Here is a 907,794-nt window from a genome sequence, read left to right on the forward strand (position 1 = left end):
GCCCGGCGGGCGGGGTAGCCGCGGTTGCCAGCGGGGCGGTAATGAGCTGGAGCCCGACGGCGGCCAGGGCCAGGCGGCGCATGAACGCCGGGCTGAACTTGGCGGTGGCCGCGGCAGCACGTGTCCTGCCCCTGCGCTCCAGTAGTGCCGCCGCGAAGGCGATCGCCAGGGACATCGACCACCAGGTGATGACGATCAGTCCCGCGGTGTTCGCCACGATCCCGAGCTGGTCCTCGAACGAAAGGGACTGCTGCCGTGCTGAGGCCGAATGCCAGCGCTGCACGAGACGGCCGCCCGTGGCCGCCAGGAAGAAACCGAGCAGCAGGATCACGGCGGCCATTGCCGCGTCCCCCCGCAGATGTCGCCGGGGTCCAGCCTGAGGTGATTCTGCCGTGAACATGAGCCGGGCCTCCAATAGCATTGAACATCATTTGTAGTCATTTGATGTCGTTTGATGCACTTGAAGACAGTTTGGACTTATCAGCTACTGTTTGTCTAGTACTTGCCTGGACCCTGTGGATTGACGGCCTCCACACGCCCGCCTACGCTGGCGCCATGCGTTGGGACGCCCTGTTTGAAGACATGGAGGCACAGCTGGCTGCTAGCGAGCGGCTGGATCTTGATGCGGAAATCGCCGAGCGGGCGCGGGTGGATGCTGCGGCAGTGGAACTTGCGGACCGGCTCCGTGGGTCCCTGGGGCTCAGTATCCGCGTGCACCTCGCGTCCGGATCCGTGTTCGAGGGGGCACTGAGCCATGCCGGCAGCCAATCCCTGGTTCTCAATGAGCCGAAGCACCAGGTGCTCATTCCCTACGCCTCGGCCGTGCAGTATGTCGGCCTTTCCCGGCTGGCGGTGGCGGAGCCGTCCAGGGTCCGTCAGCGGCTGGGGCTTGCGAGTGCGCTGCGGGGGCTGGCGAGGGCCCGGGCCAGCCTGGCCGTCCTGGTCGCGCGGGGGCCGGGGGAATCGACGCTCCATGGCGTGATCGACAGGGTCGGACGGGACTTCCTGGAGCTGGCCGTGACGCAGGAGGGCGAGGACCGGCGTGCTGCCAACGTCCGGCAGATCGCAACCATCCCGTTTACGGCCTTGGCGTGCCTCCGGTCCGCCCGTGCCGCCGGCGGCTAGTCCAAGCCGGTCCTGGCGGGTCTAGCCACCCCGAGGCACACACAGGCCCGCAGGCCCCGGGCAGCGTTCGTCGTCAGCTCCCGGCGGACTTGGACTTCGTCTCTTCGATCATGCGGCTTGCCTCCGCGTAGCGCTCCTGGATGTACTGCTCCAGCATCTTTTCCTCAACACGCCACTGGCCGCGCCCACCGACCTGGATTGCCTTGAGCTCCCCGCTGCGGACAAGCGCGTAGGCAGCGGGAGAGTTGATCTGGAGCTGCTCGGCAACGTCTGCGAGTGTCAGGAATCGGGGCATGACTCCATTTTGCCACCGTTGGTGTCATCCGATGCCGTTATCCACAGTTTGCACGTGTTTGGTCCCGCGTCTTCCGTCCGGCCCGCCTGAACGCAACAATAAGGGGATCCGGCACCCAGAGCCCGGGCTGCGACTACAGGGGGAGCGGGACGCATGAGTCAGAGCGCGGTGGCCGACGGGGCCCGTCTGAAGAAGCCATCTTGGAAGGACCCCCGCCTCCTCGTCGGAATCCTCTTGGTCCTGGCTTCGATCGTGGGCGTCATCTCGCTGGTTGGCGCAGCGGACCAGACGACCGAGGCCTTTGCAGCGCGGGAGCCGATCGCCGTCGGCGAGAAGCTGACCACGGACAAATTGCACCGGGTCAAGGTCCGCCTCGGTGAAGTGGAGGAGCACTACCTGACCCCGGGGACCGGCCTGGCGGACGGCCTCGTGGCAGTGCAGAGGATCGGCAAGGACCAGCTGCTGCCGCGCGAGAGCGTGGGGCAGCTCGACGGACGGGACCGCAAACCCGTCGCCGTCACCATTGAAGAGAGCCTTCCCGCCCAGGCGGTGGCCGGCTCACGCGTGGATGTCTGGGTGGCCCTTCCGGATACCCGCAATGGCTTCAGCGAGCCGACGCTGCTCCTGCCGGGCGCCGAAATCGCGCAGATCACCCCCGGCAGCACTGCCCTCGGATCCTCACGCTCCACTGTCGTGATGGTGCTGGTTCCCGACCAGCAGATGCCGAAGCTGCTGGGGGCGCAGGCCAACAAGGCAACGATATCCGTGGTCTGGAACCCGGGCGGTGCATCGCAATGGGCATCCCGGTGGTGACGGTGGGACATTCCCGCGATGATCTGGTCGGCGGCCTGGAGCGCCTCCACGGCCCGGTGTCCGTGGTCCGCCGGTGCGGCGAACTCGCGGAGCTGCTCGCGGCCTGCCAGAGCGGGCTGGCCCGCGCCGCCGTCATAGCCGAAGGCAGTGAGGAGCTGACGGCGTCGCTGGTTGACCGCTTGTCTGCCGTCGGCGTTGCAGTCCTGGCACTGACGGACAGTCCCGAGGAAATGGCCCGGCTGCGGGGGATCGGCGTGGCCGCGGAGCTGCGGGCGGTTGACGCCGCCGACCTTGCCGCACGGATCTCGGCGGCGGTGGCGCAGCTGAGCGGCGCCGGACCCAGGCCGCGCCTGGCGGCGGACGGGGCCTTCGCGGACCCCGGGCCTGCCCTCCGGATATCCGGCGGCGCTCCGGACCACAGACCGGATCCCGCGGGGAAGGGGCAGATCATTGCGGTGTGGGGACCGGCCGGCTCGCCGGGCAGAACCCTCGTGGCCGCGAACATCGCAGGGGAACTGGCCGCGGAAGGCAAATCCGTGCTGCTGGTCGACGCCGACAGCTACGGTGCCAGCGTCGCGGCCATGCTCGGCCTTCTCGACGAGGCAGCCGGGCTGGCGCAGGCCTGCCGGCTGGCCGACCAGGGACTGCTCGACGGCGAGGCGCTGCTCAGGGTTGCGACTCCGGTTGCCACCAGGTCGGGGACGTTCCGCGTGCTCACCGGGATCACACGGGCGGACCGCTGGACGGAATTGCGTGCCGCCGCACTCTCACTGGTGCTGGAGCGGGCGAGGGAGGTTGCCGAGGTAACTGTGGTGGACACGGGTTTCTGCCTTGAGGCCGATGAAGAACTCAGTTTTGACACGATGGCGCCGCGACGGAACGCGGCGACGCTGCGGAGCCTGGAAATGGCGGACACGGTCTTTGCCGTCGGGGCCGCCGATTCCATCGGTGTGCCGCGGCTGGTCCGCGGCCTTGCCGAGCTGGAAACGGCCGTCCCGGAGGCTTCCCCCAGGGTGGTGATGAACAAGGTCCGGGCCGCCGCCGTGGGACGGTCCCCGGAGCGGCAGCTGCGGGAGGCCTGGGAACGGTACGGCCCCGCCCCGGCGCTGTCGGCGTTCCTTCCGGCGGACCCGGCGGCGGCCGATGCGGCGCTGCTCTCCGGCTCTCTGTTGCTGGAAACCGCCCCTGAATCTGCCCTGCGCCAGGCCATCGCAAATTTGGTTTGTGCACCTGCCCAGCGAAACCGCAAATCCTCTGTCTTTTCTTCCACAGCAAAGCGTCGGACAAAGGGCTAGGGTCGACGTAAGGGCCGCAAAGAGGCGGCCATGAACTTCTTTATGGAGGCGTTTGTCGATGTCGTCTGGGTCCAGCGTGGAGGATCATCCCGTTTCGATCGGTGCCGTTGAAGGCTACCTCGGGGATTACTACGAGCACCTTGCGGAGGAGGATCTCCGGGCCTATGCCCAGGAGATCCTGACCGCCAGGGCCGAGACGCACCGTCAGGTGGCCGCCACACGGCTCCCCGGCGTCGCGAACATCTCCATCATCGATGAGGACGACTGCAGCGTCCTCTACATCGTCACCGATGACATGCCCTTTTTGGTCGACTCCGTCAACGCGGAGCTGGTCCGGCAGAATGCCCCCATTCACCTCGTGTTGCACCCGCTTTTCGTGGTGACCCGCAACCGCGAGACCGGCGAGCTCGTCAAAGTCTCGCGCGTCCCCTCGCACCTGGGTATCTCCAGCGGCGATACCGCTGCAATGCCGAACCTGTCCCACCTGATCGCCGAGGGCGACGACGCCTCGCATATGGAGTCCTGGATTGCCGTCGAAATCGACCGCGTCGGGGACAAGCGGGCGCAGCTGGTTGAGGGCGTCGGCCGGGTGCTCGGCGACGTCCGCGCCGCCGTCGAGGACTGGCCCAGGATGCGGACCAAGGCGCTCGAGATCGCCCAGGATCTGGACAAGGTGGCCAACCGCGCCCAGATCGCCGAGCTGCGCCAGGCCCAGGAGCTTCTCCGCTGGCTGGACGACGGAAACTTCACCTTCCTCGGCTACCGCGAATACGACCTCAAGAACGCATCCGGCGAGGACGTGCTGGAGCTCCGCGAGGAGAGCGGCCTCGGGCTGCTCCGCGGGGGTGCCGACACTCGCCAGGTGCAGCACCTCACCGAGGCCGGCCGGAAGAAGGCGCGCGAGAAGCGTGCCCTGGTGATCACCAAGGCGAACTCGCGCTCCACCGTGCACCGCTCGGCGTACCTGGACTACATCGGGGTCAAGAGCTTCGACGCGGCCGGCAACGTCAACGGCGAACGCCGCTTCATCGGCCTCTTCGCCACGAGCGCCTACGCCGGATCCGTCCGGGACATCCCCGTGGTCCGGGAAAAGGTCGCCGCCGTGCTGCGCGGGGCCGGCTTCCCGCCGGACTCCCACTCGGGCAAGGACCTGCTGGGCATTCTGGAAACCTACCCCCGCGATGAGCTCTTCCAGATCGAGATCCCCGACCTCGCCGCCACGGCCACCGGCATCCAGCGGCTGCAGGAACGCCGCCGGACGCGGCTGTTCCTCCGGCCGGACATCTACGGACGGTTCATGTCCGCCGTTGTCTACCTGCCCCGCGACCGCTACACCACGAACGTCCGCCTGCGCATCGAAGAGGAACTGCGGGAGACCTTCGACGCCGTGTCCATCGACTACGAGGCGCGGATGACCGAATCCGCCCTCGCGCGGCTGTTCTTCCGCATCCGGCTGCCCAAGAACGCCGACGTCAGCAACGTCAACAGCGACGAGCTGGAGAAGCGCCTGGTCCGGGCGGCCCGCTCCTGGGGCGAGGGCATCTCCGAGGTGCTGCGCGCCAGGGCCGACAACGACGGCGACGGTGCCAAGGAAGACGGTGCCAAGGAGCTGGCAACCGTCTGGGCCGAGGCCTTCCCGCCCGGCTACCGCGTCGACTACGAGGTCGAGGACGCGCTGGAAGACATCGCCCGCTTCGAAAAGTACGGCGCGGCGGCCGAGCGTGCCGGGGAAGGGGTCAAGGAGCAGCCCGGCGTCCACGTGTACCTGCCCGAAGGCGCCGGAGCCACTCTGGAGGAAGACGCGCGGGTCAAGCTCTACATGCTGGAGCCCAAGAGCCTGAGCCAGATCCTGCCCTATTTCCACAACCTCGGACTCGAGGTCCTGGACGAACGACCGTTCGAGATCGAAACGGCGGACCGCCGCGATTTCTTCCTGTATGACCTGGGGCTGAAATACCCGGCCGGGGTGGATCCCCAGACAACGGGCCAGCTGCTGGCAGATTCCTTCGGGGCAGCCGTTGTCGGCGCGGTGGAGTCCGACAGCTTCGACCGGCTGGTGCTGCGGGAAGGGATGCACTGGCGCCAGGTCATCGTCCTGCGTGCCTATGCCAAGTACATGCGGCAGATGGGCAACACCAACTCGTTCGAGTTCATGTCCGATACCCTGCTGGCGAACCCCGACGTCACCCGCGCGCTGACCGCCCTTTTCGCGGCACGCTTCGATCCCGTACTGAGCGGCGCCGAACGCCAGCTCCGGCAGGAAGAGGTCCGCGCCGAACTGGATGCGGCCATCGAGCAGGTCGCGACCCTCGACGCCGACCGCGTGCTGCGCATCTTCGCGAACCTGATCCGGGCGACGCTGCGGACCAACTACTTCCAGAACAAGACCCACCTCAGCTTCAAACTGGACCCTGCCGTCATCGACGGACTGCCGTTCCCGCGGCCCATGTTCGAGATCTGGGTCTACTCGCCCCGGGTCGAAGGCGTGCACCTGCGCTTCGGCAAGGTGGCCCGCGGCGGGCTGCGCTGGTCGGACCGCCGTGAGGACTTCCGCACCGAAATCCTCGGCCTGGTCAAGGCACAGACCGTCAAGAACGCCGTGATCGTTCCCACCGGCGCCAAGGGCGGCTTCTACGCGAAGCAGCTCCCGGACCCGGCATCCGACCGGAGCGCCTGGATGGCGGAGGGCATCGAGAGTTACAAGACGTTCATCCGGGGGCTCCTGGACATTACCGACAACCTGATCACGACTCCGGATGGGGAAACTGTCATGCCGCCGGCCGACGTCGTCCGGCACGACGACGACGATTCCTACCTCGTGGTGGCGGCCGACAAGGGCACGGCGTCGTTCTCCGACATCGCCAACGGCCTCGCCGCGGAATACGGCTTCTGGCTCGGCGACGCCTTCGCCTCCGGCGGCTCGGTGGGCTATGACCACAAGGCCATGGGCATCACCGCCCGCGGCGCCTGGGAATCGGTCAAGCGCCACTTCAGCGAGCTGGACCTCGACACCCAGTCCGAGCCGTTCACCGTTGTGGGCGTCGGCGACATGTCCGGCGACGTGTTCGGCAACGGCATGCTGCTCTCGAAGCACATCCGCCTCCTGGCGGCCTTCGACCACCGGCACATCTTCCTGGACCCCACCCCGGACGAGGCCGTTTCCTTCGCGGAACGCCAGCGGCTCTTTGAGCTGCCCCGGTCCTCCTGGGACGACTACAACAAATCGCTCATCAGCGAGGGCGGCGGCGTGTTCGCACGCCAGGCCAAGGTCATCCCCGTCTCGGCACAGGTCCGGGCCGCGCTGGGCCTGCCTGACGGCACCACGCGGTTGAGCCCGCCGGAACTCCTGCGCGCCATTCTCCTTGCCCCGGCCGATCTGCTCTACAACGGCGGCATCGGCACCTACGTCAAGGCCAGCACGGAATCCAACGCCGAGGTCGGCGACAAGGCCAACGACGCCATCCGCGTCGACGGCCGTGAGCTGCGCGTGAAGGTGGTCGGTGAAGGCGGCAATCTGGGCATGACGCAGCGCGGACGCATCGAGGCTGCGCTGCAGGGCGTCATCCTCAACACCGATGCGATCGACAACTCGGCCGGCGTGGACTGCTCCGACCACGAGGTCAACATCAAGATCTTCGTTGACCGGATGGTGGCGGCAGGCAAGCTTGAGCAGGCCGAACGTGCGCAGTTCCTGGCCTCGATGACCGACGAAGTCGGCCGTCTGGTGCTGGAGGACAACATCGACCAGAACATCCTGCTGCTCAACGACAGGATGCGGGTCTCCGAATGGAGCCCCAGCTACGAACGCCTCATGGACTGGCTGGAGAAGTCGGCCGACCTGAAGCGGGACCTGGAGGCGCTGCCCACCACCGCCACGCTGGGCGAGCGGCTGGAGCAGGGACAGGGACTGACTTCCCCGGAGCTCTCCGTCCTGGCGGCCTACGCCAAGATCGAACTCGCCACCGCGCTGCGCGACAGCGACCTCGCCGAAGATCCGTGGTTCCGTGCGACGCTCCGGGCCTACTTCCCGAAGCAGCTGCGCGAACGGTTCGACGCCGAACTGGACACGCATCCGCTGCGCCGGGAAATCATCGCGACCGTCGTGGCCAACGACATGATCAACCTGGGCGGCATCACCTTCGCCTTCCGGGCCATCGAGGAGACATCGGCCACGGAGGCCGCCGTCGCCAAGGCGTTCGTCGCCCTCCGTGAGGTCTACGAGCTGAACATCATGGTCGCGGAGCTCAACGAACTGCCCGCGTCCTTCCCGACGGAACACTGGAGCACCGTTCACCTCGACATCCGCCGGCTTCTCGACCGCGCCGTCCGGTGGGTCCTCAGCCAGGGCTTCACTTCCCGGCCCATTGCCGAGATCGTGGCGGAGTTCAAGCCGCTGATGGACCCCATGCGGGCCCGGTTGCTCGACTACCTGCGCGGAGACGACCGTAAGCGGGTGGCCGAATGGCTCGAGAAGGCGCGCGGCTGGGAGCTCCCGGAAGACCTGGCACACCGCTGGGCGGAGCTGTTCGAGAGCTTCGTGCTCCTGGATATCGCCAAGATCGTCCATGTCAGCCCCGAACCCGTGGAGGACATCGCCCACGTCTACTACGCGGTGTTCGACCGGTTCCACGTGGACTCCCTGCTGGAACGCATCACGAAGCTGCCCCGGAGGGACCGCTGGCAGGCCCTGGCCCGTGCCGCCCTCCGCGACGACCTCTACTCCACGGCCTCGGACATAACGACGGCGGTGCTGGAGGCAACACCTGCGGGAACCCCCGCGCAAGAGCGGCTGACGGCCTGGGAGAGCCAGAACGTCGAGCAGCTGGGCCGGGCCAAGAGCATGTTCGACGAGGTCAACGCCCTCGAAGCGGATGACATGGCCTCGCTGTCGGTAGCATTGAGGCTCTTGAGGTCAATCGTCCGACGCTAGGGGCCGCCGTTCCCTGCGTCGCAAATGGAGGTGCTGTGGCAATCTTTACGGACCCTATCAGGGAGCATGCTGATTTCGGGCCGGGGGATGCCGAGTGGCTGCACCTCCTGGTCGGCGACTGGCAGATGGTCGCCGACCTTGCCTTCGCCGACCTGGCGCTGTGGTTTCCGCATCCTGAGTTTGGTTACGTGGCGCTCGCCCACGTCCGCCCCTCCACCACGCACACGGTGTTCCATGCCGACTTCGTGGGGGAGGGGATCAGGTCGGACTTGAAGCCGCTGGTCGACAAAGCCTGGGAAAGCCGGACGATCGAGCGCTCCAACGAGACCAACTGGAGCAGCGACATGGCGCTCCGGGTCGAGGCTGTGCCGATGGTCCGCAACGGCCGCACCCTGGCCATTGTGACCTCCCACATGGACCTCTCCAGCTCCCGGATGCCGTCCCGGCTCGAACTCACCTACCGGCAGTGCGCCTATGACCTGCTGCGCATGGGAACGCTTGGACTGTGGCCCGACTTCGCCTCGCCCACGGGATCGCGCCGCGGCGCGCCCCGTGTGGGCGACGGCCTGATCAGGCTCGACGCCGAGGGGATCGTGCAGTATGCGAGTCCCAACGGTGTCTCCGCGTTCCGCCGCCTCGGCGACGGGGAGTCCCTCGAGGGCAGGTCCCTGGCCGAGGTGACCGCCGGGCTCCTCAGGGACCGGCGCATGGTCGACGAAACCCTTCCGCTCGTCGTTACCGGGCGGATGCCGTGGCGCAGCGAAATCGAATCACGCGGCGTCAGCCTCTCCCTGCGGGCGATCCCGCTGCGCGACGAGCAGCAGCGCTTCGGGGCCCTGGTCCTTTGCCGCGATGTCTCCGAGCTGCGGCGTCGGGAGATGGAACTCGTCACGAAGGACGCCACGATCCGCGAGATCCACCACCGGGTGAAGAACAACCTGCAGACCGTCGCGGCGCTGCTGCGGATGCAGTCACGGCGCATGGTCAGCGATGAGGCGAAGCAGGGGCTTGAACAGGCCATGCGGCGGGTGGCGACCATTGCGCTCGTGCATGAGACGCTCTCCCAGGGCCTGGCCCAGAGCGTCGACTTCGATGAACTTATCGGACGGCAGTTCCGCTTGTCAGCCGAAGTCGCATCGCCGTCGCAGCAGGTCAAGACGCAGCGTTCGGGGTTGTTCGGGGAGTTGCCGAGCGACTTCGCCACGCCGCTGGCCCTGGTCATCAACGAGCTGGTGACCAACGCCGTCGAACACGGGCTGGAGGGAAGGACGGGCACGGTCTGGCTGCTCGCCGACCGTTCCGAAAGCGAGGACGGCGAGGAGCTGCTCACCGTGACGGTGGAGGACGACGGCGTCGGTCTGCCCGAAACGCCCTATACGGAGGGACTGGGTCTGCAGATTGTCCGCACCCTGGTGACCAGTGAGCTTGGCGGGACTATTCGATGGAAGGCCCGGGAGGGCGGCGGCACGGCAGTCCAGATTGTCCTGAGCCTGGCCACGCGCTGAGCATGTGCTGATTTCGGCTGATGTCGGGACGTGGGCAGCGGGCCTGAAGCGGGTTAAAGGCGACGGCCGCGGACCAGGCGGTCCGCGGCCGTTGCTGCGCTGTGTGCTGTTAATAGGACAAAAGTGTGCCCGGAAGCGGACAATCAGGAGGCGCGGCGGGCCCGTGCTGCGCGGCGCTTCAAGGCGCGGCGCTCGTCTTCGCTCATGCCGCCCCAGACGCCAGCGTCCTGGCCGGATTCGAGGGCCCACTGCAGGCAGGTGTCCACAACGGGGCAGCGCCGGCAGACGCTTTTGGCTTCCTCGATCTGCAGGAGGGCAGGCCCGGTGTTTCCAACGGGGAAAAACAGCTCCGGGTCCTTGTCAAGGCAGGCTGCGCGGTTACGCCAATCCATGCTGATCAGTCACTCCATTCCTGGGAACTCGTCAATGCCTTTGTGAAATTATTCACTAGAGGCTTCATAAGAAAAGGGCCCTTTGGGGCCCCCTCGGTCATCTGGATTAAGCGTGTCATGTTAACGCTGTGTAAACAAGGGGTAATAGGCGTCAAAATGCCTCGAAATCGTGAGCGATGCATCACATAGGCTGGTGGCTTCCTCACGTCTAGACGACTATGTCGGGTAGTGTGCCAGTGTGTCAAGACCCCCTGTGAACGCGTCCGATCCCGCCGAAAATCCAGCCGGGAAATCTGCCGGCGGCCCCGCGGACGTGCCCGGAGCCGGTGCTGACGGCACCGCGGGCCCAAGGAACGGTAGGCCCAAAGGGATCCTCGTCATCGCCATCATTGTGGCGCTTGAGGCAACTGCTCTCCTGGTGGCGGCGGCCTGGTACGGCACCCAGCTGCTGACCGGAGCCCCGGTGCTTTCATTCTGGGGCGCCGTCTTTACGCTGGGTCTGCTGCTGGCGTTTTGCGTCTGGCTCTTTGCCGTGGCACGCTTCCTGATCCGCGGCTTCCGCTGGCCCCGGGCCGGCGCGCTGGTGGCTCAGCTCTTCGTACTCACCCTTGGCTTCCCGACCCTGACGGGCGGATATCCCTTCGCCGGCCTGGCCATGCTGGTGCCTGCCGCCACCGCCATTGTGCTCTTGTTTGACAAACGTGTCATTGCCTTCGCCTCGCGGGCAGGCGGCGCCCCGCCGGCCCTGTAGCCGCCCGCCTTGTAGCGGGGTGCCCTGTAGCCGGGCGGCAGGTCATTGGACCGGCCCCGTGACCGGCTGCTCCGAAGCCAGCTGAACGGGCGTCGCACGCCCGTCTGAGATGACGACGGCGCGTCCCGGCGGAGGGCTGTGCTCCAGTTCGAACCGGACCCCGAACAGATCTCCATCCATGAGGCCGCGCGGACGAATCAGGATACCCCGCCCCTGGCTACGGGCACAGGCTGCGAGGGGCACCCGCTGGTGAAACGCCGGGCCGAAACCCGCAGTCAGGATCACCGTCCAGCCAAGGCTGTTCAAAGTGAGCAGCCGGTTGTTCGTCTCATGGGACTGCAAGTCAGCATCGTCGGCCAACACAATCGCTGTCCGGTCCAGCGTGCCGGCGAGCGCGCTGGCGTGCGCCTCAGACCAATACTGTTCCGGATCTGTTCCAGCCCCGGGCGCGAGCCAGTCCCCGGCGGGATTCAGTCCCGGGAGGGCTGCCAGCAAAGTGCCCTTGCCGGAGGCAGGGCCTCCGAGGACGGCCAGGACACTGCCGCCTGGAAGCGGAACCGTGAACGGCAGCAGCGCGTCTCCTCCGACGCCGATGCACAGGGAACCCGGGGCGGGAGACCGGAGGGGCGCATCGGCGCCTGCCGGTTGGCCAGCGGCGCCAAACCGGGCCAGTACCTCGGCCACTGTAATGAGCAGCGGCAGTGCATCGACCCGGAAGGGCGACTTGCGGACGGCCTGGGCTGTGCGCCGCCAGCCGGCCGGGCCAGGTGCTTCGAAGAGCTGGCCTATGTGGCCGGCCGATGAAGCGATGCCCGTGAAGGTGCCGAAAACGGCCACGCGGCCGGGCGCCGGCTCCAGGGCCGGCAGCCGCGGCCACGCGAGCCTGCCCTCCTCGGTGGATCCCGCGGGAAAGAAGATCCGGTTGGGGATGGCGGCGAAGAACCTCGAGGTCACGAGTTCGCGCTCACCGGAAACAATGACGGTGATTCCCGCCTTGGCGCCGTCCCGGACGATGTCTTGGACGAGGTCTTCGGCCCACGCCAGCGGGCCTGACCGGAATGCTGACACCCAGGCTCCCCAGCCGCTGAGCACCAGGACCAGGCGCGGCCGTTCATGGAGTGCGGGCGCGCCGAGCCGCAGCGTCACTTCTTGGGCCAAGCGTTCCAGCACCCTGACGGCCCGGCGGAGTTCATCCAGGCCCGCGACGGCTCCGACCCGAGGCGACGATGCCGCCGTGCTGAAAGAGCCGGCGGAGTCGAGGAAGTAGAGGTGTGACTCCACGTCGCCGGTCAGGAGCTGTTCGACGGCCAGAGCCAGGGCGGGGTCGCCAGCGCCCGCCACACCGCCGACGAGTCCAAGATGCCCGTGTTCGGCAGGACTCCAGCTCAGTCCGGCGATGCGTTGTTGTTCCGGAAGATCCACCCAGCCAAGACGGACCGTGTCCCCGTCTTCCGGCTGAGTTGCCGGCTCAGTTGCCGATGCGCTGTTGAGCCGGGGGCCTGGGGGCTCGGGGGCGGCGGGGGAGTCCCCGGCCGGATACGGCAGCACGGCAGGAAGCGGATCCGCCACCGGGCGGCGGGGTGGGCTGCCGCCGAGAGCCGCCCACAGCCCGGCCGTCACTTCGACGAGTGGCGCCGCCGCCTGAGCTGGCGTCAGGGCGGTGCCGGCGGCGGCGTCGGCACCGTGGCCGGAACGCCCTGGCGGGCGCGTCAGAACGTCTTGGACGGAGTGCACGGCCACCGCCGCGGCCCCCGGCCCGGGGACAGCGGGGGTCAGCGTGGCCGTCTGGAACTCCTCCGGCGCCTCGGTTCCGCGGACCAGGAACGCGCGGCCGGGACGCGCCAGGGGGATGCCGGCTGCGAGCCTGGAGTTCATGACGTCGATCGATTCGAGGTCGGACTGGACCCTGAGGGCGACGCAGCTGGTGACATTGGCCCGGATGTCTGCGGTCAGTGCTCCCTGCGGGCGCTGGGTTGCCATGATGAGGTGTATCCCCAGCGAGCGGCCGATGGCGGCAATTCTCATGAGCTCGGAGAGTACTCCAGGCGCTTCCTCCACCAGCATCCTGAACTCGTCGATGACCAGGACCAGATGCGGGAGGGCAGACGCCTGCGCATCCGATGACTCATACGCTGTGAGGTCGGGGGCCCGCGCCGCGGCGAGGAGCTCTTCCCTGCGCCGCACTTCGGCCCGCAGCGAGACCAAGGCACGCTCCACCTGATTCGCGCCGAGGTCCGTGAGCATGCCGACGCAGTGCGGCAGCCCGGTCAGCGGGCCCAAGCCGGAGCCGCCTTTGAAATCGAGGAAGAGCAGATTGACACGGTCCGGCGGGTGGCTGGCCGCGAGGCCTGCGGCGAGTGTCCGCAGGAACTCCGATTTCCCCGAACCGGTCGTGCCGGCAACCAGGAAGTGGGGTCCATCGGCCTGGAGATCTATCTGAAGGGTCCCTGAGGTGCCGGCGCCGACGGGAACAGGGAGCCCAGGCGCCCGCCCGGCCCGGGCCCAGCGCCGGGAAATCTCCGCCGCCGAGAGTGGGAGGACGTCGACCAGGGCGCAGCGGCCGGGGATAGCGGCCGGGGGAGCCTCCTTGGCACGCTCCCCGGCTCCCAACCGGCGGCAGTAGCGGTCGAAGACCAGTGGCGGGACCAGATCCGGGATGAAGCAGGTCTCTCCGGCGCCGGCCGTGATCCGTGCCCCGCGCTCGCCGAGTACGATGCCCGGGTGCGCCGACTGACTGCCTTCCGCCTGGCCGGCTCCCGGTGAGCAATCGATCACCCGCCAGCCGTGGCCGGTGGCCACGGCGCGGAGCACGGCCGTTCCGCCGGCCGCATCCGGAGCCGACCCGCCGGCTGTCCCGCCGTCCGCTGTGCCCGCGGCGTCCAGGATGATCAAGAGCCCGTGGTCGAATCCCTGGCCCGGACCGGCAGCCAGCCAGGCAGCGGTGGCGGCCTCATTTCCGGACAGGGTCACGCCGGGCAGGAAGCGTGCGGCGAGGGGGAGGGACTCCGGCGAGCCATGAAGCAGGAGCCGGGTGCGGCAGGCGAGGGGGTAGCCGGCGAGCTGCATGATGAAGGAACGGACCAGCCCCGCCACGGCGGGCCGCGTTCCATGGATGGTGGTCAGGGCAACGGATGGGTCCAGGGTCAGGGGCATCGGGCCGAGCGGAGGCGGCCGGAAGCCGGGATCGGCCGGCTCCAGCCGGACATTCGCCGTTTGCTCGGCCAGCCCGAGCCTGAGCCACACGGGTGCGGATTCGCCGGTGGCCGGCGGGGGCCCGGATGCTCCGAAGGCGCCACGGACGGAGAGGTCCGCGGCGGACGGCGCGGCCCGGCGTCGTCGGTCCTTGTCCCGCTGCAGCGCCGCGGTGACCGCAGTCTTGAGTTCGCGGCGGTGACGGCGGCCGGACGCGACCGGCACGACGACTGAGACCGCGGAGATGGCTGTGAAGGCCAGAAACATCCACATCCCGGTGAGAAGCGCCAGGCCGATTCCAATCAGCAGGGGCAGGGCGGCCGTCAGCACCACAGCCGCCCGGTTGCTTGGAGCAGCGGTGCCGCGGACAACAAGCGGCTCGGCGACGCCGGATCCCGCCCATGCCATCCGGGAATCCGGGTTGTCCGTGGAAGCGGACCCGCCGCCGAAGATGAGGGACATCGTCGAGTCGCCACAACGGATCAAGGAGCCGGTTGTCACTGCCGACTGACGGACCCTCCTGCCGTCGACGCGGGTCCCGTTCGCGCTGCCAAGATCCACAAGGGTGACGGCCGACTCCGATACGTCCAGCCGCGCGTGTTCCCGGGACAGTTCAGCATCCGGAATAACGACCTCCGTCCCGCTGCGCCCGATCCGGAACTGCCCGCGCCGCAGTGCGAAGACTATGCCCGCGCCGGGTCCGCTGTGGACCGCGAGTATCAGCAGGGCCGCCCCCGGTTGCCCGGCTCCTGACCCCTGGGTTGTGGCGGGGAAACCGTCGACCAGGACGGCCCCGCGGACGAGGGGAGCCACACCGACGGTCATGGCGGCGACCGGCACCCCTTGCACGAACAGTTCGCCGGTTCCATAGCGCCGGGACACGGCCGCTTGGAGCTCCGCGCCGGCGCTATCCGCGGGAGCATCGACGGCCAGCTCGATCGGGTCCCCGGCCAGAGCGGAACCGGGTCCCCGTACCCGTGTGCAATGGAACATCATCGGGGGATTCCTTTCCGGCGACGCCGCCTATGTGCCACGGTAGAGACGCCTGCGGCCGGGCGCGCCAAAGAAACCGGCCCATGTGGAAAACGGCGGTGAGGGGCGGAAGCCGGCCCGGACCCAGCTTCGCAGCCCTCGCCCGGAGGCCCTGCGCCAGGCCGCGGTCGCTGATTCCAATTGAGCCTCGGGTAGGCTAGAGCAGCAGACAATGCGCAACATTGGGCTGCCCCGCATTCGAATCAGGAGAGTTTGTGACCGCTGACCTCGTCATCGTAGGGTCGGGCTTCTTTGGCCTGACAATCGCAGAACAGGCCGCCACTGAGCTGGGCTTGAAGGTGGTCGTCATCGACCGCCGACACCACATCGGCGGCAACGCCTACAGCGAAAAGGAAAAGCAGACCGGAATCGAGGTGCACCGCTACGGTGCCCACCTCTTCCACACCTCGAACGAGCGCGTCTGGGAGTACGTGAACCGCTTCACAACGTTCACCAACTACGTCCACAAGGTGTACGGCGTGCACAAGGGCGAGGTCTACTCCCTGCCGATCAACCTGGCGACGATCAACCAGTTCTTCCGGGCCAACCTCACGCCCGGCCAGGCGCAGGACCTGATCAAGGAACAGGCCGGCGAACTTGCCGGCACCGATCCGCAGAACCTCAACGACAAGGGCATCCAGCTCATCGGCCGGCCCCTGTACGAGGCGTTCATCAAGCACTACACCGGAAAACAGTGGCAGACGGATCCGAAGGACCTGCCCGCGGGCATCATCTCCCGCCTTCCCGTCCGGTACAACTACGACAACCGGTACTTCAACGACAAATACGAGGGCCTCCCGACCGGTGGCTACACGGCCTGGATCGAAAAGATGGCGGAGCACCCGAACATCGAGGTGCGGCTCAACACGGACTTCTTCGATGAGTCCCACGAATACAGCAAGGGCAAGGTTGTCGGCCGGATTCCTGTCATCTACACGGGCCCCGTCGACCGTTACTTCGACTACGCCGAGGGCGATCTCTCCTGGCGCACGATCGACTTCGAGGAAGAAGTGCTCGACGTCGGCGATTTCCAGGGAACGTCGGTAGTGAACTACAACGACGCCGACGTGCCGTACACGCGCATCATCGAGCCGCGCCACTTCCACCCGGAACGCGACTACCAGACGGAGAAGACCGTCATCATGCGCGAGTTCTCCCGCGCCGCGGAGAAGGGCGACGAGCCCTATTACCCGATCAACACCGCCGCTGACCGCGACCGCCTGCTCAAATACCGCGATCTGGCGGGAGCCGAGCAGGACGTCCTCTTCGGCGGCCGACTCGGCACGTACAAGTACCTGGACATGCACATGGCCATCGGCTCCGCCCTGACCATGTTTGACAACAAGATCCGCCCACATTTCGAGGGCGGCGCCAAGATTGAAAGCGGAGGAGTGGACGCATGAGCGCCGCTGAAGCGACAACCGGCTGGAACACGATTCAGCGGATCATCCTGCCCTCGACGGACCAGACGGACACGGTGCCCCTGTACGTCGACGCAGGCAGCGCAAGCGGCATCCGCCTGCGGGAGAACGACGAACTCGCCCGCACCCCGAAGCACCCCGAAGAGAAGCTGCAGATGTTCAGCTCGGGCGGCCGCGAAGCGCACTTCGAGGACCTGCTCTCCCGGCATTCCATGCGGGTCCGCTCGGGCGAGCAGATTTCCTTCGGTACGTACTTCAATGCTTTCCCGGCGAGCTATTGGCGGCGGTGGACCTCCGTCCGGCAGATCCGGCTGGTCGTCAAGACAATCGGTACGGGCGCGGTCACTGTCTACAAATCGAACGCCCGCGGGTCCGTCCAGCGCGTAGACGGACAGCACGTCGACGGCGCCACCACCTCCGTGTTCGAGCTTTCCCTGAAGCCCTTCGGCGACGGCGGCTGGTACTGGTTCGACCTGGCCGCCAGTTCGGACGAACTCGTCCTGGAGAGCGGCCGGTGGGAGGCCGAAGGCGGCACGGACCGCCCCGGCCAGGTGACCCTCGAAATCACGACCATGAACAAGCCTGATTTCTGCCTGAACAACGCCCGGATCCTGGCGGAAAATCCCGACGTCCTCGAAAACGTTAAGGAAATCCTGATCGTGGACCAGGGCACGCAGAAGGTCGAAGACCAGGAAGGCTTCGCCGCGGTGCGGGATGCTCTCGGCGGCAAACTCCGGATCATCAACCAGGCGAACCTCGGCGGCTCCGGCGGCTTCGCCCGCGGAATGTATGAGGCGGTCGAAAACGGCAGCGACTACGCCCTGCTGCTCGATGACGACATCGTCGTCGAACCCGAAAGCATCGTTCGGCTGCTCACCTTCGCCGACCACTGCCGCACCCCCACGATCGTCGGCGGCCACATGTTCGACCTCTACAACCGCAGCATCCTGCACACGTTCGGCGAGGTTGTAGATCCGTACAGGTTCGTGCCGGCCCCGCCCCATGCCGACATGGAAGTGCGGCACGATTTCAGCGTCGCGAACCTGCGGCAGACCGCCTGGCTTCACCGCCGCGTGGACGTGGACTACAACGGCTGGTGGATGTGCCTGATCCCCACGAAGGTCATCCAGGAAATCGGGTTGTCGCTTCCGCTCTTCATCAAATGGGACGACGCCGAGTACGGGCTGCGCGCCCGTGAAGCCGGGTTCGCCACGGTGTCGCTTCCGGGCGCTGCCGTGTGGCATGTGTCCTGGATCGACAAGGACGACCTGGTCGGCTGGCAGGCGTACTTCCACGAGCGCAACAGGCTGATCGCCACGCTGATCCACAGCCCTTATCCGAAGGGCGGCCGGGTGCTGCGCGAATCCGTGCAGGCCGACGTCAAGCACCTCGTCTCGATGCAGTACTTCACCGAGCACGGCCGCATCGAGGCCCTGAAGGACATCCTGAAGGGACCGGACGACCTCCACAAGGTGCTGGCCACCAAACTGCCGGAGATCAACGCCCTGAAAGCCGAGTATCCGGACGCGCAGTTGAAGGAAGATGTTGACGATTTCCCGGCACCGAAGCTGGGCCGGGGACCCATGGGCGGAACGGTTGTCGGGATGCCCAGCAAGAAGGAAGTGATTCCGTGGGGTATCAAGACGGTCGCCCGCCAGTTGATCAAGGCCCCGGGCCCGGAAAGCGCCGAACGGCCGCAGGGCTACCTGGCGCACCGGGACAACCGGTGGTTCCGGGTGGCGCACTACGACAGCGTCGTGGTCTCCAACGCGGAGGGCACGGGCGCGTCGTGGTACCAGCGGGATCCGAAGAAGCTGAAATCGATGCTGACGGAAGCGACCCGGCTGCACCTGAAGCTGTTCCGCGAGTGGGACAGCCTTGCTGAGCAGTACCGGAGCGCGGTGGCGGAGATCAGTTCGATCGATGCGTGGAAGAAGACGTTTGAGGCTAACTCCAAGGACGGCAGCTAGATGGCTGGTCAACTCGACCAACTGATCAAGCCCGGAATCGGGCGCGGCCTCCTTGACGTCTACGGCGACAGGTTTCTCCTGAAGCTGCTGGTGCGCAAGGAAATCAAGGTGCGCTACCGCGGTTCGGTGCTGGGGCTGCTGTGGTCGTACGTAAAACCGCTCGTGCAGTTCCTGATCTACTTCGTGGCGCTGGGCATCTTCCTGAATCTTCAGCGGGGCACGCCCAACTATGCGATCTATCTCTTCGCCGGCATCGTCCTGGTGAATTTCTTCACGGAGTCACTGTCGAACGCCACGCGCTCGATAGTGGACAACCGGGACCTGATCCGGAAGATCTACCTGCCCCGGGAGCTGTTCCCGGTGGCCACGGTGTGGGTATCCGCGGCCCATTTCTTTCCGCAGCTTGTGGTCCTGATCGGGGCCTGCCTTCTGGTGGGCTGGACGCCGTCGGTTATCCAATTGGCGGCAGTCATCCTGATCTTCATGATGGTCGCGGTGCTGGCCACCGGCCTGGGTCTGATGTTCGGGGCCATGAACGTGTATTTCCGCGATTCCGAAAACATCGTGGAGATGATCGTCATGGTTGTCACGTGGGCCTCGCCCGTCCTCTATGTCTGGTCAATGGTCGAGCGGGTCATGGGACCGTGGTACTGGATCTACCAGCTCAATCCGATGACGGTCGCCGTCGAAGTCTTCCATTGGGCATTCTGGGAACCGACGCTGACAACCTCTCAGGCCGTCTCCGACGCCATGCCCCCCGACCTTCTGACCGTCTGGCTTCCGGTGTCCGTGCTCATCACGCTCGCTGTGCTGTTCCTTGGACAGCTGACCTTCCGCCGGCTTGCCGCCCACTTCGCACAGGAGCTCTGAGATGACCTCGCATGGCATGGTGGCCATCAGCTGTATCGACCTTCGCAAGCAGTTTGTGCTGCGCCACACCCGGTCCCTGAAGGAAGCGCTGGTCTGGCTGGTGAAGGGCCGCAAGGGAGATCTGTCCAAGAAATTCCTGGCACTGAAAGACGTCTCGCTCGAGGTCAAGCAAGGTGAGACGGTCGCCCTGCTCGGGCTCAACGGCTCGGGCAAGTCAACGCTCCTGAAGCTCATCTCGGGCGTACTGCAGCCCGACGGCGGGACCGTGCGCACCCGGGGCCGCGTGGCGGGGCTGATCGAAGTCGGCGCCGGCTTCCACCACGACCTCAGCGGCCGGGACAACGTGTACCTCAACGGCGCGATTCTCGGAATGACCGAGAAACAGATCGACGAAAAATTCGACTCCATTGTGGAATTCTCCGAAATCGGCGAGTTCATCGACACCGAAGTGAAGTTCTACTCCTCGGGGATGTACCTGCGGCTGGCGTTCTCCATCGCGGTGCACACGGATCCGGAAGTCTTCCTGATTGACGAGATTCTCGCCGTCGGAGACGAACCGTTCCAGCGCAAGTGCATAGCGAAGATCAAAGAGCTCGCCGACAAGGGCAAGACCCTGTTTGTCGTCAGCCACGACCTCGACCTTGTTGCCACAGTCTGTGAACGCGGCGTGCTCCTGGAGCACGGCGAGATCATTATGGACGGGGAAGTGCACGACGTCGTCGGCGAACTCCGGCGGAGGTCCGTCTCGCTGTAACGGCGTGGCCGGGTTTCACCAGCCCTGCGGCCCGTCAGCTCCCGCAGGCGGTGATCTTGTAGAGCTTCGCCTCGCCCTGGCTGTCGATCAGCTGCAGGCCCGGGTTCTGGTCCAACCGGGTGAGGCCCGCGGCAGTGTGGTTTTCACCGTGCACTTCCTTGGAGCCGAAGTCCAGGATATAGAAGCCGTGTTCTTCCCGGACCGCCCGGCATACGCTCGGATCCGTTGAAACCTGCCCCAAGGCGTCATAGATTTTCTGGAGCTCCGGGGAGACATAGCTGAGGATGTGAAGCTGCGCAGACTTGCGGTCACCAAGGGCATAGGAAAGCGCGGCTCCCGTATACGGATTGTCGATCAGAACGGCATCCTCGGGCACTGAGTGCGGGAGGCGCTTTAAGACTGCCAGTTCGTCCGGGGACACCAGCAGGGAGTCGGCTTCCAGCCGGTAGTGGGACGAGGTCAGCTGTACCTCCTCCTTGAGCCCGCCCTGCTGACCCAGGACGATGGCGGTAAGGACCACGACCATTCCTCCCGCGGTTCGGCAGGCCAACCGCGCCGGTGCGCTCCAGCGGGCTGGACCCTCCACAGCCCGGTCGACGTAACGGTACCGCTTTCGGGCTGCCGGAAGTGCCCCGGCCACCCAATCGATGCCGACGGCGACAAGCACCACGGCGATCACCGGGAGGAGCGCAGCAACGCGGAAGCTGTCGTTGTACCAGACCCCGGTGAGGAAGTCCCGGGTCGGAGACTTCGGAAAACCGGCGGCGACGATGTAGAGGCCCGCAAACAGGACGAAGACCAGCCCAAGCCAGGCGAGTCGTTTCGGGACCTTGAAACATGACCAGAGGCCAAAAAGCGCCAGGGGCGCCACAAGCCAGGCCGGGGACAGATCCACGGGGGACGTCACCAGGGCTTCACCAAAGGCCTGCGGGACGGTGCCGCGCGGACCCCAGAAGGAAGCATCCGCCGGCGGCCGGAGCACGATCCACAAAGCCACGAACGCGATGCTGTATCCGGACACTGACAGCACGTATTTCGTGAAACGGCCACGCCCGGTCCGTCGGTTCCGCCAAGACGCCCCGAACGACCGCCACGCCAGGAAACCCGCCATGGGCAACGTCCATGTCACCCACGCCATGAAGGTAGTGGGGTGCGCGACGACGAGCCCGGCGAGTCCCAGCAGAAGCGTCAGCGCTGTGGCCAGATCCCGCCGGCCCGATCCCGGCGCAAGGCCGACGAGCGAGGCCGCCAGCGCAATGGCCGCCGGCAGGAGGCTGATGGCGAGCAGATTCGGGTACAGGACACCGAAATCCATCATCAGAAGTGGGAAGGCACCCAAGGATGCGCAGGCGATTGCCGCGGCCACCGTCGCCGACGCCCGGGGGCCGACGATCCACCGGGTCAGAAGGAGGCAGCCAAGGGGCCAGAACACGGCTGCAATGACGATGCTGGTGATGTTGACCGCGACCGGCACCTCCGCGCCCGTGGTCGACGCTACGAGGACTGCCACCGCGTTCCAGCCGGCAGGGTAGAACCCGCCCCCGGTCATCCCGCCAATTGTCAGCGACGACGCCTGGCCGGTCTCAAGGGCAAACTTTACGGAGTTCAGGTGGAAGACGGCGTCATACGTCTGCGAAAAGGCCTGCGGGGAGCCGATGGCCCGGACCACGCTGGCAGCCACCAGCAGTGCTGCAACACCAAAGGCGGCAAACGGCACGAGACCGCCCAGCGTCCAGGGCCCTGACAAAGGCCGCATCCGCTGCCGCGGGGCGGCCGGCTGCCGGGTGGCGCGATATCGGACAGCAAACATCCCCGCCGCGGCCACAAGCAACGACACGACGGCTACCGGGACCAGTCCGAACCGGATATTCACGAACGGAGTCAAAGTCGACGTGACGACGACGATGCCCACTGTCAACGCCGGGGCAAGCGCTACGGCGTCAAATCCCCTGAAGCGCACGGCCAGGGCAACAAGCAGACCCGGTGCAATCAAGAGGATGGCGGCGCCAATAATCTGCGGTAAAATCGACCACCACATGCTGCCGTTACGGCTCTAGGAGACCGAGCAGGTATGCGCCGTAGCCGCTCTTGACGAGCGGCTCGGCGCGTTGGCGAAGCTCGTCGTCCGTGAGGAACCCCTGGCGCCAGGCAATCTCCTCGGGGGCTCCGATCTTGAGGCCTTGGCGGTTTTCTATCGTGCGGATGAAATTGGAGGCGTCGTTGAGGTCGTCGAAGGTCCCGGTGTCGAGCCAAGCCGTGCCGCGCGGCAGGATTTCGACGCGGAGCTTCCCCTTCTCAAGGTAGGTGCGGTTGACGTCCGTGATTTCCAGTTCCCCACGCGGCGACGGTGTGAGGTTTTTGGCGATGTCGACGACGTCGTTGTCGTAGAAGTACAGGCCGGGCACCGCGTAATGCGACTTGGGGTGCAGCGGCTTTTCCTCCAGTGAGATCGCCTGGCCGGCGTCGTCGAATTCAACCACGCCGTAGGCCTTGGGGTCCTTAACCCAGTAGCCGAAGACCGCGCCGCCGTCGATGTCGGCATGCTTGCGCAGCTGGGTGCCCATGCCCTGGCCATAGAAGATGTTGTCGCCCAGGACAAGAGCCACGGTCTCATTGCCGATGTGCTCTTCGCCGAGGATGAAGGCCTGTGCCAGACCGTCAGGTGAAGCCTGCTGGACGTAGGTGAGGCTGATACCGAACTGTGAGCCGTCTCCGAGGAGGCGCTGGAACTGCTCAGCGTCGTGCGGGGTGGTGATGATCAGGATGTCGCGGATTCCGGCCAGGATCAGGGTCGAGAGCGGGTAGTAGATCATCGGCTTGTCGTAAACAGGGACGAGCTGTTTGCTGATGCCATGGGTGATGGGATGAAGACGTGAGCCGGTCCCACCGGCAAGAATAATTCCGCGCATGGACTACATCTTCCCTCACCGGTCAGCAGTCGGCCAAACCAGCGCCCGACGGGATGGGCGAGGCTGCGGGGACGGATTCAGTCGAATTGTCCCCGCCCGCTTCGGCCGCGGAGGCCGTCTACGATGCCCCGGAATACGAACCCGAGCCGGGCGGAACGTCCGGGCGCCAGCACCGTGACAACCAGCAAGTGGCGCAGATCCGTCCAGATCCCTGCTGCCACCCAGGCCGGATAGCGGGTGGCGTACCGCCGGCTGACGAGGAGCCGGTTCCTGAAGATGTAGTAGTAGCGCCATGTGGCGGCGATGCGGACCTTCAACGGCCGCCCGCCCGCTTCCACGATCCGGCCGAGAAGGCTGGCGTCAACCATGGTTCCCAGGGAATGGTCGAACTCCGCCTTGGCGAGAACGGTTGGCAGGCCGGCGTCGAGGGCACGGAAGTAGTACTCGGTGTCAACCAGATCGATGAACAGCTCTTCCCAGAACCCGCCGATTGCATCCAAAGTGGCGACCGGGATCATGAGCCCGGACTGGATGGGCTCCTTGCCCAGGGCCACGCCGTTCCTGGACCCGGCCCGCTTGACGGGGTTTCCATGAATTCTCGAGGGCGAGACTAGACCGGGTTCGATGCCGGCGGCGCGCGCGGCTACGGCCGCATCCAGGAGCGCCCGGATGTAGCCCCCGGGCAAGTGCGAGTCCTGGTCCACCGTGAGAACGTACTCGGGGCTGCCGCTTTCCCTCGCCCGACGGATGCCCGCGTTCAACGCTGCACCGATGCCGGAGTTTTCTGCGAGACGGACAATCACGGCGCCGGCGTCGGCGAGGGCTGCGAAAATATGGTCAAAGCCGGGACCCCCGCCGTCGTCCACCACCACGACGGCGGCAAGTTGCCGCAGCAGTGAGTCAACATTGCTGATCAGCTCAGTTGTCGGCCGGAATGCCGTGACGACGCCTGAGACGGCGCATGTGGGGCCTTGCGGCTCATCATTCATCTGAGGCGATCTCACTTTCCGAAAGCATGTCGGAGGAGCGTCCCCAAAGGCCCGGAGCCACCCTGCCGAAGTGCGCTGGTGACGAACAGGAGGGCGTGGGCCCGTGACGTCAGCCGCAACCTTGCTGCGCTGGCGGCTCTATGCCACCCCTTCGCAGTGCAGAGATTCACCGCCAAGTCGAAATAGTCACGCTCGCCGACAAACCGGGAACCGTCCACAAGCTTCGCCGACGAAGCACTGTTGGTGTGCCGCCGGTACTCAAAACAGGTTTCCGGCTCGATCAGCAGCTCCGCCCCACCCAAGACCATGTCCATGACGAGGGCGAGATCCTGGATGACCGGGAAGCCGTCGCGGAAATCGTAGTCCCGGATCCGGTCCCTGCGGAAGGCCAGGGAGGGCCAATACAGCCAGTCACCGTGGAGCAGGCTGACGGCCAGCGGTTCGCCGGACACGAGGCGGGGGCCCGAACCGCGCGGCTTGACCAGGCGCTGCTTGACGATATCTGCCAGCGGGACCGCCGCGTTGCCGGTTTCATCGATGACCTGGACGCCGGGCTGGATGATCCAGGCTTCGGGAAATGCCGAATGGGCGCGGAGCACCACGTCAACGAAGTTAGGCAGCAACAAATCGTCACACCCCATGACCACCAGGACGTCCTGCGTTGCCAGCGAGACGCAGCTCCGGAAGTTTTCGGTGATGCCCTGGTTGGTGTCTTTCCGGATGTACGTGACCCTGGGATCGCGCATCCCCTCGACGTGGCGCCGGACCGCATCGCCAGGGTAGGCGTCGTCCACGACCGTCAGTCGCCAGTCCCCGTTTGTCTGGGCCAGGACGCTGTCGACGGCCTGCTTCATGAAATTAACGTCGCCCCAGTAGGGGATGAAGATATCGAGTGCCATGGGTGGATTCGGCGCCCGCTACTGTGACTTCGGGGTCGCCGACGTGTCGCCGTCGGAGTCCTGGGACGACATTTCCTCGACCATGGTGCGCAGGATGGCGACTTCCTCGGCCAGGGTGCGGGTTTCATCTTCCACAACCGAGATTTCCCAGGACAAGTGCAGGCAGACGCCCAACAGCAACAGGATGCTGATGATGAACAGCAGGTTGGACGGCAGCTGCACGCCGACGAGTTCGGTGACAATGGTCAGAAGACGGGGAAAAGCCGCAAGAATGAGGGTACCGACGCCGACGATCAGCCACAGCGCGGCGTATTTTTCGCGAAGTTTCTTCCGCCGAAGCATCTCGAAGACGACGCCGACAATGGCCAGCGAGAGAACGAAGGCCGCCAGATTTGTCACAGTGCCCTCCCCTGAGCGGTCAGCGGCGCCGCGGGAATCGTTGACGGCTTACGGGTCAGGGCGAACAGCAGGGCGAATGCCGAGCGGCCGAGATAGATAGCCGCCTTGAACGGGTTGTGGCTGGGCGTGCCGCCCTGGCGCGGGCGCATCTCGACCGGAATCTGTGTCACTTTGCACCCTGACCGGACGGCGACGACGAGGGAGTCGATGGTGTCGCCCAGATACTCGGCGGGATAGTGGTCCAGATATTGGCTGATGGCCCGCTCGTTCGCCGCGCGGAAGCCGGACGTCACGTCCGTCAGCCGCGTCTTGGCCAGCCCCGAAATCACCTTGGCCAGAAGTTGCATGGCCCATTTGCGCGGACCAGTGACCTGATAGTCGCCGCGGTCGGCAAACCGTGCGCCGATGGAGATGTCGGCGTATTCCAGACCGGCCAGGACTTCGTCGATGTTGCGGGGATCGTGCTGGCCGTCTGCGTCCACCTGGATCACCCGGCGGTAGCCAAGACGCTGCGCGTACTTGAAGCCGGCCCGCATGGCACCCCCGACGCCCAGATTGAACGGCAGGTTCAGGACGGTCGCGCCGGCCGCCTTGGCAATGTCGGCCGTGGAATCCGTCGAGCCGTCGTTGACGACGAGAACATCGTAGGGGCGTCCCATACCGAGCACTTCGCGAACGGTGTTGCCCACCGACTCGGCTTCGTTCCACGCCGGCATGATGACCAGGACACGGGTCGAGTCATGAATTTTCATAGTTCTCCAATATATCAACGGGCTCTGAAGCGGTTGACGAGTTCATTGCTGATCTGGCCGTCTCGTCCGCGCCCGGAGTCAAGCAGTCCGTGCCATGCGGCGATCATCAGGTCACGGCGGCCGGGGCTGAACGCGAACCGGAGCACCTGCGCCTTGGTTTCCTCAACGAGCCGGCGGAGGATCCAGGCAGGGTTCCGGCGCCAGTAGCGCCGTACGAGGGTCGTCCCGTTGCGCACGATGTAGTACATCCTGAACGGCGAGTAGTAGTTAAAGGACATGACGTCGCCCTTGAACCGCAGCGGCCTGCCGAACACCGTGGCCGGAAGGCGTGCCCCAAGCCGGTGCCCGACTTCGCAACCCGCACCGATCAGCACACTGTAACCGGCAGCCCGGGCACGGGCCGTGAACTCGGAATCCACGCAGTCGATGAAGAATCCGGTCTCAAACCTGCCGATGGCCGCGAGAGTGGTGACCGGGATGAAGAAGCCGGACTGCATCGGATCAAAAGCCTCAGGAAAACCGTCCGCAGCCCCCAGTGCGGGGACCCGGTGCCCGCTGAAGGATTCTGCGCAAACGAACGCGACCTTCCGGCTGGCAGCGGTTGCCCGGTCGTAGCACGCGAGGGCGTTGTCAACGTAGCCGGCCACGGGCAACGAGTCCTGATCGAAAGTGAGGATGAACTCCGGCGTCGTTGTCGACTCGAGCTCCTCAACGCCCCGGTTCAGGGCGGCGGCGATGCCGGAATTGCGGGGCAGCGCCAGGACTTTGATGCCCTGCTGCTGCAGCTGGCTGAAGATGCCGGCAGCGTCCGGGACGGAGCTGCAATCGTCCACGACGATGAGCTCGTCGACCTGTGCCCGGATGGCGGCAGCGTTGGTCAGCAGCTCGCCGTCGGGGTTGAACGCTGCTATTACGGCGGCAATCCGCCGCTGGCGTCTTTCAGTCACGCTGATGATCCTACCTTTCCACTGTTGACAGACGGACAACCGCGGGCAGGATCCTCACGGCAGGGGCAAGCAGTCCGAGGAACAGGATCGCCTCGCTCACCGCCATTCCCAGTGCGACGGCCGGAACATTCGACGTCAGGCCGGCAACAATCATGAGAAACACGCCTGCTACGGCCGATATCCCGGTCCACATCAGGACAGCCTTCTGGCGCCGGGCGGGAATCAGCAGATTCCTGATAAGGGGCGTTGAGGCAGAGAGGAAGAAAAAGGACACTCCGTAGTAGACACTTGTCAGCGTATCGGCGCGGACGGCCTCACCGAACATGACGCCGGAGACCCAGGGACCGAACAAGCCCAGGAACGCTCCGCCCGCAACGCCGAGGATCGCGTGCGCGGACAGGGCGACGATGTGCCGGCGTCGCGGATCGGCGGCATCGTGCTCGAGCGTCCAGCCCTGGAAGGTGTTGCCGAGGGCAACTACGCTGAAGAGCCCAAGCCGGTAGATGGCGTCGGCGGAGGCGAAGCCGGCGGTGGCGGCGGCGGACGGCACGGTGGCGGTGGCAATGGGCACGGGCGCGGACGCGTAGGCGCTCCCCGTAAGGTTGATGCCCGCCGTGCCCGCGTGGGGGATGATCTCCCGGAGGACGCTCCGCGGACTCTTCGGCAGCCAGGTCCGTGGCTCGCCGAACCTCTTGTGGAATGCGACAAGTGACGCGGCGGTCGCAAGCACGGACAGGACGCCGTACGTCCACACCTGGCCGGTGGCAACGATGAGCGGTGCGCTGACGATCGCCGCGCAGAAGCGGGGGAGGGTGTCGTAGACGGCGAGGATCCGGGGTTGTCCGGTGCCGATCCCGTACCACGCGGGCGAAAATCCGGTGAGGGCGGTCGCCCAGGCCATGGTGATCGCATCGAGGCGGAAGCCATCGTGGGCCACGAGCGCGACGATCAGGGTCATGAGCGGCAGGACAACTGTTGCAATCACCGTCCGGGAACGGATGCTGGAGGAGTACAGGGCGGCCCGGGCGGGGGAGGCGCCGGCGCGGGCAATTTCCACCGGCCCCGAAATGTTCCAGCTCCAGAGGATGATCGTCGCTGCAAAGACTCCGATGGCCTGGCCGGCGGTGATGCTGGACCATCCCGCAGCACCCACGACCCGCGCGATTACCGGCAGGAGGAGGAAGGGCAGAACCAGCGCCAGCAACGGCAGCAGGGTGAAGCCTGCAAGCCGGAGCAATACGGGTCTCATGCGGTGTACGGTCCTATTGCTGGAGGGCTTGACCTATCGATGATACGTGATCACCCGGCTCCGGCCGCCGCCGCCATAGTCACCTAGAGTGGTCTGCATGAACGATTCGACGACGCCGGACGGGCCGAAAATCCGGGTGAGCGTGTGCATGGCCACCTACAAGGGGGCTCCTTTCGTCCAGGAGCAGATCTCTTCCATCCTCGCGGAGCTGGGTGCCGACGACGAGCTCGTCATCGTCGACGACGCGTCCCCCGACGCGACGGCCTCGGTCATCGGCGGAATCACTGACGCCCGCATCCGCCTCGTTCGGTCGTCGGTCAACAGGGGCTACGTGCGCACCTTCGAGGAAGCGGTCCGGCTCAGCAGGGGCGAGTACATCTTCCTTTCCGACCAGGACGACATCTGGATCCCAGGCCGGGTTGACTTGATGCTCGCGGCCCTGGCGGAGTCCCAGGTGGTCGGCAGCAACTTCGACATGCTCGGGGGCGGCCCCCGGCCCTGGATCCCGCGGCTGCGCTCATCGGACTCTCGCCGGCACCTCGCCAACCTGGCGGGCATCCTGGTGGGCTACCGGGCGTACTACGGCTGCGGGATGGCGTTCCGCCGCGATGCAGCCAGGAACTTCGCGCCGATTCCCCCGTATGTCCGGGAGTCCCACGACCTCTGGCTGGCCATCTGCGGAAACGTTGCCGGCTCGATCACGCACCTGGACGAGTCCACCATTTACCGGCGGCTTCATGAGGAAAACCAGACTCCTGCCGGCTGGCGCTCGCTCCCCAAGATACTGGCAGCACGGATCATGCTGCTGCGGCTCATGGTCGAAGCCTTCCGAAGGACGCGGACGCGGTTCTGAGCTATCCGCGGGCGTTCGGTAGGCTGGGTGCATGCAGAAACTCCTGGTTACCGGCGGTGCCGGCTTCATTGGTTCGAACTTTGTTCACTACGTGATGTCCAACACCGACCGTCGTGTCACGGTCCTGGACAAGCTCACTTATGCGGGAAACCTCGAATCGCTCAAGGATCTTCCGGGAGACCGTTTTGAATTTGTCCGTGGGGATGTTACCGATGCGGCCCTCGTCGACGCCCTGGTGGGCGAGCACGACGTCGTGGTTCACTACGCCGCAGAGTCCCACAACGACAACTCGCTGCATGATCCGCGTCCCTTCCTGGACACGAACATCATCGGAACGTACACGCTGATCGAAGCCGCCCGGAAGCACAACAAGCGGTTCCACCACATCTCCACTGACGAGGTGTACGGCGATCTTGAGCTCGACGATCCCGAACGGTTTACCGAGAGCACGCCCTATAACCCTTCCAGCCCGTACTCCTCGACAAAGGCCGGCTCCGACCTTCTGGTCCGGGCCTGGGTCCGGTCCTTTGGCCTGCAGGCGACCATCAGCAACTGCTCCAATAACTACGGGCCGTACCAGCACGTGGAGAAGTTCATTCCCCGGCAGATCACCAACGTCATCGACGGCATCCGCCCCAAGCTCTACGGCAAGGGCGAGAACGTCCGTGACTGGATCCACGCCAACGACCACTCCTCGGCTGTCCTGACTATCATCGACCAGGGGAAGATCGGCGAAACCTATTTGATCGGTGCCGACGGTGAGAAGAACAACAAGGAGGTTGTCGAGCTCATCCTCGAACACCTGGGGCAGCCGTCTGATGCCTACGACCACGTCGTGGACCGGCCGGGCCATGACATGCGCTACGCGATCGATTCCACCAAACTCCGCAATGAGCTGGGGTGGACGCCCCAGTACTCGAACTTCGACGCCGGAATCGAAGACACGATCCGGTGGTACCGCGAGAACGAGTCGTGGTGGCGTCCGCAAAAGGCCGCGACCGAGGCGAAGTACAAGGAGCAGGGCCAGTAACGTGACAATCGAATTCTCGAAGCCGTTGAAGGCCACCGAAACGCCCATCCCCGGCGTCGTTCTCTATGACCTTCCCGTCCACGGCGATAACCGCGGCTGGTTCAAGGAGAACTGGCAGCGGGAGAAGATGATGGCCTTGGGGCTGCCCGATTTTTCGCCGGTCCAGAACAACATCTCATTTAACGAAAAGGCCGGTACCACCCGGGGCATCCACGCCGAACCGTGGGACAAGTTCATTTCCGTGGCGACGGGCCGCATTTTCGGCGCCTGGGTGGATCTCCGGAAGGGGCTCAGTTTCGGCAAGGTCTTCACGGCCGAACTCGACGCCAGCCAGGCGATCTTCATCCCCCGTGGCGTGGGGAACGCTTTCCAGACGCTCGAGGACAACACCGCGTACACGTACCTCGTGAACGATCACTGGAGCGCCGATGCCCAGGGCCAGTACACCTTCCTGAATCTCGCGGACGGCGCGGCCAACATCCCCTGGCCGATCCCGCTGGACCGGGCCGAGCTGTCCGACAAGGACAAGGCGCATCCCCACCTCGCGGACGTCGTCCCGATGCCGCCGAAGAAGATCCTGGTGCTCGGCGCCAACGGGCAGCTGGGCCGGGCCCTGCGGGCTGCATACGACGGCGAGGCCTCCGTTGAGTTTGCCGGCCGCGCCGAGTTCGATCTCTCCTCCGCCTCCAGTTACACCGGGCGTAACTGGAACAACTACTCGGCGATCATCAACGCTGCCGCTTACACTGCGGTGGATGAGGCGGAGACGCCGGAAGGGCGCCGGCACGCCTGGGCCAGCAACGTCCAGGCCGTCGCCGAACTTGCCAAGATCGCCACCGCCCACGGTATTGCACTGGTGCACGTTTCCAGCGATTACGTCTTCAACGGCACGTCGGCGCAGCACCCCGAAGACGAGGAGTTGAGCCCGCTCGGCGTGTACGGGCAGACCAAGGCGGCCGGAGATGCCGTTGTCGGCAACGTCCCGCGGCACTACATCGTGCGGACGAGCTGGGTCATCGGAGAAGGCAACAACTTCGTCCGGACCATGGCGTCCCTGGCCCGCCGGGGCATCAAGCCGAGCGTGGTCGATGACCAGATCGGCCGCTTGAGCTTCACCTCGGACATAGCGGCCGCCATCCGCCACCTGCTGGAGTCGCACGCGCCTTACGGGACGTACAACTACAGCAGCGACGGCGAGCCCCAGTCCTGGGCCGCGATCGCAGCGGACGTGTTTGGCCTGGCAGGAGCGCAGGGCACGGACGTTTCAGGGGTCAGCACCGAGGAGTATTTCAAGGACAAGGCGGCGGCGCCGCGTCCGCTGAACAGCGTCCTGGCGCTGGATAAGATCAAGGCCACGGGGTTTGTGCCGCCGCAGTCGTCAGAACGGCTCAAGGCCTACATGAGCGCTGAGGACTCCCAAGGCTAAGAATTCCAGGGGCGACGGCAAAGGACCCGTTCGAGCGGAAAGCTTGAACGGGTCCTTTTTACGCATGCCCTCTCGGTCGGCTGCTAACCTCTCGGGCGGCTGCGCAGGGCTAGCGCTTGCGGACGGCGCGCAGCCGTCTGATCTGTCGGGACAACCGCGGCAGCAGTTCGGCGCTTGGATACAGGTAGGAGAACAACTTCGAAGCCGAAACCAGCAGCGCTGCGGCGAAGAGCACGGTGAGGACCTCCCAGGACAGCGGAGGCTGCCAGCCGGGAACCGTGAACATGGTCTGCCAGTTGCCCCACTCCTGCAGGCCGACAACGTAGCGCCGGAGCACATTCAGGAAGGCGTAGACGTGGGCCACGCAGACTGCCAGCAGGACAACCCGGGTGATGGTCCGGCTCTGCGGGCGCTGGCGGAAGGGCCGGAACCTCATGGCCAGTCCTGCGGAAATGAGGGCGATCGCGAACAGCGGAAGGCTGTACCGTCCCTGCCAGATGAAGCCGGTGGTGTTGACCAGTGCCGCCTGGACTACCGCCGGAACCACGGCGAGGAATGCCAGCGCAACCCAGAACGCGCCTTGCAGCCGATACGGGCGGACGAGAAACACCATCAGGAGCAACCCGACGAGCAACATGTTCCAGAACATGATGACTCCTTGCGGCACCGGCGCGTCCAGCCACCCGGCTACCCCGATGTACTGGCCGAAAAAGTCGAACGACTTGTCCATCATGGTCAGGAACGCGTTATAGGGACGCACCTCACCGCTGACGTTCGAGATTCCTGCCGGAGCCTCTCCGGCGGAGGCAGGGGCCCGCAACATGAGGAGGTTCCAGGCCACACCCAGGGCGATTCCCACTGTTGTCAGGGCAGTGACCGTCAGCACGATGCGGTTCCGGAAGATGGCGGAAATGTCAGCCCGGCGGAAGAAGAGGCAGGCAACTATTGCGCCGCAGAGAAGCCAGAGGAGGGACACATTTCGGGTGTTGGCCAGTGTCGCGGCCGAGATGCCGACGGTCAAAATGCCGGGGCGCGCGCGTTCCAGGTGCCGTGAGTTCTCCAGCACTGAAACCAGCCCACAGAATGCGGCCATGGAAGCCGCAACTTCCAGGGAGTTGGGGTTGATGCCGCTTGCCAGGAACAGCACCATCGGCGTCGTCGAAATGCCGGCGGCGATCAGAGGCCATTTCGGATGGCGAAGACGCGACAGGGCCGTGAGGCCGGCGGCGTAGAACGCCGCGGACAGCAGGCCGCTGACGATCCGCATGGCAAAGATTGCGGGGGCACCGGACATGAACAGGCTCGGCAGCCCGACAAGCCAGTAGTACAACGGGTTGTACAGGCCCGCCGAGGTGACGCCGATGGTGAGGTAGTTGTCATCCAGGGGGATGTCGGGAGCGCAGCCCGCTGTGTCTTGCATATGGAAGGCAAAGCACATCTGGGATTGCACGTTGGCGATGTAGGACGGAACCTGGACGTGGATTCCGTGGCCGTAGGATTCTCCGGGACCCGGGAAGAACTGGCCCCGGGCGACTGCTGCCGCCTTGATGGTATGCGAGGGTTCATCCGGGTAGGCCATGAGGGGCGTCGCCAGGATCCACAGGGTGATGAGGGCCGAGAGCAGGGCGAATACGGGCAGGAAGAACCTCAGCCCGCTGCGGGTGGCGGACGACACTCTGTACCTGCGGAACGGGCCGCGCGGCGAGGTGCTCATGCCCGCGGCGGCGGGCGACGACGGTTTGTTGGCCTCGGCTGCGTGGATCAATTCGACTCCCCGATAGTCTGAATCAGTTTGTTGGACTCCCGCAGGGCGGCTTCGCTGGGCGAGGCGACATTGGCGAAAAATGAGGATGCGACCTGGCCGTCGGGACTGAGCACGAATTTTGCCCAGGACTTTACGAGGGTGGTCAAAGGGGCATTCTTATACGAACGGCAAAAAGCCTGGTAGCTGACGACGCCGAGGGCGTAGCCCTGGTCACTTGTTTCGGGAAGCGTGAACTCGATGCCGGTGGGCAACGTCCGGGTGTGGCCTTCCTGAGCGGCGAGTGCCGAGGAGTCCTTTGAGATGCGGACAAAACCGCCTCCAAAGGACAAAAATGCCGTGTCGAAGCGCGCGCCGATCGAACCCAGATCCATGAACGCGATGGATCCGGCCGTCTGGTCAACCTTGCCGGCGATATCCGTGTACTTTTTGACTTGAATCCCGTTTTCGGTTTTCGGCCAAACGGCGGAAACGCCTGCCGGCCAGCGCTGGCCGCCGCTTAGATATTTGGTGGCTGCTGTTGTTTGGGCGCTTGGCTCCGTCGCCGTGACGGGAACGATCTTCGAGGACGGAAGGGATGTGCCCGGATTGATCTCAGCGATCTCATGCGCGTCCCAGCGGGTGATGGAGCCGGAGAAGATGCCGGCCAGCACGGACGGCGTCAGCTTGAGGCTCCGGACGCTTGGCATGTTGAACGCAACGCCGATGGAGGTGACCGAAACAGGAACGGAAAAAGCCCCCGATGGCCCGCAGGCCGACTTCGTTTGGTCTTGCTGCTCCGGCGTGAGGGGCGCGTCGAGCGCGGCAAAGTATCCCTGTCCTGTTGACAAGGCGGACAGCCCGACGTCGGAACCGTCAGGTGAGTAGTTGAGGGAAGTGGCGCTGTGCTTCTTGCTCCAGGCGCTGCTCCAGGCTCCGATCGGGTCTTTCTGCACGGGGGTCCCGATCGAGGTAAGAGAGCCTCTCACGTCAGTGATGGCCGTTCCGCTGGAGCAACCTGATACGCCTATTCCAGCCATCAGAATGCAGGCGACAGCTCCGCCTATGGACCGATTGCGCAACGAAAATCCTTTCCACTCCGGAGTGCTCCGAGCCTTACCCCCTACAACCCTAGCCTCTCCGGTCCTTGCGGCCGGCCATCCAACCAGCCGGCAGCGTGGTTTCCAAGGAGCCGTGGGGATGGCCGGCCCGCCGGGAGCCCCTTGACCGGATTGTGGCCAACGGTCCCGCAACTGTTCGCGTACTGAACATCGCCGGGTGCTGGTCTAGACTGTCTTGATGTCCCCGGGCAATGATCATGCCGGACAATCCAGCGACTACAGGCGGTAATTTAGAATCATGCGGGATGGATCCATGAGTCTGGTTCGCCGTCTTCAGACGTTCGTGCGCAACGGCTATCTGGTGAAATTCCTGGTGGTTGGTGGGGCCTCATTCGCCATCGACCTCGGATTGCTGGCCCTCTTGCATGAGGTGGGCAGGGTGGATCTTTGGATCGCCACGCCGGTCGCGTTTCTGGCCAGCCTGGTCTTCAATTTCTTCGTCCAACGGAAGTTCACTTTCCAGTCGGGCACCCGTGCGCATGTGAGCTTCCTTAAGTATGGAGCGCTCGTCGTCTTCAACGTCGTTGCCACCGACGTGATCGTCAATCTGATTGCTGGTTCCGGGTATTCCTATGCAATCGGCAAGATCATTGCCACCGTCGCAACCACCGCGTGGAACTTCCTGCTTTACAAGCACTGGATCTTCAAGGCCGCTCCGCAGAAAATCGGCGAAACCACCGATCTGAACGCCTCCGTTACTCCGGTCAGGGACTCTGCCCCGAAGGACTAGCGGCCCAGCCCAGCATTAGTAGGTCAGTGGACGGCAGCCCAGGAGCGTGTTGCCCGCGCTCAGCCTGGAGACCGCTACGCCGTAGGTACAGACGAGGTACTGACCGCGTTGAACCACCGGGATGGATGCCGAGAAGCCGTGGTTGCCCACTGTCACGAGGGCGCTATTGACGTCCGGTCTCTTGAGGTCGGCCGTAAAGGCGAAGCCCTTGCGTGTACCGTCCGGCGCAGTGATGTAGACATGCTCCGGGATGGAAGTGGCGGGAAACGCCGGATCCAAGGTCCAGCCGGAGACTTTGATCGATGCCTGGCCACCTGATGTCTGGAGTGAGGCCGAGTCCAGATAACCCATCGTCGCGGGCGTTGCGCCAACTTCGATAGTTTTGCAGCCAAGCCGGGCGTTACCTGCGGAAACGGGGGCAACAGGGATTGCGTAGGCACACACGGTGTAGGTTCCGGCCTGGCCCAGCGCCACGGACGCCTCGAAGCCATGGTCGCCAACGGTGCCGAGCGCACGGTTCACGTCCTGGCGCGGCCGGTTCGCGGTGAAGGCATAGCCGGGATTTGTGCCGTCCGGGGACTGCACGTAGACGTGGACGGGAATGCTTGAAGAGGGCCGCGTCGGATCCAACGCCCAGCCGGTCACCCGGAAGTTTGCCGAGTTAGGAGCCTGGGTAACCGCCAGGGAATCGTATGACCCCACCGGCGCCGGGTTGGCCCCGACGGTAATTTCGTTGCAGGACAGCAGGGCGTTGGAGTTTTGCCCGATGGCGTAGACACACGCCTTGTAGGTCCCCGGCAGCTGGACCTGAATCAGGGTGTCAAAGCCACGGGCCAGTCCGAGGCCGGTCGCGGCGGCAACGTCCGGCCGGGCGACGTTGGCGGTCATGCGATAGCCGGTGGTGTTTCCGGCCGGGTCGGTGACATACGCGTCAGCGAAGGAGGACACGCTTGGTTTTGCAGGGTCCGCGGCCCAGCCCTTCAGCCGCAGGGAGACCTTGTCCGGCGTCCGGGACAGTCCGAGACTGTCGAAGCTCCCCAAGGGGGCTTCCACCCCGCTGGCCTGCAGGGTCTTGCAGTCCAGGAGCGTGTTGCCGAACGATCCGATGGCATAAGCGCACACCTTGTAGTTTCCGGACGCGGTGATCCGGACGGTGCCGTCGAAGCCGTGGGACGCGCCGTACCCGTAGGCCTGATCCACGTCCGGCCGGGACTTGTTGGCCTGCCAGGCGTAGCCGGTCGTGGTGCCGGACGGATCCGTCACATAGACATGGGTTGGTATCGCCGAGGAGGGGTTGGCGAGATCCACCGCCCACCCCCTCGCCCTCAGGGAGACGTCGCTGCCGCTGCGTGAAACGGACAAGTCATCGAAAGAGCCTACAGGCGGGGCTCCCGCAAATCTCCGGAGTGAGTCGTAATCGCCGTTCCAGACGTTGGAATCGCCGGCGAAGGGGCCGGTGCTGCTGTACTGCCACATGCTGTAGTTGCCCCAGCTCGACGGAATCGGGCCGGCGTTGTCGGTGGCGGCTCCCGGGTAGGCCGCGACCCACAGGGGGTAGTCGCCGAAACCTGCAGCATCGGCCGTGCATTGGTTCCACCAGGAGGTGTTCGTATAGATGACCGGAAGCCGGCCGGTCAGCGAGCGCATGGTGTTTCCGAAGTCGCGCACCCATGATGTCAGCTGCGCCGGTGACATGCCGTAGCAGGTGTTGCCGAAGTAGAAGCCGTTGATGGTGCGGCCCGCGTAGGGGTTGAACTCAAAATCGAGCACGGGCGGAAGAGTGTAGCCGTCGGCGCTCCAGCCGCCGCCGTTCTGGACGAAGTATTGTGCCTGGTCCGCTCCGGAGGACCAGTTCGGAATCGCGAAGTGGTAGGCGCCGCGGATCATCCCCGCGCCACGCGCCCCGTCGTACTGGGAGCCGAAGGAGTCGTTGGTGAAGTAATTGCCTTCACTGGCTTTGACATAAGCGAACCTGGCGCCCATGTTCCACTGGTCCTGCCAGTTGACGCTCGCCTGGTGCCCGCTGACGTCCAGTCCCCTGACGCCGAACGACGGCGACCAGGTGCCCTGCGTCGTGAGTGATTCGATCGACGCCGACTGCGTGGCGGTTTTGAGGGACTTGGACGAACCGGCGACACGGGCGGAGCGCTGGCCCATCTCGGCGCCGCCCGGGCCGACCGCCGCGCCCATGGCCGCCCGGTCCTGCGGAGTGCCCGGAGCCGGAGCCATGGCGGCTGCGCTCAGCGGTGATGCCGGCACGGCTGGTGCAGTGGCTTGAGCTGCCGCCGGGGACGCGGCCGGAGCCGGCGTCGGGGCGGTTGTTGCGTTGCCGGCGGTCGGCGCCGGTTTGGCTGCCGGTGCGGTGGCGCCGGCGGGTGCCGGCGCCGCGGTGGCAGTCGGTGAAGGCTCGACGGCGGCGGACGGCGAAGCCAGACCCGGACCGGCCAGGAGAGAGACCGCGAGGAGAATTACCCCGACTCGGCTGCCGCGGTGACGATTGGGGGGAAATAAGGTCCGCTTCATTTTCCGCTCCGGAACAATGACACGCTTTCGGAGCCGCGTCACATAGGTCTCGTGCCGGGCCAAGGGCCAAGAATGTTGCCCCGAGCTTGAGATTGTCTGACTTATCGCGCCCACCCTAACACCGGCGGAAAACTGAAACCAGTGATTCAGGTGTTACTCGTGTGAAAGTTGTCATGCTGCAATCTTGGCGGTTATCCACAAGCAACCGGTCAGGAGCCCTGTTGCCTCATGGAGGGTGACGAACAGGGTGAGGTCTGCCGGCAGGGCAGTCTGGACGGTACGCACGGGTCTGCGTCTGGAGCTGATCTACTCGTGGAGAGATCCCGGCGTGGAGTGTGCCAGGGGTTCATCGGTCTGGAGATTCGGCTCGGGGGCCAGGCCATTGAACAAGTGACGGTAAAGCAGAATGCCTGCCAGGGCCATGACGACTAGATATGTCAACGTCAGTGGTAGCCATCCAAGCGGTGGCTGCCACTTCGGTGCACCGAACATGTCGCCCCAGTTGGCTTCGGCGAAGATGCCGACGCCGTATCTGCGAAGGGCGTTTGCAAACACCGCAGTGTGTGCCGCCACGGTCAGACCGATCGCCCATGCAGTCAGCCTCTTGGCAAAAGGACTGGTCGGAAAGTCGCGGAAGCGGATAGCCAGCCCTGCGGCGAAAAGCATCGGGAGAATAACAGGCAGCAGGTACCTGCCTTGCCATATGTAGCCGATCTCGGCGACAACCTGCGCCTGAAGCACTGGCGGGATCACCAGGGCTGCCACGATCAGCAAAACGAATCCCAGCCGTAGGCGCCACGGCCTGACCGAGATGGCCGACACCATCAGCCCTCCTATGAGGCAGGACCACCACGCAAGAACGGCCGCGGGTCCGGTTGTATCCAGCCATCCGAGATGGGCTACGTAGGCCGCGGCGTAGTCAAACGTCCGGTCAAGGGTTGTACCGAATGCCTGTTCGGGCGTGATCTTGCTGGGGACCCCGAGCAGGCTGGCCAGGGTGTTGGAGGTCTGGAGCCAGATAATGCCGAACGAAGCCGCGACGGCCATCAGGGCTGTCATGGCCAGCACCAGCCTGTTCTTCACCAGCAAGAGGACATCGCGCAGCGGGAACATCAGGAGAGCCGCGACGACAGCCAAGGCAAGCCAGAGCAGAGAAAGTGCACGAGTGTTGGCCAGGACTGCAGCCGATACCCCCACGACGATGATGTTGAATCGGAAGCGGGACAGATCCCGAACATTATCGAGGACAAGGCAGAGGTTTATGAATACGGCGGATGCGGTGACGACCTCCAAGGCATTGGGATTAATCGCGCCGCACAGGAAGAGAACCATTGGTGTTATGGCGACTCCCGCTGCGACTACGGGCCATTTGCGGTTGCCGAACTGCGTTGCAGCCAGGACCGTGGCAGCCAGGAACAATGAGCACAGCAGGCCACTGACAATTCGCATGGCATAGATGGCCGGCTCGCCGCTCAGGACTCTGGAGGGCAAACCGACAACCAGGTAGTAGAGGGGATTGTAGTTGCCGGCCGAGGTCCGGGCTTCCGTTGGTTGCCGGTCAGAAGCGCTTAGTCCGGGTGAACAATCCGCCGTTATGTTCACTTTGAAGGCGTAGCAGCTCAAAGCGTGCGTGTCCGCGATGTACTTGGGCACGATAACTTTCAGCTGTTCGCCTTGGGTCTGGCCCGAAGTACCCAGGAACTGCCCCCTTGCCACAGCTGCGGCTTTAACGGTGTGGGCCGCCTCATCTGGAATCGACATCAGGGGGGAGGCGAGGCTCCACAGCGTTGTGAAGAGCGACAGAATGATGAAGCTCACGCTGAAGCGGAGTACGAGCGGGGGGATTCTCTCCCGCCGGGTGCGCAAGGCTTTGCGCTTCGGGAATTTCATGGTTTCACTGCACCGTTTCAGAATGAGGGACGCGTTTCGCGCAACTGAAGCGTCGAACCGGAACGGGGCTCATGACTACTCATGCTGTCCACCGGATTGAGCCGCTGGGGTCAGTCTGTCCCCAAGTTGATCGTAGCCAAAGGGCCTTGCGGTTCAAAACCGCAGGATGGTCGGACGTGTCGCGCCCGCCCTGACACCGGCGGAAAGCTGAAACCAGTGATTCAGGTGTTACCCATGTGAAAGTTGTCGTGCCGCAATCTTGCGGTATCCACAAGCGACCCGCCAGGCTCTTGCCCGGCTGACCGCCCCCGCCTAGCTTTAACCCAATTGCACGCCTCATCACCGGGGCAACAGTCATATTGGGGGGCCGCATGGAGGCTGTGCGCATTGTCGAAGACGAAGTCCGCGAGCTAATTCGCCGGCGGGGTCTGGATCCCCTGCGGCAGGCCGGCGAAGTCCGGCGTCTCGTGGAAGCGGCGGTCAGCGACTACGACGAGCGGGCCCTCCTGGCGCCCCTGCCTCCACTCGGGCCCTTGGAGACAGCCCGCAGATTTGTCTACGACGCCGTGGCCGGCTTCGGGGCGCTGCAGCCGCTGCTGGACGATCCCGCCATCGAGGAAATCTGGCTCAATGCCCCCAACGAGATCTACGTGGCGCGCAACGGCGAATCGGAACTGACGTCGGTGTCCCTGACGGATCAGCAGGTCCGGGATCTGGTGGAACGGATGCTCAAGAGTTCCGGCCGCCGGCTGGACATGTCCTCCCCGTTTGTCGATGCGGCGCTCCCGGATGGATCGCGCCTCCACGTCGTGATCCCGGATGTGACCCGGCGCCACTGGGCCGTCAACATCCGCAAGTTCGTGGTCAGGGCCAGCAGGCTTGAGCATCTGGTGGAGCTGGGAACACTGACTCCGCAGTCGGCCCGGTTTCTCGGCGCGGCCGTGGCCAGCGGTCTCAACATCCTCGTGTCCGGCGCCACCCAGGCAGGCAAGACCACCATGCTCAATTGCCTCGCCGCGAGCATCGGCACCCGCGAACGCGTCATCACGGTGGAGGAGATCTTCGAGCTGCAGTTTCCGCTCCGCGACGTGGTGGGCCTCCAGTGCAGGCAGCCGAATCTCGAGGGCGAAGGAGAGATTCCGTTGCGCCGGCTGGTTAAGGAGGCCTTGCGGATGCGGCCGGACCGGCTGGTCGTTGGCGAGGTCAGGGAGGCGGAAAGCCTGGACATGCTGATCGCCTTGAATTCGGGCCTGCCCGGCATGTGCACGGTGCATGCGAACTCGGCGCACGATGCGGTGACGAAAATCTGCACGCTCCCGCTGCTCGCCGGCGAAAACATTTCCAGTGCGGGCAATGTCAAATACCTACTGTCCTGCCTAGATTGGTCCGTCGGGGTTTCCAGCCCGGGAGGGGTCGCTAGTTCTGGGCGGGCTGCATGCGGCGGTCTCGGTAGGCTACTTCGAGCTTGTAGCGGCGCGCCACCTCGGCGAGCAGCTCGTCAACTGTGTACAGGGACAGGCCCGGTGGTTCGTATGGCGGGCGCCATTCTGGCTGGGTGGCAATTGCAGGCTCCGGCTCCGGCTGGAACATGAGAATGTCAATATCCTGGGGCTGAATATCGGCGTCTTCCACACATTGATGGATGGAACCCACTCTCCATCCGAGCGCTGCCTCTATCTTTCGAAGGTTCACACCGGTTAGGAAATGTCTGCCTTCTTCGAAGTTTTGGATAGTGGTCAAAGACCCGATGCCGGTCTCCTTCAACAATTTTGGCCGCGATAGGCCGAGTTCTTCGCGTCTCTGGCTGCCCAGTTGACCAATGATGGAAAGCTTCTCTTTTCGGGTCATGCCCAAAAAGTAGCATTTGCCACCAACTTTCTGCCTACAGACCAAAACACTGTGTCCCGAACGCACCAATGCGGAGAAAGTCAGACACCGGTCATGCCTAGACTCAGATCATGACCGACCCCGCCGCTCCCAACGCCGTAATCTACGCCCGCATATCCTCAGACAAGACCGGGGCCGGGCTAGGCGTGGCACGGCAGGAACAGGACTGCAGGGCCCTCGCTGACCGCCTAGGCTGGCAGGTTGCCCGGGTCTTGGTGGACAACGACGTCAGCGCCTACAGCGGCGCCCCGCGCAAAGCCTATGCGGAGCTGCTGGACCTCATGAAGTCCGGGACCTTCAGCGGCGTCCTGACCTGGCACACTGACCGGCTGCATCGCTCACCGCGGGAGCTTGAGACGTACATCGATGTCTCGGAGGCCCACAATGTCACCACGCAGACAGTCAGGGCCGGAGAGATTGACCTCAGCACCCCATCCGGCCGCGCCGTGGCACGCACCCTAGGCGCATGGGCCAGGTACGAATCGGAGCACAAGAGCGAGCGGATCACGCGGAAGAAACTGGAGCTAGCCAAGGCCGGGAAGTTCAGCGGGGGGCCGGTGCCGTACGGGTGGCACATGGTGGACGGCCACCCGGTCATCGTGGAGGCCGACGCCGCAGAGATCCGCAAGGCCACGACGTCGATACTCACCGGCCGCAGCATCGGCAGCGTGGTGGATGACCTGAACCGCCGCGGGGTCACGACCAGGCGCGGCCAGGTGTGGACCAGCACCAGCCTTAGAAACCTCGTGAACCGGGCCCGCAACGCCGGTCTGTCCATCTACAAGGGCGAGGTCATCGGCCAGTCAGTGTTTCCCCTGATCATCACGGAAGACGAGTATTGGGCCGTGAAGTCCCTGCTGGAGAATCCGGAGCGCCGGACCAACACCTCTAGCCGTGTGCGGCATCTGCTGTCCGGGATTGTGCGGTGTGGCGCGTGTGGCGCGGCCATGACGTCATCGAGCAGGGGCAGGGGCGGCCGCCGGGACACTGAGGCGAGCCACTATTACAAGTGCCCGACGCCGGGCCCCGGTCACGTCTTCCAGAACATGCAGCCGCTAGAGGATCTGGTGGAACAGGTAGTCATCGGCCAACTGTCCCACCCGGACGCCGGCAAGCACTTCACTGTTGGGGCTGACGCCGCCGAAAGTGTGGAGACGCTGCAGGCAGAATCCGAAGCGCTCAGGGCCCGCCTGGATGAAGCGGCCAACAGCTACGCGGACGGCGCCATCACAGCCCGGCAACTTGAAACGATCACGGCCAGGGTAGGCGCATTGCTCAAAGCGGCAGGGGACCGACTGGCGGCCTTGCAGCGCTCCAGCCTTGCAGCCCTGCATTCCGGCACTCCGGAGACCGTCAGGGAGTGGTGGGACGCCGCAGACATCGAACAGCGCCGGGCCGTCATTGACTCCATGTTCACCATCTACGTTGACCCCGTGGGCATCAGTGCGGCCCGCCGGTTCGATCCGGAGCGCGTGCGGTTCGAGCCCAAAGGCCAGGACTGACCACCGGCCGTTCCCGTCAACTCATCACCGAACGCCCGTTTTGGCATTTTGATTGTTGGAAGACTTCCGGGAATCTGACCGCCCCGGAATCCCGCGGAACCTTGCGCCGCCGTCGTGGCCGTTCTCAGCAGCCCATCAAAGGACCGTTTATTGGAAGCGGACCACGCCCAAAGCGCGACACGCCGAGAAACCACGACACGCCGTGAGTTTTGACCGCCCATTATGGTCCACAGTGTTCCTAGATTCCGGGGGTTATGGGAGCCTGCGACTGTAAGGGACTGTAGCGCGTTGTAACTTTTGCATGCATCGGTGCTTGACTTGCGGAATCTTTAGTGGTCGGCGGAACGACAGAGATGTAACCCGAGGATGAGAATACTGGCTCGTCGCCCGGTAGGTTGGTGCTCGTTACTCCAGCACAGCAGAAAGGAAGAGGCGCATGGACACGCCTGCACACATCAGGGCTCGACTCGCTTACGGCAGCCGCCGCGACGTCCAGTACCCGCCGGAAGTACTCGCTGACCTACGCCGCGACTATCACGCCGCACGCCTGGCAGAGAACATCCGCCGCGTGGTCAAGGAGTCCGGGCCATTCACGGCCGAACAGAAAATGGCGCTGGCCTGCATTATCACCGGCGCACCCATGGGGGTTGCCGCATGACGGGCAATCAGGGAACAGAGAAAGGAGAGCTGCGCATCTGTCGCCAAACGTATTGCGCAGCCCTCCCAGGACACCAGCCCCCAGCAATTGCACCGGAGGTGATAAGTGGATCTTACGCGAACACTCCCGGCCGCTCCAGATAGGCGCAAGTCCGGCCATGCCCGCATGGGCGCAACCATCGAGGCGCACGCCCGCAAGGTTGTTGCAGGCCTTCCGCCAGTGTCTCCGGCCATCCTGGAGCGCGTGGCCCTCATCCTCCGCCCCACCGGCGGCGCCTCATGACGTGGACCAAATTTAGCGATGACTTCACGGACGACTGCTGGGTACTCACGGACGCCGCCTACCGACTCCATTCGGACGGACTCATCTGGAGCAACCGGAAACTGTTGGATCTCCGCATCCCCAAGGAAGACGTCCACAGGTTCGCCAAGCGGCCCGACGTCGTGAGCGAGCTAGTGGAGCAAGGTTTCTGGACCGACGCCGGCAGCGCCTACGTCATCCGGCACCACGCCCAGTATCAGCGCACCCGTGAGGCTGTCATCAAGCAGCAGGAAGTGAACCGGGAGAACGGCGGCAAGGGCGGCCGGCCCAAGGGTAAGGCGCGGGAACAGGTCCAGGACGTCACCAAGCTAGAAACCCATTCGCCAGCCGAACCGCTAACCGAATCGAAAACCCAAGGGATAACCGGAGTTTCTGAGAAGGGGCCCGAAATGGCACAGAACCAAGGTCCGGAAAACCCCGCCAATTCAAGGGTAAAAACCCAATCGCGTATCGAATCGCCAAGCAAGAGTGAAACCGAAAGGGACAGGACTGGCAGGGAGAAGGTAGTTATTACCCCCAGTACTTCAAAGCCGGAACAGGGAAACAGAATCGACCCCGCTTACCCGACCGAACCCAACGCGATTACCTGGCGCCAGCAGATCGACGCGCAGGGCATCACGTCACAGGCGCAGCTGGTTGAGGTCTCGGGCTACCTTCCGGAGCAGGTCCGGAAAATGTGGCTGGCCGCCTTCCCTGAATCGAGGGCGGCATGATCTTCACGGTTCCTTGTTCAACGGATGAGTGCGTAGGGCTCGCCACGGATGGCCGGTCAACGTGCGACGCCTGCCACGACCGCAACGGATACCCGCCGGAGTACTCCCGGGCGCGGGATGAGGCGTGGTTGGACTACCGGAACTGCAACGAGATCCGGTTCATTCCGTTGCCCGGCCCCGGCTGCAACTCCCACCCGGTCACGCCGCGGCCAGACCTGTGCCCCGCGTGCCCTCAGGCGGTGGCCGCATGAAGTACATCCGCCCCTCCGAGTGTGAGCTCTGCGTTCCGCTGGAGGTTCACGACGTCAGTTCCGGGCATGCATGGAGCGTGGACCTCGCGCACCAGGCCGAATGCGTCAATCACCCCGCCAACATCAGGAAGGACGCCACCAAATGAGGGATGACCTCGTACGTTCGTACGGTACCAAAGCCAAAGGCGGGCGCGGGCGCGTTGGGCTTAGGGAAACTCCGGACGGTACGGACGCCGGTACGGATAGCGCCGGATCCAAACGGAACGGTTCCGATGGGCGCCGCGCACATGCGCCCGTTGGGCTTGATCCTCATCCGAACCGTTCGGAAACAGGCACGAAAGGTGCCAACGGTGCACACGGTGTGACGTCACGCGTGGCCGCGCACGTTGGGCCCATCCTTGACGGCAACACGGACACCCGCGGCCTTGTCTCGGATGAGGAGCGGGAGCACTTGCAGGCGTTCGGGATGGACGTACGGGCCTTGCGGAAGGCGTCCGGCCTGACCCAGGAGCAGTTGGGGAAGCTGGCCGGCATCGGGACCACCCATATTTCCCGGCTGGAATTGGGGCGGAGACGTCCATCGATCGACGCCATCAAGGCATTGGCACGCATCCTTGCACCCGCCGGGACCGCTGACGCCGTAGAGCAGCGCCTAGCCAGGCTCGCGGGGGATTCGTTGCGGACGGGCGCGGCACGGCGCAAGCGGCAACGCGATAACAAGCACCGTGTGGCCGCGCTACGGGAGATGGAGCGGACCAACCGGAAGCTGAAGGGTCTCATGGTCGGCAGGGGGACCGGGCCAGACCTCAGCGGTCTGGTGGAATCCGGCGAAACGGCCATCGCCAGAATGAAGGCAGAAATACAGGCGGAGCCGTCCGGTATTCGCGGAGTCGTCCCGATCGACGAGCAGGCCCGCCGGAACAGATACGGTATCGGCCGGCCGCGGAGCCGGAGCCTAAAGGATATTCAGGCATGGGCGGATGAATACCGCGGGTTTCTTGATGACGGCGACGATGAGGGATGAAGGGCCGTCGCTGGATGACCTCATCCGCGGCCCCGTGGCAGCCAGCATCCTACGGGCGCTCATGCGGGACCAGGAACGCCAAATGAGGCTGAACGGTACGGGCGTGCCGGTCTGGGCATTGCCCGTCTACCGGGCCTTGCAGGAAGCGTCAGGGGCCGAGCTTGACCGCCCCGCCCTCGTGGCCTATATCGGACGCCCACCGGGAAGACTCGGGAGTGCCAGTTGGGTTGGCGTCATGGAAGCGGCGACCCGGACCGGCAGGAGTGAGCGGCACATACGCCGCCTTGCCTCTTCCGGCAAGATCATTGCCCGCCGACTCGGGCGCCGGAACTGGGCAGTAGACATTGAATCACTGGAAAACGTCCTACAAAGGAGCCAAGCAGCATGAGCACATCAGAGTCAGAGATCGACCCCGGCAAGATCATTGCCGACGCTCAGCAGGAAGCCAGTGAGGCTGAGCAGCTCGTCAGCACGCTGGAGGAAGCCGTCAAGTCCGGCGATGACACCGTGACGTTTGAGGAAGTGGAGAAGGCCCGCGGCCTGCTCAGCTTTGTAAAGTTGCGCCAGGAAGCGGCCACCCGCAAGGCAGCCAAGGCACGGGCCGCCGCACGCCTGGCCGCATGTGCGGCCCTACACGCCGAGATCACAGACCACGCCACCGGTGACGGCGCGGAGCTCGCCGAGCAGCTTGAGGCCGTGACCGACGCCATCCGGGCGTTCGCGGATACTGTGGAGGCCAGGAATACCCGCGTTCTCGGATACCGGGCGCGTGCGGTGGAGCTTGGCATCCCGGAGCACATACACCCCACGGCGCCCCCGGCGGTGCATGGCCGGGTAGGACTCACCGCCGGCGGTGGCCCGGGCGGGATTGTCGGTGTCATGGCAGGACGGCGCCGCCTGGAACAAATCAACCGCGACGTGTTCCTGAACAGGGCCCTTGACCTTTTGGCCCGTGAGGACAAATTCAAGCACCTGGATTTTGTGGACGCCGGCACTGACTTGTTCGGTGACCTCGCCAGCATCGACGCGGAAACCGCCGGGCCAGCCGGTAACCATTTCTACCGTGGCCCCAACGGTGGAGTGATCGCCAAGGATGACCCGTTCACTCCGGACGAGATCCAGCGCATGGGCCTGACCGTCGTTTCCAAGGCAAAGGCTTACGGGGAATGAGCGAACACCAGACCGTCTACCATCGCTCACAGGTCACTGCTGAACAGCTCAAGACCATGACGGCGGAAGAGATCATGGAAGCCCAGGAGCGGGGCCGCCTGAACACGCTGTTAGGCCGCCCGGAACCGACGCCGTAGGAGAATGGAACTATGAACGCTGCAGAGATGACCAAGACCGCCGACAGCCTGGCCGCCGTGCTGGCCGCCGTCGAATCAGGGGAGCAGGACCTGGACACCACACGTCAGGGCCGCGCCTTCCTGGCCGGTGCTGAGCAGGCGTTGAGGGCCGCCGCCGCTGCATAGTTCGACCGGTCGAAGGCCAGTCCGCGCAAACGCGCCCGTTGGGCTCCGTGACCATCTTTGACCGACCCGCAGCACACGAGAGGCCCCGCCCGGTTCACGCCCGGCGGGGCCTTTTGCGCGGCTTCACGGAAAAGGCCGATGGTGGGAAGGTTCCCGGTGCTGGGAAACTTCAACCGATCGGTTAAGAAGTCAGGCGGACGCCCGATGGAGGATTTCGAGTTGTCGCGCTTCGCCGCCTACCTTGTCGCCGGCCGTAACTCCCCGACCTCATGGAAGCCGGGGAACATGGGGCACCCCATGCAAGGCCGGCGCTTTGAGCGCTACAGGACCGCGCCGCCGCGCACCGCTGATTCCCATAAACGAACGTTGGATGGGAACGGCTGACGCGATTCTCATAAGCCGTAGTTTCCGCATGTTTCCGCCATTCCTTGCATTCCTAAAACTCATGCAATAAGCTATCCCCAGAAGCAACCACAGAACATGAGTTTCTAGGAATGGGGAACCGGACATGAGCAACGTCGTTGGATACGCCAGGGTAAGCACCACGGACCAGAATCCGGAGCTGCAGCTCGACGCGCTGAACAAGGCCGGCGCCTACCGGATCTTCACGGACCACGGCGTCAGCGGCGCCAAGACCGAACGCCCGGAGCTGGACAAGATGCTTGACCACCTCCGCAAGGGTGACACCCTGCTTGTGTGGCGCCTGGACCGGTTGGGCCGCAACATGGCACACCTCGTGTCCCTCGTGGCCGAACTCAAAGACCGCGGCATCACCTTTCGATCCATCATGGAGGGCATCGACACCAGCACGATAAACGGGGAGCTCGTGTTCAACATCTTTGCCAGCCTGGCCAGCTTCGAGCGGGACCTCATCCGGGAACGCACCAGCGCCGGCCTGGCGTCCGCACGGGCCCGCGGCCGTCTCGGAGGCCGCCCCAAGAAGCACGACGCCAAGAAGATCGCGCTGATCAAGCGGCTGCACGCCGCCGGGGACATGACACCCAAGGAGATTGCCGACGCCGCCCAGGTCAGCGTTTCGAGCATGTACCGTCTGCTGAAGATGGAGACCGACGCCTGACCCTGACCGCCGTAGACTCACGGCATGGCAAAGACAGGCAGAAAAGCATGGCTCATCACGGATGAGCGGGAATCAGACAGGGGCCCGGTAAAGGTGCTGGCGGTCCTAAGCCCTCAGCGCGGATTCCAGACTGTCGAGCAGGCAGTGGACATGTTCTGGAGGGCCCGGCATCTGGAGGGATCTGAGAAGCTGCAATACATGTCACCCGGGAATCCGCCCCCGTATAAGCCTGAATGGGCGGGCCCAAACTGCTATTGCGGGCAAGGGGACTTTCTCGTGGTCGCCAGGCGTGTCACCGGGCTCAGGGAGGCGGCTCACGGCCAAGGCATTAGTTCGCTGGAATGGGACGACATGCCTGATCCGGAAATACGCCGATAGGACCTGAAGAGGTAGAGACCGAGAAGCCCGCTCCAGCGTCGGAGCGGGCTTTCCTTTTGCCGTGGCGTCGAGGGCAGATGTAACGTCGGGCCAATTGGATAGTCTGAGGCGTAGGCCGGAACCCAGAGGGGACAGAATTGACGCACAAACCAAGCAAGGCCCAGCAGCAAACAGCTATTGGGGAAGGGCTCGCCATAGGGTGCCTCGCACTTGGGGCTGAATCGGTGACGTCCGCAAAGGTGGAAATTGAGTTTGCGTTCAGGAAAGCTTGGCGCAACTGGCCGCACGCCGGAAAGTTCCCGGCCGTCCACGCCGACGTGTACCGCGATGACATTACGCGCATCCTTCACGATAGTAAGGGTCGCACGGACGCCTCTGCGGCAGCGTGGGAATTTGGCGGCAGCGAGTACGTCCCCTTCATCCGGCAGGACTGGCCGTTCGAGGAACTGGCCGACAGCGCGGGGGAAGATTTCGGAGTCAACCTGGACGGCTGGAAAGAGCTCGCCAAGGCCTTCATGGATGACCTGAATAGCGAGCACTGACAGCCAGCGATGACACAACACAAAGCGCCCCGTCCGTAACGATCACGGAGGGGCGCTTTTTGCTGTGTCCGGCAGTCTAAGCCGCGATGAGCGCATCCGCCTTGTGTGCCGCCAGGACGGCCGACAGCTCATCCCGGAGCCGTTCCACCTCGCCCAGTACCAGCGCCGGGCTATAGGCGCCGTTGCGGCTCATGCGGACCCGCACGGGCCCGCCGGGGATCTGCTCTGAGTACAGCTCCAGCGTGTCCGGTGAATCCCCGCCGGCAGCCGTGAGTTCGAGCTCCCATGACTCGCTCATGCAGTACTGATCCTCCGCATGCCCTGCATCGGCGTGGCCGTCGCCATCCTCGCACCAGGAAGCGCAGGCGATCGGGGAAAGTGTGGTGCTGTTCATGGCTGAGACCGTTCTCTAGTCGTGTTGGTTGGTTGGTGCTGTGCTGGTGGCTGCATCCCCAGCGGACGCAGCGAGTCTATGGGCGCGGATCGGTGGAACACGGCACAACGGTGATGTCGTCCGGGTGAAACTGCTCACGTCGCCCGTCCGGGAACGTGACCCACACGCCGCCGTTGGTGACCCGCCAGACCTTCCCGGTAGGCCCGTCAGCGTTCCCGAACATGCCCGTGAACTTCACGCGCTTACCGGCGTACCTGGCTTTCATTTCCTGCAGGTCCATCGTGGCCCCCTTCACTGATATAGGACTCCCAAGGGAGGTAGTTCTCCCTGAGGTATCCCCTTCCCCAAAAAAGCCCGCCGCCCCCGTCTCCGCTCTGCTGCATTTGCCCACAACGAGTAGACCCGCCCCGTTTCGGGCCGTGTCTGTGGTGTGGCCTGGACTACCGCAGCTAACGGGGGTCTCGCCTAGGCGGTTCTAGGCGTTCGGTGGAGATAACCGCGCTCTCACTGGTTTTGCGCGAGGAGGGCTGGAACGCGCTGAGACGCTCAACAGGCCCTAGGTAATGTCGTTGCCGGCGGTTACACTTGCCGGTAGCTCATCAACTCTTGACCAGTTGGTGACTCGCCCCGTTGGATGTTGCAAGCATCTGGCGGGGCACTACTTTTTAGGTAGTGCCTTGACGGTAAACGCAAGTGCCTTCGTGGTCCCCACCGTGGCCTCCTGTATCGACTTGGTGGTCCATTGCAGCCGGCATGCCAACGGGCGCCGGCAGGTGACGGAGATCCTGTCGCTGGGCCGCAGGGTGGAAAACGGCATCATTGAATCCTCCATGGTCTTCACCGTGACGGACGGCCAACTCGAGCCAAGGGCCAACTCGATGCCGGCTGCCGAAAAGTTTGCTCGATCCGGGTACGACGTCGCGGCGCTGCTGGAGCCCCGGTGATGGCGCCGCTCCTCGGGGTGCTCGCCGGCGCCGGACTCTTGCTGATCTGGTGGTCCGCGTGGGAGCAACCGCAAAAGATCCAGCCCGGGCCCCGGACGAACAGGCTGGAGGACCTGCTGCGGACGGCGGGTATCGAGAAGGTCAGCGCGACGGGATTGCTCGCCTCCTGCCTGGGGGTGGCGGCCTTCACGACCGTTGCTTTCTTCGCAGTGACCCGATCCTGGCCGATCTCGGGATGCTTTGGCCTGTTCGGCGGCTGGCTGCCTATGGCCATCGTGAAATGGCGCGCCAGAAAGCGCGCAGCCGTCCTGCGCCAGCTGTGGCCCGACGTCGTCGATCACCTCCGGTCGGCGATCAGGGCGGGCCTGTCCCTGCCCGAGGCGCTCATCCAGCTGGGGGACAAAGGCCCGGTGGAGCTCCGTCACGTGTTCCTCGACTTCGGCTCCGACTACCGTTCGGGAGGCCAGTTCGATCCCTCTCTCAGCCGGCTGAAGGAGCGATTGGCTGATCCTGTGGCCGACAGGATCGTCGAAGCTCTCCGGCTCACCCGGGAGGTAGGCGGCTCAGACCTCGGCCGGCTGCTGGGCACGCTCGCCGAGTTCCTGCGGGAGAGCGCCCGGACCAGAAGCGAGCTGGAGGCCAGGCAGTCGTGGACCGTCAACGCCGCACGGCTCGCAGTGGCCGCGCCGTGGATAGTCCTGGTGTTGCTGGCAAGCCGCCCGGAAGCCGTGACAGCTTACGACACGCCGGTCGGGGCCGCCGTGCTGCTGGGCGGACTCGTCGTCTCCCTGATCTCGTACGCCATCATGCTTCGCATCGGAGCCCTGCCGGAAGACGAGAGGGTCCTCCGGTGACCGGGCTCATGGCGAGCGCCACAGTGTGCGGAGCCGTCCACGGTGCAGGCCTCTGGCTGTTGCTCGTGAGGCTTCCGTTCATGCGCCCTACGACTTTCGTCGAACGCATCGGTCCGCAACTGAAATCCCACAACGTGGAATCGAGGCTCCTGCGCGCGGCGCCCAGAAACGTCACCCCCTTCGGGCCGCTGGAACGAATTCTCCGCCCCGTGATCCGCGACGGCATCGCGTCGCTGGGCAAGATCAACCTCGGCTCCTCGGCATTGAACCGCCGGCTTGCCCGTGCAGGCAGCACAAAGACGGCGGTGGATTTCCGGGCTGAACAACTCCTGTGGGCGGTTGGGGGCTTTGTCCTCGCCATCAGTTTGGTGGTCCTCGCCGGGGTCGTCGGCCGGTTCAGCCCGTTCATCGCCGTCGTGGCTGTCCTTGGCAGCGCAGTCGGCGGCTTCCTCCTGCGGGACTACCTTCTGGGCGCGCATATCAAGAAGCGCGAGTCCCGAATGATGGCGGAGTTCCCCAGCATCGCCGAGCTCATGGCCCTTGCTGTCAGTGCCGGCGAAAGTGCCACCGGTGCCCTGGACAGGGTCTGCCGCAGCGCCAGGGGCGAGCTGTCGAAGGAATTTACCCGCGTTCTGGCCGAAACGCGGGCCGGAAAGCCCCTCGTTGAGGCGCTGCAGGAGTTCTCATCCCGGACGGATCTTGGCCCGCTCGTCCGCTTCGTCGATGGCATGATCATCGCTGTCGAACGCGGAACACCCCTCGCCGACGTGCTGCGGGCCCAGGCGCAGGATGTCAGGGACACGGCGAAGCGGGACCTGATGGAATCCGCGGGGAAGAAGGAAATCGGGATGATGGTCCCGCTCGTTTTCGGGGTGTTGCCGCTCACAGTCGTATTTGCTGTATTCCCGGGTCTGGCTGCCATCAGCCTCGGACTGTAGTAGCCAAACGCAGGACGGCGGCATCCCGCCCGGACCGCCAGCCCGGAACCGGAGGGTACAACCCAAGAAAAGCCACATGACGAGGGAACAGGATGCAAAGCACTACCACCGGCGTACCCGCGCAGAACTGCAACCAGGAAGAATCAGAGAAGAGGACACAATGAAAAACACCGGAATCCGCGTGGCTTTGCTGGCCTGCGCGCTCAGTCTGCTGCCCTGGCGGTCCTCTGAGCCGCGGATGCGGCTGAGGAAACGCCCGGCCCGGGGCGAGGACCATAACGAACGTGGAGACGTGCCCGGGTGGGTGATGATCACCCTCATGTCGGCGGTTCTCGTCGCCGCTCTCCTGGCACTCGCTGGTCCGGCGCTTGAAGCGCTCTTCAACCAGGCCATGGACAAGGTCGGACAGTAGCCGGTGCGGACACCCGGCGGATGCTGGGGCGGCGGCCTGCCCATGAACTGCAGGGGTACGCCCGAAGACCTGCCGGCCGGGTCCCGGGCCATGGACAGCGTGGCCCGCCAATGCGGCTCGGCCGTGGTGGACTTCGTACTGATCGGCGGGCTGCTGACGCTGTTCTTTCTCGCCATCATCCAGCTCACTCTGGTCCTCCATGTCCGGAACACCTTGATTGACGCCGCTGCCTCGGGTGCCAGATACGGCACGCTGGCGGACCGCAACTCCGCGGATGCCCGGGACAGGACGGCCCAGCTCATCAGCGTCGCACTTAACCCGGAGTTCGCTAAAGATGTGACCACCAGCGAATCGACGTATCAAGGTATCCGCACCATGGAGGTGACAGTCCGTGCCCCGTTGCCTGTCATCGGCCTGATCGGTCCCCGGGCGCTGTTGGAGGTGAAAGGGCATGCGGCCATCCAGCCGTGAGTCAGGCAGTGGCGGGTCAGCCGACGGCGACGGCGGCGCGGAACGGGGGAGCTCGGTGGTCGAGTTCATCTTCCTGTCCCTGCTTTTGATGGTGCCGCTCGTCTACTTCATCATCACAGTGGGTCAGATCCAGGGCGGCTCCTTCGCGGTCGTCGGGGCAGCGGACCAGGCCGCCAAGATCTATGTTGCCCAGCCCGACGCGACGAGTGGCCGGGCCGCCGCCGAGCAGGCTGTGCTGCTGGCGCTCGCCGACTACGGACACCGGGCCGAAAATGCCAGCACTGAGGTCAGCTGCGAACCCGCGGACTGCATGGCTGCCGGCTCGGCCGTGACCGTCACCGTCCACCTCACCGTGCCCTTGCCGTTCGTTCCGTTCAGTGATGCCCTGCGGCTGAACGCGAGCCAGCTCAACGCCTCGGCAACCCAGACCGTCGGCCGCTTCCGATGAGTCCCTCCAGCGGTCGGCGCGAAGGTTGGCATCCACGCGGGCGCAGGGAAGAGGGCCAGGTGCTGGTGCTAATCATCGGCTTCGTTCTGCTCGCCTTGCTCGTCGCGGCCGTGGTGGTGGCCGCTTCCAGTGTCTACATCGAACACAAGAAGCTGCTGTCCATGGCGGACGGCGCCTCGGTGGCCGCGGCGGACAGCTTCACCCTCGGGCAGCTCGAGAACGCCGGCGGCAGCCCCTCCGCCGTCCTCAGCGGAGCAAGGGTGCGCAGCGCCGCCGTCGACTATCTGGACCGCAACGGCGCCTTCACCCGGTTCAGCGGCCTCGCCGTCGCACCGGCCACGGGCAGCCCGGACGGTTCCACCGCCGTCGTCGTGCTGAGCGCCGCCGTTCACCCTCCGGTGGTCAACTTCCTGGTCCCGGACGGCATCAGGATCGAAGCGAGTTCGACGGCGCGCTCCCGCCTCACCCGGTAGGAACCCGGGGCCCCGTCGGCGGGTCGGGCCTGATAGGACGGATAGCGTAGGCTTAAAAAACCATGGCAAACATTGATTTTCCCGCTGAAATCCGCGCGCTGCGGAACACCTATGCCTCCATCGAGAACGTCTCGAATGTCGAGGCGCTCAAGGAAGACATCGCCGAGCTGAGCGAGCGGGCCGGTGAACCCAACCTGTGGGACGATCCCGCGGCCGCGCAGGTGATCACCTCCCGGCTCTCGCACCGGCAGTCCGAGCTGGAACGCCTGAACACCCTGGCCTCACGGATCGATGACCTCGAAGTCCTCGTGGAACTCGGCCAGGACGAGGACGACGCCGACTCCATGGGTGAGGCCGCGACGGAGCTGGAATCGATCCGCAAGGCCCTGAAGGACCTCGAAGTCGTGACGCTGCTGTCCGGCGAGTTCGACGAACGTGAAGCCGTGGTCAGCATCCGGGCAGGCGCCGGCGGCGTCGATGCCGCGGACTTCGCCGAAATGCTGCTGCGCATGTACCTGCGCTGGGCCGAACGCCACGGCTACCCGACCACCATCATGGACACCTCCTACGCCGAAGAAGCCGGGCTGAAGTCCGCCACCTTCGAAGTCAAGGCACCGTACGCCTACGGAACACTCAGCGTCGAAGCCGGCACCCACCGCCTCGTCCGGATCAGCCCTTTCGACAACCAGGGTCGCCGCCAGACCTCGTTCGCCGCTGTGGAAGTGATCCCGCTGATCGAGCAGACGGACTCCATCGACATCCCGGACAACGAGATCCGCGTGGACGTCTTCCGCTCCTCCGGCCCGGGCGGCCAGTCGGTCAACACCACTGACTCCGCCGTGCGGCTGACCCACATCCCCACCGGCACCGTGGTGTCCATGCAGAACGAGAAGTCGCAGCTGCAGAACCGCGCGGCGGCCCTGCGCGTGCTGCAGTCCCGCCTCCTCCTGCTCAAGAAGGAACAGGAGGACGCCGAGAAGAAGGCGTTCGCGGGCGACGTCAAGGCATCCTGGGGCGACCAGATGCGCTCCTACGTGCTCAACCCGTACCAGATGGTCAAGGACCTCCGCACCGATCATGAGGTCGGCAACACCTCGGCGGTTTTCGACGGCGAGATCGACGACTTCATCGACGCGGGCATCCGGTGGCGGACCGACAACCGGAACGCCGACAAGTAAACGCCGGGCCGTAGCAGCCGGCGCGATGCTGCGCCGCCGTCGTGGCGGCCACATTCGCGCGACACGCCCCGCCGTTCCAGGCTAACCACAGTTACCCGTGCGTATAGTCGAGGGGCCGGAGCTCTACTTCCCCCACACGAAAGCCCTTGCGCCGGCAGCAGAACCGGGCCCCAACAGCCCTGTCCTGCAGGGTACTAAGGGCCATGATCCGTTTCGAAAATGTCACCAAGGTCTACGACCAGAAGGCGCGTCCCGCGCTGGATTCGATCGACCTTGAGATCGACCGTGGTGAATTTGCCTTCCTCGTCGGCGCCTCAGGCTCCGGCAAATCGACCTTCCTGCGACTGGTCCTCAAGGAGGACCGCGCCTCCTCCGGTGCCGTCTACGTTGCCGGCCAGAACATGGCGAACATTTCCAGCTGGCGTGTGCCCAGGCTCCGCCGGGGGATCGGCGTCGTGTTCCAGGACTTCCGGCTGCTGCCGCAGAAGACAGTCTTCGCCAACGTCGCCTTTGCGATGCAGGTCATCGGCAAGAGCCGCAGCGTCATCCGCGACACCGTCCCGGAGGTCCTCAAGACAGTCGGCCTCGAAGGCAAAGAGAACCGCCTGCCGCACGAACTTTCCGGCGGCGAGCAGCAGCGCGTGGCGATCGCCCGTGCCGTCGTCAACCGTCCCGGAATCCTGCTGGCCGACGAGCCCACGGGAAACCTCGACCCGACCACCTCCATGGGCATCATGGGCGTGCTGGACAAAATCAACCAGAACGGCACCACCGTGGTGATGGCCACCCACGACGACGACATCGTCAACGAGATGCGAAAGCGCGTCGTGGAGCTCCGCAACGGCGTCGTGATCCGTGACGAGGCCAAGGCCCTCTACACCTCCATGATTCCGGTCGTGGGACAGTCGCGCCGCCTCCGGGACGCCAGCGGACGGGACCCCGAGCCCCTCGCCTCCTCGCGCAGCGAAGCCCGCGCCACAGGGGAGGGCCAGCTGTGAGGCTTGCATTCGTCCTCAGCGAAATCGGAAGCGGCCTGCGCCGCAACCTGTCCATGGTGGTCTCCGTCATCCTGGTGACCTTCGTGTCCCTGACCTTCGTCGGCGCCGCCGGCATGCTGCAACTGCAGATCAACCAGATGAAGGGCTACTGGTACGACAAAGTCCAGGTGGCCATCTTCCTGTGCAGCGACGGCTCGACGGCGCCCGGCTGCGCCACCGGCCCGGCCACCCCGGAACAGCAGGACAACCTGCGCAAGCTCCTGCAGTCGCCCGCGGTCTCCCAGTACGTCAACGATTTCCAGTTCGAATCCAAGGACGACGCCTACAAGCACTTCAAGGAGCAGTTCTCCAATTCCCCGATCGTTGACTCGGTGACGCCGGACCAGCTGCCGGCCTCGTTCCGGATCAACATGAAGGACCCGGAGAAGTACGAGATCATCAGCGAGACGTTTTCCTCCCAGGCCGGCGTGGAAACCGTGATCGACCAGCGACAGCTCCTGGAGCGGCTGTTCTCGGCCATGAATGCGGCCTCCCTCGTGGCGGTGAGCATCGCCGGCGTCATGATCGTCTGCGCCATCCTGCTGATCGCGACGACGATCCGGCTTTCCGCCTTCAGCCGCCGCCGCGAAACAGGGATCATGCGCCTGGTGGGGGCCTCCAAGGCGGTCATCCAGCTGCCGTTCATCCTTGAGGGTGTGATCGCGGCGGTGATCGGTGCGGCCCTCGCTTCCGGCACACTGTGGGCAGTGGCCCACTTCTTCCTCGGCGAGTTCCTGTCCAAGCAGTACCCGGACACGGCGTTCATCTCGCCCGGCCAGACCCTGATCCTCGCCCCGGCCCTGATCGGCCTGGGCGTCGTCCTGGCCGGAATATCCTCTCTTCTGACCCTCCGCCGCTACTTGCGGGTCTAGCCGTGCGCAACGAAAAGGGAATCCTTATGACACCGATGGCCCGTCGCCCGCTTCGGCGCTCCCTCCGACTCCCTCTTCGGCTCCGCCTGGCAGGACGCCGCAGCCGCATGATCAGCGCCATGCTGGCGCTGGTCCTCGTCGGATCCATGGGCGCCTCGACTCCCGTGGCATTCGCGGACAACCTCGAGGACCAGCAGGCCGCGTTGCAGGACGAGGCGGCCCGGGTCCAGCACTCCCTCGAATTCGTCGATGGCCGGATCGCCCAGGCCGCAGGGGACCTCGTTCTGTACCAGGGGCAGCTCCCGGGCGCCCAGCAGGCACTCCTCGAGGCCCAGGGCCGGGTGGCCGGTGCGGTCAAGGAAGTGGAGGCCCTGGCGGCCCGCGTGGACCTGGCCCAGCAGAACAAGGCAAAGATCACGCAACAGCTCGAGACCGACAAGCAGAAGATCTCGGACACCCGGAAGCTGATCGGGCAGATCGCCACGCAGGCCTACAAGTCCGGCGGCGTCCCGTCCAACCTGTCGCTGTTCTTCGGTTCGAACAAGGGCGGCAGCCTGACGGACACCATCGACCTGGCCGACCAGGCGATGCGCAGCCAGAACTCCGCGATGGACAAGCTCACCCAGCAGAACGCCACCAACGTTAACTCACAGGCCCGGCTCGAAGCCGTGGAAGCAGAAATCAAGGACCTCAAGGCCAAGGCCGACGCGGCGCTGGCACGGGAAAAGGCCGCCCGCGACGAAGCCGAAGCCAAGAAGGCACAGGTGGACAAGCTCATCGCCGACACCACAAGGCTCGACGCCGAGCTGCAGGCAGCCAAGCCCGGCATCCAGAGCCAGCTCGCCCAGGTCAAGGCCCAGCAGGATGCCGTGGCCGCGGAAATCGCCGAACGGGACCGGAAGCTGCGCGAGGCCTGGGAAGCCGAACAGCGGCGCATCGCCGAGGCGGCGGCCGCCGCCGCCCGCGCCCAGGGACAGGCCGTCCAGCCCTACGTCCCGGTGCAGGGACCGCCGTCGGCCTTCGGGCTCCGGCACCCGTTCCCGGACGGCGTGCCGATCACCTCGGGCTTCGGCTGGCGTGCGACGCCGCCGGGAACCATCGACTTCTACGGCCAGGGCGGCTACATGCACACCGGTATCGATTTCGGCGCCGCGTGCGGCACCCCTGTCTACGCCGCAGCGGCCGGCACCGTCTTCTCGGCCGGCTGGGCCAACGACGGCGGCGGCAACAACGTGAAGATCTCGCATGGCGTCGTCCAGGGCAACTCGCTGACCACCATTTACTACCACAACACGAGCGTGACGGTTTCCCCCGGCCAGCAGGTCAGCCAGGGGCAGCTGATCGCCTATTCGGGAACCACCGGCAACTCCACGGGGTGCCACTCGCACTTCGAGACCTGGCTCAACGGCCGGGCCGTGGACCCGATGACCCTGCTCTGAGCTGGTGCCGGCAGGGCCATCCGCCCCGGGCGCCGAGGCGGGCGCCCTGCCGTAAACTGGAAGAACTCCGCGCCACCCCGGCCGGAGTGAGCCATCAACAGATCCGAGGAGTCCCACCGTGCCCAAAGAAAGTGGCCGTAAGGTAGTGGCCACCAACCGGAAGGCCCGGCACGACTACCACGTCCTTGACACCTACGAGGCCGGCATCGCGCTGATGGGCACGGAAGTGAAGTCCCTGCGCGAGGGCCACGCCTCGATGGTTGACGGCTTCTGCACCTTCTACAACGACGAGCTGTGGATGGAGGGCATCCACATCCCCGAATACCATCAGGGCAGCTGGACCAACCACGCCGCACGCCGCCGCCGGAAGCTGCTGCTGCACCGCGACGAGCTCACCAAGATTTCGCACAAGATCCGTGAATCAGGATTCACGATCGTCCCGCTGCAGCTGTACTTCCTGGACGGCCGTGCGAAGGTGGAAATCGGCGTCGCCCGCGGTAAAAAGGAATACGACAAGCGCCAGACGCTGCGCGAGCAGCAGGACAAGCGCGAGGCCTTGCGGGTCATGCGCGAACGCAACCGGCGGTAACGCCCGCCCAGCGAAGAAAACGGCCAATCCCGCGGGAATGATTCCGGGAGGCCGTGCGTTATGATTGGTAGTCGGGGAAGGTTTCACGCGGATACCGCGGGTGATCTGAACGGTTTGATAACAAAATACGGGGATGATCGGTTTCGACGATGTTAGTCGCGACAGGTGAAGCGGGCCGAGGATGCAGAATTATCTCGTAAACGCTGTCTGCAAACCAATAAGTGCCGAATCAAAACGCACTGACTTCGCTCTCGCTGCCTAAGCAGTAAGACAGTCCGTCAGCCCGAGGTTGCTATTGCCCCGGATCCTGGCGTCATTTAGATAGCCACTGCTGTTTACCTCCGTCATCGGGGTGAACGGGACTCTTAGATGACTGGGCCCGGATCAGCCAGCTGTTTGTAGCATGGCTGGGGCCGAGAAAATCCAACGCAAACTGCGCCCGGAGAAGCCCTGACAACACGACATCGGACGGGGGTTCAATTCCCCCCATCTCCACCCATTTAGGCCCTAGATCTAGCGGGTTACACGGATGTTGTCATCACAGACAGCTAAAGTGTCATCACAGCCCGATAGACTAGGGCCTATGGCGTCTATCCAGATCCGCGGTCCCCGGGCCGACGGCAGCTTCGGCTATCAGCTCCAGTGGCGGGACCCGGACACGGGCAAAGCCGAGCGCTGGACGCATGACACAGCCGAGGCCGCCGAAATGTGGAAGCGCCTGCTCGACGCAAACGGGCAGTCACTGAAGCAGGCCGAACGCCTGGCCGAGGACGGCAAGCTCATGGGCCCCACCGTGGCCGAGCTGATGTCCACCCACATCTCCGAGCTGACCGACGTCGGCCCCTACATGCTCAAGCGCTACAAGAATGCCATCGGGAACCACTTCAGCGGGCCGATCGGCATGCGCAAGGCTGCCGCCGTCGACTATGAGGACGTCGTGCGCTGGATCAAGTACATGCAGGGCAAAGGCCTGGGCTCCAAGACCATCGCCAACCAGCACGGCTTTCTCTCTGCCACAATGACGACGGCCGTCCGCAAGGGCTTCCGCACAGACAACCCCTGCAAGGGTGTGAAGCTCCCCAAGGCCGCGGCCACGTCGGACGTCATTCGATTCATCGACCGCCCCGGCTGGGACCGGATCATGGCTGGCATGGACGCCCATTTCGTCCCGTTCTTCCAGCTGCTTGTCGGCACTGGCCTGCGCTTCGGTGAGGCCACGGCCCTTCTGGCGTCAGACTTCAAGCTCGACGGAGCCACGCCGACGGTGCGCATAACGAAGGCATGGAAGGAAGACGGCGACGGCGGCTACTACATCGGACCACCCAAGACGCGCAGGAGCGTCCGCACGGTGTCACTGGCGCCCAGTACCGTGAACATCATCCGCGCGACCGTGGAGGCTGCCGGTGGCGGCTACGTGTTCGTCCTGAAGCGCGGCGGGGTCATGCGCTCCGGATCGACCTACAACCGGGCATGGGAGCCTGCCCTAAAGGCCGCCGGCATCCCGAAGCTTGAGCGGCCGAGAGTCCACGATGTCCGGCACACGCACGCGTCCTGGATGATCGCCGCCGGCATGGAGATATTTGCTCTCTCAAGGCGGCTGGGGCACGAGTCCATCACAACGACTATGGATCGCTATTCGCATCTGCTGCCGGACGCCCATTTCGTGGGTGCAAACATTGCGCAGAAAGCGCTTGGGGGATGACCCCGCCATTGGCGCGGGCAGCCTTTCCGGCCCACCCGCGCCACCCGGACGCGAAGGATCCACAGACCACGCTTCGCGTCTATGCGCGCCTCGCCAAGGCGTCCGCCGCCGCCCTCGGCTAGGTCGGCTGGAAGGCCGAGTATCGATCCGCCCAGCCGAGGCTGGCTTAGGCTTGGTACTCCGACGTTGATTCGATGGGGGTAGCGAGTGACCGCGCAAGAAAAGTTGGTTGAGGCCCGCAGGGCAATGAGGAAATTCAAGGCGGCTCAGGACCCGCAGGATATTCGGTCGGAGTTTTACAAAGCGCTGTCTGCATTGAAGACTGCGGCCGGCCGGCTGCAGTCCGAGTCCTTGGCTTCTGTCCGCGGCTTGCCCGATGCCAAGGTGCGTCGAACGGCCCTTGTTGCCTGGTGGAAGTTGGAAGACAAGCGCCAGAAGGCGGATGGTGTGATCGGCTGGGTCTTCAAAGCGCGTGATGCGGACCAGCACATCGAGGCATCAGGAGCGCAGCTCCTCGTCGGTGGACATGCAAGTGGCAGCTGGACTGTGGGCCCTGGCTCGCCGGGAAGCGTTGTTTTCAATGGGTCTGGTTTATTCGGTATCGATGCCAGGGGAACGCCGATGGAGGCAACGACTAGGTACCCGTTCAACGGTTCATATGTGGTGCAATCCAGTCTGTCCCACCCGCCGACGATCCATCGGGGGAAGACCCTCGAGCGGACGGTCGATCCGGAAGCGCTGCTTCGGATGAGCTGGGACTACTTAGACGAGCTCTGGCACCTCAGCAGGTCAGAGGTATTCGGCGAACACGTAAAGCGAGAATTGAAGAAGGGCCGACAATAGCAGACTAGGCGGGTAGGAATCCGGGGAGTCTCTTCCCCCAGCGGACAGCGCGGAGATTCTCGGGACACCGCCGGTACTTCTCGATGTCCCATTCGGAGTCAGTCACGCGGCGAACGTTCCCGGCCGGGACCCACGCCCAGTGCGAATGGTCGTCATCGTCGCGCCAGGACACGAGGACGTGGGAGGGGTTCCAGCGCTGAGCCAGGGCATAGACTTCCACGTTCGAGCCGCCGGCCAGCGGCAGGGCGGCCATGACCATCGGGTACGCGCCGTAGGTCCATGAGCGTGTCTCATCGGCGTGTCCGGGGTCCGGCAGGAGGTACTCGTACGTGGTGCCGTCGAGCTTGAACGATGCCATGGCGCAAGCGTATCGGACGCACAAACGGCCCCCAACTGTCCGGGATTTCCGGACAGTTGGGGGCTTTTGCTTTCGGCTACGGCGCTACCGGCACAGGTTCAGCCGGGACGGCAGGTGCTTCGTAGATCGGCGCGACAGGCTCAGGCGTGACAGAGACGGGCTCGTGGGCTGCGACCGCGGCCTCTACCGCGGCGGCCGGGAAGATGGTTGCGGGCGCCGGGGAGTTCACGGAGGCGGTGGCGGTGGCAGGTGCCGGGGCGGACGCAGGTGCCGGTTCGCCCTTGGAGTAGGTGTCCGGGGACGCGGTGAGACCGAGCAGTACACCAGCCTGGGGCCACTGCTGTTCGAGGACGCGGACACCGACGTAGTAGATGGCCGTGAAGAGGCCGCCGAGGAAGGTGCTCAGGCCATCTGCGGCGGATCCGGGGAGGGTGACGTTGGCGAGCAGCAGCCAGGACGTGACCTGGCCAACGACGACTGGGACGACGGTGCGGATTACGCTTGCGACGAGGGGATTCATGAAGTTCTCCTGTTGGGGTTACGGCTGGGTGAGTCGTGCGGCGATGTCAGCGCGGATGGCTGCGGGCAGTTCGGTCTTGAGGCGGGCGACGAGCGCTTCGACGTCGACGGCGGCGGGCGAGGATCCTGCGGGCCGGGCGTGGATCTGGTCCAGCAGTCCGGCGAGGTTTGCCAGGGTGCCGTCTGCAAGCTTGAACTTGGCGTTCAGGACGGCATTGGGGACCCGTGAGGTCACGGCGGAGACGATGTCTTCGGCCTGTTGGGGGCTGATGACGAGCTGCCCGCTCAGGCTCGAGATAAGGCCCTTCTCGAAGCTGCGGGTCGCGTCGGCGATCTGCTGGTCAACGGTGCCGATGGCGCGGATTTCGGCAACGAGGGTCGCCATTTGTTCGGGGGTCACGGTGTTCTCCTGGATGGTGCCCATGGGGCTAATGGATCCGGTGATGTCCGGCATGGGGCCGGGGTCGGTGTGGGTGTTGTCCGGGACGTTGCAGTGCCCGTAGTGGCCGCCGCTGGAGTTCCAGATGGCGGCGTCGCGGCTGTTGCCCTGCCACTGCGGGGCGCCCATCGGCCAAACGCGGGGGATGCCTAGGCTGTCGAGCCAGTCGAGGATCGTGCCGAGACCGCGGCAGGGAGTGTCGGCCACGGTGTTGTATTTGACTCCATCGACGACGCAGCCGGGGGTGAAGAACGTCTCGATTTGGACGTTCACAGCGCCGTCCTGATTCCATGCCACAAGGGCGCGGGCTGACTGGCTGGCCGGGTAGTACTGCTCCATGTACCCGGTGAACGGATTCCACATGATGTGCGGGCAGTACTCCTGGCGTTGGAGGTACCCGGCCACGGCCGAGAAGTTGGGCTGCGTGCCGTCGGCTCGCAGGGCGTCCCAAGTGATGTGCCAGATGGCGCGGGGCGGCAGGGATGCGTCAAGCCCCCCGCCTCCAGGCTGGGGAACTTGTACGGCGCCGGGACAGTAGTCGGTCATTGCGATCCCCCAGGGTTGACGTTGATCGTGGTTGTCGGCGGCTGGCCATTAGCCACGTACTCGCGGAACTCTTTAGTCAGTTCGGCGGTGGCTTTCTCGTTGCGGACCACGGCATCCTTTACGGAGGATCCGTTGTTGAACTCGACCTCGTGCTTGATGATCTTCAGCTCGGCGTTCTGGTGCTCAAGGGTTTCGGCCTGTGCTCGCTGCCCGATGGACAGCGAGCCGAGTTCCTGCGCCATCTCCGGGAGCTTCTCCAGCGCCACGGCAAGGGTCACGGCGCGTTTGATGACGGGCCAGAGCTTCACGAATGCGAGGGGCAGGCCGATGATCGCGGCCAGTGCCGTGGCGGCGGCCCCGATGTTGACGATGAGCTGCAGTGTGCCGTCCATGCCGGTCACCCGAGGTCTTCCACGCTGATGGACAGCGGCGCGGGGGTGCTTGAACCAACGGAGACGGTGTTGGCGGTGCCCACGACGATCTGTGCCGTCATGGTGCAGGTACTCAGGCCAGTGGAGGGGGCCGTAAAGATCTGACCGTTGATGTCGTATGCCTGGCCGGTGCCGGAGATCGCGTAAGCGGCGTTGAAGTTGCGGGTATTGGTGCCGGTGATGCCGCCGGTGGAGCCGTACTTGAGGCGGTAGGCGACGTAGACGTTGGCCGCATTGGCGGAGAGGTCCACGGAGGCACGGATGCGGTAGGAACGCCCGGCGACAAGGTAGGCCGACACGGACGTGACCTGCTGTTCCGTGGCGCCGGTGAATGATGTGCCTGCGGTCTGCAGTGTCTGGGCAACTAGGCCCAGTGCCGGGCTGATGGCCTGCCCGGCGATGGCGGTGATGCTCGCATTGGAGATTGAGGATGCATTGGCGGCGACGTTGATCCAGGCGAGGGCGATGGCATTCGCCGGAATCGTGGGGGCGTTGGCCGGGTAGGCGGCTCCGGACGTGGGGACACCCGTGGCGACGCCAAGGACGGCCGCGTTCAGGCTGCCGGAGTACTGGGAGTCTTGGATGGCGAGGTAGGCGACGTCGATGCGGGGGTTGACCGGGTCGGAGGTTGCCACGGATGCCGTGTAGGCGGCGTCATTGAGGGCGAAGTACATCGCCTGCTTGGAGAAGTTGCCGCCGGAGACGTTGCCGACGTTGGTTCCGGGGACCCATGCGCGGCCGACGCCGAAGACGACGTTCATGGAGGCCGTGCCGGTCTGAGTGACGGCGAGGTCGCCTGATGTCACGAGCCCGCCGCCGGGTGGGACGAGGGATGATACTGCCTGCCGGAACAGGTCGGCGCTGTGCGAGCCGTTCTGCAGGGCGTAGGGGACGGCGCTGATGGCCATGCGGGGCTCCTAAAAGTGGGCATGAAAAAAGCCCCTACGGTTGGGGGCTGCGGGAAAGATGTGACGCGTGGGGTATTAATCGGCGGAGGGTTGCGCTATCGTTTCGGCTTATGGAGAAGAAATCAGTCTTTGTAGGCGCAGGCGCGACGCTGCTTGGAATCGGCGTGCTGTTCGGGGGAATCGCCGGCGCAAACGCGCTGACGTCGACTGTCCCGGCGCCCGCGGTGGTGACTACGACCGTTTCGGCGCCGTCCGATCCTTCTCCTGTTCAGACTTCCGAGGCGCCCGTGGCGCCTGCCCCGACTTTGGAGCCTGTAGTGACATCAGCACCCGTAGAACCGGCACCCGAAGTGCCCGCACCCGTTGATCAGGCTCCCGTCGTGTCGGCCCCGGAAACGGTGCCTGCCGCACCTGTGCCGGATCCCGTCACCGGCACGCTGCCGAATGGGATGACGACGGTCCAGGTGCCCGGAGGTCCGCCCCCCGTCAAGTGGGGCACGAACGACGCTCCCGCCCCGGGCACTTCGGTGATTGTCAATCCCTCCCTGAAGGATGTGGGGGAGGCCCCGAAGGTCCCCTAGCGGAGGAAGATGGTCATCACGTCGAGGTTGATGAAGTTGTTGGCGCTTGACGCCCACGCGTTGGCGCCGGATGAGCATTTGACCACCACGGCGAAGGATGCGCCGAGGCCCGTGACCAGCAATGTCCCTGAAGCGGGGAGGCTAGTACTCGCTCCCGCCGCTGCCGTTACCTGACTGGATGCTCCAACTGACGTGCCATTGATGAACACAGACTCGTAGGCGTCATCCGCCCCAGCGTTGTTGTTGTATGCATGCAGTGTGGCGGTGGCGAATACGAGGGCTTGTGTGAAGCCCGCCGGTACGCTGATTGTGGTGCTCAGTAGTTGCACGTTGGCGCCGGTCGCAAGCCCGAAGCTGTTGGCGCCGGCATGTGTTGCCAGTGGCGAGATGGGGTTCTGAAGTGCGGCGTTGCCGATGGAGCCGTTGGGGACACTCAGGTTGCCGTTGATGGTGACTGAGCCGGCAAACGTTGCCGACCCGTCCGCGGTGGAGAGTGTCACGTTTTCGACGCCGGATGCGTTGAAGAGGTGCAGCCCGTTCTTGTCAGTGCTGAGGCCCTTGCCGCCATCCTGGCCCGTGGAAGCGTTGAGCAGGAGCGGCTGGGTCGCAATGGCCCGCTGCCTCGCTTCGATGGCGTTTAGGCGCTGGATGAGGTCGTACTGGGAGCCGAGCTGGGCGTTGACGATGGCGGGCTCCTAGAAGATGGGCGGGCGGTTGAGGGTGAGCTGGTAACTCGGCACACCTTCATCCGGGTAGGTGACGGTGTAGGCGACGATCCGCCACCATTCCGAGAGTCCCGAGGGGAACCATGGGGAAGCGGGCGAGTAGACGCGCACGTCGTCGCCGATCGTGAATGACCCGAGCGGCAGTGGGGCGTAGGCGATCGGCATTGTGATGACCGGGACGGTGACGGGCTGCCCGAACATCTGGATCATGCCGTTGGCGAGCGAGTCCAGCTGGGTCTGGGAGCTGACCTGGTTGAACTGGTAGACCATCTGCAGGAGGGGCGGCTGGCCGAGTCCGCCGCGGGGCGTGGAGGCATCCTTGATGGATTTCGGCTGGACGCCGCCGGAGCCGGCGCCGACGACGATGGCTTGGTTCCCTGACTGCGCGGCGTTGGAGGGCCACTGCCATTCGATGGCCTGCGACAAATCGAGGGTCGCTCCGGAGACGGTCCTGTCGCGGCCGCAGCGCGGCGCGGCGATGTTGAACGAGTGCACGGGTGCGCCATTCACGAACGCGTCCGTGACGTAGTAGTCCACACCGCCCGTGCCGGGGGTGGTGGCGGCCGTGCAGTCCGCGATGATCTGGGCTGCCGTGACGTACTGGTTGGAGGTGTACGACGGAGTGATGTTCGGCGGCGGGGTGTTCAGGTTCAGTCGCGGGGCAAGCCGCATGTTCGCGCCGGGCTGGTTCTGTGTGTCGGTCACGACGTTGGCCAGCAGGTTTGCCGGGCTGATCGACGTGTTGTAGGACTTGGTGGCCGTGACCTGCGCGAAGTAGGACGGGATCGCCTTGCCCGCGATGGTGAGGATCGGCTCCTTGCTGGACATGGTGGTGTTCCATGCGATGCCGGAGTACTGGATCGATTCGCCCCGGTTGGAGAAGATGACCTTGAATGGGATGCCGCGGAGGCTGAGGATGACGGCCGCCTGGCTGGCGGTCTGCGCGTCCGAGAGGTCGAGCTTCAAGGAGAACTCTCCGGCGTCGTTCATGCGCACGGAGTATGAGGGCTGGATGGCAGGGAGGTTGGTCAGGAGCGTGTTGGTGTTCAAATCCCATGCGGTGATTGTTGGGACGATGGCCACGGGACCTCCTAGGCGACCGAATATGCGGGGAGCGCGTATCCGGTGAGTTGGGACGCGACGGCCGCCGAGTCGGAGGATCCGTAGCTGACGGTGTTGACGCCGGGGATGAGACTGAAGAACGTGGTGGAGATGTCCACGGCGTTGTTCCGGTTCGCGGTGCCGTTGAGGGTGACGGTGCCGGACTGGCAGTCGATCGCAAGGGTGTCGCCGGCCTTGAGTACGATGTTCAGCTTGATCTGCTGTCCGGTCGTCTCGTTGGTGATGATCGGATACGAGACAGGCCCGGTGATGGTGAAGTATGGTGCGCTGAAATAGCTGCCGGTGTTGTTCATCTGGAATGAGCCGCCAGAGGATGTTCCGAAGGTCAGGTTGAACGTAGCCGCAAATCTCGTGCCGGATGTCGGGTTAGGGAGCCCGCATGACCCCGTGATCAGGGTGTTGTCGTAGAGCAGTCCGTCGGGGCAGGACCATTCGGTGCTGATATCGATGCGCCCGTACTGGTAGTCGGTTCCGATGGGTGCGTTGAAGCGGACGGGCCGGCCGAAGAAGATCAGGGGAGCGGCCCGATTGGGGAGCTGCACCATGGCTCCGTAGACGGGCTTGAGGGTGCCGACGTTCGCCTTCTGGCGCAGGTAGTCGCCTGCGGTCATGCAGATCGTGGAGGGATCGGCGACGTTTTGGTGCGAGGCGGTAGCCAGCGCGAGTGCGGATTCCGTGCCCCCAGCGGTGCGGGTGATCTGGTACGTGATGCCGATGCGGCGCTCGCCTACGAGGTTCAGGCCGGGAAGGGCCCCGTCGCGCTGGCCGCGATTGACATTGCCCTCCCGCACGCCGGGGAGGTCGCGGAGACCACTGATTCCGATCAGCCCGAGGTCCGTGCCGACACCGAGGACCGTGCCCGTGGAGGCCACGTACACCTGGTAGTTCAGCAAGGCCGAGGTGAACACTACTGCGGGCAAGGGTGCCTCCTGTTTTGGGGCGCAAAGAAGCCCGCGGCGGTTGCCACGGGCTCCTTAGGTGCCGTCCTGCGTTAGAGACCGTACTGGCTCTTCATCTGTGCGAGTATTGCTGCGCGCTGAGCGGACGTTGCGGCGTAAGGGACAACAGCTATCCGCTGCACATCCGCCTGCGCGTACACGGTCGAAGTCGCGGCGACCCGCAAGCCTGTTGCCGTTGAGGTGCCTGCTGCACCCGCAACCTCAACCCCGTCTACGCTGAACACAGAGGATGTCCCGTTGGAGACGAAGATGAAGACGTGCATGTTTCCGTCTGCTGTCACGGTGCTCGCCAGTGTGGTGCCCGCCGTCGAGGCGAACTTCCCGTTGCTGCCGATGTAGAGGTTGAAGGACGGCCCGGTGCCGCCCGTGATGAGGTAGGACGAGTTAGCGGCAAGCGGGAGGCGCCCGACAACCACCAGCGTTTTCGCCCCGGACAGCGACAATGTCGCGTCGAACCGCTGGTTGACCCCGTCGAAGTGCATGATCTTCCGGCCGGTGACACCGTCTGTGGTCAGGTTGGGCCGCTGGGACGCCACCGTGGGGGCGACCATCTGTCCGGCCTGGACCATGCCGTACCACGTGGCCACGGGACCTGCGGAGACCTTGTCCACGGCCCAGTCAGAGGACGCTCCAGGCACACGCAGGAGTGGGGTGATGTCGAGCTGCGGGAGTGTGGCGTCTCCGAAGCTGACGGGGGCAACAATTCCTAGACCTGGCATCAGATCAGACCTTTCTTAGTCAGGTAGGGGTAAAAGACGTTCTGCGCGAGCAACGGCGCGATGGGGATGTTGTAGTGGCTGCCGCCGTCCATGATTGACGGGGGCGGGGTGTCGTTCGCCATGGCGTCAAGGTCCGCCTGGGTTGGCGTCATCCCCGCGTCGTAGATGGCGTGGTTGACGAGATAGTCGCGGACGTTGATGTATTTGCCGGGGTATAGCGCTGCAAGCCGGGTGTTGATCTCAATGACCTGGTTGTACTTGTCCGTGCCGCGTGGCTCATCGACGCGGTTGGTCGTTCCCACGATGGCGAACTGGCGTATGTGCGGTGACAGCCATTCGATGAACTCGATACTGGCCGCCACAACATGGTCCGGCACCGTCTTCTCATGGCCGAGGCACCCGTAGGAGACATCGTTGCGACCGGTCCAGATGATCGCCGTGTAGCCGCTGTAATCCGGCTTGCTGATCAGCAGCGGGGCCGGTGTGGAGACAGTGACGGACGCGCCCGACGAGCTCCGGGTGAAGGTCATGCTGGTCGGTGAGCGGGTGAACGTCCCGGAGACTCCCAGCAGCGAGCCGTTGAGGCTGACCGTGTTGCCGGGGACCCACCCGATAGCCTGACGGGTGGTGACATCCACCGCTCCGGAGGCCGGGATCACACCGCCCACAGGCGTCAGGTACAGCTTCAGGGCCGCGACCCGGAGTCTGATTTCATCGACCGGGTTACCGCCGAAACCTTGGTTGACAACCGAAACGTCCGGCAAAAGTCCCGCGAGCTTGGAAGGGTAGGAGTCCGCGATGTCCCACGCCGTCGAGCCGGTGTAGCCGCGGGTCAGGGAGTCGCCGACGCATAGAATCTTCGTCCTGGACGACACGGAGGACGCGCCGGCCGCCGCCCCCTTGAACACGGTGAAGTATCCGTCGAGGGAGAGCCCGGCGGCCATGTACCCGTCCTGGTCCATGAGACCGAAGACGTAGCCACTGTTGGGGTCGAGCGTCCGCAGGCCCATGCCCGTATCGAACGATTCGATAGGCAGCGATCCGACTGGCAGGACGGGTGCCTTGAACAGATTGAGAGCACCGTTAGCGTCGAAGGCGCCGGCCATGTAGCCGTCTTTGTCCATGAAGGGGATCGGCCACGTCATGCTGTCGACAGGGCGCAGAGCCCGGTCATCAGTGCCGGCGAACTGTTCAATGCTCGTGCCGGTCTGCGCGGGGACGCTGGCCAGTCCGGTCTCGGTGGCGGCAATGCGCCCGTCCTGGGTTGAGGCGGTCCAGTTCGTCGCGGAGTAGGAGGCCCCGGACGTGAAGTTGGCAATCGCGGAAACGACATCCCCATTCGGTGCAACGACGCGCTGCCCTGCCGTGTACGCGGTCGATGCTTTCCAGTACGGTGCGGCGTTCCCCGCGACGCCCTCAACCGTAGTCAACCGGCCGCGGTCTGTTGCTACCTGGCCGTCCGTGTAGGTTTTCGCGTCCGTCAACGCCTGCGGGACGGTCGTAGATTCCAGGATGGTCAGACGCCCGTCCTGCGCCGTGTTCTTCGTTTCAACAGCGGTCAGCCTGGTGTCCTGTACCGAAGGGTTCCAGTTTGTGGCGGAGTAGGAGGCCCCGGACGTGAAGGTGGAGATCGCGGAAACGGGGTCGCCGTTCGGGGCGATGACCTGCTGCCCTGCGGCATAGGGGGTGTTCGGCGCCCAGCGAAACGCAGCGCCTACCTGTGTGCACGCGACGGTCCACGCGTAGGTGTGGATGGAATCAGTCAGGACGACGGCGGAGTTCAGAGCCTGTTGGAACTGGGGGAATACGCCCTGCGCTCCGGAGTTGAGGATGTTGCTGGCGATCGGGTTCCCGAAGGGGTCTGTGATCGCAAGCGGGGTGGTGAACGCGGTGTCGGAGGTTGCATACACCTGAAAGAGCGTGTTCTTGACGACTTTGTTGCTTTGGGGGTCCCAAGCGACCATTGCCGGGTAGGTGTAGGCCACGAGGGACCCCTTTCGTTAGCTGGTGCGCAGGATCCAGGACAGCTCGTTGGAGATCTGCCCTGCCGTTGCGTTGGTCTGCGCGTTGATGGTGATGGGCCCGTGGCCGCCCTGATTGACGGACTGGGCCACTGCCGCTGAGGGTTGCGCTGCGCCGCTGACGTAGCCGGCGGCGAAGCGTGAGCGCATGGCGTCGCCGATGTTCAGCCCGGCGTTGCTCGCTTTGAGCCAGGGCAGGTTCGCCTTGGTCTGTGGCTCGTTCGTGATGAACTCACCGGAGCGGACCTGCAGTGGCTTGCCGTTGACCATCGCGAGGATGTTGTCCACGTTGGGCCGTGACGGTGGGGTGCCGGGGATGACTCCGCCGTCGACCATGCCCATGATCGAGCTGACCGCGCCGCCCGTGTATCCGCCGGGGCCGCCGTTCTGGGCGTCATTGAGGGCCTTGGTTCCGTGGTCGGTCCGGTAAGTGTCGATGAGGACCTGAATCCTCTTGACCGGGTCGATGGCATCCATGGCGCCCTTGAGCTTGTCCGCCTCTGCCCGGGCCTGGCTGTCCATCCACGTCTTGATGTCCACGCCGGGCGGGATGCCCATGACCTGCCGGGCCAGATCGTCGGCATGTGTGCCAACGATGCCCATTTGATGGCCGGAATTCACCAGGTTGTCGTAGGTGTTTTGCAGAGCCGCGGAGACGTCCTTCTGTGCATTCACTCCGTGCGTTGCGGCCTGTTTGGCCATCTCATCGCCTGCATCCTTGACGCCGAAATAGGTGTCCTGGAGTTTCCGTCCAGCCTCCGAGTGCGTGTTGAAGTTCGCCGCACCATCTGTCAGTGCGTTCGAAACGTCGACGTTGCTCTTGATGAGGTCCGCTACGGCGCCGTTGGCTTTCTCGATCGCTTCCTGATACTTGGAGTCGGCCTTCGCTGCGGACTCTGTGGCCAGGCCTGCCATTTGCATGGCGGGCAGGATCCTTTCGACGTTCGTCACAAGGCCATCAGCGGAGACGCCTGCAGCTTCGAGTGACTTTTGCAGGTCCGGGGTGATGGCCTTGACGTGGCCTGAGGCATCCGTATATTTCTGCGTCGAGTCCATCGCGTCGAGCATCACCTTGGGCACCCTGCCCATGGCGAACTCGAGCATCTCCTGCTGGGAGAGGTTTTGCCCGGCAGCGTGGGCGCTGTCGTTGAGTGCTTGCTTGTAGCCGGGCATCACGTCGAGGGCGTCCTGCGCGGTCTTGCCGTTGTTAGTGAACGACAGGGCGAGCTTGTCGAAGACTCTGGCGGCTGTATCGGCTGAGCCGCCGCTGACCATCTTGCCGAGTTGGTCACCCATGGACTTGAATTTGTCCTCGGTCTGACCGGCCTCGGTTTTGGCTTGATTCAGGTGCCCGGCCAGATCATCCATCCAGTGATTGACGGACTGGTTGAAGTCCAGGTGGGTGAAGTTCCTGATGGCCCCGTCTAGGTCTGTGACGTCGGAGGTGGCGTGGCCGAAAACGGTGTCCCAGTTGGAGAACTGGGCATCGAGCTCAACCTTGCCGGCACTGTTCCCGGCATCGGCGAAGTCCACGAGCGCCTTGGTCATTTTCTCGACGTCGACGGTGGCATGGACTGTGTTGGCGCTGATGATTGCGAGCCCCACCGCTGCGATACCGGCCACGATTCCCACGCCGGCAAGTGCCGGGCCGAGCCCGGAACGGAGTACACCGCCCAGGGTTCCCGCATTGCCTGTGAAGGAGGATGTAGCGGCGCTGGCAGACAGGAAGCCTGCGATGAATTTTTGGCCCATAAGGATGGAGGCTGCGCCCATTTCCCCCAGCTGAACCACCGTGGCGATGCCAGCCTTGACCATGTTGATGGTGAAGTTGACGACGCTGAGGGTCACGGCCCCGCCGAGAAGGGCGGCCAGGCTCAGTAGCACCGGGTTGCCTTGCTCGAAGCCGTGGAATACGTCTGTGAAGCCGCCAATGAGGTCCTTGGCCACAGGGATGAGCTTGGTGCCGATTTCGATGCCGAGGTTGGCGACCATCTGCTTGGTCTGGTTCATCTGGACGGACAGGGTTTCCTGCATGTCGGCCCAGGTGGAGATGTCCTGCCCGGTTTTCTGGCCGGCCTCGCCGATGGCCTTGATGTTGGCCTCGAACTCGTGGCTGTCGTTCATCAGGAGCATTGTCGCGGCGCGGGCAGCGGTGACGTTCCCGAAGACGTCGCGCATGGCCGCGTTGTAGGTCTCAATCGCCGGACGCCCGGCCTTGAGGGAGTCGTTGACGCCGGAGTTCGCCTTGTAGAGCCCGGCCAGCTGGAGCCCGAGGGCGCCTGCTGTGCCGCCGGAGTCTTTGGTGGCCTTGCTGTATTCCTTGATGGACACGGACCCGTCAAGCAGGCCCTGAGACATCCGGGCGAGGTCCGGGGGCATCTGCGCGATGATCTTTTGCATGGCCGCCGTGGCGTTGGCGTTTTCCTTCATGGTCGACTGAAGGATTGTCCCGTCCGGGCCCATGTGCTTGAGGATCTGGTCGGATACGATCTTCAGGGATCCGGAGAGGCCGCGCTCGCCGAGGTGCACTGCGAGGTCGGTGGTGTCGATGCCCATCTGGGACATGGCGGCGGAGGCCATGTTGGAGGGCCGCACAAAGGACTGGACGAGGTTGGCGAGGTTCTGCGAGGACTGCTGTGCGGTCTGCCCGTGCTGGGTCATCGTGGCGATGGCGCCGCCGAGTTGGTCGAAGCCGATCTTCGCGGTCGAGCCGATCGGGATTACCGCGGCCATGGAGGCCGCGAAATCCTGCATCGTGGTTTTCGCGGCACCCGATGCGGCGACGAGCATATTGGTGACCCGGACGGATGAGTCCGTGGCATGCGCCACGGTGTCCATTTTGTAGCCGTAGTCCAGCAGCACGTCTGTGACGGCCTGGGACATGGTGGCGAGGTCGACGTTCTCATCCTTGGCGCCCTGCGCGGAGGCCTTCAGCGCCGCGAGGCCGGCCGCCCCCCGGTAGCCAGCCTTCTCCATGATGTACATGCCCTCGGACATCTGCTCCGCCGAGGTGCCGGTGGAGGTGGAGATGTCGAGGATGCCCTTGCGGACGCCATCGAGGGCGCCCATGGATTCACCACCCGCCGTCACGAGCAGCATGGTTGACTTCTCGAACTTGGCCGCCATTTCGGTGGCGCCGACGGCGATGGCCGCGCCTGCCAGCAGGGAGACTGCGGTGATCTTGTTGGACATGCCCACCACTGCGGCCATGGCGGTCTTGGAGCGGGTCGCTGCGACTTCCTGCGCGGCGGCGGCCCGCTCCGTGGCGACGATCTGAAGCTCCGCGGCCCGGACCTGCGCGGCCGAGGCTGCGGTTGCCGAGGCGGCAGCCGCGTCCTGGGCCTGAGCTTCACGGGCGGCGGCGAGTTCGACGGCGTTGGCCGCCCGGCCTGCGGCGGCGACCTGCTTGTCGTAGGCGGCCTGCTGGGATGCGGTCATGACGCCGAGGGAGTCGGCCTGCATCTGGACGGCCTTCGCCTGAGCCTCGGTGGCTCGCACTTCGGCGGCGATGCGCTTGTCCGCGGCGACGGTGGACGCCCTGGCAGAAGTTTCGGCGGCGAGAATCTGCTGTTCCGAGGCTCGCTTTGCTTCGGCGGCGGCGGTGCGGGCGGCTGCGGCTTCCTTCTGGGCGGCGGCTTCGGTTTCGCTGGCGGTCGCCTTGGCGGCGGCGACGACCTTGCCCTGCTCGGAGAGGAACTGTGCCGCGTTCGCCCGGATCTCCATGACGACAGGGGGAAGGAACGACATGGAGGCCTCCGGGGCTGTTTAGAATTTGATGAATCGCGCCCAGTTGGCGGTGGCGATGGCTGCCATTTCGGTGCGCAGGTGCGCGGCGGCGGGTCCGAAGTATGGGTAGGCGCCCGTGGGGGCGAGCCCTAGCTCAACGCGGCGGCCGTATTTCAGGGTTGGGCCGACGCTGGTGGTGTAGCCGCCCATGGCGGTGTGCCTGAGGCTGTCGGCCATGATGGAGCGGCGCAGGTTGCCGGTGACAATGTTGGGCTTGCTCCCGCCAACGTGCGGCTGGCCCTTTTTGTGGGAGCCTTCGAAGTTGTTCTGGGCGTCCCGGACGAGGGTCATAGCCGCGACGCGGACGTTTTCCCGGGCGGCGGCGTCCGCCTGCACACCGGCCCGGACGAACGCCTTCTCCAGATCGCCGAGGCCCTTCCATGCGATGTCATATCCGGTCATGGGAGGGCCTAACTGATGGTCGGAGTGAAATCGCCGTCGAGTGGCGCCGGAGCGCGGGCCGAGTACATATCATCGAGCCGGAGCATCATCTCGATGACCCATTCGGGGGTGTCCATGTAGTCGGCGTAGGTGCCGCCGTAGGTTCTGATCCAGAGCCGCGCCTTGACGAGGTTTAGCGTTTCGGGGTCGAGCTCCGACGCTTCCCGGTCGCCGCTGAGGACGTCTTTGAGTCGCCGGGCCGCCCAGTAAAAGACTCCTTGTCCGCGAGGGTCTCGGAGTTAATCTCGAAGTCAGAAGCGGCATCCGGGCTGCCGAGCTTCTGCACGGCGATGTTCAGCGAGTCGGTGATGTCGGAGGGGATGTCGAGGAGGTCTTCCCATGTGGCCGGGAGCGGGATGTCGAGGGTCCACGACTTTAGCCATCCCCAGGTTGTGGCGTACTGGAGATGTTCGAGCGTCTCGGCCTCGTACTGGGTGAGCCGGACGGCGGGCCCGTCAAGGGCCGGGTTCTCTTCGACACCGGAGGGTGTTTCGACGCGGCGGGCCATGGCGATCTTGGTCAGGAGGTCGTCGGCGCGGTAGAGGATGGCCTTGGCCGGGATGCGGCGGCGCGGGGTGAGTTCTTTGCGGTCGAACAGTTCGGCGGTGCCGCCGGGGATTTCCACGGTGTGGGACATGGGGATACTCCTTGGGGATAAGGGGTGCGGCGGGCGCCTGCAGGGGCGCCCGCCGCGGTGGGGTTTAGTACGCGGTCGACTGGGCGTTGATGATCTTGGCCTGGATCGGTGAGAGCTTGCCGTCGAGCGCGTCCGTGCTGTTCATGAGCGCCTTGAAGCTGGTGGCGATCGTTGCGAACGACGTGTTCGACCCGGCTGGCGCCGCGGAGTCGTAAGCGATCTTGGAGCACTGCAGTGTCAGCGGATGGGTTGCGTCCCCCTGCTGGTACAGGGCCACAGAGAGCGTCGGCTGCGTGTTGCTGAGTAGGGCTGCAAGATCAGTGTCAGCGGTTCCCTGATAGATCGCGAGCAGCGAGCCGGAGACGGAAAGCGGGCCGGCGAAGATGGCCAGCGGTGACTGGGTGCCATTGAGGACGGCGACGGGCGCGGTGGAGCGCTTGATGTCGAAGCTGCAATCGCTGTACTGGGTGGCTGCCACGCCGCCGACGGTGATGGTGGCGGTGAAGGGCGGCATGGGCGGCAGGGTGGAGGGCGTGTTGGTGGGGGCGGTGATGAACGCTCCGGGCAGGCCAATCCAGGTGGCGTCCACGGTCGGCAGGGTGTCAGCCTTGAAGGTGATCTTCAGGTCGGAGATGACCATGCCGGGGATTTGAACGACCTTGCCGTCCAACTGGTACAGGAAGCCGGTGTAGCTCGAGGGCTGGCCTGCCAGGGTGGAGCTGGAGGTGTTGTTCAGGGAGACGGCGTGGGTCACGGTGGGGGTGGTGCCGGTCATCGTGTCCGTGCCGCCGAGGATGGCCATGAGGTGGGGGAAGATCGTGTCGGCGTAGATCATCGTCTTGTAGGACAGCTCGTCGTGGCGCATGCCCTGTGCCTGGCCGTAGTCGGTGCCCATCATGCCGCGCAGGGCCTGGTCAACGAGGGGTGTGACCTTCGGCTCCCATTTGGGGGAGTCAACGGGAATCCACATGGTGGGGGTGGCCACGGGCGTGCCGTAGGTCGTTTCTTTGGCGAGGCCGAACCACTGCTGGCTGCCGGGCCGGGGGAAGTTTGTGGGCATGTCGGGGTTCTTTCAGTTAGGCGGTGGGTTCGGCCGGGGCGGGGGCGCCTTCAGCTGTCATGGCGTCGTGGGCGGGGTCTTCGGTGGCGACGAGCTGAATCGGCACGACCGGTTCCGGGGCCGGGATCGGCGCGCCGTCGGATTCGGTGGGCGGCGGATCTACAGGGGCCTCGGCCAGCTCGGGGTGCTCGTAGGGCTCGTCGGTGCGGACGACATCGCCGGGTCGGGCTTCGATCGTGACGCCATGGACGGGGGCCTCGCCCTCGGCCGGGGTCAGGTCGGCGTTGACGCCCTGTGAGAGGCCGATCAGTACCCGCGGGTAGATTCCGGTGAAGTGGTATTGGGGCATGACGGGTTCTCCTAGAACATGGACAGGTAGGACGCGCTGCTGATCGGCTGCGTCGCGGGCTTGGGCCTACTGATGCGGCCCTTGTGGTGCGTCGTTTTACGGCCGAGGTATTTGCGGTGCAGGCCGGGCTTGACGTGGCGGCCGTGGTATTTCCGGCCCCTGAATTTCCGGTGCAGACCGGCGCGGGTGTGGCGCGGGTGCAGGGATTTCTTCCGGCCGCGGAACTTGCGGTGCCCGTGACGGCCCTTGCGGAGGCGGGGCGCAGCGTGGCCGCGTGCGGCGCGGGGCCCGACGTGCTTCTTCCGGCCGAGGAAGCGGTGGTGTCGGCCGGTCTTGTTGACCTTGGCCTTCCGGTGGCTGGGCGTGGCGCCTTTGACGCCTGCGTAGCGGCGGGGGTGGTGTTTGTGGACCTTGACACGGACAATCCGCGTCTTCCGGACTGGCGCCCGGCGCCGCGCCATCCGGGAGCGGACGGTGGCCACTACGCTTCGATCATCTCGGTGACCTTGAATTCGACCCGGACCCAGGATCGGACCTTGCCTCCGCCGACATCCCAGTGCGGCAGGTCGCGGGCGATCTGGATGCCCTGATCCTGGTTGCCCGCCTCGAAGATCGGGGCGCCGCCGGCGGAACCGAAGGCCCGGTCGGAGCGGATGCGGGTCACGACCTTGTCGAGCAGATCATTCAGGCCGTCAACCCAGACGTCCTTGCTGGCAACGTCGGAGGGGATGACGTACTGGTAGAGGAGGACGAGGGAGACTGTGTAGTCCACCTGCTTCCAGCCGCCGTGCTCGCCGCCGAGCGCGATGCGCGACTCCGAGGAGTGGTCGAGGTGGATGAATGCGGGGGTGCCGGGCAGGGCATTGGTTTGCCAGTTGTCCCCGGTCATCTCCCACGGCGCGTCCTTGTACAGCGTGGTGATGCCGGGTGTCCCGGCGAGGAAGGACTGAATGGCCGCGGTGACGGTCGTGGCGCTCATGGTGGTCCTTTGGGTTTGGAGGGAGCCCCGCCACGTATCCCCACATGAGGGGGCTCCCGGAATGTGGGCTCAGATGCCGCGCTTGTGCGGGCTGAGTAGGTCCATGGCCATGTCCAGGTCGGAGCTGACACCGTTTTCGAGCTTGTCGATGTGGTCCGGCTGGGAGGTGGTGGAGGCGATGACGATGGATTCGGAGCCGCGGGTCTTGATCAGGGCCTTGGCGATGAGGATGACGGCCTGCTTGATGTCCTGCGGTAGTGCGGTGACGGTGTCCCCGGTGGCGTAGGTGCCGACGACGGGGCCGTTGATCGGCACTGCGACGGTCGCGCCCGTGTTTGACGGTGTCCAGGATGTGGAGATGGTGACGACTTCGGCGTTGGTCGTGTTTTGCAGGTTGATCTGCATGCCGGGCATGATCCCGAGCGTGGAGGCCACTGTGATGGTGGTTGCGCCGGGCGAGGCCGCGGATGCGAGCGAAGTATTGGCCCATCCGTTGATGTAGGACACGGCCGCGTACTGCTTGCCGGATGCTCGAGTGAAGGACGGGCCCATGGTGGAGCCGCCGCCGAACGGGACCGTGACGGTCTTGCGATCGATCCATATGTTGGAGAGGTCCGTCATGGCGGCCATGGAGCCGGGCGTGGGGCCGGTGCGGATGTCCGAGACAGCGATGATCGGCGTGTAGTTCAGCGGGATCTTCAGGACCGGGCCGAGTGCGGGATGGTTCTGGACCCGGTAGAAGCCCGCCTGCGTGTCGACTGTCGCGGCGAGGACCTTCTGGCAGAAGTTGTCCGCGTAGGCGCTGGCCCGCTGGAGCTGCATGACGAGGGCCGCGGCCTGCTGTGCCGGGTTGCCCTGCGGGATGAGCTGGGATACGTCCACGCCGGTCGGGGCGGCCTTGAACTCCGAGGGTGAGACGTAGAGGCTGCGGGTTGCGTAGGTGCCCACGTTTGGGGCCGGGATGATAGCCAACGGGACTCCTGTGCGGTTGGGGTGGGGTAGTGCCCCCGGCGTGCAAATCGCACACCGGGGGCACTACCGCTGGGCCTAGTTGGCGGCGATGTTGCTGATGACCGCGCAGCCGACGGGCGCACGGTTGATCAGGGCCGAGGTGGAGAAGACTTCACCGTCGTTGCGGGGACCGCCGCCGGCCACGCCCGCGTTGCGGTTCGTGGCGTACTGGTAGTCCTGGACATCGTCGAGCTGGCGCATTTCGAAGACGTTGGAGATGTTCGCCCCGGCAAACGGTGCGCCGGAGTCGGAGACGGCGATCAGGGTGCCCGGCGCCAGGTTCGGCTGGACCACCAGCGGGACGGGGACGCCGCCGGCCGCCTTGTTGATGTACGAGCCGATGTAGCCGCCGGCCGTGATGTTGTTGCGGCCGTCGCTGGACGGGGTGAGGAACGTGGTGCCGCCGCCTGCGTTGGCGAGCAGCAGCTTGGAGATGCTGTTCGCTTCCTGCGAGGACAGGAGGTAGCGCGTCGGGGATGCCTGGATGTTGTTGAACAGGGTGCTGTTCAGCGCGTCCAGTTCGTTGACGGACTGGCCGGATCCGGTGAAGGCCGCGCCGTCGAGGGACGTGAAGGACGCGCCGGAGTTGGTGCCGGAGCCGCGGGTCACGAGGCCCGTTGCGCCGCCGGTTGCGTAGTCACCCGCGAGGGTGGCGAGCAGGCCGTTGAAGTCGGTCGCCTTGGCCGAGGAGTCCGCGACGGGGACGGACGTCGGGGCGACGCCGTAGATGCCGGGGATGTTCGGGACGGGCTGGTTGGAGCCGGCCGGGGTGGAGGTCCAGACGATCTTGTTGACCGTGGTCGTGGTGTTGTAGAAGCCGTTGACGTACCAGTCGTAGGCGACGGCGCCGGGGATGGCCGGAACCGTTGCGGTCAGCGTGGACGTGGCACCCGTGGTGACCTGCGAGCCCTGAGCGGAGGCCACGGTGGATCCGCCGTAGTTGAAGTTCGAGCCGGTGCGGGCCGCGGCCTTGATCAGGTAGGTGGCCGCCGCAACGGTGCCACCCGTGGTGGCGGTGGACGTGGTCGGGGCCGCCGGGGTCGGCAGCGCGAAGACCTGGCCGTGCAGGAGCTTGCGGTCGGCGCCGATCTTGTACTGGTTCATCGCGTTCATGACGGCGATGGCGTGAGCGTCGGCGTAGCCCTTGGCGAAGTTGATGGCGTCGCGGGTCACGGTGTAGCCGTAGCCGAGCTTGCCGTACGGGGCGGAGACGTCGAGCTCGTTCAGGAGCGCCAGCGGGGCCGCGTAGTCGAACGCGGTGCCGGGGTCGGCCTGAAGGTTGTTGATGTTGGTCAGCACACGCCACTGGGCGAACTTGGCGCCGTCCGTGGCGGTCTTGCGCGGCACAGAGTTGAGGAACGGGGTATTGACCGGGATGAGCGATACGAGATCGCCCAGGTCGACACCGACGATGCCGGTGCCGGAGGTGACGCCGGCGGTCTGGGCCTTGATGAGGGCCAGGGTTTCGAGGGACTTGTCGTCCATGTTCACGGGGGAACCTTTCGGAGATGTTTTGGGGGTTGCCGAAGTGCCCGCGTTCATGCACACGGGCTGGCGGTGGGGCGTGGGGTCTAGCTGTTGAAGCGGTTCTTGATCGATGCGAAGGCGAGGGCCTGTTCGGCATTCGCGAGCATCGACGGGTCACCGGCTTCCTTGGCGATTTCGACGGACTTGGCCAGGTCGACCAGCTCGTCTGCGCTGGCGCTGCGTTTGGCAAGGCCGGCGGTTCCGGTGGCCCCGTTGAGGAGAGGGGACTTCCGGTCGTCAGGTTCACGCCCGAATGCTTCGACGCGCTCCTTCAGGATCTCGACCGTGCTGGCCAGCGAAGATGATTCTTCGAGCTGCTTTACCAGCGGGGCGAGTGCCTCTTTGAGCAGTGCGGCAACATCAGGTGCCTGTGTGACGTGTTCACCAGTTCCCTTTTCGACAGGGGACTGGACAGTTTCCGTGCCGGGGATGACCTTGGCGTCTTCCTCTTCGGCTTCGGCGGGTGCGCCGTCTTCGGGCTGGACCTCGTCGCTGGGGGAGTCCGCGGCGGCCTCTTCGATCGGCTCGGAGGCTTCCTCTGCCGGGGACTCTTCCGCTTCCTCAGCAGCGGCGGCGCCTCCGTCGACGGCGGTGAGCTGTGCGGGGTCGATGACGCCGATGAGCTTGCCGGTGGAGTCGTGGACGGCGAGGAGGTTCTCGGCCTTCGCGACGGGGACTTCGGTGGTTTCTTCGGCCACGGGGGTTTCCTTTTCGATGGGGGCCTCTTCCGGGGCCGGAAGGGAGGCGAGGACTTTCTGAATGGCCGCCGCGGCGTCGCGCAGGGCCGTCTCATTAGCTGCCGAGAGTGCCCGGCCGGCCTTCATAAGCGGGGTGATGCCCTCGAGGGTGGCCAGATCGGCCGGGTCGATCCCTGCCGCGGCCTTGGTGACCGATTCGGCGGCGAGGGTGACCTCGGCCTGTTCCCCGGCGGCGAAGACGGCGAGGATGCCGATGGCGTTGTCGATGGACCATGCGGCGTCTTCGAGGCTCCACACGTTCCCACTGGCGTCCCCGTCGGCCGTGACGGCCTCCACGGCTTCGCGCTCGGCGAGGATGGCTACGGCGTTCTTGGCGCGGGCGAGGATCCCGATCCACTTCTGCGCGGTGGCGGCGTCCACGGATTCCCACTCAGGGGAGCCGGGCACGGCGGAGGCCAGTTCGTCGTCGTCCGCTTCAGCAAGAGGCGCGGTGACGTCGAGGTCATTCTTAGCAAGAGGCTCGGCGTCGGCTTCCTTGATGAGCTCGCGGACGGTGGCCGGGGAGATGAGGCTGGGCGTTTCGTCGGCTGCGGACTTGGCGATCAGCATCCGGTGGCCGTTGGCCGCCTTGCCAACAAGGTCGACGCGGTCAATGCTCACGTCCACCAGTTCCGACATGTCTTCGGGAATGGTCATGGTTGGTCAGCTTTCACTGGGTCGATGGTCGGTTTGCGGCGCTTGGCCGTGCCTTGCGGGGAGAATCCGGTGATGTCGCCGGCCTTGTACAACTGCCAGGCGACGTCGTCGAGGATGGCGCCGAGTAGCCAGTCCCCGGACTTGACGATGACGCCGTCGCCGAGGTCCCAGTCCGGGCCGCGGTAGATGTACGACTCGACGACGTCGGCGTGGCCTTCGGTGCCGTTCTCATGGAAGAGCCCGATGGAGCGTGCGGACTTCTGGAACTCCCATGCGGCTTTCTCCAGCTCTTCCGGACTGAAGAAGTCACGGGAGCCGTCGGCGCCCGTGGCGATCCGGGGATCCGGGCCCGCCTGGTAGGCCAAGCCGAGAACATATCGCTGAGGATCAGACATTGGCGGCCGTTCCGTCGAGGTGTGGTGATGCTGCGCAACGGCAGCGGGGGTGGACCGGGGGTTGTTTGCCGTCGCCGACCTCGTGCGGATTCTGATCCTCGAGGCTGAGGCAGATCGGGCAGGCGCCGGCGGAGGTGACGAGGTCCCATTGCTTGACGCCGAAGAGCCGGTACTGGTCCATGGCGGCGTTCGTGAGCATCCGGGCGGTCTCGGTGTGCGCGATGAGTTCGGCGCGGAGCGGATCGCCGAGGATGTCGTCCAGTTCCCCGCCGATCAGGTCGGACGGTGAGCCTGCGTTGACGCCGTCGGCGATCCGGTAGGCCAGCTTGTTCATCGTGGTGTCGGTGATGCCCTTGAGCGTGATGTCAGCGTCCTGGAGGGCTTCTTTCCAGCCGAGAGCGGTGATCTTGTTGGCGTCGGTCATGCCGGGCTTCCATGTGTCCCATCCGGGCGGGATGGAGCCCATCTGGACCTTGGCGGCCATGATGCCGACGTTGTAGGCGTCGGCCCATGCGTTGTAGATGACCTGTTCGAGGGTGGAGGGCTGGACTGCGCCGGAGAGGACTTGCCGGGCGACTTGCCGGAAGACTCCGATACCCATGTCCCCGACGCCGTCCGTGGCCGTGACGGCCGAGTTCAGATCCTGGGCTTTCCACATGTCAAGGAGCGAGTCCCTGATCTGCGGCGCCCAGTAGTCGGTCAGGGCGAGGTCCACCGCGTGCTGTGGCGCCATAACCGGGGGGTCATCCCTCCAGCTAGGCGTACCAGCTTTTGGGCGGGCATCACTCCCGGGATCGTCCTTGGTGAAGGATTCCCGCGCATGGTCGTTCAGGTGCTTGGCGACGGGGGCCGGGATTGCGGTGAATTCGAAGTCGCGCCATTTGCCGGTCTTGGCCCGGGCCTTGGTGAAGGTACGGAACTTAGACAGCTCGCGGGCGGTTGCCTTGGCGAGCTCGTCTTCGGGGAGGTTGGCGGCGAGCTCCTCGCGCAGGGCGGGGAAGCCGTCGAGGTGGTCCGGGTGGAACCATGCCAGCGTCTCGCCGTCTTCACCGTCGCCGGTATTGATGGCGATCGAGGCCTCGGTGGCGACCTTGAAGACGTGCCCGGCGTAGTTGCCGTCCGGGGATGCCCACGTGCCGGACAGCGTGGCGCCGGCCGGGAAGTCGAGCCCCGTTTCTTCCTCCCACTCACGGATGGCCGCGGCCTGGGCTGTTTCGCCCGCGTCGAGGTGACCGCCGGGGAACTCCCAGGTGCCGCCTGCCGGATCCTCCGGGTCGAGGTAGCGCTGGATCATGAGGACGCGGCCGGTGTCGGATGCCTTGATGGCAGCTCCGGCGACGGTGGCCTCCGCCTTTTCGATCTCGTCTTCGACCCTGTCGATGCCGGTGATTCCGGTGGCCGACGTGACACCTGCCGTGAGTTCCTTCGTAACTGGTTTGGTGACGATGGCCGTTTCGGGGTGCTCGTGTTCCAACTCGGGGAACTGTGGCTCGTCCGGGTTGATCGGTGCACGCTTGAACTCGGGTGAGCCGGGGAGCTTGTCCGGCAGCAGTCCGGGCGTCCCGGCGAACGGGACCTCCGGGATCGGCTGGTCGTCGGCGGGGGCCTTCGTCTCGGTGTCCACCTTGCCGGAAATGGCAAGCAGTGAGACGAGGGGGACAAAGCCCTGGCGGGGAAGGATAAGGCCACGCGGGACGGGGCGCTCGTTGTCGACGGGCAGGCCGAGAATGGACTCGCGGGCCTCATCCGGGGATTCCATTCCCATTTCGATGTAGACCTTGTGCGCCTGCGCCTCGGTGAGACGGTCTTCCTTGTCGCGGCCGGTGTTCAGCTTCACCTGGACGGGGAGTCCGAGGTCGTGCTGGAGGTAGCGGGTGACGATCGTCTCGACGAAGCGGACCCAGGGGAGGGTGTTGACGCGGAACTGGGTGTCGGTCTGCGTTTCCCCGGTTGCGCGGTTCACGTCGTCGGTGAGGCCCAGGTCCTGCGGGACGACGCCGAATGCTCCTGCGACCTTGATGGCAAGGTACTTGGGGAACTCCGGGTCGAACGCTGCCGGGGCCGTGCCGGTGAATTTCGCGCCTGCGGGGACGGCGACGAGCTTGTGCACGATGGACTGGTCGCCCATGAACGTGGCGTCCCAGTAGTCCTGCCACTCGGCGACCTGATCGGCGGAGTTGACGTCCGGCGGGACCTCCATGAAGCCGCCCGGGATGCTGCCCTCTGTGAACATCTGGAGCAGGTGCCACTGGAAGCGCATGTCCGTGTTGACGGTCATCATGATCGCTTCGAGCGGCGCCATGCCGAACGGGGAGTCGGTCTGCGGCCGGAAGCGGGCGTAGGTGATGTCTTCCGCGGTGAAGTCCACGGACGCCTGGCCCTTGATGACCTGCTGGTATGCGGGGGCGGGTGCCTGAGGGCGGCGGCCGTGGTCGTCGATGAGCGGGTAGATGGTGGAGCCGTCCACGATTTCGAGGCCGATGATCTTGCCGTCGCGGTTCCGGCGCCGGTAGAGGGGCCCGGAGTCGAAGGTGAGCAGGTTGTCGATCCACAGCGACAACCACTCATCCCATGAGTGCTCGCGGTCGGGGAAGGACAGTGCGGCGCGGGCGGCGGCCACTGCGGCCTCGCCGTCGCCCTTGAAGCCGTCCATCGGGGTGAACAGCGGCTCCATGGAGCGCAGCTCGTCGATCTTGTGGTTCTTGCACATCTGCGCGATGTCGTAGGAGCGCATGAGCTCGCGCAGGACGTCGTAGCTGGTCCGGCCCCACGCCTGGCGGGAGCGGGTGCTGATGTTGACGCCCATGGGGTAGTCGGTGGCGCGGGGGCGCACGCTGTAGCCTCGGCTGGGCGAGACCGGAGTGCCCGGGCCCATGGAGCCGCCGTTTGTCATCCCCTGAACCACTAGGGCATCACTGATGGACTGCGGTGTTCCCGCTGCCCGTTTGATCAGCCCGTCGCGGAAGAGATCCATAATTCCCAAGGGGTCACCTTCCGGCTAGTGGTTGTTTTTGAGGTCGGCGGCTACTTGCCGCCAGTTGCGTGAATGGCTTGGTACTTCGGTGCCGGATGCTTCGGCGCGGGACTTCATGGCGTTCAGGAACGCGCTACCTTGGCCGCCGCGGAGGAACAGCCGGTTTAGGGCCTGCGTGAGCGCGTCCACCCGGTCGTCGTGGGCGCCGTTCGGGAACGCCGCGGCCTCTTCCACGAGCCCGTCGATCCACGGGGCGATGGACACGTGCGGGAGGTGGATGTTGCCGGCCTCAATGAACGGGGTCACGGCGGCGGCGCGGGCCTCCTTGGACTCCTTGGCCTTGACCGGGATCAGGCCGGGGACCTTGCCCTTGAGGGAGTCGAGGATCGCGGCGCCGTTGGCGGCCTCTTCGACGAGCTTGGCCGAGGCTTGGGGCCACTTGGCGACCATCGCCTCGAACGCGTTCAGCGTCTCGGTGAAGGTCAGCCGCCCGTGCTTCTGGTCGAGCAGGTAGGCGTCGGCGCCGCGCTTGAGCCAGACCTGCCCGGCCACGAAGTCGCTGTTCTGGCTGGCCTTGAACGCCATATCCCACGACAGGATCAGTTCGTCGGCGGATCCAGTGGTGCGGCAGACGCCGTCCGTGTCGATCCAGAGCGGGTTCTTGTAGTACTGCCAGTCCTTGCGGCGGAAGAGGCCGCCTTCGGACGGTGCGGGGCGGCCCTGGTAGAGGGCGTTCCAGACGCGGGACCCGGCGCGTTTGCGGATCGCTTCCCACTGTTCGGCGGTGCGGCCCCGGGTGGACTCGAGGTATTCGCCGGGCATGCGGCCCAGCACGTCTTTCTCGCCCTTGTCAGGGTTGTGGTCGGCCATGGCGGGGATGTTGATGACGTTCCAGAGGTGCCCGTCCTCAGCAGCGAGCAGGCGGCCGGCGAGGTCCAGCTGGTGCCAGCGGGTCATGATGAGAACGACGGGGGCGCCCGGTGCCAGGCGGGTCGATGCCGTGCCCGTCCACCAGTCCCACGCCCGGACCTGGTAAGTCTCGGACTCGGCGGTGTCCATGCCGGAGTGCGGGTCATCGATGATCATCATGTCTGCGGCCCGTCCGGTGAGCCCGCCGCCGATGCCGACGGCGTAGAGCCCGCCGCGGTGGCCGTCGAGCTGCCATTCGGACTGGGCGGACACATCGGGCCGGATGGCGACGCCGAGGTCGCGGCCGTGGGTTTCGATGTGATTGCGGATGGCGCGGCCGTTGCGGCGGGCCAGCGACATCGCATAGGAGGCCGTGACGATGCGGGTGTCGGGCGACTGTGAGAGCACCCAGAGCGGGAAGACTTCGGCGACGCGGGTGGACTTGCCTTCCTGCGGGCCGAGGAAGATCATCGTGCGGGAGTCCGGAGTGACGTACGCGTCGAGCAGTGCCTGGTCGATGAGGTCCAGCGCGGGAGTCTGCACACTGCGCGGGTTCAGGAAGCGGGCGAGGTCACCGGGCGTAGGGAAGCGTGGCGCGGCGCCGGTCTCGAACTGCTTGGCGGCGAGTTCCGCCCATGAGAGCGTCACCTCTGCCGCCTTTCGTTACTGTGCCGTGAGCCCCGTGCTGTGGCGGCGGATGCCGATCTGGCCGGTGGGGTCGGTCACGGCAGATTAGGGAAGGCGTTGATCCACTCCGTCAGCTTGGCGACGCTCGCGTGCAGGGATTCGGTGTCGATCGTGATCCGGGCGTTTCCCTTGGTGCATTCGATGTGGGTATCGATGGGGAGGGCGAAGTCCATGCTGGCCGCGTGGCCGGCGACGTCGATGGTGACGGATCCGGTGATGCTGATGCTTCCGACTGACTTAGCCATTGGAGGCCTCTCGCTTGTATTCGATACACGTCCGACTTGCTTGGCGGCGGATTGTGCGCCGGTATGCCCGCTTGCATGTCCCCGTCATGCAGTAGCCGCATCCGCCGTTCTGGGCCTCAGGGCATCGCTTCGTTGAGCGCAGGCTCCCGCGATGGTCACGGTCGCTCTTGCTCATGGCGTGGCGTTGTGGATGCGCTTGTAGAGTTCCACGCTGTACGTCTTGCAGCGCTGGCAGGTCTGCGGATTCTTGCAGTGCCGGTCGCAGTGCTCGCAGATGGCGATGTTCCCGACGAACACCTTGTCGAGGCCGCACAGGCAGACAATCTTGGTCACAGCGGGCCTCCGTGGTGTGTGAAGTGATTGCCCTGTCTTGCTTGCTTCCGGTAGACGTGGGGCGATAGATTCCGGTGTATTTCGCCGCGCTTGGGTCCGTGATCTTACGTAACGGCTCACTTGGGCGGGACGTGTTGGCTCGGACTGTCGGTGCGCTGAAGTATGCTGGCGCTCACAACGTCAAAACGAGATAGGGGATGGCTCATGGTGGATGTGTGCACGGCTTGCGGGAGCAAGATCACGTACCGGACTACGAAGGTCATGGACTATGACCACGAAGGCATACCGGAGTTCCAGAAAATCCCCGACAAGTGCAGCAACTCGAAGTGCCCAAACGCCGGACCTGAGCTGGACGCCTGGAGCGACTGGTACACGACCATCGCGGGCCAGGTGTGATCCCGACGAAGCTCCGTCATGTGCCAAGCTGCCGACGGTCGGCGCCGGCCACGCAGGTTGTGCCGCAGCCCAAGGGCATCGACAAGATCGTCTTCCGATGTCCGGAGTGCGGTGTCATGGCGACGTCGCGTCTGGATGTTCCCGACTGAGCCGCAATTCTGGCCCTTGATATCGGAGGTTTGCCCACTCCGCCCCGTGCATCTTAGGCCGGGGAATTCTTTGAAACGCCACGTCTAAATGAGGAGATCAATATGGTTAGCGTCAACTGGGTTATGCCTGAGGGTAGTTTCGAGATTCCGGCCAGTGAGCTGGAGTCCAAGCACCTCGGGGAAAGCGTCATGGTCGGAGACATTGAGGGCCACAACACGATCATGGGGACTCTCGGCTCGTTCACGATCGGTCTCCGGCCGCCGGCCGCCAACTCCGTTTTCGGTCTCGACATCCGCTTGCGTGTAGGTCAGATCGACCTTTCCCTGACCGGGTCAAGTCCGATCAGGTTTCTAGACGCTGCCGTAAAGGACAAGGCGTAGTGCCAGGCCCCGCCGTGGTGCACCGTGGCGGGGTCCAGCGTTGCCAATCTCTCGCCCAGGATTGGCGCTGGGTGCTCACATAGGGTCGGGCCAGTTGCCGACTCGCTTAGTCATTACTGCCCCCTTCGACTTTGAAACGATCGTCGAAGCCAGGACGTTCCTCCATGAAGGTCAGCAGTGCGAGGGCGTGGAACGCGACGGACGCCATGTGCGGCAGGCCCATCTCGGCGTCATTGTCTTCACCATTCCAGAACTGTGTGGCGTGCCGCTGCAGGGCGGCGTAGGACTTGGACCACTCATACCCGCGGCGCCAGTTGTGCGCGGCATACTTGGCGGCGCCCTGCCCATAGAGTGCGGCGACGGTGGCCAAGGCGCCCACCGGGATCAGGTCGTAGCGTTCGGGCTTGGTGCCCTTCTCGCCACCGGTGGAGCTCGTGGTGCGGACCTCGTTGGCGCTATTCGTGTACCGGGTGGTCGTGACGACCGCGCCGCTGGCAGCGAAGCTCATACGCTTCAGCGCATCCTCGGTTCGGGCGACTGCCTCACGGATGATCGTGCCGGGCAGGGCTCCGGACGGCTTCAAGTCCGACGGGATCTCGATGATCGGCCCGGACTGGCTGAAGTTCTTCCAATAGGCGACCGGGATGCCGAGCGCACGGCCAAGAGCCACCTCAACTTTCGCGCCAGTGGACTTCTCCCACCCGGGGAGCACCGCGATGGCATCCGCGTGCAGGCTGATCCACCGAGTGTCGGCGTGGAGGGCTTCGCGGAGGCTGAAGCCATGCTCGGCCAGGTTCTCGTTTCCCGTCATGCCCTTTGTGGTGAAGCCAACTGAGCGGTCACGGTCGGCCGGATTGAAAACCTCATGCCCGAGCGACTCCAAAACGGATGCGGCCTGATCGAAGGCGGGAAAGTTGAACTGCGGAAGGCCGCGCATGGGCCCGGCGATGTAGATCTTCATGCTTCACTCCAGGGGGGATAGGTGAGTGACTAGAGAACTTCATAGTGCGAGAATCGGCGCGGGTCATGGTTGCCGATGAGGAACGTGGTGGTGCCGCGGGTGCTGAACTTGCCGGTCCCGTCAGTGAAGGACTTGGAGCCGGGGTCGTTCGTGGTGCACTGGATCCGGTGGTACGGGCCGAGGTCCTCGAGGGACGCGGTGTGCCGATGCGCGGTGGCCCACAGTTGCGGCCGGAAGTCCCGTGTTGCTTGGAGCCATGAGGTCTGCTTGGCAAGCCAGGTCTCTTCGTTGCCGCCGATCTTGTGCCCGTGGGCCATGGCGACGTTCACGCCGGAGAACGTGCCGGTGGTGATCATCTCGTCCCGGGGGATCAGCCAGTCCATGTGCGCGAGTGCCGGGTGGAGGTCGCAGATGGTCTTGAGCGTGTCCCCGATGAAGCCGGTGGAGTTGTCGCTGTCGTCGGTGATCTGCTTGCCGGCGAGGCGCTGCCAGTGCCCGTGGTTGCACAGGCACGCGGCGTAGGTGGTGTGTTTGACGAGCGGGGCGAGGGTTTTGATGCCGGTGAGGTTCAGTTCGATGGCGAGATTCAGCTGGTCGCGCTGGTTCAGGTCCACGCTGTACGTCTGGGAGGTGTAGTGGCCGGTGACGGCTTCGGTGTGGTCGCCCATGTTCGCTATAAGGATGCGGTCAATGTTGACCCCGTCGCGCTGTAATTTCACGACACGGTCTGCGGTCGCGCCGAACGAGTCGAGGACCCGCTGCGTGGTGCCCGCGGTCCCGTCGCCCTCGCCCTTACCGAGCTGCCAGTCAGCCCACCCGACGAACATGGTGACGGGGGCGCCGTCGTTGACATGCTGGGTGCGGCGTGCTGGCCGCCATGCCCGCAACGACTCGGTGAGCGCCTGGACGTCGGCGAGGCCGGCGACCTTCCGGCGGAAGCGGGCCCGGTAGGAGTACAGCTGAATGGCGTCGCGGCTGCCGTCTTTGGCGCGTGCGGACTGCTGCCAGGTGGAGCACCGGATGGTGTCATCGAGGAGTTCGAACTCGTCCGGGTCCAGCTTGAACTGGCGGAAGACGTGATCCCAGTCGCCGTGCAGCTCAAGGGGCTTGTCGGAGCGGACGTCGGTGAATTCCCCGCCGTCGGGCCCGTACTCGCAGGTGGGCGCCTTGGTGGGAATGCCGTCGGCGTTCGTGGCGTCGAGCGGCTCAAGATTACCCACGGCAGCTGCACTCTCTGCGGCGCCAGCGTCGGATGCTGTCCGGGTAGAGCCGCACGGACGGGGTCTGGTCGCGGAGGTGGGCGCTGATCCTGGACGCCTCGAGTTGCTCGTCGTCGAGCCATGAGGTGAAGAGCACCCGGTCCTCATAGTCGAGCGTCGCCATGTATGCGGATACGGCGCATTTGCAGGTGGCCGGCGCGGCTTCCAGCTGGGTGAGGTTGCCCATGATGGTTCACCTTCCGGCCGGGGATGCGTGGCTCATGAGGGCATAAGAAAAGCCGTCCACCTGGGGGTTGGTGAACGGCTTTTCCGCGCCGGCTCATGTTCCGGCGCTATTCAGTTTTTGTCTCAGTGGGGTTAGCCACTTTCGACCCATAAATTACATTAGGACTCAGTTGCCGCATTGTCAACACTTTGGACATGTGAATTGCTCATTTCAAGCATTCAGTGCCCGCAGCTCTTCCGGGACCACGACGCCGACGAGTGCGGTCTGCTCCGGGGACAGCTCCAGCCGCGCCAGCACGCGTTGCATGGCGGTGACGAACATGCCGGCCGTCGCCTCGTCGATCTTGATCCTGCGCTCCTCGAAGCCGGATTTGATGAGCATGTCCAGGAACTTGCCGGTCTGGGCCATGGCCGCCATGTACAGCTTTAGCTCGGTGCGGACCTGTTCGCCGCCCTTATCGTTCTCATACCGGATCTCTTCCAGCGCGTTCACCCGCCGCCCGAGCGCGTCCATCATGTGCGCTGAGGATGCGGCCAGTCGCGACAGCATGTCCAGCGGGTCCTCGATCGCCTCGGTGCCGTACGCCGCAATGGCAGCCTGCGGGTCCGCCTCGTACAGCTCGGTCATGATGCGCCGATTCTCGCGCTCCTGCGCCGCCTTCATCGCCTGGGGGCTGTGGCCACCATGTGCTTTGCAGACGGTCCCGCCGGGCAGCACCTCCGTGGACTGGCACGGGCCACCCGTCCGCTTGCTGTGCGCGCTGCACAGGCCGTGCTCTTCGCCGCACTTGGGGCATTCAGCCATGGGCATTCAGCTCGTCAAGGAACGCTTTGCGGAGTGTGCCGACGTGGGCAGGCCGCTCCCCGGGGACCGCACACATGCTCAGCGCCGCGCAACCGAGGCAGACGATGCACCCATCCACGACGGTGTAGGTGTCGCCCAAGTTCCCGTGGCAGTCCGCGCAGACGATCTCGGCCTCAGCCTCCGTGACCGGGTAGACGTTCGTCACCTGCGGGCAGGACGAGGCGTGGCCCATCCGCCAGTACGAGGCGCAGTGGATGCACAGGTCTGGGTCGCTCACAGCGCCCACTCCTGCAGGTAGTCCGGGTGGTCTGCGTAAACGGCGGCGAGGGCGCGGATGGCCGCTTCTGCCACGAGTGGAGGGCATGAGTCAGAGCATGACTCCCAATCACCGATCTTCACGTAGCCGTCATCATCGGGCGCCATCGCCACAATCGCCCGTTTCGCCGCGCACTCCGCGAGGACGCGGGCATTCATCCGCGTCAGCGTTTGGGTAGTTCCCCATGACAGTTCTCGGTTCGCGTCATACTCATCCTCGGCGATCCGTGCCGATAGGAAGTCTGTGATGGTCACGCCGGCACCTTCCTTCCCTTGTGGATGTGGGCCAGCGGGTTGTCCCCGCTGAAGCCTTTCTCCATGATGTGGTTCCACCAGAACATGAACCTCAGCAGCTCGGTCCCGTCCAGCCGGTAGTCGTGCGCGAGATGCTTGGCGAGCTCGTCGGGTGCGTTGTCGGCGGCCACGGAGGCGTCGAACACACGGGCGAGAGTCTGCTCCGTGATCCACCGGCGGTACTGCGAGTCGATCATGTGCAGGTGCCGGGCCTCACACCAAAGGATCCAGACGTGGCGGCGGAGCTCCGCGTAGCGCATCATGGTAGGGCCTGCCTGATGGTCCTCATGACCTCATCCAGGCTCTGAGTGATCGTGAATCCACCCGCCGCCGCGGAGACGATGGTGTACGCGGGCTCCTCCTGTGCGTGGGCGAAGAAGTCCCCGCGCTTCGGGACGGACTTATATACACCGTTGATGGTGTCCGCCTTCAGGTGCACCGGGTCCCCGTCCTTATCCGTGAACGTCACAAACGCGCTCATTCCCCCGCCCCTTTGTGTGGGTTGTCTTTGGCCATGACGTCGCCGTAGTGCTTGAGGCCCAGCCAGGCGAGGGCGTGGCGTAGGCCAGCCTCCCACGCCTCGGATTGCGCATCCTTGTGCTGTTCAGCGCTGTATAGGCGCGGGACGATGACCGGGTTGGGATCGCCAAAGTCAATGTATGCTGCTTCGTCGTTCATGCCCGTCCCTCCACCCATGTGGCGAAAAGGAACACTGCCACGGCCGGGATTAGGAAGCCGATTGGAATCCAGAACGGCGCGAGGACCCACCACCATGACCATGCGATGACGTTGCACAGCTTCAGGATGATGAAGACGATGCCGAGGACGCTGGCGAACGAGATACCTGACTCTTTCATGCGGACACTTCCTGTTCTTCGGGCCATGGGGTGAGTTTCTGCCCGGCCTCGTACAGCTGCACGAGGCGGGCGACGTGGGCGACGATGTAGGTTCTGTGGCCGCGGTGGGATTCGCCGGCCGTGGTGAGGTATTTCCGGTCTGCCCAGTTCCGGATCCGCTTGGTGTCGAGGGCGATGCCGCGCAGCGAGAACGATCTGCTGAGCGTGGTGGCGTCCTGGGCTACCTTGTCCGCGTGGGCGAGGGCGTGCAGGGTCCGGTCGCGGGCGTCCCATACAGTGCCGCACGTCTTGCATCTGGTGGCGTCGGAGTCCCCGATGGCCCAGAGCGTGTCCGTGCATTCGAAGCCGTTGATGTCGGCGCCGCAGGGGCCGATGTATCGAGTGTCCGGGGCGATGTCGATGGTGCGGCGGATGTTGTTGACCGCGCCGACGATCTCGGAGTACGCGTCGGCGGCGGCTTCGTGCATTGCCAGCCAGTGGACGTGATGCATGAGCCATGAGCTGATCGACAGGGAGCTGTCCTCGCAGGTGAGCTCGACGTCCCGTTCCTCCGACACGAGCCGGGCCCAGCCGACGAGCGCCGCCTTCAAGTCCCCGGACGCTTTGGATGCGCCGAGGTCGTACGGCAGCGGTTTGTCGTCGCACTCGTGGTTGCCGCGGGCCGGGCGCTTGCGGGCTTGCCGGGCCAGCGCAGTCTCGAGGTCTTCCAGCAGTGAGTCGAGGTCACCGAGCGCCTGATCAAGGCCAGCCTCGCACACCTCGCAGATGACCGCGTTGTTGGCCAGCGGGCGGCCGTCGATCGGGCACGTCATTTTCGCCCCTGATGGAACGACGCGTCCAGGTGCATGCAGAAGACCTCGAAAGACTGCTTCCGCGTGAAGGCTCCGGTACGCAGGTAGGCGACGTAGAGGCCGACGTAGAGGCCGGCGTTGTGGGTGGCCATCTGGGTGAAGAACGCGGAGGGCTCGATCACGGCAGGGGTGACGTTCAGCTGCGCCAGGTCATGCTCGACGTGGGTGACGATCGTGCGCGGGGTGGCCGGAGCGGCTGCGGGGACCTTCCGCCAGGGCAGCTTCATTCGTCCCCCAGCGAGTCAAGGTAGTCCTCAAGCCGCATCCGTGCCGGAAGCGTGGATTCCGTGCGGATATGGCAGCGGCAGGTGTAATGCCTCGCGCAAACAGCGAACGGCGTGTTACAGCAGCCGCGTTTGCACATGCGGGACTCCGGGACGATCTTTACCATGGTCCAAGTCTACCGTTTGCAACACGCTTTTGGCGTGTTTCCAGCATCATTCAGTGGCCGCCGTTATCGTCAAGGTCCAGCAGGCTGTCCGCAGTGACGGCCGGCCGCTTCACCAGCTTCTCAGCGGGTGCCGGGTGGACCACCGCCATGAGCTCCGCCGTCGCCTCATCCACCAGCGCGACGGCGATCTTGTGAGCCTCGGCCGCCTGGTTGTACGTCTCCACGGTGGACCTCAAGATCCCCTCCGCACGGGCCCGCTGCAGCTCAGCGCCGGCAAGGTTCCGGGCCGCTTCCTCGATGGTGGTCACCGCTGCCCCCACCCAGCCTCCGTGGCGGCGTTGATGGCCGTCAGGGCCAGCTCCCGGATCTCGTGCTGGACATTGCGGGGCAGTAGCTCCCATTCGACGAGCCGCGATGTCGGAGTCTTCAGGTAGACAGCTTTCGCGGCCGCGTCAACCACCTCAGTGATGTCGGCCATGTTCAGTTCCTTTCGGGGGTTTCGGTGCAGCCCTCTTCGAGGATGCGTCTGAGCCTGGGGAGGTCGAACACCCGGTTCCCGTCCATGATGCTCAGTGCGTGCAGGGCCCGCCGGATCGCTTGCTCGGATTCAGTCATTGAAGTGCACCTTGCAATCAGGGTTGGGTTCAATCTGCGAGCCGGGCTCGACGGCGCTTCCGTAGCGGGTCCATGTGCTCTCGGGTGTCCGGTAGCAGGTGCACGTCGAGGGCTGGTCCTGCACTCTGCTTTGGTGCCAGGACTCCGGGTCACGCACAGACCGGCTCATCTCGGCTTCCTTCCGTTGTGGAGCAGCGCGGTGCGAAGTTCCGGGTATCCGTTGGCTTTGTCGCACCAGTACGTCGGGCGATCCTTGGGGTAGCCGCGGCAGGTGTACGAGCACTTGAGGCAGACATCAGCGCAGTACATCGTGTCGCAGGTCTCGCAGCCGCCACACCATTCGTAGGGCATGAAGTCGTAACCCTTCACCATGCGGTGAACCAAGTCCCGTGCGCTCATCTCTGCGCCTTCCTGTCGTGAATGGCCTGGACGAGCGCCCGGCCGGCAGGGTCCGTGGCGCTTGCGTTGAGGATTTGCGCCACCCGGTACCCGTTGTAGGCCTGCCCGTTTGGGCGCGTCTCGTGGAATGCTGCGGCGGCTTCTCGGAGGGCTTCGGCTTTGGCTGCCGCCAGCAACGGCGCCAACACGGCGGCGAGGTGGGCGGCGAACAACTCGAACATTCTCGCTTCGCCTATCACGCCGTCAGTGGCGTAGTCGCATTCCGTGGCATCACACCATAATCGGCAGACGGTCGCGTAATCGTAGTCCATCTGAATATCAACGTTCGGGATGTGAGTCCGTAGTGTTGCGGCTATGTCCTGGGTCATTCGGCTACCTTTCGTTTCGTGCCGGCTGGCTTGTTCAGGATTGCCGCGCCGCCCCATGATGCGATTTTGACGTTCCACCATGCGCAGATACGCGCGATCCGCTCCGTGGGGTATGTCCCTGTCCATTTCGAGTATCCGCCGTCGTATGCGAGTTCGTAGTCAACAGACCAAGGCCCGCGCACTTTTGCAGTTCTGCGCGGTTTCGGATATAGCCGCTCCCTCATTCGGTTCCTTCTTTCAGCGCGGCAACCACAGTGCGGGCGACATTGCAGAAGTCCCGCTTCGCCCATTCAGGCAATTCATCCCACTCCAGCGTGTACGACTCATTCAGCGCCTTCGCCGCCCGTTCGATTGCTGCGTCGTTGAACATGACCGCATCAGCAGCGGCGAGGATGCGCTTGACGGTAGATCGGCACGCGGCGTTGATTTCGCGCTCAAGATCATCCGCCTGAGCTTCTTCCGTGTAGCCGGGGAAGGTCTTCGCTGCGGCTTCCACGCGGGCGCTCATGCCCCGCCTCCTAGCGCGGTCGTCAGGGCGGTGCGGATATCTCGCGCCATAGTGCCACGGCGTAGTGCTGGCGTCCGCTCCCAACGTTCCGCCAGCGCGGTCACGGCATCCACGGCGGCGATGAGGCGGGCCATGTCCGTGGGGGCGTGTGCGATGAACTCGGCGTCGGTGGGATACCAAGCCGTGCAGATGTCCTCCGAAGTGCTTGAGGGCTCCCGTTCGCTGTAGACCTCTTTGGCGTTTTCTAAGTGCTTGGAGTCGCGCCCTTGAAACCACGGTCCCGGTGTTGCGGCCGCGAGGCGTTCCCGGATCTGTTCTATCTCGTTCATGGTGGTGTCCTTGTCGGTCACTGGGTCACGTCCGGGTCGATCATGCGGTCCAGCAGTTCGAGGGCGGAGGTTTTGAGGGTTTCGACCGTGGGTGCGAGGGCGTCCCATGCGGCGTCCCGTGCGGCGACCCATGCGGCGTCCCCTGCGGCGACCCGTGCGGCGACCCATGCGGCGTCCCCTGCGGCGACCCATGCGGCGACCCGTGCGGCGACCCGTGCGGCGTCCCGTGCGGCGTCCCCTGCGGCGACCCGTGCGGCGACCCATGCGGCGTCCCCTGCGGCGACCCATGCGGCGTCCCATGCGGCGTCCCGTGCGGCGACCCATGCGGCGTCCCCTGCGGCGACCCGTGCGGCGACCCATGCGGCGACCCGTGCGGCGACCCGTGCGGCGACCCATGCGGCGCTAGCCTTCTCACGGCCAGCGCGGACAACAGGCCCGGCAGCCTCAGCCGACGCCAAATCCACAATCCGGCGCAAATCACGGAGCGCCTGAGCCTCCGCGGACAGGTTCGCCAGGTCAAGGAACGCGGGCGTGTACGTGCGGATCAGCCAATCCAACGCCATGTACGAACGCGCCTCGTCCTTCCCGTCACCTGCGGTGCCGACCATGCGGGGCAGGAACGGAACCAGTCGTTGCCGATCCTCCGTGCCCCACTGGTCGTTCAGGTTGATCGTGAACGTCCGCAAGACGGATGAGGCGCATTCCGGGGCGTCCGTGAAGCCGAGCCCGGCCAGCCAGGACACAACTTCCATAGCGCAATGTCCGGACTCAAAATCCGAGTGTGCGCCCTTATCCAGGGTGATGGTGTTCAGTGCTTCGAGTCGTTCGGTGATGATGCTCATTTGGTGCTCCTTGGTTCGGTGGTCATGAGTTCGGCGTACAGTGCCGGGTTGGTGAGGGCGAGGACGGCAAGGTTCCGGGCGAGATGCGGAGGGATGGTGCGGTCGGTGCTCACTGGTCGTCCTCCGGTTCGTGGCGGGCGCAGTAGTCGCCTTCGTGCTGGACCGGGTTCTCGCACCCGTAGCCGGGGTCCTCACGGGTCGCCGGGAACGTTGCGGCGCAGGTGTGCTCCCAGCCGGATTCGATGATGTCTTGGGCGGCGTCACGGAGTCGGCCTGCGTCGATGGCTGCCTGATTGGAGTGGGTGCGGTAGGACTCTGCCTGGAACCCTTCGCCGCCGTGACTGGCGGCCAGCATCCGCCAGTTGTTGGAGCTCCTGCTGATCAGTGCCGCCTGCGTCTTGAGGGCTTCGGCGGCGGCCTCCCGGCGGATCCCGGCGATCACCGGGGCGAGCGCGTCCAGGATCAGCGTGGACAGGTGGTCGTCCGCCTCCATCACATACGCGTCCTGGTACGTGGCGAACGCGGCGTCGATGGCCTCGTACGCGGCGGCACGGTCCTGCTCTTCGGCGTTCATGCGACACGATCCTTCTTCACGGCCCGGTACTCGGCTTCAAGCTGCCCCAGCCGCGTCCGTGCGGCTTCGGCGTCCGCGTAGGCAACATTCAGGGTCTCGGTCGTATCCGCCGCGTTACGACGCGATATGAGCACCTGCCGGTGCAGTTTCGCGGCCATCAGGTCCGGACTGATGTCGATGATCATCGTCATGACGTTCCCCCCACGGGATTAGTGTTTGAAATGAGTGTTGTGCGTGTTTCAAGTATCACACAGCGACAGTGATCTGTGAAGCATTTTCTGCTGAGTCCTTGACTTTTCGTGTCGCCGTCCCGCAAGAGGTGGCCGGGCACCCTAGCTACCCCTCAGCAGCTTTACGAACTCGCCGGCCGTCATCAAGACCCACTGGTCCTCGAACCTCCGCGTGCCCCGGCGCTTGGCTACCACGACACCGCAGAGTGCCTGGTAGTTGTCTGCTTCGACCGAGGCCTCGCGGGTCCACGTGGTCGGCTCCAGCTTCCCGCCGTAGTCCTTTGCTTCGATCGCGACCCGGGCACCGGATGCGTGCCGCACGTTGGCGACATCCCCGATATCCTTCGACCCTTTCCGGGGTGCCCTGTCGATGTCGGGGTTGCCGAGCTCCTTTGCCAGTCCGTCGGCTACGAGCTGTTCGAAAGCGGTGCCGGCCTGCTTGGCAGATGATCTGCTGCGTGTCATGTGGTGTCTCCAGTGGTTTGTATCGATGCCCGGAACATGTCCTGTTTCGGTGCTGCTGACCGTCCAGAATCGATCCGGGATCGTTTTACGAGTGGTTGGGCGTCTTGGGATTTTGAAGCCGTTAGAGAGGCTTCTAGCCGTCCGCGCATGTTTGGCAGATAAACGGCGGCTGGGTCGAGACCATGTGGCCCAGTGGTTTGCGTTCCAAGCATTCCTGGCACATGCGAATCCCGTTGTCCGTCTTGCCCTTGCCCGTCTTGGTCCAGTACTGCTCCCATGTGATGGCCGTGGGCGCCTGAGCCTTGGGGTCGTGCGCGGCCCGCATGCTTGCCGTGACGACGTCGGCGACCGGACGGTTCTCTTCAGCGAATCCTCGAAGGATCCCCATCACGGTCCCGTACTGCCAGCCCGGGCGGAGCGTGCGGATGACGTAGCTGATCGCTGAGGCCTGTTCCTGGTTGAAGCTGGGCATCTCTGCTCCTTTCGAGCTCGCACGTTCAGGTAGGTGAGATAGAGAAAATGTCTTGGAAGTTGAAGAGCAAAAGCAAAAGATGAGATTCAAGATCAAGGTGAGGCGTTAAATACTTGGTCTTGGTCTTGGTCTTGGTCTTGGGCACCTGAACGAACGCTGTGACTTCGCTTGAACGTGCGGCGTTCGTTCGCTGTAACACGATGGGCGTGTTCGGCGTAACACGTGCTGTGACAAACGCCGTGACTACTCCTTGGGCTTCTTGACTTTGGGGTGTGCTGCCCGCCATTCCGCCATACGGACGCGAGCAGCCTCCCTGTCTTCGAGCACCTTTTCCTTGGTCCGCTGATACTCCGACCATGACAGGAACTGGTAGTCCTCCCCGGCGGGCTCCCAGAATCCGGAATCGATGAGGACCTGCGCGAGGCGCTCACCTCCGGGCCACGATCTGACATACCAGGCGGGGACGAGTCCGTCCGTGAGGTAGTCGGTGCACAGTGTCCCGGCGAGGAGCCAAAGGCCCATTGCCTCCAGTCCTGCCCGTCTGCTTTTCGGATGCGAGTGCATCTTGTCATCCGCGTTGAACCACGACACGGGTATGCTCCTTACGTGTGCCCGCCCGCTGGGGGTGGGCATTTATTGCTGTTTGGGGGGAAAAGTCGAAATGGCTGTTCACAAATGCGGTTGGTGTGGAACAAATACGCACATGACCCCACATGGGCCGGGAGTCCTCGTTGCCGCCGGCATGGTGGCGGCAAAGATCGAAAACGGATTTCGGTGCGACGAGTGTGGGCGGATTTCCGTTGGTTCGCTTGAAACCAGGGAGCAGCCGGGCGGAGGGTATAGCGACGCATCGATGGAGATCTTCTGGAAGAATCGAGTGCCGGACACCTGGGCGCCAGCGTATGTCGAGGGACAGGACTTTCCAGACGTTCCGCCCCATATCGGAGATGCGGCAGGCGAGGCTCACAAATCGATGAGCATCGGAAACCTGAAGTCCGCCATCCTTATGGCCCGTACGGTTGTCGAAGCCACTGCCAAGAACAAGGGCATTACTTCCGGCAATCTCTTCAATAAGATCGACAAGCTGGCTGAAAAGAACTTCATCCGGGAATTCACGAAAGAGACCGCGCATGCCATCCGCGGTTTTGGCAATGATATGGCGCACGGAGATATCGAGCTTCCGGTCGACCATGATGATGCCGAAATGGTTCTGGATTTCATGGGCGCTCTGTTGATAGAGGTATTCCAAAACCCGGCTAAACTTGCCGCACTGCAGGCTAAAATCGAAGCGAGAAAACAGTCCTAGCTGGTTCATAAGCTCGGGCTACGCTCCGATGGCGTCGAAGAGCGTCGGCATGTCCTGCTTGCGTTCCTCAGCCTGGAGGTACTTCACGCCGTCGAGGAAGTATCCGGTGTTCAGCTCCGCGGCGCGTCCCTTGCGGCCGGCCTTGAGTGCCCTCACTGGGACGGTGAAGAGTCCGCCGAAAGGGTCGAAAACGGTCTCGCCGGGGTTGGAGTAACGCTCAATGAGGCGGTCCACGATGTCGAATTGGAGCGGGCAGACGTGCATGGCGACGTTGCGGCGGGCCTGCTCGCCGTTGAGGGTCAGCATCCGGTTCACGTCGTGCCAGACTTCGGGTGACCATGACCCGGGCATGAGGGACATGAATGTCGCGGGGAGCTTGCCCTTAGCCTCGAGCGTTTCGCCGATCCGGATGTGGGATTCGTAGTCGTAGACCTGGCGGAGCGTCTGGCCCGTGAAAGCCTTCGACAGCTGCTCCGGCGGGAGTCCTGCGAGCTCTTCCGTGGTGAGCGGCCGGTCGCCGCTGGAGCGCCAGTTGGCGTGCGCGTCGACCTGCCAGTGCGCCCGAGTGTAGGCCTCTTTGGTCTTGGTGACGGGGGTGTCGGCGTAGCCCTTGGAGCGGTCGGTCTGGGGCTTATGGAACAGCAGGATGTACTCGGGGGAGCCGACGCCCATCTTGGTGCCGTCCTTGCAGTTCTCAGACCATCCGAGCCGGTACGTCTGGTTGTTCTCCCTGACGACGTCGGTGACGACGGTGATCATGCCCATGTAGTCGAAGCCGTGTTTGATGCCGTGGAAGAGCGCCTCGGCGTGGAAGGGCGAAACGGTGGGGATGCCTGCGCCGGTGACGTTGCCGAACAGGATCCTGTCCTTGACGTGGCAGGCGTAGATCCGGCCGGGTGCCAGGACGCGGAGGAGCTGCGGAGTGAGGAAGTCCATCTGGGCCCAGAAGTGGTCGTTGTCGTCGGTGTGGCCGAAGTCGTTGTAGCTGGGCGTGTATTCGTAGTGGTTGCTGAAGGGGATGCTGGTGACGATGAGGTCGACGGAGTTGTCGGCCATGGTTCTTGTCTCGGCGACGCAGTCGTTGTTGGCGACGAGCCAGCCTTCGCCGGATGCTTCGATGCGGTCGATGCCCATGGCTCTGGTGAGTGCTTCATTGATGCCGGTCTGTGAGAGGCCGTGTTCTTTGATGATGGCGGTCATGTTCTGTGTCAGCTCCTTGTGCTGGGCCCACTTGGTTTTGAGGGTCGCCACGACTTCCGTTTCGGATTCGGCGTGGATGATGTGCGCATGGCACGTGCGGGTCTGACCGAAGCGCTGAATCCGGTGGATGGCCTGGATGAGGTCATTGAACTTGTACGTGACCCCGACGAAGACGGCCGTGTTGCACTGCTGCAGGTTCATGCCCTGGCCGAGCATGACCGGCTTGCCGATGAGCGCGTAGGTTTCCCGGTTACGCCACTGGTCGATGCGTCGCTCGGATTCCTCGGTGGTGAGGGAGCCGTGCACGGAGGAGTAGCTGAGGCCGGCGGCCTTCAGTGCCTTCTCGATCGCGGACTGTTCGTCGTTGAGGTCGCACCAGATGATGATCTGGTCGTCCGGGCCGCCGTTGTGCGCGGTGACGAGGCCCATCATGTGCTCGACACGAGAGGTGAGTGTGACGCGCTTTTCCCGGGCAGAGCCCTGCAGATCGAGTGCACCGCCACGGAAGAGGTGCGCTTGGCCGTCACGGTCCACGGTGACGTTGGCCCCGTGATCGACGGCCACCTCGTGGTAGGTGACGTCCAGTTCGGGCAGGTCGTAGCCCTCATCGCTGAATCCGAGGTCGGAAGGCTTCTGCAGGAAGATCGACCATGTGTTCAGCCAGAACCAAAATTCCCGTTCCTTGTGCGGGTAGAGGGTGAGGTTGTTCGCCTGCGTGGAGTCGCGCTGGAAGAACCGGGTGAGCGCCTGGCCGGTGTCCATGACGCCAAGGAATCCGGCGTAGTGGATGAGTTCCTTGTAGCGGTTCGGTGACGGTGTGGCGGTGGCGACGAACCTGAAGGGGACGTCCTCGAAGAGTGTGAGGAATGTCTGGTAGGTCTTGGAGCCGAAGCTGCGCAGGACGGACGCCTCATCGAGTGACACGGCGGTGAAGATGTTGGGGTCGAGCTTGCCGTCGCGCACGGATTCGTAGTTGGTGATGTAGATCCCGTCGCCGTCCATTTCGGCGGCCGTGCGGATGAAGCGGGCCTCGACGCCGAGCATGGTCGCGTCGCGGATGAACTCCTGCCGGACGCCGAGCGGGCAGACAATCAGCCCGGATCCGCCCTTCTCTGCGGTGATAATCCTCAGGGTCTCGATCTGCATCACGGACTTGCCGAGACCGAAGCTGGCGAAGATCGCCCGCCGGCCGCCCTTGACTGCCCATTGCACGATGGCCGCCTGGTGGTCTTTCAGGATGGGGTTGATGTCGGCGGCGGCAATGTCGAAGCCGAACGTCTTGTCGAAGTTGACCTTCTCGCGGAGGAAGTCCGCGTAGTCCATGGATGTCACTTCCGGCTCAGCCTTTGCGTACTGGCCCAGCGCGTTGCGGGGGCTCATGCGTTCACCAGCGTCTCTGCCATGCAGGCGACGAGGTCGCGGGCGGCCGGGGGAGTGACAGCATTCCCGGCCATCTTCACCTGCTCCCGCTTGTTGCCGAGCATGATGTACTCCTTCGGGAACGCCATGCCTGCCTTGATCTCGTGGGGCTCGAGCATCCGGAACTCGCAGTCGTCCACGTCCGGGACTTTCCATTCGGCCAGGCCATGGTGGAGCCCGTTGGCCGCGAAGGTATCGAGGGGCTGCCCGACGTCCTTGGGTGCGTTCGTCCCGCGCAGGGTCGTGATCATGGCGAACCGGTCGTGCGTGGTAATGGTCGGGATGGCCTTGGACGTCGGGTGCATCTGCCCGTTGCCGTAGTACTCCATGAGCATGTGATCCAGCGGCGCAGTGAGTAGGGCGGTTTCGTTGCGGGTCGTCTGCGTCCGCATGGCCTCGTGCACGGCCTGGGCCTGCTTTCCTTCGCGGCCCTCGACCGGAACGAGTAGGGATTCGTGATTGCCGCCAGCCACGAGAGTGCGCAGCGTGCCGTGAATTGTGTCCGTACGGGTCGAGTCCGAACCGCTGAGGTTGTTGATGATCAGCGGCGTGAGCAGGCCTCGCGTGTAGCTCGTCGTCTGGGTTGCGAATGCTTCGCGATCGACCGGCGTGAGGATCTGGGAACCGCGCACGGAATCGACGGCGAGGCGCTGGTTGCCGTACTTGGCGAGCCCGGCCCGGATCCTTGCCAGGGTCTTGTCCGCGAGGGGCCTCTTGCGGTCCCCGATGCGTTCCCCGCGGAGGGTCCAGTCGATCGCATGGGACGCCGGCAGCCAGCCCGGTTCGACGATGGCGTTCTTGCAGGCAGCCTTGGGGCAGCGGTAGTTGTACTGGGCCCGGTAGCGTCCCCACTGCTCGGCCTTCTTGAAGACCTGCATGGCGTCCACGACTTCGTCGCAGCTGGCGCAGTAGGCCTTGGGCCGGAAGTACTTCTCGACGTCGGGCGCCTTGTTGCCCTTCAGCCAGAAGAGCACGTACATGCGGTCGCGGGACTGCGGCGCCGGGAGCCCGCCGTGCTGGGCGTGCATGCTGTTCAGGTACTGGATGCGGTGCTCGTAGCCGAGGGAGGTCATGGCCATCAGCCAGGCGTCGAACATGACCCACTTGGCGGCGTCCACGACGTTCTCGGTGATGATGGCCCGGTACTTGTGGACCTCGGCGAAGCGGGGCACGTCCCACATGGTGGCGCGGGACCGGTCAGCTGCCTCATCGGGCAGGCTGTCGCCGAACAAGTCCGCCTGACTCGTGACCCTCTTGCGGCCCTTGGCCACGGAATGGTTGGTGCACTCGGGGGAGGCCCAGAGGATGTCGGAGTGCCCGATGTATCTCGGGTCGGTTTCCTTGATGTCCGCCTGCACGTGGATGGTGTCGGGGTGGTTGGCGTTGTGCGAGTCGAGCGCCTTCTGCCAGTGGTTCAGCGCGGTCTTCACACTGATGCCCGGGATCATCGTCGCCCCGGTGGAGCTGCCGCCGGCACCGCAGAACATGTCAGTCATCGTGAGGCTCAAAGGGTTCTCCTGATGGTCGGGGTGATGATTTTTGATGTTCTGAACACGTTCTGAAGTGACAACTTGGCGGCACTCAAAGGGATCTCCTGAAGTCATCGGTGAGTAGGGTGCACGGCTCGTAGGGGCAGCTGGCCCACAGGCTCAGTCCGTGCGCGGTGTCGTGCCAGTCCGCGAGGTGTCGTCGGTTGGTTTCGTGGTCCGGGACGCCCATGTCGTCGTAGGCGCCACCGGGGCAGTCGTCTTCGTGGTGGTAGCCGTTCTCTTCGAGGAAGTCCTCATCGATGTCGACATCGACGTCAACCGTCACGGAGCGGACCTTGAACTTCCGCTCGATACGTGGGGCGCTCACGGGAGCCTCACGGGCATGAGCAGGTGGCGGAGGCCTTCGGTTCCGGAGACGAGCGCAGGCTTCGCGGTGTTCTCTTGGAATCCGAGTACAACGTCGGCCGCCGGGGTGACGGCGAGGGACCATGCCAGGTATCCGGGATTGAAGGCCACGACGACGTCGGCGCCTGACACGACGCACTGGAGGGTTTCCCGGCCCTGCGCGTCTTCGCCCGTCCCGGCCTCCACGGTCATGGAGCCGCCGGCGGTCGTCAGTTTGACCGGCGTGTTGCGCTCGGCGACGAGTGCAACACGCGAGAGCACGTCTGCGAATTCGTCGCGGTCGAGGGTGATCTCGGTGGGGGCGCTGTCCGGGAAGAGTGCCTTGATCTTGGGGTAGTCGCCGTCGAGCATGATCGACGTCGTTGCCCGATTCCCGGTGCGGATGCCAACGAGGTTGCCGTCGGCGAGGATGGACGCTTCCCCGGCGAGGGTCTTGATGACGTCGGCCAGCCAGGATCCGCGAACGAGAAGGTTGATGTCTTCCCCGGTGGGGCGCCACGGGATGACGACTTCAGCGAGCCGGTAGCGGTCGGTGGTGCGCATGATCAGATCGGCACCTTCGGAGACGATCTGGACGCCCATGAGGACCGGCACGGAATCGTCGGTGGAGGCGGCGCCGATGATCTGGCTGACAGCGGCGGCGAACACGTCGCCGTCGATAGTACCGGCGACTGGCGGGAGGTCTGGCATGGGCGGGAACTCGGCGACCGGCATGGGATGCATGGTGAAGACGGCGGTCCCGGCAGTGAGAGTGGCCTTGCGCTCATCGACGGTGACCGTGACGGTCTTCTTCCCGAACTTGCGGATGATGTCCGCGAACATGCGGCCCTGCAGCAGGACAGTGCCGGGCTCGGTGACATCGGCGGCGACCTGGGTGCGGGCGGACTTCTCGTAGTCGAAGCCGCTGATGCGGAGGCCGCCCGTCTGCGCCTCGATCAGGAGTCCGGAGAGGACGGGGACGGGTGGCCTGGGGCTGAGGCCTTTGGATGCGAACGACGTGGCCTCGGCGAGGGCGTCCGCTGTGACGGTGAATTTCATGAGGCTCTTCTTTCGGGGGTTGAGGTGGCGTGCATCCAGAGGTCAAGGGCTACTTGCAGTTCGCCGGCCGCGTCGGCGAGGTTGATCTGCACGGCGTTGATGTTGCGGCGGGTGGCTTCGGTGTCGCCGCCGTAGGTGGTGGCGTCCTTGTGCGCGAGGTGCGCCGTCTTCAGCCGGTGTTCCCATGCGTTTTTGATCTGCCGGGCTTCGTCGTAGCGGGCCTTGAGGATCTGGGCTTCGGTGGGCCGAACGTGCCTTATCCGGATCCGGGTGGCGGTCACGACATGGCCTTGATCGCGTCGAGCTTGTCCGGCCGATAGCCCTGCCAGTGGTCATCTACGCCGTCGATGGTGGTCGCGACGACCGGGGCGCCCATGTAGCCGAGGGCCTTTATGGCGCGGAGGTCGTCCAGGTTCACCGAGACGTCCGACTCGCGGAACGGGATGCCGTGCTTGTTGAGGAATCTCTTGATGGCCTTGCAGGGCTGGCACTGGGGCTTGGTGTAGACGGTGACGTGCATGTTGCTCTTTCGTGCAGCGGGGAGGTGGGCGACGGTGGAGGTCATGAGCCGACCTTGATTCCGTGCTTCTTGAGGACTGAGTCGGGGATGAGGCGGCCTTTGCTGAGGCCGCGGTCGTGCCGGTAGGTCTGCATGTAGTCGGCGATGGCTCGCTTGCAGCCGGGGCAGGATTCGGTCCCGTTGCGGAGGTGGCGCCGGTATCCGGAGGGTGTGCCGCAGGATTCGTAGATGGCCGGGCCATCCTTTGTGTCGCCCATCAGATCCCCATCTCCCGCCCGGTATGGGCCTTTTCGTGGGCGACGGTTACGTCGGCCTCCCAGCCGCACATGCCTTCAGGGTGGTGCCAGAACCATTCGCCGGCATGGGTCTTGGATTCGAAGACGAGCGGTCTTCTTTCGGAGCTGGTCCGGACGTGCGCGAGGGCCTCGTCGTAAGTGGGGAAGGATCGCTTGCCTTCGGCATGGGGGCCATAGACGTGCCGCGGCGGGGTGGTTTCCCACTGGGGGGAGCCGGTGATGAAGTTGGCTTTCTGGCGGATGTGCCACTTGCCGGTCTTGTTTTTCACTGGTGTCTCCTGATTTGGTAAAACACTGAACAGAGAGGACAAAAAAGGGGGTTTAGAACGGCGGCTCTGAGTCGGGCCCGTTGCCCCAGACCCCGCCGTTCCCTGCGCCATGCGGGGGTGTGGCCCACGGGTCTTTCTGCGCTGCGGCCTGACCGCCGCCCCAGTTGCCGCCGGCGGCTTGGCCGTGCTGGCCGCCACCCTGGCCGCCGGTGTTGCCAGCACGCTGCGTCCGGTTGACCTTTGCGTTCGCGTACCGGAGGCTGGGGCCAATCTCGTCCACCTCCAGTTCAATCACGGTGCGCTTCTCACCTTCTTTGGTGTCATAGGAGCGCTGCTTGAGGCGGCCGGAGACGATGACGCGCATTCCCTTCGTTAGGGACTCGGCCACGTTTTCGGCAGCATCCCGCCAGACTGAGGCCCGGAGGAACAGCGTCTCGCCGTCCTTCCATTCATTGGACTGGCGGTCGAACGTCCGGGGCGTGGACGCGATCGTGAAGTTTGCTACGGCTGACCCGTTGGGGTTGAAGCGGAGTTCGGGGTCGTTGGTGAGGTTTCCGATGACTGTGATGATGGTTTCGTTGGCCATGGTTATGCTGCGTCCGTTTCGTGTTCGTCGATGAGGCGGTGGGCTTCGGCTTTGGTGAGGTCCCGGGAGGAGTTGATGGGTCGCTCGAGGTAGGTGGACAGGTACTTGAGCTTGTCGTCGCGCTCGGTGAGGCCCTGCTCTTGAAGGACGATGTTGAGCTTGGTGAGTTGCGCCGTGGTGATCGGATCGAGAATGGGCTCCGGTTCGGCCGGCAGGGACTCCTCGAGGTCATCCTGCGGGGCGTCGTGCACCACGTCGGGGAGGGCAGGTGTGGGGGCCTTCGCACGCTGAATGGTGCGCTTGGCCTTGGGCGCCTCCGCCGATGACGGCGCAGGGTCGGGAGATTCACCTAAGTCCTCGAGCTCGAGTTCTTCGACGCTGTACGCCATGCCGAGGAGGACGTCAGGGAATACGACGCGGCATGCTTCAGCGGCAGACTTGGCACCGAGCATTGCGATCGGATCGGACTCGTATTTCGCGTTGCTCGTATACCCGGCCTTGCGGGCGCGTGCCATGTCCCACGTAAAGTACTGCCAGTCAGCGTCGCCCTTGCGACGGGCCTTGTAGGTGACGCTCTGATTCGTCGCTTCAGTTCGTGTGCAGTCGTGCCCCTGCGCGAGCACGAGCGCAACCATCGTCCGGGCGTACATGCTCGGCATACCGTGAACGGGAAAGATGTTTTGGACCGACTGCATGGGGTCGAGGCCGACGGACTTTCCGGCCAGGATGATCGCAGCGGCGTCATTGGTCAGCTCGTCCTGATTCTTCCATCCATCCTTGCCCTTCTTGCGGAGCCCCATGGGGAGGAAGCTAGACATGGCCAGAGCCCGGCCGAGCTGGTGGGCTGCGGCGAGTTCGGCCGCCCATTCATGAAGCTGAATTACGGCTGCTGTCTGCGGCAGGCCGTGTCCGGGCGTCGACAATGCGCCGACCTGGTTGAGTGTTGCTACTTCGCTCATGCTGCTTCTACTTTCTGTTCGATGTTGACGGGTGTGCCGACGATGGCGTCGCGGAGTTTGGTGGTCTTGTGCGTGTAAGCTGCGGCCAGGAACATGGCATAGTGGCCGTTCATCTCGTCCCGGTTCTTGGCGAGCGGGTAGAGCGTGGTGCCGAGCGGTGCGTCGCCGTACCGGGCGTTGACGCCGTCCCGGTCCATGGGGGTCACGTGGGCGACATAGGTGGCGACGATCTCGGGCATGGGCTGCTCGTTGCCATCGGCGTCCATGTAGAACTCGGCGAGTGAGTAGGCGGCCGTCTGCAGTCCGGTTTCCCCGTAGACGAACTTGGAGGTTTTGAGGTCGACCATGACCGGGGCCCCCCCGTTGAGCAGGGGTGAGGTGCCGATCATGTCGAACATCCCGGCCCACCAGTCGGTGCGGTTCGCACACGGCCGCTCGGTCAGGAGCGGGGTGATCTGGAAGCGGTCGAGGAAGTCTGCGTAGCCTTCGACGTATCCGGCGAGGTCATCGGGCACGTCCTCCACGGACCCGGTGGTAGCCAGTGCTTCGGCGAAGTCGTGAACGGCGGTGCCGCGCACTGCGGCCTCGTCGCGGACCTTGGTGGGCAGTTCCTTGAGTTCGCGGATAGCGGCGTCCGGGTCGCCGTTGAGCAGTTCATCGACGCGGGTCCGGTTGTCGGGGTGGACCACCCATTCAGCGACGACGCGGGGCGCCCAGCGGACCAGCGCCGGCTTCGGGATGCCGCCGCCCAGGATCGTGGTCACGCCGGTGACGGGGAGCCCGTCGAGCTTGTATCGGTGGCCGTTGTGGGTGAAGGTCAGGCCTTTCGGCGCTGTCTTGGTGCTCATCGCGTTGCCTCCTGCTTTTCGGTCCAAGCGTTCATGCGTGCTTGGGTTGGGTTGATGTGGCCGGAGGTGACTTCGGCCTGGGTTTGGGGTGCGCCGTCGCGTTCGCAGGGATCGTTGCAAAGGTCGGCGCCGCAGTCGTCACATGTGTAGAGCCGGCCGCAGTAGCAGGTCATGCCGCGACCTCGCCGTCTTCGATCGTGATTCCGAAGTCTCCGGTCTCGTTGACGATCTCGATGAAGATCTGGAAGTCGGCGTCGGCGGCCATGGCTTCGAGTGCAGCCAGGCTGTCGGAGTCGAGTTCGTTGCCGTTGCGGACGATGAGGACGCGGAGCTCGGGGTTGAGGGCGATCATCATGGCGGCGGAGACGAGGACCTTCTCGGCGGAGGATGCGCGGTTGAAGGGTCGACCGTTGTAGAGCACGCCGTCGGCGTCGAAACCGAGGCCCTCGACGGGGAACTTGGCCGCGGCGAGCCCGGCGGCCTTCTGCGCGTCGATCTCTTCGATGCCGTCAGTCAGGTCGGATGCCTCCTGCAGGGCAATCGTGAGCCGGGAATCGATGGCCGCCTTTTCGTTGGCCAGTCGGATCTGGGCATTGGTTTCCTCGGCGCTGTCGAGCTGGGCCTGCATTGCGTCGACGTCCATGAGTGCGGGTGCCGACTTTGCGCGGGCGGCGGCATTCGCAAAGACGACCTCGGCGTTGGCCAGCTCGGCTTTCAGTCGTTCGACGGCCGCGGCGGCGTCGGTTGCGGACTGCCTGGCCGCGAGGATTTCCCGGTTCAGCATCTCGTTCTTCCGGTACTCGGAGACGAGGGCGGAGACGCTGACCTCATCCTCGGGGAGCCCCTCGGGTGTGGGCATGAACGCGGCGCCTTGAGCCTGCAGGTCCTTCATACTGCGGTTCACGTCGGTGCGGCTAGCGAAGAGCTCGGCGCGCTCCTTGTCGAGCTGCGCCGGGTCGAACGGCAGGTCAACGAGTCCGAGCAGCGTCTTGAGCTGGTCCTTGTCGTTGAGGCTGGCGAACTGGGAGGCGTCGATGCCGAGCGATCCGATGAGGGAGTCGAGCTTGGCCTGGCCGTACTTGGCACCGTCGGCAGCCTTGATGACGAGCTTGGACCCGGCAGGGGTGTAGGTGCGGGTGATGATGAGTCCGTCGTCGGTTTCGACGGTGATGCCGGCCTTGTCTGCGCCGTCGTTGATGGGGCGGGTGATGACGCGGCCGTTGTGGCCGCAGATGGCGGCTTCGAAGGCGTCGAGGATGCTGGACTTGCCCTGCTTGTTCTTGCCGGCAAGGGCGACGAGCGATCCTGTGGGGGCGATCTGGACGTAGTTGAGGCGCTGGAACTTGCTGAATTCGGCGAACTTGATCTTGCTCATGAGTTGTTACCTCTCAGTGGGGATAGGTCTGTGGGTAATGAGTTCACTCTACATGTTTGTAGTGACAAAAAATAGTGGTTCAACTACTAAACATGGACCGAGCTTGAGGGGTGTTACTTCAGATGGGGTAGCCGTGTTCCGGGACGCCGCGGTTGCGGCGGTCGTTGAGCCAGTATCCGAGTGCGGCGGCGGCCGAGTTGAGCTCGAAGGCGGGTCGGGGGGCGCCGCGCTTGGCCGCTTCCGCGTTGCAAAGGGTACAGGCGCCTTTGTGGTGGGTGAGCTTCGTGTCGGGGTGCTTGGCGAGGCTGGTGCGCTTGGGGCGCATGGGCCAACCGCATGTGCCGCAGCGGCCGGCACTCACTGGTTCACCGGGCCGAGGATGGCGATGGTGTCCGGTGCGTAGGATACGCATTTGCAGTCCGGGCATATGACCATGCTGTTGGACTGGCGGGCCCATCTGACGAACGGTGCGCAGTGGGCTTTGATCGGCTTTATCCCACATTCCGGGCAGGCCAGGCGTGTGTAGTGGGCTGCTGGCCCGCCATGTGCGGCGATTTCGACGGCGTGCATGACGCCTTCGCATGCCGGAGCCTCCATCTCCCCGACGAGTGCGGCGAGGTCGGTGTCGAGTGCCGTGCTCATGGGATGAGTACCCAGCAGAGCGTGAAGCCGGTTGCGGGGATGATGACGAGGGCGAGGATCGCGGCGGCGATGTCGGCGAGCTGTTCGCCCCGTTCCGTGAGGTGGATCCGAGTGCAGGGGCTCATGCCGCGTGCCTTGCAGGGGTGAACGCGGACTCCTGGAGCAGCGCGTACATATGGTCGCGGAGGGTGCGGTGGGTTAGTTCGTCGCGGAGATCGGGCCGGTTGTCGATGGTGAGGTCGCGGTTGATGACGATGCGCCAGTGGGTGCCGAGTTCGACAGACTGGAGCTCTTCGAGCGTGGCGAGGAGTTCGCGGATGGCGCCGGTGGCCTTCTCGCTGATGTCGGCGCCGGTTTCGCTGTCAAGGTGCTTGGCGAGGTGCTCGACGCGGATGTCCCATTCGTGGCCGGGCTCGGCGGCCGGAGTGTCTTCTACGAACTGCCGGCACTGCGAGAGGATGATCTGCCGTGCGCGGTCTTCGGTGACTTTGCGGGTGCTCATTGCGGTGCTCCTATCTGGTTTCGTGGGTATGGGTGCAGGTGTGGTGGACGCGGATGTTGCCGGTCCACTCGACGTAGTCGTGGCACTGGTGCTCGTTTTTCATTTGTCAGCCTCGAGTTCGATGATTTTGAGGATGGCCAGCTGGGTGGAGGCAGGCTGCTTGACGAACTCGGCGTCGGGCCGCCCGGAGAACTCGGCGGCCAGGTCGTCGAGGCGTTTGTACTGGGCGTCGTGTTCGGCAGTCATGAACTGCCACACGGCGAGGTCCTGCATGGCGGTCACCCTCGCCTCTTTGATGCTGGTGAAGATGATGTGGTCGTCGCCTACGAGGTAGGTGTTCTTGTCGGTGGGGGAGTGCTGGACGGTGGGGAAGTCGTTGCGGGCGATGAAGATGAACTCTTCGTCGAGGGCGTCGACTGCGTGGCTGGTGCTGCCGCCAAACAAGCCGCTGAGTATTTCGCGGACTCGGTCTTTCGGCGTGGTGGTCACTTCGGTCTCCTTGTGCGGCGGGTCTGCCGCTGTTGTGGCGGGCTTGCTTCGGATGTGGTGAGGATGGTTGCTAGGTGGTGTTCGGTGAAGCGGACGGTGCGGGGCCCGAATTGGAGGTAGGGCCAGGTGCCGTCGCGGGCTTTGGCGCGAATGGTGGCCGGCTTGAGCTGGAGAATTTCGGCGAGCTGGGTGACGGTGTAGGTGCGGGGGGTGTCAGTCATGGGCGATGCGGAACTCTTTCGGGATGACCGACATGACGGCGGCCCGGGTTTGGGTGAGGTCGAGGTCGGCGTCGATGATGACGGTGACGGCGTGGCGGATTGCTTCGATGTGGGTCACGCGCTTGCGCCCTGCCAGACTGCGCAGACTCCGCGGGAGCGGCCGGGGCGGGATGATTCGTGGTAGCCGACCTTGCGGATGATCTTGGCGCGGGAGGCTTCCTTGAATAGCTGCCCCCACATGGACGGGTGCGCCGGGGCTTCGAGGCCGCCTTTGGTGAGCGCGTAGGCGTCGAAGGGCTTGCCGGCGAGGGCGGCGGCTTCGATCGCCGCGAGGGCCTGGCCGGTCCAGTCGGGGGTGTTGGGGTCTTCGAAGACTGCAGCTCTGGTCATTTGGTGCTCCTGACTTCGCGGGTGACGGTGGTGATCTTGGAGGTGAAGAGGGTGTTGGCGGGGACTTTGAAGACGGCGGCGATGGCTTTGGCGACGTCCGCGCTGCACGTGTCGCGGGCGCCGGAGGTGAGGTTCCCGATGGTGGATTTGGAGACGGTGGGCCGGTCGGCTCGTTTTACGGCGCGCCCTCCGTTGTTCTTCCTGGCCATTGAGGCAAGGTGGTTGTCGACGGCGTCGGTGAGCGTGCGGACCGAGTACCCGTTGTAGTCGCGGACGTCGTTGAAGATTTGCGTGCTGGTGAGTCTGACGGTGTGCTTTTTTACCTTGGTGAGCGCCATGGGGTTCTCCCTTCTGCTGTTTAGTGGTTACCCCAAACAGTAAACAGTGTGGACAGTGTTTGTCCACACTTTCGAAGAAGTTTCTTTCGGGCTGGCCCGAAAAACCGCGTAAACACGCGAATCACACGCATGTTCTTTGTGGACTACCCAAGTAGTGTTTAGGCGAATACAAGTATTGACGTGTTTAGCGGATAGGACGGACAGTAAACCCATGAGCGAGATATCACCCCAGTGGGAAGACCTGATGGTCAGGGCGGGCTACCCGTCGATGCGGAAGCTGAGCGAAGCATGCGGCGTTAGCCCGGCTACCGTGGCCGGCATCGTCCTGCATGGCAAGCCGGGGTCGGACGAGTCCGTTGAGAAGATCGCTCAAGCACTGCGGGTCACCGTTGCGCAGCTGAATGAGATTCGAACCGGGCGCCGGGAGGAACCACTCCGGCTGCCTAAGGGAACTGAAAAGCTGTCTCCGAGCGAAAAGGAGGCGGTCCAGGTGATCATCCGATCCCTGGTGAACGCGAAGGAGTCCGAGCATGAACATGTCACCAAGAAGAAGAGTCAACATCCGCCAGAACCTCTGGAGGAGAAGAAGTCAAGCCGGCCTGAAACGCTGGCTACCGTTCACAAAATGTCCCCCCGGGCCGATAGCTTGATCGAACAACCTTTGGGGAATGCTGCAAGGACGGTCAAGAATGCGAAGCCAGACGAGGGTGACGACCCTGCCTAAAGTGACCTACCGGCACCTGCCGGGGGATCGCGTAGGTGAGTATGACCTGGGTAAGAATCTGATCATTCTCGATCCGAGGACATCGAAAACGACGCAGCGGTGCACGCTGGTGCACGAGATGATCCATTGGGAGCGCGGGGATGTTGCGACCGGGCATGGCTGGTTTGATGCCCGGATTGAGCATCATGTCGAGATGGAGACGGCGCGGCGGCTGATCAGCGTTGAGGAGCTGGCGGCCGCGATGGAGTGGGCGGATCATCCGCAGGAGGTGGCCGAGCTCCTGGATGTGGATTTGTCCGTATTGGTGCGTCGGTTCGGGATTTTGACGTTCGATGAGGCGCAGTATCTGGCGAGAAGAGTCGGTCCTATGAAGGATTGGCCGGTGTTGAGAAACGGGGATTGGTGAAAAAGGTTCTTTTGGCGGCACCTGTGATAGTGCTGGTAATGGCAGGATGTGGTGGTCCGCAGAAGGATGCCACCTATGAGAACGCAACGAAGCTGCGGGATGCGGTGATCGCGTCCGGCGTGGAATGCCCCGGTGACGCGGTCAAGCACAACGACAAGTTCGGCGAGGATTTCGTGAAGTGCTCGGCGTCGATGGGGGTGTCCGTGTTCGACAAGGACGCTGACCTCAACATCGCGAAGGCGACGCACGACTTCACCAAGGATCCATACCTGGCGGGCGCCCGGTGGCTGATCCAGGGTGACGCCGGCACGCTGGGCAAGCTGAAGGACAAGCTCGGCGGATCGCTGGCCGTGCCGTGACGGGCCCGACGCTGGCCGGCCTGATGGCGCAGGTCAAGGGTGAGCGGTCGTTCCGCGAGCTGATGGAGAAGGCCGCCGGGCTCGGACACCCGTCGAAGCTGTCCACGTGGCAGCAGTGGGGCGATCCGAAGTTTCAGCGGAAGCTCCTGCCGGACCCTGAGACGATCCGTGCGTTCGCCCGGGGCCTGGGCGCTTCGGAAACTGAGGTCTTGCTGGCGGCGGCCCGACAAGTGGGGCTCGACGTCGGGGAGGGCAACACCACTGATTTGATGCTGGCCGGGGCCGGGGGATTGCCGCCGGAGGACCGGAATATCCTGGCATCGCTGGCGGCCGTGCTGGTGGCGAAAGGCGCAGCCGGAAATGGTTGATTTCAGAAGATCAGCCGCCCCGGGATCGTGTCATCACGGATAACACATTGGGTGTGTTTAGCGTTTGACCTAAACATCTAACAGCACTAAAGGCGCGGGCTGTGATGACAGTTCCCAGTGTTCATAAGGGTTTTTAGGGGGTTCAATTCCCCCCATCTCCACCCACCATGGGTAGTTCACGCAACTATCCATAACGCGAACACAAACCCCCTACGGGCCAAGGCCGGTAGGGGGTTTTGTTTTTGAAGCGCACGGTGGCGCTGCTAACGGCAGCCTAGAGCGTTGCGCGCTGGTGCGAACATCGTGCAGCTCCGGTTCAGGTAGCCAACCCGCGCACAATTCAGGTCTCCGCCGCGGAAGGAGCCATCACAGCCAGGCAGGAACATTTGGTCCGCAGCGTTCCCGTGAGTGGCGGACATGCACTCATCGGGAGGCTCAGCCAACCCCTTGCCGCCCGCAACGTTTATCGTTTTATTTCCCTTCGTCTAGGATCGTCCGGAGGGCCTTCAGCGCATAGAAGGCGCGCGATTTCACCGTGCCGGTTGGAATATTGAGTTGCAACGCCGCCTCACTCACCGTGAAGCGGCGGTAGTGCAGTGCCACCAGCACGTCCCTGTGTTCCGTGCTGAGCCTCAGCGGGGCCTCTTCCACCAGGACCCTGTTGAGCAGCTCATCGATCCGCCCTGAGACTGAGACGGGATGAGCGACACCACGCTCCTCAGCCTCTGGCGGCCAGCGCTGTGACTTCCGGTAGTTGTCGATCATGATGTTTCGCGCCGTCCTGAACAGATAGCTGCGCATGGCGCCGGTAGTCTTCGGCGCTTGCTGGACCCGCAGCACCGTTTCGCGCACGATGTCGTCCGCCAGCACAGGGTCCAGTGAAGCGTTCAGCGCAAACCGGCGCAGGGCGCTGCCGTGCTCACGGTAGATCGCCGTAACAACGTCCTCGTCGAGCGCCATGCACCTACCTCCCCTGCGATGCGGCCAAGATTCCCGCTGATTGTTCAGGTCCCGGCAGGGAACCCGGTCAGGTACACCGGACGGAAGTGATCCGCCGGCAAGGTGTCACGGACGGGCGGGTCAGTGGTGATCGGGTCGTTTTTGCGCAGGTCACCTATGGAGAACTGCACCATCATGTCGTGGTCCTCGTGCACCAGGTTGTGGCAATGCATCATGTAGCGTCCTCCTCCTCCTCCGGTGTCGGGTCCGGTGTTGAACTGCATGAGCGCCGTGATGGACTCGTTCTCACCCGCGTAGACGACGTCCTTGGGCCCGGTCTCCCACGCGAACGGTTTTCCGCCGCTGGTGTTGCGGGCGATGATCTTGAAGTCGATGAAATGGATGTGGACCGGGTGGAACCAGCCGCCGGACTGGTTCGTGATGGTCCACTGCTCAATGTCAAAGGGCCGAGGGTTGCCGAAGAGCTTGGTAAACCCGGACTTCTCCACGTCATCCCAGCGGACGCCGTTGATCGTCCATTCTCCGTGCTCCCGATCGACCGTGAGGTGCCGCGTGGCCACGGCCATGTCCGGAGTCAGGCTCATGGTAGCGATGCCGCCCCTGAGCCGCATTCGGCACCCCGCCGTCGTCCAGCGTCGCGGGGATGCTGGGGATGGAGCCGGCGCTGGAGCCGGAGTCGGCCACGACCTCGAACCGCATGATCTTTCCCGTATTGGCGAAGTCGATGTTGTTCTTGTTGCTCAGGTTCCGCAGCTCGATCATCTGCCCCGCCCGGTAATGCCGGAAGTCCACCAGGACCTCGTAGCGCTCCGCCGTGCCCTGCCGCCACGAGGCCTCCGCCTGGACCTTGGGCACCATGCCTCCGTCGGTCCCGACCACGTAGACCGGATCTCCGGTCGACAGCGTGGGGCGGTACGAACGGGCTACCGAGGCATCGAGCACCCGGAACCGGTAGATGCGGGGCTTGACCTTCATGGTCGGCCAGGGCACGCCGTTGACCATGATGATGTCGCCCCACAGTCCCTTGACGTCGTTGTCGTTGTAGGCCAAGGATCCGTCCGCGTTGAACATGGCGTCCGAAATCATCAGGGGAACGTCGAACTCGCCCTGCGGCAGCTGCGCCCGCTCGAAGCGGTCGGACAGCGGGTAGAACCCGGCGAGGCCCGAGTACACGTTCTGGGCCGTGATGTGGTGCTTGTGATCGTGGTACCAGAGGGTCCGCGCCGTCTGCCAGTTGGGGTAGTGGTAGTTCTTGACATTTCCCGGCACGGTGATGTCGTTGGCGTAGCCGTCGTACTGAGGGAGCGATGCCGAGCCGTGCAGGTGCGTGACGGTGTTGATGGCCCCGGGAAACAGCAGGCCGGTCCCGGGGAAGGCGTTACGGATCCGGACTTCGACCCGGGTGCCCTGCGCGGCCCGGATTGTGGGGCCGGGGAAAATGCCGTTGTACCCTGCCACCGTGGTGGACAGGCCGGGCACAAACTGCGCCTGACCGAGCTTCTTGGTGAGGGCATAACGGGCGAACGGGCGCGCCGGGTCACCGTCGTCGTGTCCGGTTGCGAACGGCGCAAGCACCGGCGGGCGGCGGAACACCCCTCTATAGGGAACCGGCGTGTTCCGGGGAGCCAGCTGACTCGAGGTAATGGGGGCGGGGGCGGACGGCAGCAGGGCGGCGGCGTCTGAACCTTTCATACCGACCATACCGAAGGCGCCCAGCGCGCCCACCGTCAGAACTTCCCTGCGAGATGCCATGACCTCTCCTAAAAAGGTGCGTGGTGTGGGCAGTTGCGGCTGGCGAGGGAATCGGGCAGGCTCCTGCCCCTGCTGAGGTCACCGCTCCACCCTTTCCGCAACGACTTCATGGTCCACGCCGTCCAGTTCCAGATGACGGATTGCGCCTTCGTGTCCAAATGGTGTTCCTTGGACCTTGGAAAAATGCTGGGGGCTGCCGAGTCCGGGTGGCTGTCGGGCCCTGGGAAACTGCCGGCGGGCGGCTGCGGCGAGACAGACCACGCCGTCAGCGCCGTCAAACACAGCATTCGCCGGACCCGGGCCGGCCCGGTGACGAGGTCCGTGCAGGATTCCTGCCGACGGCGGAGAGCCGGCACCACTCACGAAATTGTGGTTCGCGACTCTGCCCACGGCGCCCCTGTACAGGGCAAGTCATGGCAAGTTGAGCATGATGACAGGTATGGCCGAAGGTGCGGGGTATCGGGACGTCCCCGCGGCTGAACTCCGCCGGCCACCGGTTAGCGACCCTGAGCAAAGCCCGAGCGGGAACCGGACATTGTGAATCACTCACCGTCGGATCGCCGGCAACGGAGCTCCACCCCGTAAAAAAGTTCCGCCCGGTAAAAGTTCCACGCAGTACAAAAGGCCGGAAGCTTCTGCTTCCGGCCTTTTGGGTTTTCACGACACTTGCTGGCTCGAAGCCTTGGAGTCCGGTGACCAGCCGGGCGCTTTCTTGATGAGCGCTTGCAGCTCAGCGCTTCTTGATGTGTGCCACCGGGTCGGAATGTGTGTCCGCAATGTTCTTGGTCTTCTTCTCGGCCCGTTTTTCCTTGATGGTCTTCACCGGCTTCTTGGCCTGGTGCTGGTGCGGCGATTTGTCAGGCATGGTGCCTCCCTAACGGCAAGGGCCCGGAATGGCCCTGTGCTTTTTAAGTTACGCCTCGGGGGCGGCGGCGTCCACGATGCCGGCGAAGCGGCTGCCGACTCCGTCGTACACACTACGCACCAGCCCGGTGCCGAGGACAGGGATGTCGCGGGCCTCATGGTGGGCGCAGCAGACGTAGGTGAAGTCCGGCCACCACTTCTTTGGACGGGCGGCCTCGGAGAAACCGCAGACGGCGCACGTCAGCTGGACCCAGACGGGGCGCTTGCCGGTCCGGTTGGCTTTGGACTGGACCAGCCATGCCGGGGGATTGTCCAGAAGCCCGCCGAGTTCAGCGTCGGACAGCCGGGAGGGGATGCCGTGACGGTGCGCCATTTCCACTGGAATGTCGAGGATCTGGGCTGCTTCACGTCGGGTAACCATCCTTCAACGATACGGGATGACGGGGCGCCGGAACCCCGGCATTGCCCGGCTCTGGGGGGTCCGGGAAGCAGCGGCTGCCGGAGTCTCAGCCGCAGCAGGACTGCAGTGTTAGGCTCGACACACCACCCCGTGTATCCGGTCCTGGGCGGGCCGTGAGGAAGGCGGCAGCCATGTCCGGCAACTTCGGCGCATACACGGCCGTGGTCGAGAAGCGCGTCCTGTATGTCGCGATCGTGGCGTCGTTCATGGCCTTTCTGGACGGTTCCGTGGTTAACCTTGCCCTCCCGGCCATCAACAGGGAGCTCGGCGGCGGCCTCGTCGTCCAGCAATGGGTGGTGGACGCATACCTGCTGACGTTGGGTGCTCTGATCCTTGTGGCCGGTTCCCTGTCCGACCAGTTCGGCAGGGTCCGGGTGCTGCAATGGGGTCTTGCCGGGTTTACGGCCACTTCAGTCCTGTGCGGATTTGCCTGGAGCGCTGAGCTGCTCATCATCGCGCGCGGACTGCAGGGTGTAACCGGCGCGCTTCTTGTGCCCAGCTCGCTCGCCCTGATCGTCAACGTATTCACCGGCCCGGCACAGTCACTTGCCATCGGGAGATGGTCGGCGTGGACCAGCGGCGCAATCGTTGTGGCACCCCTGCTGGGCGGACTGTCGGTCGATTTGCTGACCTGGCGGGTGATCTTCTTCCTCAACGTGGTCCCGGCCGTCGCCGTGTGGCCGGCCTTGCGCCGGCTGCTCGAACTTGACCATGGGCGCACCCCAGGGAGCCGGATCGACGGTACCGGAACCGTCCTGGCGGTGATTGGGCTGGGCGGCGCCGTCTACGCGCTCATCGAGCGCGGCAGCCAAGGCTGGGCCGCTCCGCAGGTCTGGCTTCCGCTGGCCGCTGGCGTCCTCGCCCTCACCGCCTTCCTCGTGCACGAGGCGAGGACTCGGTTCCCGATGATGCCGCTGCGGCTGTACGCAATCCGCAACTTCGGCTGGGGCAATGTCGCGACGACGGCGATCTACGGTGCGCTCTCGCTGGGCTTCTTCGTCTTGGGCCTCTACCTCCAGCAGGTCGCAGGCCTGGGCGCCACAGCGGCCGGGTTCGCCCTGCTGCCGCCCACGCTCATGCTGCTGCTGTTGTCGTCCCGGGTCGGTGCCCTCGCCGGGCGCTTTGGTCCCCGTTGGTTCATGACAGGAGGGCCACTGCTGTGCGCCGTCGGCTTCATACTAATGATGGGCGTGCGACTGCCGCTGGACTATCCTGGCCAGATCGTGCCCGGGCTGGTGGTCTTCGGCCTCGGCCTGGCTATCACCGTCGCACCGCTGACGTCCGCCATCCTTGGCGCCGTGGATCCCGAGGAGGCCGGTATCGGCTCGGCCGTCAATAATGCGGTGGCGCGCATCGCGGGCCTCCTGGGAATCGCGTTCGCAGGCCTCATCACGGGACCGACGGTCACGACGTCGGGCCTCCACGGGACCATGGCCGTCACGGCGGCGCTGTTCATCGCCGGCGCCCTGACCTCCGCCGCCGGGATCCGGAATCCGCCGATCTCCGCCCCGCCGGCGGCTGGCTGAGGGGCCGTCAGCCAGCCAGGACGAGGCCGGCGCCAGCCGCCGCGAGGCCCGCGACGAGATTCGCGGCCACATTGAGCGCGGCGGCGCGGTAACGCGTCTCGCTGACCAGCCGTACCGTGGCGGTGGTCCAGGAGCTGAACGTGGTCAGGCCGCCGGCCAGGCCCGTCGCGATGCCGGCGTGCCAGTCGGCCCCCAGTTCCAGGTGGCCGCTCAGTCCCATGGACAGGCCGATGATGAAGGAACCGGTGACGTTCACCGTAAGCGTGGCCCAGGGCCAGTGCGGATGGGGACCCTGGTGGTGGGCAAACCAGGAGTCGACGGCGAACCTCAGCAAGGCGCCTGCCACACCGAGGATCCCCACCAGCAGCGCGGTCATCACGACGCACCACCGCCGAGGTCAGCGATCGCCTTGCCCGTCTTCCAGCCGGCGGCCGCGGCCCCGAGCCCCAGGACGAGCGAGAGTCCAAGGTAGGCAAGCCAGCTCGCATGAGAGCCGCCGCGCAGCTGCTGGTCGATCGCGATCACGAGCGCGGAGAATGTGGTGAAGGATCCCAGCAGGCCGGGGCCGATCCCGGCCCGGAGCCAGAAGGCGGTTTTTGGCCGTGCGATCCAGATGGTGGTCAGGGCTGCCAGGACAAAACTTCCGACGACGTTGATCACCAGCGTGGTCCACGGCACTGCGCCGGCAGTCTCGGGAAAGAGTTGCCCGGCCCCGTAGCGCAGTTCCGTCCCGAGGAGCCCGCCGACGGCGACGGCGGTCCACGCCCGCCAGCCCGGCATGCCCGGGCGTCTCACGGCGCGGCCTTCCTCCAGTACGCTCTTCACTCCGCGTCCCGCACTCAGCGTCCTTCTACGCTGCAGCCGGCATGGGCGGCATCGCTGTGGACCCAGAGGGCTGACGCGACTTCCTCGGCCAGGTCGAATTCCCGCGGGCGTCCGCCGGAGCCGATCCGCACCACGAGCGGGCCGCCGAACGGCCTCCGGCCAAGGACCTCCACCTCGGCATCGAGGTGGATAGCCTCGGCGGCAAGGTAGCGGAGCAGCTCGGGGTTTTCATCGCTGATGCGGGTGATCCGGCCCGTGTGGCCGTCGTCGAGTTCGCTCATCCGGTGCGCGGCGGGCACCAGGACGGAGCCGTCCGCGGCCGGGATCGGATCGCCGTGGGGATCCCTGGTCGGATTCCCCAGCTTGCTGGCCATCCGCACGATGAAAGTGTCCGAGACGGCATGTTCGAGCAGCTCGGCTTCGTCGTGGACCTCGTCCCAGCGGTAGCCGAGCTCCTGGACGAGGAAGGTTTCGATCAGCCGGTGCCGGCGGACCATGGACAGGGCCAGCCGGACGCCGTCGCCGGTCAGGGTGATGGCGCTGTAGGGCTTGTGGTCCACGAGGCCCTGGTCCTTGAGCTTGCGGACCATTTCGGAAACCGAGGAGTTGGCAACGCCCAGCCGCTGCGCCAGCTGCGTGGAGGTAATGGGCTTCTCCTGCCACTCCGTGAAGGAATAGATGACCTTGACGTAGTCCTCGATGGAGGAGGAGGGCGTACTGGTCTTCACAGACCCAAGCCTACCGTCAGCCGCGGCCGGAGAAGGTGAGCCACAGCAGGACCACGTTCAGCGCCACTACCAGCACCACGCTGATGATGGCGGCGATCCGGAGGGCAGGGCCGTCGGCGAAGCGGCCCATCAGGGCCTTGTTGCTGGTCAGGACAACCAGCGGGACGAGGACAAAGGGGATGCCGAAGCTCAGGACCACCTGGCTGAGGATGAGGCCCCAGGTGGGATCGAAGCCGACGGCCAGCAGCACGATGGCCGGGATCAGCGTGACGACGCGTCGGGTCATGACGGGGACGCGGATCTTGAGCAGGCCCTGCATGATGGTTCCGCCGGCATAGCAGCCCACCGAGGTGGAGGCCAGGCCGGAGGCGAGCAGCCCCACGGCAAAGACGACGCCGACGACGGGTCCCAGATTGGCCGAAATGGCGGCGTGGGCGCCCTCGATGGTGTCCGTCCCTTCCTGCCCGCCGAGCGTCGAGGCAGCCAGCAGCAGCATACCGATGTTCACGATTCCGGCGATGGCGAGTGCCGCCACGACATCAAAGCGGGTGGCCCTGACCAGGCGGGCGATGGCCGGGACCGGGACATGCTGGTGCTCGTCCGGGCGGTGCCGGTCCCGGGAGAGGGCCGAGTGGACGTAGATGGCGTGCGGCATCACGGTGGCGCCGAGCATGCTGGCAGCCAGCAGGACGGTGTCCGGCCCCTGGAATCCCGGCACGAGTCCGGCCAGGGCACCCCCGGGGTCGGGCGGGCTGATGAACAGTCCGGCCAGGAAGCCGATGGTGATGATGCCCAGCAGGAACATGATGATGAACTCGAAAGGCCGCTGCTTTTGCCTGCTCTGCACCGCGAGGAGGAGCATCGACACGGCGCCGACGATCACCGCGCCGAGGGGGAGGGGGAGCCCGAAGAGCAGGTGCAGTGCGATCGCCCCGCCCACCACCTCGGCCAGGTCGGTCGCCGTGGCCACGATTTCGGCCTGCAGCCAGAAGGCGCGGCGCCAGAAGGGCTTGAGCCGCTGGCCGAGGATCTCCGGCAGGCTCTTGCCGGTGACGATTCCGAGCTTTGCGGACTGGTACTGGACCAGTACGGCCATGATGTTAGCAACCACCAGGACCCAGACCAGCAGGTAGCCGTATTGTGCGCCGGCGGTCAGGTTGGCCGCGACATTCCCGGGGTCCACATAGGCGATGGAGGCCACGAAGGCCGGGCCAAGCAGGCCGAGCAGCGCTCTGCGGGCCCCCGGATGCTTCCGCTTGCGGGTGCCCTGGGGTGTCGGTTCGTGTCCTGTTACGTCCAGCACTGCCAGCTCCCCTGATTTGGCGCGTCCGCGTTGACGCGATGATTGCTGCCGGCCGATGTCGCAGCCGGAGTCAAAGTTGTGACAGCCTACAAAAGATTGTTAGGTATACCGAAACAATAAGCCCGACGGGCGTCGCGTGCAATCCGGCAGGTAACACGCAGGTTAATAATCGGGTCAATGTTCAGGGCGAACCAGTCGGCCGGGCGGCCGGGTCAGACGGCTGGGTCAGGCCCGGAAGGCCCGCCAGGTCTGGGTCAGGTAGGGCAGCCGGAGGATCTCGCCGGAGGCATGGGCCAGGTGCTCGTGCAGATACCAGTCCAGGTTGCCCACGACCTTGGCCCGGGTGGGCTCCGTGGCTGCGAGGTAGTAGCTGCGGGACTTGGCCAGCTCCTGGATGTCCTCCGTGGTCACGGAATCCTCCCAGCGGGTCAGGTGGCTCTCCAGCCCGTCGAACTCGGGGCCCAGAGGCGGCTTGAAGTGCGGTTTGTGGACGTCGCCCGCGTGCATGATGCGCGAGAGCCGGTGCACCCAGGGGACGGAAGTGTCCAGCTGGTTCCAGATCAGCCCCAGGACGCCGTGCGGCCGGATGATCCGGGCGATCTCGGTACTGGCCAGGCGCGGATCGCACCAATGCCAGGCCTGGGCGACCGTGACGAGGTCGAATGCTTCCGGCTCGAGGCCGGTGTTCTCCGCGGTGCCCTCGACGGCGGTGACGCCCGGCTGCGTCCGGCGCAGCTGCTCCAGCATGTCCGCGGAGGGATCGACGGCGACACTGTGCAGCCCGCGTTCGACCAGCAGCGCGGTGAACTTGCCGGTTCCGGCACCGATGTCCGCGGCATCCTTCGCCCCCGCGGGGATCAGCCAGTCGGCCGATTCTCCGGGGTAGCCGGGACGGACACGCTCGTAGTGCTCTCCGCCGTCCTGGAAGCTCTGTCCGAGCTCCTGGCGTCGCTCACTTTGCAGTTTAGGTCCGCTGTGAAGCTTGGGGCCGCCGCGTGCCACGTGCGATCTCCTTCGGGAAGGTCCTGCTGTTACAGATACCTTTCGAATTTACCGCACGCCCACCCGTCCGGAGGCCGGTCCGGTTCGGGTGCCTAGTCCTGGGTGCAGGGCGCCGCGCCCGCGGTGCCGGGCGTGTTGGGCGCCCAGTGCGGGTAGCTGCGGGTGTCGTTGGACGGCACCCACCGGCCGGCGTCGACCACGTAGTCCCAGCCGAGGCCGGTCTGCCGGAGTTGCTGGATGCCGGCCAGCAGGCGCTGTGCGTCTTCCAGCCGCGAGCCCAGGCCGAAGCTTGCCCGCAGGGAGCCGGCGGGCAGGCCGAGCCGCTTGAGCAGAGGGTGGGCGCAGAAGCGGCCGTCGCGCAGTCCGATGCCGTGTTCTGCTGACAGATAGGCGGCCACCAGGCCGGCGTCGTAGCCTTCCACGGAGAAATTGACGACGCCGATGGTGCCGGTGCCCGGCTCCGTGTCCGCGAAGATCTGGTGGACTGTCACGCCGTCGATGCGCTGGAGCCCTTCGACGAGGAAGGAGCGGATGGAATCCTCATGCGCGTGCCACTGCTCCGGGTCCAGGGCCGCGATCACCTCGGTGGCGCGGGCCAGCGTGGCCGCGCCCAGGACATTGGGGGAGCCGCCTTCGTGCCGGGCGGGTCCGGTGGTCCAGCTGACGGTGTCGAGCTGTGCGTCGCGGACGGCGCCGCCGCCGGCCAGGTGCGGGGTGCCGGAGTCGAGCCAGTCCGGGCGTCCCACCAGCACGCCCGCGCCGAACGGCGCGTAGAGCTTGTGCCCCGAGAAGGCGAGGTAGTCGACGTCGTCAGCGGCGATATCGATCCGCCGGTGCGGGGCCAGCTGCGCGGCGTCGACGACGATCCTGGCGCCGTACTCATGGGCAAGGGCGGCCAGGGCGCGGATCGGCAGGATCTCCCCGGTGACGTTGGAGGCTCCGGTCACGGCGAGCAGGCTCACGCCGCCGTCCGCCAGCTCCTCGCGCAGCCGCTCGACCGTTGCCGCGAGCGTGGGCGCCGCCACGACGCTGCGGTGCGGCGCGTTCTGCCAGGGCAGGAGGTTGGCATGGTGCTCGATGTCGAGGTAGAGCACCTCGCCTGTGTGCCGGCCGTCGCTCACGGGCAGGCAGCCGGCCAGCAGGTTCAGGGAGTCGGTGGTGTTGCGGGTGAAGATGACGGAGTCGTCCGTCCGGCCGCCGACGAAGTCCCGCACAATGTTCCGGGCGTTCTCGTAGACGGACGTGCTGATCTGGGAGGCATAGCCGGCGCCGCGGTGGACGCTCGCGTAGAACGGCAGGATTTCGTTCAGGTAGGCCGAGACCACGGACAGCGCCGGGGCCGAGGCGCCGTAGTCCAGGTTGGCGTAGCGGACGTGTCCGCCGTTGATCAACGGGGCCTGGATCTCGGCGCCGGTCACTGCGGACAGCGGGCGCCCCGCGGCAGCGAACCGTGCGTCGACGTTGGAACCGGCACCGGATCGTTCGGCGTTGAAGCGCCCGGCGCCGGCGGTGGAGTGGAATGCGGGGGTGGCGGGAAAAGTGGCAGTTGTCATGGGACCTCGTTCGAAAGGACCCCACGCACCGGGGATCCGCGCTTGCCGGGTCCGCTCCGGACCGGCCAGGTCGTCACCCGGGGCACCCCACCGCGAATGGAGGGTTGCCGGCCAGCAAACCGGGGTTTAGCGCTGGCACTCGTGACCTGCATCGAGCGTAGGACATCCGCGCGGCGCGGGAAAAGGCCGGGCCAAATATGAAGCGGTTTGTTACGCGACAGGGTTGCCAGCGGTCCTCAGGCCGTCCGCGCCGCCTCCGTCTCCGTCATATGGCAGGGTAGTAGATTCTGGCCCGACAGGGTTTCGATGCCGGGTTTCCGGGCGCTGACCAGCTGAATGCTGAGGCCGAACAGGGCTTCCAGAGCCGCCGCGTAGTCATCCTGGCGGCCGGCCGCGGCAAGTTCCCTGGCGCGGACCGTCGGGATGTGGAGCAGGCGCCGGACGATCCGACGCAGGGCCAGGTTCACATCCTCACTTGGGGCGCCGCACCCGTGCTGCTTGGTGACGCGTTCCATTTCAGCGTCGAGGATTTGATGGATGTGTCGGCGCAGGGCAACGATGGCGGTGTCGACGACGCGGCCTGCCTCTTGTTCCTCGAAGCGGCGCGCTGCTTGCCGGACCAGGGCACCGGCGAGGCGAAGGGCCTCTGCGTCCGCCGGTGGAGCCGCGAGGCGCACCGATTCCAAGGTGATCAGGTGAACGCCCGGCAGGTCGGCTACCTGAGGGTCGAAATCATGGCTCGGGGCCAGGTCAATGACGGTCAGGGGATGCGCCGCGTTCTCCCTCCAACACAGCAGTTGGGCTGCACTGATGCGTGTCCCTGTGCCGCTGCAGCCAATAATGATGTCTGCCCGGGCGATGGCCGCAGGCAGCTCCCTGACCGTCAGCGCCGTTCCTCCCCTGGCCGCTACAAATGTGTCCGCGCGGCCGGACTGGGAGAAGACGGAAGTGGTGGCACACCGCCTACTTCTGAGCATCTCCGCAACGCACGCGGCGTAGGCTCCGGTGCCGACGAGGACCACGGACACGTCAGCCAGGGACGGGTGCCCTGATCCGTCAGCAGCAAGTTCAAGTGCCACAGAGGCTATGGACCTGCTGGCGCTGCTGAGCGGGGTCTGCGCCCCCACGTCCTTACCCGCGCGGGAGGCCGCCTGAAATAGCCGGATCAAACGCCCGCTCGCGGTGCCTGAAGCCTGTGCTTCAGCGAGGGCGCGGCGAACCTGTCCGGCGACTTCGCGCTCACCCACAACAACGGAATCCAGGCCGGCCGCGACGGCGAAAAGATGCTCTGTCGCCGATGCTCCCTGGGCGAGCTCGAACAGTGACGCGAGCTGGGGGACGGGCAGGCCGGTGATGAGGCAGACAGAATCCAGGGCATCGGAGCAGGCGGTATCAACATCTCCCGCGGACGGGACCTCGCAGTAGCGTTCGAATCGATTGCACGTAGACAGCACCACGGACCCGGAAACGGCGGAACTGCTGGCGAGGAGGTGCGGGGCCAGCTGCGAGGAAACGGAGTGCAGCCGGGCGGCAGATTCAATGTCCAGGTCCCGGTACTTCGCAACGAGCACCAGCAGAACCGCGCTGACGTCGGGGCCACGGGATTCGGGGTCCACGGGTTGAAATGTTCCAGACACAGCTGCTCTCCTCCCAATGGATGTCCACGCCACGACGGGTCCGGCAGCGGGGCCCGCCAATGTGGACAGAGTCGTACAGCGACCCTTAGAAGTCCTTGAGCGGCCGAACCTAGAGCAGGTCGTCCAGCCCGGGGTTGAGCCGCTTGAGGACTTCCGAGTGGAGGATCGAGTTAGTGGCAAGGGCGTTGCCGCCGAACGGGCCGTCCTCGCCCTCCAGGGATGTGAAGCGGCCGCCGGCCTCGGTGACGATCGGGACCAGGGCGGCCATGTCGTAGAGGTTCAGCTCGGGCTCGCAGGCGATGTCCACCGCACCCTCGGCTACCAGGCAGTAGGACCAGAAGTCGCCGTAGGCGCGGGTGCGCCATACCTCTTCGGTGAGGCCCAGGAACTCGTCCAGGTTGCCGCGCTGCTTCCAGCCGCCCAGGCTCGAATAGGACAGGGAGGCGTCCGAAAGCTCCGAGACGTTGGACACCTTCAGTCGGGTGGCGGCAGCCAGCGAGCGGCCCGTGTAGGCGCCTGCACCCTTGGCCGCCCACCAGCGCTTGCCCAGCGCCGGGGCACTGACCACACCGACGACGGGCTCACCTTCGTCCACGAGGGCGATCAGGGTGGCCCATACCGGGACGCCGCGGACAAAGTTCTTGGTGCCGTCGATCGGGTCGATGATCCAGCGGCGGGAGCCGTGGCCCGAGCTGCCGAATTCCTCGCCCAGGACGGCGTCGCGCGGGCGGGAGCGGGAGAGCTGGCCGCGGATGGCTTCCTCCGCGGACCTGTCGGCATCAGTGACCGGCGTCAGGTCGGGCTTAGTTTCGATCCGAAGGTCGAGCGCCTTGAACCGGCTCATGGTCTGGGAATCTACGGAATCTGCCAGTACGTGGGCAAGGCGCAGGTCATCGTTGTAGCTCGAAGCGGGTTGACTCATGGTTCCAAACTACCGTCAAAGCGGGTTGCCTGCCGGTAGGCCACGTTGCTGCGCCGCGGGCCGGTGTCCCGAGGACAGCCGGCCTACTAGGAGACCGCTTAGGAGACGGTGCCCAGTTCCTTGACGTCCTGCGCTTCCATCCGCGGGTCGGTGCCGAGCAGCCGGCGCAGGGAAGCCAGCCGGGCCGGTCCGGAGACTCCCGCGTGACCGGCGGCCACCCAGGCGTCGACGCCGCACTTGACGGCGCTGGAATCGTGCTTGCAGCCCCGCTCGCAGTCATCCGTACCGGGCTCCAGGTCCGGGAAGGAGCGCAGGATCCGGTCCGGATCCACATGGGCCAGGCCGAAGGACCGGATGCCGGGGGTGTCGATGATCCAGCTGCCGGCCGGGGCATCATTGACTTTGAGGGCCAGCGCGGAGGACGAGGTGTGGCGGCCCCGGCCGGTCACGGCGTTGACGCCGCCGGTGGCCCGCTCGGCTCCCGTCAGGGCATTGACCATAGTGGACTTCCCGACGCCGGAATGGCCCAGCATGACCGTGACCTTGCCGTCGAGGTAGTCGCGCAGCTGGGACACGGCGTCCTTGTCCAGCCGGGCGGAGAGCCCGTCGTCGGAGCGGGCGTCGATACCCGAGGCGGCGGAGTCCGCCGTCCGGCTGATGATGACGGGGAAATCGAGGTGTCGGTAGTTGGACAGCAGTTCCGCAGGATCCTTGACGTCAGCCTTGGTGACCAGCAGCAGCGGCTCGATGCCGGCGTCGTATGCGGCCACCAGCGCGCGGTCGATGAACCCGGTCCGCGGCTCCGGGTTGGCGGCCGCGACCACCACCACGAGCTGGTCCGCGTTGGCGACCACGGCGCGTTCGATGGGATCGGTGTCATCGGCGCTGCGCCTCAGGAGCGTCTTGCGGTCCTGGATCTTCACCAGCCGGGCGAGGGTGTCCGGTTCGCCGCTGACGTCCCCGACAAGGGAGACGAAATCGCCGGCGACGACGGGGGAGCGGCGAAGCTCCCGGGCCCGGGCCGCGATGATCTTGCGTTCGCCGTCGGTGCCTTCGTCGACGACGGCGGTGTAGCGCCCGCGGTCAACGGTGATGATGCGCCCGGTGACGGCGTCGTCGTAGCTGGGCCGGTCCTTGGTGCGGGGCCGCGAGCCCTTCTTGTTGGGGCGGATCCGGACGTCGGATTCGTCCCACGAGTCAGTGCTGCGTGCCACCGACGGCGTCCTTTTCTTCCACGGTGGAGCCCTGTGCCAGCATTTCGGCCCACAGCCGGGGGAAGTCCGGCATGGTCTTGGCCGTCGTTGCGATGTCCTCGACCTCGACGCCGCGCACGGCCAGGCCCAGGATGGCGCCCGCGGTGGCCATGCGGTGGTCGGCATAGCTGTGGACGACGCCGCCGTGCAGGGCGGCGGGACGGATGATGAGGCCGTCGGACGTCTCCTCGGCGTCGCCGCCGAGGCGGTTGATTTCGGCCACGAGGGCGGCGAGCCGGTCCGTCTCGTGCCCCCGGAGGTGGGCGATGCCGCTCAGGCGTGAAGGGCCGGCCGCCAGGGCGCAGAGCGCCGCGACGGTCGGTGCGAGCTCGCTTGTTTCGTCGAAGTCGGCGCCCTTGATCTCCGGGCCGCCGGTGACGGTCAGCGTGCCGTCCGCCAGGGTGACGGTGGCGCCCATGGTGGTGAGGATGCTCCGCCAGAGATCACCGACCTGGGTGGTCTCGGCCGGCCAGTCCGGGATCCGCACGGTGCCGCGGCTCGCCAGTGCCGCCGCCAGGAACGGGCCGGCGTTGGAGAGATCCTGTTCGATCCTGTGGTCAAACGCCCGGATGCTGCCGGGCGACACGATCCAGTGATCCGGACGCGAGTCGTCCACGCTCACGCCCACGCCGCGCAGCACGGCGACCGTCATGTTGATGTGGTCCAGGCTGGGGACGGGAGGTCCCGCATGCTCCAGGTGCAGGCCGTCCGTGAAGCGTGCGCCCACCAAAAGCAGCGCGGAAACAAACTGCGAGGACGCGCTGGCGTCGATGACGAGGTGTCCGCCGCGCACTTCGCCGGTGCCCTGCACGGTGAAGGGCAGCGAGGACGCCGTGCCGCCGTCGGGCGCGCTGACCGCGACGCCGAGCCCCGTCAGGGCCTCGATGATGGTTCCCATGGGCCGCTTGCGGGCGTGCGGATCGCCGTCGAACAGCGTCTCGCCCCGGCGCAGGGCGGCAACCGGGGGGACGAACCGCATGACGGTTCCGGCCAGGCCGCAGTCGATCCCGGCGGAGTCCGCGGGTGCTTCCAGGCTGATGGGGGTGACGTCCAGATCCGGGCCGAAGGCGTCGTCGCCCGGAACCTCCGTGATGGTGGCCCCCAGCTGGCGCAGTGCCTCGATCATGAGGGCCGAATCGCGGGAATGCAGGGGAGCGCGCAACCGCGACGGCCCGTCGGCGAGGGCCGCCAGCACCAGGTACCTGTTGGTCAGGGACTTGGACCCCGGGACGGTGACGGTGGCGTCGACGGGCCGTTCGGCGAACGGGGCCGGCCAGTGCGGAGCGCCGTCGGACGGGGCGGGGGCTGCTGCTGCGGTGGAGGTGGTGCCTGTCATTGCCGTCTTAGGCTCCGACTGCGTGGTCTACGGCCCTGCGCACTGCTTTGTCGGCCTTCTTCAGCTTCTTGCCGGTGCTCTTCCGGGCGTCAGCAGCGAGGTGGCCCGCGCCCTTCCGCGCGTCAGCGGCGAGGTGCTCGGCACGCCAGGCCAGGCTGGGCTTTCCGGCCGTGTCCACGGCGGCCAGAAGCACGCCGCCGGTCAGCGAAACGTTCTTCAGGAGCTGTTTGCGGCGGGCGTCGCGGCCCTGCTTCGAGGAGATGTCCGCGCTGCGCCATTCAACGTAGCCGTTCAGGGCCGAGATGACGGCGAGGACGGTGGCCGCCAGTCGGGCAGACTTGCCCAAGGCAAAGCACACGCCCGCGCCGATCTGGGTCCCGCCGATGACGCGGGCCAGGACTTTCTCGTTGGTCTGGAACGGCAGGGATTCAGCCGCGCGGCGCAACAGGGGAGACAACTGCGCCGCAGTGTCATCCGCATTCTTTAGCTTGTCCATGCCTGCGAGGACGAAACTGGAGGCGAGCATGGGTCGGGCGAGAAAACGGACAAGGGACATGAATTTCCTCCTGGATGGACGAGCCGCGGACGCTATGCGGGAGAACCGGTTCCAGTCTTGCACTTTTGCGGAATATTTGCCTGTTGTGCGTGGTTGTCAATTGCAGGTTCCGGCCGCTCTCTGTGGCTGGATGGCGATCGGCTGACGCGTTGGTTGACCGGGAGACATCCCGGCCCGTCATGACGGGCCCGCGGGCATTGTTCACGGCAGTTTTCGCCGGCAGCTGGCGGCTAAGGAGGCAGAGGTTTGATTCTGGTGAAGGACAGCGTGGAGCTGATCAGCCCGCCCGGGCCTGCGAGGCTGGGTGCCGGTCCCCCTGATCCCTGGAGCATTACGCTGCCGGTCCTCGAGGCGGATGCTGCGGCGGGAGTTTCGGCTGGCCCCCGGAAGGTGACAGTAGACTTGAAGGCAATGAGCACCATGGACCCGGCCGTTGCGGCCATGCACGAGGTTGCCGGAAACGACGCCAAGCCCCCTAAGACCCCCGTGGCCAGCCCGGCTGACACGCCGGAATCGGCCCGGACGCTGTCGCCTGCTGCGCAGTCTCCTGCTGTAGGGACCGCAGAGCAGGAGACATCGGTGGACGGTCAGCCGCTGGACGTGTCCACCGAAACCACGGAAGAGCGCCGGGTGCGCTTTGAACGTGACGCCATGCAGTATGTGGACCAGTTGTATTCGGCGGCCATGAGGATGGCGCGGAATCCCTCGGACGCCGAGGACTTGGTGCAGGAGGCGTACACAAAGGCATTCTCCGCCTTCCACCAGTACAAGCCGGGCACCAACCTGAAGGCATGGCTGTACCGGATCCTCACCAACACCTACATCAACCTGTACCGCAAGCGGCAGCGCGAACCCCTGCAGTCGAATTCGGACACCATCGAGGACTGGCAGCTGGCCCGTGCCGAATCCCACACCTCGTCGGGACTGCGTTCGGCCGAGGCCGAAGCGCTGGACCACCTGCCCGATTCCGATGTGAAGCGCGCCCTGCAGTCGATCCCCGAGGAATTCCGGCTGGCCGTATACTTCGCCGACGTGGAGGGCTTCGCGTACAAGGAAATTTCAGACATCATGAACACTCCGATCGGGACCGTCATGTCCCGGCTGCACCGCGGCCGGAAGATGCTGCGGGACATGCTCGCCGACTACGCCGCCGAACGGGGATTTACGGCCGCAGGTTCCACCGCAACGGCCGAAAGCAACAAACAGGAGAACAGGAAATGAGCGACTGCCAGGGACTGGGCGACTGCGACGACGCCCGGATGCAACGTATCTATGAATATCTGGATGGGGCGCTCACGCACGACGACATCGCTGAGATCAAGGACCACCTGGACGGTTGCCCGGAGTGCTTTGAGCAGTACGACCTCGAATGTGTCATCCGCGTGATGGTGAAGCGTTCATGCACGGAGGCTGCACCGGAGAACCTCAAGAACTCCATTCTGGACCGGATCCATTCGATCCGTCCGGTCGAGGCCTGACTCCAACCCGGCGCAGGCCCAAGGCGAAAGACCCCGGAAACCGTGAGGTTTCCGGGGTCTTTCGCTTAATGCTGTCGATCCAAGCCGTAGCTCAGGCGTTGGGGCGCTTACCGTGGTTCGCGCCGCCACGCTTACGGTCACGACGTTTACGTGCACGCTTGCTCATAGCTGGCCTCCTTAATTTTGGTACTCAAAAGAGCTGCCCTCAAGTCTCCCACATCACGGCACGAGCCGCGAACCGGCAGGTGGGACGACATCACGGAGGGCACCATGGGAAGACACCAGAGAAGACACCAGGGGATCAGCCGGTCAATGAATTGCGGATCGAGATCCGTGCCTGGTCCAGTACCGTCTTCACCGTTTCAAGAGTCACCGGGGTGACGGGCTGGCTGCCGGCATGGCGGCGCAGCTCCACGCGGATATCGTCGCGGAAGGCCTGGACCAGCATCTCCGCTTCCCTCAGCCGGCGGTCGCCCTCCCGGGAGTAGCGCGGACCCGCCTGGGATCCGGCTGGTGATCCCACTGTTGTTGATCCCGCGGCGCGGATTGTGGAGCGCGCCGCCTCGGCGGTCGCGGCCAGGTCCGCCCGGAGGCCGCGCATATTGGCGCGGATGTCCTGGCGGAGGTTGTCGGCGAGCCGGCGCACCGAGGCGGAGATGTCGTTTTCCACGCCGGCGAGTTCGTCCCGCCGGCTGTTGAGCTCCACGAGTCCGGCAGGGGTGATGCTGTAATTGGTGCGGCGGCCCTCTGACTGCGTGGCCACCAGCCCCTCTTCCTCGAGCTTGCCCAGGCGCGGGTAGATGGTTCCCGCGCTGGGCGAGTAGGTGCCGCCGAAGCGCTCACTCAGGGCCTTGATGAGCTCGTAGCCGTGCTTGGGGCCCGACTCAAGCAGCGCGAGCAGGTACAGCCGCAGCGCGCCGTGGGCAAAGACGGGAGGCATCAGAGCCCCGCTTCTGGATCCGTGGTCGGCTGGCCGTGGAAGATCGAGGTCTTTCCCGAGACGGAGTTGGTCCGGACCAGCATCAGCTGCGCGTCGGGTCCGGCGATCGTCTGCACGGTGCCGCCGGGCTGGGTGTACTTCTGGTCGTCAATGACGACGGCGCCGCTGGCGGATTTGGCGATGATGTCGACGCCGACGTCGTGCGGCAGGCGGACGGTGACGTCACCCGATACCGAATTGGCACCGAAGTCCTTGGTGAAGCCCTGCAGGTCGAAGCTCAGGTCGCCGCTGACGGTGTTGGCGCGGATATTGCTGAACTCGCCCGAGGCCGTGACCTCGCCGGAGACGCTCTTGGCGGTCAGCACACCGTGGTGGTTGCGCGCGATGACCTCGCCGCTGACCGTGTTCACGGACAGCTCGCCGGAAGTGCCGTCGGCCAGCACGGAACCGGAGACCGTGTTCAGCCGGGTGCGGCCGCTGATCCCGGACACCATGCCGTCCCCGCTGACGGTGCCCGCCTCTACCTCGACGCCGGCGGGCAGGGCGATGCTGATGACCACCGAGTTGCTGCTGCTGTTGTTGACGGTGCCCATCAGGTTCTTGAACCAGCCCTGCGGACCGTGGAGCTGGTGCCGGACTTCCAGCCGGCCGTTGACCAGGGTGACAGACAGGGGGTCGCCGTGGATTTCGGAGACCTCGATCCGGGCGACGTCCTCATCGTGCGTCACGATGTCGAAGCGGCCGCGGACAATGCCGAGCTTGAGCGAGCGGACGCCGTCGACGTCGATGGTCCGGGGACCGGTGACGGTCCACGTGTTCTCTGACATGGTTCCTCCGGGAATGCGAAGCGGGAGTCGGGATGTATGGCGATATATCGTGACTACAAAGTCACGATATATCGCGCCGGATTGCCCGTCAAGATATATCGCGAAATTCCCCGAAGGGTGCCGTCCCGACGGCCGGCTGACCCGCCAGCCAGCCCGCCAGCCAGCCCGCCAGCCAGCCCGCCAGCCAGCCCGCCGTCGGCGGCGTGGGGGCGGCCTACTCTGGTGTGTCCATGCCGAGCCACTGGAACCAGCCGCGGTGCAGCACCAGCCATGCCATGAGGCCGTAGCCGGCCTGGCCCGGAGTCCCGCCGTTGGCGGCCAGGTCCTGGCGCCACTGCTCATGGTTCAGCAGCGGGGAAAAGGTATCGACATACAGATGCTTGCGGCGCGTGGTGACATCGGCGAACGCGGTGTTGAGCTCGCCCAGCCGGCGGTTCTGCGTGGGGTCCAGGGTGGGCGGCGGCCCCACGACGAAGACCTCGATCTTGTTCTGCGACGCGGAGTCCAGGATATTGGCAAGGTTCAGCCGGCTGCGTGCCGTGGAGAGACCGAATTCAATGTCCCGGCCGGACAGCCCGATCACGAGGCGGTTCTCGTGCTGGTTGTCGAAGCGGCGGCCCGCCTCCTCGAGCCAGCGTGCGGCCAGCCCCTCGGTCCCTTCTTCCGGGCATGGCAGCGAGTAGCTTTCGAGGACCAGACCGTCCTGGGGCGTGCGGGCCAGCACCCGGCCCAGCCAGCCCAGCGCGCGGGGATCACCCAGCCCGGCCAACAGCTCGTCCCCAACGGCCGCGATCCGCAGCTTTCGATCTTCCACGACTACCTCTTCACTTCAAAGCGTCAATTAAATAAAGCTGCCCGGCCGGAGTTGCGTGTTTCAGTCTCCGGCCGGGCAGCGATGCCACTACTTACGTGCGAATGCCTGCTTGAGCAGGCTATCCTGCTCCGCCGCGTGGCGCTTCATCGACCCTGCCGCGGTGGAAGCCGAGGCGGGGCGGGAAATGAGGCGCACCCGGCGGTCCAGCGCGTCCGGAAGGTTCAGGCCGATAAACGGCCACGGGCCTTGGTTGGCGGGCTCGTCCTGCGTCCACACCACTTCGGCGTTGGGGTACTTGGCAAGTTCCGCGGCAATCTCGGCAGCCGGCAGCGGGTAGAGCTGCTCGACGCGGACGATCGCCGTGGTCTTGTCCTCGGTCTTCTGCCGGGTGGACAACAGATCGTAGTACAGGCGGCCGGAGACCAGCAGTACGCGCTCGACGGCGTCTGCCCGCAGCTGCTCGTGCTCGGGGATGACCGGCAGGAAGGAGCCCGTGGTGAAGTCCTCCACGGAAGACGCCGCGGCCTTGAGGCGGAGCAGCTGCTTCGGCGTGAAGATGATGAGCGGCTTGCGCGGCTTGCTGTAAGCCTGGCGGCGCAGCAGGTGGAAGTGCGACGCCGACGTCGTCGGGTTTGCCACGATCATGTTCTCTTCGGCACACATCTGCAGGAAGCGCTCGATCCGGGCGGAGGAGTGGTCCGGTCCCTGGCCTTCGTAGCCGTGCGGCAGCATCAGCACGAGCGAGGAACGCTGGCCCCACTTCTGCTCGGCCGAGGAGATGAACTCGTCGATGATCGTCTGCGCGCCGTTGACGAAGTCACCGAACTGCGCTTCCCAGAGCACCAGGGCATCCGGGCGTTCCACCGAGTAGCCGTATTCGAAGCCCATGGCCGCGTATTCCGAGAGCAGGGAGTCGTAGATCCACAGCTTGGCCTGCTCGTCGGAGAGGTGGGCCAGGGGCAGCCACTCATCGCCGTTGGCGCGGTCGTGGAAGACGGCGTGGCGCTGCACGAAGGTGCCGCGGCGGGAGTCCTGGCCGGCCAGACGGACGGGCACGCCCTCCATGATGAGCGAGCCGAAGGCGGCGAGCTCGCCGAAACCCCAGTCGATGCCGCCTTCGCGGGACATCAGCTCACGCTTCTCCAGCAGCTGCTTGAGCTTGGCGTGGACGGTGAAGCCTTCGGGGATTTCGACATGGGCCTTGCCGATGCGGGCCAGCATCTCGGCGGAAATCGCGGTCGACGACGGGGAGTTGACGCCGGAGTCGGACTGCTGGGCCATCGGACGTTCGATATCGGACACCGCGGCGGAATCGGCCGTGATGATCGGAATCGGGGACGTCTGGGCGGCATGGGTTTCGGCGAAGACGCGCTCCAGGCGTTCCTGGTAATCGCGCAGCAGCTGCTCGGCTTCTTCCTCGGTGATGTCACCACGGCCGATCAGCGATTCGGTGTACAGCTTGCGGACCGAACGCTTGGCTTCGATCAGGTTGTACATCAGCGGCTGGGTCATCGAGGGGTCATCGCCCTCGTTGTGGCCGCGCCGGCGGTAGCAGACCATGTCGATGACAACATCCTTGTGGAAACGCTGGCGGAAGTCGTAGGCGAGCTGGCCGATCCGGACCACGGCCTCCGGGTCGTCGCCGTTCACATGGAACACCGGCGCCTGGATCATCTTGGCGACGTCCGTGGAGTAGGTGGAGGACCGCGAGGACGACGGTGCGGTGGTGAAGCCGACCTGGTTGTTGACCACGATGTGGATGGTTCCGCCGGTGCGGTAGCCGCGCAGCTGGGAGAGGTTGAGCGTCTCCGCGACGACGCCCTGGCCTGCGAAGGCGGCGTCGCCGTGCACCATAATCGGCAGCACGGGGAAGGCCTCGCCCTGGTCCAGGCGGTCCTGCTTGGCCCGGACGATGCCTTCGAGGACGGAGTCTACGGCTTCCAGGTGCGACGGGTTGGCGGCTAGGTAGACCTTGGTCTCCTTGCCGTTGTCGGAGGTGAAGGTGCCTTCGGTGCCGAGGTGGTACTTCACGTCGCCGGAGCCCTGCACGGAGCGCGGGTCCTGGGTGCCTTCGAATTCGCGGAAGACCTGGGCGTAGGTCTTGCCGGCGATGTTGGTGAGCACGTTGAGCCGGCCGCGGTGGGCCATGCCGATCGCCACTTCGTCGAGTTCGTCGTCGGCGGCGTCGGAGATGATGGCGTCCAGCAACGGAATCAGGGATTCGCCGCCCTCCAGGGAGAAGCGCTTCTGGCCGACGAACTTCGTCTGCAGGAAGGTCTCGAAGGCCTCGGCGGAGTTGAGCTTGGAGACGATGCGCAGCTGCTCATCGCGACTCGGCTTGGAGTACGGGTGCTCGATCTGGTCCTGGAACCACTTGCGCTCGGCCGGATCCTGGATGTGCATGTACTCGATGCCGGCGGTGCGGCAGTAGGCATCGCGGAGGACGCCGAGGATGTTGCGGAACTTGAGCATCGGTTTGCCGCCGAAACCGCCGGTGGGCCATTCGCGGTCCAGGTCCCACAGGGTCAGGCCGTAGGTCAGGACGTCGAGGTCCGGGTGCTTGCGCTGGACGTACTCGAGCGGATCGGTGTCGGCCATGAGGTGGCCGCGGACGCGGTAGGCGTGGATCAGCTGCTGGATCCGGGCGACCTTGTTGATTTCGTCCGCCGGGTCCACCTGCAGGTCCGGGCTCCAGCGCACGGGCTCGTAGGGGATGCGCAGGGACTCAAAGATGTCGTCGTAGAAGTTCTGGGCACCGAGGAGGAGTTGGTGGACGAGCTTCAGGAACTCGCCGCTGCCGGCACCCTGGATGACGCGGTGGTCATAGGTGGAGGTCAGCGTCAGGACCTTGCTGATGGCGTTCTGCGCAATGATCTTCTCGCTGGCACCTTGGAATTCCGCGGCGTAGTCCAGTGCGCCGACGCCGATGATGGCAGCCTGGCCCTTGGAAAGGCGCGGCACCGAGTGCACCGTACCGATGCCGCCGGGGTTGGTCAGCGAGACCGTAGTGCCGGAGTGGTCATCAGCCGTCAGCTTGCCGGCGCGGGCACGCTTGATCAGGTCCTCGTAGGTGTGCCAGAACTCGGAGAAGTTGAGCGTCTCCGCCTTCTTGATGTTCGGCACCATGAGCAGGCGGGTGCCGTCCGGCTTGGGCATGTCGATGGCGATGCCGAAGTTCACGTGTGCCGGCTGGACGGCGACGGGCTTGCCGTCGATCTCGTCGTAGTAGACGTTCATCGAGGGGAACTGGGCCAGGGCGCGAATGACGGCGTAGCCGATCAGGTGCGTGAAGGAGACCTTGCCGCCGCGGGCGCGGGCCAGGTTGGAGTTGATGACAACGCGGTTGTCGATCAGCAGCTTGGCCGGGATGGCACGGACGCTCGTGGCCGTCGGTACTTCCAGGCTGGTAATCATGTTGGTGGCAATGGCCTTTGCCGGGCCGCGGAGGACGGAGACGACGTCTTCTTCCGGGGCCGTGGGGGCCTTGATGTTCTTGGGCAGCTGGGCCGGGATCGGCTGTGTGCCGGGTCCGGCTTCCGGGGCCTTGGCGCGGTCGCGGGCTACGGTGGCCGGGGCCTTCTTCTGGGCGGCGGGAGCCGGAGCGGGAGCCGCAGGGGCGGCCTGTGCCGCCGGAGCGGACGGGGCGTCCGGAGCGGGTGCTGCGGACGCTGCCGGCGATGCGGCAGCAGGAGCTACAACGGGAAGTTCGCGGGTTGCAGGGTGCACAGCGGTTGCTGCGCCTGACGTTCCGTTGGCGGAGGAACCATCACCGGCGTCGAAGGACTCGAACAGGGGCCACCACTTGGCGTCAACCGTGTTCTTGTCCTGCTGGTAACGCTCGTACAGTTCGTCAACGAGCCACTCGTTTCCGCCAAATTCCTCGGGTAGACGGTGGCTAGGCTGCTCTGGCACTTGAAATACGCCTCTTCCATGAGTTTGATTCCCTCTGATTTCCACGGTGCCGCGGCACAACGATCGAACCAGTTTCTGCGTCCAGTGAACCCAGACCCCTGCCAGTCTAGTGACGATTCTTGGCAAACCGCCAATAAGCGTGACTCAAATCATGAAGTAGGCCGGCACCCGCCGTTCCTCGGCCGTTCCTGTGCCGGGAATCGGCCGGGGATCAGGTCCGGATCGGGTCCGGATCGGCTTGGGAGAGCCTCGCCGCGGCCGCGCAGACCCGCCTGGAAGTCGCCTAGAATCGCAGGGAGAACCTGCCTGGCACTGAGTATGTCTGGCACTGAGTATGCCTACAAAGGAGCAGTCATGCGTTTCCTGAATGAGCCCACCACCGACCTGACCTATTCGGACCTCTTCCTGGTTCCGTCCCGTTCCGATGTGACCTCACGGCTGGATGTGGATCTGGCGGCGGATGACGGGACGGGTTCCGCCATTCCCCTCGTGGCTGCCAATATGACGGCGGTGACGGGCAAGCGGATGGCGGAAACCATGGCCCGCCGCGGGGGTCTGGGGGTGCTGCCCCAGGACGTGCCGCTCGACGTCATCCGGGATGTCACGGCCTGGATCAAGACCCGTCACCCGATCCTGGAAACGCCGGTCAGCCTGGCGCCCACGGACACGGTGATTGATGCGCTCCATCTGATGGGAAAGCGGCCCCACGGGGCGGTGGTGGTCGCGGATGCGTCGGGTGCCGTCACCGGCGTCGTGCGCGCCGCCGACTGCGACGGGCAGGACCGCTTCGCCTCGCTGGCCGCAGTGGTCCGGCACCAGCCGCTGGTGCTGGACGCCGCGACGCTCGACGGCGGATCGGAGGCGGCCCTTCGCCGCGCCTTTGACGCGATGGACGCCGCCGGGACCGACTACGCGCCGGTGCAGCAGGACGGCGTCCTGGTCGGGGTCCTCACCCGGAAGGGTGCCCTGCGGTCCACCCTCTACAGCCCGTCCCTGGACGGAGACGGCAAGCTCAAGGTGGCTGCGGCCGTCGGGATCAACGGCGACGTTGCCGGGCGGGCCGCCGAGCTGCTGGCCGCCGGGGTGAACGTGTTGGTCCTCGATACTGCGCACGGCCACCAGCAGAAAATGTTCGACGCGCTGGCCGCCGTCAAGAGCCTGAGCCCCGGCGTCCCCGTCGTGGCCGGCAACGTCGTCACCGCGGACGCGACGCGGGAGCTTATCCGGGCCGGGGCGGACATCGTGAAGGTCGGCGTCGGTCCGGGCGCCATGTGCACCACCCGCATGATGACGGCCGTGGGCCGCCCGCAGTTCTCGGCCGTGCTGGAATGTTCCGCCGCGGCTAGGGACGCCGGCGGCAGGGTGTGGGCGGACGGCGGGGTCCGCTACCCGCGTGACGTGGCCCTGGCCCTGGCCGCGGGGGCCAGCCAGGTCATGATCGGCTCCTGGTTTGCCGGCACCCACGAGAGCCCGGGGGATCTGCAGCTGGACGCCGGCGGCCGGCAGTACAAGGAAAGCTTCGGCATGGCCTCGGCGCGGGCCGTCCAGAACCGGAACCAGCGCGAGGGCGCCTTCGAGAAGGACCGCAAGGCCTTGTTCGAGGAGGGCATCTCCACGTCCCGCATGTACGTGGATGCGGCCAGGCCCGGCGTCGAGGACCTGCTTGACATAATCACCGCCGGACTGCGCAGCTCCATGAGCTACGCCGGTGCCGCAGACCTTGCCGCGTTCCGGGAACGTGCCGTGGCCGGCATCCAGTCGGCGGCCGGCTACGAGGAAGGCCGTCCGGTGCCGCAGAGCTGGTGACCCCGGCCGGTCGCTGGCACCTGCTCCTGTAGACTGAAATCCTTATGGACAGTAAATCTAGGTGCCGGCCTGGGGGCTGTCAGCGGCAAACGGAAACCGTTCCCGCGCAGTCCACCCGCAGAGCCGGCAAACCCCGTTCACGTGCCCATCATTCTCCGGCCGCACGCCACGCCGGAGCCTTTCAGGAAACAGGGTCGGCCGCCGCTGACCATCCTCCGCCGGGCAGCTACTTCCGGCAATCACGTCCCCGGCACGGCTTTCACAAGTGCCGTCACGGGCACCGGCTCCTGCACCGCGCCGCCGCTCCGGAAGCAGGCCGCTGAATGGAGTGGATCCTCCTCGCGGCCGGCCTCCTGCTCATCCTTGGCACCGGTTTCTTCGTGGCCGTGGAGTTCTCCCTGGTCGCGCTTGACCCAGCCACTGTCCAGCGTGCGGTGGACGGCGGCGACACCGCCGCCGCGCCCCTGCTCAAATGCCTCAGGTCCTTGTCCACCCAGCTTTCCAGCTGCCAGTTGGGGATCACCATGACCACCCTGCTGACCGGCTACGTCATGGAACCGTCCGTCGGCAAGCTGCTCCAAGGACCGCTGACAGCCGTCGGGGTCCCCGAAGCTGCGGCGGTCTCGGTCTCGCTGGTGGCCGCCATGGCGGTGGCCACGCTGCTTTCGATGCTGATCGGCGAGCTGGTGCCCAAGAACATGGCCATCGCGCTGTCCTTGCCGATCGGCAAGGCCCTTGCCAGGCCCCAGCTCGTCTTCACCGCCGTCTTCAAACCCGCCATCGTGGTCCTGAACGGCTTCTCCAACAAGGTCCTCAACGTCTTCGGCCTTGAGGCCAAGGAGGAAATCTCGGGCGCCCGCACCCCGGCTGAGCTGGCATCGCTCGTGCGCCGGTCCGCGGCGATGGGCACCCTCGACGCGGGCACCGCCAACTTCGTCGCCCGGACCCTGAAGTTTTCCGGACGGACCGCGGCGGACGTCATGACACCGCGGATCCGGGTGGAGACCATCGACGCCGACCAGCCGGTCTCGGACATCGTGGAGGCCGCCAAGCGCACCGGCTACTCCCGCTTCCCTGTCATCGGGGAGTCCTCCGACGACATCCGCGGCGTGGTGCACATCAAGAAGGCCATCGCCGTGCCGTCGGGCCGGCGCGCCAAGCTGCAGGCCGGTGCCATCATGACCGACGTGCTACGCGTCCCGGAAACCATCCACCTCGACGCGCTGCTCGCCGAACTGCGTGAAGGGAACCTGCAGCTCGCCGTCGTGCTCGACGAATACGGCGGGACTGCCGGCATTGCCACGCTGGAGGACCTCGTGGAGGAAATCGTCGGGGAAGTGGCCGATGAACACGACAAGGTCCGGCCGGGGCTGCTGCAGAGCGCCTCGGGGGACTGGTACTTCCCGGGACTGCTTCGTCCCGACGAGCTCTCCGAACAGATCCCGGGCCTGACCGTGCCCGACGAAGCTACCTACGAAACGGTGGGAGGCTACGTCATGAGCCAGCTCGGCCGCATCGCGGCAGTGGGGGACAGTGTCGACGTCGGAGGCGGGACGCTGAGCGTGACCCGCATGGACGGCCGCCGGATCGACCGGATCTGCTTCCGGCCCGCCCGGGTTCCCGGCGGGGACCAGGGCGAGAACGATACTGCCAGCCAGGCCGGTGCCGCATGAGCGACTGGGTAGGGATCCTTTGGCTTGCCATCCTTCTGGTCGGCAACGCCTTCTTCGTGGCCGCAGAATTCGCAGTCATGTCCGCGCGCCGGAGCCAGATCGAGCCGCTGGCCGAGGCAGGATCCATACGGGCGCAGACCACCTTGCGCGCCATGGAAAACGTCTCGCTGATGCTGGCATGCGCCCAGCTTGGCATCACCGTCTGCTCGCTGCTGATCCTGCAGGTCGCCGAACCCGCGATCCACCACCTCCTGGCGGTGCCGCTGGAAGCAGTGGGCGTCCCGATGGAGATTGCGGACATCGCGGCGTTCGCCGTTGCCCTGCTGGCGGTCACGTTCCTGCACGTGACATTCGGCGAGATGGTCCCGAAGAACATCTCGGTCTCCGTCGCGGACAAGGCGGCCCTGCTGCTGGCGCCGCCGCTGATCTTCATCGCCCGGATGGTGAAGCCGGCCATCGTGGCGCTCAACTGGTCCGCCAACCACATCCTCAAGCTGATGCGGATCGAGCCGAAGGATGAGGTCACCTCATCCTTCACATTGGAGGAGGTCCAGTCGATCGTGCAGGAATCCACCCGGCACGGGCTTGTGGACGACGACGCCGGGCTGATCACGGGTGCGCTGGAGTTCTCTGAACACACCGCGTCCCACGTGATGGTTCCGCTGGAAAAGCTCGTGATGCTCAAGGCGGCCACCACCCCGGCGGAATTCGAAAAGGCCGTGAGCCGGACCGGGTTCTCCCGTTTTCCGATGCTGGATGAAGACGGCATGCTCTCCGGCTACCTCCACATCAAGGATGTGCTGTCGATCCCGGATGCCGGGTACCGCACCCCGATTGCCGAAAGCCGCATCCGGTCCCTGGCGAATCTGGCCATGGACGATGAGATCGAGAAAGCCATGTCCGTTATGCAGCGTACGGGTTCGCATCTGGCCCGCGTGATCGGACCCGACGGAAACACGCGGGGCGTGCTGTTCCTCGAGGACGTGATCGAGCAGCTCGTTGGAGAGATCCGGGACGCCACGCAGGCCACCGGCTACCGGAGGCTTGGCCAGGACCAGTAGCCTCCCCGGACCCGTAGCCGCTGCGTGCCATGTATCCCTAAATAGGAATGATTCCCATTTAGGGATACACTCGGGCTGTTGCTATTGCTCCTGATTCTCAATAACAGATCCGAGGTTCCCGTGCGTCGTCCCGTTTCCCGCGCCATGGTGGCCGGCTTTGCCGGCCTCACCCTGTTGCTCACCGCTTGCGGCCCGACGCCGGCGGGGAGTTCCCGGGGATCCTCGGCGGACGGCGTCGTCGAGGTGGTCGCCTCCACCAGCGTCTACGGGGACATCGTCCGCACCATCGGTGGAGACAAGGTCAAGGTCAACTCCATTATTTCGCGCACCAGCCAGGACCCGCACTCCTACGAAGTGACCACCCAGGACAAGCTGGCCGTATCCAAGGCCGGACTGGTGGTGGAAAACGGCGGAGGATACGACGACTTCATCCACAAGCTGGCCGACGACACCGGACTGGACCGCAACAACATCCTGAGCGCAGTGGAGGCCTCCGGGCTCACTCCGGAGAGCGCCGCGGCGGGATCGTCCGCTCCCTCCGATGCGGCCGGTCATGGCCAGCACGCCGGGTTCAACGAGCATGTCTGGTACAGCCTGCCAGCCATGTCCCGTCTGGCCGACGCAGTCGTCGAAAAGCTCAGCGCGCTGGAACCGTCCGCGGCTGCGACCTTCCGGAGCAACGCGGCGTCCTTCAAGGACTCGCTCGGTGGTCTGGAAGCCAGGCTCTCTGCGGTCAAGGAGTCGGCGGCCCACGCGCCCGTGGCCGTCACCGAGCCCGTGCCGCTGTACTTGCTGGAGGCCGCCGGGCTGGAGAACAAGACTCCCGCAGAGTACACGGCAGCCATCGAAGAAGGTGCGGACGTCCCGCCCGCCGTCCTCCGGGCCGCCGTCGACCTCGTGGGGTCCGGCGGAATCCGGCTGCTGGCCTACAACACGCAGACCGAAGGGCCACAGACGCTGGCCCTGAAAAAGGCCGCCGAGACCGCCGGAGTTCCGGTGCTGAACTTCACTGAAACCCTGCCGGACGGCCAGTCCTACCTGCAATGGATGACCGGCAACGTGGACAGCATCGGCAAGGCCCTGGGCTAAGGCAATCCGGCCAAGGACAATCGTGCCCGGGCTCCGTGGGGCCTAAGATAATCGGAACAGCGTGAGCAGTTGGCTCCGCAGGAAATCGAGGAAACCTCAGTTGACACCGGTAGTGAGCCTCCGCGGTGCCTCCCTCAAGTTCGGCAAGCGGACCCTGTGGGAGGGCCTGGATCTGGACATCAGCCCGGGTGAATTCTTCGCCGTGCTGGGCCCCAACGGGAGCGGCAAGACCACCTTCCTGAAGGTCCTGCTCGGACTGCAGGAGCTGAGCGCGGGCACGGCCGTGCTCGACGGCAGGCCGGTTGAACGGGGCAGCCGGCGGATCGGCTACATCCCGCAGCAGAAGTCCTTCGACCCGGACACGCCGCTGCGCGCCCGCGACCTCGTGGGCCTCGGCGTCGACGGCCACCGCTGGGGTGTCCGCATCGGGGCCGCGAAAGTGAACCGCAAGATCGATGAACTCTTGGAGCTCGTGGGCGCCGCCGACTACGCCAAGGTACCGGTGGGCCAGCTGTCCGGCGGTGAGCAGCAGCGCCTGCGGGTGGCCCAGGCACTCGCGACCGACCCCAAGGTGTTGCTGTGTGACGAACCGCTGCTCTCCCTTGACCTGCAGCATCAGCAGGCCGTCAGTGCGCTGATCGACAAGCAATGCCACGAAGGGGACAGCGCCGTCGTGTTCGTGACGCACGAGATCAACCCGATCATGGACTACGTGGACCGGGTGCTGTACCTGGCCGGCGGACGGTTCCGCGTCGGCACGCCCGCCGAGGTCATGTCCACCGAGGTGCTCTCCGATCTGTACGGCAGCCACGTGGAGGTAGTGCAGGCAAATGGCCGGCTGATCGTGGTCGGCCTGCCGGACGCCACGACGCATCACCATGAAGACGCGCACACGGTGGCCGAGGAGGTGGGCTGAGTGGATCTGGGCACCGTGCTCAATTCAATTTTCAACTTCGAGAACTACGGCGAGCTGCTGGTCCTCGTGCAGAACTCCATCTGGGCCGGGGCCGTGCTCGGTCTGCTGGGCGGGTTGATGGGCACCTTCGTGATGAAACGGGACCTGGCCTTCGCCGTCCACGGCATCTCCGAGCTGTCCTTCGCCGGGGCGGCCTTCGCGCTGCTGATCGGCGCGAACATCGTGCTGGGCTCGCTCGCGGGATCCGTGACGGCGGCTCTGGTCCTGGGGGTGATGGGCGTCCGTGCGCGGGACAAGAACTCGATCATCGGCGTGATCATGCCGTTCGGCCTGGGCCTGGGCATCCTCTTCCTCTCCCTCTATGAGGGCCGGGCGGCCAACAAGTTCGGCCTGCTCACGGGACAGATCGTGTCCGTCGGAACTGTCCAGCTGCAGGTGCTGGCCGCCGTCGCCGTCGCCGTGATGCTGGCCCTGGTCGCCATCTGGCGGCCGCTCACGTTCGCCAGCGTAGACCCCGAAGTCGCCGCGGCCCGCGGCGTGCCGGTCCGGGCCCTCGCCATCGGGTTCATGGTGCTGCTGGGCGTCAGTGTGGCGCTGTCCATCCAGATCGTGGGCGCCTTGCTGGTGCTGGCCCTGCTGATCACCCCGGCGGCTGCCGCCCTGCGGGTGTCGTCCTCGCCCCGGCTGGTGGTGACCCTGAGCGTGGTCTTCGCCATGACGGCGACGGTGGGCGGAATCCTGCTGGCCCTCGGCGGCCGGCTTCCCATCAGCCCCTACGTGACCACGCTGTCCTTCCTGATCTATGTGGTGTGCCGGGTGATCGGCGGCATCCGGGTGAAGCGTGGAATCAACGGGCGGGTCCTGCGGAGCTCTCCGGTGCCGGCTACGTGATTCCGGGTGCGGCTTCGCGGCTGCTGGTTTCGGGCGGTGGTTTCGGGTGCTGGGCCGGGGCAATCTCCCCACATTCGGAGGCCGCTTCCGGCGTGTCGGGCCGAACCGCCGGTGAACTGCGACGTCGCGGCTCCATGGTGGGGAATATGGTTGAATGCGGAGGAGCTGGGACATGTCGAACCCGAAATATGACGACTTGAACAGAGCACGCGCTGCGCTGGCCTCGTTTCAGGCGCATCCGCCCACTCGCGGGCATGCCGGGTACCGCCCAACTCTTGAAGAACCGCTGACTGCGAAGTACGACGGAGTGATAGGTGGTTACCCTCGCCTCGAGGTACTTCTCCAGGGTGGAGATGGTTCTATCCCGTACACGAGAGATGGGCTGGCGCGAGTCGACGAGATGATTCGGGACAGAACCTTTTCCGATGTAGAACCGGAAACACTGGCTCTGGAAATTGCGCTCTACTACGGGGATGTCGTCCTGGGTGCAATCCCCGGGGCGTATTGGGTCATCGAATCCGGCAGATTTCCGCGAGTGCAGATCTCGGAGAAGCATTTTGTCGACATGTTTCTCATAGCTCCTGTTCAGATCAAAGCTGGTCAACCGTTCCTGTGCCAGGCTTTTGATCGGATTGTTCAGTTCGGGCGGAGGGCGGCGGGGCGCCGTAGCACCCGGCCTGCAGCCCAGAGCCTCGAGCAGCTGATCTGTCCGCCCGCCAGGACTTTGCCCGGAGTGGCATGACCACCGCTGCTTCCCGTGGATGCGGCCGAGAATCTCGTCATGGACCAGCGAATCAATTTCCGTTCCTAGGCCGAACGGCTGGCCCAATTCGCCGGGGCACGCGGGGCGGCTGCTAGGGCGTGTCTCCTAATCGTGTGCTCCAGATGACGACGGCGTGCAGAACGGCCGCTGAGCGGTAGGTGAGGGCCAATTTGTCGTAGCGAGTGGCCAGGGAGCGCCATTGCTTGAGGGTGTTGAAACTGCGTTCGACGACATTGCGCCGCTTGTACGCGTCCTTGTCGTAGGTGACGGGCCGTCCTCCGGAGGAGCCCCTGCGTTTCCGGTTGGCTTTCTGGTCGTCCTTTTCGGGGATGACGCATTCAATGCCACGCCCGCGCAGGTAGCTCCTGATCGCTTTGGATGAGTAGGCTTTGTCAGCCATGGCCCGGTCCGGGCGGCTGCGGGGCCGGCCGGGACCTTCCCGTTCGACCTTCAGGGCATCCATGAGGTTTTCAAACATGGGCGAGTCCCCGCCCTGCCCGGGCCCCAGGAGCAGGACCAAGGGGCGCATGTTGCCGTCAACCAGGGCATGGATCTTCGTGGTCAGGCCGCCGCGGGAGCGTCCGACGGCATGATCATCCGGCTCATCAAGCAGATTCCTGTAATTCGAGAGGTCCCCCTGTGTGGCGGGGAAGGTTCGTGCCGTGCTGGTGGGCACGGTTGACCGTGGAGTCCACCGACACCTCCCAGTTGATCAGCCCTTGTGCGTCGGCACGGGTCAACAGCGCAGCCAGCACCCTGTCCCAGGTCCCGCTGGCGCTGTTGCGGCGGTGGTGCTTCCACACGGTCTTCCACGACCCGAAATGGGAAGGGAGATCCCGCCACGGGATACCTGCCCGGTAGCGGTAGATGATGCCCTCTGTCATCAACCGGTGGTCATTGAACGGCCGCCCCGGTTTCCCCGACGAATCAGGCATCAACGGGGCAATGAACTCCCACTGGGCATCGGACAACAAGGCATAACGCGAACTCACCACTCAATTTTGCCAAAAAGCCACCCCCAGCATTAGGAGACACGCCCTAGTTTCGGAGCATTGGCGAGGGGGCTGGTTCCATGAAGTATCGCGTGTCTTCTCCTGTTGTCGGCCGCCTTCATCCCCCGGCCCCGCCCGCTACCCGCGGGCTTTCAGAGCAGTGCATTCCGGGCATAGCCCGAAGATCTCCACCGTGTGCTCCATCACAGTGAAGCCGTGCTCTTTGGCCGTACGGGCGGCCCAGGCTTCGACGGCGGGCGCTTCCACTTCAACGGCCTTGCCGCAGTTGCGGCACAGCAGATGGTGGTGGTGGCCGGTCACGGCGCAGCGCCGGTACACGGCCTCGCCGTCGGCGTTCCGCAGCACGTCCACGAGCCCGTCGTCGGCGAGGGACTGCAGGATGCGGTAGGAAGTGGCAAGGGAAACCGCGGTGCCGCGCTCCTGCAGGATGCGGTACAGCTCCTGCGTGCTGACGAAGTCCGCCAGCTCGTCCAGTGCGGCACTGACAGCGAGGCGCTGCTTCGTGACGCGCTGTTCCTTGCCCGCCGCGGGTGCCGTGGCCGGGGTCCGGCTGCTGCCGGCGGTGGCGCCCTGGGACATTGTGGAACTCGCTTCGCTAAAGGGTTTCGCTACGGGTGGCAATGTCCAAGATTACCAGCCGCCGTCCGTGGACACCGCGGCGACGGTTGCCTAGGCTGGCCGGATGAAGCTCACGAAATTCACCCACGCCTGCGTCCGCCTCGAAAAGGACGGCCGGGTGCTGGTGTTCGACCCGGGAACCTTCTCCGAGACGGACGAGGCCCTTGCCGGCGCAGATGCGGTGCTGATCACCCACGAGCACGCGGACCACGTGGACGTCGACGCCGTCGTCGCCGCCTTGCTGGGCAGCGGCTCGCTGCAGCTCTTCGCGCCCGAGGGTGTGGCGGCAACCTTGCGCGGGAAGGCGGACGGTGCCGTGGAACGGATCCACACCGTGGCCCCCGGCGAGGAGTTCGACGCCGCCGGGTTCGCCGTCCGCAGTTTCGGCGGGCAGCACGCCCTGATCCACCCGCAGATCCCGGTGGTGGCAAACGTCGGCTACCTGGTGGATTCCAATGTCTACCACCCGGGGGACTCCTTCGCGATTCCCGACGGCGTGGACGTCCGGACCCTGCTGGTGCCCATCCATGCCCCGTGGAACAAGGTTGGTGAAGTCGTGGACTTCGTGATCGGCGTCCGCGCGCCGAGGGCTTTTCCGATCCACGACGCCCTGCTCAACCCGAGCGGGCTCGGACTGATCGAGGGGCACGTGACCCGGATCGGCGCCAAGTACGGCACCGAGTACCGGCACCTTTCCAGCGGCGAGTCCGTCGAGGTCTAGGCAGGCCTAGGCCCTCCAAACCCCGCTGGCGAAGAATTCGCGGATGACGGCGTGGTGCGGTTCGGGATCCATCCCTTGGGAGCGCAACCACTCCGGGTTGTAGTAGTTGCCGGCGTACCGTTCACCGCCGTCGCACATCAGCGACACGACGCTGCCGCGGCGGCCCTCGGCGATCATCCCGGCGATGAGCTGCCACACACCCCACATGTTGGTGCCGGTGGACGGGCCGGCGTGCAAGCCGGCGTGGTCCTGCAGGTGCCGCATGGCCGCCACTGATGCCGCGTCCGGGACCCGGATCATATGATCGATCACGGCGGGGACGAAGCTCGGCTCCAACCTCGGCCGGCCGATGCCCTCGATCCGGGAGGGCAGGCCCGTCGCTGCCGCGCCGGCGGAACCGCCGTCGCGGCTGTCCAGCCAGCCGGGATAGAACGCGGAGTTCTCCGGATCCACCACGGCGAGCCCGGTGTCGTGGCGGTGGTAGCGGAGGTACCGGCCGATCGTCGCACTGGTGCCGCCGGTGCCGGCGCCGACCACAATCCAGCGGGGGACCGGATGTCCTTCCAGCGCCAGCTGGCCGAAGATCGACTCGGCGATGTTGTTGTTGCCCCGCCAGTCCGTGGCCCGCTCGGCATAGGTGAACTGGTCCATGTAGTGCCCGCCGCTGCTGCGTGCCAGTTCCTCTGCGGCCTCGTAGACCTCGGAGGCGTGGTCCACCAAGTGGCAGGAGCCGCCGAACTGTTCGATCAGGGCGATCTTCTCCCGGCTGGTGGTCCGCGTCATCACCGCGATGAACGGCAGCCCGAGCAGCTGCGCAAAATACGCTTCCGAGACGGCCGTGCTGCCGCTGGAGGCTTCCACGATCGTGGTGCCTTCCCGGATCCAGCCGTTGACCAGGCCGAACAGGAACAGCGAACGCGCCAGCCGGTGCTTGAGGCTGCCGGTGCGGTGCGTGGACTCGTCCTTGAGGTACAGCTGGACACCCCAGTGCTCCGGGAGAGGCACGGAATACAGGTGGGTGTCGGCGGAACGGTTATTTTCGGCATTGATGCGGCGGACGGCCTCGTCGGCCCAGGCCCGGTCCTGCTGGTGCGTTCTGATCACCGCATCAGCCTACTGGGGGCTGAGAGGCCGCAGGGATAGGGCCCCGAGGATAGGACTCGGGATTGGGCGCCAAGGATAGAGTTGTCCCGGCTGACCGCCACCCGGTCCCGCGACGGGGCCGGAGCCGTCCACAGCGAAGGAGACCCGATGGACACCCTCATGGATGTAGCTGCGCTCAAGGACCGGCTGGACGCCGGCAAGCGCACCGTGCTGCTGGATGTGCGCTGGGCGCTGGGGGATCCCCACGGCCAGGGCCACTATCTCGAGGAACACCTTCCCGGTGCCGTCTTCGTGGATCTCGCTACCGAACTGGCCGCCCCCGCGGAACCACGCCGTGGCCGCCATCCGCTGCCACTGCTGGAGCAGTTCCAGGCGTCCGTGCGCAGCTGGGGCGTCAATAACGACGACGTCGTGGTGGCCTATGACGACAGCGGCAACATGGCCGCCGCCCGGCTGTGGTGGATGCTGCGGAACGCGGGGTTCGCTTGCGTTTACCTGCTCGACGGCGGCCTGGCCGCCTGGCGTGCCGCCGGCAATGAGCTCGAAAGCGGCCCGGCGCAGGCGACCGCCGGAGACGCCACCCTCGACGCGGGCGGGATGCCGGCGATCGACGCCGGACAGGCGGCCGCCTGGGCCGGGCACGGCCTGCTGCTCGATGCCAGGGCCGGGGAACGGTACCGCGGCGAGATTGAGCCGGTGGACCCGCGCGCCGGCCACATCCCGGGTGCCGTCAGTGCCCCCACGTCCGCGAACCTCCGCGAGGATGGCAGGTTCCTGCCGCGCGAGGAGCTCCGGGAACGCTTCAGCGGCCTCGGTGTGCATCAGGGAAGCCCCACCGCCGTGTACTGCGGTTCCGGCGTCACGGCGGCCCATGAAATCGCCGCACTGGAGATCGCCGGGTTCCCCGCAGCGCTCTATCCCGGCTCGTTCTCCGAGTGGTCCAACAATCCCTCGAACGACGTCGCGACAGGCGCGGCGCCCTACGCCGAAGGCGGAACCGCCGCGGGTTAGGCGCGACGATTCCGGTCGCTTGTTGAGCTGGCCGAGGCCGACGGGCGGCTTGGGCGCTGATGCAGCGGAGAACGCGTCGGGGGTGTTGATACACCTTCGCCGGCGCCTGGCCCGGAGCTGTCGGAAGGCCCCGGCGAAACGGTCCAAGACCGCACTGAAGTCCGCGTCGGGACAATCCTTGGAGCGGCCCCGGGACTGGCCAGGGCAGGTCCGCCGCCGGACCCGGCAACGGATCCATACCCATGACAGGTCAATAACCATGACTGGGGTCCTGTCCATTTAACCCGCACGCCCATGCGTCGGGTCTGCTGTGGTGCTGCATGCGGGTTGCGGCGCCGTGGTCAGGCGGCTGGCGTGAGGGCAATGGCCGGAAGTAGTGGTTGCGTCGGGGCACCTGGCGCGGATCTACATGGGGAGGAGGGATGAACCAGGGGATTCCGCTGCGCATCTGGATGGTCCATTGTTCCTTGTGGATCAGGTGGTGGTGGTGAGTACAGAGAAGTGTCCCGTTGCCGGCTCCCGTGGTCCCGCCGCGGGACCAGTAGCTGATGTGGTGGGCTTCGCACCACGGCGCGTGAGTGGTGCAGCCGGGGAAGGCGCAGCCCTGGTCCCGTGCCGTGAGGGCTTTGCGGATATGCGGCGGGAAAATCCGGGAGGTCCGGCCGATGTCCAGGATCTGGCCTTCGCCGCCGAGGAGGACCGGGATGATGTTAGCGTCGCAGGCGATCGTCCGGACCGTGGAGGTTGTGACGGGCCCCGTGAACAGCAGCGTTCCGGTGTGCTCCGTTGTCCGGCCCGCAGCGGCAGTGTCGCCTGCCGCGGCCCCGTCGGAGTCTCCGAGTCTCGCGAGCAGGTCCCGATAGTCGATGGTGACCATGACCTGCGGGCGGAGTCCGCCGGCGGCGGGCAGCGAGCCGGCGGCGAGGGCCGCCTTGCAGGCCCCGACGAGGCCGTCGAGGAGTTTCTGCGGCCGGGAACGCCAGTCCAGCCCGGCCGCGCCGGGCTCGTCCTCCGGGCTGGCGACGGCCGCCGAAACATCCCCGGCAGTCGAAACACCGGCGGGCGTGCCGGCGGCTGGGTCCTGCCCGGTGGCGGGAACGTCCGGCGCCGCCGTGCCGGTGCTGCGGGGATTGGCGGCGGTGTTCATGACGGTGATGAGGTGTTCGTACTGATCGGTCGTCGCGAAGATCTCCAGGTGATGGAGGCCGTGGCGGGTCCGGCGGATGAAGGCGCCCTGGAGCCGGCGCAGCAGCTCTTCGGAGGGTTCGGCGCCGTCCTGGTCCAGGGCGTCGGTCCACCGCCGTGCGACCCGGACGAGGAAGTCGGGATCGTTCTCGGCGGCGGTGCGTGTCAGGGCGTGTTCCATCCGGGCCGCGGCGTCCGCGTCACAGGCATGCCGGACGCGGTCCAGTGCCAGGGCGATGATGGTCGCGGCCCGGGAACCCAGCTCTCCGGCGGCAAGGGCCGCGCCGAGCTCCTCGTGCACCGCCGGTTGTGGCTGGCCGGCGATGCCGTGGCGCGGCAGGATGCTTTCGGCCAGGGACAGCCGGCGGCGGGCCTCCGTGGCGCTGATGCGGAGCCGTGCCCGCAGGAACTCCGTGGTGTTCCGGTAGCCGTCATCCATGGCCGTAGAGGCATCGTCGGCCCCGGCGCCTTCGGCACCCGCGTCGACCGAACCGCCGGACAGAGCCGGGCCACCGGTCGAATCGTCGAGCCAGCCGGTGGTCCAACCCTTGCCGCCGGACGCGGCCGAAACTGCCGCCCGGTTCCTGGTCCGGTCCACTGCTCCGGCCGCGACGAGCTGAAGAAACTCCACGGTCCGCGAGAGCTCCTCTACCTGGCCTGCGAAGTCCGCGGCGGTGCGGAAGGTCCAGAGCGCCGCGTCCTCCACGGCCGTGGAGTTCACGCTCTGGAGCAAGGCCAGGGCGCCGGCCACGCCCCGCTGTGGGGCCTGGGCCGCCGCCTGCCCGGTGTCCTGGAAGGGCGAGAACTCCCTTGTGGCTTCCATAGCCTAATTCTGCCAAAGGGGTACGACAGTAATGATGGCGAGGCGAGGTTGTTGGCGTTGGCAGCCGCCGCGGCTGAACTCCAATCCGAAGGGCTGACGCCGCCTGCCGAGGCCGGGTGGCTGCCGATCCAGACAACGCCGGCACAGGACATGCGCCAGGAGGAGCCAGCTAAGCACCGGCCACCAGGCTCCCGACTGGAATAGTGGCCGGGACCGGGGGTAGCGTCGAAGCATGACTCCTGGACGCCCCGTACCGCCGCCCCTCGCCAAGCCGCTCCCGACCTCCGAAACCACGGACAGCGCCGCCGCTGGACCCCGGCTTGCCGCCGCGTACGGCGCGACAGCCGCCGACAGCGGGCTGGTACCCCTGACCATTGCCAGGCGCGCGCCGAAGGAAGACGACGTCGAGATCGATATCGAGTTCAGCGGCCTCTGCCACTCGGATGTCCACGCGACCCGCGGCGAGTGGGGAACCCAGAGCTACCCGCTGGTGCCTGGCCACGAAATCGTGGGCCGCGTCAGCCGCGTGGGCTCCGCCGTCGACGACTTCTCCCCCGGTGAGCGTGTGGGCGTGGGCTGCATGGTGGATTCCTGCCGCGAGTGCGAAAGCTGCCTCGACGGCCTGGAACAGTACTGCGAGAACGGCATGACCGGAACGTATGGCTCCAAGGACGCCCGCAACGGCGATTCCATCACCCAGGGCGGCTACGCCACCTCCATCGTGGTGGACCGGCGCTACGTGCTGCGTGTCCCGGAGAACCTCGACCCCGCCGCCGCCGCGCCGCTGCTGTGCGCCGGTATCACCACCTTCTCGCCGCTGCGGCACTTCGAGGTCGAGGAGGGAGACGTCGTCGGCGTCATCGGCCTGGGCGGCCTGGGCCACATGGCAGTGAAGCTCGCCAAGGCCATGGGCGCGGAAGTGAAGGTGTTCACCACCTCGGAGTCCAAATTCGCCGCGGCCCGTGAACTCGGCGCGGACGATGTCATCCTGTCCCGCGACGAGGCCGCCATGAAAGCCGCGAACCGGAGCATCGACGTCATCATCGACACCGTCGCCGCGCCGCACGATCTCAACCCGTACTTCCGCACCCTGCGCCTGGACGGTGCGCTGTTCCAGCTGGGCCTGCCCTCGGAGGCCATGCCTCCGGTGAATCCGGGCGCGCTGATCCGGCGCCGGATCGCGTACGCGGGTTCGCTCATCGGCGGCATCGCCGAGACCCAGGAGATGCTGGATTTCTGTGCGGAACACGGCGTGGTGTCCGACGTCGAAGTGGTCGGGGCGGACCAGCTCAACGAGGCCTATGACCGCATGGTGTCCGGCGACGTGAAGTACCGTTTTGTCCTGGACGCCAGCACCCTGGGGTCACCTGCGGAAAAGGCGGATGCATGAGCACTCTCTTCACCAAGATCATCAACGGCGAGATCCCCGGACGCTTCGTCTGGCGCGAAGACGATGTTGTGGCGTTCCTGACGGCGGGCCCGCTCGCCGACGGCCACGCGCTTGTGGTCCCCACCGAGGAAGTGGACCGGTGGACGGATGCCTCTCCGGAGCTCCTGGGCCGGGTCATGGACGTGGCCCGCAAGATCGGTGCCGTCCAGGTGGACGTGTTTGATGCCGCACGGGCCGGCCTGATCGTGGCCGGCTACGAGATCAACCACATGCACGTCCATGTGTGGCCCTCCAACTCCATGGCGGACTTCGACTTCGGCTCCGCGGACCAGCACCCGGACCCGGCGCAGCTCGACGCCAACGCGGAGAAGCTCCGCGAAGGCCTCCGGAAGGCCGGCCACGCGGAGCACGTCCCGGACGCCTGAGCTGGACCCCTAAACCGGCGCCAGCACTTTGTTAAGCGCTGCGCGGATCCGCTTTTCCGAGACCGAATAGGCGGTCCCGAGTTCGACGGCGAAGAGGCTCACCCGGAGCTCTTCGATCATCCAGCGGACCTGGGTCAACTCGGCCCCGGCCCGGCGGCCGGGCAGGAGCGCCGACACGGCGTCGTCGTAATCGTCTTCCAGTGCCTGGACCGCGGCCATGTGCTGGGCGTCCCGCTGGACATTGCCGGGAAGCTTTTCCAGCCGTTTTTCGATGGCGGCCAGGTAACGCGGGAGCTGGCTGAGCTGGGCGTAGCCCGTCCGTGCCACAAAGCCGGGGAACACGAGCTGCTCCAGCTGGCTCTTGACATCGTTGAGCGGGCTTATCAGTGCCAGGCTCGTGGTGCCCTTGAGCTGCTTTTCAATTCGCCGCGTGCTGGCCAGGATGCGTTCGACGACGGCGGTAACGGTGAAGACGGTGTCGATCAGCTCCGCCCGGACCGTCTCGTAGAGCGCCTTGAACGATGCCTCGTCCCACGGCAGCTCGGCCGGCGTGAGCTTGTCGATCGCGGCCAGGGCGCAGTCCGCGATCAGGGCCGACACGGAGCCGTGAGGATTCTGGCTGAACGTCAGCTTTTCGGTGTTGTTCAGGTGCTCCAGGACATAGCGGTCCGGCGGCGGAACCTTCAGGGCGAGCAGGCGGATGACGCCGCCGCGCATGGCCTGTTCCTGTTCGGACGCGGTCTGGAAGAGCCGCAGGGCCACGGAACTGCCTTCATCGACGAGGGCCGGGTAACCGGTGACGGTGTGGCCGTTGACCGTGCCCTGGACCTGGCGCTGCACCGTTCCGAAGGACCACGCCGTGAGGCCGGACTGCTCCGCGAAACCGGTCGGGGCTGCCGAAGCTGCAGCTCCGGTTCCGGGGACCCTCCCGGGTGCCGTGCGGGAGGCGATACCGCCGGACGTCGGCGCCGTCGTTCCTGGTGTGGCGCCCAGCGATTCGGCGATCGCCCGGCGTGTGGCCGGTGCCAGTCGCTCCTGCAGTTCCGTGAGGTCCTTGCCCTCGTCCAGCACCTTGCCTTGGGAGTCCACCACGCGGAAGCTGACCCTCAGGTGCGGCGGCACGGCGTCCCAGTTCCAGAAACGCGGCGGGATCACCTGTCCGCGGATCCTGCGCAGGGCCAGCTCCAGCGAGGACTCCAGGTCATCGGTGGAAGGGTCGAAGTCGGCCTCGAGGGCCGCCACCGCCTGGCGTGCGATGTCCGGCGCGGGAACGAAGTTCTTGCGCACCTGCTTCGGCAGCGACTTGATCAGCGCGGTCACCAGTTCAACCCGCTGGCCGGGAATGAGCCAGCGGAAGGCGGCGTCGTCGAGCTGGTTCAGGAACAGCACGGGCACCTCGGCGGTGACGCCGTCGGACGGATTCGGCGGCGAGCCGGGCGCCACCGGGTGGAACTCGTAGCTGAGCGGCAATTCGAAGCCCTTGTGCAGCCAGGTCTTGGGGTACGCCGAATCATCCAGCGCATCCGCGTCTTCACTGATCAGCAGTGACTGGTCGAAGTCGAGCAGCGAAGGATCCTGCTGCCGGGCTTCCTTCCACCACTTGTCGAAATGCCGTTCGGACACGACCTCCTTGCCAATGCGGGCGTCGTAGAACTCGAAGAGTGTCCCGTCGTCCACGAGGATGTCGCGGCGACGCATGCGTGCCTCCAGCTCCTCGATTTCCTGGAGCAGGGCCCGGTTGCGGTGGAAGAACTTGTGGTGGGTCTGCCAGTCGCCTTCCACGAGGGCGTGGCGGATGAAGAGCTCGCGGCACAGCTCCGGATCCACCTTGCCGTAGTTGATGCGGCGGCTGGGGATGATGGGAACGCCGTAGAGGGTGACCTTCTCATGGGCCATCACCGAGCCCATCTTCTTGGACCAGTGCGGTTCGCTGTAGCTGCGCTTGACCAGGTCCGGCGCCACCTGTTCGGCCCAGACGGGATCGAACTTCGCGGCCACGCGGGCCCAGAGCCGGCTCGTCTCCACGAGTTCCGCGGCCATGACGAAGGTGGGCGACTTCTTGAACAGCGCCGAGCCGGGGAAGATCGCGAAGCGGCTGCCGCGGGCGCCGGCGTACTCGTGCTTGCGCTCGTCGAGGATGCCGATGTGGCTCAGCAGGCCCGAGAGCAGGCTGATGTGGATGCCGTCGTGGTTGCCCACGGGATCGGCGAGGCGCTTGTTGTCCAGGCTGATGCCCAGCGGCCGGGCAAGCTGGCGGAGCTGGGCGAACAGGTCCTGCCATTCCCTGACCCGCAGGTAGTTGATGAACTCGTTGCGGCAGAGCCGGCGGAACGCGGTGGTGGAGAGCTCCTGCTGCTTCTCCTGGATGTAGTTCCAGAGGTTCAGGAAGCCCGTGAAGTCCGAGTTCTCGTCACGGAAGCGTGCGTGCTTCTCCGCGGCGAGCTGCTGCTTGTCTGTAGGACGCTCGCGCGGGTCCTGGATGGTCAGCGCCGCCGCCAGGATCATGACTTCGCGGACGCAGCCGCGCTTGCCGGACTCCACGATCATCCGGCCCAGCCGCGGGTCCACGGGCAGCTGGGCAAGCTGCTGCCCGACGGCGGTCAGCCCGCCGCCGGAGCGGCCGCTGCTTCCGGTTTTGCCGTCGCCGTCACTGATTGTGTCCTGCGGACGTGCGGCGCCCAGGGCGCCGAGCTCGCGGAGCAGGCTGACGCCGTCGTTGATGGCGCGGGAATCCGGCGGCTCCACGAACGGGAAGTTCTCCACGTCCTTGGGGCCGCGGGCCACGCCCATGGCGGTCATCTGCAGGATGACGGCCGCGAGGTTGGTGCGCAGGATCTCCGGATCGGTGAACGGCGGCCGGGACTCGAAGTCCTCCTCCGAGTAGAGCCGGATGGCGATGCCGTCGGACACGCGGCCGCAGCGGCCGGAGCGCTGGTTGGCGGAGGCCTGGGAGACCCGCTCGATCGGCAGGCGCTGGACCTTGGTGCGGTGCGAGTACCGGGAGATGCGCGCGGTGCCGGTGTCGATGACGTACTTGATGCCGGGGACCGTCAGGGAGGTTTCGGCGACGTTGGTGGCGAGCACGATCCGGCGCCTGCTGCCCGGGTGGAAGACCTTGTGCTGCTCCTGCAGGCTCAGCCGGGCGAACAGGGGCAGCACCTCAGTGCCGGCGAGCCTGCGGTTGGACTGGATCCTGGCCTGGAGGGCCTCGGCCGCGTCCCGGATCTCGCGCTCGCCGGAGAAGAAGATCAGGATGTCGCCGGGGGCTTCCAGCGCGAGTTCGTCGACGGCGTCGCACACGGCGTCGAGGGGATCGCGGTCCTCCTCCAGCTCGTCGTCGGAGGCGGCCACCGCATCTTCACCTGCGGCAGACCCTGCATTTTCACCTGCGGCGAGGGCGGCGCCGCCGGCCGGCTGGGAGAGCGGCCGGTACCGGAGCTCCACCGGGTAGGTGCGTCCGGAGACCTCGATGATCGGCGAGGGCGCCTCCTCGGTGCCGAAGTGCTTGGCGAAGCGCTCAGGATCGATGGTGGCCGAGGTGATGATGATCTTCAGCTCAGGCCGCTGCGGCAGGATCCGCTTGAGGTAGCCGAGGATGAAGTCGATGTTGAGGCTGCGCTCGTGGGCCTCGTCGATGATGATGGCGTTGTATTTGCGCAGGAGCTTGTCGCGCCGGATTTCCGCCAGCAGGATGCCGTCGGTCATGAGCTTGACCTTGGCGGACCTGCCGACCTCGCCGGTGAAGCGGACCTGGAAGCCCACTTCCTGGCCGATCTCCACCCCGAGTTCCTCGGCGATGCGCTCCGCGACGGTGCGGGCGGCCAGGCGGCGGGGCTGGGTGTGGCCGATCAGGCCGTTCTCGCCCAGGCCCAGCTCCAGGCACATCTTGGGGATCTGGGTGGTTTTTCCCGAGCCGGTCTCGCCGGCGATGATGGTCACCTGGTTGGCCGCGATGGCGGCCATCAGGTCTTCGCGGCGCTCGGAAACCGGCAGCTCGGCAGGGTAGGAAATATGCAGTGTCATGGCTGGACATAGTCTACTGTGGCGGGGCCTTGGCGCTGCGTTCCGCGGTGTCCGCCGCCCTTCCGGGGTAGGCGGCGGCCAGCCCTGACCGCGAGGTGATGTGGAGCTTGGCATAGATCCGTGTGAGGTGGTACTGGACGGTCTTCACCGAGACATAGAGCTCGGCCGCGGCTTCCTTGTTGCTCAAACCGGCGGCGACGAGAGCTGCCACGGATTTCTCCTGCTCGGTCAGGTCGTCGGCGCCAGCGGCATCCGGGGCCGTCCGTCCGGCCGCCATCCGCCCGCCCGCCATCCGTGCGGCCGCTGGTTGGCCGGGACTGCCGGGGGAACTGACGCCGCTGGCCCGTAGTTCGCGTGAGCAGCGGTCCACATAGGCCTCGGCACCGAGGACGGCAAACAGCTCGCGGGCCTCCGCCAGCATCGCGGCGGCTTCCCGCCGTTTGCCGGCGCGGCGGAACGACTGGCCGTAGGCGAATTTAACCCGGGCGCGCGCAAACGGCAGGGGGAGTGCCTCCAGCTGTGCGAGGCCGTCCCGGAAGGTGGTGCGGGCCGCGTCAAGATCGCCGGCTGCCGCCTGGATGCGGCCCCGGACATAGGACAGCCGGGCCAGAGTGGACCGATGCCCGCGGCGGGCCGCGAGCTGTTCGTGCGGAACCAGGAAAGCATCGGCTTCCTCCACCCTCCCCACCATGACCAGGGCGTTGGCGTAGTGGTCCTGCCAGGGCCAGAACCCCGGTTCGTCGATCCCGCTGCCGCGATGCATCCGCAACACCGGCATCAACGCGCGGATCACGCCGTCGTAGTCTGCCTTCGTCTCGGCCACCTGAGCCTGCGCGAGGCAATACGGCAGCAGCATGGTGGGGTAGCTGTCGCTCGCGGCGGCACCGCGTTCCAGATGGCGGGCTGCGGCGTCCCAGTTGCCGCGCAGGGCGTGGATCTGGGCGCCGCTCCAGTGCAGCAGCGGCCGCAGGAGTTCGATTCCGGATTCCTCCTGCATTGCCACCGCGTTCTCCACCGTCTGCAAGGCCTCGTCCCAGGCCCCCAGGGCAAAGTCGGCCCTGGCCAGCCACGCCTGCGCCCACAGGGAGATGCGCTGTGAGCCGTGGGCGAACTCCGTGGGGACGGCTCCGGCCAGCTCAGCACGGGCCTCCTCCACCCGGTCCATGGCCAGATGCAGCCAGCCCTTGCCCATATCAATGCGCTGGTGCTGTGCGCCGCGCTCCGGCAACTGGTCCGCAGCCTGGTAGCTCAGCTCCGCCTCGTCATAGCGGCCCATGGCGCCGAGCCCAAGTCCTTCGATGGCCTGCGCTTCCACCGCGGGCGGGCTGCCCGGCGGAGCCAGGCCCCGGGCCCGCTCCGCCCATGTCACGAGGTCCCGCCCATGGAACCGGGCCAGGGCATGCAGGACCTGCCGCTGGCAAATCCCGCCGGCCGTCCCGGGGTCGGAGGAGGGGTCGACGGCGGTCCAGGCCTTGTGGAGCAGGGCGTCCGCCTGCGCCGGGCGGCCGCGGAGGATGGCAAGGTAGCCGCGGACGGCGTCGCTCCGCGGGCTGGGGGCGAATGATTCCAGAGTGTCCAGGGCCGCTACGGCCTGGGGGAGCTCCCCGGCGCCGACCATGGCATCGACAGCCTTGACGAGCAGCGATTCGCGCTCGGAAGCCTGCGGATTCAGGCGTGCTGCCTGGGCATAAGCTTCCGCCGCCGTATGCCAGGCGCCGGTCGAGGCGAAACCGTCCGCGGTGCTCTCAAGTTCCGCGGCGAGGTCAGGATCAGGCAGCAGTGCGGCGGCGGCGCGGTGGTTCAGACGCTGCACGGGGGCCGTCATGATGCTGGCGGCGGAGGTGTGCAGGGCTGCGCGGCGGGCCGGGCCGAGATGCTGGTAAACGGCGGCCCGGAGGACGGGTAGAGGAAATTCCACCCGGGTTTCCGCCCCGGCGGTGCTTAGGCGCAGGAGCCCGGCGGTGCTCGCGGCGTCCACGGCCGCCATCGCGTCCCTGATGCCGGCCAGCTCCGCGGCCACGGCGAGCGGGGACCGGACGCCGAGTACCGCCGCCGCCTCCGCGAGGGCAGCCCCGTCCTGGGGGAGGCTGTTCAGGATGGCGGTGACCGAAGCGACGCACTCCGCGGGCGCGGGCAAGGCGTCGTGGCTTGCGGACCAGACCGTCAGGGGGAACTGCTCAAGAAGGGGGCGGATCAGTGACGGACTGCCGCCGGTGTGCTCGACGAGGGCCCGGGCGGCCGACGCCTGCAGCCCGGGTCCGGCGGAGCCGGAGCCCCGCCACATTGCCAAGACGTCGTCCGGCGTCAGCGGTCCCAGCCTGATAGCAGTGGCTCCGGGGATGCCGAGCAGGCCCGCGAGCCCGGCATCCGATTCGACGGACTCTGCTGCCGCGGTGTCCGGATCCACGCTGAGGATGACCAACACGGCGAGCGGCCCCACCCGGCGGAGCGCGTATAGGAGTGCCTGCAAGGAAGGGACGTCCGCCAGCTGGACGTCGTCAAGCCAGACGATCAGCGTATGGTCCTGGCGGGCCAGGGAGTTCATGACCGTCAGCAGAGCTTCGCCGTAGTGCCGGAGTTGGTCCGCCGGGCTGCTTGCCGGCTCATCCACGGGACCGCCTGCCGTGGGCCCGCCCGGACACCTCGCGAGCAGTTGCTGGACCACGCCGAATCCCCGCTGCGTTTCCCAGACCGCGCCGGCGGCCCGGAGGACGGTGGTGCCTTCCCGGACAACATCGTGCTGCCGGAGGAATCCAGTGACGAGGGAGGTCTTGCCCATGCCCTGGCTGCCGCTGATGACGGCGACGGCAGGCTCGCCCGAGCGGGCGGACCGCAACAGGCCCAGCAGCTGCTGCGCCTGCGCGGTCCGTCCGCCTTGGAATGGTCCGGCGTCTTTCTGAGCCATGGCTTCCAACAATATCCGACAGGTTCACAGTCCCCAGTGGCCGGGTCCCTGCCGAACGGCCTCCTGACCGGCATCCCGAGAGTCGCCGCTGCCGGCAGGCGCGGTTGTCGCGGCCTCTGCTGCGGGGTAAGCCGGTGCTGGTTCCTCTGCCAGGGCTGTCCGGTGCCTGCGGACGAAGACGGTGACAAGGCCGCCAGCCAGCGCTACTGCGGCGAAAACCACAAAGGCCACATTGCTGGGTGCATGGGCGCTGATCAGGAAGCCGCCCACCAGCGGCCCCACAATGCCGCCCAGCCGGCCGAATCCGGCGCACCAGGCGACGCCGGCCGCACGTGCCGGCGTCGGGTAGTAATTGGAGACGAATCCGTACACAAGCACCTGGGTTCCCAGGCTGCCCACCCCGGCAAAGGCTACAGCAATCAGCAATACGGGGAACGGGAACTCGAATGTCAGCAGGATCAGGGCGGCCGTCGCGATGACGAATGTCGTGGCAACGACCGCACGGGGTCCAAACCTGTCCGCGGACCGTGACGCGACGAGCCCGCCGATCACGGCGCCGGCGTTCAGGGCCAGGAGGAAAGTGAGCGAGTACGTCTTTCCGTAGCCATGCTGCCCCATGATTTCGGGAAGCCAGGTGTTCAGGCCGTAGGTCAGCAACAGTCCGCAGAAGCTCATGAGCCCGAGCAGGATGGTCGGCGTCCGGTAGTTGCCGGAAGCAAGCGCTGCGAATCCCGCGAAAGGTCGGCCGTCCTTGCTGACTGCGGCGGGTGGATTCGCGGAGGCACGGGATGCTATTGAGACCGCGGCGCCGTCAGATTCGCCGTCCTCCAGCGGAATGCCGGTCTTCATCGACAACAGGAGGGCCTGCTCCGTCCGGCCGCGGGCGAGGATCCACCGGGGCGATTCCGGCAGTTTCAGGTACGCCAGCGGGAACAGGATGACGAGGGGAAGGGCGCCGATCAGGAAGAGGCCCCGCCAATCCGTGACCCCGCCCAGCACGATTGCCAGCAGCGACGCGAGCAGGCCTCCGGCGGGCACCCCCGAATAGACAATCGCGTTGTAGAAATTGCGCTTGCCGGCAGGGGCGAATTCGGCGACGACGGCGCCGGCCGTTGCGACGAGGGCGCCGACGCCGATCCCGGTCAGGAACCGGAGGAGGCCGAAGACCGGGACGCTGGTGGCCATGGAGGTGAAGGCCATGCCGAGGGAAAACCAGACGATGTTGATGAGCATGAGCTTCCGGCGGCCGAGGAAATCGCCCACCGCTCCGGCGGTGAGGGCACCCACCATCACGCCCATCAGGGCGTAGCTGCCCAGGGCGCCGGCCTGGGCTGCGTCCAGCGCCCCCAGCTGGGTGGGGTCCCGCAGCAGCGACGAAACGACGGTTCCGTAGACCACGAGGTCGTAGCCGTCAAAGAGCAGGGCGGCGGCCGCAATGGCCATCACCCAGCGGATGGTCTTTTTGCGGGTCGCATCCGTAGATGCAGATAGAGCGTTCATAGGTGGCTCCAGTGGATTGGGCCGCGTCATTGCGGCAGCGGGGGTGAAGAGTCGTGCGGTCGAACGGGACGGGATTGAACCGGGCGGGGGATAGGGCTTGCATCGCCGAAGGTGGCGGATGCTCAGCCCAGGTCGCCACCGGCGACAGCGAGGACGCTGCCGGTGATGTAGGAGGCCTCGTCCGAGGCAAGGAACGCGATGGGACCGGCCTGTTCCTCGAGGGTTCCGTACCGCTTCATGAGCGACGAATCGAGGGTCTGGTCCACGATCTGCTGGTACCAGGCCTTTTCTTCCTCACCTTCGGGCTGCGGGCCGCGGACGACGCGGCGGGGCGGAGCCTCCGTCCCGCCGGGAGCCGTGGCCACTACGCGGATTCCATGCGGGGCGGCTTCGAGGGCGAGGGCGGCCGTGATGGCCTTCACCCCGCCTTTGGCCGCTGCATAGGGAACGCGGTTGACGCCGCGCGTGGCGACGGAGGCGACATTGACGATCACGCCGCCCTGCCGGCTGATCATGTGCGGAAGGACTGCCCGGCAGGTCCAGAGTGTCGGGAACAGGGAACGCTGGATTTCCTTGCTGATCTGCTCGGGTTCGTAGTGTTCAAAGGGCCTGGCCCAGATGGTGCCGCCGACGTTGTTGATCAGGACGTCGATCCGGCCGTGGCGGGCGATGGCCGCTTCGATGGCGGCGCTGGCGCCTTCATAGTCTTCGAGATCGGCCGTGATGGCGAACGCGGAGGCGCCTGTGCAACCGCCTGCGGCAGCGAGTTCCGCGGCGGCTTCGTGGACAAGCTCGGCACGGTCCACCAGGACGGTGTCGGCTCCCTCGGCTGCCACACGCGAGGCAACGGCACGCCCGATTCCCTGCGCCGCTCCCGTAACGACGACGACCTTGCCGGCGAACCGGCCCGGGCTGATGACCCGGGCCCTGCTCGTGTCCAAACCGTTCGTGCTCAAGCGACGGCCCCGGCGAGTGCCGGTGCTGCGGCCGCCGTGCTTCCGACGGCGAAGCGCTCGTAGTAGAAGTTGGCGGGGGTGATGCCCCGGGTGTCCCAGTACTTGCGGACCGCATCCACCATGGCGGGAGGGCCGCAGAGGTAGACGTCGACGTCGCCGTCGTTCAGCTGAGCGGCGGTGATGTATTGGGTCACATAGCCCTTGTTCTCCGCCGTGCTCTCCGGGTCCGCCACGCAGACGGCAATCGTGAAGTTCTCGATCGCGTCGGCGTAGTGCTGCAGCTTATCCAGCTCCACCAGGTCCTTGTCGAAGGTGACACCGTAGACCAGGTGCACCGGATGGGCCGGTGCTTCTTCGAGGCCGGTGGCGATCTTCTCCAGCATCGACAACAGCGGCGCGATGCCCGTGCCGCCGGCTAGCATGAGCACCGGACGCTTGATGTCCCGCAGGAAGAAACTGCCCATGGGGCCGGTCAGCGCAATGGTGTCGCCCACCTGGGCCCGTTCCTTCAGATAGGTCGTCATGGCGCCCTCCGGTGCCGTGCGGATGAGGAATCGCAGCTCGTCCGCGGCGGGTCCGCTGCTGAAGGAATAGGACCGGGAGGCCTCGGTGCCGGGAACGGCGAAATTCATGTACTGGCCGGGGAGGAACTTCAGCTCCCCGCGGTTCTCGACGGCGAGGGTGAGTGCGGCGGTGTTGTCCGCGAACCAGCTGAGGTCCGTGACGGTGGCCTCGAAGGTCGTGGCGCCGGCCTTGGCCATCTCCGAGGTGCCGGCGACCTGCAGGACGAGGTCGCTTTCCGGCACCATCTGGCAGGGGAGGCAGAAGCCCTTCTCGGCTTCATCCTCGGTGAGGGCCTCGTCGATGTAGTCGCCGCCGTCGTATTTTCCGGATTCGCAGAAGGCTTTACAGGTGCCGCAGGCGCCGTCGCGGCAGTCGAAAGGGATGTTGATGCGGGACTTGTAGGCGGCGTCGGCAACGGTTTCATTGGGGTTCGCCGTGACAAAGCGGGTGACGCCGTCCTCGAAGCTGAGGGCAATCTGGTAACTCATGGGGGCTCGATTCCAGTCGTTTCGGAGCTTAGATGTGGTAGATGTCCACGATGTGGTGGATGTAGTCGTTCTTGAGGACGACCTTCTTCTTGGTGATGACGGGCTGCGTGCCGGAGTAATCGATGGTGTAGAACGATGTTCCGAAGTAGGGGTCGATGTTCTGGTAGCGGTAATACAGCGTGAACCAGTTGAAGCGCACATCAACCTCGCTGCCGCGGGCCCCGACGATCTCGACGTTGGTGATGTTGTGGCCCGTGCGCGGTTCCGGCAGGCTGGTCGCGCTGGAGCGGTCGGTCTTAATACGGAAGACACGGTCCTCCAGCCCTCCCCGGTTGGGGTAGTAGATCAGCGAGATTTCGCGCTGGGGGTCGCTCGTGAGCTGGTCGTCGTCCGCCCAGGCCGGCATCCAGAATTCGGCCTCCGGGTGGTAGCAGTCCAGCCAGCGGTCAAACTCGCGGTCGTCCAGGAACCGCGCCTCGCGGTAGAGGAATGCGCGGATTTCTTCCAGGGACGCGGGGCCGGCCGGCGCGTTGTCCTGGGTTTCGATGTCGATTGTCTGTGTCATGAGGTTCTCCTTGGCTGCGTACGGGCCTAGTTCTGGGCTGCGTTCTGCACTGCGTGCTGTGTGGCGGCTTCGGCTGCTTCTTCGGCGGCCGCCGCTTGGCGCATCGTCTCCACCCAGTAGCCGTGCTGAATGGGGTAGAGCCCTTCGTCTTCGGTGCGGGCACCGCTGGAAATGGGCTTGAGGCCGATCACATCGGCGTTGGCGTCCGGACCTTCGATCTGGTGCATCACCCCGCGGCTGAGGTCGTTCCACGGCGCTGCCGTGGCCAGGTAGGTCTTCTGGCAGGAGCGGAACTCCTCGAGATCGTCCGGGGTGGCCATGCCGGAGGCATTGAAGAAATCCTCGTACTGGCGGATGCGGTTGGCGCGGGCCTCGGCGCTTTCGCCCTTGGGCGCGATGCAGTAGATGGTCACCTCGGTCTTGTCGACGGAGATGGGGCGGAAGTGCCGGATCTGGGAACCGAACTGGTCCATCAGGTAGACGTTCGGGTACAGGCAGAGGTTGCGGGAGATGTTGATCATCCAGTCGGCCTTGTCCTCGCCGAATTTCTGCACGAGTTCGTCGCGGCGGTCGTAGAGGGGACGGTTGCTCGGGTCCAGCCACTCCGTCCACAGCAGCAGGTGGCCGTGGTCGAAGGAGTAGTAGCCGCCCTTCTGCTTGGCCCAGCCGCCCGCGTCCATGTTCTTGGTTTCGTTGGCCGATTCGCCCGTGGTCCGGCGCGCGGTGGTGGCGGCGTAGTTCCAGTGCGTCGCGGAGACGTGGTAGCCGTCGGCGCCGTTCTCGGCCTGCAGCTTCCAGTTGCCGTCATAGGTGTAGGTGGAGGCGCCACGCAGGACTTCCAGGCCGTCCGGGGACTGGTCCACGATCATGTCGATGATCTTCGTGGATTCACCCAGGTGTTCCTCAAGGGGCAGCACATCCGGGTTGATGCTGCCGAAGAGGAAACCGCGGTAGCTCTCGAACCTGGCCACCTTTGTCAGGTCGTGGGAACCTTCCTTGTTGAACTGCTCCGGGTAGCCGGCGTCGCGCGGGTCCTTGACCTTGAGCAGCTTGCCGGTGTTGTTGAAGGTCCAGCCGTGGAAAGGACAGGTGAACGTGGTGCGGTTGTCCGTCTTGCGGCGGCACAGCATCGCGCCGCGGTGGCTGCAGGCGTTGATCAGGGCGTTGAGGCCGCCCTGCTTGTCGCGGGAGATGATGATCGGCTGGCGGCCGATGTAGGTGGTGAAATAGTCCCCCACGTTGGGGATCTGGCTGTCGTGCGCCAGATACACCCAGTTGCCTTCGAAAATGTGCTTCATTTCAAGTTCGAAAAGGTCCTCGTCGGTGAAGATGCTTCGCTTGGCGCGGAAGACGCCGTTTTCGTGATCCTCCACCAGGGCCTCGTCAAGCTGTGCTCGGATGCCCGCCAGGGTCTCAGTCATGTTGGCTCCTATCGGTATCGGGCGGCATTGCCCGGGTTGCCGGGCAACGCTGCCCGTGCGGACCAGCCCAACGATCGGCCGGTCGATGCTGAATGCCACCAACTCTGCCAGCGGGTGGCGCGCGTCACACTAGGCATTTGCCTAACCTCGCCTAGGCATCGATTGAGACTTTTGAAGTCTGAAAAGTGCGGAATTGAGTATTTGTTGAATACTAAATTCGGCCCTACGCTGTTGAACCAACAACCATCCAACAACGAGCCGCGGCCTGCAATGCCCGCCGCGGCGGCCCGGACACCAAGGCGGCGGCCGGCCTGCAATCACCACGGAAGGAGCCAGTGCGGCATGGAACTTCGTCACCTGCGCTACTTCGTGGTGGTTGCCGAAACCTGCCACTTCGGCCAGGCGGCGGAGCGGCTGCGGATGGCCCAGCCCCCGCTGTCCCAGCAGATACGGCAGCTGGAAGCGGAACTTGGCGTCGATCTCCTCACCCGGACCACCAGGAGCGTCAAACTGACGCCCGCCGGCGAAACCTTCCTGGTGGACGCCCAGCGGATCCTCGGCAGCGTTGATGAGGCGGCACGCCGCGCCCGCCGGTTCGCGGACGGAAAGGCGGGGACGCTTCGCATCGGGCTGACAGGGACGGCGTCCTACACGCAGCTTCCCGTCCTTGCCCGGCTCGTCAAGGAACAGCTGCCCGGCGTCGTCCTGGACGTCCGGTCGGAAATGCTCACACCGGCCATCGAACAGGCGCTGGCTGCCGGGGAACTCGACGTCGGGGTCCTGCGGCCGCCCGTCCGCGACGCGTCACTGGCCTTGCGCCCTGTTGCCCGGGAGCGGTTCGTCGTCGCGCTGCCCGCCGGTCACCGGCTTGCCGCCGAAGATTTGGTGACTATCGGTGAACTGCGTGCCGAGGACTTCATCATGTACCAGGCCGGCTCCCGGTCAGTGGTCAACGATGCCGTGATCCGTGCATGCCGGGCGGCGGACTTCCAGCCCCGCGTCGCCCATGAATCAGCCACAACTTCCAGCCAGCTGTCCCTCGTGGCGGCAGGCCTGGGGGTGGCCGTACTGCCTGAGTCCGTCCGGGGGATTGCGCTGGACGGCGTGCACTACCGGACGGTGGCCGGCGCCGAGGCGGTGGAGCTTGGGCTGTCATGGCGGCGCAACGAACGGTCGCCGCTTGTTGACTCCTTCCTCGCAGTGCTCGAGGACAACAAAATCTTCATCGACTCGACCGACTCCGGAGGTCTCCCGTGAAAATCACAGCAATAGAGGCGATCCCGTTCGCCATCCCGTACGCGAAACCCCTGCGCTTCGCCAGCGGGGAGGTCCACACCGCACAGCATGTCCTGGTCCGGGTCCGAAGCGACGACGGCGTCGTGGGTGTTGCCGAGGCGCCGGCCCGGCCCTTCACCTACGGGGAGACCCAGGAATCCATCGTGGCGGCCATCCAGACGCTTTTCGCGCCGCGCATCGTGGGAATGTCCATCATGGACCGCGAGGCTGTCCATGCGGTCATGGACCGGACAGTGGGCAACCCGACCGCCAAATCCGCCGTCGACATGGCCATCTGGGACGTCATCGGAAAAACGCTCGGCCAGTCCGTCACCGCCCTGCTTGGCGGTTTTTCGGACGGCATGAGGGTCAGCCACATGCTGGGCTTCGCGGAGCCCGCGAAGATGGTCGCCGAAGCGGAGCGCATGCGCGACAGCTACGGGATCACCACCTTCAAGGTGAAGGTGGGCCGGAAGCCATTCCAGCTCGACGTCGACGTCTGCCGCGCCCTGCGTGAAGAGCTCGGGGACGGGATCGAACTGTACATCGACGGCAACCGCGGGTGGACGCCGTCGGAATCCCTCCGGGCGCTCAACGCCATGGCGGACCTCGACCTCACCCTGGCCGAAGAACTGTGTCCTGCCGACGACGTCCTGGGCCGCAAGTGGCTCGTGGACCATTGCCCCGTTCCGTTCGTTGCCGATGAGAGCGCCACGAAGCCCGGCGAGGTCACCCGCGAACTGCTCAATGGGGCCGCCAACGCCGTCAGCATCAAGACGGCCCGAACCGGGTTCTCGCACTCACAGCGTGTGCTGTTCCTGTGCGACGGGGTTGGCGCCGAGGTGGTCATGGGCAATCAGATCGACGGCCAGGTGGGAACCCTTTGCACCGTGACGTTCGGAGCGGCCTTCAAGTCCACCACGGTGCGCGCCGGGGAACTCTCCAACTTCCTCGACATGAGCGATGACCTCCTGGCGGAGCCGCTGGAGATCGTGGACGGACGCTTGGCTGTGCGCCAGGCGCCCGGCATCGGGATCGAAATCGACCCGGAAAAGCTAGCCAAATACCGCCTCGACCGGAACAACTGAAGCTCCAATCCATCAACCCAACACCACGGCGCCCGCCTTGGGGCAGGCGCCGGCTGCAGAAAGTGAGTCAATGATGACAACCCAGCTAAACGAATTTGACGCCAAGGCCGCAGAGTCCGGCAACGCTGCCACCGAGCGTTTCCGCGAAAGCGGCAAGACGGCGGCACTCGACGTTCCCCAGGAGCGCGTGTCCCTTCTGGCCAACGAGGTCCTCGGCGCGGTCTACGAGACGATCCGCAAGCACAAGGTGACCTACGACGAGTTCAACGCCCTGAAGTCCTGGCTGATCAGCGTCGGGGAAGACGGCGAATGGCCGCTGTTCCTGGACGTCTGGGTGGAGCACGTGGTCGAGGAAGTGTCCACGGAGGACCGCGAAGGCAACAAGGGCACCATCGAAGGCCCCTACTACGTTTCGGGCTCGCCGCAGCTCGAAACGCCGGCCACCCTTCCGATGCGCGACGACGAAGGCGGCACCCCGCTGCTGTTCCAAGGCCAGGTCCGCGCCGTAGACGGCACCCCGCTCGCCGGCGCCCACGTCGAGATCTGGCACGCTGACGACAACGGCTTCTACTCCCAGTTCGCCCCAGGCCTGCCCGAGTGGAACCTTCGCGGCACCGTCGTGGCGGACTCCAACGGCAACTTCGCGTTGAACACCGTGCAGCCTGCCCCCTACCAGATCCCCACCGACGGTGCGTGCGGCAAGCTGATCGCAGCCGCCGGCTGGCACGCCTGGCGTCCGGCGCACCTGCACCTGAAGGTCTCCGCCCCGGGCCACCAGTTGCTGACAGCGCAGCTCTACTTTGAAGGGGACCAGCACCTTTCCGACGACATCGCCTCGGCCGTCAAGCCGGAACTGGTGCTGAGCCCCGCAGCGCGTGCGGATGACGCCGGCGTTGAAGTCACATACGACTTTGTCCTGGATGCCGCCCGCTCCTGACCCGCCCCGAGTCTCCACACCGAGGCAGTGACACGAGGCAGTGAGAGGACCCGGCCGCAGGGCCGGGTCCTTTCGAGTGTGCGGTTCGTTAGGGTCTGCGGCTCAGAAGATCCGCAGGGTGTAGTTGACGCTCGGGAGGTCGAGGGCTGTCCATTCGTTCTCCGAACGGACCGGCGGGGTGTGGCCCCGTCCATCGTTGCGCAGAGCGGAGACGGTGGCTGCAACGGCGCTGGTGATCAGGATGATGAGGGCAATTCCGATGAGTTCCATACCTCCATGGTTCTCCGGTCCGGGGAACAAAAAAAGTGGCAGAAATGACCAAAAAGCTATAATTTCTGCCACAATGGATTCATGATCAATTCAGTGGCAATGATCGTGGTCCCCAACTTCTCCATTTTCGAGTTCGCGACCGCATTCGAGGTCTTCGGCGTGGACAGGTCGGACCGCGGAACGGGCGTGCCGGCCTTCGATTTCCGGGTCTGCGCTCCGGTGCCCGGCGACGTCCCGCTCAAATCCGGGCTGTCGATGCACGTGGGGCTGGGACTGGACGCCGCGGCTGACGCGGACCTGGTGATTATGGCCCCGTACGGCCGGGACGAGGATGTCCCGGAGTCCGCCCTGGACGCACTGCGGGCGGCGCATGCTCGCGGGGCGTGGGTGATGTCCATCTGTTCCGGTGCCTTCGCACTGGCGCGGGCAGGCCTGCTCGACGGCCGGCGCTGCACCACCCACTGGCACTACTCCCAGGAACTCGCCAGCCGCTACCCCAGCGTGCTGGTGGACGAAAACGTGCTGTACGTCCAGGACGGGAGGATCATCACCAGTGCCGGCACGGCCGCGGGAATCGACGCGTGCCTGCACCTGATCCGTGTTGAGTTCGGCGCCAAGGTTGCCGCCGGCATCGCCCGCGACATGGTGGTCCCCCCGCACCGGGACGGCGGCCAGGCGCAGTACATCGACCGGCCGATTCCGGCGTGCGGTTCTGAACCCATGGAGCAGCTGCTGCAATGGATGGTCGGTCATCTGGAGGAGGACCACTCCGTCAACGAGCTGGCGGCCCGGGTCCACATGTCACCGCGGACGTTCGCGCGGCGCTTCCGGTCGGAGACGGGGGCAACTCCCGCGGCGTGGCTGAACTCCCAGCGGGTACTGCGGGCCCAGGAGCTGCTGGAGACCACGGAGCTCAATATCGATGAAGTCGCCCGGGAATCCGGCTTCGGCCACTCGGTGCTGCTGCGGCACCACTTCACCAAGGCGCTGGACACCAGCCCGCAGTCCTACCGGCGCACCTTCCGGGGGCAACTGGCCGCCGTCTAGGGACTCTCCGGAGCCTCGATCGACTCAGCGGCCGCCCTGGTATTCTCGAACAGGTCCCGCCACGGCCCGGTCAGCGCCTGTTCAGGCAGGGTCGCCCGGAGTTGGCCGGCCCGGAGGCTGTAGGTGAACCGATCCGGCCGGCCGGCGGAGACGGCCTGGCTTGCCTCCGGAACCGCGTCCCACGGACACGCCTCAACGAGGGGCTGCCACCGGTCCTTGTCGTCCGGCGGCACCGCCTGGACGGTCCAGGTCCGTGTCATTCCGGCTACGCCGCCGCTGCGCTGAACGGTAATTTTCATGAGCCTGTGACTTTCATGGGACCGTTTTCATGGGATAGCGATCTTCATGGCCTGGTTCCCGTGTTCGGTTGTCGACGGCCGCCTGATCGGGGGCCGGCGGCAACTCGGTTACAGCTTTACCTTCACAGTTTCCCACGCAGACCGCACGGCGTCATGCTCTCCGGACTCCGCTCCGAAGAGTTCCTTGGCGGACGCCGCAGTGGCCCGGGCAAAGGCGCCGAACGTGGCGTTCGGAGCCAGCGTGCCGCCGGTCAGTGTCTCATACCAGATCCTCGCGGGCGCGTCCCAGGCGTTGCCGCCCAGAGCCGTGGCAACAAGGCAAAAGGCACGGTTCGGGATGCCGGAGTTGATGTGCACGCCGCCGTTGTCCGCGCTCATCCGCACGTAGCCGTCCATCGAGTCCGGCTGCGGGTCCTTGCCGAGGACGTCGTCGTCGTACGCGGTTCCCGGCGCCTTAATGGAACGCAAGGCGGCACCCTGCACCTGGTCCGTAAACAGGCCTTCACCGATGAGCCAGCTCGCCTCGGCGGTGGACTGCTGCTTCGCGTACTGCTCCACGAGGGCACCGAAGACATCGGACAGGGATTCATTGAGAGCGCCGGCCTGGTTCCGGTACACCAGCCCCGCCGAATACTGCGTGACGCCGTGGGCGAGCTCGTGGCCGATCACGCTCAGGGACTTCGTGAACCGGTCAAACACCTGGCCGTCGCCGTCGCCGAATACCATCTGCCGGCCGTCCCAGAATGCATTGTCGTAGCGCTGGCCGTAGTGGACGGTTGCATCGAGGGGGAGCCCGCTGCCATCAATGGAGTTGCGGCCGAAGGCGTCGGCGTAGAACCGGTGGGTGTGCCCCAGCCCGTCGTACGCTTCATCCGTGGCCGGATCTCCGGTGGGCGGTGTCCCCTCTTTCCGGACCAGGCTGCCCGGCAGCCTCTCCAGTGACTTGGCGTCGTAGATGGTTCGCTCGGGAGGTCCGGGCTTGACCTCGCGCATGCCCGGGGGAGCGGCAGGTGACGGCAGCGCGCGGGATGCCTGAAAGCTCTTGACGTGCAGCAGCGTTTTCCTGGCGGCCTGGGCGGCTTCGTATAGCCGTGGTTCGCGCTGTGCTGCCAGGCGGCGGAGCAGGTACGGAGGAATGATTGAACAGTACATGTGAGACCCCTTCATGCTTCGGCGGGGAACCAGGCGGCAACAGCTGATGCGAGCCCAGCCGGCTGCCGGCCACCGGGAACCCCGCTGCCGATGGGAACAGCCTACGATCGGGGACCGACAATTGGCAGAGGGGACCTGGCGGGTGACCTTGAGCCCGACTTGCGCCGCCGCCTCTAAGGCGGCCACATCGGTCACTGAGGCTTTCCGCTAGAACTCCTCCAGCCGGCGCAGCGCGGGGCCGGGATCCACGTTCTCGTCCGCGGCCACGAGCAGAAGCAGGGAACGGGCTTCCTCGCAGCAGGCAGAGCAGCCGGACAAGTGCGCCCGCAGTGCTGGCATGTCGTCCGGAGCGTTGGCCAGCAGGAGTTCGACGTATTCGTCGACCGCCGCGAAGCAGTCGTCGCATGAGAGCCACGGCTCGGCCGATAGGGTCAGCCGGCGCACCGTTTCCGGTGTCAGTTTCCGGCGGAACGTAGTCATGAGATGCCTCTCGGAGTGATGGGTGTGGTCAGGTAGCCGGCGAGCGCCAAGTGCGCCCGGAGCCGACCGCGGGCATCATGCAGGGTTTTGTAGAGCGCGTTGCGCATGGTCCCCAACCGATCGGCCAGGACATCGATGGGCACCTCGTCCACCAGCAGTGCCAGCACTATCCGGCGCTGGTGGGCGGTGAGCGCCTCCTCGATCGCCACCCGGACGGCGGCGGACAGTTCGGAGCCTTCTGCCAGCTGTTCGGGCGATGTTGCGGCGGATGGCTGCTCGGGCACCGATTCAAGGTCCACGTCCCGGTGCCGCCACAAATTGCGCCGGACCTCGACGGCGGCGTGCAGGATGCCGAATTTGTAGGCCCAGGTGGTGAACCTGCTCCGTCCCTCAAAGCTGGATAGTTTGCCCAGAACGGCCACCATGGCCTCGTCGGCGGCTTGGTTGATCAGTTCGTCTACTCGCACGGCTCCAATGGCCGGCAACCCGTAGTACATCTGCGATACCTGGTGACGGGCGGCCTTCAACAGAAGCTGGTGCAGCTTCACCAGCGCCGACTCGTGCCCGGGACCGGGTGTGCTCAGCAGCCCCACCCAATCCTCGTCGGCGCGGCCGGGGCGGACTGCCCGCGTGTCCGCGAGTTCGGGTCCGTCCAGGGTAGCCATTGGATCACTCCTGCCCGCCGGGCTCGCCCATCGGCCCGGCGATCCGGACTGCCAGCTCCGGCGGACAGCCCCTGTCCACCAAATTGAGAAGCTCGTGGATGTCCACGCCCCGCGAGGCTGCCATCCGTGCCGCCAGCGTAGCAGGGAAGCCCGCTTCACGCAGCAGACGCGCACGCCAGGCAACGACGCCGTCCCATTCGTTTCGGGCCACCCCGGCCCCTGCCAGTGCTTCTATTTCTCGCTGAATGTTCATACCTGGTTAGTGTCACTTGGCCCCTGCCTCTTACCCCGTGGGCCGGTCGGCGCAAGCCGGACCGCTGCGGGCCGAAACGCCACTGGTAAGACATACCGCTCGGCTGCCAATAACAAGTCGTGGGCACCAGCCCGTACGAAAGGAGATTCCATCGTGGATACCATGACATCCCACGGACGACCGAGGACCGCCGTCCTGATTGCCGTGCTGGCGTTGTCGGCCGGTATGTCCTCGGCCTGCTCGCCGGGAACGGCGCCGGCGGCGCCAGCGGAACCCGCGGTTCAGGAGGCTGCCGCCATATCCGTGCACGACCACGGGTCCGGCAATGCCAACTCCGTGCCAGCATCACAACTCGCGCTCCGCAGGCAATGCGGTCGCTGTGGGGGCAGCACATGGAGTGGACGCGTCTGGCCATCGTCGATTTTGCGTCTGGCTCGGCAGGCTTCCCCACCACGGCTGAACGGTTACTGCAAAATCAGGCGGGCATCGGCAATTCCATCAAGCCCTACTACGGCGAAGCGGCTGGCGCTCAACTGACAACACTGTTGAAAACCCACATCACTGACTTCGTCGCCCTCTTCCAGGCTGCCAAAGCCCAGGATGCCGCCACGCTTAAGGCGGCGACGACTGCCGTGTACGCCAATGCGCAGGACATCGCCGATTTCCTTGCCACGACCAACCCCCGGAACTGGTCCCAGACATCGATGCGCTCGACGATGAAGGAGCACATCGACCAGACCATTGCCTACGGCAGCAACGAGCTGAACGGCCGGTATGCCGAGGGCATTGCCACCTACGACAAGGCGGAGGCGTACATGCAGATGATGGCGGATGACCTGAGCTCCGGCCTCATCTATGCATTGCCCGGCAGGTTCCGCTGACGGGTACCGGCGCGATGTCCGGGCGACCGCGGACCGCTTCTGGCCCGCGGTGGGGGATCGGCTGACGCGATGTACAGGACATGAAGAAAACCCCGCCGTTTCAAGGAAACGGCGGGGTTTATTCTGTGCCCTCGATTGGAATCGAACCAACAACCTTCTGCTCCGGAGGCAGTAGTCAAATCCACGCGAACACTGGGATACAGGCTCATATGATGACATAAAAGTGACGCCAAGAAAATCTGTCAACGCCAATCCATGCCCCGCAGGAGGTCATTCAGTCGGCTGGCGCTGTCGTGGAGGTCATCGTCGAAGAGGCCAGCGTAGGTGTCGAGCGTCAGGGTGGCCGAGGCGTGGCCTGCTATCCGCTGGACCACCTTGACGTTTGCCCCCGCGCTGATCGCCAGGGATACGGCGGTGTGCCGCAGGTCGTGGAACGTGGGGGAGGGGAATTCGGCGTCACCGGCTGCGGCCCGTTCGATAGCGGGCTTGTAGACGTTCTTCGTGAAGTTGCCATTGCGTAGGACCGTTCCTCGCGGGCTCTGAAAGACCCGGGCTGTCGTGGGCTTCCCTTCGATAACGCCTCTCAGTCGGTCGGCTATCAGCCGGGGGATTGGGACCTGCCGGTCCTCACCGCCCTTAGTCGCGCCGAGGACCAGCTTGCCGGAGACTTCGCTGTAGGCCTGCGTAACGGCCAGCATGGGTTTGTCGCCAAGCCGCACGTTGGCTACGGTAAGCGCAGTCACTTCACCCCAACGAAGCCCGCATGTGCCCGCCAGCATGACCATGAGTCCGCCGTCCCCCGCCTCATGGGCAATGGCGGCAAGCTGCTTCATGGTCAGGTAAGTATGACGCTTGACCGGACGGGCGTCCGGTATGTAGTCCGCCCGACCAGTGGGGTCCTTCGCGGGGTTGGCCGGCAAGAGGCGCTTCCTGACCGCGTAGCCCATGATGCGGCCAAAAATCTTGCCCACAAGTTCCCGCGTTCGGGCGCCGGCGGGCTTGCCGTCCATGCCCCTGAGCGTCATGATCCACTCGCTCGTCGCGTCATACGTGACGTTTGAAATGCGAGTCACGCCCCATCGCGGCTCAATGTAGTTCTCGTAGAGGCGGAAGTAGTTGTCGTAGGTCTTTGGCGTGACCGGCCTTCGGCCGTTCGCACCTACGGTCTTAACCCTTTCCAGCCATTCCAGCGCCAGTTTGCCGACCTTCATCTTGTCGGCAAGTTTTGGGTCTACCCACGAGCCCGAGCGCATGGCCTGTCGGGTGGATGCCTGGAAGTCTTCGGCTTCGGCTTTTGTGGTGAAGCGTTTGCGACGGCGAACCTTGCCCTTGACTGCGTCGTCGGCCAGCCAATCCACCTGCCACCGTTTGGACTTCGCGCCCGGTTTCCAGGCGCCACTTTCTTTGAGGTCCGTTATCGCCATGCAACCAGGATAAGTGACAGTGACATTCGAAAGCAGACATTCAGGGCCGTGATCCGGCCGTGCAGGCCACGCCACTGGAAGACATGGGCCAACGCAGACCTGACAGGAGTCGATGCGCGGGAACGGCACGCTGCGAATCGGGACCTCACGATGTTGCCGTGCTCCAGCCTCCGGCCGGAAGCGTTGGTACTGGCATGGGCCGCTGATGCGGCAGTCATGCTGGCACTTCCCGCCGGGAGGCATGTGGTGATTCTCCTGCCGGCGTAGTCGTCAAGAAGTCGCGCGTTTGGGGGCTTTGCAGCCACGGAGCAGCCCAGGCTGCAACGGCTCCCGAGGCAGGTGGTTACGGCAACCCGGCGACGAAGCTCCGAGCTGGATTATCTCCGGGGGTTGGAGCCACAGAATATTTGTATCGGCTTCTTCCCCTTCGGTCTCCAGGAATCCTCGGGACTAGCTCGGGAGTTTGCGGAGCCGGTCCCGCGAAGCCGCACTATCCAACCGTTCACTGCGCCCTAATGGCGCATGCCCTTTTTCAAATCATCGGGAGTCTTGCATGACCAACAACGGCGTCAACATCGTCACCGTCGACAAGGCCTGGGAGGTGACCCAGTCCGTGTATCTGGACCGCCGCACGACGGCCCAGTTCATGGGGGTAAGCGAAAAGTTCTTGGCGACCCATCTGGTCGACGGGCCAAAGCGCTTACGCGTGGGCTCGAAGATTCTCTACCGTCTCTCCGACGTTGAGCACTGGATGCGCCAGCAGGAGGTAACCCGGTGAGTCGCTGGAGGGCCATCCTGATCCGTCCCCGTGCCGCCTTCGCTTGGGGCTTCGGCGGTGCCACGGTGGTGGAGCCGGTAGTCCTCGCAGGACCCGAAGACAGCACCGCTTGGCCCCGTCCTCCTAATAATGCAGCGGCGCACTCCGCCCGCCGTGTGGGGGCCGGATTCCCCCGACCGCAAGGCGGCGACGCCCTTTCCCGGTCAATATCACCGTTTATTTCTTGGACACTCATCTGGAGGATATCTGGGAAGGCCAAAGACCCAGGGCAAGTGCAAGATCAATGGCTGCGGCAAGGACGCACGCAGCCGGCGCATGTGCTGGGGACACTACAAACAATGGCAACGAAGGCGGGGGCACTTACGCTGTCACGCCCCGGGGTGCGACAACCACCAGGACGACGGCGGACGAAGGATGAACGGGGTGTTCTACTGCCGGCTCCACGAAAATGGGCACCTCCGGATTACTGCCGAGGCTGAAGTCCTGAACCTCCGCCGGCTCGGTCACAACCTCACAGGCGATGACCGCGGGTGTTGGCTTTGGTACCTGTCAAGGAACGACGGGGGCTATGGCACCTTCGTTCCCGAAGGCGCGAACATCGCCCAGTGGCTAACCCACCGCGTCGTGTGGGACCTGCTCATCGGTGGCCACAAGCCCACCCTTGAGCTGGATCACCGAACGTGCAAGCGCCCCAACTGTGCAAATCCGCTGCACCTGGAGCCTGTGACCAGGGGCATGAACCAAAGAAGGAAACGCGGTGGTCCGGACTGGGGCTGGATCAATCCCGACGCGGCGACAAATACACGAGTAGTGGGTATCCGGTCTGCTCAGGTTGGCTGGGTGCATGCTCGGACTTGAGCTAATCGCGGACTATTTTGGAGTACCAGGAAGGGTTCGGCGACGAACAGGTCTGTTTGGGGCTCTCTTTTGAGTGTCGCTGACACAACCTGAGCTAACCGGATGCGCACTACACGAGTAATTGAATTTGCCCGACTCCACGGCTTGCCTCTGCAGGCTGCAGCGCGACATTCAGACGTGTCGCACGTGCCCGCCCGGCGCCCGCGGCGCAGGCGCACCACCATTACTGACCGAAACCAGAAGAAGGACACCTATGCCCAATACCCCGGGCCCTGAAACTATGTCGCAGGCCGACGAGCATGGAAGGACGATGCGGCATTACCGCACTCTTGGCCTCTGCAATGCGTGTGCCGGCCAGGCTGCGTGGGGCCATCAGAACGGATTTTCCACAATCCACCCACCCTGCCCCGTTTGCCTGCCGATCGTCGTTTCCTTCCCTACCGAGGAGCGGGAACCCTGGCGCAGCTTTAGCCGCAGGCGCGGGCGCCGGCAGTCGCCCTGGACGGCCAACGAGCGCCCCTAGGCGCCGATTCAGGCGTGGATTTAAGTCTTGGCCCTTCTCCAAATCGGGCATCGCTTCTGGCCACGTTTATATGGCTGGTTCCGGCCGATCTGTGTCGAGGCCGATACTGAAGTTCGAGAGCAGGCCACCCCATCGTAGCGAGGGTGGCCTGCTTCCCCTTTGCCCGACCACTCATCTACCTCCGCAGTGAAGGCCTCTGCCGAAATGAGCGTTTCCCGCTGCGTAGAGGCGTGCCGCTACCTGATAGCCCCAGGTCTCACGAATACACCCGAGCGCGAGCTTTAGTTTCCGTACGCGATCGGAAGCGCAATCACGCCCGGGGCGGGGAATCAACTCCGATGGGGTCACCCCCACCCATTGGAACGGTCCGGTGGCAGGCCGTGTAAACGCTCATCGGGAAAGCGTCCGGCGCAGTCGGGGGCCGCAGCCTGGCCGCGGGTCCCATGGGAACCGGCGGAAGTGGGCCGCCAAAATAGACAACGTCGACGTCCTGGATACCTATGTCAAGGTAGCCAATGCAAGACGCACAACACCGGCGTATCCAGGCAATCCCACGGCAACAAGTGAGGTGGGCTAATGCAGCGAACGACAGCAGTGTACGGGGCGCTCGCCCTGCGGATCCTTTGGGCACTTCTGATGGTGATCCTCGGTGTGCTGATCCCGACCGGCTAGATTAGTGGGTTCGCCACCTCCCTCTATGGGGCCATGGTGCTCAGTGTCGTGCTTGCGGAGATGGCGCTGAGACGTAAAGTCGTCGGCCCGGCAGATGACCAGGGCCGACCAATACAGCGGTTCGGCTTGTTGGAGGTGGGACAAGATGGCAGACCGGTCGGTCGACGGGCGGTAACAGTAGTTCCAGACTCCGGTGCACAACGGGTCCGCGTTGAACGGCTTGTGGCTACGGGGATCCTTGCGTCTCAGTAATTTAGGGAAGGCTTAGCGGCTAGAGCGGAAATGCGTCCGCCCGACGCTAAAAGTTCAGGGCTTCGATTGCACTCCGGCAGGCAATCGCATGAAGCGCCACAGAAGCATCGCACTTGGGCGTCTACCTAGAAACTAGTCTCGCCGCGCGGGTCGCGTTGAGACCCCTGGCAGCCCTGGCTGGAAGCCACGCGCCGGGGCAGTGGTTCCCCGCAGCAAGAGAAGCAGGTGCCCTTGGTGTGTGGACATTCCGGCACATGGATAAGCCAGAGGTCAGATGGCCTTACTTGTAGGAACAAGTCGTGTTCTCGCACCCTAGGCCGAAGTTACGTTTGGCCTCTTGGCCGGGTTCTGTTGCGTTCCCGGCCGAGGGGCCACTTTTGTACCGTCATTTGTAGCCACTAAATTGAGCGTGTCGCTGACGGCTGGCGCCATGGTTCGCTGTAGGATTGTGGCATGGCACGCACAACGCAGGCGATGCACGTAGCCCGGACAAAGAGTCGGCGGGTGAACAAGGCCGGGGAAACGGTCGAGTACGAATCGGTGTTGCTCCGGCGGTCCTTCCGGCAGGAGGGCAAGGTCAAGCACGAGACCCTGGCGAACCTCTCGGCGCTGCCGGAACCGGCGATCGAAGCGGTCCGCGGCGCACTGGCCGGCAACCCGGCGGTATTCTCCGCCGAGGGTCTGGAGGCTGTGCGGTCCCTGCCCCACGGCCACGTTGCCGCCGTGGCCGCCCAGGCCAAAGCGCTCGGGATGCCCTCGCTGCTGGGGCGGGCGGGGCGGATGCGCGACATTGCCTTCGCCCTGGTGATCGCCCGGGTCTGCCGTCCCGGTTCGAAGCTGGCGACCACCCGCTGGTGGGCCGACACCACCCTGGCCGAGGACCTCGGCGTCGCCGGCGCCACCACGGACGAGGTCTACGCCGCGATGGACTGGCTCGCCGGCCGGCAGGAAGCCATCGAAGCCAGGCTCGCCGCCCGGCACTTGTCGGAAGAAGCGAATCCGGACCGGCTCGCACTGTTCGATCTGTCCTCGTCCTGGGTGACCGGACATAAGTGCCCGCTGGCGGCCCGCGGCTATTCCCGCGACGGGAAGAAGGGCCTCGAGCAGATCGAATACGGACTGCTCACCGACATCGACGGCCGGCCGGTCTCCGTACGCGTTGTCCCTGGCAACACCGCCGACCCCAAAGCCTTCGAGGACCTCGCCGCGGACTTCAAGACCCGATACCGGCTCGGCGAGATGGTCATGGTCGGGGACCGCGGCATGATCACCAACGCCAGGATCGAACAGCTGAAGGAACTCGGCGGCCTCGGCTGGGTCACCGCGCTGCGCGCCCCGGCAATCAAGGCCCTGGCCGCCGACGACGGACCGCTGCAGATGTCCCTGTTGACGAGACGGACCTGGCCGAAATCACCCACCCCGACTACCCCGGCGAACGCCTCATCGCCTGCCGCAACCCCGCCCTGGCGCAAGAACGGGCCCGCAAGCGCGGCGAACTGCTCGCCGCCACCGACACGGAACTGGCGAAAATCACCGCCGCCGCCGAAGCCGGGCGCATCAACGACGCCGGGAAGATCGGGCTCCGCGCCGGCAAAGTCATCGGCAAATACAAGATGGAAAAGCACTACACCCTGACCATCAACGACACCTCATTCGCGTACGCCCGCGACGAGGAACAGATCGCCGCCGAAGCGGCCCTGGACGGGATCTACATCATCCGCACCACCGTCAACGCAACCCGGATGGACGCCGGCCACGTCGTGGCGACCTACAAGTCCCTGGCCAACGTCGAACGCGACTTCCGCTCGATCAAAGCGATCGATCTGCAGCTGCGCCCGGTCCACCACTACACCGAAACCCGGGTACGGGCGCACGTGTTCATCTGCATGCTCGCCGCCTACCTGACCTGGCACCTGCGCAAAGCCTGGGCACCACTGACCTTCACCGACGAACACCGGCCCGAACCGGTCAACCCCGTCGCACCCGCCACCCGCTCCACCGCCGCGCAGACCAAGGCGTCACGGCGCACCACAGCCGGCGGGCAACCTGCCTACAGCTTCCGCCCCCTGCTCGACCACCTCGGGACCCTGACCCGCAACCGGCTGCACATCAACGGCACCGGAAAGAACACCGGCTTCGACCTCGTCACCACGCCCACACCCATCCAGCGCCAGGCCTTCGAACTCATCGGCCAGCCCATCCCGACCACCATCGGAGGCAAGTAGCCAGACAAGCAACCACCGAAACCCGCGAAATCCCCGCCCGGCGGGGATTTCACGCGTCACGACAGACGTAACTTCGGACTAAAGGCTGAACCCCAGCCGGTTGTAGTCCCCGCGCCGCTTGTTGACCAGCGCCTTGTCGGTGTCATCGAGGAAGAAGCACCGCTCCAACTCCGCCAGAGACGGCGGCTCCGTGAAACGACTATAGGCCGCGGCCTGGACATCAGTGAGGAACTCAACCGGCATAAACCCCAACATAGAGCCAAGACCTGACAGGCATCACAGAACGGAACAACTGTTAGGCATCGCCCGGCGAGGCTTCGCCGCCTCCGCCTTAGCGACCAGGGCAACAAGTCCGAGCCCGTTAGCGCCGGATCCTGTTTCATTTTTTGTGATGGGCCTTCACGGTGATCGTCAGGGACGGGGTGAGAGCGTCGGGGCTGACCCCGTTGGTCGCGGTGACCGCGAACGTTGACGTGCCGGCCGTGGTGGGGGTGCCGGAGAGGATCCCGGTGGTGGTGTTCAGGCTCAGCCCGGGAGGCAGGGTACCGGAGGAGACCTTGAAGGTCGGGGCCGGGGTGCCGGACGCGGCGAACGTGTAGGTGTAGGCGGCACCGACGGTGGCGGTGGCCGGGGGCGACGCCGCGGTGAACACCGGGGCTGCCTGGGTGGGGTTGACGGTGATCGTCAGGGACGGGGTGAGGGCGTCGGGGCTGACCCCGTTGGTCGCGGTGACCGCGAACGTTGACGTGCCGGCCGTGGTGGGGGTGCCGGAAAGGATCCCGGTGGTGGTGTTCAGGCCCAGCCCGGGAGGCAGGGTACCGGAGGAGACCTTGAAGGTCGGGGCCGGGGTGCCGGACGCGGCGAACGTGTAGGTGTAGGCGGCACCGACGGTGGCGGTGGCCGGGGGCGACGCCGCGGTGAACACCGGGGCTGCCTGGGCGGGGTTGACGGTGATCGTCAGGGACGGGGTGAGGGCGTCGGGGCTGACCCCGTTGGTCGCGGTGACCGCGAACGTTGACGTGCCGGCCGTGGTGGGGGTGCCGGAGAGGACCCCGGTGGTGGTGTTCAGGCCCAGCCCGGGAGGCAGGGTACCGGAGGAGACCTTGAAGGTCGGGGCCGGGGTGCCGGACGCGGCGAACGTGTAGGTGTAGGCGGCACCGACGGTGGCGGTGGCCGGGGGCGACGCGGCGGTGAACACCGGGGCCGCCTGGGCTGGTCCGGCCGCCACCGTCTTCAGGATAATGTCATCGGCGATCATGTCGCCGTCCTGCATCACGTGTTCTGCTCCCAGCTGGAGGACATTCATCGAAGTATTTGAACCTAGATCGATGAACCCGGTCGTGCTGTTGGAGCGGTCAAAGAGTTTGGTGCCGTCCTGCCATACCTGGACCTGGCTTTGCGCACCATTGACTACCAGGTGAATTTTCAGGGCAAACTTTTGGCCGACGGCTATGTGACCCACGCCTATGATGGTGAAGCCGGAGCCGGTAGCCCATCTTACGAACAGGCTGCCCGATCCGTTTTGACGCGATACGTCAAACAGGCGGCTGCCGCCGTTAAAGAAGCGCAAGGTGGGAACGTTATTGTTCGAGGCGCTGCCTTCGCGCGTGATATCAAACCAGCCGCTGGCCCAAACTTCGCTGGCCGAAGCCGGCAAATTTTTCACCACGTTGGCCTCGGAGCCGCTATTCCCGGTCACACTTATTCGTGCAGCGCAGGCGGGGGAGTTGGAAATTGCCGATTGCACGGTGGCGGTGGCGTCGCCCAGCTGGGTGACAGTCGTCCATTTGCTGAAATCATTGGTTTCAAAGTTATCGGCGAGAACGACTGTGCCGGGGTCAGTATTTGTGGGAACAGGAGCGGTGGGGTTGCAGGGGGACGTAATGGCCTGAACGCTGGTTGCCGAACCGAAGCTCATGCAAATCATGAGGGCGGCTGTTGCAAGAGTGGCTGCCAAAGCCGGGTGCCGCCGTCTTAGCTCAGAATTGCCTTTATGTCCCGTATTCTCCATGGGAAGTGTCCCTTATGAGGTGTTATCGGTGCAGGTGCTCTAGCTGCGAACTCTGCAGCCCGTACTACCCCACGAGGCCCGGAGGAGCCGCATCAGTATCTCCTGTGGATGGATGGAGCCGTTCATGATGAACCCCTTATTGGCCGCACGACCGGAGTCTACTCTTGTCTCCGGTTCTTGGCACTACGGGGTGCCCACCCAACGTCGCGCGCAGTTCGCTGGCATTCGTCGGGGATACTCGATTCGGGGGTTGAGTAGTATCCGTGCAGCCGTTGGCGCTAAGCGCCTTCTGGGTTGGCGCTACATGCGCACGGTAGCCAACTGGACCGCGAATCTTATCTTGAGCTGACGAAATGATCATGGCGCTGACCTGCGGTGATTCGTTATGGACAGTGTCGTCGACGTGGTCATCAGCAGGGTCCGATGATCGTTGCGGATTTCTTCCTCGGCGTGTCGCGGGTGCTGCCGCGAATATCGGCTGCGCGGCGTTCTCCGAGGGCCATGGCAAGTGCCTCGCGGAGGAGACGCCAGCCTTGGCGCGGGCCCGGTTGTCGTTGGCACGGGGTATGACGGTGACGGCTCGCTCCGCGATGCCCATGTCCTCGTGCCGGAGGCCGAGGGCCTCGCCGATCCTCACCCCGCAGTCCAGCAGGAGGGCAAAGAGCAGGCGATCGCGTAAGTGGTCGCAGGCATCCAGGATCGCCTGAACCTCTTTGACGGCAAGGACCTTCGGTCGAGGCCGCCCGGTCTTCAGCTTGATCGTCCGCCGCCGCTCGGGCTTGTTCTTGGTGACGTGATGCAGGAACGGCTTGTAGGACGTGGCCGACCCCGCCCCTCGCCGTCCCGTCGGCTGCATCGTGACCAGCAGCCCGGCAAGCGCGACCCCGTGCCGGGCGTGGAACTCGCAGAACGAAGTCAACGCCGCCAGCTTGCGGTTCACACTGGCCGCCGAGCAGTGGTGCTCCACCGTGGACAGCACCGCGACCCTGCCGTCACGGGCCTCTGGCGGCAGCCGGAGCCAGGCCACGAACCCGGCCACGTCCTCCAGCGACGCGGATTGCCAGCTGCCCCCGTGCCTGTCCAGGCAGGTGAATCAGTCCTTCAGGTCATGGGCGTATGCCTTGATTGTGTTCGGTGACTTCTCGATCGACGCCAGATAGGCCAGGAACCGCTCGACCGGTTCGACCGGCATGTGGTCATCGCCAAGCAGCGTCCAGGACTCGAATTCCGAGTTGGGCATGAGAACCCGCTGTACACGCATCGAAACCTCCTACTCATCCGTGGTGGATAGCAGAAGATAACCCCATCCACGACGAGATCTCGTGGATTTCCGGGCCTCGTCGTGCACGTGATGGACGCCGCCTCAGCGGCTCAAGATAATGAACCCCAACCGGTTGTAGTCCCCGCGCCGCTTGCTGACCAACGCCTTGTCCGTGTCATCGAGGAAGAAGCACCGCTCCAACTCCGTCAGCGACGGCGGCTCCGTGAAACGACTATAGGCCGCGGCCTGGACATCAGTGAGGAACTCAACCGGCATAAACCCCAACATAGAGCCAAGACCTGACAGGCATCACAGAACAGAACAACTGTTACGCGCGTTCCAGGCATCGCCCGGCGAGGCTTCGCCGACGCCGCCTTTGCGACCAGGGCAACAAGTCCGAGCCCGTTAGCGCCGGATCCTGTTCCATTGTTCGTTCTGGCCGCAATTTCATCAGGTGTACTACTGCGTTCGGTTTGAACATTCCGGGATCTGTCACCATTCGCGCAGGTCAGGGCCTCTTTGTGGGCCGGGGATTTCCATCAAGTGCGCCTCCCGGCCCGGGCCCGCGCGGCCATGGAAACGCCCCTGACCTGCCCGTTTGCAATCAGATTGCATCTGATGAAAGATGTGTTCATCTGATGCAAGCGGCGGAGGGGTGGCTTTTGATGGTTGGAAACAGCTTTGCGCCGGGGGCGGTGGGCCTGCATCTGGTCGGCGGTCTGCCGTTGCTGCGGCCCGAGGAACAGGTCTTCACGGCCATGTTGGACGGCTGGCGCAACCAGCAGCTGGCCCGGAACCTGGCGTTCTCCACGATCGAGGGCCGCGAGAAGGCGGTGCGGGCGTTTACCCGCCAGGCCGATGCCTTCCCGTGGGCCTGGTCACCGCAGATGGTTGATGAGTGGATGGGTGATCTGCGCTCGGTCCGGAACCTGCGCCGCTCCACGCTGCGGAACTACCAGGGGACCATCCGCTCCTTCTGTGCCTTCCTTACCGACCCCGCCTACGGCTGGGCCGGCATCTGCCAGAAACGGTTCGGCACCCACCCGGTGCAGGTGGTCCATGAGTGGAACGCCGCCGTGCATGTCCAGGAGGCCGAGGCAGACCCGGCCAAGCGTGCCTTCACCCGCGATGAGCTGCAGGCGTTCTTCGACCATGCGGATAAACAGGTCGGCCGGGTGCGCGGGCTCGGACGCAAGGGCTGGCTGCCGGCCTTCCGTGACGCGATGCTCTTCAAGACCGCCTATGCCTTCGGTCTGCGCCGCAACGAGGCGCGGATGCTCGATGTGGTGGACTTCGGCCGCAACCCCCGGGGACCGGAGTTCGGGGAGTACGGCGTCCTCTACGTCCGCCACGGCAAGGCGAAGAAGGGCTCCCCGCCCAAGCGCCGCAGCGTGCTGACGGTCTTCGACTGGTCAGCGGAGATCCTGCAGCAATGGAATGAAGAGGTCCGTCCGTTGTTCCCGACGGCCAAGCCCGGAGCACTATGGCCCTCGGAACGCTCCGCACGCGTGGGCTTCACCCAGATGAACACCCGCTTCGGCACCTACCGGGACAGCCTTGGCCTGGACAGGGGGCTGGATTTCCATTCCTTTCGAAGGTCCTACGTCACGCACCTGATCGAGGACGGCTGGGACGCCCGGTTCGTCCAGGAACAGGTCGGCCACGAGCACGCGTCCACCACCTCGATCTACACCTGCGTCTCTTCCGATTTCCGCACCAGGACTCTCCGCCGGGTCCTGGACACCACGATTACTGCTGCTCTGCAGCTTGAAAGGAAGCCGCAATGAAACGCCAAGTCAGTTATCAGTGGAGGTTGCGCGAGGTGATGGCCACCCGCGGGATCTTCACTGCCTCGGATCTGTCCCCCCTGCTGGCCCAGCGCGGTATTGCCCTGTCCCCTGTGCAGGTCTGGCGGCTGGTCACCCAGATCCCCGAGCGACTCTCGCTGCCGGTCCTCGCCGCGCTCTGCGACATCCTGGAAGTGACCCCCGCCGAGCTGATAGCCACCCGGGCAGAAGCGGTAGCCCCGCGCCGCACGGCCGCCGCGGGCGCCGCGGTCGTGGACCTTGCCTCCACCATCCGGCCCAAGCGTGCCAGGATCACCCCCGAGCGGTGAGCCCGGCCTACAACACCCGCGAGAAATATGAGCGGTGGCATATACGCACCTGTGCCCGCTGCGGCCGACAGGCCGCCAAGGCGGCGAACTGGTCGGATGGACCAATCTGCCGGACCTGCCTGGACAAGGCCACCCGCACCTACGGTCCCTGCCCCGGCTGTGGTGCCGGGCGTCTGCTGCCGGGCCGGGACAGTGCAGGCGCGCCCGCCTGCCGGGACTGTGCAGGAATTACCCGCGATTTCTTCTGCAACCGTTGCCGCTTCGAAGGACGATTGCTCGGTGGCAGACTGTGCGAACGATGCACCCTCACCGACCTGCTGAGCACGCTGCTCGATGATGGCAGCGGCCGCATCCACCCACCCCTGATCCCGCTCTTTGACCAGATAAGGACCATGCAACGGCCAGTCCTGGGGCTGGGCTGGATCCAGAGCGCCCAGCCCCGGACCATGCTGGAGGATCTTGCCGCCGGACGGCTCGCCCTGACCCACGAAGCGTTCCAACAACTGCCCAACTGGAGAACCGCCGCCTATCTACGCGACCTGCTCATGCAAAGCGGCGTCCTGCCCCTCAAGGACCGGCAACTCCTGCTCTTCGAACGGTGGCTGGCCGTCCATCTGGCCGCCGTGGCTGACCCCGAACACGGCCGGCTCCTGCACCGCTTTGCCACATGGCACCAGCTCCGCAAATTACGGGCCAAAGCAAACAAAGCCCCGTTGGGCGGTTCACCGGCGAAGGAAGCCCGCGAACAACAGACCCAGGCCCTGGCGTTCCTGGCCTGGCTCACCCGCCGCAGCACTGCCCTCGACCGCACCCGGCAAGCCGATCTGGACGCCTGGCAAAGCGAGAAATACTCCACGCGCCGGCCATCCCACGCATTCCTGACCTGGTGCATGAAGAACGGCAACATGCCCGTCCTAACCACCCATTCCCGCCAGACAACGACCCAGGCTCCGATGAGCCAACACCACAGAATCAGCACCATCCAGCGCCTCCTCACCGAGGAGAGCATCCCACTTCACTCCAGAATCGCCGGCCTGCTGATCCTGCTCTACGCCCAACCGGCAACACGCATCGTCAGACTCACGACCAGCGACGTCATCAACGACGGGACCACTACCACAATCCGCCTGGGCGATCCGCCAACACCGGTACCCGCCCCACTGGCCCGGCTCCTGCAGAACTACCTGGAAAACCGCCCCAACCTGGACACGGCAACCAACCCCGGATCCCGCTGGCTATTCCCAGGACAACGCGCCGGAGAGCCAATTCACCCGGCCACCCTCCGGGCTTTCCTGCAAAAACTCGGCATCCCGCCCCAACGCGGACGAACCTCAGCAATACGACACCTGGTACTCCAGGCCCCGGCCCCCGTCCTCGCCCAGGCACTGGGCTACCACCACACCAGCACCATCAGGATCGCCGCCGAAGCCGGATCGCCCTGGGCCGGCTACGCACCAGGGACCCACGACCAACCAACCCAGGCCGGACATCAAAACACCGACGAACACAGACCACTTGAATAACGGCCACTACCAGCATGATGGGCCTACTACGAGTGGGAGAAGACCGCCGACGGGAAGAAGATCCCGCATTTCCTCCACTCGGCGAAGGACGGGCTGCTGGCCTTCGCCGGGCTGTACGAGTTCTGGCCCGACCCGTCCCTGCCGGAGGACGATCCGCACCGGTGGCTGCTCAGCTGCACTGTTCTGACCACGACGGCGCACGATTCCCTCGGCCACGTCCACGACCGGGCCCCCGTGATCGTTCCGCGGGACATGTACGCCGCCTGGCTGAACCCCGCTCCTCCGGTGAAACCGGTACGGGGCCGGCTGTGCAGCCGGACAATCCCGTGACATTGATGCGGAAAACGAATAATGCTCAGTTGCCTACTTCCGCGCCCAGCGCGGCCAGTTCGAAGCGATCACCGGGCTTACGCACTACGCGTGGAAGAACGGCCAGGCCCACGGCCCCGCCGATCTCCCGGAAGCTGCAGCGGAGCTGCCCAGTCGGGACCGGGCTCCTTATCCCGGCTGGACCTCCTAGCCACTAACCCGGGCGTTACTCCTTTACGCGAATGAGTAAAGGAGTAACGCCCGGTACGGGCCGCTCTCAGGGCACCAGCCAGACCGGGAACAGATTGAATTCCCGCTCAGTTGTTCACAATATAGAGGACACAAAATGAGCACTACATGCATTGCACTGATCGTTCCGGCCCGACTCAGCGAGCCCGTCCGCGTCGAAACCCTCGACGCGGGACTGTACACCCTGAAGAGCCTGGTCGGGGGAGACATTGAGTCAGTCACCCGCGGGGACTGGCACGTCTACCTGAATGCCGAGGGCAAGATCATCAACCTGCCCCCGAACATCCGCGCAGGGCACCTCATGCTCGAAGCCGGATTGTATCTGGTGGATATTTTCTGCGGGACCGCCGTGTTCCTCGGCAACGGCGACCACGGCGAGGAGGCAGACGCCCCGGAGCACCTGATCCGGCTGGCGGAACGGCTGTTTGATACCCCGCTGGCCGCCTAGGGCATCCGTTCCGGCACTCATTTACTCAATTGAGTGCCGGAACTTCCCCGGTTCGCCCGGCACATGTTCCCGGCGGGAGTTCGGGCGGTCCGCCTCACGTGGCAGCTGGCGCTTGTGGTCACCGGCGGCGGACCGCCACCCCGGCAGAAAGCACCGGGTCAGCTGGTGCCGGCGGACCCACCGCGGGGGAGTGCCGGCTCGGGCGGACCGGTGCCGGGATCGGAGGGCATGCTCGCGGGGCTCGCACCCTTTCGGGCGGCCGCAGGCGGCCGGCTGTTGGCCCGTGCCCGACGTCGCAGAGCTCCGCCGGTCCCGGGCCTGTGTGTCTACGACGTTTTTTTGCTGCTGTCCTTATGGTGTTGGCGGGTGGCTCCGTTGCAGTTGTAGTGTCGTGGCTACCCAGGGGTGGCGGGTATGGCATCTTTTTCTTCATCTGCGTGGGCCTCATCCTCGCCGGTCTGACCGTCCTCATCGGCATCAACCTGGATCTGCGGAACCAACCGCAACCCCAGAGCCCGGCCGGGCCGGCCGCCGCTGCAGCCCGGCCGCGGCCCAGACGGAAAGGCCCCGGTACTCGCTGGCTCGCACCGGGCAGTACTCGCGGCGGCAGCGGCCAACAACCGAGGCGGGGGCAGGCCCCGAAAAGCCGACGACCCTACTGCCGCCAGGGCACGGGAGATCAAAGGTAAAGGAATCAGTGCCGGCGACATCGGCAAGATGCTCGGAGTCTCCCGCGCCACGGTCCACCGGTACCTCGCAGGGGAGGGCATGGATGCTTCGGCCTAGACAGAACAGTCCCAGAATGTGACCGTTAAGCCCACCCCGGAAAGCATCCGTTCGGCGTCCGGATTAAGCGACAACGAAACCGCCAACCGATCCTGCGATTTAACCGCGATTCTCGGCAAACAGTCACACGTTGAGCGTGGAAAACAGCTTGACTAATTGATCAGAACCCATAGCCGAAATCAAAGGGCGTCAAGACCGTCGGCAGGGGGTTTTTGAGCTGATGGGTGTAGAGGTGGCCAGAGGTGTAAACCGTCAGCTGGGCTGGTCGGTCTGCCATGGCCGCGGCCGCCAAACGCCGTTAGCGGGAGTTGATGCCGTGCCGCTTCAATGCGAAGTCATAGGCCGTGTCGTCCTGGCGGATCTCCGTCCCGGCGTCTGCGCTGACGGGATCATCATCGAGGCCGACGTCGGCGCGGCGTAGCCACAACGCCCGGCAATAGCCGTGCCCCTGGCCTACCGCACCGTGCTTTGAGGGGAAACGTATGCCCATCGGGTAGGATCCGTCATCGGGGATCTGGTCTCTGATCCACGATGCCAGGAGGGTAGTAACCTCGCGCCGGCCGCCGGTTACCTCGGCCAAGGTCAGCGTCTCGGGAACATCGACCTCGTACAAGAAGTTACCCAAGGCCTCGTTCAAGGCCGCGATGCTGTCACCGTGGGCAATATCGACCCAGGAACCGGATTCAAACCGCATGGAGTAAACGAGACGGCCGTCGCGCCAGTTCGCGGGTATCCAGCCGGGGATCATGTGTCCGTTGGCATGCCACTCGTCTTCGACGTCTTCACGGATTTTCTCTACCGGTTCACCGAAGAACGCAGCGGTCTTTTTGAGGTACTCCGCGTGTTGGGTTGTCATCCGCGCCCAGGAGAGGGCCTCAAGGAACGCCGTCTCCTGATCTTCGGCCGCATAGACAGTCCGTCCGGGCGTGTCGAAGCGGTACCAGCCCGATCGGTCCTCGGACAGCAGCCCCCGCTCCTGTGGCCTGAGCGGGCCATAGGATTCCTTGGCCACACGGTAGGCGGTCACCGGTCCTTCAATCAATGCGAGGCCGGTCTTTTGGCAGACCCGGATCAACCGATGAACCCGTCGTCCACCATAGCGGCCGCGGCAGCGGCCACCTCACGGAACCTGTCGTCCCGGATGGCATCGATCGGTGAGTCCTGGTCCAGCCACGGATTGGCGCCAATGAACCACATCCGTGCCACATGCTCGCCTTCCGCCTCGGAAACCACAAGCCACTGGGCGTAGGCGAACTGCAGCCGTTTCACGGCAGCGTCGTTGGGGGTGGGCCCATCCTGCTGGGCCCACTTGTAGCTGATTTTCCGGTCTTTACTTCCGGCTGTCGCGGCAACGAGAGTGGCACCCAGGGCAGCATTCAAGCGGCGGACGATCTCGCGGATGCCGAGTCTGGCTGTTCTGGCGTGGGCTGCACCTGAGATGGTGGCGATGCTCATGATGGTCCGCCTCCTAAGCTGGTTAACCATCCACACTACTCTGAGTCAACCTGAAAAGCGACATAAAATCTACTCTTCATCGAATGTCCAGGGCTATACGGGTGACGAAGCCTGTTAAGATCACGTCGATGCCGCGGTCCCGGGGATTCTTGATCAGGCGGTGGTGGTGCTGGACATACGACTATTTCGCTTGACGTGCGAACGGCCGCCGGAGTTCCCTGCAACGACGGGCCTCTGGTGGACGGTGCGGTAAACGGAGATGGCCCTGGCGATCGACGAATCTGCAGCTTCTGAACCTCACCGAATGACCTTAAAACCCGGGGAACCGCAGGCAGGGAAACACCGTACGGGGGAACGGTCTCACAGACCCTCGAATTCGCATCAGATGCGGTTCGCCGGGTTCTCCCGCACGTATGCGCCGTCGTCGGCGTTTGGCCGTTCTGTTTGTTGGTCGTTCGGCGGTCAGCCCAAGGTGGGGACCCCGCTCACTCCTCGCCCTAAGATCACCAAAGTCAAGACGAAATGATCGCCGTTCACGCAACGTCAGGGCTATGGGTTGACTGCCAGGCCACGGGATGCGGGAGAAGAACGAGGGCCCGCTCTTTCGTGTTCCAGATAGCTGCTGTCATATCCTGCCCCCGAAGTAACGGCCCTTTCGAGGCCGGAGACGAAGGGGAGCCCCACAAGGACCCGCCGCGGGTCTTCATGCGTGGTCGGTGTGGCGGATATTCTCTGGCCCACGCGGAACCTGGCCCCCCCGAATATCTTGCCTCCGGTGAACACCCCCGATACGGCCTGCATCCACGTAGCATCAAAGTACGTGTTAGCCGGGAGCGTGGCGAAATGTTTGAGCGATTTACCGACCGTGCCCGACGTGTTGTGGTGCTGGCCCAGGAAGAGGCCCGCACGCTGAACCACAACTACATCGGCACCGAACACATCCTGCTGGGTCTTATCCGCGAGGGTGAAGGTGTTGCCGCCAAGGCCCTTGAATCCCTGGGCATCTCACTCGAGGGCGTCCGCGAGCAGGTGCAGGAGACCGTCGGCCAGGGCCAGCAGTCCCAGCCCGGCCACATCCCCTTCACCCCGCGCGCCAAGAAGGTGCTGGAACTGGCACTGCGCGAGGCCCTTCAGCTCGGACACAACTACATCGGCACGGAGCACATTCTGCTGGGACTGATCAGTGAGGGTGAAGGTGTTGCCACGCAGGTGCTGGTGAAGCTGGGTGCGGACCTGGACCAGGTCCGCCAGCAGGTCATCCAGCTGCTCGCGGGCAGCCAAGGCAAGGAGCCTTTGGCCGGCGGGGGCAGCCAGCTAGAGCGAATCCCGGCCGGCTCCGTGGTGCTGGATCAGTTCGGCCGGAACCTGACCCAGGCTGCGCGGGAGAACAAGCTGGACCCGGTGATCGGGCGCGGGCAGGAAATGGAACGCGTGATGCAGGTCCTTTCCCGCCGTACCAAGAACAACCCGGTGCTGATCGGTGAGCCGGGCGTGGGCAAGAGCGCCGTCGTTGAGGGCGTGGCCCAGGCGATTGTCCGCGGTGACGTGCCGGAGAACCTCAAAGACAAGCAGCTGTACACACTGGACCTTGGCTCCGTGATCGCAGGCTCCCGCTACCGCGGTGACTTTGAAGAGCGGCTGAAGAAGGTCCTGAAGGAGATCCGCACCCGCGGTGACATCATCCTGTTCATCGATGAGATCCACACCCTCGTCGGTGCCGGCGCCGCCGAGGGGGCGATCGATGCGGCCTCGATCCTGAAGCCGATGCTGGCCCGCGGCGAGCTCCAGACCATCGGTGCGACCACGCTGGATGACTACCGCAAGCATGTTGAGAAGGACGCCGCGCTGGAACGCCGTTTCCAGCCGATCCAGGTCCAGGAACCCTCCGTGGCGCAGACCATTGAGATCCTCAAGGGTCTGCGTGACCGCTACGAGGCGCACCACCGCGTCAGGATCACCGACGGCGCCCTGGTCGCCGCGGCGAACCTCTCGGAGCGCTACATCTCGGACCGCTTCCTGCCGGACAAGGCAATCGACCTCATTGACGAGGCCGGCGCCCGGCTGCACATCCGCCGGATGACAGCCCCGCCCGAACTGAAAGCCCTTGATGAGCGCATCGCCGAGCTGAAAACGGCGAAGGACCTGGCGTTGGATGCGGAGGACTATGAGGGTGCCGCTTCGCTGCGCGACAAGGAGCAGAAGCTCGTCTCCGAGCGCCGGGAGAAGGAGCGCCGTTGGAAGACCGGCGGCATGGACGACATCTCCGAAGTCGATGAGGAGCTCATTGCCGAGGTGCTGGCGAACGCCACCGGCATTCCGGTCTTCAAGCTCACCGAGGAGGAATCCGGCCGTCTGCTGAAGATGGAGGACGAGCTGCACCAGCGCGTGGTGGGCCAGGACGAGGCCATCAAGGCCCTGTCCCAGGCGATCCGCCGTACCCGTGCCGGCCTGAAGGACCCGAAGCGTCCGGGCGGCTCGTTCATCTTCGCCGGCCCCACCGGGTGTGGGTAAGACGGAGCTGGCCAAGGCCCTCGCCGAGTTCCTGTTCGGCGAAGAAGACACCCTGATCACCCTGGACATGTCCGAGTACTCGGAGAAGCACACGGTGTCGCGTCTCTTCGGTGCCCCTCCGGGCTACGTGGGCTACGACGAGGGCGGGCAGCTGACCGAGAAGGTCCGCCGTCGTCCGTTCTCCGTGGTGCTGTTCGACGAAGTCGAGAAGGCCCACGCGGACCTCTTCAACTCGCTGCTGCAGATTATGGAGGACGGCCGTCTCACGGACAGCCACGGCCGGGTGGTGGACTTCAAGAACACCGTGATCATCATGACCACCAACCTCGGCACCCGGGACATTTCCAAGAGCGTGGCCACCGGTTTCCAGTCCGGCACGGACACCCGGACCGGCTACAACCGTATGCGCGCCCGGGTCACGGAGGAGCTCAAGGCCCACTTCCGCCCCGAGTTCCTGAACCGTGTTGACGACGTCATTGTCTTTCCGCAGCTGACCCGGGACGAAATCATCGAGATCGTGGACATGATGATCGGCCGGCTGGAGAAGCGCCTGGCGGACAAGGACATGGGCATCGAGCTCACGACGGCGGCCAAGGTGCTGCTGGCAACCCGCGGCTACGATCCCGCGATGGGTGCCCGGCCGCTGCGCCGCACCATCCAGCGCGAGATCGAGGACCAGCTCTCCGAGAAGATCCTCTTCGGGGAGCTGCACGCCGGCGACATCGTGGTGGTGGATGTGGACGGCGAAGGCGACGACGCCAGATTCACCTTCGCCGGAAACACAACGCCTCGGATCCCGGACGCACTGCCCGCCGGGGCGTAAGCGGCCGGGACGTGCTCCTGCTGAGGGGACGACCGGTCAGAGCGGGCGGATGTTCTCCGCCTGCGGGCCCTTGGGGCCCGGGGTGATGTCGAATTCGACTTTCTGGTTCTCTTCCAGGGACCGGTATCCGCTGCTGGCTATTGCCGAGTAGTGGGCGAAGACGTCCGCGGACCCGTCGTCGGGGGCGATGAAGCCGAAGCCTTTTTCGCCGTTGAACCATTTGACGGTGCCTGTTGTCATGAACATTTCCTTCGGCAGTGTCTTCTGCCCGGCAGCTCGGGCTGCCGGGCGCGGGGATGTGGCCCGCCTGCCTCAATGTGCGGTGCCGCGGACCCGGCGGCAACAGGCGGCAGGTGCCGGAACCGGCTGCAGGTCCGGCCCCGGATCGGCCCGCAGCTCTCACGGATGGGCAGCGCCTGAGCCATGAGCCATGAGCGATGAGGCTGCGCAGGGCGGCCATGAGTTGGTGGCGCGGCTACCTCGCGGAGCACGGAGTTACCGCCCCCTGACCGATGACCATCAATGTGGATGCTGAGGATCTGCCGAACCACGAGCAAATTGACATAATCGGCTTTGACCTCAGCGGAAGAGGATCCCGGGGCACCCGCTTGGCCCGGATTCACGCTCCCCGGCCTGCGGGCCGCTGATGTTCTCGTTTATTTCCTTGAGTTCGGTTTTGTCTGCGGGGCGGCACGACCTTGCGGTTCCAGACGCGGGACTGCCAGGGCAAGGGCGGCCGGGAGAACGACGCCGGTTCTTGTGGCGGTGAAGGAGCGGCGGGCCCCGGTCTCCGGGGAAGAAGCGGCCGTCTCCCAGTGTTTAACCGGATGAAGAGTCCCACGGACGACGGGAGACGGGACTTGATGCTGAGGATAGCCGTCGTGCTCGGAAGCACCCGCCCGGGCCGGAGAGGAAACGCCGTCGCCGACTGGGTGTATGAACAGGCGGCAAAACGCACGGATGCGCAGTTCGAACTCATCGACGTGGCCGACTTCGGGCTTCCGCTGCTGGATGAACCGCTCCCGCCATCACTCGGGCAATACCGTCACGAGCACACCAAGGCCTGGGCCGAGATCATCGGGTCCTTCGACGGGTACGTTTTCGTCACCGCCGAGTACAACCACTCCGTACCCGGGGCGCTGAAGAACGCCCTGGATTTCCTCTACCTGGAGTGGAACAACAAAGCGGCGGGGTTCGTCAGTTACGGCGGCAGCGGGGAACCCGGGCGGTGGAACACCTACGGCTCATCGCCGCGGAGCTGCAGATGGCCGATGTCCGCGCGCAGGTCGCCTTGCCTTTGGCCACGGAGTTCGAAAACTACACCACCTTCACCCCCTCGCCCCGGGCGGTGCAAGGCCTGGGACAGGTCTTCGATCAGGTCATCGCCTGGGCCGGAGCCCTCAAACCACTGCGCCACTGAGTGGTCCCGCCGCATCGTCAGCCCGGCTTCAGCCCGGGTCCCCGAACCGGGCCGGCTGAGCCCGCCGTCAATGCCCCAACAGCGGCTAAAGCGCTTAAAGTAGCGCCACGGGTTGACTGAGTGTCGACTTACGTTCGTTCGCAAGACACTCCTGGGCATGTCTGAAAAGGCGCGGAAACACGGAGCTCATTTTGTAATACTTGCCGTGTACTCGCCTATGTAACGTTCTACCCTGTTAGTGATACGTTTCCGAAAACGGAAAAAATCGTACGCTACGGGCTCAGATTAGTGTGTCGTTTGTGGCCCGCGGGATTCTGTCGATCGAAACAACACCTATTTCAAGGTGATTCGATATGTATTTGAGTTCTTCTTCTCCAGCAGGTATCCGGTTTCTGGCCTCAATCAAGCAGGGAAATGGTCTCAAACCGGCTCTTGGTGGTTCGTGGGGAAATGGATTCCCGGATGAGTGTCATGCCGCCGTCCGGACGGCACTTCTCATGAGGATAACCGATTTGTAGTTGGCGGCGTTGCGGTAGCCGCGGGCGGTGCGTTTGATATTTTTGATGGTCGTGTTGTTGGCCTCCACCTTGCCCGTTGTTGCGCCGGTGACGATGAGGACTTCGATCTCCGGCCACCATTTGCACACGGTGCGGTAGAGCCTGTTGGTTTCGGGTCTGGCGGCTGCTTCGACGAGGACCTTCAGTTCTTCCCTGGCCGCTTCCGCGCCAGCCAGCGTCCCGGTGCGCAGCAGTGCCCGCATCTGTTCCTTGACCTTCCACACTGTCTGGAGGGTGCCGGTCGGATCGTCCGCGGCGAAGACCTCCGTCAGGCGGTGCCCTGCCTTTTCCGTGAGTGTGTCACCGGCCCGCAGCAGCAGCATCCGGTGCGCCCAGGCCTTGTCCACGGCCCGGCCGCGGCGGCCCTTGACCTGCTGGGAGAGGTTCTGCCGGGCCTCGGTCATCGCCTGGTTGGCCAGAGAGACCAGATGGAAAGGATCGACGGCCACAGCCGTGCGGGGCAGCCACATCCTCAACGCCTTCCGGAACGCCGCGGAAGGGTCGATCGCGACGACCTGCACGGCCAGCCGCCAGGCCAGCGGGCGGGCGAACAGCCAGTCGCCGACGCCCTTGTGGTCCCGGCCATCGACCACGCCCAGCACCTGGCCGGTATCCAGGTCCACGATGGTCGTCATCCAGGGCTCGAACCTCGTCCAGGTCTTCGACTCCGGGTCCTGGAAGTAGCGCACCGACCGGAACCGGTGCTCATCGATGCCCAGCATCCGGGGACTGAGCTCATCCACATCCGGCAGCCGCAGCAGGCAGGCTTCGTTCAGGGCGGCACGGACCATCCACCAGGACACCGCGAACGCGGCGGCAGTCTCGGACACGGTCCGCCCGGAACGGATGACCGCGTCCACGAGGTGGTCCCGGAGCCTGCCCGTGGAGCGGGCACGGGCCGGGACCTGGGCGGTGGATTCGAAGAACGAGAGCCTGTCACAGGCCGGCTCCTCGCAGTACCAACGGTACTTGGACCAGAAGACATCCACGGGACCGGCGACGGGGATGTCACGGATCCGCTGGAACCGGCGTTCCTTCCGCCGTGACGCGACCACGCCGCAGCTGGGGCAGCCCGGTGGCTGCTCGCTTTCGACGATGACCCGGCGCCGGCCATCATCCGTCAGGGTGGTGGAGATCACGCGGTAATCGGGCAGGTTGAAAAGGGTGGTGGCAGCGTCGGCTGCCGCCCCGGTAGGCTCGTTCAAGGCTCGTGGTCCTGTTCCAGGTTGAATGCTTAGACACACTCATCCCAGCAGGGCCACGGGCCCTTTTTTCAGCTACGACACGGAATCAATTCCCCACCAACCACGAAGAGCCCTCAAACCCTCCGCCCGTGCGGCCGGTATCGACAAAGAGGTCGGACGCCGCTGGTTGCTTGAAAGTTATCTGCGGTTGCGCCGCGATGGATCGAGTCCGGCCGGAGCGACGGCGGCGATTGGGTTCACGACGTCCCGGCTCCCAGCGTGGGAAACGGCAGTCAGCGGTGACACTGGTCGCCACCATCTTCAGGCAAGTGTCGAGGACGAAGCCATATTCTGGGCCACGTTTGAGGGTGGCAACAGCCTTGAACAGTCGGGCCTGGCCAGCGGTGTGAGCCGTTCGACCGCGTATCGGTGGCTCCACGTGCGGTTCAACCAGCTCCGGGATTCGAAGGTCACCCTGAAGCGTTGCCAAGCGCTTCTGCGGTTGACAGATCAGCGCTGCCGCAGCTTCGACACGAACGCCTCGCCCGACTGGCCAAGGAACGGAATGCCGCAGCGGCGGCCCAGCACGCAGCCGTCTGGTCGTCGAACCGATACGCGGATCAGGTACTGGCCTCAACGGTTTCCGAGGCGCAACAGCGACGTACCGAACGGGCCAAGAAGTACTAGCAGCTGATGCGCGAGGGCAAAAGCAACGCCGAAGCATGCAGACTTCTCGGTATGCATAGGCGAACAGGCACGTTGCTCCGGCGCGCCACCAACTACCAGATCCCCTCCCTCAAGCCCCCGTCGTCAGCGGCCGGCCGCTACCTCGATGTCCGGGAACGGGTGCAGATCGCCGACCTCTTGGAGCTGGGACATTCCATGCGCCGGGTGGCCCGTGAACTGGGCCGTCAGCCCTCCACCATCAAACGGGAGCTGGACCGCCCCCTCCGACGCCTGTGGATCACTACAGCTCCTGCATGCTGGCCATGAGTATCGTGGCGGAACTTCCATAATCCAAATGTGCAGCTCACCGAACGCGAGGTGCTCGAGGTCGAGCTCGCACAGCGACCCTCGTTCCTGACGCGCTTGGCGGACGCCGGTGACGCCAGGACGCGAGGCGAGGACGTCGACGCACTCTTCCCGCTGCCCGCTGAGGTTCCGGACATTGACGGGTACGTCGCCTTGGCGCTGCGCGGTGCCTTCCCTGAGTTGGCGTACCGCGACCGCACGCCCCAGGGTCGCCAAACGTGGTTGTCCAGCTACCTGGACGACTTGCTCACCCGCGACGCCGCCACGGTCGAGCAACGCAAAGACCCGGTCCGGCTGCGCCGATACTTCGAAAAGGTCTCCCTGAACATTGCCGGCATGCCCACGGACCTGTCGCTGTACGAGGGGGCGGGGGTGAACGCGAAGACCGCGGCCAGCTACGACCGGCTGCTGGAGAGTCTTTACGTCGTCGAGCAGGTGCCCGCTTGGTCGAACAACCGGCTCAAGTCCCTCGTGCAAGCCAGAAAGCGTTACGTGGTCGACCCGGCCCTGGCTGCCGCGGCCACCCGCATGACTCCCGACGCAGTTCTGCGCGACGTGGACATGCTGGGGCGGATCTTCGACGCGTTCGGGTTAGCCCAAATGCGACCCGAGGCAGCCCTGATTTTTCCGAAGCCTCAGATCAGGCATCTGCGCACCCGAGCCGGGCGCCAGGAGGTCGACCTCGTGGTCGAACTGTCGGCGGGCCGGGTCCTGGGTCTCGAGTTCAAAGCGGGCGCTGCACCGGATGCGTGCGACGCTCGGCATCTGCGCTGGCTCGCCGACGAGATCGGGACCGACTTCGCAGCCGGCGCGGTAGTCCACAGCGGAAGCCAGGTGTACGAGCTAGCTGAGCGGGTCTGGGCTATTCCGATGTGTGCACTCTGGGGCTGAACGCGGAGAAAGTAGACCTTCCTGCGGGCGCCGGGGCTGGTGACAGCACCTCCGGAAATCGGCGCACTCACCGTTACCGACACCCCGAGTTTCGGACAGTCTTGTTAGACACCGGCGGGTGCTGTGGCTCTGATGGTGCCCGTGCACGCTTCGGCGCCGACGCCGTCACGCTCCTGGACTATGAATCCGATCGGCACGATCTTCGGCTCGGCGGGGCACGGGATGTGGCTGGCAGCGACGTCGTCGCCCTGGCTTGGTGCGGTGTTCTGCATGTTCATCGTGTGGGTGATGGCTCGCATCTACCGCGCAATCAGGTGGGCACCAATCGCTGTTGCAGGACTCGACCCTTTACGTCGATTCAGTGGCGCGGATCGTGCGGCAATCTTTTCCCGTGCCGACGCACGGTGTGAGCGACACAGTTTCCTGTTCGGCCGGTGCAAGGAAACCGAGAAGCTGCATGCCGACCACGTCCACCCGCACTCGAAGGGAGGCAGCACGACGGTCGCGAATGGCCAAGTGTTGTGCTCGCGGCACAACAAACAGAAGGCCGCCCGGATCCCGTTCAACTGGGAGCTGCGGCGCTTGGAGAAGCAGCGAGCTTCGTACTTTCCGGCGGGCGCCAGCGGGGCAGTCGTCCGGCGCGCAAGTCGATGAGCGGCTGACGGCCGGTAAATCAGCGCAATCGTGCCGTGCAGATCGATCGCTTGCGGTGACCATAGGGCCGGTGGCCGAGGGCTGCCACCGATCACCGGTTGCCGTTCCCGTTATGGAACGGGCCCCTTCAAGGTTCCCCCCGCTGCTCGAGGAGGCCGCGTGACGGAGCTCGACGCACCGCCTGTAACCGGCATTATCGCACGCCCTCATGTGCCGGGATCGATCAGGAATCGTCCTCGTCTCCCCTGCCGCGCGGGTGTACGCTCACGGCTTCACCACTGGAAGCGCTAAAGTGGGAATCATGTTGACATCATCTGATATGGAAGCAACTTCGGAGTTGTCGGTCGATAACTACGACGCGATCCGAGACGTAGTCCAACTTTGCCTTGATGGTGAGGCAAAGGGGGATGTCGCCAAGTTGCAGGAAGCGTTTCATCAGGACGCCCGGATGTTCGGCGACCTCGCTGGCACCCGCTACGACGTGCCAATCCAGGCCCTCTTCGACATGGCAGCCGAAGGTCCCGCCGACACCGGTAACTACAAGAGCCGGATCCTCTCGATCACACACGTCGGAGACGTAGCGACCGCGACCGTTCTCGAAGAGGGCTATTGGGGGACGGTGTCCTTTGTCGACTTCCTCAGTCTTTGCCGCATCGAGGGAACCTGGAAGATCGTCAACAAGACCTTCGCCCACGTCGGCGGCGAACCGCCTGCCTAGACACACTCCCGAAGCTGTCCTGAAGTGCCAACTCCCTACGTGTCGGCAAACGGCGGGCCGGCGGCAAAGATCTCGGCGGACGCCGGGAACGGTTCACCAACAGCCAGATCGAAAACGCCCGTCGCCTCATCGCAGGCGGCGAACCGCCAATCCAGGTGGCACGTGATCTGGGCATGTCCAGGGCGACCCTGTACCGGCGCATCGCAGGGATCGAAGCGCAACACAGGAGACTGTGAGCCTGGCCGCAGAACGAACAATTCATCCCCGACTCCCATGCAGTACATCCCGCTAACGGCGTATTGCCCGCTGGCATGAGTCAGCACCGCACGTGACCCGGTTCGTGGGTGCCCCACGCTCGGCGCAGACGCTTCCTCTCGGATGCCGCTTGGTTCCCCCGCGCCGGTTCTTGGCTATCCGCTCCATTCATCGCTGCATTGCAGTCGTGGTGACAGGAAACCGCAGACCCGGCATTTCCGATCGTGTGCTGGTTGGGGTGTGACGGGAACACCGGACATCGCCTCGCGACTGATACGTTCGCGGGAGGTCTTGGCCCGACGCCGGCAGACGGGCTGGGCGCACGATGCCCAGCTCGCCGCAGGTGACACAAAAGTGACACCCAGTCGGGGAAATGAGGAGAATCGGAGGGAATGTATAGACCTTCCGCCCTGTCAAGCTGACCAGCAAAAACCCCGCCACTTCCTTGAAGTGACGGGGTTTTCTACTGTGCCCTCGATTGGAATCGAACCAACGACCTTCTGCTCCGGAGGCAGACGCTCTATCCCCTGAGCTACGAGGGCAGTCAGAGATCCTGCCGTTACCGGCGGGACGTCCTAGAGCTTATCAGGAAGGTGGGCTCCAATGGAAAATCGGCGCGCCCCAGCCTGTTCAGTAGCCCGCAAAGGAGTCCACGTGGATCCGGCGCGCGCCCGCGCTGCGTGCCGCGGCCCGAAGGGAGCGCACGCTGGCCGGTGAACCGGACACGAAAACCTCCCGGCGGCCGACATCCGGCACCAGTTCCTTCAGCAGCGCCCCGTCCAGACGGGCGGGCCGTCCGGCGGCGGCTGGCGTTCCTGCCACAGCCGTCCCTGCCACGGCCGTCCCCGCGACGGCACCCACGTCCTGCATGAAGGCCGGCGGCACGGCGCCGTCCGCGAGCCGGGCCAGGATGCGTGCGCCGGAGCGTTCGAGCTCCTCGGCGTAGGCGAGCTCGGCGGCATTCCTGGCCAGATACAGCAGGACAACATCGCGGTCCCGTGCCGAAGCGGCGGCCAGCTGGGCCAGATAGGGCGTGATGCCGATTCCGGCGGCAATCAGCAGCACGGGCGCGGCGGAGTTCCTGGGCAGGACAAAGTCGCCGCCCACGGTTGTGGCAGTGAGTTCGTCACCGGCCTCCAGGGCCAGAAGCGTGCGCTTGGCCGAGGACAGCGGGCCGGCGGTCCCGACCCCGATCGTCAGGACGGGGGAGCCCGGCGCGCTGGTCAGGCTGAAGACACGGCGCACGCCCTTTCCGTCAGGGCCGCCGACGGCCTTGGTATGCGGCAGGTGCAGTTCCAGGTACTGTCCCGCGCTGAAACGGACCGGGCGCTCCGGCTGGAAGCGGAATTCCGTCGTCGTCGGCGTCAACGGCCGCAAACCCTCGAAGCGCAGCCGGATGCCGCCGCGCTGTCCGGCGGCGAAGGCCAGGAGGTTCCCCACCAGCAGCGCCAGTTCGGGGGAGTTGGCCACGAATCCCAGGTTGTAGGGGATCGCGAACAGCAGCCCGACGACGGCGGCCAGGGCCAGTTGCTGCCAGCGGCGCGGAGGCAAGGTGAGCGGCTCGGTGAGCATGAATCCCACGAAGAACAGCACGGGACGCTGCGCGAGGGGCTGCCACACGGCCTCGCCGAGCTCCGAACCGGCGCGGAGGAGCTCCGCCGCCACGAGGGATACGGCGACGACCGTGAAGACGGCTGCCATCAGCAGCTTCCGGATCCGGTACAGCACCAGCAGCACGCCCGGCAGCACAAGCCAGAGCATGGCCGGCGTCGCGGCCCACCACGTGGCGATGTTCAGCCCGGTCAGTCCGGCAAGGAACGCGCCGGCCGCCGCAGGATTGAAGATGTGGCGGCCACGCCAGGCCAGTGCGTACTTGGAGGCGGAGGCCAGCACGCAGGCCAGCGCCACGCCGGCGAGTTCCGGCAGCTGCACGCCTTGCGACAACTGGCTGGGCCAGAAAAGGAAGTACAGCAGCAGGCCCGTGATCAGGGAGGACTCCGAGTGCGGGCGCACGTGGAACAGCGCGGCCAGTGCCCGGTTGGAGGCGTACGCCAGGCCGAGGCAGAGGGCCAGGTGCGCGATCATCTCGGGCAGCCCGAAGGTCAGCCAGCCGAGCACGTCCAGCAGCATGCTGTAGCCGGCGAGCACGGCGAGGACCCACAGCACAAGCCGGTACATCGTGAACCGGCCCAGCGCGGTGTCCACCCTCGAGCCGATGGTAGTCGTGGCAAGTGCGGTCATGAGAACAGCGCCCCTTCAAAATCGGCTGAATACTCCGCGTGCCCGTCCGAGAAGACGGTGAGCCACGCGAAATCGAACTCCTGCAGCAGCCGGGCACCCTCGACAAAGAACAGGGCGGTGGCGAGCGCGTCTGCCACCATCGCCGTCTTTGCCATGGCCCAGCTGGCGACGACGGTGCGCACCGGCGCTCCCGTGGTGCCGTCCAGGACATGATGGAGCCCGTCACCCCAGGCCCGGCGGTTGGCGGCGGAGGCGCACAAGGCTCCCGCGCCGAGCCGGACGGTACCGATCGCCCTGCCGGGATCGTAGGGATGTTCCAGGGCCACCTCAACCGGCGCCGGTCCCGGGTTCAGGAGGTCCCCGCTGGCGTCGATGAAGTGCTCGACGATCCCGCCGGCGCGGAGCTCGGCCGAGAGCAAATCGGCCAGCTGTCCCTTTCCGGCCGCGCCGACGTCGATCACCACGGGGGCGGTGGTGGTCACCTCGGTTCCCTGCCAGTCCAGGACGTCCTCCCACCGCGGGGCGGGCAGCGGGGGGCCATTGGGGCGCAGGGAGTACCCGGCATCGTAGCCAAGCTGCTCCAGGCTGCCGCCGATCAGCGGAGTCATGGCCCCGCCGCTGAGCCGGTACAGCGTGACGTAGAGCTCCCCGAGGGCTGCCGCTTCGGCGGGAAGTTCATAGTGTCCGGGCGTCCGGGCGGCGGCCGCCACGCGGGAATCCGGCCGGAAGCGGGACCAGGCGGCGTCGTAGTCCGCCACCGCGCCAAGCAAACGACGGCGGTGGCTGCCGGGCAGGCGGGAAGGAGTGGAGATCTCCCAGCGGGTCCCGATCCCGTCGAAGCTGAAATGCGTCCAGCCCGGATGCGGCACGTTTTCTCCTTTGACTGGGCCCGGTGGTCGCAGGCCGCTCGTCGCGGCCCGTCTACTGCTATCCGGGCTACTGGGCCTGGGACTTGATCTTGGTCACGGCCTGGTTGAAACCGCCGCTGGTCAGCGAGGACCCGGCCACTTTGGAGACCTTGATCTCGTCGAGTTTCTTGCCGACAATCTGGGACTTGATCCCGCCGGCGAACTCGCCCTGGAATTTCCGTGTATTCGGATTGGAGGGGTGCTGGGTGATCTTGACGTCGGACACGGCCCCGCCGGCCAGGGTCAGCTCCACACCCACGGTCTCCCTGCCGTTGGGGGAGACGTAGTTGCCGTCGGCGCTGTAGGTGCCGTCCTTGTAGACGCCGGATCCGGCGCCGGCAGGCGCGGACGACTGCGCGGCGGGGGCACCCTGTGCGGCGGGAGTCTACGCCGGGGCGCACCCGGCCGCGGTTCCGGCCACGGACAGGCCGGCGATGCCAACGAGGACGCTCTTACGGAAGGCGGTATTCATGCAGGGACTCGATTCGTTGGCGAAGATCGGACGGGGGCAGCGGCTGAAGGCGGTTACACCGATGACGACGTTGACTTCAGGGTAACGGTTCACTCTGGCTTGCGCCTTTGAAAACCTTGGAAGTTCCCCGACGCCGCTGGCCCGTCATGTACACCCGTCATGCACACCCGACATGCCCGCCCGTCATGCCGGCGGCCAGATTCCGCCACACCGCGGGCCCACCGGTAGGCTAGAACTGTGACCCCAGAAGAACTCTCCCTCGCCATATCCGCCTGCCTGAAGGACGCCGTCGCCGCCGGTGAAATCGCCCTTGTCGCGGCCGACATCCCGGATGAGGTCCGCGTCGAGCGGCCGAAGAACAGGGATCACGGCGACTGGGCCACCAACATCGCCCTCCAGCTGGCCAAGGCCGCAGGAACCAATCCGCGGGAGTTCGCCGTCGTCCTCAGCGCACGGCTGAAATCCATTGACGGTGTGTCCGCCGTCGACATCGCAGGCCCGGGCTTCCTCAACATCACGGTTGACGCCGCTGCCGCGGGCACCCTTGCCAAGGCCATTGTCGACGCGGGGCCGGCCTACGGCACCAACTCCGCGCTCGCCGGGCATATGGTCAACATGGAATTCGTCTCCGCCAACCCCACGGGGCCGCTGCACATCGGCCACACCCGCTGGGCTGCCCTCGGCGACTCGATCGCGCGGGTGCTGCGGGCTTCCGGCGCGGAGGTCACTGCGGAGTATTACATCAATGACGCCGGATCGCAGATGAACGTCTTCGCCCACTCCGTGCTGTCCAGGCTCCACGGGCGGGGCGTGCCCGAGGGCGGATACCCGGGCGAATACATCTCGGACCTCGGCCATGAGGTGCTCAGCCAGCACCCCGGCATCCGCGAACTCACCGACGTGGCGGCCCTGCCGGTGATCCGCGGGGCGGCCTACAAGGCGCAGATGCACGACATCAAGCAGACCCTGGCGGAGTTCGGCGTCGACTTCGACGTCTTCTTCTCCGAACAGGAACTCCACGACGCCGGCGCGATCGAAGACGCCGTCGCGCGCCTGCGGGAGCAGGGACACGTCTTCGACGACGGCGGCGCGGTCTGGCTGCGAACCACCGACTTCGGAGACGACAAGGACCGCGTGATGATCCGGGCGAACGGCGAGCCGACGTACTTCGCCGCCGACGCCGCGTACTACCTGTCCAAGAAGGACCGCGGCTACACCGAGAAGATCTACCTGCTGGGCGCAGACCACCACGGCTACATCAACCGGCTCAAGGCCATCGCGGCCTGCGCCGGAGACGATCCCGAGGTCAACATCGAGGTCCTTATCGGCCAGCTGGTCTCGGTCAACGGCGCCAAGCTGTCCAAGCGCGCCGGCAACATCATCGAGCTCAAGGACCTGATCTCGTGGCTGGGCAAGGACGCCGTACGCTATTCGCTGGCACGCTTCCCCGCCGACTCGCCGCTGACCCTGGACCCGGAGCTGCTCAAGAAGCACAGCAATGAGAACCCGGTGTTTTACGTCCAGTACGCCCACGCCCGTTCCCGCGGCACGGCCCGCAACGCCGTGGCGGCCGGGGTGGACCGCAGCGCCTTCGACGCCTCCCTGCTGGACCATGCGACGGAGAACGAGCTGCTCTCCTACCTGGGCAGCTACCCCTCGATCGTGGCCAAGGCCGCCGAGCTGCGCGAGCCGCACCGCGTCGCCCGCCACCTGGAAGTCATCGCCGGCGCCTACCACCGCTGGTACGACGCCTGCCGCGTGGCGCCCCAGGGCGAGGAACCTATTACCGACGTCAACCGCACACGGCTGTGGCTCAACGACGCCACGAGCCAGGTGCTGGCCAACGGACTGGAACTGCTGGGCGTCTCGGCGCCGGAACGGATGTAACCGCCATGACCGCAGCCTCATCAAGCACGGGGAACCCGGCAGCCTCCCCGCTCGCCCCGGACTGGTTGAAGGTCCCCGCTGACCTGAATGCCCTCCACGAACCGCTGTGGGCGGCCGGTGTCGCCCGGAACGACGACGGCGAACTCACCATCGACGGCCTGTCCGTCAGTGAGCTGCAGCGCCAATACGGCACACCCCTGTTCGTACTGAGCGAGGACGATTTCCGTGCCCGTGCGCGGGCGTTCAGCGATGCGTTCAACAATGCGTTCGCGGACATCTGCGGGGGAGTGGACGTGTACTACGCCGGAAAGTCCTTCCTGTGCACCTCCGTGGTCCGGTGGGTGGAGGAGGAGGGCCTGCGGCTGGACACCGCCTCCGGCGGGGAACTCGCCGTCGCGGCCCGCGCCGGGATCCCCGGCGCCGACGTCGCGCTGCATGGGAACAACAAGTCCGACGCCGAGATCCACCGGGCCCTGGACATGCAGCTGGGCCGGATCGTCGTGGACAGCCTGGCCGAGCTGGAGCGGGTCGCCGCGATCGCCGCCGGCCGGGATGAAACCGCCAGGGTCATGCTCCGGCTGACTCCGGGAGTGCACGCCCACACCCATGAATTCATCGCCACGGCGCACGAGGACCAGAAATTCGGTCTCTCCATGGCCGGGGACTCCACCGATCAGGCCGGGCTCTCCGCAGCCGAGGAAGCTGTGGCCGCGGCGGCAGGCCACGGCAGCATCGAGCTGCTGGGCCTGCACTGCCACATCGGCTCCCAGATCTTCGAGCCGGACGGCTTCGCCCTCGCCGCGGAGAAGCTGCTGGACTTCCTGGCGGCCATGCAGGCCAAGTACACGATCGTCCTGCCCGAACTGGACCTGGGCGGCGGCTACGGCATCGCCTACACGCCCGTGGACACGCCGCGCCCGGCGGCCGACATCGCGCAGGCGATGGCCGCCGTCGTCCGTTCCAAGTGCGCGGAACTGGGCATTGCCGCCCCGCGGATTTCAATCGAACCTGGCCGCGCGATCGTCGGCAGCACCACCTTCACCCTGTATGAAGTGGGCACGCTCAAGACCGTCCGCGTCGATGCGCCCGCGGCCGGAACCGGAGAATCCGCCGGCACAGACGAAACTGCCGGGAAAAACGTTACGTACCCCCGCCGGTATGTGTCAGTGGACGGCGGCATGAGCGACAACCCCCGTCCGGTGCTGTACGACGCGGATTATTCGGCAATTCTGGCCTCGCGCACCTCCGCCGCGGCTCCGCAGCTGTCCCGAGTGGTGGGCAAACATTGCGAGAGCGGCGACATAGTTGTTAGAGATGTATATCTGCCCGAGGACGTGGCAGCCGGTGATCTGCTCGCTGTACCGGGGACCGGCGCCTACTGCTGGGCCCTGTCAAGCAACTACAACTATCTGGCCCGGCCGGGCGTTGTCGCTGTGCGCGATGGATCTGCCCGGCTCATTGTCCGCGGGGAAACCGAAGAAGATCTGCTGAACCGCGACATGGGAGTCTGAATGACAGAATTGCGAACCCTGAAGGTAGCCCTTCTGGGCTGTGGCAACGTCGGGGCCCAGGTTGCGCGGATTCTCATTGACGACGCCGAAGCGCTCGCCTCCCGCACGGGAGCCCGCCTGCAGCTGAGCGGCATCGCTGTGCGGAACGTGGACGCTCCCCGCGGCGTCGAACTGCCGCACGAGCTGTTCACCACCGACGCCGAATCCCTCGTCAAGGACGCCGACCTCGTGATCGAGCTGATGGGCGGGATCGAACCGGCCCGCACCCTGATCCTGACCGCCATGCGCCACGGGGCCTGCGTGGTCACCGGCAACAAGGCGCTGCTGGCACAGGACGGGCCGACCCTCTACGAGGAAGCGGACAAGGCCGGCGTGCAGCTGTCCTACGAGGCAGCCGTGGCCGGCGCGATCCCCATCCTGCGGCCCATCCGGGACAGCCTGTCCGGGGACCGCATCACCCGGGTGCTCGGGATCGTCAACGGCACCACCAACTTCATCCTCGACCAGATGGACTCCACCGGCGCGCAGTTCGCCGATGCCCTGGCGGAGGCCCAGCGCCTCGGCTACGCGGAAGCCGATCCCACCGCCGACGTCGAGGGGCATGACGCCGCCGCCAAGGCCGCGATCCTTGCGTCGCTGTCCTTCCATACCCGGTTCGCCCTGGAAGATGTGTACTGCGAGGGCATCAGCTCCGTCAGCGCGGCGGACATCGCCGCAGCGAAGGACGCCGGCTTTGTGATCAAGCTGCTGGCGATCGCCGAGAAACTGACCGACGACGAGGGCAACACTGGCGTCTCGGTCCGGGTGCACCCCACACTGCTCCCGCGGGAACACCCGCTGGCAGCGGTCCGCGGCGCGTTCAACGCGGTCTTCATCGAAGCCGAGAACGCCGGCGAGCTGATGTTCTACGGCCAGGGCGCCGGCGGGACCCCGACGGCGTCTGCCGTACTGGGCGACCTCGTGTCCGCGGCCCGCCGCATTGTCCTCGGCGGCCCCGGCCGCACGGAAACCACCACCGGGCACGTCCCCGCGCTGCCCATCGACGCAGCCCTCACGAGCTACTACATCGGCCTCGATGTGGCGGACGAGCCCGGCGTCCTGGCCCGGATCGCGCAGCTCTTCGCCGAGCACGGCGTCTCCATTGAAATCATGCGGCAGACGATCCACCGCGATGCTGACTCCAAGGTGGAATCAGCGGAGCTGCGGATCGTGACGCACCGTGCACGCGAGGCCGCACTGTCAGCAACCGTCGAGGCCGTCAAGGGCCTGGACATCATCAATTCCGTCACATCCGTACTGCGGGTAGAAGGGGTCTAAGTGGCTCACCAATGGCGCGGAGTCATCCGCGAATACGCTGAACGTCTGCCTGTCACGGAGGCCACGAAGGTCATCACCCTGGGCGAGGGCGGCACCCCGCTCGTGCACGCCCGGCACCTCTCCGAGCTGACCGGCAGCACCGTCTACCTCAAGGTCGAGGGCATGAACCCGACCGGTTCCTTCAAGGACCGCGGCATGACCATGGCCATGACGGCCGCGGTTGCCGCCGGCGCCAAGGCCGTGGTGTGCGCCTCCACCGGAAACACCTCAGCCTCTGCCGCGGCCTACGCGACGGCGGCCGGGCTCCAGTGCGCGGTGCTCGTGCCCGAAGGCAAGATCTCGATGGGGAAGCTGAGCCAGGCGATTGCGCACGGCGCCACGCTGCTGCAGGTCGACGGCAACTTCGACGACTGCCTCGACATCGCCCGCAAGCTGGGGGAGTCCTACCCGGTGTTCCTGGTCAACTCCGTCAACCCGGCGCGGATCGAGGGCCAGAAGACCGGCGCCTTCGAGGTGGTGGACTCCCTTGGAGACGCCCCCGACTTCCACGTGCTCCCGGTGGGAAACGCCGGCAACATCAGCGCGTACTGGAAGGGCTACAAGGAGTACTCCGCACCGTTTGAATCCGCCACCGCCGGCACGCTGCCAGCGGTCGCCACGAAGACCCCGGTCATGTGGGGCTTCCAGGCCGCAGGAGCAGCACCGTTCGTCGCCGGACACCCCATCACCGAACCCGACACCATCGCGACGGCCATCCGGATCGGCAACCCCGCCTCGTGGGACACCGCCGTTGCCGCCCGGGACGAGTCCGGCGGCGTGATCGAAGCCGTGACGGACGAGGAAATCCTGTCCGCGCACCGCTGGCTGTCGGCCCGCGAAGGCGTGTTCGTGGAACCTGGCTCCGCCGCCGGCGTCGCCGGCCTCATCAAGAAGCACGCGGCAGGGGAAGTGCCCGCCGGGAAGACCATCGTCATCACCGTGACGGGCCACGGACTCAAGGACCCGCAGTGGGCCCTCCGCACCGAGGACGGCAGCGACGTGCAGCCCGTCAAGGTCTCCAACGACGTCGTCACTGTCGCCGCAGCACTGGGACTGGAAGAAAAATAGCCTTGGAAACCACCCTCACCATCCCGGCCGATTCCACCGCCGGTTCGCCGGCAGTTACGGCCGGGCAGCTGGTCACCGTGCGGGTGCCCGCCACAAGCGCCAACCTGGGGCCCGGCTACGACAGCCTCGGGCTGGCCCTCTCGCTGCACGACACCCTGACGGTGGAAACCCTGGCCAGCGGTGAGCTCGAATTCGAACTCAGCGGTGAAGGTGCGGAATCGCTGCCCCGCGATGCGAGCCACCTGATGGTGAAGGCCATCACGGAAGCCCTGCACCGCCTCGGCTTCCGGCATGAAGGCCTGCGGATCACGGCGGACAACGTCAATCCGCATGGCCGCGGGCTGGGCTCCTCGGCCTCGGCGGTGGTTGCGGCCGTCACCGCCGCGAATGCGCTGGTGCCGGAAGCTTCGCGGCGCGGCAAGGACTGGATCCTGCAGCTGACGAGCGAAATGGAAGGCCATCCCGACAACGTCGCCCCTGCCATTTTCGGCGGACTGGCGCTGTCATGGCAGGACAGTGACCGGTACAGCAGCACCTGCGCGACGGTGGCTGGTTCGGTGATTCCGGTTGTCGCCGTTCCGGACTTTGAACTTTCCACCGAAGCCGCGCGCGCACTGCTTCCCGCCTCGGTGGGCCACCATGCCGCGGCCATGAATTCCGGCCGTGCCGCCCTGCTGATCCACGCGCTGACGACGAAGCCGGAGTTCCTCCTTCCCGGCACCGAGGACTACCTGCACCAGAGCTACCGCGCCCAGGCCATGCGGCCCAGCGCGGAGCTGATCGCCGCGTTGCGGGGCGCGGGGCACGCCGCCGTCGTCTCCGGTGCCGGCCCGACAGTGCTGGTCCTCGCCAACGGCGAAGCGGAAGCCGGGACGATCGTCGACTTCATCGGCTCCCACACCGCCGGCAACACGCCGGAAGTGGGCTGGCGTGTGATGAAGCTGGCCGTGGACGTTGAAGGTGCTAAAGTGGAAGTGCACCGGCGGTAATCGCGCAGGCGGTAAATCAGTTCCTGTTCATAAGACCGCGATGTTGGCCAAGTAGCCTCTCTCATCATTCACTGCGCAATATTTTCCGGTGCCACCTGCTTTCGGTCTGACGCAGGAGTCAGCAGAATTGCTCTGCACCCCTGAAATGTCAGCCCGCCGTTCCTCATGTTCGGAGCGTGCATGGTGAAGCAGTATCCGGCCCTGCTGGTCAATATCCATCCGGCAAGGCCGAAATCCCGGCTGCAGATCTGAACTGCAGCCCAGATCAAAATCATCGCGTCCAGCTCCTAGTCTGGACGCCGTCGAGGGGGAAGGATCCTTCGTGACCGAAACCACTGAGCTGTCTCCAGCTGTGGAAACATCTTCTGCTGCCGGATCGTCAACGGCAGTACCTGCCAAGAGCAGCGGCCTTGCAGGCCTCAAGCTCGCCCAGCTCCAGGCTCTTGCCAGCCAGCTGGGTATTTCCGGCGGTTCCCGCATGCGCAAGGGTGATCTGGTCTCAGCCATTTCCGCCCACCGTGCGGGCACTCCAGTGAGCAAGGCTCCGGCCCGTGCTGCTGGAAAGGCGAGCGAAAGCCGCTCCGCCGAAAGTCGCTCCGCTGCCGAGGGCAGCGCCCAGGCCGCCGCACCGGTGGCCGCCGCCGTCGAGGCCGACGGCCAGACCCAGGAGGGCACCCGTGCCCGCCGCGGCCGCAGCCGGCGTGCGGGCAGCGACGGCGTGGTCGCCACGGCCGCCGCAGAGGCTCCCGCCGCGGCCGCTCCCGCTGTGGAGGCTCCCGTAGCCGCCGCTGAGGCCGGCTCTGCCGCGACCGGCGGAGAAGGCAGCGAACGCCGCCAGCCGCGGACCCGCAACCGTCGCCGCGGCGAAGCCGCAGCTTCGGGCGCAGCCCAAAACGCAGCCGAAACTGGCGAGGCCCCGGCTGAGCAACCTGCAACTGAGCAGCGCACAGAACAGCGCGCCGAACAGCGCCAGGCGGAGCCGCGCGGCGAACAGCGCCAGGCCGAGCAGGGCGGCGAAGACGGCCAGCGCCGTGAAAGCACCCGCACCCGCGGCGGCCGCGACAACGCCGAGGCCCGCGACAACGTTCGGGACACCGCCCGCGAGACCAGCCGCGACACCGATGACAGCGACGGCGGCAGCCGCCGGAACCGCCGCAACCGGCGTGACCGCAACGACCGCAGTGACCGTCAGGTTCAGCAGGACAGCCGCGACTCATCCTCACGCAACGACCGCTTCCGCGATCGCAACGACCGCCGTCGGGGACGCGCCCAGGGACCGGACGTCGACGACGTCGAGGTCACCGAGGACGATGTCCTGCTGCCCGTCGCCGGTATCCTGGACGTGCTCGAGAACTACGCGTTCATCCGCACCTCCGGCTACCTGCCGGGCCCGAACGACGTCTACGTGTCCCTCGCCCAGGTCAAGAAATACAACCTGCGCAAGGGCGACGCCGTCGTCGGCGCCATCCGGGCACCGCGTGAAGGCGAAGACCGCAGCCAGCAGTCAGCCCGCCAGAAGTTCAACGCCCTGGTCCGCGTCACCTCGGTGAACGGCAAGACCCCCGAGGAACTCAAGGACCGCGTCGAATTCGCGAAGCTCGTCCCGCTGTACCCCTCCGAGCGCCTGCGCCTCGAGACGGACCCCAAGAAGATCGGCCCCCGCGTCATCGACTTGGTTGCCCCGATCGGCAAGGGCCAGCGCGGTCTGATCGTGTCGCCGCCGAAGGCCGGCAAGACGCTCATCCTGCAGTCCATCGCGAACGCCATCACCACCAACAATCCTGAGGTCCACCTCATGATGGTGCTCGTTGACGAACGTCCTGAAGAAGTCACGGACATGCAGCGCACCGTCAAGGGCGAGGTCATCGCCTCCACCTTCGACCGTCCCGCAGACGACCACACCACCGTGGCCGAGCTGTCCATCGAGCGCGCCAAGCGCCTCGTGGAAATGGGCATGGACGTTGTGGTGCTCCTGGACTCCATGACCCGCCTGGGCCGCGCCTACAACCTGGCAGCACCGGCCTCCGGCCGCATCCTGTCCGGTGGTGTGGACTCCGCAGCCCTGTACCCGCCCAAGCGCTTCTTCGGTGCAGCCCGCAACATCGAAAACGGCGGCTCGCTGACCATCCTGGCCACCGCGCTCGTCGAGACCGGTTCCAAGATGGACGAGGTCATCTTCGAAGAGTTCAAGGGCACCGGCAACATGGAACTGCGCCTGTCCCGCCAGCTCGCGGACAAGCGCATCTTCCCGGCTGTGGACGTCAACGCATCCGGTACCCGCCGCGAGGAAAACCTGCTTTCCCCCGAGGAAGTCAAGATCATGTGGAAGCTGCGCCGCGTCCTCTCCGGACTCGAAACGCAGCAGAGCCTTGAGCTGCTGACCAACAAGATCCGGGAGACCCAGAGCAACGTCGAGTTCCTCATGCAGGTGCAGAAGACGACGCTTGGTGCGAAGTCCGATAACGACAAGTAGCTAACGCAGGGGTGGGGCCGTCGAAGTTTTGCCGGCCCCGCCCCTTTGTCGTTCGGTTTTTGCCGCCCCCGCCCCTACGCGTGGAGGCTCGATCCTGACGGATCTGAGCCTCCACGCTCCGGCAGGCCCGCAAGGGAGATGACGAGGGCCCCGACCTGAGCTTGCGATGGTCGGGAGTCATCGACTGCACTCCCGGGGCGGCAAGAAACCGAACGACCTGCTGTCGTCTCACCCATCGCGTCGCGTAACTAGACTTGTTTACAAGTCGAAAGAGGTTTTGAGAATGTTTGAGTCCGTACAGGGCCTGTTGGATGAGCATGATTCCATCCAGGCGCAGCTTGGGGATCCTGCCGTCTATGCTGACCAGCGGCTGGCCCGGAAACTGGGGCGGCGTTCGGCTCAGCTGAACGGCATCGTGGAGGCCTACCACCGCTGGGAGGCCGTCCGGGATGACCTTGCGGCCGCCAAGGAGATGGCTGCCGAGGATTCCGAGTTTGCTGCTGAGGTGCCTGAGCTGGAGGCTGCCCTGGAGACTGCCTCGGCAAAACTGCGCCGGCTGCTCATCCCGCGTGATCCGGACGACGCCCGCAACGTGATCCTGGAGGTCAAGGGCGGCGAAGGCGGCGACGAGGCTGCCCTGTTCGCCGGTGACCTGCTGCGTATGTACAGCCGTTACGCGGAATCCCGCGGCTGGAAGACCGAACTGATCTCGGCCAATGAATCGGACCTTGGCGGGTACAAGGACGTCCAGATGGCCATCAAGGGCAGCTCGAATGACCCCGCCGAGGGCGTCTACGCCCGGCTCAAGTTCGAAGGCGGCGTGCACCGCGTGCAGCGCGTCCCCGTGACCGAGTCCCAGGGCCGCATCCACACCTCGGCGGCCGGCGTGCTGGTGCTCCCCGAAGTGGATGAGCCGGAAGAACTCGAGATCAACCAGAACGATCTCAAAATCGACGTCTACCGCTCCTCCGGCCCGGGCGGGCAGTCCGTGAACACCACCGACTCGGCCGTCCGTATCACCCACCTTCCCACCGGAATCGTGGTTGCCATGCAGAATGAGAAGTCGCAGCTGCAGAACCGTGAAGCCGGCATGCGCGTGCTGCGTGCCCGCATCTTGGCGCACCAGCAGGAGCAGATCGACGCCGAAAACTCGGCGCAGCGCAAGTCGCAGATCCGCACCATGGACCGCTCCGAGCGTATCCGTACTTACAACTACCCGGAAAACCGGATTGCGGACCACCGCACCGGCTACAAGGCGTACAACCTGGACCAGGTCATGAACGGTGATCTGGAGCCGGTGATCCAGTCAGCCATCGAGATGGACGAACAGGCCCGCCTCGACGCCATCGGCGAATAGCCGCTAGGCCCGGTGCTTTCATGACGGTGCTTTTATCGATGGTGCTTATATGACACTCGGTGCGGGGACGAGCCTTGCGGAGGCCGTCCGCGAGGCGACGGCGGTCCTGGCCGCCGCCGGTGTGCCCAGCCCCCGGGTCGACGCCGAGCTCCTGGCCGAGCACCTGCTCGGCGTCGGGCTCGGCCGGCTCCGCGCCATGCTGCTGGGCGACTCGCCGGCGCCGGACGGCTATGCCGACCTCGTCGCCGAACGGGCCCGGCGGATTCCGCTGCAGCACATCACCGGGGTCGCGCACTTCCGGTACCTTCAACTGGCGGTGGGCCCCGGCGTCTTCATTCCCCGGCCGGAAACCGAATCCGTGGTGCAGCTGGTGATCGACCGACTGCAGGGCATGGCGCATCCCAAGGTTGTGGACCTGGGCACAGGATCCGGCGCGATCGCCGGGTCGATCGCGCACGAGGTTCCCGGCGCCGAGGTCCATGCGGTGGAGTTCAGCGAGTTCGCGCAGGCCTGGGCGGCCAGGAACCTCCTGCCCCTCGGCGTCGTCCTCATCCGCGGCGATCTGCGCGATGCGCTGCCTGAACACAACGGCACGTTCGACGTCGTCGTCTCCAATCCTCCCTACATCCCCGCCGAAGCCATTCCGAACGAACCCGAAGTGGCACTGCACGATCCGGCGGAGGCGCTCTACGGCGGGGGAGCGGACGGCATGGAGCTTCCGACGGCGGCCGCCGCCTCCGCCGCCCGGCTGCTGGTGCCCGGCGGCTACTTCGTGATGGAGCACGCCGAAGTCCAGGCGGACTGGATCGCTGCGATACTGAACCGCACCGGGCTGTGGTCCGAGGTGAGAACGCATCGGGACCTCAACGGCAAGGAACGGGCCACCAGTGCTGTCCTCGCCCTCCAGCCGCAAGGCAGTGTAAGTCGGGGCAGTGCAAGAAGTGATGAAAGAATAGGCCAGTGACGACTAGCTACGATTGCACGGCAGCTGAGCAGCGCGCCGCAGGACTTGAGCACGCCCAACGGGCCATCCGCGAGAACAAGTGCGTAGTCTTCCCCACGGACACCGTGTACGGGATCGCCGCCGACGCCTTTTCACCCGTGGCCGTGACACTGCTGCTCGCCTCAAAGGGCCGGAGTCGGAAGATGCCGCCGCCCGTGCTCATCCCGCGGCTCAACGCCCTCGACGGCCTCGCCACCGATGTGCCCGCCGAGGCGCGGCGGCTGGCCGAGGCCTTCTGGCCCGGCGGCCTGACCCTCATCCTGCACGCCCAGCCCTCACTGGACTGGGATCTCGGCGAGACCAGGGGCACCGTGGCGCTGCGGATCCCGGCCGACGACGTCGCCCAGGACCTGCTGACCCTGACCGGGCCGCTGGCCGTCTCCTCCGCGAACCGCACCGGCCACGCCGCCGCGCAGACCGCCGCGGACGCCGAGGCCCAGCTGGCAGAATCCGTGGAGGTCTACCTCGAAGGCGGACACCGGCCCGTTGAAGGCGCCGAGGCCCTGCCGTCGACGATCATCGACGCCACCGCCCTCCCGCTGCGGGTTGTACGCCAGGGCGCCATCAGCCTTGAGCGCCTGCGCGAGGTGGTTCCCGACCTCGTGGACGTGGACGGCAACGCGCCTGCCGAAGCCGTGGAACCCGCCGCCGCCGAATTTGTGGAACCCGCCGAGCCTGTGGAACCTGTTGAACCCGCCGAGCCTGTGGAACCGGGGTCGGAATCAGGCGCCGGATCCGGCGCCGCATGACGCTGGAGCGCCAGCGCGTCCCCGTCCTCGACGTCGACGCGACACCCCTGACTGTCTCCGAACTGACGGGCGTCCTCAACCGGTACATCGCCGAGGGCGGAACCCGGACCGTGGTAGGCCACAATCTGCACAGCGTCACGCTGCTGCACTCCGACCCGGGATTCCGGTCCTTCTACGAGCAAAGCGACGTGGTCCTGATCGACGGCGCGCCCGTGCTGTGGCTCTGGGCCAAGGCCGTGGACGCCGAGGACGGCAGGGGACCGGTCATGGACTACCGGCTGGGTTCGACCGACTGGATCCCGGCGCTGGCAGGCGTCGAGGGACTTGAGAGAATCGCAGTGATCGGCGCCGGCGCCGTGGCGAACGCGGGCGCCGTGGCACAGCTCAAGGGCATCGTCCCCGGTGCCCAGGTTGACGGAATGCCCGGCGAGGGCTGGAACGAGGAACTCGAGGAAAAAGCAGTTGCCTGGCTCGCGGGATTGCGCCCGCAGCTGGTACTTCTGGGCCTCGGTATGCCGCTGCAGGAAGAGGTCCTCGGGCGCAGGCTGGCGACGCTGCCCCCGGCGGTCTACTGCGCCGTGGGCGGGGCGATCGAACAGATTGCCGGCGTCCAGAAACTGGCACCCCGGTGGATCGGGCGCCTCGGCCTGGAATGGGCCTGGCGGCTCATGCTCCACCCGCAGCGGGTGGCCTACCGGGTTTTCGGCGAGCCGTGGGTGCTGTTGGGGCTGCTGGTGCGGCGGCAGTTACGCCGGCAGCTACACCGGCGGTTACGCCGGAATCGCTAGAACTTCTGGTCCTTCAGCGGACCGAAGCCCTTGCCGCGAAGCCCGGTGGAAAATGCCCGGAACCAGTCAGCCAGGCCCCGGAAATCGCCGCGGCGCAGGAAGTAGCCGAGGTAGCCGCCCACATCGGCGACGAAGGACTTGACCCGGAAATGGCGGCGGATCATGTAACCGCGGTTCCGGTAGTAGAAGTAGCGTTTGAACGCCGAGTCCGGGACGATCACGTGCCACCTGGCGCCGTAGACATGCTTGGTCTCGGAGAAGGCATGCGGATGGGTGATGGCAGCCGTGGTCACCGTGCCGAAGCGGATGCCGGCCTTCCGGAGCCTGAGGGTGAAGTCCACCTCGTCGCCGCGGATGAACAGGCGCATGTCCGGCAGCCCGACCTTGAAAAAGACATCGGAGCGGATCAGCGCGCCGTTGAAGAAGTGACCGTCGTCCGGCAGGAAGCCCACCTTTTCCACTTCGGCCCGCTCATGCGTGACCTTGCCGTCCAGGCGGAAGAAAAAGGACAGCCGGTCCGGGTGGCCGGGAGCCACCACGAGCGGAACCACGGCATCGAGGCCGCGCGCCTCGGCCTCGCGGAGCAGCGTGGCGAGACATTCCGGATCGCCGGGCTCGGCATCGTCGTCCATCATCCAGATCCAGTCCGCCCCGCTGGCCACCGCCTTGAGGATCGCCAGCGAAAAACCGCCCGCGCCGCCAAGGTTCGCCTCGGACCGGACATAGTCCACGTTTCCGTGCTGGTCAGCGACGTCCTTGGCGGGCACGGTGCCGCTGTCGACGAGGCAGATCGAGCGGACCGCCGCGGTCTGGTTGTTGATGGCGTCCAGCAGAACGGCCAGCTCCCGGGGACGGTCAAACGTCACGGCAGCAACTGCAACCGACAGGGTCATCGCGGGGTCCTTTCAGCACGGCCGTCAGTGGTTTTCCCGCCGGCAGGAGGCCGTGTGACGCGAAGACAGGCGGCCGTTGGCATTAGTATCTTGACTAGAGTCCACTGTAATACAGCCCTGTCAGGCACTACGCACTGCCTGCCCTGCGCACGGCGACGGAGAAGTTTCATTTATCGAAAGACAGTTCCACGGCAATTGAATTCACCCCATTCCCGAAGCCCACTGGGGACCCCGTGGCTGCGGAATGTCCAGCCGGGGGCTCCCTGCGCTGACGGCTCCGGGCAGGTGGTTTTTCCATGATCATGTACCTGCTCATGATGCTGACCGCGGCGATCGTGAGCTACGCGGCGACGTGGGGTGCCCGGCTTGCGGGCAACAAGCTGGAACTGTTCGCTCCGATCCGCAGCCGCGACATGCACTCGACGCCGGTCTCCAGGCTTGGCGGCCTGGGCATCTTTGCCGGAGTCCTGGTGGCGCTGATCGTGGCGCGCCAATCCTTCTTCGTGAAGGACATCTTCCGGAACAATGCCGCGCCCTGGGGAGTCCTTGCCGGTGCGGTATTGATCGTTGTGGTTGGCCTCGCCGACGACCTGCTTGACCTGCGCTGGTGGATCAAGCTGATCGGCCAGAGCGCCGCCGCCTTTGTGGTGGCTGTTTGGGGTGTCCGTGTGACGATTGTTCCCTTCATTCCGGAGCCAATCGTGATTGAAAACGACACTGTAAGCATCGTGCTGACGGCCGGACTCATTGTCACCACCATGAATGCCTTCAACTTCATCGACGGGCTGGACGGCCTTGCAGCAGGCGTGGCGATCATCGGGGGAGCGGCATTCTTCCTCACGGCCTACTGGGTGCACCGGAGCGCCGTTCTGCTGGATCGCTCGGACTTGGCAACCCTCTTGACGGCCATTGTGGTGGGCGGCTGCCTCGGCTTCCTGCCGCACAACTGGTTTCCATCGAAGATCTTCATGGGCGATTCCGGCGCTATGCTCATCGGCCTGCTGATGGCGTCGGCCGGCATCGTGTCCACGGGGCAGATCTCATCCGGGCTCTATGACCGGCTCAACGGTATCCCTACGATCATCCCGATCCTGTTGCCGTTCGCGGTGCTCTTCCTGCCGTTGCTGGACCTGTGCCTGGCCGTCGTGCGGCGCACCGCACTGGGTCGTTCGCCGTGGTCGGCCGACAGGGGACACCTGCATCACAAGCTGCTGGACATCGGATACTCGCACCGTACCGCCGTCGTGCTGATGTACCTGTGGACCTGCGTCCTTGCCTTCGGCGGGCTGGCCTTCGTGGTGTTCCCGTGGCAAATCGTCCTTGCGGTCGACCTGGCTGCCACGGCCGTCATGGCCGTGGTGACAGCGTGGCCGTACCTGCGGCAGCGGGGTCCCGGACAGATGACGGGGACGCAGGAGTGACCCGCACACCGGTACGCTGCCGCGCTTTTCCCAATAATTTCTATCTACTGTAGAATTCAGGGGCGGCCATTCGCCGCACCTTGTTGACCAGCACCGTTGACCAGCACCGTTGACGTGCCCCACCCCGCGACGATTGGGATCTCATGACCTCCAACGCCGATCCCGGACCCGCGTCCGGCACCGGACCCGTTGGTGTCTCCGGCCCCACGAAATCGCTTTGGCTGCGGCTGCTGGCCATGAGTTCAGCGGCTGCCGGCGGCGCCTTGGTGCTGACCGGCGTTGCCGCGTTCCTCTTCAACGGCGCAACGGGCCTGTGGTCCGCCGCCTTCGGGGGGGCCCTGGTGATGGCGTTCTTCGCCATCAGCCTGATGATCGGCCACATCGCCGGCCGCAACAACCCCTCAGGAGCGATCGGACTCTTCGTCGCGACGTATTTTGTCAAGGTCGTCGGATTTGCCGTCGTGCTCTTCGCCATCGGGGCGCCGGCCTGGCTGCACGGCCGCTGGTTCCTGATCGGCGCCGTCGTGACCGTGGTGTTCTGGCAGGCCGCCGAGATCTACGGTTTCAGCAAGGCACGGCTGCAGATTTACAATGACCCCGAAACGCGAAAAGGCGGCACCGATGTTTAGCCGCAAAGCCGGCCGCGGAACAACTCCCAAGGCAGCCAATACCCCCAAAACTACGCCCGGTGCCCCCGGTGTATCCGCGGACGGCGGGGACGGCGGATACAACGCCGGAATCGCCGTCTTCAGCTACATTGTTGGCGGAATCGTGGTCTGGAGTTTGATAGGGTGGGGTCTGGATAATCTGTGGGGAACCCGCTGGATTGTGCTCGCAGGCGCTCTGCTTGGAGCTGCGGGAGGGTTCTATCTTTCTCATATGCACGGCCTCACCAGCTCCAGAACATCAGCTGGCGAGGACAATGCTGCACGTGGCCCGTCCAAGGACGAGGAACAGTAATGCCAAATAATTTCACAGGGGGAGAGGCTGGCAGCAATGTCGCCGGTCCCCGACCAACGCCCAATGATGGACACTGCAGAGAGGAAACGCGTTGATCGCGCTTGCGCTCCCGACCCAAGATTCAGGAGAGTTCACTCCTCCTGGAATTGAAGAACTGCACTTGCCGGCAATCCTGCCGTGGGGTGCGGCAGACGGATTCTCCAAGCAGATGCTGCTGGTAATCCTGTCGGTCGCTATTATCGCTACATTCTTTCTGCTAGCTGCGCGGAAGCAGCAGCTTGTTCCCGGCAAACTGCAGTTCGCAGGCGAGATGGCCTATGGCTTCGTCCGCAATGGCATTGCCAAGGACATCATCGGCGGCAAAGACTTCATGAAGTACGTCCCGCTGCTGTTCAGCCTCTTCTTCTTCATCCTGGTGAACAACATCTACGGCGCTATTCCCGTAATCCAGCTCCCGAGCTTCTCGCACGTCGGCGGAGCCTATGTGCTCGCAGCCATCGTGTACGTCACCTGGATCGGCATCGGCATCAAGAAGAACGGCCTCAAGTATTTCAAGCTGGCCACCGTTCCTTCCGGTGTTCCGATCTACATCCTGCCGATCGTCATCCCGATCGAGATCATCTCCAACTTCCTGGTCCGCCCCGTCACGCACAGCCTCCGTCTGTTCGCGACGATGCTGGCCGGCCACCTCATCGTCATGATCGCAGGATCCGGAATCGAGTTCCTCGTCATGCAGGAGAACGTGCTCCTAAAGGGCGCGTCCGTACTCGTCCTGGCCGGTTCCATCGCCATGTACATGCTGGAAGCGCTGATCATGGCGCTGCAGGCCTACGTCTTCACGCTGCTGACCGCCATTTACATCGAAGGCGCGCTGCACGCGGACAGCCATTAGGCACCCACAAACTTCCCCTCGCGGGGATGAAGCACACCAAACAACCTGCCACGTAGTTGGCATCTTGAAAGGAAAAAAATGAACGGCTCCATCAACGGGTCCCTCAACCTCATCGGCTACGGCCTCTCCGCCATCGGTGGTGGTATCGGTGTTGGTCTCGTATTCGCGGCCTACATCAACGGTGTGGCACGCCAGCCGGAAGCGCAGCGCGTCCTGCAGCCGATCGCATTCCTCGGCCTTGCGCTGACTGAAGCCCTCGCCATCCTCGGCCTGGTCTTCGCATTCGTTCTCAAGTAAACCTTCTGAACTAAGCGAACATCCAGAACCGAGTAGATAAGGACGGGTGAATTATGCATCAAATGATCATCTCAGCCGCCACTGAAACGGCGGCCAACCCGCTCGTTCCCAATCCCTGGGAAATGGGCGTCGTCCTCGTCGGCTTTGCTGTCCTCATGTACATCGTGGTCAAGTTTGTTGTCCCGATGTTCGAGAAGACCTTTGCGGAGCGCGCCGAGGCCATCGAAGGCGGCATCGCCAAGGCTGAAAAGGCCCAGGCAGAGGCTTCCGCCGCACTCGAAGAATACAAGCAGCAGCTCACCGATGCCCGTGCCGAAGCCAACCGCATCCGCGAGGAAGCCCGTGCCGAAGGCGCCCAGATCCTTGCGGAGCTGAAGGAGAAGGCAGCTGCAGAGTCTGCCCGCATCACGGCCCAGGCACACGCGCAGATCGAGTCCGAGCGTCAGGCGGCCGTTGTGTCCCTCCGCTCGGAGGTCGGCACGCTGGCCACGACGCTGGCAAGCCGCATCGTCGGCGAGGCGCTCAGCGATGACGCACGGTCGGCCCGTGTGGTGGACCGCTTCCTGGCAGATCTGGAGAACCAGAACGCAGGTGTAGCTAAGTAATGGCAGGTGTATCGAGCGAATCGCTGGCCGCGGCGCTGGTTGCGCTGGAAGCCAAGCTTCCGAACGCATCGCTGCAGTTGGCTAAGGAACTCTTCGGAATCCTGGGAACGGTGGACAGCTCGGCTGGCTTGCGCCGCGCCCTGACTGACCCGTCCCGCAGCGGTGACGAAAAGTCGGCGCTGGTCAAGCAGCTCTTCGGTGGAAAAGTATCCGCTGATGCTGCGGAGATCGCGAGCGGACTGGCCAGCTCACGCTGGGCGTCGGCCCGGGATATCGGCGATGCACTCGAGACTCTTGCCGCTTCGGTGGTAATTGCCGTTGCCGAGAACAAGTCGGCCGTCTCTGCCTCCGGACTCACAGGGCTGGAATCGTTGGAGAACGATCTGTTCGCCTTCAACCATGCGGTGGAGTCCAACCACGAGGTCCAGCGTGCTCTGTCCGAGCCGCAGGCGAGCCCGGCGGCCAAGATTGCCCTCGCCGAGAAGCTCGTGCCCAGTGCAAGCGAGGAAGCGAAAGTCCTTATCGGACAGGCTGTTTCGCAGCCCCGCGGGCTCAAGGCAACCAAGCTCGTCGGTCGTTTCGCCGAACTTGCAGCCAAGCGCCAGCAGCGCTGGATCGCAACGGTCAGCGTCACCCGTCCGTTGACGGAGACGCAGACCGGCCGCCTGCAGGCAGGGTTGGATGCCCTCTACGGGCGCGAGCTCAAGATCAACATGAACGTTGACCCGGCACTGATCGGTGGCATCCGGATCCAGGTCGGGGACGAAGTGGTTGACGCTTCCGTCCTCGCCCGCCTGGGCCAGCTTCACCGTCAGCTTGCCGGTTAGCCGGACAAGCACAACTTCACTGATAGAAACCCCGGTCATCGTGAGCAACGATGATCACGAAAACAGGAGAGCAGGGACTGCAGATGGCCGAATTGACCATCAACGCCGACGACGTCCGTATTGCGTTGAACGAGTTCGCGGCGTCCTACGAACCCGGAAACGCAGAGCGCGTAGAGGTCGGCCGTGTAACAACCGCAGGTGACGGCATCGCCCGTGTTGAGGGCCTTCCCTCGGTCATGGCGAACGAGCTGCTTCGCTTCGAAGACGGCACGCTGGGCCTGGCCCAGAACCTTGACGTCCGCGAGATCGGCGTCATCATCCTCGGTGACTTCACCGGAATCGAAGAAGGCCAGGAAGTCCACCGCACCGGACAGGTTCTGTCCGTCCCGGTCGGCGACGCCTTCCTTGGCCGTGTTGTTGACCCGCTGGGCCAGCCCATCGACGACCTCGGCGAGATCAAGGCCGAGGCCACGCGAGCACTGGAACTCCAGGCGCCCGGCGTCACCCAGCGCAAGTCGGTCCACGAGCCGATGCAGACCGGTCTGAAGGCTATCGACGCCATGATCCCGATCGGCCGCGGCCAGCGTCAGCTGATCATCGGTGACCGCCAGACCGGCAAGTCGGCAATCGCCATCGACACGATCATCAACCAGAAGGCCAACTGGGCTTCCGGAGATGTCACCAAGCAGGTGCGCTGCATCTACGTGGCCATCGGCCAGAAGGCATCGACGATCGCGGCAGTCCGCCAGACCCTTGAGGACCACGGCGCCCTGGAGTACACGACCATCGTGGCTTCCCCGGCGTCCGACCCGGCAGGCTTCAAGTACCTGGCACCCTACGCCGGCTCGGCGATCGGCCAGCACTGGATGTACGGCGGCAAGCACGTCCTCATCGTCTTCGATGACCTCTCCAAGCAGGCTGAGGCCTACCGTGCGGTGTCGCTGCTGCTCCGCCGCCCGCCGGGACGCGAAGCCTACCCGGGCGACGTCTTCTACTTGCACTCCCGTCTGCTGGAGCGTTGTGCCAAGCTCTCTGACGAGCTCGGTGCAGGTTCGATGACGGGCCTGCCGCTCATCGAGACCAAGGCAAACGACGTTTCCGCCTACATCCCGACCAACGTGATCTCCATTACCGATGGCCAGATCTTCCTGCAGTCGGACCTCTTCAACGCCAACCAGCGTCCCGCTGTTGACGTGGGTGTGTCCGTCTCCCGCGTTGGTGGCGCCGCCCAGGTCAAGTCCATGAAAAAGGTCTCCGGTACCTTGAAGCTGGAACTGGCCCAATACCGCGACATGCAGGCCTTCGCGATGTTCGCGTCGGACCTCGACGCCGCATCGCGCCAGCAGCTGACCCGTGGCGCACGCCTGATGGAACTGCTCAAGCAGGGCCAGTACTCGCCGTTCCCGATCGAGAACCAGGTCGTCTCCATTTGGGCAGGCACCAACGGCCACCTCGACGACGTTCCGGTTGAGGACATCAGGCGCTTCGAGACCGAATTCCTGGAGCACCTCAAGCACAAGTCCTCCATCCTGACGACGCTGGCTCAGACCAACGTCATGGACGATGACACCGCAGAAGCGCTGAAGACCGCGATCGTGGGCTTCAAGAAGGGCTTCTTCGGTGAGGGGGACAGCTACCTGGTAGGTGCGGGGCACGAGGAGCACGCCCCCATCGACGAGGGCCAGGTCGACCAGGAAAAAATCGTCAAGCAGAAGCGCTAGTTTCGTTGGCAGGGACTGCCGGGACCCGTGGGTTCCGGCAGTCCCGGCCATCGGGATCTTAGGAAAGGATAAGTATGGGAGCCCAGATCCGGGTCTACCGCCAGAAGATCAGCTCGACGACGTCGATGCGCAAGATCTTCAAGGCGATGGAACTGATCGCTACCTCGCGCATCGGCAAGGCCCGCGCACGCGTAGCAGCTTCACTGCCTTACGCAAACGCGATCACGCGTGCCGTTTCTGCTGTCGCAAGCCAGAGCGAAATCGACCACCCGCTGGTCACCGAGCCGGGACAGATCCGCCGGGCCGCCGTCCTGATCATCACCTCGGACCGTGGCCTCGCAGGTTCCTACTCGGCAAGCGTGCTCAAGCAGGCCGAAGGCCTCAACGAGCTGCTCCACGAGGAAGGCAAGGAAGTCAAGACGTTCCTGGTTGGCCGCAAGGCACAGGCGTACTTCGATTTCCGGAACCGTCCCTACGGACGGGTATGGACCGGCAACACGGATTCACCGGAATTTGCGACTGCGCAGGAAGTCAGCCAGGCATTGCTGGAAGACTTCGCAACAGCCTATGAAGAGGGCGGCGTCGACGAGATCCATGTCGTCTACACCCGATTCAAGTCGATGGTGACCCAGGAGCCGACGGTCGTCCGCCTGCTTCCGCTCGAGGTTGTCGAAGAGAAGGCCGCGTCCGAATCGGACCTCCTGCCGCTCTACGAATTCGAGCCGGAAACGGAGCAGGTTCTTGATGCTCTGCTGCCGCGCTACATCGAATCACGTATCTTCGCCGCAATGTTGCAGGCAGCAGCTTCGGAGCTCGCTGCCCGCCAGCGGGCGATGAAGTCCGCCGGCGACAACGCCACGGACCTCATCAAGAAGTACACGCGTCTGCGCAACACTGCCCGCCAGGCTGAAATTACGCAGGAGCTTTCCGAAATCGTGGCCGGTGCCGACGCGTTGAACGCGTCCTAGCCAGCACGAGCTCGGATCTGTACCTGCACCAAAAGATAGACTTAACCCCCACGCCATCTACTGAGTGAAGTGAGAGAGATGACTGCCACTGCTACCGAACACGTAGCCGCAACGTCCGGTGCTACCGGCCGTATTGCACGTGTTATTGGCCCGGTTGTCGACGTCGAATTCCCGGCTGACGCAATCCCCTCGATTTACAACGCACTCACCACGGAGATTACTCTCAACGGTGAGACCAAGACCATCACGTTCGAGGTCGCCCTCCACCTCGGCGACAACGTCATTCGTGCCATCGCACTGCAGGCAACCGACGGACTCGTCCGCGGGACCAACGTGGTTGACTCCGGCGGCCCGATCACCGTGCCCGTCGGCGACGGCGTCAAGGGCCACATCTTCAACGTCCTCGGCAAGCCGCTCGACGTTGACGAGTCCGAAATCCAGGCCTCTGACTACTGGCCGATCCACCGCAAGGCTCCCGCCTTCGCGACCCTCGAAGGTTCCACCGAGATGCTCGAAACCGGCATCAAGGTCATCGACCTCCTCACCCCGTACATCAAGGGTGGAAAGATCGGCCTGTTCGGTGGCGCCGGCGTCGGCAAGACCGTGCTGATCCAGGAAATGATCACCCGTGTTGCCCGCAACTTCGGCGGCACCTCGGTGTTCGCCGGTGTCGGCGAGCGTACCCGTGAAGGTAACGACCTCTGGGTCGAAATGGAAGAGGCAGGCGTCCTCAAGGACACCGCCCTTGTATTCGGCCAGATGGATGAGCCGCCGGGAACGCGTCTGCGCGTGGCACTGTCCGCACTGACCATGGCGGAGTACTTCCGCGATGTCCAGAACCAGGACGTGCTGCTCTTCATCGACAACATCTTCCGCTTCACCCAGGCAGGTTCCGAGGTCTCCACCCTCCTCGGCCGCATGCCGTCGGCCGTGGGCTACCAGCCCAACCTGGCAGACGAGATGGGTCTCCTGCAGGAGCGCATCACGTCCACCAAGGGCCACTCCATCACCTCGATGCAGGCCATCTACGTCCCCGCAGATGACTACACCGACCCGGCTCCGGCCACGACCTTCGCACACCTCGACGCGACCACGGAACTTTCCCGTGAAATCGCCTCCCGTGGTCTGTACCCGGCCGTTGACCCGCTGACGTCGACCTCGCGCATCCTGGATCCGCAGTACATCGGTCACGACCACTACAACACGGCCGTCCGCGTGAAGCAGATCCTGCAGAAGAACAAGGAACTTCAGGACATCATCGCCATCCTCGGCGTTGACGAACTCTCTGAAGAAGACAAGATCGTCGTGTCGCGTGCACGCCGCATCCAGCAGTTCCTCTCGCAGAACACCTACACCGCCAAGCAGTTCACCGGCGTCGAAGGCTCCACCGTTTCCATCAAGGACACGGTCGAAGGCTTCACCGCGATCTGCGACGGCGACCTCGACCACATTGCAGAGCAGGCGTTCTTCAACGTCGGCGGCCTGGATGACGTTGAGCGCCAGTGGGCCAAGATCCAGGAACAGACCAAGTAATATGGCTGAGCTTGAGGTTGAGATTGTCGCAGCGGACCACTTCGTGTGGTCCGGAGCGGCCAAGATGGTCAAGGCCCGCACCAGCGATGGTGAAATCGGAATCCTGCCCGGCCACTCGCCCCTGCTGGCGATTCTGGCCGAAGGTGAGCTGGCAATCGAGCCGGTGTCCGGTGACCGCATTGCTGTAGCCGTTGACGGCGGATTCTTCTCCGTCGACAACAACAGGGTGGTTATTGTTGCCGACAACGCCCAAATGGGCGACGCGGCTACTGCGGGGATCCGCTAGCACGACCTTGATGAACGATATTGGTTTGCCGTTCATCGTCCTGGCAACTCTCTTCGGGTTGCTGGTCATTGCACTGTGCCTTTCGGGGGTGCGCCGCTTCAATCTGCGGCGCGCCCTCGGCACGGTGGACGCCTCCATTTGCACGGCTGGAAAAAGCTGGCAGATGGGGGTTTGTCGTTATCAGGACAACGACCTCGAGTGGTTCCGCCTCGTCTCCCTCAGCGTGCGCCCCAAGCACACCTTCCGGCGCAGTTCCCTGGAGCTGCTGGGGCGGCGCAAGCCCACCGAATCCGAACTCGTCAAGGTCCAGCCGGACGCCGTGATTGTGGAACTCCGGTACGAGGGGCAGGAAGTCCTGCTCGCGATGCGGTTCGACGCCTACGCCGGCCTGTCCTCCTGGCTTGAGGCCGGACCTGTTATCGGCGTCGGCACCTGGCGCTAGTGCCGGTGGACTTCATTGAAGACATCCGCCTGGTCGACGGCCCGGCGGTGTGGATTGCCTGGGCCGCCGGTGCGGCCGGCCTCGGCTACCTCCTGTGGTGGCGCATGCGGAAGCGTGCGTCCGGCCCCGCCGCCGCTGTGCTGGGCGCGGCCGTCCTGCTCGCCGCAGCGCTCGTCGCGGGCGTGCATTGGCTCCTGATCTACGGCCTCTCGGTCTTCCCCGAGGAGCTGCCTTGGGAAACCCTGGCCTGGTCCGTTCCCGCCGTCGCGGGCCTGCTCCTGTACTTCCTTCGACTCGGGAGCATCTGGGGCCTCCGCGGCATCCGGCGCCGCCGGTCTTCCCGCCCTGAACCGTCCCAGCCACGTCCCCAGCCCCGCCGGCGCCCCGTCCGCCCCTGGCGGTCCACCGCCGTCGCAACTGGTGCATTCCTGGGTGTGCTCGCGCTCTCCGCGGTCCAGACCAACGTCTATTTCGGGCTGAACCACACCGTCAGTGACCTGACGGGAACGGCAGTGGCCCGGATCCCTTCGCTCGACGCCGGGCTGGAGCGCCTGGCCGGGGCGGCGCCGGCCGTCAGCCTGGCCCGGTGGACGGCGCAGGGCGACCTTCCCGAGGGCGTGATCCGGAAAGCCGAGATCCCCGGCACCACTTCCGGCTTCCACAGCCGCGAGGCGTACATCTATCTTCCGCCGGCCTACCAGGGCTCCCCGAGGCCGGCGCTTCCCGTGCTCGTGCTCTTCTCCGGGCAGCCGGGAAGCCCGGCCGACTGGCTCATCGGCGGCGCACTCCGAAGCCGCCTGGACCGTTTTGCCTCGGAGCACGCCGGCGTCACACCGGTGGTGGTGGTGGTCGACCCGAACGGCTCGCCCTCCGGAAACACCCTGTGCATGGACAGCCGCATCGCGCAGGCGGACACCTTCCTTGCGGCGGACGTGCCGGCGTGGATCAACCGGACCCTCGACGTCGACCCGGACCCCCGGCAGTGGGCCGCGGGCGGTTTCTCCTTCGGCGCCACGTGCGCCATGCAGATGGTGACCCGGCACCCGGACGTCTACACCGCCGCGCTGGCTTTCTCGAGCGAGAAGGAACCCGCCCTCGCCAAGGAGCGGGACAAGACCGTCCAGGCCTCCTTCGGCGGCGACACAGCGGCCTTCGATCGGCAGACACCGCTGCAGCTCATGACGGAACACCACTTCGACGGGAACACGATCTACTTCGGCGCCGGCGAGCGGGATCCCGAGTTCATCGGGTACATGGACCAGCTCTCGGACGCGGCACGAAAGGCCGGTTTCACCGTCGAAGCCCACCGGATCGCCAACGCCGGGCACTCCTGGGAGACCGCGTCCAGCGGCCTGCCCGGGGGCCTCGACTTCCTGGCCAGGCGCTGGGGCATCACACCGTGAGGCCGGGCACAGCGACCCGCGGACGGCCCCGCACCGAGGGCGCATCACTCTTGGGCGTCTGGCGGCAGGGCGTGCGCCGGGTCCTCGGACACTTCCGGGCCGTACCGTTCACGCTCGCTGTCCTCGGCGTCTTCCTCGCCACCGGAGCAGCCACGGGCAGCTTCCTCTCCGGGCCGCCGGAATCACTGCTGAATGTGGCCTCCGTCAGCGCTCCGGGCCTGAGGGCGGGGCGCTGGTGGTCCCTCTTCACATCGCTGTTCTTCGCGACCAATCCGCTCGCCTACCTGGCGGCCGCGCTCATGATCCTGCTGCTGCTCGGCCTCGCCGAGCGGCACCTGGGCACACTGCGCACCGCCGTGTTCTACTTTGCCGGCCAGTTCGCCGCCGTGACGGTGTTCCTGCTGCTCACCCAGCTGGCGCGGTACGCTGGCGACGGCTGGCTCGGCCTCATGGTGAACGCCCGGCTGATCGGCCCCTACGCTGCCGTCCTTGCCGTCACGCTGGCCGCGAGCGGACTGCTGCCCACGCTCTGGCAGCGGCGGCTGCGGACCGCAGGGGTGTCCGCACCCCTCCTGCTGGTGCTGTACGTGGGGCACGCGGAGACCGTCGTCGGCCTGGCCGGGGCGCTGGCGGGGTTGGCGGCGGGCTGGTGGATCCAAGGGGACAGGGGCACGCTTCACCGCCACCGTTCGACAGGCCGCGAAACCCGGAACCTGCTCGCCCTGACGGTCGCCATCTTCGCCGTCGGGCCCATCCTCACCGCGGCGGTCAGCAGCCCCACCGGTCCGCTCGCCCTGCTCCGGGACGTCGTGCTGAATCCGCTGCCCACCCTGAGCCAGCTTGAGGCAAACTGCGGCGGCACGGTTGACGTCAGCTGCCTTGAGGCCGGGAGGGCCGGTTTCGCCGGTCCGCTGGGCCTCGCACTGGCGATCGTCCCCGTGGTGCTCCTGCTGATCTGCGCGGACGGCATGCGGCAGGGCCGCCGCCTTGCGCTGCGGATCGCCATCATCGTCCAGCTGGCGGTGACCGCCCTGGCCGCCGTGTACCTGGCCCTGTTCGCCCGGATTCCGCATTACCCCAACCGGCCCCACACAGCCGTGATGAGTTCCGGCTTCGTCCATATCCTCCCGCTCGTGGCGGTCCCGCTGATGCTGGTGGTGCTGCTCTGGGCCAACCGGCGGCAGTTCCGGGTTGAGACGGCTCCGCGGGCCCGGCGGAACCTGGGCGTCGTGGTCGGGGGCACCTGGCTAGTGCTGGCCGGGGGCTACGCTGCGGCGTGGCTTGCGGCCGGCGGCATGGACCGCGACGGCGGCCTGCTGGGCCTCGTGGCGGAACTGGCCAGGCAGTACCTGCCGCTGCCGATCCCCGGCACCTACAGCCGCATCTTCCAGAACCGCAACGCCGTCGAGGCGTTCCTGTTCGCCTACGCCGGGATCATTTTCTGGGCTACCGCACTCACCGCGGTGTGGCTGGTGCTGCTGCGCCGGTTGCACCGCACGGACGTCGGCTCGGGGGACCGGGACGTTGCGCGCAGCCTGATCCGCCAGGGCGGCGACTCGCTGTCCTGGATGGCGCTCTGGGAGCCGAACAAGTACTGGTTCACGGCGGACCGGCGCGGCGGGGTGGCCTACCAACAGCACGGCAACGTGGCGCTGACCCTGGCCGGCCCGTTCGGCCCCGCGGCCCTCCATGAAAACACCGCCGCCGGGTTCATGCGCTACTGCGCCGAGCACGCCCTCATCCCTTGCTTCTACTCCTGCACCGACGAGCTGTGGCCGATGCTCCAGGCCCGCGGCTTCCGGCGGGTGGCCGTGGCCCAGGAAACCAGGCTCGCCGTGCGCGAACTCGAATTCAAGGGCAAGGAGTGGCAAAACGTGCGGACCGCCTTGAACCGCGCTGGGAAGACCGGCGTCCGCGCCGTGTGGGGACGCTACAGCGATCTTTCCGCGCCGCTGCGGGCCCAGCTGAGCGAGGTTTCCGAGGAATGGGCGGCCCAGAAGCCCGTGCCGGAAATGGGTTTCACACTGGGCGGCATCGACGAGCTCGACGACGACGAGGTGCTCTGCTGCCTGGCGCTCGACGCAGGGGGACAGGTGCAGGGCGTCACCAGCTGGCTGCCGGTGTACGACGGCGGACAGCTCGTGAGCTGGACGCTGGACTTCATGCGCAGGCGCGGGGACGCCTTTCCCGGCGTCATGGAATTCCTGATCGCCTCGGCGGTGCAGGAGCTCAAGCGCACCGTGGAGTTCATCTCCCTGTCCGGCTCGCCGCTCGCCAAGGACCACACCCAGGCTGCAGCCAGGGCCTCCGCCGGCGAGGCGGGGGACAACTCCACGCGGGAAAACGCTGCGGGGGACGGTACTGCGGGGGACGCCACCGCGGAGTACGGGCAGGAAGCGCCGCGCGACGCCGGGCCGGAGGGACTGGCGGGAATCCTGGACGTTGTGGGCCGGGCGCTGGAACCTGTTTACGGGTTCCGCTCCCTGGCCACCTTCAAATCGCGCTTCAAGCCCGACTACCGCACGCTCTACCTGTACTACCAGGACCCGCTGCAGCTGCCCGCGATGGGTCGAGCCCTCAGCCGGGCGTACCTTCCCGGGCTATCGGTGCGGCAGAGCGCGCGCCTGCTCAGGACCCTCGTGGGCTAACAACCAGGGCGCTGACGGCCAATGCTCTAACCGCCAATGTGCCAACCGCCGGTGCGCCAACCGCCGGTGTGCCAACCGCCGGTGTGCCAACCGCCGGTGTGCCAACCGCCGGTGTGCCAACCGCCGGTGTGCCAACCGCCGGTGTGCCAACCGCCGGTGCGCCAACCGCCGGTGCGCCGACCGCCTTATGCGGGGTCAGCCGTGCCCGGCAGGAAATGCATTCCGGCGGCGGACAATGCGAAACAATGCACGGTGGGTCCGCTGAACAAAGCGCCGTGGTGATCAAAGCCGGCAGCCGGCCAACAAAGCCACAAATAAATGATCCCCGGCACTAATGCCGGGGATCATTCGATTCGCGGAGACTGCCTCAGGCAGTTCCCCAGCGGGAGACTAGACCAGCGTCACGCCGGTAGCCTGGGGGCCCTTGGCGCCCTGGCCGATCTCGAACTGAACGCGCTGGTTCTCGTCGAGGGTCTTGAACCCGCCGGTCTGGATCTCGGAGTAGTGAACGAAGACATCGCCATCGGAGTCATCCGGGGTGATGAAGCCGAAGCCCTTTTCTGCGTTGAACCACTTGACGGTTCCCTGTGCCATTTGTTTCTCCTCATTGTGGATCTTGATTAAGTCCGGCACACTTCGTGCCGGACTTGGTCACTCTGCGAGAAGAACCTTGGCTTTCGGCTCGGATCAACCGGGCGTTGGCGGCAGGAGCTTCACGCTCGCAACATGTCTTGCGAGCATGAAAAAACACCTACACAAAGACTCGTATAAGAATTTCATGACAGTCGCGTCAGGTCAACGGGCGCACGGCAGAAATGCATAAATTTTGTGGAAAGAATTGATGAACGCCTTCGATTGCATTTCCCGCGTGCCTCAGAAGAGCCGGGACTCGCTGTCGTCGAGGCCGCGCATGGCGTCATAGTCAAGGGTCACGCAGTCGATGCCCCGGTCGTTGGCGAGGACCTTGGCCTGGGGCTTGATCTGCTGGGCCGCGAAGATTCCGCGCACCGGAGCCAGGAGCGGGTCCCGGTTCAGCAGTTCCAGGTACCGCGTGAGCTGTTCGACGCCGTCGATGTCGCCGCGGCGTTTGAGCTCGATGGCCACCGTGGCGCCGTTCGCGTCCCGGGCCAGGATGTCCACGGGGCCGATCGCGGTGAAGTATTCGCGGCGGACCAGCGAAAAGCCGGTGCCCAAGAGCTCGATCTGTTCGGCCAGGAGCCGCTGCAGATCCGCCTCGACCCCGTCCTTGATGAGGCCGGGGTCCTGGCCCAGCTCATGGGACGTGTCGTGCAGCTGCTCATGGATGTTGATGATCAGCCGGTCATCCGTTTTTGCGGACTGCACGGTCCACTGCTCGACCACGCCGACCTCGACGTCGATCTCGTCCGGACTGGAGACACGCAGGGATGCCGGCGGGCTCATCCAGTTCAGCGGCTTGTAGGATCCGCCGTCGGAATGGACGAGGACGGAACCGTCGGCCTTGACCAGCAGGAGCCGGGTGGCGAGCGGGAGATGGGCTTTGAGCCGGCCAACATAATCAACGGAGCACCGGGCTATGACTAAACGCACCCGGTCAACTGTACCGTCTGCACCAGGCGACGGGCAGCCTGCCGGGCACGAGGGGCACCCGGACTGGGGCAGAATGGAAGCATGCCCCGTTCCAACCGCCCCCGCCGCGCCCTCTCTGGAAAGGCGGGCTCTGGAAAGGCAGGCTCTGGAAAGGCGGGCTCTGGAAAGGCAGCGAAGCCCGGAGCCAAGCACGGCCCGGTGCCCGAGCTGGACCTGGAACGGGCCCGCACGGGTATCGCCCGCCGGGAGAGCGCGCCGGACGGCGAATGGATGGTCCGCTCCATCACCGCGGGCAGGGCGGAGAAGACCTACATCTGCCCGGGCTGCTCCACTGCGGTGTTGCCCGGGGTCGCCCACCTTGTTGTCTGGTCCGAGGACCATCTCTTCGGCGCTGCTGCCGGCCTGGCGGAGCGCCGCCACTGGCATTCCAACTGCTGGACCTCGCGCAGCTACAGGTATCGCTAAGCTTGACAGCATGACTTTTGACTCCGCCCACTTTGACCCGGCGTCGTACGTTTTCAGCCAGCCTTCCGCGCCCACCGCGATCCGTGCTTCCACCGTGCTCCCGGCCCGCCGCGAGAACGTCGAACTCCGCACCGGGGACGGGCACCGCTTGGTCGGCGAACTGGCCCTGCCGGAGTCGGGCGAGATCAAAGCGACCCTCATCACCCTGCATCCGCTGCCGACGCACGGCGGATTCATGGATTCGCATGTGTACCGCAAGGCCTCCTACCGGCTGCCCGCCCTCGCCGGAATCGCCGTGCTCCGCTTCAACACCCGGGGCACGTCCTCGCCGCGGGGAACCAGCGGCGGAGCCTTCGAAGAGGGCATCGGCGAACGTCTCGACGTCGAGGCGGCCGTGCAGTTTGCCGTGGACCGCGGACTGCCGAACCGCTGGCTCGTGGGCTGGTCCTTCGGCACCGAACTCGCGCTGATGTACGGCGCCTCGGAGCCTGTGGCCTCGGAGATCGAAGGGGCCATCCTGCTCTCGCCCCCGCTGCACCGCGCCACTGGCGTGCATCTTAAGGAGTGGGCCGCCGCGGGCAAGCCGCTGACGGTGCTGGTCCCCGAGCATGATGACTACCTGCAGCCGGCCGCCGCCGCCGAACGGTTCAGCGTCGTCCCGCAGGCGCGCGTCGTGGGGGTCGACGGCGCCAAGCACCTGTGGGTGGGGGAGAAGTACGCCGGCCGGGTGCTCAACGAGATCGTGGACGAGGTCATCCCGGGCGGTACTGCCGCCGCGCTGCCGCAGGAATGGGACGGCCCGGTCGCCACGGCGCACGCCTGAGCGTAAAGCCCGGCGGCGCCTGGATCAATGGTGGTCCTGGTCGATCAGTGGTTGTCCTGGCGCACGATGAAGATTTCCTTGATCAGCAGCAGGATCGCCGCGGCGGTGGGGATGGCAATCAGTGCACCCAGGACACCGAGCAAGCTTCCGCCGGCAATGACCGAGATGACGGCGACGGCGCCGGGCACGGCGACAGCCTTCTGCATGATGCGCGGCGAGATGAAGTAGGCCTCGAACTGGAGGTAGGCGAAATAGCAGACGGCGTAGACGATCGCCGTCTGCCAGCCGGCGGTCAGCGCGATGAGGGTCACGACGACGCCGGCGATCATGCCGCCGACGAGCGGGATGAACGCGAGTAGGGCGACGACGAAGGCCAGCAGCACCGCAAACGGAACGCCGACAATCGACATCACGATGAAGGCAAAGGTCGCGTTCAGCAGGGCGACCACGGCCTGGCCGATGACGTAGTTGCCGACCGAGCCGGTGATTTCCTGGGACAGGGCCTCGACCCGGGCCCGGCGGGACCGCGGTGCGAGCCGGTAGCCCCATTTCTTCATGGCGGGCAGCGCGGCGAGGAAGTACAGGCTCAGCACCAGCACGATCAGCGCGCCGAACAGCCCGTTCGCCACGGTGGAGCCGAAGCCGACGACGCCGCCGAAGATGCCGCCCATTGCGTCCGGATTGTTGACGAACTTCTCGAGCTCCTGGGTGATGCGGTCCCGCACGCCGAACTGGCTGTCAACGGTACGGAAGAAGTCCGAGTCAATGAATTCCTGGATCCAGTGCGGCGCCTGCTGCACAATCTGGGTCACCTGCTGCACGATCGTGGGGATCAGGGTGGCGAAGAAACCGGCCACGGCCAGCGTCAGGGTGGAGACGGCCACGACAACGCCGGCGGCCCGCGGGACGTTCTTGCCCTCCAGCCACCGCACCACCGGATCCAGTCCCAAGGCGATGAAGAGGGCCGTCACGATCCACAGAAGCAGCTGCGTCGTATTCGAACCGATCCAGTAGACGAGCAGCGCCACTCCGACACCGACCGTCCCCATGAAGCCCACATAGAGCGGGTGCTGGGCCGACATGCGGGGTCCGAGATCCCCGAAGCGTGCGGCGGCCTCGTCCGCCAGGGCGACGCCGGCGGCCGCCTCGTGTTCCGGAGGCATCTCGAAGCGAAGCCGCGGCTGGGCCCCCGGGAGTGGCTGGCGCAGGCGGCGGGCCAGCGAGATGAGTACTCCCGCGGCCGCTGCCCGGCGGCTGGAGATCCTTGCCTGGGCACCGCGTTCCTGGCCGCCGGATTCCTGGGCTTCTTCCGGTCCCTCGGGGGACGGATCCGTGTGTTCAGTCACTGCGTTGAAAGCCCTTAATACGTTGCGGCGCCACGCGGGCGGCCCGGGTGTGATGATCACCGCAAACACTATCAGCAGGCTTGCCAGCTGGAGCTTTGGCCGGCTGCGCGGGCGCCGGGACGGGGGTTGGGGCAGGGGTTGTCAGTGCGGCCGATCTGACTCGCCGGTAACAAAATGGTTACTATTGAAGCTAAGTGTCCGCTGATGATGGGTAATATTTTGCGTTTCAAGACTGCAGTCGCACTAGTGCTGCTCGGCCTCCTGACACTGCTGGCTGGAATCGGCCAGAAGACATTCTGGGCTCCGGCAGAGAGCGTCACCGCCACCGTACCGGCCGGCGCCACCGCCGCGCCGTTAACCGTCTTCGACGAGAAGCTGCGCACGCTGCACAGCGGTACCGTGAAGATCAATGTCAAGGGAGAGGGCAGCTTCATGCTGGCCGCTGGGCGGCCGGACGACGTCGACGCGTGGGTCGGCAAGACCGCCCACAATACCGTCTCCGGGGTCTCCGAGGACGGCAAGGCGCTGCAGCTGACGCATGCCGACGGCGAGGCCACCGCGCCGTCGCCCGCAGGTTCCGACCTGTGGGTCACCACAGAGAACGCCAGCGGCGAGATGAACTACACGTGGAACCCGCCAGCCGACGGCGACTGGTCGCTCCTGCTCGCGACGGACGGCACCAAGCCGGCCCCGAGCTCGATCACGATGACCTTCCCCAATGACACGTCCACGCCGTGGGCCATACCGTTCATGGTGGTCGGCGCCCTGCTGATCCTGGCCGGCGGTGCACTGCTGGTCCTCAAGTCCGGCCCCCGGCCCGGCAACTCAGGCACCGGCACGGGACGTCCGCTCGGCAGCATGTTCGCCCGCCGCGCCCAGGCCCGGGCGGCAGCACGCAACGAGTCGAAGACGTCAGGGGCCAGCTCAGGGGACAGCGCACCCGAGCAGAACGCACCCCAGCAGAACACCGTCTCCCGGCGGCGGGTGCGGCCTTCCGGCGTCGTCGTCCTTGCGGTGCTGACCGCCGCGGCCGTCGCCGGCACTTCAGTCGCCGCCCAGGCCAGCCAGACTCCGGCGCCTTCCCCCAGCACGTCTTCCGCGGCCTCGCCGTCTGCGTCCTCAGGGTCCGCCGCCGCTGAGCCGGACAAGGCCGCCGACGGCCCCGTGCTGCTGGACGCCCAGTTCCGCCGCGTCCTTGAGCAGGTTGCCGGCGCCGTCGATGCCGGGGACGCGGCCAAGGACGCCGGCAAACTCCAGCCGCGCGTGGCGCAGTCCGAGCTGGAGGTGCGTACGCAGAACTACAAGATCCGTTCGCAGGTCGGCGCCTACGAGGCCCGGATGCCTGTCCGCGCCACGAAGCTCCTGACCACCGTGGTCACCAACAAGCGCAGCTGGCCCCGCTCGGTCATGGCCGTGACGCAGGGCGACGGCAACGTCGTCCCGCAGCTGCTCACCCTGACCCAGGCCTCCCCGCGGGAGAACTACAAGCTCGTGGGCAGCACGCCCCTGCAGCCGGGGGCGACCTTCCCGGGCATCGGGCGGGGCGGCACGGAGACGCTGGCGCCCTCGGACAAATCCGGACTGCTCTACAGCGGCGAGGAAGCGCTGGCCGGCCTCGGCGACCGCCTGACCACGGCTGACTCCGCCTTCAAGGACAAGCTCGTGGAGGGCCAGTCCTCCCCGTACATTGCGGACACCCTGGCGTACCAGGCCGATGTGGTCAGTTCCGGCGTGAACGGCACGTTCGCCTTCACCCACAAGGTGGTTCCCGAGAACACCGTCGTGTTCCGCACCGCCGACGGCGGGGCGCTGGTCCTGGGACGCCTGAACTTCTCCTTCGACGGCACGCCCAAGGCCTCCGGTGACAAGCTGACGATCGGCGACGACGCGGCCGCCCTGGCCGGCGGCAAGGAGACCAGCACCGGGATGGTGCTGAACTTCGCGGAGTCCATGGCCGTCTACGTCCCGCCCGCCGGGTCCAAGGACCCGATGAAGCTGGTGGCCGCCACCCGCGGACTGGTCGGAGCGACTTTCAAGTAGCAACCGGCAGCGGTCCGGCGTAGCACCGGCCGGGGCCGGAGTGGCTAGAGTGGAGCTATGACTTCGCCAGCTTCCCGCCCGGTCCCGCCAGCTGCCGCCAACCCGCTCAACCTGCGGGGCGCCGTCGACCTCTCCTCCTTGAAACAGCGTCCAGCGCCGCCGTCGGGCCCCGGCCCTGCGGCGCCCGGCGGCCCGGATGCCCCGGGCGCCGCAGAGGGAACCGGGGCAGCGGAACACCCGGGCCGTCCATTGCGCGTGGACGTGTCCGAGGCCAATTTCCAGGAGCTCGTGGAGCTCTCCGCCCAGGTGCCCGTGGTGATCGCCCTCTGGGCCGCCTATTCGCCCGTCTCCGGCCAGCTCGTCGACGTCCTCGAGCGGATCGTGGAGAGCTACGACGGCCGGCTGGTCCTTGGGGCGGCAGACATTGACGCGTTCCCGCAGCTCGCGCAGGCCTTCCAGGTGCAGGCCGTGCCGACGGCCGTCGCCGTCGTGAAGGGCCAGCCCGTTCCCCTCTTCCAGGGCGGTGCCGAGGAAGAGGAGGTGCGCAACCTGTTCGATGAACTGCTCAAGGTTGCCGCCGCCAACGGCGTCACCGGGCGGATCGGCGCCGGCGGGCCCGGCAGTCGGGACGGCGCGGCCGAGCCCGTGGCCCCGCCGCTGCCGCCCCTGCACCAGGCCGCATTCGACGCCATCGAAGCCGGCGACTATGCGGCGGCCGCCGCGGCCTACCGGCAAGCGCTCCTGGAGATGCCCGCCGACGCCGAGGCCAAGGCCGGGCTGGCCCAGGTGGAACTCATGGGCCGCCTCCAGCCGCTCTCCGTTGCGGACACCGATGCCCTCCGCCAGCGGGCCGCCGATGAGCCGGACAACCTTGACGCGCAGCTCGGCGTCGCCGACCTGGATGTCGCCGGCGGACACATCGAGGACGGCCTCGGCCGGATCGTCGCGTTCATCGGCAGGAACTTCGGCTCGGAACGGGAAACGGCCAGAATCCGGATGCTGGAGCTGTTCGAGGTCGTGGGCACCAGTGATGAGCGCGTCGCTAAGGCCCGCCAGAACCTCGCGCGGGTGCTGTTCTGATGGGTTCTGCCCTGTTCACGCCGCTGGAGCTGAGGTCCCTGCGGCTGCAGCACCGCGGCTGGGTTTCACCGATGTGCCAGTACAGCTGCGAGCCGGAGACGGGGGAAGGGGTTCCCACTGACTGGCACCTCATGCACCTGGGATCCTTCGCCACCGGGGGAGCGGCCCTGATCCTCACCGAGGCCGCCGCCGTCAACGCCACCGGCCGGATTAGCCCCCGGGACGCCGGCATCTACAACGACGAGCAGGCGGCGGCCTGGGAGCGCATAACCTCCTTCGTGCACCGCCACGGCACCGCCGAGACGAAAATCGGCACCCAGCTGGCGCACGCGGGCCGGAAATCGTCCTCGTACTGGCCGTTTTCCGGAAAGCGGGGGTCCGTGCCGGAGTCCGACGGCGGCTGGGCCACTGTCGGTCCCGCCACCGGCGCCTTTGACGGCTACGCCGCCCCCTCGGCCATGTCGGAGGCGGAGATCGACGGCGTGATCGCCGATTTTGCCGCCGCCGCGGTCCGGGCCGTCGACGCCGGGTTCGACACCCTTGAGATCCACGGTGCCCACGGCTACCTGCTGCACCAGTTCCAGAGCCCGCTCGTCAACGACCGGACGGATGCCTGGGGCGGGGACGAAGCCGGCCGGAACCGGCTGACCCTCGCCGTCGTGGACGCCGTCCGGAACGTCATCCCGGATTCCATGGCGCTGCTGCTCCGGATCTCCGCCTCGGACTGGGCGGAAGGCGGGATCGACGCCGAGGCCTCGGTCCGGATGGCCAGGGCCGCCTCGGAACATGGGGTGGACCTGGTGGACGTCTCCAGCGGCGGTGCCGTGGCCCACCAGCAGATTCCCGTGGGCGCCGGCTACCAGACAGGTTTCGCCGCGCGGATCCGGCGCGAAACCGGCATCCGGACCGGCACCGTCGGCCTCCTGACGTCGGCCGGGCAGGCCGAACACGCTGTCGCCACCGGCCAGGCCGACGGCGTGTTCATCGCCCGGGCCGCGCTCCGGGACCCGCACTGGTGGCTGCGCGCCGCGTTTGAGCTGGGCGATGACCTGGCCTGGCCGGCGCAGTACGAGCGGGCCATGCCCCGCCATTCCTTCTAGGGACGGAGTCCCGGCCGATCATTCGGCGCCTTAGTTCGAGCGCGGCCGGAGCAGGGGCGTACGCCCTGGGAAGGATCCTCCGGGGGTACGCCTTGCGGACGATCCTTTTCGCGTCTGTCGGCAGTTAGTCTAACGTCATGACTTTCCTGCCTCCGGATCCGCGCGCCCCCGAAGACCTGCCTGCGACCCCGCTCGCCGCCCCAATTCCGGCCCTGTCCCTGCGCGGTCTCGCCAAGCGGTTCGGTAACAAGATCGCCGTCGACGGCATCAGCCTGGATGTTCCGGCCGGCTCCTTCTACGGGATCGTCGGCCCCAACGGGGCAGGCAAGACCACCACCCTGTCCATGGCTACAGGACTGTTGCGTCCCGAGTTCGGCACGGCCCTGGTGCACGGAGTCGACGTCTGGCAGCACCCGCTCGAGGCCAAGAATCTGATGGGGATCCTGCCCGACGGCGTCCGGCTGTTCGACCGGCTGAGCGGCGAACAGCTGGTGAGCTACGCGGGCCTGCTGCGCGGCATGGACAAGGACGTCGTCGCGGCCCGGGTCAAGGAGCTGCTCGCAGCCCTGGACCTCAGCCAGGACGCCGGCACCCTTGTGGTGGACTATTCCGCCGGCATGACCAAGAAGATCGCCCTCGCCTCGGCGCTGATCCACGCCCCGCGGCTGCTGGTGCTCGACGAGCCGTTCGAATCGGTGGATCCGGTCTCCGCCGCGAACATCCGCGACATCCTTGACCGCTACGTGGCGACGGGCGGCACCGTCATTGTCTCGAGCCACGTCATGGACCTGGTCCAGCGCATGTGCGACCACGTCGCCGTCGTGGCCGCCGGCCGGCTGCTCGCCGCCGGCACGTTGGACGACGTGCGGGGCGGCGAGTCCCTCGAAGACCGCTTCGTCCAGCTAGTGGGCGGCCGCAGCCAAACGGAAGGGCTGGAATGGTTGCGCACCTTCTGAGGCTCAAGATCACCCTGCTGCGCAACAGCTTCCGGCGCAGCCCGTGGCAGCTCGCGGGCCTCGGGATCGGGATCCTGTATGCCCTCGGCCTTGTCGGGCTCTGCGTGGCCGGGCTGTTCTTCCTGCGCGGGGCAGACATTGCCCTGTCCCAGACAGTGGTGGTGCTGGGAGGCGCTGCGGCCCTCCTTGGCTGGGCCATTTTGCCGGTGGCTGCTTCCGCGGCCGATATGACGCTTGACCCGGCACGGTTCACCACCTTCGCCGTTCCCATGCCGCAACTGCTTGCCGGGCTCGCACTCGGGGGCCTGATCGGTATCCCGGGCGTTGCCACCTCCGTCGTGGCGCTCGCCACCGTGGGCACGTGGTCCCGGAGCGTCCCCGCAGCGGCCGGCGCTCTGGTGGGCGCGGTTCTGGGCGTGCTCAGCTGCGTGGTCCTGTCCAAGGTGGTGACCACCGCCACGGCCGGGCTCGCCGCGTCCCGACGTTTCAAGGATGTCAGCGCCATCGCTTTCCTGATTCCGCTGGTGCTGATGGGACCCATCGTGGCAAGTGTCGCCGAAGGGATTGCGCGCTCGGGCGACTTCCTGGCTGAGCTGGCCCGCACCCTGTCCTGGACGCCGGCCGGCGCGGCGTTCTCGCTCGGCGGCGATCTCGCCGCCGGCAGCTACGCGGCAGCGGCGGTTAAGCTCCTGATCGCGCTCGCCACCCTGGCCGGACTCGCGCTGTGCTGGAAGCTCCTGCTGCAGCGGGCACTCGTCACGCCGCCCTACGCCGGCACATCCAAGAAGCGGGCGGGAGGCCTGGGCCTGTTCGGGATATTCCCGGCGACGCCGGCCGGGGCGATCGCCGCCCGGTCGCTGAGCTACTGGCTGCGGGATCCCCGCTACGCCGGGGCGCTCGTCGTCGTCCCTCTGTTGCCGGTGCTCCTGATGTTCCAGTCCAGCCAGACGGGATTCCACGGACCCTTCCTGTTTGTCGGGCCGCTGACAGCTTTCCTCCTTGCCTGGTCCATTTCCTCGGATGTCTCCTACGACAGCACCGCCTTCGCGCTGCACCTGGCCACCGGCGTGCGCGGGGTCCACGACCGTCTGGGGCGGGCGGTGGCCTGCCTGGTCTTCGCTCTTCCGGTGGTGCTGGTGTTCAGCATCGGCCCGTTCTTCTTCACGGGGGACTGGAACCGGCTGCCGGGCATGCCCGGGCTGTCCCTGGGCGTCCTGTTCACCGGGCTGGGCCTGGCCTCGGTGCTCTCCGCCCGCTACACGGTCAGCGTCCCGCTGCCGGGCGACAGCCCCTTCAAGAAGCCGCCGGGAAACGTGGCGCAGACGATGGCGGTGCAGTTCGGCGGCATGGGCGCGCTCCTGCTGCTGGTGGCGCCCGTGGCCGCGCTCGTGGCCGCGCAGTTCATCACGGGCAGTGCGGTGCCCGGCTGGATCACCCTGTTCCTCGGACCGGTCCTGGGCGTCGCGCTGTTCGCAACCGGCGTCCGGCTGGGCGGGAAGTGGCTGGACAAGCGCGGACCGGAGCTGCTGGCACAGCTGGCCGTCAACCGCTAAGTGGTCCATGCTGGTCAGGAATCGTCCAGCAAGAATCGTCCAGCAGAGGCAGGGACCATGGAAGTAGTCATCCTTCCGGGCAGCAAACAGATCGCAGCCCTTGCGGCGGACGCGATCCAGGTCCTGCTCCAGCGCAAGCCCGACGCCGTCCTGGGGCTGGCGACAGGCTCCTCACCGCTGCCCATCTACAGCGAGCTGGCGTTGCGGCACGAGCGCGACGGCCTGGACTTCAGCCAGGCCCGCGCCTTCGCCCTCGACGAATACGTCGGCCTTCCGGCCGGCCACCCGGAGTCATACCGCGAAGTCATCACGCGCGAGTTCACCGGTCGGGTGAACATCAGCCCGGCCAACGTCCACGTGCCCGACGGCGCCGCCGCGGACATCCCGGCAGCCTGCCAGGCGTACGAGGATGCCATCCGCGCTGCCGGGGGAGTGGACCTGCAGCTCCTCGGGGTCGGCACGGACGGCCACATCGGCTTCAACGAGCCCGGCTCCTCGCTGGTCTCCCGGACGCGGATCAAGACCCTGATCGAGCAGACACGCCGGGACAACGCACGGTTTTTCGACAGCCTGGCAGAGGTGCCCCACCACGTCCTCACCCAGGGGCTGGGGACCATCCTCGACGCCCGGCATGTGATCCTCGTGGCCACCGGTGCGCAGAAGGCCCAGACGGTCCGCGACCTCGTGGAAGGGCCCGTCGCCGCCATCTGCGCGGCCTCCGTGCTGCAGCTACATCCGCACGCCACGATCATGGTGGACGAGGCGGCGGCGTCGTCGCTGCGGCTGGCCGACTACTACCGCCACAGCTACGACAACAAACCCCCATGGCAGGGCCTGTAGCTCGCCGCCGTCGTCATTCCGTCCGCTCCAACGGCTAAGATGGGTCTCATGACTAGCATGACCGATCCTCTCGAAAACGACCCGATGCGCGAGCTCTCGGGAGCCGGGACGTCTACGGCCACGATCGAGCGCGAGGAACTGCGCCAGGAAGTGGAACCCGGTGACCGGGAGCGCTTCTCGCACTACGTGCGCAAGGAAAAGATCATGGAATCCGCGCTGTCCGGCGAGCCCGTCATTGCGCTCTGCGGCAAAGTGTGGACTCCCGGCCGCGATCCGCAGAAGTTCCCCGTCTGCCCCGAATGCAAGGAAGTCTACGAAGGCCTCCGCCCCGGGAACGACGGCGGCAAGGGCTCCGGCGACAAATAGCGCCGACAAATAGCGGGTCCAGTAGCAGCCTTGTGCCGACCGCGCCAAGGTGCGGCTTCCGTGCTGCGGCTGTACTGCCGTGCGCCCGCGGCCTGTGGCTGTAGCGCGCGCCCCCGGCCCTCCGGTTCATCCGAAAGAGATTGGTGTTTTTGTGCTTAGTTGGGTTTCCCCGTCAGCCGCAGCCATGCGCGGAATGGAGGGCACCTAAGTGACAGAGACACTCTTTGGCGGACCCACGCTGCCTCCCGCGTATCCCGAACGGGCCGCCTGGGGCACCGCGCAGAAGCTCCGTGCCTGGCAGCAGGAAGCCCTGGACAGTTACTTCAGCACCCATCCCAAAGACTTCCTCGCGGTCGCGACTCCAGGCGCCGGTAAGACCACGTTCGCGCTGCGGGTGGCGTCCATGCTTATCGAATCTGGCGTGGTGAACCGCGTCACGATCGTGGCGCCGACGGACCACCTGAAACGGCAGTGGGCCGACGCCGCCGCCAAGGTGGGCATCGCCATCGATCCGAACTTCAAGAACGCCGACGGCCAGCACGGCCGCGGCTTCATCGGCGTCGCCGTCACCTATGCGCAGGTGGCCAGCAAGCCCATGCTGCACCGCGCCAAGACCGAGGCGGCCCGCACGCTCGTCATCCTCGACGAGATCCACCACGGCGGCGAGGCGCTCTCCTGGGGCGACGGGCTCCGCGAGGCCTTCGAACCTGCCGCCCGCCGGCTTTCCCTGACGGGTACGCCGTTCCGCTCCGACACCTCGCCGATTCCGTTCGTGGAATATGCCGAGGATCGTGACGGCATCCGGCGTTCCAAGGCCGACTACACTTACGGCTACGGCAAGGCGCTCCGGGACCACGTGGTCCGTCCGGTCATGTTCATGGCCTACTCCGGGCAGATGCGCTGGCGCACGAGCGCCGGGGAGGAAATGGCCGCGTCGCTCGGCGAATCGGCCGTCACGAAGGACGTCACCTCCCAGGCCTGGCGCACCGCGCTGAACCCGACCGGCGAATGGATCCCGGCCGTGCTGGCAGGGGCGGACAAGCGGCTCAGCGAGGTCCGCCGCAGCGTCCCCGACGCCGGCGGCCTGGTGATCGCCACCGATCATGACGACGCCAGGGCCTACGCCGGGCAGCTGAAGAAGATCACCGGCGAGTCGCCCACCGTGATTCTCTCGGATGATGCCAAGGCCTCAAGCAAGATCGAGGAATTCACCGCAAGCGAAAAGCGCTGGATGGTGGCCGTCCGGATGGTCTCCGAAGGCGTGGACGTCCCGCGGCTGTCCGTGGGCGTCTATGCCACCTCCACATCCACTCCGCTGTTCTTCGCCCAGGCGGTGGGACGCTTCGTCCGCGCCCGGAAGCGGGGCGAAACGGCGTCGGTCTTCCTGCCCTCCGTACCCCAGCTGATGGCGCTGGCCAACTCCATGGAGGCCGAGCGGGACCACGCACTGGACCGCCCGGAGAAGGAGGATGGCGACGGCCTCTTCAACCCGGAAGACTCGCTCATGGACGAGGCGAACCGCGAGGAGAAGGCCTCGGATTCGCTGACCAAGGGCAAGTTCGAGGCCTTGGACTCGCAGGCCTCCTTTGACCGGGTGCTGTTCGACGGCGGCGAGTTCGGCACGGGCGGGGAGGTGGGCTCGGAGGACGAACTCGATTTCCTCGGGATCCCCGGACTGCTCGACGCCGAACAGGTCGGCACGCTGCTGCGCCAGCGCCAGCACGAGCAGCTGAACCGCAAGAACAAGCGCGCCCCGCAGGCTGCCGCTGCCGCTGCCGCCGCCCCGGCCGTGCCGGACCACCGGATGCTCATGGACCTGCGCACGGAACTGGCCAAGAACGTGGCGGCCTGGTCCGCGCGCACGGGCACGCCGCACGGCGTCATCCACACCAAGCTCCGGACGGTCTGCGGCGGCCCCGCCGTGGCTCAGGCCGACGAGGAGCAGCTGCAGACCCGGCTGCGGAAGCTTCAGGATTGGTTCATCGGCAGGAAGTAGAGCCTTACGGCGGTCCAGGTAGCCGCAGTCCGGCCCTTACTGGCCGCCGCCGCAGATCGCGGTGTAGGTCTGGCCGGCCTCGGCGTACTTGGCCTTCAGATCCTGGAGCTTCCCCGAGTCCGGGTTTTCCCTGGCTGACTCGTCCAGGAAGTCGATGATGGCCTGCAGCGGACCCTTCAGGTCATCGGAGGACGTCGCTTTGATGGGCCTGATCTGATTGGCAAGCCGGGTCATGCCGGCCTTGTCCGAGCTGGCCGTCGGGGCCGAGACGACCGTCTTGACCCGGGCGCACGTTTCCGCGTTGCTCATCTGCGGGGCCGAGCAGCCGGCGGCGGAGAGCAGGGCCCCGGCAGCGATCAGGACGGTGAGGATTTTCTTCATGGTGTGTACTCCGGGTTTTACGGGTCAGACGATAATGGCAGGGATTTCGAGTCTACTGGGAGGACAGGGTTTTCCCGCAGGTGCCGCTCAGGTGATGTCGACTCCGCCGAGCTCCATCTCCGCGACGGCGTCGTCGAGGTCTTCGGCGATCCCCACGGTCAGTCCGCGCAGCACTGTCACGGAATAGCCGGCCTGGACGGCGTCCAGCGCCGTCGCCTTCACGCAGTGGTCGGTGGCGATCCCCACCACCACTACGTCCTCCACGTCATGGCTCTGCAGCCAGTCGTCAAGTCCGATCGCATCCTCGCCGGCGGCGAAGGAACCGTCGGCGAAGGCCTCGGCGTCGCCGGCCACGGCCGTACCGCCCAGGGGCATCGCGCCCGGCTTCCGGTCCCCGCTGGGGACGGCGTCGTCCGGCGCCAGGACACCCTCGAACCCCGAGTAGGCCGCGGTGAACTGGCCCTTGCGGAAGTAGGCCTGGATGTATTCCGGGTCGAGGTCCGGATGCAGCTCGGCGCCGCGTGTTCCGGCCACGCAGTGCCGCGGCCAGCTGTCCACCAAGTCCGGTTCCTCGGAGAAGTGCGCCCCCGGCTCGATATGCCAGTCCTGGGTGGCGATGATGTGGTCGAACTGGCCGTGGTGGGCGTCGACGTACTCGCTGATCTCGCCGGCGAGTCCAGCCCCGCCGGCAACGGGCAGCGACCCTCCTTCGCAGAAATCGTTCTGCACGTCAACAATGATCAGGGCGCGGGACATTCAGTCCTCCTGGTAGATAGTGGGGATCGCCGGTTCGCCGCGCTGCAGCCGGTTGACCACCGAGGGAAGTTCCCTCATGGTCTCCGCGTGGCGCCGGCGGGCGCGCAGGACGCCTTCCGGGCCGGTCCAGCCCGGCAGGAGCTCGCCGTTCTTGATGAAGTGCTGCAGCAGCGGCCGGTCGTTGCCGTCGTCCTCGGGGCGGTGGCCGATCCCCACGATCTCTTGGGTGGCGGTGCCGCGTTCGTTGAGTTTGCGCAGCGCGTACTTGCGGCCACCCTTGCTGGTCTTGTTCTTGGCGGTCTTGGCCACCGGGATGAACTCTCCGGCGTCATCGGTGCGGCTGACCAGCTTGTAGACCATGCTGGCCGTCGGGGCGCCAGAGCCGGTGACGAGGGAGGTGCCGACGCCGTAGGAGTCCACCGGGGCGGACTGCAGCGCCGCGATCGCGAACTCGTCGAGGTCGGAGGTCACCACGATCTTGGTGTGATGGTTGCCGAGCTCGTCGAGCAGTTGGCGGACCCACTGCGCCTGCGCCACGAGGTCGCCGGAATCCAGCCGGACAGCGCCGAGCCTGTCCCCGGCGAGCCCGATGGCGGTCCGGACGGCCGCCTCGACGTCGTACGTATCCACCAGGAGCGTGGTTCCCGGGCCGAAGGCGGCAACCTGGGCCTCAAAGGCCTCGCGTTCGGTGTCGTGGAGCAGGGTGAAGGAGTGGGCGGCGGTGCCGACAGTCTTGAGCCCGTACCGCAGGCCGGCCTCAAGGTTGGAGGTGCTGTCGAAGCCGGCAATGACCGCGGCGCGGGCCGCTGCGGACGCTGACTCCTCGTGCGTCCGGCGCGATCCCATCTCAATGCAGGGGCGGCTGCCGGCCGCCGTGATCATCCGGGAGGCGGCCGAGGCGATCGCGCTGTCGTGGTTGAGGACGGACAGGAGGTAGGTCTCCAGGATGCAGGCCTCGGCGAAGGTGGACTCGACGATCAGGATGGGGGAGTTGGGGAAGTAGGCCTCGCCCTCCGGGTAGCCCCAGACATCGCCGGAGAAGCTATAGCCGGCCAGGTAGTCCAGCGTCTCCTCGTTGACCACGCCGGTGCGGCGCAGATACTCGAGCTCGGCGTCGCCGAAGCGGAAGTCCGCGATGCCCTCCAGCAGGCGGCCGGTGCCGGCCACGATCCCGTAACGGCGGCCGTCCGGCAGGCGCCGGGCGAAGGCCTCGAACACCGACTTCCGGTGGGCCGCGCCGGAATGCAGGGCACCCTGCAGCATGGTCAGCTCGTAGTGGTCGGTGTACAGGGACGTGCGGGGTCGGTCCCAGCCGGCTGAGGTACTCACAAATTCACTCTAGTGCGCATCCCCATAGAATGGACAGATGACCCTCAGCGTTGCGCTCGGCCCCGACACGCGGGAGAGCACCCAGACCGGAACACGGACGTCGACTGACGTTTTGACCGCCCCGGACATCCCTTGGAACCTCGTGATCTGGAACGATCCCGTGAATCTGATGAGCTATGTGAGCTACGTGTTCCGCAGCTATTTCGGGTATTCGGAGGCCAAGGCCAACAAGCTCATGCTGGAGGTCCACAAGAAGGGCCGGTCCATCGTGGCGCACGGCAGCAAGGAACAGGTGGAGCAGCACGCCGTCGCCATGCACGGCTACGGCCTCTGGGCCACCGTGGAAAAGGCGACCGGCGGGGGCGACGGCACAGGATCAGGCAAGGGCAAAGGAAAACGTGGCTAAGGCATTCAAGTACGGGCTCAAAGGCATCGCCGGCTACCTGGAGCCGGCCGAGCGGGAACTGCTTCGCAGCCTCTTCGCTGACGTCATTTCCATGCTGGAGCCGGCAGAACGCGCCAACGAGGATCCGCTAGCCGCGCTGGTGGGGCTCGACGCCGAAGCCCGCGAGCCCTCGGACCGTGCCCTGCGGCGGCTGCTGCCGAACGTGATGAAGAACGACGACGACGCCTCCCTCGAGTTCCGCCGGCTCACCGAGCGCTCGCTGCGGGAGGGCAAGATCGGCGCCCTGAAGGCGGCGGCGCTGGGGCTGGACAAGGACGAGCTGGTGCTCACCCCGGCCGACGCCCGGCACTGGTCCACGGCCCTCAACGATGTCCGGCTGGTGCTCGCCGAACGCCTCGACATCCGGGACGAAGCGGACGCGGAGCATGTCCACCTGATGCAGGACTGGTCCCAGGCCGAGGACGTGGAAAGCTACCTGGCCCTCGTCTACAACTTCACCACGTGGCTGCAGGAGTCCCTGGTCCAGGCCATGCTGCAGTCGCTCGAGCCGCACCGCTGAGCCCCCGCTGGACGCTGACTTACCATCCGCTGAACGCCCGCGCCCGCGGTGCCGGTGTGACAAATTAGACACGAGTCGCACGCCACAATGTGATGGCCGCACCCGGGGCTAAGCCCTATCCTCGAATAATCATGACTTCAGCATCGAGCATGGATCCGGCAGCGGAAGCTGCTGCGGACTCCCCAGAGAGCAGCACCGCAACCGGCCCATTGGGACTCCAGATGGGATCGCGGCCCATCGGTGTCTTCGATTCAGGCGTCGGCGGACTCACGGTGGCGCGGTCCATCATCGACCAGCTGCCCAACGAATCAATCCTCTACGTCGGCGACACCGCGCACGGCCCCTACGGCCCGCTGCCCATAGCCGAAGTCCGCGCCAACGCACTGGGCGTCATGGATGAACTGGTGGATTCCGGCGTGAAGCTGCTGACCATCGCCTGCAACTCCGCCTCCGCCGCCGTGCTGCGCGACGCCCGCGAACGGTACACGGCGCGCTACGGGATCCCCGTGATCGAAGTGATCCAGCCGGCCGTCCGGCGCGCCGTCGCAGCCACCCGCACCGGCCGTGTCGGCGTCATCGGGACCTCCGCCACGGTCGGTTCCCGCGCCTACGAGGACACCTTCGCGGCGGCCCCGGACCTGGAGATCACCTCCGTGGCCTGCCCGGCATTCGTCTCCTATGTGGAGGCAGGGATCACCACCGGCCCCGAACTGCTGGCCGTCGCCCGCGAATACCTGGCACCGCTCAAGGCCGCCGGCGTGGATACCGTGGTGCTGGGCTGCACCCACTACCCGCTGCTCACCGGAGTGATCTCTTTCGTCTTGGGGGAGGACGTCACCTTGGTCTCCAGCGCCGAGGAAACGGCCAAGGATGTCTACCGCGCCCTGGCCTCCCGCGGGCTGGAGCGGATGGACGCCGCCCTGCCCGAGCACAATTTCATTGCCACCGGGGACGCCGGCCAGTTCGAGGCCCTCGCACGCCGCTTCCTCGGCCCCGAAGTCCTCAGCGTGCGCCACGTGGACCACGTGGCGGCGCAGTACCCCACCGGCAGCCTGGCCCGGATCACGCCCGAGATGATCGCCGCCGCCCAGGCCGGCGCGGGCCGTCCGCGGATCTCCAACTTCGTTGGGGGTCCCGGCCTGTGAAGCTGACCATTGTTGGCTGTACCGGATCCTTTCCGGGACCGGGCTCGCCGGCGTCGTGCTACCTGCTGACCGCCAGCGACGGCGAGCGGAACTGGAAGATCGTGCTGGACCTCGGCAGCGGCGCCCTCGGCGCCATCCAGCGGTACACGGACCTGGAAGACATCGACGCGATCTTCCTGACCCACCTGCACCCGGACCATTGCATGGACCTGTGCGGACTCCATGTCGCGGTGCGCTGGAAGCCGGGCGGCTGGGGCCGCGGCCGGATCCCCGTCTGGGGACCCGCCGCAACGGCCGACCGGATGGCCACGGCCTATGGCCTGGACCTGGACCCGGGCATGCATGAGGAATTCGACTTCAGCAACTGGGCCGAGCGCAAGCCCGTGACCATGGGCCCGTTCACGGTGACGCCGTACGCGGTGAACCATCCGGTGGAGGAGTCGTACGCGCTCCGTGTGGAGGTCACCGAACCGGCGAAGGAGGGCACGCCCGTGACCCGCGTTCTGAGCTATTCGGGGGATACGGACTCCTGCAGCGGCCTCGAGGACGCTGCCCGTGATGCTGACCTGTTCCTTTGCGAGGCGGCCTTCGAGGAAGGACGCGACGACGGCATCAAGGACGTCCACCTGACCGGCAAACGGGCAGGGGAGGCCGCCGTGGCGGCCGGCGCGCGGCGGCTGCTGCTGACGCATATCCCGGTGTGGACATCCCCCACAACGGTCATGGCCGAGGCCAAGCAGGTTTTCGGCCGGGACGTCGCGGTGGCAGTGGCGGGCGTGCACTACACCGTCTGAGGGACCCGTCTGGGGGCGTGCCGTATGTCGATAAGCTAAAGGCATGACTTCCGAAGCCCTTACTGTCCCCGTCATCCGCGCCGACGGCCGCACTCCCGATCAGCTCCGTCCGATCAGCATCACCCGCGGCTGGTCCAAGCAGGCCGAAGGATCGGCCCTGATCGAGTTCGGCAACACCCGGGTCCTGTGCACGGCGTCCCTGACCGAGGGCGTGCCGCGCTGGCTCAAGGGCGAGGGCCGCGGCTGGGTCACGGCCGAATACGCCATGCTGCCCCGCGCCACCAACACCCGTTCCGACCGCGAGTCCGTGAAGGGCAAGATCGGCGGCCGCACCCACGAGATCTCCCGGCTGATCGGCCGCTCGCTGCGCTCCATCATCGATACCAAGGCCCTGGGCGAGATCACGATCGTGCTGGACTGCGATGTCCTGCAGGCCGACGGCGGCACCCGCACCGCGGCCATCACCGGTGCCTACGTGGCGCTGGCCGACGCCATCCGCTTCGCCCGCGAGAAGAAGATGATAGCCCGCAACGCCCAGCCCCTGATCGACACCATCGCCGCCGTGTCCGTGGGCATCATCGACGGCGTCCCGATGCTGGACCTGCCGTACGTCGAGGACGTCCGCGCCGAGACGGACATGAACGTCGTGGTGACCGGATCGGGCAAGTTCGTCGAGGTCCAGGGCACCGCCGAGGGCGCCCCCTTCGACCGCGACGAGCTGAACAAGCTGTTGGACCTTGCCCTGCTGGGCACGGAGCAGCTCGCCGCGATCCAGCGCGAAACCCTCGCGGAAGCCCCGTGACGGAACTGCCTGCACCGGTGCTGGTCCTCGCCACGCACAACAAGGGCAAACTCCGGGAACTCCGCGAACTCCTGCGGGGGCAGGTGCCCGGGCTCGACGTCGACACCCAGGTGGTCGATGCCGGCGCCGTCGGCGCACCGGACGTCGCCGAGACCGGCGTGACCTTCGCGGAGAACTCGCTGCTGAAGGCGCGGGCGGTCGCGGACGCTACCGGGCTGGTGGCGATCGCCGATGACTCCGGGCTCTCCGTGGATGTGCTGGGAGGCGCGCCGGGGATCTTTTCGGCGCGCTGGGCCGGGCGGCACGGCGACGACGCCGCGAACCTGCGGCTGCTGCTGGCCCAGTTGGCCGATGTGCCGGACGAGTACCGGGGTGCCGCGTTCGTCTGCGCCGCGGCGCTGGCCGTGCCTGGTACTTCCCCGCAGGGGGGCCGGGAGGTCGTGGAGTACGGGCAGCTGGAAGGGACGCTACTGCGCGAGCCGCGCGGCGAGGGCGGATTCGGCTACGATCCGGTGCTCCAGCCGAGCGGCCTGGACCGCAGCTGTGCCGAGCTGAGCTCCGACGAGAAGAACGCCATCAGCCACCGCGGCCAGGCCTTCCGGGCGTTGCTACCGGCGATCGTGGAGGCGCTGGCGGGGAAGTAGGCGCCTTCGCTAGGGCTTCTTGCGCTCTTGCTGGGGCTCGTGCTCTTCGATGAACTCGTCCACCGGGTCCGTGACTAACCGCGCGGACTGGCGCCGGGCGATGAAACCGCGGAGGACCTCGATGGCGATCGGGATGACGGAGACCAGGACGATGGCGATGAAGATGATGTCCAGGTTGTCGCGGACCCACGGCACCTTGTCGCCCAGCAGGTAGCCCAGCAGCGTGACGCCGCCGCCCCAGAGGACTGCGCCGATGACGTTGTAGAGGAAGAACTTGCGCTTGCTCATCTCGGCGACGCCGACGATGACGGGAACGAAGGTGCGGATGATCGGGACGAAGCGGGCCAGGATCAGGGCCTTGCCGCCGTGCTTTTCAAAGAACGCGTGGGCCTTTTCCACGTTGTCCCGTTTGAACAGCTTGGAATCCGGTTTGTTGAACAGGGCGTGGCCTGCTTTGGACCCGATCAGGTAGCCGGCCTGGTTGCCGAGGATCGCGGAGACTATGATCAGCGCCGCGAAGGCCCAGATGTTGAACTTGATGGTGTTCGTGGCGACGAGGAGGCCGGCCGTGAACAGCATGGAATCGCCGGGCAGGAAGAAGCCGATCAGCAGGCCGGTTTCCGCGAAGATGATGCCGCAGACCAGGAGCACAACCCACGGTGCGAGAGCCGGATCGGCCAGGAAGACCTGGGGGTTCAGCCAGTCGGGCAGGAGGGAGGACAGGAGCGGCTGCACCGGGCCGGCGCCTCCGAGTGCGGACACGGCAAACTCGCTCATCGCTGTAAGGATCACCTGTTAAGGGTACTTGACGGCCGCCGTCGGCAGGTCTGCGGTAGCGACAGGCGGCCGGTGGTGCGGGCGGTCCCGCAATCCGGCGGTAAAGTTGGGGCGTGGGTTTGGACTTTACGGCGATTGACTTTGAGACCGCGAACGGCTTCCGCGGTTCACCGTGCGCTGTTGGCCTGAGCAAGGTCCGCGGCGGCGTCGTGGTCGAGGAAGCCTCCTGGCTGATGCGGCCGCCGGAAAACCACGACACTTTTGACCACCACAACGTCCGGATCCATGGCATCCGGCCGGACCAGGTGGCGGGCCTGCCCCGCTTCGGCGAACTGTTCCCGGAGATCGGGGCCTTCATCGGCGGGGACGTGCTGGCCGCCCACAATGCCGCCTTCGACCTCGGCGTGATCCGCTCGGGCCTGGAGGTATCAGGCCTGGCCGGCCCTGCCTATGACTACGTCTGCACGGTGATGCTGTCCCGCCGCTGCTACTCGCTTGTATCCAACTCGCTGCCGTACGCGGCGGAGGAAGCCGGCGTCCCGCTGGTCAACCACCATGACGCCGCCGAGGACGCGCGCGCCTGCGCCGGCATCCTGATTGATATTGCCGCCCGCAACGGCGCGGGCAGCATCGCGGAACTCTATCTGTCCCTGGGCCTGGCGGTGTCCCACCAGCCAGCCTTCGACCCGCGTCGCGACCCGCTGTCCAAGGCCACGCAATCGGCCGTCGCTGCGCTCGCCGGGGGAACGGGCGTTGCTGCCCCGGTCCGCAAGTTCCAGGCCGGCTGGCCGGAAGAGGGCGCCAACCCGGCACCCAACGCCGCCGCCAGGCCGGACCACCCCCTTTATGGCCAGACCGTGGTGTTCACGGGCGAGCTGGTGATTCCCCGGCCTGAAGCGAAGATCCGTTCCGCCGAGCTCGGTGCCAGGCCCGAAAGCCGGGTCACGGCCCGGACCACCGTCCTGGTGGTGGGCGACGGCTTCGTGGCGGCGGAGCTGCGCTCCGGCCGGCTGACCGGCAAGGCCCGGCGGGTCCTGGAGCTGCACGAGCGCGGGCGGCGGATTGAAGTCCTGTCCGAAGGCGAATTCCTGCAGATGCTCGGAGGCCATGTGGCCCCCGCCGCTGCCTCCGCCTGAAACGGGGCCAGGGGTCACACGACGCAACAAACATTCCACGGTGGCGCGCCTGCTCCTAGCCTTGTCGGATGAGCAAACTGGTGGATGCACAGACACCCGCACCGCCCTCGCAGGGCGGAATCGCGTGGCGGAAGGTCTTCGCGTTCCCGAACCCGGTGAACGAGTACTCCGCACGCATCACAGCCGCACTGGTGGTGGTGCTGTCGGCAGCGACCCTGCTGACCGGCTTCGGCTGGGGACTGGCCGTCATCGCGGCGGGGTTCTGGTTGCGCGTGCTGTTCGGCCCGCGGATCTCGCCCCTCGCACAGCTCTCCGTCAAGGTCCTGACGCCCTGGCTGGGTCGTAACCGGCTCGTGCCGGGGCCGCCCAAGCGCTTTGCGCAGGGCATCGGCGCCGCCATGTCCACGGCGGCCGCGGTCCTGCTCGCCGCCGGCGTCGCACCGGCCGCCTGGATCCTGCTTGCGGTGCTGATTATCGCCGCCTCGCTCGAGGCGTTCGCCGGCTTCTGCCTCGGCTGCACCATCTTCGGGTTCCTGCAGCGCCGCGGGCTCATCCCGGAAGACGTCTGCGAGGCCTGTAACAACATCTCGCTCAGGCGCGGGTAGGTTCGATCAGGCGCCGGTAGGTTCGCTCAGGCGCCGGTAACGGCCGCCAGTTGCGAAGCCATGCCCCGGATGACCTCGGGGGCTTCGAGCGCCTCGAGCCACCTGGCCGGCAGGCATTCCTCGCCGTAGAACGCCCCCAGGATGTTCCCCGCAATCGACGCCGTGGAGTCGCTGTCCCCGCTGTGGTTTACCGCTACGGCGATCGCCGCCCGGAAGTGGGCCTGCGGATCCCCGGCGGCTGCCGCCGTCGTCTCCGGGACGGTTGCGTCCGGGACGGTGGCGAGCACAGCATAGAGCGCGACGGCGAGGGCCTCCTCGGCCACCCACCCCTCGCCGAGCTCCCGGACCAGGTCCTCCGGGCTGAGGAGCGCCCCGGCGCCCGGCCGGGCGGGCTGTGCCGTTCCGGCCCGCACTGCATCGGCCGGGCCGGTGAGGCGCAATGCCGCATCCAGGCGTTCGACGAGTGCCGGATCGGGGTCCTCGCCTTTGCGAAGCTTCCCCGCACGCAGATGCCCCAGCGCGTATTCGGCGGCTTCGCGCAGGCCATGGCCGGTGGTCAGGGCATGGATGACCAGGCTGAAGACTCCCGCGCTCTGCCGCGCCGAGGGATGCCCGTGGGTCAATGAGGCGGCATCGGAACTCAGTTTGTAGACGGATTCCGGCGGGATGTGCGGGATCAGGCCGAACGGCGCCGAACGCATCACCGTGCCGCAGCCTTTCGAATCCGGGTTGACCGGCCGGTACACCGTGCCCATCTCGCCGGTGGCGAGGCCGCTCAGGCAGGCGTTTCCCGGAGCGCGGCGGTTCTTGAGGACCTCCTGGGCATCGATCCAGCGGGGCGGCTGGACCGGGGCCGACGGCGGGACCGCGACCCCCTGGGTGCCCAGCCAGCGCAGGTACGCCAGCCACAGGCAGGCGTTCGTGTCCGCTCCCACCCCCGAATTCGCCCATTCCAGGGCTTCCAAGAGGCCGTCCACGGTGTAGAGCGTCATCTGGGTGTCATCGGAGAAGTGGCTGCCGGCGTCGAGCGCTGAAAAATCCTGCAGTCCCGCGGGACCGAACCGGGCGCGGATCGCGGAAATATCGTCGAACTCGACGGCGTACCCCAGCGAATCGCCCAGCGCGCCGCCGAGCAGGCAGCCGTGGATGCGGGACTCGTGGGACGGGGCGGCCGACGGGGAGGGGGCTGGCGCAGGGGTGGTGCCGGGCTCGGTGCTCATGAGGTCAAATTTACCCCGGCAGACCGGGCGCGCGGGACCGGGCAGGCGGAGGCCGACCCTGTGTCCCGGTAGGGTGCTGTCGGCGCCCCGTGCGACCAGAGGCCGCCAGCCGAGCAGAGGAAACGAATGCGCGAACCGGCGTGGCGGAAGACCGGAAGCACCCCCGTCTACAGGTTCTTCCAGGCCAGGAACGGACGTTCCTGGCCTGGATCAAGACATCGCTGGCCCTGATCGCCGGGGCTTTGGCGATTGACCAGCTGGCCCCGGAGATCGCCCCCGGTCCGGTCCGGATTGTGTTGTTCGTCATCCTGGCGGTCCTGGGCGCAGGCCTGGCCGCCCTGTCCTACCGGCGCTGGGGGGCAGATGGAAGCGGCCATGCGGGACAACCGGGAGCTGCCGTTTTCCGGCGTGATACTCGTGATGACCAACGGCGTCGCGGCCGCGGCGTTCACATTTGCGGTCCTGATCCTGATGGCGCAGTGACCGCAGGGCCGCTCCGGGCCGCAAGCCGAGCGGACGTCGCCACCGTTGTCCTGTGTCTCTGCGTGCTGGCCCGCGGCAGGGAACTTCGATGTTCCTCAGAGGCACCGCCGGCGAGGCTCCGGGCGCACGGAGCGGCGGCACCGGGCGTTGCCGGTGCGGGTGACGGCGTATTTCTCGATCGGGATGGTGTTGTACGCCGAGGCAGGTGCCACGGTGACAGCGGTGCTGACGCGGGACGGCGACGGCACCGCCGTGGACGTGACCACCGACATGAACGTCACCGGCAAACCGGCCCAGTTCGGCCGGGGTGTCATCCAGGACATCTCGGACAAATTGCTGGCCCAATTTATCCAGTGCGTGGTCGGGAAAGTGGGCGGCGGGGAGGCCGGGCAGACCGCGGAACCGGCAGCCGGGACGACCACGGGACCTTCGGCGACAGCACAGGACACCGTGGAAACGGCCGGGCCCGCCTCCGCGGGCCCGCCTCCGCGGGCCCGCGGGCCGCGGCCGCGTCACCGGTAACCCGGCCTTCGGCGGGAGAGTCTCCGTTCAAACCCCAGTCCGTGCCGGCGGCCGAATTGGACCTTGGCTCGACCATGTGGCCGATACTGGTGCGCCGTTTCGGTCCTGTGGCGCTCGGTGTCGTCGCTGTGCTGGCGCTCGTGGTCTGGCTGGCTCGCCGACGCCGTTAGGCTAGCGATTCGCCTTTTGCCCACGTGCTTTCCGACATCGTCGCAGCAGCCGACGACGGTCAAGAACTTGTCCCCGGCCCAAATAGGCAGGACAGATTGACAGCAGGCCACGGTCACTCACGTTTGACTGACTTTTCCAACCAAATGCAATAACCAGCGATGACATACCACCGAATCGAGAATCTCCGTTCAGGCCCGGAAACTCTGCCTGGAAGTTCGCCGACTCGACGGCAGCGCGAACGACTCCGCCCACCCCGAGGACCACGACAGCCCGTCCGTGAGCGCGAACACGTCCAACGCCCGGTGCCGCCGCTCCGTGCGCCCGGCCGCCCCGACCGCCTCGTCCACCACATCGGCAGGAAACACCCGCGTCAGCAGGCCCACGGACACCAGATCGGACAACCGGCGGCCGGACACGGGCTTCTTCCATCGAGAACGAGGCATACCGCAGCAAACCGTTAACTGAACCGTATTGCCGCTAAGCCTGAATCCACCGGTTGGGTTTGGGCCGGTCCGGCGTTTTAAACCGGAAATGCCCTTCTGATCAGGGAAAATAGGACTTGTCTAGAGTTCCGTTTTCGCCTTGCAGAGGAGCATTCCGTAGATGCAACTTTTCCATACCCAGTCGGCTATTTCCAGCGCTTTTGATGATCCGAATCTCGTGTCGGCCGCGGGGCTGGTCCCGGTCATGGGTCTGGCCGGGAAAACCGGGCTCGGGGAACTGGTCGATGAGCATCTGAAACTGCCGGACTATTTCGGTGCCAACGCGGGGTTGAAGATCACGGCCCTGGTCGCCGGGATGGTTGCCGGCGCCGATTCCATCGATGACATGGGACTGCTGCGCCACGGTGGGATGGGGAAACTGTTCAAGGGCACCTACGCGCCTTCGACGCTGGGATCGTTTCTGCGGACGTTCACTTTCGGCCATGTCCGCCAGCTCGACGCGGTCGCCTCCCGCTGGCTGCCCGCATTGGCCAGGGCCGCCCCGGTCACGGCCGGGATCGACGCTCTGGCACTGGTCGATATCGACGACACGGTCAAGGCGACCTACGGCTATCAGAAACAGGGCACCGGTTACGGGTACAACGGCGTCAAGGGCCTGAACGCGCTGATCGGGACCGTCACCACCAACGAGGCCGCACCGGTCATCACCGGGGCGCGGCTGCGCAAAGGCGCCACCAGTTCGGCGCGCGGGGCCGGCAAATTCGTGGCCGACACCCTCGCCAACGTGAATCGGCTGCGCCCGTCGGACGCGGACGGCATGGTGCTGCTGCGCGCGGACAGCGCGTTCTACAACCACGCGGTCGTCACCGCCGCGGCACGGGCCGGCGCGAAAGTCTCGATCACGGCCCGGATGGACCCGCACGTGAAGAAAGCCATCGCGAAGATCCCGGACTCCGCGTGGGAGAAGATCAAATACACCAATGCGATCTTCGACGAGGAATCCAACACCTGGATCTCCGATGCCGAGGTCGCCGAAATCGGGTTCACCGCGTTCATTTCCAAGAAAAAGGAAGACCGCGTTACCGGCAGGCTGGTGGTCCGCAGGGTTCCGGAACTGAACCCCAAGGCCGTCACGGGTCAGGAAACCCTGTTCGACACCCACCGGTTTCACGCGTTCTTCACCACCGTCGCCGCAGACGTCCTGGACACCGTCAAGGCGGATAAGACCCACCGCGCCCACGCGGTGATCGAGCAGGTCCATTCCGATCTGCGCGCCGGTCCGCTGGCCCACCTACCCTCAGGAAAGTTCAACGCCAACGCCGCCTGGCTCGCCGCCGCGGCCATGGCGTTCAACCTCACCCGCGCCGCGGGCACCCTCGCCGGAGGGCATTTCGCCAAAGCCACCACCGTGACGATCCGGACCAAAATCATCAACGTCGCCGCCCGGACCGCATCTTCGGCCCGGCGTATCAGACTGCATCTGCCCGAAAACTGGCCGTGGCAGGACGGTTGGGAAAAGCTCTTCGACACGATCTTCCCGCCGCCCAAACCGGCCTGAACCCTGTCAATCCAGCCGATACGGCGCAACCGAAAGAAACAGTGGAACACCACCGGACAGCGAGGTCCTGCCATCCACCCTGCCCCCGGCCCGAAAACAAGACTGAATCAGAATCCGGCCATCAGCGACAGCCGACCGGTGGATTCAGGCTAAGCCCAATACCGTTCAGTTAAGAGTCTGGATCCGGATGTGTGGGCTGTGCTCCGGTTGCGGCCATTCGCTGTGACGGGCGCGTTTGGCTGCCCATTTGAGGATTTTGCGTTTGACGACGCGGGGGTTGGAGCGTTTCCGGCGGGCCGGGTTCAGGCGCCGGAGGAGTTGGCGGACGGCATGCTGCCAGGCCGCGGCGGCGGTGTCAGGGTGCCGAGGGGGAAAAGGCGCCCTGCGCTGTGGAGCGGCGGGCGATGCGCAGGGCGGCGGTGAAGGAGATGCGGTCGGGGTCGTGCCCGCCGCGGGCGGCGGTGTCTGCCATGAGCGTGCGGACGGCGTAGTGGCAGCACAGGTGCCCCCAGATTTCCTGGTTGACCAGGTCCGGGGATTTGGAGCGCAGCACGGCCCGCGGTCCGCGCTGGTGGGTCTTGAGCTCGTCGAAAACGCTCTCGATCTCCCAGCGCTGGGCGTAGGCGGCCGCGAGATCTGCCGCGCCCGCTTCGGCCGGGTCCAGGATCGTGGTCAGCAGCCGGTATTCCTCGGGGTTTTCCCGCCCGTCCTCGATCGTGTAGTCGATCACGCGCACGGTCAGCGGCTCGGTCTTCGCCCGGTCCGTGCCGGAGGTCGGTCTGATCGTGGCCAGCCAGGACCCGTCGGGCAGGGTTTCCAGATACCGGGGGCGCAGGTTCGTCTTCACGCGCCAGAGCAGGTCCGCGCCCGTGCCGGCGGCCTGGCCCCAGAGCCGGAAGCCGTAGAAGCCGCGGTCGGCCAGGACCAGCATGCCCGGTTTCAGCCGCCCCGCGAGTTCCCGGGCCAGCTCGATCTCGGAGACAGCGCAGGGCCCGGTTTCGGCATCGATGACCGCGTGGGTGCCGCACTCGGCCAGTGCCACCAGCCGGGCCTGGGGGAAAGCGGACTGCTCGCCCCGGCTCGAGGCCGGACGGCTGAAGTGCTCCGCGTTCGCCGGCGTGTCGGGCACGTCCAGGCAGGTCCCGTCGATCGCGACCAGCCGCCGCCCTGCCAGCCAGGACCCCGGCGTGCCCGGCCCGGCCAAGGGACGCGCCACCCGGAAGAACAGCCCCCGCACCGGTTCCGCCCCGAGACGTGAGCGTGCCTGGAAGATCGCCGACTTCGACGGCGGCACGAACGACTCCGCCCATCCCGAGGACCACGACAGCCCGTCCGTGAGCTGCGCGAACACGTCCTCGTACGACCCCTCGGCGTATAACGCCATCCCGATCGAGAAATACGCCGTCACCCGCGCCGGCAACGCCCGGTGCCGCCGCTCCGTGCGCCCGGCCGCCGCGACCACCTCGTCCACCACATCGGCAGGAAACACCCGCGTCAACAGGCCCACCGACACCAGATCAGACAACCGGCGGCCGGACACGGGCTTTTTCCATCCAGAACGAGGCATACCCCGAGAATACCGCAGAAACCCTTAACTGAACGGTATTGAGGCTAAGCCCAAACCCAGCCAACGTCCAGACTCCGCTGGCAGACTGCTCGCGGACCGTATTTCCGGGCGGCGGCACGCCGTCAGTCCGGACCATGAGCCGGCTGCCGGCCCTCAGCGAAGCGGCCGCAGCCCCCAAGCAAAGGAACTCCTGAACATGACCATGCCTGTGTCAGCCACCGAGGCGGGCGGCGCCCACCCGCCTGCCGTCCGCGACGATTCGCTCCGGCCCGGGCTCGCGGCCCGGCTGTCCGCCGAGGCCCTCGGGACACTCTTTGTCGTGGTCGCAGGCCTGGGCGTGCCCCTGTTCACCATTCCGCAGTCGAACCCGCTGTCCGCATCCCTGGCAGGGGGCCTGGCGCTGACGGCGGCGATGCTGGCCTTCGGTTACCTCTCCGGCGGCCACTTCAATCCGGCGGTCACCTTGGGCAACGCCATTGCCGGCCGCATCCGGCTGGTGGACGCCGCTGCCTACCTCGGCGCCCAGCTGGCGGGCGCGCTGCTCGGCGCCGTCACGCTCTTCGGCGTCCTCCGCACCGTCCCGAAGATCAACGACACCCGGGCCGCCTTTGACACCGTCGCCGCCGGTTTCGGCGAGCACTCCATCATCCAGGTCCCCATGGCCGGGGTCCTGCTGGTGGAGGTCCTCGGGGCCGCCCTGCTGGTGGCGGTCTACCTGGGCACCACCGCGGGCCGCAACCCGTCCAGGGCGGCGGCGCCGTTCGCCGTGGGCCTGACCATGGCCGTGCTGCTGCAGCTCGGCCAGGCGATCGGCAACGTGCCGTTCAACCCGGCCCGCGCCACGGCGTCGGCCGTCTTCAGCAGCGCCGACTCGCTGGGCCAGCTGTGGCTGTTCTGGGTGGCTCCGCTGGTGGGCGCGGCCGTCGCCGGACTGGTGTTCCGCGGATTCGCCCAGACGACAGCGGCTACCGTCCCGAACGCTGTGCCGCGCACGGTGCCGGAGCGGGACGACGAGCACGAGCCCGACGTCGATGACGGTTCCGCTGCGCCGGCCCCGGCCGTCCCCGCCCGCCCGGACGACGACGAGGCCCGCACCTTCTTCGACGGCAAGCGCGGGGAGTAGCACCACCCCGCGTTGCTGTTCCGAGGCGGCGGCACATTCGGTGACACTGCCGGTGACACTGCCGGTGGCGCAATAGTGTCAGTGGCAGCCGATACCGTAGGAGCATGCGGTTATTGCACACTTCGGACTGGCATCTGGGCCGGTCGTTCCACGGCGTCGGGATGCTCGACGCCCAGCGCGCCTTCGTAGACCAGCTCGTTGCCTTCGTACGGGACGAGGCGGTCGACGTCGTCCTCATCGCCGGTGACGTCTACGACCGCGCCCTGCCCGGAGTCGACGTCGTCGGTCTGCTCGACGACGCCCTGGTGCGCCTCACCGGCGCCGGCGCCCAGGTGGTCCTGACCAGCGGCAACCACGATTCGGCCATCCGGCTCGGGTTCGCGTCCCGGCTGCTGGAACGCGGGGGAGTGCACTTGCGCACGCGTCTGGCGGAGCTGGACCAGCCCGTGCTGTTCCCGCTCGACGGCAACGACGGCAACGACGGCAACAACAACAACAACGACAGCGGCGCCGGCCCCGTGCTGGCCGTCTACGGCATTCCCTGGCTGGAGCCCCGGCTGGTCGCCGGGCAGCTGGGCGTCGAGACCGCCAGCCATTTCGAGGTCACCCGCGCCGCAACGGAACGGATCCGGGCCGATCTGCGCAGACGGGCCGAAACCCGGACCGTCCATTCCGTGGTCCTGGCGCACACTTTCGCCAGCGGCGGGATCAGCTCGGACAGCGAACGGGACCTGAGTATAGGCGGCGTCGGCGCCGTGCCGCTGGATCTCTTCGACGGCTTCGGCTACACCGCGCTGGGCCATCTGCATGGCCGCCAGGAGCTGTCTGCCAGCGTGCGCTACTCCGGTTCGCCGCTTGCCTACTCTTTCTCCGAGGCGAAGCACAAGAAAGGCAGCTGGCTGGTGGACGTAGACGCGACCGGCATCGGCGAAGTCCGCGAGGTGCTGTGGGACGCGCCGCGAACTCTCGCCGTGCTGCGCGGGAGGCTGGAGGATCTGCTGGAGTCCGAGGACTTCGCCTGGGCCGAGGGCGCGTTCTGCCAGATCACGCTGACGGACGCCCAGCGCCCCGCGCAGGCGATGGACAGGCTGCGTGCACGCTTTCTCGACACCCTGGTGCTCGGATTCGACCCCGAAGGCGCCGGCGCCACGGCGAAGGCCAGCTACAGCAGCAGGCTCGCCGAGGCCGACGACGACCTCTCAGTCTGCTGCGGATTCCTGGAGCACGTCCGGGGCCGGAGCGCCACCGACGCCGAATCGGCCGTCCTCGCCGAAGCCCTCGAAGCCGTACGCCTGGAAGGGGTTTCCCTGTGAGGATTCACCGTCTCGAGATTTCCGCTTTCGGCCCGTTCGCCGCGACCGAGCGGATTGATTTCGACCGCCTCAGCGCCCATGGTCTGTTCCTGCTGAACGGTCCCACCGGTGCCGGCAAAACCAGCGTCCTGGACGCCATCTGTTTCGCCCTGTACGGCTCGGTGCCCGGGGCACGGCAGGACGGCAAGCGGCTGCGCAGCGACCACGCCGAGGCCGCCGCCGAGCCGCGCGTCACCTGCGAGTTCTCTGCACGCGGCCGGCATTTTGAAGTCTCCCGGACTCCCGCCTGGGACAAACCGAGTTCCAGGGGCAAGAACGGCTTCACCGTCCAGCAGGCCAACACGCTGCTGCGCGAACGTATTGGCGGCGCCTGGGTGGAGAAGTCCGGCCGGAATGATGAGGCCGGCGCGGAGATCGCCGATGTCCTGGGCATGAACCGGGACCAGTTCACCCGGGTGGTCATGCTGCCGCAGGGCGACTTCGCGGCCTTCCTCCGGTCCAAGGCCTCCGACCGCCTCGAACTGCTGCAAAGCCTGTTCGGCACCCAGCGCTTCGAAGCCGTGGAACAGGAATTGGCCCGGAAGGCGCAGATCGCCAAGACCGAGGTGGCAAGCCTCAACACCCGGCTCGAGCTGCTGCTGGCCCAGGCCGAGGCCGAAACCGAGGCCCTCGAACTCGATGCGGCCGAGGCCCCGGACCGGGACGCCCCCGATGCCCTGCTGGCCTGGCTGGAGGGCGCCGCCGCGTCCGCCGCGGACGAGCGCCGCGGCGCCGCCACAGAGGCCGAGCGGCTGAAGGCGGAACACGCGGCTCGGCTCGACGCCGCCACGGCCCGGGCAGCCCGCCAGGCCAAACTCGCCGCCGCGGAACGACGCCGGACAGACGCCGAGGCCGCCGCGCCCGTCCTGGGCGCAAAGATCGACAAGCTGGGCCTGCACCGCACAGCGGAAGTGCTCAGCGGCCAACTGCGGGCCGTGGAAAGCGCCGAAGCGTCCGAGGAGCTGGCGGCATCGGCCCTGGCCGGCGCCGCCCGGGAGCTGCGGACCGCGGCCCTCACGGACCCCGAGCTCACCGGCCTCAAACTCGCAGACCCGGACGGCACCGACCTGGAACGCTCAGACCCGGACGGCACCGACGACGCCGCCCCCGTCAAGAGCGAAGCCGTCCGAAGTGCCCTCGGGCGGGTGCGGTCCCTGCGGGCTGTCCTCGCGGAACGGCTGCCGGACGAGGCCAGGCTCGCCGGGATGACGGCCCGGACGAAGCAGCTGCGCACCACCCTGGCGCAACTGGAAGCGGCAAGCCGCTCCGGTGCAGCAGCCCTGGACGCCCTGCGCGCCGAATCGGCTCTGCTGCTCGCTGGCCTCCGGCCCCTCGAAGAACTCGCGGCGGAGGTCCAGCTGCGCGCCAAGGAGGCCGCCGCCGCGGAGGAGCTCGTGGCCATGGTCGGGCGCTATGTAGCGGCCGAGGCCGCATGCAGCGGCGTCGCGGAACGGCACAGAATTGCCCGGGACGAGCACCAGGACCGGCGCCAGCGCTGGCTCGACCTCCGCGAAGAACGGCTGGCCAACGCCGCCGCAGAGCTCGCCGTCCAACTGCTGTCCGGTGTTCCCTGCCCGGTGTGCGGCAGCCCGGAGCATCCGGCGCCCGCCCCGGCCGCCGCTTCCGCGCTGGCCGTTGCCGAGGCTGAGAAGAGCGCGCAGGACGCCAGCGAGGCAGCAGAAACGGCCCTGGCCGTGCTCGACCGCGAACTCGCCGACGCCCAGCAGGAAGTCGCCGTGCTGGCGGCACAGGGCGGCACCACAGCACCCGGGGAAGCCCGCTTCGACGCGGCCCTGGCCAGGGAACGTGCGGCCGAGGCCGGCCGCGCGGCAACGGACCTTGCCGCGAGCCGGGTCCGGCAAACCGAGCTGGAAGAGGAGATCGACGCCGCCGAACAGGCATGCGCGGCCGCCGCCTCCGGCATCGCGCAGACGGAATCGACGATCACCGAGGTCCAGGAACAGGCGGCTATCCTCGACCAAGCCCTCGAAAAGCTGCGCGCCGGCCACCCCGGCCTCGCGGACCGCATCGCCGGTCTCACCGGGACGGCGGCGGTCCTGGAACGGGCAGACACCGCACAATTGAGACTGGAACAGGCCGGGGCCCGCACCGCGGCCTCGCGCCAACAGCTGGACCTTGCACTTCCCGCAGCCGGCTTCGAATCCGCCGATGCCGCGCGGGCAGTGCTGCTGCCCCCGCTGGACGCGGCCGGGCTTGAAGCCGCCATCCGGGCCGGACAGGACGAAGCCGCAAAAATCCAGGAACTGTTCGCCGGTGAAGAACTCGCCCTGGCAGCCCGCGAACGGGAGTCCGAGGGCCCTGCCGGCAATGACGTCGTGGACCAGCTCCAGGCCACGGCCGCAGCGTCGGAACGCGCGGCCCGCGACGCCGTGCTCGCCTCCGGGCTGGCGGAAAAATCCGTGCGCACCCTGGGGCGCATCGCCGGTGACTATGCAGAACTCGCCGCCGCCGGGAGGGAGCCACGGGAACGGGCAGCCCTCCTGGCCGCCGTGGCCGACGCGGCGCGCGGCGCAGGGGACAACAACTACCGCATGAGCCTGAACAGTTATGTGCTCGCCGCCCGGCTTGAACAGGTGGCCTTCGCTGCTTCGGAGCGGCTGATCGGCATGAGCGACGGCCGCTACACCCTGCAGCACACCGATGCCAAGGCCGCCCGCGGCGCGAAGTCCGGGCTGGGCCTGGAGGTGGTGGACCAGTGGACCGGCCAGCGCCGGGACACCGCAACGCTGTCCGGCGGCGAGTCCTTCATGGCCTCGCTCGCCCTGGCCCTCGGCCTGGCGGACGTGGTCCAGCAGGAATCCGGCGGCGTGGACATCGAGACGCTCTTCGTTGATGAGGGTTTCGGCAGCCTCGACGAACAGGCCCTGGAACAGGTCATGGACGCCCTCGAAGGGCTCCGGGACGGCGGCCGGGTGGTCGGGCTCGTGAGCCATGTGGCAGAAATGAAACAACGCATCAGCACCCAGCTCCAAGTGGTCAAGGGGCGCAACGGCTCCACCGTGCACATTTCCGACGACGCGCAGGTCTGACCCGCGCAGGTCTGGCCCGCACAGGGCCGGTGCAGCCGCGGCAGCGAAACCGCCGCCGCGGCGGCCCCTTCGGCTATCATTGGACTGTTACCGGGTCGCGCGCATCGGGAGGAGGGACGATGCGCACCATTGAACGAACCCGGAATCATGAACCCTTCACCGTCGTCGCAGACGCCCGTTTCCGAGGCGTCCGTTTTCCCGGAACCTGTCGCGGCGCAGCGCACAGGCGGCCGCTTCGCCAGGCTCCCGCTCCTCGCCGGCCGCAGCTTCATCCCGCTGGGGCTCTTCGCGCGCCTTCCCGTGGCTATGCTCACCGTGGGCGCCCTCACCCTGGTCACCGCCGTCACAGGCTCATACGCCGCCGGCGGCATCTCTGCCGGTGCGGTCGGCATCGGCTCCGCGCTGGGGGCACCGGTCCTTGGCTTCCTGGCGGACCGGCTGGGCCAGCGCCCGGTCTTGTTGTTTGCCGCAATCTTCAACTCAGTGGCCGTCGTCGCCCTGATTCTTGCCGCCTACCTGGTCCCCGGCGGGCAGGACACGGTCACCGCCGTCCCCGTCCTGATCACCGCTTTCGTCGCCGGCGCCAGCTGCCCGCAGGTCGGCCCGCTCGCCCGGGTCCGCTGGATGGCGCTGACCTCCCGGGGCGGGCGCGGCGCCAACACCGCGGATCTGGATACGGCCCTGTCCTATGAAGGCACCGCCGACGAAGTGACATTCGTGCTGGGTCCGGCCCTGGTGGGCATCCTTGCCAGCCTGATCGCGCCGTGGCTGCCGCTGGCCCTCGCGGCCGTACTGACCGTTACCTTCGTGCCCGCCTTCGCCGTGCACCCCACGCATCACGTGGTGGTCCGCAGCCCGGCGAGGGCCGCGGCGGGCTCAGCGCAGGAAAAGGACCGGAAAGGCAGGACTGCGGGCCAGCGCGTCAGGACCCTGGCCGCCGTGGCTGTTCCCGTGCTGGCGATGGTCGGCATGGGCGCCTTCTTCGGCTCCACGCAGGCGTCCCTGAGTTCCTTCTCCGCCAGTTTCGCCAGGTCCGAGGTGGCGGGCCTGCTGTACGCGGTGATGGGACTCAGTTCCGCCGCGGCCGCCCTCTCGGTCGCATATTGGCCCCCGCGGTTCTCGGTGAATGCCCGCTGGCTGGCCTGCGCGGCGCTGATGGCAGGCCTCGCCCTCCTCCTGCTGCTGCCCTCGACGGTCCTGCCCATGATTCTGGTCCTCCTGGTCCTGGGCCTGCCCGTGGGACCGCTCATGGTCACGGTCTTCGCCATCGGCGGCCTAGTCGCCCCGGCCGGCAAGCTCGGCACCGTCATGACGGCATTGGCCAGCGGCATCGTCGCCGGCACGGCGCTCGGGTCCTCCATCGCGGGGCAGCTGGCGCAGAACCACGGCTACTCCGTCGCATTCCGCGTGCCCGTGTGCGCCGCGGCGGTGCTGTTCCTCCTCGGTGCGGCAGCCGCCGTCGTGCTTCTGCGACGGAAGAAGACGACGACGGCCGCAGCCTAACACCCGGATGCGCTATCACTTTTGGTGGCTTGGAGGCCCTCAGAGCGACCTTAAGTGATAGCGCATCGCCAGCAGGTCCCTTTTCAGCTGCATCCGAGTGGCCCGAGTTGCTGCGGAGCATGAACGAGCATGGCCGCGGTGCTTAGACCAGGGTGAGCACGATGGATGCTGCAACGGCGGCCGCCAGAGCCAGGACCGCGGCTGTGAGTATTCTCATCAGACCCGCGGGGGGCGCCGTGTTCGCTGAACGCAGGAGCCGGGTGCGGTAGATGATGCAGATGCTCAGAATTAGGGTGGTCAGTGCAGCGGTCGCCGCGGACAGGCCAAGACCGGTGGTCCGTGGGGCAAAGGTGCCTTCCGGCTGCTGGAGGGCTGCCAGCCAGGAACGCCAGATGAAGAAGTCGGCAACGATCAGGGCAAGATAGGTGCGGCGCCAGGCAAGCACCGTGCGTTCGGCCTGCAGCCCGGGGTCCCGCGATGAGTTAGGGTCCGGCTCCGGAAGTGTCATCGGCCCAACACGATCAGGACCGCGAAAGTGGCCGCGACGGCGGCCGCGACGGCTGCAACGACCGAAAGCAGCCAGGCGTGGGGCAGTTCCCGGTCGTGGCGCATGGCCTGTTCCTGCAGCGACCAGCGCCTGTATGCCTCCACGGCCAGCAGCGCGCCGATCAGGGCCAGGATCAGACACAGTGTGATCCGGACAGGGGCCGGGGCTATTTGCGGGGTCAGTTGATCGACGCCAATCGCTCCGGCGAGGACGGCCATCGCCGTACGGATCCAGGCGAGGAAAGTTCGCTCGTTGGCTAGGGAAAAGCGATAGTCAGGCATCCGCCCGGTCCTGCGCCATGCGGGTTCCTTCATCGTTGTTTCCTTCCGGCGTGGCTGGGCGGTTCTGCGGGCCGTTCCCGTCCGGCGACAGTGCGGAAGCCGCAGTTTCCGGCTGATGAATCGGGGGCGTTTGATGTTCTGGCGGAAACCCGGTATCGGCTGCAGTGGGAGTCGTGGCAGAGGTAGGAGCCGCCGCGGGTGACCCGGGCGGCTCCTTCTTCCGGGCCCCGAGGGTTGGTCGCGTCGGAGTGCCGGTAATAGGTCGGCGAGAACCAGTCCGAGCACCATTCCCAGACGTTGCCGCTCATTTCAAACAGGCCGAAGTCGTTGGGTGGAAAGGTCCGCGCGGGACAGGTTGTGAGAAAGCCGTCGTCAAGGGTGTTCCTCTCAGGGAACGTGCCCTGCCAGATGTTGGCCATGTGCTTTCCGTCCGGTGTCAGGTCATTGCCCCAGGGATATCGCCGGCCGGCGTGGCCTCCGCGGGCCGCATATTCATACTCAGCTTCCGTGGGCAGACGCCTGCCGGACCACGCGCAGTAGGCGAGGGCATCGTTGTAGGAAATGTGAACGACGGGGTGATCCCGGATGCCGTCGAGGTCTGAGCCACGCCCGCCCGGATGGGACCAGTCGGCGCCCCGGACCTCCAGCCACCACGGCGCCGACGGTGACCGGCCGAGAACATCGGAGGGCTCCGCTGCCAGGGCCTGGTGAAACACGGCGGAGGAGCCGAAGAGCTCGGCTTCGGTCCGGTATCCGGTCGCGGCGATGAACAGGTTGAACTGTTCGTTGGTGACGGCCGTGGCATCAATGATCAAGCCATCGAGCACCACGGGGTGCAGAAAGCCCTCCCCATCCGCCGGGTACCCCTCGCCGAACGCGTCCCCCATGATCATCCTTCCGCCCGGCACACGGACTTCATCCCATGGTCCAACGGAGTCGCGATTGTGTGCCGCGGGCAGGCCAAATGCAGCGGGCTTGTCCCGGCCGGGCCGTTCAGGCTGGCAACAGCTCATTTCCCTGTCCTCATTCTCTTCTTCCGTAACCCGGGCGCAGTGGCGTCGAAGCGTCCCCCAGGGCCTGGTCGGTTTCGGCGCCGCGGCGACCTCGGCGCACGTTCAGTACTCCAGGCTCCGCGCAAGCGAACGCGCCAGCAGCTCGACCAGCTGGCTCGACCTTTCATCGTCCGGGTCGGCCAGGTGCTGCATGCTGATTCCGTCCACCCCGGAAATGAACAGGCGGGTGATCTGTTCCAGGTTCGTCGGCTGCGGCTCACCGGCGGCTTCCGCGGCGGAGCTGAAGAGGTCGATGGTCGAGCTGATCCAGCCCTCATACATGGCCCGGTTAAGCTGCAGCGCCTGGGCCTCGTCGGCCGGATCCACCCGGATGCGCCGCAGCAGCAGCTCAAAGCTTGTGACCTGTTCGTGCGGGTTTGCCCGCATCCGCGCCCACACACGGAGCGCGTGCGCCTCAATCATGCGGGCCAGCCCGCGGCCGTCATTGGCGATCGGGGGGAGGGCCTGGGCATAGTCCCGGCTGAGGAAGTGGTAGACCTCTTGCAGCAGCTCGTCCTTGTTGCGGAAGCAGTAATGCAGGGCCGCAAGCGGCGCCTGCGCCTCGCTCGCAATCCGGCGGGTCGTGGCCGCGGCCACCCCGTCGCTCGCGATGACCCTGGCGGCCGCCCGGACAAACTGCAGCCGCCGATCGTCGACGGAAACTCTGACCATGGCGTCCTCCCCAATGTATCGGTGTTCATCCTATGCCTGCCGTGACAGGCCCTTGGAACTGCCCTCGAGGACCGTCGAAACGGGGCCGCAAAAGTTTCTTCCAAAGGACCTAGTCAAATGACTAAGTCAAGCGACATACTTATGCGATAAGAGTAACGCAGATCACGCATCAAATCAGGGCCGCGCGCTGGACCGGGAGCAGGTCACGCCAGGCCGGGTTGTTGAAGGCGGCGCGGGCGGAGTTGACGGCGTCGTCCACATCGGCGCCGCTCGCGAAGGCCACCTCGTCCAGGACTTCCTCCGTTGCGGGGTTGATCGTGGGGATGTAACCACCCGTCGACTCGACCCATTCGCCATCGATGAACAGCTTCGTTGCCCTGGCTTGTCCCGCCTTCCAAACAGCCGCGGGTACCGCCATTGGCACCGCTCCTGCACTGAGTATTCACACGTCGGGGGGTCCCGTCTTGTCTGGCAGCGAAGAGGCCTTGACATCCCGGGAATGCTTGCCGTCCGCCGGGCCCAGTGGCTAGGGGTTGTTGCGGTAGCCCGTGGGGGACTGGCCATACGCCGCCCGGAACACCCGGCTGAAATGCGCCGCGTCGGTGAAGCCCCAGCGCGCGGCGATTGCCGTGACGGGGCGATCCGCCAGGACGGGGTCGCGCAGGTCACGACGGCAGCGCTCGAGCCGGCGCTGGCGGATGGAGGCCGCCACGGTGGTGCCGATTTCCTGGAAGAGATCGTTCATGTGCCGGGTCGAGATGAAATGGGCAGCCGCGATCGAGGAGGGGCTCAGCCCCGGATCACCCAGCTGAGACTCAATGTAGTCGTGGATTCTGGCGAGCAGCAGCTCGTGCGGGCTCCGGCCGGCGTCGATCTTCATGTCCAGCTCGCCGTTGAACAGGGTCGTGACCAGATCCACCGCGTTGTGCGCCAGCCGCAGCCCGTTACTGCCGGAGAGTGCTTCCAGGTTGTCCGCCAGCCGGACCATGAAGGGGCTGATGAGGCTGCCGAGGCCCTCGTCGCCGGGCATCCGGACGGCCGTAAGCCAGCCGACCGCCTCGACCGGCAGGTCGATCAGGCTGTGCGGGAACATCAGGACCAGGGTCCGGAAATCACCGTCGAAAGAGAGCGTGTAGGGGCGGTTGGTGTCGTAGATGGCCAGGTCCCCGGGGTGCAGCACGGCCTCGCGGTTGTCCTGGACGAGCCGTCCCGTGCCCTCGAGCTGGATGCTGAGCTTGAAAAATTTTCGGTCAGTCTTGGCGATCAGCGCGGGCGTGCGGGCCACAGTGTGCCGGGCCGCCGTGACCTCGACGACGGAGATCTGTCCCAGGACGCGGGAGCGCAGCCGGCCATGGAAGCCCCCGGGGCGATCCGTGTAGGCCTTGAGCGGGACGAAGGATTCCGAGATGACCCGGCTCCAGTCCTGAAAATCATCCGCCACTGAGGTCTGGACCGAGGTGGAGCCGGCATCCGCCAGGGTGGTCATCAAACTCCTTCTTTGCAGCCCGCCCACCGCGCCGGCCAGCGGCCGGCCAAATGTGAGCTTGCCAACAATTCTACATTGGAGGGCCCGGGGTCGCCCGGACTCGAGCCCGGCGGCGTGCGTGCTTCGACAACCATCGTTCCCTGTGAGACAAGTCACAACCGGCCCATCGGGGGCAGGATGGCAGTACGGCCGTGCTTGGGAAATGGCGGCCCGGACCCACGACAGGAGACCACCATGAGTGTTGACGCCCCCAGCAAAGGCCCGGCCGTCACGACACCGCACAACAAACGCCGCCTGGGTGTGCCTGCGGTGAGCTTCATGATCATCGCCGCCTCGGCGCCGCTGACCGTGCTCGCCGGCGGGGTGACGACGACGTTCGCAGTCACGGGCGTCACGGGGGTCCCGCTGTCCTTCCTGCTGCTTGGGCTGGTCCTGGCGCTATTCGCCGTCGGCTACGCGGCCATGAGCCGCTATGTCACGAACGCGGGCGCCTTCTACGCCTACATTGCGCAGGGCATCTCCCGGCCCGTGGGCATCGGTGCGTCCCTCGTGGCGCTTATGGCCTACAACCTCATGCAGGTAGGCATCTATGGTCTCTTCGGCTTCACGGTCTCCTCCCTGCTGAGCGCGCGCCTTGGCGTCAGCGTTCCCTGGTGGATCCCGGTGCTCGTGTGCATCGCGATCGTGGCCTTCCTCGGCGTCAATCGCGTGGATCTCTCGGCCAAGGTCCTGGGCCTGCTGGTCGGGCTGGAGTTCCTCGTGGTCATCGTCTACGACGTGCTGTCCTTCGCCGTCGCCCCGCAGGGTTTCAGCGTCGAGGCGCTCAGCCCCGCAAGCCTCTTCGTGCCGGGCATCGGCGCCGTCCTGTCCTTCGGCATTGCGGCCTTCATGGGCTTCGAATCGGCGGCCATCTACGGCGAGGAATCCAAGGACCCCAAGCACACCGTCGCCCGGGCCACCTATGTTGCCGTCGGCATCATCTCGGTGTTCTATGCGTTGTCCTCCTGGGCCATGACGGTCGGCACGGGGCCGGGCGCCGTCGTCGAGACCTCCACGACGGAGGGACCTGCACTGATCTTCAACTTCCTGGGCGCCCATGGGGGCGTCGTGCTGAGTGACATTGCCCAGCTGCTCTTCGTCACGAGCCTCTTCGCGGCCCTCGTGAGCTTCCACAACGCCGTGGCCCGGTACTTCTTCTCGCTCGGCCGGGAGCGGGTCATCCCGCCGTTCCTGGCGGCCGTTCGCCGACACAGCGGGGCCCCCTTCGCCGGATCGCTCGCGCAGACCGCGATCGCCGTCGTCGTGACCATGGCCTTCGCCGTGGCGGGCTCCGGCTCCGAGCTGGGAGAGCTGTACCCCGTGCTGACGATGTTCACCTGGCTCACGAACGACGGCGCGATGGGCCTCGTGCTGCTCATGGCGATCGTCTCGCTCTCCGTTATCGGCTTCTTCCGCCGGAAGCGGCGCGAGGTGAGCCTGTGGGCCCGGCTCATCGCGCCGATCCTCGGCCTGGTCCTGCTGGGAGCCGTCTTCGTCCTGATCCTGCTGAACTTCAACGTGCTGCTGGGCCAGAGCGAATCCACGGCCGCGACCCTCATCCTGCCGGCGCTCATTGTGCTGCCCGGGCTCGCCGGCGTGGTCTGGGGCCTGTATCTGCGCGGGGCGCGGCCGGAGGTCTACCGGAAGGTGGGCCACGGCGAAGAGGGGTCGATCCACCTGCTCGCGGAGGACTGAGAACAGCACGTCCCGGGCGCGGCGCCCGGATCTAGTAACTTGCCGGTTGGTCGTTGCCCGTCGGCCGGAGATAGCTCGCGGCCAGCGCCTCGGATCCGCGAGCCAGGATCGCGACGTCGGCGCCGACCAGGATGAAGTCGACGCCCTCCTCGAGATAGCGGCGGGCCGTGGCCTCGGCGAAGGCGTTGACCCCCACAGGTTTGCCGGCAGCCTTGACGGCGGCGATGGTGCGTTCGACGGCGGCGACGACATCGGGATGGTCCTGCCGGCCCAGCAGCCCCATCGAGGCGGCCAGATCGGATGGCCCCACAAAGACCGCGTCGATGCCCTCGGTGCCGGCGATGGCCGCGGCGTTCTCCACGGCCTCCACCGATTCGATCTGCACCATCACGGTGACGGTGTCCGAGGCCCGGCCCAGATAGTCCGGAATGCGGTTCCACCGGGCGGAGCGGGCCAGCGCCGAGCCCACGCCGCGGACGCCCAGCGGCGGGTAGTGCGCCGCCGCGACGGCGGCAGCGGCGTCGTCTGCCGTGTGGACCATGGGGATGAGCAGCGACTGCACGCCCAGGTCCAGGTATTGCTTGATCAGCACGGCGTCGTTCACGGGAGGGCGGACGACGGCGGTGCCCGGGTATCCGCGGACGGCCTGCAGCTGGGCCAGGATGGACTCCAGCCCGTTGGGGCTGTGCTCGGCGTCGATCAGCAGCCAGTCCAGGCCCGCACCGGCGCAGATTTCTGCCACGAGCGGACTGCCGGAACAGACCCACATTCCGGCCAGCGGGCGGTCGGCGGCGGCAAGTGCGTCCTTGAAGGACGGGTCGGGTTCTATTCGAAACGGCATGTGATGGTGCCCAGCTTTCCGTAGTCGGCAAACACTGTGTCCCCTGCATGGACCCACATGGGGCGGGTGAACGAGCCGGCCAGAATGATCTCGCCGGCCTTGAGCGTGTCCCCGTGCGGGGCAATCTTGTTGGCCAGCCAATAGACGCCCGCGGCGGGGTGGTTCAGCACGCCGGCGGCCACCCCCGTCTCCTCCACCGTCTGGTTCTTGTAGAGGATGGCGGCCACCCAGCGCAGGTCGATGTCCGCCGGCCGGACGGGGTTCCCGCCCACCACCATGGCACCCATCGCGGCGTTGTCGCTGATGGTGTCCACAATGGTCCGGCCCTCCATTTCGATCCGCGAATCCAGGATCTCCAGCGCCGGAACCACATATTCGGTGGCCCGCAGGACGTCGAACAGGGTGGCGCTGGGTCCGCTGATGTCCTCTTTGAGCAGGAAGGCCAGCTCCACCTCGATCCGCGGGTGGGTGTACTGGTCCCACTGCACGGTAGTGCCGTTGTCCAGGATCATGTCGTCAAAAATGATCCCGTAGTCCGGCTCGCTGATGCCCGTGGCGTACTGCATGGCTTTGGAGGTCAGGCCGATCTTGCGTCCGGCCAGGGTGCGGCCGTTGGCCTCGCAGCGCTGCCGCCACAGATTCTGTACCCGGTAGGAATCCTCCACCGTCATCTCCGGATACCGCGCAGTCAGCCTCTTCACCGGCGTGCGGGTGCGGCCGGCGTCCACCAGCTCGTCCGCGATGGCGGTGATGGTGTTCTCGTCAAGCATCGTGTCCCTCCCTGTCTGGATAGCACTGTCTGGATAGCGGTCGTTAGAGCTGGGTGCCCACCTTGAAGCCGCGCTCCTCGCCGGGCTCGCGGGTGTAGGAGAAGCCATCGGCCCCCACGGTCACGGCCATTTCGCTGCTGTCCGTGCGCAGCACCACCGGCTGCGGGTTTCCGTCCAGGTCCAGCACGAGGGAGGCCTCGGTGTACCAGCTGGGCACCACCGGGTTGCCCCACCAGTCGCGGCGCTGGTTGTCGTGGACGTCCCAGGTGACGGTGGGGTTGTCCGGGTCGCCGGTGTAGTAGTCCTGCGTGTAGATCTCGATGCGGTGGCCGTCCGGATCCAGGACGTAGAGGTAGAAGGCGTTGGAGACGCCGTGCCGGCCGGGGCCGCGCTCGATCCGGTCCGAGATGCGCAGCGCGCCCATCTTGTCGCAGATCTGGATGATGTTGTGCTTCTCGTGCGTGGCAAAGGCGACGTGGTGCATGCGCGGGCCATCGCCGCCGGTCAGGGCGGTGTCGTGCACGGTCTGCTTGCGGTGCATCCAGGCCGCGTAGGTGACGCCGTCGGAGTCCTTGATGTCCTCCGAGACGCGGAAGCCCAGATCCTCCAGGTAGGCCCGGCCGCGCGGAACGTCGGGGGTGACCTGGTTGAAGTGGTCCAAGCGGACCAGCTCGCCGGCGGTGTAGAGGTCGTAGCGTCGGGTCAGGCGCTCCACATGCTCGGTCTCGTAGAAGAACTCGTAGGGGAAGCCCAGCGGATCCTCCACGCGGACGGTGTCGCCGATGCCCTTGCTGAAGCCGTCCTTGCGGCGCTCGGTGCGGCAGCCCAGCTCCTTGTAGTAGGCCTCGGCGGCGTCCACCTCGGCGGGGGACTTCACCCGGTAGGCAAAGGCGGCGACCGCGGCCACCGGACCCTTGCGCAGCACCAGGTTGTGGTGGATGAACTCCTCCAGGGAGCGCAGGTAGATGGCGTTCTCGTCCTCCTCGGTGACGTGCAGGCCCAGCACGTCAACATAGAATTCGCGGGACTTGGCCAGGTCGGTGACCACCAGGTCCATGTAGGCGCAGCGGACGATGTCCGGTGCCGGGACGCTGGGGGTGGGCAGGAAGTTGGTCATGGCGTGGTTCTCCTTCAACGTTGAAGTGTGGCTGTTCTAGTGGCTGGCGGAAGCGCCGAATTTGGGGGTGTGCACGGTGCCCAGGGTGATGTGGACGGCCTGCTGGTCGGTGTAGAAATCGATCGAGCGGTAGCCGCCCTCGTGGCCCAGCCCGGAGGCCTTGACCCCGCCGAACGGGGTGCGCAGGTCGCGGACGTTGTGGCTGTTCAGCCACACCATGCCGGCCTCCACGTCCTGGGCGAAGTTGTGCGCCCGGGTCAGGTCCTGCGTCCAGATGTATGCGGCCAAACCGTACTTGACGCCGTTGGCCAGCGCCAGGGCCTCCTCGTCGGAATCGAACGGCGTGATCGCGACGACGGGGCCGAAGATCTCCTCCTGGAAGATCCGCGCGTCGGGCTTCACATCCGCAAAGACGGTGGGGGCCACGTAGTTGCCCGTCTCCAGCCCCTCCGGCCGTCCGCCGCCGGCCAGCAGCCGGCCCTCGCCCTTGCCGATCTCCACGTAGGACATCACCTTGTCGTAGTGCTCCGGGTGGACCAGGGCGCCCACCTCGGTGGCCTGATCGTGCGGATCGCCGACGACGATGTTCTTCGCCCGGGCGGCGTACTTCTCGCAGAATTCGTCGTAGATGCCGCGCTCCACCAGGATCCGCGAACCCGCCGTGCAGCGCTCGCCGTTGAGCGAGAACACCCCGAACAGGGCCGAATCGATGGCGGCATCCACATCGGCGTCGGCGAACACCACGCAGGGGCTCTTGCCGCCCAGCTCCATCGACAGGCCCTTCAGATTGGCCGCCGCGTTGCGGAAGATGGTCTGCCCCGTGGTGGTCTCGCCCGTGAAGGAGATGAGCGGCACGCCGGGGTGCTTGACGAGCGCGTCGCCGGCCTCCTCGCCCAGGCCGTTGACCAGGTTGAAGACGCCGTCCGGCACCCCGGCGTCCTTGAAGATCGTGGCCCACAAGCTCGCGGAGAGCGGCGTGAATTCGGCAGGCTTGAGCACTACGGTGCAGCCCGAGGCCAGCGCCGGGGCCAGCTTCCATGATTCCAGCATGAACGGGGTGTTCCAGGGGGTGATGAGCCCCGCGACGCCGATCGGCTTGCGGTTGACATAGTTGATCTGGGCGCCGGGGACCTTCATGGCGTCGTCGAACTGGGCCACGATGAGGTCGGCGAAGAAGCGGAAATTCTCGGCCGCGCGCTGCGCCTGACCGCGTGCCTGGGTGATCGGCAGGCCTGTGTCGAAGGTTTCCAGCTCGGCGAGCCGGTGCTCCTGGGCGACGACGGCGTCGGCGATCCTGTTGAGCACCCGGGAGCGCTCGCGGGCCTTCATCCGGGGCCAGGGGCCGTTCTTGAAGGCATCGCTCGCGGCGGCGACGGCGAGGTCGATGTCCTCGGCCTGGCCGGCGGCGGCGGTGGCGTAGTTGGTGTTGGAGACCGGGTCCAGCACATCAAAGGTCTTGCCGCTGACGGAGTCAACAAATTCGCCGTTGATGTAGTGCTGGATGTGGGTGGGGAGGTTGTCGGGGAGGTAATGCTCAGCCATGGAATTTGTCCTTTGCGTCTGCACGGTGGGCGGGATGGGGGGAGGGAGTCTAGTAGAGCTGGGCGAGGGCAGCCGGGGCATCGGCGCGGCTGTGGGCAAGGTAGGCGTCCAGGGTGGCGGCGCGGTGTGCGCGGGCGGCGCGTTCGACGTCGTCGGCCTGGGCGCCGTTCTCCAGCAGCACCAGCAGTGCCTCGTGTTCCGCGACGGACTCCCGGGCGCGGCCGGGGACGTAACTGAAGGTGGAGGACCGCAGGGCCTGCAGCCGGTTCCAGCCGCGGTGCACGAGGTCCAGGATGTGCGGGTTGGGGCAGTGCTCGAAGAGGACGCTGTGGAACTCCAGGTTCAGGCTCGTGAACCTGACCGGATCGAAGTCCTCGAGGCAATCGCGCATCAGGGCATTGATCCGGCGGGCGCGGGCGATGTCCGCGGCGGAGATGAGCGGTGCGGACAGGGCGGTGGCGGCGCCTTCGACGATGCTCAGCGTCTGCATCGTGTAGAGGTATTCGGTGGGTTCGATCCCGGCCACGGTGGCGCCCACATTGCGCTCGAACACCACGAAGCGCTCGGCTTCGAGCCTGCGGATGGCTTCCCTGACCGGGACCACGCTGACGCCGAGGTCATCGGCGATCTTGGCGAGCACGAGGCGGTAGCCGGGGGAGTAGTCGCCGCTGAGGATGCTGGCCTTGATCGCGGCGTAGGCCTGCTCGGACTTGCTGGTGGTTGCCGGGGTGCTCACGGTGCTGGTCGCCGTCCGCCCTGTTCGCGGGCGGTGGCCCAATCGCGGTACTTTTCCTGCCATTGCGCGTTCATGGGGTAAAGCCCGTCCACGCTGTGCCCGTCGGCGACCATCTCGGCGATGTAGGTTTCCTCAGCCTCCTGGACGAGGGCGTCGTCGGCGACCTCTTCGGCGAGGGCCGGCGGGATGACAAGGACGCCGTCGGCGTCGCCCACGATGATGTCCCCGGGCTGCACGGTGGCGCCGCCGCAGGAGATGGTCAGGTCCACGTCCCAGGGGATGTGGCGCCGGCCGAGGACGGCGGGGTGGGCGTTGGCGAAGTAGGTGGGCATCCCAAGGGCGCCGACGGCGGTGACGTCGCGGACGCCGCCGTCGGTGATGATGGCCACCGCTCCGTTGACTTCTGCGCGGAGGGCCAGGATGTCCCCGACCGTGCCGGTGCCCTTCTCGCCGCGGGCTTCCATCACGAGGATCTCGCCCTCCTGCAGTGAGTCGATGGCGCGCTTCTGTGCGTTGAAGCCGCCGCCGTGGGTCTTGAACAGGTCCTCACGGTTGGGCACGTAGCGCAGGGTCCTGGCGACGCCGACCACCTTCCGGTCCGGCCGGGTGGAGTGCAGGCCGTCGATGCTGACGTTGTTGAGGCCGCGCTTGCGCAGCTGGGAGCTCAGGGTTGCCGTGGCCACGGATTCCAGTTTGGCTTTCAGCTCCGGGGTCAGCACCGTTTCCGGCCCGGGCGCCGGGGCCGGAGCGGCCGCCGGTTTTCCCGGAGCCGGGGCTGCTTGCGGGGTGCCGTAGGCCTCGGCCCGCTGGGTCTCGTCGGTGCGCGGCCTGGCGCCGAAGTCCGCGAGCGGCACCGTGCCCTGGACCACCGTCGTGGACAGCCGGCCGGTGCTGAGGCCGGTGCCCGGGGCATCGACTTGAACGTCCATCACATCTCCCGGCTGGGCGACGGAGGCCCCGGCAGGGGTGCCCGTCAGGATGATGTCGCCCGGCTCGAGGGTGAGCAGCTGGGACAGGTCCGCGACGAGCCGCGCGAACGGGAACAGCAGGGTGCCGGTGGTGTCCTCCTGGACCAGCTCGCCGTTGAGCCAGGTGCGGAGGCGGAGGGCGGCGGGGTCAACGTCGCGGGCAGAGAGAAGCGCCGGGCCCACGGGGGTGAAGCCGTCGCCGCCCTTGGAACGGAGGTTGGAGCCCTTGTCCGCGTAGCGGAGATCGTAGACGCCGAGATCGTTGGACGCCGTGACGAAGCCGACGTGGTCCCAGGCGTCCTCGACGGATACGCGACGGGCCCGCGTGCCGATAACCAGGGCCACTTCGCCCTCGAAAGCCAGCAGTTCGCAGCCCTCGGGGCGTTCCACCATGCTGCCGCTGAGGCTCAGCGAGGAGGAGGGCTTCAGGAAGTAAGACGGCTGTTCGGGGGTGCGGCCGCGCTGGGCGGCGCGGCTGGGGTAGTTGATGTGCACGGCGATGACCTTGCCTGCGGCGGCCAGGGTGTCCTGCGAAAGCTCATCCATCGCATCTCCTCATTGAGTATGAAATCGTATACGATACAAACTGCCTGAATGCGGGTCGATTGTCAAGGCCCCGGCGGCGGCGCAAGGCCCCGGCGGGGCCGGCCCAAGCAGGCCTCAGCCCAGCTGGCCCTCTATGCGCCCAGCGCTCGCGGTCAGTGCCGCGGCAACCTCTTCAGAGTTCTGGGCCGCCCGGATGTAAACGACGCCGAGGGCAGCCGGCCGCCCGCCCGGCACCCGGACAGGCACGGCGAGGGAGGAGACCCCTGCGATCACTTCGTCATGGCTGGCGGCGAAGCCGCGGCGGCGGGCCTCGGCCGCCTCGGCGCGGTAGGCGATCCCGGGTGCCAGGGCGTTCCATTCCTGTTCCGAAAACGCCGACTGGATGGCGATGCCGGGGGCGCCTGCGTTGATCGGGTGGCGCGAGCCGGGGTGCTGGACCACAGCGGCTCCCGTGTGCCGCGGATCCACGGTGACCAGGGTGACGCAGTCCTCGCGGTCCCAGACTGCCACGAAGGCGCTCATCGTCAGCGCGTTCGCCAGCTGGGTCAACTCCGGCAGGGCCGCCGTCTGCAGGCTGCGTGACACGCCCCGGGCCAGGACCGCGAGGCCGGGGCCGGGCTGGACCCGGCCGCCGTCGTCGCGCACCAGCAGGGAGTGGTCCTCCAGGGTGCGCAGGATGCGATACGCCACGGAGCGGTGGACGCCCATGGCGTCCGCGAGTTCGGCGATCGTCAATGGCTGCTGGGCTTCGGCGAGGATTTCCAGCGCCCGGATGCCGCGGGACAGCGTCTGGGACGGGGATGCCTGGGCGCTGCCGGCGGTCGGGGTCATGGTGTCCATCCTAGATGTGCGGGCTCGGGTGCACTGCCGGGAGACCGGGCCCGCAACCGGCGGCCCTTGTGTTCCGGCCCACAGTGCGCTAGCGTTCTATATGAGAACTACATGTTCGATTATAGAACACTCCCAACCAAACCGCCATCACCAAACGCAAGGGATCAACGATGATTGCCAAGCCCCGCGCCGAAGCCGCTCCGGTCGTCCCGGGCCGGACCTCGGCACCCCGCGCCCACCACTTCCGCGGCAGCCTGGGGCGGTTCGCCACCGGCGTCGCGATTGTGACCTTCGACGGCGTCACCAAGCGCCACGGCATCACCGTGAACTCCTTCACCTCGGTGTCCATGGACCCGCCGCTGGTGCTGGTGAGCATCGCCCGCACCACGAAGGCACACGATGAACTCGCCGGCCGGCCCTTCACCGTGAACATCCTCGGCGCCGAACAGCGGCAGCTGGCGATGCACTTCGCCGGCCGCCCCGGACCGGAGCCGCTCTGGGTGGAAGGCGAAACGGCGCCGCGGCTGTCCAATGTGCTCGCCCACTTCGAATGCAAGCCCTGGGCGGCGTACGACGGCGGCGACCACACGCTGTACATCGGCGAGGTGGTGGACTTCAACTACCGCAACGGCGATGCCCTGGCCTTCGCCAACAGCACTTTCACCACCATCCCGGAAAGCCAGCTGGGCATGGAAGACCTGCTCTGACCACCCCGCCTTACAGAACCACGCCTTATAGACAAAACAGCTCAAAGACGACTGGAGAAACAACAATGGGTATCCGTACCGGACAGCAGTACCTGGACAAGCTCAACTCGATGACCCCGCACGTGGTGATCGACGGCGAGGTGGTCAGTGACAAGATCGCCGAGCACCCGGCCTTCCGCAACGTGGCGCGCTCGTACGCCAAGCTCTTCGATATGCAGCACGATCCCGAATACCAGGAAGCGCTGACCTACACCTCGCCCACCACCGGCGACCTTGTGAATGCCTCCTTCCTGGTGCCGAAGACGGTCGAGGACCTCAAGCGCCGGCGACGCGCCATCTCCACTTGGGCCGAGTCCTCCAACGGCTTCCTTGGGCGCTCCGGCGACTACATGAACTCTTCGCTCACCGCTCTAAGCACGGCCGAGAAGTGGTTCTCCCAGGCCGATCCCAAGTTCGCCGAAAACATCCGCAACTACTACGTGTGGGCCCGCGAAAACGACGTCCTCGCCACGCACACCCTGATCCCGCCGCAGGTCAACCGCTCGGTGTCCGGCTCCGAACAGCTCGGCGGCCAGCTGTCGGCCCGCATTGTGGAGGAGCGCGAGGACGGCATCGTGATCCACGGCGCGCGCATGCTCGCCACCATCGCCCCGATCGCGGACGAGCTGCTCGTCTTCCCTTCCACGGTGCTCCGCGGAACCCCCGAGGACGCCCCGTACTCCTACGCCTTCGCCATCCCCAACGATGCGCCGGGCCTGCGCTACCTCTGCCGCACCTCGCTCTACAACGGCGGCAGCACCCACGACGAGCCGCTGGCCTCGCGCTACGAGGAAATGGACGCCGTCGCGATCTTCGACAACGTGTTCGTCCCCAACGAGCGCATCTTTATGCTCGGCAACCCGCAGCTCTGCAACGGCTTCTACGCCGAAACCGGCGCCGGCGCGCTCATGACGCACCAGGTGGTCACCCGCACCATCGCCAAGAGCGAGTTTTTCCTGGGCCTGGCCTCCGAGCTGGCCGACTCGATCGGCATCGACGGCTTCCAGCACATCCAGGAGGACATCGCCGAGCTGATCGTCGACGTCGAGATCGGCCGGGCCCTGGTCCGCGCCTCCGAGGCCGACGCCGAGCTCAACGAGGCCGGCGTCATGCTGCCGAAGTGGTCCACGCTCAACGCCGCCCGGAACTGGTACCCGAAGATCGCCCAGCGGTTTCCGCAGATCATCCGGAAGTTCTCCGCCTCCGGCCTCATGGCCCTGCCCGGCGAGGCGGACGTCAACAGCGAGGCCCGCGCGGACATCGAGATGTACCTGCAGGGCAAGACCCTCACGGGACCCGAGCGCGTCCGGCTGTTCAAGCTGGCCTTCGACGCCTCGATTTCCGGGTTCTCCGGACGCCAGTCGCTGTACGAGTACTTCTTCTTCGGCGACCCGGTCCGCATGGCCGGCGCCCTGGTGAACAGCTATGACCGCGAACCGGTCCGGGCCAGGGTCCGCGAACTGCTCAACCGCGCGGACTGAGATACGTGGACTGAGACACGTGGACTGAAGCAGTTGTCCGCGCCGCCGCCCGGAACGGAACAAGGGCCGGGGTGCAGCGAAAGCTGGGCCCCGGCCCCTGTTCCGCCGTCAAGTATTTTGGGGGCGTATTTTTGGGGGAGCCGAAGGCTTTTTCAGGAATTGTGTGCGCCGTATCACATTCCGTAGTAGTATCCTACATACTAACTGACCGTTCGATCAGTATTTCATGAGGCGTCAGTAATTCACTTCGCACCCACCTCGGCAGTACCTCTGCCCCCAGCAACGGAGTTTCAATGACCGCAACTTCATCCGTCGATTCCGAAGCGGGGCCCAGCAGCAAACATGAGGAACGCAAGGTCCTCGCCGGGACGCTGGTCGGGACCACCATCGAGTGGTACGACTTCTTCATCTTCGCCCAGCTGACCGCAACGCTGCTGTCGCCGCTGTTCCTCACCCCGCTCCAGGCGTCCAACCCGGGCCTGGCGCAGATCCTGTCCTTCGCCCTCATCGGCATCAGCTTCCTGTTCCGCCCGCTCGGTGCGATCATCGCCGGCCACCTCGGTGACCGCCTAGGCCGCAAGGCCATGCTGGTCTTCACGCTCGTCATGATGGGCGCCGCGACGGCCCTGATCGGCATGCTGCCGACCTACAGCCAGATCGGCGTCTGGGCGCCGATCCTGCTGATCACCCTCCGCGTCATCCAGGGCTTCTCTGCCGGCGGCGAATGGGGCGGCGCTGCCCTCATGGCCGTGGAGCACGCTCCGATGAGCAAGCGCGGCCTGTTCGGCGCGTACCCGCAGATCGGTGTTCCGGTGGGCATGATCCTCGCCACCGGCCTGCTGTACTTCCTCAACACCGGCATGTCCAAGGAAGACTTCGCCGCCTGGGGCTGGCGGGTGCCGTTCCTGCTCTCCATCGTGCTGATCGTGGTCGGCTACCTGATCCGCCGTGCGGTAGCCGAGAGCCCGGTCTTCAAGGAAATGATCGAGCGCAAGGAAAACGCCAAGGCGCCCCTGGGCCAGCTCATCAAGTTCCACAAGAAGGCCGTGCTGTACTCGACGATGATCTTCATCGGCAACAACGCAGCCGGCTACCTGCTGATTGCGTTCTTCATCTCCTACGCCACCAAGTCGCTTAAGATGCCCGTCGCACAGATCCTGCTCGCCACCACACTGGCATCGTTCGGCTGGCTGATCTTCACACTGGTCGGCGGCTGGCTGTCCGACAAGATCGGCCGCGTCAAGACGTTCCTCATCGGCTACGCCATCGTCTTCGCGTGGATGATCCCGATGTTCGCCCTCATCGACACCAAGGACATCGTGCTCTACGGCGTCGCGCTGTTCGTCCTCACCATCGGCCTGGGCCTGTCCTACGGCCCGATGTCCGCCATGTATGCGGAGATGTTCCCGGCGAATGTCCGCTACTCGGGCATTTCCATCGGCTACGCCTTCGGTGCGATCCTGGGGGGCGCCTTCGCGGCGACCATCGCGGAATCGCTGCTGCAGAGCACCAAATGGACCGGCTCCATCGGCATCTACATCATGATCCTCTGCGTCATTTCCGCCGTCGGCGTCCTGCTGGCCAAGGAGACCAGGGGCCGTCCGCTCGGCGTCAGCAGCCACTGACCCGCTTTCACGGCTCCGTGCCGGGGCACTTTGAGGGATTATTCGGCGGCCACACCGGGATTCACCGGCGTGTCCGTGTCAAAGTGCCCCTACTTGGCGCGCCCGGGCCAGTCGTGCGCGGCCCGCGTCGCTATGTGCGCGGCCCGCGTTGCTATGTGCGCGGCTCAGGTGGCCGGGCACCGAGCAGCCGCACGACGTCGTCGTCCTGCAGTTGTTCAAACGTCTGGTAGTAGCTTCCGACGGCGCGGAACTGTCCGGGGGTATGGAGGCTGAAGACGGCATCGGCGGGTTGCTGCAGCGACGTCTGCGCCTCCAGCGAGGCGACCGGGACCGCGACGACGACGATCGCGGCGGCTGCTTCCCGCACCGCTTCGACGGCGGCCAGCATGCTCGCGCCGGTGGCCACGCCGTCGTCGGCCAGAATGACCGTCTTGCCGCGGAGATCGTGCACGGAATCCGGATAGCTCTCCGCGCGGCGCTCCAACTCTGCCCGCTCGCGGCGTTCCACCTCGTCCAGCGACGACTGGCGGATGCCTATCTCCAGCAGCCGGGCCACGAGGGACCGGTTGAGGATGCGCACCACCCGTCCGCTTGACCAGGCCAAGGCGCCGAAGGCGGTTTCCTCGTGGCCCGGGATTCCCAGCTTCCGGACCGGCAGCGCGCCGAACGGCAGCCCGAGCTCCTGGGCGAGGGCCGCCGCCACGGGAACGCCGCCGCGGGCCAGGCCCAGGACCAGGGTGTCCGGCCGGCCGCGGAACTGGGGGAGGACGGCGGCCAACTGCCTGCCGGCCTGCTCGCGGTCTGTGAAGCGCATGCCCATTGGTTCCTCTTCCGGTGTCCGGCCCAGCCTGCCGGCCCCGCCTGCCCGGGCCGGCCTACGTCCGCCGCGGCTCAGGCGCCCAGGAAGCTGATGGCCCCCTGCTTGAAAGCGCGGCTGGTGACGGCATTGGTGTGGTTCCGGCCGGGCAGGACGAGCTGCTCGACCATGGCGCCCGCCTTGGCGCCCAGGGCGGCGAGTTCCGGCATGGACGCGGCGCGGTCGTCGTTTTCCCCGGCCACCAGCAGCATGGGCATGTGCGGGACGGCCTCGGCGGGATCGAAGGGCTCGCCCTTGACGGCCTCCACGAGGGACAGCAGGGCGAAGATGTTGTTGCTGGGCAGTAGCTGGGCCATCTTCAGCAGCCCGGCGGTTGATTCGTCGGCGATGGGGGTGCCGTCGGCCAGGTACCGCTGGGCGGCCACGAGGTCGAAGTCCGCCAGCGGGTCGGCGATGTTCGGCCCGCCGAGCACCAGCCGGTGGACCAGCTCGTGCTGGGTGGCGCCGAATTCCCAGGCCAGCCGGGACCCGAGGGAATAGCCGATCACGTCGAGCCCGCTGGACGGGTCGCCGTCGCGCAGGGGGCGGGCTCCGGCGTCGAACGCGATCTGCAGCAGATCCGCGCGGATCCGGCTGGGCGAGTAGGAGTCCATGTCCTCGGGGGCACCGCTGCGGCCGTGGCCGGGCAGGTCCACGATGATGACGCGCCGGCCGGCGTCCAGGAGAGCGGTCAGCCAGCCGGTGTCCTCCCAGTTGAGCTTGGACGAGGAGGAGAAGCCGTGCAGCAGCAGCACCGGGCGCAGTCCGGCATCGGTCTGGGGCTCATGCACTCCGACGTACAGCTGGGGATCGGTGCCCTCCACGGTGTGGGAATGCAATTCGCCGGTGTGTCTGCCGCTCATGGTGTCAGTCCTCATCAAGTACGGCGCTCAGGCGGACCCGGCGCTTCGGTGCCTCTTCCTTCGGGACCGTGCCCACGATGCCGGCGGTGTTGTCCGGCACCTCAAACACAATCAGGGGCTCGCCGACGTTGATTTTGTCACCGGGCCCGCCGTGGATACGCACTACCTTACCTGCCTGCGGGCTGGGCAATTCAACGGCCGACTTGGTGGTTTCGACCTCCACGAGCGGCTGGTTGCGCTCCACCTGGTCGCCGGGGGACACCAGCCATTCCAGCACGGTCGCCTCGATCAGGCCTTCACCGAGGTCGGGCAGCGGGAAGGAAATTTCAGCCACGTCGGTACTCCAATACTCGCTGGATCCCGAAGAGGATCCGGTCAATGTTCGGGATGTATTCGTCCTCCAGGTCGCCCGAGGGGTACGGGACGTCAAAGCCGGTGACGCGTTCCACCGGCGCCTTGAGGGTGTCGAAGCAGCTCTGCGTGATCAGCTGCGCCACTTCGGCGCCCAGCCCGGACGTCAGCGGCGCCTCATGGACGACGACGGCGCGGCGCGTCTTGCGTACGGAGGCAGCGAGGGTTTCGGCGTCGATCGGCTTGAGCCAGCGCAGGTCCAGGACTTCGACGTCGATCCCGTCTTCGGCGGCGAGTTCGGCCACCTGCAGGCAGCGGGCCACCATGGCGCCCCACGCGACCAGCGTGATGTGCCGTCCTTCGCGCATGACCTTGGCGCCGGTGGGGGAGCCGGCAGCAGTATCGCCGTGGGCGAGGTCGACCTCGCCTTTCTGCCAGTAGCGCGACTTCGGCTCCATGAAGATCACCGGGTCCGGCCGCGTGGCGGCGTACTTGAGCAGGTGGTAGGCCTCGTGCGGGTTCGACGGTGAGACCACCTTGAGCCCCGGCACGTGCGCGAAGAGCGCCTCGAGGCTTTCCCCGTGGTGTTCGGGGGCACGGATGCCGCCGAAGCTGGGCACGCGCAGGGTGATGGGCATCGGCAGGGTGCCCCGGCTTCGGTAGTTCATCCGGGCGATCTGGCAGACGATCTGGTTGATCGCAGGGTAGGCGAAGCCGTCGAACTGGACCTCGGGGATGGGGTGGAACCCGGCCATGGCCAGGCCGACGGACATGCCCAGGATGCCGGATTCGGCCAGCGGGGTGTCGAAGACCCGCTGTTCGCCGTGCCTGGCCTGGAGCCCGTCGGTGATGCGGAAGACGCCGCCCAGCCGGCCGCAGTCCTCGCCGAAGATGAGGGTCTTGGGGTTCTCCGCGAGCACCTCGTCGAGGGCCCGGTTGAGGGCCTGCTGCATGGACATGGTTTCGGTCGCGGGGGCATCCACCGCGGTTTCGCCTTCGAGAATCGAGTTAGACATGTTCGGACTCCTCGCGCCAGTTGGCGGCCTGGGCCTGCAGGGCCGGGGTGGTTTCCTGGAAGACCAGGTCAAACATTTCGGTGCCGGGGCGCGGGCCGAGGGCCTGGATGCCGGCGCGGATCTCTTCCTCTTCGCCCTTGGCCGCGGCCAGGGCCCCGGCGAAGAACGCCTCGTCCGCGATCCCGTCGGCCAGCAGGCGCTTCCGGAAGCGTTCGATCGGGTCCTCGCCGGCACCGTCGCGCTCCTCGTCCAAGGAGCGGTAGCGGCCGGGGTCATCGGAGGTCGAGTGCGGGCCGCGGCGGTACGTCATGGCCTCGATCAGCACGGGGCCGTTGCCGGCCCGGGCGTGTGCGAAGGCGCGCCGAGTGGCCTCGACGACGGCGACGACGTCGTCGCCGTCGATCTGCAGCGCCGGGATGCCGTAGCCGGCGGCGCGGGCGGCGACGGAACCGCCGGCCACCTGGCGTTCGGTGGGGACCGAGATGGCCCAGCCGTTGTTCTGGACGAAGAACACCACGGGCGCCTTCATCACCGCGGCGAAGTTCATCGCCTCGTGGACGTCGCCCTGCGAGGAGGCGCCGTCGCCGAAGTAGGTGAGCGCGACGCCCAGCTTACCGTCGCCGGTTGCAGCGGCGAGCGTCTGGCCGTGGGCCCAGCCGACGGCGTGCAGCACGGACCCGGCCACGACGGCCTGGATCGGGGCGAGGCGTGATTCCAGCGGGTCATAGAGCCCGCCGTGCCACGTGGCCTTGTGGGTGGACATGTAGGCCACCATGTCCACGCCCATGGTGCGGGCCACGCCCATCTCTCGGTACGTGGGGAAGACGAAGTCCCGGGTGGTGTCCACGGCGTAGCCGCTGCCCACCTGGGCCGCCTCCTGGCCGAGTTCGGGGGCGTAGCCGGGGATCAGGCCCTGCCGCTGCCAGGCGACGGCGGAGGTGTCGAGGTGGCGGACGGCCACCATCAGCGAGTAGAGCTCGCGGAGCTGGGCGGCCGTCAACGGCGCGGCAGCGTCGCCGGAAACCGCGGGGGGAAGTGTGTCCATGCCTGTGACCCTAGTCACCCCGGCCCGGCTGGGCAATCAGCTCAGGAAACACTGGCCAGACTGCCCAACCCTGCACGCCTACTCGCCCCCGGGCTGTACATTTTGTACAGCAGTCCAGGGATCCCGTCGCACCCAACTGACTGGCATGTGATGTCGTTTTGAGGGCAGTCGTTTTGAGGGCTCAAAACGACACCTGCTGCTAGTTACTTGGGCAGGTCCGCCGGGTCCGCCTGCGCGGCGCGGGAGCGGGTGAGCCGGGCGCCGAGCCGGCAGGCCGCGGCAATCCCGGCGACCAGCGCCAGCGTGCTGAACAGCTGGCGGCTGCTGTCCGGGCCGCTGAAGCCCACGGCGAAGATCAGAGCCAGGAGCACCAGCCCGAAGACGGTCAGACCCGGGAAGCCCTTCATCCGCAGCGGAAGGGGGGTGCCGTCGCGGTCCGCCCGGCGGCGCAGGATCAGCTGGGACACCAGAGCCGAGCCCCAGACCACGAGGCAGGTCGAACCGACCAGCTGGAACAGTGCCGGCAGGATCCGCTCCGGGAAGAGCAGTTCGAGCACGGCGGCGAGGAAGCCGAAGGCCACCGAGACGCCAACGGCGACCACCGGAACCCGGGCCTTGTTCAGATTCGAGAGGATCCGCGGAGCCTCGCCGCGCTCGGACAGCGAGTACACCATCCGCGATGCGCCGTAGAGGTTCGCGTTCAGGGCGGAAAGGAGCGCGACGACGGCCACCAGGGTGATGGCGGTGCCTGCCCCCGGGATCCGGGCGACATCCAGAACGCCCGCGAACGGGGACTTCAGGGCCGCCGACGTCGAGGGAAGGACGGCGGCGATCACGAACACGGAGCCGATGTAGAACACCAGGATCCGCCAGACCACGGTGCGGATCGCCTGGCCCACGCTGTGCTCCGGGTTTTCCGTCTCGGCTGCGGCGACGCTGACAATCTCGGTGCCGCCGAAGGCGAAGATCACCACGAAGAGGGCGGTGGCAATGCCGCCGAGGCCCGCGGGCGCGAAGTCGGAGGTGAAGTTGTGCAGCCCCGGCGAGGGGACGTCCGGGAGCCAGCCCAGGAGCAACGCGACGCCGACGCCCAGGAACAGCAGGATCGCTGCAACCTTGAGGATGGCGAACCAGAACTCGAACTCGCCGAAGTTCTTCACGCCGGCCAGGTTGATGGCGGTGAACAGTGCCATGAAGATCAGCGACAGCGCCCAGACGGGGATCACGGGCCAGACCGTGAACAGCAGGCCGGCGGCTCCCAGGGCTTCGGCCGCGATGACCACCACGAGCTGCAGCCACCAGAGCCAGCCCACGGTGGCGCCAGCGGTCTTGCCCATGGCCTTCTGTGCGTAGACGGAGAAGGCGCCGCTGTTCGGGTTGGCGGCGGCCATCTCGCCCAGGGCCCACATGACCAGGATGATCAGGGTTCCTGCGACGAGGTATGAGATGAGCACGGCCGGGCCGGCTGCCTGGATGCCTGCCCCGGATCCCAGGAACAGGCCGGCGCCGATTGCGCTGCCCAGTCCCATCATGGTGAGTTGGCGGGGTTTCATGCTGTGGCCGAGTTTCAGGGCCGGGCGTTCCGCGGTGGACGTCATTGTCATGTTGGCGAACCTTCGTGTGGTTTTGGTCTTTGGGTCCTTGTGGGACCTCTTGAATTTACCGTCTTTGAACCGTCCGGACGGGCACACTCCGCGCCGCAGCCGTGAGAGCATGGTGGCAGTTTGCTAACTGAAACGGAGCATCGGCGGCGGTTTGTCCGGCAGATGCTCCGAAGGAAGGGAAATCCGATGGATGTTGATCCCCTGGACGCGAAGATTGTCCGATTCTTCACGGACTCGCCGCGGTCCTCTGTCCTGGAAGCCTCCCGCGTGCTGAAGGTCGCCCGCGCCACCGTGCAGTCCCGGCTGGACCGGATGCAGGACAGCGGCGTCATCGGCTCGTGGGTGCCGCAGCCGGATCCGGCGCACTTCGGCTTTCCGGTGGTGGCGTTCTGTTCCTTGACGATCAACCAGGACCTCGGGCACGACGCCGTCGTGGCGGCCCTCGCGCGGATCCCCGAACTGATCGAGATCCACACCGTCTCCGGCAGTTCGGACCTCATGGCGCGCATCGCGGCACGCTCCAATCCGGACCTCCAGCGGGTGCTCGACGCCATGATCGCCACCAGGACCGTGCTGCGGTCCTCCTCCGTGATCGTGCTGAACACCCACTTCCAGGGCCGCACCCTGCCGCTGCTGGAAGCCGCGGCCCACGGCCGGTGAGCTAGCCCGGTGAGCCAGCCGGGTGAGCTAGCCGTGTTAGCCAGGCCCGCGGGCTAGCGGTCCAGCGTCGCTGTCGCGCCGTGGTGGGAGAAAGTTCGCGGTTGCCTCGCCTCGGGCTCTGGCCGCGGATGTGGGTTTGGGCAGATCATGGAGGTGTCTGCCACGGTGGACGCCGGTTCGTCTATGGTGCTGTGGTTGAGCCTGTGGGCTAGCGTGGCGCGGAGGGCTTCCTCCAGCGATGGAACCCTTTCGTGCCGCCAGGGAATTCCTGGCCACCATCCCCGGAGTCTCACTCAAAGTCGCCGACGTGATCATCGCCGAAACCGGGGCGGACATGTCCGTCTTCGAATCCCCGGGCCGGCTCGCGTCCTGGACCGGCGTCTGTCCCGGTTCCAACGAATCGGCCGGCCGGATCAAATCCGCCCACATCCTGCCCGGCAACAAATACCTCAAGGCAGCCCTGGGCATCGCGGCCCTGTCCGCGTCCCGGTCCAAGAACACCTACCTGGCCGCCAAATACCGGCGCATCGCCGCCCGCCGCGGACCAATGAAAGCCATCGTCGCGGTGGAGCACTCCATCCTCAGCGCGGTCTGGCACATGCTTGCCGACGGCGAATGCTACGCCGACCCCGGCGGGGACCACTTCACCCGCCTGGACCCGGTCAAAGCAAAAAACAACGCCATCAAGAAGCTCAACAGCCTCGGCTTCAACGTCACCATCACCCCGGCCACCGCAGCCTGACCAACCCTACTTTCGTATTAGAGGACGCTGAGGTTCCCGGGCAGGCCGGATCGGCCGGTGAGCAGAAGCAGCAAATCCGGTGCCGAGGGCAGCCGCGCGCCGATGGCTGCCGCGAGTTCCAGGGACGCCGCAATCGCAGGGGAGAGGGCGGCGGGTGCCTGGAGGCCGAGGGCGCGCGCCAGGTCCAGGCCGTGCACGGCCAGCTCGAAGCTGCGGGTCGGCAGGTAGTCGATGAGCGTCATCGTCCCCGCAGAGGTGGCGACGGCCGCGTCGTCTGGGGTGTTTCTGACGAGTGTCGTGACCCGCTCGACGAGCTCCCTGATCGCTGCAGCCGGGTCATGTCCCAGGGCCTCGCCGGCTTCCCGGCCGCGCTGAGCGATCGCATCCGGCGCCGTGCCGCTGCGGACCGCGAGGAAATACGCCACAGGGCCATTCACCCGTTCCCCGGTGGCCGGTGTGGAGAGGTAGGTCTCGACAGTGCTCAGCGCCCGGCCGGCGTGGCCCGTGAGCCCACGGACGTCCCATTCGCCCAGCGCAGGCTCCGCCCAGGCGGTTTCCGGCACCTGCTGGACCAGCTCGAGAAATCCGCGTGCGGCTCCGACGTAGCAGGATTTGATTGCATCAGCGTCCATAACGCCGATAGTGGGTATCCGGTCTGCTCAGGTTGGCTGGGTGCACGCTCGGACTTGAGCTAATCGCGGACTATTTTGGAGTACCAGGAAGGGTTCGGCGACGAACAGGTCTGTTTGGGGCTCTCTTTTGAGTGTCGCTGACACAACCTGAGCTAACCGGATACGCACTACGCCGATTAATACAGCTACCGGCTTGAGCTTTCAACCATGCCTCGCTCGGCGGCAGCGGCGGGAGTGTGAGTTGAAACATTTTGGCGGAACATTTTGTCCGCGGCCCGCATGGTCGTAGAATCAGTTCTAGTCAATTTGACTATAACTAATCCGGCGGTCGGGCTGGAACGTCCGGGCAGGCCCCTTGGGACCCGCCCGCAACACGGAAGGCGGGGTGAATCACCGTTTACACCACAGCAGCCAACGTCTCGGAGCGTCAGCTCGCCCCGCCGTCGCTGGCCATCTCCACTGTGATCTTTGCTCTCCGCCCCAGCGAGCGTACCGGACGCCCCACCCTCTGGATCCCGCTGGTACGCCGGATCCGCGAACCGTTCAAGGATCTCTGGGCCCTGCCCGGCGGCCCGCTGACTCATTCCGATTCCCTCCAGGACGCCGCGTCCGGGAACCTGCGCGAAACCACCGGACTCGCCCCCAGCTACCTGGAACAGCTCTACGCCTTCGGCGGGCTGCACCGTTCGCCGACCCAGCGCGTCGTCTCGATCGTGTACTGGGCGCTCGTCCAGCCCACCGAGGCCGCGCTCGCGGACGAATCCGAAAACGTCAGGTGGTTCCGCGCCGACCGGCTCGGGGAGCTGGCCTTCGACCACAACGCGATCATCGAGTACGCCCTGTGGCGGCTGCGCAACAAGATGGCCTACGGGTCCATCGCGTACCACCTGCTCGGCGAGTACTTCACGCTGGCACAAGTCCGCGAGGTCTACGAGGCCGTCCTGGACCGCGAACTGGACCCGGCCAACTTCCGCCGCCAGGTCAAAGCCACGCCGGAAATCGAAGAAACCGGCGAATACCTGCAGGGCGGCAAACACCGCCCGCCCCGCCTCTACCGCTTTACCGGCCGCCCCGGCCTTGACCCAGATAACAGGAGCACACCATGAGCAGCGTCAACACGGCAATCCAGCTGATCACGCGCGAGCAGGCCACCGATCTTGCGGCCGACACAGCGGGCGGCACCGCGGCAGCCACCTCCACCTGCAGCCCGGCGCTGGCCCGCGGGCCGTGGGACTACGACCTCGCCGAGGCCCTCGCCGGGGTGCCCGCCTACGGCCCCGGTGCCTCCTCCGTCGACGTCGCCCCGGCGTCGACGCCCCGCCAGGGCCAGCTCCCGGAGGAGTACAAGCTGGCGAGCGACGCCGAGCTCGACGTGCGCATCCGCGCCGCCAAGGCGGCGCTGGGGGACCGCGCCGTCGTCCTGGGCCACTTCTACCAGCGCGACGAGGTCATCGAATACGCCGACTTCGTGGGTGATTCCTTCCAGCTGGCCAACGCGGCCCTGACCCGGCCGGACGCCGAGGCCATCATCTTCTGCGGCGTGCACTTCATGGCCGAGACCGCGGACATCCTCTCCCGGTCGGAGCAGGCCGTGATCCTGCCAAACCTCGCCGCCGGCTGCTCCATGGCGGACATGGCGGACATCGACTCGGTGACCGAATGCTGGGAACAGCTTGAGGAACTCTTCGGTACCGAGCCCGACGCCGACGGCCGGGTTCCGGTCATTCCCGTCACCTACATGAATTCCTCGGCCGCGCTCAAGGGCTTCTGCGGCGAGCACGGCGGGATCGTGTGCACCTCCTCCAACGCCGCGACCGTGCTCGAGTGGGCGTTCGAGCGCGGGCAGCGCGTGCTGTTCTTCCCGGACCAGCACCTGGGCCGCAACACCGCTAAGGCCATGGGCGTGCCGCTGGAGCAGATGCCCATGTGGAACCCGCGCAAGGACCTCGGCGGCAACGACGAGCAGACGCTCGAAGACTCCCGGGTGATCCTGTGGCACGGCTTCTGCTCGGTGCACAAGCGCTTCAACGTGGGCCAGATCGAGAAGGCCCGCGCCGAATTCCCGGGCGTCCAGGTGATCGTGCACCCGGAATGCCCCATGGAGGTGGTGGACGCGGCGGACTCCGCCGGTTCAACCGACTTCATCCGCAAGGCCATCGCCGCCGCGACCGGGCCGACCACCTTCGCGGTCGGCACCGAGATCAATCTGGTCAACCGGCTGGCCGCCGAGTACCCGCAGCACACCATCTTCTGCCTGGATCCGGTGATCTGCCCCTGCTCCACGATGTACCGCATCCACCCCGGCTACCTCGCCTGGGTGCTGGAGGGCCTAGTCAACGGCGAGGTCCTGAACCGCATCACGGTGGAGGACGACGTCGCCGCCCCGGCCAGGGTGGCGCTCGAGCGCATGCTGGCGGCACGGCCGTGACCAGGCCGGCGCGTCTGGTGATCGTGGGCAGCGGGATCGCCGGTCTGTATGCTGCGCTGCTTGCCTCCGATGCCGTTTCCGACGCCGTGGCCGGCGGCGGTGCGGGGGACGGCGCTCCTGCCGCCGAGGTGGTGCTCCTGACCAAGGGAACGCTCGAGCAGAGCAACACCTTCTACGCCCAGGGCGGCGTCTCGGCCGTGCTGTCACCGGAGGATGCCGCCCCGGGTGACTCCGTGGCGGCCCACATCGCCGACACCCTCGCCGCCGGCGCCGGGCTGAACGATCCCGAGGCCGTGCGGGTTCTGTGCACGGAAGCCGTCCGGGACATCGAGGGCCTGCGCCGCTTCGGTGTGCACTTCGATACCGGTCCGCACGGCGGCCCGGCCTTGGGCCTCGAGGCCGCACATTCCGCGGCCCGCATCCTGCATGCCGGCGGCGACGCGACCGGGGCCTGCATCGCCCGCGGGCTTGTCGCCGCTGTCCTGGAACGCGCGGTCCAGGGCCGGCTCCGGGTCGAAACAAGCGCCTTTGTCACAAAACTCCTGACCGGCCCTCCGACCGACCCTCCCTCAGGCAGCCGGGCCGGCAGCCTTCCGGCGGGGGACCCGACGACGGCGGGCCGGGTCACCGGCGTCGCGTACCTGTCCAACGGCCAGCCGAAGCGGCTGGCCGCGGACGCGGTGCTGCTTGCCACCGGCGGCGCCGGCCGGCTGTTTGCCCGGACCAGCAATCCCTCCGTGGCCACCGCCGACGGCCTCGCCCTGGCGTGGCGCGCCGGGGCTGCGGTGCGGGACCTCGAGTTCTTCCAGTTCCATCCGACGACGCTGGCCGCTGCCGAGGTTCCCGGCGGCCCGCCCGCGCTGCTGATCTCAGAAGCGGTGCGGGGCGAGGGGGCGGTCCTGCTGGACGCCGCCGGCTACCGCTTCATGCCGGACTACCACCCGGACGCGGAACTGGCCCCGCGCGACGTCGTGTCCCGCGGCATCGCACTGCACCTGGCCGCCACGGGGGCGCCCGTCGACAGCCCGGTCTACCTGGATGCCCGCGGCATCGAGGACGCCCGGGGCGCAGGCTTCCTGGCCCAGCGCTTCCCCACGATCACTGCGGCCACCCGGGCCGCCGGCCATGACTGGACCAGCGAAGCGATTCCCGTGTCCCCGGCCGCCCACTACTGGATGGGAGGGGTGTCCACCGATCTCCGGGGCCGCACCTCCGTTCCGGGCCTGTACGCCGCAGGCGAGGTGGCCCGCACGGGAGCCCAGGGCGCCAACCGGCTGGCGAGCAACTCGCTCCTGGAGGGCCTCGTATTCGGCCGCCGCGCGGTCGAGGACTTCCTGCGCGGACCGGGCCCGGAGACGGCCCCGGCGCTGCCCGCACCGGTCGACTTCCAAGCCGGCAGCCGCAGTGATCTGCCCGCGGCGCTAACGGCCGCGGGGGAGGCCGCGGTACCGTTCAGCCGCGGAGCCCTGGGACGCCTCATGACCGGCGCCGCCGGAGTGATGCGCACCGGAGCCGAACTCGACGCCGCCGAAGTGCAGCTGGCGCAGTGGGCCGCCGACACCGGAGCCGAGGGCCGCGGCGGCCTCGACCAGGGCGCCCACGAGGACCGGAACCTGCTGCTGGCAGCGCGGCTCCTCGTGGCCGCGGCGCGGAAGCGCACGGGTTCCGTCGGCGCCCACTACCGGGCCGACACCGCGCAGCCCGCCGTGACCGGCGCCCCGGCCCGCCCATCATCGATGTCCGGGGACCGGCAGGCCGCCGGCACCCGCTCCATGCAAAGGATCTAGCCATGACAGCAACCGCCGCGCCCGCCGCAGTCACCCCTTCATCAGGCATGTCTTCGCCGGGCACGTTTTCACCGGGCTCGTCGTCACCGCGCACGGCGCTCGCCGGAACCCTGCCCGAGACCGCCGTCACGGCCGTCCTCCGCATGGCGCTGCAGGAGGATGCCCCGTACGGCGACATCACCTCGCAGACCCTCATCCCCGCGGCGTCGCGGGCGACGGCGGTGCTGAACGCCCGCGTGCCCGGCGTCTTCAGCGGCGGTGAGGTGTTCGTCGCGGCGATGAAGCTGACGGACCCGGACGCCGTCGTCGAGCTGCTCGTGAACGACGGCGCGGCCTTCCCCGCCGGGACAGCCCTGGCCAGGGTCACCGGTAACGCCCGTGCCGTGCTGCTCGCCGAGCGCGTCGCGCTGAACCTGGTCCAGCGGATGAGCGCCATCGCCACCAGGACGGCGGAGTTCGTCGCGCTCGTGGAGGGAACCGGGGCGCGGATCACTGACACCCGCAAGACGACGCCGGGGCTGCGGGTGCTGGAACGCTACGCCGTCCGCTGCGGCGGCGGCGCCAACCACCGTTTCAGCCTGTCGGACGCCGTGCTGGCGAAGGACAACCACCTGGCGGTCCTCACCGGGGGCGACCCTGCCAGGCTCACCGCGGTGCTGCGGGGAGCCAAGGCGCAGCTGGGCCACACCACGCACTTCGAGGTGGAGGTGGACAGCATGGAGCAGATCGAACCGGTGCTGGCCGCCGGCGTGGACACCATCATGCTGGACAACTTTTCGCTGGCCGAACTGGCTGCCGGAGTGGCGCTGGTGGCCGGCCGTGCCCGCGTTGAGGCGAGCGGCAACGTCAACCTCGCCACGGTGGGGGACATTGCGGCCACGGGGGTCGACGTCATCTCGATCGGCGGCCTGACCCACAGCGTCGTCGCCCTGGACCTCGGGCTCGATATTGAGCTCGACATTGAAGCGAAAGCCGGCTGAGGCACGCCATGATCTTCCTGGACGCCGCGGCCACCACACCGGTCCGCCGCGAAGTGCTTGAGGCCATGTGGCCGTACCTCAGCGGTGAATTCGGCAACCCCTCAAGCCACCATTCCCTCGGTGACGCGGCGGCCGCCGCGCTCGCCGGGGCACGCGCGGCAACGGCCACGGCGCTGGGTTGCCGTCCGGGGGAGATCATCTTCACCTCCGGCGGCACGGAAGCGGACAACCTGGCCGTCAAGGGCATCGCCCTGGCCCGGCGCGCGGCGGACCCGCGGCTGGACCGGGTGGCGATCAGCGCCGTCGAACATCCCGCGGTGGAGGAATCCGCCCGCTACCTCGAACGCGTCCACGGCTTCGCCGTGGACGTGATTCCGGTGGACTCCTTCGGACAGGTCACGGTGGAGGCCCTGGCCGGGGTGCTGCGTCCCGAGACGGCCCTGGTCAGCGTGATGTACGCCAATAATGAGGTGGGCACGGTGCAGCCCGTCGCGAGGCTTGCCGCGCTGGCCCGCGCCCGCGGCATCCCGTTCCATACCGACGCGGTCCAGGCTGCCGGCTGGCTGCCGCTCGACACGGCCGCACTCGGCGTGGACGCGCTGAGCCTGTCCGGACACAAGCTGGGGGCGCCCAAGGGCAACGGGGCACTATTCGTGCGCGGCCGGACCCGGCTCGAACCCCTGGTCCACGGCGGCGGCCAGGAACGCGGGCGCCGCTCGGGCACCGAAAACGTGGCCGGTGCCGTGGCGCTCGCGACGGCGCTGACGCTGGCCCGGACTTCCAGGCCGGGCGCCCCGGAGGACCCGGGTTCGCGGGTCGCGGCCCTGCGCGATGACTTCATCCGTGCCGTCCTGGCCGGGGTTCCCGGGGCGATCCTCACCGGCCACCCCACCGAGCGGCTTCCCTCGGTGGCATCGTTCTGCTTCCCGGGCACCAGCGGCGAGTCCGTGCTGCTCGAGCTCGAACGCCAGGGTGTCATCTGCTCCAGCGGTTCGGCCTGCGCCGCGGGCTCGGATGCGCCGTCGTCCGTGCTGCTGGCCCTGGGCATCGACGCCGAGGTGGCCCAGACGGCCGTGCGGTTCAGCTTCGACCCGACCGTGACCGCGGACGAGCTGCGCCAGGCCGCGGCTGCCGTGGGCATCGCCGTCGCCGGTGTCCAGTCGCTCGGCCCCGCCCGTTAAGGCACCCCACAAAGCCGGTTGAGCTATCACTAGATGTCGTTCTGGGGCCCCAGAACGACATCTAGTGATAGCTCAAGTGGGGTATTCAGCGGTGCCGGGCGCGGCGGAAGATCCAGTGCCGCAACATCGTGAACCGCACGGCGGTAGCCGCGAAGCCGGAGAGTGTGGTGGTCCAGAGTTCGTCGGCCACCGTGGCATCGGGCCGGAGCCAGTGCAGGACGGCGAGGCTGCCGCCGGTGATCAGCAGCGCCACCAGGATCACGAGCAGGCCGTTGAGGTGGTCGCGCTTCATCCGCCGGCGCTCGGTGATCTTGAACGTCAGGCGCCGGTTCAGGGCGGTGTTCATCAGCGAGGTGATGATGAGGGCTGCCGCGTTGGCCGGCTGGGATCCGATCCAGGGCCGAAAAAGGGCATACAGGGCCAGAGAGGTGACGGTACAGACGATGCCGACGCCGGTGAATCGGATCAGCTGCCGGACCACCGGATAGCGGAGGATGCCGCGATGGCGCCGGGCGGCCCGCGTGCGTACGACGGCGGGCGTTCGCTCCTCGGTTTCGGCCCCGGATTCGGCTTCAAAAAGGGGCTGCCGCCCGAGCTCGGTGGCCGGGGCAGCAGGGGATTCCATGTTTCAAGAATGTCACACTGTGCCGGGAATCCCCGAAAAGGGCCCCTGGCGGACGCCGGCACCGCGGGGCTTGGCGGCCGCCCGCGGGTCTCCAGACAGGCCCGCGACGAGGGTCAGTACCGTTCGCCGACCGGGATCTCCACGGCAAGCCGGTTGGACGGGCCGGCGAGGGGACATGCCCAGGCCTCGTTGTAGGCGCAGGAAGGGTTGTACGCAAAATTGAAGTCCAGGATGAACTCGGCATCCGGGCCGGAACCTCGCACGCCGTGGAAGGCGCCCTTGATAGTGTCCAGCAGGTAGCGCCCCGCCCCGTAGCTGCCGCCGGGCTGCCCGGCGGTGGCGTCACGGAACGGCACAAAGATGCCGCCGCCGTAACCGTTCAGCTTCCAGACGGCCAGCTGGCCCATCTCCGGAAGATCGAAAGTCCCCAGCCGGACGAAGCGGACCAGGCCGTCGGTCGCCGTCTCGACGTTCATTTCGCGGCCGGCGCCCTCTTTCGTCAGGGGGACGTGGAAGCGGTAGATCGGATCGTAGTCCGCCGTCTTCAGCCCGCCGAAGCTGGACTTGGCGGCGGAGGTCAGTGCCGAGGCAGGGTGGGTGCCGAACATGCGGTCCCGCTCCTGGCGCCAGTAGGAATGCGCCTCGGCGGGGCTGTCCTCGGCGATCTTCCGCACGGTGGCGTACAGGGCAAAGGTCCGGAGCCGCCAGTCTGCGATGTCGAGGGCGGAAATGTCCGCCACGCTGTCCTGGTCCCCAAAATGCGTTCCGTCAAAGTGCTGTTCCACCATGTCCCCAGCGTATCCCCCTTTCTCCACGGCGAATCACCCGCGCCAACTTCTACGAAACGCTCGTCCGGGAGCTCTGAGCGGTGCCGCGGCCGGACTACGCTGGCAGCATGACTGGGACGGCACTACCCCGCGGCATCCGGATCGCCGCCGCGCTCGCGGTGGCCGCGGCCGCGCTCACGGGCTGCAGCAGCGACGGCAAAGGGACGCCGGCATGGACGGCGGGCAGCAGTGCGGCCTCAGCGACTGCCTCCACTTCAGGATCAGCGACGGCGTCGGCGGGTGCCTCAACGACGGCGTCGGGCGGGCCATCGACCGCCACGGCGTCCGGCAGCGGTTCCGCCGCTCACGGCTCCACGGCGTCGGTCTGGAAAGTCTTCACCGATCCGGGGAAGACGGTGAGTTTCGACGTGCCGCAGGACTGGATTGTCCAGTCCGTGACTCCGGACCAGGGCACGATGCCGGGGGCGCTCAAAATCGAGGTCAAGGATGCCAAGGGCGGCTACCTTGCCACCCTGCAGACCGGGCTCCCGCCGCAGCCGGTCCCGGCCTGCGCGGACGATGCCGCCGGGGCGTACGTCGTGGTCAGCAGCGTCCCGGTGGAGCTGCCGCACCGTGGCGGGGAGGGGAGCATCGACCCGCATGCGGTGTTCCGGGTCATCCAGGGCTACAAGTATTTCGGGTCCTACGGCGTCACCAACATCGTGGGCGGCGCCGGGGGCAAGACCTGCGCGCTGCAGAACGTGGTCCGCGGACCGGAGGGCAAGGGCGACTACTCCTTCGGGGACCTGACGGTGCTGAAAACGTTCGCACCGGACCAGAAGGTCGCCCCCGCGAAGTCATTCGACACCCTTGACCAGGCGGCGAAGTACGTCAATGAGGGGTCAGAATTCGCCAACGTCCAGCGGATGCTAATGTCTCTGAAGATCAAAAACTAGTCCCGCTCCGCCCCCACACCCCCTGGGCCGACGACGGCGACGTCCGCCGCCGTAACCTCACATCCCGGAGATACATGGAACGCATTGTGGCCGCCCGTATGGCCTTCAAGACCGTCGCCGAGACCAAGGTAGCCCTGGCGGTGGCCGTGGCCCGGAACGCCGGCTACGGCTCGATCGTGGAATCGCTCTCCGTCACCGCGGGCGGCGGGGAAGTGCCGCTCACGGAGCTGTCGGACCATCACGGCGGGCGCTTCCACTACATGGAATTCGCGGAGCCCACCGACGTGCTGGTGGAATACTCGGCCACCGTAACCGGCTTCGCCCTGCCCGAAGAACCCGGGCTGATGGAACTCATCCGCTACGTCCGGCCCAGCCGCTACGCCGAGTCAGACCGGCTGCTGCCCACGGCCTACGCCGAATTCGGCGGACTCCAGGGCGTTGAGTTGCTCCATGCCGTGCGCAACTGGGTGTTCAGCGAACTGCGCTACGTCAGCGGATCCTCGCGGGGGACCGACGGCGCCGTCGAGACTTTGCTGCACCGCCGCGGCGTCTGCCGGGACTTCGCCCACCTCGCCATTTCCCTGCTGCGGTCCAAGAACGTCCCGGCCCGGCTGGCCGCCGTGTACGCCCCGGGCCTGAGCCCGATGGACTTCCACGCGGTGGCCGAGGCCCACATCAACGGCGCCTGGCACATGATCGACCCCACGGGCCTGGCGCCGCGTGAAAGCATGCTGCGGATCACCGCCGGGCGCGACTCCTCGGATACCGCGTTCCTGTCCACGGTGGGCGGCAGCCTGTCCCTGAAGGAACTCAAGGTCACGGCGATCGTTAACGGCGAGCTCCCGGAAGAGGATCCGGCGAAGCTCGTCGTCATCCACTAGCCTGCTGCTGCCCGGAGGCGGGCAGCCCCGGCCGGGCACTGCTCAGCGCGACGCCACCGACGCCCGCAGCTTTTCCGTCAGCCGCAGCAGCTCCTGCTGTTCGGCGGCCGTGAGGGCCGGGTTCACGAGGGTGGCGATGTCGCGGACATGCTCCCGCCCGATCTGCTTCTGCAGCTCGCGCCCGGCCCCGGTGAGCCGGATCAGGATCCCGCGGCCGTCGTCGGGGGCCGGCGTCCGCTCCACGAGCCCGCGCCTTTCGAGGCGTTCCACGAGCCGGCTCAGGCTGGACTGGCTCAGGAGCACATTGTCATTGAGCTCGTTCAGGCGCAGCCACCCGGACGGACAACGGGAGAGCGTGAAGAGGACGTCGTACTCGTTGAGCGCAAGGGCCTTGAAAGCCGGGGCCGCCTGCAGTTTGCGCATCACCGCCACCTGGGCGCGGAACAGGGATTCCCAGGTCTCCGCCGCCAGGCGAACGGGCGACTCTGCTGCCGTGGTGGACATCAGGCGTCCTGGCTGCTGGCTTCGCTGAGTTCCGAAGCGCCCGTGCCCGCGGCCAGCGAGGCCGCCACACGGCCGGCGTGCGTCGGCGGCTCGGGAACATGGGCCGGCTTGAGGGCGGCGTATTCCTTGCGCAGCACCGGCAGGACCTCTTCGCCGAACAGGTCCAGCTGCTCCAGCACGGTCTTCAGCGGCAGGCCGGCGTGGTCGATCAGGAACAGCTGGCGCTGGTAGTCGCCGAAGTACTCACGGAAGGTGAGGGTCTTTTCGATGACTTCCTGCGGGCTGCCGACGGTCAGCGGGGTCTGCGAGGTGAAGTCCTCCAGCGAGGGGCCGTGGCCGTACACCGGGGCGTTGTCGAAGTACGGGCGGAACTCCTTGACGGCGTCCTGGGAGTTCTTCCGCATGAAGAACTGCCCGCCGAGGCCCACGATCGCCTGGTCTGCCTTGCCGTGGCCGTAGTGCTCGTAGCGTTCACGGTAGAGGCCGATCAGCTGCTGGTAGTGCTCTTTGGGCCAGAAGATGTTGTTCGCGAAGAAGCCGTCGCCGTAGTAGGCGGCCACCTCGGCGATCTGCGGCGTGCGGATGGAGCCGTGCCACACGAAGGGGGCGACGCCGTCGAGCGGGCGGGGCGTGGAGGTGAAGTTCTGCAGCGGGGTCCGGTGCTTGCCGGACCAGTTGACGGTGTCCTCGTCCCAGAGTCGGCGCAGCAGGCTGTAGTTCTCGATCGCGAGCTCGATTCCGTCCTGGATGTTCTTGCCGAACCAGGGGTAGACCGGCGCCGTGTTGCCGCGGCCCAGCACCAGGTCCACGCGGCCGTCGGCCAGGTGCTGGAGCATGGCGAAGTCCTCCGCGATTTTCACCGGGTCATTGGTGGTGATCAGCGTAGTGGCCGTGGACAGGATGATGCGCTCTGTCTGGGCGGCGATGTAGGCCAGGGTGGTGGTGGGGGAGGAGGAGAAGAACGGCCGGTTGTGGTGCTCGCCGATCGCGTAGACATCCATGCCGATTTCTTCGACTTTCTTGGCGATTGCCACCGAGGCCTTGATGCGCTCGTGCTCCGTGGGGGTGCGGCCCGTGGTGGGGTCGGTGGTGATGTCGCTGACGCTGAAGACGCCGATCTGCATGATGTGCCTTTCCTTGGCCGGTCTGATCCGGGAGCTGTTTCCACTATACCGGATTTACATGCATTTGCATGTATCGTCCGGTATAACGTCGGCCATGGCCGATTATTCCGCGGACCTGCGGCGCATTCGCGGCCAGGGGGCGGGGGCCTGGGATGCGATCCATCGGCGGGGCGTCAGCTGTCCGGCAAGCGGCCCTAATTCAGCGCACTGCCAGGGGCAGCCGGCAGCACGGCTCCGCGCGGGGGCACTTTGAGGGATTCTTCGGCGGCGACACCGGGATTCACCGGCGTTTCCGCGTCAAAGTGCCCCCGCTCGGCGCGCCGGAACGCGCGGGAAACGACAACTAATGCGAGCCAGTTGGGAGGGGTGCGTCCTCACGAAGATCGTCGGGGAGCTCGTCGGGGAAGTCATTGGACACGGTCGACGGGCCGGCAAGGCGGGGCCCGCGGGGGAGCGTCTTCTGCAGGGCTTTCCGCTCCCGGCGCCCTTCCACCTGCCGGTACAGCACCGGAACCAGGACCAGCGTCAGGGCCGTGGAGGAGATCAGCCCGCCGATCACCACGATCGCCAGCGGCTGCGAAATGAAGCCGCCGCCGCCGGTCAGGCCCAGCGCCATCGGCGTCAGGGCGAACACCGTGGCCAGGGCGGTCATCAGGATCGGCCGGAGGCGCTGGCGGGCGCCGTGGGTGATCGCATCCGCCACGCTCATCCCGGGCTCACCGTTCCGCGGCTGGCGGTACTGGTTGATGAGGTCGATCAGCACAATCGCGTTGGTCACCACGATGCCCACCAGCATCAACATGCCGATCAGCGAGGGAAGGCCCAGCGGCACGCCCGTCACCAGGAGCAGGGCGATGGCGCCGGTGGCGGCGAAGGGGATGGAGACGAGCAGGATCAGCGGCTGCACGAGGGACTTGAACGCGGCCACCATGATCACGTAGACAATCGCGACGGCGGCCAGCAGGGCCAGCCCCAGCTGCCTGAAGGAATCGGCCTGCTGTGTCGTGGCCCCGCCGATCGTCGCGGTGACGCCGGGCGGCAGCTGGACTGTCTTGAGCCGGGCCTGCACCTCGGTGCTTACCGCGCCGAGGTTGGCGCCCGACGGCGTGACGGAGACCCGGGCGGTCCGCTGGCCGTTGCTGGCGGTGATCGAGAGGGGGACGTCCACCTGCTCGACGGAGGCGATGCTGCCCAGCGGCACGGCGCCGGCCGCCGTCGGCAGCGGGATGTCCCGGACGGCCTCGATGCTGGTGAAGCGGGTGCCCTCACCGATCCGGACAGGGAAGTCGTTGGTGTCGATGCGCACGGTGCCGGCAGGAATCGGGCTGATGGTGGCGGCCAGGACCCCGGCCACCTGTTCCTCGTTCAGGCCTGCGGCGACAGCCTTGGCCCGGTCCACCTTGACCTGGACCACCGGCTGGCTGGCTGCCAGGTTGGTGGCGACCTCGCTGCTGCCGGGAACGCCGTCCATGGCCTTGACCATCGAGTCGCTGGCGGTCCGGAGGTCTGCGGTGTTGGAGGCCTTCAGGGTGATGTCCACGGTCGACGTCGTGCCGAACCCGCCCTGCTGGGAGCCGACGGTGATCTTGCCGGCGTCGCTGACCTTGGCGAGCTCGTTGCGGACCGTGTCCTGGAGCTTGCCCTGGTTGGCCAACTCGTCCGTAACCACGGTGAACGTCGAATTCGAGGCGCCGGTGGACAGCAGGGCGGAGAAGCCGGTCTGGGCGTTGCCGGTGGTGACCTGGACGTCCTTGATGCCGTCGATGCCCTGCAGCACGCCCTCGAGCTTGATGGCGGCGGCGCTGGCATCGGCGAGGCTGGTGCCCGCCGGCAGCGCCTGTTTCACGGTCATGCTGTTTTCGCCGGAGCGGCCCAGCAGATCGGTGGCGAGAAGCGGGGACATGGCGGCGGTGCCGCCGAGCACCAGGACGGCGGCGATCAGGGTCAGCACCGGATGCCGCTGTGTCTTGGTCAGGATGGGCAGGTAGCCGCGCTGCAGGATGGTGCGCTGCTCGGCCTCATGCGCCTTGGCGGCGATGGCCTCGGCGGACCCTTCGACGCCGGCACCGGCCCCGGCCGCGTCAGCAGGCGTCCGTAGGAACCAGTACGCCAGCACCGGCACGATGGTCAGCGATACCAACAGCGAGGAGAGCAGGGCGATGGTGACGGTGAGCGCGAAGGGCCGGAACAGCTCGCCGGCCAGATTGCCCACGAACGCGATCGGCAGGAAGACGGCCACGGTGGTCAGGGTGGAGGCGGTGATGGCACCGGCGACTTCCCGTATGGAGGTCAGGATCGCCGTAATCTTGGTTTCGCCGTAGCTCAGGTGGCGCTTGATGTTTTCGATGACCACGATCGAGTCGTCCACGACGCGGCCGATCGCGATGGTGAGGGCGCCGAGCGTCAGGATGTTCAGCGAGTAGCCCGTTGCCGAGAGCCCGATGAAGGTGATCAGCAGGGACAACGGAATGGACACGGCCGTGACCAGGGTGGAGCGCACGGACATCAGGAACACCAGGATCACCGCGACGGCGAAGCCCAGGCCCAGGAGCCCCTCGGTGGTGAGGTCCTTGATGGATTTCTCGATGAACGGTGCCTGATCGAAGACCGGGGTGAATCTGGCGTTGGAGCCGAGTTCGGCCTCCAGTTGGGGGATGGCGTCCTGCACCGCGTGGGAGATCGCCACGGTGTCGCCCTCGGGCTTTTTGGTGACCGACAGGGCCAGGGTTTCCTTGCCGTTGGTCCGGGTGATCGAGGTGCGTGCGTCCTCGGCGAGGCTGACGTCGGCCACGCTGCCGATCGTCGCCGCATCCCGGGCCGCGCCCAGCGGGAGGGCCTTGATGGCGTCGAGGGAATCCACGGGGCTGCCGATCTGCAGCGAGAGGGTCTTGCCCTGTTCCTCGATGGTGCCGGCCGGGATGAGGGCGCCGTTGTTCTTCAGCGCGTTGCTGATGGACTGGATGCTCGCACCCGACGCCGCCATGGCCTCGGGCCGGGGCAGGACCTGGATGTGTTGGGTGGCGCCGCCGGTGACATCGGCGCCCCTGACGCCGTCGAGCTTCTGCAGCCGGGGGACGCTGAGGCGGGCGAGGTCGGCGTTCAGCTCGCTGAGCGGCTTGTCCGAGGACACGGCGAGGAACACGATGGGGAAGTCGCTGATGCTGCCGGCGATCGCCTGCGGCTGGACATCTTTGGGCAGGGCCTGCTTGGCGTTGGCGACCGCGCGGTCGATCTGGTTCCGGGCACGGTCCAGGTTGGAACCGTAGGTGAACACCATGGTGATCTGCGAGACGCCGTTGCGCGACGTCGACGATGTCGACTCCAGCCCTTCGACGCCGTTCAGCGCAGTCTCCAGCGGAGCGCTGATCTGCTTGTCCACGACTTCCGGCGACGCGCCGGGCATCGAGGTGATCACCGTGATCTGCGGGAACTCGATGGACGGGATGAGCTCCTGTTTCAGCGAGGACATCGTGATCACGCCGAAGACCGACGCGAAAACGGTGATCAGAGCGATCAGGGCCCGGTTGGCCAGCGAAAGCTTTGCGAGCCGGAACATCTCATGGTCTCCTGGTGGGTCGACAGACGTGCTTCAAAGGGGGACTTCAAGAGGTGCTTCAAAGTGCAAAACCAGCCGCAACCCGGGCCGGGCGTCAGCTGCGGGCGTCGATCTGTTCGAGCTGCAGCGTCTTGGCCGTCTCGGCCTCAAGCTGCGCGGCGAGTTCCGGGTTCTCGTTGAGCTTGATGCCGTAGCCGGGCATCAGCTCCTTGAGCTTGGACTGCCAGCCCTTGAAGTTCTTGGGGAAGGACTTCTGGAGTAGCTCGATCATGATCGGCACAGCGGTGGACGCGCCCGGGGATGCGCCGAGCAGGGCGCCGATGGTGCCGTCGCGTCCGGCGATGACCTCGGTGCCGAACTGCAGCACGCCGCCCTTTTTCGGATCCTTCTTGATGATCTGAACCCGCTGGCCGGCGGTGATGAGTTCCCAGTCGCTGTCTTTGGCTTCGGGGTAGTACTCGCGCAGGGCCTCGACCTTGTCGCTGTGGCGCTTGGCGACTTCCTTGATCAGGTACGCGGTGAGGTCCATGTTGTCCTTGGCCACGGCGAGCATCGGGATGATGTTGGAGGGCCGAATGGACAGCGGCAGGTCCAGGTAGGAGCCGTTCTTGAGGAAGTTTGTGGAGAAGCCGGCGTACGGGCCGAACAGCAGGGAGCGCTTGCCGTTGACGTAGCGGGTGTCCAGGTGCGGCACCGACATCGGCGGGGCCCCGACCGACGCCTGGCCGTAGACCTTGGCGCTGTGCTGCGCCGCGAGGGTTTCGTCGGTGCAGCGGAAGAACTGGCCGGAGACGGGGAAGCCGCCGAAGCCCTTGCTTTCCGGGATGCCCGAGGCCTGCAGCAGGTGCAGTGCGCCGCCGCCCGCGCCCACAAAGACGAACTTCGCGTGGATCGAGCCGTGTTCGCCGGACTCCGGGTGCTTGATGGCAAGGTCCCAGCCGCCGTCGGAGGCGCGCTTGATGCCGTTGACGTCGTGGCCGTAGTTCATCTCCACGCCGTTGTTGCCCAGGTAGGTGGTCAGCTCGCGGGTCAGGGCGCCGAAGTCGACGTCGGTCCCCTCCGCGGCGCGGGTGGCCGCGATGCGCTGCTTCGGGTCGCGGCCCTTGACGATCAGCGGGGCCCACTTGGCGATCTGGGCGTGGTCCTCGGAGTACTCCATCGAGCGGAACAGCGGGTTCGGCTTTAGCGCCTCGTAGCGGGTGCGGAGGAACTTGGTGTTGGCGTCGCCGATCACGAAGCTCATGTGCGGCACGGTGTTGATGAAGCCCTTGGGCGAGCCGATCAGGGAGTTGGTGACCAGGTGGGACCAGAACTGGCGGGACAGCTGGAACTGTTCGTTGATGGTGAGCGCCTTGGCGGGGTCCACCGAGCCGTCTTTGGCGGCGGGGGAGTAATTAAGCTCACACAGTGCGGCGTGCCCGGTGCCGGCGTTGTTCCAGGGGCCGGAGCTTTCCAGACCCGGTTCGTCCAGCCGTTCGAACAGGGAGATGGTCCAGGTCGGTTCGAGCTGCTTGATGAAGGCGCCCAGCGTGGCGCTCATGATGCCGCCGCCGATCAGGACGACGTCGGCGTGTTGGGTCTTGGAAATGAAAGTCACAATCAGTCTCCGTTTAGCAGCGGCTCTGGCTGTCACAGAATATCCCTGCACCGTCCACTAACTGAAATTGCTTCCGCCCGTCAAGGCTTTAGCTCGACTTTTGTGAAAACTTCATTCAAGACCGGCGAGGCAGGGTACTTGAGCACCCGGTCGGACAGGGCCAGCGCCGAGATCGGGAAGGCAATCGGGACCGCGGGCACGGTGGCTGCGATCTGGGCATTGATGGTCTGGTACTGCGCCGTGCGGTCCTTGCCGTCCGGCAATCCGCGGGCCCGGGCGATCTTGGAGAAGACCTGGGGATCCTGGTAGCCGAATTCCCCGGTGTTCTCGCCGAACAGCGGACCCACGAAGTTATCCGGATCCGAGTAGGAGCCGTTCCACCCGAGCAGGTGCAGGGCATGGTCGCCGGGGGAGGTGACCTTCTGCAGGTAGCCGTCGGACCAGTCAACGGGCACCGGCTTGATGTTCAGCCCGACGGCGGTCAGCTGCCGGCTGATCTCCGCATACACCTTTTCGGGCGTCGGGAGGTACGGCCGGGAGACATTCAGCGGGTAGTAGAACTTCAGTTCCTCGCCCTTGTAGCCGGCCTCGGCGAGGAGCTCCTTGGCTTTGTCCGGGTTGTGGCCGAGGGACGGGGCGGTGTTGTTGAAGCCGCTGAGCTTGGGCGGGACGAACTGGGACGCCTGGGCCGTGTTGTCGATGAAGAACCGGCGGATCAAGGTGTCCTTGTCCAGGGCCATTTCGATGGCCTGGCGCACCTTGAGGTTCTGCAGGATGGGGACGTCCTGGTTCATGCCGAGGTACATGACGGAGAAGGGGTCCCGCTGGATGATCTGCTTGCCGCGCTTGACCAGCTGATCGAAGTTGCCCACCGTCACCGCGTCGTAGGCGTCGATCTTGCCGTCAAGCAGCGCCTGCATCCGCGTCTGCGGGTGGTCGTAGGCGACAAAGTTGATGGTCCCGATCTGCCCCTTGTCACCCCAGTAGTTCTTGTTGCTGGTCAGCGTGACGCTGCCCTGGTCCCAGGAGCTGAAGGCGTAGGGTCCGGTCCCCACCGGGTGGAGGGCGTAGGCGGACACGGGCTGGCCGTCCCGGCTCTGGTTCAGGACATCCGCGTTTTGCGCGGTCAGGGCCTGCGGCGAGGACATGGCGAAGGCCGGAAGGGTCAGGGCCTGGAGGAATCCGGTGAAGGGCTGGGTGAGGTCGATCCTCACGTTGTCCGGAGCCAGGGCGGTGCAGCCCTTGTAGATGGAGAGCGACGCCTGGTCCGCGTGGGCCTTGAAAACGCCCTTGAACGTGGTGCCGGTGGCCTGCTTGCGGAGGGCCTCCGGGAAGTTGAACCAGCGGTTGAAGTTGCTGCAGACGGCGGCGGCATCGAACGCCGTCCCGTCCTGGAATGTGACATTCCCGCGGAGCTTGAAGGTGTAGGCCCGGCCTTCGTCGCCCTGGTTCCATTCGGTGGCGAGCAGCGGCGTGGGCTGCCCGGTGGTCTGGTCCACGCCGATGAGACCCTCCAGGACCTGCCGGGTGACCCGGTAGGACTCGATGTCCGAGACCAGGGCCGGATCGAGGCCGAGGGGCTGCGAGGCGGTGCCGAAGGTGAAGACGGCGGTGGGTCCGGCGGCGGAGCCGGCTGAAGCGCTTGCGGAGCTGGGGGCGGGATCCGGCGTTCTGGTGCAGGAGGCGAGCGGCAGCATGAGAAGAACGGCGCCGATACCGGCCTGAATGCGGCGCCATGTCCTGCTGGGCACTGTACTGCTGGGCACTCGGGAATCACCTCTGGGGAACTGGACGGGCCGCCGGCTGCGGAACAGCCCCAGTCTAGTTGACCGCGGAGTCGGCTCTCCGTTGCAATGACTGTTGCAAATGACTGTTGCAAAAGACTGTGACAAACGGACTGTCGCACAAGCGAAGGCCCGCACCACGTGGTGCGGGCCTTCGTTTCTCCTAGTGGGTCCAGAGAGTCAGGCTGGAGCCGGGGCAGGAGTGCTTGGTGCTGCTTACTTGGGCATCAGGACGGAGTCGACCATGTAAACAGTGGCGTTGGCGGTCTTCACGCCGCCGCAGATGACGTTGGCGCCGTCAACCTTGAGGGCGTCCTTGGTGCCGGTGACCGTCACGGAACCGCCCTCGACCGTCTTGTGGGTGCCGACGATCTTGTCCGGAGTGATCTGGCCGGGAACAACGTGGTAAGTCAGGATCTTGCTGAGCAGGGCGTCGTCCGTCTTCAGCGTCTCGATGGTGGCGGGGTCGATCTTGGCGAAGGCGTCATCCACCGGGGCGAAGACGGTGAATTCGCTGCCGTTGAGCGTGTCCACCAGGTTGACCTTGGGGTTGAGCTTGCCGGAAACAGCGGCGGTCAGGGTCTTGAGGATCGGGTTGTTGGAAGCGGCGGTGGCTACCGGATCAAGGGCCATCCCGGATACCGAGCCGGCTCCGCTGGGGACCTGGGCGGCGTAGGCTGCACAGCCGGAACCGACGAGGTTGGCTGCCGGATCCATGGCTGCGGCGGAGGAGCTCATGGACGGTGACGGCGCCATGCTCGAGGCGGACGGCGTGGCGGCCGGTGCCGAGGAGCCGGAGGCGGTGGTGCTGGATCCGCCACAGGCAGTGAGGCTGAGCATGGCGGCGGCTGCGATACCTGCAACGGCGAAAGTCGTGCGCTTGATGGTCTGCATTTCGGTTTCTCCTTCGTTATGTCGATCATTGGCTGCGGCGAAAACTTTGCCGTCCTGGCCCTTTTCCGACTGATGGGCACCGACCCTTGGTTGGTGTCTCAATGGGTATTCGCCGGGTCGAAGGAAACGGATGGGTGAAGGTTCCAATTTCTTTTTCCCAAGTCCTTCCGCAAGCGAGACGTCGACTGGACTGGCCCGGTTTTGAGCCGACTCCAGTGCAGCTGCGGCCCCGCCGGGCCGCCCCGGCCCTCAAAACCGGGCCCGTTCCGCAGGAAGAGTGCCGAGGCAAATCAAAAAGAACCCCGGTCCGAAGACCGGGGTTCTTGATTTTTGTGCGCAAGGGGGGACTTGAACCCCCACGCCCGAAGGCACAGGAACCTAAATCCTGCGTGTCTGCCAATTTCACCACTCGCGCGCGGCGCCGTCGTCCGTGCGATCCTCAGACTGCGTGTCCTCGGACGCCCCACGGCGGATGCCAGGCTCCATTGTACCTATAGCCGGGTGTACCTGCAGTCGATTGTGCCGGCGGGACTAGACATCCAGTTTCAGGTCCCGGCGGAGTTTGGCGACGTGGCCGGTGGCCCGTACGTTGTACTGCGCGACGGCGACGCTTCCTTGGGGATCGACCACCACCGTGGAGCGGATGAGCCCCTCGTAGGTGCGGCCGTAGTTCTTCTTCTCGCCCCACGCGCCGTACGCCTCGGCCACGGCGTGGTCTTCGTCGGAGAGCAGCGGGAAGTTCAGTCCTTCAGCGGCCGTGAACCTGGCGAGCTTGTCCACCGGGTCGGGGGAGATTCCCAGCACGTCGTAGCCCGCCTGCCGCAGGGACGCGAGGGAGTCCCTGAATTCGCATGCCTCCTTGGTGCATCCCGGTGTGGATGCCGCCGGATAGAAGTAGACCACCGTTTTGCGGCCACGGAAGTCCTTCAGGCTTACGTCCCGTCCTTCGGAATTCTTGAGGGTGAAGTCCGGTGCCGGGGCACCGGGGATGAGTCGTTCAGGCACGAGGATCTCCTTCGCAGGGTGGGGTAATAACCCAGCCTAGTTAGCCGCGGGGCGGCCGACGAATCCGGTGCTCGCTATACTCAATGGTATGCCTGATATGGATCGCTGGCCCACCGGCCGCCTATTGTCCACGGCAGCACGTCTCGTAGAACACTCCTGGAACGAAAAACTCGGGGCCATCGGCCTGACGCACGCAGGGGTGATCGCCATGGAAGTGCTCTCGGCCAACGGGCCGATGACGCAAGCCCAGCTGGCGCAACTGGTCCGGGTCCAAGCGCAGACCATGGGCAAGACGCTAAGCCGTCTGGAAGCGCACGGCCACATTTCCCGGGAGCGCAGCGCCTCGGACCGCCGCAGCCATGTCGTGTCGCTGACTGAACGCGGCCGCGAGGCGGTCGCCGCAGCAGCCGATATGGAGCGCTCCGTACTGGCAGCGACCTCGATTGACCCGGACGTGCTCCGCCAGGAGCTTCAGGCCGTGGTGAGGGTACTGGCCACCAAGTCGGCCTCCTCTGAGGTCAAGGCCATTGTCACCGCCTCGGAGCCCGATCTGGCCGTCGAGGCGATCCGCCTGAACTAGCTGTCCCGCCCCCGGCGTGTCCGTACTACGCCCACGTTCGTGCGCCGGACCGCGGAGTCACCGGCTGTGCAATGCTGGGGGCATGGGACACATGCTCACTATTTCCAACAGCATTATTTCCAACAACCGGACCTCCGTGGAGGCCTACGTAAGCGAGCCGGCGGGCGAGCCAAAGGGCGGCCTGATCGTCATCCACGAAGTGTGGGGCCTCGTGGACCACACCAAGGACGTCGCCGACCGTTTCGCAGCCGAGGGCTACCTTGTCCTGGTTCCGGACCTGCTGGCCGAGACGGCGATGACCCCGGAGCTGGCCACGGAACTGCAGGCCACGCTGTCCGATCCCGAGCAGCGCAGCAAAGTGCAGCCGAAGCTGCGCGAACTAATGGCGCCCCTGCACGCGCCGGGGTTCGCCGAGCGCACGCTGGCATCCCTGCAGGCCTGCTTCGAACACCTTTACGCCATACCGGCGCTCGCCGGCCGCGTCGCGGTGAGCGGCTTCTGCTTCGGCGGCACCTACAGCTTCTCCCTGGCCGTGAGCGAACCACGCCTGCGGGCAGCGGTGCCTTTCTACGGCCACGCGGACCTGCCGGTTGAGCAGCTCCGGCACATCGCATGCCCGGTCCTCGCCTTCTACGGCGAAAAGGATGCGGCGCTGGTGGACAAGCTGCCGGAACTGACGGAGCGCATGGACGAGGCCGGCATCGGCTTCGCCTCGGTGGTGTACCCCGGAACGGGTCACGCGTTCTTCAACGACACCAACGCGTGGACTTACGACGCCGATGCCTCCGAGGACGCCTGGCAGCGGACCCTGGGGTTCCTGGCGAAGAGCTTCGCGGCGTAGCTCCGTAGGGCGTAGGCGTAGCTCCGGAGACCGGAATCGGAGCCGCCGGGCTCAGATCGTCGCGACGTGATTCACCAGCGTGGCCACCATCGCGGACATCTTGAGACCGGCCAGGACAATCGCCAGGGCGGCCACCCCGATCGTGACCCACACGGGCGCGAGGCCGCGCCGCGGAGCCACCTGGTGGACAATCACGGAGCGGCCGATCACATAGAGCTCCCGGCTCAGGAACACCCACGCCCAGTGGAAGGGGCGCACCACACCGTCCCGGCGCAGCCTCTCCCAGTCCAGGTACGCCATGACCGCGGACACCCCGTAGACGATCAGGCCGCTGGCGACCAGTAGAAAGTACGGGACGGTGAAGATCGACGCCGGGTCGAGCGTCTGGACCTGGCGGGTGCCGGTGGTGCGCAGCCGCAGCACCGGATTCCAGATCATCAGGAGGATGAGCGGGACGATCGGCAGCCCCACAATCAGCCAGATGAACGGGTTGTAGACCGGGGTCCTGGCGCTGATCTGCGGCCGGGGAGTTGCCGGGCCAGGGCGGGAGGGCCCGCTGAATTGACCGGTCCACGCGGCGCCGTCCCACCATTGAAGCCGGCCTGAACCGGCCGGGTCCGGATACCAGCCAGGGCCGGGCGTCGAAGGGTTCGGTGGGACGGTCATGGCTGCTCTTCCTGTAGCGGGTTCTGACTGAGAGGGTACATCGGCTGTCCTCAAGTATCGACGGGTCAGCGGATCGGGAGGAAGATTAAAGGGCAATCACCATAAGGAGGTCAGTGATGTGCTACCCGTACAACAGGGATTTCCGGCGGGACATCAGGAAGGATGCCGCACAGGAACCTGAGGAGCGCCCGGAGACCCGGGTGGAGGCGAAGGACTTCAAGTTCTGGGCCTTCCCCCGCCGCAGCAGGGAATTCACGGTCGAGGAGCCGGAGACCGTAGTCGACCGGACCCGCGAGAAAGTCTAGCTCAAAAGAGAAAAGGAAGGCTCCCCAGCGAGGAGCCTTCCTTTCGTCTTAAAGTCCGTTCGAGGATCCAGAATGAATGCGCGGGACCGGCGTGGAGAGTGTCGACACCCGCGGGGGTAGTCCCGTCAGTCCCGTCGGGACCGCCTGAGGCCGACCGCTGCCGACACGGCGATCAAAAGACCACCCAGCATCACGAGATACGCACCGGCAACGCTGCCGGGCCGGCCCTCTTCGGGCGCGTCGGAGGCAGTCGCGACGTCACCCGGTGTCACGGGGGAGGAAGGCGCGGCCTCCGGGGCTGTCCCGGCCGGCGTCGGCAACGCGGAAGATCCCGCGCTTTTGTCCGGAACCGGCGCCGTGGACTGTAGGCCCGCGGACGGGACAGGTTGCTCGACGACGGGAGCGGGAGCCAGGGCGGGAACGTTGGCTGGTGCTCGGGGCCGGGGCCGGGGCTGGGACGGTCCGGCACCGGGAGGCGACGCTGTGGGACCGGTAGGTGAGGGTGCGGCGGAAGGCGCGGGCGGCGGCGGGGCGGCCGGGCAGATGTTTACCGGGACGAGGCCTATCGGCGAGCATGGAGCGCCGGCTGCAGGCAGCGCCAGGACGAGCATCGCGGTGGCAAGCGCCAGGGCAGCAGCGGATGCGAAACAGGCCTTCCGGACGGGTGTCATCCCGACCATCGTATGGCCGCGTCAGTGGCCGGGCCGGGATGTCCGCACGGTGAGGCCATTTTCCGGGAAACAAAAAGAAAGCCCGCCTCGCAGACGGTGAAGTCTGCAAGTCGGGGTTTTTCCTTCGTGCACCAGACACACACGAACTTGGATTCCACGCCAAACCGATTTCTTATTGCTGCGGCTTGATCGGACAGGCGTCGCACGCCTCACGGGCTGGAATCGGGATGCACATACGTTGAAGCCATCATTGATCAGCCCGGCAGGACTCTGCGTTTTCTTACAGTCGAACAGTGCGCTCAGGGACTCAACGTAAGTAGCGCGCAGATCCGGTCGGGCAAGCCGGGCTCGGGTACGAGCTGGCTGATCCGTTCCCTGTTCGCCGGAGACTGCCTGTCGTATCGCGACATCGGTGACGAGTCATTCGAGGATGCCGGTGTCGAGTGGACGTCATGGAAGCGTTCTTCGGCATGACGGCCTCCGGTTGTGAAGTGGAGCCGTCTAGGAACCGCTTCGCAACTAGGAGCCGACTGCCAAACGCTGGGTCGGGCGCTATCTGGAAGCCGGTGAGGCCGGAATGCAGGACAGGTCCTCGCGCCCCCACGCGAGCCCGGGCCGGACCCCGGCTGCGCCAGCCGCACACCTCAGGAGAAGAAACTGATTCTTCCGATGTGAAAGGACGCCCCACGCCATGATGGGGCCCACCACGCACCCCGCGGCGGCGCCGCCTGGGTTGTCCTGACCGCCAAGGCATTCGGGAATGCGGAGCGCCGATCGACTCCGGCACCTAGGATTCGCGGAAGTCACGTAGGATGCTCGGGCCTGCCGGCTACCCCAAAGCAGAGCACCTTCGTGAAGAACGCTGGCCCGGAGGATTTGAGGGCGTTGACACCCTGCGGATGCCGCCCGTACGGGGTGAGCCGAGCCCTGCCGTGACAAGCTATCCCCAAGTTGGGGCGAGCAGACTTTACGACAGCCGGAGGCTATGCCCGGTTCCATCCGGAAGGAGCCGTCATGTTCGACGAAGCCAAGACTAGGCGCCGGTCGCGCTCGCGCCCCGGCATGATTTCCGTCCTCCGCGTTACGGATGCCCGAGGAATCATGTCAAGATGCCCGCCTGGGCTGGTTCGTGGAATCATCTGATTTTGCCCGGGTAGCCGGCCGGGGTTTGGCGGCCTGTTTGGCGGTGGTCAGGGTCAGGAGCTCTGCGGAAAGGGCCTGGACCTGACGCTGGATCGCGGCCGGGTTCAAGGGTTTGTTCTCCCGCTTCAACCGGGCCTTCACATCCCGGGCGACGGTGCCGGTGTCTGCCAGGACGCGCTGGAACGGGGTCGCGGGAAGGTCGTATTTCTTGCTGATCTTCGCGCCGGTGCGGACCTTCGCGACGAGTTTCTGCTGGGGTCCGAAATGGTTGGTGAGCAGTCTCTGCAGGTCCCAGATCCGGTTCAGCAGCTCCAGCTCGCGGGCAGTGTCGCTTACCGGTGGTAGCCGACCGTCTGGCGCACGATGTGCCAGTTCTTCTGCTCCACGTGCGCCCCGTCATTCTTGTTCCCGGACCGGGACCGCGTGAACGTCAGTTTCTCCTGCTCGCACCACCGGAACAGCTCCCAATTAATGAACTCCGAGCCGTTGTCCGAGTCGATGCCCAGGATCGGAAAGGGAAACGCCGCGGTGGCGTCCCTGATGGCTTCGAAGACCCATTTCTGCGCCTTGTTCTTCACGGACCGGGTTTCGGTCCAGCCGGTCGCGATGTCAGTGATATCAAGGGTGAAACAGAACTCACCGGCACTGTTCCCGCCCTCGTGGCCGACCAGATCAATCTCGACGAAACCGGGCACCGCGTCATCCCATTCAGCCCAGGTCCGCATCTGGATGGAGTCCTTCAGCAACGTACCGGGCTTGGTATGGGACCGGCCCCGCGGATCCAGTTTCACCCGGTCCGCCCGGAGCCGGCGGTCAATCGTCGCCGGCGCGATCCAGCAGCAGCAGTGCGGCCGTGCCGGCATCAATCTGAAGTTCCTTGAACCGTCGCAGGCGCGGCACCAGATCCGGCAGCGCGGCCGCGAGCAGCCGCCCGCACGGGGTGCCCTGGACCGCCCAGCAGAACCGCAGAGCCTCGATCACTTGCTCCCCGTAGAGCGGCGGCCGGGGCGCCCTGGGCCGGGCAACCTTCAGCACCAGTGCCATCCGCAGCGCCTTGCGGGCATGGTCGCGGTGCCAGCCCGTCGTCGCGCACAGCTCATCCAGAACCTGCTTCTTCGCCGCCCGGCCCGAACGGACGTAGCGGGTTGCGATGGTCTTCGTGACAGCCCTGCGTTCACTCATCGAAAGCTCCATGGCTCACAATGCCGAAGCGGCGGACACGCCGCTACGCGGGCATTCTCAAATGATTCTTCGAATACGGCTACGCGGGCATCTTTGATGAGTCAACGCGGGATGTTGCCGCCAGTGTTCATCAGTGGTACTGTCCGATCGCGCAGGCCTTCCGGCCGGTGGCGCTCCGCCTCCTGCGGGTCTTGCTCGGGCTGCTTTTTGTGTGGTTCGGCGGACTCAAGATCGTCGGCCATTCACCTGTGGCTGACCTCATTGCGAGGACGTTGCCGTTCGGCAATGACCAACTCGTTGTGCTGGGGCTCGGAGTTGTGGAGGTGCTCCTGGGCGCAATGCTCATGACCGGGGTCTTCGTCCGGCTCACGCTGTTGGCGCTGGCACTTCACCTGACGGGGACCTTTTCCACGTTCGTCATGGCCCCCGACGCCATGTTCAGCCAGGGCGACCCCCTGATGCTCACCGCCGACGGGGAGTTTGTCATGAAGAATGCCGTCCTCATCGCGGCGACCCTGGTTCTGTTAGCACATACGGGCGCCTCGTCCAGCTCTGGTAGGTCGCAGGGTGCCGGTTGGAGGCCTGAAATTGAGGGCCTGGTAGCGGCCTTTCGAGAAAGACCGAAAGAAAACCGCGATCAGGCTCTTGGCTAGTGACCCCGTGGCCTCGGTCTCGGCCTGACGGGTGGCAACCCTGGACGATGGCCCGCCCATGGCCAGCGGGTGATTGCCACTGAAGGCCTCTGGCACCAAGGACCCCAGCGTGACACTTCGCGAATGGGAGGCAAACAAGAAACCCCGCCTTGCTGACTGTGAAGCCTGCAAGACGGGGTTTTTCCTTGGTGCACCCCCCGGGACTCGAACCCGGAACCCATTGATTAAGAGTCAATTGCTCTGCCAGTTGAGCTAGAGGTGCATCTGTTGTTTTCGTTCATCGGGGGCTTTTTGTTTCCCTCGTTGTTCTCCGCAACGACATGAAACTCTACACGAGATTGGGCGTCGTGTGAAATCGCGGAGCCGTACGGGTGCCGGGCTAGCCGGGGAGGTTCAAAACCAGCACGAAATCAGGGTTTTGGTTGTTGCTGAGGAGCCAAAGGCGGCCGTCGGGAGCGAGCGAAACGTTCCGGATCCGCCCGTACAATCCTGTGAAATAGCTCACAGGATTGCCGGCAAATTCGCCGTTCAGGGGAACAGCCCACAGCCGTTGCCCGCGGAGAGCGCCCAGATAGGCGGTGTCACGGACAATCTCTAGCCCGCTGGGGGATGAGTCCGCCGTCGACGGCCACACCACTTTGGCGTCCAGGAAGCCGGGACGGTGCGGGGCGCCGGTCACGTCCGGCCAACCGTAGTTTCCGCCCGGCACGATCAGGTTGAGCTCGTCGTTTACGTCGGGGCCGAATTCGCTGGCCCACAGCCGGCCCGCGCTGTCCCAGGCGAGCCCCTGGACGTTGCGGTGGCCGAGGCTGTACACGGGGTTGTCGCCGAACGGGTTCCCCGGAGCGGGCCTGCCGTCCGGCGTCAGGCGGAGGATCTTGCCGCCCAGGGCAGTCCGGTCCTGCGGCTGCTCGCGACGCTGCGAATCGCCGGTCCCCACATACAGGTAGCCGTCCGGCCCGAACCGGATCCTTCCGCCGTTGTGCGTGCCGGCCTTCGGAATCCCGCTGAAGATGACCTGCGGGGGCCCCAGTGTCAGCTGCCCGCCGCTTCCCTCAAGCCGGAAGCGGGCGATCCTGTTGTCTCCCGCGGCGGTGAAGTAGGCGTAAAGGTAGCGGTCCGTCGCGAAGTCCGGTGAAAGGGCCAGCCCCAGCAGGCCGCCTTCGCCGCCGGGTACGACGTCGGGTAACGGGCCGATCGTGCCGGCCGGCCCGCCGCTCACCGGACCGCCCTTGGCAGACCCGCCGCCCACCGACCGGAGCAGCGCCGTGTCGCGTTCGGAAATGACGGCGGTGCCGTCCGGCAGGAAGACCGTTGACCAGGGCAGCTGCAGCCCGTCGATCCGGCCGGCGACCGTCGGCGGGGCCGCTGTCTGCTGTCCGCCGCCCGTCGCGTTGCCGGACGCAGCGTTGCCGCCCGTCGCGTTGCCGGACGTCGCGGGGCCGCTCGCCGGGGGAGTGCCGCCGTCGCCCCCTGTGCACGCTGTGAACAGGAGCGACGCGGCGGCAAGCATCGCAGCCCAGGCCGGCGCCGCGGAGGGCCGTGACGGGAACACCTGCGAGGGCAACACATGCCGGGGCAAAGAGCGGGGCAAAGGTGTTTCCCGGCGCCCCGCCCTCACGGCCGTCGGCCCGTCGCCGGCGCAGGCCGCTACTGGCGAGTCCGGCGCGGCGGCCGGAAGCCGGCGGCTTCGGCGTGGGCCGGGGAAAGGAACCAGACCTCCGCGCGGGTTTCCTCGAAAGAGGGGCTGGTTTCGTCGTGATAGATCATCGAGGACGCGTTGCCCTTGACCGTAAAACCCTCCGGTCCGCTTCCATCGGCGGCCGGCGCCGCCGATCCCTCGCCATACGGCTGGTCCATGGCGAGGTGGCCCGCCGGTTCGGCGGTGTGGCTCGCCGAGGTCTCGGACGCCGCGGAAGACATTGCCGTCTGCGGGGCGTCGGCCTCGGCAAGCGGCGCCGCCGGAGCCTCCGCCTCGGCGTTTTTGGCTTGGGCGTTTTTGGCCCCGGCGGCGGCTTCCTCGGCGGCTTCGGCCGCAGCCGATTCCGCGCCGGGGAGGGTCGGGGCGTGGGGCTCGGTGTATTCGGGGTGGTGGACCGGAACGCCCGCTGCCGCAGCAGGTTCTGCGGCGGCCTGCGGCCCGGCGACGGGCGCGGCCCCCGCGACGTGGGCTCCGTGGCCAGGTGTGGGTTCGCCGCGGGCCGGCTCATGGTGCCCCGCGGCGGCATGCGTTTCTGCCGCTGCAGCGGTCTCCGACCACTGGGTTTCCCATTCGGTATTGTCAGCCGCCCCGGTTGCGCCGGTTGAGCCGGTTGCGGGAACGCCGGGCGCCTCGTGGGCAGGCGCAGTCTGCGCAGCTGGGGCCGCTTCCTGCGGCTTCTCCGACTCGCGGGCAACAGGCTCTTGGGCAACCTCCGGCTCCCGGCTTACCACTGTCTCCCGGGCGGCCACCGGCTCCTGCGCCGGCACCGTCTGCTGCGGCCTCTCCAACTCCTGCGGCATTTCAGTCGCGGCCATGGCAGCCGGTGCGGTGGAAGTGCCGGCGGCGGTCGGGGAGCCTGCACCGCTCCGGGAGCTGTTGCGGTTCAGCAGCCACCAGACGACGGCGACGATGACCACGATGACGATGAGCCAGACAATCCAGTCCATAGCAGAGCCTTTCTGTCCATCAGGCAAGGTTGCCGTTGCTTGACGTTACGTCTGCCCCAAGCTGACTGTCCACCCTCCCCGGGGAGGCCCCCGTGACGCCGCCGCAGCGCCAACGCAACGGCCCGCGTACGTGTAGCAAACTCACGTCAAACCGCATCTGCCATGTAGCCTCACTTCATGGATTTCAAGAGACTGCGGATTCTCCGGGAGCTCGCCGACCGTGGCACGGTCGGCGCCACGGCGGAGGCGATGAACGTCACACCTTCCGCCGTCTCACAGCAGCTCAAGACCCTGCAGGAAGAGCTGGGGGTGGTCCTGGTCGAGAAGTCGGGAAGGGGAGTGCGGCTGACCGAGGCGGGGCTGGCCATGGCCGCCGCCGCCGCCGAAGTCTCGACGGCGATGGCCCGCGCCGAAGCAACCATTGACACCTACCGGCTCGGCTGGCAGACGCATGTCAAGGCAGCGTTCTTTCCCAGTGCCGCGGAGATGTTCCTGCCTGGCCTGCTGCACCGGGTCAAGGCCATTGACGGGCTCCGCTTCGAGGCGCACTTCGAGGACCCGGGCGTGGCCGGATTCGCCGGCCTGACCGCTGACTATGACATCGTCCTGGCGCACAGCGTCGACGGTCCGGAAGTCTTCGCGGGCCTGGGACTCACGGTGGTGCCGCTGCTGGACGAGCCGCTGGACGTCGCGCTGCCCGAGGGCCACGCTCTGGCGGGCAAGCCCACGCTCAGCGCGGAAGACGTCGTCGGCTTCCCCTGGATGGGCGTGCCCGAGGGGTTCCCCTTTGACACCGTCCTCCGCCAGATCGAGGTCCGGGCCGACGCCCGGGCTGTCCGCGCCCAACTCTTCCCCGATCTGCGCGTGCTGGAGGCCCTCGTCAGTGCCGGGCACGGGCTGAGCCTCCTGCCCCGGTACACCGCGCTTAGGAACCAAGGCCGCGGCTTCGTCCTCCGCCCCCTGGAAGGCGTCAGGGCGAGCAGGAGCATCGTCGCCCTGGCGCGTCCCGACGTCGCGGCCCGGACCACCATCCAGCAGGTCCTGGCCCTGCTCAAAGCCCAAGCGCAGGAAGTCGCGGAGGCCCCGGAGTTGCGTGACGCGGCTCACCTGAGCTGATGGAAGCCAAACGCTGATTCCACCAGGCGAGACGAGAGTCCACTATTTGATCGAAATATTCCCGGTTTTCCGCTTAATGCTCCTTTCCGGGTCGTTGGCGTCTGGGACTGAGCCCTAGACTTTGACCCATGAGTGAGGACACCCAAACAGCGACAGATACCAAGCCGGACATCAAGCCCCGCAGCCGGGTCGTTACCGATGGAATCCACGCCGCGCCTGCGCGCGGTATGTTCCGGGCGGTCGGCATGGGCGACGACGACTTCGCCAAGCCCCAGATCGGCGTGGCGAGCTCGTGGAACGAAATCACTCCCTGCAACCTTTCCCTGAACCGGCTGGCCCAGGGCGCCAAGGAAGGCGTCTTCACGGGCGGAGGTTTCCCGATGCAGTTCGGCACCATCTCCGTCTCCGACGGTATTTCCATGGGCCACGAGGGCATGCACTTCTCGCTGGTTTCCCGCGAAGTGATCGCCGACTCGGTCGAAACCGTCATGCAGGCCGAGCGGATCGACGGCTCGGTGCTCCTGGCCGGCTGCGACAAGTCCCTGCCCGGCATGCTGATGGCTGCCGCCCGCCTGGACCTTGCCGCAGTCTTCCTCTACGCCGGCTCCATCATGCCCGGCTGGGTCAAGCTCGAGGACGGCTCCGAAAAGGAAGTCACCCTGATTGACGCCTTCGAAGCCGTCGGCGCCTGTGCCGCCGGCAAGATGAGCCGCGAGGACCTGGACCGCATCGAAAAGGCCATCTGCCCGGGCGAAGGCGCCTGCGGCGGCATGTACACCGCCAACACGATGGCCTGCATCGGCGAAGCCCTGGGCATGTCCCTCCCCGGCTCCGCGGCCCCCCCCTCCGCGGACCGCCGGCGCGACGCCTTTGCCCACAAGTCCGGCGAAGCCGTCGTCAACCTCCTGCGCCTGGGCATCACGGCGCGGGACATCATGACGAAGAAGGCCTTCGAGAACGCCATCGCCGTCACCATGGCCTTCGGCGGCTCCACGAACGCGGTGCTGCACCTGCTCGCCATCGCCCGCGAAGCCGAGGTCGATCTGACGCTGGACGACTTCAACCGCATCGGCGACAAGATCCCGCACCTGGGCGACCTCAAGCCGTTCGGCCGCTACGTCATGCACGACGTCGACAAGATCGGCGGCGTGCCGGTGATCATGAAGGCCCTGCTCGACGCCGGCCTGATCCACGGCGACTGCCTGACCGTGACCGGCAAGACCGTTGCCGAGAACCTCGCCGCCATCAACCCGCCGGACCCCGATGGCAAGGTGCTCCGCGCCATGGACAACCCGATCCATAAGACCGGCGGCATCACCATCCTGCACGGCTCGATGGCCCCGGAAGGCGCCGTCGTGAAGAGCGCGGGCTTCGACGCCGACGTCTTCGAAGGCACCGCCCGCGTGTTCGAGCGCGAACAGGGTGCCCTGAACGCCCTGGACAACGGCGAGATCAAGGCCGGCGACGTCGTCGTAATCCGCTATGAGGGCCCGAAGGGCGGGCCCGGCATGCGCGAAATGCTGGCAATCACCGGTGCCATCAAGGGAGCAGGCCTCGGCAAGGACGTCCTGCTGCTGACCGACGGCCGCTTCTCCGGCGGAACCACCGGCCTGTGCATCGGCCACGTCGCCCCGGAAGCGGTCGACCGCGGCCCCATCGCGTTCGTCAAGGACGGGGACCGGATCCGCGTGGACATCGCAGCCCGCACCTTCGACCTGCTGGTGGACGAGTCCGAGCTAGAGGCCCGCAAGGTTGGCTGGCAGCCGCTGCCGGCCAAGTTCACCAAGGGTGTGCTCGCCAAGTACGCCAAGCTCGTCCACAGCGCCTCGACGGGAGCGTACTGCGGCTAGCACCGAGTAGCCCGCGCCTCCAGCGGTGACAGGACCGTTGGAGGCGGCAGGGATCAACCCGTGGACAATGGAGTCCATATAGTGAGATAGGGGCAGGGCTCGTTGACACGTCTCTCACTAAGAGGGAAAACTGAACGCATGATCGAATTCGTTACCGCCGGCGTCGTCGTCGTCCTTACCAAGCGCGTGGCTCAATAGCCTTCACTGGTAACGAACCGTCACGCGCAAACCCCTCGAAGAGCCGTCCAGGCTGAGGGGTTTTTTTATTTCCCGCACCACCGGTACCACCAGCACCACGAATTATGATCACCGAAGATCCACCCCCGCAGTTCAATGATCACCGAAGATCCACAAAGGAAGAGTCCGATGAGCAAAGGATCGCCGATCAGCCCCTCGCTGATGGCCACGAAGTCCGCTGGAGCCTCCAAGGCTTCGGAACGCGTCGAACGTCCGGCTGACGCCGGTGTCGACACTGCTGCTGTCTCTCCTGTCCTTGGGCCGAACAACGTCGTACCCCCGACGGTGATGACCGGCTCAGAAGCAATTGTCCGCTCGCTCGAAGAACTCGGCGTGCAGGATATTTTTGGTTTGCCCGGTGGCGCGATCCTGCCCACCTATGACCCCTTGATGGCTTCCCGAATGAACCACGTTCTGGTCCGTCACGAACAGGGAGCCGGCCACGCCGCGCAAGGCTACGCCATGGTCACCGGCCGCGTTGGCGTGTGCATCGCCACCTCGGGCCCCGGTGCCACCAACCTCGTTACCCCCATCATGGATGCCCACATGGATTCCGTGCCGATGGTGGCCATCACCGGCCAGGTCTCCAGCGGCGTGATCGGCACGGACGCGTTCCAGGAAGCGGACATCGTCGGCATCACCATGCCGATCACGAAGCACTCCTTCCTGGTCACGGATCCCAACGACATCCCGCACGTCATGGCCGAGGCTTTCCACCTGGCATCCACCGGCCGTCCCGGCCCCGTGCTCGTGGACATCGCCAAGGACGCGCAGCAGGGGCAGATGACGTTCTCCTGGCCGCCCAAGATCGACCTCCCCGGCTACCGTCCGGTGACGCGCGGCCACAGCAAGCAGGTCCGCGAAGCCGCCCGGCTCATTGCGGCCGCCACCAAGCCCGTGCTGTACGTGGGCGGCGGCGTCGTCAAGGCGCACGCTTCGGCGGAACTGCGCGAACTTGCCGAACTGTCCGGCGCCCCGGTGGTCACCACCCTGATGGCCCGCGGGGTGTTCCCCGACTCGCATCCGCAGCACGTCGGCATGCCGGGCATGCACGGCACCGTGTCCGCCGTGACCGCCCTGCAGCAGTCCGATCTGCTGATCACGCTCGGAGCGCGCTTCGATGACCGGGTGACCGGCATCCTTAAGTCCTTCGCCCCGAACGCCAAGGTCATCCACGCGGACATCGATCCGGCGGAAATCTCCAAGAACCGCACGGCCGATGTTCCGATCGTGGGCTCGGTCAAGGAGATCATCCCGGAACTGAGCGATGCCCTGCGTCTCCAGTTCGAGGCCTCCGGCGCCCCGGACCTGACCAGCTGGTGGGCCTTCCTGAACAACCTCAAGGAGACCTACCCGCTCGGCTGGACCGAACCGGAGGACGGCCTCAGCGCCCCGCAGCGCGTGATCGAACGCATCGGAGCCCTGACCGGCCCCGAGGGCATCTATGTCGCCGGCGTCGGCCAGCACCAGATGTGGGCCTCGCAGTTCATCAAGTACGAACGCCCGCACGCCTGGCTGAACTCCGGCGGGGCCGGCACCATGGGCTACGCCGTACCGGCCGCCATGGGGGCCAAGGTCGGCGAACCGGACCGCGTGGTCTGGGCGATCGACGGCGACGGCTGCTTCCAGATGACCAACCAGGAGCTGGCGACCTGCGCGATCAACAAGATCCCGATCAAGGTCGCCATCATCAACAACTCCTCGCTGGGCATGGTGCGCCAGTGGCAGACCCTCTTCTACGAGGGCCGCTACTCGAACACCGATCTCAACACCGGCCATGACACCGTCCGGATCCCGGACTTCGTCAAGCTGGCGGACGCCTACGGCTGCGCCGCGTTCCGCTGTGAGCGCGACGAGGACATCGACTCCACCATCCAGAAGGCCCTGGAGATCAACGACCGCCCCGTGGTCATCGATTTCGTCGTGAGCCCCAACTCCATGGTGTGGCCGATGGTCCCCGCCGGAGTCAGCAACGACCAGATCCAGGTTGCCCGCAACATGACCCCGGAATGGGAAGAGGAGGACTGAACATGACCCGCCACACACTGTCCGTTCTGGTCGAAGACAAGCCCGGTGTGCTGACCCGCGTCGCCAGCCTGTTCGCCCGCCGCGCCTTCAACATCAATTCCCTGGCCGTCGGCCCGACGGAAGTTCCGGGCATGTCCCGGATGACCGTCGTCGTCGACGCCGACGGCGAGCTGATCGAACAGGTCACCAAGCAGCTGAACAAGCTGGTCAACGTGATCAAGATCGTTGAGCTCACCCCAGAATCTTCCGTACAGCGCGACCACATCCTGGTCAAGGTACGTGCGGATGCCGCAACACGGCTGCAGGTCACCCAGGCGGCAGACCTGTTCCGCGCTTCGGTGGTCGACGTCTCCACAGAGTCGGTGGTCATTGAGGCAACGGGCCACCCCGAGAAGCTCACGGCACTGCTTTCCGTGCTGGAGCCTTTCGGCATCCGCGAAATCGTGCAGTCCGGCACCCTGGCCGTCGGGCGGGGATCCCGCTCCATGAGTGACAGGGCCTTGCGCAGCGCGTAAGTCACTGCGTAAGGCACAGCTCAAGGCACGGCCTGAGCACCACAAGCAAGCACCACAGACCAGCACCACAGACCAGCAACACGAATCCACTCATAAGGAGACACCCCAGTGACTGAAATGTATTACGACGACGACGCCGACCTGTCGATCATCCAGGGCCGCACCGTCGCCGTCATCGGTTACGGCTCCCAGGGCCACGCCCACGCCCTCAGCCTGCGCGATTCCGGTGTTGACGTCCGCGTCGGCCTGAAGGAAGGCTCCAAGTCCCGTGCGAAGGCCGAGGCCGAGGGCCTGCGCGTGCTGAACGTCGCCGACGCCGTTGCCGAAGCCGACCTCATCATGGTCCTCACCCCGGACCAGGTCCAGCGCCACGTCTACGCCGAGGACATCGCCCCGAACCTGCAGCCCGGCGACGCCCTGTTCTTCGGTCACGGCTTCAACATCCGCTACGGCTACATCAAGCCCCCGGCCGACGTCGACGTCGCCCTCGTTGCCCCGAAGGGCCCGGGCCACATCGTGCGCCGCGAGTTCGAAGCCGGCCGCGGCGTGCCGGACCTGATCGCCGTCGAGCAGAACCCGTCCGGCAAGGCCAAGGAACTGGCCCTGTCCTACGCCAAGGCGATCGGCGGCACCCGTGCGGGCGTCATCGAGACCACCTTCACCGAAGAGACCGAAACCGACCTCTTCGGCGAGCAGGCTGTCCTTTGCGGCGGCGCTTCGCAGCTGATCCAGTACGGCTTCGAAACCCTGACCGAAGCCGGCTACAAGCCGGAGGTTGCCTACTTCGAGGTCCTGCACGAGCTCAAGCTCATTGTTGACCTCATGGTGGAAGGCGGCATCGCCAAGCAGCGCTGGAGCGTCTCCGACACCGCAGAGTACGGCGACTACGTCTCCGGCCCGCGCGTGATCGATGCCCACGTGAAGGAAAACATGAAGGCTGTCCTCAAGGACATCCAGGACGGCACCTTCGCCAAGCGCTTCATCGACGACCAGGACGCCGGAGCTCCCGAGTTCAAGGCGCTGCGCAAGAAGGGTGAAGACCACCCGATCGAGGCCACCGGCCGCGAACTGCGCAAGCTGTTCTCCTGGATCAAGAACGAGGACGACTACACCGAGGGCTCCGTCGCCCGCTAGGCATCGCCCGGCAGGGGAGCCGGACACCATTTCCTGGGGTCCGGCTTCCCTGCGTTTCAGCACCACCCGTTGCACCAAAATCCCCACCTGAAATACAAGAGAGCTAAAGAGGTCACCGGTGACAAGCACCAAACCTGTAGTACTCCTCGCTGAGGAACTTTCGCCCGCCACAGTCGAGGCCCTTGGTCCGGACTTTGAAATCCGACAGACCGACGGCGCCGACCGTTCCCAGCTGCTCTCTGCGATCGCCGACGTCGACGCGATCCTGGTCCGCTCCGCCACCCAGCTGGACGCCGAAGCCATTGCCGCCGCGAAGAACCTCAAGGTGATCGCCCGCGCCGGTGTGGGCCTGGACAACGTGGACATCAAAGCCGCCACCCTGGCCGGCGTCATGGTGGTCAATGCGCCCACCTCGAACATCGTCTCCGCCGCCGAACTCACGGTCGGCCACATCCTGAGCCTGGCCCGCCACATTCCGCAGGCCAGCGCCGCCCTCAAGGACGGCGAGTGGAAGCGTTCCAAGTACACCGGCATCGAGCTCTTCGAAAAGAAGATCGGCATCATCGGCCTCGGCCGGATCGGCGCCCTCGTCGCGGCCCGCCTGAAGGGCTTCGACACCAAGATCCTCGCGTATGACCCCTACATCACCTCCGCCCGGGCCGCCCAGCTCGGCGTGCAGCTGGTGACCCTGGACGAGCTCCTCGCGCAGGCGGACTTCATCACCATCCACATGCCCAAGACGCCGGAAACCGTGGGCATGCTAGGCGCCGACGCCTTCAAGAAGATGAAGAGCACCGCCTACGTCGTCAACGTCGCCCGCGGCGGCCTGGTGGACGAAGAAGCCCTGTACGCGGCGCTGGAGTCGGGCGAGATCGCCGGGGCCGCCGTCGACGTCTTCGTCAAGGAGCCCAGCACCGACCTGCCGTTCTTCAAGCTCGACAACGTCGTGGTGACCCCGCACCTGGGCGCCTCCACCGACGAGGCGCAGGAGAAGGCCGGCGTGTCCGTGGCGAAATCCGTCCGCCTGGCCCTGGCCGGCGAGCTGGTGCCCGACGCCGTCAACGTCGCCGGCGGCGTCATCGACGAGGACGTCCGCCCCGGCATCGCGCTGATCGAGAAGCTGGGCCGCATCTTCACCTCCCTGACCCATGCCTCGCTCACGCAGTTCGACGTCGAGGTGGCCGGTGAAATCTCCTCCCTCGATGTCAAGGTGCTGGAGCTGGCGGCACTCAAGGGCATCTTCGCCGACGTCGTGACCGAGCACGTCTCCTACGTCAACGCCCCCGTCATCGCAGAGCAGCGCGGCATCAACGTCCGCCTAATCACGACGCCGGACACCGAGTCCTACCGCAACGTCCTGACCCTGCGCGGCGCGCTCAGCGACGGCAGCCAGATCTCGGTGGCCGGGACCCTGACCGGGCCCAAGCAGATCCAGAAGCTCGTGGGCGTCAACGGCTATGAGGTGGAGATCCCGATCAGCGAACACCTCGTGGTCGTTGCCTACTCGGACCGCCCCGGCGTGATCGGCACCATCGGCCACATCCTGGGCATGAACAACATCAACATCGCCGGCATGCAGGTGGCACGGCAGGCCGAGGGCGGTCAGGTGCTGGCCCTGCTGACCATCGACAGCTCCGTTCCGCAGCAGGTCCTTGACGCGATCAAGGCCGGAATCGGCGCTGACATGGTCCGCGAGGTTGATCTCGAGGACTAATATCCTCCCCGTGGGCGCCGGCGGCGGCTCAACCGCTGCCGGCGGCCACGAAGGAGTGGCCGGTCTGCGTACAATGGCTAGGTCCGAATTTTCGGATTCTGGCCGGCAGACCGGCCTTTACTTTTGCACGCCCGGCAGGGGACGCCTTCAATTCTGCAAGGAAATGAACTGTGGCGTGCGCACGCAATCCAGCTTTCAGGAGCCCAATGAACGCCGTCCAGAGGTTCATCAGAAGCAGAGTGCTTCTGCTGACCGCGTCCATTTTGATCGTGGCCATGTGCCTGTCCGTCCTCGTCCAGGGCCAGTCCCAGGCGGCGCTGAACCGGACCGTTGACCAGAACTCCCGGGGCTTGTACGACGTCCTGGTCCAGGCCAAGGCCGACGGCAACGGCGGGCTCATGCAGCCGGACATCGCCACCGGCCAGGGCGGCATCAGCTTCGAACAGCTGGACTCCCTCCGGAAGCTGTCCGGCACGTCCGTGGCGGCGCCGATCAGCCTGGTCTCCCGCGTCACCCAGAACCTGGAGTCCCCGCGGCTCGACGCCACCGACTACCTGGGCTTCAACGCCGGACTCGCGGGCACCTCAGGGGACCCCACCGCCACGGATCCCAGCAAATGGCCGGCCGCCGAGTCGGTCCTGAGCGACTCGGCCAAGAAGTACCGGCTCACCGCCAGCGCCGTGAGCTCTGACGGCCACTCCGACCAGTCCCTCTTCAAGACCACGGCCGAAGGCTCCCTCGGCAAGGCCAAGCTCGTCGAAGAGCAGGTCGCCGGCGGCAAGAACGTCCGCATCCAGGGCCCGGCAGGGGAAACCGGCATCAAGTTCCCCGCCCCGGCCGGCGGCTCCGAGCACAACCTTTTCAACCTTTCGGTGTCCCTGCCGATGGCGCCGCAGGTGACCGAGTCCGTCGTCGCCGTCGACCCCGTCTCCGAACGGGCGCTGCTCGGCACGGCAGGTGACTTCCTGGCCCCCCTGGAGAAGGCGCCCCCCGCCGACGCCCGCAACGCCGCCGCGATCGGCCGGCACTTCGAGAGCCTCTTCACCAACGGCATCGGGATGGACCAGCTGAAGGAAGGCCCCGACTTCCTCGGCGTCAAGCTCAAGTACTGGGCCCCGCTGATGACCCAGTACCAGCAGGCAAAGCGCAACGGCCAGCTCACCGCCGACTCGCAGGCCATCCCGCTGATCGTCCGCTCCGGCACCTCCCTGGACCTGAAGTACTCGGTCAAGATCGAGGAAATCGACGGCTCCGGCAATGTCACCAAGGACGTCGGCACCGTGACCCGCTCACTGGACAAGGACTACCTGCCGTTCGTCTCAAAGTCCCCGTTCGCGCTGTCCTGGCCCGGCTCCAAGGACCTGTCGCAGCTGATGGGCGACACCGGATCGTTCAGCCAGGGCCTCTACAACCCCGCCACCTGGAGCACCGACTTCGCCGCGGCCCCCAAGTACAAGGACGGCGAAACCGCCGGCAACGGCGCCGTTGACAAGAGCGCCATCCCCGGCGACTGGGTCACGGTGAACCGGCTGCCGGAGAAGGCCGCCAACGGTGCCCCCGTGGACCAGACCCAGCGGAACCCCGTCGACGAGCGCTCCTACCGGGAAAACCTCGCAACGGGGAAGAAGCTGGCCACCCCGCTCGCGATGGTCTACGGAACGTTCGACGCCGCGCAGGTCAAGGAAGTCGCCGGTGACGTCAACCGGCTGCCGCTGGGCGGCTACGACCCCACCCCGTTCACGCTGACCAAGGACGCCGCCGGCAAGGACGTCCAGAACACCGAACTCAAGCCTTCGCTGAGCGCCACGGGGCTGGCCAGCCAGTCCGCCGGCGCCATCACCGACTACTACGGCCTCGCCGCAGCCCGCGGCTTTGACACGAACGCCTCCGTGATCGACGCCGTCCGTGTCCGGGCCAAGGTCCCGGGCAGCTGGAAGCAGGCGCAGTCCGAGGTGGAGAAGCTCGCCAACGAGATCCGCGACCTCGGCCTGCAGGCGACGGTCGTGGCGGGTTCCGCCCGCGAGGACGCGAGCATCGCCGTTCCGGGTTACTCCAAGGACGACGCCGGCAAGGAGTCCGCGCTGGGCACCGTGAAGCAGTCGTGGGTCCGCCAGGACGCCGCGGACGCCGTCTCCGGCTCCCTGACCGGGACGAACCTGACCCTGCTGTTCCTGACGCTGTGCGGCGCGGCCCTGCTGACCGGCGCCTCGACCGTCAGCTACGTGCGGAAGCGCCGCAGCGAGGCCGGGACCCTGCGGGCCATGGGCTGGACGCAGCGCAGGATCCGCTCCTGGGTGCTGGCCGAGTTCGGCGTCGGCGCGGCCCTGCTGGCCGTGGCCGGAATCGCCCTGAGCCTGATCAGCTGGAGCCCGGCAACCGCCATCGTCTCGGCATCGGTCCTGGCGCTCTATGTGGGCGCCGCCTACTTCGCGGCGCAGCAGCTGCGCCACCGCGATGAAGTGGACCAGGAGCCGCAGCACGATGAACGGCTCATCCCGGTTGACTCCCCGCTGACCTTCGCCAACCGGCAGCTGAGCACCAACAAGTTCAACACGATCTCCCTCGCCGTCGCCGTCGGCGTCTTCGGGGCTGCCGTGGGCGGGCTGGTCGCCCTGCTGATCGACATTCCCCGGGCCGCCGGCGCCAGTGCGCTCAGCGGGCTGGCCGCGGCCAGCATCGCGCTGCCGAGCATCATCCTGGCCCTGTCCGGCGTGGCCGTGGGGCTTGTGCTGACCATGGTCACCGGACGCTTCGAGCTGCAGGCCAAGCGCCAGTACCTCGGCACGCTGCAGGCCATGGGTTGGAACCCGGACATGCTGGGCCAGGTGCGCTTCTTCGAAAACGTCATGGTGGGGACTGTCGCGCTGCCGCTGGGTGTGCTGGGCGCCCTCGGCATCGGCCTGCTCCTCGCCCCCTATGCCGCACTCTGGGCCGCCCTCGCCGGCCTTGTGGCTGTACTTTGCTGGATTCCCATTGCAACGAAAGTAGTCCAATGACTGACGAGCTGAACCTTGACCGGGCGGCACACGACCGGATGACTGCCAGCACCCGCCGCGGTGCCCACAAGACCCGCGCCAACACGATCGTGAAGGCCACGGACCACGCCACCCCGCTGGAACTGAGCAACATCACCATCCACTACGGCGGAGGCAAGGGCGGAGCCGAGGCCGTCAACGTGGTGGACGACTTCAACCTGACCCTGCATGCCGGCGAGATGCACTGTGTCGCCGGCCGCTCCGGCTCGGGCAAGACCAGCATCCTGACCGTCGGTGCGGGCCTGACCCTGCCGACGTCGGGCCGGGTGTTCTGGGAAGGCGATTCGCTCGAGACCATGGGCGACGACGAGATCGCCGACCGGCGCCGGGCCCTGATCGGCTACGTCGACCAGGGCGGTGCCCTGATCGACGGGATGAGCGCGCTGGAAAACGTCCTGCTGCCGGCCGTGCCCGACGGCGAGGTGGAGAAGCGCCGCGACATGGCCAAGGACCTCCTGGACCTCGTGGGCCTGGGCCGGCGCATGCGCCACCGTCCCGCCCAGCTCTCCGGCGGTGAACGCCAGCGCGTGGCGATCGCCCGGGCGCTGATCCTGGGCACCCGCGTCCTGATTGTCGACGAGCCCACCGCAAGCCTGGACCGCGCGTCGGCCAACCGCATCATCAGCATCCTCAAGGACACGACCTCGGACGGCATCGCCGTCCTGGTGGCTTCACATGACCACGAACTTGTCCGCCAGAGCGATACCCTGACCGAACTGATCTAGATTTAGGGGTAGCGTCTCCCGTCTGCCGGCCCCGCCACCGCTTCCGAAAAAAGGTAACTTCCCAGAGTGTCGTCTTCAGCCAAAACCCCGTTCTACATCACCACTGCCATCACGTACCCCAACGGCGTGCCGCACATCGGCCATGCCTACGAGTACATCGCCACCGACGCGATGGCCCGGTTCAAGCGGCTGGACGGGTACGACGTCTTCTTCCTGACCGGCACGGACGAGCACGGCATGAAGATCGCGCAGACGGCGGAGAAGGAAGGCATCACGCCCAAGGAGCTGGTGGACCGCAACGCCGCAATCTACCAGGCGGCACACGCTGCCCTGGGGATCACCTATGACCGTTTCATCCGTACGACGGATGAAGACCACTACGCGGCGTCGCAGGCCATCTGGAAGAAGATGGAAGCCAACGGCGACATCTACTTGTCCAAGTACGCAGGCTGGTATTCGGTCCGGGACGAAGCGTATTACGTCGAGGACGAGACGGTGGTGAAGGACGACGGCGTCCGCTACTCGCGCGAATCGGACACCGAGCTCACGTGGACGGCCGAGGAAAGCTACTTCTTCCGGCTCTCCGCCTACCAGGACAAACTGCTGGCGCTGTACGAGGCACACCCTGAATTCGGTGCCCCGCAGTCCCGCTTCAACGAGGTCATCAGCTTCGTCAAGCGCGGCCTGGAGGACCTGTCCATCAGCCGCACCAGCTTCGACTGGGGCGTCCCGGTCCCCGGCAACGACAAGCACGTCATGTACGTCTGGGTGGACGCCCTGACGAACTACCTCACCGGAGTGGGGTACCCGGACCTCGAGTCGGAGTCCTTTAAGAAGTACTGGCCGGCCGACGTCCACGTGATCGGCAAGGACATCTCCAGGTTCCACGCCATCTACTGGCCCGCCTTCCTGATGAGCGCCGGACTGGAACTGCCCAGGCGGGTCATGATCCACGGCTTCCTGCAGAACAACGGCGTCAAGATGTCCAAGTCCCTGGGCAACGTGGTGGCGCCGGCGGACTTCGTGGCACAGTACGGCCTGGACCAGGTCCGCTTCTTCCTCCTGCGCGAGGTTCCCTTCGGCGCCGACGGCAGCTACAACCACGAGGCTATCGTCGGCCGGATGAACTCTGACCTGGCCAACAACTTCGGCAACCTGGCCCAGCGTTCCCTGTCCATGGTGGCCAAGAACTGCGACGGCCGCGTTCCCGTCCCGGGAGAATTCTCCGCCGAGGACACCGCGCTGCTGGCCCGGGCCAAGGGACTGCTCGACATTTCCCGCGCCGCGTTTGAGAAGCAGGAGTTCAGTCGCGCGCTCGAAGCGATCTGGGGCGTGCTGGGCGACACCAACGCCTACTTCGCCGAGCAGGCCCCCTGGGTGCTGCGGAAGAGCGACGTCGAACGCATGAACACGGTCCTGTACGTCACCCTCGAGGTGCTGCGGATCGTCGCCATCCTCGCCCAGCCGGTCATGCCGACGGCCACCGCGGCGATCCTGGCCACCCTGGGCCAGCCCGAGGGCGAGGCCCGCCAGTTCGCGGCCATCGCCGAGCCGATCGCGGCAGGAACCGCCCTGCCCGCCCCCGCCCCGGTCTTCCCGAAGTACGAGGAGCCCGCCGAGGCGTAGCCTGAGCCGCCACCGATTCGCCGAGGTGACACTTGACGCCAATGTTTCGCGGGCGGAAACATTGGCGTTGAGTGTCACCTCGGGGCGTTTGAGGGGTTCGTGTGGTGTTCGAATACTGAGACAACTTGACCAGAATGTGGATCCCTTGGCTAACCTGAAAACATGAGTGCATCCACGATTGATCTGGCCGTCATCCCGGGCGACGGCATTGGCCCGGAGGTCACCGCCGAAGCCCTGAAAGTCCTCGAAAAGGCCGCCGCGGCCGAGGGGATCGTGCTGCAGCAGACCCACTACAACCTGGGTGCGCAGCACTGGCTCGAGACGGGGGAGACCCTGCCGGAGGAAACCCTCGCCGACCTCCGCACGCGTGACGCCATCCTCTTCGGCGCCGTAGGGGCAGCCCCCGGCGATACCCGGATCCCCTCCGGCATCATCGAGCGCGAACTCCTGCTCAAGCTGCGTTTCAGCCTGGACCACTTCGTCAACCTGCGGCCCTCCCGCCTCTACGCCGGCGTCGTCAGCCCGCTGGCCAACCCCGGCGAGATCGACTTCATCGTGGTCCGCGAGGGCACCGAAGGACCCTACGTGGGCAACGGCGGCACGCTGCGCGCCGGCACCCCGCACGAGGTCGCCACCGAGGTCTCGCTGAACACCGCCCACGGTGTGGAGCGCGTGGTCCGGGATGCCTTCCGCCGGGCCAACGACCGCCCCCGCAAGAAGCTGACCCTGGTGCACAAGCACAACGTCCTGGTCTACGCGGGACATCTCTGGAAGCGCACGGTGGAGGCCGTGGCCCAGGAATTCCCCGAGGTCACCCACGACTACCTCCACATCGACGCCGCCACGATCTTCATGGTCACCGACCCTTCCCGCTTCGACGTGATCGTCACCGACAACCTCTTCGGCGACATCATCACCGACCTCGCCGCAGCCGTGACCGGCGGCATCGGCCTGGCGGCGTCAGGCAACATCAACATGGAACGCACGGCGCCGTCCATGTTCGAACCCGTCCACGGTTCCGCCCCGGACATCGCCGGCCAGCAGAAGGCGGACCCCACCGCGGCGATCCTCTCCGCAGCCCTCCTGCTGGACCACCTCGGCTACGCCGGAGCCGCCCGCAGGATCGAGGCGGCCGTCGTCGCCGACATTGAAAGCCGCGGCGGCGGGTTCCGCAGCACCAGCGCGATCGGCGACGCCATCGCCGCCGCCCTGTAGGCACGCCCCGTAGCGCACACCAACGGGCGTAAGCTTGTCTCGAATCACCAAAATGCTGCCGTGGTCCGAGGATGAACCACGTCCACACACCAGGCAGCCGATCGTGGAGGAACCATGACTCAGACAGCCCATGGCGTCGAATTCACCCAGCATGTCTCGGACACCCCGAAGTCTGCTGAAGAGCGAGCAGCCATCCTGGCCAACCCGGGATTCGGCAACTATTTCACCGACCACACCGCGATCGTCGACTACAGCGTCGACGCCGAGGGCAAGGGCAGCTGGCACGACGCCCGCGTTGAGGCCTACGGACCGATCGCCCTGGACCCGTCCGCCGCGGTGCTGCACTACGGCCAGGAGATCTTCGAGGGACTCAAGGCCTACCGCCACGCCGACGGCTCCATCTGGACGTTTCGCCCGGAGGCCAACGCCGCCCGCATGAACAAGTCCGCCCGCCGGCTGGCCCTCCCCGAAATCCCGGAAGAATACTTCCTCGGAGCCATCCGCGAACTCGTCTCCGCGGACAAGGAATGGGTGCCCTCCGGCGACGGCGAGGCCCTGTACCTGCGCCCGTTCATGATCGCCACCGAGGCCTTCCTCGGTGTCCGCGCCGCCCGCGAAGTGTCCTTCCGTGTCATCGCCTCCCCGGCCGGTAACTACTTCGGCGGCGAGCTCAAGCCCGTCTCGATCTGGATCTCCCGCGAATACGCCCGCGCCGGCCGCGGCGGGACCGGCGCCGCCAAGTGCGGCGGCAACTACGCCGCGTCGCTCATCGCCCAGATGGAAGCCGAGGAGCACGGCTGCAAGCAGGTCCTCTTCCTGGACCAGTTCAATGACAACGCCGTCGAGGAACTCGGCGGCATGAACGTCTTCTTCGTGATGAAGGACGGCTCGCTGGTCACCCCGGCGCTGACCGGAACCATCCTCGAGGGTGTCACGCGTTCCTCGGTGATGCAGGTCGCGAGGGACATGGGCCGCGAAGTCACCGAACGCAAGATCACCCTGGACGAATGGCGCGACGGCGTTGCTTCCGACGACATCGCCGAGGTCTTCGCCTGCGGCACCGCCGCCGTCATCACGCCCATCGGTGTGCTCAAGGACAGCACGGAGTTCATCGGCTCCGAGGACGCGAAGGCGGGGGAGACCACCATGGCCATCCGCGCGCAGCTCCTCGGCATCCAGACGGGCATGGTGGAAGACACCCACGGCTGGCTGACCCGCCTCGCCTAAGCGGCATTGATTCAGGACGTTTAGCTTACGACGGCGGCCCCCACCTGACGGTGCGGGGTCGCCGTCGGCATTTGAGCTCCCGCCACCCTGCCCCTTTCGGAGCCTCGGCCGCTGGTGCACAATGGGCACATGACTGGACTCATCCAGGTTCTCGGTGTGGTCTTTGGCGTCCTGCTGATCAGCGTCGGCATTCTTGAGTCGTTTTTCATCCGCGACCAGCGCCTCCACCGGCTCGTCCTGGTGGATGCGGAGGACACCGACACGGTCCGGCTCTGGACCTTCAACCTGGGCTTCTACAACGTCATCTGGGGGATAGGGGCCATTGTTGGGGCTCTCATGCTCGGCGGCGGGGCGGCGGCCGCGGGACGCACCCTCCTCCTTGTCACATGCGTGGGCCACGTGGTCCTCGGCATCATCCTCTACCTCTCGGAGCGGCGGCTCTGGGCGAGTGCCATCGCCGAAGCGCTCCCGCCGCTGTTCATCACCATTCTGCTGCTCGCGTAGACCGCCGCGTCCGGATTCAGTGTAAAGATGGAAACGTGACCCCCGAGACCTCCCGCGGCATCGTCCGCAGTAGCCCGCTGACCCGGTTCCGCCTCGCCCCCAATCCGGGGCCCATGAGCCTGCGCGGCACCAACTCCTACCTGATCGCGGCCCCCGGCGCGGCGGGCAGCGTCGTCGTCGACCCCGGGCCCCTCGATGAGCCGCACCTGCAGGAGTTGGCCGGGGCAGGACCCGTGGAACTCATTCTCATCACGCACCGGCACGCCGACCACACCGCCGCCGCCGCACGGTTTTCGGAACTGACCGGCGCCCCCGTGCGGGCCGCCGACGCGGCCCACTGCCACGCCGGCAGCCCCCTGCTGGACGGCGAAACCCTCCGGGCCGCCGGAGTCGAAGTCAGGGTGCTCGCGACGCCGGGCCACACCTCGGACTCCGTCTGCTTCCACCTGCCCCAGGACGGCCCGCACGGCTCGGTGCTGACCGGAGACACCATCCTGGGCGAGGGCACCACGGTCCTCGACTACCCCGACGGCACCCTCGGCGACTACCTCGAATCGCTGGACCGGCTGGAACGCCTGGGCCCGGCCACCGTCCTGCCCGCCCACGGTCCGGTGCTGCAGGAACTGGACCGCACCGCCCGTGCCTACCGGGAACACCGGCAGGGACGGCTCGCCCAGATCCGCGCCGCCCTCGAGCTCCTGGGCGCCGACGCCGGCGTGGACCAGGTCACGGACGCGGTGTACGCCGACGTCGATCCCGCCGTCCGCCGCGCCGCGGAGCTGTCGGTCGCGGCGCAGCTGGAGTACCTGCGCAGCCGGACCCGCTGAGCCCGCCGTGACACCGGAGGGCGGCCGCTGAGACGGTAGGCTTGGGGCCATGCGTATCGCCCGGTTTGTAGTCGATTCTGATCCCCTCTACGGCATTGTTGAAGGTGAGCCCGGCAGTGAGGAAGTCACCGTCATCAAGGGTGATCCCTTCTTCCACGGCGTGGAACGAACTGCCATGAAGCACAAGCTGGAGGACGTGCGCCTCCTGGCGCCGATCATTCCGCGCAGCAAGGTCATCGGCGTCGGCCGCAACTTCGTGGAGCACGCGCAGGAGCTCGGCAACGAGGTTCCCCAGCAGCCCCTGCTGTTCCTGAAGCCCAACACGTCCGTGATTGGCCCCAACGATCCGATCATCCTGCCGGAGTTCTCCGAGGAAGTCTCCTTCGAAGCCGAGCTGTGCGTGGTCATCGGCCGGATCTGCAAGGACGTGCCCGAGGAACGCGTCGACGACGTCATCTTCGGCTACACCTGCGGCAACGACCTCACGGCCCGCGACGTCCAGAAGACGGACCTGCAGTGGGCCCGGGCCAAGGGCTTCGACACCTCGGCGCCGCTGGGCCCGTGGATCGAGACCGAACTCGACACCGAGGACCTGCAGATCCAGGGCCGGCTCAACGGCGAACTGCGCCAGGACGGAAGCACCAGCCAGATGGTCCGCGGTGTCCGCGAGCTCGTCTCCATCGTCTCGCGGGCCTTCACCCTGCTGCCCGGTGACGTCATCATGACCGGCACCCCGGCCGGCGTCGGACTGGTCCAGGCCGGGGACCGCTACGAGGTCGAGATCGAGGGCATCGGCCGCCTCTCCAACCCGGTGGTGCGCCGCTAGACGCCGCGAGGCAGGCCGGGCCTGCGCCTGAGGATTCTGCGGAGCAGCTGGAATCCTTCGCCGAAGGAGAGGTCCGGCAGGTAGGCCCGGGTTACCGCGTTTGCGACGCCGGGCAGGGCCGCGGAGTCCGGGTACACCATATAGAGCGGCGCATAGCGGGGGCGGAATTTTCCTTTGAAGGCAAGAAGGGACCGGAACCCGTAGACGGGTTCAAGGGCGGATCCCAGCCGGTCCAGCAGGCGGTCCAGTACGACGGTCTCCTGCGCGGAACCGTCGAACGGCGCGGGCTGAGGGTCTCCGGGGATACGGGCCAGGGGAGCCCCGGAAAGGCTGATGAAGCTGCACCCTTCATCCCTGAGGCTGATCGCGGCGGAGGCGATGAGGAATTCGATGGCGGCACGGAACCCCGTGCTTCGGCGCCTCATGAAGTCAAGCGTCCAGCCGACGATGCGTCCGTTGCGGTACACGGGGAGCCACGATGTGACTGCGTGGACGCGGTGATGGGCGTCGACGGCGATCAGGCAACGGACTTCACGATCGTTGAGTTCCTCCAAGCCGCCGAGGGTGAAGCCCATTTCCGGCAGCTTCCTGTCGGCGACCCATTCTTCGGAGATCGCCTGGATCTGGGCCTGGATTGAGAGGTGCGCCGTGGGGTAGCGGATCCATTCCGCATGGATTCCGGATTTGGCAGCGTTGTTCATCGCGGTACGGATGTCCTGAAAGTTTTTCCCTTTGAACGACAAGGCATCCAAGGGGAGAACGGTCTCCTGGGCAACTTGCACGGCGTCCCAGCCGAGGACGGACGCGGCATCCCGGACTTCCAGGGGGACGGAGTAGAAACATGGCGTCCACCCATTGGTCCTGCAGTAACCGGCGAATTCCTCGATGACGCCTGATGTCTCGGTTCTTGGTCCGACAGGCGCGCCAAGGGTCAAGGCGATCCCGGTGATGACCCGGTAGGCGATGAAGCTCTCCCCGGAGACGGAGAACCAGTAGGAGCTCCCGGGCCAGGTGGTCATCCAGGATATCGAACTCCCTTCCCGCGTTGTGAGGATCGCCCGGGCCCGGTCTTTGTCGGCGCTGTGCCGGGTGTGGGCCGGCCGCAGAAACGTGGTGAGGACCAGCACACCGGTTACAGCCCAGAACACGATGCCGGTTCCTTCGTAGAGCAGCACAGCCGCTGTGGTCTGGGGGAAAAACGCTGGAGGCGCGTCCACGGTGAACCCCAGGGGCAGGAACCTGTCCGGAACGTCTGCCGCCAGCTCGGCGGGACCCGGAACAGGGGCAAAGGACGGCGCGAGGGCCAGCCCGGCGGCAACATAGATGAGGCCCAGCACGCCCCCCAAGCCCAGGACGCGGGCGGCGAGGCGGGTGTAGGTCCCGCGCGGCGCCGCGATCGGGAACAATTTACGGCAGGCCAGCAGCACTCCGCAGAGAACCACGGGCAGAAGCAGCGGCGCCACAAGTAATAGCGGATGTGCGGGGGCGCCCGATTGGCTCGCGCCGATTCCCTCGCCTACGCCCGTGTCCGGACCGGCTGCCTGCAGAACCGTGGCGATGGTCATGAGCGCCGGCACCGAAAGGCCGGCTTGGACCAGCAGCGCCCCGGCCCAGGCGAAGCGGCGTCCGCGCCGGAGTCCTTCGGCGAGCAGCAGCAGCAGAAAGGACGGAAGAATAGCCATGAAGATCCCGCCGGCACCGGCCCTCAGCTGCAGATGGGCGGCGGCGCATTCTTTGCCCTGCGCCGGATCCGCGCAAAGAGTTTGCAGTGTGGCGGGGTCCACGGGCTGGATGTTGGTGAACAGGAAACGCAGGACCGACAACGGTCCGACGGCGTGCGGGATCAGGCCGGCAACAACCGGTCCCACGGCTGAAACGGCCATGAGGAGGGCGAGCAATACCCGGCCTTCGTGTCTGGAGCTGACAGGGCGGACCAGCCGCGGCCTGCGGCCCAGGAGAGCCGGGCCCAGGAGCGCGCCGGCGCCTCCGGCCCCGAGGCGCACCAGGTCCGCGAAACCTCCGCTGTAGAGTGCAAGGAGTACCAGCAGCCCGAAGACAGCGAGACGGATGCGGCGCCTCCACAAGGTGGCCATGGATGCCGTGGCGGCCATGGCCGCACCGCAGACCAAAGCGCTCGGTCCCAGAATGTAAGTGCCGCCCATCTGCAGGGCCCAGCTCCCCATCAGGAACCGGGTTGCCTCCCAGAATGCGGTGGCTGCAATGATGCCCGCCGTCTGTGCTACCACAGCCGAGAGGGCAAGTTTCAGGCTCCCCATCTGACGTTCCAAAGGTATGCCGGCCAGCAGCACAAGAACGGTTCCCAGCACATAGCCGAGCAGATCGCGGGCCCAGAATGCGGACGCCAGCAGCGCCCACCAATGGCCTGGCAACGAATGCGCCGTCGCGACCACTTCCGCCCTCCACGTCCCCGCCGGGCCGGAGAAAATGCTGGAGGACGCTATGCCTAGGATCCAAAAAACAGCGACAAACCCCAGCGTTACGGGAGCGCCTCCCAGCACCGACAGTAGCCAGGGCCTGGACCCGTTCTCACGGGACGGCCTGACGCGCGGGACGGGCGGCGGCGCTGGCACAGGGAATCCTTTCAGTGTCTCGGGACAATCAGCGCTGGCCGCACAAATGCCCGGTCATCGCGTCGGTTCCACGGGAGGGGGCCCGGACTTTGCCTCCGAGCGAAAACCAGGCGGTCGAGCCGGGCGCTACTAGATTGTTCCACACCCGGAACCGACTCGGATGGCGCATTCTCGCGCCGTCCGATTGCCAGCAACGCGTGCTATAAAGACCTGAGTATGTCACCGCCCGGGTATCCATACGTCGGAACGGAGGCCACATGGAGCAGCTTTTCAATCTCAACATCGTCCAGAAGCCGCTACTCTATGCTCTCTATGTGCTGAGCGGCATGGCGGCGGCGTACCTGCTGATGCGGCCCGTTCTACTGTCACGGTCGCTGCGCCGCTCAGGACCCGCGGCTGGCATGAGCCAGGGCCCCCAACAGCCTGGGCGCCGGAGATGGCTCTTCATAGCCGCCGCGGCCCTGGCCGGCGGGGCCGTGATCGGTGCCGTGACATTGTTCGTCTGCGAAGTGCTGCTGAACGTTTTCGGTATTCCCCTGGACGCGGATACCCGCGCCTGGGTTGTCTTCGCCTTCGCCGGGATCGGCCTCGCCGTCGTGAATTGGTGGCGCTCGCGCTGGTGGCGGAAAGCAGCCGCCGTCGTCGCTGCCCTGGTCTTCCTGGCGACGGCGACCCTGGGGATCAACGCCGGCTACGGGTTGAACGCGACACTGGGTGCCCTGCTGGGTCTGAACACTGTCCACCACCTGGCCCTGCCAAAGCTGGACCCGAACCTGCAACAAGAAAGCGGCGCCGCGTTGTGGAAGAACTGGAAGGCCCCAGCCGGGATGCCGGCCACAGGGAGAATCGGTGCGGTGACCATTCCGGCGGATGCCTCAGGCTTCCACGCCCGTGACGCCTACCTGTACCTGCCTCCCGCTGCGCTGGTGGATAACCCGCCGGCCCTGCCGATTGTCATCATGATGATGGGCCAGCCGGGAGGACCCGAGCAGAACACATCCGCGGTTCAGGAACTCGACGCCCTGGCCCAGCAAAATCACGGACTGGCGCCGATCGTCCTGACCGTCGACCAGCTGGGCAGCCCTTATCGGAATCCGCTGTGCGTGGACTCTGCCCAAGGCAACGTGTACACCTACGTCACGACCGACGTCGTCAATTACATTCGCAAAAACCTCAACGTGGCTGCCGACCGCCTCCAATGGGCGGTGGCCGGCTATTCCAACGGCGGGGAATGCGCCCTCTCGTTCGCAGCCAAGAGGCCGGAGCTCTTCGGCTCGCTGCTGGACATCTCGGGCGAGCTGGAACCACTCGTCGGCACCGCGGAAAACACGGTGAAGACCGTATTCGGGGGGAACCAGACGGCTTTCAATGCGGAAAAACCCGCGACCATCCTCACGAAACACAAATACACCGACGGACTTGCCATCTTCACCAGCGGCGCCCTTGACCATAAGTACACCCCTCAGGTCGCGACGGCCCAGGCCGATGCGAAGGCTGCCGGCATGACAACCCTCCGATTCGTCGGCGACGGCATCGGCCACCGCGGCGACGCTGTCGACTACGGCCTCAAAACCGGCCTGCCCCTGCTGTACAAGAGATTCGGTCTCGCCCCGCCCTGAGCACCGCCCCATCGCGGAGCGCTCCCATGTCGGCCACCGCCCCTGTTGCCCCGGTTACGGGACGGCAGGCCTACGGGACGGCAGGCCGGGACAGGCCCAGGCGCGGATAGAGAACTTCAAACCCTTTGTCCAGGCCGCCGTTCAGCGCCCCGATGACGTGCCCCCCGTTGGGCACCGCATGGTAGGTGACGTTCATCCCCGCGGCTGTTGCTGCGTCCGCGACATGGCGGGCGGCTTCCAGATAGGCAGGGTCGTCGGTGGACGCGGTGAAGATGGCGTCCGTGTCCGGATACTTCCGTTGCTTCAGTATGTTGATCGGCTTCTGCGCATCGTAGGCTGCTTGGTTCCCGCCGAAAAGTTCCCGCAGATTGGTCTCGGGCTCCTCGGCTCCGGGGTATTCCTCCCCGGATATGTCCAGGACATTTCCCCAGACGGAGGGGTACTTTGCGGCGAATGAAATGGCGCACTGCCCACCGTTGGAGTAGCCGGCGATCGTCCAGTACTTCCTGTCGTCGATGATGTTCAGGTGGCTCCGTGCCCAGTCCACGACATCGCGGTTGATGAACGTCTCCGGCTTGCCGTAGAGGGGGGAATCCAGGCACAAGTTGTCAACGTCGGGGTCGCCCAGCTGATCTGCGACGATCACGATCGGTGCCAGTCCATCGTGCCGTGAGGCGTAGTCATTGAGCACGGCGGCGACATACTGGGGATCCGGGTCACCTGGCTGTCCCATCATCAAGACCACCAGCGGGAGCGGGGGCGGATTGGGAACCTGTGCCGCCGGGGGGAGATACAGGCCTGCCGGCCGGGAGGCAAATCCAGAGGCCTGCGGCGGAATGACAACCTGCGCCGTCGTGCCTTGGCTCGGCATCTCCGCCGGGGGCTTCCAACTTTCCCAAAGCGGAACCTGGTGTTGGGCAGGAGCATGGGGTTTGACCGGGTCCAGTTCTATGGTCGGGGCCAGCGAGATCCCCAGGAACGAGGCCACGGTCGGGTGCAGTCCGTAGAAGGCGTTGACCCCCAGCGTCGCGGTAACCGCGAAACTGATGGCCGCCACGCAGGCCAGCACTTTCCGCGCCAGCCGTGATTCCCGGAAATTAGCTCCGGACACGGCCAGCCCTGCAAAGAGGGCAAGCACCCATATCCGCACAGGCCAGCCCAAAGGACCGCCAAAAGCGTGCATGAACTTCTCGGCCACCAACAAGGTAACGGCCCCGGCCAGTGCGCCTGTTGCAGCCGCCAGAACGGAGAGGACCGCCAATCGTCGGGACGGTCTCGCGAGAAGGATGACGAGGAAGGCCGCACTCAGCACGTAAAGAGCGAGGATCACCGGTCCCTCAGTGATATTGAGAGCAAGTAGGAATGAAGTCATTGCACCTAGTAAACGCACCTATAGCAAGGCCGGACTGTTGAAGCTGTCACCGAGCCGATCATACTTGGTGAAAACGGCGACCCGGCCTCCACCAAACAAATTGGTAATGTTGGTACCACTATGACTACTGCCTCCGCGCCGCTTGCTGCCTCCACCACTGAAGTCACCGCCGACACCCCGGTCCGCGTCCGGTTCTGCCCGTCGCCCACGGGCACCCCGCACGTCGGCCTGATCCGCACCGCCCTCTTCAACTGGGCCCACGCCCGGCACACCAAGGGCACCTTCGTGTTCCGCATCGAGGACACGGACGCGGCGCGCGACTCGGAAGAGAGCTACCAGCAGCTGCTCGAGGCCCTCAAATGGCTCGGCATCAGCTGGGAAGAGGGCGTGGAGGTCGGCGGCCCGCATGAGCCGTACCGCCAGTCGCAGCGCCTGGACCTGTACAAGGGCGTCGTCGCCAAGCTGATCGACGCCGGCTACGCCTACGAGTGCTACTCCTCGCCGGAGGAAGTCGAGGCACGCCACCGGGCTGCCGGCCGCGACCCCAAGCTCGGCTACGACAACTTCGACCGCGAGCTTTCCGAGGAACAGCTGGCCGCGTTCAAGGCCGAGGGTCGCCAGCCCGTGCTCCGCGTGCGGATGCCGGATGAGGACGTCACCTTCACTGACATGGTCCGTGGCGAGATTACCTTCAAGGCCGGCAGCATCCCGGACTACGTCATTGTCCGCGCGGACGGTTCCCCGCTGTACACCCTGGTCAACCCGGTCGATGACGCCCTGATGGGCATCACGCATGTGCTCCGCGGCGAGGACCTGCTCTCCTCCACGCCCCGCCAGGTGGTGCTGATCCGCGCCCTCATGGAAATCGGCGTCGCCAGCTACATGCCGGTCTTCGGGCACCTGCCCTACGTCATGGGCGAGGGCAACAAGAAGCTCTCCAAGCGAGACCCACAGTCCAACCTGTTCCTGCTCCGGGACCGCGGCTTCATCCCCGAAGGCCTGCTCAACTACCTGTCCCTGCTCGGCTGGAGCCTCTCCGCCGACGAGGACATCTTCACCGTGGACCAGCTGATCGAAAACTTCGACGTCAACGACGTCCTCGCCAACCCGGCCCGCTTCGACATCAAGAAGGCCGAGGCCATCAACGGCACGCACATCCGCATGCTGGACCCGGAAGACTTCCGCGGGCGGCTTGTGCCGTACCTGCAGGCCGCCGGGCTCGTGGGGGAGAGCCTGACGGCCCGCGAGGAGGAGATCCTCGCCGAGGCCGCGCCGCTGATCCAGGAGCGCATCTCGCTGCTGGGCGAAGCGCCGGAGATGCTCGCCTTCCTGTTCAAGGCCGACGACGCGATCGACGTCGCGGATGACGCCCGCAAGGGACTCCCGGAGAATCTGACCGAAGTCCTCGACGCCGCGCTGGCGGCGCTGGAACCCGTCACCGTCTGGAGCGCCGAGAACATCCAGGCAGTTTTGAAGGAGGCCCTTGTGGAGGGGCTCGGCGTCAAGCCGCGCCTGGCCTTCGGCCCCGTCCGCACGGCCATCTCCGGGCGCCGGATCTCCCCGCCTTTGTTCGAATCCATGGTCATCCTGGGCAAGGACTCCTCCCTGGCCCGCCTACAGGCGTTCCGCGGCTGATGATGACCGCGCCCGAGGCCGGAAACGGCGTGCTGGCCGCCGGCCTGGGCGTCATCCGGGGTGTGTTGTTCGACATCGATGACACCCTGGTGGACCTGGAGTTCGCCATGACGGCGGCACTGCGGGACGCCAGTGAGCACCTCCTGCCCGCCCTGGACCAGGCCGGGTGGGAGAAGTTCGGCCGGATCTTCACCCGCGAGACCACCCACTTCTACGACCGCTACTTGGCCGGCGAGCTGAGCTTCAACGAACAGCGCCTGCTCCGCGGCCGCGCGGCCCTGGGACACTTCGGCGTCGAACTGGACGAGGGCGAGCAGGCCCATCACTGGGTGAGCTCGTACGCCGGCCGCCAGCACGGCTACATCCGGGCTTTCGACGACGTCACCCCGCTGCTGGACGCCCTGGACGCCGCCGGTATTCCCTACGGTGCCGTGAGCAACAATGTCCACGACTACCAGCGGGTGAAGCTCGACGCCGCCGGGCTGGACCGCATCAGCGTCCTCGTCGGCACCGACACCGTCGGCGTCGCGAAGCCTGACCCCGCCATCTACCTCGAGGGCGTCCGGCGCCTCGGCACCGGCGCCGGCGAAACGCTGTACGTCGGCGACAACCGGCTGCTCGACGCTGAAGGCTCGACGGCGGCGGGCCTGCTGGGTGTCTGGCTTAACCGCGGCGGGGAGCCGGCCCCGGGCTTTGCTGGACGCGAGGTCGGCTCGCTGCTGGAACTCCTGGCCTAGGTTGCGCCCTTAGATTTACACGTAGGAGGCCTGGGCTCCCCACAGCCTTGCCTCGCGGCTGGCGAGGGCGTCGGCAATTTCGTGGGCATCCCGTAGTGTCGCCGGCCCGGCGCGCGGCCAATGCTTCGCGCAGTCCGGCGCGGTTCTTGTTTGTGCCGGTGAAACCGTGATCAACATAGATTCGTTCTTCTTCAACGCCGAGGGCCGCCAGGGCATCGCGCTACGCGGTAAGGTCCTGCTCTTCCATGGACACGCGGGCATAGCCAACCAGTACCTTGGACATGCCGAACAGTGTGCCGTATAAGGCCCTGTCACCGGACGGTTCACAGGACGGGTCTTACGGGACTGTCGGCGGCCAGTACCCGCAACGATGCAGGTCAAGGACTGATGCGTCCGGTGGAGGACCGGCTAACGGGCGCCGTGAAGGCGGGACCGGAGTTCGCTTATGTCACCCTATGCAGACGACGACTTCGTCGACCCCCAGGGTGGAAGATTGAAGGATGGATACGATCGAGTGGTGGCCGAAATTGGACCCGGAAGCGCAAGCGTGGCTTATTGCGCACAATGGCGAGGTTGTCGCCGCGGATGTGCTGAACAAGATCGTGGCCGTAGGCGGTGTTGTGACGTCGGACGCCTGGTGGATCGGCGATCGGGGACCCGAGGGCTTCTATCTCTCCGACGAAGCAGTCGATTGGATCGAGACAACTGCAAACGGCGAATGAAACTCAAGCGTGCCCGCTGAGGGATCCCCTATGGGAGCCGGAGGTCCATGATCGGTGTGAAGATCATCTGCTCGTGGGGATCGCGGGCTGGGATCATGGCGCCGCTCGGATTAAGGCCAATGCGGGGCGCGGCGCGTCTCTGGCGGTCCCTTCCGAGCCCAATAGTGGCAGTCTGGGCGGCGAGTGGACGGGCGAATGCGGTCGCCCTGACGCTGAACCGGTCGCTTCCGCCACCGTTCCCGTGCACCATCTTCGCGAACGTGCCGTCGGCGAGCCGTAGGACGAGCGCGTCATCGTGCCCACTCCGCAGAGGGCGATCGATGAAGGTCACGTTCACCCGCACAAAGGAGTCCCATACCTCATAACTGGTGACGTAGCCTCGGACCACCGAGCCATCCGGGACCGTTGCTTCGAACTCGTGCCGCACGGGCAGGAGCACCCGTTCGAGCCGAGGCCGCTCGGCCTCTCCCGAGTGCACCGCGCCGATCATCGTCTCCACCGTCTAGCTCCTATCTCAGTCACCGCGCTGCCTCGCATTGCAAGTTACTTGGCCCGACGTTGACCACCCAATCGACGGAAGTAAGAGTAGCCGCGCCTGGGCTCCTTAGCCATAGAAATGAAAGATCTCACGTAGCAGGCGAGCCCGACACCCCCTGCTACGTCCCGTGAACGATGGCCCAACGGGGCCAGCCTTGATCAGCTTTCGTGGTCCAAGAGCTTCCGAACGAAGTCGAGGAGCTCGGAGGCAGTCTGATCGCGGCGCTGCGGCATTTCGTCCCAGACGTCCAAGAGGTTCACGAGCTCGTGCAGCTCCATTGGCTGTCCCAGTGCGAACCAGCCGACTCGGTACATGAGCCTCGCCCCGGGGAGGAGGTCAATCCGCCCTTCGATGATCTCCCGAGCCCAGTACTTAAGGAGAAACCTCGCCGCTTCCTCATCGTCTTCGTGCCGGACGCTGAGTTCATCGCGAACTACATTCCACATGTCTGCCGAGTCGGCCCGGTCTCCTGTCGGAAGGCCTGCCAGTTCACGAAGTGAAGGGGCGTCATATCCCAGGACGAGGAGCTCAGTGGCAAAGTCAGGCAGCTCGTGGGGCGGGATCAGCCCCGTCTGCTCACAAAGGAAGATTGCTCGCGCCCTCACGTTGGCCTGACTATCCATAATGGAAATATAGCGCGGCGCGGACAGGCCCTACCCAGTGTCCCGGTAAGGGATGGCGAGTTCAATCGGTCGTTGCAACACCCCTTTTATTGTGAGGTGTTGCGCATGTTGTCGAAGAAGGAACGGATCGATTAAGGAGGCCCGGTTCTGGGTGCTGATGGCCCAGGGTTCGACGTTGATCGCGGCGTGCGAGGCTGTGGGAGTGGATCGACGAACGGGGCGGCGTTGGCGCCAGGCGACCGGCGGGCGGATCCCGCGGAAGAAACCTGAACCTTCGGGCCGATACCTGTGCCTGGAGGACCGGCTGCAGATAGCGGATCTGCACCTGGCCGGGACCAGTGTGCGGGCGATCGCAGCGCAGCTCAAGCGGTCGGCCTCGACGGTCAGCCGTGAGCTGCGCCGTAACGGACCCGAGCCGGGCCCGCGGGGCCGGGGGAAGTATGCGCCGTATGCGGCGCAGAAACGAGCCGAGCTGCGCGGACGCCGGCCCAAGGCCAGCAAGTTCGATGACCTGGAACTGGCATCCTTGGTACAGGCCAAGTTGTGCGTGAAGTGGAGCCCTGAGCAGATCAGTGATGACCTTGCCATGACGTTCCCGGACCGGGCGGAGATGCGGGTGTGTCCCGAGACGATCTACCAGGCGCTGTATGTGCAGGGACGTGGTCACCTGTGCGCTGACCTGCACCAACACTTGCGCACGGGCCGCGCCGTGAGGCGGCCAAGACGCTCCACCGGCAAGCGGGCGGGGAAGATCCCGGACATGATCTTGATCAGCGAACGACCCGCCGAGGTCGCCGACCGCGCCGTGCCCGGGCACTGGGAATCTCAATGCTGTTGTCAAGCAGCCTGGACGCAAATGGCGGCGGCCGGCTCCCGGTATTCGGTGTGGTCGCGGAGCATGGCCCAGATGACGTTGATGCGGCGTCGGGCAAGTGCGATAAGCGCCTGTTTGTGGGACTTTCCCTCGCCGCGTTTCCGGTCGTAGTAGGTTCTGGAAGCGGGGCTGTTTTTCAAGCTGGAGAGGGCGGCGAGGTAGCAGGTTCGGAGGAGTCTGCGGTTGAATCGGCGCGGCCGGTGCAGGTTTCCGCTGATCCGGCCGGAATCGCGTGGGACCGGAGCCAACCCGGCGACGCTGGCGAGCCGGTCGACGGAGTCGAATCCGTCCAGGTTACCGCCGATGTTCGCGAGAAAAGTAGCCGCGAGTACGGGCCCGAACCCAGGCATACTCAGCAGAACATCGGCGCTGTCGTGCTGCCTGAACAGGTCCGTGATCTGGGCATCGACGTCTGCGATCTCTGCATCGGTTGAGCTGATCTGATCGGCCAACCGGACGACCAGGGCCGATCCCATGGATTGGGCAGGCAGGACGGTGTGCTGGGCGTTTGCAGCCGCAAGTGCCTTCTCCGCCATCTTTGCACTGTTCCGGCAGCCGCGTTTTCTCAGCCAGCCAGTAAGCCGCGTCAGTCCTATCCGGCGGATGCCCTCGGGGGTCTGATAGCCGCTCAGAAGGGTCAGAGGAGCCTTCTTGGAGTAGTCGAAGGCCCGCTCGAGCGCAGGGAAGTATTCCAACAAGGTGGCCCGGAGCCGGTTGATCGCCCGGACACGGTCGCAAATCAGATCGGTGCGGCGGGCAGTGAGCATACGCAGGTCCACACTGATCTGGTCTGCGCTGCGAACGGGTTGCAGGTCGGTGCGCATGCGGGCCTGGTCAGCGATGATCCTGGCGTCTTTCGCGTCGGTCTTTCCATCCCCCGATAGGTCGCTGCGGCGTGATGCACGATCCGTCCAGGGATATAGAGCAGGTGCTGAGCGTGTGCTGCCAGCAGCTCGATCAGCAGCGCCGCGCCGCCGGCGTTCAGATCAGTAGCCCAGCAGATCTCACCACCGGCCGCGCTCTCCGCGGTTTCGGCGATGAGCTGGAGCAACGCGGTTTCGTCGTTCTCGACCCGTTTTGACAGCAGCACCGTCCCGGATTGGTCGATCACAACGCAATGATGGGCACTCTTGCCCGAGTCGATTCCTGCCCACACGTCCGGCATGTCTTTCGGTCCCTTCGATCAGCTCCAATTTGGTTGGCCCCTGTCGATAACCACGCCGGCACGTCCTTACCCAACGATCAATGTCGTAAGTCTCAATCAGCGGTCGAGTCATCGGCGGGCAGCGGGCGGCCATTCCCAGTGAGCCGTCCAAGCGGCAGGGAGATCTGGGCCATACCCACCACCCGAGGGTGATCGAAACACTACGACAGCTCCGAAGTCACCCACAACAAAATCGTAAGGAAGGGGATTTGGTGCTGGGGTCGAACTGCCGCTCGGCCATCGCCACCTTGGTGGAGCGCCAGACCCGGTTTACGATGCTGGTCCACCTGCCCGATGACCACGGCGCCATAGCTGTCCGTGACGGCCTGCTGGCGGCGATCAAGACCCTGCCGGAGCACCTGCGTAAGTCGCTGACCTGGGATCAGGGCACCGAGCGGGCCCAGCACCGCCAGATCACCGCGGCGACCAGGATGGACATCTACTTCTGCGCCCCGCACTCACCCTGGCAGCGAGGAACCAACGAGAACACCAATGGGCTCTTGCGCCAGTACTTCCCCAAGGGCACCGACCTGTCCGCGCACTCACCCGAGCGGCTGCTCGAAGTTGCCGCCGAACTAAACGCCCGGCCCCGCAAGTCCCTGGGCGGCATCACCCCCGCCCAGGCCATGGAACGGCTAATATTTGAACCAGAAAAACCCGCCGTTGCAACGACCGCCTGAATTCGCCGATCCTTTCCGTACGGAGCATCTGCTTGGCGTGGTGGTCAACTGGCCCTCGGTGTGGCCTGACCGATGACTTTTCCGCGCCGTGCTGGTCTGGACAACGAATACCGACTCACGGGAGACTGGCGCCATGCGCAAACTGACCTTCGGCATGAACCTGAGCCTGGACGGCTACATCGCCGCGCCCGGCGACGACCTCGGCTGGAGCGTACCGAGCGACGAGCTGTTCCAATGGTGGTCCGACCGGGTGGGGGCGACGGGCCTGGCGCTGTACGGGCGCAAACTGTGGGAGACGATGAGCTCGCACTGGCCGACCGCCGACCAGCAGCCTGGCGCCACACCGGCGCAGATCGAGTTCGCCCGCCGCTGGCGGGACATGCCGAAGGTGGTGTTCTCCTCGACGACCAGCACGGTCGACTGGAATACCCGCCTGGTCACCGGCGACGCGGTCACCGAGATCACCCGGCTCAAGGCCGACGACGGCGGCCCCATGGACATCGGCGGTGCCACACTCGCCGCGGCGGCCATGCGGGCCGGGCTGATCGACGAGTACGCGATCGTCACCCATCCGGTCCTGGTGGGCGGCGGCACGCCGTTCTTCACAGCCCTGGACAACTGGGTGAACCTGAGCCTGGTGGAGACCCGGACGTTTCCCGACGGTGTGGTCCTTACCAGGTACGAGACCAGGAGCTGAGTGCCCGACGTCGCGGGCTTCGGGCCACCCAAGGATCTCGTGGCGCTGTGTTCCGAGGCGATCGTGACGTTCCTGCCGGATCCTGTTCTTCACCGCAGACGATCCGTCCGGATAGGGTTCCCTTTACGGACACGGACCGGCCGTGCAGACGACTTTGGACATCCCGTGCAGTCGACTTCGAAAAATGACAGCGACAGTGCACTAACCTGACGCTCTCGAAGGTGTCGCGGCCGCGGAGCCGACCGACCTGTTGCGTGCTGAACGCGCGCTTCAAGTCATTGGCATCGGGTGTCCAAGGGCGCGCCATCGGCGAAGGCGAATTGCGCGAATCGTTCGCCCATCAGTCGATGAGTTGCGGGGTCGGGATGTAGCGCATCCTGCAGTGGGTATTCGGCCGAGTCCGACTCCCCGTAGAGTTCGCGCCCATCGAGGTAGAACAGGTGGGGGTCGCCTGCTTGTCGCTGCCGGACAATACTGGCCAGCGCGTCACGGATCACCGTCAGGGTCAGCTTGCCGGCGGCTCGTTCGGCGGGGTCGCCGGTGGCTCGGAACCGGACCACGCCGCCTGCAAGAGCCCCCAGATCGAAGGATCCTGGTCCGGGGGTGTCTTCGTGGATCGCGCAGAAGGTCGGCGATACGACCAAGAGCGGAATGACCGGGTGGCCTTCGCGGATGGTGTCGAGGAAGCCGTGCACGGCTGGTCCGAACGCGCGCAGACGCATGAGATCGGTGTTCACCAGGTTGATGCCTATCTTCACGCTGATCAGGTCGGCGGATGTGTCGCGAATCGTGCGGGCGGTGAACGGGTCGAGCAGGGCACTGCCGCCGAAGCCGAGGTTGATCAGCTCGGCGCCGCCCAGACGGGCAGCTGCCGCCGGCCAGATCTCGGTCGGGTGCGTGGCGTTGGAGCCGTGGCTGATGGAGCTACCGTGGTGAAGCCACACCGGCCGCCCTGGTGCCCGTCCCGGCTCGACGGGCGCGTCTGTGCGCAACTCGACGATCTCGATAGTCTCGTTGTGTGGCAGCCAGATCTCGATGTCTTTCATGGCGTCGGGCAGATCCGTAAATCGAGCGGTGAGCACCGGGCCGGTCTCCTGATCGGGGGCACCGGTGGCCATGTCGATCGTCACGGTGGTGCCTCCCGATGTCACGGTGTGTGCGACGACTCGGCCGTCGACGACAAGCTCGATCACTCCGTCCGGCCGCGGCGGGATCCCGGCATACGTGGTTCTCGATCGGAGGACGTCGATCTCGATTGCCGTCGCACTCGACCGGAACGCGAGCCGCACCCCGGAGGGTTGGGATTCCACCATCGCCAGTTGCGGGTCGGCGCACTGTGCTCGTGCCCATGACGGGAGGCGGTGGAGCAGCGTGCCTTGCGGGGTGCGCTCGAGCTCGAGCGCGCCGCGCACGATGCTCGTGGTGATGGGGGTCGTGGTCCAGTTCTGAGATGACATGTCTCGTCTTTTCGTGATCGGTGGGTGCGGATTCAGCGTGCGGGCCAGTGCCGGAGAGTGGCGTCTAGTGCGTCGATGATGCGGTGCCAGCTCTCATCGGAGTCGGGAGAGCTGTGGCTGAAGCTCCCGGACATCTCCAGGCCGATGAAGCCTCGGACGGTGCTTCCGAACAGGCGCACCGCATGCATCTCATCCACGTCAGTGAGCTCGTATCCTCGGAGGATCGCCCTCGTCAACTGGGAGTGACGCGGCCCGGCGCTGCGGATGGCCGTCTCGGGGTCGAGCCGCAGTTCGGTGGCAGCGAAGCGACCGGGATGCTCCTGGGCGTAGACGCGGTAGGAATCCGCCAGAGCGGCGAGCGCATCCTTGCCGGCGCGGCCTGCTACCGCTTCCGATGCGCGGTCCGCGAGTTGCTCTAGGGCGAACAGCGCGATCCGCGTTCTCAGGTCTGCGGAGCTCTGGACGTGCGAATACAGACTTGCCGGCTTCACGTCGAAATGACGCGCCACCGCAGCGACCGTCACGCACTCAAAGCCGATCTCGTCAGCGAGCTCGGCCCCGACCCGAGCCAGACGGTCAGCAGTCAGACCCGCACGCGCCACAATCGTCTCCCATCACTGACCTGAACACATCAAACAACATACATTAGGCAAACGACTATGCATCGTAGGTTAAGGGCGGTGACCGCCTGTCGGCGCTGTGAGCCTGAGCCATGGAGCGATCGAAAACGCGGACGCGGGGCCGTCTCGAAGGCCACCTCCCTCCGGTGTGCTCGCTCCGGCCGGCGGCCAAGCCATCCTGGACGGTTGTGTGCCCTGACGCGCCGGCACCGCGCCCATGCCCGCAAGGCGGTGCCCTGGTCCTCAAACAGGCCAGACCCCGGAACGGTTTCCGAGCTCCCGGGTTGACGGCGCGGTGGGAGAATGTCAGTGCTTGTATGGTGGATCCTGCATGTGGGACGGATCACGGGCGTGCTGCGTTCGGGCCACTGTCATAGCGGGAGGCAATTTTGGGGGAGATCGTGCTTGCGGGCGGCAAGGGGACGTTGGGTCGCGGGTCCGCAGGGGACCCTTCACCTGACCTGGGCGCCCGGGCGGACCTGCGCGATGCCAGGCTGGAGGGCGCAGACCTCTCAGCCGCCCTGTACGCGACCCAGCCCCAGGTCAATGCGGCACGGTGCAGTGTTGTCACGCGTTTGCCCGGCGGCTTGTCCGTCCCCGCTCATTTGGCTCACTGACTGACCGGAGTGGGCTGACCGCAGCCGGAACCGGGCGGGGCCATGTGGGGCAGGCGGGGCACTGACGTGAAGGTCGCAGGCCGGTGGCACGGACGGCGGCCAGCCAGGGTATCCGGTCAGCGTTCCCCGACGGACACAGCAAGATCGTGAAACGAGCGACGTCGTCATGTCCACCGAATGTTTTGGGAAAGCTCTGAGGCGAGGCTCAGATGGTTCGCCGGGGTCGTCGATTCTCCAGGTACTCGGCGGGCATGCCCGGCCCGGGCTGGGCCCGCACCTCGGCCGGGTCGTGCACGGGACCGCAACTGGCGCACACCGTCTGGTGGGTGATCCCCGCGCCGCACACGGTGTGGCTGTACAGGATGGGCGGCCGTCCGCGAGTCGCCCATCGGTCTCCCCATTGCGTGAGCGCAATTAGCGCGGGTGCGAGATCGCGACCCTTGTCAGTCAGCAGATACTCGTATAGCTCCGGCTGTTCGGAGTATTGGCGGCGGTCCATGATCCCGGCGGCGACAAAGGCGTCGAGCCGGGCCTTGAGGATGTTGGTCGCGATTCCGAGGTTGTGCTGGAAGTCGTTGTAGCGGGTCACTCCCGCGAAAACGGCGTCGCGAATGATCAATAGACTCCAGCGTTCACCGACCAGTTCGAGGGCGCGCGCGATCGAGCACACCTGCGATTCGTATGTCTTGCCGAGCATGCCACCAAGTTTACCGGATGCCCTTGCATCATGAAACCGGCTTGTTCTAGACTTGATTGCATCACACAAGTGCTAGTCGTCACCGGCGCACCGATAGCGCGTCACCGTGCACACACGCACTGCTCAAACCGCGAAACGGGAGAGAATCATGAACGATCGAGATTTGACCACGACCTTTTCGGTAGATCAAACTCCGGAACAAGCCTTCGACGCCATCAACGACGTTCGCGGGTGGTGGTCAGGAGAGATCGAAGGCAGCACCGACAAACTCGGCGACGAGTTCACGTACCGGGTTCCGGACATCCACTTCAGCAAGTTCAGGATCACCGAGCTTGTCCCGGCGAAGAAAGTCGCCTGGCTCGTCCTAGAAAGCTATCTCAACTTCACCGAAGACAAAGAAGAGTGGACGGGGACAACAGTCAACTTCGAGCTCTTCGAACAGGACGGTGGGACCCAGGTCCGATTCACCCACGCGGGTCTGGTTCCCGAATACGAGTGCTATGACGTTTGTTCAAATGCGTGGGGCGAATACGTCAATGGGAGTCTTCGGAACTTGATCACAACAGGCGCCGGGCGGCCCAACTCGTTCGAGGGCGACGAGGCGATCGAGGCAGTCCGCGCGAAAGAAGACGGACACTGAGCCGCTGAACCGCCAACCGGTGGGCGTTACGGACGTTGGTACACTCTGCAGTCCGACGCCGGGCGCCTTGCCGGCCCTCCGCTGGAATTCACCGCCCGCGGGTGGCCGATTTGTGCAAGCGAAAACTCTCGGGTAAAGTGATTACTCGTGCTGAGGCGCCGGGAGCGCGGGTTTAGACCCACGGATCCGGCCCGAAAGTTCCATTGGGATATGGTGTAATTGGCAACACTACGGTTTCTGGTACCGTCATTCTAGGTTCGAGTCCTGGTATCCCAGCTCTGAAAAATCCACGGATTTCCGCGGGTGATCAGGAGTTTTGAGTCGGCTGAACCGATTTGGAACGCTCGCCGAGTGTATGAAACAATTACTTGGCTTGGACAGCAGAAATGCTGTTCTGGAGAGTACGCGGCCCCATCGTATAGCGGCCTAGTACGCTGCCCTCTCACGGCGGTAACGCGGGTTCGAATCCCGCTGGGGTCACCATCGAAACGGTCCCGGGCAACAGCCCGGGACCGTTTTTCGTTGCCCTGGAATTCCTGGCCCGCGAGCCGCCGGCCCCGGAAGCATCGGCCGAACTGGGCATGATGAGACTGTGAGCTCCAGCGAAACGCCCGGGCATGCCGGCGGCCAGGACCACACCGCGCTCCGCCGCCTCCTTGCCGCTCGCCCTGCCCGGCGCGGACCGGACGAGGCCCGATGTCCGGAACGCCGTGGCCCAGCCAGGTCCGGACGTGCGTTCCGCACAGAGCCCGGACCGCCTACAACGCGGCTGCGGCGTCGCGGACCTTGACCATAGTGCGGAGGTTCCGTGTGGTGGTGGAAGCCTTGTACTTCGGCTTCGAGGAGAGTTTGCTGAACGGGCTGTCCAGGGTGCCCCCGGCGGGGGCGAGCCACGCCATGGCCTCCGGTCCGAGCCGGGTCAGCTCCGTTCCGTCCAGCGCACTGCCGGCCTCATTCAGTTCCGACAGCACGTCGGTGTCCGAGGCGAGGGTGAGGTAGGTGTGGGTGGACGCGTCGTCGGCAGGGTAGGGGCATGCCTCGACAAGTTCGGCCACGCGGGCGGCGGTCAGCACCACCACCCAGGCGTCATAGCCGAAAGTCTCCCGGAGGCAGGCCTCGAATTCCTGCTTGACGCCGGCAGGATCCAGACCGCTGGCCAGCACCACGTTGCCGCTGGCCAGGAGGGTCTTCACCCCGGCGAACGGCCGGGACTTCAGGGCTTCCTTGAGATCGGCCATCTTAATGTTGATGCCGCCCACATTGATGCCCCGCAGGAACACCGCATAGCTCTTCATGCGCACAGCCTAGCCGTAGGGGCCGTCGCTGTGTTCAAGGTCCAAGGGGTCAGTCGTTGGTCTTGCGGAGCGCTTCGGTCAGGACACGGCCCGCGTTGCAGACCACCTCGGCGTGCAGGCGCCCGGGCTGGCGGGTCAGGCGCTCGATTGGACCTGAGATCGACACGGCGGCGATCACCCGGCCGGACGGTCCGCGGACGGGGGCCGAAACGGAGGCGACCCCGGGCTCGCGTTCGCCGAGGCTCTGACCCCAGCCCCGCCGTCGTACGCCCGCCAGAACCGTGGGAGTGAAGCGGGCGGACTGGAGGCCTTCCAGGAGCCGGTCATGGTCTTCCCAGGCCAGCAGCACCTGGGCGGCGGAGCCGGCCTTCATGGAGAGCTGGGTGCCGACGGGGATGGTGTCGCGGAGGCCGATCGGGCGCTCGGCGGAGGCCACGCAGACACGCCAGTCGCCCTGGCGGCGGAAAATCTGCGCGCTTTCGCCGGTGGCGTCGCGCAATTGCATGAGCACCGGCCCGGCGGAGGCGATGAGCCGGTCCTCGCCGGCGGCGGAGGCCAGCTCCACGAGGCGGCTGCCGAGCACGAACCTGCCCTGGATGTCCCGACTCACCAAGCGGTGGTGGACCAGCGCCAAGGCAAGCCGGTGCACGGTGGGCCGTGCCAACCCGGTGGCTGCAACGAGCTGCGCCAGGGTGGTGGGGCCAGCCTCAAGTGCGTCAAGCACATGGGCCGCTTTATCGATGACACCGACTCCACTAGAATTGTCCATGTAATGATATTGCCGTCTCAATATCTGAGATGCAAATCATTCGGCTGGCGTATTACACGGCAGTGCTGATTCAGTGGAGACAACCAACCAATTGCAGTGAAGGGAGAAGGCCGTGGCAAAGACACTGGCCGAGAAAGTCTGGGACGCGCACGTGGTGCGCAAGGGGGATGGCGAAGGAGCCAACGCCCAGCCCGACCTTCTCTTCATCGACCTCCACCTGGTGCACGAGGTCACGTCCCCGCAGGCATTTGAAGGCCTGCGCCTGGCGGGCCGCAAGCTGCGCCGGCCGGACCTCACCATCGCCACGGAAGACCACAACACTCCCACGCTGGACATCGACAAGCCAATCGCCGATCTGACCAGCCGGACCCAGATCCAGACCCTGCGCAACAACTGCCAGGAGTTCGGCGTCCGCCTGCACTCGCTCGGCGACGCCGAACAGGGGATCGTCCACGTGGTGGGACCGCAGCTGGGCCTCACCCAGCCCGGCATGACCGTAGTCTGCGGCGACTCGCACACCTCCACGCACGGCGCGTTCGGCGCGCTGGCGATGGGCATCGGCACCTCCGAGGTGGAGCATGTCATGGCCACCCAGACGCTCTCGCTGAAGCCGTTCAAGACCATGGCCATCAACGTCGAGGGCACGCTGCGGCCCGGCGTGTCCGCCAAGGACATCATCCTGGCCGTCATCGCCAAGATCGGCACCGGCGGCGGCCAGGGCTACGTGCTGGAGTACCGCGGTTCCGCGATCCGCGCGCTGTCCATGGAAGCCCGGATGACCATCTGCAACATGTCCATCGAAGCCGGCGCGCGCGCCGGACTGGTCGCCCCGGACCAGACCACCTATGACTACATGTACGGCCGCCCGCATGCGCCCCAGGGCCCCGAGTGGGATGCCGCCGTCGGATACTGGAACACCCTGCGCACCGACGACGGCGCCACGTTCGACGTCGAGGTGGACCTCGACGCCGACACCCTGGAACCGTTCGTGACCTGGGGGACCAACCCCGGCCAGGGCGTGTCCCTGTCCGCCAAGGTGCCCTCGCCCGAGGACTTCGGCGACGAGAACGCCAAGGCCGCCGCCGAACGCGCGCTGCAGTACATGGGCCTCGAGGCCGGCACCCCGATGAAGGACATCCGGGTGGACACCGTTTTCCTGGGCTCCTGCACCAACTCCAGGATGGAGGACCTCCGCGCCGCCGCGGACATCATCCGCGGTCGCACCAAGGACCCGAACATCCGGATGCTCGTCGTCCCGGGCTCGGCACGCGTCCGGCTTGAGGCCGAGGCCGAGGGCCTGGACCGGGTCTTCAAGGACTTCGGGGCGGAATGGCGCTTCGCCGGCTGCTCCATGTGCCTGGGCATGAACCCGGACCAGCTGGAACCGGGGGAGCGCTGCGCCTCCACGTCCAACCGCAACTTCGAGGGACGCCAGGGCAAGGGCGGCCGCACCCACCTGGTCTCGCCGGTGGTGGCCGCGGCCACCGCCGTGCGCGGCACCCTGAGCTCGCCGTCGGATCTGGAGCCCGCCCCGGAGCCCGCAGCCATCCGCATCGACGCAGCCTAGCTCCCGACAGCCCCGATCCACACAGCCTAGAAGGATCCGCCATGGAAAAGTTCACCACCCACACCGGAATCGGCGTCCCGCTGCGCCAGAGCAACGTCGACACGGACCAGATCATCCCCGCCGTCTACCTCAAGCGCATCACCCGCACCGGCTTCGAGGACGCCCTGTTCGCTGCCTGGCGCAAGGATCCGGCCTTCATCCTGAACCAGGCGCCGTTCAACGCCGGCTCCGTGCTGGTGGCCGGCCCCGACTTCGGCACCGGTTCGTCCAGGGAACACGCCGTCTGGGCGCTGAAGGACTACGGCTTCAAGACCGTGCTGTCCTCGCGCTTCGCGGACATCTTCCGCGGCAACTCCGGCAAGCAGGGCCTGCTCGCCGCCGAACTGGCCCAGGATGACATCGAGCTCATCTGGAAGGAGCTGGAAAGCGCGCCCGGCACCGAGGTCACGGTTGACCTTGTCTCCAAGACAGTGCAGTGCGCCAACATCGTGGCACCGTTCGAGATTGACGACTACACGCGATGGCGCCTGCTCGAAGGCCTGGACGACATCGGGCTGACCCTCAAGCACGAGGAAGACATCACCGCCTTCGAGGCCACCAGACCCGCCTTCCTGCCCAAGACGCTGCCCGCCCGGCTGTCCTGAGGCACCAGGTCTCCTGAAGACGTTCCCGAAAGGCAGAGTGCCGCCGTCGAGTCCCATGACCCGACGGCGGCACTTTGTATTTGTCGGCGAAGCCAAAGTGAAGTTTGGTCGGGCGCAGCTGCGTGTCAGGCGGCTGACTGCTTCGTCAGACGGGGCCGTTTAAGGGTCTTGGCCCGGTGCCGGAGTTCCCTGCTGCGGCGCCCGGCTCCGCTCTCAGTCGCGTCAGGAAGCTGCCCGGAGTGTCCCGTGTAGCCCGTTCCCGGCAGCGGCGGCGCGGTGGACTGGTAGCTGTGACCGGTGGGGGTCGTGAGCTCGAGGGCGTGCCGCGGGCCGGGGCGTGGCTGTGCGGCCCAGCCGGGGGTTTCCTTGGTGTGGTTACAGCCTTCGCAGAGACCGGCTCCGTTACCTCGGCTGGTGGCGGCGCCGTCGTGCCAGGGGACGATGTGGTCCAGGTGGCGGATCGGGGCGTCGCAATACGGGGTGCGGCAAGTATCGTCCCTGGCCTGGATGAACCGGCGCAGCCCGGACGGGAAGAGGCGGGCACGGGAGTCCATGCCGACCAGCTCTCCGCTGCCGGGGGCGGTGTAGAGCCGCCGAAGCCAGATGGTGAAGGCGGGATCTCCGGCGTCCTCATCCCTGATTGCGTTCCGGGCCCAGCCGGCGGGGACGATGGCATAGCCGGGGAGGCGGGCGGGTTCGCTGTCGCCCTGGAAGAGCGTGCGGTCGGTCATGACGAGCTGGATTTCAATACTCGTGATCCCGCCGGGTGTGCCGGTGATGCGTTCGACCAGGTCATCGGCCATGATCTGGCCGCGGGAGCGGGTATCCCCGTCGGATCGGAGGGTGTCGGCGTGGCGGGTGAGGGCGGCGTGGACGGCCACCCCTTCGCGGACCGGCAGCAGGGCGGTCAGGTAACACATGGTGTCCGGGGCCGGTCGGAGGCTAACGTGCCGCTCGGTGGCGGCGTGGGCGGCGCGGTCCGTGACGGAGCGGGGATCGAGGCGGTAGGCGGCGGACCGGGCCGCGGCGATGATGGTCCGGTCCCCGGCCCCGGCCAGCGCCCCGGTATCGGCGGCGAGCTGTTCATCGACGGCGCACCGGTCCGCCGCGCACAGGCACGCCGTTTCCTTCACGATCAGGGTCGCACGCCATTCGTTGAGCTGTCCGGTGTTCAGGGCGGCCAAAGTGTGCGGCATTTCCGTCACCAGGGCTTTCGCGAGACCCAGGAGCCGGCCGCCGCGGGCCGGGGATTCGCGCCGGGCCAGCGCGATCTGCGCGCCGATGCCATGGCCCAGTTCATCCGCGGGCACGCCGGTCGACTTCTGCGCGCGGCGCTGGGCGGCATCGAAAGCGACGGCGACGCGGGCCTGGAAGGCGGCGGCGGCGGACTTCAGATCCTCCGCGTCCCGCAGTTGGTCGATCAGCCCGGCGCTCTCAATGCAGGGGCGCTGGGCGGCCAGGGACCTGATCATATCCCTGACGGACGCGTCGCCGCGTTGCGCTGCTGCCGGAGCCTGCCCCGGCTCCCGATTTCCGTCCATAATGAGAGTCTTTCAGGGACCTACGACATTATTGACGGAAATGGTCGCGCCCGAGTAGATCCCGCCCGTGGCACGCCCTCCGCTAGCGGATGACGGTTGACGTTGGTGCGGAGGTCCTGGAGGCCGTGGTGTAGCCGGATTTTTCTGCCTGTTGCGCGAACGGTGATGGTCTTTCCGGCGTCGGTGGCTGTGAGTTTGTAGGTGCTCATGGTGGCGGCGGCGATCGCGACGCCGGACCGGTACTACTGGTAGCTGAGTGTCACGGGGGATGGTGCCCAGGTCCCCAAAGCGGCGGTGAGCGTGCATCCGACCTTGGTGGTGCCCGAAATGGTGGGTGTGGGCGCCGTCAGCGTGCCCGCCGTGATCGCGGCCGTTGGCGCGGAGGTTCTGGATGCCGTGGTGTAGCCGCTCCTTCTGCCCGTTACGCGGACCGTGATGGTCTTGCCGGAGTCGGTGGCTGTGAGTTTGTAGGTGCTCATGGTGGCGGCGGTGATCGCGACGCCGGACCGGTACCACTGGTAGCTGAGTGTCACAGGGGCTGGCGACCAGGTTCCCGGGACGGCGGTGAGGGTCCTTCCGACCTTCGTGGTGCCCGAAACCGTAGGGGTGGGCGCTGGTGCAAGAGCAGGCGTTGCCGTCACGTTCAGGGTGGCGAGGGTCTGGAAGCCGGTGGAGTCGTTGCCGAGTGTGTCGCTCAGGGGATAGAGCGTCACGTTCCAGGGGCCCGTGGCTGAGCCCTGCGGGATGGTCATGGAGCGTTCCCAGGTGCCGTCTTTCGCGGTGCCGGAGATCAGGGTCATGGCCCCGAAGCCCTGGCTTTGCCCGGTGGCGTCGTTGCCGAGGGTAACTACGGGTTCGCTGGCGCCGGTCTGGTCGGTGAGCCGGAGGGTGACTTTGACGGTTGCCGGGCCGGTGGCGATGTTCAGGGACTTCGGCGTCACGGTTGAGCTGACAAGCACAGGCCCGGCCACATCCGAGGCTGCGCCAGCGATCGGCGCGGTGACCAGTGAAAGTGTTGTGAGGATCGCCAGACAGAATGTAATCAAAGCGATGGCAGTTCTAGATGTCATGTTGGTGATTACCAACGTGCCCCCAGGCTCGTGCGGCGTAACGGCCGCAATAGTTGCGTCCGAGAGTGACGGACTTCGTGGTTGTAGCGGTCAGGGGGAGACCTCTCTGCCTCCGCCGTTATCGCAACACGCCGCCGAGCTACGTGGACGCGGCCACCGCCACCGATCAAATGCCCTGTTGAGGGAAGCGGGACGCCAAGTAAACCCACGCATATTTCAGATCGGTAACCCTAGCTCCTATGCTTAGCTGGAGCCTTTGTAAGGATTTGGGGGCGAGTAGTCGTGAGGAAACCGGTAAATGAGTAGTGTTCTGACAATCCGCGGAGGCGTCCCGCTGACAGGCCGCGTCATCGTTCGCGGGGCCAAGAATCTTGTCCCCAAGGCGATGGTTGCTGCCCTGCTGGGCAATGAGCCGTCCGTGCTGCGCAACGTCCCCGAGATCAAGGACGTCGAGGTTGTCACCAGCCTGCTCCAGCTCCATGGCGTCACAGTCGATAAGGACCCCGTCACCGGGGACCTGACCCTTGACCCGAAGGGCGCCAAGACCGCCTCCAGCACCGCGATCGACGCGCACGCCGGCGATTCCCGCATCCCGATCCTGCTGTGCGGGCCGCTGATCCACGCCATCGGCGAGGCCTTCATCCCGGACCTCGGCGGCTGCAAGATCGGAGACCGGCCGATTGACTACCACCTCAATGTCCTGCGCCAGTTCGGTGCCGTGGTGGAAAAGCGCCCCGGCGGCATCCACATCTCCGCGCCCGGCGGGCTCAAGGGCGCCAAGATCGCCCTGCCTTATCCGTCCGTCGGAGCGACGGAGCAAGTGCTGCTGAGTGCCACACGGGCCGACGGCATCACCGAGCTCTCCGGCGCGGCGACCGAGCCCGAAATCGTGGACCTCATTGCCGTGCTGCAGAAGATGGGCGCGATCATCAGCGTCCAGACCGACCGCACCATCAGGATCGAAGGCGTCCAGGACCTCGGCGGCTACAACCACCGTGCCCTCTCCGACCGCAATGAATCGGCCTCCTGGGCCTCCGCGGCGCTGGTCACCCGCGGCGACATCTTCGTTGAAGGCGCCACCCAGCGCGACATGATGACGTTCCTGAACACCTACCGAAAGGTGGGCGGCGGAATGGATATCGGCGACGACGGCATCCGCTTCTACCACCGCGGCGGCAAGCTCAATCCGCTGGTCCTCGAAACGGACGTGCACCCCGGCTTCATGACCGACTGGCAGCAGCCGCTTATCGTGGCTCTGACCCAGGCCGAGGGCGTCTCGATCGTCCACGAGACCGTCTACGAGAACCGCTTCGGGTTCACCGAAGCCCTGATCCGGATGGGCGCCAACATCCAGGTCCATCGCGAATGCCTCGGCAGCGTGCCGTGCCGCTTCGGCCAGCGCAACTTCCTGCATTCCGCCGTGATTTCCGGACCCACGCAGCTGAAGGGTACCGACATCCACGTGCCGGACCTGCGCGGAGGCTTCAGCCACCTGATCGCGGCCCTGGCGGCCACCGGCACCTCACGGGTCACCGGAATCGACATCATCAACCGCGGTTACGAGCGCTTTACTGAAAAGCTCGCCGGCCTGGGCGCTGACTTCGACATCACCTCAGCCAAGTAGCGGGCGCCCCTGTGAAGGAAACGGCCAAGAGCCACATCACTTTTGTCATTGTTGCCGGGATCGTCCGGCCCGTGATGAACCTGCTGATGAACAAGAAGTGGGAGGGCCTCGACAAGCTGCCGGCGGGGGGGTTCATCGCCACGCCCAACCACTGCACCGAGATCGACCCGCTGGTGGTGGGGCACATGCTCTACAACAAGAAGCGGATGCCGCACTTCCTGGCCAAGGGCGGACTCTTCAAGACCCCGGTGGTCGGCGCCGTGCTGCGCGCCGCGAAGCAGATCCCCGTGGAGCGCTCTTCCGTGGGGGCCAACCGTTCACTCCAGCTCGCCAGGGAGATCGTCAGCGAGGGCGGGGCGATCGTCATCTACCCCGAGGGGACCCTGACCCGCGATCCTGAGCTGTGGCCGATGAAGGGGCACACCGGCGCAGCCCGGATGGCGCTGGAGAGCGGCATCCCGGTGGTCCCCATGGCCCACTGGGGAGCCCATGAGGTCTTTCCGCGCTATTCCAAGCGGTTCCACGTCTTCCCGCGCAGGACGTCCCGGCTGGTGGTCGGGGATCCAGTGGACCTGAGCGCCTTCGCCGGCCGGCCGCTGGACAAAGCAACGCTTACCGAGGCCACGAGCGTCATCATGGACGCCATCACCGGCCTACTCGCCACCTTGCGCGGCGAGCCGGCGCCGGCGCAGCGGTGGGACCCCGCGGCGCACAACCAATCCGCACACGGCCGCTTCATCAAGCGCGGCGGGGCTGGCGGCGCCGCCGGAGGCAAAGCCGCCCCTGATGGCAGAACAGACGGCGGTACACCAAACGAATCAGACGAGAATATTGGGGACAGTTCCAAATGACGATTAATCTTGAACGAGGATCATCTGCGGGTCAGGTGGCCGTCCTGGGGGCAGGCTCCTGGGGGACCACCTTCGCGAAGATCGTCGCCGACGCCGCTACCGCCTCCGGCGTCGAACGCAGCATTCGCCTGTGGGGCCGGCGCGCGGAGGTCGTGGACCAGATCAATGCGCTGCATCGGAACGAGCAGTACCTCAACGGCATCCCGCTGCCACCCAGCATTACCGCCTCGACCGACGTCGCCGAGGTCCTGGCGGGCGCTGAACTGGTCATAGTCGCTGTCCCCGCGCAGACCCTGCGGCCGCAACTGCGGGAGTTGAAGAACCTGCTGGCTCCCGGCGCCCTGGTGGTGTCCCTCATGAAGGGCCTCGAACTGCATTCTGACGCCCGGATGAGCGAAGTCATCTGCGAGGAGCTGGGGATCCCCGCCAACCGGGTCGCGGTGGTGTCCGGCCCCAACCTGGCCATGGAGATCGCACGCGAAGAGCCCACCGCCTCCGTCGTGGCATGTTCCGACGCCGAGGCGGCAGCCTGGATCGCCCGGAGCTGCACCGCGCCGTACTTCCGCCCCTACACCACTACCGATGTGATCGGCGTCGAAATCGGCGGCATCGTAAAGAACGTCATTGCCCTGGCTGTCGGCATCTGCGAAGGCAAGAAGATGGGTGACAACACCAAGGCCTCGGTCATCACGCGCGGCTTGGCCGAGACGTCCCGGCTCACGCTCGCCCTGGGCGGGGAAGCCCGGACCATGTCAGGGCTGGCCGGCCTGGGTGACCTCGTGGCCACATGCTCCTCGCCGCTGTCCCGGAACCACACCGCCGGCCGGCTGCTGGGGAAGGGCCTCACCCTCGAGCAGGTCACTTCCGAGATGAAGCAAACGGCCGAGGGGATCAAATCCAGCCAGGCCGTGCACGAACTGGCGGGCAAACTCGGCGTCGAGATGCCCATCACGGCGGCCGTCGTCGCCGTGCTGGCCGGAAAACTGTCCGTAGACGAACTGGGTCCCCTGCTGCTGGCCCGGGACCTGAAACCCGAAGGCGGTTACTGAGCGTGTCAGAAAACAACGTGGCCACAGAAGGCCGCACGGGCCAGTCCAGGCCCCGCGTGGCAGTGCTGTTCGGCGGCCGCTCCAGCGAGCACGCGGTCAGCTGCGTGACGGCCGCCGGCGTTCTTGGGGCGATCGACAAGGACAAGTACGAGGTGATCCCCATCGGGATCGCCAAGACCGGCCAGTGGGTGCTGGCCTCCGGCGACACCAAGGAGTGGTCGCTGTCGGCGTCCGCGCTGCCGGAAGTGGCGCCGTCGGCGCAGACCGTGACGCTGGCGGAGATCGGCGGCGACCACCAGCTGATCGTGGCGTCCCCCAACCAGGTTCCGCAGGAGCTCGGCTCCGTGGACGTCGTCTTCCCGCTGCTGCACGGGCCGTTCGGGGAGGACGGGACCATCCAAGGATTCCTGGAGCTCTCCGACACCCGCTACGTCGGTGCCGGCGTGCTGGCGTCCGCCGTCGGCATGGACAAGCACTTCATGAAGGTGGTCTTTGAATCGGCCGGGCTCCGCGTTGGGCCGTACATCGCCGTGACCGACCGGCAGTGGCTCAAAGATCCCGAGCTGGTCCGCAAGCGCGTGGACCAGCTCGGCTTCCCGGTGTTCGTAAAGCCGGCCCGGGCAGGATCCTCCATGGGCATCTCCAAGGTGGACTCGCTCGAGGGCCTGGACGCCGCGATCGCGGCCGCCCGCGAGCACGACCCCAAGCTCGTCATCGAGGCCGGCATCACGGGACGCGAGATTGAATGCGCCGTGCTGGAAGGCCGGGGGACCGACGCTCCCCGGACGTCCATGCCCGGCGAGATTTCCGTGGCCGGCGGCGGGCATGAGTTCTATGACTTCAACGCCAAGTATGTGGAGGACGACGCCGCCGCGCTGAGCTGCCCGGCCGACCTCCCCGAGGAGGCAATCGCCCGGGTCCGGGAGCTTGCCGCCGTCGCCTTCGACGCCGTTGGCGCCGAAGGTCTGAGCCGGGTCGACTTCTTCTTCACGCCCGAGGGCGAACTGATCATCAACGAAATCAACACCATGCCCGGGTTCACGCCCAAGAGCATGTATCCGCAGATGTGGGCCGCCTCCGGCCTGGGGTACGCGGAGCTGATCGACGAGCTGATCTATCTGGCACTGCACCGCAAGACCGGCCTGCGCTAGGGGCGGGTGGGGAGCGAGACCCCTATTTGCTGGACGGCAGGTTCTGCAGGTCTTCCTGGCCCACGCAGTTCCGCGTCGCCTTGATCTTCAGTGCGGAGGCGGAGAGGTCCGCCAACACGGTGGCCGAGCTGATCTTATTCGGGTCCATCAGGATCTCGGTGGCCGGTTCACGTCCGAACGTGGTCAGCGTCCACACGGGGTCGCCTTCCTTGATGACCCAGTCGACGCCGTTCACACTGACGCAGCGGTCCGTGGTGGGTCCCGGGACGTTGACGCCGCAGCGCAGGATCACGAGGGACGGATCGCCCCACGCCGCCGTCGCCTGCGCGTTGGTCTTCCGCACCTTGGCGTCGCCGATTGCATCCGGCAGCGCCAGCATCATCGGCGCGCAGGCCGCGTTTGCCGCGTCCTTCGCGGGTGTGACGTCCACGACTGGCGAGCACGCCGTGAGGGCAAGGCCCGCAACTGAGGCAACGGCCACAGCTAGCGGCAGACGCGCGGAAGCAAGGCGACGGAAACGGTGCATGCTTCCAGCCTATCCCGGCCTGCGGGGCGCTGCCGCAACGCGCTCGGCTCTCCCTAGCACCCGAATATGAACAACCTGTGACGTAGCGTCGAGTACACTGGGAACCCGCGCACCTCTGGGGCTCTGCCGACAGCGACGTTAGTGATGGCCAGACCGCGCACACTTGATCTAATCTCGTACCTGGGGGAGGGACTGTCGATGACGTCGTGCAGCCGAAAATTGAAATCAGCACGCGCCGGGCTGGGGGCACTGCTCCTTGCCGCCTCGGTCATGGGAACGGCTACTGCCGCCCATGCTGACGATTTGGTGCTTCCTAGCCCCTTGGCAACTTTGATCACACCCACTCCGACACCCGATCCGGTTCCCGCACCCGATCCGGTGGTTCCTGCACCCGATCCGGTGGTTCCTGCACCCGATCCGGTGGTTCCTGCACCCGATCCGGTGGTTCCTGCACCCGATCCGGTGGTTCCTGCACCCGATCCGGCGCTTCCTGCACCCGATCCGGTGGTTCCTGCACCCGATCCGGCGCTTCCTGCACCCGATCCGGCGCTTCCCGCACCCGATCCTGCGCTTCCTGCACCCGCTCCGGACGTGCCCGCGGCTCCCGAGACTCAGGCCCCTGCCCCCGGCAACCCGGCTCCTGAACTCGTCGTGCCGCCAGCACTGGCGCCCGCGGTCCAGGCCCCCGCAGCCGAGCCTGCTGACGGTGAAACGAGCGACGAAGCAACCACCGAGACGCCGTCCCCATCGGTTACGCCGGAACCCGCGCAATCAACGGCACCCGCGGTTATTGCCACCCCGTCTGAGCCTCCCTTGATGGTGAAGACCCAAATCCAGGCGGCTGTGGCGGTAGCGACAGGCAGTCCGCTCGCGGTGCAAGTGCTTGTTGTGCTGGGACTGCTGGCGGCAGGCTTTGCCTACTTCCGGTTCCTCGATGGGAAGACCCATCGCACTTCCGCCAAGGCCGGAAAGTAATCCACAACGATGCAACATGAAGTCGTTGGTGACCCGGAAGCCTCCGGTGCGGACGGTCTGCGCATAACGCTACTGACCCACTCTTACTGGCCGGAGCAGAGCCCTCCGCAGCGCCGCTGGACGGCCATGATCAAGGAGTTTTCCCGCTCAGGCTGGGACGTCGACGTCGTGACACCGATTGCGCACTACCCCTTCGGCCGGCGGGCCCTCCCTCGGCGGATGGCCGGGAGGCCGTTCCAGCTGCAAAAGGGCCAGTTCACCGAGATGATTCTCCGTGTGCCCTACCTGCGGCACGGCAACTCCCGTGCCGCACGCCTGCTGGACCAGTGCTATTCGGCCGTGCTGTCGATCCCGGCCGGAATGCTCGTCCGGAAGCCCGACGTCGTGATTGTCACTGCCCCCGGACTGCCCTCCCTTGCCGCCGGCTACGTCCTGGCCAAGCTGCGCGGCGTGCCGCTGATCGTGGAAATGCGGGACGCGTGGCCGGACCTCGCCCGTGACGCCCGCCTCGTTCAGGGAAGCGTCAAGAGCGTGGTGGAACGCGTGGTGGACTTCGTGCAGCACCGGGCCGACCTCGTGGTCACGGTGACCGAGGGATTCGCGGCAACGTTGCGATCGCGCGGTATCCGCAACGTGGCAACCGTCAGCAACGGCGTGCATCTGGACGCCATCCCGGTCCTGGACGCCCCGGAACTGGAACGGCCCATCTTTGAGGCCCTGTACCTCGGAAACCACGGGGAGAGCCAGCGGCTGGATGTGGCCATCCGGGCAAGTGCCTTGGTGGGGGATTCGATGCATCTTCACATGGTGGGCCACGGCACGCAGCGGCCGGTGCTGGAGAAACTTGCCCGCGAACTGAAGGCCCCGGTCACCTTTCACGCGCCCCTGAGCGGGGATGCCATGATGGCGCGCTACGCTTCGGCCGATACCTGCCTGGTGTCGCTGCGCGATGACTGGAAGTCCTTCGAGACCACGGTTCCGTCCAAGACCTATGAGGTCCTGGCCGTCGGCCGGCACGTGACGGCCGTCGTGCGTGGCGAGGCGGCGCGCATTATTGCCGACGCCGAGGCCGGGGACATCGTTGCCAGCGATCCGGAGGCACTGGCCGCTTTGTGGCGCGAGCTCGCCGCTGACCGTGGCCGGCTTGTCCGGAACGATGACAGCCGCCAGTGGGTCAAGACACACGCCGAGTATGAGCAGTTGGCCGGCCGCTACATGGAGCTGATTTCCGAACTTCTTGGCAGAGGCCGCTCCTAGCAGATGATTCAGTTCTTCAAGAATGCGCGGCTCGCCGCGGGCGTCATCAGCCAGCACCTCAGTGATGACCCCTTCGTCCTGTACCTCCAGGTCGCGCGCCGGCTGCCCGCCGTCGTCCGTCCGCTGGGCCGCCTTGCCAGCGCTGTTCTGCCAAAAAGCTCCTTCGCCGTACCTGCGTTGCTCGGCTCGCTGAGCAACGGGGACGACGCCGACGTCACCCGCCGCCTCCAGCTTGCCGTCCGCCGGCACGTCAAGGGGGAGCAGGCGCGCCGTCTTGCCGATATCGCCCTGTCCGCCGGGCTTCCTGAGCTCTCGGACACCTTGTTGGCCGCGGCATCAGCAGCGCCCGGCCTCAAATCCGCCCGGGCCCGCAGGCTGTGGCATGACGGAAACATGAGCGGCGCCGTTGCGGCGCTTGACGGCTCCGGCGCGGCCGGACTGCGGCAGCAGGCACGGCTTGCCGGCGAGGTGGCCGTCTTCGCAGGTGCCGCACCGTCGCTGCGCCGGCAGGACTTCACCCCGGTTCCGGGCAGGGTCCTCTATTTGCTGACGAATTCCCTTCCGCACACGGCCAGCGGCTACGCCCAGCGTTCCCATTCCGTCATGGTGGCCCAGCAACAGGAGGGCTGGGACGTGCTGGCTGTCACGCGGCTGGCCTATCCGGTCCAGGTGGGCAAGTTCCTGGCGCGTGCCACCGACGTCGTGGACGGCGTCCGCTACCGGCGCCTGCTCCCGGCCAAGCTGGCGCCGACGATGGATGCACGGCTGCAGCAACAGGCCGAGGAACTGCTCCGGGTGGCGCTGGAGTTTAAGCCAAGCGTGCTCCATACCACCACGCACTTTGTCAACGGACTGGTGGTCCGGGCCGTGGCCGACGCGCTGGGGATCCCCTGGGTGTACGAAGTCCGCGGTCAACTGGCGGACACCTGGGCCTCCACACGGGGTCCAGAGGCCCGTAACAGTGAAAAGTACCGGCTGTTCCAGGAACGGGAAACCGAGATCATGCGGGAAGCTGACCTCGTAGTGACGCTGGGGCAGGCCATGAAAGCCAACATCGTTACGGCGGGCATCCCGGAGGCGAAAGTCATCATCGCCCCGAACGCCGTGGGCGGGGGGTTCCTCGACGAGCCGCTGGATGCTGCCAGCGCGCGCGGCGAACTGGGCCTCGAAAGAGATGGCCAGTACATAGGCACCGTCAGCAGTTTGGTAGCATATGAGGGGATCGACGACCTCGTTGAGGCGTTTGAGTTGCTCGCACCGAAGCATCCCGATCTACGTCTGCTGATTGTGGGTGACGGCGTGTCCAAGCCCCTACTACAGGTACAGGCACGCCAGAGCGGCTTTGGCGACCGCATCATCTTTACGGGCCGGGTGCCCCAGGACCGGGCAGTACGCTACCATCAGTCGCTGGACGTCTTTGTTGTTCCCCGCAAGGACCTCGAAGTCACCCGTTCGGTGACCCCCCTCAAACCGGTGGAGGCACTGGCGTGTGCCCGGCCGGTGGTGGCGAGTAATCTGCCGGCACTGTCCGAGATCATCGAGGACGGTGTAAATGGGATTGTTGTTCCAGCCGAAGCGCCGGCACAGCTTGCAGCGGCCTTGGCAACTGTTCTCGCTGACGGGACGCTCAGGGCATCAATGGGACTAGCGGGCCGGGTCCGTGTCCTGAACACGAGGACCTGGGCTGCGAACGCCCAAGCCCTCGCAGCGGCTTACAGGAAGCTGCACCATGACCATTGAGGAGAACCAGCTAGTGTCCGCAGAAACGGAAATAGAACCGGACCAGACGGCCGTCCAGCCCCTGTCCGTGGACATGCGGAGACTTACACGGGTTGGCTCGCGACCCGGATTTCTTGACTATCTTGTCCGGCTGTGGGACTTCCGGCAGTTTATTTTCTATGATGCCCGAGCGCGCGTGCAGAGTGGGACGCGGCGCGACCGCCTCGGCAGTGCCTGGCTGCTCCTGAATCCTATCTTCAATGGCTTGACCTACTACCTGATTTTCGGGCTGCTTCTGAAGACCAGCAAGGGCATCGAAAACTTCGTGGGCTATCTGGTGGTGGGAATCTTTATTTTCCAGTTCAGCTCGGGAGCGATCACAGCCGGAGCGCGCTCCATCCGCAGCAACAAGTCCGTGGTGCAGGCATTCAATTTTCCGCGTGCGGCACTCCCCATCGGAGCGAACGTCCGTGAGCTGCTCGCGGCTGTGCCGCTGATCCTGGCCATGCTCTTGATTGTGGTTGTGTTGCCTCCTTCGGAGAAAATCACTTGGCTCTGGATTCTCTTGGTGCCGGCCATACTCCTGCAGTCTCTCTTCAATCTAGGCATTGGCCTGATTCTCGCAAGGATGATCTCGCGGGTTCACGACATCACCCATCTGATTCCTTTTGCGATGCGGGCCTGGATGTATGTATCGGCTATTTTCTACACTTATGACCGCTTCGTAACCCAGCCGCAAATATTGGCCGCGATAAAGCTCAATCCCTTGTTCAACGTCATCGACATCGTGCGTGACTGTGTCCTCTATGCCCGGGTTCCCCAATGGCAGTCTTGGGCGATTCTGGCAGCCTGGGCCCTTGGCGCCTTGGCCGTCGGCCTGGTGTATTTCTGGAAAGGGGAGGAATCCTATGGACGCGGGTGAGCAGGAACTGTACATCGAAGGCCACCCCTGCGTGGTGGTGGATAAGGTCCGGATGCGCTATCGGGTGGCATCTACCGAGTCCTCCTCCGACGAGGCCAAGGCCACCGGAGCGCGCTTTCTGCGACGGGCCGTCCAGAAGTCAAACATGGTGACCGTCCAGGCCTTGAATGAGCTGTCCCTGGTGGTGGAGCGGGGTGAGTCGGTCGGAATCATCGGCCGCAACGGTTCCGGAAAAAGCACGCTGATGAAGATCATCAGTGGCCAGTCCAAGCCAACCGGGGGAGCGGTTTACGCTTCCAGCACCCCCATCATGCTGGGAGTCAACGCCGCCCTGGTCCAGGACCTCTCCGGCGATCAGAATGTGATCCTTGGCTGCCTCGCCATGGGGATGAGCCGCTCCGAGGCGGACGAGAAGTTCGCCAGCATCGTGGAACTTTCCGGACTTGAGAAGTCCATTCATTTGCCCATGAAGTCGTACTCCTCCGGTATGGCTTCGCGCCTGCGGTTTGCGATCGCGGCGAGCGTCGATCCCGAGATTCTGTTGGTCGATGAGGCGCTCAACACCGGTGATGCGCAGTTTGCGGATCGGAGCAAATTGCGGATGGCTGAGCTACGGGAAAAGGCGGGCTGCGTTTTCTTGGTCAGCCACAGCCTCGAAACCATCAAAGACATGTGCACGCGGGCTATCTGGCTGGACAAGGGAGATCTGATCATGGACAGTGACCCGGACGTGGCCATCAAGGCATACCAGGATTTCACCCGCCATCTCTCCAAGGGCAATAACATCTCCGCCGCCAAGATTCTCGACGACGCCAAAGCGAACCTGGTGGCTACCGAGGTCCGCGAGCGGTCCTCACGCCGGAGCCGGGGCTGATGCCGGCTCTCCGCGAGATCCGAACCGGACTGTGGCATCTGCGGAGGGGTGGGCCGGCCCAGTTCAAGTCCTGGCGTTCCCGCCAGCGGATCGAACAGGGCTTCGCCGCACCGCGCAATGTGCAGGGCGTGGAAGCGGCGTGGACTGGGCGGGGCCGCAAGCGACGGCTCTCGCTGATGCCGGCGAGCCTGCCGCTGCCGCAACCCACCCGGCCGGATGTACGGGCCGCTGTCATCCTGGACGATTTTTCCGCACTGGCCTTCGGGCACGAGTGGTCCACCAGCCCGGTCCACCCGCAGACCTGGCGAGGCGACCTTGGATCCGGGGCCATTGACCTCTTGTTTGTCGAGTCGGCCTGGGCCGGGAACGCCGGGCTGTGGCGGGGCAAGCTGACGGGTCCCAACGGACCCAGTGACGAGTTCCGCGAGCTGGTCCAGTGGTGCCGGGAGCAGGGGATCCCTACGGTTTTCTGGAACAAGGAAGACCCGCCGCACTACGATGACTTCCTGCCCGCTGCACGGCTGTTTGATCGGGTCTTCACCTCGGATTCCGGTCGAATCGCACAGTACAGGGTGGATCTCGGGCACAATCGCGTCGCTGTGCTTCCGTTCGCGGCCCAGCCAGCCGTCCACAACCCGGTGCGGCCGGTACATGGCCGGCACAAGAGGGACGTTGCCTTCGCAGGAATGTACTTTGCCCACAAGTACCCTGAGCGCCGGGCCCAGATGGACTTCCTCCTCGGCGGCGCGCTGGACGCGTCCGCCAGAATGGGGACGGGTCTGGAGATTTTCTCTCGCCTACTTGGCGGCAACGCCGAGTACCAGTTCCCTGCACCACTGGACTCACGGGTGGTCGGTTCGCTGAGCTACCCCCAGACACTGTCCGCCTACAAGGCCTACAAGGTGTTCCTCAACGTCAACTCGGTAGTGGATTCGCCCAGCATGTGTGCCCGTCGCATTTTTGAGATCTCGGCATCCGGAACGCCGGTGGTCACCGCCCCCAGCCAGGCAATGGGAGAGTTCTTTGCCGCGGCAGCGGTGCCCGTGGCTGCCACCCGCAAGGAAGCCGAACACCTAACTCGGGCGCTGGTTTCCAACCCGGAGTTGAATGACCGCACAGCGCACCTGGCTCAACGCACCATCTGGGCAGCCCACACCTACGCTCACCGGGCCAACACCGTGCTGGAGCACGCCGTGCCGGGAATTGCCGCGGAGGTGAAGAGGCCCTCTGTATCGGTGCTGCTGCCTACCATCAGGCCTGGGAACCTGGAAAGCGTCTTCCGGACCCTGGCGGGACAGCGTGGCGTTGACCCGGAACTGGTGCTGCTCACTCACGGCTTCCGGCTCTCCACCGAACGCTTGGCGGAACTCTCCGATGAGTTCGGGCTCCGGAACGTGGTGCTCCTCGAAGCATCACGGGAAGTCTCGCTGGGGGAGTGTCTCAACATGTGTGTCGCCGCGGCCAGCGGGCAGATCCTCACAAAGATGGACGACGACGACCACTATGGGCCCAACTACCTCAATGACCAGCTTCATGCCTTGTCCTACTCAGGCGCCGACGTCGTGGGGAAGCAGGCGCACTACATGCATCTTGAGACGTCGAACGCGGCGATCCTGCGGTTCGCTGCCAGGGAACATCGGTTCACCGACTTCGTGATGGGACCCACCATCATGGCGCGCAGGGAAGTCTTCACCGACCACCCGTTCCAGCACGTCACCGTCGGCGAGGACACCGGATTTCTCCGTGCCGCCCATGCCGCCGGTAAGATCATCTACTCGGCGGACCGCTTCAATTACTTTCAGGTCCGCAGCGGTGATGGACACACCTGGCAGGTCGAGGATGCGGAACTGCTTGCGTCCGGCGACCTCAAATTCTATGGAAAGTTAAATGAACATGTTGACATCTAGGGCTGCGGAGAACGAGGCCCCGATCAGGACGGTCGCCGTCGTCGGGCTCGGCTACATTGGACTGCCCACGGCGGCCATTCTCGCCACCAACGGTCTCGAGGTGATCGGCGTCGACGTCAATCCGAGCACGGTGGAAGCCATCAACAACGGCGATGTTCCGTTTGTGGAACCTGACTTGGGTATCCATGTCGCGGGCGCGGTGAGCCAGGGCAGGCTCCGGGCTCAACTCGAGACTCCAAGCGCGGATGCCTATATCGTGGCCGTGCCGACGCCGTTCAAGTCAGACAAGTCCGCGGACATGTCCTACATCGCTGCCGCGGCCCGTGCTATCGCCCCGAAGCTGAGTGGCGGCGAGCTGGTGATTCTGGAGTCGACCTCTCCTCCCGGGAGTACACGGCGCCTTGCAGAGCTGATTCTGGGGCTGCGCCCGGACCTCAGCCTCGACGGCCACGACGGCAAGCCTATGCTGCTCGTGGCGCACTGCCCCGAACGGGTGCTGCCGGGCCGGATCATGATTGAGCTGGTCACGAACGACCGTGTGGTGGGCGGTCTCACCCCTGAAGCTGCCGAGGCTGCTGCCGCTCTCTACGGAGTGTTCTGCCAGGGTGAAATCCACCTCACGGACGCTGCAACGGCAGAGATGACCAAGCTCGTGGAGAACGCCTACCGCGACGTCAACATCGCGTTTGCCAACGAGTTGTCCGTCATCAGCGACAACCTGGACATCGACGTGTGGGAACTGATCCGCCTGGCTAATCATCATCCCCGTGTCAACATCCTCCAGCCCGGACCCGGCGTCGGCGGCCACTGCATTGCCGTCGACCCGTGGTTCATTGTGGCTGCCGATCCCGAAAATTCCGCCCTGATCCGGACTGCCCGCGAGGTAAATGACGGCAAGCCCGGCTACATCGTGGACCAGATCCGGAAGGCGGTCAGCGACATCGACCGTCCGGTTATCGCCTGCCTGGGCCTCGCCTTCAAGGCGAATATCGACGACGTCCGGGAATCGCCGGCCATGGAGATCGTCCGGCGCGTGGCCACTCTGCAGCCGGATGCAGAAATTTTTGTCGCGGCACCGCACAAGGATCGTCTGCCCAAGGAACTGACCGCGATTCCCAACATCCGCCTCGTGGAAACAGACACAGCTATAGAGGCCGCCCAGGTAGTGGTGCTGTTGGTCGATCACGACAAGTTCCGTGAGATCGAACCCGCCAGCCTTGAGGGCAAGCGGCTCATTGATACCCGCGGGTTCTGGCGCTGACACCAGAGACCGGAGCCCAGTGAATCAATTCCGAGACTTCAAATGGAAGAACCCATAGTAATGACGCAGAGCACCAACGATCGGCTGGACAATTTTGTGGATTCTGTAAACGCCCGCCCCATTTCAGGCGTCGTCCTGCCGAGAGGCTATCACTGTGCGGTGACGTGGGGGGTGCCGATAGAGTACGGCGGAATGACGAATTCTCTGCTTCACCGGTCCCGGGCGTTTATACATGAGGCCGGGGTCGACGTGGATGTACTGACCTTCGAATGGTCGGACGACTACGACGAGATCCGTTGCGAGCTTGAAGCCGCTGGTGAGTTGATACCGGGACTTATCCTACGAAACCTCTGGGAAGAACTGGGCCAACTCAACCAAACCCAGCTGGAATCGGCGAAACCGGGCAAGAACGTAAAAGGGGAGTTCTCGGCCATCGGTGAGGCGGAGGAATGTACGGATGAAGTCAGCGGGGGACTCCTTCGCCGGCGGGTCCGGTATGCGTCCGACCAGAAAACCGTATTGCAGGTGGACTATTTCCGGTCGGACGGTTCTCTCATAGTCGCTGATAGGCGAGATGTGCAAGCCAAGGGAGCAGAGGGCGGCCGACTGGTCACCTTGTGCGGTTTGGACGGCCGACCGGTGTCGTCCTGGAACCAGGTTTGGTCGCTTTACCATTTTTGGCTTGACCTCGTCGTCGCGGGCCGCCAGTCTTTTATGATTGTTGATAGCAAATCTACAGCCAACTTCATGACCCGTTACCGGCGGGACAACGTTGTCACAATGCATGTCGTGCACAACTCGCACTTGGCCAGCGGCGCTGTTCCACCGCATGGGAAGTTGAGTCCAAGCCGACAGTACGCATTCGAACGTTTGAGTTCCTTCGATGCAGTGGTCTTCCTGACTGGCAGCCAGAAAAAAGATGTGGATCTACTCTTCGACAATCCGCGGAACGCCTGCGTTGTTCCGAACAGCAGATTCCTCCCTCCGGTGACCAGACCAGAGCACGGCCACGCCCCGGAACTAGGGGTAATTCTGGGCGGTCTGACAAATCGGAAGCGCCTTGATCATGCCGTTTCTGCACTAGGACTGGCACGGGACTCAGGCGGGATGGAATTCGACCTGAGGATCTACGGTAAAGGTCCCGAAGAGGCTTCTCTGCGCGGGCTCATCGCAGATCAGGACTTGGGGAAATCCGTGGCGTTGTCGGGATACTCCGCGTCGGCCCCGCAGGAATTTGAGAGCGCTTCCTTTACCTTGCTGACCAGCAAGCTGGCGGTCCAGGGGCTGGTTCTGATCGAGGCAATGAGCGTTGGCTGCATTCCCATCGCCTACGACGTTCCGTACGGCCCCGCCGACATTATCGACGACGGCGTAAACGGCTTTCTGGTGGAAGCCGGGGATATTTCTGCCATGGCGGAACTCATCGTCAGGCTGCGGACAATGGAACCTTCCGCTGTCGAAGAGTTGCGGCTCCAGGCTGTAGCCAAGGCGAGCACCTTTAGCGATGCCGCCGTGGTGGATCGCTGGGGGGCGGAGATGCGTGCCGCAGCCGATCGCAAGTTGAGTGCCGCACTCGATCGCAAGTTGAACGGGCTCCTCGAGGGCCAGAAGGTCTGATTCTGGAAGTGTCCCTGCAGGGGCATTGCAAAGTCCGATGAGGTTTCGAGCGATTTTTGGGTTGCGTCCGGCGGTGCGCAGGGCTTTGGCGACGTTAGTGGCTCGGGTGATTCGGTAGAGGTTGATGGCGAGGTTGCGGACGCTTGTCATGACGTGGGCGCTGTGGCCGGTGCGGATTTGTGAGGCGTCATCGCCGAAGGTGGTCCAGGGCCGCCTGCAATGCAGCCACATCGGTGCTCTCGATTCCCAAGCCCGCACCGGCCCGGCATGCGGTCTCGGAATGGCTCTCAAGGACGTTTTGCGAGGGAAGATAGCACTCGGAGAACTCCTGTCATCCAGCGTTGTCGTAAACACCGGATTGACAGGAGTTCTCCTTGATTAAAAGCGGCCACGCCGGACGATCCGGAACCTGGTCAGAGCCACCTGACTTTGAAATGGCCCGCTACAATTGACTCCTCAGCGTTATCGCGGTTGAGGATAAGCGAACGGGGAATACGTTGCTATCTTTCCAGCAGAGAAATCCTGACCGCAGCGAATCCAAGAAGCCGAGTGCTGCCACCATCGCTTCGGTCATCTTGTTTGCCGTCGGAGCGTCCGTGCTCGGTGTTGCACCGTCAAACGCGGCAAGCACGACAACCGTCAAGGTCGCTTCTTACAACGTTGACTCGGCGTGGCGCGAGGTGTCTCAGCCCGAAATACCTCATTGGGATTCACGCGTTGTCGGCGTCAAGAATGGCATCAGCACGGTAAAGCCTGATGTGATCGGCATTCAGGAAGCGTCGAACATCGCGATTGGTTTGCGCCACTACACGCAGGCATCAGATATTCAGCAGATGACGGGTTACGCCATGTACCAGCCTGCTGACGGCGCAACGGTACCAATTCCGATCATGTGGCGCGCGGGGTTGTTCGATAAGACCGCTTCCAGCTACAAGGTTTTCGAGTTCAAGCCCCATTCGAACTATGGTCGCGCGATGACATGGGTCAAGCTGAAGTCCAAGGCGACAGGCAAACAGTTCTTCGTCTTCAACACCCACTTTGAGGTCGGCACTGACGAGCAGGCTGCCCGCAATTCCGAAGCAACGATGCTCGCCGCCGAGATCAAGCGGGTCAACCCCAGCGGGTTGCCAGCCTTTGTGACTGGAGACTTCAACGCCCCTGCGAGCATCTCTGCCCCGCAGACAACCCAGCTCAACGCTATCGGCTACACGGACAGTTACGGGATCGCTGCTGCAAGGTTGCACCCTGAGTACGACACCTACAACGGATACAGGATTCCGACGGTCGGTGACTCCCGCATTGATCAGATATACGTCGGTGCCGCCAACAACATCGCGGTCAAGTACTGGGAGAACTGGACGCCATATGGCAATCAGATCGTCGGTGGACGCCCGCCGTCCGACCACAACCTGATCTACACCGCCGCCACGTTCCAGTAGCGGCACAGCGCTAAGAGAGGCTCCGCGCGACACACCCGCTACCCCTCGATCGTCAATATCGCTGGTCGTTCTTCAGGTCCCCGGCTCTGCGGGAGCGGGCGGTGCTCATCGACACCGAGCCGGCGGAGGGGACGCCTGTCCACGTCCACAGCGGAGGTTCCGACGAGGAATCGCATCGCGATCGTACACGAAGACCACCTCGCCACGTCCGCCGCGAAGTGGTCTTCGTCCTGCAGCAGAAGTGTTAACTCGGCAACAATCCGTTCTGCGCCCGTTCCGATCAGTGCCACGGGCCCGTCTTCGGCTGCTTCGGGCCGCCCAGTTTTCTCCTGGTCGGCGTGCGCTTCTTTGGCAGGACGGCTAACGATCCGCCGCAACTTGTCGATAGTGGCTTCTAGGAACAGACCCGTGTAGGGCATGGAAGACGTGACTGCGGTAGAGACGTGAAGTGGTCTGGCCCTGGGCTGGTCTCCAAGACTCGCTGGTCATTGGATTGTCACTGGAAATGAGGTCCCACATGCGCACCTGCACAGCCCTCCGAACTCGCCTGTTTACTGCGACGATAGCCATAGCGTCGGTGGTCTCGATGTCGGTGATCGTTGCGCCGAACGCCGGAGCAGCGGCAGGAGCGTCGACCTCATCCCTGAAGTCGACGGCAGATTCTTACCTGGCAACCGTCATCGCTTCCACCCAGTCGGCGCTGGCGGCCCCGACAGGCTTGAAAGCGGTCGGCCGGACTGGGGACTCGGTGTCGTTGTCGTGGGGTGCTGTTGCAGGCACCGCTGAGTACCGGGTGATGGTGTCGCCAAACGCGGACATGAGCGGTGCTTCGTATTGGCGGTTTCCGTCCACTTCGGGAACGGTGAAGTTGCTGAAGCCGGAGACGAACTACTACTTCAAGGTGCGTTCGCTGGACGCGGACGGCGCCTCGCTGACGGCCTATTCTGCTGCGGTTTCGGCTGCGACCGGTGTTGCGGCGCCGGCTCCGCCTGCGGGTTTGAAGACGGTCGGTCAGACGGGGGACTCTGTGTCCTTGTCATGGGGCGCTGTTGCGGGTACTGCTGAGTATCGGGTGATGGTGTCTGCGAACGCGGACATGAGTGGTGCCTCGTATTGGCGGTTCCCGTCCACTTCGGGGACGGTGAAGTTGCTGAAGCCTGACACGATGTACTACTTCAAGATTCGGTCGTTGAAGTCTGACGGCTCGTCATTGACGGCTTACTCAGCGGCAGTCTCCGCGAGAACGGGCACCGCCACCCCCGCGGCGCCAACGGGCCTCCGGATGTCCTTTCAAACGCCCACAGCTCTAGGCCTGGCCTGGGAAGTGTCCCCTTCCGCGGAACGCTACCGTATTGCTCTCAGTCCCAACGCCGATATGAGCAAGGCTGTGTACTACAGGTTCACGGATCCGACAGCGGACATCAGGGGCCTTACTCCCGGGACCGCCTACTATGCCCAGGTGCGTTCCATTACGGCGGACGGGGCGAACATCAGTGCTTACAGTCCGATCGTGCGGATCCAGACTACGGCAGCCCCGGTCCTTGGCCCCGTAGTGAACCCACTGTCAGTGGCCAGTTTCAACATTCACTGCGCCAACTGCGAAGACCAGATGGAAACCGAGGTTCCCTGGGTGGACCGGCGCGATGCGGTGGTCAGGACCATAGTGTCCAAGCGCCCCGATATCATCGGTATCCAGGAAGCGTCGCAGGGGTGGCTAGTCGATTCCCCTGCCGGCGGTTTGTCCCAGTTCGAAGACCTGCGCAACCGCCTCAGCGACGCCGGTGCCCCCTATAAGTTGACGAATGAAATGCGCAACAACTGCGTTGATCCGCACACGCCGACCGATTGTGTTCCCAAGGAACAGGGCGCAACCAAGGGAACCCGAATTTTCTACAACCCTAATGCAGTGCGAATCATCCGCTCCGGGTCTAAGCTGTTGCCCTCGCTTGCTCCGGAAAAAAACCAGCGGTACCTCGCCTGGGCAGAGGTCGAGCAGATCTCCACCGGGAAGCATTTCTTCTTCGGGGACACCCACCTCGAAGTGGACAAGGCTGAGGGATACAACGAGCTGAGGCGCCAACAGGCTCAGACGATCGTCAACGTCATCAAGGCCGAGAATACGACGAAGCTGCCGGTCCTCATGGTGGGGGACCTGAACTCCAGCAAGTGGCTAGACCCGTCCAACGCGGCCTACGACGTCTTCATAGCGGCAGGCCTCGTCGATCCGCTCGGCAATACCTACGGCAGCACCCTGCCCAGCGGTTACGCCACAGCGGAGAAAGCCACCAACCGGCACATCAACAGCTGGAACGGATTTGAACGGTTGGCCCGGGCAAGCGCGCCCGGAACCAACGGCACATACATCGACTACATCTTTACGTCCAAGATGCGTGTGCCGACCTGGGAAACCGTCGCCAGCGTGGACAGCACCGGCAATTATGTTGGGCAGATCCCCTCTGATCACAACATGGTCTATGCCACCGTGGGTCTTCCGTAACGTCTGGGGCTCGCCGCCGAAAGACGCTGACGACTTCGGGTCGGCGAGCCCTGTATCCGGGCACGGGGTGGCGCGGGCTGGACATCAGCGCGTGGAGGCCCTTGCAAGGCCGCCGGATGGCTTAGGGTTATTCGGGGGCGGCATCGCAGGCGGAGCCGGTCTCCGCTGCCGTAAGCGGGCGCACAGGACTGACTCCTGCGCCGGCCCTAACTTTTCCCATTACTAAGGAGCACCAAGATCATGCCGCAGGGCCACCACACCGAAGCCGTTTCGTCCGAGGAAGTGCCCGCGGTTTCGGTCGTAGTCCCGATCTTCAACGCCATGCCGTACCTCCGTGAATTGCTCGACTCCCTCGCAGCCCAGGATCTGGACGCCACTGAGTTCGAAGTCTTCCTGGTGGACGATGGCTCCACCGACGGTGGCTCGGACTATATGGATGAGTTCGCATCACGCCACGCAAACGTGACAGTGGTGCACCAGGAGAATCATGGCTGGCCGGGCCAGCCTCGAAACCTTGGCATCGCAAGCACCAACGGGAGATACTTGTTTTTCGCGGATGCTGACGACGTGCTCGCGCCGCAGGCGTTGAGGGAGCTGGTGGCCTTCGCGGACACCCATGGTTCCGACGTCGTCATTCCGTCCATGGCAGGAACCCACGGGCGAATCGTTCCGCCATGGCTCTACGTCAAAACGGACATCGACGTGGCCTTGCCGAAGGCGTTCAAGACACTCGCCCCGCAAAAGCTTTACCGGCGCTCATTGCTGGCTGACAACGACATCCTCTTTCCGGAAGAGAAAGTACGCCTCGAGGACGGCATCTTTAACGCCGAGGCCTACTTGGCTGCCAAGCGGATCTCTGTCTTGGGCGGCGAAACACTCTACTTCCTGCGTAACCGAGACGATGGCCAAAACATTAGCTCGAGCGGGTTCGAGCCTGCCGGTTACACGGGCTCCGTAGCCAGCATCTGCGCCGTCGTCGTTGCTGCCGGTCTTGACCCGGATGTTACGGCGGACGTCCTTGCTGGGCTGTACCGCAGGAAATGCCTAAAAATTTACGCTCCCGGCCGGTTTGAGCGCTATTCTCCAAAGCGACGCCGGGCCTGGCTCGACGCGCACGGGGAATTCATTGACCGATTCATCCCGGTAAGTGTCGAAAACCTCCTTCCCGAGCCGTACCGCAGCCGCTCTGCACTGGCCAGGAGAAAAGATGTAAACGCGTTGCTGGACCTCGGCCGTAATGAGGGCCGTCCGCGCCTGACAGCGGCTTTCTGGGGCGGGCGGTACGTGGAGGACGGCGCCCTGGAGCTTTTCTTCGAAGCATCGGTGGTCGGCCGTTTCGAAATGCCCGACCTCGTGTGCGAAATACGTCCCAGAGACGGGAACGGCCTGATCGCAGTTCCGGTCCAGCGTGACCGGCGGATCGAGACTGTCTATTCCAAAGCGGGTCTTTTCCGCGCATTGTTGACTCCGGAAGCTCTGAATGCAATGCGAGCCGGCACCCATGACTTCTTCCTGACGACGTACATTAACAAGAAATACGTCACGGCCCGGGTCCGCCGTCCCGAGTCCAGCGGACTGCCGATCACCGATAGCAGAATGCATTTTTACGGAACCGTGCAGGGAAACCTCAGCCTCTCGATATCGAATTAGTACTTCTTCAGCGTGTCGCGGGGATCCTATTGGATGCCAGGGTGTATTTAATGCAAGAATTCGACGGTCCCGAGCCAACAATTTCTTCTCCTAGCGATCCGCGAGGTTACTCTTGGCAATTTTTCCCACTCCGTCCCCCTTAAGCTCGGCCCGGCGTTGGCATATTTTGCCAGTGGCCCTGATGGCTCTGCTTCTCGCCGTGCCGCTGCCCGCTGCCACGGCTGCACCCGGGATAAAGCCCGCGGTGACTTACGCCACTCCGAGCGGACTAACGTCCTCTGCCCAGGCCACGACGTCGTTGACGTTCAAGTGGAATGCGGTTAGCGGAGCTCCGAAATACCGGATCCAGCTCTCGCCCAACGCTGATATGTCCGGTGCCACCTTTTACAGGTTCTCGTCCACCTCGGGCGAAATCAGGGACCTGAAGCCGGCGACTAAGTACTATGCCAAGGTCCGTGTCATCACGCTCGATGGTGCAAACCTCAGTCCGTATTCCTCGGCTGTCTCGGCAAAAACGCTCGCTGCGCCGGCTCTGCCCGCCATTTCAAATCCGCTGTCGGTGGCAAGCTACAACGTCAAGTGCGACAACTGCTTCGACGGGTTGGCGAATGAGCTGACCTGGTCGGGTCGTCGGGATGCCGTGGTCTCCACCATTGTCTCCAAGGTTCCAGACGTCGTCGGTATTCAGGAAGCCTCTCAGGGCTGGCTAAAGAACGAGACTCGGCCCGGCGGACTGACCCAGTTCGAGGACCTCCAGGAGAGGTTGTTTAACCGGGGGATCAATTACCAGTTGGCCAACGCAAAACGCAATAACTGCGTCAACGACGTCACGCCGACTAACTGCGTTTACTCGGATCGGGGTGCGTCCCAAGGAACCAAAATTCTCTATAACAAGGGCACCGTCGAGCTCGTGAGTCAGGGGTCTGTGGCGCTTCCAAAGGTCAGCTCGACCGACAACACACGGTACCTCGCCTGGTCAATCCTGCGCCAACGGTCCACCGGCAAGTCTTTCTTCTTCGGCGACACCCAGCTGGACTCAAGTAAAGCAAGCGCGTACTACCTACTGAGGCAGTCGCAGACCTCAGCCATCGCGTCAGCAATTTCACGTATCAACACCGGCAAGTTGCCCGTGCTCATGGTGGGCGATTTCAATTCGCACAAGTGGACGGAACCGTCGAACGCTCCCTACGACGTGATGGTTTCAGCCGGATATGTTGATCCGCTGGGCAACACTTACAAAAACGACGCCCCGTCGGCAGCGGCAACCGCTGAACAGCGGATTCGGGCCAATTACGACAGCTTCAACGGGTTCGAGCGCAAGGCCCGCGCGCGCAACACGACAGGCAACGGGACCTACTTGGATTACATCTTCACTTCCAAGATGAGGGTGGCGAAATGGGAGACTGTGATCAACATCGATGCCGCCGGTAACTTCGTCGGAACTATACCTTCTGACCACAACATGGTCAGTGCGGTCGTTCAGTTACCTTAAGATCCTGGGGTGGAGCGAGGGCGCCTGCACAGCCATTGGCTGAGGCAGGCGCCCTTTTGCATTACAACCCCTGACGAGAGCACCGGCCAATGACTTGCACGGTCTTTCGCTTCGCGGCGGGAGCTTGGGCTTGACTATCCTGAGGCTTGTTTCCAGAGGCCAATTTGACCTGCTGGCACGTTTCCTGGAAAAGAATGCACTGGTATGTCAACGCCAACCGAAACTAGGGCCATTTCTGCAGGGCCACGGGTTGCTGTGCCTGGAGCTGGGTTTTTGCGGCTCTTGGTGGTTCGTGGGGAAATGGATTCCCGGATGAGTGTCATGCCGCCGTCCGGACGGCACTTCTCATGAGGATAACCGATTTGTAGTTGGCGGCGTTGCGGTAGCCGCGGGCGGTGCGTTTGATATTTTTGATGGTCGTGTTGTTGGCCTCCACCTTGCCCGTTGTTGCGCCGGTGACGATGAGGACTTCGATCTCCGGCCACCATTTGCACACGGTGCGGTAGAGCCTGTTGGTTTCGGGTCTGGCGGCTGCTTCGACGAGGACCTTCAGTTCTTCCCTGGCCGCTTCCGCGCCAGCCAGCGTCCCGGTGCGCAGCAGTGCCCGCATCTGTTCCTTGACCTTCCACACTGCCTGGAGGGTGCCGGTCGGATCGTCCGCGGCGAAGACCTCCGTCAGGCGGTGCCCTGCCTTTTCCGTGAGTGTGTCACCAGGGCTCAGGACATGAGCGCCGGGTCGCTGGGTACGTTCCTTGGTTTTCCGGTGTTTTCGTGGCTCCAGGCCTGTTAATCTCCCACCATTTGCGATAAAATACGTGAAAGAACATTTGTCGCTGTTGAAGGGTGGGATGATGGGCGTGATGACTGCCCAGCTGCCCCTTCCGGTCCCGATGATTGCCGGTGCAGCGCACGTGGGCCTCGCCGTTTCCCTGGTTGAAGACGGTGACGGCGGCCGGGTCTTCATTCACGGCGAACTCGCCTACGTCTGGGATGCCCCTGACACGGTGACGCGCCGGTTCACGGCCGTGAAACTGGCTGACATCAAGGCCGCTTCCGTGGCCGAGATCGCCGGGGCGTTCGGGGTTGAGCCGGTGACGCTGTGGCGGTGGCGCCAACTCCTGGCAGCCGAGGGCGTCGCGGGTTTGGCGCCGGAGAGAATGGGTCCGAAAGGGCCCAGCCGGCTGACCGGGACGGTCATGGCCGAGATCGTCGCATTGCGGGCCACGGGCCTGTCCCTGCGCGCTGTGGGTGCCGCCGTGGGTGTCTCCGAATTCAGCGTCCGCCGGGCCCTGGTACTGAAAGCCGGCGACGGAAACGAACCAGGGACACCGGAACCGACAAACACCGTGGGCACCACCTCCGCCACGGTGACCCAGCCGGTCCTGCCGGTCCTGCCGGCACCGGTGGACCGGTCCGGGGAGCGCGCCGCCGCCCGAGCCGGCCTGCTGGAGTGCGCGGCCCCGGCCTTTGCCCCGGCAGCCAGGGTGCCGTTGGCCGGGTTGTTCCTGGCCCTGCCGGCCCTGGAAGCCACCGGGTTGCTGGCCTGTTCACGGGCAACCTTCGGGGCGTTGCCGGACGGGTTCTACGGCCTGGACTCCCTTCTGCTGGATGCTGTTTTCCGGGCCCTGGCCGGTGAACCCCGGGCCGAGGGCGCCACCCGCTTCGACCCGGAAGCGCTGGGACGGGTGCTCGGGCTGGACCGGGCACCCGAAGTAAAAACGATCCGCCGCAAACTCACCCACCTGGCCGGGACCGGGAAAGCCGATGAGCTCATCACGGCCATGGCCATCAAACACCTCGGCACCGGCAGCGCCAACGGCGGCAGCGGTGAGGATGGTTTGGCGGCGGTGCTTTATGTTGACGGGCATGTGCGCGCCTACCAGGGCACGAAGAAGATCGGCAAGGTCCACTCAACGAGGTTGAAGTTCCCTGTCCCGGCCACGGAAGAGACCTGGGTCTCCGATGCGGCCGGCGCTCCCGTGTTCGTGGTCCTGGCGGAACCCGGTGCCGCCCTGACCGGGGAACTGCGCCGCCTCCTGCCGTCCCTGCGGACGATCATCGGGGATGAGCGGCGGGTGCTGGTGGGCTTTGACCGGGGAGGCTGGTCCCCGGCCCTCTTCAAACACATGTCCGAGGCCGGCTTTGACGTGCTGACCTGGCGCAAAGGCGCCACCACCGACATTGACCAACGCCTTTTCACCACGGCCGCCCACACGGACGGGCACGGGGAGGCACGGTCCTGGACCGCCGCCGACACGCACGTGGACCTGCCCCTGGGTGCGACCGGTGAGGTCTTCCGGATGCGGCAGATCAGCCGGATCGTGCCCACCCGCGGCGGAGGCACCCGCCAGATCCACATCCTCACCACCACCGAGGGCTTGCCGGCCGGGGAAGTCATTTACCGGATGGGGTCCCGGTGGCGGCAGGAGAACTACTTCCGGTACGCGCGCATGCATTTCGCCCTTGATTCCCACGACGCCTACGCCAGCACCGATGACGATGCGGAGAGGTCGGTGCCGAACCCGGCGAAGAAGAAGGCCTACCAGCAGGTGCTGGCCGCCCGGGCCCGCCATGGCCAGGCGAAGGCCGAGGCGGACGCGGCACTGCTGGCAGCCCGCACCCCCCTGCCAGGTTCCAACGAGGTGACGGTCACCAGTGCCGCCCACAACGCGGCCACCGCGCCGCTCTGGGACGCTGAAACAGCCTTGGAGGCGGCGGAAGCCGCGCACCAGGGGAGCCCTGCCCGGGTGCGGCTGGGCGATCTTGCCCCGGGCCAGCAGGTCCTGGACACCCAGGTCAAACTGCTCTCCCACGCGATACGGATGGCCGCGTTCAACACCGCCACCACCCTCGCCAGGGAAGTGCGGACAAACACCTGCTACGCCCGCGCCGCAGAGGAAGCCCACACCCTGGCCCGGCAGGCCCTCACCGGCAGCGGCGACATCGACACCACCCAGCCCGGCCACCTGACAATCCGCCTTGACCCGTTCCCAACCCAGCGGGCCACGACCGCGATCGCCGAGCTCTGCGAACACCTCACCAGCACGCAAACCCGCTACCCCGGCACCGACCTCGTCCTGCGCTACGAGATCAAAAACAAGAAACCATCACTCACCGATTAAATCGCCATGTCAGGAGCCCTGGTCACCGGCCCCAGGGCTCAGGACATGAGCGCCGGGTCGCTGGGTACGTTCCTTGGTTTTCCGGTGTTTTCGTGGCTCCAGGCCTGTTAATCTCCCACCATTTGCGATAAAATACGTGAAAGAACATTTGTCGCTGTTGAAGGGTGGGATGATGGGCGTGATGACTGCCCAGCTGCCCCTTCCGGTCCCGATGATTGCCGGTGCAGCGCACGTGGGCCTCGCCGTTTCCCTGGTTGAAGACGGTGACGGCGGCCGGGTCTTCATTCACGGCGAACTCGCCTACGTCTGGGATGCCCCTGACACGGTGACGCGCCGGTTCACGGCCGTGAAACTGGCTGACATCAAGGCCGCTTCCGTGGCCGAGATCGCCGGGGCGTTCGGGGTTGAGCCGGTGACGCTGTGGCGGTGGCGCCAACTCCTGGCAGCCGAGGGCGTCGCGGGTTTGGCGCCGGAGAGAATGGGTCCGAAAGGGCCCAGCCGGCTGACCGGGACGGTCATGGCCGAGATCGTCGCATTGCGGGCCACGGGCCTGTCCCTGCGCGCTGTGGGTGCCGCCGTGGGTGTCTCCGAATTCAGCGTCCGCCGGGCCCTGGTACTGAAAGCCGGCGACGGAAACGAACCAGGGACACCGGAACCGACAAACACCGTGGGCACCACCTCCGCCACGGTGACCCAGCCGGTCCTGCCGGTCCTGCCGGCACCGGTGGACCGGTCCGGGGAGCGCGCCGCCGCCCGAGCCGGCCTGCTGGAGTGCGCGGCCCCGGCCTTTGCCCCGGCAGCCAGGGTGCCGTTGGCCGGGTTGTTCCTGGCCCTGCCGGCCCTGGAAGCCACCGGGTTGCTGGCCTGTTCACGGGCAACCTTCGGGGCGTTGCCGGACGGGTTCTACGGCCTGGACTCCCTTCTGCTGGATGCTGTTTTCCGGGCCCTGGCCGGTGAACCCCGGGCCGAGGGCGCCACCCGCTTCGACCCGGAAGCGCTGGGACGGGTGCTCGGGCTGGACCGGGCACCCGAAGTAAAAACGATCCGCCGCAAACTCACCCACCTGGCCGGGACCGGGAAAGCCGATGAGCTCATCACGGCCATGGCCATCAAACACCTCGGCACCGGCAGCGCCAACGGCGGCAGCGGTGAGGATGGTTTGGCGGCGGTGCTTTATGTTGACGGGCATGTGCGCGCCTACCAGGGCACGAAGAAGATCGGCAAGGTCCACTCAACGAGGTTGAAGTTCCCTGTCCCGGCCACGGAAGAGACCTGGGTCTCCGATGCGGCCGGCGCTCCCGTGTTCGTGGTCCTGGCGGAACCCGGTGCCGCCCTGACCGGGGAACTGCGCCGCCTCCTGCCGTCCCTGCGGACGATCATCGGGGATGAGCGGCGGGTGCTGGTGGGCTTTGACCGGGGAGGCTGGTCCCCGGCCCTCTTCAAACACATGTCCGAGGCCGGCTTTGACGTGCTGACCTGGCGCAAAGGCGCCACCACCGACATTGACCAACGCCTTTTCACCACGGCCGCCCACACGGACGGGCACGGGGAGGCACGGTCCTGGACCGCCGCCGACACGCACGTGGACCTGCCCCTAGGTGCGACCGGTGAGGTCTTCCGGATGCGGCAGATCAGCCGGATCGTGCCCACCCGCGGCGGAGGCACCCGCCAGATCCACATCCTCACCACCACCGAGGGCTTGCCGGCCGGGGAAGTCATTTACCGGATGGGGTCCCGGTGGCGGCAGGAGAACTACTTCCGGTACGCGCGCATGCATTTCGCCCTTGATTCCCACGACGCCTACGCCAGCACCGATGACGATGCGGAGAGGTCGGTGCCGAACCCGGCGAAGAAGAAGGCCTACCAGCAGGTGCTGGCCGCCCGGGCCCGCCATGGCCAGGCGAAGGCCGAGGCGGACGCGGCACTGCTGGCAGCCCGCACCCCCCTGCCAGGTTCCAACGAGGTGACGGTCACCAGTGCCGCCCACAACGCGGCCACCGCGCCGCTCTGGGACGCTGAAACAGCCTTGGAGGCGGCGGAAGCCGCGCACCAGGGGAGCCCTGCCCGGGTGCGGCTGGGCGATCTTGCCCCGGGCCAGCAGGTCCTGGACACCCAGGTCAAACTGCTCTCCCACGCGATACGGATGGCCGCGTTCAACACCGCCACCACCCTCGCCAGGGAAGTGCGGACAAACACCTGCTACGCCCGCGCCGCAGAGGAAGCCCACACCCTGGCCCGGCAGGCCCTCACCGGCAGCGGCGACATCGACACCACCCAGCCCGGCCACCTGACAATCCGCCTTGACCCGTTCCCAACCCAGCGGGCCACGACCGCGATCGCCGAGCTCTGCGAACACCTCACCAGCACGCAAACCCGCTACCCCGGCACCGACCTCGTCCTGCGCTACGAGATCAAAAACAAGAAACCATCACTCACCGATTAAATCGCCATGTCAGGAGCCCTGGGCCCGCAGGAGCAGCATCCGGTGCGCCCAGGCCTTGTCCACGGCCCGGCCGCGGCGGCCCTTGACCTGCTGGGAGAGGTTCTGCCGGGCCTCGAAACACACCTGGTTGGCCAGAGAGACCAGATGGATACTCACGACGGCCACAGCCGTGCGGGGCAGCCACATCCTCAACGCCTTCCGGAACGCCGCGGAAGGGTCGATCGCGACGACCTGCACGGCCAGCCGCCAGGCCAGCGGGCGGGCGAACAGCCAGTCGCCGACGCCCTTGTGGTCCCGGCCATCGACCACGCCCAGCACCTGGCCGGTATCCAGGTCCACGATGGTCGTCATCCAGGGCTCGAACCTCGTCCAGGTCTTCGACTCCGGGTCCTGGAAGTAGCGCACCGACCGGAACCGGTGCTCATCGATGCCCAGCATCCGGGGACTGAGCTCATCCACATCCGGCAGCCGCAGCAGGCAGGCTTCGTTCAGGGCGGCACGGACCATCCACCAGGACACCGCGAACGCGGCGGCAGTCTCGGACACGGCCCGCCCGGAACGGATGACCGCGTCCACGAGGTGGTCCCGGAGCCTGCCCGTGGAGCGGGCACGGGCCGGGACCTGGGCGGTGGATTCGAAGAACGAGAGCCTGTCACAGGCCGGCTCCTCGCAGTACCAACGGTACTTGGACCAGAAGACATCCACGGGACCGGCGACAGGGATGTCACGGATCCGCTGGAACCGGCGTTCCTTCCGCCGTGACGCGACCACGCCGCAGCTGGGGCAGCCCGGTGGCTGCTCGCTTTCGACGATGACCCGGCGCCGGCCATCATCCGTCAGGGTGGTGGAGATCACGCGGTAATCGGGCAGGTTGAAAAGGGTGGTGGCAGCGTCGGCTGCCGCCCCGGTAGGCTCGTTCAAGGCTCGTGGTCCTGTTCCAGGTTGAATGCTTAGACACACTCATCCCAGCAGGGCCACGGGCCCTTTTTTCAGCTACGACACGGAATCATTTCCCCACCAACCACGAAGAGCCGTTTTTGCTTTGATCCGAGGGCGGAAGCTGCTTCCGGTGCCGTTCAGAACTTCCGCATAGTGGACGATTGTCAATCAGGGCGGAGGCCACGCTCGAGCCGCTGAGGACTGAACCCCATGTGCTGAATGTTGCTGGTGAGCCGCAAAGCACGCGGAGTTCAGCCAGCGTTTCATCGTCCAAGGCGATGGCCCACAGCGTGTGCGGCGTGGTCCGGGCGGCGTCGGCGGTGAACGCCGCGTCCCCGCATCAGTGTTGGCCTGCCCCGGATACAGATCCGCGATCCGTCGCATTGCCAGACCCGGGAGATAGGCCACGGCGGCGCCGGCAGCCTGGGCGACTGCGACCGGCAGCGCCCCGATGGGTGGCCGGCTGGTCCACGACAAGCCAGAATTTCCCGTGTTCGGACAGTCCGGCCAGGATCTCCCGGAGCCGTGCCTAGTCATTGGGCAGGTCCTTACCGAAGAGCTTCCTGCCCGCCTTGTCCAGGACTACCGCGTGATGGCCGGACTTCGCGACGTCCAGGCTGATGAGCTCGTCAAAGTCCTGCTAATCGAAGGAGACTTCTCTGATGCCGGGAGAGAGACCGAGGTCGTAGAAGAACGTATTCATCAGAGTAACAGCCAAATCCAACGAGTTCGGACTCACATCGGGATGATCATCGATTCGGGGGTTCAGAGTGTTGAATAGGGCCACGTGGTGCAGCAGTGGGTCGCCCAATAGCTTCTCGACATACTCGTATTGCGGCGAGCGGCTCGATGTGATCACGGATAGATGCGCGGACTCAGGAAACTCTTCAGCCTCGATGAGGTATCGGTCGATGAGCTGTGCGAATACATCCTGTTTGCTTTGAGGAAAGATTCCCCCACGAGTAAAATGAGAGTCGTCAAAATGCGTTTCGTAGTATTCATCGCTCAGTATGGGATCCACCGCAACAGTCCTGTATTTTCCCATTAGCCCGTGATAGAGGGCCCCGGTGGCACCTTTCGAGGCGCCATAAAGGACAACAGAAGTCTTCTCAATCCCGTGCTCCAAACAAATCTTGGCGATAAGTGAAGCGATGTGGTCTGCATTGTTGGGACGGAAACTGGTATTCAAGTAGAATCCTCCCTGAACGCCGCCGATATCTGCTATACGTAGGATCGCCGTCGTGGCGGGGACAAACTTCTGTACACTCTGGTAGTTCTGAGTAAAATACCTAATAAGTCCAGGGTTTGTGATGTCCGGACCAATCGACGAAAATATGACCAGCAGCTTTGGACTACTAACCTCTATCTTCGGTCGAGCGAGACTGTAGACCAGGCCGTTTTCGTCTACTGAGTAGGATCCATTCTTAATGCTATGCCATAAATTGCTGATGTGTCCGTCGAATACAAAACTGGTGACTCCTTGCTTTGCCGTGTAGGCGTAGAATCCCAGTTTGGCCAAAGCGACAAGCACGTCCCGTGCATGCTTGTCCTTGCGTGCTAAGTGCAGAATATTAGCATCAGGACCCGTAGATTCTAGATGGCAGATACGGATAATGTCGACCGAAGATCTCAGCCCTTCAAGTTCGTTAACGAGCTCGGAGACGGAGATTGAAATATCTACAACATATTCAGTCACGTTAAAAGTTCCACCATCATTTTCTAAAGAAAATTCGACTAATTATCAAATCGCCAGTAAGACATGCGTCTTGTCTACCAAGGGTTTCCCCCTTAGATAGCAAGGTTACTTTCCACTTCCGAGCGTACATTGCGAAAAAGAACTCCCCAACTTTGGACGACTTGTTGCTGTGTTGAGCTGCGTTTACAATTCCGGGCCGCGGAGGAAAGCGTCATTAGATATTTCGGATCCGAGAGTAGAAGAATAATTGCGGCCGCCAGCTCCCTGATGTTACCCGTGTCAACTAAGATTCCGTCTTCTCCATTTGTGATCTGCGCACGTGCGCCGTACTTGAAGTCGTACGCGACTGGAACGCAGCCCGAAGCCATGCTTTCTTGGAGGGAGAGAGCATATCCCTCCATGTAGGACGGTTGAAGCGAGAGTGCCGCACCCTCAAATGTGGCTAGCGAATTATCTGTGAAACCCATAATACGGACCTGGTCCACCAGTCCGGCTGCCCCTATAGCCTTGCGGATTTCTTCTTCGTCTGGACCTCTGCCGTACAGCTCGAGCGTAGCTTGCGGAAACCGGGTTGATACTTCCCGGAATGCTTCGATTGCGTCAAGCTGTCCCTTTATCGATGTGTAACGGCCCACTAGGACGACCTTCATGGGATCCCTAGTGGCGCTAATGCTCGGAAAGTCGGGCACGTGATGAGGGATGACATGAATGTTGGCTAGGGGAGCGAATTGTTTCATGATATCGATGCGTTGCTCGTCCGTGAGAACGACCACGGCGTCGTATTCCGCTAAGTGGTCCATGAAATCCTGGAGCTCCGGCTTAATCTTGCTGCCATACCGGTACGGGGCCGCCAAGTGATTGTTGTGAAGAGTGTAGATCACGCGAAGGCCAGGAATGGACTTCTTTAGTCCTTCAAGCGCTGTTCGATTGAATCCATATTCACTAATCAGTGTGGGGTGTGGAGCGTCGGAAAAGACGTGCTCGGATAGCCAATAGGCGAGGAGTTCTTTCTCGTCTCTGAAAATAAATGAGCCGCGCTTTTTGCGCTTCAGTTCAATCGAAATTATAGAACTACCTTCGTACCTATGACGGAGAAACTCGTTACCATCTACGGTGAAAAAAGAAATGTACTCTGGAACGTTTTCATTGTTCATGGCCTCCATTTTCCGGAGTCGGCCCCGGGGGTCATACCAATGGCGTGACGTGCGTCGCTTTGCATCATCCAGGTGGTCTACGAAATATACCTTCCCATTCTTGCGCCAAACAAATAGTCGATATTTCCCGTTATCGTAGCCTCGAGATACCTGTGGCCTCTCGGGATCAGTCTCAAAACGCCATGAGGGACCCGAGGGTAGGGGATCCTTGGTTTCGTCAGATGCCGGAGCGGGAGAACCCGCAAGATCCTCATACATAGAACGAACCGCCGTGAGGGGGCCCACTGCAGATTCCTCTCGCAATCCAGCGGCCATCTCAGGGAAGTCAAGTTGAAAGGAATTTATTAGAAGCGTATTTTCGACGCCAGCATCGGCAAACGCCGCACATCGCCGTAGGACTGACATATTCAGTCCTACGGGATGGGTAGTCAAGGCTCCGTGGGTGAGTGTAAAAATCATAATTGCACCGGCATTCAATCAATTATTGGTTTTAGTAGTCGATGAAGAAGTCGAGACGGGGCAGTCCGCTTATTTAGAAATAACGATCTGCTCAAATTTGGTGATTGCCTCGTTCTGGTAAGAATCGTAATCGAACTTTTCGAGCTTCAATTCACCGGCAAGAAACGCATTCATTCCATCTATCAGCCCATGAATGCTATTTTCGACCAAGAGCCCAGGTCCATCTTCGAGAATACTCCTGGGGCCAACAACGTCTGTTGAGATGACAGGCTTTCCAAGAATCAAGGCCTCGAGAACGACGAGGCCCTGTCCCTCATAGTCTGACGAGAAAACAAAGCAGTCAGCGCGTTGCAGCGAGGGAAACGGGTTGAGCCGTAGTCCGGCCAAGAGCACATTGGGTTCCAGCGACAAATCCCCGATCAGATCCTGCAGATCCTGCCGGAGCGGCCCATCGCCCAGAATTGTCAGCTTGCAATTGGGGTTCGCCTCTACTATTTTAGCGAACGCCCGAATGAGTTTGGCGTGACCTTTTTCGGGCGACAAGCGTCCGAGAGTCACGAATTGCGTGGACTCTGCATCCATCCACTCGTGGAGATCTTCCTCAAGCGGGTCAGCGGCAAGTTCTTTCGCTTCTGCGGCGTTGACCACGTTGTTGCAGTAGTCAAATATAGCCGGCGGGAGGGCGAAGGCTCCTGACAGTTGCCGAACGTTTTCCTCGTGGACGCTCTTCGTGACGGACACAAGCTGGTCGTACTTCCTGTAGAGCCGGAACATCGACTCCAGGTAACGGAAGCGATGGCGCCATTCACGGTGCATGTCGTTGTGCAGGTAGATGGACTTCCTGGCTGCCGGGTTGGTGGTGTTTGAGAAGAGCGCCGCCCAATATCTTGCGTAGCCTTCGAAGCACACCACTGAATCGAAGCTGGCGTCGCCGAACAGGCGACGGAATTCCCGTTTGAAGGCACGATCGTATATATCCCAGAGCTCGGCATTTGCGAGGTCGCCGGTGGCGTTGAACTTGTCGATCACCCAACGCTCTTCCGCGGTAACGAGCTGCCCGCCGACACGCCCCAAGACTTGGACATGTCCGGGATTCTGGGCAAACTTTTCCAATCGCCGTTCCTCAGACTTGACAGTGGACGGCTCGATCGCCACGAACATGCGATTGCTCGCTTGATCCACGTTGCTGACGAGATTCAGGTAAGACGTTGTTATTCCATTGGGAATGAACGAACCCTGGTAGAAAAGCACGTTGTGCTTTGAGCTTCGATCAAGCGGGACCACACATTCAGCAGCTTCGAAGAAGAAGAAGTCGATGGCCCGTCGAGTGGACGCTCCGTCCTCAACGGCGCAGAACGTGTCTATGCCGCGCAGATACTTCTCGTCCGGGCTCTTTCCCTCGTCCTCAAGGGCTGCTTCGACCTCCTGGAGGAGTCCCAAGGAATCGCCGCACACACGACCTGGCAGCGTTTCTAACTCAAAGTACAGTCCCCGCTCGGAAGCGTATTCCTCAAGGTCGTAGGCGAAGTAGACGATGGGTCGCCCGGTCGCCATGAAGTCGAAGAAGATACTCGAGTAATCGGTAATGAGCACGTCCACGACGGCGAGCAGATCGTTGGTGGGAATTTCTTCGGGAACCACGTACTCGTCGAGGTCCCCTTGGGTCCCCCCATCGGCATTCAGGGCATGGCCTCGGTATAGTGGCGCGCAGTCCAGTTTGGCCAGCTGCTGCATGACACCCAGAACATCGACGTCGCCCGCCTCAAGAGCGCCCAAGGAGCCGCGCCATGTCGGCGCGTAGAGAACGACCTTCTGGCCCTCCGGTATCCCAAGTTGACGGCGCAGTTGCACCTTTTGCTGTTCGCTGGCCCCTACTGTGGCGTCGATGCGCGGGTACCCCGTGATCGCCAGCTTTCCGGGGAAGATGCCGGCGACGTCGTACTTCTCAATGAGGCACTCTGCGGTGAACTCGTTCGGAGCGATCATGTGGGTTGTGTGCAGGAAGTTTCTAGCGGCATTCCGGTGGTCCATGAAGCCGTTCTTGATGTCCCGGCCAAGGGTCTTCAGCGGAGTCCCGTGCCACGTGTTCAGATATTTCTGACCTTCGCGCCGGACGAAATAGGGCGGGAATGTGTTGTTGTTGATCAGATACGTCGCCGTGGACAGATAGCGAAGGTAGAGGTCGCTATTACGGGCGGCAAAGATGACGTTCGAGCGGCCAGCGAGCTCGTGCGGAATTCGCTCCTTGTCATTAAGCACCCATACGTGGGTCCAAGAGTCGAATCGCGGATCGGCCAGGAGGTTCCGGCCGATCTGCAGGGGATTGCAGGCAACCGATTCGCCGTGGCTGCTCTCGTACAATACGGTCGAGGGTGCCAGAGGGAGCGTCTCGAGGTAGTCGGCATAAATCATCGATTGCTTGAGCTCTTTGTTTTTCAGATAAGGGGCTGTGTCGATGCCATGTGCCCGTTTGAACAAGCGTGTCTCAAGGTACGCACGGCACGCCGCCTCAAAGTCACCGATTTCCTGAAGGGCCCGGCCCAATCGGTAATAGGCATTGGGGGAGTGGCTTTCCATTCGCCTTACGCTGGCGTCGAAGGCTTCTGCCGCGAGGGGATGCATTCCGCGGAGCTCCAGGCGTTCCCCGGCCTCAAAGCAGCGCTCCGCCGACTGTGATCTAACAGCGGCGTGCAGGCCGTCAAGCAGAAGTCTTTCCTCATAGGCGCTCACCGCTTGGACGTCCTGCGCGGTGACAGCCTCGGTTTTTGGTTTGAGCGAGGCGGCGAAAGATACGCACGCAAGTTCGAAGTCGTGTGCCTGAGTGAGCACGTAGCCCAAGCGATAGCACCAGTATGCCGGGGCGGGACTAGTCAGACTAATCGCATATTCGTAAGCGGAAGCAGCTTCGTTCCACTCAGCGAGCCGCTCGTGGGCGAAGCCTAAGCGGTAGTGCCACTGCGGGACGGTGGGATCCATAGCCACGGCGGTCCGGAACGATTCAATGGCCTCGCGCCAGCTGTAAGAGCGCGTGAGGGCATAGCCGAGCTTGTAGTGCAACTCAGCTGACGTTCGCTCATGATGAAGGGCCTTCCTGAACTTATCTGCCGCGGCTACCCAGCGACCCCTTTTCTGGAAGAACACTCCTACTCCGAAGGCTTTGGCATCGAGGTCTGTGTCTGCAGCGATGGCCCGCTGGTAGGCGCGCCGGGCCTTCACGGGCTGTTCCAAGAGCTCCCAGCACCAGCCCTCACGGAAGTGGAGATCCGCCTGTTCAGGTTTCAGTAGGGCCGCAGCCGCATAGTTCTCGCCAGCCTCGGCAAATCTGTTCATCGAGAACTGCGCATCAGCCAACTGGACGAGCCATGCAGGATCGTCGGTGTTGAGCGACAAGCCGTCATTCAGCGCGTCGATCTGCTGCCACAAGGGGGCCTTGCCGGCCACGAGTTCCCGTACACGTTTCCACTGTCGGCGGCTCTCAGAGCGACGTATTTCAAGTGAAGCTGTTAGTGCCTGTTCTGCCGAGGCCTCTGCTGCAACCAGTCGATCCATCCAACGGGTTCGTCCGGGTTCCAAGGCGAGTGAGGATTTGTAGGCTGCCACGGCGGCGTCGTAATTCCCCAATTGCTCCTGGACGAATCCAAGACGGTAGTGCCAAGAAGCCACGCCGGGCTCGAGCACTGTGGCCTCTTGGAGATGCACGGCTGCTTCCTCAAACTGCCGAAGGTGGAAGTGCGCATGCCCGAGTCGAAAAGCTAACTCGGCATCGGCAGCTCTTGAGTCGGCGAGCAGAGCGGTATAGGCCTCAACGGCGGCCACCCAGTCCTTCCGCTCTTCAACAAGAAGGGCATGTTCCATCAAATTTTGCGCGGGGCTCATGATTTGTACTGCGTCCTAAGGTCGTGGCCGCCATTCGGTTGGAACCGGTCGGCGCCTGGAATGCTCGTTTTTCGTGCTGCGGTCGCGGCCGTCTAGTACTCCGATTGTGAGGATGAATGGCTGGACCCCACGGCCATTGGCTCGGTGAGGCCGTCAGGCCAGAGTGCATCGAACACGCGCTGGGTGGCCTCTCCGTCGCATTGAGGTGCAAACGTAGCCACGAACTCCCTGTACTTGGGTGCGTAGCGGCGCGAAACCGAGGAGATGTTCTTAATGGAGCGGACCACTTCCTCGGTCGTGTTGTGCAGGGGACCAGGTGCTTTTTCCTCCAGATCGAAGTAGAAGCCACGCGTAGAATCCCTGTACTGCGCGATATCCGGAGTAAGGAAGATGATCGGTTTGCCAGTGACGCAGAAGTCAAACATTACCGATGAGTAGTCGTTGACCAGGATGTCTGCCGCGGTGTAAAGGTCGTTCACCTCGGGGTACTCCGTGACATCGATTACGAATTTATTTGCCGCCGTCTGGCGCTGGCTCGCAATGTTGTGGTGGCCCCGGAGAAGGAGGACATAGTCCCCGCCCAGCTGTTGCTGGGCGGTCTCGAAATCAAGATACGTCACCATTTCATATTGCTTGGATTCGCTCTTGGCATCGTCCCGCCATGTGGGTGCGTAGAGGATGGCTGTCTTTCCCTCGGGAATACCCAGGCGTTGACGTATCGCGAGCCGGTTCGTGTCCATCCGTTCGGCCGTAAGGCTGTCGTTGCGAGGGTATCCCTCGGCAACAACCTGCCCGTGGAAGCCGAAGCAATTGGCAAGGACCTCGGCTGCATAGTCGTTCTGGGCGAGGAGTGAGTCCCAGTATTCTGCTTCCCGCCACATCAGATTCCAGTACGAGAGGGAGAAACTGGTGCGGGCCACGTCGTTGCCCAGCTTCTTCAACGGTGTACCGTGCCATGTCTGGATGTAGACCTGCCCCTCCCGCTTCCTGAAGTAGAAGGGAAAGTTGTTGTTATTGATGAGGATCTTCACTTCGCCAAGCAGTTGGTACCACAACGCGGAACCAATGAGCACGGGCGTCGTTCCTGGGGGGACAGGAACCGAGAAGTCGGAAATCGCCCAGTAGGTGGGCCAGTCTGTCCCACGACGTTGGAATTCCTCCAGCAGACGGCGCGGGCTGTCTGTCGCGCGACGGCCTCCGAAGCACATGAAGAGGATTGCGTTGGTCAACTCGGGGTTGAGCCCGTCAGCCGCCTTTGTGCGAAGCAATTGCTGGTTGAAGCGGCCTTGTTCCTCGGGGGAGAGCGGTGGCCTCAGGTGAATGGTGAGGGCCGCTGTCCCCGACGATCGGCTGATCCCCACTTCGGTACGGCCGGCGTCGATCCGGCGTGGCATCAGCTCCTGCAGCTCAGGGGCAGCCGGGAACCAATATCCCAGGTCGTCCTGCGCACCGGGCGGCACATAGCGAACGCTGTAGGCACCTGATTCGGGCATCAGCTCCTCGCCCTTCCACTGCCGCTGGGGAAGTGCGAACTCGGCCGTGAAGCGGTTGCTGCCGTCGTTGGTGCGCACCATCAGCGTGGAGTCCCTGGCTGGAATGACGGACTTGCCGCTGGAAAGCACGAACCGGGGGGCGTGTATCCGAGGAAGATCGGCGGTGCCCGCGACGAGCAACGTGCGCCGGTCCGGCGAGAGCTCCACCGACGTCGCAACAATGCGGGTCTTCCGCTCTTCGATCTTCAGGAACCCATAACCGGTGAGTCCCAGTCGAAGACTGCGGGACGAGTCGAAGCGGTTCTCCAAAGACCTGGAATCGGACTGCCACGCTACGGGTTGCGGCGTCTTGAACCCGCTGTCCAAACGCAGTTCCCATTCGTATTCCGTGGTCAGAGAGGCGTCTTTGCCAAGCGGCGGTACATCGACCTGGTACGTGGCCGTATTTGCGTCAACAGTGATGCACGTGGCTGTCTTACGGATGCCGAGCTTGCGGCATTCCACCGAAACCTTGGCGGCTAGGGGGGCCGAATGTGCTTCGACAGTCAACTCGATCGATCGGCCTGTAAGCTCCAAGGACGTCGCGATGTACAGGGGAGTGACCCCCACAAATGTGAGTCCAGTTGTTGCAGGACGCATCTCTACAGCCACTCGGGACGTCCCCTGCATAGGCCCGATCCCCAACTGGCCCGTGGAACCGTTCAGGTCGCGGCGGGCTATGGGCCCTTCGAGGCGCCTGTCGTGGGCTGTGACCGTCAGCTGAACGTGCCATTCCGCCGTATCCTGACCGGCAACCTCGTCAAGGAGAAGGCTGGGATTCAGAACGGTCCTAAAGCCCGCGTCGGAGTAGGAAGTCCAGTTATCGTTTGCTTCCCAGTCGATCGAAGAATCGGAGAAGCGTTCCACGTCCAACGTCACGACGTGGGTCCCTGAGGCATTGACCAGCGACGCCTCGATGGTCAGGTCACCAGCGCTAGGCTCTACAGACGAAATGTAGGCATAGCCTCCGATTTCGAGTCGCCCGTCCGGCTGCCACTCGAAATGCGTCAGCTTGCTGACGAGTCGGACATCGATGTCCCGGCAAACCAGTAGATCTTGGTCAAAAGAAGACAGTTCCTGAAGATAGGCGGGCTGAGCAAGTAGGCCGAGCGCGGTGAACTTTGTTGAAAAGCTTGAACCGTAGTCACTCCGGTTGGCGCAGATCCGCGAGACGTTGTCACGGCTATCGGACAACACTGCGGCGAGGATAAGCCGATTGTGAACTCTGATCCCGTCCCACTGCAGTTCCTGGCCGGCTGCCAGACCTGCCACTGTGGACTGGAGCTTTTGCCAATATGGGCCATCAGTTCGCGGAATGACCTCGTAGAACCGGAAGAGGCCATTGCCGAGTTCATTCGAAAGCCACCGCCGGTATGATCCGGGGTCCGTGGCTGCACCGATGGTCGCAGCCAGCGATTCCAGACGGGCGAGCCGGTCCTCCAAGAACTCGGTCTGGCACAACAACTCACGTGCAGGAACCCGGACACCAGCATCCACCAACGTGTTGCCGACTTTAACGTCCACAATGTCGAAAGACGCCGCGGTGGTATAGGCGAAAGGAATCGCCTCGTACTGCCAATGCGCCCGCGTACTGTCCACTGCTGCCGTCATGGCATTCCAGAACTTGCGGGAGAATATTTTGTTGAACAGGAAGCCGTCTTCTAGGATGCCGGGGGCATCCCGCAACGAAACTGCGAGGCGGGGGTCAGCGTGAAGAGTTGCCTGCCAGAACGGAACGGTTGCACTCTTGCCTTTGGCGATGCCTGCCATTCCCACGGCGAAATCAGACCCTGTCTCCCTGATGGTCGACACGAGCAACTCCAGGCTAGCTCTTTCCAGCACGTCTCCGGCCATCAGGAACATGACATGGGGAGCGCGGCAATTTGTCAGGGCAGTCGAACGGGCAGCTTCATCCTGCAACCCGGGCAGCGCAAGATACCGCATTCGGCTATCTCGTTTGGTGAAAGGCGCTACGGCGGATTCGCCCACGCCGCTGGAAGACGTGTCAGCGACGATCACTTCCTTGGACAGTGAATTTTGCGCGACCAAACTTCGCAATGTCGCGCTGGGGTCTTCGGCCTGATCAGAAACAATGACAACGACGCTGACGCGCGGGGGCAAGCTGTGGGAGCCCGGAGGAGCCACTACTGTTCGCTTGGCCTTTGCAACGTTTGCAGGGTGGACGAGAGCACGGATCTGCTGCCGCCTTTCCTTAGGCAGAGTCAACCACGCGCGACGGAGCTTACGTTCGGCTGCCGCCTTGACGGCCGCTATTGCTTGATTCTGATTTAGGCCTGGCATGCTTGTATTCGCTTCTTTCATCCTCGCCCGATGGACGTTCGATCTGGCATTCCACCATCACGGGCGACTGATACCGCCGCCCACCTTGGCCGCCAATTCTTCGGCTGGTGCTCTCGGCTGGCGCTGTCCAAGAAGACAAGCGCCAGCCGTATTCCTCGTCAGGCTTGTGTCACCTAGATGCTGGCGTTTGCCCGGACCAGGTCGTCCGGGAAATCAACCTCAACGGCGTAGAACTCGCTGATGTCCACGGGGGTCCACTTGACGTCGTCCTGCTTGATGGTCAGTTCGATCGCGCCCTCGAAGTAGTCCTGGTCATCGACTTCAATGAGCCGCTTGAGGAACTTCTTCTTGTCCTTCGAGCTCACATAGTTGATGCCTACGGCCTCGCCCTGGGCCACATCGGCGGGCACCCGCTTGGAGAGTTCCTGGATCTTGCCGTCAGCGTCGGTGGTGTACTTGACTTCCTCATCGGAAACCGAGGAGACATCCACCGTGATGAATGATTCATCCCGTTTGATGTAGGGCCGCAGCATCTCCAGGATTTCCGGGTCGAACACGACATCGCCGTTCATCCACAGCACGCCGCCCTTGGCGGAATTGCGGATTGCCTTCAGGAGGCTCTTCGAAGTGTTGGTCTGGTCAAAGTTCTCGTTGTACACGAACGAAGCGTTGGGTACGTGTTCGAGGATCATCTCGAGTTTGAAACCGACGGCTATGGTCAGCTGGAGCTTTTTGCCAAACCTGTTCTGCAGGTTCTGGACCTGCTGGTGCATGATGGTCCGGCCATCACTGAGCTCCGTCATGGGCTTCGGGTGCGGGCGTGCCAATCGAGTACCCATTCCGGCGGCAAGAATTACGGCTTGGACTTTCATATGTTTATTCCTATTCGATGAGCGAACCATGTGGCGGGAGCGGCGATCCGTGGCATCACTCTAGGTCGTCCCGGTCCCGTATGCACGGCAGCAGGGCGCTTTCCCACGGGAGCAATCATAACGGTTGAGCAACGAGGCGCCCAACGACACCTCCCCCGGGCATTAATACTGTGTTAACTTCCGGTTGTCTCACGCTTGGGCGCGCCCCTGCAGTCGGCGGCTACCCGCCGGCAAATTCGTCGATCCGTGACCCGACGCCGAGCAACTCTTCGATCGCCGCCACGGTCCGGGCGGCCGCCTTACCGTCCCCGTACGGATTGACGGCGTTGGCCATCGCGGCAAAGTGATCCGTGTCCTCGAGCAGGCGGGTCACCTCGGCAACAATCCGCTCCTCGTCCGTTCCGATCAGTGCCACGGTCCCGGCATCGACCGCCTCCGGCCGCTCGGTGTTCTCCCGCATCACCAGCACGGGCTTGCCCAGGCTTGGCGCTTCCTCCTGGACGCCACCGGAGTCGGTCAAAACCACGTGGGCGATGGACAGCAGACGGGTGAACTCACCGTAGGCCAGCGGCTCAGTGACCAGGACGTTGGCTTTGCCTTCCAGCGCCGGCAGCACCGCCTCGCGCACGACCGGATTCTTGTGGACCGGGAGGACGATTACCAGTTCCGGCTCGGCCTCGGCGATCCGGGCCAGCGCCCGTCCGACGCCGCGCATGGCTTCGCCCTGGTTCTCGCGGCGGTGCGTCGTGACCAGCAGGATCCGGCGGCCGCCGGCGGCGAGTGCCTCCAGCCTTGGGTCCGTGAAGGGGAGCTGTTTATCCACCGTGGCCAGGAGGGCATCGATGACGGTATTGCCGGTCACCACGATGTCCGCCGGGCTGATGCCCTCGTCCAGCAGATTGGCCCGGCTGGTGCTCGTGGGAGCCAAGTGCAGGCGGGTGATCTGACTGGTGATCTTGCGGTTGGCCTCCTCCGGGAAGGGGGACAGCAGGTCACCGCTGCGCAGGCCTGCCTCCACGTGCACTACGGGAATGCCGTGGTAGAAAGCGGCGATCGCGGCAGCCGTCGACGTCGTCGTGTCACCCTGGACGACGACGGCGTCGGGCCGGGTACGGGCGAAGAGCTGTTCCAGGCCGTCGATGGTGCGCGTCATGATGGCGGAAAGGGACTGGCCCTGCTGCAGGATATTGAGGTCATGGTCCGGAACAATGCCGAACAACTCATTGACCTGGTCCAGCATCTCGCGGTGCTGGCCTGTGACCGTGACGACGCAGTGGAAATGCGGCGACTCCTGGAGTGCACCGACGATCGGAGCCATCTTGATGGCCTCCGGCCTGGTCCCGAAGATTGGCATGATGCTGTGCATGGATTTTCCCCCAAGTAATGCGAGTGGTGGTTTGTAATGAGTAGCAGGCTCAGCCCAACAGCAGCAGGGCGATCACGAGAGCCGGCACGCTGACGGCAACAACGAGAACCGTTACCAGGGCTGCCAGGCGCTTGCGGCGGTACGCTGTTTCCTCGTCGTCGAGGTCTGGATCGGCGGCACGCTTGGCCGATGCCGTGCGTTCGGGTGTTAGCGGGGCTGGTTCCGCGCCCGGGACCAGCAGCGTGTCCGGGATTTCCGTGTGGAAAGCCCGGCGGCGCAGGTGCCGGGGTGCGGCAACCAGCGGCGGAGTGCCGTCGGCAGAGTGCTCCAACGTGTCCTCCTCCTAGCCTCATCGGATCTTCAAACTGGCTGATAGTTTCAACCGAAGCCGACTCAATTCTTACATTCCCGCCCGGTGATCGGCGCATTCCTGCCGCAGTGACGCGTCAATCAGGCCGCCCGTTTCGACTACGAAGCGCCGCAGCCACTGTGCCAGATCCAGATCAGGGTGTGAGGCAACCATCTGTACCTCCGCCGTCGTGCACTGCCCGATGAGGCGCCCTGCACGGGTGACGTGATAGCTGGACGTCACCACCGTGACGGACTTCCAGCCGTTTGCCTCGACCAGCCGGGAAATTGCCTGCGCTTCGCCCCGGGTATCAAGATCCGGGGGCCGGAAACAGACGAGCGAGGGATTCGGAAAAGCTGCCGCGTTGCAGGCATCGTCCGCCGCCCTGTTGCCGAACGTGTCAGTGTGGGAGATCACCAGGACCGGGATGTGGAGTTCATCCTGGATCCGCTCCGCCACAGGCAAGCGTTCAGAGGCCGCGCCGCCCAGCATGATGACCGCATCCGTCCGGTGCACGCTCAGCGGATCCACGTTGACAAAGAGCTGCAGGGCGACGATCAGCCACAGCAATACGCCCCCCGCGGTCAAGGCGAGCACCCTGCGGGTTGCGGAATTCGTCGCGGCGACGGAAGAAGGCACGGCTAAGAGTTTGGCATGCGCTCCTGACGTGGCGAAATGGTGGGCCAGTACTGCGCAAAAACTTACAAAGAAAAAGGCGTGGTGCAGTTGTGAATTTTGTGATCGAAGTGCATGGGGTGACAGATGTGAATTGCCGTTTATGCTATAGGCACCCACGTAGGTCTCACCAACAGGTCTCAACCTTTAGGTCTCACCCCTAAGCGAGCAATCTTGCGAAAACTGAACATAGCGGCAGCCACGATTGCCGCCATGATGCTGGCAGCAGCCTTACCCCAGGCCGCCTTTGCCGCGGCGCAGATACCGGCCGGGGCACTGACCGGGGCACCCGCTGTTGCCGCGCCTGCTGCCGTGCCCGCTGTTGCTTTGCCGGCGGTTGCGGACCCCAGCCCGCAGGGCCAGGTTGATGACTTTGTCCGCCCGGAGCCGCCGGCAAACAGGATCAAGTCCGAGTACACCTACGTGAGCGCGCCGCTGGCAGGCACCATGAAGACCACCCTGGTGACGGTCCAGCTGGCCGATAAGTCGGCCGCCGACACGGACGCGGCCGTGCCGATGGCTGCGGCCCAGGCTTCCCTCAGCGCCGCCAACGGATACTGGGCGAACGCCACCGTGGGCCGCGTGGACATCTCGCTGACAGCGGCGCGCCAGCTGCACAAGTCAGCCGCGAAATCCACGCAGACGCCGGCGGAGATCGTGGACACCGTCTCCCAGGAGCTCGGCTGGACGCAGGGCCCCTACACGGCGCTGGTGATGTTCATCCCAGGCGCCTACCTCAACAACGGCGCCGCCGGCATGACGTACAGCAACGGCAACATGGGCGGACGCATCCTGATGCCGCAGAACAGCCGGCTCACCACGCCTGTTCTGACACACGAGTTCGGGCATGCCCTGGGCATGGACCACGCCAACAGCCTGCTGTGCGGCAGCGGGGCCATGGACGTGGCCTCCGGGCCCTACGCCGGGTTTGCGGATTCCACCTGCTCGATCAAGCCCTATGGCGACAACCTTGACCTGATGGGGATCTCGCACTGGGACATCATGCCCGAAATCAGCGCCAGCTTCTGGGAAATGGGCCGGTTTGGAAACGGCGACGAGATCGCCAACCTGGGCACGGTGTCCGCACCCCGCAGTGTGGGGCTCAAACCGTGGGCGGGAACCGGGGCAAACCGGGCCGCCAAATTCACGGACCCGAAATCCGGCGAGGTCTACTACCTGGAACTCAGGGCGCCCGTGGGCTATGACACCGCGGTGGCGCAGGCCGGCAACCGCGGCGTGAAGATCACCCAGCAGGGCGGTGGCAACTCCTCCATCCTGCTCCCGCCCGACACCCGGGCCTCCGCGTTCAACGGCTACTACAGCAATACCCAGGCCTGGCAGGCGGGCCAGACGTTCACCACGCACGCCGGAACCCGTGTGAGCATCGACTCCGTCAGCAATTCCGCGGCCGCCGTGACGATCCGTCCGCCGGGTGCGCCGCCCGTGGGCTCCTTTGACAGTGCTGCCACGTCCGTCTCCTCCACCGGCGTCTTCCTCAAGGTCGGGGGATGGGCGGTGGACCAGGTCACCAGCTCCGCGTCCACGCAGGCACACGTATATGTCACCGCCCCTGACGGGACCAAGACGGGCTACGCCTTCGCCGCGGACCAGCCGCGTGCGGACGTCAATGCGGCGCTGGGCATCAGCGGAAATCACGGTTTCCAGGGCTCTATCGCCCTGAAAGCCGCCGGGACCTACCAGGCCTGCGCATTCGCGATCGGCGCCTTTGAAAACACGGCGCTGGGCTGCCGGACCGTTGCCCTGGCGGGGACCCCGGCGCCGGACGGCGCCCTGGACACCGTGACCACCGCAATGGAAGCCGGGCAGCCAAAGATCAAGCTCCGCGGGTGGGCCGCGGACCGCGGCACCCCCACGGCCTCCATCCCGGTCCACGTCTACGTGACCAACCCGCAGGGCGTCACCACCGGACAGGCCTTCACCGCGAACCAGACACGCCAGGACGTGAACCAGGCCCTGGGCATCACCGGCGCGCACGGCTTCGGCATCACGCTGCCGGTTACCGGCAGCGGCGACTACAAGGTCTGCGCCTACGGCATCGCCGTTTCAGCCTTGCCCGCGGCGCCCAACACCGCGCTTGGCTGCCAGACCATTACCGCCGCGGTCGCCGAGTATCCGCGCGGCTACCTGGACTCCGTGACCGTCAGCAACGCCCGTCCATCAGCGGCGCTTCAGGTCGCCGGGTGGGCCTACGATCCTGGCACGCCGTCGGCCTCCATCCCGATCCACCTCTATGTCACGGCTCCCGACGGCGTCACCACCGTCGTGAAGACCACCGCCATCGCCCTCCGGAGCGACGTCAACGCGGCCATGAAGATCACCGGCTCCCACGGTTACCGGGCCACGATTCCCGTGACCGGGACCGGGATCTACCGGGTGTGCGCCTACGGCATCGCCGTGAGCGCCCTCACGAAGGGCAACGCGTTCCTGGGCTGCCAGGACGCCTCCGCGACGGCGGCCGAGCCGCCGGTGGGTTACGTGGACGACATGAGCGTGGACACAACGAACCCGTCCGCGGTCATCACGGCGTCAGGGTGGAGCTTCGAACGGGCCACGCCGTCGGCCTCCAACGCCGTCCACATCTACGTGACGGCCCCTGACGGCAAGACCACCGGTTACGCCTTTACCGCCAACCAGCCGCGCGACGACGTCAACGCAGCGTTCTCCTTGACCGGCCGCCACGGCTTCAAGAACAGCATTCCCATCACCCAGTCCGGCCAATACCGCGTCTGCGCGTACGGCATTTCAGTCAGTCCGATCAGCGCCGGCAACACGCTCCTGGGCTGCAGGGATCTCTCGGCGCGGGCAGCCCCTGCCGCTATGGGCTACCTGGACACGGTCGGCCTTTCCGGAACGACCGCAAACAAGTCCGTCACGGCCACCGGCTGGACGGTCGATCCCGGCTTCACGAGCAGGAGCGTCCCCGTCAACATCAGTGTGAAGTCCCCGGACGCCACCTCCAAGAGCTACAAGTTCACCGCCAACGTGGCCCGGCCCGACGTCAACGCGGCGCTGAACATCACCGGCAACCACGGCTACCGGACGGCTGTACCGATTTCGGTCCGGGGGAAATACACCGTGTGTTCCTACAGTCCGGGGATCTCGGTGCTCACCAGCGGTGTATCGCAGCTGGGATGCAAGTCCATCATCTACTGAGCGTCCTGACGCTGCGGCCGCTGTCCCGGCCGGGTAGCCAGCCGATCCATGCACGACCTGGGCGGCGATGGCATCGCGCTGGTGCCGCAGGACCGGCATATGTAAGCGACTCTCCCGGCGTCGTTCAGGCTTCGTTCATCTTGGACCACCACTCCCTTTACCTCAGACCCCTACGTTCGTTGAAGGTACAAAAAGTACCCAACTTCTTGTTGGCGGACCGGCTGGAGGGGTCTCTGCGCTGCCTTCTCGCCACCAAGCACGCTGCACTGCAGCACGAAAAATTGGGGGAACGGGGTAGTGCCTGCAGAATGCGAAGTCGTACCCGATACGGCCGCACAGCCGCCGTCTGTCTTGCCGCAGGAGCCGGGACTGATGGGCGTCTTCGGCGAAATGCGAAAAGCCCTGTGGCATTTGAGATCCGGTGGCACGGCTCAGCTTCAAAAGTGGAGACTGCGTCAGAAGGCGGAACCGGGCCTCTTTGATCCGCAAAACATCAAGGGCTCAGAGGGCGAATGGGCGGGTCGGGGACGAAACCGTCAGTTGCAGTTCAGGCCGTACGAATCTTCCCGACCGGGACCGCGGCGCATGGATCTGAACGTGGGGGTGATTCTTGATGATTTCTCGCGGACCGCTTTTTCGTTCGAATGGAATCTACTCGAACTGCGCAGGGAGCTGTGGCGTGATCAGCTTGGCCGAACTCGGATTGATTTCTTGTTCGTGGAGTCTGCATGGAACGGGAATTCCGGATCCTGGCAATATCAGCTCGCGGGTGCGTCTGGCCCGGGCATAGAGCTTGTCCGCCTAGTGGAGTGGTGCCGCGATCGCGGAATGCCGACCGTCTTCTGGAATAAGGAAGACCCTCCCCACTACGAAGACTTTCTTCCGGCAGCAAAGTTGTTTGACCACGTCCTTACGAGTGATTCGGACCGCATTCCTGACTACATGAGGGATTTGGGCCATGACAGGGTTGGCACCCTTCCTTTTGCCGCGCAGCCAGCTATTCACAACCCTGTCCGGCCGGGCCACGGATGGCACTCGCGCGGTGTGGCTTTCGCGGGGATGTATTTCGCCCATAAGTACCCACTGCGACGCGCCCAGATGGACATGCTCCTGGGCGCGGCTATGACAGAAGCAAGAACGGGCGGCGCCGAGCTGGAAATATTCTCCCGCCAGCTGGGCGGCGACAAGAAATACCAGTTCCCGGAGCCGTTTGACAAGCATGTAGTGGGCACATTGAGTTACGCCCAGATGCTGACCGCATACCGTGCGTACAAGGCCTTTTTGAATGTCAATTCCGTGATCGAATCGCCCAGCATGTGTGCCCGCCGGATATTTGAGATCACGGCCTCGGGCACACCAGTCGTCTCGACGCCAAGCGCGGCGATATCGCTGTTCTTCGAGGACGATGAGGTTCTGCTTGCCCCAGCGAAGCCTGAGGCGGAAAACATGCTGCGGATGTTGACATCCAACGCAGAATTCAATGCACGCGTCGTCCATAAGGCCCAGCGCCGAATCTGGGGAGAGCACACTTACGCGCACCGGGCAGAATCCGTCGTGCGGGCGATCGCGCCGGGGCGACGCCGGCCGGTCAACCTTCCCTCGGTCAGTGCTTTGGTGAGCACAATTCGTCCGCAACAGCTGAGCCATATATTTCAGACCGTAGGGAGCCAGGACGGCGTGGATCTGGAGCTCGTTCTGCTGACTCACGGTTTTGTGGCCGCCGAGGGTCAGCTGGCTGATCTGGCCCACGCCCACGGCGTTGCGAAGTACACAGTACTGGTCGCCCCGGACACCCTGACCCTCGGTGAGTGCCTCAACTTGTGCGTTGAAGCATCGGCAGGGGCGGTGCTCACAAAGATGGACGACGACGACTATTACGCGCCTAACTACCTTGTTGATTTGCTGCATGCGCTCACTTACTCCGGCGCGGATGTGGTTGGGAAGCAATCCCACTACATGCATTTCCTTTCCAGCCGAGCCACGATGCTCCGCGCTGCAGACAAGGAGCACCGGTTCAGCGGGCTTGTCATGGGGCCAACCATTACTGCACGACGGGAGGTCTTCGAGGCGCACCCATTTGAGGCGCTGAGCCGTGGTGAGGACACCGCCTTCCTCACCTCAGTCGCGGCAGCCAACGGCTCCATATACTCGGCCGACAGGTTCAACTACTGCCAGATGGGCTTCGGAGCAGGGCATAACCGGGCCGTATCGGATGACGAACTCGCAGCGAGCGGCAAGATTCAACTTTTCGGAAATCCACGTGAACACATCACTCTTTGATTGGGGACAATAGATTGACAAACATCCAGACCATCGCCGTGATTGGACTTGGGTACATCGGGCTGCCCACAGCCGCGATCTTGGCGACCAACGGACTTGACGTCATCGGCGTTGACGTCAGTCAGGGGACTGTGGACGCTGTGAACGATGGGCGTGTCCCGTTTGTTGAGCCAGATCTGGGGATCCACGTTGCCGGAGCCGTCAGCCAAGGCCGGCTCAAGGCCACCACCGAGACGCCGGCTGCAGATGCCTACATTGTTGCCGTTCCAACGCCGTTCAAGTCGGATAAGAGTGCTGACCTGAGCTATATCGAGGCGGCCGCACGCGGCATCGCGCCCCTGCTGCAGGGTGGCGAACTGATCATCCTGGAATCGACTTCACCTCCGGGGGCAACTCGCCACCTGGGCGAGTACATCATCTCGCTCCGGCCGGACTTGTCTCTGGACGGCGCCAGGGGCAGACCTGCGATTCTATTGGCCCACTGCCCTGAGCGCGTATTGCCCGGCAAAGTCATGATCGAGCTTGTTACCAACGACAGAATTGTTGGAGGCATCACCAGCCAAGCGGCGGATCTCGCGAAGGACCTATATTCGGTGTTCTGCCAGGGGGAGATACTGGTCACCGACGACGTAACAGCGGAAATGGCCAAACTAGTGGAAAATGCCTACCGCGACGTCAATATTGCATTCGCGAATGAACTCTCGGTAATCAGTGAAAAGTTGGACATCGACGTCTGGGAGCTGATCAGACTGGCAAATCACCACCCACGTGTCGACATCCTGCAGCCGGGACCTGGTGTCGGTGGGCACTGCATCGCAGTAGATCCTTGGTTCATCGTGGCTGCAGCACCTGCAGAGTCTCGTTTGATCAGGACGGCTCGGACCGTCAACGACGACAAGCCTCGTTGGGTCTTGAACCAGGTGCACGGTGCATTTGCTACGCTGCCCAAGAATTCCGAGATTGCTGTCCTTGGACTTGCGTTCAAGGCAAATATTGACGACCTGCGTGAGTCGCCCGCCATTGAAATTGCTCATGCCATTGCCGAATCGCTGCCTGCCACACAGGTTAACGTAGCTGAGCCCCACATCGATAGCTTGCCCCAGCGCCTTCAGGGTCGGGACAACGTCCAGCTGGTAACCCTGGAGGAAGCCGTGAGCCGGTCCTCTCTAGTGGTTGTGCTTGTTGACCATGACGCCGTTAGTGCACTACCCCCGGAGGTCCTTGCAGGTAAGCTCCTCGTCGACACCAGAGGGGTCTTCAGCTCATGATTCCTCGCTTCCTTCAGACAATACGCGCAGCCTTCAAGAGTCGAGGAGTCATTGCGATGGCCCTATGCGGGACCGTCGCGCTACTCGGTGGATCTCTTTACTTTTCAGTCGGGCACCTGGCCTTCGCTGTTCTGTCCCTCGCATTATTCACCCTCATGGCGGTGACGGCCTTTTCGCAACTAGTCAGTATGCGGTGGGTGCAGGAAACCGAAGCCAGAAAGTCTAAATCGCGCTTCCGAGAGCTACGCGACATGCTAGGCGGAATTTCTACGTCGGTTCAACAGATTCCGGAAACGAGAGTTACCTCGGCGGAGAAGAATCCGCCGGTCGTGTCTCCCGGGGTGGTTCCATCTTCTGGCCCAGTAATCGGCCGACTTGCGGCCGCTGTAACGGATGACAGGCACCGTCAGTCCAAAATTCTTGGCTATCTCGGGGTACCTCCGACGGCGCCATGGGGCGGCCGGATCGTTTACTCGATCCTAGGCAAGGAGCTATACCGCTACCTGGGCGATGCACACGCGCTTGAATCCCTGCGTCCGAGCACGATAGCCGCTCAGATCGCCAACGGGAGTGGATCCGCGCTGATCGTCGACGACAGCGCATTCTCCTCGGGAAGCTGGTTCGGAGCCGATTCCGCAGCGGGGACCTTGCTGGCAAATGAAATACTCCAGGCGTTGGCTGAGTGCCGGTCCCAGGGGATACCGGTCTATTTTGTCAGAACACGACGAGAGCCCAACATCTACACCGCGGAATTCGAAGCTGCATCGGATGTTGTATTTTCGGATCGTTCATCCATGGATGAGTGGACCGAAGACTACAAATTTGGCCTGCTCAATTCGCTGGAAACTTTTGTCAAGATGAATAAAGGGGCACTCGTTGGATCGCACTGACACAACCAGGTCAACGCGTACGGTCCTCCTATACGGAGACGTCGACCTTAATATCATCGACGGATCCGCCATCTGGCTTGTCTCCATGGCCGAAGCGTTGGCACTTACGGGCGCCGAGGTCTGCGTACTCCTCAAGACCGCGGTCACGAAGACGCGACTGCTTGACCGGATTGCGGATCTACCCGGAGTGGAAATCGTGCAGCCTCACGCAACCGCGGACGTTGAGGCACTGAAGCCTCGACATGCAGCCCAGCGCATGGCCGAACTTGACGCCGAGAGGTCGTTCGACGTGGTGATCGCCCGTGGCACGCAGGTAGCGACGAACGTCGCGAACTCCAAAGTCCTCGGTCCCAAATCGTGGCTCTACATCACTGACATCGCACATCCCAGCTCTCGGCTTTCTGAAGACAATCTCGCGATGCTGAGGCGGACCGTCGGACAATGCCGGCGTTTCTTCGTGCAGACTGAGGCCGCACGTTCGTACGTTGAAGCGACGATTCCAGAGGCTGCCGGAAAGACGCTGGTCCTCACGCCAATGGTGCCAGATGAATACTTTGAGCTGCGGGGAAGTTTCCCGACTACCGGAACGAAACTGAGCGCCGTCTACTCCGGCAAGTTCGCCAAGAAGTGGCGCACTCTTGAGATGTGCTCCCTCCCAGCTTCGGCCGAAGAGAACAATCTTCCCTTGGCATTGACTATGATCGGCGACAAGTTCCAGGATGATCCCCAAGACCCCTCATGGTCGGTCTCTATGGAGGATGCCATAGCCTTGCCCCACATCGACTGGTTGGGTGGGATGTCGCGTGATCAGGCCGCATTGGAGATCAGTAGGCACGATGTCGGATTGAGCTGGCGTGATGGAACCATGGACGCTAGTCTCGAAATTTCGACCAAAGTGCTCGAATACGCTGCGCTCGGGGTACCGCCCATGGTGAACCGAAATGCGCAGCATCTCGAGCTTTTCGGTGCCGACTACCCTCTGTATGTCGATGACGATTCGACGGAGAGCGTTGTAAACACTCTTCTGAAGGCTAGGGAAACCCTGGCAGAGTTGAAAGAGGAAGTAAGTAAGCGTGTCCGGCGGTATTCGATTTCATCCTCTGCAAACCGGCTGAAAGCCTATTTCGAGCGGTCCGAGGGCGACTACCTCCGCAGTCCTCGAGCTAAGCAGAAGACCAGGGTGCTGATTGCCGGTCACGATCTTAAGTTTGCAGGGGAGCTCGTTTCCGTGCTCGAGGCCAGAGACGACATCGAACTTGCTTTCGACCACTGGAAGACACTGCATCACCACGATGTCAAGGAGTCCGAACGACTCAGGGACTGGGCCGATGTCATAATCTGTGAATGGTGCGGACCCAACGCCGTTTGGTACTCGAATAACAAACGGCTGAGACAGAGGCTCATTGTGCGCCTTCATATGTTCGAGCTCAACGGTCCCTGGATGAAGAATGTGGCCGCTGAAAACATTGACTCCCTAATCTGCGTTTCGCGGCTCTACGTGGAGCGCACCCTCGAAAGTACTGCTTGGACCAATACTCCCTTCCGGGTCATTCCGAATGCAATCGACCTAATTGACCTCCGCAGACCCAAGGAACCGGATCACCGATTCCGTTTGGGCCTCGTGGGCATTGTTCCGATGCGCAAGCGCCTGGATAGAGCGCTCGACTTGCTGGAGCAATTACTGGACGAGGACTCCCGATACACGCTGCATGTACGTGGAAGAATGCCCTGGGAGTATCCATACGAGTGGAAGAAGCCGCTTCAAAGGGAGGCCTACTTAGAAATCTTTGAACGAATCGGAAGGTCCCCAGCGCTTCGAGATGCCGTGGTCTTCGAACCATTCGGCCCGGACATGGCGACCTGGATGCGCAAGATTGGCTATATCCTGTCCCCCAGCTCGGACGAAAGCTTCCATCTTGCCCCCGCTGAGGGGATGGCGTCAGGTGCAATACCGCTGTTCTGGCAAAGGCCCGGAGTGGATGAAATCTTCAGCAATCGCTGGACACGCGAGACCACGTCTCAAGTTCGGGCGTTCGTCTCCGCCCTCAACAGTTCTCCGGAAGCGCATGCGGAAGAGTCCCTGGCTGCCGCTGAATACGTCCGGCGATTCGATATGCGATCCACAGGCGAGCAGTGGCTGGAGGAGATATTTAGTAGATGAAGTCTCAGCCTGGATTGTCTGCGACTAGGCAGCGGCAGCCCGGGGCTCCGTTGTCAGGCCGCCGCGGTAGCGTAGGGCTGTGCCTGAAACTCCGCTGCCTGAATCCACACTGCCTGAAACTCCGCTGCCTGAATCCACACTGACCGTTGCCGGACTCTCCGAGTCCGGGCTCCTGGAACGCATCTTCCCCCGCCTCAACCGCGGCTCCGCCGGCACGACGTCCCTGCTGCTGGGGCCGGGGGACGACGCCGCGATCGTCGCGGCGCCGGACGGGCGGACCGTGTTCAGCATCGACACCCAGGTGGCGGACCAGGACTTCCGGCTGGAGTGGAACAACGGTTACCGTACCAGCGGTTACGACGTCGGCTGGAAAGCCGCCGCACAGAACCTCAGCGACATCAACGCCATGGGGGCCCGCTCCACGGCCCTCGTGGTTAGCCTGACGATGCCCCAGGAGACCCTGGTCTCCTGGGTGGAGGACTTCGCGGACGGGCTCACGGCCGGCATCCGCGAACTGGGGGCCCCGGACTGCGCAGTGGCAGGCGGCGACCTCGGCCGGGGACGCGAACTGGCCGTGAGCGTGTCGATCCTGGGGACCCTTGACGGACGGGAGCCCGTGCTCCGCTCCGGCGCCCGGCCGGGGGACACCGTGGCCCTGGCCGGCACCGTCGGCCGCGCCGCCGCGGGACTGGCCCTGCTGGAGTCCAGCACCAGCTTCCAGGCACTGAGCGGGGAACAGCGCGCCCTGATGGACACCCAATGCCGCCCGCGGCCTCCGCTCGCCGCCGGCCCCCTGGCCCGCGAGGAAGGCGCCTCGGCCATGATGGACATCTCGGACGGCCTGGTGCGCGACGGAAACCGGCTGGCCGCGGCCAGCCACGCCGTGCTCAACCTGGACGCCGCCGCCCTGAAGGAACTGACGGTGCCGCTGCTTCCGGCGTCGGACCTCCTGGGAACGGATCCGATGGCCTGGGTCCTCGGCGGCGGCGAGGACCACGGACTGCTCGCCACATTCCCTGCAGGGCCTAAGCTACCTGCCGGTTTCACTGCGATAGGCTCGGTAGAGGCCCCTGCACCAACGGAAAGCACGGGAGTAAAGATCGCGGGCAGGCCCGCTGACGCTGTGGGATGGGATCACTTTGCAGACTAAGATTGCCGCCAACGCGCAAGCGATGAAGCGGTGGTTGGGCAAGGCGGAGACAACGCTCGGAAACCACAGCGACCGCCTGAACGCCATCAACATCTTTCCCGTCGCCGACGGCGACACCGGCACCAACCTCTACCTGACCGTCCGCGCCGCAGCCCACGCTTTCACCGGGACGGACGCTGGCGACGTCGGCGCCGTCCTGGCACAGGCCGGCCGGGCCGCGATGGAACAGGCCCGCGGCAACTCCGGGACCCTCTTTGCCGTATTCCTCTGTGCCGCCGCCGAGCCGCTGGCCGGCCATGCACGGCTGAGCTCCCCGCTTCTGGCCGCAGCCCTGAACCGCGCCCAGATCCGGGCCTGGTCCGCGCTGAGCGAGCCGGTGCCCGGCACGATGCTCTCCGTCATGGAAGCCGCCGCCCGGGCCGCGGCCGACGTGGACTCGGCGCACGACGGCGACGACAGCAACCACGCCCTCGGCCTGGCCCTGGATGCCGCCGTCGAGGCCGCCCTGGCCGCCGTGATCCGCACCGAAGACCAGCTCGCTGCCCTGCACGCCGCCCACGTGGTAGATGCGGGCGGCGTTGGCATGCTCCTTATCCTCGACTGCCTACGGTCCGCCGTGCTGGGCGAAGAACTCCAGGACGAGCTCCTGGACGGCCTGCACGGCTATGACGTCCAGGACCCGCATATCCACGCCGACATGCCCAGGGACGACGGCGTGGAGGTCATGTTCACCATCGCGCTCTCCCCGCTGGACGCCGCCACGATGCGCCAGCGGCTCGACGAAATGGGCGACTCCGTGATCATGAGCCAGGTGGGCGGCGCTGCGGACGCTGCCGGCCATTTCCGCTGGCGCGTCCACGTCCATGTGCTGGACCCCGAGCCCGCCTTGGCCCTGATCCGTTCCCTCGGCGAACCCATGGACATTTCCGTGAGCGAGCTCGCCGTGCCCCGTGATCCGGACGTTCCTGCCCCCGGGGTGCCGGCTTTTGCTGTGCCGGATGCTGATGCGCGGAACCCCGACGGACATGAACGCTGAACTTGAACTCGCCCTGGAACGCCGGATCGGCAAGCGTTCCGCTGCTGTCATTGAAAAGCACCTCGGCATCACCACCGTCGGCGGCCTGCTGAACTATTTCCCCCGCCGCTACCTCAGCCGCGGCGAGCTGACCCCCATCAGCGAGGTCCCGCTGGATGAGGAAGTGACCCTCATTGCCCGCGTGATCTCCAACAGCACCCGGCCCATGCGCGCCCGGCGGGGTTCCCTCACCGACGTCGTGATCTCCGACGACGCCGGCGGCGGGAGTGCCACACGCCCGGGCGCCGGCATGCCGGGCACCCTGAAGGTCAGCTTCTTCAACGGCTTCCGGGCCAAGGCCGAGCTCCAGCCCGGCCGCCGCGCCATGTTCTCCGGAAAGGTGACGCGGTACGGCGGCTCGCTGGGCCTGACCAACCCCGACTTCCTGCTGCTGGACGAGGACCCCGACACCCCGGGGATGGACCCGGAAAAACTGGCGGCCATGCCCATCCCGGTCTACCCGGCCACGGCCAAACTCACCAGCTGGTCCATCCAGAAGGTGATCTCGACGCTCCTGGACACCGTTGACCTGGAAACCCTCGGCGACCCGCTGCCCGCGGAGATCGCGGCGCGGGAAAAGTTTCTGCCCGTTGCGGAGGCCTACCGGCTGATCCACGCCCCGCAGGCACCGGGGGACTGGCAGCGCGCCCGGGACCGCTTCCGGTATATGGAAGCCCTGGTGCTCCAGTCCGCCCTCGCCCGGCGGCGCGCGCAGCTCGCCGCCGAGGAAGCCACGGCCCGCCGGCCGGCTGCCGACGGCCTGCTGACGGCCTTCGACCGCCAGCTGCCGTTCACCCTGACCGCCGGCCAGGCCGCCGTCGGCAAGACGCTGTCCGAGGAGCTTGCCCAGGACTCGCCGATGAACCGGCTCCTGCAGGGCGAAGTGGGGTCCGGCAAGACGATCGTGGCCCTGCGCGCCATGCTGCAGGTGGTGGACGCCGGGGGACAGGCGGCCCTGCTGGCACCCACCGAGGTCCTCGCCGCCCAGCACTTCGAATCGATCCGCCGCACCCTCGGCCCGCTGTCCCGGGACGGGATGCTCGGCGGCCTCGGGCCGGACGCCGTCCAGGTCACGCTGCTCACCGGCTCGATGCCCACCGCGGCCCGGAAACAGGCCATGCTGGACGCGGCCTCCGGGACGGCCGGGATCGTGATCGGCACCCACGCCCTGCTGAGCGAAAACGTCTCCTTCTACGACCTCGGGCTAATCGTGGTGGACGAACAGCACCGGTTCGGCGTGGAACAGCGCGACGTCCTGAGGTCCAAGGCCAGCAAGCCGCCGCACCTGCTGGTCATGACCGCCACCCCGATCCCCAGGACCGTGGCGATGACCGTGTTCGGCGACCTCGAAACGTCCGTGCTGGATGAGCTCCCGGCCGGCAGGGCACCGATTTCCACCCACGTCGTAGGCCTTGCCGAACACCCTGCCTGGGCCACGCGCATCTGGTCCCGTTCCAGGGAAGAGATCGACGCCGGCCACCAGGTTTACGTCGTCTGCCCCAAGATCGGCACGGACGACGACGGCGACTTCAGCCCGGGCGAGGCCGAACCGTCCGCCGCGGACCTGGAAGGGGACAACGGCTCCCGGGAGCTGGCGTCCGTCACCGGCGTCGTCGAACAGCTCCGGGACGAACCGGCCCTGGCCGGCGTGCCTGTGGCACCCCTGCACGGCCGGCAGGACCCCGCCCTCAAGTCCGGGACCATGGCCTCGTTCACCGCCAATGAGACCAAACTGCTGGTCTCCACCACGGTGATCGAAGTGGGCGTGGACGTCCACAACGCCACCCTCATGGTGATCCTCGACGCCGACCGCTTCGGCATCTCCCAGCTCCACCAGCTGCGCGGCCGGGTGGGCCGCGGCGGGCTGCCCGGGACCTGCCTCCTGGTGACCACCCTGGAACCGGGCCACCCGAGCCGGCGCCGCCTCGACGCGGTGGCGGCCACCACCGACGGCTTCGAACTGTCCCAGGAGGACCTCAAGCTGCGCCGCGAGGGCGACATCCTGGGCGCCTCGCAGTCGGGCGGCCGGTCCACGCTGAAGCTGCTTCGCGTGCTCGAACACGAGGACGTGATTGCCCGGGCCCGGCAGGACGCCCAGCGGATCGTGGCGGCCGATCCCTCGCTGGCCGGCCACCCAAGGCTCGCGGCGGCCATTGACGAATACCTGAACCCTGAGAAGGAGGCGTTCCTTGAACGCGGCTAGCACCACACGCACGGGACCCGGCGCATGAGCCGCATCATTTCCGGCGCCGCGGGCGGAAGCCCGCTGGTCAGCGTGCCCGGCACCATGACGCGGCCCACCACAGACCGGGTCAAGGAAGCGCTGTTCTCCCGGCTGGACGCCTTCGACGTGATCTCCGGCGCCCGGGTGCTGGATCTCTATGCGGGCTCGGGCTCGCTGGGCGTGGAGAGCGGCAGCCGCGGCGCCGGCTCCGTGGACCTGGTGGAATTCGATGCCAAGGCCAGCGCCGTGTGCCAGCGGAACGCGGACCTCGTCAACACGGTGGCGCGCCGCAAGGTGGTCTCCGTGCACCGCTCGAAGGTCGAATCGTTCCTGGAACGGACCGTGGAGGGCATCCGGTGGGACCTCGTCTTCCTGGACCCGCCCTACCCCCTGGACGAGCCGGCACTGGCCGCCGTCCTGGCGAAGCTCGCCCCGCACCTCGCGGCGGGCGCCGTCGTCGTGGTGGAGCGCTCGTCCCGGACCCCCGAGCCCGACTGGCCCGAGGGCATGGAGCGGTTTGCCGAGAAGAAGTACGGGGAAACCCGGCTGTGGTACGCCGAACCCGGCGCGGAGCCTGGCACTGACGACGAGCCGCCGCCAGACGCCTGACCGACTTCAAGAATCACGCGGCAACCGCGCTACGCCCCACGAACCCAGACTCTCCCGACTCCATGGCCGCTTCACACTGGGCGACGCGGGCTTGACTCGCGGATTATCAAGTCAGGCTTAAATACCGTTTTTGCATTTCGGGCAGCAGCGGCCACCCCGGAGACGCTTTCCATGACCATCTCCACGATCGTTGCAGTCATTTGGTCCACTGGCTGGCGAACAGAGGTCAGCGCAGGATGTGCAAGAAAAGAAACGCCGATGTCATCGAAGCCGATGACTCGGAAGTCCTCAGGGATGCGGTAGCCGCGCGCTTGTACTCCGGCAATGACGCCCAGAGCAATGACATCAGCCGCGGTCACGATTGACCCGGCGGCGATACCCTGATCGATCAGTTCGTGGGCAGCGTTCTGTCCCCATTCGAAGCTGAAGGATCCAAGGAGGGATTTGGCACCGGGCATTGCCTTTTTGAACGCGGCCAGCCGTTCGTGACCTGATCAATGGCTACCTAACCGCATACGGGAAGCTTCAGTCGTTCATCGTGACCCTCGCCGCCCTGATTGCGGTGCGTGGCGTTGCGCTATTGATCACACAGGGCTACAGCACGCCCATCGAGGTCGACTGGCTGCTCATCATCGGCCAGGGCCAGTTCCTCGGTTTGTACACCCCGACATGGATAGCTATTGCGACGGTGCTTGTTGGCTGGTATGTCTTCACCCAAACCCGGTTTGGACGCTATGTCGTGGCCGTCGGCTCCAACGCCGAAGCATTGCGCCGGTCCGGCGTCGACATCCGGCGATTACAGATGTGGGCTCTCGCCCTGACCGGCCTGTTTGCGGCCGTGGCAGGTGTCCTTGTTGCGACTCGCCTCGCCAGCGGCTCTTCGAATTCAGGAACGGGGTTCGAACTGGAAGTGATCACGGCGGTGGTGCTCGGTGGCACCAGCTTGATGGGTGGACGAGGCTCCATAGTTGGCAGCATGATCGGGGCGATGACGCTCGGGATCATTGCCAACGGGCTTGTTCTGCTCCGGGTTGACGTTTACTGGGTGCCCATCACTCAGGGGATTATCCTCATCGTCGCGATCCTCCTCAATAGCAACGTTGTCAGTCGCATCGTTGGACGTATCCGGTGACGCGGGTTGCCACAGTTCGAGGACCCGTGGATAGCGCAGAACTTGGAATCTGTCTGACGCACGAACACATACTCAACGACGTAACATCCTGGTGGCAGCCCACCACTTCAACCGGGCTCGACGCCGGCAGCTTTGCCGCTGAGAAAGTACGTACCGAAAACCTTTGGGATCTAAAATACGACCCATTCGGCAATCGTGACAACTGTAGGCTGGACGACCCGGAAATGGCCGTCGAGGAGATCCGCAGATTCGCGGATCTCGGGGGACGAACGATTATCGACGCGACCTCGGTGGGTATTGGACGGGATCTCCGCCGTCTGAAGCAAATTAGCGTCAGTGCCGACGTTCACATCGTGGCGGGGTCCGGCTTCTATCTGGAAGGCTCGCATCCTGAAAGTATCGCCGAGACTTCCGCCGAAGACCTGGCCGAGCTCATCATCGCCGACATCCGCGATGGCGAAGACGGGATCCGGCCGGGAATCATCGGCGAAATCGGGGTGAGCGACCAGTTCACTCAGGCAGAACGCACCAGCCTCATCGCGGCTTGTCTCGCCCAGCGCGCCACCATGCTACCGATGCAGGTGCACCTTCCCGGCTGGTTTCGCCTAGGCGATGAAGTATTGGATCTCGTAGAACACTACGGTGTTGACCCGCGAGTAGTCGTGCTCTGCCACATGGGGCCTTCGGGCCACGACCAGGCGTATCAGCAGCGACTGGCCGCCCGGGGCGCCTGGATCCAATACGACATGATCGGAGCAGAGCTGTACTACGCCGACCAAGGTTCCCAATGCCCGTCAGATGATGACAACGCCAGAAACATCGCCTCTCTTCTGGACGCGGGGTACGGCGACCGCGTTTTGATCTCATCCGATATTTTCCTGAAGAGCCTGCTGCGCCGCTATGGCGGGCCTGGTTACGGACACATCCTTCAGTACTTCGTCTCCCGGCTTAAACGGCTTGGAATTTCATCTGATTCCATCAGACAGCTAATGGTCAAGAACTCCCAATCCCTTTTTGATAACTGTGAGGAATGGTAAATGGTCCGCATACTTCTAGCCGGTGAGTCCTGGGTATCTCAGGCTACCCACTACAAGGGTTTTGACAGCTTCACGAGCGTCACCTTCCACTCCGGAGCCGACGACTACATCGCCGCGCTTGGGCGTTAGGGAATCAGGGTGGAGCACATGTGCGCCCACGACGTGCCGGAACGGTTCCCCGCGGACCTGGAAGCGCTCAACGCCTACGACGTCATCATCCTCTCGGACATAGGCGCCAACTCATTTCTACTGCCGCAGGAAACTTGGCTGCATGGCAGATCGAGCACCAACCGGCTGCGAAACCTGTGTGACTGGCTGCGAGGTGGGGGTGCGCTGATGATGGCCGGAGGCTATCTGAGCTTTCAGGGGTTCCAGGCCAGGGCCAACTTCGCCCGGAGTCCCTTGGCGGACATCCTGCCAGTGACAATGAGCGACTACGACGACAGAGTCGAAGTTCCCGAGGGTGTGTTCCCGATTCTAGAAGCCCCGGACCACGCGGTCGGACGTGCATGGAGGCAGAACGCGCCCGCCCTACTGGGCTACAACCGCGTGGTCGCCAAACCGGAGGCTCAGGTCGTGGCCACTGTCAACGGCGACGTCCTCATCGCCACGGCCGAATATGGCTCCGGCAGGTCGCTAGTCTGGACCAGCGATATCGGCCCGCACCGGTGCCCCACTGGATTTATTCAATGGCCAGGGTTCGATGGGCTCATGGCTTCTATGGTGCGGTGGCTCAACAAAGATGAGGCTGTGCAATGAGCAATGACACGGCGCCCATTCCCATCATTCTTGACTGTGATCCGGGACATGACGACGCCATTGCAATTCTTCTGGCCGTCCAATCGCCCCGCATTGACTTGCTGGCGGTCACAACCACGTTCGGGAACTGCTCGATCGATGACGCCACACGGAACGCTTTGAGAATTCTGACACTGGCCGGCGCTACGACTACGCCCGTCGCGCGCGGCGCCGCGGGCTCCTTGGCCGGCATGAGCGAGTTAGGGAACTATGTCCATGGGGTCAGCGGTCTGGACGGGCCGGAAATGCCCGAACCGGGTTTCGCGCCGTCTGAAAAGTCGGCCGTCGAGCTGATGCAGGGCGTACTCGAATCGTCAGACCACCCGGTCACCATCGTGGCCACCGGCCCCACTACCAACGTGGCGGCGCTGATCCAACAACACCCTGAGGTAGTGCACAAAGTCGCCGAAATTATCTTCATGGGAGGGTCGACTGAGCGCGGAAACCACACGCCGACCGCCGAGTTCAACACGTATGCAGATCCTGAGGCTCTCGACACCGTCATCAATTCTGGAATACCGGTCAGGATGGTCGGACTCAATCTGACCCACCAAGCTTTGGCCACCCCGGAGATCGTTGCACGGATGCAAGCGATGCCCCACCCAATCGGGCATATCTGCGGAGAGTGGATGGGCTTCTTCGGTTCCTCATACCGCGCGGTTTGGAGCTTTGATTCGCCGCCGGTCCACGACCCGTGCACGGTAGCTGCGTTGATCGAACCCGACCTGATCGCCTGGCAGGAGTGCTTCCTTGCTGTCGAAACAAAGGGTGAATGGACTCGAGGCACCACAATCGTCGACCTGCACAACAGATATGAGCGGCCGCCCAACGCGAGCGTGGCGATGAAGTTGGATACCGCTAGGTACTGGGATCTCGTCCTAGACGCAATAGACAAGCTGGGCCAAGGGCGGTGAACCTCCCACAACGCCTCGGGACGTCTGTATCGTGGGTTCGGTCAACGTTGACACCACGTTCAGGCTGCCTCACATGCCACGGCCGGGGGAGACCATCCTGACCCTTCGAAAAAGTGTCGGCGCCGGAGGCAAGGGAGCCAACCAGGCAGTGGCCGCTGCAGCACTGGGGAGCACCGTCGCGTTTCTCTCGTGCGTCGGTAAGGACCCTGATGGAATATTCGTCCTGGATGTTCTTGAGGCGCGAGGGGTTCCGGTTACGAATGTCCGGGTCGTGGCCGAGGCCGCGACCGGCACGGCCACGATCCTGGTGGATCCTGGTGGATCCCGGTGGAGAGAACGTCATCATCGTGGACCAGGGGGCCAATGCCCACGTAAATGCCGCGGACGTTGAGACCTATTTGCGCTCAACCAGCCCTCCCGTTGTGATGGCACAACTTGAGATCGGCCTGGACTCAGTCCTCGCTGCCGCCAAGGGCAGCAAAGGATTGTTCATTCTCAACCCTGCACCGATGACCGCAGACACATCGGATCTCGCCGAGATCCTGGGCCACACGGACATCCTCGTTCCCAACCGGACGGAACTGGGACGCTTGGCGAAGACCCAGACTCCGGTGACCATATCGGATGTTGACCACTGCGTCGCCGAGATGGACTTCGCCGGGCACGTCATTGTCACCTCGGTAGCGATGGCGTGGCGGTCTACGAGTCGGGAAAGGCCAGGGCCGCTTCGTTGTTTCCTTCCGTGCAAGTCGAATCTGTCGACACCAGCGGTGCAGGCGACGCGTTCTGCGGCGCCCTCGGACATGAATTAGCGGCCGGACATGACCTGCTCACGGCGGTTTCCCGCGCGAACCGCTTCGCGGCATGGAGCACCACGGTTCACGGGGCACAGATCATTGGCTACCCTGCAGTCGCTCACCCTACTGAAATGAGGTAGCCGGTCACGCCCAGCGACTCCGCGTCGGCATCACGCCGAAATATCGGAGCGTCACCCGTCTCATTTGGCTGTCAGGCGTCTAAATCCGCAACCACTCCGTGCAGCGCAAGGCCGGTTGTCATGACATTTTCGTCGAAGAGAACGTCGTTGGAATGATTGAAGGAGGGCGTTGAACCTACCTTGGCGCCGAGATAGACCATTGCACCGGGCCATTTGTGGAGAAAGTAGGCAAAGTCCTCAATGACCATTGAGGGCTCTTCCATCCTTTCCAGCCGGGGGCCGAGCCCCTGCGATTCGAGCGCCTGCACGAAGGCGTCAATGAAGGAATCATCGCCAACGACTGCAGGGTATCCCTCCATGATGGTGACCCCATGGCGAACGTGACGTGCAGTCGCCGCAGCCGCCGCCACTCGCCTAAGTTCTTCGTGCAATCGCTTCCGCTGCTCAAGACTGTCCGTGCGCAGCGTGCCCCGCAGAGTTCCAACCGTGGGTATGACATTAACTGCGTTGCCAGATAGGAACTCTGTCACCGTCGCGACCAGTTTCTCCGTCGCCCCAAGCTTTTCCACCATAGCGGACAGGCCTAGCACAAAATCCGCGGCCGCCTCAATGGGGTTGCCGGCCAGGTGCGGCGCGCTGGCGTGCCCGCCCGCTCCCGAAAAGTTCACTTTGAACCAGTCACCGTGCACCATAAAAGTCCCGTGGCGGTAGGCCACTGCGCCGCTATCCAGGACGGCGTTGACGTGGATAGCAAATGCGCTGGCCTCGTCCCCCAGTTGAAGATTCTGGTGTTTAAGCACCTCAAGCGCGCCGCGGTCGGACTCCTCGCCCGGTTGAAAAGCGAGGACCACATCGTGGCGCGGGGGATGTGACAGGAACATCTCTGCCGCACCGAGAAGCATCGCCATGTGCAGGTCGTGGCCACAAGCGTGCATGGCGCCGCTGAACTCAGATGAGTACGGCAGCGCAGTTTTCTCCTCAAGAGGCAGAGCATCCATGTCGGCTCGCAGGATTCGAACCCGACCACTTCGTGCCGTGCCGCGGATACGCACGGTGACACCCCCGGCCGCATGACTTTCCGGTTCCAGACCCAGTGATTCGAGCGCTGAATCGAGATAACGATGGGTCTCTGGCAATTCCAGGCCGACCTCCGGGCGAGAGTGCAAGTGACGCCTGTGCTCGACCATCCTCGGCAGGTAGGGCTTCGCTTGTTCTACCATCAGCGGAGAGTTCTTCCACCCCACTACCGACCTCCCGTCGTTCATCTTCCACGGAGTTTATCGCGCTTGCTGGCTGCACCAGTAGCCAGCAGCGTCCTACCCTGCCCGAACCGCCACCCGCCCGCAGCCTGCTCAACCGGAGGCTCCAGCCCAACCGGGTCACCCCCATATCTCTAGCCGTCAGTCGGACAACACGTCCAAACCCGCGCCGGAGAGCACCTTCGCCGGATGCGGACCGCGGGCCAAGAGCGAGGCTGTCCACACCTCGGGCCACGGGGCCTGCGTCCCGGTCAGGATGATGTTCCCGGGATACCGTCCGGTGAACATGCCGGCGTCGGCGAAGGCCGACACATCCGTCATGGCCCGGCGCAGGGCGGCCACCTGGCTCCGGACCAGGGTCAGCCCGGGTTCGTCGCCCACGTTGACGATCAGCACGCCGCGCGGGGTCAGCCTGGCCGCGGCCTCCCGGTAGAAGTCGGTGCAGGCGATGTGCTCCGGAGCCTCGGGCCCGGAGAAGATGTCCAGGATCACGACGTCGAAGCGCAGTTCCGCCGGAAGCCCGGCCAGGGCCTCGCGGGCGTCCCCGATCAGGGTGTGCAGCTCCGTGCCTTCGGGCAGGGGCAGCTGCTGCAGCACGAAGTCCAGCAGTTCCCGTTCCAGCTCCACGGCGTACTGGACGGAGCCGGGCCGGGTGGCCTGGATGTAGCGGGCCAGCGTCAGGGCACCGGCCCCGAGGTGCAGCGCGCTGATCGGCTCGCCCCATGGCGCCGCGAGGTCCACCACATGGCCGATCCTGCGCAGGTATTCATAGAAGATGTCCCCGGGATCCGCCAGGTTCACGTGGGACTGCTCCGCCCCGCCGATGCTCAGCACAAAGCCGCCGTCGGTAAAGGGATCGGGTTCGATCGTGGCGTGCTGTCCCGTGGTCCGCAGGAACCGCGACGCGCCCGGCGGCTGCGCCACCCTCAGAGCCTGTCGCGCAGGGTCGCGAGCCGCGCGGCGGCTTCTTCCAGGACATGCGTCTTCTTGCAGAACGCGAAGCGCAGCAGGCTGCGGGTGCGCTCGGCGCCCTCGGGGTGGCAGAAGACCGGCACGGGGATCGCGGCGACGCCCACCAGCCCCGGCAGCCTGCGGGCCAGGTCCACGGAATCGGTGATCCCGAGGGGTGAGGTGTCCACATTCACGAAGTACGTCCCCTGCGGCGTGAAGACGTCCAGCCCGGCCGCGCGCAGCCCCTCACTGAGGATGTCGCGTTTGTACCGGAGCGTATCGCCGATGCCGGCGTAGAACTCGTCCGGCAGGCCCAGGCCCACGGCGATGGCGGCCTGGAACGGCGTGCCGGAGCTGTAGCTCAGGAACTGTTTGACGGTCCGGGCGGCGGCCACGAGGTGTTCCGGTCCGCTGAGCCAGCCGATCTTCCAGCCGGTGAAGGAAAAGGTCTTGCCGGCGGAGGAGATCGTCAGCGTGCGGTCGGCCGCGCCCGGCAGCGTGGCCACCGGGACATGCCGCACGCCGAAGGTGAGGTGTTCGTAGACCTCATCGGTGATGATGACGGCGTCGTACCGGACGGCAAGGTCGACGACGCGCTGAAGCACCTCGCGGGGGAACACCGCTCCCGTGGGGTTGTGCGGATTGTTGACCAGCACCACCTTGGTGCGGCGGCTGAAGGCTGCCTCGAGCGCGGCCAGGTCCGGCATGAAGTCCGGGGCCAGGAGCGGGGCCGTGACATGCGTGGCTCCGGAGAGCCCGATGATGGCGCCGTAGGAGTCGTAGAACGGCTCGAAGGTGAGGACCTCGTCGCCGGGGCCGACGAGGGCGAGCAGCGAGGCGGCGATGGCCTCGGTGGCGCCGGTGGTAACGATGATCTCGGTCTGCGGGTCCGGGGCCAGCCCGTAGAACCGCTGCTGGTGGAGGGCGATCGCCTCCCTCAGCCCCAGGATGCCCTTGCCGGGCGCATACTGGTTGGCGCCCGCCGCGATGGCCGCCTGGGCGGCCTCCTTGATCTCGACCGGGCCGTCCTCATCCGGGAAGCCCTGGCCGAGGTTGATGGCGCCCGTCGTGAGGGCGAGCGTGGTCATCTCCTCGAAGATGGTGACGCCGAGGGAGCCGTCGGCGGAGAGGAGGTTGGCGCCCGTCGCGGCGCGCTGCCAGGGGAACTGGACGGGGCCGGTCACCGGGTGCCCGCCTTGTCGCTGCGGCCGGCGTACTTGTCCATGGATGCTGACATTCAGCCATGTTATCCCGGCCCGCGGCGCGGATACGGTAGGTTCGGAGCATGAGACGCGCCGTATGCCCTGGCTCCTTCGACCCCATCCACAATGGCCACCTCGAAGTCATTGCCCGGGCCGCCGGCCTCTTCGACGAGGTCATCGTGGGGGTCTCCACGAACTACGGCAAGAAATACCGTTTCAGCCTTGAGGAGCGGATCGACATGGCCAAGGAAACTTTCGCCTCCCTGCGCGGCATCGTGGTGGAACCCGTGGGGGAGGGGCTACTGGCCGAGTACTGCCGGCAGCGGGGTGTGTCCGCGATCGTCAAGGGCCTGCGCTCGTCCTCGGACTTCGACTACGAGCTGCCGATGGCCACAATGAACCGGCAGCTGAGCGGCGTCGAAACGGTGTTCCTGCCCGCGGAAAGCCACTACCTGCACTTGTCTTCCACGCTCATCAAGGAAGTGTTCACCCTGGGCGGGAACGTCTCGGATTTTGTTCCGCGCGCCGTGCTGAAACGGCTGGTCTAGGGCGAGCCGGTCCAGGATCAGCCGCGCAAAGGGTAAGCTTGACCGGTACTCGGCGGCCTGCTGCCGGTTGCGCGGCCCGAATCGGGGCTGGTTTGCGCGGCTGTTCCGCGGTCCTGCCGCCCGGTTTGAGTCCGTCCGGAAGTTCAGGCTAAGATAGTACGTCGGTCATATGTTCAACAGGAGTTCTCATTAAACGAGATGCTAGTTCGCCCCTGGCGTTCGACGTCAAGGACCTCGGACGCAGTCCGGGAAGCATGCGGACGCTGAAGGAACATGTACCCGCACCAGGCGATCTTGGTGTGGCGCTCATTGGCGTGCAGGAAGGCTCGGAAGTCGAGCTGGACCTGCGGCTGGAGGCCGTACACGAAGGAATTCTGGTATCAGGGACCGCAAACGTCGAAGTGACTGGCGAATGCGGTCGATGCCTGGATCCCCTTGCGTATGACCAAGAGGTCGATGTGCAAGAACTTTTCTTCTACGAGGACGCTGTGTTCTCTGACGGAGAAGACGAAGAAGAGCAACGTCGAGTCGAGCACGATCTGATCGATCTTGAGCCGGTGTTGCGGGACGCAGTTGTAACCATGCTGCCGTTCCAGCCGGTGTGCCGGGAAGACTGCCAGGGCCTTTGCTCCGAATGCGGAGTACGCCTGGAAGACGAGCCGGGGCATCACCACGAGGTCGTAGACCCTCGCTGGGCTGCCCTAGCCGACTTGGCTAAGCCTGACCGGCAAAACTGATTTGTAAGTGTTGGACTAGAGAGAAATGAGTTAGCCGTGGCTGTTCCCAAGCGGAAAATGTCTCGCTCGAATACCCGCGCCCGCCGCTCCCAGTGGAAGGCAACCGCCCCTCACCTGGTGAAGACCGTAGAGAACGGCCAGGTTGTTTACAGCCTGCCGCACCAGGCAAAGGTCGTTACCGACTCGGCTGGCACTGCGCTGTTCCTTGAGTACAAGGGCCGCAAGGTCGCAGACGTCTAATCTGCCAACAGGCTGAATAAGATGTCTTCAACTGAAGAGCTTCTGAAGCGTCTCGGTGTCAGTATTGACGCCGGGACGCTTCGTCTTGCGCTCACACACCGTTCCTATGCCTACGAAAACGGCGGCATACCCACCAACGAACGGCTCGAGTTCCTGGGCGACTCCATTCTGGGGTTCTCCGTAACTGACGCGCTGTACCGTGACAACCCCACGCTGCCCGAAGGGGACCTGGCCAAGCGCCGCTCCGCCGTCGTCAGCACCCGGGCGCTGGCAGGCATCGGCCGCAGCATCGGGCTGGGCGACTACATCTACCTCGGACAGGGCGAGAAGCTCACCGAAGGCAAGAACAAGGCGTCCATCCTGGCGGACACCATGGAGGCGCTGATCGGCGCCACCTATGTGTCCAACGACATCGAGACGGCCCGCCAGCTGGTCATGCGGCTGATCGGGCCGCTGCTCCAGGACGCCGCCGCCCTCGGCGCCGGGACCGACTGGAAGACGAGCATCCAGGAGCTGGCCGCCAGCCGGCAGATGGGAACCATCAACTATGCGGTTGACGGTTCCGGTCCGGACCACGCACGGACCTTCGAAGCCGTGCTGCGGATCGGCGGCGCCGACTACGGCACCGGCTCGGGCAACTCGAAGAAGGAAGCCGAACAAGAAGCCGCCGCCGACGCCTGGCGCCGGCTCACAGTCCCGGCGTCGAACACCCAGACCGGCAGCTAGGCACGCCTCTTGCCTGAACTGCCCGAGGTCGAAGTCGTCCGGCGCGGCCTGGTCAGCTGGGTGCGGGGCCGGACCATCACGTCTGTTGACGTGGTGGATCCGCGCTCCCTCCGCCGGCATGCCCTGGGTCCCGAGGACTTTGCCGGCAACCTGGAAGGCGCCCGGGTGCTGGATGTGGTGCGCCGCGGCAAGTTCCTGTGGATGCCGCTGGCGGACACGCCCGCCGGCGCCGAGGCTCCGTTCGCGCCTTCCGTGGCGGCTCCCGCCTCCGCAGCGGCGCCCGCCGTGGCGCTCATGGCGCACCTCGGCATGTCGGGGCAGCTGCTCATGCAGGACAGCAGCGTCCCGGACGAGAAGCACCTGAAGGTCCGGCTGCGCCTCAGCCTGGCCGCCGGCATGCCGGAACAGCTCCGGTTCGTGGACCAGCGCATCTTCGGCGGACTGTTCCTCACCTCCCTCATCCCCACCGCCGACGGCGGGCCCGGCGGACTCGCCGAAACGCCCCTGCCGCTGATCGCCGAGGAAGCCTCCCACATCGCCCGGGACCCGCTGGACCCGTACTTTTCCTTCGATGACTTCTACCGGCGCCTCCGGGCCCGGAAGACCGGACTCAAGCGGGCCCTGCTGGACCAGGGCCTGGTCTCGGGGATCGGCAACATCTACGCGGACGAGGCCCTCTGGAAGGCACGGCTGCACTATGCCCGGCCCACGGACACCCTGCGCCGCGCAGACGCCCTGAGGCTGCTCGACGCCGCCCGCGAGGTTATGGCGGATGCCCTCGCCGCCGGCGGCACCAGCTTCGATTCGCTCTACGTCAACGTCAACGGCGCCTCCGGATACTTCGACCGCTCCCTCAACGCCTACGGCCGCGAAGGCCTGGAGTGCACACGCTGCGCCGCCGCCGGCCTCGTGAGCCTGCTCAAGCGGGAACAGTTCATGAACCGCTCCTCCTACACCTGCCCCGTCTGCCAGCCCCGGCCCCGCAACGGCCGCTGGTGATCCCGGCCCGCCCGGGTCCCTCCGGCGGCGCTCCCTCACCCGGTTGTCCTATCACTTGTGGTCCCCAAACGCCTGGTTTGGCTGCCACAAGTGATAGGGCAACCGGCGTTTAGAGATATGAGGGGGATCGTCTAAATCCGCGGATTTCCGCGGGTGTACCGGTAGATTTAGCGCAGGAAAACACCCGCTGCCGCCACTGAAGGAGAGCCGAACCACCTTGCATCTTAAGAGTCTGACCGTCCGGGGATTCAAGTCGTTCGCCTCGGCGACGACGTTTGAATTCGAACGAGGCGTCACCGCCGTGGTCGGCCCCAACGGCTCGGGCAAGTCCAATGTGGTGGATGCTCTTGCCTGGGTCATGGGCGAACAGGGCGCCAAAACCCTCCGCGGCGGAAAGATGGAAGACGTCATCTTCGCGGGCACCTCCGGCCGGCCGCCGCTGGGCCGCGCCCACGTCTCGCTGACAATAGACAACAGCGACGGCGCCCTCCCCATCGAATACAGCGAGGTCACGATCTCGCGCACCCTGTTCCGCACCGGAGGCTCGGAGTACGCCATCAACGGCGCGGGCTGCCGGCTCCTGGACATCCAGGAGCTGCTCTCCGATTCCGGCCTGGGCCGCGAGATGCACGTGATCGTCGGCCAAGGCCAGCTGGACAAGATCCTGCACGCCACGCCCGAGGACCGCCGCGGCTTCATCGAAGAGGCCGCCGGCATCCTCAAGCACCGCCGCCGCAAGGAAAAAACGGTCCGCAAACTCGAAGCCATGCAGGCCAACCTGCAACGGCTCAGCGACCTCACCGGCGAAATCCGCCGGCAGCTCACCCCGCTGGGGAAACAGGCCGAGGTGGCCCGCCGCGCCCAGACCGTCCAGTTCGAGGTCCGCGATGCGCGCTCACGCCTCCTCGCCGACGACCTCGTCCAGCTGCAGTCCGCGCTGGCGCAGGACGTCGCCGATGAATCCGCGCTGAAGGCCCGCCGCGCCGTCGTCGAGCGCGAACTCGAAACCGGTCGCCGGCGGCAGGCCGGCTTCGAGCAGCTCGCCGCGGAGGCGACGCCGAAGCTGAACGCCGCGCGGGACAACTGGTACCAGCTCTCCGCCGGGCGCGAGCGGCTGCGCTCCCTGGGCTCGCTCGCCGAGGAACGCCGCCGGCTGCTCGGCGCCGCGGACGTGGTCCCGGACTCCGGCCGGGATCCCGACCAGCTCGACAAACAGGCGTCCCGGGTCCGCGAAGAACAGGCCGGGCTGGAACGCCAGATCCTGGACCGGCGCGACGCCCTGGCAGCCGCGACGGCGGCCAAGCAGGACGCGGAAAATGCTGCCGGCGCCGAGGACAAACGGCTTGCGGCCCTGCTCCTAGCGGCCGCGGACCGGCGCGAAGGCCTGGCCAAACTCGCCGGGCAGGTGGGCGCCGCGCGGTCCCGCGTGGAGTCGGCCCAGGCCGAAATCGGCCGGCTGCGGGAATCGCAAACGGCCGGCGAGGAGCGCCGCCGGCGCGCCCAGAGCGAGTTCACGGCCCTGGAATCGCAGGTGGCCGGTGTGGAGGACGGGGAGGAAACCCTCGACGCTGACTATGAGGACGCCAGCGGGGCATTGGACGCCGTACTCGCCGAAATCGACGCGCTGAAAGCGGCCGAGCGCGGGGGTGAGCGGGAACGCGGTGCCCTTGTGGCGCGCCGTGACGCGCTCCAGCTTGGCCTGAACCGGAAGGACGGCTCGGAGCATGTGCTCGGCGCCGGACTGTCCGGCGTGCTGGGATCCCTGGCGTCCATGATCTCCGTCGAGGCCGGGTTCGAGGCCGCCATCGCCGCCGCCCTCGGCAGCTCCTCCGACGCCGTGGTGGTCCGGGACGGGGAGGCTGCCGCCGCCGCGGTGAGGCTGTTGAGGGACGACGACGCCGGCCGCGCCGCGCTGCTGCTGGCCGGTGCGCCGGCTCCGTCTGGTCGTCCTCTTGCCGGCGGGGAACTTGCTGCCGGGGAGCTCGCTGCCGGGGTGCTTCCTGTCGGAGCCCGCTGGGCCGCGGGGCTGGTCGCCGCCGCGGTGCCCGAGGGGGAGTCCCGGCTGGCGCTGTCCCGCCTGCCGCTGTCCCGCCTGCTGGCGGGCGTCGCCGTCGTCGGCGATCTGGACGCCGCGGCGCAGCTGATCGACGCCCGCCCCGAACTCACCGCCGTCACCACGGCCGGGGACGTGTTCACCGCACTGACGGTGCATGGCGGCTCCGCCAAGGCGCCGTCACTGCTCGAAGTCCAGGCCGCCGTCGACGACGCCGCGGCGAAGCTGGCCACGGTCACGGCCGGGCTGGAACGCAACCGCTTCGCCTTGTCCGCCGCGCAGGCCCGGCGCGCCGAGGCCCAGGACCGCGCGGACGCCGCCCTCAGCAAACTCCACGACTCCGACGCAAAGCTGGCCGCCGTGGCCGAACGCCTCGGGCACCTCAATTCGGTGCTGCGCAGCGCCGTCGGCGAAAGCGAACGCCTGGCCGCGTCCCTGGCCAAGGCCGAGGCCAACATCCTCAGCGAGCAGGAAGCCCTCCAAGCCGTGGCAGCCCGGCTTGCCGCGGCCCAGGAAGCGCCCGCGGAGGAGGAGCCCTCGCCGGAGTACCGCGACGCCCTTGCCCTGGATGCCTCGCTGGCCCGTTCCGCGGAAATGGAGGCACGGCTCGCCCTGCGCAGTGCCGAGGAACAGCTCACGGCCACACGGAACCGGGCGGCCTCGCTCGAACGCGCCGCCGCCACCGAGCGCCGGGCCCGGGAGGAAGCCGCCGAGCGGGCACGCCGGCGCCGGCTCCAGGCACGCCGGGCGGCCGCCGTCTCCGCCGCCGTGCAGCAGGTGATCGGGTTCATCGACGTGTCCGTGGAACTTGCCCGGCGCGAGCGGGACAGCGCCGAGGAACGCCGCGAACAGATGGACCGCGAACTCGCCGGGGTCCGCACCGGCAATGACGCCCTGGCCCGCGAACTGGCGGAGCTCACGGACTCCGTGCACCGCGACGAACTGGCCCGCGCGCAGCAGCGCCTCCGGATCGAAGCCCTGGAACTGAAGAGCGTGGAGGAGCTGGGGCTCACCGCCGATCAGCTCGCGGCCGACTACGGCCCGGACCGGCCCGTGCCGGTGCCGGCGGACGGCCCGGGCGACAAGTGGGCTGCCTTGCGCGCCCCCGTGGACGGGGAAGGCTGCGAGATCGTCGAGGGCAAGCCGTTCGTCCGCGAGGAACAGGAAAAGCGGCTCAGGAAGGCCGAACGCGACCTGTCAGCCCTCGGCCGGGTCAACCCGCTGGCTCTCGAGGAATTCGCCGCGCTCGAGGAACGCCACCAGTTCCTCAGCACCCAGCTGGAGGACCTCAAGTCCAGCCGCAAGGACCTGCTGGACATCATCAAGGAAGTCGACGAGCGCGTGCAGAAGGTCTTCGCGGAAGCCTTCGAGGACACCTCCGCCCAGTTCGTCCGCGTGTTCGCCCGGCTGTTCCCCGGCGGCGAGGGCCGGCTGGTCCTGACGGACCCCTCCGACATGCTCACCACCGGCATCGAGGTGGAAGCGCGTCCGGCCGGCAAGAAGATCAAGCGGCTGTCCCTGCTCTCCGGCGGGGAACGCTCGCTGACGGCGGTGGCCCTGCTCGTGGCGATCTTCAAGGCCAGGCCCTCGCCCTTCTACGTCATGGACGAGGTGGAGGCCGCCCTGGACGACACCAACCTGGGCCGGCTCATCACCATCTTCGAGGAGCTGCGCGAATCCAGCCAGCTGATCGTCATCACCCACCAGAAGCGCACCATGGAAGTGGCCGACGCCCTCTACGGCGTCACCATGCGCGGCGACGGCGTCTCCACGGTCATCAGCCAGCGGCTCGGCGCGGACTCTGACGCTGCGGCTGCGCCGCCCGCGGCGCGTTTGGGGTTTATGAGAAGCTAGGGGAGTGAACGACATCCTCCCCATTATTCTGCCCATCCTCGCTGCCCTGGTGGTCCTCGGTGCCCTGATTCCGGTCCTCATGAAGACCCGGAAGAACATCACGAACTACCCCGGAAAGCGTGACGCGAACGATCCCGCCGAGTCAGGCACGGGCTCAGGCACGGGCGCCCGTACGGGCGCCGCCGGAACCCTTGAGGAGGACCGCCCGGCCCCGGCGCGCGAACGCAGGGCCCCCGACGCCGTCGACCTCGAAGGCCTGGAAACGGTCGAGGTGCCGGACAACGTCGCGGGCCTGGAAACCGCCCCGGTGGAGACCCCGCTGCCGGTGGCCGGACGCCTGACCCGGCTGCGCGAACGCCTGGTCAAGTCCAACAACATCCTGGGCAAGGGCCTCCTGGCCCTGCTCTCTGCGGACAAGATCGATGAGAACGTCTGGGACGAGGTGGAGGAGACCCTCCTTCTCGCCGACCTCGGCACCGAACCGACCATGCAGCTCGTGGACGCGCTCCGCGAACGCGTCAAGGTGATCGGCACGCGCTCGCCCGAGCACGTCAAGGCCCTGCTGCGCGAGGAACTGATCAAGCTCGTGGACCCCACCATGGACCGCAGCCTGAACGTCCAACGCCATGCCGACAAGCCCGCCGTCGTGATGGTGGTGGGCGTCAACGGCGTGGGCAAGACCACCACGGTGGGCAAGCTCGCCCGCGTGCTCGTCGCCGAGGACAAGGACGTCCTGTTGGGCGCCGCCGACACCTTCCGCGCCGCCGCCGCCGAGCAGCTGGCCACCTGGGGTCAGCGCGTGGGCGTCCCCACGGTCAAGTCCGACGTCGACGGCGCCGACCCGGCGTCGGTCGCCTACGAGGCGGTCAAGGCGGGCATCGACCAGGAAGTCGACGTCGTCATGATCGACACCGCCGGGCGGCTGCAGAACAAGGTCGGCCTGATGGACGAGCTCAGCAAGGTCAAGCGCGTCATCGAGAAGCTCGCCGAAGTGGACGAGGTCCTGCTGGTCCTGGATGCCACGACGGGCCAGAACGGCCTGAACCAGGCCCGGGTGTTCTCCGAGGTCGTCAACATCACGGGCATCGTGCTGACGAAGCTGGACGGCACCGCCAAGGGCGGGATCGTCGTCGCCATCCAGAAATCGCTCGGCGTGCCCGTCAAGCTGATCGGCCTCGGCGAGGGTGCCGATGACCTGGCCCCGTTCGACGCCGAGGGCTTCGTGGACGCGCTGCTGAACTAGCCGGCATTGGAACAAGAAAGTACCCCGGTCCTGACAGGACCGGGGTACTTTTTTATTGACTTTCGGACGGTTAGTACTTGAAGTTCAGGACCGTCACGGTGCCGGCCGTCAGCTTGAACTGCTGGGTCTCGGAGCGATACGCGAAGCCGGGCGCGGTGGCGCGCTCGGCGAGGGGCTTCGGCTCGGACTTCGCGCCATCGATCACGGTCTTGTCCTCGGCTGAGTAGCTGGGGCCGCTGAGCTGGGTCATGGTCCCGGTCAGGGCCTTGCCCGGCAGCTTCAGCGTCACATCGGTCTGGGCAGCCTTTTCAGGGTTGTTTTCGTTGACGACGACGACGCTCGTGCTCCCGTCCGCGTTCTGCAGCGCGTAGCTGAACGCCAGGCCGCCGCCGGAACTGTTCAGTTTCAGGAACTTCCCGGCCTCGAGCTCGGCGACCATGGAGATACCGAAGAAGTTGGCCCGGCCGGACATCTGGCCGTTGCCCAGGGGGTAGGCGCCGGCGCTGCAGACGGCGGACATGGGCGGCCCGCCCTTGCACGAGAGCAGGGAGCTGTGGAAGCCGATCCTCGTGATGCCCAGCTGCGCGGCGTTGAGGGCATAGTCGGCCGTCCAGAGCGCCGATGCGTGGGTGCGGGAGGTCTCGTTCGACCCGGGGCATGCTGCGATCCCCGTTTCCGGGAGCCACGTTTCCAGACCTGCGGCCTGGCCGGCCTTGAGTGCCGCCTGCTGGTAGTCGGCGGCACGGTCGTGCATCAGCTGGCTCATCAGGTTGGACAGGGTCGGCGATCCCTTGGGGTCGCTTCCGTCGCAGCTGTACAGCGGGTAGTTGTGGAAGGTGAGGACCTTCTTCTGCGGGATGTCCGCGTCAATGAAAGGCTGCCACCACTTCTGGTCGTAGGCGCCCGGCCCGGAAATGGGGACGTTGGGGGCGGCCGCGTAGATCGCGTTGGCGTAGGCCTTCAGCTCCGAGACGTATTTCTCCAGGCTGTAGCCGTCGGTGCGGACATCGTTGAAGACAAAGCCGTTCGGTTCGTTGCCGACAGTGATGCTGAGCAGCCGGTCGCCGAAGATCTGCGAGGCGTTCTTGACCATGTCGGCCGCACGGGCCGGGTTGAAGTGGCCAAGGTCCACCGTGAGGCTGACCTTGGCGTCCGCCGCCTGCAGCAGCGTGTTCAGCCTGGTCAGATCCGCCGGCCCCACGGCCTTGGCCGGGTGCGTTTGGTCTCCGTTGTAATTCGGCGGCAGGGCCTCGTTGGACGATGTCCAGAAGAACCGCCGGTCCACGGCATTGCCGCCAAAACGCAGGACGGGCTGGTCGATCTCCTTGAGCAGTTTCACCATCGAGGCATTGCTGCTGCTGAGATCGGGGTCGGCCAGATCGGTGGCTTCCAGCGAGATTCCCGTCAGGCCCTTGTTCAGGGATGTGCCCACCATGTCTTTGGTCACATCGACCTTGAGGGGCTCCACCTTTTCCAGCGGAGACCCGGCCGGCGGCCCTGGCTGGTCGTAGTAGGCGACCGGAGGTCCGGCTTCCGCCGGGGTTGCGGGCGCGGCCGAAGAAGAAGAAGAGGCGGAAGCGGAGGACGAAGGCGCCGGTGCGGGTCCGCCGAGGGCGAGCGGGAGCACCACAGCGGCTGCAGCCACGACGGCGACGATCCCCGCGGCGGCGATGATCCGTGTGCGCTTGGTTATCCCCGCCTTCGCGGGGCCGGCGGGGTCGGGGCTATCGGCTTTCCCGGGGGAAGAGTCGAATTTGGCCATGGGGCAGTACCTCCGGAAGTTTGTGGCGAGTTTCCACCAGCTTAGCCAAGGGCGGGGTGCGCCGTGGACGGGACGATTCTTCCCGGGGCTAACCGGTCACGGGAACGGGCCGCCGGAACGTCTCCCGTGCCAGCAGCCAGACGGCGGCCGCGGCGATCAGGATGCTCCCGGTGACGCCGAAGGCCCAGCCGTAGCCCAGCCGGTCCGCGAGCAGCCCGGCGACCACCGGTCCGATGATCGCGCCGCTGTCCGAGGTCATCTGGAAGACGGCGAGCACCCGGCCGCCGGAGCGTTCATTGCCGATCACATCGGCAATGGCCGCCTGCTGGGCAGGACCGAGCAGCCCGGAGCCGATCCCGGCCACAGCGGATGCCAGCAGGAACCAGGGCAGCTGGTGCGTGAACCCGATGGCCGCCGTGGCCGTTCCGGTGACCATCAGCCCGGCCAGCATCAGGGGCTTCCGGCCCAGGCTGTCCGCCAGCCGGCCGGAGAAAGTCAGCGCCGCCGCGTTCCCGCCCGCGAACACGGCCAGTGCCCAGCCGGCCGACCCCGGCCCGGCGCCGAGCGCCGCGACGGCGAAGAGCGGCACCGTCGCCATCCGCACGCCGAAGGTGGCCCAGCCGTTCGCGAAGCTCGAGAACAGCCCGGCCCGGTAGGCGCTGTCCCGCAGCGCCTCGCGGAGCTCCATGGCCGGGGCCGTCGCACCCGCGAGCCGCGAGGCCGCCGGGGCATGGCTGAGCTGGGTCTGTACCACGAGGGCCGCCAGCACCAGAGCCCCCGCGTAGGCGAGGAACGGCACCCGCAGGCCGAAGTTGGCGAGCAGCCCGCCGACGATCGGCCCGCAGACGTTGCCGATCAGGAACGCGGAGGCGTAGGCCCCCGAGACCCGGCCGCGGCTTTCAGGCGGCGCCAGTCGGACCACGAGCGCCATCGACGCGACCGTGAACATCACCGAGCCGGCGCCGCCCAGGCCCCGGAAGACCAGCAGCTGCCAGTAGTCCTGGGCGAAGGCGCAGGCCGCCGTCGACGCCGCGACAATCAGCAGACCGGCGACGTAGACCGGACGTTCTCCCAGCCGAACGATCAGAGTGCCGCCGGCCGGGGCGAAGACGAGCCGCATGAACGCGAAGATGCTCACGATCACTGCCGCCGCCGTCGCACCGACATCAAAAGTGGTGGCGAACTGGGGGAGCACCGGTGCGACAAGGCCGAAGCCGATTGCGATGAGGAAGGCGGCAACCAGCATCACCTTGATGTCCCGGGGCAGCCGGCCCCTGCCGGGTTGCCGGTCGCCCGCCTGTGGCCGCGAGCCGCCGGTGGAACGGGAGGTTTTGCTCATGGTGCAGTGGTCCTTGGGGAGGTCTGGGCGCAGCCGGCCGAAAGACGGTGTGGCTAAACGCGTGAAACATAACCGTAACAAGCCGGAGATGCACCATTTACGTCCGGGAGGTTCTTGTAACAACCCGGCAATGTAAATCCTCCGCCGGCGAAACACAGCCCGGCCAAACTCGTCTTAGAACGCAAAAAATGCGTTGGGACCGGCGGACAACCCCGCACCTTAAAGCAAGAGAGGACGTAGACCATGGAACTCACCGCAGGTCTCGTTTGGCTCCTGGTCGCTTCAGCACTCGTGCTGTTCATGACCCCGGGCCTGGCATTCTTCTACGGCGGCATGACCCGCGCCAAGTCGGCTTTGAACATGATGATGATGAGCTTCGTCGCCATTGGAACCGTTGGCATCATGTGGGTCCTGTGGGGCGCTTCGATGGCTACGAGCAACGAAGACAACTTCTTCCAGATCTTCGCTAACCCGTTCAGCCACTTCGGGCTGCACAACTTCACCGACCCTGCGGATCTGCTCAAGGTAGGCTACGCAGCCACCTTCGCCATCATCACCGTGGCCCTGATCTCCGGAGCGGTCGCCGATCGCGCCAAATTCTCGGCCTGGGTCATCTTCACCCCCATCTGGGCCACCCTTGTCTACGCGCCGCTGGCCTTCATGGTCTGGGGCGGCGGGCTCTTTTCCAAGGACGGCTGGTTCGGCCAGACGTTCGCCCCGGTGATCGACTTCGCCGGCGGTACCGTGGTCCACATCAACGCCGGCGTGGCCGGCCTGATCCTGGTTCTGATCATCGGCAACCGCAAGGGCTTCGGCAAGGACCCGAACCACCGCCCGCACAACATCCCGTTCGTCATGCTCGGTGCCGCAATCCTCTGGTTCGGCTGGTTCGGCTTCAACGCCGGCGCCGCCGCGACGGTTGAGCAGGCTGGCCTGATCTGGATCAACACCCTCGCCGCCCCGGCCGCCGCAATGCTCGGCTGGCTGGCCGTGGAACGCTTCCGCGACGGTCACCCGACGTCCCTCGGTGCCGCCTCCGGTGTAGTCGCCGGTCTGGTCGCGATCACCCCGGCGTGCGCCAACGTCTCCCCGCTCGGCGCGATTGCGCTCGGCGTCGTCGCCGGTGTGGCATCAGCGCTCGCCGTCGGCCTGAAGTTCAAGTTCGGCTACGATGACTCGCTCGACGTCGTCGGTGTCCACCTTGTCTCGGGTGTTGTCGGCACCGTGGCGATCGGCTTCCTCGCCACCCCGACCCAAGGCGTGGCAGGTCTCTTCTACGGCGGAGGCACCTCCCAGCTCGTCGCCCAGGCTCTCGCGGCGCTCCTGTCCATCATCTTCACCGCGGTCATGACCTTCATCATCGCCTTCCCGATCCACAAGACCATGGGCTTCCGGGTCTCCCAGGAGCAGGAAGCGGTTGGCGTGGACCTGAGCCTGCACGCGGAGACCGCCTACGAATTCGGTGTCGGCGGCCAGGGCGGAAGCTTCCAGCCCCTGCATGACCTGATCACCGGCAAGCCGCAGGGCGACAACACGGCAGCCACGGTGGGCGTCACGTCCAACGGCAAGAAGAACGCCGGCAAGGAAAGTGTGGGGGCATGAAGCTGATCACAGCAATCGTCCGTCCGGAAAAGCTTGAGGCCATTCGCGAAGGTCTGGAAGCCTATGGCGTGCAGGGCCTCACGGTCAGCGCAGCCAGCGGCTACGGCCGGCAACGCGGCTACACCGAGGTGTACCGCGGCGCCGAGTACAACGTGGACCTCCTGCCCAAGATCCGGGTAGAGGTACTTGCCACCGACGAACAGGCGGACGACATCCTGGATGTCATCATCGCCAGCTCAAACACCGGCCGGGCCGGCGACGGCAAGGTCTGGACGATGGATGTGTTCGAGGCAGTCAGGGTCCGCACCGGGGAACGCGGTTCGGCCGCCATCTAGCCGGAGCAAGCAGAAAAAAGCGGGCCGGATACCTGGAAAGGTTCCGGCCCGCTTTCTGCGTTCAAACGTTCAAACAGGGACGACGGCGGTCAGGCCGGCCAGTCCTCCGGGCCGGCCGTCCCGGCGGGGTACTCCTCCAGCGGCACGTTGCCGCCGGCCCAGGACTTCAGCACCGGCTCCAGGATCCGCCAGCAGTCTTCCGCGGTATCGGCCCGCACCGACAGCAGCGGATCGCCGGTGAGGACGCCTTCCAGGACTTCGCCGTACGGGAGCAGCTCGGAAGCGCTCAGCTCGGCCTTCAGCGTGGTCCGGTCCAGGCTGAGGATGTCGCCGGGGCCGTTCACATCGACGTCGAACTGCAGGGTGTCGGGGCCGAAACCGATACTGAGCTGGTTGGGGGAGTCCACGCCGGTGAAGCCCTTGGGCAGGTGCGGCGGCGGCCGGAACGTGACGACGGCCTCCTTGCGTTTGTTGCCCAGCGCCTTCCCCGAGCGCAGGATGAACGGGACGCCCTGCCAGCGCCAGTTGTCGATGTCCACCTGCACCTCGGCCAGGGTCTCGGTGTTCCTGGCCGGATCCACGCCGTCTTCCTTGGCGTAGTCCGGCACCTTCCGGCCGTCGATGGAGCCGGCCGTGTAGCGTGCGCGGCGGGTGCTCTTGCGGTAGGGCGCCTTGATGCTGCTGGCGCGCAGCACCGTGGCCACCGCATCGCGCAGATCCCGCTCGTCCACCGACGCCGGGGGCTCGATCGCCATCAGCGCCATGATCTCGAGTAGGTGGCTCTGGATCATGTCGCGGAGGGCGCCGGCGCCGTCGTAATACCGGGCGCGGCCCTCCAAGGCGAGATCCTCATCGAACATGATCTCCACTGTTTCGATGTACTGCCGGTTCCACACCGGCTCCAGGAAGGTGTTCGCGAAGCGCAGGCCCAGGATATTCAGGACGGTCGCCTTGCCCAGGAAATGGTCCACCCGGTGGATGTGGTCCTCCGGGACGAGCGCGCCCAGCGTCTTGTTCAGGTGGCGTGCTGACTCCTCACCCGAGCCGAACGGCTTCTCCATCACGAGCCGGGTGCCGGCAGGCACCTGGTCCGGGGTCAGCGCCTCGCACGCCAGCTGGCTGATGCGCGGCGGCAGGGCGAAGTAGACGGCCACCGGGCCCTCCAGCTGTGCCAGCAGACCGGCGAGCTGCCCCCCGGCCGTAACGTCCAGCTGGTGGTAGCTGGTGGTCTCCCGGATCCGCTTCAGCTCCCGCTTGCCGTAGGCATCGGCCTGGGAGTTCTCGTCCGCAAAGGACTCCTCGAGGCGCTCCAGCCATCGTTCCGGCGTCCAGGGGTCCGATCCCGCACCGACCAGGGTCAGGCCGGCGGCGCGCCCCCGGGCCACGAGCCGGGCCAGGCCGGGCAGCAGGAGCCTGCCGGTGAGGTCACCCGAGGCCCCCAGGATGAGCAGGGTTTTTACCATTGTTTGGCTGGTCACCCAGCCAGCATGCCATCTTGAAGGCGTGTCTTGGTATCCTAGATAGTCGAGTCCCGTTGTCGAGACGGTTCGTTCAGGCGAACATCAGTCGCGACGCTGGCGTGCCGGACCGGCCGCCAACTGTAGATCCCCAACTGTAGATCCACTGAAAGAAGTGCACGGCGCGTGTTCAATTCACTCTCTGACCGGTTGACAGCAACCTTCAAGAACCTCCGTGGCAAGGGCCGCCTGACCGAGGCGGACGTTGACGCCACCGTCCGCGAGATCCGGCGCGCCCTCCTGGACGCCGACGTCGCCGTCTCGGTGGTCCGGGAATTCACCGGCCGGGTGCGCGAGCGTGCCCTCGGCGCCGAGGTGTCCGGCGCGCTTAACCCGAGCCAGCAGATCGTGAAGATCGTCAACGAGGAACTCGTCGAGATCCTCGGCGGCGAAACCCGCCGGATCCGCCTCGCCAAGACCGGCCCCACCATCATCATGCTCGCCGGCCTCCAGGGCGCCGGCAAGACCACCCTGGCCGGCAAGCTCGCCAAATGGCTCAAGGCCCAGAACCACAGCCCCCTGCTGGTGGCCTGCGACCTGCAGCGTCCCAACGCGGTCACCCAGCTGCAGGTGGTCGGCCAGCGCGCCGGCGTGCCCGTGTTTGCCCCGCACCCGGGTGCCACCTCCGAACTCGAGCACCCGATCGGCGACCCGGTCGCCGTCGCCCGTGCCGGCGTCGAGGAAGCCCGCCGCACCCTGCACGACGTCGTGATCGTGGACACCGCCGGACGGCTCGGCATCGACGCCGACATGATGGAACAGGCCCGCCAGATCCGCCGGGCCATCGTTCCGAACGAAGTCCTGTACGTGATCGACGCCATGATCGGCCAGGACGCCGTGAACACGGCGGTGGCCTTCGATGAAGGCGTCAACTTCACCGGCGTCGTGCTCTCCAAGCTCGACGGCGACGCCCGCGGCGGTGCCGCGCTGTCGGTCGCATCCGTGACCGGCAAGCCCGTCATGTTCGCGTCCACCGGCGAAGGCCTGGACGACTTCGAGCTCTTCCACCCGGACCGCATGGCCTCGCGCATCCTCGACATGGGTGACGTGCTCACCCTGATCGAGCAGGCCGAGAAGTCCTGGGACAAGGACGAAGCCGCCCGGATGGCGAAGAAATTCGCCGACCAGGAAGACTTCACCCTGGACGACTTCCTGGCCCAGATGCAGCAGATCCGCAACATGGGCTCCATGAAGAAGATGCTGATGATGATGCCCGGGGCGCAGAACATCCGGCAGCAGCTCGAACAGTTCGACGAGCGCGAGATCGACCGCGTCGAGGCCATCGTCCGCTCCATGACGCCGCACGAGCGCGTCGCGCCCAAGATCATCAACGGCTCGCGCCGCGCCCGCATCGCCCGCGGTTCGGGCGTGCACGTCTCCGAGGTCAACGGCCTGCTGGAGCGCTTTGCCCAGGCCCAGAAGATGATGAAGAAGATGGCTGCCGGCGGCGGGATGCCCGGAATGCCGGGGATGCCCGGCATGGGCGGCGGCGGAGGGGCACGCAAGGGAGCCAAGAACGCCCCCAAGAAGAAGGCCCGCTCCGGCAACCCGGCCAAGGCAGCCCAGGAACTCCGCGAGGCGGAGGCCCGGCGTGCCGCGGGGCCCAAGGCCCTGCCGAGCGGTGCATCCTTCGGCCAGCAGGGAGAGGACTTCGATCCCTCCCAGCTGAACCTGCCCAAGGGTTTCGACAAGTTCCTCGGCGGCAGCAAGTAGCGCCAGCCGGCTGCCATGCCGGCGTCCATTGTGTCGCAGGCCTCAACGGCGGGCCGGTGTCATAGGGTTAGACCATGTTCAAGCAGCGCGTAGTTTTCGTCCACGGGGCAGGCAGCTTCGGCGCTGCCGCGTGGCCAAAGCAGCACGGGATGGCGCTCAGCTACGATGCGCTGTTCCTGCGGCGCCACGGCTTCGACGCCGTCGCCGAGCCGCTGGAATCGGATTTCGCCGCCGATGCCGCCATCGTGCTGGGATCGCTGGCCGATGACGGCCGCGGCGCGGCCGGCGGCCACGTGGTGGCCCATTCCCAGGGCGCCATCGCCGCGATGATGGCCGCCGTCGAACGGCCCGACCTCGTGCATTCCCTCACCCTGGTGGAACCGGACTGCCTGTCGCTGACCGCGGAGCTGCCGGCCACGGCGGCGCACCGGGCCCTGATGCAGCCGCTTTTCGACGTCCGCCACCACCTCAGTGATGACGACTTCCAGCGGGAGTTCATCCGGCGCGCCTTCTCGGCGGACGCCCCCGGGGCCACGACGCCGGAGGCCCGGAGGGCGGCCCGCCGGCTGCGCCTGCAGGCACCTCCGTGGGAGGCACCCCTGCAGATCGTGCCCGGGGTGCCCACGCTGGTGCTCACCGGCGGCTGGGAACCTCTGTATGAGGAAATCGCCGGCTATCTCCGTGAAACCGGTGCCCTGCACCGCGTCGCCGCGGGAGGGCACCGGCCCCAGGATTCGGTGGACGGGGACCGGATCATCCGCGCGTTTGTCGCGGACGTCAGCCGGCGCCAGCACGCCGAGGCGTGCTGAGCCGAGTGTCCTGAGCCGGGCGTTTTGAGCTAAGCGGGGCTGCCCACGGACGGCTCCGGAAGATAGACCTTGCCGCCGGAGGCAAGGAACTCCTGGCTCTTCTCCCGCATTCCCGCAGCCATGTCGGCCAGCGCGGCCTGAGACTCCGCTGAGCCGTACTCGTCGCGGATGTCCTGGCTGATCCGCATGGAACAGAACTTCGGCCCGCACATGGAGCAGAAGTGCGCCGTCTTGGCGGGTTCGGCCGGAAGAGTCTCGTCGTGGAAGGCCTCGGCCGTGACCGGGTCCAGGGAGAGCGCGAACTGGTCCCGCCAGCGGAACTCGAACCGCGCCTTGGACAGGGCGTCGTCGCGTTCGTGGGCGCCCGGGTGGCCCTTCGCCAGGTCCGCCGCGTGGGCCGCGATCTTGTAGGTGATCACGCCCGTCTTGACGTCGTCCTTGTTCGGCAGCCCGAGGTGTTCCTTGGGCGTGACGTAGCAGAGCATCGCGGTGCCGTAGCGGGCAATCTCCGTGGCGCCGATCGCCGAGGTGATGTGGTCATAGCCGGGCGCAATGTCCGTGACCAGCGGCCCGAGCGTGTAGAACGGGGCGCCATCGCAGAGTTCCTGCTGGCGTTCCACGTTTTCACGGACGAGGTGGAAGGGGATGTGCCCTGGGCCTTCGACCATGACCTGCACATCGTATTTCCACGCCCGCTTGGTCAGTTCGGCCAGGGTGTCCAGCTCGGCGAACTGCGCGGCGTCGTTGGCATCCGCCGTCGCGCCGGGCCGCAGACCGTCACCGAGAGAGAACGCGACGTCGTACTTGGCGAAGATTTCGCACAGCTCGTCAAAGTGGGTGTACAGGAAGTTCTCCTGGTGGTGGGCCAGGCACCAGCCTGCCATGATGGCGCCGCCGCGGGACACGATCCCGGTGACGCGGTTGGCGGTCAGCGGCACATAGCGCAGCAGCACACCGGCATGGACGGTCATGTAGTCCACACCCTGCTCGCACTGCTCAATGACGGTGTCCCGGTAGATCTCCCAGGTCAGGTCATTGGCCTCGCCGTTGACCTTCTCCAGCGCCTGGTAGATCGGCACGGTCCCGATGGGGACGGGGGAGTTGCGGATGATCCACTCGCGGGTGGTGTGGATGTCATCCCCGGTGGAGAGATCCATCACGGTGTCCGCGCCCCACTGGGCGGCCCACTGCAGCTTGTCCACTTCCTCGGCAATGGAGCTGGTGACCGCCGAGTTGCCGATGTTGGCGTTGATCTTCACGAGGAAGGCCTTGCCGATGATCATGGGCTCGGATTCTGGGTGGTTGATGTTGTTGGGAATGATGGCCCGTCCTGCGGCCACCTCGCTGCGGACCAGCTCCACATCGCAGTTCTCCCGCACAGCCACGAACCGCATCTCAGGCGTGATGATGCCCTGCCGTGCGTAGTGCATCTGGGTGACCGTGCGGCCGTCGACGGCGCGGCGGGGCACCGGCTGTGCTCCCCTCCACTCGGCGGACGCGGCGCCGCGGCGCACGGCGGACTTGCCGTCGTCGAGCAGGTTCCGTTCCCGGCCGCTGTACGGTTCGGTGTCGCCCCGGGATTCTATCCATTCGGAACGGAACGGCTCCAGGCCGACCACTGGATCACTTCCGGGCCCGGCCGTCCGGTACACCGTGAACGGAGGATTCTTCACCCCGCCGGGGGAATCCTCCAGCGCGATTTCGGTCACCGGAACGCGGATGCCGTGTTCCTCGTCCGTGGTGAAAGCCAGGGAATGGGACTTCAGCGACTGGGTGGGGCCAGGCTGGTTTTGGCGCTGCTGGTCTGGGCCGGACTGGTCCTTGATAGGGCTGTGCTGTGCGGATTGCGTATTCACGGAATACTCACTTCCTTCGCCGGCATTACCCGGACAGGTTCAACGGTCGCAGGCCGCGTCAGCCCGATCTCAGCCCCTGCAAGGGCACCCGTGTGGTCGTAGACGAAGCTATCACAGCCCGCGCAGGGCCGGCTGTGTGTGACGGAGCGCCCTTGGCCGTGCGGACTACGCTTTAAGGCATGAGCAGGATCATCGAGTTCAGCGGCCCGGTCCTCACCGCCGCGGACCAGGAACGCCGCGGCATGTGGTCCGTCGGCGGCGTGCTGACCTTCCGCCGTCCCGCCGCCGCGCCGGACCTCGTGCTGGACGGCTGGGTCATTCCAGGCCTCGTCGACGCGCACTGCCACATCGGACTCGGCCCCGGCGGCGACGTCCCGGACGACGTCGCCGAGGAACAGGCGGCCACGGACCGCGACGCCGGCACGCTGCTGGTGCGCGACGCGGGAGCCGTTCATGACACCCGCTGGCTCCAGCAGCGCGCGGACATGCCGCGCATCATCCGCTCCGGCCGCCACATCGCCAGGACCGGGCGCTACCTGCGCGGCTTCGCCGTCGAAGTTGAACCGGAGAACCTCGTGGAGGCCGTGCGCAAGCAGGCGCTCGCCGGGGACGGCTGGGTCAAGCTTGTGGGGGACTGGATCGACCGCGACGCCGGCGACCTCGAACCGAGTTTCCCCGCCGGGGTGCTAAGGGACGCCGTCCAGGCCGCGCACGATGAAGGCGCGCGCGTCACGGCGCACTGCTTCGCCGAGGACACCCTGGACGACATGCTCGACGCCGGGATCGACTGCATCGAGCACGGCACCGGGCTGCTTCCGCGGCACCTGCCGCGCTTCGTGGAACAGGGAGTCCCGATCGTGCCCACGCTGATCAACATCGCCACGTTCCCGGACATCGCCGCGCGGGCCGAGGCGAAGTTCCCCCGCTACGCCGCGCACATGCGCTCACTCTGGGAACGCCGCGGCGAACGGATCCTGGCAGCGTACGAGGCCGGCGTGGCCATCTACGCCGGCACGGACGCCGGCAGCGTGATCAGGCACGGACGGATCGCGGACGAGATCCAAGCCCTGCACGCTGCCGGCCTGCCCGCCCGCGCGGCGCTGGACGCCGGCGCGTGGGCCGCGCGCGCCTGGCTCGGGGCGGACGGCCTCAGCGAAGGCGCCAGCGCCGATGTCCTCGTGTACGCCGAGGACCCCAGGACCCGGCTCGGCACCCTGGATCAGCCGAAGCACATCGTGTTGCGGGGTCAACTCGTCCATTAGGAATAAATTGAAGCTTCAAGTAATTTAACTGTATGAAGGTCATCGACGGTCGGTGGCCGCTGAACCACCGGAGCGTTCAAAATGACTGCAGAAGCCACCAGCCAGGATCTTCTTCCCCCCGCACTCACCATGGGTACGGTGATGCTCAAGGTGGGCGACATGAAGCTCATGACGGACTACTACCAGCGTGCCCTCGGGCTCGAGATCGTGGCCGAGCAGGACGGCGGGCTCTACCTGGGCCGCCGCCAGAAGCCGCTGGTCCACCTTGCCCCCGCCCCCGGGCTGCACAGTCCCTCCCGCGGCGAGGCCGGCCTCTTCCACACTGCCCTGCTCTTCGAGGACCAGCACTCCCTGGCCGCCACCGTCGCCACCGCGGCGCAGTATGAGCCGCAGTCCTTCAGCGGCAGCGCCGACCACCTCGTGAGTGAAGCCTTCTACTTCAGCGATCCCGAGGGCAACGGCATCGAGCTGTACTGGGACCGGCCCCGCGAGGCGTGGTCCTGGGAAGGCAAGAACGTCGTCATGGACAGCCTTGCCCTGCCGCCCCAGCACTACCTGGAGCAGTTCCTCACCGAGGAATCGGTGACCGGACAGCGCGAGGCCGGCGCCGGCGTCGGGCACGTCCACCTGCAGGTGGGCGACGTCCAGTCGGCCCATGACTTCTATGTCGGGACCCTCGGCTTCGAGAAGACCGCGGGCTGGCACGGCCAGGCGCTGTTTGTCTCCGCCGGCGGCTACCACCACCACATGGCCATGAACGTGTGGAACAGCCGCGGCGCCGGCCCCCGGCGTGACACCCTGGGCCTGGGCGAGGTGCTGATCGAAGTACCCTCAGGCGACGACGTCGGAGCCCTCGCCGACCGCCTCAAGCTCGCCGGAGTCCAGTCGCACCACACGGGAGCCGAGCTGCGCTTTGGGGATCCGTGGCGCAACCGCATCCGCGTGGCTGTTCGCTGACGGCACGCTGACGGCGTGCTGGCGGCACGCTGGCGCTGACGTGACTGCCCGCTGGGCTAGGCTGAAGCCGGACTTTCCGCCGAGCCACCACCGCCGAGCCACCACCGCCGAGCCACTAAGGATCACCCCATGGGATTCACCGAAATCTTTGTGTCCACCCACGATGAAGCCCTCAAGCGCGCCGCCGCCCTCGACGGCGGGGGCGCCGCGGCGCCGGCGGCCGTCCGGATCCCGGACATCAGCGACTTCGAAGTCGAGCGCCTCGGCGACCTGGCCGGGACCGCCGTCCATGCCGCCGGCGCCGACTACGAGCTCGCGATGGTGGACGTGGCCAGCGACTCCCTGCTCGGCGTCCCGGCCGCCATGGTCCGGGCCCTCGCCGAGCTGCTCACCTACGAAACCGAGGGCGACGGCAACGTCCTGGAGGACGTGGCCGGGAGCTGGGCGGCCGAGGAGGACATGCCCTTCGGTGCGGACCAGGCCCGGAGCTATGTCCGGCAGCTCGCCGAGCTCGCCGCCGACGTGGACCCCGCCACCAAGTCCGGGCTCTACGTCTGGACGTCCTGAGTCCGGACGTCCTGAGTCCGGACGGGTTCCGCGCCGCTAAAATGGAGGGCATTCAGCACGTTGTGCACGTGTCAAGTCGAAATCCCGGCGCTGATCTGGCACAATAAACAGGTACTCGATCTGCGTGGCCCCTCTCTCCGCGTCCGGATCTTGTCCTTAAGAACCCCCTAGTACGGCCCGCCCCACGGGTGCAGAACGCCGGGCTCGACCCCGTTTCAGAAACAGGAGTGACCACAAAAGTGGCCGTAAAGATTCGCCTTAAGCGCTTTGGTAAGATGCGCGCACCGTACTACCGCATCGTCGTCATGGACGCACGCTCCAAGCGTGATGGCCGTGCCATCGAAGAGATCGGCAAGTACCACCCAACCGAAGAGCCCTCGTACATCGAGGTCGACACGGACCGCGCCCAGTACTGGCTCGGCGTCGGCGCACAGCCGTCCGAGCAGGTTGCCGCGATCCTTAAGATCACCGGTGACTGGCAGAAGTTCAAGGGGCTCCCCGGCCAGGAGGGAACCTTGAAGACCAAGGCTCCCAAGGCTGCCTTCATTACCCCGGAAAAGGGTTCCGTGATCATCCCGGAAGCCATCACCAAGAAGGCCAAGAAGGACGACGCTGCCGAGGCTCCCGCCGACGCCGCCGACGCCGCCGAAGCAGAGACCACCGAGGCAGAGTAAATTGCTGGCAGAAGCGCTCGAACACCTTGTCCGCGGGATCGTTGACAGTCCTGAGGACGTCAAGGTCAGTGCGAAGAACAACCGCCGAGGGGACACCCTCGAGGTGCGCGTTCATCAGGACGACCTCGGACGGGTGATCGGCCGGCAGGGCCGGACCGCACGCGCATTGCGCACTGTGGTTGCGGCGCTGGCGGATGGCGAGCCGGTCAGGGTCGACGTCGTCGACACCGACCGCCGCCGCTAACGCGTTCAGCAATACTCGTCTTTAGGCCGGCCCCTTCACCAGATAATGGTGGAGGGGCCGGCCTGTTTTCCGCGGCAGAACTGTCCAGAACCAGCGGCAAGAACCCAGCGGCAAGAACCCAGCAAAAAAGAATCCAGCAGTAAGAATCCGGAACAGAGGAACAGATGCAGCTTCAGGTGGCACGAATCGGCAAACCCCACGGCATCCGCGGAGAAGTGACCGTCCAGGTGCTGACCGACGCGCCCGGCGACCGCTTCGTTCCTGGCACACAGCTCACCGTGGAGCCCGCCTCGGCCGGACCGCTCACCGTGCTGAGCGCCCGCTGGAACAAGGACATCCTGCTGCTGGCCTTCGAGGAGATCGAGACCCGCAATCAGGCCGAAACGCTCCGCGGCGCCAAGCTCTTCATCGAGACCGAAGAACTCGACGAAGACGACGACGAGGGCTGGTATGAGCACGAGCTCGTCGGTCTGGACGTCCGGGTGGGCGACAAGGTTGTCGGCAAGGTCTCCGGGCTTAACACCCTCCCCGTCCAGGACCTGCTGGTCGTGACCGCGACGGACGGCAAGGAAATCCTGATCCCGTTCGTGGAGCAGATCGTCCCCGAGGTGAATGTGGGCGAGAAGTTCGTGCTGGTCACCCCGCCGCCCGGGCTCTTTGAGATCAACGCCGAGGAGACCGGCGAAGCTGCCGGCAGCGCCGAAACCGGAGACAACGCGTAGATGAGGATCGACGTCGTCAGCATCTTCCCGGAGTATTTGGCACCCCTGGAACTGTCACTGATCGGGAAGGCCCGTCAGGACGGGCTGCTTGACCTGCGGGTCCATGACCTGCGGGACTTCACCACGGACCGGCACCGGACCGTGGATGACACCCCGTACGGCGGCGGAGCCGGCATGGTCATGAAGCCCGAGCCCTGGGCGCAGGCGCTGGCCGCCGTGGCGGCCGAGCGTCCCGAGGCCGCCGGCAAGCCGGTGCTGATCGTCCCGTCACCGGCGGGGGAGCGGTTCACGCAGGCGACCGCCCACGAACTCGCAGGCGAAGACCAGCTGGTCTTCGCCTGCGGCCGCTACGAGGGCATCGACGAACGCGTCATGGAATGGGCGGCGGAGCACTTCACGGTGCGGCCCATGAGCCTGGGCGACTATGTCCTCAACGGCGGCGAAGTGGCCGTGCTGGCCATGGTGGAGGCCATCGGGCGGCTCCTTCCCGGCGTCGTCGGCAACCCCGAGTCCCTCGTCGAGGAATCCCATTCCGACGGGCTGCTGGAATACCCCGTCTACACCAAGCCCTCCAGCTGGCGGGACCGCGAGGTTCCGGCGGTTCTGCTCAGCGGCAACCACGGAAAGATCGCCCAGTGGCGCCGGCACGAGCAGTACCGGCGCACCGCGGAGCGCCGCCCGGACCTGCTCGCGGAGTTCGATGCCGGCACGCTGCCCCGCGCGGACCGCACGGCATTCGCGGACCTGGGGTACGACGTCGTCGACGGCCGCCTCAGGCGCCGCCGCGACGCCGGCGGCGGGCAAAACTAGCCGCCGGGCGGACAGCAGGGGCCTGGGGATTGGCTCGAACGCCCCGCGTATGGCAAAATTAGTCCTTGTGCCTGCTGGGTACGAACCTGCCACAGGGGGATCGTTACCAACAGCCTGGCACCCCGGCCCTGTCAATTCCTGACGGAGCCGGACTGAAAACTTTCGGCGGGAAATTCCGGGCCGCAATTTTGCACCCGGGCTTGGCCGCCGTGACCCAAAGTGAATGACCCGTGGCGTTCACCAGGAGTGGATCAATGCATATCCTCGATTCCGTAGATGCAGCCTCGCTGCGCACCGATGTTCCGACGTTCCGCGCGGGTGACACCCTCAAGGTTCACGTGAACATCATCGAAGGCAAGAACTCCCGTGTCCAGGTATTCCAGGGCTTCGTCCTGGGCCGCCACGGCGATGGCCTTCGCGAAACCTTCACCATCCGCAAGGTATCCTTCGGCGTTGGCGTGGAGCGTACCTTCCCGGTGCACTCCCCGATCATCGACAAGATCGAGCTCGTCTCCAAGGGTGACGTGCGCCGCGCGAAGCTGTACTACATGCGTGATCTGCGCGGCAAGGCCGCGAAGATCAAGGAAAAGCGCGACTTCCAGACCAAGAAGTAAGTCCTTCCGGACTTCCACCGCGGGTCCACGGACCGTATCCGGCCAGCGCCGGAGCTATCCGCAACAGCGCCATTGGATTCAGCACAGCGCCACAGGATACGGATCATGGAACAGACAAAACGCCAGCCCAGGAAACTTGGCTGGCGTTTTGCGTTGCTGGCGCTGGTGCTCGCCGTGGCCATCAGCGGAGTGGTCCGCTCGCTCTGGCTGGACGTCTACTTCATCCCCTCCGCATCCATGGAGCCGCTCCTGCGCTCGGGGGACAGGATCCTTGTTTCCCGAACCGATTTCCGGGCCCAACCGCTGCGCCGGGGCGACGTCGTGGTATTCGACGGCCGCGGCTCCTTCGCTCCGCTGAACAGCGGCAAGGGCCCAGTGGTGGACTTCGTCTCCGAAGCCGGCCGCTGGCTTGGCCTGACGGGGAGCGACACCACGTACGTCAAGCGCGTGATCGGGCTGCCGGGGGACCACGTGGTGTGCTGTGACGCCGGCGGCCGGCTCACAGTCAACGGCCAGCAACTTGCGGAACCCTATCTGTATGCGGGCGATGCCCCAAGTGAGCTGGCGTTCAGCGCGATCGTCCCGGCCGGACGGCTCTGGCTTATGGGGGACCACCGTTCCATGTCGGCCGACTCCCGAAGCCTCCTGGGCGCCCCCGGCGGTGGCATGGTGCCGCTGGAGCGCGTCATCGGCAGGCCGGTACAGATCATCTGGCCGCTTGATAGATTTGCAGCAGTAGCGCGGCCCGACCAGGCCGCCATCACGACGACGACGACGAACGGACAGTAGATGCCCGAGACCGAACCCCGGACTCCTGATCCGCGGGGGCAGGACCAGCCCCGGGTTACCTCCTCAGCGATCCCCGCCTTCGAGCACCAGGCCGGGCCTGAGCACCCGACCACCCAGCTGCCGCAGGCCCGGGCTACGGGTGCCGAGGCTTCCGCTCCGGCATCAGACGAGGCTTCCCGGGTGACCCCCGGCGAGGAAGCCGCGGCGGCTTCCGGCAAGGCATCGCCGGCCGGTTCAACGCAGGCGGGTTCATCGCCCGTCGGTTCATCACCGTCCGCGCCCCCGTCTGCCGGGCCGGCCCATGCCGCTGCTTCGTCACGACGCGCAAAAAAGGCCAAGGCCCGTGAAGGGCGCAGCCCGCTCTTCCTGTGGCTGAAGGAAGTCGCCACCGTCGTCGTCGTGGCCATTGTGCTGTCCTTCCTCATCAAGACCTTCCTCTTCCGGGCCTTCTACATCCCGTCCGAATCGATGGTCAACACCCTGGATGTGAACGACCGCATCTTCGTGAACCTCCTCGTTCCGGAGCCCATTGCGCTCGAACGCGGCGATGTTGTGGTGTTCAAGGACACCAAGGGGTGGCTGGTCCCCGCCGCTGAGAAGGCGAAGGGGCCCTTCACCTGGGTGCAGGACGGACTGACGTTTGTCGGCCTGCTGCCGGACAACTCGGAGCAGCACCTCGTCAAGCGCGTCATCGGGGTGCCCGGCGATCACGTCGTCTGCTGCGACGCCGGCGGCCGGCTCACCGTCAACGGCGCGCCGCTGGACGAGAACTACATCAACGCCGCGGAAGCGCCGCAGGCCCGTGACTTCGACGTCGTGGTGCCGGCAGGCAAAGTCTGGGTCATGGGGGACAACCGCAACCACTCCGCGGATTCCCGCGCCCATCTGGACGCCAACGGCGGCTTCGTGGACGAGGCCGATATCGAGGGCAGGGCCGCCGTCATCGCCTGGCCGTTGAACAGGATCTCCGCCCTGGACAACTATCCGGACGTCTTCCGCAGCGTGCCTGACCCGGCTGGAAAGTAGGGCCGGACGCGATGTCCGAAGCTCCCACCCTCGACTATGAACGCCGCTTCCGCAGCTCCGGCGCCCGGCTGCTCGCCGGCATCGACGAGGTCGGCCGCGGAGCCCTCGCCGGTCCTGTGAGCGTGGGGATCGCCGTCGTGGACCTGCAGGAGCAGGGGCTCCTCGCGGACGTGCGGGACAGCAAGCTGCTCAAGGTCGCGGACCGCGAACGGCTCGTGCCGCTGGTCCGGGACTGGAGCGTCGCGTCAGCCGTCGGGCACGCCTCGGCGGGCGAGATCGACGCCCTCGGCATCATGGGGGCCCTCCGGCTCGCCGGAACCCGGGCCTGGCTGGCGGTGCTCGCCGCCGGTGTCACCCCCGACGTCGTGCTGCTGGACGGCAGCCACAACTGGCTCTCACCCGCGGCCCAGGCCTCGCTGTTCGACGACGAACCGGCGGAGCGCGGTTGTGAGGCGCCGGTGCATACGCTCGTCAAAGCCGATATGCAGTGCCTGAGCGTCGCCGCGGCCAGCATCCTGGCCAAGGTGGAACGCGACCGGATGATGTGTGAGCTGCACACTGAGTACCCGGCGTTCGGCTGGCACGAGAACAAGGGCTACGGCACCGCCGCGCACAAGGACGCGCTCCGCGCCGCCGGGCCCACGCCGTACCACCGGGTCAGCTGGCAGCTGCTGTAGGTCTGCGCTCTGATCCGGCCCTTGCCGCAGGCCCTGTGGGGCGTCCTGTGGCGCGCCATGTGGCGCGCGGCCGGCGCCGGATGGTGCAAGATGGAACCATGAGTGCCGAGGACCTTGAAAACTATGAGACCGACATGGAGCTCCAGCTCTACCGCGAATACCGTGACGTCGTCGGGCTGTTCAGCTATGTGGTCGAGACCGAGCGGCGTTTCTACCTTGCCAACCACGTTGACCTGCAGGCCCGCAGCGCCGACGGCGAGGTCTACTTCGATCTGACGCTTCAGGACGCCTGGGTGTGGGATGTCTACCGCTCGGCCCGCTTCGTCAAGAGCGTCCGCGTGATCACCTTCAAGGACGTCAACGTCGAGGAACTGCCGCGCAGCGAGGAGCTCGCCCTGCCTAAGGTCGAGGACCTGGGCAACTGACGGCGGGGAATCGCTAAGCCTAGTCGAGCTCCGGGACTTTCCCACATAGCGAGGTGACCCCCTGTGCCGCCTGGCTGTGGCGCCGCACGCTGGTGTCATGAGAGCAAAGGACGTGCTTGGCCGCCGCGGGGAGGAACTCGCAGCGGATTACCTGGAAGCCCAGGGCATGCGGATCGTGGACCGCAACTGGCGCTGCCCCGAGGGCGAGATCGACATTGTGGCGCTCGACGGTGACGCCCTGGTCATTGCGGAAGTGAAGACCCGGAAGTCCCTCGCCTACGGGCATCCCTTCGAAGCCGTGGGCGTGGACAAACTCGCCCGGCTCCACCGCCTGGCGACCGCCTGGTGCCGCGACCACGAGCTGCGGATGCCGCTGCGCCGGGTGGACGTGATCGCTGTGCTCGACGACGGCATCGGCGGCCCGGCCATCGAACACCTCAAGGGGGTGGGGTAGGTGGCCCTGGGCCGGACGTACTCCGTGGCCCTGGTGGGGCTCAACGGCTACATTGTCGAAGTCGAGGCGGACATCGGCCAGACGCTGCCGGCGTTCGTGATCCTGGGCCTCCCGGACGCTTCGCTGAATGAGGCCAAAGAGCGGATCCGCTCCGCGGCCCAGAACTCGGGTATTCCGCTCAGCCGCCGGAAGATCACGGCCAATCTCATTCCGGCGTCGCTGCCCAAACGCGGCTCCGGTTTCGACCTCGCCATCGCCATGGCGGTGCTGCTGGCTGCCAACGACATCCGTTCCACCGGGCGGGCGGTCTTCATCGCCGAACTCGGCCTCGACGGCAGGCTGAGGCCCGTGCGCGGCATTCTCCCGGCGGTCATGGCGGCGGTGCGGTCCGGCTACCCGGACGTCGTGGTGGCGCAGGCCAACGTCGCCGAGGCCGAACTCGTCCCCGGCGCACGGGTCCAGGGTTACGCGACGCTGGCCCGGCTAGCGTTCGACTTCGGGGCCGATCCGCAGGATCTGGCCCTCGACTTCGAACCCGAGCCGGAGGACCCTGACGACGCCGGAGGAGCCGATGCGGTGGGCGCCCTGACGCCCGACATGTGCGACGTCTCCGGCCAGGCCGAGGCCCGGCGCGCCCTCGAAGTTGCCGCCGCCGGTGCCCACCACGTCCTGCTGACGGGTCCGCCGGGAGCCGGCAAAACGATGCTCGCGGAGCGGCTCCCGGGTCTGCTGCCGGACCTGGGCGATACGGAGGCCATGGAAGTGACCGCCATCCATTCCCTGTGTTCGCTGACCTCGGCTTCCGTGCAGCTGCTTCGCCGGCCGCCCTATGAGAACCCGCACCACACAGCCACCGCAGCAGCCATCATCGGGGGCGGATCAGGGCTGCCCAGGCCCGGAGCGGCGTCCCGGGCCCATCGTGGCGTGCTGTTCCTTGACGAGGCTCCGGAGTATGAGCGGCGGGTCCTTGACGCCCTCCGGCAGCCGCTGGAGAGCGGAGAGCTGGTCATTCACCGTTCGGCAGGCACGGCGGCCTATCCTGCCCGTTTCCAGCTCGTCCTCGCAGCGAACCCGTGTCCCTGCGGCAAGGCATCGGGCAAGGGTGTGGACTGCACCTGCACGCCCACCATGCGGCGCCGCTACCTGGCCCGCATGTCCGGCCCGCTGCTGGACAGGGTGGATATCCAGCTGGAGGTGGAGCGGGTGTCCCTGGCCGACTTCGGCCAGCCGGGCGCCGAGGAGGGCACGGCCACCATCGCGGAGCGCGTCCGGGCAGCACGGAACCGCCAGCTGGCCAGGCTGCTTCCGCTCGGGATGGAAACCAACTCACAGGTACCCGGACGCGTGCTGCGCGGGCCCCTCAGGCTCGCGGCCGGGACCACCCGCATCCTGGACCATGCCCTCGAGCGCAGTGTGCTGACGGCCCGCGGCTACGACCGCGTACTTCGCCTGGCCTGGACCCTGGCGGATCTGTCCCGCCGGGACACGCCGGACGCGGACGACGTCGGGCAGGCGCTCGGCCTTCGGCAGGCCGCCGTAGCCGCCGCGTGAGAATGCCCGGCACGAATCCGAACGAGCCCTCCGAACCTGTCAGCCATGCGAAAGGACACCACCTTGAGAGACGACGAAAGGACCGCCCGTGCCGCGCTGTCCCGCCTGTTCGAGCCCCAGGACGCCGCAGGGCTCGCCCTCGTGCAGGTCGTGGGAGCCGGAGGACGCCCTGAGGATCGCCACGGGCGAGCTGGTCGCCGGTCAGGGCCTGGAACGGCAGATTGCCGGGGCGCTGGAAGCTAGCGGCTCCGGCGGCGGCTGGGCGGGCCTGGGCGAGGCCCTGAAGCGCTGGGCGCCGCGCGTTCCGGATCTGGCGCCGGCACGGGATCTGGCGACGATGCAGCGGCTCGGCGGCCGGATGATCATCCCCGCCGATGAGCTGTGGCCCCGGCAGCTGGCGGACCTCGGCCTGCAGGAACCCCTGTGCCTCTGGTGGCGCGGCGTCGAGCAGGAACTGCCCCCGGCTGCCACATCCCTTGCCTTGGTGGGGTCCCGCGACAGCACCTCCTACGGCGCATCCGTGACGGGCGATCTTGCCTACTCGCTGGCTCAGCGCGGCTTCACCATCGTCTCCGGCGGCGCTTACGGAATCGACGCCCACGCCCACCGGGCCGCCCTGGCAGGCGGCGCCGGCGGCATGCCCACCATCGCCGTCATGGCCGGGGGAGTGGACCGATTCTACCCCTCCGGGAACGAGGACCTGCTCCGGGCCGTCGCCAACCACGGGGCGGTGCTTGCCGAGGTCCCGCCGGGCTCCGCGCCCACCCGCTACCGGTTCCTGCAGCGGAACCGCCTCATTGCGGCGCTGGCATCGGTCACGGTGGTCGTCGAGGCCCGGTGGAGGTCGGGGGCACTCAATACCGCCCACCATGCCGAAAGCCTGGGCCGGGCCGTGGGCGCCGTCCCCGGTTCAATCCACAGCGCCAATTCCGACGGCTGCCACCGGCTCCTCCGCGAGGGCGGGGCCGTCTGCGTCACCGATGCCGGGGAGATCGCCGAGCTTGCCTCCCCGAGCGGCGACTCCCTGCCCGAGGACAAGATCGGCCGGGTGGAGGCTCATGACGGCCTGACCCTGGAGGACCTGATTTTGCTGGATGCGCTTCCGCTGCGGACCACCAGCTCGGTCGAGAAGCTTGCAGCGGTGGCCGGCCTGAGCCCGGACTCGATCCGGGCCGGGCTCGGCCGGCTTGGGCTGCTGGGTCTGGCCGAGTCCCACAGCGGCGGCTGGAAGCGCTCCGGGAAGGGAGGATGACGCGTGTTCATCTACACCCACGGCTCGCCGTCCGGCTCCTTGATTGCCTCGCGAATACTGCGAGAGTAGGAAGGTGTCTACACAGGATCTTCCGGCCGCACTGGCCAGCGCAGCCCAGGCCTTCAGCCGTTACCTGGAGGCGGAGCGGGGCCGGTCGGCCCACACGGTGCGTGCCTACCTCTCGGATGTCGGAAGCCTGCTGGCGCATGCCGCGACGGAGGGGGTCGAGGACCTCGCCGGGCTGGAGCTCGGGACCCTGCGACGCTGGCTCGGCTCCCAGAGCGAATCGGGCATGTCCCGTGCCACCCTGGCCCGCCGCTCCGCCACGGCCCGGGCATTCACAGCCTGGGCCGTCCGCGAAGAGCTGATCGAGGCCGACCCCGCGCTGCGGCTCAGGGCCCCGAAGCGGGAGAAGTCGCTGCCCGGGGTCCTGCACCAGCAACAGGTGCTTCGGCTCGTCGAGGGGGCAGAGTCCGCCGCCGCCGACGGCGCGCCGCTGGCCCTGCGCAACCGCGCCATGGTCGAGCTGCTCTACGCCACCGGTGTCCGGGTCGGCGAGCTGGCCGGGATGGATGTGGACGATCTCGATCCGGACCGCAGGACCCTGCGTGTGCTCGGCAAGGGCAACAAGGAACGGACGGTGCCCTACGGGCTGCCGGCGGCGCTCGCCGTCGACGACTGGCTCCGCCGCGGCCGACCGGCCCTGGCCACGGAGACCTGCGGCCCGGCGCTGTTCCTGGGCACGCGCGGCAAAAGGGTCGATCAGCGCCAGGTCCGCAGCGTGGTCAAGGAGATGCTGGCGGCCCTGGGGGACACTGCCGCCACCGGGCCCCACGCCCTGCGCCACTCGGCCGCGACCCATCTGCTCGACGGCGGGGCGGACCTCCGCGCGGTGCAGGAAATCCTGGGTCACAGCAGCCTGGCCACCACCCAGATCTACACCCACGTCTCCGTTGAGAGGCTCCGACAGAGCTACCAGCAGGCGCACCCGCGGGCCTGAAAACCGGCCCTTCCGGCCCCGCCGGTCGGCATCCGGAAACCGCCACGGCGCGCCGGGAAAGACGCGCCGAATTGCACTGGCGTAATTAGAAGACGTACGGCAGAATAAGACTCACGCCCGGGAAGTTTCAAGTTGTGGTTGAAGCTAGAGTGCTTCACGCCCCAGCTTGAAACCCGGCTGTATATTAGTAGTCTGAAAGAGACCGCCGGCACCAATTCGGATCCGCGCAACAGACAGACATCCAGGCAGAGGTCGTTGGGGAAGACGTACCTACAGCTATGGAGGATGGAATGTCTGTTGCACTGACCCGCGGTGTGTTGTTCGTTCACTCGGCCCCGACGGCCCTGTGCCCCCACGTTGAGTGGGCCATAGGATCTGTCGTGGACAAGCGGACGGACTTGGAGTGGACTGCTCAGCCCGCTGCGCCCGGAATGTTCCGGGCCGAGCTGTCGTGGACGGGAAACCCGGGCACGGGGGCTCAATTGGCGTCCGCTTTGCGAGGCTGGGCGCACCTGCGCTATGAAGTCACGGAAGAGCCCAGCCAGGGTGTCGACGGCGGCCGCTGGTCCCACACTCCGGAACTTGGCATCTTCCACGCCACCACCGACGTCCACGGCAACATCATGGTCTCCGAGGACCGCATCCGCTACGCCTATGAATCCGGCGCCGGCGACCCTTCCGCGGTCTACCACGAGCTCTCCCTCGCCCTCGGCGAAGCCTGGGACGAGGAGCTCGAGCCCTTCCGGCACGCCGCCGAAGGCGCCCCCGTGCGCTGGCTGCACCAGGTCGGCTGAGGCACCATACCCGCAGCACCTCCATAGTCTCTCGCGCCAAATGACAGATGGCGGCAATGTTCACTGGGAACATTGCCGCCATCTGTCCTCTCGGCGTGGCCGCCCTACGCCGCCATACGTGGGCGCCCTACGGGGACGGAGAAGCTACACGCTGCGGACGGCGATGACGGCGTTGTGGCCGCCGAAGCCGAAGGAGTTGCTCAGCGCCGCGATGCTTCCGGACGGCAGGTCGCGGGCGGTCGTGACGACGTCGAGCGGGATCTCCGGATCCTGGTTCTCCAGGTTGATGGTCACCGGTGCCTTGCGCTCGTACACGGCCAGGACGGTCAGTACCGCTTCCACGGCACCGGAGGCGCCAAGCAGGTGGCCCATCTGGGACTTTGTGGCCGAGACGGCGACGCTTTCTACATGCTTGCCGAGGGCCGCCTTGAGGGCCGTGTACTCGGGCTTATCGCCGACGGGGGTGGAGGTGGCGTGTGCGTTGACGTGCACGATGTCCTCGGCCTGGATGCGGCCGTCGAACATGGCCGCCTTCAGCGCGCGGGTGGCGCCGAGTCCCTCGGGGTCCGGGGCCGTGATGTGGTAGGCGTCGGCCGTGACCGAGGTGCCGGCGAGTTCTGCGTAGATCCGGGCGCCGCGGGCCAGGGCGTGCTCCTCGGCTTCGATCACCAGGGCGCCGGCGCCTTCGCCCATGACGAAACCGTCGCGGTCCCGGTCGTAGGGACGGGAGGCGTGCTCGGGGTCATCGTTCCGGCGCGAGAGTGCCTGCATGGAGGCGAACGCGGCGATCGGCATTGGGTGGATGGCGGCTTCTGCGCCGCCGCAGACGACGACGTCGGCCTTGCCGGAGCGGATCAGTTCCAGGCCCATGTGGACGGCTTCGGTGCCGGAGGCGCAGGCGGAGACGGGGGTGTGGGCGCCGGCGCGGGCGCCCAGGTCGAGGCTGACGGCTGCCGCGACGCCGTTGGGCATCAGCATGGGCACGGTCATGGGCAGGACACGGCGGGGGCCCTTTTCACGCAGGGTGTCCCACGCGTCCAGGAGGGTCCAGACGCCGCCGATGCCGGTGGCGAAGGCCACGGCCAGGCGGTCGTGGTCGATCTCCGTGATGCCGGAGTCGGCCCAGGCCTCGCGGGCCGCGACGACGCCGAACTGTGTGGACGGGTCCATGCGCTTGGCTTCGACCCGGCTGAGGACCTCGAGGGCGGGGGTGGAGGCGCGTGCAGCGAAGTGGACGGGCAGTTCGTACTTGGCCACCCAGTCGTCCTCGAGCGTGTGCGCGCCGGAGACGCCCTTCAGCGCGTTCTTCCACATCGTGGGGACATCGCCGCCAATGGGTGTGGTGGCACCCAGACCGGTAATGACTACTTTGCGTGCCATGGGATCACTCTCTGTCGGTGCGCCTGCCGTGTCCGGATTTGGGTGCCCGGGGCCTGCGTTGGAAAACTCTTCGGTCTTGCGGACTGGGTCACGCAGACTGTGTGTCGTGCGGACTTGTTCGAGCGGACTGAATCCTGCGGACTCGAGTCCCGCAGGTTCAGGTCATGCCAAAGTGATCCGGTCCGGGGCGCTGCAGCAGCGCCCCGGACCGGCCACCGGGTTCAGCCGTTGCCGGCAGGAGCCGGGACTAGGCCTGGGCGTCGGCGATGAAGCTGACGGCGTCGCCGACGGTCTTGAGGTTCTTGACCTCTTCGTCCGGGATGCGGACGCCGAACTTCTCTTCGGCGTTGACCACGATCGTCATCATCGAGATGGAGTCGATGTCCAGGTCCTCGGTGAAGGACTTGTCCAGCTCGACAGCTTCCGGTGCCAGGCCCGTCTCTTCGTTGACGATTTCAGCCAGGCCGGCCAGGATCTCTTCGTTGCTAGCCATTGATGGCTCCTTTTCTTGTTATTGCCATCGGCTGCCGGTGGAGTGCCGGCAGTCTCGGGCGGAAATGATTCAAACCGAGGGTTCGGCTTGGTGTGGGAATGCGTGCTGTTTAGAACGTATTCAGTTCGGGGGAGAGCGGCGGGTGCTTACGGAAGCACGATCACCTGGGCACCGAAGACCAGTCCGGCTCCGAAGCCGATCTGCAGTGCCAGTCCGCCGCTGAGCTCGGGGTTTTCCTCGAGCAGGCGGTGGGTGGCCAGGGGGATGGAGGCAGCCGAGGTGTTGCCGGCGTCTGCGATGTCGCGGGCGATCTTGACCGTCTCCGGCAGCTTCAGCTTCTTCGCCATCTCGTCGATGATCCGCATGTTGGCCTGGTGCGGGATGAAGGCGGCGAGGTCTTCGGCCGTGATACCGGCAGCGTCCAGGGCCTGCTGGGCCACTTTGGCCATTTCCCACACGGCCCAGCGGAAGACGGTCTGGCCGTCCTGGCGGAGTGTGGGCCAGAGGGCGGCGTCGGTCACGGTGGCTTCTTCCTCGCTGAGGCCGCTGCCCCGGTTCCCGGTGGTGGCAAGTTCGCGGAGGTCCAACATCGAGTGCGTCATGCCGATCGCATCCCACTTGCTGCCGTCCGAGCCCCACACCGAGGGGCCGATTCCGGGGGTGTCGGAGGGGCCGATCACGACGGCGCCGGCGCCGTCGCCCAGCAGGAAGGAGATGGTGCGCTCGGTGTTGTCGATGACGTCGGAAAGCTTTTCCGCACCGACCACGAGGACATAGTCGGCCGCGCCGGAGCGGACGAGGGCGTCGCCCTGGGCGATGCCGTAGCAGTAGCCGGCGCAGGCGGCTGAGATGTCGAACGCCGGTGCCGGCGTCGCGCCCAGGCGGTCAGCCAGGCTGGCGGCGGCGGAGGGGGTCGCGTAGGGGTGCGTGACCGTGGAGACGATGACGGCGCCGAGCTGGGAAGCCTCGATGCCGGCCTTCTGCAGGGCCTCGCGGGCGGCGCCTTCGGCCATGTCGATCACGCTGACGTCGGCGGGGGCGCGGTGCCGGGTGATGATGCCGGTGCGCTGGCGGATCCATTCGTCGGAGGAGTCGATCCACTGGCACACGTCCTCGTTGGTGACGATGACGCTGGGCCGGTAGGCACCGATCCCCATGATCCGGGTGTTCTCCTGCACGGGCGCCTGCTTCAGAGTGGGAATGCTCATGCCCCTCCCTCCAGTTCTGCAAATAGAGCCAGGGCCGCGGAGAGGTCGTCCGGGGTCTTGACGGTGACGGTCTTGACGCCGGGCATGCCGCGCTTGGCGAGGCCTGCCAGCGTTCCGGCCGGGGCCAGTTCGATCACGCCGGTCACGCCGCGCTGCACCAGGGTGTCCATGCAGAGGTCCCAGCGGACCGGGCGGGAAACCTGGGCAATCAGGCTGTCGACGGCGGCGCCGCCGTCGGTGACTTCCGCGCCGTCGAAGTTGGACAGCAGCGGAACCTGCGGGTTCCGCGGGCGGAGCGAGGGCCGGAGGGCCTGCAGGGCCGCGACGGCAGGGGACATGTGCGCGGTGTGGAAGGCGCCCGCAACCTTCAGCGGGATCACCCGGGCCTTCGCCGGCGGGTTCTCCGCGAGGGCCTTGAGCTGCTCCAGGGTCCCGGCGGCAACGGTCTGGCCGGCGCCGTTGACGTTGGCGGCGGTGGCGCCGCACCCCTCAATGGCGGCGAGGACCTCGGCAGGGTCTCCGCCCACGACGGCGCTCATGCCGGTGGGGGTCGCGGCAGCGGCGGCGGCCATGCTGTTCGCGCGTTCCCGGACAAACGTCATGGCTTCGTTTTCCGTCAGGACGCCGGCGAGGGCCGAGGCCGTGATTTCTCCGACGGAGTGCCCGGCGAGGATCACCGGAAGCGTGCCGAGTTCGACGTCGAACAGGGACTTGGCGGCCACCAGGCCGGCGGCGACGATCAAGGGCTGCGCAACGGCGGTGTCCTTGATGGTCTCTTCATCGGAGGTGGTGCCGTGGGCGGTGAGGTCGATACCTGCGATTTCGCTGAGGGAGGCCAGATGGCCTGCGACGGGAGGCAGTTCTAGCCAGGGGGCCAGAAAACCTGGGGTCTGGGAGCCCTGTCCAGGGCAAACGATTGCAAGCACGTAACCAGCTTTCCAAATTACCGCGTGATTATCGGTGTATTCATGCACCAAGCTCACTGGGTCAGTTTGTAGGAAGTCTACAACGGTTCAGGAGTTGTTACGGGACGGCTGGCGCTCCGCGGCGGGCTTCGGCGGGGCCGAGAGACGCCCCACGACGAGGGCTGTCTGGAGCACGAATGCCTCCCGCGGGAGGAGCGGATCCCAGCCCGTGACGTCACAGACACGCTTGAGCCGGTAGCGCACGGTGTTGGCGTGGACGAAGAGTTCGCGGGCCGTCGCTTCGAGCGAATGGCCCAGTTCCAGGTAGGTGCCCAGCGTTTCCACGAGCCCGTTGGAGGCGGCCAGCAGGGGCCGGTAGATGTTTTTGACTAGGGAGCGCCGGGCGGCGTCGTCACCGGAGATCACCCGCTCGGGCAGGAGGTCATCGGCCGCCACCGGGCGCGGCGCCGAGGGCCAGGCACGGGCCGCCGTCAGCCCCGCGAAGGCGGACTGGGCGGAGCCGCTGGCCTCGAGCAGGGAGCCCGCCTCGGGCCCGTAGACCACCGGACCGGGCGCGAACAGTTCGCTGAGCTTCAGGTACGCCGTCTCGCGGTCATGGACCCCGCCGAGGATGAGGATGAGCCTGTCGCCCTGGATGCCCACGAGGGCGTCCTCGGCGAAGCGCCCGGCCGTGCGGCGCAGCTCACTGACGTAGCTGGCGCTCGGTTCTGACGGGGAATTTCCCACCATTACCGTGAAGCGTTCCTGTGCTTTCCAGCCCAGGGCAGCGATCCGGGACCGCAGCGCGTCGGTGTTTTCGCCGCGCAGGATGGCATCGACAATGAGCGCCTCCAGCCGCGTGTCCCAGGACCCCCGGGACTCCGCGGCGCGGGCGTAGACGTCCGCGGCGGCGAAGGCGACCTCCCGCGAGTAGCGCAGTACGGCCTCACGCAGGGCCGCCTGGTCCGCCTCGGGGGCGATCACCGGCACCTGGTCCTCGACCACTTCCACGACGATCCGGATGAGCTGGAGGGCCTTCTGCAGGCTGATGGAGCGGGTGAGTTCGGTGGGCGCGGTGCCGAAGACGTCGGACAGGATCCACGACGGCGAGCTGGGACGCTCGTACCAGGTGACGAATGCGGCGATACCGTTCTGGGCCACCATGCCCAGGGCCGAGCGTTCGTCCGAGTTCAGCCGGCTATACCAGGGCAGGGACTTCTCCAGCTGACGCAGCGTCGTCGTCGACAGCTGGCCCACGCTGGCCCGGAGCTTCTTGAGGGTCTCGGCCTTCTCCGGAGTCATCGCCCTCGAGGGCGGCTTGCGTTTTGGGGGAGTGGTGATCGGCTCTGCCATGCATCGAGCATACGGTGCCCGCCGCCGAAGCTCCATTTGTGCAAAGGCTACAACAGCCCTTGTCCTGAATCACAGTGCTGCGTCACCGTTGCGCCGCGGTCGCAAGGCGGCGTCCGGCGTGACGATTAAACGCCGACGGCGGCCCCACCTTCCGGTGGGAACCGCCGTCGTTCTGGCCTGATCCTGGCTTAGGAGTCGCCGCCCGCGTTGCCGGTGGTGCCGGCATTGACGTTGTGCAGGCGGTACTTCTCGATAGCCTTCGCCGGGGCCTGGGCATCAACTTCGCCGCGGCGGGCCAGCATCTCCAGGGAACGGACCACGACCGAGTGGATGTCGTTCTTGAAGAAGCGGCGGGCGGCGGCGCGGGTGTCCGAGAAGCCGAAGCCGTCCGCGCCGAGCGAGGCGAACTGGTGCGGGAGGAACTGCCGGATCTGGTCCGGGACGGCCTTCATGTAGTCGGTGACCGCCACGATCGGCCCGGTGGCGCCGGCGAGCTGCTGGGCCACGAACGGAACGCGGGCGGGCTGGCCCGGGTTCAGGAAGGCCTCCTCCTCGGCGGCCATGGCGTCGCGGCGCAGTTCGGTCCAGGACGTCACGGACCAGACGTCCGCGGAGACGTCCCAGTCCTCGGCGAGGATCCGCTGGGCTTCCAGGGCCCAGGGGACGGACACACCGGAGGCGAGGATCTGCGTGCGGGGGCCATCGATCTTGGCCGGCGCGAGCAGGTAAATGCCCTTGATGATGCCCTCGACGTCGAGCTCCGCGGGTACCGGGGGCTGCACGATCGGCTCGTTGTAGACCGTGATGTAGTACATCACGTTCCGTGCCGGGTCGTTGTCGGCGAGGCCGGGGCCATACATGCGGTTGAGGCCGTCGCGCATAATCACGCCGATCTCATAGCCGTACGCCGGGTCGTAGGTGACGACGGCCGGGTTGGTGGAAGCCAGCAGGGGCGAGTGCCCGTCCGCGTGCTGCAGGCCCTCGCCGGTCAGCGTGGTGCGGCCCGCGGTGGCGCCGATGATGAACCCGCGGGTCATCTGGTCCGCCGCGGCCCAGAAGGAGTCCCCGGTGCGCTGGAACCCGAACATCGAGTAGAAGACGTAAATGGGGATCAGCGGTTCGCCGTGGGTGGCGTAGGAGGTGCCCGCGGCGGTGAAGGCCGCGACGGAACCGGCCTCGTTGATGCCGGCGTGCACGATCTGGCCGGAAATGGATTCCTTGTACGCCAGGACGAGGTCGCGGTCCACGGAGAGGTAGTTCTGGCCGTTCGGGTTGTAGATCTTCGCGGTCGGGAAGAACGCATCCATGCCGAAGGTGCGGGCCTCATCAGGGATGATCGGCACGATCCTCTTGCCGAACTCCTTGTCCCGCATGAGGTCCTTGAGGAGCCGCACGAATGCCATGGTGGTGGCGGCCTGCTGCTTGCCGGACCCGCGGTTGGCGACCTCGTAGACCTTGTCATCCGGGAGGGTGATCTCGGTGTGCTTGGAGCGGCGCTCGGGGACGAAGCCGCCAAGTTCGCGGCGGCGCTCCATCAGGTACTGGATCTCGGGGGCGTCCATGCCGGGGTGGTAGTACGGGGGCCGGTAGAGGTCGGCCTCGAGCTGCTCGTCCGTGACCGGGATGCGCAGGTGGTCGCGGAAGGCCTTCAGGTCCGCGAGGGTGAGCTTCTTCATCTGGTGCGTGGCGTTGCGGCCCTCGAAGTGGGTGCCCAGGCCGTAGCCCTTGACGGTGTGCGCCAGGATGACGGTCGGCTTGCCCTTGAACTCGGTGGCGGCCTTGTACGCGGCGTAGACCTTGTTGTAGTCGTGGCCGCCGCGCTTGAGGTTCCAGATCTGGTCGTCGGACAGGTCCTGGACCATTTCCTTGGTCTGCGGGGTCTGGCCGAAGAAGTGCTCGCGGACGAACGCGCCGGATTCGGCCTTGTACGTCTGGTAGTCGCCGTCGACGGTCTCGTTCATGATCTTCACCAGCGAGCCGTCGTGGTCCTTATCCAGGAGGTCGTCCCACTCGCGGCCCCAGACGACCTTGATGACGTTCCAGCCGGCGCCGCGGAAGAAGGCCTCGAGTTCCTGCATGATCTTGCCGTTGCCGCGGACCGGCCCGTCGAGGCGCTGGAGGTTGCAGTTGATGACGAAGTTGAGGTTGTCGAGCTTGTCGTTCGCGGCGAGCTGGAGCAGGCCGCGGGATTCGGGCTCGTCCATTTCGCCGTCACCCAGGAACGCCCAGACCTGCTGGTCGCTGGTGTCCTTGAGGCCGCGGTTTTCCAGGTACCGGTTGGACTGCGCCTGGTAGATGGCGTTCATCGGCCCGATCCCCATCGACACCGTGGGGAATTCCCAGAACTCCGGCATCAGCCGCGGGTGCGGGTAGGAGGACAGGGCGTGGCCTTCCTTGGACTTCTCCTGCCGGAAGCCATCCAGGTCCTCCTCGCTCAGCCGGCCCTCCATGAACGCGCGGGCGTACATGCCGGGGGAGGCGTGGCCCTGGAAGAAGACCTGGTCGCCGCCGCCGGGGTGGTCCTTGCCGCGGAAGAAATGGTTGAAGCCGACCTCGTACAGGGTCGCGGCGCCGGCGTAGGTGGAGATGTGCCCGCCGACGCCGATATCCGCCCGCTGCGCCCGGTGCACCATCACCGCGGCGTTCCAGCGCAGCCAGGCCCGGTACTTCCGCTCGATCTCCTCATCGCCGGGGAACGGCGCCTCCTGGTCCACGGGGATCGTGTTGACGTAGTCCGTGGTGGTCACCATCGGAACACCCACGCTCTGCGCGCCGGCCCGCTGGAGCAGACTGCGCATGATGTACCGGGCACGTTCGGTGCCCTGTTCCTGAATCAGGGTATCCAGGGACTCGATCCATTCGGCGGTCTCTTCCGGATCACGATCAGGCAGCTGGTTTGTCAACCCGCTGAGGATATGGGAGGTATCTTCTCCTGCAGCCACGTCCAACCTCTCTTTGAGCGCATTCATCGGCACCCTCAGCTCCGGCAGGGTAGCTGCCTGGCGTGAACGCGACGTGTGCGACGTATCGGTTACAACAGCCCGGTCATGTGCGCCGGGCAAGGTCCAATCACAACTATGCCTGCCTGTATCAGCGGAGCGGTCGCCCTTGCGGACGTAGTCGTCATCAGCCACTCTATCTGTGACAGCAGGCGGATGCGTAGCTGTCGCATGGGGGTCCTGCCGTATTTCACGGGCATACTGGTTGTGTGACGAAGAGCCGCCCGGCGGACCTCGGATCACCGCGTGTGACGCAGAATATGGCGGATCGCGGTGCCAACAGCTTGAAGCGGAGGCGCAAAGGGTGTTGGCTTGGAGTAATGGAAATCACTAGAGACATTGAAATCACCAAGCATAGGAGCAACACGTGAGCGAGGCCGACGCCGCCACTTCGGTAAATGTGGCGGAAAAACTGGGTTTCAAAAATGGGGATCTGATTCAGGAATTCGGTTATGACGACGACGTCGACTTCGATTTGCGTGACGACATCGAAGATCTCACGGGTTCGGAACTTCTCGACGAGGACGACCACGAGGTAGTCGATGCCGCCATTCTCTGGTGGAGGGCCGGCGACGGAGACCTCGTTGACACCCTTGTTGACTCGCTGACCACCCTGACCGAGGGCGGCGTTGTCTGGGTCCTGACCCCTAAGTCCGGCCGGGTCGGCTACGTGTCTCCGGCGGACATCCAGGATGCCGCACCCACGGCAGGACTGCACTACACGACCTCTGCGGGCGTTTCCAAGGACTGGAGCGCCACGCGCCTGGTCACCCGGAAGAACAAGTGACCCAGGCGGTCCAGCAAGCCGGCGCCCGTCCGGCCGGCGTTGCAACGGCCGTTGGCGAGCCGGCTCCGGCCTTCGAACTGGCAAACCAGTTCGGCGAAACCGTGAGGCTCTCGGACTTCCGGGGCCGCAACGTCGTCGTCGTGTTCTACCCGTTCGCCTTTTCCGGTATCTGTACCGGTGAACTGTGCGAAATCAGGGACAATCTGGCGCTCTTCGAAGACGCCGACGCGGCCGTGCTGGCGGTGTCGGTGGACAGCAAGTTCGCCCAGCGGGCCTATGCGGAGAAGGAAGGCTACAGCTTTGATCTGCTGGCCGACTTCTGGCCGCACGGCGCCGTGGCTGAACGGTACGGCGTGTTTGACGCGCGGAGCGGCATGGCGATGCGCGGCACGTTCATCATCGATGCGGCCGGAATCGTGCGCTACGTGGTGGTGAATCCCCGCGGCCAGGCCCGCGATCTTGCCGAATACCGCGCCGCGCTGGCGGGCCTCGGCCGGAGCTGAACCTGTGAGGCAGCGGCGCCCCGGAATCGGCATGACTGGCTTTGCCAGCCTGCCCCCGGTCGCTGCGGCCAGACCTGCGGGCGACGAGCTTGAGGCGCTGCGGGAGATCCGCGGTGTCCTTGCCGGTGAGCAGTTTGCCCTGCTGACCGGAGCCGGCCTGAGCACGGATTCCGGTATCCCGGATTACCGCGGGCCCGACGCCGCGCCCAGGGCCCCGATGACCTACCAGGAATTCATCGGTGAGCCGGGGAACCGGCAGCGCTACTGGGCCCGCAACCACATCGGCTGGTCGCATATGCGCCGGGCGGACCCGAACGAGGGCCACGCCGCTGCCGCCAGGCTGGAACACCGCGGGCTGCTCACTGGACTCATCACGCAGAACGTGGACCGCCTCCACGAGGACGCCGGCAGCGTCAATGTGGTGGATCTGCACGGCCGGTTCGACCAGGTGGTCTGCCTCGACTGCCACCGCCGCTACAGCCGTGGCCTGCTGGCCGGTGTGCTGGAAGAGCTCAACCCCGGATTCCTGGAGCGCGCCCTGGCCGCCGGGGTGGTCGAGATGGCTCCCGACGCCGATGCCACCGTCGAGGACTCCGGACTCATCGAAAGCTTCGTCGTGGCGCGCTGTCCCGCCTGCGGGGGCACACTGAAGCCCGATTTCGTGTACTTCGGGGAAAACGTACCGAAGGACCGCGTGGAGCGCTCGTACGCCATGGTGGATGAGGCCGGTGCGCTCGTTGTCGCGGGGTCCTCCCTCACGGTGATGAGCGGCCTGCGTTTTGTCCGCCACGCGGCCAAGCAGGGCAAGGCCGTGGTCATCATCAACAGGGGACACACCCGCGGGGACGAGCTGGCCATGATCAAACTCGACGCCGGCGTCAGCGGGGCCCTGACCTGGCTCGCCGCGGAGTTGCCGCCGCTGTGAGGCCGCGGTGAGTCCGCTGGGCTCCGTTGTCCGTGGGCTCGGCGCTGCCTGCCCGCCGATTGGCGTTCCGCCCGGTGCATCCGGTACAGTAGCTGTTCGTTGGTTGAAGCGCTGAGGCGCAGAAACCGCGGTTTGGGTCTTTAGCTCAGCTGGTAGAGCGCCACGTTTACACCGTGGATGTCATCGGTTCGATCCCGGTAGGACCCACCAAGGAAAACCCCGTCGTTCCAGGCCGAAAGGCCGGCACGGCGGGGTTTTTCGTGCGGAAGTGACTGCGGACACCGGGGCGGTGTGCGCAGTATCTGTACTTTTCTCGCCCAGGGTCCGCAAGCAGTTTGGCTGGCCGCGGGTCCTGGATCGCGTGCCCTGAATACTGCCTGGCGGCAGCGAATCCGACGCCGCGTTGGGGTGGTCACTAAACCGTCAGACCCCTCTGGCAGAGTTTAGTTATGGAAGCCGTCAGGGATTTCATTCCCTTCCACGACACGGCCCGGGGCACAGACCGCGACACAGCCCCGGCCCAGCCTGGCGTGGACAGCGCCCTGGCCTTGCTTCAAGCACTGAGCTCGACGGCGGTGCAGGACGCGGCGCTCTGGGCCTTCCGCGCCGCCGCGGACTTCGCAGGCCGGTGGAAGAGCTCTCGCGGACGGTGGAGTATCTGCAGATCGTGGCGGCGGGGGCCGTGGACCGGACCAGGAAACAGTCCGCGGCAGCGGCAGCAGCCACCCGCATCACGGACAGCACCTCGTGGACGACCGGCTGGCGGGACACCTCGAGCTCCGGCACCGGCGCTGGAACTGGAAACAAACCCGGGCCCGCGGATACGTCCAGTGCGGTGGATTCCTCGCTGGCTGTGGACGACGGCTACCGGAACTCCACGGAGTTCCTGCGGGCGCGGCTGCGGATCAGCGCCACGGAGGCCCGGCGCCGGCTGTCCCTGGCCGAAAGCCTCCTGCCGCGCCACGGCATCGCCGGCCAGCCACAACCGGCGGTGCACGAGGAGCTCGGCGCGGCCCTTGCCGCCGGAGAGCTGGGTTCCCGGGCCGCCACGATCATCGCCCTGGCGCTGGACCGCGTCCGGCATGCCTATGACGCCGACGCCGCGGCCCGGATGGAACACGCCCTGACGCGCACCGCCGCGGAGAACGATCCCGACTTCCTCGTCCAGGTCGCACGGCGGTGGACCGACGCCTTGGACCAGGACGGCGCCGAACCCTCCGAAGAGCTGCTGCGCCAGCTGCAGGGCGCCTTCGTCCGCCGGACCCGCCACGGCCTCCACCACGTCGAGATCTTCGCGACCACGGACCAGTTCGAACACCTCCTCACCGTCATGAACACCGCCGCCAACCCCCGCACCGGCACGGCGGCGCCGGATGTGCCCGCCGACGGGCAGGACCGGGCCGCCGGCACGTCAGCTTGCACGTCAGCTTGCACGTCAGCCGTCACGTCCGGCGATACGTCAGGTGGGATCGCTGGGGTGAGCGGCGGGGCCGAAAGCGGGCCCGGCTCCGCGGGATTGGACCTCCGTTCCCGGCCGCAGAAACTCCTCGACGGCCTCGTCGGGGCCTGCAAGGCCGCCCTCGCCGCCGGCTCGCTGCCCGCCGCCGGCGGACTGCGCCCGCAGGTCATGGTCACCATCGACTACCGGGACCTGCTCGCCCGGCTGGGACACACAGACGGAACGGCGGCAGGCGACACTGCCGCCGCGGGCCGGACACCGGAGCACACCGGCACGCTGCTGTTCACCGGGCCCGTCACAGCCTCCACGGTCCGGAAGATCGCCTGCGACGCGGACATCATCCCGGTCCTCCTCGGCGGCGAACGCCAGATCCTGGACATCGGCCGGACCTCCCGGATCTTCCCGCCGCACATCCGCAAGGCCATCACGGCACGGGACCAGGGCTGCGCCTTCCCCGGCTGCACGCTCCCCGCACCGTGGTGCGAAGCCCACCACATCAGCTACTGGTCCCGCGGCGGGACCACCAGCACGGATAACGGCACCCTCCTGTGCAGCCACCACCATCACCTGATCCACAAGGAACAATGGAGCATCCAGATCCGGACCGGGATCCCGTGGTTCATCCCGCCACCGCACCTGGACCCGCGCCAGGAACCCCGAAGAAACCACTACTTCAGGCCTTCCGCCCTCGTGACCGCCGGGTGAGTGCCTCATCAATGCGGGTCTGGGAGGGATATGCGCCTGCACTTCCCCATAAAATGTCGCAGCCCCGCCCTACTGTTGCGGGCATGGAACACGTGATGGTGACGACGGGCCCGGACGGGAGGCCCTCGGCAGTGGTCCGCGGCGGCCGAAAATGGACTATCGGGGCCGAGCCCGTCCGCTGGTTTGAGCGGGTGAGCTGGTGGGAGGCGGAGCGGCGGATGCCGAAGGGCCTGAGCCGGGTGGATGTGGAAGTCTGGCAGATCCAGGCGCGGCTGGGCGGCAACCACAGATCGGCCTTGACCACCATGGAACTGATTCGGGACGGACTTGGCGGCGGCTGGCGGCTGCGGGAGTCCATAGCGGACGCCGCGTAGGGGCGGGAAAGGTCACCGCGAAACAAACCTCACAGCGGACCCGGGTCCGGGCATTGGAAAAGCCTTCCACCGCGACTATTGGGGGATGCCGCGGTGGAAGGCTTGTAACGAATATACCGTGAATGGGAGTAAATGTGAAATAAGCCGCGGTGGCTCGACAGGCCGCGCAACCCGGCCATGGAGGCAATGAACCAGCCGGCCGCGCACCAGATACTTCCCTTCATGGCGGGCCACGAGGGGCGTTAAGACATTGAAGGCTTGCGATGGGGCGTCGGGCCAATCTGCGCGGTTTGATCCGCCGCGGTCACTGGCAACAGTGGTGCTCTGGTGCGACCGTTTCAGCGTGGCTTTCGGATCCGCCGCCCTGACCTGACACATTCCACCCCCGCCCAGCCCCGGGACCTAGGATGTCTTCATGATCGCCACGAGTGCCCGCCGAATTGCCCGAGTCCGCCCGATCTCATATGTTTCGGAGGCCGAGCACTTTTTCGTCGCCAACGACGCCCCGGACTTCGGCAGTGAAGCAGGAAAGGTGTGGACGGTGACCAACACGCCGTTCCCGGGTTCCTTGGCCAATGCCGGCAGCTTACCCCGCAGTGGTTGGGAAAGCGGCGCCACGGTTGAAGAAAGCTCGTTCACCTTCCTGGCGCCAAGCGTTCCGGCCAACGTCCTGGGCATGGCGCACAACACCGGCCACGCGGGGCGCGATCTCCCCCCGCAGGCCTTCCACAAGGCCGCGACTAGCGTTGTCGGTCCGGGAGACGCAATAGAACTGTGGCCAGGCGTGGGCCGCGTTGACCCGGAAGCGGAACTGACAATCGTCGTCGGGAGCAGAGTCCGTGGACTGACGCTCAGCAACGCACGCACTGCAGTTCTGGGTTTCACGATCGGAAACGACGTCTCGGCCAGGGACTTGCAGAATTCCGACGAGTTGTGGATTAGCGCCAAAAGCCAGGACACGTTCACTCCGGTGGGGCCGTGGATCGTCACGGATCTGAATGGCGCCAACCTGGCGATCGGGATCAAACACAACGGCACGGAGCTCAAGGCGGCCAGCTCCGCTGACCTCGGCTGGGGAGTGGAGGAAATCCTGGTCTACGTGACTTCCTTCATGACGCTTCACCCTGGCGATCTCGTGCTCACGGGCTTCCCCGCCGAGTGCGCGCGCATCGTTCCCGGCGACACCGTGACCTGCCACATTGAGGGCATCGGCGAGCTGACGAATCCGGTGGTGGCCGCAGCTTGACTGCATTCGCCGGCATCGCGTGTCCGGCTTGACCAAAGGAAATATTCACCGGAGCCGGGAAGCGGCTAGCGGCCGTGGGCAGCCCTCAGAGGCGCGATTTCCCGCGGCAGACATTATGATGGTTACTGTTCAGCTGATTGAACAGCATTCGAATGAGTGGCGCCGGCGACATGCGCGCGATACCTGAAGGAGAATCATGGCCGATTCCCGAGTTCCCCGAACCCCTGACGGACTGGGGAGCGCCTCACCCGCACCGGCGGTCACCCGCGCCGCTGCTGTGCTGGAGGCCCTGGCTGCCTCTGCGACCGGACGCCTTACGCTGAGTGACCTCGCCAGGGAGCTGGGAATTCCGAAATCTTCAACATCGAACCTCCTGCTTGCGCTCGAGGAGGCCAGACTCATCAATCGCCAAGGCGCCGAGTTCACTCTCGGACGCAAGTTGGTTGAGCTCGGCGCGGCCTACCTCAGCCGCCTTGATGAGGTCCAGGAGTTCTACCGGTTCTGTGAACAGGCTCCAACACTTTCGGGTGAAACTGTCCGCATCGCCATGCTGGATGGAACAAACGTCATCTATCTGGCCCGCTATGAAGGCCACCCCGCCGTTCGCCTGACCTCCAACATTGGCGACAAGATGCCGGTGTCTCTCTGTGCCGTGGGCAAGGCCCTGCTGGCACGGCTGCATGACCACGACGTCGCCGAGATGTTCCCGGATGACGCCCAACTACCGGTCCTGACTCCGAAGTCGCTGCGTACCGGGGCCGAGCTCAAGGCCCAACTCGCCGTCATTCGGGAACAGGGCTACGCCTTCGAGGATGAGGAATCAACCACGGGTGTCGTATGCCTGGCCGTCTCGGTCCCAACGCGTGGTGCGCACGGACCCAGCTTGGGCCTTTCGGTAACCGCGCTGAAGGCCACCTACTCCGAAGAGCAGGGGGCGATGATGGTGAAAGAACTGAAGGAACTGGCCCGGTCCCTGGGCAATCCCATGGGGTAAAACGGGCGCGTGATCGAGCCGATCGAGTTTCCTGAAAACTAAATCTGATTACACATTGGCGAACCGATCACCATGTTGTACGCTGTTCAACATAGTGATCAACGCCTCAGGGGTTGTTCCTATCCCACCAGGCCAACGGGGGTCTGGAGTGTTTTTGAGGGAGTGCTTGTGACAACTCGTACTAATACACCGCTGGCTGATGCGGACGGCGCCGTCGTCGATCCGGAACAGCTGCGAAGGGCAACTCTTGCCAGTTCCGTAGGCTCCGCTCTGGAGTACTACGACTTCTACATCTATGGCCTCGCGTCGGCCCTGATCTTCGGCCCGCTCTTCTTCAAGCCGCTCGGCGAGGACGGGGCCTTGATCGCATCGTTTGCCACGTACGGAGTGGGTTTCGCAGCCCGGCCCTTTGGCGGACTGGTCTTCGGCTACATCGGCGACAGGTTCGGCCGCAAAATGGTCCTCATCCTCACTATCGGCCTGATGGGTACTGCAAGCTTCGCCATCGGTCTGCTGCCGACGTTTGAGCAGGCCGGCATGCTGGGCGCCGTTCTCCTGGTGACGCTGCGCATTCTTCAGGGCCTGGGCGCCGGCGCGGAGCAGGCAGGCGCCACCACGTTGATTTCCGAAGTCGCACCGCGCCGCCGTCGCGGCTTCTTCGCCTCGCTGCCGTTTGTCGGAATCCAGCTGGGCACCCTGCTCGGTGCGGGAACGTTCGCCCTGATTGCCATGGCTGACAAGGCCGTCCTGGAAGGCTGGCTGTGGCGGGTACCGTTCTTGGCGAGTGTGATCCTGATTGCCGTGGCCATCTTCATCCGGCTGAGGCTGAAGGAAACGCCCGTATTCCAGGAGCTGGAGAAGCACAAAAGTGTGGTCAAGAACCCCATCAGCCAGCTTTGGAAGCACTCCAAGAAGAACGTGCTGATCGGCATTGGCCTGCGGATGGGTGAGAACGGGAATTCCTCGATCTATTCCGCCCTCCTCATCGCCTTCCTGGCCTCTAAGGACGGGGTCTTCCCGGGCGACAAGTTCATCGGTCCGGTGGGCCTGCTCATCGCCGCCGGCTTCGCCGCCGTTATGGTGGTCACTTTCGGTGCATTGTCGGACAGGTTCGGCCGTGTGCCCGTCTACCGCTACGGTGCGCTATTCCAGGCCCTCATCGCGCTGCCGGCGTTCTATCTGGTGACGCTGGGCAACGTCACTCTCGTCTGGATAGTCATGGTGGTGGGCATCGCCCTCGGCGTTCAGTCCATGCTCGGCCCGCAGTGCCCGCTCCTGCCGGAACTCTTCGGTTCGCGGTACCGGTTCACCGGCGTGGCCATGAGCCGCGAACTCTCTGCCGTCATGGCCGGCGGACTTGTTCCGCTGGTGGGCGCCGCGCTCCTGGCCGCCACGAATCACTCCTGGCTGGTGCTCGCCGTCTACTCGGTGGTTCTTGCCCTCATCTCGTTTGTCACCACGTTTTTCACCCCCGAGACGGTGGGACGCAACCTACTCCTCACGGAGGACGCGAGCTAGGCCCTCCTGGGTTCTCAGCCCGCCGTCTGCAGACCTCAGGCCGTGCCCCCTTCCCCTCAGGAAGGGGGCACGGCCTTCTGCCGATGCGGGGCTTCTGGCGATGCGGGCATCCCGAGTCGCTGCAGAAACGCGTCGCCGGACGGGGCGGGTGCAGGCATGGCGGCCGCCGGATCAACGCAAAGGCGGCCCCTCCGTTTCCGGAGAGGCCGCCCTTGTTGGCGGTGCGGAATAGGTTGCGGGACTTAGTAGAAGTGGACCGTGTCCACGAGGTGGGGGAGTTCGCCGCCGTCGAGGAACGTGCGCAGGTTGCTGCAGAAGCGTTCGGCGATCAGGCGGTTTTCGGCGGCGCTGAGGGCCGAGGTGTGCGGGGACACCATCACCTTGGGGTGGTTCCACAGCGGGCTGTCCTCGGGGAGCGGCTCCACGGCAAAAACATCGAGGCACGCATACGAGACCTGGCCGTTGCCGAGCGCCTCCAGCAGGGCTTCCTCGGCCACAACGGTGCCGCGGCCCACGTTCACAAAGACAGTTCCAGGCTTCATGGCCGCGAATACCGCGCGGTTGAAGAGTTTCTCGGTGTACGGCGTGCCGGGAAGTGTATTGACGACGGCGTCCGCCGTGGCCAGCAGGCCGGCGAGGCCGTCGTTGTCCGTGACTTCTTCGATGCCGTCGATGGGCTCCACAGTCCTCTTGGTGCCGCTGACGGTCATGCCCAGGGCGCGGGCGATCCGTGCAGTCTCGAGCCCGATCTCGCCCAGTCCGGTGATTACCAGGCTGGAGCCGTTGACCAGGCGCGTGGGGGTGCGGAGCTCGGGCCAGATCCTGGCCGCCTGGTCGTGTGCCAGTTCCGCGCTGCGCTTGAAGCCGTTGAGGATTCCGAGGGCGGCGAACTCGGCGAGCGGCAGGGCGTGAACGCCGGCGGAGGTGGTCACCTTGAACTTCTGCAGCGTCCCGGCATCCAGCCCGGATGCCTTCACGACACCGCCGGCGCCCGCCGCCATGGCATGGATCCACTCAAGGTGCGGATTGCTGCCGGCGATCCTGGCGAGGCCTGCGGGGCTTTCGTTGGGGAACCCGTAGAGGACCTGGGCCTTAGTGAGCATGTCCCAGTAGCGCTCCTCCTGCTCCGGCGTCCGGCGGAAGTCCGGATCTCCCGAGTGGTCTGCGGGAAAGCGTTCCGGCGGCAACAGCTCCGGTTCGTAAAGGACGGTAACGGAAGGATCTACTGCGCGGATGCGCTCCACAAGCTCTGCTTCGAGCGGGACGGCGATCGCGACGGTGGTTTTAGACGTCATAGTGTTCATCATACTGAATGGAGGCTAGGATATTGAACAGATTACTGAAATTGACCAGGATCAGTCATGACGAAGTGAGGCAGCATGGATATGGACCGGAAGGAAGCCGGCTTTGTGGGCCTGGGATTTATGGGTGCGCCGATGGCAGCAAACCTCCTCAAGGCAGGGTGGGCCGTCACCGCCTGGAACCGCTCACCGGCGGCACTTGACGCGTTCGAAGCCCTCGGCGGCGCACGCGTGGCCGAGGTGGAAGCGCTCCGCGACAAGCCGGTCATCATCTTTATGCTGCCGGATCTCTCCTACATCGAAGACTCGGCCGCCGGACTCCTGGCCAGCTGGGCCGCGACGCCGCCGGCCGCCGGGACCGCCGTGGTGGTCATGAGCAGCGTCTCGTCGTCCGCGGTGAAGGAATTCGGGTCACGGGTAGCCGAGGCGAGCGGCGGGAACGCCGCCGTCGTAGATGCTCCCGTGAGCGGCGGCACCAAAGGTGCCGTGGAAGGGACCCTGGCCATCATGGCGGGCGCAAACGAACAGGACTTTCGGCGGCTCCTGCCGCTTTTCAGTGCCATGGGTACTACGGTGCGGCGGCTGGGACCGCTGGGCGCCGGGTCGCTGGCCAAGGCGTGCAACCAGCTCATCGTGGGAACCACGACGGCGGCGCTCGCCGAAGCCGCGGAGCTCGCCGAACGCTCCGGCATGGACGTCGCGGCCCTCTACGAGGTGCTCGCGGGCGGCCTGGCCGGCAGCCGGGTCCTGGAGGTCGTGGGGCCGCGGCTCGCCGCCAGGAACTACGCTCCCACCGGCCCCGCCAAGTTCATGCACAAGGACCTTTCCTTTGTGGTCGAAAGCGCCGCCGCGGTGGACGCCGCCGTACCGATGGCGTCCGCCGGCGTCGAACTCTACGCGGAACTGAAGCGCCAGGGACTGGGGGACCAGGACCTCGCCGTCGTTCGGCAAACAATCTCCAATCTCAGCGACAACACGGCAGTCAAGACCAATTGAGGATCAGCGAACCATGAGTGGACTTTTTGACCTGACAGGCCGGACCGCACTGGTCACCGGCTCCAGCCGGGGGATAGGCAACGCCCTGGCCCGGGCACTGGCCGACGCCGGCGCCACGGTGGTGCTCAACGGCATCAACCCCGAACGGCTCAAGGCCGCAGAAGCCGCAATGGCCGCGGACTACCCGCCCGGGCGGGTGCACAGCTGCGCCTTCGACGTCACCTGCGACACCGAGGCGGCCCGGGGCGTCGCCTGGGTGGAAGAGAACGTAGGGCCGCTGGAAATCCTGGTGAACAACGCCGGCATTCAGCACCGTGTCCCCATGCTGGAGCTGGACGTCGCCGACTGGGAACGGGTAATCTCCACGGACCTGACCAGCGCGTTTCTCGTGGGGCGTGAGGCGGCGCCCTACATGATCCCGCGCGGCCGGGGAAAAATCATCAACATCTGCTCGGTGCAGACGGACCTCGCCCGGCCCACCATCGCCCCCTATGTTGCGGCCAAGGGCGGACTCCGGAACCTGACCCGGGCCATGACGGCGGAATGGGCCGGTTCGGGCCTGCAGATCAACGGCATCGCACCCGGCTACATCCACACCGAAATGACGCAGAACCTCGTGGACGACGAGGAGTTCAATTCCTGGATCCTCGGCCGGACCCCCGCGCACCGGTGGGGGACCGTGCAGGACCTGGCCGGCCCGGCGGTCTGGCTCGCGTCCGACGGCTCGAATTTCGTCAACGGCCAGACCATCTTCATCGACGGCGGAATGACGGTGGTGGTGTGATGCCCGGCGGAACCGGACTTCCGGCCACCGCGGCGGCAGTGGTTGCCCACGCAGCCGGCGATCTCCGGATCGAGGACATTCCCGTGTCCGCACCGGCGCCCGATGAAGCTGTTGTCGAAGTGGCCTTCGGCGGCATTTGCGGCTCGGACCTGCACTACTGGATGCACGGCGCCGCGGGCGAATCGGTCCTCAAGGCGCCCATGATCCTGGGCCACGAAATCGTAGGAACCGTACTGCTGGCGGCCAAGGACGGAACAGGGCCCGAGGCCGGGACGGCCGTCGCCGTCCATCCCGCCACGCCGCGTCCGGGCGCTGCCCGGTACCCCGAAGACCGTCCAAACCTGTCACCGGGCTGCACCTACCTGGGCAGTGCCGCACGCTTCCCGCACACTGACGGGGCGTTCAGCCGGTACGCCACCCTGCCTGCCCGGATGCTCCGTCCCCTGCCCGCAGGCCTGGAGCTAAGGACCGCCGTCTTGGTGGAACCGGCCAGCGTCGCCTGGCACGCCGTCTCGCGTGCCGGAGCCGTGGCGGGAAAGACGGCCCTTGTGATCGGCAGCGGCCCCATCGGCGCGCTGGCGGTGGCCGTCCTCAAACGCGCGGGTGCGCAGCGCATCGTGGCCGTGGACATGCACGCCAAGCCGCTGGAAATAGCCCGTGCCGTGGGCGCTGACGAAGTCCTCAAGGGCGACGACGCCGAGGCCATTGCAGCAGTGGAGGCCGACGTTGTTATCGAGTCCTCGGGCAGCCATCACGGCCTGGCCTCGGCGATCAAGGGCGCAGTCCGCGGCGGCAAGGTGGTGATGGTGGGGCTCCTGCCCTCCGGCCCGCAGCCCGTCCTGATCTCGCTGGCGATTACCCGCGAGCTGGCGCTGCTCGGCTCCTTCCGCTTCAACGACGAAATTGATGAGGTCATTGGCGCACTGGCCGACGGGTCGCTGTTCGTGGATCCGGTGGTCACCCACACCTTCACGCTGGACCGCGGACTGGAGGCCTTTGAAGTGGCCAAAAACTCCGCGGAATCCGGCAAGGTGCTGCTGGACTTCAGGCCGCCCCCGGAGGGATGAGCGGCGCCGTAGCCCCAACGGAGCGGCGGGCCTCAACGCCGCTGGACCGGCACAAACACCCTGGGCTGGTTCTTCCAGGTCGGCGCCATCTCCGAAATTGTCTCCCGCATGATCCTGTTCGAGGCGTCCCGCGCCGCGGCGGCGTCCCCGGCGGCAATCGCCTCGGCAACGTCCACATGCCACTGCAGCGCCGTTTCGCGCGGGTGGTCAGGCATGAGGCCGTGGACGGTACGCCCGGTCAGCGTCTCGGCGACCTGCCCCACCATGTTGGCGAACATCTCGTTGCCGGACCCGGTCAGCAGCAGCGAATGAAAGTGGATGTCCAGTTCCAGGAACCGGGGCACGTCCCCGGCCTGGCCGGCGTCGCGCATGGCGTGGGAGATCTCCACGAGCTCGCGCCGGAGCTCCTCCGGGGCGTTGATGGCCGCAAGTTCCGCGGCCACGGGCTCGACGGCGGTCCGCAGCTCCGCGAGCGAGCGGAGCTGGGCACCGCGGCCCTCGCCGGCCAGACGCCAGCGGATCACGAGCGGATCGAACGGGTTCCAGCGGCTGGCCGGCAGGACACGGATGCCTACGCGCTTGATCGTTTCGACCAGGCCGAGGGACTGCAGGACACGGACAGCCTCCCGGACCACCGAGCGGGAGACCTTCAGCTCCTCTTCGAGGTGCTCGGCCAGCATGACGTGGCCGGCGGGGAGTTGGCCTGCGACGATGCGGGTGCCGAGGTGCTCAATGGCACGATGGTGGAGGCTGGTTGACATAGTCGTAAGCATAGTGCTGCGCACGCCGATCCGGCCGCCGTTACAGCCGTCCCGGCGAAGTGGTGCCGGGAATCATAGACTGTTTGTGACGCGCGGTATTCCGCCACGTGGGCGCTGCTTTCCCGAAGCCCGCGGAAATACATATGGTTTATTGACAGCCACTAATCCCAAGAAGCGCGTTCCGCACGCAGTGCGGGACGAACTACACTCGTTGCACAGAAATGAATTGGAGTTTTGATGTCAGCACACATCGGTGTCACCGGCCTTGCGGTGATGGGGGCCAACCTTGCCCGCAACCTGGCCCGGAACGGCTTCACCGTTGCCCTGCATAACCGGTCCGTGGAAAAAACTGACGCCCTGCTGGAAAAGCACGGCGGCGATGGCGACTTCGTCCGCACGGAAACGCTCCAGGAACTGGTTGACTCCCTGGAGAAGCCCCGCCGGGTGCTGATCATGGTCAAGGCCGGCAAACCGGTCGACTCCGTGATCGAGCAGCTTGAGCCGCTGCTGGAGCCGGGCGACATCATCATCGACGCCGGCAACTCACACTACGAGGACACCCGCCGCCGCGAGGCCGCACTCGCCGCCAAGGACCTGCACTTCGTCGGCATCGGCGTGTCCGGCGGCGAGGAAGGCGCCCTCAACGGCCCCTCGATCATGCCCGGCGGCTCCAGGGAGTCCTACGACGCCCTCGGCCCGCTGCTGGAAAAGATCGCCGCCCACGTGGACGGCAAGCCGTGCTGCGCCTGGATCGGCACCGACGGCGCCGGCCACTTCGTCAAGATGGTCCATAACGGAATCGAATATGCCGACATGCAGGTCATCGGCGAAGCCTTCGACCTCCTGCGCTCCGGTGCAGGGATTGAACCGGCCGAGCAGGCAAAGATCTTCGAAGAGTGGAACAAGGGCGACCTCGCCTCCTTCCTGATCGAAATCTCCGCCGAGGTCCTCGGCCACGTCGACGCGAAGACCGGCAAGCCGTTCGTCGACGTCATGGTGGACGCCGCCGGCCAGAAGGGCACCGGCCGCTGGACGGTCATCTCCGCGCTCGAACTGGGATCCCCGACGTCGGGCATCGCCGAATCCGTCTTCGCCCGCGCCCTGTCCTCGCAGACCGAGCAGCGCCAGCTGGCCCAGGAACTCTTGGCCGGCGGAGAGGCCGCCGTCGAGGTCCCCGAAGGCTTCGTCGAAGACGTCCGCCAGGCGCTGTACGCCTCCAAGCTCGTGTCCTACGCCCAGGGACTGGACATGCTCACCTCCGCCGCCAAGGAATACGGCTGGGACCTGAAGCTGGACGAGATCGCCTCGCTCTGGCGCGGCGGCTGCATCATCCGTGCGGAACTGCTCAAGGAGATCACCAAGGCCTACGCCGCTGCGGAGAAGCCGGCCAACCTGCTCTTCGCCCCCGCCTTCACCAAGGCGATCGCCGACGTCCTGCCGGCCTGGCGCCGGGTGGTTTCCACTGCGGTCCAGCTCGGCATCCCGGTGCCGGTGTTCTCCTCCTCGCTGGCCTACTACGACGGCCTGCGCCGCAAGCGCCTCCCGGCCGCCGTGATCCAGGGCCAGCGCGACCTCTTCGGCGCCCACACCTACGGCCGCGTCGACGCCGAAGGCACCTTCCACACCCTCTGGGGCGAGGACAAGTCCGAGATCGAGGCAGTGGACACCCACTAGGTCCAGACGACGGCGGCCGGGGCCTTCCAGCTACGCTGGGGGACGCCGGCCGTCGTTGTTTCGCCAGTTCCCGACCTCAGGAGTCCGCCAGTGCCCCAGCCAGTAGCGTTTGTCACCGGTGCGTCCACCGGGATCGGTTATGAAACCGCGAAGAAGCTTGCCGAGCACGGATTCACCGTCTACGCCGGCGCCCGCCGGGTGGAGAAGATGGAGCCGCTCAAGGCCCACGGCGTGCACGTCGTGGCGCTGGACGTGACGGACGAGGCATCCATGGCCGCCGCCGTCGGCGAGGTGCTGGCCGCCCACGGCCGGATCGATGTCCTGGTCAACAACGCCGGCTACGGGTCCTACGGCTCGCTCGAGGAGGTGGAGCTCGCCGAGGGCCGGCGGCAGTTCGACGTCAACGTCTTCGGCCTGGCCCGGATGACGCAGCTCGTGATCCCTGCCATGCGGGCCGCGGGCCGCGGGAGGATCATCAACGTGTCCTCCATGGGCGGGAAGATGTACGAGCCGCTCGGCGCCTGGTACCACGCCACCAAGTTCGCCGTGGAGGGCCTCAGCGATTCGCTGCGGATCGAGCTCAAGCCCCACGGCATCGGCGTGTCCATCATCGAGCCGGGAGGTACGCAGTCCAAATGGGGTGCCATTTCCGCTCAGGGCCTGCTGGCCAGCTCCGGGAACGGGCCGTACGCCGCGCAGGCCAAGGTCATGGCGGCGGCGCTGGCCACCACGGACAAAGCCGCGCTGTCCACGACGCCGGAAGTAGTTGCCGACGCGATTGTCCATGCCGCCACCTCGGCGCGCCCCAAAACCCGGTACCCGGTCGGCGGCAGCGCGCGGGCCATGCTGCTGCTTCGGCGCCTGCTGCCGGACCGGGTGTTCGACGTCGTGCTCTGGAACATCTACAAGCGGTTCCCCACCGCTTGACGGGTGCGTGTTAACGCACGAGTGCCGGGCCCCCGCTGCGGGGCCCGGCACTCGGCGGTTGGCCGGGAGCGGCCGGATCCGGCTAGATCAGGTATTCAATGACGTATTCGGCCGGGTCGACGGCGGGTTTGGTCTCGCGCTGCGCATCGCGGTGGCGCCAGGCGGCCGGCACGCCGGTGATGATCGATTCGGCCGGGGCGTCCTTGACCACCACGGCGTTGGCGCCCACGGCGCTGTCCCTGCCGATCGTGATGGGTCCCAGGATCTTGGCCCCGGCGCCGATCACGACGCGGTCCTCGATGGTGGGGTGCCGCTTGATCTTCGCGAGCGAGCGTCCGCCGAGGGTCACACCGTGATAGATCATGACGTCCTCGCCGATCTCGGCCGTCTCGCCGATGACGACTCCCATGCCGTGGTCGATGAAGAAGCGCCGGCCGATGGTGGCCCCGGGGTGGATCTCAATTCCCGTGAGGAACCGGGCCAGCTGGGAAATCAGCCGCGCCGGGAACCGCAGGGAGGGGTTCTGCCACAACCGATGCGTCAGGCGGTGGAACCAGATCGCGTGCAGGCCGGAGTAGGCAAAGAAGTTCTCGAAAGAACCTCGAGCCGCCGGGTCGTGTGACCGGGCGGCGTCGAGGTCTTCCTTAAGCCTTGCGAAGAAGCTCACAAAGACCTTTCTACGGGAATCGTGGGTCAGCAGGCTGGGACTCAGCCGCGGATGTCGTCATAAAGCACGGTTGAGATGTAGCGCTCACCGAAGTCGGGAACGATCGCAACAATCAGCTTCCCCTTGTTTTCCGGACGTTTTGCCAGCTCCAGCGCGCCCCAGACGGCCGCACCGGCGGAGATGCCGCCGAGAATGCCTTCCTTGATGCCGAGCTCGCGCGCGACGCGGACGGAATCCTCCAGGGTGGCGTCAATGACCTCGTCGTAGACGTTGGTGTCCAGGATTTCCGGAATGAAGTTGGCGCCGAGGCCCTGGATCTTGTGCGGGCCCGGGGCTCCGCCGTTGAGGATGGCGGAATCCTTCGGCTCGACGGCGATGATCTGGACGTCGGGATTGCGCTCCTTGAGGACCTGTCCGACGCCGGTGACGGTGCCGCCGGTGCCGACGCCGGAGACGAAGATGTCCACCTTGCCGTCGGTGTCGGACCAGATTTCCTCGGCCGTGGTGGTGCGGTGGATCTCCGGGTTGGCCTCGTTGGCGAACTGCTGGGCCCAGACGGAGTTCTCCGTGTTGGCCACGATCTCCTGGGCCTTCTCCACGGCGCCCCGCATGCCCTCGGAGCCGGGGGTCAGCACAATCTCGGCACCGTAGGCGCGGAGCATGACACGGCGTTCCGTGGACATGGTTTCCGGCATGGTCAGGATGACTTTGTAGCCGCGCGCCGCGCCGACCATGGCCAGGGCGATGCCGGTGTTGCCGGAGGTGCCTTCAACAATGGTGCCGCCGGGCTTGAGGGCACCGGATTTCTCGGCCGCGTCAATGATGGCGACGCCGATTCGGTCCTTGACGCTGTTGGCCGGGTTGTAGAACTCCAGCTTGACCGCCACCGTGGCTTCCAGGCCTTCGGTCAGCCGGTTGAGCCTGACCAGCGGAGTGCCGCCAACCAGCTGGGTGACATCGTCATAGATCCGTGCCATGTATGTATGCCTGTCTCTGAAGAGGGATTACTGAGGTCAGCCTAACGAGCGCGTGCAGACCCTAGCTAAGCATTAAGCCACGCAGAGTAATATTTCCTGGCCTTGGCCAGCTTCGGATTGATGATCACCTGGCAGTAGCCCTGCTCGGGGTACTTGCCGTAGAAGTCCTGGTGGAAATCCTCCGCCACATGGAAGACGGGCAGCCGGCTCACCTCGGTCACGATCCGGTGCGACCACAGCGCCTGGTTCCGCTCGATCGCCTCCCCGAAGAGGATCTTCTCCTCGGTCGTCTCGTAGAACATCGAGGAACGGTACTGGGTTCCGACGTCATAGCCCTGCCGGTTCAGCGTGGTGGGGTCGTGGAGCGCGAAGAACATGTCCAGGATGACCTCCGCCGGGATCACGTCCTCATCAAAGGTCACCGCCACCACCTCGGCATGGCCGGTGGTTCCCGCGCAGACGGAGTAGTAATCGGGGTTGCGGTCGTGGCCTCCGGTGTAGCCCGAAACGACCGAGCTGACGCCCTTGGTTATCTGGTAGACGGCGTCGAGGCACCAGAAGCAGCCTCCGCCGAGGACAAAAGTTCTCATGCTCTCTTCAATGGTTGAACCGCCCCGATGATTCCCCGACGGGCCGATCCGGCACCGTGACGGGAGTGGGGAAGGCCACCCGATAGGGTAAAAATGAGGGTATGGAACCTGTGAACACCGATGTTTCAGCTGAGTACGATGCCGCCGGGTCCTCCACCGGGGCGACCTCCGTCGCCGCCACGCTGGGCATGATCCTGCTGGCGGTGGAAGAACTCTGGCCCGAATCGCTCGCCGAGGAATGGGACGAAGTGGGCCTCGTGGCCGGCCATCCCAACGCCGAGGTGCACAGGATCCTTTTCGCCGTTGATCCGACCCGCGACGTGATCGAGGAAGCCATCGACGTCGGCGCCGAGCTGCTGATCACGCACCATCCGCTGCTGCTCAAGGGCGTGACCTCGGTCGCCGCGAACACGGCCAAGGGCAGGGCCGTGCACCGCCTGATCGAGTCCGGGACCGCGCTGCTGACCGTCCACACCAACGGTGACTCCGCCGTCGGGGGCGTCTCTGACGTCCTGGCTGACGCGCTGGGCCTGCAGAACGTGGCCCCGCTGACCCCCGCCACGAACGGGCTCCCGGAAGAAGGCATCGGCCGGGTCGGGGACCTGGCGGAGGTCCTGACGCTAGGCGATTTCGCCGCGCGGGTGTTCGGCATCCTGCCGTCAGTGGCCGGCGGTGTCCGGGTGTCCGGTGACCGGGACGGCCTGGTGCGCCGGGTGGCCTTGTGCGGCGGCGCCGGTGACTCCCTCTTCGGTGAGGTGCGGGCCAGCAACGCCGACGTCTACCTGACAGCGGATCTGCGGCACCATCCGGCGTCGGAAGCCCGCGAGGCGGCCGTCAACGACCGGCCGTACCTGATCGACGTTTCACACTTCGCCAGCGAATGGCTGTGGCTTCCCGCGGCCGCCGAAGCGCTCGGCAACGTGCTGACCGACCAGGGGCACGACGTCCAGATCCGGGTCAGCACCACCAACAGCGATCCGTGGGACTTCATTCTGACTCCGGGCGGGGACTAGAGTCTAGAGAGCGCCGGTACGGTGCCCGGCTCCGGCCGGCAGGGAACAAGCGGAGGTAATAGTGGCCAAGGCAGCACCGGCGGAACAGTTGAAGTTGCTCGAATTGCAGGGACTTGATGCCAAACTCAAGTCCCTGTCCAACCGCCGCCGAAGCCTTGAAAATGATTCCCGGATCACCGATCTCGAGGCTGCCCTCAGCGTGGCCGGCGGCGAACTCGGTGCCGCGAAGATGGCCGTTCACGACGCCGAACTGGAACTCAAGCGTTCCGAAACAGACGTGGAGCAGGTGGCCTCCCGGATCGCACGCGACGAGGCCAAGCTGAACAGCGGCACGGGCCTGTCCAAGGACCTCGTGGCCCTGCAGCGCGACCTCGTCTCCCTCAACAAGCGCCGCTCCGACCTCGAGGACGTCGAACTTGAGGTCCTCGAACGGCTGGACACCCTCCGTGCCCGCCAGGCCTCCCAGCAGCAGATCGTCGACGACATCCAGGGCTCCTTCGGTACCATCCGCGCCGAGCTGGACGAACAGCTGGCCGAAATCGCCGCGGAGGCCGCCGTCGTGCGCGGACGCCGCGCGGAGTTCGCCGCGGAACTGGACGCGGGAATGCTGGCGGTCTACGAGAAGACCCTGGCGAAGCGTGGCGTGGGCGCCGCCCGGCTGTTCCACGGAACCTCGGAGGGCTCCGGCATGCAGCTCAGCCCGGGCGACCTGGCTGAAATCAAGGCCGCGGCCGAGGACGAGATCGTGTTCTGCCCCGACTCCGGCTGCATCCTGGTCCGCTCGGCCGAGTGGGTCTAGCGCGCTCCACCCCAACTGGCTGGCAGCAGGGGTCGTTCTGGGCGCCCAAAACGACTGTGCTCAAAACGACATCAGCCGCGAGCTAGCTGGGCAGGATGATGTTCAGGGTGTGCGGCTTCCGGGCCGTGCCCTCGATGAGTTCCGCGGTCCACTTTTCGGCCGCCGCCTTCCGCAGCTGCGCGGGGGTCTGCGGCGCCCTGCCACGGCGGCTCAGCAGATGCCGTGCCAGCTCGCCGCGGGTGTGCTTGGCGAAGTGGCTGACCACCTTCCGCACCCCGCCGACCTCGGTGAAGACGTTCACGGAGACCGTCTGCTGTGGCGGGGGAGTCCACGCCGCAGCGTAGGTGCTGGAGCGGCAGTCCACCAACAATTCACCGGCGCAGAGGGCGGCGAGGGCGTCGTTCAGTTGCGGCTTCCAGAAGGCTGCCAGACGTCCGACGTCGGGCAGCGCGGTCCCCATCGACAGCCGGTAGGCGGGCACCCGGTCCGCGAAGCGGATCGCGCCCCAGAGCGCGGAGATCACCAGCACTGACTCGTCCGCCTTCTTCCGCTGCGCCGCCGTCAGGGAGTCGTAGCCGAGCGCGTCGTACAGCACCCCGGAATAGACCTGGTGGGCCGGAGCCGCCGGTTCTTCGTGCAGGCGCGTGTTGCGTTCGACGTCGGCCGCCAGGGAGGCGCCGACGCCGAGAAGCGCCAGGGCGTCGTCGTGGGCGCTGACAGTTCCCAGCGCGTCAAGTACTTTGGCCCGGTAGGTGTTGAGCCCGGGGAAGCTCAGGGAAGTCCAGTCGACGGCGTCCCCGCCGGCAGCGGGGGTCTTGCCCTCGGAGGGCGGCAGCAGAATCAGCACCGTACGATCTTACCGACGACGGCTGCCCCCGGTGTCAGCCCAGGTTCCGGGCCAGGAAGGCCAGCACCTCCGGCAGGATGAGCCGCCAGTAGACTTCCTCGTGGCCGCCGGGCTGGAATCCGCCTTCGATCGGGCCGGGGAGGGCGCTGACATAGTCCTGGACCGTGGCGAGCAGAGCGTCTTCCGTGCCGCAGTCGATCCGCTTGGGCAATGCCTCCAGCTGCGGCCGGAGCGCGAACACGTCATTGGCCGCGAAGTCCTCCGGGCTGTCGAAGGCGTCTTCCAGCTGGGGGTCGTACGCGCTCCAGACAGCCGGGCTCATTGCTGCAACCGCACGGAGCCCGGGGATCTTTCCCTGCGAGGCGAGCAGCAGCACCCCGAAGCCGCCCATGGACAAACCGAAGAGGCCGAGCCTACCGGTGTCCAACCCCCGGGCGGCGAGCAGCGGAAGGAACTCCGCGAGCAGCATGGATTGGGTATCGGTGCCGTCCGCGCGGGGGTGCCACCAGGAATCGCCGCCGTCCACGGACGCGATGGCGAAGGGCTGGCCGCCTTCCCCCAGATGGCGCTGCAGGACGGCCTGCGCGCCGAGGACGTCGAAGGGGAAGCGGTTGTTGCTGTCGGTTCCGTGCAGGAATACGGCCACGGGAAGCATCTGCTGCCCGGCGGGGCCGGCCAGCACCGGCGCGGCAACGGACCAGCCTGTGGAAATGTCCGGGCGAAAGGCCGACACAAAGGACCCGGACGTGACCTCCACCTGCGGACTGGTTGCGAGGGGCTCCGCCGTGGACCCGGCGGACCCGGCCGACCCGGCCGACGGCGTGGCAGCCGTGTCAGCAGCCGGCGCGCCCGCGGGAGCCTCGGTGGCGGGCGTGCATGCTGCCAGCGCGGCGGCGGTCAGCGTGCCGGCCCCGAGTTCCAGCAGGCGCCGGCGTCCGAGCAGCGGCTTTTCCATGACCTGATCATAGGCATGCGGCGGCCGGCCGCGCCTCTTGCGCTTCTAGGCCGCCTTGATCGGGGTGGCGGAGGCTGAAGCAGTCGCCGGCGCCGACGCCTGGGCTGCCTTGCTTTCGCGCGCGAGGAAGGCGGCGAGTTCTGCAATGGTGCTCATCATGGGGGCGGGGAAGACGACAGTCGAATTCTTGTCCACCGCGATTTCCACGAGGGACTGCAGATTCCGCAGCTGCAGGGCCAAGGGATGGGCCATCATGGTGTCCGAGGCGTCCCCGAGGGCGGCCGCGGCGATGGACTCGCCCTCGGCGGCGATGATCTTCGCCCGCTTCTCCCGCTCGGCCTCGGCCTGGCGTGCCATGGCACGCTTCATGCTCTCAGGCAGCTGGATGTCCTTCAGTTCCACGAGGGTGACTTGGACGCCCCATTCAAGGGTGAGCGCATCCAGGATTTCCCGGATATCGGTGTTGATGCGCTCGGTCTCGGACAGCGTCTGGTCCAGGCTGTGCCGGCCGACAACTTTCCGCAGCGTGGTCTGGGCGATCTGGTTGATGGCCGCCGCCACGTTTTCAATCGCCACCACGGATTTCACGGCGTCGATCACCCGGTAGTACGCCACCGCCGAGATATCGACGCTCACGTTGTCCTGTGTGATGATGCCCTGCGACTGGATCGGCATCGTCACGATCCGGAGGCTGACGATCTGGAGCTTGTCGATCACCGGAATGATGAAGCGCAGCCCGGGCATTCTCACCCCGATCACCCGGCCCAGCCGGAAAAGGACTCCCTTCTCGTACTGGCGCACAATCCGGATGGACATCCGGGCCAGCGTCACGAGCAGTATGACGACGACGATGAGAACGACGATGCTGGTGAGGTCCATGCGATCACTTCCCTGTGACTTCCCTGCAAAATGGAATCTGCATTGCTTCAATTCTCCCACCGGGACTTGAAATTGCGCCTGTGCATATGACCTGCCGGGCAGCCCCGTAGAATGTACAGCGGATGGGTTGACCAGGCGGCCGCGCGTCACGCAAGTGGCTCGAGGAACGTCCGGGCTCCGCAGAGCAGGGTGGTGGGTAACGCCCACTCGGGGCAACCCGCAGGCCAGTGCCACAGAGAACAGACCGCCTGCCTGCCGCGCGTGCTTGCACGGGCTGCAGGGCAGGTAAGGGTGAAACGGTGGTGTAAGAGACCACCAGCTTCCCGGGTGACCGGGAAGGCTAGGTAAACCCCACCCGGAGCAAGGCCAGACAGGACACGTTCGAGGGCTGCTCGCCCGAGTGTCCGGGTAGGCCGCTGGAGGGCGTCGGCAACGGCGTCCGTAGATGGATGGCCGCTACTCCCGCGCCGGTAACAGCGCGGGAACACAGAACCCGGCGTATCGGTCAACCCATCCACTCAAAAGCCTGTGGTGCCGCAGTTCAGCGCGGACAGGGCCGATGTCCGCCGTCGGGACACGCGCCCCGCACAAGAGCGCCGGATTGCCAGCACGCGAGCGGACGTTTAGCCTTGCGGTGGGATGTGGCCCGGGCAACCAGTTGGGGGCAGGCCACACGGCATCCAGGCGATGCCATCCCTGCAAGAGGCTGGCTCCATGGTCTCAAAACGATGGAGCCAGCTTGCGGGGGTCGTGACTTCCCGACTGTGAAGGTCGACGCCGGGCTGAGACTTTCCAGCGCGGCCGTCCGCGTGTGTGAGTGATTTCACGCCCAACCCGGCACCGCCCTCCGCGCCGCCGCCCTAGAATGGATGGTGAACGTAGAAGTTCTGCCGCCGGGCCTGCGTTCGCAGCCGGTGGTTTTTCTTTGCGCTCCCATGCGCCCGGGGTGGACCGAATCCCCGCCGGCGCCAAGGTTCCGGGCACCCTCCGGTGGCCGACTTCCGCATACGAGGACGTATGTGGTGGATTTTAGGAAGGTAGTTCTGTGAGCCAGACGTCAAATTCTTGTCTTGATACGTGGATGGGCCGTGAGGCGCTCGCCGAGGCCATGATCCCGGTGATCGGCCGGCTGTACCGTGAGAACAACGTGGTGACAAGCATCCACGGCCGCAGCCTGATCAACAAGTCCACCATGAACATCCTCAAGGCGCACCGCTTCGCCCGCCGGATGAGCAAGGAAGAACTGCGCCTCGAGGAGACCGCCCCGCTGCTGGACGCGCTGACCAAACTGGAACTCGGCGCAGCAGCAATCGATATTGCCCGCCTCGCCGAGAAGTACCGGGCTGAAGGCGACGGCGTCACGCTGGATGAATTCCTCCGCGGCGAGCTGGCCGAGGTTGTGGGCAAGCGCGGCGGCGACGACCGCACCAGCACCGACGTCGTCCTCTATGGCTTCGGACGCATCGGCCGGCTGCTGGCCCGCCTCCTGATCGAAAAGGCCGGCGGCGGCCACGGCCTGCGCCTGCGTGCGATCGTGGTGCGCCGAGGCTCCGACAACGACCTCGCCAAGCGCGCCAGCCTGTTGCGCCGCGACTCCGTCCACGGCTCCTTCGAGGGCACCATCAAGGTGGACCCCGAGAACGACACCATCACCGCCAACGGCGTCCAGATCCAGGTCATCTACTCGGACAACCCCGCCACGGTCGACTACACCGCCTACGGCATCCGGGACGCGCTCGTCGTCGACAACACGGGACGCTGGCGCGACGCCGAGGGCCTGTCCCTGCACCTGCAGAGCAAGGGCGTCTCCCGGGTCCTGCTCACGGCCCCCGGCAAGGGTGACCTGAAGAACATCGTGCACGGCATCAACCACGGCTCGATCACCGACTCGGACAAGATCGTCACGGCTGCCTCCTGCACCACCAACGCCATCACCCCGGTGCTGAAGGCGATCAACGACCGCTACGGCGTCGTCCACGGGCACGTGGAGACGGTGCACTCCTTCACCAACGACCAGAACCTGATCGACAACTTCCACAAGGGCGACCGCCGTGGACGGTCGGCCGCGCTCAACATGGTCATCACCGAGACCGGCGCCGCCAAGGCCGTCGCCAAGGCCCTGCCCGAACTCCTGGGCAAGCTGACTGGCAGCTCCATCCGCGTCCCCACGCCGGATGTTTCGCTGGCCATCCTGAACCTGAGCCTCGAGAACGGCACGACCAAGGACGAGGTCAACGACTACCTGCGGGAAATGTCGCTGCACTCGGAGCTGCGGAAGCAGATCGACTACATCGATTCGCCCGAGGTTGTCTCCACGGACTTCGTCGGCTCGCGCCGGGCCGGCATCGTTGACGGCCTTGCCACCATCTCCAATGACAAGAACCTCGTCCTCTACGTCTGGTACGACAACGAGTTCGGCTACAGCTGCCAGGTTGTCCGCGTCATGGAGGAAATGGCCGGCGTGAACCCGCCGTCATTCCCCGCCAAGGACGCGGCCTCGATCCTGGAGGCAGCCGGACTGCCTGTTGAGGTCGGATAGCGGCACCGGCTGGCAGTACCCGGAAAACGTCCCTGACCGGGACTTATGCTCCTTTCCCGGCCGATGCACTGGAATCGGCCGGGAAAGGGAACCACAATGGAGCCATGGAACAGAACTCGGCTGTGGAGCATGACACCACCCTGGAGCACGCGCTGGACGTCGCGCGGCTCAACGTCAAGGAAGCCAAGCGTCTCCTGGACGATGCACTCGCCAAGCGTGCGGCCGGCGAGATCAATGACGACCGGGTGAACCAGCTGCAGTCGCTGATGGACCTCGCCGCGGAAGACCTCCACCGCGTTACCAAGGAACAGTAGCTCCGTAACCTGTCCTCCACACTGTGGACAACGTCCCGGGCGTCGGAGGTCCGCCCTAGGCTTCCGGGGTGAACACAACACGCCACCGACGGGCGCTGGGATGACCGCCACCTGGACGGATTTCCGGCGCGCCCGGCGCCGTTCCCGCCAGGCCTGGATCCTCCTGGCCGCAGCCTGCCTGGGGCTGCTCGGAGGACTGGGGTGGTTCTTCACGGCCGGCCAATTCGCCGTCGCTGAACCGCACGCCACCGGCCCCAGCGAGGCTCCCGTCCTGGCCGCGGGGTGGATGAAGCCGGTCGCGCCGGTCCGGCCGGTGCCGTCGGGTACCGCAGCGGCCGTGCTGGACACGCTCGCGGTCAAGGGCCGGGCGGCCAGGGACAACTACGACCGGAGCGCCTTCGGCCAGGCCTGGCTGGACGTGGACCGCAACGGCTGCGACACCCGCAACGACATCCTCCGCCGTGACCTTGCCGACGCGGAATTCGTGGACGGCTCCCGGTGCCAGGTGGCCGGCGGCACCTTCCAGGAACCGTACACCGGCCGCGTGATCGCCTTCCGCCGGGGAGCCGAGAGCAGCAAGGCCGTGCAGATTGACCACGTCGTGGCGCTCGGCGACGCCTGGCAAAAAGGGGCCCAGCAGCTCACGGCCCAGCAGCGCCAGCATCTGGCGAACGATCCGCTGAACCTGATCGCCGTGGACGGCCCGGCCAACCAGGACAAGAGCGCCTCCGACGCCGCCACCTGGCTGCCGCCGAACAAGGCTTTCCGCTGCCACTATGCCGCCCGCCAGATCTCGGTCAAGGCGGCCTACCAGCTGTGGGTCACACCGGCGGAGAAGGAGGCGCTGAAACGGATCCTCGGCACCTGCCCGCAGCAGCAGGCCATCGTGGCGCGCTGAGGCCGGGCGCGTGCCGGTTTCCGGCCGGCGGCGTAGCGTGGCGTAGGGTACCGTCATGGACATCATCCTGGTTCCCGGGTTCTGGTTGGACGCCTCGTCGTGGTCGGAGGTGACACCGCCCCTCGTGGCTGCAGGGCATCGAGTCGTCCCGCTCACGCTGCCGGGGCTGGAGTCGGCCGACGCGCCGCGGGCCGGCATCGCCCTGCGCGACCACATAGAAGCGGTCGTGGCAGAGGTCGACGCCAGCGACGGCCCGGTGGTCCTCGTGGGCCACTCGGGCGGCGGCGCCATCATCCACGGTGCCGTCGACGCGCGCCCGGATCGCGTGCTCCGCGCCGTTTACGTCGACAGCGGCCCTCTCGCCGAGGGCGGCGTCATCAATGACGAACTGCCGGCCGACGGCGACGACGTGCCGCTGCCGCCGTGGGACCTCTTCGAAGAGGAAGATCTCGTTGATCTGGACGACGGGCTGCGGGCCGCGTTCCGGGCACGCGCCGTGCCCGAGCCGCGGGGTGTAGCGTGCGACCAACAGCACCTTCACGATGAGCGCCGCTACGGCGTCCCGGCCACGGTGATCGCCTGCGAGATCCGGCCGGCCCAGCTTGAGGAGTGGATCGCGGCCGGCCACCCGTACGTGGCGGAGCTGGCCCGCATTCACGACGTCGAGTACGTGGACCTTCCCACCGGGCACTGGCCCCAGTTCACCAAGCCGGCCGAGCTCGGCGCGGCCATTCTTGCCGCCGTCGACCGCACTGCTTGAGCCGGCGCTCAACGCGGGGGCCCCTGCCGGGTCAGTGGCCGAACGGGTCCGGATCCACGCCGGGCATCCACGTCAGCCCGGGGACTCCCCAGCCGCTGTTCTTGGCCTGTTTCATGGCCTTGCGCGCGTAGCGGTCGATCAGCCGGTTGATGTAGAGCTTGCCGTCCAGGTGGTCGTACTCGTGCTGGATCACCCGGGCGAACCAGCCCGTTGCCTCGAAGTCCACGGGCTTGCCGTCGCCGTCGAAGCCCTGGACCCGTGCCCATTCGGCGCGTTTGAGCGGATACTGGCCGCCCGGGAAGGACAGGCAGCCTTCCTCTTCCTCATCGGGGTCCGGCAGCCCGCCGGAGACCTTGGAGAGCGTCAGCACCGGGTTGACGACGACGCCGGAGGCCGGGGCCCCGTCGTCGTCGGCGTACTTGTAGATGAAGAGCCGCTTGCCCACCCCGACCTGGGGTGCAGCCAGACCGACGCCGTTGGCGGCGTCGTTGGTCTCGAACATGTCGGCGATTAGGGTGCGGAGCTCGTCGTCGAAGACTTCGACTTCCGCGGCCCTGCGGTGCAGTACGGGCTCGCCCCAGATCGTGATGGGCAGGACGGTCATCTCAGGTGGTTCCTCTGGTGCTTTCAGGTAGGTCAGGCGGCGATGGTGCGGCCGACGACGTCGCGCATGATTTCGTTGGTGCCGCCGAAAATGGTCAGCAGCCGGGCGGCCAGGTAGGCCTGGGCCACCGGGTACTCCAGGATGTAGCCGTAGCCGCCGTGCAGCTGGAGGCAGCGGTCCGTGACGGACTTGGCGCGCTCGGACGCCCAGAGCTTCGCGCGGGCCGCGGAAGACGCGTCGAGCTCCCCGGCGTTGAAGGCAAGGATCGCCTGGTCCACGTAGGCTTCGGTGACCTCGACCTCGGTGAGGATGTCGGCGAGTTCAAAGCGGCTGTTCTGGAAGTCGATGATCCGTTCACCGAACGCGTTGCGGTCCTTCGTGTAGCGCACGGTCGCCTCGTAGATCGCGCGGACGACGGCGGAGCTTGCCACCGCGATCGCGAGCCGGCCCTGGGGGAGCTGTTCGGTCGCGTACTGCAGGCCCTTGCCCTCTTCGCCCACGAGGTCGGCCTCCGGGACACGGACGCTGTCGAAGAACAGTTCCGCGGTGTCGGAGGCCTTGAGCCCCATCTTGTCCAGCTGCTTGCCGGTGTTGTAGCCCTCGCCCTTCTGGACCATGAAGAGGGAGAAGGAGTCGTGGTTTCCGCGTCCCGTGCCGCCGTCGGTCCGGGCCAGGACCAGGGACGCGTCGCCCGAAATGCCGTTGCCGATGAACGTCTTCTGGCCGCTGATCAGCCAGTCGTCGCCGTCGCGCACGGCCTTGGTGCGGATGCCGCGCAGGTCGGAGCCGGCGCCGGGCTCGGTCCAGGCGATCGAGGTGACCTTTTCGCCGGACACCATGCCCGGCAGCCAGCGCGCCTTGAGGTCGTCGGAACCGTAGGCAAGCAGGTGGGGGAGGACCATGTCGTCGTGCAGGTGGAAGGCGAGGCCCACGGCGAGGTGGTTGCTCTTGGCGAACTCCTCGTCCAGCACGGCGCGGAAGCGGTAATCGTCCATGCCCATGCCGCCGAACTCTTCCGGCACGGCGAGGCCCAGCAGCCCCTGCTCACCGGCTGTCGTCCATAGCTCCCGGGACATCATGTGGTCCTTGTCCCACTGGGCGTAGTGCGGGGCTACCGCGCGCGCATTGAACTCCGTTGCCATCTCACGGAACATCTCATGGTCTTCTTCAAACAGCTTGCGCTTCACTGCGGTTCCTTCCAATGACAGATCCTCGGACGACTACTGCACAGACAACAAAGGCCGCACCGGATATCCGGTACGGCCTTCGTCTAAGGTCGGACAATCACTGCCGTCCTTCATGAGGGTGAGCGACGGGGGTTGAACCCGCGACCTCCTGGACCACAACCAGGCGCTCTGCCAACTGAGCTACGCCCACCATGTGCCCTGCCAGGCCTTGCCGGCGGACCGGCTGGCTGAAAAGGCAACGACAAATAGCTTACCTGCTGTTCGGGGGTGGTTTTGCCACTTTCGCGATTTTCGCCAAACTTTTCGCCAAACGTGGTGCAGATTACTTCCCCGGCACTTTCCCCGGCAGGGGGCCGGCTACTCTGCGGGGGCCTCGACGGGGGCCTGTTCGCCGGCGGCTTGCTGCGTGCCGCCCATGACCCGCTTGGCGATCCGCTGCGCGGTGGCGCTGTCCGGGCCGGGGGCGGGCACAAAGACGGCTTCCCGGTAGTAGCGGAGTTCGTCGATGGAATCCTTGATGTCGCCGAGGGCGCGGTGGCCGCCCATCTTGGCGGGGGACTGGAAGTAGGCCCGCGCGAACCAGCGCCGGGAGAGTTCCTTAATGGTGCTCACATCGATGACCCGGTAGTGCAGGTGTTCCACGACGTCGGGCATGTCGCGGACCAGGAACACGCGGTCGGTGCCCACCGAGTTGCCGCCGAGTGGGGCCTTCCGGGGGTCCGGCACCCACTTCTTGATGTAGTCGAGCACGGCAGCCTGCGCCTCGGCCATGGTCTTGCCTTGCGGGAGCTCCTCCAGCAGGCCGGACCGGGTGTGCATGTCGCGCACGAAGTCGTTCATCTGGGCCAGCGCGGCGTCGTCGGGCTTGATGACGACGTCCACGCCGTCACCCAGGATATTGAGTTCCGAGTCCGTCACCAGCGCGGCCACCTCGATGAGGGCGTCGTTCTTGGTGTCCAGGCCGGTCATTTCGCAGTCGATCCAGACGATGCGTTCATTAGATATAGGCACCCGGCCAGCCTACCGTTTCGTCGCCCCAGAGCCGTCCGGTGCTAGGATTTCGGGTACGCGGCCGTCGAATTTTTTCTTCATCGCGGCGCGCCCCGAGGCCGGACACCACGGCCGGTTGCGGGCGGAAACGTGCCCCACAACAGATTGGACGATCCTGAGATGACGGCGCCTGTACCTGCGGTGGGAAAAACGGCTGCCGGTACGTCCCGCACGTCCCAAATGGTTGGTGTTGCTGAAGTGGACAACGCCCGATCCCCCCTCCTTGCCGGGTTCCTGGGCTCGCTGTTCATGGCGATCGGCTCGCTCGGCGTCGGCTGGCTTGCCCCGGTGTCCGAGCTCCGGCGGGTCCCGCTGTTCATCTGGATGCGTACCGAAGCCGTAGGGGTCGGCCTGTGCATCGTGCTGCTGGCCGTCGGCGGCATGCTGCTGGTCCGGTCCTGGCTGCGGCTCGGCCAGAGGGTGCGCGTCTGGGGAGCGGCGGCCCACAAGGCGACCCTGCAGGCAGTGGCGGCCTGGGGCCTTCCCCTGATGTTCTCCGTTCCGCTGTTCAGCCGGGACGTGTATGCCTACATCGGGCAGGGCCGGCTGATGGTGGAAGGCTTCAACCCTTACGAAAACGGCATCTCCGCGCTGTCCAACTACTTCCAGCTGGGCGCCGACAAGATGTGGACCGAAGCCCCCGTCCCGTACGGCCAGCTCTTCCTTTGGATCGAACAGTTCATCGTCTGGTCCACCAACGTGCACCCGGAAGCCAGCATCATGCTGTTCCGCCTGGCCGCGCTGCTCGGGATCGTGCTGTGCGTGGTCTACGTGCCCAAACTCGCCGAACTCCACGGCGTCAACCCGAACCGGGCCTTGTGGCTGACCGCCGCCAACCCCTTGTTCCTCACGAATTTCATCGCCAGCGTCCACAACGACGCCCTGATGATCGGGCTGGCCCTGGCCGGTCTCTACTACTGTGCCACCCGGCGGGTCGTCTTCGGCATTGTCCTGGTGACCCTCTCCATCGCCGTCAAGCCCATCACGATCGTCTTTCTGCCGTTCATCGGCCTGCTGTGGGCCGGGAAGAACGCAGGCTGGCCGCGGAAGATCGTCTTCTGGGCACTCACAGCCGGGATCAGCCTGGCGCTGCTGTACCTCATGAGCCGGGTCAACGGCTTCGGCTTCGGCTGGATCAACGGGCTGTCCGCACCGGGCAGCATCTGGATCTGGTACGCGCCCGTCGGGCTGCTGGGTCTCGTCGTCGCCTCCATCTCCAACGCCTTCGGGCTCGACGGCTGGGGGATGGCCAAATGGGTGTACGACGCCGGCAAGCTGCTCGCCGTCGGGATCGTCGCCTGGCAGATCTTCCGCGGTGACCACGACCGCCTGATGCGCCGCCTCACCCTGGCGTTCGCCGCCGTCGTGCTCCTGGCCCCGATGATCCAGTCCTGGTACATCGTCTGGCTCATTCCACTGTTTGCCGTCACCGGCATCCGCGATGACTGGCAGGTCAAGGCGCTCTACTTCATCGTGTCGTTCTTCATGGTGTACGCGATCTCGGACCAGCTGGACGTCTTCCCCTACCTGCAGACCGCGGACCTCGGGCTGGCACTGGCCCTAGCACGCAACGCCGCAGCCGTTATCGCCCTGCTGTTCGCCCTGTACCTGATCTTCCTGGATCCGCGGACCAAGCTGCTGTTCAGCAAGTCGGACGAGCCGGTCACCACCCGGCCGGTCATCTAGCCGGCCCGGGGCCCGGTCATCCGCTTCCGGCCTAAGCGGCCTGGTCTAACCGGGCAGGTTCCTGAGCGCTTCCTTGCGTGAGAGGGGGCTGAGATCCTGGCCGTGCCGCTGCACGAATGCCCGCACCCAGTCCGGATCGGTCTTGGTGTATTCGCGCAGCGCCCACCCGATCGCCTTCCGGATGAAGAACTCCGGATCGCCCAGGTTGGCCTCGATCACGGCGGCCAGCAGGGCCGTGTCCGTGGCGGACTTCGCCCCGAGTTGGGCAGTGATGGACGTCCGGCGGATCCAGAGGTCCCCGTCTGCGCTCCAGCGGCGCAGGACCGGAGTCAGTTCTGCCCGGTGTGCCTGCAGCAGCGCGCCGAGCCGGTGCGCCACACCGTCCACCAGGTCCCACCAGGCACCGCTGCGGATGATCTCCTCGTAGACCGCCAGCATGCTGAGCTGGCGGGCAGCCAGCTTCAGGCCGGTGAGGTCGATGGCCGCGTACCGTTCCTCACGGAATCCGGCGCCCCGCCAGAGCGCCAGCACGGTGGACCGCAATTCCTCGATTCCGTCGGGCGGCAGTTCGGCAGCGGCGGCCTTGACGATCCTGCGGACCTCGGGGACCCGGACGCCCAGCGACGGCATCTCCGATTTCAGGTAGGCCTGCGCGCCTGCAGCCCGGCCGGGATCGGCGGCGGCCTGCAGCCCGGTGCGGATCGCGGTCATCAGTTCCGTGTTGGCCATGAGGCAACCTTAGACGGCGACTATTGCAGTGACTTTAGGCGGGATCGTGCTGGCTTTAGAGTTGAAGCCAGCAAGCCACCGGTCCGCGTTGGAAGGAAGCCCCATGTCCATGATCAAGAATCCTGAAGAGATTGCCCTGATGCGCGAAGCGGGCCGGGTGGTGGCGAACACGCTGGCACGGGTCCGGGAAGCCGCTGCCGTCGGCGTGTCGCTCAAGGAACTGGACTCGGTGGCCGCGGCGTCGATCGCCGACGCGGGGGCCACCCCGGCCTTCCTCAACTACCGGCCACGCTGGGCCTCGGTCCCGTTTCCCGGCGTGATCTGCGCCAGCGTCAACGACGCCGTAGTGCACGGCATCCCCAACGACTACCGGCTGCAGGACGGCGACCTGCTCAGCGTGGACTGCGGTGCCTTCCTGGACGGCTGGTGCGGTGATGCCGCCAACAGCTTCATCGTGGGGAAGCCGGACCCGGTGGACCAGGCGCTCATCGGCGTCACGGACGCTGCCCTGGCCCGGGGGATTGAGGCCGCCCGGATCGGAAACAAGATGGGGGACCTCGCCTATGCGATCGGCGGGGCCGCCCGCCGCGCGGGCTACGGCCTGCTCGCGGACCACGGCGGCCATGGAATCGGCCGGACCATGCACGCCGAACCCCACGTCCCCAACGACGGCCGGCCGGGCCGCGGCATCAAGCTGACCGAGGGCCTGGTCATCGCCATCGAGCCGATGCTGATCCTGGGCGGCAAGGACGACTACTACCACGACGACGACGAATGGACCCTCCGCTCAGCGAACGGGCGGCGGGCGGCGCACAGCGAGCACACCGTGGCCGTCACCGCTGACGGGCCTGTCATCTTGACCCTGCCCTGATTGACGCTGCCCTGAGGCGGACGACCGCCCGGCCCGGCACGGCGTCGCTGACCACGTCAAACCCCCGCCGCCCGGAACAGGCCCAGCGTCCCCTGGTAGAGGTCCGCCGGACCGGCCTTGGGCCGCTGCCTGGGGTCCACGGGATAGCCCTCCACCGCCGTCGCGCCGTGGGCGAAGGCATGGCCGACGGCGGCTTTCAGCAGGGCACGGGCCACCCCCTTGCCGCCGGTGGCCGGGTGCGACGACGAAGCAAGTGACAGACCAGACGTCCGCCCCGCCTGGCCGGGCGTCCGCTGCCGGGCCGGCGGCTGCCAGCACCTTCGACCGCAGGATCCTCGGGTAGCACCCACGTGGCTCGACCGCGCACCAGCCCACAGCCTTCCCCTCGCGGAAGGCCAGCACGCCGGGAGCGGGGGAGTCGCCGTCGAACTTGGCGCGCAGCTGGCTCTTCCGTTCATCCGGGGAAGACCGGGACCACTCCGGCCCGGTGAGCGCGAAGCACCGGCACCAGCACCGGGACGGCACGCCGCGGACTCCTAAGAGCCGCTCGACGTCGGGCCGCAGCGCCGCGGCGGTGGTGATTGCTGCTTCGGGACGGCGTGTCAGCTCTGCCATGGATTCAGTTTGAGGTTTGTGCGCTCGGGACAGTGTCAGCGGCGTCCGCCACCTTTCACACGCTGGCGGTGTCCTGCGACCCGGAGCTGGATGATCCGGGCGGCTCCGGCAATGGCGACCAACACCCCGCCGCCAACGGCGGCGATGAAGAGGGCGATGCCGAGGGAGACAGCTCCCTCCAGACCGAAGAACTTCACCCGCACGGAGTCCTGGTTCTGCAGGATGAACGCGATGAGCAGGATCAGCACCACCAAGGCGCAGGCCACGGCCGCCCAGACCATGCCGGCGCGGGTGACGCCACTCGGTTCTGGCGCGGCTGAAGTTGCTGGCGCTGGCGTCCCTGCGGGCGCACCGGGGTGCGGGGATCCCGGTGGCTGGGTCGTCGCCGTCTCACTAGGGTCGAACTCGCGGGGTGTCTGGGTCATTTCGGCTGTTCCTTTCGGGGGTCTTCCCCTGCGGACGGGAAGAGCGGTAACGCCGGTGCGCTGCTGGCGCTGCTGGGTGCGGCATGGCGGGCAGTTCCGACCGCTCAGGCATACTCCACAAGCCCGAGGATGTTTCCCTCGCTGTCCTTGAAGAATGCGGCTGGTCGGCCGTTCACGTCCGCGACCCCATCAACGGTCTTGAACCCGGGAAAGTCGTACTCTTCGAATACGACCCCGGCGCCTCGCAGCGCCGTCATTTCCGCTCTCAGGTCAGTGACGCGGAATCCCATCTGCGTGTGCCCGCCGCGGTTCGGGTTGGGGGTGAGATAGACAATGAAGCCGGACCCGCCCCCGGCCTCATATCGAAGCCCTCCGCTGGGTTCTTCAGCTGGGGTCAGACCCAGTTTCTCCTGGTACCACTGTTTGGCCCGCGCCAGGTCGATCGCGGGCAGGGTCGTGTGGACATTGGTTTCGCCCAACATCTTCGCCTCCATGGTGGAAGGAAATCGGCCAAGCGGCCTACGCCGCATCTTAGCTCCGCGAGGTCGGCGGCGGTAGCGATTGTTCCTAGTGCCGGGGCTTGTTGCCACCGGCTGTTGGCACCGGGGCGGGCACGGTATAACGTCACAGCCAAGGGATGCCTTGCGGAGGAGGCGCGGCCGTGACGATTGTTGACAACGCCGTCTACGTGGAGGGTTACCGGACCGCGGACCCGGAAAGTCTGGACGAGACGTATTTCCTGCTCCGGCAGCGGCAAGGCATGGCATGGATCGGGCTCTACCGGCCGGATGCGCAGGAGCTGCAGTCGGTGGCCGAAGAATTTGACCTGAGCCATCTGGCAGTGGAGGACGCGCTCGCCGGCCATCAGCGGGCGAAGCTCGAACACTACGGCGAAACGCTCTTCCTGGTGCTGCGGCCGGCCCGGTATCTGGACGATGTGGAAAAGGTTGAGTTCGGCGAGATCCATGTCTTCAGCGGTCCCGACTTTGTGGTCACTGTCCGTCGTGCCGAGTCACCGGATCTGGGCCGCGTGCGCCGGCGCATGGAATCCGAGCCGGAGTTCCTGGCGCTCGGGCCGGACGCTGTGCTTTACGCGATTCTGGACCAGGTGGTCGATGAATACGAGCCCGTTGCTGCCGGGTTGGAGAACGACATCGATGAAATCGAAGACGAACTGTTCGCCGCGGATCCGGGCGTGTCACGCAGAATCTATGAACTGTCGCGCCAAGTCATCATGTTCCAGCGTGCGACGGCGCCGCTCACGGCTCTCCTGCAGTCGCTCATGGCGGGTGCGCCGGATCACGAGCCTGACCCCGAACTGCAGGACCATTTCCGCGATGTCCTGGACCATGTCCTGCGGCTGAGCGAACGGATCACGGCCTTCCGTGCCTTGCTCCAGAATGCGCTGGCCGTTAACGCGGCCCTCGTGGCCCAGCGCCAGAACGACGAGATGCGTCTGCTGACTGAGTCCAGCTTCGCCCAGAACGAGCAGGTCAAACGGATCTCCTCCTGGGCGGCCATCCTCTTTGCCCCTACCCTGATCGGCACGATCTACGGGATGAATTTCCGGAGCATGCCCGAACTCGACTGGGTTTTCGGCTACCCGATGGCGTTGGGGCTGATGGTCGGCATGGGCGTGGTGCTGTATTTGGCGTTCAAGCACAACAAGTGGATCTGACGGGCCGGCGGATCTGACGGGCAGACGCGCTCTGTGAGCGGGCCGAGGAGCTCTCGCGTCGGCGGAATCGGGCTCTGACCCGCGGACTGTATCCGCAGGTCAGAGCCGCAACTTTGTGCCCCAGGAGGGAATCGAACCCCCGACCGGCGGATTAGAAGGCCGCTGCTCTATCCCCTGAGCTACTGGGGCACGTGGGCGTGCCGTCCGGCTGCTGCCGGGGGACGCCTCAAAAAGTTTACCGTGCCCAGCGGCCGAGCACGGTCAAGGGTGGCCCGGCGGCTTGTCCTCACTCCCCGGACCTCTCCCCAACAGCGCTTCCGGGCGCTCATTTCCCGTGGTTGTCCACATAGCGCAGTCCCGCTCTCCCCGCGGGCGGTGCCCGGCGTGAAGCTGGAACTGCCTGCTAGGGCACGACAATTCGAGACAGGACATGAGAATGAGTGACAACATCACGGTCCGTGGCTTCGTTGCCTCGGAGATCAGAACTTCGACGACCCCCGGTGGCGTGGCCACGGCGTCTTTCCGCCTCGGCGCTACCGAGCGGCGTTTCGACCGCGCCTCCAGCACATGGGTCGATGGAAACACCAACTGGTTTACGGTCCAGGGCTATCGGCAGCTGGCAGGAAACATCGGCTGCAGCATCAAAAAAGGCCAGCGGGTCATCGTCGTCGGCAGGCTGAAGATGCGGAGCTGGGAAAAGGACGGCAGGATCTACCATGTGGCGGAAATCGACGCAGAGTCCGTCGGCCACGACCTCATGTGGGGTTCCGCCAATTTCACGCGGATGGCCGGAGCCGGCAACCAGGCAGCCGCGGGGCAGCCCGCCGCCGCCGCAGCGGGCCGGGACGAGGGCCAAGTCGCGACGCCGTCGGATGGCGGCGAGGACGGCGACGCCGAGGCCGATTCCCACACCGCCTTCATCGATGACGAGATTGATGACACGGGCGGCGAGGAAGAGGAGGTCGATCAGGAGACCGGCGAACTGAAAGGAGCCGCGGCCTGACTCCGCCCGCTATGCCGGCGCTGCACAGGACCATGATGAGCGGCCCCAGGGTCGGAGGCGCTCGTGGCAGAATTGCCGGGTGAAACGAGCCAGAAAAAGTACCGGTGGGACGGTGCCCTGCGCTGCCGCGAGCGAGGGGCGCCGTGCCCGTGGCCGGTTTGCTGCGGCTTTCGGGGCCGTGGCGCTGGTGCTGGGGTCTGCTGCTGCGTGTTCGGCGCACGAGAGCGGAAGCGGAACGGGAGGGCGACCTGTCCCGGCCGCAAGTGCCGGCACTCAGCAGTCGTCGGACCCTTCAACGTCGGACCCTTCAACGTCGGACCCTGCAATTCTGCGTGTGAAGGCCCAAGTGGAGGCGGCCCTGAACAGTGCCGTCGCAGGCGGCCAGTTGCCGGGTCCGGAACAGGTCCGGTCGGCGCTGGCCGACGCAGGCCTACCCTCCGGCGCGGTGGAAGTTACGCCGAGCCGGACCCCCACGGGCCTGGCGGCCGACGCCGTCGAAGCCGCCGTGCGGGACGGCAGGAATTGCGTCGTCGCCCAATTGCGGAAGGGCAGCGTTGCCGTCAGTGTGCTGCCGGGTCTGGCGGAGGGCGGGTGCCTCGTCGGGGCGCAGGGCTGAGACCTGTGCGGCGTATCGCGGGCTCCGGAATGTGAGTTATCAGGGCCGAGCCACTAGATTTGTAGGCATGGCGGAATTTATCTACACAATGACCAAGGCCCGTAAGGCCGTTGGCGAAAAACTTATCCTCGACGACGTAAGCATGTCCTTCTTCCCGGGGGCCAAGATCGGTGTCGTCGGCCCGAATGGTGCCGGTAAGTCCACCATTCTCAAGATCATGGCCGGCCTGGACATCCCCTCCAACGGTGAGGCCCGGCTCAGCCCCGGCTACACGGTCGGCATCCTGCTGCAGGAGCCGCCGCTGAACGAGGACAAGACCGTCCTGGGCAACGTCCAGGAAGGCGTCGGCGAGATCTACGGGAAGATCCAGCGCTTCAACGACATCTCCGAGGAAATGGCCAGCCCCGACGCTGACTACGACGCCCTCCTCGAGGAAATGGGCCAGCTGCAGGAAGCGATCGACGCCGCCGATGCCTGGGACCTTGATTCCCAGCTCGAACAGGCCATGGACGCCCTGCGCTGCCCGCCGGCCGATGCCGATGTCACGCTCCTGTCCGGTGGTGAGCGCCGCCGCGTCGCCCTGTGCAAGCTCCTGCTCCAGAAGCCGGATCTGCTGCTGCTCGACGAGCCCACTAACCACCTCGACGCCGAGAGCGTGCTGTGGCTCGAGCAGCACCTCTCCAACTACCCCGGTGCCGTCCTCGCCGTCACCCACGACCGGTACTTCCTCGACCACGTGGCCGAGTGGATCGCCGAAGTGGACCGCGGCCACCTTTACCCGTATGAAGGGAACTACTCCACCTACCTGGAGAAGAAGCGCGCCCGCCTGGAAGTCCAGGGCAAGAAGGACGCCAAGCAGGCCAAGCGGCTCACCGAGGAACTTGAATGGGTCCGCTCCAACGCCAAGGGACGCCAGACCAAGTCCAAGGCACGTCTGGCCCGCTATGAGGAAATGGCTGCCGAGGCGGACCGCACGCGCAAGCTCGACTTCGAAGAGATCCAGATCCCGCCGGGCCCGCGCCTCGGCGGACTCGTACTGGAGGCGAAGAACCTCCAGAAGGGCTTCGAGGACCGCACACTGATCGACGGACTGTCCTTCACGCTGCCCCGCAACGGCATCGTCGGCGTCATCGGCCCCAACGGCGTCGGCAAGACCACCCTGTTCAAGACCATCGTGGGGCTGGAACCCCTCGATGGCGGCGAACTGAAGATCGGCGATTCCGTCAAGATCTCCTACGCCGACCAGAGCCGCGGCGGCATCGACCCCAACAAGACCCTGTGGGAGGTCGTGTCCGACGGGCTCGACTACATCCAGGTCGGCCACGTCGAAATGCCGTCCCGCGCCTATGTCGCCGCCTTCGGTTTCAAGGGCCCGGACCAGCAGAAGAAGGCAGGGGTGCTCTCCGGCGGTGAGCGCAACCGGCTGAACCTGGCGCTGACCCTCAAGCAGGGCGGGAACCTGCTGCTCCTCGACGAGCCGACCAACGACCTCGACGTCGAGACGCTCAGCAGCCTCGAAAACGCCCTGCTCGAATTCCCCGGCTGCGCCGTCGTGGTCTCGCACGACCGCTGGTTCCTGGACCGGGTCGCCACCCACATCCTGGCCTACGAAGGCGACGAGGAGAACCCCTCGAAGTGGTACTGGTTCGAGGGCAACTTCGAGTCTTACGAGGAGAACAAGGTTGAGCGTCTGGGGGCGGACGCGGCCAAGCCGCACCGCGTGACCCACCGCCGCCTCACCCGCGACTAAGGCGACTAGGGCTGGCCACGGCTCCGCGGCAGGCCACAGCAGCAACGCAAAAGGCCGGCTCCCCGCCCGGGGGAGCCGGCCTTTTGCCTGCGCCTGTGGCCTGCGCTTTTTGCCTGCGTCGGGTTGCGCCGCTGCGCGTCAGCCGCGTTCGGCCTTGCGCATCTGGTGCTGCAGGACCTTGGACTGGACGGCGCCCACCGCTTTGTTCTTGAGGTCGGTCGGGACGCGGATCATGCCCTCCTGCGCCACTGTGGCCACATGTCGACCGTCGCGGCTGAAGATCTTGCCGGTGGCCAGACCGCGGGCGCCCTGGGCGCTGGGGGATTCCTGGACGTAGAGCAGCCACTCGTCCACCCGGACCGGCCGGTGCCACCACATGGCATGGTCCAGGCTCGCGACGGACATCCCGGGCGTAATCCAGCTCATGCCGTGCTTGCGGAGGATGGACTCGAGCAAGGTGTAGTCGCTCGCGTAGGCCAGGGCGGCCCGGTGCAGGTCCGGGTCATCCGGCATCGGCCCGAAGGTCTTCATCCACACGGCGTTGCGTGCTTCCTTGCGGCCCTCGGCCGAGACGTACAGCGCCGGATCAACATGGCGGATGTCGAAGGGGCGCTCATAGGCCCAGTGCCGTGCCACCGGATGGTCAAACTTCCCCAGCAGGTCCGCTGTGCTGGGCAGGGATTCCGGGTCCGGGACGCCGGCGGGCATCTCGGACTGGTGCTCGACGCCCTCGTCTTCATCCTGGAAGGACGCGATCATCGACAGGATGGGCATGCCCTCCTGGTAGGCGTGGACCCGCCGCGCCGAAAAAGAGCGCCCGTCCCGCAGGCGCTGGACGCCGAAGGTGATCGGCTTGTTGGCATCTCCAGGCCGCAGGAAATAGCCGTGCATGGAGTGCACGCTGCGACCCGGGGCAACGGTGCGGCTGCCGGCCACGAGCGACTGCGCCAGCACCTGGCCGCCGAAGACGCGCTGCCGGGGCTGCTGCTGCGAGGGACCCATGAAGATGTCCTCGTCCGTCCGGGCGCCCTCCAGCTCACCGAGGTTCAGGAGTTGGATGAGCGAGGAGGTGGGGTCCTGGGCGGGCAGCCCCTGCAATCCGGCTTCGGCTTCAGTCATGGTTTGACTCTAGACGTCCTCCCGGCACCGCTCAAAAGAGGCGCAACCGGTAGAGTCCATATTGTGTCTGACGTCCTAACCCAGCCCCTGCAGTTCACCGATCCCCGCGACCTCGCCGACCTGCGCACTTTCGCCACCCGCGCCAAGTCCATTGACGACGGCGCCATCCGGCTCCAGGCCTCGGGCCCGGTCCTGGCCGCCTACGTCTGCGTGCTGCGGCCCCGCCTGCTCGGAGAATCCACGCCCACCATCCTGGGCCTGCGGACGATGGCGCTGGCACAGCCGGCTGACGCGGATGTGACCGTGCCCCTGTCCGCGGTGCTGGACCGGCTGGCGCGGGCGGGGGAGCACGACGTCGAACTGCCGCTTCCCCCGGTGACGGTCAGCGAGTCCTGGGCCGGGATCGGTGCGCCCCGGGCCGGCTGGGAGCTGATAGGCACCCTGCAGGACACCGCACTGCGGCAGGCCGCGGAGTCCGGCATCACCGAAGTCGCCGCGATCATGCCGGACAAGCCCGGCGCGCTGATCGTCAACAATGCACGCGCCGCTGTGTGGGGCCGGGAACTGCCCGACGCCGGGGGCCTCCCGGCCGGTGCCGCGTTCGCGGCGCTCACCCTCGGATTCCTGGCCGACGGCGAACAAAAGCTCTACCGTTCCGGCCGCTGGTTCCGCCTCAGTGGAACCCGCGGACACGTCCTGGCCCGCACCGGGTCCGGTCTCTGACCGGAGGCAAGCCGGCAGGAACCTCAGTTCAGGTCCCGGACGGGCTGTTCACCATGGACAGGGCAGCCCGCTCCATGTAGTCCCAGAGCGTGCCATCGTACAGCGGCGGCAGTTCCAGGGCATCCACCGCTATGCGCATATGGTGCAGCCAGCGGTCCTTCGCCTCAGGAGTGACGCGGAACGGCTGGTGCCGCATCCGCAGCCGCGGATGCCCGCGTTCCTCACCGTACGTCGTCGGGCCTCCCCAGTACTGTTCCAGGAACATCAGGAAGCGCCGTTTGGCGGGGCCGAGGTCCTCTTCCGGATACATGGCCCGCAGCAGCGGATCCGTCGCGACGCCGTCGTAAAACACATCAATAAGCTTCACGAACGTCTCGTGGCCGCCCACGGCGTAGTAGAAGTTGTCCGTGTAGCCGGGCTGGCTGAAGGGATCGTTCTGCATCAGCATCTTGGGCTCCGGGGCTCCCGGGGCTCCCGGGGCTCGCCGGCGCTGGGGGTGGTCGTCATGGCTATTCTCCGGCCTGCTGCTGTGGTGCCGCCCCGGCGTCGGGGCTGTCCGCCTGATCCGTGGAGGGAGGGATGTAGGTGCCCTGGGAGCGGTTGCCGACACGCAGGATTTCCCCGTTGCGCAGGTACCAGACCGCCCCGTCCTCGGCCCTGACCCGGGTGATCCGCAGGCCCATGGACTCGACCGTGCCCACCACCTCGGACGTTTCGATGATGTCGCCGATCCCGTACTGGTCCTCAATGGTGATGAAGATGCCGGATAGGAAGTCGCGGATGAGCTGCTGGGCGCCGAAGCCGATCGCCACGCCGAGGATTCCCACGCTGGTCAGCAGCGGGGCAATGTCCACGTTCAGGTTCTTGAACACGTAAATAATGCTGATGACGGCAATCAGCACGCCGACAACGCTGTTGAGCAGCGAGCCGATGGTGTTGGCCCGCTGGACACGCCGTTCGTGGTCCAGGGCACGGAGCGCGGGTGCCACCCAGCGGAAGTGCGGCTTCTTGAAAAAGGTGGTTCCGGCCGCGACGCGCTTGGTGATGCCCGCGATGACGAACGACGCCACGAGCCACACGGCCACGCCCACCCCGATGCTGATGAGGAGTCCGGGCACATTGATGGCTGAAATGTCGGGCGGGGTGATTGGATCGGTCGAGGACGTGCTGTACATCGGCGGGGGTGCTCCTTTGCTGCTGCGCTTGCCGGCGGGGAACCTCCGGTCAGTTCTCCGGATAAGGGTCCCCCCAGCCGGCCGGCGTTCGCCGGGCGCATAACACTCTGTTCACCTTCAACACTAGCGCCGTAGCGTGGCCCCATGCGCATCCTGGTCCTGGGCGGTACAGCCTTCCTGTCCGCAGAAATCGCCCGGCAGGCCCTTGCCGCCGGCCACGACGTCACCTGCCTGGCGCGGGGAACCGTCTCCGCCCCGCCGGACGGTGCCACGTGGCTGCGGGCAGACCGCTCCCATGGGCCTGCCGCCTACGACGCCGCCTACTTAGCCGCCTCTGCGGGGGGCTCTGCCGCGGGCGGCGGGTGGGACGCCGTCGTGGAGGTCTCCCGGGATCCGGACCAGGCCCGGGAGCCCCTGACGGCCCTCGCCGGCAGTACCAGGCACTGGACCTTCATCTCAAGCTGCTCGGTCTATGCGGACCATTCCGTGGCCGGCGCCGCGGAGGACGCCGGGCTGCTGCCGCCGCTTGCTCCCGGCACGGCGCTGACCATGGAGAACTACGGCGAGGCGAAGTCAGCGATCGAATACTGGACCAGGGAGCTGGCCGGCGACAAGGCCCACATCTGCCGGGCCGGGCTGATCGGCGGGCCCGGGGACGGCTCGGACCGCTACGGCTACTGGCCGGCGCGCTTCGCCCGGGACGGGGAACCTGTCCTGGTTCCCGACATTCCCGCGGATCCCACCCAGATCATCGATGTCCGGGATCTCTCGGCGTGGGTCCTGGCGGCCGCCGCGCTCGGAGTCACCGGGGCGCTGAACGCCGTCGGGGAGGCGGTGCCGTTTGCCGCCTATCTGGAGGAGTCGAGGCAGCTCGCCGATGGCGGAGCCGAGGTGGTGGCTGCTCCCGGGGAGTGGCTCGCCGCTCACGGCGCCAACTACTGGGCGGGGCCGGATTCACTCCCGCTGTGGCTCCCGCCCGGACATGAGGGCTTCGCGGCGCGGGACGGTGCCGCCGCCCGCGGGGCCGGGCTGGTAACCCGCCCCTGGATGGATACCCTGCGGGACACCTTCGAGGATGAGCTGGGCCGGGGTCTTGGCCGGGAACGCAAGGCGGGAATGAGCCCGGAGGCCGAGCGCCGGATCCTGCGCGAGTTCCGGACAGAGTTTCAGTCCGCCTGACGCTCCACGGCGGCCGTGGGCTCGTGCAGGACCGGGAAGTTGACGCTCCGGGCGATGAAGCAGACCTTGTTGGCCTCGACGTGCAGTTCCTCCAGCAGCGGGTCCCCCGCAAGGGCCGCGGAAGCCGGGCCGGCAACGGTCACCCGGGGTCGGAGCGTTACGGACTCGAACTGGCCGCTGCCGTCCCGGTTGGTCCGCATCAGCCCCTCCGCCTGGTCCTCATAGGCCGTCACCACGACGCCGTGTTTCACGGCCACGTGCAGGAAGGACAGCATGTGGCACTGGGACAACGCCGCCAGAAGCAACTGCTCGGGGTTGTAACGGGTGCGGTCGCCGTGGAAGGCCGGATCGGCGGAGCCCCTGAGGACCGGCAGCCCGGGGATCTCTGCGTCGTGGTCCCGCGAGTAGCCGCGGTAGGAGGCCGTTCCCTCGCCCAGGTTCCCGGTCCAGCGGACTGTCAGTGCATAGCGGTGCTCGTCGAGGCTCATGCCGCCAGTCTAGTAGCGGACAAAGGTGCGGACAGACAGCGGGGAACAGCGCGCGCATGGCTGACTACGACAGCCATTTCGGCACCGAAATCAGCCAGACGTATTGACACGACATTGTGATGAGGACCACAATTTATTTGGGATCCCAACGCGGGATCCAGAAACGTATCCCAAAAAGGTGCCGCTAACCGGAGCCCGGCATGGACACGGACGCTCAATGGCGGACAGCCTGCCAGCCCCCGCAAAACGCCTTCATCCTTCAAACGCCAGGCCTTGGATGCTCAGGTTGTGGCATTCGGACCGGGACTTTGACTAAGCACCGGGACTTTGACTAAGCAAAGGAACGCAAATGGGCAGCGAGACAACGGGAACCGACGACCGGCCGCTGCGCGAAAGTGTCCGCGACACGATCCGCGCCAGGATTTTCGAAGGCCACTACGCTCCCGGGGCCCGTCTGGTGGAGAGGGACCTCGCCGATGAGTTCGATGTCTCCAGACTGCCTGTCCGGGAAGCACTGCGCATGCTCCGGCAGGAGGGTCTGGTCAGCGACAAGGCAAACTCGAGGGGGATGGTTGTGAGCAGCCTCAGCCCTGAGGAGGTCGCTGACCTGTTCGATGTACGGATGGCACTTGAGGTGCTGGCCTGCGAGCTGGCCGCCATGCGGGCCACGCCGTCAGACCTGAAACAGCTCGCGGACCTGTTGGACCAGGCACAGGCGGGCCTCGAACAAGGCTCCATCTACGCAGCCCAAACCGCCAACAACGAGTTCCACGATGCGATCACCGGCATTGCCAGAAACAGCTTTCTCCGCTCCGCCCTGGAACCGCTGCAGGGCCGGATGCATTGGCTATTCCGCCATGCAACGGATCTGCCGGAGCTGATCCGAGAGCACCGCAGACTGTACGAGGCGATCGCCAGCGGTGACCCCGCCCGGGCGGGGGCCGAGTCCAGAGGACACATACACAAGTACCGCACGCAGTACTACCAGACCCACTAAACGAACACGATCCGTCCGGGACGTCTTGGCCCTCATCAGCCATGCCGATCCCGCCATGCAGTGCACCCAAAAACAGGAGCTCAAATGAAAAATGACGCAGATCTGGTGATCGTCGACGCGACGGTCGTCAATACGGACGGCCGTCGAAACGCACATGTGGTTGTCCACGACGGCAGGATCACAGCTTTGCTGGACACCACCGAGCCGGTACCAGCGGCACGCCGCACCGTCGCTGGCAACAGTCGTCTGTTGATTTCCGGCGGCGTGGACGGGCACTGCCACATTGCCCGGGTAACACGTCGATTCCGAACCCTCGACAACTACGCTGTGACCTCCATGGCGGCATTGTGGGGCGGTACCACGACCGTCATCGATTTCGGTATCCCGCGGGATGCCTCGGAAACACCGCTCCAGGCCGCACTGAACAAAATCGATCTGGCGGGTGGTTCCCGTTGCGATGTAGCACTTCATGGATCCGTGGTGTCTTGGGACGAAAGCGTGCCGGCCCAGCTGGAAGAGATGGCGGCGCTGGGAATCCGCTCGGTGAAGATGTACACGACGAACCGCGGTTCCACCATGGCAGACAATGACACGATCCTGCGGGTGATGCGCGAGATGGTCCGTCTGGACGGTCTCACGTATATCCACGCTGAACACGATGCCATCATTGCCGACTGCACCGAAGCCCGGCCGCAACGGGAACCATCGGCATCCGGCATCTGCACCAACACGACCGGAACTAGCCGAAGAAATCTCGGTCAAGGAGACGCTGGCCATGGCCGAGTACACCGGCGCCCCGGTGTACTTCGTACACCAGTCCACGCCCGGGGCCGTGGACCTCGTCACCGAGGCCCGCAGCCGCGGCCAGGAAGAGCTCTCGGAAACCTGCCCGCACTACCTGACCCTGGACGAAACCGTATACAGCGAGCGGTTCCCGGAGTGGTACGCCTGCTGTCCGCCCATGCGCAGCCCGGAGACCGTGGCGGCGCTCGGGGACCGGATGCTCGCCGGAGATGTCCACACCGTTTCTTCGGACCACTCCTGCTACGAGCTGTCGCAAAAGCGTGAGCGTAGCCAGGACATCCGCCAAATGCCCCACGGGCTGCCAGGTGTGGAGACCCGGCTGCCCGTCACCTTCACGGCCATGGGTCGGGCCAGATGGGCAGGGCGCTGAAAACTTCGTGGAGGTCTTCTCGGCCGGTCCCGCCCGGATCAATTCGGTCCCGGGTAAGGGTGTGATCGCTGCCGGCTACGACGCAGACTTCGTCCGTCTCGATCCGTCCGAGCTGCGAACAGTGTCCGGCGCCGGACTGCACATGGGCACCGACTTTTCACCCTTCGACGGCATGGAACTGCGCGGCTGGCCCCAGTTGGTGGTCTCCGCACGGCGTGTGGTTCTGGATGAGGCCGGTTTCCACGACCCGGGTCCCGTGGGGCGGTTTGTTCTGCGCACCGGATTCCGCGAGGGCGTTCACCGCCAGCCCGAGCTGGCCGCCGCCGGCAACTTGACGTAGTCAATCACCAATCCGCCAATCACCAATCCAAAAAACCATTGACAAAGGAGTCATCATGGAAACCGACAGCAAAGCGTTGGCCGCACTGGGCCCATCCGGGCGGCTTTACAACGAGGACCTCGCACCTGCCACAGAGCGCAAATGGACATCGTACAGCTTCTTCGCAGTGTGGATGTCCGCAATCCACAACATCGGAACCTACACCTTCGTAGCAGGCCTTTTCGTCATCGGACTCACCGGCTGGCAGGTTCTGGCATCAATTCTGATCGGAACCGGAATTCTCTTCGTCGGCATGAATTTGGCCGGAAGAATGGGGGAGCGCACAGGCATCCCCTTCCCGGTCATGGCCAGAGTCAGCTTCGGAATCTGGGGAGCCAATATTCCGGCCCTCATCCGCGCAGTCATCGCCATCTGCTGGTACGGAATCCAGACATATTTGGCGTCGATGGCCGTCGTCGTCCTTCTCCTCCGCGTCGACCGGGACTGCAGCGATGGCAGGATCAGAGCTTCCTGGGCCTGTCTCTGCTCGGCTGGGCATGCTTCCTGCTGCTGTGGGTCCTTCAGCTGCTCGTCATCACCGGGGCATGGAAGCCGTTCGCCGGTTCCAGGACTGGGCGGGCCGGATAGTCTGGGTTGTCATGCTCGCTATGGCTGTGTGGCTCCTCTCCCTGGCTCACTGGAACATCCCCATGGATCTGTCAATCAAACCCCTCAGCGGCGGCGACGCCTTCCGGGGAGTCCTCACCGGAGCCTTCCTGCTGGTCGCCACGTACGCAACCATGTTGCTGAACTACTGTGACTTCACCCGCTTCGCCAAATCGAAGCGGGCTGTTATCCGAGGAAATTTCTGGGGCATCCCCGTCAATTTCGCCGCATTCGCCGCGATCAGCACCACCATGACCGTGGGAACGGTCGTCGTCTTCGGCAAAGCCATCACCGACCCTGCGCTGATTCTTGCCCAAGTACCCGACACATTTGTCCTCGTCATTGGCGCGATCATGTTCCTGGTAGCCACGATAGGGGTCAATGTGGTGCTGAACTTCGTCTCGCCCTCCTACGACCTGGCCAACGTGTGGCCCAAGCGGATCACGTTCCGCAGGGGCGGAATCATCAGCGCAGTCCTCGCCCTGCTCGTCATGCCATGGAACCTCTAGTCAAACCCGGTGGTCATCAACTACTTCCTCGGCGGCTTGGGCGCCTTCCTCGGCCCGCTCTTCGGCATCATGGCCGCCGACTACTTCCTGATCAACCGGGGCATCGTCAACATCAAGGACCTGTACCGGTCTGACGAAAACGGGCAGTACTTCTTCCGGAACGGAATCAACCCGAAAGCCATCGCGGTGTTCCTTCCAACCGCCGCCGTCGCTGCAATGATGGCGCTGGTCCCAAGCCTCGGGGCCGTCGCGGCTTTTGCATGGCCGGCCGGCCTTGTGACATCGGCAGTCGCTTACTACTTCGCCATGGGAGGTGCCCGCGCCACTGCCGTCTCACGCCAGGAACGCGAGGCCGTTCTGGAACCGGCGGAGTAGAACCGGCGGAGTAGAAGGTCCGCACAGTAGAAGGTCCGCACAATTTCTCCTCAAGGCCAGGGCCGGACCCGCATCTACATTGTGCGGGTCCGGCCCTGGCCTCGCAGGCACCGTGAAAACGGCCAGCCTTCACCTGGCAGGACGGCACACGTGTCGGGCCGCGGAATCCGTGGAGAGAGATCTATCCGAAGCCGACGTCGGCCTGGCGGGCGCGCAGGGCGCGGGCCACGCCGTCGCGGTTCTCCAGCATCATCCGGCCCAACGCTGCACTGTCCTCCGGCAGGGCGGCGAGGAACTCATCCGTGCGGTCCACGGTGGCCTGCGTGGTCAGCTGAGCCGGGTAGAGCCCGACGACGATCTGCTGGGCGAGCGCGTGGGTGCGGTTGGCAACGATCCCCGGAACGGCCTCGAAGTACTTCTCGGAGTACGGCTCCAGCAGGCTGCAGTCCAGTACCCGAGTGAAGCCGGTCACGGCCGAGCCCTGCAGGGCGTTGGAGAGATCCCCTTTGACCACAATCGATTCCCACGCCTCGGCCTTGGCCTCGGGGGTGGGGATGGCGGCCTTGGCGAGGGCGGCCGCGTTCTGGCCGTTGGCGGTGTTGTCGTGCTCCAGTTCGGCGTCGATCCGCTCCTGCCCGGCACGGCCCCCGGTGACGAGGGAGGCGAGCAGCTCCCAGCGCAGGTCCTGGTCCACGGTCAGGCCCTCAAGGCTCTGCGTCCCTTCCAGCAGGCCGGCCACGGTGTCCAGCTGCCCGGCGCTGCGTGCCAGCAGGGCGTAGGACTTCACGAACTGCAGCTGTGCATCGGAGCCGGCCGGAACGCTGGAGGCGAGCTCCCAGAGCTTGTCGGCCGCGGCCACCGCTGTTGCTTCGCTGTGCTCCTCGGCCACGTAGAAGGTCAGCGTGGTCGCCAGCTGGCGCAGCTGGACCAGGATCACGGAGGAATCGGATTCCTCGGCGATGTTGGCGAGGATCAGTTCCACGTAGCCCCGTGCCGGGGTTTCGCCGTCGCGCGCCGCGTCCCAGGCCGAGCCCCACACGAGGGTCCGGGGCAGGCTCTGGCTGAAGTCCTTCAGGTGGGCCGTGGCCGTCGCGAGGGACTTCGGGTCGAGGCGGACCTTGGCGTAGGCGAGGTCGTCGTCGTTGAGCAGGACCAGATCCGGCTGCGCGAGGCCGGCCAGGGCCGGAACTAAAGTGCGCTCGCCGTCGACGTCGAGCTCCTCGCGGTGGACGCGCTCCAGCTTGCCGGCGCCGTTGAGGTTGTAGAAGCCGACGGCGAGCCGGTGGGGCCGGAGCGTGGGCTGGCTGTCGATGGCCGACTGCAGGATCGCGAAGGAGGAGATGACGCCGTCTCCGCCGACGGAGAGTTCCGGCGTGAGTGTGTTGACACCGGCGGTTTCGAGCCAGAGCCGGCCCCACTGGTCAAGGTCGCGGCCGCTGGCTTTCTCCAGCTCGGCCATGAGGTCGCTGAGCTCGGTGTTCTGCCAGGCGTGCTTGCTGAAGTACTCGCGGACGCCGGACATGAATTCCTCCGGACCCACCCACGCCACGAGCTGGCGCAGCACCGAGGCGCCCTTGGCGTAGGTGATGCCGTCAAAGTTCACCTCGACGTCCTGCAGGTCATTGATTTCGGCGAAGATCGGGTGCGTGGTGGGCAGCTGGTCCTGCCGGTAGGCCCAGGACTTCTCCACCGAGGCGAAGGTGGTCCAGGCGTGGTCGAACCTGGTGTTCTCCACGGCGGCCAGGTGGGACATGTACTCGGCGAAGGACTCGTTGAGCCAGAGGTCGTTCCACCAGCGCATCGTCACGAGGTCCCCGAACCACATGTGGGCGAGTTCGTGCAGCACGGTGATGGCGCGGCGCTCCACCTGGGCGTCCGTGACCTTGCCGCGGAAGACGTAGCCCTCCAGGATGGTGACGGCCCCGGCGTTCTCCATGGCGCCGGCGTTGAACTCCGGCACGAAGAGCTGATCGTACTTCTCGAACGGGTAGGGGCAGCCGAACTGGGCCTCGAAGAACTCGAACCCCTGGCGGGTGAGTTCGAAGATATTGTCCGCGTCGAGGTACTGCATGAGCGACTTGCGGGCAAAGATGCCCAGGGGGATCACGCGGCCGTCGGCGGAGGTGACCTCGCTGCGGACGGACTGGTAGGGCCCGGCGATCAGCGCGGTGACGTAGGAGGACAGCCGGGGCGTTGGGGTGAATTCCCACACGGAGCGGGCGCCGCCGTCCTGGCCGGGAATGGTCTCCAGCGGTACCGGGGTGGGGGAGTTGGACACGATGTCCCAGTGCGAGGGTGCGGTGACGGTGAACGTGAAGCTGGCCTTGAGGTCGGGCTGCTCGAACACGGCGAACATCCGCCGGGAATCGGGGACCTCAAACTGGCTGTACAGGTAGACCTCGTTGTCCACGGGATCCACGAAGCGGTGCAGCCCTTCGCCCGTATTCATGTAGGGGGCGTCGGCCACGACCAGGAGCTCGTTCTCGGCCGCCAGCTCCGGAAGCTGGATCCGGATACCGTCGGAGACCTCCGCCGGATCAAGCTCCAGCCCGTTCAGGGTCACGCTGTGCACCGCATGGGTCACGGCGTCGATGAAGGTCGAGGACCCGGGCACCGCAGTGAACTTCACGGCAGTGGTGGAGCCAAAGACGTTCTCACCGCGCGTCAGGTCCAGGCTGACTTCGTAGGAGTCGACGGCGATCAGGGCGGCGCGCTCGCGGGCTTCGGCGCGCGTCAGGTTCATACCGGGCAAAGTTGGGCCTCCAGAAATGTTGGATAGTGCCAGCCGGCCGCAGCCGCCGGCACCGAAAAAGTCGGCATTGTGGATTCGATACTGCGGTGGATTCGATACTGTGAAATTATTCTTTCACGTCAGCGGCCCTTGGCAAGTCGCGCACATCACAGTAACCCCAGATCATGCCAAGGCCTGCCGGGGTAGCGTTGGGGTATGGGAAAGATCCGGGATGCTGTGGACGCTAGGGCCTTGCGTTTTGCGGTGGGGTTCCCCCTGATGCTGGCCGCCGGCTTCGTTGTCTGTGCCTTCCTGGTCCGGTCCGATCTGCCCGAACCGCTGGCCGTCCGCTGGACCGAGGCCGGGGCCGCGGATTTTGCGCCGTTCCCTACCGTCGTGGCAGTCGGTGCGGCGATGATCGTGCTGGCCGGCTGGGCCGTGCTGCTGCAGGCCGTGCCGTTGTCACGCCCCGCGGTGATGCGCCGCATCATGATGGGGGCCGGATTGTCCTTGAGCCTCTTTGTCACCACTGTTCTCGCCGCCGTTCTGGTGGGCCAGCTGGGACTGCAGGACGCGCGGAACTCCCGCGTGGACGTGTCCGTCCTGGCGCTGGGAAGCGGCGCGGCACTCTCCCTCGGCGTGGTCATGGGCTTGGTCTTCAAGGCCGACGAACGCTGGTCCATCGATGACGACATGGCCATGCGGGAGACGCTTGAACGCGAACGGGACCCGGAGCTGGCCAAGGACTCAGTCAGCCTGTGGGTTCACGCGCGCAGCTCGGTCTTCGTGATGCTCGGGGTAGCCACGCTATTGCCCGCCGCCCTCCTCACCATCGCAGTGCCGTGGCTCGCTGCACTCCTGGTGGCAGCGGCCCTGCTGGCCGCGGCGTTCCTGTTCGCCCGCATCCGGGTTGACCGGAGTGGCCTCCGGGTCTTCGCCGCGGGATTCGTGCGGGTCATGGACGTGCCCGCCGCGGCCATCAACGCCGCCACGCCGAAAGAGGTCAAGGCGGCGGATTACGGCGGCTGGGGCTACCGGAGCCACGGCAGCACCACGGCGCTGCTGGTCAGCAGCGGCCCCGCCGTCGTCGTCGACCGTACCGACGGGCGGCGGCTGGCAGTGAGCGGAGGCAGCGCCGCCACGGCGGACAACGTAGCGCACGTCTTGTCCCGGGTGGCCGCCCGGGCGCGCCGGAACGGCGAAGGGACGGGCGTGTAACGCAGCGCTATCTGAGCGGCTCTGTGAACGGCTATGTGAACAGAACACCCGGGCGACGCCGCCCGGTGCCCGGCGCCCTAGTACGCTTGGAGCAGACCCCCACCGCAGCTCGGCAGCCCACCGGCCCAACTGCCCGGCCCGACTGAACGGATACCCCGTGACCACATCTGCCGTCCCCCGCGTGCACATCGCCACCGACCACGCCGGCATGGAACTCAGCGCCCACCTCGTAAGCCACCTCAGTGCCAAGGGCTACGACGTGGTGGACCACGGGCCCAAGGTCTACGACGCGCTGGATGACTACCCCTCCTTCTGCATCAATGCCGCCCTCGCCGTCGTGGCCGACCAGGAAGCCGGCACCCATGCGCTGGGCATCGTCCTCGGCGGCTCCGGCAACGGCGAACAGATCGCCGCCAACAAGGTCAAGGGCGTGCGGGCCGCGCTGGCCTGGAACCTGTCCACGGCGCAGCTGGCCCGTGAGCACAACGACGCCAACGTGGTCGCCGTCGGCGGCCGCCAGCACAGAGTCGACGAGGCGACCGCCATCATCGAGGCGTTCCTGACGGAGCCCTTCAGCAACGACCAGCGCCACGTGCGCCGGATCGGCAAGATCGCCACCTACGAGCGCACCGGCGAGGTCATCGAGTAGTGCCGGAAGGGCATTCGGTCCACCGGCTGGCACGCCAGTTCGGCGACGTCTTCGCGGGGGAGCGCCTCGCGGTCTCCAGCCCGCAGGGTCGGTTCGCCCCGGGCGCCGCCCTGCTGGACGGTCACGTCCTGACGGGCTCGACCGCGTACGGGAAGCATCTCTTCCTGGAGTTTGACCACGGGCTGGTGCTGCACGTCCATCTGGGCCTCTACGGTGCCTGGGATTTCGGCGGAGACAGCAGCTTCCGCGGTGCCTCCAGCATCGGCGCGCCCCGCAAGGTGGGGGAGCGGGAAATCTACGACGACGGCGGCGCGTTGGCTACCGGAGATTCTGATGCTTCCGGCGGCGCTTCCGGCAGCCCTTCCCCCTACGCCGGGCCGCCCGCACCCGTGGGCGCCGTGCGGGTGCGGCTCGCCGGCGGTCACGGCTGGGCCGATCTGCGCGGCGCCACCACCTGTGAGGCCATCACCGAGGCCGAAGCAGCAGCGGTGACGGCCCGGCTGGGACCGGATCCGCTCCGCAACCTTCCGGGCGATCGGGACAGCTTCGTTTCCGGCGTGCGGGCCAAACGGACGCCCGTGGCTGCGCTGCTGATGGACCAGAAGCTGATTGCCGGCGTCGGGAATGTCTACCGTGCCGAGCTGCTGTTCCGGCAACGCCTTGACCCCTGGCTGCCAGGGACGGCCCTGCCCGCGGACGCGGCGCAGCGGCTGTGGGACGACACGGTGGCCATGATGTCCGACGGCGTCCGTGACGGCCGGATAATTACCACCCCGCCGCGTTACTGGAGCGAGCCCGAGGCCGGGTTGCCGGCCCCGGAGGAGGCCCACTTCGTCTACCGGCGGCAGGGCCTGGACTGCCGCGACTGCGGAACAGCGGTGGCGCTGACGGATCTGGGCGCCCGGAAACTCTACTGGTGCACCGGCTGCCAGCAGGCGTGACCCAGCAGGCGTGACCCGGCAGGCCCGACCCGGGAGGTACAACCCGGCAGGCACAACCCGGAACGCATGAAAAAAGCCCCTCCGGAGAGGGGCTTTTTTCATGCGTTCTGGTCCTGGAGGGCCGGTTCTGGAGGGGACGACGGGAATCGAACCCGCATCATCAGTTTGGAAGACTGAGGCTTTACCACTAAGCTACGTCCCCGGGTATTTGCTGGAACTTCAGCAAAACTTCCGGGCGGCTGTTGAAGCCGGATACAACTAAACCTAATTCAGGGCCCCGGTGTCAAATGTGCAAATCGCCACAGGATGACCGTAGACTGTTCTGTGCACTTACGGGGTGTAGCTCAGCTTGGCTAGAGCGCCTGCTTTGGGAGCAGGAAGTCGCAGGTTCAAATCCTGTCACCCCGACTCTGCAAGGACTGCCAGAAAGTGGCGATGCAGAACCCCACCCCCTAAAACCAGGAGTACTTAGACTGTGAAGAGCGCTGTCGAGAACCTCACCCCCACGCGGGTCAAGCTCAATGTTGAGGTCCCCTTTGAGGAATTGAAGCCCAGCATCGCAGAGGCATACAAGACTGTTGCTTCGCAGATCCAGGTCCCCGGTTTCCGCAAGGGTAAGGTCCCCTCCAAGCTCATTGACCAGCGCGTTGGCCGCGGCTACGTCCTCGAGACGGCCATCAACGAAGGCCTCAACGGCTGGTACCAGGCTGCCGTGCAGGAAACCGGCATCCGCCCCCTGAGCCGTCCCGAGGTCGAAATCACCGAGGTCCCCGACCCGTCCGCCACCGATGGTGAACTCAAGTTCCACGCCGAGGTTGACGTCCGCCCCGAGATCGAACTGCCCGACTACGCCGGCATCAAGGTTGAGGTTGCTGCCGCCGAATCCACCGACGCCGACGTCGACAAGGCCCTGGACGAACTCCGCGGCCGCTTCGGCACGCTGAAGTCCGTGGAGCGTCCGGCCGCCGATGGCGACTTCCTGACGATCGACATCGCCGCCACCATCGACGACGCCGAGGTTGACTCCGCCGCCGGGCTGTCCTACCAGGTCGGCGCAGGCACCATGCTCGAAGGCCTCGACGAAGCCGTCACCGGCCTCAGCGCCGACGAGGACGCCATCTTCGACACCACCCTCGTGGGCGGCGAGCACGCCGGCGAGTCCGCCCAGGTCAAGGTCACCGTCAAGGCCGTCAAGGAGCGCGAGCTGCCGGAAGCTGACGACGACTTCGCACAGCTGGCCAGTGAATTCGACACCCTGGCTGAACTCCGCGAGGACCTCGCAAAGCAGGCGGCCGAGTCCAAGGTTGTCGAGCAGGGCGTAGAGGCCCGCGACAAGGTCCTGGACAAGCTCGTCGAGCTCGTTGAGGTGCCCGTCCCGGAATCCGTCGTCGAAGAGCAGCTGGAAACCCACTTCAAGGCCGAGAACTCCCACGGCGACGGCGAGCACGACACCGAAGAGCACCGCGCGGAGGTCAAGGCCAACACCGAGCGGGCCTTCCAGAACGAGATCATCCTTGACGCCATCGCTGAAAAGGAAGAAGTCAATGTCAGCCAGAACGAGCTGATCGACTACATCGTCACCACCGCCAGCCAGTACGGCATGGACCCGAACCAGTTCGCCCAGATCATCGATCAGAGCGGCCAGGTCCCCATGATGGTTTCCGAGGTCCGCCGCCGCAAGGCGCTGGCCGTCGTCCTGGGCCAGGCGGAAGTCACCGACTCCGAGGGAAACAAGGTTGACCTCAGCGACTTCGTCCGCCCCGGCGGCGAAGAGGCTCCGGTTGAAGCTGCAGCCGACGACGCAGCCGTCGAGGGCGGGGCTTCCGAGGAAGCAGCAGCCACCGAGTCCGCGAAGAGCGATGACCCGGCAGCAGTGAAGTTCTAACAATCCTTACCGGCAGCCCCTGGATCACTGATCCGGGGGCTGTCCGTTTTAAGCCTGCGGTTTGAGCACGCGGTTTGAGGCACTGTTGGGCCCCGGCACGCCGGGCCGCGGCAATCGTGCGCCGTCAGCGAACAGCCCTGCGGCTGAGCACAAACCGGCTGCGAAAACCGTTAGTGTCCATGTAGGAAAGTTCAGTGATGTCGTCCAGTGATGTCACCGTCGCCAGTGAGAGGTAAGTACACATGTCACAGCAAGCAGGGGCACCCCGGATGGCTACGGTCGATCCGGCAGCCCAGGATAACTACATTTACAACCGCCTGCTGAAAGAGCGCATCATCTGGCTCGGCTCCGAGGTCCGCGACGAGAACGCCAACGCGATCTGCTCGCAGCTGCTGCTGCTTTCGGCGGAGAATCCTGAAAAGGACATCTACCTCTACATCAACTCACCGGGTGGCTCCGTCACCGCAGGCATGGCCATCTACGACACCATGCAGTTCATCCCGAACGACGTCGTCACCGTGGCCACCGGCCTCGCCGCCTCCATGGGCCAGTTCCTGCTTTCCTCCGGCACCAAGGGAAAGCGCTACGCGACCCCCAACGCCCGCATCCTCATGCACCAGCCGTCCGGCGGGATCGGCGGCACGGCCTCGGACATCAAGATCCAGGCAGAGCTGATCCTGCACATGAAGAAGGTCATGGCGGAACTGACCGCCGGCCAGACCGGGCAGACCGTGGACACCATCCTCAAGGACAACGACCGCGACAAGTGGTTCACGGCCCCGGAAGCCCTCGACTACGGCTTCTTCGACAAAATCGCGGCGCACGCCGGATCGGTCGCCGGCGGCGGCGGAACCAACGCCGGCAACGGCACAGGCGCAGGGACCGGCACTGCCACCGGCTCAGGCGCCACCGGCGCCGAGAACTGACCGGCACGTAGACAGAAATGAATTCAGGAGCGATGAACATGAACTACAATTTCGGATCGACTGCCGGTACCCTGCCGAGCAGCCGTTACGTGCTGCCACAGTTCGAAGAGCGCACCCCCTACGGTTTCAAGCGGCAGGACCCGTACACCAAGCTGTTCGAAGACCGCATCATCTTCCTGGGCGTCCAGGTTGACGACGCCTCGGCCGACGACGTCATGGCGCAGCTGCTGGTTCTTGAGTCCACCGACCCGGACCGCGACATCACCCTCTACATCAACTCCCCGGGCGGCTCCTTCACCGCCATGACCGCGATCTACGACACCATGACGTACATCCGCCCCGAGATCCAGACCGTCTGCCTCGGCCAGGCCGCCAGCGCCGCAGCCGTGCTGCTCGCGGCCGGAACGCCCGGCAAGCGCCTGGCGCTGCCGAACGCCCGTGTCCTGATCCACCAGCCCTCACTGTCCGGCGGGCAGGGCGGCCAGGCCTCCGACCTGGAGATCCAGGCCGCCGAGGTCATGCGGATGCGGTCCTGGCTGGAGGACACCCTGGCCAAGCACACCGGCCGGACGCCGGAGCAGGTCAACAATGACATCGAGCGCGACAAGATCCTCACCGCCGCCGAGGCCATGCAGTACGGGCTGATCGACCAGGTCCTTGATTCACGCAAGATCAAGCCCCAGGCGATCACCAGGTAGGAAGCAATCCACGACGCCGGTGCGGCTCACCCCCAAATGACCGCACCGGCGTCGGCATTCCACCCAACAGGCCCAAAGTGACCTAGAGTGGAACATGTCACGGCCAGCAGCAAGATACTAAAGGGGTTCACACATGGCTCGGATTGGCGAGAGCACGGATCTGCTGAAGTGTTCTTTCTGCGGAAAGAGCCAGAAGCAGGTCCGCAAGCTCATTGCCGGGCCCGGCGTCTACATCTGCGACGAGTGCATTGAACTCTGCAACGAGATCATTGAAGAAGAACTCGCGGAAGTAGCTGACCTGGGCAGTTTCGAACTGCCCAAGCCCCGCGAGATCTTTGATTTCCTGCAGGAGTACGTGATCGGCCAGGAGCCCGCCAAACGCTCCCTCGCCGTCGCGGTCTACAACCACTACAAGCGCATCCAGGCCGGCCACGCCCCGAAGAGCGGCAGCCTTGCCGAGGGTGTCCACCACGACGACGTCGAAATCGCCAAGTCCAACATCCTGCTGATCGGCCCCACCGGCTGCGGCAAGACCTACCTGGCCCAGACCCTGGCGCGGCGCCTCAACGTCCCCTTCGCCGTCGCCGACGCAACCGCCCTGACGGAAGCCGGCTACGTAGGCGAGGACGTCGAGAACATCCTCCTCAAGCTCATCCAGGCAGCCGACTACGACGTCAAGAAGGCCGAACAGGGCATCATCTACATCGATGAGATCGACAAGATTTCTCGCAAGAGCGAGAACCCCTCGATCACCCGGGACGTGTCCGGCGAGGGAGTGCAGCAGGCGCTGCTGAAGATCCTCGAAGGCACCGTCGCCTCCGTCCCGCCGCAGGGCGGCCGCAAGCACCCGCACCAGGAATTCATCCAGATCGACACCACCAACGTGCTGTTCATCGTCGCCGGGGCCTTCGCGGGCCTTGAGGAGATCATCGGTTCACGCTCCGGGCGCAAGGGCATCGGCTTCGGCGCCCCGCTCAACGAGATCAAGAACAACACCGATTCCTACGGCGAGGTCATGCCGGAGGACCTGCTCAAGTTCGGCCTGATTCCGGAATTCATCGGCCGGCTTCCCGTCATCACGACGGTTTCGAACCTTGACCGTGCAGCGCTGATCCAGATCCTGTCCACGCCCAAGAACGCCCTCGTCAAGCAGTACCAGAAGATGTTCCTGCTCGACGGCGTGGAGCTGGTCTTCGCTGAAGAGGCGCTCAACATGATTGCCGACCAGGCACTCGAGCGTGGCACCGGCGCCCGCGGGCTCCGCGCCATCATGGAGGAAGTCCTGCTTCCCGTCATGTTCGATCTGCCCAGCCGCGATGACATTGCGAGCGTCGTGATTACGGAAGACGTCGTGGCCAAGAAGGCCCCGCCCACCATGATCGCGCATGACGCCGTCAAGCGGCGCAAGTCCGCCTGACTCGGAATAAATCCGCGGCACGGGTCGCTGTCATTGATTGATGCGCCCGGTTGATGATGCGCCGGACGCGACTTCCCTGCTGACTTCGCCAAGGAGAACACCTGTGTCTGAAACCATGACCAACAAAGCCGACTTCTGGTTTGACCCGATGTGCCCCTTCGCCTGGGTCACCTCCCGCTGGGTCGGCGAGGTGGAGGAGGTCCGCGACATCATGACCGAGTGGCACGTCATGAGCCTCGCCGTGCTGAACGAGGGCCGCGACGAGCTCCCCGAGCAGTACAGGGAGTTCATGGCCAAGGCATGGGCTCCGGTGCGGGTCATCACCGCGGCGGCCGAGAAGCACGGGACGGAACACATCAAGTCGCTCTACGACGCCATGGGCACCAAGATCCATAACGAGGGCAACGGCGACATTGACGAAGTCATCGCCAAGTCGCTGGCCGAGGTCGGCCTCCCGGCGGAACTCGCGGCAGCGGGCCAGACGGACGAATTCGACGCGCAGTTGCGCGCCAGCCATGAAGCCGGCATCTCCCTCGTCGGCCAGGACGTCGGAACCCCTGTCGTCGCCTTCAACGGCACGGCGTTCTTCGGCCCCGTGCTGACCCGCATCCCGCGCGGCGAGGACGCCGGACGCCTCTGGGACGCCACGGTGACGCTGTCCTCCTTCCCGTACTTCTTCGAAATCAAGCGCAGCCGGACCGAAAGCCCCGTCTTCAACTGAGCCTTCCGCCACTGATTTTCCGCGACAGGTTTTCCGCCACCGCGCGGGCCGGCAAAGAGCCCCGGAAGAACTACTCTGATGTAGTTCTTCCGGAGCTCTTGTGCATCCGTCGCTCGAGGAGAACAATGGAATTTACCCACTTCGAAAGAAGCGGGACGCAGGAACCAAAGATTCAGTGACACTCATCCGACGCAGCCTTCGGCAAAGTCAGATGATGGCTACCAGTGACGAGGTAGGAAGACCTGAAAATCTGAGGATCCCGCCAGATTGTCTAAGACGTCACGTGACAATCGAAAGTCGAAGCCCCACCAACTGCTAACGCTGATGGGGCTTCCCCTTTGCCCAAAAACATGCTGCCCAAAAACAGCCGTGCGCGGAGACCCAGGGTGTACTGATGACGAGCGAGCCGATTGCGAACTACGCCCTCCTTTCGGACTGCCGGTCCGCCGCGCTGGTGAGCTCTTCCGGTTCCGTGGACTGGCTCTGTTTCCCTCGCTTCGACAGCCCCTCGGCGTTCGCGCGGATCCTGGGCCCGGAGGCGGGCTTCTGGGAAATCAGGCCGGTCGGCGTGTCCTCCGTCTCCCGCCGCTACGTAGAATCCAGCATGCTGCTGGAAACGGTGTACACGCTGCCCCACGGCGTCCTCAGTGTGACGGACGCCTTGGTCCTTGGGGACGGACAGCGGGGTCACGAGCTCGGCGCCGACGTTCCCGGCGCGCTCTTGCGGCAAGTAAGTTGCCGCGCCGGGGACGTCGAAGTGGAGATGGTCTTTGCACCCCGGCCTGGCTACGGGGAAATCCCGCCGCGGCTGGCCCGAGATGAGCGCGGCGTGCTGGTTCTGGCTGCGGCCGCAGCCGCAGCTGACGGCGACGCCGGGGACGGCACCGAAGTCCTCGCCCTCTCCACTTCCGTGCCCCTCGACGTCGATGGCCCGGTAGCCCGCGGCAGGTTCCCGATGAAGGCCGGCGACGTCCGCGGCTTCGCCCTGCAGCACCGGCACGGCGAGCCGGCCGCCCCGCGTTTCTGGACCCAGGCTGAGATTTCACGCCGCCTGGAAGACACCCGGCAGGGCTGGATCAGCTGGTCCGAGATGCACCAGAGCTACAACGGTCCCTGGCAGGACCTTGTCGCCGTCAGCGGGCGGATCCTGCAGGCGTTGACGTTCTACCCCACAGGCGCGATCGTGGCCGCTCCCACGACGTCCTTGCCGGAGGTGGCTGGAGGGGCGCGGAACTGGGACTACCGGTACACCTGGGTGAGGGACGCCAGCATGACACTGCAGGCGCTCTGGGTCGCCGCCTGCCCGGACGAGGCCGGCAAGTTCTTCGGCTTCCTGGCCGCGGCGGCTGCGGCGGCGGCGAGCCGGCCGGGCAACGGTGCGGACCTGCAGATCATGTACGGCGTCGGCGGGGAACTGGACCTGAGTGAACGCGAGCTGCCCCACCTCCCGGGATGGCGCGGGAGTTCCCCCGTCCGGGTCGGCAACGGGGCCTGGAACCAGCGCCAGCTCGATGTCTACGGTGAAATCCTGGACGCCGCTGCCACGCTGCCGGAATATCTCGTGGACATGGAGCCGGGCACGCGGCGGTTTCTCGCACAGGCCGCGGATACCGCCGCCGCACAATGGCAGGCCCCGGACCAGGGCATCTGGGAGAGCCGCGGGGCACCGCGTCACTATCTGCATTCCAAACTGATGTGCTGGGTCGCCGTGGACCGCGCCGTCGGACTTGCCTCACTGCTGGACGCCGAGGACAGGGTCCCGCAGTGGATCCAAGCGCGGGACCGGATCGCGGCCTCGATCCGACTGAACGGCTGGAGCGAGGCCGCCGGCGCCTACACCCAGGCCTACGGCTCCGACGATCTCGACGCCTCGGCCCTGCTCCTCGCCATCGTGGGCTTCCTTCCGGCCGACGACGCCGGAATGCTCGCCACGATCGAGGCGATCGAGGCGCGGCTGACGGATGCCCGGGGCCTGGTGTACCGGTACCGCAGCTCTGACGGGTTTTCCGGGGCGGAGGGGTCATTCCTGCTGTGCACGTTCTGGCTCGCCCACGCCCTTGCCCTGGCCGGCCGGACCGGGCGGGCCCGGGAGGTCTTCGAGTGCGCCGCGGCGTTCGCCAACGATCTGGGCCTGATGTCCGAAGAAGTGGCCCCGGAGTCGGGCGAGCTGCTGGGGAACTTCCCGCAGGCCTTCAGCCACATAGGCCTCGTCAACGCGGCGTGGGCCATCAGCATCGCGGAGGAAAACGCGCGCCGTCGGGAGGGACAGATCGCCCCGGTTGAGGACCGGGTAGAGGGAGGCATATCGCACGATCCGCTCCCCTGAGTAGACTGCAGATCAAACTCCAGAGTAAGGCCAACGACCATGGATGGTTCCGTCCTCGAACTCCTAGAGCGCGCGCTGGACCAGACAGCCGCCGTCATCGCCCCGATCCGCCCCGGGCAGGCGGCGCTGCCAACACCGTGCGCCAGCTGGGATGTGGAGTCGCTCGTCAGGCATGTTGTGGCGCAGGATCTGCCCCATTTCATTGTTTCCGCCCGCGGCGAGACGCCGGACTGGACGTCGCCCCCCGACGAACTCGGCGCCGACTGGCTGAGGCAATTTCTTAACGGCGCCCAGCTGCTGTTGGGTATTTGGGCCGCTGCGGACCTCGATCGGCCGGTCGCGGTGCCGGGAGGTGGCCAGGCGCCTCTTCGCGGCCGCGCCGACCATCAAATAACTGAACTGGCGGTGCACTGTTGGGACGTGAGCAGAGCCACCGCCACGGACGTAGACTTGGACCCCGCTCTTGCCGAGCACGCCCTTGCCTGGTCCAGGCGGATGCTGCGGCCTGAGTTCCGGGGACCTGACAAGGCCTTTGGTGTGGAGGTGCCGGTTCCGGAGGGCTCGTCCGTCTATGACCGGCTCGCCGGCTGGTTTGGTCGTGATCCCGCGTGGATGCCCATGGCTTAGGGCGTGTCCTGCCCCGGTGCCCGGCCGGAAAAGCGGAGGCGCTGCCCGGGGCCAACAGATCCCCGGCCAGCGCCTCCACAGCCAAGGCCATTCAGCGCACTCCTACGCCTGGGCGGGTTCTGCTACGCCTCGGCGGGTGCCAGGACGACGTCGCTCACGCTCAGCTCGCCCTCGCCGGCCACGAGTTCCAGTTCGCGCGCGTTGGCCGCTGCCTTGAGGTCGGCCAGGCCGGCCTTCAGTTGCGTGGTGAGCGATTCCGAGGCCGTGATGGTTGCGGAGAGGACCTCGGTGCGCTGCTTGACCTTGGCCTCGGACTTGGCCTTGCGGATGCCGCTGAGTGCGGTGCCGACGGTCGCCAGCAGGGCCGTGTCGCCGTCGATCTCCACGCCGGACGGCCACGCGGCCCGGTGCACGGACCCCGTGCGCCACCAGCTCCAGACTTCCTCCGTGGCGAACGGCAGGAACGGGGCGAACAGCCGCAGGAGCGTGTCCAGGCTAGTCGCCAGCGCGGCCAGGACGGAGGCCTGCTGGGCCTCGCCGGCGGCACCGTAGGCGCGGTCCTTGATGAGTTCCACGTAGTCGTCGGTGAAGTGCCAGAAGAAGCTCTCGGTGATCTGCAGGGCCCGGGCGTAGTCGTAGTTCTCGAACGCCTTCGTGGCCTGCCGGACGACGTCGGAGAGCTGGGCCAGCACGGCGCGGTCCAAGGGGTTGATCAGCACGGAAAGGTCCCCGGCAACCACGGAGTCCTCGGTGGCGCCGAGGTTCAGGACGAACTTCGAGGCGTTGAGCAGCTTGATGGCCAGGCGCCGCCCGATCTTCATCTGCGCGATCTCATAGGCGGTGTCGGCGCCGAGCTTGGCCGAGGCAGCCCAGTAGCGGACGGCGTCGGAGCCGTACTCCTCGAGGACATCCGTGGGGACGATGACATTGCCCTTGGATTTGGACATCTTCTTGCGGTCCGGATCCAGGATCCAGCCCGAGATGGCCGCGTGCTTCCACGGCGCCGTGTTCTGCAGGGCGTCGGCGCGCACGGCAGAGGAGAACAGCCAGGTCCGGATGATGTCGTGCCCCTGGGGGCGCACGTCGAAGGGATAGACCGTGGCGAAGAGCGCCTCGTCGGTGCTCCAGCCGCCGACGATCTGCGGCGTCAGGGACGACGTGGCCCAGGTGTCGAGGACATCGGCGTCGCCGGTGAAACCGCCCGGCACGTCGCGCTGGGCTTCCTCGTAGCCGGGGGCCGCATCCGCCGCCGAGTCCACCGGCAACTGTGCGTCGGACGGGACGATCGGCGCGGCGAAGTCCGGGTTGCCGTCGGCGTCCAGCGGGTACCAGACCGGCACCGGCACACCGAAGAACCGCTGGCGGGAGACCAGCCAGTCGCCGTTGAGGCCGGAGATCCAGTTCTCATACCGGGAGCGCATGAAGGCGGGGTGGAAATCGATCTCGTGACCGCGGCCGATCAGGCGTTCCCGGCGTTCTGCGTCGCGCCCGCCGTTTCGGATGTACCACTGGCGTGAGGTCACCACTTCGAGGGGCTTGTCGCCCTTCTCGAAGAAGTTGACCGGGTGCATGATTTTCTGGGGCTCGCCGTCGAGCAGCTCGGCGGCGGCGAGTCGCTCCACCACGGTTTCCTTGGCGCTAAAGACGGTCTTGCCGGCGATCGCCTCGAAGCTGGCGCGGCCTTCCTCGCCGGTGATCCAGTCCGGGGTCTCGCCGATGATGCGGCCGTCGCGGCCGACAATCGCACGGGTGTGCAGCTGGAGTTCGCGCCACCACGTGACGTCGGTGAGGTCGCCGAAGGTGCAAACCATTGCGATGCCGGAGCCTTTGTCCGCCTTTGCGAGGGGGTGGGCCTTCACCTCCACCTCGACGCCGAACAGCGGCGAGGTGACCTTCTTGCCGAACAGCGGCTGGTACCGTTCGTCGTCGGGATTCGCCACGAGGGCGGCGCAGGCGGCGAGCAGTTCCGGGCGGGTGGTCTCGACGTATATCTTCTCGCCGTCGGCGGTGAAGAACGGGTAGCGGTAGTAGGCGCCCGCTACTTCGCGGTCCTCAAGTTCGGCCTGGGCCACCGCGGTGCGGAAGGTGACATCCCACAGGGTGGGGGCTTCGGCCATGTAGGCGTCGCCTGCGGCGAGGTTGGCCAGGAACGCCCGCTGGGAGATGGCCCGGGACTTGTCGTCGATGGTGCGGTACGTGAGGTCCCAGTCGACGGACAAGCCAAGGGTCTGGAAGAGGTGTTCGAAGACTTTTTCGTCCTCGACGGCGAGCTCCTCGCACAGTTCGATGAAGTTCCGGCGCGAGACGACATCGAAGTCGCGCTGGTTCTTGGCGGGCTCGGCCGGTGGGCGGTAACCGGCGTCGTAGGCGACCGTGGGGTCGCAGCGCACACCGTAGTAGTTCTGCACACGGCGTTCGGTGGGCAGGCCGTTGTCATCCCAGCCCATCGGGTAGAAGACGTTCTTGCCGGTCATGCGCTGGTAGCGCGCCAGGACGTCCGTCTGCGTGTAGGAGAACATGTGACCGACATGCAGCGAACCCGACGCCGTGGGTGGGGGAGTGTCGATCGAATAGACCTGCTCGCGGGTGGTGTCCCGGTTGAACTTGTAGGTCCCGTCGTCAAGCCAGCGCCGGGTGAGGGCGGCTTCCAGCCCCTCAAGGGCAGGCTTGTCCGGAACGTTGATGGGGGCGGTGGTGGGCGTGTCTGTACCCTGATTGTCTTCAGCCATGGGGCAATTCTTTCACTAAGTTACCTAGTGTTCCCTAATGTTCCCTGTAGGCGGGGCCAAACAGCGGCAGCAGGGCGTGGAGTACCATGCGCAGATGGAGACATCTGCCGGAGGTTTTGCCATCAAGCGCATCTATGACGATCCGGCAGACGACGACGGCTTCCGGGTCCTCGTGGACCGGCTCTGGCCGCGCGGGGTCAGTAAGGAGCGCGCGCAGCTGAGCCTCTGGCTCAAGGAGGTGGCACCGTCCCCGCCGCTGCGGAAGGAATTCGCGCACATGCAGGAGCGGTTCGCCCACTTCCGCGCCGCCTACGAGGCCGAGCTGGACGGCAATCCCGCCGTGCAGACACTGCGGGACCTCGCGTCGGAGCACGGAAAGGTGACGCTGCTGTTCGGGGCCACGGATCCGGAGATCAATCACGCCCGGGTACTGCTGGAATTCCTGGCAGGCTGAGCTAGCTGCACGTCCGGCGTTTCATCCTGCGGGTGCCCGGCGCAGTGACTCCTGCATTGACGTTAGGGTGGTGCCATGACTGAGGGAATCCAGAACAGAGCAGCAGTAGTCACCGGCGCCAGCACCGGAATCGGGGAGGCCATCGTGCGCGCCCTGCGCAGCGAAGGCTGGAACGTCTTCGCCGTGGCCCGCCGCGCGGACCGGCTCGAGGCGCTCGCCGCCGAAACCGGCGCCGTCGCCGTCCCGGCAGATGTGACGGACGACGCCGACGTCGCCCGGCTGCTCGACGAGGTGACCCGCGCCGGCGGCATCGACACCCTCATCAACGTTGCCGGCGGTGCCCGCGGTGCCGACAGGATTGCCGGAGCCAAGACGGAGGACTGGGAGTGGATGTTCCAGGTCAACGTGCTGGGCACCCTGAAGCTGACCCGGGCCTTCCTGCCCATGCTGCGCGCCTGTGGTGAAGGGACCGTCCTGAACCTCACCTCGACGGCGGGGCTGTCGGCCTACGAAGGCGGCGGCGGGTACAACGCGGCCAAGTTCGCCCAGCACGCCCTGACCGGGGCGCTGCGCCTGGAAGAAGCAGAGCACAACGTCCGCGTGATTGAGGTGGCTCCCGGACTGGTGCAGACGGAGGAGTTCGCGCTGAACCGGCTCGGCGACCAGGAAGCGGCGGTCAAGGTCTACCAAGGCGTCGAGAAGCCCCTGACGGCCGCCGACGTCGCGGATGTGGTCCGCTACGCCGTGGCGGCGCCGCACCACGTCAACCTGGACCAGATCGTGATCCGCCCTGTGGCCCAGGCCTCCAACTACAAGCTGATCCGCAAGGGCTAGGGCAGCATCGCTGGGCTGGCCGGCGCTTCCGGGACGGCCAGCGTGGCCATGATGGCGGCGTGATCCGTCCCGGCCACGGGGTGCACCGCATACGCGCTGCTGCGGACCTGCGGGCTGGTGACGATGTGGTCTATCACGATGCCCGGCAAGGGCAGCCCGTCCATGGGCCAGGTCGGAACCAGCCGGGAACCTTCCGCCACCCCCACATCCACCATCTTCCTGCCGGCTGCCCCGCCTGACCTGCCCGCATTGCCTGCCCCGCCGGCCAGGAGCTGCCGGAATTCGGAGTGGTCGTAGGTGGCGTTGAAGTCACCCATCAGCAGCAGGTTCCCGGGACTGTCCGTGAGCCCGCCGAGCGCGGCAAGATCGCCGCGCCACCGGGCGGTCCGCGCGTCCACCGGCGGTTGCGCATGGACATTCGTCACGTCCAGGGACGCCGTATGTCCGCCGGCTTCCATCGCGATACGGACAGTGGGGATCTGGAACTGGGAATCCGGCAAGTCACCCATCAGGTGCATCGGGTGAACTGAATACACGGCGCTGCCGGCGGCACCGTTGACCGGGTGGCTGATCCGGTGCGGGAGCAGCGTGGCCAGCCCCTCGGCGGCCAGCCTGTCTTCCAGAGCCTGGGAGTGTTCCTGGACGGTGAGGAGCCCGATGCCGTTGTCCCGGACCAGCCGGACGATTTCGGCCGCATCCGCATTGCCGAGTTCCGCATTGATGCTCATCACTTTCAGCTCCGCGAGGCGTGCGCCTGGGTCCGGCGTGCCCCGGCCGTAGTCCTGCGGGAAGAGCCAGTAGAGCTGCACAGCCAGGAGGGCCGCCGTGCCGACAACGGCCCACACACGCCGGCTCGGCACGGCGAGCACCAGGGCAAGCCCGGCGGGCAGGACAAGCCAGGGGGTGAAGGCCAGCAGTTGCACCACGGGCGTCGGCCATGCCGCCGGCACGGCCCGGAAGAAGGAGAGCGCTGCCACGGGCGCGGCGCTCAGTGAAGCCAATACCTGCCAGGCGACGGTCCGGGCAGGCTGTGGCCGCAGTATGGCGGTGCAACCTGGAGCTGGCAGGGTCATGTGCTTGAGTCTAGGCAGGGGGAGCGCTGCTGTGCCCGTTGCAGACGGAGAAGTTCGAGTGCCGACGAAAAGTTCGAGCGGCAGACCTCGCCGGACGCCAAGATGCCCACCCTGGCCGAGGAGGCGCTGCGCTATCGCTCCTACCCCATGGCCGCGGACCGTGCGCTTGAGTCAGATCCGGATCATCGGGTTGGATGGCTCAGTGCTCGGTTCCCAGTGAACCCAGTGATCACTTCGTCGGTTCGGAAGCGATTCGCGATCAGTTTTGAGCACCGAGCCGAGGGGCCGGCTCGACCGATCTGCGGCGTGGAGTGTCGGCCGAAAGTGAGCAGTTTTGGAGTAGCGCCGGTCACCGAGCCATGCCTAGACTGACCGTCATGGACATCACCATTCAGGCGAGCTTCCTCCCGCACGTCCTTTAAGCTCGACAAGCCCCCGGGTCGATCTGACCCACGACTTCAGGAGTGACCATGACCGGCTCTGCCACCGAGGGAATCAAGACCGTGCTGCATCCCGTGTCCGACCTGGAGACGGCCAAGGCGGTGTACACCGCCCTGCTCGGCGTACCGCCGCAGACCGACGGGCCCTACTACGTCGGCTTCGAGGCCGCGGGCCAGCACATCGGGCTGGTGCCGGGCGGTGGACCGCAGGGCATGACCTCACCGGTGGCCTACTGGCACGTGCCGGACATCGAGGCGAAGCTGGCTGAGGTGACCGCCGCGGGTGCCACCGTGAAGGAGCCCGCGCACGACGTCGGTGGCGGCCGCCTGGTGGCCACCGTCACCGACCCCGATGGCAACGTCCTCGGGCTGCTTCAGGACCGGTGAAATCGAGGTCCTCGAGATCGACGCGCTGTCGCAGGAGCGGGGTGACCGGTTCGCCGCGCACACCGGCTTCGACCCGCGTGCGCTGGCCACGTCTACCGCTGGTTCCGCATCTCCCCGCGCCGACGAAGGAGAACCAGACGTACTGCTCGAAGCTGGTTAGATAGAACCAGTCGACGCCGACGGAGACCGCGAAGGCGCCCCCGCTTAACAGATGGAGACACGATGAGCCTGGCCACGAGGACGGACACGCAGTCGCCTGAGCTGCACGTTGCCGACAGCCACGATCTGATCCGCGTGCAGGGCGCGCGCGAGAACAACCTCAAGGACATCAGCATCGAGATCCCAAAGCGCCGGCTGACGGTGTTCACCGGCGTCTCCGGCTCGGGCAAGAGCTCGCTGGTGTTCGGCACGATCGCCGCGGAGTCGCAGCGGATGATCAACGAGACCTACAGCGCCTTCGTCCAGGGTTTCATGCCAACGCAGTCCCGGCCGGACGTCGACGTGCTGGAGGGGATCACGACGGCGATCATCGTCGACCAGGAGCGGATGGGCTCCAATTCCCGCTCCACCGTTGGCACCGCCACCGACGCCAACGCGATGCTGCGGATCGTCTTCAGCCGGCTCGGGCAGCCGCACATCGGCTCGCCCCAGGCATTCGCCTTCAATGTCCCCTCGGTGAGTGGAGCGGGCGCAGTCACCATCGAGCGCGCCGGACGGACCGTGAAGGAACGACGCAGCTTCACCGTCACCGGCGGCATGTGTCCACGATGCGAGGGCATGGGCAGCGTGACTGACTTCGACCTGTCGGCGCTCTACAACGACAGCAAGTCGCTCAACGAGGGTGCGCTCACGATCCCCGGCTACAGCATGGATGGCTGGTACGGCCGCATCTTCCGCGGCTCCGGCTTCTTCGACCCGGACAAGCCGATCCGCAAGTACACCAAGAAGGAACTGCACGACCTGCTCTACAAGGAGCCGACCAAGATCAAGGTCGACGGGATCAACCTGACGTACGAGGGTCTGATCCCGAAAATCCAGAAGTCGTTCCTGTCCAAGGGCGTCGACGCGCTGCAGCCGCACATCCGCGCCTTCGTGGAGCAGGCCATCACCTTCACCGTCTGCCCCGAGTGCGACGGAACCCGGCTCAGCGAGGCGACTCGATCGTCGAAGATCAAAGGGATCAACATCGCCGACGCCTGCGCGATGCAGATCAGCGACCTCGCCGGGTGGGTGCGCGATCTGGACGAACCGTCGGTGGCGCCGCTGCTTGCGTCGCTGGGGGACACCCTCGACTCGTTCGTCGAGATCGGGCTCGGCTACCTCTCGCTGGATCGGCCGTCGGGCACGCTCTCGGGCGGCGAGGCGCAGCGGACCAAGATGATCCGCCACCTCGGCTCCTCACTCACCGACGTCACCTACGTCTTCGACGAGCCCACCATCGGCCTGCACCCCCATGACATCCAGCGGATGAACGAGCTGCTGCTGCGGCTGCGGGACAAGGGCAACACGGTGCTCGTCGTGGAGCACAAGCCGGAAATGATCGCGATCGCCGACCACGTCGTCGACCTCGGCCCCGGCGCTGGTACTGCGGGCGGCGCCGTCTGCTTCGAGGGCACCCTCGAGGGGCTGCGCGCCAGCGGCACCCTCACCGGCCGCCATCTCGAGGACCGGGCCGCCCTCAAAGAAACGGTGCGGACGCCCACCGGCACCCTGGAGATCCGCGGCGCGACGGCGCACAACTTGCGTGACGTCGACGCCGACGTCCCGCTCGGGGTCCTCGTCGTCGTCACCGGCGTCGCAGGCTCCGGAAAGAGCTCGCTCGTGAACGGGTCGATCCCCGCTGGCGAGGGTGTGGTGTCGATCGACCAGGGCGCGATCCGCGGCTCGCGACGAAGCAACCCGGCGACGTACACCGGACTGCTCGACCCGATCCGCAAAGCGTTCGCGAAGGCCAACGGCGTAAAGCCGGCGCTGTTCAGCTCAAACTCCGAGGGCGCCTGCCCCACCTGCAACGGCGCCGGCGTCATCTACACCGACCTGGCGATGATGGCCGGCGTCGCCACCACCTGCGAGGAGTGCGAGGGGAAGCGGTTCCAGTCATCGGTGCTGGAGTACCACCTCGGCGGCCGCGACATCAGCGAGGTGCTGGCGATGTCGGTGACCGAGGCCGAGGAGTTCTTCGGCGCCGGCGAGGCGCGCACGCCGGCCGCGCACGCCATCCTCGACCGGCTCGCCGACGTCGGGCTCGGTTACCTCAGCCTCGGCCAGCCGCTCACTACGCTGTCCGGCGGCGAGCGGCAGCGGCTCAAGCTGGCCACCCAAATGGCCGAAAAGGGCGACGTCTACGTCCTCGACGAGCCGACCGCCGGCCTCCACCTCGCCGACGTCGAGCAGCTGCTTGGCCTGCTCGACCGGCTCGTCGACTCCGGCAAGTCGGTCATCGTCATCGAGCACCACCAGGCGGTCATGGCGCACGCCGACTGGATCATCGACCTCGGCCCCGGCGCCGGCCACGACGGCGGCCGGATCGTCTTCGAGGGCACACCCGCCGACCTCGTCGCCGCCCGTTCCACCCTCACCGGCGAGCACCTCGGGGCCTACGTCGGCACCTGACCGAGGCCCTCGCGGACACGGTGAGAAAAGTTCTGTCATCTGTTTCGACCCGTCGAGGCCGCCGGGCTTTACGAGCCCCGATCTGTAAAGTCCGGTAGCATCGTGGTATCAGCTTTGACCCGGACATCACCGGTGAGCTTCCGGAAGAACGCCTTGCCGCGCCATGTCGACGAAATCGCGACACGCGCCGGGGTCAGTAGAACCGGACGGGTAAGCCCGTCACAGCAGCAATTGAGCGGCCGACGCCGGTGCTTGCTTCTCCAAAAGGGGGCGAGGCCTGTGCCGGTAAGTGAGGTGGTACCGCGGTGCCGGTGTTGTTGCAAAGACAGCGCACGGGCCGTCCTCGCATCCTGAATGAATCCACTTGTTCACCGCTCAACCCAGGATGTCGAGATGACCTATTACCCCAAGGCCTCAGCCGCACCGACCGGTGCAGCCTCCACCACCTCCGCTTCCAACACCTCCGGTGCGGCTGCCCCCGTGAAGTTCCCGGAGATCGAAGAGCGCATCCTCAAGTACTGGGATGCGGACGGCACCTTCCAGGCGAGCATCGACCAGCGTGACCCTGACCTTCCCGGCGGAAAGCCCGGCAGCAACGAATTCGTCTTCTACGACGGCCCGCCCTTCGCCAACGGCCTCCCGCACTACGGCCACCTGCTGACCGGCTACGCCAAGGACCTCGTGGGCCGCTACCAGACCCAGCGCGGCCGCCGGGTGGAGCGCCGCTTCGGCTGGGACACGCACGGGCTGCCCGCCGAGCTGGAAGCCATGAAGCAGCTGGGCATGACGGACAAGACCCAGATCGAAGCCATGGGCATCGACAAGTTCAACGACGCCTGCCGCGCCTCCGTGATGAAGTACGCCGACGAGTGGAAGAGCTACGTCACCCGCCAGGCACGCTGGGTGGACTTCCAGAACGACTACAAGACGCTCAACGTCGAGTACATGGAATCCGTGCTCTGGGCCTTCAAGCAGCTGCACGAAAAGGGCCTGACCTACAACGGCTACCGCGTGCTGCCGTACTGCTGGAAGGACGAGACGCCGCTGTCCAACCATGAACTCCGCATGGATGACGACGTCTACAAGAACCGCCAGGACCAGACCGTCACGGTCACCTTCCCCATCACGCCGGGGGAGTCGGAGCTGTCCAGGCAGCTGGCCGGCGTGCACGCGCTCGCCTGGACCACGACGCCGTGGACGCTGCCCACCAACCTGGCCCTCGCCGTCGGACCCGCTATCACCTACGTGGTCCTGCCGGCCGGGCCGCACGGCATCAAGGCCGCCTCCGCTGAGGCTCCCGTCACCGGCAGCTTCCTGCTCGCCGGCGACCTCCTGGGCACCTACGCCAAGGACCTCGGCTACGGCGACGGCGCCGAGGGTGCCGCCGCGGCCGAGGCAGCCGTGACGTCCAGCCACACCGGCGCCGAACTCGAGGGGCTGAGCTACGAACCCCTCTGGGACTACTTCAACGACCCCGAGAAGTTCGGCACCGCGAACGCCTGGCGATTCCTCGTGGCCGACTACGTCACCACCACCGACGGCACCGGCATCGTCCACCAGGCGCCCGCCTACGGTGAGGACGACCAGAAAGTCTGTGAAGAAGCAGGCATCCCCGTCGTGCTCTCGGTGGACGAAGGCGCGAAGTTCCTGCCGCTGTTCGGCCACGGCGACCTCGCCGGGATCGCCGGACTGCAGGTGTTCGAGGCCAACAAACCCATCACCCAGGTCCTGCGCGCCCAGGGCCGCCTGGTCCGCCAGGCCAGCTACGAGCACAGCTACCCGCACTGCTGGCGCTGCCGCAACCCGCTGATCTACCGCGCCGTGTCCTCCTGGTACGTCGAGGTCACCAAGTTCAAGGACCGCATGTCCGAGCTGAACCAGGAGATCAACTGGATCCCGGGCAACGTCAAGGACGGCCAGTTCGGCAAGTGGCTCGCCAACGCCCGCGACTGGTCCATCAGCCGCAACCGCTACTGGGGCAGCCCCATCCCGGTGTGGCAGTCCACAGATCCGGACTACCCCCGCACCGACGTCTACGGCTCCCTCGCCGAGATCGAAGCCGACTTCGGCCGCCTGCCGCTGAACAAGGCCGGCCAGGTTGACCTGCACCGGCCGTTCATCGACGAACTCACGCGCCCCAACCCGGACGACCCCCGCACCCCGGAGGAAGGCCAGTCCGTCATGCGCCGGGTCGAGGACGTGTTGGACGTCTGGTTCGACTCCGGCTCCATGCCCTACGGCCAGGTCCACTACCCGTTCGAGAACGAGGAATGGTTCGACACCCACAACCCGGCGGACTTCATCGTCGAGTACATCGGACAGACGCGCGGCTGGTTCTACATGCTGCACATCCTCTCCACCGCGCTGTTCGACCGGCCCGCCTTCCGCAACGTCATCAGCCACGGCATCGTGCTCGGCTCGGACGGGCAGAAGATGTCCAAGAGCCTGCACAACTACCCGGACGTGTCCGAGGTCCTGGACCGCGACGGCTCCGACGCGATGCGCTGGTTCCTCATGTCCAGCCCGATCCTGCGCGGCGGGAACCTCGTGGTCACCGAACAGGGAATCCGCGACGGCGTCCGCCAGGTCATCCTGCCGCTGTGGAACGTGTACAGCTTCTTCACGCTGTACACGAACGCATCCAACGCAGTCGACGGAACAGCGAGGGGCTACGACGCGAAGCTCCGCTACGACGACTACGCCGACACGCTGGACCAGTACCTCATGGCGAACACCGGCGACCTCGTCCGCAACATGACCGCACAGCTGGACAGCTACGACATCTCCGGTGCCTGCGACGAACTGCGCGGCTACCTGGACATGCTCACCAACTGGTACGTCCGCCGCAGCCGCCAGCGCTTCTTTGACGAGAACGTTGACGCCTTCGACGCCCTCTACACCGCACTGGAGACCGTCTGCCGGGTGGCGGCGTCGCTGCTGCCGCTCGTGTCCGAGGAGATCTGGCGCGGCCTCACCGGCGGGCGCTCCGTGCACCTGGCCGACTGGCCCGACGCGGAACTGTTCCCGGCCAACGCCGGGCTCGTCGAGGCGATGGACCGCGTGCAGCAGATCTGCTCCACCGGATCCTCGCTGCGCAAGGCCGCCAACCTCCGCGTGCGCCTGCCGCTGCAGGAACTCACCGTCGTGGCACCGGGCGCGGACGCGCTGGAAGGCTTTGCCGCCGTCGTCGCCGATGAACTGAACCTGCGCTCCGTCCGGCTGCTCGACGCCGAGAGCGCCTCCCCGGAGGAGTTCGGCATCGAACAGAAGCTCGTGGTGAACGCCCGGGCCGCCGGTCCGCGGCTGGGCAAGAACGTCCAGCAGGCGATCAAGGGCGCCAAGTCCGGCGACTGGTCGGTCAGCGAAGGAGCCGTGGTGACCGCCGGCGGGCTCGAACTCGAGCCGCAGGAGTACACCCTGGAAACCGTCGTCGCGGAATCCGCGGCCGGCGCCGGCTCACGCGCGGCCGCCGTCCTGCCGGGCGGCGGGTTCGTGGTGCTCAACACCGAGGTCACCCCGGAACTCGAAGCCGAGGGAGCGGCCCGCGACATGGTCCGCGCCATCCAGCAGGCCCGCAAGGACACCGGACTCAACGTCAGCGACCGGATCCGGACCACCGTCACCGCCGCGCAGGACACCCTCGACGCCCTGCTGGCCAACGCCGACCTCGTCAAGACCGAGACACTGACGGTCCGGCTGGACACCGTTCCGGCCGACGTCAAGGAACCGCAGATCAGTGTCGAAAAAATTGCTGTTGAAGACGCCAAAAAAGACGCCGCCGAAAAAGTAGAGGCCTGAGCAATGACCGACGAATTCTCCGTAGAAAGCGTCTACGCCGAGCTGCTGGGGCGTGCACCGGAAAACAAGATGGAGCCGCGCCTGGCTCCGTTGCGCCGGGCGATGGACATCCTGGGGGAGCCGCAGAAGGCCTACCCGATCATCCACATCACCGGCACCAACGGCAAGACGTCCACGGCGCGCATGATCGAGGCAGGGCTGCGCGCCCACGGGCTCAGCACCGGGCGCTACACGAGCCCGCACCTGTCCAAGGTCACCGAACGGATCAGCATCGACGGCGCCCCGGTGTCGGACGCGACCTTCGTCCGGATCTGGGACGAGATCCGCCCGTACCTGCAAATCGTGGACGGCGAGCTCGAGGCCAAGGGCCAGCCCCGGCTGACCTACTTCGAGTGCCTGACCATCCTGGGGTTCGCGGTCTTCGCGGACCAGCCGGTCAACGTCGCCGTGATCGAGGTGGGACTGGGCGGAATCACCGATGCCACCAACGTCGGCGACGGCCAGGTGTCCGTGATTACGCCCATTTCCCTGGACCATACGGACCTGCTGGGTGACACCACCGGGGACATCGCCTACGAAAAGGCCGGCATCATCAAGCCCGGCGGCTTCCTCATCAGCGCCGCGCAGCCCATGGACGCCGCCCAGGTGCTCCTGGAGAAGGCCAAGGAGACACAGGTCCCGTTCCGCTTTGAGGGCGTGGAGTTCGGCGTCGAATCCCGGACCGTCGCCGTCGGGGGCCAGATGGTGAACATCAAGGGCATCGCCGGGCGTTACGAGGACCTGCTGCTGCCCCTGCACGGGGCCCACCAGGCCGAGAACGCCGCCGTCGCCATTGCGGCCCTGGAGGCGTTCTTCGGCGGCGAGAAGGCACTCGACCAGGAAATCCTGCAGGAGGCCTTCGCCTCGGTCACCTCGCCGGGACGCCTCGAGGTGGTCCGGACGGCCCCGACCATCATCGTGGACGCCGCCCACAACCCGGAAGGCATCCGGGTCTCGGCCGAGGCCATCCACGAGGCCTTCAGCTTCACCAAGCTTGTGGTGGTGGTGGGCGTCCTGCGGGAAAAGGATGCCGAGGAGATCCTCCGCCAGCTCAAGGAGTCGCTGGGCGACCTCGCCGAAGAATACTGCTTCACGCAATCCAACTCGCCCCGGGCGGTCCCGGCCGAGGACCTTGCGGAACTCGCCGTCGACCTCGGCTTCGGCGAGGACAACATCCACGTCGCTGAGAAACTCGACGACGCCCTGGAATGGGCCGTGGAACGTGCCGAAGCCAATGAGGACCTGGCTGGCGGCATCCTCGTCACCGGATCCATCACCCTCGTGGCCGAGGCCCGGATCCTGCTCGGAAAGGCGGACGCCTAAGCCATGGCACGACTGACAAAGGCCCAGCACGAATGGCGCCCGGGCATGCCCAGGAAGCGCCGCTCCACGAAGGTCATGTTCGCCTCCACGGTCCTGCTGCTGGAAGCCTTCGTGGCCCTATTCGGCACGCTGGCGGTCTTCGGACTCCGGCGCGGCGAATTCCCTCCAGTCCTGATCTTTGGGGTGGGGATCACGCTGAGCCTGGTGCTTGTCTTCACGTGCGCGGTCGTCTCCAAGCCGTGGGGCGTGGGCTTGGGATGGATCCTGCAGCTCGTGCTGATCCTCTGCGGAATCGTGGAGCCGACGATGTACGTGGTGGGCGCCCTCTTTGCGGTTTCCTGGTGGTATGGCATCCGCACGGGCATCCGCCTTGACCGTGAGGCAGCCCAGCGGGACCGCGAGCAGGCCGCCTGGGAGGCCGCGCATCCGGCGGGCAGCCAGCCCGAAACCGGCACCCAGAACCCGTAGCCCCAAACCCGTAGACTTGACCCCGAACCCCACCCCAAACACATTGGAGCAGCTGTGAGCATTGAGCGCACCCTAGTCCTGATCAAGCCCGACGGCGTCGCCCGCAACCTGACCGGCAGCATCCTCGGCCGGATCGAAACCAAGGGCTACACCCTGATCGAGCTCAAGAAGGTCGACGCGAGCCGCGAGCTGCTCGAGCAGCACTACGAGGAGCACATCGGCAAGCCGTTCTACGCGCCGCTGGTCGAGTTCATGCTCAGCGGGCCTGTCGTCGCCGCGATCTTCGAGGGACACCGCGTGATCGAGGGCATCCGCTCGCTCGCCGGCACCACGGACCCGACGACGGCGGCGCCCGGCACCATCCGCGGCGACTTCGGCCGCGACTGGGGCCTGGCTGTGCAGCAGAACCTCATCCACGGCTCGGACTCGGTGGAGTCCGCTGAGCGCGAGATCAAGATCTGGTTCTAGGACCTGGTCCCGCCTCACCGAGGTGACAGTTAAGGCCAATGTTCGCGATGAGCATTGGCCTTATCTGTCACCTCGCGGTGTTTGCGGGTTTCTAGTAGCCGGACGTGCCGATGAAGACCTGGATGAAGGCGAAGAAGATCGTGGCGATTACGGCGACATAGAGCAGCGCCGTGACGATCCAGCCGGAGTCGCCCAGGATTTTCGCCGGGCCCGCGGGCAGCCGGATCACGCCGTGGGAGACGTTGCGGACGGTCACCCAGACGAACAGGGGAATCATGACCGCCCAGACGATCATGCAGAACGGGCAGAGGATGTGGATGGCGTAGAGGGCCTGGGACCAGAGCCAGACCACGAAGACGAAGCCCAGGGTTACGCCCGCCTGAAGCCCGAGCCAGTACCACCGGGCGAATTTTGCGCCCGCTAGGATGGCCATGGCAGTGGTGATGATGACGGCGAAGGCCACGATGCCGATGAACATGTTGGGGAAACCGAACACGGAACTCTGCGGCGTCTGCATGACCTGGCCGCATGAAATCCAAGGGTTCACGTCGCACACGGTGACGTGGTTCGGGTCCTTCAGGACTTCCAGTTTCTCGAGCACCAAGGTCCCGGAGGCAAGCCAGCCGACGACGCCGGTGATCAGCAGGAGCCACGCGAACGGACGGTCACGGGTCATCGTGGGAAGGGACCGGTCCGCAGAGGCCGGCCCGGAGCGCGGCTCGTGCACGGTCGCGTCGCCGGCGGTGCTGGAGATACTGGGCATGGAATATCGGTCCTTTAGCTCGGGTGCTTCTGGCCCCGATTGTAGCGCTGGAGGCTGGGCAGCGCCGAGGAATGGCCCGGGGCCGCCCCGGTTCCGTCTCGCCTCATCCGCTTCCCCCGCGCACTTCTCGCCCCGCTTACGCTTGCTTTGACGGCTCCTGTGAGACAATGATCGTGGCTGGAACCCGATCCACATCCGGATTCCGGTCCGGCGATATTGTTTCCAAGACCGCCAATGATGAGCAGGGAGCTACGGATCCTCTGATCCAAGCTGTCCCGCAATGCCATTGGACGGCACCTGGTTGTGGCGTGTAGATCAACGGGTTCCAGAACAATCTCGCCGGCCCTCCAGGGCTGCCGCACCCCACTGCCGGTGCGAACCTGAGGGTATTCAATTGACTTCTGTCAATGCCTGCGGGTGTTGACAAATAATTGCCCCAACGGGTGCCGGATGTGGCGGCACGTCAGGGGCAGGAGTGTCGCCACATATGGATAATGACCAGGTTGTAGCCGGTAACGAAGAACTAGTTGTTACTGAGAAAACAGGGGAAACTGCGGAATCAGTAGCTCCGGTAGCGCCCAAGAGGGCCGTCAGGACTCGCCGCAAGGCCGCCCCCAAGGAAGCGGCGGCAGAGGTCGTGGCCGAAGCGGCGGCTCCGGCGGAAACGGCAGCTGCCGCGGAGGCACCGCTCGCCGTCCCGTCCACCGAACCGGCCCCGGAGGCTAAGGCCAAGGCTCCCGCCAGGCGCAGCCGCGCCCGCAAGCCAGCAGAGACGGCAGAGACTCTCCCGGTATTCGCCGAGGAAACCGCGGGCCAGGAGCCCGTTCAGCCCGCTGCGGCTGAGCCCGCCGAAGTTCCCGCAGCCGAGGCTCCCGTCGAGGAAAAGCCCGTCGCAGCAAAGGCCGAAAAGCCCGTTCGACGTCGTGCCAGCCGCGCGAAGGCGGCCCCCGCCGTTGAGGAAGCGCCCGCGGTTGAGGCCGTTGAAGAAGCCCCGGCGGTTGAGGAAGCGCCCGCAGCTGAAGCAGCGCCGGCTGAGGAAGCGCCAGTCGTAGCGGAGGCGCAGGCCGCGGACGAAACTCCCGCCGCCGTCGAAGCGCCGGTAGGAAAGCCGGCCGAAGCCCCGGCCGCGTCGCTGTTCCTGGAGCCTGGCGCCGTCACCTCGATGATCTTCCAGGCCCCCGATCTCAGCACCGTGGTGCGCCCGGTTCCGGCCGCCGCTGCAGCAGCCGTCGCGGAAGCCGAGGAGCCCGAAGACGAAGAAGGCGAGGAGGGCGAAGACGCCAGCCGGCGTCGGCGCCGCAGCCGCGGACGCCGCGGGCGCAGCCGCACCGCCGGCGAGTCCGAAGCCGAAGCTGAAGGCTCCGCGGAGGAGGGCGAAGAAGGCCCGGAGGACACCCTGGAAGACGGCGTGACCTCGCGCCGCCGTCGCCGCCGCCGCCGTGGCGACCAGGACCTGGAACTGACCGGCGGGGGAGACGACGATCCGCCCAACACGGTGACCCGCGTCCGCGCGCCCCGCGCGCTCTCCGAGGCGCCGGTCAACAACCGCGTCACGAGCGTCAAGGGCTCCACCCGGCTTGAGGCCAAGAAGCAGCGCCGCCGCGAATCCCGCGACACCGGCCGCCGCCGCACCGTCATCACCGAGGCCGAGTTCCTGGCCCGCCGCGAATCCGTGGACCGGCAGATGATCGTCCGCCAGCGCGACGACAGAATCCAGATCGGCGTGCTCGAGGACGGCGTCCTGGCAGAGCACTTCGTCTCCAAGACCCAGCAGGACTCCCTGATCGGCAACGTCTACCTGGGCAAGGTCCAGAACGTGCTGCCCTCCATGGAAGCCGCCTTCGTAGACATCGGACGCGGCCGCAACGCCGTGCTGTACGCCGGCGAAGTGAACTGGGACGCTGCCACGCTCGAAGGCAAGCAGCGCCGGATCGAGAACGCGCTGAAGTCCGGCGACTCTGTGCTGGTCCAGGTCACCAAGGACCCGGTCGGCCACAAGGGAGCCCGGCTCACGAGCCAGATCTCGCTGCCCGGCCGCTACCTCGTCTACGTGCCCGGCGGTTCCATGACCGGCATCTCGCGCAAGCTGCCCGACGTCGAACGCAACCGTCTCAAGCGCATCCTCAAGGACCGCCTGCCGGAAGATGCGGGCGTCATTGTCCGCACCGCGGCCGAGGGGGCGTCCGAGGAAGAGCTGACGCACGACATCAACCGCCTCCGTGCGCAGTGGGAAGGCATCGAGAGCCAGTCCACCTCCACCAAGATCCTCGCCCCCGAGCTGCTCTACGGCGAACCCGACCTGACCATCAAGGTGGTCCGCGACGTCTTCAACGAGGACTTCTCCAAGCTGATCGTCTCCGGCGAGGAAGCCTGGGACACGATCGAGGCCTACGTCACCTATGTGGCACCGGACCTCGTGGGCCGGCTCGAAAAGTGGACCAAGGATTCGGACATCTTCGCGGCCTGGCGCATCGACGAGCAGATCCACAAGGCCCTGGACCGCAAGGTGTTCCTGCCCTCCGGCGGCTCCCTCGTGATCGACCGCACGGAAGCCATGACCGTGGTGGACGTCAACACCGGCAAGTTCACCGGCAGTGGCGGCAACCTCGAGGAAACCGTCACCAAGAACAACCTGGAAGCGGCCGAGGAAGTCGTCCGGCAGCTCCGGCTCCGCGACATCGGCGGCATCATCGTGATCGACTTCATCGACATGGTGCTGGAATCGAACCGCGACCTCGTGCTGCGCCGCATGGTGGAGTGCCTGGGCCGGGACCGCACCAAGCACCAGGTGGCGGAGGTGACCTCGCTGGGCCTCGTGCAGATGACCCGCAAGCGCATGGGCACCGGCCTGCTGGAAGTCTTCGGCGAGCAGTGTGATACCTGTGCGGGCCGGGGAATCGTCACGCACGACGAGCCCGTGGAGCACCGCCGGGCCAACGTCGTCGCCGCCGAGCACTACGTGCCGCGGGCCGAGAGCCAGCCCGCCGTACGGACCGAGCGCAAGGGCCGCCGTCGTGGAAAGGGCGGCCAGGGAATCATGGAGACGGCCCCGTCCGCGGCGGTAGCAGTGCACGCCGAGCCCACCGAGGCCGAGCGCCACGCCAAGGCCGAGGCAACCCGTGCGGCCCTGGCGAACATCGCCGCCGCGGCGCACGCCGCCCACCTGCACGACGGGGAGATGGCCGCCGCGCACGACGCCGAGGCCCGCCAGGCCGCCGTCGGCGCAGCCCTGCAGCTGGCCGCGAAGGAGGAGGAGGCAGCAGGACGTCCCGTACTGACCTTCGGTGGCGAGCAGGTTGCCTTGCCGTTCGTCGAGCACGCCGAGGAGTCGCCGGTTCCTGCCTTTACCCTGGATCTGCTGACCGAGGCCTTCGCCCACCTGGGCGAAGCCGGGGAAGCAACGGCAGCGCCGGCACGCTCGGGCGGGTCCGGCCCGGGCCGCGCCCAGGCCGCAGGCTCCCGGTCCGAGGTGGAAGCCGACGGCGCAACGTCCCGCGCCCGCCGCGGACGCCGCAACCGGAGCGCCAGCCGCGCCCAGGGTGCAGCCAACGAGACGTCCGTGAAACACCACGAGGCAACCCCGTCGGCCGCTGCAGTGTCCGTTCACGAGGCCAAGGCCCCCGCCGCAGCCTCACAGGCAGCCAAGCCCGCCGCCAACGAGCCGATCATCCTCGGCGTCGGCGTGCCGGCGTCGGAGCTCTAACCGCTCAGTAAGTCAAGAGAGTAAGTCACCGAAACTGCGGGTGCGGGCCGGACCAGCGTAGCAATACGCCGGATTCGGGCCGCACCCGCAGTTCGTTAAGGGATGGGGCTAGGCTGGAGGACTGACACGGGGTGCCGCGCATAGGGCCGGCTGAGATCCAGACCCGTTGAACCTGTCCGGCTAGCACCGGCGAAGGGATGTCTCTCTTGTCCTCACCATCTCGTCCGACTGATTTCCTTCCGTACCCGCCACGCACGTCCGCGCCGCTCCGGATTCCCCGGGTGCTGGCCATCGCCGGCTCGGACCCTTCCGGCGGAGCGGGGATCCAGGCGGATCTGAAAAGCATCGCCGCGAACGGCGGCTACGGCATGGCGGTCATCACCGCCCTGACCGCGCAGAACACCCAGGGCGTCCGGGCCGTACACGTTCCCCCGGCGGCCTTCCTCACCGCACAGCTGGACGCGATCAGCGAGGACATCAGCATCGACGCCGTCAAGATCGGCATGCTGGGTGACGCCGCCGTGATCGACGCCGTCCGCAGCTGGCTCGAGAAGGTCCGCCCCGGCGTCGTGGTGCTGGACCCGGTGATGGTCGCCACGAGCGGGGACCGGCTCCTGCAGGAATCCGCCGAAGCCGCCCTGCACGCCCTGCTGCCGCTGGCGGACCTGATCACACCGAACCTGGCCGAACTCGCCATCCTGCTCAAGGAACCCGTCGCCGGCGACTGGGCGGAAGCCCTGGACCAGGGCAAACGGCTGGCCGCACTGGCCGGCACCACCGTCCTGGTCAAGGGAGGACACCTCAAGGGAGGCCACCCGACGAGCGGCGGGAACGGGAGCGACGGCGGCTGCCCGGACGCGCTCGTCAACACCGGGGGACTGCTGGGGCAGCAGACGGTGGTGGTGCCCGGGGAGCGCGTGCCCACGCGCAACAGCCACGGCACCGGGTGCTCGCTGTCCTCGGCAATGGCCACGGTGCAGGCCCGGGTGGGGAACTGGGAAGCGGCACTGCGGGAGGTCAAGCCGTGGCTGCAGGGGGCGCTGCGGGAAGCGGGGGGCCTCGACGTCGGATCCGGAAACGGTCCGGTCCATCACTTCCACCACGTGCAGCACCTCACCCAGCGGCAGGACAGGCTCCGGCACCAGACCCCGGCAGAAGGCGAGTTCGCCGTGGCACTTCGGGACGGCGCGGCGGGCGATCTCGACGCCATCTACGGCCTGGAGTTCATCAGGGGCCTGGCCGACGGCACGCTGCCAGAGCACGAGTTTGCCTATTACCTCGCGCAGGACGCCATCTACCTCAACGGCTACTCCCGGGTGCTGGCCCGCGCCGCCGCCATCGCACCCTCGGAGGCTGAACAGCTGTTCTGGGCCCGTTCGGCGCAGCAATGCCTCGAAGTCGAATCGGAGCTGCACCGGACCTGGCTCAGCACCCGGCCCACGAAAGCAACGCTGGGCCCGGTCACGAAGTCCTACGTGGACCACCTGCTGGCTGCCACGGTCTCCGGCAGCTACGGTGTGCTGGTGGCGGCAGCCTTGCCGTGCTTCTGGCTCTACGCCGAAGTCGGGGCCGCCCTGCACGCGGAGTTCCTCGCCGTCGGCGCACCCGAGGCGCACCCCTACGCCGCTTGGCTGCGGACCTATGCCGATGAGGACTTTGCCGCCGCGACCCGGCAGGCCATCGCCTACACCGATACAGCGGCGCGGCTGGCCTCAGGAAGCGAGCGGGACGCGATGGCACTGGCCTTCCGGCAGTCATCGCGCTACGAGGTCGAATTTTTCGACGCGCCGAGGCTGCACGCCTGAACCAATCCGCCCCGCGGAGCCGGTACGATAGTTGGGCACGGTTCCGGAAGTCGTTGCGGCAACACTCTGAAAATTCATGGTGGCGCCTAGCACGTACCAACCGCCGGAACCAGCCTCATTTGCGGCCGAAGGCAAAATTAGCGTATTCTAGATCTTCGGTGCTTACGCCAACACTTGGGTTATGACCCTGAGGACTGTCCACATGAAATTACATGTGGATTTGTTCCGGGGGTAGCTCATGGGTTCCCCCGGGGAATCCACCGGCGTTGAGGCACAGCGTGAGCCAGGCCAAAACAATTTGGACCCAGGTTCCGCACGCAAATCTAGTAATAAACGTCGAGAGAAGTGAGTTCCCCAGTGGTGTACGCGATTGTCCGCGCAGGCGGCCGCCAAGAGAAGGTTTCCGTTGGAGACTTCGTTACCCTGAACCGCGTCCCCGGTGGAGCCGGCAGCACCTTTGAGCTGCCCGCACTGCTCCTGGTAGACGGCGACAAGGTCACGTCCGCTGCCGCGGACCTGGCCAAGGTAACGGTTACGGCTGAGATCCTCGAAGACCTTCGTGGTCCGAAGATCGTCATCCAGAAGTTCAAGAACAAGACCGGGTACAAGAAGCGCCAGGGTCACCGTCAGGAACTGACCAAGGTCAAGATCACCGGTATCAAGTAACCACTCGTTACTGTTCAGGTTTTCAACAGATTCCCCAGAATTTTAAAGGCAGGCATTTCAAATGGCACATAAAAAAGGCGCGAGTTCCACTCGCAACGGTCGTGACTCCAACGCCCAGTACCTCGGCGTCAAGCGCTTCGGCGGCCAGGTAGTTTCCGCAGGCGAGATCATCGTCCGCCAGCGCGGCACCCACTTCCACCCGGGCGCCGGCGTAGGCCGCGGCGGCGACGACACCCTGTTCGCCCTGACCCCCGGCGCCGTCGAGTTCGGCACCCGCCGTGGTCGTCGCGTTGTGAACATCGTGGCTGCTGCAGCGGCAGAGTAACAACGAGTTTTAAATCGGTGGGGCGGGCCATTAGGTCCGCTCCACCGGTGTTTTAACCGCATTACAATCATCTTGGGCCCCTTAGGGGGTCCGGGGAACAGCACTGAGGAGATCCACGTGGCTAGCTTTGTAGACCGGGTAGTACTGCACGTATCCGGCGGTACCGGCGGCCACGGCTGTGTCTCGGTGCACCGTGAGAAGTTCAAGCCCCTCGGCGGGCCCGACGGCGGCAACGGCGGCAACGGCGGCGACGTCATCCTGCGGGTCGACCCGCAGACCACCACCCTGCTCGACTACCACCACGCCCCCCACCGGCACGCCACCAACGGCGGCCCCGGCATGGGCGACTGGCGCGGCGGGAAGAATGGCGAAACCCTGATCCTTCCGGTTCCGGAGGGAACCGTGGTCAAGTCCAAGAACGGCAGAGTCCTCGCAGACCTCGTGGGCGAAGGCGCGGAGTACATCGCGGCCGCGGGCGGCATCGGCGGCCTGGGCAATGCATCGCTTTCCTCGCAGAAGCGCCGTGCCCCCGGCTTCGCGTTGCTCGGCATCGAAGGCGATTCCAGCGACGTCGTCCTGGAACTGAAGTCCATCGCTGACATCGCCCTCGTAGGCTTCCCCTCCGCCGGCAAGTCCAGCCTGATTGCCGCCATGTCGGCCGCGCGCCCCAAGATCGCCGACTACCCCTTCACCACCCTGATCCCGAACCTGGGCGTCGTCCAGGCCGGCGAGGTGCGCTTCACCATCGCCGACGTCCCTGGCCTGATCGAGGGCGCCAGCGAGGGCAAGGGCCTCGGCCACCATTTCCTCCGCCACGTCGAGCGCTGTGCCGCACTGGTGCACGTGCTGGACTGCGGAACGCTCGAATCGGACCGCGACCCTCTCTCGGACCTGGCCATCATCGAGGCCGAGCTTGAGAAGTACGCCGTGGACATGAGCTACAGCGGAACCGACGGCGAAGTGGTGCCGCTGAACCACCGCCCCCGCCTCGTCGCCCTAAACAAGGTGGACCTGCCGGACGGCAAGGACATGGCCGAGTTCGTCCGCCCGGAGCTCGAGTCCCGGGGCTACAAGGTCTTCGAGATCTCCGCCACGAGCCACGAAGGCCTCCGCCAGCTCGGCTTCGCCATGGCCGAAATCGTCAAGGCAGCCCGCGACGCTGTCGCCGCGGCCCCGCCCAAGGTGCACGCCCCCGTGCTGCGGCCCCGGGCCGTCAACGAATCCGGCTTCATGATCCGCCGCGAAGAGAAGAACCTGGAGCCGCTGTTCCGCGTCCTGGGCGACAAGCCGGTCCGCTGGGTCAAGCAGACCGACTTCACCAACGAGGAAGCGATCGGCTACCTCGCCGACCGCCTGGCCAAGCTCGGCGTCGAAAACGAACTGTTCAAGCAGGGTGCCACGCCTGGCGACACGGTTGTCATCGGCGAGGAGGACGGCGTCGTCTTCGACTGGGAGCCGACCATGATGGCCGGCGCCGAGCTGCTGGCCGCGCCGCGCGGCACCGATGTGCGGTTCGCTGACATCGGCGACCGCCCCACCCGCGGGCAGAAGCGCGACGAGCAGGTCGAACGCCGTGAGGCCAAGGCCGCCGCCCGGGCCGAACTCGAAGCCGAACGCAAGGCCGGCATCTGGACCGAATCGGTCAGCGGACGCCGGGCCGCCAAACCGCTCAAGGAGAGTGGACTGGGCGAAGCAGATGACGAGTAAAGCCGTCGTCGCGCCCGGCTCCACGGTCACTCCGGACCGCACAGCCCCGGACCGCAAGGCCACGGACCGCACAGCCCCGGACCGCACCGCCCTGTCCGGGGCCCGCCGGATCGTGGTCAAGGTCGGCTCGTCCTCGCTGACCAGCATCAAGGGCGGCATCTCGGAAGAGGCCCTGACCGGCCTCGCCGACGCCCTGGCGCACAAGCGCAATGAGGGCACCGAGATCATCCTGGTGTCCTCCGGGGCGATCGCCGCCGGGCTCGCCCCGCTGGGGCTGGAGAAGCGTCCCCGCGACCTCGCCACCCAGCAGGCTGCCGCCAGCGTGGGCCAGGGTCTGCTGATGGCCCGGTACACCCACGCGTTCGGGGCACACGGCGTCACCGTCAGCCAGGTGCTCCTGACCGCTGACGACTTCATGCGCCGCAGCCAGCACACCAACGCGTTCCGGGCGCTGGACCGGCTGCTCAACCTCGGGGTGGTGCCCGTGGTCAACGAAAACGACACCGTCGCCACGCACGAGATCCGCTTCGGCGACAACGACCGGCTCGCCGCCCTCGTGGCCCATCTGGTCCGCGCCGACGCCCTCGTGCTGCTCTCCGACGTCGACTCGCTCTACGACGGCCCTCCGTCGCACGGCGCCAAGCGGATTACCCACATTTCCGGTCCCCATGACCTTGAAGGCGTCTCGATCGGCCGCGCCGGCAAAGCGGGCGTCGGCACCGGGGGAATGCTCACCAAGGTCGAGGCCGCCAGCATCGCCGCGGGTTCGGGTATCCACGCCCTCGTGACCTCCACCGCCAACGCCGCCGCAGCGCTGGCGGGGGAGGACGTGGGGACCTGGTTCTCCGTCAACGGCTCCCGCAAGCCGATCCGGCTGCTGTGGCTGGCCCACCTGGCGTCCGTGCAGGGCACCCTCGTGCTCGACGACGGCGCCGTGAGGGCCGTGCGCGACCGCCACACCTCGCTGCTGCCGGCCGGTATCTCCGCGGTGCACGGCACCTTCGAGGCGGGCGACGCTGTGGAGATGGTGTCCGCCGACAGCACGGTGATCGCCCGCGGGCTGGTCAACTATTCCGCCGCCGAACTGCCACAGATGCTGGGCCGCTCGACGCGGGAACTCGGCAAGGCGCTGGGCCGCGGATATGACCGTGAAGTTGTTCATGTTGACGATCTGGTGCTGGTCTAAGCCGCCTGCTCGCCTAAACTTGAAGCATGACTGAGGCCCTGACTTCCCACGCCGCCGCGCCCGCCGATGACTTCCGCGCGGTGCCGGACCCGGCTGACGCCGGCGCGGCACCGGACGTCGAAGCCGCCGTCCACGCCATCGCCGACCGCTCCCGCCGCGCCGCCCGCAGGATGGCCCACGCCAACCGTGCGTGGAAGGACCGCGGCCTGCGCGCGATCGGCGCCGCGCTGCTGGAGCACAAGAACCATATCCTGGCAGCCAATGCCAAGGACATCGACGCGGGCCGGGCGAACGGCACCACCGCTGCCCTGCTGGACCGGCTGACCCTCACCGGGTCCCGGATCGATGCCCTCGCCGCGGCACTGGAGAACCTCGCCACCCTGCCCGATCCCGTGGGCAACGTGGTGCGCGGCCAGACGCTCCCCAACGGACTCCGGCTGCGCCAGGTCAACGTACCGATGGGCGTCGTAGCCGCCATCTACGAGGCCCGCCCCAACGTGACCGTGGATATCGCCGGTCTGGCCCTCAAGAGCGGCAACGCCGTGATCCTGCGCGGCGGGTCCGCCGCCGCTGCGACGAACTCCGCCCTGGTCGCCATCCTCCGCGACGCCCTGGAATCGGTGGGCCTGCCCGCCGATGCCGTCCAGTCCGTGGACCAGTTCGGCCGTGACGGCGCGAACGCCCTCATGCGGGCCCGCGGCCGGGTGGATGTCCTGATTCCCCGTGGCGGCCGTGAGCTGATCCAGACTGTCGTGACCAACTCCTCGGTGCCGGTCATCGAGACCGGCGAAGGCAACGTCCACATCTTCCTGGATGCCTCCGCGAACGAGGACATGGCCGTGGACATCCTGCTGAATTCCAAGACCCAGCGGCCCAGCGTCTGCAACACCGTGGAGACATTGCTGGTGCACTCGAAGTCCACCGTGCTGCCCGCCGTTGCCGCGGCCTTGCGCGCCGCCGGCGTCACCCTGCACGCGGACGAGCGGATCCGCGCCGCCCTGCCGGCGTCGATCGCATCCGTGCCGGCCACCGAGGAGGACTGGGCCACCGAATACATGGACATGGACCTTGCCGTGGCCATGGTGGACAGCCTGGATGAGGCCGTCAAGCACATCCGCAAGTGGTCCACCGGGCACACGGAAGCAATCCTGACCAACGATCTCGCCAACGCGGAACGCTTCATCGCTGAAGTCGACTCGGCCGCCGTGATCGTGAATGCATCCACCCGGTTCACCGACGGCGGCGAGCTGGGCCTCGGCGCCGAGGTGGGGATTTCCACCCAGAAGCTGCACGCGCGCGGCCCCATGGGACTGAAGGAGCTGACCACCACCAAGTGGATTGTGCAGGGCGAGGGCCAAATCAGGGCCTAGCAACGCTGTAACATGGAACGGAAGACCGGAATGGCGGACACCTCCGCCGTCGTCACTTTTTCAACTCACTAGGGGAGAACATGCTGTCGCAGCAGATCGCCACATTCGTCGCCGCCGCTGGCGCAGCCGCCCACGAGGAAGCGGCGCCGCTCATTGCACCGCCGTTCGTCATTGGCGCCTCGCTGTTCGGGATCCTTGTACTCCTGATGCTCATCACGCTGTCCTACTCCAACCTGGGCAAGCGACACGAGGCCGTCGAGGAGCACGCGGACCCGCACCGCCAGCACCCGAACAAGCACGATCACGGCCAAGGCCACTAATATTTCCGCCACCATGAAGCAGCGCGGCGCCAAGCGCCGCCTGCGTCTGGGTGTGATGGGCGGCACGTTCGATCCGATCCATCACGGCCACCTCGTTGCGGCCAGTGAGGTCGCGGCCAAGTTCGACTTGGACGAAGTCGTGTTCGTGCCTACGGGCCAGCCCTGGCAGAAGATGGCCAAGAAGGTCAGCGAGGCCGAGCACCGGTACCTCATGACCGTCATCGCCACCGCCTCGAATCCCCGCTTCACCGTCAGCAGGGTGGACGTGGACCGGCCCGGTCCCACATACACGATCGATACCCTGCGTGACCTGCGCACGCTGCGCCCCGACGCCGATCTCTTCTTCATCACCGGCGCGGACGCACTGGCCCAGATTCTTTCCTGGAAGGACATCGACGAGCTGTGGTCGCTCGCGCACTTCGTGGGAGTGACCCGGCCCGGCCACGTTCTGGACGGCATGGGCCGCAAAGACGTCAGCCTCCTCGAGGTGCCGGCCATGGCCATCTCCTCCACCGACTGCCGCACCCGGGTGGCGAACGGAAACCCGGTCTGGTACCTCGTGCCCGACGGCGTTGTCCAGTACATCGCCAAATACGGCCTGTACGACAGCCAGCCCGATCCCGCCGGGAATGACGCGGCAGGGAATGATCCCGCACAGTACGAGCCAGTCAACGAGATAAACCATCGAAAAAAACCAACCAGCCAGCACTGAATGAGTTTGCAATGAGTCAGGAACAGCCTCCCGTCCGCAGCCGCCGCGAATTGCGGCAGGCCAGAGATGAACGCCTGGAAGCGAACCAGGAACCCGGTTACGCACGCCCGGGCGTGGTTCCGGCTGCCTCAGCACCTGCCTCAAAGCCGTACTCGAAGCCTTCTGCCCCTGGTGAGCCGGCGAACGCGGAGACAGACGCGGAAGAAGAGACGGACGTTACCGGCCGGAACCGCAGGGTTGCCGACGGCCCCGTCGACTCGGTGCATGGCGGCTCGGAACGGTCGTCACAGGTCCGCGCCCGCGACCGTGCGGCGCTCCGCACCATCAAGGAGCTGGCCGAAAAAGAGGGCCACCTCGCCGGCGGAGGTCCGCCCACACGCCGCCAGTTGCGGCTGCTGCAACTGGCGGCCGAAACGGCCCCGGCCACCGCTGCCAACATGATCGTCCCGGCCCCGCCGCGGACCCGGGCCACCCCGGTCGTCGCCCCGTCGGACGCCAAGCCGGCCACGAAGCCTGCAGCAGGCAAGGATGCGGCAAACAGGGATTCAGCCGCCAAGGCGACAAAGGCTCCCGCGCAGGACGCCGACGGCGGTGCCCCCGGTCGCGGTGGGCAGCCGCCCGCCGGGATGACGGTGGAACAGGCCCTGGCCGCGCGGGAACTGCTCGTGGAGCAGGCCCACAACCAGGTGGCAAAGATGGAGCACATCGCCGCCACGGACCCCGATGCGGTTGATCCGGCCGTCCTTGCCGAGCAGATTGCACTGGCCGAACGCGCCGCGGTGCTGAACCGTCGGGCCGCGGCCAAGCAGAAGCTGGCCGAACAGACCAGCCGGCCGGCCCCGCCGGGGAACGACCCCACGACTGCCAACAACCTTGCCATGGTCACCCCCCTGGAGTTCGTCCAGGTTCCCGGCGTGGAGCGGCCCGTCATGAAGCGCCCTGCCACGTCCTATGTTCCGGTGGTCACCAACCCGGGTCCCCGGGTTGAGACGCCCCGGAAGTCCGGCAAGCGCCGCCCCGGATTGTCCCGGCAGCGGGGCGCCGGTCCTACGACAGGCCGCGCCGGCGTTCTGGCCCGCGCCGAAGCTGCCGCGAGGGCCGGAGCCGCAACGCCGGCGGGGAACTCCGCGGCGGAGTCCGACGAGAATTTCGCCGGCAGGGCGCCGGTGCCAGCGAATGCCGCCTACGGTCTCGATCCGCTGGACGCCGCCACCGCAGGCCTCGGCAGGGCCCGCCGACTCCGCATGCTCCAGCTGGGTGTCCTGGCCCTGGGTGTGGTCGCCCTCATCGCCGGCATCACGCTGATCGTCACCGGCCTGGCGCGCTAGGCCCGCAGCCCGCCCACAGCAGCTTCGACCACCACAACAGCTTTTCCACCACCGTTTTTACATCACAGTTTTTCATCACAGCTTTTACATCACAATAAGGAGTCCCGTGACTGCAACCGATTCATCCATCGCCACAGCCCGCCACGCAGCCCGAGCTGCCTCGGAGAAGCTTGCCGAGGACATCGTGGCCCTCGACGTCAGCGAGCGGCTGGCCCTGGCCGACGTTTTCCTGATCGCATCGGCCCCGAGCGAACGCCAGGTCAACGCAATCGTCGACGGCATCGAAGACGAGCTCGCCAAGTTTGACCTGAAGCCCGCCCGCCGCGAGGGCCGCTCCGGCGGTCGCTGGGTGCTGCTGGACTACTCAGACGTTGTCATCCACGTCCAGCACGAGGAAGACCGGGTCTTCTACGCCCTGGAGCGCCTCTGGAAGGACTGCCCCGTCGTCGATCTGCAGCTGGGTGACGACGCCTCGGCCAAGGCCACGGCCGGCACCGAAACGGAGTAGCAGGCCGGCCTGGCAGCCAGACAGAGAGCCTGAATATGCCCGATTTGGAATTTTCGGAAAGGCTGTTCTAAGATATTTGAGTTGCTTCGGAGTGATCCGGACAAAGAACTGGGGCCGGACGCGTGAGCGGACGGGGTCGGAGCAGCGAAAATTCGGGGCTGTGGCGCAGCTGGTAGCGCACCTGCATGGCATGCAGGGGGTCAGGGGTTCGAGTCCCCTCAGCTCCACCGGGTAATCCGCCGGAATCGAAAGATTCCGGCGGATTTTTTTATGCCCCATTTCTTCGTCAGACTTCCCGCCCGGGCCGCTATTTTTCGGCGGCACGCGTGCCGATTCGCGTGATCCGGATTTGTGGTTTAAGATAATCAGGTTGCTTGCGGGAAGTTAGTTCTTCCCCAGGAAATTCGGGGCTGTGGCGCAGCTGGTAGCGCACCTGCATGGCATGCAGGGGGTCAGGGGTTCGAGTCCCCTCAGCTCCACCGAAGAGGCCCCGCTCATTGAGCGGGGCCTCAACTGTTTTCCTCGCCGACCGTCCTGACGGGTCCTGCCTGGCCGGGCGTTCCTGACGGTCCCGCCTGACCGGCCGCGCCGCCGGCACGGGCGCCGGAAGACTAATATGGGGACGTGAACGACTCCCTTCCCCCTTGCCCCGAATGCTCCAGCGAATACACCTATGAGATGGGGGCGCTCCTGGTCTGCCCTGAGTGCGCGCATGAATGGTCCCCGGCCGCGGAGGCAGACGCCGAGGCGCCGGCAGAGACCGTCATCAAGGACGTCGTCGGGAACATCCTTGCCGACGGCGACACCGTCACGGTCGTGAAGGACCTGAGGATCAAGGGCAGCTCCACGGTGATCAAGGTCGGCACCAAGGTCCGCGGCATCCGTCTCGTGAACGGAGTCGGCGACCACGACATCGACTGCAAGGTGGACGGCGTAGGCCCCATGCAGCTCAAGTCCAGCGTCGTCAAGAAGATCTGACCGGGGGATCGGGCCATCACAGGGGACAGGCTGCGGTTCGCCGACGTCGTCGTGATCGGGGCCGGCCAGGCCGGGCTCTCGGCGGCGTACCACCTGCAGCGCCGCGGCTTCGTCGCCGCGGGGACAGCGAGTGCCGGGCCGGAGGCTGCCGGTCCCGGCACCGCCGCGGATCCGGCCCGGACGTACATCGTGCTCGACGCCGAGGACGGCCCCGGCGGGGCCTGGCGGCACCGCTGGAAAAGCCTCCTCATGGCCACGGTGAACAGCATCAGCGATCTGCCCGGCATCGCGCAGCCGGCCGTGGACCCGGCCGAGGCGAGCTCGAGCTTCCTCACCCGGTATTTCGGCGGCTACGAACACGAACTGGGCCTGGCCATCGAACGTCCCGTCAAAGTGCATTCCGTCCGCAGGGAGGACGAGGAGCCTGCCGGCCGGCTGCGGATCACCACCCCCCTCGGCGCGTGGTCCGCCCGGGCCGTGATCAATGCCACCGGCACCTGGACCCGGCCCTTCTGGCCCATCTACCCGGGCCAGTCCAGCTTCCGCGGACGGCAGCTTCACGTTGCGGACTACGTTTCAGCCGAAGAGTTCCGCGGCCGGCACGTGCTCGTGGTGGGCGGCGGCATCTCGGCCGTCGGGCTGCTCGATGAGATCTCCCGGGTCACCACCACCACGTGGTTCACCCGCCGCGAACCCGTGTGGCGGGACGCGGCCTTCGACCGGCAGGCGGGACACGACGCCGTCGCCCTCGTGGAGGAACGCGTGCGTCAGGGACTCCCGCCGCAGAGCGTCGTCTCAGTGACGGGACTGATCTGGACCCCGGTCCTGCGCGCCGCCGCCGCGCGCGGCGTCCTTGAGCGGCACCCCATGTTCACGGCGATTGAGCCCGACGGCGTGCGGATGGCCGACGGCAGCTTCCTGCCCGCCGGTGTGATCCTGTGGGCCACCGGCTTCCGGGCCGAACTCGAACACCTCGCCCCGCTACACCTGCGCGGTCCCGGCGGCGGAATCGCGATGGACGGCACACAAGTGGCCGCGGAGCCGCGCGTCCACCTGGTCGGCTACGGGCCGTCGTCGTCCACCATCGGCGCCAACCGGGCCGGGCGGGCCGCCGTGACGGGCATCGTCCGGATGCTGGCGGAGCAGGATAAGTTAGCAACGGCCCTGAACCCCCAGGCCTGAACAGAATAGGCGGAAGCTCGCTCGTGGCGGACAACAATCTCGAATCCCTCTTTTCCCGGCTGAGGAGGTTCCCGGACGTCGAAGCCGCCAACCTGCAGGCCTGGGATGCCACGGACAAGCTCCTGCTCGACACCGCGGCCGGACTCCTGTCGCCCGGCAGCACGATCGCCGTCGTGGGGGACCGCTACGGCGCGCTGACCCTCGGGGCGCTGACTCTCCATACGCTGACTCCGGGGGCGATGAAAAGCAACGCACCGCTGGCCGCGACGGTGCGGGTCCACCAGGACCTCATCACCGGCGAACGAGCGCTCCGCCATAACGCCGCAGCCCTGGGGATCGACGAAGGCTTTGAACAGCTCCCGCTCGGAGCCGCCCTGCTGGAGGGAGCCTCCGTGGTGCTGCTCCAGCTGCCCAGGTCCCTGGCCGAGCTGGACGAAATCGCCGACGCCGTGGCCCGCTACGCGGCTTCCGACGTCGTGCTGCTGGCCGGCGGCCGGGTCAAGCACATGAGCCTGGGCATGAACGCCGTCCTGGAGCGCTACTTCGACGAGGTCCAGCCTCAGCTCGCCCGGCAGAAGTCACGGATCCTGCTCGCCGGGCAGCCCAAGCCGGTCCAGGGCGCCAGGCCTTTCCCTGTCACCGACGTCAACGCCGAGCTGGGGCTGACGGTCTGCGCCCGGGGTGCCGTCTTTGCCGGCACGGGCCTGGATATCGGGACCCGGTTCCTGCTGGGTTTCCTGCCGCAGATGCCGCACGCCCGGCACGCCATCGACCTCGGCTGCGGCACGGGAATCCTCGCGGCCATGTACGCCCGCAGCAACCCCGGCGCCAGGGTTACGGCCACGGACCGGTCTGCGGCCGCCGTCGACTCCGCCCTGGCGACAGCCCGCGCCAACGGTCTGGAGGCGCAGATCGGCGTCGTCCAGGACGATGCCATGAGCTCCCTGCCGGAGGGCAGTGCGGACCTGATCCTGCTCAACCCGCCCTTCCACCTGGAGGCGGCCGTCCACTCCGGTGCGGGGATCAAGTTGTTCGAAGCGGCCGGCAGGGTCCTCGCCCCGGGCGGGGAACTCTGGACGGTGTTCAACAGCCACCTGCACTACCGGCCCGCGCTGGAACGCCTGATCGGCCCGACGCGAGAGGTCGGGAGGAACCCGAAATTCACGGTGACGGCCAGCACACGGCGCCCGGGCGCTAAAACTGCCCGAGTATGAAGCGGGGGTGTGGGCGCATGCCTGCACGTAACGTACGATTCTGACATCAGCAGTGCCTGGCCGAAGACATTTAGAGGTATCAGTGACCGAGATACGGCAACCCTCACCGAGGCGCGGAACCAACCTGCCCCGGATGGGTGACTTCAACCTCACTGTCATCCTCGACGCCATCCGGCGCTCACCGGGCGGCCTGAGCCGCGTGGAGCTGGCCCAGATCGTCGGGCTGTCCCCGCAGACGATCTCCAATATCTCCCGCCGCCTGCTGGACCAGAACCTGATCATCGAGGCCGGCAAGGAAGGCACCGGCCCGGGCAAGCCGCGGACCATGCTTCGCCTCAATTCCTCCGGCATGTACGCCGTGGGCGTCCATCTGGACCCCGCCGTGACGACGTTCGTGGTGTTGGACCTCGTCGGTGCGGTGGTCAAGCACACCCGGATCAAGACCCCGTCCGGCGCGGACCCCGGCGCCGTCATTGACACCATAGCCGCCAAGATCCGGCAGCTCATCGCGGATTCGGGCGTGGACCCCGCCAGGATCGCCGGGCTGGGGGTCGCGTCACCGGGCCCCATTGACCTCGAGGAAGGCACGGTTGTGGACCCGCCGCTGCTGCTCGGCTGGGACCGTGTCCCGCTCCGCGACGCCCTGGCGAATGCCACCGGCCTGTCCACCCTCGTGGACAAAGACGTGACCAGCGCGGCGGTGGCCGAGACTTGGGCGGGCGGCCCGAGCGGCACCGGCAGCTTCATTTTCATGTACATGGGCACGGGCATCGGCTGCGGGATCGTCCTCAACGACGAGGTGGTCCGCGGGACCTCCGGAAACGCCGGCGAAATCGGACACATCGTGGTGGATCCCGGGGGTGCCCTGTGCGACTGCGGGCTGCGCGGCTGTGTGAAGTCGACCTCCATTCCCCAGGTCCTTGTGGCCCAGGCAGAGGAAGCGGGAGTGCTGGACGGCCCCCGCCGGGAAACCAACGGACCCGCGGTCCAGGAAGGCTTCGCCCAGCTCTGCGCCCTGGCCGACGCCGGCGACAAGCTGGCCGCGGAGATCATCGACCGCTCGGCCGTGCTTGTCGCACGGGCCGTCGCGGTGGTCACCAACACCCTCGATGTGGATCGCGTCGTTTTCGGCGGCCCGTTCTGGAGCGGCCTCTCGGCGCGGTATCTGGACCTGGTTCCCGAGATCGTCAGGGAGAACAGCGCCACCCGGAAGATCCACGCTACCGAGGTTGTCGGTACCGGCGTCGGCGAGGATGTCGGAGCCATCGGCGCAGCCTGCCTCGTCCTGGAGCACACGCTGGCTCCGCGCTCCCAGCGCCTGCTGTTGGAGGGCTAAGCGGAGTCAGTAGATGTTCAGTCGATATCTTCGATGACGGTGCCGAACGGGAGGTTTTCATCCAGGTGTGCCTGGTGTCCGTGCGGCAGGTTCAGGACCCTGACGCCATGCGACTTTTCCGCAGCAGACTGCATCAGGACGGGCCGGACCGTGTTGATGAAACTCTCGCTCTTGCCGGCGAGATACTCCTGGTAACTGGCTGGAAGCTGGATCATGGGAACAGGATAGTCCTGCACGCGCGCAATGGGGAGGGATCCGCATTGCCGGAATTCACGAACAATATTCTGTCCGGGTCCGAAATCTGCCGTAAAGCTGCGTCTTAATTCGGGTGCCGACTTGAACGGCCCCGGGGCGGCCCCTAGACTTCTATACAAGTTACCTCAGTAACGTGTCAGCGATCCTCCGCTGAAGGCTGGCCCCAGGGCGGCCAAGGAGGGTGTGGGTGCCCCCATGTGGGCCTGACATTTGCTCGCGGACAACTTCGTATCAGGCGTAACAGTCGCGGCTGCGTCCTGCTGAAGTTTTCTCCGTGTTCCCCAAACTCAATTCATTGACGCATAGCTGTCAGTGTTCACAGCCAAGGACGCAAATGTCACCACCAAGCCTTATCGATGCACATCCCAACCTCGCCGGCGCGGCACCTGTCGCGCTGTCCTATGAGCTCTTCCCGCCGCGGTCGCCCGCCGCCGCGGAATCGCTCTGGACCACCATCGGCGAACTGGAAGCCACGGACCCGGACTACGTGTCCGTGACCTATGGCGCCAGCGGCTCCAACCGCAGCACCGCCGTCGAGCTCATCAACCGGCTCGTGCAGGAAACCACGCTGCGGCCCCTGGCCCACCTGACCTGCGTCGGGAACTCGCCGCAGGAACTGGCGGAGATCATCGGGGAACTGCTCGACGTCGGGGTCCGCGGCATCCTCGCCCTGCGCGGGGACCAGCCCAAGGACGGCGGCACCCCGCCGGAGGGCTCGCTGCGGTACGCCCAGGACCTGATCGAACTCATCCGCCGCGTGGAGCAGCGCCGCTCGGCGCTGCTGTGCGCCGGCAAGGTGGCAGTGGGCGTCGCCGCCTACCCCACCCGGCACCCGGAATCCCCGAGTGAGGCGCACGACGTCGAGGTGCTGCTGGCCAAGCAGCGCTCCGGCGCCGACTTCGCCATCACCCAGGTCTTCTTCCACACCGAGCAGTACGCGAACCTCCTGACCCGGGCACGCCGGGCCGGGGTCACGATGCCGATCATCCCGGGCGTCATGCCCCTGACCAGCATCCGCCGGCTCGCCCGCCTCGGCGAGCTGACCGGGGTGGAACCGGATCCCGAACTCCTCGGCCGGCTGGAAGCCGCGGAAACCGACGCCGAACGGCGCCGGATCGGGGTCAGCGCCACCGTGGACCTCGCCAACGCCGCACTGGATGCCGGCGCCCCCGGAATCCACCTCTACACGTTCAACGAGCACGCCTGTGCCCTGGACGTGCTGGACAAACTGGCGCTGCCCCGGCCGCAACGGGCCGCACGCTTCACCCCAGCACGGCGCAATACCGCCGCCCGCCGCCAGCTCGCCAGCTGACACCCAACGTCCCTCCGCTCTGACCAACAACTTCAAGGACTTCCCATGACTGAACTGCACGCCGCTAACGCCACCGCCCAGACGCCGTTCCCGGCCGCCTCGATCCTCGGCTACCCGCGCATCGGCCGCCGCCGCGAACTCAAGAAGGCCGTCGAGGCCTACTGGGCCGGCAAGATCGACGCCGCCGCGCTTGACGCCGTTGCCAAGGAGATCCAGCTCGGCACCGCCAAGCGCCTGCAGGGCCTGGGCCTCACCGAAGCCGCCGCGGTCCCCGGCACGTTCTCCTACTACGACCAGGTGCTCGACGCCGCCGCCCACCTCGGCGCTGTGCCGGCCCGCTTCGGCAACCTCCTCAACGCCGAGGGCCAGCTGGACATCGACGGCTACTTCACTCTGGCCCGCGGCAACAAGGACCAGCAGCCGCTGGAAATGACCAAGTGGTTCGACACCAACTACCACTACCTCGTCCCGGAAATCGGCCCGGAGACCACCTTCGCGCTGACCTCGAACCGGATCGTTGAGGAGTTCGAGTACGCCCTCGCCAACGGTGTGGAGACCCGCCCGTACATCGTCGGTCCGGTCACGTTCCTTCTGCTCAGCAAGGCCTCCGACGACGCGCCGGCCGGCTTCAACCCGCTGTCCCGCCTCGAGGACGTCCTCCCCGTCTACGCCGCACTGCTCGGGAAGCTCGCTGCCGCCGGCGCCAGCTGGGTCCAGCTGGACGAGCCCGCCCTCGTGGTGGACCAGGACACCTCCGCCGAGGAGATCCAGGCCGCCGTCGCCCGCTCCTACGAGGTCCTCTCCGGCGCAGCCCAGCGCCCCCAGCTGTTCGTCTCCACCCCGTACGGCGCGCTCAACGGCCAGCTCGGCACCCTTGCCGCGACCGGCATCGACGCACTGCACCTCGACGTCTTCAAGGGCGCGGTTCCCTCCGCCGCCGCCCTGGCCGCGCTGGGCAACAAGACCCTCGTTGCCGGCGTCGTTGACGGCCACAACATCTGGCGCAACGATCTGGCGGCCTCCGCGGACAAGATCGCCGAGCTGAAGAAGAGCGTGGCCAAGCTGGCCATCAGCACCTCCACCTCCACGCAGCACGTCCCGCACGACGTCGACGAGGAAGTCCAGCTGTCGGCCCAGCTGCGCAGCTGGCTGGCCTTCGCCGACCAGAAGGCCGCCGAAGTCGTCACCCTGGCCGGTCTGCTGACCGAGCCGGCAGCTGTCCAGCCGGCCATCGACGAGGCCACCCGCATCATCGCCTCCCGCGCCGAGGCCGAGGGCGTCCGCCGCGCCGAGGTCCGGGCCCGCACGGCCGCCCTGACCGACGCCGATTTCAACCGCTCCGCGTACGCAGTCCGTGAAGCCGCCCAGGAAAAGGCGCTGCACCTCCCGCCGCTGCCCACCACCACCATCGGTTCCTTCCCGCAGACCTCGGAGATCCGCACCGCCCGGGCCCGCGCCAACAAGGGCGACCTCACCACCGGGCAGTACGAGCAGCTCATGAAGGACGAGATCAAGCGCGTCGTGGAGCTGCAGGAAGAGCTCGGCTTCGACGTCCTGGTGCACGGCGAGCCCGAGCGCAACGACATGGTCCAGTACTTCGCTGAGAACCTCGAAGGCTTCGACGTCACCGTGCATGGCTGGGTCCAGTCCTACGGCTCACGCTGCACCCGCCCGTCGATCCTGTGGGGCGATGTCACCCGGAGCGCCCCCATCACGGTGGAGTGGGCCAAGTACGCCCAGTCGCTGACCAGCAAGCCGATGAAGGGCATGCTCACCGGTCCGGTCACCATCCTGGCCTGGTCCTTCGTCCGCGACGACCAGCCGCTCGGCGAGACCGCCAACCAGGTTGCACTGGCTCTCCGGGACGAGATCGCGGACCTGGAAGCAGCCGGCATCAAGGTCATCCAGGTGGACGAGCCCGCCCTCCGCGAACTGCTGCCGCTGCGCAAGGCCGACCAGGGCGCATACCTGGACTGGTCCGTCAAGTCCTTCCGCCTGTCCACCGCCGGCGCCGGGGATAGCACGCAGATCCACACGCACCTGTGCTACTCGGAATTCGGCGCCATCATTGACGCGATCGACGGCCTCGACGCCGACGTCACCTCCATTGAGGCCGCACGCTCCCGCATGGAGGTCGTCCACGACCTCGAGTCCCACGGCTTCGGCCGCGGCGTGGGCCCGGGCGTCTACGACATCCACTCCCCGCGCGTCCCGGGCGAGCAGGAAGTCACCGAGCTCCTCAGCACCGCTGTGAAGCACGTCCCGTCCCGCCAGCTCTGGGTCAACCCGGATTGCGGCCTGAAGACCCGCGGCTACGCCGAGACCGAGGAGTCCCTGCGCAACCTGGTCCACGCCACCCGGACGGTCCGCGCCGAACTGCTGGAAGCCGCCAAGTAGTCACACCCGCAACAACGACGCCGGCTGGTCATCCCTCAAGGTGACCGGCCGGCGTCGCTGTTTAAGCATCGAGTGCTGAGAAAACGCCCTTTTCGGCGCTCAGAAGGGCAGTTTCGGAGCAGTCGATGTTGCGTCAGCTCTCCCAGAGGATTTCGTCGTCCACGACGCCGTCCTCGTCCGCCGAGGCGACCAGGACCTCATCGGTGAAGTGCGAGCCGAGCGTGAAGTCCAGGACGAAGTAGCGCTCGGGCTGGCCGGGGTAGATGCCGACGTGGCCCAGCTTCAGCGCCTTGAGGAAGACATCGTTGGTCAGCTGGCTTTTGTCCGTGACGCCGAAGACCTTCCGCAGCTGCTCGTCCTTGATCGCGTTGCAGTGGAAGTGCCGGTATTCCTGCGGGCTGGTGCCTTCCTCCTCCAGCTCCTCGGCGATCATCTCGCGGACCTGGTCCACGAGTTCAGGCAGGAAGCGCAGCCGGTAGTCAACCTTGTGCAGGGCCGCTTCGTCGAAGCGGTCATGCGCGTTGACATTCAGGTCAAGCTCCAGGAGTTGCCCCGCCAGTTCATGTCTGGCGGAGAAATTATGGTCCCTCCCGTGGTTGAGCTCGATCTCTCCGAAGTGCTGGCTCGCTACCTTGCTCATATCTTCAACATAGTCCTGAAAACCGGTCCATTCCAGCATTCCCGAGGTTTTATCCGGCACCGGACCGGCCGGGAGGCCGGCGGACGGTACATTGATCGGATGCAGAGCGTAGCCGCCACCGTTGCCCGTGCTCGTGTTCTGTGCGACGGCGGCGCCACCCGTCCGCTGGCTTGGCGGCTGGAGCAACTGCGCAGCCTGCGCCGCATGCTGGTCGAACGGCGCGCGGACTTTGCCGACGCCGACACCCGCCGCGCGTTCGCCGAACGGGCGTCATCGGGGGCGCTGTGCTTCGACGTCCCCGCGGCGCAGCGGCCGGACACCCCGGAACTCATCTACCCGCCCTACAGCAGGACCAAGCACCGGATCATCAGCGCCATTGTGGCGCCGGCAGGCAGGCGGCTCCGGAAAGGCTGAGGCGGGAGTGCTTTGCTCCCAGCGTGCCGGCAGTCCCCGGTCAGGAGCCGCGGATCACACCCCGCGGCGGCCGCGCGAGCGGTTCATGAGGAACACGACGACGGCGATGATCAGCAGGATCGGTGCGATCCACAGCAGGAAGCTGACTGCTTTGACTGTGCCCCCGATGATGAAAAAAATGATGGCAATGACAAGTACGATCCAGATTAGCGAGTTCATGACGCCGCCCACCCTGCACTGTTGTTCGGACCCGGAATTTCTCCGATGAAAGATAGTACAGCCGTGCGGATTCCGGCACCAGAGGCCCGCGTGCAGACCGTGCTGGGTAGTCCTCGCGCGGTTGCCGTCGGAACCTGCAGCGGGGCGGCCGGGCTAGCCGGTCTTTTCACTGTCCCAGTCGACTTGAACCCACCGCTGTCCTTCGCCGTCCCACGACTCCGAGTGCCCCAGCAAGGCAATGTCGTCGAAGGTGGCTTCGATTGAGTGCCGCTGAAGGGTCTCGCGAAGTTCTTCTATGGCGGCGCGCACTGCTGCGGTCACTTCCTCAGGGCTGTCCGATGCGACACGCCGGGAGGCTGAATATGTTGCGCTCATGGACCCCATCATTCTCGGTCAGCCGTCTCAGGGGAACCCCCGGGCCAAAGGGCGGTCGGACAGGCTCAGTCCTTGCGGGTGGTCCCGAGCTTGTGCATGGTTTCGGCCAGCAGCTCCACGAACAGCTGGACCTGCGCGGTCTGCTTTTCATTGATGAGCAGGGCGAAGACATTCCGGGCCAGCCGGATTTCCGGCACATCAAGGACCACCACGCCGGCCGGGCGGTGCAGCAGGGCGAGCTCGGGGACCAGGGCTGCCCCCAGTCCGGCCGCCGCCATCTCCAGGCTGGCGTGGAAGTCGTCGCTGTAGGCCACCACCCGCGGGTGCAGGTTGCAGCTGGCAAAGAGGCGTTCGATCACCGTGGCATCGCTCGTGCCCGGGTGGTGCACGATCCACGGCATGTCTGACAGATGGTCCGCGGCCACCTTGGAGTCCGTGCCGATGCCCCAGGTCGCGGGCAGCACCACCCGGAAGTCGTCGTCGCCGATCCACTGGCGGTTCACGGTGTGCGGCCAGGCGAGGCCGGACTGGCCCACCTGGTAGACCAGGGCCACATCCAGCTCGCCGCCCGTGCGCAGGCCCTGGATGGTCTGGGCCGGCTCGGCCACGGACACCCGGAGGTCGATCCCGAGCTTCTTCCAGGCCGGGTTCTGCAGGATCCGCGGCAGCACATAGGTGGCGAGGCTCGGGAAGATGCCTAACCGGAGCTCCTGGCTGGTGCTGTCCTGCGTCCGGGACGCCGCGGCCATGAGGGCCTCGATGTCGGTGAGCACCTTGGCGGCGTGCCGCGTCATGACGACGGCGGCTTCCGTGGGCTGGATGCTGCGTGCAGAACGCTGGAACAGGGTGACCCCGGAGTCGCGTTCGAGGGCGGACATCTGCTGGGAGACGGCCGACGCCGTGTAGCCGAGCCGGGCCGCGGCGGCCGCGAAGGAGCCGAGCCGGATCACTTCAACGAGAGTCCGCAGATGGACGGGGTTGATCAAGGGCTGCCCTTCGCCTGGTGGGAATGTTCTCCGTGCCGCCGGCGGACGGGACCGGAAATCCCGCTTCATTCTGGCATATCCCCGGGCCCCGGTCCTGTCACTCCGGCGGGGTGCGGAATGTCGCCACGGCGGGGCGGCCTTCATGACGGAGGATCCTTCGCAGGCGACCGGTGGAATTCACACTCATCCGGCCGCCTCGTGGTTACGAATTGCCCATAAGACGATTCGGGCAACAGACAGGAGCAGAACATTGTCGCAAGCAGCAGGGATTCCGGAGGGCCGGCGCGTGGCCGTCATCGGCAGCGGCGTGGCGGGGCTGACAGCTGCGTACGTCCTGAACAGGCAGGACCGTGTGACGCTCTTCGAGGCGGACGAGCGCCTGGGCGGCCACGCCCATACCCACGACGTGCCGCAGGCCGACGGCTCCTTCCTGGGCGTGGACACCGGCTTCATCGTCCATAACGAACGGACCTACCCGACGCTGCTCCGGCTCTTCGCCGAGCTCGGCGTCGAAACGCAGGACTCGGAAATGAGCATGTCCGTCCGCTGTGACGGCTGCGGCCTCGAATACGCCGGCGCCCGGCCCAAGGGCCGCGGCATCATTCCCCGGCCCGCCACCCTGCTGCGCGGCCGCTACCTGCTGATGCTGCTGGAAGTCACGCGCTTCCACCGCCGGGCCCGCGCACTGCTCGCCGGACCCGGGACACCGTCCCGGACAACACCGCCACAGGGAGCCGTGGCGGAGATGACACTGGCCGACTTCCTCGCCCGCGAGAAGTTCAGCAGCTACTTCATCTCGCACTTCATGACACCGGTGGTAAGCGCTGTCTGGTCCTGCGACCCCACCACCGCCCTGGCCTACCCGGCCCGCTACCTCTTCACCTTCCTGGGCCACCACGGCCTGCTCGGCGTCCAGGGCTCACCCCAGTGGCGGACGGTCAAGGGCGGCTCGCGCAGCTACGTCGACAAGCTGGCGGCCACATTGCCGGACATCCGGCTCTCCAGCCCCGTCACCGGGGTACGGCGCCACGCCGACGGCGTCGAACTGACCACCCCGCACGGCACCGGCCAATTCACCACCGAGAACTTCGACGCCGTCGTGATCGCCACCCACCCGGCGCAGGCCCTGCGCCTGCTCGCCGATGCCTCGCCCGCCGAGAAGGAGGGCCTGGGCGGGATGCCGTACTCGGTCAACCAGACCGTCTTCCACCGCGACGACGCCGTGCTGCCCTCAAGCGACAATGCCAAGGCGTCCTGGAACTACCGCCTGCCGTCCTGCCATGCGCGGCCGGACAAGGTCCTGGTCAGCTACGACATGACCCGGCTGCAGCGGCTCGAACCCGTGGACGGACGGCGCTACATCGTGAGCCTCGGCGAATCCGGACTGATCGCCGACGGCACCGTCCTGGACCGGATGGTCTATGAGCACCCGCAGTACACCCCGGAGTCCCTCAAGGCCCAGCAGCGGATCCTCGAGCTCGGCGACGGCCGGCTGGCGTTCGCCGGCGCCTACCACGGCTGGGGCTTCCACGAGGACGGCGCCCTCTCCGGCGTCAGGGCCGCGGCCCGGCTGGGACGCGAATGGGACCGGCTCCCCGCCAGCATTGGCGCCGTCGCCATCGGCCCGGACCTGCAGACCATATCCAAGGCGGGCGCATGAGCGCTCCTTCTGCCATCTACCGCACCTCCATCGCGCATGTGCGGCGCACTCCGTTGCGCAACGCCTTCACCTACCGCAGCTACAGCTGGTATGTCGACGTCGACAAGCTCCCTGCCGTGCCCCGCATCCTCAGGCCGCTGGCCGGCTTCGCCGTTGCGGACCACCTGGGCGACCCGTCCGGCACCCTCCGGGGCAATGTTGAACGCTTCCTCTCCACCCGGGGGATCGAGCTCGACGGCGGCCGGATCACCATGCTGGCCAGCGCCCGGGTCTTCGGGCACGTGTTCAACCCGGTGTCGCTTTTTTGGTGCCACGACGCCGCGGGGGAGCTGCGGTGCGTCGTCGCCGAGGTCCACAACACCTACGGCGAACGGCACTGCTACGTCCTGGAAACGGACGACGCCGGCCGGGCAAGCGTGCCCAAGGCGTTTTACGTCTCGCCGTTCAACGACGTCGAGGGCCAGTACCTGATGAAGCTTCCGGAACCGGGCGAGCGTCTCGCGGTGTCGATCGTCCTGGAGCGGGAGGGGCACAAGCCCTTTATCGCCACTATGGACGGCGAACGCCACGAGGCGACCGTGCCCAACATCCTTGCCGCGGCGCTCGCGGTTCCCCTGGCGCCGCTGCGCGTCACCGTCCAGATCCGCTGGCAGGGCCTCAAGCTTTGGGCGCGCCGGCTGCCCGTCAGCAAAAGACCACACCACCCTTCACAGGAGGCAGTTCAGTGACAATGACCCAAGCGACCGGATCCGCCGCAAAGCGGACAAACGGCACTGTCCCCAGCCGGGCTGTGCCCTACACGGTTCCCCAGGCCCCCAGCCAGATCGACGCCGCCATCTGGCCAGGCATCGCCTCGGTGCCCTCCGGACTGAAGGCCACCCTGGCCGGGCGCACCGCCGCTGCCATCTTCAAGGCCGCCGCGCGCAGGCTGCCGCTGGAAGTCCGCTACCCGGACGGTACCGTGCTTGGAAAGGCGGCCGCAGCGGGCGCCGGCCCGGGCAGCGGCGTACCCGTCATGACCATCAACCGCCCGGAGGCTTTCGCCGCACGCCTCGGCGACGGCGGACTGATCGGCCTCGGCGAGTCGTTCATGGCCGGAGACTGGGACGCCGAGGACCTCACGGCCGTAGTGGAAGTGTTCGCGGCGCGGGTCGGCACGCTGGTGCCGGAGCCATTGCAGAAACTCCGCGCCTTGTACCTGCCGCGCCAGCCGCGCAAGGAACGCAACACCGAGAAGAACACCCGCTCGAACATCTCCCGGCATTATGACCTCTCCAACGAGCTCTTCGCCTCGTTCCTGGACAGCACCATGACGTACTCCAGCGCGCTCTTCCCGGAATCCGGCGACGCCCTGAAGAACGTCAGCTGGGACGGCCTGGCCTCCGCCCAGCAGGCGAAGATCGACACGCTGCTGGACAAGGCCGGCGTGCAGGAGGGCACGCGGGTGCTGGAAATCGGCACCGGCTGGGGCGAGCTCGCCCTCCGCGCCGCCGAGCGGGGAGCCACGGTCTACTCCGTCACCCTCTCCAGCGAGCAGCAGGAGCTGGCCCGCCGGCGCGTGGCCGAGGCCGGCTACGCCGACGCCGTCACGATCGAACTCAAGGACTACCGCGCGGTCGAGGGGGAGTACGACGCCGTCGTGTCGGTTGAGATGATCGAGGCCGTGGGCTACGAATACTGGGCCACGTACTTCCAGACGATCGAGCGCGTCCTTGCCCCGGGCGGCAAGGTGGCGATCCAGGCCATCACCATCGCCCACGACCGGCTGATCGCCACACGCTCCAGCTACACCTGGGTGCACAAGTACATCTTCCCCGGCGGCGTCATTCCATCCGTGCGGGCCATCGAGGACATCACTGAAAAGCAGACCGGACTCCGCGTCCGCGAACGGCTCGCCCTGGGGGACCACTACGCGCAGACCCTGCGGCTCTGGGAGGAGCGCTTCATGGCCAACGAGCACGAGGTCCGCGCCCTGGGCTTCGATGCGATCTTCCAGCGCATGTGGCTGTTCTACCTGTGCTACTGCCGCGCAGGGTTCCAGTCGGGCTACCTCGACGTCCAGCAGATCGTGCTGGACGGCGGCGCCATATAAGAAGAATCACGATCGAACAAGGCGGGCACCCCGGTGTCCGCCTTTTTCGTGTGCCCGGACACCACCTGTAGTGCGCCGCGCCACGGCGAGCCACCCCTGCGACACGCCGTCTCCACCACGACACGCAGGGCGGTTAATTGTGGCTAAGTACTCCACAGGGTGTGGATTTCGTTCTCCAAAACGGCTGAAATCCGGACATTTTGAAGGCCCCCGCCTGTGGATTAAGGGTGCATTAAATGACATACTTGTAATACATCATCTTGGGGTCCTCGCGGGGCTCTTGCACTACATGTAGTATCGACATACAGTTCCAGCGGGACATCAGCGCGAGACAGCAGGAGCACGAAAAATGCTGTCCTGGGAAACGCTGTGTAGAAGAAAACGCTGTGTAGAAGACTTCAACAAAGGGGACAGGGACCATGACCGTTACGGTTTACACGAAGCCGGCCTGTGTTCAGTGCAACGCGACCTACCGCGCGCTGGACAAGAAAGGCATCACCTACCAGAGCGTCGACATCTCCCAGGATGCCGAGGCCCTCGAGCGCCTGAAGTCCCTGGGCTACATGCAGGCGCCGGTCGTCGTCACGGACCAGGACCACTGGTCCGGTTTCCGCCCGGACAAGATCGAAGAACTGGCGCAGGCCGCCGCCGTAGCCTGAAACGCTGCGGACGCCCGCTACCGGGCGAGATTTCAAGGTAGACGAGGTGAGTCCCATGGTTGCACTTACAACAACTGATGATCGGGTGGCTGCCAAGGCTGACGGCGGGGAAGCGGTCAGCAAGGCGGCTCCAGAGCTAACGCGGAGCCACCTCATCTACTTTTCCTCCTCCTCCGAGAACACCAAACGCTTCGTTGCGAAGCTGGGCATCGACGTTGCGCGGCTCCCGCTCTATCCGCGGGACGCCCCGCTGGTGGCGTGCGAACCCTATGTGCTGGTGGTGCCGACCTACGGCGGCACCGGGGGAGAGGGATCCGTTCCGAAACAGGTCATCAGGTTTCTGAATGATCCGAGGAACAGGAAGCTGATCCGCGGAGTGATCGGCGCAGGGAACACGAATTTTGGGGACAACTACTGCATGGCCGGCGACATCATCGCCGCCAAATGCCAGGTCCCGCACCTCTATAAGTTCGAACTCATGGGGACGCCGGAAGACGTCAACAGGGTTCAACAAGGATTGGAAGAGTTTTGGACACGACTGTCGCAGACAAAGCAATGACTGAGGGCTCAGGCTCCCACGCGCCCACCGCCGTCGAGAAGCAGGACAAGCACGAGATGCCGGCCGCCTACAAGGGGCTCGGCTACCACGAGCTCAACGCCATGCTGAACCTCTACGGACCCAACGGAGAGATCCAGTTCGAGGCCGACCGCGAGGCTGCGCACCAGTACTTCCTGCAGCACGTGAACAACAACACCGTGTTCTTCCACGACCTCGAGGAGAAGCTCGACTACCTCGTAAAGAACGAGTACTACGAGCGCGAGACCCTCGACCAGTACACGATGAACTTCATCCGCGAGCTCTTCAACCGCGCGTACAAGAAGAAGTTCCGCTTCGAGACCTTCCTGGGCGCCTTCAAGTTCTACACCTCCTATACGCTGAAGACCTTCGACGGAAAGCGTTTCCTGGAGCGCTACGAGGACCGCGTCTGCATGGTGGCCCTGCACCTGGCCCGCGGCGACGAGCAGCTCGCCCTGCAGATGCTCGACGAGATCATCGAAGGCCGCTTCCAGCCGGCCACCCCCACGTTCCTCAACGCCGGCAAGCGCCAGCGCGGCGAGCTGGTCTCCTGCTTTCTGCTCCGCATCGAAGACAACATGGAGTCGATCGGCCGTTCCATCAACTCCGCCCTGCAGCTGTCCAAGCGCGGCGGCGGCGTGGCGTTCGCCCTGACCAACATCCGCGAGGTCGGCGCCCCCATCAAGCAGATCGAGAACCAGTCCTCCGGCGTCATCCCCGTCATGAAGCTCCTCGAGGACAGCTTCTCCTACGCCAACCAGCTCGGCGCCCGCCAGGGTGCCGGTGCCGTGTACCTGCACGCGCACCACCCGGACATCTACCGCTTCCTGGACACCAAGCGGGAGAACGCCGACGAGAAGATCCGGATCAAGACCCTCTCGCTCGGCGTCGTGATCCCTGACATCACGTTCGAGCTCGCCAAGCGGGACGAGGACATGTACCTGTTCTCTCCGTACGACGTCGAACGCGTCTACGGGATGCCTTTCTCCGACGTCTCGGTCACCGAGAAGTACTACGAGATGGTGGATGATTCCCGGATCAAGAAGACCAAGATCAAGGCGCGCGAGTTCTTCCAGACCCTCGCCGAGATCCAGTTCGAATCCGGCTACCCGTACATCATGTTCGAGGACACCGTGAACCGGGAAAACCCGATTGACGGCAAGATCATCATGTCCAACCTGTGCTCGGAGATCCTCCAGGTCTCGCAGCCCACCACGTACCACGATGACCTGTCCTACGACCAGACCGGCAAGGACATCTCCTGCAACCTGGGCTCGCTGAACATCGCCAAGACCATGGACTCGCCCGACTTCGGCCTGACCATCGAGACCGCCATCCGGTCCCTCTCGGCCGTCTCGGACATGTCCAACATCACCTCGGTGCCGTCGATCGCCCGCGGCAATGACCAGTCGCACGCGATCGGCCTCGGCCAGATGAACCTGCACGGCTACCTGGCCCGCGAGCGGGTCCACTACGGCTCCGAAGAGGGCTTGGACTTCACCAACATCTACTTCTACTCGGTGGTGTTCCACGCGGTCCGCGCCTCCAACAAGCTGGCCATCCAGACCGGCCAAACGTTCGGCGGCTTCGAGAAGTCCAAGTACGCCTCCGGCGAGTTCTTCGACAAGTACACCGAGCAGGAATGGGCCCCGGAGACCGAGAAGGTCACGGAGCTGTTCAAGAACATCCACATCCCCACGCAGGATGACTGGCGCGAGCTGAAGGCCTCCGTCATGGAGCACGGCATCTACAACCAGAACCTGCAGGCCGTCCCGCCGACGGGCTCGATCTCCTACATCAACAACTCCACCTCCTCGATCCACCCGGTGGCGTCCAAGATCGAGATCCGCAAGGAAGGCAAGCTGGGCCGCGTGTACTACCCGGCGCCGTACCTGACCAACGACAACCTGGAGTACTACCAGGACGCGTACGAGATCGGCTACGAGAAGGTCATCGACACCTACGCCGCAGCCACGCAGCACGTGGACCAGGGCCTATCCCTGACGCTGTTCTTCAAGGACACCGCCACCACGCGCGACATCAACAAGGCCCAGATCTACGCCTGGAAGAAGGGCATCAAGACCATCTACTACATCCGTCTCCGCCAGCTCGCGCTGGAAGGGACTGAGGTGGACGGCTGCGTCAGCTGCATGCTTTAATCTTCAACTAAATCTTGACAGTACGACGGCGGGCGCCCGCCCGCCGTCGTACGCTTAACTTCACGAACAACCCAACTTTTAGGGGATGACATGACCGAGAAGGTCAAGCTGCTGAGCCACGTCGAAGCGATCAACTGGAACCGCATCCAGGACGATAAGGACGTGGACGTCTGGAACCGCCTGGTCAACAACTTCTGGCTGCCGGAGAAGATCCCGCTGTCCAACGACGTGCAGTCGTGGGCGACGCTGACCCCGGACGAGCAGCAGCTCACCATGCGCGTGTTCACGGGCCTGACCCTGCTGGACACCATCCAGGGCACCGTCGGCGCCGTCTCGTTGATTCCGGATGCGATCACCCCGCACGAGGAAGCCGTCTACACGAACATTGCGTTCATGGAGTCTGTGCACGCCAAGAGCTACTCCTCCATCTTCTCTACACTGGCCTCCACCAAGGAGATCGACGAGGCCTTCCGCTGGTCCACCGAGAACGTGAACCTTCAGAAGAAGGCCCAGATCGTCATGGACTACTACCAAGGTGATGACCCCCTGAAGCGCAAGGTGGCCTCCACGCTGCTGGAGAGCTTCCTGTTCTACTCGGGCTTCTACCTGCCCATGTACTGGTCTTCACGGGCCAAGCTGACGAACACGGCCGACCTGATCCGCCTGATCATCCGCGACGAAGCTGTGCACGGCTACTACATCGGCTACAAGTTCCAGAAGGGCCTGGAAGGTCTGTCCGAGGAGCGCAAGCAGGAGATCAAGGACTACACGTTCGAGTTGCTCTTCGAGCTGTACGAAAACGAGGTGCAGTACACGCATGACCTCTACGACTCCGTTGGCCTGGCCGAGGACGTCAAGAAGTTCCTGCACTACAACGCCAACAAGGCGCTGATGAACCTGGGCTACGAGGCCATGTTCCCGGCTTCGGTCACCGACGTGAACCCGGCCATCCTATCCGCGCTCTCGCCGAACGCGGACGAGAACCACGACTTCTTCTCGGGGTCGGGTTCGAGCTACGTGATTGGTAAGGCTGTTAATACCGAGGATGACGACTGGGACTTCTAGTCTTCTGTGAGATGTCGACCTAGTTGGAAGAATGGCACCCTATTTGGAAGAAAGGCATCGTCGAGTTGGGAGTCTTCCAAATTGACGGCTGGACGACCGGAGTTCCCTGTGAACTCTTAGAAGCCTGAAACGGCCCCTCACGCAGACGCGCGGGGCCGTTTCTTTCGGCCGACACGCCAGTTGGCAATCGGCCCGATGGCGGCGTCTATCTGGCTTCCGCATCTCGGACGGCTGAGACCGGTCGCCTTCAAGCCCCGTGGGCATCGGCATCGGCATCGTCGCTGTTGCGGTCGGCGAGTGTGATAGTTGCCATCGAATGGGTGGGGTGTGCAAGTGCTTACATTTCCGGCACACATGTGGGCGGTGCATCACGAATCCTGGTATTCACGCGACAATGCGTTCGAAGAACTGTTGGGGAGGGAAATCCGTAACAAGATGGATGACGTCACCTCGCTGTTGTCGGATCATCTTCCAGAGATGGAAGAAAACTTCGGCAGGTGTGCTCAAGAGGAGGCCGATAGGCAGCATAAAATAGCCCTGCGTCAGGCTGCGCGCGAGCAAAAAGTAGTAGAAATGGACAATGCTAGAGAAAGGCGTGAAGCGGAAAAAGCCCGGCGTTCGGAGTTGAAGGCGAAATGCGCTCGTTCGAAACCGCATGTGGAGTATAGCTACGACGATGGATTCCTTGTAACAGGCAATAATGGGCCTGTGGACGTCCATCACGCCGGCTGCCGGACAGTAGTTGCACAACGGAAGGAAGCTCAAGCGGCGCATACAGGGAACAGGCGTTACCCCGCATTAATGGATGCAGCAGAGGTTCGCCGCCCCAAATCCTTCGAGACGTGCGCCGTCTGCAAGCCAACTTTTGAAGGTGTGGCTCCGTAGCTCGCCAAGTCCGCGGCGCCATCGGCCGATGGCACCTTCGTCAGCCTGCCTTCTTTGTTGCGCCCGTGAAACTCATGGCCCGACTATGAAGTCTGAACGCAACCCGCGGAACTCTTGCTGTGACCTCGGTCTGGCCTTACAGGATGACCGGGGCTGGCCCCATCGGTCCGGTTGGTGCTCCGTTAGAATAAGGCCATGTCTCAAAGGCCGGGAACCTCGCGGTCTTTTTCATTTAATGACTAGTCGCTAGCAGCAGCCGAGTCGGTGCCGCGCTGAAGGAGAGGTGAAAAGGATGAGCGGCTTGAGTTGAATCTGTTACGCTGCACGACTTATAACAGTGGTAGAAGGAATATAGAACCCTCGCGGGTTGCCGCGGGGGTTTTTGTTTTAAGTATCTTGGAGGAGGTCGTTCGGGCAGATTGTGCCGTTTGCGCAGACCAGGAAGTTGTTGTTCAAAGGATCGTCCTGTGGACGGTCCTTTTGTTTTTTAATCCATCGTTCGAAGGTTCATCATCTTTCCGGCGTCCGCGACGCCTCACAAACCTGGGAGGGGAATCATGACAGCACATCCCTACGCGCCGTTTGTCCAGTGGGCTGCCTTTAGTTACTTCAGGGGCTCATGGCACGACCTGGATATGTCCAAGCCCACGATGGCGTGGATCCGATCCTTCGGTGTGACGGCCGCCCGCATGACAGGTTCCTGAAGCTGGGACATTCGGGCGATAACACGCTGCCGAATTCACTCGTCCTGGACATCATCGAGCTGGAAAATTCGCCCCTGAGCAGAGCTCTAAACAACGACTGTCTCAACGGCCTGCTCCGTACGTGGACTGCAATGGCCGATGTTTATGGTCGTGTCACCTCGCCATCAGAACTCGAAATGAGCCGGCTTGATCTTCTGGCCGACTGGGGCCACGCCCTCGTGGGGTTGCCAGGATCCGGATTCCCGGGGGGAACTGTCATGGTTACCCAATACCTGGACGAACGTCGCCGCCTCGACCTGAGCCAGCTTCGGAAAGACAAGAATGACTTCAAGTATGTGGGTCTCGTGCTTGAGTTGCTGAAACTTCAGGAGCAACTCGTATGGCCACTGCAGTCGGTTGGTAGGCCTGCTCAGCAACAGGAAGGAAAGCCGATCGCCGGCGCAAGGAAAGCACCTACTTCCGGCGCTGCTCGAAACCAGTGCACGCGGAATTCCGACTACGAAGATGATCGACTGCCTTGCTTGCCCACGAGCCGCAGGATTGAGCCTCCAGCCAACCTCGAGTATGAGCTCTACGGAAACTGGAGGGAAGACTGGCGAAACACGCTGCCATAGCTGTCGCCTCCCTCCCGCAGAAGCCGACCGGGCCGAGGGTCCTCACGCCGGTGCGTTCCAGCCAGCCCACACGCCATGACATGCTGGGCTGGCTGCGCCATCGATGGCCGTGTCCCGCTCATCCAGGTCGGTCTCCTGATGACAGCACCGCACGCGCACGTCGGCTCGGGCCGCGTCCCGGCGGGCGCGAGTGCCCACATCGACTGTCGTCAGTCGCTGGGCATCCCGCTGGTGTTGGGTGTTAGCTCTGCTTCTGGACCAGCGCCAGTCTTAGGCGGCGAAAGGGCGGAGCCGGCAAGGACTGACCAAGCGGGCGAATCGTTCATGCTTCCAGCGCAGGAACCCCGATTCGGTCAAGCATCGACTGGGCCTCTACTTGGATCGCACTTATGTCGCGGTCCAGGTCGCCTCGGAGGGTTTGGTTGCCGCGCACCGACTTGTTGACGTCATCGATCTCGCGGAGTGCCTCGCCAAACTCGGCTTCGAGCTCGGCGCGTACCTGTGCAAGCACCGTCCTAGACATGTTGTCGCACTGCGCAAGGACCCGGCCGACCAAGGCGTTGCGGCGACGCAGCTTCTCCTTGGCAGCTCGAACTTCCTGGCGCTCTTCACTCACCACCGCGTACGCTTCAAGAGCAACCGGCAGGACAAAGGCCCCGGCCTTGGCGAACTTCCCGATGTTGTTGGCCCAGCGAACGGCCTGCCACGACCCGAACTTCCAGCCAGCGAGTTTGCCTACTTTGTAAACGATCTCGTGTCCCTTGCTACCTGCCGCCTGCCTGATGCCATCGCCTGCGCCCCAGGCCTGTTGGAACCTATTCAGGTGCTCTGCCGCCTTCGGCCCCCAAGCGGGGACGCGCATCTGTTTCTGCCCTGATTTGCGCACCAAGCCCGTATCCACCGGGATAACCTGCGCATTGACGTCACTCTGGAAATCTAGCGCGTGCAACTGGTGGGCGTACGGCGATGCCTCGATCTCTCGTACCTCCGAGGTGAAGTCGGCGAGCTGTGAGCTCAAGACAGCGTGCACCCCAGCGATGAACCGCTGTTTTGCCGAGGTCAGTTCAGCGTTCAGAGTCTCAGAGGCGGCTTCGAGCGTGGACCAGTCGGGGTTTGCAGACTCCTCGATCGTCTCCGCGGTGTCGGCGAGGCGCTCAGCCGCCCAGATACACGCGGTTCGGAACTCTGTGGCCTGTCGTTCGAGGGCCGAGTCAAGAAGTCCACGGCGGTTCGTGAGTACGCTGCGCTGGCGTGCTAGAACAGTCAGGATGGCTGCCTCATCGCGGTCGTCGGCGAGAGTAGCGAGCGCCTCTCCAGCGACAAGGGCGATCTGCTGAAGCGGCACACGGAAACGGGCCAAGTCTCCCCGTTCTCGTGCGATTCGGTTGATCATGTCCTTGACCTCAGTCATTCTCGACGCCGCGAGGCGGCGGGATGCCCGCAGCGAGTCCTTCGCATGCAGTCCGTCCAGATAGGTTTTGGCGTCACATTCGACCCAAGGAACCTGCTCGGCGAAGGCCCCCAGCGCTTCCCGGACTGCGGCTTCACGGACACCGTCGGCAGCGGGGAGAGTGCGGCACTTGGTGATCACCACCAGTAATTGCGGTGCTTTTCGCAAGTCCTCAGTGATGTGCCGCAAGTGCTCCACCGATCTGTCATCGAACAAATCAACGGTGACGGCGAACAACACGAGATCGGCGGCACGGAGGGCCTGCTCTGCGAGTTTGTCATGTTCCGACAGGCCAGCCTGCACGCCGGGGGTGTCAACCAGGTCAACGAGGCCATCCCAGTCGAAAATCTCAACCTTGTCTGTCGAGACCGCCGAGTCGATTACGACCTGAGCTGCTTCGTCTGTGAGCGCCCTCACCAGAGTCGACTTGCCGCTGCTGTACTGCCCGGTGAGAACCATCCGGGGACGTTCATGTTCGTCCACGACGAACATGTGCCGAAGCCTCGATGCATCATCGGTTGGCAGCTTCTCGAGCAGCCTGTCAAGGCGTTCGGAAAGGTCACGGACCCCAGCGGGTGCGGCGTGAAATAGAAGGTCGGTCATGTAAATGCACTCCTTGCGGCATTCGGGCGGATGATTTCTACATGGGCGCCCAGGTGATCAGACAGGGTTGCGGACCAAGCCCCAAGTACCTGTTCGGGCACTGGGGCATTGGTGGTGACCACGGTGCCGTCCGGGCGGCTGCGGATGGCAGTCGGTACTTCCTCGGTAAGGCCGAGGACATACGATGTCGCGCGCACGCCGGGCAGGTCGGGAGACGGCGTGCGCCCCCAGGTCATAATCTCGGGTGAGGGCGGTGGAAACAGCCATGCCTCTGCCAAGGCTTGATCCGTGGCCTGGATCGCGATGCAGACGCCAGCGAGCCGGGTGACCCTCTCAACGGCTGCGGCAAGGCGAGGCCGGCCGTCGGCTTGCAAGAGGCAACCCACCGTCTCGTGGTCGAGCGCCGCGGTCCCCGTGCATATCGCCTGCTGTTGAGAAGCCAGTAGGTCGGCCACCCCCAACGCCGCGGACTCGGACTCTGCACGACGCGTGAAGGCGCCGGCAAGGTCGTCGCGGATGCCACCAATGGCGTCTTTGACCTCCGCCAGTGCTTGGCCTTGCAGCTCTTCAAGAACCTTGCTGACCTCCGTCCGCAGAAGCTCGCGGTTCTCCTCAAGGATCGTGGCCTTCCCCTTGAAGAGCGATTGCACTTTCTTGCGCAGAGGACTGACGAGCGCTGAGCCGAGGCCACCGACAACCAATCCGACGCCTGCGCCGATTGGGCCACCGAAGGCACCACCTGCCATTGCGCCTACCTTGGCGCCGATGGCAGCGGCTACGAGCGCCCCGCCACCGCCGACCACAGCCCCAGCTGCCTTCCGCTTCCATAGCCCTCTAAAGTCGCGTAACCCCTCAATCTCGAGGTCTGGACGCACGGCAGTCGTCCATTCATGCTGAGCTGCGATGCTCGCTTCGTCGATAGTTCGTGACAGGCGGGTAACCCGTTCTTTCAGTGCCTCATCGAGGTCAGCGATGAGCGATTCCTGCTCCTGGTCCCATTTCTCGGAGACCCGTGGGCCGAAGTCCGTGACGGTCTGGTGCCACCCCTGTCGGTGGCCGACGATGCGAATGACATCGTCTTCCAGCCGCTGCTGGCAAGCATCGACCAAACGAGCGGCCCGTCGTTGTTGGTCCTCGCGCATCCCCTGTCTGATACGGACGATCTCTCGCACCCCCTGCTCCACGTCGGCGACCGACTCGACCAACGTTTGCGCTTGGAAGCGGACTTCATCAGCCTCACGCAGCACCCGCCGAGCAGTGCGACGCTCCCGGCATTCGTGCTCCAACACTGCAAGCAGTGCGAAAACTCGGCTCGCTTCCCTCAGTTCAGGGCCGAAGCGCCGCCCGACTCTCCCTGGCGGGCAGCTTCGGCGTGAAGCATAACCTCAGCGACGGGACGCACGCCAGCAGTCGCGAGATGGGAACGAATCGTCTTGAAGTGCCCCACGTGCTGGTCGAACACCGCGTCCGGGTCCTCCAAGAAGTCTTCGCGGTCCAGTTCGTCAACGAGTGGGGCGCGGCAGTTCAAAGCCACGACGACCGGCTTTCCGCGGAAGGCCACCGCCCGTAGCGCTTGGGCAGTCTCCTCTTGGAAGGAGTCGTTGCTTGCGACCCACAGCACGAGGTCGGCTCCAGGGACCTCGGCCATGGCTAGGGCGACGTCCTCCGCACCATCCTTGGCGCCGACTCCAGGAGTGTCTACGATCTCGATGTCGCGAAGGTCCACCATGGGGGCGGCGAAGACGTCACGCGAAGTCCGCTGAGCGCCGACCCCGATCCTCTCAGTCGAGCCGCCCGTGAGCGCCGCGAGGAGAGTGCTCTTGCCGGCCATCGTGCGCCCCATCAGTACGACGCGCATCGGCTTGGCGCTCAGTGGTGCGCCAATGAGCGCCACGGCCGTGATGGAGTCCAGAAGCGGCCTAGCGGTCTCATTGTCGGAGACAGCGTCCCGAGAGACCTGGTAAGCCTCATTCAGAGTTGCGCGGCACGCCGCGACCGCCTTGGTGTGTGCGGGCACCGGGTCTTCGCCTACTGGTTCGGGGCCGAAGAACTGATCCCGGGCAGCTGGACTCCAGTCGTGCCTACTCACTTCGCCGGCTTCTTCTGTCGCTTGATCGCGTGGCTCGCCTCAACCAAGCGGAGCAGGCCAACGACATGCAGCAGTGCGATGACCGCGTTCACCTGCTTGTACGGCTGGATCGATACCAGCGGACCGAGGCGTGACGCGAGTACTTTTGTCGGGATGGATCTCCCTTGCTCGCGAAGTACTGTGCGTGGATTTCGTAGAGGGCACCCAGCACGAGAGCGGGCTTCACAGGTCGCTCTCCCTGTCGATCTTATTCTTGTTGTCCTTCACCGGGGCGTGCGTGGACTCCTCGGTAGCGGTGTGGCTGGGCCCCGTTAGCGGCACACCCATGCCGTGCCGGTCGGCAAGGACTGCGACCGCTTCTTTCGCAAAGGTCGTCGTGCCGGCTACTCCAACACACGGGTGGTAAGACATCGAGACACGGATCGTGAACGGCGGGGGCGCGGGCATCTGTTCCTCTGGCACCTCAGGGTCCTGCCGGTGGGCCGCGCTTCCGTCCACCGCCTGTCGAAGCCAACTGCCAAGTCCCACCGATGCCCCCTGCAAAGTCATGATCGGCTGAGATGCCGCGGGCCTGACTCTACCAAGCGGTGGTCCATTACCGGCACGCCCCGACGCTTCCGCGCGACTTGATGCTGCGGATGGCGCAGGCGCTACTGGCGGACCTCGATGTCGGGGTGGTTCTCAATGACCCACTCGGCCATCCGGCTGTTCCGTGCTGCGATGAACTCCAGCACTTTGTCCCGGTACGTCACGTACTCCGGGGTTGTAGCCGGGGCTCCGTGCCGCCTGAAGTTCTCGAGCGGTAGGAAGAACTGGACCTCGTCATAGTCGGGCGACACGAGGTCCTGGAAGTGGAAGAACTCCACGAACCCCTTGAAGTCCCGGAAGAGCGCGAAGAAATCCTCGTAGGCCTTAATGACTTTGGCGAGCGGGCTCCATTGTTCTCCTGCGTAGTGGCGCCGTATGCACTCAAGGGTGAGGTCCATCCGGTCACCGATCTGACGCCGCACCCGCGCCCTGTTCATGGTGTAGGGGTCTTTCTTCCTGACCGGCCAAATCATTGCACTGCCGATGGTGTACGGCGGGTTGAGGTTGAGGGCCCGCTGGTCCTTGTCCAGGTCGGCGATGGCCTTGACGAGGGTCTTCGGACGTAGCCAGCTGGTGTAGGAGTTGGTGATGGCGTCGCTGCCGTACCAGTTCATCTCCTCGGACGTGGGGTTGGTGAAGATGAGGTAGCCCTTCCGGCGGACCGCCGGCGCTTTCGGCTCGAACAATTCCCCGGGGCGCAGTTCCTTCGTCCACAGCAGCTCATGGTCCGCACGAAGCTGCGGGCTGTCCCGGTCCGCGTCGGGTCTGGTCCTCGCAGGCTTATCGGTCTTGTAGTCGAATGTCGTATCGAAGACTCGTCGCATGGTCGAAGTGTATGCGCAGGTCCAAGCTTTTTGAGGCAGTTTCATCGTTTTCGGTGACGCGGCCAACGGCTCCTGGCCGCAAGCCTTGATGGGCTGCCGGGGTCCGGTGCCCGTAAGTTGCGGAGGGTGGTGGCGATACTGCCGTGACGCATGTCAGAATCCTCATAGCGAAACGACTATGTCGACTGCAGGCGGGTGTGAACCGTTCGGTCAAACGAACGAGGGAACCGCAATGGCCTGTATCAAAAAGCCGTACCCGAACGAGCTCACCGCCCTGCGCGCCCTGGACGCGATCCTGGCAACCGGAAAGCCTGGCAAGAAACCGGTCCGCGCCTACCCGTGTCAGGACTGCCACCGCTGGCACCTGACCTCCAAGAAGCTCGCCGGCAAGAGAATTCCCCGATGGGAGCACCGGCGGTCAAAGCTGGCTACTAGTTCCGATTGTGGCCAGTCTGGCGCGAGAGCAGGGCCCTCTTGAAGTGGGCTTCGGCAGCGTCCACCTGTGCAGCCGGTGCGCTCGGTGAAAACACATAGGAGGAGATCGCGACCAGCATGCTGTTCCAGAGCGTCCAGGATTGGCTCCGGCACGCGTTCGTTAACTGTGGCCGAGACAAGTGGCGCGGATTTGTTTCTGGTGCTTCAAGCACTCTGTATGGTGGAAGCACTATGAATTTGACCGAATTGTCCGGCGGTACCTGCTGGCTGCCCGGAAATGGGGATATATGTCGAAACTGAATGCTGTCCTCTTCAAAGGCTTCCGCGAATACGAGTCCAACAGAGCGAAGATGAACGATGCCATCATGGCTCTTCATGTTTCGAGACACTTAGCATTGGGCCGGCTCGAGACTCAGCCGTACTCGAATGAACTCGCTTCCACGTTGTTTCCGCTTACTCAAGACATTGGGCGGCTAAATCTCCCGGTTCATAAGATTCAGGAGGTTATTGAAGCGAGTGAGCGACACTTCGCCTACATGGCCATTCCGCACGTCCTGGCGGTGCATCACGAAGCTATCAAGAGCCTCCAACGGTTGTGGCTTGGTCAAGGTCAAAGCCAAGCGAAGCGGTTGGTGTCGAAAAGCCGTCCGCTGACGGATGAGATACTCGGTAAAGAGGAATTTGGTGAGACCCATACTAACCTGAAGATGCTGACGGGAGCCGATCTCCCGGACGATTTGTTGACCTTTATGGAAGTCGCTCGCCGTGTGCGAAATCGAATTATTCACGCTGGTGGAGTATCAGGTGGAAATTTGAACTCTGAACTGAGAAACGGGCTGAAATCCGGCTCGAAACTTTGGTCGGACTGGGCTGGTAGGCCTCTGGCGCTCGGCGCCAACAAAGAAGAACTCACCCTCGATGTTCAAGACGTTATCGCTGTGTTGGCAGGGAGTACAAAACTGGCTCGTCTCGCTTGTGCAGCTGTAGCGAAGCGTATTGATAACTCCGTATGGGCAGATGTGGCAGTCTTAGACTTCAAGGAACAGTCGCCGCGAGTGTATGGCCATGCCGACACCCGTGTCAGAGGCTTGCTCGGATTCTCGAGAACGTACTACTACGCAGTTAAATTGTCGAGATTTGAACTTGAAGACGCCATATCCCGGGAGCGGTCCACGCACAACAAGAAGTAAGACGGGCGCTCTGCCATTAAGCTACCAACCGGGGTTGACACGGGAATCGAACCCAGACCTCACCGTTCAGTGGATTTCCGAGTCTCGAACTCGCGGCCGCTCAGGCAGAAATCCTGCTTCTAAGTTACCACGTGGCGCCGTACGGCGCGGGCAGTCTGGCCAATCATTTCCCATTACTCGCGCCACTCACCGGCTCTCTTTTGCCTTTTGGTCCGGTCTACTTTGGACGCCAGAGGCAGCGGCTAGTAGGCACTGTTGGTGATGAGAGTAGCAGCGTCGCTACTCGTCGGATTCGGAGCATGCCGCTCCAAATTAACCGAAAAGCAAGAGATCATTCGACACCTTGCAGAGCGCGGTGATTCAGTTCGAATCAATCGGCCATACTTAAGCCATGCCACGACGAATGTTTGAGTCCGATTCCGACTCCCCTCAGGAAGCGTGGCGGAGAATCCGAGCCCTTCGTTCTAGCCCACCCGCTGGCATGCCGGCGTCGCGGCAGAAGTTGTTCACTAGTTCGTTGGAACAGGCGCAGCAGCAGTTTGAAGCGGCAGCGCACGTGGGATTCGAGTCCCGGGCCCTCAATCTTTATTACGGCGTGTCCCAGGCTGGCCGAGCCCTCGCCGCCGCTCTCACTCCTCAGAATGCGGGCAAGTCCCCGGAAGTCAGCGGACACGGTCTGAAGGTCGTCGACTTTCCCGCAGTTAAATGGAGGCCTACCTGCACGGGGTCTCCACCCGCAAGGTCAACGACCTGGTCAAGGCACTCGGTGCAGACACCGGGATCTCCAAGTCCGAAGTGTCCCGCATCTGCGAGGACCTGGACCACGAAGCCGGTGCGTTCCGGGACCGGGACCTGTCGGCCATGGGCTACCCGTATGTGTTCCTCGACGCCACCTACTGCAAAGCCCGCGTCGGGCACCGGGTCGTGTCCCAGGCGGTCGTGGTCGCCTTCGGTGTCGCCGCCGACGGGCGCCGGGAAGTCCTTGGCTTCGACGTCGGGGACAGCGAGAACGAGGGGTTCTGGACCGCGTTCCTGCGGTCGCTGAAGACCCGCGGGCTGGACGGCGTGAAGCTGGTCATCTCCGACGCCCGCACCGGACTGAAGAAAACCATCGGAACGGTCTTCCAGGGCGCGGCCTGGCAGCGCTGCCGGGTGCACTTCATGCGCAACGTGCTCTCGACAGTGCCCAAGGGATCCCAGGACATGGTCGCCTCGATCATCCGCACCGTCTTCGCCCAGCCCGACGCCGGGCACGTCAATACCCAGTTCGACGAGGTCACCCGCATGCTGGCCAAGTCCCATCCGAAGGTCGCCGCGATGCTCGATGACGCACGGGCTGACGTGCTCGCATTCGCCGGGTTCCCGGCGAAGCACTGGCGCCAAATCTGGTCAACAAACCCCATGGAGCGGGTGAATAAGGAGATCAAACGCCGCACCGATGTTGAATCGCACCGGGTTTGATGGAGGTATTGATTACCCGGAAGGATGATTCCTATGCCAGCACAACGAAAATATCCGATCGAGCTGCGTGAGCGTGCCACACGGATGGCGATCGATGCAAGAAAAGATCCCGCGACAAGGACCGGAGCATTCGGCCGGATCGGAGAGCAGCTCGGAGTCAATCCCGAAGCGCTGCGGACCTGGGTGAGCCGGGCCGAGGTCGACGAGGGCCTGCGTCCGGGAACGACGACGGCAGACGCGGACCGGATCACCGAACTCGAGCGTGAGGTCCGCGAGCTGCGCCGGGCGAACACGATCCTTAAGCAGGCCTCGGCTTGTCTATCGCGGCGGAGCTCGACCGCCCGTCGCGGTGATGTGCGCCTTCGTGGACAGGCACCGCGATGGGCACGGGGTCGAGCCGATCTGCAAGGCGCTGCAGATCGCCCCGAGCACTTACTACGCCCGGCGTTCCCGCCCGGAGTCTGCCAGGGCGGTCAGGGACCTGGAACTGGGAGAGAAGATCGAGAGCATCCACGCCGAAAACTACGGTGTCTACGGGGTCCGGAAGGTCCATAAGGAACTGGGCCGCCAAGTCATCGAGGTCGCGCGGTGCACCGTGGAGCGGCTGATGCGCCAGAAGGGCCTGCGCGGTATCTCCCGCGCCAAGGGGCCGCGCACGACGAAGCCGGCACCGGAAACAGGCAGACCCGCGGATCTGGTCGAACGCCGGTTCACCGCAAAGGAGCCCAACCGGCTGTGGGTCGCCGACATAACGTACGTCCGCACGTTCGCCGGCTGGGTCTACGCGGCGTTCGTCATCGATGTGTGTTCCCGCCGGGTGGTCGGCTGGCAGGTTGCCACGAGCCTCTACACCGATCTCGCACTGGACGCCCTGGAAATGGGGATCTGGGCCAGGACCCGCGACGGCGCCGACCTTACCGGCCTGGTCCATCATTCCGATTATGCCGGGGAAAACGTTAAGCCGAAGAAGGGCGGTGTGGCCCCGCGGTTCCGGGGAACGCCGGCTTGTTCCTCGGCTTATGATTTGGGTTTCGTTCGTCACTAGTGTGCCTCGTATCCATCTTCCTAGTGAAGGGAAAAGGTTATGGGCATGATGGTGAAGGAGATCGGTGTGGCGGTTGTCGCCGCATTGGAGGCTGCCGGCTACATGGGCTCGACGATTGGCCAGTATCGTAAGTCGATTCGGGTGTTGGAACGCCTGGCGCAGAAGCAGGGTGGTGTGTATACGCCCGGGTTGGGGGCTGAGTTCTCGGCGATGACGACGAGTCCGAGGACGGGCAAGTTCAGTGCGCAGCGTCGTTTTGATTACAGCAGATTGGTGAGCGTATTCGACTCCTACGTGTTCACCAGGACGGTGGTCCTTGTGGCCAGGAAACGTTCCGGGGGCGGGAATGGCCTGAAGTCGGGCGAGTTCATCACTCTGATGGCTGCCTGGTGTTACCGGTCGCGTTATTTGACGATGGGGCCGTCACGGTCCGTGGCGGCGGACGGGCATGAAAGCGCCCCGCCGGATGGTGACCGGCGGGGCGTTGATCGCCGTGCTGACGCGGCGGTGGTCATTGGTGACGGCGTGTTTTACTCGCTGTTCTCCGTGATCGCGGACTGGGCCGCGGAGAGGTCCACGATGGCCTTGCCCGCCGCGTAGGTCGCGATCAGGGCGGACACTGCGAGGTTGTTCACTGCCCGGGGGTAGCCGCGCGAGCCCTGGTGGATCGCGGCGACCGCGTCATCGGAGAACAGGGTGTCGGATCTGCCCGCGTATTTGAGGTGGTGGCGGATGTAGGCTGCGGTCTCGGTCAGATCCATTCCGGTGATCGCGAACCGGGTGGAAACCCGCTGGTCCAGGGCGGCCAGGACCGCGAGTTTGAGCCGCCGGCGCAGCGTGGGCTGGCCGATGAGCAGCAGCGCGAAGTGGGAGCCGGTATCTAGTCCGCTGTTCGTGAGCATTCGCAGCGCTTCCAGGTCGGTGTTCGCCAGCAGGTGGGCCTCGTCGATCACGACCACGGGCAGGCGGGCGCGTTCGTCCAGTTCCCCGGCGAGCAGGGACGCGGTCTGATGCGCCAGCACCCCGGAATAAAAGGCGGGCTGTCCGCCCAGGGCGGTGACGATCTGGGACTGGATCCCGCGCATCCCGACCGTGGGGTCCGCAACGTAGATCACCTGGTGCCGGGACGCCTCAAGCTGGGCCAGGGCCGCGCGCACGGCCACGGTCTTGCCGGCGCCGACTTCCCCGGTGATCACCCCCGTCTGGCGCTGGTCCACGCACCACTGGATCCGGGCGACCGCCTCGCGGTGCCCGGGGTGCGGGTGCAGCGCCTGCACCGGTATGGAGCGGCCGAAGGGCATGGCCGTGAAACCATAGTGCGTTTGCAGGTTCTCGATCACAGGGTCCCTCCCGCGGCCATGGCCGGGGCGCCGGTGGCAGCCATTTTCTCGAAGCTGATCGGGGCGCCTGTCATCGCGGTTTTGTGGCGGGTTTCGACCAGGCGCAGGTAATCGATGCCCGAGGCCGCGTTCTTCGCGCCGGTGTCGGCGTCTTTGGTGGCGTTGACGGCCTTGGGGTGGACATGGCGGCGGATCTCGAGCAGGACCGCTTCCCCTGCCGGGACGCCGCCGGCGGCGGTCACGGCGACCGGGCCGGTGAGATCGAACGGGTCATAGACCAGCTCGATGCGGGCACCGGCCAGGGACGGGTCGACCTGGTAGGTGTTGCCCTGCAGGGACACCGTCGCGGTTTTGGTGACCTTGCGGGTCGCGGACCAGCGGAACGCTTCGGCGATCACGTCCGGGTCCCGGCGGTCCGGGCGCCGGTTTTCCCAGCCGGCGTCCCACCGGGCCAACGGCGTCTGACCGGTGGTGGAGTGCACGGCGCGGTGGTAGACCATCTGCACCCAGGAGGTGAACAAGGCGTTCAGCTCCTCCAGCGAGGTGACCGCGCTGCCGGCAGGATCTTCCCCGGTGCCCGGAACGGGCGTCTGGACCGGGGCGTCGATCACGGTGATCTCGGAGAGGAACTGGGAGGTCACCGTATTGAACAGGCGTTCGATCTTGCCCCTGCCCTGGGGCCGGTAGGGCCTGGAATGGATCAGTTTCATGCCCAGCCTCGCGCAGATCCTGGCCAGGGACGCGTCGACAAAAGCACTGCCATTGTCCACGTAGACCGCGTCGGGGATTCCGTGGGTCTGCAGGGCCGGCCGCAGCGCCGCCGAGAGCCTCACGGCGTCTTCGGCGAACGCCCAGCGGGCCGCGGTGACCAACCGGGAATGATCATCCAGGAACGCGAAGAGGTAGGTTTTCCGGCCGCAGATCCGGGGCCCGTGCAGCCCGTCACCCACCCAGATTTCATTCGGGGCCGTCGCTTCGAACCGGCCCGTGGCCTGCGCCTGCGTGCCGGTGGGGATATCCAGGGTGCGGAAATGGCGCAGCAGCGTCGACTCCGACGGGGCGTCCCCGAGGGTCTCTGCCATGATCCGGCGGACCTGGGCCGCGGTGCGGTGCGGACGCTCAAGCTTCAGCGTCGCGGCCAGGGACAGCACGGTCGCCGGGGTCACCGGGCCGGCGGCCCTTTCCCGCGGCTTGAGCCCGTCGAACCCCTCACGCTGCCAGGCACCGATCCACCGGTCCAGGGTTTCGCGCGAGTAGCGCACGGGCTGCCCGTCCGGGCCGGTATGCTCGGCGGCGGCCAGGGCCCGGACCATGGGCCCGCGCTGGCGGCAGGTCAGGGTTTTGTCCGCGGCGCCGCGGATCAGCTGGTAGCGGAACAGGGCGGTCTTCTCCGCCCGGTCCTTCCGGGCCAGGGGCCCGCGCTTCGGTTTGGCGTCTGTCATGGGGACGCTGTCCTTTCAAAAGGCTCAGAATGCGATGGCCCCGGCCAGGTCAGCCGGAGCTTCCTTCACCCTTGCCGTCCCCGGCGGCCGGGGTAAGGGCCAATTCGTGTTGCCACCGTCCGGTGCTGAAGAAGAACGGGCCGGACGCGGCGAGCCCGGTGCTCTGCCACGGCAGCGCGGCGACGGCGAACCGGTCCGCGAGCACCGACGCGTATGCGGTGACCGCGGCCAGCGCCGCCCCTGCCGGGGTCCGGGCCGGGGCGGGCCAGAGCCCGGCAGGATCGGCCCCGTCGCGGTGGGCCAGTGCGGTGAAGGCGCGCAGGATCGGGCCGGCGGAGGCCGCGAAAGAGCGCAGCCAGCCGCGCACCGTGGACGCGGGCCGGCCCAGCCGGGCCGCGATCCTCCGGTGCCCGTGGCCCGCGGCGGTTTTGGCCTCGACGGCGGCGGCGATCACCGCCGCCTCATCGGCCCTTCGGGCCGCCAGTTCCACGCCCAGGAGCACATGGGTGCCCGAGCACCCGGCGCAGCGTCCGCGGCGCGGACGGTGGTTTTGCAGGTCCTGACCCATGCCGGTGCCATGGCGGATCCGGCGCTCCCGCGCCCACCCCCACGGGCGCAGCACACCCCGGCATCCCGGGCAGGCCAGACGTCCGGTCAGAAGATCCGACTCGACAGAGAAAGCATCATGATTTACCGTGAGCATCAGCGCGCCCTTTACGCGTCAGAACGGCCCGGCGTGGACCTTCGAAACCTCACGCCGGGCCGTTCGTCCTATCCGGTCATCGTCAGCCTGACGCCGCCAACGGCACTAAATCAAGACACCCCGGGGAAAACCTGCATCGTCACCGGCAAAGACGCCCCCACCGCCAAACCCTGCGACGCATAACACCTGGTCCGATGAGATGGAGCAACGGGGCCTGGCCGTGGCCACCCGCGGCTCTTACGGTCGCATGGCCCGCGATTACCTGGTCTATTTGGAGGCGGCCGGCGTTACGTCCTTGGATGTGGCCGGCAGCGCCAGCGTGTATGGATTCCTTGACTCGCTGCTAGGCAGGTGGGCGCAGTCAGCGATGTGGTCGGTGGCATCGAACTTTCGTCCCTTTTTGAAGTTCACGCGGCGCCGTGACCTGCTTGATGCCCTGGCCATGGCCAATCCCAGGCGCCACCATGGCATCGTGCCGACCCTCAGCGACGCTGATGAGCAGTTCGTTGTTCGCGCCTGCACTGAAGGGAAGGTTTCTGCACGGGACGCGGCGATCACGCTGCTGGCGCTGGTGCCGGGCCTGCGCGCGTGCGACATCATCGCCCTGCACCTGGGCGACATCGATTGGCGGGGTTCCACGATCGGGATCGTGCAGGCCAAGACCGGCAACCCGCTGACACTGCCGCTACTTCCCATGATCGCCGGGAAGCTGGCCGACTACGTCCTGAACGAGCGGCCGGCCTCAGGGGATGCACATGTATTTTTACGCTCGGTGGCCCCGCATGTGGCACTGGCAGAGCACGCATCAATCTACGTGGTGACGACGAAAACCTTCAGGGCGGCCGGGGTGAAGGACGTGAAGGCCGGGACCAGGGCCCTTCGCCATAACGCCGCCTCCAGACTCCTGCGCGCGGGAACGCCACTTCCAACGATATCGGCCGTGCTTGGCCACGCGAGCCAGGATTCCACGACCGTGTATTTGAGCATGGATGCAGAACACCTGCGCGCGTGCGTGCTCCCACTGCCACAAGGGGCCGTGAGATGAACGGGCACGGATTCACCAGCGCGTTCGCCCACGACCTTGACCGATACCTCGCATTCAAGGAAAGCATGGGCTTTCACGGGCAGTCTCGCGTCTGGTACCTGAGGGATTTTGACAAGTATTGCTCCGACCGTGGGCTGGAGTGTTTTGACCGGCCCACCGTTGAGGGGTGGGTCATCGCCAAGCGGTCACACCAGACAATCCCGCATTGGTCATGGATGTCCTACATCAGGGATTTTGGCCGATGGATTCGCATCAACGGCAACGAGAACGCGTACGTGCTTTCAGAGCAGTGGAAAGCCGGATTCATTCGCACCCAGCCTTACCTGCTGACGAGGGAGGAGGTCACGCTGTTCTTCCAAGCCGGCGCGCAGCTTCAAGTCGCATCGCCGTGGAAGTGGCAGGCCGTCGCGTTCTTCGCCCTGATGCACTCCTGCGGGCTCCGGACCTGCGAGGCCCGCCAGCTCACGACCAACGACGTGGACCTGACCGGCGGTTTCATCGACGTGCAATGGTCTAAAACCAACCGCAGCAGGCGTCTGCCCATCACCGGGCAGATCAGCGCCATCCTCGCCGACTGCGACCAGGCATCGCGGAACGCGGTCGGCAAGGAACGAGCCGCGTTCTTCGTCTCCGGCGCCGGCACCCCGGTGACACCGGCAGCCGTGGGGGTTGCATTCAACAGGATCTGGGACCTGGCCGGGCTGTCACGGGCCACTGCGGGCAAACGCCCGCGGCCCTATGACTTCCGCCATCACTTCGCTTACACGAACATCGAACGATGGATGGCCGGCGGCATCGACGTGGACTCAATGCTGCCGTACCTGTCCCGTTACATGGGCCACGCCTCACTGGATAGCACCTACTACTACATCCACACCTCCCCGGACTTCATGAACGCCTACGCCGGGATGGCCCGTGAAGGCCAGTGCCTGCTGCCAGAGGTGGGATTTGAATGAAACGCGACAAGAACGCGCTCCCGAACTTCTTCGGATACGCCAGAAACTACCTGCACGACTACATGCCCAAGGTCAGGGCGATGTCCCCGAAAACCGTCGAAGCGTACAGGATCTCCCTGGAATGCTACGTCGGCTACCTCGTCGCCGAAAAGGGCATCCAACGCAAGGACATCAGCTTCGATCATTTCGAAAGGACGTTCCTCAAGGACTGGATCGTCTGGCTGCGCGAGACAAAGAAATACCAGCCCAGGACCGTGAACCTGCGCCTGACTGCCATCAAGGCATTCCTGGCCTACGTCTCGCAGGAAGACCTCGGACTGGCCGCGCTCCATGAAGCCGCCAAAACATTGAAGGCACCACGCCAACCGAGAAAGCCCATCGAGTACCTTGAGGAAAAGGAAACAAGAGCGATCCTTGCCGCTTTTGACGGTTCAAGCGTGAAAACCCGCCGGAACCGGATGCTGCTCATACTCCTCTATGACACCGGTGCCCGCGTCAGCGAGATCACCGCCCTCACGCTCGGGAACCTGGCCCTGACGAAGCCGGCCCACCTGACGCTGACCGGCAAAAGGGACAAAAGCCGCCTCGTCCCGTTAGGCGATAAAACCGTTGAACACCTCAAGGTCTACCTCAATGAGTTCCACCCCAACCACAGCAGGCTGCCCGCGACCCGTCCGCTGTTCAACAGCCTCCACCTCGGAGTAGCGACGCCGCTCTCCGTGGACACCGTCTCGGCAGTACTCAAGAAAGCCGGAGACACCGCCAGGGACGCCTGCCCCTCAATCCCCGCCAAGCTCAATTGCCACATGCTGCGCAAAACAAAGGCCATGGACCTCTACAAACAAGGCATCCCGCTGCCCATCATCATGCAACTGCTCGGTCACGAAAGCATGAGCACCACCTCAGCGTTCTACGCGTTCGCCACCCTCGAGATGATGAAACAAGCCATGAACGCCGCCACCCCCGCCATCAGCCGGTCAGACGGGGAATGGCTCAGCGAGGAGAAACTGCAAATGCTCTATACCCTCAGATATCCCGCGAAACGCTAAGCCGAGGAACAAGCCGGCGTTCCCCGGAACCGCGGGGCCACACCGCCCTTCTTCGGCTTAACGTTTTCCCCGGCATAATCAGCATTAAGCCGAATTCGGCTTAACTCGGACCGAGGAGTGCAGTACCGTGCGATCCGCTACGCCCAGCGCCTGGAGGAAGCCGCCGCGGTGGCCTCTGTCGGTTCCAAGGGCGACTCGTATGACAATGCCCTTGCCGAGGCGTTCAACTCTCTGTTCAAGGCCGAACTCATCCGCAATAAGGGGCCGTGGACGGACATCAGCCAGCTCGAGGTCGCCGTGGCAGAATACATCGACTGGTTCAACCACCGGCGGCTCCATGGCGAGATCGGCCATTGTCCGCCTGTCGAATACGAACAGCTCCACGCCGGTCACCCGGCTGGGGAATTAGCCAAGATTTCCAACTAAAACACCCTCCACAAAACCCGGGGCTTGACGTAGTCCAGGAACGGGATGAACTCCTCCCATGCGTTGTCCCACAGGCGTACGATCGCCCCGTACTTCCTGCCCCAGCGCTCCGTGAGCTCCTCAAACGCGGCCCTGGCCGCCGTGGCGTTCACGGCCGTGTAGATGGGCTTCACGTCGCGTTTGAGCGCGTCCCAGTCCTTCTTCGAGGCCAGGCGGAAGGTGTTGCGGATCAGGTGAATGATGCAGGTCTGCACGGTCGTCAGCGGCCAGACGTTGGACACGACCTCGGGCAGGCCTTTGAGCCCGTCGCAGACCAGGAAGAAGGTTTCCTTGACCCCGCGGTTCTTGATGTCCGTGAGCACGCTCATCCAGAACTTCGCACCCTCCCCTCCGGTCCCGGCCCACAGGCCGAGAACGTCCTTCTCCCCCTCCAGGGTCACGCCGATAGCGGCGTAGACGGGCCGGTTGGCGAGACCGGCCGTCGCGGACCTTGACGACGATGGCGTCGATGAAGATCGCCGCGTAAACCTCATCCAGGGGCAGGTTCTGCCAGGCGGCCATTTCCTCGAGCACCCGGTCAGTGATGCGGGAAACGGTCTCCTTAGACACGGAGGCCCCGTAGATCTCGGCGAAATGGGCGCTGATCCCTCCCGTCGTCAGGCCCTTGGCATAGAGCGAAAGAACCATCTCATCGACCCCCGTCAGGCGGCGCTGGCGCTTCTTGACGATGACGGGCTGAAACGTACCGTCCCGGTCCCGCGGCACGTCGATGTCGACTGGTCCGGTTGTCTCCGTGAGTACCGTTTTGGCACGGGTGCCGTTGCGCGAGTTGGCGGTGTCCTTGGCATCGGTCTCGTGCTTTCCGTAGCCGAGGTGCTCGGTCATCTCCTCATCGAGCGCGGTCTCGATGACTGTCTTCGTCAGCATCTTCAGCACCCCGTCCGGACCTGTCAGGGACAGCCCCTGTTCCTTGGCCATCCGGACCAGCTCACGGGCCGCGTCGGCCTCGGAGGTCTCGTTCTTTTTCGCAGCGGTCGCCGTGTTTTTCACAGCATCCAGTGTCGCCATCATATCGGCTCCTTCCCGCCAGACTCACCGCCTGGCGTGTTGGGCCGGATACACCGTTATTTCCACAGTCCCGAATGGGTCGGGCCAAAACTGAGTTCATCAGCCGAAGTGTTCCAACTGACTGTCGTGAGGCGGGTGTCTCATTTCCAAGGAATTGAGACACCCCGGAGCTCGTGGGCCCGGGCGGGCTGTTGAACCGGTTGACGAAGAACGTCCTGGAGACCGCTTTGGAAGCGGAGATGGACGAGCATCTGGGATACGGCACACACGACGTGTCCAGGCGCGGGAGCGGGAACTCCTGCAACGGCACCCGCGCGAAGACCGTACTGACCGAGATCTGGCCGGTGGAGATAGACGTGCCGAGGGACACGGGCTCGACGTTCGATCCGCAGATCGTCAGGAAACGGCAGCGCCGGCTGACGGGCGTGGACGAGATCGTTCTGGTGGGCCATGTCAGTGCTCCTTTCAAGCAGTGGGCTGTGAATGACCACTGGTCGGGTTCGTGGAATCATCGCAGGGTGGAATTTTCGTGGTGAGCGGGGCGCCGGCTGTTGTTCAGGATCATTGGCAGCAGAGCTGCAGGTGAGGAGGCAATGGCGGCCGCATGCGACGCTTCCTTTGCCTCTCCGTACCCCCAGGGCGCGAAGATAGTGGAGATTCCGTGTTCGGCTGCTCCCGCGACATCATGACTTCGGTCTCCGACCATTGCCGGATTGGAGGTGTCGATGCCTTGGGATTCGAGGCGGAGCAGCAGTTCGGCAATGACTTCCGCCTTGGTGGCTCGTCCCTCGCTGTCGGATGCCCCGCATACGTTGATGAAGTGGCCTTCTATTCCAAACCGTCGCGCGAGTCGTACTGCTTGATCTTCCACTTTGGAGGTGGCCACAGCCATGGGAATACCGGCTGACTGTAGCTGCTCCAGCAGTTCGATGATTCCGTCGTAAAGGCTGGACTGCTCAGCGCCATGATCCGCGTACGCTTTGCGATAGTGTTGGAGGGCTCTTTGGGCGGTTGGTTCATCCAGCCCTGAGACTGTTCTGAAGGACTCGATCATCGGCGGCCCGACGAACCGGCGCAGTTCATCCGGTGACGGGACTGGGGCGCCTACAGCTGCCAGGGCTTGGGCAGCACTTGATGTAACACCGGGTGCTGAGTCGAGGAGCGTTCCGTCCATGTCGAACAGGACGCAGGTAGTGTCGATAAGCGTCGGGCGGGTTTGATGCGGAAGTATCATTTTTCTGGAGCTTTCGGTCTTGGGGTTGGTTCAGCTCGGGTTGTGCCCGGGGATTGATTGCTGTGAAGGGTGGGCATGGATCGAGTGAGTCTTGATCAGATAGACCAGAGGATCTTTGCGGAGCTCACGAAGAACGCACGCATAAGTCACGCTGAGCTGGCGACGAAGGTTTTGCTTTCACGGAATGCCGTGCGCCAGCGGATCGACCGGATGGAACGGCGAGGGTATATCCAGGGGTACACAGTTGTCTCCGGTGCACCCGGCCAGGGTCCCGTATCGGCCTTCCTGATGGTTTACAGGAAGGACCGCGTGCGGGGTTCGGACGTCATCACCGTTTTGGGGTCGATTCCGGAAGTGGTTTTGTGTGATGTCGTAAGCGGTGACTTTGATCTTTTGGTGAGAGTTGAGGCCCGGTCATTGGAGAGAATTCAGGAGATCTGGGAGCAGATCGCCGCGCTTCCGGGCGTCACGGACACTGTGACGGCAATGACGCTTTCCAGTGTCATCCGGCGTGGCGCCGGAGGAGTCGGCGTGACGGAGTGACTGATCAGACCGCGGACATGTCCGTGTCTTTGACGGGCAGTACGGCGGATTCAAGGAGCGACTGAGCTGCGGCCCGGTCCAGGAGGTTCCTGCTGGTGACGATGTCGAGAATGGTTGATCCGTTTTGGAGGGCCTCCTTGGCAACCGCTGCTGCGGCTGTGTAACCGATGGCCGGAATCAACGCTGTTGCAAGGCCTACGGAGGCTGCCGTCTGGCGGGCGAGGCGTTCGGTGTTCGCTTCGATGCCTTCCATGCAGTGTGTACGGAGAATGCGTGTTCCTTGTTCGAGCCATGAAATGCTCTGAAGAAGTACGTGGGCAATAACAGGTTCAAAGGCGTTGAGCTGGAGCTGGCCGTTGTCCGCCGCCATCGTTACTGTCGTGTCTGCTCCGGCGACCGCGAAGGCGATCTGGTTCATCGTCTCCGGAATCACTGGGTTGACCTTTCCCGGCATGATTGACGACCCGGCTTGACGGGGAGGCAGGATGATCTCACCAAAGCCATTCTGCGGTCCGCTGGACAGCAACCGGAGGTCACTGCTGATCTTGGACAGCTTTATCGCCGTCCGTTTCAGCATTCCCGACATGTGCATGAAAACGCCGACGTCGGACGTCGCCTCGACGAGGTCAGCGGCAGGAACGACCGGGACGCCGGAGACTTCGGACAGTGCCCGCAGTACAAGCTGCTGATATCCCGGTTCGGCGGTGATACCGGTGCCGATGGCGGTGGCGCCCAGACTGCACTCGAGCATTAGCCCTGTGGACTCCAGCAGCCTGGAGCGGTCTTCCTCCAACGTTGCGGCGAAGGCATTGAATTCCTGCCCGAGGGTCATCGGGACAGCGTCCTGAAGCTGGGTCCTGCCCATCTTCACGACGGCGGCGAATTCTGTGCCCTTGCTTCTGGCGGCTTCGGCAAGTTTGCCCAGTTCGTGGTTGAGTTCTGCGGTGGCGAAAATCAGGGCCAGCTTGATCGCGGTTGGATACGTATCGTTGGTGGATTGGCACCGGTTAACATGATCAATGGGATGCAGGTGCTCGTATTCTCCGCGGCGGTAGCCCAGTTTTTCCAGCGCAAGGTTCGCGATCACTTCGTTGGCATTCATGTTCGTGCTCGTGCCCGCTCCACCCTGAATGACGTCCACACAAAACTGCTCGTGGTGCTGTCCTTCCTGGATTTCCTGGCACGACTCGCGGATTGCGTGGGCTTGCGGAGGCGTGAGGACTCCGAGTTCGCAGTTGGCCTGGGCCGCGGCGTTCTTGATCATTGCCAAGGCGCGTACCAGGTGCGGGTGGCGGGAGACGGGAATGCCGCTGATGGTGAAGTTTTCCAACGCCCGGGCAGTGTGTGCTCCCCAGTAGGCAGCAGCCGGCACGGGAATGCTCCCGAGCGAATCAGTCTCGATGCGGGTGGTCATGGTTTTCCATTCTTTGTGTGGAATCGCTGCTTGGCGATGCTGATGCCGCTGCTCGGAGCGGAACTTGGAGGAGCGCAACGTCCAGCCGCGCCCCTCCAGGCCCTTAGTTCTTGATGCAGATGACCTTCGGCTGGGTCATCTCTTCATAGGCGAAATGGACGCCTTCCCTGCCCATGCTTCCGTATTTGGAACCTCCGAACGGCATGCCGTCGAAGCGGTAGTCCGAGGAATCGTTGATCATGACTCCGCCTGCTTCGAGCCGGCGGGCAGCGTCCATGGCGTTGCTCAGCGAGTCCGTGAAAATGCCTGCGTGGAGGCTGAACTCGATGGCATTCGCTACTTCGATGGCTTCCTCGAAGGTGTTGAAGGTATGGAGCATGACAACGGGTCCGAATACTTCTTCCTTCCACAGCCTGCTGTCCGACGGGACGGCTTCGAGTACGGTCGGCTGAAGCACATTGCCGTCCGCAACGTTGCCAGTGAGAAGTACTGCGCCGGCGCCGATGGCCTCATCCAGCTTGGCCTGGAGTTCGTTCAATGCGGCGGGGCTGATCATCGGCCCGACATCCGTCTGCTCGTCCGACGGGTCGCCGGCAACCAAGAGCGCCGTCGCTTCGAGGAAACGCTGGCGGAACTCGGCGTACAACGGTGTGGCTACGAGAATCCGCTGCACCCCCACGCAGTTCTGGCCGGCGGCCCAGAACGCTCCGGAGACGCAGGATTCCACGGCGTCGTCAAGGTCGGCGTCGTCCAGGACGATGACCGGCGCGTTTCCGCCAAGATCCATGGAAAGCTTTTTCAAGCCGGCGGCACGGGCGATGCTTTCACCGGTGGAGAACCCGCCGGTGAACGACACCATGCGTACGTCCCGGGACCTGATGATGGTTTCGGCCACGTCCCGGTCGCCGTGGACAACGGTGAGGACCTCTGGCGGGAGCCCGGCGTCCACGAGTGCGTCCGTGAGCAGTTGGGCCGACAGGGGAGTCAGGGCGGAGGGCTTGAGGATTACGGCGTTGCCGCCGGCGATGGCCGGGCCGATCTTGTGTGCCACCAGGTTGAGGGGGTCGTTGAAGGGCGTGATCGCTGCAATGATGCCCAGCGGTTCCCGCGAGTACCACCCGGTCCGGTCCTCCGAGCCCTCATACGAGTCAAAGGGGATGACTTCGCCGGCGTTCCTTCGTGCTTCGGCTGCGGACAGGCGGAGTGTGTTGACCGCGCGCAGCACTTCCTTCCGTGCCTGCCGGATGGTTTTCCCGGACTCGGCCACAATTGTCCGAGCGAACTCTTCGTTTCGTTGTTCGATGTCCGCCGCGGCGGCATCAAGAATTTTCCCGCGTGCGTTGCGGGACAAAGCCTGTGCCTTCCGTGCACCGGAGCGGGCCGCTTCGAGCACGGCTTCGCCGGCGGTGTTTTCGGTCAGCGGAACGGCGCCGACGACCCTGCCGTCGTAGGGGCTTGTCACTTCACGGAACTGCGGCAGCGCCGTTTCCGTGCGACACAGCGTGGACTCAGACATGGGCAGCTACTCCCGTCTTGGCCGCGTGCATGGCGATGATGTCAGAGAGCAGAGCGTAGGCGGTCTCCACGCGGCCGGCTCCCGGTCCCGAGACGGTGACGGGGCCCAGGAGGTCGGTGTCGAAAGAGACCGCGTTCGTCGCGCCGGAAACCCCGGCCAGCCCGTGGTCGAGGGGGAGCGCGACGGGGGTTACGCCTGCTGTTACGGTCCCGTCAGGGTTCCGCTGTGCTGAACCGACGAGCTTCCAGCGGCGTCCCGCCCGGGACGCCTTCTGGATATCTTCCGGTGTCACCGTCGAGATCCCCTGCCGCTGAACGTCCTTGAGTTCGATGCCGGCGTCGAGCAGCTCGTTGGCGAGAATCAGGACCTTGAGCTGGACGTCGTAGCCCTCGATGTCTGCTGCGGGGTTTGCCTCGGCGTAGCCGAGTTCCTGTGCCTCGCAAATGGCCGCTTCGAAGTCAAGGCCGGCTTCCATCCGCCCGAGCACGTAGTTGCTGGTGCCGTTGAGGATGCCTTCGAAACCGTTCAGCTTGAGGCCCGCGAACATCTTCTTGGCCAAACGGATCACCGGTGTGCCGCTCATGACGGCGCCTTCGAATTCGAAGTAGACGCCGTTCTGCTCGGCCAGTGAAGTCAGCTCGGCCCCGCGGAGAGCAACCGGGCCCTTGTTAGTGGTGCAGACGCTCTTGCCGGATTCGAGTGCCCACCGTACGTGGGACACGGCGGGCTCGCCGTCTTCGGGGTTCGTGTAGGTGGCCTCGCAGATGATGTCTGCTGTACAGGTGCGGATAACCGATTCGTTATTGGTGTCCGCGGATCCGCCGTATTCGACAAAGGTTTCGCTACCGCCGCCCAGGTTAAGGGCCATGGGGAGGTCAATACCTTCGGGCTGGACCAGGGATCCGAGGCGAAGGTCGGTGATGGCCACGACCCGCAGGCCAAAGCCCAGTTCGGAACGAAGTGCCTCGCCGCGTGTTGCGATCAGTTCGGCCAGGGTCCTGTTGACGCCGCCGAAGCCGATCAGCGCAATGTCATAGGTGGTCATGGTGCTCCTTCAATCAGTTACATCGGTCCTCCAATGTTGATGGCATTCCATGTCAGTTGCGGCATGTGATTGTGACCGAAGAACAGGGCGATTTGACCATCCGCATGCCGATTCGACATGCACCACCCCAAGTAACATGCGTGCAACATGTGCATGCTTAAATGTTTTTAATGACCAAATAGGCCTTTTCGTGTTATCTTCATCACTATCCCGTTGCGCGGCTGCCCCACTCTGTGGCCCCTCGACCCGGGGCATCACGCGCACCCTTTCGCTTCTGACCTGACCATCCACCTGGGAGACACCATGGAACCCTCATCGTCCGTCAAACTAGAACCACAGCCCACCGCCCCGCCGTCGACCGAATCCGGGCTCCGCCGGTCCATGGGGGCACGGCATCTGGTCATGATCGCCATGGGTGGCGTGATCGGCTCCGGACTCTTCCTGAGCTCGGGCTACACGATCTCCCAGGCCGGGCCGCTCGGTGCAGTCATCGCCTATCTGATCGGCTCCTTCGTGGTGTACCTGGTGATGGCATGCCTAGGTGAACTTGCTATCGCTTACCCAGTCTCAGGCGCCTTCCACATCTACGCCGCACGCTCGATAGGCCCCGCAACTGGTTTCACGACCGCCTGGCTTTACTGGCTCACCTGGGCTGTGGCGATCGGCTCGGAATTCACGGCAGCCGGCCTCCTCATGCAACGCTGGTTCCCCGGCATTGACGTGTGGGTCTGGTGTGTCATCTTCGCCGCAGTGCTTTTTGGCCTCAACGCTGTTTCGTCGAGGTTCTTCGGCGAATCGGAATTTTGGTTCGCCATCGTCAAGGTCGGCGCCATCATTGTCCTGATCGTGCTCGGCGGAGCTGCCCTCATTGGTTTCCACCCACTGAGCGGGACCGGGACGCACCCGTTCCTGTTTGAGAACTTCAACACCACCGGCGGTCTCTTCCCGAACGGCTTCACCGGTGTACTCGTCACCGCACTTGTAGTGTTCTACGCCTTCTCCGGATCCGAGCTCATCGGTGTCGCTGCAGGCGAAACGGCGGATCCTGCCACCAACATCCCGAAAGCAATGCGCAGCACCGTCGTGCGTCTGCTGATCTTCTTCGTCGGGGCCATCACGGTCATCGCCGCCACCGTCCCGTTTGACCAAGTCGGACTGGACCAAAGCCCGTTCGTCACAGTCTTCTCATCCATCGGCATTCCGTTCGCTGCCGACATCATGAACTTCGTCATCATCACCGCACTCCTCTCCGCCGGAAACAGCGGGCTCTTCTCCTGCGCCCGCATGCTGTACTCGCTCGCCGATGAGGGACATGCTCCCCGGGCGTTCCGGAAGCTGACCCGACGTGGCATCCCCATGGTCGCGCTCTCTGTGAGCATGGTCGGAGGCCTGGCTTCACTCATCAGCAGCGTCGTTGCACCCGAAACGGTGTACCTGGCCCTTGTCTCGGTGTCGGGCTTCGCCGTCGTCGGGGTCTGGATGTCCATCACTGCGTCCCATTTCTTCCACCGGAGGGCTTTCGTCAAGAACGGGGGCAACGTCGCCGCCCTTCCTTACAGGGCCCCATTGTTCCCGCTTGTGCCGATCCTGGCCTTCTCGCTCTGCTTCGTTTCGCTCATCGGTATCGCCTTTGATCCGACCCAGGTGGCTGCGCTCTACTTCGGCGTGCCTTTTGTTGGAGCCTGCTACGCCTTCTTTTACTTCAAATACGGGCGCAAGGCGCGCACAAGCCAACTGTTCTAACGCCATCATAATCAACCATCGTCTACTCAGCTTCGCGGCCGGGGACTTGGGTCCCCGGCCGCCACGCTGTCCAACGGATAACCCATGAATTCACGAGACCTGAATTAGCCCGTGCTCAGTTCGGTCCAGAACGCCGGCAGCTGGCTGGAAATTGACGCCGCCGCTTTCGAGTCAAACGTCCGGAAGCTACTGTCCATGATCGACGACCGGGCGCCCCTATGTGCGGTGGTCAAGTCCCATGCCTACGGACATGGAGCTGACCTTTTGCTCCCTTCCCTGGTTCGCCTAGGCGTTCCATTCGTCGGAGTAGGAAGTAACGAGGAGGCGGCCATCGCCCGTCGCTGCGGTTTGAGGGCCGGATCCTGCGTGTCCGTGCCGCGGCGCCGCAGGAGATCAAGGCAGGCCTGCGCCACGACATCGAAGAACTTGTTGCCGACCCGCAGAGCGCGTGGGAGATACACAGGATCGCTGCCGAGGCCGGGAAGGTGGTCCGCATTCCGCATCCACCTCGATATCAACTCTTCCGGGATCAGTAGGCACAGCCTCGACGTCTCATCAGCGCTTGGCCGCGCATCCGCGGTGGGGATCGTAAGCCACCAGGGGCTTCAACTGGCCGGGATCATGACGCACTTTCCCAAGGACGACAACAGCCATATCGAAACGACTCTTCTCCGTTTTCAAAGCCATGCGATGACCCTGCTTCAACTCACCGGTACTCCCCGGGAGGGAGTACTGCTCCACTGTGCCAATTCCTATGCGGCGCTGCACGTACCCGGCTCCTGGCTGGACATGGTCCGTGCCGGGGTGGTCCTCTACGGCGATTCGGATCCGACAGCGGGGCAGTTTCAACGGTGCCTGACCTTCAAGGCCCGGATCGCCTCCGTCAACAGCTATGCCGCCGGCAGCAGGGTCGGCTACGGGCTCACGCGCACCCTGGAGCGGGACTCCAGGCTGGCGTCGGTGACTGCAGGCTACGGCGACGGCTACCGGCGGGCGCTGGCACGCTAGGGCAACGTGCTTGTCCGCGGCCGCCGTGCCGCCATCGTCGACCTTGTCTCAATGAATTCCATGGTCGCCGACGTCACCGACATAGCGGACGTCTCTCCCGGGGACGAAGTCGTGCTTTTCGGGCGGCAGGGAAGCGCAGAAATCACCCCCGCAGAGCTGGAAACAGCGAACTCGGCAATCCTTGCGGACCTCTACACCGTGTGGGCGGGAGGACACCGCGTCCTGGCCACCAATGAAGGCATGTGAGAATAGGCGTGGCTATCGGGTGGAAGGGGCATTGAGAGTGGATTCTTCCTCGGAATCGTCGTCCATGACACAAGGACTTCGGATTGTGCGGCTGGTCGCGGACCGGGAAAAGTGGGGCAGGCGGCTTCTGGGCGTTTCGCAGCTGGCCTCCGAGCTGGACATGGAACAAAGCCGGGTATCCCGGTTGACACGGGAATTGTGTGATCTGGGACTGCTGGAACGTGTCGAGCGGGGTCCGTTTCGAACGGGCCCGCGATTCTTCACTCTGGCGGCCTCGCTTAACACCGGCTGGGTCCGCGAAGCACGAACCGAGCTTGAGGCTTTGGTGGCCGCGCTCGGCCTCAGATGCAGGGTCTCCGTCCGTGACGGCTTCCGCGTCATTCTCCTGCGGTCGTCCACCAACGATGTACTCCCCGGCAGCTTCGTGAAGCCCGGCATGGTGACGCCCGTATGGTGCACCGGATCGGGCCGGGCACTGCTGTGGGACCACGGGCAGGCAACCATTGAAGACCTGCTCAGCGATGTCAACTTCATCGGTGTCGGCGGCCCGGGCGCGGCCCATTCGCCGGCTGAAGTCTGCGAACTGATGGAGAGGGACAGGCCCCGCGGCTTCGTCGTGGCAGCCGAAGAATTCGAGCACGGCATCTACGAACTGGCCGTTCCCGTCCGCAACCTGGAGGGAACCATTCTTGCCTCGCTCAGCGTCCTGGGTGCCAGGGCCGAGATCGAACCCAGGGCCAAGGACATCGCCAAGGCCCTGACGGAAGCCGCCGAACGGCTCGGGTCCTGCGACTCCAGTACGCGGGACAATGCCGCTAAGAAGGGCGTTCCCAGCTAGACCTGCTGCTGGGGAAGCGAATGACCAAGCGCCGACTCAAGCCACTTTCCCCACGACACAAGAGCCGCGGCGCAGAGCTCGCGCCGCGGCTCCAGGCGTGTTTTGGGACCTACGACCTGCAGCGCAGCCACCACGTCGCCCTTGAAATCCCGGATCGGAACGGCCAGGGAATATAGGCCGGGCTCGGCTTCCTCATCGACGATGGAGTACCCCCGCGCCCGCGCGTCACGCAGCCGTGTCAGGAAGTCCCCGACGTCCACAGGCGTGTTGGGGCCATGGCGAACGAATGCAGCGGCAGCGAAAACGGTTCGGACTTCGGTGTCCGACGCCTCCCACAGCAGTGCCTGGCCGGCATCACTGCAGTAGGCAGGGTAGGGCCGGCCCAGCCAGGAACCGACCATATTGCTGCTTGCCGGAACGCGTTCGCCGATGGTCACCGTACTGTCCCCGCTCAGCACTCCCAGGAAGCATCCTTCGTCCGTCTCGCTGGCAAGGCCTTCCAGGGCAGTTACACCGTCGGTCTGCAGCCGTTGCTCTGTCAACAGTTGGGCGTCCGTAAAGAGCGACCAGTTCAGCGTGTAGGACCGCTGCTCTCTGCGTTCCAGAAAGCCTTCCTGTTGCGCTCCTCGCAGACTCCGCGAAACCTGGCTGCGGTCTTTGCCCAGATCGGCTGCTATGTCAGCGACTGTTCCGCCGGGAAGGCCTTCTGCATGGCGGGAGCCAACCGCAAGGACGGCCATGATGCCGCGCCCCATGCTGGATGTCCTAGACATGAATCCCATTCTAGCCGCCGGACGGGCCCTTCCTAGTGGATGGCAAAGACCCGGGCAGGAAAGCCGCTGCCCTGCAGAGGCTTCGGCCATGTCGCGACGAGGGCAGCACCATTTTCGGGAAGTCCATCCAGGTTCGCCAATAGCTCGATCTGCCAGCGGTTCTTCGCCAGAACGTATGTCTCCAGGCTGAAATCCTGACGGGAAGTAGCCAGTCCCGGATCCGTGTCCATCTGTTCATGACCGACAGCCGCAACCGACCGCTGTTCAATCAGGAAGGTGAGAACTCCCTGCGACCAGCCCGGCGTGTGGCTGACGCCCTCGCCGTCCCTGTTCGCCATGGCGTCCGCGTCAGGCCAGCGCCGGCTCCACCCGGTCCGCAAGGCCACAAAGGAGCCTTCCGGGACGGCGCCGTTGCGGCTCTCCCAAGCTTGAACGTCTTCCACCGTGGGGCTGGCATCGGCATCAGAGCTGACCCGATCGGTGATGTCCAGTACCACCAGCGGAAGGACCATGTCCTCCACCGGAATCTGGTCCAACGTCCGCCCCCCGCGGATGAAGTGCGAGGGGGGATCAACATGCGTTCCCCATTGCCCAATGATCGAATAACGGTGAGCGGTGAAACCGTCGCCTTTCTCCAGGTCGTACACAGCCTCCCTGATCTCGTCCGGGAAGGCCGTGAAATGCGGTTGACCAGGGTGGAAAGCATGCGTCAGATCGGTAAATGTCCTTCCGGCAAGTAGCGGCTGGAGACCGTCCCAAAGTCCGGTCGTGGTGGTTTCACTCATGATGCGCCCTCGTTCTCGTAGACTGCCGCCAGCGCAGTGCTGGAGACGCTGACGGGGCCGGACAGTTCGATGACTGGCACTTCCCAGGGATGGATTTCCAGAATGCGATGCATGAACCGGTCCACTGCTGCGTCATCCAGGGCCGCGTTGAAATACGTTGTGAAGACAAAGGTCGGCGAAATGGTCCGCTGGCCCACCTGACCCAGCGTGGGGTTGGCCCCCTCCGTCACGGTAAATCCTTCGAAACCCAAACCAGACTCAAAGACGTGCCTGTAGTTTCCGAAATCCCCCAATTCCGGAGATGCTGCCAAAGCTTGGAACAGGGCCGCGATGCCCTGGTCATCCTGAAACGCCTCGGCTTCACCTTTGGCGAGCCGAGCGAAAATCTCTGACGCTATGGGCCAATGCACGCGCAGCTTACGTACTGACTTCATCTGAATGTTCAAGGGGATGCCTCTTCCTTGCGGTTCTCGCAGATTGCTTGACTGCCATCGTGACATATAGTGATGATCATTACAAGCATCTAAAAATGCGTATTAAGATCAACTTGGAGAACTGAACAATGCCCCGTAACACAACGCTGTCCCGCATGCTGAACGCCGGTGCAAACCTAGTGGCCGACGGTGCACTCGCCACTGAGCTTGAAGCGCGCGGCTGCGATCTGGAAGACCCCCTGTGGTCGGCCAAAGTCCTTTTGGAACAGCCGGACTTGATCCGGCAGGTACATCGCGATTACTTCCGCGCCGGCGCCGCAGTCGCCATCACGGCGAGCTATCAGGCCACCCCCCAAGGATTTGTGCAGCGCGGTATTGGCGAGGCAAAAGCTTTGGAGTTGGTGGCGTTGAGTGCGCGCCTGGCCGACGAGGCGCGGCGCGAGCACTTGGCCGAAAAGCCGGATGCTGGCCCGTTGCTGATTGCCGGGTCTGTGGGCCCCTATGGCGCCTACCTCGCGGACGGATCGGAATACCGGGGCGACTACATCCTCGGAAGGAGCGAGTTCATGGAGTTCCACCGGCCCCGGATTGCGGCGTTGGTGGAGGCCGGAGTCGATTTTCTGGCGTGTGAGACGCTGCCTTCATTTTCGGAGGCCGAGGCCTTATTGGCCCTAGTGGAAGAATTCGACGTCGAATCCTGGTTCTCCTTCACCCTCCGGGATGGTGGGCATATCAGTGACGGTACGCCCCTGGCCGACGTCGCCGGGCTCTGTGGAGCGCACCCGTACGTGGCAGCCATAGGTGTGAATTGTGTGCCGTTGGAGTTGGTCTCTCCATCCCTTGAGGCCCTGCGTAAAGCCACCCGCACGCCACTGATCGCGTATCCGAATTCGGGCGAATGTTATGACCCGGTTAGTAAGACGTGGGGGCCGGTCGTGGCGGTGGACGGCGCCGCGGAATCCGGTGGCAAACAGCCTCCAAGCCTTGCGGAAGGGACCGCCACCTGGCGTGAACTTGGTGCCCAGCTTGTTGGAGGGTGCTGCCGGACGACACCGCGGGATATTGCTGCCGTGGCCAGGCTGTCAGCGAATCGCTAGGGGGACCGTCTCCCGGCCGGGCCGCGGTCAAGCACCGGGGGTTTCCCGCGGCTGACGGGTGCGCTAAATGGGCAGGTCAGGAGAAGCAGCGATTCTCTTCGGCGGGAAAACCGACGTCGGAGTCCCTGGGCTGGGCGTGATCCTGGACAACGGCGGGGCTTTCCCCAGAGGTGCTGTTGCACCTCTTCTGGCAATCAGCGGTGTCGTCTTCGCCTACGCCGCCGTTGAACTCGTCGGCACCGCAGCGGGTGAAACGGTCAATCCGGAGAAAGTCATGCCCAAGGATGTCAACACGGGGGTCCTCCGGATTGCCGTCTTCAACGTTGGTTCGGTACTGCTGCTGTCCCTGCTGTTGCCTTTCACGGCTTACAAATCCGGCGAATCGCCCTTTGTCACGTTCTTTTCCCACCTCGGAGATTCCCATGCCGGGGCAATCTCCGCATCGGTAATGAATTTTGTTGTCCTCACCGCGGCCCTGTCGAGCCTGAAAGCGGGTCTTTACTCCACTGGCCGGATTCTGAGGTCGATGGCGGTCAATGGTTCAGCACCGCAGTTCACTGCGAAGATGAGTAAGTCCGGCGTCCCCCATGGCGGGATCCTGCTGACGGCGGTCAGCACTCTTCTCGGCGTCGGACTGAACGCCCTTGTCCCGTCCCAGGTGTTTGAGATTGTGCTCGAAGTGTCCGCTGTTGGAATCATCGGAGGCTGGGCAACCATCATGCTCTGCCACATCAAGCTCCAGAACTGGGTCAGGCGCGGCCAGGTTGAACGACCCTCTTTCCGCCTGTTCGGAGCGCCCTACGCCTCACACCTCACTCTCGGCTTCCTCGCCTTTGTCCTGGTGACAATGGGTTTCTCCGAAACAGGACGCTGGGTCCTGGCATCCCTGCTGATTCTCGTCCCCGTGCTCATCCTCGGCTGGTTCGCCTGCCGGAAGCGGATTCTGGAAACCGCAGTGCCCCTGCGCGGAGATACAGGGGAGCCCCGGTCATCGCAGATCGCCCCGACGCTGACTCCCAAGCACACGGTGACACGGTAAAACAACCTTCACGCGTTTGTCGCGTCGCCAGGGATAACAAACCTGCTGGCGCGCTCTCGGCGGGCAGCTGAAACAGCTGCCCGCCGAGAGCCACGATTTGTGTCCCGGCCATGCCCGGTCAGGACAGCAAAAGACTCTTGATGGAAAACGGAATCGACATGAATTATCAACCTCTCAGCCGGGAAATCGGCACACCCAGCCGCGCCTGGCGCTCCCGCGCAGACGCCTGGGAGTTTCTCGGATACGCGCTGAAACAGCTGACCATGAGCAAACGCGGCGGACCGTCCTATGAACCCTGAAACTTCCGGCGGACTCCTTCCTCGAGGTGACCCCGGACCGGGTCCTGCCCGTCGGCACCCGGCCGGTGGCGGGCCACGAGTTCGGCTTCCGCGTGCGCCGTGCCCTCGGCGCCACGGAAATTGACCACGCCTTCACAGACATCGACTTCGACGATGATGGCCGCGCACAGCTGATTGCCCGTGACCCGAGCGGTACCGGCGTCGGCATGGCGTGGGACAGGAGCTGCAAGTGGCTGCAGATTCACACGGCAGACAAGCCGGCGCCGTTGCCGAATCGGGTCGGACTGGCTGTCGAACCGATGACATGCCCGCCGGACGCTTTCAACAGCGGACAGGACGTCGTACAGCTTGGGTCAGGCGCCACCCACCAAACACAGTGGACCATTTTCGCCGTATGAGGACCGGCCACGACGTTTGACGTCTGGTTGTACTAACCCGGTTGGTTTGTGACACGGCTGATGGGTGAGGCGCCGTTGCGGCGACGCCGTTTGCGTTGTGCTGGCTGGTCGGAGCGTTCCGGTATCACGGCCTGGACTCCGCTGCTGCGCTGCAGCTCACGGTTTGCCTTCGACAAGTATGCTTTATCACCGAACGTCTGGTCGGGGCGGGGCCGGGCACGGCCCGCGCTCATCCGGGGTACGCAGCGAGTCGGGCAGGTGCTGGAACATCGGCGAATCCAGGCCCTGCCCGGGACGCGTCAACATGACCAGGGGTTAATTTTCCCGTTACATATGTCAGCGGCCGGTCCTGGGCGACTCCTCAGAACGGCCGTTCTGAGCCCCGGCGAGACAAATTTAGCCTGTGAAAGTCCGGTCCAGGAACTCGTTGCCGAACTTGCCACTGGGGTCGTGCTTTTGGACGAGGTTCCGGAACTCGTTAAACCGGGGGTACCGCATTGCCAGGACGGCGGCATCTGTCCTGAACAGTTTCCCCAGTGAGGACGGGCCGCGAAAGGGGCAAGGCGTTCCTCGATAACGGGCAGCAGCGCTTCCACTTCCAGTTGCCGTGGCTTCCACGTCAGGTGGAGAGCTTCGCTGTCCTGCTCGTAGGCGGGACTTAGCCACAGATTGTCCGCAGCCACCGTCCGGATCTCGGAGATGAACAGTAGAGGATGAAGCCGGGCGCCGAGGCTGCGGAGTTCTGTCAGAGCGGCGGCGGCATGCTTGCGGGGGAGCAGGGACTTGCTTTGCAGCTCATCGCCGTTGCTGGGCGTGAATTCAAGACGGAAATGAGGCAGGCGGTCCAGCCAGGGTCCCGGAACATTGAGTTGGGCCGTGCAGTTCTCGGCGGACATGTCCGGGAGCGGATGGCGTGGGACGGCGGCGGCGGGCGCGCCAAAGAACTCGTTCCCGCCCCTCCCTTCGCTGTTGCGGCGCTTGAGCCACACCTGGGGTCGTCCCACAGGCGCCAGCTGCTCAGCATGGATAACGTTTTGGGTAGCCGCATTCGCTCTGCTGGACTGAGGACTTTACCCGGGACGTTTTGGGACAGTGCGCTGTCGTCCATCGTGGACGCAGGGCACCGGACGGCCAACGTGCTAATCCGCTGGCGTCTTCCAGCCAGGTCTGGGCTGGGAAAAACCGCCGCTGACGGCCCGCCGCTGGTCCGAATAGTATTTGTCAAAGCGATCGCGCGCGATGCGTCCCAGCCTTTCGACAGTGTGCCAGCTGAGGACCGCTAGTAGCAGGGTCAGCAGGATTGCCGACACAGCCACCAGCGGCGGCAGATCGGCTGTCGATCCGCCATTTAGCCAGAGAATGACGACATAGTTCCAGAGGTACACGGCATAGGAAACTGTGCCCAGCACCTGCAACGCGCGCGTCCAATTCGGCATCACACGGGTACGGGAGGCGGCCAGTACCACCAGGACGGCCGCGGCAGCCATGGCCAGCGGGCCTCCAACGAAGAAGAAGGCTGGCGTTTCGTTGGCCTTGGGGAAGAAGATCAGCGCGGCCAGGACAAGGATCGAGCTGAGCAGGGCCGCCAGTCTGAGCCGGTGGCCGGAGAACCAGCTGAACACACGGACCCTGTATAGCCGCAGCGCCGAACCGACGATCAGCCCAAGACCCCACGTCGTCGGCAGCGCGTAGACCAGGGAGTGAAGTTGGGGAGCCAGGATAAGCATCGCCAGCACACTCGCGGTCATGAGGGAAAGGACGACGGCGGCAGACCAGCCAATCAGCCGTCCCTGACGGCTACTCCGCAGGGCGAACACCAGCAGTGCCGGCCAGATCAAATAGAACTGTTCTTCCACCGCCAGCGTCCAGAGCGGTCCGATGGCCAAGCTGACATCGAAAGGCAGCGGTATGTCTTTGAGGTAGCCGAAACCGGCGAGGAGGGTATAACCGATGATTCCCTTGGATCGATCCCCGAGGACGTCGGCCGTCAGTTCAACGATGGCGTACACGCCAAGGAAGGAGATGAGTGCCGGCAACAGGCGGAAGGCCCGATGCGCATAAAAACGGCCGTAACGAATTTTGCGATGCCGTTCGACATCCCTGAGTAGCACGCCTGTGATCAGGTAACCGCTCAACACGAAGAAGACAATGACACCGACGATGCCGGCACCTTGAAATATCCCGGGCCAAGAATGTCCCAACAGAACGGCACCAACGGCAGCACCGCGAAGAACGTCCAGGCCGTCCAGCCTTGGGCGCACTGTAGCTTGCTGGGCGGCCGTCGCGACCGTTCCACCGACTAGCAACGTCACATAACCTCCGGAGCCTCTATCTGGCCGGTTCCACCTTCAGCTGAATCAAGGCAAAAACCGACCCTTGCCTGTTGACATGAATGTGATTGCAGGAGCCAGTCCTGCGCCTTGTCCAAGTATCCCCGACTTGGCTGGACGAAACCTGACCCCGGCCAGCCCGATGATCCGCCTACACCAGTCAATGGGGGCTTAGGACCGGGCAAAACCTGCTCCTTATGGAGAAAGCTGACGTGGGATAAACGACGGCATCACGGCAGCTTGCGCCGGCCTCGACCCGCCAGTGACCGGCCCTCGCCATTGGTTAGTTCCGGCCGCCGCAGCCTCGCTGCAGGCCTGGACGGATCCGCTCGTTGGTCTAGCCCTGCGATCTGACGGAAAAGGTCAACTAAGTTGGAACAGCACCGTTCGAGCCGATGGGACCAGGCGGAAACGATCGGGCCAACTTTGCGGAATCGGGCCAAGTAGGTCGGAATTTCACACTCGAGCCTCCTCTCGGCTGGCGGGCAGCCGCGCCAGCTCCCTCTGGCTGGGGTCGGGCCCTATTCCGTGGTGCGGCTTCCATGCAAGCATGGGGGCTCAGCGAAAATGCACCGTGAGGGGACTCGATGAAATCCAACGAACTGCTGCTGGACGCCTTCGGCCGTATCCGTGACACAGTGGCCGCGACTCTTGAAGGGCTCGACGACGAGGCTCTGGTCCGCCGGCCCGCGGGCAACGGAAACTCGATTGCGTGGCTGATCTGGCACCTCAGCCGGGTAGAGGACGCGCAGGTAGCCTCCGCCGCCGGCCTGGAGCAGGTCTGGACCTCGCAGGGGTTTGCCGGCCGTTTCGACCTGCCGCTGCCCGAACGCGACACCGGCTACGGCCATTCGACCGGCAAGGTCGACGCGGTGCGGGCCCCGCCGGAGCTACTGCTCGAATACTACGACGCCGTTCACGGGCAGACCGTGGAGTTTCTGAAAACCCTCGGCGACGAGGACTTCGACCGCATCGTCGACAACCGCTGGGACCCGCCGGTCACTCTCGGGGTGCGGCTCGTCAGCACTATTGCCGACTGCCTCCAGCACGTGGGGCAGTCCGCGTACGCCAAGGGCTTGAACCCCGCGCACGCGCACGGTTAGGGGAGTAAGCAAGCTTAGCCTTACCTGGTGATGGCCTGTGGAGCAAGCTGCTGGTTTTGGCGTCTCACATTCTTGGTGGTTGAGCTCGTCGAAACCCCGGTGATCGAGCCTGTCGAGATCCGGTAGTTGAGCCTGGCGAAACCAGAAACGGCCCCGCACGAGTGCGGGGCCGTTTTGCGAGTTTCCAGCGACCAGGCTGTCAGTGGTCATGCTTACGCCGAGGATACCGTCCTCTTGATGAAGTAGGCGGCATCGCGAAGTGCCGGATGGTCCAATGAAAGGACTTCGGGTTCGCGCACGACTGACAGCCCGGAGAGAGCCCACAGGCCGAGACTGGCCCAATCAGGGTTGTAGTAGGGCCACCACGAGACCCCGGCATAGTCGCCGGATTCGTAAATACCGCGCGCCCAGACCTGTGTCACGGTCCGGGAGCGTGTGACCACCTGGCTTGGTCGCATTCCCCGCTGGACCAGCTCGTAGGGGTCGTCGAGGTCCAGGATGTCCAGCTCGCAATTGTTCTGGACCAGCGCCTTGACGGAGTCCGCCGGTGCAGCCGGTGGGCAGTCCAATATGGCCTGTGACCACGTGGGAAAGCTTCCGAGTGCTTCGGCGATAGCTCCCTCCGGCGAATCGCCGAGGTACAGGACCAGATAGTCGCCGTCCGGATCGTCCACCCTTCCGGCACCCTGATCGGGCCAGACAAACAGCGGATGTCCGTTGTCGGCTGAAGACGCAGCCGAAGGCGACCAGTTCAGAACGCGCCAAAGGTCCACTAAGCAAAGGCTCCCTGCTGGAAGGCCTTCATGGCTTCAATGACCGGAGCAGCACCGTCGATGAGAAAGGCGTCAATCGGCCTTGCGCCCAAATGTGGGTTGGTTCCTTCCATCCACAGCAGCGCTTGGGCAGCGGTGAGGTTGTGGGCAAATGGCCGACCAGACCGTCAAGGTCAGCGAGCTTGGCCCGGTTCTCCGCGCTCGGTTTGTCTATTCCGTTGGCCCACCGCCCGGGTCTGTCGGGAGCCACATCAAGGAGCCGGGCCGCCACGCGATTGCCCAGAACTCCAATGACGCGCTTGGCGACAGCATCCGGACCATAGTCCGCAGAGTCAACCAACTTGAGCTTTAGCCCGGTGTTACCGGTCGCGTTATTTGACGATGGGGCCGTCACGGTCCGTGGCGGCGGACGGGCATGAAAGCGCCCCGCCGGATGGTGACCGGCGGGGCGTTGATCGCCGTGCTGACGCGGCGGTGGTCATTGGTGACGGCGTGTTTTACTCGCTGTTCTCCGTGATCGCGGACTGGGCCGCGGAGAGGTCCACGATGGCCTTGCCCGCCGCGTAGGTCGCGATCAGGGCGGACACTGCGAGGTTGTTCACTGCCCGGGGGTAGCCGCGCGAGCCCTGGTGGATCGCGGCGACCGCGTCATCGGAGAACAGGGTGTCGGATCTGCCCGCGTATTTGAGGTGGTGGCGGATGTAGGCTGCGGTCTCGGTCAGATCCATTCCGGTGATCGCGAACCGGGTGGAAACCCGCTGGTCCAGGGCGGCCAGGACCGCGAGTTTGAGCCGCCGGCGCAGCGTGGGCTGGCCGATGAGCAGCAGCGCGAAGTGGGAGCCGGTATCTAGTCCGCTGTTCGTGAGCATTCGCAGCGCTTCCAGGTCGGTGTTCGCCAGCAGGTGGGCCTCGTCGATCACGACCACGGGCAGGCGGGCGCGTTCGTCCAGTTCCCCGGCGAGCAGGGACGCGGTCTGATGCGCCAGCACCCCGGAATAAAAGGCGGGCTGTCCGCCCAGGGCGGTGACGATCTGGGACTGGATCCCGCGCATCCCGACCGTGGGGTCCGCAACGTAGATCACCTGGTGCCGGGACGCCTCAAGCTGGGCCAGGGCCGCGCGCACGGCCACGGTCTTGCCGGCGCCGACTTCCCCGGTGATCACCCCCGTCTGGCGCTGGTCCACGCACCACTGGATCCGGGCGACCGCCTCGCGGTGCCCGGGGTGCGGGTGCAGCGCCTGCACCGGTATGGAGCGGCCGAAGGGCATGGCCGTGAAACCATAGTGCGTTTGCAGGTTCTCGATCACAGGGTCCCTCCCGCGGCCATGGCCGGGGCGCCGGTGGCAGCCATTTTCTCGAAGCTGATCGGGGCGCCTGTCATCGCGGTTTTGTGGCGGGTTTCGACCAGGCGCAGGTAATCGATGCCCGAGGCCGCGTTCTTCGCGCCGGTGTCGGCGTCTTTGGTGGCGTTGACGGCCTTGGGGTGGACATGGCGGCGGATCTCGAGCAGGACCGCTTCCCCTGCCGGGACGCCGCCGGCGGCGGTCACGGCGACCGGGCCGGTGAGATCGAACGGGTCATAGACCAGCTCGATGCGGGCACCGGCCAGGGACGGGTCGACCTGGTAGGTGTTGCCCTGCAGGGACACCGTCGCGGTTTTGGTGACCTTGCGGGTCGCGGACCAGCGGAACGCTTCGGCGATCACGTCCGGGTCCCGGCGGTCCGGGCGCCGGTTTTCCCAGCCGGCGTCCCACCGGGCCAACGGCGTCTGACCGGTGGTGGAGTGCACGGCGCGGTGGTAGACCATCTGCACCCAGGAGGTGAACAAGGCGTTCAGCTCCTCCAGCGAGGTGACCGCGCTGCCGGCAGGATCTTCCCCGGTGCCCGGAACGGGCGTCTGGACCGGGGCGTCGATCACGGTGATCTCGGAGAGGAACTGGGAGGTCACCGTATTGAACAGGCGTTCGATCTTGCCCCTGCCCTGGGGCCGGTAGGGCCTGGAATGGATCAGTTTCATGCCCAGCCTCGCGCAGATCCTGGCCAGGGACGCGTCGACAAAAGCACTGCCATTGTCCACGTAGACCGCGTCGGGGATTCCGTGGGTCTGCAGGGCCGGCCGCAGCGCCGCCGAGAGCCTCACGGCGTCTTCGGCGAACGCCCAGCGGGCCGCGGTGACCAACCGGGAATGATCATCCAGGAACGCGAAGAGGTAGGTTTTCCGGCCGCAGATCCGGGGCCCGTGCAGCCCGTCACCCACCCAGATTTCATTCGGGGCCGTCGCTTCGAACCGGCCCGTGGCCTGCGCCTGCGTGCCGGTGGGGATATCCAGGGTGCGGAAATGGCGCAGCAGCGTCGACTCCGACGGGGCGTCCCCGAGGGTCTCTGCCATGATCCGGCGGACCTGGGCCGCGGTGCGGTGCGGACGCTCAAGCTTCAGCGTCGCGGCCAGGGACAGCACGGTCGCCGGGGTCACCGGGCCGGCGGCCCTTTCCCGCGGCTTGAGCCCGTCGAACCCCTCACGCTGCCAGGCACCGATCCACCGGTCCAGGGTTTCGCGCGAGTAGCGCACGGGCTGCCCGTCCGGGCCGGTATGCTCGGCGGCGGCCAGGGCCCGGACCATGGGCCCGCGCTGGCGGCAGGTCAGGGTTTTGTCCGCGGCGCCGCGGATCAGCTGGTAGCGGAACAGGGCGGTCTTCTCCGCCCGGTCCTTCCGGGCCAGGGGCCCGCGCTTCGGTTTGGCGTCTGTCATGGGGACGCTGTCCTTTCAAAAGGCTCAGAATGCGATGGCCCCGGCCAGGTCAGCCGGAGCTTCCTTCACCCTTGCCGTCCCCGGCGGCCGGGGTAAGGGCCAATTCGTGTTGCCACCGTCCGGTGCTGAAGAAGAACGGGCCGGACGCGGCGAGCCCGGTGCTCTGCCACGGCAGCGCGGCGACGGCGAACCGGTCCGCGAGCACCGACGCGTATGCGGTGACCGCGGCCAGCGCCGCCCCTGCCGGGGTCCGGGCCGGGGCGGGCCAGAGCCCGGCAGGATCGGCCCCGTCGCGGTGGGCCAGTGCGGTGAAGGCGCGCAGGATCGGGCCGGCGGAGGCCCGCGAAAGAGCGCAGCCAGCCGCGCACCGTGGACGCGGGCCGGCCCAGCCGGGCCGCGATCCTCCGGTGCCCGTGGCCCGCGGCGGTTTTGGCCTCGACGGCGGCGGCGATCACCGCCGCCTCATCGGCCCTTCGGGCCGCCAGTTCCACGCCCAGGAGCACATGGGTGCCCGAGCACCCGGCGCAGCGTCCGCGGCGCGGACGGTGGTTTTGCAGGTCCTGACCCATGCCGGTGCCATGGCGGATCCGGCGCTCCCGCGCCCACCCCCACGGGCGCAGCACACCCCGGCATCCCGGGCAGGCCAGACGTCCGGTCAGAAGATCCGACTCGACAGAGAAAGCATCATGATTTACCGTGAGCATCAGCGCGCCCTTTACGCGTCAGAACGGCCCGGCGTGGACCTTCGAAACCTCACGCCGGGCCGTTCGTCCTATCCGGTCATCGTCAGCCTGACGCCGCCAACGGCACTAAATCAAGACACCCCGGGGAAAACCTGCATCGTCACCGGCAAAGACGCCCCCACCGCCAAACCCTGCGACGCATAACACCCGGCAGCCGCCGATCCGTGAACCGTGCCAGCAGCGGGGCGCCTTGCCCGGAGAGGCCGGTCCTTGACCACGCGAAGATTCTTGGGCAATGCGACGACGCCATCCCTGACCGGCACCCTGGTCTTAATCCCGTCGCTGAAGACGATTACCTCGAGGGCGGGAGCGGTGGAAGGCTTGTGGTTCTCCATGTTCACAACACTTTCTGTTGGGCAGGAAGTCGTCGATCCCGGAATTCGTGCTTTCGGGCATCAGCCGTAGTCGGGGTCTGTGTCCGGTGGGTTTATCGACCAGCGTGCTTGGACGGCCGACGGGTTCAAGACTGTATGAGCGTCCTCGAAGCCGTAGTCGGCGACCATGTAGTCGCCACGATAGTCGGGTGTCCACGTGGGGGCGATGGCGTCATAGGCAATCTGCCGAGCACGCTGAAAGCTGATCATGCACTTCATTATCGTTTGCGCCTATGGAGCTGCCCGCGTCGTTATTTGCTCGGCTCACCGAACGCCGGCCGGCAGTCCCACAGCTTTTTGCAACCGGCCCTGACTAGACTCAGCGGATGAGCCGAAAGTGGGTCTCGATTCATGGTTGAAGTGCAGGAGAAACACGGCTCGCGGTCGCATTGCTCGCGTCCGTTCACCAAACCGCAAGGATCACCATGAAAATCAATACCCCGACCGCAGCCGTACTCGCGACCCTCCTCACGATCGGCTGGCTGGTGGCAGGACTTCCGGCACCGGTCCAGGCCGCGGGTACCACGTACTATGTCAGCGCCGCGGGGAGCGACACTAATACGGGAACCTCAAGTGCGACACCTTGGAGGTCACTGTCAAAGGTCAACTCCATCGTCCTCAAGCCCGGCGACACCGTCAGTTTTCGCAAGGGCGACACGTGGACCGGAGGTGTTGTGACCACTCAGAGCGGGACTGACGCCGCTCCCATCACCTTGAATGGCTACGGAAGCGGCAACGCTCCGACGATTACCGGCGGTAAGTCGGGAAACTGCATCAGGATCAATGGCAACTACACCGTTGTGGACGGACTACGCGGCGTCTCCTGCGGCTATGCGGGCATCAGCATCACCGGCGACCGCAATACGGTCCGGAACTCCGGTGCCTCCAACAATGCGGTGGGCATCAAGGCAGGATCCGGGTCCGACTTCGGGAAGTACACCGGCAATGTACTGACGGACAACAACATCATGAACGTGTTAACGCCGGGCACGAATTGCGGAACGCCCCAAGCAGTGAACTGCAATGACGACTCTGGCGCTTCCGGTGTGCTGATCAACGGCAACGACAACGAGCTTTCCGGCAATACGGTCAGCGGCTCCAACGCGTTTTCCTACGATTACAACCGCGACGGCGGTTCTTTCGAAATCTACAACGGCAACCGGAATTACATTCATCACAACTTGGCCCTGGACAACAACAACTTCTCCGAGATCGGAAGGTCCTCCGGAACTGCGGACGGCAACACCTACCGCTACAACCTGGTCCGATCGACCTGCGGCGCCAACTGCTCTCAGGCCTAGGGCTTGATCGCCCGTGGAACAGGGACCTCTTTCGGTCCCACGAACGGCACTGTTTTTGAGTTCAACACCGTCTATCTGAACGGTCCGCAGTCCCAGGCCATTGTCTGCCATGCGGGCTGCCCTTCATCGACGGTGATCCGCGGCAACATCCTGGCAGGCGTCAAGAACTCCCTGTGGATCAACGGGTCCGGCTGGACCGAAAAGCAGAATGTCCTCAACGGTCCGGTCAACTTCGTGCCGAACAGCACGTCCACTACTGCGCCGGCACGCTTCGTGAACGCACCGGCCGATTTCCATCTGACCGGCACTAGCCCGGCAATCGACCGCGCCGGAACGAGCCCTTCCGCCGTCGACCTGGCCGGACTTGCGGTGCCCCAGGACGGAGACTGTAACGGGACGGCCGCCGCCGATTCGGGGGCCTACGAGTTCGACTCGCCCAACTGCTGATGCACCCTGCGCCGTCAATCCCGGAGTGCGGCTGGTGAGCACGATCGCCGACTGCCTTCAGCACGGGGGGCAGTCGGCCTACGCCAGGGGCTTGAACCCCTCGCACGGTTAGGGGAGCGCTCAGACCGGATCAGGCCCGGCGCGGTCAGAGCGATGCGTAGAGTCTGCCGGTTTCCGTCAGGTGCCCGTTCGTGTGGAAAAGGGGCTGATGCGCCCAGTGTGGGGTCGAACGGCGCCCTGGTTTTCCACGCAAACCGTTCCATGAATGGCATCGCGCGCATGCCAGCTACCGCGGCGCGCATGAAACTGCGGATTTCGACGCCGGTGTACCGGGAGGGACGTGAGGGCGTGGCCGACCCGTCTGCGACGGCAAATTCCGTTACCCAGATCGGCCTTCCATACTTGGCATGCAGATAGGCAACCTTTGCGAGGAGGCTCGCCGCGTTTGGCGCGGCGTACCAATGCATAGCCATGAAGTCCACGCGCAGGTTTGCCTTCTTCGCCTTGGTCATGAACTCATCCAGCCATGGGCTGGCTGCATTGACGTGCCCGGAGCCCCCAACCTCAGGTCGGTGGACTGCAGCTGGGGCCACAGCCGGATGGCCTCATCGACGGACATGCTGGCCTGGCCGGGGTGGTTCGGTTCATTAAAACTGAGGAGGTGTTGGGTCCTGGTCGCCGGAAGCTGGCTGATGACGTCGCCGATGGCGTTTCCTGCAATCAGGGCATTCGCGCTCCAGATCATCGGGACAAATGCCGGGTTGGGGGTGATGGTGCATTTCGACCCTCACGAGTAGTATTCCGCTCTCTCGGCCTACGGAACGCCTACGCCTTGTGCGTCGAAGCCGGCAAATAGGGCGGCGTCATTCCCTGCCATCGAGAACCGCAGCCTTGACAGGGTTCCAGGGCGGGCTAGCGGTTGGAGACCGAGGGGTCCAAGCTTTAACTTATCGGCGCGCCGCCAGCTGCCGGGCGGTTCCGCAGTCGCCGACGGCATGTGGGGTGCGAGGAGAACGACGATGGTTGACACGGCACCGCGGACTCTCAGAGCGGGTGCAGGGCGCGATCTCGTGACAGAGCTGCTGGGAATCTGGCTCCTTCTGGCGGTGTTCCTGGACGGCTGGGCACACTTGCATCTTCCCGGGCTGGAGACGTTCTTCACCCCCTGGCACGCGGCGCTCTACTCGGGTCTCGTGGTAACAGCTGTGTGGACGGCGAGCGCGATCTGGAGCAACCGGCAGCCCGGGCAGCCTCTTGCCCAGGCGATCCCGGCCGGATACCGCGGCACGGTCATCGGAGTCGTCCTCTTCGGCGTCACGGGCGTCCTGGATCTGGCATGGCACGAGATCCTGGGCATCGAAGTCTCGCTCGATGCGCTGGTGAGCCCTACCCATCTGCTGCTGGGGTTCAGCCTCTTCCTGATCCTGGGCACCGGCATCCGCAGCGCGCGGGCCGCCGGCGGGGCAGCCGCATTCGAGTGGACGCCGCCGGCGCTGCTGGCTGCCGTCCTGATGACCGGGTTGGGCGGCTTCTTCCTCATCTACTGTTCGGCGTTCGTCCGGGCGGCGCCGGCAGTCCCGTATCTGCCGACGCCGATCGGGAGTCCCGGCCACACCCAGGCGGAGATGCCCGCGGTCATCGGCATGGCCAGCTATCTGGTGACCACTGCGCTGATCGTCGTCCCCTTCGTCTACACCGTGTCGGCGGCCCGCCGCCCGCCCCGCGGCATCGCCACTTCGTTGGTCGCCGTCGTCGCCTGGCTGCCTTTGGCCATGTCGGGGTTCCGCCCGGCGGCGGTCGCCGGCGCCGCAGGGGCTACGCTCGCCGCCGTCGTGGCCGACGTGCTGCTCACCCGGCTGACAGGGCACTGGCTGGGGCGCCGGCTGCCGGCGGTCACGGCCGCGCTCGTGGCACTTGTTTGGACGGGCCAAGTGGCCGGCATCGCTTTTGTGTCAGGGATTGGATGGCCCGTGTCGATGTGGCTGGGAGCCCTTGTGCTGAGTGCGGGGGTGGCCGCGGGCCTGGCCTTCATCAGCTCCTGGAACCAGGGGAGGGCCCAGAGTCCGCAGACGGTATTGAGTTGACGGTTCGCAGATTCGAAAGGGAGTGGAGTTGATGGACGCACTTGAATCAGTCAGCGTCGGTATGAAAGTGATTGATGCGGAGGGACGCGAGCTTGGCAAGGTGGAGTTCGTCAGGGCCCCCGACCCGAAGGCGGCCGCGTTGGAGGAAAGAGTGGTAACTGCGGGAGAAACCCTAATCAACCTCGGGATTGGTTCCGTCGTGGGCGCCGAGCCGAAGGTACCGCCGGAGATGGCTCTGAGACTCTTCCGGCAGGGATACATCAAAATCGACGGGCGGGGATTCTGGGCCGCCGACTATTACGCGGCCGGGGACGCGATTTCCAGGGTTGAGGGGCGGACTGTACACCTGAGCCTGAACCGTCACGAGCTCGATGCCCAGGAATAGGCATCCCGGGCATGCTTCAACCGTGCCTGCCCTCACCGCCAGCCGGCAGCGGGCGCGACGAGCGTGAGGATGTTTTCCAGCAGGTTGGCGTTGTAGTCCACGCCCAGCTGGTTGGGGACGGTGATCAGTACCGTGTCCGCGGCCTGCACCGCGGCGTCGGCTGCTAGCTGCTCTGCGATGACGTCCGGTTCGCCGATGTAGCTCTTGCCGAACCGCGCCCGTACCCCCTCGAGTTTGCCCACCTGGTCCTTGCCCTTTGCCTGGGCGCGAAGTCCGAAGTAGTAGCGGTCCTCGTCGCTGACGATCGGCAGGACGCTGCGGCTCACCGAGACCCGGGGCGTCCGAACATGCCCGGCGTCGGCCCACGCCTTGCGGAAGACGGCGATCTGCTCGGCCTGGAGCTCGTCGAACGGGACACCCGTATCCTCGACGAGCAGTGTCGAGCTCATCAAATTCATGCCCTGCTCCGCGGCCCACTGCGCCGTCGCCCGGGTGCCGGATCCCCACCAGACCCGGTCGCCCAGGCCGGGGGACTGCGGTTCGACAGCAAGGTAGCCCGTCATGCCGGTCATCTTCGGATCCGCTTCGGCCACGCCGGCTCCCGCGATGGCCGCCCGGAAGGCGGAGGTACGACGGCGGGCGTCCCCGGCGTCGCCGTCGTCTCTCGCAGCCGGGTAGCCGAAGGCCTCGTAGCCGCGCAGAACCGTTTCGGGTGATCCGCGGCTCACTCCGAGTTGAAGGCGGCCCCTGCTGATGAGGTCTACCGCTGCGGCTTCTTCGGCCATGTACAGCGGATTCTCATAGCGCATATCGATCACGCCCGTCCCGAGCTCGATGCGCTGGGTGCGCGCCGCCATGGCGGCCAGGAGCGGAAACGGTGAGGCCAGTTGAGGGGCGAAATGATGCACACGCACGTACGCGCCGTCGATTCCTAGCCCCTCCGCGGCGACCGCGAGTTCCACGGTCTGCAGGAGCGCGTCCCGCGCCGTGAGGACCAGTGAACCCGGCACGTCCTGGTAGTGGCCGAACGTCAGGAACCCGATGCGCTTCATATCCGGGACAGCGTGTCCGGGACCGGCAGTATTCCCGCTTCGGTACTGCCACCTCGGGCAGGTTCGGGCAATAGCAAGTAGACGCCCGGATCCGCGCACGTACCGGGCAAGTAGCACCCGGGAGAAAGCGAGAGTTGCCGCCCGGAAGTCGGGTAGCCTCCACTCGCGCGCTGATCTCAACGGGATTCTAGGCTCCAAAGTACTGGGTTAACAAAGTTAATACGACGGTCAGAAACGGGTCTCAGCCATGCGTGATCAATCAAAACTTTGGGTGTTGTCCGGCCGCTCCTTTCGCGGCCCGCGCGGTGGGCGTGGGCGTGGGGTGACAGTCACCCGGCAGGAACGGGCCCCCGCGTTCCTCGCATCTTTCTCCCGACACTCCCGGTGGTCCCGACGCGCGTGGGCTGCCCTGCTGTCGGCACTGCTCGCACTTGCCGGGCTGACCGTGAGCGGCACCGTCTCGGCGGACGTAGGGACGATCGCCCACGATTCGCTGCGGACTGGATGGGACAGCAACGAGAGCGCGCTCTCGCCGTCGTCGGTCGCGTCCTCGAACTTCGGCAAACTGTTCTCCGCGACCGTGGACGGGCAGGTCTATGCCCAGCCACTCGTGGTCGGCGCCACCGTGATTGCCGCGACGGAGAATAATGCCGTCTACGGGCTGGACAGTGCCACGGGCGCGGCGAAGTGGACGCGCGCCCTCGGGCCGGCCTGGCCGGCGTCGACCGTCGGCTGCGGTGACCTCACGCCCAACATCGGAATCACGTCCACTCCGGTCTACGACCCGGCGACAAAGAGCGTCTTCCTGCTTGCGAAGACGAACGACGGAGCGAATGCCCAGCTCCCGCACTGGTACATGCACTCTCTCGATGTGGTCACAGGGGCGGAGAAGCCCGGGTTCCCCGTCCTCATCGAGGGCGCCCCGACCAACGACCCGACCCGCCCGTTCAACGCGATGACCGCGATGCAGCGGCCCGGGCTGTTGCTCATGAACGGGGTGGTGTACGCGGGCTTCGGCGCCCACTGCGACTACACCCCCTTCGTCGGATACATCGTCGGCGTGTCGACCAGCGGCCGGCAGACAACGATGTGGGCCACCGAGTCTGGCAACAGCAACGCGGAGGGTGGGGTCTGGCAGTCCGGCGGAGGACTGGTGTCCGACGGTGCCGGTCAGATCCTGTTCGCCACCGGGAACGGTATCTCCCCGAAGGCCGGCCCGGGCAAGACGCCTCCCGCCACCCTGGCGGAGTCGGTGGTCCGGCTCCAGGTCGGCGGTGACGGCAACCTCAAGCCCACCGACTTCTTCAGCCCCGCCGCCAACGCCAAGCTGAACCTAAACGACGCCGACCTCGGTTCCGGTGCCCCGATCGCTATCCCGAACGGCTATGGCACCTCGGCGCACCCGCACCTGATGGCCCAAGTCGGTAAAGACGGCCACGTCTACCTGCTGGACCGAGACAACCTGGGCGGCATGGCGCAGGGGTCCGGCGGAACCGATGCCGTCCTCGACAAAGCCGGTCCGTACAACGGAGTGTGGGGACGGCCCGCGTTCCTCGGGACGAGCAGCGGCGGGTACCTCTACGACGTCGAGAACAACGGCTACCTGCGCGCGTTCAAGCTCGTGCCGAGCATCACGGGCGGGATCAGCCTCGCCGCCGTGGGGACGTCCGCCGGCACGTTCGGGTTCAGCTCCGGTGCGCCGGCGGTGACCTCCTCCGGCACGGACGGGTCCTCCGCCCTTGTCTGGGTGGTCTACGTCACCGGAGGGACCGGGGCCGGTGCGGAACTGCGGGCCTACCGCGCACTCCCGGACAGCACCGGTCAGCTCAAGCAGGTGTTCAGCGCCCCACTGGGTACAGCTGCCAAGTTCTCCACGGTGGCCACCGACAATGGCCGTGTGTACGTCGGCACCCGCGACGGGCATGTGCTCGCCTTCGGCGCCCCGACAACCGCGGCGGTTGGGGCGGCGAACACCGACCTGGGCACGGCCCAGGTGGGCGCCACCCGGGCTGGCACTGTGACGATCACCGCGTCCCGGGCGGTGACGGTCAGCTCCGTCACAACCGGCGCCCCGTTCGGGATCGGAACGATCACCCTGCCTCGGACGCTGTCGAAGGGCGGCAGCCTCACGGTCCCGGTGACCTTCAAGCCGACGGCTGCCGGACAGGCTGACGGCACGCTGACGGTCAAAACGTCCGACGGCGAGACAGACCTCCTCGGCGTCCACGGCGTCGGCACGAAGGATGGCCTGGGCGCGACACCGGCCGCGCTCCAGTTCACCGACGTGCCGACCCAGACGGTCAGCCGGCAGACTGTCAACATCGTCAACACCGGCACAACCGTCGCCACGATCACCGGCGTCACCTTGCCGGCCAACGCCGAGCTCAGCGTCGACGCGTCCACGGTGCCGGTCGTGGGGCAGAAGATCCAACCCCTCGCATCGGTTCCGGTGTCTCTGATCTTCAGTCCCACTACGGCGAATCCGGTGACCGACTCGCTGGTTGTCGTCAGTGACCGCGGTCCGGTGACCGTGGCGGTGACCGCGACCGCCGTCTCCGGAGCGGCGCACCTGCAGCTGCCGCCCTCGCTGGACTTCGGTGACGTCCCCATCGGGACATCGGTCACCAGGGCTTTCCAGATACAGAACACCGGCAACGTCCCGATGACCGTCACCAAGGCGAAGGCGCCGCAGGGGGTCTTCTCAACGACCACTCCCATCGCCGAGGGCCTGAAAATCCCCGCGGGTGAATCCGCGTACCAGAGCGTGACCTTCACGCCGTCGGTTGTCGGGCAAGCCGGGACGCAGGACACCTTCTACCTGATCACCGCGGACGACGGCCAAGGCGCGCTGATGGTGATGCTCACCGGGAAAGGCACCGACGACCCGATCGCTGCCTACGCGTGGAAGATCGGCGCCGGCGACCCGCGCTCGGCCCTCGGTCGGTCGCTCACCTTGGAGTACGCCGTGCCGGGAGGGAAGTGTCAGGACTACGTGAGAGGGGTGATCTGCTGGTCGCCCGCGACAGGGGCGCACGCGGTCAACGGCGGGATCTACGCCCGCTACCAGGCCGCGGGCGGGGCCGCCGGCATCCTCGGCTTCCCGACCACCGACGAGAAGGGTACGCCGGACGGGGTGGGGCGGTACAACCACTTCTCCGGTTCGGGTGGGGCCTCGATCTACTGGACGCCGACGACCGGGGCGCACTTTGTCCTGGGTGCGATCCGGGCCAAGTGGGCGTCGCTGGGCTGGGAGACAGGCCTGGGCTATCCGACCACCGACTCGAAGGGCACGGCGGACGGGGTGGGGCGGTACAACCACTTCTCCGCTTCGGATGGGGCCTCGATCTACTGGACGCCGACGACCGGGGCGCACTCGGTCCTGGGTGCGATCCGGGCCAAGTGGGCGTCGCTGGGCTGGGAGACAGGCCTGGGCTATCCGACCACCGACTCGAAGCGCACGCCGGACGGGGTGGGGCGGTACAACCACTTCTCCGGTTCGGGTGGGAACTCGATCTACTGGACGCCGGCGACCGGGGCGCACTTTGTCCTGGGTGCGATCCGGGCCAAGTGGGCGTCACTGGGCTGGGAGACAGGCCCGCTGGGCTATCCGACCACCGATGAGAAGGGCACGCCGGACGGTGTGGGGCGGTACAACCACTTCTCCGGTTCGGGTGGGTCCTCGATCTACTTTACGCCGACGACCGGCGCCCATGGGGTGCAGGGCGCGATCCGGGCAAAGTGGGCATCGATGGGCTGGGAGACAAGCCGGCTGGGCTATCCGACCAGCGACGAGTACTCGGTTCCCGTCGGCCGGGCATCGGATTTCCGTGGCGGTCGGCTGATCTGGAACTCGACGACAAAAAAGGTTAGCGGATAGCGCCAGCGCCGCTGAACGTGCCCGGCTGATGAGGAGGCCGCGAGTGTCTGGCCCACTCGACGCATTCCGGACGCGATGCCGAATGGATCTCACAGTCGAGCCTGAATCCTGAATCGGCCCCGCACGCCAGAGGCGAGCGGGGCCGTTTCTGCGCATGATTCAAGGTGCGCGGCAGATTGGATTTGATGGATCGGGAGTAGCCCTAATTGGGGGTGCAAAGGCAGGATTCACATCCACGGGAGAATCTCCAGTGTCCAAAGACAAGAGCACCGCAGGGAACACCGAAAGCCCCCTGCTGAAGCGGCGCCTAAAAGTTTCACACATCAACATTGTTGACCGGCCCGTGCTGGGGAAGGCGCTGGGCGGGACCGTCGTGGGTAACACGATGGAATGGTATGACGTCGGCGTGTTTGGTTACCTGATCACTACCTTGGGTCCGGTCTTCCTCCCGGAAGCGGACAAGTCCGTCCAGATCCTGTTCCTGTTAGGAACCTTCGCGGCCACCTTCATAGCCCGCCCCGTGGGCGGTGTCTTCTTCGGGTGGTTGGGCGACAAGATCGGCCGCCAGAAGGTCCTGGCCATGACGCTGATCATCATGGCTGCCTCGACCCTGACCGTGGGCTTGCTGCCTGGCTACGCCGTGATCGGCAGCTGGGCCGCCGTTTTGCTGGTCCTGACCAATCTGATCCAGGGCTTTTCCACCGGCGGCGAATACGCCGGCGCCACCACCTTCGTCAGCGAGCATGCGCCTGACGCGCGCCGCGGCTTCTTTGCCAGCTTCCTGGACATGGGAAGCTATCTCGGCTTCGCCACGGGTGCGGCGCTGGTTTCGGTGCTGCAGCTGACTCTGGGCCAGCCCGCCATGGAAGCCTGGGCCTGGCGGCTGCCATTCCTGGTTGCCGGCCCCCTGGGCCTGATCGCCATCTACTTCCGCATGAAGTCGAGGAGTCCCCAGCCTTCAAGGCGACCTTGGCGGCGCAGGAGGCCAGCGCGAAGGACTCCGCGGCAGCGAACGCCGCCTCGCCCCTGGGCCGGGCGGGCATTGTCACGGCGCACTGGCGCCTTATCCTGCTGGCCATGATTCTCGTGGCCGCGGCCAACACGGTTGGCTATGCGCTCACGTCTTACATGCCCACGTATCTGACCCGCGCCAAGGGCTAAGGGGCCGGAGACTGGCGCGGACAGAAGTCTGTCCTGCGTGGGTCATCGGACTTACATGGCTGGGGTCATGTAAAGTCCGGGCAGAAGCCATGGATACGCGGGCACGAAGAACGCGAAAACTATCAGTGACACCCCGGTGACCCGGCTGAAAGCACGGCCGTGTTTCCAAGTCTTTTCCAGCAGGATAGTCGCGGCAAGCACCACCATCCACGCCAGGTTCATCACTCCCACGGCAATGAGCACCACCATCAGCCCCCAACAGCAACCGATGCAGTACAGCCCGTGGTACAGGCCGACCTGCAGATCACGAAACCGCCCCTTGTAACCGGACACGTGCAGCAAGAACGCCATCGGTGAGCGGCAGTGGCTGAGGCAAAAGTCCTTGAGCGGGGTGAGCTGGTAAACGCCGGCTGCAAGGATGAGTCCAGCGCCAACCCAGGGAGCGAGATCCGGCGCGTCCGCGGCCATCATCGCGGTGAGGACAGTTGCCGCGTAGGCCAAGACGCCGAACCCGATCCACGTCGCAAGATAGCCGCTGAGTAGAGCCATCGTGCGGGCCGCCTTCACCCGGCTACTGGGAACGGCGCTAATGGACCTGAGGTACATCGATGTGAGAGGGGCCAGCGCGGGCAGCATCATGGCCGCCATCATCAGCGTCCACGCCGCGAGGAAACCGGCCAGGCCAACTCCCATCGACCCCTGGCCTGCGGACATGCCAGCCGAGTCCGCGATAGTGAAATACCACGCGAGGAGGGCGCACGCTATCAAGGCGAGTAGTGAGGCACGGTGGCTCGCCGCGAGATACGTGCGCCCCGGCACTTTATGCCGACCAGGCAAACGGGGCTGAGAACGAGTTCTTCCCCGTGTTGTCCCAGGTCATTCCGAACACATCGACGCGCGAAGCGACGGACCGGCCAACCGCCAAAGTATCGGCGGGGAAACCAATCCCGCTGACCCTCACCCCGCGTTCGGTGGAGTCCAGCGGCGAAACGAAGTCCTCCACAGTCATGTCCACGGCTTTACCGATCCGGACCTGATGCCGCCGCCCGTCGTCGGAATACGCCACGTCCAATGACTCCATCCCCACCATTTCGCCAATCAACGGACCCAGTCCCTGCATCGGGCCGCCGAGCTGGCCGCCGAACACCGCACCGAGCGCCTCGGCCTGCCCGGCTGACGCGGCCGAATCCATCAAAACGCCGACCTTCCAGCTACCCTCGCTCATGACTGCCGGTGCATCCGCAACGACGCAAACGGTGAGACCGCCGACGTCGACGCCGTTTACGTCGCCCGTGTCAACATGGAACGCCAAGGCCACGAGGCAGCGGTCATTGTGCGCCGGTGCCGTCAGCCCGGAGGTCGAGCAAGGGCAGACCATGTCGCAATTACAGTTCTCAAAATATGTTCCTTCAATATGCCAGGCCATCTAATGCTCCTTCCAAAATGGCCCCCATAGTGTGAAGTTTCCTCCCGCCTCCGGGCACTGTCCATACCGCAGGGATAACCACGAGGGCGAACGAGCGTCCTCCGTCCGGTGGCCGAAGGTGTCGTTGGTGACCTTGAAATCATCGAGGTCGACGTAGAGTACCGTTGCCCGGGACGAGTCGGTGCTGCCCATTAGAGACGGTTCGCGCTCTTCCACAAGCCGCCTGTTCGCCAAGCCGGTCAACGGGTCACGGAGTGCAGCCTGACGGAAGACCTGAAACAGGCCCTCAACAAGTTGGCTGCAACGACGCGTGCATTGAGTGCCCGGCCAGAACCCAAACGACTGGTCATCTTGTCGTCCAACTGGTCCCGCTTCAGAGCTCAGGCGCGCCGTCGACGTCGATCATGACCCCACGAAGACCACGGTCGGCGCGGAACAGCGCCTCGATCTCAGCTGAGGGGTGTGACTCGGTAGAACCAGCGCCTCGCCGCCTTCGCCGAGGGAGGGATGAGCGGAGCGCGGGGCCGGCCGGGATTGCCGGGATCAATGGTCACCGGTTCTTATTGGCGGCCAGTACCGGTCAGGTGCGCAGCCGGATGCGGCCGGTCTTTTTCATGGCTTTGCGGTATTTGGCCTCGGTGTCGTGGGCGATGCGTTCTTCGAGGGTGTGGAGCCTGTTGTAGGCCTGGGCTGTGCGTTCGGGCAGGTCGGGTTCGGCGGCCAACCTGCCTAGGAACGCGCGGGCCATGACGCTGTCCTGATGGTCGCCCAGGATTTTCTGCACCAGTCGGGCGGCCTTCGCGAGTTTGCGGGCGGGTTTCCCATGGATTCCGGCGACCGATTCCGCGGCGTGCCGCAGGCGTTTGGCGTCTTTACGCACCTGATGCAGTGCGGCGTCGTTCGCGGAGCCTTCCTCGGAGCGCTTGGCGGCCTTGTGTGCGCGGCGCAGGCGTTTGGCCGCCTGGTCGACCAGTTTTGCGCTCATCTTGCGGGCCGGCCGGGAGGCCAGGTAGGTGGCGGGCGGATGGTCGCGGAAGATTTCGAGCCTGTCCAGCAGCCGGTAGTAACGTCCCGTCCGGAGGGTCTTGATTACCCGTTGGTATCCGGTGTTGTAGGCGGTGCCGAGTTCGAGTTCGAGGGCTGCGAGTAGGGTCCCGGCAGCGTCTTCCAGCCCCAGATCGTGGATGTGCTGGCCGAGCCTGTCGCGCATGACTTCGGCGTCGCGCGCCTGGCCCAGGATCCGGGCGAGCCATTTGAGCTCGTCCGCTGTCTTTTTAAGTTCGGTTTTGTTGAAGAGTGTCCGGTAGGTCCGGAGGGCGGATCGGGCCCGGCGGGTCGCCGATCTCATGGCGTGGACGGCGTCCGGCGTTTCCTGCCGCACGCCGACGTCGTGGGTGAACAGTGCGTTGATCTGCCCGTCCAGGTAGGCGATGACGACGGCGACCGCCGGTCCTTTCTTTCGCGGTTCTTCCCAATGGCGGGCGCGTGCGGGCGGCCAGGCGTCGCCGAGCGCCCGGGCCAGTTTGGAGGCATATTGTGAGGGGCGGGCACCGGCTGCGGCGAGAGGTTCCGCGGCTGCGGTGAAGAGTTGCGGGGCGCCGTGGACGAGTTCAATTTCCCATTCGCGCCAGTTTTGCATTGTTTGGCCCGGGTGCAGGGTCTCGGCATGGACGCGGTCGTCGGCGAAGTCGGCAAGGTGCTCACCGCCCGGGCCGTACAGCCGGTGTGTGGTGCGTCGGGTGGTCAGCCGTGTGATGGTCCGGAGGTCTTCACCGCGGACATACACGGCCACATGGTTGATCAGCTCTTCCGGCACGGTTTCGGGCTGTCCCAGCGGTGCGTGGAGTTCCCGCCGCTGGTCCGTGCCGGCGGGGATTTTCAGGTGCCATCCGTGGTCGGTTCCGCCGGTGCGGCGCCGCAGGGTGATCCGTCGGGCGGCGAGGGACAGTGATGGGGTGTCGAAGTAGACGGCCTCGAGCCTGTCCTCGACCGGGTCCGCGACGCTCTCGACTCCCGGGATGTCCAGCAGCGCCGGCAGCGGAGTTGAGGCGTCGGCGTCGAATTTTTGTTCGGTTTCCAGGCTCTCCGTGGACGCCATGGCGCTCAGGCGTCCAGCCCGTTGGCGCCTTCGGGTGTCGCTGGGGCGATCACGGCAGCCGCGACGTCGTCGCGAAGATAGTAGTTTCGGTGTTCCAGCGGTTCCAGGCTGCCGCGCACGACATAGTAACCACGGCCTTCGCCGGGCCCGCCGGCGGCGCGGTCGATGGCGTCCAGCATGTCCCGGTCCAAGCGCTGGTCCCGTCCGCGTTCCTGGAGCAAGGCCAGGTCTTCCGGGGGGAGGGAACTGATGAGACGTCGAATGTCGGTCATTTTGAGTATCCTCTGCCGGCACCGCTGAACCTGGTGTGATCCCCCTCGGCCGTCACCGGGGGTGCCTTCGCCGGTTGCGTCCATGCCGATTGTAGGACCGCGTGACAGTCTCGGCCAGCCGATCCCGTCTGTAGCGCCCAAACTGTAGCGCCCAAATGAAAAACAGGCAGTCGCTACTCCCCGTAGTGCCTCAAGTCAAGATGCTCGCGAAATAGGTTCCGGTGCCTCAGCTATTTCTGCTCGCGAAATGCCGGCGGTGATGGCATTGGTTTTGTCTTTGGCCAAGGCGATGAGTTTGTGTTGGATGGCGGTGATGGCGCGCGTCAGTTCGGCGGGGTTGGTGTCGTTGAAGAGCCGGGCGAACTCGCTGGCGCGCTCCGGTGTCAGGACAGCTGAGTCCATGACGCGCTGGTACGGGGTGCGTGGCCTGTCATAGATCCGGGTCTTCCTTCCGTTCCTGTTCGAACGCCAGCCGATGGCCTTCGTGGTCGCAGTGAACATGTTCAGCCGCACCCTCACGAGCGGATAGAGCTCATTGAGCAGCCTCAGCTCACCGGCAGTGTCGTAGCGGTAGTGGAAGGCGTGACGGCGGACCACATCGCCGTTCTTCTGTTCAACGTGGGCGTTGTCGTTGGATTTATAGGGCCTGGCCCGGGTGAAGAACAAGTCCCGCTCACCGGCCCATTTGATCAGGGCGTGGTTGATGAATTCACCACCGTTATCGGTATCCAGGCCCACGAGCGGGAACGGCAGCCTGGCCTCGATGCCTGTCATAGCCTCGAGGACCCACCGGTGGGCGCCGTTCTTAATCGCAATGTTCTCTGTCCAGCCGGTGAATACATCGGTGACCGTGAGGGAGCGGATGAACTCCCCGGCCAGGGTCGGGCCGCAGTGCAGCACCAGATCCGCCTCGACGAACCCCGGCGCCTGTTCGTGCTCATCCCCGGCCTTGCGGACCTGGATCGAGTTGCGCAGCAGCGGCCCGGGTTTCGTCCCGGACAGGCCCAGTATCCGCGCACCGTCCTTGGTCGGCTTCAGCATCCTGTCGATCGTTGCCCCGGAAACGGCGAGCAGCTGCGCCCGCGTCTGCTCGTTCAGACGTCTCTGGTCCAGCTCGTGAAACCTCTCCAGCTTGGGCAGCCAGATGGCCATCGTCGCGGCCAGATACTTCCCGGACGGACGCCCGGCAAGGTTCCACACCTGAACCAGCAGCTTCAGCGTGTCATACCCGTACGAACGGGACCGCGGTACGCGTTTGACCGCTTTCACCGGGCCCTTCCGCTGCAGCGCCGTCCGTAACGCCCGTCTCGTATTCGCCCTGGACCAGCCCGTCGTCGCGACCAGCTGATCCAGCATCACCCCCTTGGCCTTCTTCGACGCGCGCCCATACTCGGCCGCATGCTTCTTCGTGATCTCCCGACGCGCACCCATCGACAACTGACCCATCCGCCAAGCACACCGCAGCACTCGGGCGGTCACCGGCATTTCGCGAGCATTAATCAAATGAGGCACGCACCCCATTTCGCGAGCACTATACGTGAGTCTTGTCGCTCCCTTGTTGCCGACCCTTGGAATCACTACACTCATGCGGTGAGCCGATGTCCCGATTGGGCGGCTCGTCTTCATTAGTCGTCAGGGCCTTGTCCCGATCCGGCTCCCCATTCGGCCGTTCGTCCTTCGTTAGGTGGATCTACTTCTCCGCTGAGGCGGTTCAAACCGGCCCCGGAACGACTTCCACCCCACCCCGTCCATGATCGGGGGCGCCTCTTTGGATTTCGTCAAGGTGGCTGCGGCATGGCACCTTCTGATGCTGCATGCAGTGGGTTCGAATGATTATTCCGGGAGACTTCAGTCACGCGGTTCAGGCACCAGGAGGAGTCATGTTCGTAAAACGTACGACGGCGGCACTGCTCGCTGCAGGCATCTTTAGTCTGGCGGGGGGAGGCCCGGCGCCCGCACTGGACCGGGCGGCCGTAGTAACGGCGACAAGCACGGACGGTACTCAGGCCGCCGTCGTTCACGGATGGGGCCCGGTGGTGACCGGGGACGAGTTCAACTACGCGGGCCCACCGGACCCGGCGAAATGGAAGCTCTACAACGGTCCGGGGCATGCGGGCAAGGGGATCCGGAGCCCGAATGCCTGGGCCGTGAGCGGCGGTGTGGCCACCGTTAGCGGCGACTCGGCCGGCACTACCGGCGGGATGTCAGCCAAGTTCGCGCAGCAGCAGTACGGCCGCTGGGAGGCACGGATGAAAACCAGTGCGCGGGATCCGAAATACCATCCTGTCCTGCTCCTGTGGCCGAACAACAACACGTCCCCCAACTGTGCCGAGGTTGACTACGCCGAAGGAAGCTCCGATACGACACAGATCAAGTTCTTCCTGCACTTCGCCTGCAGCGGCGTGAGCTTCCAGACCAGGGCAGCACAAACCATCGACACCACCCAGTGGCACAATTACGCCGTCCAGTGGACGCCTGCCGGGATCACCGGATACATCGACGGGGTGTCCTGGTTCACCGACACGAACCCGGCACACCAGCCCCCTGTGGGGATGCACCAAACGGTCCAGCTGGACTGGTTCCCGGACGGGACCCCAACCACACCAAGTCAGATGCAGGTCGACTGGATCCGTGTCTATAACTAACTCCCGGTCCTCAGGACCGCACGGCGCCGTCGGGATTCATCCGGGAAGGCGATTTCTCTGCCCGGGGAATCCAGCCTGCCCAGTCTTCGGGGCGGGTGGTGGGCCGGCCGAGGAAGTAGCCCTGAGCGGCGGTCATGCCGAGCGCGGTGACAGTGGCAAGTTCTGAAGCGGTTTCGATGCCTTCCGCGATGACCGCCGCGCCGATCTGTTCAGCCAGCCCGGTCATGGCTTCACCGAGGGCATTGCGGAGAGCGTCCGTGTCGATTCCGGCGATGAGGTTGCGGTCCAGTTTGATGAAGTCCGGCCGGAGTTGGCTGATGTGGCGGACCGAGCCGGCGTATGAGCCGGCATGGTCAATGGCCATCCTGACTCCCTGATGGCGAAGCGGCGCCAGCGCCCGGACGATTGCTTCGGGCTGCTCCACGGTCGGGGCTTCGGTGAGTTCAAGGACCACGCGGCAGGGGGACAGAGGTGATTGCAACAGGAGATCGGGCAGGAGGGGATCCAAGCAGGTGGCTGGAGACAGCTTCAGCGCCACGTACAGATGGTCCGGGAGATGCTGGGCCGCGGCGAGGGCAGATTCCAGGGCCGCGAATTCAAGATCGCTTCCGAGACGCGCGTCCGCGGCTTCCGCGAACCAGTATGCGGTGTCGCCCCCGTCTGTGACGAAGCGCGTAAACGCTTCGGCGCCGACGATCCCGCTGGTGGAGAGTTCGAGGATCGGCTGAAACGCCGTGAGCAGCATGCGGCCCTTTAGAACCGCCTCGATCCTCGACCGGCCGCTCCCCGGCCCTTCCCCGGCCCGCGTTTCCGCTGGCGTCGGTGTGTCTGGCCCGTCAACCAGGGACGGTGTATCCGGAGAGCCAGCAGGGAACCCGGTCAGGGCTTTAAGCGAAATCAGGTGTTCTACAAGCGCTCTTTCCGGACGTCCGGGGTGGGCGGCGAGGTGTTTGCGCAGCAGATCCCGTACCCGTGCATGATCCGGCGTAGAGTCCTTGAGCACGGCCTCGATAATTGCGGAGGCCTGCCGGCGGATCCCCGCGGCGTCGGCGGGATGCGGCGAGCCGGCCGCCGCAACGTCCGGATATTGGCCCTCGGGGCGTGCTGGCGTGGACGACGACTCCATCGACATTGGCTATTCCTTTGGTCTACGTTCCGGCTGAGCCCGGAAGCGGCCTGCCGCCCGTCTCGATCCTGGGGCTGGGCCCCCGGTTCGGGAGGGAGGAAGACCGTGAGTGAAGAATACAACGAGACCGATCGGTCTGAGCCGTTACGGAAGTGGAATTCTTTCCATGACGCTGCCGCGCTGATCAGGGACGATGGGCTGATTGTCCTTCACAGATACTGAGGACGTGGCCCCGATTGACGATTGAAGCGTCCGATGAACGCGTGTTGGTCACCTCCCCGTAAACGCGCGGAAATACAGTCCGGCTAGCGTTGGATCAAGGAATCCGTTCGGGGAAGGCAGGCACGATGCGTGTTGGACTTATTCGGGTGTTGACGACGTCGGACCGGCGTCTGCTGCACGCCCATGGGAGGCTGCTGCAGGAAACCTTCGGCTTCACGGTCACGTCGCGCTGCATCTTCGACCAGCCATCGGGGGTGTACGACGAAGCGTCGCTGGTGGCCGCCGCCCCCAAGGTCGTGCAGCTGGCGCGAGAAATGGCAGCAGAGGCCGATGCGCTCATTATCAGCTGCGCCTCGGACCCCGGGCTGGCCGAAGCCCGCGCGGCCGTGGACATCCCTGTCATCGGGGCCGGTTCCGCCGCCGCGGCAGCGGCCCTGACCTTTGGTGGAAGGATCGGGGTCCTGGGGCTCGGGGCCCATGTTCCGGGCCCGATCTCTGACTCGCTGGGTGAACGCATGCTGGTCATCGATAGGGCCGAAGGTGTCGAAACGCCCGACGCGTTTCTGATGCCCGCGGGCATCTTCGATGCGCTCGCCGCTGCCCACATGCTCGTTGATGCGGGCGCCGACGTCATCGTCCAGGCCAGTACGGGGCTGAGCAGCATCGGCATGGCCGAGGTTCTCCGCCACAGGCTCGGGGTACCGGTGGTCGACGCCGTCGCGGCGGCCGGCTCCATGCTCATCTCTGCCGTAGCAGCCCGGGAGCTTCGAAAGGCCTGAAATTCCTGACCCCGGTAGATACCGACATCAGGTCGAGGACGCCGAACTCCAGTTTCTGCCGGGGGACATGACGCTTGCGCCCCACCGTCCAGGCAGCGGTCAGCTCAGTGTCCAGCCCGACGCTCTGCAGACATCTGCAAATGCCTTTGGCCTTGTTGAAGCCAAACGTGTTCGGTCGAGTTCATTTCTGCCTGGGCAGTTGGCGCGCGAGTATGTGGCAACGATGGCGCATGCTGGAACAAAGACACCCCTGATCTTGTTGCTGGGTGCCGAGCCTCCGGTTCTAGTCCGAGGCCGCGGCAGAATGAGCATTGAAGGGGCTATTTCTTCAGAGCTCGAGTCTGTTCTCTTGCGCGCAGATAACGAGCACCCCGCCGTTGATGGGCTGATTGAACAGATTCCAGAAGTCTTCTGCTGGATCAGCTGGGCTGACGTATCAGCTGTAGTCGCCAGGACTGCGGCAGTCTTTCCGTCGGTAGACGCCTCCGTTCGACGTCTCGCGGCATCCGTTTGCTCGTCAATTGCTTGGCATGCGTGACTGAGGTTCCAACGGCCCTGCCACACGATCGCAGCGCGGCGAATCCCGCTGATGCTCCGGGATTCGCCGCACGGCGACAGGTGCTGGTCTTACTTGTAGACGCGGACCCAATCGACCTGCATCTGCGAGGGCTTGGGCGCGGGGCCGCTGGGGAACCAGTCGAGCTGCAGAGTCTGGTGCATGCCGACCGTGGGCAGGTGCGCCGGGTTGGTGTCGGTGAAGGTCTTTACTCCATCGATGTAACCGGTGATGCCTGCGGGGGTCCACTCCACGGCGTAGTTGTGCCACTGCGTGCTATCGATTGGCTTCGCCGCTGCCGTCTGGAAATTCGAGCCACCACAGGCGTAGTGCAGGAAGAACTTCATGGTGGTTGTGTCCGCGCCGCCCTCAGCGTAGTCGACCTCGGCGCAGTTGGGGGAGGTGTTGTTGTTGGGCCACAAGATCATGACCGGGTGGTATTGGGGGTCTCGAGCATTGGTCTTCATGCGCGTTTCCCACTTACCGTACTTCTGCTGCGCGAACTTTGCTGACATGCCACCGGTGGTACCGGCTGCGTCGCCGCTGACCGTGGCCACACCATTGGCAACGGACCAGGCGGCGGGGCTGCGGACGCCCTTGCCGGCATGCCCGGTTCCCTTAAAGACACTCCACTTTGTGGAGTCCGGTGCACCAGTGTTGGAGAACTCGTCACCGGCAACGACCGGACCCCAGCCTAAGGCGGCGGCAGCTTGCGGGCCGTCACCCGTCGAGGCGGCTGCTGCCTGGTTGACGGCCGGGGCGACCGGATCCGGGGCTGCAGCGGCGACGGCCGGCGTCGGGCCTGCAGCGGTGGCTGCCTGTGCAGTGCCTGCTGAGACCGGTTCGACGCCGGCCGCACCCGCACCCGCACCCGCGGCCGGTGCTGTGCCTGGTGCTGCTGCAGCTGCCGCGGTCGCTGCTTCGGGCGCTGCTTCGCCCGACGCTGCTTCAGCGGGAGACGCCGGAGTTTCGGCAGCGGCCCCGCTCTCCGGTGCTGATGATTCGGGCGTTGCCGCGGCAGACGACGCGGCGGCCGCAGGGCTTGACGCGTGGCCGGCCTGGGATGGTGGGGCGGACCCATCTGTCGTGGGAGCGACACTGCACCCCGTCAGGGACAGTGCGCCCATGGTCATTGCGATGGCTATTTTCTTGAACAAAGAACCCCTCCGGGCTTAGGACTGACGCACACGACCATCACAACCAGGGCGATGACGAGCGCGGGAAGCATCATCCGGCCCCTGCCACGGGGGCCGGAGCGAGCAGGCGCCGATCGGCGCAACCGGGCCCTGCGTTCGGGCATCCGGGGCCCTGCATTAGGGCCAGGCCTTCACGGCCAGTCGCCAACGTTACTTGATCGTTACCTTAGCAAGCAAGCCGATGACACCGAGATGAGATCGTAGGTCGGACCTCCGCAGGTTCGCGAAGAACGATCGCGAGCCGCCGGTGCCAGAGATTTTTCGGGTGAACCATCACCGGCGGACGCCCTGCTACGCGGCTAACCGCCGGCTTGTCCAGGAACGCTGGAGCGCCTTGGCCCGACGGCGGACTTCGCGGCTCTGCCGTACGGTCATGGGCGTCAGCGTTTCAGGGAGCGCACCGACTTTTCCTATGAAGGCTGTACCGGGGGGCGGCGGAGCAGTGGCCTGGTAGCTGTGGCCAGTATGGGTATGGAGTTCGATGCCGTGTCGCGGGCCGATACCCGGACGGGAAGAGCCGTGCGCGGAGTCCATGGTGACGAGCTGGCCGGTGCCGGGGTCCGTGACGATCCGTGTCGCCAGGCTTCTCGGCGCCCCTTCCCCCCTGCCACCATCCACGACACGCCGTCGAGCCCGAATGGCGGACGGCAGTGCTGCTTCATGTCCTGAAGTAGTGGTTTCTTCGGGGTTCCTGGCGCGGGTCCAGGTGCGGTGGCGGGATGAACCACGGGATCCCGGTCCGGATCTGGATGCTCCATTGTTCCTTGTGGATGAGGTGATGGTGGTGGCTGCACAGGAGTGTGCCGTTATCCGTGCTGGTGGTCCCGCCGCGGGACCAGTAGCTGATGTGGTGGGCCTCGCACCACGGTGCGGGGAGGGTGCAGCCGGGGAAGGCGCAGCCCTGGTCGCGGGCGGTGATGGCCTTGCGGATGTGCGGCGGGAAGATCCGGGAGGTCCGGCCGATGTCCAGGATCTGGCGTTCGCCGCCGAGGAGGACCGGGATGATGTCGGCGTCGCAGGCGATCTTCCGGACCGTGGAGGCTGTGACGGGCCCGGTGAACAGCAGCGTGCCGGTGTGCTCCGGTGTCCGGCCCGCGGCGGCAGTGTCGCCTGCCGCCGTTGCGTCTGTGTCCCAGCCGGGCGAGCAGGTCCCGGTAGTCGATGGTGACCATGACCTGGGGACGGAGTCCTCCCGCGGCGGGCAGCGTGCCGGCGGCGAGGGCGGCCTTGCAGGCGCCGACGAGGCCGTCGAGGAGTCGCTGCGGCCGGGATCGGAGATCCAGGCCGGCCGCTCCTGGCGTACTCTCCGGCCCGTCCTGGACGTTGCTGCGCGGATTCGTGGCGGTGTTCATGACCGTCACGAGCTGTTCGAACTGGTCCGTGGTGGCGTAGATCTCCAGGTGGTGGAGGCCGTGGCGGGTCCGGCGGATGAAGGCGCCCTGGAACCGGCGCAGCAGTTCTTCGGAGGGTTCGGCGCCGTCCTGGTCCAGGGCGTCGGTCCACCGCCGTGCGACCTGGACGAGGAAGTCGGGATCGTTCTCGGCGGCGGTGCGCGTCAGGGCGTGTTCCATCCGGGCCGCGGCGTCGGCGTCGCACGCGTGCCGGACCCGGTCCAAGGCCAGGGCGATGGTGGTCGCGGCCCGGGAAGCCACCATACCGGAGCTGACGGCGGCGCTCAGTTCCGCGCGCGCGGCCGGCAGCAGCCGGCCGGCGATGCCGTGGCGCGGCAGGATGCTTTCGGCCAGGGACAGCCTGCGCCGGGCCTCCGTGGCGCTGATCCGGAGCCGCGCGCGCAGGAACTCCGTGGTGTTCCGGTAGCCGTCATCGACTCCCGCGTCGTCAACGGCTCCGGGAGCGTCCGGGCCTGCGGAGGTGTCCGGATTCCCGGTGCTGCCGGCCGGGCTGGTGGTCGGATCCTCGCGCCAGCCGGTGGTCCAGCCCTTGCTGCCCGACGCGGGGGAAGCTGCGGCCCGGTTCCGGGTCCGGTCCACGGCCCCGGCCGCCACGATCTGCAGATACTCCACCGTCCGGGAGAGTTCCTCCAGCCGGTCGGCGAAGTCCGAGGCAGCGCGGAATCCCCGGAGCGCTGCGTCCTCCACCGCCGTCGAGCTCACAGTTTGGAGCAAGGAGAGTGCACGATCCAGGCAAGCGGCGTCCAAGCCAGGCCGCGCGGTCTGGCCGGCTTCCCGGGCCGTGTCCTGGAAGGGTGCGAACTCCCTCATGGCTTCCATAACTAAACTCTGCCAGAGGGGTACGACGGTAATGATGGAGTCGCGCCAACGGCGTCGCGCTAACTGCGCCGCCGCCGCCGTATTACTCGTTAGGCGGGAACTCGTAGGAGGCCGGAATCTTTGCCGGCGACGCGCCGAAGGACAGCACGATTTCATCGTGGCGTTTCAGCGGGACGTCCCGGACGCCGGCGTCGTACTTCTTGCCGTTGACATAGGCGGTCCAGCCGCCCAGCGGCCCGCTCCCCGTCCCCGCGGCGCCGCCGCCCGCCAGCACGCCCCATTCCGTCAAGAGCTGCCCGAGCGTGAAGACCTGCCCCGCGGTGGGCGACTCGATGTGGATGACGCCGCTGGTGTCGTGCGTGTGCAGGGCAGAGATGCCGTCCGGCTTGTTGCCCGGGCCCACCGTGATGCCGATGTTGGCCGGCACAGCAACGGGCTGGCCGTCCTTCAGCACATCAAGGTGGGCGTGAAAATGCTGCACGTTTCCCTCCGCCGTCAGGACTGCGAGTCCGGCCTGGGCGATCCGCTCACGGGCGCCGGCGGTGTCCAAGGCAAAACCGGCGGCGGAGGACGTCGTCTTCGAGCTGCCCACGGGCGAAGGCGCGGGTGCCGCGCACGACGCCACCCCCAGCATCACAGCGGACAGTGCGACGGCGAGTGCGAGCTTGGGGTGCATGGTTACGGAAACCGCTTTCGTTCGGACGACATGACACTGCCAGTCTAGGCAGAGGGTTCGCCTGCCCGCCGCCGACGGGAAAGAATGGACGAGTGAGTGACGCCGGCGATTTCATCGACCTCTCCCTGCAGCGGGAGGGGTCGTGGAGCCGTGCAGAAGAGGCGCAGTCCCGTCTGGGCGGCGATCTGCGTTTTTACGGCGCCTCGGTAGGCGCGGTGCGCGGGACGATCCGGGATGCCGGCCGCCGTTATCCCGGCCTGTTGCATGATGACATCACCGCGCTCAGCTCGGAATTGTGGGCTGTGCCCGTCTTTGAGCGCCGGCTCGCGGCGGTGGTCCTGCTGCAATCCAATGTCCCGCTTCTGACCAACTCGGACCTGACCCGGATAGAGGGCTTCGTGCGGCAGGCGCACGTGCGCGCGCTCGTCGACCCGCTCGCCGTCGACGTGATCGGACCCCTGCTCGAGGGACTGGACAGGCCGGACATGGTGCGGGCGGACAGTGTGCTGGACCGCTGGGTGCGGGAACCGGACGTCTGGCTCCGCCGTGCCGCCCTGCTGTCCCCGCTCCGGCCGCTGCGAACGGGCGCGGGGGACTGGGACCGATTTGTCCGCCACGCCTGCACGGTGCTGGGCGAGTCCCCGGCGACAGGCAGGAAACGGGCAGACGGGCCCGAGGTCCGGGAAGCGATCTCCCTTGTGCTCGATGAGATGACGAAGAAGAGGCCGGAACTGCACTTCTCAGTCGTCGACGAGTGATGCCACGGCGCAGCGTCCGGAGACAGCTACCGAAGTTCAGGGTTTGGCGTCTCCGCCGGCCGCGGGCTGAGAGAAAGTCCTAGCGGCACGCGATCCGGCGGCTGCACTCGCGGCTATCGTGACGAGGGCGCCCAGCAGCAGGGCCGCCGCCTCACCGGGCAGCAGCACGTGGAGCTGCGTGCCGATGCTCGCCGCGGCAACCGGCACCCCCAGTTGTGCCGCGGAAAGAACCCCCAGAGGCAGGGGCAGCCCAAGCACCCCCAGTCCGGAGTGGAGCAGCACCGTTCCAACCCCTAGGGCCAGGCCCAAAACGATCATGTCCGGGCGCCCGGCGAGGTCCCTCAGGTTCAGCGACGCCCCCAGCCAGACAAAGAAAACCGGCCCCAGGAAGCCGTCGCTGACGGCGAACAGCTGGCGGGCCAGCCGCCTCGGCTCGCCGACGGCGCCGACCACCAGGCCGAAGGAAAAGCCGGCCAGCATCACCGACACGTGGCCGAAGTTCGCCACCCCTGCCAGCGCGAAGAGCAGGGCCAGCTGGATCCGGAGCTCCAGGGCGAACTTGCGGTTTTCCGAGAGCCGGTGCATGCGCCCGCGGATGCCGCTGCGCTCCAGCCAGCGCAGCACGAAAAAGAGCACAGCTGCGCACGCCGCCACCGCGAGCGCACCCAGCGCGGCGCGGCCGGCGTTGGGCGGATCCACAACCAGCGGCAACGCCACAATGCAGGCGATGTCCGCGATGGCCACCTGTGCGGTCATGGCGACCACCTGGGGTCCGCCCAGGCGCAGGGAATCAACAATCGGCAGGACCAGGGCAGCGGACGAGGACGCCAGCAGCACCACGTACAGGGGAGCATGCCCGGTGCCGAAGACCAGGCCCACCCCGGTTCCGATGACCGCAGCCGCGATCGCAGCAGCGGCGGCCTGGCGGGACCCCTTCCCGAGGGCGGAGCGAATCTGCGGGTCCCTGACCGGCACATGGGTTCCGGCCACGAACATCATCAGCGCAAAGCCGATGTTCGCCAGCAGGTTGAAGGTGGGATCGCCCGAGTCGACCAGCGCGAGCCCCGTCTGCCCGATCCCGATGCCTGCCAGCAGTTCGCCCAAGACCACCGGCAGCCGCCAGCGCACCCGTAGCGCCAGCACCGGGCCGGCCAGGGCGACGACGGCGATCAGCGCCAGGGACAGGAACGTCACGGCGCGCCGCGGCGTGCCGGACCCGGGGCCGCCGGATCTGCCAGCTTCACGGGGATGTCCGTATTCTCGTCGGTCAGGAAGGAAGCGCAGATCCGGTGGTACCCGTCGGCGACTTGGGCAGCGATGCCGGCGTCGAGGTCTCCCCGGACCAGCAGCACCGGGGACAGCTCCTTGCCGGCGGCGATCTTGGCCAGATCAGCGGCGACGTGGGGGTTGTCGGCCGTCAGGAGCGGCAGCCCAGAGGCACGCAAAATGTCTTTCGCGAGCTGATGCGTCACCGGCGCATTGCGCAACGACTGCACGATGGCGGCGGCGCCGGCGGCGCCCGTGAGCAGCGTGAGGTACCGCTCCGCGGCCGGGTAATCATGCTCCTCGGGTTCCGCGAGCCAGAAAACCGGGGCCGGGTCGTCGCTTTTCCTGGATTCCTTCGCCATGGATTGAGACTAGTCCCGTCCACCCGCCAGCGCTCTTACCTGCCTGTCCGCCGTTCCACCACCGCGTAGGCCTTGCCGTCCAGGAACTCCCAGTCCGTGACCACCATGAAACCGAGAGCGTCGACGCGGTCATTCAGGACGTGCGCGTCAAAGCCGCCGTCCCGGGGTTCCGCGTCCCACGTCGAGACATGGACGTCCTTGCCTTCCAGGATCAGCAGCTCGGTGTTGACATCAAAATCCTCCTGAGGCTGATTGCTCAGCTGGCAGATGGCAACACAGTGGCTGTTCATTTCGGCCTCCGCTTCGGGGACATGCTGACGGCATCATCCTATGCTCGGAAGAGCCGCCGTCCCTATGGGAATACCGGACGGCAGCGTGATTGCCGTTACCTGAATGTGACATTAGCCTGCGGTCCGCGTTACGGTGGATAAGTGCCTGTTGTCTCCGATACGGGCGCTCCCCAGCCGATTGCCTAACTCTGCCGCGGCCCGGGGCCCATTCGCTTCAACGTCCGGCAGAGACGGGGAAACCACTTTTGACCTGCTCGTCTGCAGGTCTTGGGGTGAAGCCGCACAGAGCCCGCAACGACGGGCCCCGAGTGCGGCCGGGTGCCTCCCATCCGAATCCGACAGCTCACCTCGCAGGCATTGGGAGAGGCTACATTCATGTCTTCAATCAATACTTTTGCGCGCCAAACCGCCATCCTCGCCGCAGCATCCGGTCTGGTCCTCACCAGCGGAATGGCCGCCAACGCAGCGGGAGCCCCCGTGCAGCGCGACTCCGCGCCGGCGTCGTCCATTGATGTCAAGGGCCAGGTCGCCGCGCCGGTCAGCGCCGATTCAAGCGTCAAGATCAGCTTCGATCGTCCTGCCGTCACCTCCACGGCCGCTCCCGTCATCGAGCAGCCCAAGCCGGCTGTTGCGGTCCCGGCCGCAGCAGCTCAGGCGGCAGCCCCCAAGGCTTCGGTGCAGGTCCAGGCCGCCCCGGCCCCCGCCGCGGCGCCGGCAGCCGGCGGCCTCAACGCCGCCATGCTCTCCGCCGCCTACGGCCAGCTGGGTATCACCCAGGACTGCACAGCCATGGTGGAGAAGGCGCTCGGCGCAGCCGGCAAGCCGGTCGGCGACCTCGGCCCCATGCAGTTCATGAACTACGGCACCGTCGTCGGGACTCCCGTGCCCGGTGACATGGTGGTCCAGGCCGGCCACGTCGGCATTTACGCCGGCAACGGCCAGGTCGTCAGCGGCGGCATGAACGGGTCCAACCAGACGATCGTGCACCCGCTGTCCTGGCTCACCGTTACCGGCGGCGTGACCTTCGTCCGCGCCTAAGCTTAAGCCCCATTGGGGCTAGATGCTGGTGCGGATAAGACCGGTGATCGGATGCCTTTGGGGGCATCCGATCACCGGTCTTTCCTTTGCCGGGACCGGGACTCAGCGCACGACCAGAGGAAGCTCGATCTTCATGACGGTTCCCTCGGGGCCGGTCCTGGCTACGTCGACGGTGCCGCCGGCGGCCGTGGCGATCTCGCGGACGAGGGCCAGGCCGATGCCGAAGCTTCTCTGTCCGCGTGTTCCATCGGAACGGGAGGTCCTCACGAAGCGGTCGAAGATCCGGGCCTGATCGACGCCCGTGATCCCGGACCCCGTGTCAGCCACGGTGATGACTGCCTGGTTCCGCTCTGTAACCGTCCTGATGGTGACGCGTCCGCCGGGTGGAGTGTGGGCGAGGGCGTTATCCGCCAGGGCCAGCACCGCGCGCCGCAGAGCGTTTTGGTCGATCCGTGCCAGCGGCCGGCCGTCGGCGGAAAAATCCAGAAGCACGTCCCGCTGGCCCGCCAGTTGCTGGAGACTCTCGGCGACGGCGGCGACGACGTAGGCCAGGTCGGACGGTGCCGCGGAAGGATCAGGCCTGGCAGAGGTTGCTGCCAGGAGCAGTTCGTTGACAATCTCCGTAAGCGTTGCCGCATCCTCCCGGATCCGGGCGAGGGCCTGGCCTTGCTTTGAGCCCGGCGTCGTGTCGCGTTGGGTGAGCTGGATCCGTGTGTCCAGGATGGCCAGGGGCGTGCGCAGTTCGTGGCTGGCATCCTGGACAAACCGGCGCTGCAGCGCCAGTGCTTCTCCGAGGGGTCGGATGGCGCTGCGCGCGCTCAGCCACCCGACGACGCCGGCCAACACGATCCCCGATGCCCCTGCGATGATCATGGCTTCGAGCAGGTCCTTGGAATCGAGGTACGTGTAGGCCGGCCCCGCTGCCGTGGAGCCTGGCACCCCGGGGTGTGCAAGTTGGTTCATGAGGTAAATGGCGGTGGCGGCGAGGATGCAGAGGACCATCACTGCGCAGGCGGCGCTGATCCGCAACGCCACTTTGAGGGAGGCCCTGCGCAGCGTGGACTGGTCCGGGTTGCCGCCCATCGGCCCGCTCTTCCTCATGGGCTTACTCATCGGCGTCGCCAATCTGGTAGCCGACGCCGTGGACGGTGCGGATCACGGTCTTGGAGATCTTCCGGCGGAGGTGGTGGACATAGGTGTCGATCACGCCGGGCTGGTCTGTGGGGTGGAATAACCTGGCGAGCAGTTCGTCCCGGGTGAAGACCCGCCCCGGTTCCGTGGCCAGGGCCGCGAGCAGGTCGCCCTCCTTCGCCGTGAGGGGCACCACGGGCCCGTAGAGGGACCGGACGGAGCGCGACGCCCGATCGAGTTCCCAGTTGCCGATGCTCACGGGCGCCGCGCGGGCCGGAGAGAAGGTGCGCGTCAGCGCGCGCAGGCGCGCCGCGAGTTCTGCGGCGTCGAATGGCTTGGTCACGTAGTCGTTGGCGCCTGCGTCCAAACCCCTGACTTTCTCGTCCGCGTCGCCAAGCGCGGTCAGAATCAGGATCGGTGTGGAGATGCCCTTCGACCTCAACGCCGCGATGAGGGTGATTCCGTCCATCACGGGCAGCCCGCGGTCGATGACCATGACGTCCCAGGTCTCCGTCAGGCCCAGATGCAGACCGTCCTGGCCGTTGGCGACCAGCCGGATCCGGTAGTCCGTCTCCAGCAGTTCTGCGATGAGCGGTCCCAGCACGGCGTCGTCCTCGACGAGCAGGAGCGATGGCCGGTCGGCGGTTGTCATGTCAGCTATTATTCCGTGCCATGTCCTCAGCGCGGCTGCGGCGGCGCCTGAGCAGCTGGACGCCCCAGGGCAGGACGGAGACGAGCACCATGACCACGGCGATGACGTCGATGTTCTTTGCGATGACCTCGAAGTGGCCCAGCCAGGTGCCCAGCAGCGTCACGGACCCGGCCCAGGCGAGGGCGCCCGTGACGTTCCAGAGCGTGAAGGACTTGTAACCGTAACGGGCGATGCCGGCGCTCAGCGGCGCAAACGTCCGGACCATGGGCACGAAACGGGCCAGCACGATTGCGGCGCCGCCGTGGCGGCGGAAGAAGTCCTCGGTGGCGGTCAAATGCGCCGTCTTCCAGACCCTGGCATCGTCCTTGAACCATTTCCGGCCAAACGTGCGTCCCAGCATATAGCCGACCTGGTCTCCGGCCACGGCAGCTGCGGTGACGACACCGATCAGCACCGGCAGCGTCAGTTGCAGCTGCTGATGCAGCAGGCCTGCGGTGAAGAGCAAGGAATCTCCGGGCAGGAAGGGGAAGAGCACGCCGGATTCGATGAAGACCATTAGCGCGATGACGCCCAGCGCCGCAGGGCCGAGCCCCGCGAGCAGGCTGGCCGGGTCAAGGAGCGGGGTTCCGGCGGCGGACACGGCCGGAAGGAGTGCTGCGGCATAGAAGGTGTGCATGTTCACTTCCTCTTAGATCGTGACGATCGTGACGATCGTGACGATCGTGACGATCGTGACGATCGTGACGATCGTGACGATCGGGCGATTGCGGGGACGGGAAGCCGGTCCAGCATCCGGGGAGCGAACCGGTTCCACAGGCCCGCCAGCAGTACCACCGCTGCGCTCGCGGCCAGGAATGAGGCCGCCACGTCGGTGGGGTAGTGGACCCCGACGTACAACCTTGACCATGCTACGACAAGTGCCGTGGCTGCACCCGTGAAGGCTGCGACGTTGGCCCAGCGGGTTCCGCGGGCCAGGAAATACAGCGCGAACGCCAGTGCCACCGAGAAGGAGACGTGGCCGCTGGGAAAGCTGTTGGACCCCGTCTCCGGCGACAGAGGATCGAACAGCAGCGCGGGGTTGGGCCGTTGCCGGGCGACGATGATCTTGAAGAACTCACTGGCCACCCAGCCGGAGGATGCCACGAGGCCGAAGGCAACCGCCTTTACCAGGGCACCGCGGACCACCCAGATGTAGAGGGCGACGGCGGCGATCAGTGCGGCGCCCGCCACCGGGCCAAACACCACGTTCAGCGCCATCGCGACGGCGGTCAGGACGGCGGCGTGATGCTGGCTAAGATCCTGGTCCACACCAAGCTCGGCGGCACCGAACCCCGGCATCAGCTGCGCCGTCAGGCCCAGTGCCAGGACGGCCACAGACAACAGGGCGCCCAACAGCAACCAGTGGCCGGCCTGGGGTATGGCCCAAAACCGCGGTGCGGCGGCGGGCCGCGTGGTGTCGGGAAGGGGAAGTGCCGAATGGCGGTCAACAGGGGCGGGTCCAGTCATGTGATCCTCCGGCTCGGGGCAAGGGCGCGCGGTCAGGCGCCTGCGACAACTCTCCCGCGCGCCCTTTAAGAAACGCTTAAGAAGTGCCGCAGGGCCGAGCCCGCGGATTCCTTCGGCCCTCGTCAGCGTTCAGCCGGCAGGTCAGCCGGCGCTGCGCGGCGCGAACATGATGACTGCGACGCCGACCAGGCAGACCACTGAGCCGATGATGTCCCACCGGTCGGGTCGGAAGCCGTCGAAGATCATGCCCCACGCCAACGAGCCCGCCACGAACACGCCTCCGTAGGCGGCGAGGATGCGCCCGAAGTGCGGATCGGGCTGCAGGCTCGCGGCGAAACCGTAAGCACCCAGAGCCAGAATCCCGAGCCCGGCCCACCACCAGTCCCTGCCTTCCCGGACTGCCTGCCAGACCAGCCACGCGCCGCCGATTTCCGCGGTGGCAGCGAGTACGAACAGCAGGATTGTTTTTGCAATCGTCACGGGTCCATCATGGCAGGGTGGCCAGCCGCCCGGCGGGCTACGCTGCGTAACGCAGCAGGACGACGCCGTTGCCGAAGGCGCGCGTCTCGGCAAGCCGGAGCCGGGTTCTGGCGTCCGACGGCTTGAACAGCGGCCTGCCCCGTCCGATCAGCACCGGATGGACATATAGCCAGAATTCGTCGATCAGCCCCAGTCGCCGAAAGGCATCCGCAAGCCCCGCCCCGCCCAGGGCGAGATCCCCGCCGGGGCGCGACTTCAGTTCCATGACCTCAGCCGCGACGACGTCCCGCACCACCGTGGTGTTCCAGCCGGAAGCCGCGAGCGTCTTGGAGTAGACGATCTTGGGCATGTCCCGCCAGATCCGGGCAAACTCGGCCATCGGGCCGCTGCTGGAGGGATCGGCGTCCGCCGTCGGCCAGAACCCGGCCATCAGCTCGTAGGTAACACGGCCGTCCAGGAAGGCGCCCATGGCGCCGAGCTGCTCATTGAAGTGGCGGTGCAGCTCGTCGTCGACCATGTGCCAGCTGATATCCCGGTCCGGGCCCTCGAAGAACCCGTCCAGGGAAACTTGCATCGCCAGGATGATCTTTCGCATCGCAAACTCCTCCAACGGGTGACGGCGGGGCCGGCGTCGGGACGGCGTCAGCCGATCGGGACTACCGCTCCAGCGTACGCCGCGGACGCCAACAAGAACGGGGCCTTGGACTGGCGGCCTGACTGCAGGTTTTCCCAAGGTGCAAGCCTTGCGCAGGGTCCTGCCGCGATGCAGAATTCAGAAACTTTGATGCCCCACCGCGGTTGGTCACCCTCGGAGGAACAGCATGCTTGCGAAAGTTTCTGTGCAGAACCCGGCGGGAGGCCCAGATGAATGAGCCCCCGGCACGCCACTATGGCTCGGGTCGGCACAGACCGGTCACCGATGGCAGGCCCGAGCCGTGGCCCTTGGCGTGGCATTTCGGCAGGGTCCGCCCGCAGTTCCTGACCGCGGCCGCCGTCGCACTGGCCCTGGTCTCGGCAAGCAATGTGTATACGACTGTCCAAGCAGGGGTGCCGGCTGATTCAGCGGGTGGTGCGCCGGCGTCGGCGGGTATATCCGCCGCTGCCGCGCCCGATGTACCAGGGCCGCCGGCCGGCGCCGCCAGCGGGAAGCTAATCCTCCCCAGGGCCCTTACGCCGGGCGCCGGACAAGCGCCGTCGGGGGCCGCTGCGGCTCCAGAAGGCGCCCTCGTAGACGCGCCGGCCGGCCCAGCCGCTGATCTGCCCGGAACTCCGGCCACCCCCTCGGCAGCGCCCGCTGAAGCCGCTGCACCGGCGGCCCCACCCGCCGTCGCGGCCCCGGCCATAGACCCGGAGTTGGATGGCGAAATCAACGCCATCATCGAGGCCAACAGCGCCTACGCGTTGGGCGTGTCCCTGATCGACCTCTCGGACGGCGTTGTCCACGAATACGGAGAGCAGGGCAAGTTTGTTGCCGCGAGTACCGCCAAAATCCTCGCCGCGGCTGCCTACTACAACCTCGTGGAGACCGGCCGGGCATCGCTGACGGATCCGCTGGGCGCATCGAGCGCCGGCGTCCAGATCCGCCAGATGGTCCAGCAGAGCAACAATGATTCGTGGGCGCTGATCCTCGACGCGGTCGGCCAGCAGGAGTTGAGCGACTATGCCGAAGCCATCGGGATCGACTACGACCGCACGGTAAACCTCCTGACCCCGACGGACATGGCCCGGACGCTGGCCCTGCTGTACACGGGGAAGCTTCTCAACCCGAGCAATACCGCGCAGCTGCTGTCCTATATGCAGAACACCAACTACGAAACGCTCATCCCGGCCGCCGCCCCGCCGGACGTTGACGTCTTCCACAAGTACGGCCTGCTCTTCGGCAATCTGCATGACGCGAGCGTCCTGGCCCAGGACGGCCGGGCCTTCGTGTTCGTGGTGTACACCCGGGGCAGGGACCTGACGGACATGACTGCCCGGGCCCGCATCATCCAGCAGCTGACCCGGACAGTTACGGCCGCGCTGTTTTGACCGCTCCACTGTTTTGGTCGCCGTACTGTTCGGACCGCAGCACTGCTCTGATCGCTGAGCCGGCCGTTCCCACGAAGGACGGACAAACGTACGCTGTAGAGGGGAGGTGAATGACATGAAAGCAACATCAGGGGACCGCATCATCATCCGGGGCCACACAGTCGAGTCCGCGGACCGGCACGGCCAGATCCTTGAGGTCAGGGGCGCCGACGGTGCGCCGCCGTACCACGTCAGGTTCGACGACGGCCATGAGACGATCTTGTTTCCCGGCGGAGATTTCGTCGTCGAACGGAGCGAGGCGAGCTGACGCCGCGGCCTTAGAAGCTCTGCGCTAAAAGCTCGACGAGCTCCCGGACCCGGAGAAACTTCCGCCGCTGGAACCGTAGCCGGTGGTGCTGCCGCCCCCGCCGCGGGCGGTGCTGACGGTGCTGACGCCTGTGTCGAAGCCCGTATTGAAGGTCGGGACCGAGAAAAAGTAGTAGGACGGGTAGACCGTTCCGAGGATGCTGGGCTCGTAGGCGCGCCCGTATTTGGCTTTCGTGCCTGCCTGCGCGCTCTCCATCTCCTTGCGCATGAGCGTCGCTTCCTTCTCATTCCGGGCATAACCGTCGATCACGGTGTCGGCGTGGTTCTTCAGCAGCTCGGACAGGTGGGTCCGGGCATCCCGCAGCCGGTCGAGCGCCGTCTCCGGGGTGACTGCCCCGTCGTCCAGCTCCGAGGTCCAGCGTTCGAGCTCTCGCTGGCATTCGTCGCGGAAGGACCGCAGCGCGGCGGCCGTCACGGATTCTCCCTCGGCATGGCGTTTGCTAAGCAGCAGCTCCAGACCGTCCAGATCGCTGCGGAACGGGGCAGTCTGCCGGTCCCAGGCGGCGGCCCACGCCGACCCCCGGTTCAGCAGGGCGTTGGTGTCCGCGATGACGTCATCGAGTGCGTCCAGTTCTGCCGCGGCATCGGCATATGTCCGGACGAGTTTCAGGTTCGGCCGCCGGCTCAGGCCCCGGGCCGTCAGGGCATGCACTTGGTTGGACAGACCGGTGGCCGTGTTGTACCGGTTCAGGAAGGTGCGGTGCTTCTCCAGGACGGTTCCGCCGTAGCGTGAGGACTCGGGGATGGTGCCGGCGTTGAGCTCGGTGACCTCGAGGTCCATGCTGACGTTCGCGTAGCTGGCATCGCCCCGGGCCAGTTCCTTGCGGCTGTCCACCCTGGTCCGCCAGCGCACAATCAGCCACACCGCGGCGCCCGTGACCGCACCGGCCACAGCCGTCCAGGCTGTGATGAGGAAGGCCGTGGAGCGGTACCACGGCCGGTTGATGAGCTCGGCGCCGCGGCGGATCCCGGCGATGGTGCCGTCTGTCCACTGGGCATCGCGGAACAGGTCCTTGGAGGCGTTCTGGATGTCATCGCGCTGCTCCAGGGAGACCTTCCGGTCCTCACCCATATACGTCCCGACATGCCGGCCCACGGGATCCAGCGCGAAGATGAAGAGACCGTCCGCCCACTTCTGCCCGTCGGCGCTGATCCACTCGGGGTGTTCGGCGCGGGCAAAACGCAGGACTTCCTCGTTCAGGTTGTCCGCGGCCGTGCCGTTGTAGGTGTAAACGGCAACCTTGGTGGGTTGGTAGAAGTCGATGGACTGCACCGCGGGCAGGAACGTGTTCCGGTCCAGCACCCCCGCGCGGTCCTCCACGACGACGGCGAGCGGCGTTACGGCCAGCGCCGCCTGGGCGCCGCCCAGCAGGCCGGCCATGAGCAGCACCACGGCGGCCAGGACTTTCCGCTTGATTCCCATTTCCTGAGCGTAGTAGCTGCATTCAGCCGCGTCGACGGACACACCCCTGAATGGGGTCGAAAGGCAAAGGGGCCCAAAGACATCATGACGGCGTGCTGGCTTCTGACCCATACTGACGGCATGAGTCCTGAGCCGGAGGAACCGGAGCCGCAGCACCCCAAGCCGGATCGGACGCTCTTGGCCATTCTGGCCGCGATAGCAGTGCTTGTGATCGCCGGCGATGAGACCGCCGCGGCCGCCTACCTGAGCGACGCCGCGCGGAACAAGTGCAACGCCCTGGAACGGAGCGCCGTGGATAAGCTCCGCGTCACCCTGGTCTCGACCACGGAACGTGCAACGTCCGCGGATGTGAAGGTGCTGATCACCGTCTCCGAGAACGCCGGCCCGTTCGGCAGCAACGAGTACCAGGTCGAGGATGTCTTCGACCTCGTCAAGATGGGGGACAAGTGGCTGATCAACAACGCGCCTTGGCAGCTGAGGGTGTGCCACGTCCAGCCGGTGAAGCAATGAGCGCGCCCCTGGTCCCGGAGGTGCCCCAGCTGCCGGCCCGTCCGGCTCAAGGTCTGGCTCAGAGTCCCGCGGCAGATCCCTCCGGCGGCGCAGCCCAGCGCACCGTGCCCCGGCTGATCATATACGCGCTGCTGTTCGCCCTGGTGGCGATCACCGCCGTCGGCCTCAGCGGATTGCTGGGGCGCCTGCTCGTGACCGGCACCGAACTGGCCTCGGATGACGTGGCCGGGCTGGCTCCGGGGTCCGGACGCTGTTGCTGGGCGGGATCAGTTCCCTCCTGGTCGGCGGCCCGGTCTGGTGGCTGGCGTGGAAACCCCGGGAGCGCAGGACCGCGTCCGGGACCGGGCTGAACGAGCGCCGTGTCTACCTGACTGCGGTGTTCGGCCTGAGCGCCATGGTCGCGGTGATCACGCTCCTGGTGATCGGGTTCAGGGTGTTCGAATTCGTCCTCGGCGATGTCACCGGCCAGGTCACCGGCGGAAGCCTGGTGGACCGGATCCGCGCCCCGCTGGGGCTGCTGGTGGCCACCGGGTTGGCCGCCGGGTATCACTTCGAGGTGTGTCGGCATGACCGGGCCGCCCTGGCCGAGGCAGGCCCGGTACGGCGGCGGACCATCGGACACGTCATCCCGGTCACGGGGTCCGATCCTGCACCGCTGCACCGGGTCATCGACGAGGTCACCGGCGCCGGCGTGACCGTCTGGAAACGGGCCGACGCCGGCGCCGGTACCGCCGTCGGACCCCCGTCCACCGGTGCCGACGCCGCGGGCGGCACTGTTCCGGCAGGCGCCGGGGCGCTGGCAGTCCGGCTGGCGGCGGGGCTGCAAGGCGTGACCGGCACGCGGGTGCTGGTGGTCATCGGCCCGGACGGCAGGATCGACGTCATCCCGCTGCTGGGCTGACGGGTCCGGAGGGGGTCCCAAGACTCTGTTCAGCCAGTCGCAGCGGCGATAATCTGTGGCATGCCGGCTGCCCGGCCGGTCACACCAACGCGGAAATCACACGTGGAAATCAGGGACGCAAGATGGCTGCTAAGTACGAGGTCTACAAGGACAGGTCCGGCGGATTCCGGTTCCGGCTCAAGGCGTCCAAGGGCGAAGTGATCGCCTCCTCGGAGAGCTACAAGACCAAGGCAAGCGCCATGAGCGGGGTCGAGTCGGTCAAGAAGAACGCAGCGTCGCCGGTGGTCGACCTCACGGAGGCGGCGACCGCAGAGAAGGCCTGAAAAGGGGCGGGCCGGGCTACGCGAGGCGGCACCTGGCCAGCTCGTCGTCGAGCTCCACGAGGTCATCCAGTGCGGTGGTCTCGACGTCCGTGATGGCCTCGGAGGCAACGATCACCCACCGCACCGGCCGGGGTGCGTTCGCCACGCGGGTCCGGATGTGCTCGGTGAACACGGCTCCGTTCGCGAAGAAGAGCGGGGCATCGAAGCGTGCGATCATCACAATGCCTTCGAGGACCCCCACGAATACGACGCCGGGGAACCTCGCAACCAGCAGTGCGGCCTCCGTCCGGCTCGTCCGAAGTAGCCGCAGGAGCGTCTTCACATCCACGCATCGTGCCAGCGTAGTTCCGATGCCTTGCAAAATACGTTAGTGGCTACTAACGTATTAATTGTGCCTGACCTTCTGGAAGTTGCCACGGAGCCAAACAGGCGCGCGCTGCTTCGTCTCCTGGCGGAGGGGGAGAGGACCGTGACGGAGTTGTCGGCGCACTTCCCGGTCAGCCGTTCGGCCATCTCCCAGCACCTGCTGCTCTTGTCCGAAGTGGGACTCGTCTCAGCCAGGAAGGACGGCAGGAACAGGTACTACCGCCTGGACACAGCGGGGATGGTCCGGCTGCGTGAACAATTCGAGGCTTTCTGGACAACCGAGCTGGATCTGCTGGTGGCCGACGCCAGCAGACTGCGCCCACCAACATCACAAGGGAAAATCTGATGTCATTCAACAAAACAGTCTTCATTCCGGTAGACCCGGATGTCGCATTCGCCCTCATCACTGAGCCGGAGAGGCTCCGCCGCTGGAAGGCCGTCGCGGCGAGAGTGGACCTGCGCATCGGTGGGGAATACCGCCTGACCGTCACCCCCGGCCATTCGGCAATGGGGACCTTCACGGAAATCGAGCCCGGCAAGCGGATCGTCTACACCTGGGGCTGGGAGGGCGACGGCCAGCTGCCGCCCGGCGCGTCCACTGTGACGGTGAACCTGGAAGCCGTCGACGGCGGAACAACCGTCCAGCTGATCCATGAGGGGCTGACTCCGGAGCAGGAAGCGGGCCATGCAGAGGGCTGGAACCACTTCCTGGAGCGACTCGTCCTGCTGGCAACCAGTGGCGACGCCGGCCCGGACGGCTGGGTGGCAGCCCCGGGTCCGATCAACGAACTCGCCAGCGCCGAAGCCGCGCTCGCGGTGGCCCAGCGTGTCCTGCGCGGACTCAGGGACTCGGACATGGAGTCCCGGACTCCCTGCGAGGACTTCACCGTTTCCGGCCTCCTGGAGCACTTGTTCGGGTCGATCGCCTCCATCGCCAAGCCACTCGGCGTCGCCGTTGCTGACCAGCCGGCGGCGTCGCCGGAGGTCCGGATCGCTGACGCGGCCCAGGTGACGCTGGAAGCGTTCCGCGCCCGCGGCACGGAAGGAAGCCTGGACATGGGCTTCGCCGAACTGCCGGCCACACTGGTCGCCAACATCCTCAACCTTGAACTGCTTGTCCACGCCTGGGACCTTGCCGCGTCCACGGGGCAGGAACTGGCGGTGTCGCCGGTGCTCTCGGAATATGTGCTGGGCCTCGCCCGCAACACCATCAGCCCCAGCATGCGCGGCACCAGCTTCGCCGCCGAGACCCTGGTTGATGAATCGACGGCCAGCCTTGAGCGTCTCATCGCGTTCACCGGCCGTGAGGTCGCCGGCATCTGATGCGCCGCGGATATCCGGCAGAAGGAAATTGCCATGGTTGATGTATTGACAGAAATTGTCATCCACCGGCCGCGCGAGGTCGTGGCCCGCTATGCATCCGACCCGGACAATGCTCCCGGCTGGTACGCGAACATCAAGGCGGTTAGCTGGGAATCGACGCCGCCCTTGGTTGTGGGCTCCCGGCTCGCCTTCCGTGCACAATTCCTGGGCCGGAAACTGGACTACGTCTACGAATTCACGGAGATGGAGCTGGACAGGAAACTGGTCATGCGGACAGCACAGGGTCCGTTCCCGATGCAGACTACCTACACGTGGGCGGATGCGGACGGTTCTTCAACCCGCATGGCCCTTCGCAACACCGGCAATCCGGCGGGATTCTCCGCCGTCGTGAACCTCGTGATGGCCCCGATGATGCGCCGCGCAATGCGGAAGGACCTCGCCAGGCTGAAACAGATACTGGAGGCGACCTGAACGCCGGGCCACCGCTAACGACGGCGCCCGGGCACATAGACTCCATGCCTGGTGTGATTCGCGCAGGCAGGGGCGGCCGCAGCACCCACGCCAGGCCGTACGAACAGCGAATACCCAGATGAAGGACATGTCATGAGCAAGTTCATTTATATGTACAAGGGTCCGGCCACACCGATGGACCAGTTCACCCAGGAGCAGTCGGCGGCGCAGATGGCCGCCTGGGGCGCCTGGATGGAGAAGATGGGCCCCGCACTCCTCGACGCCGGCGCGCCGTTCACTCCCGCCCGCACCTCGGTGGTGGACGACGGCACGGTGGCAGAGGCCTCGGACCTGAACGGCTACTCGATCGTGGAAGCCGACAGTCTCCAGGCCGCCAAGGCCCTCGTCGACGGCCACCCGTTCCTCTCAGATGGCAACGGAAAATTCAGCCTTGAGATCTTCGAGCTCGGCGAGATGTAGTCTCACAGCAGATGTGACTGCGCCCCACCCGAGAGGAACTGAATGGCACACGCCGAAAACGAGATCACCATCGACCGCGCCGCAACGGAGGTCTATGCCTTTCTAGCGGACGGGCTGAACAACCCAGCATGGCGTCGGAGCGTCCAAAGCATCGCCCTCAGGAGCGGCGCCCCGGGCGAGACCGGCGCCGTGTATGGCCAGACCCTGACCGGACCGCGGGGGAGGCCCATCCAGGGGGACTACCGGATCACCGCCGCGGATCCCGGCCGCACCCTGGCTTCCAGGTCATTGCCGGCCCGGCGCGCCCGGAAGGCCGGTACCTGCTGACTGAGGCCGGTGGCCGCACAACGGTCCGCTTCATCCTGGACCTGAAGCCCTCAGGACTCATGAAAATGCTGGACGGGCTCATCACCAAAACGATGCAGGCAGAGGTTGACCAGCTCCGGGACCTGAAAACGGTCATCGAAGAAGGCTAGCGGCGCGTCAGTGGCCGGCCCGGTGCCCAACCGGACCGGCCACCCCCTAGGATGGCCCCATGTCTACATTTGAAGTCACACGCAACGCAGTCATCCCGGCCCCGGCCGAAGACATCTTCCCGCTGGTCAACAGCTTCCGTGAATGGACCAAGTGGTCGCCGTGGGAGTCGGTGGATCCCTCGATGGACCGCAGCTACTCCGGCAGCGATTCCGGCGTCGGCGCCAAGTACGCCTGGAGCGGCAACCGCAAAGCCGGCTCGGGCACGATGGAGATTGTCGACACCACCGAGCCGCACAGCATCAAGATCCGCCTCGAATTCACCAAGCCCTTCAAAGCGGTCAACCCGACTGTCTTCACGTTCACTCCCGCCAGCACCGGAACACAGGTGACCTGGACCATGACCGGCGAGAACAAGGGCATCGGCAAGCTCTTCGCCCTCTTCATGAACATGGACAAAATGGTCGGCACGGACTTCGAGAAGGGCCTGGCCTCACTCGCCGGCGCCGTCGCACAGCGGAAGGCCTGAGCGGGGACGCTCCCTGAAGTTTCACCAGGGAGCGTCGATCGCGGAGGACACGGGTCTGCTGGAGGACGACGGCGCCGGTCTCGCGGGTTGCCAGGTTCATTGACGACTCCGACTTCAAGGACTCCGGTTTCGGGAACGCATTGACATCCAAGTCTCGAAGCCTACGATGATGCGCATCAGGATGCCTCAGGGAGGAGAAATATGATGTCAATCACCGACGTCGAGCAGGTTGATGACAGGGGAATGGCGGCGTGGGACCAGCATGATACAGCCGGGTTCGCCGAGCTCCTTGCTGACGATTTTTCGTTTTCCGATGTATCGGTCCCCGAGCCGATGCGCTCACGGGACGAAGTGAAGGCGTACATGGAGTCGTGGTTTACGGCTTTCCCCGATATGCGCACCAAGATCGTCACCCGGGTGGTCAGCGAGGACCAAGTCGCAGCGGAGGTGGAGTTCACGGGGACAAACACCGGACCCCTATCGATGGCCGGCACGCAGATCCCCGCGACAGGACGGGCAGTCAGAGGCACGGGAACGTATTTCGCCACGGTCAGGGATGGGAAGATTGCCTCGTTCAAGGCCCATCCGGATGTGGCTGCCCTCATGGGGCAGTTGGGGCTTCTGCCGGGGATGTGAGCCCGGGCGCACGGACAAGTTCGGGGTGATGGATCCGGGCGACCTCGGGGTGGGCGCGCAGCCAGCCCTTGAGCACGTTAGCGCCGTAGGAAGCGAGCATCGGGTTGTCCGGGTCATCGGAGATCCCCCGGGACTGGGCCGCCATGGACGGCGGGAGCGGGACCGGCTCGATCACTGCGTCGAGCCGGGGCGACCAGAAGAAGGGGATCGTGTAGCGGTCGACTCCGGCCGGCGGCGCCTCGACACGATGGACTGTGGCTGAGAGGTAGCCTTGCGTGGCGACCTCGAGCATTTCCCCGAGGTTGACGACGAGTGTGCCCGGCATCGGCTCCACCTCTATCCAGTCGTCGCTGCCGGGGGGAAGGACCTGCAGTCCACCGACCAGATCCTGAAGCAGCAGGGTGACGAACCCGTAGTCGGCGTGCGCGCCGACCCCCTGGGGTCCGGCTTCCTTGACAACGCCGCCAACATAATGGACGAGTTTGGCCATCCATGCAGGCGTGTTCCGGAACGGCTCGGCGAAGTGGTCTTCCGGCAGTTCAAGGCAGACCGCGATTGCACTCAGCAACTCGGCGCCCACCCTCGACATCAGCTCCGCCCAGGCCATGCAGACCCCGCGGAGCTCAGGCAAGGCGCCGTCCGGCCACAGGTTCGGTCCCTGCACCAGCCAGTACGGCTGGTTCGCCGGATAATCCACGACGGCGGGACGTTCGGGTCCGAAGTCCAGTTGTTCGCGGGCGTCCGGGCGTCCCTGGGTGACTTCATGGCCCAACCGCGTGTAGCCGCGGAAGTGCGGCGACGTGCGGTTATCCAACTCCAGCCTGGCCTCCAGCGGCAGGTCAAAAAAGCTGCTGGTGGCGCCAAAGAGTTCGTCGACCTGCGCCGGACCGGCCCCGTAGCCGGTCAGCTGGAAGAAGCCCACCCGGTGCGCGGCGTCTCGCAGCGCAGCGATAAACGCCGGGTCAAAGAATCCATCCTTGTTTCTGGCTGCCCTGAGGTCCAGGAGGGGAATTGAATCCGATGGTGCATCCATGACTGCAAACTACCACCACCCCTTCCACTACTGAACGGTACGGGGCTTTCGATTCCGGTAGGCCACGGCTTCACAGGCTTTACGCAGGGACTTCGCGGGCTTTCTTGATCCGGCTATGGGAGAGTTCTACCACTGGGGCCGCAGACTCCAATCCGATCGGGTCAACGAGAAAGCCGGAATCGATGAGCCGGAATGTTGCAAGAAATCTGGAACGGAATGTCACACGGCGTGCCACGTGGCTGATTTTCGCAGCGGTCGTGACGCTGTCGGCGGCGGCGTGCGCCCCTGGGCTGCCAGGACCCGGGCCGTCCCCGAGTGCGAGCGCGTCAACGCCGACGGCGAGTGCCTCCGCCGGAACCAAGTCCCCGGGAACAGGGCAGGCGGCCGGGAAGCCGGGGCACGTATTCGTGATCAACCTCGAGAACAAGGGGTACGACAAGGTCTGGGGCGCGGGCTCGGCAGCCCCGTATCTGTCCCGGACGCTGCGCGGCAAGGGCGTCCTGCTCTCGGAGTACTACGGGATTGCCCACAACTCGAACCCCAACTACCTCGCCCAGATTTCCGGGCAGGCGTCGAACGAAATGACGCGGGACGACTGCCCGACGTATGCCCGGTTCAACCAGACCGGGACTGCTTCACTGGGGCAGGTGCAGGGCACCGGCTGCGTGTATCCGGCCTCGGTTCCCACCATCGCAGGTCAGCTCAGCGCGGCCGGCAAGACCTGGAAAGGCTACATGGAGGACATGCAGACTCCGTGCCGGCATCCTGAAGTGGGGGCCAAGGACGACAGCCAGGGCGCCAAGATGGGCGACCAATACGCAACCCGCCATAATCCGTTTGTGTATTTTGAGGCCATCACCTCATCCCCGGACTGCCAGAGCAACGTTGTCGACTTCGGCAATCTCGCCGGTGACCTGCAGTCCATAGACTCGACGCCGAACCTCTCCTACATCTCACCGAATTTGTGCAACGACGGCCACGACAGCCCGTGCGTCGACGGCAGCCAGGGGGGCCTTGCCGCCTCCGACAGTTGGCTCAGCCAGCAGGTCCCGGCCATCCTGGACTCCCCGGCCTTCAAACAGGACGGGATGCTCGTAATCACGTTCGACGAATCCGAAGGCAAGACGGTGGGACCGTCCGGGATACCTGGAGGCACAGCAGGGGGCCGGATCGGGGCACTGGTGCTGTCGCCTTTCACCAAGGGGGGCACGACCTCGGCCAAGCCCTATAACCACTTCAGTCTTCTGGCCAGCATCGAGGACATCTTCTCCCTGCCCCGGCTCGGAAATGCCGGGGCGCCCGGGCTGAAAAGTTTCGGGACGGACGTCTTCAACGCTGGGTCCTGATTCCACGGCTACGCCTCCTGGCCGTATTCGGCCGAGATCAGAATGGGCAGGTGATCGGAGGCGCCACGCGGGAGCGTCTCCACGCTGTCGATCTCAAGCCCCTGAGACGTGGCGAAGTCGAAGTGGCCCTTGAAGACCCGGTACCGCGTGTAGGTCCGGCGGTCGCTCAGCGAGAGGTCGTAGCCGGCGTCTTTCATCTGCGCGGTCAGGTACTTGGTGAAGAATGGATAGTTGAAGTCGCCCACCATCAGCGTCATCAGGCCGCCGCCCATACTGAGGAGCTCGGCGTGGGCGGCATGGATCTGGTTCCGCCGCAGCGAGTTCGACGCCGTCAGGGGCGCGGCGTGGAAGGATGCGATGACGAGGCCGTGGTCCGTCTCGTTGTCGATCACGCGCGTGCCGATCAGCCGCTCGTGCGCCGGGGCCAGCACCCGGTCGTGGAGGGACTTCTTCAAGGCGAAGGTCTTGGTGTCGTAGGCCGTGAAGCGGTCCTTGCGGTAATAGATCGCCAGGCCCAGCCGGTTGCCCCTCGTGGCATCGGCAAGGTGCAGATCGCCGATGGTGTTCGGCAGGTCCTCGGTATCGCACTCCTGAAGGCACAAGGCATCAATCTCGAAATCTCGGGCCAGATCGACCAGCTCACCACTGGCCTTGTGCTTGCGGAGGTTGTAGCTAATGACTCGGATCAGGAGAGCACCTCTTCGGCGGATAGTCGTGGAATCTGTCTCCGAGTCTACCCAGTGCGGCCGGTTGAGGGTGGAAAAGTGACACGCGGGCAAGGCTCAGGGAAGCTGCGCGTCGTCCTGCGCCTCCGGGGCAAAACAACGTGGCTGCTGGTCCTCCTGCGGCCACGGACGGCAGACCCGGCTACACCGCCCAGCGCCGCCGGGCGGTGGCCGCGTTAGGCGATAGGGTGGTCTGGGATTCACCGATGGAAGCTGCGAAAGGGTCGACGTTGACTGCTGAACTACCGGTTCTGGCCGAGGGCGATTTCTACTACCAGGTGCTGGGGGAGGGGCGGTTCCGCTCCACCATCCATGCCCAAGGCGCCTGGAACCAGCACGAGCAGCACATGGCCCCCGCGTCCGGCATCATGGCGGACTGCCTGGCCCGGCACGAGCCGCGGGACGACATGCGGATGGCGCGCCTCAGCTACGAAATCCTCGGCCTGATCCCCGGCGGGAAGTTCGAAATCCTGACCACGACGCTCCGCCCGGGCCGGACCATCGAGCTGCTGCAGGCAGAGCTCGTGGCGGGCGGCCGCGTCGCCATCCGGGCGGCAGCCTGGCGGATGATCACGAGCGACACCTCGGCCATCGCGGCCTTTGAAGACCCCCGGATTCCCGCACCGGACGAGTGCGAACCGTACGACGCCGCGAGCGTCTGGCCGGGCGGCTACATCGCTTCGCTGCAGCTGCGGATTGCGGCGGGCCACCGCGCCGGATCGGGCACGGTCTGGCTGCACACGGCCCATCCGCTGACCGACCGGGCGGACAGCAGCGATCTGGCCCGGCTGATCGGCCTGGTGGACACGGCCAACGGGATTGCCGCCCGCGTTCCCCCGGGCAAGGGCAGCTACTCCTTCCCCAACGTGGACCTGCAGATCCACATGTACCGCCGGCCCGAGGGGGAGTGGCTGGGACTGGACAATGAGGTGTCCTTCGGCACGGACGGGATCGGGCTGACCTCAACCGTGCTGCACGACCTCACCGGACCCTTCGGCCGCGCGGAACAAATCCTGACTCTGCGCAAGTCCTGATCTGGCAGAGTCAGGACCGTTAGTCTCGGCCCGCCAATGGGCTAGTGGAAGACCAGCCAGCCGGCCAATGTGGCCAGACCGGTCAGGAACGCACCCCAGACGATATCTACCACCACGATCGGGAGCGGCCAGTTCTTCAGGGTCGCCGCGTTCGTGAGGTCATACGTGGCGTAGGCGAAGGTTCCCAGGGCGGCGCCGTAGCCGAGCGCGGTGAGCCAGCTGCCGCCGTCGAGCGCCGGCTGGAGGGCAAACAAGACAATCCCGATGATGTACAGCACGTAGAAGACGACGGCGTACCCTAGATTGGGCTCGTCCGCCATGAGGTGACCCAGATGGCTCCGGTAGAACCTGCTCATTGACTTGAGCCAGACGGAATCGATGACGGCGAACGCGGCTGCGACGACCAGGAACTGCAGGATGACCATAAGGGAGCATAGCAACATGCCGGAGGCCGAAGTCGGACCACGGACACTGACGGTTGTCCGGCAGGAGGAGTCGCTCGGCGCCGCCGAGGATCTGGACTTCGCGCTCGAACTGCTCCAGCGGGTCAAGGCCGGAGACGCGGGCCCCACACTGCGGCTCTACCGGCCGGCACCCACCGTCGCCTTCGGCCAGCGAGACACCCACCTGCCGGGCTTCGACGCCGCCGCCCGGGCGTGCCGCGAGCTAGGGTTCGAACCCTTGGTCCGGAAGGCCGGCGGACGCGCCGCGGCGTACCACAAAGGAACGCTCGTGATCGACCATGTGGAGCCGCATGCGGACGCTATCGTGGGGGCCAAAGGGCGCTTCTCCTTCTTCGGTAAGCTGCTGGCCGAGGCGCTGCGGCACGCGGGCGTCGACGCCGCCGTCGGGGAAATCCCGGGTGAGTACTGCCCCGGCGAATTCAGCGTCCACGGCCAGGATCCGCAAGTCCCGCAGCACTGGATCAAGCTGATCGGCACCGCACAGCGCGTCGTCTCCGGCGGCTGGCTGTTCAGCTCGGTCATCGTGGTCGAAAACTCCGCCCCGATCCGAGCCGTGCTGGAGGCCAGCTACGCGGCCCTCGGGCTGGAGTGGGATCCGGCGACGGCGGGGGCCGTCAACGACCTCGTCCCGTACCTGGACGTGGATGCCATCGAAGCCTCGGTGATCGACACTTACGCCCGGTACGCGCAGCTTAGCTACGCGGATTTCGCCAGCCTGCGTAGCTAGGCACCATTCACGGGACCACAAGGTCACGGGCATGAATGGGGGCATGAGAATAGTCGACCCATGGTCTCTATCAGAGTCAGAGTCTCGACCTGCTCCGGGCCACCATCTCTCCGCGAGACTCCGACGATGCCTGGAAGATCAGGACAACTGAGACAGCCGTCATCGCGAACGTTGGAGCCGCGCTCTAAAGGACAGGCATCGGATCAGAATGGCGTTTCATACGGTCCCCGGCGATCTATGGAATCAAGAAGATGACGGTTCTCGTAACGGACAAGTGGTCCGCTGCCAAGCATCCCGGTTCACCCGCGGGCAAGTCCAGCCAGGCGATTCCGCTCCCGACCTCACCTTTGCGGACGTGGCCCGCGCTATCATCTGTGTTCCAGTACGCGTGCATGGTCGCAGCCGCGGCTTTTAGGTCTAAACGGCGGTTACTGGTCTCATTCGAAGCAGGTGACAGTCGCCGAGGTGTTTTTGCGGATGAGCCCGAATGTGGTCATGCCAGACTTCGGCCCCGTCCTCCGCAGAGTTCCTCGGCGCCACCGGCGGGGACCTGACAGTCTTCGAAACAACCGACCGGTTCGCCGGCGTCGCAGGACTGGCCCCCGCCCCCCAGAGACTCTGGTCGAATCTCCGGCGATAACCACCGGCCCCGGCGCTACGAACGTCGCCTGCTGCGCGTCTTCTACCTCTCATCGGTCTCCAGCCTAAAGAGCTGCCGTCGTCGCGGGCCTACTACGACCGGAAACGCGCCGATGACACCCACACCCGGCGATACTGTCCCTGGGCCGACGCCACCTGAACGTTGTCTGGGCCATGCTCCGCCATTGTGTCCGCCTCGCCCGCGCGGAGGCCGGGTCAGAAGAAGTTGCCGTCGCCGGTGCCGGCGTCCGGGTAAGGATCCATTACGGGGGCCTGGCCGAGCTCGAGCATGACATCATTGATGCTCATCTGTCCGCCCAGCTGCAGGACCGGGGCAGTGTCTTCCAGGGCATTCAGCTCCAGTGCTGCCTCGGTGCTCATGCCCCGATCCTATGCGCGGGCCGGTGGTCGGAGCTGCTGAACACGCGCGGGAGTCCGGCTGTTGCTGACGCGAATAGTCCCGGGACCGTCCATTCACGGAGAACCCACAGGATTCCAGGCGCATAATGGACCGAAGCTCGGGTCAACCGCTATTTGACCGGGGCTTCGCTTCTTTCACCCGGGCCGACAGAAGCCCGTCAGCCGGAGGGTTCGTGGCGGCGGACGCCGGGCGGCAGTTCGCAGCCCCGGTGTGGCTGTGGCCGCTCGCCGCGTCTCCGTCCGACCGTCCATGACCTGGGCGCCAGCGTGCAGGGCAGGCAACTGCAGCCCGGGATCGGGCGCCGCTGGTCAGGATCGGAGCGAGCCAGGATACCGCCGGGGCGGGAGAGTCCCGCCTGTGCCAGTGAGGGTGCCGCAAGGTCATGTCTGCGCGAAGATCCCGGGCTGCCGGCGGAGCAGGTCGTTGCGGCCCGGACAGTCCACGGGCCGGTACCCGGCCAGGCCCCGAAGCGGCGTGACCATCCACACGGCGAAATAGTTGTTCGGGACCTTCAGCTCCATGGCCCGGCTGAACAGCCCCGCGACTCCCGGGTGCGGGGCGCCGCCGGGTAGAAACTGGAAGCCGGGACAGTATGACCCTTCGTTGATGAAGACACTGGCCAGCTGCTGCATCACCGGTTCCGGATCGTGGTTTCGCCCAGTCGTGAACGGACCTGCTCCAGCGAGGGCAGGCCGAATTCGTCCCGGATCCGCTCCCGGATTTCCGGGTCGCCGGTGCCGGGAATCCGTTGCGGTGTCAGCCCTCGCAGTCGGTGCAGTAGCCGTAGTCGCCGTTCCGGCGGGCGAGCTGGGAGCGGTGGCGGACCAGGAAGCACGAGTAGCAGGTGAACTCGTCATGGGCCTGCGGGATCACTGCGATGGTCAGCTCCTCGGCGATGAATTCACCGCCCGGGCCCTCGATGCTGTCCATGTTGTTGGTTTCGTCCATCTCCAGGACGACACTGCGGGCGTCCGGTGCGCTGGCGGACTGCAGCGCCGCCAGGGAGTTGCTCTGGGATTCCTTGACGTCGGTACGGAGTTCGTCGTAATCGGTTGCCACGAAGGCGGGTCTCTTTTCTCATGTTGCTGACTGTCTGAGGTGCAACGTACATGATGCCAGCCGAATTCCCACTCATAGGGGCAGAAGGATCCCATGTGGGGCAGATACGTGATGTCCAGGCCAACAGGTGGTCTCCTGAGTTACTTTGACGCCTGGGAGGCGGAGGGAGCGGCCCCGCCGCCCAGCTGGAACGTGGCGCCTACCGACGACGTGCCGATCATCGCCGAGCGAACCGACGACGACGGCCCCCACCGCCGGCTGCTCATCGCCCGCTGGGGCCTGGTGCCGTCCTGGGCCGAGGACGTCGGGATCGGCTCGAAGCTGATCAACGCGCGCAGCGAAACGATCCTGGACAAAGCCTCGTTCCGGAAAGCAGCCGTCAAGCGCCGTGCCCTGGTTCCCCGAGGGGGTCACAAGGGATGACCCACTCGGGGGATGCACTCGAAGCTTCCGCGCCTTTGAGCGGAGCCGCCAGTGAACTGGCCCGTTTGACCCGGAACCTGGACCGCCCCCGGACAGCCACCCGATCCGGGGCAACATCCTCGATGCCCGGCGGGCCCTGGAGCAATCCCTGCGGCAGTTCACAGCCTGGCACCGCTCGACCGTCCCCGGTGTCCACTGCGCCGGGCACCACGAGGAAAGCACACCGGGGTCATGACGGCCTGCCAGGAGTTGGATCTCACCGCCCAGCAGGTCGACGGACTGTAGGAAAACGCTCTCCCGGGCCTACGGCGGAAACAGCGTCGTACGCTGGCTCGACAGCCCGGGCGGGCGGTTCCGCTCACATTTAGGACACTCCAAGACGTCATGCAATCTATCGCGGCATATGAGACTGTCCTCGATGGGCGAAAACGAGCTGGAAGGCACCCCTTACAGAGCGGTCATGTGGACTGGGCCAACGACCATCACCGCGCCTGCTGGGCTTTGCGTCGGTCACACCCTGAAGAGGTCCGTAACTGGACCCTCCATCGGTACGTCGCCGATTACCCGATATGACCGGATCTGATGAGCGGATGGCTTTCGCGTGCGTCGGTGCGGCGAGTTGCACCCGATCTTTCCTGCTGCCCGGAACGACGTGCGGATTCTGTCAGCATTTGTGGGCGTGCTCCGGATCAGTGGGCGGCTGGTATGCCGCGTCGCCGAGATCCTGACGAGGTCCTGTCGGGTCCGGGCTGGGACAGTTCTCGGTCCGTGCGCACATGCCCCTGACCCCGGTACGCTGGTGTTATTTGCCGCACACTTCGGCCACGGTTGTGCACGTTGGAACGGGGATCGCATGGCACGTCCGATGATTGCAACGAAGCTGTACGTCCCGAAGCTGCGACGTGGGCTTGTGACACGCCCAAGACTCAGTGAGCGTCTGCGTCGCGGAGCTGAGTCGAGACTGACGCTGTTGTCCGCCCCGGCCGGGTTCGGCAAGACGACGCTCCTCGCCGAGTGGTTGGGTGAGACATCTGGCGAAGACCGTTGTGTTGCGTGGCTCTCCCTCGACCCGGCGGACAACGAGCCTGCGTCGTTCTGGACCTACGTCGTGACCGCGCTCCAAACGGCGGTGCCCGGCGTCGGCTCGACTGCGCTGGAGCTCATCGCGTCCTCACCGTTGCCGACCGAGCTTGTGCTCGCCACGGTGTTGAACGAGCTGGCCGCTGCACCGAACGGTGTATGGCTGGTGCTCGACGACTACCACTTGGTCGACAGTCACGATGTCGGCGACGGGATGGTCTTCCTGCTGGAGCACCTTCCGCCCCACGTGCACGTCGTGATCAGCACGCGCGCCGACCCCGATCTGCCACTGTCCCGATGGCGGGTGCGCGGCGAGCTGGTCGAGATCCGTGCTGCGGAGCTGCGCTTTACGTCGGAGGAGGCCGCCGCGTACCTCAATGAGGTGGTGGGACTGGACCTGGTCGCGGAGGAGGTGGCGGCTTTGGAGGAGCGAACGGAGGGGTGGATTGCCGCGCTTCAGCTCGCTGCGCTCTCTCTCCAGGGGCGCGACGACGTCGCCGGCTTCATCGCCCGGTTCGCCGGGAACGACCGGTACATCGTCGACTACCTGGTCGAGGAGGTGCTACAGCATCAACCTGACCGAGTTCGCGGTTTCCTGTTGGACTCAGCGGTTCTCGACCGGCTCACGGGGCCGCTCTGTGACGCCGTCACCGGCCGCGACGACGGGAGCCAGATGCTCATGGCCTTGGAGCGTGCGAACCTCTTCATTGTCCCTCTGGACGATCGGCGGGAGTGGTACCGCTACCACCACCTCTTCGCCGACGTGCTGCGGGCGCGCCTGCTCAGCGAGCAGCCTAAGCGGATTCCGCTGCTGCATCAGCGCGCCAGCCGCTGGTACGAGTGCCACGATCTGGCAGAGGAGGCGGTCAGGCACGCATTGGCTGCCCGGGACTTCGACCGCGCGGCCTACCTTATGGAGCTGGCTGTGCCGACGATCCGACGCAACCGGCAGGACGCGATGCTGCTCGGCTGGCTGAAGGCCCTGCCCGATGACGCCGTCCGGCGCAGCCCGGTGCTCAGCGTCTTCTACGGATTCATGCTCATGATCTCGGGTGACCTCCACGGGGTCGAGCCTCGACTCGACGACGCGGAACGCGCGCTGGCTGCGGTACCGGACGGGTCGGCTCCCCCCTGGGCTGACACCGAAGAGCTCCAGACGCTGCCGGCGACCATCGCCGTTTACCGCGCCTCGCTCGCCCAAGCACGGGGCGATGTGGCAGGCACGTCGGAGCACGCTAGGCACGCACTTGACCTGGCCGGCCCCGGCGACCATCTTGCCCGGGGCGCTGCGGCCGGGTTTCTGGGGCTCGCCGCCTGGGCGAAGGGAGACGTGTCGGCAGCGCTGCAGACGTTCACGCAGGCTGTGGCAAGCCTGCACGCTGCCGGCAACCTGGTCGACGAGCTCAGCAGCACTGTCGTGCTCGCTGACATGTGTCTTGCGGCAGGTCGCCCCAGCAAGGCATGCCGGCTCTACCAGAGTGCGCTTCAGCTGGCTGAGGCACAGGGCGAGCACGTGGTGCGTGCCACCGCCAGCCTGCACGTGGGGCTGAGCGAGATCGACCGCGAAGTCGGAGACCTCGGCAGCGCCAAGCGACACCTCGAGGCCGCCGCAGTGTTCCTCGAGCGTGCGCCGATGACCGAGAGCCGCTACCGGTGGTTCGTGGCGATGGGACTGCTCGCCCATGCCGAGGGAAGCCCGGAGGGGGCCATCAACCTCCTGGACCAGGCGGAGCAGCTCTACCGGCGGGGGTTCTTCCCGGATGTGCGCCCTATCGCGGCGATGAAGGCCCGGGTCTGGATCGCGCAGGGCAAGCTGTTGCAGGCCGCCGACTGGGCGCGTGAACGAGGCGTGTCCGTCACGGACGATGCCAGCTATCTGAGCGAATTCGATCACCTCACCTTGGTGCGTCTGCTCATCGCGCAGCACCGGGCACACCCCGACACCGGCGCGACCGACCATGCAGGTCCCCTGTTGGACCGGCTGCTCGAGGCCGCCGAGACATCCGGACGCGCCGGAAGTCTGGTGGAGATCCGCATGCTGCAGGCTCTGGCACATGACGCGCAGGGACAGCGGCCGCAGGCCCGGGTGGCGCTCGGCCGAGCCTTGGCCGAGGCGCCCGAACCAGGCGAGTACGTGCGGCTCTTCCTGTACGAAGGGGCCCCCATGATGGGGCTGCTGCGCGACGCCACGCGCCACGGCGTCGCTGGCGACCACGCTCGCCGTTTGCTCCGCCTCGGTACATCTGCCGAAGCGCAAGCCCCCGGCTCAGGGCAGCGTCCGCCGTCGTCGTCCTCAGACTCGTTGAGCGGGCGGGAGCAGCAGGTGCTCAGGCTCCTCGGCAGTGAGCTGAGCGGGCCGCAGATTGCCGGCGAGCTGTTCATCACGTACAACACGCTGCGCACCCACACTAAGCACATCTTCACCAAGCTCGAGGTCACCGACCGCCGGGCGGCGGTCCGTCGGGCACGCGAACGCGGCTTGATGTAATCGGCCCCGCCGCGGGATCTCACCCTGTCAGTCACATCGTGGGGTGACGCCGGGTCACCCCGTCGGTTCCTAAATTTGAGTTATCCCGCGGCGCCCCGCCGCGGCACTCAGCACCAGGGAGTCGGACATGTCCATCACCACCACCAAGCTCACCGGCGCGGCCGGCGTGTGCGCCGTTGCCGCGGGCCTGCTGTTCATCGGCGTCCAGATCAACCACCCCCACTTGGACGTAGCTTTCGTCACCACGACCGAATGGACGGTCCGCCAAACCCTGAAGGTGGTCATGGCCGCCCTGTCGCTCATCGGCATCACCGGTATGTACCTGCGCCAGGTGAAGCAGACCGGGGTGCTCGGCCTGCTCGCGTACGTCCTGTTCGGCGCCGGCTACCTCATCATCATGAGCATCGAAGTCGTTGGTGCGGTCGTCCTTCCATCCATCGCCCACAGTGCACCCGGCTACGTCAGCGACGTCCTCGCCGTGGCCACCGGCGGCCACGCGACCGGCGACATCGGCCTGATGCAGGCCCTCAGCCTGGTCTCCGGCATCACCTACCTGGCCGGCGGCCTCACCTTCGGCATCGCACTCTTCCGCGCCAACGTCCTCGCCCGTTGGCCTGCAGCGCTCCTCGCCGGCGGCACCGTCGCAACCATCGCGATCCCACTGCTGCCGCAAATCAACGAAAGGCTGTTCGCGTTGCCCACGGGTGTCGCCCTGGTCGGCCTCGGATACTCGTTGTGGCGCGAGCAGCGCACCGCGGCCGGTCGATCCCTGCTCAATGTCACCAGCTCGCCGCTCGACCCGGCCGGCGCCAAGTGACCACGCACGATGCAACGCGGACGGACAGGTCGAGCCCGTGGATGCCGTTCGCACTTGTCGCCCTCGTCCTGGTCCCCGCGATGACACTCGCCTATGCGCTGTCGCTCGGCGCCGGCACCCAGGTGTTCACCCAAGGCATCGGGAACGCGGTCTTCGGCGCCAGCGAACTCACCACCACGCTCATGCTGGGCGCCGGCTGGGCCATTAACCTCACCGTCGCGGAGTAAATCATCTGCCGGCACAGCAGCAGCCGAACCAGCAGGGCGACGGAAGAGGCCGGCTCCTCATGACGCAGTCCCCCAAACGACAGGAGCCCACTGGCTACCGGCTTCGGGTCGACGGGCACCTCCACGACCGCTGGTCTGCCTGGTTCGGTGACCTTACCCTGACCCACGAAAGCGACGGCACGACAAGCCTTAGCGGTTTCGTCTCCGACCAAGCGGCGCTGCATGGCCTGCTCATGAAGGTCCGCGACCTCGGCATCATCTTGATCTCCGTGGAGGCCATCGACCCAACAGACAAGAAAGCCCGCAGCGGGTCCGGTGACGCCATTGCCGGGGGAGGGAAACCCGTTGAGCACGCCGCGGTGACAGAGGCGATGAGGTGCGACTGCAAGAAAGGATCCGCAAGCGGGACACCTGCGCCGTCTTTGAGCGACGGATCTGTTGGATTCGCTCCACTGGATGGTTAGTCACCAGAACAGTGCACGGGTTGGCCAGCGTCCTATGGGACATCGCCGGCGCTGAGGTCAAGGAAGGATATTCTTCTGATTTGCGACTCCACAGATGGCGACCGCCCCTCGGCTGACGTGATGCAGGATAGTCAAACGAGGCTATCTGACCTATTCGTGGCGGGACTTCGCGCGGACGTGCATCCGCTCGCCCTGTCCGCCGAACACACTCAGGACCTCCGCGGCCTGGTCACCGGTGCTGCCAAACCAGTGAGGCACCCGAGTGTCGAACTCGGCCACCTCGCCTGGACCGAGGACCAGATCGTGGTCTCCGAGAACAAGTCGCATGCGGCCTGAGAGGACATACAGCCATTCGTAGCCTTCATGGGCCCTTAGCTCCGGGTCAACCTTCACGGTAGGGATAACGATCTTCCAGGCCTGCAGGCCCCCTGGTTGTCGGGTCAGTGGGACTACAGTCCGCCCGTTTGCCCGCCGAGGTTTCAGGCGGATTCGTGGGTCGCCTACCTCGGGAGCGCCGACCAGATCCTCCAACGGCACGTGATAGGCCTGCGCAAGCGGGAGGAGCAGCTCCAGGCTCGGGCGTCGCTGTCCCGTTTCCAGCCGCGACAAGGTGCTTTTTGAGATCCCGGTTGCGGCCGCGAGGCTGGTCAGAGTCACACCCCGCTGCATCCGCAGCCGTTTCAGCCGGGCCCCGACCTGATCAAGCGCAGCCGCGATCACAGTTGTTGTGTCATCCACAACCCCATCCAACGCCGGTTTCCCGGAAACAGCAACGTTTGTTGGCAAAACAGGGACGTCAGGAAAGTCTTGAGGACATGAGTAATTATGACGTAGTGGTAATCGGCGGCGGGGCGGCCGGACTGTCGGCGGCGCTGGTGTTGTCACGGGCCCGGCGCAAGGTCCTCGTGGTGGACTCCGGGACGCCGCGAAACGGTCCAGCCCAGCACATGCATGGGTTCTTGTCGCGAGACGGGCTGCCGCCCGGTGAGCTGTTGGCCTTCGGACGCGAGGAAGTGAAAGGCTACGGAGGCGACTTGCTCGATGGGTCCGTCACGGAACTTGTGCGGTGCGGCAAATCCGGCTTCTGGGTTCTGACTTCAGACGGCCAGCGAGTTTTTGCACGGCGGCTGCTCGTGGCCACAGGCTTGCGAGATGAATTGCCCGGTATCCCGGGTCTTGGCGACAGATGGGCGCGCGACGTCCTGCATTGCCCCTACTGCCACGGCTACGAGGTGCGCGGCATGCAGCTTGGCGTTCTGGGCGGTTCGCCCGACACCGTTCGCTACGCACAAATCGTCCGACAGTGGGCCGACGACGTCGTGTTCTTCGCGCCTCCCGGAACCCTGACGACCGTTGAGCGCTCGGAGATGGTCGCCCGGGCGATCGGAATCGTTGAGGGAACTGTGAAGCGGATCCTGATCGAGGAGGACCACCTGTGCGGTGTCGAGATGGAGGACGGCCGCACCATCCGTCGCGGCGCGCTGTTCGTGCCACCGCGCTTCGTCCCGAACAGCGACCTACTTGTCGGCCTCGGCTGCGATGTCGACGAAGCCAGGTGGCCTGCGAAGGACAGCAATGGCCAGACCACCGTTTCCGGCGTATGGGTAGCCGGCAACCTAGCCAACCCACGAGCCCAAGTCATCACCGCCGCTGGCGAAGGATCCGCGGCTGCCATAGCAATCAACGCCGATCTGGTCGACGATGACGTCCAGGACGCCGTCCGAGCCTTCAACCTGGGCTTCTGACTCAAAACAAGGATCCATTTTTTCGAGACCTCCACCTATCAACAAGAATACTCAAGGAGTAGAAATGTCCAACCAAACCACGACACCACAGGCCGCCAAGGTCTCACCCCCGAACAAGCACCAACTGGCGCTCATGATCTGGCTAGCTGTGTTCCCCACTCTCACTGTCATCAACCTCGTGTTCGGCGACTGGCTGGGGACGCTGCCCTCTGTCCTGCGCACCTTCGTGCTCGCCACCGTCGCGGTCCCAATCGTCATCTACGGACTCATGCCGCACCTGCACCGGCTCCGCGGGCGCCTGCTGACCCGCACCGCCCAAAGATAACAACGTTCGGTCCAGGCTGACAGGGTTAGCACGCCGGGAGACCTGGACCGAAAACGTCATGCGTACTCAGTTGTGCCGTTTCGACGCGTCGTCGGAAGCCCGGTCAGGGCTCGGCTCGCGACCGCCTTATGTAACCCTGTTGCGCCCCAGCCCGACACGGTATGTTGCTCGAATGGACGATACGTACCAGGTCATCGTGGTCGGCGGTGGGTTCGCCGGCATGACCGCCGCCAAGGAACTCGGCCTCAAGGGCATTCGCGTACTGCTCATCGACGCGAACAACTACCACCAGTTCCAGCCCCTCCTGTACCAGGTGGCGACGGCGCAGATCGGGGTATCGGCCATTGCACGGCCGCTGCGATCCGTGTTCCGCCGCATCAGGGGCGTGCGTGTCCTCACCGCGGAGGTGACGGCGATCGACTCCGCGACCCGCACCGTCACCACGGCCGACGGCAGCACCTACCGGGCCCGGATCCTGGTCATTGCCGCCGGCGCCGTCCCGAACTTCTTCAACACGCCCGGCGCGGACGAGTACGCCTACCCGCTCTACTCCGTCACCGACGCCACCCGCCTGGGCACTGGACTGACCCACTTGCTGGACGAGGCGGACCGCGAGCCGGCCGGCAGCGTGGACGTCGTCGTCATCGGCGCCGGCCCGACCGGAGTCGAGACGGCCGGTGCCCTCGCCGAGAACGTCAAGTACGTGGTGCCCAAGTATTTTTCCCCGGTGCTCGCGGCCAGGTGCCGCGTCCACCTGGTGGATATGGTCCCGAACGTGCTCAACGCGTTCTCGCCCAAGTCGCAGGAATACACCAGGAACCGGCTCGGGAAGCTCGGGGTGCAGCTTCATCTGGGCGTCGGCGTGACCGGTGTCCGCGCCGACGGCGTGACGCTGGCGGACGGGACCGTCATTCCCGGCCGGATCGTGGTGTGGGCCGGCGGCCTGAAAGCCGGAAAGGTCATCGCCGAGTCCGGCCTGACCCAGGGGCGGGGCGGGCGCATCGACGTGCGGCCGGACCTGACCGCACCGGATGCCGAGGGCGTCTACGTCCTCGGCGATGCGGCCAACATGACCGATTCGACCGGCGCCAAACTGCCTCAGCTCGGCTCGGTCGCCCAGCAGTCCGGCAAATGGGCCGCCCGCAACATCTACGCCGACCTCACCGGCGGCACCCGCCAGCCGTTCGGATACTGGGACAAGGGCTACATGGCGATGGTAGGCCGCGGCGCCGCGGTCGCCGAAATCGGCCGCAGACGCGTCCAGCTGCAGGGCCCGTTGGCCTTCGTCTCCTGGCTGGGCGTGCACCTGGCACTGCTTCCCGGATTCCAGCAGAAGGTCCGCGCCCTCTTCTCCTGGGCCATCGGCTATGTCACGCACAGCCCGGCGCAGGTGGTGGTCGGCAGGCCCGAGTAACCCCTGCCGGCCCGCGAGCGAATTGCTCAGCCGTCCCGCTCCAGCCGGGATTTCAGCCGGGTCAGTTCCCGCTCGGTCCCGGCCCCTGCCACCAGGGCATCGGATGCCTCCCGCACCTCGTCCTGCCCGGGATCCGCTGCTGCCAGCTCCGCCCGGCCGCCTTCGCCCGCATCCGCCGGGCCACGATCTACAGACACCTCACTGACCCCGGCGACCAGCGATGAGGGGCGGCTGCCCAACGGGCATCCCAAGGATGGTGCGCCATGATCGGAACGTGACGGCCCGAGGCGCACAAGCGCAGGAATCGGGCTGGCGCTGCCGCCATGACGGTGCCGTCGCACCGAGAAGTGCTTGATTCGTGCAGCCGGCAGTCCTACCGTTTGCTTCAAGACGTGGCAGAACTCCGCACTGACCCTGCAAACGAGAGGCTCGTGGTTTCGATGAAGTCGCTGTGGTTGGATCGGCAATCGGGCTTCACGTCCGACGAATTTGAAGTGCAAGGGCACGCCGACGTAGTGGTTGTCGGAGCAGGCCTGACGGGTCTGGTGACTGCGGTGCTTGTGGCCAGGGCCGGGCAGCGGGTGGTGGTTCTGGAAGCCCGGACCATCGGGGCGGTGGCCACGGGCAACACCACGGGCAAACTGAGCCTGCTCCAGGGCGGGATGCTCTCGGCTCTTCGCAGCCAATACTCGCTCAAATTGGTGAAAGCATACGTTGACGCCAACCGTGCCGGCCAGGCGTGGCTGCTCGACCATCTCCAGACGCACGGCGTACCCGTCCAATACAGAACAGCCTGTACCTTCGCGACGTCCGAAGAGGGCGGACGCCGGCTGCGCCAGGAAGCTGCGGTATCGCGGGACGCGGGCCTGGATGTCCACTTCGGTCGCGATAATGGGCTGCCGTTTCCCGTTGTCGAATCGCTTGAGCTGGAGAACCAGGCGCAGTTCCATCCAATGGACGTGCTCGATGCCCTTGCCAAGGAGATTCAGGAGCTCAAAGGAAGCGTCGTTGAGGGCGTGCATGTACAGAATGTGGTCTCCGGGAAGCCCCTTGAGGTGGCCACACGTCGCGGCGGAATCACCGCCGAGACCGTGGTTCTGGCCACGGGTGCTCCCATATTGGACCGTGGCCTCTACTTTGCCAAGGTGGTGCCGAATCGTTCCTATGCAGCCGCTCTCCGCCTGCCTGACGGTGCGGCCCCGCCGTCGAGCATGTACCTGTCGATCGATGCGCCCACGCGTTCCCAGCGCGGATACCCGGCCACGGACGGGGAGCTGCTCCTTGTCGGCGGCTACGGGCACCAGGGAGGCAGGGCTGCATCGCCCAAGCAGCATCTGGACGAGCTGCTGGCCTGGGCTACCGCAAACTACCCCGGCGCACAGGTGGGACACACGTGGTCCGCCCAGGACTACCAGGCCACCAACCTCATGCCGTTCTTCGGACAGCTGCCGCGTGGCAAGGGCAGGATTCTCTTCGCCACGGGCTACAACAAGTGGGGGATGACCAACGCAGTTGCAGCGGCCCTGTCAGTCTCTGCAGAAATTCTGGGCGGGCAGCCGGCATGGGCCACCACGATTCACCACCGGGTGACGTCACCGCGAGGGGTGGCCGCCTCTGTGCGTTTCAACGCCGGGGTCGCGCGCCGGATCATCGAAGACAACAACAGGCTCAAGAACGGGCCCGAGATCACCGATGAAACCCGCCCTGCCGAGGGTGAGGGTGTTGTGGGCCGATACCGCGGAAAACCGGCAGCTGTCTCCACCGTGGATGGCAAGGTGTGCCTGCTCTCGGCGAGCTGCACGCATCTGGGCGGGCTCTTGACCTGGAACGATGCCGAGAAATCCTGGGACTGCCCCCTCCACGGCTCCCGCTTCGGAACGGACGGCAAACTGCTGGAGGGGCCGGCAACGCACAATCTTCCGAAGTCGCCGACCTGGAAGAAGGGAACCGGCGGCCGATAGGGCTTGCCAGTAAATAGCCTTGCGTTTCACGTTTTCGGGTCTACGGTCGGCACAGGGGGCGTATCGGACAGACCTCGAACTGCGGCTATCCGAGCGCCGTGCGGTGACGCCGACCAACAGCAGAGCCAGCAAGTTCGTGAAAGCTCCCCATGCCGGCCGCGCCGAGGAAGCCGTAGAAGCTGATCATCACGCATACGGAAGATTGGAGCAGGACATCCAAGCTTCTCGTCTTCGCGCCGGCACGCGTGGCCTCCGAGAGAACCGGTACGTCCATCTGGGCGCTGTGAATCCACAACGACAGGACGTACAGCGCAGCGCAGCGCAGCGCAGCGCAGCAGCGACACCGCAAAGAACCGGCGGGTGAAGCCACGGTCAGCGAACTCCGACGTGACCCAGTGACTGGCGTCCTCCAGTAGGCCATGGAACCAGCCAGGAGGCGGTTAAGCGGACAAGAGAGCAAAGGCTTACAGCGCCATCAACTGTGGATACTCATCTCTGGAAATTTCGTCGCGGTAGTCATCCAACCAGTAGCTGACGGCTCTCTGCGCGGTAACGCTGATGAATTGAGGGTTGTTCTGGGAAAACCGTGCATAAGCCTTTTGGAGGACTGGTCGGCCTGGCAGATTCCCGGTAAGGATGGCTAGAACGTCGGCACCTATTTCGATGACTTACTCGCCGCAAAGTTGGACGACGAAGGGACTGTCCACGTCGCGTTTGCCTCCAGAATCATGGACAGGGCATTTTGGCGTATTTGATTCCATGCCGTCCGGATCCACGGTGACACCGGCGACCCTTCTGCGACGGGACATCATCATTTCCCGCACCGGTAATGCCGTACCGGGGAATAGACAGAGACTTTTCCGTGACGAATTTGTCTGCGTGGTAGCCGCGGACAATCCGCCGCTGGTGGACGGCAGTCTGTCCCTGGACGACATAGCGGCCATGCAGCACGTCATCGGAGCATTCGGAGAGAACATAGCAACGCCTGCTCGCGGCGGCTGGCAGAACGATATAAAGACAACCTCGGGCTGGTCATCGCAGAAACCCGCCGGGGTGCAGGTCATCAAGGGCGCCGCCCGGTTCACGGGCCCGGGGACGGTGGATGTCGGCGGCAGGACGCTGCGGTACAGGCAGGCACTTATCGCGACCGGCGCCGGACCGGTGTCCCCGCGGATTCCCGGCCTCGGGCAGGCAACGGTGGTGACCTCGGAAACGATCTGGGACCTCCCGGATCTTCCTGCCCGGCTGGCCGTCATCGGCGGCGGCCCGGTCGCGTGCGAACTGGGGCAGGCCTTTGCCCGTCTCGGATCGGCGGTGACCCTGATCATCCGCTCACGGATGCTTCCCAAGGAAGACCCGGAAGCGGCCGGCATCGTCCGGGAAAGCCTGCAAAGCGACGGCGTCAGTATCCGTGCCCACGCAACCGTGGAACGGATCACCCCGGCCGGCGGGGGGTCCCGGGTCCATCTGGGGGACGGCTCCGCGGTTGAGGCGGACATCCTCCTCCTCGCCGCCGGCCGCGGACCCCGCACCGCAGGGCTGGGCCTGGACCGGATCGGGGTCCGCCTGGACGAGCACGGTCAAGTGGTGACCGATGACAGAATGCGGACCACCAGCCCTGTAATCTGGGCCGCCGGAGACGTCACCCAGAACCCCCGGTTCACGCACCTTGCCGGGGTCCACGCCAGCGTGGCCGCCACCAACGCCGTGCTGGGCCTCTCCCGCAGGGTCAACGCAACGGTCCCGCGGGTGACGTACACGTCCCCGGAACTTGCCGCCGTCGGACCGTCCGCCACCGGCGGCACGCCCAATGTTCTGTCCCGGACCGTCCGCCACATCCATGTTGACCGGGCGGTCACGGAGAACAACACTGCCGGTTTCACCCGGCTGACCGTGGACCGGCGCGGCAGGATCCTGGGCGGCACCATCGTCGGGCCCCGGGCCGGGGAATCCCTGGCCGAAGTGACCCTGGCCGTGCGGAAAGGCCTCACGACCTCCGACCTCGCAGGGACCACCCACCCCTACCCGACCTATTCGGACGGGGTGTGGAACGCCGCGATCGCCGACGTCAGGGAACGGCTGGGATCCCCGCGGACCGCTGCGGCGATGAACATCCTGGCTTTTCTGCGCCGGCAGTGGCTGGACCGGGCACCGGGTCAGCGCAGCCGCCGGTACCCGGAATGATCTGATCCGCTGAAGGGCGCCGACAACCACCACCACGGCCCACACCGCACCGATCGGCCAGGCTGCGGGGAAGAGCAGCCAAAAAGCTGTGGACGAGGATGGTTTCGGCGCCGTCGGCCTCAGCCGGGCCGGGAGGGACAGGCCGCTGTCACCGGTCCGTTGCGTGGGGGTGGCCGCTTGATCGTCCCGCCGCCCCTGTCAGGTCGAGGATGTTGCCGGGCCTTTGCAGGTCAAAGGGGTGGCGGTGGGAGCTGTCCGGCGGCGCCCTGGGTTTCTGCCGGGCCGATGGTCCCGGCCAGGGCGGCCAGGTTGGCGAGAGTGTAGTCCGGCGCGGTGAAGTGGGCGGGATAGGTTCCGCCGGTCCGGTTGATCCAGGCGGTTCTCAGGCCTGCGCGGGCGGCGCCGTGGATGTCCCACGGGTGAACGGCGACCAGCAGCATCTGTTCCGGCGGGACGCCGCAGGCGGAGGCCGCGTAGTCATAGGCGGCGCGGGCGGGTTTCCAGGCGGGGGCGTCTTCGACGGAGAGCAGCCGCTCGAATTCCGGCCGTATCCCGGCCGGGGTGAAGAGCCGTTCGCCGACCTCGGTGGAGCCGTTGGTCAGGGTGACCAGCCGGTACCCGGCCGTCTTGAGCGCCCTGATTCCGTCCGGCACGTCCGGGTGCAGCCCGAGCGAGCCCATACCTTCCATTACGTGCCCGACCGCCTGGTCCATGTCACGGTCCAGGTCCACCCCTGCGAGGATCCCTCGGAGGATGTCGGCCCCGATGTCGGCGAACCGGCCGTTGTCCCCGGCGGCGGTCAGGGCGAAGCCGTCCCGCAGCAGGGTCGCGAACCAGAGTTTCGCCAGCGGCGCGGGGGCGCCGACGTCGGCGAACCGCGCCCCCATCGGGGACATGTCCGAGAGGGTTTCGTTGACGTCGAACACGATGACGGACGGGGTGGCCTTCATGGGTTCTCCTTCGTGGCGGTAAGTACTAAGGACAATGATTGCCCGAAATGCAGGAATCAGGAGGATTGTGATGGGCCCGGCGGCCGGGGCTCCGCGGTTCGGTGTTCTGCCGCAGTCCCGAGCGGATCTCTACGTGTGCGTCTGAGGCGGCGCAGCCGGAGAGCCGGGCGACACCGGTGGTTAGGACCGGGTTGTCGGATCAGTGGGTCCGGGCCCATGATCGTTGCCGTTGCCGGTGCGAATTTCAGCGGTCGGTCCGGCGCCCCGGATGCCAGTGCAGCGGACGACTGACGCGGTGAGAGCCGAAGCCGGTTTAGCCGGCTGTCCCGCAGAGCCACCACCATGAACGCGTGTCGCTGTACTCGCCCGCTGCGGTGATGGCCGCAGCTACGCCGGCGAGTTGAGTGCGGGAGAGACGTTCGTGAAGCTGGACATAGGCAAGCCCTACCGTGACCAGGGGATAAAGGCTGCTGAGGATGGCGACGGAGGAGAGTGCCCCGTTGAGCGTGGCGAGGGTAAACGCGAGGTTGGCTGCGGTATCGAGCACGCCGATGAGGGCAACTCCGGGCAGCTGACGGATTGATACCGCCGGCCGGAGGACCACGGCGAACAGGGCGAAAACCGCAACGCTGGTGAGTCTGCTGGCGGAAACCCCTGTAAGGGCATCGATTTGGCCTGCTTGATGGAGGAAGACCAGCTGGAGGCCGAGGAAGAAGGCCGCGGCGACGGCCAGCCCCATGCTCAGACGATGGTCCCGGATCGGCGCACGGGTCCTTTGGCGGCTTGCCAGCACCACCCCGACCAGAGCGAGGACGATCCCGCCGACGGCCACCGGCCCGGGGCGTTCGCCGACGACAAATCCCCCGATAACAGGAACAGCGGCGGACGTGGCGACAATCGGGGCGACGATGCTCATCGTCCCGACTGCGAGGGCCCGATAGAAGCAGGCCAGGCTGCCCAGGCTCGTGACGCCGGCGGCGATTCCCCAGCCGACGGCTCCGAGATCAAGGTGCCGGCTGAAGGCCGCAACGAGCACCAGCCCAAGGAGACCGGCCAGCTGACTGAACAGCATGACTGTCAGCAGCGGCAGACGGCGCGAGGCCTTCCCGGCGAGGAAGTCGGCGGTGCCCCACAGAAGCGATGCCGCCAATGAGAGAGCAATACCCATTGAGATATCCAATCCAGTACCCGGATCGCACTTCGGTGCGACCCCAGGGAAGCCAATAGTGCATTTTAATGCACTATTGGAAGGTTAGCATGAGGGCATGGACCTCGAAGACATGACGGCAGCAATAGGGAAGGCCGTGCGGAATGCACGCCTGGCCCAGGGTTGGAATCTTGACCGTCTCGCGGAGCGGGCCGGCGTGAGCCGCCGCATGCTGGTGCAGGTCGAGCAGGGACAATCCAACCCCACCATTGCATCACTTCTCGCCCTCTCCGATGCCCTGGGCCTCGGTCTACCCCAGCTCATGGCCATCACGAACGAACCCACCCTGGAAGTCACCCGGGATCGCCACGCTCCGGTTCTCTGGCAAGGACAGGCCGGAGGCCACGCCCAACTGGTCGCCGGAACCGCTCCGCCGAACGTCGTGGAACTGTGGGACTGGACCCTCGAACCCGGCGACAGTTATGACGGCGGACCGCACACGCCCGGAACCCGCGAACTCATCCAAGTCCGTGAGGGCGCAGTACGGCTGACCGTCGGGGACCACACCGAAATCCTGAACACCGGGGACTCCGCTTCATTCACCGGAACCCTCCCGCACACCTACGCCTGGAGCCAATCCGACAATAAGCAGACATCGGCCCCAGTCACCGCCCGGTTCACGCTCGTCGTCCTGGAACCAATCCTTCGGGAACCCACGGGAAAAGAACCAGAGGGCCCGTAGATCACAACCAGGCGCGCCAGGACGGCCCAAGAACCGACACCATGTGCCCCTGGCCAGCGATCGCAAAACGACCGTATCTGCTACAAACCAGCCAACTCGGTGAAGAGATTCAATGCACCCCCGGATTTTGTAGCGAAACCCAGTGCCGGATTCTATGTGCCGGTTCTTCAGGTGATTGACGGGTATCGGTACATTTTGACGCATGGAACATCTGTTGGGCTACGCCCGGGTATCGACCGGGGATCAGGACGCGGCCCTGCAGCAGGACGCGTTGAAGGCGGCCGGCTGCTATCGCATCTTCACCGACACGGCCTCCGGTTCCCGGGAGTCCCGGCCGGAACTGACGAAGGTTCTGGATCAGCTGCGGCCCGGGGACACGCTGGTCGTGTGGCGGCTGGACCGGCTCGGCCGGTCCATCCGGCACCTCATCGACCAGCTGGCCAATCTCCAGGAACGCGGCATCGGGTTCCGCTCCCTTCAGGAAGCCATCGACACCACTTCCTCGGGCGGACGGCTGGTCTTTCACGTTTTCGCGGCATTGGCGGAGTTCGAACGCGACCTGATCCGTGAACGGACCAACGCAGGCCTTCAGGCGGCACGGGCGCGCGGGCGCGTTGGTGGCCGGCCACCCTTGCTGACCAAAGACAAGCTCCGGACCGCCCGCCGGATGTATGAGCAGAAGGACATGACCGTCGAGAAAATCGGTGAGGTCCTCGGCGTCAGCCGCACCACCGTCTACCGGGCACTCCGGCGCGAACCGGCCCCCGCTGCGCCGCGGCGGAGGTCAACGGCAACACAGAAAACAGCCCGGTGACGGCCGGAGGCAGCACTACCCTGACGGGAGATGCTGCCTCCGCGCCTGACCAGACAGCGTTGATGCGCTGGCAGATCCTGCGCCGGCATATCGAAAACGGCGTGCCGCTGACGACCCTCGCCGCACATGAAGGGATAGGACTGCGGACACTGCAACGCTGGCACGCGGCCCACAAACGCGACGGCATCGCCGGACTGTCCACAGCAAACCGCGGAACCACCGGGCGCAGAAGCACTCCCGAGCTGGTCGCACTCGTCGAAGGCCTGGCATTGGTGAAACCGCCCCTGCCCATAACCGCCATCGCCCGCAAAGCCAACCGAGTCGCCGCCGACCACGACTGGGCGCCGCTCTCGTACAGCACGGTCCGCTCCATTACCACGGGTCTTGACCCCGGCATGAGGACGCTCGCCCAACAGGGAACGGCCGTTTACCGTGACACCTATGAGCTGGCCTGGCGGCACCGGGCCGAGCGACCGAACATGATCTGGCAGGCCGACCACACCGAACTGGACATCCTCGTCCTGGACGCAAACCTGAAGCCCGGGCGCCCGTGGCTTACCACGATCATGGACGACTACTCCCGCGCAGGTTTTCCGAGCCACCCCGGGGTCGGCGCCACTGTGAGGCGGCCGCCGACCCCGGATAGTGCACCATCATTCTGGAGGGGAATGACGTGTGCAGTGTCACCGTGGGAAACACTGCCACGGGGTAAAGGTAGCCTCCGGACCTGCGGTTTTCCTTGCCGGAGAAGTGACAACGCCGGCCGCGGCCCCCGCGAATCACATCCCGGTCCCGGTGGCCGCGTCGGCAGTCACGATCGCACCAGCACCGCCCCGCGACACCCCTGCCGATTCCCCGGCGCTGCCGGGACGTGCGGGACAACATGTTGGGGGCACTTGTGAAAACTCTTCAGGACCGGCCGATCTTGACGAGGGAAGATCGAGTTAAAGCTTGGGCTTTCCCGGCGGGTCATCACGGGTGCCTGAGCCCCGGGCTCACCCACATCGACCGGTGGGCCGGTTGGCTAGGGCAGAACCACACCATAAACGCGGGCGGCATAGTCGTCCAGCGTTTTGCTGCACCGGGAGAGGCGGACAGCAGCCTCCTCGGCGTGGGGCAAGTGCAGGACATTCCGGGATTTCAGTTCGCGGTACCAGCGGCGTTGATCTATGCCGCTAATCCTGCACCTTGGATCCACGCGTAAGCGTCGAGTGCCGTGACGGTGGCCGGAGGCTGTCGGCACAGATTCCATTCTGTGCAGGTGTGCGGCATCGTACGTTCGGCAGAATTCGTCCAACAGGTACCGGGGCTGACACGATCCTGGGCCGGCCCGCATCCCGTTCGTTTCGATTCCCAGCCCAGGCGTTGGAGCGACCCGGACGACGGGATGAACGCCCGGGCTACAGGGCGGTTGCCGGCAACGTCCGCGAAGGGCGCGAAATTTTTTCTCCTGCGACCCATCCGTGACCCGTATTACAACGAATCTTCAGTGTCGCCATCGTGGGCAGGCCTGTACCTAGCAGTTTGGGCTGGCTCTCCCGGCTGGAGACCCGGCGGGAGTACTGTCCGGAACGTCATGGTCTCAAAAAACACTCATGACAGGAGCACAACCATGTTCGACCAGAAATTCATTACCGAAGCACTGAGCCGCAGCGCCGAAGGCCCGGTGGACCGGCGCATCCTCTTCCGGGCCGCCGGGATCGCAGGAATCGGCGGCGCCGCGGCCCTGCTCGCGAGCTCACCGGCCCAAGCGTCCAGGGACGCAGAGAAACCGGCCGGCGCACCCAGCGACGGGGCGATCCTGAACTTCGCCCTCAACCTGGAGTACCTCGAAGCGGAATTCTATCTGCGTGCTGTCACGGGCCGCGGCCTGAACGACGCGCTCACGGACGGCAAGGGACGCAAGGGCGGGGTCACCGGCGGCGCGAAGGTACCCTTCAAGTCCGGCAGCCTGATCGAAAAATATGCCAAGGAAATCGCCGCCGACGAGGAATCCCACGTCAAGTTCCTCCGTGCCGCGCTGGGAAGCGCCGCTGTTTCCCGGCCCCAGATTGATCTGGAGGCCAGCTTCACCGCCGCCGCACGGGCCGCGGGCCTGATCAAGGCCGGCCAGACGTTCAATCCGTTCGCGGATGAAACCAGCTTTCTCCTGGGCGCCTTCATTTTCGAGGACGTCGGCGTCACCGCCTACAAGGGCGCGGCCCCGCTGATCGATAACAAAACCTACCTCGAAGCCGCCGCCGGTATCCTCGCTGTCGAGGCCTACCACGCCGGCATCATCCGCACCACCCTGTACGCGCGCGATCTGCAGATGCCCGCCCAGGCCATCTCCGATGCCCGGGACAGCCTCGACGGGTCCACCGACCTCGACCAGGGCATCGGCACCAAAGACACCGCCAACCTCGTCCCCACGGACGGGAACGGCATCGCCTTCAGCCGCAGCGCCGGACAGGTCCTGAATATCGCCTACCTGACCCCCAAGGCAGCACGCGAGGGCGGGTTCTTCCCCAAGGGCGTCAACGGCGACATCAACACCAGCGCCGCCAGCTCATAACACCACAACAAAACACCGGTAGACGGCCCGGTGGTCCTGCGCGGGCACGCGCCGGGGCCATCGGACTCTCCCTCGGACAAGGCCACCCTGCCGTGACGTTGGTGGCATCGTTCAAGGCCGCCGGACGCCACGAGGACGTTGGCCAGCAGGCAGACGAGAATGTTCGTCAGCGCCACGGCGACGGGCTGTCCTATGACCAAGGATGTAGGCGGCCATTGAGGCTTCCTATGAATCCGATGAGCCGGCAACGGTTCCTGCATCAAAAGCGGGGCTGGTTAACCCGCAACGGAACACAGCGCCTATTGCGCTGGCCTCCTCCCAGCTGGGAGGAGGCCAGCGCAATCTCCCGTGCTAGGCCTTCAGGCCGGAGAGGGCGCCGGCTGCTGCCCGCACGGCCTCGTGCATCGGCGTTGCGGGCCGGCCGATGAGGGTGCTGAGGTCACCGCTGGTGACAAGCAGATCGCCGCGGGCGATGCCGAGATCGCTGTCGGCCAGGATCTGGGCGTAGGGCTCCGGCAGCCCGGCTCCCACGAGCACCCGCGTGTATTCCTCAGCCGGCAGATCCCGGTAGACCACCGGCTGGCCCGTGGCGGCACTGACCTTCTCGGCCAGCTCGCCGAGGGTGAACGGCTGGTCGCCACCGAGCTCGTACACCTTCCCGGCCTGGCCCTCCCTGACCAGGACGGCTGCTGCGGCCTGGGCGTAGTCGGCACGGGTGGCGGCGCTGACCCGCCCGTCACCGGCGCTGCCGAATACGGCACCGTGCTGGAGGAAGGAGCCAAGCTGGTCGGTGTAGTTCTCCACGTACCAACTGTTGCGCAGCAGGACGAACGGCACACCGGACTCGCGCAGGGCCTCTTCCGTCGCCTGGTGTTCGGCGGCGAGTGCCATGCCGGTGTTGTCTGCGTTGGCGATACTGGTGTAGGCGATAAGCCCGACGTCGGCCTCCCTGGCGGCCTCGATAGCGTTCCGGTGCTGCTGGAGCCGCTGGCCGACCTCGCTGCCGGAGACCAGCAGCACCTTCTCGGCACCGGCAAACGCCTCGCGCAGGGAAGCGGGGTTGTTGTAGTCGATCGCGCGGACCTGGACGCCGCGGCCGGCGAGGTCGCCGAGCTTGGCCAGATCCCGGCCACCGGCCACGATCTGCCCTGCAGAAACGTTGTTCTCGAGGAGTGCTTCGACGACAAGGCGGCCGAGCTGGCCGGTTGCGCCGGTGATGACGATGGTCATGATGGTTCCTTTCACCAAGGGAATTGCTGTCACCCGTGCCAACCGAACATCTTCCGGATTGCTTCCCAGAAGAGAGTACGCACTTTTAGGTAAGGTACGTACATGAAAGTAAGTACCCCGCCCAGCCAGCCGCTCGTCCCCATACTGGACGGGGTGTTTCCGGCCGGTTGTCCCAGCCGGACCGTGCTTGACCACGTCTCCAGCAAGTGGGGTGTGCTGATCCTGGTCGCCCTGGCAGAGGGCACGCAGCGCTGGAGCCAACTGCGCCGCCGGGCGGATGGCATCAGCGAGAAGATGCTGGCCCAAACCCTCAAAACGCTCGAAGGGGACGGGTTCATCCACCGCGATGCCCAGCCCGTCATTCCGCCCAGGGTCGACTACAGCCTCACCAGCCGCGGCTGCGACCTTGTGGCACTACTGAAGCCAATGGTGGACTGGATAGCCGAGCACGCGGCCGAAATCCTCAATGACCAGCCTGCCGTGGATTCCCGGCCGGACACGCAAGGGGCTCCTGCCTAAGCCTTGATCCACCGATGCTGATCGGGGAGCTGTCGGCGGTTTAAACCGAGAATGCCTGTCTTTTCAAGGAAAATGGGGTTTGTCTAGAACACCTTTTTACCGAAAAGAGAGGCATCTCGTAGATGGTGCGACACGAAGTCGCATGCAGTAAGTGGACGCGTTGGAAGGAAGGATCGGCGATGTTTGTCGATGACGTGATCTCGGGCGTGTGTTCGATGCCTGTCCCCTCCTTGACATGCGTTGCTGGTAACGGTGGGGTGTGAAGCTCGGGGAAAAGCCGAAGCGGTTGTTGTTCCATCCAAGAGCCGCAGGTGAGGGGAAGACCGGATGGGTGAACGTGAGTGAATCGCTGTTGACACCTCGTCAAGATGAGCCTCGGATAGATGGATGTGGTACCGGGGTGCAGGGCTGGCTGCTGGAAAGCAGCAGGTGGCGGTCGGGCGCATCTGACCGATCGTGTGAACACCACCGCCCCGGGGTAGAAGCGGCACCCTGACCGGTTGTGTCTTGCGCATGTGGAACGTGGAAACCCCGACGGGGTCCGGGCCTGTGGTCCGGTAGGCCGACCGTAAGGAACGCTGATGTTGTCCGTCGGGAACAGGATGGCTCAAGAAGCAAATGCCGGTGGCCGAAAGGCAACAGGAAACCGAACCCGTGTGCCGCCGCCCTTTCGGTGGTGGGGTCGCATAACTGGCCGGATACCGGGCTTTGCCCGGACCCGTAAGGGTTGCTGACGTGGGCCGGGTGAGTCTTTGGAGAAGGAACGTTGGCAGCATCGGTACATGCGGACAAGTTAGGCGCCCCAGAGGTGAACGGACCGCAAGACGACGGCCTGGACTGGGACACGGTTTCGTGGCGTTCGGTCGAGGACGACGTACGGTGTTTACGACGAAGAATCTTCAAGGCGTCGCAGGATGGGAACCTCAAAAAGGTTCGCAACCTGCAGAAGTTGATGCTGCGTAGCCGATCGAACACGCTTCACAGCGTGCGGCGGGTGACGCAGCGCAACGCTGGCCGCAAGACCGCGGGTATCGATGGTGAGGTTGCGTTGACCTCGCCGGACAGGGCGGCGTTGGCGGTGGATCTCCACCGGGACACGCTTCCTTGGCAGGCCCGCCCGGTCAAGCGTGTATACATCCCTAAGGCGGGTGGGAAACAGCGGGCGTTGGGAATTCCGGTGCTGCGCGATCGGGTGCAGCAAGCCCGTGTTGCCAATGCGCTTGAGCCTGAGTGGGAGGCACGGTTCGAACCGCGTTCGTATGGGTTTCGGCCCGGACGCGGCTGTCATGATGCGATCGAGGCGATCTACGTGACGCTTAAGGGACGGACGTCCAAGCGCCAGTGGGTTCTCGATGCGGATCTGTCGGCGGCATTCGACCGTATTGACCATGACCGGCTACTGATCCATCTTGGGACGTTTCCTGCAAGGGAAATGATCGCACAGTGGTTGGTGGCTGGCGTGGTCGAGAGTGGCCGGTTCGCACCGACCAAGGAGGGAACTCCTCAGGGCGGCGTGATCAGCCCGATGCTATTGAACATTGCGCTACATGGGATGGAGGAAGCTGCCGGTGTCCGCTATCTGCGGTGTGCCCCAAATGGGGCGCACACCAGGGCGGACACACCGGTGCTGGTGCGCTACGCTGACGACTTTGTCGTCATGTGTCACACCAGAGAACAGGCCGAACGGGCTTGGCACCGGCTGGGACAGTGGTTGGCCCCGAGGGGCCTTGCGTTCAACGAGGAAAAGACGCATATCGTCCACGTGGAGCAAGGCTTCGATTTTCTGGGGTTCAATATCCGCCGCTACGGCGGCGGGAAGCTGCTGATCAAACCCAGCGCGGCGGCGGTGAAGCGGATCCGGGAGCGGATTGCCGCTGAGGTGTACTCCTTGCGAGGAGCCAACGCCGAGGCGGTAATTTGGCGGCTCAACCCGATCATTCGAGGTTGGTCTGCCTACTACCGGTGCGGGGTATCAAAGGAGGTGTTCTCAGCGGTGGATCACCACCTCTGGCGGCATCTCTATGGGTGGGCGCTGCGAGCCCATCCGAACAAGTCGAGATACTGGGTTGTTGACAAGTATTTCGGCACGTTCAACCCGTCCAGAAGCGACAAGTGGGTGTTCGGCGACCGCGAAAGCGGCCGCTATGTGCGCCAGTTCGCTTGGACAAAGATCGTCCGTCACAACATGGTCAGGGGCACATCGTCTGTGGACGATCCCTCCCTTGCCCAGTACTGGGCCGGAAGGCAACGCAAGATGCATTCGCTGACAGGTGGACTCACCGCGTCCTTGCTGATCCGTCAGCACGGACGTTGTTCCGCCTGCAGCGATCTCTTACTGGCCGCCGACCATGGCCCGCAAAACCCGCGTGAGTGGGAACAATGGGCCAAAACCATCAACAGGGCAATAGACAAGAACGCCCTGACAATGGGTGGCCCAGTCAATGGCGGCGGTCAATCCGTGCACCACCTCATCCACTCCAGCTGCCAAGTTCGGAAAACCGAACAATGATGGCAGGACCAGTAGAAATGACGCCCATAGGGACTTGCTTGAGCCGGATGCGGTGAAAGTCGCATGTCCGGTTCTGAGGGGGCCCGGGCTCAGTAATGAGCTCGGGCTACCCGACCAACTTTCTCATACTGGTTTGTCCCTGTCAGCTTCCTTCGATGAGCCGAATATCGTGTCCGCGGGTGGGCTGGTCCCGGTCATGGGGCTGGCCCGCGATGCCGGACTCGGTGAGCTGGCACAGACGTGGCTCAGTGTCCCGACCGACAAGGGCGCCAACGCCGGGCTGAAAGTGACTTCTCTGATTGCCGGGATGGTCGCGGGAGCCGATTCCATCGATGACATGGCCATACTGCGCCACGGCGGCATGGGCAGGCTCTTCAAGGCCTGCTATGCGCCCTCGACGCTGGGCTCGTTCCTGCGCTCCTTCACCTTCGGGCACGTCCGCCAGCTCGACGCGGTCGCCTCCCGGTTCCTGGTGAACCTGGCGGAGCGGACCCCGCTGCTCCAGGCCGGCACGGGCGGATATACCTTCGTGGACGTGGACGACACGATCATCGAGGTCCACGGCTACCAGAAGCAGGGCTCGGGCTACGGATATTCCGGGGAGCGGGGGCTGAACGCGCTGTTGGCGACGGTCTCCACCCCGGAGGCAGCGCCGGTGATCATCGCCCAACGCCTGCGCAAGGGCTCCGCCGGTTCACCCCGCGGGGCAGCGCGGCTGGTCGCCGACGCCCTGGCCACGGTGAAACGGCTGCCCGGGGACAAGGCCACGGGACCGGTGCTGGTCCGCGCCGATTCGGCGTTCTACGGGTACGCCACCGTCAATGCCGCTGCCAAAGCCGGTGCCGATGTTTCCATCACTGCCCGCATGGACCCGGCCATCAGGCGGGCGATTGCGGGAATCGCCCAGGACGCGTGGAAGCCCATCCAGTACACGGACGCGGTCTTCGACGAAGCCGCGGACCGGTGGATCTCCTCCGCCGAAGTCGCCGAAACCGGATACACCGCGTTCAGTTCCCGGAAACAGGGCGAACCCGTCACCGGGCGCCTGGTCGTCCGGAGGATCCCGGACCTGAATCCGCGCGCCGGCGCAGGACAGCCGACCATCTTCGACACCTACCGGTTCCACGCGTTCTTCACCACAGGCACCCTGGACACCGTCGCCGCCGACAAAACCCACCGCGGGCATGCCATCATCGAGCAGGTCAACGCGGACCTGAAAGACAGCGCCCTGACGCATTTACCCTCAGGTGTTTTCACGGCCAATGCGGCCTGGCTGGTCCTGGCCGCCATGGCGTTCAACCTCACCCGCGCCGCCGCAACAGCGGCAGGGAACGGGCTGGCGAAAGCCCGGACCGGAACGATCCGGCGCAAACTGATCAGCGTCCCGGCCAGAATCGCATCCTCCGCACGGAAGCTTCGCCTTCACCTCCCTGCGGACTGGCCCTGGGAGACAGCCTGGACGGCCCTGTTCACCCGCGTCTTTCCCCGGCCGGCGAAGACCTGACCCGGCAGCCCCTGACCACAACGATCAAGAACCCATCGTGGAACATCACCGGCAGCGGGGCCGGAGCCTCCGGAACGCCCCGAACCCGATCAACCCAGCCAAACCTCATCACGGAATGCTCCATCAGTCCGTCGGTGGATCAAGGCTAAGGCCAATACCGTTCAGTTAAGGGTTTCTGCGGTATTCTCGGGGTATGCCTCGTTCTGGATGGAAAAAGCCCGTGTCCGGCCGCCGGTTGTCTGATCTGGTGTCGGTGGGCCTGTTGACGCGGGTGTTTCCTGCCGATGTGGTGGACGAGGTGGTCGCGGCGGCCGGGCGCACGGAGCGGCGGCACCGGGCGTTGCCGGCGCGGGTGACGGCGTATTTCTCGATCGGGATGGCGTTATACGCCGAGGGGTCGTACGAGGACGTCTTCGCGCAGCTCACGGACGGGCTGTCGTGGTCCTCGGGATGGGCGGAGTCGTTCGTGCCGCCGTCGAAGTCGGCGATCTTCCAGGCACGCTCACGTCTCGGGGCGGAACCGGTGCGGGGGCTGTTCTTCCGGGTGGCGCGTCCCTTGGCCGGGCCGGGCACGCCGGGGTCCTGGCTGGCAGGGCGGCGGCTGGTCGCGATCGACGGGACCTGCCTGGACGTGCCCGACACGCCGGCGAACGCGGAGCACTTCAGCCGTCCGGCCTCGAGCCGGGGCGAGCAGTCCGCTTTCCCCCAGGCCCGGCTGGTGGCACTGGCCGAGTGCGGCACCCACGCGGTCATCGATGCCGAAACCGGGCCCTGCGCTGTCTCCGAGATCGAGCTGGCCCGGGAACTCGCGGGGCGGCTGAAACCGGGCATGCTGGTCCTGGCCGACCGCGGCTTCTACGGCTTCCGGCTCTGGGGGCCAGGCCGCCGGCACGGGCGCGGACCTGCTCTGGCGCGTGAAGACGAACCTGCGGCCCCGGTATCTGGAAACCCTGTCCGACGGGTCCTGGCTGGCCACGATCAGACCGACCTCCGGCACGGACCGGGCGAAGACCGAGCCGCTGAGCGTGCGCGTGATCGACTACACGATCGGCGACGGGCGGGAAAACCCCGAGGAATACCGGCTGCTGACCACGATCCTGGACCCGGCCGAAGCGGGCGCGGCAGATCTCGCGGCCGCCTACGCCCAGCGCTGGGAGATCGAGAGCGTTTTCGACGAGCTCAAGACCCACCAGCGCGGACCGCGGGCCGTGCTGCGCTCCAAGTCCCCGGACCTGGTCAACCAGGAAATCTGGGGGCACCTGTGCTGCCACTACGCCATCCGCACGCTCATGGCAGACACCGCCGCCCGCGGCGGGCACGACCCCGACCGCATCTCCTTCACCGCCGCCCTGCGCATCGCCCGCCGCTCCACAGCGCAGGGCGCCTTTTCCCCCTCGGGACCCTGACACCGCCGCCGCGGCCTGGCAGCATGCCGTCCGCCTACTCCTCCGGCGCCTGAACCCGGCCCGCCGGAAACGCTCCAACCCCCGCGTCGTCAAACGCAAAATCCTCAAATGGGCAGCCAAACGCGCCCGTCACAGCGAATGGCCGCAACCGGAGCACAGCCCACACATCCGGATCCAGACTCTTAACTGAACGGTATTGAGGCTAAGGCCAATACCGTTCAGTTAAGGGTTTCTGCGGTATTCTCGGGGTATGCCTCGTTCTGGATGGAAAAAGCCCGTGTCCGGCCGCCGGTTGTCTGATCTGGTGTCGGTGGGCCTGTTGACGCGGGTGTTTCCTGCCGATGTGGTGGACGAGGTGGTCGCGGCGGCCGGGCGCACGGAGCGGCGGCACCGGGCGTTGCCGGCGCGGGTGACGGCGTATTTCTCGATCGGGATGGCGTTATACGCCGAGGGGTCGTACGAGGACGTCTTCGCGCAGCTCACGGACGGGCTGTCGTGGTCCTCGGGATGGGCGGAGTCGTTCGTGCCGCCGTCGAAGTCGGCGATCTTCCAGGCACGCTCACGTCTCGGGGCGGAACCGGTGCGGGGGCTGTTCTTCCGGGTGGCGCGTCCCTTGGCCGGGCCGGGCACGCCGGGGTCCTGGCTGGCAGGGCGGCGGCTGGTCGCGATCGACGGGACCTGCCTGGACGTGCCCGACACGCCGGCGAACGCGGAGCACTTCAGCCGTCCGGCCTCGAGCCGGGGCGAGCAGTCCGCTTTCCCCCAGGCCCGGCTGGTGGCACTGGCCGAGTGCGGCACCCACGCGGTCATCGATGCCGAAACCGGGCCCTGCGCTGTCTCCGAGATCGAGCTGGCCCGGGAACTCGCGGGGCGGCTGAAACCGGGCATGCTGGTCCTGGCCGACCGCGGCTTCTACGGCTTCCGGCTCTGGGGCCAGGCCGCCGGCACGGGCGCGGACCTGCTCTGGCGCGTGAAGACGAACCTGCGCCCCCGGTATCTGGAAACCCTGTCCGACGGGTCCTGGCTGGCCACGATCAGACCGACCTCCGGGACGGACCGGGCGAAGACCGAGCCGTTGACCGTGCGCGTGATCGACTACACGATCGACGACGGGCGGGAAAACCCCGAGGAATACCGGCTGCTGACCACGATCCTGGACCCGGCCGAAGCGGGCGCGGCAGATCTCGCGGCCGCCTACGCCCAGCGCTGGGAGATCGAGAGCGTTTTCGACGAGCTCAAGACCCACCAGCGCGGACCGCGGGCCGTGCTGCGCTCCAAGTCCCCGGACCTGGTCAACCAGGAAATCTGGGGGCACCTGTGCTGCCACTACGCCATCCGCACGCTCATGGCAGACACCGCCGCCCGCGGCGGGCACGACCCCGACCGCATCTCCTTCACCGCCGCCCTGCGCATCGCCCGCCGCTCCACAGCGCAGGGCGCCTTTTCCCCCTCGGCACCCTGACACCGCCGCCGCGGCCTGGCAGCATGCCGTCCGCCAACTCCTCCGGCGCCTGAACCCGGCCCGCCGGAAACGCTCCAACCCCCGCGTCGTCAAACGCAAAATCCTCAAATGGGCAGCCAAACGCGCCCGTCACAGCGAATGGCCGCAACCGGAGCACAGCCCACACATCCGGATCCAGACTCTTAACTGAACGGTATTGAGGCTAAGGCCACTTGCACGACTGCTCCGTGCCCGCAAGAGGAACCCTCTACGAGACGCTTTCCGGCGTTAGTTGAGGGCGGATTCCATGGGGCTTGAGGACCAATGCTCGGGAAAGTCACGCTAAGCCGGTGGCGGCCAGATGTCAGGGATTCTGGGCCGCAGCTGCTGTTACGCCGGGCCGGCGCCGGCGCCGGGCCGTCGTCCGATGCTTGATTTGTTGAGGTGGCCGTAGATCGTGGAGCGCGGAACCTGAAGCAGGTCGGCGATGCGATGGACAGTGTGGTTGCCGGCGCATGTACGCCGACTGGCGGCCACCCCGTCGTCGGGGCGGCCGCCAGTTTCAGTGCGCTGCGGGCTTTAGTGCTCGGTGCCTGCCGCAGCAGCCTTCTTGGCGTTCTTCTCGGCGCGCAGAGCCTCCGTCTCGTGCTGTTCCTCGGCTTTTTCCTGGTGGATGACCTCTGCGAAGAGCTTCTCCATCTCCTTGGCCACGCCGGCGGCTGAAGCCGGGTTCTGGCCGGTCACCAGCCGGTCGTCAACCACGATCTTCTCCTCAAAGACATCAGCGGAGACGTGGGTGGCGCCCTGTTCCTCAAGTCGGTCTGCCAAAAAGAACGGGATGACCTTGTCTTTCCCTGCGGCAACCTCCTCGTCGTTGGTGAAGGCGGCCACCTTCCGGCCCTCGACGAGGCGAAGCCCGTTCTCCAATTCCACGTTCAGCAGGCCGGCCGGTCCGTGGCAGACCGCGCCCACCAAGCCGCCGGCGTTGTAGACGCTGGCCACCAGATTCTGCAAGCCTTCGCTGTCCGGGAAGTCCCACATGGTGCCGTGGCCGCCCACGAGGAAGACTCCGTCGTACTGGTCGGGATCAACGACGTCGACGCGGGCAGTGTTGTAGAGACCGGCGCGCGTGGTCTCGTCCTCCGTGAAGGCGACCTGGATGGGATCTTCTGAGTCCACCTCGTCGCGCGGGGGCTGGCCGCCCTGGATGGACGCAAAGTCGACGAAATGCCCGGAATCCTTGAAGACCTTCCAGGGATGTGCAGCTTCGGCCACGTTGTAGCCGGTCTTCTCGCCCGTATCGCCGATCTCGGAAACGCTGGTCAGTACCATGAGGATTTTCTTCATGAAGTGCTCCTATCGTCTAAATCCCACCCTACGCCTAGCCCAAATTCAGGTCCTCCCTCCCCGTCTTAGATGGTGGTAGTCGTCTGCGCCTCGAATCGCCCGTACGAGGCCTCCTCGGCCGCAGTCAGATATTTATGTTTAGCCATACAGGCTCAACGAACCGAGGCACCCATCGTTACCACGCGGGATCAAGGCTAAACCCACGGCAATCCTATGCTCGACTGACGAATGGCCATGGGCGTCATGTTCGAAGCAGGGCGCCAAGGCGTTGCCATCCCGGCAGATCTGTCCGTGATCGGCATAGACGACCACGACTACTCCGTGTTCATGGGACTGAGCACCGTGGCCCAGGAGACCCTGGACGCCAAGGGCAACTAGCCGCAACGATGCTCCTGGACGAATTGGAGGGCCGGCAAGGAGCCCTCGGCACGATCATCGCCGAGCATCGGTTGATCCCCAGACACTCGACAGCCCCACTACGACTTTGAAAACCGGAATGCCTTCCCTGGAGGAGACCGGCTCCCTCATCGACCGTCTTTTCACCCAAATCGAGCGCGTCATGAAAATCAACGAGCTTAGCGCCGTCACCGACGACGTCGTTGAAGCGGCCCGCTCAACCCTGGTCATCAGCATCAGCTAAAACCGCCACGTGAACTGTCAAAAAGCCGCCATTCCCAACTGACAGTCACAGAAACGTTCCCCACCCACTCATGCAAAACGAACGATCGTTTTCGACTCACTCGCTCTTGGCCAGCATTTGTGGCGAAGTGGAACAGCCATGAGGGCCCGTCTGAGCGCCTGTGCCGTGCGATAGAGAACTATCTGCACGGCACAGGTGAAGTCAGTGAAGGCGTACCGCCTGGGTCAGGCGTCAGCACTGGACGCTTCGGGTATCGCTTAGGGCTGACGGTACTTTGGCGGATCGGCGTTGCTGAGTGCCCATGCAAGTGCGCCCTCAGAGGGATCTGCCGCCGGATTCGTCGCTCCTAGTGAGGCAGGAGCCCTCTCTGGGGTCCTGCCTCACCGGCGATCGGCTTAGAACGGCACTGTCGGCAGGTACTTGCCGTCAAGGGTGATCACCGCGCGCGACCCGCCGTCCGGGTCCTCGACCTTCTTGATGTCGAGTTTGAAGTTGATCGCGCTGATGATGCCGTCACCGAACTGCTCATGGACCAGAGCCTTGAGGGTGGAACCGTAGACCTGGAGCATTTCGTAGAAGCGGTAAATGGTGGGGTCGGTCGGCACGCCGCCCGGGATGCTGCCGCGCATCGGGATGGTCTGCAGGAGCAGCGCCGCGTCGTCGCCGAGTCCCAGCTTCTCAGTGACGGTGGCGGCCGCGGCCGCGGGCAACGGGTGCTGGCCGAGCAAAGCGGCGGTGACAAAGGCGACACTCAACCCTGTGTCGTCGGCGAGGTCCTGCCAGGACAGGTTCGCGCGGGTCTTAGCGTCGATGACGGCGGCGGTGAGTTCCTGCCGCGGGGCCTGGGAGGCTTGCGAGTGCAACATATGTGTAATTCCTTCGGTTGGTGGACGGACTCAGACGGACTGTCCGAGACGGGCGGGGGTGGGAGTGGGGCACGGGTTGTCGATGAGCGGTACAAACCGTCCGGTGGCGGGGTCGAGCGTCTCGACTCCGCCGGTTTCTATGTCGTAGACCCAGCCGTGCAGGTTCAGCCGACCTTGCCTGAGCGCCAGCGCCACCGATGGATGGGTGGAGATATTGGCCAGCTGGGAGATGACATTCTCCCGGATCAGCGCCCGCAGCTTCTCACCGGGGGAGCTGTAGGTTCCGGCGGCGTTCACCGCTTTGGCCGCGTCGGCGTGATGGAGCCAGTCCGCGACGGCCGGAACATCATCAAGGCACCTACCCGTGGAGATGGCGGTCATCGCCCCGCAGTCGGAGTGTCCGCAGATCACGATATCGGTGACCGCGAGCACCGCAACCGCGTACTCGACGCTCGCGGACTCGCCGCCGGGCCCCGGGGCATAGGACGGCACCATATTGCCCGCGTTGCGGATGACGAACAGATCGCCGGGTTCGCGCTGGGTCATCAGTTCCGGAATCACGCGCGCATCCGAGCAGGTCACGAACAGTGCCCCCGGATGCTGAGTGGTGGCGAGCCTCTGGAAGAGCTCGGCACGCCCCGGAACCACATCCCGCTGAACTTGAGTACGCCCTCGATGATGTCCTGCATGCTGTGTCTCCCTTGCTTGAGCTGATAATTCAACGATGACAGCCCGCAGCCATAGTGTCCAAGGCGTATTTCAGATCAAACCGATTACTATTCGCTATAGTTGGTAGCATGCTTCTACGTCATGTCCGCTACCTGCTCGCGGTCGCCGAACACCAGAACTTCACCCGGGCGGCCGAGGCGCTACACGTCTCGCAGCCGACCCTTTCGCAGCAGATCAAACAACTGGAAAATTCGCTGCACGCACAGCTGCTGGACCGTAGCGGCCGGACGGTGCGCCTGACCGACGTCGGCGAGATCTATCTGGGCTATGCGCGCCGGGCGCTGCAGGACCTCAGCGCCGGCGAGGGTGCCATCCACGACGTGCAGGACCTCAGCCGGGGCTTGCTCCGGCTCGCGATGACCCCGACATTCACGGCCTACCTGATCGGCCCGCTGGTGCAGCGGTTCAACTCCCGCCATCCCGGGATAACCCTGAGCATCCAGGAAATGACCCAGGACCGGATCGAGTCAGAGCTGGCCGAGGACCGTCTCGACATTGGCATCGCGTTCGCCGAGTCAGTGTCGTCTCCGATCGAGGCGCAGCCGTTGTTTCCCGAAACCCTCAGCCTGGTAATCGGACCATCGCACCCGCGCGTCGGACAGCAGGCACCGTGGACTGTGCAGGAATTGGGGCACCAGTCACTTGCGCTGCTCAGCACGGAATTCGCCACCCGCCACCATATCGACCGATACTTCCACGAGCACGGAATAGCGCCCCGGATCGTCATCGAAGCCAACTCGGTCCATGCGATCGTCGAAATCGTCCGCCGGGGCCCGTTTGCCACCGTGCTGCCCGACGCCATCGCCCGCGAACAGGAAAACCTCTATCCGATCAGCATGACCCAGCCGCTACCACGCCGCACCGCAGCCCTGCTTCGACGGGCAGGCGCCTATCAGAGCGCCGCCAGCAATGCCTTTGCCACCCTGGCCTCGGAGGGGTAAAGCTCTTCGTGCGGATCGGGTCCTGAGGGAAATATCCGCTACTGGCCGGGCAGGATATTACCCTCGCCTTGGACCCCAACACGCTTAGCGGATCGAAGGCCGGTTGGAGCGTTCGAGCCACAGCTGGGGGTACAGCCGGGGAACCTGACCTCAGATCCCGGCGGCCCAGGGGCCTCGAAATTTTTCCCCCCGACGCCCACGGTCGGCCGACCCATTGACATCATGGAAGGAAGCGGCAGTACTTCCGGAATCGATTCCAGCGGCCGGTTCTGCCAGGCGGTCATCTCTCTTCGAGCACCCTGTCGGTGATCCTGCTGATGGTCTCCCTGGACACTTCGGCGCCGTAGATTTCAGTGAAGTGCGCGCTGTCGTCAGGCCCTTGGCGTAGAGGGAAGGCCCATCTCACGCGGCCAATTTCCTCGGACGATCTGACTCCGCCCCGAAACTATGTCGTGGTGTTAACGCCAACCGAAAATAGGACCAATAGTGCCATTTGAAAACGGGGCCACGGGGTTGTGGTTCTATTGTGCCGTACTGGCAGCGGGTTGGTGTTTTTTGAGCCGGTAGCTGTTGCCTTTGAGGCTGATGACGTCGGCGTGGTGGACGATCCGGTCGATCATGGCCGAGGCGATGGTCAGGTCCCCGAAGACATCGCCCCAGCGGGCGAACGGGAGGTTGGACGTCAAAATCATGGACGCGTGTTCGTAGCGGCTGGAGACAAGCTGGAAGAACAGGTTCGCGGCGTCCTGGTCAAACGGGATATAGCCTACTTCGTCAATTATGAGGAGCCCGTAGCGGCGTAGCTTGACCAGTTCCTGGGCGAGTTTCCCGCGGGAATGAGCCTCCTGCAGCCGGGCGACCCAGCCGGTCGCGGAGTCGAAAAGGACCCGGTGCCCGGCCTTGGCCGCCTTGATGGCGATCCCGACCGCGAGGTGCGTTTTGCCGGTACCGGGCGGCCCGAGCAGGACCACGTTCTTGGCCTCGGAGAGGAACACCCCGGTGCCCAGATGCGATGAGGTTCCGGTCCGCGGAGGGTTGGTGGTCGAAGTTGAACTCCTCAAGGTCCTTGTGCGCGGGGAACCTTGCGGCCTTGATCCGGGTCGCCGCTCCGGAGGCTTCGCGTTCGGAGACTTCACGGGAGAGGACCGCGGCCAGGTACTCCTCATGGGACCAGCCGGCGTCCCGGGCCTGGTCGCCGAGACGGCGGAACCCGTCGCTGATCCGTGGTGCGCGCAGAGCCCGGGCGTAGTACTCGATCTGTGACGGTGTCCCGGTCATGACGCCGTCTCCAGCAGCCCCGCCGGCTGTTGGCCGAGGTCGATGCCAAAGATCTCATCATAGGCGGCCAGATCCCGCACCTGCACAGATTCTGGCGGTTCGGGGCGGTGGACTCTTTGGGTCCGGAAGTCCCGGCGCATCACCGCCGCGCGGGCCACGTGGGTCGGATCGGTCACCACCAGATGCCGGGCCCAGACCCGGACGTGGGTAGCGATGATGACGCCGTCATGGGTGACCCAGACGGTGTCCAGATCAGCGACGACATCCACGATCCGCCCAATGAACGACGGGTCCACGGAATAGTCGTTGGAGAACACCCGCACGTAGTAATCCCGCGGCAGCCGCACCGCGTTGCGGAACATGGTCTCCGGGCTTACCGGCGGCAGTTCCCGCATCCTTTCCCGGTCCAGGACGATCAGCTCGTCAGGGCGGCCGTGGCGGGACCGCGAGTACCGGTGATTGGCCTTGGGCAGCCAGTCCTCCAGCTGGCCGTTGAAATCCGCTGGTGACCGGAAGTCCCGGCCCGGCATGAAGCGTTGCCGGAAGAACCTGTTCATCCTCTCGACCATGCCCTTGGACTCCGGATCCCGCGGCGGAAGCAGCTTGATCTCCAACCCGAGGGACCCGGCGAACGCGGCCACCGGCTGGGTGGGCCGGCGCCTGCCGATGCCGGACTCGTTGTCCCACAACAGCCGGGATGGAACCGCCTGCGCGTCCTGGAGCAGAGTCCACATTCCGCCCAGAAGGTCCGGCGTCGTCCGTGAGGGCAGCATTCGGGCCTGGATGAATCCCGAGAACGCCGAAGTCATCACCAGCACAGGAGGTGTATCGTTCTGGCCCGCACCGATGGGCAGCGGCTCGTGCGGGAACCAGAGATCGCACTGGACCTGGAACCCCGGCTCGTGGACCAGACGATCGGCCGGGTCCGGCGGGGCGTATTCAGGCCGGATCACGGCGACCTTCGTTCGGAACAACGACGCGGAACCAGACCAACCCACCCGCTCCGCGAGCGTTGCGGCCGGCATCGTCGGCGTCTTCACCAACAGCTCCCGCACCCTTGGAGCAAACGCATCAAAACTCGACACTCCGGCCGCCCGCTGGTACTTCGGCGCCCGGTCCGACTCCAGCGCCCGGTCCACCGTTCCGCGGGAAACACCCACGATCCTGCCGATCTCACGCTTAGAGTGCTTGCCCGTCGAAAACAGGTGGCGTATCTCCGCCCAATCATCCAAATTGATCACCTTCCATAATGGTCGGTGGCCCTGTTTTCAGTTGGCGTTCCTGGCCCTATTTTCGGTTGGCGTTAACAGGGGTCGATGATGACGCATTCCTGGTCATTGCCGACGATCCAGACGTTGTTGTCCACTTCCCACGTGCCGCCGTCGAGCGAAAACGTCCCGGAGGTGACCAGGTGGTCGATCCGGACGGCGCTCACGGGTGCGCCGCTCACAGTTCCACGACCGAGCGCAGCACCGATCCGGCGTGCATCTTGCCGAAGGCTTCCTCGATCTGGTCGATCGTGATGCGCTCCGTGACGAAGGCGTCCAGGTCCAGCTTCCCCTGCCGGTACAGGCTGATGAGCATCGGGAAGTCGCGGGAGGGCAGGCAATCGCCGTACCAGGAGGACTTCAGCGAGCCGCCGCGGCCGAACACGTCCAGCAGCGGCAGTTCCAGCGTCATCTCGGGGCTGGGAACACCCACGAGCACCACCGTGCCGGCGAGGTCGCGGGCGTAGAAGGCCTGCTTGTATGTTTCGGGTCGTCCGACGGCGTCGATCACGACGTCGGCGCCGAAGCCGCCGGTCAGTTCCCGGATCTTCTCGACAGGGTCGACGGCGGAGGAGTCCACGGTGTGGGTGGCGCCGAGTTCCCTGGCGCGTTCCAGCTTCTTGGCGTCGATGTCGACCGCGATGACGGTGGTGGCGCCGGCGAGCGCGGAGCCGGCGATCGCCGCCGTGCCCACTCCGCCGCAGCCGATCACGGCGACGGAATCGCCGCGCTTGACGCCGCCGGTGTTGATGGCGGCGCCGAGGCCGGCCATGACGCCGCAACCGAGCAACCCGATCGCGGCGGGGTCCGCGTCCGGATCCACCTTGGTGCACTGGCCGGCGGCCACGAGGGTCTTCTCGGCGAAGGCGCCGATGCCCAGGGCGGCCGTGAGTTCGGTGCCGTCCTCGAGCGTCATCTTCTGGGTGGCGTTGTGCGTGTTGAAGCAGTACTGCGCCTGGCCGCGGCGGCAGGCCCGGCATTCGCCGCAGACGGCCCGCCAGTTCAGTACCACGCGGTCCCCGGGGCCCACGTCGGTGACGTCGGGGCCCACGGCGCTGACGACGCCGGTCGCCTCATGGCCCAACAGGAACGGGAAGTCGTCGTTGATGGCACCTAGTTTGTAGTGCAGATCGGTGTGGCAGACGCCGCTGGTGAGGATGTCCACCAGTGCCTCGCCGGGTCCCGGCTCCGGGACCAGGATGGTCTCCACCGTGACGGGTGCCCCTTTGGAGCGGGCTACTGCCCCTTTGACTTTATGGACCACGGAAAAGCTCCCTTGGGTACAAGTGCGTGAAATGGGTCACTGCTGGTTGTGACTCTGATCTGTCTATCACACAGCGGGGACCAAATTCCAGAACTTGTTGCGCTATATACAACGGGTTGCGATTATTGCCCCAAGGGGTGTCCGGGCTACACAGCGCTAGGCGGCGAGCCGGCTTTTGACCTCGGCGGCGGAGGGGTTCGTAGCCGCGGTGCCGTCCGGGAACAGCACGGTGGGGACGGTGCGGTTGCCTCCGTTGAGCTTCTCCACTAGATCGGCGGTGCCTTCGACTTCTTCGATGTTGATCTCGGTGTAACCGATGCCCTGGGCGTCGAGCTGCTTCTTCAGGCGGTTGCAGTAACCGCACCAGGTGGTCGAAAACATGGTGATGGTGCCGGATCCGGGGGTGAAGTCCACGAAGTTCTCCTCAGTGCAGGGGATTAAAAAGTCGGATGTCATTTTCAATAACCGTACCGCGCAGGGCACTATTCCCGCAGGGCTGCCCGGCCGGATGACACGGGATGGCTGCGGTGGCATGCTGGGGGCATGTGTGGACGCTACGTGATGGCCCGGGCCGTGGGGGACCTTCTGGCCGAGTTCGACGCCGGGCTCGAGGACGAGATCTTGATCCCGCCGTCCTGGAATGTGGCCCCGACGGCGGACGTGCCGATCCTGCTGGAACGGCTGATGGACGGAAGCGCCGTCCGCCAGCTGCACGTGGCGCGCTGGGGCCTGGTACCGTCCTGGGCGAAGGATCCGGGGATCGGTCCCAAAATGATCAACGCACGCAGCGAGAGCGTGCTGGAGAAGCCCGCGTTCCGGAAGGCCGTGCGGTCCCGGCGCTGCGCGGTCCCTGCGGACGGCTATTACGAATGGAAGGCCGGAGAGGGCCGTAGCAAGCAGCCCTACTATGTGCACCCGACGGACGGTCTTCCGATGGTGTTCGCCGGCCTTTACGAATGGTGGAAGGACCCGTCCAAGGCGGAGGGAGACCCGGGGCGCTGGATGCTCTCGACGTCGATCCTGACCACGGACTCGCCGCCCGAAGGCTACGCGGGCGGCATGCTCGCGGAGCTGACCGCCCTGCATGACCGCGTCCCGTTGCCCATGGACCGGGGCACCATGCAGGCCTGGCTGGATCCGCACGCCGATGACGCCGCCGCCCTGGTGGGTCTGGTCCGGTCCGGGGCACACGACGTCGCCGAGGGCTGGACGGTCGACGCCGTCGGCACCGCCGTCGGGAACGTGAAAAACGATTCCGCCGAGCTGATCAGGCCGGTGGGGAGCCTGTTCTAGGTGCCGCCGCGGGGACCGGTTGGCGGCTGGGGGAGGCGGCCGCTACAGGGTGACGTTGCCGTCGGCGGCGACCGCCCAGGTGGGGTTGAAGCCGACTTCCCAGCGGTAACCGTCTGGATCGGCGAAGTAGCCCGTGTAGCCGCCCCAGGGCTGCGTTTTGGCTGCCGCCACGATGGTGGCGCCGGCCGCCTCGGCCTCCGCCATCACCCAGTCGACTTCCGCAGTGCTGCCCAGGTTGTGGCTCAGGGTGATGCAGGGGATGCCGGCGGGGCTGTCGGTGCCCGCTTCGCCCTGCATCTGGGAGGCGTCCCAGAGAGAGAGGATGAGCCCGTGATTGGCCTGGATGAAGACCACCTCACCGGGAAATTCACGGTTGACGCGCCATCCAAGGCCGTCAACGTAGAAACTGCGGGACGCCTCGACGCTGCGGACACCCAAGGTAATTAAGTCGACTCGTGGCTGCATCTTTAGATACTGTCATGCACATGTCCACAAATCACGGAGACGACAAAAATGCCCAGGCCGACAGGGAGCAGCTCGCCGCCGTGCGTGTGGCCGTCGACGAGGTGGATGAGCAGATTGTCATGCTGATCGGACGTCGTGAGCGCCTGATCCGGATCGCCGGGACCCTCAAGGAGGACAGCGCCCAGGTGCGGGCCCCCGGGCGGGTGGAGCGCGTCATCGAGCATGTCCGCGCCACGGCGGAGAAGAAGGACATCGACGCCGACATCGTCGAGAAGACCTACCGCGCCATGGTGGATGCCTTCATCACGCTGGAACTGGAAGTCTACAAAGCCAGCAGCTGAGGCCCGGCGTCTAGAGGGCTTCTTCCACCGGCACGTTGGCCTGGTAGTCCCGGCCGTCGGCATCGCTGAAGGCCGTCATGAGGTGGCCCTTGGGTAGCCCCATCACCGTGCCGATGGGGAAGTGGCCGGTGATGGTGTTGCCCGAATGCTCGACGCCCTTGAGGTCGAAGTTCTCCTCGGTGCCGTCATGGCTGAAGCAGTAGAAGGACACGGCCTCGCCGTTCATGAACTCGATCCCCATCCTGCGCTGGTGGGAATGGTCCGGAGTCGCCGCCACAAGCCCCACCACATAGGCCCCCGAGCCCGGAATGTTTCCGTCTATATCGAACTTCGCCACCAGGACGGAGTCCTTGGCGGCGATGCTTACGTGCTTGAGGAGTGCGTTATGGGAACTCATGGCTCAATCCTGCCCCCCGCGCTCCCGTCCGTCCACCCCTGATCTAGGTTTTGTCCCAGCCACCCCGTAGACTGAATTTATTCGAAGATATGTTCGAATATCGATTTTGGCCTGGCTGTATTGGGGTTCCGCTGTGGGCCTGATTGAGCTGTGCCAAGAAACACCGCGGTCGGGTTGTCAGGGAGGCATTATGGGCATGTTCAGCGAGTCTGTCGACGTCGTCTGCACGCCCTCAGGCCAGCCCCTGAAGCTTGACTGGGCCGGCCGCCGCTACACCGTCTGTGCTGAGCCGGTCCGCTGGTACGAGCGCCGCCAGTGGTGGGCGGAGGAAAGCCGGGCCCCGCTCGGGAGCGGCCCCGGCCTGGTGGACCACGAGATCTGGCGTGTCCAAGTACGTCCGGCCGAAGTGCATCCTCCCGGCGGAAGCCCGGAAGACACGCTCACCCTTGACCTGTCGCGGCATGTCGCCAGCGGCCGGTGGCGGCTGCTACGGATCCACGACGCCCTACAGCCCCTCCGGAAGCCCAAAACAGCATGAGCTTCACCCATCTCCATGTTTCCACCGCCTTCAGCGCCCACTACGGGGTCTCCTGGCCGGATGAACTGGCGGCCGCCGCCGCAGCCGACGGCGCCACCGCACTGGCCTGCACGGACCGTGACGGTCTGTACGGGACGGTTAAGCACCTGAAGGCGTGCATGGCGGCCGGGCTGGACCCGATCGTCGGGGTGGACCTTGCGGTCTTTGACGACGACGGCGACCACCGCACCCAGCTCGGGGGACGCGTCGTCGTCCTGGCCCACGGAGGCAACAACGGCGCCGGCTACCGGGCGCTGTGCCGGCTGATTTCCGACGCCCATGCCCGCACCACGGGTAAGGCCGGGGGTGCGGTGCAGGTGGCCGTCACCCGGGCGGAGCTGGCTTCCCGCACGCTGCACCCGGAAACCCTGCAGCCGGTGCTGACAGTGCTGCTCGGCCCGGACTCCGACGTCGGACGTGCCATGGGCGGCCGGCGGTACCTGCGCCCCCGCACCCTGTTCAAACGCTGGCTCGACGCCATGCCGGCGGGGACACTGGCCGCGGAGGTGGTATCCCAGCTCAGCCCGCCCGGTGAACCGCTGAGCACCGCCCATGCCGTGCGCATGCTCAAACTCGCCGCGGAACACGGGGTGCCCGCCGTACTGAGCAACGCCGTCCGGTATGTCGCCGAGGACGGCGCGGCCACGGCGGACGTGCTGGACTCCGCCCGGACCCTGAAATCGCTCCCCGAACTCTCCGCCGCCCCGCTGCTCCAGCCCAACGGGCAGGGCTGGCTCAAGTCGGCCGCCCGGATGCTACAGCTGGGCAAGGAGATCATCCACGCCGCCGGGTACGGCACCGCGGACCTCAAACGGCTGCTGGCCCAGACCGAGGCGCTCGCGGACCGCTGCCGGATGGATCCTGTCACAGACATGGGCTGGAAGCAGCCCGTGGTCCCGGAGGCGTCCGTGATCGGCATTGCCGGGGATCCCCTCGGGGAACTGACCCTGCGTTGTGAGGCCGGGATCGGCCGCCGGTTCCCGGGGATCTCCGGCAAGCCCGCCCAGGAGCTGCGCGCCCGGCTGGGGCACGAGCTGCGGATCATCGATTCCCTGGGCTTCGCGTCCTACTTCCTGACCGTCGCCGAGGTCTCACGGATGATCCTGGACATGGGCGTCCGGGCCGCGGCCCGCGGCTCCGGCGCCTCCAGCCTGGTCAACTACCTGATCGACGTCAGCCAGGTGAACCCGCTCCAGCACGACCTCATCTTCGAACGCTTCCTCTCCCGCGACCGTGCCACTCTGCCGGATATCGACATCGACGTCGAAAGCGCCGAACGGCACAACGTCTACCGGAAGATCTTTGAGCGCTTCGGAGCCGAACGCGTCACGCTGATGAGCATGCAGAACGGCTACCGCGCTCGCGGTGCCGTGCGTGATGCCGGCATGGCACTGGGCATGGATGACGGGGAGATCGGCGAAATCGCCAAACAACTGTGGCGGTTCTCGGCCCGGAATTTCCGTGAGGCACTGGTGGAGAAGCCGGAGCTGCGGGAATTCGCGGGAAGGGTGGAGCAGCGCGACTTCACCGAAAACCAGCAGCTGGACCTGCTGGTGGACCTCACGGAGCGGCTGGACCGGCTGCCCCGTCACATCTCCATGCACCCGTGCGGCGTCATCCTGGGCGATGCCACGCTGCTGGACCGCACCCCCGTCCAGCCCAGCGGCCTGGGGCTGCCCATGAGCCAGTTCGACAAGCACGACATGGATCCCATGGGGATGCTCAAACTCGATGTGCTGGGGGTCCGGATGCAGAGCGCCATGGCCTTCGCCGTCCGGGAAGTCATCCGCCTGCATCCGTCCAAGGCCGAGGTCGTCGCGGCAGGCGCGCATCCGGCCGGCCCGGACGGCAAGGGGCCGGACTACATCGCCGAGGACGGACAGATCGATCTCAACGCCGTCCCGCTGGATGACGAACCCACCTATGAGCTGATCCGCAGCACGCACACCCTGGGCTGCTTCCAGATCGAATCCCCGGGCCAGCGCGAACTGATCGGCAAGATGGCGCCGCGGGAATTCAACGACCTCATCATCGACATCTCGCTGTTCCGGCCGGGTCCGATGAAATCAGACATGGTCCGGCCCTTCCTGGAACACCGGCACGGTTTCGCCCCTGAGGTGTACCCGCACCCGGACCTCAAACCGGTACTCAAGGAGACGCACGGGGTGACGGTCTTCCATGAGCAGATCCTGAAGACCTTCGATGTCATGACCGGGTGCGGGCTGGCGCGGGCCGATGAATTCCGCCGGGCGCTGGGCAACGAGGTGCTGGAAGGAAAGGTGGAGGAGTTCTTCCGGAAGGAAGCCCGGGCCAGGAAGTACAGTCCGGAGGTGGTGGACAAAGTCTGGGTCACGCTGAAGGCCTTCGGCAGCTTCGGGTTCTGCAAGGCCCACGGGGCGGCCTTCGCCGTGCCCACGTACCAGTCGGCCTGGCTGAAGACGCACCATCCGGAAGCGTTCCTGGCCGGGCTGTGGGAGCACGATCCCGGCATGTATCCCAAACGACTGCTGGTGGCCGAGGCGAGGCGGCTGGGGATCCCCATCCTTCCCCTCGATATCAACCGGAGCCAGGCGGAGTACCGGGTGGAACGGGTCGACGTCGGCCCGGGCCGGGGCAAACTGGGCATCCGGCTGAGCCTGAACGGCATCTACGGGCTGTCCGGCGCCGAGCTGAAGAGGATTGTGGCAGGCCAGCCCTATGACTCCCTGGCGGACCTGCGGGCACGGTCCCGGCTGAGCAGGCCGAGCCTGAAGCGGCTGGCCCAGCTGGGCGCCTTCGATTCCCTGCACCGGGCCTCCGGTGGGGCCGCCAACCGTGCTGACCTGGTCCAGCACCTGCAGGACCTGCAACACCGCCCGCAGCGGAAGGGCGTGGAGGTCATCGAGGGCCAGCTGTCCTTGCCGCTGGGAGACATCGAGTTGAAGAACCTGTTGGCTGTGCTGCCCGCGCCCAGCATGGTGGACAACGTCCGGGCGGAGCTGGATCTGATGGCCGTGGACGTCAGTGAACACCTGATGACCAGCCACCGTCCCTTGCTGGACAGGCTCGGCGTCACTACGGCGGACAAGTTGCTGGGGCTGCGCAACGGCACGGAAGTGCTGGTGGCCGGGGTCCGGGTTGCCACCCAGACGCCGCCCATGCGGGGCGGCCGCCGGGTGGTGTTCATCAGCGTCGACGACGGCACGGGCTGCGTGGATTCGGTCTTCTTCCACGAGGCCCAGGAACAGGCCGGGTCCCTGCTGTTCGGCACCCGGCTGCTGCTGATCCGGGGCACCACCCGCCGGACCGGACCCCGGGGGATCAGCATCAGCGCCAGCATGGCCTGGGACCTCAGCCGCACCGAGACCCTGCCGTTCCCGGAACCCCTTTCCGGTGTCCCCGTCCACCGCGAGCCGGAACTCCCGGGGCCGCTGGACGGGATCAGCCGGAACCTCGCCATCACCGGGCTGGGAGGCTGAGCCGCCGTTTCTGAGTTGGCAGGGGTTGCCTGCCGCGTTGGTTGGCCTCTGAAGAAACCGATAGCATGGACGAGGCTGGCTGTGGTCCCCGTATGCCACAAGCTACGAAGCCGAAACTTTGAATAGGAGACACCCGTGTCAGATGCCCAGCAGATCACCCTTCTCGTCGATGGCGAAGAGACCAAGGTGGCTACCGGGACCACCGGCGCGGAACTCTTTTTTGAGCGCCGCGACGTCGTTGTGGCCCGCGTCAACGGCGAGCTGACGGACCTGGACCAGCCGCTGCCCGAGGACGCCACCATCGAGGGTGTCACCATTGATTCCCCGGACGGCCTCAACGTCCTGCGCCACTCCACGGCCCACGTCATGGCCCAGGCCGTGCAGCAGCTGCGGCCGGACGCCAAGCTGGGCATCGGCCCGTACATCACCGACGGCTTCTACTTCGACTTCGACGTCGAGGAGCCGTTCACCCCCGAGGACCTGCGCCAGCTGGAAAAGATGATGCTCAAGATCGTCAACCAGAACCAGAAGTTCGTCCGCCGCGTCGTGAGCGAGGACGAGGCCCGCGAGGCGATGAAGGACGAGCCCTACAAGCTCGAACTGATCGGCCTCAAGGGTGCCGGCTCGGACGCCGACGGTTCCAGCGTCGAGGTGGGCGGCGGCGAGCTGAGCATCTACGACAACGTCGAACGCAAGGAAGGCACCGCCGTCTGGTGCGACCTCTGCCGCGGCCCGCACCTGCCCAACACCAAGCTGATCTCCAACGCCTTTGCCCTGACCCGGTCCTCGGCGGCGTACTGGCGCGGCAGCGAGAAGAACAAGCAGCTGCAACGCATCTACGGCACCGCCTGGCCCACCAAGGAAGCCCTCAAGGCCTACCAGGAGCGGATCGCCGAGGCCGAGCGCCGCGACCACCGCAAGCTGGGCGCGGAACTGGATCTCTTCTCCTTCCCGGACGAGCTGGGCTCCGGACTGCCGGTGTTCCACCCCAAGGGCGGCATCATCCGCAAGGCCATGGAGGACTATTCCCGCCAGCGCCACGTCGACGCCGGCTACGACTTCGTCTACACCCCCCATATCACCAAGGGCCACCTCTACGAGGTCTCCGGCCACCTGGACTGGTACCGGGACGGCATGTTCCCGCCGATGCACATCGACGCCGAACTCAATGAGGACGGAACGGTCCGCAAGCCCGGCCAGGACTACTACCTGAAGCCGATGAACTGCCCGATGCACAACCTCATCTTCCGTTCCCGCGGCCGGTCCTACCGCGAGCTGCCCCTGCGGCTGTTCGAATTCGGTTCCGTCTACCGCTACGAGAAGTCCGGCGTCGTGCACGGCCTCACCCGGGTCCGGGGCATGACCCAGGATGACGCCCACATCTACTGCACCCGCGAGCAGATGAAGGATGAGCTGACCAAGACGCTCAACTTCGTGCTCGCGCTGCTGAAGGATTACGGGCTGAACGACTTCTACCTGGAGCTGTCCACCAAGGACCCTGAAAAGAACGTCGGCTCGGACGAGATCTGGGAAGAAGCCACCCAGACCCTGGCCGAAGTTGCACGGGAGTCCGGACTGGAGCTGGTCCCGGATCCGGGCGGCGCCGCGTTCTACGGCCCCAAGATCTCCGTGCAGGCCCGTGACGCGATCGGCCGGACCTGGCAGATGTCCACCATCCAGCTGGACTTCAACCTGCCGGAACGCTTTGAGCTCGAGTACCAGGCCGCCGACGGCACCCGCCAGCGGCCCGTCATGATCCACCGCGCCCTCTTCGGCTCGATCGAGCGCTTTATGGGTGTGCTGACCGAGCACTACGCCGGTGCCTTCCCGGCCTGGCTGGCCCCCGTGCAGGTGGTCGGCATTCCGGTGGCCGAGACGTTCAACGACTACATGTTCGACGTCGTGGACCGGCTCAAGGCTGCCGGTATCCGGGCCGAGGTGGACATTTCCTCGGACCGCTTCCCCAAGAAGATCCGCACGGCCAGCAAGGACAAGGTCCCGTTCGTGCTGATCGCCGGGGGAGACGACGCCGAGGCCGGCGCGGTTTCCTTCCGCTTCCGCGACGGAAGCCAGGACAACGGCGTGCCGGTGGCCGAGGCTGTCCAGCGGATCGTCGACGCAGTCCGCAACCGGACCAGCTAGCGGATACGGAAGGGCAGCGCGTGCAGGAGACCACAGGGGCCGGGCCGGAGTATCCGGGCGACGATGCCGTGACGGACGACTTCGGCCTGGCCGGGGTCCCGGACGCTTTCCAGCGCCTGTGGACCCCGCACCGGATGGCGTACATCAAGGGCGGCCAGCACCAGTTCAAGAACCCGGACGACTGCCCGTTCTGCGTGGCGCCCGAACGCGGGGACGAGGAATCCCTGATCGTGTACCGGGGACGGACCAGCTATGTGGTGCTGAACCTCTTCCCGTACAACCCCGGTCACCTGCTGGTGTGCCCGTACCGGCACATCCCGGACTACACGGACCTGACCGTGGAGGAAACGGCGGAATTCGCCGAGCTGACCCAGACGGCCATGCGCGTGCTGCGCAAGGTCGCCAACCCCGCCGGCTTCAACCTGGGCATGAACCAGGGCGTGGCCGGCGGGGCCGGGATCGCCGGCCACCTGCACCAGCACGTGGTGCCGCGCTGGGGCGGGGACGGAAATTTCTTCCCCATCATTGCCCAGACCAAGGCGATCACGCAGACCCTGGGCGAGGTCCGCCAGCAGGTGTCCGACGCCTGGCCGCAGGAAATGCCTGCCCAGGGAATGCCTTCCCAAGGAATGCCTGGGCCGGGCGATACCGCAGGGCAGGCGAATTCCGGGGCGATGGATGCTGAATAGGCACGCGCGCGGGTTCTTCACCGCACTGTTCTCTCCGCTTGCCCGCTGGCTGCTGAGGATCGGCGTCTCCCCGGACGCCGTCACCGTCATCGGAACGCTTGGTGTGGTGGTCGGCGCCCTCGTGTTCTACCCGCTGGGACAGCTCTGGTGGGGGACCCTGTTCATCACGGCCTTCATCTTTTCCGATGTCATTGACGGCATCATGGCCCGGATGCAGGAGCGGGGCGGCCGCTGGGGCAACTTTCTGGACTCCACCCTGGACCGGGTGGCCGACGGGGCGCTGTTCGCCGGCGTCGCCGTCTGGTTCTTCACCGGCGGCGCGAACACGCCGATCGCGATTGCCGCCGTCGTCTGCCTGGTGCTGGGCATGGTGGTCTCCTATGCGCGGGCCAAGGCCGAAGCCCTGGGCTTCCACGCCAACGTCGGCATCGCCGAGCGTGCCGAGCGGCTCGTTTCCGTGCTGGTGGTCACGGGTTTCACCGGCCTGGGCATGCCGACCGTGGTGCTGTTCGTGACGCTGTTCCTGCTGGCGACGGCCAGCCTCGTCACCGTGGTGCAGCGGATCATGGCGGTCCACCACCAGTCGCTGGAGGAAACCGAAGGCACCGCCTCGGAACAGGCCGCCTGAGGACAGCGTTTTGCCGCCCTGCCGGCCGCGGGGAATCGCCGGTCCGGCGCGTGTTCCGGCTGCTGTGACCCGAATTCTGCCGCGCCGCGGCCGGGGGCTAGTATTAGCATTACCGGCCAATGGATCCGGTAATCCGGTGTGTGCGAGATGCGGCATTTGCGTGCCGCCTGCACCCCGGCGAGGTCATCTATCTACCCATAGGGGTTTTTGTGTCTACACCTGATGTAAGCAGCGAAGCCGGCGCGTCCGCCAAGAACGTCACGGGCAGCAGCCGCGTCAAGCGCGGCATGGCGGAGATGCTCAAGGGCGGCGTCATCATGGACGTCGTCAACGTCGAGCAGGCCCGTATCGCCGAGGATGCCGGTGCCGTGGCCGTGATGGCGCTGGAACGCGTTCCGGCCGATATCCGCGCCCAGGGCGGCGTGTCGCGCATGTCCGATCCGGACATGATCGATGCGATCATCGCGGCCGTCTCCGTGCCGGTCATGGCGAAGGCCCGGATCGGCCACTTCGTCGAGGCCCAGGTCCTGCAGTCGCTCGGTGTGGATTACATCGACGAGTCCGAGGTCCTGACCCCGGCCGACTACACCAACCACATCGACAAGTGGAATTTCACGGTTCCCTTCGTCTGCGGCGCCACCAACCTCGGTGAGGCCCTGCGCCGCATCAACGAGGGCGCGGCAATGATCCGCTCCAAGGGCGAGGCCGGCACCGGAGACGTCTCCAACGCCACCACCCACATGCGCCAGATCCGTGCCGAGATCAAGAAGCTCGCCGGCATGGCCGAGGACGAGCTCTACGTCGCCGCCAAGGAGCTGCAGGCCCCGTACGAGCTGGTCAAGGAAGTTGCCGCCTCCGGCAAGCTCCCGGTTGTCCTGTTCACCGCCGGCGGCATCGCCACCCCGGCCGACGCCGCGATGATGATGCAGCTCGGCGCCGACGGCGTGTTCGTCGGCTCCGGCATATTCAAGTCGGGCAACCCGGCCCAGCGCGCCGCCGCCGTCGTGAAGGCCACCACCTTCTTCGATGACCCCGACGAGATCGCCAAGGCCTCCCGCGGCCTCGGCGAGGCCATGGTCGGCATCAACGTGGACGAGATCCCGCAGCCGCACCGCCTCGCCGAACGCGGCTGGTGACCCCGTAGCAACACCGCTTTAACCTCGACGCCGGCCGGTCACCTTTTCAGGTGGCCGGCCGGCGTCGTTCGTTCTTCCCATCGACTGCTCCGCAACGGCCCGTCTGAGCCCCCAAAAGGGCCGTTGCGGAGCAACCAATGTGGAGTCAGTCGAGGCCGCGGCGCTTGAGCAACGGCTCGAGCTCCGCATCGCGGCCGCGGAAGGCCCGGAATGACTCCAGCGGGTCGCGGCTGTTGCCGCGGGAGAGCAGCTCGGCCCGGAAGAATTCCCCGTTGGCGCGGCTGAGGCCGCCGTTTTCTTTGAACCATTCCACGGTGTCGGCGTCCAGCACCTCGCTCCAGATGTAGGAGTAGTACCCGGCGGCATACCAGCCGCCCGCGAAGATGTGCTGGAAGTAGCCGGTCCTGTAGCGCGGCGGGATCAGGCTGTGCGCCACTCCTGCGGCGGCGAGGGCCTTCGCCTCGAACTCGAGCGCGTCGCCGGGAACTTCCGTACTGTCCAGGACGTGCCAGGCGAGGTCCAGCAGTGCCGCGCCGAGGTATTCGGTGGTGCCGAAGCCTTCGCCCCAGAGCCGGGCGGCGTTGAGTTTGTCCACCGTTTCCTGCGGCAGCGCCTCGCCGGTGGCGTGGTGCCGGGCGTAGTTGGCGAGGACCTCCGGCCACATGATCCACATTTCATTGACCTGCGAGGGGTACTCCACGAAGTCCCGCGGCACGTTCGTGCCGGAGAACCGCGGGTAGGTGACAGAGGAGAACAGGCCGTGCAGGGCGTGGCCGAACTCGTGGAAGGTGGTCCGGAGCTCGTCGAGGGTCAGGAGCGTTGGCTCGCCTGCGGGTGGCTTGGAGATGTTCAGGTTGTTGATCACCACGGGCCGGGTGTTCAGCAGCCCGGACTGTTCCACGAGGGAGTTCATCCAGGCACCGCCGCGCTTGGATTCCCGCGTGTAGTAGTCGCCCAGGAACAGGCCCAGTTCGGTGCCGTCCGAGTTCTTCACTTCCCAGACGCGGACGTCCGGGTGGTAGCCGGCGAGGTCAGTGCGTTCATCGAAGGTGATGCCGTAGAGGGCGTTGGCCGTGAAGAACACGCCGTCGTTGAGGACCCGGTCCAGCTCGAAGTAAGGGCGCAGGGCCTGCTCGTCCACGGCGTACCGTCCGCGCTTCACCTTGGCGGAATAGTACGCCCAGTCCCAGGCCTCGAGCGGGTGCCCGGCGATTTCGGCCAGCGCTTCGGCCTCGGCGTCGGCGTTCCGGACCGCGGCGGGCGCCAGCCGGTTCATCATGGCCTGCACGGCGGCGAAGTCGGGTGCGGTCTGCCCGTCCACGGTGAGCTCCGCGAAGTTGGCGAAGCCGAGCAAGCCGGCCTTCTCGGCGCGGAGCCGGACCATATCCTTCACCAGGTCCAGCACGTCGAGGCTGCCGCCTCTGCTGCCGCGGCCGATCGACGCCTCGTACAGGCGCCGGCGGACGTCCCGCTTCTCGAGGGCGGCCAGGGCCGGCTGGTTGCTGGGCTGGATGAGGGTGAGCAGGAACTTGCCCTCGTGCCCGGCGGTCCGCGCGGCTTCGGCGGCGCTGGCGACGTCGTCGGCGGGCAGGCCGGCGAGGTCGGCGGCGTCGTCCAGCAGCAGGGATGCCGACTTCATGCCTTCCTTGACGCGCTGGCCGAATTCGGTGCCGAGCCGGGCAAGCTCGGCGTTGACCTCCTTGAGCCGCTCCTGGCCGGCCCCGTCCAGCTGGATGCCGGACTGGCGGAACTCCTTGAGGTACTCGTCGACGAGCCGTGCGGATTCGGGGTCGAGGGTAGTCGGGTCCAGCGCGGCGAAGCGGTCGAAGAGCCCCCGGTTGAGATAGACGGCGTCCTCATGCGCCGAGAACAACGGGGATAGCCTGGTTTCAAGCTCGCGGATGGTGTCCGAGGCGTGGGCCGAGACCAGGGTGAAGAAGGACGCGGCGGCCCGATCCAGCAGCCGCCCGGACCGCTCCATGGCCAGGGCGGTGTTCTCGAAGGAGGCGGGCTCCGGGTTGCCCACGATCGCCTGTATCTCGGCAAGATGCTCCGCCAGGCCGGCCTCGACGGCTTCGGCGTAGTGCGCGTCTTCGATTTCCGCGAACGGGGGCAGGCCCAACGGCAGGGTGCTGGGGCTGAGCAGGGGATTGGTCATGAAATGACTCTTTCATGCAAGGCGCCGGTTCTCAACGGAAGGCGCGGTACATCCGCTCCGGCGCCTCCCTCCGGGTCGGGGTGCCGCGGCGGGTCCGGCCGTACCCAACGGCGGCCGCCGCCAACGCGTGGGACCTGTCCGGTATTGCGCATGGCGAACCTCAAGGGGCCGCAGCTCGGGCCAACCGACTATCAGGACCTTAGGCTAAGGGCTGCCAGTCCACGCTCGAGTCGGCCAGATTTATCCGGCAGAGTTTCCTGCCTGTCCGGGGATCGTCATTGCGTAACTTGGAGACGAATTCGACGCCGAGTTCGTAGCCGGGGGCGCCTCCCGGGAGTTCGATCTGTTTGATTTCCCCGAGATACGTGACTTTTACGAGGGTGACTTTTTGAGCGTGCAACTCTCCGGGCGCCGGGGTGGCGCCCGAGGCCTGCGCCATGAGCTGTTCCAGGCACCCGTTCTTTACGCGCTGCTGCACGCCCTCATCGACAGCCTGCACGGACGGCGCAGGCGTGTCCGAGGAGGAAGGCCCCGCGGCCGGCTGACTGCAGGAGGCCAAAGTCAAACAGGCCAAAAGCATTGAGCAGATTGTGGCCGTACCGGTACGATTCATCGCGCCCCCGTTGACTGTGATCCGATTCCTGATACCACCCTCGGCCAAGGCTATGCGGGCGCTGGCGTATTGGCTAGGGCGGGTCCGGATCGTGGCAGTTATGTCGTGTCGTCGGGGATTCCCGCGAGCGCCCGTGCGGCCGTGCCGCGTCCTGGTTCGCCGAAGGGAACGTCACCCACGTCCCGCTTTTGCCCTACCTAGCTCCTGCAACGCCCCAGTATTTCTGCACCCTGGCCGCCGCAGACGCCAGCAGCTTACCGCTGATGAGAATGGATTCCTCCTTCATCCCAAGGTCGTCCCACTGCGGCACCGCCCGGGTGTCCCCGCCACCGCCCAACGGCCACAGCCAGAACTTTGTTGAAGAGAACACCTCGTCGTCATTGCCGGATCCGCCTCCGCCGCCCGCCATCATCAATACCGGCCCCGTCATCGGTTCCGTTCCGTCAAACATGCCGGGACGCAGCTGGGAAGTCGTCGTCCTGCGTCCGTCGGGAAAGGCGACGCCGAACCTCAGGGCGCCTCCGCGTCCAACTGCCCCACGGATACGACGGCGGGCAGCTCATCCGACGGCGGTCCTGCCCAGACCGGCGGCACATGCTTCTGTGGGCGCGGCCGATCGGGCGGCACGGGGAGATCATCGAAGAAGGACATCTCCTCATCTTGCACCACCGTAAATACCGGCGTCCGCCGCCGCCGTTCACCAGTGAATACCGTGAACACCAGTGAATACCGTGAATAGGGAGCCCCGCGGACCGCCGTCAGCGGGGCCGGCGGGCCGCGTGTTCGCGGGCAAGGACCGCATAGGAGTCGTCCGGGGTGCCGGGCGTGAAGGTGCCGTACTTGCGTTCGACGGCGGTCCGGATCAGGAAGTCGGCCAGGGCCGGGTTCTTGGGCAGCAGCGATCCGTGCAGGTAGCTCGCCACGATGTTGCGGTGGCGGACCCCCTCCTGGCCGTCGCTGCTGTTGTTGCCGGTTCCTTTGGCGGTGGTTCCGAGCGGCTCGACGCCGGGTCCGAGGGTGGTCTGGCCGCTGTGGTTCTCGTAGCCAAGGATGCTGCCGAATTCGGGGGAGGACACGGTGACGTTCCCGATCAGCCGTTCATCGGTGCCATGGGTCTCCACATCCAGGATCCCGATCCCCGGAATGACAGAGCCCAACCGGGTCTTGAAGAATTTCCCGAAGAGCTGGTAGAGCCCGCAGATCACCAGCATGGGCGTGCCGTCCTCGGCCAGCTCCTTGAGGGTGGACTCCCGGGAGAGGAGGTCATCTTTGATGACCAGCTGCCCGCTGTCCTGCCCGCCACCGCCGACGATCAGGTCCACCTTCGAGGGGAAATCGTCGCCGACGTTGTACTCGAGCAGTTCCGGCGTGAAGCCGTGCCAGCGCAGGCGCTGCGCCAGCACCAGGGCATTGCCCCAGTCGCCGTAGATGTTCATGTCCCGCGGATACAGCTGCAGGACCCGGATGATCCCCTTGCTCGGGGCGGGGGAGCCCTCCGGCGGCAGCTCGTGCCCGTAGGACAATTCGTGCCTGGACTGGGGGGTCATGAGACCACCTCCACTGTGGTGATTTTGGACAGCTCGCGGCGGATGGCCAGCATGGCTGTGTAGGTGCAGAAGATCCGTTTCGGCTTGACCTTGCCGCCGCGGATGAAGGCGGCCAGCGCGGGCGCAATCTCGGTGTTGACGGCCCCGATGGCGACGTCGTCGTACTGCAGGCGCAGGGCCATGTCATAGGCGCGGGAGCCGCTCAGCTGGTCCACTCCGGCGTCGCGGAGGGTGTCGAACTCGACATCCCACAGCCACGACATATCGCGGCCGTCGGCGTAGTTGTCGTTGATGGCGATCATGGTGGCGTAGCCGGCCGCCGGGAAGGACTTCAGGCCCAGCCGGAAGCCGCTGGGGTTCTTGACCAGGACCAGCTCCAGCGGGAGGCCGTCGACGACGAGGCTCTCGCCGCGGCCGAACGCCGGCGCCACCTTGGCGAGTGCCTTCAGCAGCCCGTCGTTGTCGGCAACCGCCGTCTTCCCCTTGACGGTGTCCTGGCCAGCGGTGGCCCGCACCGCGATCGCGCGGGCCAGGGTCAGCGCCGCGGCGGCGTTGAAGATGTTGTAGACGCCGCGGAGCTTCATCGCCGTGGTGAGGGTGACGCCGTCGTACTCAAAGTCCGCGTCATCCGCACCGACCCGGCGCAGCACGACGTCGGCGTCCGGCCTGGCGGGGGCAGGCGGCACCGGGCTGCCGGGGGCCGCCCGCATGTCGTCATCGTTGGGGAAGGTGCTGAGCAAGGAGTCGTCCAGTCCGAAGTAGAGCACCTCGGGCCCGTTCAGGGTGCCGGCAATCCGGGCGACCCGGGGGTCTTCCCGGTTCAGGACGACCGTCCCGGTGGTCTTGGAGGCAATGTGCTGCAGCAGCTCGGCGGTCTTGTCGATCTCCCCGAAGCGGTCCAGCTGGTCGCGGAGGACGTTGAGGAGCAGGCTGTAGCGGGGACGAACCTTGTTGACGAAATGCACGGCGTGGGCCTCGTCCAGTTCCAGCACCGCGATATCGGCGTCGAGCCGGCCGCGCCAGTCGACCTCGCCCAGCAGTGCGGCAGCCACGCCGCGGGTGAAGTTGCTGCCGGTGCGGTTGGTGAAGACATTCAGGCCCTGGCTTTCCAATAGCTCCACCACCATCTTGGTGGTGGTGGTTTTGCCGTTCGTGCCGCTGACGACGGCGACCCCCAAGGGCAGCGTGGACAGTGTTCTTTGCATGAAGCCGGGGTCGATTTTTTCGACCACCAGCCCGGGGAGGGCGGAGCCTCCGCCCCTGAGCCGGGAGACCCGGCGGACGAGCTTGCCGAGCGGAACGCTGAAGTAAAACATGCTTTATAATATATCCCAGTTATATATCCCGGCAGCGGCATGGAAGCCTGACTCGCGGCGTCACCGGATGCGTCCGAGGGAAAGCACGGCGCACTATGCTGTTTGGATGACCACCCCCTCTTCTGCGCTTCCTTCCCGCGCGGGTGCAGGCCTGCGGATCGGTGTCCTGGCCCTCCAGGGCGATTTCCGCGAACACCTGCACGCCGTGGAGGCCGCCGGCGCCACCGGCATCGGTATCCGCCGTCCGTCCGAGCTTGTTGGCCTGGACGGGCTCATCATCCCGGGCGGCGAATCGACCACCATCGACAAGCTGTCGAGGATCTTCGGGCTCCGGGATCCCCTGCGCGAACGCATCCGGGCGGGCCTGCCCGTCTACGGCTCCTGCGCCGGCATGATCCTGCTGGCGGATGAGATCGCGGACCCGGCGACGGACCTGTCAGGAGCGCCGCAGCAGACGTTCGGCGGCCTGGACATCACGGTGCGCCGAAACGCCTTCGGCCGGCAGCGGGAGTCCTTCGAGACGGACCTCGAGTTCAGGGGCCTGGAGTTCAGCGCCACCGGCGACGGCGTGCCGCCCGTCCACGCGGTGTTCATCCGCGGACCGTGGGTGGAACGCGTCGGCGACGGCGTGGAGGTCCTCGCCCAGGTGGAGCCGTCCAAGGCGGGCCACCCCGAGTCCCTGGACGGGACGGCTAGAATTGTTGCAGTGCGTTCCGGCAAGCTGCTGGCCACCTCCTTCCACCCGGAAGTGACAGGGGAGAAGCGCGTGCACGAACTGTTTATTCGAATGATCAGAGGGGAAGTTTAAAGCATGTCAGGCCACTCCAAATGGGCGACGACCAAGCACAAGAAGGCCATCCTCGACAGCCGCCGGGCGAAGTCGTTCGCCAAGCTGATCAAGAACATCGAAGTCGCCGCGCGCATGGGCGGACCGGACCTTGCAGGCAACCCCGGCCTGGAACTGGCTGTCACCAAGGCCAAGAAGACCTCGGTCCCCGCTGACAACATCGACCGCGCCATCAAGCGCGGCGCCGGCCTGACCGGCGAAGTCGTGGACTACTCCGAAATCATGTACGAGGCCCGCGGCCCGCAGGGTTCGGCGCTGCTCATCGAATGCCTCACGGACAACAAGAACCGGGCCGCCTCGGAAGTCCGCCTCGCCATCTCCCGCAACGGCGGCACGATCGCCGATCCCGGCTCGGTCAGCTACCTCTTCAGCCGCAAGGGTGTCGTTTCCCTGCAGAAGAACGGCTTGACCGAGGATGATCTCCTGATGGCAGTGCTGGACGCCGGCGCCGAGGAAGTCAAGGACAACGGCGACACCTTCGAGATCCACTCCGAGCCGACCGACCTGCAGGCCATCCGCGACGCCCTCAAGGACGCCGGAATCGACTACGACACCGACGAGGCCGAGTTCGTGCCCTCCATGGAAGTGCCGCTGGACCTGGACGCCGCCAAGAAGTTCATGAAACTCGTGGATGCCCTGGAAGACCTCGACGACGTCCAGAACGTCTACAGCAACGCCGACCTCAGCGACGAAGTGCAGGCCGCACTGGAAGCCGAGTGACCCTTCGCGTCCTCGGAGTAGACCCGGGCCTCACCAGGTGCGGCATCGGCGTCGTGGACGTCGAAAAGAACCGCCGGGCCACCTTGGTGGCGTTCGGCGTCGTCGGAACCACCCCCGACGAGAGCCTGGACCAGCGCCTCCTCGTCATTGCCACCTCCATCGATGACTGGCTGGACCGCTACGAGCCAAACGTCCTCGCCGTGGAACGCGTGTTCTCCCAGCTCAACGTCAGTACCGTGATGGGGGTCGCGCAGGCCTCCGGCGTGGTGATCGCTGCCGCCGCGCGCCGCGGCATCCCGGTGGCGCTGCACACGCCGTCGGAGGTCAAGGCCGCCGTCACCGGAAGCGGCACCTCCAACAAGGACGCCGTCACCAAACTGGTGACCAAGATCCTCCGGCTGGACGCCCCGCCGCGGCCGGCGGACGCCGCCGACGCCCTGGCCCTTGCCATCACCCACGCCTGGCGGGCCGGCGGCGGGGCCGCCGTCGCGACGACGGGACCGGGCAGCCAGTCGCTGACTCCCGCCCAGCGCGCCTGGGCCGAGGCCGAGGCCAAAGCGCGCCGTGCACGCTGAATGTCCGGCCCGCTTGCTAGGGTATTCGTAGATATGTTCGGATAGCCGGTTGACGCTGGCTGTATTTCAGGAGCCCGGCTTTGATCAGTTTTCTTCGCGGAACCGTAGCGCACGTCGGCCTGTCCTCCGCCGTGATCGACCTCAACGGTGCCGGCATGAGCGTCAACGCCACGCCGCAGACCCTCAGCAGCCTGCGGCTTGGGCAGGAGGGGAAGCTGTTCACCTCGCTGATCGTGCGGGAGGATTCCCTGACCCTGTTCGGGTTCGCGAGCGACGACGAACGCGAGGTGTTCGACGTCCTGCTCAGCGTCAGCGGCGTCGGGCCGCGCCTCGCGCTGGCCGTACTGGCCGTCCACGAACCTGAAGCCATCCGGGTTGCCGCGCATTCCGGCGACGGCAAGGCGTTTACCAAGGTCCCGGGTATCGGCCCCAAGGTGGCCGGCCGGATCGTGCTGGAACTGGCCGGGAAGCTCGTGCCGCACGGGACTGCCGGCGGCACCGCGCCGGCGGTATCCGCGGAAGCCACGTGGAAGCCGCAGGTGGTCGCGGCCATGACGAGCCTGGGCTGGTCCGAAAAGGACGCCACGTCCAGCATCGACAAGTCCCTGGCCGACTCACCTGAACTGGCCGAGAACGGCAACGTCGCGGAAATCCTGCGCGCGACGCTGCGCTGGCTGGGCCAGGACGGCGCCCGCGCCGGGAACCGGGTAGGCGCGCGTGGCTGAGCCGTCGCTGATCGCCGGGGGCGAGGAGCCTGAGGAGCGGGCCATCGAGGCCGCCCTGAGGCCCAAGAACCTGCACGACTTCGTGGGCCAGCACCGGGTCCGCAAACAACTCTCCCTCGTCCTGGAAGCCTCCCGCATACGTGGCCGCAGCGCGGACCACGTCCTGCTTTCCGGGCCGCCGGGCCTGGGCAAGACCACGCTCTCCATGATCATCGCTGCCGAAATGAACGCTCCGCTGCGGATCAGCAGCGGCCCGGCCATCCAGCACGCCGGGGACCTGGCCGCCATCCTGTCCTCGCTCTCCGAGGGCGAAGTCCTCTTCCTTGACGAAATCCACCGCATGTCCCGGCCGGCCGAGGAAATGCTGTACATGGCCATGGAGGACTTCCGCGTCGACATCATTGTCGGCAAGGGCGCCGGCGCCACGGCCATCCCGCTCGAACTGCCGCCCTTCACCCTGGTCGGCGCCACCACGCGGGCCGGACTCCTGCCAGGGCCGCTCCGCGACCGCTTCGGCTTCACCGGCCACCTCGAGTTCTACTCGGTGGAGGAGTTGGAACTCGTCCTCCGCCGTTCCGCCGGTCTGCTTGATCTGCAGGTCAACTCGGCAGGTTTCAGCGAGATCGCCGGACGGTCCCGGGGGACCCCCCGCATCGCCAACCGCCTCCTCCGGCGGGTGCGGGACTGGGCGCTGGTGCACGGTATCGAGCAGATTGACGCCCGTGCAGCCTCGGCGGCCCTCGACATGTACGAGGTCGACAAGCGCGGCCTCGACCGGCTGGACCGCGCGGTCCTCGAGGCCCTGATCACCAAGTTCGGCGGGGGACCGGTGGGCCTTTCCACCCTGGCCATCGCCGTCGGCGAGGAGACGGAAACCGTCGAGACTGTTGCCGAGCCGTATCTGGTCCGCGAGGGGCTGCTGGGCCGGACACCGCGGGGGCGGATCGCCCTGGCGCCCGCGTGGACGCACCTTGGGTTCGCAGTACCTGCCGGCCTCTTCGGCCAGGACCCGCTGGAACTATTCCAGGCCGGGGGCCCGGGCGGCGATCTGGGTGAAGAAGCCGATCCGGAATGGATCAGTAACAGTCAATAGCACCAGCTAGTGCTTTTCCCTTTAGACTGGTATGACGCTCGGCACGTTCGGGTCTTTGTTTCTGCGCGCGGTATCCATCTGCCAGCCGGCTCGGAGCGAAGCGGATGTTGCCAATGACCAGCTACGCAAGTACAGAACGGAATTATCCCTGTGGATCCAATGACAATCCTCCTGTTCGTCATGCTCGGACTCTTTGTCTTCATGATGTTCCGTCGCAACAAAAAAACCAAGGAACAGGCGGTCGCGCTCCAGTCGCAGTTTGCCCCGGGTGTCGAGGTCATGACCAGCTTCGGCCTGTTCGGCCGGATCGTTGAAATCGACGAGGAAGAGAACAAGGTCCTGCTGGAACTCTCCCCGGGAAACACCGCCACCGTGCACCGGCAGGCTGTCACCAAAATCGTTGAGCCGGTTGTTGCAGCCGAGGAGCCCACGGTCGTTCCCGACGACGCCTCTTCGCTGACGATCGACAAGGCGGACAGCTCTGCTCCCGTCAACGAAGTACCGCGCAATGAAACCCCAGACGAAACCCTGCGGCGCCTCAATGACGAAGGCAAGAAAGACAGCTAGTCTGCCTATCTGAGATATCGCGCGAATTGCTGCGGTCATCCGCCGGTGTGGGCCTCACGGCCGGCACCGGCGGCTCCTCCGTAATTAAGAGAAAGATCGACAATGGCACGAACTGGCCCCAAAAACTCAGCCCGCAGGGTGCTGGTCTGGCTTGGCGTTATTCTCGCCGTCTTGACGGCTGTCCTGGCGGGCGGCACGATAGCCGGGCATGCGAGCTGGGCTCCCAAGCTCGCCTTGGACCTTGAAGGCGGCACGCAGATGATCCTGGCGCCCAAGGTTGAGGGCGGTTCGAACATCAACGAAGATCAGCTCAACCAGGCAGTGGCGATCATCCGCCAGCGCGTGGACGGCTCGGGCGTCGCAGAGGCTGAGATCAGCACGCAGTCGGGCCGCAACGTCGTGGTTAGCCTGCCAGGCACCCCTTCCAAGGAGACGCGGGCCCTGATCCAGGCATCCGCCGACATGAACTTCCGGCCGGTCCTCCAGGCCGGCGCCGGCGCGGCAGTCCCCACGGCGTCCCTGACCCCGGATGACCAGCTGCCGAAGCCGACGGCGGCGCCCGCCAACAGCAGCGACGTGAACTGGATCACCGCCGACGTCTACAAGAAGTTCGAGACGCTCGACTGCGACAAACCGTCCCAGGACAAGCAGGAACGCTCGGACCCGGCCAAGCCCCTGGTCACCTGCGAGCCGGCTACCGCCAAGTCCCCCGCGATCAAATACATTCTTGGGCCGGTTGAGGTCAAGGGGTCGAACATCAAGTCCTCCTCGTTCCAGCTGCAGCGCGGTGCCCAGGGTGCCGTGACCAACGAGTGGGCCGTGAACATCCAGTTCGACGATCAGGGCACCGCCAAGTTCAAGGAAGTCACCGAACGCCTGTACCAGTTCTACGTGGCCGGCGGAGCCCAGGGCGGCTCGGATCCCAAGGCCCAGTTCGCCATTGTCCTCGATGACCAGGTCATCTCGGCACCGCGTTCCCTTGCCGTCATCACCGACGGCCGCCCGCAGATCACCGGGGGATTCACGGAGCAGTCCGCGAAGGCCCTCTCGGACCAGCTGCGCTTCGGCGCACTGCCGATCAGCTTCGAGATCCAGAGCGAGCAGCAGATATCGGCGACCCTCGGCGGTGAGCAGCTCCGCATGGGCCTGCTGGCTGGCGTGATCGGCCTGCTGCTGGTGGTCGTCTACTCACTGTTCCAGTACCGGGCACTCGGCTTCGTCACTATTGCCTCTCTCGTGGTGGCCGGTGCACTGACCTACCTGGCCATCGCTATCCTGGGGTGGACGGAGAACTACCGCCTTTCCCTCGCCGGTGTGGCCGGCCTGATTGTGGCCATCGGCCAGACGGCGGACTCGTTCATCGTCTACTTCGAACGTATTCGCGATGAACTCCGCGAAGGCCGCGGCCTGGTCTCGGCCGTCCAGAACGGCTGGAAGCGGGCCAAGCGCACCGTCCTCGCGTCCAAGGCAGTGAACCTGCTGGCCGCGCTCGTGCTGTACTTCGTGGCCGTGGGCAACGTCCGCGGCTTCGCGTTCACGCTGGGCCTGACCGCGATCGCCGACCTCATCGTCGTCTTCATGTTCACCCACCCGACCCTGCAGGTGCTGTCCCGCACCAAGTTCTTCGGTGAAGGCCACCGGTTCTCGGGACTTGACCCCAAGCGCCTCGGCGCCGTGCCCCTGTATCGGGGCGCGGGCCGGATCCGTACGCCGGAGGACAAGCCCGCCGTCGCGGTGCGCGCCAAGAACAGTGGCGCAACGGCTGAAGCCGAGCGCCGGATGACCATTGCAGAACGCCGCCTCGCGGAAAAGCAGGAACAGGGCGAGCAGGGACAGCTCGCCGGTTCCGCCAAGAGCGCAGCCAAGGAGGGCAAGTAAATGGCCAGCTTCGCCACATTCGGTAACGAGCTTTACACGGGCAAGCGCTCGTACGACTTCGTCGGGTCCAAGAAGATCTGGTTCCTGATCGCAGCCATCGCCGTCGCACTCTCGATCCTCCTCCCGGTCGCCAAGGGCGGCTTCAACCTCGGGATCGAATTCCGCGGCGGTTCCGAGTTCACGGTCTCCAATGTGAAGACCACGGACGCGACCCTCGGGGAGAAGGCCGTCAAGGACGTCGTCGCCGGCAGCGTGCCGCGCGTCGCCAACGTCGCCGGCACCACGATGCGCATCCAGACCGACAAGCTCACCGATGATGAGACGCTCCGCATCAAGGAGGGCCTCACCACCGCCTACGGTGTCACCGACAACGAAGTGACATCCACCTTCGTCGGCCCCACCTGGGGCGCCGACGTCACCAAGCAGGCCCTGCTCGGCCTGGCCATCTTCGTCGGCCTTGCCGCCGTGCTGATGGCGCTGTACTTCCGGACCTGGAAGATGTCGCTCTCAGCGATCGCGGGCATGTTGGTGACCATGTTCATCACCGCCGGTGTTTACGCCCTGAGCGACTTCGAGGTGACGCCGTCGGCCATCATCGGCTTCCTCACGGTGCTCAGCTACTCGCTGTACGACACCGTGGTGGTGTTCGACAAGATCCGTGAAAACACGGCGGACCTGCAGGCTTCGTCCCGCCGGACCTTCGGCGAAGAGGTCAACCTGGCCGTCAACCAGACCCTGGTCAGGTCCATCAACACCATGATGGTGGCTATCCTGCCCGTCGGCGCCATTCTCTTCATCGGTGCGGGACTGTTGGGCGCCGGAACGCTGCGGGACCTCTCGCTGGCCTTGTTCGTGGGCATCCTGATCGGAACCGCCGCAACGATCTTTGTCGCCGCTCCGCTCTACGCCTGGCTGCGCCAGAGCGAACCCGATCTGGTCAAGCAGGCCAAGCGTGTGGAACAGCGGCGCGCGGAGGCGGCCGCCAAGACCGCCACGCAGGCAACGCCCGCCACGGCCTAGCCGCATCGGTCCTGTTTGCCTCGGTCCGACGGGCCGGAGAACGTCATCCGTGACGGTCTCCGGCCCGTCGCCGTATGCCGGCCGGTTATCGAAGTATCTTGCCGCGGGAATACACTTGAATAATTAACCGGTTGTGAGAGGTGCTCCATTGGAAGAACGTTCGACGCCGGTGCCGGCGGCACCTGCGGAAAAGGGCCCCGGCCAGGGTTCTCAGACTGGCCTGGTGGCTCCCGGACGCCCCGATGTTCCCGTCCCGGTCGACAACTCGGGAGCCCGGCCCACCTTCCCCGGCCGCCGCGAACGCACCAGGTCGCGCCTTGCCCGACTGACGGGGCGGGGAGCACCCGCGTACTCGCCGATCCTGGAGCCCCTGCTGCGCACCGTGCGCGCCAACAACCCCAAGGAAGACTTCGACCTCATCCAGCGCGCCTTCGTCGTGGCGGAGCGCTGCCACCGGGGCCAGAAGCGCAAGAGTGGCGACCCCTACATCACGCACCCGGTGGCTGTGGCCACCATCCTTGCCGAGCTGGGCCTCAGCGGCACGACGCTGGCGGCGGCCCTCCTGCACGACACGGTCGAGGACACCTCCTACACGCTGGGCGACCTCAAGGCCGAGTTCGGTCCGGAAGTGGCGATGCTGGTGGACGGTGTCACCAAGCTGGACAAGGTCAGCTTCGGCGAGGCCGCGCAGTCCGAAACGGTGCGCAAGATGGTCGTGGCCATGGCCAAGGACATCCGGGTGCTCATGATCAAACTCGCGGACCGGCTGCACAACGCCCGCACGTGGCGCTTCGTCTCCGCGGAGTCCTCGGCCCGTAAGGCCCGCGAAACCCTGGAGATCTTCGCGCCGCTGGCACACCGGCTCGGCATGAACACCATCAAGTGGGAACTCGAGGACCTGTCCTTCGCGGCGCTGTACCCGAAGGTCTATGAGGAAATCGTGCGCATGGTGGGGGACCGGACCCCGGAGCGCGAAAAGAACCTGAGCGTCATCCGCAACCAGATCACCGATGACCTGCGCGCGGCCAAAATCAAGGCCACGATCAGCGGCCGGCCCAAGCACTACTACTCCATCTACCAGAAGATGATCGTCCGGGACAAAGACTTCGACGACATCAATGACCTGATGGGTGTCCGGGTTCTGGTTGACTCCGTCCGGGACTGTTACGCGGCCCTGGGCGCCATGCACTCGCGCTGGAATCCCCTTCCCGGGCGGTTCAAGGACTACATCGCGATGCCCAAGTTCAACATGTACCAGTCACTGCACACCACGGTGATCGGACCTGGCGGCAAGCCGGTGGAGATCCAGATCCGCACCCACGAGATGCACCGGCGTGCCGAATACGGCGTCGCCGCCCATTGGAAGTACAAGGATCAGCCGAACCGGACGGCCGCCGGCCCCGGCAGCCCCCGCGACGGCGACATGGGCTGGCTGCGGTCCCTCGTCGACTGGCAGCAGGAGACCTCCGATCCCGGCGAATTCCTCGACTCCCTGCGCTTTGAAATCAACGCCCGCGAGGTGTTCGTCTTCACCCCCAAAGGCGAGGTCATGGCCCTGCCGGCGGGCTCCACACCGGTGGACTTCGCCTACGCCGTGCACACCGAGGTGGGCCACCGGACCATCGGCGCCAGGGTCAACGGCAAGCTGGTGCCGCTCAACAGTGAACTGAACCACGGCGACTGGGTGGAGATCTTCACCTCGAAGGCAGAAGGTGCCGGTCCCAGCCAGGACTGGCAGCACTTCGTCAAGAGCGCCCGTGCCCGCAACAAGATCAGGCAGTGGTTCAGCAAGGAACGCCGCGAAGAGGCGATTGACCGCGGCAAGGATCTGCTTACCAAGGCGATGCGCAAGCAGAACCTTCCTCTGCAGCGGCTGATGACCCACGACGCCCTCGCAACGATCGCGGAGGACTTCAAGTATGCGGACATCTCCGGTCTTTATGCAGGAGTGGGCGACGGGCACACCTCGGCCCAGTCCGTCATGGAACACCTGGTTGCGAGCCTTGGCGGGAAGGAAACCCCGGACGAAGACCTCTCCGAGGTCTCCATCCCAACCCAGGTCAGCAAGGCCCGGTACTCCGATTCCGGCGTGGTGGTCCGCGGCGTGGACGACGTCTGGGTGAAACTGGCCCGGTGCTGCACTCCGGTGCCGCCCGATCCGATCCTTGGCTTCGTCACGCGGGGCTCCGGAATCTCCGTGCACCGGACCGACTGCACCAACGTGGCCGGCCTGATGGACCAGCCGGACAGAATCGTGGAGGTGGACTGGGCCCCCACGCAGTCCAGCGTGTTCCTCGTGGAGATCCAGGTCGAAGCGCTGGACCGCAAGTCGCTGTTGTCGGACGTGACCCGGGTACTCTCCGAAAACCACGTCAACATCCTGGCGGCCAGCGTGCATACTTCCACGGACCGGGTGGCGATCTCCAAGTTTGCCTTCGAAATGGGCGACCCGAAGTACCTCAGCCATGTGCTCAGCGCGGTACGCCGCATTGACGGTGTCTTTGACGTCTACCGCACAACCGGCAACCGGCGGCGCAGCTAGCTCCCCGGCGGCGCCGGTAGCAGGGCGAGCTTTTCCAGTGCCGCCTTCTTATGCGGCACCCGAGGGCTGGCATCGACGGCGAGCCTGAGCACGCGCAACCGCACATCCAGCTCAGGGCGCGCCAGGAAGGCACCGAGAGCGGGTAGGGCACGATCCGCCTCCACGTGGAGGGCAATGTCCACCGCGGTGCGCAGCGGGCTGGAGACCATCAGGCCGCCGAGGCTCACGACGTCGAACTGGCCCAGCCGCACTTCATGGAAGGTGCAGCCGCGCGTGGACCTGAGGCTGGATATCCGCCGGTTGGCGTCCACCAGCAGCGCGAGACGGTCCGGCTCCCCGGTGCAGCCGTAGATCCACGCCGCCGTCATTCGTCCGGCCACCACCCGCTGCCGGATCGCCGGTGGGACCCCAAGGGCGGCCGCGCGGGCGCGGAGCTGCGGGCTGGAACGGGTGCCGGGCGGCAGGTACCCGCGCTGATACAGCTGCGTCAGCACGCCGTCGGACGCCATGGCCTGCAGCTCCGGCCAGGAGAACAGGGTGCCGGGGGAGTAGAGCTCGACGGGGTCAGAGCCGGGCGGCGTCGGAACCGGGCTGAGAGCGGGAGCGCGGGGCAGGAGTACCATTCAGTCATCGTGCCGCGTCGCCGGGGGAACGGAACAGGCCCCGGCCCGGTCATGTGGATAACCGAAACGGGGCCTGTTGTCAGGCTGAACGGCCGGGGCCGTCCGCATGCTTACGTGCTAGGAGAGTTCGCTGGCTGAGCGCTCCAGCTGCTCAAGCCAGGCCTGGCGTGCCTCTAGGGCCTCCTGGGCTGCCCTGATCTTGCGCTGGTCCCCGGCCTTCTCGGCCCTGGCCAGATCGTCCTTGAGCCCGGCGATGGCCGACTCCAGCTGCGTCAGCGCGCTGTCGGTGCGGGCCTTCGTCTCCGGGTTCGAACGCTTCCAGTTCTCGTCCTCGGCGTGACGGACAGCGTCCTCCACCTTCCGCAGGCCGGCCTCGACACGGCTCATGTCCACCCTCGGAACCTTGCCGGCTTCTTCCCAGCGGTCGCGGATGGACTGGAGGGCCTTCTTGGCAGCCGCGAGGTCCTTGATGGGCAGCAGTTCGGTCGCTTCCACCAGCAGGGCTTCCTTCACCACGAGGTTCGCACCATACTCCTGGTCGATCTCGTCGTTGGCTGCCTGCCTGTTGGTGAAGAAGACGTCCTGCGCGGCCCGGAAACGTGCCCACAGGGCGTCGTCGTCCTTGCGGCTGGCGCGCGGGGAGGCCTTCCAGTCGTCCATCAGGCGGCGGTACTCGCCGGCGGCGAAGCCCCAGTCGGTCGAGGAGGACAGTGCCTCGGCCTCTGAGATCAGCTTCTCCTTGGCGGCCTTGGCTGCCGAGTTATTGCTGTCCAGCTGAGAGAAGTACGCGCGGCGGTGCCGGTCGAAGACCGTGCGGGCGGCGCGGAACCGCTTCCAGAGTGCGTCTTCGTTGCTGCGGCCAAGCCGGACGCCGCTCTTCTGGGCGGTCTTCCAGCCTTCGAACAGTTCGTTCATCCGGGCACTGGAGGTTTTCCACTGGACCTGGGCCGGGTCGTGGCCTGCAATCTCCTCGGCCTCGGCCACGATGGCCTCGCGGGCAGCAAGCTCGGCGGCACGGACGGCGTCGTGTTCGGCCTTCTCGGCCTTTTCGAGCTCGCCGATCTGTGTGACAAGGGAGTCCAGGCGGGCCTCGGCCGAACGGAGGTCGCCCACCATGTTCCGCTCGGCGAGCTGCTCACGCAGGTGCGTAACGGTCTTCTGCATGTCCGTGGTGGGCGCCTTGGAGCTGACGCGCTGCTCGAGCAGGACGATCTGTGCCACGATGTCGTCGTACTTCCGGGCGAAGTAGCCCAGGGCCTCGTCGGCGCTGACGCCCGGGTACTGGCCGACAGGGTGTTCCGTGCCGTCAACGGTCAGGAACACATGGCCGTCGCCCTCGACCCGGCCCCAGCGGGCCGCTTCGGCCAGGGAGGCGGCGGAAGACACGGATGCCGGCGCGGGGGCCGGGGCGGCCGCGGACGGCTTGGCCTTGGGGCGGGCCGCGAACGCTGCCGGGGACGGCGCGGGACGGTGCGCCGGTGCGGGTCCGGGCGCCGGAGGAGCAGCGGCCTCGGCCTCGGCGGCGGGCGCGGCCTCGGTCTCTGCCTCGGCGGCGGCCGCGGCCTCAGTTTCAGGCGCGGCCTCAGCGGCGGGCGCCGGTGGAGCAGCGGCCTCGGCCTCGACGGCGGGCGCGGCCTCAGCGGCGGGCACCGGAGCAGCAGACGGCGCGGCCTCAGTTTCAGGCGCGGCCTCAGTTTCAGGCGCGGCCTCAGTTTCAGGCGCGGCCTCGGCTTCAGCCGGCTCTGTTGCCGTTTCCGCCGTCGCGCCTGTGCTGGCGTCTGTGTTCACGGCTGTGTCTGTGGCCGGGTCTACGCCTTCGCCTGAGCTTGTGCCCTCGGCAGAGGATGCCTCGGCTTCGGTTTCGTTGCCAGCTGCTGCTGACAATGTTTCGTCGGATTTCTGACTGTCTGTCACCGCTAGAAGTCTTTCGCTTGGAGGGAAATACCGGGACCGTGGCCACCAAGGCCGCGGCTGGTCACTTCAGTGAGAACGAGTCTATCGTGACTGGTTCCGCAGGTGCGCCGTCGGTGGCGTTATCACCCGGTTTGAGGCCGGCGGCCGCGATACCGGTCACCACGTCCAGGCCGGATGTCACCTTGCCCACCACCGTGTAGCCGCCGGCAGCGTCAGCCGGGATGACAGTGTCCTTGTACACGATGAAGAACTGGGTGTCGTTGCCGTTCGCGTTTCCGCCGGTCCTGGCGACTGCGATGGTTCCGGCCGGGTAGCTGTTGTCCGGCGGGGTGTTTTCCAGCGGGCCCCAGGTGTAGGCCGGATCGCTGCTGCCGTTGCCGGACTTGGAGCCGCACTGCAAGACGCCGAATGTCTCCGCCGTCGTCAGGCGGTGGCAGCTGAGGCCGTTATAGAAGTTCTGGTCCGCGAGGGACTTGAACACGGCGGCAGCCTGCGGCGCCGTGGTGCCGTCCAGCTCAATTCCCAGCGTCCCGCTGTTCAGCTTGAGCTCTCCGGTGAAGGTCTTGCCCGCGGCGGTTTCCGGCTTCGGAATGTTCTCCCCGTTGGTGGGCGAGACCGACGGCGTGGCGGACGCCGACGGGCTCTGCAGGCCCGCCTGCGCGGCCGTGAACTCCTCTTCGCTCGGGTTGGAGGAGAAAACTGTCAGCTGGAGCACGAGGGCGACGACGACAGCCGCCGTCCCGGCGCCGGCGGCCAGGAGGTTGTCGCGTTTTCGGCGCTTGTCCTGCTCCCGGCGCAGCTCGCGCTTTCCCTCCATCTGCTGGACACGCCGCTTCGCTTCGCGGGCGCTCCGTGAACTGGCCGCCAAAGGTCCTCCTGGTTGTAGGGCCGGAACCGGAACGAGCACTGGGCGCCGTCGCGGTTTCAGCAGTCGAGCTGCCCGCAGTCCTGCCATGCCCGGACGCATTAGAAGATGCAAGCGCCGAAAGCATAAACTGACTGCCGCACACAGTTTATGCACGACTGGCCGCTCCGCCGCCTATCTTCCGTACGTTTCGGGGAGAATACGGCGCAAGACGCACTGCCCGTTGTCACTGACATTGTTACTAGAGGAGAAAATCCACCATGGCACGCACCGCCTCCCTGTCCGGATTCCCCGAGTGGCTTCCCGAGGAGCGGTTGGTGGAGCTGCACGTGCTGGATACCCTGCGCCGGATTTTTGAACTCCACGGCTTCTCCTCGATCGAGACCCGCGCCGTGGAAACGGTCGGACAGCTGCTGCGCAAGGGCGAGATCGACAAAGAGGTCTACGGCCTCAGCCGGCTGCAGGACGACGACGGCGAAGCCGGGTCCGATGCCGCGAAGGCCGCCAAGGCAGACCCGCACGCCCTTGCCCTGCACTTCGACCTCACCGTGCCGTTCGCCCGCTACGTGGTGGAAAACGCCGGCTATCTCGCCTTCCCGTTCCGCCGTTACCAGATCCAGAAGGTCTGGCGCGGCGAGCGTCCCCAGGAGGGACGGGCCCGCGAGTTCACGCAGGCGGACATCGACGTCGTCGGCGACGGCGAACTGCCGTTCCGTTACGACGTCGAGATTGCGCTGGTGATCGCCGAAGCGCTCAACGCCCTTCCGATTCCCGATTTCCTGCTCCGGATCAACAACCGCAAGCTGGCTGAGGGCTTTTACACCGGCATCGGGCTCTCGGACACCGCAGGCGTGCTGCGCAGCATCGACAAGCTGGAGAAGATCGGTCCGGCCAAGGTGGCCGAGCTGCTCCAGTCTGAACTCGGGGCCACTGAGGAACAGGCGCAGGGGGCGCTGAAGCTCGCCGGCATCCGCACCGCGGATACTTCGTTCGTGGAGCAGGTCCAGGCGCTGGGCGTCAGCAACGAGCTGCTCGAGGAAGGCCTGAGCGAGTTGGAGCAGGTCATCGCCGCCGCCGTCCAGCGGGCGCCCGGCAGGGTGGTCGCGGACCTGAGCATCGCCCGCGGACTGGACTATTACACCGGCACCGTCGTGGAAACTATCCTGGTGGGCCACGAGCAGCTCGGCTCGATCTGCTCCGGCGGACGCTACGACGCGCTGGCCAGAAAGGGCAACCGCAAGTTCCCCGGCGTCGGACTCTCGATCGGCGTGACCCGGCTGGTCTCGCGGATCCTCAGCCAGGACCTCGCCAAGGCGTCGCGCTCCGTCCCCACCGCGGTGCTCGTGGCGCTCAACAGCGACGACAGCTGGGGCGCCGCGCAGGACATCGCCGCGCAGCTGCGCAGCCGCGGCATCGCCACCGAAGTCGCAGCGAAGGCGGAGAAGTTCGGCAAGCAGATCAAGTTCGCGGACCGCCGGGGCATCCCCTTCGTCTGGTTCACCGACGACGACGGAAAGCACCAGGTCAAGGACATCCGCTCGGGTGAACAGTACGATGCGGATCCGGCCGGCTGGACCCCCTCGGAGGGAGACCTGCACGTCCGCGTCATCAAGGGTTAGCGCCTGCCGGCCCTAGCCCTTGCGGAGCCGCAGGCCGCGGACCCGCAAAACAAGGAAGCGCCCGGCCACGCCGGCGGCCAGCACGGCCGCCATGCCGAGCACCGAGGCGGGTGGCAGCGTGGCGGCCAGCACCAGGCAACCGAAGAAGCCCAGGACATTGAGCCAGCGCGGGGCATGCCGCGGACGCCCGGCCAGAGTGAAAGCCGCAGCGTTCGTCACGGCGTAATAGATCAGCACACCGAAGCTGGAAAAACCGACGACGGTCAGCACGTTGGTGGTCAGCAGCAGGACGACGACGGCGGCCGCGACGGCGAGCTCCGCGACGAACGGGACGGTGTGCGCGCCGCCCACTCGGGCGAGCGGGGCTGGCAGGTCGCGTTCCCGCGCCATCGCCAGGGCGGTCCGGCCCACTCCCGTGATCAGGGCCAGCAGGGCGCCCAGGCACGCGGCCGCGGCCCCGGCCTGCACAAACGGGGCGCCTCCGCTCAACCGGGAGCTGGTGACGGCGTCGAGCAGGGGCGCCGAGGACTCCGCCAGCCGCCCGGCCGGCAGCTGCCACTGCAGCAGCACAGCCAGTCCGAAGTAGATCACGAAAGCGGCCGCCAGTGCCGCCAGGATGGCCCGCGGAATGGTGCTGGCAGGGTCCTTGACCTCCTCGCCCAGCGTGGCAATCCGGGCATACCCGGCGAAGGCGAAGAACATCAGCCCGGCCGCGGGCAGCACGCCCCACGCGCCGCCCGTCCCGCCGCTGCCCCTGGCGCCTGCCTCCAGCGCCGTTCCTGGCGCGTGCGGACCGAGGATCGAGGCCACCGCGACGAACACGAGGGTGGCCAGCACCACGGCCAGCAGGATCCGGGTCAGCAGGGCGGTCCGGGTGATGCCGAGCAGGTTGACGCCGGTGAGCACCACGACGGCGGCAACCGCCACCGGCGTGGCGTAGGCCGGTGCCAGGTAGTGCCCGAAAGTCAGGGCCATCGCCGCGCAGGACGCCGTCTTGCCAGTGACGAAACCCCAGCCCGCAATGAAGCCGGGCCACTCGCCGAGCTGGTTGCGCCCGTAGACATAGGTCCCTCCGCTCGAGGGGTATTTGGCCGCCAGCTGCGCGGAGGCGACGGCGTTGCAATAGGCGATGACGCCGGCAACGGCCACCGAGAAGGTCAGCAGCGGGCCGGCCAGGGCCGCGGCGGGGGAAAAGACCACGAAAACGCCGGCGCCCAGCATGGAGCCGAGCCCTATTGCCGTGGAATCGAACACGCCGAGGCGGCGCTGCAGCCGTTGCTGGCCTGGCCGGTCACGCGGCTGCTGGCCGGAATGGTGGCTTGCCATGGCGGGAGGGACCTTTCCAACGGGTAAACTCGAACGGGATCGTTCCCGTAGCGATCCTATAGAACACCACTTCTGTCTTCCTTCTGAAAGGTAAGCTGTGCTGCGCACACATGACCTCGGATCACTTCGCTCCGAGCACATTGGCCAAACCGTAACCCTGGCCGGCTGGGTCGGCCGGCGTCGTGATCACGGTGGCGTCGCATTCGTTGACCTGCGTGACGCTTCGGGCGTCGCCCAGGTCGTCGTCCGTGAAGAGGAAGTTTTCCACGGCCTGCGCAACGAGTACGTGCTGCAGATTATCGGCACAGTGTCCAAGCGCCCCGAGGGCAACGAGAACCCGGCGCTGCCCACCGGCGAGATCGAGGTCATGGCCGAGAAGGTCACCATCCTCAACACCTCGGACCCGTTGCCGTTCCAGATCGACGAGCACGTTGAAGTGGGCGAGGAAGCCCGCCTCAAGCACCGCTACCTGGACCTGCGCCGCCCCGGCCCCAGCCGCAACCTGCGCCTGCGCTCCGAGGCCAACCGCGTGGCCCGCGAACTGCTCCACCGGGACGGCTTCGTTGAGATCGAAACCCCCACACTCACGCGTTCGACGCCGGAAGGCGCCCGCGACTTCGTGGTTCCCGCCCGCCTCGCGCCGGGTTCCTGGTACGCGCTGCCGCAGTCCCCGCAGCTGTTCAAGCAGCTCCTGCAGGTCGGCGGTTTCGAGAAGTACTACCAGATCGCCCGCTGCTACCGCGACGAGGACTTCCGCGCGGACCGCCAGCCGGAATTCACCCAGCTGGACATCGAGGCCAGCTTCGTGGAGCAGGACGACATCATCCGCCTCGGCGAAAACATCGTCAAGGCGGTGTGGAAGCTGATCGACGTCGAAATCCCGACTCCGATCCAGCGCCTCACCTACCACGACGCCATGGCCCGCTACGGCTCGGACAAGCCGGATCTGCGCTTCGGCCTGGAGCTCACCGAGCTCACCGAATTCTTCAAGGACACCAACTTCGGCGTCTTCAAGGCACTCTACGTCGGCGCCGTCGTCATGCCGGGCGGAGCCTCCCAGGCGCGCCGGGCACTCGACGCCTGGCAGGAATGGGCCAAGCAGCGCGGAGCCAAGGGCCTGGCCTACGTCCTCTTCAAGGAAGATGGCGAATTGACCGGTCCTGTGGCCAAGAACCTCACCGACACCGAGCGTGCCGGCCTGGCCGACGCCGTCGGCGCCAAGCCCGGCGACTGCATCTTCTTCGCCGCCGGCGAGAAGACGCCGTCCCGTGCCCTGCTGGGTGCTGCCCGGGTTGAGATCGGCCACCGCACCGGACTCATCAACCCCGCGGACTGGGCGTTCTGCTGGGTCGTGGACGCGCCGATGTTCGAGCCGGCTGCGGCTGCTGTGGCTTCCGGCGACGTCGCTGTCGGCGCCGGCCAGTGGACGGCCGTGCACCACGCGTTCACCTCGCCCAAGCCCGAGTTCATGGACAGCTTCGACCAGGACCCCGAGTCGGCGTTGTCGTATGCCTATGACATCGTCTGCAACGGCAACGAAATCGGCGGCGGCTCCATCCGTATCCACGAGCGGGACGTCCAGGAGCGTGTCTTCGAGCTGATGGGCTTGGACAAGGCGGACGCCCAGACCAAGTTCGGATTCCTCCTGGAGGGCTTCAAGTTCGGCGCGCCTCCCCACGGCGGAATCGCCTTCGGCTGGGACCGCGTTGTCGCACTGCTGGCCGGTGTTGATTCCATCCGCGACGTCATCGCTTTCCCGAAGTCCGGCGGCGGCTTTGACCCGCTGACGCAGGCGCCCGCCCCGATTACGGCGCAGCAGCGCAAAGAAGCCGGCGTCGATTTCAAGCCGGAAGCCAAGAAGGCCGAATAGTCTCAATAGCTCAACGCAGGGGCTCGCCGGGAAACCGGGGCCCCTGCTGTCTTAGCGGCGATCGTGGATACGGCTCGTGGATAAGGGAAGAGATGACGGATCCGGACGTGGTGGCCGACATTGAAACGCTGATGGATGCCGCCTGGCCTGCCGCGGAGCGGGAGGAATCCGGTTGGGTGCTCCGGGCCGCGTCCGGTGTGACCCAGCGCGCCAATTCGGTGTGGGTCCGCAGCGAGCCCGAAAACACCACGCACGGGCGGCTCGCCGCCCTCCGGAATGCCAGGCTGTGGTACCGGAGCCGCCGACTTCCGGTGATCTTCCAGGTCTTCGATGACCGGCACTATGACGCGCTGAATGCCGTCCTGGACGGGGAGGGCTTCACCCGGCAGTCCGAGACGCTGGTCCTGGTCCGCGACGCCGGCGCGGAATCCCTGGAGCCTGACGCCGGGGTGGAGATCTCCGCCGAGCCCTCCGCGGAATGGCTGGAGCTCTGGTGGGGCGTCGACGGCCGCGGCGGGGAGGCGGGACTCGCCGTCGCGCGCGGGATCCTCGAAGGCTGCCCCGCGCTGTACGCCCTGGTGCGGGACGACGACGGCGGGGCCGCCGCCGTCGGCCGGCTCGCTGTTCCTCCCGTGCAGCCCCGCTGGGGCGGCTTGTACTGCATGGCGACTCGCCCCGAGGAGCGCCGGCGGGGCCATGCGGCCCGGATCATCCGTGCGCTGCTGAGCGAAGGCCAGGCGCGGGCCCTCTGCGGCTACTGGCTGCTGGTGATGGCGTCCAACGCCGGTGCCCGGGACCTCTATGCACGTGCCGGCTTCCGCGAAGCCGGCCGGTACCTCTACCGGCAGGAACGGCCGAAGCGGCACCTGACCGGCTGCTAGCGGCGACACTGACAGGCGCGTTGGTTCCGGTAGGCGAGCCCGATCCAAGGTGAACGATCTTGCACTCATGCGGACCGCCCTCCCAAGGTCTGTTTTCCCCCGCACGCCGCAAGGATTTCAGGAGTATGATATGGGCGTCGGCAAGGGTTCCGACGACTCCTTGCCGCGAGGCCGGTTCTTCAGCAGAAGAGCCGGCAACCAGCGTGAAAGGGAGGACAAATGACCACCGCCTCACATCCTGCGCAACACCACCATGTGATGGGGTTGACGCTCCACAACACCGCCTTGGGCCTTGGTGTGGTGTTTCTGCTGGTTGGCGTCCTCGGGTTCATCCCGGGAATCACCAGCAATTACGGCGCCATGAACTTTGCGGGACATGAGTCCGGCGCCATGCTGCTTGGAGTCTTCCAAGTGTCCGTGCTGCACAACATCGTCCACCTTCTCTTCGGTGTGGCCGGGGTTGCCATGGCGAGGACGGACCGAATGGCCCGCTTGTTCCTGATTGGCGGCGGCGCCGTGTACGTCGTCCTGTGGATCTACGGCCTTCTCATCGACATGAAAACGGGCGCCAACTTTGTCCCGTTCAATTCCGCCGACAACTGGCTGCATCTGGTCCTCGGCGTCGCCATGATCGGGCTGGGTGCCTGGCTCGGCAGGGATGCCATGGAGGAGATGAAGGGTCGGGCCCAGTAGCCCCTCCCACGGTTCGTGGAAAACCGACGACGGCGGCCGTCCCCCTGGCAGGAAATCTGCTGGTTGGGGACGGCCGCAGTCTATTCGAGGACCCTAAGATCCCGGCTGGCCGGCCCCTCGAGCAGTTTGTCGTCGGCGGTGAAGCGGGAGCCGTGCAGGGGGCAGTCCCAGGATCTTTCGGCATCGTTCCAGTGCAGTATTCCGCCCAGACGTGTGCACAGCGCCGAAACTGCAAGTGACGCCCGCGACGGTCGAGACCGCCACGGGCTTCAGGCCCTGGCGGGCCACCGTCCCTTCGCCGTCGCCGGGCGTTTTGGCCGGTGTGTCGCCCTGCCCGGGTCCGGCAGGTCCGGAGCCCGAGCGGTCGACGCCACCGAATCCGATTTTGATCCAGTCCCGGGCGAGGGTACCTGCGACGCCGGCGTTGTTTTTGGCGCCGGTCGCCAGATCCGCGGCCCCCGGCACGCGCGGTGGTGCAGCGTCCTGGCCCACGGCAGGTTGCCGCCGAGGATATCGGCCGAGAGCGTGAGCGCGGCGGCGACCGCGTTGGTCAGGCCCCACTTGTTGTAGCCGGTTGCCAGGAAGATCTTCCCGCCTCCGCCATCGATGCGCCCTGGGGAAGGTTCTGTTCCTCGGCCGGGCCGTTGTCCAGCAGTTCGCATCACTCTCTTCGCGGGTAGCTCAAGGCTGTTCTGGATCCTGTTGGTCACTCGGTCACCACTTTGGCGGCCGCTTCGTGTGATTTTCCCGCGAGGCCGCTACGCAGCAACCTTAAGACGGGCGGACCCAGCGGTGTGCCCCGTTCACCGGGACGTCCCTAGCCCCGGGTTCTCATCCCGGTTACCCGTGCTTGATGGATCGCAGCCAAAGCGATTCCGCTGGCCGCGAGCCTGAACGCATTGATCCGGTACCACTTCTTCAGCAGGGGTTTCCTGCGCATCTCGCTGAGCGGCTGCGCGCCGAAAAACAGTCTCGGGTTGACCGACCGGAGGAGGTACCCGGTGGCAGCCCCGCCCGCCGCGGAGCTGGCCGCCGCAAGCACCAGCCAGGGCCTGCTGTCAGCACGGTTCCAGCCCGTCAGGAGTGCGGCGACGGCGGCAGGAACGATCACCGGGGCGATCGGCACGTAGTAACGGGCAGGGCTGCCCGCGGCGAAGGGCGACCGGGGCAGGTCAGTACTGGCTTCCGAGGTTGCAATCCGGTGTGGGACCTTGACCACTGTCTCGTAGAGGTTGCCGAAAAACCACTGAGCGTGGCTGAACTCCGCAACACCCAATAGCCGGTCCGTGAGCACGTCACGGCGGTCCGATGAAGTGCGTCTCATGCCGACAATGTACGCCTTCACGTTCCGCTCTCAAAGCTAAGCTGCGAGCTGAGTCAGGAAGTCTCGACAGGAAGGTGCGAGGCATGCCCGTACGGTGACCACCCGCCAACGAACAAACGGCCGATGCCGAGATGCTCAAGCAGAATTAACCCGGCAAATCTCCGTCGAATGCTACGGGCGGCGCGGGCTACCGGTGAAGCCGGGTCATCGTAACGGGATCCTCGCACCGGAATCCCGGTGGAGGTCCAGGTCGAGAGCGTTGGCGCCCGCGAGCTGGGCGAGCAGGCTTCCGAGCTGGGCAGACTGCTCGTCGGTGAGCGGGGCCAGGAGTTCGGCCTCGTGCGCTTCGGCGATCTCGCGAAGTTGTCCCAGCACCTGCGCGCCCTCGATGGTCAGACGAAGTTCGTAAATCCGGCGATCGGTGCTGCTGCGCTCCCGCTCCACGAGGCCGCGGGCCTGCAGCGAGTCGATGAGCGAGACCACGCGACTGGGCACGGCCCCCAGCCGGTCGGCAAGGGCCCGCTGGCTCAACCCGGGGGCCCGGCCGATCAGGCGAAGCACGCCCGCATCGCTCGGCGTGAGGCCGATTTCCCGGGTGCGTTCGGCGAAGCGCGACGACGCCAACGCGCCCAGCTGTGAGAGCAGGAAGGCAGTGCGCTTCGGCCGGGGCGCGGCGGGTGAGTCCATGGCTATAGATTACCTGCTTGACATAACAATTCAAGAGATGAATCATTCTTGATATGACTCAATTACTGGAAAGGCGTGATCATGACTGACGTTTCCCTTCCGCGGGCCGGCCAAACGGTCCGCCCGGGCGGACCCAACCCGGGCATCCTGGCCGTCGTGAGCCTCGGACTCACCGTCGCCGGCCTGGTCACGAGCGCGATCATGACCGGCGGCCACACGTTTGTCTCGCCGTTCTCCGCGGCGGCGCAGGTCGCCGCGTACTTTCAGGGGAACCCCGATGCCGTGCGGCTCGCCAGCATGATCCAGTTCGGTTCAGCCGTACCACTGGGCATCTATGCGGCCACCGTATACGCCCGGCAGCTCCGCCTTGGAGTTCGGGTTCCCGGACCAGGAATCGGGTTCTTCGGCGGCATCACCGCAGCGGCGTTCCTAATGCTCTCGGCTCTCGTGGGCTGGGTGCTGAGCCGTCCGGAGATCACCACCGACGTGACGCTCACCCACGCGCTGTCATTTCTCGCATTCATCGCCGGCGGGGTCGGTTACGTGGTCGGCATGGGGCTCCTCGTCGCGGGGATCGCCGTGCCGGCCCTCATCCTGGGCTTCGTGCCGCGCTGGCTCGCCTGGACCGGGCTCGTGATCGCCGCCCTGTCTGAACTGAGCTTCCTCTCTATGGCCATCGAGCCGATTCAATTCCTGCTCCCGATCGGGCGGTTCGGCGGGCTCCTCTGGCTCGTCGCGGTTGGCTTCCTCCTGCCAAAGAACAGGTCCGCCGCGAATCGAGAAGCACGATGACCGGCGCCGACCGCCTCGACGGAAAGGTCGCGCTGGTCACCGGCGCGAGCCAGGGGATTGGAGCGGCGATCGCCGCGGCTCTGGCCGCGGCCGGTGCACACGTCGTACTGGCCTCGCGCAATGAGGCGGCCCTGTCGCGGCAGGTGGATGCCATCGCCGGTGACGGCGGACTTGCAGTTGCGATGCCGGCCGACGTGACGAGCGAGCGTTCGGTCCGTGACCTGCTGGCAGGAATCCGCTCACGGTTCGGACGGCTCGACGCCGCCGTCAACAATGCCGCGGGCGGAGGCCGGCCGCCTGCTCCGATGGCCGAGTGGACCAGCGAGCAGTTCGACAGCGCGATCGCGGTCAATCTGCGCGGAACGTTTCTCTGCCTCAAATACGAGGTGGAACTCATGCGGGAGGCGCCGGACGGTGCGGTAATCGTGAACATGTCCTCGACCGCGGGCGAGCAGGGAGTCGCCGGGCTGAGCGGCTATGTGGCCAGCAAGTTCGGTGTCGGCGGTCTGACCCGCGTCGCCGCTCTCGACTACGCGGCGTCCGGCATCCGGGTCAACGCGATGGCGCCGGGTCCGATCCTCACCGGACGGCTGGCGGCGGCGGGTGCGGCCGCGCAGGCCGGTGCGTCGGCGGCCGTGCCGCTCGGTCGGATCGGCCGCGTCGAGGAGATCGCGGCGGCCGCGTTGTGGCTGTGCTCCGGCGCCTCCTCATTCGTCACGGGAATCGTGCTCGCCGTCGACGGCGGACGGGTCGACGGCACTCCGGCGTTCACCCTGACGCTCTGACCTTCGTGGCTGGATCGATGCTCGAGTCCAGGTCATTCGGTAGGAGTCGCCGACACCGGTGACGTCACGGTTGCCTTCGACTCCGGGATGCCCGCCGGCCCCTGGAATGCCCATCTGGAACTGAAAAGTGGGCCGCTCACCAAATCCGCCGATGCGACTACCACGCTCCCCTCCGCAGCGAGCACGGCCGCGGCACGGGTCGGGGGCAGGGGGCTACTAGAGTTCGCCGGGGGTGGCATACCGGTAGAAGAAAGGGCCCTGCTGTCCTGCGATCGCGCGTGTCAGCGGCGAGCTGGCTTCGAGGAGCCGGGCCCCCGGGTCGAGGTCGCCGACGAAAACTGGGTCATACCCGGCGTCTCGGATGAGCTGCTCTGCGATCTCGCGCGCCGCTGGCTCCGCCGCGAAGAAATTGCTGGGTCGCGCCCGTTGCGCCACGATCTGCTCGTACAGAGCAGCGAAATTGGTGGAGAAGGACTTCGCGGTCGGGCCGCCGATGGTCGCTTTGATCTGGTGAGATGACGACAGGAATCTCTCGTCCCGCTCCGTGTACAGATTGCAGCAGTCGATTGTCACCTGGCCAGCGAGCCCGGAAACGCCGGACAGGGCCTGCCCGATCAGTTGGCCCGGCACGCAACCACCACGACGTCGGCCCCAGCAGCATCACCACCGTCCCGCCCCAACCCTGTCACCTCTTGTCCGGCAGCACTCGAGAGCTTGGCCAGGCCTCCGCCGACCCGGCCACGCCCGATTACCGCGATCTTCATGCTCTGTTCCCTCGTCCTTCCATGGTCGACCGGCTTGAACGACCGCTTTGTAGTGGATACAACTTTCCGCTTGCCCCGCGCCAACGGCAATAGCGAAATAAGCAGGGCCGCGTCCGGTTGCGCAGGTGCGGCATCTGCGGTCACCGGCCCTCTGAGCACGAACGCGATGTCCGCTTCCAGCTCCCTGATCCGGTCCTGAACAGTCCTGAGCGGCACCGGGACCAGGGCAGCTGGCTCAGCCACAACGATGCCGATACTTGACAGCGCGGAGCTGTGGATAGCCGGGGCGAGTAGCCCTCCTATGAGGAAACCAAGTGGACCGCCGACGATCGCGGACACCATCACGACCCGGAGCAGTCACTCATGGTCAGTTGCACGCAAAGCTATGGCGGATTCTGTAGGGTCGCCGAAGCGAGCCGGGCTGGCTAGGCTTCTGCCATGGAGAGAGATCGAGATGTCACCGACCGGACCTATCCGCAGGGTGTCCCGTCTTGGGTGGATACCGAGCAGCCAGACGTCGAAGCGGCCACTCAGTTCTACGGCGGCCTGTTCGGCTGGACGTTCGAGGACGCTATGCCGCCCGGAGCCCGCACCCGGTACATGATCGCCAAGCTCGCCGGCCGGGACGTCGGGGCGATCGCCGGTCCAGGGGAGGGTGCCGCGGCGTGGAGTACCTACGTCTCCGTCGATGACGCAGATGCCGCAGCACGGCGGCTGGCGTCGATCGGAGCCACGGTGCGATCGGCACCGGCCGACGCGGGAGACGGCGGCCGCGGCGCGGTGCTGACCGATCCCGAGGGCGCCGAGTTCCGCATCTGGCAGGCCCGGCGCCGCCCGGGGGCACAGACGGTCAACCTGCCGGGCGCCTGGAACTTCAGCGACCTCCACACGACTGACCCCAAGGCGGCTATCGCCTTCTACCAGGAGGCGTTCGGCTGGCAGGTCGACGATCTGGGCTTCGCGACGATGATCCGCCAACCGGGCTATGGTGACCACCTCGAGGCGACCGTCGACCCGGACATCAGGGCCCGGCAGTCGGCGGTGGTCGCTCCGCCCGGCTTCGAGGACGCGATCGCCTGGGTCGTGCCCGCGGGCCCGGACGAGCTGCCGCACTGGCATGTCTCGTTCACCGTGGCCGACCGGGACCAGACTGTGGCTGACGCGCAGCGGCTTGGCGCGCAAATCCTCGGGCAGGACGACACCGAGTGGACCCGCATTGCCCTGATCCGCGACACGGGAGGAGCGGTGTTTACCGCCAGCCAGTTCACGCCGCCGTCGGGCTGAGCCATGCCGGTGCGCTAGGCGGCCGCGGCCGTAGATTAGCCCACTCCCGTCGCCATTCGCATCGGTGCGCTCGTCGGTGCCGAAGCTACTGCCCCAGAACGTGTGGACGGACAAGCTGAAGGACCATGGCGGCGTGCGTGAAATCCGCAGTACTCCGTCTTTCGATGGCTCAAATGCCCTCGAAGCCCGGTCGTACCCGCGATCGCCTCGCTGCACTCCTCAACTCCGCTGGTTTCCTGCACCAAGTTCACGTCGTGTCCATGGACCCCCGACTCTCACGATTTGGGGGCGCTTCAGAAAACGGAATAATTCGTACGCTAAGGACGTGCGAAGGCAGGTATCCCCCGGTCAGCTCAAGAAATGGCAAAGACAGCACGCTCCGGGTGCCGGCGATGACACCCGTTCAGGCGTCGATTGGCATGGACATAGTCAGTTTCAAACAGCAGTCTGCCCAAGGAAACTAGTCAAAGTCCTGTGTCGCCCTACCCCGCAAACCGAAAGGTTACGGCCGTTCTGACCTGCTGCGATTCCCACTTGTCGAGGGGCGCGTGTCTCCACCCATAGCCGAGCAGGAGGCTGCTTCTCGGCATCGACCACACGCGGTCGCTTGGCCTTTCGACGGGGCCAACAACCCCCAAGCCTTACACAATTAAGGGCTGCGGTTGAAGGGTGCCCGGGCCCGGCGTAGAGTCCTGAGATCACCGATCAGGACGAGTCAGCCATGGGACAGCTGGTTGTCCAGCAATTCGTGACCGCGGACGGTTTCGCGGCCGATGTCAACAACGAATTCAGGGCTTATGAGCTGTTGGAAGGCGGCACGGCCGAATTCGACCGCAACCAGCTCGAGTGGCTCGGGACCGTCGACGCCATGGTGCTGGGTGCATCCACGTACCGGACGTTCGCCGAGTTCTGGCCAACCCCGGCATCAGCGGCGGAGATCATCGCACCGGCGCTCAATGGGCTCCACCGCTACGTGTTTTCCAGCAAGCTCAAGCAGGCCCCCTGGGGCGAATTCCCCGATGCAGCGATCGAATCCGGGGACGCGGTCGAGGCCATCCGCCGGATCAAGCGGGAAACGCCGGGCACGATTGTGCTGTGGGGCAGCCTCACCCTCAGCGAAGCGTTCTTCGCGGCCGGGGAGGTGGACGCCGTACGGCTCGTCGTCATGCCCGTGGCGCTCGGCGCGGGTCGTGGCGTCTTCCCCGCGGGCCAGGACCCGGCCCTGCTGAATCTCGTGAGCTCCAAGACCTATGACAAGGGGCTGGTCGAACTCGCGTACACGCTCGGCGGCCGCTGATCCCGGCCTTTTGTCCCAGTAGCTTCAGCCACCGGCGGTCGCGGATCAGGCGGCCATCGAGCTCCAGCCGTACGGCCGCGACGAAGCAGCCGGCCGATCATCCACGCCGTCGAGCCATCGATTCCAGCCCTGATTCCTAATGGCGCCGTGCGTTGTACAGATCGCGCAGCAAGGCTATTCCTGCGCCGTGGTGCAGCAATTCTTGATTGACCCACCAGAGGACGTTGATAAAGGGCTCCTCGGAGTCGCTGCCGTCGGGATAGCCGCTGCGTCCGCCTTCGTCGGGCTGACGCCGGCGCAGGCCGGTGTGCTCCGAATCCTCACCCTATCTGGACCGATCTGGGTTGCACTCGCCAGCCTGAGGGCTGTGCCCCCACGGGAGCCACATGCCCATCCAGAGTTGACGGCTCTACGCCGCCTTCGGCCGCCAGATCGCGAATCGGTTGCCGAGAGGATCAAGGAGGTGTGCGAACTCGATGCTGCCATTGTCAACGAGGGGGAGGGCAACGGTTGCGCCGAGCTCTGTCGCTCTGTCGATCGCCGCGGATACGTCATCGACGTGAACGTAGAAGATTGCCCAGTTCCGGCCGCCCATCCCCGAGGTATCCCAGAGACCACCTTCGTCGGCGTTGACCATGCTGTATTGGGCAGGGGAGGACGGTGGACCCACTTCCCAGCCGAACAGTCCCGAGTAGAAGGCCTTTGATGCCTCCGGATCGGGTGAACCTATTTCGAAATAGTCGACTTTATTCGGCATCTCAAATCCTTTTCGCGGGTCTGTCAAAAGTTTCTTCTGACAGATCCAAACGTTGCAGTTGAATACCTTGGCTACCTGGTCTGTCGCTGCTGCATGCCATGAGAGGGGTGGACGAGGCAATCTTGGGCTGGTGGTGAACGCGATGTCAAGGCACGGGCCACCTCAGCCCGCTGGCGCCGAAGACACCAGCAAAACCGCCCGACGCCCCACTACCAGGTCCGCTGCCACGCCCCATACACCCGGCTGCAGTACTAATCCGGCCCCGGTGTCCCGGGCCCGGCGGGCGGGTCGGTCACCAGGATCCGCACCGAGCACAGCTCGGCGGCGGCCTTCTTCAGGACGGTGGCACGGGGATCGGGGACATCCAGGAACGGCAGCCTGGCCAATGCGGCATACGCTTTGAGCACGGGTTCGGCGAGCACCAGCTCGGCCAGGGTCCGGTCGCCGCCCGGGGCCACATATTCGATCCGCTGCCCCGCGAAGATCCGCCCGGCGTGCTCTGCGACGGCCTCCACGAGGGCATCGGCCTGGTTGGCGCGCCGCCGGGCGAAGCGCTGCTGGGACCAGCCGCCGGCCGCCGTGCGCGACTGGACGTGACGGGTGCCAGTCTTGGATGCCAGCACGGCGCCGCCGCTGACCACCGCCACCGAGTACCCGCCGCGGCGGACCAGCACCGCTCCGATGCTCCGCGGCTGTCCGGCGAGGGACGCCAGCCGGGACACGGCATCGCCGCCGCGCCCAGGCCTGCCGTCCACCGGCCACGGCGGCTGGAGCAGCGCGACGGCCCCGTCCGCCGCGCGCAGCCGCAGACCGCCGTCGAGCTCCTCCTGCCTCACCTCGCCGTGGCTGGCGGTGAAGCGCTCCACCCAGCCCGGCAGCCGGGCGCCGGAGACGAAGGCCACACGGGAGGCCGTACCGCCGTTGACTGTCATGGTGGTTCCTTCTGTCTGAACACTCTGCCTGTTGGACATTGTCTGAACAGTGTCCGTTGAAACTAGAAGTAGCCTATCTATGTGGATGATCTCTTTGGCCCGGGGCCTGACAGCGAAGACGCCGACGGCGACGCCGAGTCGTCTGCCGGGTCCTCCGCAGGCCAGGCCTCCGGCCGGAGCGCCTCGCCGCGCAGCCCGCTGGCGGTCCGGATGCGGCCGCGGACGCTCGATGACGTCGTGGGACAGCAGCACCTGCTGGGCCTGGGATCGCCGCTGCGGCAACTTGCGGCCGGCACGGACGCCACGGGACCCGCGGGTCCGAGCTCGCTGATCCTCTGGGGACCTCCCGGCACGGGCAAGACCACGCTGGCCCATGTGATCGCCAAAGGCCCGGGCCGGAAGTTCGTGGAGCTCTCCGCCATCACCGCCGGGGTCAAGGACGTGCGGCGGGTGATGGAGGAGGCCCTGACCGCCCGGGACCTGTTCAAGACCACCACCGTGCTCTTCCTCGACGAGATCCACCGCTTCAACAAGGCCCAGCAGGATGCCCTGCTGCCCGGCGTCGAGAACCGCTGGGTGGTGCTGGTGGCCGCCACCACCGAAAACCCCTCCTTCTCCGTTGTCTCCCCGCTGCTGTCCCGGTCCCTGCTGCTGACCCTCAAGCCGCTCACCGACGCCGACATCGAGGGCCTGCTCCAGCGCGCCGTCACGGACGTCAGGGGACTCAACGGCAAGGTGGAACTCAGTGCCGAGGCCACGGCGCACCTGGTCCGGCTCTCCGGCGGGGACGCCCGCCGGGCGCTGACTGCGCTTGAGGCGGCGGCCGGCGTCGCGTTCGGCGATACGGACGACGCCGGCGCCGACACCGCCGTGCCCGTTGAACTCAGGCACACCGAACGCGCGCTCGATGTCGCCGCCGTCCGCTACGACAGGGCAGGGGACCAGCACTACGACGTCGCCAGCGCCTTCATCAAGTCGATCCGCGGCTCCGACGTCGACGCGGCACTGCACTACCTGGCCCGGATGCTGGAGGCAGGGGAGGACCCCCGTTTCGTTGCCCGGCGCATCGTGATCTCGGCGGCGGAGGATGTTGGCATGGCCGATCCCACGGCGCTTCAGACGGCGGTTGCTGCGGCCCAGGCCGTGCAGCTGATCGGGATGCCGGAAGGGCGGATCGTGCTGGCCGAGGCCGTCGTCCACCTCGCCACCGCACCCAAGTCGAATGCGGCCTACCTGGGCATCAACAAGGCCATTGCCGACGTCCGCGCGGGCCTCGGCAACGGCATCCCGGCCCACCTGCGGGACGCCCACTATCCGGGGTCGAAGCAGCTGGGCCACGGGCAGGGTTACAAGTACGCGCACGACGCCCCGCACTCGGTGGCCGCCCAGCAGTACCCGCCGGATGATCTAGTGGGCCGGGACTATTATCAGCCCACGGCCAACGGCGCGGAGCGGGACATCGCGACCCGGCTGGAACGGCTCCGGAAGATCATCCGTGGCACCTGACCGGCCGGCAGCGAATCCGCCGTTGACTTCCGGTGCAGGAGGTCTAACGTGGAAATACGTCAGCATGGATCTGCTGAACGTCGGTGTGGCGCGGGGGACAGCGGCACACATTGCCGGCCATCCATATCCCCATACCCACAGGTCCCGCAACGGCGGCCGGCAACAACTTTATTCCACCCCAAGCGCGCTGACCCCCGTTCCCAGGTAGTGTCCCATGTCCGTAAATTGCGTCACAGCCATGGCAGTCAAGTCCTTCGATGTCCCCGACAGGAAGCGGTGCCCGGACAAGGCCGAATTCGATCTTGTCACGGTGAACGATTACTCGGTGGCCCGGCTGATCCTCGGCCCGGGCTGGCGGTGGTCCGAGTACATCAGACCCTTCGAGAAGACCGAGGTCTGCCAGCACCACCATCTCGGATTCTGCATCTCTGGCGTCATGGAAGTCGAGACCGCCGAAGGACTGCGCTCCACGATCCATGCCAATGACACCTACGCGATTCCCCCCGGCCATGACGAATGGGTGGTGGGCTCCGAATCGTTCGTGGCCGTTGAGTTCTTGGGCGCGGCATCGTTCGGCCGGCGGAGCAGCCGGGGAGTGCATGCCAAGATCTGACGGCGCCTCCAGCTACGGCGGCTCCATCTACCGGCCCGCCGGTCAGGGCCTGCATGCCAAAATCTGGTAGGCTAGTTCGTTGTCTGGCAAGGCACGGACGCACAATCCACCAAATCCCTGATTCGTTGCGGTTTTGTTGGGGGTTGCCCTGTGCCCAGTAGCAAAAGGCAGCGGTTGGCCGATGCTCTCCATCGTGGAGGCCAGTAACACTGACACACCGCAGATATTGGAAGGACACAAGTGGCTAACAACACTCGTGCTCGCCGTACAGCACGCCTCTCGCGTGCACTCGGCATCGCTCTGACCCCCAAGGCCGCCAAGTACATGGAGCGCCGCCCGTACGGCCCCGGTGAGCATGGCCGTGCCCGCAAGAAGCAGGACTCCGACTACGCCGTACGTCTGCGCGAAAAGCAGCGTCTGCGCGCCCAGTACGGCATCCGCGAAGCCCAGATGACCCGTGCCTTCGAAGAAGCACGCCGCACCAAGGGCCTGACCGGTGAAAACCTGATCGAACTGCTCGAAATGCGTCTCGACGCCCTCGTGCTGCGTGCCGGCTTCGCCCGCACCATCGCCCAGGCCCGCCAGCTGGTTGTGCACCGCCACATCCTGGTTGACGGCATCCGCGTTGACCGCCCGTCCTTCCGCGTCGGCGAAGGCCAGCTGGTCCACGTCCACAGCCGCAGCGAAACCATGGTTCCGCTTCAGGTTGCTGCAGCCGGTGCACACCGCGACGTCCTGCCGATGGTTCCGGCTTACCTGGACGTCAAGCTTGACGCCCTGCAGGCGCGCCTGGTCCGCCGCCCGAAGCGCTCTGAGGTTCCCGTAACCTGCGAAGAGCAGCTCGTCGTGGAATTCTACGCACGCTAGATCCAAGGCAACACCTACAAAGAAGCCCGTGGCAAGCGCCGCGGGCTTCTTTGTATGTAAGGTACTTGGGGGAGTTCCCCGGATGCCGGCTGTGTCAGTCGGACAAACCCGTAGCGACTTAACGCAACACGCAGGAATCCACTGCAGTTCAAGGAGATGAATGTCTATGTCTGGTGGCGATATTGCCGGCCTGATCGCAGCCGGGGTGTTTGCACTGCTAGTCCTGCTGCTCGCCGTGCCGATCCTGAAGCTCGGGGGAGTGTTTGACGAGGTCCGGACGTCCATCCGCTCGATCAGCGACGGCGCCACCCCGCTCATGGACGAAGTCACCGCCACCGTCTCCACCACCAACGAGCAGCTCAAGAAGGTCGACGGGATCGCCTCCAACGTCTCGGACGCCTCCGCCAACATCTCGGCGCTGTCCTCGCTCATGGCCGCCACCGTGGGCTCGCCGCTGATCAAGGTGGCTGCCTTCAGCTACGGCGTGCGTTCTGCCTTCACCGCCCGAAATAAGCCCGCCACCGGCCGCCGCAGCCGCTAAGCCCTGCTGGAGAACCTGACATGAACAGAATCATCTGGATGGGAATCGGCGTCGCGATCGGCGTCATCGCAATCCGAAAGATCACCGAGGCGAAGTCGAACCTCGGCCCCGAGGGCCTGAACCGGGCCGTCGGCCGGCTGGCTGACGGCCTGTACGACTTCGCGGACGCTGTCCGGGAGGGCATGAGCGAGCGGGAAACCGAGCTCCGCTCCGCCCTAGGCATAGACGCAGCCATTGATGGAGTCACTGACGGCCAGGATGCAGTCCGGCGCTAGCCGCGAGAGAATTAGTAAGTACGGTGCCCGGAAGGGCGCGCCGGCACGGCCGACAGGGCCTGGATCGACGGGGCCTGGATCGACGGGGCCTGGATCGACGGGGCCTGGATCGACGGGGCCTGGATCGACGCCGGAATTCAGCTTGTCCCGCGGACCAAACGCGTGGACCACATAACGCAGTGAATATTGAAGGGTAAGAAATCAGCTCATGAAGTCGCAGGAGATCACCAAGCGCTGGATCGACTTTTTTGTCAGCAAGGGCCATACCGCGGTTCCCTCCGCCTCCCTGGTCTCCAGCGACCCTTCCCTGCTGTTCACGGTGGCCGGCATGGTGCCGTTCATCCCGTACCTGACCGCACGTGAGGAGGCCCCCTACCTGCGGGCCACCAGCGTGCAGAAGTGCATCAGGACCGGCGACATCGAGGAAGTGGGCAAGACGGCCCGCCACGGCACGTTCTTCCAGATGTGCGGCAACTTCTCCTTCGGCGATTACTTCAAGGAAGACGCCATCAAGTTCGCCTGGGAACTGCTGACCACCAGTGTTGACGACGGCGGCTACGGGCTGCCGCCCGAGCGCCTCTGGGTCACCGTCTACGAAGAGGACGACGAAGCCCAGGAGCTGTGGCTGAAAAACACCGGCATCCAGGCGGAGCGGATCCAGCGCATGGGCAAGGCGGACAACTACTGGTCCACCGGACAGCCGGGACCCGCCGGCCCCTGTTCGGAGATCTACTACGACCGCGGACCTGCCTACGGCGCCGAGGGTGGTCCGATCGCCGACGAAAACCGTTACGTCGAGATCTGGAACCTCGTGTTCATGCAATTCCAGATCGACAACGTCCGCTCCAAGGTGGACTTCGACATCACGGGCGAGCTGCCCAAGAAGAACATCGACACCGGCCTGGGCATGGAACGCCTCGCCATGATCCTGCAGGGCGTCGAGAACATGTACGAGACGGACCAGGTCCGCCCCGTGATCGATAAGGCCGCGGAACTGTCCGGCCGGGAGTACACCTCCGCAGAGTCCGCCGAGGACTCGCACCACACCGACGACGTCCGGATGCGCGTCGTCGGCGACCACATCCGCTCGGCCCTCATGCTGATCGCCGACGGCGTGACCCCCTCCAACGAAGGCCGCGGCTACGTACTGCGCCGGCTCATCCGCCGCGCCGTGCGTTCCATGCGCCTGCTCGGCGTCGAGAAGGCCTGCCTGCCCGAGCTGTTGCCGGCTTCGCGGGACGCCATGAAGGGCGTCTACCCGATCGTGGAGACCGACTTCGAGCGCATCAGCCGGATCGCCTACGCCGAGGAGAGGGCGTTCCTGCGCACCATCGCCTCCGGCACGGCCCGGCTCGAGGACGCCGTCAAGGAATCCAAGGCCGCCGGCCAGCCGCTCTCCGGCGCCGACGCCTTTGCCCTCCACGACACCTACGGCTTCCCGATCGACCTCACCCTGGAAATGGCCGAAGAGGCGGGGCTGAAGGTCGACGAGCCCGAGTTCCGCAAGCTCATGCTGGAGCAGCGCCAGCGCGCCCAGGCTGATGCCAAGGGCAAGAAGGGCGCCCACGCCGACCTCAGCGCCTTCCAGGAACTGCTCTCGGCCGGCGAGACGGTCTTCACCGGCTACACCGAACTTCAAGGCGAATCCAAGGTCCGGGGCATCCTGGCCGGCGGACGGAAGGTCGCCCAGGCCTCCACCGGCGAGGAAATCGAGCTCGTCCTGGCCGAGACGCCGTTCTACGCGGAAGCCGGCGGCCAGGCTGCCGACACCGGGCTGATCACCGGCGACGGTTTTGTCGTCGAGGTCCTCGACGTCCAGCGCCCCATCAAGGGTCTCAGCGTGCACAAGGCAATTGTCCGCGAAGGCGAAATCGGCGCCGACTCGCTCGTCCAGGCTGCCGTGGACCGGGAGCGCCGCCACGCCGCCGAGCAGGCCCACACGGGCACGCACATCGTGCACGCTGCCCTGCACCAGATCCTCGGCCCGGAAGCGCTGCAGCGCGGCTCGTTCAACAAGGCCGGCTACCTGCGCTTCGACTTCGCCTGGGGCGAGGGCCTCAGCACCGCCACCCGGTCCGAGATAGAGGAAGTCTCCAACATCGCCATCCGCAACAACTTCCGGGTGGAGACCAAGGTCATGGGGCTCGCCGAGGCCAAGGCCCTCGGCGCCATGGCACTGTTCGGCGAGAACTACGGCAACGAGGTCCGGGTCGTGGAGATCGACGGCGCCTGGTCCCGTGAGCTCTGCGGCGGCACCCACGTCGAAAACACCTCGCTGATCGGCAGCCTGTCCCTGCTCGGGGAGCAGTCCGTCGGCTCGGGAAACCGGCGCGTGGAGGCATTCGTCGGCATGGACGCGTTCCGTCACCTCGCCGCCGAGCGCGCCCTCGTCACCGAACTCACGGAGCTGCTCAAGGTCCCGTCCGGACTCCTGGCGGACCGGATCGCCACCACCCTCACCAAGCTGAAGACGGCCGAGAAGGAACTCGAACGGCTGCGCAAGGAGCAGCTCACGGCTGCCGCCGCGCAGATTGTCGGCACCGCAAAGGACGCCGCCGGCGTCCTGGTCATTGCGCACGACGCCGGCCAGGTCAGCGGCGCGGACGACCTCCGCGGCCTGGCCCTGGACCTGCGGACCCGCCTCGGCTCCGAAGCAGCCGCTGTCGCCGTCGCCGGAGTCAGCAACGACCGCCCGGTGATCCTGATCGCCACCAACGAAGCTGCCCGGGCAGCCGGCGTGAAGGCGGGTGCGCTCGTGCGCCTCGCTGCCGGAATCCTCGGCGGCGGCGGCGGTGGCAAGGACGACGTCGCCCAAGGCGGCGGCACGGACGCCTCCAGGGTCGGCGCTGCACTCGGCGCCGTCGTGGATGCCATTACCCGGCGATAACGGGAATCCACGTGACTGAAGCTGCTCTGCCCGGCGTCTACCCCCAGGGCGTGAAACTCGGGGTGGATGTCGGCACCGTCCGCGTGGGCGTCGCCGTCTGCGACCGCGACGGCATCCTGGCGACGCCGCTGCGCACCCTGGAGCGGAACGCCAAGAAAAACACGGATGTGCGCATCCTCGCGGCGCTGGCCGCTGAGCTGAACGCCGTGGAGATTTTCGTGGGCCTGCCACGGACCATGAAGGGCGAAGAGCATGCCTCGGCCCGGATGGCCACGGAGTATGCGCAGTTGCTGGCCGGCGCCCTGCGGCACAGCGGATCCGAGGTGCCGGTGCGGCTTGTGGATGAGCGGCTCAGCACGGTGACCGCCCACCGGAACCTGCACGAAGCTGGCATGAGCAGCAAGAATCACCGTAGAGTAGTTGATCAGGTTGCGGCGGCAGGTATCCTGCAACACGCGATTGATATGCAAAAGGCCAGGGGAACGGAGGTCGGAAACCGCGTCTATGCGGAGTCTGCGCCGGGGCCGACCGGAAACGGCGCACAGACCGGCCCGGCAGTACAGACGCACTCTTCAGAACATGGAAGGCTACAGTGAGCCCGGTCAACAGTGATGACTCCTCCGGTGACGCTTTCAGCGGCGCCGGCCGACCGCTGACGCGCAAAGAGCTCAGGGCCCAGGAGAAGCTGTTGGCGACCCAGGGTCACGACGTGATCCCGCCCCAGGCTTTCGAGACCGGCCAGCACTTCCCGACGGCGGAGCCGACGGCGGCGCCGGAACTTCCCGAGGCCGCCCCCACCGTCCACGAAGAAGCCGTCCACGAAGAAGCCGTCCGCGAGCAGGCAGCCGCCGCTCCCGAGGCACCCCTCGAGACGTTTGCGACCCATCCTGCGGAGGAGCACTTCGTCCACGCTGCCGCGCCGGGGGAGCGGATCTCCGGCTATGCGGGCCCGGCAGATCCCCATGTCCAGGCCGCGCGCGGGAACGCTGCCGAACATCACCAGGATTCGCTGCACTCCGGTTTTGCACTGCATGGTTCTGACCTGCACGAGTCCGACCTGCACGAGTCCGAACTGCACGAGTCCGAACTGCACGGGGCCGAACCCCACCCTGAAGATGAGGCCCACCATGTCTACGCCGACGCAGACGTGCATGCAGGCATGCACGTCACAGGCGACTACCACGGCGAAACCGGCCACGAACTGATGGCCGGCGCAGTCCGCACCGCCAAGGGCCCGTCCAAGAAGGTCCGCCGCCGGCGTCGTTTCCTGGCGCTGGTACTGTCCCTGACGGTGTTCGTCGTTGCGATCGTCGTCGGCGCGCAGTTCATCAAGCCTTTCCTCGGCGGCGACGCAGTGGCCGATTACCCGGGCCCCGGAACCGGCGACGTCGCGATCACCGTGGCACCGGGCGCTGGTCCCAAGTCGGTGGCCACGGAACTCCAGGACAAGAAGGTCGTCGCGAACGCGGACACCTTCCTCAAGGAGTTCGCGGCCTCCGGCGGAGCCCTGAGCCCCGGAAGCTTCACCATGCGCAAGGAAATGAAGAACTCCGATGCCGTGGCCATCCTGCTCAACAAGGACAAAGGCAAAGTCATGTACTTCGCCCTGAGTGCCGGGCTGCGGATCAGCGAATCGCTGCAGGCGATCTCCGAGGGCACCGGCATCTCCATGCCGGACTTGAAGGCCCTCAACGATGCGCCCGCGCAGTTCGGCGTCCCGGCCAAGGCCAAGAACCTCGAGGGCTTCCTCGCCCCGGGAGAATACCGCTTCCCGCTCGGGACCCCGGCCAAGGACATCCTCCAGAAGCTGGTCGGGTCCACCCTGGATGAACTCAAGGCACAGGGCGTGACCGATCCCGCCAAGCAGTATGACGCCGTGACCGTCGCCAGCATCGTCCAGGCTGAAGGCGGCCAGGCCGAATACGGCGACGTGGCCGGGGCCATCCTCAACCGGCTCAAGCCCAACAACACCGAGACCAACGGGCTCATCCAGTCCGATGCCACCGTCACGTACGGACTGGGCATCAGGAGCTTCCACATCGACGAGGCCCAGAAGGCCGACAAGTCCAACCCATACAACACCTATGCCAGCCCCGGCCTGCCGGCAGGCCCCATCGGATCGCCCGGCAAGACGGCCATCGACGCCGCCGCGAAGCCCAAGGCCAACGACTACCTGTACTGGGTGACCATCAACCTTGACACCAAGGAGACCAAGTTCTCCAAGACCCTGGCCGAGCACAACGGCTACGTGGCCAAGTACAACGCCTGGTGCGACGCCAACCCGGGACGCTGCGTATGACGCTGCGGGCGGTCGTGCTTGGACACCCCATCAGCCATTCGAAGTCTCCGGCACTCCACCGGGCCGCCTATGCCTACCTGGGCGTGGACCTCGCCTACTCCGCCATCGACGTGACCGAGGCTGCCCTGCCGGCGTTCATGGGCCAGGTCCGCGAAGACGTGCGCGAAGAAGGCAGCTGGCGGGGGCTGTCCGTCACCATGCCGCTGAAGTCCGCCATGGTGGGCGAGGTGGACGAGGTCCGCGGCGTGGCGCGCACCCTCGGCGTCGTGAACACCGTCGCCTTTGAACACAAGGGTGCCTCCATCCGCCTCGTCGGGTACAACACGGACGTTGCCGGCATCGTCAACGCCCTCCGGCACGCCGGCGCGGCCTCGGCGCCCACCGCCGTCATCCTCGGCGGCGGCGGGACGGCGGCTGCCGCCATCGCCGCGCTGAAGGAACTGGGCGCTCAGGCCGCGGAGGTGTTCGTGCGCGATGTCGGCCGCGCCGCCGAGGCGCGCGCCGCCTCCGCCGCGCTCGGACTTCCCGTCCAGGTGCTTCCCATCGCCGGTGCGGCGGCCGCCGTGGCCGCGGCCGACGTCGTCATCTCCACCCTGCCGCCCCGTGCGGCGGACTCATTGGCAGTGGAACTGGCAGCGGAATTGGCAGCGGAATCGGGGCGGGAACCGGGGCGTCAATCCGGCAGGAAAACCCCCGGTGTGCTCCTGGACGTTGCCTACGATCCGTGGCCCAGCCGGATCGCCGCGGTCTGGCAGGACGCGGGCGGGACGGTTGTCCCGGGCCTGGAAATGCTGATCTACCAGGCGATGGAACAGGTGCGACACTTCACGGGACTCGGCGAGGCGCTGCCGGCCGAAGTCATAGATGTGATGTGTGACGCAGTGGGGGCACCCCGACGGGTGTTCTGAGTGCCGGACATGGCAGGATGGATTTTATGTTGCGTTGGTTGACTGCCGGAGAATCCCATGGGCCGGCCCTGGTTGGAATTATTGAAGGCGTGCCCGCCGGTGTGGAACTCACCAGCGTCCAGATCAGTGATGCGCTGGCCCGCCGGCGCCTCGGCTACGGCCGCGGTGCCCGGATGAAATTCGAGCAGGACGTGGTTACGATTGTCGGCGGCGTCCGCCACGGCCTGACCCAGGGCGGCCCCGTCGCCATCCAGGTCGGCAACACCGAATGGCCCAAGTGGGAGCAGATCATGGCTGCCGACCCCGTAGCCCCCGAAATCCTGGCTGACCAGGCGCGGAACGCCCCGCTCACCCGGCCCCGGCCCGGCCACGCCGACTTCACCGGCATGCAGAAATACGGTTTCGACGAGGCCCGGCCCGTGCTGGAGCGCGCCAGCGCCCGCGAGACTGCCACCCGCGTGGCCCTCGGCACCGTCGCCGCGGCGTTCCTCAAGCAGCTTGGCATCGAGCTCGTCTCCCACACCGTGTCCATCGCCAGTGTCGCCGTTCCGGAAGGACGGCCGCTGCCGGTCCCGGCCAATGTGCTGGCCCTCGACGCCGACCCGCTGCGCTGCTTCGACCGCGAAACCTCCGACGCCATGGTGGCCGAAGTCGACGTCGCGCACAAGGAAGGCGAAACCCTGGGCGGCGTGGTCGAAGTCCTCGCCTACGGACTTCCGCCGGGACTCGGCAGCTACGTCCACTGGGACCGGCGCCTCGACTCACGCCTGGCCGCCGCCCTGATGGGCATCCAAGCCATCAAGGGCGTCGAAGTCGGCGACGGCTTCCTCACCGCCTCCCGCCGCGGCTCGGCCGCCCACGACGAGATCGTCAAGGACGCGGACGGCAGGATCATCCGCACCAGCAACCGCGCCGGCGGGATCGAAGGCGGCATGAGCATCGGCGACGTGCTGCGCGTCCGCGCCGCCATGAAGCCGATCGCCACGGTGCCCCGCGCCCTGAAGACGGTCGACGTCAGCACGGGCGAGGCCGCCAAGGCCCACCACCAGCGCTCGGACGTCTGTGCCGTCCCCGCCGCCGGCGTCGTGGCCGAGGCGATGGTGGCCCTGGTCCTCGCAGAAGCGGTCACGGAAAAGTTCGGCGGTGACTCCGTGCAGGAGACCGCCCGCAACATCAAGGGTTACCTGGACAATATTCCGGCGTCCCTGGACTCGATCGGCCACTAGTGCCGGCCTGGAATATCGACGGCAACGACGCCGTGAACACAACGGGGACCACAGCGGGGAACAACGCCGGGACCACCGCCGGGGCTAAAGAAGCCGCTGCAGCCGCCCGGCCGATCGTCCTGATCGGGCCGATGGCCGTGGGCAAGTCGGCCATCGGACAGCAGCTCGCGCAGCATCTGGGGTCCGCCTTCGTGGACACCGACGTCGTCGTGGTTGCCAACCATGGGGCCATCGCCGAGATCTTTGCCAGCCGGGGAGAGCATGTCTTCCGCGAGATGGAGGCCCGTGCCGTGGCGCAGGCCATCGAGGATGCACAGGGCAGCAACACCGTCATCTCGCTGGGCGGGGGCGCGGTGCTCGATTCCGGCACACAGCAGCTCCTGGCCCGCTGCACGGTGGTCTATCTCGAATGTGACGCCGCGACCGTGGCGGAACGCGTCGCCAAGAATTCGGGCCGGCCGCTCCTGGCCGGCGACGCCATGGGGCGGTGGCGGACCCTGTTCGCCACCCGGCAGCCCGTTTACGAACGCCTCGCCGATCTGGTTCTCGATGTCCGGCGCGGAACCGTTCCGGAGCTGGCTCACCGGCTGGAAGATGCGCTGGTGGAGTACGCCGCCGCGAAAACCGCTGCGGTGCCCATGCCAGCGGCGACAAAGGAAGTTGAATAGTGAGTACCGAATCAACCGTCATCAAGGTCACCGGACAAACTCCTGGTGAGAACTACGACGTCGTCGTGGGCCGCGGCCTGCTGCCAAGCCTGCCGGCCCTGCTGGGGGAGCGCGTCAAGCGCGTCCTGGTCATCCACCCGCGTGCCCTCCGGCTCACCGGCGACACCGTCCGTGAAGAGCTTGCCTCGGCCGGCTTCACCGCGCTGACCGCCGAGATCCCGGATGCCGAGGAAGGCAAGCACATCGAGGTGGCTTCCTTCTGCTGGCAGGTGCTGGGACAGAACGACTTCACCCGCTCGGACGCCGTGGTGGCCGTCGGCGGCGGGGCCGTGACCGACCTCGCCGGCTTCGTTGCCGCGACCTGGCTGCGCGGCGTCAAGGTCATCCACATGCCCACCAGCCTGCTGGGCATGGTGGACGCCGCCGTCGGCGGCAAGACCGGCATCAACACGGCCGAAGGCAAGAACCTCGTCGGCGCCTTCCACCCCCCGGCCGGCGTCCTCGCCGACCTGGACACCCTGGACACGCTGCCGAAGAACGAGATCATTTCCGGCATGGCCGAGGTCATCAAGTGCGGGTTCATCGCCGATCCGGCCATCCTGGACCTGGTGGAGAAGGACCCGGCCGCCGTGTCCGATCCGCGGTCCGCCATCCTGCGGGAACTGATCGAACGCGCCATCAGCGTCAAGGCCAAGGTTGTTTCCGAGGACCTAAAGGAAGCCGGCCAGCGGGAGATCCTCAACTACGGCCACACCCTGGGCCACGCGATCGAACTCGTCGAGCGCTACTCCTGGCGCCACGGCGCCGCCGTCTCCGTGGGCATGATGTTCGCAGCGGAGCTGGCCCGCAGCGTCGGCCGCCTCAGCGATGCCGACGCCGACAGGCACCGCAGCATCCTGGAAAGCCTGGGACTTCCCCTCACCTACCGCCGGGACCGCTGGCAGGCCCTCCTGGACGGCATGCGCCGGGACAAGAAGTCCCGCGGCGACCTGCTGCGCTTCGTGGTGCTCGACGGCATCGGCCGCCCCGGCATCCTCGACGTCCCGGATACCTCGCTGCTGTTCGCCGCCTACCAGGAGATCGCCTCCTGATGAACATGGTCAAGGGCGGCACGAGCGAATGGCCCGACGCCGGATTCCCCGGGATCCGGATCAACCCGCAGAGCCTGATGCCCGAGATCGTCAACGACGAGGCCTGCGCCGAGGCGCTGGCATCCTCCTCGGACCCCGCCGACCTGATCTTCCTCCGGCTCGTCGAAGGACGCGCTGCCGAGGCGGCGGAGCTGCTCGCCGAGGCCCGGTACAAGGACCCCGACTCGCTCCGGCTGCGCATCTTCGAGGCCGATGTCCTGCGGGTCTCCAACCGCTTCGACCGGGCCGTGGAGCTGTTCCGGCAGCTGCTGGCCGAAACCCGGGGCACGCTGGACGAGGCGGCCGTCCGCCAGCACCTCGGACGCTCGTACTTCGCCGGCGGCAACATCGCCGCCGCCGTGGAGTCCTTCGCGAGAGCCCTGGACCTGCGCGTGGCCGGTTCCGCCGACGCGTCGCTGATCTACGCCTCCACCGTGGCGCTGCAGCGCGCCCGGGAAGTGCTGGACCTCACGCCATAAGGGGCCGTCCGGCAGCGGTCCGGCGGAACCGGTAGAATGGACCTTGGATTTTTGATAAATACGCGCTGGCGGGCCGTTCGGCATGCCTGCCTGGCATAGACCGTCTGGAAGACAGAACCAGAAAGATAGAACCAGGCAGGTAGAGCCAGGCAGGCAGAACCAGTCAGATAGAAACCAGAGGATACAGTGGCAACCACTAACGACATCAAGAACGGAACCGTCCTTAAGCTTGAGGGCCAGCTTTGGAACATCATTGAGTTCCAGCACGTCAAGCCCGGTAAGGGTGGCGCGTTCGTGCGCACCAAGATGCGCAACGTGATGTCCGGCAAGGTCGTCGACAAGACCTTCAACGCCGGACTAAAGATCGAGACCGCCACGGTTGACCGCCGCGACTACCAGTACCTGTACCAGGACGGCGCGGACTTTGTATTCATGGACACTCAGGACTTCGACCAGCTCACCGTTTCCGCTGCCACCGTGGGCGATGCCACCAACTTCATGCTTGAGAATCAGATGGTCAACATCGCCATTCATGAAGGAAACCCGCTCTACATCGAGCTGCCCCCGAGCGTCGTCCTCGAAATCACTTACACGGAGCCGGGCCTGCAGGGCGACCGCTCCTCGGCCGGCACCAAGCCCGCCACCCTCGAAACCGGCTACGAGATCCAGGTGCCGCTGTTCGTGGAGAACAACACCAAGGTCAAGGTCGACACCCGCGACGGCAGCTACCTCGGCCGGGTCAACGACTAGTGAGTGCACGCGGCAAGGCCCGGAACCGGGCCCTGGATGTTCTCTTCGAGGCGGAGCAGCGCTCCGTCTCGGCGTTCGACGTTCTGAAGTCCCGTCGGGAACAGACGGACCAGATCGTCAACCCGTACACCCTCGAAATCGTTGAAGGCGTCGTGTCCCACCAGGCTGCGATCGACGAGTTCCTGGAAACCTATTCGCAGGGCTGGACCCTGGAGCGTATGCCTTCTGTGGACCGCACCATCCTGCGGATCGGCACCTGGGAGCTGCTCTACAACGACGACGTCCCCGACGGGGTCGCCGTCAGTGAAGCCGTGGCGCTGGCCAAGACGCTCTCCACGGACGAGTCGCCGTCGTTCATCAACGGCCTGCTGGGCCGGCTGCAGCAGCTGAAGCCTTCGCTGCTCGCCTGATCTGCAGTGGCCTGATCACGCTCTGCCTGATTACCCGCTGACTGATCACGCACCGAAAGGGCCGGTGCCCGCCTCACGGCGGGCACCGGCCCTTTGCGTGCCCGCTGGCGTGCCCGCTGGCGTGCCCGCTGGCGTGTCCGCGCCGTGCCTGCGCAGCTGTGGCCCCGCAGTCGGTGCGGTCAGCCCACGACGGCGGCCCGGAGGGCGACGATGAATGCCAGCTGCTGCAGCTCGTCGCGCTGGTGCGCGGGCACGTCCCGGCCGCTGAGGATCCGCTGCCGGGTGAAGGCGAGCCGGGTGGCCGCTCGCAGGAATGCCTTCATCTGCGGGCGGCGGCCCATCGACGCGGCCCAGCGGAGGGCGTAGCGGCGGCCGCCGGCGGTGGCGAGAATGTCCACCTCCGCTGCCGTGAACCAGCCCGCGGCCGCGTACTCCCGGAGCCGCTGCCGGGTCAGCCGGTTCTCCGCAACCCGCAGCAGCACAATGACCAGGACGGCCACGAGGAAGATCGGCACCTGGACGACAAGGTATTGCGCCAGGAAATTCCGGCCCATGCTGTTCCAGCTGCTGTGCAGCAGCATCGCGGGGATGAGGCCGACGGCGAACGCAAGGATGCACATCCCGGTGTTCCAGCGGCGCACGGCGAGCCCCAAGATGAGCCCGGTTGTTCCCGTGAAGATGGCGTGGGCGAAGGGCGACATGACACCGCGCAGGAAGAACACCACGGCGAGTTCCGTGCTCGGGGTGCTGGAATCGGCGATGGCGCGGCCGAAGTAGAGGATGTTCTCCGTGAAGGCGAAGCCGCCCGCGATCGTGAACGCGAACACGACGCCGTCGACAGGCCCGTCGAAATGCTTCCGGGCAAACAGCAGGAGCAGCAGCCCGAGGGACTTGGCGAATTCCTCGACCACGGGCGCCTGGACGGTCACGGCAAACGTCCGGTGATCCAGTCCGGACGCGGCACCCGCTGCCAGGGAGAAGACCGGCTGGACCAGCAGCGTCACCGCAATGGAAACGACCGCTCCCCAGATGAAGGCAAAGAACAGGAGGCGCGTGGGCTCGGGTTCCCAGCGGTCGATGAAGAACACCGCGAGCAGGACCGCCGTCAACGGCAGCAGCGAGGCCACGAAGCCAACGACGAATCCGGCCGTCCCGGTGCTGTCCAGGACGAAGGGCAGGACCAGGAACAGGCCAAGGAACCCGAGCGCGCCGCCGGCCGCCACGAGTCCGACCACGCCGGCGGAGGAACGGCCGCGGCGGGCTGCCGGAAAAGCGGGCGGCAGGACGGGACCGGACTGGCTGCCACTGCCGGACGGCGCCGGCCGGTAATGCTGCTGCTGGACCTGCCCCATCCAGGTGGGGTTGGCCTGCTGGGGCAGCGGCAGCGGTCCGCCGGGAAAATCCCCGCTGGGGTGGCCCGGCCCGGATCCGTTGATCGTCATGGACACAGCGTAGGTGCAGGCATCCCCCGTCCCAAGGAGCTGTGACGCATACCGCCTTTCCCGGGGCGCTTCCGCCGCAGCCCGTGTGGTAATTTGAAAGGGCAAATAATCCTTTTTTAATTCCGTCCCGTGAGGCGGGGAAAGGGGAGACGAGCTTTGACTTCTGTGCCAGCAGCACCGGGTCCGGCAAAGGTTGTGCTCACCCGGGTTGTCCTCAACCAGGCCGACATCGACCGCGCACTCACTCGTATCGCCCATGAAATTCTCGAGGCCAACAAGGGCTCCCAGGACCTGGTCCTGCTCGGTATCCCGCGCCGGGGTTATCCCCTCGCCGTCCGTCTCGCCGCCAAGATAGCCGCCGCCGATCCCACCGTGGACGCCGCCGCGATCGTCGGCCAGCTGGATGTGACCATGTTCCGCGATGACCTTTCGCACCAGCCCACGCGTCCGCCGTATCCGACCCAGCTGCCGCGCACCGGGATCGACAACAAGGTCGTCGTGCTGATCGACGACGTCCTCTACTCGGGACGGACCATCCGCGCAGCCTTGGACGCCATCATCGATCTCGGTCGCCCAAGGATCGTCCGCCTGGCTGTGCTGATCGACCGCGGCCACCGCGAACTGCCCATCCGTGCCGATCACGTCGGCAAGAACCTCCCCACCTCGTCCGCCGAAAAGGTCCGCGTCAGGCTCGAGGAAACCGACTCAGTGGACGGTGCGCCCGTCAACGAAGTGGTCATCGAGGCCGTCGCATGAGGCATCTGCTCTCCACCGAAGACCTGAGCCTGGCCAACGCCGTCCGCATCCTCGACACCGCCGAGGAAATGGCGGCCGTGGGGGAGCGCGAGGTCAAGAAGCTGCCCGCCCTGCGCGGCCGCACCGTGGTCAACCTGTTCTTCGAAGACTCCACCCGGACCCGCATCTCCTTCGAGGCCGCCGCCAAGCGGCTCTCCGCGGACGTCATCAACTTCGCCGCGAAGGGCTCCTCCGTCTCCAAGGGCGAGTCCCTCAAGGACACCGCCCAGACGCTGGCCGCGATGGGCGCCGACGCCGTCGTCATCCGGCACTGGGCCTCCGGCGCCCCGCACCGGCTGGCCGCCACCGACTGGATCGACGCCGCCGTCATCAACGCCGGCGACGGCACCCACGAACACCCCACCCAGGCCCTGCTGGACGCCTTCACCATGCGCCGGCACTGGTCCAGGCTGGCCGGCACGCCGTCCGCCGGGGCGGACCTGTTGGGCATGCGGGTCGCGATCGCCGGCGACGTGCTGCACTCCCGCGTGGCGCGGTCCAACGTCTGGCTGCTCCGCACCCTGGGCGCCGAAGTCACGCTTGTGGCGCCGCCCACCCTCCTGCCCATCGGCGTCGAAAAGTGGCCCTGCACCGTCAGCTACGATCTCGACGAAACCCTCGAAAAGGGCGTGGACGCCATGATGATGCTCCGGGTCCAGGGCGAACGCATGAACGCGTCCTTCTTCCCGACCACGCGCGAGTACTCACGGCGCTGGGGCTTCGACGACAACCGGCTCCGCGCCCTGGACAGCCTAGGCCTCAAGGACACCATCATCATGCACCCCGGCCCCATGAACCGGGGCCTGGAAATTTCCTCCTCCGCCGCGGACTCGCCCCGCTCCACCGTGCTCGCCCAGGTGCGCAACGGCGTCTCCGTCCGTATGGCCACCTTGTACCTGCTGCTCTCCGGGGACACCCGCGAACCAGCCGCCAATCCGAACGCCGCCTATTCCAACGCCGCCAATCCGAACAAGGAGAGCCACTGATGGCCGAACAGCAACAGGACGCAGTCACCGGGGGCGCCTACCTCATCCGCGGTGCCGCACTCCTTGGCGGGGCCGCCGAGGATCTCCTGATTCGCGACGGCGTGATCGCCCGGCGCGGCAGGGACCTCCCGGCCGACGGCGCCACGGTCATCGAGGCCGCCGGCCTCGTGGCACTCCCGGGCATGGTCGACATCCATACCCACCTGCGCGAACCCGGCCGCGAAGACGCCGAAACCGTCGAAACCGGTACCCGTGCCGCCGCCCTGGGCGGCTACACGGCCGTGCACGCGATGGCCAACAGCACCCCGGTGGCGGACACCGCCGGCGTCGTCGAACAGGTCCTGACCCTTGGCCGCGCTGCCGGCTGGGTGGACGTCCGCCCGGTCGGTGCCGTCACCGTGGGCCTCGCGGGGGAACAGCTCGCCGAGCTCGGCGCGATGGCCGATTCCCGCGCCCGGGTCCGCGTCTTCTCCGACGACGGCATCTGCGTGCACGATCCCGTGCTCATGCGCCGGGCCCTCGAATACGTCAAGGCGTTCGACGGCGTCGTGGCCCAGCACGCGCAGGAACCCCGCCTCACCGCCGGCGCCCAGATGAACGAGGGTGAAGTCTCCGCCGTCCTCGGCCTCACCGGCTGGCCGGCCGTCGCCGAGGAAAGCATCATCGCCCGCGACGTGCTGCTCGCCCAGCACGTCGGGTCCCGGCTGCACGTCTGCCACGTCTCCACGGCCGGTTCCGTGGAAATCGTCCGCTGGGCCAAGTCCCGCGGGGTCAACGTCACCGCCGAGGTCACGCCCCACCACCTCTGGCTCACGGACGAACTCGCCCGCAGCTACGACCCCGTCTACAAGGTCAACCCGCCGCTCCGCACAGACGCGGACGTCCAGGCCCTGCGCGCCGCGTTGGCCGACGGCACGATCGACGTCGTCGGCACCGACCATGCCCCGCACCCGAGCGAACACAAGGAATGCGAGTGGGCGCAGGCGGCCATGGGCATGACCGGGCTGGAAACCGCGCTCTCGGTGGTCCAGCACACCATGATTGAAACCGGACTGATGAGCTGGGCGGACTTCGCCCGCGTCACCTCCGCCGTCCCCGCCGCCATCGGCCGGCTGGAAGACCAGGGCCGCCCCCTCGAAGCAGGCGAACCGGCCAACGTCATACTGGTGGACCCGGCTGCGCGCTGGACCGTGGACCCTTCTAAGATGGCAACCATGGGACGCAACTCTCCGTTTGCCGGGCGGGAACTTCCCGGCAGGGTAGTGGCGACGTTCTTCAAAGGCCACCCCACCGTCCTGGACGGCAAGCTCAACACTCCGTACCGGTACGATTCAGACCCGCAGGACCGGCCGGAAACCGCACCGGCGGGCCGGCACTGATGGATAAACTGCTCCCCGGACTGGCCATGCTGGCCTTCGCCGTCGTGGTCTTCGCCCTGCTGGCCATCGGCTGGCGGAACCGGATGCGCCGCCAGTCCGACGTCGACGCCCTGCCCGAAGTCCCCGCGGAGCTTAGTGCCCCGCTGGCCGCGGCCGACGGCCAGTACGTGGCCTCCACCACCGCCGGTGACTGGCTGGACAGGATCGCCGTCCACAACCTCGGTATCCGCACCAACGCCGAACTCAGCGTGCACGCCGAGGGCGTGCTCTTCGAACGCTCCGGAGCCGGTCCGGTGTTCATCCCGGCCGGACAGCTCACCGGCGTGCGCCAGGACAGCGGCATGGCCGGAAAATTCGTCGAAAAGGACGGCCTGCTGGTGCTCAGCTGGATGCTGGGCTCCCGCGAACTGGACTCCGGCTTCCGCACCCGACGTGCCGAAGACAAGACAACCCTTCTCACCACCCTTCAAGATTTGATCTCCGCAGCCCCTCAGGCAGACGCCGATAGTGGAAAGTAACAACGTGACGGACACCCACGAAGTCAAGAAAACAGCAGTGATTAACACAGCGGCAACGCCCACCCCCGCAGCCCTCGTGCTCGAGGACGGACGGATCTTCCGCGGCACCAGCTATGGGGCCACCGGAACCGCCCTGGGCGAGGCGGTGTTCGCGACCGGCATGACCGGCTACCAGGAGACCATCACCGATCCCTCCTACGCCCGCCAGCTCGTGGTCCAGACCGCGCCGCACATCGGCAACACCGGGGTCAACACCGACGACGCCGAATCCCGGCGCATCTGGGTGGCCGGCTACATCGTCCGCGACGCCGCCCGCCGTCCGTCCAACTGGCGTTCGGAGCGCAGTCTGGACGACGAACTCGTCGAACAGGGGATCGTCGGCATCCAGGGCGTCGATACCCGCGCCATCACCCGGCACCTGCGCGAACACAAAACCATGCGCGCCGGGATCTTCTCCGGCGACGCCGCCCGCGCCACGGACAAGGACCTCGTCGACGCCGTCCTGGCCAGCGCGCCGATGGAAGGCTCCCGGCTGGCGGAAGAAGTCAGCGTGGACGCCGCCTACACAGTGGAGCCCAAGGACTTCGGCTGGGACGGCGAGCCGCGGTTCAGCATCGCCGCGATCGACCTCGGCATCAAGCGGATGACCCCCATCCGCTTCGCCGAGCGGGGCGTGCGCGTGCACGTGCTGCCCGCCACGGCAACCCTGGCGGATGTCCAGGCCGTCAACCCTGACGGCTTCTTCATGTCCAACGGCCCCGGCGACCCGGCCACCGCGGACACCCAGGTCAAACTGCTGCGCTCGGTGCTCGACGAGAAGATCCCGTACTTCGGCATCTGCTTCGGCAACCAGATCCTCGGCCGCGCACTGGGCTTCGGCACGTACAAGCTGCGCTACGGCCACCGCGGCCTCAACCAGCCCGTGATGGACCGCCGCACGGGCAAGGTGGAGATCACCTCGCAGAACCACGGCTTCGCCGTCGACGCCCCGCTCAACGGCGCCACCCAGGCTCCCGAGGAGCGCTACGGCCGCGTCGAGGTCAGCCACGTGAGCCTCAACGACGACGTCGTGGAAGGGCTCGCCTGCCTCGACATCCCGGCGTTCTCGGTGCAGTACCACCCCGAAGCCGCCGCCGGCCCGCACGACGCCGCCTACCTCTTCGACCGCTTCATCGAGTTGATGGCGGACACCAAGACTTCCACCGATTCCAAGACTGAGGACAAGAAGTAATGCCCAAGAGAACTGACCTCAAGAGCGTCATGGTCATCGGGTCCGGCCCGATCGTGATCGGCCAGGCGGCCGAATTCGACTACTCCGGCACCCAGGCACTGCGCGTCCTCAAGGAGGAGGGCCTGCGGGTCATCCTCGTCAACTCCAACCCGGCCACCATCATGACGGACCCCGAGTTCGCCGATGCCACCTACATCGAGCCGATCACGCCCGAGGTGGTGGAGAAGATCATCGCCAAGGAGCGGCCCGACGCCCTGCTGCCGACCCTGGGCGGCCAGACCGCCCTCAACACGGCCATCGCGCTGGACAAGAACGGCGTGCTGGAGAAGTACAACGTGGAGCTGATCGGCGCCAACATCGCCGCGATCGAGCTCGGCGAGGACCGCGAGAAGTTCAAGGGCGTCGTGGAACGCTGCGGCGCCGAGTCGGCCCGCAGCCACATCATCCACACCATGGACGAGGCCCTGACCGCGGCCGAGGACCTGGGCTACCCGATGGTGGTCCGGCCCTCCTTCACGATGGGCGGGCTCGGCTCCGGCCTGGCCTATGACGAGAACGACCTCCGCCGGATTGTCGGCCAGGGCCTGCAGTACAGCCCCACCAGCGAAGTGCTGCTCGAAGAGAGCATCCTGGGCTGGAAGGAATACGAGCTCGAGATGATGCGGGACAAGAACGACAACGTCGTGGTCGTCTGCTCCATCGAAAACTTCGATCCCGTCGGCGTCCACACCGGCGATTCCATCACGGTCGCGCCCGCTCTGACCCTCACGGACCGCGAGTACCAGCGCCTGCGCGACATCTCCATCGCCGTCATCCGCGAGGTCGGCGTCGACACCGGCGGCTGCAACATCCAGTTCGCGGTCGAGCCGGACACCGGACGCGTCGTCGTCATCGAGATGAACCCGCGCGTCTCCCGCTCCTCCGCCCTCGCCTCCAAGGCCACGGGCTTCGCGATCGCCAAGATCGCCACCAAGCTCTCCCTCGGCTACACCCTGGATGAGATCCCCAACGACATCACCCAGAAGACCCCGGCGTCGTTCGAGCCGACCCTGGACTACGTCGTCGTGAAGGTGCCGCGGTTCGCCTTCGAGAAGTTCCCGGCGGCGGACCCCACGCTGACCACCACCATGAAGTCGGTGGGCGAGGCCATGGCCATGGGCCGCAACTTCACCGAGGCGCTGCAGAAGGCGCTGCGCTCCCTCGAGCAGAAGGGCTCGCAGCTGGACTTCAGCCACGTGCCCGAATGGGAAGTCGCGGAGCTGATCGAGAAGTCCAAACGGCCCACCACCGAGCGCCTGCACCAGGTCCAGCGGGCCCTGCTCGGCGGCGCCACCGTGGAGCAGCTCTTCGAGGCCACCAAGATCGACCCGTGGTACCTGGACCAGCTTCAGCTGCTCAACGAGATCTCCCGGGAGATCCGCCAGGCCAACGCCCTCACGCCGGAGATGCTCAAGCGTGCCAAGCGCCACGGCTTCTCCGACGAGCAGATCGGCGCCCTGACGCACAACTCCGAGGACGTCGTCCGCGGCGTCCGGCAGGCACTCGGCATCCGTCCCGTGTACAAGACCGTGGACACCTGCGCCGCCGAGTTCGCCGCGTACACGCCCTACCACTACTCGTCCTACGACGAAGAGGACGAGGTGGCGCTGCACGCCAAGCCGTCCATCATCATTCTGGGCTCCGGACCCAACCGGATCGGCCAGGGCATCGAGTTCGACTACTCCTGTGTCCACGCCTCCATGGCCCTGCGCAAGGCCGGCTACGAGACCGTCATGGTCAACTGCAACCCGGAAACCGTCTCCACCGACTACGACGTCTCCACCCGCCTGTACTTCGAGCCGCTCACCCTCGAGGACGTCCTCGAGGTCATCGCGGCCGAGGAACGCACCGGCGGCGTGATGGGCGTCTTCGTCCAGCTCGGCGGCCAGACCCCGCTGAAGCTCGCCCAGCAGCTCGCCGACGCCGGCGTGCCGATCCTGGGGACCTCCCCGGAGGCGATCGACCTCGCCGAGCACCGGGGCGCCTTCTCCCGGGTGCTGGACGACGCCGGACTGATCTCGCCGAAGAACGGCACCGCCGTGTCCTTCGAGGATGCCAAGAAGATCGCCGACGAGATCGGCTATCCCGTGCTGGTCCGCCCGTCCTACGTCCTCGGGGGCCGCGGCATGGAGATCGTCTACGACGAGCCCAACCTCTCCCGCTACATCGCCAACGCCACCGAGATCACCCCGGAACACCCGGTACTGATCGACCGCTTCCTCGAGGACGCCGTCGAGATCGACGTCGACGCCCTGTACGACGGCACGGAGATGTACCTGGGCGGCATCATGGAGCACATCGAGGAGGCCGGCATCCATTCCGGCGACTCGGCCTGCGTCCTGCCGCCCATCACGCTGGGCAACAACGTACTGGACCGCGTCCGGACCGCCACGCTGGCCATTGCCGAGGGCGTGGGCGTCCGCGGCCTGATCAACATCCAGTTCGCCCTCGCCTCCGACGTCCTCTACGTCCTGGAGGCCAACCCCCGGGCCTCCCGCACCGTGCCGTTCGTCTCCAAGGCGACCGGCGTCCAGATGGCGAAGGCGGCGGCCCTGATCGGCACCGGCGTCACCATCCACCAGCTCCGCACGGCTTACAAGATGCTGCCGGAAACCGGTGACGGCTCCACGCTGCCGCTGGACGCTCCGGTCTCGGTCAAGGAAGCCGTGCTGCCGTTCAGCCGCTTCCGCACCCCGGAGGGCAAGGTTGTCGACTCGCTGCTCGGGCCGGAAATGCGCTCCACGGGCGAGGTCATGGGCATCGACAAGCACTTCGACACCGCCTTCGCCAAGAGCCAGGCGGCCGCGAACAACGCCCTGCCCACCGAGGGCAAGATCTTCGTCTCCGTGGCGAACCGGGACAAGCGCTCGGTGATCATGGGTGTCAAGCGCCTGTCCGACCTCGGCTTCGAGATCGTCTCCACGGGAGGCACCGCCGACGTCCTGCGCCGCAACGGCATCCAGGCCACCCCGGTCCGCAAGGTCGCCGAGGGCAGCAGTGCCGAAGGCGAGGGCACTATTGCGGACCTCATCGTCGCCGGCGAGATCGACATGGTCTTCAACACCCCCTCCGGCGGCGAAGCCCGCAGTGACGGCTACGAACTCCGTGCCGCCGCGACGTCGATCGGCATTCCGTGCATCACCACGGTGGCCGAATTCAACGCCGCCGTCCAGGCCATCGAGGCGCTGCGCACCTACGAATGGTCCGTCACGAGCCTGCAGGAGCACGCCGCGGCCCTCGCGGAATCGCAGAAAAAAGTCTCGCAGAAGACAGTCTCACAGAACGCAGCGTCGCAGAATGCCTGAGTCCGGAACCGCTGACAGTGGAACCCCTGACAGCGACGGTGCCGGCCGGGAGTCCTTCGGCTCCCGGCTGGGACGGGCCATGGCGGACCGCGGTCCGCTGTGCGTCGGGATCGATCCGCACCCGGCGCTACTGCAGCGCTGGGGCCTGGCGGACGACGTCGCGGGGTTGGAGCGCTTCTCACTGACCGTCCTTGAGGCGGTGGGCTCCCTCGCTGCCGCGGTGAAACCGCAGGTGGCGCTCTATGAGCGCCACGGCTCCGCCGGGATGGCCGTACTGGAACGTACCCTGGCCGCGGCGGCGGAGGCTTCGGTGCTGACCATCGCGGACGCCAAGCGCGGCGACATCGGCTCCACCATGGCCGCGTATGCCGACGCCTGGCTCAGGGACGGCTCTGCCCTGGCCGCGGATTCAGTGACGCTGAGCCCGTACCTGGGCTTCGAGTCGCTGCGGCCCGCCCTGGACCTCGCGGTGCAGTCCGGGCGCGGCGTGTTCGTGCTCGCGCTGACCTCGAACCCGGAGGGCGCCTCCGTCCAGCACGTCGGCGGGGCGGACTCCGTGGCCCGCCGGATCGTGCAGGCAGCGGCGGTGGAGAACCGCCGGTACTCCGGTCTTGGTTCCGGGGAATTGGGCTCCGTGGGGCTCGTGGTCGGAGCCACGGTCGGTTCCGCCCTCACCGAACTGGATCTGGACCTGGCCGCCGTGCGCGGGCCTATCCTGGCCCCCGGGCTGGGTGCCCAGGGCGCGACCGCCGCGGACCTGCGGCGCACCTTCGGGGACGCCTACCCCCAGGTGCTGGGCACCTCCAGCCGGGACATTCTCGTCGCCGGACCGGAAATCCGGGCCCTGCACGACGCGGCACGGCGGACCCTCGAGGAACTTCAGGCGGTCTAGCCACCGGCCCGGCCTCTGGCGCCGCCACTGGCCGGCCTGCGGCGGGGACCCTGCCCGCTTCCGGACTTCGGCAGTTGTCCATTGATTTCTGCCGCTTCCAGACGGTAGGTTCAGGACACGGCAACGGCATGGGCGCTGTCTGACGGACCGGGGTGGACGGCCCGCCGGGCGGACCGACCCGGCCGGCCCGTCTGACCAGGCAGGGAGGACTTCAGTGAGCTTGCGACCCCTCACTCCGCAGGAGCGTGCCGACGCCTTGCGCAAGGCCGCCGCCGCCAGGGCCATCAGGGCCGCGGCCAAGGAACGGCTGAAGTCCGGGGAACTGACGATCGCGCAGGTCATCAGCTCCGGAGAATCCGATGACGCCATCGCGCGGATGAGGATCGCGGAGCTGCTGGAGGCGCTGCCCGGGATCGGGAGGGTACGCGCCGCTGCGATCATGGAACAGCTCGGCATCGCGCAGTCCAGGCGCGTCCGCGGCCTGGGAATCCACCAGCGCCGGGCGCTGGTAGATTTTGTAGACGACAAATAGCTCGCTTCCACCGAGCTGATCCCCGACACCGCCCAAAGGAATATGTGAGCAAGAAACCGGGACTGACTGTCCTCGCCGGCCCGACGGCTGTTGGCAAGGGCACCGTGTCCACCTACATCCGTGACAATTATCCCGGCGTCTGGCTGTCCGTGTCGGCGACGACGCGCCCGCCGCGCCCGGGGGAGCAGGACGGGGTCCACTACTTCTTCAAGTCGCCCGAGGAATTCGATGCCCTGGTCGAAAACGGCGAATTGCTGGAGTGGGCCGTGGTCCACGGCCGCAACCGCTACGGCACGCTCCGCAGCACCGTGAACTCCGCGATCGAAGAGGGCCGCTCGGTGCTGCTGGAAATCGATCTGCAGGGCGCACGGCAGGTTAAGAAGGCCGTCCCCGATGCCCAGTTTGTGTTCCTCGCGCCCCCGAGCTGGGAAGAAATGGTCCGCCGGCTGGTCGGCCGCGGCACGGAAACGGCCGACGAACAGCAGCAGAGGCTGGAAACCGCTAAACTAGAACTTGCCGCTGAACCGGAGTTTGACCACACCGTCATCAATGATGACGTTCGACGGGCAGCGGACGAGCTTGTTTCACTCATGGGGCTGACCCCGAACCCGCGCTAGGCGCCGGGACGTATCGGCCCGTTAGAATTTGGAGAATTCGTGTCCACGAACCTTGAAGGCATCATCAACCCGCCGATCGACGAGCTGCTGAAGGCTGCCGACTCGAAGTACGGACTGGTGATTTTCGGTGCCAAGCGCGCACGTCAGATCAACGCTTACTACGCTCAGCTGCACGAGGGCCTGTTCGAGTACGTCGGCCCGCTGGTCGACACCAAGCTGAACGAGAAGTCGCTTTCCATCGCCCTGCGCGAGATCAACGAAGGCAAGCTCGTTTCCACGCCGATCGAAGCTGCCGAGTAGTTCCCACAGCTGGAAAGCAAAATAAACAGACTGCCTGTTGACGGAGATCACGTGCGCATAGTCCTCGGAGTCGGGGGAGGGATAGCTGCCTACAAGGTGGCGTCGCTCCTCCGGCTTTTTACTGAAGCCGGCCATGACGTCACGGTCATCCCCACGGAGGCGGCAACCCGGTTCGTGGGTGTCGCCACGTGGGAAGCCCTGTCCGGACACCCCGTCAGCAGCAGCGTGTTTGACGCCGTCCACACGGTCAACCACGTCCGTCTCGGCCACGAAGCGGATCTGATCGTGGTCGCCCCGGCCACCGCCGACCTGCTGGCGCGGGCGGCTACCGGCCAGGCCAACGACCTCCTGACCAATACCCTGCTCATGGCCAGCGGCCCGGTGCTGATGGCCCCGGCCATGCACACCGAAATGTGGCGGCACCCGGCAACCCAGGCCAACGTCGAAACCCTGCGCAGCCGCGGCGTCACCGTGCTGGAGCCCGCCAGCGGCAGGCTGACAGGCGCCGACTCCGGCCCCGGACGGCTGCCCGAGCCCGAGGCCATCTTCGAGGCCGCCCTGGCCCTCGCCGGTGCGGCGTCCGTGCCCGGCGCGCGCCCCGTGCCGTCGTCGCAGCCGGCGCCGTCCACGGGTCCCTCAGCGTCCGCAGCCCGGCCCCTGGCCGGGCTGACCGTGACCATCAGCGCGGGCGGCACCCGTGAACCCCTGGACCCCGTGCGTTTCCTGGGCAACCGGTCCTCCGGCAAGCAGGGCGTGGCGCTGGCCGTGGCAGCCCGCGACGCCGGCGCCAGAGTCCGGCTGCTGGCCGCCCACATGGAGGTCCCGGCGCCGGACGGCGTCGAACTCGTCAGCGTGGAGACAGCCCTGGAACTGCGGAAGGCGGCGCTGCACGCCGCCGCTGATTCCGACGTCGTGATCATGGCGGCCGCCGTGGCGGACTTCCGCCCGGCGGACGTCTCCGGCACCAAGATCAAGAAGCGCGACGACGTCGCCGATCCCGTTATTGCCCTGGTCCGCAACCCGGACATCCTGCAGGAACTCGTCGAGGTCCGCGACGCCGCCTCCCGGGACCAGCTGATCGTCGGCTTCGCCGCGGAGACGGGCGACGCCGACGGCGACGTCCTGGAGTACGCCGAGGCCAAGCTGCGCCGCAAGGCCTGCGACCTGCTGGTGGTCAACCAGGTGGGCAAGGACATGGTCTTTGGCGAGGACACCAACTCCGTAATCATCCTTTCCCGGTCCGGCACCGAACCCCAAGAGGCGTCGGGTTCCAAATCCGACGTTGCGGCTGCCGTGCTTGACCGGATCAGCGCCGAGCTGAGCCGGGTTGTCCCGCCCGCCTGAGCCCGGCGTAGGCAACGTCTCCTTAGCATGGGGACACACGCCGCCGGACGTCCGTTTTCCAACCAGTAAGGTAGTTGAGTGACTTTACCGCTGCACATCCCTGATTTCCACGGGTCCGCGCCCGCCTCGCTCCGGCTTTTCACGTCCGAGTCGGTGACCGAAGGTCACCCCGACAAGATCTGTGACCAGATCAGCGACGCGATCCTCGACGCCCTGCTGGCCAAGGACCCTGAATCCCGGGTTGCCGTGGAGACACTGGCCACCACCGGCCTGGTCCACGTGGCCGGCGAGGTCACCACCGATGCCTATGTCGAAATCCCGCAGATCGTCCGGGAGACGATCCTCGGTATCGGCTACGATTCCTCGGCCAACGGCTTCGACGGCGCCCGGTGCGGCGTGTCCGTCTCCATCGGCCAGCAGTCCAACGACATCGCCGGCGGCGTGTTCAACTCCCTGGAAGCCCGGGAAGGACGCCAGGAGGACGACTACGACCTCCAGGGCGCCGGAGACCAGGGCCTCATGTTCGGCTACGCCAGCGACGAGACCCCCTCCTACATGCCGGTCCCGATCTGGCTCGCGCACCGGCTCTCCGAGCGGCTGACCGAGGTCCGTAAAAACGGCGACCTTTCCTACCTGCGGCCCGACGGCAAGACCCAGGTCACGGTGGGCTACGACGGCGACCGCCCGGTCTCCGTCGAGACGGTCGTCATCTCCAGCCAGCACGCCGAAGGCGCCAGCCTCGAACAGCTCCGGGCCGACCTGGCACAGTACGTGGTCGATCCGGTCATGGCCATGTCCAACCTGGACATCTCCCGTGCCAAGAACATCCTGAACCCGGCCGGTGCCTTCGTCATCGGCGGTCCCGTCGGCGACGCCGGCCTTACCGGCCGCAAGATCATCGTCGACACCTACGGCGGCATGGCCCGCCACGGCGGCGGAGCCTTCTCCGGCAAGGACCCGTCCAAGGTGGACCGCTCGGCCGCCTACGCGATGCGCTGGGTCGCCAAGAATGTGGTGGCCGCAGGCCTTGCCAAGCGCGCCGAAATCCAGATCGCCTATGCGATCGGCCAGGCCCGCCCGGTGGGAACCTACGTGGAGACCTTCGGAACCGAAACCGTGGACCCGGCCCGGATCAGCGCGGCGATCGCCGAGATCTTCGATCTGCGCCCCCGGGCCATCATCGACGCCCTCGACCTCAAGCGCCCGATCTACGCTAAGACCGCCGCCCACGGGCACTTCGGCCGCGACGATCCCGACTTCACCTGGGAACGCCTCGACCGGGTCGATGAGCTGAAGGCTTTCTTCAACGCCTGACGCCGCGCGTGGCGCCTCAGCGCCTAATTGTCGTTGCCCTGTGATGTGCTGTAGCCAGGCAGCCGGACCGGCGGCCCCCGCCACCCCGGTTGCGCACCAGTTGCGTACCAGGTGCGGAACGCCTGTTGAACGGAGGTAGCTGCCATGACACCCGTCCGTGGCGGCGCGAGCGCGCCGGATGAACCCCTCCAGCTGTCGCTGCTCCAGGGCTTTCCCTCCGCCCCCGCCTCCTTATCTTCGTCCGGAGTCGCCATCGCCGCGGAACGGCCGGTGGCACGGGTGCTGCTCGAATCCTCCCTCCCGCACCTGGACCGGCCGTTCGACTACAGCGTCCCCGACGCCCTCGACGCTGCGGCGCAGCCCGGCGTCCGGGTCAAGGTCAAGTTCAACGGCCAGGAACTGGCGGGATACCTGATGGACCGGGTGGCGGAATCCGACGCCGGACACACCCTCGTGCCGCTGCACAAGGTTGTCTCGCCCGTGCCGGTCCTCACGCCCGCGGTTGCTGAACTGGCCGGACGGATCGCCGCGCGCTACGCCGGGACGGTCAGCGACGTCCTGCGCGTCGCCGTGCCGCCCCGGGTCGCCAAACTCGAAAAAGAGTTCGCCCCCGACGGCCGCCTGGACCCGGCGCTGGTCGGGGCTGCTGACCGGCCCGGAGCGGCAATTCCTTCCGGCCTGGAAGCCTCAAGCTGGCGGTCCTACCGCAACGGCCCGGCATTCCTTGCGCACCTGGGTGCGGGGGAGTCACCCCGTGCCGTGCTGAACGCGCTGCAGGGCTTCGGTCCGGGCGGCTGGCCGCGGATGATCGCGGAGGCCGTGGCGGCCGTGCGGCTGTCCGGCCGGGGCGCCGTCGTTGTCGTCCCGGACTACCGGGACCTGGACCGGGTGGAGGCCGCGCTCCTCGAACTGCTCCCCGCCGACGACGTCGCCCGGCTGACCGCGGACGACGGCCAGACGCCGCGCTACCGGAGCTTCCTGCGCGTGCTCAGCGGCGCCGCGGGCGTTGCCGTCGGCACCAGGTCCGCCGCCTACGCCCCGGTCCGTAATCTGGGGCTCGTGGTCTGCTGGGACGACGGCGACGACCTCCACATCGAGCAGCGCTCCCCGTACGCGCACTCCCGCGAGGTCCTGCTGCTCCGTGCAGGGCAGGAAGGCGCCGCCTGCCTCCTGGCGGCCCATTCGCGCAGCACCGAGACGGAGAGGCTCGTGGAATCCGGCTGGGCCTGGCCGGTGGAGGCCGAGCGCACCGTGGTCCGGCGGACCGTCCCTCGGGTGCTGAACACGGCGGACAGCTTCGAGCTGGAGCACGACCCCCTGGCCCGGATCGCCCGGCTCCCTGGCGCGGCCTGGCGGGCCGCCAAGGAAGGCCTGGAACGCGGGCCGGTCCTGGTCCAGGTGGCCCGCGCAGGCTACGCACCCTCGCTGGCATGCGAAACCTGCCGTGAACCGGCGCGCTGTACCGCCTGCAGCGGGCCGCTGGCCATCGCCGGATCAAGCGGCGGCTCCGCCGTGCCGCAATGCCGCTGGTGCTCGGCCCCGGCCCCGGACTGGCGCTGCACCACCTGCAACAGCGTCCGGCTCCGGCGTGGCGCCACGGGTGCCCTTCGCACGGCCGAGGAGCTGGGCCGGGCCTTTCCCGGGACACCGGTCATCACCTCCTCCGGTGACCAGGTCAAAGCCGCCGTTCCGGACACGAAGGCCTTGGTGGTGGCGACAGTCGGAGCCGAACCTGTCGCCCCCAGCGGCTATGCGGCGGCCCTGCTGCTCGACGGCGACTCCCTGCTGCGCCGCGAAAACCTGCGGGCGGGGGAGGACGCCGTCCGCCGCTGGTTCAATGCCGCTGCCCTGGTGCGCCCGGCTCCGGAGGGTCTCGTGGTCATCACCGCGGACGATGCCGCCGGGGTCGGCGCCCTGCTGCGGTGGGATCCCGCCGGCTACGCACGGCGTGAACTGGCCCTGCGGCAGGAGCTGCACTTGCCGCCCGCAGTTCGGATCGCGTCCGTCACGGGCGGCCGGACCGCCGTCGGGCACTTCACCCAGGCCGTCGAACAGCGGCTGGCTACGCAGGGAATCGTACTCAGGACCGCCGGCCCGGCGCCCCTGTTGAGGTCGGAGGTGATGGCCGGGCAGACGGCCGGCGCCGTCCACTCGGGGGTCAGCCCGGGTGGCGGACCGCTGACGGGGGCCAGGCAGGCAGGTTCCCGGCCGGCAGCCCGGGAGGCCGGCGAAGATGTCCGGACCCTGTTGTTCATCCCGTACGCCCACGCCGCGGACGCCACCAAGGTGATGCGGGCGGTCAAGGCGGCGGCCGCCGCCAAGCGCAGCGATGACCCCGTGCAGCTGAGGCTCGACGGCGTCGACGTCCTTTAGCCCCTCGAGTTCCTGCGGACCCTGCGGACCCGGAGCGCCACGGCCTCCTCCGCGAGGTCCACCAGCCGGCCTGCGGACGCGTCCCAGCTGAAGTCCGCGGCACGCTCCACCGACCGGCGTGAGCGGGCCTTCCACAGCTTTGGATCCTCGAGCTTCCGCACGGCCTCGGCAAACTCCGAGGGCGAGTCCGGGTGCACGTAGCTGACGGCGTCACCGCCCACCTCGCGGAAGATCGGGATGTCGCTGGCGATCACCGGCGTGCCGTGGGACATGGCCTCCACGAGGGGCAGGCCGTAGCCCTCCGCCCGGGAGAGGCTGATCAGGGCCGTGGCGCGGGCCAGCATGGCCTCATATTCGGCGTCGGTCACGCCGTTGTGGAACACGATGTCCGCTCCGTCCGGGGCGAGCGCTTCCAGTTCGACGCGGCGCTGCGGGGTGATGCGGCTGAGGAGGTGCAGGGTCATGTCCGGCAGTTCCTCCATGCCCCGGATCATGGTCTCCACGTTCTTGTACGGCATGAAGGAACCCATGTAGAGCAGTGTCTTGTTCGCTCCCGCCTCCGGGTCCCGGGGCGTGTGGCCGTGCTGCGGGGCGTTGCCCACGATCCGGACGGGGCGCCTGGTGAGCCGGTACTTCGCGATCAGGGCCGCGGTGGTGGAGCTGATGGTTGCGACGATGTCCGCCCTGTTCAGGAGGAGCCGCTGGGGCCAGAAGGCCTTGTGGTAGAGGCGCCACAGGACCCGGACCGGCGCCGGCAGGAAGCCTGGAGGGGCCGGGTGCTCGTAGTAGATGAGGTCGTGCAGGGTCAGCACCAGGGCGTACTTCCGGCCCCAGCTGCCCATGGTCTGCATGGGACACACCACGACGTCGGCGCCGAGCTTGTTCACCTTGGCGGCCACGAAGACCTCGGACGGGGAGAGGGGGCTGTTGATCAGGGTGTACGGCACATCGGGCAGGAGCGCGAGCTGCCGGGGATCGCTGATCAGCATCGAGACGTCCGCGATCCTGGCCGTGGCCGCGATGAGGCTGGCGCCGTACCGGCTTATGCCGTCGTGGTGGTCCAGCCGGGTGAAGCGGGCATCAATGAGTATTTTCACGCGGCGTGGTCCTTCAGGAAGCGTCGGATGAAGCGGGCGGCCGGTTCCGGGGTTTCGTAGTGGATCAGGTGCCCGACGCCGGGAATGACGTCCAGGACCCCGTCCGGCAACAGCGCGGCGAGTTTGTGCTGGTCCGGCAGGATGGCGATCTCGTCTTTCTCGCCCGCGATCAGCAGCACGGGCAGCGTGAGCCGGCGGGCCACCTCGGAGACGTCGCTGCCCACGGAGGCCTTGAACGCCTCGAGCAGGCTCTCCCGGTCCGCGAAGGCGGAAAAATAGGCGCTGTGCTGCGCATGGACGAACCGCCGTAGTTCCTTGTCCCGGGTCTTGGCCATGGCCTCGCTCATCACCCGGACGATCAGCTGGCTGCGCAGCAGGGCCTGCCCGAGCCGCCGGGGGAGGCGCGCCGCGGCCTCGTAGTACAGCACCGCGAGCTTCGTCATGAGCCCCTTGGGTCCCTGGAGGGCGGGGGCCGCGATGGGGTTGACCAGGATCAGCTCGGCCACCGCACCGGGGTTGGCCGCCACGAAGTGGCTCGCGATGATCGACCCGAAGGAATGTCCCAGCAGGACCGTCTCCGGACCCAGGTCCAGTGCCGCCATTAAGTCGCTGATGAACCTCACATAGCGTTCGACGCTGTGTTCGCCGGCGCGTTCGCCCCCGCCGAAGGCGGGCGAGCTGCCGAACCCCGGGAGATCCGGCATGATGAGCCGCATCTCGGGCAGCTGGTCGGCCACCCGGAGCAGGCCGTGGTGGTCGCCGCGGAAACCGTGGACCACCAGGATGGTGCGGGTTTCCGGTGTGGCCCGGACGGGTTCGTAACTCCAGTAGGCCACCCGGGCGCCGTCAACGTCCACCGCCGCTGCCCGGGTGCGGGCGGCGAGCTGGCTGCTGAACAGGGGCGTGCGCGAGGACTCGGTGTCCACTTGTTCCATTCGTTCGAATCCTAGTTGACGTTGTCGGGGTGGGAGCCGGTGCGGAAGCCGCGTTCGAGGGCAGCGATCTCCGTCATGTCCAGGGCCGACAGTTCGAATCCGAAGACGTCGCGGTTTTCGCGGATCCGTCCCGACGAGCTGGCCTTGGGAATGGCGATATTCCCCAGCTGCACGTGCCAGCGAAGTATGATCTGCGCCGGGGTGCGGTCGTGCTCGGCGGCGAGCGCCAGGATCACCGGGTCCTTCAGGATCTGGCCGCGGCCGAGGGGACTCCACGCCTCCGTGCGGATGCCGAGCTGATCGTGCTTTACTCGCAGCTCGGCCTGCTGCAGCCAGGGGTGGAGCTCAATCTGGTTGACGGCCGGTACCACTTCGGCCGTTTGCATCAGCCGGTCCAGGTGGTGCGGCTGGAAGTTTGATACGCCGATCGCGCGGACCTTGCCCTCGCGGTACAAGGTTTCGAGGGCCCGGTACGTCTCCGTGAACAGGCCCCGCTTCGCGCATGGCCAGTGGATCAGGTAGAGGTCGATGTATTCCAGGCCCAGGTTGGAGATCGAGGTGTCGAACGCCCGCATCGTGGCGTCGTAACCGTGGTCGTCATTCCAGACCTTCGTGGTGATGAAGAGATCCTGGCGGGACACATACGGTGCCGACTCCCCGGGCTCCCCTCCGCTCCCTTCGAATCCGGACAGGGCGCCGATGCCCTTGCCCACGCCAGTCTCATTGCCGTACATGGCCGCCGTGTCGAAGTGGCGGTAGCCGGCCTCGATCGCCATGGTCACCAGGCCGGCGGCGTCGGCCGGGGGGACCTTATAGAGCCCGAACCCCAGCCGATCGATCAGCACGCCGTTGTTCAGGGTCAGCCGGGGGGAGATTCTCATAGCTATGACTTTACCCATTGGCGGCCCGGAGTTGCGGACGCCCGCCGCCGACGGGCGGGCGGCTCACCCCTCGCGCCGGGCCGGCCAGGCCAGGCCGTCAAACCTGACGAGGCGGCGGGCGCTGGCCTCGTCGAGGATCAGGTCTGTGGCCAGGCCTGCCGCCAGCGCGCCGCGCAGCCCGTTGATCTTGGAGGCGCCGGACACCACGCAGATGCGCCGCCGGACCTGCCGCAGCTGGGCCAGGCCCGGCCCGGTGGAGCGTTCGTTGAGCATGATGCCGTCCGAGGAACCGTCCGCCCGGAAGAAGACGGTGGCAACGTCTCCGACGACGTCGGAGTTGGCCAGGATGTTCAGGTCGTCCTCATCGAGGTAGCCGCCGGCATAGACATGGCTGGGGTAGTCGGCGTCGACCGATCCCACCCCGAATATCGCGATGCTCATCCGGGCCTGCAGGTCCAGGACGCGCTGAACACTGCGCTCATTCCACATGGCCGTCTTGGTCGCCGCATGGTCGAAGAAGGCCGGTACCGGGAACTGCTCCACGCGGGCCCCGTAGGCGCTGCCGAAGCGCCGCATGATGTCCGAGGCATAGGTGATACCGGTGGTCTGCATGTTGCCGGCGCCGTTGAGCTGGACGATCACGCTGTCGTGGGTGATCTTCCGGGTCAGGTGCCGGCTGACGGCGCTCAGCGTGGACCCCCAGGCGACGCCGATAATGGCGTTGGAATCCACCAGCGGGCCAATCGTCCGGGCGGCCTGCATGGCCACCCGGTCCAGTGTTTCCGCCTCATTGAGCGTGTCCACCACGGGAACAACGTGCACATCCACCTTGTATTCGGCGCGGATCATGCTTTCGAGTTCGGGCCCGGTGTCAAGCGGGCTGCGGATCTGGATCTGCACCAGACCGGATTCCCGCGCTGCCGACAACAGCCGCGACACGGTGGACCGGGAGGTCCGGAGCTCCCGTGCGATCGCGTCCATGGTCAGGTCCTGCAGGTAATACAGCTGGGCCGCCCTGAGGGCGTCTGAGTGGCGTGAAGGCGTCATCCCATTTCCGTTCTGCACGTTTGTGCATAGTGCTTGACTCCATTTTCCATTACTCCAAACAATAGTGTTGAACGGCGGCGCGCCACGTGGCGCGCCGCGCAGAACCAAACCCAAAGGAGCAGTTTTGGGACAGAAGGATTCATCGCCCACCCCGGGCCCGGCAACGGAGCGCGCATCGGTGCAGAAGCTGCGGACGCGGCGGCACGCGCAGGTTCTGATCATCGGCGGCGGCATCAACGGAGTGGGTACTTTCCGGGACCTGGCACTGCAGGGCGTGGACGTAGCGCTCGTCGAGCGCGGCGACTACTGCCAGGGCGCCAGCGGCGCCTCCTCGCACATGATCCACGGCGGCATCCGGTACCTCGAAAACGGTGAGTTCCGCCTCGTCCGGGAGTCCGTCGTCGAGCGCAACCGGCTGCTGCGCATTGCTCCACACTATGTAAAGCCGCTGCGGACCACCATTCCTATCTTCAGTACCTTTTCCGGCGTCCTCGCCGCCCCGTTGCGCTTCCTGACCCACAAGCAGCAGGGCGCGCCCAAAGAGCGCGGGGCCTTCCTGATCAAGCTCGGCCTGAGCATGTACGACTTCTTCTCCCGCGACGGGGGCACTGTGCCGCGGCACCAGTTCCGCGGCCGCAAGCGTGCACTGGCGGAGCTGCCACGGCTGCACCCCGGCATCAAGTACGCGGCCACCTACTTCGACGCCTCGGTGCACAACCCGGAGCGCCTCACCCTCGATGTACTGCAGGATGGGGAAAAAGCCGGCGCAGAAAAGGCCGGCGCAGCCGGCAGCCTCTCGGCCCGCGCCAGCAACTACGTCTCACTCGTCTCCATGAAGGGCATGAAGGGCGCCACCGGCGCCAGCAGCACTGCCACGGGAGGCGCCAGCAGCACCGTCCAGCTCCGCGACGAGCTTTCCGGCGAGGTCTTCGACTTCACGGCGGACGTGGTTGTGAACACGACCGGCGCGTGGGTGGACCAGACGAACCAGGCCATGGGGGCCGCCTCGTCCTTCATGGGCGGAACCAAGGGTTCGCATATCGTGCTGGACCACCCCGAGCTGCTGGAGGCGTGCCACGGCCGCGAGATCTTCTTCGAACACACCGACGGCCGGATCGTGCTGATCTACCCGATGGGTGACCGGGTCCTGGTCGGCACCACAGACGTCGACGCCGACATGGCCGAGGACGCGGTCTGCACCGACGCCGAGATCGACTACTTCTTTGAGCTGATCGGCCATGTCTTCCCGGGTGTGGCCGTGGACCGAGGACAGATCGTCTACACCTTCTCCGGCGTCCGCCCCCTCCCGAAGCACGATGCCACCCAGCCCGGGTTCGTCAGCCGCGATTACCGGATAGAACGCCGCGCATCGTCGGCACCGGAAGCGGGGGCGAGCGGCGGCGCCGTCGTCCTCAGCCTCGTGGGCGGCAAGTGGACCACCTTCCGGGCCCTCGCCGAGCACTTGAGCAACGACGTCCTCGCCGAACTCGGCATGGAACGGAAGGTCTCGACGGCGAAGCTCGCCATCGGCGGCGGGGCCGGCTTCCCCGACAGCGAGGACGGCATCCAGCGGTGGATCAAAGCGCACATGTCAGCCGGCCGCGACGCGGCCCGTGTCACCGGGCTCCTGACCAGGTACGGGACCCGTGCCGAGGAAGTCATCGCCTTCCTCGACCGTGCCCCCGACCGGCTCCTGCACTCCACCCGCGAACTCAGCGTCCGCGAACTTGAGTTCATGGCGCAGAACGAGCAGATCGGGCACCTGATCGACGTGCTGATCCGCCGCACCTCCCTGGCCTTCAGGGGCCTCGTGACCGGCGAACTGCTGAACGAGGTTGCGGACATCCTGTCCGGTCCGCTGGGCTGGGATATCGCAACGCGGGCCTCCGAGATCAGCCACGCTCAGGAGGTGCTCAAGCGATTCCACGGCGTCCGGGTCCACAGCCTGGTCGCCTGACATGACCTGAAATGACTTGCGTGTCCGGGCGGGGAAGCCCGGGTGCAAGCACTGCGCGGTCCGCCCCGGCGGCCGGCGCAGTGGCTGGCCGGCAGCGCCAACGCGCTGCCGGCCCAACGGCCCTTCAAACTCGCGAAGGGCTGACAACAGAAAATAGAGGAGTCAAAGATGTCTCTTGGAATTGTTTTTCTTTCCGAAGTATTCGGAACCGGGATGCTGACCCTGCTAGGTTGCGGCGTTGTGGCCAACGTCGCCCTCAAGGGCACGAAAGGCAACAACGGCGGGTTCCTGATGGTCACTTGGGGATGGGGCATTGCCGTTTTCTCCGGTGTCTATGTTGCCGCCAGGTCCGGTTCGCACCTGAACCCCGCTGTCACCCTGGGCCTGCTGCTCAACGGCAAGGCGGAGTACGCTCCCGGCGTCAAGGTCGAATTTGCGTCCACATTTACGTACTTCGGCGGTGAACTGCTGGGTGCCTTCCTGGGCGCCGTGGTCATGTGGCTGGCCCACAAGCAGCACTTTGACGCCGAACCCCTGCCCGCCAGCAAGCTCGCCGTGTTCTCCACCGGCCCGGCCATCCGCTCCAACGTCTGGAACCTGATCACCGAGATCATCGGCACCTTTGTCCTCGTCTTCGTCATCCTGATGTTCGGCGGCATTCCTTCGGGACTGGGCCCGCTGGCCGTTGCCCTGCTGGTTGTCGGCATCGGTGTTTCACTCGGTGGCCCCACCGGCTACGCCATTAACCCGGCCCGTGACCTCGGCCCCCGCATCGCTCACGCCCTGCTGCCCATCAAGGGCAAGGGCTCCAGCGACTGGAGCTACTCGTGGATCCCGGTCGTGGGACCCCTGATCGGTGGCGGACTCGCCGGCGTCGTCGCCGCGGTCGTGCCGATCGTTGCCACCGTCGCCAAGTAGTTTCCACCCCCGCCAGAGCAAACCCAACACCAGCCCAGATAGACAAGGACGTCAACATGAACCAGTATGTAATCGCCATTGACCAGGGCACCACCAGCACCCGCGCCATTGTTTTTGACCACAGCGGCCACATCGTCTCCTCCGGCCAGATGGAGCACGAGCAAATCTTCCCGCAGGCCGGCTGGGTGGAGCACGACCCCGCCGAGATCTGGAACAACACCCGTGAGGTCATCGCCTCGGCCCTGTCCAAGGCGAACCTGACCCGCCACGACATCGCCGCCGTCGGCATCACCAACCAGCGCGAAACCGCCGTCGTCTGGGACAAGACAACGGGCGAGGCTGTCTACAACGCCATCGTGTGGCAGGACACCCGCACCCAGCCGATCGTGGACGAGCTGGCAGCGGACGGCGGGGTGGAACGCTTCAAACAGAAGGTGGGCCTGCCGCTCGCAACCTACTTCTCCGGCACGAAGATCAAATGGATCCTGGACAACGTCGATGGCGCACGAGCCAAGGCCGAAGCCGGCAACCTGCTGTTCGGCAACACCGACTGCTGGGTCCTCTGGAACCTGACCGGCGGGACCGACGGCGGCGTGCACGCCACCGACGTCACCAACGCCTCCCGGACCATGTTCATGGACCTCGAGACGCTGTCCTGGGACCAGGAAATCATGGATGCCTTCGGCGTTCCGGCCTCCATGATGCCGGCCATCAAGTCCTCCTCCGAGGTCTACGGCACCGTGCACACCTCGCAGCTGCTGCGCGAAGTCCCCGTCGCCGGCATCCTGGGCGACCAGCAGGCGGCGACGTTCGGCCAGGCCGCGTTCGAGGCCGGTGAAGCCAAGAACACCTACGGCACCGGCTGCTTCCTCATCTTCAACACGGGTGAGGAAATCGTCCACTCCAAGAACGGACTGCTGACCACCCTCGGCTACAAGCTGGGTGACGCCAAGCCGCACTACGCGCTGGAGGGCTCGATCGCCGTCACCGGTTCACTCATCCAGTGGCTGCGGGACAACCTCGGCATGATCAGCAGCGCCCCGGAAGTGGAGGCCCTCGCGGCCGCCGTGGAGGACAACGGCGGCGTCTACATTGTTCCGGCGTTCTCGGGCCTGTTCGCCCCGTACTGGCGTTCCGACGCCCGCGGTGCGATCGTCGGCCTGACGCGTTTCGTGAACAAGAACCACATCGCCCGTGCGGCGCTGGAAGCCACCGCCTTCCAGACCCGTGAGGTGCTCGACGCCGTCAACGCAGACTCGGGCGTGCCGCTGACGGAGCTGAAGGTCGACGGCGGCATGGTCGCCAACGACGCCCTGATGCAGTTCCAGGCGGACATCCTCGGCGTCGCGGTGATCCGGCCCAAGGTTGTCGAGACCACCGCTTTGGGTGCCGCCTACGCGGCCGGCCTCGCCGTCGGCTTCTGGAAGGACCTCGGCGAGTGCTCGGCCAACTGGTCCGAGGACAAGCGCTGGGAACCGAAGATGGAACAGGCCGAGCGGGAGCGTCAGATGCGCCTCTGGAAGAAGGCGGTCACCAAGTCGATGGACTGGGTCGACGAGGACGTCAAGTAAGAGTCGCGCAACCCGTCGCACGAGAAGAGCTCCGGCCAGGCAACCCTGTCCGGAGCTCTTCTTTGTTGCGGTTGCAGCGTCAGGACAGGGGACCGGACGGGGTGGCCACCACGGCGCGGGGCGTCTTGGCGTAGACGTCCTTGCTGACGGTGTACCCCCGGCGGTCGATCCTCAGCGCCTGCGCGTTGACGCTTTGCAGTTCCGAGCGTGAGAGTTTCTTGATCTTGACCAGGTCCAGGAACTCCTGGTCCGTCCCTCCCGCCGCGGTGACCTTCACAAGTCCCGTTCCGGCTGCATAGAACTTGCGCTGGTGACCCGCGCTGGGCGGATCCAACGGGTTGAACTCATCGATCACCAGGACGTCGTTGTAGCAGCCCGTGGGCACGCAGACGTGCTGGTCCTTCTGGAAGACATCCCCGCAGTCAAGGAAGTCGACGTTTGGCGCGTACGCCTGGACGTACGCGGGCGTCTTGCGGTGCGGCTTTGCCTGCATCGCGATTCCGGCCTGGGCCTTGTCGATGCCGCTGATGAACGTGCTGGGCGCCCCCACAAGCTTGCCGTTCTCATACTCCTCCGGATACTCGCCGAACAGCCACACCGAGTCATTCCGCGTCTGGGCGAAGAAGGCCAACTCGGATTCCGCGAGCACGCCGTCGGAGAAGTCCCGGTCCCACATCACCAGGGTCCTCACGCCGTCGATCTTCTTGGTCAGCCCGGTGACGGTGTGGACGACGGTATGCGTACTCGTGCCCTCCGGCGAGACCACTTTGCCCGTCGTCGTGTACTGCATTCCGGGCGTCAGCGGGAACCACTTGTTGTCGACCACCGGCGTTGCCGGGAAGGCCGAGCGGTCAAACTTGATCGCCGAGCCTGGTCCGCAGAGTTCCTGGGAACTCGGCACCGCCGCCGGCGCGGCAGCCGCCGTGGCTGCCGACGCCGCCGTTAGCGTTCCGAGAACCAGCAGAAGCGCGGAGCCGTACGCGGTGAACTTATTTCCTCGTTGAGTCATCTGACTGGCCTCTCGTTGTGGGTTGGTTTGCTGCTTCTAAACGGCAGGCCTATACGGCACCCGCGGGTTGCGGCTGCCGGGCCTGCGTTCACGGGACGGGCCCTTTTTGGCGAACCGCAGGTAGAGCGACGGGACGATGAACAGGTTGACCAGTGTCGAGGTGACAAGACCACCCAGGATCACCACCGCCATGGGATGTTCGATCTCATGGCCTGGCCTGTTGCCCATCACCACCAGCGGCACCAGGGCCAGGGCCGTGGCAAGAGTGGTCATCAGGATCGGTGACAACCGCTCGGCGGCACCGCGCAGCACCAGCGCAGGGCCGAACGTCATGCCCTCGAAGTTCTCGAGGTGCTGGCAGTGGTTGATGAGCAGGATGCCGTTGCGGGCGGCGATGCCCATCACGGTCAGGAAGCCGACCAGCGACCCCAGGGACAGGATCCCGCCGCTGAGGTGCGCGGCTATCACGCCGCCCACGAGCGCGACCGGCAGCGTCAGGATGGCGAGGATAGCCAGCCGCCAGCTCCGGAACGCTGCCTGGAGCAGGAGGAAGACCACGATGACCGCACCGGCGCTGAAGACCAGCAGGCGCTGGGAGGCGGCCTGCCGTTCCGCGTATTCGCCCAGGATGTCCGCACTGTAGCCGGTGGGGAATTCCACCGACTGGAGGTCGGCCTCCAGCTTTTCCACGACCTTGGCCAGGTCACCTTCCTTGACGTTGGCACTGACGTCGACGCGTCTGGACCCTTCGGAACGCTCGATCACGTTCGGCGTCGGTTTGACCGAGATCTTCGCGACATCGGCCAGCCGGATCCGTTCCCCGCTCGGAGTGTCCAGCGGGAGGTTCTCGATGCTGGTGACGCTGGTCCGGACCTCCGGGGGGCTCCAGACCTGGACGTCGTAGGCCTTCCCTGCCCGGTAGACGTCGCCGACCTCTTCACCGGAAACCAGGGTAGCCGCGGCGCGACGGACATCACCAGGCTTCAGGCCGTAGCGGTTCGCGGCAGCAAGATCCACCTCAACATCGACCTGCGGAACATCGACCTGCAGTGCAACCTTGGCGCCGATCGCCCCCTCGATTCCGCCGACGCCGGCGAGTCCCGGCTCCAAGTCGCTCAGGGCCGCTTCGATGTCCTTCGTGACCTGGAGGGCACTGGTTCCGGGGAACTTCTCCACGACCAGCAGGAGGCCGGGGTCCTGGCCGACGACGGCGTCGCCGATCAGCGGCTGGTGGTCCTCCTTGACGTGGGCGATATCGCCCAGGAGCATACGGGGATTCGAGTCCTCGACGCTGACCTTTGCAAGGTCCGCCGGCGTGCGGATGGGCAGGACGTGCTGGATGCCCAGACGCTGGCTCGGTGACTCCACGAACCCGCCGGTGCCCGGTGTCGAAGCCTCGAGGAAGCTCAGCGGCGACACCCAGACGGCATTGCCCGTGGTCTTGATGACCTGTTCCAGGGTTACGCCCTTGTCGCGCAGCTGCGTCGGGGTGACCTCGACCTGGAGCTGCTGCTCGCGCTGACCCCAGATGGACACGTTCGCCACACCCGGGATGCCGATGAGCCGCGGCTTGATCTTCCACCGGGCCAGAACCGACATTTCGATGCCGGAGAGCTGCTTGGAGTTCATCCGGACCATCAGCACGCGGCTCGTGGACGACAACGGCTGCATGATCAGGGGCGGGGCGGAGACATTCGGGAGCGCGTGGGCCTGGGTCATTCTTTCGGCCACAAGCTGGCGGGCGCGCAAAAGATCCGTGCCCGGCTCGAAGACAAGTTCGATTGACGACAGTCCGGGGACAGACTTGGAGCGGATCTCGTCAAGCCAGGCCACTCCATTGAGGACGTCGGCTTCCATCGGGGAAGTAATGAGCTGTTCAACCTCGACGGCGGAAAGGCCCAGGGCCTCGGTCTGGATCTCGACGTGCGCTGGCGCGAACTCGGGCATGCTGTCCATGGCGATGTGGGGGACGTTCACAACACCGAAGGCAATGAGTCCGGCGGCCAGGGCGAGAACCAGAATGCGGAACTGCAAACTGAAACGGGTGACCCAACCGAACATGGCTAGCCCATTTCCGGGGCGCCGGCGGCGCAGCAGCGCCCGGCCAGGGATTCTAATTGATGCACGGAAGAATTACGCAAGTGATACATGACAGGCTCCTCAACCCGAGACCATTTGCGGATCCCCCATGAGATATTTTGCGGCAGATCTTTAGTGAATACTGTTCCCATTTGAACCGTTTGGCAAGTTTGTGAATTTCGCAGCTTCCAGCCAGTTCGTTCCCAGTTATCTCCTAGCTTGCCGCTCCAGTATTGGCTTGGTAGGGGAGCCCGCAGGCACTACTCGCAGACCCGTGCGCCATCACTCGCATGCTGGCAATTAGGTACTTGCTTTTGACGGTGGAATCACTTAATTCCGAATTTGTATTACCTGCTTCGGCGGATCAGGAATTCACCGTAAGTACAACATTTTCGCGGGCGGGGCTTTTGTAACAATTTGGAACCCGGAGCAATGTACAGTTCCCCGTGGCCGGATGTGAACGATTCATTTGAGGCATAAAGGACATTCCGCGCATGCCATCCGGAACATGCATCGAAAGGGCTCGGCGCTCCAACTGCCAAGATCGGCACCTTCCTGCCACCCGCCGCGTTTTCGGGCCCCGGGTTCAGCGCGAACCAACCCGAGACGCTAAAGTGGTCCTATGCCTGCGATCCTCCTGCTTAGCTAGCCGCCCGGCATCCCGAACAGAACTCGGATTGCCGAGCGGCAGCCCCTCCATGTCGAGGGGCTTTTGTGTGTCCGGGTCCATGCCGGGATGGCAGCGGGGAACCGGCAGGGAGGATCAGGAGTCAGGGCCGAACAAGTAGCCTTGACGGTACAGACTTGATCGCCAACAGGGTTGACAGAATAGACCTGACAGAACAGGCCTGGCAGAACAGGCCTGACAGAACAGAAGAGGCCAGCAGTGAGCGTTCAGCCGGAGACAGAGACCGGAACAGCAGCAGCCGCGACGGAGGGCCCCGAAGAGGGCGCCTACAGCTTCGCGGCCATGGAAGCCAAATGGCCCCAGATCTGGGAGGACCTGAAGGTCTTCACGCCGCTTGACGACGGTTCGAAGGAACGCCGCTACGTGCTGGACATGTTCCCGTACCCTTCCGGAGACCTGCACATGGGCCACGCTGAAGCGTTTGCCATGGGCGACGTCGTCGCCCGCTATCTGCGCCAGCAGGGCTATGACGTGCTGCACCCGATCGGCTGGGACTCGTTCGGGCTGCCGGCCGAGAACGCCGCCATCAAGCGCAACGCCCACCCCAGTGAATGGACCTACGCCAACATCGAGACCCAGGCGGCGTCGTTCAAGCGCTATGCCATCTCCGCCGACTGGTCCCGCCGCATCCACACCTCCGACCCGGAGTACTACCGCTGGACCCAGTGGCTCTTCACGCGCTTCTACGAGCGTGGTCTGGCGTACCGCAAGGATTCGCCCGTCAACTGGTGCCCCAAGGACCAGACCGTGCTGGCCAACGAACAGGTGGTCAACGGAGCCTGCGAGCGTTGCGGCACCCCGGTCACCAAAAAGTCCCTGAACCAGTGGTACTTCAAGATCACGGAGTACGCCGACCGGCTGCTCGATGACATGGACGAGCTGCGCGGCCACTGGCCCGAGCGCGTCCTGGCCATGCAGAAGAACTGGATCGGCCGTTCCGAGGGCGCCCACGTCAACTTCGCCATCGAAGCCGAAGACGGCAAGCCGGCCAAGGACGTCACGGTGTTCACCACCCGGCCGGACACCCTCTACGGCGCCACGTTCTTCGTCGTCGCGGCCGATGCGCCGCTGGCCGTCGAACTGGTCACGGTCGGTCACGCCGCCGCCCTCGACGCCTACCGCGAGCAGGTCACGGCGCTGTCCGAAATCGAACGCCAGTCGACCGAACGCGAGAAGACCGGCGTCTTCACCGGCCGCTACGCCATCAACCCGCTGAACGGCGAGAAGCTGCCCGTCTGGGCCGCCGACTACGTGCTCGCCGACTACGGCACCGGCGCCATCATGGCCGTTCCAGCGCACGACCAACGCGACCTCGACTTCGCCAAGACCTTCGACCTGCCGGTCCGGGCCGTACTCGACACCGGCGCGGAAGACCCTGCTGTCACCGGCACGGCGACCACCGGCGAGGGAACACTGATCAATTCCGGCGCCCTGGACGGTCTGCCCAAGGCAGAGGCCATTCCGGCCGCGATCGAAATCCTGCAGCAGCAGGGCACGGGCGAGAAGTTCGTGAACTTCCGCCTGCGCGACTGGCTGCTGAGCCGCCAGCGCTTCTGGGGCACCCCGATCCCGATCATCCACTGCCCGGCCTGCGGCGAAGTTCCGGTCCCCGACGATCAGCTGCCCGTCACGCTGCCGGCCGAGCTGCGCGGCGAGGACCTGTCCCCGAAGGGCACGTCCCCGCTGGCCGCCGTCGAAAGCTGGGTCAACGTCGAATGCCCCAGCTGCCACGGCCCGGCCAAGCGGGACACGGACACCATGGACACGTTCGTGGATTCGTCCTGGTACTTCCTGCGCTTCGTCTCCCCGCAGTTCACCGAGGGCCCGTTCGATCCGGCGAAGATCAACGACTGGATGCCCGTGGGGCAGTACGTGGGCGGCGTGGAGCACGCCATCCTGCACCTGCTGTACGCGCGGTTCTTCACCAAGGTCATCCACGACCTCGGCATGATCGACGCCGACGAGCCCTTCAGTGCGCTGCTGAACCAGGGCCAGGTCCTCAACGGCGGCAAGGCCATGAGCAAGTCCCTGGGCAACGGTGTCGACCTGGGCGAGCAGCTGGACAAGTTCGGCGTCGACGCCGTGCGGCTGACGATGATCTTCGCCTCCCCGCCGGAGGACGACGTCGACTGGGCGGACGTTTCGCCGTCGGGATCCGCGAAGTTCCTGGCCCGCGCCTGGCGGCTGGGGCAGGACGTCGCGAGCGAGCCCGGCGTCGACTTCACCACCGGTGACCGCGCCCTGCGCACGGCCACCCACCGGACCATCGCGGATGCCGCGGCCCTGCTGGACCACAACAAGTTCAACGTGGTCGTGGCCAAGCTGATGGAGCTGGTCAACGCGACCCGCAAGACCATCGACACCGGTGCAGGCGGGACAGACCCGGCCGTCCGGGAGGCCGTGGAGGCCGTCGCGGTGATCCTGAGCCTGTTTGCGCCCTACACGGCCGAGGACCTGTGGAACGTGCTGGGACACCCCGCGTCCGTAGCCAATGCCGGCTGGCCCACCCACGACGAGGCCCTGCTCGTGCATGACACGGTCACCGCGGTGGTCCAGGTCCAGGGCAAGGTGCGCGACCGTCTGGAGGTCTCGCCGGACATCAGCGAGGACGAACTGCGCGAGCTGGCGCTGGCCTCGGAAAACGTCCAGCGCGCCCTGGACGGCCGGGGCATCCGCACCGTGATCGTCCGGGCGCCTAAACTGGTCAACATCGTCCCGGCCTAGCCGGCCGGGCTAATCAAATACCGGCCGCCGGCGTACGCCGGCGGCCGACTGCAACAGCGTCCCCAGTCCGCGTCCCCAGTCAGCAGGAGGTGCTGCGTGCCCGACCGCGAGCCGCCAGGCTGGCCGTGGCTGAGGGAGTGCCTTCAGCGGCTCCGCCAGGGCACCCGTCCCGAAGCCGTCCCCGAAGCAGTTCCCCCCGCCGTCGTGCGGACCGCCGTGGTCACGGACTCGGCCGCCGCGCTGCCCGCCGACTGGGTGCGGGAGTTTGCCCCCGACGGCCGGCTCACGATCGTTCCCATGCCCGTCATGGCGGGAGCCGAAATCTACGGCGAAGGTGAGGACGACATCGCCGACACGATCGCCGTCGCCCTCGCCAGCGGTATGCCCGTGAAGACCTCGCGTCCCTCACCCGGACAGTTCGAACACGCCTACTTGGCGGCCCGCGAACACGGCTTCGAATCCGTGGTGTCGATCCATATCTCCGGCGAGCTGTCCGGCACCGCCGACTCGGCCCGTCTCGCGGCCGCCCGCGTCGGCATTCCTGTGGAGGTCCTGGACTCGCGGACCGTGGGGATGGCCCAGGGGATGGGCGTGCAAAGCGCCGTCGCCGCGGCGGCCGAGGGCAGGAACGCTGCCCAGGTGAAGGCATTCGCCGAGGAGCGGGTGGCCCGCACCAAGGTCTATTTCTACGTCCCGAGCCTGGAACAGTTGCGCCGCGGCGGCCGGGTCGGCGCGGCAGCCTCGCTCTGGGGCACCATGTTCTCCATCAAACCCATTCTGGCCCTCGAAGACGGCAGGATTGTTCCGCTGGAAAAGGTCCGGTCCGCGGCGAAGGCCATTGCCCGGCTGGAAGAAATCGTCGCCGCCGATGCCTCCGCCCGTCCGGCCGGGCAGGCCCGGCTCGCCGTCCATCATTTCGGCAACCAGGCAGAGGCCGAACAGCTCGCCGCACGCCTTGCGGTGTTGTTGCCCGAATGCCCGACGGCGCAGATCAGCGCCCTCCCTGCCGTGCTCGCCGCCCACGCAGGACTTGGCGTGCTGGCGGTGATCGTGGGGGGAGAGCTGCGCCCCGCTCGACGGCCGCCCGGTTGACGGCGGGGAGCCGGCAGCTGGCGGGGCACCCGCCGAAGCCGGCAGCTAGCTCGCGGGTCAGCCTGGGGCGGACGGAGGGCTGGCTGTCACGGGGCGCCGGCGGTAAAGTCACTCCACCGAGCAAGGAGGCCGCCATGGCAATGCAGGTGCACCACGTAGCCCAGTTCGATCGGGACGTTGCGGAAGAGGTGACCAAATGGCTTAAGTACCTGAAAGGCCAAGTGACCAGCGTCCAGTTCCTCACCACCACCGTGCCGGATCCTGAGGCCGCCGATCATTGGCGCGTACAGTACGAGGCCTATATCACCTACCAGCAGTGATCCCGGGCTCGGAAGCTGCCTCTCAGGGGACCGGCTGATCTGGGCTGAAGGTGTAGCTTGGCTGCTCACCCGAGCCGTTAACCCAGCGGGCGGCGGTCACCTTCTGGGCGCTGCCCGGCTCTAGCCACCACAGCACCTGGACGTTGCAGTGATAGACAACAGTGACGTTGGCCAGGGCGCCTTCCGACGGAACCGAGTTGATGGACGTGGCGGCCGTTTGCGTGGTCCAAATGAAGTTCTGGTCGGCTGTCATCCCCGCGGTTCCGTCAACAGTCACATGCGCTAAGCCATAGAGGCCGTGCTGTGGGCAGTAAAGGCTGTCAACCGCAAAGCTAACGATCTGGGTTGAGGTGGCTTGCGTCGTATCGGCCTCCGCGGGCGGGGCCAGCAGGGTGGTACCGACGAGCGCAATCAATGCGGCTGGAAGAAGTATCTTTTTCATGGCACACCAGCTCTCGCCGCCTGGAGGAGACTTCCAGACGATCAGGGTTGCCCCCAGCCGGCAAGGTTTTCATTGATTGAGAATGCAGACGCTACCACCGGACCCGCGCGGAGACCAGAGTAGGGAATACTTGCCTAATGCCCCCGCAATACTGCCTCCACGCAGGTGTTTCCACATAAGCCCGGCCAGGGATGTCCGCGGGATTAGGGGCTTCCTAGGGTGGTTTCTATGTCACGCCGGAACCCGGGAGCTCAATCCGCCACGGGAGTCAGGGCTGCCCGTGACCGCCTGGCGACGCTTGGCGGTACCGGTACCGGTACCGGTACCGCCGGCCGGGCGGAGGGCCGCTCCGCGGGGCTGCTGGAGTTGCCGGTGCCGGTGCCGGTGCCGGCGCCTGCCCAGCCGGCCCGGGCGGCGGCGGGGGTGGGCGATCCCATCGACGACGCCGGAGACCACTCGGGCGGACTCGCCGGGCACCGGCGGGAAGGAAACCTGCGGCTCTCCGCCCGGTTTCGGGCGAGGACCGGCGTGCGGGCGGCGGTGCTGTTCGGCGTCCTCGCAGCCGTGCTCGGCGGCTACTTCTGGTGGCAGGGCGCCACGGGGGCCCCCCAGATGGTGCCGCTAAGCGAGCCCGCTCCAGCGGCAGAAGAGGCACCCGGCCAGGGATCCGCAGCGACCACGCAGCCGCCAGGGGGAGATCCCGCAGTGGGGCCGGGAAGCATCGTGGTCCATGTTGCCGGTGCCGTGGCCCGGCCGGGGGTGGTTCAGCTGCCCGCGGGGAGCCGGCTTCACGAAGCGATCGCGGCGGCCGGAGGGGTGACGGACACTGCGGATGCGGACAGGCTCAATCTTGCAGCCGTGCTGGAGGACGGCCAGAAGGTCCTGGTGCCGGTACGCGGCGAGCCGGATCGGCCCGGTCTGCCTTCGGGTCCGGGCGTGGATGATGCGGGCTCTGGCGCCGGTGGCACGGATCCGGGCAGCTCCGGGGGCAAGGTCAACCTCAACACTGCCGGCGTCGAGGAGCTGGGGACACTCCCTCGCGTCGGGCCGGTCCTGGCACAGCGCATCGTGGACTGGCGTCAACAGCATGGCCGGTTCAAGACCGTGCAAGAACTCGATGCCGTTGACGGCATCGGTCCGAAAATGCTCGAGGCCCTGCTTCCCCTGGTCGGCGTCTGACATGGGAGATATGCCCCGGCCCAGCCGCTGGCAGCGCTACGTTGACGCAGCCGTCAGTTCCCCGCAGCCCGGACACCCCGAACGTTCCGCCGCTCCGGGGCGGCTTGCCGGTCCCGCGCCGGAATCGCGCCGCCGGACCCAGCAGGTCCGGACGGTCGCCCCGGGCGGTTTGCCGGCGTTCACCCGGCGGCTCCGGGACCACGCCCGGGCCCGTCTCGCCCCGGAACGTGCTGCCCCGGCACGCGTGGGGGAAGCGCGGCGCAGAACGGACCTGCGCCTGGTTCCCCCGGTGCTGCTTGTCTGGGCGACGGCCGTCGCCGGAAACTGGCTCGGCCCGGCCGGGCTGGCGGCCCTGTGCTCGAGCCTGGCAGCAGTCTCCGGAGTTCTCCTGCAGGTGGTCGCGCGGGGAAAGGCCCGGCGCGGCTTCAACCCTGGCCGGCCGGCCCCACGGAGTCTCCTGACGACGCTGGCCGTGGCGATGCTCCTGTCCGCAGCCGCGGGGGCCCACACGGTCGTCGCGGCATTCCAGCGGCACGACGGTGCCGTCGCCGAGGCCGTTGCCGCACGCGCGGCCGTCGTCGCGGAGCTGGAGATTGCGGGCGCCCCGCGGCGGCTCAGGATTCCTGGGAGTTCCGGGCTGGCGGATCGTTTCGCAGTTCCCGCGACGCTGCACGTGATGTACTCGGATTCCCGCCGGGTCAATGCCGAAGCCGGGCTGCTGATCATGGGTGGCTCAGACTGGGAGCAGGCTGTCCCGGGGCAGCACCTCCGGGTCACGGGAAAGCTCAGGCCTCCGGAGCCGGGGCAGGCCGACGCCGGGATCCTCTCGGCCTCGTCCGTTCCTGTCCTGCTCCGGGCCCCCGATGCCTGGCACGAGGGGCCTGGTGAACTTCGCCGGAGCTTCACTGCCGCCGCAGCGGAACTCGGCGGCGACGTGCAAGGCCTCCTGCCGGGCATGGTCACCGGCGACACCAGTGCACTCGATGCGCAGCTGGACAGCGCCATGAAGACAGTCGGGATGACCCACCTGACAGCCGTCAGCGGGGCAAACTGCAGCCTGATCCTCGGAACTCTGCTGCTGGCGGCCCGCACCCTTCGCCTTCCGCGGGCGGCGGCTGCGGGTGTCTGCCTCACGGGGCTCGGCATGTTCGTCCTCATGGTCGGCCCGGACCCCAGTGTGCTGCGGGCAGCGCTCATGGGCGCCGTCGGCCTAGCCTCCGTGGCCTTCGGCCGTGCCGGGCGCGGCCTCAGCTTCCTGTGCGTTGCCGTGATCGGCCTGCTGCTGGCGGAGCCGGTACTGGCCACCAGCTTCGGATTCCTCCTTTCAGTGCTCGCCACTTTGGGCATCGTGGTGACCGGACGGCGCATTATGGACTGGCTGCCACCCGCGGTGCCGCGCTGGGCGGCCGCCGGCCTCGCAGTTCCCCTGTCCGCGCAGACCTTCTGCGGCCCCGTGATCGTACTGCTCCAGCCCCAATTTGCCGCCTACGCCCTGCCCGCCAACGTCGCTGCCGCAGGGCTCGTAGCCCCCGTCACGCTCCTCGGCACCGCCGCCGTGCCCCTGGTGTCCGTGGTTCCGGCCGCAGCTGACGCCCTCATGGGGGTCGCTGCCGTCTTTGCCGCCGGGGTGGCCGGGATCGCACGGTTCTTCGCATCCCTCCCCGGAGCTGCCCTACCCTGGCCGGAAGGCGTCTTTGGCTTGTCCACCATGGGGCTCTTCTCCGGCGTCGCCCTTGCAATAGTCTGGCTGGTCCTCCACCCCGCCGCGGCGATGCGGCTCGCTCTGGCGGCACACAGCCGGGCCGTCGCCTTCCTGGACCGGCAGACCCGGCGCGGTGCCTGGCTCGCCGCCCGGTGGGCCGGCCAGCGGGCCGGCCGCCGTGGCTTGGTGGACCGGTCCGGGCGTGGCACGCTTAGAGTCTGCAAACCAACTTCCGGGAGGAATCAAGAGTGGCAGCTGCCCAGACCCAACGCCCCAGGACTTCGGCGTCGACGACCGCCACCTGGCGTGACGTCACACCGGCCGCGGTGGTCCTGGTGGGCGGGCCGGAGGACTATCTGGGCAGCCGTGCCATGGACCGGATCCGTGCGCAGGTTCGCGAGGCCGCGCCCGATGTCGAAGTCACCGGGCTCAACGCCGGCGGCTACACGTCGGGTTCGCTGGCCATGAACGTGAGCCCTTCCCTTTTCGGCGAGCAGAAGCTCATCGAGGTCGAGGGACTGGAGGCCATGAATGATGACTTTCTCGCCGACGCCCTCAAGTATGTGGCCCGGCCCGAACAGGACGCCGTCCTGGTCCTGCGCCATGGCGGGGGAGTGCGCGGCAAGAAACTGCTGGACGCCATCAAGGCCGGTGGCTGGCCGGTGGTCGACTGCCAGCCACTCAAGAAAGACGCGGACAAGGTCGCGTTCGTCACGGCCGAGTTCAAGGCAGCGTCCCGCCGCATCGATCCCGATGCCGTGCACGCCCTCGTCAACGCCGTGGGCGCCCGCCTGGCCGAACTCGCGGCCGCCTGCAGCCAGCTGATCGCCGACGCCACCGCCGCTGTGGACGCCGCCATGGTGGACAGGTATTACGGCGGCCGCGTGGAAGCCACCGCCTTCAAGGTCGCCGACGCCGCAATGGCCGGCAACGCGCCGCTGGCGCTGTCCACGCTCCGTCACGCCCTGGCCACCGGCGCGGACCCGGTTCCGATCGTAGCGGCGCTGGCATCGAAGCTGCGGGCCCTGGCCAAGGTCGCCGGCGCGCAGGGGTCGTCGTCGCAGATTGCGAAGCAGCTGGGCATGCAGCCGTGGCTCGTGGAGCAGGCGCAGCGGGAAGTCAGGCGCTGGACGCCGGACGGACTCGTCCGCTCAATCCAGGTCACCGCGGAGGCTGACGCGCAGGTGAAAGGCCTCTCCAGGGATCCCGTCTATGCCGTGGAACACGCCGTGACCGTGATTGCGACCTCGGTCCGAACTTCCTGACGTCCGGGAAACGTGCCGGGGCCCTGCGGACCCGCCCGCTTTAGCTTGCCGGCCATACCCAGGTACCTGTCCGGCAAACGATCCGGGCGACGTGCCCGGCGCACCGGCCCGGCGGACCGGTGCGCCAACACCGGTGCGCCAACATAGCTGAACAGCTACTCGCCCTGGCTGGCTGTCGGGTTTAACCGGAAGTGGCCGGCACCCAAGGGGTGCCGGCCACAATCATCAGTTCAATTGAACTGGAAACCTTAGAGTGCGTTGACCTTTTTGGAGATCGCGGACTTGCGGTTTGCAGCGTTGTTCTTGTGAACAACACCCTTGCTGACAGCCTTGTCCAGCTTACGGCTGGCAGAAACCAGTGCAGCAGCCGCGGCATCCTTGTCGGTGGACCCAACTGCGGTGTTGACGGCGCGGATGGCCGTCTTCAGCTCGGACTTGACTGCGTTGTTGCGCAGGCGAGCCTTCTCGTTGGTCAGGATGCGCTTCTTCTGGGACTTGATATTAGCCACGTGTGAACTCTCTTTTTCAATGCGGAAAATGGTCTAGAGGGCTTTCAGATTGGCCATTGACTGAGCGGCGTGGGGATACCTATGGCGACCAACCATCTGTGGCCGTCGACCTGCACGGACACACAGCTGTCAATAATAGCAGAGACGCGGACCCGGTGACGATCCCGCGCCCGGCTCCCGGCCTGTCAGGTCCAGCCGTGCCGCGCACGCAGTGCCGAGGAGATGAGGCCGAAGCGGCCGGCGTCAAGGACGGCTCCTTCGCGCCGGATGTCCTTCGGGTTGATCTGCAGGACGCGGTCCAGCTTCGCTTCGCTGGGGCGCCACTGGCGGTCCCAGGGGCCCGTGCCGATGTCCACATAGTCATCGGCCCGGCGGGGATCGCCGTCGTGGTCCTTACTGGTCAGCATCAGGCCCAGCAGGTAGCGGCCACTGGTGCCCACCAGCAGCACCGGCCGGTCCTTGCCCTGGGAAAAGTCCTCTTCATAGGGCACCCAGGTCCAGACGATCTCTCCCGGCTCGGGGAGGCCATTAGGGGAAGGGGCATAACGGACGGCCGCGGTTCCTTGGAAGTCACCGGGATACCTTCCGGTCAGTCCGGCGCCGTGGGCGCCGCCGGCGGTTCCGGACCGAGCACGGGGCCGCGTTGCCGCTGTTCCGGGCCGCGCCTTCCCCGCCGGCCTGCCGGAAGTACGCGGCGCGGAGCTGCCGAGCCTGTCCAGGAGGCGCAGCGCGCCGCAGACTGCGTTGCCGATCGAGCGTAAGTTCAGGGCCATGGGGACACCATACCGGCAGCACCCGCCCGGCTTCCTTCAACGGCGCCTGTAACGGATTCCTGCTACGGCGCGCGCACAACGGCGCCTGCGACGGCGCCAAGTCGAATCCCGCCGTCGCACCGGCGGGAAGGCCGGAAGTAACGACCGCTCACACAAGAAATGCATTCCCATTGGCCCGGACGTGGGAGACTATAAGTTCAGATATGCGGCATGTCGCAGGATGGCGAATCGCCATCCGCCAATCCGGGCAAATGCCGACAGTAATGCCAACCGTAATGCCAACAGTAAGGACCCTGCGTGTCTCCCATGGCCCGCACCGCCCCGGTGCCCGCCGCAACAGATCCGGCCATCATCCGGAACTTCTGCATCATTGCGCACATTGACCACGGCAAATCCACGCTGGCGGACCGGATGCTCCAATTCACCGGCGTCGTCCAGTCCCGTGACATGAAGGCCCAGTACCTGGACCGCATGGACATTGAGCGCGAACGCGGCATCACCATCAAGTCCCAGGCCGTCCGCATGCCCTGGGAGCTCGACGGCGTCAGTTACGCCCTTAACATGATCGACACCCCCGGCCACGTCGATTTCACCTACGAGGTCTCCCGCTCCCTGGCAGCCTGCGAAGGCGCCGTGCTGCTGGTTGACGCCGCGCAGGGCATCGAGGCCCAGACGCTCGCCAACCTTTACCTGGCGATGGAAAACAACCTCACCATCATTCCGGTCCTGAACAAGATCGACCTCCCGGCCGCCCAGCCTGAAAAGTACGCTGCCGAGCTGGCCAGCCTGATCGGCGGCGACCCCGAAGACGTGCTGCGCGTTTCCGGTAAGACCGGCGCCGGCGTCGAGGTGCTGCTGGACAAGATTGTCCGCGACCTTCCCGCCCCGGTGGGCGATCCCGACGCCCCCGCGCGGGCCATGATCTTCGACTCCGTCTACGACACCTACCGCGGCGTGGTCACCTACGTCCGTGTGGTTGACGGCATGCTGCACCCCCGCGAACGCATCCAGATGATGTCCACCCGTGCCACCCACGAACTCCTCGAGATCGGCGTGAGCTCCCCGGAGCCCACCCCCTCCAAGGGCCTCGGCGTCGGCGAAGTGGGCTACCTCATCACCGGTGTGAAGGACGTCCGCCTGTCCAAGGTGGGCGACACCGTCACCAATCTTGCCAAGCCTGCCACCGATTCCCTCCCCGGCTATGCGGATGCGAAGCCGATGGTCTTCTCCGGCCTGTATCCGTTGGATGGCACGGACTATCCTGTGCTCCGCGATGCGCTGGAGAAGCTGATGCTCAACGATGCCGCGCTTGTCTACGAGCCGGAAACGTCCGCAGCGCTGGGATTCGGCTTCCGGGTGGGATTCCTGGGCCTGCTGCACCTGGAAATCACCCGCGAGCGGCTCGAACGCGAATACAACCTGGACTTGATTTCCACCGCCCCCAACGTGGAATACGAGGTGACGCTGGAGGACAAGAAGATCGTCCATGTCACGAACCCCAGCGAATACCCCACCGGCAAGATCGCTGAAGTCCGCGAGCCGATGGTTTCCGCCACAATCCTTGCGCCGAATGAGTTTGTCGGCGCCATCATGGAGCTGTGCCAGAGCCGGCGCGGCGTCATGGGCGGCATGGACTACCTCTCCGAGGACCGGGTGGAGATCAGGTACCGCCTGCCGCTGGCGGAGATCGTCTTCGATTTCTTCGACATCCTCAAGTCCAAGACCCGCGGCTACGGGTCGCTGGACTGGAAGGCCGACGGCGAGCAGGTGGCCGATCTGGTCAAGGTGGACATCATGCTCCAGGGCGAGCAGGTTGATGCCTTCTCCGCCATCACGCACCGTGACAAGGCCTACGCCTACGGCGTGATGATGACGGGCAAGCTGCGGGAACTCATTCCGCGGCAGCAGTTCGAGGTGCCCATCCAGGCAGCTATCGGCTCGCGGATCATTGCCCGCGAAAGCATCCGCGCCATCCGCAAGGACGTGCTCGCCAAGTGCTACGGCGGTGATATCACCCGGAAGCGCAAACTGCTGGAAAAGCAGAAGGAAGGCAAGAAGCGCATGAAGATGGTGGGCCGCGTCGAGGTGCCGCAGGAAGCCTTCATCGCCGCTCTCACCACGGATGAGTCCAAGGACAAGGCCAAGAAGTAGCGGTGCTTGTGATGACTGTCCCCCTGCAGGCGGGCACGGCCCGTGCCTAGCGTTCTTCCCCTGGGTGACCCGGCGCCGTCGGACGGGCTCCTGCCCGGCCAGGCGCTCGAGGGCGCCGCGGAGCGTGCGTTCGGGCTGTACGTGCACATCCCGTTCTGCGCCGTCCGCTGCGGCTACTGCGACTTCAACACCTACACGGCCACGGAGCTCGGCGGCGGGGCGTCGCAGGACGCCTACGCCGGCACCGCCGTCGCGGAAGTGGACTTCGCGGCCGCGGCCCTGAAAAAATCCGGCCTGCCGGAGCGCCCCCTCGGGACCGTTTTCTTCGGCGGCGGAACGCCCACGCTGCTCCCGGCCGAGGATCTGGCGAGGATCCTGACGGCCGCCATCGCGGCGTGGGGCCTGCAGCCCGGCGCCGAGGTCACCACGGAGGCGAACCCGGATTCCGTCACGCCCGAATCCCTGCAGTTGCTTGCTGACGCCGGATTCACCCGTATCTCCTTCGGCATGCAGTCGGCCGTTCCGCACGTGCTGAAGGTCCTGGACCGCACCCATACGCCCAGCCGCGTGCCGCAGGCCGTGCAGTGGGCCAGGGATGCGGGGCTCGCCGTGAGCCTCGACCTGATCTACGGGACGCCGGGGGAGTCGTTGGCAGACTGGCGCTGCTCGCTCGAGACCGCGCTATCCTACGGTCCGGACCACATCAGCGCTTACGCGCTGATTGTCGAGGACGGCACCAAGCTCGCCGCCCAGATCCGTCGCGGCGAAGTGCCGGGAATCGACGACGACGACCACGCGGCCAAGTATGAGCTCGCTGACGAACTGATCTCCTCTGCCGGGCTTGGCTGGTACGAGGTCAGCAACTGGTCCCGCACGCCGGAACAGGCGTGCCGGCACAACCTGGCCTACTGGCGCGGGGATGACTGGTGGGGGATCGGTCCCGGCGCGCACTCCCACGTGGGCGGCGTGCGCTGGTGGAACGTCAAGCACCCGACCGCCTACGCGAACCGGCTGGGTTCCGGGGTCTCGCCCGCCGCCGGTCGCGAAACGCTCGACGCCGAAACCCGCAACGTGGAGCGCGTCATGCTCGAAGCCCGCCTTAATTCCGGACTGGAGATTGCGGGGCTGGACATCGGCGAGCGGGCAGACACCGGCCGGCATGCCGTGGCCGGACTCATCGCCGACGGCCTCGTCGACCCGGCGGTTGCGTTCCAGGGGCGCCTGGTGCTCACGCTCAAGGGCAGGCTGCTCGCCGATGCCGTGGTCCGCAGGATCCTGCCGGACTAGGCTTCCGTCCGGCGAGGCCCGGCGAGGCCCGGCCTACTTGCGCCCGGGCTACTCGATTCAGCGCCTACCTGATTCAGCGCCTACTTGATCCAGCGCAGGTTGAACTCGTAGCGGTGCGGCTGGCCGCGGTTGACGTGGATGCCCGCGGCCACCGAGAAGCAGGTCACGGCGATCCAGATCACCGTGGCGAGGACGGCGAAGAGGTTGCCCACCACCGGAATGAAGACCAGGAGATTCGCGAGCACCGCCGCAACGGTCGGGGGAAGCGTGAAGTTGAGGGCTTCCTTGGATTCCTGGGCCGTGAAGGGGCCGCGGTCCTTGAAAATCAGGTAGATCAACAGCGAGGGCACGCAGCCCAGGATGCCGCCGAAATGCGCCAAAGTAGCCCACTGCCGGTCCTCGTTTGCCGTCAGCGGCAGCGCATTTGCCGGAACGCCATGGTACGGCGGCTGGCCATGGCCGGCCTGGTTGCCCGGGTGTTCGCGTGCGTTATCTGCCACGGTTAAATCCTTCGGATTGCGGTGATGCGTTGCTGCCTGGAAGAGCCGGGGCCGCGCTAGGAGTGCGACCGCCGTTCCAAGAATACGTGCTCGGGCGGCGAAATGAAGATCGGGAGGGGTTCCGGGGTGTGTCCCTACGGCGCGGTGAGGAAGTCGATGACCTCTTCGACCCTGCCCAGCAGGGACGCTTCCAGATCGGCATAGCTGCGGACGGCGCCCAGGAGTTTCTGCCAGCCCAGGCCGATGTCTTCCTTGGTGGTGTGCGGCCAGCCGAACGCCATGAGGATGCCGGTCTTCCAGTCCACCCCGCGCCGAATCACCGGCCACTTCTCGATGCCCAGGACCGCGGGACGGATGGCCTGCCAGACGTCCACATAGGGGTGGCCGACAATCAGGACATTGCCCGCGGCGCCGGGTGAGGCCATGACGGCGTCGGCGATCCTGGATTCCTTGGAATCCGGGACGAGGTGGTCCACGAGCACGCCCAGGCGGCGGCCCGGCCCCGGCCGGAACGCTGCCACGGCGGCCGGGAGATCGTCAATGCCGTGCAGCGGCTCGACGACGATGCCCTCCACCCGCAGATCGTCACCCCAGACTTTCTCGACGAGTTCGGCGTCGTGCTTGCCTTCCACCCAGATCCGGCTGGCCTTTGCCACCTGGGCGCGCTGGCCGTGCACGCGGACCGAGCCGGAAGCGGTGCGGCCGGCTCCGGCCGCGGGGGGCGCACTCCGCGGCGCCGGGGGCATGAGCCGGATGGGCTGACCCTCCAGCAGGAAGCCGAACCCGAGGCGGAAGGACCGTGACTTGCCCCGCCGGTCCTCCAGCGCCACCACGTGCATGCCGCCGGACTTTTCCACCCGTGTGACGGCACCGACCCACCCGGACTGCACATCCTCCAGCACCATGCCGCGTTCCACCGGCACCGCCGGCAGCTGGCTCGTGGCGGGGGCGGACAGGTCCTGGGGTCCCCAATTCTGGTTCAACATCTCTTACACGCTGCTTTGCACTCGGAATGTGTGGCGGTCGGTGAAATTATCCCGGACCGGGGCCGGGCGGCCTGTGCCCGGCTGTAATTGCCGAAGGCGGGTCCGCTGCCGTGGGATCTGCGCCCGCTGTGCCCGGAAACACGGGCCCGGGAGCAACGCCTGGAGCGAATCCAATGCTAACAACACGGCGACTCATATTAGACTGGTTAGCACTTAGGCATGTCGAGTGCTAACCGGCCCAATATGAGTCGCCACTGCGGACCGCCCGCCGTGGACCGGCGGGCACCGGATGAGGGACAGTCGATTGGAGGTGGAGGGTGAGCGAACCACGCAAACTCGAAGTGTTGCGCGCCATCGTGGAGGACTACGTCCATTCCCGTGAACCCGTTGGCTCCAAGGCACTCGTTGAACGGCACCACCTCGGCGTGTCCAGTGCCACGATCCGCAACGACATGGCGGCGCTGGAAGATGAGGGCCTGATCACGGCCCCGCACACGAGTGCCGGACGGATTCCCACGGACAAGGGGTACCGGCTCTTCGTCGACCAGATTTCGGCGGTGAAGCCGCTTTCCCCAGCGGAGCGCCGCGCCATCCAGGCCCTGCTCGAGGGATCCGAGGACCTCGACGACGTTCTCGACCGCACCGTGCGCCTCCTCTCGCAGCTGACCAACCAGGTCGCGGTGGTGCAGTATCCGCTGTTGAGCCGGGCGAAGGTCCGGCACATCGAATTCGTGCTGCTGGCACCCAGGCAGGTGCTGGCGGTGCTGATCGCGGACACCGGCAAGGTGGAGCAGCGGGTCATCGACGTCGGGCAGGACCTTCCCGACGAGGCCCTCTCCGAGCTGCGGAGCCGCTTCCTGGGCAGCCTTTCCGGGGCGCCGTTGAGCCTGCTGCTGCAGTCCCTGCCGGTTCTCGTCGCCAGTTGCCCGCCGGCGCGCCGCGGCGCTGCCCAGGCCCTGGCCCGCGCCCTCGAGGCCATGGCCACGAGCAGCCGCGAAGAGCGCATGGTCATGGCCGGCACAGCCAACCTTGCCCGCTCCAACGTGGATTTCCCGCTGAGCATCGGCCCCGTGCTGGAGGCACTCGAGGAACAGGTGGTCATGCTCCGCCTGCTCAGCGAAATGGCGGAGGACCCGCGCGGCGTCACGGTGAGCATCGGCCGGGAAAACCCGTACGACGGGCTCGCCGAGGCCTCCGTGGTCGCGACCGGCTACGGCCCGGATGCCACGGCCAAGGTCGGCGTGCTCGGACCCACCCGGATGGACTATCCCACCACCATGGCCGCCGTCCGCGCCGTGGCCCGCTACCTTTCCAGGATTCTGGGGCCCTGACCGGCCCCTGACCGACCAGCCGGCGGCCCCGGGCCGCCGCGCACCGGATTTCTTGCCCCGACAGGCAGTACAACAAGGAAGAGATACGAACTTTGAGCAGCCATTACGACGTTCTTGGAGTCTCCCGCGAAGCGACGGGGGAAGAGATCAAGAAGGCCTACCGCAAGCTGGCACGCACCCTGCACCCGGACGTGAACCCGGGGGACGACGCCTCGGACCGGTTCAAAGCCGTGACCCACGCATACGAGGTGCTCTCCGATCCGCAGAAGCGCCGGATCTATGACACCACCGGCAACGAGAACGGCACCGACAACGGCTTCGGCGGCGGCAGCTACTCCGGCCAGGGCTTCGCCTTCCAGGACATCTTCGACACCTTCTTCGGCGCCGGCGGCGGCCAGGCCGGCCCGGCGTCCAGGATCCGGCGCGGCCAGGACGCCCTGATCAGCGTCCGGATCGACCTCCGCGACGCTGTGTTCGGCGTCAACAAGAAACTCGAGGTTGATACCGCCGTCACCTGCCCCACCTGTAACGGCTCCTGCTGCCGCGAAGGCAGCCACCCGGAACGCTGCGACATCTGTGGCGGCAGCGGGCAGGTCCAGCGCGCCGTGCGGTCCATCCTCGGCCAGGTCATGACCTCGGCCCCCTGCGGCTCCTGCGAGGGCTTCGGCACCGTGATCAAGGACCCCTGCAACGAGTGCAGCGGCCAGGGCCGGATCCGCAGCCGCCGTTCCCTGACCGTCAAGGTTCCCGCCGGCGTTGCCACCGGAACCCGCATCCAGCTTTCCGGACAGGGCGAGGCAGGACCCGCCGGCGGCCCCGCCGGCGACCTCTACGTCGAGATCCGGGTCAACAACGACCCCACCTACGTCCGCGACGGCGATGACCTGCACGCCAGCCTCAACATCCCGATGACCGCCGCCGCGCTCGGCACGGAGCTCACCCTGGACACCTTTGACGGGCAGCAGGAGATCGATGTCAAGGCCGGCACCCAGTCGGGCGAGGTCCTCACCCTGCGCGGACTCGGCGTCACCCACCTCCGCGGCTACGGCCGCGGGGACCTCAGGGTGCACCTCCAAGTGGAGACCCCCGGCAAGCTCGACGCCGCCCAGGAAGACCTGCTCCGGCAGCTCGCCAAGCTGCGCGGCGAACAGTTCACCGAAGGAAAGCTTGCCGCCAGCGGCGGCGTCTTCGCCAAACTGCGGGACAGGCTCGGTAACCTTTAGCGGTGAGCAACCCGGTCTTCTTCACCGCCGCAGGAACCCTGGACCAGCAGGTCCCCGGGTCGACCTTTGTCCTCGGGGGCGCCGAGGCCCGCCACGCCGTCACGGTTAGGCGACTTGCCGTCGGGGAGGCGGTGGACATCGCCGACGGCGCCGGCAAGCGCCTCACCGGCACCGTGACCGCCGCCGCGCCCGGGGAACTGACCGTGGAATGCACGGACATCTCCGCCGAACCCCGGCCCGGCATCCGCCTTGTCCTGGTCCAGGCCCTCGCCAAGGGCGACCGCGATGAGCTCGGCGCCGAAACCGCCACTGAGCTGGGGATCGACGCCGTCATTCCGTGGCAGGCGGAGCGTTCGATCGTCCGGTGGAAGGCTGAACGGGCAGCGAAGGCGCACGCCAAGTGGCAGTCAGTCGTGACCGCGGCGGCCAAGCAGGCACGCCGTGCCTGGATTCCCGAGGTGCGTGCCGCCGTCGACGGCAACGGCCTGCAGGCGGCCGTTGCCGCCGCGGACCTCGCGGTCATCCTGCACGAGGACGCGGTGCGCCCCCTGCGGCAGGTGCTGGAGGCATGGGCGGGGGGCCCGGCAACGGACGGCACGGCGTCCGACGGCGGGCCGCGGCAAACAAGCCGTGAAGTGCTGCTGATCGTGGGCCCGGAGGGCGGCATCAGCCCGCGGGAAGTGACCCGGCTCTGCGACGCCGGTGCGGTCACCGCCCTGCTGGGGCATCATGTGCTGCGTTCGTCCACCGCCGGCCCCGCCGCGACCGTGCTGGCCAGCGACATCCTCGGCCGCTGGTAACGGGCCACGCACGGGCCCGGTCCAACTGACGGGATCTATCGGGCGGGCCAATTCGGGCGGGCTATTTGACGGTGAAGCCGCGGGTGTCGACGAACTGGTCCGCGACAGTTCGTGCCGCGTCAACCTGGGACACCCGGACCTCGTAGTTCCCCCGGCCAAGGTTCACGGAGAGGGTGAACGCGCCGGACTGGGCGGCATCGGCCGAGGCGGTGGCGTTGCCGTTCAGATAGGCGGTCTTGGCGTTGCCGCCATCAACTTTCAGGATCTCCCAGCGGAGTTTTCCGCCGGGAACGGTGCTCCGGCCGTTGATCTTGACGGCCCCGTCAGCCACGGAGGTGCCTTCCTGCGGATCAACGATCCACACGGGAGCCACCATCCCGGCGCTGCGGGACGTCGGAGAGCCGAGCCGGACGTGGTTGAAGGCGACATAGTCGGTATGCCCGTCGACGAGCACCACAACCTGGATCTGCTGCCCGGAGTCGATGAGGCCCGCGCTGGCGGCGGCCGCCGTCGCCGTATAGACGAGCTGCTGTATTGCGCGTTCGGCCATCGCCGCGTCCACGTTGCTGTTGAAGGCATCAGCCGACACATCCACGGTGATGACATTCTTGCCGGAAATGGACGTCGCCAGCTTCTTCGGGTTCTGCCAGGGGGTGAAGAAGTCCGGGTCGAGCGGTTTCTGGGACATCATCACCCGGAGGGCACGCGTGACGGGATTGCCCTGGTCCGGGACGTCGCGGAACTCGCGGTAGAGGAACACGCTGTCATTGCTCCGGCCGATCCAGTAGACCGGGGCCTTGTTGGAGGTCTGGGTGGTTTCAAGCGGCGCGCTGGTGGTCGGGGCGCCGGAGGATACCGGACCCGGGATGATCTGGGACGGGCTGCTGGAGTTGGTGATGCCGGTCTGCGGCGTGGCCACACACCCGGAGAGGACCAGTGCCGCGGGCAGCATCAGCAGCAACACGCCGGGACGCCTGCGCCCGACTGCTGCTGACCGTTCAACTTCACGCTGCCTGATTGCCGCTGTCCTTTCCATCGCCGCCGCCATTTACCGCCCTTAACCGCTGGTTAGCTGCCGGGCCGGGCGCCCTGGGGGCAGCCGATTTCCAGCATGGCACACCGGCCCGGCGGGACACCGCGGTTTGGGACCGGCCGCCGGAACTGCAACGGGAACGATATGCGGCCGATACAAAGTTGATACCTAAATCGGGGAACCCGCTGCCGGGGAGCGGCCCGGCGTCCGCTGCGCCGCGCTGGCGTAAGATGGAAGGACCCGCTGAAACCCGGCGCAGAAGGCGAGCGACGCCGTCGGACCGGATCACGGGGACAGACCATTTCCGAACTGGAGGGGACCAGAGGCCCGCGGGCCAACACCATGACTGAAGCAGCGAACGGCAAGGCCCGGATCAGCGCCGGAGCGCGCACCGCAGGTGAATTCCCCCACTCCCTACCAGGGCTCCGGACAGAGGTGGTCTTGTTCGATGACTCGGACCAGATGGTCCAGTCCTTAGGCAGTCACGACGAGGCTTTGCGCTTCATCGAAAACCAGTTCCCAGCCGTTGACTTCCACGTCCGCGGGAACGAACTCTCGATCAGCGGACCCTCCGCCGATGTGCCACGGATCATGCGCCTGCTCAACGAGGTGCGCGGCCTCGTCGCCAGGGGCACCGTCATCACTCCCGCTGTGCTACAGCAGCTCGTCTCGCTGCTCCGCAGTCAGTCACTGCAGAACCCCGTGGACGTGCTGACCACCAATATCCTCTCCACCCGCGGGAAGACCATCCGCCCGAAGACGCTGAACCAGAAGAACTACGTGGACGCCATTGACGCGAACACCGTGATCTTCGGGATCGGACCGGCCGGCACGGGCAAGACGTACCTGGCCATGGCCAAGGCCGTCCAGGCCCTGCAGCAGAAGGAGGTCAGCCGCATCATCCTGACCCGCCCTGCCGTGGAGGCGGGGGAGCGGCTCGGCTTCCTGCCCGGGACCCTGAGCGACAAGATCGATCCCTACCTGCGGCCCTTGTACGACGCCCTGCACGACATGATGGACCCAGAGTCCATCCCGCGCCTGATGGCGGCCGGCACCATCGAGGTCGCGCCGCTGGCCTATATGCGCGGCCGCACCCTCAACGACGCCTTCATCATCCTCGATGAGGCCCAGAACACGACCCCGGAACAGATGAAGATGTTCCTGACCAGGCTGGGCTTCGGCTCGAAGATGGTGGTCACGGGCGATGTCACCCAGGTGGATCTTCCGTTCGGTACCCGCTCGGGGCTGCGGATCGTCGAAGAAATCCTGCAGGGCATCGACGACGTCAACTTCTCGGTGCTCGATGCCAGCGACGTCGTCCGGCACCGTCTGGTGGGCGACATCGTCAATGCCTACGGCATCTGGGACGAGATCCAGAGGAGCCGCGTCAAGCACTCCGTGGCCCGGGAACCGCGGGGAGAACACGCATGAGCATCGAGGTCAACAACGAGTCCGGCGTCGAGGTCGACGAGGCCCAGCTGGTGTCGCTGTCCCGGTTCATCTTCGAACGCCTCTTCATCCACCCGCAGGCGGAGCTGTCCATCCTGCTGGTGGACGAACCCGCCATGGAGAAGCTGCACATCGAACTGATGGACGAGCCCGGATCCACCGACGTGCTGTCCGTCCCCATGGATGAACTCACCCCGGGCACCCCGGACAAGCCGACTCCGCAGGGCATGCTCGGCGACATCGCCATCTGCCCGCAGGTGGCCGAGGTCCAGGCCCGGGAGGCCGGCCACTCCACCCAGGACGAGATGCTGCTGCTCACCACGCACGGCATCCTGCACCTGCTGGGCTATGACCACGCCGAGCCGGAGGAAAAGGAAGAGATGTTCGGGCTGCAGCGTGAGCTGCTGTCCGCCTTCACCGGCAAAGAGGCCCCCTCAGAGACGATTCAGTGACCCCACTGATCCTGGCCGGCATGGCGCTGGTGTTCCTCAGCTTTGCCGCAGTGCTGACCGCGGCCGAGTCCGCCTTCAATTTCCTGCCCCGGCACGACGCCGAACAGGCTGTGCTGCACAGCCGGGGAACGGCACTGAAACGCATCCTGGCGCAGCCCGTGGCACACATGCGGGCCCTCAGGTTCTGGCGGATCTGGTTCGAAATGGCGTCCGCCGTCGCCGTGACCGTGCTCCTGTACACCGTCCTGGACAACGTCTGGCTCGCCGGGCTGGCCGCTACCGGCATCATGGCGCTGATCGGCTTCGTGATTGTGGGGGTCTCCCCGAGGCAGCTGGGCCGGGTCCACTCCGCCGGCCTGGTCCGGTTCAGCGCCCCGCTGGTCCGTTCCCTGTACGCGGTGCTGGGACCGATTCCGGGGTGGCTCGTCACGCTCGGCAGCGCCGTCGCCCCCGGTGCGCCGGCCGACAGCGAGGCGTTTTTCAGTGAAGAGGAATTCCGCGAACTCGTGGACCGCGCGTCCGAGTCCGACGTGATCGAGGACAACGAGGCCGAGCTGATCCAGTCCGTCTTTGACTTCGGCGACACCCTCGTCCGCTCGGTCATGGTGCCGCGGACCGACATCCTGTGCATCGACTCCGGATCCAGCCTGCGGCGCGCCATGTCGCTGTTCCTGCGCTCCGGATACTCGCGGATCCCGGTGATCGGGGAGAACACGGACCAGATCCTGGGCATCGTGTACCTCAAGGACGTCGCCGCCGTGATCCACAATCTCGGCCCCGAGGAGGAACCGCCCGTCGTCGACGACCTTGCCCGGGAAGTCCGCTACGTGCCGGACTCCAAGCCGGTCAGCGAGCTTCTGCGCGAGCTCCAGAAGGAGTCCACGCACGTCGCGATCGTCATCGACGAATATGGGGGAACAGCCGGACTCGTTACCCTCGAAGACCTCATTGAGGAGATCGTCGGCGAGATCGTGGATGAATATGACACCGAGAGCGCCGAGGCCGTAGAGCTCGGTGACGGCAGCTACCGCGTCAGTGCGCGCATGAGCATCGATGACCTCGGCGAACTCTTCGATCTGGAGCTCGACGACGACGAAGTGGACACCGTGGGCGGCCTGCTCGCCAAGGCGCTCGGCCGGGTGCCGATTGTCGGCAGCACCGTCCAGGTCCACGGCCTCTCCCTCCGCGCTGACCGGCTGGAGGGCCGACGGAACCGTGTCAGTCACATCATTGCGGCCGCCATTCCAAAAGGCGCCGTTCCAAACGATACTGACCTTGAAGGCCTTCTCGACGAGGCCGCACCGATCCAGGCCGCACCGATCCAGGCCGCACCAATCCAACAGGGAGTTCCACGTGAGCAAGCAGAATAAGACCGACGGCGAAGCAGCCTACGGCGGCTACCGCGCCGGGTTCTCGGTATTGGTAGGGCGGCCCAACACCGGCAAATCCACGCTGACCAACGCACTGGTCGGCAAGAAGGTCGCGATCACTTCGGCCAAGCCGCAGACGACGCGGCACACCATCCGCGGCATCGTCCACCGGGACGACGCCCAGCTGATCCTGGTGGACACCCCGGGGCTGCACCGTCCGCGCACCCTGCTGGGCAAGCGCCTGAACGAGCTCGTCGCCGACACCCTCGCCGAGGTCGACGCGATCGGCTTCTGCCTGCCGGCCAACGAGAAAATCGGCCCAGGGGACAAGTTCATCGCCGCGCAGCTCGCCGCCGTCGGGAACAAGCCGATCGTTGCCATCGTGACGAAGGCGGACCTCGTGGACCGCCAGGCCCTGACCGAGCAGCTGCTCGCCGTCGCGGAACTGGGCCGCTCTGTCCTGGGCGAAGAGGGCTGGAAGGACATCGTTCCGGTCTCGGCGACGGACGGCTTCCAGGTGGAGACCGTGGCGGACGTGCTGATCAGCCACATGCCGCCGTCGCCCCCGCTCTACCCGGACGGCGAACTGACCGATGAGCCCGAAGCCGTCATGGTGGCCGAACTCATCCGCGAAGCCGCCCTTGAAGGCGTCCGTGACGAGCTGCCCCACTCCCTGGCGGTTGTGGTCGACGAGATCGTGCCCCGTGAAGGCCGGCCGGAGGACAGCCCGTTTCTGGATGTCCGGGTCAACCTGTACGTTGAGCGGTCCTCGCAGAAGGCCATCATCATCGGCAAGGGCGGCGCCCGGCTCCGGGAGGTCGGCACCACCGCCCGTAAAGGCATTGAGGCGCTGCTGGGCACCCGGATCTATCTCGACCTGCACGTGAAGGTCGCCAAGGACTGGCAGCGGGACCCGAAACAGCTCGTCAAGCTCGGGTTCTGACCAGGGCCTAAGACCCGCCCCGCCGCTCCCAAGACGGCGTCCATCGGTGTTTTCCCAGATTGGGACACTAAAATAGGCGGACTCCCGTTCGTGAAGGAAGGCTCAACAAGTGGTTCGACCCCGTGAAGACCGTGCAGACGGAACCGGTGCCCCGGTTCGGTCAGGCGCCGCTGCCCGGCACACGGAAGATCCTTCCGTCGGCCCCGCCCGCCATCTGGGCGCTGTCCGGCGGACCCCCACCTGGCTGAAGATCGGCACCGGCGTGGTAGCGGTCCTCCTCGTGGGCGTGATCGCGTTCGGCGCCTACTGGGCCATCCGGCTGCAGGGAAACCTCACCAAGGCGCCGCTGAGCGCCGGAAGCACCAAGACCGAGGGCGCGGTGAACGACTCGACGGACCGGATGCAGATCCTGGTCTTGGGCTCGGACACCCGCGACGGCAAGAACTCCCAGTACGGCACCCCCGACGATTCCACCGGCTACGGCCATTCGGACGTGATGATGCTGCTGGACATCTCGGCCGACAACAAGCGCGTGAATGTCATCAGCTTCCCGCGCGACCTGCTCGTCGACGTGCCGAAATGCAAGGATCCGAAGACCGGCACCGAGTACCCGGCGCAGAAGAGCGTGATGATCAACTCGGCGATGTCCGAGGCCGGCATCGGCTGCGCCGTGGATACCGTCAACAAGCTCACGGGCCTGGAAATCGACCACTTCATGATGGCCGACTTCAATGCGGTCAAGGAACTCTCCAACACCGTCGGCGGCGTGGACGTCTGCATCAGTGATGCCGTGTACGACCCCGATTCTAAGCTGCGGCTTCCCAAGGGCACGTCCTCGGTGCAGGGCGAGCAGGCCCTGGCGTTCCTGCGGACCCGGCACGCCTTTGCCGACGGCGGCGACCTCGGCAGGATCAAGGCCCAGCAGGGCTTCCTGTCCTCGCTGACGCGCAAGCTGAAGGACGACGGCACGCTGTCCAACCCCGGCAAGATGCTGCAGATTGCCGACGTCGTCACCAAGAACCTCACGATCGACGACGGTCTGGCCTCCATCCCGACCCTGCTCACCGTGGGTAACCGGCTGAAGAACATCGACGTCGGCAAGGTCGCGTTTGTGGCAGTTCCGACCGTCCCGGCGGAGACGGACATCAACCGCCTGCAGTTCGCAGAGCCGGCCGCATCCCAGCTCTTCGCCGCGATGCGCAAGAACGTGGACCTGACAGACCCGACTGCGACGCCGAGCGCGGCTGCGGAGCCCAGCGCCAGCTCCGGGCCGACGCCCAGCGAGACGTCACCTGCCTATGACAAGACCCTGCAGCCCGTCACGGTGGCCAACGGCTCCGGCGTGCCGGCGCGGTCCCAGGAGATCATGCAGGCGCTCACTGCCGGGGGCTTCACACAGCTGGGTCAGCTGACGGCCAAGCCGGTCGCGACCACTGCCGTCTATTACGGTGCGCAGTTCGCCGAGGTGGCCGCGGACGTCGCCGCGATGCTCGGGATTCCGGCCACGCAGGTTCTTCCTGCCCCCGGCGTCGCAGGTGTCCAGGTCTACGTGGGCAGCGACTTCGCGAGCGGCACGAAGACCGGGGATGCTGCGCCGCAGTTGCCGTCGGACATCGTCAACCAGACCGCCGGGGACACCGTCTGCCAGCAGGCCAACCCGGAACTGATCACCCGCTGAGCCTCTCCACGGGCTGACAGAAACACGGGCTGACAGAAACGAACGAAGGGCCGGCCATAGTGGCCGGCCCTTCGTCGTGTCAGGGACCGTCGTGTCAGGGTATGGCGGCGCTCACCAGATGCTGACGCGCTCCTGCGCCGGCATCCACATTCCGTCCTGGTCTGTGACGCCGAAGGCCGCATGGAATGCATCGAGGTTTTTGGCGATCGCATTGGTGCGGAACTCGTTGGGGGAGTGCGGGTCCGTGGCGAGGCGGCGGATGGCTTCCTCGTTCCGGATGACCTGGCGCCAGCCCGCGGCCCAGGAGGCGAAGAACCTCTGGAACCCGGTCAGTCCGTCCAGCACGGGCGGCTCCTGGCCGCCGAGGCTGATCAGATACGCCTTGTAGGCAATGGTCAGGCCGCCGAGATCGCCGATGTTCTCGCCCAGGGTCAGCTTGCCGTTGACGTTGTGCCCGGGTGCGGCGCTGGGGGAGAGCGCGTCGAACTGGGCGACCAGCTTCGACGTCAGCGCCTCAAACGCGGCGCGGTCATCCTCGGTCCACCAGTTCCGGAGCAGCCCGCTGCCGTCGTACTGGGAGCCCTGGTCGTCGAAGCCGTGGCCGATCTCGTGCCCGATCACTGCACCGATGCCGCCGTAGTTGACCGCATCGTCGGCGTCGGCGGTGAAGAACGGCGGCTGGAGGATGGCGGCGGGGAACACGATCTCGTTGAGCAGCGGGTGGTAGTAGGCGTTCACCGTCTGGGGGGTCATGAGCCACTTCTCACGATCCACGGGCTTGCCCACCTCGTCGAGGTGGCGGTCGACGTCGGCGCTGTGCGCGCGCTCCACGTTGCCCAGCAGTTCGGCCGGATCGATCTCCACCGCCGAATAGTCGATCCACTTGTCCGGGTAGCCGATCTTCGCCCGGAAGGAGTCCAGCTTCTTGAGCGCCTCCAGCTTGGTCTCCTCACCCATCCAGGTCAGGCCCGTGATGGACTGGCGGTACGCCTCGATCAGGTTCGCAACGAGCGACTGCATGCGCGCCTTGTGCGTTTCGGGGAAGTGCCGGGCCACGTAGATCTGGCCGACCGCCTCGCCGAGGGCGGCCTCGACGACGCCGACGCCCCGCTTCCAGCGGTCCTTGTTGCGCGGGGTGCCGCTGAGGGTGGTTCCGTAGAAGGCGAAATTCGCGTCCACGAAGTCTGCGGAAAGGTACGGTGCGGCGGCGCTGACCACCCGCATCGCGAGCCATTCCTGCCACGTGGCGAGCGGCTCCCTGTCCAGCAGCGCGGCCGCCCCGGCGAAGAAATCCGGAGTGCTCATCACGAGTTCCTCGCGCTTGTCCGGGGCAATGGCGGCGGCATCGAACCAGGTGCCGAGGAGCGGGAACAGCTGTGCCGCCTCGTCGGCGGACTTCAGGTTGTAGGTCTTCTGCGGATTGCGCAGCGTGACGTTGTCCCAGTGGTGCGCGGCGAGGGCAGTCTCCAGGTCCACCACACGCCCGGCGGCGCCCTCGGGGTCGTGCACGGCGGCCAGGCCGAGCATCGTCTGAACATGGCCGCGATAGCCCTGGACCATCGGTGCGAACTTCTCCACACGGTAGTAGGACTCGTCCGGGAGGCCGAGTCCGCCCTGGCCGGTGTAGAGCAGGATCCGGTCCGGGTTCCCCGCATCCGGGGCGGGGTAGATGTAGAACAGGCCTGGAACATCGGCACGGAACAGGCGGCCGGCCAGTGCGATGAGTCCGGCCTTGGACGTCGTGGCGAACACCTTCGCCAGCCGCTCCCGGATCGGTTCCGGGCCCTTGGCCTCCACCGCGGCTTCGTCCATGAAGCTGTTGTACAGGTCCCCGACCTTCCGCTCGATTCCGGTGGCCTCTTCCCCACGGCCCGCCGCGTGCTCGATGATCTCCTTCACGGCAAGCTCCGAGGCGTCGCGAAGGGCGGTGAAGGTGCCCTCCAGCGGCCGGTCGTCCGGAATGGCGGTGCTCTTGAGCCAGCCGCCGTTGACGTGCTGGTACAGGTCATCCTGCGGCCGGACACTGGCGTCGATAGTGGACAGGTCGATTCCCGAAAGTGGCACGGATGCTCCTTTGAGAGGCAGGACGGCACCCGAGCTGGCGGTGCACGGTCTGCATGGTGGACGTTGCGGTGATATGGCTCCTTCATCTTACGCACCCGTGTTACTGTGAAAAGGTGCGCGCAGAACTGCTTCTTCTTAGCTGCCGCGGCGAGGCCTCAGACGCGATCTAGCGCAAGGCCCACCCTCGCTGCGGAGTTTGTGTTGCCCGGCCACCCTTTCACCAAGAATCACAGAAAAGGCCCCGATAGTAATGCGAAACGCACAAAAGCCCTCAGGAATGCCCGTCCACCGCTACATCCCCTTCCAGGACATGATCACGGTCGAACTGCCGGACCGCACGTGGCCTGACAAGGTGATCACCAAGGCCCCGCGCTGGTGCGCCGTGGACCTGCGCGACGGCAACCAGGCCCTGATCGACCCCATGAGCCCGGCCCGCAAGATGAAGATGTTCGACCTGCTGGTCCGGATGGGCTACAAGGAGATCGAGGTCGGCTTCCCCTCGGCGTCGCAGACGGACTTCGACTTCGTCCGGCAGCTGATCGAGGGCAACCACATCCCCGACGACGTCACCATCCAGGTGCTGACCCAGGCCCGCGAGCACCTGATCGAGCGGACCTACGAGTCCCTGGTCGGCGCGAAGCAGGCGATTGTCCACCTCTACAACTCGACGTCGGTCCTGCAGCGCCGTGTTGTCTTCAACCAGGACGAGGACGGCATCCTGGACATCGCACTCCAGGGCGCCCGGCTGTGCAAGAAGTACGAGGAAACCCTCGCCGACACGCACATCACCTATGAGTACTCGCCGGAGTCCTTCACCGGCACCGAGCTGGAGTACGCCGTCCGCGTCTGCAACGCGATCGCCGACGTATTCGAGGCATCCGCCGACAGCCAGGTCATCATCAACCTGCCGGCCACGGTCGAAATGGCCACCCCCAATGTGTACGCCGACTCCATTGAATGGATGAGCCGCCACCTGCACCCGCGTGAGGGCATCATCCTGTCCCTGCACCCGCACAATGACCGCGGCACCGGCGTCGCGGCCGCCGAACTGGGCTACCTGGCCGGCGCGGACCGGATCGAAGGCTGCCTGTTCGGCAACGGCGAGCGGACCGGCAACGTGGACCTGGTGACCCTGGGCCTGAACATGTTCGTCCAGGGCATCGACCCCATGCTCGACTTCTCCGACATCGACGAAATCCGCCGCACCGTGGAGTACTGCAACCAGCTGCCCGTTGCGGAGCGTGCTCCGTACGGCGGGGACCTCGTCTTCACGGCGTTCTCCGGCTCGCACCAGGACGCTATCAAGAAGGGTCTCGAAGCCCTCGAGAAGGACGCGGCCGCCGCAGGCAAGGAAGTCGCCGACTACACCTGGCAGGTCCCGTACCTGCCGATCGACCCGAAGGACCTCGGCCGCAGCTACGAAGCCGTCATCCGCGTCAATTCCCAGTCCGGCAAGGGCGGCGTCGCGTACCTGCTGAAGAACGAGCACAACCTGGACCTGCCGCGCCGTGCCCAGATCGAGTTCTCCGGTGTCATCCAAAAGCATACGGACACCGCGGGCGGCGAAGTCAGCGGAGCCCGGCTCTGGCAGGTCTTCCAGGACGAATACCTGCCCTCCGGCTCCGCCGACACTCAGTGGGGACGCTACGCGCTCGGCTCGGTCAGCACCGAGGCGGACGAGGACGGTGCGATGACGCTGCACGCCGCGCTTAAGGTGGACGGCGCCCAGGTCCGCCGCACCGGCACCGGCAACGGCCCCATCGCAGCCCTGCTGAGCATCCTGCGTGAGGACGGCGTCGACGTCCGTGTGCTGGACTACAGCGAGCATGCCCTGTCCGAAGGCGGAAGCGCCCTCGCCGCAGCCTACGTCGAATGCGCCGTGGGGGAGCGTGTCCTGTGGGGCGTCGGGATCGACGCCAACACGAGCATGGCCTCGCTCAAGGCAGTGATCTCGGCTGTGAACCGCGCCATCCGGGACGTCCGCGCCTGAGATTCCGCAGACTGCGCCGCCGGAACATCCCGGCGGCGCAGCGTGTTTCCCTTGCCGCGTGGCCCATACCGTGTTTCCCGAAGGACAGTGCGAAGATTAACTGTGGTTCAACAATCCTTTGCAGCGCGCGCCTACCGCGATGACGCCGTCGTGCTGCGCACCCACAAGCTGGGCGAGGCGGACCGCATCATCACGCTGCTGACTAAACACCACGGCCAGGTCCGCGCCGTGGCCAAGGGGGTCCGCCGCACCAGCAGCCGCTTCGGCGCCAGGCTCGAGCCCTTCATGGTTGCCGACCTCCAGCTGATTTCCGGGCGCACCCTGGACATTGTCACGCAGGCTGTCGCCAAGGGAGCCTACGGCGGGAACATCGCCGCCGACTACGGCCGCTACACGGTGGCCGCTGCGATGACGGAGACCGCCGAGAAGCTCACCGACGTCGACGGCGAATCCGGAACCGCCCAGTACAGCCTCCTCGTGGGCGCCCTGGCATCGCTGAGCCGGGGCGACCACGCCTCGGAGCTCATCCTGGATTCCTACCTGCTCCGCGCTTTGTCCACCGGAGGCTGGGCCCCCAGTTTCACTGACTGCGCGCGCTGCGGCGCGGCCGGGCCGCACAATGCCTTCTCCGCGCCGCTCGGCGGTATGGTGTGCCCCGACTGCCGGCCGCCGGGTTCTCCGGCCCCCGCCGCGGAAACCGTCCGCCTCCTTGGCGCGCTGCTCACCGGGAACTGGCCGACGGCGGACGCTTCCGAACCCGTCCACCGCCGTGAAGCCGCCGGCCTGGTGGCCAGCTACCTGCAATGGCATTTGGAACGTGTCCTGAAGTCCCTCAAACATGTGGAGCGAACTTAACCGTGGCGTTGGGAAGGAACCTGGGAAGAAGCCTGGGAAAGAAGAAGAGCCCGGTCCAGCCTCGGAGCGCTCCCGTGGTGGCCCCGTACCCGCACCCCTCCGGCGCCGTCCCGCCCGCCATCCCGGCGGAGTTCATTCCGCGGCACGTTGCGATCGTCATGGACGGCAACGGCCGCTGGGCCAACCAGCGCGGGTTGCCGCGGATTGAGGGCCACAAGGCGGGCGAGCCTGCCCTGCTGGATGTCATGGCCGGCGCGATCGAGCTCGGGATCGAGTACGTCAGCGTCTACGCCTTCTCCACCGAGAACTGGCGCCGTTCGCCGGAAGAAGTCCGCTTCCTGATGGGATTTAACAAGGATGTGCTGCGGCGCCAGCGGAACCAGCTGGATGAATGGGGCGTCCGCATCCGCTGGTCCGGCAGGCGTCCGAAGCTCTGGGGCTCGGTCATCCGTGAGCTGGAAGAAGCCGAGGACTACACCCGGGGCAACAGCACCTGTACGTTGAACATGTGTGTTAATTACGGCGGCCGCGCCGAGATCGCCGACGCCGTGTCCGCGATCGCGGAGGAGGTGGCGGCGGGGCGCCTCAAGCCCGGGGCCATTACCGAGAAGACCATCCAGAAGTACCTGGATGAGCCCGACCTCCCTGATGTCGACCTGTTCCTGCGCAGCTCCGGCGAACAGCGGCTGTCCAACTTCATGCTGTGGCAGTCCGCCTACGCCGAATTCGTGTTCCTGGACACGCTCTGGCCCGATGTGGACCGGCGCACGCTGTGGGACGCCGTGGAGATCTACGCGCAGCGGGACCGCCGCTACGGCGGGGCCGTCGACGCCGCTCCCGCTGCCGCCAGCCCGGGCGCCTAGCCCGGGGACAATCTGTTCAGTCAGTGGTCCGGGCAATCAGTTAGCGCCGTCAATCCGGATGGGACCGCAGCCAGAGGACGAGGTCCTCATAGGCTTCCTGCCGCACCGCACGGCGGGACAGGAAGACATCGTGGATGGCCCCCGGGTACCGGAAAACGGACGTCCGGCGGCCCAGCCCGAGCGCCCGGCGGGCGGTTTCGTCCACGTCGATCACGGCGTCCAGGTGCATCATTTCCTCGGACCATTCGCCCTGGATCCGGGTCCGCCCGGACAGCATCACGAGTACCGGCTCGCGGATCTGCAGCCTGCGCTCCACCGCCGCATGCCGGCCAGGACGGCCCTGGCCCAGCCGGCCCTGATCGGGAACGACGCCGACGGCCGCCAGACCGGGTCCACTGTCCACTCGCCGTGCGCCTGGTCGCTCACGCTTTCCCAGTAGCAGGGCATGCCGGGCAGCAGGAACGGGCGCCGCGGGTCCGTCCTCGCCAGCGGCTCCACGAGGTGCATCGCGATCCTCCGGATCAGGCTGCTGCCCTGCAGTTCCAGCCAGGGCGCATTCAGGATCAGGGTACCCAGCCGGCCCGGGTGCCGGTCTGCCCACAGCGCCGCCACCAGGCCGCCAAAGGAATGCGCCACGATGTGCACGGTCGGCGCCGGCGCGGCCCGCGCGCAGGGCCACGTCGGCGCCGATGGCTGTGAGGGCAGCTTCGATGTCCTCGTCGTAGACGGCCAGATCCGTTTGTAGCCAGGAGTCTGCCAGTCCCGCAGGCTGCGTCCGAACTTCCGCAGGTCGAGCGCATAGAAGTGGACGCCGCCGGCCCCGAGCCGTTCGGCGAGCTCGGCCTGCAGGAAGTAGTCCGCCCAGCCAGCCGTGCAGGTAGAGGACAACATGCGCGGCTGCTTCCCGCCCGGGCGCCTGGTGGTGGCCTCCGGTCCGCGGCGGCTGGCGAAGCAGCCGCCGGACGGTCGCGAGCAGCCGGGCTCCAGGCGGGTCGGTTCCCGGCGGTCCCGCGGCCGGGACGTGACGGATGAGCGTGGCGCTGACCGGTCCCTCGTCGTCGGGAGCCACGGTCAGCTCCAAGGCTTCGAAGCCGCGCCCCAGAGCGTCCTGTCTCCACCCGGGAAGCGCCGCGGTCGCCGTCACGCCGTCACGCCGTCGTCCAGGACATAGGCCCTTATCCAGCGGGACAGCCGGGCGTAGGCATCCGCGCGGACGCCCGGCGCGGACAGGAATACATCGTGCAGGGCGCCGTCGATCCGCTCCAGGGTCACCGTGCGGCCCAGGCTCAGCGCGCGGAGGGCGATCGTGTTCACATCCAGGACCGCGTCCATGCGGCGCATGGACTCCTTCCAGATCATCCCGTTGGCGCTGGCCCCCGAGATGAGCACGAGGATCGGGACGTCGATGTTCAGCCCGCGGGCCACCTTGGCCTGGCCGGCGAGCACGGCACTGAGCCAGCCGGCGCGGACCGGGAAGGCATGCGGCGGCCGGTAGTTGTCGTCCAGGGCCCACTCGCCCTCGGCCGAGTTGCTGATGCTGCGCCAGTAGAACGCCCGCTCGGGGAGGCGGATCACGGATTCGGGCCAGAACCGTGCGAACGGCTCCACCATGGTCCGGGCGGCGCGGCGCAGCGCGGGGCTGCCGTGCACTTCCAGCCACGGGCTGTCGAGGACCAGCTGCGCGGCCACCCCGGGGTGGCGGCTGGCCCACAATGCTGCAATCAGGCCGCCGGTGGAGTGACCCATCAGTGTCAGCGGCGGCGGGGCCGAACCTTCGGACCGGAGCAAAGCGATGATGCCGATCGCCCGCGTGATCTCGGCGTCGTAGTCCTCCAGATCGGCCACATAACCGCCGTGGGTGCCCGGCCGCAGGCTACGGCCGTGATTGTGCATGTCCAGCGCGAAGAATTCGAATCCCTGGCCCGTCCAGAACTCAGCGAGCTCCTCATTGAAGAAGTAGTCGCTCCAGCCGTGCAGGAACAGCACGGCCCGCTTCGCTTCCCGGCCGGCTCCGTCAACCGGTCCCTGGCGCCGTTTTTTGCGGCGCTGTTCCTCGCCTTCGGCCGATTCGTGTCCGCTCTCTCCGGCCGCGCGGGGAACATGCCGCACCAGGGTGGCCGTCCTTTGCACGCCGTCCGGGCCCGCCGCCTGGAAGGCGCAGGCCTCGAAATCGTCCCCCAGAATGTCCGTCTGCCATTCCATCTTGTGCTCCTATGCGGACGGCGCCGCGGCACGGCCCGCCGAACGGCCGGAGAAGAGGCACCCGCCGAGGAACGTCCCCTGCCCTGCCGCCCTTCCAACACCGTCGTCGCTGGTCATGGCTTCATGCTAACGCGCCTCCGCGCCGCCGGCTGGCGGGTCAGCCAGCGGCGCGGCCGGCGCCTCCCGGACGAGCCGGTGATCGGTCACACGGGCACCCCACGGGTATGCGGGTTTGGTCTGGGCGGTCCGAACCGGAAAACTAGAGCCATGCGCGTATATCCGACTTTCTTCCGGCTGGCCTTCTCATGGATGGACGCCGAACGCGCCCATAAGATCGGCTTCAAGGTCATCCGGCTGGCCCACAGCTGCGGTGCCGGACGGGTGCTGCAGAAATTCACGGCCCCCGCGGCCTCCCTGCAGACCGAGGCGTTCGGCCTGACGTTCCCCTCGCCCTTCGGGCTGGCTGCCGGCTTCGACAAGGAGGGCCACGGCATCGAGGCGCTGACCGAGCTCGGCTTCGGCCACGTGGAAGTCGGAACCATCACCGGGCAGGCCCAGCCCGGCAATCCGGCGCCCCGGCTGTTCCGCCTCGTGGAGGACAGGGCCGTGATCAACCGGATGGGCTTCAACAACGACGGCGCTGCCGCGGTGGCGCCGCGGCTCAAGTCCGCCCGGGCTGCCCTGCAGCGGCACAGTCCCGCCGTGCGTCCCGTGATCGGGGTCAACATCGGCAAGAGCAAAGTCGTGGAGCTTGAGGACGCGGTTACGGATTACCTGATCAGCGCCCGCAGCCTGGCGCCGGCGGCGGACTACCTCGTGGTGAACGTCAGCTCCCCGAACACGCCCGGGCTCCGGCTGCTGCAGGACGTGGAGACGCTGCGGCCCCTGCTGCAGGCGGTGGGGGAGGAGGCGGACAAGTCGGCGGGCCGCCATGTGCCGCTGCTGGTCAAGATCGCGCCGGACCTCAGCGATGAGGACATCGACGACGTCGCGCGCCTGGCGCTGGACCTGAAGCTGGACGGCATCATCGCTACCAACACCACCATCGGCCGTGGCGGACTTGTCTCGAGTGCTGACAAAGTTCAGGCCTGCGGCGCCGGCGGGCTCTCCGGGGCGCCCCTGAAGACGCGCTCCCTCGAAGTGCTGAGAAGGCTCAAAGCCGCCACGGGCGGCGCGCTGACTCTGATATCCGTGGGCGGCGTCGAATCAGTGCAGGACGTCCAGGAACGGCTCGACGCCGGCGCCACCTTGGTGCAGGGGTACACGGCCTTCCTCTACGAGGGACCTTTCTGGGCCGGACGCATCAACCGGCTCCTGGCCAAGCACCCCAGCCGGCGCTAGGCGCCGCCGGCCATGGAGAAGCCCCCGGCAGCCAGCTGCCGGGGGCTTCTCCATGGCCGGCGGTCCGCAACCCTGCGGACCGCCCCGGGACATCGGATCAGGCGGGGAACTCTCCACGCTTGACCAGGGGTTTGGGCAGGCGCAGGCGGCGGAACTGCAGCGAACGCATCGACCCGTACCAGACGGTTCCGCGTTCGGCGTCGCCGAACTTCTCGCCCAGGCGCTTCTTGAGTTTGCGGGACAGGATGAAGACGTCCACAAAGACCGCCAGGAACATGACCCAGAACCCGCCCAGGACGTAAATCATCTGCTCGCTGGAGGCCGGCACCAGGAGCGAGATGACAACGAACAGCAGGGCGCCGAACATGAGGTATTCGCCGAGGCTGAAGCGGGCGTCCACGTAGTCGCGCGCAAAGCGCTTCTGCGGGCCCTTGTCACGCAGCGGCAGGAATTTCTCGTCCCCGGTGTCCAGGGCCTGCCGCATCTTGAGCCGCTGGTCCTGCACGGCCGCGCGTTCCGCGGCCTTGGATGCCTTGCGGTCCTCCGGCACAAGCGGGCGCTTGCGGGCGGCCACTTGGGCGCTGCGCTTGGGCGTGGGTGCGCCCTTGCCGGTCGCGGCATCCCGGGCTGTTGCCTCGGCCGCCTGCTGGTCAACTACGTCCTGCGCCGATGGCGCTTCTTTTTTACGTCCAAACACCCCTAAAGAATACCCCGCGGTTGCGGACGCGAGACCCAGTACACACGGCATGCGGCCCGCGATGGCGCTGTTTGTAGTGATCCGGGACACGGGTAGTGTTTTGGCCATGACTTCATCAACCGCGGGGAACCCGCAGACCACTATCGGCCACGTCGGAAACTTCGACGCCGAGGCCCTCCGTCAGGCCGTCACCGAATCGTTCGATGAAACGATCAGCCAGTTGACGGACCTCGTGGCCATTCCGGGTATCGCCTGGCCCAGCTTCGATCCCGCACCGCTGAACGCCAGCGCCGACGCCGTCGCCGAACTCGTGCGTGCCAGCGGCTTCGACGACGTCCGGATTCTGCGGTGCGACAAGGAGGACGGCACCCCCGGCGGTCCCGCCGTCGTCGCCCGCCGTCCGGCCGCCGAGGGCAGGCCGACGATTCTTCTGTACGCTCACCACGACGTCCAGCCCACCGGCGATCTGGCGTTGTGGGAAACCGAGCCGTTCACCGCCGTCGAACGCGACGGACGCCTCTACGGCCGCGGCGCCGCGGACGACAAGGCCGGGATCCTCGCCCACATCGCAGCCTATGCCGCGGTGACCCGGGTGTTGGGGGATGAGCTGGGCCTCGGCGTGACCTTCTTCTTCGAAGGCGAGGAGGAAGCCGGTTCGCCGACGTTCCGCTCCTTCCTGGAGACCCACCGTGAACTGCTGCGCTCGGATGTGATCGTGGTCGCCGACTCCAGCAACTGGAAGGTCGGCGTGCCGGCGCTGACCACGAGCCTGCGGGGCCTCGTGGACGGCACCATCGAGGTCAAGGTCCTGGACCACGCCGTGCACTCCGGCATGTTCGGCGGGCCGGTGCTGGATGCCCCGACGCTGCTTTCGCGGCTGATCGCCACCCTGCACGAGGCCGACGGCAGCGTCGCGATTGAGGGCCTGGTCAGCCGGGACGACGTGGCCGTCGACCTGACCGAGGAAGAGTACCGTGCCGACGCTTCCGTGCTCGACGGCGTGAAGCTCGCCGGAACGGGGACCATCGCCTCGCGCATGTGGACCAAGCCGGCCCTGTCCATCATCGGCTTCGATGCCCCCGCTGTGGACGTCGCCGCCAACACGCTGCTGCCGCGGGCGCGCGCCAAATTCAGCCTGCGCCTGGCGCCCGGGCAGGATCCGGCCGCGGCCATGGACGCCGTGCGCAGGCACGTGGAAGGCAACGCGCCCTTCGGCGCCCAGGTGGTGTTCACCCCGGGGGAGAGCGGCAACTCCTTCCTGACGGACACCGGCTCCCAGGCCGCAAGCTTTGCCATGTGGGCCCTCGGGGAGGCATGGGGCGTGCCGGCCGTCGAGATGGGGATCGGCGGCTCGATTCCCTTCATCGCGGATCTGACCGAACTGTACCCGGACGTGCAGATCCTCGTCACCGGGGTGGAGGATCCCGATTCCCGCGCGCACAGCGCCAACGAATCGCTCCACCTGGGAGACTTCAGGAACGCCATCATTGCCGAGGCGCTGCTGCTGGCCCGCCTGAACGAGGAAGGCGTGGCCTGACCGGCCGCCTGACCTGCCCGGCTGAATGTTCCCCGGAATGGTTCCTGGGGAACATCCAGCCGGCTGCGACGGTTACGTCTGGAGTTAGAGCTACAGGGCTGATCGACGTAGCATGTAGCTATAGCCCATACCGTTTAAGCCCATACTGTTAAGTAGGGCGGGCACCGTGAGAGCGGAGCCGCCACCACCGTTGCAAGAAGGTAGGCCATGAGCACTACAACCAATGAAAACAGCGCCGACAGCACCGTCACGACGGCCGAAGAGTTGGCCACCCACGAGGTCCAGCTGACTGACGTCGCGGCCGGCAAGGTCCGCAGCCTCCTCGAGCAGGAAGGCCGCACCGATCTGCGCCTCCGTGTTGCCGTGCAGCCCGGCGGTTGCTCCGGCCTGATCTATCAGCTCTACTTCGACGAGAGGCTCCTCGACGGAGACGCCGTCCGCGACTACGACGGCGTGGAAGTTGTCGTCGACAAGATGAGCGTCCCGTACCTCAGCGGGGCCAGCATCGACTTCGAGGACACCATCTCCAAGCAGGGCTTCACGATCGACAATCCGAATGCCGGAGGCTCCTGCGCTTGCGGTGATTCCTTCCACTAAGGCCGGGCACGCTGCCCGGCCTTAGTGCCGTACGGATTCCGGCTGATGGGGCTCCAAAAAGGGGCCCCGACGCACGGTGCGGACATGTGGGCGAAAACTCCCGGGGAGCGGTAAGCTCTACACCGAGTAGTAAAACTTTTCGTGTGTCCTGACCGTCATCGGCGGCAGGGCGACAGCAACAAGTAGGAAGGGCCGTCTGTGAGTTCGCAGAACCGAACCGGCAGCCGACGCAAACAGATCACTACGATCACTGGCTTGGCACTAGCCGGCGCGTTGGCTTTGACTGGATGTTCACCAGAGGTACAGAAAGGGTGGCTGCCCACAGAGCGTGGCACCACCAATCACACTGACCGCATCATGGACCTCTGGGTCAACTCATGGATTGCCGCGCTGGTCGTCGGCATCATTACCTGGGGCCTGATGATCTGGTGCATCGTCGCTTACCGTCGCCGGAAGGGCACCGTAGGTTTCCCCCGACAGAGCAGCTTTAACCTGCCGCTTGAGGTCTTCTACCTCACGATCCCGCTCTTCATGGTCCTGGTGTTCTTCTACTTCACAGACCGCGACCAGCAGTCGATCGATGACCGCTCCAAGCCTGCCGACGTCGTCGTCGATGTCCGCGCTAAGCAGTGGGCCTGGGACTTCAACTACAAGAAGGGCGACGTCGTCACCGGCGACGTCCACGAGGCCGGCGTCCAGGCGCACCTCACCGGGAACGACGTGGACAAGGAAAAGCTGCCCACCCTGTACCTCCCGGTGAACAAGTCCGTGGACCTTGAGCTGAACGCACGCGACGTCATCCACTCCTTCTGGGTCCCCGCGTTCCTGCAGAAGCGGGACATGATCCCCGGCAAGACCAACTACATCAGGTTCACCCCCACCAGGGAGGGAACCTACGACGGCAAGTGCGCCGAACTCTGTGGCGAGTACCACTCCGAAATGCTGTTCCGCGTCAAGGTCGTCTCCGATTCGGAGTTCACGGCGCACATGGACAAGCTGCGCCAGGACGGGAACACCGGCCTGCTCGGTGAAGAGTACGACCGCAACCCGGCCCCGACCGAAACCAAGTAAGGGGAGCGACGTGGCAACATACACTCAATCCGCCGGGATCCTCGAGGCTCCCGTAGTACCAAGGTCCAAGGGGCGCATCGTCGTCAACTGGATCACCTCGACCGACCACAAGACGATCGGGTACATGTACCTGATCGCGTCGTTCATCTTCTTCTGCTTCGGTGGCATCATGGCGCTGCTGATCCGTGCCGAGCTCTTCGAGCCCGGCATGCAGATCCTGCAGACCAAAGAGCAGTACAACCAGCTCTTCACCATGCACGGCACCGTCATGCTCCTGATGTTCGCGACGCCGCTGTTCGCCGGCTTCACGAACGTCATCATGCCGCTCCAGCTCGGCGCACCCGACGTCGCGTTCCCGCGACTGAACGCCCTGGCCTTCTGGTTCTTCCTCTTCGGCTCCACGATTGCCGTCTCCGGGTTCATCACCCCGCAGGGTGCGGCATCGTTCGGCTGGTTCGCCTACGCGCCGCTGAACAACACGACGTTCAGCCCGGGTGTGGGCGGTGACCTCTGGACCTTCGGCCTGGCGCTCTCCGGCTTCGGCACCATCCTCGGTGCGGTCAACTTCATCACCACGATCATCTGCATGCGCGCCCCGGGCATGACCATGTGGCGCATGCCGATCTTCACCTGGAACGCGCTGGTAACGTCCATCCTCGTCCTCATGGCCTTCCCGCCATTCGCCGCCGCGCTGTTTGCGCTCGGCGCCGACCGCCGCTTCGGCGCGCACATCTTCGACCCCGAAAACGGCGGTGCCGTCCTCTGGCAGCACCTGTTCTGGTTCTTCGGCCACCCGGAGGTCTACATCATCGCGCTGCCGTTCTTCGGCATCGTGTCCGAGATCTTCCCGGTCTTCAGCCGCAAGCCGATCTTCGGCTACAAGGGCCTCGTCTACGCAACGATCTCCATCGCCGCGCTGTCCGTGACGGTGTGGGCACACCACATGTACGTCACCGGATCGGTACTGCTGCCGTTCTTCTCCTTCATGACGATGCTGATCGCCGTTCCGACCGGTGTGAAGTTCTTCAACTGGATCGGCACCCTGTGGCGGGGTTCCATCACCTTTGAGACCCCCATGCTCTGGAGCATCGGCTTCCTGGCGACCTTCCTGTTCGGTGGCCTGACGGGCATCATCCTGGCGTCCCCGCCGCTGGACTTCCACGTCTCGGACTCCTACTTCGTGGTGGCACACTTCCACTACGTGGTCTTCGGCACCGTCGTGTTCGCCATGTTCGCCGGCTTCTACTTCTGGTGGCCCAAGTGGACCGGCAAAATGCTCAACGAACGCCTCGGCAAGATCCACTTCTGGATGCTGTTCCTCGGCTTTCACGGCACCTTCCTCATCCAGCACTGGCTGGGTGTTGAGGGCATGCCCCGCCGCTACGCGGACTACATGCCGCAGGACAACTTCACGTGGATGAACCAGTTCTCCACGTACGCCTCCTTCCTGCTGGGCGCCTCGCTGATCCCGTTCTTCTGGAACATCTACATCACCTGGCGCAGCAACGAGCGCGTTGAAGTGGATGACCCGTGGGGCTTCGGCGCCTCGCTGGAGTGGGCTACGTCCTGCCCGCCGCCGCGCCACAACTTCACGTCGCTGCCGCGCATCCGATCCGAGCGCCCCGCCCTGGACCTTCACCACCCGGAGCTCTCCCTGTCTTACGTCATCGAGTCTCCTGCTCCGGCAGCAGCAGTCCTCGGTAACGCCGCCCGGAAGGACGCCGCAAAGTGAAAATCGAATCAAGGATTTTTGGCCTCGGTGCCTTCTTCTTCGTGCCGGTCGCCTTTATCTACGGTTATCTGACCCACTGGACTGAATGGGTCGGTACCCTGGCCGTGCTGCTGGTCGGCGGCCTCGTGGGCATGATCGGTGCCTACCTCGGTTTCACCGGCCGGCGCGTAGGTATGCGTCCCGAGGACCGCAATGACGCCGAGATCCACGAAGGAGCCGGCGAGCAGGGTCACTTCAGCCCCTGGAGCTGGTGGCCGATGGTCCTGGGCCTCGCGTGTGCCGCGGGATTCCTCGGCTTGGCCATGGGATTCTGGATCACCTTTATCGGCGGCGGCCTCGCCGTGGTGGCCCTCGTTGGCTGGGTCTACGAGTACAGCCGCGGTGACCACGCGCACTAGCGTCCAAGCAGACACCGGCTCGCAGAACTTATTGCGACAGACGACGGCGGGCCCCACCATTGGTGGGGCCCGCCGTCGTCTGTGCTGTGACCACCTAGCAGGCCGTGGCGGACTCCAGGAGGGTGCGGAGGCCATCGAGGGCGTGCTCGGCGTCGGCGAGGCTGTAGCGGGCGGGAAGGGCCTCGGGTGCAACGGCCAGTTCTACTTCACAGCCGCAATAGAAGTCTTCCGTCATGACCTCCAGCAGCGAGCGGGCGTCCACGCCCGGCTTGCCGTCCTTGCTGATCGTCACCGCCAGCCCGGTCGCCGTGACGGCCCGGACAAACACGGCCGCCGGCCGCGCATGCAGGCCGATGGCCGCCTGGACGATTGCCTTCCGTACTGGCAACGGGACTCCTTAGGTTTTGACAGATTCGTGCTGGCGGATATCTTTTGACGGATATTGCGGCGGTCCTGTCCGCCTCCGTTGGCTCCCTTAAAGGTTAGCCGCGCGGGCAGGACCGGGACGAAATGCGAAGCCGGAGTGGTCTAGACCTGAGCCCGGAGTGGCCTACCCTTGTCATATGAGTGAATTCCCCAGGCGGAACCATGGCGTCGTCTAACGCATCCCGGATGGCCGGTGAGATCGACCGGCAGAGCGGCACCCCGATCTACGTGCAGTTGCGGGAAATCCTTAGGGCCCACATCGTGGCGGCCTGCCCGCCAGGCTCAGCCCTGCCGTCCGAGCGCGACCTCGCAGAGCGGTTCGGGCTCGCGCGGATGACGGTGCGGCAGGCCATCGACGCGCTGGTGGGCGAGGAAGTCATCGAGCGGGTCGTAGGTCTAGGCACCTTTGTCCGGAAACCGAAGCTGGACCTTCAAGTCAAGCTGACCTCCTACAGCGAAGAGATGCAGCGCCGCGGCATGGTTCCGGCCGCCAAGGTGCTCAGCTTCGAACAGATCGGGGCCAGCGCCTTCCTGGCCCGAGAACTCCAACTGGACGAAGGAACGCCCCTGGTCCGCTTCCGGCGCCTGCTGCTCGCCGACAACGAGCCCATGAGTGTGGACGAAAACTTCATTCCGGCGCACCGGGTTCCCGGCCTGCTCGACGGCGAGCCGCCCACCTCGCTATACAACGTGCTGAGCGAGCGCTACGGACTCGTCATGGAATGGGGCGAGGACATGATCGAGGCGACGGCGGCGTCACCCTCGACGGCGCGGCTGCTCAACGTCGAGGTCGGTTCGCCGCTGCTGAAGATCCAGCGCCACGCCTTTGTCGCCAGGGCGATGGTTGACTACTCGGTGTCCTACTACCGCGCGGACCGCTACAAGCTGTGGGTGCCGCTGCAGCGTCCCGGCGTCCGTCCCACCCGGAACTACGCCTCGGGGTATCGCCAGTAGTAAAGCAAGGCGGGGTCACGTCGCGCCCGTCCCGATGAGGAACATGGGCGCGACGTGACCCCGCGTCTTGGTCTGTCGGGTGGTACGCGGAAGGCCCGGTCCCAAGGGGACCGGGCCTTCCGCGTTGATGCCGTGGAGCTGCCTAGTGGCTGAGTGACTTCTGCGACTCGGCCGGCTCGATCGCCTCGTGGTGGCCATGGGCCGCCTCGAGCTCCGCAGGGGACGCGGGAGCAACCCGGTCCTCGAAGAACCACTGCGAGATCTTCGCGCGGCGATTTTCCTTGCGGTCGACGACGCCGTGTTCGTTCGGCACCGCGGCGAGCGGAACCGGCGACTCGAAGCCGACCAGCTTGTAGCGCTTGTACTCGTCCAGCGGTGCGTGGACCTCGATGAACTCGCCGTGCGGCAGGCGCACGATGCGGCCGGTTTCGCGGCCGTGGAGGGCAATCTCGCGGTCCTTGCGCTGCAGGGCCAGGGCCACACGCTTCGTCACGGCGAAGGCGATGATCGGGCCGACGAAGAACAGGGCTCGAAGCCAGTAGGTGACATCGTTCAGAGCCACGTGGAAGCTGGTGGCGATGAGGTCTGAGCCAGCGGCGGCCCACATGACGCAGTACCAGGTGAAGCCAGCCACGCCGATCGCGGTCCGCGTTGGCGCGTTACGCGGCCGGTCCAGGACGTGGTGCTCGCGGTTGTCCTTGGTGATCCACCGCTCAAGCCAGGGATACGTGAACAGAACCGTGAAGATGATGCCTGCCGGAACCAGAGCCGGGAGCAGCACGTTCAGCGTCAGCACGTGCCCGAAGATCACGTACTCGAAGTGGAAGTTCCCAATCACACCGGGCATCAGGCGCAACGCACCGTCAACGAAGCCGATGTACCAGTCAGGCTGCGTGCCGGCGGATACGGGAGAGGGGTCGTACGGACCGTAGTTCCAGATCGGGTTGATGGTGAAGAACCCGGCCATGATCGCGATGACACCGAAGACGATGAAGAAGAATCCACCGGCCTTGGCCGCGTAGACGGGGCCCAGGGGGTAGCCGACGACGTTGCCGTCATTGCGGCCCGGTCCGGGGTACTGGGTGTGCTTGTGCACCACAACCATGAAGAGGTGCATCACGATCATCAGCAGGATCATCGCGGGTACCAGCAGGATGTGGAGCGTGTACAGGCGGGGGATGATCATCGTTCCGGGGAACTCGCCACCGAAGAGGAAGAACGAGGTGTACGTGCCGATGACAGGGATGGACTTGATGACGCCGTCGATGATGCGCAGGCCGTTGCCGGAGAGCAGGTCATCGGGGAGGGAGTAGCCGGTGAATCCCTCAGCCATGGCCAGGATCAGCAGGACACCGCCCACCACCCAGTTCATTTCGCGGGGTTTGCGGAAGGCGCCGGTGAAGAAGACGCGGAGCATGTGAACACCGAGGGACGCCACGAAGAGCAGAGCTGCCCAGTGGTGGACCTGGCGCATGAACAGCCCGCCACGGACATCAAAGGAGATGTTCAGGGATGAGTTGAACGCGGCAGACATTTCGACGTTTCGCAGCGGCGTATACGAGCCAGCGTAGTGCGTCTCCACCATGGACGGATCGAAGAAGAAGGTGAGGAAGGTGCCGGACAGGAGCAGGATGACGAAGGAGTAAAGCGCCACTTCGCCGAACATGAATGACCAGTGGTCCGGGAAGACCTTGCGGCCAAATTCACGGAGGATTCCGGATCCGCCGACGCGCTCGTCAACGAAGTCGGTGATACGGCCGCCCTTAGTTTTGGCGACGAAGGCGGGGGCTTTAGCTGTTGATGTTGCGCTCATGCTCATCACGCTCCCAGTAGCTCGGTCCAACAGGTTCATGGAAGTCGCTGGTGGCGACCAGGTAGCCCTCGGCGTCGACTGCGATCGGCAGTTGGGGGAGAGGCCGGCTGGCCGGGCCAAAGATAACCTTGCATTCCTGGGTCAGGTCGAAGGTTGACTGGTGGCACGGGCACAGCAGGTGGTGGGTCTGCTGCTCGTAAAGTGCAACAGGGCAACCGACGTGGGTGCAGATCTTTGAGTAGGCGACGATCCCGTTGTAGCTCCAGTCCTCGCGGCCGGCGGAGGGCTTGAGGGAGTCCGGGTTCAGGCGCATGAGCAGAACGACGGCCTTGGCCTTTTCGTTCAGCTTGCCTTCCTGGAGCTCGTTCAGGCCTTCCGGGATGACGTGGAAGGCGGAGCCGATGGTGACGTCCGTGGCCTTGATGGGGGTGCCATCGGGGTCGCGGGTCAGCCGCTTGAGCTTGCCCTCCTGAGGTGCCCACATCGTGTGTGCCAGCTTGTCGTCAGGACGGGGACCGAGGTCACCGAAGACGGCCAGGGCCGGCAGGGGAGCGAGTGCGACGGCGCCCAGAAGGGTGTTGCGGATCAGCGGCCGGCGCTTGATGCCGGTTTCCTCCACGATGTCGTCCACAATCCGGACGGCAGCCAGCCGGTCTTCCTCGGTGCGGATCGCATGACGCTCTTCCGAGACTTCATGGTCCGGCATGAGGGCCTTGGCCCAGTGGACGATCCCGGTGCCGATGCCCAGCATCGCGAATGCGGTGCCGATGCCCAGCAGCGCGTTCTGCAGCCGGATCGTGGCGATCGAGGAGTCATGCCCAAGATCGATGGCGAAGTACGCCACCAGGAATATCAGCGTGCCAACGACCGAGCTCCCGAAAAGAAGGGCTACCTGCCGTTCTGCTCGCTTTGCGGCCCTTGGGTCCGTGTCAGCCAGGCGCAAACGATGCGGGGGAATTCCAGGATCCTGGAACTTCTCCACCTCGCTCTGACCAGCCGTAGCTACGGTGCCCGAGTGGCTCGGACTGCCGTCACTATGGTTGCCCATAATTCGCCTCATCCTTCTCTCGTCCCGGCGTTTGCCGGGTTAGTTTTCAATTCAAACTGCTGACGGGTCAGCAGAAAATTCTTACAGGTGCAAGGTCCGCTTAGGACGTCCGGGACGTCAGCCAGATGGTGAAGGCGATAATGACGCCCAGGCCGGCGATCCATACAAAGAGACCTTCGGAGACCGGACCCAAAGCACCAAGATCGGCGCCGCCGGGCGAACCGTTGGCCTCGATCTGCTTCAGGAAGGTGATGATGTCGCGCTTGCCCTCAGGGGAGACGTTCGCGTCATTGAAGACCGGCATGTTCTGCGGGCCGGTGACCATGGCTTCGTAGATGTGCTTGCCGGAGACGTCCGCCAGGGCCGGGGCGAACTTGCCCCGGGTCAGCGCACCGCCGGCAGCGGCAGCGTTGTGGCACATGGCGCAGTTTGTGCGGAACAGCTCGCCGCCTTTGGCGGCGTCGCCCTTTTCATCGAGGACACCCGCCTCCGGGATGGACGGGCCGGGGCCGAGCGAGGCAACATAAGCGGCCAGCTTGTGGGTCTGTTCCTCATTGAACTGGGCGGGCTTCTGGTATGCCTGCGGGCCGTTCATCTGCATGGGCATACGTCCGGTGCCGACCTGGAAGTCAACGGCGGCTGCGCCGACGCCGACTAGTGAGGGTCCGGCCTGCGATCCGCTGGCACCCATGCCGTGGCATGTGGCGCAGTTGGCGGCAAAGAGCTTGCCGCCTTCCTCTGCGTCGCTTGCGCTGAAGCTTGTGGTGTCGGCCTTGGCCTGATTGACGGTGGTGGCAACGGCGTACAGCCCACCAGTGACCAAGAGGCCCAGCAGCAGAAGTGCAATTGCTGCCAGTGGGTGACGTCGCTTCTGCGAGAGTGCCTTCACGTGGTGGTTCCTTTATTCGATCCTGCGTTGGCTCCGGGAGCCGCTTCTTGAAATTCTGCCGCTTGTAGAAAAGCCGCTTGTAGAAAAAGAGTCAAGGCTTGGCTACTTGAGGACGTAGATGACCAGGAAGAGGCCGATCCAAACGACGTCGACGAAGTGCCAGTAGTACGAGGTGACGATCGCTGAGGTTGCCTCAAAGTGGCCGAACTTCTTCGCTGCGAAGGAGCGGCCGATGATGAGCAGGAAGGCAATCAGGCCGCCGATGACGTGCAGGCCGTGGAAGCCCGTGGTGATGTAGAACGATGAACCGTAGGCGTTGGAGGAGAGCGAAACATGCTCGGAAACGAGCATGGCGTACTCGGTCGCCTGGCCGGCCACGAAGAAGGAACCCATGAGGAACGTGAGGGTGAACCATCCGTTCATCCCCCAGCGGGTGAAGCTCAGGCGTCCTCCGGTGCGGCGCGGCTGAAGCCGCTCGGCGGCGAAGACGCCCATCTGGCAAGTAAAGGAACTTGCCACGAGGACGATGGTGTTAACGAGCGCAAAGGGGAAGTTGAGCTTCGTTGTCTCCTCGGCCCACATCTGTCCGGAAGTCGAACGGAGTGTGAAGTACATGGCGAAGAGACCGGCGAAGAACATCAACTCACTGGACAGCCACACAACGGTTCCAACAGAAACCATGTTCGGGCGGTTCAGCGTCGGGTGCGCCGGGGTACTGGGGGCATGGGTCGCAGATGTCACATAGACATTATGTCTATAAAAGTCCGTCCTGCCCAACGCAAACGGCGTTTTCGGAGGACTTTTTCTACAAAGACGCGAATTCGCGCGGAAAAGTTCCCGGACCCGTTCACATTGGTCTTTGCGATGCCCGCCTCGATAGCATCAGGACGTGACTTCTCAGGCATCTGCACAGCCGGCAGGCAACACCTGGCCGCGGCTCATCAACGCACTCATCAACGGTACGGATCTCACGGCCGGCAACACCGGGTGGGCGATGAACTCGATCATGTCCGGTGAAGCAACGCCGGCACAGGTGGCCGGCTTCCTGGTGGCGCTGCGCTCCAAGGGTGAGACCGTGGATGAGCTGGTCGGGCTGGTTGAGGCGATGATCACCAACGCCAACCCCATTGATATTGCCGGCGAGAAGCTGGACATCGTCGGAACCGGCGGAGACCAGCACAACACCGTCAACATCTCCACGATGGCCGCGCTGATATCTGCCGGCGCCGGGGCCAGGGTGGTCAAGCACGGCAACCGTGCGGCTTCCTCCACTACCGGATCCGCAGACGTCCTGGAAGCCCTTGGCGTCCGGCTGGACCTGCCGATTCCCCGGGTTGCACTGAACGCGGAGGAAGCCGGAATCACCTTCTGCTTCGCACAGGTGTTCCACCCCTCGATGCGGCACGCCGCCGTCGCCCGCCGCGAACTGGGCGTGCCGACGGCCTTTAACTTCCTGGGCCCCATGATCAACCCCGCGAACGTGCAGGCCTCGGCGGTGGGGGTCGCCAATGAGCAGATGGCTCCGCTGGTGGCCGGCGTGCTGGCCAGGCGCGGCAGCCGCGGACTCGTGTTCCGCGGAAGCGACGGACTGGACGAACTTACCACCACCGGCCCGTCCCGCATCTGGGAAATCCGGAACGGCCAGGTTACCGAGGAGATGTTCGATCCGCGTGAGCTGGGCATCCGTCCGGCGACGCTGGCAGAGCTGCGCGGCGGCGACGCGGCGGCCAACGCCGCCGTCGTCCGTGCCGTTCTGTCCGGCGCCCCCGGGCCGGCGCGCGACGCCGCGCTGCTCAACGCCGCAGCCGGTCTGGTGGCGTTCGATCTCGATGCCGTGGGTCCGCTCGTGGAGCGCATGGCCGCCGCGTTGAAGCGTGCCGAAGAGTCCATTGCGTCCGGCGCGGCAGCGGCCGTGCTGGACAGGTGGGTCGCCCTCTCGCAGGTCGCCTGACGTACTCACGGCCACGCGGCCCGAGGATTCTCGGGGAAGAGACTTAAAGAGGGGCGGGCCCGGCAGCATGTGCCGGACCCGCCCCTCTTAATGCTGAGCCACTGCTCGAGGCTACTGTTCGAAGCCGAGCGCGAAGGCCGCGTCGAGGTCGTGCTGCGAGTAGGCCCGGAAGGCGATCTGCGTGGTGGTGTGAACCACGGCGGGAACCTTGGAGAGTTTGTCGGCGATGACATCCGCCAGGTCCTCATGCTTGGCAACCCTGGCGATGGCGATGAGGTCCCATTCACCGGTCACGGAATAGACCTCGCTGATGCCCTGGATGGCGGAGATTTCTTCCGCGGTCTCCGGGATGCGGGAAGCGTCTGTTTTGATCAGGACGAAAGCGGTGACCACGTGTGAACCTTTCCGGATCTGTTGCGCCGTTGCTGGCCTGTTACTGGACCGTTTGCCGGCCGTGCCATGTTCTTGCAAGCCTAGTGCATCAGGCCTGACGGCGGCGGGTCCTGAACCGCCGCACGCCCGCGGTCACGAGCCGGTATCCGAGCAGGAAAAGCCCCAGGCTGAGCAGTGCCACGATCACGAACGGCAGGACCACCGTCTGCCCGGTGACCACCCGCAGGAGCATGCCGACGGCCACCGTTCCGAGCCAGACGGAAACGCCGGCCGGCCACAGCCGCAGGGGAGCGCGCCACAGGCGCAGGGCGAGCCAGGACACGGCTGCTCCCACCAGGAACGGCCACGCCGTGGCGAAGACGCCGGTGATGATTTCCCCGCGCTGGTGGGCGTCCCGGCCAATGGCGGCGAAGAGCAGGATCAGGAGCGCATCGGCGCAGGCGGCCAGCACGGCAGCCCGCCTTGATGTGGACCTTGTTGCGGACTGGTGGGGGAGTGGCGGAGTGAAGGGAGGCATGCTTTCAAGCCTAACGGCGGGTTCAGGCCTGGGTAGCCGCGATCTTTGCAGCAAACACTAGAAGGACGACGCCGGCGGTGCGGCCCATTGGTGCGTGAACTGCCGGACCTTTGTGTTGGGAATCACAGGCGGATAGGCTCAGGCGCAACCCAAGGATTGCCGTCGGCCGTTCGCCGCAGGCACCAAACGGCTGGGCCCAAGGAGATGAGGACAACCGTGACGGAAAAAATCACCACCTGCCTGTGGTTCGATACCCAGGCCGAGGAAGCCGCCGAGTTCTACGTGTCCGTCTTTGACGGAGCCAAAGTCCTCAACGTGGCACGCTACGGCGAGGGCGGCCCCGGACCCGTCGGCCAGGCCATCACCGTTCAGTTCGAAATCGAAGGTCGGACTTTCACAGCCCTGAACGGAGGACCGGCCTTCACCTTCACCGAGGCTGTCTCGTTCGTCATCGATTGCGCCTCGCAGGAGGAAGTGGACCGCTACTGGTCAGCGCTGACCTATGGCGGTTCGGAAAGCCAATGCGGATGGCTGAAGGACAGGTACGGCGTCTCGTGGCAGGTGGTGCCCTCGGTGCTGGGCCAGCTGATCGGCGGTCCGGACCCCGAAGGCGCCCAGCGTGCCATGCAGGCGATGCTCGGGATGCAGAAGCTGGACATAGCGGCGTTGCAGCAAGCGTACGACGGTTCCTGAGGCCACGACGGCAGGCGATGACCGTCCTCGGGCACAGAACTTACCAGCGCAAGTGCCTTGGCTCACCTTTGTGCGTCAACCAGTGGTATGTCCGGGGCGCCGGCCCCAAGGGTCTAGCCGACTGCCGTTGAGCCGGTGTCTAGGCGATCGAGGCTTAGGTGACGGTCAACCGCGCATTGAACTCCGGCCGGTCCCATTCCCTGGTCTGCAGGATGTCGAACAGGGCATCCACGGCGTCGTAGACATCCGTGTAGCCCAGGTACAGCGGGGTGATGCCAAAGCGCAATACGTGCGGTTCGCGGTAGTCGCCTATCACGCCGCGGCCAATCAGGGCCTGCATGATCCCGTAGCCCTGCGGGTGCGCATAGCTCACGTGGCTGCCGCGCCGGGCATGTTCGGTGGGTGTGACCAGCTCCAGCGGGTGCTCGCCCTTGCGCGCCTCCACCAGGGAGATGAACAGATCCGTCAGCTGCAGCGACTTCGCGCGCAGCAGCCTCATGTCGGCAGCCAGGGTGATGTCCAGCCCGCACTCGATCATCGCCATCGAAACCATCGGCTGCGTACCGCACAGGTAGCGCTGAATACCGCCGGCGGGCTCGTAGGAATCCTCCATGGCAAACGGGCGGGCATGGCCCCACCAGCCGGACAGCGGCTGGCGGAACTTTTGCTGCAGCCGCTTGCTGACCCAGATGAACGCGGGTGATCCCGGGCCGCCGTTGAGATATTTGTAGGTGCACCCCACGGCAAAATCGGCGTCTGCGGCGTTGAGCTGAACCGGCACAGCGCCCGCGGAGTGCGCCAGGTCCCAGACAACCAGCGCACCGCGTTCATGTGCCAGCCCGGTCACCGCAGCCATGTCATACATGGCACCGGTGCGGTAGTTCACGTGGGAAAGGGCGACGACGGCGACGTCGCCATCCAGTGCGGCGTCCAGCGGGAGGTCCTCGTCAATGAGGCGCAGCTCGTAGCCCTGGTTGAGGAAGTCGATGATGCCCTCGGCGATGTAGATATCCGTGGGGAAGTTGTCCCGTTCGGTGAGGATCACCTTGCGCTCCGGGGCGGCCTCGCGCTGGATGCGCAGTCCGGCCGCGATGGACTTGAACAGGTTCAGCGAGGTGGTGTCCGTGATGACAACCTCGTCCTGGCCGGCGCCCAGCAGCGTGGCCAGCTTGTTGCCCAGCCGTGCCGGCAGTCCAAACCAGCCGGCCGTGTTCCAGCTGCGGATCAGGCCCTGGCCCCACTCCTGCCCTATGACTGTCGTGGCCCGTTCCATGGTGGCATGCGGACGGGCACCGAGCGAGTTGCCATCCAGATAGATGACGCCCTCCGGCAGGTCAAAATCATCGCGGAAGTGCGCCAGCGGGTCCAGATGATCCGCAGCCAGGCATTCGTTCCGGGTGCTTGGCAGGGATGCGTCCATGAGCGGGGTCCTAACTAGGGAAAGGTGTATTCGGAAAGTTGATTCAGCGTAGAATCTGGCGCAATATTGGTTCAATAGGATTGAATAATTGCGCAGAAAGATGTGGTGAAACTGTGAGGGATTCAGTTTCAGCGGGATCCTCGGTGGCTGTGCAGAATCCGATTCGGCTCGATGAAACGGACCGTTTCATCCTGCATGAGCTGATCCAGGATGCCCGGATTCCCAACAATATTCTGGCGTCCAGGGCGGGGATTGCGCCGTCCACATGCTTGAACCGTGTGGGCGCGCTACGAAGGGCCGGCGTGATCAAGGGCTTCCATGCCGAGGTGGACCTTGAGGCGATGGGGCTGATCGTGATTGCGCTGGTTTCCGTACGGGTCAGCCAGCAGTCGCGCAGCCGGATGCTGGAGGTTACGCAGAACCTGCGGAATATGCCGGGCGTGCAGAGCGTCTTTTTGCTCGCGGGGGACAAAGACCTGATGATCCACGTGGCCTGCAGGACGCCGCAGGAGCTACGCAACTTCATCGCGGACAACCTGGCCTCCGACCCGGCCATCGCCAGCACACAGACCAACCTGGTGTTCGACCACCTCACACCGGGAGGCTGAGCACGGTATAGCGAATCCGTCGGGCCGGCCTTCGGTATGATGCGAATGCTGCACCCGCCCCTCCCACCGAAAGCCGACCCATGACGGAAAGCGTCCCGCGACGTCCCACGATCAAGTCCGTCGCGCAGGCTGCAGGTGTCTCCACGGCCACGGTGTCCTACGTGCTCTCCGGCCGCAACGGCAACGCTGGCGGACCCGGGGTCTCCTCTGCAACGGCACTGCGGGTGCAGGAAGCCGCCCGGGCGCTGGGGTACCGGCCCAACCAGGCGGCCCGGGCCATCCGCACGGGCAAAACCGACCTGATGATGCTCTCCCTGACCATGATGTCCGATCCCTGGTCCCTGGATGTGAGTCGGGCGGTGGGATCGGCCGCCGCGGCGCAGGGCATTACGCCAATGATCCTGGCCGACACAGACTGGCGCGTGGCCCTGCGGCGGCAAAACGCGGACGTGACGTTCATTGACGCCGCGGACCGCGAGGGCGACGCCGAGCTGCTGGCCCTGGCCGCGCAGCGCCAGCGCCTGGTGGTTTTCAGTGAGACGCTGGAGCCGGATGGGTTCGACGTCGTCCGTTCCCTGGCCGGCGATTCCTGCCAGCAGGCGATGGACCATCTGTGCGCCAAGCACAGCCGGGTGGCCGCGCTGACCTCGAGCGAGCATTCGCCCGCCACGCGGTCCATCCGCTTCGGTGCCTACACCGCAGGGCTGGAGCGCGCCGGGCTGCCCTTCCGTGCCGACTACGTGGCGACCTACCGGACGGACTCGCTCAGTGCGGTGGAGGCGGCGACGACGCTGCTGCTGAATCCGGACCTCCCCACCGCCATCTACGCCACCACGGACTACGCCGCCATCGGGGCCATCCACGCCGCCCAGCGGCTGCAGCTGCGCGTCCCGGAGGACGTTGAGGTGGTGGGTATCGGCAACACGACCGAGGGTGAGAACATGACACCGTCGCTGACCACCGTGGGTCCGCTGGGCTTTTTCGATGGGCTCGCCGCGTTCCTGGTGGCGCGGGCGGCAAACCCCTCAGCACCGGCCACCGTGCTGGAGTTTCCCTGGCAGCTGATCGTGCGCGAATCCGCCTGACCTTGGGCTTTCGGGCGCGTTGCGCCTGCATCGCCGGGTCCTTCCAAGCGCCCTGGCCGCGCCCGCCACGGTGCGGACTAGTGACGGGTCAGTACTAAATATTTTCAGGAATGATCAGACCCGACCTTGCGCTTAATCGATTAACATGGTGTGATCTTCTTCACCGCAAACAGCTGAATGGGCGCCGCTTGGCTTCACCGGCACCCCCCAGCGGTCCGAGAAACTCAATGGAGGATTCCCCATGACCCACCTGAATCGACGTTCGTTCCTTTCACTGGCTGCCCTGGGCGCCGCAACCGCAACGCTGGCAGCCTGCAGCGGTGGCGCAGCAACCGGCGGCGCGGCCGCTGCCGGCTACGCCGCCCCGGCCAAGGACATCAGCGCCACGCTGACCTACGCCATCTGGGACGCTGCGCAGAAGCCGGCCATGCAGAAGATTGTTGACCTGTTCAACGTCCATTACCCCAATATCAAGGTCAACATCGACGTGACCCCCTCCAAGGGCTCGGCCTACTGGACCAAGATCCAGACCCTGGCCTCCAGCGACTCGCTGCCGGACGTCTTCTGGATGAACGGTCCCAAGATCAAGCTCTACGCCGAGAACAACCAGCTGCTCCCGCTGGACGGACTTGCCGAGGCCAAGGCCGTGGACACGTCCAACTATCCCAAGGCCCTGGTGGACCTATACACCGTGGGCGGCAAGCTCTACGGTGTCCCGAAGGACTTTGACACCATCGCACTGTTCTACAACAAGTCCCTGCTCCGGGAAGCCGGCGTGGCCGAGCCCACGGCTGCGTGGACCTGGGATGACCTGAAGACCAACGGCGACAAGATCTCCAAGTTCTACGCCGGCAAGGGCGTCTACGGCTTCTCCGGCGATCTGACCGGCGGCCAGACCAGCTATTACAACACCATTCTGGGTGCCGGTGGATCGATCATCTCCGCCGATGGCAAGAAGAGCGGCTTCGACGAGACCGGCTCCATCGCGGGTCTGCAGTTCTGGCGGGACATCATCGAGTCCGGTGTGTCTCCCAACATGCAGCAGCTGACGGACACCCTCGCCACCGACATGTTTACCTCCCGGAAGCTGGCCCTGCTCATGGACGCCTCCTACATCGTGGGCCCCACCCACGAGGCACTGGGGGACGACATGGGAATTGTGGCACTGCCCAAGGGCCCCACCAGCAACCAGGGCGTCATCCACGGTCTGGCCAACGTGATCCCGGCCAACGCCAAGAATCCGGATGCAGCCCGGGCCTTCGTTGCCTTCCTGGGCACCAAGGAAGCGGCCGCCATCCAGGCCGAGACCGCCACCGTAATCCCCGCCTTCAACGGCACCCAGCAGGCCTGGGTGGACGCCGTTCCCGGTGCTGGCCTGCAGGTCTTCCTGGACGCCGCCCAGACCGCATCGCCCTACCCGATTTCCAAGAACACCGGTGCGTGGAACAGCCTTGAAGGCCAGTTGCTCCCGCAGGCGTTCGCCGGCACCAAGCCGGCGGCCGACATTGCCAAGGACCTGGCAGCCAAGATGAACGAAGCCCTGTCACAAGAATCATGAGCAATCCAACAACTGCGCTGAGAGCCGCCCCTGAGGCCGGCCCGGAGGAGCAGCCGGCGTCCGTGCGGCGCCGGCTGCTGGCCAGGGGCGACGGCGCGTGGCCGTGGCTGTTCATCCTGCCCACCGTTTTCGGCATCACAGTGTTCTACCTGTGGCCCATCATCCAGACCTTCTACTACAGCTTCACCAAGTGGGGCGTGTTCGGCGGGGCGAAGTTCATCGGCCTGGACAACTATGTCCGGTTGTTCAGCGATTCCTCCATCCCGCAGTCGCTGCTCAACACGATCATCTACACGGTGATCGTGCTGATGGGCATTCCGATCGCCGTCGTCCTGTCGGCGCTGATGGAAAGCCCCGGGCTGAAGTTTGCCGGCTTCTACCGAACGCTGTACTTCATCCCGTACATCACCATGCCGGCCGCCGTCGGCATCGTCTGGCGGCTGATCTTCAACGGCGACTTCGGACCCATCAACTGGTTCCTGAGCCTGTTCGGCATCGAGGGTCCCTACTGGACCTCGACGCCGGGGTTCGCCCTGGTGGCCGTGGCCACGGTGGGCCTGTGGATGTCGCTCGGCTTCAACCTGATCATCATCGGCGCCGGCCTGCGGGAGATTCCGCAGGAGATCTACGAGGCTGCCGAGATGGACGGGGCATCACGCATGCGCCAGTTCTTTTCCATCACCGTGCCACTGCTGACCCCGAGCATCTTCTTTGTCTCGGTGGTGACGGTGATCAGCGGCTTCCAGCTGTTCGACCTGCTCTACGTGATGATGGGCAAGGCCAACCTCGCCATGCCGCAGACGCAGAGCCTGGTCTACATCTTCTATAACCACGCCTTCCTGGAGAACGACAAGGGCTACGCTGCCGCCGTCGGCATCCTGATCCTGCTCATCATTGCCGCACTGACGGCCATTCAATTCCGTGTCCAGAAGAAGTGGGTCAACTATGTCTGACTCAGCCATTCGCGCCGGCCGCCCGGTCAAGCGCGGGCGCAACGCGATCGCCCACGTGGTGCTCGGCGGCGGCGGTCTGTTGATGATCGCGCCGCTGATCTACCAGGTCGTCATGTCCATCTCCACCAACGCCGAGGTGCAGAGCACTCCTCCCACCTTCTGGCCGTCGGAGGTCCAGTGGCACAACTTTGCTGACGTCTTCACCGCCATGAACTTCGGTTCCTCGCTGCGGGTGTCGGTGCTGATCACTGTGCTGCGGGTGGTGGGCCAGGTGATCCTGTGCTCGCTGGCAGGCTACGCCTTTGCCCGCATGCACTTCCGCGGCCGGGGCGCGATCCTCGCTGTGATCCTCTCAATCCTGATGGTGCCCGGGCAGCTGTTCCTGATTCCGCAGTTCCAGATTGTGCAGAACCTCGGCTGGCTGAACACCATCGCCGGCATCGTGGCCCCCGGCCTCTTCAGTGCCTTCGGTGTGTTCCTGATGCGCCAGTTCTTCATGGGGCTGCCGGATGAGCTCGAAGATGCCGCACGCCTGGACGGGGCCAACCCGTTCCAGATCTTCGCCAAGATCATGATGCCGCTGGCGGCCAATGGCCTGTGGGCCCTGGCCATCATCACTGTCCTCTGGTCCTGGAACGATCTGCTCTGGCCGTTGGTCATAGCCTCCACGCAAGACGCCGCGCCGCTAAGCGTTGGCTTGGCCAACCTGCAGGGCGAGCACGCCAACAACTACCCGATCCTGATGGCCGCATCGCTGATGGCGATGGCCCCCGTCCTCATCCTGTTCATTGCCATGCAGAAGAAGGTCATGGCCGGGATCGGGCGGTCCGGCCTGAAATAGGCCGCACCGCCCGGACCCGGGCCCGCCACACTGCTCCACAAGCCTCATTTACCCTAGAAAGTTTCTTCATGGACCTCAAAGTTGGAATCGTCGGGTTTGGCATGCGTGCCAGCCTGTGGGAACAAGCCCACCGCCCCGGTGAGGGATCCGCTGTCGTGATGGTGTGCGACACCAGCGCCCGTGGCCGGGCGGATGCGGCGGAGCGGATCCCCAGCGCGGTGGTGACCGATTCCCTGGACGAGCTGCTGGCCGCGGACCTGGACGCCGTACTGGTGCTGACCCCGGACAACAAGCACGCCCTGGTGGCGGTGCAGACGCTGCGCGCGGGCATCCCCACGTTCTGCGAAAAGCCCCTCGACGTGACGCTGGAGGCGGCCGATGAGATCCTGCGCACCGCCTACGAGACCGGCACCCGGCTGTACGTGGGGCACAACATGCGCCACATGCCCGTCGTCGTCCAGATGCGCGAGCTCATCCAGGCCGGCACCATTGGCGAGGTGAAGGCGGTCTGGTGCCGCCATTTCGTGGGCAACGGCGGGGACTATTACTTCAAGGACTGGCACTCCCAGCGCGCCAACACCACCTCCCTGCTGCTGCAAAAGGGCGCCCACGACATCGACGTGATCCACTGGCTGGCCGGCGGCTACACCCGCCGCGTCTCCGCCATCGGCGACCTGGCCGTGTACGGGGACGTCCTCAGCCGCCGGGACAACACGAACCGCCGGATGGGGGACTGGTTCTCCCTGGACAACTGGCCGCCCACCGAGCAGACGGACCTGGCCGAGGTCATCGACGTCGAGGACATTTCCATGATGCAGATGGTGCTGGACAACGGCGTGCTGGCCTCCTACCAGCAGTGCCACTTCACGCCCGACTACTGGCGCAACTACACCGTCATCGGCACCAAGGGGCGGATCGAGAACTTCGGCGACGGACCGGGCGATTCCATCAAGGTCTGGACCACGCGGACCAAGCACGGCTTTGCCGAGCCGGACCAGGACATCGAAATCAAGGACGGCGACGGCGGCCACGGCGGCGCCGATCCGCTGCTGATCGCGGAGTTCCTGCGTTTTGCCCGCGAGGGTGGGGAGACCGCGACTTCCCCCCTTGCCGCCCGCGAGTCCGTGGCCGCCGGCGTGCTGGCCACCCAGTCGCTGCGCGGCGACGGCGGATCCATCGAGGTCCCGGCCCTGCCGGAGGCCTGGGTGGAGTACTTCAAAGCCGGCCAGCCCGCCCGCGCCATCCGGTAGTTCCTGGTGATGGGTGGGAGACCCACCGTCCGGCGCGCATGACCGCCAGGACGGTGAGGTCAGGGTCCAGTGCGAGGACGTCGGCGCGTTTGCCGGGTTCCAGCAGGCCCACTTCTGTGAGTCCCAGCATGGCGGCGGGGTGCTGGGTGAGTGCTTGGAGTGCTTCGGTGAGGGGCACGCCGGCCGTCTGCACCGCGTACCGGAGTGCGGCGTCCAGGGTGAGCGTGCTGCCGGCGATGCTGCCGTTGCTCGTCAGGCGGGCCTGTCCGTCGTGGACGTACACGTCCAGGTCGCCGAGCTTGTAGTTGCCTTCGGGGGCCGCAGCTGCCGCCATGGCATCGGTCACGAGGACTGGGTTCGCCGGACTGTTGAAGATGGTCCGGATCATCGCGGGGTGGAGGTGGACGCCGTCGGCGATCAGTTCGACGAACGTTTCCGGGTCTTCCAGCAACGCTGTGGCCGGTCCGGGTTGCCGGTGGTGGATGGGCCGCATGCCGTTGAAGATGTGGGTTCCCGCGGTGGCCCCCGCACGGATGGCTTCCCGGGTCTGCTCGTAGGTGGCGTCCGTGTGTCCGATGGCAACGACAGCTCCGTGGCCCACTATCTGGCGCAGGGCCTCGAGGCCCCCTTCCAGTTCGGGAGCCAGGGTCACCATGCGCACGGTTCCGGCGCCCGCTTGCAGGAGCTGCTTGATTTCGCGCGGGTCCGGGGTGCGCAGCAGGTCCGGCGCGTGCGCCCCTTTGTGCGAAGAGCTGAGCCAGGGCCCTTCGAGATGGATTCCGGCCAGGACTCCGTCGCGGACCTTTGGTGCAAGGGCCCGGATGCGTTCTTCGAGCTGATCCAAGGGCGCTGTGACCAGGCTTGCCATCATCGAGGTTGTTCCGTGGCGCAGATGGATTTCAGCGATCCGGCCCGCAGCGGCCGGGTCGGCGTCGTTGAAGCTGTACCCTCCTCCGCCGTGCACGTGGGCGTCGATGAATCCCGGAACGAGGGCCGCGTCCAGGCGGATGTCGGGTTCGCTCGGCGGCTCCCCCCGGCCGATGGCCTGGATGAGGGTCCCGGATATTTCGATCCACGCGGGTTCCAGCCACTGGCCGGCGCTGAATAGGCGTGCTGCTTCGATGATCATGACGTCATGCTTTCATTCGTTAGCCCAGGTCCAGCCGGGTGACTGTGGGAGATGGCCGCTGCTTGTCAGGTGCGTTGCAGTCTACTGGCGGCGGCTTCGTCGAGGATTACGGTGACGTTCGGGTGGAGTTGGATCATGGATGCCGGGAACTGCTCCGTGACGGGTCCTTCGATGGCCCGCGCGGCGGCCTCGGCTTTGCGCTGGCCGTGGGCGATCAGCAGCAGGTGCCGTGCTTCGGAAATCGTGCCCAGGCCTTGGGTGATGGCGTGGGTGGGAACGTCCTCGAGCGAGTCGAAGAACCGGGCGTTGTCTGTTCGGGTGCTGTCGGCCAGTTCAACGGCGCGGGTCCGGGAAGTGAATGCGGACGGGGGCTCGTTGAAGGCCAGGTGTCCGTTGGAACCGATGCCGAGGATCTGGATATCGATGCCCCCGGCGGCGTGGATGCGGGCTTCGAAGTCTGAGGCCTCCCGGGCGGCGTCCTCCGCCTCTCCGTCCGGGGTGTGGATGAGGGCGGGGGTCAGACCCAGCCGGTCGATGACTTCGCGGCGGATGACCTGGGCATAGCTGTGCTTGTGCGTGGAGCCCAGCCCGAGGTATTCGTCGAGGGAGAATCCGCGCACTGCACTCAGATCGAGATTCTCCCCGCCGAGTGCCTCGTACAGGGGCAGGGGTGATGAGCCGGTGGCCAGCCCCAGGACTGCATCCGGTTTTTCCCTTATCAGGGCGGCAACGATCCGGGCGGCGCGGATACCGGCTTGGGCGGAGGTGCCAGCTTTGATGATTTTCACGTGGGATTCGTTGTTCCTGTCGTGCAACCGGGGTTTCCCGGCGTCGGATGGCTTGGCATGTGTCGGCATTCAGCCGGTTTTCACTTCACGCTTCCGGCGGTCAGTCCGCCGATCAGTCGCTTTTCGATCAGCATGAACAGGATCACCACGGGTACGACGGCGACGATGGAGACGCCGAAGACGTACTGCCACGCGGAGTCATACTGTCCGACGAATTTGGTCAGGGCGACGGAGAGCGGCTGGTTTCCGGCGGTCTGCAGGATCACGAGGCTGGCCGCGAACTCGTTCCAGCAGGAGACGAAGGTGAAGATGATGGCGGTGACGATGCCCGGCCAGACCAGGGGGAGGTTTATTTTGAACAGGACACTGAATCTGCCGGCCCCGTCAATCTGCGCCGCCTCATCGACTTCCTTGGGCACACCGGCGAAGAAGCTGTGCATGATCCATACCGCGAAGGAGAGGTTGAAGGCGGCGTTGATCAGGATCATGGCGAGCCAGGTGTCGGCAATGTTCAGGGCGAGCATCTCCCGAAACAGGCCCGCGGTCAGTACTGCCGGTTGTAGCATCTGCGTGACGATCACCAGGAACATGAAGACCATTTTTCCGGGGAACTTGAACCTGGCCGTGTAGTACGCGGCGGGGGTGGCGACCAGCAGGACCAGGATGGTGGCGCAGGAGGCGATGATGATGGTGGAGATCAGGTTTTGCGGCAGTGGTGTCTCCGGCGTTGACCACATGGTGGCGTAGTTGTCGAAGTGCGGCGTGGCCGGGAGGTATTTCGGGGGGACGCCCAGGATCTCCGGGCGGCTCTTCAGCGAGCCGATGGCCATGATCACGTAGGGGGAAATGAAGATCAGCGCGATGATCAGGCCCGCCGCCATGCGCAGGGCGACGCGAGGGCCGCTCGCCTGGTCGCTGCCGTAGCGCGTCTTGCGCGGTTCGGTGCTGACGACGGCGGCACCGGCCGGTGTTGTCCCGGCCACCGGCGGGAGCGTCGAATGTGCCATTAGTCCACTTCCTTCATGGGTTTGACGATTTTGATGTAGGCGGCCACGATCACCAGGACAATGGCGAAGTTGACAACGCTCATAGCGCTGGCGACATCCAGCCGCTGGTCGACCTGGATCCACTTGAACATTCGGGTGATGAGGGTGTCGGCGTCGTATCCGGGAAGGGAGCCGGTAATGAGTTTCAGGATCGCGAGGTTATTGAAGACGTTGATGATATTGATCAGCACTGCCACGGCGAGGCTGTCGCGAAGCTGAGGCAGGATCACGCTGAAATAGGTGCGGGCCGGGCTGGCGCCGTCCATTTTTGCGGCCTCAAGTACCTCCCCGGGTACGCCCTGCAGGCCTGCGAGGATCGTGTAGGAGGTGAATGGCAGGGAGACAAACACTGCGGTAAGGATGGCGACGATGAACGCGGAGGGCATGCTTTTGGTGAAGCCGAAGGGGGCATCGATCAGGTGCAGGTCCACCATGAATTTGTTGATGATGCCGTAGAAGGGGTCCAGGCCGTAAACGAACACGGTAGTGGTCATGACCACGCTGGCCGCCCAGGGCACAATCACAGCCATCCGGACCAGGGTCCGCCCGGGGAAGGGCTTGTTGAGGAACTGTGCCAGCGCCAGGGACAGCACCACGGTAATGATGACGACCGCGGCAACCCACACCACGGTGTTGGCCAGGACGCGGGGCAAAGCCGGGTCGGCAAATACCAGCGTAAAGTTTTTCAGCCCCGCGGAGCCGGTGTCCGTCCCGTAACTGCTGATGGAGCGGAACGCGTTGTAGATCATGTAGCCGGCGGGGAACAGGACGATGCCGACGATCAGCACCAGGCAGGGGGCGATCCAGGGCAGCGCCTTCCAGATGCTGTCCCGGCCACGGCCGGTCTTGGGTCGCCGGGGCGCAACCGGCCTGGCTGCGGGGGTGTCTTGGGTATCGCCCTTGGCGACTGTTGTACTCATGGGAGATTCTCCGGGGTGTCAGAGGGTGGATCTGTCAGGGGATGGCCGGCGGGTGACATTTCCGTCAGTCACCGGCCATCCCCTGGGGGGCTAGGAAGCGGCGTCGGCCTTGGTCTGGATGTCCTTCAGCACTGATGCCGGGTCTGTTCCCTGCGCGATCTGGCCTATCAGCGACTTGACGGCGCCCTGTGTTGAGGTCCAGGCCTTATTGGTGGACGGGTAGAACCTGGCGTTGGGCAGAAGGTCAAGGAAGGGTTTTGTATCCGGGTTGGATGAGAGCTTTTCGGCTCCTGACTTGGTTGTGGGCAGGAAGCCTTCGGCTGAGACCCACTTCGTGTAGACGTCGGTCGAGTAGAAATTGTCCAGGAACTTCTTGATCGCGTCCTGCTTCTTGCCGTCGTTCTTGAAGGCCATCAGGTGGTCAGCGACGCCGAGGGTGAAAGGCGATCCGTCTTTGGTGGGGATCGGGGCGACACCGTATTTCAGTGCCGGGTTCTTTTCCTTGATCTGGCCCACCGTCGGTGGCAGGGCCTCAATCATGCCCAGCTGGCCCTGGATGAAGACGTTGATCAGCGGGGTGCGGTTGGTGGCGCCGGCGTTGTCCTGCGTGACCTTTTGGTCCACCAGTTTCTTCATGAAATTGGCGCCTTCGAGGTTCTGCGGAGTGTCCACGGTGATCTTCTCGGCGTCGCCGTAGCCGCCGCCAGCACCGTAGAACCAGATGCCGGTTTCGCCCTGGGCCTCCTCGGAACCGAGCGGGAGTCCGTATCCGGGGGTGCCGGCCGCGGTGATCTTCCCGGCATCCGCTTCCAGCTCATCCCAGGTCTTCGGGGGAGCGGAGATTCCGGCTTTGGCGAAGAGGTCCTTGTTGTAGAAGAGAGCGCGGGCGGAGGCGATGAGTGGCATGCCGTACTGGGTACCGGTTACGGAGGCGTTCTTCACGAACGTGTCCTGGAAGTCCTTCGCCGTGGACTCCGAGAGAACGTCCTTCGCCGGGTACAGCAGCTGGTCCTTGGCGAAACCCGCGAAAGCATCGATGTTGAGGATGTCCGGGGCCTGTTTTCCCTGGATCTTGGTTTTCACGACATCGTTGATGTTGTCCCAGGACTGGACTTCAAGGTTCACCTTGATGCCCGGGTTGTTGGCTTCGAAGTCCTTGATGATGCCTTCCCAGCGGCCCTTGGTGCCGTCGGAGTAGCTCGGGACCAGAAGGTTGATGGTGTTGTCGGCGGTGCCGGCGTTGCCGCCGGATCCGCCGAACCCGCAGGCGGAGAGCAGCATGCTCGCTGCCGCGATCGAGGCGAGTGCGCCGGTGCGCAAGGACTTCTTCATGGTCTTCCTTTACTTTCAACGGACGTCTCCCGCCTCCGCCGCGGGCCTGAAGCAGGAAGCCTGCGTAAGCTGGAGAAGAAAGCGAGTGACGATTGATGATGTTAGCGTCAGTCAAACAATCATTTGTAATCATGTCGCTGGTTGATTCTCTCGTGATCCAGCTCTCAGGTCAACCCCCTTTTGCTCCCGGGGCCGTCACTGTGGCTGTGCACCGGTACCACTGTCTCGCCCGATGGGGGCGCTTTTCAGTCATTTTTTCCTTGGTGGTGATCGAAAGACGTCGATAGCTTGTTTGTGATGTTTACATGCTCCTAACAATCAGTAATAATCATTCTGTTGGTGAGTTTGAGCGGCGCCGCTTGCTGCACGCGTTCATGGTCCCCGATGCCCTGTATCTGATCCCTTTCCAGAAGGAGCCTGTCCCCATGACTGAGCCGCATACCGTCCGTTCCCTGCTTGGCACCCACATGGAAACCGAACTGTCTTCACAGCCGGAGGTCTGGGCGCGGGCTGCCGAGCAGGCCCGGTCCGAGGCTCGGAGCCTGCTGCCCGCCGACGGGCAGAAGATCGCCGTGCTGGGTTGCGGCACGTCGTGGTTCATGGCCCAGTCCTATGCGGTCCTGAGGGAATCGGCAGGCCGCGGGGTGACGGACGCATTCGCGGCGTCCGAGGCCTTTGTCGACCGCGGCTATGACGCGGTCGTTGCCATCACCCGCTCCGGGACGACCACCGAGGTCCTTGAAATCCTGGGCCGGCTGCAAGGCACCGTCCCGACCGTGGCACTCGTCGGTGACACCAACTCGCCCATCACTGGAGTCGCCGGATGCGTTGTCGGCCTGCCGTACGCGGATGAAAAGTCCGTCGTGCAGACCCGGTTCGCCACCACGGCGCTGGTCTACCTGCAGACCGCGCTGGGCCTGCCGGTGGATTCGGCCATCACCGATGCCGGTGCCGCCGTGACGGAGCCGGTGGCCCGGGAGCTTATCGACGCTGAACAGTTCACCTTCCTGGGCCGCGGCTGGACAGTTGGTCTGGCCCACGAGGCGGCCCTGAAGATGCGCGAAGCCTCCCAGTCCTGGACCGAGTCCTACCCCGCCATGGAATACCGGCACGGACCCATTTCCATTGCCGCCCCCAACCGTGTCACCTGGCTCTTCGGAGAGGAACCGCACGGACTGGCCGCGGACATGGCCAGCACCGGGGGGCTGTACATCCACCGCGGCACGGCACCGCTCGCCGAGCTGGTGCGCGCCCAGAAAGTTGCCCTGGAACGTGCCCGCGCCCGCGGCCTGGATCCCGATCAGCCGCGGAACTTGAGCCGATCCGTCATTCTGGACGCCTGACCAATGAATGATGACGGCGGACGCTTCGGCACCGACACCGTGCCGGCGGTGCTGGCGTTCGACGTCGGCGGCACTGATATGAAGGCAGGCATCGTCCTGCCCTCCGGGCGGATCATCGGCCTGAAGCGGCTGGCCACCCCCCGGCACCCTGTCGGCACGGGCGAGGCGGTGATTCAACAGATGGCCGAACTCGCGGCGGACTTCCGGGACCGGTACACGGACTATCCCTGCAGCGCTGTCGGACTCATCGTCCCCGGCCTCGTCGATGAAGTCACGGGCACAGGCATCCTCTCAGCGAACCTCGGATGGAAAGACTTTCCCTTCGCCGCGCGGGCACGGGCCGAACTCGGACTCCCTGTTGCCTTCGGGCATGACGTCGCGGCCGCAGGGGAAGCCGAGTTCCGGTGCGGGGCTGCCAAAGGCACGGCCGACGCCGTCGTCATCGTGATCGGAACCGGCATCGCAGGGGCGGTCTTCAGCGACGGCAGGCGCCTGACCGGCGGCGGATACGCCGGCGAGCTGGGTCACGCCCCGGTACCCGATCCCGATCATCCCGGATCAACGACCGTCCTCGAAGCCGTCGGCTCGGCCGGAGCCATGGCCGTCCGCTACGCCGCCGCCACCGGCCGCAGCGTGGACGGCGCGCAGCAGGTCCTGGCCCTCGCCTCAGACGGAGATCCGGACGCCATCCGTGTCTGGGACGAGGCCATCGACGCGCTTGCGTTTAGCGTCGCCCACTGCATTTCGATCCTGGGGTCCCAGACGATCGTCATCGGGGGAGGTCTGTCCCAGGCCGGCGACGCGCTGCTGGTTCCCCTGCGGACCCGCGTGGACAAACTGCTGACCATCCACCGCCGCCCCCTGATCGTTCCCGCGGAGCTGGGCCAAAACGCCGGGCTGATCGGCTCCGCGCTCAAAGCCCGTGACCTCCTGGACACCGTCGGATCGGACTGCGAGGCTCTATGAACTCCCCGTCAGCACACCAAGCGCGACTCATCGTCACGGTCACGCCCAACCCCGCCTTGGACGTGACCTACCACGTCAACGGCATCCACCTCGGCCAGACGCATCGCGTTTCCCCACCCCTGGAACGGGCCGGAGGCAAAGGACTGAATGTCGCGCGTGTTGCCCACCAGATGGGCCACCCCGCCCTGGCCGTGGCGCCGGCGGGCGGCGCTTCGGGAACCGTGTTCCGCACCGAGCTCGAGGCCAGCGGAGTGCCCCACAGGCTCATCCCGGTCACCGCAAACACCCGTCGAAGCATCGCGTTCGTCGACACCGCCCGGGACATGACCAGCATATTCAACGAACACGGACTCCCTCTGCTGCTTTCCGAGTGGCAGTCGCTGGCCGCCGCCGTCGCCGAGACCCTCGACGGGAGCCCGGACGGCACCGCACCGCGCTGCGCGGTGCTGGTCGGGTCGGGAAGTCTTCCCGCGCATGCACCCGAAGACTTCTATCCGGAACTGGTCAGGCTCGCCCACAGGCACGGAATTCCCGCGATCATTGACACTTCCGGCAGGGGAATCCTGGACGCCGCACGCGCGGGAGCGGACCTCCTGAAGCCGAACCACCAGGAACTGATGGACGCCACAGGCGAGATGGACCTGCACCGGGCAGCGCGCCATATCCTGGACCTGGGCGCCCGGACGGTTCTCGTCAGCGCCGGCGCGGAGGGCATGTATGCCTTCACGGCCCAAGCCCCGGACATTCATTGGCGAGCCCGGCTGCCTCAGCCCCTGACCGGCAACCCCACAGGTGCCGGCGATGCGGCCGTCGCCGCCGCCGCGGTGGCCCTCGCCTCCGGCGAGAGCCATCCCGAGGCTATCCTGCGTGCGGCCACCGCCTGGTCGGCGGCCGCCGTGCTCATGCCGGCCGCCGGCGAAATTTCACCGCGCCATGCCGAAGTGGCACGGCAACTCATCGTCACAAGGGAGGAGAACCGGCCATGACCCTGGTACCCACAGCGGAACTCATGGGCAACGCGGTTGCCCGCGGCATCGGGCAGGGAGCCTTCAACGTCATACACCTGGAGACAGTTGAAGGCCTGATCGCAGGCGCCGAGAGGGCCGGTCTGCCACTGATACTGCAGATCTCCGAAAACTGCGCAAAATATCACGGCGGACTCGAGCCGCTGGCCCTCGCATCGCTGGAGCTGGCACGAAGGGCGAGTGTGCCCGTCGCCCTTCACCTCGACCACGCCGAAGATGAGCAACTGGCGATGCAGGCCGTGGATCTGGGCTTCGGTTCCGTCATGTATGACGGGGCCCACCTCGATTATGTGGACAACGTCGCGGCCACAGCGCGGGTCACCGAATATGCTCATGCCATGGGCGTGTACGTGGAGGCTGAGCTGGGCAAGGTCGGAGGCAAGGACGGTGCCCACGCGCCCGGCGTGCGCACCGACCCGACGGAAGCCGCCGACTTCGTGGCCGCAACCGGAGTCGACGCCCTCGCCGTCGCTGTCGGTTCCTCCCACGCGATGACCCAGCGCAGCGCCACGCTCGACCTGGAACTAATCGGCCGCCTGCACCAGAGGCTGGATGTCCCGCTCGTGCTGCACGGATCCTCGGGTGTTGCCGACAAAGACATCGCCGCCGCGATTGCCGCAGGAATGACCAAGATCAACGTCTCCACCCACCTGAACGGGTTCTTCACCCGCGCCGTGCGCCGCTGCCTCGACACCGATCCGGCCCTGGTCGACTCACGCAAGTACTTCCGGGCAGGCCGCGACGCTCTCGTGCCCGAAGCGGCCAGACTGCTGACCCTCTTCACCACTCTGGAGCAAGACTCATGAACCGCACCGAACGCCTGAATGCCATCCTGAACCTGCTGGCCGAAAGCGGACAGGTCGAAGTCGACGAAATCATTGAAAAGCTGGCCGTGTCGCCTGCCACGGCCCGGCGTGATCTCGACAGCCTGGCCTCCCAAAGGCTGCTGTCCCGTACAAGAGGCGGGGCTGTCAAGGGCTCCGTGGCCTACGATCTGCCCGGCCGCTACAACCGCGATGACCACTCTCAGCAGAAACAGCTCATCGCCCACGCAGCCAGCAGCCTCATTCCCCGCGGCGCCGTCGTCGGCCTATCCGGCGGCACCACCAACACCGCCATCGCACAGGTCCTGGCCACGAGAGCGGATCTGAACGTGCCTTCGAACCGGCCGGCACTGACCGTGGTGACCAACGCGATCAACATCGCCGCCCAGCTCGCCGTGCGTCCCAACATCAAAATCATGGTGACCGGCGGAATCGTCAACGCCCGCTCCTACGAACTGGTGGGACCCTTCGCGGACGCGACCCTGCAGAAGGTGGCCCTGGACCTCGCCTTCATCGGCGTTAACGGCGCGGACCCCGTGCTGGGACCGACGGTGAACGACGAAGGCGAAGCCACCGTCAACTCACTCATGGCCCGCCGCGCGTCCGAGGCGTACATGGTCGCGGACTCGTCCAAGATCGGCCAAAGATCCTTCGCCACCATGAGCGGATTCGTCTTCCGCAACCTCATCACCGATGCCGGCATCACCCCCGCCGACCAGGCCGCCTTCGAAGCCAGCGGGGTCAAAGTCATCATCGCCCGCTGACAGACCCCGGACCCGCGAATCCGGATTTAGGAGCTTCGAGGAAACAAGCGACGGAGGAGCGCCGAGGAAGCACTACTGCTCCAGGGCCGTCTCGGCCTCCTTCCGGTCCACACGCCCACGTCCACCAGCCACTCCACGGCATAGCGCCGCAGTACCCGGTCGTGGAAAGCGAACCACCGCTCTCGCATCCCGGGGAAATCGAACAGGGCGTCCTTGAAGCGCCGGACGGGCCGGTTGCCGCTGATGGCGCGCCACAGCCGGTCCTTGGCAGGGCCTTCCTCGACACCCGAAATAAACGTCTCCATGTCCCGGTATGCGTCCCTGGAACTCAGCGCGTCCACCATGACGGCGCCGCGCTCTTCAAGGTCATCCGCGGATTCGCCTGTTTCTTCCACACCGTCCTCGGTGCAGAAGAGAACCTCTCCGGTCTCCGGCTCAAGCCACCAGGATCTGCCGAAATCGGACTGGAAATCAAGGGTCGAAATCAATGGCGTCCAGGCGGAGCATGGCGTCAGCCCTCGAACAGGCCACGGACATCCACGGCCGAGAGCGCCGAGGAGAACATCGCGTCGTCGTCCATGACCGAGGAGAACAGCTTTGCCATCTTCTTCAATGCCATAACCTTTTCCTCGATGGTGTCCTTGGCTACCAACCGGTAGACCATCATGTTCTTCTGCTGCCCGATCCGGTGGGTGCGGTCCGCCGCCTGGTTCTCGCTGCAGGACTCCACCATGGATCCAGCAGGAAGCAGTAGTCCGCTTGGGTCAGGTTCAGCCCGAAGCCGCCGGGGCGTATTGCGTCCACTGCGCCGGCCTCGTGCATGGTGCCACGTGATCGTTTCGGGTCTGCCCGAAGGACGATGGGGCCGATTGTCATTTGACGGTCAGTGTCCCCTGCATGTTGGAGTGGTAGGCGCAGTGGTAGGCGTAGGTACCCGGTTTTTTCGGTGCGGTGAAGGTCGCGGTCGTCCCGGCTTTGACGACGGCGTCGAAGGAGCCGTCGTCGGCGGTGACGGTGTGGGCCTCGGGATCCATGTTCATGACGGTCACTGTGGCCCCGGCCGGGACGGCGTCCGTGTCGGTGTAGGCGAAGGACTTGATGTGGATGGTCGACATGGCCGAGGCCGAGGCCGAGGGGGTAGGGCCGGCAGCCGGGGAGGTTGCCGACGACGTTGCCGACGACGCGGGGGCAGTAGACGCCCCGGCGCTGCCGCCTCCGGTACCGCAGGCGCTGACTCCCATGACCGCTGCTCCGGCGAGAAGGGCGAGAATGGCTGGGGCGGGGCGATGACGTTTCCTGCTGCTGGAGTTCATGGTCTTCCTTCGGGGAATCTGTCTCAGGCTGGGTGTGTGGAGGTCAAGTGGGCATAGACGACCGTGTTATCCAGGTATTCGCCGGTGGCCCGGTCGTAGCCGCCGCAGGTGATGAGCCGCAGCTCGGGACGGTCAGCGTTGCGGTAGACCTCCACAGTGGGGAAGCTGGCCTTGTGGTAGATCTGGACGCTGTCGACGGTGAAGACGGCGGCGGTGTGGTCGGCGCGCCTGACGGTGATGTCCTGGCCGGGGCTGAGCTCGTGGAGGCGGTAGAACACCCCCACGGGGTTCTTCGTTGAGTTCACGTGGCCGAGGATGACCGCGGAGCCGGTCTGCCCCGGGGCGGGGGAGTCGCGGTACCAGCCGGCGGGGGAGCCTGGCTCGCCGGGCGGGGTTTCGACCTCGCCGTCGGCCTGTTTGCCCAGTTCCAGCAGCGGAGAGCTGACCCCGATGGAGGGGACGTCGAGGCTCAGTGGAGCGGACGCGGCCGGGACTGGGTCCGGAATGGCCACCGGCGCCGGGGCCGGAGCGGCCTGTCCGGAGGTGTCCGGGGCCGGGGAAGTTGGCGTGCCGGTCGCGGCGGGGGAGCTGACGGGACCCGGGACGGCGCTGGCCTGTGGCGGAGGTTCGGCGTGGAGTCCCAGTCCGATGGTGGTGAGGCCGCCGGCAAGGAGCAGGCCGGCCGCCGCGGACGCGACGAAGCGTCCGCGGCGGCCTTTCGAATAAGATTGCATCAGATCCAGCCTGGTTTCAGGCCTTGGCGCTCATCCGACGACGGACCGCGTAGGCGCCGCCGGCAGCCAGGAGGAGTCCGCCGCCGGCGGCGAGGAGCCCCATATCAGGTCCGGCCGGGGTGGCGGTAGCGGTGATGCCGGTGCCGGGGGCTCCGGCGGGCATGGCCTTCAAGGTCCCGCACAGGGCCGGGGAGGTTGCTGCCAGGGGCAGGGACGGGACCAGATCGCTGGGAGCTTTCTGGGCCGCTTCGGGCAGGGTGGCCGGGTCCAGGCCGTGGACGACGACGACGGCGGTGCCGGCTTTGAGGGAAGCGGAGGTCTTGGCGTCCAGGGCGAAGGTCCGCTCATACGTGTACGCCGCGCCCATGCCGGCCAGGGTCAGGTCCGTGCCCGCCGCGGGACTGGTGTCACCGCTGGTGGAGAGGGTCGCACCGATGCCGCCGTAGTTCGGGGCACCTTCGGTGGTGCTGATCACCCCGTCCTTGTTCGTATCGGCGGACATGTCCGGGCAGGTGCCCTTGGCGCCGATGTGGATGTGCTGGACGTGCGGGTAGGGTTTCCCGTCGAACGTCGCGGCCAGCCCGGAGACTTTCTCCGTGACGGTGGCCTGGTCACCGTTGAGGGTGATCATCAGCGTGCCCGAGGCGTTGCTGCCGTTGATCGCGGCGAGGTTCGCCTGGTACGTGGTGCCGTCGGCCGCGAGGGCCGGGCTGGTGGAGAGTGCGAGGGCCCCAAGGGCAAGGGCCGGGACGATCAGGAAAGCGGATTTCTTCATGACTGGTTTCCTCCGATGACTGGGGTCGTGCCCCTGATGGGCAGGTCCATTTGTGACACTAGCGGTTCGCTATGGCCCGGGTCACGGATGGGTGTGACGTGAAATTCTTTTTTGCGGACCGGGAGCAGCCGAGCCGCTCTCCGCCTATTCGGACCAGCAGGCCAGCACAGCTGTCGCAACCTGGTAGGCAAAGGCAGTTCGGGAAACGTCGTGTGGCCCGACCGTCTCCGGCAGTGCTGCGGCATCCACATGGAGGACGAAGCTGTCCTTGACGAAGACCACCGACCCGTCCGCGGTCTCAGAGGCCGCGAGTCCTAGATCGGCCATCCCTTCGATGGGGTGGGCGGCGCCGCTATTGAGCTGGAGGCGGTCGAAGTAGGCGCGTGCGGCGGCGGGGTCGGCAGTTTCTTTGACGGAGAGCACCAGGGGGCCGGCAGGCAGCGCATAGGTGCATGTATACAGATGGTCGACCCAGGTGTCGGTGGTCCGGGGAGGGGCGGGTAGTGAGAGGATCCGGACGACGTTGCCACGGGTTTCATCCCCGCACACCATCCTGGCCGAATCCGACGGTGGACCGTCCCCCGTCGCGGGAACTGAAGAAGCCACCGAGGCCGACGCGCTAGGCGACTCGGCCCCGCTTCCCTGGCCGGGGCCTGATGCGCAGCCGGCCAGCAAGAATAATGTCGTGGCCGTTGCGGCCAGCACGCTTTTACCGATCGTGCCGTGCTGCCGGCTGCAGATCCTGCTTCTCATAGACACGCCTTTCCAGAAGTTCTCCCCGCGCCGGCTACTCACACCGTATACCTGGCGCCTCACTAAAGTGTTCGCTGCCGAGGCGTCCACGGACTGGTCCCGAGAATCCGCACTGCGGACAAGGGCGCCGAGGCGAGGTCGGCGGCACCGGCGGGCGTCTGCGCATACCTGTTGTTGACAGCAGATGCGTACACTGTCTAGGCGATTAGTGCGTGGAGGTCGACGCCGAAGAAGGCTACGAGCGGCCAAGGAGGATCGCCGCCAGGCCTTCCAGGATATTGCCGGGGATGTTCCAGGCCACGAGGTATCCGTGGGTGGCGGCGACGAGCAGGCCCATGGCCAGATAGACCACCCCCAGGAGACCTATGCGGCGTCCGCCCATTCCGCGTCCGCCAATCCGCGCATCATCGTTCTCTCCCATGGTGGGGTGGGAGTTAGAGTCTATTCCGCACCGGCATCCTTTGGCATGGGGGCTTGCGATCCGCGCCCGGGCCTGGCAGCGTGACGCCGTTGCACCAGTGTTGTTAGTCCGGATCAGGTGGCCGTGCGGGCGTCAAGGGCTCCGGCCTTGGTGCGGACTATCTCCAAGAACTCAGGCAGGATCACTCGCGGATCACGCTTAACCACATCATTTCCAGCGGCAAGGAGGCCGGCGGCGTGGCCAGAAACCGGCCCAGACCAATGTCGCCGCCGTCGGCCTGTGTCTGTACGGAGCATGCCCTTGCGAGGCAGGACCGGGAAGCCGTGGGCTGCGAATGCGCTCATTCGGCGGCTTCTACCGCGGATCCAGCCGCGTTCCGTTCTTGTCGTTTAATTGTTCCTGCCGCGTGCTGCCACCGTCCACCGCTCCACTACCAAACCGTTGCGAACGACCGTTACTTCATCAACGAGGTTCATGGCAAGGCACACATGATTCGGTATGACCCGCAGCCGATGTCCCAGCGCCGGCAGATCATCGTTTTCGGGCCATTCAACGGTGGCGTGATGCTCCGACATTGCGGTGATCCGCGCATCCGGGTAGTCGGGAAGCCGGCCGTATCCGGTCGGCCAGCTTGGGCGGTCACTGCCCAGGATCTTGCTGCCGGCGTCGACAACGATTCGGCGGAGGTTGCGGAGTGTGCCTCATGGCGACTCACGACGGTTGTGGCCACGTTCAAGGCGATCTCATCCCACGTGCACCGCCCGAGTTCAACCTGTTGTGCGTCCCCGAAGACGTAGACACCGGGGCGGAGCTCTGTCGCGGCTGTTTCACCCTCCAGGAGCGCCGTCGGGCTGGAGCCGCCGCTGATTTCCCTGACGTCGAATACAGCAGACATCAGCTGTGCTGCTGCCTGGCTGGGGGCAGTTCTCCGTGGGACAGCCCACGGAACGCTTGTTTGGTTAGAAGGCGATCATTACTTTGAGGGCTTCGCGGTCGTCCATGGCGCGGTATGCGGCGGGGACCCCGTCGAGACCAACAGTGCGATCGAAGACTCTGCCGGGGTTCACGGTGCCGTCAAGGATCGCCGGCATAAGTTTTTCGATGTAGGCGCGCACCGGGGCGGGTCCGCCGGTGAGGGTCACGTTGCCACCGAAAAGGCTGCTGAAGCCGACGGGGGCTTCCTCGTACTGGGGTACGCCGACGCGGCTGATGACCCCGCCGGGGCGGACGACGCGGTAGGCCTGCTCGTAGGCGGGCATGTGTCCGACCGCTTCGAGGACTTTGCGGGCCCCGTGACCGCCGGTGAGTTCCCTGACTCTGGCGATTCCCTCCTCGCCACGTTCGGCGACGATGTCGTCGCTTCGGCCTGGGCGCCGCCCATCCCCGGCATGTCCCAGAATCCGCCGTGCACGCAGGAGGTGAACAATCCCTCTAGGCAGAATTCGCACGTCCCATCGGAGAAGGAGAATGGGGAGATGACAAGGTCCCCCTTGGCAAGGGTGCGCACTTCCGCACCGATTTCCTCGACGACACCGATGAACTCGTGCCCCATGGACACTCCTTCGGGGGTGATGTCCATGCTGTGGTAGGGGTGCAGGTCCGACCCGCACACGCATGCCCTAACAATCCGGATGACGGCATCGGTGGGGTTTTTCAGCGCGGGGTCTGGGGCGTCGACGATGCGGACGTCGCCGGGGCCGAACATGTAGGTGGCTTTCATTGCTATCTCCAGATGGGTTGATCGGGGTGCGAAGAATCAGGTCGGCCGTACTGGGTCAGTCAGCTTTACGGATGGTGACGGTGAATTCGTCGGTCTGGTTTCTAACAGCGTCGGTTTCTTCGTAGGTGCCGATGGGCACGATCCCGTTGAAGTATCCGACGTGCTGGTAGTAAAGGACAAGGCTTTGCTCGGGGACGTAGTACCCGATCGCCAGCGGCGCGGCGTCACTTCCCTTTGGTGCGCCGTCGAGGTCCAGTGGGGCCGGAAGTTCCGAGATCTTTTCCTGGCCGCCATGGTCCCGGAACGACAGCGTCAGGGGAAGCCGGGCCAGTAGCGACGCTGACGTGGCGCTACCGTCGAGTTCTCCTGCTATCTTCTGACCGTCGAGCTCGATGACAATCGGCGTAGTCGCTGACGTTGATGTCTGGGCGGCAGTCGGATCGCCCGCCGGTGTGCCTGGGGAGGGTGACCGTGTGTCAGCATTGCCGGCAGGGCTGTAGGTGCAGCCGGCGAGGGCGATGGCGATCACGACGAACGCCGGCACCACGACACCGGGTCGCAGGGCTTTTTTGGGTAAGAAACGGTTGCTCATCAGCCGACCGTCTGTCCGCCGTCGACCACGAGCGTGTGCCCCACTGCGAAGGCTCCCTCATCCGAGGACAACCACAGCACGGCGGACGCGATTTCCTCCGGTCGACCGAAACGGTCGATGGGTTCCTGCGATTCCATCTCCTTGCGCCCCTCTTCTGTCCCGCCGGAAACCAGTTCGATCATCTTGGTGTCGACGACCTCGGGGGCGACGACGTTGATGCGCACCCCGTCGCCGATGTATTCCAGCGCCGCGGACTTGCTCAGGCCGATGACGGCGTGCTTCGCAGCCGCGTACGCCGCTTGTCCGGCAATGCCGATGACTCCGGCACCGGATGAGGCGTTGACGATAGTGCCGCCGCCGCCAGCGACCATGAACCGGATCTGGTGTTTCATGCACAGGTACACCCCGCGCAGGTCGACGTCGATGATGCGGTCCCATTCGTCATCGTCGAGGTCGGCCACCAAGTCGTGGGATTGTTCGATTCCGGCGCTATTGAACGCCGCATCAAGGCGGCCGTAAGTCGAAGTCGTGTATTCGAGAGCGGCGACAACGTCACTGGCGCTGGTGACGTCGCAGTCGACAGCGGACGCTGTACCTCCGAGGCCGGTGATCTGCTGTACGGTCTCGTCCTGGCCGGCGCCGGGGAGATCGGCGACGACCACTCGGGCGCCTTCCGCGGCGAAAGCCAACGCGGTTGCGTGTCCGATGCCGGAACCGGCACCGGTGACGAAGGCGACTTTGTCAGTGAAACGGTTGCGATTGTTCATGGGAGGATCCTTTCCGGGGATTCTGGGAGGCAAGGCCTGTGGGTCCTGCCGGTGTTGCTAGAGGCGGGCGGGGAATGCGGTGCGGCGTCCGTAGACGGTCAGCATCAGCGCGGCCAGGCCGGCGACGATCATCACGACCGCGAGTACCAGGCCGCTGGAATTCGTCAGTAGCGCGGCGCCGAGGATGCCGGCGGTGAAGATGGCGAGGTTGAACGCCACCGGCAGGAACGAGTTGGCGACGTCGGAGTCTGCGCCTCCGACGGTGGTGAGGGCGGCTTGGAGCTGGGCGGACGCCCCGCCGAACGTGATCCCCCACAGTACGGTCGCGACAATGATCGCCGATGCCGATGTGGGGCCGACCAGGAGTACCGCCGCGGCTGCGATGAACAGGGCGACGCTTCCGTGTAGCAACGGCCGGGGGTGGCGGTCCAGGAGCGCGCCGGTGATGATGATTCCGGCGATCGAGGCGGCCCCGAAGATGAAGAGTTCGACGTCGACGGTGAGGCTGCTGCTGGTGGCCCGCAGGTACGGGGCGATGTAGGTGTAGATAGTGTTGTGTGCCAGCATCCAGGCGAAGATGACGCCCAAGATACCGGCGATGCCGGGGATTCGAAACACCCGGGCCAGGGGAAGCCGGGCGGTTCCGGGCTGCCCTTCCGCGTCGGGCGCGATCGCAGCGATGACTACACCGGCGATAACGGCCACCGCAGTGAGTCCGGCGAAGGCCCACCTCCAGTCGAATGTCGTTCCGAGCCAGGAACCCAGCGGTGTGCCGAGCGCGAATCCGACGGGCGCCCCGACGGAGACGATCGCCAACGACAGGCCTGCACGCGAGGGCGGGCTGATCTTCCGGCCGTAGGCGGCCAGCATCCCCCAGAGGATTCCCGAGAACGCGCCGGCGACAAAACGCGACACCAGCGACAGGGTCACATCGCTTGAGAGGGCGGTGGTGCTATTGGCCAGGATGAGGCCGATAATCGCGCCAAGGAGCAACGGCTTCCGGCGCATGCCCCGGGTAAGGGTGATGGCAGGGATCGTGATGATCACCGTGCCCAGGGCGTAGGCGCTGACGAACAGCCCGACGGTGCCTTCGCTGGTCCCCATCCCGGTAGCGATAACCGGCAGAAGCCCCGCCGGCATGGTCTCCATCGCGACGAGGACGAAGCCGATGACCGCCAGAGCGGCCAGAGTGGCGAGCGGCAGCCGTTTCGCTTTCTCAGTAGCAACCGGTGCCGGCGCCGGAACGGTGGTGGTGTTCATTATTCTCCTTGCCCGCAACTGGGTCGCACGGGTTACTTACTGGACGGGAACGGTTCGACATACACGCGGAACGTGTCGCGGCGGGCGTGTTGCTCCCACAGCCGCTGCGCGAGGGCGCCAGGATCGTTCTGCGGGTGTCCGGGTTCGATCGCACCGGGGATGATCAGCTGTCCCACGTGAATATTCTCGGCACCAAGGGTGTCGTGGAGCATCGTCGCAAGCGCGGCTTCACCGGCGAACGCGATGGACGTCCCGGCAACCGACGGGTTCGGTCGGACGGCGGAACCGCCGTTGACGAACAGGACGGTTCCGCGTCCCAAAGTGCGCATGCCGTCGAGGACCTGGTGCACTGCGGTGACGGGTCCGTAAATGGAGAACTCCACCGCTGCGGCCAGATCCGCCACCGTCGTCTCCAACACGGGGCGCAAGAATTCCTCCTGCGGCAGCGGACTGTATTCGAGGACCTCGATCGGGCCGAGGTCGCGTTCGGCCTGCTTCAGCGCGGCGGTGAGGGTTCCCGGGTCCCGGACACTGGCGGCGTAACCGCGGGCGGTGAAGCCCTCAGCGTTCAATTCTTCAGCGAGCAGGTCGAGTTTCTTCTGGTTGCGGAAGATCAGGGCGATGGCAAAGCCTTCAGTTCCGAAGCGGCGGGCGATGGCTGCGCCCAGCCCAGTGCCGGCGCCAACGATGGCGATAACTGTCATAACGTCCTTCCTTGAAGATGAGGCGGCGTCTTCCAGTGGGAAAGGATGAGGTCGAAAAACCTTGCCCGGGTCGTACCGCTGGTCAGTCCCGACCCAGTCAACACGCGAACCGTCCCGGCGGGGAGTCTCTATCAAGGGGTGTACCAGCAGAGAACCCCAACGAAGTTCGCAGAGACGTATTCTCGTGGCATGGACAATAGAGCCGAGGTACGCGAGTTCCTGATGTCGCGCCGCGCAAAGATCACTCCCGAACAGGCAGGGCTTTCCGCCGGGCCGAACAGACGCGTCGCCGGGCTTCGCCGCACAGAAGTTGCGACACTCGCCGACGTCAGCGTCGAATATTATGCCAAGCTCGAACGCGGTGCTATCGGCGGAGCCTCCTCGTCCGTGCTTGACGCAATCGCCCGCGCCCTCAACCTCGATGACACGGAACGAACCCACCTCTTCGACCTCGCCCGCGCGGCCGACGGTATTCCGCTATCCGGGCGTCCCCGCCGACGATCCACGAAAAACGCCATAAGTCGTCCGAGTCTTTACTGGGTGCTCAGCACAATCACTGACGGCGTTGCATTCGTGCGCGACCAACACCAAGACCTCCTAGCGACGAACGAGCTCGGCCGGGCCTTCTATTCGCCACTCATCGGCGCCGGCGGTCGCACTCCGAACCTGGCTCGGTTCCAATTCCTCGACCCTGCATCCCGCGATTTTTATCCTGATTGGGAGCTCTTCGCTGAGATGTGCGTAGCGATCATGCGCACCGAAGCCGGCCGTGACCCCAACGACAAAGGGCTCCACGACCTCGTTGGTGAGCTGTCCACTCGCAGCGACACATTCCGGCAGCTGTGGGGAGCGCACGACGTCCGGACTCACGGGTCTGGCACAAAACGATTCAAACACCCCGTCGTCGGCGAACTCACTCTCGCCTACGAAGAGCTCATCATTACTGCCGACCCAGGATTCGTCCTCATGATCTACACCGCCGAGCCCGGCTCGCCCAGCGCTGAGCGACTGCGGCTCCTCGCTAGCTGGGCAGCTACAGGATCAATAGCGGCTGCGCCCCGTTAAGGAATCTCAAATATAGGGAGGCACCAGCCGACCAATGGTGCCGCAACATGACCGCCACTTATCGATGCCAACTACACCCTTACGTCCCGGGGTCCGGGTTCCTGCAAAGGATCCTTTTCTAAGACGGCAAACCGACCTCGCACCGATGGTCAGGAGATCCCCGCCGCGCGGGACGGGCCACACGCACGATGAGCCCGCTGACCTCGCCGACGATGTGTCTCTTTCACGAACCGGGCTGATGATTTCTGGCACCATGACAGTGGGCAGCAACCGATGCCATCAAAACCACACCGGGGAAACAATGAACACACGTCCAACAGGCCGCGCTGGAAAACCATCGGTATCCTCTGGCGCTTCGTTTGTCCTCAGCCTCTGCGCACTGGTCGCGACAAGCCTCGTGGCCATCCTGGGACTCCCCTTGACCAAGACATCCTCAACCGTGCGGACGCCGCCCGCTGGGACACCCGCATGCTCTTACCGCACCAAACAGAACATTCGCTTCTGATCAACGCTTCAGTCTTGGCAACGTTTGCCGTTGTCGTGACCGTGGTCATTGGCATGACCGCCTCACGTCGAAGGACCGAAGCGTCCGCGACAGCATGCCCTCAAGCCCGCGTTGAACCAGTCGGCCCGACGGGCCGGTCACTCCGAGCCCTCTGCCTCCCCCGCAGGAGTAGACGCTCCAGGGTCCCATCCTGAACTCCTGCCGACAGGTGCCCCGTTTGGGATTCAAAACGGGACGCGGACGACGAGTACGCCAAATAGCGCTGCGAAAAACGAGCCAGATAACTCTGCAATTCACAGCATATGGGCCCGCCATGTCTCGCTACCATGTATCACAACCACGGGCCAAAGAACCATAGGCAAACACTGTTGCACGACATAAGCGAGGCCAGGCATGGGCAAACTGATCGGATACGCCCGGGTATCGACCAAGACGCAGTCCACCGACCGGCAGGCCACGGACCTGCTGTTGGCCGGCGTCCGGCGCGACGACCTGTATCGCGACGACCTGTATATCGACCACGGGGTAAGTGGCGCCAGGACCAGCCGGCCGGCATTTGATACGGCACTTCTAGCCCTGCACGAGGGCGACACCCTGGTCATCACCACATTGGACCGGCTCGGCCGCTCCACCGCCAGCATGCTCGGACTCTCCGAAGAACTGCGCGAACGGCGTATCAATCTGCGTGTGCTGAATCTGGGCGGCGGGAACGTTGATACCGGCACGCCCATGGGTGGCATGGTGTTCACCGTCATGGCAGCCCTGGCCCACCGTGTTCACGTTGGGCCGGTTGTCGAGGTGTTGTTGAAGGATCGCGTCAAAGGGGGTGGGGGATAGGGACCGCCTGGCCGTCGAAGACGGCGACGGTTTCACGTGCGTCGGTGCGGCTGATCTGGTCGTGTGTCGATCGGGCGATGCGTCTACGGCTGGGCGTAGAGCAGCAGGAGGACCGCGGCCGTGCGGTAGTGCAGTGGCCGGCTGTCGTTCTCGAGGATATCGTCGAGCAGCCGGAGCCGCTCGTTCCGGTCCAGGACGGGCCGGTTTTCCGCTTTGCGGTAGGGGATTTCGAGGTGGGGAATGTGGGGGTTCTGCACGGCCCAGCGCACGAAGGTCCGGGCCGTGCAGCGAGTTGTCGGTCCTGTCGCGAGCCAGCGGTCGACGTCGGCCTGCCGGCATTGGGACGGTTGTTGCCCTCGCTCTGAGAGGTGCCGGAGGAAGTTCCGGTCGACGGAGATGTCTTGTTTGGCTGCCCGGTACGGCGAACGCGATGCCGCCGGCGTTGCAGCGGACGGGACAGGGCCGATTTCCTGAAGAGCGGTCGCACTGCGGGGCGGGGCGAAATTGCGCCGTCCCGGATCGCTGGCCGGCTCATCCTCTCCACTGCCTGTGCGAAACCTTTTGACCCTTCATCCAGTTAGGGTACTGGGGCCGTGAACCGGTCGGGCACGGTGGTCAAAAGAAGCGTCTCCAGTTCATGGATTTGCTCCATGGCGCGGTCCAGCAGTTGGTTCACTTCGTCCCTCCTGATGCGCGAGTCGGTGGGGGCGAGCACTATCAGGGTCTTCCAGAGCAGTGCTTTCCCCGTGACGGCAATGATCAATGCCTCGAGCTCGAGCTGGGCGTTGGCCGCGTGATGGGAATGGAAAGGATTCAACGGCCCGAGTGCGGACAGCTGTGCCCCGACCCAGGCGATCGGTTTCTTGTAGGCCGGCATGCTCAAATGCAATTGTGTCGCCATGGCCTCAAGGGTTTTCTTGTCAGAACTCACGGCGGATTTGAGCTTGTCCAAAGTCGCGGCGTGGGGTGAATCCTTCCACGTTTTCGCTGCTTGTTCGAAGAGACGCTCACCGGAAGCACCCGCGATCAGGTGGCCGTGCAGATAGCGGGACAGTACGTCGTGGCGGGCCGCTGAGTCTGCCGGATGATCATGTTCCAAGATCTTTCCTCTCTAGGGAATGCCGTGCCTGCCGATCCCGAGGGGACGGTCACGCCGACCTGTAGAACGATCTTCTGCCCGATTCCGATTTCTGACTAGTGCAATTCGCGTCAGGTTGACGGCTGCCAGTTCGGCATGATCGTTGGAATAGGGCATGGGCTAACATTGCGTTTGGGCCAGCCCAGCTGTCAGCGGCCGAAGGCCGACATGGTTTCCCGTATTCCAAGATCCCAGCGGCCGGAGACCTGACCGTGTGGCCGGGTTTCTTCTCAGCCGGGACGACACCAGGCGTAGACGCGGGCCGGCATCACGTGTGCAGCGGGTGCGACAGGGTACGGGTCTGACCGGCGGATCCCGCCGCCGGGAAGTCCCGGACCCGTACCGTTCGGGGCGGCGACCCGGGAGTCCACCTCTGAAGCTGACCTCCGTCGGCCGTCGGGGACATGTACCAGTGCGCGGGCCGGACTCCGGAATCGGCTTTCACGCACAAACACGACCCGCAAAGAGTGGGGATGTTAGGGATTGTCTTGCGTTCCTGAGTCGGCGGTGTCCGGGTTTTTGTGCCGCGCGTCCCGCAGATGCTGTGAAAGTTTTTCTTCTGCTTCCGTGCGGCGCCGGCCCACTTCGCGAATCTGCTGGGTGGTGAGGACCTCCGGATGGAGACGGCGCCTGACATAGCCTGCCGTGGCCGGCCGGCCGCCGGCCTGGCGGCCTGGAGCCGGTGTTGCTGATTCGCTCATGAGCACATCGTCCCACGGCCCCGCGGGGAGTAAAAGAGCGCGGATGACCGGTCTTCCTCAGCACCGGCACTTCCGGGACGGCACGGCTGCTTCGCCCCGGAATGCCGATGGGGAGCTAGGCCGCGGGCATCGAACCATCCGTCGCGCATCGAACTATCCGTCAGGCTAAGGGACGGCAGCGGACTGGGGGTCGCCCGGGTGCCAGCGGGCGACCCGCCGCCGGTCAAGTCCGGAGGCAGGTACCTTCCATCATGCGCCAGTCGGGCAATGACTGGTTGATCCGCATCCACCGAATTCTAAGCAGGCCCAGACGACGCCCCCACCGCAGATCGCTGGACACTGACGGCCGGGCGGGAACTCTACTTGACGCCGGTAGTCGGCCGATTCTACCTTTTGGGTGGGTCCGGGAGATGCGGTCAGGGCTGCTCTCACTTCACCCATCACGCTGCTGCAGTGCGGCGCGCATAATGCTCCGATGCAGGAGATTGAGATGAAACTGGTGCTGGATGAATTTCTTTGTGAGTGCGTTGATTAGGATCCGGACAATGACGGCCTCGGCCTGAATGAGCTATACGGGCTGTACGTCAGCTGGCGCGCGCTGAACAACACCACCCCGGTTTCGGACAGGACCTCCAGGGCAGCGCTGGGCGATGCCGGAATCAGTCCGGCCCGCCGCGCGGGTCCGTTTCCCGGCCTGGCGATGACGGGCCAGGCCGCGCGGGACTACATCGTCCACAGTGAACTTCCGCTGTTTGTACTGGAAACTGGCACAGACCGGCAGAACGCCGCAACCCGGGGGTTTTGTCGACCCCGTCACTCATCAAACGGTCCAGAAGCAAACGTCCCCCTATCTCCCGGCCCCCTGACCGCACCGCCGCTGTTGCGCTGGCGTTGGGAGACGCCTTTCCCGGTTCTTAGCCCCGCCAGCCGGACCAGGCGGCGGGAAGCCCCAAGGAGGTACTTTGATGACGCTCTATCAGCCCGAACCTGTTGAGATCTCTACCAGGATGCGTCCCGGGGAATGGACGGAGGAAAGCCTGTCAGCGCTCGTGGTGTCATATTGGGACAAGCTGTTGCGGATGGGAGCAGCTGTTTCGGCTATTGAGGTCGTGACGGAGCGTGACGAAGGTGGCGGCGTCAGCGTAGTGGTCACCTGGATCAAGGCACCCGTCACTGGCCAGTAGGTCCCCCTGGGCGGCGCTCCTTGAATGATTCCCTCCCCGCTGCCCTGGCGTTATGCTCCCGGCCAACAGGGGAGCCGGAGCCATCAAGATTTTCGAGTACGAGCCGGCCTACCCAGGTGCCCGGCACCTCGACGTCGATGACCATATCGCGGACCCGAACACCGTGGATTCCACGGGAGCGGTAGAACTCCTGCCCTGGTTGAAAAAATCGCGGGATTGCTCCGGCTCGGTGACCGCCAGGCAGCCCATGGCTGTCACAGCGAGCAGGGTAGTTGTAGATGCTCACGAGACCATCGATGTTTCCCGCTGTGAGATATCCGGTGTAACGGGCGAAGAAGTCCTAGAACGATTCGGTCGGCAGGGATGCGTTCCATACCAACGATGCGACGGTCAAACACCGCCACGCCTAGGACGGGGATTCGCGAGATACCCTTGCAATTTGACTGCAGAGGTTTCCTCCGGCTTCGCTAACCTGGCCGGTGCAGCCCCGGCTCGTCGAAATCCGCCGGGCGGAACGACAGCCGGTGTCCGGCGCCAAGCTGGCAAACCGGCTTGGGGTTGGGCTACGCACCGTCGAACGGGACCTCGCGAGGCTGCGCGCGTCGGCGTGCCGATTGAGGCAGTGTCGGGTGCACGGGGGCAGCCGCCTGCCGCGGAACGCTCAACCCCAAACGGTGTCTCTGACATTCGAGGAGATCGCGGCCGTCATTGCGGGCCTCGCGGCGCTCGGCCCGACGGCGGGGCAGAGCGCCAGCTCGGCGATGCGGGTGCTTTTGCAAGTCGATAGCACCCTGACCGGTTCCTTGGCTCGGACGACTCAGGTGCTTCGAAAGAGGGACCTCCTGCAGGCACACTTTATCCGAGGAAATTGGGTTGGTCGAGCAGCCACAGCCAGCCACCGTCTGCTTGGCGACGGGCCACCTCAGCGGTGGCCCCGGCCGGGATGAGCGTCGACGTCAACGTGAGGTCGCCGTTACGAAGCGATGGTCGCCGGTCACCAGCGGCAAACGTTGGCCTGGCGGCGAGCAGCCCGGCATGAAACACGCGGATAGCCTGATGACCTGTCGCCACTTGACCTGATGGGGACGCCAGCACGGCGCCGGGTTCGTAGAGGGCTACCAGCCCCTCGACGTCTCCGGCGTTGGCTCCTTCAACGAAAAACCGGCTCAGGTCCTCGGGAGACGCAGCACTCTGATGCTCTGCACCAGCATTCATTTTTTCGAACCCTTCTATTGCGAACGGGACGGTATCTCCCACCACATGAGCGATCATGCTGCGGGCCACAGACAGGACAAAGGCCGCCTTGGAAATGGGCCTTTGGAACCGGCAACGAGAACGACGGGACGTCTCGCAGCTGATCCACCAGTCGGACAGGGGCGTCCAGCATCGTGTCGGGTCAAAGGGCGACGGGTCTGACAACGCAATGGCCGAGGCATTCAACTCGTTGTTCAATCCGAACTGGTCCGCAACAAGGGGCCCTGGACAGGCATCAACGATCTGGAGGTTGCTGTGGCGGTATACAAACTGGGACTCTGATCTTCGTGGGCATGGCATCGATTCTGGCCACCACGTGCGGAAGAATCCCCCGGAGAACTTGCCGCCGCCCTCGGCGACGTCTTCTCGGAACATGACCGGATTATGGGAATCGGCCTGGCCGCCGCCATCTGAACGTTGTCTGAATGAACAAGGCAGCGGCAAGGCTGCTTAAGTTCTGACGGTGCCCGGCGCTAACGGGGAAGCAAGGCTGCGCAGACCCTTGTCTTGAGGGCTCACGCGGCGCACTTCAGCGGGCCGGGCCCGGTGGCCCGACCGATCAATACCGCCCCGGGAGCAGGTCAGGAGCCCGCGGCCTCACCGTCCGTCAGGCATTCTTGAAGGCGTCTTTGACTTTTTCACCGGCGCCCTTGAGATCGGCTTTTGTCTGGTCGACTTTGCCTTCCGTTTCCAGGCGTTCATCGTCAGTTGCTTTGCCGACACCTTCCTTGGCCTTCCCGCTGGCCTTCTCTGCGGTGTTTTTGATCTTGTCATCCAGACCCATGGCGGGCCTCCTGTTGTTTGACTGCGCCGCCGGCAGAGCGCCGTCGGATCACAGCTTCAGGATAGTCCGCGGACTGCGGGGAGGCCACGGCGAACGGGCGGGCCATGGCAGGCCGGCGGGATCTGAGTCCGCCGGCAACGGCACGGCTTCGGCGCGGCCGCCGTTCAAGGACTCTGACATCACAGCTGTAGTTGTCAGAATCCTTACGGTCTCAGGCACCCGGATAGGCCCAGCACGCCGGCACACGGATGTCAGGCCTTGGCACCGTGGGTCGTGACGGCTCTCCCCGCAGTCATCGTTTCCGCATTGCCCATCCAATGCCAGCTGCTCCACGCGCTCAATGAATCCGTGGGGCAGATCCGCGGAGGTGGGGTCTTCCTCGCCCGCTTGATCGTGGACGAGGACGGCCTGCAGACCATCGGCCAGCCTCCGGGAAGCTTTGATGGTTCCTCGGTAGGCGGGCCATCCGACATGCCGGATAGTTTTTTGCGTCGAGAATGGTGTAAGCATCCTCACCAATTTTCGGGTTTCCAGTTGGCGGCGCTATAAAACCCTCCCCGGCCCTGGCGGAAAGCTGACCGGAGAAGCCCGGTCAGTCCGCGTCCTGGCTGTGGTGTTCGCGGAGTTCACGTCCGTGCCGGATGTCTTCTTCTGCCTGTTCCTGCAGTTTGTCGCTGTGCTTGGTGTCCCGGGGCGGCAGCTGGATGGTTTCCTCGGCCTCGATTCCTGCCTGGAGCTGCCGTCCGCGCTCCATTTCGGCGTCGAACTCTGCACCGAACAGCAAGGACATGTTCAGTATCCACAGCCACAGAAGCATCACGATCACGCCACCGATGGCGCCATACGTCTTGTTGTAGCTGTTGAAGTTGGCCACATAGAAGGCGAAGGCCAGCGAGACCAGGACGAATACCAGCAGGGCGATGAAGGAGCCGAGGCTCATCCAGCGGAACCTGGGCTGCTTCACGTTCGGGGTGGCGTAGTACAGGACGGCGATGAGCAGGATGACCAGCAGGATAATGACCGGCCATTTCGCGATGTTCCACACCGTCAGGAAGGCTCCGCCGACTCCGGCTGCGTTGCCCACGGCCTCGGCCACCGGACCGCTGAGCACCAGCATGCCGGCGAGCAGGGCCACGACCACTACCGCCAGCACGGTGACACCGAGCATGGTTCCCCGGAGCCTGACGAACGCGCGGCCCTCGTCCACTTCGTAAACGCGGTTCATGGCCCGGCCGAAGGCCCCTACATAGCCGGAGGCGGACCACAGAGCGGTGGCGAGACCGATGACCAGCGCGAAGCCGGCGGATGGCGAGGTGGTGAGCTCTTCAACGGGCTGGCGGATCGTGTCCACGGTGGATCCCGGTGCGATGCCCTGGACGATATCCAGCAGCGCCGCCGTCGTTTTTCCTGCCTGCCCAAAAATCCCGAGCAGGGAGACCAGGGCCAGCAGCGCCGGGAAAAGAGAGAGCACCGCGTAGTAGGTCAGCCCGGAGGCGAGGTCCGGGCATTGATCCTTGCTGAACTCGCGCAGGGTCTTTTTGGCTATGTACTTCCACGTTGGTTTGCTGACGCCGGTGGGACTGTCAGGTTTGCGGGAATCGTCCGCAGCCGGGGCCGTTTCTGCCTTGGCGGTGCTGGTTTCCGGGGAACCCTTCGCAGCCATGGGAATCCTCCTTCCGGGTATGGTCGGCGGCGGGCCGGCCCTCCTCGCAGGATCGCGGGACGGCCGGCACTCCTCCGGCAGTATCAGGCGTGCTGGATGTTGTCCTTGGCCTCTGCTGCCTGGTCCATCACATCCGAGACGGCGGTCTCGCCTTCTGCCTTGACGTGCTCGGCGGCGTCGGCGGCGGTAGCCTTGACGTTCTCCAGGGCTTCCTGGGCGGGCGCCTGGAGGCCCTGCGCCACGTCCTTCGCTGCTTCCGTGAGTTCGGTGGTGAGCGGTTCCGCCGCCGTCGTGAGGGCGTCGGCGGCTTCCCTTTCTTTCTCACTGGCAGGGATGAGTGATGCCACCAGCAGGCCGGCGCCGAAGGCGATCAGCCCGGCAGCGAGCGGATTGCCCTGCGCTTTGCCGGCCAGCTTGTGGGGCACGTCGCCGATCACGGCACCGGTATCTCCGATTGCCGAACCGGTGCCGTGCCCAGCGGAATGCCGGCTGCCTGTTACGTGGTCGGCTGCTCCCATGACTTTCTCCTTCACACCGGAAACGGCGTCCCTGACCTTCTCTGTCTGGCGCTGGACAACGTGCGACGGCGTGACCTTGTCCGCCACTGCGTCGACGTTGGTGCCAAGGCGACGGCGGGTCTCTTCTATGTCTGAACGGATATCGTCCGGGTTTTCACTCATCGTTTTTCCTCGCCTGGTTTGAGGGTTTCTGGGATTTCCTGCAGGGTTTCGGCCGTCTGGGGCAGGCCTTTGACGGACTTGAGTTCTTTACGGCCCATGGATGCCAGGATGGCGGCCACGATCCCCCACAGAACAGCCACGACGACGGCGGACCAGCCCAGTCCCATCAGCTCACCCAGTGCGTACCAGAGGGCGATGGACAGGAAGAGGAGGACAAAATGCCCGGCAATGCCGGCGCCGGCCAGCAAGCCTGCGCCTTTGCCTGCCCTGGTTGTTGACTGCTTCAGTTCAGCCTTGGCCAGTTCCACTTCCTGGCGCATCAGGGTGGAAATGTCCCGGGTAACCTCGCCCAGCAGGTCTCCCAGGGAGGTGGTGTCCGCCTTCGCGTGCGCGGGCGTCGGAGGGCTTTCGTTGTCGGTCATCGCGGCCCACCGCTGTCGGGACCGGTACCGAACGGATACTCAGCCTCGGCTACGTCATGCCCCGCCAACGGATCATCAGACCCGCGGTCACGGGAACGGTCACGGATGAGCGGATCGTCTGCCGGCTGTCCGTGTCCGGTCGGATCATCGGCCATCCTGTCGGCGGACCAGGGATCCTCCGCCGGCTGGTTGCTGTCCGGGGGAGCGGGCGGGTAGGTCCCGGCCGGCGTGCCGGCGGGCATGGCGGTCTCGTTCCCCGGTGCGGCGCTGCCGCCGGCATATCCGGCCGTCGTGGCGTCCGGGCCCGGGAGCTGGACAGGAGGAGGGGGTACCGCCATGCCTGCTGCGGGCACGAAGCGTTCGCTTGCGGCAGTACCGGGCGGCGGTGTGACGGGGCCGGATGCGGTCGTACTGGCGGAAGCAGGCACGCCGTCGCTGAGGCTCCTGCTCAGTCGTCCGGCCAGGACGCCTGCCCCGGCTGCCAGCAGGAGGAACGCGCCCGGACGCCGCCGCGCGAAGGACTTTACTTCCTCCAGAAGCGAGCCCGGATCCCTGTCGTCGAGCCATGACGCCACGGATGAGGACCGTTCCGCTGCCTGCCGCACCAGATCGGATGCAACACCGGGCTGGTCCGAGGCGACGGCCATGGAATGCAGTTCCTCGGAGATTGACCGGAGGCCGGCGGCAACCTTTTGCTGCTGCGTACCTGCCTGGTCCGTGAGGTCTGACCTGGCCTGCTCCAGAAGATCCCTGGCGCTCGATTTCACTTCCGAGGCAACGTTGGCGACCTCGGTTTTTGCGGTTTCGGCCACATTCCTGGCCGAGTCTGCGGCCTGCCCGGCGACGTCCCCTGCCTCGTCCTTGACCGTTTCCGTGGTGGACGCAGCAGTGCGCGGCGGGGGCGTTATGCTTTGCGCGCCCGGTGCTTGCCGGGTGGACTGAGAGGGGGCGTAGGTCCCGTCCTGAGGCCATTGATTCTCTGTCATCTTCGCTCTCTTTCCAAGAAGATCGGCTGCGGATCAAGAACCAGAAATACTGGTAGTAAAATAGTAAGCATGATTACCATCAGGGGTAAGTACCGATGCATAGCGAAGGTGAACCGGCTGCGACTGAACCGGAGACCCAGTTAATCTGTGTCCCAAGAATGCGAACGCGAGGGGAGGCGGAACCGGAACCCTGAGTTGATGATCCGGGGCACGTTCGCCAACATCCGCTTGCACAACCAACTGGTGCCCGGCACCGAGGCGGATTCACCCGGCATATTCCGGGCGGGGACCGGACGAGCATCTTCGACGCCTCCACGAAATATCTCGCGTACCACGTCTCGCTGATCATGATCGCCGGCGCCTAATACGGTTCGGGCTCCGCCAGGGAGGTTTACTCCATCATCGGTCTGGCCGGAGGGAACACGATCCCGGACCGGGTCTCGGTGCGGGCCACGCGCGGCGATGCCGCCACAGAATTCCCGGTGCTCGTGCGGATCGACACCCCGGCGGAGGCAGCCTACTTCCGGCACGGCGGAATTCTGCAGTACGTCCTACGCCAACTCCTGCCCGGCCGACGCCCTGGCGCCGGGGCCGGCAATCGTCCCGGATGGTTGCCGGTGGCCCCACGGCAAGCCCCGGAAGGCCGCTTCATCGGTCGCGGTTCCTTGGGTGCGGGCGTCACTGCCGGCCAGAAGCCAGGGGAATGACGATGACCCGCAACGGCCGACACCACGCATCACCTGGGCGGGCCTGCCGCTATGGCTGGTGCTGCGGTGGGCTAAGTTGCCGACGGCGGTCACTGACCGTAGGGAGAACAGCCCGGTGCCGTTTTGATGTTAGACGGTGTCTGATTATTGATTGAAGGGCTGTAAGCCGGTCACGGTTGACCTGGCATCCTGTCCTGCCCTCAACTGTTCTCGCCGGTCCCAGTACACGGCGTCCGGCCCGGCCCGTGCTCCAGCGGCGACCTGGTGGGGGCTCAGAAGGGTGACTACGACGTCGTACTTCATGACCAGGATGTCCGCAATCAGGCGGCGGTGGCAGCGCCACCACAGGCTCTCGCTGCACATCACGGTCGTGCTCGCCGTGACAGTGTCCGTTCACAGCCGACCCAGAGCCGCGTTGAATGGCGGAGTCCGGTATATGCGGCGTAGGCGCGGAACGCGGCCACGGTCCACCAGATATCCGGTTCCGGGCTCTCCGGCCGGAATCCGCCGGCGGCCGCCAAGATCCTCCTCCCACCGGTACTCAACGTCGGCGTACGGAAGCCACTTGCCTAGAGCATCCCGGCCCATGTCGGGGTGCTTGCGGCTGCGGGGAAACCGCCGCACGTCGACTAGTTTCCGGGCTCCGGCCGCCAGTAGAATTTCGGCCAATTCTTTCCGCGGGCTCATGCCGTGGCCGACGGTAAACATCTGCGGCCTCTGTTCGGGTGCTTCCATACGGGCAGTCTCGCCCCCGATCCTAGCCGTCCATCCTGGGCCGGAGCCCCGCTACACTCGTAGTCGCCGGCAGGCATTGGTCCGCCGTCGCTTTTTGCTGGCGAGAGGACTATCGATGACCCAAAAATTCAAGGTCGGCGACCAGGTGCAATGGAACTCCGAAGCTGGCTACGTCGAAGGTCAGATCACCAAGGTCCACACCCGGGATACCCCAGGGCGGGGCGCTGAAGAAAATCTAGTCCTGCTCCGTGCCTACCTAATGGGGCGTGGAGAGGAAAGGGCGGGAGTCCGTCGCCGGCGAGTCGTCTCAGACGGCGGCAGGGTGCGGGTGTCAGTCATTGAGGCCTCCGGCGAGCAGTTCTTCCAACCCGTGTTTGAATTGGCGTTGCCGCCGTGGGCCGGGTGCCGCACCTTGGGCGCGGACCTGCCGCTGAGGATGATGCTGCGGTGGGCTATGTTGCCGACCGCGATCATGGACTGTACGGCGAACATTTCATCCAGGGCCTGCCAGTGCAAACGGCCGGCGGCACTTTCGGCAGCCGTTGGGGTGCGGTTGGATAGCGGGTTGCCCCGGACGGTGGGGGCGGAGGGGGACGGCGCTCCAGAGCAGCGGTAGAAAGTCCAAGTCCGTGAGCCTCCGCCACATCGCGGCTGCCGTTGGTTCGGATGTCACCGATGGCAGGTCAGCCGGAATCGCGTATCCCTCACCGGGTCCGAAGAGCCCGAAGCAGTTGATTCCGCTCTGGAGGATCTTTCGGTCGGTGAAGGGTATCCCCGTAATTCGCATGCCCCGGTAACCGGGCGCCTCACCCAGGAGCAGCACTTTCGGCTTGTGATCCGCCATTTTCAGCAGATACAGCTCCAGATTCAACCGCCGCAGGGCGTTGTCGGGGTTGGAAACGTCAAAGGGGTTAAAGCTGTTCTGGCCGGGGCTGGCACCGGCCAGCTGATCGACGAAGGACTTAATTGAGCTGGTGTTCATAATGGGGGCGTCACTTACGTCCGGGCTGGTCGCTTTTGCCTGCGCTGCGGTCGGACAAACCCTACCGTGGATTCGTGCGGAGCACCTGTGCCGCTGCCAACCCTAGCCGCTATGGATAACCGGGCGTAGATTGTTGCCATCGTGGCAGCACAGCAGACGTTTGTGATCGCGGGCGCCGGACTGGCGGGGCGAAGGCCGCCGGGGTGAAGGGCAACCCGCCGGAGTCGTATGCCGAATACGACGCCGACCCGCGCCTGGGCACCGGGCCGGCTCCTTCGACCGGCCCATCCCGGATTCCCCTTACAGGCGGAAGACCCCCATAGTGACGCACTGGCAGGAGCACCATGATGAACAAAGAACAACTCGACCTCAGCCGTGCACTGGCCACCCAGCTGCGGGTGGATTCCATCCGCTGCAGTACCCAGGCCGGCTCCGGACACCCCACCTCCTCCCTCTCGGCAGCAGACCTGATGGCGGTCCTGCTGGTGGAGCACCTGCACTATGACTGGGACCAACCCCATTCTCCGGACAACGATCACCTGATCTTCTCCAAGGGCCACGCCTCCCCGCTGCTCTATTCCATGTACCGGGCGGTCGGGGTCGTCGATGAAGAGGAGCTCATTAGCACCTACCGCCAGCTGGGGGCCAGGCTGGCGGGGCATCCCACCCCGGCCCTGCCGTGGGTCGATGTCGCTACCGGCTCCCTGGGCCAGGGCCTGCCTGACGCCGTCGGGGTCGCCTTGGCGGGAAAATACCTGGACAAGCTGCCCTATCATGTGTGGGTTTTGTGCGGGGACAGCGAGACGGCCGAGGGCTCAGTCTGGGAGGCCCTGGATAAGGCCAACTACTACAAGCTGGGGAACCTTACCGCGATCGTGGACATCAACCGACTGGGCCAGCGCGGACCGACCGAACTCCAATGGGACGTGGACCGGTACGCCACTCGGGTGGAAGCGTTCGGCTGCCGCCCCGTCGTCGTCGACGGCCACGACCTGGAAGCCGTCGATGCGGCGCTGACGCAGGCCCGCGCCGGCACCGACCAGCCGACCGTGATCCTGGCCAGGACCATCAAGGCCAAGGGGGTCCCGGAGCTGGAGGACAAAAACGGCTGGCACGGCAAGGCCCTCCCGCCGGAGATGGCTGACCGCGCCATCGCGGCGTTGGGCGGCCCGTCCAGTCTGCGGATCAAAACCATTTCTCCGTCCGCAGGATCCTCGGGCCCCGCGGCCCCGGCTATCACCGCGGACCCCACGGCCGCCGTCGTACTTCCTGCGTACGAACTGGGCGACAAAGTGGCCACCCGGGCAGCCTTTGGCGCTGCGATTGCCGCACTGTCGGCCCGTCCGGAGGTCGTCGTCCTCGACGGGGAGGTCGGCAACTCCACGCATGCCGAAGAATTCCACAAGGTCTGCCCCGAGCGGTACTTCGAAATGTTCATCGCCGAGCAGCAACTGGTGGCATCAGCCGTCGGCCTATCGATACGAGGATACGTCCCTTTCGCTTCCACCTTCGCTGTGTTCTTCTCCCGTGCGTATGACTTCATTCGTATGGCCGGGATCTCCCAGGTCAACATCCGCCTGGTTGGCTCCCACGCCGGAGTCGAGATCGGCGAGGACGGACCGTCCCAGATGGCCTTGGAGGATCTGGCCGCGCTACGTGCCGTGCACGGCTCCATCGTCCTGTACCCGGCCGATGCCTCGTGCACCGCCAAGCTCACCCTCCAGATGGCCGATACAGACGGCATTGTGTACCTGCGCACCACCCGGGGCTCCTACCCGGTGGTCTACCCGGCCGGGGAATCGTTCCCGATCGGCGGGTCAAAGGTCCACCATGCCGGACCCGACAACCAGGTGGCCCTGATCGGGGCCGGTGTGACGCTGCACGAGTGCCTGGCAGCGGCCGAGGAGCTAGCAGGATTGGGCATCAAGGCCCGGGTCATTGACGCCTACTCGGTCAAACCCATCGACCGGGCGGCCCTGATTGAGGCCTGCCAGGTCACCGGCAGCCGCCTGGTCGTCGTCGAGGACCACTACCCCGAGGGCGGACTCGGCAGCGCCGTACTGGAAGCACTGGCCAACGCCTCCGTCCCGGCACTGCGGGTCGCGCATCTGGCCGTGCAGGGGTTGCCCACGTCCGGCAAGCCGGCCGAACTTCTCGACGCCGCCGGCATATCCTCCCGCCATATCGTCACGGCTGCGCGCGGGCTGGCCGGCCAGTGATGTCAAGAATCTGTATCTGGAGAACCAGATAAACAAGGACGGCCATGAAAGCGACACAGCAACTGCACGACGCCGGCCAAAGCCTCTGGCTGGGCACCATCACCCGCAACCTGCTCGACAGCGGCACGCTTGAACATTACATCACCGAAGATTCGATCACCGGGCGCAGTATTGCATCAGCTGCAACAATCACTGTTTAAGCGGGAACCTGACTTATCGGTCCGAGTCCTATTCGCCGGGTTCAGGTTCAGCGGAAGCCTTTAGCGGAAGCGTCAGTGGGACGAGTGGTGAACGCTACGCGGCCGGGACTACTTGCGGAGCCGGAAGGCTGAGGTCCGTCCGGGTCCGGCGACCAAGTCCCCGGCCTTCGGGGAACTCAATAAATGTAACGGGGCGCCGAAGGTGACCGGCTACCGGGCCCTGGTCGACGCCGACGAGGGCCCGGTTACCGGCTGTCGCCGTGCGGCTGTGCTTCCGGAGGTGGCGAGGTCGATACCGCGGGTCTCCGGGAGGCCGAAGGTGGCGAGCAGGCTCACCAGGCTCACGCCGGCGAGAAGCAGGCCGATGGCGGGGCTCCCCAGGCTGGCGCCAAGCGATACAGCCACAAGCGGCGTGACGCCACCGCCGACCAGCGCTCCGAGGTTGTAGGCCATTCCGGCACCCGTGTAGCGGTAGCGGGTGGCGAAGAGCTCCGGCAGGAAGGCGCCCACCGGGCCGTAGATTCCGGCGACGATCAGCAGCGTGCCCGACAGCCCGATGGCAAACGACCAGGTCGTGCCGATGTCGAGGATAGGGAAAAGCAGGAGCGACCAGGGGATCGCCACGACGCACGAGCCGACGATCACGGCTCGGCGGCCGATCCTGTCGGAGAGGACTGCGCTGGCAATTGTGCCGATTGCGAAGAACATGGCGCCGACGATTCCAAGCGAAAGGATGGTCGGCCGGCTGTGCCCAAGGCCCTCGGCGCTTGTGCCGTAGCTGCTGAGGAAGGCTGTGCCGATGTAGAAGAAGGCGAACAGCATCATGGTGGAGGCGCCGCCCAAGAGGATCTGGCGTGGCTGGTTGCGCACCGACTCCCAGACGGGCAGCCTGCGTGGCGCTGCCGAGACGGCGCTCTCGTCGCTGGCTTCCTTGAAGACGGGAGTCTCTTCGATCTTGAGGCGGATGTAGAGGCCGATCATGACGAGCACGGCACTCCCAATGAACGGAATGCGCCAGCCGAACGTGAGGAATGCGTCCGACTTGTCGCCCAGTGACAGATTGATGATGAGGAAGGTCGCACTCGCGAGGGCGAAGCCAATCGACGGGCCCAGCTGGGGGAAGGCTGCGAAGAGGCCCCGGTGCTTGGGCGGGGCGTACTCGGCGGCGAGAAGTGCCGCGCCGGCCCATTCACCGCCAACGGCGAATCCCTGAAGAAATCGGAGGACAACGAGGATGATCGGTGCGGCGACCCCGATCACGCTTGCGTCGGGCAGCAGCCCGATAGTGACCGTCGCGATGCCCATGATGAGAAGGGTGATGACGAGCGTTTTCTTCCGCCCCATCCTGTCACCGAAGTGGCCGAACAGGACAGCACCGAGGGGACGCGAGACGAAGGCGACGGCGAAGGTTCCGAACGAGGCGAGAGTGCCGGCCGCCGGGCCGGAGTGCCGGGAAGAAGACCTGGGGGAAGACGAGGGCCGCAGCCGTGCCGTAGATGAGGAAGTCGTAGAACTCGATGATGCTGCCCATCGAGCTGGCGACGGCGACCCGGGCCATCGAGGTGCGGGGCGGACCGGACCGGGTCGCAACCGGTGCGAGGCTTTCGAGCATGCGATATCTCCTTTGACATCGGTCGTCGAGACTGTGTTGTTTCGACGCGGAGATGTCATCGTGCCAGCGCCGTGCGGTTGCCACCACCTCCCAATGGAGGTGCTTATCGCGCCACCGGTCAGGGCAAGAGGCGGAGCCTGCGCGCCACCACAACGGCCTCCGTACGGCTGTGCACGTCCAGTTTCGCCATGATCGACTGCATGTAGCTCTTCACCGTGACTGCCTTAAGCGAGAGCCGGTTGCCGGCTTCGACGTAGGAACAGCCGAGCGCCACTTGGGCGAGCACATCGGTCTCCCGTCGCGTGAGGTGCGGGGCGCCGGCCGGTGCGGCGTCGGAGCCCTCGAGCCGTGCGGTCACGGCGAGGATGCGCTGGGCGAGCTCGGGATCATCCGTGATGCGAGCAACGGAGAGGAGTTCGGCATGCGCAAGCCGGACGATCTCGAGGAGGTCACGGTCCCGTGGCTCCGCGGCCAGGCTGTGGACCACCCGGAGAATCGAGACCCGGTGGTCCACCTCGTCGCGAATAGCCAGTTCCCGCGAGATCCTCGAGGCGCCGGCGCTGAGTTCGTTCACAACGCAATCGCCGATCGATGTGCGCTCGCGCGTTGCCGTGTAGAGGATGCACCGGGCGCGGCTGTCCACGAGGATGGGGAGCACCACCATGGTCCGCAGCCCCTCGATGCGCACGGCTTCGTCGTGATGATGGGTGATGCTGTCGGAGTCGAAGTAATCGGCCACCCCGATGGTGCGCGCCTGGGACAGGGCGCGTCCGCCAACCCCCTCGCCGGGCTGCACGCTGAGGTTCTTCAGGCCGTGTGTCGTGGTGCCGAAGAACTCGGTGATGGTGAGCTCGGTGCGGTTCACGAGGCCTGCGAAGAACACCCCGGAGCCTGTCCGGGCTGCGGTCTCCCTGATCGCCCGCCTCAGCAGGTCGCGGTCACTCGGACGGTAAACGTCGTTGTCATGCCCTGTCATAGCGCCCTTCCCCAGCTGGATAGAACACTTAGATGGAGCAGTTGTAAGGAGCTGCTAGCCGGAGCGCCCGTCGAGTTTGTCCTGGATGCGACGCGCCACTTCAGCGGTGGGTGTCGAGCGGGGAAAAACGGCCACTACCAGGTCATCCTCGGCCGGGATGGATGCGGGGTCCCCCTGCGGCAGCACCCCGAAAATGCGGCGCACCGCCAGCAGTTCGTGTTCCAGGTTCCCCAGGGAACCACGAGGGGAATCCAGCATCATTTCGCGCAACACATAGTTATGGGTTGACGTGACCGCGGCGGCGAACCGGATTGCATCAAGCGTTGATATGCCTGGGAGAGCCCGGCGGAGGTAGTCCGAGAAAAGCCGTTCATAGCGGGAAACCATGATCGTTTCCCGGTCCCGGAGCGCGGGCACGGCCTGCACCACGTGGTAGCGCTTTTGGGCCACTTTCCGGCGTGCGGAAAACTTCCCAAAGACGATTGCCGCGGCCTGGCACACAGCCTCCCACGGATCCGGATGGCTCGCCGCCAGGTAGGCGGTGAGCTCATCGAGCAAGGCTTCGTGGTCGGCAAAGATCACGTCTTCCTTGGCACGGAACTGACGGAAGAAGGTACTGCGGGAGACTCCGGCAGCCAGGGCAATATCGTCCACGCTGGTCGCATCGTAGCCATTGTCGGTGAACAGATCCAGGGCGGCCTCGGCCACCTCGGAACGGAAATTAGCCACTGATGCCATCCCGGTACAATAGCAGCGCGTCACCCTGTCCGCCGCCGCCACAGAGCGCTACGGCGGATTTGCCGCTGCCGCGCCGCATCAGCTCATGGACGGCAGAGACCACCAGCCGCGCTCCGGAGGCACCGATCGGATGTCCAATGGCGATGGCGCCGCCGTTGACGTTGACCTTGTCCAAGCTCAGGTCCAGGGCCGCAGCGGAGTGCGCCACCACCGAGGCGAAGGCCTCGTTGATCTCCACGAAGTCGAGGTCCCCGGCCGTCCAGCCGGCGCGGGCCAGGGCCGCGGTGATTGCCTGCGCCGGCTTGTCCGGCAGCGTTGTGTCCGGCCCGGCGATCTGCCCGGCGGGCCCGACGATGGCCAGCACCTCGAGCCCGTGGGCTTCGGCGTAGCCGCGGGTCACCAGAACGACGGCGGCGGCGCCGTCGTTCAGCGGCGAGGCATTTCCGGCCGTGACGGTCCCCGCCGCCGTGAAGGCCGGCTTCAGTCCGGCCAGCACGTCCTGGGTGGACTGCGGGCGGATGCCCTCGTCCTGGCTTACCAGTGCGGGTGCGCCGCTTTTCTGCGGCACCGCAACAGGGGCAATCTCGGCGCTGAATCTCCCCTCGGTCTGGGCCGCGGCCGCCCGCTGGTGGGACAGCGCCGCGATCTGGTCCTGCGTCTCGCGGGAAAGCTGAAGCTTCGCGTTGGCGCGGTCTGTGGCAATGCCCATCAACTCCTGGTCAAAGGCATCCGTGAGTCCGTCGTAGCCGGCCGAGTCCACGGCCGTGATGCCGCCGTAGAGGTAGCCGGCGCGCGAGCCGGTGAGCAGGTGCGGCGCCTGGCTCATGGATTCCTGGCCCCCGGCGACGACGACGTCCGCCTCGCCCAGTTTGAGCAGCCTGACGCCCTGGATGATGGCCGTCAGCCCGGACAGGCAGACCTTGTTCACGGTGACGGCGGGGGTGCTGAGCGGTATTCCTGCCGCGACGGCGCTTTGCCGCGCCGGGTTCTGCCCCGCGCCGGCCGTCAGGACTTGGCCCATGATGACCGCATCGACGGCCGCCGGCTCGATCCCGGAGCGTTCCAGGGTTGCGGCGATGGCGGCGGCGCCCAGCTGCACAGCACTCAGCGAAGACAGCTGCCCCATCAATTTTCCTTGAGGCGTGCGGGACGCACCCACAACGACTATGTCCTGGCTGCTCATTTGGTGCCTTCCTTGCTGAGGCCTGGGGCGCTGATGTCCAAGGCGCGCAGCCGCGACTTCAGGACCTTGCCGGTGGAGTTGTGGGGGAGCTCGTCGGGGAAGAGGATCCTGTCCGGAACTTTGAATCCGGAGAGCATGCCCTTGACGTGCGAGCGGATTTCCTCGGCCGTGACCGAGCCGGAGCTGCTGCGGATGACAAAGGCAACCGGGCGTTCGCCCCATTTCTCGTGCGGGACGCCGATCACGGCCACGTTCAGTACCGCCGGGTGGCTGATGATGGCCTGCTCCACCTCAATGGTGGAAATGTTTTCGCCGCCGGAGATGATGATGTCCTTGGCCCGGTCCTTGAGCTGGATGTAGCCGTCGGGATGCATGACGCCGAGGTCTCCGGTGTGGAACCAGCCGCCGCGAAAGGCATCGGCTGTGGCCTCGGGATCCTTGAAGTAACCGAGCATCACGTTGTTGCCGCGCAGCACGATTTCGCCAAGGGTTGCGCCGTCGGCCGGGACATCGAGCATGTCCAGGTCCACGATGCGCGCCGTTTCGGCCTGCAGCATCCCCACCCCCTGGCGGGAGATTTTAACGGCCCTGTCCTGGGCGGACAGATCATCCCACTCGGCCTGGTGCTCACAGATGGTGTAGGGGCCATACACCTCGGTCAGCCCGTAGACGTGGACCACGCTGATCCCGATCGACTCCAGGGAGGTGATGATCGCGGGCGACGGCGGGGCGCCCGCCGTCGTGATCCGCAGCGGCACCTTCAGTTCGTGGGCCTGGGGTGCGCCGGCAATGATGCTGCACACTGTGGGGGCGCCGCAGAGATTGGTGACGCCGAGAGTGTCGATGGCGTCCCAGACTGTGTCCGCGCGCACCGCCCGAAGGCAGATGTGGACGCCCGCCACCGCCGTCACGGCCCACGTGGTGCACCAGCCGTTGCAGTGGAACATCGGAAGCGTCCAGAGGTAGCGAGTGTCGCCGGTGAAGTGATTGTGGAAGGTTTCTCCGAGCGAGTTCAGGTAGGCCCCGCGGTGCGAATACAGCACGCCCTTGGGCTTGCCGGTGGTGCCGGAGGTGTAGTTCAGGGTGATCGGGGCGCATTCGTCCTGGATGCCCCACGGAAGATCTGCGTCCTGGCCGCCGGGCGCAGCGAGGAAATCCGCATACTGCGTCGCGCAAATGCCCGCGGGGACCTCCGGATAGCTGATGGTGCTGTCAGGCACTTCGATCAACGCAGCGAGCTGCGTCAGACCCAGGTCCAGTCCCGCAACGGTGCCCAGCAGTTCCGAATCGGCAAACAGCAGCCTGGCTTCGGAATGCTCCAGGATGTACTGGAGCTCCCGGGCGGTCATCCGCGAGTTCAGGGCCACCAGGACGCCCCCGGCGAGGGGGACGGCGAAGTGGGCAATCAGCAGTTCCGGCACATTGGGACACAGGAAGGCCACGCGATCGCCTGGCTGGATCCGGCTCTTGATCGCCTTGGCCAGCCGCTGGGCTTCGGCAGCGAAGTCCCGGTAGGTGTAGGAGCGGTCGCCGTGGATGATCGCCGTCTTCTGCCCGAAGACCTCGGCGGAGCGCTGGAGGAACCGCAGGGGGCTCAGCGGGGATTCATTGGGAAGCTCAGTTGTGGTCATGGCGAGTCCTTAGGCGAAGGCGCTTTGTCCGGTGACATCGCGGCCGATCAGTAGGGTCTGAATGCTTTGCGTGCCTTCATAGGTATGGATGGATTCGATGTCCAGCAGGTGCCGGATCACGTGGTTTTCCAGCAGGATGCCGTTGCCGCCCAACATGTCGCGGGCAATGGATGCCAGCTCGCGGGCCTTGCGGGTGTTGTGGTATTTCGCCATCGAGGCCTGGGTGGGGCGCATCTGGCCGGCCGCATCAAGACCCGCCAGATGGAAACAATGCAGCTGCATGCTGGTCAGCTCCGAGAGCATGTACGCCAGCCGCTCCTGGACCAGCTGGAACTTTGCCAGTGGCTTGCCGAACTGTGTCCGCTGCGTGGCGTAGTTCAGCGCGGCTTCGTAGACGGCGGTGGCGTGGCCGAGGGCGGACCAGGCCACACCCAGGCGCGTGGCAACCAGGACCTCGGACGTGTCCTTGAAAGTGCGCGCACCGGGGAGCAGATTAGCCTTTGGGATGCGGACGTTGTTGAGCCTGATCCGGGCCTGGTGTATTGCGCGCAGCGAGGCCTTTCCGGTGATGGTCTCTGCCTCGTAACCCTCCCGGTCCTGTTCCACCAGGAAGCCGCGGACATCGCCGGCGTCATCGCGTGCCCAGACCACCGTGACATCCCCGACGGAGCCGTTGCCGATCCACTTCTTCTCGCCGTTGAGGACGTAGTCCTCCCCGGCGAGCGTGGCGGTGGTTTCCAGTGCCACGGAATCCGAGCCGTGGTCGGGTTCCGTCAGGGCGAAGGCGCCGAGCTTTTCGCCGCGGGCCAGCGGACCGAGCCACGTCCCGCGCTGGGCCTCGGAGCCAAAAAGGGCAATTGAGCGCAGCACCAGGCCGCCCTGGACTGCGATCACGGTACCCAGCGAACCATCCCCGCGGGAGATCTCCATGTTGACCAGCCCGGCGGCCAGCGGGGACATCGGCTCCAGACCCTGTACGTCAATGCCATCGGCCAGCAGGTTCATGCTGCCCATCCGCTTGGCCAGGTGGGCGGGGAACTCGGCGCGTTCCCAGTAGTCGTTCATCTGCGGCAGGGCCTCCCCGGTGAAAGCCCTAGCGCGCCTCCACACGTCACGGTCGGGTGCGGGAATGTTCGCGAAGACGGAGTAGTAGTCCGTGTCCAGCGGTTCGGCGACGTCATAGTCGGGCATGGTTTGCATCCTTTTTGGGGGAGGAATTGAGGAATGGCGTGGTTGGAAGCGGAGTTTGTTCGGGCGCCCCGCGCGCCTTTAGCTATTCGGCAAATCCGGAGCCGGGGTGGAATTCGGTTCCCCACACGCGCCGGGAGGCGCCGCTGAGGTCAAGCAGCGGTGTGAGGCCCCCCTGATGCTGCGGGAAGTTGGCGCCGAGAAGCATGCACAGATCCACTTCCGCCGGACCGGCCACCACCTTTTCGGCCAGCATCAGGCCCACCTCCTCAGCCAGGGCATCAAGGATCCGTGCCTGGATGGCGTCTGTATCAGGCACCGGCGGATTGCCGCCGTCGGCAGCCGGCAGCAGGGCGGCCGCCTCGGGAAGCACGGTGCCGGGCTTGTCCAGATAGCCGCGCAGCCGGGCATCCGCAATGGCTGCCAGGCTTGTGCTGACATAAAAACGGTCAGGGTAGGCGGCGTGCATGGTCTGGCAGATATGCAGCTGGACCGCGGGTCCGATGAAACCCAGCAGGGTCAACGGAGTCATGGGCAGCCCCAGCGGGTCCAAGGCGTGGTCCGCCAGTTCGATATCCGCCCCGTCATCAATGACCTGGAGCAGTTCACAGAACAGCCGGGTCAGGATCCGGTTCACCACAAAGCCCGGCGTGTCCGTAACCAGGACCGCAGTCTTGCCCAGCAGCCGGGCGAGCGAACAAGCGGTGGCGACGCTGGCGTCGTCGTTGTTTTCAGTCCTGATGATTTCCACGAGCGGCAGCACAGCCACAGGATTGAAGAAATGCAGTCCCACCAGGCGTTCCGGATGGGCCAGGCCGCGGCCCATCGCCGTCACGGACAGGGACGAGGTATTCGTCAGCAGCAGCGCATCGGCGCGCAGCAGGGGCTCGATTTCCGCGAGGACGGCGCGTTTGACGCTCAACTCCTCGAACACCGCCTCAATGACCACGTCACAGTTCCGGTACTCGTTCTTATCCACCGTTCCGCGGACAAGATTGCCAAGCTCCCGCGCCGCCGTTTCGCTGAGCTGCCCGCGGCGCACCAGCTTGTCCAGGTGTGCGGCGACCCACGCAAGCGCGCCATCCACCTTTGCCTGGGATAGATCGGTGATCAGGACCGGAACTCCAAGCTGCTTGGCAAAGACCAGGGCGAGCTGGCTGGCCATGAGCCCGGCTCCGATCACCCCGACGCTGCGGACAGGGCGCGGATCAGCGCCGGGAGCGCCCGGCGGCCGTTGCCGTTCAATGGCCAGTAGGGCCGCGGCATATGCACCGGCCGATTTTCCGGGCGCTTGGGAGGCAGCTGGGCCAGCCCCCGCGAGCGAGGCAGTTTCAACGACATTGTCAGGAACCATGCCACCGTTCTACACTGAAACTCAGTTTCATGTCAATTGATACTGAGTTTCACGCTGGCCGCGTCGGGCTGGTCGTAGAGGCTGTAGAGCAATGTCTTCACCCAGGGCCAGCTGCTCTTGGGGGTGGCGGACATCAGGTTCGCCGCGTAGTGGGTGGGCACCGAAGATGTACGAATGCTGGGACGGGCTGGCCACGCGGCACCGGACCCCGCAGCCGGCGGCGCAGCGGACGCCCGCATGGGTGCCTGAAGCGAGGCGGAGGGCGGCTTTGCGCCGGGTTACACCCGGTGTGGACAGCCTTGAGCGGGTCCAGGGGCTCCGCCTGACCACAATGGGCATAACCCGGCGTCCTCAACGATGCCCGGACGGTCCTGCATCAGGCGCAACTTGGGGCTGATCCCGCTTCTAACCCCGCGCGCGAGGGTTTCCGGCGCTGGCGGGCCGCAGCTTCCCGATCAGCTGGTCAATGACCCCTGCATCGTCGATGGTGGAGGGGATCACGTACTCTTCGCCGTCTGCGATCTGCCTCATGGTCTTGCGGAGCATCTTCCCTGACCTGGTCTTGGGCAGTGCATCCACGACGGTGACGTTCTTGAAGTCGGCCACGGCGCCGATGTCCCGCCTAACGAGTGCGATCAGCTCCTGGACCAGTACCGGTTCTGCTACCTCTACGCCGGATTTCAGGACCACGTATCCGCTGGGATGTTGGCCTTTCAACGGATCGAATACACCAATGACCACACACTCTGCGACTGCAGGGTGCTGCCCGATGACCTGCTCCATGGATCCGGTGGACAGCCGGTGGCCGGCGACGTTGATGACGTCATCGGTCCGGCCCATGACGAAGAGGTACCCGTCTTCATCCTGGTATCCGGAGTCACCTGTGGCGTAGTAGCCATCGAACGCCTTCAGGTACGAGGAGATGTAACGGTCATCGTCCCGCCAGAGTGTAGTCAGGGTGCCTGGTGGCAAGGGAAGCCCAAGCACAATATTGCCCTCTTCCCCGGTATTGACGGCCCTACCGGCCCCATCCACGATGGCGAGCTGGAACCCGGGCATCGGCACGCTGGGCGAACCGGCCTTGACCATCATCTTCTCAAGACCCCGCGGATTCGCGCAGATGGCCCATCCGGTCTCGGTCTGCCACCAATGGTCAACCACGGGGACGTCAAGGACCCCGGCCGCCCAGTGGTAGGTATCGGTGTCGAGCCGCTCCCCTGCGGCGAGGAGGGTGTCCAGGCTGGAGGTGTCATAGCCGGCGAGCAGCTTAGCCTCGGGGTCCGCCTTCCGGATAGCCCGCAGTGCCGTGGGCGCCGTGAACAGGACATTGACTTTGTGGTCCTGGATCACCCGCCAGAAAGCACCCGCATCCGGGGTGCCCACGGGCTTGCCCTCGTAAAGGACAGTGGTGGCGCCGGCCATGAGCGGCCCGTACACGATGTAGGAGTGCCCCACCACCCACCCGACGTCCGAGGCCGTCCACATAACGTCCCCCGGACCGGGCGATGAGATTCTTCGTGACACCCTCCGCGGTGTCAGCCTCGTATAGGTCAAACCAGCCAAGCTACTTGTCACCTAGGGGCAGCTATAGGAGTACTGGGCCTTCCCATGCTGTGACGGGTCCTGCCGTCGGCGAGACCAGTCACGCCTTCCTTCCGGTAGGCGGCCATGTGCCGGAACATCGTCCGTTCGGTCATGGTCACCCCGGCTGCCGCCAATTCGACCAGCTTCGCCTCGATACGAGCTCCAAGTGGAATGGCGGGATCGTACTCTGGCGTCGTCCCGGTGGCGTCAGGGAGGGTCCCGTTTAGCACCTCGTGCACGTGCCGGTGGAGGAACTCGACGTGCCTACGCGTGCCAGGGTCGAGTCCCTCCAATGCCGCGACTGTGTCCAGTGGAGGCAGAGGTGTGGGGGAGTCAGGGAGGTAGGACGTGTCCAATAGCAGCTCGGTCACGCCCACGCGTCGGATGCGGTCAGTGGCAAGGTTCTTCAATGCCAGCTCTGTGCCGTCCTGGGCGATGACCTGCCATGACGCGCCGTCGAACTGGATGAAGTCGAAGAGGCGGACCGTCCTCATGACACCGCTTCCGGCACGGAATCCGAGGCAGGCTCGCGCACTGGTACAAGGATGGACTCCGATGACAGGGGCCCGCCAAGGTCCGATTCGAGCGCGCCGCCGAACAATAGGTGCAGTACGTAGGCGTGGACAACGGAGGAATCCAGCTTCAGTGTCCGGGCCGCGCCGCACCCCGGCCGCCAACGAAGTCGCAGGAGCGAACGCCTCCGGGATCACCGGAACAATCGAACACGAAGGGACGAACCGCTCATGGCGGTAGCCCGAGAGCCAGCGAAGGTTCGAGGCAAAAGGCTCCACCAGACCTGTGAAAACCTCGTACTCCCAGCCGATCTGGCCACAGACCTCACGGGTCAGTTCAAACTGCCGCTCAGCAGAGGCCAAACGGTCCGGGTGTCGCACGTCCACAACCCGCGCTCTGCCGTCGGCGAGACGGACGAAGAAGTCCGGAACATGCCCGCGCGCCCTCAGTATCCTTCGGCCACAACAAGGCGAATGGCTGAGAGGCGATCCCGACAACGTCCCGGTCGTGATCAGCGGCCATCAGGAATTCCCGCTC

851 protein-coding genes, 12 tRNA genes, 2 other RNA genes, 43 pseudogenes, 4 riboswitches and 1 other annotated feature (1 of these 913 only partly in view) are annotated in these 907,794 nt (G+C 65.9%); of the genes and pseudogenes, 496 read left to right on the top strand and 412 right to left on the bottom strand.

Translation table 11 applies throughout. The annotated features are described in order from the left end of the window. On the bottom strand, positions 1-340 hold the start of the coding sequence (locus ACQCSY_RS15680; protein WP_427130186.1) for a LysM peptidoglycan-binding domain-containing protein. The gene continues 467 nt to the left of window position 1, outside the view; the window shows 340 of its 807 coding nt (coding positions 1-340); its start codon is at positions 338-340; its stop codon lies beyond the left edge, outside the window. A 215-nt stretch (positions 341-555) separates the two neighbouring features. Here ACQCSY_RS15680 and ACQCSY_RS15685 point away from each other — a divergent pair, with 215 nt between their 5' ends. Further along, positions 556-1,125 carry a hypothetical protein gene (locus tag ACQCSY_RS15685; protein WP_427130188.1) on the top strand — a complete coding sequence of 190 codons (570 nt, stop codon included), beginning with the start codon at positions 556-558 and terminating at the stop codon, positions 1,123-1,125. A 73-nt stretch (positions 1,126-1,198) separates the two neighbouring features. Here ACQCSY_RS15685 and ACQCSY_RS15690 read toward each other — a convergent pair whose 3' ends face one another. Beyond that, positions 1,199-1,420, bottom strand: a complete 222-nt coding sequence (locus ACQCSY_RS15690) for a helix-turn-helix domain-containing protein (RefSeq protein ID WP_427130190.1) — start codon at positions 1,418-1,420, stop codon at positions 1,199-1,201. Positions 1,421-1,573: 153 nt separating this feature from the next. Between ACQCSY_RS15690 and ACQCSY_RS15695 the strand changes: the two genes are divergently transcribed. From ACQCSY_RS15695 to ACQCSY_RS15710, 4 genes are read left to right on the top strand one after another with little or no spacing between them, the layout of a single operon-like run. Continuing rightward, positions 1,574-2,233: a hypothetical protein gene (locus ACQCSY_RS15695; RefSeq protein ID WP_427130191.1), complete on the top strand. Its 660-nt coding sequence runs from the start codon at positions 1,574-1,576 to the stop codon at positions 2,231-2,233. After that, the gene (locus ACQCSY_RS15700) at positions 2,215-3,528 is read left to right on the top strand and encodes an AAA family ATPase (protein ID WP_427130193.1); all 1,314 of its coding nucleotides are present in this window, start codon (positions 2,215-2,217) and stop codon (positions 3,526-3,528) included. The genes ACQCSY_RS15695 and ACQCSY_RS15700 overlap by 19 nt, the downstream gene beginning before the upstream one ends. Before the next feature lie 58 nt (positions 3,529-3,586). Then, positions 3,587-8,458, top strand: coding sequence for an NAD-glutamate dehydrogenase (locus tag ACQCSY_RS15705; RefSeq protein WP_427130195.1), 4,872 nt, complete (start codon positions 3,587-3,589; stop codon positions 8,456-8,458). A 35-nt stretch (positions 8,459-8,493) separates the two neighbouring features. Continuing rightward, a complete protein-coding gene (locus ACQCSY_RS15710; protein WP_427130197.1) occupies positions 8,494-9,963 on the top strand; it encodes a sensor histidine kinase in 1,470 nt (489 codons plus the stop codon). 143 nt (positions 9,964-10,106) lie between these two features. On the opposite strand, the gene ACQCSY_RS15715 is transcribed toward ACQCSY_RS15710, so the two are convergent. Beyond that, entirely contained in the window at positions 10,107-10,355 is a 249-nt protein-coding gene (locus ACQCSY_RS15715) for a WhiB family transcriptional regulator (RefSeq protein WP_003804966.1), read from the bottom strand. Between the two features lie 238 nt (positions 10,356-10,593). On the opposite strand from ACQCSY_RS15715, the gene ACQCSY_RS15720 reads away from it, so the two are divergent. Further along, positions 10,594-11,106: a hypothetical protein gene (locus ACQCSY_RS15720; RefSeq protein WP_427130199.1), complete on the top strand. Its 513-nt coding sequence runs from the start codon at positions 10,594-10,596 to the stop codon at positions 11,104-11,106. Between the two features lie 42 nt (positions 11,107-11,148). On the opposite strand, the gene ACQCSY_RS15725 is transcribed toward ACQCSY_RS15720, so the two are convergent. Beyond that, on the bottom strand, positions 11,149-15,294 hold the full coding sequence (locus ACQCSY_RS15725) for an FtsK/SpoIIIE domain-containing protein (RefSeq protein ID WP_427130201.1): 4,146 nt from the start codon (positions 15,292-15,294) through the stop codon (positions 11,149-11,151). 251 nt (positions 15,295-15,545) lie between these two features. Here ACQCSY_RS15725 and glf point away from each other — a divergent pair, with 251 nt between their 5' ends. From glf to ACQCSY_RS15745, 4 genes are read left to right on the top strand one after another with little or no spacing between them, the layout of a single operon-like run. Further along, positions 15,546-16,733, top strand: a complete 1,188-nt coding sequence (gene glf, locus ACQCSY_RS15730) for a UDP-galactopyranose mutase (RefSeq protein ID WP_427130203.1) — start codon at positions 15,546-15,548, stop codon at positions 16,731-16,733. After that, positions 16,730-18,721, top strand: a complete 1,992-nt coding sequence (locus ACQCSY_RS15735) for a glycosyltransferase (protein WP_427130204.1) — start codon at positions 16,730-16,732, stop codon at positions 18,719-18,721. Before glf ends, ACQCSY_RS15735 begins: the two co-directional genes overlap by 4 nt. After that, positions 18,722-19,591 carry an ABC transporter permease gene (locus tag ACQCSY_RS15740; protein ID WP_427130206.1) on the top strand — a complete coding sequence of 290 codons (870 nt, stop codon included), beginning with the start codon at positions 18,722-18,724 and terminating at the stop codon, positions 19,589-19,591. Between the two features lie 16 nt (positions 19,592-19,607). After that, positions 19,608-20,345 (top strand): ABC transporter ATP-binding protein, encoded by a 738-nt coding sequence (locus ACQCSY_RS15745; RefSeq protein ID WP_427135874.1) that lies wholly within the window; start codon positions 19,608-19,610, stop codon positions 20,343-20,345. Positions 20,346-20,379: 34 nt separating this feature from the next. On the opposite strand, the gene ACQCSY_RS15750 is transcribed toward ACQCSY_RS15745, so the two are convergent. The 8 genes from ACQCSY_RS15750 to ACQCSY_RS15785 all read right to left on the bottom strand — a co-directional run bounded on the left by ACQCSY_RS15750 (position 20,380) and on the right by ACQCSY_RS15785 (position 28,489). After that, positions 20,380-22,383 carry a DUF6541 family protein gene (locus tag ACQCSY_RS15750; RefSeq protein WP_427130208.1) on the bottom strand — a complete coding sequence of 668 codons (2,004 nt, stop codon included), beginning with the start codon at positions 22,381-22,383 and terminating at the stop codon, positions 20,380-20,382. Between the two features lie 7 nt (positions 22,384-22,390). Continuing rightward, entirely contained in the window at positions 22,391-23,254 is an 864-nt protein-coding gene (gene rfbA / locus ACQCSY_RS15755) for a glucose-1-phosphate thymidylyltransferase RfbA (RefSeq protein ID WP_427130210.1), read from the bottom strand. 77 nt (positions 23,255-23,331) lie between these two features. Continuing rightward, positions 23,332-24,243: a glycosyltransferase gene (locus ACQCSY_RS15760; protein WP_427130212.1), complete on the bottom strand. Its 912-nt coding sequence runs from the start codon at positions 24,241-24,243 to the stop codon at positions 23,332-23,334. Between the two features lie 11 nt (positions 24,244-24,254). Next, positions 24,255-25,142 (bottom strand): glycosyltransferase, encoded by an 888-nt coding sequence (locus ACQCSY_RS15765; RefSeq protein ID WP_427130214.1) that lies wholly within the window; start codon positions 25,140-25,142, stop codon positions 24,255-24,257. An 18-nt stretch (positions 25,143-25,160) separates the two neighbouring features. Then, positions 25,161-25,541: a DUF2304 domain-containing protein gene (locus ACQCSY_RS15770; protein ID WP_427130216.1), complete on the bottom strand. Its 381-nt coding sequence runs from the start codon at positions 25,539-25,541 to the stop codon at positions 25,161-25,163. Then, complete coding sequence (locus ACQCSY_RS15775) at positions 25,538-26,293, bottom strand: glycosyltransferase family 2 protein (RefSeq protein WP_427130217.1); 756 nt, start codon at positions 26,291-26,293, stop codon at positions 25,538-25,540. Before ACQCSY_RS15775 ends, ACQCSY_RS15770 begins: the two co-directional genes overlap by 4 nt. Positions 26,294-26,307: 14 nt before the next feature. Then, complete coding sequence (locus ACQCSY_RS15780) at positions 26,308-27,240, bottom strand: glycosyltransferase (protein ID WP_427130218.1); 933 nt, start codon at positions 27,238-27,240, stop codon at positions 26,308-26,310. Positions 27,241-27,250: 10 nt separating this feature from the next. Then, the gene (locus ACQCSY_RS15785; RefSeq protein ID WP_427130219.1) at positions 27,251-28,489 is read right to left on the bottom strand and encodes a polysaccharide biosynthesis protein; all 1,239 of its coding nucleotides are present in this window, start codon (positions 28,487-28,489) and stop codon (positions 27,251-27,253) included. 97 nt (positions 28,490-28,586) lie between these two features. Between ACQCSY_RS15785 and ACQCSY_RS15790 the strand changes: the two genes are divergently transcribed. The 3 genes from ACQCSY_RS15790 to ACQCSY_RS15800 are packed head-to-tail and all read left to right on the top strand — an operon-like array spanning position 28,587 to position 31,798. Continuing rightward, positions 28,587-29,342 (top strand): glycosyltransferase, encoded by a 756-nt coding sequence (locus tag ACQCSY_RS15790; protein WP_427130220.1) that lies wholly within the window; start codon positions 28,587-28,589, stop codon positions 29,340-29,342. A 31-nt stretch (positions 29,343-29,373) separates the two neighbouring features. Continuing rightward, positions 29,374-30,372: a dTDP-glucose 4,6-dehydratase gene (gene rfbB, locus ACQCSY_RS15795; RefSeq protein ID WP_427130222.1), complete on the top strand. Its 999-nt coding sequence runs from the start codon at positions 29,374-29,376 to the stop codon at positions 30,370-30,372. A gap of 1 nt (position 30,373) precedes the next feature. Next, the gene (locus ACQCSY_RS15800; protein ID WP_427130224.1) at positions 30,374-31,798 is read left to right on the top strand and encodes a sugar nucleotide-binding protein; all 1,425 of its coding nucleotides are present in this window, start codon (positions 30,374-30,376) and stop codon (positions 31,796-31,798) included. A 109-nt stretch (positions 31,799-31,907) separates the two neighbouring features. Here ACQCSY_RS15800 and ACQCSY_RS15805 read toward each other — a convergent pair whose 3' ends face one another. Together ACQCSY_RS15805 and ACQCSY_RS15810 are read right to left on the bottom strand one after the other, a co-directional pair. Then, entirely contained in the window at positions 31,908-33,563 is a 1,656-nt protein-coding gene (locus tag ACQCSY_RS15805) for a DUF2142 domain-containing protein (RefSeq protein WP_427130226.1), read from the bottom strand. Next, positions 33,560-34,579, bottom strand: a complete 1,020-nt coding sequence (locus tag ACQCSY_RS15810) for a substrate-binding domain-containing protein (RefSeq protein WP_427130228.1) — start codon at positions 34,577-34,579, stop codon at positions 33,560-33,562. The genes ACQCSY_RS15805 and ACQCSY_RS15810 overlap by 4 nt, the downstream gene beginning before the upstream one ends. A 334-nt stretch (positions 34,580-34,913) precedes the next feature. Between ACQCSY_RS15810 and ACQCSY_RS15815 the strand changes: the two genes are divergently transcribed. Then, complete coding sequence (locus ACQCSY_RS15815) at positions 34,914-35,390, top strand: GtrA family protein (protein WP_427130230.1); 477 nt, start codon at positions 34,914-34,916, stop codon at positions 35,388-35,390. 15 nt (positions 35,391-35,405) lie between these two features. Here the strand turns inward: ACQCSY_RS15815 and ACQCSY_RS15820 are convergent, their stop codons facing one another. After that, positions 35,406-37,913 carry a lysozyme gene (locus tag ACQCSY_RS15820; protein ID WP_427130232.1) on the bottom strand — a complete coding sequence of 836 codons (2,508 nt, stop codon included), beginning with the start codon at positions 37,911-37,913 and terminating at the stop codon, positions 35,406-35,408. Positions 37,914-38,219: 306 nt separating this feature from the next. Next, positions 38,220-39,803 carry a DUF2142 domain-containing protein gene (locus ACQCSY_RS15825; protein WP_427130234.1) on the bottom strand — a complete coding sequence of 528 codons (1,584 nt, stop codon included), beginning with the start codon at positions 39,801-39,803 and terminating at the stop codon, positions 38,220-38,222. A 371-nt stretch (positions 39,804-40,174) separates the two neighbouring features. Here ACQCSY_RS15825 and ACQCSY_RS15830 point away from each other — a divergent pair, with 371 nt between their 5' ends. The 11 genes from ACQCSY_RS15830 (at position 40,175) to ACQCSY_RS15880 (ending at position 49,629) form a co-directional block, all read left to right on the top strand. Further along, a complete protein-coding gene (locus ACQCSY_RS15830; protein ID WP_427130236.1) occupies positions 40,175-41,395 on the top strand; it encodes a CpaF family protein in 1,221 nt (406 codons plus the stop codon). A gap of 366 nt (positions 41,396-41,761) precedes the next feature. Then, entirely contained in the window at positions 41,762-43,192 is a 1,431-nt protein-coding gene (locus tag ACQCSY_RS15835; protein WP_427130238.1) for a recombinase family protein, read from the top strand. 436 nt (positions 43,193-43,628) lie between these two features. Next, positions 43,629-43,850 carry a hypothetical protein gene (locus tag ACQCSY_RS15840; protein WP_427130240.1) on the top strand — a complete coding sequence of 74 codons (222 nt, stop codon included), beginning with the start codon at positions 43,629-43,631 and terminating at the stop codon, positions 43,848-43,850. A 386-nt stretch (positions 43,851-44,236) separates the two neighbouring features. Further along, positions 44,237-44,884 carry a hypothetical protein gene (locus ACQCSY_RS15845; RefSeq protein WP_427130242.1) on the top strand — a complete coding sequence of 216 codons (648 nt, stop codon included), beginning with the start codon at positions 44,237-44,239 and terminating at the stop codon, positions 44,882-44,884. 247 nt (positions 44,885-45,131) lie between these two features. Then, positions 45,132-45,281, top strand: coding sequence for a hypothetical protein (locus ACQCSY_RS15850; protein WP_427130244.1), 150 nt, complete (start codon positions 45,132-45,134; stop codon positions 45,279-45,281). 215 nt (positions 45,282-45,496) lie between these two features. Further along, positions 45,497-46,159 (top strand): helix-turn-helix domain-containing protein, encoded by a 663-nt coding sequence (locus tag ACQCSY_RS15855; protein WP_427130245.1) that lies wholly within the window; start codon positions 45,497-45,499, stop codon positions 46,157-46,159. 384 nt (positions 46,160-46,543) lie between these two features. Then, complete coding sequence (locus ACQCSY_RS15860; RefSeq protein ID WP_427130246.1) at positions 46,544-47,329, top strand: hypothetical protein; 786 nt, start codon at positions 46,544-46,546, stop codon at positions 47,327-47,329. Beyond that, positions 47,326-47,466, top strand: coding sequence for a hypothetical protein (locus ACQCSY_RS15865; RefSeq protein WP_427130248.1), 141 nt, complete (start codon positions 47,326-47,328; stop codon positions 47,464-47,466). The genes ACQCSY_RS15860 and ACQCSY_RS15865 overlap by 4 nt, the downstream gene beginning before the upstream one ends. A gap of 12 nt (positions 47,467-47,478) precedes the next feature. Then, on the top strand, positions 47,479-47,631 hold the full coding sequence (locus tag ACQCSY_RS15870) for a hypothetical protein (protein WP_427130249.1): 153 nt from the start codon (positions 47,479-47,481) through the stop codon (positions 47,629-47,631). 508 nt (positions 47,632-48,139) lie between these two features. Beyond that, positions 48,140-48,709, top strand: a complete 570-nt coding sequence (locus tag ACQCSY_RS15875; protein ID WP_427130251.1) for a recombinase family protein — start codon at positions 48,140-48,142, stop codon at positions 48,707-48,709. Between the two features lie 515 nt (positions 48,710-49,224). After that, positions 49,225-49,629 (top strand): hypothetical protein, encoded by a 405-nt coding sequence (locus tag ACQCSY_RS15880; protein WP_427130253.1) that lies wholly within the window; start codon positions 49,225-49,227, stop codon positions 49,627-49,629. A gap of 76 nt (positions 49,630-49,705) precedes the next feature. Here the strand turns inward: ACQCSY_RS15880 and ACQCSY_RS15885 are convergent, their stop codons facing one another. Further along, positions 49,706-50,023, bottom strand: a complete 318-nt coding sequence (locus tag ACQCSY_RS15885; protein ID WP_427130255.1) for a hypothetical protein — start codon at positions 50,021-50,023, stop codon at positions 49,706-49,708. A 76-nt stretch (positions 50,024-50,099) separates the two neighbouring features. After that, positions 50,100-50,303, bottom strand: a complete 204-nt coding sequence (locus tag ACQCSY_RS15890) for a hypothetical protein (RefSeq protein WP_427130257.1) — start codon at positions 50,301-50,303, stop codon at positions 50,100-50,102. A 409-nt stretch (positions 50,304-50,712) separates the two neighbouring features. Between ACQCSY_RS15890 and ACQCSY_RS15895 the strand changes: the two are divergent. The 16 genes and pseudogenes from ACQCSY_RS15895 to ACQCSY_RS15970 form a co-directional block, all read left to right on the top strand. After that, positions 50,713-50,967, top strand: a pseudogene (locus tag ACQCSY_RS15895) (CpaF family protein); the annotation flags it as partial. Beyond that, complete coding sequence (locus tag ACQCSY_RS15900) at positions 50,967-51,821, top strand: type II secretion system F family protein (protein WP_427130259.1); 855 nt, start codon at positions 50,967-50,969, stop codon at positions 51,819-51,821. The pseudogene ACQCSY_RS15895 and the gene ACQCSY_RS15900, both read left to right, overlap by 1 nt. Continuing rightward, complete coding sequence (locus ACQCSY_RS15905; protein WP_427130261.1) at positions 51,818-52,759, top strand: type II secretion system F family protein; 942 nt, start codon at positions 51,818-51,820, stop codon at positions 52,757-52,759. Before ACQCSY_RS15900 ends, ACQCSY_RS15905 begins: the two co-directional genes overlap by 4 nt. Before the next feature lie 160 nt (positions 52,760-52,919). Then, the gene (locus ACQCSY_RS15910; RefSeq protein ID WP_427130263.1) at positions 52,920-53,171 is read left to right on the top strand and encodes a hypothetical protein; all 252 of its coding nucleotides are present in this window, start codon (positions 52,920-52,922) and stop codon (positions 53,169-53,171) included. A 90-nt stretch (positions 53,172-53,261) separates the two neighbouring features. Then, complete coding sequence (locus ACQCSY_RS15915; protein WP_427135876.1) at positions 53,262-53,642, top strand: TadE family protein; 381 nt, start codon at positions 53,262-53,264, stop codon at positions 53,640-53,642. Beyond that, positions 53,623-54,090, top strand: coding sequence for a hypothetical protein (locus ACQCSY_RS15920; RefSeq protein ID WP_427130265.1), 468 nt, complete (start codon positions 53,623-53,625; stop codon positions 54,088-54,090). The genes ACQCSY_RS15915 and ACQCSY_RS15920 overlap by 20 nt, the downstream gene beginning before the upstream one ends. Before the next feature lie 59 nt (positions 54,091-54,149). Then, complete coding sequence (locus tag ACQCSY_RS15925) at positions 54,150-54,563, top strand: pilus assembly protein TadG-related protein (RefSeq protein WP_427130266.1); 414 nt, start codon at positions 54,150-54,152, stop codon at positions 54,561-54,563. Between the two features lie 62 nt (positions 54,564-54,625). Then, positions 54,626-55,741, top strand: coding sequence for a peptide chain release factor 2 (gene prfB, locus ACQCSY_RS15930; RefSeq protein ID WP_427130268.1), 1,116 nt, complete (start codon positions 54,626-54,628; stop codon positions 55,739-55,741). Positions 55,742-55,944: 203 nt separating this feature from the next. Next, positions 55,945-56,739: a cell division ATP-binding protein FtsE gene (gene ftsE / locus ACQCSY_RS15935; RefSeq protein ID WP_427130270.1), complete on the top strand. Its 795-nt coding sequence runs from the start codon at positions 55,945-55,947 to the stop codon at positions 56,737-56,739. Continuing rightward, complete coding sequence (gene ftsX / locus ACQCSY_RS15940) at positions 56,736-57,650, top strand: permease-like cell division protein FtsX (RefSeq protein WP_427130272.1); 915 nt, start codon at positions 56,736-56,738, stop codon at positions 57,648-57,650. Before ftsE ends, ftsX begins: the two co-directional genes overlap by 4 nt. A gap of 26 nt (positions 57,651-57,676) precedes the next feature. Further along, positions 57,677-59,089, top strand: coding sequence for a peptidoglycan DD-metalloendopeptidase family protein (locus tag ACQCSY_RS15945; RefSeq protein WP_427130274.1), 1,413 nt, complete (start codon positions 57,677-57,679; stop codon positions 59,087-59,089). A 118-nt stretch (positions 59,090-59,207) separates the two neighbouring features. Beyond that, complete coding sequence (gene smpB, locus ACQCSY_RS15950) at positions 59,208-59,678, top strand: SsrA-binding protein SmpB (protein ID WP_427130276.1); 471 nt, start codon at positions 59,208-59,210, stop codon at positions 59,676-59,678. A gap of 129 nt (positions 59,679-59,807) precedes the next feature. After that, positions 59,808-60,176: a transfer-messenger RNA gene (gene ssrA, locus ACQCSY_RS15955) on the top strand. An 85-nt stretch (positions 60,177-60,261) separates the two neighbouring features. Further along, a complete protein-coding gene (locus ACQCSY_RS15960; RefSeq protein ID WP_427130278.1) occupies positions 60,262-61,380 on the top strand; it encodes a tyrosine-type recombinase/integrase in 1,119 nt (372 codons plus the stop codon). Continuing rightward, a complete protein-coding gene (locus ACQCSY_RS15965; protein WP_427130279.1) occupies positions 61,377-61,502 on the top strand; it encodes a hypothetical protein in 126 nt (41 codons plus the stop codon). The genes ACQCSY_RS15960 and ACQCSY_RS15965 overlap by 4 nt, the downstream gene beginning before the upstream one ends. 85 nt (positions 61,503-61,587) lie before the next feature. Continuing rightward, the gene (locus ACQCSY_RS15970) at positions 61,588-62,223 is read left to right on the top strand and encodes a hypothetical protein (protein WP_427130281.1); all 636 of its coding nucleotides are present in this window, start codon (positions 61,588-61,590) and stop codon (positions 62,221-62,223) included. 4 nt (positions 62,224-62,227) lie between these two features. Here the strand turns inward: ACQCSY_RS15970 and ACQCSY_RS15975 are convergent, their stop codons facing one another. The 5 genes from ACQCSY_RS15975 to ACQCSY_RS15995 form a co-directional block, all read right to left on the bottom strand. After that, a complete protein-coding gene (locus tag ACQCSY_RS15975; RefSeq protein WP_427130283.1) occupies positions 62,228-62,581 on the bottom strand; it encodes a hypothetical protein in 354 nt (117 codons plus the stop codon). A gap of 76 nt (positions 62,582-62,657) precedes the next feature. Next, positions 62,658-63,101 carry a hypothetical protein gene (locus ACQCSY_RS15980; protein WP_427130285.1) on the bottom strand — a complete coding sequence of 148 codons (444 nt, stop codon included), beginning with the start codon at positions 63,099-63,101 and terminating at the stop codon, positions 62,658-62,660. An 18-nt stretch (positions 63,102-63,119) separates the two neighbouring features. Next, entirely contained in the window at positions 63,120-64,085 is a 966-nt protein-coding gene (locus tag ACQCSY_RS15985) for a hypothetical protein (protein WP_427130286.1), read from the bottom strand. After that, positions 64,082-64,477: a hypothetical protein gene (locus tag ACQCSY_RS15990; RefSeq protein WP_427130288.1), complete on the bottom strand. Its 396-nt coding sequence runs from the start codon at positions 64,475-64,477 to the stop codon at positions 64,082-64,084. The genes ACQCSY_RS15985 and ACQCSY_RS15990 overlap by 4 nt, the downstream gene beginning before the upstream one ends. Before the next feature lie 5 nt (positions 64,478-64,482). Further along, entirely contained in the window at positions 64,483-65,424 is a 942-nt protein-coding gene (locus ACQCSY_RS15995; protein WP_427130290.1) for a hypothetical protein, read from the bottom strand. Positions 65,425-65,741: 317 nt separating this feature from the next. Between ACQCSY_RS15995 and ACQCSY_RS16000 the strand changes: the two genes are divergently transcribed. Further along, positions 65,742-66,005, top strand: a complete 264-nt coding sequence (locus tag ACQCSY_RS16000; protein WP_427130292.1) for a hypothetical protein — start codon at positions 65,742-65,744, stop codon at positions 66,003-66,005. Here ACQCSY_RS16000 and ACQCSY_RS16005 read toward each other — a convergent pair. The 20 genes from ACQCSY_RS16005 to ACQCSY_RS16100 all read right to left on the bottom strand — a co-directional run bounded on the left by ACQCSY_RS16005 (position 66,002) and on the right by ACQCSY_RS16100 (position 88,278). Continuing rightward, positions 66,002-66,505: a hypothetical protein gene (locus tag ACQCSY_RS16005; RefSeq protein ID WP_427130294.1), complete on the bottom strand. Its 504-nt coding sequence runs from the start codon at positions 66,503-66,505 to the stop codon at positions 66,002-66,004. The two genes, ACQCSY_RS16000 and ACQCSY_RS16005, sit on opposite strands and share 4 nt — an antisense overlap. A gap of 195 nt (positions 66,506-66,700) precedes the next feature. After that, positions 66,701-67,813, bottom strand: a complete 1,113-nt coding sequence (locus ACQCSY_RS16010; RefSeq protein WP_427130295.1) for a hypothetical protein — start codon at positions 67,811-67,813, stop codon at positions 66,701-66,703. 8 nt (positions 67,814-67,821) lie between these two features. Then, on the bottom strand, positions 67,822-68,772 hold the full coding sequence (locus tag ACQCSY_RS16015; protein WP_427130297.1) for a phage distal tail protein: 951 nt from the start codon (positions 68,770-68,772) through the stop codon (positions 67,822-67,824). A gap of 71 nt (positions 68,773-68,843) precedes the next feature. Beyond that, positions 68,844-69,530 (bottom strand): hypothetical protein, encoded by a 687-nt coding sequence (locus ACQCSY_RS16020; RefSeq protein WP_427130299.1) that lies wholly within the window; start codon positions 69,528-69,530, stop codon positions 68,844-68,846. Next, positions 69,530-71,515, bottom strand: a complete 1,986-nt coding sequence (locus tag ACQCSY_RS16025; RefSeq protein ID WP_427130300.1) for a hypothetical protein — start codon at positions 71,513-71,515, stop codon at positions 69,530-69,532. The genes ACQCSY_RS16020 and ACQCSY_RS16025 overlap by 1 nt, the downstream gene beginning before the upstream one ends. A gap of 15 nt (positions 71,516-71,530) precedes the next feature. Continuing rightward, the gene (locus ACQCSY_RS16030) at positions 71,531-75,298 is read right to left on the bottom strand and encodes a phage tail tape measure protein (RefSeq protein ID WP_427130302.1); all 3,768 of its coding nucleotides are present in this window, start codon (positions 75,296-75,298) and stop codon (positions 71,531-71,533) included. 18 nt (positions 75,299-75,316) lie between these two features. Next, a complete protein-coding gene (locus tag ACQCSY_RS16035) occupies positions 75,317-75,739 on the bottom strand; it encodes an HK97 gp10 family phage protein (protein WP_427130304.1) in 423 nt (140 codons plus the stop codon). Between the two features lie 172 nt (positions 75,740-75,911). Beyond that, complete coding sequence (locus tag ACQCSY_RS16040) at positions 75,912-76,415, bottom strand: hypothetical protein (RefSeq protein WP_427130305.1); 504 nt, start codon at positions 76,413-76,415, stop codon at positions 75,912-75,914. A gap of 64 nt (positions 76,416-76,479) precedes the next feature. Next, entirely contained in the window at positions 76,480-77,475 is a 996-nt protein-coding gene (locus ACQCSY_RS16045; protein ID WP_427130307.1) for a phage tail tube protein, read from the bottom strand. Positions 77,476-77,491: 16 nt separating this feature from the next. Next, positions 77,492-77,824 (bottom strand): hypothetical protein, encoded by a 333-nt coding sequence (locus ACQCSY_RS16050; RefSeq protein ID WP_427130309.1) that lies wholly within the window; start codon positions 77,822-77,824, stop codon positions 77,492-77,494. Positions 77,825-77,835: 11 nt separating this feature from the next. After that, on the bottom strand, positions 77,836-78,306 hold the full coding sequence (locus ACQCSY_RS16055; protein WP_427130311.1) for a hypothetical protein: 471 nt from the start codon (positions 78,304-78,306) through the stop codon (positions 77,836-77,838). Then, a complete protein-coding gene (locus tag ACQCSY_RS16060; RefSeq protein WP_427130313.1) occupies positions 78,306-78,803 on the bottom strand; it encodes a hypothetical protein in 498 nt (165 codons plus the stop codon). The genes ACQCSY_RS16055 and ACQCSY_RS16060 overlap by 1 nt, the downstream gene beginning before the upstream one ends. 69 nt (positions 78,804-78,872) lie before the next feature. Beyond that, entirely contained in the window at positions 78,873-79,775 is a 903-nt protein-coding gene (locus ACQCSY_RS16065) for a hypothetical protein (protein ID WP_427130315.1), read from the bottom strand. A 75-nt stretch (positions 79,776-79,850) separates the two neighbouring features. Further along, positions 79,851-81,305 carry a hypothetical protein gene (locus ACQCSY_RS16070; RefSeq protein ID WP_427130317.1) on the bottom strand — a complete coding sequence of 485 codons (1,455 nt, stop codon included), beginning with the start codon at positions 81,303-81,305 and terminating at the stop codon, positions 79,851-79,853. An 80-nt stretch (positions 81,306-81,385) separates the two neighbouring features. After that, entirely contained in the window at positions 81,386-82,735 is a 1,350-nt protein-coding gene (locus ACQCSY_RS16075; protein ID WP_427130319.1) for a hypothetical protein, read from the bottom strand. Then, entirely contained in the window at positions 82,732-83,130 is a 399-nt protein-coding gene (locus ACQCSY_RS16080; protein ID WP_427130321.1) for an XkdF-like putative serine protease domain-containing protein, read from the bottom strand. The genes ACQCSY_RS16075 and ACQCSY_RS16080 overlap by 4 nt, the downstream gene beginning before the upstream one ends. Next, positions 83,123-86,104 carry a phage portal protein gene (locus ACQCSY_RS16085; RefSeq protein WP_427135878.1) on the bottom strand — a complete coding sequence of 994 codons (2,982 nt, stop codon included), beginning with the start codon at positions 86,102-86,104 and terminating at the stop codon, positions 83,123-83,125. The genes ACQCSY_RS16080 and ACQCSY_RS16085 overlap by 8 nt, the downstream gene beginning before the upstream one ends. Positions 86,105-86,128: 24 nt before the next feature. After that, positions 86,129-87,661, bottom strand: a complete 1,533-nt coding sequence (gene terL, locus ACQCSY_RS16090) for a phage terminase large subunit (protein WP_427130323.1) — start codon at positions 87,659-87,661, stop codon at positions 86,129-86,131. 74 nt (positions 87,662-87,735) lie between these two features. Further along, positions 87,736-87,945 carry a hypothetical protein gene (locus tag ACQCSY_RS16095; protein ID WP_427130325.1) on the bottom strand — a complete coding sequence of 70 codons (210 nt, stop codon included), beginning with the start codon at positions 87,943-87,945 and terminating at the stop codon, positions 87,736-87,738. Between the two features lie 171 nt (positions 87,946-88,116). Then, positions 88,117-88,278: a hypothetical protein gene (locus ACQCSY_RS16100; RefSeq protein ID WP_427130327.1), complete on the bottom strand. Its 162-nt coding sequence runs from the start codon at positions 88,276-88,278 to the stop codon at positions 88,117-88,119. 204 nt (positions 88,279-88,482) lie between these two features. Here ACQCSY_RS16100 and ACQCSY_RS16105 point away from each other — a divergent pair, with 204 nt between their 5' ends. Further along, the gene (locus ACQCSY_RS16105; protein WP_427130329.1) at positions 88,483-88,674 is read left to right on the top strand and encodes a hypothetical protein; all 192 of its coding nucleotides are present in this window, start codon (positions 88,483-88,485) and stop codon (positions 88,672-88,674) included. A gap of 272 nt (positions 88,675-88,946) precedes the next feature. Continuing rightward, positions 88,947-89,204, top strand: coding sequence for a hypothetical protein (locus ACQCSY_RS16110; RefSeq protein WP_427130331.1), 258 nt, complete (start codon positions 88,947-88,949; stop codon positions 89,202-89,204). A 106-nt stretch (positions 89,205-89,310) separates the two neighbouring features. On the opposite strand, the gene ACQCSY_RS16115 is transcribed toward ACQCSY_RS16110, so the two are convergent. The 26 genes from ACQCSY_RS16115 to ACQCSY_RS16240 form a co-directional block, all read right to left on the bottom strand. Next, complete coding sequence (locus ACQCSY_RS16115; protein ID WP_427130333.1) at positions 89,311-90,165, bottom strand: dATP/dGTP diphosphohydrolase domain-containing protein; 855 nt, start codon at positions 90,163-90,165, stop codon at positions 89,311-89,313. 29 nt (positions 90,166-90,194) lie between these two features. Further along, positions 90,195-91,385: a hypothetical protein gene (locus ACQCSY_RS16120; RefSeq protein WP_427130335.1), complete on the bottom strand. Its 1,191-nt coding sequence runs from the start codon at positions 91,383-91,385 to the stop codon at positions 90,195-90,197. Next, the gene (locus ACQCSY_RS16125) at positions 91,378-91,611 is read right to left on the bottom strand and encodes a hypothetical protein (RefSeq protein ID WP_427130337.1); all 234 of its coding nucleotides are present in this window, start codon (positions 91,609-91,611) and stop codon (positions 91,378-91,380) included. The genes ACQCSY_RS16120 and ACQCSY_RS16125 overlap by 8 nt, the downstream gene beginning before the upstream one ends. Positions 91,612-91,821: 210 nt before the next feature. Beyond that, a complete protein-coding gene (locus ACQCSY_RS16130; protein WP_427130339.1) occupies positions 91,822-92,415 on the bottom strand; it encodes a hypothetical protein in 594 nt (197 codons plus the stop codon). Continuing rightward, positions 92,408-92,692, bottom strand: a complete 285-nt coding sequence (locus tag ACQCSY_RS16135) for a hypothetical protein (protein WP_427130341.1) — start codon at positions 92,690-92,692, stop codon at positions 92,408-92,410. The genes ACQCSY_RS16130 and ACQCSY_RS16135 overlap by 8 nt, the downstream gene beginning before the upstream one ends. Then, complete coding sequence (locus tag ACQCSY_RS16140) at positions 92,689-92,985, bottom strand: DUF6221 family protein (RefSeq protein ID WP_427130343.1); 297 nt, start codon at positions 92,983-92,985, stop codon at positions 92,689-92,691. The genes ACQCSY_RS16135 and ACQCSY_RS16140 overlap by 4 nt, the downstream gene beginning before the upstream one ends. Next, positions 92,982-93,287: a hypothetical protein gene (locus ACQCSY_RS16145; protein WP_427130344.1), complete on the bottom strand. Its 306-nt coding sequence runs from the start codon at positions 93,285-93,287 to the stop codon at positions 92,982-92,984. Before ACQCSY_RS16145 ends, ACQCSY_RS16140 begins: the two co-directional genes overlap by 4 nt. Beyond that, complete coding sequence (locus ACQCSY_RS16150; protein ID WP_427130346.1) at positions 93,284-93,505, bottom strand: hypothetical protein; 222 nt, start codon at positions 93,503-93,505, stop codon at positions 93,284-93,286. The genes ACQCSY_RS16145 and ACQCSY_RS16150 overlap by 4 nt, the downstream gene beginning before the upstream one ends. Beyond that, positions 93,502-93,702 carry a hypothetical protein gene (locus ACQCSY_RS16155; protein WP_427130348.1) on the bottom strand — a complete coding sequence of 67 codons (201 nt, stop codon included), beginning with the start codon at positions 93,700-93,702 and terminating at the stop codon, positions 93,502-93,504. Before ACQCSY_RS16155 ends, ACQCSY_RS16150 begins: the two co-directional genes overlap by 4 nt. Beyond that, a complete protein-coding gene (locus tag ACQCSY_RS16160; RefSeq protein WP_427130349.1) occupies positions 93,699-93,881 on the bottom strand; it encodes a hypothetical protein in 183 nt (60 codons plus the stop codon). Before ACQCSY_RS16160 ends, ACQCSY_RS16155 begins: the two co-directional genes overlap by 4 nt. Beyond that, positions 93,878-94,693 (bottom strand): hypothetical protein, encoded by an 816-nt coding sequence (locus ACQCSY_RS16165; protein WP_427130351.1) that lies wholly within the window; start codon positions 94,691-94,693, stop codon positions 93,878-93,880. Before ACQCSY_RS16165 ends, ACQCSY_RS16160 begins: the two co-directional genes overlap by 4 nt. After that, a complete protein-coding gene (locus tag ACQCSY_RS16170) occupies positions 94,690-94,959 on the bottom strand; it encodes a hypothetical protein (protein ID WP_427130352.1) in 270 nt (89 codons plus the stop codon). The genes ACQCSY_RS16165 and ACQCSY_RS16170 overlap by 4 nt, the downstream gene beginning before the upstream one ends. Positions 94,960-95,173: 214 nt before the next feature. Continuing rightward, positions 95,174-95,443 (bottom strand): hypothetical protein, encoded by a 270-nt coding sequence (locus ACQCSY_RS16175; protein WP_427130354.1) that lies wholly within the window; start codon positions 95,441-95,443, stop codon positions 95,174-95,176. Then, positions 95,428-95,601, bottom strand: a complete 174-nt coding sequence (locus ACQCSY_RS16180; protein WP_427130356.1) for a hypothetical protein — start codon at positions 95,599-95,601, stop codon at positions 95,428-95,430. The genes ACQCSY_RS16175 and ACQCSY_RS16180 overlap by 16 nt, the downstream gene beginning before the upstream one ends. A 2-nt stretch (positions 95,602-95,603) precedes the next feature. After that, a complete protein-coding gene (locus tag ACQCSY_RS16185; RefSeq protein ID WP_427130357.1) occupies positions 95,604-95,738 on the bottom strand; it encodes a hypothetical protein in 135 nt (44 codons plus the stop codon). Next, entirely contained in the window at positions 95,731-95,907 is a 177-nt protein-coding gene (locus tag ACQCSY_RS16190; protein WP_427130359.1) for a hypothetical protein, read from the bottom strand. The genes ACQCSY_RS16185 and ACQCSY_RS16190 overlap by 8 nt, the downstream gene beginning before the upstream one ends. Beyond that, positions 95,904-96,137 carry a hypothetical protein gene (locus ACQCSY_RS16195; RefSeq protein ID WP_427130361.1) on the bottom strand — a complete coding sequence of 78 codons (234 nt, stop codon included), beginning with the start codon at positions 96,135-96,137 and terminating at the stop codon, positions 95,904-95,906. Before ACQCSY_RS16195 ends, ACQCSY_RS16190 begins: the two co-directional genes overlap by 4 nt. Further along, on the bottom strand, positions 96,134-96,505 hold the full coding sequence (locus ACQCSY_RS16200) for a hypothetical protein (protein WP_427130363.1): 372 nt from the start codon (positions 96,503-96,505) through the stop codon (positions 96,134-96,136). Before ACQCSY_RS16200 ends, ACQCSY_RS16195 begins: the two co-directional genes overlap by 4 nt. Before the next feature lie 220 nt (positions 96,506-96,725). Further along, complete coding sequence (locus ACQCSY_RS16205; protein ID WP_427130364.1) at positions 96,726-97,013, bottom strand: hypothetical protein; 288 nt, start codon at positions 97,011-97,013, stop codon at positions 96,726-96,728. Further along, positions 97,010-97,342 (bottom strand): hypothetical protein, encoded by a 333-nt coding sequence (locus tag ACQCSY_RS16210; protein ID WP_427130366.1) that lies wholly within the window; start codon positions 97,340-97,342, stop codon positions 97,010-97,012. The genes ACQCSY_RS16205 and ACQCSY_RS16210 overlap by 4 nt, the downstream gene beginning before the upstream one ends. Before the next feature lie 17 nt (positions 97,343-97,359). Further along, positions 97,360-98,184, bottom strand: a complete 825-nt coding sequence (locus ACQCSY_RS16215) for a hypothetical protein (protein ID WP_427130368.1) — start codon at positions 98,182-98,184, stop codon at positions 97,360-97,362. Positions 98,185-98,293: 109 nt separating this feature from the next. Then, positions 98,294-98,758 (bottom strand): hypothetical protein, encoded by a 465-nt coding sequence (locus ACQCSY_RS16220; RefSeq protein ID WP_427130370.1) that lies wholly within the window; start codon positions 98,756-98,758, stop codon positions 98,294-98,296. After that, positions 98,755-98,943, bottom strand: coding sequence for a hypothetical protein (locus ACQCSY_RS16225; protein WP_427130371.1), 189 nt, complete (start codon positions 98,941-98,943; stop codon positions 98,755-98,757). Before ACQCSY_RS16225 ends, ACQCSY_RS16220 begins: the two co-directional genes overlap by 4 nt. A 147-nt stretch (positions 98,944-99,090) precedes the next feature. Beyond that, positions 99,091-99,453 (bottom strand): hypothetical protein, encoded by a 363-nt coding sequence (locus ACQCSY_RS16230; protein ID WP_427130373.1) that lies wholly within the window; start codon positions 99,451-99,453, stop codon positions 99,091-99,093. A gap of 133 nt (positions 99,454-99,586) precedes the next feature. Next, a complete protein-coding gene (locus tag ACQCSY_RS16235; RefSeq protein ID WP_427130375.1) occupies positions 99,587-99,925 on the bottom strand; it encodes a hypothetical protein in 339 nt (112 codons plus the stop codon). 243 nt (positions 99,926-100,168) lie between these two features. Continuing rightward, positions 100,169-100,516, bottom strand: coding sequence for a hypothetical protein (locus tag ACQCSY_RS16240; RefSeq protein WP_427130376.1), 348 nt, complete (start codon positions 100,514-100,516; stop codon positions 100,169-100,171). Positions 100,517-100,628: 112 nt separating this feature from the next. On the opposite strand from ACQCSY_RS16240, the gene ACQCSY_RS16245 reads away from it, so the two are divergent. Continuing rightward, on the top strand, positions 100,629-101,231 hold the full coding sequence (locus tag ACQCSY_RS16245) for a DUF4145 domain-containing protein (protein WP_427130378.1): 603 nt from the start codon (positions 100,629-100,631) through the stop codon (positions 101,229-101,231). A gap of 18 nt (positions 101,232-101,249) precedes the next feature. Here ACQCSY_RS16245 and ACQCSY_RS16250 read toward each other — a convergent pair whose 3' ends face one another. The 21 genes from ACQCSY_RS16250 to ACQCSY_RS16350 all read right to left on the bottom strand — a co-directional run bounded on the left by ACQCSY_RS16250 (position 101,250) and on the right by ACQCSY_RS16350 (position 114,218). Beyond that, positions 101,250-103,811 (bottom strand): helicase-related protein, encoded by a 2,562-nt coding sequence (locus ACQCSY_RS16250; protein WP_427130379.1) that lies wholly within the window; start codon positions 103,809-103,811, stop codon positions 101,250-101,252. After that, positions 103,808-105,358, bottom strand: a complete 1,551-nt coding sequence (locus tag ACQCSY_RS16255) for a DNA cytosine methyltransferase (protein WP_427130381.1) — start codon at positions 105,356-105,358, stop codon at positions 103,808-103,810. The genes ACQCSY_RS16250 and ACQCSY_RS16255 overlap by 4 nt, the downstream gene beginning before the upstream one ends. A 73-nt stretch (positions 105,359-105,431) precedes the next feature. Then, positions 105,432-105,707 (bottom strand): hypothetical protein, encoded by a 276-nt coding sequence (locus ACQCSY_RS16260; RefSeq protein ID WP_427130383.1) that lies wholly within the window; start codon positions 105,705-105,707, stop codon positions 105,432-105,434. After that, positions 105,704-106,783, bottom strand: coding sequence for a DNA polymerase III subunit beta (gene dnaN, locus ACQCSY_RS16265; protein ID WP_427130385.1), 1,080 nt, complete (start codon positions 106,781-106,783; stop codon positions 105,704-105,706). The genes ACQCSY_RS16260 and dnaN overlap by 4 nt, the downstream gene beginning before the upstream one ends. Next, positions 106,780-107,064: a hypothetical protein gene (locus ACQCSY_RS16270; RefSeq protein WP_427130386.1), complete on the bottom strand. Its 285-nt coding sequence runs from the start codon at positions 107,062-107,064 to the stop codon at positions 106,780-106,782. Before ACQCSY_RS16270 ends, dnaN begins: the two co-directional genes overlap by 4 nt. Further along, a complete protein-coding gene (locus ACQCSY_RS16275; protein WP_427130388.1) occupies positions 107,061-107,348 on the bottom strand; it encodes a glutaredoxin domain-containing protein in 288 nt (95 codons plus the stop codon). Before ACQCSY_RS16275 ends, ACQCSY_RS16270 begins: the two co-directional genes overlap by 4 nt. After that, a complete protein-coding gene (locus ACQCSY_RS16280) occupies positions 107,345-107,560 on the bottom strand; it encodes a hypothetical protein (protein ID WP_427130390.1) in 216 nt (71 codons plus the stop codon). Before ACQCSY_RS16280 ends, ACQCSY_RS16275 begins: the two co-directional genes overlap by 4 nt. Then, positions 107,560-107,868 carry a hypothetical protein gene (locus ACQCSY_RS16285; RefSeq protein WP_427130391.1) on the bottom strand — a complete coding sequence of 103 codons (309 nt, stop codon included), beginning with the start codon at positions 107,866-107,868 and terminating at the stop codon, positions 107,560-107,562. The genes ACQCSY_RS16280 and ACQCSY_RS16285 overlap by 1 nt, the downstream gene beginning before the upstream one ends. A gap of 52 nt (positions 107,869-107,920) precedes the next feature. Further along, positions 107,921-108,454 (bottom strand): single-stranded DNA-binding protein, encoded by a 534-nt coding sequence (locus ACQCSY_RS16290; protein WP_427130393.1) that lies wholly within the window; start codon positions 108,452-108,454, stop codon positions 107,921-107,923. Between the two features lie 2 nt (positions 108,455-108,456). Beyond that, a complete protein-coding gene (locus tag ACQCSY_RS16295; protein ID WP_427130395.1) occupies positions 108,457-109,413 on the bottom strand; it encodes a hypothetical protein in 957 nt (318 codons plus the stop codon). Then, complete coding sequence (locus tag ACQCSY_RS16300; protein WP_427130397.1) at positions 109,410-110,261, bottom strand: hypothetical protein; 852 nt, start codon at positions 110,259-110,261, stop codon at positions 109,410-109,412. The genes ACQCSY_RS16295 and ACQCSY_RS16300 overlap by 4 nt, the downstream gene beginning before the upstream one ends. A gap of 169 nt (positions 110,262-110,430) precedes the next feature. Next, positions 110,431-111,636, bottom strand: coding sequence for a hypothetical protein (locus tag ACQCSY_RS16305; protein WP_427130399.1), 1,206 nt, complete (start codon positions 111,634-111,636; stop codon positions 110,431-110,433). 118 nt (positions 111,637-111,754) lie between these two features. Beyond that, positions 111,755-111,961 carry a hypothetical protein gene (locus ACQCSY_RS16310; protein ID WP_427130400.1) on the bottom strand — a complete coding sequence of 69 codons (207 nt, stop codon included), beginning with the start codon at positions 111,959-111,961 and terminating at the stop codon, positions 111,755-111,757. A 32-nt stretch (positions 111,962-111,993) separates the two neighbouring features. Beyond that, positions 111,994-112,278, bottom strand: coding sequence for a hypothetical protein (locus ACQCSY_RS16315; protein ID WP_427130402.1), 285 nt, complete (start codon positions 112,276-112,278; stop codon positions 111,994-111,996). Next, positions 112,275-112,403, bottom strand: coding sequence for a hypothetical protein (locus ACQCSY_RS16320; RefSeq protein WP_427130404.1), 129 nt, complete (start codon positions 112,401-112,403; stop codon positions 112,275-112,277). Before ACQCSY_RS16320 ends, ACQCSY_RS16315 begins: the two co-directional genes overlap by 4 nt. Further along, positions 112,400-112,780: a hypothetical protein gene (locus ACQCSY_RS16325; RefSeq protein WP_427130405.1), complete on the bottom strand. Its 381-nt coding sequence runs from the start codon at positions 112,778-112,780 to the stop codon at positions 112,400-112,402. The genes ACQCSY_RS16320 and ACQCSY_RS16325 overlap by 4 nt, the downstream gene beginning before the upstream one ends. Before the next feature lie 99 nt (positions 112,781-112,879). Continuing rightward, a complete protein-coding gene (locus tag ACQCSY_RS16330; protein ID WP_427130406.1) occupies positions 112,880-113,269 on the bottom strand; it encodes a hypothetical protein in 390 nt (129 codons plus the stop codon). After that, complete coding sequence (locus ACQCSY_RS16335; RefSeq protein ID WP_427130408.1) at positions 113,266-113,490, bottom strand: hypothetical protein; 225 nt, start codon at positions 113,488-113,490, stop codon at positions 113,266-113,268. Before ACQCSY_RS16335 ends, ACQCSY_RS16330 begins: the two co-directional genes overlap by 4 nt. Next, complete coding sequence (locus tag ACQCSY_RS16340; protein WP_427130410.1) at positions 113,483-113,608, bottom strand: hypothetical protein; 126 nt, start codon at positions 113,606-113,608, stop codon at positions 113,483-113,485. Before ACQCSY_RS16340 ends, ACQCSY_RS16335 begins: the two co-directional genes overlap by 8 nt. Next, on the bottom strand, positions 113,605-113,880 hold the full coding sequence (locus ACQCSY_RS16345; protein ID WP_427130412.1) for a hypothetical protein: 276 nt from the start codon (positions 113,878-113,880) through the stop codon (positions 113,605-113,607). The genes ACQCSY_RS16340 and ACQCSY_RS16345 overlap by 4 nt, the downstream gene beginning before the upstream one ends. Then, positions 113,877-114,218 (bottom strand): hypothetical protein, encoded by a 342-nt coding sequence (locus tag ACQCSY_RS16350; protein WP_427130413.1) that lies wholly within the window; start codon positions 114,216-114,218, stop codon positions 113,877-113,879. Before ACQCSY_RS16350 ends, ACQCSY_RS16345 begins: the two co-directional genes overlap by 4 nt. A gap of 211 nt (positions 114,219-114,429) precedes the next feature. Between ACQCSY_RS16350 and ACQCSY_RS16355 the strand changes: the two genes are divergently transcribed. The 4 genes from ACQCSY_RS16355 to ACQCSY_RS16370 are packed head-to-tail and all read left to right on the top strand — an operon-like array spanning position 114,430 to position 116,075. Beyond that, complete coding sequence (locus tag ACQCSY_RS16355; protein ID WP_427130415.1) at positions 114,430-114,942, top strand: hypothetical protein; 513 nt, start codon at positions 114,430-114,432, stop codon at positions 114,940-114,942. After that, on the top strand, positions 114,926-115,348 hold the full coding sequence (locus tag ACQCSY_RS16360; protein ID WP_427130417.1) for an ImmA/IrrE family metallo-endopeptidase: 423 nt from the start codon (positions 114,926-114,928) through the stop codon (positions 115,346-115,348). Before ACQCSY_RS16355 ends, ACQCSY_RS16360 begins: the two co-directional genes overlap by 17 nt. 38 nt (positions 115,349-115,386) lie before the next feature. Then, positions 115,387-115,707, top strand: a complete 321-nt coding sequence (locus ACQCSY_RS16365) for a hypothetical protein (RefSeq protein ID WP_427130418.1) — start codon at positions 115,387-115,389, stop codon at positions 115,705-115,707. Beyond that, positions 115,704-116,075 (top strand): hypothetical protein, encoded by a 372-nt coding sequence (locus ACQCSY_RS16370; RefSeq protein ID WP_427130420.1) that lies wholly within the window; start codon positions 115,704-115,706, stop codon positions 116,073-116,075. The genes ACQCSY_RS16365 and ACQCSY_RS16370 overlap by 4 nt, the downstream gene beginning before the upstream one ends. A 471-nt stretch (positions 116,076-116,546) precedes the next feature. Here the strand turns inward: ACQCSY_RS16370 and ACQCSY_RS16375 are convergent, their stop codons facing one another. The 5 genes from ACQCSY_RS16375 to ACQCSY_RS16395 form a co-directional block, all read right to left on the bottom strand. Further along, positions 116,547-117,035: a sigma-70 family RNA polymerase sigma factor gene (locus tag ACQCSY_RS16375; protein ID WP_427130422.1), complete on the bottom strand. Its 489-nt coding sequence runs from the start codon at positions 117,033-117,035 to the stop codon at positions 116,547-116,549. A gap of 44 nt (positions 117,036-117,079) precedes the next feature. Continuing rightward, complete coding sequence (locus tag ACQCSY_RS16380) at positions 117,080-117,619, bottom strand: multicopper oxidase domain-containing protein (RefSeq protein WP_427130423.1); 540 nt, start codon at positions 117,617-117,619, stop codon at positions 117,080-117,082. Beyond that, complete coding sequence (locus ACQCSY_RS16385) at positions 117,525-118,787, bottom strand: multicopper oxidase family protein (RefSeq protein WP_427130424.1); 1,263 nt, start codon at positions 118,785-118,787, stop codon at positions 117,525-117,527. Before ACQCSY_RS16385 ends, ACQCSY_RS16380 begins: the two co-directional genes overlap by 95 nt. Positions 118,788-119,517: 730 nt before the next feature. Further along, positions 119,518-119,652 (bottom strand): hypothetical protein, encoded by a 135-nt coding sequence (locus ACQCSY_RS16390; protein WP_427130426.1) that lies wholly within the window; start codon positions 119,650-119,652, stop codon positions 119,518-119,520. 48 nt (positions 119,653-119,700) lie between these two features. Continuing rightward, positions 119,701-120,072 carry a hypothetical protein gene (locus ACQCSY_RS16395; RefSeq protein WP_427130428.1) on the bottom strand — a complete coding sequence of 124 codons (372 nt, stop codon included), beginning with the start codon at positions 120,070-120,072 and terminating at the stop codon, positions 119,701-119,703. A gap of 170 nt (positions 120,073-120,242) precedes the next feature. Here ACQCSY_RS16395 and ACQCSY_RS16400 point away from each other — a divergent pair, with 170 nt between their 5' ends. Further along, a complete protein-coding gene (locus tag ACQCSY_RS16400; protein ID WP_427130430.1) occupies positions 120,243-121,637 on the top strand; it encodes an MFS transporter in 1,395 nt (464 codons plus the stop codon). Positions 121,638-121,644: 7 nt separating this feature from the next. Here ACQCSY_RS16400 and ACQCSY_RS16405 read toward each other — a convergent pair whose 3' ends face one another. From ACQCSY_RS16405 to ACQCSY_RS16455, 11 genes are all read right to left on the bottom strand, one after another. Further along, the gene (locus ACQCSY_RS16405) at positions 121,645-122,013 is read right to left on the bottom strand and encodes a fluoride efflux transporter FluC (RefSeq protein ID WP_427130432.1); all 369 of its coding nucleotides are present in this window, start codon (positions 122,011-122,013) and stop codon (positions 121,645-121,647) included. Beyond that, positions 122,013-122,417 (bottom strand): fluoride efflux transporter FluC, encoded by a 405-nt coding sequence (locus ACQCSY_RS16410; RefSeq protein WP_427135880.1) that lies wholly within the window; start codon positions 122,415-122,417, stop codon positions 122,013-122,015. The genes ACQCSY_RS16405 and ACQCSY_RS16410 overlap by 1 nt, the downstream gene beginning before the upstream one ends. A 59-nt stretch (positions 122,418-122,476) precedes the next feature. Further along, a complete protein-coding gene (locus ACQCSY_RS16415; RefSeq protein WP_427130434.1) occupies positions 122,477-123,190 on the bottom strand; it encodes a metal-dependent transcriptional regulator in 714 nt (237 codons plus the stop codon). Positions 123,191-123,206: 16 nt separating this feature from the next. Continuing rightward, positions 123,207-124,493, bottom strand: a complete 1,287-nt coding sequence (locus ACQCSY_RS16420) for an Nramp family divalent metal transporter (RefSeq protein ID WP_427130436.1) — start codon at positions 124,491-124,493, stop codon at positions 123,207-123,209. Between the two features lie 225 nt (positions 124,494-124,718). Beyond that, a complete protein-coding gene (locus ACQCSY_RS16425; RefSeq protein ID WP_427130437.1) occupies positions 124,719-125,495 on the bottom strand; it encodes a class I SAM-dependent methyltransferase in 777 nt (258 codons plus the stop codon). 92 nt (positions 125,496-125,587) lie between these two features. Continuing rightward, positions 125,588-127,048 (bottom strand): aminotransferase class V-fold PLP-dependent enzyme, encoded by a 1,461-nt coding sequence (locus tag ACQCSY_RS16430; RefSeq protein ID WP_427130439.1) that lies wholly within the window; start codon positions 127,046-127,048, stop codon positions 125,588-125,590. 33 nt (positions 127,049-127,081) lie between these two features. Beyond that, positions 127,082-127,195, bottom strand: a riboswitch (SAM riboswitch). A gap of 89 nt (positions 127,196-127,284) precedes the next feature. After that, positions 127,285-128,685 carry a glutamyl-tRNA reductase gene (locus ACQCSY_RS16435; protein ID WP_427130440.1) on the bottom strand — a complete coding sequence of 467 codons (1,401 nt, stop codon included), beginning with the start codon at positions 128,683-128,685 and terminating at the stop codon, positions 127,285-127,287. 109 nt (positions 128,686-128,794) lie between these two features. Further along, on the bottom strand, positions 128,795-129,607 hold the full coding sequence (gene hisN / locus ACQCSY_RS16440) for a histidinol-phosphatase (protein WP_427130442.1): 813 nt from the start codon (positions 129,605-129,607) through the stop codon (positions 128,795-128,797). Between the two features lie 98 nt (positions 129,608-129,705). After that, on the bottom strand, positions 129,706-130,821 hold the full coding sequence (gene rsgA / locus ACQCSY_RS16445; RefSeq protein WP_427130443.1) for a ribosome small subunit-dependent GTPase A: 1,116 nt from the start codon (positions 130,819-130,821) through the stop codon (positions 129,706-129,708). Beyond that, the gene (aroA, locus tag ACQCSY_RS16450; protein ID WP_427130444.1) at positions 130,805-132,196 is read right to left on the bottom strand and encodes a 3-phosphoshikimate 1-carboxyvinyltransferase; all 1,392 of its coding nucleotides are present in this window, start codon (positions 132,194-132,196) and stop codon (positions 130,805-130,807) included. The genes rsgA and aroA overlap by 17 nt, the downstream gene beginning before the upstream one ends. 7 nt (positions 132,197-132,203) lie before the next feature. Next, a complete protein-coding gene (locus tag ACQCSY_RS16455; RefSeq protein WP_427130446.1) occupies positions 132,204-132,752 on the bottom strand; it encodes a DoxX family protein in 549 nt (182 codons plus the stop codon). A 411-nt stretch (positions 132,753-133,163) separates the two neighbouring features. On the opposite strand from ACQCSY_RS16455, the gene ACQCSY_RS16460 reads away from it, so the two are divergent. Then, a complete protein-coding gene (locus tag ACQCSY_RS16460; RefSeq protein WP_427130448.1) occupies positions 133,164-133,973 on the top strand; it encodes a sigma-70 family RNA polymerase sigma factor in 810 nt (269 codons plus the stop codon). Then, complete coding sequence (rsrA, locus tag ACQCSY_RS16465) at positions 133,970-134,230, top strand: mycothiol system anti-sigma-R factor (protein WP_426978642.1); 261 nt, start codon at positions 133,970-133,972, stop codon at positions 134,228-134,230. The genes ACQCSY_RS16460 and rsrA overlap by 4 nt, the downstream gene beginning before the upstream one ends. A gap of 91 nt (positions 134,231-134,321) precedes the next feature. Here rsrA and ACQCSY_RS16470 read toward each other — a convergent pair whose 3' ends face one another. From ACQCSY_RS16470 to ACQCSY_RS16490, 5 genes are all read right to left on the bottom strand, one after another. Continuing rightward, positions 134,322-134,396, bottom strand: coding sequence for a 50S ribosomal protein bL37 (locus ACQCSY_RS16470; protein ID WP_104061284.1), 75 nt, complete (start codon positions 134,394-134,396; stop codon positions 134,322-134,324). A gap of 135 nt (positions 134,397-134,531) precedes the next feature. Next, positions 134,532-135,170 (bottom strand): PadR family transcriptional regulator, encoded by a 639-nt coding sequence (locus tag ACQCSY_RS16475; protein WP_427130450.1) that lies wholly within the window; start codon positions 135,168-135,170, stop codon positions 134,532-134,534. Beyond that, a complete protein-coding gene (locus ACQCSY_RS16480) occupies positions 135,170-135,997 on the bottom strand; it encodes a DUF4097 family beta strand repeat-containing protein (protein ID WP_427130451.1) in 828 nt (275 codons plus the stop codon). Before ACQCSY_RS16480 ends, ACQCSY_RS16475 begins: the two co-directional genes overlap by 1 nt. 214 nt (positions 135,998-136,211) lie before the next feature. Then, the gene (locus ACQCSY_RS16485) at positions 136,212-136,811 is read right to left on the bottom strand and encodes a GDSL-type esterase/lipase family protein (protein ID WP_427130453.1); all 600 of its coding nucleotides are present in this window, start codon (positions 136,809-136,811) and stop codon (positions 136,212-136,214) included. Between the two features lie 87 nt (positions 136,812-136,898). Beyond that, positions 136,899-140,723 carry a multifunctional oxoglutarate decarboxylase/oxoglutarate dehydrogenase thiamine pyrophosphate-binding subunit/dihydrolipoyllysine-residue succinyltransferase subunit gene (locus ACQCSY_RS16490; protein WP_427130455.1) on the bottom strand — a complete coding sequence of 1,275 codons (3,825 nt, stop codon included), beginning with the start codon at positions 140,721-140,723 and terminating at the stop codon, positions 136,899-136,901. Between the two features lie 354 nt (positions 140,724-141,077). Between ACQCSY_RS16490 and ACQCSY_RS16495 the strand changes: the two genes are divergently transcribed. From ACQCSY_RS16495 to ACQCSY_RS16525, 7 genes are all read left to right on the top strand, one after another. Continuing rightward, positions 141,078-142,529, top strand: coding sequence for a GuaB1 family IMP dehydrogenase-related protein (locus tag ACQCSY_RS16495; protein WP_427130457.1), 1,452 nt, complete (start codon positions 141,078-141,080; stop codon positions 142,527-142,529). Positions 142,530-142,852: 323 nt separating this feature from the next. Then, positions 142,853-144,202, top strand: coding sequence for a hemolysin family protein (locus ACQCSY_RS16500; protein ID WP_427130459.1), 1,350 nt, complete (start codon positions 142,853-142,855; stop codon positions 144,200-144,202). After that, positions 144,199-145,263, top strand: a complete 1,065-nt coding sequence (locus ACQCSY_RS16505) for a hemolysin family protein (RefSeq protein ID WP_427130461.1) — start codon at positions 144,199-144,201, stop codon at positions 145,261-145,263. Before ACQCSY_RS16500 ends, ACQCSY_RS16505 begins: the two co-directional genes overlap by 4 nt. A 144-nt stretch (positions 145,264-145,407) precedes the next feature. Then, on the top strand, positions 145,408-146,352 hold the full coding sequence (locus ACQCSY_RS16510; protein WP_427135883.1) for a metal ABC transporter solute-binding protein, Zn/Mn family: 945 nt from the start codon (positions 145,408-145,410) through the stop codon (positions 146,350-146,352). 100 nt (positions 146,353-146,452) lie between these two features. Continuing rightward, the gene (locus ACQCSY_RS16515; RefSeq protein WP_427130463.1) at positions 146,453-147,268 is read left to right on the top strand and encodes a metal ABC transporter ATP-binding protein; all 816 of its coding nucleotides are present in this window, start codon (positions 146,453-146,455) and stop codon (positions 147,266-147,268) included. Then, the gene (locus ACQCSY_RS16520; protein ID WP_427130465.1) at positions 147,269-148,159 is read left to right on the top strand and encodes a metal ABC transporter permease; all 891 of its coding nucleotides are present in this window, start codon (positions 147,269-147,271) and stop codon (positions 148,157-148,159) included. Positions 148,160-148,331: 172 nt separating this feature from the next. Beyond that, positions 148,332-148,901 carry a hypothetical protein gene (locus ACQCSY_RS16525; protein ID WP_427130467.1) on the top strand — a complete coding sequence of 190 codons (570 nt, stop codon included), beginning with the start codon at positions 148,332-148,334 and terminating at the stop codon, positions 148,899-148,901. Between the two features lie 112 nt (positions 148,902-149,013). On the opposite strand, the gene ACQCSY_RS16530 is transcribed toward ACQCSY_RS16525, so the two are convergent. Both ACQCSY_RS16530 and ACQCSY_RS16535 read right to left on the bottom strand, forming a co-directional pair. After that, positions 149,014-149,857, bottom strand: a protein-coding gene (locus tag ACQCSY_RS16530) for an IS5 family transposase (protein WP_427135584.1) whose coding sequence is annotated in 2 segments (ribosomal slippage) — positions 149,014-149,550 and positions 149,552-149,857 — 843 coding nt in all. Because the reading frame shifts where the segments join, the coding sequence is not laid out codon by codon here. Between the two features lie 195 nt (positions 149,858-150,052). Continuing rightward, positions 150,053-150,514 (bottom strand): Fur family transcriptional regulator, encoded by a 462-nt coding sequence (locus ACQCSY_RS16535; protein WP_427130469.1) that lies wholly within the window; start codon positions 150,512-150,514, stop codon positions 150,053-150,055. Positions 150,515-150,617: 103 nt separating this feature from the next. Between ACQCSY_RS16535 and ACQCSY_RS16540 the strand changes: the two genes are divergently transcribed. Then, a complete protein-coding gene (locus ACQCSY_RS16540; protein ID WP_427130471.1) occupies positions 150,618-151,274 on the top strand; it encodes an MBL fold metallo-hydrolase in 657 nt (218 codons plus the stop codon). A 6-nt stretch (positions 151,275-151,280) separates the two neighbouring features. On the opposite strand, the gene ACQCSY_RS16545 is transcribed toward ACQCSY_RS16540, so the two are convergent. Then, positions 151,281-152,378, bottom strand: coding sequence for a PLP-dependent cysteine synthase family protein (locus ACQCSY_RS16545; RefSeq protein WP_427130473.1), 1,098 nt, complete (start codon positions 152,376-152,378; stop codon positions 151,281-151,283). A 147-nt stretch (positions 152,379-152,525) separates the two neighbouring features. On the opposite strand from ACQCSY_RS16545, the gene ACQCSY_RS16550 reads away from it, so the two are divergent. After that, on the top strand, positions 152,526-153,389 hold the full coding sequence (locus tag ACQCSY_RS16550) for a sulfurtransferase (protein WP_427135885.1): 864 nt from the start codon (positions 152,526-152,528) through the stop codon (positions 153,387-153,389). Positions 153,390-153,639: 250 nt separating this feature from the next. Here ACQCSY_RS16550 and ACQCSY_RS16555 read toward each other — a convergent pair whose 3' ends face one another. After that, the gene (locus ACQCSY_RS16555; RefSeq protein ID WP_427130475.1) at positions 153,640-155,397 is read right to left on the bottom strand and encodes a DUF222 domain-containing protein; all 1,758 of its coding nucleotides are present in this window, start codon (positions 155,395-155,397) and stop codon (positions 153,640-153,642) included. Positions 155,398-155,629: 232 nt separating this feature from the next. Between ACQCSY_RS16555 and ACQCSY_RS16560 the strand changes: the two genes are divergently transcribed. Both ACQCSY_RS16560 and ACQCSY_RS16565 read left to right on the top strand, forming a co-directional pair. Continuing rightward, positions 155,630-156,787, top strand: coding sequence for an NAD(P)-dependent alcohol dehydrogenase (locus ACQCSY_RS16560; RefSeq protein WP_427130477.1), 1,158 nt, complete (start codon positions 155,630-155,632; stop codon positions 156,785-156,787). Continuing rightward, positions 156,784-157,212 carry an HIT family protein gene (locus ACQCSY_RS16565; RefSeq protein ID WP_427130478.1) on the top strand — a complete coding sequence of 143 codons (429 nt, stop codon included), beginning with the start codon at positions 156,784-156,786 and terminating at the stop codon, positions 157,210-157,212. Before ACQCSY_RS16560 ends, ACQCSY_RS16565 begins: the two co-directional genes overlap by 4 nt. A 9-nt stretch (positions 157,213-157,221) precedes the next feature. Here ACQCSY_RS16565 and hrpA read toward each other — a convergent pair whose 3' ends face one another. From hrpA to benA, 7 genes are all read right to left on the bottom strand, one after another. Further along, a complete protein-coding gene (hrpA, locus tag ACQCSY_RS16570) occupies positions 157,222-161,235 on the bottom strand; it encodes an ATP-dependent RNA helicase HrpA (protein WP_427130480.1) in 4,014 nt (1,337 codons plus the stop codon). 13 nt (positions 161,236-161,248) lie between these two features. Beyond that, a complete protein-coding gene (locus ACQCSY_RS16575) occupies positions 161,249-164,140 on the bottom strand; it encodes an AAA family ATPase (protein ID WP_427130481.1) in 2,892 nt (963 codons plus the stop codon). 24 nt (positions 164,141-164,164) lie between these two features. After that, positions 164,165-165,640, bottom strand: a complete 1,476-nt coding sequence (locus tag ACQCSY_RS16580; protein WP_427130483.1) for an MFS transporter — start codon at positions 165,638-165,640, stop codon at positions 164,165-164,167. Between the two features lie 122 nt (positions 165,641-165,762). Beyond that, positions 165,763-166,596 (bottom strand): 1,6-dihydroxycyclohexa-2,4-diene-1-carboxylate dehydrogenase, encoded by an 834-nt coding sequence (locus tag ACQCSY_RS16585; RefSeq protein WP_427130484.1) that lies wholly within the window; start codon positions 166,594-166,596, stop codon positions 165,763-165,765. After that, positions 166,593-167,648 carry a benzoate 1,2-dioxygenase electron transfer component BenC gene (gene benC / locus ACQCSY_RS16590; protein WP_427130485.1) on the bottom strand — a complete coding sequence of 352 codons (1,056 nt, stop codon included), beginning with the start codon at positions 167,646-167,648 and terminating at the stop codon, positions 166,593-166,595. Before benC ends, ACQCSY_RS16585 begins: the two co-directional genes overlap by 4 nt. A 28-nt stretch (positions 167,649-167,676) precedes the next feature. Continuing rightward, a complete protein-coding gene (gene benB / locus ACQCSY_RS16595) occupies positions 167,677-168,213 on the bottom strand; it encodes a benzoate 1,2-dioxygenase small subunit (protein ID WP_427130487.1) in 537 nt (178 codons plus the stop codon). 26 nt (positions 168,214-168,239) lie between these two features. Next, complete coding sequence (benA, locus tag ACQCSY_RS16600; RefSeq protein WP_427130488.1) at positions 168,240-169,634, bottom strand: benzoate 1,2-dioxygenase large subunit; 1,395 nt, start codon at positions 169,632-169,634, stop codon at positions 168,240-168,242. Positions 169,635-169,976: 342 nt separating this feature from the next. Here benA and ACQCSY_RS16605 point away from each other — a divergent pair, with 342 nt between their 5' ends. The 3 genes from ACQCSY_RS16605 to catA all read left to right on the top strand — a co-directional run bounded on the left by ACQCSY_RS16605 (position 169,977) and on the right by catA (position 172,934). Continuing rightward, positions 169,977-170,891, top strand: a complete 915-nt coding sequence (locus tag ACQCSY_RS16605) for a LysR family transcriptional regulator (protein WP_427130490.1) — start codon at positions 169,977-169,979, stop codon at positions 170,889-170,891. Further along, complete coding sequence (locus tag ACQCSY_RS16610; RefSeq protein WP_427130492.1) at positions 170,888-171,997, top strand: mandelate racemase/muconate lactonizing enzyme family protein; 1,110 nt, start codon at positions 170,888-170,890, stop codon at positions 171,995-171,997. The genes ACQCSY_RS16605 and ACQCSY_RS16610 overlap by 4 nt, the downstream gene beginning before the upstream one ends. A 73-nt stretch (positions 171,998-172,070) precedes the next feature. Further along, positions 172,071-172,934 (top strand): catechol 1,2-dioxygenase, encoded by an 864-nt coding sequence (gene catA / locus ACQCSY_RS16615; protein ID WP_427135887.1) that lies wholly within the window; start codon positions 172,071-172,073, stop codon positions 172,932-172,934. A 102-nt stretch (positions 172,935-173,036) separates the two neighbouring features. On the opposite strand, the gene ACQCSY_RS16620 is transcribed toward catA, so the two are convergent. Continuing rightward, the gene (locus ACQCSY_RS16620) at positions 173,037-173,204 is read right to left on the bottom strand and encodes a hypothetical protein (protein WP_427130494.1); all 168 of its coding nucleotides are present in this window, start codon (positions 173,202-173,204) and stop codon (positions 173,037-173,039) included. Positions 173,205-173,285: 81 nt separating this feature from the next. On the opposite strand from ACQCSY_RS16620, the gene ACQCSY_RS16625 reads away from it, so the two are divergent. Continuing rightward, positions 173,286-174,251, top strand: a complete 966-nt coding sequence (locus ACQCSY_RS16625; protein ID WP_427130495.1) for a GlxA family transcriptional regulator — start codon at positions 173,286-173,288, stop codon at positions 174,249-174,251. On the opposite strand, the gene ACQCSY_RS16630 is transcribed toward ACQCSY_RS16625, so the two are convergent. From ACQCSY_RS16630 to ACQCSY_RS16650, 5 genes are all read right to left on the bottom strand, one after another. Then, the gene (locus ACQCSY_RS16630; RefSeq protein ID WP_427130497.1) at positions 174,248-174,550 is read right to left on the bottom strand and encodes a protealysin inhibitor emfourin; all 303 of its coding nucleotides are present in this window, start codon (positions 174,548-174,550) and stop codon (positions 174,248-174,250) included. The two genes, ACQCSY_RS16625 and ACQCSY_RS16630, sit on opposite strands and share 4 nt — an antisense overlap. A gap of 108 nt (positions 174,551-174,658) precedes the next feature. Beyond that, positions 174,659-175,702 (bottom strand): M4 family metallopeptidase, encoded by a 1,044-nt coding sequence (locus ACQCSY_RS16635; RefSeq protein ID WP_427130499.1) that lies wholly within the window; start codon positions 175,700-175,702, stop codon positions 174,659-174,661. 207 nt (positions 175,703-175,909) lie between these two features. Next, positions 175,910-176,182, bottom strand: a complete 273-nt coding sequence (locus tag ACQCSY_RS16640; RefSeq protein WP_427130501.1) for a hypothetical protein — start codon at positions 176,180-176,182, stop codon at positions 175,910-175,912. Beyond that, on the bottom strand, positions 176,179-176,847 hold the full coding sequence (locus ACQCSY_RS16645) for an RNA polymerase sigma factor (protein ID WP_427130503.1): 669 nt from the start codon (positions 176,845-176,847) through the stop codon (positions 176,179-176,181). The genes ACQCSY_RS16640 and ACQCSY_RS16645 overlap by 4 nt, the downstream gene beginning before the upstream one ends. A gap of 4 nt (positions 176,848-176,851) precedes the next feature. After that, on the bottom strand, positions 176,852-177,100 hold the full coding sequence (locus ACQCSY_RS16650; protein ID WP_427130505.1) for a hypothetical protein: 249 nt from the start codon (positions 177,098-177,100) through the stop codon (positions 176,852-176,854). Between the two features lie 392 nt (positions 177,101-177,492). Between ACQCSY_RS16650 and ACQCSY_RS16655 the strand changes: the two genes are divergently transcribed. After that, positions 177,493-177,981, top strand: a complete 489-nt coding sequence (locus ACQCSY_RS16655) for a hypothetical protein (RefSeq protein WP_427130507.1) — start codon at positions 177,493-177,495, stop codon at positions 177,979-177,981. Between the two features lie 242 nt (positions 177,982-178,223). Here the strand turns inward: ACQCSY_RS16655 and ACQCSY_RS16660 are convergent, their stop codons facing one another. Further along, complete coding sequence (locus ACQCSY_RS16660; protein WP_427130509.1) at positions 178,224-179,405, bottom strand: tyrosine-type recombinase/integrase; 1,182 nt, start codon at positions 179,403-179,405, stop codon at positions 178,224-178,226. Between the two features lie 553 nt (positions 179,406-179,958). On the opposite strand from ACQCSY_RS16660, the gene ACQCSY_RS16665 reads away from it, so the two are divergent. Continuing rightward, positions 179,959-180,183: a helix-turn-helix transcriptional regulator gene (locus ACQCSY_RS16665; RefSeq protein WP_427130511.1), complete on the top strand. Its 225-nt coding sequence runs from the start codon at positions 179,959-179,961 to the stop codon at positions 180,181-180,183. A gap of 2,758 nt (positions 180,184-182,941) precedes the next feature. Then, a pseudogene (locus tag ACQCSY_RS16670) lies at positions 182,942-184,713 on the top strand (IS1634 family transposase). Positions 184,714-184,791: 78 nt separating this feature from the next. Here the strand turns inward: ACQCSY_RS16670 and ACQCSY_RS16675 are convergent. Together ACQCSY_RS16675 and ACQCSY_RS16680 are read right to left on the bottom strand one after the other, a co-directional pair. Next, the gene (locus ACQCSY_RS16675; protein ID WP_427130513.1) at positions 184,792-184,956 is read right to left on the bottom strand and encodes a DUF4158 domain-containing protein; all 165 of its coding nucleotides are present in this window, start codon (positions 184,954-184,956) and stop codon (positions 184,792-184,794) included. Positions 184,957-185,092: 136 nt separating this feature from the next. After that, entirely contained in the window at positions 185,093-186,175 is a 1,083-nt protein-coding gene (locus ACQCSY_RS16680; protein ID WP_427130514.1) for a putative Ig domain-containing protein, read from the bottom strand. A gap of 109 nt (positions 186,176-186,284) precedes the next feature. On the opposite strand from ACQCSY_RS16680, the gene ACQCSY_RS16685 reads away from it, so the two are divergent. Further along, on the top strand, positions 186,285-186,605 hold the full coding sequence (locus ACQCSY_RS16685; RefSeq protein ID WP_427130516.1) for a hypothetical protein: 321 nt from the start codon (positions 186,285-186,287) through the stop codon (positions 186,603-186,605). Between the two features lie 255 nt (positions 186,606-186,860). Here the strand turns inward: ACQCSY_RS16685 and ACQCSY_RS16690 are convergent, their stop codons facing one another. From ACQCSY_RS16690 to ACQCSY_RS16700, 3 genes are all read right to left on the bottom strand, one after another. Continuing rightward, positions 186,861-187,763 carry a tyrosine-type recombinase/integrase gene (locus ACQCSY_RS16690; RefSeq protein ID WP_427130518.1) on the bottom strand — a complete coding sequence of 301 codons (903 nt, stop codon included), beginning with the start codon at positions 187,761-187,763 and terminating at the stop codon, positions 186,861-186,863. A gap of 54 nt (positions 187,764-187,817) precedes the next feature. After that, the gene (locus ACQCSY_RS16695; RefSeq protein WP_427130520.1) at positions 187,818-187,985 is read right to left on the bottom strand and encodes a hypothetical protein; all 168 of its coding nucleotides are present in this window, start codon (positions 187,983-187,985) and stop codon (positions 187,818-187,820) included. Between the two features lie 102 nt (positions 187,986-188,087). Continuing rightward, positions 188,088-188,261, bottom strand: coding sequence for a DUF4158 domain-containing protein (locus ACQCSY_RS16700; protein ID WP_427130521.1), 174 nt, complete (start codon positions 188,259-188,261; stop codon positions 188,088-188,090). 389 nt (positions 188,262-188,650) lie between these two features. Here ACQCSY_RS16700 and ACQCSY_RS16705 point away from each other — a divergent pair, with 389 nt between their 5' ends. The 6 genes and pseudogenes from ACQCSY_RS16705 (at position 188,651) to ACQCSY_RS16730 (ending at position 193,416) form a co-directional block, all read left to right on the top strand. Beyond that, positions 188,651-189,772, top strand: a complete 1,122-nt coding sequence (locus ACQCSY_RS16705; RefSeq protein ID WP_427130523.1) for a tyrosine-type recombinase/integrase — start codon at positions 188,651-188,653, stop codon at positions 189,770-189,772. After that, positions 189,769-190,101, top strand: coding sequence for a helix-turn-helix domain-containing protein (locus tag ACQCSY_RS16710; RefSeq protein ID WP_427130525.1), 333 nt, complete (start codon positions 189,769-189,771; stop codon positions 190,099-190,101). The genes ACQCSY_RS16705 and ACQCSY_RS16710 overlap by 4 nt, the downstream gene beginning before the upstream one ends. A 272-nt stretch (positions 190,102-190,373) precedes the next feature. After that, on the top strand, positions 190,374-191,624 hold the full coding sequence (locus tag ACQCSY_RS16715) for a hypothetical protein (protein ID WP_427130527.1): 1,251 nt from the start codon (positions 190,374-190,376) through the stop codon (positions 191,622-191,624). 33 nt (positions 191,625-191,657) lie between these two features. Then, positions 191,658-191,954, top strand: a pseudogene (locus tag ACQCSY_RS16720) (SOS response-associated peptidase family protein); the annotation flags it as partial. A gap of 325 nt (positions 191,955-192,279) precedes the next feature. Beyond that, positions 192,280-192,630, top strand: a complete 351-nt coding sequence (locus tag ACQCSY_RS16725; protein WP_427130529.1) for a DUF3846 domain-containing protein — start codon at positions 192,280-192,282, stop codon at positions 192,628-192,630. 534 nt (positions 192,631-193,164) lie between these two features. Next, positions 193,165-193,416, top strand: a complete 252-nt coding sequence (locus ACQCSY_RS16730; protein ID WP_427135889.1) for a helix-turn-helix domain-containing protein — start codon at positions 193,165-193,167, stop codon at positions 193,414-193,416. Between the two features lie 298 nt (positions 193,417-193,714). Here the strand turns inward: ACQCSY_RS16730 and ACQCSY_RS16735 are convergent, their stop codons facing one another. Both ACQCSY_RS16735 and ACQCSY_RS16740 read right to left on the bottom strand, forming a co-directional pair. Continuing rightward, the gene (locus tag ACQCSY_RS16735; RefSeq protein WP_427130531.1) at positions 193,715-194,443 is read right to left on the bottom strand and encodes a hypothetical protein; all 729 of its coding nucleotides are present in this window, start codon (positions 194,441-194,443) and stop codon (positions 193,715-193,717) included. A 44-nt stretch (positions 194,444-194,487) separates the two neighbouring features. Further along, positions 194,488-194,871 (bottom strand): hypothetical protein, encoded by a 384-nt coding sequence (locus tag ACQCSY_RS16740; protein ID WP_427130533.1) that lies wholly within the window; start codon positions 194,869-194,871, stop codon positions 194,488-194,490. Between the two features lie 843 nt (positions 194,872-195,714). Between ACQCSY_RS16740 and ACQCSY_RS16745 the strand changes: the two are divergent. Continuing rightward, a pseudogene (locus tag ACQCSY_RS16745) lies at positions 195,715-198,205 on the top strand (ATP-dependent Clp protease ATP-binding subunit). Between the two features lie 36 nt (positions 198,206-198,241). Here ACQCSY_RS16745 and ACQCSY_RS16750 read toward each other — a convergent pair. Beyond that, the gene (locus ACQCSY_RS16750) at positions 198,242-198,445 is read right to left on the bottom strand and encodes a cold-shock protein (RefSeq protein ID WP_427130535.1); all 204 of its coding nucleotides are present in this window, start codon (positions 198,443-198,445) and stop codon (positions 198,242-198,244) included. A gap of 623 nt (positions 198,446-199,068) precedes the next feature. On the opposite strand from ACQCSY_RS16750, the pseudogene ACQCSY_RS16755 reads away from it, so the two are divergent. After that, positions 199,069-199,371 (top strand): annotated as a pseudogene (locus ACQCSY_RS16755) (NADPH-dependent FMN reductase); the annotation flags it as partial. A gap of 62 nt (positions 199,372-199,433) precedes the next feature. Then, positions 199,434-199,625, top strand: coding sequence for a hypothetical protein (locus tag ACQCSY_RS16760; RefSeq protein WP_427136028.1), 192 nt, complete (start codon positions 199,434-199,436; stop codon positions 199,623-199,625). Between the two features lie 469 nt (positions 199,626-200,094). On the opposite strand, the gene ACQCSY_RS16765 is transcribed toward ACQCSY_RS16760, so the two are convergent. Continuing rightward, complete coding sequence (locus ACQCSY_RS16765) at positions 200,095-201,387, bottom strand: ISL3 family transposase (RefSeq protein ID WP_427130536.1); 1,293 nt, start codon at positions 201,385-201,387, stop codon at positions 200,095-200,097. A 717-nt stretch (positions 201,388-202,104) separates the two neighbouring features. Here ACQCSY_RS16765 and ACQCSY_RS16770 point away from each other — a divergent pair. Together ACQCSY_RS16770 and ACQCSY_RS16775 are read left to right on the top strand one after the other, a co-directional pair. After that, positions 202,105-202,359 carry a helix-turn-helix domain-containing protein gene (locus ACQCSY_RS16770; RefSeq protein ID WP_427130538.1) on the top strand — a complete coding sequence of 85 codons (255 nt, stop codon included), beginning with the start codon at positions 202,105-202,107 and terminating at the stop codon, positions 202,357-202,359. A gap of 30 nt (positions 202,360-202,389) precedes the next feature. Continuing rightward, positions 202,390-203,289, top strand: a complete 900-nt coding sequence (locus tag ACQCSY_RS16775; RefSeq protein WP_427130539.1) for an ATP-binding protein — start codon at positions 202,390-202,392, stop codon at positions 203,287-203,289. Between the two features lie 104 nt (positions 203,290-203,393). On the opposite strand, the gene ACQCSY_RS16780 is transcribed toward ACQCSY_RS16775, so the two are convergent. Further along, positions 203,394-203,588 (bottom strand): hypothetical protein, encoded by a 195-nt coding sequence (locus tag ACQCSY_RS16780; RefSeq protein WP_427136030.1) that lies wholly within the window; start codon positions 203,586-203,588, stop codon positions 203,394-203,396. Between ACQCSY_RS16780 and ACQCSY_RS16785 the strand changes: the two genes are divergently transcribed. The 3 genes and pseudogenes from ACQCSY_RS16785 to ACQCSY_RS16795 all read left to right on the top strand — a co-directional run. Further along, on the top strand, positions 203,578-203,943 hold the full coding sequence (locus ACQCSY_RS16785) for an HNH endonuclease (protein WP_427135893.1): 366 nt from the start codon (positions 203,578-203,580) through the stop codon (positions 203,941-203,943). The two genes, ACQCSY_RS16780 and ACQCSY_RS16785, sit on opposite strands and share 11 nt — an antisense overlap. A gap of 301 nt (positions 203,944-204,244) precedes the next feature. Then, positions 204,245-204,661, top strand: coding sequence for a nuclear transport factor 2 family protein (locus ACQCSY_RS16790; protein WP_427130541.1), 417 nt, complete (start codon positions 204,245-204,247; stop codon positions 204,659-204,661). 41 nt (positions 204,662-204,702) lie between these two features. Next, positions 204,703-204,897: pseudogene (locus ACQCSY_RS16795) on the top strand (helix-turn-helix domain-containing protein); the annotation flags it as partial. A 488-nt stretch (positions 204,898-205,385) separates the two neighbouring features. Here ACQCSY_RS16795 and ACQCSY_RS16800 read toward each other — a convergent pair. The 4 genes and pseudogenes from ACQCSY_RS16800 to ACQCSY_RS16815 all read right to left on the bottom strand — a co-directional run bounded on the left by ACQCSY_RS16800 (position 205,386) and on the right by ACQCSY_RS16815 (position 208,537). Then, a tRNA-Arg gene (locus ACQCSY_RS16800) sits at positions 205,386-205,458 on the bottom strand. Between the two features lie 88 nt (positions 205,459-205,546). Continuing rightward, positions 205,547-207,157: a ferredoxin--NADP reductase gene (locus ACQCSY_RS16805; RefSeq protein ID WP_427130543.1), complete on the bottom strand. Its 1,611-nt coding sequence runs from the start codon at positions 207,155-207,157 to the stop codon at positions 205,547-205,549. Next, the gene (locus ACQCSY_RS16810) at positions 207,154-208,026 is read right to left on the bottom strand and encodes an FAD:protein FMN transferase (RefSeq protein ID WP_427130545.1); all 873 of its coding nucleotides are present in this window, start codon (positions 208,024-208,026) and stop codon (positions 207,154-207,156) included. Before ACQCSY_RS16810 ends, ACQCSY_RS16805 begins: the two co-directional genes overlap by 4 nt. 67 nt (positions 208,027-208,093) lie before the next feature. Beyond that, a pseudogene (locus ACQCSY_RS16815) lies at positions 208,094-208,537 on the bottom strand (FMN-binding protein). 237 nt (positions 208,538-208,774) lie between these two features. Here ACQCSY_RS16815 and argS point away from each other — a divergent pair. The 10 genes from argS to ACQCSY_RS16865 all read left to right on the top strand — a co-directional run bounded on the left by argS (position 208,775) and on the right by ACQCSY_RS16865 (position 221,718). Further along, on the top strand, positions 208,775-210,424 hold the full coding sequence (gene argS, locus ACQCSY_RS16820; protein WP_427130547.1) for an arginine--tRNA ligase: 1,650 nt from the start codon (positions 208,775-208,777) through the stop codon (positions 210,422-210,424). Positions 210,425-210,429: 5 nt separating this feature from the next. Beyond that, positions 210,430-211,935: a diaminopimelate decarboxylase gene (lysA, locus tag ACQCSY_RS16825; RefSeq protein ID WP_427130548.1), complete on the top strand. Its 1,506-nt coding sequence runs from the start codon at positions 210,430-210,432 to the stop codon at positions 211,933-211,935. Then, positions 211,936-213,252: a homoserine dehydrogenase gene (locus ACQCSY_RS16830; protein WP_427130550.1), complete on the top strand. Its 1,317-nt coding sequence runs from the start codon at positions 211,936-211,938 to the stop codon at positions 213,250-213,252. It abuts the gene before it with no gap. Continuing rightward, the gene (gene thrC, locus ACQCSY_RS16835) at positions 213,253-214,359 is read left to right on the top strand and encodes a threonine synthase (protein WP_427130552.1); all 1,107 of its coding nucleotides are present in this window, start codon (positions 213,253-213,255) and stop codon (positions 214,357-214,359) included. Positions 214,360-214,361: 2 nt separating this feature from the next. After that, the gene (gene thrB, locus ACQCSY_RS16840; RefSeq protein ID WP_427130554.1) at positions 214,362-215,348 is read left to right on the top strand and encodes a homoserine kinase; all 987 of its coding nucleotides are present in this window, start codon (positions 214,362-214,364) and stop codon (positions 215,346-215,348) included. Between the two features lie 322 nt (positions 215,349-215,670). After that, positions 215,671-217,821, top strand: coding sequence for a transcription termination factor Rho (rho, locus tag ACQCSY_RS16845; protein WP_427130556.1), 2,151 nt, complete (start codon positions 215,671-215,673; stop codon positions 217,819-217,821). A gap of 283 nt (positions 217,822-218,104) precedes the next feature. Beyond that, entirely contained in the window at positions 218,105-219,178 is a 1,074-nt protein-coding gene (gene prfA, locus ACQCSY_RS16850) for a peptide chain release factor 1 (protein WP_427130557.1), read from the top strand. A 49-nt stretch (positions 219,179-219,227) separates the two neighbouring features. Then, on the top strand, positions 219,228-220,142 hold the full coding sequence (gene prmC / locus ACQCSY_RS16855; protein ID WP_427130559.1) for a peptide chain release factor N(5)-glutamine methyltransferase: 915 nt from the start codon (positions 219,228-219,230) through the stop codon (positions 220,140-220,142). Beyond that, entirely contained in the window at positions 220,139-220,930 is a 792-nt protein-coding gene (locus tag ACQCSY_RS16860) for an L-threonylcarbamoyladenylate synthase (RefSeq protein ID WP_427130561.1), read from the top strand. The genes prmC and ACQCSY_RS16860 overlap by 4 nt, the downstream gene beginning before the upstream one ends. Continuing rightward, on the top strand, positions 220,927-221,718 hold the full coding sequence (locus ACQCSY_RS16865) for a WecB/TagA/CpsF family glycosyltransferase (protein ID WP_427130563.1): 792 nt from the start codon (positions 220,927-220,929) through the stop codon (positions 221,716-221,718). The genes ACQCSY_RS16860 and ACQCSY_RS16865 overlap by 4 nt, the downstream gene beginning before the upstream one ends. Here ACQCSY_RS16865 and ACQCSY_RS16870 read toward each other — a convergent pair. Next, a complete protein-coding gene (locus tag ACQCSY_RS16870) occupies positions 221,715-222,611 on the bottom strand; it encodes a glycosyltransferase (protein ID WP_427130565.1) in 897 nt (298 codons plus the stop codon). The genes ACQCSY_RS16865 and ACQCSY_RS16870 overlap by 4 nt on opposite strands. A 296-nt stretch (positions 222,612-222,907) precedes the next feature. Between ACQCSY_RS16870 and ACQCSY_RS16875 the strand changes: the two genes are divergently transcribed. From ACQCSY_RS16875 to ACQCSY_RS16940, 14 genes are all read left to right on the top strand, one after another. After that, entirely contained in the window at positions 222,908-224,032 is a 1,125-nt protein-coding gene (locus ACQCSY_RS16875) for an MraY family glycosyltransferase (RefSeq protein ID WP_427130567.1), read from the top strand. Between the two features lie 143 nt (positions 224,033-224,175). After that, positions 224,176-224,661 (top strand): hypothetical protein, encoded by a 486-nt coding sequence (locus ACQCSY_RS16880; protein WP_427130568.1) that lies wholly within the window; start codon positions 224,176-224,178, stop codon positions 224,659-224,661. Further along, complete coding sequence (locus ACQCSY_RS16885; RefSeq protein WP_427130570.1) at positions 224,654-224,992, top strand: hypothetical protein; 339 nt, start codon at positions 224,654-224,656, stop codon at positions 224,990-224,992. The genes ACQCSY_RS16880 and ACQCSY_RS16885 overlap by 8 nt, the downstream gene beginning before the upstream one ends. A gap of 91 nt (positions 224,993-225,083) precedes the next feature. After that, positions 225,084-225,884 carry a F0F1 ATP synthase subunit A gene (gene atpB, locus ACQCSY_RS16890; RefSeq protein WP_427130572.1) on the top strand — a complete coding sequence of 267 codons (801 nt, stop codon included), beginning with the start codon at positions 225,084-225,086 and terminating at the stop codon, positions 225,882-225,884. 78 nt (positions 225,885-225,962) lie between these two features. Next, complete coding sequence (gene atpE, locus ACQCSY_RS16895; protein WP_211882710.1) at positions 225,963-226,181, top strand: ATP synthase F0 subunit C; 219 nt, start codon at positions 225,963-225,965, stop codon at positions 226,179-226,181. A gap of 53 nt (positions 226,182-226,234) precedes the next feature. Further along, positions 226,235-226,786, top strand: a complete 552-nt coding sequence (locus ACQCSY_RS16900; protein WP_427130573.1) for a F0F1 ATP synthase subunit B — start codon at positions 226,235-226,237, stop codon at positions 226,784-226,786. After that, positions 226,786-227,613, top strand: coding sequence for a F0F1 ATP synthase subunit delta (locus ACQCSY_RS16905; RefSeq protein ID WP_427130575.1), 828 nt, complete (start codon positions 226,786-226,788; stop codon positions 227,611-227,613). Before ACQCSY_RS16900 ends, ACQCSY_RS16905 begins: the two co-directional genes overlap by 1 nt. An 83-nt stretch (positions 227,614-227,696) precedes the next feature. Next, a complete protein-coding gene (gene atpA / locus ACQCSY_RS16910; RefSeq protein ID WP_427135895.1) occupies positions 227,697-229,334 on the top strand; it encodes a F0F1 ATP synthase subunit alpha in 1,638 nt (545 codons plus the stop codon). A gap of 74 nt (positions 229,335-229,408) precedes the next feature. Continuing rightward, complete coding sequence (locus ACQCSY_RS16915; RefSeq protein ID WP_427130576.1) at positions 229,409-230,302, top strand: F0F1 ATP synthase subunit gamma; 894 nt, start codon at positions 229,409-229,411, stop codon at positions 230,300-230,302. Positions 230,303-230,380: 78 nt separating this feature from the next. Further along, a complete protein-coding gene (gene atpD / locus ACQCSY_RS16920; protein ID WP_427130578.1) occupies positions 230,381-231,835 on the top strand; it encodes a F0F1 ATP synthase subunit beta in 1,455 nt (484 codons plus the stop codon). A 1-nt stretch (position 231,836) separates the two neighbouring features. Further along, complete coding sequence (locus tag ACQCSY_RS16925) at positions 231,837-232,121, top strand: F0F1 ATP synthase subunit epsilon (RefSeq protein WP_427130580.1); 285 nt, start codon at positions 231,837-231,839, stop codon at positions 232,119-232,121. 10 nt (positions 232,122-232,131) lie between these two features. Next, positions 232,132-232,563 (top strand): DUF2550 domain-containing protein, encoded by a 432-nt coding sequence (locus ACQCSY_RS16930; RefSeq protein WP_427130581.1) that lies wholly within the window; start codon positions 232,132-232,134, stop codon positions 232,561-232,563. Between the two features lie 5 nt (positions 232,564-232,568). After that, positions 232,569-233,966: an alpha/beta hydrolase gene (locus ACQCSY_RS16935; RefSeq protein WP_427130582.1), complete on the top strand. Its 1,398-nt coding sequence runs from the start codon at positions 232,569-232,571 to the stop codon at positions 233,964-233,966. Then, positions 233,963-236,614: a bifunctional lysylphosphatidylglycerol flippase/synthetase MprF gene (locus tag ACQCSY_RS16940; RefSeq protein ID WP_427130584.1), complete on the top strand. Its 2,652-nt coding sequence runs from the start codon at positions 233,963-233,965 to the stop codon at positions 236,612-236,614. The genes ACQCSY_RS16935 and ACQCSY_RS16940 overlap by 4 nt, the downstream gene beginning before the upstream one ends. Before the next feature lie 390 nt (positions 236,615-237,004). Here the strand turns inward: ACQCSY_RS16940 and ACQCSY_RS16945 are convergent, their stop codons facing one another. Together ACQCSY_RS16945 and nucS are read right to left on the bottom strand one after the other, a co-directional pair. After that, positions 237,005-237,208 carry a cold-shock protein gene (locus ACQCSY_RS16945; protein ID WP_011692441.1) on the bottom strand — a complete coding sequence of 68 codons (204 nt, stop codon included), beginning with the start codon at positions 237,206-237,208 and terminating at the stop codon, positions 237,005-237,007. A gap of 279 nt (positions 237,209-237,487) precedes the next feature. Next, positions 237,488-238,183, bottom strand: coding sequence for an endonuclease NucS (gene nucS, locus ACQCSY_RS16950; protein ID WP_427130585.1), 696 nt, complete (start codon positions 238,181-238,183; stop codon positions 237,488-237,490). 81 nt (positions 238,184-238,264) lie between these two features. Here nucS and ACQCSY_RS16955 point away from each other — a divergent pair, with 81 nt between their 5' ends. Further along, positions 238,265-238,648 (top strand): ATP/GTP-binding protein, encoded by a 384-nt coding sequence (locus ACQCSY_RS16955; protein WP_427130587.1) that lies wholly within the window; start codon positions 238,265-238,267, stop codon positions 238,646-238,648. Between the two features lie 10 nt (positions 238,649-238,658). Then, positions 238,659-239,471 carry an alpha/beta hydrolase gene (locus ACQCSY_RS16960; protein ID WP_427130589.1) on the top strand — a complete coding sequence of 271 codons (813 nt, stop codon included), beginning with the start codon at positions 238,659-238,661 and terminating at the stop codon, positions 239,469-239,471. Between the two features lie 44 nt (positions 239,472-239,515). Here the strand turns inward: ACQCSY_RS16960 and ACQCSY_RS16965 are convergent, their stop codons facing one another. Then, complete coding sequence (locus ACQCSY_RS16965; RefSeq protein WP_427135897.1) at positions 239,516-240,733, bottom strand: AI-2E family transporter; 1,218 nt, start codon at positions 240,731-240,733, stop codon at positions 239,516-239,518. Positions 240,734-241,021: 288 nt separating this feature from the next. Here ACQCSY_RS16965 and ACQCSY_RS16970 point away from each other — a divergent pair, with 288 nt between their 5' ends. From ACQCSY_RS16970 to ACQCSY_RS17005, 8 genes are all read left to right on the top strand, one after another. Continuing rightward, positions 241,022-242,857, top strand: coding sequence for a hypothetical protein (locus ACQCSY_RS16970; RefSeq protein WP_427130591.1), 1,836 nt, complete (start codon positions 241,022-241,024; stop codon positions 242,855-242,857). Positions 242,858-242,914: 57 nt separating this feature from the next. Continuing rightward, positions 242,915-243,937, top strand: coding sequence for a co-chaperone YbbN (locus tag ACQCSY_RS16975; protein ID WP_427130593.1), 1,023 nt, complete (start codon positions 242,915-242,917; stop codon positions 243,935-243,937). Beyond that, positions 243,937-245,037, top strand: a complete 1,101-nt coding sequence (locus ACQCSY_RS16980) for an NADH:flavin oxidoreductase/NADH oxidase (RefSeq protein WP_427130594.1) — start codon at positions 243,937-243,939, stop codon at positions 245,035-245,037. Before ACQCSY_RS16975 ends, ACQCSY_RS16980 begins: the two co-directional genes overlap by 1 nt. Positions 245,038-245,174: 137 nt before the next feature. Further along, entirely contained in the window at positions 245,175-245,993 is an 819-nt protein-coding gene (locus ACQCSY_RS16985; RefSeq protein WP_427130596.1) for an ABC transporter ATP-binding protein, read from the top strand. Continuing rightward, positions 245,975-247,546 (top strand): transporter, encoded by a 1,572-nt coding sequence (locus ACQCSY_RS16990; RefSeq protein WP_427130598.1) that lies wholly within the window; start codon positions 245,975-245,977, stop codon positions 247,544-247,546. Before ACQCSY_RS16985 ends, ACQCSY_RS16990 begins: the two co-directional genes overlap by 19 nt. Before the next feature lie 57 nt (positions 247,547-247,603). After that, a complete protein-coding gene (gene nagB / locus ACQCSY_RS16995; RefSeq protein ID WP_427130600.1) occupies positions 247,604-248,386 on the top strand; it encodes a glucosamine-6-phosphate deaminase in 783 nt (260 codons plus the stop codon). A gap of 48 nt (positions 248,387-248,434) precedes the next feature. Beyond that, the gene (locus ACQCSY_RS17000) at positions 248,435-248,752 is read left to right on the top strand and encodes a DUF3039 domain-containing protein (RefSeq protein ID WP_427130602.1); all 318 of its coding nucleotides are present in this window, start codon (positions 248,435-248,437) and stop codon (positions 248,750-248,752) included. Positions 248,753-248,960: 208 nt separating this feature from the next. Then, on the top strand, positions 248,961-250,748 hold the full coding sequence (locus ACQCSY_RS17005) for a DEAD/DEAH box helicase (RefSeq protein ID WP_427130604.1): 1,788 nt from the start codon (positions 248,961-248,963) through the stop codon (positions 250,746-250,748). 36 nt (positions 250,749-250,784) lie between these two features. On the opposite strand, the gene ACQCSY_RS17010 is transcribed toward ACQCSY_RS17005, so the two are convergent. The 3 genes from ACQCSY_RS17010 to ACQCSY_RS17020 form a co-directional block, all read right to left on the bottom strand. Beyond that, positions 250,785-251,129 carry a hypothetical protein gene (locus ACQCSY_RS17010; RefSeq protein ID WP_427130606.1) on the bottom strand — a complete coding sequence of 115 codons (345 nt, stop codon included), beginning with the start codon at positions 251,127-251,129 and terminating at the stop codon, positions 250,785-250,787. A gap of 87 nt (positions 251,130-251,216) precedes the next feature. Then, positions 251,217-251,885, bottom strand: a complete 669-nt coding sequence (locus ACQCSY_RS17015; protein WP_427130607.1) for an isochorismatase family protein — start codon at positions 251,883-251,885, stop codon at positions 251,217-251,219. Continuing rightward, on the bottom strand, positions 251,886-253,214 hold the full coding sequence (locus ACQCSY_RS17020) for a nicotinate phosphoribosyltransferase (RefSeq protein ID WP_427130609.1): 1,329 nt from the start codon (positions 253,212-253,214) through the stop codon (positions 251,886-251,888). It abuts the gene before it with no gap. 37 nt (positions 253,215-253,251) lie between these two features. On the opposite strand from ACQCSY_RS17020, the gene clpS reads away from it, so the two are divergent. The 6 genes from clpS to rdgB all read left to right on the top strand — a co-directional run bounded on the left by clpS (position 253,252) and on the right by rdgB (position 257,564). Further along, a complete protein-coding gene (gene clpS / locus ACQCSY_RS17025; RefSeq protein ID WP_427130611.1) occupies positions 253,252-253,620 on the top strand; it encodes an ATP-dependent Clp protease adapter ClpS in 369 nt (122 codons plus the stop codon). Continuing rightward, entirely contained in the window at positions 253,613-254,179 is a 567-nt protein-coding gene (locus tag ACQCSY_RS17030) for a DUF2017 domain-containing protein (RefSeq protein ID WP_427130612.1), read from the top strand. Before clpS ends, ACQCSY_RS17030 begins: the two co-directional genes overlap by 8 nt. Positions 254,180-254,328: 149 nt before the next feature. Beyond that, positions 254,329-255,324: a glutamate racemase gene (murI, locus tag ACQCSY_RS17035; RefSeq protein WP_427135899.1), complete on the top strand. Its 996-nt coding sequence runs from the start codon at positions 254,329-254,331 to the stop codon at positions 255,322-255,324. Then, positions 255,321-256,118, top strand: coding sequence for an MBL fold metallo-hydrolase (locus ACQCSY_RS17040; protein WP_427130613.1), 798 nt, complete (start codon positions 255,321-255,323; stop codon positions 256,116-256,118). The genes murI and ACQCSY_RS17040 overlap by 4 nt, the downstream gene beginning before the upstream one ends. Positions 256,119-256,161: 43 nt before the next feature. Beyond that, complete coding sequence (gene rph / locus ACQCSY_RS17045) at positions 256,162-256,920, top strand: ribonuclease PH (RefSeq protein ID WP_427130615.1); 759 nt, start codon at positions 256,162-256,164, stop codon at positions 256,918-256,920. Then, positions 256,917-257,564, top strand: coding sequence for an RdgB/HAM1 family non-canonical purine NTP pyrophosphatase (gene rdgB / locus ACQCSY_RS17050; RefSeq protein WP_427130617.1), 648 nt, complete (start codon positions 256,917-256,919; stop codon positions 257,562-257,564). The genes rph and rdgB overlap by 4 nt, the downstream gene beginning before the upstream one ends. 9 nt (positions 257,565-257,573) lie before the next feature. Here rdgB and ACQCSY_RS17055 read toward each other — a convergent pair whose 3' ends face one another. Beyond that, a complete protein-coding gene (locus ACQCSY_RS17055; RefSeq protein ID WP_427130619.1) occupies positions 257,574-258,341 on the bottom strand; it encodes a VTT domain-containing protein in 768 nt (255 codons plus the stop codon). A 113-nt stretch (positions 258,342-258,454) separates the two neighbouring features. Here ACQCSY_RS17055 and ACQCSY_RS17060 point away from each other — a divergent pair, with 113 nt between their 5' ends. Beyond that, positions 258,455-259,477: an exonuclease domain-containing protein gene (locus tag ACQCSY_RS17060; protein ID WP_427130621.1), complete on the top strand. Its 1,023-nt coding sequence runs from the start codon at positions 258,455-258,457 to the stop codon at positions 259,475-259,477. A 68-nt stretch (positions 259,478-259,545) separates the two neighbouring features. Next, positions 259,546-260,082 (top strand): DUF4395 domain-containing protein, encoded by a 537-nt coding sequence (locus tag ACQCSY_RS17065; RefSeq protein ID WP_427130622.1) that lies wholly within the window; start codon positions 259,546-259,548, stop codon positions 260,080-260,082. A gap of 26 nt (positions 260,083-260,108) precedes the next feature. Here ACQCSY_RS17065 and ACQCSY_RS17070 read toward each other — a convergent pair whose 3' ends face one another. Then, complete coding sequence (locus tag ACQCSY_RS17070) at positions 260,109-261,302, bottom strand: ADP-ribosylglycohydrolase family protein (protein WP_427130624.1); 1,194 nt, start codon at positions 261,300-261,302, stop codon at positions 260,109-260,111. 140 nt (positions 261,303-261,442) lie between these two features. Between ACQCSY_RS17070 and ACQCSY_RS17075 the strand changes: the two are divergent. Together ACQCSY_RS17075 and ACQCSY_RS17080 are read left to right on the top strand one after the other, a co-directional pair. After that, positions 261,443-261,598: pseudogene (locus ACQCSY_RS17075) on the top strand (DUF202 domain-containing protein); the annotation flags it as partial. A 346-nt stretch (positions 261,599-261,944) separates the two neighbouring features. Continuing rightward, positions 261,945-262,307, top strand: a complete 363-nt coding sequence (locus tag ACQCSY_RS17080) for a hypothetical protein (RefSeq protein WP_427136032.1) — start codon at positions 261,945-261,947, stop codon at positions 262,305-262,307. 398 nt (positions 262,308-262,705) lie between these two features. On the opposite strand, the pseudogene ACQCSY_RS17085 reads toward ACQCSY_RS17080, so the two are convergent. After that, positions 262,706-262,921, bottom strand: a pseudogene (locus ACQCSY_RS17085) (transposase domain-containing protein); the annotation flags it as partial. A 160-nt stretch (positions 262,922-263,081) separates the two neighbouring features. On the opposite strand from ACQCSY_RS17085, the gene ACQCSY_RS17090 reads away from it, so the two are divergent. Next, positions 263,082-264,479 carry an IS1380 family transposase gene (locus ACQCSY_RS17090; RefSeq protein ID WP_427130625.1) on the top strand — a complete coding sequence of 466 codons (1,398 nt, stop codon included), beginning with the start codon at positions 263,082-263,084 and terminating at the stop codon, positions 264,477-264,479. A 355-nt stretch (positions 264,480-264,834) separates the two neighbouring features. On the opposite strand, the gene ACQCSY_RS17095 is transcribed toward ACQCSY_RS17090, so the two are convergent. Continuing rightward, positions 264,835-266,046, bottom strand: coding sequence for an IS4 family transposase (locus ACQCSY_RS17095; protein ID WP_427130626.1), 1,212 nt, complete (start codon positions 266,044-266,046; stop codon positions 264,835-264,837). A gap of 196 nt (positions 266,047-266,242) precedes the next feature. On the opposite strand from ACQCSY_RS17095, the gene ACQCSY_RS17100 reads away from it, so the two are divergent. The 4 genes from ACQCSY_RS17100 to ACQCSY_RS17115 all read left to right on the top strand — a co-directional run bounded on the left by ACQCSY_RS17100 (position 266,243) and on the right by ACQCSY_RS17115 (position 273,074). Continuing rightward, entirely contained in the window at positions 266,243-267,169 is a 927-nt protein-coding gene (locus ACQCSY_RS17100; protein ID WP_427130628.1) for an MIP/aquaporin family protein, read from the top strand. A gap of 104 nt (positions 267,170-267,273) precedes the next feature. After that, positions 267,274-268,482, top strand: coding sequence for an exonuclease SbcCD subunit D (locus ACQCSY_RS17105; RefSeq protein WP_427130630.1), 1,209 nt, complete (start codon positions 267,274-267,276; stop codon positions 268,480-268,482). Continuing rightward, positions 268,479-271,571: an AAA family ATPase gene (locus ACQCSY_RS17110; protein ID WP_427130632.1), complete on the top strand. Its 3,093-nt coding sequence runs from the start codon at positions 268,479-268,481 to the stop codon at positions 271,569-271,571. The genes ACQCSY_RS17105 and ACQCSY_RS17110 overlap by 4 nt, the downstream gene beginning before the upstream one ends. A 147-nt stretch (positions 271,572-271,718) precedes the next feature. Beyond that, complete coding sequence (locus tag ACQCSY_RS17115; RefSeq protein WP_427130633.1) at positions 271,719-273,074, top strand: MFS transporter; 1,356 nt, start codon at positions 271,719-271,721, stop codon at positions 273,072-273,074. Positions 273,075-273,216: 142 nt separating this feature from the next. Here the strand turns inward: ACQCSY_RS17115 and ACQCSY_RS17120 are convergent, their stop codons facing one another. The 6 genes from ACQCSY_RS17120 to ACQCSY_RS17145 form a co-directional block, all read right to left on the bottom strand. Continuing rightward, positions 273,217-273,582 carry a DUF202 domain-containing protein gene (locus tag ACQCSY_RS17120; protein ID WP_427130635.1) on the bottom strand — a complete coding sequence of 122 codons (366 nt, stop codon included), beginning with the start codon at positions 273,580-273,582 and terminating at the stop codon, positions 273,217-273,219. Beyond that, the gene (locus ACQCSY_RS17125; RefSeq protein ID WP_427130637.1) at positions 273,579-273,902 is read right to left on the bottom strand and encodes a YidH family protein; all 324 of its coding nucleotides are present in this window, start codon (positions 273,900-273,902) and stop codon (positions 273,579-273,581) included. The genes ACQCSY_RS17120 and ACQCSY_RS17125 overlap by 4 nt, the downstream gene beginning before the upstream one ends. 29 nt (positions 273,903-273,931) lie before the next feature. Beyond that, positions 273,932-274,915, bottom strand: a complete 984-nt coding sequence (locus ACQCSY_RS17130) for a formylglycine-generating enzyme family protein (protein WP_427130639.1) — start codon at positions 274,913-274,915, stop codon at positions 273,932-273,934. 102 nt (positions 274,916-275,017) lie between these two features. Further along, on the bottom strand, positions 275,018-275,626 hold the full coding sequence (locus ACQCSY_RS17135) for a TetR/AcrR family transcriptional regulator (RefSeq protein WP_427130641.1): 609 nt from the start codon (positions 275,624-275,626) through the stop codon (positions 275,018-275,020). Positions 275,627-275,795: 169 nt separating this feature from the next. Further along, complete coding sequence (locus ACQCSY_RS17140; protein ID WP_427130643.1) at positions 275,796-276,044, bottom strand: aldehyde dehydrogenase family protein; 249 nt, start codon at positions 276,042-276,044, stop codon at positions 275,796-275,798. A gap of 108 nt (positions 276,045-276,152) precedes the next feature. Next, on the bottom strand, positions 276,153-277,112 hold the full coding sequence (locus ACQCSY_RS17145) for a helix-turn-helix domain-containing protein (protein ID WP_427130645.1): 960 nt from the start codon (positions 277,110-277,112) through the stop codon (positions 276,153-276,155). Positions 277,113-277,346: 234 nt separating this feature from the next. Here ACQCSY_RS17145 and ACQCSY_RS17150 point away from each other — a divergent pair, with 234 nt between their 5' ends. After that, positions 277,347-278,846, top strand: a complete 1,500-nt coding sequence (locus ACQCSY_RS17150) for an APC family permease (RefSeq protein ID WP_427130647.1) — start codon at positions 277,347-277,349, stop codon at positions 278,844-278,846. A 31-nt stretch (positions 278,847-278,877) separates the two neighbouring features. Here ACQCSY_RS17150 and ACQCSY_RS17155 read toward each other — a convergent pair whose 3' ends face one another. The 7 genes from ACQCSY_RS17155 to ACQCSY_RS17185 form a co-directional block, all read right to left on the bottom strand. After that, complete coding sequence (locus tag ACQCSY_RS17155) at positions 278,878-279,687, bottom strand: HpcH/HpaI aldolase family protein (protein WP_427130648.1); 810 nt, start codon at positions 279,685-279,687, stop codon at positions 278,878-278,880. Then, positions 279,672-280,457, bottom strand: coding sequence for a 2-oxo-hept-4-ene-1,7-dioate hydratase (hpaH, locus tag ACQCSY_RS17160; RefSeq protein ID WP_427130650.1), 786 nt, complete (start codon positions 280,455-280,457; stop codon positions 279,672-279,674). Before hpaH ends, ACQCSY_RS17155 begins: the two co-directional genes overlap by 16 nt. Positions 280,458-280,500: 43 nt before the next feature. Continuing rightward, positions 280,501-281,574 carry a 3,4-dihydroxyphenylacetate 2,3-dioxygenase gene (gene hpaD, locus ACQCSY_RS17165; RefSeq protein WP_427130652.1) on the bottom strand — a complete coding sequence of 358 codons (1,074 nt, stop codon included), beginning with the start codon at positions 281,572-281,574 and terminating at the stop codon, positions 280,501-280,503. Between the two features lie 36 nt (positions 281,575-281,610). After that, complete coding sequence (gene hpaE / locus ACQCSY_RS17170; protein WP_427130654.1) at positions 281,611-283,116, bottom strand: 5-carboxymethyl-2-hydroxymuconate semialdehyde dehydrogenase; 1,506 nt, start codon at positions 283,114-283,116, stop codon at positions 281,611-281,613. Positions 283,117-283,165: 49 nt separating this feature from the next. Continuing rightward, entirely contained in the window at positions 283,166-283,852 is a 687-nt protein-coding gene (locus ACQCSY_RS17175) for a GntR family transcriptional regulator (protein ID WP_427130656.1), read from the bottom strand. Continuing rightward, complete coding sequence (locus ACQCSY_RS17180) at positions 283,849-285,366, bottom strand: fumarylacetoacetate hydrolase family protein (protein ID WP_427130658.1); 1,518 nt, start codon at positions 285,364-285,366, stop codon at positions 283,849-283,851. The genes ACQCSY_RS17175 and ACQCSY_RS17180 overlap by 4 nt, the downstream gene beginning before the upstream one ends. Positions 285,367-285,480: 114 nt before the next feature. Continuing rightward, a complete protein-coding gene (locus tag ACQCSY_RS17185) occupies positions 285,481-286,197 on the bottom strand; it encodes an IclR family transcriptional regulator (RefSeq protein ID WP_427130660.1) in 717 nt (238 codons plus the stop codon). A 170-nt stretch (positions 286,198-286,367) separates the two neighbouring features. Between ACQCSY_RS17185 and ACQCSY_RS17190 the strand changes: the two genes are divergently transcribed. From ACQCSY_RS17190 to ACQCSY_RS17200, 3 genes are all read left to right on the top strand, one after another. Further along, positions 286,368-286,904: a flavin reductase family protein gene (locus tag ACQCSY_RS17190; protein WP_427130662.1), complete on the top strand. Its 537-nt coding sequence runs from the start codon at positions 286,368-286,370 to the stop codon at positions 286,902-286,904. A gap of 65 nt (positions 286,905-286,969) precedes the next feature. Then, on the top strand, positions 286,970-288,424 hold the full coding sequence (hpaB, locus tag ACQCSY_RS17195) for a 4-hydroxyphenylacetate 3-monooxygenase, oxygenase component (protein ID WP_427130663.1): 1,455 nt from the start codon (positions 286,970-286,972) through the stop codon (positions 288,422-288,424). 293 nt (positions 288,425-288,717) lie between these two features. Continuing rightward, on the top strand, positions 288,718-290,049 hold the full coding sequence (locus ACQCSY_RS17200) for an MFS transporter (protein WP_427130665.1): 1,332 nt from the start codon (positions 288,718-288,720) through the stop codon (positions 290,047-290,049). A 151-nt stretch (positions 290,050-290,200) separates the two neighbouring features. Here ACQCSY_RS17200 and ACQCSY_RS17205 read toward each other — a convergent pair whose 3' ends face one another. From ACQCSY_RS17205 to ACQCSY_RS17230, 6 genes are all read right to left on the bottom strand, one after another. Further along, complete coding sequence (locus tag ACQCSY_RS17205) at positions 290,201-290,869, bottom strand: phosphoribosyltransferase (RefSeq protein WP_427130667.1); 669 nt, start codon at positions 290,867-290,869, stop codon at positions 290,201-290,203. Between the two features lie 71 nt (positions 290,870-290,940). Beyond that, positions 290,941-291,768, bottom strand: a complete 828-nt coding sequence (locus ACQCSY_RS17210) for an alpha/beta fold hydrolase (RefSeq protein WP_427130669.1) — start codon at positions 291,766-291,768, stop codon at positions 290,941-290,943. A gap of 4 nt (positions 291,769-291,772) precedes the next feature. Continuing rightward, the gene (locus tag ACQCSY_RS17215; RefSeq protein WP_043482513.1) at positions 291,773-292,102 is read right to left on the bottom strand and encodes a biotin/lipoyl-containing protein; all 330 of its coding nucleotides are present in this window, start codon (positions 292,100-292,102) and stop codon (positions 291,773-291,775) included. Next, on the bottom strand, positions 292,095-293,135 hold the full coding sequence (locus ACQCSY_RS17220) for an alpha-ketoacid dehydrogenase subunit beta (protein WP_427130671.1): 1,041 nt from the start codon (positions 293,133-293,135) through the stop codon (positions 292,095-292,097). The genes ACQCSY_RS17215 and ACQCSY_RS17220 overlap by 8 nt, the downstream gene beginning before the upstream one ends. Beyond that, positions 293,128-294,180 carry a thiamine pyrophosphate-dependent enzyme gene (locus tag ACQCSY_RS17225; protein ID WP_427130673.1) on the bottom strand — a complete coding sequence of 351 codons (1,053 nt, stop codon included), beginning with the start codon at positions 294,178-294,180 and terminating at the stop codon, positions 293,128-293,130. Before ACQCSY_RS17225 ends, ACQCSY_RS17220 begins: the two co-directional genes overlap by 8 nt. A 203-nt stretch (positions 294,181-294,383) precedes the next feature. After that, positions 294,384-295,784 (bottom strand): amino acid permease, encoded by a 1,401-nt coding sequence (locus ACQCSY_RS17230; RefSeq protein WP_427130675.1) that lies wholly within the window; start codon positions 295,782-295,784, stop codon positions 294,384-294,386. Between the two features lie 186 nt (positions 295,785-295,970). Here ACQCSY_RS17230 and ACQCSY_RS17235 point away from each other — a divergent pair, with 186 nt between their 5' ends. After that, positions 295,971-296,444 carry an Lrp/AsnC family transcriptional regulator gene (locus ACQCSY_RS17235; RefSeq protein ID WP_427130677.1) on the top strand — a complete coding sequence of 158 codons (474 nt, stop codon included), beginning with the start codon at positions 295,971-295,973 and terminating at the stop codon, positions 296,442-296,444. Between the two features lie 235 nt (positions 296,445-296,679). Beyond that, positions 296,680-297,186: pseudogene (locus ACQCSY_RS17240) on the top strand (transposase); the annotation flags it as partial. A gap of 17 nt (positions 297,187-297,203) precedes the next feature. Here the strand turns inward: ACQCSY_RS17240 and ACQCSY_RS17245 are convergent. Continuing rightward, a complete protein-coding gene (locus tag ACQCSY_RS17245; protein WP_427130679.1) occupies positions 297,204-297,818 on the bottom strand; it encodes a maleylpyruvate isomerase family mycothiol-dependent enzyme in 615 nt (204 codons plus the stop codon). A gap of 389 nt (positions 297,819-298,207) precedes the next feature. On the opposite strand from ACQCSY_RS17245, the gene ACQCSY_RS17250 reads away from it, so the two are divergent. Genes ACQCSY_RS17250 through ACQCSY_RS17270 form a run of 5 tightly spaced genes read left to right on the top strand, consistent with a single transcriptional unit; the run spans position 298,208 to position 304,194 of the window. Further along, complete coding sequence (locus tag ACQCSY_RS17250; RefSeq protein ID WP_427135900.1) at positions 298,208-298,924, top strand: NUDIX hydrolase; 717 nt, start codon at positions 298,208-298,210, stop codon at positions 298,922-298,924. Then, on the top strand, positions 298,921-300,246 hold the full coding sequence (gene nadA / locus ACQCSY_RS17255; protein ID WP_427130681.1) for a quinolinate synthase NadA: 1,326 nt from the start codon (positions 298,921-298,923) through the stop codon (positions 300,244-300,246). The genes ACQCSY_RS17250 and nadA overlap by 4 nt, the downstream gene beginning before the upstream one ends. Then, entirely contained in the window at positions 300,243-302,033 is a 1,791-nt protein-coding gene (gene nadB / locus ACQCSY_RS17260; RefSeq protein WP_427130683.1) for an L-aspartate oxidase, read from the top strand. The genes nadA and nadB overlap by 4 nt, the downstream gene beginning before the upstream one ends. Before the next feature lie 47 nt (positions 302,034-302,080). After that, entirely contained in the window at positions 302,081-303,013 is a 933-nt protein-coding gene (nadC, locus tag ACQCSY_RS17265) for a carboxylating nicotinate-nucleotide diphosphorylase (protein WP_427135902.1), read from the top strand. An 8-nt stretch (positions 303,014-303,021) separates the two neighbouring features. Then, positions 303,022-304,194: a cysteine desulfurase family protein gene (locus tag ACQCSY_RS17270; protein WP_427130685.1), complete on the top strand. Its 1,173-nt coding sequence runs from the start codon at positions 303,022-303,024 to the stop codon at positions 304,192-304,194. Positions 304,195-304,279: 85 nt separating this feature from the next. Here ACQCSY_RS17270 and ACQCSY_RS17275 read toward each other — a convergent pair whose 3' ends face one another. After that, positions 304,280-304,819: a GtrA family protein gene (locus tag ACQCSY_RS17275; RefSeq protein ID WP_427130687.1), complete on the bottom strand. Its 540-nt coding sequence runs from the start codon at positions 304,817-304,819 to the stop codon at positions 304,280-304,282. 113 nt (positions 304,820-304,932) lie between these two features. Then, entirely contained in the window at positions 304,933-305,607 is a 675-nt protein-coding gene (locus ACQCSY_RS17280) for a DUF1684 domain-containing protein (RefSeq protein WP_427130689.1), read from the bottom strand. Positions 305,608-305,714: 107 nt separating this feature from the next. On the opposite strand from ACQCSY_RS17280, the gene ACQCSY_RS17285 reads away from it, so the two are divergent. Both ACQCSY_RS17285 and ACQCSY_RS17290 read left to right on the top strand, forming a co-directional pair. After that, a complete protein-coding gene (locus ACQCSY_RS17285) occupies positions 305,715-306,542 on the top strand; it encodes a hypothetical protein (RefSeq protein WP_427130691.1) in 828 nt (275 codons plus the stop codon). 74 nt (positions 306,543-306,616) lie between these two features. Further along, a complete protein-coding gene (locus ACQCSY_RS17290; RefSeq protein ID WP_427130693.1) occupies positions 306,617-307,423 on the top strand; it encodes a transglutaminase-like domain-containing protein in 807 nt (268 codons plus the stop codon). Between the two features lie 42 nt (positions 307,424-307,465). Here the strand turns inward: ACQCSY_RS17290 and ACQCSY_RS17295 are convergent, their stop codons facing one another. From ACQCSY_RS17295 to bcp, 8 genes are all read right to left on the bottom strand, one after another. Further along, positions 307,466-307,927, bottom strand: a complete 462-nt coding sequence (locus tag ACQCSY_RS17295) for a MarR family winged helix-turn-helix transcriptional regulator (RefSeq protein WP_427130694.1) — start codon at positions 307,925-307,927, stop codon at positions 307,466-307,468. Continuing rightward, positions 307,927-309,051, bottom strand: a complete 1,125-nt coding sequence (locus ACQCSY_RS17300; RefSeq protein WP_427130696.1) for an LLM class flavin-dependent oxidoreductase — start codon at positions 309,049-309,051, stop codon at positions 307,927-307,929. The genes ACQCSY_RS17295 and ACQCSY_RS17300 overlap by 1 nt, the downstream gene beginning before the upstream one ends. Positions 309,052-309,394: 343 nt before the next feature. Beyond that, positions 309,395-312,607, bottom strand: a complete 3,213-nt coding sequence (locus tag ACQCSY_RS17305) for an efflux RND transporter permease subunit (protein ID WP_427130697.1) — start codon at positions 312,605-312,607, stop codon at positions 309,395-309,397. 94 nt (positions 312,608-312,701) lie between these two features. Next, the gene (locus tag ACQCSY_RS17310) at positions 312,702-314,204 is read right to left on the bottom strand and encodes a malate:quinone oxidoreductase (protein WP_427130698.1); all 1,503 of its coding nucleotides are present in this window, start codon (positions 314,202-314,204) and stop codon (positions 312,702-312,704) included. 80 nt (positions 314,205-314,284) lie between these two features. Then, complete coding sequence (locus ACQCSY_RS17315) at positions 314,285-315,901, bottom strand: ABC transporter substrate-binding protein (RefSeq protein WP_427135904.1); 1,617 nt, start codon at positions 315,899-315,901, stop codon at positions 314,285-314,287. Positions 315,902-316,204: 303 nt separating this feature from the next. Beyond that, entirely contained in the window at positions 316,205-316,882 is a 678-nt protein-coding gene (locus ACQCSY_RS17320; RefSeq protein WP_427130699.1) for a fasciclin domain-containing protein, read from the bottom strand. Positions 316,883-317,215: 333 nt separating this feature from the next. Beyond that, positions 317,216-317,297, bottom strand: a tRNA-Leu gene (locus ACQCSY_RS17325). 116 nt (positions 317,298-317,413) lie between these two features. Further along, positions 317,414-317,887, bottom strand: coding sequence for a thioredoxin-dependent thiol peroxidase (gene bcp / locus ACQCSY_RS17330; RefSeq protein ID WP_427130701.1), 474 nt, complete (start codon positions 317,885-317,887; stop codon positions 317,414-317,416). A gap of 97 nt (positions 317,888-317,984) precedes the next feature. Here bcp and ACQCSY_RS17335 point away from each other — a divergent pair, with 97 nt between their 5' ends. Further along, positions 317,985-318,467: a MarR family winged helix-turn-helix transcriptional regulator gene (locus tag ACQCSY_RS17335; RefSeq protein ID WP_427135906.1), complete on the top strand. Its 483-nt coding sequence runs from the start codon at positions 317,985-317,987 to the stop codon at positions 318,465-318,467. Positions 318,468-318,549: 82 nt separating this feature from the next. After that, a complete protein-coding gene (locus tag ACQCSY_RS17340) occupies positions 318,550-319,308 on the top strand; it encodes a dienelactone hydrolase family protein (protein ID WP_427130702.1) in 759 nt (252 codons plus the stop codon). Positions 319,309-319,359: 51 nt separating this feature from the next. Here ACQCSY_RS17340 and ACQCSY_RS17345 read toward each other — a convergent pair whose 3' ends face one another. After that, positions 319,360-319,974, bottom strand: coding sequence for a DUF2510 domain-containing protein (locus ACQCSY_RS17345; RefSeq protein ID WP_427130703.1), 615 nt, complete (start codon positions 319,972-319,974; stop codon positions 319,360-319,362). A gap of 116 nt (positions 319,975-320,090) precedes the next feature. Here ACQCSY_RS17345 and ACQCSY_RS17350 point away from each other — a divergent pair, with 116 nt between their 5' ends. Both ACQCSY_RS17350 and ACQCSY_RS17355 read left to right on the top strand, forming a co-directional pair. Then, complete coding sequence (locus tag ACQCSY_RS17350; protein WP_427130705.1) at positions 320,091-320,279, top strand: hypothetical protein; 189 nt, start codon at positions 320,091-320,093, stop codon at positions 320,277-320,279. Between the two features lie 1,200 nt (positions 320,280-321,479). Further along, positions 321,480-321,575 (top strand): annotated as a pseudogene (locus ACQCSY_RS17355) (leucine zipper domain-containing protein); the annotation flags it as partial. Between the two features lie 850 nt (positions 321,576-322,425). Here the strand turns inward: ACQCSY_RS17355 and ACQCSY_RS17360 are convergent. Together ACQCSY_RS17360 and ACQCSY_RS17365 are read right to left on the bottom strand one after the other, a co-directional pair. Further along, positions 322,426-322,956, bottom strand: a complete 531-nt coding sequence (locus ACQCSY_RS17360; protein WP_427130707.1) for a DDE-type integrase/transposase/recombinase — start codon at positions 322,954-322,956, stop codon at positions 322,426-322,428. Then, positions 322,907-323,275, bottom strand: coding sequence for a hypothetical protein (locus tag ACQCSY_RS17365; protein WP_427130708.1), 369 nt, complete (start codon positions 323,273-323,275; stop codon positions 322,907-322,909). The genes ACQCSY_RS17360 and ACQCSY_RS17365 overlap by 50 nt, the downstream gene beginning before the upstream one ends. A gap of 191 nt (positions 323,276-323,466) precedes the next feature. Between ACQCSY_RS17365 and ACQCSY_RS17370 the strand changes: the two genes are divergently transcribed. Further along, positions 323,467-323,928: a hypothetical protein gene (locus ACQCSY_RS17370; RefSeq protein WP_427130710.1), complete on the top strand. Its 462-nt coding sequence runs from the start codon at positions 323,467-323,469 to the stop codon at positions 323,926-323,928. 186 nt (positions 323,929-324,114) lie between these two features. Here the strand turns inward: ACQCSY_RS17370 and ACQCSY_RS17375 are convergent. The 3 genes from ACQCSY_RS17375 to ACQCSY_RS17385 form a co-directional block, all read right to left on the bottom strand. Beyond that, positions 324,115-324,190 (bottom strand) — tRNA-Lys (locus ACQCSY_RS17375). Positions 324,191-324,307: 117 nt separating this feature from the next. After that, positions 324,308-325,441 (bottom strand): PQQ-dependent sugar dehydrogenase, encoded by a 1,134-nt coding sequence (locus tag ACQCSY_RS17380; protein WP_427135907.1) that lies wholly within the window; start codon positions 325,439-325,441, stop codon positions 324,308-324,310. 137 nt (positions 325,442-325,578) lie between these two features. Beyond that, complete coding sequence (locus ACQCSY_RS17385) at positions 325,579-326,577, bottom strand: hypothetical protein (protein WP_427130712.1); 999 nt, start codon at positions 326,575-326,577, stop codon at positions 325,579-325,581. A gap of 177 nt (positions 326,578-326,754) precedes the next feature. Here ACQCSY_RS17385 and ACQCSY_RS17390 point away from each other — a divergent pair, with 177 nt between their 5' ends. From ACQCSY_RS17390 to ACQCSY_RS17455, 14 genes are all read left to right on the top strand, one after another. Next, the gene (locus ACQCSY_RS17390) at positions 326,755-327,693 is read left to right on the top strand and encodes a LysR family transcriptional regulator (protein ID WP_427130713.1); all 939 of its coding nucleotides are present in this window, start codon (positions 326,755-326,757) and stop codon (positions 327,691-327,693) included. A 128-nt stretch (positions 327,694-327,821) separates the two neighbouring features. Beyond that, complete coding sequence (ilvD, locus tag ACQCSY_RS17395) at positions 327,822-329,543, top strand: dihydroxy-acid dehydratase (protein ID WP_427130714.1); 1,722 nt, start codon at positions 327,822-327,824, stop codon at positions 329,541-329,543. 366 nt (positions 329,544-329,909) lie between these two features. Then, positions 329,910-331,808 (top strand): acetolactate synthase large subunit, encoded by a 1,899-nt coding sequence (locus tag ACQCSY_RS17400; protein WP_427130716.1) that lies wholly within the window; start codon positions 329,910-329,912, stop codon positions 331,806-331,808. 2 nt (positions 331,809-331,810) lie between these two features. After that, the gene (gene ilvN, locus ACQCSY_RS17405) at positions 331,811-332,323 is read left to right on the top strand and encodes an acetolactate synthase small subunit (RefSeq protein WP_211878190.1); all 513 of its coding nucleotides are present in this window, start codon (positions 331,811-331,813) and stop codon (positions 332,321-332,323) included. A 108-nt stretch (positions 332,324-332,431) separates the two neighbouring features. After that, the gene (gene ilvC, locus ACQCSY_RS17410; RefSeq protein ID WP_427130718.1) at positions 332,432-333,457 is read left to right on the top strand and encodes a ketol-acid reductoisomerase; all 1,026 of its coding nucleotides are present in this window, start codon (positions 332,432-332,434) and stop codon (positions 333,455-333,457) included. A gap of 118 nt (positions 333,458-333,575) precedes the next feature. Beyond that, positions 333,576-335,171 (top strand): phosphoglycerate dehydrogenase, encoded by a 1,596-nt coding sequence (serA, locus tag ACQCSY_RS17415; protein WP_427130719.1) that lies wholly within the window; start codon positions 333,576-333,578, stop codon positions 335,169-335,171. A 206-nt stretch (positions 335,172-335,377) separates the two neighbouring features. Continuing rightward, positions 335,378-338,167 (top strand): ABC transporter permease, encoded by a 2,790-nt coding sequence (locus ACQCSY_RS17420; protein ID WP_427130721.1) that lies wholly within the window; start codon positions 335,378-335,380, stop codon positions 338,165-338,167. Further along, positions 338,164-338,931: an ABC transporter ATP-binding protein gene (locus tag ACQCSY_RS17425; RefSeq protein ID WP_427130722.1), complete on the top strand. Its 768-nt coding sequence runs from the start codon at positions 338,164-338,166 to the stop codon at positions 338,929-338,931. The genes ACQCSY_RS17420 and ACQCSY_RS17425 overlap by 4 nt, the downstream gene beginning before the upstream one ends. A 66-nt stretch (positions 338,932-338,997) precedes the next feature. Further along, on the top strand, positions 338,998-340,557 hold the full coding sequence (metG, locus tag ACQCSY_RS17430) for a methionine--tRNA ligase (RefSeq protein WP_427130723.1): 1,560 nt from the start codon (positions 338,998-339,000) through the stop codon (positions 340,555-340,557). Positions 340,558-340,719: 162 nt separating this feature from the next. Beyond that, a complete protein-coding gene (locus tag ACQCSY_RS17435) occupies positions 340,720-341,772 on the top strand; it encodes a 3-isopropylmalate dehydrogenase (RefSeq protein ID WP_427130725.1) in 1,053 nt (350 codons plus the stop codon). A gap of 114 nt (positions 341,773-341,886) precedes the next feature. Then, entirely contained in the window at positions 341,887-342,999 is a 1,113-nt protein-coding gene (locus tag ACQCSY_RS17440; protein ID WP_427130726.1) for a branched-chain amino acid aminotransferase, read from the top strand. A gap of 129 nt (positions 343,000-343,128) precedes the next feature. Further along, the gene (locus ACQCSY_RS17445) at positions 343,129-343,503 is read left to right on the top strand and encodes a DUF1304 family protein (RefSeq protein WP_427130727.1); all 375 of its coding nucleotides are present in this window, start codon (positions 343,129-343,131) and stop codon (positions 343,501-343,503) included. Positions 343,504-343,538: 35 nt separating this feature from the next. Continuing rightward, a complete protein-coding gene (locus tag ACQCSY_RS17450) occupies positions 343,539-344,330 on the top strand; it encodes an MBL fold metallo-hydrolase (protein ID WP_427130729.1) in 792 nt (263 codons plus the stop codon). 49 nt (positions 344,331-344,379) lie between these two features. Then, positions 344,380-345,156: a fumarylacetoacetate hydrolase family protein gene (locus tag ACQCSY_RS17455; RefSeq protein ID WP_427130731.1), complete on the top strand. Its 777-nt coding sequence runs from the start codon at positions 344,380-344,382 to the stop codon at positions 345,154-345,156. Here the strand turns inward: ACQCSY_RS17455 and ACQCSY_RS17460 are convergent. Continuing rightward, positions 345,153-347,567, bottom strand: a complete 2,415-nt coding sequence (locus ACQCSY_RS17460) for a bifunctional lysylphosphatidylglycerol flippase/synthetase MprF (protein WP_427130733.1) — start codon at positions 347,565-347,567, stop codon at positions 345,153-345,155. The two genes, ACQCSY_RS17455 and ACQCSY_RS17460, sit on opposite strands and share 4 nt — an antisense overlap. A gap of 437 nt (positions 347,568-348,004) precedes the next feature. On the opposite strand from ACQCSY_RS17460, the gene ACQCSY_RS17465 reads away from it, so the two are divergent. Then, the gene (locus ACQCSY_RS17465; RefSeq protein WP_427130735.1) at positions 348,005-349,366 is read left to right on the top strand and encodes an alpha/beta hydrolase; all 1,362 of its coding nucleotides are present in this window, start codon (positions 348,005-348,007) and stop codon (positions 349,364-349,366) included. A gap of 70 nt (positions 349,367-349,436) precedes the next feature. Here ACQCSY_RS17465 and ACQCSY_RS17470 read toward each other — a convergent pair whose 3' ends face one another. Next, complete coding sequence (locus ACQCSY_RS17470) at positions 349,437-350,738, bottom strand: alpha/beta hydrolase (RefSeq protein ID WP_427130737.1); 1,302 nt, start codon at positions 350,736-350,738, stop codon at positions 349,437-349,439. Positions 350,739-350,858: 120 nt separating this feature from the next. Here ACQCSY_RS17470 and gltX point away from each other — a divergent pair, with 120 nt between their 5' ends. After that, on the top strand, positions 350,859-352,373 hold the full coding sequence (gene gltX, locus ACQCSY_RS17475) for a glutamate--tRNA ligase (RefSeq protein WP_427130739.1): 1,515 nt from the start codon (positions 350,859-350,861) through the stop codon (positions 352,371-352,373). Between the two features lie 2 nt (positions 352,374-352,375). Next, on the top strand, positions 352,376-353,110 hold the full coding sequence (locus ACQCSY_RS17480; RefSeq protein WP_427135909.1) for an HAD family hydrolase: 735 nt from the start codon (positions 352,376-352,378) through the stop codon (positions 353,108-353,110). A 94-nt stretch (positions 353,111-353,204) separates the two neighbouring features. Here ACQCSY_RS17480 and ACQCSY_RS17485 read toward each other — a convergent pair. Next, a pseudogene (locus ACQCSY_RS17485) lies at positions 353,205-353,321 on the bottom strand (recombinase family protein); the annotation flags it as partial. Between ACQCSY_RS17485 and ACQCSY_RS17490 the strand changes: the two are divergent. Together ACQCSY_RS17490 and ACQCSY_RS17495 are read left to right on the top strand one after the other, a co-directional pair. After that, complete coding sequence (locus ACQCSY_RS17490) at positions 353,277-353,414, top strand: hypothetical protein (RefSeq protein ID WP_427130740.1); 138 nt, start codon at positions 353,277-353,279, stop codon at positions 353,412-353,414. The pseudogene ACQCSY_RS17485 and the gene ACQCSY_RS17490 overlap by 45 nt on opposite strands. Before the next feature lie 196 nt (positions 353,415-353,610). Next, complete coding sequence (locus tag ACQCSY_RS17495) at positions 353,611-353,832, top strand: hypothetical protein (RefSeq protein WP_427130742.1); 222 nt, start codon at positions 353,611-353,613, stop codon at positions 353,830-353,832. Positions 353,833-353,860: 28 nt separating this feature from the next. Here ACQCSY_RS17495 and ACQCSY_RS17500 read toward each other — a convergent pair whose 3' ends face one another. Together ACQCSY_RS17500 and ACQCSY_RS17505 are read right to left on the bottom strand one after the other, a co-directional pair. Beyond that, positions 353,861-354,331 (bottom strand): hypothetical protein, encoded by a 471-nt coding sequence (locus tag ACQCSY_RS17500; protein ID WP_427130744.1) that lies wholly within the window; start codon positions 354,329-354,331, stop codon positions 353,861-353,863. 197 nt (positions 354,332-354,528) lie between these two features. Further along, the gene (locus ACQCSY_RS17505) at positions 354,529-354,993 is read right to left on the bottom strand and encodes a hypothetical protein (protein ID WP_427130746.1); all 465 of its coding nucleotides are present in this window, start codon (positions 354,991-354,993) and stop codon (positions 354,529-354,531) included. Positions 354,994-355,150: 157 nt separating this feature from the next. Here ACQCSY_RS17505 and ACQCSY_RS17510 point away from each other — a divergent pair. Further along, positions 355,151-355,820: pseudogene (locus tag ACQCSY_RS17510) on the top strand (IS30 family transposase); the annotation flags it as partial. Between the two features lie 10 nt (positions 355,821-355,830). On the opposite strand, the pseudogene ACQCSY_RS17515 reads toward ACQCSY_RS17510, so the two are convergent. Beyond that, positions 355,831-357,032, bottom strand: a pseudogene (locus ACQCSY_RS17515) (IS110 family transposase). A 239-nt stretch (positions 357,033-357,271) separates the two neighbouring features. Here ACQCSY_RS17515 and ACQCSY_RS17520 point away from each other — a divergent pair. Both ACQCSY_RS17520 and ACQCSY_RS17525 read left to right on the top strand, forming a co-directional pair. Then, positions 357,272-357,751 (top strand): annotated as a pseudogene (locus tag ACQCSY_RS17520) (IS30 family transposase); the annotation flags it as partial. A 133-nt stretch (positions 357,752-357,884) separates the two neighbouring features. Beyond that, a complete protein-coding gene (locus tag ACQCSY_RS17525) occupies positions 357,885-358,448 on the top strand; it encodes a dihydrofolate reductase family protein (protein ID WP_214966453.1) in 564 nt (187 codons plus the stop codon). A gap of 275 nt (positions 358,449-358,723) precedes the next feature. Here ACQCSY_RS17525 and ACQCSY_RS17530 read toward each other — a convergent pair whose 3' ends face one another. The 3 genes from ACQCSY_RS17530 to ACQCSY_RS17540 all read right to left on the bottom strand — a co-directional run bounded on the left by ACQCSY_RS17530 (position 358,724) and on the right by ACQCSY_RS17540 (position 361,839). Continuing rightward, positions 358,724-359,905 (bottom strand): GDSL-type esterase/lipase family protein, encoded by a 1,182-nt coding sequence (locus ACQCSY_RS17530; protein ID WP_427130749.1) that lies wholly within the window; start codon positions 359,903-359,905, stop codon positions 358,724-358,726. A gap of 32 nt (positions 359,906-359,937) precedes the next feature. Beyond that, positions 359,938-360,507, bottom strand: coding sequence for a TetR/AcrR family transcriptional regulator (locus ACQCSY_RS17535; protein ID WP_427130751.1), 570 nt, complete (start codon positions 360,505-360,507; stop codon positions 359,938-359,940). Positions 360,508-361,347: 840 nt separating this feature from the next. Next, positions 361,348-361,839: a winged helix-turn-helix transcriptional regulator gene (locus ACQCSY_RS17540; RefSeq protein ID WP_427130753.1), complete on the bottom strand. Its 492-nt coding sequence runs from the start codon at positions 361,837-361,839 to the stop codon at positions 361,348-361,350. A 148-nt stretch (positions 361,840-361,987) separates the two neighbouring features. On the opposite strand from ACQCSY_RS17540, the gene ACQCSY_RS17545 reads away from it, so the two are divergent. The 3 genes from ACQCSY_RS17545 to ACQCSY_RS17555 all read left to right on the top strand — a co-directional run bounded on the left by ACQCSY_RS17545 (position 361,988) and on the right by ACQCSY_RS17555 (position 362,962). Next, on the top strand, positions 361,988-362,479 hold the full coding sequence (locus ACQCSY_RS17545) for an SRPBCC family protein (RefSeq protein ID WP_427130755.1): 492 nt from the start codon (positions 361,988-361,990) through the stop codon (positions 362,477-362,479). Between the two features lie 204 nt (positions 362,480-362,683). Then, a tRNA-Gln gene (locus tag ACQCSY_RS17550) sits at positions 362,684-362,755 on the top strand. Positions 362,756-362,886: 131 nt separating this feature from the next. Next, positions 362,887-362,962: transfer RNA gene (locus ACQCSY_RS17555), tRNA-Glu, on the top strand. 275 nt (positions 362,963-363,237) lie between these two features. On the opposite strand, the gene ACQCSY_RS17560 is transcribed toward ACQCSY_RS17555, so the two are convergent. Both ACQCSY_RS17560 and ACQCSY_RS17565 read right to left on the bottom strand, forming a co-directional pair. After that, entirely contained in the window at positions 363,238-363,774 is a 537-nt protein-coding gene (locus ACQCSY_RS17560; RefSeq protein ID WP_427130756.1) for a DUF1697 domain-containing protein, read from the bottom strand. 49 nt (positions 363,775-363,823) lie between these two features. Beyond that, positions 363,824-364,543 carry an IclR family transcriptional regulator gene (locus ACQCSY_RS17565; protein WP_026266447.1) on the bottom strand — a complete coding sequence of 240 codons (720 nt, stop codon included), beginning with the start codon at positions 364,541-364,543 and terminating at the stop codon, positions 363,824-363,826. Positions 364,544-364,655: 112 nt separating this feature from the next. On the opposite strand from ACQCSY_RS17565, the gene leuC reads away from it, so the two are divergent. Next, positions 364,656-366,110 carry a 3-isopropylmalate dehydratase large subunit gene (gene leuC, locus ACQCSY_RS17570; protein WP_427130759.1) on the top strand — a complete coding sequence of 485 codons (1,455 nt, stop codon included), beginning with the start codon at positions 364,656-364,658 and terminating at the stop codon, positions 366,108-366,110. A 41-nt stretch (positions 366,111-366,151) separates the two neighbouring features. Then, entirely contained in the window at positions 366,152-366,754 is a 603-nt protein-coding gene (gene leuD, locus ACQCSY_RS17575) for a 3-isopropylmalate dehydratase small subunit (protein ID WP_427130761.1), read from the top strand. 125 nt (positions 366,755-366,879) lie between these two features. Here leuD and ACQCSY_RS17580 read toward each other — a convergent pair whose 3' ends face one another. After that, the gene (locus ACQCSY_RS17580) at positions 366,880-368,295 is read right to left on the bottom strand and encodes an HNH endonuclease (protein ID WP_427130763.1); all 1,416 of its coding nucleotides are present in this window, start codon (positions 368,293-368,295) and stop codon (positions 366,880-366,882) included. A gap of 242 nt (positions 368,296-368,537) precedes the next feature. Beyond that, positions 368,538-369,341: a hypothetical protein gene (locus ACQCSY_RS17585; RefSeq protein WP_427130765.1), complete on the bottom strand. Its 804-nt coding sequence runs from the start codon at positions 369,339-369,341 to the stop codon at positions 368,538-368,540. A 322-nt stretch (positions 369,342-369,663) separates the two neighbouring features. Here ACQCSY_RS17585 and murA point away from each other — a divergent pair, with 322 nt between their 5' ends. The 4 genes from murA to ACQCSY_RS17605 are packed head-to-tail and all read left to right on the top strand — an operon-like array spanning position 369,664 to position 374,040. After that, positions 369,664-370,989, top strand: a complete 1,326-nt coding sequence (gene murA, locus ACQCSY_RS17590; RefSeq protein ID WP_427130767.1) for a UDP-N-acetylglucosamine 1-carboxyvinyltransferase — start codon at positions 369,664-369,666, stop codon at positions 370,987-370,989. 11 nt (positions 370,990-371,000) lie between these two features. Then, positions 371,001-371,840 (top strand): lysophospholipid acyltransferase family protein, encoded by an 840-nt coding sequence (locus ACQCSY_RS17595; protein ID WP_427130769.1) that lies wholly within the window; start codon positions 371,001-371,003, stop codon positions 371,838-371,840. Then, positions 371,837-372,889, top strand: coding sequence for an NAD(P)H-dependent glycerol-3-phosphate dehydrogenase (locus ACQCSY_RS17600; protein ID WP_427130771.1), 1,053 nt, complete (start codon positions 371,837-371,839; stop codon positions 372,887-372,889). Before ACQCSY_RS17595 ends, ACQCSY_RS17600 begins: the two co-directional genes overlap by 4 nt. 2 nt (positions 372,890-372,891) lie before the next feature. Beyond that, positions 372,892-374,040 carry a D-alanine--D-alanine ligase family protein gene (locus tag ACQCSY_RS17605; RefSeq protein ID WP_427130773.1) on the top strand — a complete coding sequence of 383 codons (1,149 nt, stop codon included), beginning with the start codon at positions 372,892-372,894 and terminating at the stop codon, positions 374,038-374,040. A 22-nt stretch (positions 374,041-374,062) separates the two neighbouring features. Here the strand turns inward: ACQCSY_RS17605 and ACQCSY_RS17610 are convergent, their stop codons facing one another. Together ACQCSY_RS17610 and ACQCSY_RS17615 are read right to left on the bottom strand one after the other, a co-directional pair. Further along, a complete protein-coding gene (locus ACQCSY_RS17610) occupies positions 374,063-374,566 on the bottom strand; it encodes a DUF3515 family protein (RefSeq protein WP_427130775.1) in 504 nt (167 codons plus the stop codon). 334 nt (positions 374,567-374,900) lie between these two features. Next, the gene (locus ACQCSY_RS17615) at positions 374,901-375,146 is read right to left on the bottom strand and encodes a hypothetical protein (RefSeq protein WP_427130777.1); all 246 of its coding nucleotides are present in this window, start codon (positions 375,144-375,146) and stop codon (positions 374,901-374,903) included. Between the two features lie 236 nt (positions 375,147-375,382). Between ACQCSY_RS17615 and ACQCSY_RS17620 the strand changes: the two genes are divergently transcribed. The 12 genes from ACQCSY_RS17620 (at position 375,383) to ACQCSY_RS17675 (ending at position 392,176) form a co-directional block, all read left to right on the top strand. After that, entirely contained in the window at positions 375,383-375,541 is a 159-nt protein-coding gene (locus ACQCSY_RS17620) for a hypothetical protein (protein ID WP_427130779.1), read from the top strand. Positions 375,542-375,550: 9 nt separating this feature from the next. Next, positions 375,551-376,798, top strand: a complete 1,248-nt coding sequence (locus ACQCSY_RS17625) for a glycosyltransferase family 4 protein (RefSeq protein WP_427130781.1) — start codon at positions 375,551-375,553, stop codon at positions 376,796-376,798. 3 nt (positions 376,799-376,801) lie between these two features. Further along, positions 376,802-378,538: a glycosyltransferase family 4 protein gene (locus ACQCSY_RS17630; RefSeq protein ID WP_427130783.1), complete on the top strand. Its 1,737-nt coding sequence runs from the start codon at positions 376,802-376,804 to the stop codon at positions 378,536-378,538. Continuing rightward, positions 378,528-379,439, top strand: a complete 912-nt coding sequence (locus ACQCSY_RS17635; protein WP_427130785.1) for an ABC transporter permease — start codon at positions 378,528-378,530, stop codon at positions 379,437-379,439. Before ACQCSY_RS17630 ends, ACQCSY_RS17635 begins: the two co-directional genes overlap by 11 nt. 145 nt (positions 379,440-379,584) lie before the next feature. Beyond that, positions 379,585-380,313, top strand: a complete 729-nt coding sequence (locus tag ACQCSY_RS17640) for an ABC transporter ATP-binding protein (protein WP_427130787.1) — start codon at positions 379,585-379,587, stop codon at positions 380,311-380,313. Beyond that, a complete protein-coding gene (locus ACQCSY_RS17645; protein ID WP_427130788.1) occupies positions 380,313-382,220 on the top strand; it encodes a glycosyltransferase family protein in 1,908 nt (635 codons plus the stop codon). Before ACQCSY_RS17640 ends, ACQCSY_RS17645 begins: the two co-directional genes overlap by 1 nt. Beyond that, a complete protein-coding gene (wecC, locus tag ACQCSY_RS17650; protein WP_427130789.1) occupies positions 382,201-383,481 on the top strand; it encodes a UDP-N-acetyl-D-mannosamine dehydrogenase in 1,281 nt (426 codons plus the stop codon). Before ACQCSY_RS17645 ends, wecC (ACQCSY_RS17650) begins: the two co-directional genes overlap by 20 nt. Positions 383,482-383,541: 60 nt before the next feature. Further along, positions 383,542-385,098 (top strand): glycosyltransferase, encoded by a 1,557-nt coding sequence (locus ACQCSY_RS17655; RefSeq protein ID WP_427130791.1) that lies wholly within the window; start codon positions 383,542-383,544, stop codon positions 385,096-385,098. Positions 385,099-385,595: 497 nt separating this feature from the next. Next, the gene (locus tag ACQCSY_RS17660; protein WP_427130793.1) at positions 385,596-386,537 is read left to right on the top strand and encodes an endonuclease/exonuclease/phosphatase family protein; all 942 of its coding nucleotides are present in this window, start codon (positions 385,596-385,598) and stop codon (positions 386,535-386,537) included. A 517-nt stretch (positions 386,538-387,054) separates the two neighbouring features. Next, positions 387,055-389,034 (top strand): fibronectin type III domain-containing protein, encoded by a 1,980-nt coding sequence (locus ACQCSY_RS17665; protein WP_427130795.1) that lies wholly within the window; start codon positions 387,055-387,057, stop codon positions 389,032-389,034. A 240-nt stretch (positions 389,035-389,274) separates the two neighbouring features. Continuing rightward, complete coding sequence (locus tag ACQCSY_RS17670) at positions 389,275-390,684, top strand: glycosyltransferase family 2 protein (RefSeq protein WP_427130796.1); 1,410 nt, start codon at positions 389,275-389,277, stop codon at positions 390,682-390,684. A 181-nt stretch (positions 390,685-390,865) separates the two neighbouring features. Continuing rightward, positions 390,866-392,176, top strand: a complete 1,311-nt coding sequence (locus ACQCSY_RS17675) for an endonuclease/exonuclease/phosphatase family protein (protein ID WP_427135911.1) — start codon at positions 390,866-390,868, stop codon at positions 392,174-392,176. A gap of 319 nt (positions 392,177-392,495) precedes the next feature. On the opposite strand, the gene ACQCSY_RS17680 is transcribed toward ACQCSY_RS17675, so the two are convergent. Continuing rightward, positions 392,496-393,071 carry a transposase gene (locus ACQCSY_RS17680; RefSeq protein ID WP_427135913.1) on the bottom strand — a complete coding sequence of 192 codons (576 nt, stop codon included), beginning with the start codon at positions 393,069-393,071 and terminating at the stop codon, positions 392,496-392,498. Here ACQCSY_RS17680 and ACQCSY_RS17685 point away from each other — a divergent pair. Both ACQCSY_RS17685 and ACQCSY_RS17690 read left to right on the top strand, forming a co-directional pair. Next, a complete protein-coding gene (locus tag ACQCSY_RS17685; RefSeq protein ID WP_427130798.1) occupies positions 392,992-395,298 on the top strand; it encodes a putative transposase in 2,307 nt (768 codons plus the stop codon). The genes ACQCSY_RS17680 and ACQCSY_RS17685 overlap by 80 nt on opposite strands. A 136-nt stretch (positions 395,299-395,434) precedes the next feature. Further along, the gene (locus tag ACQCSY_RS17690; protein WP_427130798.1) at positions 395,435-397,741 is read left to right on the top strand and encodes a putative transposase; all 2,307 of its coding nucleotides are present in this window, start codon (positions 395,435-395,437) and stop codon (positions 397,739-397,741) included. Positions 397,742-397,750: 9 nt separating this feature from the next. Here ACQCSY_RS17690 and ACQCSY_RS17695 read toward each other — a convergent pair whose 3' ends face one another. The 10 genes and pseudogenes from ACQCSY_RS17695 to ACQCSY_RS17740 form a co-directional block, all read right to left on the bottom strand. Next, positions 397,751-398,662: a transposase gene (locus ACQCSY_RS17695; protein WP_427130800.1), complete on the bottom strand. Its 912-nt coding sequence runs from the start codon at positions 398,660-398,662 to the stop codon at positions 397,751-397,753. A 250-nt stretch (positions 398,663-398,912) separates the two neighbouring features. Beyond that, a pseudogene (locus tag ACQCSY_RS17700) lies at positions 398,913-399,302 on the bottom strand (IS110 family transposase); the annotation flags it as partial. Positions 399,303-399,320: 18 nt separating this feature from the next. Beyond that, entirely contained in the window at positions 399,321-400,376 is a 1,056-nt protein-coding gene (locus ACQCSY_RS17705; RefSeq protein WP_427130802.1) for an XcbB/CpsF family capsular polysaccharide biosynthesis protein, read from the bottom strand. A gap of 92 nt (positions 400,377-400,468) precedes the next feature. Further along, entirely contained in the window at positions 400,469-401,530 is a 1,062-nt protein-coding gene (locus ACQCSY_RS17710; protein ID WP_427130804.1) for a glycosyltransferase, read from the bottom strand. A 528-nt stretch (positions 401,531-402,058) separates the two neighbouring features. Further along, positions 402,059-405,865 carry a CDP-glycerol glycerophosphotransferase family protein gene (locus tag ACQCSY_RS17715; RefSeq protein WP_427130805.1) on the bottom strand — a complete coding sequence of 1,269 codons (3,807 nt, stop codon included), beginning with the start codon at positions 405,863-405,865 and terminating at the stop codon, positions 402,059-402,061. Positions 405,866-405,957: 92 nt separating this feature from the next. After that, positions 405,958-409,719, bottom strand: coding sequence for a bifunctional glycosyltransferase/CDP-glycerol:glycerophosphate glycerophosphotransferase (locus ACQCSY_RS17720; RefSeq protein ID WP_427130807.1), 3,762 nt, complete (start codon positions 409,717-409,719; stop codon positions 405,958-405,960). Between the two features lie 152 nt (positions 409,720-409,871). After that, complete coding sequence (locus ACQCSY_RS17725) at positions 409,872-410,570, bottom strand: NTP transferase domain-containing protein (RefSeq protein ID WP_427130809.1); 699 nt, start codon at positions 410,568-410,570, stop codon at positions 409,872-409,874. Between the two features lie 220 nt (positions 410,571-410,790). Continuing rightward, positions 410,791-411,936, bottom strand: a complete 1,146-nt coding sequence (gene wecB, locus ACQCSY_RS17730; RefSeq protein WP_427130811.1) for a non-hydrolyzing UDP-N-acetylglucosamine 2-epimerase — start codon at positions 411,934-411,936, stop codon at positions 410,791-410,793. Positions 411,937-411,985: 49 nt separating this feature from the next. Next, positions 411,986-412,267, bottom strand: a complete 282-nt coding sequence (locus tag ACQCSY_RS17735) for a hypothetical protein (protein WP_427130813.1) — start codon at positions 412,265-412,267, stop codon at positions 411,986-411,988. A gap of 69 nt (positions 412,268-412,336) precedes the next feature. After that, positions 412,337-412,924, bottom strand: a complete 588-nt coding sequence (locus ACQCSY_RS17740) for a YdcF family protein (RefSeq protein ID WP_427130815.1) — start codon at positions 412,922-412,924, stop codon at positions 412,337-412,339. 210 nt (positions 412,925-413,134) lie between these two features. Between ACQCSY_RS17740 and ACQCSY_RS17745 the strand changes: the two genes are divergently transcribed. The 9 genes from ACQCSY_RS17745 (at position 413,135) to rsmD (ending at position 427,791) form a co-directional block, all read left to right on the top strand. Beyond that, complete coding sequence (locus tag ACQCSY_RS17745) at positions 413,135-416,134, top strand: hypothetical protein (RefSeq protein ID WP_427130816.1); 3,000 nt, start codon at positions 413,135-413,137, stop codon at positions 416,132-416,134. Positions 416,135-416,506: 372 nt separating this feature from the next. Continuing rightward, complete coding sequence (locus tag ACQCSY_RS17750; protein ID WP_427130818.1) at positions 416,507-418,414, top strand: glycosyltransferase family protein; 1,908 nt, start codon at positions 416,507-416,509, stop codon at positions 418,412-418,414. A 14-nt stretch (positions 418,415-418,428) separates the two neighbouring features. Next, positions 418,429-419,682 carry a UDP-N-acetyl-D-mannosamine dehydrogenase gene (wecC, locus tag ACQCSY_RS17755; RefSeq protein WP_427130820.1) on the top strand — a complete coding sequence of 418 codons (1,254 nt, stop codon included), beginning with the start codon at positions 418,429-418,431 and terminating at the stop codon, positions 419,680-419,682. A gap of 197 nt (positions 419,683-419,879) precedes the next feature. Continuing rightward, complete coding sequence (locus ACQCSY_RS17760) at positions 419,880-420,572, top strand: hypothetical protein (RefSeq protein ID WP_427130822.1); 693 nt, start codon at positions 419,880-419,882, stop codon at positions 420,570-420,572. After that, entirely contained in the window at positions 420,559-422,733 is a 2,175-nt protein-coding gene (locus ACQCSY_RS17765; protein WP_427130824.1) for a glycosyltransferase, read from the top strand. The genes ACQCSY_RS17760 and ACQCSY_RS17765 overlap by 14 nt, the downstream gene beginning before the upstream one ends. A gap of 124 nt (positions 422,734-422,857) precedes the next feature. Beyond that, on the top strand, positions 422,858-423,883 hold the full coding sequence (locus tag ACQCSY_RS17770) for a thiamine-phosphate kinase (protein WP_427135915.1): 1,026 nt from the start codon (positions 422,858-422,860) through the stop codon (positions 423,881-423,883). Between the two features lie 22 nt (positions 423,884-423,905). Continuing rightward, entirely contained in the window at positions 423,906-424,919 is a 1,014-nt protein-coding gene (locus ACQCSY_RS17775; RefSeq protein ID WP_427135917.1) for a DAK2 domain-containing protein, read from the top strand. Further along, positions 424,909-427,161 carry an ATP-dependent DNA helicase RecG gene (locus ACQCSY_RS17780; RefSeq protein WP_427130826.1) on the top strand — a complete coding sequence of 751 codons (2,253 nt, stop codon included), beginning with the start codon at positions 424,909-424,911 and terminating at the stop codon, positions 427,159-427,161. Before ACQCSY_RS17775 ends, ACQCSY_RS17780 begins: the two co-directional genes overlap by 11 nt. Positions 427,162-427,185: 24 nt before the next feature. Beyond that, complete coding sequence (gene rsmD, locus ACQCSY_RS17785) at positions 427,186-427,791, top strand: 16S rRNA (guanine(966)-N(2))-methyltransferase RsmD (RefSeq protein WP_427130828.1); 606 nt, start codon at positions 427,186-427,188, stop codon at positions 427,789-427,791. Between the two features lie 71 nt (positions 427,792-427,862). On the opposite strand, the gene ACQCSY_RS17790 is transcribed toward rsmD, so the two are convergent. Next, entirely contained in the window at positions 427,863-428,270 is a 408-nt protein-coding gene (locus ACQCSY_RS17790; protein WP_427135919.1) for a substrate-binding domain-containing protein, read from the bottom strand. Between the two features lie 14 nt (positions 428,271-428,284). On the opposite strand from ACQCSY_RS17790, the gene ACQCSY_RS17795 reads away from it, so the two are divergent. The 6 genes and pseudogenes from ACQCSY_RS17795 (at position 428,285) to ACQCSY_RS17820 (ending at position 432,609) form a co-directional block, all read left to right on the top strand. Continuing rightward, entirely contained in the window at positions 428,285-428,923 is a 639-nt protein-coding gene (locus ACQCSY_RS17795) for an ABC transporter permease (protein ID WP_427135921.1), read from the top strand. Between the two features lie 26 nt (positions 428,924-428,949). Then, entirely contained in the window at positions 428,950-429,960 is a 1,011-nt protein-coding gene (locus tag ACQCSY_RS17800; RefSeq protein ID WP_427130830.1) for a phosphotriesterase family protein, read from the top strand. Beyond that, a pseudogene (locus tag ACQCSY_RS17805) lies at positions 429,961-430,719 on the top strand (glutamine amidotransferase). Next, positions 430,716-431,672: a nucleoside hydrolase gene (locus ACQCSY_RS17810; protein ID WP_427130832.1), complete on the top strand. Its 957-nt coding sequence runs from the start codon at positions 430,716-430,718 to the stop codon at positions 431,670-431,672. Before ACQCSY_RS17805 ends, ACQCSY_RS17810 begins: the two are co-directional and overlap by 4 nt. Before the next feature lie 31 nt (positions 431,673-431,703). After that, on the top strand, positions 431,704-432,063 hold the full coding sequence (locus ACQCSY_RS17815; RefSeq protein ID WP_427130834.1) for a PfkB family carbohydrate kinase: 360 nt from the start codon (positions 431,704-431,706) through the stop codon (positions 432,061-432,063). Further along, a pseudogene (locus ACQCSY_RS17820) lies at positions 432,020-432,609 on the top strand (PfkB family carbohydrate kinase). Before ACQCSY_RS17815 ends, ACQCSY_RS17820 begins: the two are co-directional and overlap by 44 nt. A gap of 71 nt (positions 432,610-432,680) precedes the next feature. On the opposite strand, the gene ACQCSY_RS17825 reads toward ACQCSY_RS17820, so the two are convergent. From ACQCSY_RS17825 to ACQCSY_RS17835, 3 genes are all read right to left on the bottom strand, one after another. Next, entirely contained in the window at positions 432,681-433,829 is a 1,149-nt protein-coding gene (locus tag ACQCSY_RS17825; protein WP_427130836.1) for a M20 metallopeptidase family protein, read from the bottom strand. A 180-nt stretch (positions 433,830-434,009) separates the two neighbouring features. Next, a complete protein-coding gene (locus ACQCSY_RS17830; RefSeq protein WP_427130838.1) occupies positions 434,010-434,792 on the bottom strand; it encodes a spermidine synthase in 783 nt (260 codons plus the stop codon). Between the two features lie 2 nt (positions 434,793-434,794). Next, a complete protein-coding gene (locus ACQCSY_RS17835) occupies positions 434,795-436,003 on the bottom strand; it encodes an aminotransferase class I/II-fold pyridoxal phosphate-dependent enzyme (protein WP_427130840.1) in 1,209 nt (402 codons plus the stop codon). Between the two features lie 101 nt (positions 436,004-436,104). On the opposite strand from ACQCSY_RS17835, the gene coaD reads away from it, so the two are divergent. The 7 genes from coaD to ftsY all read left to right on the top strand — a co-directional run bounded on the left by coaD (position 436,105) and on the right by ftsY (position 444,421). Next, on the top strand, positions 436,105-436,569 hold the full coding sequence (gene coaD, locus ACQCSY_RS17840; RefSeq protein ID WP_427130841.1) for a pantetheine-phosphate adenylyltransferase: 465 nt from the start codon (positions 436,105-436,107) through the stop codon (positions 436,567-436,569). A gap of 212 nt (positions 436,570-436,781) precedes the next feature. Next, positions 436,782-437,306 carry a YceD family protein gene (locus ACQCSY_RS17845; RefSeq protein WP_427135923.1) on the top strand — a complete coding sequence of 175 codons (525 nt, stop codon included), beginning with the start codon at positions 436,782-436,784 and terminating at the stop codon, positions 437,304-437,306. Between the two features lie 36 nt (positions 437,307-437,342). After that, on the top strand, positions 437,343-437,546 hold the full coding sequence (rpmF, locus tag ACQCSY_RS17850; RefSeq protein WP_056738282.1) for a 50S ribosomal protein L32: 204 nt from the start codon (positions 437,343-437,345) through the stop codon (positions 437,544-437,546). Positions 437,547-437,567: 21 nt separating this feature from the next. Continuing rightward, positions 437,568-438,272 (top strand): ribonuclease III, encoded by a 705-nt coding sequence (rnc, locus tag ACQCSY_RS17855; RefSeq protein WP_427130843.1) that lies wholly within the window; start codon positions 437,568-437,570, stop codon positions 438,270-438,272. Positions 438,273-438,281: 9 nt separating this feature from the next. Then, complete coding sequence (gene mutM, locus ACQCSY_RS17860) at positions 438,282-439,271, top strand: bifunctional DNA-formamidopyrimidine glycosylase/DNA-(apurinic or apyrimidinic site) lyase (RefSeq protein WP_427130845.1); 990 nt, start codon at positions 438,282-438,284, stop codon at positions 439,269-439,271. 217 nt (positions 439,272-439,488) lie between these two features. Continuing rightward, on the top strand, positions 439,489-443,178 hold the full coding sequence (gene smc / locus ACQCSY_RS17865) for a chromosome segregation protein SMC (RefSeq protein WP_427130847.1): 3,690 nt from the start codon (positions 439,489-439,491) through the stop codon (positions 443,176-443,178). Positions 443,179-443,182: 4 nt separating this feature from the next. After that, complete coding sequence (gene ftsY / locus ACQCSY_RS17870; RefSeq protein WP_427130848.1) at positions 443,183-444,421, top strand: signal recognition particle-docking protein FtsY; 1,239 nt, start codon at positions 443,183-443,185, stop codon at positions 444,419-444,421. A gap of 70 nt (positions 444,422-444,491) precedes the next feature. Here ftsY and ACQCSY_RS17875 read toward each other — a convergent pair whose 3' ends face one another. After that, positions 444,492-446,183: a hypothetical protein gene (locus ACQCSY_RS17875; protein WP_427130850.1), complete on the bottom strand. Its 1,692-nt coding sequence runs from the start codon at positions 446,181-446,183 to the stop codon at positions 444,492-444,494. An 88-nt stretch (positions 446,184-446,271) separates the two neighbouring features. Then, positions 446,272-447,522 (bottom strand): MFS transporter, encoded by a 1,251-nt coding sequence (locus ACQCSY_RS17880; protein WP_427130852.1) that lies wholly within the window; start codon positions 447,520-447,522, stop codon positions 446,272-446,274. A 243-nt stretch (positions 447,523-447,765) separates the two neighbouring features. Between ACQCSY_RS17880 and ACQCSY_RS17885 the strand changes: the two genes are divergently transcribed. Further along, complete coding sequence (locus tag ACQCSY_RS17885) at positions 447,766-449,124, top strand: ammonium transporter (RefSeq protein ID WP_427130854.1); 1,359 nt, start codon at positions 447,766-447,768, stop codon at positions 449,122-449,124. After that, the gene (locus ACQCSY_RS17890; RefSeq protein ID WP_028276847.1) at positions 449,121-449,459 is read left to right on the top strand and encodes a P-II family nitrogen regulator; all 339 of its coding nucleotides are present in this window, start codon (positions 449,121-449,123) and stop codon (positions 449,457-449,459) included. The genes ACQCSY_RS17885 and ACQCSY_RS17890 overlap by 4 nt, the downstream gene beginning before the upstream one ends. A gap of 89 nt (positions 449,460-449,548) precedes the next feature. On the opposite strand, the gene ACQCSY_RS17895 is transcribed toward ACQCSY_RS17890, so the two are convergent. Next, the gene (locus tag ACQCSY_RS17895) at positions 449,549-450,937 is read right to left on the bottom strand and encodes a glucose-6-phosphate dehydrogenase (protein WP_427130856.1); all 1,389 of its coding nucleotides are present in this window, start codon (positions 450,935-450,937) and stop codon (positions 449,549-449,551) included. A 165-nt stretch (positions 450,938-451,102) separates the two neighbouring features. Between ACQCSY_RS17895 and ffh the strand changes: the two genes are divergently transcribed. Both ffh and ACQCSY_RS17905 read left to right on the top strand, forming a co-directional pair. Further along, positions 451,103-452,689, top strand: a complete 1,587-nt coding sequence (gene ffh, locus ACQCSY_RS17900) for a signal recognition particle protein (RefSeq protein WP_427130858.1) — start codon at positions 451,103-451,105, stop codon at positions 452,687-452,689. Positions 452,690-452,763: 74 nt separating this feature from the next. Then, a complete protein-coding gene (locus ACQCSY_RS17905; RefSeq protein ID WP_427130860.1) occupies positions 452,764-453,498 on the top strand; it encodes an alpha/beta fold hydrolase in 735 nt (244 codons plus the stop codon). Positions 453,499-453,527: 29 nt separating this feature from the next. Here the strand turns inward: ACQCSY_RS17905 and thiC are convergent, their stop codons facing one another. After that, positions 453,528-455,354 (bottom strand): phosphomethylpyrimidine synthase ThiC, encoded by a 1,827-nt coding sequence (thiC, locus tag ACQCSY_RS17910; RefSeq protein ID WP_427130862.1) that lies wholly within the window; start codon positions 455,352-455,354, stop codon positions 453,528-453,530. Then, positions 455,349-455,456: riboswitch (TPP riboswitch) on the bottom strand. It overlaps the preceding gene by 6 nt. A 77-nt stretch (positions 455,457-455,533) precedes the next feature. On the opposite strand from thiC, the gene ACQCSY_RS17915 reads away from it, so the two are divergent. The 17 genes and pseudogenes from ACQCSY_RS17915 (at position 455,534) to ACQCSY_RS17995 (ending at position 469,172) form a co-directional block, all read left to right on the top strand. After that, on the top strand, positions 455,534-456,616 hold the full coding sequence (locus tag ACQCSY_RS17915; protein WP_427130864.1) for an amidohydrolase family protein: 1,083 nt from the start codon (positions 455,534-455,536) through the stop codon (positions 456,614-456,616). Positions 456,617-456,697: 81 nt separating this feature from the next. Next, the gene (locus ACQCSY_RS17920; RefSeq protein ID WP_427130866.1) at positions 456,698-457,573 is read left to right on the top strand and encodes a VOC family protein; all 876 of its coding nucleotides are present in this window, start codon (positions 456,698-456,700) and stop codon (positions 457,571-457,573) included. A 129-nt stretch (positions 457,574-457,702) separates the two neighbouring features. Continuing rightward, positions 457,703-458,140 (top strand): hypothetical protein, encoded by a 438-nt coding sequence (locus ACQCSY_RS17925; protein ID WP_427130868.1) that lies wholly within the window; start codon positions 457,703-457,705, stop codon positions 458,138-458,140. A 239-nt stretch (positions 458,141-458,379) separates the two neighbouring features. After that, the gene (gene rpsP, locus ACQCSY_RS17930) at positions 458,380-458,814 is read left to right on the top strand and encodes a 30S ribosomal protein S16 (RefSeq protein WP_427130870.1); all 435 of its coding nucleotides are present in this window, start codon (positions 458,380-458,382) and stop codon (positions 458,812-458,814) included. A 1-nt stretch (position 458,815) separates the two neighbouring features. Beyond that, complete coding sequence (locus ACQCSY_RS17935; protein WP_056426755.1) at positions 458,816-459,058, top strand: RNA-binding protein; 243 nt, start codon at positions 458,816-458,818, stop codon at positions 459,056-459,058. A gap of 164 nt (positions 459,059-459,222) precedes the next feature. Next, a complete protein-coding gene (rimM, locus tag ACQCSY_RS17940; RefSeq protein WP_427130872.1) occupies positions 459,223-459,780 on the top strand; it encodes a ribosome maturation factor RimM in 558 nt (185 codons plus the stop codon). After that, positions 459,781-460,590, top strand: coding sequence for a tRNA (guanosine(37)-N1)-methyltransferase TrmD (gene trmD, locus ACQCSY_RS17945; RefSeq protein ID WP_427130873.1), 810 nt, complete (start codon positions 459,781-459,783; stop codon positions 460,588-460,590). A 254-nt stretch (positions 460,591-460,844) separates the two neighbouring features. Then, entirely contained in the window at positions 460,845-461,204 is a 360-nt protein-coding gene (gene rplS, locus ACQCSY_RS17950; RefSeq protein WP_354190518.1) for a 50S ribosomal protein L19, read from the top strand. Positions 461,205-461,309: 105 nt separating this feature from the next. After that, a complete protein-coding gene (gene lepB, locus ACQCSY_RS17955; protein ID WP_427130875.1) occupies positions 461,310-461,993 on the top strand; it encodes a signal peptidase I in 684 nt (227 codons plus the stop codon). Further along, positions 461,994-463,019 (top strand): signal peptidase I, encoded by a 1,026-nt coding sequence (gene lepB, locus ACQCSY_RS17960; RefSeq protein WP_427130877.1) that lies wholly within the window; start codon positions 461,994-461,996, stop codon positions 463,017-463,019. Positions 463,020-463,030: 11 nt separating this feature from the next. Further along, positions 463,031-463,696, top strand: coding sequence for a ribonuclease HII (locus tag ACQCSY_RS17965; protein ID WP_427130879.1), 666 nt, complete (start codon positions 463,031-463,033; stop codon positions 463,694-463,696). A 98-nt stretch (positions 463,697-463,794) separates the two neighbouring features. Continuing rightward, the gene (locus ACQCSY_RS17970; protein ID WP_018773443.1) at positions 463,795-464,121 is read left to right on the top strand and encodes a DUF2469 domain-containing protein; all 327 of its coding nucleotides are present in this window, start codon (positions 463,795-463,797) and stop codon (positions 464,119-464,121) included. Between the two features lie 97 nt (positions 464,122-464,218). Then, complete coding sequence (locus ACQCSY_RS17975) at positions 464,219-464,575, top strand: YraN family protein (protein WP_427130881.1); 357 nt, start codon at positions 464,219-464,221, stop codon at positions 464,573-464,575. Next, a complete protein-coding gene (locus ACQCSY_RS17980; protein ID WP_427130883.1) occupies positions 464,576-466,126 on the top strand; it encodes a YifB family Mg chelatase-like AAA ATPase in 1,551 nt (516 codons plus the stop codon). A gap of 45 nt (positions 466,127-466,171) precedes the next feature. Beyond that, positions 466,172-467,378, top strand: a pseudogene (gene dprA, locus ACQCSY_RS17985) (DNA-processing protein DprA). A gap of 73 nt (positions 467,379-467,451) precedes the next feature. Further along, positions 467,452-468,378: a tyrosine recombinase XerC gene (locus tag ACQCSY_RS17990; RefSeq protein WP_427130885.1), complete on the top strand. Its 927-nt coding sequence runs from the start codon at positions 467,452-467,454 to the stop codon at positions 468,376-468,378. 290 nt (positions 468,379-468,668) lie between these two features. After that, positions 468,669-469,172: a DUF3145 domain-containing protein gene (locus ACQCSY_RS17995; RefSeq protein WP_427130886.1), complete on the top strand. Its 504-nt coding sequence runs from the start codon at positions 468,669-468,671 to the stop codon at positions 469,170-469,172. Positions 469,173-469,316: 144 nt separating this feature from the next. On the opposite strand, the gene fabF is transcribed toward ACQCSY_RS17995, so the two are convergent. The 6 genes from fabF to aceE all read right to left on the bottom strand — a co-directional run bounded on the left by fabF (position 469,317) and on the right by aceE (position 477,480). Next, on the bottom strand, positions 469,317-470,552 hold the full coding sequence (gene fabF / locus ACQCSY_RS18000; protein ID WP_427130888.1) for a beta-ketoacyl-ACP synthase II: 1,236 nt from the start codon (positions 470,550-470,552) through the stop codon (positions 469,317-469,319). A gap of 247 nt (positions 470,553-470,799) precedes the next feature. Then, positions 470,800-471,045: an acyl carrier protein gene (locus ACQCSY_RS18005; protein WP_427130890.1), complete on the bottom strand. Its 246-nt coding sequence runs from the start codon at positions 471,043-471,045 to the stop codon at positions 470,800-470,802. A 146-nt stretch (positions 471,046-471,191) separates the two neighbouring features. Beyond that, entirely contained in the window at positions 471,192-472,253 is a 1,062-nt protein-coding gene (locus ACQCSY_RS18010) for a beta-ketoacyl-ACP synthase III (RefSeq protein WP_427130892.1), read from the bottom strand. Then, positions 472,250-473,179 carry an ACP S-malonyltransferase gene (locus tag ACQCSY_RS18015; protein WP_427130894.1) on the bottom strand — a complete coding sequence of 310 codons (930 nt, stop codon included), beginning with the start codon at positions 473,177-473,179 and terminating at the stop codon, positions 472,250-472,252. The genes ACQCSY_RS18010 and ACQCSY_RS18015 overlap by 4 nt, the downstream gene beginning before the upstream one ends. Positions 473,180-473,266: 87 nt before the next feature. Then, positions 473,267-474,511, bottom strand: a complete 1,245-nt coding sequence (locus tag ACQCSY_RS18020; protein WP_427130896.1) for a PucR family transcriptional regulator — start codon at positions 474,509-474,511, stop codon at positions 473,267-473,269. 188 nt (positions 474,512-474,699) lie between these two features. Continuing rightward, positions 474,700-477,480, bottom strand: a complete 2,781-nt coding sequence (gene aceE / locus ACQCSY_RS18025; protein ID WP_427130898.1) for a pyruvate dehydrogenase (acetyl-transferring), homodimeric type — start codon at positions 477,478-477,480, stop codon at positions 474,700-474,702. 397 nt (positions 477,481-477,877) lie between these two features. On the opposite strand from aceE, the gene ACQCSY_RS18030 reads away from it, so the two are divergent. From ACQCSY_RS18030 to ACQCSY_RS18070, 9 genes are all read left to right on the top strand, one after another. Beyond that, positions 477,878-478,297, top strand: coding sequence for a DUF3052 domain-containing protein (locus ACQCSY_RS18030; protein ID WP_427130900.1), 420 nt, complete (start codon positions 477,878-477,880; stop codon positions 478,295-478,297). Next, positions 478,294-478,800, top strand: a complete 507-nt coding sequence (locus tag ACQCSY_RS18035) for a peroxiredoxin (protein ID WP_427130902.1) — start codon at positions 478,294-478,296, stop codon at positions 478,798-478,800. The genes ACQCSY_RS18030 and ACQCSY_RS18035 overlap by 4 nt, the downstream gene beginning before the upstream one ends. A gap of 31 nt (positions 478,801-478,831) precedes the next feature. Further along, complete coding sequence (locus ACQCSY_RS18040; RefSeq protein ID WP_427130904.1) at positions 478,832-479,725, top strand: NAD-dependent protein deacetylase; 894 nt, start codon at positions 478,832-478,834, stop codon at positions 479,723-479,725. Between the two features lie 134 nt (positions 479,726-479,859). Beyond that, positions 479,860-479,935 (top strand) — tRNA-Val (locus ACQCSY_RS18045). 418 nt (positions 479,936-480,353) lie between these two features. After that, positions 480,354-481,889: a DUF222 domain-containing protein gene (locus ACQCSY_RS18050; RefSeq protein ID WP_427130906.1), complete on the top strand. Its 1,536-nt coding sequence runs from the start codon at positions 480,354-480,356 to the stop codon at positions 481,887-481,889. A gap of 83 nt (positions 481,890-481,972) precedes the next feature. Continuing rightward, positions 481,973-482,263 (top strand): hypothetical protein, encoded by a 291-nt coding sequence (locus tag ACQCSY_RS18055; RefSeq protein WP_427130908.1) that lies wholly within the window; start codon positions 481,973-481,975, stop codon positions 482,261-482,263. 415 nt (positions 482,264-482,678) lie between these two features. After that, positions 482,679-483,509 (top strand): fumarylacetoacetate hydrolase family protein, encoded by an 831-nt coding sequence (locus tag ACQCSY_RS18060; RefSeq protein WP_427130910.1) that lies wholly within the window; start codon positions 482,679-482,681, stop codon positions 483,507-483,509. Between the two features lie 196 nt (positions 483,510-483,705). Beyond that, entirely contained in the window at positions 483,706-484,503 is a 798-nt protein-coding gene (locus tag ACQCSY_RS18065; protein WP_427130912.1) for an IclR family transcriptional regulator, read from the top strand. Positions 484,504-484,665: 162 nt separating this feature from the next. Next, positions 484,666-486,021 carry an MFS transporter gene (locus ACQCSY_RS18070; protein ID WP_427130914.1) on the top strand — a complete coding sequence of 452 codons (1,356 nt, stop codon included), beginning with the start codon at positions 484,666-484,668 and terminating at the stop codon, positions 486,019-486,021. Between the two features lie 242 nt (positions 486,022-486,263). On the opposite strand, the gene ACQCSY_RS18075 is transcribed toward ACQCSY_RS18070, so the two are convergent. Then, positions 486,264-487,328, bottom strand: a complete 1,065-nt coding sequence (locus ACQCSY_RS18075) for a D-2-hydroxyacid dehydrogenase (RefSeq protein ID WP_427130916.1) — start codon at positions 487,326-487,328, stop codon at positions 486,264-486,266. A gap of 78 nt (positions 487,329-487,406) precedes the next feature. Between ACQCSY_RS18075 and ACQCSY_RS18080 the strand changes: the two genes are divergently transcribed. Genes ACQCSY_RS18080 through ACQCSY_RS18090 form a run of 3 tightly spaced genes read left to right on the top strand, consistent with a single transcriptional unit; the run spans position 487,407 to position 490,169 of the window. Next, positions 487,407-488,318 carry an NAD(P)-dependent oxidoreductase gene (locus ACQCSY_RS18080; protein WP_427135925.1) on the top strand — a complete coding sequence of 304 codons (912 nt, stop codon included), beginning with the start codon at positions 487,407-487,409 and terminating at the stop codon, positions 488,316-488,318. A 13-nt stretch (positions 488,319-488,331) separates the two neighbouring features. Continuing rightward, positions 488,332-489,102 (top strand): SDR family oxidoreductase, encoded by a 771-nt coding sequence (locus ACQCSY_RS18085; RefSeq protein ID WP_427130918.1) that lies wholly within the window; start codon positions 488,332-488,334, stop codon positions 489,100-489,102. Next, complete coding sequence (locus ACQCSY_RS18090; protein ID WP_427135927.1) at positions 489,102-490,169, top strand: L-idonate 5-dehydrogenase; 1,068 nt, start codon at positions 489,102-489,104, stop codon at positions 490,167-490,169. Before ACQCSY_RS18085 ends, ACQCSY_RS18090 begins: the two co-directional genes overlap by 1 nt. Positions 490,170-490,201: 32 nt before the next feature. Here the strand turns inward: ACQCSY_RS18090 and ACQCSY_RS18095 are convergent, their stop codons facing one another. Beyond that, positions 490,202-490,930: a FadR/GntR family transcriptional regulator gene (locus ACQCSY_RS18095; protein WP_427130920.1), complete on the bottom strand. Its 729-nt coding sequence runs from the start codon at positions 490,928-490,930 to the stop codon at positions 490,202-490,204. Between the two features lie 237 nt (positions 490,931-491,167). Between ACQCSY_RS18095 and gndA the strand changes: the two genes are divergently transcribed. Both gndA and ACQCSY_RS18105 read left to right on the top strand, forming a co-directional pair. Further along, positions 491,168-492,604 (top strand): NADP-dependent phosphogluconate dehydrogenase, encoded by a 1,437-nt coding sequence (gndA, locus tag ACQCSY_RS18100; protein WP_427130922.1) that lies wholly within the window; start codon positions 491,168-491,170, stop codon positions 492,602-492,604. 90 nt (positions 492,605-492,694) lie between these two features. Beyond that, positions 492,695-493,531, top strand: a complete 837-nt coding sequence (locus tag ACQCSY_RS18105; RefSeq protein WP_427130924.1) for an oxidoreductase — start codon at positions 492,695-492,697, stop codon at positions 493,529-493,531. Positions 493,532-493,613: 82 nt separating this feature from the next. Here ACQCSY_RS18105 and epsC read toward each other — a convergent pair whose 3' ends face one another. The 3 genes from epsC to msrA all read right to left on the bottom strand — a co-directional run bounded on the left by epsC (position 493,614) and on the right by msrA (position 495,765). Continuing rightward, the gene (gene epsC / locus ACQCSY_RS18110; RefSeq protein ID WP_427130926.1) at positions 493,614-494,198 is read right to left on the bottom strand and encodes a serine O-acetyltransferase EpsC; all 585 of its coding nucleotides are present in this window, start codon (positions 494,196-494,198) and stop codon (positions 493,614-493,616) included. A 41-nt stretch (positions 494,199-494,239) separates the two neighbouring features. Then, positions 494,240-495,175 carry a cysteine synthase A gene (gene cysK, locus ACQCSY_RS18115; RefSeq protein ID WP_427130928.1) on the bottom strand — a complete coding sequence of 312 codons (936 nt, stop codon included), beginning with the start codon at positions 495,173-495,175 and terminating at the stop codon, positions 494,240-494,242. Positions 495,176-495,240: 65 nt separating this feature from the next. Further along, the gene (gene msrA, locus ACQCSY_RS18120; protein WP_427130930.1) at positions 495,241-495,765 is read right to left on the bottom strand and encodes a peptide-methionine (S)-S-oxide reductase MsrA; all 525 of its coding nucleotides are present in this window, start codon (positions 495,763-495,765) and stop codon (positions 495,241-495,243) included. Between the two features lie 101 nt (positions 495,766-495,866). Here msrA and ACQCSY_RS18125 point away from each other — a divergent pair, with 101 nt between their 5' ends. Together ACQCSY_RS18125 and ACQCSY_RS18130 are read left to right on the top strand one after the other, a co-directional pair. Continuing rightward, positions 495,867-496,778: a Nif3-like dinuclear metal center hexameric protein gene (locus ACQCSY_RS18125; RefSeq protein ID WP_427130931.1), complete on the top strand. Its 912-nt coding sequence runs from the start codon at positions 495,867-495,869 to the stop codon at positions 496,776-496,778. A 61-nt stretch (positions 496,779-496,839) separates the two neighbouring features. Further along, positions 496,840-497,577, top strand: a complete 738-nt coding sequence (locus ACQCSY_RS18130; protein WP_427130933.1) for a zinc ribbon domain-containing protein — start codon at positions 496,840-496,842, stop codon at positions 497,575-497,577. An 82-nt stretch (positions 497,578-497,659) separates the two neighbouring features. On the opposite strand, the gene ACQCSY_RS18135 is transcribed toward ACQCSY_RS18130, so the two are convergent. From ACQCSY_RS18135 to ACQCSY_RS18145, 3 genes are read right to left on the bottom strand one after another with little or no spacing between them, the layout of a single operon-like run. Further along, entirely contained in the window at positions 497,660-498,424 is a 765-nt protein-coding gene (locus ACQCSY_RS18135; protein WP_427130935.1) for a YaaA family protein, read from the bottom strand. Between the two features lie 34 nt (positions 498,425-498,458). Next, positions 498,459-499,379, bottom strand: coding sequence for an alpha/beta hydrolase (locus ACQCSY_RS18140; RefSeq protein WP_427130937.1), 921 nt, complete (start codon positions 499,377-499,379; stop codon positions 498,459-498,461). A 45-nt stretch (positions 499,380-499,424) separates the two neighbouring features. After that, on the bottom strand, positions 499,425-500,258 hold the full coding sequence (locus ACQCSY_RS18145) for a slipin family protein (RefSeq protein ID WP_427130939.1): 834 nt from the start codon (positions 500,256-500,258) through the stop codon (positions 499,425-499,427). 123 nt (positions 500,259-500,381) lie between these two features. Between ACQCSY_RS18145 and rnpB the strand changes: the two genes are divergently transcribed. The 5 genes from rnpB to ACQCSY_RS18170 all read left to right on the top strand — a co-directional run bounded on the left by rnpB (position 500,382) and on the right by ACQCSY_RS18170 (position 504,769). Then, positions 500,382-500,775: RNase P RNA component class A (gene rnpB, locus ACQCSY_RS18150), an RNA gene on the top strand. 528 nt (positions 500,776-501,303) lie between these two features. Further along, positions 501,304-502,797, top strand: coding sequence for a glyceraldehyde-3-phosphate dehydrogenase (locus tag ACQCSY_RS18155; RefSeq protein WP_427130941.1), 1,494 nt, complete (start codon positions 501,304-501,306; stop codon positions 502,795-502,797). 104 nt (positions 502,798-502,901) lie between these two features. Further along, positions 502,902-503,111, top strand: coding sequence for a hypothetical protein (locus ACQCSY_RS18160; protein WP_427130943.1), 210 nt, complete (start codon positions 502,902-502,904; stop codon positions 503,109-503,111). A gap of 100 nt (positions 503,112-503,211) precedes the next feature. Continuing rightward, complete coding sequence (locus ACQCSY_RS18165; protein WP_427130945.1) at positions 503,212-504,009, top strand: HNH endonuclease family protein; 798 nt, start codon at positions 503,212-503,214, stop codon at positions 504,007-504,009. 55 nt (positions 504,010-504,064) lie between these two features. Continuing rightward, a complete protein-coding gene (locus ACQCSY_RS18170) occupies positions 504,065-504,769 on the top strand; it encodes an alpha/beta fold hydrolase (protein WP_427130947.1) in 705 nt (234 codons plus the stop codon). A 31-nt stretch (positions 504,770-504,800) separates the two neighbouring features. Here the strand turns inward: ACQCSY_RS18170 and def are convergent, their stop codons facing one another. The 4 genes from def to orn form a co-directional block, all read right to left on the bottom strand. Further along, positions 504,801-505,373: a peptide deformylase gene (def, locus tag ACQCSY_RS18175; RefSeq protein WP_427130949.1), complete on the bottom strand. Its 573-nt coding sequence runs from the start codon at positions 505,371-505,373 to the stop codon at positions 504,801-504,803. 32 nt (positions 505,374-505,405) lie between these two features. Beyond that, on the bottom strand, positions 505,406-506,560 hold the full coding sequence (locus ACQCSY_RS18180) for an acyl-CoA dehydrogenase family protein (protein ID WP_427130951.1): 1,155 nt from the start codon (positions 506,558-506,560) through the stop codon (positions 505,406-505,408). 117 nt (positions 506,561-506,677) lie between these two features. Further along, positions 506,678-506,750: transfer RNA gene (locus ACQCSY_RS18185), tRNA-His, on the bottom strand. Between the two features lie 167 nt (positions 506,751-506,917). Further along, positions 506,918-507,571 (bottom strand): oligoribonuclease, encoded by a 654-nt coding sequence (gene orn, locus ACQCSY_RS18190; RefSeq protein ID WP_427130953.1) that lies wholly within the window; start codon positions 507,569-507,571, stop codon positions 506,918-506,920. A gap of 159 nt (positions 507,572-507,730) precedes the next feature. On the opposite strand from orn, the gene mptB reads away from it, so the two are divergent. After that, positions 507,731-509,296 (top strand): polyprenol phosphomannose-dependent alpha 1,6 mannosyltransferase MptB, encoded by a 1,566-nt coding sequence (gene mptB / locus ACQCSY_RS18195; protein ID WP_427130955.1) that lies wholly within the window; start codon positions 507,731-507,733, stop codon positions 509,294-509,296. A gap of 45 nt (positions 509,297-509,341) precedes the next feature. Here the strand turns inward: mptB and ACQCSY_RS18200 are convergent, their stop codons facing one another. Further along, a complete protein-coding gene (locus tag ACQCSY_RS18200; protein WP_427130957.1) occupies positions 509,342-510,025 on the bottom strand; it encodes a DNA alkylation repair protein in 684 nt (227 codons plus the stop codon). A 103-nt stretch (positions 510,026-510,128) separates the two neighbouring features. Between ACQCSY_RS18200 and map the strand changes: the two genes are divergently transcribed. Beyond that, a complete protein-coding gene (gene map, locus ACQCSY_RS18205; protein ID WP_427130959.1) occupies positions 510,129-510,896 on the top strand; it encodes a type I methionyl aminopeptidase in 768 nt (255 codons plus the stop codon). Between the two features lie 56 nt (positions 510,897-510,952). Here the strand turns inward: map and ACQCSY_RS18210 are convergent, their stop codons facing one another. From ACQCSY_RS18210 to ACQCSY_RS18220, 3 genes are all read right to left on the bottom strand, one after another. Next, on the bottom strand, positions 510,953-511,111 hold the full coding sequence (locus ACQCSY_RS18210; protein WP_427130961.1) for a hypothetical protein: 159 nt from the start codon (positions 511,109-511,111) through the stop codon (positions 510,953-510,955). A gap of 435 nt (positions 511,112-511,546) precedes the next feature. Further along, entirely contained in the window at positions 511,547-511,936 is a 390-nt protein-coding gene (locus tag ACQCSY_RS18215) for a lipopolysaccharide assembly protein LapA domain-containing protein (protein WP_427130963.1), read from the bottom strand. 104 nt (positions 511,937-512,040) lie between these two features. Then, positions 512,041-512,418 carry a VOC family protein gene (locus ACQCSY_RS18220; protein WP_427130965.1) on the bottom strand — a complete coding sequence of 126 codons (378 nt, stop codon included), beginning with the start codon at positions 512,416-512,418 and terminating at the stop codon, positions 512,041-512,043. Between the two features lie 179 nt (positions 512,419-512,597). Here ACQCSY_RS18220 and ACQCSY_RS18225 point away from each other — a divergent pair, with 179 nt between their 5' ends. Further along, complete coding sequence (locus ACQCSY_RS18225) at positions 512,598-513,614, top strand: magnesium and cobalt transport protein CorA (RefSeq protein ID WP_427130967.1); 1,017 nt, start codon at positions 512,598-512,600, stop codon at positions 513,612-513,614. A 116-nt stretch (positions 513,615-513,730) separates the two neighbouring features. On the opposite strand, the gene ACQCSY_RS18230 is transcribed toward ACQCSY_RS18225, so the two are convergent. Then, positions 513,731-513,803: transfer RNA gene (locus ACQCSY_RS18230), tRNA-Arg, on the bottom strand. Between the two features lie 247 nt (positions 513,804-514,050). On the opposite strand from ACQCSY_RS18230, the gene ssb reads away from it, so the two are divergent. The 3 genes from ssb (at position 514,051) to ettA (ending at position 516,983) form a co-directional block, all read left to right on the top strand. Beyond that, positions 514,051-514,617 (top strand): single-stranded DNA-binding protein, encoded by a 567-nt coding sequence (ssb, locus tag ACQCSY_RS18235; protein ID WP_427130969.1) that lies wholly within the window; start codon positions 514,051-514,053, stop codon positions 514,615-514,617. 334 nt (positions 514,618-514,951) lie between these two features. Beyond that, positions 514,952-515,233: a DUF6993 domain-containing protein gene (locus tag ACQCSY_RS18240; protein ID WP_427130971.1), complete on the top strand. Its 282-nt coding sequence runs from the start codon at positions 514,952-514,954 to the stop codon at positions 515,231-515,233. Positions 515,234-515,300: 67 nt separating this feature from the next. Then, entirely contained in the window at positions 515,301-516,983 is a 1,683-nt protein-coding gene (ettA, locus tag ACQCSY_RS18245; RefSeq protein ID WP_427130973.1) for an energy-dependent translational throttle protein EttA, read from the top strand. 138 nt (positions 516,984-517,121) lie between these two features. On the opposite strand, the gene ACQCSY_RS18250 is transcribed toward ettA, so the two are convergent. Continuing rightward, positions 517,122-518,102: an acyl-CoA thioesterase gene (locus ACQCSY_RS18250; RefSeq protein WP_427130975.1), complete on the bottom strand. Its 981-nt coding sequence runs from the start codon at positions 518,100-518,102 to the stop codon at positions 517,122-517,124. 63 nt (positions 518,103-518,165) lie between these two features. Here ACQCSY_RS18250 and ACQCSY_RS18255 point away from each other — a divergent pair, with 63 nt between their 5' ends. Then, positions 518,166-518,825, top strand: coding sequence for a hypothetical protein (locus ACQCSY_RS18255; RefSeq protein ID WP_427130976.1), 660 nt, complete (start codon positions 518,166-518,168; stop codon positions 518,823-518,825). Positions 518,826-518,853: 28 nt separating this feature from the next. Here the strand turns inward: ACQCSY_RS18255 and ACQCSY_RS18260 are convergent, their stop codons facing one another. Beyond that, positions 518,854-519,273 (bottom strand): globin, encoded by a 420-nt coding sequence (locus ACQCSY_RS18260; RefSeq protein ID WP_427130978.1) that lies wholly within the window; start codon positions 519,271-519,273, stop codon positions 518,854-518,856. Between the two features lie 61 nt (positions 519,274-519,334). Beyond that, entirely contained in the window at positions 519,335-520,000 is a 666-nt protein-coding gene (locus ACQCSY_RS18265; protein WP_427130980.1) for a mechanosensitive ion channel family protein, read from the bottom strand. A 144-nt stretch (positions 520,001-520,144) separates the two neighbouring features. Between ACQCSY_RS18265 and ACQCSY_RS18270 the strand changes: the two genes are divergently transcribed. Next, positions 520,145-521,179, top strand: a complete 1,035-nt coding sequence (locus ACQCSY_RS18270; protein WP_427130982.1) for an NAD-dependent epimerase/dehydratase family protein — start codon at positions 520,145-520,147, stop codon at positions 521,177-521,179. Here the strand turns inward: ACQCSY_RS18270 and ACQCSY_RS18275 are convergent. After that, a complete protein-coding gene (locus ACQCSY_RS18275; protein ID WP_427130984.1) occupies positions 521,167-521,667 on the bottom strand; it encodes an OsmC family protein in 501 nt (166 codons plus the stop codon). The two genes, ACQCSY_RS18270 and ACQCSY_RS18275, sit on opposite strands and share 13 nt — an antisense overlap. Before the next feature lie 349 nt (positions 521,668-522,016). On the opposite strand from ACQCSY_RS18275, the gene ACQCSY_RS18280 reads away from it, so the two are divergent. Then, entirely contained in the window at positions 522,017-522,664 is a 648-nt protein-coding gene (locus ACQCSY_RS18280; protein ID WP_427130986.1) for a GntR family transcriptional regulator, read from the top strand. Positions 522,665-523,131: 467 nt separating this feature from the next. Here ACQCSY_RS18280 and ACQCSY_RS18285 read toward each other — a convergent pair whose 3' ends face one another. Further along, a complete protein-coding gene (locus ACQCSY_RS18285) occupies positions 523,132-523,302 on the bottom strand; it encodes a hypothetical protein (protein ID WP_427130988.1) in 171 nt (56 codons plus the stop codon). Between the two features lie 137 nt (positions 523,303-523,439). Here ACQCSY_RS18285 and ACQCSY_RS18290 point away from each other — a divergent pair, with 137 nt between their 5' ends. The 4 genes and pseudogenes from ACQCSY_RS18290 to ACQCSY_RS18305 all read left to right on the top strand — a co-directional run bounded on the left by ACQCSY_RS18290 (position 523,440) and on the right by ACQCSY_RS18305 (position 525,707). Then, positions 523,440-523,838 (top strand): hypothetical protein, encoded by a 399-nt coding sequence (locus ACQCSY_RS18290; protein WP_427130990.1) that lies wholly within the window; start codon positions 523,440-523,442, stop codon positions 523,836-523,838. 7 nt (positions 523,839-523,845) lie between these two features. Next, entirely contained in the window at positions 523,846-524,178 is a 333-nt protein-coding gene (locus ACQCSY_RS18295; RefSeq protein ID WP_427130991.1) for a hypothetical protein, read from the top strand. A 55-nt stretch (positions 524,179-524,233) separates the two neighbouring features. Continuing rightward, positions 524,234-524,641, top strand: a pseudogene (locus ACQCSY_RS18300) (cytosine permease); the annotation flags it as partial. Between the two features lie 73 nt (positions 524,642-524,714). After that, a pseudogene (locus tag ACQCSY_RS18305) lies at positions 524,715-525,707 on the top strand (cytosine permease). Between the two features lie 181 nt (positions 525,708-525,888). On the opposite strand, the gene pepN reads toward ACQCSY_RS18305, so the two are convergent. Then, positions 525,889-528,450 carry an aminopeptidase N gene (gene pepN / locus ACQCSY_RS18310; RefSeq protein WP_427130992.1) on the bottom strand — a complete coding sequence of 854 codons (2,562 nt, stop codon included), beginning with the start codon at positions 528,448-528,450 and terminating at the stop codon, positions 525,889-525,891. A 204-nt stretch (positions 528,451-528,654) separates the two neighbouring features. Between pepN and ACQCSY_RS18315 the strand changes: the two genes are divergently transcribed. The 3 genes from ACQCSY_RS18315 (at position 528,655) to ACQCSY_RS18325 (ending at position 531,246) form a co-directional block, all read left to right on the top strand. After that, positions 528,655-529,656, top strand: a complete 1,002-nt coding sequence (locus tag ACQCSY_RS18315) for a hypothetical protein (protein WP_427130994.1) — start codon at positions 528,655-528,657, stop codon at positions 529,654-529,656. A gap of 157 nt (positions 529,657-529,813) precedes the next feature. Continuing rightward, positions 529,814-530,305, top strand: a complete 492-nt coding sequence (locus tag ACQCSY_RS18320) for a ribose-5-phosphate isomerase (protein WP_427130995.1) — start codon at positions 529,814-529,816, stop codon at positions 530,303-530,305. Further along, a complete protein-coding gene (locus ACQCSY_RS18325) occupies positions 530,305-531,246 on the top strand; it encodes an Fpg/Nei family DNA glycosylase (RefSeq protein ID WP_427130997.1) in 942 nt (313 codons plus the stop codon). The genes ACQCSY_RS18320 and ACQCSY_RS18325 overlap by 1 nt, the downstream gene beginning before the upstream one ends. A gap of 128 nt (positions 531,247-531,374) precedes the next feature. Here the strand turns inward: ACQCSY_RS18325 and ACQCSY_RS18330 are convergent. Then, a tRNA-Gly gene (locus tag ACQCSY_RS18330) sits at positions 531,375-531,448 on the bottom strand. 131 nt (positions 531,449-531,579) lie between these two features. Here ACQCSY_RS18330 and ACQCSY_RS18335 point away from each other — a divergent pair. The 8 genes from ACQCSY_RS18335 to ACQCSY_RS18370 all read left to right on the top strand — a co-directional run bounded on the left by ACQCSY_RS18335 (position 531,580) and on the right by ACQCSY_RS18370 (position 539,846). Next, positions 531,580-531,654 (top strand) — tRNA-Pro (locus ACQCSY_RS18335). Positions 531,655-531,721: 67 nt separating this feature from the next. Continuing rightward, the gene (gene tig / locus ACQCSY_RS18340) at positions 531,722-533,131 is read left to right on the top strand and encodes a trigger factor (protein WP_427130999.1); all 1,410 of its coding nucleotides are present in this window, start codon (positions 531,722-531,724) and stop codon (positions 533,129-533,131) included. Positions 533,132-533,400: 269 nt separating this feature from the next. Then, positions 533,401-534,057 carry an ATP-dependent Clp protease proteolytic subunit gene (locus ACQCSY_RS18345; protein ID WP_427135929.1) on the top strand — a complete coding sequence of 219 codons (657 nt, stop codon included), beginning with the start codon at positions 533,401-533,403 and terminating at the stop codon, positions 534,055-534,057. A gap of 38 nt (positions 534,058-534,095) precedes the next feature. Further along, positions 534,096-534,755 carry an ATP-dependent Clp protease proteolytic subunit gene (locus ACQCSY_RS18350; protein ID WP_427131000.1) on the top strand — a complete coding sequence of 220 codons (660 nt, stop codon included), beginning with the start codon at positions 534,096-534,098 and terminating at the stop codon, positions 534,753-534,755. Between the two features lie 133 nt (positions 534,756-534,888). Beyond that, the gene (gene clpX / locus ACQCSY_RS18355; protein WP_427131002.1) at positions 534,889-536,172 is read left to right on the top strand and encodes an ATP-dependent Clp protease ATP-binding subunit ClpX; all 1,284 of its coding nucleotides are present in this window, start codon (positions 534,889-534,891) and stop codon (positions 536,170-536,172) included. A 115-nt stretch (positions 536,173-536,287) separates the two neighbouring features. Further along, positions 536,288-536,893 (top strand): DsbA family protein, encoded by a 606-nt coding sequence (locus ACQCSY_RS18360; RefSeq protein WP_427135931.1) that lies wholly within the window; start codon positions 536,288-536,290, stop codon positions 536,891-536,893. Between the two features lie 394 nt (positions 536,894-537,287). Further along, the gene (locus ACQCSY_RS18365; RefSeq protein WP_427131004.1) at positions 537,288-539,219 is read left to right on the top strand and encodes a glycoside hydrolase family 15 protein; all 1,932 of its coding nucleotides are present in this window, start codon (positions 537,288-537,290) and stop codon (positions 539,217-539,219) included. Positions 539,220-539,258: 39 nt separating this feature from the next. Next, positions 539,259-539,846, top strand: coding sequence for a TIGR03086 family metal-binding protein (locus ACQCSY_RS18370; protein ID WP_427131005.1), 588 nt, complete (start codon positions 539,259-539,261; stop codon positions 539,844-539,846). 122 nt (positions 539,847-539,968) lie between these two features. Here ACQCSY_RS18370 and valS read toward each other — a convergent pair whose 3' ends face one another. Then, entirely contained in the window at positions 539,969-542,575 is a 2,607-nt protein-coding gene (valS, locus tag ACQCSY_RS18375) for a valine--tRNA ligase (RefSeq protein WP_427131007.1), read from the bottom strand. Between the two features lie 94 nt (positions 542,576-542,669). On the opposite strand from valS, the gene ACQCSY_RS18380 reads away from it, so the two are divergent. Beyond that, positions 542,670-543,029: a DUF488 domain-containing protein gene (locus ACQCSY_RS18380; RefSeq protein ID WP_427131009.1), complete on the top strand. Its 360-nt coding sequence runs from the start codon at positions 542,670-542,672 to the stop codon at positions 543,027-543,029. A 75-nt stretch (positions 543,030-543,104) separates the two neighbouring features. After that, a complete protein-coding gene (locus ACQCSY_RS18385; RefSeq protein WP_427131011.1) occupies positions 543,105-543,863 on the top strand; it encodes an SDR family oxidoreductase in 759 nt (252 codons plus the stop codon). Here the strand turns inward: ACQCSY_RS18385 and ACQCSY_RS18390 are convergent. Further along, positions 543,860-544,936, bottom strand: coding sequence for an endonuclease/exonuclease/phosphatase family protein (locus ACQCSY_RS18390; protein ID WP_427131013.1), 1,077 nt, complete (start codon positions 544,934-544,936; stop codon positions 543,860-543,862). The two genes, ACQCSY_RS18385 and ACQCSY_RS18390, sit on opposite strands and share 4 nt — an antisense overlap. Before the next feature lie 470 nt (positions 544,937-545,406). Here ACQCSY_RS18390 and ACQCSY_RS18395 point away from each other — a divergent pair, with 470 nt between their 5' ends. The 6 genes from ACQCSY_RS18395 to ndk all read left to right on the top strand — a co-directional run bounded on the left by ACQCSY_RS18395 (position 545,407) and on the right by ndk (position 554,472). After that, positions 545,407-545,763 carry a VOC family protein gene (locus tag ACQCSY_RS18395; RefSeq protein ID WP_427131015.1) on the top strand — a complete coding sequence of 119 codons (357 nt, stop codon included), beginning with the start codon at positions 545,407-545,409 and terminating at the stop codon, positions 545,761-545,763. A 222-nt stretch (positions 545,764-545,985) separates the two neighbouring features. Next, positions 545,986-548,376 carry an ATP-binding cassette domain-containing protein gene (locus ACQCSY_RS18400; RefSeq protein WP_427131017.1) on the top strand — a complete coding sequence of 797 codons (2,391 nt, stop codon included), beginning with the start codon at positions 545,986-545,988 and terminating at the stop codon, positions 548,374-548,376. 393 nt (positions 548,377-548,769) lie between these two features. Further along, the gene (ileS, locus tag ACQCSY_RS18405) at positions 548,770-552,174 is read left to right on the top strand and encodes an isoleucine--tRNA ligase (RefSeq protein WP_427131018.1); all 3,405 of its coding nucleotides are present in this window, start codon (positions 548,770-548,772) and stop codon (positions 552,172-552,174) included. 3 nt (positions 552,175-552,177) lie between these two features. After that, complete coding sequence (locus ACQCSY_RS18410; protein WP_427131020.1) at positions 552,178-553,536, top strand: bifunctional folylpolyglutamate synthase/dihydrofolate synthase; 1,359 nt, start codon at positions 552,178-552,180, stop codon at positions 553,534-553,536. Between the two features lie 3 nt (positions 553,537-553,539). Then, positions 553,540-554,004: a DUF4233 domain-containing protein gene (locus ACQCSY_RS18415; protein WP_427131022.1), complete on the top strand. Its 465-nt coding sequence runs from the start codon at positions 553,540-553,542 to the stop codon at positions 554,002-554,004. Positions 554,005-554,058: 54 nt separating this feature from the next. Then, on the top strand, positions 554,059-554,472 hold the full coding sequence (gene ndk, locus ACQCSY_RS18420; RefSeq protein WP_427131023.1) for a nucleoside-diphosphate kinase: 414 nt from the start codon (positions 554,059-554,061) through the stop codon (positions 554,470-554,472). 91 nt (positions 554,473-554,563) lie between these two features. Here the strand turns inward: ndk and ACQCSY_RS18425 are convergent, their stop codons facing one another. Beyond that, entirely contained in the window at positions 554,564-555,235 is a 672-nt protein-coding gene (locus ACQCSY_RS18425; RefSeq protein ID WP_427131025.1) for a vitamin K epoxide reductase family protein, read from the bottom strand. A gap of 487 nt (positions 555,236-555,722) precedes the next feature. On the opposite strand from ACQCSY_RS18425, the gene ACQCSY_RS18430 reads away from it, so the two are divergent. The 17 genes from ACQCSY_RS18430 to ACQCSY_RS18510 all read left to right on the top strand — a co-directional run bounded on the left by ACQCSY_RS18430 (position 555,723) and on the right by ACQCSY_RS18510 (position 573,575). After that, complete coding sequence (locus tag ACQCSY_RS18430; protein WP_427131027.1) at positions 555,723-558,938, top strand: Rne/Rng family ribonuclease; 3,216 nt, start codon at positions 555,723-555,725, stop codon at positions 558,936-558,938. A 117-nt stretch (positions 558,939-559,055) separates the two neighbouring features. Further along, a riboswitch (TPP riboswitch) is annotated at positions 559,056-559,153 on the top strand. After that, on the top strand, positions 559,136-560,743 hold the full coding sequence (locus ACQCSY_RS18435) for a bifunctional hydroxymethylpyrimidine kinase/phosphomethylpyrimidine kinase (protein ID WP_427131028.1): 1,608 nt from the start codon (positions 559,136-559,138) through the stop codon (positions 560,741-560,743). Its footprint overlaps the riboswitch before it by 18 nt. Positions 560,744-561,100: 357 nt before the next feature. Continuing rightward, positions 561,101-561,409: a 50S ribosomal protein L21 gene (gene rplU, locus ACQCSY_RS18440; RefSeq protein ID WP_018773353.1), complete on the top strand. Its 309-nt coding sequence runs from the start codon at positions 561,101-561,103 to the stop codon at positions 561,407-561,409. 61 nt (positions 561,410-561,470) lie between these two features. Further along, positions 561,471-561,734, top strand: coding sequence for a 50S ribosomal protein L27 (gene rpmA, locus ACQCSY_RS18445; RefSeq protein ID WP_009372867.1), 264 nt, complete (start codon positions 561,471-561,473; stop codon positions 561,732-561,734). Positions 561,735-561,851: 117 nt separating this feature from the next. Next, positions 561,852-563,441 carry a GTPase ObgE gene (gene obgE, locus ACQCSY_RS18450; protein ID WP_427131030.1) on the top strand — a complete coding sequence of 530 codons (1,590 nt, stop codon included), beginning with the start codon at positions 561,852-561,854 and terminating at the stop codon, positions 563,439-563,441. Beyond that, positions 563,431-564,627, top strand: coding sequence for a glutamate 5-kinase (gene proB, locus ACQCSY_RS18455; RefSeq protein WP_427131032.1), 1,197 nt, complete (start codon positions 563,431-563,433; stop codon positions 564,625-564,627). Before obgE ends, proB begins: the two co-directional genes overlap by 11 nt. A 26-nt stretch (positions 564,628-564,653) precedes the next feature. After that, positions 564,654-565,997 carry a glutamate-5-semialdehyde dehydrogenase gene (locus tag ACQCSY_RS18460; protein WP_427131034.1) on the top strand — a complete coding sequence of 448 codons (1,344 nt, stop codon included), beginning with the start codon at positions 564,654-564,656 and terminating at the stop codon, positions 565,995-565,997. A gap of 80 nt (positions 565,998-566,077) precedes the next feature. Continuing rightward, positions 566,078-566,317, top strand: a complete 240-nt coding sequence (locus ACQCSY_RS18465) for a hypothetical protein (protein WP_427131036.1) — start codon at positions 566,078-566,080, stop codon at positions 566,315-566,317. Between the two features lie 13 nt (positions 566,318-566,330). Next, positions 566,331-567,029, top strand: coding sequence for a nicotinate-nucleotide adenylyltransferase (gene nadD, locus ACQCSY_RS18470; RefSeq protein ID WP_427131038.1), 699 nt, complete (start codon positions 566,331-566,333; stop codon positions 567,027-567,029). Positions 567,030-567,040: 11 nt separating this feature from the next. After that, positions 567,041-568,357, top strand: a complete 1,317-nt coding sequence (locus ACQCSY_RS18475; RefSeq protein ID WP_427131040.1) for a hypothetical protein — start codon at positions 567,041-567,043, stop codon at positions 568,355-568,357. A 106-nt stretch (positions 568,358-568,463) separates the two neighbouring features. After that, positions 568,464-568,865: a ribosome silencing factor gene (gene rsfS, locus ACQCSY_RS18480; protein ID WP_427131042.1), complete on the top strand. Its 402-nt coding sequence runs from the start codon at positions 568,464-568,466 to the stop codon at positions 568,863-568,865. Between the two features lie 154 nt (positions 568,866-569,019). Continuing rightward, positions 569,020-569,092, top strand: a tRNA-Ala gene (locus tag ACQCSY_RS18485). Positions 569,093-569,271: 179 nt separating this feature from the next. Then, positions 569,272-569,344, top strand: a tRNA-Ala gene (locus tag ACQCSY_RS18490). Positions 569,345-569,489: 145 nt separating this feature from the next. Then, on the top strand, positions 569,490-569,843 hold the full coding sequence (locus ACQCSY_RS18495; protein WP_427131044.1) for a zinc ribbon domain-containing protein YjdM: 354 nt from the start codon (positions 569,490-569,492) through the stop codon (positions 569,841-569,843). 51 nt (positions 569,844-569,894) lie between these two features. Continuing rightward, the gene (locus tag ACQCSY_RS18500) at positions 569,895-571,025 is read left to right on the top strand and encodes an NAD(P)-binding domain-containing protein (RefSeq protein ID WP_427131045.1); all 1,131 of its coding nucleotides are present in this window, start codon (positions 569,895-569,897) and stop codon (positions 571,023-571,025) included. A gap of 23 nt (positions 571,026-571,048) precedes the next feature. Then, entirely contained in the window at positions 571,049-572,239 is a 1,191-nt protein-coding gene (locus ACQCSY_RS18505) for a class I SAM-dependent methyltransferase (protein WP_427131047.1), read from the top strand. 133 nt (positions 572,240-572,372) lie between these two features. Beyond that, positions 572,373-573,575: an ROK family transcriptional regulator gene (locus ACQCSY_RS18510; protein ID WP_427131048.1), complete on the top strand. Its 1,203-nt coding sequence runs from the start codon at positions 572,373-572,375 to the stop codon at positions 573,573-573,575. Between the two features lie 17 nt (positions 573,576-573,592). Here ACQCSY_RS18510 and ACQCSY_RS18515 read toward each other — a convergent pair whose 3' ends face one another. Then, a complete protein-coding gene (locus ACQCSY_RS18515) occupies positions 573,593-573,790 on the bottom strand; it encodes a hypothetical protein (protein ID WP_427131050.1) in 198 nt (65 codons plus the stop codon). Between the two features lie 374 nt (positions 573,791-574,164). Here ACQCSY_RS18515 and ACQCSY_RS18520 point away from each other — a divergent pair, with 374 nt between their 5' ends. Both ACQCSY_RS18520 and metE read left to right on the top strand, forming a co-directional pair. Further along, positions 574,165-575,142, top strand: coding sequence for a methylenetetrahydrofolate reductase (locus tag ACQCSY_RS18520; RefSeq protein ID WP_427131052.1), 978 nt, complete (start codon positions 574,165-574,167; stop codon positions 575,140-575,142). A 45-nt stretch (positions 575,143-575,187) separates the two neighbouring features. Further along, positions 575,188-577,539: a 5-methyltetrahydropteroyltriglutamate--homocysteine S-methyltransferase gene (gene metE, locus ACQCSY_RS18525; RefSeq protein WP_427131054.1), complete on the top strand. Its 2,352-nt coding sequence runs from the start codon at positions 575,188-575,190 to the stop codon at positions 577,537-577,539. A 133-nt stretch (positions 577,540-577,672) separates the two neighbouring features. On the opposite strand, the gene ACQCSY_RS18530 is transcribed toward metE, so the two are convergent. Beyond that, positions 577,673-578,179, bottom strand: a complete 507-nt coding sequence (locus tag ACQCSY_RS18530) for a DUF2004 domain-containing protein (protein ID WP_427131056.1) — start codon at positions 578,177-578,179, stop codon at positions 577,673-577,675. A gap of 99 nt (positions 578,180-578,278) precedes the next feature. Here ACQCSY_RS18530 and ACQCSY_RS18535 point away from each other — a divergent pair, with 99 nt between their 5' ends. Beyond that, the gene (locus tag ACQCSY_RS18535; RefSeq protein ID WP_427131058.1) at positions 578,279-578,593 is read left to right on the top strand and encodes a hypothetical protein; all 315 of its coding nucleotides are present in this window, start codon (positions 578,279-578,281) and stop codon (positions 578,591-578,593) included. A gap of 54 nt (positions 578,594-578,647) precedes the next feature. Here the strand turns inward: ACQCSY_RS18535 and ACQCSY_RS18540 are convergent, their stop codons facing one another. The 3 genes from ACQCSY_RS18540 to ACQCSY_RS18550 form a co-directional block, all read right to left on the bottom strand. Next, entirely contained in the window at positions 578,648-578,812 is a 165-nt protein-coding gene (locus ACQCSY_RS18540) for a hypothetical protein (RefSeq protein ID WP_427131059.1), read from the bottom strand. Positions 578,813-578,965: 153 nt separating this feature from the next. Further along, entirely contained in the window at positions 578,966-579,187 is a 222-nt protein-coding gene (locus ACQCSY_RS18545) for a hypothetical protein (protein WP_427131061.1), read from the bottom strand. 65 nt (positions 579,188-579,252) lie between these two features. Next, entirely contained in the window at positions 579,253-580,173 is a 921-nt protein-coding gene (locus ACQCSY_RS18550; RefSeq protein WP_427131063.1) for a LysR family transcriptional regulator, read from the bottom strand. 250 nt (positions 580,174-580,423) lie between these two features. On the opposite strand from ACQCSY_RS18550, the gene ACQCSY_RS18555 reads away from it, so the two are divergent. The 9 genes from ACQCSY_RS18555 (at position 580,424) to ACQCSY_RS18595 (ending at position 590,588) form a co-directional block, all read left to right on the top strand. Then, positions 580,424-581,833, top strand: coding sequence for an NAD(P)/FAD-dependent oxidoreductase (locus tag ACQCSY_RS18555; protein ID WP_427131065.1), 1,410 nt, complete (start codon positions 580,424-580,426; stop codon positions 581,831-581,833). After that, positions 581,830-582,561, top strand: coding sequence for a DUF1365 domain-containing protein (locus ACQCSY_RS18560; RefSeq protein ID WP_427131066.1), 732 nt, complete (start codon positions 581,830-581,832; stop codon positions 582,559-582,561). The genes ACQCSY_RS18555 and ACQCSY_RS18560 overlap by 4 nt, the downstream gene beginning before the upstream one ends. Continuing rightward, positions 582,558-583,925 carry a class I SAM-dependent methyltransferase gene (locus ACQCSY_RS18565; RefSeq protein ID WP_427131068.1) on the top strand — a complete coding sequence of 456 codons (1,368 nt, stop codon included), beginning with the start codon at positions 582,558-582,560 and terminating at the stop codon, positions 583,923-583,925. The genes ACQCSY_RS18560 and ACQCSY_RS18565 overlap by 4 nt, the downstream gene beginning before the upstream one ends. A gap of 419 nt (positions 583,926-584,344) precedes the next feature. Continuing rightward, on the top strand, positions 584,345-584,584 hold the full coding sequence (gene nrdH / locus ACQCSY_RS18570; RefSeq protein WP_427131070.1) for a glutaredoxin-like protein NrdH: 240 nt from the start codon (positions 584,345-584,347) through the stop codon (positions 584,582-584,584). Positions 584,585-584,639: 55 nt separating this feature from the next. Beyond that, positions 584,640-585,143, top strand: coding sequence for a class Ib ribonucleoside-diphosphate reductase assembly flavoprotein NrdI (nrdI, locus tag ACQCSY_RS18575; protein ID WP_427131072.1), 504 nt, complete (start codon positions 584,640-584,642; stop codon positions 585,141-585,143). Positions 585,144-585,199: 56 nt separating this feature from the next. Next, positions 585,200-587,320 (top strand): class 1b ribonucleoside-diphosphate reductase subunit alpha, encoded by a 2,121-nt coding sequence (gene nrdE, locus ACQCSY_RS18580; RefSeq protein ID WP_427135934.1) that lies wholly within the window; start codon positions 585,200-585,202, stop codon positions 587,318-587,320. A 90-nt stretch (positions 587,321-587,410) separates the two neighbouring features. Further along, positions 587,411-588,385, top strand: a complete 975-nt coding sequence (gene nrdF, locus ACQCSY_RS18585; RefSeq protein WP_024368367.1) for a class 1b ribonucleoside-diphosphate reductase subunit beta — start codon at positions 587,411-587,413, stop codon at positions 588,383-588,385. Between the two features lie 333 nt (positions 588,386-588,718). Further along, the gene (locus ACQCSY_RS18590; protein WP_427131075.1) at positions 588,719-589,270 is read left to right on the top strand and encodes a hypothetical protein; all 552 of its coding nucleotides are present in this window, start codon (positions 588,719-588,721) and stop codon (positions 589,268-589,270) included. A 655-nt stretch (positions 589,271-589,925) separates the two neighbouring features. Beyond that, positions 589,926-590,588: a hypothetical protein gene (locus tag ACQCSY_RS18595; RefSeq protein WP_427131077.1), complete on the top strand. Its 663-nt coding sequence runs from the start codon at positions 589,926-589,928 to the stop codon at positions 590,586-590,588. Positions 590,589-590,910: 322 nt separating this feature from the next. Here ACQCSY_RS18595 and ACQCSY_RS18600 read toward each other — a convergent pair whose 3' ends face one another. The 5 genes from ACQCSY_RS18600 to ACQCSY_RS18620 all read right to left on the bottom strand — a co-directional run bounded on the left by ACQCSY_RS18600 (position 590,911) and on the right by ACQCSY_RS18620 (position 596,142). Then, on the bottom strand, positions 590,911-592,641 hold the full coding sequence (locus tag ACQCSY_RS18600) for a GTPase domain-containing protein (RefSeq protein WP_427131079.1): 1,731 nt from the start codon (positions 592,639-592,641) through the stop codon (positions 590,911-590,913). Then, positions 592,638-593,930 (bottom strand): hypothetical protein, encoded by a 1,293-nt coding sequence (locus tag ACQCSY_RS18605; protein WP_427131081.1) that lies wholly within the window; start codon positions 593,928-593,930, stop codon positions 592,638-592,640. The genes ACQCSY_RS18600 and ACQCSY_RS18605 overlap by 4 nt, the downstream gene beginning before the upstream one ends. Before the next feature lie 32 nt (positions 593,931-593,962). Next, on the bottom strand, positions 593,963-594,730 hold the full coding sequence (locus tag ACQCSY_RS18610; RefSeq protein ID WP_427131083.1) for a GTPase: 768 nt from the start codon (positions 594,728-594,730) through the stop codon (positions 593,963-593,965). A gap of 222 nt (positions 594,731-594,952) precedes the next feature. Beyond that, a complete protein-coding gene (locus tag ACQCSY_RS18615; RefSeq protein WP_427131085.1) occupies positions 594,953-595,192 on the bottom strand; it encodes a hypothetical protein in 240 nt (79 codons plus the stop codon). 188 nt (positions 595,193-595,380) lie between these two features. Next, positions 595,381-596,142, bottom strand: coding sequence for a DUF6994 family protein (locus tag ACQCSY_RS18620; protein WP_427131087.1), 762 nt, complete (start codon positions 596,140-596,142; stop codon positions 595,381-595,383). 722 nt (positions 596,143-596,864) lie between these two features. Here ACQCSY_RS18620 and ACQCSY_RS18625 point away from each other — a divergent pair. From ACQCSY_RS18625 to ACQCSY_RS18650, 6 genes and pseudogenes are all read left to right on the top strand, one after another. Next, the gene (locus ACQCSY_RS18625; protein ID WP_427131089.1) at positions 596,865-597,767 is read left to right on the top strand and encodes a hypothetical protein; all 903 of its coding nucleotides are present in this window, start codon (positions 596,865-596,867) and stop codon (positions 597,765-597,767) included. Between the two features lie 481 nt (positions 597,768-598,248). Continuing rightward, a pseudogene (locus ACQCSY_RS18630) lies at positions 598,249-598,437 on the top strand (YaaC family protein); the annotation flags it as partial. A 35-nt stretch (positions 598,438-598,472) separates the two neighbouring features. Then, positions 598,473-599,210 (top strand): annotated as a pseudogene (locus ACQCSY_RS18635) (IS256 family transposase); the annotation flags it as partial. 51 nt (positions 599,211-599,261) lie between these two features. Next, positions 599,262-599,507, top strand: a pseudogene (locus ACQCSY_RS18640) (transposase); the annotation flags it as partial. Positions 599,508-599,539: 32 nt separating this feature from the next. Beyond that, positions 599,540-599,655: a sequence feature (AL1L pseudoknot), on the top strand. Then, positions 599,581-600,273, top strand: a complete 693-nt coding sequence (locus ACQCSY_RS18645; protein WP_427131090.1) for an IS3 family transposase — start codon at positions 599,581-599,583, stop codon at positions 600,271-600,273. Its footprint overlaps the feature before it by 75 nt. A 45-nt stretch (positions 600,274-600,318) precedes the next feature. Then, positions 600,319-600,873, top strand: a complete 555-nt coding sequence (locus tag ACQCSY_RS18650; protein WP_427131092.1) for a hypothetical protein — start codon at positions 600,319-600,321, stop codon at positions 600,871-600,873. Here ACQCSY_RS18650 and ACQCSY_RS18655 read toward each other — a convergent pair. From ACQCSY_RS18655 to ACQCSY_RS18665, 3 genes are read right to left on the bottom strand one after another with little or no spacing between them, the layout of a single operon-like run. After that, positions 600,804-601,613, bottom strand: a complete 810-nt coding sequence (locus tag ACQCSY_RS18655) for an ExeA family protein (RefSeq protein WP_427131094.1) — start codon at positions 601,611-601,613, stop codon at positions 600,804-600,806. The genes ACQCSY_RS18650 and ACQCSY_RS18655 overlap by 70 nt on opposite strands. Next, entirely contained in the window at positions 601,610-603,055 is a 1,446-nt protein-coding gene (locus ACQCSY_RS18660) for a DDE-type integrase/transposase/recombinase (RefSeq protein ID WP_427131096.1), read from the bottom strand. The genes ACQCSY_RS18655 and ACQCSY_RS18660 overlap by 4 nt, the downstream gene beginning before the upstream one ends. Positions 603,056-603,104: 49 nt before the next feature. After that, positions 603,105-603,677, bottom strand: coding sequence for a hypothetical protein (locus tag ACQCSY_RS18665; RefSeq protein ID WP_427131098.1), 573 nt, complete (start codon positions 603,675-603,677; stop codon positions 603,105-603,107). 63 nt (positions 603,678-603,740) lie between these two features. Between ACQCSY_RS18665 and ACQCSY_RS18670 the strand changes: the two genes are divergently transcribed. The 5 genes from ACQCSY_RS18670 to ACQCSY_RS18690 all read left to right on the top strand — a co-directional run bounded on the left by ACQCSY_RS18670 (position 603,741) and on the right by ACQCSY_RS18690 (position 607,234). After that, complete coding sequence (locus ACQCSY_RS18670) at positions 603,741-603,941, top strand: hypothetical protein (RefSeq protein WP_427131100.1); 201 nt, start codon at positions 603,741-603,743, stop codon at positions 603,939-603,941. Between the two features lie 64 nt (positions 603,942-604,005). Continuing rightward, entirely contained in the window at positions 604,006-604,803 is a 798-nt protein-coding gene (locus ACQCSY_RS18675) for a tyrosine-type recombinase/integrase (protein WP_427131102.1), read from the top strand. After that, the gene (locus tag ACQCSY_RS18680) at positions 604,800-605,759 is read left to right on the top strand and encodes a tyrosine-type recombinase/integrase (RefSeq protein ID WP_427131104.1); all 960 of its coding nucleotides are present in this window, start codon (positions 604,800-604,802) and stop codon (positions 605,757-605,759) included. The genes ACQCSY_RS18675 and ACQCSY_RS18680 overlap by 4 nt, the downstream gene beginning before the upstream one ends. After that, entirely contained in the window at positions 605,756-606,808 is a 1,053-nt protein-coding gene (locus ACQCSY_RS18685) for a tyrosine-type recombinase/integrase (protein WP_427131105.1), read from the top strand. The genes ACQCSY_RS18680 and ACQCSY_RS18685 overlap by 4 nt, the downstream gene beginning before the upstream one ends. 117 nt (positions 606,809-606,925) lie before the next feature. Further along, positions 606,926-607,234 carry an integrase core domain-containing protein gene (locus ACQCSY_RS18690; protein WP_427131107.1) on the top strand — a complete coding sequence of 103 codons (309 nt, stop codon included), beginning with the start codon at positions 606,926-606,928 and terminating at the stop codon, positions 607,232-607,234. Positions 607,235-607,263: 29 nt separating this feature from the next. Here ACQCSY_RS18690 and ACQCSY_RS18695 read toward each other — a convergent pair. Further along, positions 607,264-608,305: pseudogene (locus tag ACQCSY_RS18695) on the bottom strand (IS256 family transposase); the annotation flags it as partial. Between the two features lie 167 nt (positions 608,306-608,472). Here ACQCSY_RS18695 and ACQCSY_RS18700 point away from each other — a divergent pair. Then, a pseudogene (locus tag ACQCSY_RS18700) lies at positions 608,473-608,775 on the top strand (transposase); the annotation flags it as partial. 35 nt (positions 608,776-608,810) lie between these two features. On the opposite strand, the gene ACQCSY_RS18705 reads toward ACQCSY_RS18700, so the two are convergent. Then, positions 608,811-609,536 carry an HAD hydrolase-like protein gene (locus ACQCSY_RS18705; RefSeq protein WP_427131109.1) on the bottom strand — a complete coding sequence of 242 codons (726 nt, stop codon included), beginning with the start codon at positions 609,534-609,536 and terminating at the stop codon, positions 608,811-608,813. A 75-nt stretch (positions 609,537-609,611) separates the two neighbouring features. Here ACQCSY_RS18705 and ACQCSY_RS18710 point away from each other — a divergent pair, with 75 nt between their 5' ends. Beyond that, the gene (locus ACQCSY_RS18710; protein ID WP_427131111.1) at positions 609,612-610,079 is read left to right on the top strand and encodes an Lrp/AsnC family transcriptional regulator; all 468 of its coding nucleotides are present in this window, start codon (positions 609,612-609,614) and stop codon (positions 610,077-610,079) included. Positions 610,080-610,083: 4 nt separating this feature from the next. Here ACQCSY_RS18710 and ACQCSY_RS18715 read toward each other — a convergent pair whose 3' ends face one another. From ACQCSY_RS18715 to ACQCSY_RS18725, 3 genes are all read right to left on the bottom strand, one after another. After that, entirely contained in the window at positions 610,084-611,493 is a 1,410-nt protein-coding gene (locus ACQCSY_RS18715) for an aspartate ammonia-lyase (RefSeq protein ID WP_427131113.1), read from the bottom strand. Positions 611,494-611,596: 103 nt separating this feature from the next. Further along, a complete protein-coding gene (locus ACQCSY_RS18720) occupies positions 611,597-613,009 on the bottom strand; it encodes an aldehyde dehydrogenase family protein (RefSeq protein WP_427131115.1) in 1,413 nt (470 codons plus the stop codon). Then, positions 613,002-614,054: a homoserine dehydrogenase gene (locus tag ACQCSY_RS18725; protein WP_427131117.1), complete on the bottom strand. Its 1,053-nt coding sequence runs from the start codon at positions 614,052-614,054 to the stop codon at positions 613,002-613,004. Before ACQCSY_RS18725 ends, ACQCSY_RS18720 begins: the two co-directional genes overlap by 8 nt. Before the next feature lie 303 nt (positions 614,055-614,357). On the opposite strand from ACQCSY_RS18725, the gene ACQCSY_RS18730 reads away from it, so the two are divergent. The 3 genes and pseudogenes from ACQCSY_RS18730 to ACQCSY_RS18740 all read left to right on the top strand — a co-directional run bounded on the left by ACQCSY_RS18730 (position 614,358) and on the right by ACQCSY_RS18740 (position 617,889). Continuing rightward, a complete protein-coding gene (locus ACQCSY_RS18730; protein WP_427131119.1) occupies positions 614,358-615,797 on the top strand; it encodes an amino acid permease in 1,440 nt (479 codons plus the stop codon). Positions 615,798-615,908: 111 nt separating this feature from the next. Further along, positions 615,909-617,051 (top strand): annotated as a pseudogene (locus ACQCSY_RS18735) (alanine racemase C-terminal domain-containing protein). Positions 617,052-617,088: 37 nt separating this feature from the next. Continuing rightward, complete coding sequence (locus tag ACQCSY_RS18740; RefSeq protein WP_427131121.1) at positions 617,089-617,889, top strand: IclR family transcriptional regulator; 801 nt, start codon at positions 617,089-617,091, stop codon at positions 617,887-617,889. On the opposite strand, the gene ACQCSY_RS18745 is transcribed toward ACQCSY_RS18740, so the two are convergent. The 3 genes from ACQCSY_RS18745 to ACQCSY_RS18755 are packed head-to-tail and all read right to left on the bottom strand — an operon-like array spanning position 617,886 to position 619,893. Then, complete coding sequence (locus ACQCSY_RS18745) at positions 617,886-618,662, bottom strand: IclR family transcriptional regulator (RefSeq protein WP_427131123.1); 777 nt, start codon at positions 618,660-618,662, stop codon at positions 617,886-617,888. The two genes, ACQCSY_RS18740 and ACQCSY_RS18745, sit on opposite strands and share 4 nt — an antisense overlap. Before the next feature lie 32 nt (positions 618,663-618,694). Continuing rightward, positions 618,695-619,447 (bottom strand): cyclase family protein, encoded by a 753-nt coding sequence (locus ACQCSY_RS18750; RefSeq protein WP_427131124.1) that lies wholly within the window; start codon positions 619,445-619,447, stop codon positions 618,695-618,697. Then, complete coding sequence (locus ACQCSY_RS18755; protein WP_427131126.1) at positions 619,444-619,893, bottom strand: hypothetical protein; 450 nt, start codon at positions 619,891-619,893, stop codon at positions 619,444-619,446. The genes ACQCSY_RS18750 and ACQCSY_RS18755 overlap by 4 nt, the downstream gene beginning before the upstream one ends. A gap of 116 nt (positions 619,894-620,009) precedes the next feature. Between ACQCSY_RS18755 and mmuM the strand changes: the two genes are divergently transcribed. The 4 genes and pseudogenes from mmuM (at position 620,010) to ACQCSY_RS18775 (ending at position 622,714) form a co-directional block, all read left to right on the top strand. Continuing rightward, positions 620,010-620,978, top strand: coding sequence for a homocysteine S-methyltransferase (gene mmuM / locus ACQCSY_RS18760; protein WP_427131128.1), 969 nt, complete (start codon positions 620,010-620,012; stop codon positions 620,976-620,978). 91 nt (positions 620,979-621,069) lie between these two features. Next, positions 621,070-621,957: pseudogene (locus tag ACQCSY_RS18765) on the top strand (amino acid permease); the annotation flags it as partial. A gap of 218 nt (positions 621,958-622,175) precedes the next feature. After that, positions 622,176-622,316: a hypothetical protein gene (locus ACQCSY_RS18770; protein ID WP_427131130.1), complete on the top strand. Its 141-nt coding sequence runs from the start codon at positions 622,176-622,178 to the stop codon at positions 622,314-622,316. Positions 622,317-622,342: 26 nt separating this feature from the next. Beyond that, positions 622,343-622,714 carry a hypothetical protein gene (locus ACQCSY_RS18775; RefSeq protein WP_427131132.1) on the top strand — a complete coding sequence of 124 codons (372 nt, stop codon included), beginning with the start codon at positions 622,343-622,345 and terminating at the stop codon, positions 622,712-622,714. Positions 622,715-623,110: 396 nt separating this feature from the next. On the opposite strand, the pseudogene ACQCSY_RS18780 reads toward ACQCSY_RS18775, so the two are convergent. Then, positions 623,111-623,610 (bottom strand): annotated as a pseudogene (locus tag ACQCSY_RS18780) (D-arabinono-1,4-lactone oxidase). Positions 623,611-623,853: 243 nt separating this feature from the next. Then, positions 623,854-625,026 carry an acyltransferase family protein gene (locus ACQCSY_RS18785; protein ID WP_427131134.1) on the bottom strand — a complete coding sequence of 391 codons (1,173 nt, stop codon included), beginning with the start codon at positions 625,024-625,026 and terminating at the stop codon, positions 623,854-623,856. 605 nt (positions 625,027-625,631) lie between these two features. Here ACQCSY_RS18785 and ACQCSY_RS18790 point away from each other — a divergent pair. Beyond that, positions 625,632-626,147 (top strand): mycothiol transferase, encoded by a 516-nt coding sequence (locus ACQCSY_RS18790; RefSeq protein ID WP_427131136.1) that lies wholly within the window; start codon positions 625,632-625,634, stop codon positions 626,145-626,147. Positions 626,148-626,359: 212 nt separating this feature from the next. Here ACQCSY_RS18790 and ACQCSY_RS18795 read toward each other — a convergent pair whose 3' ends face one another. The 3 genes from ACQCSY_RS18795 to ACQCSY_RS18805 form a co-directional block, all read right to left on the bottom strand. Beyond that, positions 626,360-626,920, bottom strand: coding sequence for an RES domain-containing protein (locus ACQCSY_RS18795; protein WP_427131138.1), 561 nt, complete (start codon positions 626,918-626,920; stop codon positions 626,360-626,362). Positions 626,921-627,417: 497 nt separating this feature from the next. Then, entirely contained in the window at positions 627,418-628,227 is an 810-nt protein-coding gene (locus tag ACQCSY_RS18800; protein ID WP_427131094.1) for an ExeA family protein, read from the bottom strand. Continuing rightward, complete coding sequence (locus ACQCSY_RS18805; protein WP_427131096.1) at positions 628,224-629,669, bottom strand: DDE-type integrase/transposase/recombinase; 1,446 nt, start codon at positions 629,667-629,669, stop codon at positions 628,224-628,226. Before ACQCSY_RS18805 ends, ACQCSY_RS18800 begins: the two co-directional genes overlap by 4 nt. Positions 629,670-629,791: 122 nt before the next feature. Between ACQCSY_RS18805 and ACQCSY_RS18810 the strand changes: the two genes are divergently transcribed. Then, on the top strand, positions 629,792-630,556 hold the full coding sequence (locus ACQCSY_RS18810; protein ID WP_427131140.1) for a hypothetical protein: 765 nt from the start codon (positions 629,792-629,794) through the stop codon (positions 630,554-630,556). A gap of 251 nt (positions 630,557-630,807) precedes the next feature. Here ACQCSY_RS18810 and ACQCSY_RS18815 read toward each other — a convergent pair whose 3' ends face one another. Further along, positions 630,808-630,996 (bottom strand): hypothetical protein, encoded by a 189-nt coding sequence (locus ACQCSY_RS18815; protein WP_427131141.1) that lies wholly within the window; start codon positions 630,994-630,996, stop codon positions 630,808-630,810. 215 nt (positions 630,997-631,211) lie between these two features. Here ACQCSY_RS18815 and ACQCSY_RS18820 point away from each other — a divergent pair, with 215 nt between their 5' ends. From ACQCSY_RS18820 to ACQCSY_RS18830, 3 genes and pseudogenes are all read left to right on the top strand, one after another. Further along, positions 631,212-632,087 carry a hypothetical protein gene (locus ACQCSY_RS18820; RefSeq protein WP_427131143.1) on the top strand — a complete coding sequence of 292 codons (876 nt, stop codon included), beginning with the start codon at positions 631,212-631,214 and terminating at the stop codon, positions 632,085-632,087. A gap of 3 nt (positions 632,088-632,090) precedes the next feature. Then, positions 632,091-632,534, top strand: coding sequence for a choice-of-anchor Q domain-containing protein (locus tag ACQCSY_RS18825; RefSeq protein ID WP_427131145.1), 444 nt, complete (start codon positions 632,091-632,093; stop codon positions 632,532-632,534). Between the two features lie 13 nt (positions 632,535-632,547). After that, positions 632,548-632,646, top strand: a pseudogene (locus tag ACQCSY_RS18830) (mycothiol transferase); the annotation flags it as partial. Between the two features lie 187 nt (positions 632,647-632,833). Here ACQCSY_RS18830 and ACQCSY_RS18835 read toward each other — a convergent pair. After that, positions 632,834-633,279, bottom strand: a pseudogene (locus tag ACQCSY_RS18835) (glycosyl hydrolase); the annotation flags it as partial. A 325-nt stretch (positions 633,280-633,604) separates the two neighbouring features. On the opposite strand from ACQCSY_RS18835, the gene ACQCSY_RS18840 reads away from it, so the two are divergent. Together ACQCSY_RS18840 and ACQCSY_RS18845 are read left to right on the top strand one after the other, a co-directional pair. Beyond that, positions 633,605-634,618, top strand: a complete 1,014-nt coding sequence (locus ACQCSY_RS18840; protein WP_427131146.1) for a hypothetical protein — start codon at positions 633,605-633,607, stop codon at positions 634,616-634,618. A 31-nt stretch (positions 634,619-634,649) separates the two neighbouring features. After that, positions 634,650-635,003, top strand: coding sequence for a hypothetical protein (locus ACQCSY_RS18845; protein WP_427131148.1), 354 nt, complete (start codon positions 634,650-634,652; stop codon positions 635,001-635,003). Between the two features lie 32 nt (positions 635,004-635,035). On the opposite strand, the gene ACQCSY_RS18850 is transcribed toward ACQCSY_RS18845, so the two are convergent. Then, complete coding sequence (locus tag ACQCSY_RS18850) at positions 635,036-636,055, bottom strand: LLM class flavin-dependent oxidoreductase (RefSeq protein ID WP_427131150.1); 1,020 nt, start codon at positions 636,053-636,055, stop codon at positions 635,036-635,038. Positions 636,056-636,377: 322 nt separating this feature from the next. Between ACQCSY_RS18850 and ACQCSY_RS18855 the strand changes: the two genes are divergently transcribed. Next, complete coding sequence (locus tag ACQCSY_RS18855; RefSeq protein ID WP_427131152.1) at positions 636,378-639,932, top strand: choice-of-anchor D domain-containing protein; 3,555 nt, start codon at positions 636,378-636,380, stop codon at positions 639,930-639,932. A 250-nt stretch (positions 639,933-640,182) separates the two neighbouring features. Further along, entirely contained in the window at positions 640,183-641,013 is an 831-nt protein-coding gene (locus ACQCSY_RS18860; protein ID WP_427131154.1) for an MFS transporter, read from the top strand. 131 nt (positions 641,014-641,144) lie between these two features. Here ACQCSY_RS18860 and ACQCSY_RS18865 read toward each other — a convergent pair whose 3' ends face one another. The 6 genes from ACQCSY_RS18865 to ACQCSY_RS18890 all read right to left on the bottom strand — a co-directional run bounded on the left by ACQCSY_RS18865 (position 641,145) and on the right by ACQCSY_RS18890 (position 646,335). Beyond that, entirely contained in the window at positions 641,145-641,807 is a 663-nt protein-coding gene (locus tag ACQCSY_RS18865; protein WP_427131156.1) for a DUF2182 domain-containing protein, read from the bottom strand. Between the two features lie 106 nt (positions 641,808-641,913). Then, positions 641,914-642,519, bottom strand: a complete 606-nt coding sequence (locus tag ACQCSY_RS18870) for a DUF1326 domain-containing protein (protein ID WP_427131157.1) — start codon at positions 642,517-642,519, stop codon at positions 641,914-641,916. Further along, on the bottom strand, positions 642,520-642,903 hold the full coding sequence (locus tag ACQCSY_RS18875) for a GGDEF domain-containing protein (RefSeq protein ID WP_427135936.1): 384 nt from the start codon (positions 642,901-642,903) through the stop codon (positions 642,520-642,522). 196 nt (positions 642,904-643,099) lie between these two features. Further along, complete coding sequence (locus tag ACQCSY_RS18880; RefSeq protein WP_427131159.1) at positions 643,100-644,617, bottom strand: CHAD domain-containing protein; 1,518 nt, start codon at positions 644,615-644,617, stop codon at positions 643,100-643,102. 5 nt (positions 644,618-644,622) lie between these two features. After that, entirely contained in the window at positions 644,623-644,889 is a 267-nt protein-coding gene (locus ACQCSY_RS18885) for a hypothetical protein (RefSeq protein ID WP_427131161.1), read from the bottom strand. A 195-nt stretch (positions 644,890-645,084) separates the two neighbouring features. Then, entirely contained in the window at positions 645,085-646,335 is a 1,251-nt protein-coding gene (locus tag ACQCSY_RS18890) for an integrase catalytic domain-containing protein (protein WP_427129139.1), read from the bottom strand. A 434-nt stretch (positions 646,336-646,769) separates the two neighbouring features. Here ACQCSY_RS18890 and ACQCSY_RS18895 point away from each other — a divergent pair, with 434 nt between their 5' ends. Then, entirely contained in the window at positions 646,770-647,534 is a 765-nt protein-coding gene (locus ACQCSY_RS18895) for a glycoside hydrolase family 16 protein (protein ID WP_427131163.1), read from the top strand. A 10-nt stretch (positions 647,535-647,544) separates the two neighbouring features. Here the strand turns inward: ACQCSY_RS18895 and ACQCSY_RS18900 are convergent, their stop codons facing one another. Then, positions 647,545-648,666: an EAL domain-containing protein gene (locus ACQCSY_RS18900; protein WP_427131165.1), complete on the bottom strand. Its 1,122-nt coding sequence runs from the start codon at positions 648,664-648,666 to the stop codon at positions 647,545-647,547. Positions 648,667-649,007: 341 nt separating this feature from the next. Here ACQCSY_RS18900 and ACQCSY_RS18905 point away from each other — a divergent pair, with 341 nt between their 5' ends. Beyond that, entirely contained in the window at positions 649,008-649,661 is a 654-nt protein-coding gene (locus tag ACQCSY_RS18905) for an aspartate/glutamate racemase family protein (RefSeq protein ID WP_427131167.1), read from the top strand. 627 nt (positions 649,662-650,288) lie between these two features. On the opposite strand, the gene ACQCSY_RS18910 is transcribed toward ACQCSY_RS18905, so the two are convergent. The 4 genes from ACQCSY_RS18910 to ACQCSY_RS18925 form a co-directional block, all read right to left on the bottom strand. After that, complete coding sequence (locus ACQCSY_RS18910) at positions 650,289-651,350, bottom strand: glycoside hydrolase family 16 protein (protein ID WP_427131169.1); 1,062 nt, start codon at positions 651,348-651,350, stop codon at positions 650,289-650,291. Between the two features lie 721 nt (positions 651,351-652,071). After that, positions 652,072-652,332, bottom strand: coding sequence for an HNH endonuclease signature motif containing protein (locus ACQCSY_RS18915; RefSeq protein WP_427135938.1), 261 nt, complete (start codon positions 652,330-652,332; stop codon positions 652,072-652,074). Then, the gene (locus ACQCSY_RS18920; RefSeq protein ID WP_427131171.1) at positions 652,220-653,644 is read right to left on the bottom strand and encodes a DUF222 domain-containing protein; all 1,425 of its coding nucleotides are present in this window, start codon (positions 653,642-653,644) and stop codon (positions 652,220-652,222) included. Before ACQCSY_RS18920 ends, ACQCSY_RS18915 begins: the two co-directional genes overlap by 113 nt. Before the next feature lie 82 nt (positions 653,645-653,726). After that, positions 653,727-654,320 carry a hypothetical protein gene (locus ACQCSY_RS18925; protein WP_427131173.1) on the bottom strand — a complete coding sequence of 198 codons (594 nt, stop codon included), beginning with the start codon at positions 654,318-654,320 and terminating at the stop codon, positions 653,727-653,729. A 92-nt stretch (positions 654,321-654,412) separates the two neighbouring features. Between ACQCSY_RS18925 and ACQCSY_RS18930 the strand changes: the two genes are divergently transcribed. After that, positions 654,413-655,078, top strand: coding sequence for a DNA alkylation repair protein (locus tag ACQCSY_RS18930; RefSeq protein WP_427131175.1), 666 nt, complete (start codon positions 654,413-654,415; stop codon positions 655,076-655,078). 36 nt (positions 655,079-655,114) lie between these two features. On the opposite strand, the gene ACQCSY_RS18935 is transcribed toward ACQCSY_RS18930, so the two are convergent. The 3 genes from ACQCSY_RS18935 to ACQCSY_RS18945 are packed head-to-tail and all read right to left on the bottom strand — an operon-like array spanning position 655,115 to position 656,996. Beyond that, positions 655,115-656,272: a cation:proton antiporter gene (locus ACQCSY_RS18935; protein WP_427131177.1), complete on the bottom strand. Its 1,158-nt coding sequence runs from the start codon at positions 656,270-656,272 to the stop codon at positions 655,115-655,117. Then, positions 656,269-656,706: a hypothetical protein gene (locus tag ACQCSY_RS18940; protein WP_427131178.1), complete on the bottom strand. Its 438-nt coding sequence runs from the start codon at positions 656,704-656,706 to the stop codon at positions 656,269-656,271. The genes ACQCSY_RS18935 and ACQCSY_RS18940 overlap by 4 nt, the downstream gene beginning before the upstream one ends. A 35-nt stretch (positions 656,707-656,741) precedes the next feature. Next, positions 656,742-656,996: a hypothetical protein gene (locus ACQCSY_RS18945; RefSeq protein ID WP_427131180.1), complete on the bottom strand. Its 255-nt coding sequence runs from the start codon at positions 656,994-656,996 to the stop codon at positions 656,742-656,744. Between the two features lie 200 nt (positions 656,997-657,196). Next, positions 657,197-657,367: riboswitch (cyclic di-AMP (ydaO/yuaA leader) on the top strand. A gap of 4 nt (positions 657,368-657,371) precedes the next feature. Between ACQCSY_RS18945 and ACQCSY_RS18950 the strand changes: the two genes are divergently transcribed. Continuing rightward, on the top strand, positions 657,372-658,034 hold the full coding sequence (locus tag ACQCSY_RS18950; RefSeq protein WP_427131181.1) for a hypothetical protein: 663 nt from the start codon (positions 657,372-657,374) through the stop codon (positions 658,032-658,034). A gap of 102 nt (positions 658,035-658,136) precedes the next feature. Here the strand turns inward: ACQCSY_RS18950 and ACQCSY_RS18955 are convergent, their stop codons facing one another. From ACQCSY_RS18955 to ACQCSY_RS18980, 6 genes are all read right to left on the bottom strand, one after another. Then, positions 658,137-659,135, bottom strand: coding sequence for a sensor histidine kinase (locus ACQCSY_RS18955; RefSeq protein ID WP_427131183.1), 999 nt, complete (start codon positions 659,133-659,135; stop codon positions 658,137-658,139). Positions 659,136-659,139: 4 nt separating this feature from the next. Then, the gene (locus tag ACQCSY_RS18960; protein ID WP_427131185.1) at positions 659,140-659,817 is read right to left on the bottom strand and encodes a response regulator transcription factor; all 678 of its coding nucleotides are present in this window, start codon (positions 659,815-659,817) and stop codon (positions 659,140-659,142) included. 1 nt (position 659,818) lies between these two features. Then, the gene (locus tag ACQCSY_RS18965) at positions 659,819-660,493 is read right to left on the bottom strand and encodes a VTT domain-containing protein (RefSeq protein ID WP_427131187.1); all 675 of its coding nucleotides are present in this window, start codon (positions 660,491-660,493) and stop codon (positions 659,819-659,821) included. Positions 660,494-660,495: 2 nt separating this feature from the next. Beyond that, on the bottom strand, positions 660,496-661,323 hold the full coding sequence (locus ACQCSY_RS18970; RefSeq protein WP_427131188.1) for a phosphatase PAP2 family protein: 828 nt from the start codon (positions 661,321-661,323) through the stop codon (positions 660,496-660,498). A 141-nt stretch (positions 661,324-661,464) separates the two neighbouring features. Beyond that, positions 661,465-661,803, bottom strand: coding sequence for a YnfA family protein (locus tag ACQCSY_RS18975; protein ID WP_427131190.1), 339 nt, complete (start codon positions 661,801-661,803; stop codon positions 661,465-661,467). Positions 661,804-661,840: 37 nt separating this feature from the next. Beyond that, positions 661,841-662,398 (bottom strand): dihydrofolate reductase family protein, encoded by a 558-nt coding sequence (locus ACQCSY_RS18980; protein WP_427131192.1) that lies wholly within the window; start codon positions 662,396-662,398, stop codon positions 661,841-661,843. 347 nt (positions 662,399-662,745) lie between these two features. Between ACQCSY_RS18980 and ACQCSY_RS18985 the strand changes: the two genes are divergently transcribed. Next, complete coding sequence (locus tag ACQCSY_RS18985) at positions 662,746-663,831, top strand: serine hydrolase (protein WP_427131194.1); 1,086 nt, start codon at positions 662,746-662,748, stop codon at positions 663,829-663,831. Between the two features lie 115 nt (positions 663,832-663,946). Then, positions 663,947-664,138: a DUF1918 domain-containing protein gene (locus ACQCSY_RS18990; RefSeq protein ID WP_427131196.1), complete on the top strand. Its 192-nt coding sequence runs from the start codon at positions 663,947-663,949 to the stop codon at positions 664,136-664,138. A 24-nt stretch (positions 664,139-664,162) separates the two neighbouring features. Here the strand turns inward: ACQCSY_RS18990 and ACQCSY_RS18995 are convergent, their stop codons facing one another. Then, positions 664,163-665,620 (bottom strand): DUF5129 domain-containing protein, encoded by a 1,458-nt coding sequence (locus ACQCSY_RS18995; RefSeq protein ID WP_427131198.1) that lies wholly within the window; start codon positions 665,618-665,620, stop codon positions 664,163-664,165. A 120-nt stretch (positions 665,621-665,740) separates the two neighbouring features. Here ACQCSY_RS18995 and ACQCSY_RS19000 point away from each other — a divergent pair, with 120 nt between their 5' ends. From ACQCSY_RS19000 to ACQCSY_RS19010, 3 genes are all read left to right on the top strand, one after another. Then, positions 665,741-666,130: a hypothetical protein gene (locus ACQCSY_RS19000; protein ID WP_427131200.1), complete on the top strand. Its 390-nt coding sequence runs from the start codon at positions 665,741-665,743 to the stop codon at positions 666,128-666,130. 250 nt (positions 666,131-666,380) lie between these two features. Then, the gene (locus ACQCSY_RS19005; RefSeq protein ID WP_427135940.1) at positions 666,381-667,031 is read left to right on the top strand and encodes a DUF5671 domain-containing protein; all 651 of its coding nucleotides are present in this window, start codon (positions 666,381-666,383) and stop codon (positions 667,029-667,031) included. Between the two features lie 122 nt (positions 667,032-667,153). Next, a complete protein-coding gene (locus tag ACQCSY_RS19010; RefSeq protein ID WP_427131201.1) occupies positions 667,154-667,354 on the top strand; it encodes a YegP family protein in 201 nt (66 codons plus the stop codon). A 16-nt stretch (positions 667,355-667,370) separates the two neighbouring features. On the opposite strand, the gene ACQCSY_RS19015 is transcribed toward ACQCSY_RS19010, so the two are convergent. Continuing rightward, positions 667,371-667,682 carry a hypothetical protein gene (locus ACQCSY_RS19015; RefSeq protein WP_427131203.1) on the bottom strand — a complete coding sequence of 104 codons (312 nt, stop codon included), beginning with the start codon at positions 667,680-667,682 and terminating at the stop codon, positions 667,371-667,373. A 63-nt stretch (positions 667,683-667,745) separates the two neighbouring features. On the opposite strand from ACQCSY_RS19015, the gene ACQCSY_RS19020 reads away from it, so the two are divergent. The 7 genes from ACQCSY_RS19020 (at position 667,746) to ACQCSY_RS19050 (ending at position 671,612) form a co-directional block, all read left to right on the top strand. After that, positions 667,746-668,066: an ArsR/SmtB family transcription factor gene (locus ACQCSY_RS19020; RefSeq protein WP_427131204.1), complete on the top strand. Its 321-nt coding sequence runs from the start codon at positions 667,746-667,748 to the stop codon at positions 668,064-668,066. Continuing rightward, a complete protein-coding gene (locus ACQCSY_RS19025) occupies positions 668,066-669,043 on the top strand; it encodes a TIGR03086 family metal-binding protein (protein WP_427131206.1) in 978 nt (325 codons plus the stop codon). Before ACQCSY_RS19020 ends, ACQCSY_RS19025 begins: the two co-directional genes overlap by 1 nt. Before the next feature lie 33 nt (positions 669,044-669,076). After that, a complete protein-coding gene (locus ACQCSY_RS19030) occupies positions 669,077-669,514 on the top strand; it encodes an SRPBCC family protein (protein ID WP_427131208.1) in 438 nt (145 codons plus the stop codon). 132 nt (positions 669,515-669,646) lie between these two features. Then, a complete protein-coding gene (locus ACQCSY_RS19035) occupies positions 669,647-669,973 on the top strand; it encodes a YciI family protein (protein ID WP_427131210.1) in 327 nt (108 codons plus the stop codon). A gap of 42 nt (positions 669,974-670,015) precedes the next feature. Next, entirely contained in the window at positions 670,016-670,300 is a 285-nt protein-coding gene (locus ACQCSY_RS19040) for an SRPBCC family protein (protein WP_427131212.1), read from the top strand. A gap of 208 nt (positions 670,301-670,508) precedes the next feature. Then, positions 670,509-670,976: an SRPBCC family protein gene (locus ACQCSY_RS19045; protein WP_427131214.1), complete on the top strand. Its 468-nt coding sequence runs from the start codon at positions 670,509-670,511 to the stop codon at positions 670,974-670,976. Between the two features lie 204 nt (positions 670,977-671,180). After that, the gene (locus ACQCSY_RS19050) at positions 671,181-671,612 is read left to right on the top strand and encodes an ester cyclase (RefSeq protein ID WP_427131216.1); all 432 of its coding nucleotides are present in this window, start codon (positions 671,181-671,183) and stop codon (positions 671,610-671,612) included. Here ACQCSY_RS19050 and ACQCSY_RS19055 read toward each other — a convergent pair. Continuing rightward, positions 671,578-672,645 (bottom strand): isopenicillin N synthase family dioxygenase, encoded by a 1,068-nt coding sequence (locus ACQCSY_RS19055; RefSeq protein WP_427131218.1) that lies wholly within the window; start codon positions 672,643-672,645, stop codon positions 671,578-671,580. The two genes, ACQCSY_RS19050 and ACQCSY_RS19055, sit on opposite strands and share 35 nt — an antisense overlap. A gap of 407 nt (positions 672,646-673,052) precedes the next feature. On the opposite strand from ACQCSY_RS19055, the gene ACQCSY_RS19060 reads away from it, so the two are divergent. Beyond that, complete coding sequence (locus tag ACQCSY_RS19060) at positions 673,053-673,991, top strand: alkaline phosphatase family protein (RefSeq protein ID WP_427131220.1); 939 nt, start codon at positions 673,053-673,055, stop codon at positions 673,989-673,991. An 8-nt stretch (positions 673,992-673,999) separates the two neighbouring features. On the opposite strand, the gene ACQCSY_RS19065 is transcribed toward ACQCSY_RS19060, so the two are convergent. Then, on the bottom strand, positions 674,000-674,677 hold the full coding sequence (locus ACQCSY_RS19065; protein WP_427135942.1) for an endonuclease/exonuclease/phosphatase family protein: 678 nt from the start codon (positions 674,675-674,677) through the stop codon (positions 674,000-674,002). Positions 674,678-674,946: 269 nt separating this feature from the next. Here ACQCSY_RS19065 and ACQCSY_RS19070 point away from each other — a divergent pair, with 269 nt between their 5' ends. Beyond that, a complete protein-coding gene (locus ACQCSY_RS19070; protein WP_427131222.1) occupies positions 674,947-675,750 on the top strand; it encodes a thioesterase family protein in 804 nt (267 codons plus the stop codon). A gap of 41 nt (positions 675,751-675,791) precedes the next feature. On the opposite strand, the gene ACQCSY_RS19075 is transcribed toward ACQCSY_RS19070, so the two are convergent. Next, positions 675,792-676,175 carry a DUF2177 family protein gene (locus ACQCSY_RS19075; RefSeq protein ID WP_427131224.1) on the bottom strand — a complete coding sequence of 128 codons (384 nt, stop codon included), beginning with the start codon at positions 676,173-676,175 and terminating at the stop codon, positions 675,792-675,794. Between the two features lie 16 nt (positions 676,176-676,191). Between ACQCSY_RS19075 and ACQCSY_RS19080 the strand changes: the two genes are divergently transcribed. Next, entirely contained in the window at positions 676,192-676,941 is a 750-nt protein-coding gene (locus tag ACQCSY_RS19080) for a lipoate--protein ligase family protein (RefSeq protein ID WP_427131226.1), read from the top strand. A 495-nt stretch (positions 676,942-677,436) separates the two neighbouring features. Continuing rightward, a pseudogene (locus tag ACQCSY_RS19085) lies at positions 677,437-677,763 on the top strand (transposase); the annotation flags it as partial. Between the two features lie 33 nt (positions 677,764-677,796). Here ACQCSY_RS19085 and ACQCSY_RS19090 read toward each other — a convergent pair. The 3 genes from ACQCSY_RS19090 to ACQCSY_RS19100 all read right to left on the bottom strand — a co-directional run bounded on the left by ACQCSY_RS19090 (position 677,797) and on the right by ACQCSY_RS19100 (position 679,060). Beyond that, positions 677,797-677,961, bottom strand: coding sequence for a hypothetical protein (locus ACQCSY_RS19090; protein WP_427136033.1), 165 nt, complete (start codon positions 677,959-677,961; stop codon positions 677,797-677,799). A 420-nt stretch (positions 677,962-678,381) separates the two neighbouring features. Further along, on the bottom strand, positions 678,382-678,633 hold the full coding sequence (locus ACQCSY_RS19095; RefSeq protein WP_427131228.1) for a hypothetical protein: 252 nt from the start codon (positions 678,631-678,633) through the stop codon (positions 678,382-678,384). A gap of 124 nt (positions 678,634-678,757) precedes the next feature. Then, complete coding sequence (locus tag ACQCSY_RS19100) at positions 678,758-679,060, bottom strand: DUF4193 domain-containing protein (RefSeq protein WP_427131230.1); 303 nt, start codon at positions 679,058-679,060, stop codon at positions 678,758-678,760. A gap of 93 nt (positions 679,061-679,153) precedes the next feature. On the opposite strand from ACQCSY_RS19100, the gene ACQCSY_RS19105 reads away from it, so the two are divergent. The 5 genes from ACQCSY_RS19105 to ACQCSY_RS19125 all read left to right on the top strand — a co-directional run bounded on the left by ACQCSY_RS19105 (position 679,154) and on the right by ACQCSY_RS19125 (position 684,559). Further along, positions 679,154-679,483 (top strand): SOS response-associated peptidase family protein, encoded by a 330-nt coding sequence (locus ACQCSY_RS19105; protein ID WP_427131232.1) that lies wholly within the window; start codon positions 679,154-679,156, stop codon positions 679,481-679,483. A 970-nt stretch (positions 679,484-680,453) separates the two neighbouring features. Continuing rightward, positions 680,454-683,051 carry a LuxR C-terminal-related transcriptional regulator gene (locus tag ACQCSY_RS19110; protein ID WP_427131233.1) on the top strand — a complete coding sequence of 866 codons (2,598 nt, stop codon included), beginning with the start codon at positions 680,454-680,456 and terminating at the stop codon, positions 683,049-683,051. A 127-nt stretch (positions 683,052-683,178) separates the two neighbouring features. Then, positions 683,179-683,868 carry a hypothetical protein gene (locus tag ACQCSY_RS19115; RefSeq protein WP_427131235.1) on the top strand — a complete coding sequence of 230 codons (690 nt, stop codon included), beginning with the start codon at positions 683,179-683,181 and terminating at the stop codon, positions 683,866-683,868. A 41-nt stretch (positions 683,869-683,909) separates the two neighbouring features. Next, on the top strand, positions 683,910-684,095 hold the full coding sequence (locus ACQCSY_RS19120) for a hypothetical protein (RefSeq protein ID WP_427131237.1): 186 nt from the start codon (positions 683,910-683,912) through the stop codon (positions 684,093-684,095). A gap of 59 nt (positions 684,096-684,154) precedes the next feature. Then, positions 684,155-684,559, top strand: a complete 405-nt coding sequence (locus tag ACQCSY_RS19125; protein WP_427131239.1) for a hypothetical protein — start codon at positions 684,155-684,157, stop codon at positions 684,557-684,559. Between the two features lie 150 nt (positions 684,560-684,709). Here the strand turns inward: ACQCSY_RS19125 and ACQCSY_RS19130 are convergent, their stop codons facing one another. After that, on the bottom strand, positions 684,710-685,444 hold the full coding sequence (locus tag ACQCSY_RS19130) for a helix-turn-helix domain-containing protein (RefSeq protein ID WP_427131241.1): 735 nt from the start codon (positions 685,442-685,444) through the stop codon (positions 684,710-684,712). Here ACQCSY_RS19130 and ACQCSY_RS19135 point away from each other — a divergent pair. The 3 genes from ACQCSY_RS19135 (at position 685,375) to ACQCSY_RS19145 (ending at position 688,043) form a co-directional block, all read left to right on the top strand. Then, entirely contained in the window at positions 685,375-686,304 is a 930-nt protein-coding gene (locus tag ACQCSY_RS19135) for an NAD(P)/FAD-dependent oxidoreductase (protein WP_427131243.1), read from the top strand. The two genes, ACQCSY_RS19130 and ACQCSY_RS19135, sit on opposite strands and share 70 nt — an antisense overlap. 64 nt (positions 686,305-686,368) lie before the next feature. Then, the gene (locus ACQCSY_RS19140; protein ID WP_427131245.1) at positions 686,369-686,629 is read left to right on the top strand and encodes a hypothetical protein; all 261 of its coding nucleotides are present in this window, start codon (positions 686,369-686,371) and stop codon (positions 686,627-686,629) included. Positions 686,630-686,801: 172 nt separating this feature from the next. Then, positions 686,802-688,043, top strand: a complete 1,242-nt coding sequence (locus ACQCSY_RS19145) for an NAD(P)/FAD-dependent oxidoreductase (RefSeq protein ID WP_427131247.1) — start codon at positions 686,802-686,804, stop codon at positions 688,041-688,043. A gap of 26 nt (positions 688,044-688,069) precedes the next feature. Here the strand turns inward: ACQCSY_RS19145 and ACQCSY_RS19150 are convergent, their stop codons facing one another. Beyond that, positions 688,070-688,240 (bottom strand): hypothetical protein, encoded by a 171-nt coding sequence (locus ACQCSY_RS19150; RefSeq protein WP_427131249.1) that lies wholly within the window; start codon positions 688,238-688,240, stop codon positions 688,070-688,072. Positions 688,241-688,483: 243 nt separating this feature from the next. Here ACQCSY_RS19150 and ACQCSY_RS19155 point away from each other — a divergent pair, with 243 nt between their 5' ends. Together ACQCSY_RS19155 and ACQCSY_RS19160 are read left to right on the top strand one after the other, a co-directional pair. Continuing rightward, positions 688,484-690,004, top strand: coding sequence for an FAD-dependent oxidoreductase (locus ACQCSY_RS19155; protein ID WP_427135944.1), 1,521 nt, complete (start codon positions 688,484-688,486; stop codon positions 690,002-690,004). Between the two features lie 879 nt (positions 690,005-690,883). Then, positions 690,884-692,188, top strand: a complete 1,305-nt coding sequence (locus ACQCSY_RS19160) for a dihydrolipoyl dehydrogenase family protein (protein ID WP_427131251.1) — start codon at positions 690,884-690,886, stop codon at positions 692,186-692,188. Between the two features lie 230 nt (positions 692,189-692,418). On the opposite strand, the gene ACQCSY_RS19165 is transcribed toward ACQCSY_RS19160, so the two are convergent. Continuing rightward, positions 692,419-693,138 (bottom strand): haloacid dehalogenase type II, encoded by a 720-nt coding sequence (locus ACQCSY_RS19165; RefSeq protein WP_427131253.1) that lies wholly within the window; start codon positions 693,136-693,138, stop codon positions 692,419-692,421. A gap of 313 nt (positions 693,139-693,451) precedes the next feature. Next, entirely contained in the window at positions 693,452-694,306 is an 855-nt protein-coding gene (locus tag ACQCSY_RS19170) for an EamA family transporter (protein WP_427131254.1), read from the bottom strand. Between the two features lie 97 nt (positions 694,307-694,403). Between ACQCSY_RS19170 and ACQCSY_RS19175 the strand changes: the two genes are divergently transcribed. The 3 genes from ACQCSY_RS19175 (at position 694,404) to ACQCSY_RS19185 (ending at position 696,743) form a co-directional block, all read left to right on the top strand. Continuing rightward, positions 694,404-695,027, top strand: coding sequence for a helix-turn-helix domain-containing protein (locus ACQCSY_RS19175; protein WP_427131256.1), 624 nt, complete (start codon positions 694,404-694,406; stop codon positions 695,025-695,027). Positions 695,028-695,229: 202 nt separating this feature from the next. Next, a complete protein-coding gene (locus ACQCSY_RS19180; protein WP_427131258.1) occupies positions 695,230-695,841 on the top strand; it encodes a recombinase family protein in 612 nt (203 codons plus the stop codon). Positions 695,842-695,903: 62 nt separating this feature from the next. Further along, entirely contained in the window at positions 695,904-696,743 is an 840-nt protein-coding gene (locus ACQCSY_RS19185) for a helix-turn-helix domain-containing protein (RefSeq protein WP_427131260.1), read from the top strand. Between the two features lie 122 nt (positions 696,744-696,865). Here the strand turns inward: ACQCSY_RS19185 and ACQCSY_RS19190 are convergent, their stop codons facing one another. Next, positions 696,866-697,177, bottom strand: a complete 312-nt coding sequence (locus ACQCSY_RS19190) for a Chromate resistance protein ChrB (protein WP_427131262.1) — start codon at positions 697,175-697,177, stop codon at positions 696,866-696,868. A gap of 276 nt (positions 697,178-697,453) precedes the next feature. Between ACQCSY_RS19190 and ACQCSY_RS19195 the strand changes: the two genes are divergently transcribed. Next, complete coding sequence (locus tag ACQCSY_RS19195; RefSeq protein WP_427131264.1) at positions 697,454-698,395, top strand: ferritin-like domain-containing protein; 942 nt, start codon at positions 697,454-697,456, stop codon at positions 698,393-698,395. Positions 698,396-698,746: 351 nt separating this feature from the next. Here ACQCSY_RS19195 and ACQCSY_RS19200 read toward each other — a convergent pair whose 3' ends face one another. Then, positions 698,747-699,625 carry an SDR family oxidoreductase gene (locus ACQCSY_RS19200; RefSeq protein WP_427131265.1) on the bottom strand — a complete coding sequence of 293 codons (879 nt, stop codon included), beginning with the start codon at positions 699,623-699,625 and terminating at the stop codon, positions 698,747-698,749. 102 nt (positions 699,626-699,727) lie between these two features. Here ACQCSY_RS19200 and ACQCSY_RS19205 point away from each other — a divergent pair, with 102 nt between their 5' ends. The 5 genes and pseudogenes from ACQCSY_RS19205 (at position 699,728) to ACQCSY_RS19225 (ending at position 707,025) form a co-directional block, all read left to right on the top strand. Further along, on the top strand, positions 699,728-700,144 hold the full coding sequence (locus ACQCSY_RS19205) for a winged helix-turn-helix transcriptional regulator (RefSeq protein ID WP_427131266.1): 417 nt from the start codon (positions 699,728-699,730) through the stop codon (positions 700,142-700,144). Between the two features lie 808 nt (positions 700,145-700,952). After that, complete coding sequence (gene ltrA / locus ACQCSY_RS19210) at positions 700,953-702,653, top strand: group II intron reverse transcriptase/maturase (RefSeq protein ID WP_427131268.1); 1,701 nt, start codon at positions 700,953-700,955, stop codon at positions 702,651-702,653. 73 nt (positions 702,654-702,726) lie between these two features. Then, the gene (locus ACQCSY_RS19215; RefSeq protein ID WP_427135946.1) at positions 702,727-704,157 is read left to right on the top strand and encodes an IS1380 family transposase; all 1,431 of its coding nucleotides are present in this window, start codon (positions 702,727-702,729) and stop codon (positions 704,155-704,157) included. 193 nt (positions 704,158-704,350) lie between these two features. Further along, positions 704,351-705,563, top strand: a pseudogene (locus ACQCSY_RS19220) (IS4 family transposase). A 250-nt stretch (positions 705,564-705,813) separates the two neighbouring features. Further along, entirely contained in the window at positions 705,814-707,025 is a 1,212-nt protein-coding gene (locus tag ACQCSY_RS19225; RefSeq protein WP_427131270.1) for an IS4 family transposase, read from the top strand. 558 nt (positions 707,026-707,583) lie between these two features. Here the strand turns inward: ACQCSY_RS19225 and ACQCSY_RS19230 are convergent. Then, entirely contained in the window at positions 707,584-708,351 is a 768-nt protein-coding gene (locus ACQCSY_RS19230) for a type 1 glutamine amidotransferase domain-containing protein (protein WP_427131272.1), read from the bottom strand. 228 nt (positions 708,352-708,579) lie between these two features. Here ACQCSY_RS19230 and ACQCSY_RS19235 point away from each other — a divergent pair, with 228 nt between their 5' ends. Together ACQCSY_RS19235 and ACQCSY_RS19240 are read left to right on the top strand one after the other, a co-directional pair. Further along, positions 708,580-708,729 carry a hypothetical protein gene (locus ACQCSY_RS19235; protein WP_427131274.1) on the top strand — a complete coding sequence of 50 codons (150 nt, stop codon included), beginning with the start codon at positions 708,580-708,582 and terminating at the stop codon, positions 708,727-708,729. Between the two features lie 145 nt (positions 708,730-708,874). Further along, positions 708,875-708,991, top strand: a pseudogene (locus tag ACQCSY_RS19240) (AAA family ATPase); the annotation flags it as partial. 395 nt (positions 708,992-709,386) lie between these two features. Here ACQCSY_RS19240 and cynS read toward each other — a convergent pair. Together cynS and ACQCSY_RS19250 are read right to left on the bottom strand one after the other, a co-directional pair. Then, complete coding sequence (gene cynS / locus ACQCSY_RS19245; protein WP_427131276.1) at positions 709,387-709,857, bottom strand: cyanase; 471 nt, start codon at positions 709,855-709,857, stop codon at positions 709,387-709,389. Positions 709,858-709,887: 30 nt separating this feature from the next. After that, positions 709,888-710,505: a carbonic anhydrase gene (locus ACQCSY_RS19250; protein WP_427131278.1), complete on the bottom strand. Its 618-nt coding sequence runs from the start codon at positions 710,503-710,505 to the stop codon at positions 709,888-709,890. Positions 710,506-710,654: 149 nt separating this feature from the next. On the opposite strand from ACQCSY_RS19250, the gene cynR reads away from it, so the two are divergent. Then, complete coding sequence (gene cynR / locus ACQCSY_RS19255) at positions 710,655-711,527, top strand: transcriptional regulator CynR (protein WP_427131280.1); 873 nt, start codon at positions 710,655-710,657, stop codon at positions 711,525-711,527. Positions 711,528-711,775: 248 nt separating this feature from the next. Here the strand turns inward: cynR and ACQCSY_RS19260 are convergent. The 6 genes and pseudogenes from ACQCSY_RS19260 to ACQCSY_RS19285 form a co-directional block, all read right to left on the bottom strand. Beyond that, positions 711,776-711,920 (bottom strand): annotated as a pseudogene (locus ACQCSY_RS19260) (transposase); the annotation flags it as partial. Between the two features lie 128 nt (positions 711,921-712,048). Then, a pseudogene (istB, locus tag ACQCSY_RS19265) lies at positions 712,049-712,805 on the bottom strand (IS21-like element helper ATPase IstB). Next, positions 712,802-714,046: an IS21 family transposase gene (gene istA / locus ACQCSY_RS19270; RefSeq protein WP_427131282.1), complete on the bottom strand. Its 1,245-nt coding sequence runs from the start codon at positions 714,044-714,046 to the stop codon at positions 712,802-712,804. The pseudogene istB and the gene istA overlap by 4 nt, the downstream one beginning before the upstream one ends. 71 nt (positions 714,047-714,117) lie before the next feature. Then, a pseudogene (locus tag ACQCSY_RS19275) lies at positions 714,118-714,240 on the bottom strand (MBL fold metallo-hydrolase); the annotation flags it as partial. Positions 714,241-714,251: 11 nt separating this feature from the next. Continuing rightward, positions 714,252-715,337: an S-(hydroxymethyl)mycothiol dehydrogenase gene (locus tag ACQCSY_RS19280; protein ID WP_427131283.1), complete on the bottom strand. Its 1,086-nt coding sequence runs from the start codon at positions 715,335-715,337 to the stop codon at positions 714,252-714,254. Positions 715,338-715,493: 156 nt separating this feature from the next. Next, a complete protein-coding gene (locus tag ACQCSY_RS19285) occupies positions 715,494-715,751 on the bottom strand; it encodes a mycoredoxin (RefSeq protein ID WP_427131285.1) in 258 nt (85 codons plus the stop codon). Positions 715,752-715,880: 129 nt separating this feature from the next. On the opposite strand from ACQCSY_RS19285, the gene ACQCSY_RS19290 reads away from it, so the two are divergent. Beyond that, a complete protein-coding gene (locus tag ACQCSY_RS19290) occupies positions 715,881-716,630 on the top strand; it encodes an SOS response-associated peptidase (protein WP_427131287.1) in 750 nt (249 codons plus the stop codon). 42 nt (positions 716,631-716,672) lie between these two features. Here the strand turns inward: ACQCSY_RS19290 and ACQCSY_RS19295 are convergent, their stop codons facing one another. After that, the gene (locus ACQCSY_RS19295) at positions 716,673-717,095 is read right to left on the bottom strand and encodes a VOC family protein (protein WP_427131289.1); all 423 of its coding nucleotides are present in this window, start codon (positions 717,093-717,095) and stop codon (positions 716,673-716,675) included. A 14-nt stretch (positions 717,096-717,109) separates the two neighbouring features. On the opposite strand from ACQCSY_RS19295, the gene ACQCSY_RS19300 reads away from it, so the two are divergent. Then, a complete protein-coding gene (locus ACQCSY_RS19300) occupies positions 717,110-717,436 on the top strand; it encodes a chorismate mutase (protein ID WP_427131291.1) in 327 nt (108 codons plus the stop codon). A gap of 10 nt (positions 717,437-717,446) precedes the next feature. On the opposite strand, the gene ACQCSY_RS19305 is transcribed toward ACQCSY_RS19300, so the two are convergent. Beyond that, positions 717,447-717,833: a hypothetical protein gene (locus ACQCSY_RS19305; protein WP_427131293.1), complete on the bottom strand. Its 387-nt coding sequence runs from the start codon at positions 717,831-717,833 to the stop codon at positions 717,447-717,449. Positions 717,834-718,023: 190 nt separating this feature from the next. Here ACQCSY_RS19305 and ACQCSY_RS19310 point away from each other — a divergent pair, with 190 nt between their 5' ends. The 6 genes from ACQCSY_RS19310 (at position 718,024) to pdxS (ending at position 726,463) form a co-directional block, all read left to right on the top strand. Then, the gene (locus tag ACQCSY_RS19310; protein WP_427131295.1) at positions 718,024-718,371 is read left to right on the top strand and encodes a DUF6504 family protein; all 348 of its coding nucleotides are present in this window, start codon (positions 718,024-718,026) and stop codon (positions 718,369-718,371) included. After that, on the top strand, positions 718,368-721,868 hold the full coding sequence (locus ACQCSY_RS19315) for a DNA polymerase III subunit alpha (RefSeq protein WP_427131297.1): 3,501 nt from the start codon (positions 718,368-718,370) through the stop codon (positions 721,866-721,868). Before ACQCSY_RS19310 ends, ACQCSY_RS19315 begins: the two co-directional genes overlap by 4 nt. 135 nt (positions 721,869-722,003) lie before the next feature. Then, positions 722,004-724,010, top strand: a complete 2,007-nt coding sequence (gene thrS, locus ACQCSY_RS19320) for a threonine--tRNA ligase (RefSeq protein ID WP_427131299.1) — start codon at positions 722,004-722,006, stop codon at positions 724,008-724,010. A gap of 20 nt (positions 724,011-724,030) precedes the next feature. Further along, the gene (locus ACQCSY_RS19325) at positions 724,031-724,699 is read left to right on the top strand and encodes an HIT family protein (protein WP_427131301.1); all 669 of its coding nucleotides are present in this window, start codon (positions 724,031-724,033) and stop codon (positions 724,697-724,699) included. Continuing rightward, a complete protein-coding gene (gene pgsA, locus ACQCSY_RS19330; protein ID WP_427131302.1) occupies positions 724,689-725,327 on the top strand; it encodes a phosphatidylinositol phosphate synthase in 639 nt (212 codons plus the stop codon). Before ACQCSY_RS19325 ends, pgsA begins: the two co-directional genes overlap by 11 nt. A 209-nt stretch (positions 725,328-725,536) precedes the next feature. Further along, entirely contained in the window at positions 725,537-726,463 is a 927-nt protein-coding gene (gene pdxS, locus ACQCSY_RS19335; protein WP_427131304.1) for a pyridoxal 5'-phosphate synthase lyase subunit PdxS, read from the top strand. Positions 726,464-726,608: 145 nt separating this feature from the next. Here pdxS and ACQCSY_RS19340 read toward each other — a convergent pair whose 3' ends face one another. From ACQCSY_RS19340 to ACQCSY_RS19360, 5 genes are all read right to left on the bottom strand, one after another. Further along, positions 726,609-728,621: a M3 family metallopeptidase gene (locus tag ACQCSY_RS19340; RefSeq protein WP_427131306.1), complete on the bottom strand. Its 2,013-nt coding sequence runs from the start codon at positions 728,619-728,621 to the stop codon at positions 726,609-726,611. 199 nt (positions 728,622-728,820) lie between these two features. After that, complete coding sequence (locus tag ACQCSY_RS19345) at positions 728,821-729,099, bottom strand: hypothetical protein (RefSeq protein WP_427131307.1); 279 nt, start codon at positions 729,097-729,099, stop codon at positions 728,821-728,823. 328 nt (positions 729,100-729,427) lie between these two features. Then, positions 729,428-729,685, bottom strand: coding sequence for a hypothetical protein (locus ACQCSY_RS19350; protein WP_427131309.1), 258 nt, complete (start codon positions 729,683-729,685; stop codon positions 729,428-729,430). 307 nt (positions 729,686-729,992) lie between these two features. Beyond that, the gene (locus tag ACQCSY_RS19355; protein WP_427131310.1) at positions 729,993-730,781 is read right to left on the bottom strand and encodes a type 1 glutamine amidotransferase; all 789 of its coding nucleotides are present in this window, start codon (positions 730,779-730,781) and stop codon (positions 729,993-729,995) included. After that, a complete protein-coding gene (locus ACQCSY_RS19360) occupies positions 730,778-732,097 on the bottom strand; it encodes a MurT ligase domain-containing protein (protein ID WP_427131312.1) in 1,320 nt (439 codons plus the stop codon). The genes ACQCSY_RS19355 and ACQCSY_RS19360 overlap by 4 nt, the downstream gene beginning before the upstream one ends. Positions 732,098-732,203: 106 nt before the next feature. On the opposite strand from ACQCSY_RS19360, the gene pdxT reads away from it, so the two are divergent. The 9 genes from pdxT (at position 732,204) to ACQCSY_RS19405 (ending at position 742,064) form a co-directional block, all read left to right on the top strand. After that, positions 732,204-732,905: a pyridoxal 5'-phosphate synthase glutaminase subunit PdxT gene (gene pdxT / locus ACQCSY_RS19365; protein ID WP_427131313.1), complete on the top strand. Its 702-nt coding sequence runs from the start codon at positions 732,204-732,206 to the stop codon at positions 732,903-732,905. 3 nt (positions 732,906-732,908) lie between these two features. Next, positions 732,909-733,664, top strand: coding sequence for a YebC/PmpR family DNA-binding transcriptional regulator (locus tag ACQCSY_RS19370; RefSeq protein WP_427131315.1), 756 nt, complete (start codon positions 732,909-732,911; stop codon positions 733,662-733,664). Beyond that, the gene (ruvC, locus tag ACQCSY_RS19375) at positions 733,661-734,239 is read left to right on the top strand and encodes a crossover junction endodeoxyribonuclease RuvC (RefSeq protein WP_427131316.1); all 579 of its coding nucleotides are present in this window, start codon (positions 733,661-733,663) and stop codon (positions 734,237-734,239) included. Before ACQCSY_RS19370 ends, ruvC begins: the two co-directional genes overlap by 4 nt. Positions 734,240-734,319: 80 nt before the next feature. After that, positions 734,320-734,964 (top strand): Holliday junction branch migration protein RuvA, encoded by a 645-nt coding sequence (ruvA, locus tag ACQCSY_RS19380; RefSeq protein ID WP_427131318.1) that lies wholly within the window; start codon positions 734,320-734,322, stop codon positions 734,962-734,964. Beyond that, a complete protein-coding gene (gene ruvB / locus ACQCSY_RS19385) occupies positions 734,957-736,057 on the top strand; it encodes a Holliday junction branch migration DNA helicase RuvB (protein ID WP_427131319.1) in 1,101 nt (366 codons plus the stop codon). Before ruvA ends, ruvB begins: the two co-directional genes overlap by 8 nt. A 159-nt stretch (positions 736,058-736,216) precedes the next feature. Beyond that, positions 736,217-736,624, top strand: a complete 408-nt coding sequence (gene yajC / locus ACQCSY_RS19390; RefSeq protein ID WP_427131320.1) for a preprotein translocase subunit YajC — start codon at positions 736,217-736,219, stop codon at positions 736,622-736,624. A gap of 102 nt (positions 736,625-736,726) precedes the next feature. Then, positions 736,727-738,502: a protein translocase subunit SecD gene (secD, locus tag ACQCSY_RS19395; protein ID WP_427131322.1), complete on the top strand. Its 1,776-nt coding sequence runs from the start codon at positions 736,727-736,729 to the stop codon at positions 738,500-738,502. Next, positions 738,503-739,522, top strand: coding sequence for a protein translocase subunit SecF (gene secF / locus ACQCSY_RS19400; RefSeq protein ID WP_427131324.1), 1,020 nt, complete (start codon positions 738,503-738,505; stop codon positions 739,520-739,522). A 223-nt stretch (positions 739,523-739,745) separates the two neighbouring features. Beyond that, positions 739,746-742,064, top strand: a complete 2,319-nt coding sequence (locus ACQCSY_RS19405; RefSeq protein ID WP_427131326.1) for a RelA/SpoT family protein — start codon at positions 739,746-739,748, stop codon at positions 742,062-742,064. Here ACQCSY_RS19405 and ACQCSY_RS19410 read toward each other — a convergent pair. The 3 genes from ACQCSY_RS19410 to ACQCSY_RS19420 form a co-directional block, all read right to left on the bottom strand. Next, positions 742,061-742,687 carry a hypothetical protein gene (locus ACQCSY_RS19410; RefSeq protein WP_427131328.1) on the bottom strand — a complete coding sequence of 209 codons (627 nt, stop codon included), beginning with the start codon at positions 742,685-742,687 and terminating at the stop codon, positions 742,061-742,063. The genes ACQCSY_RS19405 and ACQCSY_RS19410 overlap by 4 nt on opposite strands. Before the next feature lie 117 nt (positions 742,688-742,804). Beyond that, a complete protein-coding gene (locus tag ACQCSY_RS19415; protein WP_427131330.1) occupies positions 742,805-744,337 on the bottom strand; it encodes a DUF349 domain-containing protein in 1,533 nt (510 codons plus the stop codon). Positions 744,338-744,662: 325 nt separating this feature from the next. Then, a complete protein-coding gene (locus ACQCSY_RS19420) occupies positions 744,663-745,469 on the bottom strand; it encodes a peptidylprolyl isomerase (RefSeq protein ID WP_427131332.1) in 807 nt (268 codons plus the stop codon). A gap of 257 nt (positions 745,470-745,726) precedes the next feature. Here ACQCSY_RS19420 and hisS point away from each other — a divergent pair, with 257 nt between their 5' ends. Beyond that, the gene (gene hisS, locus ACQCSY_RS19425) at positions 745,727-747,085 is read left to right on the top strand and encodes a histidine--tRNA ligase (RefSeq protein WP_427131334.1); all 1,359 of its coding nucleotides are present in this window, start codon (positions 745,727-745,729) and stop codon (positions 747,083-747,085) included. A gap of 12 nt (positions 747,086-747,097) precedes the next feature. Here the strand turns inward: hisS and ACQCSY_RS19430 are convergent, their stop codons facing one another. Next, positions 747,098-748,411, bottom strand: coding sequence for an APC family permease (locus ACQCSY_RS19430; protein ID WP_427131335.1), 1,314 nt, complete (start codon positions 748,409-748,411; stop codon positions 747,098-747,100). Positions 748,412-748,508: 97 nt separating this feature from the next. On the opposite strand from ACQCSY_RS19430, the gene aspS reads away from it, so the two are divergent. The 3 genes from aspS (at position 748,509) to ACQCSY_RS19445 (ending at position 751,855) form a co-directional block, all read left to right on the top strand. Continuing rightward, positions 748,509-750,281 carry an aspartate--tRNA ligase gene (gene aspS, locus ACQCSY_RS19435; RefSeq protein WP_427131337.1) on the top strand — a complete coding sequence of 591 codons (1,773 nt, stop codon included), beginning with the start codon at positions 748,509-748,511 and terminating at the stop codon, positions 750,279-750,281. 92 nt (positions 750,282-750,373) lie between these two features. After that, entirely contained in the window at positions 750,374-751,162 is a 789-nt protein-coding gene (locus ACQCSY_RS19440; RefSeq protein WP_427131339.1) for a GNAT family N-acetyltransferase, read from the top strand. A 219-nt stretch (positions 751,163-751,381) separates the two neighbouring features. Continuing rightward, positions 751,382-751,855: a DUF4383 domain-containing protein gene (locus ACQCSY_RS19445; protein ID WP_427131341.1), complete on the top strand. Its 474-nt coding sequence runs from the start codon at positions 751,382-751,384 to the stop codon at positions 751,853-751,855. An 80-nt stretch (positions 751,856-751,935) separates the two neighbouring features. Here ACQCSY_RS19445 and ACQCSY_RS19450 read toward each other — a convergent pair whose 3' ends face one another. From ACQCSY_RS19450 to ACQCSY_RS19460, 3 genes are all read right to left on the bottom strand, one after another. Further along, on the bottom strand, positions 751,936-752,076 hold the full coding sequence (locus tag ACQCSY_RS19450; protein WP_427135948.1) for a hypothetical protein: 141 nt from the start codon (positions 752,074-752,076) through the stop codon (positions 751,936-751,938). 596 nt (positions 752,077-752,672) lie between these two features. Next, a complete protein-coding gene (locus ACQCSY_RS19455; protein ID WP_427131342.1) occupies positions 752,673-753,179 on the bottom strand; it encodes a hypothetical protein in 507 nt (168 codons plus the stop codon). A 204-nt stretch (positions 753,180-753,383) separates the two neighbouring features. After that, the gene (locus tag ACQCSY_RS19460) at positions 753,384-753,866 is read right to left on the bottom strand and encodes a MarR family winged helix-turn-helix transcriptional regulator (RefSeq protein ID WP_427131344.1); all 483 of its coding nucleotides are present in this window, start codon (positions 753,864-753,866) and stop codon (positions 753,384-753,386) included. Between the two features lie 81 nt (positions 753,867-753,947). Between ACQCSY_RS19460 and ACQCSY_RS19465 the strand changes: the two genes are divergently transcribed. Together ACQCSY_RS19465 and ACQCSY_RS19470 are read left to right on the top strand one after the other, a co-directional pair. Continuing rightward, on the top strand, positions 753,948-754,658 hold the full coding sequence (locus ACQCSY_RS19465; RefSeq protein WP_427131346.1) for a hypothetical protein: 711 nt from the start codon (positions 753,948-753,950) through the stop codon (positions 754,656-754,658). Further along, positions 754,655-755,443 carry an SDR family NAD(P)-dependent oxidoreductase gene (locus ACQCSY_RS19470; protein ID WP_427131348.1) on the top strand — a complete coding sequence of 263 codons (789 nt, stop codon included), beginning with the start codon at positions 754,655-754,657 and terminating at the stop codon, positions 755,441-755,443. Before ACQCSY_RS19465 ends, ACQCSY_RS19470 begins: the two co-directional genes overlap by 4 nt. 216 nt (positions 755,444-755,659) lie before the next feature. Here the strand turns inward: ACQCSY_RS19470 and ACQCSY_RS19475 are convergent, their stop codons facing one another. Together ACQCSY_RS19475 and ACQCSY_RS19480 are read right to left on the bottom strand one after the other, a co-directional pair. Then, a complete protein-coding gene (locus tag ACQCSY_RS19475; protein ID WP_427131350.1) occupies positions 755,660-756,073 on the bottom strand; it encodes a hypothetical protein in 414 nt (137 codons plus the stop codon). Continuing rightward, positions 756,058-756,207, bottom strand: a complete 150-nt coding sequence (locus tag ACQCSY_RS19480) for a hypothetical protein (RefSeq protein ID WP_427131352.1) — start codon at positions 756,205-756,207, stop codon at positions 756,058-756,060. Before ACQCSY_RS19480 ends, ACQCSY_RS19475 begins: the two co-directional genes overlap by 16 nt. Positions 756,208-756,645: 438 nt before the next feature. Here ACQCSY_RS19480 and ACQCSY_RS19485 point away from each other — a divergent pair, with 438 nt between their 5' ends. After that, the gene (locus tag ACQCSY_RS19485) at positions 756,646-757,491 is read left to right on the top strand and encodes a VOC family protein (protein ID WP_427131354.1); all 846 of its coding nucleotides are present in this window, start codon (positions 756,646-756,648) and stop codon (positions 757,489-757,491) included. Positions 757,492-758,212: 721 nt separating this feature from the next. Beyond that, positions 758,213-758,788: a dihydrofolate reductase family protein gene (locus ACQCSY_RS19490; protein ID WP_427131356.1), complete on the top strand. Its 576-nt coding sequence runs from the start codon at positions 758,213-758,215 to the stop codon at positions 758,786-758,788. A gap of 409 nt (positions 758,789-759,197) precedes the next feature. Here ACQCSY_RS19490 and ACQCSY_RS19495 read toward each other — a convergent pair whose 3' ends face one another. Together ACQCSY_RS19495 and ACQCSY_RS19500 are read right to left on the bottom strand one after the other, a co-directional pair. Next, positions 759,198-759,545, bottom strand: a complete 348-nt coding sequence (locus ACQCSY_RS19495; RefSeq protein WP_427131358.1) for a VOC family protein — start codon at positions 759,543-759,545, stop codon at positions 759,198-759,200. Positions 759,546-759,796: 251 nt separating this feature from the next. Next, entirely contained in the window at positions 759,797-760,477 is a 681-nt protein-coding gene (locus ACQCSY_RS19500; protein WP_427131360.1) for an acVLRF1 family peptidyl-tRNA hydrolase, read from the bottom strand. Between the two features lie 81 nt (positions 760,478-760,558). On the opposite strand from ACQCSY_RS19500, the gene ACQCSY_RS19505 reads away from it, so the two are divergent. The 15 genes from ACQCSY_RS19505 to nusB all read left to right on the top strand — a co-directional run bounded on the left by ACQCSY_RS19505 (position 760,559) and on the right by nusB (position 775,036). Then, complete coding sequence (locus ACQCSY_RS19505) at positions 760,559-761,983, top strand: replication-associated recombination protein A (RefSeq protein WP_427131362.1); 1,425 nt, start codon at positions 760,559-760,561, stop codon at positions 761,981-761,983. A gap of 214 nt (positions 761,984-762,197) precedes the next feature. Next, complete coding sequence (locus tag ACQCSY_RS19510) at positions 762,198-762,596, top strand: cupin domain-containing protein (RefSeq protein ID WP_427131364.1); 399 nt, start codon at positions 762,198-762,200, stop codon at positions 762,594-762,596. 240 nt (positions 762,597-762,836) lie between these two features. Beyond that, positions 762,837-763,463 carry a 30S ribosomal protein S4 gene (rpsD, locus tag ACQCSY_RS19515; RefSeq protein WP_427131365.1) on the top strand — a complete coding sequence of 209 codons (627 nt, stop codon included), beginning with the start codon at positions 762,837-762,839 and terminating at the stop codon, positions 763,461-763,463. 166 nt (positions 763,464-763,629) lie between these two features. Next, positions 763,630-764,004 (top strand): DUF948 domain-containing protein, encoded by a 375-nt coding sequence (locus ACQCSY_RS19520; protein ID WP_427135950.1) that lies wholly within the window; start codon positions 763,630-763,632, stop codon positions 764,002-764,004. Positions 764,005-764,024: 20 nt separating this feature from the next. Beyond that, the gene (locus ACQCSY_RS19525; protein WP_427131367.1) at positions 764,025-764,279 is read left to right on the top strand and encodes a DUF6167 family protein; all 255 of its coding nucleotides are present in this window, start codon (positions 764,025-764,027) and stop codon (positions 764,277-764,279) included. 208 nt (positions 764,280-764,487) lie between these two features. After that, positions 764,488-767,166 (top strand): alanine--tRNA ligase, encoded by a 2,679-nt coding sequence (gene alaS / locus ACQCSY_RS19530; protein WP_427131369.1) that lies wholly within the window; start codon positions 764,488-764,490, stop codon positions 767,164-767,166. Positions 767,167-767,177: 11 nt separating this feature from the next. Further along, entirely contained in the window at positions 767,178-767,762 is a 585-nt protein-coding gene (ruvX, locus tag ACQCSY_RS19535) for a Holliday junction resolvase RuvX (RefSeq protein ID WP_427131371.1), read from the top strand. After that, a complete protein-coding gene (mltG, locus tag ACQCSY_RS19540) occupies positions 767,759-769,465 on the top strand; it encodes an endolytic transglycosylase MltG (RefSeq protein ID WP_427131372.1) in 1,707 nt (568 codons plus the stop codon). Before ruvX ends, mltG begins: the two co-directional genes overlap by 4 nt. Continuing rightward, positions 769,462-770,373: a shikimate dehydrogenase gene (locus ACQCSY_RS19545; RefSeq protein WP_427131374.1), complete on the top strand. Its 912-nt coding sequence runs from the start codon at positions 769,462-769,464 to the stop codon at positions 770,371-770,373. Before mltG ends, ACQCSY_RS19545 begins: the two co-directional genes overlap by 4 nt. 26 nt (positions 770,374-770,399) lie before the next feature. Further along, positions 770,400-771,599 carry a chorismate synthase gene (gene aroC, locus ACQCSY_RS19550; protein ID WP_427131376.1) on the top strand — a complete coding sequence of 400 codons (1,200 nt, stop codon included), beginning with the start codon at positions 770,400-770,402 and terminating at the stop codon, positions 771,597-771,599. A 113-nt stretch (positions 771,600-771,712) separates the two neighbouring features. Further along, positions 771,713-772,267 carry a shikimate kinase gene (locus ACQCSY_RS19555; RefSeq protein WP_427135952.1) on the top strand — a complete coding sequence of 185 codons (555 nt, stop codon included), beginning with the start codon at positions 771,713-771,715 and terminating at the stop codon, positions 772,265-772,267. Then, entirely contained in the window at positions 772,267-773,358 is a 1,092-nt protein-coding gene (gene aroB, locus ACQCSY_RS19560; RefSeq protein ID WP_427131378.1) for a 3-dehydroquinate synthase, read from the top strand. Before ACQCSY_RS19555 ends, aroB begins: the two co-directional genes overlap by 1 nt. Next, on the top strand, positions 773,358-773,876 hold the full coding sequence (locus ACQCSY_RS19565; protein ID WP_427131379.1) for a tetratricopeptide repeat protein: 519 nt from the start codon (positions 773,358-773,360) through the stop codon (positions 773,874-773,876). The genes aroB and ACQCSY_RS19565 overlap by 1 nt, the downstream gene beginning before the upstream one ends. 186 nt (positions 773,877-774,062) lie before the next feature. Further along, entirely contained in the window at positions 774,063-774,626 is a 564-nt protein-coding gene (efp, locus tag ACQCSY_RS19570) for an elongation factor P (protein ID WP_427131381.1), read from the top strand. Continuing rightward, positions 774,626-775,036 (top strand): transcription antitermination factor NusB, encoded by a 411-nt coding sequence (gene nusB / locus ACQCSY_RS19575; protein WP_427131383.1) that lies wholly within the window; start codon positions 774,626-774,628, stop codon positions 775,034-775,036. The genes efp and nusB overlap by 1 nt, the downstream gene beginning before the upstream one ends. A 179-nt stretch (positions 775,037-775,215) precedes the next feature. Here the strand turns inward: nusB and ACQCSY_RS19580 are convergent, their stop codons facing one another. Then, complete coding sequence (locus ACQCSY_RS19580; protein ID WP_427131385.1) at positions 775,216-776,478, bottom strand: PrsW family intramembrane metalloprotease; 1,263 nt, start codon at positions 776,476-776,478, stop codon at positions 775,216-775,218. Positions 776,479-776,634: 156 nt separating this feature from the next. On the opposite strand from ACQCSY_RS19580, the gene pyrR reads away from it, so the two are divergent. The 13 genes from pyrR (at position 776,635) to ACQCSY_RS19645 (ending at position 792,103) form a co-directional block, all read left to right on the top strand. Then, positions 776,635-777,234, top strand: a complete 600-nt coding sequence (pyrR, locus tag ACQCSY_RS19585; protein WP_427131387.1) for a bifunctional pyr operon transcriptional regulator/uracil phosphoribosyltransferase PyrR — start codon at positions 776,635-776,637, stop codon at positions 777,232-777,234. Beyond that, positions 777,231-778,259 carry an aspartate carbamoyltransferase catalytic subunit gene (locus ACQCSY_RS19590; RefSeq protein ID WP_427131389.1) on the top strand — a complete coding sequence of 343 codons (1,029 nt, stop codon included), beginning with the start codon at positions 777,231-777,233 and terminating at the stop codon, positions 778,257-778,259. Before pyrR ends, ACQCSY_RS19590 begins: the two co-directional genes overlap by 4 nt. Further along, complete coding sequence (locus ACQCSY_RS19595) at positions 778,259-779,638, top strand: dihydroorotase (protein ID WP_427131391.1); 1,380 nt, start codon at positions 778,259-778,261, stop codon at positions 779,636-779,638. Before ACQCSY_RS19590 ends, ACQCSY_RS19595 begins: the two co-directional genes overlap by 1 nt. Beyond that, positions 779,638-780,156, top strand: coding sequence for a hypothetical protein (locus tag ACQCSY_RS19600; RefSeq protein WP_427131393.1), 519 nt, complete (start codon positions 779,638-779,640; stop codon positions 780,154-780,156). Before ACQCSY_RS19595 ends, ACQCSY_RS19600 begins: the two co-directional genes overlap by 1 nt. 4 nt (positions 780,157-780,160) lie before the next feature. Further along, entirely contained in the window at positions 780,161-781,387 is a 1,227-nt protein-coding gene (gene carA / locus ACQCSY_RS19605; protein ID WP_427131395.1) for a glutamine-hydrolyzing carbamoyl-phosphate synthase small subunit, read from the top strand. Continuing rightward, positions 781,387-784,731, top strand: a complete 3,345-nt coding sequence (gene carB, locus ACQCSY_RS19610) for a carbamoyl-phosphate synthase large subunit (protein ID WP_427131397.1) — start codon at positions 781,387-781,389, stop codon at positions 784,729-784,731. The genes carA and carB overlap by 1 nt, the downstream gene beginning before the upstream one ends. Then, the gene (gene pyrF, locus ACQCSY_RS19615; protein WP_427131399.1) at positions 784,724-785,623 is read left to right on the top strand and encodes an orotidine-5'-phosphate decarboxylase; all 900 of its coding nucleotides are present in this window, start codon (positions 784,724-784,726) and stop codon (positions 785,621-785,623) included. Before carB ends, pyrF begins: the two co-directional genes overlap by 8 nt. 214 nt (positions 785,624-785,837) lie before the next feature. After that, positions 785,838-786,155 carry an integration host factor, actinobacterial type gene (mihF, locus tag ACQCSY_RS19620; protein WP_427131401.1) on the top strand — a complete coding sequence of 106 codons (318 nt, stop codon included), beginning with the start codon at positions 785,838-785,840 and terminating at the stop codon, positions 786,153-786,155. Between the two features lie 44 nt (positions 786,156-786,199). Continuing rightward, positions 786,200-786,772 carry a guanylate kinase gene (gmk, locus tag ACQCSY_RS19625; protein WP_427131403.1) on the top strand — a complete coding sequence of 191 codons (573 nt, stop codon included), beginning with the start codon at positions 786,200-786,202 and terminating at the stop codon, positions 786,770-786,772. 39 nt (positions 786,773-786,811) lie between these two features. Continuing rightward, entirely contained in the window at positions 786,812-787,072 is a 261-nt protein-coding gene (gene rpoZ, locus ACQCSY_RS19630; protein WP_090581074.1) for a DNA-directed RNA polymerase subunit omega, read from the top strand. A gap of 51 nt (positions 787,073-787,123) precedes the next feature. Next, on the top strand, positions 787,124-788,416 hold the full coding sequence (locus ACQCSY_RS19635; protein ID WP_427131404.1) for a bifunctional phosphopantothenoylcysteine decarboxylase/phosphopantothenate synthase: 1,293 nt from the start codon (positions 787,124-787,126) through the stop codon (positions 788,414-788,416). A gap of 78 nt (positions 788,417-788,494) precedes the next feature. Then, the gene (gene metK, locus ACQCSY_RS19640) at positions 788,495-789,730 is read left to right on the top strand and encodes a methionine adenosyltransferase (RefSeq protein ID WP_427131406.1); all 1,236 of its coding nucleotides are present in this window, start codon (positions 788,495-788,497) and stop codon (positions 789,728-789,730) included. Positions 789,731-789,874: 144 nt separating this feature from the next. Further along, entirely contained in the window at positions 789,875-792,103 is a 2,229-nt protein-coding gene (locus ACQCSY_RS19645; RefSeq protein ID WP_427131407.1) for a primosomal protein N', read from the top strand. Here ACQCSY_RS19645 and ACQCSY_RS19650 read toward each other — a convergent pair. From ACQCSY_RS19650 to ACQCSY_RS19665, 4 genes are all read right to left on the bottom strand, one after another. Continuing rightward, positions 792,100-793,200 carry a glycosyltransferase family 4 protein gene (locus tag ACQCSY_RS19650; protein WP_427131409.1) on the bottom strand — a complete coding sequence of 367 codons (1,101 nt, stop codon included), beginning with the start codon at positions 793,198-793,200 and terminating at the stop codon, positions 792,100-792,102. The genes ACQCSY_RS19645 and ACQCSY_RS19650 overlap by 4 nt on opposite strands. Continuing rightward, complete coding sequence (locus tag ACQCSY_RS19655; RefSeq protein ID WP_427131410.1) at positions 793,197-794,135, bottom strand: alpha/beta fold hydrolase; 939 nt, start codon at positions 794,133-794,135, stop codon at positions 793,197-793,199. Before ACQCSY_RS19655 ends, ACQCSY_RS19650 begins: the two co-directional genes overlap by 4 nt. A gap of 11 nt (positions 794,136-794,146) precedes the next feature. Beyond that, on the bottom strand, positions 794,147-795,016 hold the full coding sequence (locus ACQCSY_RS19660) for an aldo/keto reductase (protein ID WP_427131412.1): 870 nt from the start codon (positions 795,014-795,016) through the stop codon (positions 794,147-794,149). Between the two features lie 63 nt (positions 795,017-795,079). After that, on the bottom strand, positions 795,080-796,063 hold the full coding sequence (locus tag ACQCSY_RS19665; protein WP_427131413.1) for a sugar-binding transcriptional regulator: 984 nt from the start codon (positions 796,061-796,063) through the stop codon (positions 795,080-795,082). 124 nt (positions 796,064-796,187) lie between these two features. Here ACQCSY_RS19665 and ACQCSY_RS19670 point away from each other — a divergent pair, with 124 nt between their 5' ends. The 3 genes from ACQCSY_RS19670 to glpK all read left to right on the top strand — a co-directional run bounded on the left by ACQCSY_RS19670 (position 796,188) and on the right by glpK (position 800,509). Next, positions 796,188-798,020 carry a glycerol-3-phosphate dehydrogenase/oxidase gene (locus ACQCSY_RS19670; protein ID WP_427131414.1) on the top strand — a complete coding sequence of 611 codons (1,833 nt, stop codon included), beginning with the start codon at positions 796,188-796,190 and terminating at the stop codon, positions 798,018-798,020. 168 nt (positions 798,021-798,188) lie between these two features. Beyond that, the gene (locus tag ACQCSY_RS19675; RefSeq protein ID WP_427131416.1) at positions 798,189-798,938 is read left to right on the top strand and encodes an MIP/aquaporin family protein; all 750 of its coding nucleotides are present in this window, start codon (positions 798,189-798,191) and stop codon (positions 798,936-798,938) included. Positions 798,939-798,994: 56 nt separating this feature from the next. Further along, entirely contained in the window at positions 798,995-800,509 is a 1,515-nt protein-coding gene (gene glpK, locus ACQCSY_RS19680) for a glycerol kinase GlpK (protein WP_427131417.1), read from the top strand. Between the two features lie 79 nt (positions 800,510-800,588). Here the strand turns inward: glpK and ACQCSY_RS19685 are convergent, their stop codons facing one another. Further along, complete coding sequence (locus ACQCSY_RS19685) at positions 800,589-801,518, bottom strand: hypothetical protein (RefSeq protein WP_427131419.1); 930 nt, start codon at positions 801,516-801,518, stop codon at positions 800,589-800,591. Positions 801,519-801,554: 36 nt separating this feature from the next. Next, positions 801,555-803,552: an efflux RND transporter permease subunit gene (locus tag ACQCSY_RS19690; protein ID WP_427131421.1), complete on the bottom strand. Its 1,998-nt coding sequence runs from the start codon at positions 803,550-803,552 to the stop codon at positions 801,555-801,557. A 931-nt stretch (positions 803,553-804,483) separates the two neighbouring features. Here ACQCSY_RS19690 and leuS point away from each other — a divergent pair. From leuS to ACQCSY_RS19705, 3 genes are all read left to right on the top strand, one after another. Further along, positions 804,484-807,009, top strand: a complete 2,526-nt coding sequence (gene leuS / locus ACQCSY_RS19695; protein ID WP_427131422.1) for a leucine--tRNA ligase — start codon at positions 804,484-804,486, stop codon at positions 807,007-807,009. A gap of 96 nt (positions 807,010-807,105) precedes the next feature. Continuing rightward, positions 807,106-808,101, top strand: coding sequence for a DegV family protein (locus ACQCSY_RS19700; protein WP_427131423.1), 996 nt, complete (start codon positions 807,106-807,108; stop codon positions 808,099-808,101). Positions 808,102-808,235: 134 nt separating this feature from the next. Further along, on the top strand, positions 808,236-808,421 hold the full coding sequence (locus tag ACQCSY_RS19705; protein WP_427131425.1) for a hypothetical protein: 186 nt from the start codon (positions 808,236-808,238) through the stop codon (positions 808,419-808,421). 22 nt (positions 808,422-808,443) lie between these two features. On the opposite strand, the gene ACQCSY_RS19710 is transcribed toward ACQCSY_RS19705, so the two are convergent. Further along, positions 808,444-808,863: a hypothetical protein gene (locus ACQCSY_RS19710; protein ID WP_427131426.1), complete on the bottom strand. Its 420-nt coding sequence runs from the start codon at positions 808,861-808,863 to the stop codon at positions 808,444-808,446. A 228-nt stretch (positions 808,864-809,091) separates the two neighbouring features. Between ACQCSY_RS19710 and ACQCSY_RS19715 the strand changes: the two genes are divergently transcribed. Genes ACQCSY_RS19715 through holA form a run of 3 tightly spaced genes read left to right on the top strand, consistent with a single transcriptional unit; the run spans position 809,092 to position 813,009 of the window. Next, the gene (locus tag ACQCSY_RS19715; RefSeq protein WP_427131428.1) at positions 809,092-810,042 is read left to right on the top strand and encodes a helix-hairpin-helix domain-containing protein; all 951 of its coding nucleotides are present in this window, start codon (positions 809,092-809,094) and stop codon (positions 810,040-810,042) included. Position 810,043: 1 nt separating this feature from the next. Beyond that, positions 810,044-812,212, top strand: a complete 2,169-nt coding sequence (locus tag ACQCSY_RS19720) for a ComEC/Rec2 family competence protein (protein ID WP_427131430.1) — start codon at positions 810,044-810,046, stop codon at positions 812,210-812,212. Continuing rightward, the gene (holA, locus tag ACQCSY_RS19725) at positions 812,116-813,009 is read left to right on the top strand and encodes a DNA polymerase III subunit delta (protein ID WP_427131432.1); all 894 of its coding nucleotides are present in this window, start codon (positions 812,116-812,118) and stop codon (positions 813,007-813,009) included. The genes ACQCSY_RS19720 and holA overlap by 97 nt, the downstream gene beginning before the upstream one ends. A 248-nt stretch (positions 813,010-813,257) precedes the next feature. On the opposite strand, the gene rpsT is transcribed toward holA, so the two are convergent. Further along, positions 813,258-813,518, bottom strand: coding sequence for a 30S ribosomal protein S20 (gene rpsT, locus ACQCSY_RS19730; protein WP_427131433.1), 261 nt, complete (start codon positions 813,516-813,518; stop codon positions 813,258-813,260). Between the two features lie 185 nt (positions 813,519-813,703). Further along, entirely contained in the window at positions 813,704-814,291 is a 588-nt protein-coding gene (locus ACQCSY_RS19735; protein ID WP_427131435.1) for a type II toxin-antitoxin system PemK/MazF family toxin, read from the bottom strand. A 297-nt stretch (positions 814,292-814,588) separates the two neighbouring features. On the opposite strand from ACQCSY_RS19735, the gene lepA reads away from it, so the two are divergent. Further along, the gene (gene lepA / locus ACQCSY_RS19740; RefSeq protein WP_427131437.1) at positions 814,589-816,442 is read left to right on the top strand and encodes a translation elongation factor 4; all 1,854 of its coding nucleotides are present in this window, start codon (positions 814,589-814,591) and stop codon (positions 816,440-816,442) included. A 42-nt stretch (positions 816,443-816,484) separates the two neighbouring features. After that, positions 816,485-817,729: a radical SAM family heme chaperone HemW gene (gene hemW / locus ACQCSY_RS19745; RefSeq protein ID WP_427131439.1), complete on the top strand. Its 1,245-nt coding sequence runs from the start codon at positions 816,485-816,487 to the stop codon at positions 817,727-817,729. Positions 817,730-817,809: 80 nt separating this feature from the next. Here the strand turns inward: hemW and ACQCSY_RS19750 are convergent, their stop codons facing one another. Together ACQCSY_RS19750 and ACQCSY_RS19755 are read right to left on the bottom strand one after the other, a co-directional pair. Then, positions 817,810-818,229, bottom strand: a complete 420-nt coding sequence (locus ACQCSY_RS19750) for a DUF4870 domain-containing protein (protein WP_427131440.1) — start codon at positions 818,227-818,229, stop codon at positions 817,810-817,812. A gap of 134 nt (positions 818,230-818,363) precedes the next feature. Beyond that, the gene (locus ACQCSY_RS19755) at positions 818,364-819,215 is read right to left on the bottom strand and encodes a DUF3097 domain-containing protein (RefSeq protein WP_427131442.1); all 852 of its coding nucleotides are present in this window, start codon (positions 819,213-819,215) and stop codon (positions 818,364-818,366) included. Between the two features lie 317 nt (positions 819,216-819,532). Here ACQCSY_RS19755 and hrcA point away from each other — a divergent pair, with 317 nt between their 5' ends. From hrcA to ACQCSY_RS19770, 3 genes are all read left to right on the top strand, one after another. Continuing rightward, positions 819,533-820,546: a heat-inducible transcriptional repressor HrcA gene (gene hrcA, locus ACQCSY_RS19760; protein ID WP_427131443.1), complete on the top strand. Its 1,014-nt coding sequence runs from the start codon at positions 819,533-819,535 to the stop codon at positions 820,544-820,546. Between the two features lie 92 nt (positions 820,547-820,638). Then, complete coding sequence (gene dnaJ / locus ACQCSY_RS19765) at positions 820,639-821,769, top strand: molecular chaperone DnaJ (RefSeq protein ID WP_427131445.1); 1,131 nt, start codon at positions 820,639-820,641, stop codon at positions 821,767-821,769. A gap of 2 nt (positions 821,770-821,771) precedes the next feature. Then, on the top strand, positions 821,772-822,569 hold the full coding sequence (locus ACQCSY_RS19770) for a 16S rRNA (uracil(1498)-N(3))-methyltransferase (RefSeq protein WP_427131447.1): 798 nt from the start codon (positions 821,772-821,774) through the stop codon (positions 822,567-822,569). A 61-nt stretch (positions 822,570-822,630) separates the two neighbouring features. Here the strand turns inward: ACQCSY_RS19770 and ACQCSY_RS19775 are convergent, their stop codons facing one another. Then, positions 822,631-823,521, bottom strand: coding sequence for a GerMN domain-containing protein (locus tag ACQCSY_RS19775; protein WP_427135953.1), 891 nt, complete (start codon positions 823,519-823,521; stop codon positions 822,631-822,633). Positions 823,522-823,944: 423 nt separating this feature from the next. Between ACQCSY_RS19775 and ACQCSY_RS19780 the strand changes: the two genes are divergently transcribed. The 5 genes from ACQCSY_RS19780 (at position 823,945) to ACQCSY_RS19800 (ending at position 829,494) form a co-directional block, all read left to right on the top strand. Continuing rightward, positions 823,945-825,033, top strand: coding sequence for a PhoH family protein (locus ACQCSY_RS19780; protein ID WP_427131449.1), 1,089 nt, complete (start codon positions 823,945-823,947; stop codon positions 825,031-825,033). Then, entirely contained in the window at positions 825,030-825,503 is a 474-nt protein-coding gene (gene ybeY, locus ACQCSY_RS19785; protein WP_427131451.1) for an rRNA maturation RNase YbeY, read from the top strand. The genes ACQCSY_RS19780 and ybeY overlap by 4 nt, the downstream gene beginning before the upstream one ends. Continuing rightward, positions 825,500-826,873, top strand: a complete 1,374-nt coding sequence (locus ACQCSY_RS19790) for a hemolysin family protein (RefSeq protein WP_427131453.1) — start codon at positions 825,500-825,502, stop codon at positions 826,871-826,873. The genes ybeY and ACQCSY_RS19790 overlap by 4 nt, the downstream gene beginning before the upstream one ends. Continuing rightward, positions 826,857-827,816, top strand: coding sequence for a GTPase Era (gene era, locus ACQCSY_RS19795; protein WP_427131455.1), 960 nt, complete (start codon positions 826,857-826,859; stop codon positions 827,814-827,816). The genes ACQCSY_RS19790 and era overlap by 17 nt, the downstream gene beginning before the upstream one ends. Before the next feature lie 109 nt (positions 827,817-827,925). Beyond that, positions 827,926-829,494: an LCP family protein gene (locus tag ACQCSY_RS19800; protein ID WP_427131457.1), complete on the top strand. Its 1,569-nt coding sequence runs from the start codon at positions 827,926-827,928 to the stop codon at positions 829,492-829,494. A gap of 111 nt (positions 829,495-829,605) precedes the next feature. Here the strand turns inward: ACQCSY_RS19800 and ACQCSY_RS19805 are convergent, their stop codons facing one another. After that, positions 829,606-831,558, bottom strand: a complete 1,953-nt coding sequence (locus ACQCSY_RS19805; protein WP_427131458.1) for a M13 family metallopeptidase — start codon at positions 831,556-831,558, stop codon at positions 829,606-829,608. A gap of 250 nt (positions 831,559-831,808) precedes the next feature. Between ACQCSY_RS19805 and leuA the strand changes: the two genes are divergently transcribed. The 3 genes from leuA to ACQCSY_RS19820 all read left to right on the top strand — a co-directional run bounded on the left by leuA (position 831,809) and on the right by ACQCSY_RS19820 (position 835,266). Then, positions 831,809-833,548, top strand: a complete 1,740-nt coding sequence (gene leuA, locus ACQCSY_RS19810; RefSeq protein ID WP_427131460.1) for a 2-isopropylmalate synthase — start codon at positions 831,809-831,811, stop codon at positions 833,546-833,548. A gap of 102 nt (positions 833,549-833,650) precedes the next feature. After that, positions 833,651-834,403, top strand: a complete 753-nt coding sequence (gene recO, locus ACQCSY_RS19815; RefSeq protein ID WP_427131461.1) for a DNA repair protein RecO — start codon at positions 833,651-833,653, stop codon at positions 834,401-834,403. 8 nt (positions 834,404-834,411) lie between these two features. Continuing rightward, on the top strand, positions 834,412-835,266 hold the full coding sequence (locus ACQCSY_RS19820; RefSeq protein ID WP_427135955.1) for an isoprenyl transferase: 855 nt from the start codon (positions 834,412-834,414) through the stop codon (positions 835,264-835,266). Positions 835,267-835,315: 49 nt separating this feature from the next. Here the strand turns inward: ACQCSY_RS19820 and ACQCSY_RS19825 are convergent, their stop codons facing one another. The 3 genes from ACQCSY_RS19825 to ACQCSY_RS19835 all read right to left on the bottom strand — a co-directional run bounded on the left by ACQCSY_RS19825 (position 835,316) and on the right by ACQCSY_RS19835 (position 837,468). Then, positions 835,316-835,582 carry a hypothetical protein gene (locus ACQCSY_RS19825; RefSeq protein WP_427131463.1) on the bottom strand — a complete coding sequence of 89 codons (267 nt, stop codon included), beginning with the start codon at positions 835,580-835,582 and terminating at the stop codon, positions 835,316-835,318. Then, complete coding sequence (locus ACQCSY_RS19830; protein WP_427131465.1) at positions 835,543-836,157, bottom strand: alpha/beta fold hydrolase; 615 nt, start codon at positions 836,155-836,157, stop codon at positions 835,543-835,545. The genes ACQCSY_RS19825 and ACQCSY_RS19830 overlap by 40 nt, the downstream gene beginning before the upstream one ends. 249 nt (positions 836,158-836,406) lie before the next feature. After that, positions 836,407-837,468 carry an alpha/beta hydrolase gene (locus tag ACQCSY_RS19835; RefSeq protein ID WP_427131467.1) on the bottom strand — a complete coding sequence of 354 codons (1,062 nt, stop codon included), beginning with the start codon at positions 837,466-837,468 and terminating at the stop codon, positions 836,407-836,409. A gap of 267 nt (positions 837,469-837,735) precedes the next feature. Here ACQCSY_RS19835 and ACQCSY_RS19840 point away from each other — a divergent pair, with 267 nt between their 5' ends. After that, entirely contained in the window at positions 837,736-838,809 is a 1,074-nt protein-coding gene (locus tag ACQCSY_RS19840) for a quinone-dependent dihydroorotate dehydrogenase (RefSeq protein ID WP_427131469.1), read from the top strand. 97 nt (positions 838,810-838,906) lie between these two features. Here ACQCSY_RS19840 and ACQCSY_RS19845 read toward each other — a convergent pair whose 3' ends face one another. Further along, positions 838,907-839,506, bottom strand: coding sequence for a DUF3043 domain-containing protein (locus ACQCSY_RS19845; RefSeq protein WP_427131471.1), 600 nt, complete (start codon positions 839,504-839,506; stop codon positions 838,907-838,909). 106 nt (positions 839,507-839,612) lie between these two features. Here ACQCSY_RS19845 and ACQCSY_RS19850 point away from each other — a divergent pair, with 106 nt between their 5' ends. The 5 genes from ACQCSY_RS19850 (at position 839,613) to ACQCSY_RS19870 (ending at position 844,841) form a co-directional block, all read left to right on the top strand. Next, positions 839,613-841,043: a dipeptidase gene (locus ACQCSY_RS19850; RefSeq protein WP_427131473.1), complete on the top strand. Its 1,431-nt coding sequence runs from the start codon at positions 839,613-839,615 to the stop codon at positions 841,041-841,043. Between the two features lie 207 nt (positions 841,044-841,250). Continuing rightward, a complete protein-coding gene (locus ACQCSY_RS19855; protein ID WP_427131475.1) occupies positions 841,251-841,640 on the top strand; it encodes a HesB/IscA family protein in 390 nt (129 codons plus the stop codon). Positions 841,641-841,838: 198 nt separating this feature from the next. Continuing rightward, positions 841,839-842,711 (top strand): cytochrome c oxidase subunit II, encoded by an 873-nt coding sequence (gene coxB / locus ACQCSY_RS19860; protein WP_427131476.1) that lies wholly within the window; start codon positions 841,839-841,841, stop codon positions 842,709-842,711. A 10-nt stretch (positions 842,712-842,721) separates the two neighbouring features. Beyond that, positions 842,722-844,443 (top strand): cytochrome c oxidase subunit I, encoded by a 1,722-nt coding sequence (ctaD, locus tag ACQCSY_RS19865; protein WP_427131478.1) that lies wholly within the window; start codon positions 842,722-842,724, stop codon positions 844,441-844,443. Next, a complete protein-coding gene (locus tag ACQCSY_RS19870) occupies positions 844,440-844,841 on the top strand; it encodes a cytochrome c oxidase subunit 4 (protein ID WP_427131480.1) in 402 nt (133 codons plus the stop codon). Before ctaD ends, ACQCSY_RS19870 begins: the two co-directional genes overlap by 4 nt. Before the next feature lie 94 nt (positions 844,842-844,935). On the opposite strand, the gene ACQCSY_RS19875 is transcribed toward ACQCSY_RS19870, so the two are convergent. Beyond that, positions 844,936-845,229 carry an HPr family phosphocarrier protein gene (locus ACQCSY_RS19875; protein WP_427131482.1) on the bottom strand — a complete coding sequence of 98 codons (294 nt, stop codon included), beginning with the start codon at positions 845,227-845,229 and terminating at the stop codon, positions 844,936-844,938. Between the two features lie 200 nt (positions 845,230-845,429). Between ACQCSY_RS19875 and ACQCSY_RS19880 the strand changes: the two genes are divergently transcribed. Beyond that, a complete protein-coding gene (locus ACQCSY_RS19880) occupies positions 845,430-846,221 on the top strand; it encodes a GntR family transcriptional regulator (protein WP_427131484.1) in 792 nt (263 codons plus the stop codon). A 142-nt stretch (positions 846,222-846,363) separates the two neighbouring features. Here ACQCSY_RS19880 and ACQCSY_RS19885 read toward each other — a convergent pair whose 3' ends face one another. The 4 genes from ACQCSY_RS19885 to ACQCSY_RS19900 all read right to left on the bottom strand — a co-directional run bounded on the left by ACQCSY_RS19885 (position 846,364) and on the right by ACQCSY_RS19900 (position 850,748). Continuing rightward, positions 846,364-848,034, bottom strand: coding sequence for a cytochrome b (locus ACQCSY_RS19885; RefSeq protein ID WP_427131486.1), 1,671 nt, complete (start codon positions 848,032-848,034; stop codon positions 846,364-846,366). After that, positions 848,012-849,082, bottom strand: a complete 1,071-nt coding sequence (locus ACQCSY_RS19890; protein ID WP_427131488.1) for a Rieske 2Fe-2S domain-containing protein — start codon at positions 849,080-849,082, stop codon at positions 848,012-848,014. The genes ACQCSY_RS19885 and ACQCSY_RS19890 overlap by 23 nt, the downstream gene beginning before the upstream one ends. Before the next feature lie 100 nt (positions 849,083-849,182). Beyond that, positions 849,183-849,971 (bottom strand): c-type cytochrome, encoded by a 789-nt coding sequence (locus ACQCSY_RS19895; RefSeq protein WP_427131490.1) that lies wholly within the window; start codon positions 849,969-849,971, stop codon positions 849,183-849,185. Between the two features lie 102 nt (positions 849,972-850,073). Next, positions 850,074-850,748, bottom strand: coding sequence for a cytochrome c oxidase subunit 3 (locus ACQCSY_RS19900; RefSeq protein WP_427131492.1), 675 nt, complete (start codon positions 850,746-850,748; stop codon positions 850,074-850,076). Positions 850,749-850,860: 112 nt separating this feature from the next. Between ACQCSY_RS19900 and trpD the strand changes: the two genes are divergently transcribed. Continuing rightward, positions 850,861-851,922 (top strand): anthranilate phosphoribosyltransferase, encoded by a 1,062-nt coding sequence (gene trpD, locus ACQCSY_RS19905; protein WP_427131494.1) that lies wholly within the window; start codon positions 850,861-850,863, stop codon positions 851,920-851,922. Positions 851,923-852,033: 111 nt separating this feature from the next. On the opposite strand, the gene ACQCSY_RS19910 is transcribed toward trpD, so the two are convergent. Both ACQCSY_RS19910 and ACQCSY_RS19915 read right to left on the bottom strand, forming a co-directional pair. Continuing rightward, on the bottom strand, positions 852,034-852,315 hold the full coding sequence (locus ACQCSY_RS19910; RefSeq protein ID WP_427131496.1) for an Lrp/AsnC family transcriptional regulator: 282 nt from the start codon (positions 852,313-852,315) through the stop codon (positions 852,034-852,036). 88 nt (positions 852,316-852,403) lie between these two features. Beyond that, positions 852,404-852,832, bottom strand: coding sequence for a DUF3054 domain-containing protein (locus ACQCSY_RS19915; protein ID WP_427131498.1), 429 nt, complete (start codon positions 852,830-852,832; stop codon positions 852,404-852,406). Positions 852,833-853,048: 216 nt separating this feature from the next. On the opposite strand from ACQCSY_RS19915, the gene ACQCSY_RS19920 reads away from it, so the two are divergent. Further along, positions 853,049-853,525, top strand: coding sequence for a VOC family protein (locus ACQCSY_RS19920; RefSeq protein WP_427131499.1), 477 nt, complete (start codon positions 853,049-853,051; stop codon positions 853,523-853,525). A gap of 154 nt (positions 853,526-853,679) precedes the next feature. Here the strand turns inward: ACQCSY_RS19920 and kynU are convergent, their stop codons facing one another. Continuing rightward, positions 853,680-854,945 (bottom strand): kynureninase, encoded by a 1,266-nt coding sequence (gene kynU, locus ACQCSY_RS19925; protein WP_427131501.1) that lies wholly within the window; start codon positions 854,943-854,945, stop codon positions 853,680-853,682. Positions 854,946-855,094: 149 nt separating this feature from the next. Between kynU and ACQCSY_RS19930 the strand changes: the two genes are divergently transcribed. From ACQCSY_RS19930 to ACQCSY_RS19955, 6 genes are all read left to right on the top strand, one after another. Then, on the top strand, positions 855,095-855,553 hold the full coding sequence (locus tag ACQCSY_RS19930) for an Lrp/AsnC family transcriptional regulator (protein ID WP_427131503.1): 459 nt from the start codon (positions 855,095-855,097) through the stop codon (positions 855,551-855,553). A gap of 80 nt (positions 855,554-855,633) precedes the next feature. Next, positions 855,634-856,638, top strand: a complete 1,005-nt coding sequence (locus ACQCSY_RS19935) for a LacI family DNA-binding transcriptional regulator (protein WP_427131505.1) — start codon at positions 855,634-855,636, stop codon at positions 856,636-856,638. Between the two features lie 241 nt (positions 856,639-856,879). After that, positions 856,880-858,196, top strand: coding sequence for an ABC transporter substrate-binding protein (locus ACQCSY_RS19940; protein ID WP_427131507.1), 1,317 nt, complete (start codon positions 856,880-856,882; stop codon positions 858,194-858,196). Next, on the top strand, positions 858,193-859,149 hold the full coding sequence (locus tag ACQCSY_RS19945; RefSeq protein WP_427131509.1) for a carbohydrate ABC transporter permease: 957 nt from the start codon (positions 858,193-858,195) through the stop codon (positions 859,147-859,149). Before ACQCSY_RS19940 ends, ACQCSY_RS19945 begins: the two co-directional genes overlap by 4 nt. Next, positions 859,142-859,990, top strand: a complete 849-nt coding sequence (locus ACQCSY_RS19950) for a carbohydrate ABC transporter permease (protein ID WP_427131511.1) — start codon at positions 859,142-859,144, stop codon at positions 859,988-859,990. The genes ACQCSY_RS19945 and ACQCSY_RS19950 overlap by 8 nt, the downstream gene beginning before the upstream one ends. 68 nt (positions 859,991-860,058) lie before the next feature. Beyond that, the gene (locus ACQCSY_RS19955) at positions 860,059-861,240 is read left to right on the top strand and encodes a Gfo/Idh/MocA family protein (protein WP_427131513.1); all 1,182 of its coding nucleotides are present in this window, start codon (positions 860,059-860,061) and stop codon (positions 861,238-861,240) included. Here the strand turns inward: ACQCSY_RS19955 and nagA are convergent. The 5 genes from nagA to ACQCSY_RS19980 form a co-directional block, all read right to left on the bottom strand. Continuing rightward, entirely contained in the window at positions 861,206-862,369 is a 1,164-nt protein-coding gene (gene nagA / locus ACQCSY_RS19960) for an N-acetylglucosamine-6-phosphate deacetylase (RefSeq protein ID WP_427131515.1), read from the bottom strand. The genes ACQCSY_RS19955 and nagA overlap by 35 nt on opposite strands. Positions 862,370-862,434: 65 nt before the next feature. Continuing rightward, positions 862,435-863,157, bottom strand: a complete 723-nt coding sequence (locus ACQCSY_RS19965; RefSeq protein ID WP_427131517.1) for a glucosamine-6-phosphate deaminase — start codon at positions 863,155-863,157, stop codon at positions 862,435-862,437. A gap of 80 nt (positions 863,158-863,237) precedes the next feature. After that, positions 863,238-864,164 carry a carbohydrate ABC transporter permease gene (locus tag ACQCSY_RS19970; protein WP_427131519.1) on the bottom strand — a complete coding sequence of 309 codons (927 nt, stop codon included), beginning with the start codon at positions 864,162-864,164 and terminating at the stop codon, positions 863,238-863,240. Beyond that, positions 864,164-865,123, bottom strand: a complete 960-nt coding sequence (locus ACQCSY_RS19975; RefSeq protein ID WP_427131521.1) for a carbohydrate ABC transporter permease — start codon at positions 865,121-865,123, stop codon at positions 864,164-864,166. Before ACQCSY_RS19975 ends, ACQCSY_RS19970 begins: the two co-directional genes overlap by 1 nt. 90 nt (positions 865,124-865,213) lie before the next feature. Beyond that, positions 865,214-866,455 carry an extracellular solute-binding protein gene (locus ACQCSY_RS19980; protein WP_427131523.1) on the bottom strand — a complete coding sequence of 414 codons (1,242 nt, stop codon included), beginning with the start codon at positions 866,453-866,455 and terminating at the stop codon, positions 865,214-865,216. Between the two features lie 425 nt (positions 866,456-866,880). Between ACQCSY_RS19980 and ACQCSY_RS19985 the strand changes: the two genes are divergently transcribed. From ACQCSY_RS19985 to ACQCSY_RS20005, 5 genes are read left to right on the top strand one after another with little or no spacing between them, the layout of a single operon-like run. Beyond that, positions 866,881-867,798 (top strand): SIS domain-containing protein, encoded by a 918-nt coding sequence (locus ACQCSY_RS19985; RefSeq protein ID WP_427131525.1) that lies wholly within the window; start codon positions 866,881-866,883, stop codon positions 867,796-867,798. A gap of 3 nt (positions 867,799-867,801) precedes the next feature. Continuing rightward, a complete protein-coding gene (locus ACQCSY_RS19990; protein ID WP_427131527.1) occupies positions 867,802-868,764 on the top strand; it encodes an ROK family protein in 963 nt (320 codons plus the stop codon). After that, positions 868,761-869,750 carry a 1-phosphofructokinase family hexose kinase gene (locus ACQCSY_RS19995; protein WP_427131529.1) on the top strand — a complete coding sequence of 330 codons (990 nt, stop codon included), beginning with the start codon at positions 868,761-868,763 and terminating at the stop codon, positions 869,748-869,750. The genes ACQCSY_RS19990 and ACQCSY_RS19995 overlap by 4 nt, the downstream gene beginning before the upstream one ends. Next, complete coding sequence (locus tag ACQCSY_RS20000; RefSeq protein WP_427131531.1) at positions 869,747-870,595, top strand: class II fructose-bisphosphate aldolase; 849 nt, start codon at positions 869,747-869,749, stop codon at positions 870,593-870,595. Before ACQCSY_RS19995 ends, ACQCSY_RS20000 begins: the two co-directional genes overlap by 4 nt. Next, positions 870,592-871,377, top strand: a complete 786-nt coding sequence (locus ACQCSY_RS20005; RefSeq protein ID WP_427131533.1) for a DeoR/GlpR family DNA-binding transcription regulator — start codon at positions 870,592-870,594, stop codon at positions 871,375-871,377. The genes ACQCSY_RS20000 and ACQCSY_RS20005 overlap by 4 nt, the downstream gene beginning before the upstream one ends. A 26-nt stretch (positions 871,378-871,403) precedes the next feature. On the opposite strand, the gene ACQCSY_RS20010 is transcribed toward ACQCSY_RS20005, so the two are convergent. The 14 genes and pseudogenes from ACQCSY_RS20010 to ACQCSY_RS20075 form a co-directional block, all read right to left on the bottom strand. After that, positions 871,404-871,865 (bottom strand): UPF0158 family protein, encoded by a 462-nt coding sequence (locus tag ACQCSY_RS20010; protein WP_427131535.1) that lies wholly within the window; start codon positions 871,863-871,865, stop codon positions 871,404-871,406. A gap of 23 nt (positions 871,866-871,888) precedes the next feature. Continuing rightward, positions 871,889-872,175 (bottom strand): annotated as a pseudogene (locus ACQCSY_RS20015) (helicase-related protein); the annotation flags it as partial. A 74-nt stretch (positions 872,176-872,249) separates the two neighbouring features. Beyond that, complete coding sequence (locus ACQCSY_RS20020; RefSeq protein ID WP_427131537.1) at positions 872,250-872,690, bottom strand: cupredoxin domain-containing protein; 441 nt, start codon at positions 872,688-872,690, stop codon at positions 872,250-872,252. A 23-nt stretch (positions 872,691-872,713) separates the two neighbouring features. Further along, complete coding sequence (locus tag ACQCSY_RS20025) at positions 872,714-873,424, bottom strand: class F sortase (protein ID WP_427131539.1); 711 nt, start codon at positions 873,422-873,424, stop codon at positions 872,714-872,716. A gap of 16 nt (positions 873,425-873,440) precedes the next feature. After that, the gene (locus ACQCSY_RS20030; RefSeq protein WP_427131541.1) at positions 873,441-874,199 is read right to left on the bottom strand and encodes a hypothetical protein; all 759 of its coding nucleotides are present in this window, start codon (positions 874,197-874,199) and stop codon (positions 873,441-873,443) included. 144 nt (positions 874,200-874,343) lie between these two features. After that, positions 874,344-874,751 carry a hypothetical protein gene (locus ACQCSY_RS20035; RefSeq protein WP_427131543.1) on the bottom strand — a complete coding sequence of 136 codons (408 nt, stop codon included), beginning with the start codon at positions 874,749-874,751 and terminating at the stop codon, positions 874,344-874,346. A 436-nt stretch (positions 874,752-875,187) separates the two neighbouring features. Further along, positions 875,188-875,373, bottom strand: coding sequence for a hypothetical protein (locus ACQCSY_RS20040; protein WP_427131545.1), 186 nt, complete (start codon positions 875,371-875,373; stop codon positions 875,188-875,190). 389 nt (positions 875,374-875,762) lie between these two features. Further along, on the bottom strand, positions 875,763-876,050 hold the full coding sequence (locus ACQCSY_RS20045) for a hypothetical protein (protein ID WP_427135957.1): 288 nt from the start codon (positions 876,048-876,050) through the stop codon (positions 875,763-875,765). Positions 876,051-876,332: 282 nt separating this feature from the next. Then, positions 876,333-876,821, bottom strand: a complete 489-nt coding sequence (locus ACQCSY_RS20050; RefSeq protein WP_427131547.1) for a zinc-binding dehydrogenase — start codon at positions 876,819-876,821, stop codon at positions 876,333-876,335. Next, positions 876,782-877,093, bottom strand: a pseudogene (locus ACQCSY_RS20055) (alcohol dehydrogenase catalytic domain-containing protein); the annotation flags it as partial. The gene ACQCSY_RS20050 and the pseudogene ACQCSY_RS20055, both read right to left, overlap by 40 nt. Positions 877,094-877,148: 55 nt before the next feature. Continuing rightward, the gene (locus ACQCSY_RS20060) at positions 877,149-877,685 is read right to left on the bottom strand and encodes a cyclophilin-like fold protein (RefSeq protein WP_427131549.1); all 537 of its coding nucleotides are present in this window, start codon (positions 877,683-877,685) and stop codon (positions 877,149-877,151) included. Further along, on the bottom strand, positions 877,685-878,452 hold the full coding sequence (locus tag ACQCSY_RS20065; protein ID WP_427131551.1) for a glucose 1-dehydrogenase: 768 nt from the start codon (positions 878,450-878,452) through the stop codon (positions 877,685-877,687). Before ACQCSY_RS20065 ends, ACQCSY_RS20060 begins: the two co-directional genes overlap by 1 nt. A 57-nt stretch (positions 878,453-878,509) precedes the next feature. Then, a complete protein-coding gene (locus ACQCSY_RS20070; protein ID WP_427131552.1) occupies positions 878,510-879,712 on the bottom strand; it encodes an MFS transporter in 1,203 nt (400 codons plus the stop codon). A 32-nt stretch (positions 879,713-879,744) separates the two neighbouring features. Further along, complete coding sequence (locus ACQCSY_RS20075; RefSeq protein WP_427131553.1) at positions 879,745-880,416, bottom strand: SDR family NAD(P)-dependent oxidoreductase; 672 nt, start codon at positions 880,414-880,416, stop codon at positions 879,745-879,747. A 189-nt stretch (positions 880,417-880,605) separates the two neighbouring features. On the opposite strand from ACQCSY_RS20075, the gene ACQCSY_RS20080 reads away from it, so the two are divergent. Together ACQCSY_RS20080 and ACQCSY_RS20085 are read left to right on the top strand one after the other, a co-directional pair. Beyond that, positions 880,606-881,481 carry a helix-turn-helix transcriptional regulator gene (locus ACQCSY_RS20080; protein ID WP_427131555.1) on the top strand — a complete coding sequence of 292 codons (876 nt, stop codon included), beginning with the start codon at positions 880,606-880,608 and terminating at the stop codon, positions 881,479-881,481. Positions 881,482-882,379: 898 nt separating this feature from the next. Beyond that, positions 882,380-882,754 (top strand): annotated as a pseudogene (locus ACQCSY_RS20085) (recombinase family protein); the annotation flags it as partial. 152 nt (positions 882,755-882,906) lie between these two features. Here ACQCSY_RS20085 and ACQCSY_RS20090 read toward each other — a convergent pair. The 3 genes from ACQCSY_RS20090 to ACQCSY_RS20100 form a co-directional block, all read right to left on the bottom strand. Further along, positions 882,907-883,080: a hypothetical protein gene (locus tag ACQCSY_RS20090; RefSeq protein WP_427131557.1), complete on the bottom strand. Its 174-nt coding sequence runs from the start codon at positions 883,078-883,080 to the stop codon at positions 882,907-882,909. A gap of 320 nt (positions 883,081-883,400) precedes the next feature. After that, positions 883,401-883,922 (bottom strand): hypothetical protein, encoded by a 522-nt coding sequence (locus ACQCSY_RS20095; protein WP_427131558.1) that lies wholly within the window; start codon positions 883,920-883,922, stop codon positions 883,401-883,403. Between the two features lie 515 nt (positions 883,923-884,437). Then, positions 884,438-884,662 carry a hypothetical protein gene (locus tag ACQCSY_RS20100; protein ID WP_427131559.1) on the bottom strand — a complete coding sequence of 75 codons (225 nt, stop codon included), beginning with the start codon at positions 884,660-884,662 and terminating at the stop codon, positions 884,438-884,440. A 965-nt stretch (positions 884,663-885,627) separates the two neighbouring features. Between ACQCSY_RS20100 and ACQCSY_RS20105 the strand changes: the two genes are divergently transcribed. Together ACQCSY_RS20105 and ACQCSY_RS20110 are read left to right on the top strand one after the other, a co-directional pair. Next, positions 885,628-885,846, top strand: a complete 219-nt coding sequence (locus ACQCSY_RS20105) for a hypothetical protein (RefSeq protein WP_427131561.1) — start codon at positions 885,628-885,630, stop codon at positions 885,844-885,846. Positions 885,847-886,325: 479 nt separating this feature from the next. Then, positions 886,326-886,793, top strand: a complete 468-nt coding sequence (locus ACQCSY_RS20110) for an HTH domain-containing protein (RefSeq protein ID WP_427131563.1) — start codon at positions 886,326-886,328, stop codon at positions 886,791-886,793. On the opposite strand, the gene ACQCSY_RS20115 is transcribed toward ACQCSY_RS20110, so the two are convergent. From ACQCSY_RS20115 to ACQCSY_RS20145, 7 genes and pseudogenes are all read right to left on the bottom strand, one after another. Beyond that, complete coding sequence (locus ACQCSY_RS20115; RefSeq protein ID WP_427136034.1) at positions 886,702-887,475, bottom strand: YybH family protein; 774 nt, start codon at positions 887,473-887,475, stop codon at positions 886,702-886,704. The two genes, ACQCSY_RS20110 and ACQCSY_RS20115, sit on opposite strands and share 92 nt — an antisense overlap. A gap of 232 nt (positions 887,476-887,707) precedes the next feature. Further along, the gene (locus ACQCSY_RS20120; protein WP_427131565.1) at positions 887,708-887,884 is read right to left on the bottom strand and encodes a CsbD family protein; all 177 of its coding nucleotides are present in this window, start codon (positions 887,882-887,884) and stop codon (positions 887,708-887,710) included. Between the two features lie 592 nt (positions 887,885-888,476). After that, the gene (locus ACQCSY_RS20125) at positions 888,477-889,547 is read right to left on the bottom strand and encodes a YihY/virulence factor BrkB family protein (RefSeq protein ID WP_427131566.1); all 1,071 of its coding nucleotides are present in this window, start codon (positions 889,545-889,547) and stop codon (positions 888,477-888,479) included. Positions 889,548-889,630: 83 nt separating this feature from the next. Next, positions 889,631-890,227 (bottom strand): DUF3618 domain-containing protein, encoded by a 597-nt coding sequence (locus ACQCSY_RS20130; protein WP_427131568.1) that lies wholly within the window; start codon positions 890,225-890,227, stop codon positions 889,631-889,633. Next, positions 890,224-890,649: a phage holin family protein gene (locus ACQCSY_RS20135; RefSeq protein ID WP_427131570.1), complete on the bottom strand. Its 426-nt coding sequence runs from the start codon at positions 890,647-890,649 to the stop codon at positions 890,224-890,226. The genes ACQCSY_RS20130 and ACQCSY_RS20135 overlap by 4 nt, the downstream gene beginning before the upstream one ends. Further along, positions 890,646-891,635 (bottom strand): hypothetical protein, encoded by a 990-nt coding sequence (locus ACQCSY_RS20140; RefSeq protein WP_427131572.1) that lies wholly within the window; start codon positions 891,633-891,635, stop codon positions 890,646-890,648. The genes ACQCSY_RS20135 and ACQCSY_RS20140 overlap by 4 nt, the downstream gene beginning before the upstream one ends. Before the next feature lie 851 nt (positions 891,636-892,486). Then, positions 892,487-893,077, bottom strand: a pseudogene (locus ACQCSY_RS20145) (DUF488 family protein). Between the two features lie 115 nt (positions 893,078-893,192). Between ACQCSY_RS20145 and ACQCSY_RS20150 the strand changes: the two are divergent. From ACQCSY_RS20150 to ACQCSY_RS20165, 4 genes are all read left to right on the top strand, one after another. Continuing rightward, positions 893,193-893,693: a DUF2945 domain-containing protein gene (locus tag ACQCSY_RS20150; RefSeq protein ID WP_427131574.1), complete on the top strand. Its 501-nt coding sequence runs from the start codon at positions 893,193-893,195 to the stop codon at positions 893,691-893,693. A 216-nt stretch (positions 893,694-893,909) separates the two neighbouring features. Then, a complete protein-coding gene (locus ACQCSY_RS20155; RefSeq protein WP_427131576.1) occupies positions 893,910-894,047 on the top strand; it encodes a hypothetical protein in 138 nt (45 codons plus the stop codon). Positions 894,048-894,403: 356 nt separating this feature from the next. Beyond that, complete coding sequence (locus ACQCSY_RS20160; RefSeq protein WP_427131578.1) at positions 894,404-896,278, top strand: transketolase; 1,875 nt, start codon at positions 894,404-894,406, stop codon at positions 896,276-896,278. Positions 896,279-896,322: 44 nt separating this feature from the next. Further along, positions 896,323-896,478, top strand: coding sequence for a hypothetical protein (locus ACQCSY_RS20165; RefSeq protein WP_427131580.1), 156 nt, complete (start codon positions 896,323-896,325; stop codon positions 896,476-896,478). A 210-nt stretch (positions 896,479-896,688) separates the two neighbouring features. On the opposite strand, the gene ACQCSY_RS20170 is transcribed toward ACQCSY_RS20165, so the two are convergent. From ACQCSY_RS20170 to ACQCSY_RS20215, 10 genes and pseudogenes are all read right to left on the bottom strand, one after another. Further along, positions 896,689-898,149: an MFS transporter gene (locus ACQCSY_RS20170; RefSeq protein WP_427131581.1), complete on the bottom strand. Its 1,461-nt coding sequence runs from the start codon at positions 898,147-898,149 to the stop codon at positions 896,689-896,691. A gap of 59 nt (positions 898,150-898,208) precedes the next feature. Then, positions 898,209-899,066 carry a response regulator transcription factor gene (locus tag ACQCSY_RS20175; protein ID WP_427131583.1) on the bottom strand — a complete coding sequence of 286 codons (858 nt, stop codon included), beginning with the start codon at positions 899,064-899,066 and terminating at the stop codon, positions 898,209-898,211. A gap of 54 nt (positions 899,067-899,120) precedes the next feature. Continuing rightward, complete coding sequence (locus ACQCSY_RS20180) at positions 899,121-899,774, bottom strand: TetR/AcrR family transcriptional regulator (RefSeq protein WP_427131584.1); 654 nt, start codon at positions 899,772-899,774, stop codon at positions 899,121-899,123. Between the two features lie 13 nt (positions 899,775-899,787). After that, positions 899,788-900,987 (bottom strand): acetyl-CoA C-acetyltransferase, encoded by a 1,200-nt coding sequence (locus ACQCSY_RS20185; RefSeq protein ID WP_427131586.1) that lies wholly within the window; start codon positions 900,985-900,987, stop codon positions 899,788-899,790. Beyond that, on the bottom strand, positions 900,984-902,618 hold the full coding sequence (locus ACQCSY_RS20190; protein WP_427131587.1) for an AMP-binding protein: 1,635 nt from the start codon (positions 902,616-902,618) through the stop codon (positions 900,984-900,986). Before ACQCSY_RS20190 ends, ACQCSY_RS20185 begins: the two co-directional genes overlap by 4 nt. 9 nt (positions 902,619-902,627) lie before the next feature. After that, complete coding sequence (locus tag ACQCSY_RS20195) at positions 902,628-903,809, bottom strand: acyl-CoA dehydrogenase family protein (RefSeq protein ID WP_427131589.1); 1,182 nt, start codon at positions 903,807-903,809, stop codon at positions 902,628-902,630. An 82-nt stretch (positions 903,810-903,891) separates the two neighbouring features. Beyond that, positions 903,892-905,160 (bottom strand): 3-hydroxyacyl-CoA dehydrogenase family protein, encoded by a 1,269-nt coding sequence (locus ACQCSY_RS20200; protein ID WP_427131591.1) that lies wholly within the window; start codon positions 905,158-905,160, stop codon positions 903,892-903,894. 50 nt (positions 905,161-905,210) lie between these two features. Continuing rightward, positions 905,211-905,315 (bottom strand): annotated as a pseudogene (locus ACQCSY_RS20205) (transposase); the annotation flags it as partial. A gap of 250 nt (positions 905,316-905,565) precedes the next feature. Then, positions 905,566-906,660: pseudogene (locus ACQCSY_RS20210) on the bottom strand (AMP-binding protein); the annotation flags it as partial. Between the two features lie 71 nt (positions 906,661-906,731). Next, positions 906,732-907,238, bottom strand: a complete 507-nt coding sequence (locus ACQCSY_RS20215) for a hypothetical protein (protein WP_427131593.1) — start codon at positions 907,236-907,238, stop codon at positions 906,732-906,734. Positions 907,239-907,794: the final 556 nt, after the last annotated feature.

This window comes from Pseudarthrobacter sp. S9 (assembly GCF_050156545.1).
Lineage (GTDB): Bacteria > Actinomycetota > Actinomycetes > Actinomycetales > Micrococcaceae > Arthrobacter.

What these genes read in the sequence shown, in the direction of transcription:
- ACQCSY_RS18845 (WP_427131148.1), top strand. Translation starts at nt 634,650, where the DNA reads ATGGACGCACTTGAATCAGTCAGCGTCGGTATGAAAGTGATTGATGCG.
- ACQCSY_RS19500 (WP_427131360.1), bottom strand. Translation starts at nt 760,477, where the DNA reads ATGACAGTCAACGGCGGTACGGCCTCCCGTGTGGCCTTCGTCTCCGGC.
- benA (WP_427130488.1), bottom strand. Translation starts at nt 169,634, where the DNA reads ATGACTGAGACCCTGGCGGGCATCCGAGCACAGCTTGACGAGGCCCTG.
- ybeY (WP_427131451.1), top strand. Translation starts at nt 825,030, where the DNA reads ATGAGCATCGAGGTCAACAACGAGTCCGGCGTCGAGGTCGACGAGGCC.
- ACQCSY_RS17465 (WP_427130735.1), top strand. Translation starts at nt 348,005, where the DNA reads ATGGAGCAGCTTTTCAATCTCAACATCGTCCAGAAGCCGCTACTCTAT.
- rfbB (WP_427130222.1), top strand. Translation starts at nt 29,374, where the DNA reads ATGCAGAAACTCCTGGTTACCGGCGGTGCCGGCTTCATTGGTTCGAAC.
- ACQCSY_RS18970 (WP_427131188.1), bottom strand. Translation starts at nt 661,323, where the DNA reads ATGACTGGACCCGCCCCTGTTGACCGCCATTCGGCACTTCCCCTTCCC.
- ACQCSY_RS20140 (WP_427131572.1), bottom strand. Translation starts at nt 891,635, where the DNA reads ATGACAGAGAATCAATGGCCTCAGGACGGGACCTACGCCCCCTCTCAG.
- ACQCSY_RS16885 (WP_427130570.1), top strand. Translation starts at nt 224,654, where the DNA reads ATGTTTAGCCGCAAAGCCGGCCGCGGAACAACTCCCAAGGCAGCCAAT.
- ACQCSY_RS20215 (WP_427131593.1), bottom strand. Translation starts at nt 907,238, where the DNA reads ATGAGGACGGTCCGCCTCTTCGACTTCATCCAGTTCGACGGCGCGTCA.
- ACQCSY_RS19430 (WP_427131335.1), bottom strand. Translation starts at nt 748,411, where the DNA reads ATGGCAAGCCACCATTCCGGCCAGCAGCCGCGTGACCGGCCAGGCCAG.
- ACQCSY_RS20030 (WP_427131541.1), bottom strand. Translation starts at nt 874,199, where the DNA reads ATGAAGAAATCCGCTTTCCTGATCGTCCCGGCCCTTGCCCTTGGGGCC.
- ACQCSY_RS19520 (WP_427135950.1), top strand. Translation starts at nt 763,630, where the DNA reads ATGTCTGGTGGCGATATTGCCGGCCTGATCGCAGCCGGGGTGTTTGCA.
- ACQCSY_RS18950 (WP_427131181.1), top strand. Translation starts at nt 657,372, where the DNA reads ATGTCTTCAATCAATACTTTTGCGCGCCAAACCGCCATCCTCGCCGCA.
- ACQCSY_RS17525 (WP_214966453.1), top strand. Translation starts at nt 357,885, where the DNA reads ATGCGCAAACTGACCTTCGGCATGAACCTGAGCCTGGACGGCTACATC.
- ACQCSY_RS20070 (WP_427131552.1), bottom strand. Translation starts at nt 879,712, where the DNA reads ATGAACACCACCACCGTTCCGGCGCCGGCACCGGTTGCTACTGAGAAA.
- ACQCSY_RS17890 (WP_028276847.1), top strand. Translation starts at nt 449,121, where the DNA reads ATGAAGCTGATCACAGCAATCGTCCGTCCGGAAAAGCTTGAGGCCATT.
- ACQCSY_RS15815 (WP_427130230.1), top strand. Translation starts at nt 34,914, where the DNA reads ATGAGTCTGGTTCGCCGTCTTCAGACGTTCGTGCGCAACGGCTATCTG.
- rimM (WP_427130872.1), top strand. Translation starts at nt 459,223, where the DNA reads ATGCAGCTTCAGGTGGCACGAATCGGCAAACCCCACGGCATCCGCGGA.
- ACQCSY_RS19205 (WP_427131266.1), top strand. Translation starts at nt 699,728, where the DNA reads ATGAAAGTAAGTACCCCGCCCAGCCAGCCGCTCGTCCCCATACTGGAC.
- ACQCSY_RS19080 (WP_427131226.1), top strand. Translation starts at nt 676,192, where the DNA reads ATGCCGGAGGCCGAAGTCGGACCACGGACACTGACGGTTGTCCGGCAG.
- ACQCSY_RS15995 (WP_427130290.1), bottom strand. Translation starts at nt 65,424, where the DNA reads ATGGCCATCAGCGCCGTCCCCTACGCCCTGCAGAACGGCTCGCACAGC.
- ACQCSY_RS19645 (WP_427131407.1), top strand. Translation starts at nt 789,875, where the DNA reads ATGACACCCGTCCGTGGCGGCGCGAGCGCGCCGGATGAACCCCTCCAG.
- ACQCSY_RS18600 (WP_427131079.1), bottom strand. Translation starts at nt 592,641, where the DNA reads ATGACCGACCTTCTATTTCACGCCGCACCCGCTGGGGTCCGTGACCTT.
- ACQCSY_RS18880 (WP_427131159.1), bottom strand. Translation starts at nt 644,617, where the DNA reads ATGGCGTCCACGGAGAGCCTGGAAACCGAACAAAAATTCGACGCCGAC.
- ACQCSY_RS16930 (WP_427130581.1), top strand. Translation starts at nt 232,132, where the DNA reads ATGAACGATATTGGTTTGCCGTTCATCGTCCTGGCAACTCTCTTCGGG.
- ACQCSY_RS17295 (WP_427130694.1), bottom strand. Translation starts at nt 307,927, where the DNA reads ATGTCCACCACGGCAGCAGAGTCGCCCGTTCGCCTGGCGGCGGAGACC.
- valS (WP_427131007.1), bottom strand. Translation starts at nt 542,575, where the DNA reads ATGGCTGAAGACAATCAGGGTACAGACACGCCCACCACCGCCCCCATC.
- ACQCSY_RS20120 (WP_427131565.1), bottom strand. Translation starts at nt 887,884, where the DNA reads ATGGGTCTGGATGACAAGATCAAAAACACCGCAGAGAAGGCCAGCGGG.
- ACQCSY_RS18660 (WP_427131096.1), bottom strand. Translation starts at nt 603,055, where the DNA reads ATGACAGACGCCAAACCGAAGCGCGGGCCCCTGGCCCGGAAGGACCGG.
- ACQCSY_RS18535 (WP_427131058.1), top strand. Translation starts at nt 578,279, where the DNA reads ATGCAGAGCGTAGCCGCCACCGTTGCCCGTGCTCGTGTTCTGTGCGAC.
- ACQCSY_RS16395 (WP_427130428.1), bottom strand. Translation starts at nt 120,072, where the DNA reads ATGGTTACCCGACGTGAAGCAGCCCAGATCCTCGACATTCCAGTGGAA.
- ACQCSY_RS19035 (WP_427131210.1), top strand. Translation starts at nt 669,647, where the DNA reads ATGAGCAAGTTCATTTATATGTACAAGGGTCCGGCCACACCGATGGAC.
- ACQCSY_RS19595 (WP_427131391.1), top strand. Translation starts at nt 778,259, where the DNA reads ATGGCCGAACAGCAACAGGACGCAGTCACCGGGGGCGCCTACCTCATC.
- ACQCSY_RS18680 (WP_427131104.1), top strand. Translation starts at nt 604,800, where the DNA reads ATGAACGGGCACGGATTCACCAGCGCGTTCGCCCACGACCTTGACCGA.
- ACQCSY_RS18475 (WP_427131040.1), top strand. Translation starts at nt 567,041, where the DNA reads ATGAGTCAGGAACAGCCTCCCGTCCGCAGCCGCCGCGAATTGCGGCAG.
- ACQCSY_RS17420 (WP_427130721.1), top strand. Translation starts at nt 335,378, where the DNA reads ATGAACGCCGTCCAGAGGTTCATCAGAAGCAGAGTGCTTCTGCTGACC.
- ACQCSY_RS20105 (WP_427131561.1), top strand. Translation starts at nt 885,628, where the DNA reads ATGACGCTCTATCAGCCCGAACCTGTTGAGATCTCTACCAGGATGCGT.
- ACQCSY_RS19235 (WP_427131274.1), top strand. Translation starts at nt 708,580, where the DNA reads ATGGCCATGGGCGTCATGTTCGAAGCAGGGCGCCAAGGCGTTGCCATC.
- ACQCSY_RS19855 (WP_427131475.1), top strand. Translation starts at nt 841,251, where the DNA reads ATGAGCACTACAACCAATGAAAACAGCGCCGACAGCACCGTCACGACG.
- ACQCSY_RS17825 (WP_427130836.1), bottom strand. Translation starts at nt 433,829, where the DNA reads ATGGTAGAACAAGCGAAGCCCTACCTGCCGAGGATGGTCGAGCACAGG.
- ACQCSY_RS17115 (WP_427130633.1), top strand. Translation starts at nt 271,719, where the DNA reads ATGAACCCTTCACCGTCGTCGCAGACGCCCGTTTCCGAGGCGTCCGTT.
- ACQCSY_RS19850 (WP_427131473.1), top strand. Translation starts at nt 839,613, where the DNA reads ATGACTTCATCAACCGCGGGGAACCCGCAGACCACTATCGGCCACGTC.
- ACQCSY_RS17750 (WP_427130818.1), top strand. Translation starts at nt 416,507, where the DNA reads ATGGGCGTCTTCGGCGAAATGCGAAAAGCCCTGTGGCATTTGAGATCC.
- rnc (WP_427130843.1), top strand. Translation starts at nt 437,568, where the DNA reads ATGTCTTCAACTGAAGAGCTTCTGAAGCGTCTCGGTGTCAGTATTGAC.
- ACQCSY_RS19200 (WP_427131265.1), bottom strand. Translation starts at nt 699,625, where the DNA reads ATGACCATCGTCATCACCGGCGCAACCGGCCAGCTCGGCCGCCTTGTC.
- ACQCSY_RS19440 (WP_427131339.1), top strand. Translation starts at nt 750,374, where the DNA reads ATGACGGATCCGGACGTGGTGGCCGACATTGAAACGCTGATGGATGCC.
- ACQCSY_RS16195 (WP_427130361.1), bottom strand. Translation starts at nt 96,137, where the DNA reads ATGAGCGCACGGGACTTGGTTCACCGCATGGTGAAGGGTTACGACTTC.
- ACQCSY_RS16790 (WP_427130541.1), top strand. Translation starts at nt 204,245, where the DNA reads ATGTTGACATCATCTGATATGGAAGCAACTTCGGAGTTGTCGGTCGAT.
- ACQCSY_RS17185 (WP_427130660.1), bottom strand. Translation starts at nt 286,197, where the DNA reads ATGACCCCGACCGCCGGCAGCGCCCAGGCATCCCCGTCCCAGACGCTG.
- ACQCSY_RS16430 (WP_427130439.1), bottom strand. Translation starts at nt 127,048, where the DNA reads ATGACAACTGCCACTTTTCCCGCCACCCCCGCATTCCACTCCACCGCC.
- ACQCSY_RS16580 (WP_427130483.1), bottom strand. Translation starts at nt 165,640, where the DNA reads ATGAACGCTCTATCTGCATCTACGGATGCGACCCGCAAAAAGACCATC.
- ACQCSY_RS18705 (WP_427131109.1), bottom strand. Translation starts at nt 609,536, where the DNA reads ATGATACTTCCGCATCAAACCCGCCCGACGCTTATCGACACTACCTGC.
- ACQCSY_RS15980 (WP_427130285.1), bottom strand. Translation starts at nt 63,101, where the DNA reads ATGAATCCCCTCGTCGCAAGCGTAATCCGCACCGTCGTCCCAGTCGTC.
- ilvN (WP_211878190.1), top strand. Translation starts at nt 331,811, where the DNA reads ATGACCCGCCACACACTGTCCGTTCTGGTCGAAGACAAGCCCGGTGTG.
- ACQCSY_RS16180 (WP_427130356.1), bottom strand. Translation starts at nt 95,601, where the DNA reads ATGGCCGACATCACTGAGGTGGTTGACGCGGCCGCGAAAGCTGTCTAC.
- ACQCSY_RS17120 (WP_427130635.1), bottom strand. Translation starts at nt 273,582, where the DNA reads ATGACACTTCCGGAGCCGGACCCTAACTCATCGCGGGACCCCGGGCTG.
- ACQCSY_RS17315 (WP_427135904.1), bottom strand. Translation starts at nt 315,901, where the DNA reads ATGCTGCCGCTCGCCTCCTGCACCAGAACGCCGGATCCCGCCCCCAGC.
- pgsA (WP_427131302.1), top strand. Translation starts at nt 724,689, where the DNA reads ATGCTGAATAGGCACGCGCGCGGGTTCTTCACCGCACTGTTCTCTCCG.
- ACQCSY_RS18955 (WP_427131183.1), bottom strand. Translation starts at nt 659,135, where the DNA reads ATGAGGAAGAGCGGGCCGATGGGCGGCAACCCGGACCAGTCCACGCTG.
- ACQCSY_RS18465 (WP_427131036.1), top strand. Translation starts at nt 566,078, where the DNA reads ATGCTGTCGCAGCAGATCGCCACATTCGTCGCCGCCGCTGGCGCAGCC.
- ACQCSY_RS18520 (WP_427131052.1), top strand. Translation starts at nt 574,165, where the DNA reads ATGTCACCACCAAGCCTTATCGATGCACATCCCAACCTCGCCGGCGCG.
- metE (WP_427131054.1), top strand. Translation starts at nt 575,188, where the DNA reads ATGACTGAACTGCACGCCGCTAACGCCACCGCCCAGACGCCGTTCCCG.
- ACQCSY_RS18080 (WP_427135925.1), top strand. Translation starts at nt 487,407, where the DNA reads ATGGACCGGAAGGAAGCCGGCTTTGTGGGCCTGGGATTTATGGGTGCG.
- ACQCSY_RS16650 (WP_427130505.1), bottom strand. Translation starts at nt 177,100, where the DNA reads ATGAACATTCAGCGAGAAATAGAAGCACTGGCAGGGGCCGGGGTGGCC.
- ACQCSY_RS18085 (WP_427130918.1), top strand. Translation starts at nt 488,332, where the DNA reads ATGAGTGGACTTTTTGACCTGACAGGCCGGACCGCACTGGTCACCGGC.
- ACQCSY_RS20020 (WP_427131537.1), bottom strand. Translation starts at nt 872,690, where the DNA reads ATGAACTCCAGCAGCAGGAAACGTCATCGCCCCGCCCCAGCCATTCTC.
- yajC (WP_427131320.1), top strand. Translation starts at nt 736,217, where the DNA reads ATGACAATCCTCCTGTTCGTCATGCTCGGACTCTTTGTCTTCATGATG.
- ACQCSY_RS18670 (WP_427131100.1), top strand. Translation starts at nt 603,741, where the DNA reads ATGATTTACCGTGAGCATCAGCGCGCCCTTTACGCGTCAGAACGGCCC.
- ACQCSY_RS19710 (WP_427131426.1), bottom strand. Translation starts at nt 808,863, where the DNA reads ATGAAAAAGATACTTCTTCCAGCCGCATTGATTGCGCTCGTCGGTACC.
- ACQCSY_RS18265 (WP_427130980.1), bottom strand. Translation starts at nt 520,000, where the DNA reads ATGTACAGCACGTCCTCGACCGATCCAATCACCCCGCCCGACATTTCA.
- ACQCSY_RS18090 (WP_427135927.1), top strand. Translation starts at nt 489,102, where the DNA reads ATGCCCGGCGGAACCGGACTTCCGGCCACCGCGGCGGCAGTGGTTGCC.
- ACQCSY_RS19915 (WP_427131498.1), bottom strand. Translation starts at nt 852,832, where the DNA reads ATGCCTCCCTTCACTCCGCCACTCCCCCACCAGTCCGCAACAAGGTCC.
- ACQCSY_RS18005 (WP_427130890.1), bottom strand. Translation starts at nt 471,045, where the DNA reads ATGGCTAGCAACGAAGAGATCCTGGCCGGCCTGGCTGAAATCGTCAAC.
- ACQCSY_RS16830 (WP_427130550.1), top strand. Translation starts at nt 211,936, where the DNA reads ATGACAGAATTGCGAACCCTGAAGGTAGCCCTTCTGGGCTGTGGCAAC.
- msrA (WP_427130930.1), bottom strand. Translation starts at nt 495,765, where the DNA reads ATGAGAACTTTTGTCCTCGGCGGAGGCTGCTTCTGGTGCCTCGACGCC.
- ACQCSY_RS20135 (WP_427131570.1), bottom strand. Translation starts at nt 890,649, where the DNA reads ATGACCGACAACGAAAGCCCTCCGACGCCCGCGCACGCGAAGGCGGAC.
- ACQCSY_RS17100 (WP_427130628.1), top strand. Translation starts at nt 266,243, where the DNA reads ATGACCATGCCTGTGTCAGCCACCGAGGCGGGCGGCGCCCACCCGCCT.
- ACQCSY_RS19715 (WP_427131428.1), top strand. Translation starts at nt 809,092, where the DNA reads ATGTCACGCCGGAACCCGGGAGCTCAATCCGCCACGGGAGTCAGGGCT.
- ACQCSY_RS18360 (WP_427135931.1), top strand. Translation starts at nt 536,288, where the DNA reads ATGACCAACAAAGCCGACTTCTGGTTTGACCCGATGTGCCCCTTCGCC.
- ACQCSY_RS17635 (WP_427130785.1), top strand. Translation starts at nt 378,528, where the DNA reads ATGACCATTGAGGAGAACCAGCTAGTGTCCGCAGAAACGGAAATAGAA.
- hpaD (WP_427130652.1), bottom strand. Translation starts at nt 281,574, where the DNA reads ATGACCAACTTCCTGCCCACCCCCAGCGTCCCGGCACCGGACATCGTC.
- ACQCSY_RS15885 (WP_427130255.1), bottom strand. Translation starts at nt 50,023, where the DNA reads ATGAACAGCACCACACTTTCCCCGATCGCCTGCGCTTCCTGGTGCGAG.
- ACQCSY_RS15740 (WP_427130206.1), top strand. Translation starts at nt 18,722, where the DNA reads ATGGCTGGTCAACTCGACCAACTGATCAAGCCCGGAATCGGGCGCGGC.
- ACQCSY_RS18540 (WP_427131059.1), bottom strand. Translation starts at nt 578,812, where the DNA reads ATGAACTCGCTAATCTGGATCGTACTTGTCATTGCCATCATTTTTTTC.
- ACQCSY_RS19295 (WP_427131289.1), bottom strand. Translation starts at nt 717,095, where the DNA reads ATGCAGCCACGAGTCGACTTAATTACCTTGGGTGTCCGCAGCGTCGAG.
- ACQCSY_RS18350 (WP_427131000.1), top strand. Translation starts at nt 534,096, where the DNA reads ATGAACTACAATTTCGGATCGACTGCCGGTACCCTGCCGAGCAGCCGT.
- ACQCSY_RS17545 (WP_427130755.1), top strand. Translation starts at nt 361,988, where the DNA reads ATGAACGATCGAGATTTGACCACGACCTTTTCGGTAGATCAAACTCCG.
- ACQCSY_RS18865 (WP_427131156.1), bottom strand. Translation starts at nt 641,807, where the DNA reads ATGTCCGCAGGCCAGGGGTCGATGGGAGTTGGCCTGGCCGGTTTCCTC.
- ACQCSY_RS16355 (WP_427130415.1), top strand. Translation starts at nt 114,430, where the DNA reads ATGAGCGAGATATCACCCCAGTGGGAAGACCTGATGGTCAGGGCGGGC.
- ACQCSY_RS17090 (WP_427130625.1), top strand. Translation starts at nt 263,082, where the DNA reads ATGCAACTTTTCCATACCCAGTCGGCTATTTCCAGCGCTTTTGATGAT.
- atpE (WP_211882710.1), top strand. Translation starts at nt 225,963, where the DNA reads ATGAACGGCTCCATCAACGGGTCCCTCAACCTCATCGGCTACGGCCTC.
- ACQCSY_RS19025 (WP_427131206.1), top strand. Translation starts at nt 668,066, where the DNA reads ATGTCATTCAACAAAACAGTCTTCATTCCGGTAGACCCGGATGTCGCA.
- catA (WP_427135887.1), top strand. Translation starts at nt 172,071, where the DNA reads ATGACAACCCAGCTAAACGAATTTGACGCCAAGGCCGCAGAGTCCGGC.
- rpmA (WP_009372867.1), top strand. Translation starts at nt 561,471, where the DNA reads ATGGCACATAAAAAAGGCGCGAGTTCCACTCGCAACGGTCGTGACTCC.
- ACQCSY_RS17875 (WP_427130850.1), bottom strand. Translation starts at nt 446,183, where the DNA reads ATGGCCAAATTCGACTCTTCCCCCGGGAAAGCCGATAGCCCCGACCCC.
- ACQCSY_RS16640 (WP_427130501.1), bottom strand. Translation starts at nt 176,182, where the DNA reads ATGACTACGTTCCGCCGGAAACTGACACCGGAAACGGTGCGCCGGCTG.
- ACQCSY_RS18425 (WP_427131025.1), bottom strand. Translation starts at nt 555,235, where the DNA reads ATGCCCAGTATCTCCAGCACCGCCGGCGACGCGACCGTGCACGAGCCG.
- ACQCSY_RS18385 (WP_427131011.1), top strand. Translation starts at nt 543,105, where the DNA reads ATGACTGAGGGAATCCAGAACAGAGCAGCAGTAGTCACCGGCGCCAGC.
- ACQCSY_RS20190 (WP_427131587.1), bottom strand. Translation starts at nt 902,618, where the DNA reads ATGACCACAACTGAGCTTCCCAATGAATCCCCGCTGAGCCCCCTGCGG.
- ACQCSY_RS19370 (WP_427131315.1), top strand. Translation starts at nt 732,909, where the DNA reads ATGTCAGGCCACTCCAAATGGGCGACGACCAAGCACAAGAAGGCCATC.
- ACQCSY_RS16145 (WP_427130344.1), bottom strand. Translation starts at nt 93,287, where the DNA reads ATGATGCGCTACGCGGAGCTCCGCCGCCACGTCTGGATCCTTTGGTGT.
- ACQCSY_RS19460 (WP_427131344.1), bottom strand. Translation starts at nt 753,866, where the DNA reads ATGGACTCACCCGCCGCGCCCCGGCCGAAGCGCACTGCCTTCCTGCTC.
- ACQCSY_RS16155 (WP_427130348.1), bottom strand. Translation starts at nt 93,702, where the DNA reads ATGAACGACGAAGCAGCATACATTGACTTTGGCGATCCCAACCCGGTC.
- ACQCSY_RS16510 (WP_427135883.1), top strand. Translation starts at nt 145,408, where the DNA reads ATGGTGGCCGGCTTTGCCGGCCTCACCCTGTTGCTCACCGCTTGCGGC.
- ACQCSY_RS19185 (WP_427131260.1), top strand. Translation starts at nt 695,904, where the DNA reads ATGCGCTGGCAGATCCTGCGCCGGCATATCGAAAACGGCGTGCCGCTG.
- ACQCSY_RS17670 (WP_427130796.1), top strand. Translation starts at nt 389,275, where the DNA reads ATGCCGCAGGGCCACCACACCGAAGCCGTTTCGTCCGAGGAAGTGCCC.
- ACQCSY_RS16455 (WP_427130446.1), bottom strand. Translation starts at nt 132,752, where the DNA reads ATGTCCCTTGTCCGTTTTCTCGCCCGACCCATGCTCGCCTCCAGTTTC.
- ACQCSY_RS16290 (WP_427130393.1), bottom strand. Translation starts at nt 108,454, where the DNA reads ATGGCCAACGAAACCATCATCACAGTCATCGGAAACCTCACCAACGAC.
- ACQCSY_RS19140 (WP_427131245.1), top strand. Translation starts at nt 686,369, where the DNA reads ATGTCCAACCAAACCACGACACCACAGGCCGCCAAGGTCTCACCCCCG.
- ACQCSY_RS16555 (WP_427130475.1), bottom strand. Translation starts at nt 155,397, where the DNA reads ATGGAAGCCACAAGGGAGTTCTCGCCCTTCCAGGACACCGGGCAGGCG.
- ACQCSY_RS18850 (WP_427131150.1), bottom strand. Translation starts at nt 636,055, where the DNA reads ATGAAGCGCATCGGGTTCCTGACGTTCGGCCACTACCAGGACGTGCCG.
- ACQCSY_RS16365 (WP_427130418.1), top strand. Translation starts at nt 115,387, where the DNA reads ATGGCAGGATGTGGTGGTCCGCAGAAGGATGCCACCTATGAGAACGCA.
- ACQCSY_RS19145 (WP_427131247.1), top strand. Translation starts at nt 686,802, where the DNA reads ATGGACGATACGTACCAGGTCATCGTGGTCGGCGGTGGGTTCGCCGGC.
- ACQCSY_RS18510 (WP_427131048.1), top strand. Translation starts at nt 572,373, where the DNA reads ATGGGTGACTTCAACCTCACTGTCATCCTCGACGCCATCCGGCGCTCA.
- coaD (WP_427130841.1), top strand. Translation starts at nt 436,105, where the DNA reads ATGAGACGCGCCGTATGCCCTGGCTCCTTCGACCCCATCCACAATGGC.
- ACQCSY_RS17015 (WP_427130607.1), bottom strand. Translation starts at nt 251,885, where the DNA reads ATGTCCCGCGCCCTGATCATTGTTGACGTGCAGAACGATTTCTGCGAA.
- ACQCSY_RS19465 (WP_427131346.1), top strand. Translation starts at nt 753,948, where the DNA reads ATGACTGACGTTTCCCTTCCGCGGGCCGGCCAAACGGTCCGCCCGGGC.
- ACQCSY_RS16245 (WP_427130378.1), top strand. Translation starts at nt 100,629, where the DNA reads ATGACCCCACATGGGCCGGGAGTCCTCGTTGCCGCCGGCATGGTGGCG.
- ACQCSY_RS16280 (WP_427130390.1), bottom strand. Translation starts at nt 107,560, where the DNA reads ATGGGCGACACAAAGGATGGCCCGGCCATCTACGAATCCTGCGGCACA.
- ACQCSY_RS18745 (WP_427131123.1), bottom strand. Translation starts at nt 618,662, where the DNA reads ATGTCTAGGACATCCAGCATGGGGCGCGGCATCATGGCCGTCCTTGCG.
- ACQCSY_RS18395 (WP_427131015.1), top strand. Translation starts at nt 545,407, where the DNA reads ATGACCGGCTCTGCCACCGAGGGAATCAAGACCGTGCTGCATCCCGTG.
- ACQCSY_RS18940 (WP_427131178.1), bottom strand. Translation starts at nt 656,706, where the DNA reads ATGGCGAAGGAATCCAGGAAAAGCGACGACCCGGCCCCGGTTTTCTGG.
- ACQCSY_RS17380 (WP_427135907.1), bottom strand. Translation starts at nt 325,441, where the DNA reads ATGCTTGCCGCCGCGTCGCTCCTGTTCACAGCGTGCACAGGGGGCGAC.
- ACQCSY_RS16540 (WP_427130471.1), top strand. Translation starts at nt 150,618, where the DNA reads ATGAAGCTCACGAAATTCACCCACGCCTGCGTCCGCCTCGAAAAGGAC.
- ACQCSY_RS16525 (WP_427130467.1), top strand. Translation starts at nt 148,332, where the DNA reads ATGTCGAACCCGAAATATGACGACTTGAACAGAGCACGCGCTGCGCTG.
- ACQCSY_RS16165 (WP_427130351.1), bottom strand. Translation starts at nt 94,693, where the DNA reads ATGACGTGCCCGATCGACGGCCGCCCGCTGGCCAACAACGCGGTCATC.
- proB (WP_427131032.1), top strand. Translation starts at nt 563,431, where the DNA reads ATGACGAGTAAAGCCGTCGTCGCGCCCGGCTCCACGGTCACTCCGGAC.
- ACQCSY_RS16990 (WP_427130598.1), top strand. Translation starts at nt 245,975, where the DNA reads ATGGTTGCGCACCTTCTGAGGCTCAAGATCACCCTGCTGCGCAACAGC.
- ACQCSY_RS20170 (WP_427131581.1), bottom strand. Translation starts at nt 898,149, where the DNA reads ATGACATCTCCGCGTCGAAACAACACAGTCTCGACGACCGATGTCAAA.
- ACQCSY_RS19660 (WP_427131412.1), bottom strand. Translation starts at nt 795,016, where the DNA reads ATGAGAATCTCCCCCCGGCTGACCCTGAACAACGGCGTGCTGATCGAT.
- ACQCSY_RS19990 (WP_427131527.1), top strand. Translation starts at nt 867,802, where the DNA reads ATGAATGATGACGGCGGACGCTTCGGCACCGACACCGTGCCGGCGGTG.
- ACQCSY_RS19030 (WP_427131208.1), top strand. Translation starts at nt 669,077, where the DNA reads ATGGTTGATGTATTGACAGAAATTGTCATCCACCGGCCGCGCGAGGTC.
- ACQCSY_RS16550 (WP_427135885.1), top strand. Translation starts at nt 152,526, where the DNA reads ATGGACACCCTCATGGATGTAGCTGCGCTCAAGGACCGGCTGGACGCC.
- ACQCSY_RS16390 (WP_427130426.1), bottom strand. Translation starts at nt 119,652, where the DNA reads ATGCCTGACAAATCGCCGCACCAGCACCAGGCCAAGAAGCCGGTGAAG.
- ACQCSY_RS19755 (WP_427131442.1), bottom strand. Translation starts at nt 819,215, where the DNA reads ATGTTGAACCAGAATTGGGGACCCCAGGACCTGTCCGCCCCCGCCACG.
- ACQCSY_RS16405 (WP_427130432.1), bottom strand. Translation starts at nt 122,013, where the DNA reads ATGACCGCGCTGCTGGTGGGGATCCTCGGTGTGGCAGGCGCCTTGCTG.
- cynS (WP_427131276.1), bottom strand. Translation starts at nt 709,857, where the DNA reads ATGTTGCACTCGCAAGCCTCCCAGGCCCCGCGGCAGGAACTCACCGCC.
- leuD (WP_427130761.1), top strand. Translation starts at nt 366,152, where the DNA reads ATGGAAAAGTTCACCACCCACACCGGAATCGGCGTCCCGCTGCGCCAG.
- glpK (WP_427131417.1), top strand. Translation starts at nt 798,995, where the DNA reads ATGAACCAGTATGTAATCGCCATTGACCAGGGCACCACCAGCACCCGC.
- ACQCSY_RS15690 (WP_427130190.1), bottom strand. Translation starts at nt 1,420, where the DNA reads ATGCCCCGATTCCTGACACTCGCAGACGTTGCCGAGCAGCTCCAGATC.
- ACQCSY_RS16150 (WP_427130346.1), bottom strand. Translation starts at nt 93,505, where the DNA reads ATGAGCGCGTTTGTGACGTTCACGGATAAGGACGGGGACCCGGTGCAC.
- map (WP_427130959.1), top strand. Translation starts at nt 510,129, where the DNA reads ATGTCCATGATCAAGAATCCTGAAGAGATTGCCCTGATGCGCGAAGCG.
- atpA (WP_427135895.1), top strand. Translation starts at nt 227,697, where the DNA reads ATGGCCGAATTGACCATCAACGCCGACGACGTCCGTATTGCGTTGAAC.
- aceE (WP_427130898.1), bottom strand. Translation starts at nt 477,480, where the DNA reads ATGAATGCGCTCAAAGAGAGGTTGGACGTGGCTGCAGGAGAAGATACC.
- ACQCSY_RS18010 (WP_427130892.1), bottom strand. Translation starts at nt 472,253, where the DNA reads ATGAGCATTCCCACTCTGAAGCAGGCGCCCGTGCAGGAGAACACCCGG.
- ACQCSY_RS19840 (WP_427131469.1), top strand. Translation starts at nt 837,736, where the DNA reads ATGCGCGTATATCCGACTTTCTTCCGGCTGGCCTTCTCATGGATGGAC.
- ACQCSY_RS18990 (WP_427131196.1), top strand. Translation starts at nt 663,947, where the DNA reads ATGAAAGCAACATCAGGGGACCGCATCATCATCCGGGGCCACACAGTC.
- ACQCSY_RS18790 (WP_427131136.1), top strand. Translation starts at nt 625,632, where the DNA reads ATGAAATCCAACGAACTGCTGCTGGACGCCTTCGGCCGTATCCGTGAC.
- ACQCSY_RS15900 (WP_427130259.1), top strand. Translation starts at nt 50,967, where the DNA reads ATGGCGCCGCTCCTCGGGGTGCTCGCCGGCGCCGGACTCTTGCTGATC.
- ACQCSY_RS17965 (WP_427130879.1), top strand. Translation starts at nt 463,031, where the DNA reads ATGTCCGAAGCTCCCACCCTCGACTATGAACGCCGCTTCCGCAGCTCC.
- ACQCSY_RS16535 (WP_427130469.1), bottom strand. Translation starts at nt 150,514, where the DNA reads ATGTCCCAGGGCGCCACCGCCGGCAGCAGCCGGACCCCGGCCACGGCA.
- ACQCSY_RS17880 (WP_427130852.1), bottom strand. Translation starts at nt 447,522, where the DNA reads ATGAGCAAAACCTCCCGTTCCACCGGCGGCTCGCGGCCACAGGCGGGC.
- ACQCSY_RS20060 (WP_427131549.1), bottom strand. Translation starts at nt 877,685, where the DNA reads ATGAGCAACCGTTTCTTACCCAAAAAAGCCCTGCGACCCGGTGTCGTG.
- ACQCSY_RS18770 (WP_427131130.1), top strand. Translation starts at nt 622,176, where the DNA reads ATGAATTATCAACCTCTCAGCCGGGAAATCGGCACACCCAGCCGCGCC.
- ACQCSY_RS18895 (WP_427131163.1), top strand. Translation starts at nt 646,770, where the DNA reads ATGTTCGTAAAACGTACGACGGCGGCACTGCTCGCTGCAGGCATCTTT.
- ACQCSY_RS16325 (WP_427130405.1), bottom strand. Translation starts at nt 112,780, where the DNA reads ATGAGCACCCGCAAAGTCACCGAAGACCGCGCACGGCAGATCATCCTC.
- ACQCSY_RS15750 (WP_427130208.1), bottom strand. Translation starts at nt 22,383, where the DNA reads ATGTGGTGGTCGATTTTACCGCAGATTATTGGCGCCGCCATCCTCTTG.
- ACQCSY_RS16620 (WP_427130494.1), bottom strand. Translation starts at nt 173,204, where the DNA reads ATGGAACTCATCGGAATTGCCCTCATCATCCTGATCACCAGCGCCGTT.
- ACQCSY_RS17925 (WP_427130868.1), top strand. Translation starts at nt 457,703, where the DNA reads ATGGGATTCACCGAAATCTTTGTGTCCACCCACGATGAAGCCCTCAAG.
- rsmD (WP_427130828.1), top strand. Translation starts at nt 427,186, where the DNA reads ATGAGCCGCATCATTTCCGGCGCCGCGGGCGGAAGCCCGCTGGTCAGC.
- ACQCSY_RS18165 (WP_427130945.1), top strand. Translation starts at nt 503,212, where the DNA reads ATGACCGCCACCTGGACGGATTTCCGGCGCGCCCGGCGCCGTTCCCGC.
- alaS (WP_427131369.1), top strand. Translation starts at nt 764,488, where the DNA reads ATGAAGTCGCAGGAGATCACCAAGCGCTGGATCGACTTTTTTGTCAGC.
- ACQCSY_RS19175 (WP_427131256.1), top strand. Translation starts at nt 694,404, where the DNA reads ATGGACCTCGAAGACATGACGGCAGCAATAGGGAAGGCCGTGCGGAAT.
- ACQCSY_RS19565 (WP_427131379.1), top strand. Translation starts at nt 773,358, where the DNA reads ATGAACATGGTCAAGGGCGGCACGAGCGAATGGCCCGACGCCGGATTC.
- nadA (WP_427130681.1), top strand. Translation starts at nt 298,921, where the DNA reads ATGAGCAGCGTCAACACGGCAATCCAGCTGATCACGCGCGAGCAGGCC.
- ACQCSY_RS17655 (WP_427130791.1), top strand. Translation starts at nt 383,542, where the DNA reads ATGACGCAGAGCACCAACGATCGGCTGGACAATTTTGTGGATTCTGTA.
- ACQCSY_RS16960 (WP_427130589.1), top strand. Translation starts at nt 238,659, where the DNA reads ATGACTTTTGACTCCGCCCACTTTGACCCGGCGTCGTACGTTTTCAGC.
- secD (WP_427131322.1), top strand. Translation starts at nt 736,727, where the DNA reads ATGGCACGAACTGGCCCCAAAAACTCAGCCCGCAGGGTGCTGGTCTGG.
- ACQCSY_RS17105 (WP_427130630.1), top strand. Translation starts at nt 267,274, where the DNA reads ATGCGGTTATTGCACACTTCGGACTGGCATCTGGGCCGGTCGTTCCAC.
- ACQCSY_RS19310 (WP_427131295.1), top strand. Translation starts at nt 718,024, where the DNA reads ATGGGCATGTTCAGCGAGTCTGTCGACGTCGTCTGCACGCCCTCAGGC.
- ACQCSY_RS17470 (WP_427130737.1), bottom strand. Translation starts at nt 350,738, where the DNA reads ATGACTTCATTCCTACTTGCTCTCAATATCACTGAGGGACCGGTGATC.
- rplS (WP_354190518.1), top strand. Translation starts at nt 460,845, where the DNA reads ATGCATATCCTCGATTCCGTAGATGCAGCCTCGCTGCGCACCGATGTT.
- ACQCSY_RS17715 (WP_427130805.1), bottom strand. Translation starts at nt 405,865, where the DNA reads ATGAGCCCCGCGCAAAATTTGATGGAACATGCCCTTCTTGTTGAAGAG.
- ACQCSY_RS16805 (WP_427130543.1), bottom strand. Translation starts at nt 207,157, where the DNA reads ATGACCGCACTTGCCACGACTACCATCGGCTCGAGGGTGGACACCGCG.
- ACQCSY_RS17560 (WP_427130756.1), bottom strand. Translation starts at nt 363,774, where the DNA reads ATGAAGAGCTATGCGGTGTTCCTGCGGGGCATCAATGTGGGCGGCATC.
- ACQCSY_RS18095 (WP_427130920.1), bottom strand. Translation starts at nt 490,930, where the DNA reads ATGTCAACCAGCCTCCACCATCGTGCCATTGAGCACCTCGGCACCCGC.
- ACQCSY_RS16980 (WP_427130594.1), top strand. Translation starts at nt 243,937, where the DNA reads ATGGGTTCTGCCCTGTTCACGCCGCTGGAGCTGAGGTCCCTGCGGCTG.
- ACQCSY_RS17205 (WP_427130667.1), bottom strand. Translation starts at nt 290,869, where the DNA reads ATGGGCATGCGCTTCACAGACCGCGAGCAGGCCGGCAGGCAGTTGGCC.
- hisN (WP_427130442.1), bottom strand. Translation starts at nt 129,607, where the DNA reads ATGAGTCAACCCGCTTCGAGCTACAACGATGACCTGCGCCTTGCCCAC.
- benB (WP_427130487.1), bottom strand. Translation starts at nt 168,213, where the DNA reads ATGACACAGACAATCGACATCGAAACCCAGGACAACGCGCCGGCCGGC.
- ACQCSY_RS16475 (WP_427130450.1), bottom strand. Translation starts at nt 135,170, where the DNA reads ATGCCTCCCGTCTTTGCCCACGGCGCGCTGCGGCTGTACCTGCTCGCG.
- ACQCSY_RS17530 (WP_427130749.1), bottom strand. Translation starts at nt 359,905, where the DNA reads ATGTCATCTCAGAACTGGACCACGACCCCCATCACCACGAGCATCGTG.
- rfbA (WP_427130210.1), bottom strand. Translation starts at nt 23,254, where the DNA reads ATGCGCGGAATTATTCTTGCCGGTGGGACCGGCTCACGTCTTCATCCC.
- ACQCSY_RS18160 (WP_427130943.1), top strand. Translation starts at nt 502,902, where the DNA reads ATGGAACAGAACTCGGCTGTGGAGCATGACACCACCCTGGAGCACGCG.
- ACQCSY_RS16955 (WP_427130587.1), top strand. Translation starts at nt 238,265, where the DNA reads ATGCCCCGTTCCAACCGCCCCCGCCGCGCCCTCTCTGGAAAGGCGGGC.
- ACQCSY_RS19340 (WP_427131306.1), bottom strand. Translation starts at nt 728,621, where the DNA reads ATGACCAATCCCCTGCTCAGCCCCAGCACCCTGCCGTTGGGCCTGCCC.
- ACQCSY_RS17810 (WP_427130832.1), top strand. Translation starts at nt 430,716, where the DNA reads ATGAGCAATGACACGGCGCCCATTCCCATCATTCTTGACTGTGATCCG.
- trmD (WP_427130873.1), top strand. Translation starts at nt 459,781, where the DNA reads ATGAGGATCGACGTCGTCAGCATCTTCCCGGAGTATTTGGCACCCCTG.
- prmC (WP_427130559.1), top strand. Translation starts at nt 219,228, where the DNA reads ATGACACTCGGTGCGGGGACGAGCCTTGCGGAGGCCGTCCGCGAGGCG.
- mmuM (WP_427131128.1), top strand. Translation starts at nt 620,010, where the DNA reads ATGCCCCGTAACACAACGCTGTCCCGCATGCTGAACGCCGGTGCAAAC.
- ACQCSY_RS15825 (WP_427130234.1), bottom strand. Translation starts at nt 39,803, where the DNA reads ATGAAATTCCCGAAGCGCAAAGCCTTGCGCACCCGGCGGGAGAGAATC.
- ACQCSY_RS17775 (WP_427135917.1), top strand. Translation starts at nt 423,906, where the DNA reads ATGAAGCGGTGGTTGGGCAAGGCGGAGACAACGCTCGGAAACCACAGC.
- ACQCSY_RS16380 (WP_427130423.1), bottom strand. Translation starts at nt 117,619, where the DNA reads ATGAGCCTGACTCCGGACATGGCCGTGGCCACGCGGCACCTCACGGTC.
- ACQCSY_RS17220 (WP_427130671.1), bottom strand. Translation starts at nt 293,135, where the DNA reads ATGTCTAACTCGATTCTCGAAGGCGAAACCGCGGTGGATGCCCCCGCG.
- ACQCSY_RS18910 (WP_427131169.1), bottom strand. Translation starts at nt 651,350, where the DNA reads ATGACCATGGGCGCACTGTCCCTGACGGGGTGCAGTGTCGCTCCCACG.
- ACQCSY_RS17065 (WP_427130622.1), top strand. Translation starts at nt 259,546, where the DNA reads ATGAGCAAACTGGTGGATGCACAGACACCCGCACCGCCCTCGCAGGGC.
- ACQCSY_RS16105 (WP_427130329.1), top strand. Translation starts at nt 88,483, where the DNA reads ATGGTGGATGTGTGCACGGCTTGCGGGAGCAAGATCACGTACCGGACT.
- ACQCSY_RS17480 (WP_427135909.1), top strand. Translation starts at nt 352,376, where the DNA reads ATGACCGCGCCCGAGGCCGGAAACGGCGTGCTGGCCGCCGGCCTGGGC.
- ACQCSY_RS18065 (WP_427130912.1), top strand. Translation starts at nt 483,706, where the DNA reads ATGGCCGATTCCCGAGTTCCCCGAACCCCTGACGGACTGGGGAGCGCC.
- ACQCSY_RS15920 (WP_427130265.1), top strand. Translation starts at nt 53,623, where the DNA reads ATGCGGCCATCCAGCCGTGAGTCAGGCAGTGGCGGGTCAGCCGACGGC.
- leuA (WP_427131460.1), top strand. Translation starts at nt 831,809, where the DNA reads ATGCGAAACGCACAAAAGCCCTCAGGAATGCCCGTCCACCGCTACATC.
- ACQCSY_RS18020 (WP_427130896.1), bottom strand. Translation starts at nt 474,511, where the DNA reads ATGGCAGAGCCGATCACCACTCCCCCAAAACGCAAGCCGCCCTCGAGG.
- ileS (WP_427131018.1), top strand. Translation starts at nt 548,770, where the DNA reads ATGACCTATTACCCCAAGGCCTCAGCCGCACCGACCGGTGCAGCCTCC.
- ACQCSY_RS17135 (WP_427130641.1), bottom strand. Translation starts at nt 275,626, where the DNA reads ATGGTCAGAGTTTCCGTCGACGATCGGCGGCTGCAGTTTGTCCGGGCG.
- ACQCSY_RS19525 (WP_427131367.1), top strand. Translation starts at nt 764,025, where the DNA reads ATGAACAGAATCATCTGGATGGGAATCGGCGTCGCGATCGGCGTCATC.
- ACQCSY_RS17360 (WP_427130707.1), bottom strand. Translation starts at nt 322,956, where the DNA reads ATGCCGGCACGGCCGCACTGCTGCTGCTGGATCGCGCCGGCGACGATT.
- ACQCSY_RS16205 (WP_427130364.1), bottom strand. Translation starts at nt 97,013, where the DNA reads ATGAGCGCCCGCGTGGAAGCCGCAGCGAAGACCTTCCCCGGCTACACG.
- ACQCSY_RS16320 (WP_427130404.1), bottom strand. Translation starts at nt 112,403, where the DNA reads ATGAGCCCCTGCACTCGGATCCACCTCACGGAACGGGGCGAACAGCTC.
- ACQCSY_RS17190 (WP_427130662.1), top strand. Translation starts at nt 286,368, where the DNA reads ATGATTGCCAAGCCCCGCGCCGAAGCCGCTCCGGTCGTCCCGGGCCGG.
- ACQCSY_RS17290 (WP_427130693.1), top strand. Translation starts at nt 306,617, where the DNA reads ATGGAACGCATTGTGGCCGCCCGTATGGCCTTCAAGACCGTCGCCGAG.
- ACQCSY_RS17150 (WP_427130647.1), top strand. Translation starts at nt 277,347, where the DNA reads ATGAGTGTTGACGCCCCCAGCAAAGGCCCGGCCGTCACGACACCGCAC.
- ACQCSY_RS16080 (WP_427130321.1), bottom strand. Translation starts at nt 83,130, where the DNA reads ATGTCTGATCCTCAGCGATATGTTCTCGGCTTGGCCTACCAGGCGGGC.
- ACQCSY_RS20185 (WP_427131586.1), bottom strand. Translation starts at nt 900,987, where the DNA reads ATGAGCAGCCAGGACATAGTCGTTGTGGGTGCGTCCCGCACGCCTCAA.
- ACQCSY_RS19685 (WP_427131419.1), bottom strand. Translation starts at nt 801,518, where the DNA reads ATGACTCAACGAGGAAATAAGTTCACCGCGTACGGCTCCGCGCTTCTG.
- ACQCSY_RS19970 (WP_427131519.1), bottom strand. Translation starts at nt 864,164, where the DNA reads ATGGCACATTCGACGCTCCCGCCGGTGGCCGGGACAACACCGGCCGGT.
- ACQCSY_RS15985 (WP_427130286.1), bottom strand. Translation starts at nt 64,085, where the DNA reads ATGACCGACTACTGTCCCGGCGCCGTACAAGTTCCCCAGCCTGGAGGC.
- ACQCSY_RS17345 (WP_427130703.1), bottom strand. Translation starts at nt 319,974, where the DNA reads ATGACCGTCCCACCGAACCCTTCGACGCCCGGCCCTGGCTGGTATCCG.
- ACQCSY_RS18125 (WP_427130931.1), top strand. Translation starts at nt 495,867, where the DNA reads ATGGAACCTGTGAACACCGATGTTTCAGCTGAGTACGATGCCGCCGGG.
- ACQCSY_RS18460 (WP_427131034.1), top strand. Translation starts at nt 564,654, where the DNA reads ATGACTGAGGCCCTGACTTCCCACGCCGCCGCGCCCGCCGATGACTTC.
- ACQCSY_RS15840 (WP_427130240.1), top strand. Translation starts at nt 43,629, where the DNA reads ATGGACACGCCTGCACACATCAGGGCTCGACTCGCTTACGGCAGCCGC.
- ACQCSY_RS19230 (WP_427131272.1), bottom strand. Translation starts at nt 708,351, where the DNA reads ATGAAGAAAATCCTCATGGTACTGACCAGCGTTTCCGAGATCGGCGAT.
- benC (WP_427130485.1), bottom strand. Translation starts at nt 167,648, where the DNA reads ATGAGTTACCAGATTGCCCTCAGCTTCGAGGACGGCGTCACCCGCTTT.
- ACQCSY_RS19705 (WP_427131425.1), top strand. Translation starts at nt 808,236, where the DNA reads ATGGCAATGCAGGTGCACCACGTAGCCCAGTTCGATCGGGACGTTGCG.
- cysK (WP_427130928.1), bottom strand. Translation starts at nt 495,175, where the DNA reads ATGGCACGGATCTATGACGATGTCACCCAGCTGGTTGGCGGCACTCCG.
- ACQCSY_RS19290 (WP_427131287.1), top strand. Translation starts at nt 715,881, where the DNA reads ATGTGTGGACGCTACGTGATGGCCCGGGCCGTGGGGGACCTTCTGGCC.
- ACQCSY_RS19410 (WP_427131328.1), bottom strand. Translation starts at nt 742,687, where the DNA reads ATGGTACTCCTGCCCCGCGCTCCCGCTCTCAGCCCGGTTCCGACGCCG.
- ACQCSY_RS16020 (WP_427130299.1), bottom strand. Translation starts at nt 69,530, where the DNA reads ATGCCAGGTCTAGGAATTGTTGCCCCCGTCAGCTTCGGAGACGCCACA.
- ACQCSY_RS18380 (WP_427131009.1), top strand. Translation starts at nt 542,670, where the DNA reads ATGGAGACATCTGCCGGAGGTTTTGCCATCAAGCGCATCTATGACGAT.
- nagA (WP_427131515.1), bottom strand. Translation starts at nt 862,369, where the DNA reads ATGATCATCGAAGCAGCACGCCTATTCAGCGCCGGCCAGTGGCTGGAA.
- ACQCSY_RS16695 (WP_427130520.1), bottom strand. Translation starts at nt 187,985, where the DNA reads ATGCGTGTACAGCGGGTTCTCATGCCCAACTCGGAATTCGAGTCCTGG.
- ACQCSY_RS15785 (WP_427130219.1), bottom strand. Translation starts at nt 28,489, where the DNA reads ATGAGACCCGTATTGCTCCGGCTTGCAGGCTTCACCCTGCTGCCGTTG.
- ACQCSY_RS20125 (WP_427131566.1), bottom strand. Translation starts at nt 889,547, where the DNA reads ATGGCTGCGAAGGGTTCCCCGGAAACCAGCACCGCCAAGGCAGAAACG.
- ACQCSY_RS19945 (WP_427131509.1), top strand. Translation starts at nt 858,193, where the DNA reads ATGAGCAATCCAACAACTGCGCTGAGAGCCGCCCCTGAGGCCGGCCCG.
- ACQCSY_RS18040 (WP_427130904.1), top strand. Translation starts at nt 478,832, where the DNA reads ATGACTGGCTTTGCCAGCCTGCCCCCGGTCGCTGCGGCCAGACCTGCG.
- ACQCSY_RS19590 (WP_427131389.1), top strand. Translation starts at nt 777,231, where the DNA reads ATGAGGCATCTGCTCTCCACCGAAGACCTGAGCCTGGCCAACGCCGTC.
- ACQCSY_RS17200 (WP_427130665.1), top strand. Translation starts at nt 288,718, where the DNA reads ATGACCGCAACTTCATCCGTCGATTCCGAAGCGGGGCCCAGCAGCAAA.
- ACQCSY_RS18365 (WP_427131004.1), top strand. Translation starts at nt 537,288, where the DNA reads ATGACGAGCGAGCCGATTGCGAACTACGCCCTCCTTTCGGACTGCCGG.
- ACQCSY_RS19045 (WP_427131214.1), top strand. Translation starts at nt 670,509, where the DNA reads ATGTCTACATTTGAAGTCACACGCAACGCAGTCATCCCGGCCCCGGCC.
- ACQCSY_RS20150 (WP_427131574.1), top strand. Translation starts at nt 893,193, where the DNA reads ATGACCCAAAAATTCAAGGTCGGCGACCAGGTGCAATGGAACTCCGAA.
- ACQCSY_RS18900 (WP_427131165.1), bottom strand. Translation starts at nt 648,666, where the DNA reads ATGTCGATGGAGTCGTCGTCCACGCCAGCACGCCCCGAGGGCCAATAT.
- clpX (WP_427131002.1), top strand. Translation starts at nt 534,889, where the DNA reads ATGGCTCGGATTGGCGAGAGCACGGATCTGCTGAAGTGTTCTTTCTGC.
- ACQCSY_RS17640 (WP_427130787.1), top strand. Translation starts at nt 379,585, where the DNA reads ATGGTGACCGTCCAGGCCTTGAATGAGCTGTCCCTGGTGGTGGAGCGG.
- rph (WP_427130615.1), top strand. Translation starts at nt 256,162, where the DNA reads ATGACTTCCGAAGCCCTTACTGTCCCCGTCATCCGCGCCGACGGCCGC.
- ACQCSY_RS18415 (WP_427131022.1), top strand. Translation starts at nt 553,540, where the DNA reads ATGGCACGACTGACAAAGGCCCAGCACGAATGGCGCCCGGGCATGCCC.
- nrdE (WP_427135934.1), top strand. Translation starts at nt 585,200, where the DNA reads ATGCCGGCCGCCTACAAGGGGCTCGGCTACCACGAGCTCAACGCCATG.
- ACQCSY_RS18560 (WP_427131066.1), top strand. Translation starts at nt 581,830, where the DNA reads ATGAGCGCTCCTTCTGCCATCTACCGCACCTCCATCGCGCATGTGCGG.
- ACQCSY_RS19495 (WP_427131358.1), bottom strand. Translation starts at nt 759,545, where the DNA reads ATGCCGAATAAAGTCGACTATTTCGAAATAGGTTCACCCGATCCGGAG.
- ACQCSY_RS15685 (WP_427130188.1), top strand. Translation starts at nt 556, where the DNA reads ATGCGTTGGGACGCCCTGTTTGAAGACATGGAGGCACAGCTGGCTGCT.
- ACQCSY_RS16505 (WP_427130461.1), top strand. Translation starts at nt 144,199, where the DNA reads ATGAGCGACTGGGTAGGGATCCTTTGGCTTGCCATCCTTCTGGTCGGC.
- ACQCSY_RS16170 (WP_427130352.1), bottom strand. Translation starts at nt 94,959, where the DNA reads ATGAAGCTGCCCTGGCGGAAGGTCCCCGCAGCCGCTCCGGCCACCCCG.
- ACQCSY_RS17365 (WP_427130708.1), bottom strand. Translation starts at nt 323,275, where the DNA reads ATGAGTGAACGCAGGGCTGTCACGAAGACCATCGCAACCCGCTACGTC.
- def (WP_427130949.1), bottom strand. Translation starts at nt 505,373, where the DNA reads ATGACCGTCCTGCCCATCACGATCTGGGGCGAGCCCGTACTGCACCGC.
- ACQCSY_RS15965 (WP_427130279.1), top strand. Translation starts at nt 61,377, where the DNA reads ATGACCCCGCCATTGGCGCGGGCAGCCTTTCCGGCCCACCCGCGCCAC.
- fabF (WP_427130888.1), bottom strand. Translation starts at nt 470,552, where the DNA reads ATGGCACGCAAAGTAGTCATTACCGGTCTGGGTGCCACCACACCCATT.
- ACQCSY_RS19165 (WP_427131253.1), bottom strand. Translation starts at nt 693,138, where the DNA reads ATGAAGGCCACCCCGTCCGTCATCGTGTTCGACGTCAACGAAACCCTC.
- ACQCSY_RS17000 (WP_427130602.1), top strand. Translation starts at nt 248,435, where the DNA reads ATGACTAGCATGACCGATCCTCTCGAAAACGACCCGATGCGCGAGCTC.
- nrdH (WP_427131070.1), top strand. Translation starts at nt 584,345, where the DNA reads ATGACCGTTACGGTTTACACGAAGCCGGCCTGTGTTCAGTGCAACGCG.
- ACQCSY_RS17225 (WP_427130673.1), bottom strand. Translation starts at nt 294,180, where the DNA reads ATGGACACACTTCCCCCCGCGGTTTCCGGCGACGCTGCCGCGCCGTTG.
- ACQCSY_RS18965 (WP_427131187.1), bottom strand. Translation starts at nt 660,493, where the DNA reads ATGCACACCTTCTATGCCGCAGCACTCCTTCCGGCCGTGTCCGCCGCC.
- wecC (WP_427130789.1), top strand. Translation starts at nt 382,201, where the DNA reads ATGAACATGTTGACATCTAGGGCTGCGGAGAACGAGGCCCCGATCAGG.
- ACQCSY_RS18920 (WP_427131171.1), bottom strand. Translation starts at nt 653,644, where the DNA reads ATGGAAGCCATGAGGGAGTTCGCACCCTTCCAGGACACGGCCCGGGAA.
- ACQCSY_RS16215 (WP_427130368.1), bottom strand. Translation starts at nt 98,184, where the DNA reads ATGAGCATCATCACCGAACGACTCGAAGCACTGAACACCATCACCCTG.
- ACQCSY_RS17140 (WP_427130643.1), bottom strand. Translation starts at nt 276,044, where the DNA reads ATGGCGGTACCCGCGGCTGTTTGGAAGGCGGGACAAGCCAGGGCAACG.
- ACQCSY_RS19120 (WP_427131237.1), top strand. Translation starts at nt 683,910, where the DNA reads ATGCCGTTCGCACTTGTCGCCCTCGTCCTGGTCCCCGCGATGACACTC.
- ACQCSY_RS16605 (WP_427130490.1), top strand. Translation starts at nt 169,977, where the DNA reads ATGGAACTTCGTCACCTGCGCTACTTCGTGGTGGTTGCCGAAACCTGC.
- ACQCSY_RS19135 (WP_427131243.1), top strand. Translation starts at nt 685,375, where the DNA reads ATGAGTAATTATGACGTAGTGGTAATCGGCGGCGGGGCGGCCGGACTG.
- ACQCSY_RS18905 (WP_427131167.1), top strand. Translation starts at nt 649,008, where the DNA reads ATGCGTGTTGGACTTATTCGGGTGTTGACGACGTCGGACCGGCGTCTG.
- hpaH (WP_427130650.1), bottom strand. Translation starts at nt 280,457, where the DNA reads ATGCTTGACGAGAACACCATCACCGCCATCGCGGACGAGCTGGTGGAC.
- ACQCSY_RS18345 (WP_427135929.1), top strand. Translation starts at nt 533,401, where the DNA reads ATGGCTACGGTCGATCCGGCAGCCCAGGATAACTACATTTACAACCGC.
- ACQCSY_RS17580 (WP_427130763.1), bottom strand. Translation starts at nt 368,295, where the DNA reads ATGGACGGAAATCGGGAGCCGGGGCAGGCTCCGGCAGCAGCGCAACGC.
- ACQCSY_RS16560 (WP_427130477.1), top strand. Translation starts at nt 155,630, where the DNA reads ATGACTCCTGGACGCCCCGTACCGCCGCCCCTCGCCAAGCCGCTCCCG.
- ACQCSY_RS17435 (WP_427130725.1), top strand. Translation starts at nt 340,720, where the DNA reads ATGAGTGCATCCACGATTGATCTGGCCGTCATCCCGGGCGACGGCATT.
- ACQCSY_RS15705 (WP_427130195.1), top strand. Translation starts at nt 3,587, where the DNA reads ATGTCGTCTGGGTCCAGCGTGGAGGATCATCCCGTTTCGATCGGTGCC.
- ACQCSY_RS16710 (WP_427130525.1), top strand. Translation starts at nt 189,769, where the DNA reads ATGAAACGCCAAGTCAGTTATCAGTGGAGGTTGCGCGAGGTGATGGCC.
- ACQCSY_RS15875 (WP_427130251.1), top strand. Translation starts at nt 48,140, where the DNA reads ATGAGCAACGTCGTTGGATACGCCAGGGTAAGCACCACGGACCAGAAT.
- ACQCSY_RS18515 (WP_427131050.1), bottom strand. Translation starts at nt 573,790, where the DNA reads ATGATCCAGCTTCCAGCCAGTTACCAGGAGTATCTCGCCGGCAAGAGC.
- ACQCSY_RS18980 (WP_427131192.1), bottom strand. Translation starts at nt 662,398, where the DNA reads ATGCGAAAGATCATCCTGGCGATGCAAGTTTCCCTGGACGGGTTCTTC.
- ACQCSY_RS20195 (WP_427131589.1), bottom strand. Translation starts at nt 903,809, where the DNA reads ATGCCCGACTATGACGTCGCCGAACCGCTGGACACGGACTACTACTCC.
- ACQCSY_RS20025 (WP_427131539.1), bottom strand. Translation starts at nt 873,424, where the DNA reads ATGCAATCTTATTCGAAAGGCCGCCGCGGACGCTTCGTCGCGTCCGCG.
- ACQCSY_RS17180 (WP_427130658.1), bottom strand. Translation starts at nt 285,366, where the DNA reads ATGGATGAGCTTTCGCAGGACACCCTGGCCGCCGCAGGCAAGGTCATC.
- ACQCSY_RS16225 (WP_427130371.1), bottom strand. Translation starts at nt 98,943, where the DNA reads ATGATCATCGACATCAGTCCGGACCTGATGGCCGCGAAACTGCACCGG.
- ACQCSY_RS19600 (WP_427131393.1), top strand. Translation starts at nt 779,638, where the DNA reads ATGGATAAACTGCTCCCCGGACTGGCCATGCTGGCCTTCGCCGTCGTG.
- ACQCSY_RS16575 (WP_427130481.1), bottom strand. Translation starts at nt 164,140, where the DNA reads ATGGCTCAGAAAGACGCCGGACCATTCCAAGGCGGACGGACCGCGCAG.
- ACQCSY_RS17645 (WP_427130788.1), top strand. Translation starts at nt 380,313, where the DNA reads ATGCCGGCTCTCCGCGAGATCCGAACCGGACTGTGGCATCTGCGGAGG.
- ACQCSY_RS17155 (WP_427130648.1), bottom strand. Translation starts at nt 279,687, where the DNA reads ATGCCGTTTCGAATAGAACCCGACCCGTCCTTCAAGGACGCACTTGCC.
- ACQCSY_RS17920 (WP_427130866.1), top strand. Translation starts at nt 456,698, where the DNA reads ATGACTGCAGAAGCCACCAGCCAGGATCTTCTTCCCCCCGCACTCACC.
- dnaN (WP_427130385.1), bottom strand. Translation starts at nt 106,783, where the DNA reads ATGAAATTCACCGTCACAGCGGACGCCCTCGCCGAGGCCACGTCGTTC.
- ACQCSY_RS16625 (WP_427130495.1), top strand. Translation starts at nt 173,286, where the DNA reads ATGATCAATTCAGTGGCAATGATCGTGGTCCCCAACTTCTCCATTTTC.
- ACQCSY_RS17440 (WP_427130726.1), top strand. Translation starts at nt 341,887, where the DNA reads ATGACTCAGACAGCCCATGGCGTCGAATTCACCCAGCATGTCTCGGAC.
- clpS (WP_427130611.1), top strand. Translation starts at nt 253,252, where the DNA reads ATGACCCTCAGCGTTGCGCTCGGCCCCGACACGCGGGAGAGCACCCAG.
- ACQCSY_RS18885 (WP_427131161.1), bottom strand. Translation starts at nt 644,889, where the DNA reads ATGACCGACATTCGACGTCTCATCAGTTCCCTCCCCCCGGAAGACCTG.
- ACQCSY_RS20130 (WP_427131568.1), bottom strand. Translation starts at nt 890,227, where the DNA reads ATGAGTGAAAACCCGGACGATATCCGTTCAGACATAGAAGAGACCCGC.
- ACQCSY_RS15975 (WP_427130283.1), bottom strand. Translation starts at nt 62,581, where the DNA reads ATGGCATCGTTCAAGCTCGACGGCACCACGTACGAGTACCTCCTGCCG.
- ACQCSY_RS16345 (WP_427130412.1), bottom strand. Translation starts at nt 113,880, where the DNA reads ATGACCAGAGCTGCAGTCTTCGAAGACCCCAACACCCCCGACTGGACC.
- mptB (WP_427130955.1), top strand. Translation starts at nt 507,731, where the DNA reads ATGACGGCGCCTGTACCTGCGGTGGGAAAAACGGCTGCCGGTACGTCC.
- cynR (WP_427131280.1), top strand. Translation starts at nt 710,655, where the DNA reads ATGCTTCTACGTCATGTCCGCTACCTGCTCGCGGTCGCCGAACACCAG.
- ACQCSY_RS16725 (WP_427130529.1), top strand. Translation starts at nt 192,280, where the DNA reads ATGAGCACTACATGCATTGCACTGATCGTTCCGGCCCGACTCAGCGAG.
- ACQCSY_RS17445 (WP_427130727.1), top strand. Translation starts at nt 343,129, where the DNA reads ATGACTGGACTCATCCAGGTTCTCGGTGTGGTCTTTGGCGTCCTGCTG.
- ACQCSY_RS15860 (WP_427130246.1), top strand. Translation starts at nt 46,544, where the DNA reads ATGAGCACATCAGAGTCAGAGATCGACCCCGGCAAGATCATTGCCGAC.
- ftsE (WP_427130270.1), top strand. Translation starts at nt 55,945, where the DNA reads ATGATCCGTTTCGAAAATGTCACCAAGGTCTACGACCAGAAGGCGCGT.
- ACQCSY_RS16190 (WP_427130359.1), bottom strand. Translation starts at nt 95,907, where the DNA reads ATGAGCCGGTCTGTGCGTGACCCGGAGTCCTGGCACCAAAGCAGAGTG.
- ACQCSY_RS16880 (WP_427130568.1), top strand. Translation starts at nt 224,176, where the DNA reads ATGACCTCCAACGCCGATCCCGGACCCGCGTCCGGCACCGGACCCGTT.
- ACQCSY_RS19075 (WP_427131224.1), bottom strand. Translation starts at nt 676,175, where the DNA reads ATGGTCATCCTGCAGTTCCTGGTCGTCGCAGCCGCGTTCGCCGTCATC.
- ACQCSY_RS16060 (WP_427130313.1), bottom strand. Translation starts at nt 78,803, where the DNA reads ATGAGCGCCACGACCGTCACCGCGGCCATTCAGTCCTTCCTCGCCGGG.
- ACQCSY_RS19040 (WP_427131212.1), top strand. Translation starts at nt 670,016, where the DNA reads ATGGCACACGCCGAAAACGAGATCACCATCGACCGCGCCGCAACGGAG.
- ACQCSY_RS17725 (WP_427130809.1), bottom strand. Translation starts at nt 410,570, where the DNA reads ATGAAAGTCCAAGCCGTAATTCTTGCCGCCGGAATGGGTACTCGATTG.
- ACQCSY_RS19480 (WP_427131352.1), bottom strand. Translation starts at nt 756,207, where the DNA reads ATGAAGATCGCGGTAATCGGGCGTGGCCGGGTCGGCGGAGGCCTGGCC.
- ACQCSY_RS17280 (WP_427130689.1), bottom strand. Translation starts at nt 305,607, where the DNA reads ATGGTGGAACAGCACTTTGACGGAACGCATTTTGGGGACCAGGACAGC.
- ACQCSY_RS17210 (WP_427130669.1), bottom strand. Translation starts at nt 291,768, where the DNA reads ATGAGCGGCAGACACACCGGCGAATTGCATTCCCACACCGTGGAGGGC.
- ACQCSY_RS16705 (WP_427130523.1), top strand. Translation starts at nt 188,651, where the DNA reads ATGGTTGGAAACAGCTTTGCGCCGGGGGCGGTGGGCCTGCATCTGGTC.
- ACQCSY_RS15835 (WP_427130238.1), top strand. Translation starts at nt 41,762, where the DNA reads ATGACCGACCCCGCCGCTCCCAACGCCGTAATCTACGCCCGCATATCC.
- ACQCSY_RS17125 (WP_427130637.1), bottom strand. Translation starts at nt 273,902, where the DNA reads ATGCCTGACTATCGCTTTTCCCTAGCCAACGAGCGAACTTTCCTCGCC.
- ACQCSY_RS17400 (WP_427130716.1), top strand. Translation starts at nt 329,910, where the DNA reads ATGAGCAAAGGATCGCCGATCAGCCCCTCGCTGATGGCCACGAAGTCC.
- ACQCSY_RS17905 (WP_427130860.1), top strand. Translation starts at nt 452,764, where the DNA reads ATGTTCAAGCAGCGCGTAGTTTTCGTCCACGGGGCAGGCAGCTTCGGC.
- ACQCSY_RS17610 (WP_427130775.1), bottom strand. Translation starts at nt 374,566, where the DNA reads ATGCACCGTTTCCGTCGCCTTGCTTCCGCGCGTCTGCCGCTAGCTGTG.
- ACQCSY_RS16130 (WP_427130339.1), bottom strand. Translation starts at nt 92,415, where the DNA reads ATGGCTGAATGCCCCAAGTGCGGCGAAGAGCACGGCCTGTGCAGCGCG.
- ACQCSY_RS19485 (WP_427131354.1), top strand. Translation starts at nt 756,646, where the DNA reads ATGGAGAGAGATCGAGATGTCACCGACCGGACCTATCCGCAGGGTGTC.
- ACQCSY_RS15745 (WP_427135874.1), top strand. Translation starts at nt 19,608, where the DNA reads ATGGTGGCCATCAGCTGTATCGACCTTCGCAAGCAGTTTGTGCTGCGC.
- ACQCSY_RS17975 (WP_427130881.1), top strand. Translation starts at nt 464,219, where the DNA reads ATGAGAGCAAAGGACGTGCTTGGCCGCCGCGGGGAGGAACTCGCAGCG.
- ACQCSY_RS15870 (WP_427130249.1), top strand. Translation starts at nt 47,479, where the DNA reads ATGAACGCTGCAGAGATGACCAAGACCGCCGACAGCCTGGCCGCCGTG.
- ACQCSY_RS15850 (WP_427130244.1), top strand. Translation starts at nt 45,132, where the DNA reads ATGAAGTACATCCGCCCCTCCGAGTGTGAGCTCTGCGTTCCGCTGGAG.
- ACQCSY_RS19360 (WP_427131312.1), bottom strand. Translation starts at nt 732,097, where the DNA reads ATGTTTTACTTCAGCGTTCCGCTCGGCAAGCTCGTCCGCCGGGTCTCC.
- ACQCSY_RS16040 (WP_427130305.1), bottom strand. Translation starts at nt 76,415, where the DNA reads ATGTCCCACACCGTGGAAATCCCCGGCGGCACCGCCGAACTGTTCGAC.
- ACQCSY_RS18685 (WP_427131105.1), top strand. Translation starts at nt 605,756, where the DNA reads ATGAAACGCGACAAGAACGCGCTCCCGAACTTCTTCGGATACGCCAGA.
- ACQCSY_RS18430 (WP_427131027.1), top strand. Translation starts at nt 555,723, where the DNA reads ATGGATAATGACCAGGTTGTAGCCGGTAACGAAGAACTAGTTGTTACT.
- ACQCSY_RS16275 (WP_427130388.1), bottom strand. Translation starts at nt 107,348, where the DNA reads ATGACCTCCACCGTCGCCCACCTCCCCGCTGCACGAAAGAGCAACATG.
- wecB (WP_427130811.1), bottom strand. Translation starts at nt 411,936, where the DNA reads ATGCACAGCATCATGCCAATCTTCGGGACCAGGCCGGAGGCCATCAAG.
- ACQCSY_RS16300 (WP_427130397.1), bottom strand. Translation starts at nt 110,261, where the DNA reads ATGAGCACCAAGACAGCGCCGAAAGGCCTGACCTTCACCCACAACGGC.
- ACQCSY_RS18750 (WP_427131124.1), bottom strand. Translation starts at nt 619,447, where the DNA reads ATGAGTGAAACCACCACGACCGGACTTTGGGACGGTCTCCAGCCGCTA.
- ACQCSY_RS20175 (WP_427131583.1), bottom strand. Translation starts at nt 899,066, where the DNA reads ATGACAGGGCATGACAACGACGTTTACCGTCCGAGTGACCGCGACCTG.
- ACQCSY_RS16085 (WP_427135878.1), bottom strand. Translation starts at nt 86,104, where the DNA reads ATGGATCTCTTCCGCGACGGGCTGATCAAACGGGCAGCGGGAACACCG.
- ACQCSY_RS17620 (WP_427130779.1), top strand. Translation starts at nt 375,383, where the DNA reads ATGGTGAAGACCCAAATCCAGGCGGCTGTGGCGGTAGCGACAGGCAGT.
- ACQCSY_RS17675 (WP_427135911.1), top strand. Translation starts at nt 390,866, where the DNA reads ATGGCTCTGCTTCTCGCCGTGCCGCTGCCCGCTGCCACGGCTGCACCC.
- ACQCSY_RS16660 (WP_427130509.1), bottom strand. Translation starts at nt 179,405, where the DNA reads ATGGCGATAACGGACCTCAAAGAAAGTGGCGCCTGGAAACCGGGCGCG.
- ACQCSY_RS16785 (WP_427135893.1), top strand. Translation starts at nt 203,578, where the DNA reads ATGGCTCGCATCTACCGCGCAATCAGGTGGGCACCAATCGCTGTTGCA.
- ACQCSY_RS16750 (WP_427130535.1), bottom strand. Translation starts at nt 198,445, where the DNA reads ATGACAACAGGCACCGTCAAATGGTTCAACGGCGAAAAAGGCTTCGGC.
- ACQCSY_RS15960 (WP_427130278.1), top strand. Translation starts at nt 60,262, where the DNA reads ATGGCGTCTATCCAGATCCGCGGTCCCCGGGCCGACGGCAGCTTCGGC.
- ACQCSY_RS18250 (WP_427130975.1), bottom strand. Translation starts at nt 518,102, where the DNA reads ATGACTGAAGCCGAAGCCGGATTGCAGGGGCTGCCCGCCCAGGACCCC.
- ACQCSY_RS18275 (WP_427130984.1), bottom strand. Translation starts at nt 521,667, where the DNA reads ATGAGCCTCGACGAGCACCGCTATGCACTGACAGTCCGCTGGACCGGG.
- ACQCSY_RS17055 (WP_427130619.1), bottom strand. Translation starts at nt 258,341, where the DNA reads ATGAGCGAGTTTGCCGTGTCCGCACTCGGAGGCGCCGGCCCGGTGCAG.
- ACQCSY_RS19510 (WP_427131364.1), top strand. Translation starts at nt 762,198, where the DNA reads ATGTCCGTAAATTGCGTCACAGCCATGGCAGTCAAGTCCTTCGATGTC.
- ACQCSY_RS15810 (WP_427130228.1), bottom strand. Translation starts at nt 34,579, where the DNA reads ATGGCTGGAATAGGCGTATCAGGTTGCTCCAGCGGAACGGCCATCACT.
- rsrA (WP_426978642.1), top strand. Translation starts at nt 133,970, where the DNA reads ATGAGCGACTGCCAGGGACTGGGCGACTGCGACGACGCCCGGATGCAA.
- ACQCSY_RS16665 (WP_427130511.1), top strand. Translation starts at nt 179,959, where the DNA reads ATGACCAACAACGGCGTCAACATCGTCACCGTCGACAAGGCCTGGGAG.
- ACQCSY_RS16250 (WP_427130379.1), bottom strand. Translation starts at nt 103,811, where the DNA reads ATGAGCCCCCGCAACGCGCTGGGCCAGTACGCAAAGGCTGAGCCGGAA.
- ACQCSY_RS20165 (WP_427131580.1), top strand. Translation starts at nt 896,323, where the DNA reads ATGAAAGCGACACAGCAACTGCACGACGCCGGCCAAAGCCTCTGGCTG.
- hpaB (WP_427130663.1), top strand. Translation starts at nt 286,970, where the DNA reads ATGGGTATCCGTACCGGACAGCAGTACCTGGACAAGCTCAACTCGATG.
- ACQCSY_RS16310 (WP_427130400.1), bottom strand. Translation starts at nt 111,961, where the DNA reads ATGCGCCCCAAGCGCACCAGCCTCGCCAAGCACCCCGACACGAAGCTC.
- ACQCSY_RS18710 (WP_427131111.1), top strand. Translation starts at nt 609,612, where the DNA reads ATGGATCGAGTGAGTCTTGATCAGATAGACCAGAGGATCTTTGCGGAG.
- ACQCSY_RS16655 (WP_427130507.1), top strand. Translation starts at nt 177,493, where the DNA reads ATGGAGTGGACGCGTCTGGCCATCGTCGATTTTGCGTCTGGCTCGGCA.
- ACQCSY_RS16985 (WP_427130596.1), top strand. Translation starts at nt 245,175, where the DNA reads ATGACTTTCCTGCCTCCGGATCCGCGCGCCCCCGAAGACCTGCCTGCG.
- ACQCSY_RS15760 (WP_427130212.1), bottom strand. Translation starts at nt 24,243, where the DNA reads ATGAATGATGAGCCGCAAGGCCCCACATGCGCCGTCTCAGGCGTCGTC.
- ACQCSY_RS18370 (WP_427131005.1), top strand. Translation starts at nt 539,259, where the DNA reads ATGGATGGTTCCGTCCTCGAACTCCTAGAGCGCGCGCTGGACCAGACA.
- ACQCSY_RS16045 (WP_427130307.1), bottom strand. Translation starts at nt 77,475, where the DNA reads ATGCCCACAAACTTCCCCCGGCCCGGCAGCCAGCAGTGGTTCGGCCTC.
- ACQCSY_RS15735 (WP_427130204.1), top strand. Translation starts at nt 16,730, where the DNA reads ATGAGCGCCGCTGAAGCGACAACCGGCTGGAACACGATTCAGCGGATC.
- ACQCSY_RS19300 (WP_427131291.1), top strand. Translation starts at nt 717,110, where the DNA reads ATGCACATGTCCACAAATCACGGAGACGACAAAAATGCCCAGGCCGAC.
- ACQCSY_RS16970 (WP_427130591.1), top strand. Translation starts at nt 241,022, where the DNA reads ATGATGGGTAATATTTTGCGTTTCAAGACTGCAGTCGCACTAGTGCTG.
- ACQCSY_RS18715 (WP_427131113.1), bottom strand. Translation starts at nt 611,493, where the DNA reads ATGACCACCCGCATCGAGACTGATTCGCTCGGGAGCATTCCCGTGCCG.
- ACQCSY_RS16925 (WP_427130580.1), top strand. Translation starts at nt 231,837, where the DNA reads ATGGCTGAGCTTGAGGTTGAGATTGTCGCAGCGGACCACTTCGTGTGG.
- ACQCSY_RS17455 (WP_427130731.1), top strand. Translation starts at nt 344,380, where the DNA reads ATGCGTATCGCCCGGTTTGTAGTCGATTCTGATCCCCTCTACGGCATT.
- ACQCSY_RS20200 (WP_427131591.1), bottom strand. Translation starts at nt 905,160, where the DNA reads ATGGTTCCTGACAATGTCGTTGAAACTGCCTCGCTCGCGGGGGCTGGC.
- ACQCSY_RS15775 (WP_427130217.1), bottom strand. Translation starts at nt 26,293, where the DNA reads ATGAAAATTCATGACTCGACCCGTGTCCTGGTCATCATGCCGGCGTGG.
- holA (WP_427131432.1), top strand. Translation starts at nt 812,116, where the DNA reads ATGGACCGGATCCGTGCGCAGGTTCGCGAGGCCGCGCCCGATGTCGAA.
- ACQCSY_RS15865 (WP_427130248.1), top strand. Translation starts at nt 47,326, where the DNA reads ATGAGCGAACACCAGACCGTCTACCATCGCTCACAGGTCACTGCTGAA.
- ACQCSY_RS19890 (WP_427131488.1), bottom strand. Translation starts at nt 849,082, where the DNA reads ATGGGCAACCATAGTGACGGCAGTCCGAGCCACTCGGGCACCGTAGCT.
- ACQCSY_RS19355 (WP_427131310.1), bottom strand. Translation starts at nt 730,781, where the DNA reads ATGACCCCCCAGTCCAGGCACGAATTGTCCTACGGGCACGAGCTGCCG.
- ACQCSY_RS18400 (WP_427131017.1), top strand. Translation starts at nt 545,986, where the DNA reads ATGAGCCTGGCCACGAGGACGGACACGCAGTCGCCTGAGCTGCACGTT.
- pdxT (WP_427131313.1), top strand. Translation starts at nt 732,204, where the DNA reads ATGACCACCCCCTCTTCTGCGCTTCCTTCCCGCGCGGGTGCAGGCCTG.
- hpaE (WP_427130654.1), bottom strand. Translation starts at nt 283,116, where the DNA reads ATGGCTGAGCATTACCTCCCCGACAACCTCCCCACCCACATCCAGCAC.
- ACQCSY_RS19955 (WP_427131513.1), top strand. Translation starts at nt 860,059, where the DNA reads ATGGACCTCAAAGTTGGAATCGTCGGGTTTGGCATGCGTGCCAGCCTG.
- ACQCSY_RS18055 (WP_427130908.1), top strand. Translation starts at nt 481,973, where the DNA reads ATGGAACACGTGATGGTGACGACGGGCCCGGACGGGAGGCCCTCGGCA.
- ACQCSY_RS18625 (WP_427131089.1), top strand. Translation starts at nt 596,865, where the DNA reads ATGTCGAAACTGAATGCTGTCCTCTTCAAAGGCTTCCGCGAATACGAG.
- ACQCSY_RS19720 (WP_427131430.1), top strand. Translation starts at nt 810,044, where the DNA reads ATGGGAGATATGCCCCGGCCCAGCCGCTGGCAGCGCTACGTTGACGCA.
- ACQCSY_RS17600 (WP_427130771.1), top strand. Translation starts at nt 371,837, where the DNA reads ATGACGATTAATCTTGAACGAGGATCATCTGCGGGTCAGGTGGCCGTC.
- ACQCSY_RS17495 (WP_427130742.1), top strand. Translation starts at nt 353,611, where the DNA reads ATGGATACGATCGAGTGGTGGCCGAAATTGGACCCGGAAGCGCAAGCG.
- ACQCSY_RS15790 (WP_427130220.1), top strand. Translation starts at nt 28,587, where the DNA reads ATGAACGATTCGACGACGCCGGACGGGCCGAAAATCCGGGTGAGCGTG.
- ACQCSY_RS16160 (WP_427130349.1), bottom strand. Translation starts at nt 93,881, where the DNA reads ATGAAAGAGTCAGGTATCTCGTTCGCCAGCGTCCTCGGCATCGTCTTC.
- ACQCSY_RS19470 (WP_427131348.1), top strand. Translation starts at nt 754,655, where the DNA reads ATGACCGGCGCCGACCGCCTCGACGGAAAGGTCGCGCTGGTCACCGGC.
- ACQCSY_RS17505 (WP_427130746.1), bottom strand. Translation starts at nt 354,993, where the DNA reads ATGGATAGTCAGGCCAACGTGAGGGCGCGAGCAATCTTCCTTTGTGAG.
- ACQCSY_RS19190 (WP_427131262.1), bottom strand. Translation starts at nt 697,177, where the DNA reads ATGCGGGCCGGCCCAGGATCGTGTCAGCCCCGGTACCTGTTGGACGAA.
- ACQCSY_RS19950 (WP_427131511.1), top strand. Translation starts at nt 859,142, where the DNA reads ATGTCTGACTCAGCCATTCGCGCCGGCCGCCCGGTCAAGCGCGGGCGC.
- ACQCSY_RS18315 (WP_427130994.1), top strand. Translation starts at nt 528,655, where the DNA reads ATGGGAAAGATCCGGGATGCTGTGGACGCTAGGGCCTTGCGTTTTGCG.
- ACQCSY_RS16900 (WP_427130573.1), top strand. Translation starts at nt 226,235, where the DNA reads ATGCATCAAATGATCATCTCAGCCGCCACTGAAACGGCGGCCAACCCG.
- ACQCSY_RS17270 (WP_427130685.1), top strand. Translation starts at nt 303,022, where the DNA reads ATGATCTTCCTGGACGCCGCGGCCACCACACCGGTCCGCCGCGAAGTG.
- nadD (WP_427131038.1), top strand. Translation starts at nt 566,331, where the DNA reads ATGAAGCAGCGCGGCGCCAAGCGCCGCCTGCGTCTGGGTGTGATGGGC.
- ACQCSY_RS17145 (WP_427130645.1), bottom strand. Translation starts at nt 277,112, where the DNA reads ATGACCACCCTGGCGGATGCCGGCTCCACCTCGGTCCAGACCTCAGTG.
- ACQCSY_RS17235 (WP_427130677.1), top strand. Translation starts at nt 295,971, where the DNA reads ATGGATGTTGATCCCCTGGACGCGAAGATTGTCCGATTCTTCACGGAC.
- ACQCSY_RS16350 (WP_427130413.1), bottom strand. Translation starts at nt 114,218, where the DNA reads ATGGCGCTCACCAAGGTAAAAAAGCACACCGTCAGACTCACCAGCACG.
- ACQCSY_RS18960 (WP_427131185.1), bottom strand. Translation starts at nt 659,817, where the DNA reads ATGACAACCGCCGACCGGCCATCGCTCCTGCTCGTCGAGGACGACGCC.
- ACQCSY_RS18650 (WP_427131092.1), top strand. Translation starts at nt 600,319, where the DNA reads ATGATGGTGAAGGAGATCGGTGTGGCGGTTGTCGCCGCATTGGAGGCT.
- lepB (WP_427130875.1), top strand. Translation starts at nt 461,310, where the DNA reads ATGGAACAGACAAAACGCCAGCCCAGGAAACTTGGCTGGCGTTTTGCG.
- ACQCSY_RS19655 (WP_427131410.1), bottom strand. Translation starts at nt 794,135, where the DNA reads ATGGAACAAGTGGACACCGAGTCCTCGCGCACGCCCCTGTTCAGCAGC.
- ACQCSY_RS18270 (WP_427130982.1), top strand. Translation starts at nt 520,145, where the DNA reads ATGCGCATCCTGGTCCTGGGCGGTACAGCCTTCCTGTCCGCAGAAATC.
- lepB (WP_427130877.1), top strand. Translation starts at nt 461,994, where the DNA reads ATGCCCGAGACCGAACCCCGGACTCCTGATCCGCGGGGGCAGGACCAG.
- ACQCSY_RS15725 (WP_427130201.1), bottom strand. Translation starts at nt 15,294, where the DNA reads ATGATGTTCCATTGCACACGGGTACGGGGACCCGGTTCCGCTCTGGCC.
- ACQCSY_RS18925 (WP_427131173.1), bottom strand. Translation starts at nt 654,320, where the DNA reads ATGCACCCCAAGCTCGCACTCGCCGTCGCACTGTCCGCTGTGATGCTG.
- ACQCSY_RS17340 (WP_427130702.1), top strand. Translation starts at nt 318,550, where the DNA reads ATGGGACACATGCTCACTATTTCCAACAGCATTATTTCCAACAACCGG.
- ACQCSY_RS16185 (WP_427130357.1), bottom strand. Translation starts at nt 95,738, where the DNA reads ATGACTGAATCCGAGCAAGCGATCCGGCGGGCCCTGCACGCACTGAGC.
- ACQCSY_RS17300 (WP_427130696.1), bottom strand. Translation starts at nt 309,051, where the DNA reads ATGCAGATCGGCGTCTTCAGCGTCAGCGACATCACCACCGACCCCACC.
- ACQCSY_RS16110 (WP_427130331.1), top strand. Translation starts at nt 88,947, where the DNA reads ATGCCTGAGGGTAGTTTCGAGATTCCGGCCAGTGAGCTGGAGTCCAAG.
- ACQCSY_RS16200 (WP_427130363.1), bottom strand. Translation starts at nt 96,505, where the DNA reads ATGACCCAGGACATAGCCGCAACACTACGGACTCACATCCCGAACGTT.
- hrpA (WP_427130480.1), bottom strand. Translation starts at nt 161,235, where the DNA reads ATGACACTGCATATTTCCTACCCTGCCGAGCTGCCGGTTTCCGAGCGC.
- ACQCSY_RS20100 (WP_427131559.1), bottom strand. Translation starts at nt 884,662, where the DNA reads ATGAGCGAATCAGCAACACCGGCTCCAGGCCGCCAGGCCGGCGGCCGG.
- ACQCSY_RS17010 (WP_427130606.1), bottom strand. Translation starts at nt 251,129, where the DNA reads ATGAAGAAAATCCTCACCGTCCTGATCGCTGCCGGGGCCCTGCTCTCC.
- ACQCSY_RS19995 (WP_427131529.1), top strand. Translation starts at nt 868,761, where the DNA reads ATGAACTCCCCGTCAGCACACCAAGCGCGACTCATCGTCACGGTCACG.
- ACQCSY_RS16050 (WP_427130309.1), bottom strand. Translation starts at nt 77,824, where the DNA reads ATGCCCCAATACCACTTCACCGGAATCTACCCGCGGGTACTGATCGGC.
- gndA (WP_427130922.1), top strand. Translation starts at nt 491,168, where the DNA reads ATGTCAGCACACATCGGTGTCACCGGCCTTGCGGTGATGGGGGCCAAC.
- ACQCSY_RS16635 (WP_427130499.1), bottom strand. Translation starts at nt 175,702, where the DNA reads ATGTACTGTTCAATCATTCCTCCGTACCTGCTCCGCCGCCTGGCAGCA.
- ACQCSY_RS19195 (WP_427131264.1), top strand. Translation starts at nt 697,454, where the DNA reads ATGTTCGACCAGAAATTCATTACCGAAGCACTGAGCCGCAGCGCCGAA.
- ACQCSY_RS17915 (WP_427130864.1), top strand. Translation starts at nt 455,534, where the DNA reads ATGAGCAGGATCATCGAGTTCAGCGGCCCGGTCCTCACCGCCGCGGAC.
- carB (WP_427131397.1), top strand. Translation starts at nt 781,387, where the DNA reads ATGCCCAAGAGAACTGACCTCAAGAGCGTCATGGTCATCGGGTCCGGC.
- ACQCSY_RS18435 (WP_427131028.1), top strand. Translation starts at nt 559,136, where the DNA reads ATGTCTCTCTTGTCCTCACCATCTCGTCCGACTGATTTCCTTCCGTAC.
- ACQCSY_RS19115 (WP_427131235.1), top strand. Translation starts at nt 683,179, where the DNA reads ATGTCCATCACCACCACCAAGCTCACCGGCGCGGCCGGCGTGTGCGCC.
- ACQCSY_RS15910 (WP_427130263.1), top strand. Translation starts at nt 52,920, where the DNA reads ATGAAAAACACCGGAATCCGCGTGGCTTTGCTGGCCTGCGCGCTCAGT.
- ettA (WP_427130973.1), top strand. Translation starts at nt 515,301, where the DNA reads ATGGCGGAATTTATCTACACAATGACCAAGGCCCGTAAGGCCGTTGGC.
- ACQCSY_RS18945 (WP_427131180.1), bottom strand. Translation starts at nt 656,996, where the DNA reads ATGAACAGCCACTGTGTTGCCATCTGCCAGCTGAGCAATCAGCCTCAG.
- ACQCSY_RS19170 (WP_427131254.1), bottom strand. Translation starts at nt 694,306, where the DNA reads ATGGGTATTGCTCTCTCATTGGCGGCATCGCTTCTGTGGGGCACCGCC.
- ACQCSY_RS18260 (WP_427130978.1), bottom strand. Translation starts at nt 519,273, where the DNA reads ATGCTGATGCAGAACGATCCCTTCAGCCAGCCCGGCTACACGGACAAC.
- ACQCSY_RS17390 (WP_427130713.1), top strand. Translation starts at nt 326,755, where the DNA reads ATGGATTTCAAGAGACTGCGGATTCTCCGGGAGCTCGCCGACCGTGGC.
- ACQCSY_RS17230 (WP_427130675.1), bottom strand. Translation starts at nt 295,784, where the DNA reads ATGACAATGACGTCCACCGCGGAACGCCCGGCCCTGAAACTCGGCCAC.
- ACQCSY_RS18870 (WP_427131157.1), bottom strand. Translation starts at nt 642,519, where the DNA reads ATGGCCTGGCATATTGAAGGAACATATTTTGAGAACTGTAATTGCGAC.
- ACQCSY_RS20160 (WP_427131578.1), top strand. Translation starts at nt 894,404, where the DNA reads ATGATGAACAAAGAACAACTCGACCTCAGCCGTGCACTGGCCACCCAG.
- ACQCSY_RS16975 (WP_427130593.1), top strand. Translation starts at nt 242,915, where the DNA reads ATGACTTCGCCAGCTTCCCGCCCGGTCCCGCCAGCTGCCGCCAACCCG.
- ACQCSY_RS16770 (WP_427130538.1), top strand. Translation starts at nt 202,105, where the DNA reads ATGCATAGGCGAACAGGCACGTTGCTCCGGCGCGCCACCAACTACCAG.
- ACQCSY_RS19975 (WP_427131521.1), bottom strand. Translation starts at nt 865,123, where the DNA reads ATGAGTACAACAGTCGCCAAGGGCGATACCCAAGACACCCCCGCAGCC.
- ACQCSY_RS19580 (WP_427131385.1), bottom strand. Translation starts at nt 776,478, where the DNA reads ATGACGATCAACGGATCCGGGCCGGGCCACCCCAGCGGGGATTTTCCC.
- ACQCSY_RS19125 (WP_427131239.1), top strand. Translation starts at nt 684,155, where the DNA reads ATGACGCAGTCCCCCAAACGACAGGAGCCCACTGGCTACCGGCTTCGG.
- prfA (WP_427130557.1), top strand. Translation starts at nt 218,105, where the DNA reads ATGTTTGAGTCCGTACAGGGCCTGTTGGATGAGCATGATTCCATCCAG.
- ACQCSY_RS15990 (WP_427130288.1), bottom strand. Translation starts at nt 64,477, where the DNA reads ATGGACGGCACACTGCAGCTCATCGTCAACATCGGGGCCGCCGCCACG.
- pepN (WP_427130992.1), bottom strand. Translation starts at nt 528,450, where the DNA reads ATGAACCTGACGCGCGCCGAAGCCCGCGAGCGCGCCGCCCTGATCGCC.
- ACQCSY_RS18545 (WP_427131061.1), bottom strand. Translation starts at nt 579,187, where the DNA reads ATGAGCGCAACATATTCAGCCTCCCGGCGTGTCGCATCGGACAGCCCT.
- ilvD (WP_427130714.1), top strand. Translation starts at nt 327,822, where the DNA reads ATGAGTGAGGACACCCAAACAGCGACAGATACCAAGCCGGACATCAAG.
- ACQCSY_RS17245 (WP_427130679.1), bottom strand. Translation starts at nt 297,818, where the DNA reads ATGGACGCTGATGCAATCAAATCCTGCTACGTCGGAGCCGCACGCGGA.
- ACQCSY_RS16915 (WP_427130576.1), top strand. Translation starts at nt 229,409, where the DNA reads ATGGGAGCCCAGATCCGGGTCTACCGCCAGAAGATCAGCTCGACGACG.
- aroC (WP_427131376.1), top strand. Translation starts at nt 770,400, where the DNA reads ATGTTGCGTTGGTTGACTGCCGGAGAATCCCATGGGCCGGCCCTGGTT.
- ACQCSY_RS19315 (WP_427131297.1), top strand. Translation starts at nt 718,368, where the DNA reads ATGAGCTTCACCCATCTCCATGTTTCCACCGCCTTCAGCGCCCACTAC.
- ACQCSY_RS15890 (WP_427130257.1), bottom strand. Translation starts at nt 50,303, where the DNA reads ATGGACCTGCAGGAAATGAAAGCCAGGTACGCCGGTAAGCGCGTGAAG.
- ACQCSY_RS15695 (WP_427130191.1), top strand. Translation starts at nt 1,574, where the DNA reads ATGAGTCAGAGCGCGGTGGCCGACGGGGCCCGTCTGAAGAAGCCATCT.
- ACQCSY_RS20080 (WP_427131555.1), top strand. Translation starts at nt 880,606, where the DNA reads ATGGACAATAGAGCCGAGGTACGCGAGTTCCTGATGTCGCGCCGCGCA.
- ACQCSY_RS16385 (WP_427130424.1), bottom strand. Translation starts at nt 118,787, where the DNA reads ATGGCATCTCGCAGGGAAGTTCTGACGGTGGGCGCGCTGGGCGCCTTC.
- ACQCSY_RS17970 (WP_018773443.1), top strand. Translation starts at nt 463,795, where the DNA reads ATGAGTGCCGAGGACCTTGAAAACTATGAGACCGACATGGAGCTCCAG.
- ACQCSY_RS19940 (WP_427131507.1), top strand. Translation starts at nt 856,880, where the DNA reads ATGACCCACCTGAATCGACGTTCGTTCCTTTCACTGGCTGCCCTGGGC.
- ACQCSY_RS16095 (WP_427130325.1), bottom strand. Translation starts at nt 87,945, where the DNA reads ATGGCTAAGTCAGTCGGAAGCATCAGCATCACCGGATCCGTCACCATC.
- ACQCSY_RS16075 (WP_427130319.1), bottom strand. Translation starts at nt 82,735, where the DNA reads ATGACCATTCCCGAAGACATGTCGGAACTGGTGGACGTGAGCATTGAC.
- ACQCSY_RS16500 (WP_427130459.1), top strand. Translation starts at nt 142,853, where the DNA reads ATGGAGTGGATCCTCCTCGCGGCCGGCCTCCTGCTCATCCTTGGCACC.
- ACQCSY_RS15915 (WP_427135876.1), top strand. Translation starts at nt 53,262, where the DNA reads ATGGACAGCGTGGCCCGCCAATGCGGCTCGGCCGTGGTGGACTTCGTA.
- ACQCSY_RS19090 (WP_427136033.1), bottom strand. Translation starts at nt 677,961, where the DNA reads ATGAGCACCGAGGCAGCACTGGAGCTGAATGCCCTGGAAGACACTGCC.
- ACQCSY_RS19880 (WP_427131484.1), top strand. Translation starts at nt 845,430, where the DNA reads ATGGCGTCGTCTAACGCATCCCGGATGGCCGGTGAGATCGACCGGCAG.
- ACQCSY_RS17070 (WP_427130624.1), bottom strand. Translation starts at nt 261,302, where the DNA reads ATGAGCACCGAGCCCGGCACCACCCCTGCGCCAGCCCCCTCCCCGTCG.
- ACQCSY_RS18145 (WP_427130939.1), bottom strand. Translation starts at nt 500,258, where the DNA reads ATGGACCTCACCAGCATCGTCGTTCTCATCGTCGTCGTCATACTGCTC.
- ACQCSY_RS19050 (WP_427131216.1), top strand. Translation starts at nt 671,181, where the DNA reads ATGTCAATCACCGACGTCGAGCAGGTTGATGACAGGGGAATGGCGGCG.
- ACQCSY_RS18290 (WP_427130990.1), top strand. Translation starts at nt 523,440, where the DNA reads ATGGCCGAGTACACCGGCGCCCCGGTGTACTTCGTACACCAGTCCACG.
- ACQCSY_RS18620 (WP_427131087.1), bottom strand. Translation starts at nt 596,142, where the DNA reads ATGCGACGAGTCTTCGATACGACATTCGACTACAAGACCGATAAGCCT.
- ACQCSY_RS15820 (WP_427130232.1), bottom strand. Translation starts at nt 37,913, where the DNA reads ATGAAGCGGACCTTATTTCCCCCCAATCGTCACCGCGGCAGCCGAGTC.
- ACQCSY_RS18995 (WP_427131198.1), bottom strand. Translation starts at nt 665,620, where the DNA reads ATGGGAATCAAGCGGAAAGTCCTGGCCGCCGTGGTGCTGCTCATGGCC.
- ACQCSY_RS19935 (WP_427131505.1), top strand. Translation starts at nt 855,634, where the DNA reads ATGACGGAAAGCGTCCCGCGACGTCCCACGATCAAGTCCGTCGCGCAG.
- ACQCSY_RS16870 (WP_427130565.1), bottom strand. Translation starts at nt 222,611, where the DNA reads ATGACCCTGTCGGTTGCAGTTGCTGCCGTGACGTTTGACCGTCCCCGG.
- ACQCSY_RS17665 (WP_427130795.1), top strand. Translation starts at nt 387,055, where the DNA reads ATGCGCACCTGCACAGCCCTCCGAACTCGCCTGTTTACTGCGACGATA.
- ACQCSY_RS19980 (WP_427131523.1), bottom strand. Translation starts at nt 866,455, where the DNA reads ATGAAGAAGTCCTTGCGCACCGGCGCACTCGCCTCGATCGCGGCAGCG.
- ACQCSY_RS17565 (WP_026266447.1), bottom strand. Translation starts at nt 364,543, where the DNA reads ATGGACAATTCTAGTGGAGTCGGTGTCATCGATAAAGCGGCCCATGTG.
- lysA (WP_427130548.1), top strand. Translation starts at nt 210,430, where the DNA reads ATGACCGCAGCCTCATCAAGCACGGGGAACCCGGCAGCCTCCCCGCTC.
- ACQCSY_RS19180 (WP_427131258.1), top strand. Translation starts at nt 695,230, where the DNA reads ATGGAACATCTGTTGGGCTACGCCCGGGTATCGACCGGGGATCAGGAC.
- ACQCSY_RS17630 (WP_427130783.1), top strand. Translation starts at nt 376,802, where the DNA reads ATGATTCAGTTCTTCAAGAATGCGCGGCTCGCCGCGGGCGTCATCAGC.
- ACQCSY_RS18280 (WP_427130986.1), top strand. Translation starts at nt 522,017, where the DNA reads ATGGGCAGCGAGACAACGGGAACCGACGACCGGCCGCTGCGCGAAAGT.
- ACQCSY_RS16235 (WP_427130375.1), bottom strand. Translation starts at nt 99,925, where the DNA reads ATGCCCAGCTTCAACCAGGAACAGGCCTCAGCGATCAGCTACGTCATC.
- ACQCSY_RS17995 (WP_427130886.1), top strand. Translation starts at nt 468,669, where the DNA reads ATGTCTGTTGCACTGACCCGCGGTGTGTTGTTCGTTCACTCGGCCCCG.
- ACQCSY_RS16375 (WP_427130422.1), bottom strand. Translation starts at nt 117,035, where the DNA reads ATGGCGCTCGACGAGGACGTTGTTACGGCGATCTACCGTGAGCACGGC.
- ACQCSY_RS16295 (WP_427130395.1), bottom strand. Translation starts at nt 109,413, where the DNA reads ATGAGCGAAGTAGCAACACTCAACCAGGTCGGCGCATTGTCGACGCCC.
- ACQCSY_RS17425 (WP_427130722.1), top strand. Translation starts at nt 338,164, where the DNA reads ATGACTGACGAGCTGAACCTTGACCGGGCGGCACACGACCGGATGACT.
- ACQCSY_RS18805 (WP_427131096.1), bottom strand. Translation starts at nt 629,669, where the DNA reads ATGACAGACGCCAAACCGAAGCGCGGGCCCCTGGCCCGGAAGGACCGG.
- kynU (WP_427131501.1), bottom strand. Translation starts at nt 854,945, where the DNA reads ATGGACGCATCCCTGCCAAGCACCCGGAACGAATGCCTGGCTGCGGAT.
- ACQCSY_RS20040 (WP_427131545.1), bottom strand. Translation starts at nt 875,373, where the DNA reads ATGGGAGAGAACGATGATGCGCGGATTGGCGGACGCGGAATGGGCGGA.
- ACQCSY_RS16780 (WP_427136030.1), bottom strand. Translation starts at nt 203,588, where the DNA reads ATGCGAGCCATCACCCACACGATGAACATGCAGAACACCGCACCAAGC.
- ACQCSY_RS20065 (WP_427131551.1), bottom strand. Translation starts at nt 878,452, where the DNA reads ATGAACAATCGCAACCGTTTCACTGACAAAGTCGCCTTCGTCACCGGT.
- ACQCSY_RS19490 (WP_427131356.1), top strand. Translation starts at nt 758,213, where the DNA reads ATGGGACAGCTGGTTGTCCAGCAATTCGTGACCGCGGACGGTTTCGCG.
- ACQCSY_RS16305 (WP_427130399.1), bottom strand. Translation starts at nt 111,636, where the DNA reads ATGAGCAAGATCAAGTTCGCCGAATTCAGCAAGTTCCAGCGCCTCAAC.
- ACQCSY_RS19445 (WP_427131341.1), top strand. Translation starts at nt 751,382, where the DNA reads ATGACCACCGCCTCACATCCTGCGCAACACCACCATGTGATGGGGTTG.
- ACQCSY_RS19095 (WP_427131228.1), bottom strand. Translation starts at nt 678,633, where the DNA reads ATGCAGCAGCTGGCCAGTGTCTTCATCAACGAAGGGTCATACTGTCCC.
- ACQCSY_RS20035 (WP_427131543.1), bottom strand. Translation starts at nt 874,751, where the DNA reads ATGGTGTGCGGGGATGAAACCCGTGGCAACGTCGTCCGGATCCTCTCA.
- ACQCSY_RS17540 (WP_427130753.1), bottom strand. Translation starts at nt 361,839, where the DNA reads ATGCTCGGCAAGACATACGAATCGCAGGTGTGCTCGATCGCGCGCGCC.
- ACQCSY_RS17320 (WP_427130699.1), bottom strand. Translation starts at nt 316,882, where the DNA reads ATGCAGACCATCAAGCGCACGACTTTCGCCGTTGCAGGTATCGCAGCC.
- atpD (WP_427130578.1), top strand. Translation starts at nt 230,381, where the DNA reads ATGACTGCCACTGCTACCGAACACGTAGCCGCAACGTCCGGTGCTACC.
- ACQCSY_RS19830 (WP_427131465.1), bottom strand. Translation starts at nt 836,157, where the DNA reads ATGTTGTCCTCTACCTGCACGGCTGGCTGGGCGGACTACTTCCTGCAG.
- ACQCSY_RS16480 (WP_427130451.1), bottom strand. Translation starts at nt 135,997, where the DNA reads ATGTCAGAGAACACGTGGACCGTCACCGGTCCCCGGACCATCGACGTC.
- ACQCSY_RS17720 (WP_427130807.1), bottom strand. Translation starts at nt 409,719, where the DNA reads ATGAAAGAAGCGAATACAAGCATGCCAGGCCTAAATCAGAATCAAGCA.
- ACQCSY_RS18645 (WP_427131090.1), top strand. Translation starts at nt 599,581, where the DNA reads ATGTGCGCCTTCGTGGACAGGCACCGCGATGGGCACGGGGTCGAGCCG.
- ACQCSY_RS19350 (WP_427131309.1), bottom strand. Translation starts at nt 729,685, where the DNA reads ATGTTTGACGGAACGGAACCGATGACGGGGCCGGTATTGATGATGGCG.
- ACQCSY_RS19545 (WP_427131374.1), top strand. Translation starts at nt 769,462, where the DNA reads ATGACGCTGCGGGCGGTCGTGCTTGGACACCCCATCAGCCATTCGAAG.
- ACQCSY_RS19780 (WP_427131449.1), top strand. Translation starts at nt 823,945, where the DNA reads ATGACTGAAGCAGCGAACGGCAAGGCCCGGATCAGCGCCGGAGCGCGC.
- ACQCSY_RS16565 (WP_427130478.1), top strand. Translation starts at nt 156,784, where the DNA reads ATGAGCACTCTCTTCACCAAGATCATCAACGGCGAGATCCCCGGACGC.
- ACQCSY_RS15700 (WP_427130193.1), top strand. Translation starts at nt 2,215, where the DNA reads ATGGGCATCCCGGTGGTGACGGTGGGACATTCCCGCGATGATCTGGTC.
- ACQCSY_RS19105 (WP_427131232.1), top strand. Translation starts at nt 679,154, where the DNA reads ATGTGGGGCAGATACGTGATGTCCAGGCCAACAGGTGGTCTCCTGAGT.
- ACQCSY_RS18200 (WP_427130957.1), bottom strand. Translation starts at nt 510,025, where the DNA reads ATGGCCAACACGGAACTGATGACCGCGATCCGCACCGGGCTGCAGGCC.
- ACQCSY_RS17130 (WP_427130639.1), bottom strand. Translation starts at nt 274,915, where the DNA reads ATGAGCTGTTGCCAGCCTGAACGGCCCGGCCGGGACAAGCCCGCTGCA.
- ACQCSY_RS16220 (WP_427130370.1), bottom strand. Translation starts at nt 98,758, where the DNA reads ATGAACGCCGAAGAGCAGGACCGTGCCGCCGCGTACGAGGCCATCGAC.
- ACQCSY_RS17885 (WP_427130854.1), top strand. Translation starts at nt 447,766, where the DNA reads ATGGAACTCACCGCAGGTCTCGTTTGGCTCCTGGTCGCTTCAGCACTC.
- ACQCSY_RS16335 (WP_427130408.1), bottom strand. Translation starts at nt 113,490, where the DNA reads ATGACTGACACCCCCCGCACCTACACCGTCACCCAGCTCGCCGAAATT.
- ACQCSY_RS18820 (WP_427131143.1), top strand. Translation starts at nt 631,212, where the DNA reads ATGAAAATCAATACCCCGACCGCAGCCGTACTCGCGACCCTCCTCACG.
- hisS (WP_427131334.1), top strand. Translation starts at nt 745,727, where the DNA reads ATGGCACGCACCGCCTCCCTGTCCGGATTCCCCGAGTGGCTTCCCGAG.
- ACQCSY_RS16315 (WP_427130402.1), bottom strand. Translation starts at nt 112,278, where the DNA reads ATGAGCACGGCACTCGACACCGACCTCGCCGCACTCGTCGGGGAGATG.
- ACQCSY_RS16945 (WP_011692441.1), bottom strand. Translation starts at nt 237,208, where the DNA reads ATGGCACAGGGAACCGTCAAGTGGTTCAACGCAGAAAAGGGCTTCGGC.
- secF (WP_427131324.1), top strand. Translation starts at nt 738,503, where the DNA reads ATGGCCAGCTTCGCCACATTCGGTAACGAGCTTTACACGGGCAAGCGC.
- ACQCSY_RS16460 (WP_427130448.1), top strand. Translation starts at nt 133,164, where the DNA reads ATGAGCACCATGGACCCGGCCGTTGCGGCCATGCACGAGGTTGCCGGA.
- ACQCSY_RS15765 (WP_427130214.1), bottom strand. Translation starts at nt 25,142, where the DNA reads ATGGCACTCGATATCTTCATCCCCTACTGGGGCGACGTTAATTTCATG.
- ACQCSY_RS16400 (WP_427130430.1), top strand. Translation starts at nt 120,243, where the DNA reads ATGTCCGGCAACTTCGGCGCATACACGGCCGTGGTCGAGAAGCGCGTC.
- nrdF (WP_024368367.1), top strand. Translation starts at nt 587,411, where the DNA reads ATGACCGAGAAGGTCAAGCTGCTGAGCCACGTCGAAGCGATCAACTGG.
- nadC (WP_427135902.1), top strand. Translation starts at nt 302,081, where the DNA reads ATGTCTTCGCCGGGCACGTTTTCACCGGGCTCGTCGTCACCGCGCACG.
- ACQCSY_RS17385 (WP_427130712.1), bottom strand. Translation starts at nt 326,577, where the DNA reads ATGGACTGGATTGTCTGGCTCATCGTCATCGTGGTCATCGTCGCCGTC.
- aroA (WP_427130444.1), bottom strand. Translation starts at nt 132,196, where the DNA reads ATGACAGGCACCACCTCCACCGCAGCAGCAGCCCCCGCCCCGTCCGAC.
- ACQCSY_RS19675 (WP_427131416.1), top strand. Translation starts at nt 798,189, where the DNA reads ATGTCTCTTGGAATTGTTTTTCTTTCCGAAGTATTCGGAACCGGGATG.
- ACQCSY_RS17305 (WP_427130697.1), bottom strand. Translation starts at nt 312,607, where the DNA reads ATGTTCCGGCTCGCAAAGCTTTCGCTGGCCAACCGGGCCCTGATCGCT.
- ACQCSY_RS19735 (WP_427131435.1), bottom strand. Translation starts at nt 814,291, where the DNA reads ATGGCCCTGAACTTACGCTCGATCGGCAACGCAGTCTGCGGCGCGCTG.
- ACQCSY_RS16645 (WP_427130503.1), bottom strand. Translation starts at nt 176,847, where the DNA reads ATGGCTACCCTGGACGGACCCGAACTCGCGGACACGCGGGCAGTCCGC.
- ACQCSY_RS17625 (WP_427130781.1), top strand. Translation starts at nt 375,551, where the DNA reads ATGCAACATGAAGTCGTTGGTGACCCGGAAGCCTCCGGTGCGGACGGT.
- ACQCSY_RS19010 (WP_427131201.1), top strand. Translation starts at nt 667,154, where the DNA reads ATGGCTGCTAAGTACGAGGTCTACAAGGACAGGTCCGGCGGATTCCGG.
- ACQCSY_RS19155 (WP_427135944.1), top strand. Translation starts at nt 688,484, where the DNA reads ATGAAGTCGCTGTGGTTGGATCGGCAATCGGGCTTCACGTCCGACGAA.
- ACQCSY_RS19225 (WP_427131270.1), top strand. Translation starts at nt 705,814, where the DNA reads ATGCCTCGTTCTGGATGGAAAAAGCCCGTGTCCGGCCGCCGGTTGTCT.
- gltX (WP_427130739.1), top strand. Translation starts at nt 350,859, where the DNA reads ATGACTACTGCCTCCGCGCCGCTTGCTGCCTCCACCACTGAAGTCACC.
- ACQCSY_RS17780 (WP_427130826.1), top strand. Translation starts at nt 424,909, where the DNA reads ATGAACGCTGAACTTGAACTCGCCCTGGAACGCCGGATCGGCAAGCGT.
- ACQCSY_RS16035 (WP_427130304.1), bottom strand. Translation starts at nt 75,739, where the DNA reads ATGACCGGATATGACATCGCATGGAAGGGCCTCGGCGATCTGGAGAAG.
- ACQCSY_RS19985 (WP_427131525.1), top strand. Translation starts at nt 866,881, where the DNA reads ATGACTGAGCCGCATACCGTCCGTTCCCTGCTTGGCACCCACATGGAA.
- ACQCSY_RS18730 (WP_427131119.1), top strand. Translation starts at nt 614,358, where the DNA reads ATGGAACCCTCATCGTCCGTCAAACTAGAACCACAGCCCACCGCCCCG.
- ACQCSY_RS19775 (WP_427135953.1), bottom strand. Translation starts at nt 823,521, where the DNA reads ATGCTGCCCGCGGCACTGGTCCTCTCCGGGTGTGTGGCCACGCCGCAG.
- ACQCSY_RS19055 (WP_427131218.1), bottom strand. Translation starts at nt 672,645, where the DNA reads ATGGATGCACCATCGGATTCAATTCCCCTCCTGGACCTCAGGGCAGCC.
- ACQCSY_RS16875 (WP_427130567.1), top strand. Translation starts at nt 222,908, where the DNA reads ATGATCATGTACCTGCTCATGATGCTGACCGCGGCGATCGTGAGCTAC.
- nrdI (WP_427131072.1), top strand. Translation starts at nt 584,640, where the DNA reads ATGGTTGCACTTACAACAACTGATGATCGGGTGGCTGCCAAGGCTGAC.
- ACQCSY_RS16630 (WP_427130497.1), bottom strand. Translation starts at nt 174,550, where the DNA reads ATGAAAATTACCGTTCAGCGCAGCGGCGGCGTAGCCGGAATGACACGG.
- ACQCSY_RS18075 (WP_427130916.1), bottom strand. Translation starts at nt 487,328, where the DNA reads ATGATGAACACTATGACGTCTAAAACCACCGTCGCGATCGCCGTCCCG.
- ACQCSY_RS16115 (WP_427130333.1), bottom strand. Translation starts at nt 90,165, where the DNA reads ATGAAGATCTACATCGCCGGGCCCATGCGCGGCCTTCCGCAGTTCAAC.
- ACQCSY_RS19835 (WP_427131467.1), bottom strand. Translation starts at nt 837,468, where the DNA reads ATGGAATGGCAGACGGACATTCTGGGGGACGATTTCGAGGCCTGCGCC.
- ACQCSY_RS18725 (WP_427131117.1), bottom strand. Translation starts at nt 614,054, where the DNA reads ATGACCACCTATGACATTGCGCTGATCGGCTTCGGCGGCGTCAACAGG.
- prfB (WP_427130268.1), top strand. Translation starts at nt 54,626, where the DNA reads ATGGCAAACATTGATTTTCCCGCTGAAATCCGCGCGCTGCGGAACACC.
- ACQCSY_RS17335 (WP_427135906.1), top strand. Translation starts at nt 317,985, where the DNA reads ATGGATCGCTGGCCCACCGGCCGCCTATTGTCCACGGCAGCACGTCTC.
- ACQCSY_RS17285 (WP_427130691.1), top strand. Translation starts at nt 305,715, where the DNA reads ATGACTGGGACGGCACTACCCCGCGGCATCCGGATCGCCGCCGCGCTC.
- ACQCSY_RS19305 (WP_427131293.1), bottom strand. Translation starts at nt 717,833, where the DNA reads ATGAGTTCCCATAACGCACTCCTCAAGCACGTAAGCATCGCCGCCAAG.
- ACQCSY_RS16210 (WP_427130366.1), bottom strand. Translation starts at nt 97,342, where the DNA reads ATGAACGAGATAGAACAGATCCGGGAACGCCTCGCGGCCGCAACACCG.
- ACQCSY_RS20075 (WP_427131553.1), bottom strand. Translation starts at nt 880,416, where the DNA reads ATGACAGTTATCGCCATCGTTGGCGCCGGCACTGGGCTGGGCGCAGCC.
- ACQCSY_RS16030 (WP_427130302.1), bottom strand. Translation starts at nt 75,298, where the DNA reads ATGTCGTTCCTTCCCCCTGTCGTCATGGAGATCCGGGCGAACGCGGCA.
- ACQCSY_RS17710 (WP_427130804.1), bottom strand. Translation starts at nt 401,530, where the DNA reads ATGAACAATGAAAACGTTCCAGAGTACATTTCTTTTTTCACCGTAGAT.
- ACQCSY_RS18170 (WP_427130947.1), top strand. Translation starts at nt 504,065, where the DNA reads ATGGACATCATCCTGGTTCCCGGGTTCTGGTTGGACGCCTCGTCGTGG.
- murI (WP_427135899.1), top strand. Translation starts at nt 254,329, where the DNA reads ATGGATCCGGCAGCGGAAGCTGCTGCGGACTCCCCAGAGAGCAGCACC.
- ACQCSY_RS16905 (WP_427130575.1), top strand. Translation starts at nt 226,786, where the DNA reads ATGGCAGGTGTATCGAGCGAATCGCTGGCCGCGGCGCTGGTTGCGCTG.
- ACQCSY_RS18220 (WP_427130965.1), bottom strand. Translation starts at nt 512,418, where the DNA reads ATGTTGGGCGAAACCAATGTCCACACGACCCTGCCCGCGATCGACCTG.
- ACQCSY_RS18215 (WP_427130963.1), bottom strand. Translation starts at nt 511,936, where the DNA reads ATGACCCAGACACCCCGCGAGTTCGACCCTAGTGAGACGGCGACGACC.
- nagB (WP_427130600.1), top strand. Translation starts at nt 247,604, where the DNA reads ATGGAAGTAGTCATCCTTCCGGGCAGCAAACAGATCGCAGCCCTTGCG.
- ACQCSY_RS18390 (WP_427131013.1), bottom strand. Translation starts at nt 544,936, where the DNA reads ATGACCCTGCCAGCTCCAGGTTGCACCGCCATACTGCGGCCACAGCCT.
- ACQCSY_RS18410 (WP_427131020.1), top strand. Translation starts at nt 552,178, where the DNA reads ATGACCGACGAATTCTCCGTAGAAAGCGTCTACGCCGAGCTGCTGGGG.
- ACQCSY_RS16865 (WP_427130563.1), top strand. Translation starts at nt 220,927, where the DNA reads ATGACGCTGGAGCGCCAGCGCGTCCCCGTCCTCGACGTCGACGCGACA.
- ACQCSY_RS17095 (WP_427130626.1), bottom strand. Translation starts at nt 266,046, where the DNA reads ATGCCTCGTTCTGGATGGAAAAAGCCCGTGTCCGGCCGCCGGTTGTCT.
- ACQCSY_RS18890 (WP_427129139.1), bottom strand. Translation starts at nt 646,335, where the DNA reads ATGGGTCAGTTGTCGATGGGTGCGCGTCGGGAGATCACGAAGAAGCAT.
- ACQCSY_RS16700 (WP_427130521.1), bottom strand. Translation starts at nt 188,261, where the DNA reads ATGCCGGTTGAGTTCCTCACTGATGTCCAGGCCGCGGCCTATAGTCGT.
- ACQCSY_RS16230 (WP_427130373.1), bottom strand. Translation starts at nt 99,453, where the DNA reads ATGACACGCAGCAGATCATCTGCCAAGCAGGCCGGCACCGCTTTCGAA.
- ACQCSY_RS15715 (WP_003804966.1), bottom strand. Translation starts at nt 10,355, where the DNA reads ATGGATTGGCGTAACCGCGCAGCCTGCCTTGACAAGGACCCGGAGCTG.
- ACQCSY_RS15945 (WP_427130274.1), top strand. Translation starts at nt 57,677, where the DNA reads ATGACACCGATGGCCCGTCGCCCGCTTCGGCGCTCCCTCCGACTCCCT.
- ACQCSY_RS18060 (WP_427130910.1), top strand. Translation starts at nt 482,679, where the DNA reads ATGATCGCCACGAGTGCCCGCCGAATTGCCCGAGTCCGCCCGATCTCA.
- ACQCSY_RS16125 (WP_427130337.1), bottom strand. Translation starts at nt 91,611, where the DNA reads ATGGGCAACCTCACCCAGCTGGAAGCCGCGCCGGCCACCTGCAAATGC.
- ACQCSY_RS17275 (WP_427130687.1), bottom strand. Translation starts at nt 304,819, where the DNA reads ATGGAATCCCCTGCTGCCCCGGCCACCGAGCTCGGGCGGCAGCCCCTT.
- ACQCSY_RS20115 (WP_427136034.1), bottom strand. Translation starts at nt 887,475, where the DNA reads ATGTTCCGAGAAGACGTCGCCGAGGGCGGCGGCAAGTTCTCCGGGGGA.
- ACQCSY_RS18815 (WP_427131141.1), bottom strand. Translation starts at nt 630,996, where the DNA reads ATGATCAGCTTTCAGCGTGCTCGGCAGATTGCCTATGACGCCATCGCC.
- murA (WP_427130767.1), top strand. Translation starts at nt 369,664, where the DNA reads ATGAGTAGTGTTCTGACAATCCGCGGAGGCGTCCCGCTGACAGGCCGC.
- ACQCSY_RS16495 (WP_427130457.1), top strand. Translation starts at nt 141,078, where the DNA reads ATGCGTTTCCTGAATGAGCCCACCACCGACCTGACCTATTCGGACCTC.
- ACQCSY_RS15830 (WP_427130236.1), top strand. Translation starts at nt 40,175, where the DNA reads ATGGAGGCTGTGCGCATTGTCGAAGACGAAGTCCGCGAGCTAATTCGC.
- ACQCSY_RS19000 (WP_427131200.1), top strand. Translation starts at nt 665,741, where the DNA reads ATGAGTCCTGAGCCGGAGGAACCGGAGCCGCAGCACCCCAAGCCGGAT.
- ACQCSY_RS17350 (WP_427130705.1), top strand. Translation starts at nt 320,091, where the DNA reads ATGTGCTACCCGTACAACAGGGATTTCCGGCGGGACATCAGGAAGGAT.
- ACQCSY_RS18675 (WP_427131102.1), top strand. Translation starts at nt 604,006, where the DNA reads ATGGCCCGCGATTACCTGGTCTATTTGGAGGCGGCCGGCGTTACGTCC.
- ACQCSY_RS19665 (WP_427131413.1), bottom strand. Translation starts at nt 796,063, where the DNA reads ATGACGCCTTCACGCCACTCAGACGCCCTCAGGGCGGCCCAGCTGTAT.
- ACQCSY_RS18720 (WP_427131115.1), bottom strand. Translation starts at nt 613,009, where the DNA reads ATGTCTGAGTCCACGCTGTGTCGCACGGAAACGGCGCTGCCGCAGTTC.
- ACQCSY_RS20000 (WP_427131531.1), top strand. Translation starts at nt 869,747, where the DNA reads ATGACCCTGGTACCCACAGCGGAACTCATGGGCAACGCGGTTGCCCGC.
- ACQCSY_RS16740 (WP_427130533.1), bottom strand. Translation starts at nt 194,871, where the DNA reads ATGAGCATCGCCACCATCTCAGGTGCAGCCCACGCCAGAACAGCCAGA.
- ACQCSY_RS20005 (WP_427131533.1), top strand. Translation starts at nt 870,592, where the DNA reads ATGAACCGCACCGAACGCCTGAATGCCATCCTGAACCTGCTGGCCGAA.
- ACQCSY_RS16410 (WP_427135880.1), bottom strand. Translation starts at nt 122,417, where the DNA reads ATGCCGGGCTGGCGGGCGTGGACCGCCGTCGCCGTCGGCGGGCTCCTC.
- ACQCSY_RS18530 (WP_427131056.1), bottom strand. Translation starts at nt 578,179, where the DNA reads ATGAGCAAGGTAGCGAGCCAGCACTTCGGAGAGATCGAGCTCAACCAC.
- ACQCSY_RS19885 (WP_427131486.1), bottom strand. Translation starts at nt 848,034, where the DNA reads ATGAGCGCAACATCAACAGCTAAAGCCCCCGCCTTCGTCGCCAAAACT.
- ssb (WP_427130969.1), top strand. Translation starts at nt 514,051, where the DNA reads ATGAGTGACAACATCACGGTCCGTGGCTTCGTTGCCTCGGAGATCAGA.
- ACQCSY_RS16675 (WP_427130513.1), bottom strand. Translation starts at nt 184,956, where the DNA reads ATGCCGGTTGAGTTCCTCACTGATGTCCAGGCCGCGGCCTATAGTCGT.
- ACQCSY_RS18140 (WP_427130937.1), bottom strand. Translation starts at nt 499,379, where the DNA reads ATGGAAAAGCCGCTGCTCGGACGCCGGCGCCTGCTGGAACTCGGGGCC.
- ACQCSY_RS19455 (WP_427131342.1), bottom strand. Translation starts at nt 753,179, where the DNA reads ATGAGACGCACTTCATCGGACCGCCGTGACGTGCTCACGGACCGGCTA.
- pyrF (WP_427131399.1), top strand. Translation starts at nt 784,724, where the DNA reads ATGCCTGAGTCCGGAACCGCTGACAGTGGAACCCCTGACAGCGACGGT.